The sequence below is a fragment of the Moraxella macacae 0408225 genome (assembly GCF_000320365.1).
GTDB lineage: Bacteria > Pseudomonadota > Gammaproteobacteria > Pseudomonadales > Moraxellaceae > Faucicola > Faucicola macacae.
In genome coordinates, this window is the sequence record NZ_ANIN01000001.1 from 115,343 (window position 1) to 1,038,088 (window position 922,746).

Below are 922,746 nucleotides of genomic sequence, written 5' to 3' on the forward strand. Positions count from 1 at the left end.
TCAATTTTAAATGGTCTTGACCTATCTTGCGATTGTTTCCAATTCCACAGCCAATTTAGTAGCCATTAGTGTCGCCATGTTCTGCGTATAATAGTGTAAGCTATTTTGCATAATGGTATGAAACATTAATTTGGAGGAAGTATTAATGAGCCATGCTGAGGGCGTTGATTTAAAACGCCGTAGAGTATTAATCGCATCAACTGCCGCGATGGGGGCAGTGGGTGTTGCAGCGGTTGCAACACCGTTTGTTCGTTCTTGGTTTCCAAGTGCAAAAGCCGAAGCGGCCGGTGCACCGGTTACTCAAGATATTAGCCGTATTGATGACGGACAAATGGTGGTTGTGAAGTATCGCGGTAAGCCCATCTATATTGTCAAACGCACCAAAGAGATGATGGACGGGTTAACAAAAGTTGAAAGCAGTTTGGTCGATCCAAATTCTGAAAGCTCTTTGCAACCTGAGTATTGTAAAAACCAATCTCGCTCTAAAGACAATTCTGAAGTACTGGTTTGTGAAGGTGTGTGTACGCATTTGGGATGCGCTCCTACATTCCGCCCTGAAGTGGGCGCGGCTGATTTGGGCGGTAACAGTTGGTTTGGTGGTTTTTTCTGCCCATGTCATGGTTCAAAATATGATTTGGCGGGTCGTGTATTTACCAGCATGCCTGCTCCGCGCAATTTGCCAATCCCCGAGTACAATTTAAGCGGTACGATTTTAACGGTAGGAGTGGCTTAAATGAGTATGGGAAAAAAATTAATGAACTGGGTAGATGCCAGATTCCCTGCGACTGAAACCTACGAATACCATATGTCAAAGTACTACGCACCAAAGAATTTTAACTTTTGGTATTTCTTTGGTGTGCTATCCATGGTGGTATTGGTCAATCAGTTGGTAACTGGGATTTGGCTAACCATGATGTTTAACCCCAGTGCTGAAGGGGCATTTGCCTCGGTTGAATACATCATGCGTGATGTAGAAGGCGGCTGGTTGATCCGCTACATGCACTCAACGGGAGCATCGGCGTTTTTTGTCGTGGTGTATTTACATATGTTCCGCGGTCTGCTCTATGGTTCGTATAAAAAACCGCGCGAGCTTGTGTGGATTATCGGTATGGGTATTTATCTGTGCTTGATGGCAGAAGGTTTCTTTGGTTACTTGTTACCTTGGGGCAATATGTCATTTTGGGGTGCTCAGGTTATTTTAAACTTGCCTGCTGCTATTCCATTTATCGGTGATGCGTTGGGTGAATGGGTAAAAGGCGACTACATTATTTCTGGTATCACATTAAATCGTTTTTTTGCTCTACACGTTGTGGCAATTCCATTGATTTTGGTAGGTTTGGTATTTGTGCATTTGGTTGCACTGCACCATGTTGGTTCAAACAACCCAGATGGTATTGACATCAAAAAATTAAAAGACAAAAATGGCGTGCCACTAGACGGCGTTGCATTTCACCCCTACTACACTGTGCATGACTTGGTAGGCATTGTGGTGTTTTTTATGGTGTTCTTTGCTGTGGTATTTTTCTTCCCAGAAGGAGGTGGATATTTCCTTGAACCACCAAACTTTGAAGCTGCCAACCCACTGAAAACCCCAGATCACATTGCACCTGTTTGGTATTATACGCCCTTTTATGCAATGTTGCGTGCAACCCCTTCTATGTTCGGATCTGCTCTGCCTGGTGTCGTCGTCATGGGTGCTTCAATTGCTATCTTATTTGTACTGCCTTGGCTTGATAAATCCCCTGTGCGTTCCATTCGTTACAAAGGTATTTTGTCAAAAATCGCTTTGGTTATTTTTGTCATTAGCTTTTTAATCTTAGGCTATTTGGGCGTTATTCCATCAAGTGATTTGGCAACTTTAATTGCACGTATTTGCACTGTTTTGTATTTCTTGTTTTTCTTATTGATGCCAGTTTATACATCAATGGAAACTTGCAAACAGCCACCTGAACGCGTTACTGGAGGTCACTAATGAAAGCATTAAATCACATTTTCGCTGGATTGGGGCTTGCAATCGCAATGGGTTTAACCGCTACAACAGCACAAGCATCAGGCGGTCATGGCTGTGGCACATACAAAGACATTGAAGGTAAAGAACAAACCCTTCACTGCGAATCTGCCCCTGTGGATTTAACCAATAAAGCGTCCATTCAACGTGGTGCATCTATGTTTATGAGTTATTGTGCAGGCTGTCATACCGCTCAATACGTGCGTTACTCAAAAATGTATAAAGATTTGGATATTCCAAAAGAATTGGTAGAAAAATACTTGATGTTAACCACCGATCAAGTGGGCGATCACATCACGGCCAAAATTGACCCAGAATTACAAGGCCAATGGTTTGGTGCCGCCCCACCCGATCTATCCTTAGAAACACGCCTGCGTGGCAACGATTGGGTTTATACCTATTTGTTGGCGTTCTATGAAGATCCGGGGCGTCCTTGGGGTGCAAACAACATTGTACTGCCAAACGTCGCCATGCCACATGTATTGCATGACATGCAAATCAACACCTCAAAAGAACAATACCGCCAAAACATCGGTGATATCGTAAACTTTATGGCGTGGATGGCAGAACCTGTCGCCCACCAACGTAAAATTTATGGTTTTTGGGTATTGTTGTTCTTAGCTGCGTTATTTATTCCAGTGTATTTGTTAAACAAAGAATTTTGGAAAGATGTCAAATAGTCTTAAACAAAACAAATCTTAAACAAAACCTTATCACAAAAAAGGCAACAAACGGTTGCCTTTTTTGTTTTTAACAACAATTGGTTTTTAACAATAACTGACAATAATAATTGATGCTGTAAAAAACTGTCATCAATAATTATCATCAAATGAATTAGGTGCGACGGCTTGGGTTTTGTGCTACAATGGTTTTATGCAATCACTTAAGCAAAACCCACCGAACAAAATTTTACTGTATGCCGATGACGGTTATCTTAGTCATCAGGTACGCTTGGTGTTGCTTGAAAAACAGTTGGATTTTGATGAAATTCATGTACAGCACCATGAACGTTTTACCGAACTTGGTGAAGATTTGGCGGATTTAAACCCATACCACACTTTGCCTATCATGGTTTACCGTGAATTGATTTTATACCAAAACATGGTAATTTTTGAATATTTAGAAGATCGATATCATCAATACAAATTATTGCCCGAAAACCCCACTGAACGTGCCAGTTATCGCCAGTTATTATGGCGGATCAATCACGATTGGATTCAAAAAGCCGATATTTTATTGACCCACCCTGACAGTTTAGATCAAAACTTAGCCAAAAAAACCAAGCATGAATTGACAAATTCACTAACAACCTTAGCACCTTTATTTGTCCACAAACCGTTTTTTTTATCGGATACATTTGGGTTGTGTGATTGTGTTTTAGCCAGCATATTATGCCGACTCAACCAAATGCAAATTCAACTCCCTGTACATTTATGTCGTCCATTGCTACAATATCAACAGCGAATTTTTAGCCGTGATGCTTTTAAAAAAAGCCAATTATTGCTTCAAATTTAGCCAATTTTACCAACAACCAACTTTTTTACCAACAACCAACTTTAAAACTTTTGGAATGATGATGGAAACTATTGATTTAAACAGTCTAACCTCGACCCGCCCTTATATGATTCGTGCTATGTTTGCATGGCTGGAAGATAACAATCTTACGCCGTATATTATGGTTGACACCACACAGCCTAACGTTGTCGTGCCAACAGAATTTATCCAAAACAATCGAATTGTGTTAAGCATTGCCAGTCGATCCACCAACAAATTTCAATTTGATGCTGAATTTATCAATTTTCACGGACGTTTTAGCGGACAATCGCACGAAATTTGGGTGCCCTATTATGCCGTTATCGGTATTTATGCCAAAGAACAAAACAATTTAGGCATGTTTTTTGATCCCGATGAATACGCAGGCCGCATACCAAAAACAGATGACAAAACCGGCGAAAATTTAGCCACAAAAAACCAAGAAAAAACCAAACGCCCGCGCCGTGAAAATACCATGGGCTTAAAAGTGTTAAAATAACTGCGAAAAATCGTAACTTTAAGTAAAAATTTACTATACCTTTGTAAAATAAACTGTTAAAATAATCAGCAAAAACCCTTTATTTATAACTTTTTGTTATATAAAGGGTTTTATCTGTATCAATCGACAAAGCTTATTAATTAAATAAATTAAAGTATTTAATAAAAATTGCTTAAATAAAGATTGATTAAATAAAGATTATTGCAAAACGCACCGCACCGCTTATCTTTTAAGCAAAAAAATTTTAACCAAAAATCAATTTGATAAAAAAATTTGAAAAAAATCAACCATATTGCAATAAAAATTGGAGAAAAACATGTTTCACCCAAATTTACTAAGCAAAAAAATCCAACAAAGTTTGGTTATTGGCAGTGTGTGTTTGGCAAGTTTAATTGGCTGTAGCCAACCTCAAGAAAACAAAACAGTACAAAACGATGACAACACCAAAGTTGCCACAACCGACAGCAAATCTATTGCCATTACCGCAATCGTAGAACACCCTGCTTTGGACGATGTGCGTGCAGGCGTGTTAGAACAGTTAGCAGCCGACGGCTATAAAGAAGGTGAAAACCTAAAAGTCAGCTTTCAATCCGCCCAAGGCAATACCGCCACCGCAGGACAAATCGCCAAACAATTTGTAGCCGATAGCCCTGATGTCATTGTAGCAATTGCCACGCCCTCCGCCCAATCAATGATCGCAGCAACCAGCAACATTCCAGTTGTGTTTTCAGCAGTTACCGATCCTGTAGAAGCAAAACTTATTCCAAGTTGGGAAGCGTCCAATACCAATGTAACCGGTGCATCGGATATTTTACCACTTGAACCACAAATTGAATTGATGAAAAAGGTGATACCAACCGTCAAAAACATAGGCTATGTGTACAGCCCAGGCGAGGTTAATTCAACGGTTGTATTAAAACAGTTGCAAGAAAAACTTAAACCAATGAACATCAATGTCATAGCAGCTCCTGCCCAACGCTCAACCGATATTGTGCAAGCAGCCAGAAGCCTGCAAGGTAAAGTGGATTTAATTTATACATCGCTTGACAACAATGTTGTTTCTGCTTATGAGGCTTTATACCAAGCCGCCAAAGAAATTAAAGTTCCGCTCATTGCTTCAGACACAGGCTCTGTATCGCGTGGGGCGGTAGCAGCCTTAGGTGTGAATTACAAAACCTTAGGGCAAGAAACAGGCAAAATCGTTACGCGCGTGCTAAAAGGAGAAAAAGCAGGCAGTATTAAGCCCATTACTCTACAAAATTTGGATTTGGTGATTAGTCCAAAACACGCCGAAGAAGTTGGCATTACCTTGCCTGATGCACTGGTAAAAGAAGCTTCAATTGTTGAACCAACCAAATAAGCGTAAAAATGAAACAAAATAAACAACTCTGTTATTATTTTTCAAACCAAGCGGTGAGTATTCCTGCTTGGTTTACCGTAACTCCTGATTGCTTGCTAGATTAATTAGTATGCCTTAATTTTTATTGATGTGATATTACTATGTCGTTAATTGCTTTTTTTGGTGCATTAGAAAGTGGTTTAATTTATGCACTGGTCGCCTTAGGCGTTTATATTTCTTTTCGTGTGTTAGACTTTCCTGACTTGACGGCTGATGGCAGCTTTCCATTGGGTGGTGCGGTGGCCGGAATTTCTATTGTTGCAGGCTTTAATCCTTGGCTTGCTTGTATTTTTGGCATGTTGGCAGGCAGTTTGGCAGGAATCGTAACTGCTTGGTTACATGTTAAGCTCGGTATTTTGCAATTACTTGCCAGTATTTTGGTGATGGTTGCCCTCTACTCGGTCAATCTGCGCATCATGCAAGCCCCTAATTTACCACTCCTTGGTGAGCCAACCGTATTTATGGGATTTGTTAATGATAGCAACGGTTTTTGGATGCGTTGCGTGGTGATTGGTGGCGTGGTGATTTTGGCAAAATTGTTTTTGGATTGGTTTTTTAGTACCGAAACAGGGTTAGCCATGCAAGCCACAGGTTCAAATTTAAAAATGTCGCAAGCCCAAGGCATTCATACCTCGCGCATGACAATTGTCGGTATGGCAATTTCCAATGCACTGATTGCATTGGCAGGAGCATTGTTTGTACAAACTCAAGGCGGTGCAGATATTTCCATTGGTGTTGGTACAATTGTCATAGGTTTGGCCGCTGTGATTATTGGCGAAACAATTTTACCATCAAAACGCATGTTATTTATCACGCTGTCGGTGCTGATCGGCGCAATTTTATACAAGTTATTTATCCAAATTGCCCTATCCAGCGATACACTGCGCAGCATTGGTTTTGGGCCACAAGACTTAAATTTGGTTACCGCCTTGTTGGTTATCATTGCGTTAATTTTGCCAAAAATCAAAAGCAATTTGTTAAAAAAACGCCGCCTATAAACGCAAACTTAAGGAACAACACTATGATGCAAGCCGAAAACCTGCGTTTGACTTTTAACGCTGGCACGCCGATCGAAAATCCAGCTTTGCGTGGCATTAGTTTACGCATTGAAGAGGGCGAATTTGTTACCGTTATTGGAACAAATGGAGCAGGAAAATCCACTTTTTTAAACACCATAGCAGGCACATTGCGAGTAGACAGTGGCAAAATCTTATTAAACGGCGTCGATGTTACCAAAAAATCCGCCCACCAACGTGCCGATCGTGTCGCTCGTGTCTTTCAAGATCCAATGGCTGGCACTTGCGAGGGCTTAACCATTGAAGAAAATATGGCATTGGCTTACAAACGAGGCGAAAGCCGCTTTTTAACAAGAGCCTTAAACCACAAAAACCGTGAAATTTTTAAAGAAAAATTGGCAATTTTAAAACTTGGTTTAGAAAATCGTCTTACCGATCGCATGGGTTTATTATCAGGCGGACAACGCCAAGCGGTCAGTCTGCTTATGGCAAGTTTAAAGCCCTCTAAGATTTTATTATTAGACGAACATACCGCCGCCCTTGATCCAAAAACCGCCAATTTTGTACTGGAACTGACTGATAAAATCGTGCATGACAATAACCTAACCACCATGATGGTTACGCACTCTATGCAACAAGCCCTAACTCACGGCACACGCACGGTCATGTTGCACCAAGGACAAGTTGTACTAGACGTATCTGGCGATGAACGCAAAGGCATGAGTGTGCATGATTTATTGGATATGTTTGAAAAAACCCGCGGTGAAGTTATTGAAGATGACAGCTTAATTTTAAGTTAAGTTTTATTTTACACAATATTTTTAACGGTGGCGGTTTTGGAACAATTTAATTGGCAAAAATTTTCCAAAACGTCGCAACAGTTGATAAATTAATGCCACTAAAATCATCACAAAAATCAAATTTAACAACCATTTTGGCAAGCCTTGATGGTTATCACCTTGATAACCATTATTTTGACAATCACCACCTTGACAACCATTGTTTTGACAATCATCAATTGAGATTGCCTGTTGGGTTACTTGTTTTTTGCCAGGCTTCCATGTTAATAACCGCTGATGGCCGTGGTATTTTGCCAATAAAGCCAACATTTGTTCGTAATTTTTTAGATAGTTTTTCACATACAACAATGCTTCATAGTCATTTCGCAGGCCGATCACCTCGCTATGCCTGTTTTTTTTATCACTAATCATCAAGGCATAAATACTGCCTTGTTGCAAACGTTTTTGGGCAATGATTGCATCAATGTTACCAATCAATGCCGAATCTTGCAAAATTAAATGACAATTATAATCGTTATATTTATTAACATCTACCGACACTCGCATAAGTTTACGGCGACTTGGTTGCAGTTGTTTACTGATATATAACGCACTGATAATATAGCTTTTGTGCGTCTTTGATACGGGTGAATGCAAACTAACCAATTCTGAATTGTGATTTAAGCGGTATTTTAGTACTCTTTTTGGCTTTGCTTTGTTGGCATTTGATGTTGTAACAGCGGGCGGTGCAACAGTGGACTGTAAATCTTGACTTGGTGTTTTTGCCAAAAACGGCTCGTGATCCAAAAAATCATGCTGATTTTGGTAATCAAGGTATAGTTGCTTGGCTTGTTTGCATTGTTCTTCAGTTACCGCCCATGCCAATTGTTTGTGGTATTCTAGCAACCAAACGGTGATAATTTTGCCAATATTGTCATTGCGCAAGGCCACAAAACACTGTTCATCTTTAGGGCTATAAAACAACAAAGATTGGCGGTTTAAACCTGGAATTCTACCAATATTTAGCATGCCACCATTGTCTAGCAAATGGGTTAATGCCACAGTGGTCATTTGGGTGCGTTGGCGTAGGCGTTTTACCGCGTGTTTGGATAAATAGCTAAAATGCCCTGCGGTTTTGACTTTTTTGAATATCTGATCTTCGCGACGCTGATGTATGGCGTGTCGCATACGTTTTTTTTGATTTTTTTTTGACATAATTTTTGCCCTGTTCATTTTCATTGCTTTTATTTTTTTGATAAATCCTGTCATTTTTTAAGCTATCTTTTTATTATACCCTAGATTTTGCAAAAAAAGTTAACATAATTTGCCTAATTTTTTACAGATTTTTTATACACTTTTTTGGCAAAATTTGGCATAATAATTTGATTGATTTTGGTTATTTATTTTTTTTAATAATTTGCTAATAATTTGCTTAAGGAATTTTTTATGGTTGATTTAAAATCTTTATTTGTCAAAGCAGTTGAAGATAAAACATTGGACGTCAATGAATATATTTTTATGCCTGAACGCGTGGATATGATGATCCAAGATGGGCGATTAAGCTGTGTGCTAAACAGTAACGGTAAAGTGGATTTTATTTATCATAAAAATGGCATTACTGAGGTGCGTTCAGGTCTGCGCAAAAGTCCGTTTACATCATTTCGCAATGAGCTTCATTATGGGGTGTATGATGATGTTGTAGATGAAGTGATCGAGGCGGTAGAAAAAATCATTAACAGCCAGTCAAAATATTTTAATTTTGCAACAGACAATGGCTAATTTTTAAACAGTTTCTTTAAAAAACTTTAAAAATGAAAACACTTTAAAAATCAAACGCTTTGTAAATTGCTTCTTCTAAGCGTTCTACACCGATAATCGTTAAACCTGCAAACTGCTCCAAATGTGCTTTTGGAGCATTGGCTTTTGGTATGATTGCATGGGTAAAACCGTGCTTTATCGCTTCTTTTAAGCGTTCTTGTCCATTTGGTATGGGACGAATTTCTCCAGACAGCCCCACTTCACCAAACACCGCCAAGGTATAAGGCAACGGCTTTTCTTTAATACTGGAAGCACAAGCAAGCAATACCGCCAAATCCGATCCTGTTTCCAATACTTTCACGCCGCCAACCACATTGACATAAACATCTTGGCCGCTTGTATGAATACCACCATGACGGTGCATAACTGCCAAAAGCATAGCCAAACGTTGATAGTCAAGTCCAATTGCCATGCGCCTTGGTTGCCCTTGAGCATCATCTACCAAGGCCTGTACTTCCACAAGCAACGGCCGCGTCCCTTCTCGACTCACCATCACAACCGATCCTGCAATGGGCTTATCGTATCGACTTAAAAAAATCGCTGAAGGGTTGGCAACTTCTTTTAAACCCACATCAGTCATCGCAAAAATACCCAGTTCGTTCACCGCTCCAAAACGGTTTTTTACCGCTCGTATCATGCGAAAACGACTGTCCGATTGCCCCTCAAAATACAGCACGGTATCCACCATATGTTCAAGCACTCTAGGCCCTGCCAATGCTCCTTCTTTGGTAACATGCCCCACCAAAAAAAGTGCCGTGCCTGTTTGTTTGGCATAACGGGTCAAAATCGCTGCCGACTCGCGGATTTGGCTTACCCCTCCTGGTGCTGATTGAATGGCTTCTGTGTAGAGGGTTTGGATAGAATCTATCACAGCAACAGCGGGCTGCTCTTGGGTTAACGCATGACAAATGGTCTCCACATTGGTTTCTGCCAATACTTTAAGCGAACCATTTGATAGGCCTAAGCGTCCAGCTCGCATAGCAACCTGTGATAAGCTCTCTTCACCAGTTACATACAAGGCACTGCCTGCAAGACTTACGTTTTCAGCCATATGAATCGCAGTTTGCAATAAAATTGTGGATTTACCAATGCCCGGATCGCCACCAATTAACACCACAGAACCCGCCACCAAACCACCACCAAGCACACGATCAAACTCGCCGATGCCTGTTGAAAGCCGAGTATCAAAAGTCATCTGTACTGCATGAAGTGGTATGACCGCGGATTGCTCTCCTGCGTAGTTTTTAGCCTTGGTTTTGCCTGTGGTTTTATGGTGAGGCATGGCAGTAACACTGGGAGCTTCAGTGAGTGAATTCCATTCACCACAATCGCTGCATTGCCCTGACCATTTGCCAAAGTGCATACCACAGTTTTGACAGACGTAATTGGTTTTTACTTTTGCCATTTTTTAACTCAATTGTTTTTCAATTATCTGATTGTTTAAGCCATCTTATTTATGTAAGGTTTATACTTAACCCAATTATCACTTAATCCATATCAATCACACCACAAAATCCTCGCCCAAATACACTTTTTTCACCAATTCATTTTGCAAAATATCATCAGGCGTGCCATCAGCAATAATCATACCTTCAGACACAATGTAGGCTTTTTCACAAATTGCCAATGTTTCTCGCACATTATGATCAGTGATTAACACCCCAATGCCACGATTTTTTAGCTTGGTAATTATATCCATAATATCACCAACCGAAATTGGATCAACCCCAGCAAACGGTTCATCAAGCAAAATAAACTTTGGATTACCGGCCAAACAACGTGCAATTTCACAGCGACGCCTCTCACCACCTGACACACTCATGCCAAGCGAATGACGCACATGAGTTAAATGAAATTCAGCAATAAGACTTTCTAAAGTTTGGCGTTTGGCAATTTTATCAAGGTCGCGACGCGTTTGCAAAATTGCCAAAATATTTTGTTCAATGCTTAATTTGCGAAAAATAGACGCTTCTTGTGGCAAATAACCAATACCCACTTTGGCTCTTTCGTGCATAGCAAGCGATGAAATATCCCTTTCCCCCAACTGGATTTGCCCTTTATCCATATCAACCAATCCTACCACCATATAAAAACTGGTAGTTTTGCCTGCACCGTTTGGACCGAGTAAACCCACAACTTGCCCACTTTCCACCGAAAAAGACACATCTTTTACCACCCAACGCTTGCTGTAACGCTTAGCAAGGTGTTTCATCACAAGATGTTCATGCAAGGCATTGACAGACATAGTTTTCCTTTTTTGGTTTGGTTATGGATAAATTTTATCACAATGCTTTTTATTAACAGCGTTTTTTATAACAGCGTTTTTTATAACAGTGCTTAGCGTACGCCCACACGATTGCTCTCTTGTGGCGGAAATACCAACTCTACGCGTTGTTTTGCACTTGATGTGGCTTCTACATCGCCCACTTTTAGGCTATAGCGAATGATGTTGCCTGAAAAACTTGCACCATTTTGGCTTAAACGTGCATTGCCTGTCAAGGTAACAATGCCTGTTTTGACATTGTACTCAATGCGGCCAGCCTGCCCTTTTGCCAGGCCTTTTTCTTTACTCACCATTTGTTGAATGCTTGCAGGATTTCCGATTGCAATTGCACTTTCAATCGCTCGCTTAGGTGATAAATTAACCGATAAATTTTGAGCATTGATTTTTAACGTCCCTTGCGTAATGCTAACATTGCCCGAATAAGTGGCTTTGCCCGTACTTTCGCTGTAAGTGGCTTTATCCGCCAATAGCCGAATCGGCTCGTTAACATCAGAAGGCAGAGCAAAACTTGACACGCTTTGCCCCAATAACATCACCGTCATACCAATTTGCACGGTTTTTTTGGCAGTTTTTTTAATGATAAATTGGTTGACAATGTGGTTAACAAATTGGTTAACAAATTGATTAACAATGTGTTTAATAATTAACATAAAACCCAACGCCTGTTGTTAAAATTTTGATATTTTTTCATATTGGTTTAATTGTTTTGATTAGGCAAAAAAGTCATTTCAACCTTGTCAAATTGATACTCTCCTGTCGCAATATTACCAAACATTTTTTGAGCATTAAAAACATTGCCAGCTTGGTTGACTTGTACTTTGTGATCACTCATCACTTGCTTGGTTTTTAAATTACCCAACATTTGTTCGGTCGTAAACCAAATAGGCTGTGATGATGGGTTCGAGCTGTTTGATGGATTTTGCCAATTAACCACCATCACACGATTTGTTAGCCGAACAATTTGTTGCACTTCATCTAAAGTCGCTTGCCCTGCGGTGATCTTAGCTGTTTTATTTGCTTGGTTATAAAGGGTGATTGTAGGTTTATCCAATACAGCAAAACGCGTATTTTGATAATGAGTAACGCCATCTGCCGTCATGCGATAACTAACCGCCCCTGTGGCATCGGTTTGCACCGCTTCAATTTTGCCAGCTTCATAATCAATATCAGACGCTTTAAGCTCCAAAGTGGCAAGTGAACTGTCGCTGCTTTGGTAAAAATACCCTGCAATCGCAATGCACATTAACCCCAAAATCAGCAACGTTTTAGTGGACATAGTTTGCCTTTTTCACAAATTTTAGTTGTCATTAAACCACTTAAAAACATTAATCTGCGTATTTTGCCAACATTTTATCATAATTATCCGTGGCTTTTAAAATAATATCACACACCTCTCGCACCGCCCCTTCGCCACCGTTACGCGTGGTTATCATATCCACACGTTTAATCACCTCACTGTGTGCATTTGGTACGGTTGCAGCAAAACCCACCGCTTGCAAGGCTTTAATATCAGGCAAATCATCGCCCATATAGGCACATTCTGTCAAGCCAATGTTTAGATTTTCTAACAACTCGCTTAAGGCAACGATTTTATCTTCACGTCCTTGCACCAAAAAATCAACCCCCAGTTCTTTGGCACGATTGGCAACAATTTGGCTGTTTCGCCCTGTAATAATCGCAATTTTAATACCAAATTCTTGCAAACGCTTCATACCAAAACCATCTTGCACATTAAAAGTTTTGGTTTCTACGCCATTGGCATCATAAATAATCTGTCCATTAGACAATACACCGTCCACATCTAACACCAACATCTTGATATTTCTGGCTTTTTTTAATAAACTTTGCATCTTTTTTTCCAATTTTTATAAAATTTAGTTACAATAAAATTTAGTTATACTTAATAAAATCTACTTTAACCCAGCTTGTAATAAATCGTGCAAACCAATAATCCCTGCCAAGGTTTTGTCTTGATTTAACACCAACAACTGATTCACTTTTTGTTCGTTCATTTGGGTGAGTGCATCAGATGCGCGCAGACTTGGATCAATGTGTTTTGGATTTTTGGTCATAATCTTAGCAATTCCAGTTGTCAGCGTAATATTTTTTGCCAATGCTCGGCGCAAATCCCCATCGGTAAACACGCCCACCACTTGATTTTGTTCATTGACAATCACAGTAATACCAAGCCGTCCGCCAGTCATGCTAAACAAAGCCTGTTTTAAAGTTACATTTTTAGCAATTATCGGCAGATCTTTAGCGTGCATCATATCACTAACACGCGTTAACAAACGTTTCCCCAATGCCCCTGCAGGGTGCGACAAGGCAAAATCATCTAAGGTAAAATTTTTGCTATGCACCAAGGCTACCGCCAAGGCATCGCCCAACGCCAGTGTTGCAGTGGTACTGGAAGTTGGAGCAAGTCCAAGCGGACAGGCTTCGTTAGACTTACCCAAGGTTAAAGCAACTGTGGCAGATTGTGGCAAAATACCTTGTTTAGTACGACTAATACTAATCAGTGGAATATTAAGTTTTTCTACAACAGGCAATAAAGTGCGAATCTCGTCCGATTGCCCTGAATTAGAAATTGCCACCAACACATCGCCCTTCACCAACATACCCAAATCACCATGCCCTCCTTCTGCAGGGTGCATAAAAAATGACGGCGTACCTGTAGATGCAAACGTAGCGGCAATTTTGCGGCCGATATGTCCTGATTTGCCCATACCCGTAACCACCACTCTTCCTTGGCAATTTTCCAACAACTCGCAAGCAGTAACAAACCTATCATCAAGCTCCTCTATCAGCACTTGCAAGGCGTGGCGTTCGGTTTCGATCGCTTCTTTGGCGTATGTTAAATAGTCAATGGCTTTGGGGGTTGTTTGGGTGGTTTGATTCATGATGCACCTATTTTTAGGGCTATTTTTGGTTGATTTTGCATGGTTTTAGCAAAAATAGCGAAAATAAATTTTTATCATAGCTTAACTTAACAAGTTATTCAGTAGTTTATTTGTCAAAATTTGTTAAAATTTTTATGTAGAAATACTTAACTAAGGTTTTTTATGACGTTTTATTAAAAACATCGTTATTAGAAAAATACCAAAAAAGAAAAACAAATAAAAAACCGAGCCTAAGCCCAGTTCTTTTTATTAACTTTATCTTCAAACATTGGTTAAAAAACTTGGTTTAACTGTTGGTTTTATCATCAACTTTTTTCATCATCATTGTCAAAATCTTGCTCATCGCTTTCAAATTCGTTTGATTTTTGAACATCAAATCCGCTCGTTTCAAAACCACGTTCACCAAAACCACTGCGATCAAAACCCACATTGCCAAAACTGCGTTGCTCTTTGTCAAAACCATTATCAAAACCATTGGCATTGCTATCAAAACCACCAAAACCACGTTCACTGCGATTGTTGGCAAAACTTGGTGTGCGACTGGTAACCGTGCCAAAACCACCACGCGATACACCGCCATATTGTGGCGATTCAAAACCTGTGGGGCGTTCAAAACCCATGCTGCTTGGAGGCATTTCACCTGTGGTGCGAGGGTTTCGAACAGGGACAACCGTTGAAATGGCGTGTTTATAAACCATTTGGCTAACGGTATTTTTTAACAAAACAACGTATTGATCAAAAGATTCAATATGACCTTGTAATTTTATGCCATTTACCAAAAAAATCGAAACAGGAATGCGATCTTTGCGCAAAGAATTCAAAAAAGGATCTTGTAAGGTTTGGCCTTTTGACATAGTGAGTTCTCCGAAATTTTGTCAAGTTTCTGCAAAATTTGTTATTGTAACAATATTTTTTACTGTAAATATTTGTTATTGTAAATAAAGAAAAAAAATTGAACTTTAGCTGTTTATATTGTAGCGAATTTATATTGTAGCGAAAATAAAAAAATTTATAACGTTTATAACAGTTTTGTAATTTCATTTACGCTAAAAAATTGTTGTAAATTATGCTGTTCATGCAGTTTTTTTGTGTTTAATAATTTTCGCATCCATGTATATTGGCGTTTTGCTAACTGTCTTGTTGCATATAATGCCTGATTTTGCATGGCTTGTCTAGCATGAATTGTGTTTTCATTGGGGTTTTTTGCAATTTTTTGTAAAAAATCCCACGCTTGACGATAGCCCACGCATCGCATAGAAGGCATATCGGCGTGTAATTGGTAATTTTCTTGTAAAGCAATCACCTCTTGTAAAAACCCCTGCCGCCACATCATATCAAGGCGCAGGGCAATTTTATCGTGCAGCCACGCACGATCAGGCATGACACAATAAATCGACCACTGTTGGTTAGGATTGTCCGCCAAAGCAATGTTGGGTTGCTGTTGCCACTGGCTTAACGGCTTGCCCGTTTGTAAAAAAACCTCCACCGCTCGTCCAATCCTCTGTGTGTCGGTTGGAAAAAATTTATTTGCCAACACCGGATCATGCTGCGCCAAAAACGCATGCACTTGTTCAATGCCTTGATTGGCAATCATGGTTTGCACGATTTTTCTGGTTTCGGACAATGTAGCAGGAATATCGGCAATGCCATCTAAAATTGCCATGTAATACATCATCGTACCGCCAACAAGCAGCGGAATTTTACCATTTTTATGGGCAAATTCAATGCTTTTTTGTACATCATTAACAAATTGTGCAACACTGTATGTTTCGTCAGGATTAATAATATTGACCAAATCATGTGGGTATTTGGCAAGTTCATCTTGAGTGGGTTTTGCCGTGCCTATGTTCATATCGCGGTAAATTAAGGCACTGTCAACCGAAATAAGATGATATCGCCCTGTATCATACAACTCATAAGCCAAGGCGGTTTTGCCACTGGCCGTTGGGGCAATAAGACAAATAACTTGCATAATACAACCTTTCGTTAGTAAAAACTTTATTCTGATAAAACAATTAATAATAAAAAATTAATAATAAAACAATTTGTGATAAAACACGATGATCCATTTTAAGTATAGCATAATGACAATGATATATAAATTTGTTATAATATTAGGTTAGGTAAAATTTACAATCAAAATTTACAATCAATAGGTAAGCTCATGACCGTCGCTGTTTTTGATCCAAAAACCGTCCAATCCAATGTTACAAAAAACAATCTTGCAAAAAACAATTTTACAACAAGCAACATTGATAATGTGAAAAGTACGCAACCAAAAACCAAAAAAGTGTTCATTGAAACTCAAGGTTGCCAAATGAACGTTTACGACTCCGAAAAAATGGCCGATGTATTGGGTGATAGTCATGGCATGATTGTTACCGATAATATTGACGAAGCAGATGTTTTGATTATGAACACCTGTTCTATCCGCGAAAAAGCCCAAGAAAAGGTATTTAGCCAATTAGGCCGATGGCGAAAATTAAAAGAAAAAAACCCTGAATTGATCATTGGTGTCGGTGGCTGTGTGGCATCACAAGAAGGTGATAATATCCAAGCACGTGCCCCTTATGTTGACATGGTATTTGGCCCTCAGACTCTGCACCGCCTACCTGAATTGTACGAAAAATCTCAATCCCAAAGCAAGGTAAAACCTAAAAACCGCATCGGCGTGGTCGATGTGTCATTTCCAAGCATTGAAAAGTTTGACTTTTTGCCAGAACCAAAAGTCCAAGGCTTTAAAGCATTTGTGTCCATTATGGAGGGCTGTTCAAAATATTGCTCATTTTGCGTTGTGCCGTATACGCGTGGCGAAGAAATTTCTCGTCCGCTTGATGATGTGCTTGCTGAGATTGACACTTTGGCCGAGCAAGGGGTGCGCGAAATTAATCTGTTGGGGCAAAATGTCAATGGCTATCGAGGCGAAAAAGCAGATGGCACAATTTGTCGCTTTAGTGAGTTATTGCACTATGTATCACACGTTGATGGCATTGACCGCATCCGCTTTACCACCAGTCATCCGCTAGAATTTACCGATGATATTATTGATGCCTATGCCAAAATTCCAAAACTTGTCAACCACCTACATCTGCCTGTACAAAGTGGTTCAAATCGCATTTTGCAGGCAATGAAACGCAACCACACCATTGATATTTATATCAACCAAATCAATAAGTTACGCTCTGTGCGTCCTGATATTTTATTGTCAAGCGATTTTATCATAGGCTTTCCAAACGAAACCGATGAAGATTTTAATGACACGCTACAATTAGCCAAAGATTTAGACTTTGATCATTCATACAGTTTTATCTATTCTAAACGCCCTGGCACGCCTGCTTCTGATTTGGTTGACAATGTAGATTTGGCAACCAAAAAAGAGCGCCTTGCCACCTTTCAGCAGGTTATTTTAGACAGCACTTTTGCAAAAACGCGTGCAATGATTGGCACAATTGTCTCTGTGCTTGTAGAAGAAAAATCAGATCGCATGACAGGCTATTTACATGCTACGGCAGAAAATACGCGTTCCGTGGTATTCATTGGCTCTGACGCATTGCTCGGTAAATTTGTCAATGTAAAAATCACCGAATTTATTGGCCCACACATGGTAAAAGGTGAATTTGTAAGCGTGATTGATGAAGTTTGATTGGTTATGAAATGGTAAGACAATCTGGGTAAGACAATACCAAATTATTGTTGATATTATTGTTGATTATTGTTGTTGACTATTGTTGGTGCGAACGGAGGGACTTGAACCCTCACGCCGTGAAGCACTACCCCCTCAAGATAGCGTGTCTACCAATTCCACCACGTTCGCAAAATTAGGATATTCTAGCATAACTTATCAAAATAGCAAGACTTAAATTTATAATTTTGTAGGTTTATTTTGTAGGTGCGGTATGAGCAGGTGCTGTGGTTGTCGGTAAACCACTGACATCAAGTGTGTGGTTATCAATCGCTTGTTGTTTGGCAAACACAGCAAGCGTAATGCTCGTAACAAAAAAAATCGCCGTTAGCACCGCCGTACTTCTGGTTAAAAAATTTGCTGAACCTGATGCTCCAAACACCGTACCTGATGCTCCTGCTCCAAACGAAGCCCCAGCATCCGCTCCTTTGCCATGTTGGATTAAAATCAAGCCAATCATCACAATCGCAACAACAATATGAATGGTTAAAATAATTGAATACATAATGCTCTCAAACTAAATACTTGCAAACAAATTTATTAGCCAACTTAAAACGCATCAACAATTTGACAAAAACTCTGTGCCTTTAACGATGCTCCACCGACCAACACACCGCTTACCAAGGGTATTTTTGCCAAATCATCGGCATTTTTATCATTGACACTACCGCCGTATAAAATCGGCATATTCAATCCCAACTCTGTTAAAGTTTTATCAATAAAATCATGCACTTGTGTAATTTCATCTATGGTTGGCGTTAAGCCTGTGCCAATCGCCCAAATCGGCTCATAAGCCACTAAAATTTTTGGCAACCCTGCATCATTTGGTGGCAAATTAACCACAGCCAAACTTTGTAATTGTTGTTTTAGCACATCAAGTGTTTGTTTGGCATGATATTGTTCAAGGCTTTCACCAATGCAAAAAATCACTTGTAAATCCGCCTGTAGTGCACAATTCAGTTTTTGCATCAGCACATCATCAGTTTCACCATAATACTGACGGCGTTCTGAATGCCCAATAATAACAGTTTTTACCCCTAAGTCTTTTAACATCAACGCAGAAATCTCCCCTGTAAACGCTCCTGTTTCAGCATGATTGGCACAGACGTTTTGAGCAGAAACCACAATCGGTAATTCAGAATTATTAACAAAATCAATCACTTGATTTAAATGCAGAAAACTTGGAGCAAGCACCACATGCGTGTGATTGGTTTTTTTAGGCAAATTTTGGTGCAATGCTTGCATTAAGGCTGTAACTTGTGTTGAAGCTACAGGATTCATTTTCCAGTTTGCCACAACCCATGTTTGTTTGGCACGATTAAGTTGATTCATACATCACCCAAGCTATGGTTCATTGCGATGGTTAACTACTTATGGTTAACTTTATTGATTTTATGTTAAAAAAACGTCTTATTATAGCACGTTTTTATGAAAAATATGGCAAAATTTTATCCAGTGCCTAAAATATTCAAGGTATAAAATATTCAAACCAAATAAAAAACCCTTTAGCAACCATTTTAACGATCATTAAAGGATTTTTGTAGCCTGGCTATTTTGTAGCTTTGTAGAATTTTGTAGCGTTGTAGAATATAGGAATTTTAGAATATGGGGTGAGTGACGGGACTTGAACCCGCGACAACTGGAATCACAATCCAGGGCTCTACCAACTGAGCTACACCCACCATAATAGGTTTGACACGCAATGGCGCGCCTGACAGGATTCGAACCTGTGACCACCTGCTTAGAAGGCAGATGCTCTATCCAACTGAGCTACAGGCGCTCTAGTGGTGCAATTTTAGCAAAAAACCAACAATAAAAAAAGCCTTTTTAAGGCTTGTATTTATCTAAGTTAGCCAAAACAGCTGCTTAAATAAATGGTCGGGGCGACAGGATTCGAACCTACGACCCCCTGGTCCCAAACCAGGTGCTCTACCAAGCTGAGCTACGCCCCGAATTTTTTGATGTGTTTAACGCTTAATGTTGTTTTATAACTTTAACGTTTTATAACTTTAACATCTTTTTAACATCATTGCTAAGTGGTGCGTATTTTATAGCAGCCCCATTTGGTTGTCAACTGTTTTTTTTGTTTTTTTATCTTCTCATCACAAACGCTTGCCACAAACAAGCAGTTGGCGGTTTTAGGTGTTTGTTTCAATACGTTTTAGACAGGCTTGATAACGGCGTTTAACATTGTTTGCATACCATTTGGTGTTGTAGTCTTTGCTAAGTTTCACCCCAGAAATCACAACCTCTGGCATCATTTCACCAATCGGATCTTTGCCTGTTTTCATTTTGTATAAACTGCCAATGGTGTGATAAATTTCGGTATCGGCAAATTTTTGTGATTTTTCTTTCGTTAAATCATTGCGAATTTGGCGTGGCGTAAGTTGTAAAAACCCTTGCTCTGCCATAGCCTGCAAGGCTTTTTCGCTTTGGCTTAGTGCGTTGCTAATATTTGCGCCACTTTTGTAAATCAACAAATCACCGTCAAAATCAAGGTTGTGCTGGCTTAACTCGCTAAGCATTTTTTGAAAACCTGCATTGCGACTGGAATACATGCCTGCGTTATAATCTGCAAAACGATACAGCGGATTTTGATAATCGGCTTTATAGTGCATCAAACGGTGAATGCCATAATACAATCCGCCGTATTGACTGTACAAATCTTGACGCAAACTCTGATTATCGCCTTTATCACGCCGATTATCGCGTGCGTAATTGATATGCACCTGCATACTACCAAGCGTGGTAATTGGGTCAAGTTTTTCAACAATATCACTACCAACAAGTTTACTAAACTGTGTAATTGTGCCAGCATAATATTTTTCGCTAAAATATTGAAACATCTGATGATAGATTTTATCCAACTGTTGCTCGGTTTTTACCGCCAAAATTTGTTTTTCAAAACTATTGTCTACACTTGGTTGTTGTTTTAGCATATTTCTAAAAAACAAGGCAAGATTTTTGCCTAATTTTTCATCTAATTTTTCGTTTAAGGCGTTAAGACTGGTTTTACCCAGATTTTTTACAGGCGGATCGGCTTGAAAATTGGACTCTTGGTCAATCACTGCAATCACCGAACAGACATTATTGGCATTGCGTTCAATATCCAGCGTGTTAAAAATTGCCTCAATGTCCGTTGCCCATGCTTGTTTGTCTTGATTGCGATTGGGCATAAATTTGGCAATTTGGGTGGCGGTATAGGTCGGTATAGATGGCTTGGTTTGGATCAGATCTTTGATTTTATCGCAACCTGTCAACAAAAAACACCCCAAAACCAGTGTCAAACAATATTGGCTTTTTTTAACAAAAAATAGTGGTAATTTCATAAAAATAACCTATACTAAAGACATCTTGTTACTGATAAAATTGCTAAAAATTGCAATATAAACCAAATACAACCAACAACGTTTTATTTATCATCACTTAAAGTTGTATTTGCAAAGTTGTATTTGCAACCAAAAAACCGCCTTAACAGAATCAAAAAAATTATATTTGGAAGTCTTGGCACACAACAAAAGCATCTAAGTTGCCTTTACTTAAATAACTTAGGGTTAAAGGATTTAAGGATTAACAGTTAAGGTTAAAATTTGGTTGTTAGGGTTTAATATGGTTTAATTTGTCAAAAAATATTACTATTATACCATGGTCTTAGCAGGTTTTTGTTATTTTTGTTGTGTGTAAAATTTGGAGTAAAAAATGGTAAAAATTCGTGAAAGTTTGCCGTTGTTAGACGGTTTGGATATCCAACATGATGACAGTGCAAGCATGCTTGCAAGCATTACTGCACAGCGCCATTTTAATCATACCGATTTGCCCATTATTTCCGATTCAGCCAGTAAAATCATTGATGAACATACAATAGACACAGATGCATGGTTAAAATCAATGGCAAAAAGAGCCAATCAACCAGCCCTACCAAAACTTAACAAAGCCTGCGAATTGCTAAAAACTCAAGATTTGTCCACGCCCTCAAAACGCTCCAATGCGTTTTTAACCGGTGTTGGCATGGCGGATATTTTGGCATATCTGTATCAAGATGAAGATGCCCTAGTATCGGCAATGTTATACCGAACCGTGCGTAAAGATGTGTTAAGCGAAAAACAAGTGCGTGCTGAATTTGGCAATGAAGTGGCAGATTTGGTACAAGAAACTTTAAAAATGGGGCGTTTGTCAGACTTAATTGAAAATAATAAACGCTTAGAAGATCATTTTAACAACAACCAAAAAGGGCGTTTGGCTGGCATTTATAACATGCTAATTTCAGTTACCAATGATGTGCGTGTGGTGCTCATAAAATTGGCAGAACGTACCTTTGCTATGCGTGAACTATCCTTTGCAACACCCGAACGCCAACAACGCGTCGCCCGCGAGGTGATGACGATTTATGCACCACTCGCCCACCGTTTAGGCATTGCTCAATTAAAATGGGAATTGGAAGATTTATCCTTTCGTTATCTTGCTCCTGATCGCTATAAAGAAATTGCCAAATTGCTAAACGAAAAACGCAGCGAACGTGAAAGCTATATCCAAAATGTCTCCGATCAATTGCAACAAGCCTTGGCAAAAAATGGCATTCAAGGTGAAATTTCAGGACGCGTCAAACACATTTATTCCATTTATCGTAAAATGAAGCTAAAATCATTGTCGTTTGATCAGTTGTATGATATTCGAGCCTTGCGCGTTTTGGTCAATAGCACCGCCGAGTGTTATCATGTCATGGGGCTTGTGCATGGATTGTGGCGACATATTCCTGAACAGTTTGATGATTACATCACCAATCCAAAACCTAATGGTTATCGCTCTTTACACACAGCGGTGATCGCAGAAAACAAATCATTGGAAGTCCAAATTCGCACTTTTGATATGCACTATGAAGCTGAGTTGGGTGTGTGTTCGCATGTCAATTATAAAGAGGGCACAAAAAACAAACCGGACGATTATTTAACCAAAAAAATCAGTTCTTTACGCCAAATTTTGTTAAACCAAGACCATACAAAAGACAGCAACACAAAAGACAATAACTTCAATCCTTCAAGCACCAAAAACGAAACCACAAAAACCCCACAACATTCAGACGATGAAACCAATTTGGATTTTAGTGAGTTTGAACGGATTTATGTGTTTAGTAAAGACGGTGAGATCATTGAATTGCCAAAAGGATCAACCGTGTTGGATTTTGCCTATTATGTGCATACTCAAGTTGGCAACCGTGCTCAAGCCGCTCGCGTTAATCAACGCTATGTACCTCTCACGTATCAGCCAAAAACAGGCGAACAAGTTGAGATTATCACCAAACAATCACGCGAACCTAACCGTGATTGGCTTGTGGCATCGCTTGGTTATATCAATACAGCAAGGGCTCGATCAAAATTACGCCAATGGTTTAACAAACAAGATCGTGATAAAAACATTGAAACAGGCAAACACATTCTAAATAAAGCCTTATCGCGGCTATCGGTTCACCCAAATAGCATTGATTTACATGATTATGTGAAATTTTTTAACGTGCGTAATGCCGATGATATTTTGGTTGGCCTGGTAAATGGCAATGTGGATTTGGCGGATTTAACCACCCAAATTACCCATCATCTTGACCTTGAACCCGATGTGGTAGAAACCGAACTTGTGCCAAGCATTCACCCAAAAGCCACAGGCAAATTGGATGCCTATAAAATCAAAGTGGACGGATTGGATAATATTGACATCAGATTGGCCGGTTGCTGTAGCCCTGTACAAAACGAACCAATCGCAGGATTTATCACCCATTTACACGGTGTAAGCATTCATCATATGAACTGCCCAGAATACGAACGCCTTATCCAAAAAGAACCCGAACGAGCAATTAGTGCCGTATGGTATGGCAATAAAGGCAAATCACAATTGGTACAAATTTACCTTGAAGCCTACGATCGACGCGGATTGTTACGCGATTTAACCTTTATCATAGATCAAGAAAATGCCAACATTCGCCGCGTGGATACCCTAAGTGATGTCGACGATATTGCAAGGCTTAACTTCACGATAGAAGTTACAGGACTTGGACAACTGTCCAAACTATTGGCAAAACTAGAACAACAGCATGGCATTATTTTAGCCAGACGCGTCATTACCAACCCACCAAAAAATACTTAAGCCAGATAACATAAAACCCAGATAACTAAAACCAAGCAGGACAGTATCAACAATGCCAGAGCTACCAGAAGTACAAACCACAGTTACAAGTTTAACACCGTTAATCGGACAAAAAATTACCAATATTTGCATTTTTCAGCCAAAATTACGTTGGCAAATGCCCGATGATTTATCAGATTTATTAAATTTTGAATTAAAATGTGTTGAACGCCGTGCCAAATATTTAATCTTAACGTTTACCGATCAAGTCATTGAGAAAAAATTAATCATTCACTTGGGTATGTCAGGCAGTTTACAGCAACATTCGCATGGTTTTCAAGTTCGTAAACATGATCATTTGCTTCTTGAATTTAGCGACAATAAAGCAACAACTCAATTGCATTATCACGATCCGCGGCGGTTTGGTGCGGTATTGTGGCATGATGAATTTGCCGATAAACTCCTAAATCATTTGGGCGTGGAACCACTTAGTCATGATTTTACCGCCGTTTATCTATACAAAACCATTCACGAACGCAAACAAGCAATGAAGCGACCGATTAAAGCGGTGATTATGGAACAAGCAATTGTCGTCGGTGTAGGCAATATTTATGCAACAGAAAGTTTATTTTTATGTAAAATCCACCCTTTAACCCCTGCCAATTTGTTAAGTTATCAACAATTGTCCGATTTGGTAAGACAGATTCGCAAAATTTTACAAACTGCCATTGAAAAAGGCGGTTCAACCTTAAAAGATTTTAGTGTCGGCGCAGAAAAAGCAGGTTATTTTCAACAAACTTTAAACGTGTATAGCCACAAAGACAAGCCTTGTCCAATTTGCCAAACACCGATTGAAAGCGTAAAAATCGCCCAACGTGCCAGTAATTTTTGTCCAAATTGCCAACCACTGCCAAACATTGTATAAAACTTAGCTCAAAATAAACCACTCAATCTAAAAAATGTTAAAAAATAGATAATTTTACTTGCTAAATTGTGTAAAAATTGTTGTAATGTAGCAATAAATTTTAATTCATTCATTGATGGGTGATTTTTGTCCATTTCACCCAAACTTTAGGAGTTTATCATGAAAGCATTGCGTAAATTGGCGACGGTTGCTGTATTAAGCGTGGCATGCGTTAACCCAAGTTTTGCATCGATTGAAATTGACGAAAGCAACTTTGGCCCAACTTACGGCTCAATGATTGCCGATACGGTTGCTGGCAAACCATTACAATTGGCAACTGTAGCTGGCGGTGTTGTTACATTTGTAGCAAGCCTGCCTTTTACTTTTTTTACAGGTGATGTTGCAGCGTCCAAACGCGTGTTAATTGATGAACCTTTCCAAGCCTTGGATCGTTGCTTAGGTTGCACCCCTGCTCAAGATGCTTACTACAAATCAAAAAAAGCCCACAATAGCAATGAAGTTCGCCTTGTGGTTGACGGTCCTTCAGAAATTTACATCAATACCGATCAAAACGTGGTGGTAACCCAACCTTAATTTAGCAAACTTATTAGCAAATTTACAAACTTATTCGGTAAACTGCCAAACAAAAACTCCGTTAGCCAATCTTTTTTGGCTTAGATTTTTTATTTGGCTTAAATTTGCCAAAAAGATTGAATTTGGTTAAAAATCAGATTGTTAAAATTAAAACGGCACAGTGCTCTGCCAATCCATCCAAATGTCAGAATTTGGATGTTTTAAGCGTAATTTATGGGCGTGCAAACACAACCGTGATGACAATGCCAATGCACGGCCGTTTGCATAAATTGGATCGCCCAGCATAACATGCCCCAAATGTAACATATGCACGCGCAATTGATGACTTCTGCCTGTAATTGGATATAAAGCCACACGCGTGATCGGCAAATCTTGGCGTAATTCATGATGCAAACTTTCAAATTTAGTCAACGCATGTTTATGCCAGTTCATATCAACGATATGACGCGGTTTGGTGCTGGGTTCATAACGCACGGGCACATCTACCTCGCCAGTTTGTGGCAATGTACCAAATACCAAAGCTTGATATTGTTTTTGAGGCAAGCGTTCAATAAACTGCTTAGAAATGTGCGTTTGGGCTTTGGTATTCTTGGCAAAAATAATCAGCCCTGACGTATCCATATCCAAACGGTGAATGAGTTTTAAATTTGGTTCAACTTTTAACAAACGCGATTGCAAACTTACCTTTAATTCACGCCCATCTACACTCAATAGGCCGTGCGGTTTATCCACCACCCAAATATCATCATCTTGATAAACGGTGATTTTTTTGGCAAAATCTTCAAAAAAACTCGGTAAAAGTTTGGTTTCTGCATGGTTTTTTTCTACAATTTTTTCGGCGGTTAACATGAATTTTCCACAGCTCCAATTAATCAGGCATAATTAAACGCTTATTTTAACACAATCACGCCCTTATTTTGTTAAATCGTTTTTTGTTAAATCGTTTTGTTCAAATCATTTTGTTAAAATCGTTAAAACCATACAATTTTAAGTTAAGTCATGCACCCAATTTTACACACCATTTGGCAAAGTTATCATAAACACATTTTGTCTAATTTTTCACCCAACCAGTCAATTTACATCGCTTGCAGTGGTGGCCGCGATTCTATGTGCTTACTGTATGCCTGTCATCTCTTAAAACTGCCCATAAAAGTCATTCACATCAACCACCAGTTACAAGCAGTCAATGACGATTGGCAAACAAAAGTAGAACAATTTTGTCAATTGCACCAAATCCCTTGCCAAACCAAACGCTTAATATGGCAAAATCCCAGCCATGTCAATGAACAAAATGCAAGAGATGCTCGCTATCAGGCTTTTTGCCAATTGACATCGCCCGGTGCGATCATCGCAACTGGCCATCATGCCTACGATCAAGCCGAGACTGTATTGGCAAACTTTTGTCAAGGAACAGGGATAACAGGATTGCTTGGAATGTCAACGTTTAGCACACAACACGCTTTTGCCAAACCGTTACATCTATGGCGACCACTACTGTCAATCAGTCGTGATACGATTAGCGAATTTGTTGCCTTACACCAAATTCCTTATGTGGACGATCCAACCAACCAATACCAACCTTGCCACACCGAAGATTTTGACAATACCAACAATCAACGTGCCTGGCTGCGTCATGAAGTTTTTCCCATATTAAACTTACGCTTTCATAAAGTTAGCCAAAATATTGCTCGCACTTGTCAAAATTTGGCCAAAAGCGAACAAATTTTGCAAGAAATTTACCAACAAGATTTGGCTTTTTGCCAAACAACAAACAGTTGGACCATGCAACAACAATGCTTAAATATTGACAACTTACAAAAACTTAGCCAAGCTCGCATTTTTCAGCTATTGCATTATTGGGTAAAAGCAAAAAAGCCCTTTGCTCCAAATCAACACATCATTGAACAAATTTATCAACTTATTTTGACAAAAAATAGCGAACAACAAACCATCATTGCATGGCAAGGCATTCAAATTCGGCGTTATCAACAAACCCTGTATCGATTAGATGCCAACTATTTGGCGGTTTTAGCCCAAAACCTGCCGTTATTTTGGCACAACTCAAATCACGCCACAGACCCTTATCAGTCCAGAAATATTAATCCGGGTGAATCTTTTCAACGCTTAGGCAAATCCCATCATGAACGGTTTAAAAAAATCTGCCAAGCGTTAAAAATCCCTGCGTGGGAGCGTGGTTTTGCTTCAGTTTTGCAAAAAAATGGACAAGATTTTGCCCTGTGTTTTGCCAATCAATGTGTGTTTTTAACAAATTTTTAATGTTTCTACATAGTAAATTTGGTTATTATTATGTTAAAATAAATAAAACCACTATGCTATCATGAATGTTATCATGATAGATTTTATCGTGATATCTCAAGCATAAAAATTTAGTGGGTTTTGTTAAAATAGCTGTTGTGTTTTTGTAAATTTGCGGTAAACTGTTACGGTAGTTATTTTAGTAAAATAGTTATTTTAGTAAAATTAGTTATTTAGCAAAATTTTAAGTGGAAAGTTTATGTCTGCATTGCCGAATTTTGGCGGTATTGCGTTGCGATTGGTACAAGAAAATATCGTCAGCGAAGCCGCCATGCAAAAAGCGATTACCGAGTCGCAACAAGAAAAGAAAAATCTGATTGCCTATTTGGTAGAATCTAAAGTGGCAAGTGCCGATCGCGTGGCTTTATTAATTGCTCGCGAGTTCGGCGATCCACTCATTGATTTGGACGCTCTCAATCCTGACTACATTCCTAAAAATGCGGTTGAAGAAAAAGTTATCCGCGAATTTAATGTTTTGCCAATTTTACAGCGAGGCAATCGTCTGTTTGTTGCAATGAGTGATCCGACACACATTGATGCACTGGATGCGTTAAAATTTAGCACGCGTCTTATGGTGGAAACGGTTGTTGCAGAACACAACAAAATCAAATCCATGATTGAAAAGATGTTTTCGGCATCAACATTGAGCAATTTTGGTGATTTTGATACAGATTTTGGTGATGATGACAAATCCAGTGATGACAGTGGCGAAACCACGCTTGATGGCACAGAAGACGCCCCTGTGGTAAAATTTGTCAATAGCATGCTGATTAAAGCAATTAGCATGGGTGCATCGGATTTACACTTTGAACCGTATGAAAAAGTGTATCGAGTGCGTTTTCGCGTTGATGGCGTATTACAAAAAATTGCCAATCCGCCGATGCAATTGTCCAGTAAAATTGCCGCCCGCCTTAAAGTTATTTCACAAATGGATATTTCAGAACGCCGCGTCCCACAAGATGGCCGTATCAAACTAAAAATCTCTAAAGAACGTGCAATTGACTTTCGTGTTAACTCATGTCCAACTTTATTTGGTGAAAAACTGGTATTGCGTATTTTAGATCCATCATCGGCCATGCTTGGAATTGATGCACTCGGTTATGAACCTGACCAAAAAAAATTATTTATGGAAGCCCTTGACAAACCACAAGGCATGTTATTAATTACAGGGCCTACAGGTTCTGGTAAAACCGTTTCATTGTATACAGGTTTAAACATTTTAAACACCGTAGAAACCAACATTTCTACCGCCGAGGATCCAGTTGAGATTAACCTTGAGGGGATTAATCAAGTTAACGTCAATAACAAAGTGGGCTTAACGTTTGCCAGTGCGTTAAAAGCCTTCTTACGTCAAGACCCTGATATTGTTATGGTTGGTGAGATTCGTGATCTTGAGACTGCTGAAATTGCAATTAAAGCCGCCCAAACAGGCCACATGGTATTGTCAACCCTGCATACCAACTCTGCACCTGAAACCTTGACGCGTTTGCGTAATATGGGCGTGGCATCGTTTAACATTGCCACCTCGGTAAACTTGGTAATCGCCCAACGTTTGGCACGACGCTTGTGTAAAGTTTGCAAAAAGCCAACAGAAGTTCCGCGTCAAAGTTTGCTTGAAATTGGTTTTACCGAAGAAGATTTGGATAATCCTGAAAATGTGATTTATGAACCCATAGGCTGTTCTGAGTGTCGCGAGGGCTATAAAGGACGTGTTGGTGTATATGAAGTATTAAAAATCACCCCAGAAATTTCACGGATTATTATGGAAGATGGTAACGCCATTCAAATTAAAGATGTTGCTTTAACCCAAGGTTTTCGTGATTTACGCCGTTCAGGGATTATGAAAGTGTTGCAAGGTTTAACCAGTATCCAAGAAATGTACCGCGTAACCAGCGAATAACCAAGCATTTTTATCAATCAACATTTTTATTAACCAGCATTTTTATCAACCAATACAATAAAAAGGTATACAATACCGCCAATCCGAGGATAACAACATGGCAAAAGCCAAAACTGAACAGTTACAGGATTTTATCTACGAAGGTATCAATAAGCGTGGTGAAAAAATAAAAGGCGAGGCAACAAGCCGTAATATTGATTTGGCACGAGCCCAGTTGCGCAAACAAGGCATTCAAGTCAAAAGCATTCGCAAAAAAGCCAAGCCCTTGTTTTCAGCAGGCAAATCCATCAAGGCGATCGATATTGCAATTTTTGTACGTCAGTTGGCTACTATGATGAAAGCAGGTGTGCCACTCACCCAGTCTTTTGAAATCGTAGCGGATGCCCTAGAAAATCCCAACATGAAAGAACTGGTTTTAAAAATTAAAGCAGATATCGAAGGAGGGAGTAATTTTGCCTCGGCATTGCGTAAACATCCACGCTATTTTGATGATTTATTCTGTTCGTTGGTAGAAGCAGGTGAACAATCAGGTGCGTTAGAAACCATGCTTGAGCGGGTCGCCACTTATAAAGAAAAAAGCGAAATGCTCAAAGCTAAAATCAAAAAAGCTATGAAATATCCAATAGCGGTTATTGTCGTTGCTTTTGTTGTAACTGCTATTTTGTTAATTAAGGTTGTGCCTGTATTTGCAGATTTATTCAGTTCATTTGGTGCCGAGTTGCCTGCATTTACCCAATTGGTCGTCAGAATGTCAGAATGGATGAAAACAAATTGGTGGATTTTATTGTTTGTCATTGCCGGTGCAATTATTGGTATTTCTGAAGCAAAAAGACGCAGCAAAGCATTTCGCGACTTTTTAGATCGCTTGGCTCTAAAACTGCCTATTTTTGGCAACATTACCTATCAAGCCATCATTGCCCGTTTTGCTCGCACATTGTCAACCACATTTGCAGCAGGTGTGCCACTCATTGATGCGTTAGATTCTACAGCAGGTGCTACCAACAACGTGGTTTATTATAACGCCACACAACAAATTAAAGAAAACGTTGCCACAGGTCAACAAATGCAATTTGCTATGCGTTCTACCAATTTATTCCCAACTATGGCCATTCAAATGGTGGGCATTGGCGAAGAAGCAGGTAGTTTAGAAGAAATGCTTGATAAAGTTGCAACATATTATGAAAATGAAGTGGATAATGCTGTTGATGGTTTAACAAGTCTTATGGAACCAATGATTATGGCGTTTTTAGGAATCGTCATTGGTGGCTTGGTTGTTGCTATGTACTTACCGATTTTCCAAATGGGTTCTGTGGTGGGTTAATGTCTGTCATTTACGATATCATCAATTTATTACAACAATCAATGCTAATTGCAATGATTGTTGTTGCTATTGTAGGCTTGTGCGTCGGTAGTTTTTTAAACGTGGTTATTCACCGCATACCACTTATGCTTGAACAACAATGGAAAAGCGAATGCCAATATTTATTGCACCCCAATGATAATTTTGAGTCGCCTACGCCCATTACGTTAAGTTTTCCGCCTTCGCGTTGCCCATCTTGCAACCATAAAATCCGTTGGTATGAAAACATTCCTGTTATCAGTTGGCTATTGTTACGCGGTAAATGCAGCAGTTGTAACAATCCCATTGGTCTGCGCTATCCATTGGTAGAAATAATCACCGCCGTTTTATCTGTCCTAGTGATTGCCCAATTTGGCGTCAGTTGGCAAGGTGCAACCGGTCTAATTTTAACGTGGAGCTTGCTTGCGTTAACAGGCATTGACTTTGACACTCAATTATTACCCGATAGAATCACCTTGCCCTTAGCAGGATTTGGTTTGTTTGTCAATGCCTTTGGTGTCTTTACCAGTCCAACTCAAGCAATTTTTGGTTATGTCATTGGTTTTTTATGCCTTTGGATTGTTTACAAGCTCTTTTTACTCTTAACAGGCAAACATGGCATGGGCTACGGTGATTTTAAATTACTGGCCGCTCTTGGTGCGTGGCTTGGTCCAAGTTTATTGCCCTTAATCGTTTTTTTATCAGCAATTATTGGTTCGGTTGTCGGTGTTATTTTGATGAAACGTGCAGGTGAAAGCAAACCGTTCGCTTTCGGTCCTTACATTGCTATGGCGGGTATGGTTGCACTGTTATACGGTAAGCCAATTTTAACGTGGTATTTGGGCGGTATGACAAGTTAAAATGGTGGATTGATGTTGGTCGTTGGTTTAACAGGCGGAATTGGCAGTGGCAAAACCCAAGCAAGCAATTGGTTTGCCAAACAAAATATCCATATTATTGATGTCGATGTTTTAGCCAGGCAAGTGGTTGAAAAAAACAGTCCAGCCTTGCAACAAATTGTGCAGGCTTTTGGTGAATGGGTCATTCAAGCAGATGGCTTGCTAAACCGTAAAGCCTTGCGCGAATATATTTTTACCCACCCAGATGCATTAATCACCTTGCAAAACATCACGCACCCTGCGATTCGTGCGTTGGCAAAACAACAAATCGACCAAGCAACAACCGCTTATTGCATTTTGGTTGCTCCTTTGTTGTTGGAGGGTGGCAAAACAGGGTTAAAACAACTTTGCCAACAAATCTTGGTGATTGATACCGATGAGCACAACCAAATTTTGCGTGCCAGTTTGCGCGATAAGCAAACTACCGAGCAAATCCAAGCCATCATGAACAATCAACTTTCGCGCAAGCAGCGTTTACAACAGGCCGATCATGTGGTAACAAACAATGGTACATTAGAACAATTATACGCAAAACTTATCCCACTGCACCAATATTATCTAACTTTAGCCAAACAGTTTTAATCAAAACTCAAATTTTTCAGTATTTTAGTCCAATTGGCTGTACAAAATCAACTGTACAAAACCTTAAACACGAAAAACCCCAAACGCTACATTTGGGGTTTTTATCAATCTTAAAACCATTATTCAGCGGTCTGTTGCTGATCGATGCCTCTCATGGTTAATTTGATGCGTCCACGATTGTCAATGTCTTGCACCAACACATTTACGATTTGGCCTTCTTTTAACACATCTGTTACATTTTCCACGCGTGTTTCGGTAATTTGTGAGATATGCACCAATCCGTCGGTATTTGGCAACAAGTTCACAAACGCACCAAATTCTGCCAATCGCACCACTTTACCTGTATAAACTTTACCAACTTCCACTTCGGCAGTTATGGCTTCAATTTTGGCAATTGCTGCTTTGGTCGATGCTTTGTTTTCACCAAAAATACGGATTGTACCACTGTCATCAATATCAATCACTGCACCTGTTTCTTCGGTTAATTGGCGAATGGTCGCACCGCCTTTACCGATTACGTCGCGGATTTTGTCAGGATCAATGTCAATCACCGCATAATTAGGAGCATGGGCGTTAATTTCTTTTCGACTGGTTGCAATAACCTCGTTCATGGCGTTTAAAATATGAATACGCCCAGCGTGAGCTTGGTGCAAGGCTTTTTCCATGATATCAGGGGTAATGCCTTCGATTTTGATGTCCATTTGTAGTGCAGTAACACCATTTGCCGATCCTGCCACTTTAAAATCCATATCGCCCAAATGATCTTCATCGCCCAAAATGTCTGACAACACTGCAAAACGTTCGCCTTCTTTTACCAATCCCATCGCAATGCCTGCAACCGGGGCTTTTAAAGGCACGCCTGCATCCATCAGAGCAAGGCTTGCTCCACAAACCGATGCCATAGAAGATGAACCATTTGATTCAGTAATATCCGACACCACACGAATCACATATGGAAAACGATCAGTTTCTGGCAACATAGCTTGTACGCCACGGCGAGCCAAACGACCATGACCAATTTCACGGCGTTTTGGCCCACTATCACGACCTGTTTCACCAACCGAGTAGCTTGGAAAATTGTAATGAAGCATAAAATGATCTTGTTTTGTGCCTGCCAAGCTGTCTACCAAATTCACATCGCGAGTATTGCCAAGCGTTGTGGTAACAAGTGCTTGAGTTTCGCCACGCGTAAATAACGCCGAACCATGCGTATAAGGCAACACACCCACAGCAATATCCAACGCACGCACTGTTTGTAAATCACGCCCATCAATACGCGGTTTACCTGACAAAATATTATCACGCACAGTACGGTATTTTAACGTTTCGTACAACTCTTTGATTTTAGTAACTTTTTCATCATAATCATCAGATGTCTCATCGCCTGCCAACGCCTGTAATGCCATATTTTTAATTTCATCAAGGCGAGCATAACGATCTTGTTTTACACTAATCGTATAGGCTTGTGAAATTGCCTCACTAAATTGATTTTGTAAAGCGGTTTGTAATTCAATATCCACCACAGGAGCAACAAACTGTGCTTTCGAATTCCCCACCGCTTGGGCAAATTCATTAATCGCATCAATCACGATTTGTTGTTGCTGATGCCCGTACAAAACCGCTCCTAACATTTGGTCTTCTGACAATTCTTTGGCTTCCGACTCAACCATTAATACAGCGGATTTTGTTCCTGCAACCACCAAATCCAAATCGCTATTTTTAAGCTCTTCTAAATTTGGATTTAATATATATTCACCATTGACAAAACCAACACGTGCCGCTCCAATAGGGCCACGAAACGGCGCAGGTGAAATTGCCAATGCTGCCGATGTACCTATCATAGCTGCAATATCTGCATCTTGTTTTTTGTCGGAAGAAATCACGGTTGCTGTTACTTGAATTTCGTTGTAATACCCTTCAGGAAATAACGGACGAATCGGACGATCAATCAAACGCGATGTCAAGGTTTCAAGCTCACTTGGACGCCCCTCACGCTTGCCATAACCACCCGGAATTTTGCCTGCAGCATACATTTTTTCTTGATAATTCACCGTCAATGGAAAAAAGTTCTGCTCTGGGTGCGCTTCTTCTTTCACCACAACAGCGACCAATACAGACACACCGCCCATATGCACGATGACTGTATTAGCCTGACGACCGATGCGACCTGTTTCTAAAGTAACTTGTTGATTGCCATATTGAAATTCTTTGGTTGTGATATTAAACATACGTTTCCTTAAGATAAAAAAAGACTAAAAACGGATAAACTGTGCCAGCCCCTAATATTAAACTTATTTTTTATTTTTACCCTTTAATGTCGGTAAAATTTTAATGTTAATATTGTAGCGTTTTTTGGTAAAAATCGCTATAAAAAACGCAAAAACGGCTACCAATTCAAGTAACCGTTTTTTATGCACACGCAATAAACACCCAAATTAACGACGCAAGCCAAGCTCATTAATCAATTTTGAGTAACGCTCAACATCTTTACGCTTTAAGTAGTCAAGCAAGCTGCGACGTGAGTTTACCATACGGATAAGACCGCGACGGCTGTGATGATCAGCTTTGTGTTCTTTAAAGTGTGATTGCAAATCATTAATGCGAGCCGTTAACAACGCAACTTGCACTTCTGGAGAGCCTGTGTCATTTTCAGATTGTTTGAATTTTGCGATGATTTCGGCACGTTGTTCATTAGTTAGCATAGCTATTCCTTGAATGTGAGAAGCCAAATTTATTCTTAAACAATTTATTCTTAAACTTAGCAAGCATAAAAACCCAGCAAGTATAAAAACTTAGAAAGCATAAATTTGTGTTAAAAAAATAAGGTCGCCCCACGCCTCTCAGTAGCACGCCTTTTTATTTAGTCGGCCATATTTTAGCACAATTTTATTAAAAAAACAGAGTTTTGCTTAAAATTTTTTGTCAAATTTGGTAAAATCTTTCACAGCGAAAAAAATCTTTCACAGCAAAAGAAGTAAAGTAAAAGAAAGTTGATTAATTTTGCCCCAAGCGTAACAAAAAATTGCAAAATGCCAAAATTGTAACCATTCAAAAAAATTTATTTGCAAAAGTTAACGCATTTACCGTCAAACAATGACAAACTTTTTTAATTTTTTTGCTACTATACACATAAAGCGGTGGGTAAACAAAAGAACAAGCCTTTTGCGTTACTTTTATTCACAAATTGATATCGCAAAAACAGTTAAACAAAAACCGTTAAAATTGGGTTATCAATTTTTTTAGGAAAATCGGAGAAAAACGATGAAAACTTTACAAAAAACATTATTAGCACTTTCAGCAACTGCTTTTTTAGCCACAGGTGCAAATGCAATTGATTTTGGTGCAGGGCAACCATACGTTGGGGTTAAAGCAGGTCAAGCAAATACCAGTGTAAAAGGTGCGAAAAAACCAACCGTTTATGGTGTGTATGGCGGTTATCAGTTTGATCCAAACGTTGGTGTAGAAGCAGAGTACATGGGCGGTGATGCTGATTACACAACAACAGTCAACAATGCAAGTGTAAAAGGCAAGGTTGATACCAAAACTTACGGCGTGTATGGTACTTATAAGTACAACTTTGGTGAAGCACCTGTTTATGCAAAAGGCAAAGTTGGTATTGCTAAAACAAAGGTTGAAGCAACAGCCACAGGAGCTAAAGTTAAAAAAGATGGTGCAAAATTAGGTTACGGTGTTGGTGTTGGTTTTCAAGCCACGCCTGCAATTGCTGTAGAAGCTGAATATGCAAAACCTGGAAGCGGTGCAACACTGTTAACCGTGGGTGCTAACTTCAAATTCTAATACCAAATTCTAATACCAAATTCTAATACCAAATTCTAATATTTGATACAATTATTTGACACAACCCTTTAACAAAAAACACAAAAAGCGACTCTAATTTTTAGGGTCGTTTTTTGTTGTGGCAAATATTAGCAAAAAAAATGATTTTCGGTTATCATACCGCTTAACTTTTATTGTTTATTTATATTGTTTATTTTTTTAAATTTTTTGACTTAAATAAGGTGATTTTGTGAGAAAAATTTTAGTAACTTCAGCCCTCCCCTATGCCAATGGCCCGATTCACTTAGGGCATTTGGTAGAATATATCCAAACCGACATTTGGGTGCGAGCCATGAAAGCCCTTGGACATGATGTCAAATATGTCTGTGCCGATGATGCCCACGGTACGGCGATCATGTTGAAAGCCAAAGACAACAATGTTACCCCAGAAGAACAAATTGCCGCCGTCAAAGCATCGCATGAAAAAGACTTTGCCAGCTTCTTAATCAATTTTGACAATTATTACTCAACGCACAGCCCTGAAAATGAACAACTTTCCCAAGAAATTTATAACAAATTAAACCAACGTGGCTACATTTTTACCAAAAACGTAGCACAACTGTTTGATACGGAAAAAGGGTTATTTTTGGCGGATCGTTTTGTCAAAGGTGAATGTCCAAAATGCACTGCAAAAGACCAATACGGTGATAACTGCGAAGTGTGCAGTGGCACTTACAACGCTACCGAACTTAAAAATCCCTATTCAACCCTAAGCAATGCCACGCCAATTGTTAAAGAATCCAAACATTACTTTTTTGATTTGCCCCAGTTTGGCGAATTTTTGCAAGACTTCACCAAAAAACCAGGACGTTTACAAACTTCCATTGCCAATAAACTAAACGAATGGTTTGAGTCGGGTTTAAAACCTTGGGATATCAGTCGCGATGCACCTTATTTTGGTTTTAAAATTCCAAACACCGATGAGTCTGATAAATATTTTTATGTATGGCTTGATGCCCCTGTTGGCTATATGGCAAGTTTTAAAAATCTCTGTCAACGCGAAGGGCTTGATTTTAATGAGTATTTTAACAAAGACAGCACAACAGAATTGTATCATTTTATTGGCAAAGACATTGTGTATTTTCACGCTCTATTTTGGCCAGCCATGCTTCATGGTACAGATTATCGCACACCAAGCGTCATCAATGCCCACGGATTTTTGACCGTCAATGGTGAAAAAATGAGTAAGTCGCGTGGCACATTTATCAAAGCCGAAACCTATATCAATCACTTAAATCCTGAATATTTGCGTTATTATTTTGCCAGTAAATTATCCAACACTGTAGAGGATATTAACCTTGATTTAGACGATTTTATGCAAAAAGTTAATTCAGATTTGGTAGGTAAAGTCGTCAATATTGCCAGCCGCTGCGCAGGGTTTATACATAAAAACAACGGCGGAAAACTGGCCGGTGAGTTGATTGAAAAACAGCTGATAGCAGAGATTATCAACGCAGGTGATGAAATAGCAGAGGCTTATGAAAATCGTGAATTTAGTCGTGCTATGCGCCTGATTATGACCTGTGCTGACAAGGCAAATGCGTATATTGATGACAAAAAACCGTGGGCGTTAAACAAAATCAGTGGCAAACAAAACGAAGTTGTTGATGTGTGTACGGTTGCACTGAATATTTTTCGCCAATTGGTGGTGTATTTGGCGCCAGTTTTGCCAGAACTTGCCCAAAAAGCCCAAGTGTTTTTAAACATTGATGATTTAACTTTTGACAGTCGGCATAACGTGCTAACCGATCATACCATCAATGCGTTTAGCCCACTGATGAGCCGTGTGGAGCAAGACAAAATTAACTCAATGGTTAATGATTCAAAAGACAGCCTAGCGGATAAAACCAACAAAAAAGACAAAACCACACAACAAGCAAACAGCACCAAAAACACAAGCGAATTTATCAGTATTGATGATTTTGCCAAAGTAACCATGAAAGTTGCCAAAGTCTTGGCTTGCAACACTGTAGAGGGCGCTGATAAACTGCTTCAATTCACGCTCGATGTGGGTGAAGACAAACCGCGCAATGTGTTTAGTGGCATTGCTAAATTTTATAAGCCTACAGATCTGACAGGAAAAACCGTGATTTGTGTAACCAACCTTGCACCGCGCAAAATGAAATTTGGTGTATCTGAAGGCATGATTTTATCCGCAGAACAAGACGGACAATTAACCGTAGTATTATTGCCAGATAGCATGCCAGTTGGGGCGGTTTTGGCATAAACCGTAAAAGATCAAACAACATCAAACCACACAAAAAACTTCCGCCATGCAAACAACATGACGGAAGTTTTAATTTTTTTAACTTGCTAATAATTTGGTAGGCAAATTACATCATACCGCCCATGCCACCCATACCGCCCATGCCACCGGCCATCGGTGCATCATCTTTTGTCGGTAAATCGGTAATCATAGCTTCGGTAGTTAGCATTAAACCTGCAACACTGGCAGCATGCTCCAATGCTGAACGCGTTACTTTGGCAGGGTCAAGAATACCCATTTCAAGCATATCACCGTATTCACCTGTAGCAGCATTGTAGCCATAGTTGCCTTTGCCATCTTTTACTGCATTGATCACAACCGATGCTTCATCGCCTGCATTGGTAACAATTTGGCGTAGCGGAGCTTCAATCGCACGACGTAGGATATTGATACCTGCGTTTTGATCGTCATTGTCGCCTTTAACATCGTCAAGTGCTGACAACGCACGTACCAATGCCACACCACCACCAGCAACAACACCTTCTTCCACTGCAGCACGCGTGGCATGTAACGCATCATCTACGCGATCTTTTTTCTCTTTCATTTCGGTTTCAGTTGCCGCTCCGACTTTGATAACTGCAACACCGCCTGCCAATTTTGCAATACGTTCTTGTAGTTTTTCTTTGTCATAGTCAGAAGTTGACTCTTCAACTTGGCGACGGATAGATGCCACACGATCTTCAATGTCAAATTTTTGCCCTGCACCATCTACAATCACCGTGTTTTCTTTACCAACGGTAACTTTTTTGGCCGTACCCAAAACCGACAAATCAGCGGTTTCTAAACTCATGCCAACTTCTTCTGAAACAACCGTTGCCCCTGTCAAAATCGCAATGTCTTGCAACATGGCTTTACGGCGATCACCAAAACCTGGTGCTTTTACTGCACAAACTTTTAAGCCACCGCGCATATTGTTTACAACCAAAGTTGCCAATGCTTCATTTTCTACATCTTCGGCAATGATAAGCAGTGGTTTACTGGTTTTCATGACGTTTTCTAGCAGTGGAATAAGCTCGCGAATGTTGCTGATTTTTTTATCCACCAACAAAATCATCGGATTTTCAAGTTCGGCGGTTAAAGTATCGGCTTTATTGGCAAAATAAGGGCTGATATAACCACGATCAAACTGCATGCCCTCTACAACTTCAAGCGTATCTTCAAAACCTGAACCTTCTTCAACCGTGATAACGCCCTCTTGCCCCACTTTTTCCATCGCTTGAGCAATTAAATCACCAATGGTTTGATCTGAGTTGGCTGAAATTGAACCAACTTGGGCGATGGCTTTGCTGTCATTGGCCGGAGTTGAAATGGCTTGGATTTGTTTGACAACTGCACGCACGCCTTTGTCAATACCGCGTTTTAGATCCATTGGATTCATGCCTGCGGTTACCGATTTCATACCCTCGGTTAAAATTGCTTGTGCCAAAACGGTTGCTGTGGTTGTACCATCACCTGCAACATCGTTGGTTTTGCTTGCCACTTCGCGCACCAATTGTGCACCCATATTTTCAAATTTATCTTCCAGTTCAATTTCTTTTGCGACAGATACGCCGTCTTTGGTAATGGTTGGTGCACCAAATGATTTGTCAATCACCACATTGCGTCCCTTTGGCCCTAGGGTTACTTTAACCGCATTTGCCAATACATTCACACCATCAATCATTTTAGAACGTGCATCAACGCCAAATTTTACATCTTTTGCCATAAGAATGTCTCCAATTTTTTCAATTTTACCTGTTTAATTAACTGCTTATTTATTAGCTACTTAACCGCTTAGGCCTCTAATACTCCAAGCACATCGCTTTCTTTCATCATCAGCAATTCTTCACCGTCAACTTTAACGGTTTGTCCTGCATATTGACCAAACAATACTTTATCACCAACTTTTACATCTAACGCACGAATCCCATTTTCGGTAATCTGACCGTTGCCCACAGCGATAACCTCGCCTTGTTGAGGTTTTTCTTGGGCATTACCTGCAAGCAGTAAGCCTCCTGCAGTTTTTTGCTCTTCATCAGAACGACGGACGACAATGCGATCGTGTAACGGACGGATTTTCATTGTAATTACTCCATAAATTCAAAAAATTAACCGAAATAAAACTTAGGTTGTACAAAAAACTTAGGTTGTACAAATTTGACAGACCGCCAAACACGGTTGCCACATAAGGCAATCCAAATTCAACGCTTTATCAAATTACTTGCTAAAAATGGGGATAAGTGGTAATTTGTTCAAGTTTATTTTGCAAAAAAAGCCAAATTTTTGTGATTTTTTACAAAATATTTTCATACAAGACTCTTAATCACAAACAACTTTAATACACAAACAACTTTAATAAAAGGCACAACCATGAAATTTCAACCCACGGTTTTTAACACAGTTTTTTTTAACACAGTTTTTTTTAACACAGTTTTTAGCATAGCTTTTAGCACCATTTTTATGACCTCTTCTGCCATGGGGGCAATTTCGCCGTTTTTGGCCAATTATAATGTTAACATCGAAGACAAATACCAAGGCCTGGCAACACGCACACTCAAACAAGACGGTGATCACTGGATCTACAGTGTCAACGCGACCGTAGGCAAACTGGCATCAGCCAATCTATCCGCAACATTTAGCGACACCAACGGAGCCATCATGCCAAAAACAAGCAGCAAACAATACAAAATCTTAGGGCTAAAACGCAGCGAAATGCTTACCTTTGACCCAAGCAACAAACAATACACCAGTAGTTATAAGGACAAAAACCGCACCATCAGCATGCCCACCATTGCCTACGATGATTTAAGCCTGGAGGTACAAATCCGCGAAGATTTAAAAGCCAACAAATTCCGCGGCCAATACAGAACCGCCGGACGCAACAAAGCCGAAATGGCAACATTCACCAAATCCGAAAATAGCAAAATCAACGTCCCTGCAGGCAGTTTTGAGGTGATCCGTATTGATAGGGTGCATGATGACAAACAGCGCCAAACCAGTTTTTGGCTCGCCCCAAAATTAGACTATTTACCCATCAAGGTGATCCAAAACAACGATGGCAAAAAAATAGAAATGCACTTAACCAAAATCAACTAATCCAGACATTTTAACCAACAAAAAACCCACACCAAAAGATGTGGGTTTTTAAACCAAACTTAGTAGCTTGGTAACTTAGTAACATCAGATTAGAATTTATACTCTAAACCTGCACCAACGCCAAGACCAGTTGATTCTGCTTTAGTAGTGATTACATCACCAGCACCATTTGTACGTTTATCACTGACTTTTGTTGTATTACCTTTAGAGTAACCTGCATAAACATGTCCTGTGGTTGCTTTGTTAAATTCGTACATACCACCAACTACAGCACGTTTGCCCTCGTTATTTTTTACACCACCAACATTTTTCGCCATGTCTAACTGAGCGTATGCTTTCCAAGGTGTTTCGGTAGCAAACTCTGCACTAACAGTAAGTGCATTTTCCTTGTTTTGGGTGTTGTAATCACTCAATTGGTACAAGCCACCTACAGTGATGTTTGGACTTGCATCATAAGAACCGCTAACACGTGCAGCTTTTACAGCACGAGTTTTGACATAGCTGGCACCTGCTTTAAAAGGCTGACCTTTTGGCTCGTATTTTGCCGCAACACCCCAATCTTTTTGAACTGTACCATACATAGCAAGAACGCTTAAACCACTGTAGTTTGGTGATACATAGGCAAATGCATCATTAACACGTGGGGCATCAAATGAAGCACCAACGCCATCAAACGGACCCTTTGCAACATTGGCGTAATCCACCATGCCATCAATTGCCGTTAAACGACCTGCCATGACTGTACCGTATTGTTTGTTTGCCAAACCTAGGTAAGTGTCGCGCGATTCAAAATTACGACCGCCAGCAGAGTCAGCTTCCAAACGGTATTCTAATTTATACACCACATCGGTATTGTCAGTTAAGGCTTCTGAACCTTTAAAACCGATGCGTGAAGCTCGTGAATTTAATGAAGGTGTACGAGCAGCTTTGGTTTTAGCTGTAGTAACTTTTACGGTAGGTTTGGCGTTATTAGTAGCAGTATAAGTTTCAGTTGTGGTTGTTGTTTTGGTTTCGCCAATAACATCAGAGTCAACGGTTAAAAACACCTTACCATATACTTGTGGTGCAGCTTGTGCAGATACTGATAGAGCAGCTACAGCTGTCGCTAAAAGTAATTTTTTCATGGGAATTCTCCACTTTAACAAAAAACATTTTTTAGGATTTGGGCAGGTATCGCACGCCCTATCTTTGGTTTACATTCCTAATTTTTAGCTTATCTTTTTTTAGCTATCTTTTTAGCGTGGTGATTAGCAAGATAAATTAATCAATTAGCAATAACAGTATAACAACATTTTGGCAAAAATCAAGTGATATAAGACTTATTTTAGTTATTTTAGCAGCAGATTTTCACATCAATGCAAAAAAAGTTACCTAATCCCAAACAATGTTTGCCAAAACATTACTTTTTGAGATATAGCATACCAATTTTGAAATAATTTGCAACACTTTTTTGCAAATATTTGCTAAATTTTTAAAAAAAGCCAAAAACTGTAAAAAACTGTTGGCAAAAATATGAATTTTTACCAAAAAAAATGGACGGATTAAACGCCCATTTTTTGGTTTTAACAGTTGGTTTTTAACCGCCAAAGTTAAACATCGGCTTAAAGACGGGATTTTAAATCTAAGCGAGCTTTGTGCAGCAGTGGCTCGGTGTAACCGCTTGGTTGTTTTGCCCCTTGAAAAATCAAATCGCACGCACAGTTAAATGCAAGGGTATCGCAACTGTCTGACATGCGTGTGTAATTGGGATCATCGGCATTTTGAGCATCGACGATTTTTGCCATGCGTTTTAACACATCTAAAACCTGCTCACGGCTAACCACACCATGTTCAAGCCAGTTGGCAACGTGTTGGCTTGAAATGCGTAACGTGGCACGATCCTCCATCAGGCCAACATTGTCAATATCTGGCACTTTAGAACAGCCAATGCCTTGATCCACCCAACGCACCACATAACCTAAAATGCCTTGACAATTGTTTTCAAGCTCTTTGGTTTTTTCATCTTGCGTCCAATCAGTGGTTGTTGCCAATGGAATGCTTAACAAATCGTCCAGTGTTGCCGGGGTACGCGTTTTTATGCTGTCCAATACGTCCATAACATCGGTTTCGTGATAATGAATGGCGTGCAAGGTCGCCCCAGTTGGAGATGGCACCCACGCACAAGTTGCCCCTGATTTTGGGTGATTGGATTTGGTGGCGAGCATTTCTTTCATACTATCGGGTTTTGCCCACATGCCTTTGCCAATTTGGGCTTTGCCACGCAAGCCACATGCAACGCCAACATCTACATTCCAACGTTCATAAGCATTTAGCCAATCTTCGTGCTTCATGTCATTTTTGCGTACAAACGCCCCTGCTTGCATACTGGTGTGCATTTCATCGCCGGTTCTGTCCATAAAGCCTGTGTTAATAAAAATCGTGCGTTCTTTGGCTTTACGAATACACTCTTTGAGATTCACCGTGGTGCGACGCTCTTCGTCCATAATGCCAACTTTAAGCGTGTTGTTTGGTAAATTTAACGCCTGTTCTACATCACCAAATAACGCCACGGTAAACGCCACTTCATCAGGGCCGTGCATTTTTGGTTTGACAATATACATTGAGCCTGTGCGTGAATTTTTTAAGCTATTTTTATTTAATAAATCAGGCAAACTACACAATGCCGTCATCAAGGTATCCATTATGCCCTCAAATATCTCTTCACCATCAACCAAAATCGCAGGATTGGTCATCAAATGCCCCACATTGCGCAGCAACATAACCGAACGCCCATGCAAGGTTAAAGTTTTGCCATCAGGGGCGGTGTATTCACGATCTGAATTCATGGTGCGTGTCATGGTTTTGCCATTTTTGACAAACGTATCGGTTAAATCACCCTTCATCAAACCAAACCAATTGCGATACACTTCAGTTTTTTCTCCAGCATCTACCGCTGCAACTGAATCTTCACAATCTTGAATGGTGGTAACCGCCGCCTCAAGCAACACATCTTTTATCCCAGCAGGATCATCTTTGCCAATGGGGCTATTTTTGTCAATTTGAATTTCGACATGTAAGCCATTGTTTTTTAACAAAATTGCACTTGGATTGGCTGTATCACCGACAAAACCTACAAATTTTTCTGGATTTTGTAGCTTGGTGGTTTTTTCGCCAATGTTAACCATCAATTGTCCATTGTCAACCGCAAAACCAGTTACTTGACTGTAATTGGCATCCAACAAAGCAAAATTGTTGGTTAAAAATTGTTTGGCAAAATCGATGACTTTTGCACCACGTTTTGGATTATAGCTGTTGCCTTTTTCGGCACCATCGGTTTCATCAATCACATCTGTACCGTATAACGCATCGTATAAACTGCCCCAACGAGCATTGGCCGCGTTTAGTGCATAGCGGGCATTACGCACAGGCACAACCAGTTGTGGCCCTGCAATGGTTGCAATTTCATCATCTACATTTTCAGTGGTAATGCTAAAATCATCACCAACAGGCACGATATAGCCCAAATCTTGTAAAAATTGCGTATAGGCTTTTTTGTCAAATTGACCGTCTTTTGTGGGGTTTTTGGCATGCCATTCATCAATTTTGGCTTGGATTTCGTCGCGTTTTGCCAACAATTCACGATTGATTGGGGTGTATTTTTTGACGATACGTTCAAAATCTTGCCAATATTGTTCGTTGTCAAGACCAACAACAGGCATAACCTCGTTGGCAATAAAATCATACAGTTTATGATCAATAGCAAGACTGCCTTTTTGAATGCGATTCATAATAAATCCTTATCCTATATAAATAGTGAAAATTAAAATCCGTTGACAAAATAAAAACTACTCAAACAACACTTTGATTATACTAATATAAATTATAAAAATAAAGAAATACAAGCTATTTTTTTAATAAATAATAAAGACAAAGAGTCTTTTGGTAAAAAACTTGGTATAATGCTTTTAACGATTTGACAATTTAACAATCCCCTAAACTTTTAACCATTAACTAAACTTTTAACCATCAAAATATTTCACCAAAAGAAAAACAAAAGACAAAAAATGCCAGTTTCTACAAACCAACTTTCTGTAAACCCACTTGCTTCAAACGCAACTTGCACCGATGACAACACGTCCAATCCAGCAAAAACCGTGGATATTTCGCATATTTTGGCTTTTTTGGGTTGTAAAACCCCCAAAAAGTGGCTCGATGCAGCGGTAAAAAATTTGCCAATTATTATCCAAGATCATGCCAATTGTGAGAAAAAAGCAGGCGGAACGGCGATGAATTTGATTTTTCGTTATCAAAACGCCGAACATGACGAATTACAGCGCAAATTAGCCCAACTGATCCGCGAAGAAATGCTTCATTATGAACAAGTGCTACAAATTATGACAGAGCGCGGACAGCCTTGGCAATATTTATCCGCAGGGCGGTATGCAGGCGGTATGCTTAAACACAAACGCACCTATGAACCTGAAGCAATGATAGATGTGTTAATTATCGGAGCGTATATTGAAGCCCGTTCGTGCGAGCGGTTTGCAGCCTTATCTCAAGTGATCGATGATGAAAAATTGGCACGCTATTACCGCTATTTGTTAAAATCAGAAAGCCGACATTATGAAGATTATTTATACTTAGCACAAAGTTTGGCTACAGAGTCAATTGATGAGCGTGTGGCGTTTTTTCGCGGTGTAGAAAATGAATTAATCCTTACGCCTGATGGTGAATTACGCTTTCATAGTGGCATACCTAATTGGATTTAGCCAATTGGATTAATTGGGCTAGTGCGTGTCTAAAACCGAAAAGCCTTTTACCAAATCATCGATCTGTTTTAGTTGAGTTAAAAACGCCTCAAGTTGTGATAAACGCAAAGCACACGGGCCGTCGCATTTGGCTGCATCAGGGTTTGGGTGGGCTTCTAAAAAAATCCCAGCAATACCCGTTGCTATGCCCGCTCGAGCAAGCGTTGCGATCTGTTCGCGTCGCCCTCCTGCACTGTCCGCCCGTCCGCCCGGTGTTTGTAAACTGTGGGTTACATCAAAAAATACAGGGATTTGCATCTGTTTCATGACATCAAAACCCAGCATATCCACCACCAAATTATTATAACCAAACGCCGTACCACGTTCGCACAAAATCACTTTATCATTGCCTGCTTCTAGGCATTTATTGACAATATGTTTCATCTCGTGCGGGGCTAAAAATTGGGCTTTTTTGATGTTAATAATTGCTTGGGTTGTTGCGATCGCTTGAACCAAATCAGTTTGACGGCTTAAAAAAGCGGGCAATTGGATAACATCTGCTACTTGTGCCACAAGTCTAGCTTGGTAAGGTTCATGCACATCGGTAAGAATCGGTATGCCAAATTTGGCTTTAATTTCAGCAAGCCACTGCATGCCTTTTTCAAGACCAGGGCCACGAAACGAGCTTAAACTGGAACGATTGGCCTTGTCAAAACTTGCTTTAAACACATAGCCAATATTTAAACGCTTGCAAACATCAATATAACTTTCGGCAATTTCAAAAGCCAAATCCTTGCTTTCTAACACATTCATACCACCAAATAACACAAAAGGCAGATGATTGGCAATTTTAATCTCACCCAATTGTGATGGCAATTCAATATCAGATTTTGCCGTTAATTTTGTCATTGTTTTTCCTTAAGAATCAACCAAATTTAAACGCTTACTTTCCAAAAACACCGAGTCAAATAAAATCAATACCACACCAACACACACACCGATATCAGCAATGTTAAAAATCGGATAATCCCACACATCTGCATAATGCACATGAATAAAATCAATCACATAACCGTAAGAAATTCTGTCAATCAGATTGCCAACCGCTCCGCCAAGCACCAAGCCTAAACCTAAGGCGAGCGTTTTGGCGTGTTTTGGAATTTTGGTTAAATAATACGCAATACCCAATGAAACCAACGATGCAAGTCCAGCAAAAAACCACTTTTGCCAACCGCCTTGATCGGCCAAAAAACTAAACGCCGCTCCATAATTATACGCCAATGTCCAGTTTAGCACAGGATCAATCACAGAGACACTTTCGTACAAATCAAACCGATTTTCAAAATAAATCTTGCTGCTTTGGTCAAAAATAATCACCAAAACCGCCAGTGCATACCACACAACCGCGGTTTTTATACCGTTTGCTCTAAGCAGTTGTGTGGCGTTTTGCTTGTCAGAAAGATTGGGCGTGTGATTAAGCATAACGACGGATCTCACCTTGTCCATTTGGCAAGTTTATCACACAACGAGGGCATAGCTTAGGGTGCTGCTCATCACTTCCAACCAAATCACTGATATGCCAACAACGCACGCATTTTATGCCATCGGCAGGTTTAACCACAACATCTAAATCATGATACACAAATGCTTCTAATTGGCCACTTTGTCTGTCTGGGCGTTTAATTTCTTGGGATACGCCTGTTTGTTCATTCACCAACACAACTTGACTGGTGATAAATACAAATTTTAATTCATCTTTTAATTTGGCTAAAGTATTATAAACACGATCGGCGGTTTTAATGGTTACACTTGCAGACAAACTGCTATTCACCAGCCCCTCATTGCGAGCAATATCCAGTTTTTTATTCACCGTGTCTTTTATATCCAAAATAACTTGCCAATCGTCTGTGCTGATATCGCCTAAATTCACCGTTGGAAATTGATACCATTCTTGGGTAAACACATAGCCGTCCGTGCCTTTTAATACCTGCCACGCTTCTTGAGCGGTAAACGATAAAATCGGAGCAATCCAACGCAATAAAGCCTGGGCAATATGATAAATCGCAGTTTGAGCTGAACGTCTTGGGTGGCCGTTTTTTAAGGTGGTGTATTGACGATCTTTGATAATGTCAAGGTAAAATCCGCCCAAATCTTGCGAGCAAAAATGGGTAATTAATTGACAAACTGCATGAAAATCCATATTTGTGTAACTATCACGGATTTTTTCTTGTAAATCAATGGCTTTTTGCACAATGTATTTATCAAGGCTAATGAGATCATCGGCGTGCACCAAGTTTACCTTTGGATCAAAATCATCGGTATTGGCAAGCAAAAACCGCACCGTATTGCGAATGCGTCGATACATGTCGGTGGTTCGATCAAAACCTTCTTTTGACACCGCCATCTCATAGCGATAATCAGACGATCCCACCCATAAGCGCAAAATATCCACGCCCATTTTATTGGCAATATCCGCAGGTTCAAAACCTTTGGTATTGCCTTTGGATTTGGATAATTTATAACCCTTAGCATCTACGGTAAAACCATGAGTAAGCACTTGTTTAAACGGAGGGCGGTGATAAATTGCCTCGCTTATCAAAAGAGATGACTGAAACCAACCACGATGTTGATCGCTGCCCTCTAAATACAAATCGGCAGGGTGATTTAAACCATCAATCTTACCCAACACGGTAAAATTGGTAGATCCTGAATCAAACCACACGTCCAGCGTATCTGTGGATTTAACATACTGTTGACAATCATCATCGGTTAAAAATTCTTCAATCGGCGTATCAAACCAAGCCTCAATGCCACCTTGTTCAATTTTTTGTGCCACTTGTTCAATTAAATTTAGCGTATCAGGGTGCAAACCGCCTGTGTCTTTATGGATAAAAAACGGAATTGGCACGCCCCAAGTGCGTTGACGCGAAATGCACCAATCAGGACGACCGCTTACCATAGCCTCGATGCGATTTTGTCCCCAAGCGGGCGTCCAAATTACCTTTGGAATGTCAGTTAACGCTTGTTCACGCAAGCCCTTATTTTCCACGCTGTTTTGCGTGCTGTTTTCCATGCTTATAAACCACTGCGGTGTGGCTCTAAAAATAATCGGCGTTTTGTGTCGCCAGCAATGCGGATAGCTGTGGATAATCGCATCGTGTCTAAGTAAATGCCCTGATTGTTTTAACGCTTCAATAATCTTAGGCTGGGCTTTATAAATGTGTTCGCCAACAAACACTTCAGCTTCATCTAAATACACGCCGTTGCCCCCAACGGGGTTTTCGGTGGGTAAATTGTTGGCTCGCCCGACATTATAATCGTCGACACCGTGGGCAGGAGCAGTATGCACCAAACCAGTACCGCTTTCGGCGGTTACATGTTCGCCTGTGATAAAAGGCACTTGGCGACTTGTGATCAAAGGGTGAGTAGCCTTTAAACCAACCAACTCACTGCCTTTAAAACTTGCCACAATCTGCACATTATCTAATTGTACGGCTTTGGCGAACGCTTCTACCAAATCATAAGCTACGATAAACAGTTTTTCACAATCGCCAGTTTCACAAACATCAGCTTTGATTAAAGCATAAGTTAATTCAGCGTGTACACTGATGGCTTGGTTGGCAGGTAAGGTCCAAGGTGTGGTTGTCCAAATCACCGCTTGAATGGTGGCGGTTTTTGTATCGGTGGTTTTAAGAAAAGCAAACGCTTGCGGATTAACCAAATCAAACCCCACATAAATGGCGTCTGATTTTTTATCTTCGTATTCCACTTCCGCTTCTGCCAATGCCGAACCACAATCCAAACACCAATTGACCGGCTTTAACCCACGCACCACATAGCCGTTGTCATAAATCTTACCCAACGCCCTGACAATATTGGCTTCTGTTGCAAAATTCATGGTCAAATAAGGATTATCCCAATCACCAAGCACGCCCAAACGCTTAAAATCCGCCATTTGTAGTGCAATTTGGCTTTTGGCGTACTCTCGGCACAGTTTGCGAAATTCAGTGGCACCAACCTTTTGCCCCACTTTGCCAACTTTGCTCTCCACTTTTTGTTCAATGGGTAAGCCATGACAATCCCACCCAGGAATATAAGGTGCGTCAAAACCATCAAGCGTTTTATATTTAACAATAATATCTTTTAAGACTTTGTTAACCACATGCCCAAGATGGATTTGCCCATTGGCATACGGTGGGCCATCGTGCAAAATGTATTTTTTTGCCCCTTTACGCGCACGACGGATTTGTGCGTATACGTCATTTTTTTGCCAATCAGCAAGCCAAACAGGCTCACGTTTTGCCAAATCACCGCGCATGGGAAAAGGTGTATCAGCAAGGTTTAAGGTATCTTTGTAATCAATTGTCATGACTGTTTGTTCCGTTATTTTTGAAATTAAAATATGTTTGCAATTAAAAAAGAGATAACCGCTTATTATAAGCGAAAATTATGCCAATAACAATCATTACACCAACCACAATCACCACGCCCCACAATCACCACGCCAACTGTCAACCAAACACAAAATTTAGCGGTTTTTTGGATTTTGTTTGGGTGGTGTTTGGTTTGGTAAAGATCGATCAGGTTTACGACTGCTGCGATGCGGAATCAATAGCAAAACAGCAACAATGGTGAATTTTAAGAGTATGGTTTTTTTCATTTTAGTGCAACTTTGTAACCTTAACCTTTGTAACCTTAACCAAGGCTTACTATTAAGATATGTTTATTATATAATTTAGTAACACTTGATTATAGTATAAGTTATATCGGTTGTCAATCAATGCTCTCGTGTGCTGCTAAACTCAATTTCAGGATAGCGATCCTGCATAAGCTGTAGATTGACACGGCTTGGTGCAAGATAAGTAAGATAGCCACCGCCGTCTACTGACAGTTGGTCGTAGGCTTTTTTCTTAAATTTTTCAAACACCGCTTTATCATCACAACGCACCCAACGCACCGTTGCAATAGACACAGGTTCAAACGCACATTGCACTTTATATTCCTCAAGCAAACGATGCGCAACCACTTCAAATTGCAAAACACCCACCGCCCCTAAAATCAAATCATTGTTAATCTGTGGCATAAAAACTTGTGTTGCGCCTTCTTCTGACAACTGTTGCAAGCCTTTTTGCAATTGTTTGGATTTTAGCGGATCTTTTAGCACCACGCGACGAAACAATTCAGGAGCAAAATGCGGAATGCCAGTAAAATTCAACACCTCGCCACTGGTAAAACTATCGCCAATTTGAATCGTACCATGATTGTGCAAACCGATAATATCACCTGCATAAGCTTCTTCTAAGGCTTCGCGATCGCCTGCCAAAAAAGTTAACGCATCTGACACACGCACCTCTTTGCCAATACGCACATGATTCATTTTCATGCCACGCTCGTATTTGCCAGAACACACACGCATAAAAGCAATGCGATCGCGGTGTTTTGGATCCATGTTGGCTTGGATTTTAAACACAAAACCTGTAAAATTTGGCTCATTTGCCAAAACCACGCGCTCTAGTGCTTCGTGATCTTTTGGTGCAGGTGCGTATGCAACCAAGGTATCCAAAATCATATTTACCCCAAAATTGCCAAGTGCCGTACCAAACAGCACAGGCGTTTGCATACCGTTTAAAAATTCATTTTTATCCCAATCTTCATGAGCCATTTGCACAAGCTCTAGACTTTCTTCAAACTGTTTAAACGCCAAATCACCAATTTTAGCACGCACATCAGGATAATCGTAACCATCTCGGCTTTCAATTTCAACAATTTCACCACCATGCCCTTTTTGGTAAAAATAAGTTTTGTTGTCTAATAGATTGTACACACCAACAAAATCTTGCCCCATACCAATTGGCCAACTAAACGGTATACATTTGATTTTTAGTACATTTTCAATTTCGTCAAGCAAAGCCAACGGATCTTGAATTTCGCGGTCAAGTTTATTGACAAACGAAATAATCGGCGTATCACGCATGCGACACACTTCCATAAGTTTAATCGTCCGCTCCTCTACCCCTTTAGCACCGTCAATTACCATGAGTGCACTGTCTACCGCCGTAAGCGTGCGGTAAGTATCTTCACTAAAATCAGCATGCCCTGGGGTATCAAGTAAATTTACCATACAATTGGCATACGGAAATTGCATAACTGAAGTGGTGATAGAAATACCACGCTCCTGCTCCATACTCATCCAATCTGAGGTGGCATGTTTGTCAGTTTTGCGTGATTTGACCTCGCCTGCTTTTTGAATAACCTGCCCCCACAGCAGCAGTTTTTCAGTCATGGTGGTTTTACCAGCATCAGGGTGGCTGATAATAGCAAAAGTGCGTCTTGTGTTGATTTGGCTTTGTAATTGATTCATGGCAATCTTTGTCAAAATTAAACTTTGTCAAAATGAAATAAAAAAAACGTGTCATTATAGCATTTTTACCCCAAAATACCATAGCACGCTTTTAATCTTAAATCGATCGTAAACAACAGATCGTAAACACAAAAAAAGAACGCAAAACGTTCTTTTTTCAATAACAAAATTTTATCAATCAAATTAATGATGATGTCCGCCAACACCATGCACATGACCGTGTTTTAGCTCTTCGTCCGTTGCTTCACGCACTTCTACCACTTCCACATCAAAATGTAGCGTCTTGCCTGCCAATGGGTGATTTGCATCGACAATTACCACATTGTCTTGAACATCACGCACCGTTACCAACATAACTTGTCCGTCTTCAGTTTGCGACTGAAACTGCATGCCTGCTTCAATGTTGTCAACACCTTGAAAATTTTCACGAGGCACTTCTTGCACTGCACTGTCTTCAAACTCACCATACGCATCCGCAGGAGCAACACTTGCGGTAAATTTATCACCAACCGTTTTGCCCTCAAGCTGGCTTTCAAGCCCTGGAATAATATTTTGAAAACCGTGTAAATACGCCAAAGGCTGACCTTGTGATTGATCAAGTACATTGCCCTCATCATCTTTTAAGGTGTAGTTAAAATATACCACGCTGTTGTTTGCAATCGTTGTCATCGCTTGTTTTCCTATAAAAATAGATAAAAGTAAAAAATAGATAAAAAGGGCTTAAAAGCCCCATGTTTAAACTTAATAACCCAAATTTAATAACATAAATTTAATAATAAGGTTAAAAATTGATTATTCAAGGCAAAAACTTATTTTTATTGATTTTTTATTGAGAATGCTTTAGTTTTGATTAAAAATCATGGTCGCTAAATCATGGTTGCGATGCTTGGTAAGTTTTACCTGCATAAAAATCCGCCTGGTGCTCTTGATTGCAAAAAAAACGCTCTTTATCCACAATCCCTCGCCATTCAGCCAAACTGTGTTGACAAAAATCACAATTTCTTAAGGTCAAATTATCCCCTGCTTTTGGCATATAATAACCTTTTGGTGGACGCGGATACATAAATTTCATCGCAACCCAACTACACGCCACAACAACAAACATCACAAAAATAAACGAAAACATAACATTTCAACAGTTATTAACTCAATGATTAATTCAATAAAACCGTATTAAATCAATGATTAACCAAAAAATCAAGCAAACTTTTGAGTGTTTTTGTAAAATTTTATCAAAAATCGTGAAAATTACCCGAGAGTATATCTTTATTTGTTGCTATACATGGCAATTTCTTTATAATAGAATGCCAGATTTAGCACAATGTTTTGGTAAAAATGTTTTGGCAAACAAGTATTTTTGGCAAACAAGTATTTTAAAAAACCATATTATTATTATTTTTTAATTTTTACTAAACAGTTACAATTAAATACACAAGGAACAATAATCATGTCAACGACAATGAACAACGAACAAGCCACAAGCGATCCCACCTTAAACCCTGATATCAAAAATCAGGACAATTTTGACATTGGATTAAGAATCGCCATTGCCCAAGAAAAATTTATGGTAGGTGATGTCATCAACAATGCAAAAAAAATGGTAACATTGGCAAATTTAGCCCATAAAAAAGGGGCAAATTTAATCATTTTTCCTGAGCTTGCATTGCTTGGTTATCCGCCTGAAGATTTGCTATTACGCCCAAGTCTTGCTAGCCGGATAAAATTGGCATTTGAACTGCTGTTTAGCGTCAAAGACATCGTGATGTTGGTCGGCTATCCACACATTGATCAGTATGGTACGTTTAATTCGGTTGCAGTGATACACAATGGCCGCCAAAAAGCCTTTTATCACAAGCAACATTTGCCAAATTATGGGGTGTTTGATGAACGGCGATATTTTAGCACAGGTCAAAATCAAGTATTGTTTGATTATCAAGGCTTAACAATTGGCTTATTAATTTGTGAAGATTTGTGGCAAGAACAACCGATCAAATTGCTTAAAGAAAAAGGGGCGGATTTGATAGTGTGTATCAATGCATCGCCGTTTGAACAACACAAACAAGAACAGCGTAAAGCCCTATTAAAACAACGTGCCGGAGAACATAAATTACCCATTGTGTATGCCAACAGCGTGGGCGGACAAGATGATTTGGTATTTGACGGCGGTTCCATGGTGGTAGATGATACTGGCAATGTGGTGCATGAAGCCCCTCGTTTTTTAACACATACCTTATACGCATCGATTCGTATGGGTGATAACAACAAGCCAATACTTTCACAACAACGTAAAGCACCGTTGGCGTTAGGACAAATTGCTGAAACTTATCAAGCCTTGGTGGTAGGGTTGCGTGATTATGTGCAACATTCGGGTTTTAAAAGTGTGTTAATCGGTTTATCAGGTGGGCTGGATTCTGCTTTGACATTGTGTATTGCCGTAGATGCACTCGGATCAGACAAAGTGTATGCAGTGAGTCTGCCAAGCCAACACACACAGCCTGCCTGCGTCAATAACGCCCAATATCAAGCCCAACGCCTAAATGTATCGTTTACCATTTGTCCCATTCATTCAATCATAGATGGGCTGCGTCATACCCTTGATCCACTGTTTAACCACACACCAATTGATATTACCGAAATTAACCTAGAATCGCGCGCCAGAGGCACGGTGCTGATGGCGTTGTCTAATAAATTTGGACAATTGGTCTTAACCTCAGGCAATAAAACCGAAATGGCCGTCGGTGATACCACATTGTACGGTGATATGGCAGGCGGTTTTGATGTATTAAAAGACGTTTACAAAACTCAAGTTTACGCCCTAGCCAACTATCGCAATCGCTTAGAGGATACGCCTGTCATTCTTGAACAACTGGTTCATCGCCCAGAATTACAAAATGTGCATATTTTAGACGATTATGATCAATTAGACAAAATTTTAGAATTATACATTGACAAAGATTTTGGTTTTGATGCAATTATCGAGGCAGGTTATGACAAAGATGTGGTGCAACAAGTGTTAACTTTGGTTGATCGTAACGAATACAAACGCCGTCAAGCACCCATTGGCACAAAAATCAGCCATAAAGCCTTTGCCAGAGAACGCCGTTATCCACTGGTAAATTATTGGACTCTTGAAATGCCAAAATTAACATGACAATCTATCCATTGATCCAAATTTTTATTGCCAAACAACAGCTTGTTTTACATTTATCCGATCATCAATTTGAAACTTTTAGCGTATCTACTGGCAAAAACGGCACAGGACAACAAAATGGTTCAGGTTGCACACCGCTTGGCAAACACCAAATTTGTGCAAAATTTGGTGAAAACCTACCTCCAAATAGCGTGTTTGTCGCTCGTCAATTTACAGGTGAGATTTATAACACTGCCTTGGCTTGTCAATTTGTTGATAGAGACTGGATTTTGACACGGATTTTGTGGCTAGATGGCTGTGAACCAAGCATTAACCAAGGCGAAAACGCCCTTGGCAACTGTGATAGCCGTTCGCGCTATATTTACATTCATGGCACACCAGATAGCGAACCGATGGGCATACCAAGATCGCACGGCTGTGTGCGAATGCGCAATGCTGATATTATGACAGTTTTTGCCAAAGTTAACATCGGCACAATCGTTGAAATTTATCCATAATAGCCCATAAATCTATTTTGCTTTGCCATAAGTTAATGCAGGCGTGGTATCGACGTTTAGTGCTTTTTGCAATACCGAATCAGGAAAGGTTAAACCTTGTAATTGTGCATGTTTTGGACTGACATACAACGTCAACTCATTCATCACCGCAGGGGCAACTTGGTTAACAGGCGTACCGTCAAGGATTTTTACCACCATTTTGCCAGTTGCCCGTCCAAAATCATAATCATTCACTCCAAGAGCAGCTGCCGCCCCACGACGCACACTAAATTCATCTGAAGCAATGATCGGTAATTTTAAAGTATTTGCCGACTCAACCATAGATTCCATAGCCGATGCAACATTGTTGTCTAAAGATGTGTAAATCATTTGGGCTTTACCATCTAAGGCTTTGGTTGCCATTGCAATTTCATTGGGGCGGTTGGTTGGAATTTCTACCAATTTTAGCCCACGTTTTGGCAATTCTGCATTCAAATCGTTTTTTAGCGACACCGAATTCATCTCGCCTGCACTGTACACATAACCAATTGCGTTAACATTTGGCATAATTTGTTGCATAAAATCAAGCTGTGGTGCTAACGGTAATTGACTGGAAAGCCCTGTAATATTGGCTTGTGTTGGTTGATTGTTGCTGTCAATGAGTTTGGCTGCAATAGGATTAGAAACGGCGGTATACACAATCGGAATGTCTTTACTGGCCGCTGCCATAGACTGAGCCGATGGTGTGGATAATGCCACAATCACATCAGGGTTATCTGCCACAAATTGTTTAGAAATTTGTCCAACAATAGCCGTACTGCCTTGTGCTGACTGAAAATTTACAGTCAGATTTTTGCCTTGTTCATAGCCTTGGGCTTCAATTTCATCAATCACGCCTTGGCGAATGGCATCTAACGATGGGTGCTCTACAATCGCTGTAATTGCCACGGTTTTGGCAGGTTTTGTGGGGGCAGTTTGGTCCGCTTGACTGGCGACGGTAGCAGGTTCGGCGGTGTTTTGTGCATTGTTGTTTGTATTAGAACAAGCGGTTAACCCCATCAATGCAGACAACGCACCAAAATGCAAAACTGATAAAACTTTCATCAAATCTCTCCAAAAACAGTATGGTTGTTTTGTTCATGTTAGATTGAAATGCGATATTTCAATGTACTAGTTTAATAGTACATATCATAACACAAAAATTTAACCAACAAAACTGTTTTTGCAAAAATTTTTGCTTAAAAAAACCTCGGCAAATTGCAAATCTTCAGCAAAAGTCAATTTGATGTTTTGTTGACTGCCTGCAACCAACAGCGGTTTTTTGCCAAAATACTCAAACAAACTTGCCTCATCGGTAAAGGCAATGCTGTCCTCGATCGCCCTTGTCAAAAACGCATACAAATCCGTTAACGGAAAAAGCTGTGGCGTTTGGGCAAGCCATAATACACTTCTATCAAGGGTTTTTTCACTAACCAAGCATTGATTTTGAAAATTTTGCACAAGCCTGTGTTGTTTCACCGTATCTTTTATTGGAGTTGCCAACAATCCACCAGATTGATAATTTTTATCACAAACAGTATGAATTAAATTTTCAATATCTTTTGGATTGACGCACGGTCTGCCTGCATCATGTATCAACACCCAATGCGACTGCAAGTCAATGGTTGCATTTTGCACGTCTTTAGCCACAGCACACACGCCATGATATACTGAATGCATTCTTTCTGCACCGCCCACAACCCAATGTATTGGCAACTCAAAATTTAGCGATTTTGCCCAACCGTCATCAGCAGCCACCACCAAATAACAACTGTCAATCACCGATACTTGACTAAGCGCAGACACAGTATGCTCCAGCACAGTTTTACCATGAATTTGGCAATATTGTTTGGGAATGTTTGCACCAAAACGCTTGCCTGCCCCCGCTGCTACCACGATGGTATGGATAATATTTTTTTTGGCGATATTTTGCATCATAAATAAATCGTTAATTAAGTTAAAATTTATGGTTTGATAGCGTTTTCATCGTTTTTTGGCGGTTTTGGTTGCTGATTGTTTTGAAAGTTAGGCGAATCAACAAGGTGATGATCTTGTGTGTCAAACTCACCAATCACTGTAGACATTTGCACAAAGGTTTCACCCGATTTTATCAAACCCAAATCCACTCTTGCGTGCTCTTCGACCGCCTCCAGCCCATTTTTTAGATCTTTGACATCAGCCAACAGTACTTTATTGGCTTTTTGCTGTTCGTCATTGACATATTGCTGCTCGGCGATTTGTTTGTTTAACAACGTCAAATCACGATGGCCATTTGTACCAAACCAATATTGGTATTGCAAGGCTAATAGCACCACAATGGCAAACAATATCATAATCACTTGGCGAATATAAGTCATACTACAACTCATTGATAATTGATAAACAATATTTTGATAAATAATATTTTGATAAACAACATTGATCAATAAAATAAAAACCCCAAACCTAGAAAGATTTGGGGTTTTTGTGTAATGGCGCAGCGGACGGGACTCGAACCCGCGACCCCCGGCGTGACAGGCCGGTATTCTAACCAACTGAACTACCACTGCGTATAAAATTATTGCCATTGTTGGTTGGCTTGCTTGCGTATTATATAGATTTTTATGTACTTGTCAACCAAATTTTTAACCAATTTTGAAAATTTAAGAAAATTTTGGTGTTTTGAAATCTTAGTGTTTTGAAATTTGGTATTTTTAAGCGGTTTATTTTTTGTAGCAAATCTATACTTTTTTGTTATATTATATGATAAAATTGTTTAAAAAAGTAAGAGCAACAAAAAAGCACAAAACAATTAAGGATATCTATGTATGCCACCCAACGCCCAACGTCAAAACAGTCATAAACGCCAAAAAACATGGGTATTTACCATTGCCCTACACCTGATTTTAGCAATCGCTATCATTGGCTACTGGTATAGCAAACAATCACCAAAAACTCCTTTACCAAAAACCACCATCTTAGAAACCACTGAGATTAAACTTTTGCCATCGTTAACCAAAAAATTTAGCCAATCCACCATGCAACCTGCCTTGACGCCCGCAATGACCACCACCGAAACTGAGCGTCCTTTGACCAGTTATGTCAAAAATATTCAGCCCAAACAATCCACGTCAGCTTTGCTTGATGGCAGAACACAACACGATGGCAAAATACAGCACATTGGCTATACCAAAACCTCGATCGCCACCGATCAAGATCCGATCAGTCATGATGCCAATGACAACCAAAAAATATCCGATCCCAACAATCTGCCGATTGATTTATCCAAAAATGACTTACCCAAAAAAGATCACGAAGAATTTAGCAGACCGATCCAAAATCACAACAAACAATTACAAGAATCAAAATTGCAAGAATCAAGCAACAAAAACCCAGCCATCTCCTCCAATCACAACCAATCACAAGACATTGGCATACTAACTACAGCCAACATTAAAACCCAAACTACCAAACTTAACCCAGTATTATAAATACCACAACCAATAAAAAACCCCAACTTTATTAAAAGTTAGGGCTTAAAATTTGGTGGGTCGTGACGGATTCGAACCGCCGACATTCTGCGTGTAAGGCAGACGCTCTACCAACTGAGCTAACGACCCTTGATTTGGTAATCTAAATCCAGTTACGTTTAGATTGTTGCATATTATAAAGTTTTTTTTGGCAGGTGTCAAGTATTTTTTTATTTTTTGGTGAATTGAATGTTTTTGCAAAAAATTTACCAAAAAAAGTCAAAAATGCTTGACATCTGTATATTATCTGCTAAAATACGCACCACAAAACACAATACTTGTTTTAACAATTTCTACCGCTTTATTCTCCAATAGCTCAGTCGGTAGAGCAATGGACTGTTAATCCATGTGTCCCTGGTTCGAGCCCAGGTTGGAGAGCCATATCAAAACCCTTTTAACACTTTTTGGTTAAAAGGGTTTGTTGTTTTTAAGTTTGTTTTTAAAAAACTTGTACAATAAAAAACTTGTAAAAACAGTTGACAACACCAAAAAATATGCTAATATATGCACCACTTGATTGATTACCATTCTCCAATAGCTCAGTCGGTAGAGCAATGGACTGTTAATCCATGTGTCCCTGGTTCGAGCCCAGGTTGGAGAGCCAATCAAGCCAAACATAATCCATTCTGTTAAATCCCATTCTGTTAGATAGAGTGGGTTTTTTTATGACAAAATTTTGCCGATTTTAACAATCAACTTATTTTAACAATCAAAAGGATAACAAATGCAACTTCAAGTCAAAATTTTAAACCCAAAAATCGGACAAGACCCAAGTTTTCCCCTGCCTACGCGTGCAACCAACGGATCGGCAGGCATTGATTTGCGAGCGTGCATTGATGCACCCCTCACCATCAAAGCAGGCACCACTGTGTTAGTCAACACAGGTTTGGCAATTTATATCGGTAATCCCAATTATGTGGGCTTAATCATGCCACGATCAGGGCTTGGACATAAGCATGGCATTGTTTTAGGTAATTTGACAGGGGTGATTGATTCTGACTATCAAGGTGAAATTATGGTGTCTATTTGGAATAGAAGCCAGACCGATTATACCCTACAACCTGCTGAACGCATGGCACAATATTTGGTTATGCCAATTACACACCCTAAATTTGAAGTCGTGCGTGATTTTTCGGATATTAGCACACGCGGTTTTGACGGTTTTGGCTCAAGCGGCACAATCTAAGTGGCTGTTTTTGTTAAAGTTTTATCACAGTTTTATCACAGTTAACAATTTATCACAAATTAACCTCGCGTTTCCTTTTATAATGAAAAAGCAGATAAATCTTTTTTAAAACTTTAGCCAATCGCTATGACTACAACCTACCAAAACACGACAGACACTCACCCTTTTTTGCCACAACAAAAGCTGTTTAAAGCCTATGACATTCGTGGTGAAACACACCTGTTTTGTGATGATTTTTTGTGGGCGTTAGCCAATGTTTTTGCCAAACGTTATCGATTGGTAACAGACAGTGTTGTCATTGGCTACGATGTGCGCCAACACAGCGAAACCATTGCCAAGTTTTTGGCAGCCGCTTGTTATCAACAGGGCTTGAGTGTGCATTGGCTTGGACAAGTAACCACGCCAATCATGGCATTTTTAGCAAACCAAGCAACAGGCAACGGCTTAATGGTTACCGCCAGTCATTCTAAAAAAGATATCCATGGTATTAAGTGGTTGATTAATCGCGAATCACCCAGCAGTCAAGACATTCAGGATTTATTTGTACAGCTTGGTACAATACCTAAAACCATTTTTAGCCCAAAATTATTAAGCAAAATTAATAACATTTATCAAAAAATAAACCATATTGACAACGGTTTTACCCAATACCAACAAGGAATTACTCAAGCATTTGCAAATATTTACCAACAAAACTATGTAGAAATTTTTAACAATAAACCAAAACCAACCATCGTCATTGATTGCATGAATGGTGCAACCGCAAATTTTGCCAAACAACTGTTTGGTAAATTTGGCTATCACTGTATTATGCTAAATGCAACACCAAATCCTAACTTTCCAAAAGGCAACCCTGACCCTTGCGAGGCAGGACGCTTAGATGAACTTAGTCAAGCGGTTTGCACGCATAAGGCAGATATGGGCCTTGCGTTTGATGGCGACGGCGATCGCTTGATGATTGTCAGCTCTAAGGGTAATATGGTAAGCCCTGATCATTTATTGTATTTGCTTGCAAAAATTGCCATTGATGAACGGCCACAAAAATCCAATATAACGCAACATCAGCCACTTGAGATAATTTTTGATGTAAAATGTTCTCACCATTTGCCACGCTTGATTGCCAACCAAGGGGCTGTGCCCATCATGGAAAAAACTGGCAGCAGTCTTATGCGAAAATCTTTGCAAAATCAATCACGCAAGTCGCTTTTTGCAGGGGAATTGTCAGGGCATTTTTTGTTTAATGACGGTTATTTTTTGTTGCATGACGATGCCATATATGCAGGGTTGCGTTTATTAAATTGGCTTACATTTCAACCAAATAACTTAACTCAAATATTAGAAAATTTACCAAAATCCATCAGCACTGCCGATATGTATTTACCCCTGCACAATGCCGAACATGGACAAAAACTGCTTAAAAATCTATTAAATTTAAGTAAAAAACCATTTTTTTTCTTAAAACAACGCTTTCATATCAAAAACATTGCTACGATTGACGGTTTGCGTTTGGATTTTGGCTTTGGTTTTGGTATTTTGCGACAATCCAACACTGGTAATTTTTTAACCGTGCGATTTTGTGCAGACAGTATGGCCGAGTTACAACAAGTTCAGCGTGTTTTTGTTGGTTTATGCCAAGTGATTGACGATGATCCACAACACACCATTGCCAAACAAATTGCCAATATTCAACCCATATTGGCTTGATTATTTTAAATTTTTAAAGGAAAAATTATGTCATTTACGGTAGAAAAAGCCCTTGAAACCGCCCATATTTTAACCGAAGCGTTGCCTTATATTCAGCGTTTTGCAGGAAAAGTTATGGTGGTAAAATACGGTGGCAATGCAATGACCGATCCTAATTTAGAAAGTTCGTTTGCCCGCGATATTGTACTGCTTAAAACCGTTGGAATTCACCCTGTTGTGGTGCATGGTGGTGGGCCACAAGTGGATAATTTGATGACAGAACTTGGACGCACTTCCAATCGTATTGATGGAATGCGAGTAACCGACAAAATCACGATGGACGTGGTAGAGATGGTATTGGGCGGTAGCGTCAATAAATCCATTGTCAATTTAATTAACAAACACGGCGGACGAGCCATCGGATTGACAGGTAAAGATGCCAATCTTATTCGTGCCAAAAAACTTCCCATGCAAAAAACCGATGAACATGGAAATTTAAGCGAGATAGACTTAGGTTATGTTGGTGATGTGGTGCATATTGACAAAAATGTGATTGATTTGATGATTGCGTCAAATTTTATTCCAGTCATTGCTCCATTGGGCGTAGATGAAAACGGTGAAACTTATAACATCAATGCCGATGTCGTCGCAGGCAAAGTGGCCGAATTTATGGCTGCTGAAAAGTTGATTTTACTGACTAATATTAAAGGCGTCTTAGACAAAAATGGCAATATTGCCACAGGCTTAACACCAAGCAAAATAGATGAGATGATTGCAGATGGTACAATCTCTGGTGGCATGATACCAAAAATTAACTATGCGTTAGAAGCGGTAAAACACGGCGTAAAAAGTGCGGTTATCGTAGATGGCCGTGTGCCGCACGCAACGCTGTTGGAAGTATTTACCGATCAAGGTGTTGGTACATTAATTAGCAACAATGTATAATCGATCAAAGTCATTTTAACTTAATTTGTCAAACTCGCTTTCATCAAAACCCACCAACAACCTAACGCCTTGTATGACAACAGGGCGTTTTATCATAGATGGGTTGGCAAGCATCAAATCTATGGCAAAATTGCTGTCGGTTTCGGTTTTTTGTTTGTCATCATCGCTGATTTTTCGCCACGTTGTGCCTTTTTTATTTAAGATTTTATCAAGCCCTGCTTTTTCTACCCAGTTTTGCAATGTTGCTGTATCAAGACTTTGCTTTTTATAATCAAAAAATTCGTAAGCAACACCTAAGTCATCAAGTTTACTAAACGCTTTTTTCATGGTGCTGCAATTTTTAATGCCGTAAATGGTTGTCATGTTTTTCCTTAGGATAAAAAACTAATGATTTGGTTGCATTAAGACAATGTTTTGATACAAATCATCAAAAGCCTTGATATTTGCTGGATTTTCAGATTTATTTTCCCATTTTGCTCGCATAGTCATAACGCAAACTATCCAAAGTAATCAATTTATTATCTTTAATAACATAAAAATAATCCCAGCCGTTATGATTGGTTTTATTTAAATATTTGGCACTCATTTTATGAATGGATAAAGTATCCACGCTATCCGTTACCTTGCCATCTGCAAGCACCGTACAAATACGGTTTTGATTTTTATCAAATAAGGCTTGCCCAATATTTAAATAATTGGCTGCAACTAAGGTTTTCATCGCGACTTTTGGCGGTTTGGTTTCCAGGGATAGCCATTCAATATCATTAGGATTAACAACAACTTGCGCAAGTCTTTGCTGCGCCACATCAATATACTTTGATTCACGTTCAAGCCCAATATAATTGCGCCCCAACGCCTTGGCAACCGCCCCTGTTGTACCTGTACCAAAAAACGGATCAAGGACAATATCATTAGGTTTTGATGAAGCTAAAATCACTTTATAAAGCAGAGCTTCTGGTTTTTGAGTGGAATGCACTTTTTTACCGTCATCGCCTTTAATTCGTTCGCTGCCTGTACATAAAGCCAGTTGCCACACGCTGCGTTCTTGTTTATCACCATTTAAATGCTTCATGGTTTTATAATTAAAAGTGAATTTACTGTTTTTAGTTTTGGAACACCAAAGTAAAGTTTCATGAGCGTTGCAAAACCGTGTGCCGCCAAAATTGGGTACAGGATTGGTTTTATGCCAAACCACATCGTTTAAAATCCAAAACCCCAAATTTTGCATCAAATAGCCAATGCGATAAATATTTTGAAATGAACCAATCACCCAAATTGAACCCGTTGGTTTTAATATTCTTTGGCATTCACTTAGCCACTTTGTACAAAAAGCATCGTATTCAGCAAAATCATTAAACTTATCCCATTCATCTTCTACTCCTGCAAATTTTTCGCCACTGGTGCGCAATAATTGCCCTTCGGTTTGCATAAAATAGGGTGGGTCGGCAAAAATTAAATCAATGCTATTACTGGGTAGTTTTTTTAAATTTTCTATACAATCGCCTTGTAGGATAGTATTAAGAAATGAATGGATTGCTGTTGGCATGGTTTAAATATATAAGGCTAGACAAGGGTTTTGTGGATTTTGTAAAACATAAAAAATTGGCAGACCGATAAGCCGAATTCTGTCGTGAACGGTCATTCATCTAGGCATACCGTTACCAGTATGCTCAAGCAACCTACCCGTGTTCTTAAGCGGGCAACCCATTGAACACCTATTTGGTCTTGCTACGAGTGGAGTTTACCTTGCCATGATCTGTTACCAGTCATGCGGTAGGCTCTTACCCTACCGTTTCACCCTTACCCTGCTGCTTTAAAGCAATTAAGCAACGTGGCGGTCTATTCTCTGTTGCACTTGTCGTCAGATTACTCTGCCCAGCCGTTAGCTGGCACTCTGCCCTGTGTAGTTCGGACTTTCCTCCCGCGACTTTTCATGTTAACAATCATTCATGCTTACAATCATTCATGCCAACAACCAAAAAAATCGCCAGCGACCGTTTGGTCTGCCAATGGGGTATTATAACAATTTTTTTTGGTTTTGGGTTAGGTTTTTTTGCTCAAACGCAAATATTTTTGCATTAATTCTTGTTGGGTTTCTTCGTGTTCTGGATCTTTTGGAATACAATCAGGCACAGGACAAAACAACGCACACTGTGGCTCGTCAAAATGTCCAACGCATTCGGTGCACAGACTTGGATCAATTTCATAAATCAGCTCGCCAACATAAATTGCCTCATTGGGACAAGTCGGTTCGCACACATCACAATTAATACACTCTTCGGTAATTTTTAACGCCATGTTAAGTTTTTCTCAACGCTTGAAATTTTATTTTTAAACATTCTTCTACATTTTTTGGCACAAATTTATGCACATCGCCATCTAATTTGGCAATTTCACGGATAAATGTTGATGAGATAAAGGAAAATTCTTGACTTGGGGTTAAAAACACAGTTTCAAAATTTTCATCTATTTCACGGTTAATATTGGCTAATTGAAACTCATATTCAAAATCACTCACCGCTCGCAAACCGCGCAATACAGCGGTCGCTTGTTGTTCTTGGCATAAATGAACCAACAAACCCTCAAAACCTATCACACTGACATTTGGTAGGTTTTGTGTGCTTGTTTTCACCATATCAATGCGTTCGTCGATGTCAAACAACGGTTTTTTGTGATGTCCAATTGCAATGGCAACCACCACACTATCAAACAACTTACTGGCACGCTTAACCAAATCAAGATGCCCTTTGGTAATAGGATCAAATGTACCCGGATATAAAATTTTTGTCATAACTTTGCCTTTTAGGATTGTTTGTTAAAATCCACCATCGTTTAACAAAAGCTAGTTTAACAAAATTTTGCATAAATTATTAGCAAAAAACTGTTAATTCGTGCTTTTTTCGCTTATTATTGGCATTATTTTTTTACAAACTTTGAGAATCAAGTACAATATGTCTAAAAAACCAAAAACACCAAGTCTTATTGCCAGCAACAAAAAAGCTCGGCATGAATTTTTTATCGAGGACAGTTATGAAGCTGGGCTTGAATTGCTCGGTTGGGAAGTCAAGGCTATCCGTGCAGGCAAAATGCGCATTACCGAAAGCTATATTATTTTTAAAAATGGTGAAGCGTTTTTGTTTGGTGCGCACATTCAGCCACTGATTAGCACCTCTACGCACCATGTTGCCGATCCACTGCGCACACGCAAACTATTACTGCACCGCCGTGAAATTGATAAATTGTTTGGCATGGTTAACCAAAAAGGACATACCTGCGTGGCATTAAAAATCTACTGGAAAGCAGGGCGTGTCAAATGCGAGGTGGCATTGGCAAAAGGCAAAAAACTGCACGATAAACGAGCAACGTTAAAAGAACGTGATTATCAGCGTGATAAACAGCGTGGCTTTAAAAACTTAGCATCATAAAACCTAGCATCATAAAACTTAGCATCATAAAACTTAGCATCATGACAAATCCACAAGATCGCAATTTTAACGACATAAGCGAACATTTTGCCAAAAAAATTTACGGCGGTCTAAAAGGGCAAATCCGCTTGGCTGTGTTACGTCATGACATTTTTCAAGCAGTTGCCACTTACCAACAACAAGTTGGCCGTCCGTTAAGAATATTAGATGTGGGAGCAGGGCTTGCTCACCTGTCCTTGGAGCTTGCCACACAAGGACATGATGTAACCATTAATGACATTTCTGAAAATATGTTGGCAATTGCCAAACAACTTGCCAACAATTTGCCTAAAGACATTGCCTCTACCATACATTGGCATGCCTGTCCGTATCAAGCACTGGATACCAAATTGTTTGGAACATACGATTTAATCTTGTGTCATGCGGTGTTAGAATGGCTTGCCAATCCAAGGCTTATCATAGATTTTTTTGATAACTGGTTGATAGATAAGGGTTTATTGTCGTTATGTTTTTATAATCCGGTGAGTTTTACGTATCGCAACCTTATTATGGGCAATTTTAATTTGTTAAAAAATCACGCGTTTCAAGCAGACAATGGCAGTTTAACTCCCAACAACCCTGTGGCAAAAGACGATGTATTGGCATGGCTTGATGAAAAACAATATCAAACCCTGCACATTTCAGGGTTGCGCGTGTTTCACGATTACGCTCCGCTAAAACGCGGCGGACATACCAACACCCAAGCAGTCATTGACATGGAAGTTTTGTACAGCGGACAAGAACCGTATAAATGGATCGGCCGCTATTTGCACGTTTTAGCAAAAAAGTCGATTGACAACACCTGTGATTTGGTATTAAACACGCAAACGACTGCCATCATTTAACAAACGATACGCCACAGTATAAAAAATCGCCGTAAACACACCAATAGCAACCAAAGACCACACAACATTGACATCAGAATAACCCAAAATACCGTAACGAAACGTATTCACCATATAGACCATTGGATTTAACAGTGATAAATTTTGCCAAAAAGGAGATAAATTTTCAAGCGAATAAAACACACCGCCAAGATACGTCAGTGGCGTTAGCACAAAACTTGGCACAATAGAAATGTCATCAAACGAGCGGGCAAAAATTGCGTTTATCATACCGCCAAGCGAAAACATGACCGAGGTTAGCACCACACTAAGCACCGTGATCAATGGATACACAAGACTTAACTTGGTAAAAAATAAGGCCAATGCCACCACAATCGCCCCAACAGCAAGCCCACGAAACACCCCACCAAACACAAAACCCATCAAAATCGTATGCTTTGAAACAGGACTAACAAGCATTTCTTCAATACTATTATGAAATTTTGTGGTAAAAAAACTACCCACCACATTAGAATAACTGTTGGTTATCACCGACATCATGATAAGCCCTGGCACAATAAACTGCATATAACTTACCCCACCCATCACACCAACACGACTTCCTATCATTTTACCAAAAATGATAAAATACAATGCCATGGTGATAGCAGGCGGAATGAGTGTCTGTGGCCAAATCCGTAAAATTCGGCGGATTTCTTTGACAAGCAACGTCGTAAAAGCAACCGTTTGTTGTTGAAAATTCATGTATTTCTCGTCATGGGTTTTTATTTTGTAATGGATTTTTATTTTGGCAAAATTTTTTAAGCGTTCAATGTTGCGGTTAACTTTTTATCCACCAAATTCATAAACAAAGCCTCTAACCGATTGGTTTTATTGCGCATACTGACAACGTCGATGTTTTGGGCAGATAATTGTGCAAAAACTTGGTTTAAGGTTGCGCCTTTATTTAGCGTTATTTCCAGCGTTTTTGCATCGATCTGCACAAAACGCACCATGCCAGTTAGCACAATGTTGTTGACAGGTTTTGCTAAATCCAGTATAAAACTTTCTTTATCAAGACTTAACAATAAACCTTTCATATCCGTGTTAATTTTAATTTCACCGTTTTCCAAAATCGCTATGCGTTTGCACAATTGCTCCGCTTCTTCCAAATAATGCGTGGTCAAAATAATGGTGGTATTTTCCTCTGCGTTGATCGTTTGCATAAACTCCCACATAGAATGACGCAGTTCAATATCCACGCCCGCGGTCGGTTCATCTAAAATCAGCAGTTTTGGTTCATGAATCAATGCACGTGCAATCATCACACGGCGTTTCATACCGCCTGACAAGGATCGAGCCTTTTCGTTGCGCTTTTCCCAAAGCCCTAAAGCCTTGAGTAGTTTTTGTGCCCTAGGCATAGCCACTGTTTTGCCAATGCCAAAATAACCCGCCTGGGTAACCACAATGTCAATGACTTTTTCAAACTGCATAAAATTAAATTCTTGTGGCACAACCCCCAAAAACTGCTTGGCTTTACTGGGATTTTGTTGCAAATTCTCGCCAAAAATTTCAACAGATCCCATGGTAGGATTTAATAGTGAGCTTATGATGTTAATCATCGTGGATTTACCTGCCCCATTTGCTCCCAACAGGGCAAAAAACTCACCCTGTGGCACGATCAAATCCACATCTTTTAATGCCCTAAAGCCGTTTTTGTAAGTTTTGGAAAGGTTTGTAACTTTTAACGCAGGAATATTATCAGACATGATGTTAAAGTTTTTTCAATTGGTTTTTTTAAAAGCCAAGGTTTAAAGTCAAGTTTTAAAATTTGCTTGATTTAACAACTTGGCGGATTTAACCGTCATTTAGTCATTATCTGCGTCCAGTTTTCTGACATAAATTTGACGATGCGGATAAGGAATACTAATGCCATGCGTGTCAAAGGCTTCTTTAACATCTTCTAACAATTGCCCTTTTAACACAATTGCGTTCTTATTTTCTACCCAAACTTTTAACAACAAATCCACCGAACTGTCAGCCAAATTACTCACGGCAATGACAGGTGCAATTTTTTGTAAAACCAATGGATTTTTGTGAGTAATGTCTAAAATCACTTGTTTGGCTTGCTTAATATTTGCTTCATAACCAATGTTAAACGTGATATCAATTCTGCGATCAGGCAAAGATGAAAAATTTGTCAACGCATTGGTGGTTAATTTGCTATTAGGTATAATAATTTCATGATTATTGCTGGTATAAATGCGTGTATTCACCAAGGTGATCTCTTGCACCGTGCCCTCATCACCATTAATTTCAATATAATCACCGCGGTTAAAGGGACGAAAAATCACAATCATCACGCCAGCTGCCAGATTAGACAACTGATCTTTAAGCGACACCCCAACCGCCACCGCCATACCACCCAAAATAGCAATGACCGATGTTGTACTGACGCCAATTTGGTTTAACGCAGCCATAATGACAATCACAAGGCCAATACCGTACAATACATTGCTTAAAAAACTTGTCAAAGTTGCATCTAAGTGGCTGGATTGCATGATTTTTTTTGCCATATCAACAAAATTATTCAAAATCCACTTGCCGATAAAAAAAATCAATAAGGCAACAATCAATTTGCCAAACATGGTTATCGCAGTCGCTATAATCAATGACGGATCAAAATTTACGCCTAAAAGCTCCATACTTCATTCACCTAATCTTTCATTCACTTAATCAAAACTCACTTAATCAAAACTCACTTAATCAAAACTCACTTAATCAAAACTCACTTAATCAAAATACGCTTGATTTCATTTCTTGATTTCATTTATAGTTTAAACAAATACCAATGCTAAGCAATAAGCCACTTGCAAACGCAAGTCCAACAATCGTTTTTAACTGCACAGCAAGCTGATGTGGGCTGATTTTTCCATCACGGTATTGATAAACAACCGCCAAATGTTTGCCAATCGGATAAATTAACAGCACCATACTTAATAAATAAACATTGTGTTGTAGCACAGCAAAAACCAACAACAACCAAAATGCCGTCAATAACAACAACCAATACAGCTGACTGATTTTTTCTTTACCCAGCACCACAGCAAGCGTGCGTTTGTCTGTTTTTACATCATCATCAATATCGCGCATGTTATTAATCATCAACACGCACACACAAAGCAGTCCAATCGCTACTGCCACAATCATATCCGCCACTTGCAAATCTTGGGTTTGTAAATACAAGCTGCCAAGCACATTTAATAAGCCAAAAAACACAAATACGGCAATTTCACCTTTGGCAAAATAACCATACGGCCGCTTACCCATGGTATATGCCATTGCACCAAGAATAGACAAAATGCCAAATGCCAAAAACACAAAAAACTCAAGCCAATTGGCAAAACTTAGCCACAACAAGCCCACGCCACAAGCAAAAATAAAACCCGCCCACACAATAATGACGGTTTTAAGTTCATTTTGTACAAGGTTGCCTTGGGCGGTTTGGCGATCGGTACGGTGCGCATCTGTGCCTTTAACACCATCACCGTAGTCATTGGCAAGGTTGGCTAAAATTTGTAACCCCACGGCTACATGGGTGGTTAAGGCAAAAATCACCCATTGTTTACCATCAAACATGCCAAGTTTTGCAAATGCCAACGCATTGGCTACCAAAACCCCTGTCATTGCAAGCGGATAAGTGTGTGGCCGCGTGGCATGCAAAAAAACCTGAATGTTCACCTAAATTTTCGCTTAAATTTAAATATTTACTCATTGGTAAAGTTTAAAATTGTCTAAATATCGACATAACTGCTCAAATTGATTGACAATCTTGCTTAGATTTTGATCAAAATCTGCAAAAGAACTGCTGTCTATTGCTATTTTTTGTTGATCATTTAATGCTTGGTTGTAAAAACTTTTGGCAAAATCCATAACTTTTTGATTGTTGTTGCGAAACACCAAAGTTGTGTTTACTTCATCAGCAGAAATCACCATATCCAACGCAATTGCGATCGAATCTTGCTTAAAATCAAGCACCAGCGTGTTTTGATTGTGCACCCATATTTTGATTAGTTTGGCTACAGAACTTGTTTTTAATAGCTTATCAATTCTGGTTTTGTAATCCTGCATGCTTTTCAGATAGATCCCATTTAACACTTTTTCATAAATGCCACACTGTACTTCTTTGGCAAATGCCTGTGCGTCTTCATTGTGAATCAAAAATTTATCAAGCTCGTTTAGCATAGGCCCATCTATTCTTTTTAAAAAAGTATTTACCGTATCTTGAAAATATTTTGCTGCATGTATCACCTTGTTTTTTGGCAACAAACTTTCAGCCTTTGGATACAGTTTTGGGTTTAAATTGCAATATTGAAAACAATTACAAATACTATTTAACGAATCTACATTTAATTGGTGTTTTACCAAGGCAGCCGCCACAAGCGACTCATCATTTGGATATAAATTTAACGCAAGTTCGCCGTATTTAAACTTATCACAAATGCGTTTACGCTCTGCAATACAAGCAATCACACCCAATTTACTCAAACGTCCAAGCGGAAACAAGCATTTATGCACCTCCAACGAAACGCTCTCAACATGCTTTTTCCAATACCAATTGTCCGTAGGCTGAGGTTTATGAAAATTCACAAGCAAGCCGTCTTTGTCAGCATCATGGTAAAGCTCAAAAAAGTCTGCAATATTGTCAAACGTAAACCGAACATCAGGCTCTATTAACCAATAAAAATCCGCTTGAATGTTCTCCGCCATCACATAATAAAAATAATCACCACACAACCAACCCAATTTTTTGTGCTGCTTGCCCGTTAACAAGCGATTTCTGGTCAAAAAATCATCATTTAAGGACAGTTTATTGACATAATTTGGTGCTGCAACCTTAGGCTTATCCGCCATTTCATCAAAAATCACAAAAATCTCATCTGGGTGAAACGCTTGTAACAATAACTGATACGTATCTTCCTCTTCTTGTCCCCAGCGGTGGGCTCTTATGCCGATCACCTTGTTAAAACTTGTTACATTGCCACTTATGGTTTTGTCAATCGGATTTTTCCACCAATATCGCAAATTGTTGTGCTTATCAATGTCGCGCAGTTGTTTGGTAAAATTCACCGCCTGATCGTAATTTTCTTTGGCATAATAAGACTCTGCAAGTCCTTGGTAGCCCTGTGGCAAACTTGGCAATTTATCCACAAGCAAGTTAAAAACCTTGATTGCATCGTCATATTTTTTTAGCCCTAACAGCCCCCCCCCACGCAGTTAGTATATCCAATACATCATGGTCATTGTGTATTGGATAGTTGTCGTAAAGGTTTTTTGCCTCGTCAATCGTTTCGCTATAGTTACCCTGGGCATATGAATGCTTAAGTAAAAATACTTTTAAGGGTAGGTTAACATTCATGGGTTGATTCTCCTGATACTTTCGTGATTTACTTTTACTTTCGTGATCTCGCTTTTGTGATCTTACTTTTGTGATTTTGTTGACTGGCTTATTTTTTTAGCCCCGCTTGTTGTAATAAAGCTCCAAAACTGCCAATTTTGTAAGGTTTGTCATCTTGTTTTTGGGCGGATTTTGGTTTGTCATGGCGGTTTTTGTCGGTTTTGGTATGGGTTTTTTTGACATGTTTATTCGCTTTGTCGTCTTTATGCTCAAAATGATCTGCTTTATGCTCTGATTTTGGGCGTTTTTGCGGTTTTTTCTCGTCTTTGCTTGGTTTTTGATGATCCGATTTCATGCTAAAACCGATGCGTTTACGCTCAACATCGATCGAAATAACACGCACATTGACGATATTGCCCGGTTTGACAAAATTTAACGGATCGGCAATGAATTCATCGCTTAATTCAGAAATATGCACCAAACCATCTTGATGAACACCAACATCAACGAAACAACCAAATGCTGTTACATTGGTGACCACGCCCTCAAGTTCCATGCCAACGGTTAAATCATTAATATCATTGACATCATCACGAAATTGGGCGGTTTTAAAGGCAGGCCGCGGATCATGGGCGGGTTTTGCCAATTCTTGTTTAATTGCCAAGGCTTTAATTTGGCTATCTTCGCTGTCAGGGCTTTGGTTTTTTACCAGTTCTAATAATTGGCTGTCTAATTGATTTAATTGGTTTTCATTCGCCAAAACATCGGCAAGGTTTTTATTGGTGGCAGTTAGCCATTGTTTGACTAAGGCGTAATTTTCCGGGTGCAACCCTGTGGCATCGAGTGGCTCATCACCGCCACGAATACGCAAAAATCCCGCTGACTGTTCAAAAGTTTTTGCTCCCAGGCGCGGTACATTTTTAAGCTGTTCGCGGTTGATAAATGCACCGTGTTCGTTGCGATAATTGACGATTTGTTGAGCAACATTGCTGTTTAACCCTGCAATATATGCCAAAATTGCAGGACTTGCGGTATTTACATCGACGCCTACTGCGTTTACACAATCTTGAGTTACTTTATTTAGACTGTCGGTCAATTGGTTTTGATTGACATCATGCTGATATTGTCCAACACCAATGGCTTTTGGATCAACTTTTACCAATTCTGACAATGGATCTTGCAAGCGTCTGGCAATAGACACCGCCCCACGAATAGACACATCTAAATCGCTTAACTCCTGACTTGCCAACTCACTGGCTGAATACACCGATGCCCCTGATTCATTGACAACCACAGAAACTGCTTCAATGTCTGTGTTTTCGCTTAAAATTTCTTTGATTAAGGCATCGGTTTCACGGCTTGCTGTGCCATTGCCAATTGCAATTAGATTAACTTTATAATCTGTTAATAACTTTTTAATGGTTTCTTTGGCTTCATCAATCCGATTTTCCGAACCAAACGGATAAACCGTCGCCACCACAAACTCACCTGTATCGTTTTTGGCAACATGTCCAAGACTGTCTACCACCGCCATTTTTACCCCATGACGAATGCCCGGATCAACCCCCAAAATCACTCGTTGTCCTGCTGGTGCATTCATTAACAGATGTTTTAAATTGTTGGCAAAAACTTCAATTGCATCGGCTTCGGCATTGAGGCGTTTTTCGGTCAACAGACGGTGTTCAATGTGTGGCCGCCATTTTTCCAGCCATAATTTTTTGCCAAGGTTTTGTAAAAAATCCAAGCGATCGCTAGGTTCAAGGTTTAGCAATTTAAACTGCTGCATAATTTGATCGATAAATGCAGTATCTTCACCTTCGATGCCAATGGTTAACACGTTTTCTTGACGGCCGCGGAGCATTGCAAGCAAACGATGATTTGGCAAACGTGCAAGGCTTTCGCTATGATCAAAATAATCACTGAATTTTTCACCAACTTCGCGTTTTTCTTCACCTGCAAGCAGGCTATGCACTTGAGCAACTTTACCAAAACCTATGCGCAGTTTATCCAACAAATCAAGCTCTTGTGTCCATTCTTCAATGATAATTGCTCCTACGCCTTGCAACTGTTTGTCAAGTTCAGCAAACGCAGATGGTTCAACCTCGCCTTTTTCATTGACAGTAGGTTCTGGAATTTGATAATCGGCTAGTGCATCGGTTGGACTGATGTTTTGGTGCAAAATTGCCAACGCAATTGGTTCAAGTCCTGCTTCGCGTGCTTGAGTGGCTATCGAACGGCGGCGCGGACGATAAGGCAGATAAATATCTTCCAGCTCTAATTTTGAAGATGCGTTTGCAATGCGTTTTGACAACTCATCGGTAAGTTTGCCTTGATTGGTTAAAAGTTCAAGGATTTTGTTGCGACGAGTTGCCATATCGCGTTCATAGTTTAAGGATTTTTCCAGTTGTCGCAATTGGTTATCATCTAAGCCTTGGGTTTGTTCTTTACGGTAACGAGCAATAAAAGGAATGCTTGCTCCTTCGTCATACAGCTTGACAAAAGCGGTAATTTGCGTGGTTTTTACCCCCATTTCTGTAGCCAATTTTTGATAAATGGCTTGTTGAATGTCATCAGAAAGTGCGGTGGTGGGTTGAATTTCGTTGTCAATAGTCGTCATAGCAATCGCCTAAACATGGTAACCTAAAAGGTAAATGTGCCAAAATGCACCAATGAAATTTGCGTATTATAGCAAATTATCAAAACAGGTGCTAAAAAATAATTGATAAATCTATTAAAAATCAGCCAATTTTTCCATAACTTTGGCAAAAAACCTAATTTTTGTTAACAAATGTTAACAAATTCTGCTAAAATTTAATCACAAAAAACTATGGTAAAAACCAAAGAATTTTGTTTTAATAGGTGATATTTTTTCATGCTTTAAACATTAAACAACGCATACAAGCTAAAAACACACGGTTAAAAATACGCAAAAGGAGCAACGCAATGACTGATTTAACCAAACTTGAAGAACAACACAACAACGAACCGCATGACAACCCAATCCACGAACCGAACATAAGCCAACGCATTTTGGTGGTAGATGATGATGCCAGGCTTAGGGCATTGCTACAACGTTTTTTAGAAGATGACGGCTATGTGGTGCGTACCGCCCATGATGGCAACCAAATGGACAAACTTTTGCAACGTGAATTGTTTTCGCTTATTGTGTTGGATTTGATGTTGCCAAACGAAGATGGCATCAGTATCTGTAAACGCTTACGTGAACAAAATTCAGACATTCCGATCATCATGTTAACCGCCAAAGGATCCGATGCCGATCGCATTACAGGGCTTTATGCAGGAGCGGACGATTATTTGCCAAAACCTTTCAACCCAAAAGAGCTTTTGGCACGTATCAAAGCGGTATTACGCAGACAAAACCGTGAACTGCCAGGAGCACCAAGCCAACAAGTAGAAGTGGTAGAATTTGGTGCATGGACACTGGATTTATCCACTCGCACTCTAAAACGCGATGGACAAGTTGTTACCTTAACCACGGGCGAATTTAGCGTATTAAAAGCACTTGTTCAGCATCCAAGAGAACCGTTAACGCGTGATAAACTCATGAATTTGGCTCGTGGCCGTGAATGGGGAGCAATGGAGCGATCCATTGATGTACAAGTATCAAGACTGCGCCGTTTGATCGAAGATAACCCATCACAAGCCCGTTATATCCAAACTGTTTGGGGTGTGGGTTATTGTTTTGTGCCTGACGGAGCGGATAGCTAAGCCAATTAATCCAATTGCACCACCAAAACCAAAACCCATCAATTGCATTGAAGGTTAATTGATTGAGTGTTAATTGAATGAAGAGTTGAGTGTTAAAACCGTCTGTTTGGTTTAAACAAGCACCTTTCATCTTTGGCGTTTTTGCTGTTTAGTTTTTGGTTGCTGTTTAGTTTTTGGTTGCTGTTTAGTTTTTGGTTGCTGTTTAGTTTTTGGTTGCTGTTTAGTTTTTGGTTGCTGTTTAGTTTTTGGTTGTCAATTTGACGTTAAAAAGCCGTTTTGTCGCTAACAATAAATATCAGCAACAAAACGGCTTTTTTTTTACAGTCCTTTGTTGTATCTGCCAAATCATTTGGCTCGTTGTTGGGTTTTGGGTGAAAATATTGATTTTTCCTAAATCAATTTAACAAATTTGTTAACATACATCATCTTAAAAAGCGTTAACAGCTCTATACCTATACTAATAAACCTGTTAACAATCTCTGTTAACAACTTTGTTTTTTCACATTGACAATAACCATTTCCTATGATTATGAAGTCAGCCAATATTCCATAATTGGCAATTTCCTTATTGGTTTGATTTCCTTATTTGCTAATCATTAGCACAACAGCACCTATCCTTGCCTTATCCTTAAGTATCCCATTCCTGTGCTGCTAAGTACATTATGTCAAAATCCACCAAGCAAAACCAGTGGCAAAAACGGATATTGTTGTAAGCCAAAACTTACAAAATATTAAAAATCTGCGTCCAACATTACCTTGCTCGCTTCAATGATAAAGGCTTCGCTTTCTGGAAGTTTTGGGCGTTCGCTTTCTTTCATTTTGCTGTAAGATTCAAACTGAGCATCAAGCGATGCCTGATAAGCCGTCCAATCTGCATACGGTTTTTCGCCCATAGCAAGGCGGCGGTTGTTTTCTGCTTGTAAGGTTTTATTTTCAATGCTATCGCGGTATGCACGGCGTTCGTCAATGTTAAGTTTAATCGGTTTTTTCTCGTCTTCGGCATTACGAATGGCGTTTAAAGCGGTTAAATAGTTAAATTGTGGGTTGTTGTTTTGGCGCGTGGTGGATAGCTCGTTTAAGGTTTTTAACGCAGCTTGACTGTACTTGCCTGCAGGTTTATACGGAGCAGAACGCACAGTATCCCATTTTAGTGGGTTTTTCATGTTGCGCTCGCCCACTTCCATACCTTCATAAATATTCACCAACTTAACATCGGGTTCTACCCCTTTGTTTTGGGTGCTTCCGCCTGTGATGCGGTAAAATTTACGCTGCGTTAACGTTGCCGATCCCAATGCCAAACTGTCCAACTGAATTTGAGCTGAACCTTTACCTGTTGTGGTACTGCCAACAACCAATCCGCGTCCATAATCCTGGATAGCGGCTGCAAAAATTTCACTCGCCGAGGCTGAAGCCAAATTAATCAACACCGTCATAGGCTTACTGTATAACTGCTCGCCGTTGTCTTCATCTTCGTAAATTTGGATATTACCACGATTGTCGCGGATTTGTACCAATGGGCCTGATTTGACAAACAATCCAATCATTTTTGCCACTTCATCAAGCGAACCGCCCGGATTATCACGTAAATCCACCACCATGCCATCAATGTTTTGGGCGTTTAGTTTTTTAATCGCATTTTCAGTATCGATGCTAACACTGCGATACGCTTCCCCTGCACGTCTTGCTTGGTAATTTAGATAAAAACTTGGAATTTTTAACACACCAATTTTTTTATCATTGCCTTGTTTGTCTTTTACCGTAATCACCCGGTGCGTTACCCCTGATTCTTCTTGTTTAATCACATCACGCTCAAGGGTAACACTGCGAGCTGAACTGTCAGGCATATTTGGTGATTTTAACAATAAGGTAACATTTGTGCCTTTTTTACCGCGGATTAAGTTGACAATTTCACGCGTAGAATAGCCCACAGTGTCAATCATTTTGCCATTTTCTTCAGCCACACCAATGATTAAATCATTGGGCTTGATTTGTCCCGATCGAGAGGCAGGGCCACCATCTACCAAATTTATAATCCGCGTATAATCAGGATTTTTGAGATCGGGGCGAATGGATACACCAATGCCTACCAACTCAAGCGTGGATTGGATTTTCATTTCGGTGGCCTGCACAGGAGCAAAATAATTGCTGTGCGGATCATAGCTTGCCATCGCTGAATTTAAGACACTTTCTAAAATTTGATCACCGGTTATGCGTTCTAATTGGGCTTTTTGGCGGTTTAATCGATTTGCTAAAATTTGGGTTGGCGTGCGTGTTTCGTTTTTTACCAAATCTAAGCTGCTAAATTTATCAGCATTGTCGGTCAAAAATTTATCTTTAATTTTGTCTTCTTCTTGATTGATCGTAATGCCAATTAATTGAAAGGTCAATTGTTTTTGCCAATAATCTTGTTGTTCTTGTTTGGTTTTAAAACGTGGCAATTTTTCTCGATCGATCACAACCGTATCTGAACGCTTTAAATTGACATCGGTTTTTAAAAAATCGTCTGCAAATGCGTAATACGCCAACGAACGTTGTTTAAAACGCTGATAAATTTCAAAACTTGGTCTTAAATCACCGCGCTTTAACATTTCAGCAAAATGATCGGCATACTTTTGGTTAAATTCATCAATGTCTGACTGCAAAAACAAACTGTGATTGGAATCCAAGGCATCAAAATAATCTGCCAAAATCTGCTTGCCAGTTGCTTGGTCTAATGCTTTATCCAAATAATGACTGCGATCAAGCAGTGCAGAGATTTGGCGCGTTACCTGACGCTGTTCGCTGCTGATCGGTGAATTTTCAGAAGCCAGTGCCATGTGATAACTTTGCCCTAAAATCACCCCACCAACAGCCAAAACCAACGCACTTGCGGTTAATTGTTTGTATTTCATAATAATCCTTAGGCTTATTTTAAATGTAAATCTTAACTGTAAAATTTTAACCGTCCCAAAAAACCCACCCAAGCCCACCCACAGGCAAACTTGGCGTTTTCTTTCTACTTCACCGCCCGCCGCTTTTGCCATTTGGCTCAAGTCTTACGCAAGCTCCAATGCCTAAATCAATGCCAACGGTTTTGTTGGTTTTGGGTAAAGACTTAATTACATCTTGCAGTTCAACGGCAATGCTAACAAACCAATTGCTCCCCTTTTTAAACACTTTAGCGGATAATATTTTACCATTAAATCTTAAATTTTCACGCATTTTTACCAGTCCCAACCTTGGGATTTGGATATAAGATTTATTGTTTATTTGTTTTATTTTAAATTGGTCGTTGGATAAGCTAAATCGGTCATCAATGCCTTTTTTACGCAATTGTGGATATTTGCTTTCACCTTTAAAAAAGCGCTTGTAGCCATCGCCTAATTGCATGATTGCCAGTTGCGGCGCGCATTTGGTAACTTCTAGCATAAAGGGGAATTGTTGGCGTTTAATAGAATTTAATTGTTTTCTTAATTTGCCCTCGTTTGGCTTGTTTAATTTATTTTCATCAATCGCTAAATTATTTTTTAAACAAAAATCGCGATATTCTTTATCCGCTTTGTATTGCTTTTGCCATTCATTTAACGCCCAATTATAAGCAAGCCGTGCTATTCCGCAAGCCTTAGCGAAATAAGTGGCTTGTTTGTTATTGGGAATTAGGCGAATGATGTGTCCGCGGATGGGGGTCATTTTATTTTTTTAATAGTTAGTTAATCTATTCATTTTGAGTATTATTGCATAGGTTTGGGTAGGTTGCAAGGAGCAGTTAAAAGCCCTTTATATTCGCATTGTCTAGCCAAATAAACCGGCCAACTTTAAAACTGCTATAAAAACCGCCAAAAATAACCGCTTGCTTATTGGTTTAACTTAAGTTTTTATCTTTGTTTAACTTAAGTATTTATCCACAAAATCGGATAAAAAAATCTCACTAATCAACAAATGTTTACCATACCAACGATAAACGCTTTGTCGTTGCCAACCATCTGCTGTCAATTGGTAATGCCTATTTACCAATACTGCACAAGGCCTGGCAAAAATCACATAACCGATCGGACATTGCCCTAAATTTGCAAGTTTACGCCCTTTGCCTGACAAAATATGAAAACCAAAAACACTGCGCGCCTTGATCCACGCAGATTCGCCTGCTTTGCCAAACAATAACGATTCGCGCACCCAAGCTGAATGTGGTCGCATTGGCAATTGCAATTGTTTTATTTCAGGCAAGGTTAGCATTTGCCGCCCCTCAAAGGTGGGTTTTACGATGAGTTTTTGAGCGGAGAACTGTTCAATTTTGGCGGTTAATGAGCCGTTAGCAACAAGCCAACTTGCCAATTTGGTATGGTGCAATTCGTTTGGCAAGTGGCTAAAAATTTTTGGTGGCATAGGCTGATTTTGCATATCAATTTTTTGCAATTTGGGTTACAATAATTTATAAATCCATTATTGTAACTTGAATTGATGAGTACAACAAGCCAAACCATGCCAACCACTTTAATTTTATTTAACAAACCGTATGGTGTGTTAAGCCAATTTCGCCAGGACAACAATAACAATTTTGCCACTTTGAGTGATTTTTTTCACCACAATAAATACAAAGATATCAGAGTTGCAGGACGGCTTGATGCCACATCAGAGGGGTTATTATTACTCACCAATAACGGCAAACTCAATCAACATCTCACCCACCCACCCAAAACCAAGCATGACAAAAAACTGGCAAAAACCTATTGGGTGCAATTGGACGGTTTGGCAAACAACAATCAAATCAATCAACTACGCGACGGCGTTATGTTAAGCGATGGCAAAACCCTACCCGCTATCGTAGAACAACTGGATACAATCTATGTACAACAAACACTTTGGCAAGCCCCTGCCAACATTGCCAAACGCAAAATCACCAGTTGGCTATCGATTAGCATTCTGGAGGGCAAAAACCGCCAAATTCGGCGTATGACTGCCCATGTTGGTCTGCCCTGTTTGCGCCTAATACGCGTAGCTCATAGTCATTTTTGTTTAAGCCAACACCTTCACAACCCACACAATACGCCAAAACTTTGTGCTTATTCACTTGCTGTGGGTGAATTTGTTGAAATTGCATTAACCAAATTTCAATTGCAACAATTTCAATTGCAACAATTAGGCAGGTCAAATCAAACATTTTTAAAAAACCAACACATAAAATCCGCTATTTTAAGGAATAAATCATGATCGCCCAATATTTACTTGTTGATAACAACACCTTACAACAACTCAAAAACTGCCCTGATAACGCTCGTTTTGAACAACTGGAAGCCTTAACTCAAAAAGCCGATGATGGTGATTTGGTGGATTTGGGTAAATTATGGGACGTGCTGCATTTTGCTTTAACCGAAAAATCAGCCACTACGCCTGTGCCTAACAGTGCACTCAGTGAATTTGTGGTTGGTGTCGAAACCTTTAGTGATGATGAAGATGGTGATTTTATCGCATTTTGTGAGTGGTCGCAGGTGATTGAAATTGCCGATGCATTGGGTCAGGTTAATTTTAGCAAACGTTTAGACAAAATGCTAATGAAGCAACTTCGCCAACAAAAAATCTTTCCAAATGGCATTTGGCAAGGCAAAAAGCAAGCTTTGGACAAAGAACTATTGGCATCATTTCAAGAATTGCGTGATTTGTATGACAAAGCAGTGGACACAGGCGCAAATATCGTGGTAAGTATTTGCTAGTTTTTGCATTTACCAATTTGGTTAAAGCCCTTGTTTTTGATACAGGAGTTGCCTAAAATACATCAAATTATCACCAAGGAATAAATCATGCCAAAAACCAATAAACCTGTGCAAAACATGATACCCCTGCACATAAAAATCACCGAAGAAATGCACGATCTGTTAACCGAAGTTGCCAAAAAACATGGTTTTCCACGCATTCAAGGACTTATTCGCTTATATATCCGTCAAGGTCTTGATGCCGAAGATGTAAATTACTCGCTGGCCGCAGACAGCCGTTTTTTGGCAAAACTCAAGCGCCAAGGGGTCAGTGATGAAATTATCCAATCTGTGCTACATGCCTTACAAAAAGAAAATGATGCGTATCAAGATGACAATGAATCCGATCAATAAAAATAAATAAAGCACTTTTTGATAAAAAATACTTGCATTTCATTAAAAATTCAGTATAATAGCCAACACAAAACGGAAGCTTGGCAGAGCGGTTGAATGCACCGGTCTTGAAAACCGGCAAGGGTTTATAGCCCTTCGAGAGTTCGAATCTCTCAGCTTCCGCCATATTCAAAACGTCTTAAACCATCAGTTTAAGGCGTTTTTTATTGGCTAATACCATTGGACAAACTGTTTTGTATGAATATTATTTTATTAGAATCTCATGCCAATCAAGAAAAAAACTTTATTATCAATGACTTGGCTACAATTAAACACATAAAAAACGTCATTTCAGCCAACATCGGTGTTAGCCTAAAAGTCGGTATCAAAAACGCCAACCTCGGTACAGCAACCATCGCCGATCTTAGCCCAACCAGACTTGTCTTAACCGACATTAATTGCCAAACGCCTCCACCGAAAAAACAACCTCTTAGCGTGGTTTTGGCCTTGCCTCGCCCAAAAGTACTGCGCCGTTTGGTATTGGATATGACAGCAATGGGGGTAAAACAGCTGATTTTGGTAAACAGTTGTCGCACCGAAAAAAGCTATTGGCAATCACCATTATTAAATAAAATTGATGATTATATTAAGGAAGGATTACAACAAGCCTGTGATACCATTCCCATGCAGGTTAGCTGTTATCCACGCTTAAAGCCTTTTGTAGAAGATAATTTTCAAGAGCTTTTTTTACACCATCAGGCATTGATCGCTCACCCATATGCGAATGTTAATTTTTATGATGTGGTGAATTACAATCAAGAAACGGTATTGGTTATCGGTGCAGAGGGCGGTTTTATTGATTATGAAGTGGATTTGTTCACAAGACACGGTTGCACGCCTGTACAGATTGGCAAACGGATTTTGCGTACCGAAAATGCAGTTAGCGTGCTGTGTGGTGGGTTTTTGCTTAATCAATGCGTTTAGCGTTTAAACATTTAGTGTTTAAACATTTAGTGTTTAAATAATTAAGCTAAGCGTTTAAACTGGTAAAACTTAGCACTTGCTCAATGGTTTTAGCCCCAGTTTTTACCATCAACAACCGATCAAGCCCCAATGCAATGCCACTACACGGCGGTAAATCATCACAGGCTTGTAACAGATTTTCATCAATTGGCATGATAGGCAGACCACACCGCTTACGCTTTATATTATCTTGCTGAAAACGTTTTTTTAGCAGATCGCCGTCTGCCAATTCATCATAAGCATTGGCAATTTCAAGCCCATTGATGTACAACTCAAAACGTTTGGCAACCAAATTACCATCTTGATCCTTGGCGGTTTTAGCAAGCGCAGCAGTTGCCACAGGGTAATCAAAAATCAATGTTGGCAAAGTTTTGCCTAAATTTGGTTCTACCAAATGACTAAACAATATATCAAGCCAACCTTGATGATCATCGCCCATATCCACAAAAATTCCATGGTCATTGGCAATCGCTTTTAAAGTATCACAACCTGCATTTAATGGGTGAATTTTGACATAATCCAAAAACGCATCTACATAACGATAATAATCAAACACCACAGGATAACCAAGCAAATCCGATACCAGTGCGTTGAGTTCTTTTGCCAGTGCATCAAGGCTAAAATTGGGACGATACCATTCCAACATGGTAAATTCAATGTTATGCCGATTGCCAATTTCGTTATTGCGAAACACCGAGCAAATCTGATAAATTGGTACTTGATACGCCGCCAACAAGCGTTTCATTGCAAATTCTGGTGATGTATGCAAATAGTAAGTGATCGCTCGGTCAAGCACCGTAAGATTTGCCTCAACCGATTGCAAAAAAACATCGGTATTGCCAGCTTTTGACAACAAGGGCGTTTGCACTTCCAACACCTCGCGTTTGGCAAAAAACTGGCGAATAAGCTGATAAAATTCTGCACGTTTTTGTGCCATTGCAAGCGTACAATTAGGCTGATAGTTAATTTGATTGGTATGACTGGAGGCGTTATGGTTAGGATTGTTTTGATTCATCGTGGTTTGTTGGTTAAAAAGTGCGTATAATTTAGCAGTTTTTGGCTTAAATTTCAATCAAAACCGCTTGTCAATCGGGTGGATTCATCGTGTTATGATTGTCCGTGGTTAGGCCATAATAAAAAATAAACGTTGCCACAAGAGCAGACACGCCAACAAAAGCAAGATCCAGTGGCTTTTTTAACGCCCAAAAATTTAATCCAATAAAAACCAACACAAACAGCCCAAACACGCCTGCGGTTAAAGCAAGAATCGTTTTTTTGCCAGGGCTTTTGTTGCCAAAACGGTAATAACGCAAGCCAAAACCACCTGCATACGCCACCAAGCCTAGCATTAACCATTCAATAAAACTCATGGTAAAATCCACCTATTGTTTGTTTTTTTCACAAGCCACTTTATAAATGGTATTGCTGCCTTTATAAATAAACCCCAAATAAGAACTATCAAACTGTGGGTTTAGATTGGCAAATCCATCGGTAATTTTACCCAATACAAAAATGCGATCCGGACGGGCAATGACTTTTTCCAAATACTGGCTTTCACCAGACTTTATATCAAAATACTGTTGGATTTCAGGGCTGTCATTGGCAAGCAACTCTAGTGGCGTCGGCGTATCCCACGCTTGATTGGGATTGTTAAAGATACGCATTTGCATGGTGTAGCTATCGTGGTTATCGCTTCTTTGGTGATTGATTTTGATTTGAGCGGGCTCATGATAACCAACTGTGTAACAACCGGCCAATACATCGTCTGCATGTATCTTTTCATGGGTTTGATTGCACGCGGTGAGTATGCCAATGGCATTGATTAACAAAATTAAAGGGAGTTTTTTCATATTTTTCATAAACGTGGGTAAAATCTAAGTTTTTTGTCAAATAAGCTGTTTGTCAAATAAGTTTTGTCAAACGATCAGCATTGGCATGGATTTTTTGCCAATTTTTGCTATACTAGCATTTTTTAACAAAAATTGGCAGAGTATGACACAACATTCTTTACAATCCCTACCCAATCAAGTCATTGCCTATACCGACGGTGCTTGTCGTGGCAATGGTAAAGCAAACAATGCCAAAGGCGGATTTGGAGCTGTGGTGATTTTTCCCAATGGCGAACAACTGGATATTTGTGGTGGCGAGGTCGGCACAACCAACAATCGCATGGAATTGCTCGGCGTGATTATGGCATTAGAAAACAGCCCTGCCAACTTACCAATCCAAATTTACTCAGATTCAAGCTATGTGATAAAAGGCATTACCCAATGGATAACCGGTTGGAAGAGCAAAAATTGGGCAAAAGTAAAAAATGTGGATTTATGGCAACGCTTGGATCTTGCCTGCCAGCAGCGACAAATTGATTGGCAATGGGTCAAAGGACACGCAGGACATACTGGCAATGAATACGCCGATCAACTTGCCAACCAAGGCATTGACAATCTCCCTTACACAAACTTTAACAAAACTCTAAAAAATATGACAACCAACACAACTTATCCGCCAAATACCGTACAAGATTTTGACAATTTTGACAATTTGAACCACGCACCAAATTTTGATGAATTGCCTGATAGTTGCTATCAAGAACAATTTTATGAGCATAACTCACAGCCAGATTTGGACGATCACGATGGTGATTTTTTGTTAAACATGCTCGATGATGACTCATCAACAAGCAATCCAACAAACCAAACAACAAACAAAACACCACCAACTGACAATTTAACCACGCATGATGAAGCAACCAAGCAAACAACCAAGCAAAAAGCCGACAAACCAAAAAGTGAAAAAAACTGCGACAATGGCGTTGTGTTTACAAAACCTGCTACCTTAGCGGAGCATTTTTATCCTTTTGTCAATAATAAAGGTGCGTTTATCGCCCAAGATGAGTCGCTTATTGCACAGCGACCTGAATTTGATGGCAATACCAAAACCCAAAATTTAAGTTTTATACCGTTATTGCCAATTGCCAAACATCAAAACGCAGCCAATCGTCAATTGGTTTTGGATACAGAAACCACAGGATTTGATGCCCAAGGTGATGATCGCATTGTGGAGATTGGCGTGGTGGAATTGATTAACCGCAAACCAACCGGTGAAAAACTGCACGTTTATATCAATCCGCTGCGTGATATGGACGAAGAGGTTATTCGCGTGCATGGCATTCACAGTGAATTTTTGGCACAAATGCCTACTTTTGCACAAGTTGGCAAAAGTGTTTATGACTTTTTACAAGGGGCAGAATTAATTGCCCATAATGCCAATTTTGACGTAAGTTTTTTGCAAGCAGAATTTGCGCGTATCGGCTTGGCGGATTTTGAACAAACAATTAGCGTGGTAGACAGCCTTGCAATTGCCAAACAAATGTACGCAGGGCAACGCAACACCCTTGATGCGTTGGTAAAACGCTTAGATGTTGGCAAAAAAGACCGTACCTTTCACGGGGCATTGCTGGATGCTGAAATTTTAGCAGAAGTTTATTTGGCAATGACTGGCGGCCAGGTATCGCTTGGCATTGATGATGGTGATATGGGTATCGGTGGGCGTTATGAACACCGACGTTTTGACGGTTATACTGTAGGGCGTTTTGTGGCAAACGCACAAAACAATAACGCACACTTAGACTGGCTACACGCATTAAAAGACAAACACCCCGCTTTGGCAGAAAAATGGCAAAATGCCGATGGATAAAACATGCACAAAATCATACAAAGCATTAAAAATAATTTACCAAATTAATCAATTACCATAGACAATCCTTGTCAAACATTTTACAATAGCCGTATTTATCCATTATTTATCCGATTGTATTAGGAAGTCTTTGATGAACAAAACCACACAAAAATTAACCGCGACCAACTTTGACTTACCGTCCTTGCATTTACTGCGTCCTGAGATTGAAACCACCCTCAAAGATGCCGAAATTCACCTTAGCGAATTTAACGATGACAGCAGTCAAGCCCCTTTGCTATTAGACTCGGTTGAAACATTGGCACAAATCTCAAAAGTGTTGCGTTTAATCAATCTTGAAGAAGGAGCGGTATTGGCAGGTGCTATCTCGCAAGCTTTTCAACAATTATACAACAACCGCGAACAAGACGAAATTGAATTTGTCATGGATATTTCCGAGGGTATCATGACTTTGAATCGTTATGTAGAATTTGTACTATTAAAAGAAACCCTTGAGCCGTCATTAATTTTGCCTGTGATTAACAATTTAAACAGCAAACTTGGCACCGATCCGATAAGCCTTGAACAATTAACCACTGCCAAAACCAGCAGCCTTGTCATTGCAAATCCTGAACAAAATTTTCAATCGTTGACCGAACTTGGCATTGACAAAAAAACCTTGATCGACGCTTATCGAGCAGGTTTAAGCGTGGCATTAAGTGCCAAAACACCACCAACCGATCCAACCGATCTACAAAAATTAAAAGCCATGCAATCCGCCTGTGAAGTCATTTCACAACGCTCCGATAGCTTATTTTGGCAATCAGCGGATGTGGCGGTATCGGATTTAGCCAAAGTTTTACCACTCAACAATGTGCAAAAACGTGCGTTAATTTTTGTTGAACAACAATTTAACGATTATTTACCCATCAACGATTCGCGTTTTGCTGATTTGGTGCGTTTTGCCAGCAGTCGTGATAGCCAATTGACCGAAAAAATCAAACAAAAATTCTCAACCAACACACTAGATGATCAACAATTAGACATGATGAAACGCTTTTTGTTTGGGCCTGATCGTGAAATGAGCAACATCTTAAACGAACTGATTCAAGAAGAAATTAACCTTGTAAAAACCTCAAGCGACAATTATGCTCGTCAAGACGGTATTGCAAGCAGTGATGGTGAACTTGATGCTATGGTAAACCGTTTGCGTGATTTAAGTTTGATTTTTAAAACCTTAAATTTACAAGAAGCAAGCGACACACTCAACGAACAAATTACCCAAGTCAAAGATTGGTCGCAACCAACACCAGAGGATTTTGATGCGTTACTAGAAGGATTGATGGTTGCCGAAAATGCGTCGATTTATATGGCAAAAAGCCACACACCAGGGGCGGTTAATCTACCGATTTACAACCGAAAAATATCGTTATATCAATTAGATACCGCGTATTCAACACTTGTGCACGAAGGACGCATAGGCATTGCCAATATCGAAACTGCGTTTAATGAATATATCGCCGATGCCAATCATGACATCATGCACCTTGTTAACGTGCCAGAGATCATGCGAAATGTATCAGGTGCATGCCAATTTCTCAATTTGGTGCAAGCCGGTCGCCTACTACGCCGCGCTGGCAACCATATGGAAGCACTTATCCAAAACAGTTCAAAAGGCGTCTCACCAGAGCAGTTAGCCAAAATGGCCGACATTGTCATGGCTGTGGATTATTACCTAGAAAGCCTTGAGGTGAATAAACCTGCAGGCAAAAACGCTATCAAAGTCGGACAGCGCAGTCTCCAACATTTAATGGCTGCTTGATAGTTTACTTTGCTTGTTAGCTTACTTTGCTTAGTAGTTTAATTCAATAACAAGCACAATTTGTCAAAACCCTTAAACCAATCCATTTTTGGTTTAAGGGTTTTGGTTTAAGATATTTAGCAATTTAAACAACACAGTTTAGTTTTCTGTATAAATATCACGATATGCCACATAGCTACAAATCATCATCATAGGTATCAAAATAGCCCCAAGCCCAAATACAACCAATCCGCCAAACATAAATGACGCAATCGTTGTAATGATTGCCAAAACCCAAATGGTTAAACCAAACACCAAACCAAGCACTGTTAATGGCAACAAATTTGCTATACAAGCCTTAAAACTCATTTTTAACGCTGGCAACGGTTTTAGATCGTGAAATAAAATCAAAATCGGTGCAAGCCAAAACGCCATCGCAATCAAGACAAACACCAAAACAGGAGGCCCAAAAGCAATGCCAATAAACACCAATGAGTCAAAATTAATATTGCTGGCAAACATGATGATTGTCAAAAAAAACGCAAGTGCAGAACTTATCAAAAACAGCACTACACACAACGCCAAAAAAATTTTAAAATTATAACCACTATGACGAAACGCAATAAACAAATCAAAAATAGATGTGTTTTTTTCAGTGGTTTGGCAATACGCTATGTAAGAAGCCCCTGCATAACACACAAAATCCAAAATTGTTGCAACAACTCCGCCAATTAATGGAATATATCCAAGACCCATTCGAAAAAGCAAAACCAATAGCCCTACACCGACCCATAAGCCAATATTGCCTGTAAAAATAACCCACGCACGGCTAAACCACTTTAAACCAGTCCACACACTTAAACGCCTAGGCTCGGCAAGTAAACGAAAATCCACCAATGGATTAAATGCCAACAAGCGTGGTGGTTTTGCTTTATTCATGTTAACCTACTTTCTACTTAATTTTGTTTTGTGCTTAGTTTTGATTTGTACTAGTTTTGTTTTGTGCTCGCCTGTATGCTTTTTTCAATGTTTTTCTTGCGTATGTTTAGCAGTTTTAGTTAAAAGTTTATGTATCTGTATTAAAAACCTCTTGACCTAAAATCACCACATCTGCGATAAAATCACCCATATCACACACTTTTGGCAAATAACCCCATTGGCTAAAACCTTGTTTTTCAAACAAATTTAAACTTGGCTGATTGTGAGCAAAAATTTTGGCAACCATTTGTGCCACACCACACGCAGGAGCAATGTGTTGCAATAACTGCACAAAATACCGCCCAATGCCTCGCCCTTTGGCATCGTTTGCCACATACACGCTGATTTCTGCACTGATATGATAAGCAGGGCGCGGATATAAATCCGAAAAACAGCCATAGCCCAACACCCTATCACTTTGTTGACAAACGGCAACAATCATCGGACGATTGGCATTTTCATGATGCTCAACAAACCAGTCTTGCAAATCGCTAACCGTTAACGGTTCTAAAACCGCCGTAGACTGTTTGGTAACTATGCTTTCATTATAAATATCGACCAATTCTGGTAAATCTTGAGGTTTGGCCAAACGATATAACACACCTTGATAAATCCTAGGTTCAAAACAAAACACCAGTCTTCTCCTTAAATTTTTTACAAAAAACACGCATTTTTGGCTATTTTACTTTATAATGACAGGTTTTGATACTTTTTAGCACCATTAAATTTTAATGCTATTAAATTTTTAGTATTATTAAATGTAGAATTATTAAAATTATGAATATTTATTCTTTAGAAAAATTAATTAATCATAGCCAACAGTTGCCTAAATGCATCTTAACAATTGGTAATTTTGATGGTGTACATTTGGGGCATCAAGCCATGTTGCACAAACTTTGCCAAACTGCCAAAGCCCAAAATTTTGCCACGGCGGTGATGATTTTTGAGCCACAACCCAGAGAGTTTTTTGATCCCAATAACGCTCCGCCACGCTTAACCAACTGTGCTGAAAAATTGGCATTATTGCAGGATTTTGGCATTCAAAACGTGATTATCGCTGAGTTTAACGATGCATTTCGCAACTTATCCGCCGATGAATTTGCCACAATTTTACGCAACATTGGCGTGTGTGGCTTAGTTTTAGGTGATGATTTTCGTTTTGGACATGACCGTGTGGGCGACAGCAATTTTTTGCAAAACGCTGGGTTTTTTGTGTCAAATCTTGACACTGTGGAGAATCGTGAATATGGACGCATCAGTTCTACAAAAGTTCGTGAATTTTTACTAAATGGTGATTTAAGTAAAGCCAAACAAATTCTCGGTAGAGATTATGCAATGACAGGCGAGGTATTACACGGTGATAAGATTGGACGCACCCTAAATTTTCCAACAGCAAATGTAGCCCTAAACCGAATAAAGCCTGCACTACAAGGGGTTTTTGCTGTCGATGCCACGTTAAACAATAAGCAAAATTTTGCTCATTTTAGCCAAAACCAACAAAACGGCTTAACAGGTTTTCGCCCAAATTCACTGTTTGGCACAGCCAGTATTGGCATACGTCCGTCAGTGGCAAAACCGCACGATTGGCGTCTTGAGATCTTTTTTCCCAACTTTCAAGGCAATTTATACGGACAAGTGCTAAACGTACGCTTTTTGTATTTTTTACACGCCGAACGTGATTATCAAAATTTGGCAGCGTTACAAATAGGAATTGCCAACGATGTCAAAGCGTTGTTGGCATGGCGCGATCAGGCCTTATTATTAAACAACAATTAACAGTTATTACATTTATTATTTAAAATATTATTATTTAAAATATTATTGTTTAAAAGCTATTGTTTAAAAAAGTTGATTGTTTAACAAAGATTGTTCAGTGCAGTTTTTCAATATCCACTTTGATCGCCCCTGTACCAAGGCTTGCAATTTTTTGAAATGCCCCTTTAGACAAATCAAGCGTGCGGCCGTATTTGGCAAAACCACCGCGGTCAGTTACTCTTACTATCACGCTTTTGCCGTTCGCACGGTTGGTTACTTTGAGTTTTGATCCAAGTTTGTGCGTATTGCTTGCTACCGTCAAACCATGTTGGTTAAAAATCTCACCAGATGCAGTGCGTTTGCCATGAAATTTGCCACCATACCACGATGCGATATTGGCGTGTGCCGATACTGCTGTCGTCATGGTTGCCGTCATGGTTACAAGGGTGATTAAGAGATTTTTCATCAGGATTTTTCCTTTTGCATTGGAAAGTATATTTTTACATTAATATTAGCTATTTTTAATAAACTTACTGTTTATTCATTTAATTGCACTTGTGTTAAATTGCACTTGTGTTAATTGCACTTGCTAATATTGTAAATACAGTACGTATACTGGACACATCAGGGTAATTTCGCAGATTGTTGCAGATTGTTTTTGCAGGTTTTAGCAACCATTCTTTAGAATAGCTGAAAAGTGGTGAATTATAAGTAAACAAATCCAAAATAACAAATTGTTTTTGTAAAAAAACCGCCAAAAATCTAACTTAGCGTAATTTTATGTAAAAAACTTTGCCAAATCACAATTTTTCACGCATAATTGAACGTTTTGCTTTTAAAATCCAACAAAAATGAAACAAACCATGCCCACTCATACCGCTTTGCCAAAACGCTCGTTATTTATCGCATCATTTTCCACAATTGTAGAATGGTATGATTTTACCTTGTATTTGTATTTTGCCACGGTGATCTCGCGGGTTTTTTTTGGTGATAATCCAAAATCATTGCTTATTACCTTAACAGGCTTTGCGGTGTCGTATCTTATGCGGCCTCTTGGGGCGGTATTTTTTGGCCATTTGGGGGATAAATTTGGGCGTAAACCTGTGCTGCTTACCACGATGACGATGATGAGTGTGGCTATGTTTATTACTGCACTTTTGCCGACTTTTAATGAAATTGGGATTTGGTCAGGGGTGATTATGCTACTGCTGCGCTGCATTATGGCGTTTTCAGTTGGTGGCGAGTACACAAGTGTGGTGGCGTATTTGATGGAGGGTGCCAAGCCTACCAACCGCGGTTTTATTGCCTCGCTTGCTTCTGCGTTTAGTGAAATTGGTGGTTTGCTTGCAGTGTTGGTGAGTGCTTTGACTGTGCATTTTTTGGGTGATAACTTGCTCACTTGGGGGTGGCGCATACCGTTTATTGTCGGTGGTATCATGGCAATGACGGTGTTTGTTGCACGTCATACCATGGCCGAATCGCCTGAATTTTTAGCCTATTTAGAAGCAAAAACTCCAAAAAAATCACCAATTCTTACCACATTTAGCCAACACAAGCCTGCTATCTTAAAAACTTTTGCAATTTCTGCACTGGGATCAATCACCTACTATGTAGGCATTACTTTTGTGCCTGTGTTTTTGACAAACACCGCCAGTTTTTCAGAAAAAACCGCTCTATGGTTATCCAGCATTGCATCTTTTTCGGTCATTATCATCACGCCGATGATTGGCGTATTGTCCGATAAAATTGGACGAAAACCCGTATTAATCGGAGCGTGCGTGCTAAGTGCAATTTTGCCAATTCTTCTGTTTCAAATCATGCCACTCAATACCACAGCAGCATTGATAGGATCGGTGATTTTAGCATGTATGGCAGGAGCAGTCAGTGCTGTTGCAACTTCAGCCACAAGCGAGCAATTTCCCATTAATGTGCGCTTATCTGGATTGGCACTTGGCGTTACATCAGCGACGGCAATTTTTGGCGGATTAACCCCCTTGTTGGCACAAGTATTTACCGAAATAACAGGCAAATCTTACGCATCAGGGGTCATGATTATGGTGGTAGCCGTGTGCGTCTTGCCTGTATTTTTAACCTTAAAAGAAACCGCCCCAAAATTCCAACCAAACCACAACGCATGATACCTTGGTTTTGTGGCGTTTTTGTTTGTTAAGCGTTTTGTTTATCAGTTTTGTTTGTCAATCAATGCCTGCATATCATCAGGCAATTTTGCTGTGATTGTCTCATATCCGGGAATGTCAAGTTGATAAGCGTGCAAACACAGCCGATAAACGCCCGATTTGTCTTGTACATGATATTTATCATCACCAAGCAACGCATGGCCGATAAACGCCATATGCACACGAATTTGGTGCGTACGCCCCGTTAACGGTTTAACCTCAACGAAACTTACTTTTTTGTTCCCTGCACTACTTGGTAAAGAAAGCTCCAAACGCTTTAACACGTTAACCAAAGTTTGACTCGGTTTGCTATCTGGGTGATTTTGTGCCACTTTTACACGTCTTTCACCATTTTCTAAACGGTATTTTAATAAAGGCTTATCAATTTTTTGCTTGTCAGTTTTTATCCAACCATTTACCAAACACAGATAGGTTTTTTGCAAGGTTTTTTGACGCAAGTGATCTTGTAGGGTTTTTAGCGTGGTGCGTTTTTTGGCTATCATCAATAAACCCGATGTATCCTTGTCAATGCGATGCACAAGCTCTAAATATTTTTTGCCCGTTGCCACACGCATAGCCTCAATCACACCAAAACTTTCACCACTACCGCCATGCACCGCCATGCCAAATGGTTTATTTAGCACAATCAAACCATCATCTTCATACACAATCCGATCAAGCAAGCCTTGGGCAAGTGCTTGACTGACAATGGGTTTTTCTCGAACTGCCAATTTAATAGGAGCAATACGCACCACATCACCACGCTCTAGTTTTTCATAGGCCTTGGCACGTTTGCCGTTTACGCGCACTTCATCTAAACGAATCAGGTTATAAACATGCGAGCGTGGCAACCCTTTAAGCCTTGTGAGTAAAAAATTATCCAAACGCTGATTGTGCTGCTGACGCGTAACTGTAATATAATTCACCTTACCAAAATCTTCAATATCATCATTGCCTGTCAAGTGTTGGTATTTTTGGGTATTTTTGTCGGTAGGCTCACTCCGATCTTCGGTAAAATTTGGTGCATTTTTAGAACCAAACTTTTGTTGGTTGTTTGGTTTTTTATGCAATTTTGGCTTTTTATTTGTCATAAAACTTGCGTTTTTTGTGGTATTGGTGTGATTTTTTGGGTTTTTTTGATAAGAATTGTGCTTTGATGTCATTTTTTGATAGCCGTTTATAAAAAAATTTGCTATAGTTTACCACGTTAATTTTATCTTGCGTAAATTATCTATACTCAAGGTGTGCCATTTGGCAATTTTTAAGCAAAATTTTTGTGAAAAAAACTTTGCAAAACGTAAAATTAACAATAAAATTAACCGACAAAATTTTTGGTTAAGAAAGTTTTACTTAAAAAACACTTAACCCCAAAATGATTATTTTTAAATGTGTTCAAAACACATTTGTGTATTTTTATTAAATAAATAATAATACAAAACTGTATGAGATGAAAAATTTGGGCGAAACCAACCCAACACAAAAAACATAAATCTAGATTTTATAATCGTTGTTTAGCAATCGTTGTTTAGCAATGATGATTAACTTAAACCAAAGATATAAAACAACCAAAGATATAAAACGAATTTTTACCGATAATCTGTATCAATTAATCTGTATCCATGCAATTGACAAACGCGTATCGCAAAAACCACTAAAAATTTTGCAAACAAATGTTTGGTATTAATGTTTGATATGACAGAGGTTCGGACACCGAGGTTAAAACAGCCGTATTTTGGTTAAATGGTTAAATGATTGTTTTTGTTAAATGATTGTTTTTATTGCTATTTTTATTGCTATTTTTATTGCTATTTTTATAATAAAAAGCATGTTTTACAATACATGTTTTACAACAAAAGCATGGTGTTTTGTGTTTTTCAGCAGACAGTTTTGTGTTTAAGGATTGAAACATGAAACGCATTTTAATTAACGCCACTCACGCCGAAGAAGTTCGTGTTGCCTTGTGTAATGGCAGTCATCTTTATGATTTTGACTTAGAAAATCGCACCCGTGAACAAAAAAAAGCCAATATTTATAAGGGGCGAGTTACACGTGTCGAGCAGTCGCTAGAAGCGGTGTTTGTTGAGTATGGCTCAACGCGTCAAGGCTTTTTGCCAATGCGTGAAATTGCCAATGAGTATTTTTTGGGCGATCCACGCACAACAACCAATTTAAAACAGTTAATCAAAGAAGGCGATGAATTAATCGTTCAAATTGAAAAAGAAGAGCGTGGCAATAAAGGTGCCGCTTTGTCTACTTTTATTTCATTGGCAGGACGGTATTTGGTATTAATGCCAAACAACCCACGCGGAGGTGGCATTTCACGCCAAATTTCAGGCAAATTGCGCGAAGAAATGAAACAAGCCATAGCCAGTTTACAATTGCCTAAAAATATGAGTGTCATTTTGCGAACTGCAGGCATTGGCAAATCCACAGATGAATTGCAACGCGATCTTGATCATTTGTTAAGCATTTGGCAAAACATTCTTTACCAAAATAAAAACTTTCCATCACCGCGTTTGGTACACCAAGAAGCCAGTGTCATTACGCGTGCGGTACGCGATTATTTGCGTGATGACATTGCTGAAATTTGGATAGACAATGAACACGCCTATAATGAAGCCGCCCATTTTATTGAAAGCATGATGCCACAACAATTAAACAAATTGCGCAAATATACTGATTATGAACCGATGTTTAGCCGTTTTGGCATCGAACGTCAAATTGAAACCGCGTATCAGCGTGAGGTGCGCTTGCCAAGTGGCGGTTCAATCGTCATTGACCAAACCGAAGCCTTAGTATCCATTGACATTAACTCATCAAAATCCACCAAAGGATCAGATGTATCAGAAACTGCATTTAATACCAATTTAGAAGCGGCCGATGAAATTGCTCGTCAATTACGCTTGCGAGATATGGGCGGCTTGATTGTCATTGATTTTATCGATATGACAACCGATGAACATCAAAAACAAGTTGAAAACCGTCTAAAAGAAGCAACACGCACTGATCGTGCCAGATTACAATTTGCAGAAATTTCGCGGTTTGGTCTGCTTGAAATGAGTCGCCAACGCTTGCGTCCGTCATTAGAAGAATCGACCGGTTTTTTATGCCCACGCTGTCATGGCACGGGTATGATAAGAGATTTGCGATCGCTTGCATTGTCAATCATGCGTCAAATTGAACAAAAAGCCCTGCAAGAACGCCACGGTGAAATTCAAGCCGATGTACCAACGGATATCGCCGCCTTTTTGTTAAATGAAAAACGCGACAGCTTGGTTTATTTGGAACAAGAAAGTGGCACGCGTATCACGATTTTACCACACGCGCACCTTGATTCGCCTGAATTTCATATCGTCTTTAATAGTGAAGGTTACGCGCCACCAACTTACGAACGCATTGCCGAAAGCCTAGAGCAAGAATGCACCGATCGTGGTTATGATACCAGCAACTGGCATACCGAAGAAAATGACACACGAATCTCTCGTCCAACCGATGGACATGCGTGGTCAAATGCAGACAATGCCAACACACAAACCGCTAAAAAAGAAAAAACCGCCCAACCAGGCCAAAACCAAGATCAAGTACAGCCACAATCACAACCACAAAATCAGCCACAGAACCGATCAACGCAAGCACAGCAGATCTCAACACAACAACCCTCCGCGGTTGCGTGGTTGTCTAACTTATTTGCCCCAACCGTGCAGGCTCAAGTTGCCCATAGCATCAGCAGTCAAGATGCAGCAGCAGCCATTGAAAATATTGTCAATACAGGCGCAAAAAGTTTGGGCGTACAAGGGCAGCTTGCCTACACAACCACAGATGCAGAGACCATTAACCAAACAGCCCACGCAACCACTCAAACAAACCCTGCCACACCGAGCATTGCACAACCTCAAAGCTGCGACAACAAAGACGAAAACAAACCAAAACGCAGTCAAAATCGCCGTTCCGCCAAAACAAAAACCAAAAAACGCACAGAGGGAGCCAGTACAGAGGTTACTGATACACAAAATACCACCAATGCACAAAACACCAAAGCACCCTTAGATATTGCCACAGACAAAACCAACAAAGACGGCTTGCCAAAACGCGAACCAAACTCACGCCGTGAAAGTCGCGGTGAAAAACAACGTGGCGAAACCCTAAGTTTACCAACAAGCACCGACTCTGCAACAACAAACGCCACCCATAAACCAGATGACAGCCAAAACAACAACCAAGGCAACAACCAAGAAAAACAAGAAAAAACAGCACAAAACAGCACAGACCATGGCAGTGAAAACCATGGCAGTGAAAACCACGCACCAAAAGACGTTGTCAAAGAAACCTGCGTTTTAAAAGAAAAAACACAAAAACATGTCCAAAAACATGACAATGTCCAAGTGCAAATTCACAAAACCTCTCCAGTTGTCGCACCAAAAGACGTTACCCACATTTCGCTGGACAACAGCAAAGGTGCGTGTTTGCCAGATGACACAAAAGAAGAAGCGAATATTGAAAACACGCCTAAAAATAGTGTTGCCAATCAAAAACCACAAACCAACCCAACTCAAGAAACCTCGCTTTTGGCAGCTACAACAATACCAGTTGCAACAACAGCACCAAAAGCCAGCCTTGATGTTACTCCAACCCAAGGACGGGCTAAAAACGATCCGCGCGAAGTTTACAAGGCGTATCAGCAGCGTTTTAACCCAAACATTGCCACAATTGCCAAACCAATTGGCAACCTAAATAGCATCACAGGCACAGTGTCGCAATTCATTCAGCAACAGCTCAATGACGCCAATGAACAAATCAGTCAACACGGTACGGTTGCTACGTTTATCAATGCACTGCACGCTTATCGCCAACATGCCAACCAAGTGCAAAACGCACAAACAAGCTTGGCAAGTGATGATAATTTTAGCCACTTTTTTCAAAATTACGGCTATGAACATCTGTCGCAACAAAACCTAGACGATTACCATCAGATGATCTGCCCTACCAATCAATTCCACGCCAGTGCAGGCAAAACCAAAGCCAAGCCAGCGCCTGTTACCCAGCGTGCAAGCAACGATCCGCGTGGGAGCATGATATCGATTGCAACAACACAAACAACAGAGCAAACAAAAACCAATAAAAAAGCAACCAAACAACCTGACGATGATACCACCAAAAGTAACGCCAGTCATAATTATGCACTCAACAGTGCAGGTGCGTGGCTTATTTCTCAATTGGGCGATGTCGGTAAGCAACACATCGAAAACGGTGAATTCGTCCTTGCTTATTTGCAAGCAAGAAAATTGCAAGCCCAAAATGCAAATCGTGATGTCATGCCAAATCCACAGGCAACAGAGCAAAACCCACAAAATCACATCACAAATACCACAGATGACGGTTTTGAATCAACCATGCAACAAAGCATCAAACGCTATGTCAAACAAAGCGATCATGCCAAAGAAAACCAACAAAAATTGGCAACAAACATAGCAAAACTGGAAAACGCACTGGAAAACGCCTTGGCAGATGCTTTAACCGATATGGAAAAAAGTTTGGCAAAAATTGCCAATACAATTAACAATTCGCCAGAAGAAAGCAGCGAGCAAAGCCTAGAACAGAGCTTAGAGCAAGGTGATATCCCAAAAAACAAAACCACGCCTGCCAGTTATAAAAACATGATTGAGTCGGTTGCTGAGCAAATGCAAGGAACAGCGCTTGGTGTGTTAAACTTGGCAAAACCAAAAGTTACTCGCACACGCAAGGCAAAAGTGGAAAAAACCCCCACAAAAACCAAATCTCGCACCAGCAAAAAAGTGGATAATGTAACGATTGTTAAAAAACCAAAAACAGACACATCGGATACGGATCCCACTGAATAATAATATTATCAACCTTAAAAAGCCGTTTATTAACTAAACGGCTTTTTTTATTTAATAATACATCACAATCATTTAACAATATTTATAAAACTTTGATTGTTAGCCAACACTTTTTAACCAATTTGGAGAATGGCAAATTTTGTTCAAATTATCACAGATTGAGTACAAACAGTCTTAAGCTTTTGTTCTCACTTACAACAAATCCATAATTTTAACCGTTCATCGGTTGACACTTGATATAAAAAAATTATAAAATACGCACTGCTTATTTATAGAGCAATGATACAAACTTAATTCTTAAGCAAATGCGTGGAAATAACGTACAATGTTTACAAAAATTGTTAAAAAAATGTTATTCACAACTGTATTGGTGTTAACGTTAGGGTCAGGGTTTATACTCAGTGCTTGTGGGGCAAAAGACGCTTGTTTGGACGCAGGCGGTCATTACAATGAAGAAACCAAAACCTGCGAGCATTAAACCGTTGTCTAAAAGCAATTGTCTAAATCAGCATCTAAATTAGTATCTAAAAATGCCTTGCTGACGACGCAAGTCTTGTAATAACTGCCCATCTTTGTAAGAAACACGCATATGTCCATGACTGGGCTGTTTGCTGTGGCATTCTATGCACAGTGCTTTTAGATTGGCATCTTTATTGTGATGTTTTACGCCGTCAATGTGATGCGTGTGCAATAAACTTTTGTGATTGCTAAGATCAACTTGACACTGTTCACAACGCCAGGCTTGACGTTCGCGGTATCGGTGAGAAATCTCTTCCCAATTATTGGCATAACCTGCTTTGTCTTGTCCAATATTGGCGGGGGTGGTTTTAAAATGCGTGCGATAAGTTTCAAGAAATTCATCTAAGTCAAAGTTATTATAAACTTGAACTTTGTTTTTAGGATAACCTTGATAATTTAAACGTCCAAGGCAGAGTTTACAAACATTTAATCGCACTTCGGCATGCATGGTTTCTCCAGTTTCAGAGTGTCTGCCATACACTGCAAAAATCCCCTCGGTGTTATTGGTAACTTTATAGCGGCCAAAACGCCCCTCTGTTTTCATCTCATCTATCTTTTTACAATCGGTTAAATGATATTTTCTGCCCTCTTTGTTACCAGCAATGACTTTATCAACACCAAAACCCTGATCAGGAATGAACAATAAAACATGATGCCCTTTATAAGTCCAAACATTGCCTTGTAATTCAATGTCTTCAAGCGATATCTCAATACCACTCCGGCTTTTTAGCTGTTTAATGGTAATATCCAGCTCGCTATTCACCATCGGCTCATAATCCACCAAATTTTGGCTTACTTTTAAGGCATTTTGTTGTAATTTATCAAGAATCTCTGCCAAATTCACCGTGCATATTCCTTAGCCAAATTTTGCAATTGTTCATCAGCATTGGTGATAATGCGAAAAGTAACCCGTTTGGATTGTTCTTTATCTTCTTGCTTGTTAATCACAATGGCTTTTGAAGATGACAAACCCACCGAAGCCAAATTTTGTTTAATCCATGGACGATATTGTTCAATGCCACGGATATAATACACATATTGCAACACCGCTCGTGTTCTGTCTTGCGATAAGCGCATATTTTCAAAATACGCCGTATGCTCATCAACGCCTGCTGTCCATTCACTGCTGGTATGCCCTTCGATGCGAATTTCTTGAATGGCGTGTTTGTATTGATAAACCACTTTCATATAGCGTGGAAAAAAATTATTCAGGGTTTGTTGATAACTTGGCTTTAAATTAGATTTGCCCGTTTCAAATAAAATTTCAGGATTTTTAAAAATAAAGGTCAAAGTTTTTGGGTCAATTTCCGCCCCTAAAGTGGGTAAATCTTTTTGAAATTCTTGCATTAAGGCATTATAAATGGCTCGTTGATTTTCTTCATAAGAAATCACCACTTTTTGGGTTTCCAAAATCAATGAAATGGCAATAAAGAAAAACAAAATCATCAGCCCACTCATTAAATCTGAAATGGGTAACCACTGCTCGCCGTCATCTTTTTTATCTGTGATTTTACCTAACAGGGCGTTTAACATTATCTGCCCCCATTTCTGTTAATCACATCATTCATGGCATTCACCAATCTTGCATAATCATCGGTAAATTGACGGGTGATAGAAATGAGTGATTGACCCATGGATTTTAAGGCTTCATTTTGCTGTTGTTGCACGCCTTTGTGGCTTTCGCTTAAGATGCCTTCAATTTTTTCGGCAGTGTCATTCCATGATTGTTCAGAAATTTGTTCAAGGTTATGTTGTATGGTTTGATTGGATTTTTGTTGCTCTTTGACCATATTTTGCAGCGTTTCGCTAAAATTATCTTGCAGCAATTGTAATGAATGAGCAAAATCTTGATGCCAATTTTCAATCATATTTGCCACGGCTTTCACTTGATTGTTGCTGTTTTGCGTCTCTTTGGCAAAAGTTTGGGCGGTGTCTGTTAAAGTATTTTGGACTTCATCAAAGGCGTGGGTTACATAATTGCTTCCTTCTTGCATATTATCTAACATAAGGGCGATATGACTTTGAATTTCCGGCAAACTTTGCACCGCATTTTCACGCATGTCAGAAAATGCTTGTAGGTGATTGGTTAATGCGTTTAGATTGGTTTGGTTTAATTGAATGACGGCGTTTAATTCATTCATGTGATTTGGAATCACACTTGTGGATTGTTCAATATTGGCAACGGAATTTTTAGTCAAATCAATGGCTTTTACCCCCAACTCGTACTGGGCAATCATTTGCTCAATTTGCTGTTTATAATTTTCTTGCCACTGCAATAAATGACCAACCGCTTGATTAAGCTGTTTAAAATTCTCGCCAAATTGCTCGGTGATTTTGTCGTTAAAATCACGAATAACTTGATTAAGCGATTCAATGATTTGTTCGGTAGCGGATTTAGAAAGACTTTCGGTAACTTGGTGCATTTGTTGCCAAAGTTTTCGCTCAAAAACCTGTCTTTCTTCATGATTTTTCTCTGCAATTTCAACCAATACCATCAAGGCTTTGTTCAGCGATTCAGCAATTTTTTCAGTGGCGGATTTGGCAAGATTTTCATTCATCCACTCCATTTGTTGCCAAAGTTTTTGTTCAAAAGCTTGTTTTTCCTGCTGATTTTGCTTTGCAATATTATACAAATACACCAAAGCTTTTGTTTGCTTATCAAAAAGCGTATAATTGGCTTTATGATTATCCGAAAAATCGGCACGCATCAGGCGAATTTGCCCAACCATGCTATTATCACCATCACGCCCGATGGCATTGATAAGTTCGTCTAATTTTTTGACAGTAATTTCGTGTTGGGTTAATATTTTATCGGTGGTATTGGTCTGTTTTATAAACCGCTGGAGCAATTCTTCGGCGTTGATATTATCAACATCTTCGTTTTGATTGTTTTTAAAAATCAAAATAATTTTTAGTAAAATAGATAAAAATATGCCAAGCACACTGGTGATAAAGGCTGTTTGCATGCCACTAATAATCACGTGAATTTGCTCACGAATGTTATTGTCGCTAAAATCAAGCAGTGCAATGACAATACCAAAAAACGTACCAAAAATACCAATGGAAGTTAATATGGCTGGCATGGCATTGGCAAAATCTACCCATGTTTTACTTGCATTGCGCTTGAAAACAATACCAACCGCCCCTAGAAATAAAGCAAGCATAATGATGGTAAATGGCAAGTTATAGCCACTAATCATCGCATCAAATATTTTCATAATCGTTTTTAAAACCTAAACTTGGTTGAAATTTTAGTTAGCATAATTACTTACAAAAACCAACTATTTTAACACATAAAAAATACTAAAAAAACAAATTAATGCTATTTGTTACGCATTTTATTAACAATTGTTACCATACCCACCACGATCAAACCTGCAACCAAACCCGTCAGACCATTTAGCACATTGGTAACCAAACCGTCAAACAGCCCAGACATTTGGCTTAAATATTCAATACCATGATGCAAAAAACCAATACCGTGCGCAATAATACCGCCACCCACCAAAAACATCGCGAGCGTCCCTGCAATGGATAAAAACTGCATAAGTTTTGGAGCAAATGCCAAAATCATACGGCCTATTTTTTGTAAACTTTGGCTTGGTTGTTGCAATAAATATAAACCCAAATCGTCAAGTTTTACAATCCCTGCAACCAAACCATATACCCCCACAGTCATCACCACCGAAACCAAAGCCAATACCATAGCTTTGTTTGGCAAAGAAACCGTCGCCGCCATTGTGCCTAATGAAATGACAATAATTTCTGCTGACAAAATAAAATCCGTACGCACCGCCCCTTTGATTTTGTCTTGCTCCAAAGTGGCCAAATCTACATTTTGTGCATTGGCAAACAAATGTTCATTGGGGTTTTGTGTATCTTCGTTGTGGTGCAAGTTGTGATGTAAAACTTTGTGCAACACTTTTTCAGCACCCTCAAAACACAAAAACAAACCACCAAGCATCAACAAAACCGTTACCAACACAGGTGATAACGCACTGATTAACAATGCCAGTGGCACCAAAATGACTTTATTAATTGCCGAACCTTTTGCCACCGCCCACACCACAGGCAATTCACGATCAGGCTTTACCCCGGTTACTTGATTGGCATTTAACGCCAAATCATCACCCAACACGCCCGCGGTTTTTTTGGCCGCCACCTTAGTCATCACCGACACATCGTCCAAAATCAGTGCAATATCATCTATCAATGTAAGTAAACTTGCTCCAGCCATAACTTTCCCTTAAAACAATTTTTTTCTTAAAACAATTTTCTTTTATACTTGCCAATCAAGGTTAAATTCAACCTATCAGTTTACAAATTTATCAGCAAAAAACAAGCAACAATTTGTATCCAAAACCAACTTTTTTAATCATCATCGGTAAAATTTTAACGATTATCCGCTATTATTTGTAAGAAAATCGCTTTATACTTATACTAATTAGTTATACTTAATACCAATAAGTTCACCAATTCACAAAATATTTTAAAATTAGACCAAAAAGACCGATTTTTTTAAATATTAAACACATAAATATTAAACACAATTGGCCATCATCAGGAACATTTATGTTAAATTTGCCAAAAACCGCTATGATTACCTCGCTGCTTAGCATCATCATGCTAAGTGCTTGCGACAACAGCAATGCCAAACCATCTGAAAAACCAAGCACAACAGAAACCACACCAAAAACCACCATGCCACCACCTGCCAATAACGATGCCAAATTACAACAAACCTTGGCGGATAATTTAGCAAAATCAGGCATTCACGCCAAAGTTTTATCCGTAACACCCACGGCTATGCCAAATATGTTTTGGGTAAAAGCAGAAGGCTTGCCTGCGATTTTTACCGATAGCACAGGGCAATACATCATACAAGGCGAAATTGTCAAAGTTGGCAATACCCAGCCTGAACACATTTCCGCCAGTTTACAAGCCCAAGAAAATCAAGCCACGCTTGCCAGTATTGACAAAAAAGACATGATTATTTTCCCCGCCCAAGGTGAGACAAAAGGGGCAATTTATGTCTTTACCGATGCCGATTGTGGTTATTGTCGCAAATTACACAGCGAAATTGACAAAATTAACGGACTTGGCATTGAAGTTCGCTATTTGCCTTGGCCACGCAGTGAACACACCTTCCCAATTATGGAAAGCATTTGGTGCAACAGTGATCGCCAAAAAGCCATTACCGATGCCAAAAACGGTGCAACCATAAACTCTCCTGCTTGCGATAGCCCAGTACGTCGCATTCACGATCTCGGATTAAGTTTAGGCATCAATGGCACGCCTTCGATTTTCACCGAAAGCGGTCAACAAATCGGCGGTTATCTACCACCAGAACGGTTGCTACAAGCCGTAACTGGATCACATTAACCAAAATTCGGTGATTGTGAATTTAACAAATTTTATCAATTAAATTTGATAAAAAATGCTAAATTTGCTAAATTGATTAATTTTTTAAAACATCATCATTATACATAAAAAGCTTGTAATTCAATAGGACAACCCCTATAATTTTCACAAGCAACCAAATTTTTGATTAAAATTTTTGGTTATTTGATTTTTTAGTTTTTAATGATTTACTAATTTTTTTAAATAGGATTAATTATGTCAAACGTTATCCATGCCGATGAAGGCACTTTTGAACAAGCAGTCTTAAAATCTGATGTTCCTGTATTGGTAGACTTTTGGGCAACTTGGTGCGGTCCTTGCCGTTCTATTGCACCTGTACTAGACGAGTTGTCAACCCAATACGCTGACAAAGTACGCATCGTAAAAGTCGATGTAGACAGCAATCCAAACCTTGCAAGCCAATATGGCATTCGCAGCATTCCAGCACTGTTTATGTTTAACAACGGCGAAAAAGTAGATTCTGTTGCAGGGGCATTGCCAAAACCACATTTGGAAGCTTTTATTAATAAACAATTATGATTTAATAAATCTCCACTGAATTAATAAAATTTATACAGTAGGTCGGATTGTGTCAAACAAAATGCCAATTGGATCTACTGATATTTTAACAGGCATGCTTATTTAACCTATTCTTATTTAACAATGCCAAAAAAATAAAAAATATTGGCAAAAAGTATTGACAAAGATAGTCGTTAACGCTTATCATACTATCGCTAAAATAATTATATTCCTTATAATTATCTGTCTTTTTGAATGTCAAACATTCATTTTCTGTTTTCCTCCATTTTATCGAACATTGGTTATCAATGAATAAACGCGTTGCCAAGTTGCTGCATGGTTTTTTAAACCCACATGGTTTTTTAAAACTGACATGGCTTTTAAAATTCATGCGGTATTGATTTAAGTATTGTTTAACAATATGCGTCGTTTGTTTTTAATCATTAATCATTGTTGTGGTAGTAATTATTCTTAATTGATGAAGTTTTTATGAATTTAACCGAACTAAAACGCAAATCCGTTGCTGAACTTATCCATATTAGTGAGAGTGTGGGTCTTGAAAACATGGCTCGCAATCGCAAACAAGACATTATTTTTGCTATTTTAAAAACCCACGCGCGTAACGGTGAGGCAATTTTTGGTGATGGCGTGCTTGAGATTTTACCTGACGGTTTTGGCTTTTTGCGTTCTGCCGAAGGGTCGTATTTGGCAGGCCCTGATGACATTTATGTAAGCCCCAGTCAAATTCGCCGCTTTAACCTAAAAACAGGGGATACAATTGCAGGCACTATCCGCCCACCAAAGGACTCGGAGCGTTATTTTGCACTGTTAAAGGTAAATGAGATCAATTTTGACACACCGGATCGATCGCGTCATAAATTGATTTTTGAGAACTTAACCCCACTTTTTCCAACCAAACAATTAAAACTAGAACTTGGCAATGGCACAACCGAGGATTTAACAGGGCGGATTATTGATCTGATCGCCCCAATTGGCAAAGGACAGCGTTCTATTATCGTCGCACCGCCAAAAGCAGGTAAAACCGTGTTGCTACAGTCTATTGCTCAATCCATCACGCGCAATAATCCTGAATGTCATTTGATTGTGTTATTGATTGATGAACGCCCAGAGGAAGTTACCGAAATGCAACGTACCGTGCGCGGTGAAGTGGTCGCCTCTACTTTTGATGAGCCGCCTGCTCGTCATGTGCAAGTTGCTGAAATGGTGATTGAAAAAGCCAAACGCTTGGTAGAACACAAGCAAGATGTGGTGATTTTGCTAGACAGCATCACGCGCCTTGCTCGTGCTTATAACACAGTCGTGCCCTCGTCTGGAAAAGTTTTAACAGGTGGCGTAGATGCCAATGCACTAGAACGCCCAAAACGTTTTTTTGGAGCAGCCAGAAATGTAGAAGAAGGCGGAAGCCTAACCATTATTTCTACAGCCTTGATTGACACGGGTTCTAAAATGGACAGCGTGATTTTTGAGGAATTTAAAGGCACGGGCAACCAAGAAATTACCCTTGAACGCGAAATTGCTGAAAAACGCGTCTTCCCTGCCATTAACATCAAAAAATCGGGCACGCGTCGCGAAGAACGCTTGATTGATGAAGCCTTGTTACGCAAGGTGTGGATTTTACGCAAATTATTACACCCAATGGACGAAATCCAAGCCACTGAGTTTTTGTTAGACAAACTCAAAGACTCAAAAACCAACGATGAATTTTTTGAACAAATGACCAAAAAAGACAAATAAACTTACGTTTTATCATGGTTAATTGCCCTGTTAATCCTGATTGTCCGATTAATTTTAAAGCTAAGTTTCAATACTTGGCTTTAATTTTTAACAAAATTGATAAACAAAATTAATAAAATTGCCAAAATCCATAAAATCAAAATCAATAAAATTAGCCACAAAATTAGGCATAATTTCATTATACGTTAATATTAATATTGCATTGCTATTTATACTGTATTGCTATTTTAAAAAATAAACCATAAGTGTCTGCTATGTCAAATCCCACATCAAAATCTGCAAATCCCATACCAACAAACAATGATTATCCTGTTTTTTGGATTATGTTATTAGGGCTTGTTATTGCGGTAGGGCCGTTAACCATTGATACCTATTTGCCTGCACTGCCAAGCATGGCGGAGGATTTTGGTGTTTCTACGGCGTTTATTGCCAATTCTGTGCCTGCATATTTTGTTGGTTTGGTGGTAGGACAATTGTTATACGGGCCATTGTCCGATCGCATCGGACGAATTACACCGCTGTACATTGGCATGACGGTATACATACTGGCATCGGTATTGTGCGCCACAACTGACAATGCGTATGTGCTGTTTATAGCCCGTACGGTGCAAGCATTAGGAGCGTGCGTCGGATCGGTGGTAGCACGTGCTATGATACGCGACAAATTACACCCAACAGAAATGGCAAAAGCATTTTCACTGATGACTCTCGTCATGGGCATCGCTCCAATTTTAGCACCGTCGCTTGGTGCGTTGCTGTTAAAAATTGCCAATTGGCGCATGATTTTTTGGTTTTTGGCAGGATTTGGTGTGCTAAATATCGTCCTAACCAAATTATTTTTGTATGAAACCTTAAGCGAAGATCGGCGCAATCACTTTTCTGTGGCACAATTATTTGTCCAATACGGTGAATTGTTAAAGGATCCGCGTTTTAATTACCCTGCAATTGGAGCAGGCTTGCTTATGGGTTCTATGTTCGTATACATTAGCGCATCGCCTGAACTGATTATGGAGGGTTACGGTGTGAGCGAAACCCATTTTGGCTGGATTTTTGGCATGAATGCAGGCGGGTTTATTGCATTAACTCAAATCAACCAATTTTTAGTAAATCGCTTTAAGTTGGTACAATTATTGCGCTTTGGGGCATTGATTCAAGTCATATCAGCGGGCTGTTTGTTGACACTTGGACTTGTGTTTGGCATAAATGCATGGCTGCCCTTGGTGCTTGCCAGTATCTTTTTTTGTATCGCAGGGCTTGGTTTGACACAGCCTAACGCAGGGGCAATTGCACTCACCTTTCAAAAACATCGCGCAGGCATGGCAAGTGCACTACAAGGTTCGTTAAACTTTGTCGTGGGAATTTTTGGCGGTTTAATGCTAAACTTTTTTCCCATCAATGCGGTGGCAAAATTGGGTTTAACCATGTTTATTTTAATGGGGCTTGGCTGTTATTTGGTATGGCAAATTGATAAAAACCTTGATGTTGTCAATGTAGATTAACCAAATTTACAATTTATACCGCCAATTTTTTGACGGTATTTTTAAAATTATCTAATAAAACAATTAATAGTAAAACAATCAATAAAAACCCAATATTTTCCACCAAACCAGTCCAATACCAAGCCAAAGCACACAGTTAATCACACTAATCACAAAACCTGTTTTCCACCACTCACCCAAGGTTACAAAACCTGAACCAAAAATCACAGGCGCTGTCCCTGTGGCATAATGGGTAATACTCATCATGATATTGCCAGCTGCAGCCAAAATCAGTGCATACAATAAGGGCGGTGCACCTAAGGCAATCCCTACGCCGTAAAAAGCTGCAAACATGGCGGTAACGTGAGCTGTGGTACTGGCAAAGAAATAATGCGTGTACAAATAAATCAAAGTCAAAATCGCACACGCACCAACCCAACCCACACCAAGATAACCAATGCCTGTTTGGATATTTTCGGCAAACCATTTAACAAGCCCCAATTTATCCAAAAAAGTTGCCATCATAATCAATGCTGAAAACCAAACCACTGTATCCCACGCTGACTTTTGTTTTAGTGCATCTTCCCAAGTCAAGCATCTTCCCAAGTCAAAACCCCCGTCAACAACAAGGTTGATAAACCAATAAATGCAGTGGTTGTTGCATCTATTTTAAACGCACTGCCAAAAATCATCGCAGGAATGTTTGCCCACAAAATTAACAACAAAGCAAACACACCAAGCATGATTTTTTCGCCTTTTTGCATCGCTCCTAATTCAAAAAGGTGTTGTTTGGCGTATTCGGTGGCATTGGGGGTTTCTGTTAATTCTGGCGGATACATTTTGTAAATCACCAAAGGCATGATAAACAAACACACAAGCCCAGGCAACAACATCGCCAATGCCCACGTTGTCCAACTAAGCTCCACTTGTTTGCCTGTTACTTCAGCAACCAATTTTACCACCAGTGGGTTGGGTGCGGTCGCTGTGATAAACATGCCTGAGGTGATCGGATTGGCATTATAATTTACCAATGCCAAATACCGTCCAACTTTTGTGCGACTTTCATCATTTGCTCCTTTTGATCCAAGCGACTCAGAAATTGCTTTCATAATTGGGTGAATAATTCCGCCACCACGAGCGGTATTTGACGGCGTGATCGGTGCCAATACCACCTCAGCAATTGCCAATGCATAGCCGATTCCAAGCGTTTTTTTGCCAAAAATTGAAATAAAATAATATCCAATCCGACTGCCAAGCCCAGTTTTACTCAAGCCATACGAAATAATCACTGCAATACCGATTAGCCAAATCAATGAGTTAGAAAAACTGGACAACGCATGTTTTAACGCCTCGCCTGATGGATTGGCGATCATGTTGCCATTTTCACCAATGTCAACGGTAACGCCCGTTACCGCCACCAATGCAATTGCAACGATAGAAATTGCCCCAATTGGCATTGCCTTACCGATAATCGCTGCAATTGTACCAACAAACAACGCCAATAAATGCCACGCCTGCGGTTTCACCCCATCAGGCACAGGAATAACAAACCAAATTAACAGCGTAATGCCAACTGCAATCACAGTAGGCATGGGCTTAAAACCCAAATTTATCTTGTCTTGTGTGTCTGTTTTATTTTGTTTTGTGTGATTTTGTTTTGTGTGATTTGTGTGCATACATCGCCCTTATCTCAAAACTGCTAAAAACTGCTAAAAATTTTAAAATTTAAATTTTGTTATTAATTTTTATTTAAAATAACACTTGAGTTTTAAAAAAATACCGCACTATCTTAGCATTTTTTACCGATTGTAATAAAGAGGTAAAACACAGTTTTTACTAAAAATTTTGGCTAAAAATCTTAAATCAAGGGCATAAATTTTGCCAAATTGGTTGTGATAAAAAACCAAACCTCAAGTGAGATTTGGTTTTTGTAAGGTCTATGTTTTATAACGGTTTTGATGTTAAAACGTAAGCGATGATTGACGCGTGAAAGTTACGCTTTCTTCTTTTCCTTTTACCGTTGCTGTGTGTCTGTTGTTGTCCAACCATACAATATCTACAAACTGACTGGCAGGATCTTTTTGGCTATTGTTCGGATCTTTTTGAAACCGTACTTGTGCTTTTTGTTGGCCGTGGCTATTATAACCACTAGAAATGACACTGATGGTCGTTGGGTATGGATCTTTTTCTATTTTTTCCTCTTTATAATTGCCAGTACAGTCTTGGTTTTTATATTCTCTGGTTATCATTTTATCGGCACTGATGACTGTGTTTGGTTTGTCTGTTTTTTTATACTCAACGACTTCTTGATATGAATCTTGACAACTCATCTTCCAATAACCCACAAGTTTGTCCGCCATATCAACAGCTTCTTTGGAATGAGTAACCTGTTCTGATTGCAAGGTTTTATAAAAATGCTCTTGTGCTTTTTCTTTGGTTTGAACTTTTTGATTGGTATCAAGTTTGGCTTGTAATTTTTGATTAAAATCACTGTCTTTTGATTGTTGTACCAAATCTTTTAAGTCATCTGGTTTAAAACGTTTGGCAACTTTTTCTTCAATTTTGATGCCGTTGTCTGGGTTATTGTCGGTGTCTGCACTTTGTAAAATCTGTAAAATGCGTGTGGACTCTGCTTCTTTTTTGGTTAAATCAGTTGGAGTTATGATGGATTTTGGTTCGGTTTCACCCAATGCCAATTCACCAAGTTTAAAGGTAACTTTGCCATCTGCGGTGTTGTAGTTAAATTCGCCTTTGGCGTTGGTTTTGCCAAGGGATTTGCCTTTTTGTAGTACTTCTAAACCCTCTACTGCACTGTCCAAAAATACGCCAGTTACGACTTTTGGTGTGTTATTATGGGGGGGTTGGCATGATCATGACTTGAATGGCTATTGCTATCACTACCGCCACCACAAGCGGTTAAAGACAAGGCTAAACCTGTAGAAATAGCCAGCCACAGTTTTTTGTAGGTGTGTTTGTGGGTGATGTTCATAATAGATCCTTTTATATGAAATTTGGGTTAAATGATTTACCACGTTTATAGCAGTTGTTTATAGCAGTTGTTTATAGCAGTTGTTTATAACAGTTGTTTATAACAAGCAACTGTTTATAACAGCTTATAACAGCGTGCTTTTTTACAACAGCGTAGGCTTTGCGTTACGTTTTAGTAACAAAAATACTATAACAGATAGCCACCGAACTTTCAACACTTGTATATAAATTTTATACAAAATTAATTAACTTTTATTAAAACCGCTTTGGTGATTGATAACAAATTCCAAGCAATTGCCCCATTTTTACTGCTGTTCCATTGTGCAGGCCTCCTTGCCAAGCTGTGCCTGCTGATTTTGGCAATAGCACAATCGCAGTTGATCCCAAATAAAACCGTCCAAGTTCGTCGCCTTTTTGTAAAGTAAGATTGTGATTTTGAGTTTGGATTTGATCCGTGCGTTTTAGTTTTCCTGTCGCTACAGTTTCAATCCCTGCAACAATCATCGCACCAACCAACACAACGCAAGCTGTGCCAAATTCGGTGTCAAACACACAAACACAACGTTCATTGCGTGCAAACAAATCAGGAATGTTTTCGGCGGTTTCATGATTTACCGAAAACAACTGTCCCGGTATATAAATCGTCTGCACCAATGTACCGCTAAAGGGCATATGCACACGGTGATAATTGGTCGGTGCAAGGTAAATCGTCGCAAAACTACCGTCTTGCATCGCTTTGCCAAGTTTGTGATCGGCTAGCAGTTGTCCAACATCGTAATTTTTGCCTTTGGCTTGTAGGATTTGGTTTTGTTTAATTTGTCCAATTTGCGACACCTTACCATCTGCCGGACATACCACGCCGCCGTCTTTTTGGTCAATCGGACGCACACCGTCTTTGAGTTCACGCGTAAAAAAATCGTTAAAACTTTGATAATCATGCCAATGCTCACGAGCATATTCGTCCAGTTTTATGCCGTAAACTGTGGCAAAACCGCGAATAAAAAAACGCTTGACGGTTGGATTTTTACTGCTGGCTAATTTGCCTGCAAACTCGCTTAACGCTTGTTGTGGCACGATGTTTTGTAAAGTGGTAAATAAACTCATAACATACTCTTTTTTTGACTGTTTAACGGTATTTAAAATTTGCAATATTTTAGCACATAATTATTTTAGCACATAGTTTTAGCACATATTTTGGGTATTAAGTTGCACATTTAACAAATTTAACATCTCATCTAGATTTTTTATGCGTTTGGCCGTTTGCCATAAAATTTTGGCCTGTGGATACCCTTGGGTTAACATCGCAAGCCACTGTTTATAACGTGCAACCATCATGTTGTCGCTTTTGGCATTGCCACGCAAAAAGTCAATTTGTAACCTTAATAAATCTTGCCAAGTTAAATTTTTGTAATGATTGTCTTTAATTTTGTTTACCAAATCTGGATAGGTAACCGCCCCACGTCCAAGCATCAAATGCAAAGTACCGGCTTGCCTGCGACAACAACAGGCTTGCTCCAACGTCCAAATCTCACCATTGGCAATGACAGGTATGGATAATTTTTGGCTTAATGGTGCAATCAGATCCCAATAAGCGGGCGGTTTGTAGCCTTGGGTTTTGGTGCGAGCGTGAACGGTAAGCCAGTTTGCTTTGGCAGCTTGTATTGCATCGCCAATTTCTTCGGTTAAACTTGTGTCTTCATAACCCAAACGGATTTTTGCCGAAACAGGAATGTGCGTTGGCACGGCTTGACGCACAGCATGAACAATTTGGTAAACGGTATCAGGCTCGGTCAATAATACCGAACCACCCCGATGATTGTTAACGGTTTTTGCAGGACAACCAAAATTTAAATCAATAGCAGGAGCGTTTAATTCACAGGCTTTAGCAGCGTTATCAGCCATAAGGTGGGGATTGCTTCCAAGCAATTGAACATGCACAGGCGTACCGTGTATGGTTTTACCTTGAAACTCGCCTTCATGCTTAAGTTCAGGAATATGTTTGTAAAAAACGTGGGCGGGCAAAACCGTTTGGGTAACGCGGATAAATTCGCTAACGCTCCAATCATACTTGCCAATGGAGGTCAAAACCGATCGCATCACAGGATCGGTTAAGCCCTCCATCGGAGCTAAGATAATTTGTGGCGTGGAAAAATCAGGTCTATGTGGCATATTTTAGCAAATCAAAAACAAATCAAAAAAAATAAATCAAAAATAAAAACAATTATAGCATTTTTTTGAAATTACCATAACTGTGATATAATAAGCCACGACAATCTTTTCACTCTAAATCACGGAAAATCTCAATTATAATGACGAATTACACACCAACCGATGAACAACAAGAGGCCTTAAATATCGCCTTAACACGCCAATCTTTTAAAATTGTTGCTTATGCAGGCGCCGGAAAAACCAGTACCTTAAAACTGATAGGTGATAATCTACGCGGAAGTGGCATGTATTTGGCATTTAATAAAGCCATTGCCAATGAAGCAGCACAAAAATTTTCCGATAATGTTAATTGTCGCACCTTTCACTCACTTGCCTTTCGCCACAGCGATCGCAAAATTACCGCAAAATTACAATTGCCCAGATTTTCACCACAGCGCCTGGCTTATGATTTAGGCATCATTCCCATTCAAGTCAAACGCCAAACCGAGGGCAAAAGCCAATTTATCACCTTAAGTGCCGAACGCCAAGCCACATTTGTTGCCGATGCAGTCAGTCATTTTTGCAGCACGCACGCAAGCTATCCTGCACCGCGTCATTTACCCTTGCCTGATTGGCTATCACCAAGCGATGCCGAAAGTTTGCGCGATACGCTATATCCGTTTGTAGAAAAACGTTGGCTACAATCCATTGATCCATATCACAATGCAGGCATTGGACACGATATTTATCTAAAACTTTGGGCGTTGTCCGATCCGATCATTCCGGCGGATTTTATTTTGTTTGACGAAGCCCAAGATGCCGATCCGCTTATGATGGGAATTTTAAAAAACCAACCATGTCAAGTGATTTTTGTCGGTGATGCCCACCAACAAATCTACGAATGGCGAGGTGCGATCAATGCAATAAAAAACTTACCATTGCCACAGACCTTACTCACACAATCGTTTCGTTTTGGTGAAGAAATTGCCAATGTTGCCAATGTTTTTTTAACCGCCCTACAAGAAAAAGTACCTCTGCGTGGTAACCCAAATATCCAGTCAAAACTTAGCAAAAGTTTGGTAACCGATCAAAAAGATGCAATTTTATGCCGAACCAATGCAGGCGCTATGGTAAAATTATTAACAGGTTTAAAAAGAGGGCATAAAGTTGCCTTGCAAGCAGATACCGATCGAATGTTAAAATTTAACCAATCCGCCGAACGCTTAAAAAAAGGACAACCTGCGTTTGGTGTGCCAGAACTTGCCTATTTTCGCAACTGGCATGAAGTACAAAGCTATGCCGAAACCAATGAAGGCAGTGATTTTAAAACCTTCGTCAAACTGGTAGACGAGTACAGCACACAGACCATCGAGCGAGCCATTCACAGCCTAACTCCGCCAAGCCAAGCCGACTACATCATCTCAACCGCCCACAAAGCCAAAGGTTTAGAGTGGATGCGCGTACAAATTGATGATGATTTTCATTACGATCTGAACAACCAGGTTGTCAAAATAACCCCAGAAGAATTACGCTTATTATACGTTGCTTGTACGCGTGCCAAACTTGATTTGGATATATTTCATATCCAAGATTTGGTAAACGCATTACAACGTGGCAACAAAGTGATATATGAATAAAGTGATATATGAATAAAATAACTTATCACCAAATCTAAATAATTTGCACAATATAATTTGCACAATATAATTTGCACAATATAATTTGCACAATAAAAAAACCACTTAATTACAAAAGTGGTTTTTATGGTTAATTGCTTTAATAAGTTTCAATTTTTGGTAAGCTTAAGCAATTTTTGGTAATTTGTGGCGTCCCCACGGGGATTCGAACCCCGGTTACCGCCGTGAAAGGGCGATGTCCTAGGCCTCTAGACGATGGGGACGCAAGATGAGATTGCCTAGGTTAACATGTTTATATTGATAATTTTTATATGGATAAATCACTTTATAAAAAAATCACTTTATAAAAACATGTCGTTAACCATTTACAAAATGGTGGAGCTAAGCGGAGTCGAACCGCTGACCCCTTGCATGCCATGCAAGTGCTCTACCAACTGAGCTATAGCCCCTTTTTGTAAAAAGTTGGCGTATTTTAATCAAAGTTACTTAACTTGTCAACCAACTTGTTCATATTTTTTGCAATTTTTATGAAAAATCAGCGTTTTAAGTTGGTTTTTTACAAAAATCGACTATAATGTGGCAATTTTCCCATTTAAACCGATTGATTTTAAACCGATCAACATACAGGACATACAGGAATTTTCATGCCACTGATTGATTTTATCTTACATATTGGCGAGCATTTACAAGATCTGGTTAACAATTATGGCAACTGGATTTATGCAATTTTGTTTTTGATTGTGTTTTGTGAAACTGGACTTGTGATTATGCCTTTTTTGCCCGGGGATTCTATGCTATTTGCAGCAGGGGCAATTGCGGCCGTCGGTGAGATGAATGTGTGGCTCCTAATGGTTTTGTTAATCATAGCGGCCGTGCTTGGTGATTTTGTTAATTTTGAAATTGGCAAACATTTTGGCAAAAAACTGTTTCTTAACCCCAACTCCAAAATTTTTAAACCAGCTTATCTACAAAAAACCCACGATTATTATGCCAAATATGGCGGTCGTACAATCATTATCGCCCGTTTTATTCCAATTGTACGTACTTTTGCACCGTTTGTCGGCGGTATGGGTAATATGCCCTATGCTCAATTTGTACGTTATAATGTGATCGGAGCGGTGATTTGGGTGGTGCTATTTACCCTGCTTGGTTATTTTTTTGGACAATTGAGTTTTGTTAAAGAACATTTTTCTTGGATTATGATTGGCATTATTGTCGTGTCGGTTATACCCATGCTAATTGAAATTATCCGTCATCATCAGTTAAAATAAGCAAAACTGGCTGATTTGTAAAATAAGCTGATTAACGCAACAAAATCGCTTATAATAAGGCTTTACCATTTAAAACTTTTGAGACAATCATGAAACAACCTTTTCGCAAAATCCGCACCCGTATCGCCCCAAGTCCAACGGGTTTTCCGCATGTTGGTACAGCTTACATTGCCCTGTTTAATCTTTGTTTTGCCAAGGCTTTTGGTGGAGAATTTATCCTACGCATAGAAGACACCGATCAAACACGCTCGACAGCAGAATCTGAAACAATGATTTTAGACAGCCTAAAGTGGCTTGGTTTAAACTGGTCTGAAGGGCCTGATATCGGTGGCCCATACGCACCTTATCGCCAATCTGAACGCATGGATATTTACAAAAAATACGCCGTGGAATTGGTTGAAAAAGGGCATGCGTTTTACTGCTTTGCCACCCCAGAAGAGCTTGATGTCATGCGCAACGAACAACAAGCAAGAGGTGAAACACCAAAATATGACGGTCGCGGCTTGTTGTTGTCAAAAGCAGAGATTCAAGAAAAATTAGCAAATAATACACCTTATGTTATCCGTATGAAAATACCAACCGAAGGTGTGTGCCAATTTCACGATATGCTTCGCGGTGATGTAGAAATTCCATGGTCGCAAGTTGACATGCAGATTTTGTTAAAGGCAGATGGTTTGCCAACGTATCACCTTGCCAATGTTGTAGACGATCACCTTATGCAAATTTCTCACGTTATCCGTGGCGAGGAGTGGATTTCCTCTGCACCAAAACATCAGTTGCTTTACCAGTACTTTGAATGGGAAATGCCAATACTATGCCACATGCCACTGCTTCGAAACCCTGATAAATCCAAACTGTCAAAACGCAAAAACCCAACTTCCATCAATTATTATAAAGACATAGGCGTATTGCCCAAGGCACTTTTAAATTATCTTGGACGCATGGGGTGGTCAATGCCCGATGAACGTGAAAAATTTACCCTCGATGAGATGATTGAACATTTTGACATTCAACGCGTGTCGCTCGGCGGGCCAATTTTTGACGTAGAAAAACTGTTTTGGCTAAATGGCCAATACATTAAAGCAATGACACCAAGCGATCTGCTAGATACCATTTTATCGTGGCAAAACAATCGCGAAAAACTAGAAAACATCACCAAAGCCATACAGCCACGCATTAACATTTTATCTGAAGCGGTTGATTGGACGGCGTTTTATTTTAACCACATGCCAACCATCACGATCGATCAATTTAACAACAAAAAAATGACCACAGAACAAGTACGCCAAAGCCTACAATTTGCTATTTGGCGACTTGAAAGCCTAACCGCTTGGAATGACGCCAGCGTAAGCCAGACATTAATGGATTTGGCAAATCAGATGGGAATAAAGTTGCGTGATTTTATGCCAACATTTTTTGTTGCAATTGCAGGCAACACAAGCTCTACACCTGTTATGCAATCCATGGTAACACTTGGTGCGGATTTAACGTTTGCTCGCCTGCGTCATGCTTTGAGTGTCGTTGGTGAACCCTCCAAAAAAGAATTAAAAGCGTGGGAAAAATTAAACATTGAATTAAAAAATCCGCCACATACCGTCCAATGTTAAATTCATAACCATAAAACCACAAAAAAGCCCATCAGATCGTGGGCTTTTTGTTTAACGCTTTTGGTTAGCCAAATTGCTTTAAAAAACGCACATCGTTTTGGAAAAATAAACGCAAATCATTAACGCCATAATACAACATAGCAAAACGCTCAATCCCCATACCAAAAGCAAAACCTTGGTATTTTTGTGAATCGATGCCACAGTTTTGCAGCACTTTTGGGTGTACCATGCCACAGCCCATCACCTCAAGCCATTTGCCATTTTCCGCCAAAATATCCACCTCAGCAGACGGTTCTGTAAACGGAAAATAACTTGGACGAAAACGCACTGTCAACTTTTTGGCAAAAAACGCTTGCAAAAATTCATGAATCAGCCCTTTTAATTCGGCAAAATTGGTCTTTTCACCAATATATAAACCCTCCAACTGATGAAACATTGGTGAATGCGTTTGATCGCTATCACAGCGGTATACACGCCCAGGACAGATGATGCGAATTGGCAAATTGCCCCGCTCCATGGTGCGAATTTGCACAGAACTTGTATGGGTGCGAAGCAAATATTGTGCATCAAAATAAAAAGTATCATGCATAGCACGAGCAGGGTGAGTTTTGGGAATGTTAAGCGCTTCAAAATTATAATAATCACGCTCCACTTCAGGGCCAGTTGCCACTTCAAAACCCGCTTGGCAAAAAAATGCTTGCATACGGTTTGCAATTAAGCTAATTGGGTGTAAATTGCCTTTGTCTTGTCCACGAGCAGGAAGTGTGATGTCAATGGTTTGGGCTTGAAGTTTGGCATCTAAAGCCTTAGCCTCCAGCGTGTTTTGGGCGGTTTGCAAGCTGTTATTTAGCGTGGTTCGTATGCCATGCAGATAACCGCCCACAGTTTTTTTATCATCATTTGACAAACTGCCAAGCTGTTTTGACCATACTGTTAAATGGCTTTTTTTACCCATCAAATTTACGCGCACCGCTTGCAGGGCTTGGATATCGGTTGTCCCACCAATCAAATCCTGTGCCAAACGCGTAAAACACGCAAAATCATCGGCTTGCAAGGTTGGTAAATCGGTGCTAAAACCGTTTAATTGTTCATACAAAACATTGTCAGTCATAATCAATCCAAAAACAATCCAAAAACCATCTTAGCCATAAAAACCGGTTCAGTAAAACCAGTTAAGCAAAAAAGTTTACATAAAATATCGGCTATAAAAATGTTTTATTTTAAAGGATTTTTACAAAATTTACAAAAGCAAAATTTATAAAACAAAAAAATTTATAAAAATCGGTATAAAAAATCGGTATAAAAAAGCCACCAAGTCAAAAACCTGATGGCTTTTTAATCAAAGTTTTGATAAAATCAATCAAGCAAGGGCTTGCTTGGCTTTTTCAGTCAAAGCGGTGAATGCTTTTGCATCATGCATTGCAATATCAGCCAATACACGGCGGTCAATCTCAATGCTTGCTTTTTTCAAGCCATTGATAAGACGGCTGTAGCTTAAACCATTTAGGCGAGCACCTGCATTGATACGTGCAATCCATAAACGACGGAATGAACGTTTTTTGTTGCGACGATCACGATACGCATACTGGCCAGCTTTCATTACTGCTTGCACAGCAACACGGAATACACGCGAACGAGCACCATAGTAGCCTTTTGCACGAGCCAATACTTTTTTATGACGGCGATTTGCCTGAACACCACGTTTTACACGAGCCATAATTTTCTCCTAATTATTTTTGAAATAAACTTAAATCCAAGCCTTTATAGATAAGGACACATACGACGCACACGAGCTTCATCAGAAACGTGTACCAATTTGCATCCACGCAACTGACGGATACGTTTAGGAGATTTTTTGGTCAAAATATGGCGTTTAAATGCTTGCTTGCGTTTGATGCCATTGGCAGTTTTTTTGAAACGTTTGGCAGCACCACGACGAGTTTTTAATTTCATAAGAAGCCTCTTGTTCGCTTAAATTACTTTAAGTATAAATACCTTTTCGTCAATTTCAATAAAAAAATTGCCTGAAGGTGGGAGGTGATATTTTACCAAAATTTAACATTTTAGCAAGTGTTTTTTATTGGCAATTTAATTTCAGTTTAAAAATTCATACATAAAAACAATTAATAAAAATAATTAATAAAATAAAGTTTATTTTTTTAATTAACATTAGGTAATTGACAAAAAATAATGTATAATCCTTTTTGGATAATCGGTTGTTTTTTTGGATAATTGGCAGATTTTTACATATAATTACAGGTAATTACAGACAATTACCCTACGAAACATTAGGTTACCTTGCCAGTTTTACCAAAATTTATCAAATTGGAGTAACGTTGTGTCTAATTTAGAAAACGAATTTGGTGCAGAAAGTTTTGTATTTGAAACTGTGATGCGTGTGCGTCATACCGAGATTGGCATTGGGCAACATTTAACCATTGATGCGATGGTGGCATTGCTTGCAGAGGTGCGTGCCAGATTTTTGTTTTCCAAAGGGATTAAAGAGATTAATGCCGAATATCAAGGTTTTGTTATCACCGATGTGGCAACGCATTTTATCAGCCGTGCCAAAGCCCGTGAAGAGCTGTTGTTTGAAGTTGGGGTACAAAATTTAACCGAACGTGGCGGTGATTTTATTTTTAAAGTAACCAGAATGTATGACGGATCGGACGTTGCGCGAGCAGTCATGGGTTTTGTGGCGTACGATTATCGTTTAAACCAAGAAATTCCACTAACAGGGGCGTTGCGTAATGCGGTGGAAGCAAAAGAATTTGAACTTTAAGATTGGCTTAAAACTTAAGTAACAAAAAACTTAAGTCATAAAAACTTAAGTCATAAAAAATAGGTAACAAATGGACTGGTTAAACGCAATAAAATTTGATAAAAACGGACTGATCCCTGCCATTGCCCAAGATCACGCCACAGGACAGATTTTGATGATGGCATGGATGAACCGCGAAGCATTGATCTTAACCGCCACAAGCAAGCAAGCGGTGTATTTTTCCAGATCGCGGAATAAACTTTGGCATAAAGGTGAAAGTTCAGGGCATTTTCAACAGGTACACGCCATTCGTTTAGATTGCGACTCTGATGTGATTGTGTTAAGCGTTACCCAAATTGGTGCAATTGCTTGTCATACTGGTCGCACGTCGTGCTTTTATCAATTGTTAATCAATGAACAAGACAAATTTCATTGGCAAATTACCGATCCTGTCAAAAAAGATCCAAGTGCTATTTATAACACAGATCAATCATTACCCACGAATAACAACACCTTGCCAAATCAACACACGATCCAAACAGATCAAACCGCTGACACCAAACAATCAGCACACTTAGAACAAACAATCTTAGAAAAATTAGACACGGTATTAAACGAACGCAAACAAGCCGATGCAAACCACTCTTACGCTGCCAGTTTATACCAAAAAGGACTAAACAAAATTTTAGAAAAAGTGGGCGAAGAAGCCACAGAAACCATCATTGCCGCCAAAGAATTACAAGCCCATACCAATGATGACAACCGCCACAACTTAATTTATGAAATTGCCGATGTTTGGTTTCACACCATGGTGGTTTTAGCTTGGTTTAACATTCCCATCACCGCAGTTACCGATGAGTTGGCACGGCGTTTTGGCTTGTCAGGCATTGATGAAAAAAACGCACGCAGTCAAGCGTGATTTGTTAAACATGTTGTTATGATTTTATGTTATAATGCCAATTTTAATGCAAGCAAAGGAATAACTTATGGGTAGTTTTTCTGTCACACATTGGTTGATTTTTTTAGCGGTGGTCGTCGTGATATTTGGCACATCAAAACTTAAAAACGCAGGCAAAGACTTAGGAGCGGCAGTCAAGGGTTTTAAAGATGCAGTGCGTGATGAAAATCAAGCCCAAATTCAAGACAACCAAAACCGTGTTATTGAACATGCCAACACCACCACAATCAACCATGACAAAAACAATGTTTCATAAAAACAATGTTTTATGTTACTAACAAAAAACTTTACCTGATTTTGACAAGACCATCAAATGTTTGACCTTGGTTTTTCTGAACTGCTGTTGTTTGGCATTATCGCTTTAATCGTTCTTGGACCAGAAAAAATGCCCCATGCAGTACGCAAAGCAGGGCGAGCGTATGCCAAATTTCGCCGTCATATCGCCACTATCCAACGCGAAATTGAAAATGAGTTGGATTTGGCAGAAACACGTCAACAAATGCAAGATGAACTTGCCAAAATCCGTAAAGCCGAAGCGGATATGAAACGTGAAATGGATCAGCTAAAATCCAGTTTTCAAGCATTGCAACAACACAGCATACATGAAAAACCCAACACAAATGACACAAAACCCATGTTAAATCAATGGTTTATTCTTAGTGATTACGATAAAAACCGGCGGTGGCCAAACGCCCCATTGTTGCCAAATTACCAAGCCGATCGCTTGCTCAATCACTTACCAAGCACAACGAACAAGCTATGAATCACACCGAACAACCAAACGATTCAAATTTAGAAAATCAGCTGTCTGATATGCCACTCACTCAACATTTGATTGAATTGCGCAGACATTTTATCCGTATGTTTGTGGTGGTTTTGGTGATTTTTTTGGCCTTGGTGGGGTTTGCCAGAGAAATTTACGATATTTTTTCAACCCCACTCGTCGCTTTATTGCCAAGCAATTCTAACATCATTGCTACTGACATCACCTCATCGTTTTTAGCACCCATCAAACTCACCCTGTATGTGTCAATATTTTTGGCAATGCCATATATTTTATACCAAATTTGGTCATTCGTTGCCCCCGGACTTTACAAGCACGAAAAAAAAATTGCTCTACCACTGTTATTGTCATCTGTGGTTTTATTTTATATGGGACTTGCGTTCGCTTATTATGTTGTATTAAACAGTGTCTTAAGTTTTTTTATTCAATTTTCCCCTGATAATGTATTGCCAATGACTGACATTGACAGCTATTTAAACTTTGTGTTAAAGCTGTTTTTGGTATTTGGAGCAACCTTTGAAATTCCTGTGTTAACCCTTTTACTGGTGCTTGTTGGCATTGTATCGGTTCAGTCGCTTGCCGATAAACGCCGTTATATCATTGTGGCGTGTTTTGGTGTATCAGCAATTGTTACGCCACCTGATGGGTTGTCTATGATTTTGTTGGCAATTCCAATGTGGCTCTTATTTGAATTTGGACTGATTTTGGCAAAAGTATTGGTAAAACAAAAAAATAGCAATGTCGGTAACGAAAACAACCGGTAACTTTTTGTTTTTGGTTGCAATGTTGGTTTAGATGCCACTGGCTTGTTTGCTAAAAAACTGCATTAACGGCTTGATTTTACTGACTTTATGCACGCCAACATTGCGGATTTGTTGCACAGGAGCAAACTGTGAACCAAACAGCCAATTTAACCCTGAAAAACTGTGCATCATCATCGCATTATTGGCATAACGTTTGCGCTCATAGCGTTGTAGCGTGCTAAAATCCGCCCAAACTTTTTTGCCACTCCTCTCAAAATCTTTTTGTAAAATGTTAATAAAATCAATGACATCTAATAAACCCAAATTTAACCCCTGCCCTGCCAACGGATGCACCCCATGGGCTGCATCGCCAATTAAGGCTAAGTTTGCTTTTACGTATTGTTTGGCATGTTGAGCGGTTAAGGCAAAACTGGCAATTGATTGAATCTCACTGATTTCACCCAGTGCATAACCACTGGCAAACGCAATTTCATTTGCCAACTCACCGGGCGTTAAAGCCAACAACTGTTTGGCTTTTTCAGTCGGAAGCGACCACACAATGGATTGCCAATGTTGTGGCTGTGCTTGATCCTGTCCATCTGTATCTGCAAGTGGCAACAATGCCAAAATACTGTCGGTTAAAAAAACCTGACGTGCGGTAGCGTTATGCGTTTTGGCGGTTTTAATCGCACAACAAATCGCCGTTTGTGCATAATCAAGCATATCCAAACCAATTCCAGCTTCTTGTCTTACCATCGAACCACGCCCATCTGCACCAATTAACAATTTGCAAGTGTGCGTATCGCCATTATCAAGGCTTATTTGATAGCCTTGTTGCACACCAAGCCAGTGTATTTTGGTAAGTTTACGCCCATTAATCACACGCAAAAATGGCACAATATCGGCATCATTAAAACGCTCATACAAGGCTTTTTCAATGACAAAAGGCTCAATCATACTGCCTAACAATTGATTGGGCTTTGTATTATTACCAAACTTTAGTTCGCCAATACCGTTAATTTGCCATACTTGCATTTGGCAATAATCCGCTTTTCGCCCTGATTGTTGGATATTTTGCCATGCCCCAATTTGTTGCAAAATTTGGATACTGGCAAGGCTTAACGCAAACACCCTAGCATCACGCAACTTAAGTTTTTGCTCCCAATCAGCTGGACTTAAATATGGACGAACATCAATTAACGTAACAGGATATTGACGTTTGGCAAGGCTTAAGGCAAAACTTGCACCGACAATGCCACCGCCAACAACCAAGGTATTATTGTTTATATTCATTACATTCATTGATTAGTTTAACTTAGCTTATCTTAGTTTGGATTACATTTTTTAGATTACATTTTTTTAAATTGCATTTAATACTTTAACAAATTTAACTTAAGACTTTAACCCCATTGCAAAAGTTGCCACCATTGGTTTGACAAACGGTATTTTATCAAAAGCAATTAAACCAACATTACGCACCAGTTTTACCAAAGGGCTGCTATGGGTGAAGCTATAAACCACGCCATCACAGAATAAAATCACGCGTTTTTGATCAGCTTTTCGGCGTTTTGCATAATTTTTTAACAGTGCATTAGCACCAATGTCATCGCCACGCAAAGCCTGCTTGGCAAGCATGGTTGCCAAAGTGTCCGCATCTCGCATACACAAGTTAAAACCCTGCCCTGCCACAGGGTGCAAGGTATGAGCTGAATTACCCATAATCACACAGCGACCAACAACTTGATGCTCTGCCAAAACCTTGACAAGCGGATACGCAGTGCGTCTGCCTGCTGTTACAAAAGCCCCCGCCTGACTGCCAAAAGTATTTTGCAATGCCGCCAAAAAATAAGCATCATCGTCCAAATACCGACGCTCATCGCCTTTATCGCACACCCATACCACCGAGCGACGATAGCGTGTGTTGCCCTTTTCATCACAACCATCACACAAAGGCAATACCGCCACCAAGCCTTTTGGACTAAAGCGTTCAATGGCAATATGCTTGTGCGGTCGATCGCTAATCACCGTCCCCACCACGCCCATCTGCCCATAATCATAAAAACTTGAATTAACCCCAAGCAATTGACGACTCAAGGAATTTTGTCCATCACACGCCACCAATAAATCAGCGGTCAGTGATTGTTTTTTATTGTTTTTTTCAAATGATACCGTTACGTTTTGTTCGGTTTGTTGAATGTTTGTAACCGTTGCAGCGTCCAACAATTCAATCAGTGGGCTGTTTTGTACCGCCAATAACAGTTTGCGCCCAAGCCAACTGTTTTCAATGACATAGCCAAAACTTTCTACTTTTTCTTCGTGTTTGTCAAGATAAGCCTTGCCAAAACCGCCCTGTTCGCTAATTTTTACCCCATCAATCCTACAAGCATGCTGTTTCAACGCATGCCACATACCGATTTGTTGGTAAATTTGTACCGTTCGACGCGAAAGTGCCATATTCCGACTGTCTAAGTAATGAATGTGAGCCTTGTCATCATCAGGGCTTATGCTTGGATAATGGTTTTGCTCCAACAAAGTACTACGAATGCCTCGATACGCCAACAACAAGGCAAATGATAAGCCAACATTGCCACCGCCAACAATGATAATTTTTTGGTTTGTCATACAATCAATTTCTCAAATTCAATGAAATTATTATGCAGCTTTAAGCACTGTCAAATTTTAATCCAAGCACGCCAATGCCCATCATCAACACAAAAAACGCCCCAAACAACAGGCGTTTGGCAAAATTTTTGGCGGTTTTGGCAATGTTGGTTTCTTGAGAAAATGTACCGATTGCAAGGCAAATCAGCCCCGAAACGGTTAACAAAATTCCCACACCAACTGCCAAAAACCCAACATACAACATCGTATTTTACCAAAAACCTTTTTACTTTTTACTTTTACCAAAAAAATTATGGGGTTGGCAACTGTATGCCTGCTTCTTTCACCAATTTTAATAGCATACCACGCACTTGTTCGGCGGATTTTTCTGCCTTTTGTACGGATTTATTGACTTCTGGATTGGAATCTGGTGTGGCGGTTGGATTTTTTGCCATCAGTTGCATGGCATTGCCACTGTCATTGATATTTTCGATCATTTTATCACGCACTTGAGCAACTCGTTTGTCGTTAAATTTTAATGCTTGTAACGTTGATTTTTGGCTGTCTAATTGTGCCACCACTTCTTTTAAAAATTGTTGTTGATCAGCAGGACTGTTCGCCTTCTGCATTTTCTTTTCCAGCTCGGCTTGTTTGGCTTGGGCTTTTTTGTCAATTGCATCTAAGGTTTTAAATAAAAGCTCTAAATCCGTCTTTAATACTGAATTTTTTGCTGTTGGTGCTTGTGCGTTTTCTACTGGTGCTGCTTGACTGGCAACTGCTTCGGTTGCACTTGAGACGGAAGCGACATCAGTGCTTGTAGCAGCACTGCTTGGCACAGCAGATTCAACCGGTGCAGGACTGGAAGCGACTGGTTTTTCGGCAGCTGTGGGCGTTTTTGGATCTTCGGAAGCCTTTGAACAAGCGGTCAAAGCAAGCACAAGTGTAGCGACGGTAAAAATTGGTTTTAACATCATTGGTTTTAACATAACTGTAAGCCTTAAAGAAAAAAAATTGACAATAGTTTAGCAAAATTTTTTTTGCTTGTATGTAGCAGTTATGTGGTTTTGTTGCAAACAAATAAATTTTTCAACCCCTACCAAAGTGCTGTTTTTTCTGCTAAAATATATAAAACCTATACCCAGCGAGTAACAATGAATAACAATGAAATTAAAGATGGTACAGTATGGTTGTTTTTATACGCCACGCCTTATTAATTTCTAAAATTCATTTTTATTCGTTTTTTTATGGCAAAAATTTATAAAACCTGACAAAATTTATAAAAATCAGACAAAAGGCAAGCAGATGACACGCGCAATTTTAGCCCTAGCAGACGGCACAATTTTTGTTGGCACAAGCCTTGGCGTAAGCGGCAGGGCCGTGGGCGAAGTGGTTTTTAACACCGCCATGACAGGCTACCAAGAAATTTTGACCGACCCAAGCTACGCCGAGCAACTTGTAACCTTAACGTATCCGCACATTGGCAACACAGGCTGCAACAGCGAAGACACCGAATCAGGACAAACGCACAAAGTGTGGGCAAATGGCTTGATTATCCGCGATATGCCACTGTTTCACAGCAGTTTTCGCGCCCAAATGTCCTTGCCCGACTATCTAAAACAGCAAAACACCGTGGCAATTGCCGAAATTGACACGCGTAAACTTACCCGCATTTTGCGTGAAAAAGGGGCGCAAAACGGCTGCATTTTAACCGTGAGTGATGATGAAAATTTAGAAACCGCCAAACAACAAGCGTTAAAATTGGCTCAAGAGTACAAGGGTTTAAATGGCTTAGATTTAGCCAAAGAATGCTGCGATAAAAGCGGCTTTGAATGGACGGACGGCACTTGGCAATTGTTGACTGACGCTCAAAAGATAAGTGCCATTGACGTAAAACCAAAGCCTGACGCAATTTATCACGTTGTGGCGTATGATTTTGGCACAAAAACCAATATTTTACGCATGTTTGCTGACCGTGGTTGTCGCTTGACGGTTGTTCCCGCTCAAACCCCTGCCAGCGATGTATTGGCAATGAACCCAGACGGCGTGTTTTTATCCAATGGCCCCGGCGACCCTGCCGCTTGCGATTATGCTATTAGCAACATTCAAGAATTACTAAAAACTGACACGCCGATTTTTGGCATTTGTTTAGGGCATCAGTTATTAGCGTTGGCAAGCGGTGCAAAAACGCTCAAAATGCCCCACGGCCATCACGGAGCAAACCACCCTGTACAAAATTTAGCCGATGGCACGGTGATGATTACCAGTCAAAATCACGGTTTTGCGGTAGATGAAAGCACGTTGCCCGACTGTTTACGCCCCACGCACCGCTCGCTGTTTGATGGCACAAATCAGGGCATTGAACGCACCGATAAGCCTGCGTTTAGTTTTCAAGGGCATCCTGAGGCAAGTCCGGGGCCGCATGATTGTTCGCCGCTTTTTGATAGGTTTGTAATGGAAATGAAAAAAAGTAAAGGAATTTTAAAATGAAAAAATTAGCTTCCGTTTTAATTGGGATTTCTTTATTATCAACCATTGGTTTGTCAACCAGTAGCTTTGCAAATAGCTATAGTCGCTATCCTGCTCCAACATTAACATTAGAGCAAAAACAAATTATTGAAAAACTTACAAATGATTCGGTTACTATGATTGATGCGGGGGCTATATATTCTTTGTTTATGAAAGATATGGTCGCTAAGTTACAATTAAATAATCCGCAGTTAAGCTACTGTTTGGATGATAAATTTAGTAAAACTAGCTATTTTAATTTTAAAAAACAAGAAGTCACCCGATACGTTTTATCCAATGATATATCAAAAGTGCGAAATGATATCAAAATTCTTAGCCCTGAATTGGTTTATGCTGTTGGTAATGTTGTTTCTTTAGGTGTTTCTAGAAAAACTGGTTTAAATACTCAAAACAATCCTAATGAATTTATTTCTGATGAAACAAAAAATAAATTTGGTCAATTATTGTTTGATTTCAGATATCAAAATTTAAGAAATGCCGTATTGTTTCCCACCAAGATATCTAGAAATGATACTAGTGAATTATTAAGTTTAAAAGGTGAAGGTGCAGGATATGAATTAGGTTTAAAATATATGGCTTGGGCATATAAACAATGCGGTTTATAAATTATTTTTACAATTTAACAGTACAAAAAGCCTAATTTATGAAACCCTTGCCAAATCAATTGCCCGACAAATTTAATTTAACCCTTGCCCAAAACCGTTTTTTGGCAAAGAAAAATATTTGCTTGCATGGAATAACGATTTAAAAATAGTGCTTAAAAAGAGCATTTAAAGAGAATACAGTATGACAACCATTTTAATCTTTTTTATCTTATTTTTTATTATTCGCCTAGCCTTTTTAGCCGTTTCCATTAAAAACGAAAAAAACTTAATCAAAAACGGGGCGGTGCAAGTTGGCAATCAAACATCAACGCTACTTGCCGCCGCCCACATTGCGTATTATTTTTTAGCCCTGTTAAATGCGTATTTAGTGAGTGCTTATTTTGATGTCATTTCATTTATTGGCGTGGTGATTGTTTGTATTTCGTTTATGATTTTGGCGGTGATTATCAAACAATTGGGCGAGATTTGGACGGTGAAAATTTATATTGCCCCCAATCATAAAATTAACACGTCTTGGTTATTTAAAACCTTTAAACACCCCAATTATTTTTTAAACATCATTCCAGAATTAATCGGCATTGCCATTTTATGCCATGCGTGGTGGGTTTTAATTATCGGTTTGCCCATTTATGGGCTGATTTTAGCCAAACGCATTCGCCAAGAAGAACACGCCATGCAACATTTATTTTAATTTAAACAAAAAAGGATAAAAAAATGCCAAAACGCAGCGATATCAAATCCATTTTAATCATCGGAGCCGGGCCAATTGTCATCGGGCAAGCGTGCGAATTTGACTATTCAGGGGCGCAGGCGTGCAAAGCCTTAAAAGAAGAAGGCTACCGCGTGATTTTGGTCAATTCCAACCCCGCCACCATTATGACTGACCCTGCCATGGCGGACGCCACTTACATTGAACCCATCACGTGGCAAACCGTGGAGCAAATCATCGCCAAAGAGCGGCCTGATGCCATTTTGCCAACCATGGGCGGACAAACGGCGTTAAATTGTGCCTTGGATTTGGACAAACACGGCGTGTTGGCAAAATACGATTGCGAGTTAATCGGGGCAAGCAAAGACGCGATTGAAAAAGCCGAAGACCGCGAGCTGTTTGACGCCGCCATGAAAAAAATCGGGCTAGAATGCCCCAAAGCCGACGTTGCCAGCACCATGGACGAAGCACTCGCCATTCAAGCCCGCTTTGGTTTTCCTGTCATCATTCGCCCAAGTTTCACCATGGGGGGCAGCGGCGGCGGCATTGCTTATAATAAAGATGAATTTATGGAAATTTGCGAGCGTGGTTTTGATTTATCGCCAACGCATCAACTTTTGATTGACGAAAGTCTCATCGGCTGGAAAGAGTATGAGATGGAAGTGGTGCGTGATAAAAACGACAATTGTATCATCATTTGTTCCATTGAAAATTTTGACCCCATGGGCGTGCATACGGGCGATTCCATCACCGTTGCCCCTGCGCAAACCTTGACCGATAAAGAATATCAGCTCATGCGCAACGCTTCCATTGCCGTTTTGCGTGAAATTGGCGTGGAAACGGGCGGCTCAAATGTGCAATTTGGCATCAACCCCAAAGATGGGCGTATGGTGGTGATTGAAATGAATCCGCGCGTGAGCCGTTCGTCGGCACTTGCGAGCAAAGCGACGGGCTTTCCGATTGCCAAAATTGCTGCTAAATTGGCGGTGGGCTTTACCCTTGATGAACTTAAAAACGACATCACAGGCGGTAAAACCCCTGCCAGTTTTGAGCCTGCCTTGGATTATGTGGTTACCAAAATCCCACGCTTTAATTTTGAAAAATTCCCCAAAGCCGACCCCGTTTTGACCACACAAATGAAATCGGTGGGCGAGGTGATGGCAATTGGACGCAATTTTCAAGAAAGTTTGCAAAAGGCACTCCGTGGGCTTGAAACTGGGGCAACGGGCTTTGATGAAATTTTTACCGAACGCACGCCAAATGACAAAATTTTAAGCGAAATTAAAGCACGCCTTACCACGCCCACGCCAGAGCGGATTTTTTACATTGCCGAAGCGTTGCGATTTGGCATGACGGTGGAAGAAATTTTTGCTCTGACCCATATTGATTTGTGGTTTTTGGTGCAAATTAAAGACATTATTGACAGTGAAAATTGGGTGAAAACTTTGGGGCTGTCCGATTTAACCGCCGAAATGTTTACGCAATTAAAACGCAAAGGCTTAGCGGATTTACGCCTTGCCAATTTGATGGGCATTAGCGAAAAACAGCTGCGTAAAAAACGCTGGTCGCTTGGCGTGTATCCTGTTTACAAACGCGTGGACACTTGTGCGGGCGAATTTGCCAGTGATACCGCCTATATGTATTCCACTTATGATGAAGAATGCGAGTCTAATCCGAGCGAGCGGGATAAAATCATGGTGATTGGCGGCGGGCCAAATCGCATCGGGCAGGGCATTGAGTTTGATTATTGCTGCGTACACGCCGCCCTTGCCATGCGTGATGACGGCTTTGAAACCATTATGGTTAATTGTAACCCCGAAACCGTTTCAACCGATTATGACACGTCCGACCGCTTGTATTTTGAATCGGTAACTTTGGAAGATGTGCTAGAAATTGTCCGCATTGAACAGCCAAAAGGCGTGATTGTGCAATACGGCGGGCAAACGCCGCTAAAATTGGCGCGTAGCCTAGAAGATGCAGGCGTGCCGATTATTGGCACAAGCCCAGATGCCATTGACCGTGCCGAAGACCGTGAGCGGTTTGCTGCCATGATTGCCAAATTGGGGCTGCGTCAGCCGAGCAATGCCTTGATTAAATCGGCCAGCGAAGGGGCAGCGGCGGCCGCTAAAGTGGGCTATCCGTTGGTGGTGCGGCCGTCGTATGTTTTGGGCGGACGCGCGATGGAAATTGTCTATAATGAAGACGAATTAAACCGCTATTTGCGTGAAGCGGTGCAAGCGTCGGATAAATCGCCCGTATTGCTTGACCACTTTTTGGACGATGCCACCGAAGTGGACGTAGATTGCGTGAGTGATGGCAACACCGTGGTGATTGGCGGGATTATGCAGCACATTGAGCAAGCAGGCGTGCATTCTGGCGATTCGGCGTGTTCCATTCCGCCGTATTCATTAAGCAGTAAAGTGCAAGATGAAATGCGCCGCCAAACCATTGCGATGGCAAAAGAGCTTGGCGTTGTCGGTTTAATGAACGTGCAATTTGCCGTCAAAGACGATGTCATTTATGTGCTTGAAGTGAACCCCAGAGCCAGCCGTACTGTGCCGTTTGTGTCAAAATGTATTGGCGTATCACTGGCAAAAGTGGCAGCCCGTGCGATGGCAGGCAAAAGTTTAACCGAGCAAGGCTTTACCGAAGAAATCATACCAAAGCATTTTTCGGTAAAAGAAGCGGTGTTTCCGTTTGCCAAATTCCCCAAAGTTGACCCAGTGCTAGGCCCTGAAATGAAATCCACAGGCGAGGTGATGGGCGTGGGTGAGACCTTTGCTGAAGCATATTATAAAGCCATTATTGCATCAGGCGATCGCTTGACAGGTTTACCAACCGATGGCGAGCTCAAAACCGTGTTTATTTCGGTGCGTGATAGTGATAAAGCAGGGGTGGTAGAGGTTGCCAAACAAATGGCTCAATATGGCTTTAACATCGTAGCGACCAGTGGCACACACAAAGTTTTAAGCGAAAACGGCATTGTATGCCAAAAAGTCAATAAAGTAACCGAAGGACGCCCACACGTTGTAGATATGATTAAAAATGGTGAAGTTCACTTAATCATCAACACCACCGAGGGCAAACAAGCCCAAGAGGATTCATTTGCAATTCGGCGCAATGCCTTGCAACAAAAAGTGTTTACCGCAAGCACACTCAATTCTGGTAAAGCAATTTGTCAATCGTACAAAATCACTTTGCCGTTTGATGTGTATAAACTGCAAGATTGTTGATTATTCAAGATTGGATTGTTCATGTTGGTTTGTGATGATTGGTGATTGGCATGAAAATTTTATGTGCTTAACATAAAAAAACTTGCAATTTATTAAAAATCACTTACAATATTAGCAAATCTTATCAAACATGCCACGCTAGGTAACAACTGTTATCTGGCTTGGTTTTTTTATGTAAAAGAAATATTTGCAAAAATGGAGTAAATATGCAACGTTATCCCATGACCCCACAAGGACATCAAGCCCTAGAAGAAGAGCTAAAACACCTAAAAACCGTAGAACGCCCACGCATTACCGCCGCCATCGCCGAAGCACGCGAACACGGCGATCTCAAAGAAAACGCCGAATACCACGCCGCTCGTGAACAGCAAGGTTTATCCGAAGCTCGGATTCGCGACATTGAAGCAAAACTTGGTGGCGCAGAAATCATCGACATCAGCAAACTGCCACAAGATGGACGCGTGGTTTTTGGTGTTACCGTTGTCATTGAAAATTTGGACACTGAAGAACAAAAACGCTACACGATTGTCGGTGAAGACGAAGCGGATTTTAAAGCCAATAAAATTTCAATCAATTCACCAATTGCACGTGGTTTGATTGGCAAAACCAAAGGCGATGATGCAAAAATCCAAACACCAAGCGGTGAAGTAGAATACGAAATCGTTGATGTGATTTACGCTTAACCCATCGATGCCAAAGTTTTAAACCCAATACGCTAATTTTATTGGGTTTTTATTTTACTGGGTTTTTATTGTTTTAACGTTTTATTGTTTTAACGCTTTGCAATAATAAATTTTTGTCAATGGTCTGACGGTGCAAGGGAAAATTGCCCCATGTTGAGCCATTTTTTTTATCTGCAAAATAATGGTGCAAGGTTTGAGTTACCGTATCAAACGCCAATTCATCGTAAGGAATTTCATGCTCTAAAAACAATTGACATTCCAAACTTTCCTCGCCCACACCAAATTTTCCTTGTTGCAAATCACCGATAAAAAACGCATGAATATCACCCAATGCAGGAATGTCATACAAGCAATACAATTGCAAATTTTCACCAATCGCACAAGCCTCCTCCCAACACTCACGATTTGCACCATCTTGCATGGTTTCACCAAGCTCCATGAAGCCTGCAGGCAAAGTCCAAAAACCGTAGCGCGGTTCAATCGCACGGCGACATAACAGTACTTTTTCATCGTAAATTAGCAAACAACCATTGATCACTTTTGGATTTTGGTAATGAATATAACCGCAACTTGGACAAACAATCCGTTCACGACTGTCGCCCTGCGGTATCGCATACTCCGCTTTTGTGCCACATTGCAAACAAAAAGGCATGACTGATCCTACTAAATTTGGTTAAAATGATGTGTCATGGTATCATACTTTTGACAAAGTTAAAGCAAAAATCTAAAAAACAAAAATCTAAAAAATGATCCAAACCACATTTAAAAGCCCCCTATTAAAACAGCTGGCCTTGCGCTTAGCAAACCGCCCTATCTCGCCAACCTGGCACCAATATGCCGTGCTTGTTGCCATTACCAATGAAACCTATCCAAAAATTCTTTATACCTTGCGTTCTGGTCAACTTAATCATCATTCAGGTGAAGTGTCATTTGCAGGAGGCAGGCGCGAGGCAACTGATGTGGATAATCACGCAACCGCCCTTAGAGAAACGTGGGAAGAAACAGGAATTTTGCCAAGTGATGTAACGATTTTAGGTGAGTTGGCATTGCACCATACTCAACAAGGCATACCAGTCTTACCTGTGGTAGGCATAATACCGCCTGATTTGGTGTTAACGCCTCATGTAGGTGAAGTCGAGCGGTTATTTTGGGCGGATTTGCGTGGGTTGTTGGTGCAAGATTTGGTAAGTTTTAGCAAACAATATCATCAATTTAACGTAACAACTTCAGCATTTATCATTGACAACGAAACAGTATGGGGACTTACGGCTAGAATCACCGCAAGTTTACTGGAAGTTGGCTTTGATAGAAAAATTGTGATTGATTTTAGCGTGGTTTGACAATTTACCTTTTATATTGGTTGCTTTTTTTTGGATTTTGATAACCGCTTCGTCTAAACTTGATGGCTTATAAACTTACAGACTTAGTCTGAATTTAATAAGGCTTCTACTTTTGCAACCGTTTCATTAAGTTTGTCTGTATCGGTTGGCATGATGGTAATGTGTGCAATTTTTCGCCCTGCGTTTTCTTGTTTGTCATAACCGTGATAATGCACGCCGTCAAGGGCAAGTATTTGCGTTAGATTTGGATACTTGCCAATCACATTTAACATCACAGACGGTTTGACAATACGCGTATCGCCCAAAGGCAAGCCTGCCACTGCTCGCATATGGTTTTCAAACTGGCTGCACACTGCCCCCTCAATGCTCCAATGCCCAGAATTATGCACGCGTGGTGCAATTTCATTGGCAATTAAACCATCGCTAGTAACAAACAATTCAAGCGTTAACACACCAACATAATTCAGATGTTCCAATAGTTTTTTGATGTTGTCTTGTGCTTGATCGGCTAACTGCTCTACATTGGACGCAGGAGCGGTGGTTTTTGCCAAAATACCGTTGCGATGCTCATTTTCAACAAGCGGATAATAGCGAATTTCGCCAAATTGTGAACGCACCGCAATGATCGATACTTCGCGATCAAAATTGACAAATTGTTCTGCAATTAATGGAGCGGTTGTGGTTGCATCGCCTAACTGCGTCCAAGCTGTGTCAATATCTTGCACCGTTTTAATCACAAACTGACCTTTGCCATCATAACCGCCGCGCGTGGTTTTTAGCACCAAGGGCAAGCCTAACGTATCGCACGCATTTTTTACATCGTGTTTGGTGCTAACGGCGACAAACGGCACGGTTTTGATATTAAGTGTCTTAAATAAATGTTTTTCTTTTAAGCGATCTTGAGTGATAAATAGTGCTTGTGAAGGTGGGAATAAGCCTGTTTTTTCTTCCAAAAATTTAGCAGAACTTAAGGGTGTATTTTCAAATTCTAAACTAAAAACATCGCACGCATCTGCAAAATCATCTAGTTGCTCTGTGCTGTATACTTTACCAAGCAAACGTGCAGGGCAATTTGGCACATCTTCTAAAAACACACAACGAATGCCAAGTGGCAACGCAGACTGTGCAAGCATAAGCCCTAATTGCCCACCGCCCAAAATACCGATGGTTTTAACAGAATGCTTAGCGTGATTAACGGTGTAAAAATTGGCAGTTGAGATTGGCATTGTGAACTCTTTTGTGTTTTAGGTTTACGGTGTTAAATTTATGGTGTTAATATGGTGTTAATATGCTGTTAATATGGTGTTAAATAGCCGATGGCTGGATTTTTGACAAAAACAAAAACGCTTGAACGTTAATCGTTTCAATCGTTTTCAATCGCTCGTTTTCAATCACTGTTAAATTTATTTAACAAACAAGCCTAACGTTGCTCGTTCATTGTCAACTGAATCGCTCAGGCTCTTCGTCATAAACATGAGCGTGGTATTGAGCAATTTGTTTTTGCATAAAACTTTGCATCGCCGCTTGTATCATACTTTGTCCGATAAACTGGATATCACCGCCCAACATGTCTTGAATTTCTTGGGAAAATTCAATGCTTAACAAGGGTTCAATATTGTCATTGGCGTGCATGGGACGTAATACCATTTTACCGCTTGTTTCTTGCACAAATTCCAACAAAGTTTCTTGCGGTGCGTGCGGTGTGTCATCAAGGTTTGATTCATGGCTTGAATGTTGCATAATCAGTTCTCTATAGTATGTGTCATCTTAGTGTGTAAAAAACATTATACCACTCGTTTTACCATAATAAGGCTTTTTTTGCAAAAATCAAGCACGATTAAGCCAACTGTGGAAACAACGAACGCAAGCCTGCCACAATAATCTCTACCGCCACAGCAGCCAACAACATACCCATAACACGGTTTAACACGTTTAGACCCGTATCACCCAAAAAGCGACTGACGCGCCCTGCAGCCATAAACGTTCCATACAAAATTAAACTAATAATAAAACCTGCAACCAACAGTGCAATTTTATTGCCCCAACCATTGCCACTGGCTGCATAAATAATCACCGTTGAAATGCCACCAGGACCAATAATCATCGGAATGGAAAGTGGCACAACCGCCATTTTAGTCCCTTGAAACGCCGATCCTTGCACCTCTTCTGCGTTATCCACATTTGGTTTGGCAATATTACCCGCCCCATTCATCATACCGATGGCAATTAACAGTACCAACAATCCGCCCGCCACACGAAATGAACCAAGCGAAATACCCAGCCCTTGTAAAATTGCCTGCCCTGCTATGGCAAAAATCGCAATAGAAATAAATACCGTTACCGCTGCAATGAGTGCCACTTTACGCACCTGTTCGCGTGTGCCACCTTTGGTGATATCCAAAAACAATGCCAACGAGGCCGACGGATTAACCAACACCACTAAGGCCAAAAATATCTTAAAAATCGGAATTTGTTCTAATAACATAAGATCACTGTTTTTATTTGTTAAGCTGAATTTGTTAAGCCAATTGCTATTTTAACATATTTTAACCGCAGTTTAAATGATAACTTTTATTAATAATAAATCTATTTTTTTATGAAAAAAAGTTATAAATAGCGTTTTTTTGCTGTGCTTTTATCCAGATTTGTTTATACTAGGTTTGTTATACAAAAAACATTGAACATTTATTAAATTAAGTATTTATTAAATTAAGTATTTATTAAGTTTTACAAGATCAAACATTTTACAAAATCAAACAAGGATATCTGTATGGCCTTAACTTATAAAGCTCCGCTGCGCGACATTCGTTTTTTAATCAACGAAGTGTTTAATTACCCAGAGCATTACAAAACCCTAAAATCAGGTGAAAATGCCGATCCTGAAACTGTGGATATGATTTTAGAAAACGTGGCTGATTTTTCCACAAATGTGCTGTTGCCTTTGTATCAATCAGGTGATGCCGAGGGCTGTCATTTTGATAACGGTGAAGTTACCACACCAAAAGGCTTTAAAGAAGCCTATAACATGTTTATTGAAACAGGTTATCAAGGCATGGGTTATCCTGAAAAATTTGGCGGATCGCACATGCCTGCATCGCTAAATTTGATTAAATCTGAAATCATTTCAACCGCCAACTGGTCATTTCAGATGTATCCTGGTTTATCGCTTGGTTGTATGAACACCATCATGCAATACGGTTCGCAAGAACAAAAAGACAAATATATGCCAAAATTGGTAGAGGGTGCTTGGTCGGGCACGATGTGTTTGACTGAAGCACAATGTGGCACGGATTTGGGACAAGTCAAAACCAAAGCCATTCCAAATGATGACGGCAGTTATGCACTGACAGGCACAAAAATCTTTATCTCGGCAGGCGAGCATGATTTGACCGAAAATATCATTCACATTGTACTGGCAAAATTACCCAACGCCCCTGAAGGCACAAAGGGCATCTCACTGTTTATCGTACCAAAATTTTTGGTAAATGATGACGGTTCGATCGGCGAACGCAATGCGGTAACGTGCGGTTCGATCGAACACAAAATGGGGATTAAGGCTTCAGCGACTGCTGTGTTAAATTTTGACAACGCGAAAGGTTATTTGATTGGAGAACCACACAAAGGCTTAAAAGCCATGTTCACTTTTATGAATACCGCTCGTGTTGGCACTGGCATTCAAGGTCTGGCTCATATGGAATTAGCCTTTCAAAACAGTCTACCTTATGCCAAAGAACGTCGCTCTATGCGTGCATTATCAGGCAAAAAAGAACCAAACCAAGCCGGTGATGCAATTATTTATCATGCCGATGTTGCCAGAATGCTATTAACTCAAAAAGCTTTTAGCGAGGGAGCACGCTCGATGATTTGTCATGCTGGGCGTTATGCAGATAAAATGACCGAGGCCAGTTTTGCAGGCGATCACGAAAACTTTGAAAAATGGGACGAAAAATTAGGCTTTTACACGCCCGTGCTAAAAGGATTTTTAACAGAATTAAGCATTGAAAGCACCAAACATGCCATGCAAATTTTTGGTGGACATGGCTATATCAATGAATGGGGCATGGAGCAAATTGCCCGTGATGCACGTATTTCTACCCTTTATGAGGGCACAACAGGCGTGCAAGCCTTGGATTTGTTAGGGCGTAAAGTGCTGCTCCAATCCAAAGGCAAGGTGGTATTGGATTATACCGCCAACATCATGCGTTGGTGCAGTGAGTACGCACTTGATAAAGAAATGCGTAAATACGCTTGGGCGTTAACCAAATATTGTGCCGAATGGAATACCCTAACCGCACGCATCATGCTCACTGCACGCAAAGATCGCGACATCGTCTCAGCCGCCTCAGATGACTATCTTATGTATTCAGGCTATGTCATGATGGCATATCACTGGGCAAGAATGGCCGCCGTTGCTCACGATAAACTCAAAAAAGGCAATGGCAAAGAAACCAAAGCATTTTATCAAGCCAAAATCAAAACCGCCGAGTTTTATTTTGAAAAACTGCTACCCAGAGCATCAGGATTGTCCGAAAGCATGTTAACTTCAAGCGAAACCATGTCGCTTGATTTGGACAGCTATAGCTTTTTGGATTAAAGCTCACCATAAAAAATAAAATTTGGTAAAAATTTGGTAAAATTGCTTGTGATGAATTGGTTTTTTTTCACAAAATCGGTTACACTTCATTTTACCAAAACGCACAAACTGCTCTTTTGCAAACTGCTCTTTTGGGCGGTTTGTGTTTTTTGACAATCAATCGTTTTTGACAACCCATAAATCACCCACAAACTTAAACCATCTGTAACGATGACTTACATCATGAACTCAACCACTTTTAGCACCTTTTCTAAAGCCATTATTCAGCAACACGAAGCCGATATCATAACCTTTATCCGCGACAAAAACTTGCCAGAACCGCTCAACAATGCCTGTCTATACGCCATGACTGGAGGCGGTAAGCGTGTGCGACCATTGCTTGTTGCCAGTACTTATTACAGTCTGATACCGTATCAGCCAAGCGATTTTCAAGCAAGCAGCTCTCAAGCAAACAATTTTCAAGCAAAAACAACCCAACCGCCCAAATACACTCATATGCGTTTGGCTATGCTTGCTGTTGAGTTGCTACACGGTTATTCATTGGTGCATGATGACTTACCGTGCATGGATAACGATGATTTACGCCGTGGCAAGCCCACCACGCACGTTAAATTTGGTGAAGCCTGTGCTTTGTTGACCGGTGATGTGCTACAAACTTTGGCATTTGAAACGCTTTGCGATCCAGTGATTAGCCAAAATCACAAACTTGGCGGTGCGTTACTTGCCAGTTTTGCCCCAAGAGCCAGAAGAATGGTGATGGGGCAAATGTTGGATTTAAATGGTGAAAACAAACAATTAAGCCAAACTGAACTTAAGGCCATTCATCAAGACAAAACAGGGGCATTGATTGAAGCGGCGGTATTGATGGGCGGTATCTGTGCCAATGCCAATCATGCACAATTGCACGCTTTAGAAGTTTTTGCCAAAAACATCGGACTTGCTTTTCAAGTGCAAGATGATATTTTAGATGTAACCGCCAACACCGCCCAACTTGGCAAACCCGCTCACAGTGATGAAAAATTGGATAAATCAACATACGTCAAACTTTTAGGTGTAACCGATGCCAAAAATTACGCCCAGTGTCTATTTGACAATGCCAAAAATACCTTGATTGATGAGTTTGGCAACAATCATTATTTAATAGATTTGGTAAATTGGTTGTGGCAACGCAACCATTAACCTTAGATCGTTAAGCTTAGATCGTTCATTTTACCAATATCGTTTTACTAATATTATTTTTTAATTTTTTTTAAAAGCAACCAATCATGACTCAACAACCAACCGCCTTATTAGACACCTCACATGTAAATTTTGAACAACCGCCGTTTGTTTTGATCGACGGTTCTTATTATTTATTTCGCACGTTTCATGCATTGCCAATTGACATGAAAAACAGCCAAGGCCTACACACCAATGCCATTCGTGGCACACTCAATGCGATAAACAAACTCATAAACCGCTATCAACCTACGCACATGGCCATTGCGTTTGACACAAAATCACCAACCTTTCGACATAAATTATCGGCTATTTATAAAGGCGATCGCCCAAAAATGCCCGAAGAACTTGCCGAACAAATTCCATACATTCACCGTATGATACAAACGTTAGGCATTAAACTGTTATGTCAAGAAGGGGTTGAAGCTGATGACATCATAGGCACGCTTGCCCATAAAGCCTGTAAGCAAGGACATCATGTCATCATTTCCACAGGCGACAAAGACATGTGCCAACTGGTAAACAATGCCATTTTGGTGGAAAACAGTTTTGATGACAAGCGTTACAATGTACAAGGCGTACAAGAAAAATTTGGAGTTGCCCCTTACCAAATCGTTGATTATTTAACCTTAATGGGCGATGCATCCGACGGCATTCAAGGCGTAGCAGGCATAGGCGAGGTAACCGCCAAAAAACTGTTAACAGAATATCACACAATTGACAACATTTTAGCCAATATTGACAAACTCAAAGGCAAACAAAAACAAACCTTAATTGACAGCACAGACAGCATTCGTTTGGATAAAAAGCTGGCAACCATTATCACCGATTTGGATCTGGTTACCGATTGGAATGAATTCAAATTACCCACCGATCCGAGTTTTAATTTTGCCCAAAAAACCGCAATTTTTACCGAATTGGAATTTAAAGCCGAACTTAAATCACTTGAGAAATTGGCAAACCAAGCCGATCAACCGTTAAGCAACAAGCCAACCCTAAACCAAAAAGCCAACAAGCAACCGACCACAAAAACAAACCACACAACCATTGACAACGAGGAGGATTTTTTAAACCTTGTTAGACAGTTAGAACGCACAACCTGTTTTGTCATAGCCACCACAACCACCAATCTTAATTGGCAAACTGCACACTTGACAGGCCTGGCGTTTGCATTCAATCCCCATCATGCTTATTATATACCAATCAATCATGTCAATGATGTAGGTGAACGACTTAAATCACAATTAAGTGCAGATTTTGTGTTGTCAAAGTTAAAAAACTTATTAGAAAATCCAAATATTGCCAAAATCGGACACCACTTAAAATACGACAGTCATATTTTGGCAAATTACGGCATTAACTTAGCCAAAGACTTAGCCAACTGGCAAACGGATATCATGCTTGCAAGCTATGTGCTTAACACAGTTGCCACGCGTCATGATTTAGACGATTTGGCGCGTCATTATTTGCATAAAACCATCACCAATTTTACCGATTTGGTGGGCAAAGGAGCAAAACAAATGAGTTTTGCCAAAGTGGATTTGGCAGTTGCCAGTCAATATGCGTGCGAAAATACGATCATTACCTGGCAATTGTTTGAACTTTTTAACAAGCAGTTAACCGCTAATGACAAACAATTGTTGCACAAAATAGAAATGCCAATTGCTCAAATTTTATGCCATATGGAAGATGCAGGCATTTTGCTTGACAAATCTTTTTTAACCAAACTTTCTGTTGAATTTGACCGTCAAATCCAACAATTAGAAAGCACCGCCCACGCTCAAGCAGGTGAAACGTTTAATTTGGCAAGTCCAAAACAGTTGGGTGAAATTTTATTTGATAAACTCAAATTACCAGGCGGTAAAAAAACCAAAACAGGGCAATATTCTACAAGCGAACAAATGTTGATAAAAATCGATCACGAACTGGTCGATACGATATTGGCGTATCGCGGTTTGGCAAAACTAAAAAGCACCTATACCGATACCCTGGCAAAGGCGTCTGATAGCCAAAACCGCGTACACACAAGTTATCATCAAGCCTTAACCAGTACAGGGCGCTTGTCCTCTACCAATCCAAATTTGCAAAACATTCCCATTCGCAGCCACACAGGACGACTTATCCGCCAAGCCTTTATTGCACCAACGGGACGAAAAATTGTATCGGCGGACTACTCACAAATTGAACTGCGTCTGATGGCACATTTTGCCAACGATCCTGCATTAATTTTGGCGTTTAATGAAGGGCATGACATTCACCGTGCAACTGCCAGTGAAATTTTAAACAAGCCTTTTGATGCCATTACCAATGAAGAGCGCCGCCAAGCCAAAGCGGTAAATTTTGGACTACTATACGGTATGAGTGAGTTTGGTTTAGCAAAACAATTAAGACTTAACAAACAACAAGCCCAAGATTATATCAGGCGCTATTTTAGTCGTTATCCGGCTGTTAAATCCTATATGCAAGCTACGAGACGGCTTGCCTATGAGCAAGGTTTTGTTACCACGATTTTAGGCAGAAAAATTCACATTCCAAACCTAGAAAACAGCAACGCCCTAATACGCCAAGCAGCAGAACGTGGCGCAATTAACGCACCGCTACAAGGTTCAGCCTCAGACATCATCAAACTTGCTATGTTGGCGGTGGACGATATATTGCCAAAAGACAAGACCAAAATGTTGCTGCAAGTGCACGATGAATTAATCTTTGAGGCAGATGAACACAAAGCTTATGAAATTGGTGAATTAATCAAAAACACCATGCAAAACGTGTTTTGTGATACCGCCAAAAAGTTGGGTTGGCAGGTGGATTTTGCCGTACCACTGTTGGTAGAAGTTGGCGTGGGTGATAATTGGGATTCTGCTCACTAATCAACTTAACTTAGCGTTAAAAATCTTAGCATTAAAAATCTTAGCGTTAAATTTTTCTACACAGACAATGTAAATAAACAAGTTATCAAGCTAGCCCAATTGCACCGCTTGGCTGTCTTTTGGTGTTACCTTGATAATTTTTACTTTAAACAGCACATTTTTTCCTGCTAAAGGGTGATTAAAGTCTACTTTAACAATTTCATCGCCAACTTCACACACCACGCCAACAAGCGTGCTTTTGCTTTTATCTTCAAATTCAATCATCATGCCAATTTCTGGTTCACCACTTAACGCAAAATCGCTTTTGGCAAAGCAGCGTACATTGTCAGGATTGCCCTCACCGAAAGCCTCGGCGGGTGATAAATGGGCACTGCGCGTATCGCCTGCAGTCAGATTTAACAGCACCTTTTCAAAACCCTCCAACAAACTGCCATCACCCATCACAAATGTTACAGGATCAGGACGTCCAAAAGTACTGTCAATCAACGTACCATCTTCAAGGCTTACCTCAAAATGCAAGGTTACTCGGCTGCCGTGAGTAATGCGCGTTTGTTCGTTTGGCGTTACGATATCGCCAAGTGGCTGATTTTGCAATTGGTTTTGCAATTGGTTTTGCGAATGATTTGTCATTATACTAAATACTCTTTTTAAATATGTTAAATTTTTAAATATGTTAAAACAGGTTATGGTTAAATGCAATGCTTTTGTTGCAATGCTTTATGTTACGGTGTTTTATGTTGCAATGGTTTTGCTTAAACCGTGTATTTAACCAAAACCGCGACCAACACCGGCCATAACATCACACTTAACAGCATTGCAAACAATAATTGTGGAGCAAAAATCCCTTGAGTGAAAAAATGCAAAAAAATCAACGCCGATTGATACAGCAACAAACACGCCACCGCCAACAACCACACCAATCCTGATGACAACTGCTTAAGATAGCCACTGATAAACTTGACAAAAAACGCAACCAACACCGCACATAACGCTTGTTGTCCAAGCCGACTGTCCGTCAATAAATCCGCCAGTAACCCAACAAAAAATGCCAAACCCACACCAATCAATGTTGGCTGAAAAACCAACCAAAAAATAAGCACCATAACAAGCCACATCGGACGAAACACCGCGATGCTGGCATTGAGCGGATAAACACTAAAAATAGATGCCACCACAAAACTAAACGTCATTACGCTATATAAATGTACGGACGATTTTTTATGGGCGTGGGAATTTTGCATAGCGAACTCGTATTTGCTTATTCTTGGTGCTTGGTTTTTTAAGCCCTTGGCTTTTTAAGCCTGGTTTTGACGCTTAGTTTTTTGGCAAAAGCAACAACACATAGGCGGTATTGACAAAATTTGCCGTTGGCGTAACGGTGATTTTGGCATAACCCCCTGCTTGTTCATCTTCAATTTTTGCCACACGCCCAACCAAAAAACCCGCAGGAAAACGCCCTCCAAGCCCTGATGAAACCAATTCATCACCAACTTGTACATCGGTTGCTTTAAAAATATAATCAAGCGACAAATATTGTGGACTGCCCTTGCCTGTTACAATGGCATTTTGCCCGGTGCGCTTGATACTTACCGCCACTGATTGTTGTTCATCACTTAACAACAACACGCGACTTGTATGCTCATATACATTTAGCACCTGCCCCAAAATTCCCTTTTCGTCAATCACAACTTGGCCGATTGCCACGCCGTCTTTTGTGCCTTTATTAATCACAATCATTTGGCGCAGTGGGTTGCTATCTGTGCCAATGGTTTTTGATGCAAGCATTAGGTGAAATTGGTTAGGACTTGTGGTGGATAAAATGCCTTGTAAGCGAGCATTTTCGGCGATCAAATAATCTTGTTTTTGTAGTTGCCCTTTAATGTGTAATAATTCTGCCTTTAATTGGATATTTTCACGGCGCAATGTTTCTTTATCGGTCATTTTACTACCAAGCCACGCCACAAAAAAATCCGGATAAGCCGACATCTGATAAATCGGTTGCATAGATGCGTGTGCCACGTTACGAATTGGCTGAAACAGTTGAGAATTTTTGCTGTCTAACAACATTAACACAATGGCAAAAAATACCACAATCGCAGTTTTGCGCAAAGTTAACGGTTGATGACTAAAAAGAGTTAACGACATAATCAATCACATGGTTTTTTAAAGACTACTTTAACCAAAACTTAATACCCTAACACCCAAATCCTAACAAAGAAACCGCCAAATATAGCGGTATCTTTTTAGCACTGGTTTTTACACAACGGAGGTTTTTACACAACGGATTTCACACGGTTTTTAAACAAAAATCATATTAAGCGATTTGTTATTAATAAAATCAAGTGCCTTACCACCGCCACGTGTTACACAAGTGAGCGGATCTTCTGCAACAGTTACAGGCAAGCCAGTTTCACGCGAAATTAACAGATCAAGGTTACGCAACAATGCACCACCCCCTGTCAACACAATGCCACGTTCAGCAATGTCTGATGACAATTCAGGAGGGGTTTGTTCTAAAGCAACTTTTACCCCTGCCAAAATCCCTGACAATGGATCGCTTAAGGCTTTTTGAATTTCAGTTGAGGTAACCGTAAAGGTTTTTGGTACACCCTCTGCCATACTGCGCCCACGCACTTCCACCTCAAGCACGGTATCGCCTTTTTCCTCGATCGCAGTGCCAACTTCCACTTTGATGCGTTCAGCTGTGGTTTCACCAATCACACAACCGTGCGTACGACGCACATGGGTAATAATCGCTTCATCAAACACATCGCCACCAATGCGAATAGAATCAGCATACACACAGCCTGACAATGCAATCACTGCAATTTCAGTTGTGCCACCACCAATATCCACCACCATAGAACCGCTTGCATCATGTACCGGCATACCCGCTCCAATCGCAGCCGCCATCGGCTCTTCAATCAGTAATGCTTTGTTTGCCCCTGCAAACAATACCGCTTCACGAATGGCCTTGCGCTCCACCAGTGTAGATTTACAAGGCACACACACAATCACATCGGTATTGGTCATAAAACGCTTTGCACGCACTTTATTGATAAAATGCTTAAGCATTTTTTGTGTTACTTCAAAATCTGCAATCACCCCATCTTTTAACGGACGAATGGCGGTAATATTGTCAGGCGTACGCCCCAACATTTGTTTGGCATCAATGCCCACAGCAGCAACCGTTGGATTTTGGGTGCGGTTACTACGCAACGCAACAACCGTTGGTTCATTTAACACCACGCCTTTGTTTGGGGCGTAAATCAAGGTGTTGGCCGTTCCCAGGTCAATGGCGATATTGTTTGAAAAAAATCCGAACATGAAACATTTCCCAGTGAAAAACACTGCAAATAACGCAGAGCAAAAGTTAAAATAAATAATGGTAAATTATACCGCTAAACGGTGATAAAATATAGTAATTTTATCAAAAACCAACATTTACACGGTTTTTTTATAACAAAATGTTAAAAATTGCTAATTTTTGCTAAAATTTTTAATAAAATATCCATCAACAAAATCAAGTGATTAAAAAATTATAAAATTTCACGCCTAAGTTTTGTAAAATTTGTTAAAATAGCGAATAATTTGTTTTTATCAATCATTGCAACAGCCTTGTTCATTATTGATATTTTTAACAATCACAATTTAACCAAATTAAAGGAAAAATTATGACTCAAACAGTTACCGCCAAAGAAATTACCGACATTGCAAAACTTTCGCGTTTGGGAATCGATGCCGATCAATGCCAAAGTTACGCCGACAGTCTAAGTAAAATCTTATCCATGATGGATATTTTGTCAGAAGTCAATACCGATGACATCGCCCCTTTAACCAACGTGCATGACATGACTCAAAGACTGCGTGATGATGTGGTGGACGCCTATGATTTATCCGTCAATCGCAAGCTTAATCAATCCATCGCCCCGAACACTCAAGACGGTTTATACCTTGTGCCACAAGTGATTGAATAAAAAAGTTTAATCTAATTTTAAAAAAATCTATTTAGCAAAACTTCACAAAAGAGAACATCATGACTCAATTACACACTTTATCCGTCAAAGAACTTGCAGACGGTTTGGCAAACAAAGACTTTAGCAGCACCGAGCTTACCCAATATTTTTTACAGCGGATTGACAAGCACGATAAACAGCTTAACAGCTTTATCACAGTGACCCCAGAGCTTGCCTTAGCACAGGCCAAACAAGCCGATGAACGCTTAAAATCAGGCAACGCCCACCCATTAACCGGCATACCCATTGCCCATAAAGACATTTTTAATACCCAAGGCATACTGACAACTTGTGGCTCAAAAATGCTGGCAAATTACGTCGCACCCTATGATGCCACTATCGTAACAAAATGTAACAACGCAGGATTGGTTACCCTTGGCAAAACCTCAATGGACGAATTTGCCATGGGTTCGGACAACGAAAGCTCGTATTTTGGAGCGGTGCACAACCCTTGGGCGTTAGATTATGTGCCAGGCGGCTCATCAGGGGGCAGTGCAGCGGCGGTGGCAGGCGGACTTGCCCCACTTGCCACAGGTTCCGATACGGGCGGTTCGATTCGTCAGCCCGCCAGTTTTTGTGGCTTAACGGGGATTAAACCCACTTACGGACGAGTGTCTCGCTTTGGCATGATTGCCTATGCGTCAAGTTTTGACCAAGCGGGCAGTTTTGGTAAATCCGCTCAAGATTGTGCGTATTTGCTGGAAATTATGAGCGGATTTGATGCAAAAGACTCAACTTGTGTCAATAAATCCGTGCCAACTTGGACGGCGGATTTAGCAAACAAAAGTTTAGCAAGCAAGGATTTAACAAGCAAAGGTTTAGAAAATAAGCCACTACAAGGCTTAAGAATCGGCGTGCCAAGCGAGTATTTTGGAGCAGGCTTACAAGATGACGTTAAAACTGTTATTAACCAATCTTTACAGCAATACGAACAGCTTGGGGCAACTTTGGTAGATGTGCATTTAACCAATCCTGAAATTACCTTGGCGGCTTATTATTTGCTTGCCCCTGCTGAAGCATCAAGCAATTTGTCTCGTTATGACGGCGTGCGTTTTGGCTATCGCTGTGAAAATCCAACCGATTTAACCGATTTGTACACACGCAGTCGTTCAGAAGGTTTTGGTGCAGAAGTACAGCGGCGGATTTTGATGGGGACTTATGCCCTATCGGCAGGCTATTGCGATGCGTATTATGTCAAGGCACAAAAGGTTCGTCGCTTGATTTTAAATGATTTTAATCACGCCTTTGACGCTTGTGATGTCATCGCAACCCCCACTGCCCCAACGCCTGCCTACAAAATCGGAGCAAGTCTCACTCCAAGCGAGATTTATATGGGTGATGTGTATACCATTGGGGTGAATTTAGCAGGATTGCCCGCCTTGTCGCACCCTGTGGGATTTGTGAATGGATTGCCCGTAGGTCTACAATTGATTGGCAAACACTGGACAGAAAGTGAGCTTTTTCACCTTGCCGATGCCTATCAACAAGCGACCGATTTTCACACACAATTGTCAACAATTGCTAAAGAATGATTTAAAAACAATGCAAAACAAGCAATTCAAAAACAAGGAAAAATGCGATGAATGCCATTTTAAAACCTGAAATGATTGACGTATCCGAGCAAGAATATCTGCAAGTTTATGCCAATCACAGTCAGAAAAAATACGAGCTGATTGACAATCGTGTGTATGCCACGGTTAATACAAGCCGTGTGCATAATTTATTGGCAGGCACGCTTTATGCCTTGCTGGATAAGCATTTAACCGACAAATGTTTGCCATTTATTGGCGATTTAAAGGTAAAAACAGGCAAAAATTATTATTATCCCGATATTGTTGTGGATTGCAATGATGATGGCAATGACAATAACCATGCCAACGAGTTTTTTGCCAATCAGCCCAAATTGATTATTGAAGTGCTATCAGAATCCACTCGCAAAGTTGACAATACGCAAAAACTTGCCGATTACGCCAAAATTGACACGCTAGAAGAGTACGCCTTGATTGAACAAAACTTTATGCAAGTGCTGATTTATCGCAAAAGTGATGGTTGGAAAAAAGCCGAGCATTACGGACAAGGCGATACAGTAAAATTTTTGAGTGTCGGACTTGATGTGCCAATTAAAATCTTGTACAAGCGTGTTGTTTTTGACACCGAGTGTTTTTGATACCAAGTGTTTTTGATACCAAGTGTTTTTGATACCAAGTGTTTTTGATACCAAGTGTTTTTGATACCGAGTGTTTTGATACCAAGCAAACATAGCACTCAATCACACAATATTTATAAATTTAATTAAAAGAGAAATTTCCATGAATCAACCCACTCCAAAACAGCTTTTAGTAGACGGCTATGAGATTGTTATCGGTCTTGAAATTCATTGCCAATTAAACACCAATAGCAAAATTTTCTCCCCTGCTGCCACCAAATTTGGACAAGAGCCAAACACTCAAGCCAACATCATTGATTTGGCATTACCCGGCGTTTTGCCAGTGCTTAATAAAGAAGTGGTGGCAAAGGCAATCATGTTTGGACTTGGTGTCAACGCCAAAATTGGTATGCTAAACGCTTTTGATCGCAAAAACTACTTTTACCCAGATTTGCCAAAAGGCTACCAAATCAGCCAAATGGCTCACCCCATTGTGGGCGAAGGTTACATTGACATCGTCGTCAACGAAGGCGAAAAAAACGAATACACCAAACGCATTGGCATCACCCGTGCCCATTTAGAAGAAGACGCAGGCAAATCCGTCCATGATGCGGTGCCACACATGACGGGCATTGATTTAAACCGAGCTGGCACGCCGCTGATTGAGATTGTCTCTGAACCTGACATGCGTTCTGCGGCCGAAGCGGTCGCTTACGTCAAGGCGATTCACCAACTGGTAACCTGGCTTGGCATTTCTGATGCCATCATGGCGGAAGGTTCGTTTCGCGCCGATTGTAACGTCTCGGTGCGTAAACCCAATGAACCCCTTGGCACACGCAATGAATTAAAAAATCTAAACTCGTTTCGCTTTATTGAAATGGCAATCAACGCAGAAATTGAACGCCAAATTGATGTCATTGAAGACGGCGGTAAAGTTATCCAAGCCACTCGCCTATATGACCCTGCCACCAACACCACAAAAGCGATGCGCAGCAAAGAAGAAGCCCACGATTACCGCTACTTTCCAGATCCTGATTTGTTGCCTGTGCAGATTGAAGAGGCTGATTTTCACGCAATTAACGCCAGCATGCCAGAGCTTCCCGTCGCGCGTCGCAAGCGGTTTATGAGTGAATTTGGTTTATCTGAATACGACAGCCGCATTTTGACTGCAAGCCGTGAATTGGCAGACTTTTTTGAACAAGTGGTGCAAAAAGTTGGCAAAGCCCACGCCAAAATCTGTGCCAACTGGGTGATGGGTGATTTGTTAGGTGCGTTAAACAAAGATGAAAAAACCATTACAGAATCCCCAATCAGCGTTGCCCAATTTGCTCAATTGATTGAACGCATCACCGACAACACTTTATCCGGCAAACTTGCCAAACAAGCCTTTGTTGCCCTATTTGCAGGTGAAGGCGGCGATACTGACAATGCAGTGGATAACATCATTCGTGATAAAGGCTTAAAACAAGAAACCGATACCGGGGCGATTCAAGCGATGGTTGAAGAAGTGTTAAAAAACAACCAAGCGATGGTTGATGAATACAAAGGCGGTAAAGAAAAAGCCTTTAATGGGCTTGTCGGTCAAGTGATGAAAGCATCAAAAGGCAAGGCAAATCCCGCTCAAGTCAATGAATTGTTAAAAAAATTGCTTGGCTAGGTTTTGCTAATAAGTGTATTTTTGCCCGAACATGCTTTAATGTAACAAATTATTGCATTGTTTGGGCAAAAATTTATTGATACACTTGATCATACCGATTTTTCAACTGGCGCGATTTTGAAAAACTTACCTTGCCAAACGTGCAACAGCGCATAGCCCATTAAAATCAGCATCGCAAGGTTGGCAAATACAAATACCGCCATGCCAAATTCTTTAAACGCAGGGCTTTTGTAAAACAGCATCGCGCCGTTTGCCATAGAAGCCAGACCAAATGAAAAGCTCCAAAAGCTGGCGTCAATGCCTTTGTGGGCAATCCACGGCAACAGGCGCAGCAAAAACAGCAGTTGCAAAAAGCCATAACCCCAGAGCATTTTGACGAAAAAGTCCACTTCGCCAGTGATGGATAAATACGATGCCGCGCCAACAAAGGCAGGGGCTAAAATGACGCCCAAACTGGCGCGCAATTTTTCGTTAATTTCGGTGGTGCGCAAGTGTTGCAATAACACGGGTTCAAAAATCAGCCACGCAAATAGCCCCGCGCCAAAAAACAGTTGTCCGATGTCTTTGTAACCAATAAGTGCCAACGCGCTCGCGCTGGTGAAATTGGCGGCGACGGCTGGCAGGTAAAACGGTGGCAAAGTTGAGGTTTGGGTGAAGGTGTCGCCGCGCCACAGCGTGCCGATGCGCCATGTGCCGTATGCCAATTGGCTAATCACGCCGATTAAAATAAACGCCGTGCCAAGCCCATGCATGTAGTCAATGCCGCTTTTGCCCCATAACACCATCAGTTCGCCCATCACCATGATGGTAATGGGAATGAGCGACAATAGGGCAAATCGCACAGGGCAGCGCAATTCGTCCAAAAAATGCGCAGGGCAATGTATGGCTTTGTAAACGTAAATGGCTAAAAACAGCGTCCAAGTGGCAAAGGAAAGCCCGCCCAGCGTGAAACTGGCGGCGTGGCTTAACTCAAATACGCTTTCGGCGCGATACCAAGCAATGGCTAGCGCGCCCAAACCCAGCGGCACGGCAAAATAGGAGGCAGGTAACACGGTGCAGCGTTCTAAAAATAGGCGTTTGTCGGTCATGGCGGTATCTTTACGGTAGTTTTTGGGGAAAACTTCAGAGGGCATAGGTTTACAATGTACAAAACTTTATGCACATTGCAAAACAATATTAAGATTAACTAACATTACAATAAATCAATCATCGGTGTGGAATAACAAAAACAACTCCACCACATTTTTTTCAATAGCAGATGCCATCTGTGCCATCGTAGCCGGATTGTCCATCAGTTGTTTCATGTCAGCTTCTTCTTCATCAATGCCACTAAACAGCACCATTGGCAAGGTCAACATAGCCACATCTTCTTCGGTATGACTATCAGCAAACCAGTCATCAGCCTCATCATCACTGGCATACATCGCATCTACAAAACCCACCGCCCACTCACCAATATCCGAATCAACAATATCATTATAATCGGTATCATCAATATCAAAGGGCAACTCAATGGTTTGTTCATCTTGAAGAGTGGCTTGTAATTCTTCGCGCCATTGTGTGATTGCGTGCAAAATCGCAGGTTTTACTTGTTTTTCGTTGCCCTCAAACAACAACGATTGCCAATTATTTAACGATTTTGCGACAACCGATGCGGTCAAAAAACCATGCGTAGCAAGGCTTGACAACCCAAATTCATTGTCATCACTGTCTAAAAAATCAATCAAATCATCAAAATTCATCACCATTCCTAACAGTTTTCATTCTTAAAGGTTTTAAAACTCATCATCTAAATCGTCTAAGTCGTCCAAATCATCTAAATCATCGTCAAAGCTATCACGCAAAGAACGCTCCAGACGTTTTTCTGCCAAAAAGTTGTCAATCAAGCGCCGTTTTTCCAAACTACTGCCACGGCGCGATGTGTCATCATCTGCCAAACGTGCATCTTCATCGTCATCAAAACTGTCATCTTCAAAACTGTCATCAATATCCGGATCAGCCATATAAGCTCCTTTTGCACATATTGAAAAATTCAAAAAAATAATGCGGTTTATAAATTATTTTTTAAAAAATGTCAATCTTTATATTGATAAAGTCAAAAAATTATTCCTGATTGTTAATCTGGTAACGCTCCGCTTGATAACGTTCGGCACTGGTTAAAATATCGTCGCGTTTTTGAATCAGCTCTTTCATAAAGCTCTGTGAAAGTCCGCTATACCAACGCATTTCACGCTCTTTAACAGTGCGTGGGTGAATTTGTTGTTTCATTTGGATTTGTTGCTCCAAAGTTTTTAGCATAAATTGTGGGTATAAAATCAGCAAACTGTCATCTTTGCCATGATTGTTCATCAGCCGATGTACATCGTCAAATTGTTGTGCCATACCCACGCCTGCCAACATTGGCAAAGCAAAACGCGATAATTCACGGTGCTTTTCATACACCACTTGGTTTAAAATCAACACAAGTTTAGACAATAAAACCGCGGTTAATGCCACTTTGTCAGCTTGTCCTGTCAAATGCAGCACCGCTCCATGTTTGTCAAAATGAGGCAATTCTTTTAACTCTACGCCTTTGCTGTATTGATTTAGCATTGACGAATTTGGACTTAATAGGCTATCACACGCACGCAACAACAACTGTTCGCACAAATGCAAATACGGCTTGGCAGTATCAGGCGTTAGCCGTTCTAATAACTGAAATTCATCAAAAAACCGAATTTGAATGGCGAGGGTTTGCTGTTGATTGCTATTTGGCGTGTCATAGGTTTTGGGCGTGTCATTGGGTGCTTGCACGGTGGCATTGTCTTTATTTATATTGTCTTTATTTATATTGTCTTTATTTATATTGTCATTATGCACATTGTTATTATGCACATTGTCATCATTTGGCATAGACTGATCTTGTTCTACTGGCATTGATGACACTGACGGATTTGCTTGACGATTTTTTTGCAAATATTGTTGAATGGTGGTTTTTGGATTTTCGTTCAGTTTCGTGTCTACTTTTTGTTCGCTATTTTGTTGTTGTGCTAAAGTCTCATTTGTAACGTTTTGTCTAAAATTACCGCCTTGACGTGCCATTGCCAAACGCTGTTGTACTTTTTCACCAAGTTCGTCCATTTGATCTTGAGTTGGACGTGCCACATAACCATAAATTAACCACAAAAACAAATGCAATACCGCCGAACCCAGCATAAACAGCCATTGCTGCCCCAAAATCTCCCCATTAGACAGAGCTTTCATTGTTACGCTTACATGTCCAATTTGTTGGTTGTCTTGAATAACCAGTTTGTCAATCACTTGTCCAACATCATTTTGCGACTGCCCCGTTTGCACCAAGGTTTGTTGGTTGTTATCGGTAATTATCAATTTGGCAATATCACTGTCCACTTGGTAGCGGTTTGCCAACACACTTAAACTGATGCGATCTTGATTGCCAATAGCAACAAGGGCTTCTTTGCTCAATTGCTCTACGATTTTTTCGCCTTTGTCAGTTTGATAATCATAACGCTGTTTTTCCACACTTAGCATAATAACCAACAAATGTAGACAAAAACTTACCAATAACACAATGGCAAAAATGCCCTGACGGGGTGCAAGATGACTCATAAATTTAAAACTTTCTTTTGTGAAAAATAAATGCTACATTATGATGTTATTTGCTTTATCAAACAAGAGAAAAATGGACATGAATACAAATTTTTTTGCAAAAATGGCTAAAATTGAGCCAAATTGTTGGGTTTTAACTCTGTCTGCTGCCAAATTTGAATTTGGCGTGTTATACCAAATTCAACAAATCCTTGCTAAAAACTATCCAACTTTACGCCTAATCAGCCAACATACATTGACAACTGTACTCGATTGGCAACAAAACTTAACCGATAACCAAACAAAACCACAAGCAGAACAAATCAGCCCTGTTACCACTTTGCAATGGTATGTTAGCGTTGCCAAACAAGATTTGGCTAATTTTCAAAAAAACCTCAAACAATTGTTTAACACCGCATCGTTTAACCAAATAGACATTCATGCCATGCCCTTAAACCAACAACAAAAAACACACAAACTTGTGTTGTTTGACATGGATTCAACCTTGATTGAACAAGAGGTGATTGTAGAACTTGCCAAAAAAGCAGGGGTTGGCGAACAAGTAGACCTCATTACAAATGAGGCTATGCGTGGTGAAATTGATTTTGATGCAAGTTTTGTTAAACGCGTGGCTTTGTTAAAAGGTTTAGACATCAGGGTACTGGACGAAATTATTGCCCAAAATTTAAGTTTTAGCCTTGGAGCAAAATATTTAATTGATCGGTTAAAACAAGCCAATTATCATGTGGTATTGGTATCAGGTGGGTTTACTTATTTTGCAAACTATGTTAAGGATTATTTAGGCATTGATGAGGTTTTTGCCAATGAGTTAGATATCCAAAATGGTAAATTGACAGGCAAGATCACCACGCCCATTGTCAATGGGGCAAAAAAAGCCGAAATTTTGCAACAAGTCGCCAAACGCTTGGGTATTGATTTGGCGGAAACGGTGGCAATTGGTGATGGGGCAAATGACATACCCATGTTACAACTTGCAGATATTGGCATTGCCTATCGTGCCAAACCAATTGTACAAGAGCAGGCGGATTTTGCGATCAATATAACAGGCTTAGATGGCGTGTTGGCAGTGCTTGGATTGGCAGGCTAAATAAGGGGTTAGCTCCCTTATTTTAACAGCCAATTTTTTACAGTCCGATTTTTTTACAGCCCGATTTTTGCCAAAACTTCATTGCGTGTTAACATCTGCTTTTCACCATCGGCACGATACACATATTCATAAGTAACAGCACCCGTTTCATCGATATTTTTTTCAGAAATGACAATGCGATGCGGAATGCCTATCAGCTCCAAATCAGCAAATTTTACCCCCACACGTTCATCACGATCATCTAAAATCACATCAACGCCTTGATTTTTTAGATCATGATACAGATCCTGTGCCAATTGCAGGGCTTTATCACCTTTTTGTTCAAGAGCGTCTTTGATTTTGCCTTTCACCATAGGCACAATTGCCACATCAAATGGAGCAAGGCTTTCGCCTGTTGAACTGATCTTCCAAATAATGCCTTTATCATCATGGTTTTGTTCAATGGCGGCCGCCACAATACGCGTTACGCCAATGCCATAACAGCCCATCATGGCAATCGCAGGCTTGCCATCTTCACCCATAACTGCACAATTCATCGCTTTGGCGTATTTATCACCCAACTGAAAAATATGTCCAACTTCAATACCACGTCGAATCTGCAATTTGCCTTGCCCATCTGGACTTAAATCACCCTCCACCACATTGCGAATATCAGCAACAGCGCTAATTTTGGCATCACGCTCCCAGTTTACTCCAGTTGTGTGAAAACCCGGTCTGTTTGCACCACTGACAAAATCCGCCAAAACCGAAGCACTTCGATCCACAATAACAGGCATGTTTAAATCAAATACACCAATATAACCTTTGTGCAAGCCGGCGTTTTTCATAGCTTCTTCGCTTGCCATGGTTAAAGGAGTTTTAACTTGTGGCAATTTTTCTGCTTTAATTTCGTTTAAGGTATGATCGCCACGCAAAACAAGGGCAACAAGGGTTGAATTTCCCTTATCATCAACCCCTTCCACAATTAACGTTTTCACCGTTTTTGACAAAGGCAAATTTAAATGTTCTGCTACTTGTTCACAAGTTGGCATGTTTGGTGTGGCAACATCGGTTTTATCGGCCGTTGGCATTGGACGCGTGTCATAACAAATCGCCTCGGCAAGTTCAATGTTTGCTGCATAATCCGATGTATCAGAAAACACAATGTCATCTTCGCCACTATTGGCAAGCACCTGAAACTCATGCGAGGCAAAACCGCCAATTGAGCCAGTATCCGCCTGCACCGCACGAAAATCCAAGCCTAAGCGCGTAAAAATATTGCTATACGCACGGTACATATCGTCATAGGTTTTTTGGAGCGACGCCTGATTAATGTGAAACGAGTACGCATCTTTCATAATAAATTCACGCGAACGCATAACACCAAAACGTGGCCGAATTTCATCACGAAATTTGGTCTGAATTTGATAGTAACATTGTGGCAATTGCTTATAGCTTTTTAATAAATTGCGCGCTATGTCAGTGATAACCTCCTCGTGCGTTGACCCCAGCACAAAATCACGATCATGACGATCTTTAAAACGCAACAATTCTGGCCCATAATCCTCCCACCGCCCGGACTCTTGCCACAGTTCTGCTGACTGCACCACAGGCATAAGCAATTCTTGGCTGTTAATCGCGTTCATCTCTTCGCGGATAATTTTTTCCACTTTTTGCAAAACTTTTAAACCCATTGGCAACCAGCTATACAGCCCTGAGGCAGATTTTTTAATCAAACCTGCACGGAGCATAAGCTTAGCAGATGCCACATCAGCATCGCTTGGCGTTTGTTTTAATGTAGCAAAGGTAAGTTGACTGGCTTTCATATCGCACCTTAATGTAACAATCGTTAAAATAAAAAGCCAAACCGAAGTTTGACTTTTTTAAATTAGAGAATTTAAAGAATACTTGTAATTAAACTTGTAATGAAAAATTAAACTTGTAATTAAATCTTATTGAATTTTATACTATATCCATAAACATTATAACAAAAATTATCGCATTTGACAAATTTTTATACGCCAATTTTAAACAAAAAAACCCATAAAATTTTTACATTTTAAATCAATTAGTTAAAATAAACGTTACAAAAAACCTCATTGAAAATCAAAAATTTAAAACCATAACATACTTATATTCTTATATTTTATCCTTTTTATCATCAAACAATTTATCATCAAACAAACATCACACAAAAGGGTTTTCAATGACAAACAAGCAACCTATAATTAAAACCAACGCCGAAAAACGTCTATTTTGGGTATCGGTGATTTTATTTGCATTGTTATCAGCACTGATGGTCGGTTTTTACACTTACCAAAAAAATACCGAAGCCAAAATTGATGTATTAACCACCGATGGCGTCATCAGCAAAATCCAAAGCCTAAACCGGCTGCAAACCGTTGTATATAACGTCGATACCGTCATCACCGCCCAAAAACAAGGCAACTGGTATACCCTTTGGCAAGACGAGCAAAAGGGGCTTTTTGTTGCACATGGACGCGTACAAGCCGGCATAGACTTAAACCAGTTAACCGCCGAAAACATCGCAATTACACCACTGGATAAAAACAACCCCACACAATCGGTAACAATTACCCTACCGCCCGCCCAAGTGTTTGAAACCTATCTTGACAACATTGAAGTGTACGACATTCAAACAGGCGTGTTTGGCATGATAGACATTGATCCGCAGATTTTCTCCCAAGCTCAAGCCCAAGGCAAAGCACAAGTATTAAAAACCGCTTGCAAATCCGACATGCTAAAACTTGCCACCGACAACGCCCAAAAACAAGTGGCAGCCTTGTTTGCACTTGCCAATGTAAACGTTACCGTCAGCGTCAACCCACCAAAAAGTTGTGGCTAAATTTTATAGTTGTTAACCAGATACTTATTAAAAAAATTTAACAATTTGACTGATTATTGATCAGATTATTAATCAAAATTAACATTCAAATTAATAATCAGTTGTTTTTTGGTTAAGCCTTACGCATTTTTGTAACATTTTTTTATTTTTTTGGTATGAAAGGTTATTTTTATAGGCTTTGTAGTCTACCTTATTGATAAAAATCTTGTTAAAATTTATGTCATAAATTTCGGTAGTACTTTTGCAACATTTATCTTGACATGAATCAAATTACAGATAAAAGGAATGTATGTCCATGAGCCATAGTAATGACAATATCAAAAAAGTTTTACGCATTGCTTTAGTCGGTGTTAGACCTGCCGACCAAGTGATTTTAAAGGGTTATTTACGTCTGTTAATGCGCTTAGAAGCTGACCTTGAATGGGTATCTGCCAATCACGAAGCGGTTGATTTATTTATGATTAATGCTGAATTTCAACACGCCGATAGTGTACAACGCCTAATATCCGCAAAACCGCACGCGGCTGCTTTGTATATCACACACATCGAAAATAGCGATGGTTATTTAACAGGCAACATTTTGACTCTACCGCTTAAAGATTTAAACCCACTCAATCAGTGGCTATACACCAATTTACAGTTTTTATCAGGACATACCTCGCCACGCACCACTTCAAACCAACCGCCACAAAACACCACAAAACCACAAAACCGCACAACCCTTGATGATTTAATTGCCAGTCGCCAACAAAATACCGCCACAAACCCACAAGCCACCACACCAAAAACCCCCGATAACAGTAACAGTAACAATCACAATAACAGTAATAACCACGCCCTTGTATTGGCAATTGCCAAAATTTTAGGCCGTTTACACAAAAAAGAAGACCAATTATTAAGTTTAAACAACGCACAAGGAGCAACGCTTGCCTATATCCACCCAAAACAACAGCGGATTTGGTTGCAACAGGCAAGTTTAGAACTGGGTGCGTGGACGTTAAATGTTGCCAACCCACAAGCCCTAGACCCAAAAAACGCCCAAGATTTGGTACAGTTTTTTTGGCAATTTGGTTTAAAAAATGCCAAAGCTCTGCAAGCATTAGTCAATACAACCGATCGCTACCACATTGGCAGTTGGATAAAACCCGATAACAACAACCAACGCCACAACGCCCTAAAACTACAATGCGTCCTAGAAGCTCGCGATGCCACCTTAAGCGAAATTATCAGCGTAAGCGGCGTAGATGCCAATGTTGCCAAAGCCATGTTGATTGCACTTGTCATGTCAGGCGTGTTGCAAAAAACAACCTATGACAATCTAAGCCAAACCGTCAGCCAATTGACAAACACAGACTCAAAAGCCATCGACAACACAGCTCAAGCCCCCATCATGCCAACCAATCAAACCAACAACTTGCAACAAACCAAAGCAGAACCACCCACTCAAACCGAGCAACAAGACGGTATGAAAGGGTTTTTATCACGCTTGCGTCGCAAATTAGGCATTTAGTGGCATCGCATTGCTACTTGACAAATGTTTTACCAATAATGTTTTACCAATATTGTTAAGCGAATTGTTGTTAAGCGAATTGTTAAGCGAATTTACCATCAAAATACATAAAATTACTGGTATAAACCTGTATTTTAGTGTATAATGAAAAAAACAAATCTTATTTATTAATATATATTAAAATATCGATAAAAACTATTTAGTAAGGCTTTATTATGCAACGTTTAAAAATCGTCTTTAGTGGTCCAATGGGGGCGGGTAAAACCCAAGCCATCTCTAGTTTGTCTGACATTCCTGTTGTCTCTACCGAAGTTAAAAACACTGATCTTAGTGCCAACACCAAACTGTTAACCACTGTCGGTATGGATTACGGCGAGCTAACGCTAGAAGGTGGCATGAGCATTGGATTGTACGGTACGCCAGGGCAAGAACGCTTTAATTTTATTTGGCCCATCTTATCACAAGGTGCGTTGGGCGTGGTTATCCTAATTGACCATTCAGCACAAAATCCGATTGGCGATCTTGCCAATTATCTAGAAACCTTTGCCAAAATCTATGACGGCCGTATCGTGATTGGTGTTAGCCAAGTGGATAAAAAACCTGAACTGGATTTTGGAATTTATCGTGATTGGCTGGAAAAACAAAACAAAAATCTACCCATTTTCCCCGTGGATATGCGCAAACGCGAAGATGTGTTGTTGTTGGTTGATACGATTATTTCATCACTAGAACTTAGTAACTAACAGCCCTATCCAACAAAATCATGCAATAAACGCATGATTTATTTTAATGCAATAACCAATTTAATTTGACAGCAAACTTTCTAAATCAACCCAAACTTTTTTGGATAGCAATATGAACAATAAATTATTTCAAATGGAAAGTCGCGTGAAACCAAGCGACAAATTCGTAACTTTATCCAGCGAAATTTTGCACGAATTGGTGCATACAACCAGTGGTGTAGATGGTGTATTATTGGCATCAACAGATGGTTTTGAGGTCAATTCAATCTTCCAAAAAAACTATGACGGTGGTAAACTTTCCGCCGTTGGCAGCTCGATTTTGGCTCTGGTACAAGCCTTGACTGCCGAAGCCCAGTTAACAGGCTGTCGCTCGGTGATTTTGGATGCCGAAAACGGTAAAATTATGATAAGCTCTGTGCCAAATGAACACCAACCCATGATTGTGATTGTCGTTACCAAACAACAAGTTCTACTCGGTCAAATTATGCACGGTATGAATAAAGCAATTAATGCACTCGTTGAGTTGGATAAAAATTGCCACGTTTAGTTTTGATCTAAATTTGCAATTTACCAGTTTCATGTTTGGCAAAATCTAAAAAATAACAAAAACTATTAACACTTTGTTGGTAGTTTTTTTTATGAAGTTTGTTATGAAGTTTTTCAAACAGGCACGCAATGCATAAAATGCATAAAAATAATTGATCACGTTAAATTTTAGGGCTTTTATGAAAGAAACAAAATATATCGGTTGGGTGGATTGGTTTATGACTGCAGATTATAAACCTTTTGGCTTTATTAAATATCACGATAACAAAAAAGAACAATCGGTATTCTTTCATCAAAATCAAATCATGTGCCAAAGTTTGGTTAAGGTTGGTAAATTTACAGAAAATCAGGTCGTTGTGTTTTGCATTCGTAAATCAGCCAAACAAAAAGACAAATTCGAGGCATACGATGTCTTATTATTAGAAGATGAAAAAAACACGCTGTGGCTTGTGTCGCAATTTATTCATCTGTTGACAAATAACATTCATAGCCCACCTTTCACCCAACTGACAAATTTTTTTAGCAACAAATTAACTCAAACGCCCGCGATCAAACATGTGGTTGTTGATAAATTGCTTTTGATATTTAGCGGTGATTATAGCAACGCGGTTTTAACAAACATTCTGCAAACCTTTCCAACAATCATAAATCAAGATCAAAAATTACGCGATGCCTTAATTAATAATCTACTAAATCAATTACAACAACATAAAACCTCGCTAAAATCCATTGTTGCTGATTTAAAAAACCATTCTGTTGACACAGTGTATAAAAATTTTATCCAAAGTGTTATGCAACTGGTTAAAACAAGCCAATTGCAGTTTAAACAAATGCAAGATATTGCATCTTTTATAGCAGCTTTAACCGATTTGTCCTTAGACGAAGCAGATGAAGCCATAAACAGTTGTTTTGACAATACAGATTTTGACACTTTAACCAAATTATTACAACAAGACAATTTGTCTGCGAAACTAAGCCCAGAAAATTACCAATATATTTTAAACAATATTGTTAAACATACTAATTTTAATCAGTTTATTAATGATAAAACCCAAGTAGTTAGCTTTTTTAGATCGGCAACACAAAAAAAGCTACAGTCTCAATTGCCAAACATTGTGCCAATGCTTGATGATAGCACAAAACTGCACTTATGGCTCCATGATATGCTTGATGATTTAAACGTTAATTTTACGTTGGATTTGGATACTTATGTGCCTTTGGTTAATCAATTAAACTTAAAATCCAAACAATTGTTTATAAAGAAAATCTTTTATGACATATATTGCAAGCGTTTGCAGATTGATTTAGACGCCATCTTACAGATCAATATTGACGATTATTCAACCATGGTTTTGTTTAAACTACTTAAGACAATTTCCACCGAGCAAAAACTCAATAAACACACGCTAAAATACGATTTATTGCAGGCAATTTCACAAACAGATTTAGCCAACCATGCAAGTGATAAGTTGCATCTGAACGGCTATTTTAATCTTTGTACTGGTAGAGTGATTGAAGTACATAGAGATTCCAACACAACCTATTATAAAAGCGATCAGTTTGTCAAAGAGGGCAAGTTAATTGAAAATACACAGTATTTTTATATCAAAGTCAGTCATAAAAAGCCCGATGACGAGCGTATTATTTGTGAGGGGCAATTATCCGTTAAAGATGGCAAGGCAAATCTTTCTACTGGAAAAAGTAACTTTTGGTGGTGCAGAAACAAACAATGCTTTCAACATGCCAGAACCTATTGCAACAACACGCACAACTGGCAAAATTACACCTTGTTAGATTTTTTAGGGATTTTAAATATTAACTTTAATGATGATGAAATTGGTTTGTTATATAGCGTTGTCAATTATGTTAATAAATTTTTAAAACACTTAAACTGTCGCAGCTGCGGTAAACTGCTAAAGGCTAATGGCAATTCAAATTACACCTATTACAGAGTGAGCAGTTTTTCGTGCACCAATGACAACTGTCTAAATCCTGATAAAGATGTGTATTTATCGCATTGCTCCAACGGTTCTCGTTGTGATGGGGTGATAGACAGTCGTAAAAGTGTAAAATGCAACAATGGCTTTATCATTTGCACCCAATGCTTTGCGTGTTGTGATACCAAAAGATTAACTGACAGAAATCAGTACAGATCAATAAACCAATTAAACAAAGTACCATGGAAAGAGCCACACAGAGGCATGAGCATCTTATGCCCAAAATGTGGCAATCATTTCAAATACTGTGATATTCTTGACAAACAAGCCAAACACAAAAAAATCGTGCAACTTTTAAAAAACCTATATCATGACGGTACGCCCCCAGCTCAAAATTTGGTTGGCAATATGGGCGTTTATCAAAATAGCCAACTGCATTGGTTTGTGGTTTATCAACGCCATTTGTCGCGCAATGAGTTTTTAAATACCTTGACAGAATGGCAATCGGTTGGTTTTGAAATTACCGATTTTCCCGAAGATTTAACCCGATCTTATTATAGAGTGATAGAGCCACGTGAATTCCAGTTGACCCAGGTAACGTTTTTTAGTTGCACAAAATGCAATGCCACTTATGATTACACACAAGATCACATGAAATATACAGCCATTGGATATTGGCATTTTTCAAAATTTAATCATATTTAATCAATTTACATTTTAATTAATCTAAAAAGTAAGTTTCTAAAAAGCAAACTGTTGGTTTGCCTGATTTTGGCAAGTTGTCATCACAACACGGTTGTTTTGGTTAACGGTTAAACATTTGCCCGTTAATTGGTTACGCAATTGCTTGCCATCAGCATACCATTTTTGGTTTAATTTGCCATGACACTGGTGCAAAATCACAGACGCACCATCATCTTTACTCTCGCCTGCAACATCAAGACATTTGTCCTGTTGTTGAATGGTTTGATCGGCTTTGACACCAAACAACTGATTTGCTTTGCCATGACAGTGGTGTGCAATCAAGGTTTTATTGTCATCACCATGCACATCAAGGCATTGGTTGTTATGATTTAGCCGAATTAAACCAACAGCATTTGACCCAAAATTTGACATAGATAAATTTGACATAGATTTTGTCGATGCATTTGGCAACAAAATCAGCATAGGTTCTGCTTTTTCAATAACAATTTCTTCACGAGCGGTTGATGGTGGGTTTATAACAACAGCCTTGTTGCTTATTTTTGCCTCTGTTGACAAATTGGCACAACCTGTTAGGATAATTGTAGCAAATACACCACAAAATGCGAAACGTTGCATAAAACACCTCTGGCAAACTAATAAAAAACAGCAATAAAAAAACGGCAATAAAAAAATAGCATTTTACACTTAATTTGTTACCGTTTTATAAGTTTTTTGTTGTTGATATTGAAGTTTATGTTAATAAAACACATATGAATGCAGTGCATATTGATAAAAAAAGCCAAACATCAGCTTGGCTTTTGAAAGCAAAATTTTAACAAAAATGACTAAAAAGGCACACCGCTAATGCCAAACATTCCCAATAAGAAAAACACAAAAATGCCAATTGCCCATTTTGCCGATTGAATTTGCCATTTTCCCATATCCACACCCGTTAGGTTTAACAGCAGATAAATAAAACCAACAAGCGGACTAAGCAGATGAAATGCTTGCCCTGCGGTACTGGCAATTGCTATATCCATCGCACTAAAACCATGCTGTATCCCCACTTCATTTAACACAGGCAACACACCCAAGTAAAACGCATCATTACTCAAAAAGAACGTCCCAGGCACAGAAACAAGGGCAACAATAAACGGCCAATGACTGCCAAAACGTTCAGGAATCCATGTAGATAAGGCCTCGCCCATTGCACTACTCATGCCTGTACCTGCCAATATCCCCATAAACACACCCGCCGCCAGCACCATAAAAATCACCTGCACTGCAGACGATCCGTACAATTCAATAATTTGACGTTGATCTTTTTGGCTGGGATAATTCACAATAAAAGCAATCGCAATGCCAATTGCAAAGATCAAGGCCGAACTTACCTTTGGAATGCCCCACGTACCCCCAAAAATTAACAACACCATCAAAACCGCGGTTAACAAAAAATTAAACCACACCATTTTTGGCCGTGCAAGGCTTGTATCCCCTTGCGCATCGCTAATAATTGCATTTAATTCATCTTGTCCAATTGCATGAATGCCTAACCGCTTACGTTCAGCAAGCCCTCGCCAAATCGCCACAGCAACCACCCAAATACTTGCCATAATCATACCGGGTATAATCGCCCTCATTAAAGCCCCTTCATCAACCCTAAGAGCAGCAATAATCCTAGCGGTTGGCCCACCCCAAGGCAATAAGTTCATGATTTGATTGGCTAAAATAATAATAACCGCCAAATCCATCATTTTCATATTCAGCCGTTTATAGATGGGAATCATTGCCGAACAAACCACAAGTGTCGTAGTCGATCCATCACCATCTACCGATACACCCAATGCCAAAATTGCCGTACCAACGAGTATTTTTAGCGGATCGCCTTTAACCATTTTGACAATCACAGAAGTCAAAGGGTTAAACAATCCTGCACTTAGCATTAAGCCAAAGTACAAAATAGCAAATAACAGCATGATCGCTGTACCCGCCACACCTTTAATATTTAAATCAGGGTTACTGGTTATCCCTGCAATTGCAAATTTACTGATATCATTTGCACCAAAATCACCATAACCCATTATGGCTGCAAACAAGCCCACAATCAGTGGCACAAGCACAAGTGCCGTAAAGGGCGATGCTTTCCGTGTCATAATAAGGGTCATAAAACCTATGACAATTAATAATCCCAATCCTGCCAACATATTCCTAATCCTTGCTAAAATAATACTTTATATAAACTGATATAAAAAACGCTTAAATTGCCCATAAATCGGACAGTTTAAGCGAATTTGCTATAACATAGTGATCAATTATAACAGTTGTTTTGTATGCTTACTTATTTTATATGTTTTAAGCGTAACGTTTATTTGGTGATGATTTTATTCACTTTTTCATAAAGTTCGGTCGCTTTTTGTTTGGCAACTGCAACGATTTCGTGCTCGTCCGCTTTGTCATCGATAAATTGGTTGACTTTGTCAAACAACTCGGCGGCCTTTGCCTCAAAACCCATATTAGACTCATAAACAGGGAATTTTTTACAGATGACAGAAACTTTTTCACGAACTTCGTTTAATACCTTTTCATCGCCACGCGAATCTAAAACATCACAAATCCAACCAGCAAGCTCACGCACTTGTTCTTCTTTAAAGCCACGCGTGGTTACCGCAGGTGTACCAATACGAATGCCTGATGTTACAAACGGTGATTTTGGATCGTTGGGTACGGCATTTTTATTCACCGTAATGTGCGCATCACCAAGCCACTTATCCGCTTCTTTGCCAGTAATTTGTTGCTTGATTAGGCTGATTAACATCAAGTGATTTTCAGTACCCCCTGATACCACATCATAGCCACGATCCATGATAACCTCGGCCATCGCTTTGGCATTGCTGACAACTTGAGTTTGATAATCTTTGTATTCAGGAGTCATTGCCTCTTTAAAACACACCGCTTTTGCAGCAATTGCGTGCATCAGAGGGCCACCTTGACTGCCCGGAAAAACCGCTGAATTTAATTTTTTCTCAATCTCTTCATTTTTCTTTGCAAGAATCAGACCAGAACGTGGGCCACGCAATGTTTTGTGCGTCGTTGATGTGGTAACATCTGCAATTTGCACAGGGCTAGGATACACGCCTGCTGCCACAAGACCTGCAATGTGTGCCATATCCACCATCAGATACGCCCCTACACTGTCAGCAATGTTACGAAATTTTTGCCAATCCATGACTTGTGAGTACGCTGAAAACCCTGCAATAATCATTTTTGGTTTATGCTGTTTTGCCAAGCGCTCCACTTCGTCATAATCAACCAAGCCATTGTCATCAATGCCATAATGCACCGCATTGTAGGTTTTGCCCGAAAATGACACGCTTGCACCATGCGTTAAATGCCCACCATGAGCCAAACTCATACCAAGCACGGTATCTCCCGCCTCAAGCAAGGCCAAAAACACAGCAGCATTGGCATTTGAACCTGAATGTGGCTGTACATTGGCATAGTCCGCTCCAAACAATTCTTTGGCACGGTCAATCGCAAGTTGCTCCACCACATCAACATACTCACAACCACCGTAGTAGCGTTTATTTGGATAACCCTCGGCGTATTTATTGGTTAAATCAGAACCTTGGGCTTCCATAACCGCAGGAGAGCAGTAGTTTTCTGATGCAATCAGTTCAATGTGGCTTTCTTGACGCACGGTTTCAGCTTCCATTGCTTTGGCAAGTTCTGGATCGTAAGCAGCCAATGAGATATTTTTATACATAAGTGTATCCTTATTTGGTTGATAAAATTATTTGATTGATAAAATTAATAAAATAAACGTTTGAAACAACTTGATTAAAAGCCTGATTTATTGCGCCGTTTTAATCAATCCAAGGGCACGCCCAAACGCTTTGCCACTTCTTCATAACCCTCTACCACATCACCAAGCCCCTGACGAAAGCGATCTTTATCCAACTTTTTCTTGGTTTGTTTATCCCACACACGACAACCATCTGGTGAAAATTCATCACCGAGCACAATTTGATCTTTAAACATGCCAAATTCCAATTTAAAATCCACCAAAATCAGCCCTGCATCGTCAAACATTTTTGATAAAACCGTATTGACTTCATAAGTGAGTCGCTTCATTTCATCAAGTTGGGCTTGGGTGGCAAATCCGAGTGAAATTGACAAACTTTCATTGACCAGTGGATCGCCCAGCCCATCATCTTTATAAAACAACTCAAAAGTTGGTGGGTTTAAAGCCTGTCCTTCGGTTAAGCCTAAACGACGCACGATACTGCCTGCTGCATAATTACGCACCACGCATTCTACAGGTATCATTTTTAGGCGTTTTACCAACACTTCATCTTCGCTTAGTTGCTTCTCAAAATGAGTGGTAATGCCTGCTTGTGTCAATTTTTGCATGATAAACGCATTAAAACGGTTGTTCACTTTACCTTTACGATCAAGCTGCTCAATGCGTTCGCCGTTAAATGCAGACGTATCATCACGAAAATACATAATCAAAAAGTCAGGATTTTGGGTTTCGTAGACTGATTTGGCTTTACCTGTGTAAAGCAGTTGTTGTTTTTGCATGATTTTCCCTTTTAACGTGGTTTTGTTATTAACATGGTTTTGTTTTTAAGATATTTTAATACTGTTTTAAATACTGTTTTACAACATTATTTTACCGTTGTGATAGGCTCTGGAAGTTCAAAACGTTTGCCTTTTTCATTTTCAAGCGTCAAGGTATTTTGTCCCAATGCAGGAAGTTGATACAAAGGGGTAAAAGCGTGGGTTTTGCTGTTTTCTGGCAATTCAACCGGAATTAATAATTTTGCATTTTGGTAATCCAATGAATTATCCGCCACGTTATTTTTAAAGGTAGAACAACCTGTTACAATAAAACTTAGCACACTAAAACTTAATACACTGATAAGTGCTGATAAAGAGGGTTTTTTTATTAATTTCATAACCATCACTTTTTATTAAACGTTAATTTGTAAATTTTTATTAGATCAAACTGGCTTTTGCCAACGATTCGTCAATCAAAGATTGGTTTTTGCTGGATAACCATGTCAAAGGCAAGCGAATGCCTTGTTCAATGCGTCCCATTTTATGCAACGCATATTTCACAGGAATGGGACTGCTTTCAACAAACAGATCGTTATGCAAATGGGCAATTTGCTGATTTAGCGTATCTGCTTGCTCAAATTCACCTTTTAATGCACTGGCAAAAATCTGACTCATGATTTTTGGTGCAACATTGGCACTGACCGAGATATTGCCTTTTGCCCCCAAACGCACCAATTCAACCGCTGTGGCATCATCACCTGACAACACTGTCATACGCCCTTGCACCGCCTTGATTAGTTTTTCGCCACGCTGTAAATCGCCTGTGGCATCTTTAATCGCTACGATATTGTCAATATCCGCCAAACGTTCTACCGTGCTTTGTTGAATATCCACTACGGTACGTCCAGGTACGTTATACAAAATTTGGGGAATATCCACAGTTTCGGCAATTTTTTTGTAATGTTGATACAAGCCCTCTTGGGTTGGCTTATTATAGTACGGTGCAACCAAAAGCACAGCATCCGCTCCGATTTGTTTGGCCTCTTGGGTAAGTTCAATGGCTTCGGCGGTATTATTTGCCCCTGTTCCTGCAATCACGGGAATACGCCCATTGACTTGTTTTACCGAAAACGCCATGACATCGGCGTGTTCTTGCATCGATAAAGTGGCAGACTCGCCTGTTGTGCCAACGGTAACCAAAACATCAGTGCCTTGTTCAATTTGCCAATCAATCAAATTTGCCAATGATTGCCAATCCACTTCACCATAACTGTGCATAGGCGTTACGATCGCCGTCATAGAACCTTGTAGTCTGTCTTGTATCGTTGTCATGGTACTACCTTTTGTTTTTAAAATAATGGCTAGTGTAACACAAAATCTTAACAGCAAACACTACCGCTTTGATGATTTTTGCAAATTATTTAAAAAATTTTATCGCAACAGTAACACATCGATCTGTGGCGGACAATTTAAGCGAAAGGGCAAGCCTGTCATGCCAACACCGGTATTAATCCAAATATGATAGTTAAGTTTTGGTAAAGCAGAGGTTTTGGTAAAACGATCGATGGAACAATTTCTTGGATAATAGCCTGATAAATAACCACTTCCTGTCATTGCTTGTAAAATTTTTTTGGTAATAACTGGTAAATTCACTTGTCCGCCGTGGCTTTGCCCTGCAATCACCAAACTTTTGTTGGTTAGTTTATTGGTAAATTGTTGATTGGCTTGGCAAGTTTTGATGTCGTGAGCAATGATGACATTTGGTGTATTGGGATTTTTGTCAAGCCATTGATAAATCGCGGTTTTATTGTTATTTTTTGGATAATCATCAGGGCTTAAACCAATAATCGTTACACCATTTATCATGGTGATTTGATTGTTTAAAGTTTGAATATTTAATATATCTAATACATCTGTTAAATTAACATTAGGAATAATATCAGAAAATTTGCCTTGTTGTTCACTATCGGCTTGGCTTAAGGTTGTGTAGCACGGCTTATTAATCGCACGAAACAACATCATCGTTCCAACCAAATCCGCCCCTGCATGATACAGCCAATCACCCGTAAACAGCACCGCATCTACATCTAAGCGGTTTAGAGTTTTTACCCAACGTTCTTGTTGTTGTTTTTGGTGAAAAATACCAATATGCACATCGCCTATGACTGCAAGTTTTAGCAAAGGCGGTTTTGGTTGTTTATTTAGATTGCCTGTATTTGTTAAATCAATGCTTTGGTGCAAAATACGCAACCGATTAGGCTCAACCCACGTCATATACATATACAACAAACACAAGCCTAAAATCAACCAATACAACGCATGATTGTTCATCAATAATTGCAAATTCGCCCAAACAAACAACCACAACACCCAAAAACGCAAATAATACACCAACAATTGTAGCCATACGACAAATCGACTGGTGGTGGGATCAGCTTGCATGGTTTTTAAAAATGAAAAAATTGCCACAGACACAGCAATCACATACCCAAGCACGCCAAATCCATACATTAACATAACCTCTCCTATTTGTTAACGTTCACAAATTTGTTAACATTTACAAGCAATTTACCATAATTACTAACAAACAATGGTTGTTAACAACCAACCGTTGTTAAATTTTTGTTCAATTGCCACAACTGTCTTAGACACAACTGTCTTAGCCAAAAAATTTTCGCCAAAATCATTCAATTCTTAAACCAATAATCATCGGTATGCCTTGGCGGATAATTTGTAAAGTTACCACGCCTTTTTTGGGTAAATTTTGCACCACGTTTCTAAAATCTGCCACGGTTTCGATGCGTTTGTTGTGAAATTGAATCACCACATCGCCTGCTTGTACGTCTGCACCAGATGCCAATCCAAATGGCTCAACTGCGGTGATTAACACACCTTTGACGCGTAAAAACCGTTGCTCCCCCACATTTAGTTCGCGCAAACGCAAACCCAAACGCAACGGATTGTCATCGCTGTCTTTGTGCAGCGCATCTGCATTGGTATCACCAGGCGCAAAGGTAAGTTTGCCTTGCAAATTGATGATTTTGTTGTCGCGTTGTACTTTTAGCACAAAATTGTTACTAGGTTTTGCACGGCTTACCAAATTGTTAAAATCATCTGCACTTAACACTTCGCGTCCATTAAATGCCAATATCACATCGCCTGCTTTTAATCCTGCTTTTTGAGCCGGTGAATTGGGTAATACACGCGTAATTAACGCCCCTATCAATCGGTTAAGACCATACGCATCGGCCAAATTGCGATCAATATCTTGCAAATACACACCCAAATACGCACGCGAAACCTTGCCTGTGGTGCGAATTTGTTGATAAATATCCATAGCCACGTCCATCGGAATGGAAAACGACAAGCCCATATAACCGCCCGTTCCTGTAAAAATGCGTGAATTCACGCCAACCACTTCACCTTTTTGGTTAAATAACGGCCCGCCAGAATTGCCAGGATTTAATGCCACATCGGTTTGGATAAAAGACACGCTGGTATCTTTGGCAAAATTACGCGATTTTGCACTCACAATCCCAGCAGATGCTGAATAATCAAAACCAAATGGCGAACCAATTGCCAACACAGGTTCACCAACTTTTAACCGATCAGAATTGCCAATCGGTAACGCAGGAAAACCTACGCCTTCTACTTTTAACACCGCGACATCGGTGCGTTCATCACTGCCAATCACTTTGGCATCAAGCTCACGGCGATCGTTTAGGGTAACGGTTATTTTATCCGCCCCTGCCACAACATGATGGTTGGTTAACATATAGCCGTCATTGCTCACAAAAAAAGCCGTACCAAAACTGCTTTCAATTGCAGGTGGCAAACTGTCCGGTATGCTCGCTCCAAAATAACGACGCAACAACAATTCCATTTGGTTTTTGGCAATTTCTTCAGGCGATATTTTGGTGGTAACATTCACACGCACAATCGAGGGAACCACTTGCTCTACAAGGCCTGAAAAGTCAGTTGCCACAGTTGTAGCGTGCGTTGTTGTGGCGTGCGTTGTAGCCCAAGTAGTTGATACACCAACACTCGGTAAACCGATCAACAATGCCAAATTTAACACACTGACAGCCAACGGATTATTACGAAAATTTAACATGATTGTTCCTTTTTTCTTTATAAAAACAGGTTTAAAAATGTATTTTAACATTGATAAATTTTAACATTGATAAATTTTAACATTTACAAATTAAGCACAGCCAAAACACGGTTTAACACCGTTATTTCATCACAAGCTGCATCAATACGCTTAAAACGTTCAGGCTGATTTTGTGCCAAATAAACAAACCCTTGGTAAATCCGCTCAAAAAACGCCTTATTTTCTTGTTCAAAACGATCCAACGCCCCACGATTTTTGGCACGTTGCATGCCATCTAATACCGGAAAATCCAGCCAAATCGTCGTGTCTGGCATTTTTGCCACAAAATTGTCAATCAAAAACTGCACTTTTGCCAACATTTGAAAGTTGCCATGCCCACGCCCAAAACCTTGATAAGCAAACGTTGAATCGGTAAAACGATCACAAAGCACCCATTTTCCGCTATTTAATGCTGGTAAAATCGTCTGTTCAATGTGATCGGCTCTGGCTGCAAACATCAACAAAAGTTCGCTATCGTTAGCCATTGTGATCTTAGGATTGATTAAAATTTTGCGCAATTCCTCAGCAAACAGACTGCCCCCAGGTTCGCGCGTGCGAATAAAGTCAATCTTACGCTCGGTTAAGACTTGTGCCAAATTGTCAATCAACGTGGTTTTGCCAACGCCTTCTGTACCCTCAAATGTGATAAATCGTGAGGTTGTCATCTGTTTTCCATTATTTTAAAAATTTTGTTATTGGGTTTTTTTACAGGCGTGCAAAATATCCAAATCCGCTTGGTAAGTGTCTTGTTTTTTTAAATCCATCATCGCATAAATGGTACTATATAAGTTGTCATGCGAATAATTTTGGCTTTTGGCGTTGTTTTGCAAACATGTATAATCGAGGCTTTTGTCATTGCGCCAAGTTTCATTAAACCACATGATCATCGGTACATGAGTTTGGTATTTCGGTGCAATGTCATATGGGGTACTGTGTAGGTAAATGCCATTTTCGCCCAAACTTTCACCGTGGTCGGATACATAAATCACCGAACTTTTCCAGTCTTTATGACTTTCTAAGCGTTCAATGACTTGATTGATGAATTTATCGGTATATAAAATCGTATTGTCATATGTGTTCACCAACTGTTCGTTACTGCATTGATTGATTTTGTTGGTATCACAAGTTGGGGTAAATTTACGATAAGCATCGGTATAACGTTCATAATAAGTTGGACCATGACTGCCAATGGTATGCAGCACAATAAACGCATCTTTATTTAGCTCATCTGGCTTTTGCAAGGCTTTGTCAAGCTCTGGCAACAAAACATCATCTAGACATTCACCGTCTGTACAAAGTTTTGGATCTGCTATTTTAGTAACATTGGTGTACGGCGTATTTTTGCACACACCTTTACAATCACTGTTATTATTAAACCAATCAATATAAACCCCGGCTCGCTGTAAAATATCCAACAAATTGTCTTGTTTTTCGGCACGATCGGCATTAAATTTACCACGCCCTAAATGCGAAAACATGCAAGGCACCGAACCTGCTGTAAACGTATTACAACTAATCACATTGTTAAAATTCACCACTTCATTACCGCGGCCGGCCAAAAGTGGCGTTGTTTGACGTGCATAACCGTTTAACCCCCAATTGTTGGCGCGGGCGGTTTCACCAATAATCATGACGGTAACCTTGCGCCGATTGTCGGCTTTATCCAGTACAGCATTAGGCTCAATCACCTGATAAGGCATCTGTTCTCGTTTAAAATGACGGTATTTGCTTGAACTTGCTACGATAAAATTTGTCGGTATAATCAGATGTTTAATGGACAAATTATTGCGTCCAAACGAAGCATAATCTTGATAAAAAGCCGCTGCAATTGCTAAAATTCCAAGCACAGCAAGCACAAAAAAACCAAGCCGATACAAAATTTCTTGATACCATTTTCTATAATTAATCTTGATTTTGGCATACAAAATTGCAGGAATAATACCAAATCCAATAATCCACGCAATAAAAGGCAAGGTCATTAAGCGTCGACTTTCTGATGGGGTGGTTTGTAACACATTGGTTAACATATCGCGGTTAAAATACACATCAAAAAAAATCGAATTATACGCAATTGCTGAACTCACAATTAATAAAAACGGTACAATCACCTTATGCACAAAGGGCAATGTCAACACGGAAAAAATCAAATAACACACACAAAAAATAAACACTGGTATGCTAAAAATAAAATAATCTGTGCTCGCCCCTGTAAAAGGGTGTAAATGCAACACTTTGGCATACAATGCATAATTTAATACAGTGGCAAAATACAGCGACAGCCAAAAATTAACTTTTGTTTGGGTATACCGATAGGTAGGTTTGTTAAAAAATCGAGAAAATGCATTCATGTCAAAGTTACCAAAAAATAAAAGCGGTTAAAGTATGCGTATTTTACAAAATTTGCTTGACAAATTCAGTAGTATTACAAAATATATTTTGCCAAAAAAATCAAGCAAAACACGGGTAAACTTTGGGCAAAATTTCCCCATGCTTGATATGAGTAAGATTGGTTGTCTATTGGGCTAATTGGCTTGGTTGGTTGTGATGGTCTTGTTTGCTACGCATAACCTTTAAATACGCCTGCACCGCTTTATTATGATCCGCCAAATTGGTGCTAAATTTGTGTCCGCCATACCCTGTTGCCACAAAATACAGTGCATCGGTTTTATCTGGATTAAGTGCAGCCTCAATAGATGCCAGGCTCGGTAGTGCAATCGGTGTTGGCGGTAAGCCGTCAATTTGATAAGTGTTATAAGCGGTTTTTTGTTGTAAATCTGATTTTTTAATGTTGCCATCATAGCGATCGCCCATACCATAAATTACCGTCGGATCGGTTTGTAGGCGCATTTTTTGGCGCAACCGATTGACAAACACGCCTGCAATTTGGCTGCGTTCGCTTGCTAAACTGGTTTCTTTTTCAATAATAGATGCCATAATCAAGGCTTCATACGGCGTTGCATAAGGCAAATTAGATTGGCGTTTTTCCCACGCTTTTATCAGCATGGTATACTGGCGATTAAACAAACTGGCCAACACTTGTTTATCACTGCTGCCCTCGGCAAAATAATACGTATCAGGTGCAAACCAGCCCTCCATATTGCCATTTGGGGCGTATTTTTTTGGCAAATTCACCCTCAACTCTTGTGGTGTTAACGCATTCCCTGACAAAATTTCGTTTTTTATGCCCTCATGGCCGCGAAGCATATTGTACAAATCAGCAGCGGTTTTGCCCTCGATAATCTGTATTTTCACCAAGGCCGCCTTTGATCCTTGTTGTAGTATGCTTAACATTTGAGCAAAACTTGGATTGTCAGGCAATTGATACATGCCTGCATGGAGCGGTTTTTTGGCGTGGATTTTGACGTATAATTTTGCCAAGGGCTTAATAAACATGCCTTGATTTTTGTCTTGCCATTTATCAATCAAACCATTGTAAGTTTCGCCTTGTTCTATTGTTATCATTTGTTTTTTTTGTGAAATTGGACGAAAAGCCGTCTGATAAATTGCCCAAAAAAACAGCCAAACCACTATCAAAACCAGCAAAACAACCCACCCTTTTGCTGATTTTTTTGGTTTTGCAACCAAAATTGACTGGGCTTGTTGATGGGGTTGGTTGTTTTCTGGTTGGTGGTCTTTTGGTTGGTTATTTTCGTTCATAAAATACCCGACAATCGTAAAAATTAACCAAATAATGACACGCGAACTCAAAAATAGCAATTAAATTTTGGTTAAATTTGGCTTTATTGGCTTTTTGGTTGGTATGGCTTTTTGGTTAAAAGTTGGCAAACGAGGCTGCAAAACCAACGCATCGCCTAAACTTTCACCCATCAGATCATGCTTAAAATACAAACGCTCAATCGGTATCACGCCACGCACTGCATTGCAAAAAAACAGTGCTGACAAATCCTTAAAATCCACATCTTGCAAAAAACGTTCTTGTACCGCTTGCTGATTTTGGCAGCATTTATCCATTAAAACCTGGCGCATAACCCCATTAACCCCAGATCGATTGACAGGTGGCGTAAACCATTGATTGTCATCGTTTAATTGATAAAATACATTACAAAATGTACCCTCAATCCAATTTCCGAATGCATCTTTTACCAAACCGTCAATCAAATTTGGCTGATGCTGCTGATACGTCATAAGCTCTGCACAAGCAAGCACTTGGGCTTGAGTATTTAGCAGTTTTAACCCTGCCAAATTTGGTGGCAATACAGGAATTTGTTGCAACAAACAACAGCCGAAAGCAGGCGGTTGTATGGTCAAAACCTGATCATTTTTGCCAATGGGTGTATCGCTTGGCATAACCTTAAGCCATACATGAACATGACTGTTGCTAAAACCATATCCATGCACGGATTGATTTTGTCGACAAACGATAAGTTTTAGCACGCCTTGCTGTATTTGATTGGCAACATCACACAACCGATTGACAACAGCGGTTAAATTTAGCGTTAATTTTAAATGACTGGCACTGATTTCACAGCGTTTTTGGTGATAATTTAACCAATTAATCTTACCATTCACCACTGCCATGGTGCTAAAAAAACCATCACCATAAGCAATCACGCGCTCATTGATATCAATAGCGGTTAACGGTTTTTCAATGGCTAAATCTTCGGTTAAATCATACCAAATACAGGTATTTTGTTGCATCATAATTTTAACAAGGCTTTTTAAATCGCGATAAATACGGTATTATAACAAAGATTCATTCAATATTTTAGAGCCTGATATGCCTAATATACAAAATACCTTAAAACTTGACGCACTTACCAAGCACGATTGGCAATTTAATCTGCCAAACAAAAATTTGCCAAACAACAAACATTTTATCGTAATTGGCAACCCCATCTCTCACAGCAAATCGCCAGAAATTCAGCAAAAATTTGCCAAAAAAACCGGGTTAACCATAGATTATCGTCGCCAATTTTGCCCGGACAATTGGGAGAGTTTTCTTGCTGTGGTGGCGGCTTTTTTTCATGGTGGTGGGTGTGGTGCAAATGTTACCATACCGTTTAAAGTCATGGCGTTTGAACTTTGTCAACACGTGGGAATTTTATCCGATTTTGCCAAAGCAGCAGGAGCGGTCAATACGCTTGCTATTAAAGAGGGCAAACTGTTTGGTGATAATACAGATGGGCAAGGGTTGGTGGCGGATTTAATGTTACAAGGCATTGACTTAACCAACAAAAATATCTTAATCATCGGTGCAGGTGGTGCAACACGTGGGGTTATTTTACCACTACTCAATGCCAACATTGGCAAACTCCACATTGCCAATCGCACGAGTGCAAAAGCCCATAACCTTGCCAAATTATTTAACAACCCTAAAATCAGTGTGCTAAATTTAACGGATATTTCAGGGCATTTTGATGTGATAATTAACGCCACCTCTGCAGGATTAAACGGTGAAACCTTGTCATTTGACAATGATGTCAGTGCTGATTTTGTCTATGATATGATGTATGGCAAGCCGTCTGCTTTTTTACAATTTTTTAACCAAAAAAATGTGGCTGTATCCGACGGTTTTGGCATGCTTATACATCAAGGAGCATTGGCTTTTGAAATTTGGACGCAACAAAAAGTGGATTTGGCAAAACTTACCTAAGATTAACCACCAAGCAAAAAACCAAACAAAAGCACAACGCCAATGTTTTTAATGTTTGTTTTTAATGTTTGTTTTTAATGTTTGTTTTTAATGTTTGTTTTTAATGTTTGTTTTTAATGTTTGTTTTTTAATGTTTGTTTTTTAATGTTTGTAGCAAAATCAATACATTACGGTTGGTTCGGGCGTTCAATTTTGCTTACCTTGCCTGCTTCATCAAAATAAATTTTGACATAGTAACTGGCATTGTGAATGCTTGGTTTTTGCTCACGTTTTGCCACTGTGCCTGCGGTAAAGTCATACAAATAATCCCAACGGTTTGGATTTAGCGTGTCTTGTAGTGCAGGACTGCCAAGCAAATACAACACTTGATTGGCAGTCATACCAACTTGAACACTGGCAAGTTTGGCATCGCTAATTGGTGTGCCTTGTGGAATGTCAATTTTATACACACTAAACCACGAGCAAGCAGGCAACACACTCACGCTTGCCAATGCAATCAACAAGGGCAATTGGCGACATTTTTTGGTAATTTTATTCAAAGTTTGCATTAAGATTTTTCCTATTTTGCCGTTACATGGCGGTTAAACATAAGTAAACACGAAAACACCCCACTATCATACGACATTTATACCAAAACGCCTATATTTATCGTGGATTTTATGCTATTTTACCATTTTTATGGTAAGATAAGCAAAACCACAACAAAAAGGAACAACAATGACATTTACCAATCAAGATTTACGCCGTGCCGGCCTTAAAGTTACCCTGCCTCGTTTAAAAATTTTACAATTATTGGAAAATGCAACGCATCATCATATGAGTGCTGAAGATGTGTACAAAGCCTTGATTGAACAAGGCGAAGATGTTGGACTTGCAACTGTATACCGCGTGTTAACCCAATTTGAACAAGCAGGCATCGTAGAACGCCATAATTTTGAGAACAATTTATCGGTTTTTGAGATCGCCCAAGCGGAACATCATGATCATTTGGTCTGTGATAATTGTGGTAAAATTGTTGAGTTTCATAAAGATGAAATTGAACAGCTGCAAAATAAAGTTGCAAAAGAAAATGGTTTTAAATTATCAGGACACTCGTTGGTATTGTATGGAATTTGTGATGCGCCTGAATGCCAAACTGCGACCAAAAATAATTTAAAGCCAAAAAATTAACAGTTTATCTCCTTGTAACAACACACTCCCTAGCAACACACTAAAGTGCGTTTTATGCGTGGTTTAGTGTAGATTGGCAATTATTTATTCAATACAAGTTATCGTCTCATAATAAGTTACCATCTCATAATAAGTTATCGTCTTACAAACTTAGCACCTCTATAAAATTTCGGTAAATGATAAATTTTGCCGTTTTAGCTTATCTAGCCAAAACTTATACCCAATTAAAACCTATATTTTAGCCATTGATTGAAATATCAAATCAACAAAACCTTGCAATTGCGTAAAATAATTGTAATAATAATCATTATTATTTACCAAATCATTTTTACTTGCATAGAAGACCTACCATGACCACATCTAAAACCCCCAAAATGTTTAAAAAATCACACCTTGCCCTTGCTGTTGCCAGCACCTTTGCCGCCCTTGCTTTGACCGGTTGTGGTGGCGACAGTATTAAATCCGCCGCCCCCAACATCACCACCTTGCCAAAAGGCACGGTACCGCCTGCAGTTGCCAATCCCAATAAACCGGATAACAATAACAACGGTGGAAGCGATAACAATAACGGCGGAAGCGGTGGTAACGATAACAACGGTAGCGGTAGTGATAATAACCAAGCACAAACCCCGCAAAACCCACAAACCCAGCCTGCCGCGGGCTTTTTTATGGTGGGTAAAATCCGCGACACCAGTAAAACCAATAATCCAGAACGCACCGATGCATCGCAATATCTTGGCACGGATAAAATATTACCCGATGGCACAACCGCAGGCACAAATTTGCGCCAAGCACTCACCGAAAACGACATTAAACCCATGAATTTTAACCAATTCCCCACTTGGCAACAATTGCACATTGACAGTCCAACGCATGCACTCAAAGGTGATTGGCTTAAACGCGCCAAAGTTTATGGTTATGGCAAACTTTCACCCTTAAACGACCAAAACAATACTCATATTAATCACTTACAAGACGAAAATAAAAAAGCCAAAAAATCCGCCGATAATTATGAACACATTCGTTTTGGTTATTTAGACATCGCAGGTTTAGGCTTAAACCAAAAAGCAGGTGAAAAAAACCTCCACAATGGTAAAATGCCGATTTTATTTTATCATGGTGATAACGTTAGCACACAATTACCCAGTGCTGGCACGTTTGAATACAAAGGCAATTGGCTGTATTTAAGTGATGTCAAAAAACGCCCTGCCCTAACTGGCAAAGATGAAAAAGTTGGCACTTATTTTAACGCTTACAGCAAAACCAACGAAGCTGATGAAATTAGTGCCGCCCATATTTATCTAAACAACATGAAGTACAAACACACGCCGGCTACTTATAAAGTGGATTTTGATAAAAACACCTTAACAGGTAAATTATCGTATTATGACAATCCCAATAAACAAAACAGCAGTGGCAATTATATTGCCAGCCAATTTGACACCACCAAAAAAGTTAATGAAGTAGATGTTTATCAAATTGACGGTAAAATTCAAGGCAACCGCTTTACCGGTACAGCCAAATCATTAATTACCGAAAACAGCAAAACCGCGCCGTTTATTAAAGAATTGTTTTCTAAAAAAGCCAATCCCAATAATCCCGACCCAGATTCAAATGCCCTAGAAGGCGGCTTTTATGGTGAAACGGGCGATGAATTGGCGGGTAAATTTTTATCCAATGATGGCTCGGCGTATGTGGTATTTGGCGGCAAACGCAATGATAAAAACAAAAAACCCGAAACAAAACCGTTTTATTTTAGTGCAGGCTTTGAAAAACCGATTATTAGCAATATTTCTAATGAAGATATTGGCAAAGTGATTGAAAAGAAAAAACTAAATGAAGAAATTGATGCAAAGATTGACGAGGGCGAAATACCAATTAGCGATGACCAATATGAATCTTACCCTTGGGGCAAGCCACAAGCTGATTTCACCAAACAAACCAGTACCAGTAAACAAGTCATTCCTGCTTATTTTGGACAACACGATAAGTTTTATTTTAATGGCAATTATTACAATTTAAAGGCAAACTCAAAAGATAATTTAGAAGTAAAAAATGCCAATAACACACAAACTATTAAAAATAAATACCCTGATGTAAAAGTTGAGCAAAAAGACAATGTAACCAAAATCACCTTACAAGAAAAACAAGGCGATAAACCTTATACCGCGATTAATGCCAAAACTTACAATCATATTAGCTTTGGCGAAGTATTGTATAACGATGACAAAAATAACCCAACGCGCAGTTATTTTGTGCAAGGCGGCGACCAAGAGCAAACCACCACTTTACCAAGTGCAGGTAAATTTACTTATAACGGCTTGTGGGCGGGATATTTGATTCAGAAAAAAGATAAAGGTTTTAGCAATAATGAAGACATAATTAAGAAAAAAGGACATAAAGATTATATCTTAGCCCAAGATTTTACCCCAGAGTCAGAAGAAGATGAAGAAGAAAATGACGAAGAGAGCACAGATACTGATAAAACCTATCTTAAAGGCGAGATTAAACCTGAATACCGTGATAAATATCTACCAATAAACGAAAAAACCCATCAAAAAACGTTTTCATTGGATGGTAAAAATAAAGCCAGTTTTGATGTGGATTTTGATACCAATACTTTAAAAGGTGCATTAACCGATGAAAATGGTCATAGCGTGTTTGATATTAAAGACGGTAAAATAAATGACACAGGGTTTACCGCCAAAGCCGATGTTAACAATTACCGCGAAGAAGTTGGCAATACCAATAGCGGCGGTTTTTTATATGACATAAAAGACATTGATGTCAATGGGCAATTCTTTGGCACTGATGGCGAAGAATTGGCAGGACAATTGCATTATGATAAAGGCGACGGCGTAACCGAAGAAGTGAAAAAAGCGGGCGCGGTATTTGGTGCGGTTAAAGGCGATAAAAAATAACCGTTATTACTTTTTAAGTATTAAAATTAAATTGTAGGCTTAAATAAATTGTAGGATTGTATATTATGTCAACTTTGCATAACTTTCACCGCGCCAGTTTAAATCTTGCCATTCGCGGTGTGTTATTTGGCACTTTAATGGGGGCTTTTGCGTTGCCTGTGGTAAGTTTTGCACAAACGGCGGAAGAAACAGAAACCGAAAGCGAAACCGTTACCACAACAACCAAAGCCGAAGCCGCTAAACCAAAAGCCGAAGCCGAAACGCCAACCGCGCATTTAGACGCACTCGTTTTTACCGCGCCCACCAATCAAGTTACGCGTTTTGACACCGATGTAACAGGGCTTGGCAAAACCGTGAAAACCGCTGCAAACTTAGCAAAAGAACACGTGCAAGGCATTCGCGATTTGGTGCGTTATGAAACGGGCATTAGCGTGGTGGAGCAAGGGCGTGGCGGCAGCAGCGGCTTTGCCATTCACGGCGTGGACAAAAACCGCGTCGCCATTACCGTGGACGGCGTAGCGCAAATTCAATCCTACAAAGACGAATCCACCAAACGCGCCGCCGCCAATTCTGGCACAATGAACGAAATTGAAATTGAAAACATTACCGCCGTCGCCATCAATAAAGGCGGCAACGCGCTAGAAGCAGGCAGCGGCGCACTCGGCGGCTCGGTGGCGTTTTATACCAAAGACGTTAGCGATGTATTAAAATCGGGCAATAATATCGGCGCGCAAAGCAAAACCACTTACAACAGCAAAAACGCCCATTTTAGCCAAACATTAGCCGCCGCAGGCAAAAGCGATTTATTTGAAGCCATGGTGCAATACACTCATCGCAAAAGCAAAGAAAACAGCGCGCATAATGATTTAGCCAATATTAATCAAAGTTTTTATCGTTTGGGCGCGTATCAAGATAAATATGATTTACGCAAAACGGATACATTATATAAAAGTGCCAGTTATGTAACGCTTGATTGTTTAAATTCTGCCAATCCGCAAGATTGCGTGCAATATAATTACAAATACACCAATTATAAACCCGACAGCACAAAAGGGCGTGAATTTAAAGAGTTAAATGATGCCGAAAAAGCGCAATATTTGGCTTCTATTCATCCGCAAGAAGTGGTTTCGGCTAAAGATTATACGGGCATTTATCGTTTATTGCCCGACCCAATGGATTATAAATCCGATTCATATTTAGCGCGCTTAAATATTAATTTTAAGCCCAATTTAATTGGCAAAATTATTGTTGAAGACACCAAACAGCAATACAATGTGCGCGATATGCGTCATTGTAGTTATCACGGCGTTAAATTAGGCAAAGATGGCACGCCCGATAGCAAAGGCAGTATTCCCTGCGATGATTATAAAGAAAATATTGACCCTGATAATTCTGCAGAAAAAGCCTTTCGCCCCGGCAAAAACGACGTTCCCATTCCCAAACTTGCCTACGCCAAAAGCAGCGTATTTAATCAAGCCCATAAAAAAACCCGTTATGGGGCGGCATTGGAATTTAAACCCAATGTTAATTGGTTTAAAAACGCCAATTTAAATGTTAATCAACAAACCATTCAAATTAACAATCACGACATTAAAAAATCGTGCAGCACTTACCCAAATGTGGATTTAAATTGCACCATTAGCCAAATTGGACATTATGAATATCATAATTTAAGCCGCTATCAAGAAAAGCGCACCAGTTTGCTTGGTAAATTAGAATTTAATTTTGATGCGTTAGGTAATCATAATTTAGCCCTTTTGGCAGGGGCGGATAAAGTCAATAGCCAGTTTTTTGCCAATAATACACGCCAAAGTATTGTAGATGCCAACAATGAACTCAATGTTGGCAGAACGATAGACAGAAATGATTTAACTCCAGAGCAACAACAAAAGTTTGACCAATCAGGGGCAAAATATATTGCCAAAAATCGCAATCCTAAATTAGAAAGCGAAAACACTTGTGGCAATGCCAATGAATGCGTACGCGCCCCCATTGATAGCAACAGTTATTACATTGGTTTTAATAATATTTATCGCCCTAATAAATATTTTGATTTTAACTTTGGTGCGCGTTTTGATAAACAAAACATTAACACCCAAGACCCCAATATTACCAATAAAACTTATAACAACAAAAGCTATAATTTTGGCGCGGCAATTAATATTAGCCCTGATTTAAGTTTATTATACAAAACCGCCAAAGGCTTTCGTGCACCGAGTTTTTATGAACTCTATAATTATAATAGCACCGCCGCCCAACATAAAAACGACAGCGATGTTTCTTTTCCCAAACGCGCCATTGATGTAAAACCCGAAACTTCTCATAGCAATGAATATGGCGTGCGTTATCAAAATTATTGGGGCGATATTGAAATCAGTGCGTTTAATAGCCGTTATAAAGATATGTTAGATAGAGCAATTCCGCATTTATCGGCAGCACAAAAAGAATATTGTAAAAAGAATTTATCTTCTAATCAATGTATTGGCAATCCGCCAACACCAAAACCCAGCGATGAATTATTTGCCAATTTGTACAATGCCAAAATTAAAGGCACAAGTTTAAAAGTTAATTTGGATTTGCACAGTTTAACGCCCAAATTGCCCGACGGTCTTGGCGCAACGCTTGGCTACAGCAAAAGCAAATTAGCCCAATTTGACTACATCGCCCCCAAAGACAGCGACGGCTGGTATCAGGCAAGCCCCAATTTTTGGGACGCCATCACCCCTGCGCGCTATGTTGTGGGGCTAAATTTTGACCACCCAAGCCAAACGTGGGGCGCTAGCACAACGCTCACCCACAGCAAGCAAAAGGACGAAAACGAGCTCAATGCCCTACGCATTTGGCGAGGCACACGCCAAACCGCCACGCTAAGCCAGTTTGCGCCAAAAGCCTATACCCTGCTTGACGTCGCAGGCTACTACAGCCCAACAGGCAGCATTACCGCGCGCCTTGGCATCAATAACCTGCTTAACACGCGCTACACCACTTGGGAAGCGGCGCGCCAATTGCCAAGCGAGGCCGCCAGCACCCAAGCCACGCGTTACATTGCGCCGGGGCGTAGTTATTTTGCCAGTTTTGAGATGAAGTTTTAGCCGATGAATGGTTTTTTTGCGATAAAAACAGCAACGCAATTGACAACAAAGCTAACAACATTGTGTTGCTGTTTGGCGTATTTTATGCCTGTTTTTGCCGATGATAAAGCGGTGCAGCCGCCCATTTTGCACCCAGAAGCGGGCATTGATAGTTTGCAAAATGAACCCATTGCGACTACTTTGCCAATTGACAATTCACCACAAACCGAGCAAATTGCACCCATTGCACCAACTGAAATAAACGAAACGCCAACCGTGGATATTGATTTTTTAATTAACAATCCCAATGCATTTGCGCATGTTTTTTATCAAGCGGTAATAAATGATGATGCCGAAACGTTGCGTTTATTAGTGCCGTTTTATCATCAATTGCCAAGGGATTATCAAGATGAGATTTTATTGTTATTTGCGCAAAGTAAAATTGCTTTAAGCGATAATAATCATAAATTGGCTTTGCAATTATTAACCGAATTAAGCCAAAAACAGCCCAATTTAACTGCGGTAAAAATGCAAATTGCTTCATTGTTATTAAAAAATAAGCATGACCAAAAGGCAACTATCATTTTAAATGAATTAAAAACCTCTGTGCATTTTAACAATTTAACAACAACAGAAAAAAAATGGCTAATAAAACAAAGTGCAATTTTAACACGCAAATATAAACCGAGCATTGATATTGGTATGAACTTGTTATATTTAGATAATATTAATTCAGCTTCTACCACCGAGCAAAAAAATATTAGCAAAGAAAAGCCAAAAAGCACGCACGGTTTGGCGTTGTCTTTGGATTTGGATAAATATACGCCGCTTAATCATGGATTGAGTTTATATACTGGTCTTGATATTGATGGCAAATTTTACCGCGATAACAGTCATAATGAAGCGTCTATTTTTGCCAATATTGGCTTGAAAAAAAATAATACGCACGGATTTTTGTCTATTACGCCATTTATTGGGCGCAATTTTGCCACCGACAACAAACAAAACCTTGTACCAAGAAAAAACAGTATTGGGGCGGCGTTTAATTGGCAACATAAATTTAATAATGAATTAAATAAAACGTGGCAAAATAATTTATTTATACGTGCCGAACATGGCAATTATCAAAAGTCGTATCAAGGTTATAATGGCAACCGTTATCATTTAAGCGATACTATTGTATTGCAAAATAACCCTAAGCGGCGTTATTCTTTGGGGATAAATTATCAATTGAGCGATTTAACAGATGCCGCCAAAAGTAGCCATACTGTGGGAGTAAATTTAGGTATTTTGCAACAATTTAATAATGGCTTTTTTGTGCAAGGCAAATTAAGCGCCGAGCGTGAGCGTTATCATGGCAAATTATTGCGCCTTGTTAATCCGAATAATGTTTATCGCACCGATAAAACCATAACGCTGCAAACGGCTGTTTGGCATAAAAATATTAATTGGCAGGGTATTACGCCGCGGCTTAGTTATCGTTATGTGAATAATAAAAGTAATTTGCCAGCGTTATATAGTTATAAGAAGCATAGTGTGTTTTTGGAGTTTGGGCGGTCGTTTTAGCCAACCCTTTTAATCAAAACCACCAATGCCAAACTTAACAAAATAGCCAAACAATTGACAACCGAGCAACAAATCCTACTCAATGAACTTCACACCCAAAACAAAAACCGTCTCAAATTGGCAAGCCAAAAAAACCCAAACCGACACAACCCCGCTTTTCTAATCACCATTTAACCAAAATTTATTGATATTTTAACACATTAATTTTAAAACCACTTAACAATAATACCAAAGCATAAATTATCATTGCCACAATGCAAATTGCCAATAATACCAAAATTTCGCCCATTTGAGCCACTGGAAATAAATTTAACAATCCTTGCAACGCAACACTCATTGCAACATTTGCCAGTAAAAAACGCAACACTAAGGCTTGCCAAGGCTTGGTAAAATAAAAAATTTGGCGTTTGGATAAACTATAGTACAAACCTGTTGCATTTACCCACGCCGATAAACTTGTCGCCAACGCCAAACTGATATGCAACGCAATATTCCAATAACGAAAAATCACAAGCAAGCCCAGTCCAAACAGTACGTTTGCCAATACCGAGTAAAACCCCCATTTGACAGGAATTTTGCTATTTTTTTGGGCAAAAAACACAGGGGCAAACACCTTGATAAACATAAACGGCAAAATTCCAACTGACATCGCTTGCAAGGCCATACCACTCATTTTTGCATCTTGCCAATCAAATTCACCCCTTGCAAACAATGCCAACATCAACGCTTGACTGATCTGTACCAATGCAACAGACGCAGGCAAACCTAACAGCATAACCCATTTACACGCCCAATCCAAAGTATGCTGTAACAATTTTGGATCATCACGGCTATAACGGCTTAAAGTTGGTAAAATCACCGCTCCGATCGCCGTGCCAATCAAACCCAACGGCAATTCACTCATACGCTCAGCTGCGTACAACCACGATACCGAACCGGTTGGTAAAAACGTTGCAATAACCGTATTTAACAACAAATTGATCTGCAATACCGATACGCCAAAAATTGCAGGCAATAAGGATTTTAACACTTGATGAACGCCTTGATGTTGCCAATCAAGCCTTGGTAAAATTAACAACTTTTGTTGATAAACAGGAATACATTGTAACAATAATTGCAGCACGCCAGCCAACAACACCGCATAACCCAACGCCAAAATCGGCTGATACAAAGTCGGTGCAACATATAAGGCAAAAATAATTAAACACACATTTAAAACCATCGGTGTCATCGCAGGAATGATAAACCGATGATAGCTTTGCAAAATACTACCTGCAAACGCTGTAAGCGTAATTAACAACAAATAAGGAAACATCAATTGAAACAAGTGCACAGTCAGGTAAAAATATTCACCATCATTGGCAAACCCAATCGCAAACAGCTTAACAACCCACGGTGCAAAAACAATCATTCCTGTGCTTATGAGTGATAAAAACAGCAACAATACCCCTGACATACAACCAATAAACCGCTGCAGCTCCATAAAAGTAGATTTTTGTTGATAATCAGTGAGTACAGGTATAAAAGCTTGAGCAAATGCCCCTTCAGCAAACAACCTGCGCAAAAAATTAGGGATTTTAAATGCGACCAAAAATGCATCCATAAAGCCACTTGCCCCAAAAACCGCCATAAACACCATATCGCGCACCAAACCCAAAATCCGCGATATCAGGGTAAAAAAACTCACAACAGCGGTGGATTTGACTAAATTTTTAGGGTTTTTATTAGCCTTATAAGCAGTCATTGTGTTGGCAATTTAAAAAAGCATTGAAGAAAAAATTGACAAAAATTACATTTGTCAATTTGTTTGGCAAATGTTGTCTAGCAAATTCCTAAGTTTTTGCCAATCAAAATACGCACCCGGATCAGACTTTCGCCCACGTGCCACATCGCTATGCCCTGCCAACTGGCGTCTGGTTTTAGGATAGGCTTCATAAATTGCAAAAATCACCCAAGCAAGTTGTAGGTATTGGCGTTCGTCAAACTCGCTGTAATCATCACCTTCCAGTTCAATACCAATAGAAAAATCATTGCAATTTTCGCGTCCCAAATAACCAGACTTGCCTGCATGCCACGCTCTGTCATTAAAATTGACAAATTGAGTGATTTTGCCTGTGCGTTCTATCAATAAATGGGCGGAAACTTGTTGCTGATAAATGCTTTGAAAATACGGATGATCGTTTGGATTGAGTTGGTTTTGAAAAAAGGCTTTGACAAAATGCTGTCCGTGTTGATCGGTTTTGCCAAATTCACTTGGCGGAAGGCTTATGTTATGAATAACAATCAGCGAAATTTCGCTATTTTCAGGGCGTTTGTTAAAATTTGGCGATGCGATAAATGTCGCATTGTTAAGTTTTCCGTCAATGATTTTGATGTTTTTTTTCATAGTTTTTTCATAGTTTTTTCATAAAAGTGGCTGTAAAGTGGCTGCGTTGTAACAAATTTTTAACATTTTAGCACAAAACAAGCAGGGCTTAAACCACAAAATATGCGTGATTTGTGTGCCATGATTTGGCATAAAAAACACCACACACCAGCTGGGTTGATGTGTGGTGAAAAACCGTAAAATCGGTTTTAAACGATCTTAAAAGCCATGTCAAAATGATTGTGCTTCAAAATCACTGGGAGGTTTTTTGGCGCACGATTTGATAACGGCGACCCAAATACCAAATTGGTGCTGAAATAATGTGAATAAGGCGTGTAAATGGCACCAACAAAATGAGCGTTGTACCCAAAAACATATGCATCTTATAAATAAGCCCTGCATTTTCAACCAATGAGGCGGCGTACACGGGGCGTAAAATTGCCAATGACTGTGCCCACCCTGCCAAACTTAGCATTAATTGCCCATCTTTATGATGAGGGTATGACCAAATTGTACCAAGCCCCATTAAAAGCTGCACAAGGATAACAACAAGCAGCATTTTATCAGCAAACGTCGATGTGTGGCTAATGCGCGGATTGGTAAAACGTCGCCAAATTAACATGATAAGCCCAATCAAGCACAAAATACCAGCAATACCGCCAACAATCACTGCAACCAATTGTTTTTGTGGGGCACTAATAAAACGCTCATACACAAAATGAGGTGTAAACATACCAAAAAAATGTCCAAGCAGCACCACAATAATACCAATGTGAAATAAATTACTTGCCGTGCGCATATAATTATCCGACAACATTTGGCTAGATCCTGCCCGCCATGTATATTGCGACAAATCAAACCTTGCAACACAACCCAAAACACACACTGTCAAGGCAATATACGGATAAATTCCAAATAAAAAAACATGCCACCAGTTTTCTGCAATCATTGTATTCATAAAGTTGCTCCTTTTAGTGTGCTGCTGCGTGTTTGGTATTTTTATCAAACCCCACCCAATGCACCGGTATGTCTGTTTGATTTTGAGCGGTTATGGCATTTTTTGCAATGTATTGTTGGTTTTCGTTAGATGTACAACGATTTTCTTGTTTGGCATTCATAAAATCTACCACCTCCTCTTCCCACGCTTTGTCTATTGCACCTTTGGTGTCATCTCTTAGCTCGCCTGTTAATTTGGCTATTTCATCATCAACCACGCTTAAGGGTTTTTTGGCAATTTGAAGCAGGGCATAAAACAATGCCAAATACGGACTTCTCCGCTGTTTTAGCCTTGCTGCCAAAATGGTAACAATATGACTGATATCAGCAATGTCTATGCGAATTTCAATATCTTCTGTGGTTTTCGCCTTATACGCCAAAAATTCCAGATACATTGGCAAATAATCTGGCAATTCTTTAACACCAATTGTAAAACCTGCATGTTGATATTGCCCCATCAAATCCACCATCGCCTGCCCACGATCACGACTCTCACCATGCACATGTTCAAATAGCCAAAGTGATAACGAACGCCCACGTTCAAACAAACCATCATAGATCGATTGAGCCTCAAGCTCGCCTAAGTTTTGCAAATGGTCAATTAAATCAATTATTTGCGTGCGAACATCAGGACTTATTAGCACAGATGCGTTGACAATCTTTTTACACGCATCAAGCGTATCATCAGCAAATAATTCACAACTTGGATAATCCAGCAACAGGCTAATTACTTTTAACAGTTTAAAATCCGTCGTGTTATCGTTCTTATGCATGTTATTGCTCCCATGTTTGTACCGTATCAATCATCTCACGGCGATTGGTTTTGCGTTGTCCAAACATATGCACATCGTTATTGCCAGTACAACCATTGCCAAACGTAAACCCACAACCGCTTTTTTCAGCAAAAGCATCACTCATGGCTTCTTCGCGGTGGCTGCTTGGAATGACAAAACGATCTTCATAATTGGCAATTGCCAAATAACGGTACATATCTTCAACTTGCAATTTGGTTAAACCTACCGCATCAAGCACCGCTTTGGCATCTTGTTTTTCAACCAGTTGTAAGCGTTTATAAGAACGCATAGCAAGCAAGCGTTTTAAAGCAAGGCGTACAGGCTCTTCATCACCGGCAGTCAACATATTGGCAAGGTAACGCAGTGGAATACGCAAACTGTCTACATCAGGAATTAAACCGTCCATAGCCACTTGGCCTGCGTTGGCGGCGTTTTGGATCGGTGATAGCGGTGGCACATACCATACCATTGGCAAGGTGCGATATTCAGGGTGTAGTGGCAAGGCAAGTTTCCAGTCTATTGCAAGTTTATACACAGGTGATTTTTGGGCGGATTCAATCACACTCATGGCAATGCCATCTTTTAACGCTTGATCAATCACCATCGGATCGTGCGGATCTAAAAATATATCCAACTGGGCTTTATATAAATCTTTTTCATTTGGCGTACTGGCAGCTTGCTTGATTTTGTCGGCATCATACAGCAACACGCCCAAATAACGGATACGTCCAACACAGGTTTCAGAACAAATCGTTGGTTGGCCGCTTTCAATACGCGGATAACAAAAAATACATTTTTCAGATTTGCCCGATTTCCAATTGTAATAGATTTTTTTATAAGGACAACCTGAAACACACATACGCCAGCCACGACATTTGTCTTGATCGATAAGCACAATGCCATCTTCTTCACGTTTATAAATTGCACCGCTTGGACAAGATGCCACGCACGTTGGATTTAAGCAATGCTCACACAAACGTGGCAAATACATCATAAAAGTGTTTTCGTATTGCCCATAAATATCCGCCTGAATGTTGTCAAAATTTTTATCAATACGGCGTTTGGCAAATTCAGAACCTAAAATCTCCTCCCAGTTTGGCCCCCATTGTATTTTTTGCATACGCTTGCCTGTGATAAGCGAACGCGGTCTTGCAATTGGTTGGTGCTCGCCAATTGGAGCGGTATGCAAATGCTGATAATCAAAATCAAACGGTTCATAATAATCGTCAATTGTTGGCAGATCGGGATTGGCAAAAATATTGGCAAGCACGCGAAATTTACCGCCAATTTTGGGATTTATCGATCCGTCAGCATTACGAATCCAGCCACCGCGCCATTTGTCTTGATTTTCCCATTCTTTGGGAAAACCAATACCGGGCTTTGACTCTACGTTATTAAACCATGCGTATTCCATGCCCTCACGACTGGTCCAAACATTTTTACAAGTTACCGAACAAGTGTGGCAACCGATACATTTATCAAGATTAAGCACCATGCCTACTTGGGAACGAATTTTCATGGGTGGATGCTCCGTTGTTAAAATTATTGTCAATTTAAAATGCTTGTTAGCTTAAAACGCTTGTTAGCTTAAAATGCCTATTGGCTTAAAATGCTTATTTAAGGTTTAACCAATAATAACCCATTGATTAAACCCATACCATTAGACATAAGTAGCTAAAATTGGCTTAAGTTTATTCTAAAGTAGTAGGCAATGGACGCGGTAAACTGTCATCAGGCTTGCCCTCAAGCCAGTCTATCTTTGCCATTTTACGCACCACAACAAATTCATCGCGGTTGCAACCAACTGTACCATAATAGTTAAAACCGTATGATTGGTGAGCATAACCGCCAATCATGTGCGTTGGTTTTAAAATCGCTCTGGTAACCGAGTTATGAATACCGCCACGCGTGCCTGAATTTTCAGATCCTGGGATATTTACCAGTTTTTCTTGGGCGTGATACATCATGGTCATGCCCTCTTTGACACGTTGAGAAACAACAGCACGAGCGGTAATTGCCCCATTGTGATTAAACACCTCAATCCAGTCATTATCAACAATTCCTGCTTTTTGGGCGTCAATCTCACTTATCCACACAATTGGGCCACCGCGTGATAGTGTCAACATCAGTAAGTTTTCCGAATAGGTTGAGTGAATGCCCCATTTTTGGTGTGGGGTTAAAAAGTTTAAAACCACTTCTTTGTTGCCATTAGATTTATAGCGTTTTAGAGCTTGTGTGGTGCGTGTGTCAATTGGCGGTCGATACTGCTGTAACTGTTCACCAAATGCCTGCATCCAAGGGTGATCTTGATAAAACTGCTGACGCCCTGTGATCGTACGCCATGGGATCAATTCATGCACATTGGTATAGCCTGCGTTATAGCTTACTTTTTCAGATTCAAGGCCAGACCACGTTGGACTGGAGATAATTTTGCGTGGCTGGGCAACAATATCACGAAAGCGGATTTTTTCATGTTCAGATGATTTGGCAAGATGCGTGTGATCGCGCCCTGTGTTTTTTGACAAATCCGCCCATGCCTTGACTGCCACATGGCCGTTGGTTTCAGGAGCCAGCATTAAAATCGTCTCGGCTGCATCGATAGCGGTATCAATGCGCGGTCTACCGTAGGCAACATTATTTTCTGTTACCGTGTAGTTTAAATCCGCCAAATGATCTACTTCTTCTTTTGTATCCCATGTAATGCCTTTTGATCCGTTGCCAAGTTTATCCATCAATGGGCCTAAAGATGTGTATTTGGCATAAGTGCTTGGATAATCACGCTCAACAACTTTAATGTGCGGACAATTAATCCCTGCAACAGGTTTTTCACCTGCTGTTTTCCAATCCATACCACCAAAAGGTTGAGCAAGCTCGGCGGGCGTATCGTGTTGCATAGGGAGCGTAACAATGTCGGTTTCTACCCCCAAATGCCCATCGGTTAGTTCTGAAAATTTTTTGGCAATGAGTTTATAAATTTCCCAATCGGTTTTTGATTCCCACGCAGGATCGGTTGCGGCAGTCAATGGGTGGATAAACGGATGCATATCCGAGGTGTTCATGTCATCTTTTTCATACCAAGTTGCTGTTGGCAAAACAATATCCGAGTACAAACAAGTAGATGACATTCTAAAATCAAGCGTTGTTACAAGATCAAGTTTGCCTGTCGGGGCATTTTCTATCCAATCAACTTCATTAGGACGAATCCCATCGTGTACCGTTTCATCACCTAAAATACCGTCTTTCGTACCAAGCAAATATTTCAGCATGTATTCATGCCCTTTGCCCGATGAACCCAAAAGATTTGATCGCCAAATGAACAAATTTCTCGGAAAATTGACAGGATCATCAGGACTTTCACAAGCAAAACGGATCTGATTGTTTTGTAAATTGTCAAGCACATATTTTTCAACATCGCCTAAGGCCTTGGCTTGTTTGCCAATATGTAGTGGGTTTTGGTTTAGCTGTGGTGCGGATGGCAACCACCCTGCACGTTCGGCACGCACATTATAATCCAACATATGCTCTGGAAATTGTGCTTTATTGGCATGAGGTGATAAAATCTCGTGGGCTGAGACTTTTTCATGTCGCCATTGACTAGAATGATTGTAAAAAAAACTGGTGCCGTTCATATGACGCGGCGGTCTATGCCAATCAAGAGCAAAAGCAAGTGGCGCCCAACCTGTCTGTGGCCTAAGTTTTTCTTGTCCCACATAATGCGCCCAACCGCCGCCTGTCTGTCCAATACAACCGCACAACATCAGCATGTTAATCACCCCACGGTAATTCATATCCATATGATACCAATGGTTCATACCCGCCCCAATAATAACCATTGATTTGCCGTGAGTTTTATGGGCATTATCAGCAAATTCGCGGGCAATTTGAATGACTTTTTCGCGGCTAACTCCGGTTATGGCTTCTTGCCAAGCAGGCGTACCTGCCACACTTTCATCATTATAATCGTCAGTTACGCCCATGCCACCAACACCATTGGCAACGCCTAAATTGGCAAGCATCAAATCAAACACGGTTACCACTTTGGCGGTTTTACCATTTGCCAAATGAATGGTGCGACAAGGTAAGATTTTGTACTGAATGTCATCACCTTTAGCCGAGGTAAAATAAGGGTGTTCACCGCCTCCAAAATAATCAAGCCCAACTTGCACAACCTCGCCTGATCCTTTTTGAGACAACACCAAATCCACTTCCAGATTGTGCAAACCTTCTTTATTTTCTAAATTCCAACGCCCTTTTTCACCCCAACGATAACCAATGGAACCTATCGGAGAAACCAACTCACCATTGTGATTAAGTGCTATGGTTTTCCACTTAGGATTATTATCCTGCCCCAAATTGTCAATCAAATCAGATGCCCGCAAAAACCGCCCAGCACGAGCCGTCATACCCTCGCCCTCAATCATCACAAGCATTGGCAAATCCGTATAACGCTTGGCATAATCAATAAAATAATCACTGGGCTGTTTTAGATAAAACTCTTTCATAATCACATGACAAAATGCCTGGGCTAAAGCTGCGTCTGTGCCTTGTTTTGGATTTAGCCACAAATCGCACAATTTGGCAATTTCAGCATAATCAGGGGTTATCGCGACAGTCTTTGTGCCTTTATAACGCACCTCGGTAAAAAAGTGAGCATCTGGAGTACGCGTTTGTGGAACGTTAGAACCCCATGCAATGATATAATCAGAATTATACCAATCAGCCGCTTCAGGCACATCGGTCTGCTCTCCCCAAGTCATCGGACTGGCAGGTGGCAAATCACAATACCAATCATAAAACGACAAACACACTCCGCCAATCAGCGACAAATACCTGCTACCTGCAGCATAGCTAATCATACTCATTGCAGGAATCGGTGAAAAACCAACAATGCGATCAGGCCCAAAAGTCTTAGCGGTATAAATATTAGCAGCAGCAATGATCTCGGTAACTTCATGCCAACTTGAACGCACAAAACCGCCCATACCACGCTTGGATTTATATTGCTCGGTTTTGGCAGGATCACAAACAATGCTCCCCCACGCATCTACAGGATCTGCGTGCTTGGTTTTTGCTTCTCGCCAAAGTTTAAGCAGTGGTTTACGCACTTTTGGATATTTGACACGGTTGGCTGAATACATATACCAACTGTACGATGCCCCTCTGGGACAACCGCGCGGTTCGTGATTTGGCAAATCAGGACGCGTGCGCGGATAGTCTGTTTGTTGCGTCTCCCAGGTAACAAGGCCGTTTTTGACATAAATTTTCCACGAACAAGAACCGGTACAGTTTACGCCGTGGGTTGAACGAACGATTTTATCAAACTGCCATCTGGCACGATAGGTGTTTTCCCATTCACGGTTTTCATCACGCACTTCACCATGCCCATCGGCAAATTCGGCGGTTTTTTTGGTAAAAAATTTAAGTTGGTCCAGCAGATGACTCATAATTTCCCCCTTAGGGCGTTGGCTAATGGTTTTTGGCTAATTTAACGATGGTTTTGCCAATCAGTTTTGCCAATCAATCAGACAAAATTTCATAATCCCACTTTAACCAATGCACCACAACAATGGTATTGACTTGACGGCTAGGCAAATAATACTAAGGAAGTAATGTATTGATAATGAGAATTATTATTTATAATAAAAATCATGATTGAAAACCACTGAAAACCAAAGCTGTGCATTAACAAAAAAACAACCCTATTTTTGCCACAAAATCGGTATCATAGCTTTTTGTTATAAAGCCTTTTAAGCAAAACATTGATTATAAAGTAAAGCCATGCAAAATAGCCCACGCCCACACATCACAAAACCCAGCCTAAAACGTTGGTGGCGACAGATTTTATTTATCCCTTGCATTCATAATCGTTGGTTAAACCAACAAGCCCAAACCAAACTTAGCCACGCCGTAAGTCAAGCAGAACAAGGACACCGTGGCGAGGTGGTTTTGGTGATAGAAAACACGCTGCCACTTCACCTTGCACGCACGCATAACAGCCGAGACAGAGCAACACAAGTGTTTGCCAAATACGGCGTATGGGATACAGCGGATAACACAGGGGTGCTTGTCTACCTTAACGTCTGCGAACACCGCCTAGAAATTATTGCCGATAGAGGCATAAACCAATACATTTTGCCTGACATGTGGCAATCCCTGTGTGATAAAGCACTTGCCCAAATCAAAGACAACAAACCCATTGTAGGGTTAACGGAGTTGTTAAACGACATAGGACAACTGCTTCGCCAATACCACGAACACAATTACCCACAAAATCAACAAATTGACATCGCAGGCAACGAACTTAGCGATGCGGTTGTTTATTTAAGATAAGCTATGTTTTTAACAAAATTTTGTTTATAATAGATAAAACAGTCGATTTTTTGACAAATATTTTGATAAAATAAATATTTTGACAAAAGAGCATTGGACAACAAATGACCGAACAAACGTCTATTCAGCATGATTTTTCCCACTACCAGACTTTGGCCGAGCAAGGCGATCCTGAAGCCCAATATCAGCTAGGTTTGTGCTATGCTCAAGGGCTTGGCGTGGAAAAAAACTTCCGCGAAGCAGCACGCTACTGGCTGATGGCAAGCAAGCAAAACCACGCTTACGCATTGCTTTATCTTGGCAAATTGTTTGAAAAAGGCGCAGGCATACCTAAAGACTACACCAAAGCATATCAATGCTATCAAGTTGCAAGCCAACACAATTTATCAGAGGGCAAGGTTCGTCTAGGCATGCTATATTTGCAAGGGCTTGGCGTAGAACGCAGTGCCAAAAAAGCGGTTAATTTATTTATCCAAGGTGCAGAACAAGGTGATGTTGTCGCCCAATACAATTTGGCAATTGCCTATGAAAAAGGCATGGGTGGGTTAAGCCAAAACACTGGCCAAGCAATTTTTTGGTATCAACAAGCAGTCAATCAAGACTATGAACCTGCCAAAAAACGCCTTGAACGTATTGGCATGACAAACGAGACAACCGCCGAAGAGATGTTTAAGCAAGGCGTGGATAAACTTCAGCACGATCTAAAAAAAGCGTTCGCACAATTTGAACAATCCGCCCAACAAAATTTTGCCAAAGCCCAGTACAATATGGGTATCGCGTATGCGTTTGGATTGGCAGATGTAGAAACAAATTTGACAAAATCCGTGGCATATTTGCAAAAATCTGCCAAACAAAACTACCGCAATGCCCATTTTTTGCTCGGTTGGTTATACCAAACTCAACAAAATTTAAAAGATGAACAGCAAGCCCTTATGCATTACAAAAAAGCAAGCGAACTTGGACACGCCCAAGCCCAATACGCCTTATACCAAATGTACGCAACAGGCAACGGCGTAACAAAAAACCCAGAAACCGCCTTAATGTGGCTACGTCAATCCGCCAAACAAGGCTATGGCGTGGCGTATCAGCGTTTACAACAACTAATTCCTTAAGCAACCAACTCCTTAAGAAATTAGCTCCTTAAACAACCAATTCCCTAAACAATTAATTTAGCAAATCTGCATACAAAATCTGCATAAAATTTAAAAAAGCGAGAAACGCATGAAAAAATCGTTGTTACTCTTAAGCCTTATCAGTGTATTGACAATTGCCTGTGGTTCAAACCAATCCACAAATTCCAATACCGCATCAGATACGACCAAACCCAAAAACCCAAGTTCAACCAACCACAGCGATATTGGCAATCAACCAAAAGCCCTGCTTGACAAAGCCAATAACGCCGTGGATAAAGCCAATGCCGATACGGCTAAAAAATTAGAACAAGCCAATCAATAAGCCAAATTTTTCAACAATTAAACCGATCAACAGTTAAGCCAATCTTAACATTTACCAAAAATAATTTACCCAAAATAAAAAGGTGATAAAATATCACCTTTTTAGTATCATATGATTAATATCATATGAGTGTCATGTTTAAAGTTTAAATTAAGTTTTAATAAGTTTGCTTTAACTTTATTTTGACTGAAACCAACTGTCAGCACGACTGCGTGCGGTTGCGATGTCTTGTATTGACAAGTTCAAGGCCAACTGACCGATTTTGCTTTGTGCTTTGCTGCGCACCTGATCAGACAACATGCCATCTCGCGATGCCAAATCATACCATTTATAAGCATCTACCAGTTTTTTGTCTTTTTCATCTAACATAGCAAGCGTGTAACTGGCACGATTATCACCAAGTTTTGCAGCCTTTTCTAGCCAATAACGAGCTTGTTGTGCGTTTGGTTTAACACCCTCGCCACGAATATACATCATTGCCAAGTTTAACTGGGCAGGTGCGATGTCTTGTTTGGCCGCGGTGGTATACCATTGGAGAGCTTGAGAAAAGTTTTGTTGAATGCCGATGCCTTTTTGATAGCGTTTTGCCAAAAAAAACTGGGCTTGTTGGTTGCCTGCTTTTGCCTGTGCGGTTAAATCTTTTATCGACATCACCTCAAAACGCGAAACATCTAGCGGTACATTGGCGATCAATTCTGCCCCAGCAATGCCTGAAAAACCAAGCACGCTTGTCAATAAAGCTATTTTAACAAACTTTTTCATAAAAACTCCATTAAGACGATTATTTAGACAAATTTTCCAGATAAAAAGCTCTAGATAAGCTCATATCGATCCGATCAATATCAGCGAAAAACATCAGTGAATGAAAAATATCAGTGAATTTTTGGGTTATGACTAAAAAGTTGCCTGAAGCCAACTTTTTTACAACATAACGATACGATTAGCTTACCATTCTTTACAAAAAATTTCAAACCATTTTCTGATAAACGGTGGTATAGCAACGCTTTGTTACAATATTTTGTTACAATATTATCAAAAATCAGACTTTTGCCACTCGATACACAGCCACATCTGCAAGTAAATTTGGGGCAGATTTGATTGCTTTGTCAATTTTGGGTTTGATGAATTTGTCTTTTAGCGAATTTGGTACAAATTTTGGCAATTTATCCAACATCTGATTTGACATGGGCGAATCAGACAAAGCCACGGTCTCCAAAATGGTAATGTCATTGTCATGACAGAGTTTTTCAAAGTCTTTAAAGGTGCATAAATGAATGTTTGGCGTGTCATACCACATATAAGGAATGGTTTCACTCATTGGCATAATGCCCTTAATGCCTAAGTATACGCGGTTTTGCCAATAGGCAAAATTTGGAAAAGTAACAATACCAAGTTTGGCAACGCGTAACATGTCATTTAACAAATCTTTGGGGTTTTTTACCGCTTGCAACGCACGTGCCATAACCACCACATCAAAACTGTTGTCATCAAAACGCGACAAACCATCATTTAAATCCTGTTCAATGACATTTACGCCACGAGCAATACAGCGGTTAATATTGTCCTGATCAAGTTCAATGCCATAGCCAAACACGTTTAAATGCTGTTGTAAATGTGACAATAGCGAGCCGTCGCCACAGCCTAAATCTAAGACTTTGGCGTTTGGTTTTATCCATTTTTCAGCAAGTTTGTGATCTATATTCATTATTCATTCCTGTTTGCATGGGCTAAAACTTTGCATGGGCTAAAACATGTGGCAACACGATACTGTATATCAAATCTATGTGCAATTTATCAGCGTTTAATGCAGGAATATAGCGATATTCACCGCCACCATTTGACTGAAAAATATCACGATTTTCCACCGCAAGCTCCTCCAACGTTTCCAAACAATCTGCTGAAAACGCAGGGCTAATCACATGCACTGATTTTACCCCTTGCCTGCCCCAATCGGTCAATATTGCATCTGTATAAGGCTTTACCCATTCTTGTTTGCCAAAACGCGACTGAAAACTGCACAACCATTCATCATCAGCCAACTTTAGTGCTTTTGCCAATTGAGAAGCGGTATAGCGACAGCGTTTGGCATACGGATCGCCTTTGTCTTCATACGGTTTTGGAATGCCGTGAAAACTCATCAACAATTTTTCAGGCTTACCGTGCAAGGCTTGAAAATCACGAATTTTTTCGGCCAAGGCTTTGATATATAATGGATTGTCAAAATAATCTTTAATAAAACTTATCGCAGGCAAGTCTCTTTGCGACAAGCCCCATTTTGCCACCACATCAAACACAGCCGCCGTTGTGGTTGCTGAATATTGTGGATATAAGGGCAAAATAACGGTATTTTCTACCTGTTGTTGGTTAAGTTTTGTTAATAAGTCTTGTAAACTTGGATTACCGTATGTCATTGCAACGCACACTTGAACATCAAGTTTTTCTAACAAATCGTGGTTGTCATGATTATCGTGGTTATCGCGGTTGTCAAAACGCTGCTGTAGAGCATCTGCCTGTTCAAAAGCAATTTTGCGCAACGGTGAGTCGCTATCCCATATACTTTTATAAGCGTGGGCGACTTTTTTTGGCCGCGTGGTTAACACAAACAAATTAAGAATAATTTGCCAAAGCAGTTTTGGTATTTCAATCACACGCCCATCGGATAAAAATTGGCGCAAATATTGACGAACAGCAGTTACGGTTGGTTCATCTGGTGTACCTAAATTAACCAAAATAACAGCAATTTTTTGGGCGGTTGTTGGTTTCATTGCATTTTTTTTGACAACATTTTTATTTATCATACCACAAACCTACGCTTGATAAAAATTTTTAATCCAAGTTGTGTTAAATTTAATCCAATTAATTGCCCTCTCGCAGTGCTTTCATTTTTTGGGTTTCTACAATTTGCCAATCTGCTTGCTGATTTTCGCTGTGTGCGTCCATATTTTTATGTATGTTAAATTTATGCACAATAAACAACACGGCCAAATTGTTGTCCTGGGCGGTTTTTAACGCTTTGTCATAAGGCATGGCGGTAAGTGCTGTCGCCCAAGCATCTGCCAGTGCCGTCGTATCATGCACAACCGTTACCGATGATGCACCATTTACCACAGGGCTTCCTGTTTTTGGATCAATGGTGTGGCTATAACGAACCCCATCGTATACCAGTGAATTGCGGTAATTGCCAGATGTCGCAAGGTTAATTTTACCCAGTTTTGATTCACGAATAATTGCAATTGTATTGCGGTTACTGACGCTGCTGTTAATCACAGGTTCATCAATGCCAAGTTGCCACGCTTGCCCTTTGGCGTTTTTGCCAAAAGTTGCCACCTCGCCACCAATCTCCACCATATAATTATTGATTTTATAATCTGATTTTAACACATCAGCAACCACGTCTACACCATAGCCTTTGGCAATTGCAGAAAAATCCAAGGCCACTTCTGCTTTGTTTTTACTTAACCGGTTGCCTTGTAATACCACACTGTCAAAATCAATCAAACGGCGGGCGTTGTCAATCTCAGCTGTGGTCGGTGGTGATTGCAACCGATCAATACGCATTTCTTTGCCAAAACCCCACAAACTCACCAAAGGCATTACCGTCGGGTCAAACGCGCCATTTGACGCTTGATAAATTTGTTTGGCATCGGTTAAAACCTGAATAAAATCTGGATCAATTTGAATTTGCTCGCCAACTTTAGCACGGTTAAACGCCATGATTGTCGCTGTGTCATCATAAGTTGACATGCTTTGATTAATTTCTAGCAAACGTTTATCAATACTGGCTTGAATGCTCGCCACATCGGCATCTTTTGGCATCTCAAAACTAATATGATAGCTCGTCCCCATGGTTTTGCCCTCGATATTTTGATATTTGGGCGGCTTTTGACACGCACTTACACCAACTGCCAAACACAAAACCAAACCAACACTCAAAGCGACGTTACTGTTTTTTTTCATAAATTTTATTAATCAAACTAAAAAATAGCAATATTGTAACATTTTTTAAGTTTTGTTGAGTCATTTTTAGCAAAAATTTTAGCAAAATTTTTATGTCAAAATATTCTTGCGTTAACAGATGTTTACTTATACAATAATGCTTTTGCCAAATAATTTTGCCAATGCAAATGCCAAAATAAGGGATAAAAATGTCGCCGAACGCCACCAAAAACCCATCAATCACAGCACCCTTAAACAATCCACCAAGCAACCCACCAAACCGAGATCAGATTCAAGCGTGGTTTGAGTTGCCACTTATGGATTTGTTGTTATTGGCACAACAAACACTGCGCAGCCATTTTCCAAAAAATACGATACAAATCAGTACATTATTGTCTATTAAAACTGGAAATTGTCCCGAAGATTGTGGTTATTGTTCACAATCAGGACATCACAATACCGATCTTCAACCTGAAAAAAAATTGGCGGTTGCAAAGGTTGTTGAACAAGCACGCCTTGCCAAAGCACAAGGATCCAGCCGTTTTTGTATGGGTGCCGGTTGGCGACATCCGCACGATAAAGATATGCCCTATGTGCTAGAATTGGTAAAAGAAGTAAAAGCATTGGGGTTAGAAACTTGCATGACCCTAGGCATGCTCACACAAAACCAAGCACAACTGCTTGCTGATGCAGGGCTTGATTATTACAATCACAATCTAGACACCTCAAGAAATTATTATGGTGAAATTATTGGTACGCGTACTTTTGATGACCGTTTAAACACGCTTGAGGTTGTGCGCAGAGCGGGGATTAATGTCTGTTGTGGCGGTATTATTGGCATGGGCGAAAGCCGCGAGGATCGCATTGATTTGTTGCTTGAACTTGCCAATTTGCCAACACCGCCTAAGTCTATTCCTGTGAATATGCTTGTACCAATTAAAGGCACGCCTGTTGCAGAAAAATTGGGTGAAACCCGCCTGCCTGTATTAGAATGGGTACGCACAATTGCAGTGGCAAGGCTGTGTTGTCCAACAAGCTATGTGCGTATTTCAGCAGGGCGTGAACAACTTAGCGATGCCGAGCAAGCGTTGTTATTTATGGCGGGGGCAAATTCGTTTTTTTATGGGGATAAACTTTTGACAACAGACAATGCCACCACTCATCACGATGATGAACTGATAAAAACTTTGGGCTTAAACGTTGAAAAAGCTATGCCACGTCATATTCCTGTTACCAATGCAGTTAGCGGTAGAGTTGGTGTGCTGTCATTGTAAACACGCAACTGTCATTGTAAACAAGCAAATGCAAACAAGCAAATTATCATAAAGAAATTATCATAAAGATTGGTTTGGCATTTCAATTAGTTTAGAATTCCTGGAATTGGATTTGCCAAAACCGCTTGGGTTTGTTTGGTGCGAAATTGGTTAATCTTTTTGCTTAATTTGTCATCATAAATAGCAAGCATTTGTACAGCCAAAAGCCCTGCGTTATACGCCCCTGCCGATCCAATTGCAAGCGTACCAACAGCAACGCCTTTTGGCATTTGAACAATGGATAATAAACTATCCCACCCACTAAGCACAGATGATTTAACAGGTACGCCCAGTACTGGCAAATCGGTTTGCGATGCACACATTCCCGGTAAATGGGCTGCACCCCCCGCCCCTGCAATAATAACGCACAATCCGCGTGCTTTGGCGGATTTTGCATATTCAAACAAACGATCAGGCGTGCGATGAGCGGAGACAACTTCACATTCGAACGCTACGCCAAAATCAGTCAACACTTGGGCGGCTTGTTGCATGGTTTCCCAATCAGACTGGCTGCCCATGATGATGCCAACTTTTGGATTGTTTTGTGATGATTGGACAGATTGGATTAAAGATTCGTGTTGGTTTGACATAATATTCCTTAAAGATGTCTGTGTTTATAAGATGACATGTTTTGGCAAAACTTTGCGTGTGTTGTCTTTTTCAAATACTTGTTCGCTTAGCTGTGCCAACTGCGTTTCTATGGTATCACACATCATACACAGTGGCAAATGATTGTCCAAAACACCAAATGGCTGACTAATTTCATCTACAATTTCATTTAACGCCATAAACGTATAACCAACAAATGCCACCACAAACGGCGTAACCCAACCTATCACATTGCCAAGTCCAAAAGGCAACATAAAACAATACAAATACACCGTGCGATGCAACAACACAAAATACGAAAATGGTACAGGCGTGTTATAAATCCGCTCACAACCTGCTTGAATATGGGCAAGTTCGCCGATACTGTTGTCAATATTTTGCCATTGTAACGCGTTGATTTTGTCTTGATTAAGCCACCGCCCAAGTTGCTCGCCCATTGCTTGCGTAAGTCTTAAGGCAGCAAAACTTTGTCCAACAAACTGATTTTGTTCATCTTTGTTTAAAATTCTTATTAAACTGTCTGTATTATCTTCATCACGCAACTGATGACGCAAACTGTGCGTAAAAGCGATCACCAACCGGGTAAAGCGTTGTTTTTCGTGCATGTCAATGTTTTGTAATGTCAAAACCTGACGCGTAACGTTGCGCGTTTGCCAAACGAGTGCACCCCAAAGTTTTCGCCCCTCCCAAAACCTATCATAAGCTGCGTTATTACAAAACCCATGAAAAATCGCAAGTGATATTCCAAGCAAGGCAAACACAGTTGGCGTAATTGGTATTGGAATTTTTGCAATGTGAGTTTGGTAATAATAAATAATAAATGAAAAAACAAATAATACAAGCTCTGGAATTATTAAACGTTTAAAATACGAGCCTTGCATGATAAACAAAAGTTTAAAAGGTTGTATGGTGCGTTTTATCATGATATTTTACTTTAGCTTACTTTGTATTTTATTTATTTTGTATTTTACTTTTTTAACATGGTTTTTAAAAACCGCCCTGTGTGTGATTTTTTGTCTTTGGCAACCTCTTCTGGCGTACCAACTGCCACAATCTCACCACCGCCCATGCCACCTTCATAACCCAAATCCACAATCCAATCGGCGGTTTTTATCACATCAAGATTGTGTTCAATCACCACCACGGTATTGCCTTTATCGCGCAAGGCGTGCAAAATATCAAGCAATTTGGCAATGTCATGAAAATGCAGCCCCGTCGTCGGTTCATCTAAAATGTACAAGGTTTGTCCTGTGTCGCGTTTGGATAATTCTTTGGCAAGTTTTACGCGCTGGGCTTCACCTCCTGATAAAGTCGGTGCCGATTGTCCCAGTGTAATATAACTTAAACCCACATCAATTAAGGCTTGTAGTCGTCTGTGAATCGATGGAATAGCCTTAAAAAACTGTGTGGCATCTTCTACCGTCATCTCAAGTACATCTGAAATGGTTTTGCCTTTATAGTGAATTTCTAAAGTTTCGCGGTTGTAGCGTTTGCCTTGACAAGCATCGCATGGTACATACATATCGGGCAAAAAGTGCATTTCTACCTTGATTAACCCATCGCCTTGACAAGTTTCACAACGCCCACCTTTTACATTAAAACTAAACCGTCCTGATTGATAACCGCGAGCTTTGGCTTCAGGCACTTGCGAGAACAGTTCACGAATGGGAGTAAACACGCCTGTATAAGTGGCAGGGTTGCTGCGTGGCGTGCGTCCGATTGGACTTTGATCAATATCCACCACTTTGTCAAGGTATTCAAGGCCGCTGATGCTGTCAAACATTTCGGCGGTGTGGGTTGTTGCGTTGTTTAATTGCGTGGCTGCAAGTGGCAACAAGGTGCGATTTATCAGTGTGGATTTACCAGAACCCGATACGCCCGTTACACAAGTTAACACACCAATTGGCAACTTTAAGGTAACATTTTTAAGGTTATTGCCCCGAGCCCCTGTCAAAATAACATGTTTTTCTTGGCCGTTGTTGTCTTGTTGGGCGTTATGGCGGATTTTTGGTATGGCAATTTTTTGTTTGCCTGACAAATATTGCCCTGTCAAAGAATGTTTATTTTTAGCAATAGCTTCCGCCGTCCCTTGTGCTATCACGTTGCCTCCATGCACGCCTGCCCCCACACCGATATCAATAATATGATCTGCAAGCCAAATGGCCTCTTCATCATGCTCCACCACAATAACGGTATTACCCAAATCTCTCAATTTTGTTAAAGTTTGTAACAATCTATCGTTATCACGCTGATGCAGACCAATCGACGGTTCGTCCAACACATACATGACCCCCATAAGCCCTGCCCCAATTTGGCTTGCCAAACGAATACGCTGCGCCTCACCGCCTGATAACGTTTCAGCACTCCTGGCTAACGTCAAATAATCAAGCCCCACACTCACCAAAAACTCCAGCCGCTCGCTTATTTCTTTGATGATTTTTTCGGCAATTTCACCTTTTGCACCGCTTAATTTTAGCCCCTGATAATAATCTTTGGCATCGCCAATGGGTTTTTTCACAACATCAAAAATCGTCGTGTTGTCAATAGCCACATGCCTAGCAATTTCGTTTAAACGCGAACCATGACAACTGTCGCAAACAGCATCGGCCAAATATTTTGCCAATTCATCACGCACAAGGCTGCTTTGCGTGGTGCGATACCTGCGCTCCATATAAGGCAACACGCCTTCAAAAACCACGGTTTTAACAGATTTTCGTCCGCGTTCATCTACAAAATTAAACGCAATTTTATCCTTGCCTGATCCGTGCAAAATCACCTCTTTGTGTTTTTTTGGCAAATCTTGCCATGCCATATCCATGTCAATTTGGTAAAAATCAGCAACCGTTGACAACAGGCCAAAATAATACGCATGCCGTTTATCCCAACCCTGAACTGCCCCTTGATTGAGTGATTTTTCCGGGTGCATGATGATTTTTTCCGAAGCAAAATATTGACGCTTACCCAAACCATCACAAACAGGGCATGCACCATAAGGGTTGTTAAAACTAAACAGTTTTGGTTCAAGACCTGCAACCGCACGTTCACAAGCACGACATGCGTGTTTGGCTGATAAAACTTGATCGCGATCTGTTTGCATAAAATGCAAAATAGCCACATCATTACCCAAACGCAACGCCGTCTCCAGACTTTCTGCCACACGATTGCCTAAATCATTTCTCACTTTAAAACGATCGATAACCACATCAAGCGTATGCTTAAAGGTTTTTGCCAGTGGCGGTATTTCGTCTATATCGTATATTTCACCATCTACACGCATTTTTGTAAAACCTTGGCTTTGCATTTGTTCAATCACAGACAAATGTTCACCTTTTCGATCGTCAACCACCCTTGCCAAAATCATCAATTTGGTATCAATTGGCAATTGCATCACCTCATCTACCATTTCGGTAACGGTTTGAGCAACCATAGGCAAATGATGTTCTGGACAAAACGGCGTGCCAACTCTGGCATACAGTAAGCGCAAATAATCGTAAATTTCGGTAATTGTACCAACGGTGGATCGTGGGTTGTGATTGGTGGATTTTTGTTCAATTGCAATTGCAGGAGATAAACCCTCAATGCTGTCTACTTCAGGTTTATCCATTTGTGATAAAAATTGGCGTGCATAAGCAGACAGACTTTCTACATAACGGCGTTGCCCTTCAGCGTATAGCGTATCAAAAGCCAATGATGATTTGCCAGAACCTGACAAGCCTGTGATAACAACCAATTTATCGCGTGGAATGTCAAGGTCAATGTTTTTAAGATTGTGCGTTCTTGCTCCGCGGATTTTGATTACGTCGTGCTTAGCCATGTTGTGCTTCTTATGTTTAATTGGTAAAGTTTTATGTTTAATTGGTAAAGTTAAAAAGATAGCTTGTTAATGGGGCAAATTGGCATGGTTTCAAGGTTATTTTGGTTTTGTCAAAAACCGATGATGCCTTTGTTTTTTATCACCTTTAGTAGTATAGATTTTACCAATAAATCACCCTATAATGGGAATTGTTTTATCAGTCATTTTATCAAACTGCTTTTTAGCAAACACGCTTTTATCAACCAATGGAGTTAGTATGTCAATCAGTGCCAGAAACCAACTTGCCGCCAAAATCAGTGCCATCAACACAGGGGCAGTCAACGATGTGATTAGCGTTATTACCGCCCAAGGCGACACGTTAACAACCGTCATCACAAGCGACAGCACAAAACGCCTAAACTTAAGCGTAGGTTCTGATGTGATCGCAATTTTTAAAGCCCCATCGGTTATCATCACAACCGACAATGACTTAATTTATTCATCACGCAACCAACTACAAGGCAAAATCACCAATATTACAGACGGTGCGGTCAATGCCGAAATTAGCATTGAAACTGACAATGCCACACCAATCACTGCAATTATCACAAGCCAAAGCGTAAAAAATTTAAATTTAAGCATAGGCTCTGATGTAACCGCCTTGATTAAAGCATCGCACATTGTGCTTGCGGTAAAACAATCTTAAACCTTAAATCTTAAATCTTAAACTTTAATAACGCACGATTTTCAATTTGTTAATTTTCAATTTGTTAAATTTATTAAATTTATTAAAAGGATAAGCAACATGAACTTAAAATTTACCAAAATCGCTCTAACCGCCCTTGCGTTTTGTGCTTTCACCGCCCACGCTGATGTTACCGTATACGCAGCGGCCAGTTTAACCGATGCCATTAACGATGTGAATCGACTTTATGAAAAAAAATATCGCACCGATGTAAAAGCCTCTTATGCCGCTTCATCAACCCTTGCCAAACAAATCCAAAATGGTGCAAAAGCCGATGTTTATTTATCCGCCGATATTGCATGGATGAAACACATTGAAAAAAACAATTTAGTAAAATCTAACAATGTCATTCATTTGCTTGGCAATCGCTTGGTAACCATCGCACCAAAAGCAAGTCCAATCAAAACCATAAACATGAATGCACAAACCCTTGACAACCAATTCACAGGCAAACTTTGTACAGGCAACACCGACTCCGTTCCAGTTGGCAAATACGCCAAAACCGCCTTGACCAGTTTAAACTGGTGGGATAGCGTGCAATCACGAATTGTTGGCACTTCAGATGTGCGTTCGGCGTTAAATTTTGTAGACAGAGGTGAGTGTGGATTAGGCATTGTGTATGCCACGGATGCCAAAATTGCCAAAAACGTAAAAGTTGTTGGCACTTTTGGACTTGCAACACACACGCCGATCGTTTATCCGGCAGGACTGATTAATGACAACAATGACGATGCCAAACGCTACTATCAGTTTTTACAAAGCGATGATGCCAAAAAAATCTTTGTCAAGTATGGTTTTAGCTATTTAAAATAATTGTTTAAATAAACTTAAACCATCAACCAAATAAACCAAAAAAGGCAGCGTATTTTCGTTGCCTTTTTTTGGTTTAACATTTAGTGGCTTAGCATTTAGTGGTTTAACATTTTACGGTTTGGCGGTTTATATTGACAAACTGTTGATAAATTGTTGACAAACTTTATTTATAAAACGCATTATTTATAAAACGCATTGGCAGTATAGCTGTGATCGGTTTCATCAACCACTTGGGTAAGTTCTGGAATTTGTTGTTTTAGGGTAACTTCAACGCCTTGTTTTAAAGTCATATCCACCGCCGAACAGCCCTGACAGCCACCACCAAATTTTAGCACAGCCGTTACACCCACGCCTTCTTCTTCGACCAAATCAACCAGTTGCACATTCCCTCCATGCGAGGCTAAATTCGGATTCACCTCCGCTTGTAGTACATAGTTGATACGCTCTTCTAAACTTGCATTTTCACCAACTTGTGGCACTTTTGAATTTGGGGCTCTAAAAGTTAACTGCCCTCCAAAACGATCTTTATTATAATCAATCACCGCATCTTGCAAATATGGAATGGACGGCGTGTCAATATAAGCTGAAAACTGTTCATAATCCAGTCTTAAATCTTCAGGATTGTGTTCATCAGGCTGACTGTAAGACATACAGCATTCAGCTCTGGGCGTGCCCGGATGCTCCACAAAAATACGCACGCCAATGCCATCGGTTTCTTGTTTGGCTAACAATTCAGTTAAATATTGTTGGGCGGAATCGGTGATTTTGATGTTGGAAATTTCGGTTGTCATGGCGTTTCTCAATTGTGTTTTGGTTGGGTTTTGGTTTTGGATTTTTGCTATTTTTAAAATTAAATTTTAAAGCCAAGATTAAAATTTTTTAAATCAGCGTTAAATATTGAGCAAATATTCAAAATTTACACCTTTATTATACCTAAATATTATGGTATTAAAAAATGATTTATCAAGCAAATTTTGCCAAATTAAGGGCTTTAAATTAAAAAACAACCACAAAAAACCCCTTGCTTTTTTTACAAAAACTTAGCAATATAACTGACAACCTTTTAATAGTTATCTTTTCATGTCTAAGTAATATATTAAGTAATGTTAAATAATTTTTTATAGTGGGCTTATTATGACTAACCAAATTTTAACCATTGATGACAACGAACCTACCAATCATTTTAGCAAAGCCTGCAATACCGATGGGTTTGCCTATGACTATTTGGTGTTTATTGGGCGGTTTCAGCCGTTTCATTTGGGGCATAAATCTGTGGTTGATGAAGCACTAAAACTTGCCAAAAATGTGATCGTTTTGATCGGTTCAGCAAATTTACCACGCAGCACTCGCAACAGTTTTAGTTTTTTACAGCGCAAGGCTATGATTTTGGGTGCGTTTTCAGAAGCAGAAGCTGGACGCATTCACTGCGTGGCATTAGATGATGTGCTATACAATGACACTCGGTGGCTACAATACGTACAGCAGTGCGTAAAAACCGTAACCAAAGATTTGGGTGCAAACATTGGCTTGATTGGACATTCAAAAGACAGTTCATCGTATTATTTATCATTATTTCCAAATTGGCAATCGGTTGGCGTACCAAATTTTCACAATTTATCCGCCACGCCTATCCGCGAGGGGTTTTTGCTTGGGGCTGATCCGCTTGTGGATTTGGTGCCTGAATCTACTGCAAGCGTCATGCGTGAATTTAAACAAACCGCCGCTTACGAACGCTTGCACAAAGAAGCTGGCTTTATTGACAAATACAAAAAACAGTGGGATAACGCACCCTATCCGCCAACGTTTATGACCGTCGATGCGGTGGTTGTCCAGTCCGGGCATATTTTGCTTGTGGAGCGTCGCGGTATGCCAGGGCAAGGTTTATGGGCGTTGCCCGGTGGCTTTGTCGATCCAAAAGAAACCTTATTTGATGCATGTATCCGCGAATTGCGTGAAGAAACCCGCCTAAAAGTTCCAGAAGCTGTGCTGCGTGGCTCTCGGCATAGCCAACATACTTTTGACGATCCTTACCGCTCGGCTCGTGGACGCACCATTACCCAGGCGTTTTATTTTGTGTTAAAAAACGATCCAAAAGGCTTACCCTTAGTCAAAGGCGGTGATGATGCACTGCGTGCGTTTTGGTTGCCTTTAGCCCAGCTCCAAGCGGACAAAATTTTTGAAGATCATTATGCCATTATTTGTAAAATGGTTGGTTTATAACCACGCTTAATCAAACTTTTTATTAAACCACTCAATCAATACCCAAATTTTGGAGATCTTATGACCCTAAAAATGCACACCCCAAACCTGGTTGACAACAACATCACCAAACTTGCCAAACTCTTCCCAAACTGCATCACCGAAACCGCCAAAACCGATGACAGTGGCAATCCTGTTACAGACAAAAATGGTAAAATCTTATATGAACTGGGCGTTGATTTTGAGATTTTAAAGCAAGAACTTAGCCACACAGTAATTGACGGTTCCAAAGAACGCTACCGCCTTGACTGGGTGGGAAAACGCGAAGCCATCGTAACTGCCAACAGCCCCATTGCCAAAACTTTAAGACCTGTTCGATCTGAAAGCGTGGATTTTGACACCACACAAAATCTGTTTATCGAAGGGGATAATCTAGAAGCACTCAAGATTTTACAAGAAAGTTACCTTGGCAAAATCAAAATGATCTACATAGATCCGCCGTATAACACAGGCAATGACTTTATTTATAACGATGATTTTGCTGAAGATACGCAAGAGTTTTTTGAGCGATCAGGGCAGATAGATGAAGAGGGCAACAGATTAATTGCTAACACAGAGAGCAATGGGCGGTTTCACAGCGACTGGCTAAGTATGATGTATAGCAGACTGAAACTGGCTAGGAATTTATTGGCAGATGATGGGGTGATTTTTATTTCAATCGATGATAATGAGCAGGCGAATTTAAAAAATCTTGCCAATGAATTATTTGGCAGTGAAAATGTAGAAATGTTTATATGGAATAAAGAAGCCGAGGGTAAATCAGGAACTTTAAAGCAGACCAAAAGATTCAGAAAAATTCATGAATACATAATGGTAGCTTACAAAAATATAGAGTTATCTAATTTTAATAAAATTAGAGAAGCCCTAATTGGCAAAGAAAATACTTTACAAACAGCAAATCTTGCAGTGAACACAGATAAAGAAAACACAAGCCACGAAAACTATTTTACTATTACAAATCCAAGCGGTTTGGAATTTACAAGACAATGGAAATGGGATAAAACACATATTGAACAACTAATAAAAGATGATTTAATTTATTGGGGAAGTGATGGTAATAAACAACCAAGACTGATTATACCTACTGATGATAGACGAACTACATTTTTAGAAAGTATTTTGAATTACGGTGGTACAACAATTGGGAGAAAAGATTTTGAGGATTTAATGGGAGAAGGGTTATTTACTTATCCTAAGCCATTGATATTAATAAAAAAAATAATAGAGAGCGTTATCGGTAAAGATGATTCTATATTAGACTTTTTCGCAGGCTCCTCCACCACCGCCCACGCGGTTATGCAGCTTAACGCAGAAGACGGCGGTAAGCGTAAATTTATCATGGTGCAGATACCAGAGGCCACCGATGAAAAATCCGAAGCCTATAAAGCAGGTTTTGCCAATATCGCCGATATTTCAAAAGAGCGTATCCGTAGAGCCAGAGCAAAAATCAAAGCCGATAATCAGGATAAAGATTTAAGCCACCTAGATACAGGTTTTCGCGTATTAAAAATTGACACCACCAACATGCGTGATGTGTATTATTATCCGCATGAATACACGCAAGAAATGTTGGTTGATCTGATTGACAATATTAAACCGGATCGCACAGCAGAGGATTTGTTGTTTCAGTTTTTATTGGACATTGGTGTTTCGTTATCCTTGCCAATTGTCAGCATTGAAATAAACAACCACCCAGTTTATCAAGTTGGCAATGACGAAAATCTGATCGTTGCCAGTATGGATTATATTGACACGGCTATGGTGAATGAAATTGTCAAACTCAAACCACACAAATTTGTTACCAGTGAACGAGCCATTGTCAATGACAGTGATAAAACCAACATTAAAGAGCGTTTTAAGCAGTTAAGCAGTCAGACAGAAGTTTGGTTTATTTAACTTAAACAAAATTTTTAGCCCAGATTGACAGACAATTTTTCGGCTTTTGCCATAACAGGCTTTTACCATAACAGAGGAGTTCTGTATGTTTAGTTCCAATTTTCACAACTTTATTTTAAACACAGACAGCTACAAAACATCGCATTGGCAACAATACCCGCCAAATACCGAGTACGTTTCTAGCTATATAGAAGCACGTGGCGGACAAAACAGTTTTGAGAGCGTGATGTTTTTTGGATTGCAAGCCTTTATTAAAGAATATTTAACAAAACCGATTAGCCAATCTAATATTGACGAAGCGAAAATCATTTTTCAGGCACATGGCGTGCCGTTTAACCAAACAGGTTGGCAACGCTTGATCGAAAAACACGGCGGATTTTTGCCACTGCGCATTCAGGCAATACCCGAGGGCATGGTTATTCCAACCGGGCAAGTGCTATGCCAAGTGGTGAACACCGATCCTGAATTTTATTGGTTAACCAGTTATATAGAAACGTCGTTGTTGCGAGCGGTTTGGTATCCGTCTACTGTGGCAAGTTTGTCATATTATTGTAAACAGATTATTAAGGCAGGCTTAGAAAAATCCGCGGATAATTTAGATGGGTTGGCGTTTAAACTGCACGATTTTGGTGCAAGAGGCGTCTCAAGCCTTGAATCAGCAGGGCTTGGCGGTTTGGCACATTTGATTAATTTTTTGGGAACGGATACTGTGGTTGCTTTGGTGGCAGCCAGTCGTTGGTATGGCATGAAAGACACACTGGCGGGTTTTTCCATTCCTGCGGCCGAACATAGTACCATGACTGCGTGGGGACGTGAATTTGAAGCCGATGCGTATGCCAATATGCTCAAGCAATTTGGCGGTCAAGGTCAGACTGTGGCAGTGGTAAGCGACAGTTACGATCTGTGGAAGGCCATTGATAACATTTGGGGCAATGAATTAAAATCACAAATTGAAACCATGGGTGGCACGCTTGTCATTCGTCCTGACAGTGGCGATCCGATTAAAGTTGTGCGCGAGGCCTTGCAACGCCTTGGAGCAAAATTTGGCACAACCATTAACAGCAAAGGCTACAAAATATTGCCAAATTATGTGCGATTGATTCAAGGCGATGGCATTAATCCAAGCAGTATTGGCAAAATCATTGATGCGGTATTAGAGGCCGGATTTAGCCTTGACAATTTGGCATTTGGTATGGGCGGCGGTTTATTACAGCAGGTAAATCGTGATACCTTAGGCTGGGCAATGAAAACCAGCAGTGCCAGAGTGGACGGCTATTGGCGCGATGTTTATAAAGATCCGATCACAAGCGTAAGCAAACGCAGCAAGCGTGGACGGTTGGCATTGGTACATCACCAAGGCAGTTATATGACGGTACGTGAAGATGAACTGGCTGAACATAACAACCTTTTGCAAGATGTGTTTTTAAACGGTGAGTTATTGATAGATGATGATTTGACTGTGATTAGAGAGCGAGCATTGCAAAAATAAGCAAAAACTGACTTATCAGTCATTTGACATCGCCCAATTTAGCCCAAAAATAACCTAAACTATAGCGACTTTATCTTTTTCACGACAACCAATTTTTTCACAATAAGCAATTTTTTAACTGCAACCAAAAAAGGACGAAGGATATGAGCCAAATTCTCTATAAATCAAACAGTATCACGGTATCACGCCTTGATGATGGTATTGTTAAGCTGCACTTTGACAACCAAACCGAATCCGTCAACAAATTTGACAAAGCCACCGATCAAGACTTTGACCAAGCAGTGAGTGTCTTAGAAAAATCTCCCGATATCAAAGGGCTAATTGTCACGAGTGGCAAAAAAGTGTTTATCGCAGGGGCGGATATCACCGAATTTTTGGATTATTTTTCTCAAGATGAAGCGGTGGTTAAAGATTGGATTGTTGACATTAACAAAATCTTTAACCGTTTTGAAGATTTGCCCTATCCAAAAGTGTGTGCCATCAATGGAGCGGCGTTGGGCGGCGGCTGTGAGATGACTTTGGTGTGTGATTATCGGGTGATAAGCGATACCGCAAGCATTGGGCTGCCTGAGATAAGTTTAGGGATTTTCCCAGGTTTTGGTGGCAGCGTGCGTACCCCACGCATTATTGGCATTGACAATGCTTTAGAGCTGATTGCCACCGCCAAGCCTTTAAAACCAATGGAAGCGTTAAAAATTGGGCTTGTCGATGCGGTTGTGAGTGAACAAAACCTTGAGCAAGCCGCCATTGATTTGGTAAAAAAATGTATCAAGGGCGACTTGGATTGGCAAGGACGCGTGGCAGAAAAATTAAATCCTGTCAAATTAAATCAACTTGAGCAATCCATGGCGTTTAATTCAGCCAAAGCGGTGATTTTTGCCAAAGCCAATCCAAAACACTACCCTGCTGTTGCCTTGGCAATTGACGCCATCGAGCAGCACGTCAATTTGCCCCGTGATAAGGCAATTGACATAGAAGCTGCCAATTTTGCCAAAGCCGCCAAAACTAACCAGGCCACGGCGTTGGTTGGGGTATTTTTAAACGACCAAGCGGTAAAAAAATTAGCCAAAAAACACGCCCAAAACGCCCATGATATCCAACAGGCGGCCGTTTTAGGAGCAGGGATTATGGGCGGTGGCATTGCCTATCAAGCCGCAAGTCAAGGCTTACCTATTATCATGAAAGACATCAAACCCGAGCAGCTTGAGCTTGGCATGAATGAAGCGGCTAAATTATTAGCCAAACAAGTGGAACGTGGCAAATTAACCGCCGCCAAAATGGGGCAAACTTTAAGCCAAATTCGCCCCACGCTCAATTACGGCGACTTTGGCACAACTGACATCGTCATCGAAGCTGTGGTTGAAAATCCAAAGGTAAAAACCGCTGTGTTAACAGAAGTGGAAGATTTGGTAACCGATGACTGTATTTTGGCGTCCAACACGTCCACCATTTCCATCACCCAATTGGCAAAAGCATTAAAACGCCCACAAAACTTTGTTGGCATGCACTTTTTTAACCCTGTGCATCGCATGCCACTCGTTGAGATTATCCGTGGTGAACAATCGTCTGAACAAGCAATTGCCACTACGGTTGCCCTAGCCCAAAAAATGGGTAAAACCCCCATTGTGGTGAATGATTGCCCGGGGTTTTTGGTCAATCGGGTGCTGTTTCCGTATTTTGGAGCGTTTGATTTACTCATCAAACAAGGGGCGGATTTTGTCCAAATTGACAAAGCAATGGAACAATTTGGCTGGCCGATGGGCCCTGCGTATTTGATGGACGTGGTGGGGCTTGACACGGGCGTGCACGGGGCAGCGGTGATGGCAGAAGGCTTCCCCGATCGCATGAAACCTGATTTTAAAGGCAGCATTGCCCATTTGTTTGAACATGACCGCTTGGGACAAAAAAATGGGCTTGGCTTTTATAAATACGAAACCGACAAAAAAGGCAAACCCAAAAAAAGCGTTGATGACAATACTTATCAATTGTTAAAAGACGTACAAGACAATCCAAACAGCGACAATCAAAACAACAAACAAAACTTTAGCAATGAACAAATCATTGACCGCATGATGCTGGCATTTTGTAACGAAACCGTGCGTTGCTTAGAAGATAACATCGTAGCCACGCCTGCCGAAGCGGATATGGCGATGCTGATGGGGCTAGGTTTTCCGCCGTTTCGTGGTGGGCCTTGTCGCTACATTGACCAATTAGGGCTTGACAATTACCTATCCCTTTGCGACAAATACGCCCATCTTGGCAAGGCGTATGAAGCCCCTGATTTGGTGCGACAAATGGCAAAAGAAGGTAAAACTTTTTACTAAGTTCTTTTTACCAAGTTTTAAGTTTAAAGCAATTTATTTTAAAGCAATTTAGTTTTAAGCAATTTTAAAGAAAAAGGATAATCATATGACAACTTTAAACCCAACCGACGTGGTCATCGTCGACGGCGTGCGTTCTGCGATGGGAAAATCCAAAAACGGCATGTTTCGTCATGTGCGTGCGGACAATTTATCCGCCGCCGTGGTTCGCCAATTATTAAAACGCAATGAATTTGAGTTAAATTTGATAGAAGATGTGATTTGGGGAGCGGTAAACCAAACCCTTGAGCAAGGCTGGAATATCGGCCGGCATATCGGTTTATTGGCAGGCATTCCAAAAACCGCCGGCGGACAAACGGTAAACCGCCTGTGTGGCTCATCGATGCAGGCATTGCACACAGCAGCCGCCCAAATTATGACCAATCAAGGCGAGGTGTTTGTCATCGGCGGCGTTGAGCACATGGGGCATGTGAGCATGATGCACGGCGTGGATTTAAACCCACAAGCCTCCAAATATTATGCCAAAGCCTCCAACATGATGGGGTTGACCGCTGAAATGCTTGGACGTATGAACAACATCAGCCGTGAAGCCCAAGACGCTTTTGGCGTACAATCCCACAAACGAGCGTGGGACGCCACGGTTAATGGGCGTTTTGATAATGAAATTGTCGGCGTGGAAGGACATGACGAAACTGGCAATTTACAGCTTTGTACCGTTGATGAAGTTATCCGCTCCGATGCCAATTTGGACACTTTTGCCAATTTAAAACCTGTGTTTGATCCAAAAAACGGTACGGTAACGGCGGCTACCGCGTCGGCGTTATCCGATGGGGCGTGTGCGATGCTTGTGATGTCCGCCAAAAAGGCAAAAGATTTGGGCTTAACCGCCAGAGCCAAAATCCGCTCCATGGCAGTGGCAGGCTGTGATGCCGCCATTATGGGCTATGGGCCTGTGCCTGCCACTCAAAAAGCATTACAGCGAGCAAACCTTAACATACAAGACATTGAGACCATTGAACTAAACGAAGCCTTTGCTGCTCAAGGTTTAGCAGTGATGAAAGGGCTTGGCATTGCTGACAAGCAAGACATCATCAATGTCAACGGCGGAGCAATTGCCCTTGGACATCCGCTTGGCTGTTCTGGAGCGAGAATCACCACCACGCTCCTAAACGTCATGGAGCAACAAGACACCCAAATCGGGCTTGCCACCATGTGCATTGGACTTGGACAAGGCATCGCCACTGTGATTGAAAGGGTTTAACCTAACTTAGTTGTTTGGCTTAACCTTGTTTAGCCTAACTTTGTTTATTTTTTTGCCAAAACAAAAATCCCTAAAATTTAAGATTTTTTGGGATTTTAGCTTTATTAAAGATAGTGATTAACATTAAAGATAATGATTAACACAAGTTAGCAATTAAAACAAATGCCCCATGCGTTGTTTTTTGGTGTCAAGGTAATTTTGATTAAAATCATTGACACCCACAAGCAGTGGCACTCGTTCCACAACCGCCACACCGATTTTAGTTAAATAATCGACTTTATTTGGGTTATTGGTGATCAATTTGACTTGTGTTACTCCAACATGATCAAGCATTGGACGACACATTTCATAAGTGCGTGCATCGGCCGGAAGTCCAAGCAACAAATTGGCATCTAAGGTATCATGCCCTTGATCTTGTAAGGCATACGCACGGATTTTATTTACCAATCCAATACCACGCCCCTCTTGGCGTAGGTATAAAATCGCCCCATAGCCGTATGCTTGTATCATCTGCATGGTGGCGTTAAGCTGTGGCCCACAGTCGCATTTTAGCGAACCAAACGCATCACCTGTCAAGCACTCTGAATGAATGCGCACGAGTGGAATTTTTTCATCGGTAGGCAACCCCACTGTAAGCATAACATGCTCTTGTTTTGCTTCGTTTTCAAATACATGAATGTCAAACAACCCATGAGCGGTTGGTAATTTGGCTTGACTGATAAATTGATACGCCACGATTTTCCCCAACAAAATGCAAAAATTGCTCTTTTTATAGTTACTTTTTTTATAAAATCAAGGCTTGCATACAACCTAGGCAAAATCCGCCAACTGCCAAGTTTTGCACAAAACTTATGAAAACACCAAAATTCAGCATTTTTTCACGCAAATAGATGTAGTTAGGGTGAAAAAATGCTATCATGTACGCTTAATTTCAGCCAATTTAATCAGCCAAAACCATTTTAAAAGACACCACAATGCCAAATGCCAATTTTAACAAACATGATTTTAATAAACACAGTTTTAACAAACATGATTTTAACAAAAACACGGCAGCGACTTTTCACAAGTTGCCAACTGTACGCCCTATTACGCCACTGCTTGATACAGTAGACAGTCCTGATGATTTAAAGAATTTTTCTCATGACAATTTGGTGCAATTAGCCAATGAGTTGCGTGAGTTTTTGCTGTATTCGGTTGGACAAAGTGGCGGTCATTTTGGGGCAAATTTGGGCGTGGTGGAATTATCCATTGCCTTACACAAGGTTTTTGACGCACCCAATGACAAACTTGTGTGGGACGTAGGTCATCAGGCATACCCACACAAAATTTTGACAGGGCGGCGCGAGCAATTAACCAGCATTCGCAACAAGGACGGCCTTACCGCCTTTCCTGAACGCAGCGAGAGTAAATACGACACTTTTGGCGTAGGACATAGCTCTACAGCAATTTCTGCAGGGCTTGGCATGAGCCTTGCGATGCAACATCAAGGCAAAAACAACAGCGTGGTGGCAATCGTTGGCGACGGTGCAATGACAGGTGGCATGGCATTTGAGGCAATGAACGATGCAATACAACAAAATGCCAATATTATCGTGGTGCTAAACGACAATGACATGTCTATTTCACAAGCAACGGGTGGATTTTCCAAACATTTAGCCACGCTTTGGCAACGCGGTTTGGCGGTAGATATTGACAAATTTGGCAATCCAATTATCACCCATCGCACCATTTCCAGCGATGATCGGCGCATTCGTCATTATTTGCACATGGCCGGCGATGCTTTTGATGATTTATCAGTCAAATTACCAAAAAAAATTAGCGAAAAATTGGGTGAAAAGTTTGCCGAAGGTTTGCCAAATCCTGCCCAAATTATCAATTTACCCGAAAAAATTGCCAATAAAATTGCGGATAATATGTTTCCTGAAAATTTATTCAAGGCAATTGGATTTCAATATTTTGGACCATTTGATGGGCATGATGTGGTAAAATTAGCCCAAGTTTTTGAACGCATTAAACCCATGAAAGGTGCGGTTTTGGTGCATGTCCACACTGTAAAAGGCAAAGGATTCTCTCCTGCTGAACACGACCCGATTGGTTATCATGCAATTGGCAAATTGCCTAAAAACGATACCCAAAACACCAATTTACCTTTAAGCAACTCTGATAAAAAAATTAAAAAATACTCACAAATTTTTGGTGAATTTTTATGCGACACCGCCAAAACCGATAAAAAACTCATGGCCATCACCCCTGCTATGGCCGAAGGATCAGGCATGGTGGATTTTGCCAAACAATTCCCAAGCCAATATTTTGATGTTGCCATTGCTGAACAACACGCAATTACTTTGGCAGGCGGTATGGCATGCGAGGGCGTTAAACCCATTGTGGCAATTTATTCCACTTTTTTACAGCGCGGTTACGATCAACTGATTCACGATATCGCTTTACAAAACCTAGATGTTACCTTTGCTATTGACCGAGCGGGGCTTGTTGGCGAAGATGGGGCAACACACGCAGGCGTATTTGACATAAGTTTTATGCGATGCATACCAAATATCATCATCGCTGTGCCAAGTGATGAAAATGAGTGTTATCAACTGCTAAACACCTGCTATCAGTACCAAGGCGTGGCCGCGGTGCGTTATCCCAGAGGGTGCGGTATAGGCGTGGCAATTGATAAAAATCTTACGAACAATGCACAAAATTTTACCATAGGTAAAGCGGTGCTCGATTGTCAATTTAACGATAAAAATCAATCAGTTAATGAAAAAATTGCCCTACTTGCCTTTGGTTCAATGCTTAAAAACGCAAAACAAGCGTGCGAAATTATCGCGAAAAATTCCCCCAAAACCCAATTTTCAGTTTATAATATGCGATTTGTAAAACCACTTGATAGCAAACTGATTGACACACTGATTGATGACAACTATCGCATTATTACCCTAGAAGAGCACCAATTGATGGGTGGTGCAGGCAGCAGTGTGAACGAATATATCCTCGCAAAAACGCACAAAGGCCCTGTGCCAAATGTGCTAAATATCGGCATTGATGATAAATTTATACCGCATGGCAGCCACAGTGAACAGCTTGCGTATTGTGGGCTTGATGTAGATGGCGTGGTAGCAAAAATCACACGTTTTTTAGATAATTAGTTGTTTTGATTGTTTTTCATCGATTGTTTTTTATAATCGTTTTTGTAAATCATTTTAAAGTTTAAGGTAACTATATGGAACCAATGGTCGTTATGGCAGTACGTGCTGCCCAAAAAGTAGGCAATGAGATTTTAAATACCCACTTAAATCGTCATAAAATTGAACTAACCATTGAAAGCAAAGGCCTTGATGGTTTGGTAACTCAAATTGATCGTTACAGTGAAGAATTGCTTATTGCAACGTTAAGAGAAAGTTATCCAAATCATACATTTTTGGGTGAAGAATTCGGTTTACAAGAGGGCAAAGGCAACGATAAAGACTGGTGTTGGGTGATTGATCCTTTAGATGGTACGCATAATTTTGTACATGGTTTGCCACATTTTTGCGTATCTATTGGCGTGCAAAAAAACGGTGTAACCGAACACGCCGTCATCTATGATCCTGTGCGTGATGAAGTATTTTCCGCCAGTCGTGGCAAAGGAGCAAGGCTCAACCGACGCCGTATCAGTGTGAGTGAACACAAAACCATTCAAGGCGGTTTTTTTACCACCGGGCACCCATTAGAACGCAATTACCACGATGGTATTCATTCGTATGCCAAAGAGCATTTTGAAACTTTACAAAAAGTCTGCGAACAAGGCGGACAAGTCAGACGCTTAGGTTCTGCAGCATTGGATTTGGCGTATGTTGCAAGTGGCCGTGTAGATGGGTATTTTGAAATGTCTATCAAACCGTGGGATATTTGTGCAGGCGAACTGATTGTCAGTGAAGCTCGCGGTACGGTGGTTGACCATACAGGTGCTCATAACGCAATGACGACAGGTTCTGTGTTTGCTTGTAATGTAAAACTACTAAAGCCTTTGATGCAATTGGTTGTGCCAATTTGGGGCAATGCAATAAAGGGCTAAAAATCCAAAAAGCGTATCAACTTTTAGATACGCTTTTTTATACCATACAACAATTCAAAATTAAAAACTATCCAAAATTAAAGCACGCTTAAAAACGCGTTTTAAACTTTGGTGCTGGTAGGTTTGCCAAATTGGCATTCACACTGTTTGTATCAGGGTTTTGTCCCATGATGGGGTTTTGTCCGATAACGGGTGCTGGCTGTGAGGCTTGATTGCCACCAAACAATGGACCACCTCCTCCACTCATGCCTTTGGTTAAGCCTTGTACAGCACGCATCATTTTACTGATTCCTGATGGATCGGATAACATTTTCATCATTTTTGCCATTTGTTTGTGTTGTTTTAACAAAGCATTGACATCTTGAATGGTTTTGCCCGAACCGTCAGCAATGCGCCGTTTGCGACTTGGATTAATTTTGTCAGGATTTTGGCGTTCAAATGGAGTCATAGAATGGATCAATGCCTCCATTTCTTTTACTTTTTCTTCAGGCTTTGCCTCTTGTACCGCCCTTTGAATGTCCGCCCCACTCATACCTGGCATTTTATCGAGAAAGCCTGCCATACCGCCCAAATTACGCATTTGTTGGAATTGAGTTAATAAATCATCAAGATCAAATTCACCGCCTTTTTGGATTTTTTTTGCCATGCGTTCGGCTTTTTCGCGGTCAATTTTGTTTTCAACTTCTTCTACAAGCGACAACACATCGCCCATACCCAAAATACGCTGTGCCACACGCTCCGGGTGAAACGGTTCTAAGGCTTCTAGTTTTTCGCCACGCCCCAAAAATTTAATCGGTTTGCCTGTAATTGCACGCACCGACAACGCCGCCCCGCCTCGAGCATCACCGTCGGTTTTGGTTAAAATCACGCCTGTCAAGGGTAAAGCGTCATTAAAGGCTTTGGCGGTATTTGAGGCATCTTGTCCGGTCATTGAATCGACCACAAACAGTATTTCGGTTGGATTGATTTGAGTGCTTAAGGCTTTAATCTCATTCATCATTTCATCATCAACATGCAAACGCCCCGCCGTATCAATAATTAATACATCTTGATATTGGTTTTTGGCTTGTTCAATAGCACGTTTGGCAATGTCAATTGGATCTTCATCAGCGTGTGATTGCACAAAACTTGCCCTCACTTGTTCGGCCACTTGTTGCAACTGCTTAATTGCAGCAGGACGGTATACGTCGGTCGATACCAACATGACTTTTTTCTGATGGCGATCTTGTAAATATTTTGCCAATTTACCTGTGGTTGTGGTTTTACCCGCCCCTTGAAGACCGGCCATTAAATAAATGACGGGCGGTTTGCCAGTTAATTCAAGCTGTTGGTTTTCGCTGCCCATCATTTCGGTTAATTCATCATACACGATTTTGACAAAAGCCTGCCCCGGATTAAGCTCTTTTAGCACTTCTTGGCCAAGGGCTTGCTCTTTGACACGTGCCACAAAATCACGCACAATTGGCAAGGCGACATCTGCTTCTAAAAGTGCCATTCTCACTTCGCGCAAAGTATCTTTGATATTATCTTCGGTCAACTGCCCTGTGCCTGCTACATTGCGCAGACTGGTCGATAAGCGTTCGGTTAAAGTTTCAAACATAAGTTTCTCTTGTTAAGTTTCTGTATTAAGCTTCTTTGTCTTTTAAGCTGTTTATAAAAACAATCGCTAAATTTTATGCAAAATATTTTATGCAAAATTTTGTCAAACTGCCAATAAAATACTGATAAAATAGCCGATTATTTCGTTTAAATTTGTTAGAATAATAAGATTTTAACACAATCAAACTACTTTTGGGGAAAAATTCGTGTTTTTACTGCTAATTTTATCGCTTGTGTGCTATGTGTTAATCAGTGTTTATTTAATATGGGCGTTAAGTTTACAAAAACCCATTCATAAAGGCGTAACGCTTGGGTTTTTGGCAGTTGGTTCGTTGGCACACGCAGGGATATTATTACCTAAAATTATTACCTTATATGGGCTAAATTTTAATTTGTTTAACATGATCTCGCTTACAAGCCTATTTATGTTGTTGTTTTATTGGGGATTTAGTTGGTATCGGGCAATTTTGCCTTTTGGGGTTTTTGCTGCACCTTTGGCATTGATAGGGGTATTGACTGGTTATTTTGGCAAAGCACCGTATCAGCCTTTGACTGATATGAGTGCGATTTTGCAAGGGCATATTTTGTTAGCTTTGGCTGCTTATTCCATTTTGTTTATGTCTGCAGTACAAGCGGTGATCCTGCGTTTACAAATTCGTGAGTTAAAACACCAAACCATTCATCGTATCTGGGTGGCAAAACTGCCCGCGTTACAAGACATGGAAAACCTACTGTTTGACATGATAACCTTAGGTTTTGTACTGCTATCGGCTTCGCTTGGATTGGGGTTTATGGATACGCGTGATTTATTGGGGCAACATTTGGCACACAAAACCGCGTTTAGCGTGCTGTCGTGGCTTGTGTTTGGGCTGTTGTTGTTTGGACATTGGCGTTATGGCTGGCGTGGGATAAAAGCAAGCAATATGACATTGTATGGTGTGGTGTTGCTTGGTATTGCCTTTATTGGCACAAAATTCGTGCTTGAAGTTATTTTGAATTAATAACCAAAACACTCATAAGTAAAACTCACTATTCATAAACCAAAATTAACAAAAAATAAAGCCACTTTTTGTAAAACCGTGTTATTTTATACCAATAAAACCGATTGACTTAAAAAGATCAACTTACAGGTGTCATGTGAATTTATTTGAAACTTCCATTATTATTTTGGTATTAATTTTAACCTCAAGTTTTTTTTCCATCTCAGAAATTGCACTGGCAGGGGCAAGACGCATCAAACTTAAGCTGCTGTCTGAAAGCGGTGATACACGCGCTGACAAAATTTTACAGTTACAAGAACACTCGGCTGAATTTTTTGCCACATCACAAATTGGCCTAAATGCGGTGGCAATTTTGGGAGGATCGGTAGGTGAGTCTGCGTTACGCCCTTATTTTAAAGATTTTATTGCAAAATTTTACCAAGGGGTTTGGCTAGAAAACATAGCATTTATCACCTCGTTTTCAATTGTAACCTTGCTGTTTATTTTGTTTGCTGATTTAATACCAAAACGCTTGGCAATGATTAATCCTGAAAAAGCCTCGCTTGCGGTAATTAACCCTGTGCTATGGGTGATTAAACTGTGTAAGCCACTTGCGTGGATTATCAATGGACTTGCCAATCTCATTTTTCGCATTTTTAAGGTCAATACCATTCGCGAAGAAAACATTACCTTTGATGATGTATCGGCGATCGTAGATGCAGGTGCACAGGCGGGCGTGGTATTACAACAAGAACAGCATTTTATTGAAAACGTGTTTGAGCTTGAAGAACGCACCGTGGCATCCAGTATGACCTTGCGTGAAGATGTGGTATTTTTTACCTCGGGCGAATCAGCAGACAGCATTCGCCAAAAAATTGCCGATTATCCATACTCTAAATTTTTGGTATGTGGCAATACCATTGATCAAATAATCGGTTATGTAGATACCAAAGATATTTTGGTTAAATTAATGAACAATCAAAACCAAATTCAGCTAAGCGAAACCGGTATGCGCACCGTGTTAATCATTCCTGACACGTTAAAATTGTCCGAGTTGCTAGATAGGTTTCGATCCAGTAAAGAAAAATTTGCTGTGGTGATGAATGAATACGCATTGGTAGTGGGTGTCATTACGCTATCGGATATCATGATGACTGTCATGGGTGATTGGGTGGCACTTGCTGATGACGAACAACAAATTATCCGCCGTGATGAACACTCATGGTTAATTGATGGCGTAACACCGATTGAAGATGTGATGCACGCCCTCAATATTGAAAATTTCCCTGATTGGGATAATTATGAAACCATCGCAGGGTTTATGATGTTTAAATTGCGCAAAATTCCACGCCCTGCGGATTTTGTTGAACATGAAGATTATAAATTTGAAGTGGTGGATATTGACAATTACAAAATCGATCAATTATTGGTAACAAAACTGCCAGTAGATGTCAAAGAGATTTTGGATTAAAAAACCATCTACTACAAACAACTGGCTTTTACTAATTTGTGTCATAAAATCAACCAAGAAAACCGTTATAATACACTAAATAATACATTATTTGGTGTTTGATTGTCGCTTAATAAAACAAATAGTTATAAATAATCTAAAATAAATCTTGTTGAACAGGCTCATTTATCTTAGCTGTTGCATTTGTACTTTTATTTACATTTGCTGACAACAGTTTATTGATAGAATTCTCAAAATTACTTAAATCAATAATGGCAACTGGATAATTTTCTGTAATAATTTGCCGATTTAAATCGTATTGGGGTAATATTGGCAAGTGTACTGGGTAAAATGGCTATTGTCGTACCCTTTCTATCACCAAATACATTGGTTTTGGTTCTAAGGGCTTGGTCATGGGCAATGGTATCACAACCAAGCGCCAGTCCGCTGACAATTTCCTTGTCTACTAAAAATAAATTACTCTTTTTAAATCCTAACTGGTAAGCTAAAGTTAATTGTTGAATATCGTTATCATATACTTTAATTCTGTCAATATTTTGAACAAAATTACAGACTGTTTCAAATTTACGCTCATTGCAGATTATGTTATCAAAAAAGCCATCTAATTTATGATATTTTAACACTTGCCGAACTCTGCTCCTATCTCCACAACTGGTCAAATACAAAGTATTGTTGCCTAAAAATCCCATATTATCCAATAAAAAACCATTAAGCAAGTAAAAATTAACCTTGGTTAAATGTATAAAATCAAAAAAACACGCCTTTTTTAACGCAATGATTGCATTTAAAGTATCAGTAGGCAAATGCGGTAATTCTTTTAGGACAACCGCTTTTGTAATACGCCCATCATAACCAAATTGGATATGCGGCAACAACTGATTAATTGCATACAAATACGCTTGATTGTTGGCTTCATCGGCAAAAACCAACGTATTGTCCAAATCCACACAAATTTGGCATTTGGCAATATTATCAAACGCATTCATATGCTCTTTGCAAATCCAACTAAACTTTACCCCCCAATCTTCTTATACTTCATCCGCTTCGGCTCGGCATCTGCCCCCAATTGCTTTTTGCGATACGCCTCGTATTCTGAATAATTGCCATCAAACCACACAGGGCCTTCGTCTTCAAACGCCAAAATATGCGTGGCAATGCGGTCTAAAAACCAGCGGTCATGCGAAACCACCATCACAGTTCCCGGGAAAACTTGCACCGCTTCTTCTAATGCACGCAAGGTTTCTACGTCCAAATCGTTAGACGGCTCGTCAAGCAGCAGCACATTTGCCCCTTGTTTGAGCGTTTTGGCAAGTTGCAAACGGTTACGCTCACCGCCCGACAAACTGCCAACCAATTTTTGCTGGTCTTGCCCTTTAAAATTAAACCGCCCAATGTACGCACGGCTTGGCGTGGTATAATCGCCAACGGTAATCATATCAAGCCCGTCGGATACTTCTTCCCACACGGTTTTTTTATCGTCCAATTCATCACGCACTTGCCCAACATACGCCACTTTCACCGATTCGCCAACTTCCACCGAGCCTGTATCGGGCGTATCTTTGCCCGTAATCATGTTAAACAGCGTGGTTTTGCCCGCCCCATTTGGCCCGATGATGCCAACAATTGCCATCGGTGGCACGGTAAAGGATAAATTTTCGTACAATAAGCGGTCGCCAAACGATTTTGAAATGTTGTCCACAACGATGACTTTGTTGCCAAGGCGTGGCCCTGGCGGAATGTAAATCTCGGCGGTTTCGTTACGCTGCTGAAATTCGCGCGAGTTCATTTCTTCAAAGCGTTCTAGGCGGGATTTGGATTTGGCTTGTTGCCCTTTTTGATTTTTACGCACCCACTCAAGCTCTTGTTTTAGGGCTTTGGCAAAGGCTTCTTCTTGTTTTTGTTCTTGCTCTAGGCGTTTATTTTTTTGCTCAAGCCACTCGGTGTAATTGCCTTGATACGGGTAGCCGTAGCCGCGGTCAAGCTCCAAAATCCACTCGGCAACGTTGTCCAAAAAGTAGCGGTCGTGGGTAATTGCCACAATCGTGCCAGAATAATCTTTTAAAAACCGCTCAAGCCACGCCACGCTTTCGGCATCTAGATGGTTGGTTGGCTCGTCCAATAACAACATGTCGGGTTTTGACAACAGCAGTCGGCATAAAGCAACACGGCGTTTTTCACCGCCTGACAATTTATTAACATCGGCATCCCACGGCGGCAAACGCAAGGCATCGGCGGCTTTTTCTAATTGCGTGTTAAGATTATGGGCGTCCCACGCTTGAATGATGTCTTCCATTTTGCCTTGTTCGGCCGCCAATTTGTCAAAATCGGCGTCGGGTTCTGCGTATTCGGCGTAAATTTGGTTGAGCCGCTCTAGGGCGTCCAAGGCTTCACGCACGCCGTCTTCTACGTTGCCACGCACGTCTTTATTGGGGTCAAGCTGTGGCTCTTGGGCAAGGTAGCCGATTTTTATGCCGGCTTGAGCGCGGGCTTCGCCGTTAAAATCTTTGTCCACGCCTGCCATGATTTTAAGCAACGTGGATTTGCCCGCTCCGTTTAAGCCCAGCACGCCGATTTTAGCACCCGGGAAAAACGAGAGCGAAATGTCTTTTAAAATTTCACGTTTTGGGGGAACAATTTTGGACACCTTGTTCATGGTGTAGATGTATTGGGCCATAAGTTTCCTACAGTTGTTTAACGATTTTTAATCAATACAATTTAATCAATGTAATAAATCTAAATAATAAATCTAAATCAAGTTATTCATCTTCGTCTTGTTCATTATCCCATTGTTCATAACTTTCGCTTGGTTCAATACCGCGACGTTTCATATCCGCCACTTGCTCCTCTAGGGTGCGAAACTTAGCGACTTTATGCATGGTTTCTGTCAAATCATCAATCTCTTGCTCCAAAATATTGGCTTCTTTGGTGAAATGTTGCATGATTATTCCTTATTTACACAAACTTTAATGTGGTTTTACGCGCCATAATTCACGGATACTGTGCTCTTCTTTGGCTAAAATTAACCAACCGCTGGCGACCAATTGTTTTTTTAACCATTGAAAATCCACTGCATTGATTTGGCACCGCGAAACAGCGTGTACATTAGGCAAGGTTTTCGTTGCTTCTGTCAATGCCAAACCTCTTAGCGAGTCATTGAGTTGTTTTAGCATCATGTCATTACTAAACGGCTGTGGCAAAACCGTTAATAAATCCAATACCTCGCCCCATGTAAAGGTATGCGCTGCCACCAAATCTTGCAAATTACCTCCTTGATAAGCGTGGGCTGAATAGTTCACCAACACAACATCATCACGCTTAATAACAATCTTATCTTGCGATTGTTTGGCAGAAACGGCACTGTTGGTTAAGGTTTTTGGACGCAAAAGCGTGGCTTGACGAATTGGTGAATTCATGCTTTTGGTGCGCACCCACCCTGCGGTTGGATATTGATCTGACAATGTTTGGAGCAACTGTTTACACGCAGACATAGCCTCTTGACTGCGCTGAAAATAAATAGCGTGCGAACCCAGTTCTTTTTCAATCAATGCCGCCAAATCCAAACGTTGGCGCGAATATTCAAACGCAGGAGTTTGGGCTTTTATCAATGCCAACATCGGCTTGTTTTTGGTGCGTGCATAAATATAACTTAAGTGCAAATTACTCACACCTGATGGACTTAAATGTCCATAACCATTGCCCAATGCAAAAATCAAATAATCACATCGATCGATCTGTTGTTTGCTATAATCCATAAACTGTATCGGATGTGCAATCAAATCCCACGTCAAAAAATAATGCTCCGACAAGGCAAGTTGCAACGCATTCTCAAATTCTGGATGTTCATTTCGCACCAAACAAACATGAACATGGTAACGCTGTTTTATAGGCACAATACCCTCACTTGTTGTATTTTCGTTTTACTTTTGGTTCTGCTTTACTTTTGGTTGTTTTTGCTTTTCTTGTTTTTGGCTGTATTTGGTTATGCTGATAATCTTTTGTCAACCGTTTTATATGGTGTTAAGCCTGATAAAAATCAATCAAAATCTTACTGTCAAATTGATTTAACAAACAGCTTGCCACTTGTTTTAACCCAACTGAATCTGCTGTGCTAAAAAATTGGAGCGACTGATGCTCGGTGTTATTATTTTCTAAATTTTGCATAACCAACAATGATTTAACATGCCTTGCAACCGCTTGCCCTGAATCAATCATATGCAACGGTAAATCTGCAAATAACGTTTGCCATTTTGTTGTCAAATACGGCTTAAAAAAAGGGAAATGCGTACAACCCAATACCAACTCATCTACATTTTTTTGTTGAATTTCGCTTAACAACCCCTCAAGCTCAATCACCGCTTGGTGTTGAGTTGGCATGCCCGATTCAATCCAAGGCACAAGACTTGCCAAACTGTATTTATGCACGGTAACCGCATTGGGTGTGGCAAACTTGTCAATCAGGTTATTTAACGAACAACCGTGCAATGTCGCAGGGGTTGCCAATACGGCCACTTGCTTGGTTTTTGTGGCAAAAACCGCAGGTTTTAACGCAGGCACAAGCCCCACAATTGGCAAATCCCTAAAATGTTCACGTACCGCTTGTAGGCCATACGCCGATGCACTGTTACAGGCAATGACAACCAATTTACAGCCTTTTTTTACCAAAAAATCCACCGCGTTTACCGTTAATTCACGGATATCATCACTTTGTCTTGATCCATAAGGCACATTTAACGTATCCGCCAAATAAATATAGTTTTCATAGGGCAACTGTTGGCTTAAATGAGCAAACACCGACAAGCCTCCCACGCCTGAATCAAACACACCTATCGGTAAAGCAGCTCTTTGTGCTATTGTCATGCGTTATCACCCATCATGCGTTATTACCCATTGTTATTCGCAGGTTGCTATTCGCAGGTTTTTGCTAAAACCACCCATTAAAGATGCTTATTTTACGCTAGTTTTATGCTTTGCGCTAGCATTCTAAAAATTATCATATTTTTCTAAACTTTAGCCGATGATTTATTATTTTATTTAATCAATCAACCCAACAACTCAAATTGACAATCTCCGCTTTGCAATCTTAAAACCGTCTGTCCTTGCAAATTTTCGCGACAATCGCCCATTGCCACCAAATGATAAAACAACGAACGCGGAATCAATCCATACAACACCGAACCGCCCTGCTCTTTTACCTTAATGTAGGCTTGATTGGCTTGATGTGGTGCAACATTGGCAAAAGGCAAACCAAGGCTAATTGGGTGTTGTTTATCCGCAATCACAACCTCGCCTTGAGCCGTGGTAAATTGCAAAAAAGTTTGGTTTTTTGCTTGAATTTGTTCAATATTTACAATGTATAGCGGAGCATCTTCTACACAAATTGCCACTTTTTCTACGGGTGTTTTTAAAAAATAGCGTATCTGATTGTCCTCATCAATTTCCGCCCACAACACACTGGCAAACAGATCAATCATTGACTGGCGAGTCATTTTTTGTCCATCATGCCACCATTCGCCATTGGCTTTGATAACCAAATCCATCTTGCCACAAAATTGTGGTTGCCATTTTTCCAAAGGCAGGGTTTTTTGTTGGTTGTTTTTATCGATCGAAAAATTTTGTAATTGTGTGATAACCTCTTGTTTCATATTAATTTTTTCCAAAAATTAGCCAATTATTCTTATTAAAAACAAATAACTGTATTTATTAAATATTAACAATGAATTTTTGTTAAGTTTGGTTTATTGGATATTTGTTGTATATTTTAACCGATTTTTCACCAATTTTTTAGGTTAATTGACAAAAAGATTGCTAATTTTTTGTAAGTTTTTACCCAGATTTGACAATATTTGGCTATATTGTTTAGATGACTTTTGTTTTATAATAGTAAAATTTTGACAAGATTTGATTTTATCAACCATATTTATTTTTATCAATAAAACAATCAACATTTGCCAGCTTTTGCCAGTAGATGATTGTTAGGAGTTTATATGCAAGAAATTCAGCGTGAACAGATGGAATTTGATGTCGTCGTGGTGGGCGGAGGGCCGTCGGGGCTTGCAGCGGCGATTCGCTTACGTCAATTGGCAATTGAAAAAGGCAACCCTGATTTTAGCGTGTGCGTGGTAGAAAAAGGATCAGAATTTGGGGCTCATATTCTATCAGGAGCGGTGATGGAGCCACGTGCCTTAAATGAGTTAATCCCTGATTGGCAACAAAAAAACGCCCCTGTTAACGTTGCGGTAAAGCAAGATCGCGTTTATATGCTAAAAAATGCCACAAAATTTCGTCAATTTCCTGACAATATTGTACCAAAAACCATGCACAATGAGGGCAATTATATCATCTCGCTTGGCAACTTGGTGCGTTGGCTTGCCAATCAAGCTGAAGAATTGGAAGTGATGATGTTTCCGGGTTTTGCAGCAGCAGATATTTTATATAATGATGACGGCTCGGTAAAAGGAATTGTTACAGGTGATATGGGCGTAAATGCCAAACAAGAAGCCAAGCCTAGTTTTGAACCGGGCTATGAGTTGCTTGCCAAATACACCATATTTGCCGAGGGTTGTCGCGGACATTTAGGCAAGCGCTTGATTAGCCGTTTTAATTTGGCCGAGGGTAAAGATCCACAACATTATGGCATAGGCTTAAAAGAATTGTGGGAGATTGACCCTGCCAAACATGAACAAGGCGTTGTATTGCACGGTACAGGCTGGCCTTTGAGTGAAACAGGCACTATGGGCGGTTGGTGGCTGTATTTTGATGAAAACAACCAAGTTTCGTTTGGTTTGGCATTGGATTTATCCTATGAAAATCCCTATTTATCGCCCTTTGATGAATTGCAACGCCTAAAAACTCACCCTTTGATTGCCAATATTTTAACTGGTGGCAAGCGTTTGTCTTACGGAGCAAGAGCATTGGCAAAAGGAGGCTTAAACTCATTGCCAAAACTTAGCTTTGCAGGCGGAGTATTGGTCGGTGATGATGCAGGCTTTTTAAACCCTGCCAAACTAAAAGGTACGCACACTTCTATCAAATCAGGTATGCTTGCAGCCGAGGCGGTATACGAGGCTATTTTGGCAGGCCGTCAACATGATGAAATTACTGATTACGAAGAAAAATTCAAAAACTCGTGGTTGTTTGAAGAAGCCCACGCCGCCCGTAACCACGCACCTGCCATGCACCGTATGGGCGTGTTTGGCGGTGGAGCGTTTGGTTTTATTGAACACCATGTCTTTAAAGGCAAAACACCCTTTACCATACACGATAACATACCAGATCACGCGATGCTTGAACGTGCCGATCATGCGTTTAAACCCGATTATCCAAAACCAGATGGCAAACTTACCTTTGACAAACTGTCTTCGGTATTTATTTCTAATACCAACCACACAGAAGACCAACCGTGTCATCTGCATTTAACCAATCCTGATGTGCCAATCAAACGCAACCTAAAAATCTTTGCCGAACCTGCCCAACGCTATTGTCCTGCAGGCGTGTATGAGGTGGTTGTCGATGAAAATGATAAGCCAAAATTTGTAATTAACGCCCAAAACTGCGTGCATTGCAAAACTTGCGACATCAAAGATCCCGCCCAAAACATCACCTGGGTTGCCCCAGAAGGCGGCGGAGGCCCAAACTATCCAAATATGTAACGTTGGCATTGGCAAATTTGGTAAATTATTTGCTAAAAAAGCAAACGTTATAACATAACTATTTGTTTTTAAACTAAAAATCCGTCAAATTTGGTGGATTTTTTTGCATTTTTGCCTTTACAAATTTGACAAATAGGCTTAGAATACACTCAAGAGTAAACAAATATTCACTTTTGTGATGATATAACGTTACAAAATTTAATTTTTTGCTTCATTGTTGCCAAATTATTACTAAGATATTAACCAATCATCTCAATCAACAAAGGAAAAACATCATGAGCTGTAGTATTCATGCCAATCACGATCACCAACACGGCGAAAATTGTGGACACACAGCCCTCAAACACGGCGATCACATTGACTATCTACACGATGGACATTTGCACCATATGCATGGCGATCATGTAGACGAGCACACCCTAGACGTTAACGCACAAAACCCAAATACATGCAACCATAAATTTAACTGTGGCGATCATGTACACAATGACAGTTGCGGACATGAAGCCGTACCACACGGCGATCACATTGACTACATCGTAAACGGTCGTTTGCATCACCAACATGGCGATCATTGCGACGATCACGGTGCCGTTGAGATTTTACAAACCGCTTCATGAGTTTTAGCCCATAAATTTAAAATGCAACAACAAAAAAATCCACCGCCAAGTGGATTTTTTCTTAAGTTTTATTGTCGTAAGTTTTTAAATTTATTTAAAAAATCTATTTAGAAATAATCACGCCACGCCCATCATCAAGACGCGTAACCACACCACCACCATGGCTATTTGGTGCATAGCTTTGTGGTGCATAGCTTTGCGGAGTATAACTTTGCGGTGCATAGCTTTGCGGTGCATAGCTTTGTGGGGTATAACTTTGTGGTGCCACATTGACATTCACCAACATACGGTATAATTTTTGCCCCGCTCGCCCATCAGGATTAACCCCTTGGGAGCGTTGAAAGTCTTGAATAGCACGACGCGTGTTATCACCAATCATGCCATCTACCGCGCCAATATTGTAGCCACGATGAAGCAAGGCTTGCTGAATTTCACGAGCCTGCCTGCGACTAATGCCCGGATCATCGGTTGGCCAAGGTGCAACAAAACCAACATTTTGCGTGCGATTTTGGCGTATCATTTCGGATAAATGAGCAATTGCCAAGGCATAATTTTCCGATGCATTGTAACTATAAAACGCATCAAAATTTTTACCCACCAAAAACGCAGGGCCATTTTTACCTGCAGGCATCAATAAACCTGCACTGCTTAGTGTGTTTGGCAAGGCTTGGCCATTGGCAAGCGTAACCCCTTGTTTTCGCCAATAACCGATGGGTTGTTTGGTTTTGCGATTGCTTTCACCCCAAAAATTTTGAGGCAATTTAACCTCAAATCCCCACGGTTCACCGCTCCGATAGCCTGATTTTAACAAAAAATTCGCCGTAGATGCCAGCGCATCGGCTTCGCTATTTACCAAATCTTTTTGTCCATCACCGTCAAAATCTTGTGCCAGACGCAAAAACGTACTTGGCATAAACTGGGTTTGTCCAAACGCCCCCGCCCACGAACCTTTCATATCACCAGCGTGGATATCACCATTTTGCACAATTTTTAACGCAGCAGCATACTCGCCACGAAAATACGACTGGCGGCGGTCAAAACACGACAAAGTTGCAAGAGATTGGAACAAATCTTTTTTACCCAATTGTTTGCCAAAATTTGACTCAACGCCCCACACACCAAGCACATCTTCAGAACTTACGCCATAGCGGTGCTCGATACGACTTAACACGCCTTGCAAGCGTTTTTTGGCATCGATACCATCTTTTACACGCTCTTCATCTACCAAGCCTGCCAAATAATCCCACACTTGTTTTTGAAATTCAGGCTGATAATTAAGCGACACAAGCACACTCGGATCAGGTTCGCTTGGGCGGTATTTTTCAAAGGTTTCTGATGATATACCCTTGAATTTGCTGGAATGTTTTAATTCTGATAAGCATTGTTGAAATTGCCCATTGCTCAAATTTGGCGGCTCTTTTGTAGCAGAATGGGCGGTATTTGCCAAACCAAAACCACCAAGCAGTGCACTTAACACAATAAAAAGCGACGAAAAACGCATAAAAATTCCTAATGTTGCCAAAATCATTAGAGTATAGAATTTTTGCCAAAATAAATAGTGGGTTTTGGTAAATTTTGCTAAAAAAATGCTACAAATTTACCTAGCACATTTTACCAAAAAATAGTATGATAAAATCCTTACATCAAAACACTTAAAGCCTTGATAACCTCATGAAAAATCCAACAAAATCCTCTCAACATTTAACCACAGTTATTTTAGCCACAGGCATTCCGCCTCATTTTTTAAAAACAACGAGCAGGCTGTTATTGGTTTTTGGCTTGATTTTTGGACAAAATTCGCATGCTTTTGCCCAAGATTTATGGCAATTGTATCAAGCCTCCAAACAGCATAATGACATTTTGGCATCACAACAGTACGATCATTTTGCCAACAAAATTAACGAAGATTTAGCCAAAGGCGATTTGTTGCCACAGATTGGTTTACAAGGCTCAATCAAACACAATCAATTTTATCCAAAAAACAACAATATACCCAATAGCAACGCCACCACAAGTCAGTTTGGACTTGGATTACACCAAGCCTTGTTTCGAGCGGATAAATGGGCAACCTTGGAAAAAGCCAAAATTGCCAGTGGGATCAATGATTTACAGCTATTAAAACAGCAACAAGAACTTACCGAACAAGTCATTCGTGCTTATTTAGGCGTGCTACAAACCCAAGCCCTAACCGAAAGCCTAAATGCCGAGTATGATGCCATAAAAGCCCAAAATGACATGATGCAAGCCAGACTACAACAAGGCATAGTGGCACGCGTCGATACCGAAGAAACCGAGGCCAGATTACAAAATGTGCGTGCTTTATTGGCAAACAATGACGTAGCAATACTAAATGCCAAACAACAATTGGCTTTATTGACAGGCGTGGCAATTGATGACATCGATCCGTTAATTTTGCCAATAAACACGGATTTGGTCGCTGAAAAAAGTCTTGATAATTATCTAATAGCCACCCAACAACAAAATTTTGATTTGTTATTAGCTCAACAACAAGTTGCCCTTGCCAAAAAAAATCAAGATTTGCTAAAATCCCACCTTTATCCAAAAGTAGATTTGGTCGCCAATATCGCTTGGCAAGACACCAATCATCAAAGTTTACGAAACAATAATGGCATAAATTATGGCATTGGCATAGAGATGGAGTTGCCTTTTTACACAGGCGGACGCACAACCAAAGGCTTGCAACAAGGAGCATACCAAACCGAATCGGCAATTAGCAAGCTTAAGTTTGTTTATCAAAACACACTCACCCAAACCAGTAAAGCCTATCTAAACTTAATGGGGCATAAAACCACGATCATCGCTCAACAAATCGCCGTAGATTCTAATGCCAAAGTCAATAAAGCCACACAAACTGGCTATGATGTGGGCGTGCGTTCTATGGTAGATACCCTGCTCGCCCAACGCCAGTATTATGCAACCCGCCGCCAATTGATTAATGCGTCATTTGACTATCTAAACGCCTATGTAGATTTACAAAAAGCAACTGGCAACCTAAATGACAACACTGTAAAAACTCTAAACAATTTACTTACAAAACCTAAATAAATGTAAGAACAATCAGCTTAAGATTCACCAAACCATTTTTGTTCAATTTGTTGATATTTGCCATTAGCCTTAATATTTTTTAAGCCAGTATTAACTTTTTTTAATAATTCTGAGTTGTTTTTATTTACAATAATTCCATAATTATCCAACTTAGAATCGCTTTCTGTTATCACGGCAAGGTTTTTATCCGCGTATTGTTTTTGGTAGTATTGCATCACGCCAATATCACCGATAACACCTTGGGTTTCTGCTGTCAAAAAGTCTGTAATTGCCAAAAAATTTTCAGCTTGTGGCTTGGTGGTTAATTTTAAATTTTGTGCCGTTACATCAGCAATTGTGCCTTTTTTCACGCCAATTTTTTGCCCTCGAAACGCACTAAAATCCGAACTTTTGTCAATCTTTTGCCCAGATTTTGTCAAAACTGCCAACTGTGATTGAAAATAAGGTTCAGAAAACTGGTATTTTTGTTTGCGTTCCTCGGTAATGCTGATAGAAGCAAGCCCCAAATCCGCCTGATTATTTGCCATGTCGTCCATCAAGGCGTGCCAAACGGTTACCTCATAATCCACATGAAATTTTTGATCATCGGCAATTGCTTGCATAATATCAATATCAAAACCGATCGGACTGCCTTTTTCATTCAAATACACAAACGGAATGTTGTTTGATTCGGTAACAACTTTATAGCGCTCGTAATTTTGGTTAACTTCTTGGTTTGACTGACTGGCGGTGTTTTGTGGTGCTTGATTGCAAGCGGTTAAAAAAGCAGCCGTTAAAAAAGTAAATGGCATCAACGCAGACAAAAGGTATTTTTTATTTGACAAAACAATATTCCTCACAAAAATGGTCTATTTAAAACAATGAGTCGCTATCTTACACCTTTTATCAAAAAAAAACGATTTATTAATATTTTTTTCGTGCAACATACAGTCATTTTTTTTCATGGATTTTTAACTCCCCGCGCGAAATTCTCCACCTAAAATCTTTGATTTAGGTGGAGATGTAAGCGCAACACTGCCTACTAGTTAGGACGTGCCTGTTTCTCAATATAACGCCTAATGGTGTCAATGGTTGCACCGCCAGTAGTGAGCAAACAGTATGCTCTAGTCCAAAGTACAGGCTTCCAATAAAACTCTGCCAAATGTTCAGCAAATTCTTTTCTTATCAAACGACTGGTTACTGTTTTTAGATTGTTGATAAATTTGCTTGGCATAATATTTGGGTGCATATCAAGCAACAAATGCACATGGTCGGCTTCACCATTGAATTCCAACAGCTCAACATCCCATTTTTGACAAAGATTGGTTGTGATTACCTTTAGCCTATCAAGCATCGTCCCAGTAAAGCACTTTCTGCGGTATTTAGTAACCAACACTAAATGATAGGTTAGCTTATAAACACAATGATAGTGTGATTTTAGTTTGTTATTCATATTGACACCAAATAAAAAAGCTGCTAAAGTATAACCATCTTTTCACCAACAATCAACCATGCTCAAAGCCTACAAATACCGCATTTATCCCAACCGCGAACAAGCCAAAAGCCTTGAAAATCATCTTGGATGCGCACGTTTTGTGTTTAACTGGGCTTTGGGGTTGCAAACGCGTTATTATAAAATGTTTGGCAAATCATTAACACGCAATCAAATTCAAACGCAACTCGTTAAAAAGAAAAAGAAAGCCAGTTTTTTATGGCTTAATAATGTAAACAGTCAATCATTATTAAATGCAATATTAAACTTATGCAAAGCGCTGGTTAATTTTTTTAAAGGGTTGGCTAAATATCCACGCTTTAAATCAAAAAGATTTTCCAAACAAAGCTATCAATGTCCGCAACATTGCACCGTAAACTTTGAACAAAGCATTATTAACTTGCCTAAAATCAAAGGCATTAAAATTAAATTAAGCCGCGAATTTATTGGCAAAATAAAAACCGTAACCATTAGTAAAACCGCAACTGGAAAGTATTACGCCAGCATATTAGTAGAAAGCGATGAAATTACGCCAACCCCTACAATCATTGAACCAGAACGCACACTCGGCATTGATTTAGGTATTCATCATTTATTAAATTTATCCGACGGCACTAAATTTGACAATCCTAAACATTTAACCAAATCAAGCAAAAAACTTGCCAACAATCAAAAAATATTTGCCCGCAAACATAAAACCAGCAACAATTATCAAAAACAAAAACTAACTGTTGCACGCATTCATGAAAAAGTAAAAAACCAACGTTTAGACTTTCACCATCAAATCACGCATAAACTTATCTGCGAAAATCAAGCGACAAGTTACGCGATAGAATATTTGTCAGTAAAAAACATGGTAAAAAATCGTAAACTTGCCAAAGCCATTAATGATGTGGCGTGGGGTCAATTTGTTAATATTTTGACTTATAAAGCCAATTGGTATGGTAAAAATATCATTAAGGTAAATCGGTTTTTTGCGAGTAGTAAACTTTGTTCGCATTGCAATCATAAATTGGATAATTTGGAATTAAAAATCAGAAATTGGATTTGCCCAAATTGCCAAGTTTGCCACGATAGAGATATTAATGCGAGCAACAATATACGCCAACAGGCGTTAGCTGATGCGGCAGGGCTTGCCGCTGTGTAAAGAGTTCCCCTGTGCTAATACTGTTCAGCGACAGTGGCACGGCGAGAGGTGGCGGTTTGGTGTGAAAACTAAATTGCTATGGGTCGCAAGAATTTCCTAAGCTATAACCGTTGGGTTTGGCGGTGGGAGTGGGTCAAGAAAAAACCAACAAAAAATATAGGTTTTAGCCCAAAATTTTGTTACACTACAACTTTATCTTTATCACCAAACTTACAAACCAAATTACAAACCAAAATGACTATCAATCCAACTGCAACCTTACTGATTTTTGACCTTGATGGTACGCTGATTGACAGTGTGCCTGACCTTGCATTGGCGGTAAATGCCTGCTTGACCGATTTAGGTTTACCGCATTTTGATGAAAGTCATATCCGCCACTGGGTGGGAAATGGTGCGCCGATTTTAATGGAGCGTGTGTTACGAGCCAGTGGCGAGGATCTGTCAAAACTGCAGTTGGCGTTAGAATTATTTTTTAAACATTACACCACTTTTACCTGTGAAAAAACCGTCGCATATGACGGCGTGGACGCAGGTTTACATCAGCTAAAACAACAAGGTTTTACCCTTGCAATTGTAACCAATAAACCCTATCAATTTGTGCCAATTATCGTGGAAAAACTAAGCTGGCAAGGACTGTTTGACATCATGTTAGGCGGTGATAGCTTGCCTGTCAAAAAACCAAACCCTGCACCACTTTATCATGTCTGCCACCAACTGAATTTTAACTTAGCCGATGCGTTTATGATTGGCGATTCTAAAAATGATATTTTGGCCGGACAAAATGCAGGCATTGCCACGCTTGGACTTTCTTATGGTTATAATTATGGACAAGACATTCGTGATTTTAACCCAACGCATACGTTTGATGATTTTAGTGATTTGGTGAATTTTTTGTTACCAAAAACCAATTAATCACCCAACAATCAACCGTCAAAAACGCACCGATACCCATTTATTTTTACCCAGCTGTTATGTTATAATGTAACCTTTACAAATTCAGTACAAAAACCACGCAAACAGTTAATTTTTTGTTACACTGCTTTTAATAAATTTGGCTTTGCATTTAAAAGTAAAAGGTTCGCCCATGTTAAAACACCCTCTTGCCCTTGCTGTTACCACCTTGCTATTACAAAACGTTTGGCATAATGTTGCTTATGCTGACGTTGCCCTTGCTTCTGCTCAAACTGACACCGCCCAAGAGCAAAGCACTCAAACTGACAAGCAAAACCGTAAGCCAAGCGTTGTGCTAGACGCACTCAAACTCACCACTCAAGAACAAACCACCAATTTGTTAGGCGATCGACACAACATCTCAAACAATGTCATACAGTCCGATAGCCTAAAACAGCGTGCCACTACATTGGGCGATGCGTTAGACGGTGAGCTTGGCATTCATTCTAATCAATTTGGTGGCGGGGCTTCTGCTCCCATTATCCGCGGGCAAGAGGGCAAACGGGTTACCATTTTGCAAAACAACGCCGATGTCATTGACATGTCGCACTTATCACCCGATCATGCGGTGATGGTGGATACAGTGCTCGCACGCCAAGCCGAGGTTATCCGTGGCGTGAGCAATTTATTGTACAAATCAGGTAACAGTGCCGGCGTGGTTAATATCATTGACAAAAAAATCCCCGATGCCTTGCCAACCAATCCATTTGAAAGCGAAGTTGGCATTCGCTACAACACAGGCAACGATGAAAAACTCACAACCGCCGCCATCACCACCCAATTGGGTGAAAATTTTGTATTGCACGCTGAAGGACTATACAAAAAAGCCAACAATTACCAAACCCCTGCTTATACTTTGCACAAATTTAAAGATTTGGATCAATTGGACGATTTTGTCAAAGCCCCTAAGCATTTGGCAGATTTAGAAAAAGAGTACGATGCCTTTAAACGTGGCGAAAAACTGCACTGGAAAGATGAAAAATATTATCTCACCTCTGAAAAAGATTACCTTGATTTAAAAAAAGAATACACAGGCCATATTACCGATGTCAAAAGCGAAAAATTGGATTATCTGCCAGAAAGCTGGGCAAACTCTAAAGCCGGTAGCCTTGGGCTGTCTTGGGTCAATGACAACGGCTATATTGGCGTGGCAGTGAGTGAACGCAAAGACAAATACGGCTTGCCTGCTCACAATCATTTGTACGAAGGTTGTGGGGTGATTTCTATTTTTGACAGTTTGTACAACCGCCCTTATTTGGCTCGTTATCCACAGCTTATCAACACCGACGACATCAATTACATCAACCCCCGCCCTGACTGTGCCGACCACGCCACCGACAATTTAAACCACTCGCACGGCGTACAAAGCAAGCACGGCGATCACGCAAGCCCTTACGTTGATTTGACCACCCGCCGTTATGATGTGCGTGGTGAGTGGCATAATCCTGCTCCTTTTATTGACAAAATTCGCAGCAACCTTGGCTATGTCAATTATCAACACGACGAAAAAGAGGGCAATATTGTTACCACCTCTTTTAAAAACAAAGGCAAAATTGCCCGTTTGGAGTTCACCCACACGCCAAGCGACAATGTCAAAGCCTTATGGGGCATACAACACACCGAACAAGACAATCAAGGCTTATCCCCGCAAACCGAATGGCGAAAATTGCCCCTATTAACCCAAAACACCCTAAAAAATTCCGCTATTTTTGGTATGGGGCAATACGCAATGAACAATGTAGAATTGGAATTTGGCACCCGCCTTGAAAAACAAACAGTGGCAATGGATTATGACACCGATTATATCGTCAATATCATGAAACAGCGTTCCCAGTTTTTAAAAGGCAAACAGCTTAATCAAGCCATCAACGACGCTTTAGAAGCAACCAAACCGCACCAAAAAACCGCCAGTTCTTATGCGTTAGGGGTGAATTGGCATTTTTTGCCAAAATACACCTTGTCATTTAATGTTTCGCACCAAGAACGCTTGCCAAATAGCCAAGAGTTATACGCCCACGGCATGCATTTAGCCACCAATTCTTTTGAAATTGGCAACCGGCATCTTACCAAAGAACGCTCCAATAATTATGAACTTGGCTTAAAATTTAATGATAAAAAATTAAACTATAAAGTGGCGGGATATTTATACGATTTTGACAATTACATTTATTTATCCACCATCAACGAACATTTAGGCACAGAAAAAGTCAATCATTTTAGACACTTACGCATCAATCATTATGATCAAAGCCCAGCTAAGTTTTATGGCGTAGAAGGACAAATCGACTATCAATTTAACCCTAAATACCGCGGCTTAATTTTTGCAGATTATGTCAAGGGCAAATTGCACAACCTGCCACCCATTGTCAGTGATATTAACATTTTTACCAAGCAAAAAACCTACAGCAAACAAGCGGATCGCTATACGCCACGCTTACCGCCTATGCGTTTTGGAGCAAAAGCGATGGCAGATTTTAATGACAAATGGTCGGCAAGTGTTGAATATGTACGCACATTTGACCAACACAAAGTCTCAAAATTTGAAGCACCCACGCCAGGGCATAACATGTTAAATTTGGGGTTAAATTATCAAAATCACACCAACAATCTGAACTATTTGATTTTTTTAAACGCCAACAATTTGTTAAACGAAAAAGTCTATGCTCATGAAACTTATTTGCCCTACATTCCACAAATTGGCAGAAATGTCAGTTTGGGGGTGAATGTTAGTTTTTGATAGCAAATGCAAAAACACCTATGAGTATTGTCATTACCCATAGGTGCTTTAATCAGGTTTGGTTATTTAAGATACCAAATTTAGCGTTTGATTGGGATTGGGTTTTTCGCCATCTGCCAAATCACGAAATTCAACACGATTGCCATCTATATAAATCAGATACGGCATTGGATCAGCTTGCCCCTCTGGGTGCAACAATACATATCTGTTGTCAACACCGCCAATATCATAGCTTCCTTTGGTGATAAACTTATCCGCCTTACCGAGATATTCTTGCTCCATCACAAATGTACCATCATGATTGATGACCAAATTGGTTTTGATCCCCGAACAATCAGCACAAGGCAACACGCCAAAATAAGTGGATTGTGGCAATACGCCGACGCCATTTTTTATCATCACACTTGGCTGGGTGTTTGTGTTTTGTCCAGTCATGGTTGGTTGAGTGGTAGTACAAGCAGTGAGTACAGATGTTGCCAATATAACAAACAAACAATACGCTTTTATTTTCATAAAAACTCCTTGAAAGATTGATAAAAAATATTGATAAGAATTATTCATTAATAATCATTCATTAATAATCATTAATAAAACCACAAAACAAAATGTCAAGTTTGGCAATTTTGTCATTTTAATCAACATTTAACAAGGTTTGAATCACCATCAACTCTTCAAAATCATCTGCCACCGCCTCAGGCAACTGAATCGATGAAGTGGGTGTCGTCAAATCTTTGTTAACATTCACAACAATTGGGGCAGTTAGCGTTTTTTTATTCTGATAATAAATATCTAAAAAATTTTTTACCTTTTTTGGTTCGGCTTGTTGGTTAGTTTTAGGGTTAAAACCAGGCGTTATTTCAGGCTCATGGTTTGACTGGATTGTATGATTGTCAATCATATGGTATTCAATCCAACCTTTGTGTGCAATTTTATTCAAATCCACTTTTGCCAACAACAACGATACCGCCTGTTTGCTTAGCTCACTGTCTTCTTTATCCAACAGTAATAACAACTGGCGTTCACGCGGTGTTGGTTCATTTGATTTTAGTGCCAGCCGTCCTTTATTGGTGCTGATAATTGAAAGCTCGGCCTTGTCATCATATTGTAAAACTTGAATTTTCATTTTCCACTCATTGTAAAATTTAACCAAAGTTTTGTGTTGTATTGTCAATATTTGTTGACACTTTTTTACATTGATACAACAAATCTGAATATATTGATGAGTATAGCACAATTTTAGTGGTTGTTTAATAAAATAACTAAAAACTGGTATTACTAAATTTTAACGCAGTTTTAAAGTCATTAGCCCCAAAATCACCAAAATAATCGTTACAATCCAAAACCGTGCAACGACTTGAGTTTCAGGAATGCCACCCAATTCAAAATGATGATGCAGTGGTGCCATGCGAAAAATACGTTTTTTACGGGTTTTAAACGAGCCAACCTGCAACATCACCGATACAGCTTCTGCAACAAAAATCCCTCCCATAATCGCAAATGCCAATTCTTGGCGAGTCATCACCGCAATCGTACCAAGCATCGCACCCAATGCAAGCGAACCCACATCACCCATAAATACCTGAGCGGGCGCTGCGTTAAACCACAAAAACCCAAGCCCAGATCCAACAATAGATGCACACACAATCACCACTTCGGCATTATACGCAATAAACGGCACGTGCATATATTGAGCAAAACTGGCATGCCCTGAAATATAAGCAAAAATCCCAAGTCCTACCGCAACCAACACCACAGGAAAAATTGCCAAGCCGTCCAAACCATCTGTTAAATTCACCGCATTGGACGCCCCATTAATCACAAAATAAGTAAACACAATAAACGCCAAACCAAATGGCACAGCAGAAAAAGCAATATCCCAATTTTTAAAAACCGGAAATAACAAATCTTGCATGGCTTTGGTTGTTGCAAGATCGGTTTGTTGTGTGGCGATATAATACAGCGAAATTCCGACAAACAACGCTCCAAGCGATAGCCAAAAATATTTTTTGCGAGCAATCAAGCCATCTGGATTTTTATGCTTAATTTTTAACCAGTCATCAGCCCAACCAACTGCCCCAAACAACACCAACACCACCATTAAAATCCAAATATATGGATTGGCAAGATTCGCCCACAGCAAGGTTGTTACCAAAATACTAAATAAAATAAACACCCCACCCATGGTTGGCGTGCCTTTTTTGACAAGGTGAGTTTGTGGCCCATCATCACGAATGGCCTGTCCAAATTTCAAGGCGTGCAAACGGTTAATCACAGGCATACCACAAGCAATACACACACCCAATGCCGTTAACACCGCCAATAATGCTCGAAGCGTCAATGACGCAACCGCTGAAAACGGTGAAAAAAACTGACTAAGCCACTCAAATAACCACAACAACATGGCGACCACTCCTATTTGGCATGGTAAACTGTGAAAAGAAAATTTTGTCAATAGCCAACTGATTGATTAACCATATTCAAAAAACCTCTATTGTAAAAAATTTTCGCTAAAAAATCATCTTGTTTTTAGTCGCTTAACCAATTAAATTGTTAAAAAGTTTGTGCAAAACTTAGCAAAACACCACTTAGCAACAAACTTAAACACACTCAATTGTGATTAAGTTTTAGCATCTGCCAACAAATCACCCATCAATAAGTCATTCATAATCGTTTCCATCGCCATAAAACGTGAACCTTTTAACAGCACACTGCAAGATCGGTTTGTTAAAATCTGATTTAAATGTTTGGTTAAATCTGCTTTAGTGGCAAAATGTTTGGCAAAATCTGGGCGGTTTTGATTGGCAATGGCTGCCGTATGCACCATTAAATCGCCCACCACAAGCAATTGATCAATTGGCATATCAGCAAGTTTTTCGCCCAATTTTTCATGTTCATCGATCGCATCATCACCCAATTCACCAATATCACCTAAAACCAAAATCTTATAGCCGTCTTGCTCCATCAAAACCCTTGCAGCTGCAAGCATAGCAGAGCTATTGGCGTTATAACTGTCATCAATCAACAAATGATTGGCAAACGTTTTAAAATTTAGTCGCCCTTTGGCAGGTTTGGCAATGTTTAGCCCTTTAACAATATCTGTTAAGCTAATTTTTAAAGCTATTGCACAAGCACTGGCTGCCAACGCATTGTTGATATTATGCTCACCTGCAAAATTCAAACAAACATTCGCACTTTCTATCTCATTTTCAGTCAGATTAATATTTATGCTAAACTCGCTGTGATCAGCAAAAACCTCCACATCATCAGCAAACACATCAGCAGCCAACATAATCGTATCCGTTTCGGTTAGCCCAAGATTATGTAGGTTGGTTATGTCCACGCCTGCTTGTTGCAATGATGCTTGTTTTTCACCAAAAGCTATCATACGATGTGTAAATTTGGCTGCTTTTTCTTGCAACAATTCAAAAAATACATCACCAAATGGCAAAACAGCCACGCCTTTTTTTGTCAAACCAGAAAAAATCTCCGCTTTGGTTTTGGCAATGTTTGTTTGTCCGCCAAACTCACCCAAATGCGCCGTGCCAATATTTAGCACACATGCCACATCAGGACTAACAAGAGATGCGGTATAAGCAATTTCACCAACATGATTTGCCCCAAGCTCTATCACAGCAAATTTGTGCTCATCGGTAAGCTCAAGAAGCATCATAGGCACACCCAAATCATTGTTCAAATTGCCACGCGTAATCAAAGTTGGAGCAATTTGGCTAAAAATACTGCCTAGCATTTCTTTGACGGTCGTTTTACCACTACTGCCTGTGATGCCAATGACGGTCAAATCAGGGTGGTTATCGCGGCGGTATTTACCGAGTCGTCCAAGAGCAAGCCTGGTATCGCTGACAACCAACATCGGTAAATCATCCGCCACTTTGTAACTGACAATCGCAAGCACCGCCCCTTTCTCAAACGCACACTGCACATAATCATGTCCATCAAATTTATCACCTTTAAGGGCTAAAAAAATATCGCCCTGCTGAATTTTGCGAGTATCGGTAACAATACGCGTGGCGGTTTTGCTAAAATTTCCAATCAAAGTTGGCTCTAAATTTTCAACCGCTTGCATTAAATTTTGGCGATGCCATTGATAAAGTGTCATTTTTTTATCCAAATTGCAAAAATAATTGCCAGTATTATAAAGAAAATCACCAAAAAACGCCACGATAAAGCCCATCTGCACCATTTTTAACTTTTTTTGATATTTTTTCAAAGATCGCTTGACTATCATCTTAAAATACTTTAATATACGCACCACTTCAATAAGAACCAGTGAAAGTGGTTGAAGTGTTATGCGTCCCCATCGTCTAGAGGCCTAGGACATCGCCCTTTCACGGCGGTAACCGGGGTTCGAATCCCCGTGGGGACGCCAATATTCTAAAAAGCCACTTGTAGTTAAGTGGCTTTTTTATTATTTTTTATTTTAGACTTATCGCTTTTTAATTGTTGCTTCTTTAATGCTTGATTGGTTCAATCATGGACTTTTTCACCCTAACCCCAGCAGAATGGGATATTATTCACCTATCCTATAAAGTCGCCTTGTGTTGCCTATTGGTAAACCTCATTCCTGCTATTATTACAGGCTTTTTTTTGGCACGCACCAATTTTTTTGGCAAATCACTCGTTGAAACACTCATTTATTTACCACTTGTATTGCCTCCTGTTATCCCAGGTTTTGTGTTGCTTGTACTTTTTGGCAATCATGGCGTGATTGGCAAACATTTATCACCTTTTGGTCTTGAGTTTGCTTTTAACTGGAAAGGAGCGGTATTGGCCAGTGCGGTAATGGGTTTTCCACTTATGGTGCAATCGGTGCGTCTTGCTTTTGAGATGGTAGACAAACGGCTTGAAAATGTCGCCAAAACGCTCGGAGCATCACCTGTTGCCACTTTTTTTAGCGTAAGTTTGCCACTTGCCAAATCAGGAATTTTGGTGGGAGCAATTTTGTCATTTTGCCGAAGTTTGGGTGAGTTTGGAGCAACAATTACCTTTGTAGGCAATGTCGAAGGCGAAACGCGCACACTGCCACTTGCAATGTATAGCTTGTTACAATCCGTGGACGGTGAAAGTCAGATGTTGCGCTTGCTTGGGTTTTCGGTGGCGGTAGCTTTTAGTGCGTTGTGGTTTTCGCAGTGGTATGGGCGACGAGAACGAATGAAACTACAAGCGTAAGTTTTATGTTTTAAGTGTTTTTATATACAAGGCAACTTATGCAATTTAATTGTCAATTCAGCCTAAAACTTGGCAAAAAAATCATCAATGCCGATATCAGAACAACCAATAAAGTTGTTGGTTTGTTTGGCCGTTCAGGTTCTGGTAAAACCAGTATTTTAAACGCCATCGCAGGTTTATCCACACCAACCGATGGGCATATCCACATAGGCAATAACACATGGTTTGACAAAAAAACCAACACAAATGTCAAAACTCAGCACCGCCGTGTAGGATTGGTTTTTCAAGATGCACAATTATTTCCACACAAAACCGTGCTAAAAAACTTAACTTTTGGGTATGACAGAATTCATACGACCGAACGTCAGTTTGACATTGAAGAAATTGTCTCACTTTTAAAAATCAAACCGCTACTAAACCGCTTACCACTGCGATTATCAGGCGGTGAAAAACAACGTGTTGCACTTGGACGAGCGTTATTGTATTCACCAAAATTACTGCTTCTAGATGAACCGTTATCAGCACTTGATAGCGAACATAAGAGCGAGATTTTACCGTTTTTTGAACACGTACGAGATAATTTTGACATTCCGATGGTGTATGTCAGTCATGACAAAAACGAAATTTTACAATTAACTCACCACATTGTTTATTTGTAAACACATTGTTTATTTGTAAATACAGTTATAAAGTATACAAAAACGCATCAGCAAGCTGTCTGTGGCTGTTAATCGTAACCGCCATATCCTTAATCCGCCCATTGTTTAAATCATAAATCCAACCATGCACCGCCAAATTTGCCCCACGATACCACGCATTTTGTACAATCGTGGTATGACAAACATTGGTAACCTGACGTTTGACATTTAGTTCTGCCAATAGATTTACTTGTTCATCAAGACTTAGCCCCTCAAAAGCTTCTAAATATTGAAAATGCATTCCTTTGAGTGAACGCAACCAGTTGTCAATCAGCCCATATTCCTTATGCCCCAACGCCGATTTTATGCCACCACAACCGTAATGTCCACACACGATGATATCTTCAACGCCCAACACGTCCACCGCATATTGCAACACAGACAACACGTTCATATCGGTAGCAACCACCATATTGGCAACATTGCGATGCACGAACAGCTCCCCTGGCATCAGTCCAACCACTTCATTGGCAGGAACACGGCTATCCGAACAACCAATCCACAAATATTTTGGGTTTTGTTGACGTGCCAAACGCGGAAAATAATCAGGATCGCGAACAGATAACGTGTTTGCCCAAAATTCATTGTTATCTAATAAATCTTGTAACATCGTATTTGCTATTTTTATAAAAATCAATCATATCAATAGATTAGCAAATTAACAGCCAATTTACTATGCCTAAAAAGGATAAAATACCGCAAAATTTTGGCTAAAAGTGGTATTAATTCATCACCCACCCAATGCCAAAAAGGCTGTTTAAAACCACAATTTTACATAGACAAACAAAATAAAGACTTAAAGAAACAAAATATTTCCCGTATCTGGATCGGCAGGTTTAATTTTACCCTCAATTATCGCCAACGCGTAAGCCAACTCTGCATTGTTTTCTTTTGGTATCGGACGAGGCTTCCCATGCTCATCTATTGCAACATAAATAAAAGACGCCTCAGTAACACACTGATGTAACCCCGATCCATCATTGACTTTTTTAATCCAAACTTCCACATTGATTTGTATAGATGAATTGCCAACACGCGTACAATCACCATAACAACACACCACATCACCCACAGACACAGGATTTAAGAACACCATTTTATCCACACAAACGGTTACAACCCGCCCCTTGGCAATTTCTTTAGCCAAAATTGCACCACCCAAATCCATCTGAGACATTAACCAACCGCCAAAAATATCACCATTGGCATTTGTATCAGCAGGCATAGCCAAAGTACGCATAACCAAGCTTCCTTTTGGCATTCTTATTGTGTCATTTGACATGGTATAAATCCTTAAAATGATTATTTTAGAAAAATCTATTGCTTAAAATTTAAATACGATTGTAACCCAAAACCCCCATCACTCAAACAGCAACAGGGGTTTAAATAGGAAGCTGACGATTACCTACTCTCACATGGGAAAACCACACTACCATCGGCGTATTGTTGTTTCACTTCTGAGTTCGAGAAGGGATCAGGTGGTACCAACAAGCTATAATCGTCAGCAAAAAGGGTATAGAGAAATGAAGCTAAGTTAAGTTTTTTAGTTAACTTAGGTTCTGTCTTTATCTTTGTAAAAAGAACCAACCAATCAAGGTTTTCAATCAAGGTTTTGGTATTTAATCGTTAACCCATAAACACACTTAAGCGTTGTATGGTCAAGCCAAACGAGCAATTAGTATTGGTTAGCTACATGTATCACTACACTTCCACACCCAACCTATCAACGTCGTAGTCTACAACGGCTCTTTGGGGAAATCTTATCTTAAGGTGGGCTTCCCGCTTAGATGCTTTCAGCGGTTATCCCATCCGAACATAGCTACTCGGCAATGCCACTGGCGTGACAACCGAAACACCAGAGGTTCGTCCACTCTGGTCCTCTCGTACTAGGAGCAGATCCTCTCAAATTTCCAACGCCCACGGTAGATAGGGACCGAACTGTCTCACGACGTTCTAAACCCAGCTCGCGTACCTCTTTAAATGGCGAACAGCCATACCCTTGGGACCTGCTTCAGCCCCAGGATGAGATGAGCCGACATCGAGGTGCCAAACACCGCCGTCGATATGAACTCTTGGGCGGTATCAGCCTGTTATCCCCAGAGTACCTTTTATCCGTTGAGCGATGGCCCTTCCATACAGAACCACCGGATCACTAAGACCTACTTTCGTACCTGCTCGACTTGTGGGTCTCGCAGTTAAGCGCGCTTTTGCCTTTATACTCTTTGGACGATTTCCGACCGTCCTGAGCGCACCTTCGTACTCCTCCGTTACTCTTTAGGAGGAGACCGCCCCAGTCAAACTACCCACCATACATTGTCCTTGAATTTGTTAATTCTAAGTTAGAACCCCAACATAACCAGGGTGGTATTTCAAGGTTGGCTCCACAAATACTGGCGTATCTGCTTCAAAGCCTCCCACCTATCCTACACAAGTTAGGTCAAAGTTCAATGTAAAGCTGTAGTAAAGGTTCACGGGGTCTTTCCGTCTAGCCGCGGGTACACAGCATCTTCACTGCGATTTCGATTTCACTGAGTCTCTGCTGGAGACAGCGCCGCCATCATTATGCCATTCGTGCAGGTCGGAACTTACCCGACAAGGAATTTCGCTACCTTAGGACCGTTATAGTTACGGCCGCCGTTTACTGGGGCTTCGATCAATAGCTTCGCTTGCGCTAACCACATCAATTAACCTTCCAGCACCGGGCAGGCATCACACCCTATACGTCCACTTTCGTGTTTGCAGAGTGCTGTGTTTTTAATAAACAGTTGCAGCGGCCTGGTATCTGCGACTGCCAACAGCTCAAAGAGCAAGTCTTATCACCATCAGCAGCGTACCTTCTCCCGAAGTTACGGTACCATTTTGCCTAGTTCCTTCAGCAGAGTTCTCTCAAGCGCCTTAGTATTCTCTACCTGACCACCTGTGTCGGTTTCGGGTACGATTTGTTTATGATTGTGCTTAGAAGCTTTTCCTGGAAGCAGGGTATTTGCCACTTCGCCAATAAATTGGCTTGCTGTCAGCTCTCAGTAATAGCCAAGCGGATTTGCCTACTTAGCCTACCTACAACCTTTCACCTGGACAACCAACGCCAGGCTGACATAACCTTCTCCGTCCCTCCATCGCATCATAAACAAGTATTGGAATATTAACCAATTTCCCATCGACTACGCCTTTCGGCCTCGCCTTAGGGGTCGACTCACCCAGCCCCGATTAACGTTGGACTGGAACCCTTGGTCTTTTGGCGAACGGGCTTTTCACCCGTTTTGTCGTTACTCACGTCAGCATTCGCTCTTGTGATACCTCCAGCATGCTTTACAACACACCTTCACAGGCTTACACAACGCTCCCCTACCACTTAATTGAAACAATTAAATCCGCAGCTTCGGCTCCTAGTTTGAGCCCCGTTACATCTTCCGCGCAGGCCGACTCGACTAGTGAGCTATTACGCTTTCTTTAAAGGGTGGCTGCTTCTAAGCCAACCTCCTAGCTGTCTGTGCCTTCCCACATCGTTTCCCACTTAACTAGGAATTTGGGGCCTTAGCTGGCGGTCTGGGTTGTTTCCCTCTTGACAACGGACGTTAGCACCCGCTGTCTGTCTCCCGGATAGTACTCATCGGTATTCGGAGTTTGCATCGGTTTGGTAAGTCGGTGTGACCCCCTAGCCGAAACAGTGCTCTACCCCCAATGGTATTCGTCCGAGGCGCTACCTAAATAGCTTTCGGGGAGAACCAGCTATCACCGAGTTTGATTAGCCTTTCACCCCTATCCACAAGTCATCCCCTGGCTTTTCAACGACAGTGGGTTCGGTCCTCCGATGCCTGTTACGGCATTTTCAACCTGCTCATGGATAGATCACTCGGTTTCGGGTCTATACCCTGCAACTAGACGCCCTATTAAGACTCGGTTTCCCTACGGCTCCCCTAAACGGTTAACCTTGCTACAGAATATAAGTCGCTGACCCATTATACAAAAGGTACGCCGTCACCCAACAAGTGGGCTCCGACTGCTTGTATGCACACGGTTTCAGGTTCTATTTCACTCCCCTCACAGGGGTTCTTTTCGCCTTTCCCTCACGGTACTGGTTCACTATCGGTCAGTCAGGAGTATTTAGCCTTGGAGGATGGTCCCCCCATCTTCATACAGGATTTCACGTGTCCCGCACTACTTAATATGCTTTTTTAAATGTTTAAAATACAGGACTATCACCTTCTACGGTCAACCTTTCCAAGTTGTTCTTCTACATTTAAATCAGTCGGCTCCTCCCCGTTCGCTCGCCGCTACTAAGGGAATCTCTATTGATGTCTTTTCCTCGGGGTACTGAGATGTTTCACTTCTCCCGGTTTGCCTCGTAATAAATTACGATACCTATCTTATGATAAGTGGGTTTCCCCATTCAGATATCGCCGGATCACAGGATATTGCCACCTCCCCGACGCTTTTCGCAGGCTGTCACGTCTTTCATCGCCTCTGACTGCCAAGGCATCCACCATGTGCACTTAATTACTTGACCATACAACCTTAAGCATGCTTTGTGTCATATTTAATGACATACTTCATGTATGAGCTGTATCGGTAATTGTAACGATTTTAATACCTGGTTTACGCTTGATTTTTACCATCACGGTGTTTTGTGATGGTATTTCAGTTCTCTTTACTTTATACCACCATACAGTTTTGTCAACAGATTGTGCTGTCAACAGATTGTGTGGTGGTAAAGGTTAATTATTTGTTGGAATTAAATAATTAACCCAGACTCATTTCTCTATGTTGTTATTGAATTGTCTGTCACTTCATCAGGGACAGTTCTATTATACTTAATAGAATAAAGCAATCAGTAAATCAGCAATCGTTTGTTTGTTGTACTTGTTTGTTTGCTATAATTACTTTTTCTATTAATATAAGTTTACTTGTTAGTTAATAAACTGGTGGAGTTAAGGAGAGTCGAACTCCTGACCTCCTGCGTGCAAGGCAGGCGCTCTACCAACTGAGCTATAACCCCGCTATTAAAAGCTGGTGGGTCTAATAAGACTTGAACTTATGACCCCTGCCTTATCAAGGCAGTGCTCTAACCAACTGAGCTATAGACCCTAAAAGCTGTTAAAAAGGCAATGCTTTTGGCTTTTTAACTTTATTAGCTGCTTACTCAATAAAAAACAACTTGCTGTAGATTCTCTACTACCACTGTTTTAAGGAGGTGATCCAGCCACAGGTTCCCCTACGGCTACCTTGTTACGACTTCACCCCAGTCATCGACCACACCGTGGTAATCGCCCTCTTGCGTTAGGCTAACTACTTCTGGTGCAATCAACTCCCATGGTGTGACGGGCGGTGTGTACAAGGCCCGGGAACGTATTCACCGCGGCTTTCTGATCCGCGATTACTAGCGATTCCGACTTCATGGAGTCGAGTTGCAGACTCCAATCCGGACTACGATAGGCTTTTTGAGATTGGCATCACATCGCTGTGTAGCAACCCTCTGTACCTACCATTGTAGCACGTGTGTAGCCCTGGTCGTAAGGGCCATGATGACTTGACGTCGTCCCCACCTTCCTCCAGTTTGTCACTGGCAGTATCCTTAAAGTTCCCGGCATGACCCGCTGGCAAGTAAGGAAAAGGGTTGCGCTCGTTGCGGGACTTAACCCAACATCTCACGACACGAGCTGACGACAGCCATGCAGCACCTGTATTCTAATTCCCGAAGGCACTCTCGCATCTCTGCAAGATTCTAGATATGTCAAGACCAGGTAAGGTTCTTCGCGTTGCATCGAATTAAACCACATGCTCCACCGCTTGTGCGGGCCCCCGTCAATTCATTTGAGTTTTAACCTTGCGGCCGTACTCCCCAGGCGGTCTACTTATCGCGTTAACTGCGCCACTAAGTGTTCAAGACACCCAACGGCTAGTAGACATCGTTTACGGCGTGGACTACCAGGGTATCTAATCCTGTTTGCTACCCACGCTTTCGAACCTCAGTGTCAGTATGGTGCCAGGGGGCTGCCTTCGCCATCGGTATTCCTCCAGATCTCTACGCATTTCACCGCTACACCTGGAATTCTACCCCCCTCTCATCTACTCTAGCCAACCAGTATCACATGCAGTTCCTAGGTTAAGCCCAGGGATTTCACATGTGACTTAATTAGCCACCTACGCTCGCTTTACGCCCAGTAATTCCGATTAACGCTCGCACCCTCTGTATTACCGCGGCTGCTGGCACAGAGTTAGCCGGTGCTTATTCTGTGGGTAACGTCAAGATTATCAGGTATTAATTGATAATTGTTCCTCCCCACTTAAAGTGCTTTACAACCAAAAGGCCTTCTTCACACACGCGGCATGGCTGGATCAGGGTTTCCCCCATTGTCCAATATTCCCCACTGCTGCCTCCCGTAGGAGTCTGGGCCGTGTCTCAGTCCCAGTGTGGCTGATCATCCTCTCAGACCAGCTACAGATCGTCGCCTTGGTAGGCTTTTACCCCACCAACTAGCTAATCTGGTTTAGGCTCATCTCATAACGACAGCTTGCGCCATCTTTCTCCCGTAGGACGTATGCGGTATTAATTTGGGTTTCCCCAAGCTATCCCCCATTATGAGGCAGATTCCTAAATGTTACTCACCCGTTCGCCACTAATCTTATCCAGCAAGCTGGATAATCATCGTTCGACTTGCATGTGTTAAGCCTGCCGCCAGCGTTCAATCTGAGCCATGATCAAACTCTTCAGTTTAATCTTTTATTTAGAGTTGATTTTTGCATAATATTTTATTATTATGTTATTAGTCAAACTCAGGCTCTTTTTATACTGTTTGCTCAAATAAACTTACGAAAGTTTTCTTCTGTACAAAAGAATATAAAAAGTTTTTTGTTTTATATATTTATTTGTGCCAGTAGAAAATCTACACAAGTTGTTTTTTATTTTAATTTGTTATTTAGTTTTGTTCTTAACATCGTCTGTTAAGAGTTGCATATTTTATCAGCTTTATTTTTATTGTCAAGCTGTTTTTTATTTTTTATGCTTTTTTTAATTAAAAACTTTTGATTAAAAAAACTTTTGATTAAGATTAAGTAAGTTGTTTTAATTAACTTATTTTAATTAAGTTGTTTTTAATTAAATGATTTTATTTTTAATTAAATTATTTGTTTAAGCTTTGTTGCTTAAGTGGGTGCGTATTATATAGAAGTTTTTGGATAGGTCAAGGGGTTTTTTGGGGTTTTTGGGGTTTTTTGTGTAAGTGTTTGTTTTTTAGGGGGATTTATTTTTACTTTTTTTAAAAAAATTGGTGGATTGGATAAACCAACCCACTTTTATTAGATTAGATTATATTAATTTAAGATTAGATTAAACAGTTAAAAAACTCAAATCTTCATCAGGGCGAGCGGTAAAAACCTCACAACCGTTTTCTGTTACCATAAGTGTGTGCTCCCATTGGGCGGAAAGTTTGCGATCTTTGGTGATAACTGTCCATTTATCTTGCATGACTTTGGTTTGCCAAACACCTTGATTAATCATAGGCTCAATGGTAAAAGTCATACCAGTTTTTAACTGAATGCCTGTATTTTTTTTGCCATAATGCAAAACTTGCGGTTCGTCATGATACACATCGCTTATGCCATGCCCACAATATTCACGCACCACGCTAAACCGCTCAGCTTCGGCAACTTTTTGAATAGCCTCGCCAATATCGCCCATATAAGCACCATTGCGCACCGCTTTCATACCTGCATACAAGGCATCTTGGGCAACTTTGCAAATGCGTTTTGCCATAACAGAACCCTCGCCAATAATCCACATACGAGATGTGTCGCCATAATAGCCGTCTTTTATCACAGTAACGTCGATGTTAATGATGTCGCCGTCTTTTAAAATACGTTCATCGCACGGTATGCCATGACAAACCACATGATTAATGGAGGTACACAGAGTTTTTGGAAAACCGTGATAGCCAACATTGGCAGGAATGGCTTTTTGTACGTTTACAATATAATCGTGGGCAATTTTGTCCAGTACACCTGTACTAACGCCCTCTTTGACATATTCATCTAACATAACCAACACATCGGATGCAAGTTTGCCTGCAATGCGCATTTTTTCAACAGCTTCTGGATTATTTGCAAGTGTTTTCATAAAATTTTATCTTAGCGGTAATTAAAACCACTATTATACGTTGTTTTTGATTTTTCACAAAATTTGCTAAATCTAAACCCAATATTTAAATATTTTTAGTTTAAATATTTTTAGTTTAAACAATTTAATTCCAATATTGTATCAAACAAACAAAAATCCATAACAAAAAATTATGGATTTTTGTAATTTTAGATTTTTTACTGGTAAAAATTTGGCTTTGCAAAAAACCATATCAAAAACAGCATTAACGATCGATCTTTTCTTTTACGATTTTTAGACTCGGATACAACATTTCTATGTCGTACTCTTGACCGTTTTTGTAGGCTTCTATACTCAATGACGGTTTGCCACGATAATCGTCGGCATCAATGTCCGCGACACGATAGCCTTTTTGTTGCAACATTTCGATGGCTTTTTGTTTGATGGTGTTAAAATTTTTATCTTGATAAATTTGGGTTTCAATCTGATCGTCCATGCTATCATGACGATCATTTAAATCTGCATAAGCAATACCAAAGGGCAAAGCAAGTAATGCCACTAACGCAATTTTTTTGTTGAATGTTTTTAACATGAAAACTCCAAAATTTGGTTTGGTTAAATTAAAATTACATGAAAATACATAAATAATAAAACTACATAAAAGTTAGCATAGCAGATTTTTTTGGCAAAACAACCATTTTTGCCAACAACCAACACAGTTTTACCAAGACTTTACAATTTTTTAGAGTTAGCAAAGTTTTGTATCTGTTTTGCAACTATTTTTTAACATCATGTGTTAAAAACAGGCACAAACTTGATTGATGAGATTGTTTTTTGTGGCAATTATCCTTATTTAAGCCTATAATTTAGCAGTTTACAATTTAGCGGTTTACAATTGAGCAGTTTACAACAGTAACAACAATTTTTACAAACAAACATTTTATAAATAAACAGCAATTCAAACTGGATAGTCTATGGCGTTAAACAACATTTGTGAGATTATTGATGACATCAAACATGGCAAAATGGTCATTTTGATGGACGATGAAGATCGTGAAAATGAAGGTGATTTGATTATGGCGGCCAGCCACATTACGCCTGAAGCGATTAATTTTATGATTACCCACGCACGCGGTCTTGTGTGTTTGACGCTCACTGAAGCGCGCTGTAGGCAACTTGATTTGGCATTAATGAGTGATAAAAATGGGGCAAAATTTAGCACCAATTTTACATTGTCCATTGAAGCGTCCGAGGGTGTTAGCACAGGGATTTCAGCGGCCGATCGTGCAACCACGATTTTAACCGCCGTTGCTCCAAATGCCAAGCCGTCAGACATCGTGCAACCTGGGCATATTTTTCCGATTATGGCAAAAAAAGGAGGCGTATTACACCGTGCAGGACATACCGAAGCAGGCTGTGATTTGGCAAGGTTGGCAGGGCTTGAACCAGCAAGTGTGATTGTGGAAATTATAAAACCCGATGGCACTATGGCACGCCGTGATGATTTGGAGCTTTTTGCCAAACAACACGACCTAAAAATTGGTACAATTGCTGATTTGATTGAGTATCGCCTTGCCAATGAACAAACGGTAGAAGAAATTGCCCGTTTTCCATTAACCACCGCATTTGGTGAATTTGAGTTTTACCGTTTTTGTGAATACGGTTCAGATGATGTGCATTTTGCCCTTGTTAAAGGCGATCCAAAACAAGGTGAAACCGCCGTGCGCGTGCATACTTTTGAACCGTTACGCGATTTGCTTGGCATTTCATTAAACAATAAATCCAACTGGAATAGTTACGCAAGCCTTGAGTTTTTGGCAAATTGTGAACGCGGTGTGTTTGTGTGGATTGGACATGGTGATGAAATAGAAATGGCTTATGCCCTTGATAATCTTGCCAAAAAAGTCAACCACGAAAAACCGGCCACTCGAAATGTCAAACGTCAACCGTATAGCACAATTGGCGTGGGGGCCCAGATTTTACGTCATTTGGGCGTAAAAGACATGAGGTTGTTATCCAGCGCAATAAAATTTAACGCATTGTCGGGTTTTGATTTAAACATCGTAGAAATTGTGCAAAACGAACAATAATTTACATTTTAAGGAATTTTATGTCATTTGCCCAAATTTTTACCAGATCGGTTGTTGGCTTAAACGCCCCCAGTGTTACCGTAGAGGTGCATTTATCACAAGGCTTGCCGGCTATTACTATCGTGGGCTTGCCTGAAGCCAGCGTGCGCGAAAGTAAAGATCGCGTGCGTTCTGCTATCATCAATAGCGGTTTTCAATTTCCCAACCGAAGATTGACCATTAACCTTGCGCCTGCCGATTTGCCAAAAGATGGTGCAAGGCTTGATTTGCCAATTGCAATTGGTATTTTGGTGGCAAGCGGACAACTTGATGTAGCTCAAGTAAAAGATTATGAATTTATTGGTGAATTGGCATTAAATGGTGAATTACGCCCAATTGCAGGGGCTTTGGCGGTGGCACGCTCCTTAAAACAACAAGGACGGGCGTTAATTTTACCTAAAGCCAATGCCGATGAAGCGGTAAAAGTAGACAGTCTTTGTGTCTTAGAAGCAGACAATTTGCAACAAGTTTGTCAACATTTGTCAGGTGAAAATCCATTATCCGCCAGTAAAGCCAAAAAAAGCCAACCGCCTGTTGTTGCACAACTGGATTTGGCTGATATCAAAGGGCAACATCAAGCTCGGCGGGCATTGGAAATCTGTGCCAGTGGCGGGCATTCATTGTTATTTTGCGGATCGCCGGGCACGGGTAAAACCTTGATGGCATCACGCTTGCCAAGCATTTTACCGCCGTTAACCGAAGATGAAGCCCTAGAGGTGGCGAGTATTTATTCAATCGCAAACTTGCCTTATGTGTTTGGCAGCCGCCCTTTTCGTCAAGTCCATCACACAACCTCGGCCATTGCATTGGTCGGTGGCGGCTCAAATCCTAAGCCCGGTGAAATTTCATTGGCAAATTTTGGGGTTTTATTTTTAGATGAAATCCCTGAATTTAACCGAAAAGTGTTAGAAGTGTTAAGACAACCAATTGAAAACAAACAAATTATCATCAGTCGTGCCAACCGCCAAACTCAATTTCCGGCCAATTTTCAACTGATCGGTGCAATGAATCCTTGCCCTTGTGGCTATTATGGTGATAAATCAAGACGTTGCACCTGTCGCCCTGAACAAATCAGACGCTATCAAGAAAAGCTCTCAGGGCCGTTGCTTGACCGTATTGATCTGTTTGTTACTGTACCAAATTTGCCTATGAGTGATTTACAATCGACAAAACTTGGTGAAAGTTCAGCAAGCGTGCGTAAACGCGTATTAAGTGCCTATGAAATTCAACAAAAACGTCAGGGCAAACCAAACGCCGAATTAACCCCCGGTGAGTTGGAACAATTTGCCAAACTCGGTGATAACCAAGCACAACTGCTCCAAATGGCAGGACAGCGCCTAAATTTATCAGCTCGTGGCTATCATCGTATTGTTCGCGTGGCACGCACCATTGCAGATTTGGCAAACAGTGCCAACATTGACACGCCACATTTGACCGAGGCATTAAGCTATCGCAACACTTTGCCTCAATAAACGATGTAGTTTTAGCCTTTTAGTTTTAGCCTTTTAGTTTTAACCTTTAACTTAAATACTATTAATCTATTTTGTAGTTAATCTAAACTTTAGCAATCTAAGTTTTACAAATAAAAACCCAATTGAGAAACATCATGAGCCAACTGCCATTTGACGAACAACCTTTTACCAAACGCCCAACTGAAATTTTACAAAACCCTTATGCCAATGCCAATCGTGGTTTTGACAGCCAAATGCGCCTGTTTGACGAAGAACTCATCAAAAAATACAACCGTTCAGGGCCACGCTACACCTCTTATCCGACTGCGTTGGAATTTATGCCAATTCAAGTGGGCACAGAAGAAAATATTTTAAAAAATCGTGATGAACGTGTGCCCCTATCGCTTTATTTTCACATTCCATTTTGTCGTACGCTATGTTATTACTGTGGTTGCAACAAAATTATCACCAAGAAAAACAGCAATTCTGGTGATTATTTAGAATATTTATTTCGTGAAATAAAGCACAAACGCTCCCTGCTAAAAGGCGATCCGATGGTAGAACAAGTGCATTTTGGCGGTGGCACGCCCACATTTTTAAGTGATGATGAACTGTTGCAATTATGGGATTTTTTACATCAAGAATTTAGTTTTAGTGATAAAGACACAGCCGATTTTGGCATTGAAATTGATCCGCGCGAATTACGCCCAACAACTTTAGAAACTTTACGCAAAGCTGGCTTTAACCGCGTAAGTTTTGGTGTGCAGGATCTGGAAGAACAAGTGCAAATTGCGGTTAATCGCATTCAATCTGAAGAGCTTATTCGCAATGTCATGACCGAAAGTCGGCGTTTAGGTTATCGTTCTATTAACATTGATCTGATTTATGGGTTGCCACATCAGACAACCGATAGCCTAAAAAATACCGTTGCCAAAATTATTGATATTAATCCTGATCGTCTGTCGGTATTTAATTACGCCCATTTGCCAGAACGCTTTACCCCACAAAAACAGATTAAAGACAAGGATCTGCCAAGCCCTGCTGAAAAACTTACCATGCTTGGTGATACCATTTTGGCACTTTCAAATGCAGGGTATCAGTACATTGGTATCGATCATTTTGCTCGCCCTGATGATGAACTTGCCCTTGCCCAACGCGAAGGCAAATTGCACCGTAATTTTCAAGGTTATACCACTCATGGCAATTGTGATTTGCTCGGTTTTGGCGTATCGTCAATAAGCCAAATTGGACAACATTTTTTACAAAATGACACCGATTTATCGCAATACCAACAAAAAATCAATGCCAATCAATTGCCTGCAACAAAACACATTCATGTCAAACTTACCGATGAGTTGCGCAGGTATGTGATTATGAATTTACTATGCCACGATTATGTCGATTTTAAAGATGTCAATATGCGTTATGGCATTGATGCAGTTACGTATTTTATTGATGAAATTGGACAATTACAAGATATGAAAAACGATAAACTCGTTGATATTGACGCTATGGGTATCCGTGTATTGCCAAAAGGCCGGTTGCTTGGACGCAATGTCGCTATGGTCTTTGATGAATATTTAACCAAAAAACACAAAAATCGGTTTAGCAAGGTCATTTAACGCTTAATCAAAAATTAGCAAAAAACATATAATAAAAAACATTAAAGGCAAAAACATGCACCAAATAGACTTAGATCTGCTCAAAAAATCCGCCCATTGGCGCAAAAACATCACTTTTAGCCAAGACGTGCTTGGCAAGACGTTTCATTTTAGCAGCACTTGGGGCATTTTTTCCCCTGAAAAACTGGACGATGGCAGCTTAATGTTGCTGGATTACATTGATTTTCAACACGATGACAACAGCATTGATTTGGGTTGTGGTTACGGCGTGCTTGGTATGACGGCCAGCCGAGAATGTCCAAACGGCCAGCATTTACTCATTGACAAGGATTTTGTTGCAGTAGAATATGCCAAACTTAACTGTAAAAACAATCAACTTCACAATGCCAATGTCCAACTTTCCAATGGTTTTTATCATGTTGACAAAACACAAAAATTTTCCTTGGTCATGAGCAACTTGCCTGCCAAGGCCAGTAAAGAACAGCATTATTTGTATTTACTTGATGCCTATGAACACATGACAACAGGTGGCCGCTTTTATGTGGTAACCATTAACGGCTTAAGAGATTTTATGAAGCGCTCGTTTAGCGAAGTGTTTGGCAATACCACTAAAGTGAAACAAGGCAAAACTTACACCGTTACCTTGGCGGTAAAAGATTGATGGTAAAAGGTTTGGTTATGTATTTACCGATAACACCGTGATTAAATCTTGTTTGAGTTTTTCAAGCACGGTATCATCTAGTGCCGTGTCGGTGCGATTGCTAATTAAAAACATATCCTCTGCCCGTTCGCCAAGCGTGGTAATACGCGCAAAATGCACTTCGATGTCATGTTGTAAAAACACTTGGCCTACGCGTGCCAATAACGCCGGCTGATCCAAAGCCTCCAAAATCATCATATGTTGCTTGGTTTCAGGATTAAACTCAAAACTTACCTTAGTTGGTACGTTAAAATACTTTAATTCTCTAGGCAATACTTTTTTTATCACACTGGGTGCGTTGGGGTTTTTAAATGCTTTATTTAAGCAGTTAACCAAATCCTGTTGGCGTAACGTATCGGTCAAAATCGTACCATGCCGATCAAGCAACACATACGAATCCAGCGCAAAATCGCGGCTTGCGGTGATAATCCGCGCATCCAACACGTCCAAATTCATTCGGTCAAATACCGACATGGTAACTGCAAACAGATTGGAGACATCTTGCGTATAAATAAACACTTGCACCGCGTCCAATGCCAATTCGCGGTGTTCGCGCAAAATAATCAGTGGATTTTGTGCCAGTGCACTGTTTTCATGATGCACGATGGCTTTAGAATGCCAAACAATATCACTTGGCATTTCTCGTAAAAAATATTCATCGCCCAACTCTTGCCACAGACTTTCAATTTGAGCAATATCACCACTGGATAATTGCGTGTCATTTGCCAACAAATTTTTAGCAATTTGTTGATTATTGGCAATCATATCTTGGCGATTCATCGGTGCGTCAATATCGGCACGCAAAATCCGCCGCGTTTGAGTATAAAGCTGTCGCATAAGGCTCGATCGCCAACTATTCCATAGCTGTGGATTGGTTGCATTCATATCAGCAACGGTTAATACATACAAATGATTAAGATAGGTAACATTGCCTACTTTTTCAGCAAAATCTGCAACCACTGCAGGGTCAGAAATGTCTTTTTTTTGTGCCGTTAACGACATTAATAAATGTTGTCCAACCAACCAACCAACCAAATCTGCATCGGCTTGACTTAAACCATGCGTCAAACAAAACTCAATGGCATCTTGTTCACCAAGCGCACTGTGATCGCCACCACGCCCTTTGGCAATATCATGAAAAATTGCTGCAATAATCAGCAATTCTTTGCGCTTAATCCGCCGATAAATACCACTTACCAAGGGCAGTGATTTTTCGTAATTGTCATCGGTAAAACGATGAAGCATACGCACCAACAACAAAATATGAGCATCTACCGTATAACGATGAAACAAATCATATTGCATTAATCCAACAATCCACCCAAATTTTGGCAAATAACGCCCAAGCACGCCATAGCGTTTCATCACTCGCAATCGCCAAAACAACAAGTTTTGTTCTTTTAAATTTGCCATAAATAATTGTTGATGCAAAGGATTTTGGCGAAAATGCTTGTCAATGCCAAGACTTGCTATTGCCAACACTCGCAAGGTGCGCGTACGAATGTGCTTAATATTCATCTGCCCCATTAACAAAAATAATTCCAAAATTGCCCAAGGTGATTGAGCAAACACTTTATTATGCACCACAGCGATCTGATTGCCTACCAATTTAAAACGTTCATTAATCAGTTTGTGCACAGGTTTTTCATCATCAGGCAATGCTGTTTCAATCACCACTTCATAATAATGTTGAGTCAACATTTCGGACAAATTGGCATTGGACATTGCAAATCGATAATAATCACGCATAAAACGCTCCACGCCTGCATTTTTGCTATCGGTCGTAGTTTGAGTATAGCCCATTTTTTTTGCTATGCTGCGTTGATAATCAAACAAAAGTCGATTTTCATTACGCATTGTCATACGGTGCAAATGATGACGCACTTGCCACAAAAAATCCTCGGCCAATTGAATCTCATCAAATTCCTTTTCGGTAATAAAATTCTGTTGCACCAAATCATACAGACGATTGACACGCACATATTGCTTCCACACCCACCCAATCATATGTATGTCTCGCAAGCCACCTGGGGCATTTTTTATATCAGGTTCAAGGTTGTATTCCGTGGCATTGTGCTTATAATATCGCTGTTTGGCTTCATGCATTTTCGCCCAATAAAAACCAGCCTGCGTCCAATTTTTTGCCAATAATTGCAAGGGCAATTTTGCCAACCGCGCCTGCCCTGCCAAATACCTAGCCTCAAGCAGCCCTGTCGCCACGGTAATATCCTGGCAAGCCACATCGCATTCTTCAACCGATCGCACCACAATCGCAGGCTCGATGCCAATATCCCACAAATTTGCCAAAAACGGTGAAATTTTTTGGTTAAGCACATCATCAATTTCACCATCATTTAACAACAAAATATCCACATCTGAATGTGGATGCAATTCACCGCGTCCATAGCCACCTGTTGCAAAAAGCACCATATCTGTTTGATTTAATTCATAAAAATCAAACAATGCTCCTAACAATTCATCTACAATCTGGCTGCGACATTGCACAATTTGACGAATACCAATTCCATTTGCCAAGGCATTGTCAAAAATCTCTTCACAGTTTTTTAAAAAATTTTGGATAGCTATGCCACTTTGCAAATCGGCTTGTTTTAATTTTGGCAAATCCGATAACATTATATTCTCACTTACCTATTCTGACGGTTTTTGTTAACTTAGTGTTTTTGTTAACTTAGTGTTTTTGTTAACTTAGTGTTTTTGTTAACTTAGTGTTTTTGTTAACTAGTGTTTTTTATTAAATTTAGTGTTTTTATTCTTACTTAATTGTTTTGACAAAACCATTAAAACCGCGGATTGATATCTTTTGATTTACTAAACTTACGCAAACGAATGTAGAGTTTTTTGTCAACTTTGGCAACAATATCACCGTGTTCATCTTTAATAGCAACCACATAATCTCGAAACACAGCGTTACCGTCTTTGGTAAGCTCTTTGATCGTCGCAATCTCTTCACAAGACACCCAAATATCTGCGGTAACTTTGGTGGTTCCGGGCTTAATAAAATCAATGCTTGCACTTTTATCCCACACAACATACTCATTGCCAAGGGCATTCATCAGCAGTGCCATAAAAAACGGATCAGTCATGGAGTACAAACTACCGCCAAACTGTGTGCCAACGATGTTTTGGTTAAATTTGGTTAAGGGCATACTCACGCTAATGCGATGATTGGCAAAATCAATGTTATCCACCCTGACCCCCGCCCCAAGGTATGGTGCGTACAGACCAAATAATTTGGCAAGCAAGCGTGGCTTTTGCCAAAGATTCAGTTTTTCACCTGCGATTTTGGTTAAATTTTTGACAAATGACATGACTTTCTCCAAACATAATTTTATTTAAACATAATTTTATTTAAAATGACTGATGGTTTATCATAAAGTTTTTTTGCCAAAAATCAATGTAAATTTGTAGCAACCAAACTTAATCTTTGCCCCATAAAATTTGCAAAAAATTTGAAAATAGCCACCATCATGCTTATATAGCAATTAACTATAAATAAAACAGTTCATGCTAACAAACAGCCAATATTCACAAAAAACCCAGCTCCTTATGCCAAAAATAAATCATACCAACAATTTAGCAAAATTAAACAATAATCCTAAGATTATTAAATCAGAACGCAAAGAGCGTTTAGCAAATCTTATCAAAAACCTACCAAATCTGCCCGGCGTGTATCAAATGATCGGCAAAAATGGTGATATTTTGTACATTGGTAAAGCCAAATCCTTAAAAAACCGAGTGTCTGGCTATTTTGCCAAAACCATTGAACACCCAAAAACGCGTGCCTTGGTGCAACGCATTGACAACATTCACACACTGATTACCCGATCAGAAACCGAAGCGTTATTGTTGGAACAAAATTTAATAAAGCAACACAAACCTCCCTATAATGTACTATTAAGAGATGACAAATCTTATCTGTATGTATTTGTTTCTACAGATAAATTTCCACGTTTGGCATATGGGCGTGGCAAAGGACAGCACCAAAAAGGACGCTTTTTTGGGCCATTTCCATCTGCTCATTGCGCCAAAGAAACCTTGTTGCTTCTGCAAAAAATGTTTCAAGTGCGTCAATGCAGCAATGCTTTTTTTAACGCCCGGCGTCGCCCTTGTTTACAATACCAAATCAAACGTTGTAAAGCCCCATGTGTTGGATTGATTTCACAAGCAGATTATTTAGAAGATGTGAATAATACCTTACAATTTTTAAAAGGTGAAAACAACCAATTGCAACAAACTTTGATTAAAAAAATGGAGCAATCAGCAGAAAATCTAGACTTTGAACAAGCGGTTTTTTACCGTGATCAATTGTCTATGCTTTATGATATGCAAGCAAAACAAGCGGTTTACACAGCAAAAGGCGAAGCAGATATCATCGCTATCAGTCAGCAGATGGGCATCACTTGTGTTCATGTCATGAATGTGCGCAGCGGTAGAATGCTCGGTGGCAATAATTATTTTCCCGATGTAGATAATTTAGAAACATTAAATAATAATTTATCCGCATTTGTTGCATCTTTTTATTTTCAAGTAAGTGATGATTTACCCGATGAAATTATCTTAAGTCATGAACTTTGCGATCAACATGCACTTACCGAAGCATTGCGTAAAACTTTTGGCAAAAAAGTGGTGCTAAAAACCCACGTACGCGAACAACGTGCCGAATGGTTGTCTTTAGCAAAACTAAACAGTAGCAATGCGTTGCACAGCAAATTAGGCGACTATTTAGAAATTCAATCGCGTTATTTGGCCTTAAAAAACGCGTTAGCCGATGTTTTAAAAGATCGCCCACTTGATCGCATTGAGTGTTTTGACATTTCGCATACCATGGGCGAGGCGACAATTGCCAGTTGCGTGGTGTGCGACAGCAGTGGGCTTAGAAAGCGTGATTATCGTCAATACGCCATTCATGGCATTACCGGCGGTGATGATTATGGTGCAATGAAGCAAGCTCTGATGCGTCGTTATCGCAAAATGATGTTGCCTGATGTGTTGTTGATTGACGGCGGTAAAGGACAACTACACGCAGCCAAACAAGTGCTAGATGAATTGGGTAAAACTCATGAAACCCTGCTGATTGGCGTGGCAAAAGGCGAAAAACGTAAAGCAGGGCTTGAGGTGTTGCATTTTATTGATCACGAATCCCTAGATTTACCAGCTAACAGCAAAGCCTTGCACTTAATTATGCACATTCGCGATGAAGCCCATCGTTTTGCCATTACGCAACATCGCAAAAAACGTGATAAACGTCGTTCAGGTTCGGTATTGGAGGTCATTCCAAATCTTGGTGAAAAACGCAGACGAGACTTGTTGTCGCATTTTGGCGGTATGCAACAACTCCTTGGGGCATCGCAAGCAGAAATTGAACAAGTTAAAGGCATTGGCAAAATTATGGCAAATACCATTTATAAAATACTACACCAATCGTTTTAGCAAAAACGATTTTAGCAAAAGACGATTTTTATATCGTCTTTTTCATCACGCTGATTTGTTGCAGTTTTTGTTACAAATTTATTGCTTTATTGCTACAGTTTATTGCAAGCAGATGCCAATAATGGTTTTATATTTATCCCAAGTTACAGGAATGATATAAGAACGGCGTTCTTTTGGCAAATAAGTTGACGTTGGCACACCGTCCACAATAACTGGTGGAGAAATAATAAACTCCGAACCAAATTCTTTACGAGCATTACCAGATACCGTATTGGCAATTTCACCGACAAGATCTTTTAACAGATGGATTGATTTGTCAGGCTCACCCATCGTGTGTAAAATATTACGCAACATTGGGGTTTCAGAACTTACATACACCGAACCTTCAAGCGGACCTGTGATGTTAATAATCCCACTAAAGTCATATGCCAAAGGCTTTTCATTGTCATGAATATAAGGCGTATCCACCAATACTTTATCGCTGTTGATTTGCTTAAAAAAATTGGTTACCGAATCAATAAATACGTATAATTTTTCAGCTTTCATAAGCTATCTCAAGTTTATTAAGGGTTTTGTAGATAAATCACAATAGCGGCCGTCAAATTTTTCCACTCCAATGGAATTACAAATGAATGCCGATTTTTTGGTAAATTAATGCTGTCAGGTTGGCCTCGGAATACAAACGGTACAGAAATGTTAAATTCTGGCCCAAACTGTGAACGAGCGTTGCCCGAAATGGTATTGGCAACCTCGCCAACCAAATCTATCAAATTATCTTCACTGTTGTCGCTTTCTTGCATAACAAGCAACATTTTTTCCAACAATGGTTTTGGAGCGGTAAAATACACCAAGCCTTTGTTATTACCTGTAATGCCAATCACACCTGTGTAATCACTAACAATTGGAGTATCATTTTCATTTAGGTAAGGCGTTGCAATCGCGATGTCTTCATCATTTAATTGACGAAAATAATTGGCAACACTGTCAATAAAAACTTGGAAATTTTTTTCTACATTCATTACAATCACTCTCTTATTTAGTCTATTTTATCAAAAATCAACTGACCAGTTCAGCTAAAGCTTCGGCTAATTCTTCTTCAGAAAACGGTTTACACAAAAAGCCACTTGCTCCCAATTCCAACGCTTGAATGCCCGTTGCTTTGTCCGATAGGGCGGACACAACCAAAATGCGCACATCAGGATTTTTAGTAACCAGTTTTTCAATACACTCTAAACCGTCCATCTGTGGCATGGTTAAATCCATGGTAACCACATCTGGACTGTGAGTGTCAAATTTTTCAATTGCTTCTGCCCCATTGCTTGCTGTCGCGACAAGCGTAAATTGGTCAGAATTATAGATACGTTGGATACGATTTCGGATAATATTTGAATCGTCAACAATCATTAAACGGTACATAAAGTTTTCCTTAAAAAATTATTCAGCGTTTGGTTTTTTTGGAATTTTAATTGTAAAGCGAGTATACTGGTTTTCTTTGGTATCAACGCCTAAAGTACCTTGTAACTGCTGTACATTGTCTTTAATGATATCCAAACCAACACCACGTCCTGCATCTTCATCTGCCGTATCTTGGGTACTAAAACCTGATTTAAACAACAGACTTGTTAGTTTTTGTCGACTCCAAGTCGCAACATCTTCAGGCTGAAAGCCCATGTTAATCGCTTTTTGGCGTATCGCCTCATAGTTAATACCTGCACCATCATCTTCAATGGTAAGTTTATACGACTCTGCCAAATCCAACAAACTTAGCTGAATATTACCGACAGCCGCTTTGCCCATTTGTACGCGTTTTTCAGGACTTTCAATGCCGTGTACTACCGAGTTACGCACCAATTGGATAATAATTTCTTTTAGCGTGCTTTCTATTTGGTGGGGCAATTGAGTTTTATCCAAGCCTGACGCTCTTAGTTGCACTTGCTTTTGTTGGCGAATGGCAATATTATCAGCAAATTGTTGGTAAAATTCATTTAATCCTGACACAGGGGCAGGTTCTGGTGTTTTTGGATTGGCCACTGCTTCATCAGCTGTTGGTGTTGCACCCAGTTTTAAGCTGTTGGCATTTTGATTAATACGACGACCCAATACCTCAATGGTATTTGACAAGTTTAACAATTCATCAAGATGAATGGTTAACGGTAAAAAGTCATTGCCCGATAAACGCCCTTGGTTTTGTAGCCCTTTAAGTTTTTCTTCAAATTTTGGGCAATGTTGGTAAAACTGTGCAATTTTAACGCAGAAGCCTCGCCTTTTAAACTGTGCATGATACGGTACATGCGAGTCAATTTATCCTCAAGTTCTGATTGGCTGCTGCCTGAGACTTTTAAGATATCATTAATTTTGACAATATTGGCTTTGGTATTGCCAATAAAGTCGTTAATCAAAGCTGGACTTACATTCAAAATCGTGGTTAACATCTCAATTTGTAAATCGTTTTGGGCACGTTCATGCTCAAGGCGTTGTTCTAATCGCACTTGTTGGGTTACATCTTGAACGTTTACCAAGATTTTTTCAATTTCTTTACCAGCATAAACGCGTGAAAATTTAAAGTCCAAATAGCGGTTTGACTTTGAGGCACTGTTTTCATCTGCGTGTAACATCACTTTTTTTAGCGGATTTAAGTCATCTACCAATTTTTCTTTTACCCGCGGATTGTACAACTGTTTTACAAAACCTTCAGTGGTATCAATGTCTTTATCTGAAATTTTATTTCTAAGCAATTTGGTTAAGTTTTCGCCTGCAATGTGTGTGTTTTTACCCATAATATTGCTAAGTTCAGCAGAATATTGGTTACCGATGCTCATGTCTTTATTTAACAAAAACAAGCCCATATTCACGTTTTGCATAATTTCGGCGGTTTCTTTTTGTGCCAATAAAGCATCTTCGTCCGATTTACGCAAACGACGAATAAAAAACGCAATAAAGAAGAAGAAATAAATCCCTGCGGCAACAACTGCAATCGAACGAATGGCGTTAATTTGTTCGGTTTGCTGTTCACTGGTGTGAAAGGCTTCGGTTGTTAGATCTTGTAAGGCGGCATTAATTGCAAGGGTTGAAATTTTTGCCTGCTCACCTGCAATTTGAAGAGGGGTTGCTGAATCTTCACCAATATCTTTGGCAACAGACAAATAATTTTTAATTTTTGGTTCTAATTCGTCCCAGTTTTGACGGGTTTCAGTCAATGATTCAATCAGTTTTGGATCGTTAATCACAGGCAAATTACCTGTCTCAAGCCCATCATCATTAACCAGTGCTTGACCTCCAGTTTCTAACGCAGTCAAAGTATTGTTAATAACGACTACTTTTTTGTCCAAACGCTCCAATACGGTTTTAACGTGAGGTGAGTTAATGTCTTCACCATAACTTACCTGCATGTCAAACAAATCTTTAATTACCTGCTGTACATTATTGGCAAGATTATTCGTAGTGGCAATCAGTGCCGTATTTTTCTGCAACTGTACAGAACCATAAACCGTATAAATCAATATCCCAGACAATAATGTAACAAATACAGCCAGTGAAATGACCAAATCACGATAACGACCTTTCACAGCCGAATCTGTATTTGGTCTCGTAGATTGAGCCGATTTTTTTAAAACACCTGACGCCATAATGTGTTTCCTTTAAGACGATACCAAGAATAAATTAACGAAATCCGTATAATAAACCATAATAATAACAATAAATTATTTATATAACAATAAATTATGTAAAAACTTAGAATCGTTAATTTTTTTCATATAAACATCTGTATTTTAACACAAAAAGAATGCAAAGATACATAATGTTAACAATAAAAAAGAATAAAATAATTATTTTTTAACAAAAACAGTTCAAGATCTTTAAAGAAGTGGCATTTGACAAAAAATTACAGCTTGGTATTTTTTTGTAATAAAATGTAAATATTCAACATCACCAATAAAGCCAACACACTAAAAAACAGCAGCGACAACTGTGGCAAACTAAACCCCAAAAATGTCCAATCAATCAAAGCACATTCACCCGAACCTGTAAACACTTCTTTGAAAACTTGGGTAATGGGTAGCGTATCTATCCAGTAGTTTAAACCTGGTCCACACGCAGGGGCTTCACTAGGTGGCAAGTTTTGTAGCCAAATATGCCAACTTGCCACACCGACTGACCACAAAATACTAAGCAGGGCCAAAATCATTAAGGTTAATTTTGCCCAGCGTTTTTGCAGTTGAGTGATCAAGGATAAAAATGCAAAACTCCCCATACCAATCAAACCGATACGCTGAAAAACACACAACGGACACGGATCAAGCCCCACCACTTTTTGCAAATAATAAGCAAACACCATACCCACAATACTGCCAAGCACAAGCAAAACTAAGATACCGCGATGACTAAAGGTATAATAAAAGATACAATGCAAAAAACCAAGTTGTTTCATAACAGTCTTTACAGTTTTGTTAAATGTTGTTTGAGTTTGTGTATTTTTGCATAAAAATCTTTCATAAATTTTTTAAGCAAAATTTTAAGCAAGTCTAAGTAATAGTAGCTTTAACGATACTGCTGTACAAATTCATAAAAACTTAAGGTGTCTTGTTGCTCAAGCTCGGTTTGTTGGTGTTGTGATTTTTTGGCAAGTTGCTGATAATAGTCCGTTTTTTCACAACCCAAACTTTGGCTTCGTAACAATTTTGCGTGTTGTTTGGCCAAGGCTTTGCCAAATTTCCATGCACTGCCATAATGTTCAGTATCATGCAAAACTTGTGCCGACAAGGTAAAATTAGGATTTTGGGCTTTGCCAAGCATCAAGGTCAAAGCGTTGCGATAATCGTTATTGCCATATACGCCGTCCAAAAGCCTAGCAAGTGGCAACATTGCGGTTAAATGACTGCTAATCCAGTCGCCAAATTGCATTTTGCCAGTGTTGGTCTGAATGGTTAAAGCAACATCACGCCCTTGATTGACGATTTTTTCTTGGTTTTGACTGATAAGCTGTTCTTCTGCAGGGAGCAATTCTGGGCTTTCATTTATCAAACAATACAAGGCCAAAATTTCCATAAAACACGCAGTGGATAAACGAATGCCAATATCGCTATACGGATCAAGATCAATGGCTCTAAATTCAATGTAAGCAATGCCTCGATTGGCTAATGCATCGCTTGGATTTTCGCCTGATTTGGTAACTTGTTTTGGACGGATTGGGCTGTAATATTCATTTTCAATCTGTAAAACATGGTCGTTAATTTGAATGGGCGTGCCGTTTTTATTATCCACGCCTAAGGCTTTAAAACTGGCGTTTGGTGTATGAATCGCTTGGCGTAAACCTTGAATGTATTCAAACAAATTATTGTAACGAATGTCCAAATCGTCTTGCACACTGTTTTGATAGCCCAATTTTCCCATACGCAACGAAGTGGCATTTGGCAAATAATACGTAGAATCATTTAAGGCTTGCAAATGATGTTTTCTTCTTGTCAAAAAACATTTGCACACGCTTGGACTGGCTCCAAACAAATACAACACCAAACCGCTTAAACGTTTAAAATTACGAATCAATGCCAAATATTTATCATTTTTAAACTCAGTCAATGACTGTTGGTTTTTTTGAGCCACTTGCCACTGCTTAAATAATTCATCGCCAAATGACAAATTATAATGCAAGCCTGCAATCGTCTGCATTCTCCGGCCGTAACGAATTCCTAAACCATGGCGGTATAAGGTTTTAAGTTTGCCAATGTTTGATGTGCCATAATCTGCAAGCACAATCTCATCGTCGTTATCCGATAACATACACGGCATAGAAAGCGGCCAAAACAACTCATCATTTTGTAGCGACTGCTGTACCACAATGTGCAAATCACGGAGCATGCTTAGGGCTTTTTTTGGACTGTCTTGTGGTTGTGTAATCAACTCCAATAGGCTTTCGGCATAATCTGTGGTGATAAACGGGTGGGTTAATTTTGATCCCAATGCATGTGGGTGTGGTGAGCTTGCAATGTAACCTTGTGGATTCATGCGCAAACCTTCTTTTTCGATACCACGAAGCATGCCTGTTAAATGCTCACTGGTAAGCCATTGTGGAGGTGGTGCATGAAAAGCAGAAATTGTCATGGCTATTCCTAAAACCGACTAAAAATAGCAACATTATACAACAATTGCTAAAAATAAATAGTGATGATTGGTAAACGCAAAAAAGATGGGGGCAAAACAAAACCCAACGCACACGCATTGGGTTTTTAAACACCAAATACATTACAAATACAGGTTAAGAGGATTCAATTTGGTTAAAATCTACCAAACATTCACGGTTAATTTCTTTAATAGACTGCGAACTGGTCAACGTCATCGCAACTTTCATTTCTTTTTCTATTAAATTTAACACATTGGTTACCCCCGCCTCGCCTTCGGCAGCCAATGCATACACAAACGCACGCCCAAGCATACACAAATCAGCACCCAACGCAAGCATGCGCACCACATCTAAACCATTACGAACACCAGAATCCACTAAGATTTTAAGATCGCCTTTGACCGCATCGGCAATAGATGGCAAAGCACGCACTGTAGATAACACGCCGTCTAACTGACGCCCACCGTGGTTTGACACAACGATACCATCTGCTCCAAAACTTACCGCATCTTTGGCGTCTTTAGGATCTAAAATGCCTTTAATCACCATCGGCCCATCCCAAAAATCACGAATCCATTGCAAATCTTTCCACGAAATAGACGGATCAAAATTTTCACCCAAATAGCCCATATAATCTTCAAGTCCAATCGCCTTGCCAAAATATTTGGAGATATTGCCTAAATCGTGTGGCTTGCCCATAAGACCAACATTATAAGCCCAATGTGGGTGTGTCATTGCCTGCAAATAACGGCGCATAGCAGCATTAGGGCCACTCATACCTGAATGCATATCACGGTATCTTGCCCCCGGAACTGGCATATCCACGGTAAAAACAAGCGTGGTACAACCTTGTGCCTTGGCACGTTCTAGCACATTTTGCATAAAACCACGATCTTTTAGAACATACAGCTGAAACCACATAGGGCGATTAATTGCAGGCACAACTTCTTCGATCGGACAAACCGAAACCGTAGACAAGGTAAAAGGAATGCCTTTTTTGTCAGCGGCACGAGCGGCTTGTACTTCACCACGGCGAGCATACATTCCCGTCAAACCAACAGGCGACAAGGCAAGTGGCATAGACAGTTTTTCACCAAAAATTTCAGTGGACAAATCAAGTTTACTCATGTCTTTTAACACACGCTGACGCAACGCAACCTCGGACAAATCCGCGACATTGCGCTTAAGTGTGTATTCAGCATACGCCCCACCATCAATATAATCAAACAAAAAACGTGGCAAACGACGACGAGCCGCTTCACGGTAATCATTTCCTGATGCAATAATCATAATAACGCCTTATTTCAAGTTCAAGATTCAAGCCTAAAAACTCAAAACCTTAACAATTGTTGTAATTTTAAAAAATTGTCATATTCTAACAAAATACACATTAAAAAACTCAAAAAAAAGTATAATTTTGCTAAATTTTTTTAAAAAACCCAACAAAACAAACAAAAGTTGACAAAAAGTTGTCTAATTAAAAATTTTTCACAAAAACAGCGATTTTTTCCATCATAAAATATTGAATACTATCCTAAAAATGTAGTATGATTTAGACATTTCTGTTATTTTGTGTTAAAAAACTTTAACAACAACAGATAATTTTTAACAAATTAACAGAAAAATACAAAAAGTCCTACTTTTTATTTTTTGATACAAGAAAAATAAAAACCAAAATCAAAATCAAACAATTAACAACAAGGAGCGTTTCCTATGTTTACCTTTTTGGCGTTATTGCCAATTTTAATCGTGCTGGTGCTGCTTGTCATCATGCGCCTGCCTGCCAAAATAGCGATGGCAGTAACTTATGCCGTTACCGCAGGGCTTGCAATTTTTGTGTGGCATGCAGACATTAATCAAGTACTTGCCGCCACCACCAAAGGCGTTATTACGGCTATTTCGGTATTGTTTATCGTATTTAGTGCAATTTTACTGCTCAATACCGTCAAAGAAAGCGGAGCAATTATGTCAATCCGCAAAGGCTTTATGGATATTTCCCCTGACCGTCGTATTCAGGTGATTATCGTAGCATGGCTGTTTGGTAGCTTGATCGAAGGGGCATCGGGCTGGGGTACGCCGTCAGCAGTTGGTGCACCGCTATTATTTGCCTTAGGTTTTCCTGCAATGGCATCAGTTATGGCCATGCTTATCATTCAATCCACGCCTGTATCATACGGAGCAGTAGGTACGCCTCTATTGATTGGTGTCAAAACAGGTTTAGATGGCAAAGAAGACATACTTGCCAGTATCGCACCGAACACACTTGATGATTATATTTTACAGACAACTGCCAACGTGGGTATGTTCCATGCAATTGTCGGCTTTTTAATTCCATTGTTATTGTGCTGTTTTTTAACGCGTTTCTTTGGTGAAAAACGTTCATTTAAACAAGGTTTTGAAGTTGCTCCCTTTGCAATTTTCGCAGGACTTGCCTTTACCATTCCTTACTTTTTGGTAGCAAAATTCCTAGGCCCAGAATTTCCGTCATTGGTTGGTGGTTTTATTGGTTTGGCAATTGTTGTGCCTGCAGCCAAAGCTGGCTTTTTACAACCAAAAAACATTTTTGATTTTCCAGAACAATCCAAATGGCAAAGCAACTGGATGGGTGAATTACAACATGAAACCCACGATGAAAATGTTGCACCAAAATTTAATTTATTGCGCTCTTTTTCACCTTACTTAATTGTCATTGTATTGTTAATTGTTACACGCGTACCATCAATTGGACTAAAAGGCTTGTTAAATTCAGATGCCGTAACCATTAAATTTGCCAATTTATTTGGCACAACCATTAGCCACAAAGAAGCCTTGCTATATTCACCTGCCAGTGTGTTATTGATCACATCAGCAATTTGTATCGTGATTTTTGGCATGCAAGCCTCTCAAATTAAACGCAGTGTTAGCGTATCTGCCAAAACCATTTTGGCTGCCGCCCCTGCACTTTTATTCTCAATTCCAATGGTGCAAGTTTTCATCAATTCAGGGTCAGCACCTGATGCGGTCAATGTCTTACCTGCAATGCCAATGTTGTTAGCCCAAAGTGCAGCAGGTGCTTTTGGAGACAGTTGGCCATTATTTGCATCAAGCATTGGTGCACTGGGAGCGTTTATTGCAGGATCTAACACCGTAAGTAACATGATGTTCGCCTATTTTCAATGGTCAACTGCAGGTCAAATTGGTTTAGATGCAGCACTGGCAAGTAAAGTGGTTGCACTACAAGCCGTTGGCGGTGCAGCCGGTAATATGGTGTCGGTACATAATGTGATTTCAGCGGCGGCGGTTGTTGGCTTGATTAACCGTGAAGGTGCGGTCATTCGCATGACTTTGATTAGCATGACTTATTATGTGGTGCAAGCAGGTTTAATTGGCATGGCGTTTATTTTTAATCCGGTATGGTTTATTGCTGCTGTTGTTTGGCCACTGGTATTCTTTGGCGGTATGTCAATGCTAAGCAAACAAGTCAATGTTGAACAAAAAAGCATAAGCACAATAGATTAAACCTCGTCTTAATCGTTAAAAATAAAAAAGTAGCTTAAGGGCTACTTTTTTTGTGGGTGGATTTGTGGGTGAAACCAGTTTTTATGACTGTTTAAGTTTACGTTATTGTTTAAGTTTACGTTATTGTTTAAATTTGCGTTTGGTTTGTTGTCGCACAATTTTCATAAACCGTTCAATACGCACAATCGCTCGATATGAGTACAAACTCATTGCCACATTAAACAACATAATAAGCCCAAACAAGCCAGGTAAGATTTGTTTGCCTTGTTGCACAAAATACAAAGCAACCACCAAACACAACACCGCACCAATATAGTAAAAATTACTAGCCCTCCCTAAGCGTTTGTACATGTTTTGCACTTGATTCATATTAACCACACGCACTTTTAATTTGGCATTTTCTACCTCATCGCCGATTTTTTCACGGATTTTTGCCAACACCTTTTCTAGCTCGTCTTTTTCTTTGTCGCTTAAATTTTGTCGGTCAAATGCCTGATCAAATTGCTCTTGCAAGGATTTGCTGTTTTTGTTAGATTGGTTTTGTTGCTCATCGTTGTCAATCATAAGAAAACCTCAGTGGCTTAGTGTGTATTAAACGTTTTATTTTAGCCCAATTTTTTATATAATACAAATATAAACAAATCCACGCAATTGCCTATATTTGGCATTCAGGCACGCCTTTATCATAATTACCGCCTTTTATCATGACTAAATACGGAGTAACTTTATGTCAAATTTTTCACCGATCGATATCACCTGTTTTAAAGCCTACGATATTCGTGGCAAGCTTAATGTTAACCTTGACAACACCATTGCCTACCGTATCGGTCGGGGGTTTGGACAATATTTATTAGCCACAAAACCCAGCGATGTCAGTGCTACAATTGTCATTGGTGCAGACATTCGCCACAGCAGTGTAGCTCTAAAAAAATCTGCCCTTGATGGCATTTTAGACAGTGGCGTTAATGTCATTGATCTAGGTATGACAGGCACAGAAGAAGTTTATTTTTATACCAGTTACTACAAGGCAATGGGCGGCATTGAAATTACCGCAAGCCACAATCCGATTGATTTTAACGGCATGAAACTTGTGCGTGAACACTCAAAACCAATCAGCTCCCAAACAGGCCTGGCTGACATTCAACGTTTGGCTGAAAGCGGTGAATTTAATAGCCCCAAGCGTGGCAACTATACATTAAATACAGATAAAACCGCCTACATTGATCATCTGATGAGTTATATTGACATACGTAACCTGTCGCTTGATAAACCGTTAAAAATTATCGTCAATGCAGGCAATGGCAGTGCAGGTCCCGTGTTGGATTTGTTGATCGAGCGTTTGACCAACACAAGTTTACAATTTATCAAATTGCACCATGAACCAGATGGCAATTTTCCAAATGGCATTCCAAACCCGATGATTATCGCCAATCGCACCCCAACCATGGATTTGATTCGACAACAAAACGCGGATTTGGCAGTTGCGTTTGACGGTGATTTTGATCGTTGTTTTTTCTTTGATGAAAACGCACGTTTTATCGAGGGTGCGTATTTGGTCGGTGTGCTTGCCAAGGCATTTTTGGACAAAGAGCCAAATTCTGGCATCGTATACGATCCGCGCACCATTTTAAACACGGAGCATATCATCAAAACCTGTGGTGGCGTGGCAGTCATGAGCCAATCAGGGCATTCATTTATCAAAGAGGTCATGCGCGATGCTCGGGCAATTTACGGCGGTGAAATGTCAGCACACCATTATTTTCGCGATTTTAACTACTGCGATAGTGGCATGATTACCTGGTTGTTGGTGGTCGAATTGTTGGCAAAATCAGGCAAAAAACTCTCCGAACTTGTAGATGAAATGATCGATAATTTTCCAATTTCAGGAGAAATTAACTTTAAATTAAACACCATCACCGCCCCTGAACTTTTGGCAAAATTAAAACAAAACCGAGATTTGTTTGGCGAAAATGCAAGTCTCAACGAAATTGACGGTTTGTCCTTGGATTTTGACAACTGGCGGTTTAATATACGTGCGTCCAACACCGAGCCACTTGTGCGTTTAAACATTGAAACAATTGGCGACAAAAAACTGCTAGATGAAAAAACTCAAGCAATTTGCCAATGGATTATTGACAATGGTGGGGTGAGGGCCGATCATTAATTTCGCTTATTTTGATGATTTGTTTTGATGATTTTAAAACCAAAAACCGCTAATTATCATGCAATTAACGGTTTTTGGCTAAATTTACAGGCAATCATTACAAACACTGCAAACAATGATTAATTAAATTACTTAAATTAAATTACTTAAATTAAATTAAATTAAATTAAATTAAATTAAATTAAATTAATTATCACAACAATTACTTGCCACCACGCTCACTGCGAGATTTTTTCACAAGAAAATCAACCACTTGGGTAACTTTATCATCTTCGCCCGAAACCACATATTTGCCATCAACCACCACAGCAGGCACGCCTGATATTTGATAGCGTTTTGCTGCATCTTGTGCACGAGCAATTTTTGTGTTAACTGCAAATGAATTGTACAAACTGTTAAACTTGTTCAAATCCGCCCCTTGTGCTTCATACCATTTGCCAATTGATGCCTGATCGTACAGTTTTTGGCGATCTTTTTGTAACGCATCAAACATTGCCTGGTGGGTTTTATGCTGAATTCCCATCAATTGGGCGGTATAAAAACCGCGGGCGTTTTGTTCCCAAACTGGATTCATGGCTGCAGGCGTTTGCATAAATACCACATCAGAGGGCTTGGTTTTTGCCCATTTTTGCATGTACGGCTCAAGGTTGTAACAATGCGGACAGCCATACCAAAAAAACTCACGCACAATGATTTTGTTGCCTTCGATTTTTTCAGGATTGGCAAGCTCTTGATAATCTTTACCTGCCACAAAATCCGCCGCCCAAACAGACATTCCACTAAACGCAATACCCGCGACCAACGCGGTCATAGCAAGTTTTTTCATAACAATACCTTTAAATTTATATAAGTTAAAATTAAAAAACGCATGCAAAATAAGCTTAAGATACCACTATCTTAGCATTTTTTTATTTTTCGGTGTAGTGAATTTTGACAAGTGCTAAAAAAAACTACATAAAGGTAAAAATTTGGCAAGATTTTGATAAATTTTACTAAAATAAAAATCATTTTTACTTAATAATATTTTTACTTAATAATATTTTTACTTAATAATATTAAAAACTTAAATATTAAAAACCTGATTTTGTTAAGGTTTTTTTGCTAAAATTTTGTTAAAATAAAAGCCAAATTCGCTTATTTTTAGGAAAAATCATGACACAAACCCACAACAACGCTGACTTTCACGAAATTGGTAAATTTACCGCCCTTGCCAATGAATGGTGGGATAAAAATGGGGCGTTTGCTACCCTGCATGATATCAATCCGCTTCGTTTAAACTGGGTTGAAGAACAAACAAAATTGCAGCACAATTCAGATTTATCTGCCAAAAAAGTGCTCGATGTTGGTTGTGGTGGCGGAATTTTGTCGCACGCTATGGCAGAACGCGGAGCACAAGTTATGGGAATTGATTTGGGTGAAGAAAATATCCAAGCTGCCAGATTTCATGCCAAAAAAACCCATCAAGTCATTGACTTTCAATGTACAGCGGTAGAAGATTTGGCAAAAACTCACGCAGCACAGTTTGATGTGGTAACTTGCATGGAAATGCTAGAACACGTTCCAAACCCTAAATCTATTATCGATGCGTGTTTTGCCCTGTTAAAACCTGGTGGCGTGTTGATAATGTCTACAATTAATCGCAATTTTAAATCGTATCTGTTTGCAATTATCGGTGCTGAATATGTGTTGCGTTTGCTTGATAAAGGCACGCACGATTTTAACAAATTTATCACCCCTGCTGAACTTGATCGTTTTGCTGAACGCAGTGGTTTTAAGCGTCAAGATTTGATTGGATTGCATTACAACCCATTGACAAAACGTTATTGGCTTGCCCAAAATGTTGATGTCAATTATATGATGGCGGTTTATAAACCCAAATAAAACCCTCGATCAATGAAAAAATTGATAAATTTAACAACAACTTATACCAAACACAAAATGTCTTTAGCCAAAGCCAATCAGCCTCGCACCGCCAAAGCCTTGCAAATTAACGATGAAGCGCAATATTTGACTAAGTTTCGCCAATTTTTGTTTGCACGAGGGCTTACTACCAACACACGCAATGCCTACTTAAGGGATCTGCTCGCCTGCGAACGCACCAACTCAAAAGCCCTCACGCAATGGCATGGTGATGATGTTTTGTCCTGCCTTAGCCAATTACAACAATCAGGCAAAAACGCTCGCAGTCAGGCTCGTGCTTTATCCGCCTTAAAACAGTTTTTTTTATGGCAAATTCACAGCAATCAACGCACCGACAACCCTTGCGATGGCATTAAAGCCCCCAAAATTCGGCGTAACTTACCCAAAGATTTGTCCGAAAATGACGTTACCGCCCTACTTGCCGCCCCAAACGATAGCACAGCACTTGGCATGCGTGATTTGGCTATGTTAGAAGTTTTATACGCCTGCGGTTTGCGCGTATCGGAGCTTATTCATTTGGCATTGCACGAGGTAAATTTAAACGCAGGTTGGCTACAAATTCGTGGCAAAGGCGACAAAATCCGCTTAATACCACTTGGTGAAATAGCAATTGATACGCTAAATGCTTATTTAACCCACGCTCGTCCACAGCTTACCTACCTAAAAAACGGACAAGCAAGCCGTTGCCAAGCGGTATTTTTAACCCAACAAGGAGGCTATATGACAAGGCAAAACTTTTGGTATGTGATTAAGCGTTATGCCAAACAAGCAGGCATTGATAAGGAAATTTCACCACACACCTTACGTCATGCTTTTGCAACACATTTAATCAATCATGGGGCGGATTTACGCAGTGTACAGATGTTGCTTGGACATAGTGATTTGTCTACCACCCAAATTTACACCCACGTTGCAACAGCACGTTTACAACAATTGCACCAAAACCATCACCCAAGGGCTTAAAACTGTTAAAACCTTGAATGTTATATGAATAAACTAATCCAAACGATTAATCGTCAACACCACTTTATAACCACCAGGGTGATGCATGGTTACACGATTTGGCAAATTTTCGGTATTTTTGTAAGAAAAATTTGCCACCCACTCGCCATTTTTTGCAACAGTCAAGCGGTTAAAATCATCGCTTTGATGCTCGCTATCACTGGGTGCAGGCTCGCCCATTACCCAATAAGACAGCTGTGAAATCGGTGCTTGCCAACCTGTGGCTTTTTGCAACAATTCTTCAGGATTGTCCGCCGTCATTTTACCTGTTGCGTTGGTAAGGGTTGCAGTTTTTGAGTTAAAAGTAATGTTGGTCTGCCCTGCATTTAACACACCAGACAGCTCTATTGCAAAGTTTTTTGCTCTCTGAGTCCATGCATAAAACGCACTGCCTGCTTGCGTAGGTGTGGTTAAGCCGATTTTACCATTAATGTGAAAATTTTTTGGGGTTTGGTTTTCGATCACAACTGGCTTAGACATTGAAGAATCAGGCATCGAACTATCAAGTACTGGATAGGTGGTTTTGGCAACTGGAGTTGCTTGGTTGTTGACAATTTGCTTATTAACGGTTTGTTTGTTGAGCAGTTGCTGGCTTTGACAAGCGGTTAACAGACTTAAGCCAAAACAGGCAAACAAAATTTGATGGTTTTTCATACAATCACACTTTAACAATTTTAATAATTTTAACAATAATTTTTAATAACATCTAATAATTAAGTTAGACAAATTATCTTAAGCAAATTATCTTAAGCAAATTATCTTAAGCAAATTATCTTAAGCAAATAGTTTTAACCTAATAGTTTTGTGGCATCGGCGGATAATGCAGCTCCGTTTTTAACACATTTTCAATACGCAAGGCTTCATTCGTATTGCCTAAATTGGTATAGGCCTGTTGCAATAACAACCCACTAATCACATCAGGAATAATGTCAAAATTATCCGACAACAACACGACAATCCGAGCATTGTCCGCTTGGTGCAGAGCTTGTTGTGCCAAAATTTGGCGTACCTTTAATCCCACTTGCGTATCATTCACCAAGGGCGTAATTAAGTTTTCAACTTCTGTTGGATTTTGTTTTAAATTTACCAAAGTTTGTGCATATTCTAAACGGTATTCAACATTATTAGGATCAAGTCTACGCAAGGTTTGTAGCACATCTAAGCGTTTGGCTTGTTCGTCAGCGGTACTATAAGGCATTAACAGCACTTTGGCAAACAAAATATCCATATTGTCAGGCAATTGCCTTTGGGCTTCATTCAATAACGCAATGGCTTGTGGCAATTTATTGGCCTGTTTTAATACCGTAGCTTGCATGATATAGCTTTGCGGTATAAATTCATCAAACTGCTCGCGCAAGCGTTGCATACTGGCAGATGCATCATCATAACGACGCTCACTTACCAACAAATCCACCTGACGTTTGCGCGCGGTCAATACCAAATCAGGTTGCATAACTCTACCATAAAACTCAATTGCCCTACCAAAATTTAACTGACGTTCCGCACTAACTCCAAGGTAATAATAAGCCCTATCCTTATAACCTAAACTTTGGGTCAATGCCAACAACAAATTATCCGCTTCTTGATAACGCTCACTATCCACACCAACAAGCCCTGCCAAAAGTTTAATCTCATCATCTGCCAAAAACAGCACGTTTTTTTTATCATTTAACAATTGCCAAGCCACATCGTTTTTGCCTTGTTTGATCAAATAACGAGTTTGGTATAAAAACAAACTTTTGTTGTCTGGCAAGGTTTTGCGTGCTTTGGTAATAAATTTATTGACATTATCAACCTTAGGCGTATCATTCATTGATGGTATCGCTTGCAAAATATCGGCTTTTAAGATCAAAAACGCAGGGTTTTTTGGTTGTTTGGCAAGGGCTTTATCAATTTCACTTAACGCTTGGCTGCTTTGGTTAAATTGCAACAACAAGCCTGCTTTCATCACCAATAACGATGGGTTATTTTTGGTGTCCAAATTTTGTAAAATATTAAGCAATTGTGCTTGATCGGTTGTATCGGTTGGATAAATTCCCACCAAAATTTGACTTAAATCTGCATTGGGATCGTGCTTTAAAATTTGGTTTAATTTTTCACCCGCCAGTTCATATTTATGGGCTTTTAATGCCAAATGGGTTACATAAAATAAGGCAGGAATGTGTTCAGGATTCACCTGTTGCCAGCGATTGGCAAAACGCAATGACACTGGTGCCAACTCATGTTCTAAGGACAAACTCAAGGCTCGTTCAAACACAGGGGCGGAGATTTCTTTTTGCGACTCGTGCTTATACAATTGTAGTGCCGTTGATACATCTTGGCGATTGGCGGAGAATTCTGCCATTATCACCGCCAATAAACTTGGCTGATTTGACGCTTGTGTGGGCTTATATTGGCTTAGCAACGCATCAAGCATGGAGGTGGGTTTGGTTTTTTTGACAAATGATTTTTGGGGGAACTTGGAAAAATCCGACTCTTGTAAACGCTGATAAATGGTTAAAACTAACTGATTGTCAAGGTGTTTTTGATAAATGATGTTTTCAGCAAAACTTTTGTTTAAAGCAACAAAAGGCATTGACACACACAACATCACCACAACAGACAAGCGTCCAATGGTTCTCAATGCTTGTTTTGATTGTTTTGTTTGAGACAATTGTTGCACCGGTTGCTGTTTTATAGGCTTTTTAACAGGTGCTTTTTTTGTAACAAGCACGCTATTTTTAACAGGCATCTTGGCAAAAAAAACCACATCAGAATGTAACAAAAAATCAGCCATAGCGATGATATCAATCTAAAATCAAAAATTACATGAACTTATTATAATCAAACTTTGTTACAAAAAATATAGAAAAAGTGTTAATTTTACCAAAACATTGCCAAAAAAATGAAAGTTCAGCACAGTATCAATAACTGTGTTAACTGTGTTATAATAGCGATTTTTCTTTTTTGTAATTTTATCTGTTTTTTTGCTTTTTTATATTATTTTTTATATTTTTTTGGCAAACATCTGTCGGCTCTTGTTATGCAATTATTGGTTCTTGGTCTTAATCACAAAATTGCCCCTGTCGCTATGCGAGAGCGTTTGGCATTTGGAAGCGATATACCGATCGCATTGCAGTCGCTTGGAGCATTGAGTGCAGGCGCGGTTATTTTGTCTACTTGTAATCGCACCGAACTGTATATTTTGGCAAAACCCAATCAAGCCTTGGACGATCTTAGCGAACAATTGTTGCATTGGCTGGCAAAATTTAAAGGATTAAATGGCGAAGAAATTCGCCCTCATCTGTATATTTATGAAAATAATTTGGCATTAACCCATTGGGTGCGTGTTGCATCAGGACTTGATTCTATGATTTTGGGCGAGCCACAAATTTTAGGACAAATGAAACAAGCGGTCAATCAGGCACAACGTTTAGGAACAGTTAATAATCAATTAAGTTTTATCATTCAACAAGTGTTTGCAGCCACCAAACAAGTACGCAGTGAAACCAAAGTCGGTTCGCAAGCGGTATCACTTGGTTTTGCATCGGCAAAACTGGTAACCCAGATTTTTAACAAACCACACAACAGCACGTTGCTTGTGGTGGCATCAGGTGAGATGAATCGCTTGGTGGCAACTCATTTGGCAGGGCTTGGGATAAAAAAAATCATTATCTGCAATCGCACACCAGCACACGCCAAAACTTTAGCCAATGAACTACGCACCGCGGATCGCTTGGTAGAAATAGTAGGGCTTGAGCGGTTGGCAGAAGTGTTAATACAAGCAGACATCACCACAAGCTGTAGTGGCAGTTTACACGCATTGATTGACAAAAACATGGTAAACCATGCCTTAAAAATCCGTCGTCATCAGCCGATGTTAATGATCGATTTGGCCGTTCCAAGAGATATTGAACCAAGCGTGGGTGATTTGGACGATGTGTATTTATATTCCATTGATGATTTGCAACACGTCATTGCAGGCAATTTAAAGCAACGCCGTCAGGCAGCGGTAGAGGCAGAATTGCTCGTCAGTCAACAAGTGGCAAGCATTGAACGCAAATTATTGGCAAAAGAAATCGGTCAAGAAATCAAACATTATCGACAACAAAGCAAACAACAAGCCGATACCCTACTCACTCAAACGCTAGAACGCTTAGCAATGGGTGAAAATCCTGCTGAATTGATGGCCGAACTTACCCACAAACTCACTCAAACATTAACCCACGCCCCAACAAAAATGCTCAAAGCCGTAGCAAGCGAACAATCAAGCGACACAGCAAATTTTGTTGCACAACAATTAACCCAAGCATTTCGTCCAAATAAATTCCAGCGATGATTTAAGACGCTTATTACAAAAAAGACGAAAACCATTCGTTATTCGCCTTAATTTTAAACCTTTGTGTTAAACCATTTACAATGATTGATTTACAATGATTGAGGTTTACAATGACTGAATCTGCGGTGTTTGATTGTCGTTAATCACACTTTCATCTATTTTCACTGTTTTTTGTCCGGTCATAGAGGGCAACTCATACATGGTGTCAAGCAACGCATTTTCCACAATAGAACGCAAACCTCTAGCCCCAGTGTTGCGTTTAAGTGCTTGTTTGGCAATTGCAATTAAGGCTTCTTGACTAAACTCAAGTTTGGCATTTTCCATATTAAACAGATATTCGTATTGTTTGACAAGGGCATTTTTCGGTTCGGTTAGGATCTGAATTAGCGATTCTTCGTCCAATTCCTCAAGCGTGGCAACCACAGGCAAACGTCCGATCAATTCAGGAATCAATCCAAATTTAATCAAATCTTCAGGCTCAACTTGTTTAAACAATTCACCAATTTTTTTGCTGCTGTCTTTGGCTTTTACATCAGCGTTAAAACCTATGCCTGTTTTTTCGGTGCGCTGTTGAATGACTTTATCAAGCCCTGCAAATGCACCACCACAAATCACCAAAATATTGCTGGTATCTACTTGTATCATTTCTTGGTTTGGGTGTTTACGCCCTCCTTGTGGTGGCACATTGGTAATTGTACCCTCAATCAATTTTAACAAGGCCTGCTGCACGCCCTCACCTGAAACATCGCGCGTAATTGACACATTTTCACCTTTACGGCTGATTTTGTCAATTTCGTCAATATAAATGATGCCTTTTTGGGTTTTCTCAATGTCATAATCGGCTGACTGTAGCAGTTTTAACACGATGTTTTCCACATCTTCGCCAACATAACCTGCCTCGGTCAAAGTGGTTGCATCGGCAATTGCAAAAGGCACATCAATCAAACGAGCCAAAGTTTGAGCCAACAAGGTTTTACCAGAACCTGTAGGTCCAATGAGCAAAATATTGCTTTTTGACAATTCAATCATCGCATCATCTGCGCCTGTTTTGACAAACTTTGGTTCATTTTGGAATTGGTCGGCAACTTTTAGGCGTTTATAATGGTTGTACACAGCCACTGCCAATGTTTTTTTGGCTCGATCTTGCCCGATGACATATTCATCTAGGTGTTCGCGGATTTGTTTTGGAGTTGGCAATTCACGATTTGCCCAATTTTCATATGAAGCCGCCTCTTCACCGTGGCTGTCAATGTCATCATCAACATCAATAAAACCCTCGCACACTTCAATACATTCATTGCAAATATTGGCATTTTCGCCCGAAATGAGTTTTTTGACTTCGTGTTTGGCTTTTCCACAAAACGAGCAACAAGGTTCGGTAATTTCTTTCATGCGTATCTCTTATGTTATTTTTCTCTTATACTGTTATATACTGTTACTGTTACTGTTATATACTGTTATATTGTTTTTAGCTAAATTATACAGTTTTTGGGCGTTTGTCCAACACTTCATCTACCAAACCGTACGCTTTAGCAGCATCAGCACTCAAAAAGTTATCACGATCGGTATCTTTTGCTACTTTTTCGTAATCTTGCCCTGTGTGCTCTGCGATCAGACGGTTGAGTTTTTCTTTTAAATACAAAATTTCACGCGCATGAATTTCAATATCCGATGCTTGTCCACGAAAACCACCTAACGGTTGGTGAATCATAACACGCGAATTTTTTAGAGCGTAACGCTTGCCTTTTGTGCCCGCTGACAACAAAAACGCTCCCATTGACGCTGCTTGACCCAAACAAATCGTTGATACATCAGGCTTAATAAAATTCATGGTGTCATAAATAGCCATGCCAGCGGTTACCACGCCACCTGGTGAATTGATGTATAAATGAATGTCCTTTTCAGGATTGTCCGCTTCCAAAAACAACAACTGAGCAACGATCAAATTTGCCATATGATCTTCAACTTCAGCAGTCAAAAAAATCACGCGTTCACGCAACAAACGTGAATAAATATCAAACGAACGCTCTCCACGAGCCGATTGTTCAATCACCATTGGCACCAGTGCGTTTTTCACTTGACTGTTTGCAAAAGGCGAGTCTAAAAATTGCTCTAACATAGTCATTCCTATTTTTGTCAATATTTCAATATTATTTCAATATTATTTCAATAAAATTAATACGCAAAAGCCCTTACGGATAAGGGCGACTGCAAAATATAAAAAGTTGCTCATGAAACATTTATTAACTAAGTGTTAATTAAGTGTTAATTAAGCATTTGTTAATTAAAAACAATCAATCCATGGGCAATTACATCATGCTTTGTTGTTGACCGGCTAACAAATCCTGATAAGACACTTGTTTGTCTGTAACTTTGCCTTTCGCCAAAATAAACTCAACCACTTGATCTTCTAATACCACCGCTTCAATGTTGGCACGTTCTTGGGCATTACTGCTGTAATACTCAATCACTTCTTTTGGATCTTCGTAATTTTCTGCCATTTCTGCGATAAAGTTGGCAACACGCTCTTTGTCAACTTCCAGTTTGTTCGCTTCAATCAAACTTGATACCAACACGCCCAAACGCGCTGAACGCAAGGCTTGATCTTCAAACAACTCATTTGGCAACATATCCTTGCTAAAGTTATTTGGATTTGCTCCAAATTGTTGAGCAAAACGGTTTAACATCAAATTACGTTGGCGTTCAATTTCTTGTTCAAGCATAGATGTCGGAATGTCAATTTCATTTTTCTCAAGCAAAGCGTTAAAAGTTGCCTCTTTGATTTGAGAACGCCCTGCATTTTTGATCTCACGCTCCATATTTTTGCGAACGTCGCTTTTTAATTTGTCAAGACCACCTTCTTTTACCCCAAACACTTGAAAAAATTCTTCGTTTAGTTCAGGTAATTTTGCCTCTTCTACCGATTTTAGATTAATTTTAAATTGGGCTTGTTTGCCTTTTAGATTGTCCGCTTGGTAATCTTCTGGGAAGGTTGCCTCAATGACTTTCTCCTCGCCTACTTTCATACCCACAATGCCATCTTCAAAACCTGGAATCATGCGGCCGCTGCCAATCACAAGGCTAAAATCTTGAGCCGATCCGCCGTCAAATTTTTCGCCGTCAATCAAACCCTCAAAATCAAATTTTACTTGATCGCCTGTTGCAACTGCACCGTCTTTAGCAACATAAGTTTGGCGTTGTTTTTGTAAGTTTTCAATCATCACATCAACATCTTTGTCATCAACAACTGCCACTTGACGTTCAACATCAACATCGTCCAAGCCTTGAATTTCTACTTCAGGAAAAGTTTCAACCGTTGCCTGATAAACCAAAAAGTCATTTTCTAATTTTACATCATCAATGTTTGGCATGCCAACAGCACGGATATTTTCTTCGCGAATGGCATCAAACACAGTGTCGCGAATGACATCGTTAATCACCTCTTGTTGAATGCCCGCTCCGTATTGAGCACGAATGTGAGAAACTGGCACTTTGCCTTTACGAAAACCGTCAATTTTGGCAGTTTTTGCCACTTGTCCAATGCGTTTTTCCACACGTGTTTGAATGGTTGCCACTGGCACTTTTACGGTTAATTGGGTTTCTAAATTCGAGGTTTTGTTGGTGGTGATTTGTAAATCTGACATGATTACGTTTCCTTTTAAAACTGGTTAAAACTGGAATTAAGTTCACGGATTTTAGCCGATAAACCGATGAATTATCAATAACTTATCAACAATTGACAAGCAAAAAATCTGTTGGCTTTGAATAAAACAAACCGAAAGTTATCTATTATAAAGTAAAATTGACATAAAGTAAAAAATTAATTGCCCTCGATCGACAAATTCTAAGTTTTAAAACTTTGCGGTCTTGTATTTTATGCCAATTTCTACCCATCTGTTTTACCAGTCTGTATTTTTCAATGTGTGCTTTTTAATTGGGCTAATAAGTTTTGTAAGGCTTGTCCGCGGTGGCTGATTTGATTTTTTTCGGTTTTGGTGAGTTGTGCAGATGATTTTTGCAAATTTGGCAACCAAAACAACGGATCGTAACCAAAACCACTTTCACCAATTTCGGCCGATAAAATCTCACCTTGCCAAACGCCTTGAGCAATCACTGGCAAAGGATCAAACGCATGACGCACCAATACCAACACACAAACAAACTGTCCAATAATTGGCGTATCTTGCAATTTTGGTCTAAACTTTTGCAAATCGTTTAGTAGTTTTTGATTGTTGGCTTTGTCTTTATTTTGCAAAAATTTGGTCGCAAATGTCGGATCATCTTTGGCAAAACGTGCAGAATAAATGCCGGGCTTGCCCTCTAAAATTGGTACACACAGCCCAGAATCATCTGCTATCGCAGGCAGGTTACTGATTTTACTGGCATGACGTGCTTTGATGAGTGCGTTTTCAACAAAACTTAAACCATTCTCAATCGCATCATCAATATTAAGTTTTCCTTGTGGAATAATGTTAATATTTAAGTTTTCATTATCAAATAACTGTTGAAATTCAGCAAGTTTGCCTTGATTGTTGCTGGCTAATACAATTTGGTTACAATCTAACATAAGCGATTCTCTTTTTTTTATTTTTGCAATAAAAAATTTGTTAATTGGGTTTTTGCTCCTTCGGTTGCAAAGGACTCAGGGTGATATTGCACACCTTGGATTGGGTAGGTTTTATGACGAATACCCATAATTTGTGCACCGTTTTTGGCAAGTTTTTGTAAATCTGTGTTAGCGTCCGATCCTGTTACACTGGTGATTTCTAGACAATTAGGCAAATCGTCGTAGGCCACCATCAGCGAATGATAACGCATGACATCAATGCCCTGTGGCAAACCGTGATACACGCCCTTGCCATTATGCACAATCGGCGAGGTTTTGCCGTGCATGGGCGTATTTGCTTGCACCACTTTGCCACCAAAAAAATGTGCAATTCCCTGCATACCCAAACACACACCAAGCAACGGCGTGGTTTTGCCAATTTCAGTGATAACTTGCCCACAAATTCCAAAATAATTCACATCATCAGGAGAACCAGGTCCTGGCGAAATAACAATACGCTTAGGATTCATATTTTTGATTTCATCAAGGCTAATTTCATTGTTGCGTTTAACCGTTACACTAAATGGTGTATTTAGTGATACTAAAATTTCACCAATGTATTGGTATAGATTAAAGGTAAAACTGTCATAGTTGTCAATAATAAGCACGTTCATTTTTTTAATCCATAAAGTTTTTTAATCCATAAAATTACTCAATACCACTTTCATCGCCGATAATTTTCGTACAATCTCTTGGTATTCATCATCAGCATTGCTGTCAAACACATTGCCACCACAAGTCTGAGTATACGCCGTATCACCATTGACAAACAAACTTCTAATCGGAATGGCAAAAGTACAATCACCATTAAACGAAAACTGCCCCACCGCCCCACCATACACGCCACGTCCAACAGGTTCAAGTTCGCTAATAATTTTTAACGCCTCAATCTTAGGAGCACCTGACAAGGTTCCGGCTGGAAAATTGCTTGCCAATGCACTAAACATATCATGATTGGGGTGCAAAATTCCAACAATCTCGCTAGAAATATGCTGAACGTGAGAAAAGCGTTTAATATCCATAAGACTACGCACTTTTACCGTGCCAAATTGTGCCACTCGTCCAATATCGTTACGGTGTAAATCCACAAGCATGTTATGCTCGGCGATCTCTTTAGGGTCGTTTAAAAGCCCTCTTGCCAGTTGTCTGTCATGAACAGCATCACAACCACGCTTGGTTGTACCTGCAAGCGGATAGGTTTCCATCTCGCCATTACGCAGACGAAATAACAGTTCAGGCGATGCACCGATGATTTTTTGTTGGCCAAATTTCATAAAATACATATGCGGTGATGGGTTAACCGTGCGCAGTTTTTCATAAATTGGCATTTTATCACCCACAATCGTATAATGCGACTGAAAACCCACCTCACATTGAAAAATCAAGCCCGCCTTAATGTCTTGCTTCACTTTCGCGACAGTTTTGGCATGTTCATCTTTTGTCATGCCATCACCAAGATAGTTTACTTTTGGGTTGCAAGTTGAGTTGTTACAAGTTGAGACATTGTTTAGCAGATCAATAATTTTATCCATACGATTGGTATTGTAATAAAAATAAAAAATCTCGCCTGTCATTTTATCAAGGCTTAAACCGTCCAAATATAAACCAAATTTAAACGGCTCAAAATGCTCACTTGCTTTAACATGTAAGCTCGACTCAAAAAAATTCACGCTATCAAAACCCATAAATCCAACCAGTCCGCCTGTATAATTGCGTGCTATGATGTGTTGCGGTGTGATTTTTTGCAATAAATGATAAGGGTTGTTGCAAGCGTACTCGGTCGTTTTGCCTTGTTTTTCAATGCTTAATGTATTGCGATCTTTGGCAAAAACAATCGCATCAGGATCAAAACCTATGATGTGATGACGTGCAATATGACTTTCCTCGCCCAAAGATTCAAACAAAAAACAAGTGTCGTATTTACATTCAATGCGTTTAAAAAGCTCAAAAAAATCAATATCTTGAGCAATTTTAACCAGCGTAGGCTTGCTTGGAATGTCAAACATCGGTGCAGTTGTAGTATCCATAAAAACCATCTTTTTAAAAATTTGTTTCGGTGTTTTTGTTTCAGTGTTCTAGTATAATGATACTATTGTAAAAGATTTTTACCAAGTTTGCAAGTTTTACGGTTTTCGGTTTTGCATCAAGGTTTAAACAAAGCAAGATTTAGACAAAGCAAGGCTTAACCAGAAGTTTTTGGCAGATGATTGGCCAAAACCGCCTGTAAATTTGGCAATAAATTTGCCACTTGATTGACTTGATACGCTTTTGCCCCTCGCGAAACGGTCGCAATACCAACGCACAACCGCTCCGCAATCTCACGCTGTGGCAAGCCTTGTTGCAACAAAGCAAAAATCTGCAAGCGTTTGGCAATTTCAGCTTGCTCCTTGTCGGTTAACATCGCATCAAAAAGTTTGGCTAAAAACACAGCATCTGATTCATTGGCAAGCAGGGTCATAAAAGCCTGATAAACAGGATAATTGGTAGATAAGCTCATGATTTTCCTTGTTTAATCGTTACGGTTTAAAAAATGAGTGAGAGTGAGAAAAAATTTTGTAAATTAATTTTAGCAAAAAACCACGAAAATTTGTTAAAATAACAAAAAGATATCTTTTTGACAGAGTTTAAACACAGAATTTAAACATTAACAGCGTTTAGCCAAATTTTTGGATAAATGCTTGCAAACTTAACAAAAAATAGACATATTTATCAACCAAGGTTTTATGTTTATGCCAAAACAGGTATAATCTGTTTTGATTTTTTAACAATTCTCCCATACCGCTATGCCAACGCCTTTTAGTCAGCTTGATTTACGCCCATTGCAATATTTTTCCCAAAATTTGCTCGCCAATTTGCGTGCGATGGCATACATGCTCGTTGGTTCAAAAAAAGCGTTTTATTGGGTCAAGCCAACCATTTGGCAGTTTGGTTTTTTTGCACTGACGGCTTTGGCAAGCAATTTATTGTTTTCGTGGCTTGCCAGCGGTGAAAGTACGCATTTTAATCAACAAGGCTTGATTAGTTATTTGGTTTGGCCAACAGTGATGGTTTTTGCAGGTTTGGTGCTTGCCAAAAGACATAGCAATGCGATGCTTGTTTTTGTGCCTGCAATTTTGTGGTTGGTTGCTGATACGGTAATGGCCTTATTACAAAGTGCGGTGCAATGGGTGTCGCATTATGGTTGGTTACCCGAATGGTCGTATGCGGTGTTGCCAATTTTATTTACCGTGCTGTTTGTTTGGCAAGGGCTTGCACTGCTTTGGATTTTTGGCAAACAGCTGCGTTGGTCGTGGCTTGAGCGAGGGTTTATTTTGCTTGGAGCATTTGTGGTGTTCACCGCTTGGCAACAAAACGTAACCAGTCAACCAATTTTTCAAGCCGATCTTTATCAACCAACCATTAACGAAGATGCTTTTTATGCTCAACAGCATTTGTTACAGGATAGTTTAGGCGAAATACTAAGTGAACGCCCCACAGTGCGAGACTGGTATTTTTTAGGCGTGGCAGGACACGGTGAACAAGATGTGTTTCGTTCGGAAATTGAGTTAACCACTGAATTTTTAAACAATCAATTTGGCATGGCAGGACGTTCTTTAAATTTGGTAAACAATGCAATGACGTGGCAAGTATTGCCCATTGCCAGTAAAACCAGTATTGATACCGCCTTACAAGCCTTTGCCAAAAAAATGAACATTACCGAAGATGTGTTGTTTTTAAACATCACCTCCCACGGCGGTGATAAACTTTTAGAAATGTCCAACCCACCGCTGGATTTGGAAGAAGTGGATGCCAAATGGCTGCGCCAAACCCTTGATAAATCAGGCATAAAATGGCGTGTTATTGTGATTTCTGCGTGTTATTCAGGATCGTTTATTGAAGATTTACAATCACCAACCACGCTGATTATTACCGCATCTGATAAAGACAAAGACTCATTTGGCTGCACCAATGAAGCCCAATACACTTATTTTGGACAAGCATTTTTTGCCGAAAGTTTGCCAAAATTTAAACGCTTTAAGCCTGCTTTTGATAATGCAATTGTAACCATTGCCAAACGCGAAAAACTCATGGGCTTTGCACCCTCTAAACCACAATTTGTCATTGGCAGTGCTATGCAAAAAATGTTGCCTGAATTTGAAAAAAATCTAAAGCCTTTAAACCAAAACAACCCCATCAAAACCGATGAAAATGCCTTGTTAAACTAACTTATGTTAAGCTAATCCACACGACACAGTTGTTTTTTTGCCACCTTGTTAAAATGATCTTCGGATTTGTAAGTTTTTGGAATTTGAACCAGTTCTTGATACAGTGCAACGATTTGTTGCACCATGTGTTTTTGGGTAAATTCATTGGTTATTTGTGGCCGTGAGACGTTTTTTAATTGTATTTTTACCACTTTACACAAAGCATTGGCGGTGATTTCTTTTATCAAACCTTGTGGGTATAACTCACTTAACAATTCGCTATAAATCCCTGTATTCCATGCCACCACAGGCGTGCCAAGGTGAATGGCTTTTAACACATTAATACCAATGCTTTCAGGCTGACTTGCCAATCCCAATACCACATTGGATGCTGACAACCACTCGCGGCTGTCGTTATGACGCTGTCCGATAAAGGTAAAATAACCGCTAAGCCCCAACGCTCGACTGCGCTGCAAAAAATGCTCCATATGAATGCCCTCACGCTGACTGTCGTCCATAACAACCACATGAATGTCGGGTAAAATTTCTTTTAAATTGCCAACAATGTCAAACAACCATGACTGCCCTTTACCATCACCAAGCGTACTGGGAAATAGCACCCATTTTTTATGCTCCAGTTCAGGATATTCAGCAAAAATCCGGCGCAACCAATACACCGAAGGTTGATGACGATAGATGAATTTTTGATTGTCCACGCCCCGATAAATGCGCGTAATCATACTATCATCATATTCAGGGTGATGTTGTTGAATGTACTGTGTTACACTATTTGACACGCTAATCAGATGATCGGCATCAAAAATTGCTTTATTATACGCCGTCGTCGGATAATAACCATAAATGGTCGCAAGCGTAATTGGACGATAGGCCATTGGCACAAGTTGTAACGCCCACTTTAATACCCACGCGGACGTGCGTGAATGCACATGCACAATATCAGGGCGATGCCGATAAATCAGTCTGGCCAAGGGCACAACCGACCACAACGATGACCAAGTGTGCTTTTCCATCGCAAGCGGAATGTATTGACCGCCATCACGCACCAAACGCCCTGCCAACTCATGTTCTGCAGGCGTACTGGCAACAACCACTGACTTATGACCGTTTTTAATCAAACTGCGATTAAGCTGAAAAATACCTCTTTCATCTTCATCATGATGCAGCGATGACAACAAACGCATGATTTTCATAATTACAATTTTTATTTCTCTTCAATAAATTTTTATTTCTCTTCAATATCTGCCAAACTACCAACCAATTTTTCTAATAACTTAATTTGCTTATCTTTTTCTTTTAATAATTCATCTTTATACTGAATTTCTAGCCGTTGTTTTTCCATTTCTGCAAGTAATAATTCATGCCCATTTTTTCCCATAACATAATAATTGTACGTTGAATTTTGATTTTCAACTTGATCACCTGAAAGAAAAAAAGTTGCACCATTTTCACAAAAATCTAAAAATTCAATCGTACTCATATTAAAGACTTTCGCAATTTGTTCAATTTTATCCAAACTTGGATAACCTTTATCATGTTCAATATGGGTGTAACCACTCTTAGACATATGCATCACCTCTGCCATTTCATCTTGTGTTTTGCCTGACATTTCTCGTAACCTTTTAAGAATTTTCCCAATTTTCATGATAAACTTCCAATATTTTCCTATTATTTACATCAAAATTTCAGATTAACATCGGTTTAATATTATTTTATCATAACTATAGCACAAGAGTTTATTTTTTAGTACAAACCATTGTGCTAAGCCTGCCAAAGCGTCGGTTTCCGCTATGGTTCGACAAGCCACCACGAACTAAAACGTACTATTTTTTACCACAGTACTTAATTTATCACTTCCATAAGGATATTATGATTATGAGCAAAGTTTCACTAGTTGTATACACTGTTTGTATAACCATACTTACGGGCTGTTCAACAGTCCATCTCCCAAAAAGATACCCTGATAAATCATATAGCTATTCAACACCCCATTCACAAACATCATATTCACAAATATCAAAAGATGCTGAATTTGATAGAGCATACGCAAGTTTATCTGATGAAAACCGCCGTTTAATCAATAAGCATGTACCCAATAGCTATATCACAACAAGAAAGGAATTGTCTACTCATGGTTCTACTGCTGTTAAAGATATTTTAGAATATGCTCAATATCTTGAACAACTTAAACAAATAGAAATTGCCAATCGTAAAGAAAAAGAGGCAAAAGCACAAGCAAAAGCACAAGCTGAACGCGACCAACAACAGAAACAAAAGAAAATTCAAACAGATTTAGCAAAAAAAGTTGATTGTAATTTGTTTGATTTGACAGACTTTATTCCTGGAATTGGTTGGTTAAAAGGATTGAGCAAAGTGAAGAGATTGAATAAGATTGCAGAAGCTCAAAAACGCGGATTATGTAAATAATTTGTGTAAATAATTTGTGATGATTTATCTATAAAACCAATATCTAAAAACCTAATATCTATTGATACTGGGTTTTTATACGTTTAAAATCTATGCCAAAAGCCAGCACCTTTTTAGATGCCAGCTATTTTTTTGAGCGACTATCAAATAAAAAAATTATTTAATTTTTGCTTCTTTAAAAACAACGTGTTGACGCACCACAGGGTCAAACTTTTTGATTTCCATTTTATTTGGCATCGTACGTTTGTTTTTGGTCGTGGTATAAAAATAACCCGTACCTGCTGATGATACCAGTTTGATTTTATCTCTCATCGCTATTGCTCCACAATGTGCTATTATTCCAAAATGTTAAAAATTGGCAAAAATTAGATTTTTTCGCCACGAGCACGCATATCCGCCAAAACTTGGTCAATGCCCAGTTTATCAACAATACGCATACCCTTTGAAGATAAGCGCAGGCGAACAAAACGGTTTTCGCTTTCTACCCAAAAGCGATGGTTGTGTAGATTTGGCAGAAAACGACGGCGGGTTTTGTTGTTTGCGTGAGAAACATTATTACCTACCAATGGGCGTTTTCCAGTCACTTGACATACTTGAGACATGGTGTACTCCTTATCGGTGTGCATGAGTGTTACTCATGCCTAAAATCGGATTGATAAACAAGCCTGTTTAAGCGTTTTAACAAAAAAGTTAAGCGGATTTTATTGAAGGGTTTATCAAGGTTTATTCATTTATATTTTTTATATAAAAATTACTGTTGATAAGTTTTTTTAATAAAAAATACGGGTAAATTTAAAGGGGCTATTTATACCATATTTTTATCAAAAAAGCAAAGAAAAACTTTCAAATTATGGGCAAAATTGGCTAAAATATCGCTAAAATACCTAAGGCAAATTTTAGTTTTTTTGATTGAAAAACGCTAGATTATCGTAATAATTTGTGATAATATGATTTTATTTTTCAAATATAACCAAAATATGCAATTATTTTTTCTTTATTAATCATATTTTGCTAATTTTTACCATTATCATTGAATTTGGTGGTGACTGATGACAGCGTTCATGCATTTAAGAGAAAAAATCCGTAATTTTTTTGCCTTGGATATGGCAGGCGGCATTGTGTTGGCGGTATCGGCTATACTTGCGATGATTGTTGCAAATTCGGCTTTGGCGGATTGGTATCAACATTTATTGCATTTACCAATTGTGGTACAAGTGGGGAGTTTTGAGATCGCCCATAGTGCAGTACATTGGATCAATGACGGCTTGATGGTGATTTTTTTCTTTTTGGTTGGACTTGAATTAAAGCGTGAAGTGTTGATTGGCGAGCTGTCTGATGTCAAAAAAATCATCTTGCCTGCACTGGGTGCGGTGGGCGGTATGCTTGTGCCTGCACTGATTTATGCACTGTTTAATTATCAAAATCCTGATTTGTTAAAAGGCTGGGCGATACCATCAGCAACGGATATTGCGTTTGCACTGGGAGTACTTACCTTGCTTGGCAAACGCGTGCCACTTGCATTAAAGGTATTTTTGGCTTCTATTGCAATTTTTGATGACATTGGGGCAATTTTGGTTATTGCACTGTTTTATTCGCATGGGTTATCTTGGACGGCGTTAGGCATGGTTGCGATCACCATGCTTGTGCTATATGTGATGAATCGTATGAATGTTACACGCATAACGGCGTATGCCTTGGTTGGGGTAATATTGTGGGTGGCTATGCTAAAATCAGGCATTCATGCAACCTTGGCTGGCGTTATCGGTGCGATGTTTATTCCATTGGTCAATGATAAAAATCCAGATCATTCGCCTTTAGAAACATTAGAACATGATTTACACGAAACGGTAAGTTTTGTGGTATTGCCAATTTTTGCCTTTGCCAATGCAGGAATTCACTTTGGTAGCGGTGGGCTTGCATCACAATTAACCCACAGTGTACCGCTTGGAATTGCACTGGGACTTGTGTTTGGTAAACCAATTGGCGTGATGTTGTTTAGTTGGTTTGGGGTTAAGTTTGGTTTTGCAAAACTGCCTAAAAATGTAGATTGGCATCAGGTTTTGGGTGTTGCCATGTTATGTGGCATTGGCTTTACCATGAGTTTGTTTATTGGCGGTTTGGCATTTGCTGGCATTGACAAAATATTTGATGAACGATTAGGTATTGTGCTTGGATCCTTCATTGCAGGAATTTTAGGTTATGTGTATTTAAATAAAGTATTGCCAAAAGTTAAAAACAATACCTTTGAGGCATCAGAAGATCACACTTACATTCCGTAAATTTTACCAAAAAATAAATTTTACCAAAAAATAAATTTTATCAATCAATAAATTTTATCAACAAAAAAAGCAGTTTAACCAATTGCTTTTTTGTGTTATTTTTTATTCATCTTATCTGTCAAAATCACATCATTGCCTATCGGGATCAATTTCTACCAAATTAGACGCTTGTGTGTACATCGAGCCGTCTTGTAGCGTATCTTGCATAGGTGCAATGGTTTCTTCTTCAGCAATCACTTGTCTTGCCACATGCAAAATCAACTGACGCAACCAACGATGTGCAGGGTGATGTTGTAGCAGTGGCGACCACGCCATCGTCAATTCAAATTCAGGGATAAAAAACGGCGGCTCTTTTATCACTATGCTGTCATTGGTTGCTTGCATTCTAGCCACTCGCGTTGGCAATGTTGCAATCAAATCTTTATTTGCTGTGAGCATCGCAGGCATCTGATAATGACGCGTAAACACGCTGATTTGGCGTTTTTGCCCCAACCGGTGCAAGGCTTGATCAATGGATCCAAGGCCGCCTGATTTTTCAGGATTAACGCCAAAACCCACACCCATGCCTGTTTTTGACACCCAAATATGCTGGGCTGACAAATAGTTTTTTAAATTAAACCTATGCACATACGGACTGTCCGCTGACAACAAACAGCTAAACGTATCACGCCACACCAACACTTGATGAAAACTTTGCGGAATTTCGTTAAAACGATTGATTGCCAAATCCACCTTGCCTTGCTCCATATCTCGATACGACACATCGGACGGCGTTAAAAAATCCAAAATCACGTTGGGGGCTTCGGCACGCAATGCTTTTACAAGACGTGGCACAAGCGTCGCTTCGGCATAATCTGAGGTCATAATCCGAAAAATCCGACTCGACGTATAAGGACGAAATTCGGTACGCGGTTCAAGCAACAAGCCAATATCCGACAAAAGTTCACGAATGCGAGGTTGTAATTCCATCGCACGTTCAGTTGGTGTCATGCCTTCAGACGAACGGATTAATAAAGGATCGTTAAACAATTTTCTTAACCGCCGTAAAATATTGCTCATCGCAGGTTGTGTGATACCAAGTTGCTCAGAAGCGCGCGTTACATTTTTTTCACGAAGCAGCACATCTAAATGCACCAATAAATTTAAATCAACACGTTGTAAATTCATAACTTTTCCGCTATTTGCACAGTTCTTTCATTATTTTTTTAAAAAATACCAAAAATAATAATCATAAATTAGCTAAATTATGCCAATTGGGTTATAGTGTTCATAACTTGTTAACACAATCGTTTTAAAATCGTGATAGTTTTTGATGGTTTTAAAAAGTTAATTTTATCAAAGTTAATTTTAACAAAATATTGGCTATCACGGCGAAAAATCTTGCATTTTTTTTGCAAAAAATTTCAAGGACAGGCTTTCAAGTTTTATCGGCTATTCATTTTAACCACTTAGGAGTAAATTATGACAACGTATGTTTCAGCAATCGATCACATCAAAGCATTAAAAGAAAAACATGGCAATTGGCAAAATATCAGTGAAAATGACGCCGCTCGCTTGATTGTACAAAACACATTCAAAACTGGTCTGGACATTGCCAAATACACAGCTGGTGTCATGCGTCGTGATATGGCCACTTACGATGAGGATAAAACAAAATACACACAATCGCTTGGTGCATGGCATGGTTTTATTGGCCAACAAACCATGTATGCGGTAAAAAAATATTTCGGTACAACAGAGCGTAAATATATTTATCTTTCAGGTTGGATGGTCGCTGCGTTGCGTTCAGAATTTGGTCCCTTGCCTGATCAATCCATGCACGAAAAAACCGCCGTACCAAAATTAATTGAAGAAATTTACACATTTTTACGCCAAGCCGATGAAAAAGTGTTAAACGACTACTTCCGCGAATTAGAAACCGCCAAAGAATCAGGTCAAGACACCAAGGCTATTTTAGACAAAATCAACAACTTTGAAACCCATATCGTGCCAATCATTGCTGATATTGATGCAGGTTTTGGCAACGAAGAAGCCACTTACCTTTTAACCAAAGAAATGATTAAAGCAGGTGCGTGTGCCATTCAAGTTGAAAATCAAGTATCCGATGCCAAACAATGTGGCCACCAAGATGGCAAAGTAACCGTGCCACATGAAGATTTTATCGCAAAAATTAACGCCATTCGTTATGCATTTTTAGAATTAGGAGTAGATGATGGCGTTATCGTGGCACGCACTGACTCAGAGGGTGCTTCTTTAACCCAAAAATTGCCTGTATCGCGTGAACCCGGTGATTTGGCATCAAAATACTTAGATTTCTTAGATGTTGAGGAAGTTAGCATTGAAAATGCCCAAGAAAACGATGTATTGCTAAAACGTGATGGCAAACTTGTACGTCCAGTGCGCATGCCAAACGGCTTGTACTCATTCCGCGAAGGCACAAACATTGACCGCGTGGTATTAGACTGCGTTACTTCATTACAAAATGGTGCCGATCTATTATGGATTGAAACCCCAACCCCAGATGTCGCTCATATTAAATCCATGACCGATCGCATTATTGAACAAGTGCCAAATGCAAAACTGGTTTACAACAACAGCCCATCATTTAACTGGACACTAAACTTCCGTAAACAAGTCATTGCCAAATGGGAACAAGAGGGCAAAGACGTATCTGCTTATGACAAAAACAACCTAATGTCAGCCGACTACGACAATTCAGAATTAAATGAAGCTGCCGATGCGTTGGCTCGCACATTCCAAGCAGATGCCTCGCGTGAAGCATGCGTATTTCACCACCTAATTACCTTGCCAACCTTCCATACAGCAGCATTAAGCACGCATCAGTTGGCAAAAGGTTATTTTGGCGACAAGGGTATGTTGGCTTATGTAGAAGAAGTACAGCGCAAGGAATTACGCGAAGGCGTGGCCGCAGTGAAACACCAAGCAATGGCAGGATCTGACATAGGTGATGATCATAAAGAAATATTCTCCGGAGACAATGCCCTTAAAGCAGGCGGTGCAAAAAATACCTCCAACCAATTTGGTCATTAATGTTTGGATTATAAAAGCATTTGATTGTAAAAACATTTGCAAACAAAAAATACTTTGCTATTATGCAAGGTATTTTTTTGTCTTTTAGGAAAAATCAATCATGTCAACTTCATCACCTGACACCAAATTTAGTAAAAATAAACCAAACTACAGCAAATTCACCCAATTTGCCAAAAGTTTTATCAGTTATTTGGTGATATTTGTGGTAATTTATAGCCTTGTGAATTGGTGGCGACAACCTGTCATGCCTTCCGCTCCCACGTTACAATTTCACAGCGTTCAAGGACATAGCATTGATGTCAATCGCCTAAGCACACAAAAACCTGTGCTCATTTATTTTTGGGGAACATGGTGCAGTGTGTGTCGACGCACCTCGCCCAGTGTTCAAAAAATTGCCAACAACCATAACTATCCAGTTATCGGCGTTGCGGTTAGTTCAGGAGAAAACCAAGACATCTTACAATACATGCACAAAAAAGATCTGGATTTTATCACAGTAAACGATGACAGTGGCAATATTTTTCGCCAATGGCAAGGACAAGTTACGCCCTCTTATGTGATTTTAAAAAATGGCAAAGCGGTGCAAAGTTTTACAGGCATTCAGCCTGGTTGGTTGTTAAATTTACGCCTAAAAATTGCCAGTTTCTAATCGGTATTTATTCCAATCACGTCTATAGCCTGCAATACAACAATTGTTCAGCACAAAATTTAAACAACACAAAATTGTCAACAATAAAAAACGTCCAAATTCAAGCGTTGGACGTTTTTTATTTTAATGTTAATTAACGCGTTCGTTAACACATTTTGACCCACTCCCACCACCAAACCTAAAGGTTATGGTGGGGGAATCCTTGCGACCCATAGCAATTTAGTTTTCACACCAAACCGCTACCTCTCGCCATGCCACTGTCGCTGAACAGTATTGGCACAGGGGAACTCTTTACACAGCGACAAGCCCTGCCACATCAGCTAACGCCTGTTGGCGTATTGGTTTCGCCGCTAATTTTTATTGCAAAACTCATAGCTTGGTTTTCGCGGACAAGTTTTTATGCTTAGTAGCGACGTAGAATTTGTATCATTGTAGCAAACTTTTGCTATGCGTCAACAAAATATTTGAGCTTTCATCTCCACCTAAATCAAAGATTTTAGATGGAGAATTTCGCGCATAGGGTTCATCTCCACCTAAATCAAAGATTTTAGATGGAGAATTTCGCGCATAGGGTTAAAACAATTATTTTGCAGCAGCTTGAGCAGCAGCCACTTCTTCTGCAAAGTTTTCTTGTTTTTTCTCGATGCCTTCACCCACTTCTAAGCGTTTGTAAGCAACAACTGTCATGCCCTCTGATTTAAGCACATCACCAACTTTTTTCTCGTTGTCAATCACATACGGTTGATTTACCAAGGTAACTTCGTTTAGATATTTTTGCACGCCACCTGAAATCATTTTTTCTACCAAATTGTCAGGCTTGCCCGACTCTTTGGCTTTTGCTGTAATGATGTCAGTTTCGCGAGCCAATACATCTGCAGGCATATTTGCTTCATCAACCGCAATTGGATTAAACGCGGCCACTTGCATCGCAACCGATTTACCAGTTGCCTCGTTGCCACCTTGATAAGAAACCACCACACCAATACGAACACCATGGCGATAAGTTGCCAAGTTTTCACCTTCAATCAATTCAGCACGGCGAATTTGGATATTCTCACCGATTTTTTGCACCAAGGCAACACGAGCTTCTTCAACGTTTTGACCGTCTTCATATGCCAATGTTGAAATGGTTGCAACATCAGTGGTATTGTTGGCAAGGGCAAGTTCTGCAACTTTATTGGCAAATGTAGCAAAATTTGTATCTTTTGCCACAAAATCAGTTTGACAATTCACTTCCAATAACAAGGCTTTGTTGCCATCTTGTACAATGGTAATTGCACCATCAGCTGCAATGTTGCCTGCTTTTTTGGCGGCTTTTGCTTGACCTGATTTGCGCAAGTTATCAATTGCAAGCTCGATATCACCATTGGCTTCTTGTAGGGCTTTTTTACATTCCATCATGCCAAGGCCGGTTCGATCGCGCAATTCTTTTACTAGGGTTGCTTTAATTTCTGACATAAAATTACCTTAATAATATGTTTAACTTAATCTGCTAACTTAATTTATAATGTAAATTATTATTTACAATGCAAATTATTGTGCTGTTTCTGCTGTTTCTGTGGCTTCAGTTTTACCGCCAGCTTGGGTTTTGGCGTATTCTTTGCCTGCCAAAATCGCATCTGCCATTGCGGTAACATACAATGTAATTGCACGGATTGCATCATCGTTGGCAGGGATAACATAATCTACATCGTCTGGGCTTGCATTGGTATCAACCACGCCAATCACAGGAATGCCTAGGTTTTTCGCTTCTTGAATGGCAATTGCTTCATGGTCAACACCAACAACAAAAATTGCATCTGGCAGACCGTTCATATTTTTGATACCGCCTAAGGCACGCTCAAGTTTTTCCATTTCGCGAGTACGCTCTAATGCTTCGCGCTTGGTTAATTTTGCAAAAGTGCCGTCTTCTGCTTGACGCTCGTATTCTTTTAAGCGGGTAATTGATTGGCGAATGGTTTTCCAGTTGGTCAACATACCGCCCAACCAACGATGATCAACGTAAGGCATGCCTGCACGGATCGCTTGTTCGCTGATCACTTGACTGGCAGCGCGTTTTGTACCAACAAATAAAATTTTGTTGCCACGCGATGCTTCACGATTGGCATAAGCCAAGGCTTCGTTCAATGCTGTTACCGTATGCTCTAAGTTAATGATATGGATTTTGTTGCGTGCACCAAAAATGTATTTGCCCATTTTTGGATTCCAAAAACGCGTTTGGTGACCAAAATGCGCACCTGCTTCTAGTAGATCGCGCATTGAAACTTGAGTTGCATTTGACATAATGTGTTCCTTAAAAAAGTTGGGTTGTGCCTCCACATCGCCTATTAAACCGATTTGTCTTGACAAACGTTAAGTTTTTATAAGTTAAATTTTTTAAAAAGTTAAGTTTGACAAAATAAACAAACACCCAGTTTAAGTCTTGTTTTTCAATGTTTTAAACAATATTTTAAACAATCAAATCATTTAAAAAATCAAATAAACAGTGGCCTTGTGTGTGTCTTGACATATTTTTACCGCCTAAAGCTAAGATCAAACTTAAAACCAAGATCAAACTAAAGCTGGATCAAAATATGCCCAATTGAAGTTAATTTTTATTTTTGCAAAATTTTTACAAAAACAAACAGTTATTATAACATAAATTTGTTTTAATTGGCAATTAATAAAAACCAATCATGGGTAATTTCTATCCATGTTATTTTTAACCACTTATTCTTTAATAAGCCAGCTATTCTTTTATAAATTAGATTTTAAAAAGCACACCATGTCAATTTTTCGTTTTTTTGAAACCCGCTTAAACCCTTATCCTGATGATGATTATAAACTGCCAACCGATAATTTTTTAAAATTTTTATGGGCGTGTACCAAAGGGCTTCGTGGTTGGATTTTTACACTCATGTTGTTAACCGCTCTTATTGGTATGTATGAGGCTATGCTGTTTGCGTGGATTGGCAATATTGTAGACTGGCTTGGATCTTATACGCCCGAACAATTGTTTGCCAAAAAAGGTGATCAGTTGATAATGATGATAAGTGTGATTGCGATCAGTCCTTTTGTTGTTGGATTAAGTTCACTCATTCATTTTCAGACCATTCAAGGCGTATTTCCCATGCAAATGCGATGGCGGTTTCACAGGCAAATGCTTGGACAGTCTATGCAATTTTACCAAGATGAATTTTCAGGGCGTGTATCTGCAAAAGTTATGCAAACTGCGCTTGCGGTGCGTGATACGATTATGACAATTGCGGATATGTTTGTGTATGTTATTGTCTATTTTGTCAGTAGTGGCGTGATTTTAGCGAGCCTTGATAGTTGGTTGTTATTACCGTTTGTCATATGGCTTGTGTGTTTTGTTGCCACGATTGGCTATTTTATTCCAAAACTAAAAGCATCTGCCAGTCGTCAAGCTGATGCCCGTGCTTTGATGACAGGACGTGTTACCGATGCGTATTCTAATATTATGACGGTCAAGCTGTTTAGTCATTCTCGCCGTGAATTGCAGTACGCCAAAGATGCGATGGGGCAATTTATGGATACGGTACATGATCAAATGCACTGGGTGAGTAAACTTGAATTTATCAACCATACCATTAACGTGTTGCTTGTTGGTAGTACGGCGGTTTTGGCTGTGTATCTGTGGGCGTATCATGATTTGACTGTGGGGGTAATTGCAGCTGCCACCGCTATGGCATTACGCTTAAATGGCTTAACTCACTGGGTTATGTGGCAAACGGCAGGGCTGTTTGAAAATATTGGCACAGTACAAGATGGCATGAAAACTTTGTCAAAACCACACAGTGTGGTAGACAAGCCCAATGCAACACAACTCATAGTCAAACACGGAGATATCGTCTTTCACAATGTTGATTTTTGTTATGATAAATCCACGCAAAAATTATTGGATAATTTTAACCTACATATAAAATCTGGTGAAAAAATCGGCTTGGTTGGTCGATCTGGAGCGGGCAAATCCACACTGGTGAATTTATTGTTACGCTTTTATGATATCAATGCTGGCAAAATTTTAATTGACAATCAAAACATAGCCCACGTTACTCAAGAATCGCTGCGTCAACACATTGGTATGGTTACCCAGGACACAAGCCTGTTGCACCGCAGTGTGCGTAACAATATCGCTTATGGCAAGCCCGATGCCACAGATGATGAAATTTGGCAAGCGGTAAAAAAAGCCCACGCCGATGAATTTGTGGCAAATCTATCCGATGCAAAAGGACAAACTGGACTTGACACACAAGTGGGCGAACGCGGTGTAAAACTTTCTGGCGGTCAGCGTCAACGCATTGCTATTGCACGTGTTATGCTAAAAAACGCACCGATTTTGTTGCTTGATGAAGCCACAAGTGCCTTAGACAGCGAAATAGAACACGCCATCACCACAAGCCTAAATGACATGATGGCTGGCAAAACCGTCATTGCCATTGCCCACCGTTTGTCTACCATTGCATCTATGGACAGGCTTATTGTTATGGATAAAGGGCGAATCGTTGAGATGGGCAGTCATGATGAATTGTTGCAATTACAAGGCGTATACGCACGGCTATGGGCAAGACAAAGTGGCGGTTTTTTAGGTGAAGATGAGTGATTGAATCAACATCAAACCATTAAACCGCTTTTGCCAATGTTTTGGCTTTTTCACCGATGGCGTCTTTTTCATTGCTCATTTGGTCGCATTTATTTGGATCGTTGCCACAAAATTGACAAAATTCATCGCCCATCAGATTTGCCACGCCACCACACGATCCTTTTAGCGGTTGTTTTTTGACCAAATAACCAACACCCAAACACAAAAAAAACAAGGCAAATACCGAAAATGTGATAAAAAACATGGGTAAAAATTGGTTTAACATAATCGCTCTCAATGTGTTAATTTTCGTTTATCTATTACAATATATAATCTATTACAATATATTACTTCGTTTATTTGATAAGATAAGTTGTCAATTTAACATCAAATTTACCAGTTTGCAAATCGTTTGTGCAAAAAATTAGACTGGTTTGGTTTGTTTATTATGCAAAATTGCACTGCCAATCGTCGATCCAATTACCATAACCACACCGATCGCACTTAGCCATTGTAGTTTTTCGCCCAAAATCAACATAGCAAACAACACGCCAAACACAGGTTCAAGCACAATGAGCATCGCTGACATTTTGGTGGGTGTAGATTGTAAGCCTTTATTAAACAACCAATACGCAAGCCAACTACACGCCACGCCCAAATACAGCACCGCACCAAATGCAAGCGGATTAACAGGCTGTAAAAAAACCGCCCAACTTTCGGTAAAAACCAAACTAAACGGTATACAAACCAAAGCTCCAAGCACCAAAATCATCGCAGTATAAATCTTAGCATCTATTTGTTGCATAACATCTTTGCCCCAAAACATAGAAAACACAAACGCAAGCCCTGCCAAAATCAGCAACAACGAGCCAAACACACTCACCGTGCCATCTAAGCTGCCACCTGTAACCAACAACACAATGCCAAAAAATGCCAATCCACCCAATACCCAATCATACCAATGGTTTTTTTGCCCAAAAAATAACGCCCCAATTAACATAACAAACAACGGCTCTGCTCCCACAATCGTTACCGCACTGGATGCCGATGTGTATTTTAAGCCAACAAATTGTAACATGAGTGCAATTGGAAAATTTAACAAAGCCAGCAGCCACAGTTTTTTGGATAAAGCCTTGTCAATTTGGCGATAATGCTTGACAAAAACTGGCAGTGCAATACAACCTGCAATCAACAGCCGAAACTGCACTGTTAGCACAGGATCAAAGGCGGTATAAGCGTATTTGCCCGCGGTAAATGAACTTGCCCAAATTAATAATGCCAAAATCATATACCACATTTTTTCTCTGCCTATTTTTTAGTTTTTTTAAAAAAGTTTATTAAAAATAAAACGATTTCGTCCAATAAAATCACTTATCAAAAATATCAATCACACCGATATTTGACAAAACAAGTAAACCAAGTAAACTTAGTTGTGTTAAAATCAATCATTAACCGTCAAGCAAAAAGCCTGACAAACAAGGCATTAATTATGTCATATATCACATAAGATAACAACCAAGTACCAACAAACAAGTACCAACAAGGAAAGCCTATGCAAATTTTAAACAGCCAAAACGCCGATTTTAATCAACAATTAACCAATTTACTCGCTTTTGAAACGGTAAATGACCAAAAACTTTTAGCCGCCGTTGATGACATTATTGCCAAAGTTCGCCATGGCGGTGATGATACTGTTTTAGCACTTACCCAAAAGTTTGATAATCACCCTGCCAGCACTTTTGGTGAATTAAGCATTGACAAATCCGCACTCAAACACGCTTTTGACAATTTATCAGCCGATGTCAAGCAAGCTCTAGAGTTATCCGCCAATCGCATCAAAACCTTTCACCAAAAACAAATCCAAGACAGTTGGAGTTTTACCGATGAACTTGGCAACACACTTGGACAAAAAATCACCCCCTTAGATAAAGTTGGCATTTATGTGCCGGGCGGTTTGGCAAGTTATCCATCAAGCGTCTTGATGAACGCCATTCCTGCCAAAGTTGCCGGCGTCGGTGAGATTATTATGGTCGTGCCTGCCCCAAACGGCGTGTTAAATCCGTTGGTATTGGCGGCGGCTTTTTTGGCAGGGGTGGATACCGTATTTACCATCGGCGGGGCTCAAGCGGTGGCGGCGTTGGCATACGGCACACAAACCATTCCAAAAGTGGATAAAATCACAGGGCCTGGCAACAAATACGTCGCCGCTGCCAAACGAGCGGTGTTTGGACAAGTGGGCATTGACATGATAGCAGGGCCGTCGGAAGTTTTGGTGTATGCTGAAGGAGCGGAAAATGACAGGGCCGATTGGCTTGCCATGGATTTGTTGTCGCAAGCGGAGCATGACAGCGTGGCTCAAGCGATTTTTGTTACCACAAGTGAAACTTTATTAAACCAAGTTAAAGAGCAAATTAACAAAGCCTTACAAACCTTGCCAAAAGCCGAGATTGCCAAACAAGCCCTTGCCAGTCGTGGGGCGTTGATTTTGGTCAAAAACCGAAGCGAGGCGATTGCTGTGATTAACCAAATTGCCCCAGAACATTTAGAATTATCCGTTGACGATCCGGACAACATGCTAAAAGACATTCGTCATGCCGGGGCGATTTTTATGGGGCGGTTTACCCCTGAAGCGATTGGTGATTATTGTGCCGGGGCAAATCATGTATTGCCAACATCAGGCACGGCACGCTTTAGCTCACCGCTTGGGGTGTATGATTTTACCAAAAAATCGTCAATCATTCATTGCACCAAAACGGGCAGTCAATTGCTTGCCAAAACCGCAGACATTTTGGCAACCGAAGAAAACTTACAAGCCCACGCACTGTCAGCAAGGCTTCGCACCATGTAACAACCTAAACAAGTTTTTTGAAAATGAGTAACAACCTAAATTTTACCGTATCAGCAAAAACCCCACAAAAAAGCATTGCTTTTTTTGTAAGATTTGTTATTGTATTTAGTTAATTTACGTTTTGGTAAGCAATTCATTTTTATGATAGAACTATTAACCGATCCATCGGCGTGGCTAGGACTTGCTACGCTTGTCGTCCTTGAAATTGTGCTTGGCATTGACAACCTTGTTTTTATTGCAATTTTAGCCAACAAATTACCACCAAATCTGCGTGCCAAGGCTCGTAACTTAGGGCTTGGTTTGGCTTTGGTTATGCGCTTGATATTACTTTCTATGATGTCATGGCTGATTACGTTAACCGATCCGATTGTTACTTATGCCAGTTTTGCTTTGTCGGTACGCGATGTTATTTTAATCATCGGTGGCTTATTTTTGTTGTTTAAAGCCACGCACGAACTACACGAAAAACTGGAGGGCAAACCTGAAAACACGAACGAAAGCCAAGTTTATGCAGGTTTTTGGGCGGTGGTCGCTCAGATAGTCATCTTAGATGCGGTATTTTCTTTTGACGCTGTGATTACCGCCGTTGGCATGGTAAAACACCTTGAAATTATGATGATGGCAGTCATTATTGCTATGGGCGTTATGGTGATTGCGGCCAAATCTTTGACTGCGTTTGTCGGCAAACACCCAACTGTGGTGATTTTATGCTTAAGTTTTTTATTGATGATAGGTTTTAGTTTGATCGTCGAGGGTTTGGGCTTTCATATTCCAAAAGGTTATCTATATGCTGCAATTGGTTTTTCCATTGTGATTGAAATGTTTAACCAATTTGCTCAACGCAACCGCACCAAATACGAAAATCAAATTCCCATTCGCGATCGCACAGCCGATGCCATTTTAAAATTAATGGGCGGAAAAACCCAACAAGAAAACACCCTAACCCAAACACCCGAACAAGAATTTGACTTAGACAGCCTACCTTTTGCTCAAGAAGAACGCTACATGATTAGCGGAGTATTGGCGTTAAATGACCGCGATGTACAGACTATCATGACACCGCGATCGGAAATTTCGTGGGTTAATATCAATGCCAGTCGCGATGAGATTCGTTTACAATTGTTAGATACGCCACACAGTTTATTCCCTGTTTGTCGTGATAGCATTGATAAAGTGTTGGGCGTGGTGCGTGCCAAAGACATTTTGGCCTTGCTAGAAAGTGGCGAAGCCGATATGGACAAAGCAATAAAACCACTGCTTGCAAAACAACAACCCGTGTTTGTTTCAGAAACGATTGATAACTTAAAGTTATTAAATATGCTAAAAAACGCCAAAGGCAACTTAGCCATGGTGATTGATGAATACGGTCAAGTGGCCGGACTTGTAACCCCTCTTGATGTGCTTGAGGCAATTGCAGGTGAATTTCCTGACGAAGATGAAACGCCAGAAATTATCAAAGTTGACAACACTTGGCTCGTAGAGGGTACAGCCAGTTTGCACCAATTGCGCCTTGAGTTAAATGATCCTGATTTATTGATAGATGCCGATCAGTTTACCATTGGAGGTTATTTGATTTCACAGTTGGCCGATATGCCAGAAGTTGGCAATACGCTTGAGATTGAAGGGTTGTTATTCACAATTTTACAAACCTCACAATCAAGAATTTTAAAACTAAAAGTAGAAAAGCCAGTTTTTGTTGATTAAAAAACTTAAATCCCAAAAAATAAAATCCCCAACATTACATCGGGGATTTTTAATTTTTTTCAGACAATTCAGACAAATAAGCTAAAGTTACCCTTTAACACTGCTTAACACTCGTTTGGCAAAAATCACCACAGCACTGACAAACAACGCCAAACCAATCAGCTCCGCCGTCGTTTCCCAATTTTCAAGTCCCAATGCCAACGGTGAATCCGAACCTCCCGTTGTTACCGATCCTGCAATGATAAATGCCAAAATCACCCCAATTAAGCTCTCACCAACAATCAGACCTGCGGCAAATAGCGTGCCTGAACGTTCGGCATTTTTTAGGTTAATTTTGCGATTGTTGTCATTGCTGCGTTTGGCAATGTGAGATTTAATCCACCATGCCAACACAGTACCGATAAAAATTGGCATATTTACCGAAGGCGGCAAATAAATCCCCATACCAACTGCCAACACAGGCAAACTGTAACGTGCGTTGGAATTTTTACGCAGCAGGATATCCACAACAATCAACACCACGCCAATCATCACACCAATCAGAATGTAATTCCACTGCAAATTATGGGCCAAAAATTCCTTTGGCAATCGTCGTCATCAAGGTGGCTTGTGGCGCACCCAGTGCTTGGCTTTCGTCCATACCCGCACGCGGCATCGCACCGGTAAACCCATACGCATTGTACAACAAATCCAACACAGGGGCTATCACCAACGCACCGACCACACAGCCGATAATCAAGGCAATTTGTTGACGCCAAGGCGTAGCTTTTACCAAATAGCCTGTTTTTAGATCTTGCAAATTGTCATTGGAGATTGTAGCCACACACAGTACCGCCGAACCACAAAACAATGCCAATGCGGTAATAAATTGTCCATCTGCTTGTGTTAACAATTCAGGGTTTATATTGCCAATCATCAATAAGACAAGCGAGATAACCACAATAGAAATAATGCCAATGCCTGAAATTGGACTTGATGACGAACCCACAAGCCCTGCCATATAACCACAAGCAGCCGCCACCAAAAAACCAATACCAAAGGTTAAAATCGTACACACAATCACCAAAAGCCACGCCATACCGCTAGGAATACTGCTGGCTGACACAAATTGATAAAACGTTAATGCCAAAATCAACATCATACCGATCATGTAACCGATCATAGCTTTTGGTGATAAATCTTGTTCAACACGGCTTAAGTTGTTATTGCTACCGCCTTTTAATGCACGCACCGACAGTTTTAACCCCTCAAGCATGGGTTTTAATAACGTAATCAAAGTCCAAATCGCTGCAATGCCAATCGTCCCTGCACCAATAAAACGCACTTTTTCTTTCCAAAGTTGCATCGCAAACGGTATCATTTGCACATCATCAGGCTGAGGTATCTGACTGCTAAGCACAGGCACAGCTATGCCCCACGCAATAACAATCCCAAGCAAAATTGCCAAACCGCCTGCCAAACCAACCAAATAACCCGCTCCAAGCAGTGCAACTGAAAAACCAATTGGCAACTGAAAAATCGCACCGCCAATTTTAAACCAATAACTGGCTGCATCGGCTGATACTTTTAAAGCATTGGTCAAAAAACTCACCGATCCTGCAAACAATGCCCCAATACCGATCTCTTTAATCCCTGTGTTTTGATTTTGCCCTGTATTTTGCTCTGCGTTTTGCTCTGCGTTTTGTTTGGCGTGAGTGGCAGCTGCATTGTCATCATCTTCTACAATGCCCTCGCCTGCCTTTAAAATTTCAGCGGCCGCCACACCCTCAGGATAAGGCAAATCACTGTTCACCACCATCGCATAACGCAGTGGAATGGTAAAAATCACCCCCAAAATTCCACCGCCGATACACAAAAACGCGGTTTGCCAAAACGGAAAACCCGTCCAATACCCCACCATTAACAGTGCAGGCAACATAAAAATAATCGACGACAACGTCCCTGCTGCAGATGCTTGAGTCTGCACCATGTTATTTTCCAAAATATTACTGTCCTTGGCAAATTTTAAAATCGCCATAGAAATCACCGCCGCAGGAATTGACGATGCAAAAGTCAACCCCACTTTTAATCCTAAATACACGTTGGATGCGGTAAATACCACCGTGATTAACGCCCCCAAAATCATGCCACGCAAGGTTAACTCACGATAATTGGCATAAGGATCGGACTGTGTCATTTTTGTCATAGACATCTCTCCAAGATAAGAATTTGTATTCACAACATTTTTGCAATAAAAACAAATTCGTATTCCATTAAACATTTGTTATCATAAAATTGCAACAAAAACTTCATCGTGCAAGGTTATAAATACAAGTCCTAAAGCAAAACTTAAACAAAATAATCAATTATACGCAATTTTTACTGCTTTGTCGCTTCTTTTATAAAATTGCAATTACAAATATAAAATTACAATCACAAAAACAAAAACCCAAGTTTTTGCATGCTTTAATTTTTGCCAAAAAAAACCAGCTCAAGTTGAACTGGTTTGACAAAAAAACAAAACCGCCCAATATCAGCTATTTTTTTGTACCATATAATCAACAGCGGCTTTAATATCGGCATCAGGGGCGGTGCTTGTGCCTTTTGGTGGCATTGTGCCTGATTTGCCCGTAAATCCTTCAATGGCGTGTTTATAAAGTATGTCTTTACCTTGTGCAATGCGTGGTGCCCAGTTGGCTTTATCGCCAGTTTTTGGTGCACCTAACACACCTGTGTCATGGCAAGTTTTACATGTGGTGTTGTAGAGTTTTTCACCCACTGAACCATCGTTTGCGGTCGCGGTTTCGTTTTTTGGAGCTGTAGGTGCAGCAACCGATGCAATCGGTGTTGCAGGTTCTTTGGCTTGTGGAGGTGGATTGTTTGCACGAGCGATCTCGCCTTGCTCAGCAGCAATGTCTTCGGTGGCATGGTGGGCGGTATCGTGATCGTGCTTGCTACAAGCGGTTAAGGTCAGACTCACTGCCAAAAAACTTGCCATTACAATGGGTAATTTTGGTGCCATGTTGGTATCCTCGAAAAAGATGTTAGCGGTTGGCTGTTAAACTTGACTTATTATAGCACTTTTTTTAACGCGTTACAGCATTGTAACCTTAAAACCCTATTCTTGAAAAGGATTTTTCAGCAAAAAACAAAAAAACTTGGCAACAACCGCTAAAATCATGAAAAATATTGACTTTTTTTAACAAAAATGCTATAGTTTTTATTTTATCCTAATCTGAAGCTGATGCCTTGTTGGCACACAAGGCTAAATAACTTACGATACAGCCAGATTAATGATCCTTGCCATAAACTTTATTAGACTTAAAGGAGTCTTCATGCCAGCAGTTAAGGTAAAAGAAAACGAACCGGTTGATATCGCTATCCGCCGTTTTAAACGTGCGTGTGAAAAAGCAGGCATTTTAGCAGATGTTCGCAAACACGAATTTTACGAAAAACCCACGCAAGAGCGTAAACGCAAAAAAGCGGCCGCGGTAAAACGTTACAAAAAGAAAGTATCTCGTGAATCTATCCGCACCACGCGTCTTTACTAATTTGGCTTGATGGTTTCAACCGTTTGACTTATACGTTTTAATTTATACGTTTAACTCATAGCTAAATTTTATCTTAAGATGACAAAAGCCACTTTTTAAAGTGGTTTTTTTATTGACAAACCCAACAAAAACCAAAATTGCCAAAAAAGGAAATCAAAATGTCCGCCTTAAAAAACGCCTTAAACGACACGCTAAAAACCGCCATGAAAGCTCGCGAACTAGAAAAAGTAAAAGTATTGCGCAATGTGCAAGCAGTCATCAAACAAATTGAAATTGATCGTCAAATGACACTTGATGATACAGGGGTGCTTGAGATTTTACAAAAACAAACCAAACAACGTCAAGAATCATTGGCAATTTTTACCGCCAATGGCCGCGAAGATTTGGCACAAAAAGAACAGTTTGAAATTGATATTATCAGCGAATTTTTGCCACAAGCAATGAGCGAAGATGACATCACAGCCTTGGTAAATGCTGAAATTAGCAAGCAAGGAGCAACGTCCATGCAACAAATGGGCAGCGTCATGAATGCATTAAAAGCACAAACTGCAGGGCGTGCCGATCCAGCAATTATTTCAAAACTGGTAAAACAAGCCTTACAAGGCTAAATTCATTAAACAAATTCATTAAACAATTGTTAAACGGATTGTAGGTAGATTTTACAATTTTTTGCAATTGATATTTTTTGCATTGACACTAAAAAAACCCAACACAGTTGTTGGGTTTTTGTAAAGGCTGTCTTAATCAACCGCCACACTTAACCACCAAAATTATCAAGCATGATGTTTTCATCTTCCACACCCAACGATTTGAGCATTTTGATAACCGCATCATTCATCACAGGTGGCCCACACATATAAAACTCGCAATCTTCTGGAGCTGGGTGATCTTTTAGATATTCTTCATAAAGTACATTATGAATAAAGCCTGTGTAACCGTCCCAGTTATCCTCCGGCATCGGATCGGAAAGTGCAACATGCCACTCAAAATTGTCAAATTTTTCTTGCAAACCGTCGTAATCTTCCACATAGAACATTTCACGTTTGCTTCTTGCACCATACCAAAAGCTGATTTTGCGATCTGAATTGAGCCGTTTTAATTGGTCAAAAATATGCGAACGCATCGGTGCCATGCCTGCTCCACCGCCAATAAAAATCATCTCGTTTTTGGTTTCTTTGGCAAAAAATTCACCATAAGGCCCAGATACAGTAACTTTATCACCCGGTTTTAGGCTAAATACCCACGATGACATTTTGCCAGGTGGAATGCCCTCGCCGCCACGCGGTGGTGGACTTGCAATACGGATATTAAATTTGATGATGCCTTTTTCATCAGGATAATTTGCCATAGAATAGGCTCGGATAACAGGTTCTTCTACTTTTGAGACATATTGCCAAAGGTTAAATTTATCCCAATCTTCGTGATATTCTTTGTCAATGACAAAATCTTTGTAGTTCACCTCATGCGGTGGGGCTTCAAGTTGTACATAGCCGCCTGCACGGAAATTAACCTCTTCGCCCTCTGGAATTTTAAGCACCAATTCTTTGATAAAAGTTGCAACATTGTCATTAGAAACAACCTCACACTCCCACTTTTTAACATCAAAAAATTCAGGATCAATTTCAATTGCCATGTCTTGTTTGACCGCCACTTGGCAAGCAAGGCGCATATTATCACGAATTTCGCCTTGGGTAAAATGCCCCTCTTCGGTTGGTAAAATATCACCACCGCCTGAAATTACCTTACAGCGACACTGGCCACATGTACCGCCACCGCCACACGCTGACGACAAAAAAATCCCTTCAGATGCAAGGGTTTGTAACAATTTACCCCCTGCTTCCACCGAAATGTTGTTGTCAGGATTTTCATTAATATTAATGTTGACTTTACCTGTGTTCACAAGCTTGCCACGTGCGACCAAAATGACCGCCACAAAGCTCATGATGATAACTGTGAACATGGCAACGCCACCAAATACAGTTGCAAATTGCATAGCGCCTCCTTATAATGACATACCACCAAAAGACATAAAGCCTAAAGCCATAAGCCCTGCGGTGATAAACGTAATGCCAAGTCCACGCAACGGTGCAGGCACATCAGAGTATTTTAGTTTTTCGCGGATGCCCGCCATTGCCGTAATTGCCAATGCCCAACCAAGCCCTGAACTAAAGCCATAAACCAACGACTCGCTAAAGTTATAATCACGCTCAACCATAAACAGCACACCACCCATAATCGCGCAGTTAACCGTAATCAGTGGCAAGAAAATCCCCAAAGCGTTATACAAACTTGGCATGAATTTGTCCAAAAACATCTCCATGATCTGCACAACCGCTGCAATTAAAGCAATATAGCTTAAAAAACCCAGAAAACTTAAATCCGTGTTTGGAAAACCCGCCCAAGCCAATGCGCCATCTTTTAACAAATATTGGTATAACAAATTGTTCAAAGGCACGGTAATGCCCATAACCACCACAACGGCAATACCAAGCCCCAAGGCCGTTGACACTTTTTTTGACACAGCAATAAAAGTACACATACCAAAAAAGTATGCCAATGCCATATTTTGGATAAAGACAGACGTAATAAATAAACTAATATAATGTTCCATTATCCAACTCCTTATTTGCCACTTTTATCACGATGCGGATCGCAAGCGGTATGCAACATTGCTTTAGATTGTGGTTTCATGACAAATTCAGCAGGTTCAATATGCTGTTTTTGACGCATACGCAACAAGGCAATAAACAGTGCAATCACAAAAAACGCCGATGGAGGCAATAACAACAAACCATTTGGCACATACCAACCACCATCGGTTACTTTTTGTAAAATCTGAATGTCAAACAACGAACCATTGCCAAAAAACTCACGCACAACCGCCACCAAAAACAGCAAAACCGAATAACCCAGCCCATTACCCAAGCCATCTAAAAAACTTGGCACAGGCGGATTACTCATTGCAAAAGCCTCAGCACGCCCCATCACAATACAGTTGGTGATAATCAGACCAATAAAAACCGACAATGCTTTACTCACTTCATAAAGCAATGCTTTTAACACCTGATCAACCACAATAACAAGCGATGCAATGACCACCATTTGTACAATAATACGAATACTGGACGGAATTTTATTGCGCAAAATAGAAATGAAAAAGCTTGAAAATGCCGTAACCAATGTCAATGCAATACCCATAACTAAGGCATTTTTAATACTAATCGTTACTGCCAATGCTGAACAAATACCCAATACTTGCACAGCAATTGGGTTGTTTTGAACGATTGGCGTTGTCAAAATTTTCTTTAGATCGTTTGCCATGATTAACCCCCTTGTTTGGTATTACGCAGATTGTCTAAAAAGGGCTTATAACCACGCTCCCCCAACCAAAACTGGATCATATTATTCACACCACTGCTGGTAATGGAAGCCCCCGTAATGCCATCAACATAGTTAGGCGTAGGTTTTGGTGAGCCTGATTTTACCACACCAGTTACAACCTTACCGCTATCATCATAGGCTTTTTTGTCCGTCCATAAAGCTCGCCATTTTGGCTCTTCAATCAAAGCACCAAGCCCTGGGGTTTCTTTATGTTGGTAAAAACTAATGCCCTCAATGGTATTAATGTCATTTTTAAGGGTTAAAAAACCGTAAATCTGCCCCCAAAGTCCATAGCCATTAATGGGTAAGATCACATTTTTTAAGTTGCCTTGTTCATCATTTAACAAATAAACTTTGGCATATTTTGGCAATGCCCCAACACGAGCGGGATCATTGCCCTTTAAATCAATGTTGGTGCTTGTGTCTTTTGATGCTTTGACCACATCGTAAGTATTAACATCGTTAATATTGGCGGATTTGAGTTCTTCATCGGTTGCAAATGTACCTTTTTGCATGTCAATCAATCTAACCTCAACATTTTGAAAACGCGTTTGTACATCATCGACACTGTCTTTGGTTGGATCAAATAAATTGGCCGCCATCAAAATATTTTTGTTGCGATCGGTTTCAATGTTTTTGGTTTGTTGTGGTTTCATCGCAATTGCAGCCACAGACACCAAAATAGAACACACCAAGCACAATACAAATGCCACCACAATCGTGCGTACATTGCTATCTTTATTGCTGGACATAACGTTTTCTCCGTTTGATATTGGCTTGAGTAACAAAGTAATCAAAAAGCGGCGCGAACAAGTTGGCAAATAAAATCGCAAGCATAATGCCCTCTGGGAAGGCTGGATTAATCACGCGTATAATTACCGTCATAAACCCAATTAAAATCCCATACCACCAACGTCCGACATTCGTCATCGCAGCCGAAACAGGATCGGTTGCCATAAACACCATGCCAAATGCAAAACCACCAAGCACAAAATGCCACCAAAACGGCATCATCTGTAGTGCATTGTTTGGATTGCCAAAGATGTTAAACAACAAACTTGTGGCTATCATACCAACCATCACGCCTGCCATAATTCGCCACGAGGCAATTTTTGTCCACAATAAACCCACTGCACCGATCAAAATTGCCAAGGTCGATACTTCACCAACAGAACCTTGCATGTTGCCCAAAAACGCATTCGCCCAGGTTAACGTTTGATCAAAACCATTGTTAAACGCATGAGACATTGTGCCAATTGCAGACTGCCCTAAAGGTGTAGCCCCTGTATAACCATCTACCGCCGCCCATACTGCATCGCCTGAAATGCTTGCAGGATACGCAAAATACAAAAACGCCCGCCCTGCCAATGCAGGATTAAGAAAGTTTTTACCCGTACCGCCAAACACCTCTTTGGCAACCACAACCCCAAAAGTAATTCCAAGTGCCACTTGCCATAGCGGAATGCTGGCTGGCAAAGTTAATGCAAACAAAATAGAGGTAACGAAAAAACCCTCGTTGACTTCATGTTTGCGATAAACAGCAAACACAGTCTCCCAAAAAATCCCCACAACAAAAGTTACGATATAAATCGGTAAAAATTGCATCGCCCCATAAGCAAAACTGGCCAAAATACTCTCTGCATTATAACCAAACAGATCGGTAATAATGGTTCGCCAACCAGAAGCGGTTGCACCTGTTTTTGCCATTGCCATCAGTGCTTGATGCCCTGTGTTGTACATGCCCCAAAACATTGCAGGAAATGCACACAACCACACAGTAATCATAATGCGTTTTAAGTCAATCCCATCACGCACATGCGATGCACTGTAACTTTTGTTTGCAGGCTGACGAAAAAACGTGTCAAACATCTCAAACACAGCAAAGTATTTTTCATACTTACCACCATGTGTAAAATGCGGCTCAGCCTTGTCAAACATATCATGAATAAATTTCAATGTTTAGCCCTCCTGTTCAATGCGTGTTAGATTGTCGCGCAAAATATCACCAAACTCGTATTTACCAGGACTTACAAACGTACACAAGGCCAAATCTTCTTCATCTAACTCAAGCACGCCCAAATCTTCTGCTACCAAGATATCTTCCACAATAATCGCACGCAACAACTGTGTTGCCAAAATATCCAATGGCATCACTTTTTCATAACTGCCAATTGGTACCATCGCACGAGGCGAACCGTTGGTACTGGTGGTCATGTTAAATTTTTTGTCTTTAAAAAATTGAGATAAATAAATTGGCATCACCGAAAAACGATTTTTGCCAAGGGTAAAAAAGTGCATGGCAGGGCGTTCGTGTCCTTCTGCCAATACCGATACTTGATAATGAAAACGCCCCAAAAAGTCCACGGTATCGACCGCTTTTCGTCCTGACAGCACCGAACCTGAAATGACACGGTTATCACCTTCGGCCAATTCGTTGTGCGTAAGTTCACTCAAACTTGCACCGCGATCAGTAACAATCAAGCGCGGTTTATTGACTGCAGGCCCTGCCAAACTTAGCATACGCACGGTATAAAGCTCGCCTGTGGTAAACAGTTTACCAAATGCAATCACATCTTGATAACCAATCGTCCACACGGTTACCCCACGCCCAACAGGTCGCAAAAAGTGAATGTGAGTCCCTGACAATCCTGCAGGGTGCACGCCTTGAAAACCGTGATAACTGACATTTGGCAACGTTACTTTTGCCACATCAGCACAGGCTTCATGACACACAAAAACCTTGTCGGTCAAACGTGATAGCACGGTAAGCCCATCATCAAACGCCTGCTGCTCTTCTTTTATCATCAGCATCGGATCAAAAGCCAGTGGGTTGGTATCCATCATATTCACAAAAATCGCCACAGGAGTACTGTCAACTTCAGGGGTACGACTAAACGGACGTGTACGAAATGCCGTCCACTCACCCGACTCAACCAACTGGTCAACCACACTTTCACGCGGTAGTTTGGCTAATTCATCTGACGGATATTGTCCAAATTTTTTGGTTGCAATGCTATTATCAACCTCGATAACAAGGCTTTCAAATACGCGACGCTCGCCACGATTAACCGCAACCACACGCCCCGATGCAGGTGCAGTAAACACCACGCCTTGGCGTTTTTTATCGGTAAAAACCGCCTGTCCTTTGGCAACGGTATCACCTTCTTGCACAAGCATAGATGGTTTCATACCGATATAGTCATAACCAATGAGTGCAACGTGCTTGGGATTAAACTGGCTAATGTCGCTACTATTGCTACTTGGCGAGCCACTAATGGGGATATCTAGCCCCTTTTTGATGGTAATCATAAGCAATCTTCTTATTTTGAAAAAAAGTCCAAAAATAATATTATGTTACATAAAAACATGCCACATAACACTAAGACAAACATCAAAAGCAAAAACTTTTCTATTTTGTATCAGTTTAATAAAAAAATATTACCTAACCAAACATTATACGGTAAAATTATGCAAAAATTCTAGCAAATATAGCTTTTCTTTTACACAAAACATCATTTTTTTGTAAGAAAATTGACAAAAGTTTGCCAAAATATTTATTTTTTACTTTTTTTAACAAAAGGATATCTTTTTATGAACGAAAAATTAACCACAAAACCCATTTTAAAACCCACGTTAATCATTCCTGCTATTGACTTAAAAGATGGCAAATGCGTGCGTTTAAAACAAGGGCGTATGGAAGATGACACCGTGTTTGGTGATGATCCTGTGGCTATTGCAAACCGCTGGGTGCATGAAGGAGCAAGGCGTTTGCATTTGGTGGATTTAAACGGTGCATTTGATGGCATTCCTGTGCATAAAGAGGTGGTAACAGCCATTGCCAAAGCACACCCAAATCTACCCATTCAACTTGGCGGCGGTGTGCGCAGCTTAGACACCATTCGTCATTATTTAGAAGCGGGCTTAACCTATATTATCATTGGCACAAAAGCCGTAGAAGATCCAAAATTTGTAGAACAAGCCTGTCAAGAATTTTCAGGACATATCATCGTTGGCATTGATGCCAAAAACGGCTATGTAGCAACCCACGGTTGGGCTAATGTAACTGACATAAAAGCCTGCGATCTTGGCAAACGTTTTGCCGATGCAGGCGTGTCATCTATTGTGTACACAGACATCGCTCGTGATGGCATGATGCAAGGCGTAAACGTAGAACAAACGGTTAATTTGGCAAAATACAGCCAATTGCCTGTGATTGCATCAGGTGGAGTAACCGATTTGCAAGACATTGAAAATCTAAAACCGTATGGTGCGTATTTAGAAGGGATTATCACGGGGCGTGCAATTTATGAAGGCACTTTGGACATTGCCTCCGCCCAAGTGTTGCTTGACAACTAAATATTCAAATGCCAGATTTTTAATAAAAACACTGTTTAATAAAAAACATTGATTAATAAAAACCTAGTGATTTATTAAAAAATATGTTAAAATATTGTCCTTTTTGGTGTACCTAAACGGTGTAAACTGATTTTCACAGCAAAAAATACACAAGTTTGGGTCTTTATCCTGTTTTTAAATCCAATTTAGTTAAACTCAATTTAGTTAAACTCAATTTAGTTAAACTCAATTTAGTTAAACTCAATTTAGTTAAACTCAATTTAGTTTTAAATTGGTTTTTAAACAGATTTTTAGCCTCTAAATTTTACCTTTAATAGGAAAACATTATGGTAGTTATCCGTTTAGCACGGGGCGGTGCAAAGAAACGCCCATTTTATCAAATCGTGGTAACCGACTCACGCAGCCCTCGTGATGGTCGTTATATTGAAAACATCGGTTTTTTCAACCCAATCGCACAAGGCCAAGAAACCCCTGTTCGCATTGATGTTGAAACTTACGAAGCTTGGATTAACAAAGGTGCGCAACCAACTGATCGCGTAAAATCTTTGTTTAAAGCCTACAAAAAAGAACAAGCCCAAGCGTAAATCACCATACCAAATGCCACTAACATTAAATGCTAACTTGATACGCAAAACGGTACAATCATGGATAACCTGATAAAAATCGGTGAACTAAAAAAACCTTATGGCATTCAAGGTTGGCTATGGTTATTTAGTTATACCGAAGATCGTGAAGCGATATTTGCCATGCAACCTTGGATCATAAAAACCGCGTTGGGTGAAAAAACCCTAACGGTAAAAAATTGGCGATCGCAGGGCAAAGGCTATGTGGTACAGCTGAATGAAATTACCTGTCGCAATGTTGCTGAAACCATGTTTGGTGTAACTTTGTGGGCGGATAGACAGCATTTAAGTGGTTTGGCAGAAGATGAGTATTATTGGGCGGATTTGGTCGGTTTAACGGTAAAAAGCCAAACAGACAATGTGGTTTTAGGATATGTCAAAGAACTGTTTGAAACAGGCGCTCACGCTATTATGGTGGTCGAACCAACCGATGACAGCGTAGATGACGAAAAACGCTTAATTCCTTGGCATAAACAAACAATTTTGGCAGTCAATTTAGCCGAACAAATAATAACGGTAGATTGGGGTGCTGATTATTAGTTGCGTGATACCAATTGCGTGTGCGTGATGCATTTATGTGTGCGTGATGCATTGTCAATACATTTTGTAAACGCACTTTGTCAATGCAATTTGATGGTCAATACACTCAAATGTCAATACACTCAAATATTGGTGCAAGTGAATGTTTTTTGCAGTGATTAGCATTTTACCAGAAATGTTTGACAGCGTTTGCCAATATGGCATTACAGGGCGGGCAATTGCTCGACAACAAGCTGAAATTTTGCGTATCAATCCAAGAGATTTCACCACTGACAATTATCGACGGATTGATGAACGTCCTTTTGGGGGCGGTCCTGGTATGGTCATGATGGCAAAACCTTTGCAAAAAGCAATTGTGTTTGCCAAAAACCAAGCAGCTCAACGTGGCAAAAACTGTCCTGTGGTGTATTTATCCCCACAAGGAAAAACCCTCAACGAAAAGGCGGTGCTTGACTTTTGCCAGTATGACGGTTTGATTTTGTTGTGTGGACGTTATGAAGGCATTGATGAACGCTTGATTGCCAATTATGTCGACATTGAGTGCTCTATTGGTGATTATGTGTTAACAGGCGGTGAGTTGCCAGCTATGGTATTAATAGACAGCTTGATAAGACGCTTGCCTGATGTGATGGGCGATGAATTATCGGCGGTGCAAGACTCGTTTGTAGATGGGTTGTTAGATTGCCCACAATATACAAAACCTGTTAATTTTGAGGGCAAAACCATACCCGATGTGTTATTGTCAGGACATCATGCCAATATTGCCAAATGGCGATTTATTGAGCAAGTTTGTCGCACCAAAAACCGTCGCCCTGATTTGTGGCATGCTTTTAAACCCAATAAACAGCAACAACAATGGTTAGCCGATGCCAAGTTATCGGATAACCCATAGAGTTATCCACTTGACGGATATGATGAACGTGTGTCATACACAAAAAATTAACGGGGAACATGCGATTTAGCACAATGTGTATTTAGCACAATGCATTTAGATATTTAGGTATTTAGGTATTTAGGTATTTAGCAATTGAAAACGCTATAAACTTAACGTGCTATCAGCCTATATCCCCCTAAAATGAGGAAGTTCTCATGAGTAATAAACACCCATTGGTTCAAGAAATTGAAAACAAACAATTAAAAACTGACGTGCCTGCATTTGCCCCTGGTGATACAGTTGTTGTGCAAGTAAAAGTGCGTGAGGGCGATCGTGAGCGCCTGCAAGCGTTTGAAGGTGTGGTTATCGCAAAACGCAACCGTGGTTTAAATTCAGCGTTCACCGTGCGTAAAATCTCAAGTGGCGTTGGTGTTGAACGTGCATTCCAAACACACTCGCCCTTGATTGCAAGCATTGAAGTGAAACGCCGTGGTGATGTGCGTCGTGCAAAACTCTACTACTTGCGTGATCGTTCAGGCAAATCTGCTCGTATTAAAGAAAAATTGTCATATCGTAAAGCAACCACCGAAGCCTAAGAAAAAAAGCCTACAACTTGTTGTAGTTTATGTTGTAAATTTATGTTGTAAATTTAGCAACGATTTTTAGCCGTGCGGTATACCAAAAAGACAAGCCCAGTCTGTTAGTAAGATTGGGCTTTTTGTAGGATTGTACCTAATGTGAAGCCAAAGTGCTGTATATTTTTGTCATAACCAAATGAACAATTCTAAACTTATCAAAGATATGTTAAAATTTTAACCGATTGTTCGTCATACATTTATTTTTGGAAAAAACATGTCAACCACGCCGATTGCCGATGCATTAACCCAAAGCATTCAAGTTTTAAACCCAACTTTTGTTGAATTAAAAAACGAAAGTATGAATCATGCCAATTATTTTGCTGGCAAAGAAAGTCATTTTAAACTTATCATAGTTAGCGATGCATTTGCCAATCAACGCTTGGTAAAACGACATCAGCTTGTTTATGACGCCGTAAATAACCTACTTTCCCAAGGCGGTGGCAAAATTCACGCTCTTGCAATTCATGCTTACACGCCGATCGAGTGGCAAGAGACAGCACAAGCTCCAAAAAGTCCCGCCTGTGCAGGACACAACAAGGGCGGTGCATGAAACATTTTCATATGCTCATGGCAAGCATTACAGTGGCAATTTTTGTTTATCAGTTTGTGTTGGTTTTTCAAAACAAAAACGCACAACTTGCCACAAAATCCCTAAAAATTGCAGTTCATGTGATTTATTTTTTGTTGCTGATTACAGGGGTTTTGCAGTTGTTGCCTTTGATAAAAGTGGTCGGATTGCCACATTTTATATTGGCAAAAATCGTGTTGCTCATTGTGGCGGTTTCTGCAACGATCAAAGCCACGCGTCTAAGCACCAAAGCCCCACAAGCACGAGCCGGTATGTGTATCTCAGCGGTGGCGTATATTGGCATTATTGCACTGGCTTTACTAAAACCGATGAACTTGTTTTAAAAAAATGAAAATCAAGCAAGTTTTGATAAACCAGATAATGACGACAACATAGACTGCTTGGCTGCCAAATCATCACGAAAATATGCCAATACCGATGTTTTTTCAATTTGGGCTAAAATCGCCTTGAGCACGTTCACCGCAACACTATTGCCAAATTGTTGATAGGCTTGTGCTGAACTTGAGATGATTTTAAAATTGTCATCAAAACCTTGAATTCTAGCACATTCCCTTGGACTAAGTTTTCGCACCGTATCACCGACTTTATACAGGCCTGTTTTTGACCCAACACCGCCACCATACGCCGATAAGGTAATTGCATGCCCCAACGTATGATAAATGCGTTCGCCTTGTCCGCCTTTATTGACAATGCCAATCTGAATGGGACGATTTGGCAAAATAACATTGCCAAACATATCCCGATTAGGCTTAAAATCTTTGTTAAAAATCATATCATCACGCATGACGATTTTGGCATCGCTAGGATTTGGTTGTAAAAAATCCTGCAAAGCAACGGATTGACTGATTTTTTGTGGAAAACTAAATTTACCGTTAAAAATATCTTTACGAAAACAGACAAAATACACCCGTTCTCGGTTTTGTGGCAAACCAAAATCAGAAGCGTTTAGCACTTGATAAAACACTTGATAATTCAGTTCATCAAGGATTTTTAACACCGTTTTTAGGGTATTTTGGTTATTATGTTTAATAAAATTTTTAACATTTTCTAATAAAATCAGTTTTGGCTGATGATGTTTGACAATGCGTGCAATTTCAAAAAACAACGTACCACGCACATCGTCAAAACCTTGCTGTTTGCCAGAAATGCTAAAGGCTTGACAAGGAAAACCTGCACACAAGATATGATGAGCAGGTATGGCAGCCTCGTCAATTTTGGTAATGTCACCAAAAGGCAAAATACCATAATTGGCATGATAGGTTTTGCTGGCATGCATATCCCACTCGCAAGCAAAAACGCACTTTGCTCCAAAAGAGGCCAAAGCGGTATGAAAACCGCCGATCCCTGCAAATAAATCAATAAAACGTTGGTTATTTAATTGCATGCTTTATCTTATTGTTCTTTATCTTATTGCTATTTTTAAGGTTATCTTAAAAATGCTCTGGCATTTCTAAACAGTCTCAACCAAGCTCCGTCTTTATCCCAACTGTCCGGCTTCCACGAATGATTGTAGGCTTTTAGTGTACGCTCTGGGTGTGGCATCATCAAGGTTACACGCCCATCGGTGCTGCATATGCCTGTGATCCCTTGTGGCGATCCGTTTGGATTGAGTGGATAATGTTCGGTTGGCTTGCCGTGGCTGTCTACATAGCAAAGGGCAATTTGACCGTGGGCTTTCATGCCTGCAATGTCGTTGTCGCTTAAGGCTGCATAACCTTCACCGTGTGCCACTGCAATTGGCAAAATACTGTCTTGCATGCCTTTTAACAACACAGATTTGGTGCGTTCCACTTTGACATTCACTGTACGTGCCTCAAAACGTGCTGATTGATTGGCAATAAAACGCGGAAAATTTTGAGCACCGGGAATTAAATCTTTTAGCTGACTCATCATTTGACAACCATTACACACGCCCAAACTAAAAGTCTCTGGGCGTGCAAAGAAACGTACAAATTGCATTCTTAACGCATCGTGAAACAATATCGATTTTGCCCAGCCTGCACCTGCACCCAACACATCGCCATAACTAAAACCACCACACGCCACAAGCCCATCAAAATCACGCAAATTGACACGCCCAGACAACAGATCACTCATATGCACATCTACTGCATCAAAACCTGCTTGCACAAAGCCTGCAGCCATCTCCAAATGCCCATTTACGCCTTGCTCACGCAAAATTGCCACTTTTGGCTTGACAGTTCGGCTGTTAACATAAGGCATTTCAATTGCTTGATTTAGATCATAATTGGCAAAAGCAATTAAGCCTTGGTGTGTGGCATCGTCAATCAAGTCAAATTCTTGCTCGACACAAGTTGGATTATCACGATGTTTGGCAATATGATAGCTAACTTTTGTCCATTCTTTTTGTAAATTGGCACGATCAAAACGCAGCGTTTGGTTTGTAGTTTGGATAAACAAACAGTCCTCTTCAATGCTTTGACCGATTAAACTTAACATCTCGCTTACGCCTGCTTGCTCTGCCAATGCAACAAAATCCGTTACATGTTCAGGCAAAATTTGCACCACTGCACCCAACTCTTCGGCAAACAATTGACCGATAAGATTGGCATCGTTTAACACCAACTTAACGCCTTGACGACTGGTAAATTGCATTTCGCTAATGGTGGCAATAAGACCGCCGTCGCTGATGTCATGGTAAGCGGTAATTAAGTTTTGGTTATTGGCCTTTTGAATAAAATTAAAAAAATTCATCAAATCTTGTGGGTTATCCAAATCTGGACAATCATCACCAAGTTGGCTTAATGTTTGGGCTAAAATTGAACCGCCAAGCCGGTATTTGCCTTTTGACAAATCCAAACGGTAAAACGCACTTTCGCTGTTTTTAAGATTTGGCGTTAAAGTTTTTGCCACATTTTGTACAGGTGCAAACGCAGATACAATCAAACTCATCGGTGAAACCACGGATTTATCACCGGTTTCATCTGTCCAATTGGTGCGCATGGATAAACTGTCTTTACCAACAGGAATGGCAATGCCAAGTGCAGGGCATAGCTCTTCACCCACTGCATACACCGCATCAAACAAGGCCTGATCTTCTGTATCCTCGCCACAGCCTGCCATCCAATTGGCTGACAAGCTGATGTCAGAAAGCTTAGCAATGTTTGCCCCTGCAATATTGGTAATGGCTTCAGCAACCGCCAAACGAGCCGACGCAGATGGGTTAATCAAGGCGATCGGCGTGCGCTCTCCCATACTCATAGCCTCGCCTGTCATCGGTTTGCCCTCAAGGGCTAACAAGGCAGACGCACTCACTGCACAGTCAGCCACAGGTATTTGATAGCGTCCAACATATTGATCTTGTACAATCATGCCTGTAACCGAGCGATCACCTATGCTAATCAAAAACGATTTACTTGCAACCGTAGGGTGGCGTAAAACATCTTTAATTGCTTGATCGATCTTAAGGTTTTCAAGGTTTAAAGCGGTTAAATCAGGCATTGAACGCTTAAAACACCGCTGCATTTTTGGCATACCACCAAGCAAAACCTGTAGTGGCATATCTACAGGTTGACAGCTTCCGTCCGTGTTTAACAGCGGATCGTCAACTTTTAATTGGCGTGTTTGAGTTGCAACCCCCAAAATTGCATACGGACAACGTTCGCGTTCACAGATTTTGTCAAACAATTCAGCATGTTGCGGACGAATTGCCAAAACGTAACGCTCTTGAGCTTCGTTTGACCAAATTGCCATTGGCGACATTCCGGGTTCTAAACTTGGTACTTTGCGCAAATCCAACCACGCTCCAAGTTTGTGATCATTCACCAATTCTGGCATAGCATTTGACAAACCGCCTGCACCCACATCATGAATAGAAACAATCGGATTGTTATCAACATCATCGTTTGTCATTGCCCAACATCTGTCAATCACCTCTTGACAACGGCGCTCCATCTCGGCGTTATCGCGCTGTACACTGGCAAAATCCAAACTCTCGCTAAGATCACCACTGTCTACTGAACTTGCCGCTCCGCCTCCAAGTCCAATTTGCATGGCCTGACCGCCCAACACAATCAGCAAATCACCTGCTTGAATGGTATTTTTTTCCACCAAATCACGTTTGATATTGCCATAACCTCCCGCGAGCATAATCGGTTTGTGATAGCCACGCATTTGACTTGCGTCTTTTTGTTTTGACAAATCAAGCTGAAATGAGCGAAAATAACCGGTTAAATTCGGACGGCCAAATTCATTGCTAAAATTTGCCGATCCAAGTGGTGCTTCAGTCATAATCTGTAATGCCGATGCCATGCGATCGGGCTTGCCATAATCTTTGGTAGAAACGTTGCCCGATTGCTCCCACTTTTCAGGCATGTTGGGCAAATGCAAATGCGACACGTGAAACCCCGTAAGGCCTGCTTTTGGTTTACCGCCACGCCCAGTTGCCCCCTCATCGCGGATTTCACCACCAGAACCTGTGGCCGCCCCTGCATAAGGTGCAATGGCCGTTGGGTGATTGTGCGTTTCTACTTTCATCAAAATGTCAATTTTTTCTGCATGAAACGCATATTCTAAATGGTTGTTTTCTTCATTTAACAACGGATAAAAACGCAGTCCATCAAAACCTTGAATCACACTGGCATTGTCTTTATAAGCCGACAAAACACCATTTGGATTTTTTTGAAAGGTGTTTTTAATCATAGCAAACAAAGATTTTTCCCAAACTTTGCCATCTATTGTCCACCCAGCATTAAAAATCTTGTGGCGACAATGCTCTGAATTGGCTTGAGCAAACATCATTAACTCAACATCGGTTGGATTGCGTTTTAGATCATTGACATAGGCATTTAGCAAATAATCCATGTCTTGATCCGACAAAGCAAAACCAAAAGTTACACAGGCTTGCTCCAAGGCTTTACGCCCATCTTTTAACACGTCAATATGCTGAAGCGGTGCAGGCGTGTGATTGTCAAACAACTGTTTAACTTGTGCCAAATTTGTAACAATACTTTGAGTCATGCGATCGTACAACATCATCTCTGCGTCATGTGGCAATGTTTTAGGTAAATTATTGCCAATCAACGTATAAACAATAACTCGTTCTACGCGTTCAATGTTTACCCCACAATTGTTAAAAATATCAACCGCCTTACTCGCCCAAGGACTGATCGTACCAAAACGCGGACTCACAATGCACTGTATTTGTCCACTTTCAGGCGTAACAAGGGTTTGTTCTTCGCCGTGATTGAGCAAATCAAGGGCTTTTTTGCGATCATTGTCATTTAATGCCTGTGAAAAAACAAACACTTGTTGGCTAATAATGTCAGAAATTTGATAGTCGGCAGCTTGGTTAAAACGGTCAATCAGTTGGTTTTTTTGAAAATCGGTTAAAAATGGGTATCCAGCGATGATCATCATAAGGCGTATCCCTTTTGGTAGCGTTTGGTGAAGTGTTATTATACATGAATTATAGCATTATTTTTTGCCAAATTTGATGATGTGCGTGCTTTTTTGCAATTTTGTTTGCAATTTTGATGCCACCCTTTTTGCTGCCTACTCCTAAAGTCTTAGGCGTATGATAAAAAATCACACAATGGGATAAGGGTATTTTTTTGACAAACAATTACAATAAACTGGTATTTTTCTTTATAAATTAGGACATGCTATGAAAGATGAACTCAAAGGTGGCCAGCAAATTAGCAACTGGCAACCTGAAGATGAAGCATTTTGGGCAAATGGTGGCAAACAAGTCGCCAATCGCAATTTATGGATTTCGATCCCTGCCTTGTTGCTTGCGTTTGCAGTATGGGTGATTTGGTCAATGTTGGTGGTGCGTATGCCTGAGGTTGGTTTTCAATTTGACAAGTCTCAATTATCCACACTGCTTGCGCTGCCTGCTTTGTCAGGGGCAACCTTGCGTTTGTTTTATTCGTTCGCTGTACCGATTTTTGGCGGACGTCGTTGGACGGCTTTGACAACCGCCAGTTTGTTAATTCCAACCATTTGGCTTGGGTTTGCTATCCAAGATTTAAATACGCCGTTTTGGGTGTTTGCTATCATTGCCCTATTGTGCGGATTTGGCGGAGCAAATTTTTCATCTAGTATGTCCAATATCTCATTTTTTTATCCAAAATCACAACAAGGCATGGCATTGGGATTAAATGCAGGGCTTGGCAATTTGGGCGTATCAACCATGCAATTTGTTGTGCCTGCGGTGATAGGTTTTGCTATGTTAGGCCCTATGGGTGGCGATCCTCAGATCGTTGTCAAAACAGGCAAAGCAGTGTATCTACAAAATGCAGGTTTTGTATGGGTTTTGCCAATTGTCATCATAACCGTATTGGCGTGGTTTGGCATGAATGATTTGGCAACCGCCAAGGCATCGTTTAAAGATCAGGCCATTATCTTTAAACGCCAACACAACTGGATTATGTGTGTCTTATACCTTGCAACTTTTGGTTCGTTTATCGGTTTTAGTGCAGCCTTTCCGCTCGTGATCAAACAATCCTTTGCTGATGTAGATCCGTTAAAAGTGGCGTTTTTAGGGCCACTGGTGGGTGCGTTATTTCGCCCTGTCGGTGGTTGGATAGCGGATAAAGCTGGCGGTGCACGCGTAACATTTTGGAATTATATCGTTATGACGGCAACATTGGTAGGCGTCATGTTTTTCTTAAAACAAGGCAATTTTGTCGGATATTTTGCCTGCTTTATGGTATTGTTTATCACCACAGGCATTGGCAATGGTTCAACATTTAGAATGATTCCGGTGATTTTTAGAACCTTGCACGAACGTTTAAATTCACAAGATCTAATCAATAAAGCACGTAAAGAATCAGCGGCGGTGGTGGGATTTTCAGGCGGATTTGCTGCTTATGGTGGGTTTTTTATTCCAAAAATGTTCGGTTCAGGGCTTGGTATTCATGGTACATTTATTGCTCTCATCGTGTTTTATGCTATTTGTATTGTCATAACTTGGTGGTTTTATAGTCGTAAAAACGCCCCATTTCCATGTTAATTGCACAAAATGATTGCACAAAATGATTGCACAAAACTGGTGGTTTATTGCTGTTTTATTTCTATGATTTGCTATGCTTTTCTATGCTATGCTTTTGGTTAGAAAATTAGAAAAAACGCCTTAAACCACTTCCCCACACACAAAACCGCTCGCCCACGCCCACGCAAAATTATAACCGCCAAGCCACCCTGTTACATCTAGCACCTCGCCAATAAAATACAAATTTGGCTTTAATTTGCTTTGCATGGTTTTTGATGAAATATCCGCGGTATCCACCCCACCACGCGTAACTTCGGCGGTGCGATAACCTTCCGTGCCTGATGGTTTTAATTGCCAAGCGTTTAAATTTTCACCGATGGTGATTAAATCATCGTTTTTAATATTGGCAATTTCGCTGTGAGAATTTATTAATGTTTTCTTAACAATCAATTCATCAATATAATGCAATAATTTTTTGGGTAACGGCTTGTTTAACCGTGCGGATAACTCGTTGATCACAGTATGAAGCTGTTTTTTTGGTGTGGTTTTTTTGGCAAGCAACAACTCATTTTTGACATCAAAACCAACAAATAAATCCATAAAAATCAGATCGCCTGCCGTCCAATAATTAGACAACTGCAAACTTGCCGGCCCTGAAAGTCCGCGATGGGTAAACAGCACAGGCAAATTAAACCGAATTTTGTCATTAAACAATCCAACATTCACGCCAATGCCCGCCATATCAGCAAAAGCCTCTAACAGCTTGCCACTAAATGTAAACGGTACAAGCGATGCACTTGTGGGGATAATTTTATGTCCAAATTTTTCGGCCAGCTGATAACCAAATCCGCTCGCACCCATAGTCGGAATTGACAATCCGCCTGTGGCAATTACAAGTGATTGACAAGTTAATGCCCTCAAAAAATCGGTTTTACCAGGCTTTTTTGGGCTAACAGTTAGGCTAAATTGGTTGTCAAGCGATTTAACGCCATCAACTTGACTGTTTAACTGGACAATCACGCCGTATTTTTGACATTGAGTAAGCAGCATTTGCAAAATATCATTCGCCGAATTTTCACAAAACAATTGTCCATAATCGCGTTCTTGCCACGCAATTTTGTGTTCAGCAACCATTGCCAAAAAATCCCATTGCGTGTAGCGTGATAAAGCGGATTTAACAAAGTGCGGATTATTTGACAAAAAATGATCAGGCAAAATCTCATAATTGGTAAAGTTGCATTTACCGCCACCACTCATTAAAATTTTTTTGCCTGCTTTATTGGCATGATCAAGCACCAAAACTCGCCTGCCACGCTTGGCCGCTGTCATTGCACAAAACAGCCCAGATGCCCCTGCACCAATGACAATCACATCAAAATTTTTTACAACAATCATGTTTACAGACATTGTTTTACAAAAAAAGTATTTAAAAAAAGTATTTAAAAAAAGACTAGCTTGCCAAACGTTGGCGCACGGTTTTTGCATCTAAATCAACAAAACGCTGTTTTTCAACATCGCTAAGCGTGCGTTTTTGTGTGCCTGTATCGTCAAAAAACACAATCACGGTTTCAGCAGTGGCTGCTACGGCTTGTTGGGCGGTGCTATAAAAAATATATTCTTGTACCAAACTGGTATTGCCAATTTTTTTGCAACGCACGCCGATCAACAGATTGTCAGGAAAGGTAATTGGGCGTAAATACTGGCATGAAGAACTGGCAATCACAGTAAAAGCGTTTTTGTCAAACATTGCCAACTGTTCCAAATAGTGAATGCGAGCGGATTGGGCATACTCATAATACACAACATTATTGACATGGGCAAAAGCGTCCATATCACCCCACGCAACGTTTTGTTCATAGATCACCGCAAAATCCAACAGTGGGTTTTGTTTATCAGAACTTATTTGATTTTTTAAATATTCTATGGTTTTATCACCAATTGCAAAATTACCGATCGCAGTGTTATCACTCATGATTTGCTCCTTTTTGATGGTTGTTGGTTTAAATGCTTGTTGGTTTAAATGGTTATTTGTCAATACGTAAGCGCATTAAGCCTTCTTGTTGCGTGGTGGCTACCAATCTGCCGTCTTGCCAAAATTGTCCGTGATTTAAACCTTTGGCAGAACTTGTGGTATCGCTCCACATATCATACAACAACCAGTCATTTAAATCAAAAGGACGATGAAAATGCATACTATGATCAATGCTGGCCGCTTGTAAACCTTTGGTCATATAACTCACCCCATGCGACATAAAACCTGTGCCAACCAAATAAAAATCCGATGCAAATGCCAATAACGCTTGTTGCACTTGTACCGACTGTTTGCCAAGCTCACCGATACGCAACCAAGTGGCCTGTTTTGGTGGCATAGGTTTTGGGTGAATGGGATCGCGCGGTGCAATGGGTTTTATCTCTACATGACGTTTGCGCAAATATCTTTCTTTTAAGGCAGGCGGAATTTTACCAACAAACCTGTCTTTTAACTGCTGTTCGTTTAACAAAGTTTCAGGATTTGGATAAACAGGCATGGTTTCTTGATAATCCAAACCATCTTCATAAGCAGCAAATGATGCTATCATAGTAAAAATAATCTGTGGCTGATCAACATCATCAAATTGACGAGCGGTTACGCGGCGCGCCGACAAACTACGCCCATCACGCATATTCTCCACTTGATAATACACAGGACGACACACACCGCCACCACGCAAAAAATAACCGTGCAAACTATGACAAGGCTTATTCTCCTCCACTGTGTAACTTGCCGCCATCAAAGCCTGCCCCAGTACTTGGCCGCCAAAAATCCTCGCTCCAACATAATCATGACTTTGTCCAATAAACGTATCATCACTGCTTTGAGTTAAGGTTAACGTTTTTAACAATTGTTCAACCAAGGTGAGTTCATTTGCAGTATCTGTTGCCTGTTGTGCTAAATTATCCGACATTTGTTGACCTATTTATCATCATCTTAAAAAAATCTTATTATACCGCAAAACTCCCATTCTAAAAACCTACCTAAGCTTGCGTTTATTCCTTTATAACGTCTATTTCTTGCATAATTGTATGCGTATAATACAGCGCCGCAATCATTTTTTGATAATGCACAATGTCGGCAAAGGTAAGCGCCATGCCTTGGCGGTCTTTTAGCCATTTTTGTGCAGGTTGATAGCCGCCGATATAAAATTCCCACGCAATGAGCGGTATATTGTCAAAATATTGGCTATCATTTATCCAAACTTGCCTAAATTGTTATTTTTATTGTTATTGTTAACCAATTCAAAACCAATGCTCGTTTTAGTCATTTTGCGCGTAATTATATTATCGCCATCACCGTGATAACTAATTATTGGTGTATTTAACTTTGTTAATTCTGTTAAATCTGGGCTTTGTAATAAATGCAATTTACGCAATTTTTCGCCTAATTGTACCAATTGCCAAAACGTGGTTTTGTCTTTTGGATAGGGAATACGCGGAAAATCTATTTTTAAAAATTCTTTATAAGTGTTGCGATAAGTGGGGGAGTGCAAAACGGCATAAATATAATCTAATAAATTAAGCGGATTAAAACTGTTTTTTGCCTGTTTTGTTTCGTGGTCGGGGATAAATGTTAAGTTTAATTTATTGGCAATTTGCGTTACAATATCGGGGTTTAAATTGGGTTTTCTAAGTTGTATTAATTGTTCGGGGAGAAAGTTGTTTTGGTTGGTGGTTTCGGGGTATAAATAAAGTGGCGCAATATAATCACCGCCTTGCATTCCTGCTCTTGACCAACTTCTAAAATCAATTAATGTAGTGGTTACCATTGCCGAAACTGAATTTAATTCTGAATTACCGCGTTTAAAAACAAGCCCGATATTTTCATATTCAATAAAATGCTTCATTACATCATATCTTATTCGGTCAATCATATTTACTTCATAGTAAATAAATTGAATATCAAATGGTCTATAGCAATACTGTTTGATATTTTTTTCATCAAATGATTTTGCTTGTTTTTGCACCTCATTTACGTACCATCTTTTATTTTCATTTAAATCATATTTAGCTTTTAGAGTTATAGCATCAAAGTTAAAAAAGTCTTTAATTCTTTCTGCTAATTTATGTTTGTTTTTATCAATTACAAAATTATCTCTTGATGTAACAATGCCAACATTTTTTAATTCAAATAAATCTGTAACTAAAAAACCATTATTGTACAGATTTTCATTTGCAAAATCTTTTTGAACCATAAAATAACTTGGTGCTTTATTTTCTAATAAAGTAAATGGTACACTTTTAAGCGAGTGATTGTTTAAAAACGCATATTTATCATCACGCAATCCAAATAAATCATAATGAAAAACTTGCGCCAATTCACCTTGTTGCTTTTTACCTGTTTTAACAAAAATATTAATAGAAACGCCTTGCATAATATCAAAAACGTTTTCATCTTTGCTGCCATCGGGTGCGGTTTCTTTTTTCTTAGCATTGCCGTGCAAATCAATAATATAAATTTTATCGTAAGCATTTAATAAATGCCAGCGCATACCGCGAAACGTCGGATTGTCTAAAAATCCATGCGGATTAATAAACGCCAAAATGCCCTCGCCGTTTTTTTCAATAAAATGTTGCCCATAACGCATAAATTTAACGTAATCATCATTAATGGCTTTGGGATTTCTTTCATTTAAACGTTTATCGCTATTTGGTTCTTTTTTATAATCGTTCATTAATTGCATAATCCAATCGCCTTTATTGGCACTTTCGCCACTATAAGGCGGATTACCAATCACCACCATAACAGGGCTATCGCGTTTAATATGATTGGCCTCATTGGCTTCATTCGCCAAAAACCCTGCAAATAAACTGCCCGTTTCGGGGTGGTGTTCTTCTAAAGAATTGGTTAAATATATTTTTAGCCGCTGATTTTTATCCGAAACATAACCCGTTTCTTTTAATAATAATTCAAGTTTTAAATGCGCCACGGCATAACTTGCCATTAATAATTCAAATCCATTTAGCCGCGGAATTAAATCGTGTTCTACATAAGAATGCCACATGCCTTTCATGGTCGCAAAACGCGTTTTATAAATATGACGCACCACTTCGGTTAAAAAAGTGCCTGTACCTGTAGCGGGGTCTAAAATTTGCACTTTGTGGATTTCTTTATTAATGACTTTTAAGCCCGATTTGGTGCGCGCATCTTTGCTTTGTGTATTTATTTCAATGGTGGTTTTGTCATTGCTGGCAAGCCCCATGGGTAAACTAAATTCGCTTTGTAAAATATCATCAACCGCGCGCACAATAAATTGCACAACGGGTTCTGGCGTATACCAAACGCCGCGTTGTTTGCGTAAATTGGGGTCGTATTCCGCCAAAAAATCTTCATAAAAATGAATAAATGGGTCTAGTGTTTGCGTGGCTTTACCAAAGTTTTTTAATAATTGTGCGACATCGGTGGCGCGAAATATATCGGCTAAATCGTTGACAATCCATTCAATGCGTTCATCTAAATCATAGCCTGAAATATATTGAAACAACGTGCGCAAAAATGGGTTTGATTTAGGAATTAGTGTGGCGGCTTTTTGGCGCGTAAAATCGTTTAATGCTTCATCATTTAACCGCGCGGCAAACATACCATAAGCAATGGTTTGTGCATAAATATCGGCAAATTGTTTTGGCGTAATATCGTGAATTAGCACTTTTTTAAAGGCGTCCATTTGTCCATAAAGGCTGCTATTGTGATTATTTTGTTCATCAAAAATAAGCGCCATGGCAATTACATCAGCGAGCATACGCGCTTTACTTGCCATCATTTGCGCCAATTGTTTGGGGTTTTTAATCGTGGCGGTAATGGTTTGGCTAAAATCTTTAATTAAATTAATAAACGGCGTAAAGTTTTCGGGTATGGCTGCAATTTTTTGCCCAGTTTGTTTTGCAATGGCAATTTCTGCAATCAATTCATTGTTTTTATAAAATAAAAAATTAAGATAATCGGTAAAAATAATGGTATTAAGCGATTGTTTATAACGGTCAAATTGTTCTTTATTGCCCGTTTTCTTTTTGCCGTGCAAATCATTTTCGCCTATGTCTTTGGCTTCTACAAAAAAGATGGGAATTTGCTTTTTTTCTACAATATAATCAGGCGCGCCGCAACTTCTGCGTTTTGGCTCATTAATTACCGCAAATTCTGGCAATAAACTGTTTAATAAATGCTGCAAATCACCGCGAAAACTATGCTCGGTGGTTACGCCTGTAGAATAAAGGTTGTTGATGGCTTTGATATATTGGTTAATCATTGTTTAACTCCTGTTTGTCAAAGCCTTAGTATAACAAATTTTCACCGTTTGGTTTGATGGTTTTGCCGTATTGATTGGCTGTGTAAATCAACCGCTGCCCTTTTTAAGGGTTTTGGCGGATAGGATTTTGGCGTTAAATCTTAAATTTTTACGCATTATTTGCTTTCGCTGGGTTACTCGCCCTATAATATACACAAATTTACTAAGCTATGCTGATAGGTTTATCATGACACACAAAACCACTCCTTTTCAACTTAACAACCTATACCGAAAACTGTCCGGCGGGCTGCTTGGTATGGCGGTAAAATCACAGCTTATCGGTAAAATTCCGCCACTTAAAAATCCAACCACCAACAACCACGAAACCGCCACACCGCTTACTTTTTATGTCCTAAAAGAATATTCACGCAGCAACAGCGTGCTAATTGACTTAGAAACCGCCCAACACCAACTGCCAGAAGCTCTGGCTCCTGTCAAAAGACTGGAATTTGGCATTGACGAACACAGTGCGATGATTTTTATTCATCACCCAAAAAGCGAACGTAAAGATGGCAAAACCGTGTACTCGCCTCGTTTGTTGCGTTTGATTGAAGCAATCAAAAATCACCCAACCTTAAACATTCAGTTTGTGCCTGTAACGATTTTGTGGGGAAGAGCGCCCGAAAAAGAAGATTCGCTGTTTAATTTGTTTACCGCTGATGAATGGCAAAATCCCAGTATTGCCAAACAATTGTTTAACATTGGCGTAAAAGGGCGAGATACTTATGTACAATTTCACCCTCCAAAAAATTTGCGAGATATTTTACATGCCGAAAGCAAAGCCCAATCTGCCGATTCCAACAAAAACACAGCATTGATTGACAATCACAGTGCATTGCAATTGTTAGCGCAGCGTGTACAAAATCGCCTGCTGGGTTATTTAGACAAACAACAAGAAACCATTTTAGGCCCGGATCTATCGGATAGGCGCAACGAGGTGGATAAAATTTTAAACACGCCTGCCATTCGCCACGCCATACAACTTGACAGCGAAGAGCATAATCGCAACATTCACGATAGCAAAAAACTGGCTCGGCGTTATTTAAATGAAATTACCAGTGATTATTCATATGCTATGGTGCGATTTTTTGATCGGTTTTTGACATGGCTATGGACACAGTTGTACGATGGTGTCAAAGTGCAACATTTTGAACGCGTAAGAGAAGCAGCAAGCGATCATGCAATTGTGTACGTGCCCTGTCATCGCAGTCATATTGATTATTTATTGTTGTCTTATGTGATTTTTAAGCGTGGCTTGCGCGTGCCGTATGTTGCCGCCGGTGAAAATCTCAACATTCCTATTTTGGGGCAAATGCTAAGAAACGGTGGGGCGTTTTTTATGCGTCGCAGTTTTAAGGGCAATGCTTTATACAATGCCGTATTTCGTGAATATGTGCATAGTATGTTATTAAGAAACACACCAATTGAATATTTTGTAGAGGGCGGACGATCGCGTTCAGGACGCTTGTTGCCTCCAAAAAAAGGCATGCTTGCAATGACTGTACAAAGTCATTTACGTCAATCAAGCAAACCCATTGCTTTTATTCCAACTTATATCGGCTATGAACGCATTATCGAGGGATCAACATATGTCGATGAATTAAAAGGCAAACCCAAAGAAAGTGAAAGTTTGTTTGGTTTATTAAAAACAGGCAAAAAATTAGAACGTATTTTTGGTACGGTGCATGTCAGTTTTGGCAAACCATTGTATTTAAAAGATTTTATGCAAAAATATGCCGTATTGCCAAACAGTTTGCCAAGCGATCGCAGCGACACACCCATACCGCCAAATGTCAGCCAAATGGTGGATAATATCGGCGTAAAAATCATGCAACGCATCAACCGATCAGCGGTGATAAATCCTGTTACCTTGCTATCAATGGTATTGCTAGACACGCCACACGGAGCGTTAGATGAGCAAAGTTGCCTTGAACAGCTCGCTTTATACCAACGCCTTGCCAAAACTTTGCCCTACGATGAAGACATTACCGTTACCGATGCCAGGCCACAAGCAATTATTGCCTACAGCACCCAGCTTAAATTAATCGAAAAAACGCCACACGTTTTGGGTGATTTAATTCGCATTGCCAATGGACAAGCTCCTTTGTTAAGCTACTTTCGCAACAATATTTTACACGTTTATATTTTGTTTTCGCTATGTGCCAACCTTGTCAAGCACAACGGACACATTACATTTGCCAATGTAGAACAAGTTGCCAGTACCATCTATCCATTTTTACAAGCCGAATTGTTTTTACAATACCCTGCACGCACTTTACAAGAAACCTTAACTCAGCACATTGAGGTCTTAATCGCCGAAAACATCATAGTAGACAAAGGCGTCAATGCCAAAGGCGAACGTCAGCTTACCACACCAGATCCAAACACGCACAATTACCAACAGCTTACCGTACTTGCCAATGCAGTATCGCACAGTTTGGAGCGTTATTTTATGGTATTGGCATTGCTTAGCCAACAAGGAAGCAACAAACTTACCAAAGAGCAAGTGGTGGATTTGGGGCATTTGCTAGGACAGCGGTTGTCGGTTATTTATGAAGATGACATGCCTGATTTTTTTGATCGCGCATTGTTTAGCAGTTTTTTGGAAACGCTGGAACGTTTGGAATATATTCAACCAACAGAAAATGGCATTATTCAATTTGACAATCGCATTGACATCATGGCAAAAAACGCCGACTTTATCTTAGATCTTGATGTATTGCACATTTTGCACCAAATGGCACGCCTGGACGAAAGTGAAATTCAGCGTACATTGCACCAATTGCAAGCGAAAAAATCAAAACGCAAAAACAAATAAACAATCTACAGCTAAAATCAACCAAAGCCCGCCAAAGCCTCCACACCTCGGATATCCTGTTGTTGCAAAGCAATGGGATATAAGGGTATGTTGGCAAAACTTTGTTCAATTTCGCCAAGCAGACGCTGTTGGCGTTCGGCTCTTTGTTGCCAAAACGGATCGCTTTGTTTGACATCAATTAGTTGATTCACCACAATGCCACTGACAGGCAACTTCACCGCTTGCAATTGCTCCACCGCCCGCTTGGTTTCAGCAATGGGCAAATTATCCGCAATCATCACGAGTACAATGGCGGTTTGTGTAGCATCGTGCAACAATTTGCCTGCACTAGCAAACAATTGTTTGCGTTTATCAAGCACAGAAACCGCCTGCTCCCAGCGATCGGGAATGTGCTGGGTAAAGGGATTGGCAAAACCTTTTGCTTTGTCTGTTGTGGTAGAAAGATTGGTATTAGCAAGTCTGTTAACAGTTAAATGATTTGCCACCGATTTTAATTTGGCTTGCCGCCGTTGCTGCACAAGCAATCCGTCCGTCCACGCTTGCATCATTTCAGGCAACAGCAAAAGCCGTAAGGTATGCCCCGTCGGAGCGGTGTCAAAAACGATATGATGATAGCCTTGGGCTTTGGCATCTACCAAATATTGACACATGGCTTCCAACATGGCGGCCTCTTGAGCCCCGGGAGCGGTTTTAGAGGCATTGAGATGTTCTTTGATTTTTGGCAACATTTCAGGGCTGGCATAGCCTTTAATGGTGCTAAGCACTTGAGCAAAATGCTTATCAACAATCACATCAGGATTGAGTTCAAGGGCGTCTAAATACGGCGTGATGGCGGTTTTGTCATTAGACAGGGCTACTTGCAACGCATCGCCTAAGCTGTGAGCAGGGTCTGTTGAGATTATCAAGGTTTTTTGCTGTAAACTGGCAAAACGACTGGCAATTGCCGCCGCCGTGGTGGTTTTGCCAACACCGCCTTTGCCGCCCACAAACACAATTGGACGATTGCTTAAACTCTCTATCAACTGACTAAATTGTCGGTTTACCATCAGCAGCACCCCATGTGTTCAAACGGACATTTTTCCATACCCATACGCTGATGCCATTCATGAAAATTTTCCAAAAATAACGGCTGCAATTCCATGGCATAAAAGGCAGCAGGATTGGCAATGCCCAAACTTTCGCTAAACAACATGAGCATAAAAAAATCCTCTTCATCACGCGCCGCTCTTGCCATGGTTTGCCGATACGGAGCGTGGTAAAATTCATTCAGCCCGGTCAAAAAACGCCCCCACCAAGTCTCTGGGTTCGTTTTTTTATCAGTTAAGTCATGATCATTCATCAGTTGTTCGCTTCGCTGCTGTTTACTTCTTTATTTTTATGGGCGTGCCACTCTCTTCTTAACACCGAAAAACTCTCAAGGGCAACCATAATGGTGGCAACCAAAATGACAATGTCTAAAAATACCAGCAGCCAATTGCCATCGACATAAAAGGTTTTGAGCTGCATTAACAACGCAAGCACCGACATGATTAACAAAAAGCTTAACGGTGCCAAGGTATACCACACGTTTTTGCCGTGTCTTAATAACACCACGGTGATAATCATCAAAGTCAACGCCGCCATCAACTGATTGGTTGTGCCAAATAATGGCCATATGAGCATACCGCCCGAGCCATCAATGCCCCCTGCACCAAATGCCAATAACAAACAAGTGCCAACCGCCAACAGCGTGGCAACCGCACCATTTTGTAAAGCAGGCAAGCGATAAATCTCACCAAACTCTTGGAAAATATAACGTTGCAAGCGAACGCCCGTATCCATGGTTGTGCCTGCAAACAAGGCCGCCATCACCGTGAGCATGGTTTGCGATAGCACCATATCAATGCCAACGCCGTGGTTTAAAATCGTTGCTCCGCCGTCAATAAAAGCCCCAATAGAACCATCACCAAATTTTTGATAAACCGCTTGCCAATCAGCAAACGAAGCAAATCCTGCCGTGGCTGCCAAAATCGCACCCAACGCCAACAAACCTTCGCCCAATGCCCCAAAATAGCCAACAAAACGCACATCTTCTTCTTTATCAATCTGTTTAGAAGTTGTGCCTGTTGCCACCAAACCATGAAAACCAGAAATTGCCCCACAAGCAATGGTAACAAACAACAAGGGCATAATCGGCGGCGTGCCTGAAGGCAAATTCATGTTAAAGGCAGGGGCAACCACATCAGGAGCTGCCACAAAAATGGACAAATACAACAAAATCAAGCCAACAAACAATTGTAAGCCATTGATATAATCCCTTGGTTGCAACAGCATCCACACAGGCAATATTGATGCCACCCCGGCATAAGCAAACAAAATGATATTCCACACCGCATTGTCAGGTAGCCCCAAAACCGTCTCCGGCAACACAATCGGAAACATAGGGCCAAAATAAATCAGTGCGTATAAAGCAACTACCCCAATCAAAGACACCATGGGCAAATTCATCTTAAAGCGATAAATGCACTGACCCACGATAAACGCCACCGCCAATGCACCCCACACAGGCAACACGGACGACGGCGTTTTTATCATCATATTGGCAATTGCCACCCCAAACACCGCATTCACCATGAGCAGCAGTAAAAAAATCACCACCATCATCAAGGTACGCACACGCCCACCCATCACATTGCCAGCAATGGTACCTATGGATTGCCCCTTGCTACGCATGCTCGCCCACACAGCGGACATGTCATGCACACCCGCCATAAACACAGTGCCAAACACCACCCAAATAAAAGCCGGCACCCACCCCCAAATCACCGCAATTGCAGGACCAATAATCGGAGCCGCTCCTGCCACAGAGGTAAAATGATGCCCCCATAAGACAAATTTATTCGTTGGGACATAATCCACACCGTCTTGCATGGTATGACTGGGCGTGGTGCGAGTGTTGTCTAACCCCAAAATGCGACTGGCAACAAATTTGGAGTAAAAAAAGTAACCGCAGAGCATGCCAATCACGCCCAAAACCAACACAACAATACTGTTCATAGGACGCATTCCTTGCTTAAAAAAATAATAAGAGGATAAGAGGGCTTGTTAAGGCGTAACCAATTTCACCACTCACAAGCAACTTGTAACTTAACAAACATTTTTTGATTTATAAATCATTAAAAACCAACAAACTGTAATAGTTTAGCAAACTTAAATATTTAAGTCCATACAAACCCACTAAAAATTATATAAATAAACCACAAATCACCCCCAAACCAAAACCCCCATCACTCAAACAGCAACAGGGGTTTAAATAGGAAGCTGACGATTACCTACTCTCACATGGGAAAACCACACTACCATCGGCGTATTGTTGTTTCACTTCTGAGTTCGAGAAGGGATCAGGTGGTACCAACAAGCTATAATCGTCAGCAAAAAGGGTATAGAGAAATGAAGCTAAGTTAAGTTTTTTAGTTAACTTAGGTTCTGTCTTTATCTTTGTAAAAAGAACCAACCAATCAAGGTTTTCAATCAAGGTTTTGGTATTTAATCGTTAACCCATAAACACACTTAAGCGTTGTATGGTCAAGCCAAACGAGCAATTAGTATTGGTTAGCTACATGTATCACTACACTTCCACACCCAACCTATCAACGTCGTAGTCTACAACGGCTCTTTGGGGAAATCTTATCTTAAGGTGGGCTTCCCGCTTAGATGCTTTCAGCGGTTATCCCATCCGAACATAGCTACTCGGCAATGCCACTGGCGTGACAACCGAAACACCAGAGGTTCGTCCACTCTGGTCCTCTCGTACTAGGAGCAGATCCTCTCAAATTTCCAACGCCCACGGTAGATAGGGACCGAACTGTCTCACGACGTTCTAAACCCAGCTCGCGTACCTCTTTAAATGGCGAACAGCCATACCCTTGGGACCTGCTTCAGCCCCAGGATGAGATGAGCCGACATCGAGGTGCCAAACACCGCCGTCGATATGAACTCTTGGGCGGTATCAGCCTGTTATCCCCAGAGTACCTTTTATCCGTTGAGCGATGGCCCTTCCATACAGAACCACCGGATCACTAAGACCTACTTTCGTACCTGCTCGACTTGTGGGTCTCGCAGTTAAGCGCGCTTTTGCCTTTATACTCTTTGGACGATTTCCGACCGTCCTGAGCGCACCTTCGTACTCCTCCGTTACTCTTTAGGAGGAGACCGCCCCAGTCAAACTACCCACCATACATTGTCCTTGAATTTGTTAATTCTAAGTTAGAACCCCAACATAACCAGGGTGGTATTTCAAGGTTGGCTCCACAAATACTGGCGTATCTGCTTCAAAGCCTCCCACCTATCCTACACAAGTTAGGTCAAAGTTCAATGTAAAGCTGTAGTAAAGGTTCACGGGGTCTTTCCGTCTAGCCGCGGGTACACAGCATCTTCACTGCGATTTCGATTTCACTGAGTCTCTGCTGGAGACAGCGCCGCCATCATTATGCCATTCGTGCAGGTCGGAACTTACCCGACAAGGAATTTCGCTACCTTAGGACCGTTATAGTTACGGCCGCCGTTTACTGGGGCTTCGATCAATAGCTTCGCTTGCGCTAACCACATCAATTAACCTTCCAGCACCGGGCAGGCATCACACCCTATACGTCCACTTTCGTGTTTGCAGAGTGCTGTGTTTTTAATAAACAGTTGCAGCGGCCTGGTATCTGCGACTGCCAACAGCTCAAAGAGCAAGTCTTATCACCATCAGCAGCGTACCTTCTCCCGAAGTTACGGTACCATTTTGCCTAGTTCCTTCAGCAGAGTTCTCTCAAGCGCCTTAGTATTCTCTACCTGACCACCTGTGTCGGTTTCGGGTACGATTTGTTTATGATTGTGCTTAGAAGCTTTTCCTGGAAGCAGGGTATTTGCCACTTCGCCAATAAATTGGCTTGCTGTCAGCTCTCAGTAATAGCCAAGCGGATTTGCCTACTTAGCCTACCTACAACCTTTCACCTGGACAACCAACGCCAGGCTGACATAACCTTCTCCGTCCCTCCATCGCATCATAAACAAGTATTGGAATATTAACCAATTTCCCATCGACTACGCCTTTCGGCCTCGCCTTAGGGGTCGACTCACCCAGCCCCGATTAACGTTGGACTGGAACCCTTGGTCTTTTGGCGAACGGGCTTTTCACCCGTTTTGTCGTTACTCACGTCAGCATTCGCTCTTGTGATACCTCCAGCATGCTTTACAACACACCTTCACAGACTTACACAACGCTCCCCTACCACTTAATTGAAACAATTAAATCCGCAGCTTCGGCTCCTAGTTTGAGCCCCGTTACATCTTCCGCGCAGGCCGACTCGACTAGTGAGCTATTACGCTTTCTTTAAAGGGTGGCTGCTTCTAAGCCAACCTCCTAGCTGTCTGTGCCTTCCCACATCGTTTCCCACTTAACTAGGAATTTGGGGCCTTAGCTGGCGGTCTGGGTTGTTTCCCTCTTGACAACGGACGTTAGCACCCGCTGTCTGTCTCCCGGATAGTACTCATCGGTATTCGGAGTTTGCATCGGTTTGGTAAGTCGGTGTGACCCCCTAGCCGAAACAGTGCTCTACCCCCAATGGTATTCGTCCGAGGCGCTACCTAAATAGCTTTCGGGGAGAACCAGCTATCACCGAGTTTGATTAGCCTTTCACCCCTATCCACAAGTCATCCCCTGGCTTTTCAACGACAGTGGGTTCGGTCCTCCGATGCCTGTTACGGCATTTTCAACCTGCTCATGGATAGATCACTCGGTTTCGGGTCTATACCCTGCAACTAGACGCCCTATTAAGACTCGGTTTCCCTACGGCTCCCCTAAACGGTTAACCTTGCTACAGAATATAAGTCGCTGACCCATTATACAAAAGGTACGCCGTCACCCAACAAGTGGGCTCCGACTGCTTGTATGCACACGGTTTCAGGTTCTATTTCACTCCCCTCACAGGGGTTCTTTTCGCCTTTCCCTCACGGTACTGGTTCACTATCGGTCAGTCAGGAGTATTTAGCCTTGGAGGATGGTCCCCCCATCTTCATACAGGATTTCACGTGTCCCGCACTACTTAATATGCTTTTTTAAATGTTTAAAATACAGGACTATCACCTTCTACGGTCAACCTTTCCAAGTTGTTCTTCTACATTTAAATCAGTCGGCTCCTCCCCGTTCGCTCGCCGCTACTAAGGGAATCTCTATTGATGTCTTTTCCTCGGGGTACTGAGATGTTTCACTTCTCCCGGTTTGCCTCGTAATAAATTACGATACCTATCTTATGATAAGTGGGTTTCCCCATTCAGATATCGCCGGATCACAGGATATTGCCACCTCCCCGACGCTTTTCGCAGGCTGTCACGTCTTTCATCGCCTCTGACTGCCAAGGCATCCACCATGTGCACTTAATTACTTGACCATACAACCTTAAGCATGCTTTGTGTCATATTTAATGACATACTTCATGTATGAGCTGTATCGGTAATTGTAACGATTTTAATACCTGGTTTACGCTTGATTTTTACCATCACGGTGTTTTGTGATGGTATTTCAGTTCTCTTTACTTTATACCACCATACAGTTTTGTCAACAGATTGTGCTGTCAACAGATTGTGTGGTGGTAAAGGTTAATTATTTGTTGGAATTAAATAATTAACCCAGACTCATTTCTCTATGTTGTTATTGAATTGTCTGTCACTTCATCAGGGACAGTTCTATTATACTTAATAGAATAAAGCAATCAGTAAATCAGCAATCGTTTGTTTGTTGTACTTGTTTGTTTGCTATAATTACTTTTTCTATTAATATAAGTTTACTTGTTAGTTAATAAACTGGTGGAGTTAAGGAGAGTCGAACTCCTGACCTCCTGCGTGCAAGGCAGGCACTCTACCAACTGAGCTATAACCCCGCTATTAAAAGCTGGTGGGTCTAATAAGACTTGAACTTATGACCCCTGCCTTATCAAGGCAGTGCTCTAACCAACTGAGCTATAGACCCTAAAAGCTGTTAAAAAGGCAATGCTTTTGGCTTTTTAACTTTATTAGCTGCTTACTCAATAAAAAACAACTTGCTGTAGATTCTCTACTACCACTGTTTTAAGGAGGTGATCCAGCCACAGGTTCCCCTACGGCTACCTTGTTACGACTTCACCCCAGTCATCGACCACACCGTGGTAATCGCCCTCTTGCGTTAGGCTAACTACTTCTGGTGCAATCAACTCCCATGGTGTGACGGGCGGTGTGTACAAGGCCCGAGAACGTATTCACCGCGGCTTTCTGATCCGCGATTACTAGCGATTCCGACTTCATGGAGTCGAGTTGCAGACTCCAATCCGGACTACGATAGGCTTTTTGAGATTGGCATCACATCGCTGTGTAGCAACCCTCTGTACCTACCATTGTAGCACGTGTGTAGCCCTGGTCGTAAGGGCCATGATGACTTGACGTCGTCCCCACCTTCCTCCAGTTTGTCACTGGCAGTATCCTTAAAGTTCCCGGCATGACCCGCTGGCAAGTAAGGAAAAGGGTTGCGCTCGTTGCGGGACTTAACCCAACATCTCACGACACGAGCTGACGACAGCCATGCAGCACCTGTATTCTAATTCCCGAAGGCACTCTCGCATCTCTGCAAGATTCTAGATATGTCAAGACCAGGTAAGGTTCTTCGCGTTGCATCGAATTAAACCACATGCTCCACCGCTTGTGCGGGCCCCCGTCAATTCATTTGAGTTTTAACCTTGCGGCCGTACTCCCCAGGCGGTCTACTTATCGCGTTAACTGCGCCACTAAGTGTTCAAGACACCCAACGGCTAGTAGACATCGTTTACGGCGTGGACTACCAGGGTATCTAATCCTGTTTGCTACCCACGCTTTCGAACCTCAGTGTCAGTATGGTGCCAGGGGGCTGCCTTCGCCATCGGTATTCCTCCAGATCTCTACGCATTTCACCGCTACACCTGGAATTCTACCCCCCTCTCATCTACTCTAGCCAACCAGTATCACATGCAGTTCCTAGGTTAAGCCCAGGGATTTCACATGTGACTTAATTAGCCACCTACGCTCGCTTTACGCCCAGTAATTCCGATTAACGCTCGCACCCTCTGTATTACCGCGGCTGCTGGCACAGAGTTAGCCGGTGCTTATTCTGTGGGTAACGTCAAGATTATCAGGTATTAATTGATAATTGTTCCTCCCCACTTAAAGTGCTTTACAACCAAAAGGCCTTCTTCACACACGCGGCATGGCTGGATCAGGGTTTCCCCCATTGTCCAATATTCCCCACTGCTGCCTCCCGTAGGAGTCTGGGCCGTGTCTCAGTCCCAGTGTGGCTGATCATCCTCTCAGACCAGCTACAGATCGTCGCCTTGGTAGGCTTTTACCCCACCAACTAGCTAATCTGGTTTAGGCTCATCTCATAACGACAGCTTGCGCCATCTTTCTCCCGTAGGACGTATGCGGTATTAATTTGGGTTTCCCCAAGCTATCCCCCATTATGAGGCAGATTCCTAAATGTTACTCACCCGTTCGCCACTAATCTTATCCAGCAAGCTGGATAATCATCGTTCGACTTGCATGTGTTAAGCCTGCCGCCAGCGTTCAATCTGAGCCATGATCAAACTCTTCAGTTTAATCTTTTATTTAGAGTTGATTTTTGCATAATATTTTATTATTATGTTATTAGTCAAACTCAGGCTCTTTTTATACTGTTTGCTCAAATAAACTTACGAAAGTTTTCTTCTGTACAAAAGAATATAAAAAGTTTTTTGTTTTATATATTTATTTGTGCCAGTAGAAAATCTACACAAGTTGTTTTTTATTTTAATTTGTTATTTAGTTTTGTTCTTAACATCGTCTGTTAAGAGTTGCATATTTTATCAGCTTTATTTTTATTGTCAAGCTGTTTTTTATTTTTTATGCTTTTTTTAATTAAAAACTTTTGATTAAAAAAACTTTTGATTAAAAAACTTTTGATTAAAAAACTTTTGATTAAAAAAACTTTTAATTAAGATTAAGTAAGTTGTTTTAATTAAGTTGTTTTTATTTAAAAAAATTATTTGTTTAAGCTTTGTTGCTTAACTTAACTTTGTTGCTTAAGTTAATAAGAATAAGATAAGCTTTGTTGCTTAAGTGGGTGCGTATTATATAGAAGTTTTTGGATAGGTCAAGGGGTTTTTTGGGGTTTTTGGGGTTTTTTGTGAAAAAATTTGATAAAATAGATTGTTTGCCCTATTATTAGTTAATATTTTAACAAATAATTAATATTTTACAAAAATGATAGGATAAATATGTCAATTTTTCAACCCAACCTTACTTTAGATCCAAATTTTACCAAACTTAATCATCATCGCATCGATTCTTTATCGCTTGATGTTGTCGTCAGTGAACACAAAGCAACTGGTTTACTGCATTATCATTTGGCACACCCAAGCGATGAAAATGCGTTTTTGATTGGATTTCGCACTCAACCGACAACCAACAAGGGCGAGGCGCATATTTTGGAGCATACAAGCCTGTGTGGTTCGCACAAATATCCTGTGCGAGATCCTTTCTTTAGCATGATAAAACGCTCGCTGAATACTTTTATGAATGCATTTACCGCCGCAGATTGGACGGCATATCCGTTCGCTACCCAAAATCGTAAGGATTATTTTAATTTGTTGTCAGTGTATTTAGATGCAACCTTTTTTCCCAACTTAAATCCATTGGATTTTGCTCAAGAAGGCATTCGAGTGGAATTAAACGAACAAGGCAAACCTGAATTTAAAGGCATTGTCTTTAACGAAATGAAAGGGGCAATGAGCGGTGAGATTGATCAGCTTTATCACGCAATTGCACGTCATCTGTTTCCAACAACCACTTATCATTATAATTCAGGGGGTGATCCAGCTGCAATTACCGATTTGACTTATGATGAATTGGTTAAATTTCATCAAAGCCACTATCACCCAAGCAACGCAGTGGCAATGAGTTTTGGCAATATTAACGTAAAAGATATTCAAGAAAAACTACACAATGATGCCTTGGCAACCACAAAAAAACCATTTACCAAAGGGCATAAACACGCATCTGCTTTGGAAAAATCATTAAAAAACCCCATTCAAGTCAGCGAAACTTACAGTGTCGATGTGTTAAAACCCAAACAAACGCACCATGTGTTGGCTTGGTTGTTGCCAACGATTTTAGATGCCAAGCAACGGCTTGCTTTGCGACTGCTCGAGGGGGTTTTGGTGGAGCATTCAGGTTCGCCATTGCGTGCCTATTTGGAAAGCCACGAATTGGCATCAGCTCCAACACCACTATTGGGTTTAGATGACAGTCATTATCAAATGGTATTTTACGCTGGCGTACGAGGCTCTGAGTCCGAACACGCCCAAGCAATTGAAGATGGTATTTTAAATTTGTTGCACAAAATTGCCAATGAACCAATTGACCCTGAAGAAATTGAAACCGTTTTACACCAAATTGAAATTGATCAACGTCATATCGGGGGTGATAGCATGCCCTATGGTTTAAACTTGATTTTGGAAGGACTTAGCACCGCCCTACATGATGGCAACCCCATTGATGTATGGGATATTGATGACAACCTAAACTGGCTAAGGGAACAAGTCAAAAATCCAAACTTTATCCGCGATTTGATTTACAAACATTTGTTAAACAATCAACACCGCGTGCGATTAACGTTGGTTGCTGATGATAAAAAATCAGACAAACTTGCCAATGAAGAACAAGCCAAATTAGACAAAATTGCAAGCGAACTGAATGATGAAAAACGCGAACAATTACAACAACTTGCCCATGATTTAGCCAAACGTCAAGCAACACCTGATGATGTGGATTTATTGCCAAAAGTTGGACTTGATGACATACCATCTGATATCCAGTTTAAAAATAACACACAATTATCGGTAAAATTAAGCGGTCAAGACAGCATTTTATACGAATACGAAGCAGGCACAAACGGCTTATATTATTATCAGTTAATTTTGCCATTACAGGGCTATGAAGCTGTGGTTAACCACCCAGACTTGCCCACGTATTTAACCTTAATTAGCGAAATTGGCACAAAGGATATGGATTCTCGCCGTTTTCAAGCATTACAAGCTCGTCATTGTAGCGGCGTTACCGTGCGTATCAGTCAGCGTACCTCGATAGCCGATCCTGAACAAATGGACAGTTTTTTGGTCATTGCCACGCGGTCGCTTAGTCGAAAATTAGAAGCAATTGACTTGGTAAAAATGGTGCTAAACGATACGGTATTTAGCGAAACCGATCGGATTAAAGAAATTTTAACCCAAAAACAACTTGGTTGGCAATCTCGCCTAACCCATGCAGGTCATGCCTATGCTATGCAAACTGCAAGCAGAAATATGAGTAAAATCAGTCGCTTAGAATACGCACACGGAGGTCTGCCTAAATTAAATCATTTGACTGAATTTTTAAATAAGGCGGAACAAGACAGCACACTTTGGCAAGATTTAACAAAACGTTTAACAAAACTACACAATGTCATAAAAACTTTGCCAAAACAAGCCGTTATCATCGCAGAAAAAGAACATCTGGCAACCTTGGAACAAGCCATTTGTAACAGTTGGACACAAACGGTTGACTTTTGCCAAAATACCCTTGACAATGAAACGCTTGATCTAGATGACAAAGACATTGCTTGGCTTGTCCAAACCAATGTTTTTCACAATGCTATGGCATTTTCCGTCGTGCCTGCCGCCCATGATGACGCCCCTGCACTCATGGTTTTATCAAGCGTGTTGCGCAACAATTATCTGCACAAAGCAATACGAGAAATTGGCGGTGCGTATGGCGGTGGAGCAAGCTATGACAGCAACAGCTGTGCGTTTAAATTTTACAGCTACCGCGATCCGCGTTGTGAGCAAACATTTAATGACTTTTTGGCAAGTATCGATTGGTTGTTGGCACAACATGAAAATGACAAAACCTGTGCTTGGTTAGAAGAGGCAATTTTGGGTTTAATTGCAGGCATGGATAAGCCTGCAAGTCCAGCAGGCGAGGCGGTTAAGGCGTTATTTGCCGAACTTCACGGACGTAACAAAGCGTGGCAACAAAGCATGCGTGCTAAAATTTTGGCGGTAAAATTGGCGGATTTACAGCGTGTGGCTGCCACTTATCTTAAAGACAAACCACACGTTAAAGCAACATTAGCACCATTTGATAAAGCCGATCTAATGACAAAACTTGGCTTTCGTACAGAAAAATTAATATAGAAAAATTTATTTAACCCACCAAAATCAAAAAAGACGACTTTTACAGCCGTCTTTTTTATAGCAACAAATTTTTATAGCAACAAAACTTCTGTCAAATAAACTACTCTGCCAATTCAGTTTGTTCGTGTGCCATGATTTGTTGGCCAACATCGCCCATTAATGACAAATAACGCTCATAGTGTTTTAAGATATCACTAATAATTTCGTTTTTGGTCATATAATGCACCTCATAACCCAAACGCCCATCAAAAAAGTAAGTGATCGGACGGTAAATTTCAGATTTTTGTAGATGTGGCAAATGTTCATCTTTTAACAAACTTTCCGCCACTTCACTGCTTACCGAGCGAATGCCATACATAAAATCTCGCACCGAACCTTTGTGAATAACCAATTCTACCGCAGGTTCTGGTCGATCAAATAACGTATTAACCGATACATTTAGATCATATTTGTTGTTTAACTCATCGCTTAATTCAAGCATAGCAGGCAAAGCGGTGGTTTTTAAAAACACCAAAATGTCTTTTTCGGCGGTTTGATTTAACATAGCATTTAAGCGATGTTTCCATTTATCACCTGTCCATGTTACCGAACTTGCAGTAAAGCCACTGTTAAAATATTTATGATCAGCAATGAGTGCATACCACAAACTAATACACATAATCAACATAAGTAAGGCAAACGGTAAAGCTGCAATCATGGTTACACTTTGTAAAGCTCCCAATCCGCCTGATTTCATAAGTACAATCGCAACCACAGACATTAGCACGCCCCACAAAATCGCTTGCCATGCAGGACTTACCAAACTTTTATCGCGCGAGGCAATGTTATTTAACACATAAATGCCTGAGTCCGCCGATGTGATAAAAAACAGCCCAATGCTAACTAACGCCACAATACTGGTTAAACTTGATAAAGGCAAATAATCCAAAAAGCGAAACAACAACACATCAGGCGAACCTGTCAATGCTGATAACACCCCGCCAGCCACGTGCGTATCCAGCCAAATTGCCCCGTTGCCAAATACAGTAAACCACAAAATACTAAAAATCGTCGGAATGGTTAAAATCCCAAACACAAATTCACGGATAGTACGCCCACGACTGATACGAGCAATAAACAAACCAACAAACGGTGCCCATGAACACCACCAAGCCCAATAAATCACCGTCCAGTCATTAAACCATTTAATATTGTCAGGTTCATAAGTATAAGTTTTAAAACTTAACTCCAAAATATTGCCAAAATAAGTGCTTAAATTATCGCTAAACGCTCCCAATAAATACAGTGTTGGCCCTGTTGCTAAAACAAATAACAACAAACAAATTGCCAAAACCAAATTGGTTTCTGATAAAATTTTTACACCTTTGCCAACACCGCTGATCGCAGAACCAACCGCAAGAGTCATAACAACCGCGATCACCACAATTTGTAAACCAAATCCATTTTCTGACACCCAGCCCATCTCAACCAAACCTGAACCCATTTGAGCCGAACCATAACCAAGCGTGGTAATAATTCCAAACAACGTGGCAATCAAGGCCAAAATATCGATCGCATCGCCAAGTTTGCCATGAATTTTGTCTTTTAACAGCGGATAAAAACACGAACGAAGTGCCAGTGGCAATTTGTAACGAAAACCAAAATACGCCAGTGCAAGCGAAATCACACCATACATCGCCCAAGCATGCAATCCCCAATGAAATGTTGTATGCAACAAGGCTTCTTTGGCTTGATTTTCAGCAGTGCCTGTAGAAATACTGCCTGTAAAATGCGACAACGGTTCAGCCACCCCAAAAAACATCAACCCCACACCCATGCCAGCAGCAAACAGCATAGCAAGCCAAGACAAAAAACCAAACTCGGGCACTTCTTCATCTGCACCAAGTTTTACATCACCAAATTGACTTAAGGCCGTAAACAACATAAAAAATAAAAATACCGAAAAAACCAAGACATAAAACCACGCAAAATTTTTAAAAATCCCAGCTTTGGCTATATTTAACACATCGTTCATTTGTTCTGGCAACAGCAAAGTTGCCACCACAAGACTTAACACCACAAGCAGTGTTACCCCTGTTACCAACACATTGAACGATGATTTTTCTGTAAAAAATCGTGATAACGACATCAGCGTTCCTTTAAACTTAATTTAATTGATTTAAAAATTTATCTAACAAATTGATCTAACAATAACCATCAAATTTTTACCCAATATTCAAATAATCCCAAATTCAAACAACATTAAAAAATCATATTGAAACAGTTTATCAAAACATTGGCTAAAAATTTGACTCAAAACCCATAAAAAAATTTTATGACAGCATTAACCTTAACAAATCATTGACAATTATTCAAATTTTAGCAAAGTTTTTGTGATAAAAATTTAGAAAATTTGGCGAAAAAATTTGGCTAAGTAATTGTTATTAAGTAAGTTTTATTTATACATTTTTTATACAAATATATTGTATTAAATTTACAAAAGTATTGACAAGCTTGCTAAGATTTTGTCATAAAAATTGGGTCAAAATACCGCCAAAAATCTGATAATACATGACTTTTATCCTATTTTTTGCTAAAATAGCCAAACATTTTTTGTATCAAAAAACAGCCAAATTCTTACAAACCAATTTTATCCAACTCATTGATTTTGAAACAAATCGCTTATTTTATTAAATAAGAACACATGGAGTCACTATGACTGACAACACCCAAGCACCCAACAAACAAGACGATTACAGCTCGGACAGTATCCGAGTACTACGCGGACTAGAAGCCGTACAAGTTCGCCCAGGTATGTATATCGGTGATACCGATGACGGTACAGGCTTGCACCATATGGTGTTTGAGGTGGTGGATAATGCCATTGATGAGGCGTTGGCGGGGCATTGTGATGAGATTAGCATTACCATTCATGAAGATGAATCGGTATCTATAAAAGACAATGGACGTGGCATTCCTGTCGATATTCACCCAGAAGAGGGCGTATCGGCCGCCCAGGTGATTTTGACGATTTTGCACGCAGGTGGCAAATTTGACGATAATTCTTATAAAGTATCGGGCGGTTTGCACGGCGTGGGTGTATCAGTGGTGAACGCGTTATCAGAAAAATTGATTTTACAGATTTGGCGACAAGGGTATCATTATCGCCAAACTTATAGCAATGGTGCACCTTTAGAAGACATTCAACAACTAGAAACAACCGACAAAACAGGCACACAAATTCGCTTTTACCCAAGTGATAAAATTTTTGCAGGGACGATTTTTGACTATGAAATTTTAGCAAAACGCTTGCGTGAGTTGTCATTTTTAAACTCAGGGGTTGCAATTGTGCTTATCGATGAGCGCACAGACAAGCAGCAAAAATTTGAGCATGCAGGCGGTTTGTCTGAATTTGTTCAATTTATCAATGCAGGCAAAACTGGTTTAAACGATGTCTTTCATTTTAGCAACGAACAAGACAATGGCATAAGCGTAGAAGTAGCATTACAATGGACGGACAGCTACAACGAAAAAGTTTTGTGTTTTACCAACAACATTCCACAAAAAGACGGTGGCACGCATTTGTCAGGGTTTCGCTCCGCCCTTACACGCTGTTTAAACAGTTATATGGAAAGCGAAAATTTGCTAAAAAAAGAAAAAGTACAAATTTTAGGCGATGATGCAAGAGAGGGTCTTACCGCCATTGTATCGGTTAAAGTACCCGATCCAAAATTTTCCAGCCAGACAAAAGACAAACTGGTGTCAGGCGAGGTAAAATCCGCCGTTGAATCCGCCATGCAAACCAAATTTAGCGAGTATCTACTAGAAAATCCAAATGCAGGCAAAGCCATTACTGGCAAAATCATTGACGCTGCTCGTGCAAGAGAAGCCGCTCGCAAAGCTCGTGAAATGACGCGACGCAAAACAAGCCTTGATATTGCAGGCTTACCGGGCAAATTGGCAGATTGTCAAGAAAAAGATCCTGCCTTATCCGAACTGTATATCGTAGAGGGCGACTCGGCGGGTGGATCGGCCAAACAAGGGCGTAACCGCAAAATGCAAGCAATTTTGCCCTTAAAAGGCAAAATCTTAAACGTGGAGCGTGCAAGATTTGACAAAATGTTGTCATCAGCTGAAGTTGGCACACTGATTACCGCTTTAGGCACAGGCATTGGTAAAGATGAGTACAACCCTGATAAATTGCGTTACCACAAAATCATCATTATGACGGATGCAGATGTAGACGGCTCACACATTCGCACCTTGCTTTTGACTTTCTTTTTTCGCCAAACACCTGAATTGATTGAGCGTGGGCATATTTATATTGCCCAGCCGCCTTTGTATAAAGTAAAAAAGAACCGCCAATCCTTGTATTTAAAAGACGACGAAGCATTAAAAGCCTATCTGCTGTCATCTACAATTGATGAAAATCAGTTGCATTTAAGCGACGATACACCTGCAATTACAGGGCAAGCATTAGAAAATCTATTAAACGATTACAACCAAACGCAAGCCATTAAAAATCGCTTGCAATTAAAATACCCTGCCAACATTTTAGATGCTTTAGCCGTTGTAGAAAAAATCAATTTACAACGCACTGAAAACAAACAACAAATGTTAGACTGGATAGAACAACTCAACACCGAATTGCTCAAAACCTCACCCAATCTCAATCCAAAAGTTGAACTGGAAGAATTTCACAAACAAGATGGCGACAACCAAGTGGCGTATTATTTGCCACGTTTGACCATTTATGTACACCAATTGCCAAACCAATATTTGCTGGACACAAGTTTTATCAGCTCTGGTGAATATAGCCGTTTGCACCGCTTAACCTCACAATGGAAAGATGTGTTGTCAGAGACAGCCTACATTGCCAAAGCCGAGAAAAAATTGCCAATACCAAGCATGGCGTATTTGTGGCAATTTATCATGAATGATGCCCGCCGCGGCTTGTCTATTCAGCGTTACAAAGGCCTGGGCGAGATGAACGCCGATCAACTTTGGGAAACCACCATGGATCCTGACAATCGTCATATGTTAAAAGTTACGATTGAAGATGCCATTGCCGCTGACCATTTATTTTCTTGCTTGATGGGTGATGATGTCGAACAGCGCCGTGCTTTTATTGAAAAAAATGCACTGGCCGTAACCAATTTGGACATTTAAACCCTTGCCAATCTTAGCCAAAAACCAAAACTTGTTCGGTTTTGGTTTTTTATGAAACGCGTTTTTATTACATAAACACGTTTTTTATTACACGCACAACCGCCTAAGATCGCAGTTTTTGTCAAATCAAGTGTCAAAAGGAATGCTTATGCCCTTAGAAACCATCGCCCTGCGCAATTTTAACGCCTTGCAACACAACCAAACTTACAAAACCAACATCAACGCAACCGAGCTACAAACACGACTAATCGCCTTATACCAAGACTACAACAATTCAACCAGTTTCTGTGAAAACCACACAAACAACGGTGAAAACGGTGAAAAAATTTTGGCAATTTTACAAAACAGTTTACAAAAAAAACCAAACAATTGTCTATTTATTGGATTGTTCAATGGCAAACCCATAGCTTGTATTGGCTGTTTTGATGACGGTTTAATAAACCATCGTCGCTTACAATATTTGACCGTGCACCCTGCCAATCGTGGGCGTGGTATTAGCAAAAAGTTTTTAAAACAAGTCATCGATCTGTTAAAAAAACAAGCAATCACAAAATTTAGCCCAATTGACAATGCCACACATTACATCTTACAACGTTATGAATGGATTTAGCTTATTGTTTGAAAACATGTTCAGCATAGCAACCGCCAATGAATGTTGTTGTATAAAAAGTTGTTGTATAAAAAATAACCGATCAAAGCACTTTTTTGACTTTTTTTGCAAAAACAATTTGACAAGCTAAGCAAAAAATGGTTTAATATTGTCTCAAATGATTACGGCGCGATAGCTCAGTCGGTAGAGCAACGGATTGAAAATCCGTGTGTCGGCAGTTCGATCCTGCCTCACGCCACCATCATTTAGGTTTCATAGTGTGTTTTGTTAGTGTGTTTTTCCTTAGGTTCTTAGGTTAATTAAGTGTTGTTGGGTTAATGTTATTATAGTTGGTTTTAGTTTTTCATAATTCTCCTTCAAAACCCCAAATCAATGATTTGGGGTTTTTGTTTGTCAAATCATTTTCCACGCCATATCATTGGCATCGCTTGGATTTATTTCATCAATTTTTAACATCGGATAATCGTCCATATCCACTCCGATTAAATTATCCAACGCCTGCACCAAAGCATCATAATACGGTGCAAGCATGACAAATTGAGTAGGTGATGTGTTTTGTACGTTTAACAAACATTTGTCCTCAAGGCACTGACTGGCATAACGCAATTGTGGCACGCCTGTGTAACGACTCGCCCCCAAAATCCGATGAGAGATGTTCGCCAATGCTTCACGATCTTGTGCTTGCCATGCTTGTATAAGTTCAGCTTTGTCTTTGGTACTGCTTTCGATGATTAATATCAATAAATTGCTTGCCAAATCCGCCTTGCCTGCCACACGATTTAAGGCATCTTGCCAATCAATAACCGCCAGATCTGTTGCGTTTTTTATCGTTTCTGCTCGGTTGATTTTGTTGCTAAGATTTGCAATTTTTGGATCTGCCATACTTAGATCTGCTATGCTGGGATCTGTCATCTTTGCTTGGTTGTTAATCGCATTGGCTGGCACTGTGGTTTGACTGTCATCGTTTAGCCAATGCTGCAACAATTGGATAAGTTGCATTTGGTTAATCGGTTTACCAACATAATCATCAATGCCTGCGGCTAATAATTTAGCACGCTCATCAGATAAACTATGGGCGGTCAAGGCAATAATCGGTAGGTGTGATTGATGATGCTGTTGTTCGTTTGCCAATTTTTCAAGGTGGCGAATTTGCAATGAAGCTTGCTTGCCTGACATTTTTGGCATTTGAATGTCCATAAAAATCAAGTCAATTTTTTGCCAATTGCTACTTTTCGTATCGGACAATTGTAGACTGTTTCGCATATATTCCACCGCTTCAAAACCGCTATTTGCCGTTACAACCGCCACACCAAGCTCATTTAACAAGGCCTCCAGCACCAATAAATTTGGCAAATGATCGTCCACGGCCAACACACAAACCCCTTGCCACTGCGGTAAATTTGGTTCAACTTGCGATCTTGGATTGTCGTCTAACAATTGGTATAATTGGCGCCGGTCAAGCGGTTGGTATAGACTTTGCACCTGATATTGTTGTAGCAGTGTAGGGTCAAGGTTAACATGATAACCAAACAACGCCAGTTTTCCAGTATAATGCCTACGAATTTGGCTTAATAAAGACGCCGTATCTTCGGCAACACCTTTATCCACCAAAATCCAATCCCACTGTTGGGAATAATTTAACAATTCTAATAAATGACTTAAAGAATTGGCAAAATTTAAAGCCACCGCCAAATTTTGTAAACTGCCACAAAGCACTTGCAAACTGGCATGGTGCTCTATCCAAACCAAAATTTGTAACACCTTATTGTTTGCAGAGTTGTTGTTTATAGAAGAGTTGTTGTTTACAGAGTTACTTGTCAAATCATTGAGTCTAAGATGTTTTGGCACTTCCCAAACCTCAAAAAATGACGTCTGTTCAATCGCCAGTTGCTTACCAAGCACAATAGGCAGGGTAAACCAAAACGTCGATCCTGTTTGCTGATTGTCATGCTTGCGTGCACCATCAAAATTACACGCACCATCAAAATTACATGCATTGTCAAAAAAACCAATATCACCGCCCATCAAATAGCTTAATTGCTTAGAGATCACAAGCCCAAGCCCCGTGCCACCATATTGACGCGTGATCGACGGATCGCCTTGAGAAAAACTTTGAAACAGCAGTTTTTGATGTTCAGGATCAATGCCACGCCCTGTGTCTTTGACACTGATATTTAAGGCATTGTCCTGATTGTCATCAAGACCAACACGCACCACCACCTCGCCTTCATCAGTAAATTTGATGGCGTTATTCACCAAATTTGTCAACACTTGTTTAATACGCAGTGCATCGCCCAACAAATAACGTGGCACATCATCATAAAAAAATACCGCCAAACGCAAGCCTTTTTCGGCCGCAACGGGTGATAACATATCCACCACATCATAAATCGTCGCATACAAGTCCAATTCATGATTGTCTAAAATCAACTTTCCTGCTTCAATTTTAGAAAAGTCTAATACATCATTTACCAATGCTAATAAATGTGCCGATGATTTACGAATGGTTTGCACATACAGATCTTGTTCATGGGTTAAACCACCATGCCTTGATAGCAGATTGATAAAACCATCAATACTGTTAAGTGGCGTGCGCAATTCATGGCTAATGTTTGCCAAAAACGCAGACTTGGTTTGACTGGCAGAAACTGCGGCATCGCGAGCATTGCGAATAGAAATATTTTGCATTTCCATTTCATCAAATGCAAGGCGTAAATCATCTTCGGTTTGTTCGGCGTGATTTTTTAAATCCTGAAAACTGGTGTGCAATCGGCGTAAAGTTTTTACCAAATCTTGTTGCAATCGATTGATCTCACCACTGGAATTGATCGCCATCGGTTTGTACAAATTATTGGCATTGGTACGTTGCAAATGCAGGCGCATTTCATAAATCGGCGTAATCCAACGTCTGGCATAAATATGAATGGACAATAGCAACAACAAAATCGTAAACAACCCTGTAATTGCCAAAGCAAGCAATACCTGATAATGGGCAATTTTTAACGGTTCATTATCAACATTGACAATCACCCACAAAGATTCGTTTTTTTTGTCATTTGGCAATGCCAACGGTTTGGCATACAGCGTCCCCTCGCCTGTATCCAGCAAATAATCATCTTCATGAATAAAATGACGCAAAAAACGCATCAGAGCGTTATCAGATATTAACTGCTTATTGTCGGTGGTTAAACTGCCATTTAAATAAAAATGACTGGTCGGCTTGTGATTATTGGCATTTTTTAACAATTCACGAGTTTTGGCAATATTGACATCAACTTCAACATCAAACGGATAAATATTACCAAAACTTAACAATATCTGTGCATTGTCATTGACAATTAAAAAACCATGCAAATGACGGTCTTGAATGGTATTTTGTAAAGGCTGTAATAATGATTGTTGAAGTTCGCTAAGCGGTTTTTTGTTGAATGATTTTTGGTTTTTGGTTAAATTTTTGTTAAGATTTTCTTGATAGTTAAATGTGTTTTGATTGGACACACTTTGGCTGGGTTTGTTTTGATTAAGATAGCGGTTAATTTGTTGCAAATTATCGGCATAATCATAAGCAAAGGCTTGGTATTGGTTTAACAACGTATCAGCATTGGCTTTTTGAATAATTCGCCCTGCACGACTGGTATCATATAATACCAACACGCCCCCCACCATCGCAAGCACGCTAATTGGCAAAAATACCAATAAAATCAATTGCCCATAGGCGGTCGAAAAATCTAAGCGAAAGCGTCTTGCCACAGTTTTCCCCAAGTTACCAACTGGCGGTTAATTTTGCGGTTAATTTTTTGGCTGCAAATCAATCACCTGCCCTTTAACATCTATGGTTTCATCGCTCATCAAGGCAATATAGGCATTGAGCAGCTCTTCTGGAGCTTTAAGCGTGTTTGGATTTTCGCTTGGATAGGCAGTGGCACGCATTTGAGTGCGTGTTGCTCCTGGGTTTATACAATTAAAACGCAGGCGCGTGGTTTTTTGAGTTTCTTGCGTAAAAATATCACTCATGCCCTCTAAGCCCTGTTTTGACAACGCATAAGCCCCCCAAAAAGCCCGCGGTTTGGCAACTCCGCTCGATGTAAAAATCACCGACCCACTTTTAGCACAGCTTAATAGGCTAAATAACGCTTGAGTTAACATAAATGGGGCGGTAAAATTGACTTTCATCACTTGTTCAAAAGTGATCGGATCGTACATTTCAAGCGGTGTCAATATACCCAAAATCCCTGCATTGTGCAACAACCCGTCCAAACACCCCACTTCTTTTTCAATCATAATCGCCAATTCTTGCATTTGTGAAAAAGGGGCTTTTTCCAAATCAAGTGGCAAAATCGCAGGTTTGGCACCGCCTTGCTGTTCAATTTCATCGTAGACACTTTCAAGTTTGGCTTGATTTTTACCAAGCAATAACACAGTTGCTCCATAGCGAGCGTACGCCAACGCCACGGCTCTACCAATGCCATCTCCTGCCCCTGTTACCAAAATATTTTTGTTGGCAAGACAGTTGTCATTAGCCTGAAAATGCCGAAGTTGTTCATGACTAAGCATTAAAAATTCCTATTTTTACATGATAAATAAATGATAAATAAACGGTTTTATAAACTTTCTTTGGTGCTAGGCAACCTATCTTTAGCCCGGCTGTCATATTCTACCGCCATACGCAGTGCTCTGGCAAATGCCTTAAACACACTTTCGATTTGGTGATGGCTGTTTTTGCCTTTTAAATTGTCCAAATGTACCGTGATCATCGCATGATTGACAAAACCATAAAAAAATTCGCTAAACAAATCCACGTCAAATTTGCCAATCATCGCCCTTGTAAATGCAATATCCATATGCAAACCCGGACGGCCTGAAATATCCACGACCGCACGGCTTAAACTTTCATCAAGCGGAGCGTAAAAATGCCCATACCGCACGATGCCTTTTTTATCACCAATAGCTTGTTTAAAGGCCTGCCCAAGGGTAATGCCAACATCTTCTACACTGTGATGATCGTCAATGTGAGTATCGCCGCTGCATTTTATGTCAAGATCAATCAATCCGTGGCGTTTGATTTGATCAAGCATATGATCAAGAAAAGGCACGCCAGTGTCAATGTTGCCATCTCCCTTACCATCAAGGTTAATAGACACGCTGATTTGAGTCTCGGCGGTAATGCGTTCAACAGTAGCAACTCTGGCGGTATGCTCAATAGCCATGACTTTTCCTTTTTATTGTTAATGAAAGAGCAAAACCTATGCCCTTTAAACCAAACAATTTTATTTTTAAAAGTTTATTGATTAAATACTGGTTAATTAAATACTGGTTAATTAAATATTTAGCAAAATTTATATTGATGAATTACATTTGTTTGTGCTGGGCTTCTTTTTCGCGTTGCTTGATGACTTTTCGCACTCTATCTCTTGCACGGTCTTGTTTTAGTTTTGACAAATAATCCACAAACAACTTACCGTTTAAATGATCAATTTCATGCTGAATACAAACAGCCAATAGTCCTTCTGCTTCCAGTTCAAAATCATTGCCCTCACGATCTTTGGCATTGATTTTGACTTTTTTTGGGCGATCAACCTTATCATAATAATCAGGCACGGACAGACAGCCTTCTTCATAAGTAAACTGCTCTTCTACAAGCGGTGTAACCACAGGGTTTATAAACACTTGCGGCTGATTGCCCTCTTCGGACAAATCCATAACGATAAGCTGAATGTGCTCATCAATCTGTGTGGCGGCCAAGCCAACCCCTTTGGCAGCATACATCGTCTGAAACATGTCATCGATTAAAGTCTGCAAATTAACGTCAAAACTCTCCACAGGTTTTGCAATCGTACGCAGGCGTGGATCAGGATAGCTTAAAATGTTGCGAATGCTCATATTTACCAACTTTTAGTTAATATACTTTTAGCTAATATACTTTTAGTTAATATTTTGTTAAATGCTCATTAAATGGTTATTTTACAATAATAAGGTGATTTTTGTCGTATCACAAGGCGATTTTTTAAAAAATTTTGTTAAATTTTACCAATTAATCTAAAAAAATACGATATTTATAGACAAAAGATTGCCACTTTTACTGAAAATTATGCTATGCTAAGCCAAATTTTTACAAAACACAACGCTTGATGCAAATCTCCGTAACTTTTTTAAAAAATTTAACATTTTTTTAAGAAGTAGGATTAATTTTAGGAACATACCATGAAGCACAGCTTAAAAAAATTAACCGCAGGTATTCTTGCCGTTGCAAGTTTGACACTTAGCTCACAAGTTTTAGCAAACAACCCTGCACCAACCATTAAAGCCGATGCCCCAAACCGTTATATTGTAAAAAAAGGCGATACACTTTGGGGCATTTCAGGCAAATATTTGAATAAACCGTGGCAATGGAAAGAAATTTGGGCAACCAACAAACAAATCAAAAACCCACATTTGATCTATCCAAACGATGTCATTATTTTGTGTGTCATTCAAGGCCAGCAGTTAATTGGCATAGACACAGGCGAGGGCTGTGCAGGTTTAGAAAAAACCGAAGTTGCTCCTGAAGCCACCCTTTCTCCTACCGAACCACAAAAAAACAGCGAAAATAATGTTGTAGAAAATGTCGCAGGGAGCATTCCTGCTATTTCGCTTACTGCAATTGAAGCGTGGCTTGATCGTACTGTGATTGTTAATCCAGAAGACTTTAATGACACGCCGTATGTCTTTGCCTCAAAAAACAAAAACATCATCACAGGTGCAGGCAACATAGTTTACACCAATGGCAGACCACTTATCGTCAATAAACGTTATGGCGTATATCGTAAAGGCAAGCCGTATATCGATCCTATGAGCAAAAAAGTCATTGGCCTTGAAGTAACCCAAGTGGCATCAGGAGATGCAATCAATGTCGCAAGCAATGGCGTATCCAGCATTGAATTGAAAAAATCTTTTGGACAAGAAGTGCGCGAGGGCGACCGCGTTTTCCTAGAAGTTGGCAACCACCTACCGCCTGTATTTTATCCAAAACCTGCCAAGGCTAATCGTGGCGGACGTGTTATCCGCGTGCTAAACTCAATCAGCAGTGCAGGGCGTGATGGCGTCGTAGCGATTAACTTAGGCTCACGTCAAAATGTAAGTGCAGGCGATGTGTTAACCGTATTTAAAAAAGGTGCGTTGGTACAAGACAATTTTGCTCAAGTCAAAGGCGGTGGCGTGCGCTTACCAAGCGAAGAAATTGGCCATGTCATGGTGTTTAAAACTTTTGACGATATCAGCTATGCGTATGTGTTGGACGCAGAATTACCAATTAGCGAAGCGGATTATTTAACCAACCCAAATTAACCCATCATCAATTATAAAAGGCTAAATGGTGCATTTTTCACACAAAATTGTTCCCATTTGGCCTTTATTTTGAGTTAAAATAGCATTTTATTCAATTAAAATAACCACCGTGCCAAATTCTTTTTTACATTCACCAAATACCGAGCTAAATGCTGAACAACAAGCCATCTTAACCCTTTGGCAACTCACCAGTATGTCGCTAAGCGGTTTTAGCAAACTTATCAACCATTTTCACACCGCCAAACAAGCCTTGCAAGCCAAGCATAGCGATTGGCAACATTTAAATTTGCACAAAAGTCATTTGCAGCGTTTTGACGAATTCATCAAAAATCAGCGACAAAGTGCATTTTTACAAACCACGTTGCAACAACTACAAAGCGGTGAATATGGGGTTATTTTTGCTGACAACCCACAGTTTCCGCCTTTGCTAAAAGAAATTTATGACCCACCGCCGTTACTGTTTTTTCAAGGCAACGTGCAAGCCTTATCCATGCCTCAGTTGGCAATTGTTGGCAGTCGAAAATTGACCGCCCACGCCCAAAAAATTGCATTTGATATGGCACAATTTTTAGCCTACGAGGGCTTGTGGATAACCAGTGGACTGGCCGAGGGTGTTGACAGACAGGCTCATTTGGGAGCGTTGACACAAAACAATGTTACCAAACAAGGGCGAACCGTAGCCGTATTAGGTACAGGCATACAACTGTGCTATCCCAGACAACATTTGGCGTTAAAACAACAAATCATAAAAACAGGAGGCTGCGTCATTAGCGAGCTGTTGCCTGACATTCCGCCACACAATCATAATTTTCCCAGACGCAACCGCTTGGTAGCAGGTTTAAGCCTGGGAGCCTTGGTGGTGGAAGCCCAATTGCAAAGCGGTTCGCTGATTACCGCTCGTTTAAGCAATGAACAAGGCAAACAAGTGTTTGCTATTCCAAGCCATATCGACAATGAAAATGCCAAAGGTTGTCATCAACTTATCCGCGAAGGAGCAACCTTGATTGATCACCCAGCCCAAATTTTAGAGGATTTGGCTATGTTTCAATCACCATTTAGCCAAATCCAACAAACAGAAACAGAGGACAATCAAACAATTACAACAAAACAAGACTCCACGCAACGCATTGAAATTCAACAGCCAAATTTACAAAAAGACAACAAAGACAACGCACAACCAAACATTGGCAATTCTATTAATCACCAAATTCCGCCACATTTATTGACTTTGTTAAATCAGATGGACTGGGTGGGGCAAGATTTGGACAGTTTGGTGGAAAAAACAAATTTAGACATTGCTACTTTATCAGGGCAATTAATTGAACTGGAGATTATGGGGCTTATTATGTCGCAAGCCGGTCTGTATTTACGGTGTCGCTCATGACGGTTTTTGATTATACAAATTATAAACAAGCACACGATTGGCTAAATGATGGCAAATTGCTTGCCTATCCAACTGAAGCGGTTTGGGGCTTAGGCTGCGATCCTTTTAACAAGCAAGCGGTTTTGGATTTATTAAAACTCAAAAACCGAAAAGTTGAAAAAGGCCTGATTGTGCTTGCTCCAAATATCACAAGCGTTCATGATTTTTTGCAACACATACCCAAACAAAAACAACAAGTTATCTTAAAAAGTTGGCTTGCTCCAAAATCACAAGCCACCACTTGGCTGTTTCCCATTCCAGCACATCTTATCAAATTCACCCCAAACTGGATAACAGGCGGACAAAAAAATTTGGCAATTCGCGTGATCTCCCACCCTTTAATCAGCAAAATTTGTCAAAATTTAATCTCTCCTAGCAACCCATATGGTTTTTTAACTTCAACCAGTTGCAATTTAAGCAACCTTTCACCTGCAACCACTTTACACACCGCCAAATCTTATTTTTCTGATTGCCAAAATGTGGCATTTTTGCAAGACGAAACGCTAAAATTTAACCAACCCAGTCAAATTCGTCATGCCTTAACAGGCGAGATCGTAAGAGAATAGCTGTATGTAAGGGAATGACTGCAACAGAATAATTCTAAGAATGTTAAAATAAGAATCTGGTTTAACAAAACCTGTTATCAAAAAAAACACCCACAGAAGGAGGTACTGTGGGTGTGGTAAAACCGATTAATCAGTTTTTCTAGCCTTTTATTTTTAAGGCTTTTGTTTTTGAATTACTTTTGTCTGTGAATTAAGAGAAATCCAATTCAGTTTCAAAAGATTTCAACTCATGACGAGCCATTGCTAGGTTAGATTTTTGACGATCAAGTACTAGGTATAAGAATAAGTTTTCGTTACGAACCAATGGACGGATTAAGTGGTATTGACCGCTTAAGGTGATTAAGATATCTTCAATGCTGTCTTTTAATCCCAATGCAGCAGCAGTTTTACGTTTTGCACGCACCACTTCAGTGTTACCAGCAGCAGCCAATTCTAAGTCAAGACCAGTACCGATAGCAGCCAAAGAAAGACCTGATTCACTGTCAACCAATGCAGCAGCTACGAAACCATCGATGTTGTTTAATGAGTCTAATGATAATTTAGCCATGATAAGCTCCAATTCTATTTAAATCTATGTAAAATAACGGTTAAATAACAATTTTTGCTGATAATTGACTAAAAACAAACTAATTGGCTTAGTAATTTTTAGTAAATAAATCATTAAAAATTCTTAAGTAGCAACAAAACAGATTATTAAGTTATAATAAAAGTTATGTTGTCAAATCAAATGAGTTTTACACTTACATACGCATTTAACACACGCTTACACGTTTGTTGATGGCTGTTTGTGTTGTTCGTTTGATGGGTTTATTATGAACAACTCACTATCTTTTTGCAATTGCTATCAGATAAACGCATTTTTTTTACGATAAGAAAGCTAACTGGTATAAAACAAGCACTTAACGGTTGTATTGATTGGTTTTATTTTAAAAAATTTTATATTTTTTTAATTATACTTAACAATGTTATGATGAAAACCCATTCTCCATGTCTTCCAAGGTCAACATCAACGCCATTAAACGCTCTTCAACTGTCTCAATTTCGCCTTTGATTTTTGTCTGCTCGTCCAATAATTTTAATAAATCTGCCTTGCGTTCATCATCATACAATGCAACATCTGCAAGCCTTTCCTCAATAAGTGTCAAATTTTCGCTAAGATCTGTCAGTTTTTTTTCATCTGCCTCGATTTTTTTACGAATTGGAGCGGTTAATTTACGCTGTTTGGCATTTTTTTTGCGTTGCTCTTCTTTTGACAATGTTGAACTTAAGTTTTCGGGGTTGGTTAATGTTTCACGTGGAACATTTTGTTCGGCTTTATCGTTTAATCTTTTTGCTTGTTGTTTTTTGGCTTGCGACAACCACGCACTGTAGGCATTAATATCATCGGTAAATTCTGTGCATTTGCCATCATGAACAAGATACAATTCATCACAAACATTGGCTATCATCTCACGGTCGTGCGATACCAAAATCACCGCACCAACAAAATTTTGTAATGCCATTGACAAAGCCTGACGCATTTGTAAGTCTAAATGATTGGTCGGTTCATCAAGCACTAAGACATTGGGGTGCTGCCAAACAATCAATGCAAGCGTTAACCTTGCTCGCTCACCGCCTGAAAACAACCGACTTGGCGTATCAACTCTATCACCTTGAAAATCAAAACTACCCAAAAATGCTCGAAACTTGGCATCTGAAGTTTTGTTGTCCAATCGTTGCAACATCAGCATGGGCGTGGCATCGCCGTCCAGTGCGTCCATTTGGTGCTGATTAAAATAGCCCAAAACCAAACCATCTGCCACTTTACGCACGCCTGATAAAATTGGCAATTCACCAACCAACGCCTTTATCACAGTGGATTTACCTGCTCCGTTCATGCCAAGCAATCCAATTCGGCTATCTGGGGTAATTTGTAGGCGGATTTTGTCAATCAAAACCTCACCGTGGTAGCCTGTACTGGCGTTATCCATGACAATCAACGGATTGGTTAACTGTTTGGGTTTAAAAAATTGAAAGCTAAATGGGTTATCCGCCATAATAGGCACAAGATCGGTCATGCGTTCAAGTTGTTTTATCCGTGCTTGGGCTTGTTTGGCTTTACTGGCTTTGGCACGGAATCGGCGGATAAAATCTTCTAAATGTGCTTTGGTGGCTTGTTGTTTTGCAAAGGCTTGTTCTTGTTGAGCAAGTCGCTCGCTGCGAGTTTGTACAAACGTGGAATAATTGCCCGTATAAAGCGTCATGCACTCGTTTTCAATGTATAAAATCCGCCCTACAACATTATCCAAAAACGCCTGATCGTGGCTTATCATAAAAAGCGTGCCATCATAATGTTTTAGCCAATCCTCAAGCCACAAAATCGCGTCCAAATCCAAATGGTTGGTCGGTTCATCAAGCAACAATAAATCAGCTCGACTCATTAAAGTTTTTGCCAAATTAAGACGCATACGCATACCGCCTGAAAAATCCTTAACCGATTGATTTTCTTGTGATGGATTAAAACCAAGCCCCGCCATAATCACAGAAGCTTTAGATGCAATGCTATAACCGTGAATGTCATCAAATCTGGCGTGAATTTGAGCAAGTTCACTCGCGGTTAAATCCGCATGATTGTTAATTTTATCAATTAAATAAAAATATTCTTTATCTCCACTTAATACAAAATCAATCGCTGTTTGATCAGAACTTGCAATTTCTTGCGCCATATGTCCAATTGTCCAGTGGTTTGGCATAGACAACTCGCCAGTATCCAACCCTAATTGTCCAAGCAGCACTGCAAAAAAAGACGATTTCCCCACGCCGTTTTTGCCTGTTAAGCCGATTTTCCAATTTGGGTGGATTTGTAGATTTACATTGGCAAATAAAACACGGCCATCACGGCGAATACTGGCGTTTTTGAGTTCTATCATATTTTTCATCACAAATTTTATAAAAATTGCTTGATAGTATAAAGCATTCACTCCATAATATAAATGTTTTGTATAAATGCTCTGTATAAATGCTTTAATTTTGATAAAAAATGAGAAAAAAAGATGAACAATGCCATGATTTTGACCGATAAAGCGGCCAATAAAATCCGCAAATTGCGCCAACAAGAAGGCAACCTTGACCTAATGCTCCGCGTTTATGTAACAGGTGGCGGTTGCTCGGGGTTTTCGTATGGTTTTAATTTTGAAGAAGAATTGGGTGATGATGACGCAACTTTTGATAATGGCGATGTCTCTTTGGTTGTAGACAGCCTAAGTTATCAGTATCTAAACGGCTCAACCATTGACTATACTGAAGGATTGGAGGGTTCTCGCTTTGTCGTTAATAATCCAAATGCCACAACAACGTGCGGTTGTGGATCATCGTTTTCTATTTAACACAGCTTTTAATCAACCTAACATTAAACCAATGGGTTGGCACTAAATTTGGTTTTTTGACAAAATTAATCCACATTTTTAAGTTTTCCCCAATCATAAATTTGTTGTTTATACGCCCAAATTATCAAAAACAGTCCAACCAAAACCATCGGTAAACTCAACAACTGTCCTTTTGTTACCCAACCAAGTACAATAAAACCTTGGTCGGCATCGGGTTGGCGGAAAAATTCGGTGATAAAACGCACCACGCCATAACCAAGCACAAACAACCCTGTTGCAGCCATGCGTGGACGCGGACGACTGGCAAACCACCAAATCAACACAAACAACACCACGCCCTCGCTAAAAGCCTGATACAACTGCGACGGATGTCGTGGCAATAACGCATACTCACCGACATTAATCACCAAATTTTGCAGGCTTGGATTTTGGTGCAACAAAGCCCTGTCTGCTTGATATGCCTGAGGGAATGCCATAAGCCAGTTATAACCGCCATCTGACACACGCCCCCACAATTCACCATTGATAAAATTGCCAATCCGCCCAAACAACAGGCCAGTTGGCACGCACGGTACAATAAAATCCAGCACATTAAACACAGGTTTTTTATATTTTTTGGCAAAAAAAAGCATCGCAATTGCCACACCTAAAAAACCGCCGTGAAATGACATACCCCCTTCGTTAATTTTTAACAAATACAGCGGATTTGCCAAAAATTCACCAAATTGATAAAACAGCACATAGCCAACCCTACCGCCTAAAATCACCCCCATTGCCCCATAAAATACGAGATCAGACACCATATCTGTCGACCAATCGGAGCGATTTTTGCTGCGCCAAATTGCCAAACCATAAGCCACAGCAAATGCCAACAAATACATCAGCCCATACCAATGCACTTGTAATATCCCTAAATCTACAGCAACCGGATTAAATTGTGGGTGAATAGTACTCATAATTTATTCTATTAATTAATCATTAAAATAGGCAATTTTACCACAAAAATTTGGATAATTTGTAGTTTTATTCACCAAGCAATGTATTGGAAAGTTGTAGTGCACGCTGATATAAGGCATTTTTTTTCGCCCCTGTGATATCAGCAACCAGTTGTGATGCTTGTTTTACTGACAAATCTTGCAACACGCGCCGTAACAAATCATCATGAATATTTTCATCGTCATTTGGTTTTTCAAAACCCGCCACAACAAGCACCATTTCGCCTTTTTGTTGGTTGACATCAGTTTCAATAAAGGTTTTTAACTGCTGCAATGTTGTTTGGTAAATGGTCTCAAATGTTTTGCTAATTTCTCGACAAAAAGTAACCTTTCTATCCGCTCCAAAAACCGCTATCATATCACTCACACACGCCAAAATCCGATGCGGCGCTTCATAAAAAATCAGCGTGGCGGTAATGGTTTTTAATTGAGCTAATTGCCCTTGGCGAGCGGTGGCTTTTGCTGGCAAAAATCCAACAAAATAAAACCTATTAGAGGGCAAACCCGCTACCGACAATGCTCCAATCACTGCACTTGCCCCAACAATGGGTGATACGCCAATATTGGCATCGTGGCAGGCTTTGACAAGACGAAAACCCGGATCACTCACCAACGGCGTGCCTGCATCGCTGATTAATGCAACCTGTTTGCCTTGTGTTAACAGTTCGATGAGTTTAGCGGTTTGACTGTCAGCATTGTGGTCGTGATAAGCAATGGTTTTGGTGGTAATGTTAAAATGATTAAGTAGTTTTGCTGATGTACGCGTATCTTCGCAAGCGATGACGTCCACACGATTTAAACAGTCTATAGCACGAGGTGTCATGTCGGATAAATTGCCAATCGGTGTGGCGACGATAAAAAGTTTGCCTTGTGGATTCATTGTTTTTCCTACGATTTAACCGTTACCAACTTTAAAGATCTCTGCCAATTTTAACATGACAACAACACATTGAGTATAGCAAAATCATTGAGTATAGCAAAACATAATGCTTTTGACAATTTTTTAACCAATTGAATCGCACTTGTTTTTGCAAATAAAAATCATTATAATTAACATTACCACTAACCTAACGCGAGCAATGCTTATGAAACCAACCAAACTCACCCCACTGGCCGCCGCCTTTGTTGTTGCGGCTACTGCTTTTGCCAGTTTTTCACCCACCCATGCTCACACAGCGGCTAAAACCGCCAATCAAACATCAGTTGCTCAAGGCTTTTCGCAAACCGCCAATAAAGACATGCAACAAAACGGCAAGCAATTTTTACAAAACTACAGCAATTTAGCTCAAAAAAGTTACGCAGCAAGCCTAGCCGATGCCAAAGCCCTGCAAATTGCCATCAATCAATTTGCCAAAAACCCCACAGCAAAAACGCTAGAAAACGCCAAACAAGCGTGGCTAAAATCGCGCGAAAGCTATGGCATGACCGAGATTTTCCGCCTATCGCAAGGCCCAATTGACGCCGAAGAAGGCTGGGTTGAAGAAACTTACGGCAATTTAGAAGGGCAAATCAACGCCTGGCCGCTTGATGAACACATGATTGATTATACCATTGATGCCGATGGCAAACGCACCGCAGGCAACATCATTGACGGCACGGGGCTTTTCACCCCCGCAGGCGACGATGCCAAAGCGGTTGACATCACCCACATCACCCCAGACGTGCTGACCGAATTGAACGAAAACGGCGGCGAGGCCAATGTTACCACAGGTTATCACGCCATTGAATTTTTACTGTGGGGGCAAGACCAAGATTATAATAATTTTGTTGCCGACACGGTAACCCACGGGGCAATGACCGCAGGGCAACGCCCGCTTAGCGATTTTACTACCGACAAATACGCCAAACGCCGCTTGCAATATTTGACCGCCACCGCCCAAAAATTGGTGGACGATTTGGCGACGGTAACCAGTGCTTGGCAAAAAAATGGGCTGTATTATCAAGCACTTAACCGCCAATTAACAGGCAAACACGCGGATAAAAACATTGAGCAAGAAGCGGCGTTAAAAGACATTTTTGCAGGCATGGGCGTATTTTTAAAATCCGAGCTTGCCAACGAACGCATTGCCGTGGCGGTATTGACCCCGAGCGAAGAAGACGAGCATTCGTGCTTTTCGGATAACACGCATCGCGACATCATGCAAAATTTTGAGGGCTTTAAAAACATCGTTTATGGCAGTTATCAAGGCAAAAAGCAGGATAAAATGCCATTAATCAACACGCTAAATCCTACCGATAAGGCCGAAATTGACAAAATGGTGGCAAGCATTGACAAACGCATCGCCAAAATTGACCAATTGGCAAAAACTTCCATGCATTTTGATTATCAAGTGCAGCCGCAAAATACCGCAGAAGTGCTAAACATTGTCAGCCTAAAAAACGAATTGCGACGCCTTGGTGATAAAATGATTGACGTTGCCAAAACTTATCGCATAAATCTTACCACCGATGACGTTACCGACCAAGAAGAAACCAAGATTGAGGGTTAACCTTGGTTTATTGGCAATTGCGATTGTGGGCGGATTGTTTAGTTTAAACGGTTTTGCGTTTAAAAATGCTAAACAATCACCGCTCTCAATTCAATCACAATCGCAGCCACAACCATCGCTAGCAGGCTTGTTTGAAAGCCGTGCCAACTTGCCAAGCAACAAGGCAATTGCACATCTTTCGGACGATGAACTGGATATTTTTATGCTTGGGCGGTCGTTTTTTAGCGTGCCGTGGGTAACCGCTCCGAGCGCCACCACCGCGCGCGATGGGCTTGGGCCACTATTTAATGCCAATGCGTGCGCGGCGTGCCATCGTCCAACTCGCCACAAACAAGCCCTTGACGATGACAATTCGCGCCTGCTTGTGTTTAAATTATCCAAACCCGATAAACACAAATACGGCGATTATCAGCAACTCACCCCCAGTGATACGACATACGGTACACAATTGGCGATAAACGGCACAAATGGCATGCCTTTTGAAGCCAAAACCGACGTTGTATGGGAGCAAAGCCAAGTTACGCTTGGTGATGGCACAGCGGTTCAGTTAAAAAAACCCATTCCCAAGGTAAGCCAGTGGCAATATGGTAAACCCGATAGCGATACCACGATAAGTTTACGCATCGCACCGCTACTGGTGGGCGTAGGCTTAATTGAACAAATTGCCGATGCCGACATTTTGGCAAGCGTGGATAAAAATGATGCCAATCACGACGGCATTTTTGGCAAGGTTAATTATACGGTTGACAAAGAAAAAAACCGCCTTGCCATCGGGCGTTTTGGACACAAAGCCGCCATGCCAAGCCTTGTCATGCAAACCGCCGACGCCGCTTTTAACGATATGGGCTTAACCAATCCGCTGTATCCGCACGAAAATTGCACCATAAAACAAACCGCTTGCCACAATTTGCCCCGCTCGCACGGCAAAGGCGTGGATTTACCCATGCAGCGTTTAACGGCGATTGCGTTTTATTTGCAGCATTTAAAAGCTCCTAGCAATACTTTAGCAATAAGCAATAACCAAACACATACAAAAGGGCAACAATTATTTAACACTTTGCACTGTGCAACTTGCCACAAACCGATGCAAAAAACCAAAGACGGCGTTGAATTTTACCCGTATAGCAATTTATTGTTGCACGATTTGGGGGCGGATTTAAGTGATAAACGCCCAGAATACGACGCCGCCCCGCAATTTTGGCGAACCACGCCGCTGTGGGGCTTGGGGGCAAAAAGCCGTGCCGAAATTCCGCTCTTGCACGACGGACGAGCCAGCACCATCACCGAGGCGATTTTGTGGCATGGCGGCGAGGCCCAAAACTCAAAACAACAATTTGCCAATTTGGACAACATTGACCGCAAGGCTTTGTTAGATTTTCTTAACAGTTTATAGGGCATACGATGAAACAACAAGTCAAACAAACCGCCATTGTTATCGGCTTAATTGCAGCGAGCATTGCAGGGTTAAGCACGCTTGCCATTGCTCAACAACAGTCGCCGCAACCGCAACAGTCGCAGCCAACCGCTCAAAACGAGCAGCAAATTTTAGCCAGTATCTATGACAACGTGTTGCAAAAAAACGCTCACAACGCCGTAAACGCTTGCCAAATGTTAAGCAAAACTTTACAAAACACCACAGCAGGCGAGCGTACAAAAAACTTGCACCAAGATTTTCGCAATTTAGCCCTAGCGTGGAAAAAAGTAGAAGCCACTTACATCGCAGGCGAGCTGGACATCAACGCCACTGACATTCCGCGCCATTTGGACATTTTTCACATTGGCAACGAAAATATCCGCGAGCAAATGCAAAAAGTGGTAAACAACAATCAGCCACCAAACGTCGCATTGTTTAAAAATTCTTACAAAACCATCAATGCCTTAGAAGCGGTTTTATACCAAGATGACAGTTTAAGCGAGCGAGAATTACAACTTGCCACCGCCATTAACGACAATATTTGCCGCCAATTAACCGCGATTGATGACACTTATAAGGCTCAAAAACCACAGTTTTTAGCCGAACCCAAAAAATCACTCTCCATGCTGATTAACACGTTAGCAAGCCAAAGCCACTTTTTAAAAGAGTGGCGGATTGCTGATGTGGCGGGGCTTTCTAAAAAATATGATAATAAACCGAGCGGCGAGCGGGCTGAATTTTATTTAAGTGGCTTAAGTTTAGATGCCATTAAAGCAATTTTGGACACGCAAAGCGAGCTAATCACGCCGCAAGATTATGCCAATTTGGTGCAAATTGCTCAAATTTATAATGCCGAGCCAGTTTTGGCGGATAATCAAGTTTTGCTTAACAATGCCAAAAGTCAATTGCGTGAATTAACTCCCGACATACTAGCAAGCAGGCAGCAAGCAACCGTGGCATTGTATAATACCGTCAATCAATTGCAAAGCGGCTATTACCAAAACTTAATTCACGCCTTGCCTGTGGCGGCGGTGATTTTGGAAGCGGACGGCGATTGATGTTCAATTTGCCCCTAATTGACGAGTATTTATTTAGCTCAAGCCAAAGGCTGTATTGGGGCTATTTGGCAAGTGCTGCCGTATTGGCGCTTATGTTTTATGGGGTGCAAAAAAAGCGGCTTGCCAGTGAACGCTTGTCGCTTAGCGAGTTAAAAACGCAAGCTAAAAACTACTGGCTGCATCCGCAATCTATTTTGGATTATCAATATTTTGTTGTGGTGTGGCTGATAAAAAGCTATTTGCTTGTGCCGCTTTTGTTTTCGGCAAAATCGGTGGCAAGTTTGACGTTAAAAACTTTAACTTTTTTGCACGCTCCATTTGTAACAAACATGCCAATTTGGGCGGTGAGCGTGATTTATACGCTGCTGATTTTTATCGCAGGCGAGTTTAGCCGTTATTGGCTGCACCGCTGGCTGCATACGGTGGGGTTTTTGTGGCATTTTCACAAGGTGCATCACAGTGCCACACAGCTTAATCCGCTGACCTTTTACCGCGTGCATCCTGTGGAAAATTTGCTGTTTGGGCTGCGATATGCGTTAAGCGTAGGCATCGTTACGGGGCTTTGTTTGTGGCTGTTTGGCACGCAGCTTAATTTTGTAACCATTTTTGGGGCAAATGCTTTGGTGGCAATTTTTAGCCTGATTGGTGGCAACCTGCGCCATTCGCACATTTATTTACGCTATCCAAAATGGCTGGAAAAATGGTTTATCTCGCCTGCCCAGCACCAATTGCACCACAGCACTGCCAATTCTCATAAAAATTTTGGCGGTTATTTGGGCGTGTTTGATTGGTGGCATAATACGCACGCCTTTAGCACAGATTTTGACAAGCCGCAACAATTTGGGCTAAAAAACTTAGATAACTACCGCAGCGTAAAGGGTTTATTGCTACAACCTTTTGTTGATTTTGGAGCATGGTATGCAAAACGCCGAGCCAAAACTGTTCACCATTTTGACCAGCATTAGCCTTGTGCTGATTTTTTTGCTATTGGTGAATAAATCACTAGCACAAAATCAAACTCTTGTCAAGCAAAATGACAAAGAGCAATTGGGTGAGCAGCTTTTTAACGACAAACGCCTATCCAAAAACCAAACCATGAGCTGCTCAACTTGCCACGACCCCGCCTTGGGCTTTGCCGATGGCAGAACCACCGCCGCCAAAAAGGTGGTATCTTTGGGCGATGACGGGCATTCGTTTGGCAATCGCAACACGCCCACCGCAAGCTATGCCAAATTTTCACCATTGTTTCATTTTGACGACAAAAACGGCGTGTTTGTTGGCGGGCAATTTTGGGACGGACGAGCGGCGGATTTGACCTCGCAAGCCAGCCAGCCGCCACTCAATCCGCTAGAAATGGGCAGCGATAAAGCCTTGATTGTCAAGCGGCTACAAGCCGACAGCAACTATAACGCCGCCTTTAAACGCCTGTATGGCAACGACATTTGGCACAATACCGATGCCGCCTATCACGCCATGACCGATGCCATTGCCGCTTTTGAAAAAACGGCGGTTTTTGCCCCATTTGATTCCAAATACGACCGCTATTTAAAAGGTGAATACGAATTAACGCCGCTAGAAGACTTAGGGCGAACGCTGTTTTTTTCTAACAACAACGTCAATTGCCACACTTGCCATAAATTAACCACGTCAAAAGAAGACGACAAATTTGAAGTGTTTAGCAACCATCAATTTCACAACATTGGTGTACCACAAAACCCCAATTTGCTTGCACTTGGGCAAGTTGAAGCCGATTTTGTGGACACTGGTTTACTGGCTCACCCTGATATTAACGATTTAGCACAAAAGGGCAAATTTAAAACCCCCACGCTGCGCAATGTTGCCGTTACCGCCCCGTATATGCACAATGGCGTGTTTAAAGATTTGCGTACTGTGGTGCTGTTTTATGACAAATATAACAATCCTGACAACACCATCAATCCTGAAACGGGCGAGCCGTGGGCTGGGCCTGAAGTGGCGGATAACATTAGCCTTGACGAATTAAAAGCCCAAAAACTCACCGACAGAAAAGTGGACGCGTTGGTGGCGTTTATGAAAACGTTGACAGATAAACGGTATGAGCATTTGCTTGAGCAAGAAAATTAAAAAAACCTTGCAAAAACAAGGTTTTTTAAAAAATATTAAAGCTGGTTTATTTTGAGGTTTTTACATCAAAGTCTTTGCTATATTTTTCTGCCAATTTGTTATCCAACTGCAAATCAGGATTTACCTCGCCGTGAGGTGCAGGCTTGGTGTCAAACGCTTCATCGATATGCTGAGAAAAATCAGCAAAACTGCCTATTTCATCATTATTTGTTGTGGTGTTGGCTTTATTGGCAATATCTTTTTTTAGGTTTGCAATTTTTTCTTTGGTTTCGCCACTCATCGCATCAAGTCTTTCGTTAACATTCGCAACTTTTTCTTGCGCTGTGCTTTTTAATTCATCAAGTTTTTCTTTGCCCTCTTCAAGCTTAATTTCGGCTTCTAATTTCACCTCGTCAAATTTATTTTCCGCGGTTTCTTTCAGCTCGTTTAGTTTTTCTTTGCCCTCTTCAAGTTTCACTTGTGCTTCTAGTTTGACTTCTTCCAGTTTGTTTTCGGCGGTTTCTTTCAGTTCATGGGCTTTTTCTTTTAAATTGTCAACAATTGTTGAATCATCATTTTGGGCTTGTTCGCTGTCTTCTACGTCTTCTACTTTAAAATATTTGCTTTCGCCACGAACGGTTTTTTCATCAGATGTGGTTTTGCTGTCAAAAAATGCCGTCGCTTTGCCAAATAAATCTTGCACAATTGGTGTGATTTTTTCCAACAGCGGTTTTGCCTGATCAACGATGGGCTTTAATGGTTCAGGAATTGGTGGCACAATAAATTTGGCAACTTGGTTAAACCACATCAATAACGAATAATCCCCTGATATAACCACATCTTTATTTTGAATCCCAACCATCAATGCCGTGGCATCACCTTTTGCAAGCAGTTTTAAACCCGTCATCGAGTCCTTAAAAGTAATGGTTAATTCAGGGTCTTGTGCTTTGCCTGATACCTGAATAAAATAGCCGTTGTTAACCGTAAAAGTACGAAAAACCTGATCGACCTCACTGCCTATTTGAATGCTAAAATGGCGGTTTTCGAGCAGGCTTTTAAATTTGCTATCGCCTGTTTTGGCAAGCTGTGCTAAACGCAAACCGATACTAAAAAGCAACACATCTAACGGATCTGATTTGACATTGCTAAACATGATCTTTCCTTAAAAAAAAATAAAGTTAAAAAATAAAGTTAAAAAAATAAAATTTCACAAAAAAAGTTGGTTATTATTATAGAGAATTTTTTGGTAAGTTGTCGTAAATTTTCACATCAGCGTATGGTTTTTTTGTAACAAATTGCACAACTGTGTCGATATTTGACAAAGTTACCCATTTCTTACAGCAAAACGCTTTAAACGGTATTAGCCATTTTAACCAATACCGTTACTTTAAACCGCGTTTAATTCAAGTTGCTTTAATTTAATGCTTTATAATTAAATCAACTCTTTAGCATCAACATAGTCATGTCCAAGCACATCGGCCACTGCCTTGTAAGTAACCTTACCACCTAGGGTGTTAATGCCTTTCATTAAGGCTGGGTCATCTTGGCAAGCCTGTTTGTAGCCTTTATCCGCCAAAGCAATGGCGTAAGGCAAAGTGGCATTGGATAACGCCATGGTGGACGTGCGTGGCACAGCCCCTGGCATGTTGGCAACGGCGTAATGAATGATGCCGTGTTTGGTGTAGGTTGGATCATCGTGCGTGGTGATGCGGTCGGTGGTTTCAAAACAGCCGCCTTGGTCGATGGCAATGTCCACCACCACGCCACCTGCCGCCATCGATTGTATCATGGCATCGGTAACCAATTTTGGAGCAGAAGCTCCTGGAATCAACACCGCACCGATGACCAAATCGCTTTGTTCCACGCATTTAGCAAGATTAAACGGCGTGGATATCAAAGTATGCACATTGTTGCCAAACAATTCAGACAACTGTCTTAGCCGTTTTGGATTTAAATCCAAAATGGTGACGTCCGCTCCCAAACCGACCGCCATTTTGGCAGCTTCTGTGCCAGCCACACCGCCACCGACAATGGTAACTTTGCCTTTTTGTACCCCTGGCACACCGCCTAACAAAATACCCTTACCGCCATAAAACTTTTGTAAAAATTGAGCCCCGATTTGCGTACTCATACGCCCTGCCACTTCACTCATGGGAGTAAGTAGCGGCAAGGAACCATCAGCCAATTGCACGGTTTCATAAGCGATGCCGGTAACTTTATTATCCACCAAAGCTTGGGTTAAATGGGCTTCTGCCGCCAAATGCAAATAGGTAAATAACGTCAAATTCTCTTTAAAAAAGCCATACTCGCTCTCTAGCGGCTCTTTGACTTTAATCACCATATCCACATTCCAAGCCTGACTGGCATTGGGAACGATTTTTGCTCCAACCGCTTCATAATCGGCATCGGCAAATTGTGAGCCACTACCTGCACCCGTTTCAACCAACACAGTATGACCACGAGCCACCAAAGCATGCACGCCACTTGGGGTTAAACCGACACGATTTTCGTTGTTTTTAATTTCTTTTGGGATTCCGATGAGCATCTTGCTCTCCTTAGAGTTTAGCCTTAGAACTTGGATTAAAATTTTGTTGTGGTTATGCGTTGTTTGACATAGGTTTTACATGCACAACCATAAGTAAGCGTAATGATTAATTTAACATGACATCACGGCTTTGCATAATTGAGTATTTAAAACCAACATACATTGATATTAAGTTTTTTATATCATAACGCCATATTATAATTTTGACATGATGCATTGATTTTTAAAAAAAGTAAAAACTTAAGAATAATTGCAACCCATAACAACACCACCTAAATCAAAGATTTATTGGTTAAAAGTCAAATTGTTTCTACAAATTTTTGATGCTCTTTTTTTAAGATAAATATCACAAAAAATGAGACTTGAATGCACATGATTAAGGAGACTTCATTGTAAACAAAGAACATAGCTATGTACTTCCATTGCTCACTGGGTTTTAAATTATTAAGTTAAACTTTGGTAAGACTTTAGCATAATTTGCTTTGGTAATGGTATAAATTATTTGTCCTTGCTCTTGAGCAATTTGTAATACTTTGACTGCTGATATGCCTTGAGCTTCTTTTTGTTTTGTGTTTGGATCATCAAACAACTGCTTTGGGATAAGATGTTCATTGGCAGATTGTCTCATTCATGGCGAGGTTTGATGGTGCGAGGTTTTAAATGCCAGAAATTTTACTAAGATTATATGTTTCAAGAAGTTATTTAGAAAAATAAGTATTTTCTCTTAAAAAAATTTTGTCATCTATACAAGATAATGCTAATATATTTAATATAAGTGCTACATTTATTAGCAAATAATTTTTTTTGTTAAAAATACTCCGCCTAATACACCTACCAAAATCGATAAAGGTAAATTATAAGACCAAAAAAAGCTAGCTAGCCCAAAAAAACGTTGCTAGAGATATCAAAGATACAGCTATTGATAGATTTATATCACGCTTTCCTGTTTTGCTTACCGTATATATACTACTAATATAGAATGAGATAAGCAATGTAACGATAGATGTGATAAACATATTAATCTCATTAAATTAATTTTTGATACTATTTAATTTTAAAACAATATATGATGAAATCATTCCAATGATTAAAAAAACTTAAATCTACTCCAAAACCATTTAAATAATAATTTATTGAAAAATATATATCTATTAATATGTTTGCAAATATCATAATTATATATAAAGGCTAGATTAAACAAACTGTATAATTTAAAAGATGCATTTGTCTTCATTAATAAAATTAAATATATAAGTATACTAAATATATATCCAATAGAAATTTTTTCTAACAAAAAAATATAATTAATCATTTCTTTCCTATACTATTGCTTATTCTACAACCGTCGTGTACCATTTGAGATGAAGTGGCAGAAGTATACACCCAGCCAGTTATGGTAGAAAAAATTATTTCACCAATACCTGCACTGAGAAACACACCTACAGCTATGGCTAGAAAATTCAATAAGCTATTAACGGATATGTACCAGTCAGGACAACCTGCTTCAATCAACGAAAGATTATTAGCTGCCGTAATCATTAAAGCTGAAAAAGTTGTAATTATGGTTACTATAACACTTAAAAAAGGAAATGATAAACTAGCTAAAGCGATTAGACCTAAGCCAATGACAATTAAATTTTGATTTTCTCCAAAGAAATTCAAAAACCCCCATTCACCCCACCCCCAATCAAATATGCTCCTGTTCCTGTGGTTGGATCAAGGATAATATAACCAGTTCCATGCCAACCAAATAGCCGATGAACTGCTAGATCCTATCGAATTAGAGTTTTACCAACCCTTTTTAGAGAAAGTGGGGTTTAAGCACCTCTCCACCTAAATCAAAGATTTATTAGTTAAAAGTCAAGTTGTTTCTCTAAGCCGTCTTACTGCAAAAAAAGATATGAGAAAAGAACTGACAGGATAAGAAAGCATAATATATATGTTACTTGCTGATGTTGATTGTCTGAAGAACCACATTTCATATAAAACACTCAACACAAACCAAGATAAAAATCCAAGTAAAAAACTAATTATCAATAGTGAAATAGTATATACAAACCAAGATTTAGAGTATGTAACAAATCTTTTATGCTCTTTTTTTAAGATAAATATCACAAAAAATGAGACTTGAATGCACATGATTAAGGAAACTTCATTGTAAACAAAGAACATAGCTATGTACTTCCATTGCTCACTGGGTTTGCAATAATATTGCAGTGTTTTCCTACTGCTTCTGCCAATGAATCTCCTTATATTAATAAAGGAAACATCAAAGCAATAGCCAAAGCAGGGTAGACAGATAAGGATAATATGCCTAAACTAAGATTTATTGCTGATGTTAATCCAGTATTACCGTTACCAAAAACATTTAAAAATTCAATAAGCAGAGTTAGCTGGAAATCATTAAAAAATTTCAATAAATCATTTGAACGATATTTTAAAAACTCATCATTTAGTCTAAAAAACCACCATAAAACTGCCGCACTGTTTAATCTTTCATCTGCTCTTTCCAAAACATTGTAAATAACTGCTGGCGTATAAAAAAATCCCTTAGCATCAAGCCCACTAAAGCCTGTATAATGGATATTAAGGTATTCAAATGGAACTTCTGTCCAATCTTTATACGGATTAAGCATCTTTCTGTTATTTCTAATACTATTTAGAGCTTCTACACGGTCTTTTTCAAGCCAGTTTGAAATCTCATTTTCAAAATCTTGAAGATCTTTTTCTTTTGTTTCAGGATTAAAAGTATACGGATAAATAGGAAATCCAAATTTCGTACAATATTTATCAGCATAATCTAACTCTGCCAAGGCAAGAAAGGACTTATTATCGGATTTAAAATTTCTAAGTGTGAAAAATCTAATCAGCTCTGGGCTCATGTTATTTTCCTAAAATAGCGAATGTTTGTTTGGTTTTTATGGCTGTTGCTTGTTTATGTCTTGTGGATTATAGCTAATTGCATGGTAACTGTCTGTACTATAACATCAAATATAATCTAAAATTATTGCTGAAATAAGAAACCCTAATAATATAATTAAAAGCTCTAATTTTAATGCAAAAATTCCTTGAAAAGGTAAAACTATTGATAGTTTGGGCTTGAATGGGCAGATATATACTGTTATTTGATTGTCTTTAATATTATTATTCAGTATATCTAATGCTTTATAATATCCGTTTACAGTTACTCTTCCATAAGAATTTAAATGATAAGATTCATATGTTTGATTTTTATATGAAAATGAATACAAAATAAAAACACCATGTGCATCAACAAATCTTGTTTTCTTTCCAATCGGCACAATGCCTGATCGTACAACATCTGCTTTACAACGAGGTGCTAGTAGAATAAATAGAGCATCGATTAAGATCAAGATAAATACAACGATTATACATATGAAGCCAATCCAAAATAAAGATTTTAGCAGAAATCCCATATAGGCTTCATATGCAATTTGATTACGCATAATAATCCTCCTTATACTCATTACGTCGGATAAAGTTATAAGAAAATATATTGCTGTTAATCCACATTGCAGCTACACTTGTCATTATAATAGCCATTAAGTAAGTAGCCAAGCCTAGAGGACCTGCGACTATAGCAAGAGAAGCGATTAAAGAAAAAGCTAATGTATTAACACTTATTTGACCTATCTTGTTGCTGGTGGATAAACTGTCGTTATTAAAAACCAACACATTCGCAGCCACCAATCCAACCCAACCTGCTATTTTACTCAATTTATTCAATCTCTCAATATGATTCAATTGAGCATCGGGGTGAAAGCTGGTTCGAATAACGTATTCATTTTTTCCATACTTTACGTTGTTGTATGCGTTATCTTTTAAATCGCTATCATAATCAGACAAACCTAACAACAAAGTCGATAAAAACAACGCAATATCTGATAAAAAAGGATAATCAGTCCAACCCCCATCAACCCCACCCCCAATCAAATACGCTCCTGTTCCTGTGGTTGGATCAAGGACAATATAACCAGTTCCATGCCAACCAAATGCGTGAACTTGGGAAACATATGGTTTTACAGTATTTATTAATAAAATACCAAACTTTAATTAAAAGTTAAATTTTTATAAGTTTTTTGCAGAAGGTGGTTTTTAATCAATATTGTAATTATGATATTTATAATTAAGAACAATATCCAAGATGTTGTGATTATCTTTATTTCCCCAAAAAAATGGTATAACGTATATTTTTTTATTAAAGCTTTCTCTTATTATAAAATATTTTTCATTATCTTGGACAACAATATCACTCCAATTATAAAAATTATTATTGAAACCCCAAAAACTATTTTCGGTATTCAATCCATCTTTTGTAATAATAATTTTTTTGTTTTTTATGCAGCTATTAAAGCCAAATATTAAAAACAACAAACATATTAATATAATTATCAATATATTATTTGTTGCTGGCTGTAAAAATAGTACTCGTATTGTTTGTATGATAAATAATACAAGTGCTAAAACTATTAATTTTTGCCATGAATTTAAGAAATAAAATTCATATTTAATTCCCATTAGCATTCACCAATAGCATGATTTGTTTTTATTAAATGAATCGATTGAAATAATATATAAAGAGTTCCTAAGAAAGATGCCACCCCTCCTAATAATGGGTTATGATAAGGTGAAGGTATTGTACTTGCCAAACTTAAAGCAGAAAGTCCATTTTTAAGAGAATTTTTTTGACTATCAAATAAGCATTTGCTTTTACTGATCAGTATATTAAGGTTTGTAATAAATACACCCAAAGCTACTGTCGAAAAGGCAATCCATTTTACAGTACTTGAATTTGGTTCAAATAGAACGGATATTTCACTATTGGTTAACCCTATAAAAAAATCTTGGTTAAATGCTTCGCTGTACGATGGAAAAGTAAAACCCCATCAACCCCACCCCCAATCAAATACGCCCCAGCACCAGTATAAGGGTCAATAATGATATAACCCGAACCACTCCAACCTTTCACACTAATGTTTCTTTCATGAGCAGTAACAATACGTCCTGCATTCACCGCATTTCGAATATCATTCATGACATTGGCTGATAAACTTAATTTTGGCAACACTAAAGGTGAATTAAAAAAAAGGAATTTTCCATAATTTTATGTCATGCTATAAATACTGTATAACATCATGAAATTCCTTATAAATATCATTTTCAATAATTTTATATTGTTTTATATTTATAATCCACATTTTATTGCTTAAAATATTTTTAATATCCATCATTCAAATGCCTTTAGTTCACCGAACACTACCAAGAATTAATATGAATATTTTTAACACTTAAAAATGCAATAATATTGCAAAAACAAAACCAAATACTATGAGTGAAGTTAAGGGGTATATTTTATTCCATTTAAGTGGATAAATAATAGCAATTTTAGGATTTAAAGGAAAATAGTAAACAAATATTGTATTATCTTGAGTTGATTTATTAATCAATCTATCAATATCATGATATTTTCTACGCATTACATTGTTAAAAAAATTTATCTTATTTGACGTATAGATTTTTTTATTAACTCTATACTCATAGGTTATATGTAAAAAATACCAATTATCAATTACAGTATCTATATGTGATAAATTTCTATAATAAATGTGTTTTTCTATAATTCTACCTTTAGTTTTTGGAAAAAAAAGAAATGATAAGTCTAATATTATCAAAAAACCTATTGTAAATATTAAAACCCCTGATAATACCAACACTATGAGTAATATCATATAATTATCCTTATGTTTTATATACAACACTTCTTATATTATATTTATTTTTATATATTATTATATTAAATCCGTATAAATCATTTATTAATATAATAGATGTGGCAATGGTAAGAGCCATAATCACAGAAAGAATAATGCCAATAGATAAAGGCGTTGCTAGCATAATAGCATTGCCAATATACGCAATTAAAGAATATCCTAAAATATTGGTAAACACTTGAAAATACTTTTGATTTATTGTTAAGTCATCATTATTAGAAATATAAGTTAAACTAATTAATAAACCCGCTAAACCTATATATTTAGAAATTTGACTAAACTTATATGTTTCAAGAAGTGATTTAGAAAACCAAGGCTTTTCCATTAAAAAAGTTTTACTGTCTATATATGATAATGCCAGTGTATTTATTAAAGAGGCATTATCACTTGTTATATACCCCCATCAACCCCACCCCCAATCAAATACGCCCCTGTTCCTGTGATTGGATCAAGGATGATATAGCCTGTCCCATGCCAACCTTTCACACTAATGTTTCTTTCATGAGCAGTAACAATACGTCCAGCATTCACCGCATTTCGAATATCATTCATGACATCTAAGTTGTGGTTAAGCTTTGGTAAGACTTGACTGTAGTACATCATTTTCCCATTTTACAAGTGTTATTAATCAAATCACTAGAACTCACCAAATCTGCCTTTTATTTGCCTTTTTTGAGATTGGTGGGGTTTGAAAAATAGAAATCCAATCTTGGAAGTTAAGGTAGCTTTAACCAAATTTACTTTAAGAAATTTTTCTTGTTGTTAGAAAACCAAATAATAAGCCAATAAAGATGCAAGAAATTTTATTCCATAACAAAATTGATATGATGAAGAAATATGGTATGACTGATAATGCACCAACAACAATTACAAGATTGGGTTCAATTTTTTTACAAAAATACTTCTGGTATAACCAAGAACCAACAATTACAAAAAAATACGTCAATAAAAAAAACTCAATTCTTTCCTTATTAGATGCATTTAGTATATTTTCATTAAATAAATCCATAATGTCCTCCCTATTTATATTTGCATAAAGGTGCAACTGAAGGAAGAATGTTGTTGTACAACCATGAAGAAAAAGCAGTTACTATTGCTGTACCTGTTCCTTTAAGGAAAACACCCAAAGTAAACCCAATAAAGTTTAATACGGAATTCATTATTATCGTAGTATCAGGACAATTATTTTCAATTAAAGTTAGGTTTGTTGCCAAAGTAACCATAATTCCTACGAAAAATGATATAGATAGAATAGCGATAGTTATCGGTAGACTTACAGAGCCTAAAGTTGCTAATACAGAAACTGCACCCAAAGCTAGTGCAAAAGGATTTGCATTTTCTCCAAAGAAGTTCAAAAAACCCCCATCAACCCCACCCCCAATCAAATACACTCCTGTTCCTGTGGTTGGATCAAGCACAATATATCCTGTTCCATGCCAACCGAATGCATGTACCTGTGTTTGACTAATGGTTACTTCTTTTCCTGCATTAATTGCATTACGCACATCAGTCATGACATCTAAGCTGTGGTTAAGCTTTGGTAAGATTTTAGCATAGTTTTCTTTGGTAATGGTATAAATTATTTGTCCTTGCTCTTGGGCAATTTGTAATGCTTTGACTGCTGATATGCCTTGAGCTTCTTTTTGTTTTGTGTTTGGATCATCAAACAACTGCTCTGGAATCAAGTTTTCATTGAGCGATTCTCTAATGCCAGTTGAGCGGTTAAATGCTGTTACGTTGTTTACTTTATTATCTTTATCAACCGTTTGTTTTAAGATACGGTCAATGTCCATAATTACCTCTTTAGGTTTGGCACTCATTGCTAAGTCAATGTCATTTTGTCTAAATTTGTTCGTATGAATATCAAACCCAGTATTTGAATAAGAAATAAACATATTAAATAATATTTCTCTTTAACCATTGCTTTATTTAGTGGCTTAATTGGAAAGCAAATTTTATGATTCTTAGGAGAATAGTAAAATTTAATTCTATTTAATGATGTAGCAAAGCTCTCAGCATCGTTGATATCAGGAGAAAAAAATCTAACATCATATGAAAAATTACCCTTATATTTTTTATTATTTATTTCATAAATAAACTTAATGCATGGGTAGTATATTGAGCTTCCACCACTAAGATAAATAATATGACCCTTTTGAATTTTATACATTAATTCTTGACTATAGGAACCAGATAAAAATAAATTTAAAAAAAATTCTGAATAATAGTTAGTAATTATGACGTATAGATTAAATATTATACCGCATAGGAATATTAAATAATTTAGTTCTCTAATACCTATAACAAAACATGAAATGGTAATTACCCAAAATATTGAATATTTCATAGTTAATCCTCTCGACGTTTACATCCTTCACTTATGAGACTGTTAACCATGTAGGTGAATAAGATATCTTGAATAATAACCATGCCAACCGCAATAAGAATACCAAAGCCTGTAAAACCCATCAAGAAAATTGTCTTTTCTAATAGTAACTGGAAAGCTGTTAGTGTAATTATACCTACATATACTATAGACTTATGGTAACAATCTGAAGGCGTACTTAGTATATTTACTAAGAATCTTGAAGGAACTAAAAACCTACCCACTTTATCTAAAAAACTCATAGTTTTAGTATCTTTAACAATCTCTGCTAAACTATGAAAATAGTTTCTGAAATTATCAGCAACCATAGCCTCATAACCTAGAAAATTTAGGAAGTTAGTTGATAATAAATTTATTCCCTCTATATCTCCACCATTAAACCCACCACTAATCATATAGGCACCAGCACCCGTTGCGGTATCAGTAATGATATAGCCTGTGCCATGCCATTTTAAATGAGTAATTGCACTTGCATGAATCGTTACCACTTTATCCGCATTCACCGCATTACGGATATCATTCATCGTTTCACTATCATGATTAAGTTTTGGTAGGATTTTAGCATAGTTATCTTTATTAATGGTATAAAGAACTTGTCCTTGTTGCATTGCTAACCGAATGGCTTTTACCGCTGACACACCTTCGACATTTTTCTCATCTTTGGTATTCATCAGCATTTCGGGTACGGCATTTTCATTTAAACTTTGTAACATACCCATTGCTTGGTTGTAGGCAATAACTTTTTTATTATCATTATCTTTATTAACAGTTTGAGATAGGATTCTGTCAATATCCATATTCATACCAACTGGCGTTATCCGAGTTGCAATACCATAGCGGTAGTCTGTTCGCATTTTTGTTGAGAACGTGCCAATACTCATATAAGGGTTGGTAATGATATTGGTTTGTTTTTGGGCGATGGTGTCTTGAGCTTGGTTGATGGCAAAATAGCTTTGTACGCCTGCTTGCATCATCGCTACTTCATGAGTTAAAAAACTATGAAATACATGTCAAAACTTTAAGAAAAAAATAATATAAACAGCAGTAATCAGCATTACAAAAATGAAAATATAAATGAATATGGTATAGTCTCTTTTTGTTATACGAGAGCCAAAATAGTTGTTATCCGAACTACCATTCGTTGCAGCCATTAATAAAGCACTGAATATTAACGCAAATATTAAAATGATTATAAATATCATGTTTTCCATATTAATATACCTAGCTTGATTGATGAGTTTTTGAGTATCAAAGGGTACGGCTTTGGCAAGGTCAATGCCTTGGGTGCGTAGGTAGGATTTGTAACTGGCATCAAGTGGAATCCAAGTATTATTTTGGTAAGCATTGTTTTGATTGTTCTTGGTATTGGCAATGGAACCTTTGGCAGGTAAGTTACTGACATTGGCTTCTACCCAGGTATGTTCAAGGCGTAAGTATTTGGCTTTTGCTCCGTCCATAAGGGCTTGATTGGGTATGCCACCTTGACCTAATAGGTTTTGGGCTGCATCGATGTTACTTACCCCACCAACCCAATCCATCGCTTGTTTGGCATCGATGTCAACTGTGCCGTATACATAGCGAGCAGGAATGCCACTTGCACGCAACAGGGCAATTAATAAACTTGCGGTATCGGTTGCGTTGCCACGTAGGGTTTGTAGGGTGTAAACTTTTAGGGCTTCTGTAAATTTTTTGGCAATTAAAAATAGTATAAAATATTAACTACGCTTTTTAATTTTCATAAATTACTTGTGAAATACAATATTAAAAATACTACAGTTGATATTATAATGCTAGAAATAGGAAAAATTTTATTCCATCTCAAAGGAAAAGCGTATGATTTTTTTGGGAAAAATGGATTTACGTAAACATCTATATATCCATTGTAGGATCTTTTGTTTATTATACTTTCCAAATCAGACCTTTTCTTTCTATATATATTATTGAATGAATTTAGTTTAGATCCATTTATTATTTCTCCTTTAAATTCATATTCATAAATAATATTTAAGCAGAAAAAGCTTTCATGTTGATTTTTTTCTTCATGTATTCTTAAGAGTTTAATCTTTGCTTGTTTCTTTGGAAAAAGAATATAAATAAAATCGATTATTATTTTAAAAACATTGATGATAAATAATAAAATAATTGTTAATTTGAATAGGTTTGCAATGATTTCCATAACACTATGCCTCATAGCTTTTATAATTATTGGAAAATATTCTATAATAACTGCTTGCTCTATAAACTGAATTAATATACGTAGTACCTATTGCTAAACCAAAAGCGACTACTAAAGACAGCAATATTCCACTTGCCAATGTGATAGAGCCAAGTGCTACGAATCCTAATATAGCGTTAGTAAAATACATTGTTGTAAAAAATGTAAAAGTTGTCGTTGATAATTGAAAAAGTTTTTTATTATTATCCAAGCTATCATTATTTAATATTATTTCCATTGTTATAAAATAGCTAACCCAACCAAGAAATTTAGTGAGTTTATCTAGTGTCTTTGGGTGCAATAAGGACTTATAATAGAAGTACAGACCGTTAGGCTTAGATAAATCTAAATTAGCAACCTCAGCATGAGTCAATGCAATAGTTGAAAGCATTAAGCTTGCATCTTGGTTAACCCACCCCCCATTCACCCCACCATCAATCAAATACGCCCCAGCACCAGTATAAGGGTCTAAGATAATATACCCACTACCATGCCAACCTTTCACACTAATGTTTCTTTCATGAGCAGTAACAATATGTCCTGCATTCACCGCATTACGAATATCATTCATGACATCTTGACCATGGTTTAACTTAGGTAAGATTTTAGCATAGTTATCTTTGGTAATGGTATAAATTATTTGTCCTTGCTCTTGAGCAATTTGTAATGCTTTGACTGCTGATATGCCTTCTGCTTCTTTTTGCTTGGTATTTGGATCATCAAACAATTGCTCGGGGATAAGATGTTCATTGGCAGATTGTCTCACTCCTTGACTTTGGATAAAAGCTTTTAACTCATCTTTATTATTGTCTTTACTAACAGCAGTATACATCAATTGATCAATGTCCATCTGCATGCCTTTAGGACTGCCGCCAAAGATAATGCCATAGCGTTGATTGGGGTGGATATAGGTGGCAAAGCTACCATAACTCATGAATGGCTGTTTAATCACATTGCCGTGTTGTTTGGCAGCAATGGTATCTTGAGCTTGGTTAATGGCAAAATAGCTTTGTACGCCTGCTTGTAGGATAGCTCCTGTTAGGTCATGCTTGGTTAGCCCTTGCAATACCACTTGATCTTTGGTCGCTTGGAATTTTTCCAGTTGGGTTTTGGCATTTTCTAGCGTGGTTTTGGTTTTCTCTAACTGCTGCTGGCTTATGCCTTGTAGGTTATAGCCAATTGCGACATATTCCCCTGCCCGTACAATCTTGTTTTTGAGTGGAGCGGTCATCTGATAACTGCCTTTACCACCCATGCTGGCGGTTTGATAACCCAGTTGTAGATTAACTTCTGTGCCAAAGGGGTAAGTATTGCCTTGTGATAACGTCTGACCGTCTAAAGTAATCTCTGCTGCCATATTAATACTGCGTGGCAAATAGCTTGGCAGTTTACTTGAGTCGATATTACCATTTTTATCAGGCTTTGGCATCATTCCCATGATGATATCTTCATCTGCCTTACTGGCAGGTTTAAAAGACAACGCCAACGGCTTGCCTTGCAGTTTGGTGGTGGGGATTTTGACATGAAAGCTCGGTTTTTCTCCCAGTGCTATCGTATTATTGCGTTCATAAATATCCTGATAAAGATTCATCACAAAATAATGCCTCATCTCATCAGGCAAGGTTTGATAATCAGATATCACGGTTTTAACTTGATATGGCAATACAGGGCTTAAAAACTGGCTTTTGTATTCTTTAATCTGACTTGTACCCAGCACATCGCCAATGGTGGCATTTGGATAGTTTTGTTTAAGATAATTTTCTACTTGTTGTTGGTAATTGGCAATGGCGGTGTTAACAGCATTTTGGTTTAGATTTTTTACCGAGCCTGTTGTTTCATCAATGATGGCTGTGGATTTGGCTTGATTGATGAGTTTTTGAGTATCAAAAGGTACGGCTTTGGCAATATCAATGCCTTGGGTGCGTAGGTAGGATTTGTAACTGGCATCAAGTGGAATCCAAGTATTATTTTGGTAAGCATTGTTTTGGTAAGCATTGTTTTGATTGTTCTTGGTATTGGCAATTGAACCTTTGGCAGGTAAGTTACTGACATTGGCTTCTACCCAGGTATGTTCAAGGCGTAAGTATTTGGCTTTTGCTCCGTCCATAAGGGCTTGATTGGGTATGCCACCTTGACCCAATAGGTTTTGAGCGGCATCTATGCTGTTTACCCCACCAACCCAATCCATCGCTTGTTTGGCATCGATATCAACTGTGCCATACACATAGCGAGCAGGAATGCCACTTGCACGCAACAGGGCAATTAATAAACTTGCGGTATCGGTTGCGTTGCCACGTAGGGTTTGTAAGGTGTAATCTGAGCCTTGAATGCTGCCATACGTTGGCATAAACTCAATGTTGTCATGCACCCATTTGTAGATTTTAGCAGGGTTGTTGTCAAGCTGTTTGGCTTTGGTTTTAATCGCATCGGTGATTTGAATGTCATCGGTTTCACCAAGGTCGGCTGGTTGCACTTGAGTGGGCAAGGCATTTAATACTGTCCATTGTCCCATTTGGCTTATGCTTGATGTGGCAGTGCTTATTGCCAGTGAATTGTTATGATGGGTTTTGTTAAGTAGGTATTGTCCAATACGATATTCGGTATCTTGCCACTTATGAATCGCTGAACGTGCTGTATTTGGGTTTGTGCTATTTAGGTTTGTGCTAAAGTTTACAGGTTGAATGGCATTACTTTGATTGACAATCGGCTTGCGTACTTGATTGTTTGGCATTGTCCAAGGTAAATGAGCCATGTCGGTTTGGGATTTTTTGGGTTGCCAATTATCAAGCTGTTGGTTTAAAGCATTCAGGGCGTGGTATTGGCTTTTGGTGTCATTGGCAACCTTGACATCTTTTAGCAAGGTTTGCAAGGTTTGATAGCGGGTTTGTATTTGAGCGATGAGTGTGTCTTGCTCGGCAACTGCTTTAGTGTTGCCAATTTGAGACAGTTTTTGTTTTTGGGTATTAAGATCGTTTAGTAAGGTTTGTTGTTCAGTTGCCAACTGTTTGGCTATTTTGTTAAGTTTGGTATGGGTATTATGTACAACATCTTTGTTGTATAAATCAATATTTTCGTTGTTGTTGGTAAACAGATCGGTTATGCCGTCAATCAGTTTACGGTAAATGCTTCTGCCTTTTAGGTAATTTTTATGTTCAGCTTGGTGGGTTTGGGTTTGTAGGTGGTATTGATGGGTTAGATTAACCAGTTGTTCATAGGCGTTTTGTCCTGCAACGGCTTGGGCTTCGATGTCTTTTTGTTGGTTGTGGTGGTTTTGTGCCATTGCCATTGCAGGAAGAAGCAGGGCGTTAATCAGGGTTATGGTGCATAGCACACTCACCGCTTTGGTTAATACAGTCGGTTTATAGTCTAAGGTTTGGTTATCTGGCTTTGGTTTGTCAATCTTGTAAAAAAGGCTCATCGGTGTGTCCTTATAATAAATTTGATGCAATGACTTTGATAAAATGACAAGGTTTTAAGGCAGTGGTGTTTTACCTTGTCGTGCCAAATACCATTTGATTTGTAACGCCCGCAACAGTTCATTGGCTTCATTATGCAGTTTAATGAGGTTGTGGGTGGGTGTGTCTTGCATTTTAGACAACATGGCTGTCAGATTGGCTGCTTCATAAACCGCAAGTTCATAAACTTTTGTGTTTAAATGGGTTTGAATTAATCCAATTTGGATTTTAGCACTAAGTGCCAACGCACCATTTGTACCAACAACACGCCATGAGCCAATGTGTTGCTTTAACACTTTGATCCGACTGTCAATATCTTTAACCAAATAGCGACTTTCTAGCTGATTAATCACTTTATTGGAGTCGGTTATTTTAACCTTGACCGTGTGCAAACCTGCTTGTTCTGGCAAACGGATTGTTAATAATTCATTTAATGACTGTTTAGGATATAATGTAATTTGGTAGCGTTTGGTTTTGTTAATAAATCCAAAAATATCGTCTTTTTGGCTAAGCCACTGTGCTGTATTTGGCAAAATAACCTCAACAGTAACTTGTTTTTTGTTATTTGAGTGATTATTTAGCGTGATTGGAATTTTAACAGGTTCGCTTGGGGTGTATTCAGCACGAGATTTGACTTTGCGGTCTTTAAGCAGTTGTGATAAAATACCATGCCAACGCAATTGGGAGGCATTGGCATTATTTTGGTAAATTGGCAATTTGCTTGTTCTTGCCAAATCCAAACTGCGAATTAAATCAAATGACACAGCTATGGGATAGCCATTGCCATACGGAGCGGCACTAATGGCGTTAAATCGATTGTCAAATACCGCCCAAACTTGTGTTGCAGAGCTATTTGGCATTAAAGACAATGCCCAATTACTATGCAAAGGTTTTGCTTTGACACGCATTTGTGTGTTTAAAACGGCTGTATCAATGTTTTTGTCGGTCGTAAGTGGTAAATATTGGATATTTGGGATAATTTGTGATGAGTTTATCGCCAGTCGTCCTTGATACGTTACGCCTGCTAATTTGAATAACTCATGATTTAACCAACTGTGCATTCCTGCATCAAACAACAGGTTTTCGCCTGTATACACCCTTGCTAAAAGTTCTTTGTATGTGTGTGGGCTTAGTTTTTCTATAGCACCCAGTAGCCAATATTGCCCATAAATGCCACTTTGTAACTCATGCCTAAATTCCCAAGGGTGTTTAACCAGTTTATAATCTACTTTTAAACGATCAAGGTAAGATCGAATAATGTCCGCTCTTGCATCAAAGCATGGATAATTAAACTTTGCACCGCCTGAATTACTCAAAGAGGTATGCCAACCATTTTCACAGCTATAATAAACCAATAACGTGTCTTTTTGGTGGTTTTTATTGGCAAAGACTGCTGTTATTGAGGGTTTAACTAATTTAACTTGGGTTTGTGCCAGTGCTTTTTCCTCACCGTCAAATGTCGCAACCAACATCGCACTCACCACCTCTCCATGACTGCCTGTTGATCGCCATATTTTGTTGCCTGTGATATGGTTTTGAGTAGATACCTTGTCATGTAAAAAAATGGTATCAAAGGGCGTGGTATTGTCTGCTCTAAATAAAACAATTTTTAAGGCAATGTTGTTAATTAAGGCATTGTTTGGGTTTTTTAATTGCCAATTAAAGTAAACCGGATCGCCAATTTCTACCTGATTTTGGCTTTTAATCGCCCCTGATAGCTTGCTTATTTGGCTATCAGGCAACACTTTAAAGGGTTGGCTTAAAACTTTACGGCTCTGTAAACCATCAGGGGCAGTGGTGGTACTGGTTAATACATAATCTCCTGCTGTTGCCTGATAAAGTGGCAGGGTAAAATATTGGTCTTTAAGTGCATTTGGAGCAAGTTCCGGATAATAATACTGTTTTGTCCAGATGACTTTTCCTGTAGGAGCTATAACGTTAAGAACAACCTTTCTTGGCGTTGCCATAGCATTACTGGCAGTATTTAGCAGTCTTGAATGAATTTGCACAAGATCGTTTGATCGGTATTGGGTCTTGTCTGTTGTCAATGTGGTTTTGGTTTGGCCGATCACGCCATCGGCAACGATAGAAAACGGCTTTATAACCGATGCCACAACACGATTTTGGTGACTAAGTTCAATTTTAGCCGTATAATTGCCAACGCGATTTTGGGCGGTATGCCAAGTGTTTTGTAAAGTTGTGCTGTTTTTAGCCAACAAAGGTTGATTTATTAACGCAACATCAAGATTGACGGTTGTTGGCGGATATATTCCAACAAGATTGCCCATGCTGTCAAAAATACTGACTTTAACACTTGGTGAAACGCGAAAGCTGCCAAGATTTGTTGGTATACTGGTAATTTTAACCGTTTCATTGGCGGTATAATGGGTTTTGTCCAAATGAGCCGATAAGCGAAACCCTGCAAATTCATTGGTTATTGTAAGACTGGCTAAATTGTTATGCCTGCTGTATTCTTGAATAACCCCTTGATTGTCAGGTTTTGGATCTAAGGTTGGGTTTGGTATGCCTGTGCTGCTGTCTATTCCTGCTCCTGCATCATTGGCAATCACAACAATCTCACCAACAGCTTTTAACGTCATTGCAAGTGGGCTATAGGCTAAATTGATATCCGCATATTCATCAAAACCCAAATCTTTACTTAACCTAACAATACCAAGCAATTTGGCATGCCCTGTGCTGTCTTTTTGATAAAAACCAATCGGCGTGCCTTTAGGGGCGGTTTTGGTGCCTGCATTACCAATACGAGCCTTAAAATAACTGGGTGAATGAAGGCCGTTGTCTGTTACCTGAATATAAGAAGCGGTCAAATCAACCGCCGATGTCGCGTTTTGGTTAAGCAGTAGGTTGGCTCGATAAGTGTTATGCACCTGCCAACTGTTTGGTTCTTTGATGGGTATTGTTAAATCATCGTTAATATTGGTAACGTGGTAACTGTATTGATTCCAAATGTTGCGTGTATTAGCCCAGTCATTGTTTTTGCTTGACACCATGCGAACGCCTTGACTGCTTGCTGTCATAATAATATCAGCATGCCCATCGCCATCGAAATCACCGACAATTGGGTATTCATGGGCGGTGGCGGTATTGTTTGCAATTTTAATGCGTTCTTTGCCAGTGGCTGCGTCATAAATTCTCAAATATTGTTCATCAAAATGCACCGCTTCACTTTTGCCATCATTATCAAAATCAAATACCGTAGAACCTGTTCCTCCAGAACTATCATTGATGGGCGTATCCCAAATAACACTGCCATCGCCACGCATCGCTACATAGCTATAAGAGCGTGCAATGCCGATGTCTGCTACTCCATCACCATCAAAATCAGCAATGACAGGTGAGCCACCTGCACTGGCAACCGTGGTATAATCAGCCAACAAAACCCCAGTTTTTGCATCAAAGATAAGAATATTATCATCATAGATAGCAATAATTTGTGGTTTTTTGATGCCATTGACATCACCAATTGCAACAAACTTTAACACGATGTTTTGCCGATCTTTATTTTTAAAATAATAGCGTAAATTTCCTTGACTGTCTGATACGCCTTGTAGCCCTATAATGTCCTGCATACCATCGCCATCAACATCAGCAACCGCTTGGCTGTGTCCTGATGGCAAATTATCTTTAATCAAGCCTTGTTTATAATTAAAAATCTTATCATTTTGCACAATCTCGGTGATACCATCTTGGTTTAAGTCCGCCAATATGGGGTGATAGGCATTGCTTGACCATCCACTGGCACTTAAATGAGCACTTAAGGTTTTGTTTAAATTGCCAACATTGTCATAAATACGCAATCCATCATGAGAAACGGCTACAATATCAGGCTGTTTATCGCCATTGACATCACCAATTGCAACCAATTGTTGTGAGCCCATGCCTTCAATTTGAAACAATTCTTTGCCTGTTTTGCCATCTAAAACGTAATATCTGCCACTTTGATAAACGAAAACAGATGCAATATCGCCCATGCCAATCACGCCATCACCATTGGTGTCAGTTAACGGAGCTGCAATCGCACCAGAATCGCTTGGAATTTGATTTTGCCAAGCTATTTTAGCATCCAATGTACCTTGGTTTGGTTTAATTTCTATGCCATCACTGGTAAGTTTAACGTTATTGTTTTTATTTTGTTCTACAACCTGATTATCACTGTCAACCATAACTGCAATTGGTGCATCGCGAAAGCGTAATTTTGTGGCAACTGGTATTGGTAAAGCAGTTTGAGAATAAGGGTCTAACACCTTGTTTAATAAGGCATTTCCGATAATTTTCTCATCTTTATCCAACCGCCTATTGTGATTGCTGTCAATAAACACACTAATTTTGATATCTTTTTGCTTAAAAGGTGCCACTCCTTTGTTTTCAACAATGACAGTAAGCCTTCCGGTTAATTGTAAATCTTGTGTGTCTGTCTGTGTTTGACCAAGGTTTATTTTGGCAATGGCAAGATCGGGCAACAGAACTTCGGCAGATTTTGGGCGTAACCGAATTTCACCCATGTCAACTGTCGTACCTGCTTCATAAGTTTTATTAAAATAACGCTTGGTTGCAAGGTATAATGTCGGCGTTGTCTCAATTTCAATCTCTGATGTTGTCAAATGCTCAATATGGATACGCCCTTTTTCATCGGTTGCTTTTACAAACAGTACTTTTTTGGTTTGACTGTCCACAACTTTAACAGAAGTCTTAGCAATGGGCTTATTGGTAAGCGAATCCACCACCACCGCTTTGATTTCATAAGGCTTTAACACCAAATTAGGGGTATAATGAATGGTTTGACTAGGCTTTAATACAAAAGTTTGGTTGGTTGTTTGATAAGATTTATGACTGACGGTTAACCGCCATTTACCTGGCTCTAACGTTGCCAACAGCTCGCTTAAATTATCTTTATTAGGGGCAAAACTTTGAGTTTGAATCACTTGATTGGTATTGTTTAATAATTCTGCTTTAACCAAAAAGCCCATAATGGCAGATTTACTGCGATTGTTGGTTGCCCTTATTTGAAAAGACCCTGTTTGTGTGGTAGGCTTTGTATTTGGGTTTGGTGCATGACTGACTGGCGGTTTATTTTGTAGTGTTGGGTTAAATACCGCCGATCCACCAATAGGGGCAATACCGCTTGCCAACACGGCTAAATAGCCTGATTTTTCAACATGAATGCCAAAACGCCCCTGCGATGCCTGTTGTTGAGATTGGTTAAGCGTAACCTGATAGCGACCGTTATTATCTGTATTAACAACAATCGGTGCAATATTAGGCAGACGTTTGCCTTTTTCATCAACCAATACAACCGTAACTGTAGCATCTGCTATCACACTTTTTGTGGTGATATCGGTAACAACACCTTGGATTTGTCCTATGTTGGCATTTGTTGTTCGAACCAGTTGAATTTGACCTAAATTTAGCTGTTCTCCTTGGCGCAAACGCAAAGTAAAATTAACAAGGGCGTAGCCATCGTGCTTTAAAGCAAATTGATACAACCCAGGTTTTACATCAGCAATATGGATATTGCCTTGCGTGTCGCTTTTGTGTTGCAAAGAGCCAACACTTGTTTTAGTGGCATATAGCACCACATTTGGCAATGCCACGCCTGTATTGGCATCAACAACACTTAAGTCAATACCCGAGGTTATCGGATTGCTAACAACCCTTTGTAGATTATTTAAAGTATTTAACACCAAAGCAGTTACATAAGAGTCTTGTTGCCAACTGCCATCTTGGTTTTGTAGTGCAAATGCTTTACCAACAAACGCACTTTTAAAACTGTCAATATGATTGCTATCTTGATAAGGGTACAAACTTTTAGCAACCAAGGCATCAATAAACAAGCCTTTGTTATTTGCAAGATTCGACCATGTTGCCGGTGCTTTTTGCTGTGATTGCAAATAATCGACAAGTTTTTGTGCAACAGATAGGTACTGTTCATGCTGTTTTAGGTAAGGTGTCAATGCCAACAGTACATAACTGCTAAGATACAAATCATCAAAATTGGCAATTTGGTAATGACCGTTTTTTTGTTATTGGCTTGCCAAATATTGTAAGGCTTTGGCAATCACAGTTTGCCATTGTTGCCAAGTTTTATCATCTAATGTGTTTAAATAATTGGTTTTATCTAAAACAATCAATACATAAGCGGTATCCAAAGGATTAGATTGCCAATCTTGCAAATGAGCAAATCCGCCATCTTGGTTTTGATTGGTTAAGAGTTTTTGCCAAGCTGTATTGGCATCGGCGGTTTGGTTTTGACTGTAAGATAGTAATATTAAGCGTGTCAGACCCTCTGTGCTTTGTTCTTGTTGAATTTGTTGCTGTATTTGGGTTAAGTTTTTTTGTGGTTTTGCTAAAGCAAAGCCAATTTCTTGCTTGGTTTGTAATTCAGATGCAATGTAACTTTTTGTGTTATTTTTTAGCCAGTTTATCGCTTTGGTTGTATCGGCGATGGAGGTTTGGCTTATCCCAAAACAGATCAATCCTGTGGCTATGCACAAAACGCACGGAAATTTGTGTACCTGTTTTGTAGCTAAAACGTCCATTTTTTGGTGTCCATGCTTAAAAACAACAATTTGTTAAGTTTGGTTTGTTGAATTTTGGTATTGTAATTTACTGTTTTATCGACTGTCAATTGTATTTATTAGATTTATTAATTTTAATCAAATATGTTAAATAAAATTATAAAAAACCCTTTCTTAAAGGGCAGATATCAGGCGAAAACTTGTAGACATTAAAATTATTTTACATTACAATTAATACCATAACAACTTTCAAACCTTTCAAACTAGGTAAAAACAAACTGTGTAAAACACGCAAAAAGCTTCATGATTTCATTCATGAAATTTTGTCAGTGTATTGAGTTTGAAATATTGTATTGAGCTTGAAACCTTGTATTGAGTTTGAAACATAAGAATATAGGATAATTTTCTAAAAGACAAATACCAAAAACTGGCAAACATTGACGTTATTCCAGTATCGCCACAAGGCTTATTAATATATAAAAGGATTTAACATGATTCGAGCACTCACCGATCTATCGGTCAAAATAGTAAAAAACTACCTGCCCTCGCCGTTTGTTTTTTGTAGCCTACTTAGTATCGCAGTTTATGCTGCTGTGCTGATTTTTACCAATCAAACCCCCATTGAAGCTGCCAAATTTTGGGGTGATGGTTTGTGGTCCTTGCTCGGTTTTTCAATGCAAATGGCATTGATTTTGGTAACAGGTCATGTGCTTGCCAAAGCACCGATGATTGGTAAATTGTTAGATTCGCTTGCTGCGCGTGTCAAAAGTCCAAAACAGGCAATTGTTGCGGTAACTGTGGTGTCGCTCATTGGTTGTTGGATAAATTGGGGTTTTGGGCTGATTGTTGGTGCGGTTTTTGCCAAATCTTTGGCACGTCAGGTCAAAGGCGTGGATTATCCATTGTTGGTTGCATCTGCTTATTCAGGGTTTTTGATTTGGCATGGTGGTCTATCTGGATCTATTCCGCTATCCTTGGCAACCAACGGTGCAGATTTGGTCAGATTGTCAGGTGAAACCATAACATCTGCCATTCCTGTTAGCCAAACCTTGTTTTCGCCTTTAAACCTTGTCATCATAGCAGGATTATTTATTGGACTGCCTGTTATTAACATGCTTATGTTGCCAAAAAACCCCATTGTTGCCGATTTAGCCAAACTACAAGAACCCATACCCAATCTGCCTTTACGCGACACGCCTGCACAAAAACTTGATGACAATCGTTTTATTGCACTCATCGTTGTGGCAATTGCTGCGGTGTATTTGTTTGGACATTTTGCTAACAATGGTTTTAATTTGGCATTAAATATTGTCATTGCACTGTTTTTGTTTGCAGGATTGTTGGCACACAAAACGCCCGAACGCTATAGCCGTGCTATTGAAGATAGCATTCAAGGCATTGCAGGGATTGTTCTGCTTTTTCCGTTTTATGGTGGCATTATGGGTCTTATGATGGGTGCAAATGAAGGTTCAAGTTCTTTGGCAAATCAGATCAGCAATGCTTTTGTGGCTATCTCCAATGAACACACATTTCCTGCTTTGACATTTTTAAGTGCAGGCCTTGTCAATATTTTTGTGCCCTCAGGCGGCGGTCAATGGGCGGTGCAAGGCCCTATCATGCTGCCTGCTGGTGCAGCACTTGGTGTATCACCTGTAACCACAGCAATGGCAATTGCTTGGGGCGATGCTTGGACGAATATGATTCAGCCGTTTTGGGCGTTGCCACTTTTGGGTATTGTTGGATTGGATGCGCGTGCTATTATGGGCTATTGTTTGATGGCACTTGGTTATTCAGGTATTTTAATTTGTGGTGTATTTATTCTTTTTGGATAATTTTAAGCAATAAAAATTTTAGGAACAAAAATTTTAGGAACCAACATGAGCAATAAACTGTATAAAGACGCCCAATCGGCTTTGGCGGATATCACTTATGACAACCAAATAATTGCAATTGGCGGTTTTGGTCTGTGCGGAATTCCAGAACTTCTGATTTATGCACTACGCAACACAGGGGTTAAAAATTTAACTTGTATCAGCAATAATGCAGGCGTCGATGATTTTGGTCTGGGGTTGCTTTTAAAAACGCGTCAAGTCAAAAAAATGATTGCTTCGTACGTGGGTGAAAATAAAGAATTTGAACGCCAGTTTTTATCAGGTGAACTGGAAGTTGAACTTACCCCACAAGGTACATTGGCAGAAAAATTGCGTGCAGGTGGTGCCGGTATTGCTGCCTTTTTCACCAAAACAGGTGTAGGCACACAAGTGGCCAAAGGCAAAGAAATACGCCAATTTGACGGTGAGGATTATATTATGGAACGTGGATTGGTTGCTGATATTGCACTGGTAAAAGCATGGAAAGCTGACAAAATGGGCAACTTAATATTTAGAAAAACCGCACGCAACTTTAACCCTGATGTTGCAACTGCTGGCAAAATCACCGTAGTAGAGGTTGAAGAGTTGGTAGAAGTGGGTGATATTGATCCAGACAGTGTGCATTTGCCCGGCATTTACGTGCATAGGATTGTTGTCAATCCCAACCCAGAAAAACGCATTGAACAACGCACCATACAGCCCAGATAATCCACTTGCAATTCACTTGCAAACAATAAACCTTACAACAATAAACCTTACAACAATAACTCAAAAAAGGAGAAATCAATGGCGTGGAATCGCGAACAAATGGCACAAAAAGCAGCACAGGAACTAAAAGACGGTTTTTATGTCAATCTTGGCATTGGACTGCCCACTTTGGTGGCTAATTATATTCCAAAAAATATCCATGTCATGTTACAGTCTGAAAACGGTCTGCTTGGTATCGGTGCATTTCCTACCGAAGATGCAATAGATGCTGATTTGATTAACGCTGGCAAGCAAACAGTTACTACACAACAAGGTGCAAGTTTTTTTAGCAGTTCCCAATCGTTTGCAATGATTCGCGGAGGCAAAGTAAACTTGGCAATTTTAGGTGCAATGGAGGTTAGTGAACAAGGTGATTTAGCCAATTGGCTGATACCGGGTAAAATGGTTAAAGGCATGGGTGGCGCGATGGATTTGGTGGCAGGCGTGCAACGCGTTATCGTTTTGATGGAACACACTGCCAAAGATGGCTCATTTAAGATTAAACCGCACTGTGATTTGCCCTTGACTGGCAAAAAAGTAGTACAGCGCATTATCACCGATTTGGCGGTATTAGATGTAACAAACAGTGGGCTTAAATTGATTGAGTTGGCCGATGGGGTAAGTTTTGCTGAAGTACAAAGCAAAACTGGTGTAACACTGATAAACAATCAATCATAAACAATCAATCATAAACAGCCAATTTTTTATGGCACTTTGAGACATTTATCTCAAGGTGTTTTTTATCGTGCCAAAAATTTTATAAAAATTTGGCAAAAAATATAGAAAAACCAAGTAATTTTTGGTATTTAGGTGGATTAGTGGGTATAATAGACAGATTTTAATGATTTTAACCGGTGATAAAATGATGACTTTTCAACAAATGATTTTAACCTTACAAAATTATTGGGCGGAGCGTGGCTGTGTTGTGTTGCAGCCTTACGATATGGAAATGGGAGCAGGTACATTTCACACGGCGACTTTTTTGCGCACTTTAACCCCTGAAAAATGGAATGCGTGCTACGTTCAACCCTCCAGACGTCCAACCGATGGGCGTTACGGCGAAAATCCAAACCGCTTACAGCATTATTATCAATTTCAAGTTGTATTAAAACCTAACCCTGCCAATATTCAAGAGCTGTATTTAGGTTCACTTGAAGCCTTAGGTATCGATGTGTTAACCCATGATGTGCGTTTTGTTGAGGATAATTGGGAAAGTCCAACATTGGGTGCGTGGGGATTGGGTTGGGAAGTATGGCTAAACGGTATGGAAATAACCCAGTTTACCTATTTTCAACAAGTTGGAGGTATCGAGTGCTTCCCTGTAACTGGTGAAATTACTTATGGTTTAGAACGTCTTGCAATGTACATTCAAGGTGTCAACAGTGTGTATGACTTGATATGGACGGACGGTGAATTTGGACGCGTAACCTATGGCGATGTATTTCACCAAAACGAAGTGGAACAATCCACCTATAATTTTGAATATGCCGATACAACCAAAATGTTTGAACTGTTTGATTTTTACGAAGAACAAGCGGATAAACTCATCATGGCAAATTTGTCCTTGCCTGCTTACGAAATGGTTTTAAAAGCAAGTCATACATTTAACTTACTGGATGCTCGTGGTGCAATTGGCGTAACCGAACGCCAACGTTTTATTCTGCGTGTGCGAACATTGGCTCGTAACGTTGCAATAAGTTATACCAAATCTCGTGCCAAACTTGGTTTTCCACTCGCCGATGAACAACACAAAGAAGAAGCGTTAAAAAAGTGGCTACCAGAAAATCACTAAGTTAAAACCACCAAGCTAAAAATCACTAAGCTAAAAATCACTAAGTTTTTGCTAAAAGTCATGCTTTTTAAATTTTACCAATACAAACAAGGCAAAACAATGAATACCATTTTATTTGAACTTGGCACTGAAGAATTGCCACCAAAATCACTCAAAACCCTACAAAATGCCCTACTGGATCACGTCAAAACAGCCTTAATTGAGCAAAACATCGCTTTTGACAATCTCAAGGCGTTTTGTGCTCCGCGTCGTTTGGCACTGCTTATTACCAATGTTGCCACAACCACGCCCAACAAAACGGAACAAAAACGCGGGCCTGCAGTTAAAGCAACCTTTGATGAACAAGGTGAGCTCACCAAAGCAGGTCAAGGTTTTTTGCAAGGCTTAAACGCCCAAGGATTAAATTTAAGCAAAAATGACTTAATCACCGTCAGCGACAAAAAAGGTGAATACATCGGCTATAACTTAACCATCAAAGGTGAAAAAGTTGATGATATTTTACCAACCATATTCCAAAACGCCCTTGACAACCTACCCATTGCCAAGCGTATGCGCAGCGGTATAAACCGTCATGAGTTTGTACGTCCTGTACAATGGGTTGTGCTGATGCGTGATGATAAAACCATCAACGGCTTTATTCAGGGTTTTAAAATATCCAACCAAACACGCGGCCATCGCTACCACTCACCGGCATTTTTTACAATTGATACGGCTGATAATTATGAAAATTTGCTAAACAAACATCAAGTTATCGTAGATTTTAATAAACGCCAAAACAACATCAAAATCCAAGTACAAAAACTTGCTGATGAAGTAGAAACCACTGCCATCATGCCAAATGATTTATTAGATGAAGTAACCGCCCTTGTGGATTATCCTGTTGCACTACGGGCAACTTTTCCTGAACGTTTTTTGAGCGTGCCACAAGAAGCACTGATTAGCACCATGCAAGCCGACCAAAAATATTTTTGTCTAACCGACAAAAAAGGCAAGCTACAGCCGTATTTTGTTTTTGTTAGCAACATTGACAGCAAGGATAAAAATACAGTCATTGCAGGCAATGAAAAGGTTGTGATACCGCGTTTGGCCGATGCCGAATTTTTCTTTTCACAGGATCAAAAACAGCCACTGTTTGCATTATCTGACAACCTAAAAAACCGCGTATTTCAGGATAAACTTGGCACAATTTGGGAAAAATCCGAACGTATTGCCAAACTTTCAGCTTTTATTGCCACTTTGATGGGTGTCAATGTGGAAAATGCCACGCGTGCAGGGCTTTTGTCAAAATGTGATTTGGCAAGCACACTGGTTGCCGAGTTTCCAGAACTACAAGGCATTGCAGGTACTTATTACGCTCGCTTAAATGGTGAAAACATCGATGTTGCAAATGCCCTTGAAGAGCAATATTTGCCAAAATTTAGTGGCGACAACTTACCAAAAACCGACATTGGCATAGCATTAGCCTTGGCTGATCGCATTGACACCTTGGTGGGAATTTTTGGCATTAACCAAGCACCAACAGGTTCAAAAGATCCGTTTAGCCTGCGTCGTGCCAGCATTGGCGTACTTCGGATTTTGATTGAGAAAAAACTTGCTATTAGCCTTGTGGCACTCATTGAACAGGCGGTATTAAACTATGGCAAAAAAATTGACAACCCAGCCAAAACCTTTACCGATGTCATGAATTTTATCAGTTTACGCTACCGCGCGATGTATGAGGATAAAGGCGTGGACGTGGATACAATTTTGGCGGTACAGGCGTTAAATCCGCATATGCCACTTGATTTTGACGAACGCATCGTAGCCGTGCAAAATTTTCGCACGCTGAACGAAGCCAAACCATTGGCAGAAAGCAACAAACGTGTTGCAAATATCCTAGCAAAAACTGACGGCAACATAGCCCAAGCGGTTGATGAAAATTTACTAACAGAACCCAGCGAAATCACCCTGTTTAATTTGGTAAAATCCGCCAAAACGCAAGTGGCAATTTTAGCGCAATCTGCTGATTATCATGGTATTTTGCAACATTTAATCAATCTAAACACTCCGCTTGCTGACTTTTTTGAGCGTGTTATGGTAAATGTTGACGATGAAAAATTAAAAAACAACCGTTTGGCATTATTAGCACAAGTGCGAAATCTGTTCTTAACCGTGGCAGACATTGGGCTGTTGCAACTGTAAACATCGCTTTAACCGTTAGTTTTTAACAATTAAGTATTTTTAAACAATAGTATTTTTAAACAATAAGGAAAAATCATGCCATCATTTGACGTTGTTTCTGAATTACAAACCTTTGAAGTCAAGCATGCCGTGCAAAATACCGAAAAAGAGATCGCCACTCGTTTTGATTTTAAAGGGAGTGATATTAAAGTTGAACTAAACGAAAAAGCCAAAACCATCACCATTAGCTGTGATAATGATTTGCAAATGGAAAACATATATACCATGCTTGAAAAAAATTTAATTAAGCGTGGCGTGGATTTGCAATCGCTTGATCCTAAGAACAATCAAGGCTCTGGCAAACAAATCAAAAAAGTAATTGACTTAAAAGACGGCCTGGACAGCGATACCGCCAAAAAAATCAGCAAGGCATTAAAAGAGTCGGATTTAAAAGTATCAGCAAGCATTCAAGGCGATAAAATCCGCGTCAATGACAAGAAAAAAGACAATTTGCAACTTGCTATGGCATTTTTAAAAGAAAAGCAATTTGGCATACCGCTACAGTTTAATAATTTTAAAGATTAATTAAACTTGGTTAAAACATTGATAAGACAAAAACCTAAAACACCATTATGAATATTTTCTACCGCTTGTCTTGCACAAGCAGTAGAAAGTTAAGCATTGTTAAAAGTATTGGTTAGCATTGGTTAAAAGTATGAATTAAACCAAATTTAATCCCAATACATCTTGCATGTCAAACAGCCCTGATTGTTGCTGAACAACCCACATCGCTGCACGCACAGCACCTGTCGCAAAAGCCTTTCTATCACAGGCTTTATGGGTAATTTCTACGATTTCATCATCGGCAATAAACATCACCGTATGATCGCCCACAATTTCACCACCACGCAGGGCATGTATGCCAATACTTCCTGCTTGACGCTCACCGGTTTGCCCTTTACGCCCATAAACAGCAACGTCTTTTAGATTTTGCCCACGAGCATTGGCTATGGTGTTAGCCATCATGTAAGCCGTACCTGATGGGGCATCAATTTTGTGTTTGTGGTGTGATTCTATAATCTCCACATCGGCGGTTTCACCAAAAGCACGCCCTGCGATCGCCAGTAATTTTAAACTTAAATTCACCCCTGTGGAATAATTACCCGCATACACAATTGCAATGTTTTGACTTGCTTGTTTTACAAAAGCATTTTGGCTATCGCTTAATCCCGTTGTGCCAATAACCATATTAACACCATGCTTGACACAGATTGCTAAGTTTTTTTCAGTGGATTGTGGCAAACTAAAATCAATCAACACATCGATTTTGTCAATCACTTGGGTTAAATCATCTACCAACTGCACGCCAATATTGCCAATATTCACAAGCTCCCCTGCGTCCACACCAACAAAAGCGGATCCTGTGCGTTCAATCGCCCCCACAAGCTTAGCTTTGGGGTTTTGACATACCGCTTGGATAAGCATTTTACCCATTCTGCCATTTGCCCCAATAATACCGATGTTTGTCATAATTTTTACCTAAAAATGCCAAAATTTTTGTTAAAAAAATTGTTCCACGTGGAACAATTTTAGCTTTATTATCAAAATCAATCAAACATATCTTTTACTTCGTCTTTGATTTTGTCAAAAAACGATTTCTTTTTATCTGATTGTTGGTGCTCACCCATAGATGCTTGCAATTGGCGTAACAATTCTTTTTGTTCACCAGTCAAATTCATCGGCGTTTCCACAATCACCCGGCATAATAAATCACCTTTCATACTGATACGCACAGGGGTTACGCCTTTGCCTTTGATGCGAAATACTTTATGGCTTTGTGTGCCCTCTGGAATGCGTAGGTTAATACGCCCATCAAGGGTTGGCACTTCAACCTCGCACCCAAGTGCAGCATCAGCAAAACTTATCGGTATGTCAATGTGCAAATCCGCCCCATTTCGCACAAATTTATCGTGATTTTTTATCCGAATTTCTACAAACAAGTCGCCACTTTCACCATTTTGAATGGCCTCACCCTCGCCTGATAAACGAACGCGATCGCCATTATCCACACCCGCAGGAATGCTCACTTCCAATGTGCGAGATTTTTCTTGAACGCCAGAACCATGACAGTCGCCACATGGATTTTTGATTTGTTTGCCTAAACCGCCACAATGAGGACAAGTTTGTTGCATTGCTAAAAAGCCTTGCTGAATACGCACCACGCCATGACCGCCACAGGTATTACACGTTACCACATCGTCAGGGTTTTGCGCACCTTTACCATGACAAGTACTACAAGGTGCAGGGGCAGTAAAATTAATCTTTTTATTCACGCCAGCAACCGCTTCTTCAAGGGTTAGCTCTAACACATAGCGTAAATCCGAACCGCGACGCTGTCTCGTTTGGGTACGCCCCCCACCAAAAAAGTCGCCAAAAATGTCTTGAAAACCGCTCGAACGTCCGCCACCCATACTACCAAAAATATCGCCAAAAATGTCTTGAAAATTGGCATTGCTAAAACCGCCGCCCATACCATTTTCAAAAGCATCATGCCCCATGCGATCATAAGCTGCACGTTTTTTCTCATCACTTAACACTTCATAAGCCAGCGATGCTTCTTTGAATTTTTCTTCAGCTTGTGGATCTTCTGAATTGCGATCTGGGTGATATTTCATCGCAAGTTTGCGATAGGCTTTTTTGATTTCTTGTTCATTGGCATTTTTGTCAACGCCCAACACTGCATAAAAATCTCGTTTTGACATGATTGTCCTCTGGCAATTTTTTCTTGCTAATTTTATTTTTTGCTAAATTCTAAATAAATTTTTTTATCAATATGGTGTTAAATCCGATTTTTTCAATCTATTTTTACTTTGATTGCTAAAATTTCTCACGCAAAATTTCCATACAAAAAATAAAAAACCACCGCCAACAAGCGATGATTTTTTGATTGATTTGATAAATTTTAATTGATTGACAAAATTATTTGTCTTTAACTTCAGTAAACTCTGCATCAACAATGCTATCATCTTGTGATTGAGTTGACTGGGTTGATTGAGTTGATTGAGGTTGCTCTGCTGTTTGGGCAGAACCTGCTTCAGCGTAGATTTTTTGACTAACAGGCAAGAAAGCATTGTCTAACGCTTCAAGTTTTGTTTTGATGTTGTCAAGGTCATCTTCTTTTACCGCCAACTCTAACGCAGAAATTGCTTCATTCACTGATTTTTTGTCATCTTCAGTAATTTTGCTTTCGGCATCTTTCATAGCTTTTTGCACTGCGTGAATGCGCCCATCGGCTTCATTACGCACATTGGCAAGCTCAGCAAATTTTGCATCTTCGGCAGCATTAGCCTCGGCATCACGCACCATTTGTTCAATTTCTTCATCGCTTAAACCACTGTCCGCTTTGATTTGGATTGATTGGGCTTTGCCTGTGCCTTTGTCTTTTGCTGAAATGTTCATGATACCATCGGCATTGATATCAAACGTAACCTCAATCTGTGGCACGCCACGCGGTGCAGGTGGAATGTCCGTCAAATCAAATTGACCCAACAATTTGTTTTGATTGGCCACTTTGCGTTCACCTTGGTAAACCTGAATGGTTACCGCAGGTTGATTGTCGGCGGCCGTTGAGAATACTTGTGATTTTTTGGTAGGTATCATGGTATTTTTTTCAATAATTGGCGTCAATACACCGCCCATAGTCTCAATACCCAAGGTTAACGGCGTAACATCAAGCAACAACACATCTTTGGTATCGCCCGATAAAACCGAACCTTGAATCGCTGCTCCCATCGCAACCGCTTCATCAGGGTTTACATCTTTGCGCGGTTCTTTGCCAAAGAAAGCCTGTACTTGTTGTTGCACCAAAGGCATACGGCTTTGGCCACCAACCAAAATCACATCATCAATATCGCTTGCTGCCAAACCTGCATCGCTTAGTGCAATTTTACAAGGCTCAATGGTGCGTTTTACCAAATCTTCGGTCAAACTTTCCAATTTTGCACGCGTAATGCTGATAACCAAATGCTTAGGCCCTGTTGCATCGGCGGTGATATAAGGCAAGTTAATTTCAGTGCTTTGTGCACTTGATAATTCAATTTTGGCTTTTTCGGCAGCTTCTTTTAAACGTTGCATTGCCAATGGATCGCCTTTTAAATTCACATTATTGTCTTTTTTGAATGTCTCAACCAAAAACTCAATCAAGGCTAAGTCAAAGTCTTCACCACCTAAGAAAGTATCACCGTTGGTAGAAAGCACTTCAAATTGTTGTTCACCATCGACATCTGCAATTTCGATGATAGAAATATCAAATGTACCACCACCTAAGTCGTATACAGCAACTTTGCGATCAGCACCGCCTTTTTTGTCCATACCGTAGGCTAAAGCGGCCGCGGTAGGCTCGTTAATAATACGCTTAACGTCTAAACCTGCAATTTTACCAGCATCTTTGGTTGCTTGACGTTGGCTGTCGTTAAAGTAAGCTGGCACTGTAACCACTGCTTCGGTAACTGTTTCACCAAGATAATCTTCGGCGGTTTTTTTCATTTTTTTCAACACTTCTGCTGAAATTTGTGGCGGTGCTAATTTTTTGTCATTCACTTCCACCCACGCATCGCCATTGTCAGCTTTGGTAATTTTGTAAGGCACCATGCCAATGTCTTTTTGCACCACTTTGTCATCAAAACGACGACCAATTAAGCGTTTAATTGCAAATAAGGTATTTTTTGGATTGGTAACTGCTTGACGTTTGGCTGATTGACCAACCAAAATTTCGCCGTCTTCTTTATAAGCAACGATAGATGGCGTGGTTCTTGCACCTTCTGCGTTTTCGATTACTTTGATAACTTTATCGCCCTCCATAACAGAAACGCAAGAATTGGTTGTACCTAAGTCAATACCGATAATTTTAGCCATATATAACTCCAAATTTTTAAAATTTTTGCTAAATGATTATTAAGTAATGTTTATTAAATCTTGATAATAAAGTTTAAGTTATACTAAAAACTTTATTTTATAAATCTAATAATATCTTGTTGTTTATATAGGTTTTGCAATGATTTTTTTCAAGGGATTTTTAAAAAATATTATTTCTAAAAGCACTTGTCAAATATCAAAATCACTGTCCAACACGCACCATCGCAGGACGCAACAAACGTTCATGCAAAGTATAGCCTTTTTGTAGCACTTGACCTACTTTGCCACTTTCTGCATCAGGATCAATGCCAACCGCTTCATGAAAATCTGCATTAAAATCATCACCTTGTGGGTTGATAGGTTGCACGCCGTATTTTTCCAAAACGCTTAACAAGGATTTGTGAGTCAACTTTACTCCTTCTAAGACAGGATCATCTGCTTGTGAGTTATCAATCGCTCGCTCCAAATTGTCTACTGTATCTAATAAATCTTTGGCAAAACGCTCAAGGGCAAATTTTTTGGCTTTTTCGGTTTCTTGCTCCATGCGGTTGCGAGTGTTGTAGGCTTCAGCATTGGCTCGTGCGTGGGCTTCTTTGGCATCTTTTATTTGCTCTTCAAGTTTTGCAATGCGATTTTGAAAAGTACTCAAATCCACTTGGCTGTCTACGGTTTTTTGTTCACTGCTGGGCGTGTTTTCTTGTAGGGCTTCACCCAAAATGGTCGATGTGGCTTCGGTTTGATTCGCCTGTTCTTTTTGTGGCTCGCTCATGATTTTTCCTTAAAATTAACTAAATGACTAAACGATTAACCAAATAACGGTTAATAAAACAAATTCACCCAATTGATAATGCCAAATATTAAAAATTTCAAGCACATTGCAACAAAAAATTGGCAAAAAGCATAAAAAACAGCTTGCTAAATTTTTAAAAATGTAAAATTTAACAAACTGTTTTTACTTAAAACTTTTAAAACAATACTTTTAAAACAATTAAGTTAAAGCATCTTTAAATTAAAGAATCTTGCATAAACTTAATCATTTTATCCCAACTTGCTTTAGCAGCCGCTTCATCATAACCCAAATCCACATCGTTTTGTTTGGCACGTTCATCGGCGTTTGGATTGCTAAAGCCGTGTTTTGCTCCTTTGTACACATCAAGGGTATAATCAACATCGGCATTATCAAGCTCGGCTTTTAGCTCTTCAATTGCTTGCATGGACACCATGCTGTCAGCTTCACCGTGGGCAATTAGCACTTTGGCTTTAAATGTGTCTTTTTTGGCGGGCTGTTTTGGTGCAGGATTGCCATGAAACGTCGCCACCGCTTTAACAGGCATACCCTCTCTTGCCATATCCAGGGCAATTTTGCCACCAAAACAAAAACCAATCACTCCAAGGCGATCGCCATCTACTTCATTCATATTGCAAAAATCATTTAAAATTGCCTGACAACGAGCCATCAGCTTGTCTTGATTGTCAAGCATTTGCGTCATCCATTCATTGGCTTTGGCGGCATCTGTGGTAAGTTTACCCTCGCCATAAACGTCCATAGCAACAGCCACAAATCCTGCTTTGGCAAGACGTTCTGTAACCGTTTTTGGGTGATCCGACACGCCCCACCATTCAGGAGCAACCATAATTGCAGGTTTTGGATTGTTGCTATCATTTGGCAAACAAACGTAACTTTTTAACAAAACGCCGTCAGCTTGACTGGTTAATTCTAAAGTTTTAATAGACATGATGCTTCCTTTTTGTATGGTTAAAATGTGGATAAAAATTGTGGATAAAAAATACAACTGCAAGATTAATTTAGCGTATTTTAAGGTAAATTTGTATTATAATACGGTAACTTTTTAAAAAATCATCAAATTTAACAATTCATCAAAACCTAAAAATTACATAATAGAAACTATAAATAGAAACCATATAATTTGCCAAAACAATAAATATTAAAAACAATAAATGTTAAAATTGTGTAAAAACACTTGTATGCCTAATTATTCTTTGCTATACTCAAAACAGCCCACTATCATAGCCAAATTTTGGCTAAGCAAGGATTTGGCAAGACTTTGGGCTTTTCTTAAATTTAGGTTTTTCTTAATCTAACCAATCATCGTAAACAAAAACGATAAGGAGTATCGTTATGCGTTATGCCAACCCCAACACCGATGGTGCAAAAGTCAATTTTAAATCTCAATACGAAAACTTTATCGGTGGCGAGTGGGTAAAACCTGCCAAAGGTGAGTATTTTGACAATATTTCACCCGTTGACAATCAAGTTTTTACCAAAATACCCAAATCCACGCCAGAAGATATCGAGCTTGCACTAGATTCTGCCCACAAAGCTAAGGAAGCGTGGGGCAAAACATCTGTTGCTGACCGTGCCAATGTACTACTCAAAATTGCTGACTGCATGGAACAAAACCTAGAATTGTTAGCCGTCGCTGAAACTTGGGATAATGGCAAGCCCATTCGTGAAACCTTAGCAGCAGACATTCCTTTGGCAATTGATCATTTTCGCTATTACGCAGGGGCAATTCGTGCACAAGAAGGTGGCATTAGCCAAATCGATGAAGATACCGTCGCTTATCATTTTCATGAACCTTACGGTGTGGTTGGACAAATTATCCCTTGGAATTTTCCGATTTTGATGGCAGTGTGGAAAATTGCCCCAGCCTTAGCAGCAGGCAACTGCGTGGTGTTAAAACCTGCCGAGCAAACACCGGCTAGCATTTTGGTTTTGATGGAATTGATCCAAGATTTCATTCCAAAAGGTGTGGTAAATATCGTCAACGGCTATGGCACTGAAGTTGGCAAACATTTGGCTACCAATCCACGCATCAGTAAAGTCGCCTTTACAGGATCAACCGAAGTCGGTCAACTGATTATGGGCTATGCTACCGAAAACATCATTCCTGTAACCTTGGAGCTTGGCGGAAAATCACCAAACATTTTCTTTGCAGACATCATGGATAAAGACGATGACTTTTTGGAAAAAGCACTGGAAGGCTTTACCATGTTTGCTTTAAACCAAGGCGAGGTTTGTACTTGTCCATCGCGTGCCTTGATCCACGAGTCTATTGCTGATGAATTTTTGAAAAAAGCGGTCGAGCGTGTCAAAAAAATCAAAACAGGCCACCCACTGGATACCGAGACAATGATTGGTGCACAAGCCAGTCAAGAACAACAAGAAAAAATTCTAGGTTGCATCGCTAAAGGCAAAGCAGAGGGTGCTCAAGTACTCACTGGAGGCGGTGAACGCAAAGAAGTTGGTGATGGTTTTTATATTGAACCAACCATCTTTAAAGGTACAAATGACATGCAGATCTTCCAAGAAGAAATTTTTGGGCCTGTGTTGTCGGTTACCACTTTTAAAGATTTTGACGAAGCCATTAAAATTGCCAATGATACCATGTATGGATTGGGTGCAGGTGTATGGTCAAGAGATGGTACAACCGCTTATAAAGCAGGGCGTGCTATTGAAGCGGGACGTGTTTGGACCAACTGCTATCACATCTACCCTGCACACGCTGCCTTTGGTGGGTATAAAAAATCAGGCATTGGACGTGAGACACACAAAATGATGCTCGATCATTACCAACAAACCAAGTGCTTGCTTGTGAGTTATTCACCAAAACCAATGGGATTTTTCTAACCTGTTAAATCTTTGGTAAAATCATTTTGCCAAAACAATTATTTTGCTAAAAGTTAAGGACTAAGCCAAATGACTTAGTCCTTAGTTTTTATTATCCTTAGTTTTTATTGATTATGTACTGGCGTGTTTTTTATTTCAATTATTTTTCAACGCCTGCATCTTTGCCTTGATATTTGGCATTGGCATAATCCCAATTTACCAATTTGTCAAGAAAAGTATCCACATAATCTGGGCGACGGTTACGGTAATCAATGTAATAAGCATGCTCCCACACATCGCAAGTCAATACCGCAATTTTACCATGTGCCATCGGCGTGTCTGCATTGGCGGTTTTCATGATGGATAATTTGCCACCCACACTGTCTGCAACAAGCCATGCCCAACCTGATCCAAACTGGCTAACAGCAGCATTTTTAAACTCTTCACGAAATTTGGCATAAGAACCGAACGCTTCTTCAATTTTGGCTTTTAAATCACCCGTTGGTTCACCACCGCCATTTGGTGTCATACAGTTCCAGTAAAACGTATGATTCCAAACTTGAGCTGCTTGGTTAAACATGCCTGCCTTACTGTCGTCTTTGGCGGTTGCTTTGATGATTTCGTCCAACTCTTTTCCTACAAGATCGGAATTTGGCAACAGTTCGTTTAATTTGGTTACATAAGCGTTGTGATGTTTGTCGTGATGAAACTCCAAAGTTTCAGCACTGATATACGGTTCAAGTGCGTTTTTGGCGTAAGGTAACTCTGGTAAATTAATGGTTGACATGGTTTATTCCTTGTTGTTTGCCTTGCTAATTTTTGTGCAAATTTTTATGCTAATTTTTAAACTTAAACTTTTTAAAAAAGCACTTAAAAATCAATCGGTAAAAATAGCGTAAAAATAGCTTAGTTGTGTTAACTCGTTTTTTGTGAAAAATCTACAAAGTAAAACTTAACAATTAACCAAAAACTTTAATTAATCATTAAGACAGATTAGAGTTAATCTATTTTAACAGAAAATTGACAAAATTGTGTTATTTTTGGTATAAAAATTTTACGATATGTCAAACTTTTTAATTTGTGTTAAAATATTTGGTTAATTACAAATTAATTTTACTTAAGTTGGTTGTTACTCAAGTTTTTAAGAAACAAATTTTTAAGAAAAAGGCAAATATCATGCACATTCACTTTTTAGGCATTTGTGGCACATTTATGGGATCGCTTGCCTTGCTTGCTCGTGATTTGGGACATACGGTTACAGGTTCTGACACAGCCATTTATCCGCCAATGTCTACTCAATTACAAAACGCCGGCGTTAAAATTATGGAGGGTTACCATGCCAAACACTTAAAACCCAAGCCTGATTTGGTGGTGGTTGGCAACGTCTGTAAACGCGGTATGGAAGCGGTGGAGTACATGTTAAACACGCGTATTGCTTATACATCAGGCCCACAGTTTTTATCCGAGCACGTCTTACAATTTCGTCATGTTTTGGCAGTCGCAGGCACGCATGGTAAAACCACAACAACCACAATGCTTGCATGGATATTACAGTACGCCAAAATTGACACGGGTTTTTTGATTGGTGGCATACCTTTGGTTAACACCGATGACAAACGTCTACAAAATACCTTTAAGCACAGCAGTTATTTAGGGGCAAACACAACAGCCGATAAAGATGGCTATTTTGTCATTGAAGCAGATGAGTACGATTCGGCTTTTTTTGACAAACGCTCAAAATTTATACATTATCGTCCAACGACAGCAATTTTAAACAACCTAGAGTATGATCACGCCGATATTTTTCCAAACCTTGAGGCAATTCAAACCCAATTTCACCATATGGTACGCACGATACCATCAAATGGGTGCATTATTATGCCAAACCATACCGAAAGTTTGGAGCAAATTATCAAAAAAGAAAATTGGACACCAGTTTGGCGAACAGGCATTGATGATAAAACAGCCGACTGGCAAGCCAAATTAATTCAAGCAGATGGTTCTGTGTTTCACGTGGAACATCAGGGCAAAACTGCCGAAGTCAACTGGTCAATGAGTGGTTTACACAACGTTAATAACGGACTTGTTGCAATTGCAGCCGCCCATAATGTTGGCGTAAGTATCGAAACCGCCTGTAAGGCTTTGTCAAATTTTGCAGGAATTAAACGTCGAATGGAGCTTGTTGCCACAATTGCCAAAAATAAAGGCAACGTGGAAATTTACGATGATTTTGCCCATCACCCAACCGCAATTCAAACCACCCTTGATGGTGCTAAAAAACGTTTTGCCAATATTTACAATCAAAACCGTCCACCACGCAAAATCTGGGCAATTATTGAACCGCGATCAAACACGATGAAACTTGGCATTCATCAACACCTACTTGCCCCATCAGCCAAACTTGCCGATCATGTGATTTGGTATCAACCTGCTCATTTTGACTGGTCGGTAGCAGATGCAATTGGCAACACAACCAATCAAACCGTCATGCACTCAATTGATGACATCATTTGCTATGTTCAAAACCATATCGGTGATAACGATGCGGTAATTATCATGTCAAATGGCGGATTTGAGGGCATTCATGACAAACTTGTTACAGCACTAAACAAGTCATAGCTTTGCCAAATCAGCGATAACCAAATCAGTGATAATTTGTTAAATTTGTTAAACAGGCTAATTTTTTGGCATAACGGTTTTGGCATAACGGATTTATTTATTTTCTAATGATTTTGCCTTATCCCACAATTTATCCATTTCATCAAGGTCGCTGTCTTGTGGGGTTTTGCCAATTTTTGCCAATTCATCTTCAATAAAAGCAAAACGCCTGCGAAATTTAGCAATTGTACCAAGTGTGGCGGCTTCACTATTAATTCCAAGTTTACGCGCAACATTAACAAGAGCAAACACACAATCACCCAACTCATCTTCAATTGCCAATTTTTGCTGGGCGCTGGGTTTTTTGGCATACAAAAACACATCATCATTTATTAAAGCTTTTAATTCAGCCAGCTCTTCATCAAGTTTTTGCCAAGCCCCTGCCACATTTTCCCAATCAAAACCAATTTTGCTTGCGGTTTTTTGCACATCACAAGCCTGCATTAATGCTGTACCAGGCTTAACCGTATCTAGAATACGGCGGTTTTTACGGTCTGGTTTTTGGCGTTTTTCAATGGCTTTGATTTCATTCCAACGCTGTTTTACCGCTTCATCTGTGGTTAGATTTTCTTTGTCAAAAACATGCGGATGCCTACGAATAAGTTTTTGCTGTAGACTAAAAATCACATCAGCTATGTCAAATTTACCCTGCTCTTGATACAAATGGGCGTGAAAAATCACCTGCAACAACACATCACCAAGCTCGCCTTGAATTTCATCATCATCGCCGTTTTGAATAGCCTCAACAAGCTCATAAGTTTCTTCGATAGCGTAAGGAATTAGGCTGTGATTGGTCTGTTTTTTATCCCACGGACACTCGTTTCGTAGGCGTGTCATTAAAGCCAATAAATCGTTAAATTCACCAGTTGCTTGCATATTATTCCTTAAATTTTTTGTCATTTTTTTTAATTAAAACTGCTCGATCTCTTCTGCGGTCAAAAACCGACACTCCCCCATCTGTAATCCATCAAGCGTAATCATACCAATGCTCGATCGGTGCAGTTTTATCACCTTATTGCCAAAATACGCCATCATGCGTTTCACCTGATGATATTTACCCTCGGTCAAGGTTAGCGTTGCATGGGTATCATCGGTAAACATCAATACGGCAGGGGCGGTTTTTTCGCTTTCGCCATCAAGTACAATGCCTTGTGCAATTGCTTTTATCATCGTTTGTTGTAAATCATCGCTTACGCTATCAGCCAAGGTTAAATGATAAACCTTATCCACATGGTGCTTTGGACTTGTTACTTTATGCACAAATCCACCATCATCAGAAAGCAACAATGCTCCTGTGGTATCAACATCTAATCGCCCAACAATACGCAAACTTGCAAGTTCTGGTATGACAATCAAATCAGTAACAATCGGATATTCCTTAGGTTTTAACGCACACTCAAAACCGTCAGGTTTATACAACAAAATATAACGATTGCCTGTCGCCACCGACAATTGCTCGCCTGCCCATTGAATCTCGTCATTAATTTCATCAATGTGTAAACTGCCGTCTTTTATCACGTTGCCATTTACGGTAATTTCACCTGCGTGCAATACTTTTTTGCAATCTTTACGAGATAATTCGGTTGCTTTACTTAAAAATTTGTCTAATCGCATAGGTTGCCTTTTTGTAAAATTTAATAAATAATAACCATTTTAACACAAATTTGGCATAAAATTTCACCATGACCTACAAAACCCCAACCGTTTCATGCACCGCCACGCTCGAGATTAAAAAAAGTGAATTTTTCGGTTTTGGTTATCCCATCACCAGCCGCGATGAACTTATGTTCCACGTGGAACAATTGCAAGCAAAATTCCCAGACGCCCGTCATATCTGCTACGGCTATATCATAGGCGATCCAAATAACACCACATCGGCAGGTTTTTATGATGACGGCGAACCATCAGGCACGGCAGGCAAACCGATTTTAAACGTATTGCAACACAAAGCAATTGGCAACTGCACGGTGATTGTGGTGCGTTATTTTGGTGGTATAAAATTAGGAGCAGGCGGATTGACACGAGCTTATAGCAGCAGTGCCCAGATGGTTGTCAACAATATGACACTGCAGGATTTTATTCCAAAAACCACCCTAACAATTGCCACCACATTCGCCCACGAGGCTCAAATCCGCCATTTACTACATAAGACAAATGGTCAAATTGTGGCGGTCGACTATCACACAAATGTATTAATCACAGTGATAATTGCCAATCAAAATCTACAAAATCTTGAACAACAATTGAGTATTTATGGTACAATTGTAAACTATTAATTTCCCCATTAATTTTTGACTTTGACAAAACGACTCATACCATGATTGACACAACAAACCCTAATTTTGCGATCGAAAACCTTGATTTACCCACATTTCGCCCACCTTTTTGGTTAAAAAACCCCCATTTACAGACGATTTTACCCAAATTTATCCCACAACCCATTCCTGATTATAAGCGAGAATTGCACTTTGACAGCACCAAACAGGTCAAGGTTGCGTATGATTTTATTCACCCAAATCTCAATACCAAACCCAACTCACCAAATCGTCCGCTTGCGGTAATGTTTCACGGTTTAGAGGGCAGCAGCAACAGTCATTATGCCAAAACTTTTGCCAATACCGCCCAAAAATTAGGTTGGCATGCTGTTGTGGTGCATTATCGTGGCTGTGGCGGACTAAAAAATTCGTCCGAACTGGATTATAACGCAGGGGATACCACTGAAATACATCATGTGTTTAGTGTGCTGCATAAACAATACCCACACATCGTGGCAATTGGTGTATCACTTGGTGGCAATATGCTTGCCAAATATATGGGTGAATATGGTGATGATGCCTTGTGCATGGGGGCGGTGATCGTGTCCGCCCCTGTGGATTTAACCACATCTGCACTGGCAATGCACCGATTTGTCGCGCGCCACGTTTATACGCCGTATTTACTAAAACCATTGCTATTAAAGGCTGAAGAAAAAATCAGCGAACCTGACACTTTAAACGCCTTAAAAACAATTAAAACTTTAGATAAATTTGACGATTTATACACCGCCCCACGCAACGGTTATGGCACAAGTGAAAATTACTACAAAAACGCTTCTGCCCTGCCTGTGCTGCATAAAATCTCCAAACCCACTTTAATCATCAGTGCCAAAGATGATCCATTTTTAGGTAAAACCGCCACACCATCAAACATCTCGCCTTTGGTGCGTTTGTTATATAGCAAACACGGAGGCCATATTGGTTTTTTGGATTTTGACAAGCAACAACGACGATTTGACAATACGTGGCTGGCAAAAACCGTATTTCGGTTTTTTGACCACTTAACACAATCAGGCCGTTAAATAGCAAATACAATTTACAACCACAATATTTACAACCCACATTTGCCAATAGGATTTATTGGTTAAAAATGCTAAAATAACGCAAATTTTTGACAAATGGTAACAACATGACCCAAAACATCACCCAACACCGCATTTTAATCCTAGATTTTGGCTCACAATACACCCAGCTTATCGCGCGGCGTGTGCGCGAAGCGGGCGTTTATTGCGAATTGCACCCTTTTGATGTCAGCAGCGAATTTATCCAAAATTTTGCCCCCAAAGGCATTATTTTATCAGGCAGCCCAGAAAGCGTGCATCAACACGGCTCACCGCGCGCCCCGCAAATCGTCTTTGAACTGGGCGTGCCTGTGTTAGGCATTTGCTACGGTTTTCAAACCATGGCCGAGCAATTGGGCGGACAAGTTGTCGCAGGCGGCAATACGGCAGAATTTGGCCAAGCGCACATTGACATTTGCAAGCAAGACGCATTGCTTGCCAACATCGGTGAAAACAGCCGCGCAATCGTGTGGATGAGCCACGGCGATAAAGTGGCCAAATTGCCAGAAAGTTTTAAAACCACCGCCAGCACGCCCAATTGCCCATTTGCTGCCGCAAGCGACGAAGCACGCCAGTTTTACGGCCTACAATTTCACCCCGAGGTTACCCACACCCAAAACGGCGAGCAATTAATCGCCAATTTTGTGCATAACATTTGCAATTGCAATGCGTTGTGGAATTCTGACAACATCATTGAGCTGCGCATTAACGAATTAAAAGCAAAAATCGGCGATAAACGCGTACTGTTAGGCTTATCGGGCGGCGTGGACAGCTCGGTGGTGGCCGCCCTTTTGCACAAAGCCATCGGCGACAAACTCATTTGCGTGTTTGTTGACAACGGTTTATTGCGCCTAAACGAAGGCGAGCAAGTCATGCAAATGTTTGCCGACAACATGGGCATTCGCGTAATTTGTGCCAATGCCGAAAGCCGCTTTTTAACCGCGTTAGCAGGCGTAACCGACCCCGAAGCCAAACGCAAAATCATCGGCCGCGAGTTTATCAACGTCTTTGCCGAAGAAGCGCGCAAATTAGAACACGAAACAGGCGGCATTCAGTTTTTAGCTCAAGGCACAATTTACCCAGATGTCATTGAATCCGCAGGGCAAAAAAACGGCAAAGCCCACGTGATTAAATCGCACCACAATGTTGGCGGCTTGCCCGACGATTTGGCATTTGAATTGATTGAGCCGCTGCGTGATTTATTTAAAGACGAAGTGCGCAAATTGGGCGTAGTGCTTGGCATTCCGCCTGCGATGATTTACCGCCACCCATTTCCCGGGCCCGGCCTTGGCGTGCGCATTTTGGGCGAGGTCAAAAAAGAATATGCCGACATTTTGCGCCTAGCCGACGATATTTTTATGCAAGAGCTGCGCGCTTCTGGCTGGTATGACAAAACCGCGCAAGCCTTTGCTGTATTTATGCCCGTCAAATCGGTGGGCGTGGTGGGCGATGGCCGCCGTTATGCGTGGGTGATTGCCCTGCGCGCCGTGGAAACCGTGGATTTTATGACCGCACGCTTTGCTCATTTGCCCTATGATTTGGTGGATAAAATTTCAACGCGGATTATGAACGAAATTAGTGATGTGGCGCGCGTGGTGTACGATGTATCCAGCAAACCGCCCGCGACGATTGAGTGGGAATAAGACAGATAAAACCCAAATTTCAAAATTGGAATTTGGGTTTTAAAGTTTTGGTTTTTTTAAGTTTTGATATTAAAATACACGGGTAAACGTTATATTATCAACCTCATCTCGATATTTGTTATCGTCCACCCACACAAGTTCTCTAGGAGCTTGGTGTTCTTGTGAATACACTCTAATTACTTGCTTGTTGTTGTCATTATAATAATCACCAACAATTCTAATAACCTCTGTTTGACTGCCGTTATAACTGCTTTCTGTATAATTGCCAGTACAGTTTTTATTTTGATATCTTTTAGTTAAAACCCTGCCTGTGCTAACTAGGGTGTTTGGTGCACTCGGTGATTTAACCAATTGGAATACTTCTTTACCACCATGATCGCAACCTTGCTCCCAAGAACCAACAAATTTGTCTGCCAATTTAATATTTTCTGAAGCATGAGCAACCTGTTCTGATTGTAAAGTCTCATAAAAATGTTCTTGTGCTTTTTCTTTGGTTTGAACATACTGATTGGTATCAAGTCTGGTTTTTAGTTTTTGCTCAAACTCGTTGTCTTTTGATTGTTGAACCAAATCTTTTAAGTCATCTGGTTTAAAACGTTTGGCAACTTTTTCTTCAATTTTGATGCCGTTGTCTGGGTTATTATCGGTGTCTGCACTTTGTAAAATCTGTAAAATGCGTGTGGACTCTGCTTCTTTTTTGGTTAAATCAGTTGGAGTTATGATGGATTTTGGTTCGGTTTCACCCAATGCCAATTCACCAAGTTTAAAGGTAACTTTGCCATCTGCGGTGTTGTAGTTAAATTCACCTTTGGCATTGGTTTTGCCAAGGGATTTGCCTTTTTGTAGTACTTCTAAGCCCTCTACTGCACTGTCCAAAAATACGCCAGTTACGACTTTTGGTGTGTTATTATGGGGGGGTTGGCATGATCATGACCTGAATTGCTATCACTACCGCCACCACAAGCGGTTAAAGACAAGGCTAAACCTGTAGAAATAGCCAGCCACAGTTTTTTGTAGGTGTGTTTGTGGGTGATGTTCATAATAGATCCTTTTATATGAAATTTGGGTTAAATGATTTACAACAGTGTATGCTTTAGTTATATTTAAGCAATAAAATTACTATAGCACATCTTTTACCTTGGGTAAAGGCATATTTTACCATATATACAAATTTACAAAATAATAAGTCTATTTATAACAAATAATTATAAATAGACTTATTAACAACCGCTTTAGCATTTGCAACTTTGCTATTTTACAAATTATACCAAATTTTTTAAGGTTTCTTTTTTGGCTTGTTCTTTTTCTACTTTTTTGTTAATGATGTATTGTTGAGTCATACTAAATACATTATTTACTGTCCAATACAATACCAAACCTGCAGGGAAGAATAACATAAACACTGTAAAAATAATTGGCATAAATTTCAATACTTTTGCTTGCATCGGATCGGTCGGCTGTGGGTTTAAAGCCTGCTGAAAAAACATTGCAGCTCCCATCAACAGTGGCAAAATAAAGTAAGGATCCATTGCTGACAAATCTTTAATCCACAAAATCCACGGTGCATGACGCAGTTGCACGCTTTCTACCAACACCCAATACAACGCCAAAAAAATTGGCATTTGTAAGAAAATTGGTAAGCAGCCAGCCATGGGATTGACTTGCTCTTCTTTGTAGATTTTCATCATTTCTTGGCTCATACGCATGCGGTCGTCGCCAAATTCGTCTTTTAACGCTTGTAAACGCGGTGCAACTGCACGCATTTTTGCCATTGAATAATAGCTTTTATTTGCAATTGGCATTAAGGCAATCTTAACAATAAGCGTTAAAATAATAATCGCCCAACCCCAGTTGCCAATGACTTTATGCACACTGTCTAAAATCCAAAACAAAAATTTTGAGATTGGCCACAAAATACCGTAATCCACAGTTTGATCCAATCCTGTAGCCAAGGGTTTTAGATTTTCTTGTACTTTTGGGCCGGCGTATAAGGTTGATGTTAAGGTCAATTGTTTGCCATTGGCAACTTCTACAGGACTGCTGGTAAAACCGATGATGTGATCTTTGCCTGTTTCGCGACTATAAAAATTTGCCACATAATCTTTAGGAATCCAAGCTGATACAAAATAATGCTGAATCATACCAACCCAGCCTTTATCGCTGCTGCCTTTTAATTCACCATCGTTAAAATTACCAAATTTTAATTTATTATAAGGATTGTCAGGCGTTCCCCAAGCACCGCCTAAATAAGTTGCAAGTCCCATCATACCCTTATCAACAAGCCCAGGATCGGAACTGCCATCGCGTTTTAGTTGTGCATACAGTTGACCTTGCCAACTTTTATCCGTTGGATTGTTAATATTATAACTTACTGCAATTGGATATTGCCCTTTGGTAAAAGTGTAAGTTTTGGTAATGATTACGCCGTCTTTTTCGTAAGTTAACGGAATGACAAGTTGGCTGTCAGTCTCTTTCATTACATACTGCTGGCTTTCTGAGTGGTATTTGGCACGCCCTTGTGTTGTGTCAATGCCATCACGTCCAATCAGACCAGATTGTGCCACATACACCCGATTGGCATCGTTTTCAAGCAGTACAAAAGGCTGTTGATTTCCCAGCGTATCGTTATAATTGCGCAGTGCCGTATACACCACATCACCACCAACAGGGTTAATCCGAATGTCATATTTATCCGTCAATACCGAAATTAGTGTTTCATCAGACACAGCCGATTGCACCGTAGGAGCACCTTTGGTGGCTACCACTGGTACATCGCTATTGTTTGCACCCGTCGCTGTTTGGGTATTTGGCACATCGTTACCACTCACCGACTGAGTCATGTGTGTTACATTTGTGGTTGTTCTTGACCCAACATTGGCATAATCATCACGCCACGCCAAAATCAGCAAATAACTGGTAATTAACATAGCAATGATAATCAACGTCCGTAAAATTTTTTGCATATCGCTATCCTATCTAAACCCCACTTTTTAACTTAAAATAACTCAAATCTAAGTGGAGAATTATTAACTGCTTATCATTTCAGCACAAAACTATGGGTTAACTTCTTAACAGACAATTTATAAAAAATTATTATAAAAACTGTTATAAAAAAACTGTTAAAACACCCAAAACACATTGACAAAATACCAAAACGCTCTATTTTACTAAAAAAACTGCAAAAAAGATATTTTTATAAAAAATAAAAACAAAAAACCTTAAAAATCAATCACAAAACTAGCCACGTTGCCAATACCGCACAAAATAACCATTTGGCAATACCGACACTTGCTCAAAACGATAACGGTATAACGGTAGCGGCACAAAATCCACACCAAAACCACCCCACGGATGACAGCGACAGATACGACAAACGGTTAACCAACCACCATATACGCCACCGTGCAAACGCACCGCTTCCAAACCATATGCCGAACAAGTTGGATAAAAACGACAACGAGCAGGCAAAAGCGGACTGATTGCATAACGGTAAAATACTATCAACCCAAACAATATTTGGGATAATACTTTATCCAACAAGCGTTTCATTTTGGCAATTTTTGGTAAAAAAGCGTTGACTTTTGTGGGTAATTTGGTGAAATCCTGCTTGAATTTGGCTACCGATTGCGTTATTTGACAAATTTTGTGTACCAGCTTTGACAATCATCACCACATCAAAGCCAACATTTGTATACAAAAAATCATGTTGATGCAACCGAAAATATTCACGCACCAAACGTTTTAAGCGATTGCGTTGATTGGCATGTTTGATTTTTTTCTTGGTAATTGCCAAACCCAAACGGTTGTTTTTTCGTTGTTGGTTAATTTTAACAAAAAACATGAGATTTGCTTCATGTACTTTAAAATCAGGTGTGTCAAATACGGATTTAAAATCGGTTGGTTGCAATAAGCGTTGCGACTTATCAAAACCAAACTGCATAGCTGTTTTTTTAACCTTATCCACGATTTAATCCACAGAAGTTAAACAAAAAATAGACATATCAACCAAAAAGTTACCAAAACAAAAAGCGATATAATCACTTACATCGCTTCTTAAATGCTTACAAACTAAATGCTTACAAGCAAAGAATGCTTTACAAACCAAAGCAATCAAATTTAACAGACAAAAATTATACAGTCAAACGATGACGACCTTTTGCACGACGACGTGCCAACACTTGACGACCGTTTTTTGTTGCCATACGAGCTCGAAAACCATGAGTGCGTTTACGCTTAATTTCGCTTGGTTGGAAAGTACGTTTCATAATATTTTACCTTTGGGAATGCTAAAAATATTTAACCAACAATTAAGGGTTAAATTTTAATAGGGTTAAATTCTTTTACAAAATTAGATAACTTACTATTATCTTATGTTTATACAGTGAAGTCAAGTATAAAATACCATAAGATTAAAAACTACTTTTGGTTTTATTCTGATTTTGTTTTGAGTATTAAAATATTAAAAAAATAAAAAAATAAAAAATTCTATTTTTGGTTTGTTTTTGGCAAATTTAGTTAAGATTTTTTATTATTCAATTTAGTATATTTTCATATTTTTAAAAGTTATCCACAAAATATTTGTCCTTAATAATAAGGTATATCTTGTAATTTATTATTATTAGGGACATGATTTTTTGTGGATAAGTGGAAAATTACGATTAAAATCAAATATTTATGATGTTGATAAGTATGTATATAACGCGTGTATGAAATGTTATTAAGTAGCCAAAAAATACTTATTCACAAAATTTTCCACGCACTTTTCCACAATAAAATACTTCCTTATTTTTTTGAATTGTGTTAAAGTATGCACTGATTTGGAGGGTGTTCTATGATAAGCACTTTATGGCAACGTTGTGTAGATGAATTAAAGCACCAATTGCCTGATAATATTTTTACCATGTGGATACGTCCGTTATCTGCACATGAAACAAAATCAACCAAGTTTGGCGATAGGTTGATCGTAACTGTGCCAAATGATTATTTTGCAGGTTATGTGGAAAAGAATTATTTATCCCAAATTCAAGATGTGATAAAAAAACTTGAGCCTGATCGTGATATTTTGGTTAAAATTCAGGTAAATAAAGACTCTTTTTTAATGCCAGTGGCAAATCAAGAAACGACAAATTTTGGTGTTGTTGATGGCAATCAATCTGTAAATATAAACAAAAATGGGGGCAAAACCGAGAAGCTACAAGCCTTTCAGACTTTGGATAAAGCATTTACCTTTGAGCAATTTGTAACAGGAAAATCCAATCAAATTGCTTATAGTTTTTGTAAAGAGATGGTTAATCATTTGGGTGATTCCAAAAATAATCCGCTGTTTTTGTATGGGTCAACAGGTTTGGGGAAAACCCACTTAATGCAAGCGGTAGCCCATGAAGTGGTGAAACAAGGCAAAAGTTTTTATTATTTTAGTTCGGATAAATTTATCAGTCATTTGGTGAATGCCATTCAACATAGCAAGATTGATGAATTTAAAGATAAGATTAAAAAAGTTGATTTGTTGATTATTGATGATATCCATGTCATTGCAGGCAAACGCAAAAGCAGTGAAGAGTTTTTGGCGTTATTTAATGATTTTATTGGCAATAACAAACAGGTGATTTTGGCATCTGATCGGCACCCTAGTGCGTTGGTTGAGTTTGATGAATACACCAAATCACGACTGTTGGGCGGTGTGTCGGTGGCACTTGAACCGCCTGAGTTGGAAACACGCATTCAAATTTTGCAAAAAAAAGCCAAATCTCAAGATATTGTTTTGCCAAAAGAGTGTGCGATTTTTATGGCTCAACACATTGTAGCAAACGTGCGCGAACTGGAGGGAGTGTTAAACAAAGTGTTGGCAATGTCGCGTTTGTTAAACCAAGATGTGGCATTGGATTTGGTGCAAATGGCACTTAAAGACGTGATTGCCATTCGGGTGCAAGCGGTGAGTATGGATAATATTCGTAAAGTAGTTGCTGAGTTTTATAATGTGTCTACCAAGGATATTATGGGCAAAAAGCGTTCTCGCAACATTGTTAGGCCACGCCAAATTGCAATGGCATTGGCACGCGAATTGACAAATAACAGCTTGCTTGATATTGGACAATCCTTTGGTGGGCGCGATCATACCACTGTGATGCATGCCTGCGAAAAAGTACAAATGTTGTGTTTGACCGATGCGATATTTGAAAAAAATTACCGTTCGTTAAAATTGATGTTGCAAACTTAGACGATATTACAAACTTAGATGATACAAATTTAGATGAAATATTAAATTTAACTAATTTTAAATTTAACCAACTTTAAACCTTTTAACCATTTTTTTGAGAGTTATTATGCAATTAGTTATGTCTCGCGATGTGTTGTTACACGCCGTTAACTTGATTTCAAAAGCATCTGACAAACGTCATAACATGGCAATTTTAGGCAATTTAAAACTGGAATTGACCGAACAACAGTTGGTAATGACCGCTTCGGATTTAGAAGTGGAACTTCAATCTACACTGAATTTACCGAAAGGTGCATGTCGCCAAGCAGGGCAAATTACCATTCCTGCCAATAAATTTAAAGACATTGTTAAACTGTTGCCTGAAGAAACCGTATCCTTGACTGTTGGCGATGATTTGCAATGCGTGATTAAAAGTGGCAAAAGTACGTTTAAACTAGGCACATTGCCTGCCGAGGATTTTCCAATGCTTGGCGAACCTGAACAAGTAACCCCTGTTCAAATTAGCCGTGTTGTGTTAAGTGATTTGATGGAAAAAACCCATTTTGCTATGGCGGTTCAAGATGTGCGTTATTATTTAACAGGCATGTTATTTGAACTGAAAGACAATCAATTGGCAACCGTGGCAACCGATGGACATCGTTTGGCATTGGCACGCACTGCGATTGAGCAGCCAGATGGTGCTGAATTAAATGCGATTTTGCCAAGAAAAGCCGTGCTTGAATTGCAACGTTTGTTGGGCGAACTTAAAAAACTATTACCGCAACATGACAATCAAATCACGTTAAACGTGGGTCGTGATTTTTTGCAAGTGATTTTACCATTTGGTGAAATAGACAGTGATGGGCAAATGCAAAATCCAATTTTGGTGGCGTTTACCGCACGCTTGATTGACGGTAAATTCCCAGACTATCGACGAGTGATGCCAAACAATACCGATAAACTGGCCTATATCAAACAAGAACAGCTTGTTACTGTGTTACGGCGTGTTTCCTTGTTAAGCCATGAAAAAACGCGCGGTGTGGTGTTTTATTTTGCAGATTCGGAAAATTTAGAGGTTAAAACCAGTAACAGCGAACATGACGAAGCCTGCGAACAATTAACCGTTAACTATCAAGGAGATCCGCTTGAAATTTCGTTTAACGTGGCGTATTTGTTAGATGTGTTAAATACGCTTGGTGGTGATATTGAACTTCATATGGGGCATGCAAATGGCTCGGTATTAATACGTCAAGTTGGCGATGATTTGCATGAATTTGTGGTCATGCCAATGCGACTTTAATGTAAACTTGGTGTGATGTCATTGCATGAAAATCAGCGAGTTGCACATTCATTGTTTTCGCAATTTACACAATTTACGCTTTGCTCCTGGTTGTTGCAATGTGATTTTAGGGCAAAATGGCAGTGGCAAAACCGCACTGCTTGAAAGCATTTATTTGTTGTCGCGTGGCAAAAGTTTTCGTCATCATCAGCCTAAGCATTATATCACGCATGGCAAAAAATCGACCACGGTTTTTGCCAAATTGCACGCCAATTTTGAGACATGGTTGTTGGCAAATACCAGTGATGAACAAACCGTTGCCATTCAAAAGTTTGACGATGCCAGCACTCAGTTACGCCACAATGGACAAAGCGTATTTGCTCAAAGTCCAATTACGGCGTTATTGCCAACTTTATTGATAGAGCCTGCCAATTTAAACAGTTTAGAACATGGAGGGCAGTCGAGGCGTGAATTATTGGATTGGCTTGTGTTCCACGTGGAACAAAAATTTTATCCGCATTGGCTTTCCTATCAACGCCTGTTAAAACAACGCAATGGCTTATTAAAACAACCAAATACAGTGTTTTATCAACAACAATTACAAGCGTGGGATTGGCAATTAAGTGAACACGCTCATGTTATTCATCAATATCGTGAACAGATTTTAAAGCAGTGGCAAGTGCATTTTGACACCCAAATTCAAGCATTTTTACCGATGTATGCAGATAAATTGCGTCTGCGTTATTCACCTGGGTTTGATTCTGATCAGTCGCTTGCTGATGTGTTGGCTCGGCGTTGGCAATCAGACAAAGAATTGGGTTATACGCGGCTTGGTTGTCATCGTGCCGATGTGATGGTGTTGCTAAATTTGTCGCACAATCATAGGGATGCTCACAAACAAACCCTGCCTGCAACAGATGTGTTGTCTCGCGGTGAAAAAAAATTACTCATGATGGCATTGCGTTTGTCGCAGTTGCCTTTGTTGCAGAATGTGGCAAAAATGCCGTTGGTGCTCATAGATGATATTGGTGCAGAGCTTGATAAAAAAGCGTTACACACCTTGTTGATGGGGTTAAAACAGGTTGATTCCCAGTTGTTTATTAGCAGTTTGTCAGATGATATTGTGCCAATTTTGCAAGATATTTGGCAAAATAATGTCAATGTGTTTCACGTGGAACAAGGTAACATAATCACAAAACCATAAAAAAGCAAATTCGTTGATTTGCTTTTTTATTATGACTAAGTTTAAAATTCATAATTTAACGACAAGGCATAATTACGCCCAGGAGCGGTGTAGCGGTTGATTCCATTGCCACGTACCATTGCATTGACGCCAACGGTTGCCATGGGGCGTAAATTTTCCCACGGTAAATATTTTTCATCGGTTAAGTTATAAACCCCTGCCTGTAGGCTTAACGCCTTGGATAATTTAACATTGCCAAAAACATCAAATGTCCATTTGTTATCGGTTAAATCATCGGTGGTGCGAAGATTATCAAGAGTGTCATTTGCTCTAAGGTATAAAGGCTGTAGCTTGCCGTTTAACCAACGCAAGGTGTCTTTGGCGTGTTTTTTCCCCCAAAACCGACCAAGGGCGGTAATGCTGTAACGCTCGTCAATTGGGCGATAAGTTGCACTTAACAGACCATTTAGCGGTTGTACTGACAACAAACTTGCTCCATCGGACAATTTGCCTGTTTGGTGGGCGACTTGCCCTGCAAATGTTACACTGCCAAATTTATCGTTTTTGGGATAAAAGGTGTAATTTGCGGATAAAGCTATGCCTTTGCTGTCAGCTTTGGCAACATTGATGTAGGTATAACAGTCATAACTGCCACTGCCAACGCTACAGCCATAGTTTTTGGTGTCAATGAAGTTTTTGTATTTGTTGCGATAGCCGGTTAATTTTAGATAGCCGTTATCCCATTGTTTTTGAATGCTTAATTGTTGGTTAAAGGATTCTTCAGGTAATAAATCAACATTTGGCACTTGAGCAACGCCGTTCATGGCAAAGCCTGCGTACATTTGATTCACCAGGGGCATCAAAAAACCCGTGCCAGCTTGGTAGCCGATTTGTAAATCATCAAAAGGGGTGAATTGTAATCCTGCTTGCCAAGTGGTTGCGTCTTGTTTGATGGTTTTGTCAAATTTGCCTTGGCAAAAACTGGCGGTGGCGGGGCTGTTTTGAATCGTGCATTTTTTTGTTAAGGTGTTTAAAAAATCACGCTGTCCATCGCCCATGTTGGGTATGCGTTTATAATTGTCATAGCGAATGCCTGCATTGGCACTGAATTTTGGGTTAAAATAAATGCTGTCTTGTAAGCTTAATGACCATGTGTTGGTTAAGGTTGGAATTTGTAGTGAGCTAAAGTCTCTAAAGGGCGGTTCTTTAATGCTATAGGTTTTAATCATGTAAGGGTCATAGCCCTCTTGGGTGCGTTGAGTCATAAACTTTAGGCTGTGTTCGCCAAGCCAGGCTTTGTCTTCAGGTGGCAACAAGGGCAAACTTGATGCCTCAAAACGGTATTGTTTGGTGTCAAAATAATTGGGGCGGTATTCTCGATCGCTTAACGGAATGTTTTTGGGTGCAGACGGATCGACATAAGTTGGGTAAATATAAGTGTCCGCTACGGTTACGATTTTTTGGTTGGTGTAATCAAATTTTGCATTGTTTAGCCAATGGCCATTAGCTGGGGTGTATTCATAACTTAATCCGTATGCGGTGCGTTCGTTTTCATCAAAACCGACGCGTTTTTGATCGGTTGTGGTGTTTTTGGTTACGGCTCGATTGTGGTTGATTAAATATTGATAACTGCCATTGATACCAAACTTATGTTCGTCAGTTGGCTGAAAATAGGCTTTGGCAACGGTTGCGTGTTGTACGTAGTGTGCAGGATCTGGATAAATACCATAAATGCCTTTTTCATTTTTTGCAAAAGGATAATAAGGATCTAAGCGAGCTTTATCAAAGGAGCGCATGTCGTGGTTTTTTAATTCATGTCCCTCACGGCGTGCGTAATTGACAAGCCCTGATAATTTGCCCTGTTTGATTGCCAAGCCCACCGCTTGCATAAATTCTTCGTTTTTATTGGTGTAGCCTGTTTTGACATAACCGCCCAGATTTTTGCCTGCTTTGATTAAATCTTCAGGCTCTTTGGTGCGATAAGATACCGCACCGCCAATTGCTCCATTGCCACTGTCTAATGAATCCGCCCCTTTTTTAATTTCAACCGATTGCAAGGTTTCCACATCTGACATAAACCGAGAATCATTGACATAACCATACGGCACGTAAAACTCATTCACCTCGCTGTCAGGCACACGCACGCCGTCAATCAGCATAGCCACCCTGTTGCCATCTACCCCTTGAATGGCATAGCCTTTTGAACCGTAACGCCCCACCTCGCCTATGGTTACCTCAGGGTTATAACGCACCAAATCACGGCTGTCCATAATCAGCTGTTCGGTGATTTTTTTACTGGTGGTTTTATCCGTCATGGGTTTGGCGGTAATGCTGGGTATATCGTCGTTTGCAGCAGAGTCAACTACAAGGGCATCAAGCGTTACTGTCGGTTTGTTTTGACTGTCATCGTTTGTGGCCGCTATCGCTGTTTGGCAAATACCAAATAAAGCGGCACTGATGGCAACGCTTAAATTTTTGTAGATAAAAGGCTTTAAAAAAGGCGTGGTTTTCATGTTGATTCTCAAAATTTTTGCAAAATAAAGTGAATACCGAAAAACGGTATTGGGGTAAAAACCAGACACTTGCCCGGTTTTTTATTACCAGTTTTATCAAAAGCACCAAACATTGGCATTAAACATGGTTAAAATTTAGTTTTTTTGTCATTATTTTTACCATTAATTTTTTACCAATAGTACGTATTTGGCTTCTACCTTGTAGCTTTTTCCCGTACTGCGATCGGTGGTTGTTGGTTCACCATTGTTTAGTTTGTATACATAGCTTTTGTAGGTTGGTTGCCCCCATGAGCTTTTTGGTGTGGATTTTGGTGTTGCTGACCAAAGTGCCAAATCGGAGTTTTTTACCAAATCCAAACCCTCGCTAAATTTATGTACGTTTAGGTTTAATGCAGGTTGAGCCACGCTGTGATCCGATAAACTGGATAGTTCTTTAATGGTTGGCAGTCGCCAGCCGTCTTTATTATTTGCCAAGGCTTTTTCAAATGAAGTAAATTCAGTTGGTGTGCCTGTACACTTTGTTCCGTCAAAACTTTGCCCCACCACACAGCGTTGCCAAACCAAACCTGTTTTTGTGTCGGTTACACTGTCGTTACTTAGGGTAAAATCTGCAGTTGGGGTTTCAGATACGCCAATGGTTGTGGTGATTTGGCTTGCAACAGCCACCAAACTTGTCAAAGCCAATAAACCAACCGTTGCTTTTTTTGTTAAATTTTTCATCGTTTTGTCCTTATTTGTGAAACATTGGTTGTTTGCGTTATTTGCCATTGCTAACCGCTAAAATTGCAGCTGTTGACCATGCACTTTTTGGATCTTCTGTGCTAAATGTTCCATCGTTATATACCACCCAAATTTTATCCAGTTTGCCATTGTTTAATGCCAATGACTGCGTCCAAAATGAAAATGGAATGATTTTGGTGTCATTGTGATTAATCAAATAAGTGGTTGGTAAAGTTGGCTTGTCGTTTAAATTAAAAATGTTAAACAGTTCATGACGAGTTGGCAGTCGCCAGTTGTTTACGCCACAAAGCTGTTCGGCGTTGATTTTTTTGGTGTAGCTTTCGGTTGTGCAAACCTTGTCATCAAGTCTGCAATTGTCTTTTGCTGACCCTTCACCTGTATCACTTACCCCAAGTTTTTGGTAGCTGTTACGGTAAGTCCAGTCGCTCAATTCAATGTCGCGGTGGTTTTTGTTAATATCGGCCTGTGCCCCATATTTGCCTGCAATTTTTGGCGTGTAGGTTTTGGTTTCCCAAACCAAGCCTGTGGTTTCGTCTTTAAAACACGCCCATTCGGTAGCGGTACTGGCTAATACTTTACCGTCTTTATCCAGTTTTGTGAATTGCATCGGTGATTTGTTTTGGCAGTCTTGGCGGTTATCGGTGCAGGTTGTGTCATCGGCTTTTTCTTTGCCAGAAAAACTCACGCCCGTTCCGTTGACTTTACCGCGTTTGGCAGGTTCACTGGGTTTTGGCGCGGAAATGATGACGCTGGCATTGTTTTTGGTTGCAATGGAGGCAAGCCCACCTGTTTTATTGACAAGTTTAACCTCAAATTTCACATCATTGCTAATTTCTGTGGTCAATAGCGGAATGTTAATTTCGGCACTGTTTTCACCTTTTTTGATGGTGATTTTATCACTGGTAGGTTTTTTAAAATGCGTCCCTGCAACTGCAGAACCGTTCACTACTTCAAAATACACATCGGTATCGGCTTTAAGTTTTTGACTGGCTGTTACCATAACTTTCACACTGGCATCACCATTGGTGGCGGCTGCAGATTGAATACTAGCCCCCACATCAATATTGGCAATGGTAATGTTCATTTTTCGGCGTACAGTTTCATCGTCCAACATGTTTTTATCGGTTAAATTGGTAATTTCAAAGCACAATTTGCGGTTTTCGGTAGGTGCTGGGTTGTGCAAAATTTCAACCGGAATGTCAACCGTGTTTTTACCTTTTGGCAAAACAACCGATCCTGATGTATTGCCTTTAAAGTCAACACCAGCAACAGCACCGTTTGTTACATTTGCATCGCAGCCCAATTTATAATCTACAGTAATATCACTGTCTGCGGTGTATTTGTCGGCCACTTCAAGGTTTTCTTTGTGTACATAAATTGCTCGAAAGGTTGCTTTTGCTGTGCCTGTTGTGGGTTCTTCGACATTATCGGCAACAACGCTTGCTCGTACACGAAAATTAGATGTTGTGCCACCACTGCCACTACTACCGCTTTCTGTCTTTGGGTTGTAAGGAATTTTTGGTTTTCCTTCTGTGCCACAGCCGGCTAAACCAAACGCTACCACCGTCGCTAATGCGAGCGGTTTTATTGCAAAAGGAATTGAGGTTTTTAACATAAGATACTCGCTTATTTGGAATGTTCCTAATTAAAAGGTATGATATTAAAGTTAATGGTATTAAAGGCAATAATCATTATCATTAAATGATAAAAAAATTACCCATGCCAGCATGAGTAATTTTGTTGGTTAATGAAAAATTGTACGCACGACTTGTTTGTAAAACTCAAACGCATCTTGAGCCCCTTGTAGGGCTTTGGCTTGGTCTTCGCGGCTTAAATTTAGCGTGTCTAATTTTTCTTTAAATGCACGCCAATGACGCATTCTGCCATCTTCATGGGCAGCTAAATGGCTTGCACCGTGGTTTTCATCAAGCTCAATTTTGCCTGCTTCTTTGTACAAAATTGCCGCCCCCACATTTGATCCCTCAACGCAATACAACCAACCTAAACGCTCTGCACCGTCCACTGTTGGCATCTTGATGTCAATGTTGGCAGGATTGACATCTAATGCTTGCATATCAGCCACTACCGCATCATGACGAGATAGATCTTTTAGATTGGCAATGGATTGGTTTAAATCATCGGCTTCGTGAAAGGCTTTCACCGCCTTGTGAAATTCATGTTGGGCTTGCAAAAATTTGCGATAATTGTCATGCGATGCAAAGGGCTTTGTGGACATCACAAGATTATCCACACTGTCGTGGGTTTGGCGTGAGGACAGTTTTAGGCTTTCGCTAAAACTTAAGCCTTTATCCAGCACTTCATCAATGCTTAAATCTTTGTCAACTTGTGTGTTGTCGTGTTGTGTACTATCGTGTTGTGTACTATCATGAGTGGTCATAGTAAAAACCTTTTAATTAAAAAATATATAATGCTGTGTTCATATTTTAGCATTTATAAAATGCTTGCTATACAATAATATTGTTACTATAATGTAAACAATTTTTAAAGAATTTCTTTTTAACAAAAATTGCACGGAAAAATAGTTAAATGACAGCCTCACACGATACCGCACGCGATGAACTTGGTGCTGAAAAAATTTTGCAAAACAAAGCACCTAAAAGGGTAAGTTTGTGGCAAAAATTACTGCGTTGGTTGTTTTTGTTGTTGGGTTTTTTGTTTTTAGGGCTTGGATTGATTGGCGTGGTGTTGCCTGTGTTGCCAACGACACCGTTTGTACTGCTAGCGGCGGGTTGTTTTGCCAAAAGTTCCGAGCGGTTTCATCATTGGCTTACCCATCATAAAATATTTGGCCCACTGATTGTCAATTGGCAAGAAAGGCGTGCGATTCCAAGATATGCCAAATATCTGGCATGGAGCATGATGGCATTGTCATGTGGCATGTTGTTTTATCGATTGTCGCATGAAATGATTTGGCTGGCTTGTACCACCAGTACCATTTGTCTTTTAACCACAATTTGGATGGCTAGGTTGCCTGACGCTTAAGTTACTTGACGCTTAAGCTATTTGATGTTTAAGATGCTTGATTTTAGCAAATAAAAAACCTACTTTTGGTGAGTAGGTTTTTTTAAATAAATGTTTAAATAAATGTAAGCAACAATTCATTCATTGCCAATTTTGCGTTTGCCAGTTACTATCTCATAAACAAACAGCACCAAAATAGCACCGATAACCGAGAACGCCAAACCGATAAAACCGCCGTTTGCATTGATACCCAAAATGCTTGCCAAAAAACCACCCACCACGGCACCGACAATACCAAGCACAATCGTCATAATCCAACCCATCGTATCTGCACCTGGCTTGATAAAACGTGCCAACACACCCACAATCAGACCTGAAACCAACATACCGATAAATGCCATTTTTGCACTCCTTTTTAAAATTCAAAATTCATCACAAATCACTTAAGATCACAAATAAATTAATCTTTGTGTTGATGGCTATCATAAGGCTTTTTTTTGCCAAAATAAAAGGTAGCTTTGTTAGTTGTGTGGGTAAACTGTTGATATTTGGCGGTTTTTGCGATTTTTTGTAAAATTTTTGTCAATGACTGGTAGGGTTTTGTAATGTTTTGCTAATTGGGTAAAATTTTTTGCATGGCGGTTGGCATTGCCAAAGTTTTGCTGGCATTTGGTGTTAGCCATATTGTGTTGGTGTTTAAATTGGCGGATTGGATTTGTGTGAGTAGATCTTGTTTTTGTTTGTCGCTTAAATCAATTATGATGGGCAAAAGATGCCAATGAAAATGGGTTAAACTGTGTTTGATTGGTTTTGGTTGTAAGGTGAATAAGCTATCCGCTTGGGTTAAATTTAACAAATGTTGCTGTTGTAAAAAATTAACTATCAGTTGTTCAATGGGTAAATACTCGTTTGGCAAATGTTTGTCTTGACAATCGGCTAAATTTTGCCAAGTTGTGATGGTTTTATGGGCTTGTTGTTTTTTGATAAACGCCAAAGGCAAGCAGTAAAGACCGCTCCAAATGCCTGAATTTGGACGTTGCAACCAAAGGGTTTGTTGCTTGCTGTCGGTGAGTTGTAGCACAAGCGAGTATTTAGACGGTTTGGGTGATTTTTTGGATTTAACAGGATAGGCGGTTTGTTTGCCTTGTTGGTTGGCAATGCAGTCATCTTGTATGGGACAAAAAGCACAATTTGGCCGAGCTTTGGTGCAAAGTGTTGCACCAAGATCCATAATGGCTTGGGCGTAAAGTCCGCTGTTTTGCTTAGGGGTGAGTAAACTTGCCAATTGCCAAAGTTTTTGAGTGGTGGCTGATTTGTTAATGTCAGAGTCAATGCCTGCCCAGCGTGTCAATACACGTTTGACATTGCCATCACAAATCACGCCAAAATCTCGCACGCCCATTGCTACAATTGCTCCTGCGGTGGATTGTCCAACACCACTGATTGTTTGCCAATCATTCACTGTTTTGGGAAAATCTCCTGTTGTTTCAATGATATGGGTTAGTTGTTTTGCTCCTTTATGCAAATTTCTGGCACGTGCATAATAACCAAGCCCCGCCCAATGATCGGCAATTTGCTCCCAATCGGCATCTGCCAGTGCAAATACGGTAGGAAAACTGTGGATAAATCGGTAAAAATAAGGAATAACCGTGGCCACTTGAGTTTGTTGGAGCATGACCTCAGAAATCCAAACAGGATAAGGGTTTGGTGTGGTAAGTTTGTGCTGTTGCCAAGGCAAATCACAGCGGCCGTATTTATGAAACCAAGCCAACATTCGATCGGCAAAATTACTGTTTTTGGCATATGCCAATTGTTGTGTAAAATCGTGATTAAAATGGGCAATTTTACTCAAAAGTGAATTCCTTTTGGTTTTGATGGTTGGTTAAAGTTTGGTATGAAAATTGGATTAACATGAAAATTGGATTAATATGGTTAAAGTGGCGGATAAATTTGCATTTATCACATAAAATCTGCTAAAATGTAAGACTTATATAGTTTACGCCCATAGCTCAACTGGATAGAGTACAGGTCTCCGAAGCCTGTGGCGTGGGTTCGAGTCCCGCTGGGCGTACCATCATTATTTAAGCCAACTATTGACAGTTGGCTTAACAGTTTAAAACCATAAACGGTTTACATCAAAAAAATATACGCCCACAATGCCACAATGATAATTGCGACGGCATTTAACACTGCACCAACTTTCATCATATCACGTTGGGTTACATCACCTGTTCCCATGACAATAGCGTTTGGTGGTGTGGCAACAGGCATCATAAATGCACAGCTTGCACCGATACCGATGATTAACACCAAAACCTCTACAGGCAAGCCCATTTGAACTGCAATTGTAGCAAATACAGGCACAAGCAAGGCAGCCGATGCGGTATTTGAGGTAAATTCAGTCAATATGATGATAAAGGCTGACATCACCAAAAGCACCACAAATATCGGAGCCGTTGCAAAAGTATTGGCAATTTGTTCACCGAGTACCAAAGATGCCCCTGATTTGTCCATGATGGTGCTAAGGGTAATGCCACCGCCAAATAACATCAATACACCCCAATCTGTACTATCGCTGACTTGTTTCCAACTCACCAGTCCAAAACCAACCACGGCCACAGCGGCACTTAATGCGATCACTGTGTCAGGGGATTTAATGCCAAACGTTGTGCCTAACTGTTTGCCAAAAATCCACGAAATTGCTGCTAACACAAAAATGACGATGGTTGCTATGCGAGGCATTGTCCACGGAATTGGCTGGCTTGTAAGATTGATACGGCGGTTTAAGTTTGGACGCAACACCAAATACATAGATCCAAGTAAAGCTGGCAATAACACAATCATCATTGGCAAACCAAATTTCATCCAACCTGCAAAATCCAAATCCAACGCTTTGGCCGCAATTGCATTTGGAGGCGATCCGACTAAGGTTCCAAGTCCACCAATACTGGCAGAATAGGCAATACCTAAAAGCACAAATACATAGGTGTTGCGATCCGTGGTTTTGTCAATTTGGGTCAATATTCCCAGTGCCAGCGGCAACATCATAGCGGCGGTTGCTGTGTTGGAGATCCACATAGACAAAAACGCGGTTACACCAAAAATCATCAATACTGCACTACCAAAATGTCCTTTTGATAACGAAATTAACCACAGTGCAATTTTTTTGTCCAATTGTTGTACATGTAGGGCGGTTGCCAATGCAAATCCGCCAAAAAACACAAAAATAATTGGATCAGCAAAACTTGCCAAGGCTTTTTTGGTATCAAGCTCATCAAAACCCAAAAATACCGCCAAAATTGGCACAAGCAACGCCGTGATGGTAATGTGCAATGCTTCGGTTAACCATAAAATTCCAATAAAACACAACAATGCCAAACCTTTGTTGACATTGACATCATAGGGCAAAACTGCAAACAGCCCAAAAGACACCAAACATGCAATCATGGTTAAAATTAACCCACGCTTGTTTTGTTTTGAAATGGTTTCGGTAAAATCCACCAGTTCATCATCAGGTGCTTTTATTTCACGCATAAACTATCCTTATTATTAATTTACCAAAATTATCAATTTACCAAATCAAAAATACAGCTTGCTTAAACAACATCAGCCAAATGATTGATACAAGAGCTATTATAGAAAATTGCAACTAAAAACACAAATCTTACAATCTGTAAAAAACGTGTAAACTTTATAAGATTTTGACAGTTTTTTTAACAAATTGTTAAACAATGTTAAATAACCAACAATGTTAAACAACTGTTTAAGTTAATTTTTTTTGCACCCAATAATGATACACATTGGCATAAGGATCAGGGTTTGCAAGTTTGTTTGGATTGATTTGTTGTTCTTGTGCCAATAAATTATGCCCCAAATGTCGACAAAAATTTGGAATATCGCGCGTGGTGGCCGGATCGTTGGCAATGATGTGAATGATCTCACCTGCATCCGCTGTGCGTATGGTTTTGTGTAACAGCATGATTGGTTCCGGGCAAATCAGTCCAAGAGTGTTTAATTGGTGTTTGGCCTTAAAAGTGTTGTTCATAGGGAGATTTCCGTGTGTTGTTCTTGTAAAAAACTAAAAAAGCGTTTTAAGTTGGCTTTAAACATAAATGCCACGCCAATCCACGATGCAAATGCCACATAACTGCTGATAAAAAACAACCCAAACCCAACTGCCAAACACATGACTATCATGCCAGGCTGGCTTAAACGATAGCGGTATAAAATAAATGCCACAAAACACGACAATGGAATGGTCAAACCAATCACGCTATAAGAAATATAATAAAAGCCGTGATAAATCAAGGTGTTGTCATGAAATTTTGGCAAACTTTTTAGCGTCCCAAACAATAAAAAAAGCACAATTGCCAAATAAATCAGATAAATGCTGATTTGGTTTACTGTTTTGGCTGTGTTGATGATTGCAATGATTGCAGGCGGAATGGTTTTATTCACAACAAATATTCTCCATCGCCACTTCTAAGCCAACTGCCAAGTAAGATTGCTGAGGCAATGCTATCGATCGGATCGTTTTTAGTTTTGATTAAGCCGTACTCCCAAGCTAAGTTTTTGGCTTCACGACTGCTTAAGCGTTCATCAAAAACCACCACATCGCATTGATAATGACAAGTTTGTAACTCGTGTTTTAAGCGTCTGGCAAATTTTTTGGCACGCAATCCCATCGGTGAAATTGTGCCGTCCATGTTGAGTGGCAAACCGACGACAATTGTTGTTGCTTGCCATTGTTTAATTAGGCTTAACAATGCTTGCCAATCGGGTTTTCCGTTTTGCATAGCAAATTGCATCAGAGGTCTTGCATTTCGGGTTAAGGTGTTGCCAAGCGAAATACCCATTTTTGCCGCTCCAAAATCCAACCCCATAACCGTTTGGATTTTGGCTTGATTGTTGTTGGCTAAAGAATTTGGCATTAAGCATATCCTATTTCGGTGCTAAAGATGTCAAAATTTACCCCTAATTTTTGACAAACTTTGTCATAACGCTGTTTGTAGGGCGTGTTAAACAAAATTTCACTGTCAGCAGGAGCAACGAGCCAATCGCCTTGTGCAATTTCATCTTCTAATTGTCCCGCTTGCCAACGACAATGCCCCAAACACAGCTCAATGTGTTGAACGCCTTGTCCTGATGCAATGTGGTGCAAAATATCGCGACTCATGGTAATGCAAATATTTTCTTGAATGACAAATGACGATGCCCACACGCCTTGTCCGGTGTGCAGTACAAAACCCACTTCAGGGCTAACAGGCCCGCTTTTTAACGCGTAACGCTTGTGTAAATTTGTTGTTGTTACGACCACGCCAAGCTCTTCAAACAGTTTGGCAATGCAGTTGTTGTGATTAGGTTTGTTAATAATTAGCCCTAACACCCCTTGATTGTCATGCCGACAAATATAGACGACGGTATTGGCAAAAATATCTGTTTCAATGTTTGGCGTGGCCACCAAAAAATGATGGGTAAAATCAAAAGCAGAGGTTTTTTTGGGTTTTAGTGGGTGAAAGTGGTTAAACATACGTTGCTATTTTCCAAAAAATGAAGCAAAAATTAAGCGGTTGTTTGGCATTATCATTGACTGCAAAACTGTTGGCTATAAAACAATTCATCATAAAACAATTCGCTATAAAACAATTCATCATGATACAACCTGTTGATTTGCCAACAAACTGCGAGCGTGTTCTAATGTGGTTTTGGTGATATTGATGCCGCCTGACATTCTGGCTAATTCATGCACTTGGGCGTCATCTTGGATAATCTGTAGGTGCGATTTGGCTTGGTTTTCTTGGGTTTTGTATACCAAAATATGCTGATGGGCCATTGAGGCAACTTGGGCTTGGTGCGTGATGGCAATGATCTGTTGTTCTTTGCCAAGTTGTCTTAATAATTCACCTAAGATTTGGGCTGTGCCACCACTAATACCCACGTCCACCTCATCAAAAACCAACAATTGTTTGGTTGAAAGACAATTGTTGGTATGGTTTTGTTGCTTGCGACAAATGCCTTGTGCATCAATCACTTGCATGATTAATGCCAAACGCGACAGCTCACCACCTGATGCAATTTTATGAATTGGCTGTAAGGGCATGCCAACATTGGCACTAAACAAAAGTTCAATATTTGACAAACCGAAACTTTGTGGTTTTTCCAAGGTTTCAAAACAAAATTTGGCTTGCACATTGAGTAATGCCAATGGTTTTAAGCGTTCCATCAAGACTGTTGCAAGTTTTTTGGCGTGTTGTTTGCGTGCATCATCTAGTTGTTTTGCCAATGTCAAATAATTTTGATATGCCTGATTAACTTCTTCTGCCATCGCTTTTGGTGAAATTACGGCGGTTAATTTATCCAGTTGGGCTTGCCAATCGTTGCTATTTGCCAACAATTGTTCAGGCGTGGTTTGATATTTGCGTGCCAAACGGTGAAAAGTAGACAATTGTTCATCTAATATTGCCAAACGTTCAGGATCAAGGCTTTGTCTTTCGCCGTAATCGGCAAGATTGCTGCTAACTTCGCTTAAAATACTTTGGGCTTCGTACAATCGTTCTGTGCAGTCGGCATAAGTTTGGCTAAGACTGGCTTGGTTTTCGCACAATTTAATCACGCGGCCTAATAATGACATAATTGCAGGTTCGCCGTTGTCATTGTCAAGCAATTGTAAAGAAACAGATGCTTGTTGCATCAAATTTTCAAGATTGGATAATTCGTCATATTCTGCTTCAATCTGTTTGTAGTTAATCTGTGAAATTGGTTCAATATCGGCCAATTGATTTTCTAACAGTTGGATTTGTTGTAGGCGAAATTGTTCGTCTTTGGCGTGATGTTTTGCTTGAGATTTGAGTTTTTCATAATGCAAAAACGCTTGATAAACCGATGTGGCTAAAGAGGTTAGGCCTGTGGCACTGTCCAGCCATTTTGTAACAAACTGTGGTTGCAATAAGCTGTGTTGGGCGTGTTGACTGTGAATATTAACTAATAAATTGCCTAATATTTTTAATTCATTAATGCTAATTGGTGATCCATTCAGCCATGCTTTGCTGCGCACGGTTTTATTTTGTTGGCTTAATTGACGGCGGATTAACAGACAATTGTCGTCTATTTTGTAGTTTTGTGTTTGTAGCCAAGCCTGCACGTCAGGCAATTGGCAAATGTCAAACTCAGCAAAAATCTCGGCACTGCTTTTGCCATGACGGATAAGACTCACATCGGTACGTCCGCCCACGCACAGTTGCAAGGCATCCAGCAATAAGGATTTTCCAGCCCCTGTTTCGCCTGTAATGACATTAAAGCCTTGATGCATCTGTATCTCGGCATATTCCATCAATGCCAAATTTTGTAAAGTCAGTTGGATAAGCATACATATTTTCCATGATTTGCCAATAAATAATTGCCAAGAAGTGATATTTTAACATTTTTATGCAAACTTTTAACCTTTTATCACAATAAATTTATCGCAACAAATTTTAGCCAAATGCACAGCTTACAAAATTTTATGTAAAAAATAAATTTGTATCACCCATTTTTGTCAAAATTATGTTAAGATAAACCACCATGTTAAAGTCTAATTGATAGGAAAAAATCATGACTTCATCTAGTCGTTTTGACCACGTGTCGGTGGAAAAAATTGCCAATGTGTATTACGAAGGGCGTAACTTTAGTCGCACAGTGTGGTTTGAAGATGGGCGCAAAAAAATGCTCGGAATTGTTATGCCATGCGATGGCGAGATCAGCGAATATGAGTTTACAACCGAAACATCAGAGCGTATTGAGATTTTGGTTGGTGAATGCGAGGTGAAACGCGCAGGCGAAATTGAGTACAGTTATTACAGAGCAGGACAAGCGTTTTTGGTGGAAGGGCATAGCAGTTATGTGATGAAAAATGATGCAGTGGTGCAGTATATTTGTCATTTTGAAGGGTGATTTAATAATTTATTAAGCTATCTGTTAGAATATTGTTAAAAAATTTGTTAAAATTTTTGGAAAAAATATGTCAAAACCTGTTTATTACTATGGTATTCATGCAGTAAGTGCTATCTTGGAGCAACGCGGTATTGATGCTTTAAACTTATTTATCCAAGATAATAAACAAGGCAATAAACAAGGCGACAAAACCGACAAAGCTGTCCAAAAAATCCTTGAACTTGCCAAAGGTTACGGCATTAGTGTGCAGTTTTCTGCCAAAGACAAACTTAGCAAACTTGCCAACAGTCTTCATCATCAAGGCGTTGTACTACAAGCTCGTCCTGCAAAAGTGGCTGATGAGACTGATTTAAAACAACTGATTGAACAGTTTTACCAACAAAACAAACCGATTTTGTTGTTGGTGCTTGATCAAATCACCGATCCAAATAATTTGGGTGCATGCTTGAGAACTGCAGCGGCTATGGGCGTGTCAGCGGTGATTGTTCCAAAAAATCACAGCTCTAATCTTACCGCTGTTGTTGCAAAAGTGGCGGTCGGTGCAACTGAATTGATGACGTTTATCCAAGTTACAAACCTTGCTCGCACGCTAAATGATATCAAAAAGCAAGGGGTTTTTGTGTATGGCACGGCATTGGATAATAGTGCAAAATCGGTGCAAGAGGTTGATTTAACAGGGAATGTTGCGATTGTTATGGGATCTGAGGGCGATGGTATTCGACGGTTAACGGCGGATACTTGTGATAAACTGGTTTATATTCCGATGATAGAAAATGAGCGTGGGGCTATCCAAAGCCTAAATGTCAGTGTTGCAACAGGCATGGTGCTATATGAAGCCAATAGGCAACGGAGAATGGGGTTATGACCGCTTATATTTTTGATGCCGAAGCCCATGATTTAAAAAATCCTTGTGCAACCGAAATTGCTTACATAAAGGTTGGTTTTGTTGAGACAGATTTGACATATCTTGAATCTAAAGCCTTTGAACAACGCTACAACCCACAACAAAAAATCAGCTACAGCAGTATGGCGATCACACGGATTTTTGATGAAGATGTTGCCAATATGCCACCGCACACTGATTTTGCACTGCCTAATGATTGTCAATATCTGATCGGACACAACATAGATTTTGATTGTGAGGTATTAGCCAATGCCAACTGTGATTTAAGCCAAATTAAACGCATTTGCACCCTTGCATTGGCACGTTTTTGTTATCCTGATTTGGACGGCCATACGCTTGGGGCGGTTCTTTGTTATTTACACCCTGACATTGCCAAAAAAAATCTGGCACACGCACACGGGGCAAAATACGACATTTGGTTTACATTTTTGATTTTAAAAACCATGTGTAAAAAATTAAATATTGACAATATTGCCAAACTATACGAAGTGGCCGCAAATGCACGCAAGCCCACCCATATGACTTTTGGCAAATACAAAGGAATGGCGATCAATGAATTGCCAAGCGACTATGTGGATTGGTTGTTAAAACAAAATGAAATTGACCCTTATTTAAAATTGGCGTTAGAAAATTTGTAGTTGTATTAAACTTGTTTTTGTATTAAACTTGTTTTTAATACAAATTTTTGTTAACAAAAACAGGAAAAAATTATGACTGATACCATAAACCCCTTGTTAAGCAAAAATCCGTATTTTAATCATTCTGGCCTAACCTCCTCTCAAGCAAATTATGTCTGTGAACGTATTAAAGAACACTTAAAACCCATTCAAGATCAAGTACAAAATCTAGAAACGCACACCTCAAGCCTTGATGGCGAAAAATTAGATAATTTTGAACGCGTGGATAATATCCAAGATAAATTAACCAAAATTGGACAAATGTATGCAATTTCTGCGTTTTTACGCACCGCCATCAAAGAAAAAGATGAACGGATAAATAAAATCAATATAAAGATTAATCAATTGCACATTAACATTATCAATCGATTGCATGCAGATCATCAGGAACAATTGGACAAATTGACTGAAAAACAAACTGTAACCATAGATGATTTTTTATTAACCTTGCCCTTAAACGACGTGGTCATTTATAAGACAGCAGAAGCCAAAGCAGCCCATATTGGCAAATTTATTCATAATTTTGATAACATTCGTCAATTAATCAACAAAAAAGAGCGTATTGGTTTTAAACAAGTGGGGGAACAAGTGTTTAAAATTCATCATACGCCGTTATATACGCTTGATGAATTGCAGGCATTGCAGGCGTTTTTATTGGCTAAGCATCGTGAATGTGAAAACACAGTCAATCGCTATAAAGCACAGTTTCATGAGTTTGAAAATGAACACAAAAGACAGTATTTGCAACAATTTAATCGCATTAATGACGAACATACAGCCTTAATTAATCAACTGGTGGCACAAGAAACCGAAGAATTATTGGCGGTTAAATCACAAATTGCTGACTTTAAAATCATCATTCCAAATGAATTTAAAGTACTTATTTATGACTTGTTAAAAGAAACAAGTTAACAAAACCCAGCGTATAACTCATTTGAATAATTTTGAACAATTGCTATTTTGACCTATAAAATAGCAATATTTCAAACCTAAGCAACTTGCACCGTTAGACTAAATTTGATCGTATGTTCACAAGGTGAATATTCACATTAAAAATTCGCTCTATTTTCAATCGTTGTTACTTTGATGGAGAGTTAATTCCATTATTTGATGACTTTGTTTTTGACTTTGGCTTTGAGAAAATAGAGGTCTTTGACTTTGGATTAAACTTTGTCTGCGTGGTGCAAGGTTGCTTATTTTTTTATTTTTATTTTTTGTTTTTACTGTTTTAATCAATTAAATGTATGAATACGATTTTTAATGCCGAACAAAACCTATATTTAGCCCTGCTTGATTTATCTAAAAAATACCCACTTGCCAATGATTGGTTAACTCAATTGCCAAAATGGCTGTTGCATATTAAGGATAAATCTCGCTATGCCAACGCAACTTATTATGAACAGGCGGTAATTAGGTTACCAAATGTGGCAGATAAAAACGTAAGTTATGATTTTAATGCACCAAATGTTACGATTAATTTGGCATTAACAGACAGTGAGTATAAACAAGCCAATGCCTTATTAAAAACGCTTATGCCTTGGCGAAAAGGGGGTTTTAAGATCGGTGATGACAACAACAGTATTCATATCGATACCGAATGGCGTAGTGATTTAAAATGGGATAGGGTTTTGCCGTATATTGGTGATTTAAAAAACAAGCGTGTTTTAGATGTTGGTGGCGGTTCTGGGTATCATGGGTTTAGAATGCTTGGAGCGGGTGCTGCTATGGTTGTGGTGATTGATCCGTCGTGTTTGTTTTATTATCAATTTATGGCAATCAAACATTTTTTAACCAATGCTGTTTTAACCACTCCGCCTATTCATTTTATTCCTGTGGCCTTGGAGCAATTGCCATTTACCACAGAGCATAACAAGCAACTGTTTCATACGGTTTTTTGTATGGGCGTGTTGTATCATCGCGTATCACCGTTTGATTGTTTATTACAATTAAAAAATCAATTGGTTAAACATGGAGAATTGATATTAGAAACCTTGATTGTTGATGGTGATGAAAATACGGTTTTGGTGCCAAAAGACCGATATGCCCAGATGAACAATGTCTATTTTTTGCCAAGCGTAAAAGCCTTAACGGTTTGGTTGGAAAAAGCAGGGTTTTGTGATATTAGATGCGTGGATATTAACGAAACAAGTTTTAAAGAACAGCGGGCAACCGAGTGGATGGATTATCAATCTTTGACAGATTTTCTTGATCCAAATGACAACACAAAAACCATAGAGGGCTATCCGCGTCCGAAACGTGCGGTTATGGTTGCTAAAAAAGCATAAAAATTTGACAATTGATAAAATCATGATGAATATTTTAATTATCGGTGCAGGAAAATTGGGTGTATTGCTTGTTAATGCCTTAAAAGATCAGCACAACATTACCCTTGTAAGTCGCAGCCAAAAAAATATTGACGGTGTTCATGAAATTGTTAAAAACGCACAAGACTTGACAGCTGCTGATTTTAACGTGATGTTTGATGTAGTTTTTGTGATAATTAGTCCAGATGTAAGTACAATAGCCGATTATTATCGTACTTATGTTGCCACAGCCGAACCGATTTGTAATAGCATACGGCATGCACAAAATGGCAAATATCCAAACTTATTTTATATTTCGTCCGTCCGAGTGTATGCAGATAGCCCTAATGATATTATTACAAGCAACACAGTGCCTATGCCTACCGATGAATTTGCAAGGCTGATTTATGCAGGCGAGTTGATTTATCAAGGCTTATTGGGCGATCGCGTTAGTGTGGTGCGTTTAACAGGATTAACCGACTTTTGTCCATTAACCAAATTGCACAAAAATGACTGGCTTGCCAAACGTGCAATAAGTGCAACGCATGTCAATGAGTTGCACTGGTTAAATTTGGTGCATCGAAAATTTGTTGTTTGTCAGTTAATCGGTTTATTAAACCATTTAGACAATCTAAAATCTGTGTATCTGTTTAATCAATTATCTTCTTTGCGTCATGAACTGTACAACCAAATTCGTGCGGTAAAAAAACACAAGCCGTTAACGATTTCACATTTAACTGACAATCCTGCAAACCTAACCGTAACAGGCAAACGGATTGTTGTTACGGATTGTTGTGATGATCCAATTTTTTAAACGGTTTAAATGGTTTAACCTGTTTTTTTTAAATATTGTTAACGTTTTTGATGTTGTTTAATAAATTTTAATTATTTTGCTGCTGTAGATGCATTGGTTGCCACAGATGCAACTTTGGCTTTTTTCTCTACTTTTTTCTCTGCATTGTCGCCATTGTCGCTTGTTTTGGCTTCGGTTTTACTGCCAGCTGAAGCAACTTTGGCTGTGGCTTCATTTGCGGTGGCAGGCTTGGTTTCGGTTTCATTCGCGGTTTCATCTGTATTGGCGGTTACGCCTGTTGCTGTCGATGCAACGCTCGATGCGTCATTGGTGGCGGTTGTTGCTGTGGTGCTTGCGGTGTTAGACGCTGCTTGTGTTGCTTGGGCGTTTAGAGATTCTATAGAATGGTGCTGACCTGCAGGGCGTAAAAATGCTGCAATTGCAATAAACGCAACCATAATCAAAAATAACACAATACCGCCCAATGCCATGCTTAATTCTTTTTTGACATTGTTTTCCACAACTTCATGGTGTGCCATGCTAAACCTCGCTAAATGCTGATTGTTAATTGCTAACTTATAAAAATAGTTGTCATTATATACTAAATTTTAACCGCTTTGTACAAAACCTTACTGTTTTTATGGTATTTTGTGAAAAAATCTGTTTTATTGGGATTTTTTTGCCAATTTTGATAATAAACTTATTAACAACAACACGCCACTTAACAGCAAAACCGGATAGCTGCCCCATTGCATAAAGGGGGTTGTGCCTTGTCTGGCTTCTACTTCACCGCGTAAGACAACTCGCTGAAACTGTGGGGCTTTGTCAACGATTTCACCTTTGTGGTTGATAATGGCGGTAACGCCTGTGTTGGTGGCTCGCACAAACCAACGCCCTGTTTCCAGTGATCGCATTTGCACCATTTGTAAGTGTTGTAATGGCCCTGCGGATGTGCCAAACCATGCATCGTTTGACACGGTTAATAAAAAATCGGTATTGATTGCGTTGCGTCGCGTGGTATCAGGATAGGCAACTTCGTAGCAGATTGCGACACCGACTTGGTTGTTTTTGGCAAGCAGTGGGGCTTGATAGGCTTTGCCCGGACGAAAACTTACCGAGCCACTCATCAGATCTGGCAAGGCCCAATTTAACAAACCTTCAAACGGCGTGTACTCACCAACAGGCACAAGATTTTGTTTTTTATACAAGCCCTTGCCCTCTGATCCCAATGCCATGACACTGTTATAAAACGGCTCGTATTTGTCTGTTTTTGGATTGTATTCGGCAATGTCAGCATAGGGTATGCCTGTAATCCATGTGGTATTATGTCGTTTGGCAATTTGAGCAATTTGGCTGATAAATGGTGCTGCTTCAGTTTGTAACATGGGAATAGATGATTCTGGCCATACAACAAGATCTTGCCCCCATTCACTTTGCGACAGTTCGGCATAAATTTGTAGGGTTTTTTGGCGAAATTCTAACAGCCATTTTAAATCTTGTGGAATGTTGCCTTGGATCAGAGAAACGCTCAATTTTGGCGTGTTTTTTGGCGTTGTCCAATTTGGGTTTAATAACCAAATGCTTGTACTGGCAAGTAACATCATGCCAGCCAATACGCTAAAATGATACTGTTTTTTGGCAATTTCTACCAAACTTGCTGACAAAAATACCGCCACAAAACTCAAGGCAAGCACGCCAAATAGTGGTGCTAAACTATTTAGCCATACTTGTTCGGTAAATGCATAACCGACAAACAACCACGGAAATCCTGTAAATAGCCAAGTTTTTAGCCATTCTTGCATCACCCATAAAGCAGTAAAACTAAACGGTTGTTTGGCAAAAAAACGGTTAAATACCACCGCCAAACAACCGTGAAACAGCCCCATGACAAGCCCCATAATTGCAATCATGCCAATTGCCACCGGCATCGGTGTATTGCCATAAGTGTGAATAGATGTGTACAGCCAAAACGCCCCCACGCACCAAAGCCCCATGCCATACATTTCACCAATCCAAAACGCCCGTTTGTTACTCATCGGTGCAAGCAACAATGCATACAAAACCGCAGGGGAAATCAGGGCAATAATCCAAATATAATACGGAGCAAGTGCAAATAAAAACACCGCCCCTGAAAACCACGCAATCATTAAGCGTGGCAATAAGGCAAATTGATCAATTGCACCTGATTTATTTGGGTTAATTTGTTGAAATTTTAATTGTTTTTTGAGCGATTGAGTGGTTAGACGCATGGTTGGTTACAGATTTTTTAAAGGTTGGTTGAATTTGACCGTTTATTATAATCTTTTTTTAATTCAATTTCTTGGATAAATCGCTCATTCATAGACAAAACGGTTAATTGGCAATCATCAATTTGTACCGATTGTCCCAGTGCTTCATTGACTTGTCCTAAATGTTGCATAACCAAGCCACCCATGCTGTTGACACTGTCATGGTTAAAATTTGTGCCAAGTTGTTGGTTGCACACTTCGATCGGCGTGCCAGATTGGATAATCCAAGTGTCATTTTTGCCAATGACAGGTGCAATTGGATTTGTTTCATTGTTATTGTCAATTTCATCGTGTTCGTCTTCGATATCACCGACAATTTCTTCTAGCAAATCTTCTAAAGTAACCACGCCTGCTGTATTGCCAAATTCATCAATAACAATTGCCATGTGCATTTGGTTTTTTTGGAATAAACGCAACAAACTGTCCGAACGTGCGGTTTCACTGATAAAAATTGGTTGGCGTAAGATTTTGGTTAAATCAAACACGGCTGTGGTGTTTTGTGCGGTGTTTTGTGCTTTATCCACCAAAAACGGAATTAAATCTTTGGCTAACAAAATTCCGATCACTTCTTCAGGGTTTTCACCAAAAACAGGATAGCGCGAATGGGCTGTTGCCATATAAGCACGCATGATGTCGTTTGGGGTGTTGTGGATTTGGATAAAAGCGACTTGATTGATGGGTGTCATGATTTCATGCACTTGGGTTGCAGGCAGATCTAATACGCCCTCTAACATTGCAACCGTGTCAGGTTCTAACAATTGACGAGAATTGTGAATGAGTTTGACGAGTTCATCGCGGGTTTCAGGGGCAGCAGACAGCCAACGCCTTAATCCTTTAGACCAACTGTTGGTTGATTGGGGGTGAGAATGGTCATCTGGCATGACACACAAAAGCCTCTTGTTGCTAATATTAATCACACTTTAACCAAAATTAACAAATCTTGCAATATTTTTTTGTTAATAAGCGACTTTTTGCATTGAGTTTTATAATTTTTGCTAAAAATTATTGTCTTTAAGATTCATTGTCTTTAAAATTCATTGTGCTTAAAATTTATTGCTTAATCCAATAAATGATTCGTTCTTCTTGTTCTATTTCGTCGACATCATCTTCTGACACGCAACGTCCTGCCACGCTGATATGGTTTTGGTGCATGGCTTGTTTGGTTTTGGTTTTATCTTGGGTGATAAGATAATGCCAATTTGGCAAACCTTGACCTTGGTATAGGCGTTTGTAGGCACAACTTGCAGGCAACCACGGCAAATCTGGTATTAATTCTGCAGTCAAACTTATACAATCAGGCACATGCGATCGTCGATGGGTGTAATTTTTGCACATACCAGTTGTGCAGTCCAGCAGTCGGCATGCCACATCGGTATATTCTACCACATCGCTATCTTCGTCTTGTAATTTTACCAAACAACAAGCACCACAGCCATCGCACAAAGCTTCCCATTCAGCGATGGTTAATTCAGCCAATGCGTATTTTTGCCAAAATAAAGGGCGTATTTCACATTCATTCATATCAATTTAAATTTTCAATTCAATGGGTGTCAATTTTGATCCAATCATAAAGATACCTAACCAACTCATCTACTGAAGTTACCACCATATCCGCCCCCCAAGTGTAAATTTCACTGTCTTTGGATATGTAGCCATAACCTGCGACAATTGTGTGCATATTGGCATGGTTGCCTGCTTTGATGTCGCGGATATGATCACCGATATACACACAATTTTTGGTTTGTAGGCTTGTGTTAAATTTGTCATTGAGTTGTTTTAATGCCAAAAACATAGGTTCAGGATCAGGCTTTGTGTTTGTTACATCATCAGGGCAAACCAATACCGAACAACGCTTGGTAAGGTTTAATTTTTCTAGCAATTTTTCTGCCAAATAACGCGGTTTATTGGTAACAATGCCCCAAAAAATATTATGACTTTCTAATTTGGATAAACATGCATCAAGGCCGTCAAACAAGCAACTGTCAACACAAATATCCGCTTCGTAAGCATCTAAAAATGCTTGGCGGTATAAAAGCAGTTTTGGATTGTCATCACTGATATTTGCCAATTCTTCACCAAACATAAGCCTTATCATTGCTTTGGAACCTGCAGATACTTGCTTACGTATTGCTTCATCGCTCGGTATTGGTAGGTTGTGTTGAATGCACATGGCCTTGATAATACGAATAAAATCAGGGGCGGTATCTATCAGCGTGCCATCTAGATCAAATAGAACGGTTTTTTTTGTCATTTTTGCTTTGTTGTTTATTAAAAAACCAAATTTTAATCCAAAAGTAAGCAATGCACAAGGCAAAAACCAATACTCAAGATAAAAAACCAATACTCAAGACAAAAAACAAAAGCCACTACAATTAAAATTTTAGTTTTTTGTCAATCAATGCTAAAATGGTAATTTTATCAAAAGTTACAAACAATGATTGATTTTCACATGCAACAACCTACGATTTGTGCAATTGCAACACCAATTGGACGTGGCGGTGTTGGCGTAATTCGTTTATCGGGTAAAACTGCCTGCGAAATTGCCAAAAAATTAACAAAACGCACAAAAGATTTTACGCCACGTTATGCACATTTTTGTCGGTTTTATGATGATAACGGCGTGATTTTAGATGAAGGTTTGGTATTATTTTTTCGTGCTCCGCATTCTTTTACAGGTGAGGACGTTGTTGAAATTCAAGGGCATGGTGGCATGATTTTGCAACAACAATTGCTTAGCCGCTGTTATGAACTTGGTGCAAGGCAGGCTCATGCCGGCGAGTTTTCCATGCGTGCTTTTGAAAATAATAAGATGGATTTGGTGCAAGCAGAGGCGATTGCTGATGCTATCGATGCCACAAGTGTGGCTGCTGCTCGTGGTGCGATGCGATCGTTAACGGGTGAATTTTCTAAAAAAATCAATGAACTGTTAAACAAACTCATTCATCTTAGATTGCATGTTGAGGCGGCCATTGATTTTCCTGATGAAGAAGATGTGGATTTTTTGGCAGATGCGACCATTACTAAGCAATTGAACGCCCTAAAAACCCAAGTGGCGGACGTGCTTTTTGGTGCTCAACAAGGCCAATTGTTGCGAGATGGTGTGTCAGTTGTGATAGCAGGACGACCCAATGCAGGAAAATCAAGCCTATTAAACCGCCTAGCTGGCACTGAAAGGGCAATTGTAACAGACATTGCAGGCACAACGCGCGACATTTTACAAGAAACTTTGGTGTTAAAAGGGCTTGCCCTAAATATAACCGATACAGCGGGTTTACGCAATACTGAAGATGTTGTGGAAAAAGCAGGCATTGATCGTGCCAAAAATGCCATTGCAACCGCTGATTTAGTATTGCTTGTCTATGATGTTACCGTGGATCATGATCCGGTTTTGCTTGCCAAAGAATTGTTTGGTGCATCGCCTAATCCAAAAAATATGTTATTGATTGGCAATAAAACAGATAAATTAAAGCACATTGACGATTTGCCAACAGACATTGAGGGTTTTGGACTTGCCTATGTTTCATGTGAAACACAAAGTGGATTGCCCCAGTTGGTTGATAAAATCTGTGAAAAAGTCGGTTTTCACCCTCCTGAAAACACGCTGATTGCACGAACTCGCCACCTTGATGCCTTAAAACGCGTGCAAGTTGCCTTAAATGATGCAGAGCAGCTTCATGTGTATCAGGCAGGGGAACTTATGGCGGAGAGTTTACGACTTGCCCAGATGAATTTAAGTGAAATTACCGGTGAATTTAGTGCCGATGATTTGCTTGGTAAGATTTTTGGTAGTTTTTGTATTGGTAAATGATTGATAAACAAACAATTAAGGATTTTTATGTATTGTCCATTTTGTAATGCCATTGACACGAAAGTTTTGGATTCGCGCCTTGCTGCTGAAGGGGCACAAGTTCGTCGCCGTCGTCAATGTAGTACATGCAGCGAGCGGTTTACAACTTTTGAGATTATCGAGGCGGTTATGCCACGCATTGTCAAATCCAATGGACGTGTTGAACCATATGACAGCCAAAAACTGCGCCGCTCTATCTTGTTGCCATTACAAAAACGTCCCATTGCGACCGACAGCACCGAGGCTATGATCAGCAGAATTGAGAAAAAATTACGCCAATCAGGTGAGCGAGAAATTAGCAGTCAATTTTTAGGCGAGATTGTCATGACAGAATTAAAAGCACTGGACGATGTGGCGTATGTGCGTTTTGCCAGTGTGTATAAGGATTTTCAAGATATTGAAGCCTTTAAACAAGCCTTATCTACGCTTTCTGATGACAACAAAACCACAGCAGATGCCTAATGCAATAACATGCCTAATGTAAAAAATGTTTAATGCAACAAAAATATGATAAATTCTCAAGACAGCTATTTTATGAGTATTGCCATTAATTTGGCAAAAAAAGGACAATTTACCACAAGACCCAATCCTTGCGTAGGTTGTGTGATTGTCAAAGACAACCAAGTGATAGGACAGGGCTATCATTATAAAGCAGGGCAGCCACACGCTGAAGTGTTTGCATTGCGTCAAGCCATACAAAAAATTGGTGATGATTTGATGGGGGCTACCGCTTATGTTACCCTTGAACCGTGTAGTCATTATGGACGTACACCGCCGTGTGCTGACGCGTTAATTAAAGCTGGGGTAAGTCGCGTGGTGATTGCAACAAGCGATCCCAATCCTAAAGTCTTAGGTGCTGGCATTGCCAAATTACAACACGCCGGGATTAATGTAACAACAAATGTTTGTCAAGATGATGCCAAAAATCTCAATCAAGGTTTTTTAAAAACCATGGCGGGTGGCTTGCCTTATGTGCGCTTAAAAATTGCCTGTAGCCTAGATGGTAAAATTGCTATGACAAACGGCGAGTCCAAATGGATAACAGGCGACAAAGCCCGCGATGACGTACAAAAATTGCGAGCTGTGTCAGGGGCGATAATCACAGGCAGTGAGACAATTATCCAAGATGTGCCACGCCTTGATGTTAGAAGCCACAAAATTGCTAATTTGGCAGATATCGATCAGCCGTTATTGGTGGTGTTGGATCGTCGAAAACGGCTCAATTTAACAGCAACTTCTTTAAAATACCAACAAAACCGCCCTTTTTGGTTGTGTCAAGATGAATTAAGTTTGGCACAAGTTTTAACAAAGCTCAAAACCGATCATCAAATTCACGATGTGTTGGTGGAGGCAGGAGCAAGCGTAGCAACGGCGTTTTTAAAGGCTGGTTTGGTTGATGAGTTTATTGTGTATCAAGCACCGTGTTTGTTGGGAAATTCGGCAAAACCCATGTTTGTAGCAGATTTTTATTCAATCAGCGAGCAGTTGCGTTTTAAGATGGTTTCGCATGAAACGCTTGGTGATGATTTGAAGTTAACATTCAAGCCTTTGTAACATCAAGCCTTTGCAAGCAATTGATTAGAAAAATTAAACGATGATTGGTGATTTAAACCGCTGTAATTGGCGTTTTTTATGGTTTTAAAAAGTTATCCACAGCTTTGATTGGGTTTAAATGAGTTTAAAAATAAGATTTATAAATCGGTGGATAACTGTTTCACGTGGAACTTTTAAGGCATGTATTTTATGCCAATTTGGCTTGTAGGCATTGTTTTTACAAGGTTTCACGTGGAACAATTTTATAAGGTTTAAATTTTAAGCCAAAAAATTGATTGTGGATAACTTTTTAATGCCAATAAAGTTGTTGGTAATGAATAAAGTTACCCACAATGCCCTGAAATTTTACCAAGGTTTTTATTAAAAATCTAATTTTTAAAAAGTAACATGCTTTTATTAGTAAATTTTAACAATTGCTTTGGGTTTAGATTGGGTTTTTGGTGTAAAAGCGACATAAAAAGCCTCGGTGTTTATTTGTGTGGTTTGTGCTAAAATGTGCTGTTTTTCGTTTTTAAAGATAAATCGTTTTTAAAGATAAATCGTTAGGGTGAATTATGACAAAGATTATCGGTATTGGTAACGCTCTTGTGGACATTGAGTTTTTGTTAAATGACACACAATTGGCAAATACAGGCCTTGAAAAAGGCAATATGACACTGGCAAGTCAGTCAGAACAGCGTGAGTTAATGCAGTCGTTAGATGAACAAAACATTGGCGTAAGCAAACAAGCAAGTGGCGGTTCATCGGCCAATGCGATTGTGGCTATGGCAAGTTTGGGTAGCGAGACGTTTTATATTTGTCAGGTGGCAGATGATGCGTTGGGGCAATTTTATTTGGCGGATTTAAATCAAATTGGGGTAAAAACCTCCAAAAAATCATTGTCAAAACAAGGAGTTACTGGAACTTGTTTGTCGCTTGTTACGCCTGATGCTGAACGCACCATGCAAACTCATTTGGGCATTTCGGCAGAAATTGATGAAAATGCGGTGGATTTTAGTCAATTGACAGATGCCAATTGGCTGTATATTGAGGGTTATTTGGCAATGAGTCCGTCTGTTCAAGAGGCTATTTTGGCGTTAAAACAACAAGCGGTGCAGCATGGTGTTAAAATTGCGGTAAGTTTTGCTGATCCTGCGGTGGTAAAATTTGCCAAAGATGGTTTAGATGTGATGTTGGCAGGTGGCGTAGATGTGGTGTTTTGCAACTGCGAAGAGGCCAAACTTTACACCAATGCCACCACGCACGATACCGCTTGTCAATCGTTGTTAAAAGTGGCAAAAATGGCAGTGGTAACCAATGGGGCAAATGGTACGATGGTGGCGTATCAAGATGACTATTTGACTGAAAAACATGATAACAATCAAGTATTTATACCATCGGTTGCGGTAGAAAATGTGTTGGATACCACAGGGGCAGGCGACAGTTATGCAGGGGCGTTTTTGCACGCTTTTGCTGATGGAAAAGATTTGTTAAGCTGTGGCAAATTGGCAAGTTGTGTGGCAAGTTTGGTGATTGCTCAATTTGGTGCAAGACTAACTGCAGAACAATACCAATATGCCTTGCAAAATCTTAATTAGACTGATAACTTAAGTAAGTTTAATTATCAAACCATTGTGATAAGTTTGGCAAATCACACAGTGGTTTTTTATTTGATTTGTGTGTTATTTTATTTGTGTGTTATTTAGCCCTTGTTAAACCTTGATGTTTGTTTGCAATTTCAAGGTTTTTTATTATCTGTCCGCGGATAACGATGTCAGGGCTAATCTCAAGCATCGGAATAACGACAAAATTACGCTCAAAAATACCCATATGTGGCACGGTCAAGCGTTCATTGTCAATCTGTTCGTCGCCATAAGTCAATAAATCCAAATCCAAACTTCGCTCGCCCCAACGTCGCACACGCACGCGTTTTGCTTGTTGTTCAAAACCTTGCAAAATGTCTAATATATGAAGGGCAGGTAAATCGGTGTAAAATTTTGCCACGGCATTGATAAAATCGGGCTGATCAGTTACCCCAAAGGCTTTTGATGTGTATAGGCTTGACACACAAAAATCAGCAAAGTTAGGGTGATTTTTTAGCCAAGCAATTGCTTGGTTGATGTGATCGATGGGTTTACCCAATTCGTTGCCAAGATTGCTGCCGATACCGACATGGCATAGTTTTTTTGACATGATTAATCCTGTTTGTTAATCCTACTTGCTAATCCTGTTTGATTTTGACTGAACGCTTGTTTTTGGTTTGGGTTGTTTTGTTAGATTCGGTAAAGCCTCTTTTTTTGTCCAGTAATGATAATGTAGAGCTTGGTTTGCGGTGTTTGCGTTCAGCGGGTATGTCTTGCACAAGACTTGCAATGTGTTGTTTGTTTACACAAGCTTTGGTGTTGCGTTTTTCTTGATGCTGTGAATTGCTAACTTCAAGCATTTTTTCAATATTGGCAAAATAATCGTAAGTTTTTGTTGGTTGATTAACCAAAGACAGTTGTTGTAATTGCTCGCGTTCGCGTTGTTGTTGCTCGGTGAGTTTGCCTTTTTTGCTTTTTTTGTTATCTGTTGCCTCAAAAGAATCGTTGGTTGTCAATAGGTTGGCAAAACGTTGTTTGGCCGTTTGGCTGTCAAATTCATGAATGGCTTGCTCGCGCTGTTTTGGGTTTAAAGTCTGAAACCACGCCCACCAATGCCCCATACCGTGTGTGCTTTCATTGTCAAGCGTGATGGTCTGATTCATTAAATGTAACAGTGTCTGGTTTTTGGCAAAAACTTGTTCGCGTAATAACAAAAAGTCAAAACCGGCTCTAAAATTTTGATTTTCCAAGATTTTTAACAGATTTTTTTTGCGTGGTTCGACCAATTTGCTTTGCATAAGCCAAATGTCTTTAATAAAATTTTCGGCAAATTTTGGCATGGCGGTGCGTTGGCGTTGGCGATCAAGCACAAGGTTGCTGGCAAAAATCTGTGCTTCATTAAAACTCATTTTTTTACGGTGCTTATTGAGCAAAAATAAATAATTTTCCCACAATAAAGTGGCATAAAAAAACGCAGGGTTTGTGGTTTTGCCACTTTGAATGCGTTTATCGGTGTTCAAGGCGACTTGTTCCACCAGTGGCGTCATCATGTTTGGCGGATAAAACAACAAGGCATCAAAGGCTTTATAATCGTACAATAATGGCAATAAATTCATTAAATAACCGCCCGAAAACAGCTTAATTGTTTCATCATACAAACGGTGAGGCGATACCTGACTAAGCAGTGCCCAATGATCGGTGCAAAATTGTTTTTCTAAAGATTTATCAAATTTAAAGTTTAATTTTGCTTTAAAACGCAATGCACGCAATAAGCGAACAGGATCTTCTTCGATTCTAATTTTGGTATCACCGAGCAAACGAAGCGTGCGATTATGCAGGTCATTAAGCCCATTGCAAAAATCATACAGCACTCCCTCAAGCGGCTGATAATATAGGGCGTTAATGCTAAAATCACGACGCACCACATCGGTAAGTATGTCGCCCCATACATTATCACGCACAATCATACCGTCATTGTTGGTATGGTTATTCCCTGTTGGTTGGCCGCGAAAGGTTGCCACTTCGATCAAATCTCGCCCTGAATACACATGACATAGCAAAAAACGCTTGCCAATAATGCGACAACGCTTGCCAAATACCGCCTTAATCTGGGTTGGCGTGGCGTTCGTTACCGCATCAAAATCCTTTGGTTCAAGTCCAAGCAAGGCATCGCGCACGCCACCGCCAACGATGTAGGCTTCAAATCCTGCTTGATTAAGCGTCAAAATCACTTCCTTGATAGAGCTTGGCAAATAACCCTTGTGTAAGCCCAAATTTTTGGCATCATGACAGGCTTGTTTGCGATCGGTGATAACAGACAAGGATTGGTCTGAATTTTGACGGATTTTGGTTTTTTTTGCCGTTGATTTTTTGGTCATTGATAAATTTTCTCAACATAAAAATAAAGGATTTTTCTATTTTAACAAATTTTTGTCAATCGTTGGTAAAAGTTGTGTGTAAATTGATAAAAACAACCAAAACTACCAAAAACTTGCTTAAGGGCTTAAGGTGTAACGCTGATTAAATGACGATTTTTATCCACTGTGGCTTTGCCAATGCCTTTTACTTTTGCCAAATCATCAACATGGTTAAACTTGCCAAAACTGTTGCGATATAAAATAATGTTTTGTGCCTTGCTTGCACCGATGCCTTTAAGCTTAGTGAGTTCTGCTTCGTTGGCGGTATTGATATTAATGCGATTTGGAAAATTGGCGATGGGTGGCGGATAAGTGGCGGTATTTTGTACGACGGCTGGGTTTGTGCTTAATGAGTTTGTGCTTAATGAGCTTGTGGTTAAATCGTGATGTTTGGGGCTGTTTTTTGGGTTTTGTTTGATTGCCAAAAACGCTTGTTCAGGGCTTAAAGTTTGTGTGCACGTATGGGCAAAACTGGGCGTATTTGCCATTAAGAACAACATGGTAAAAAATACCAATCTTGTAAAAAACAGCAACTTTGTAAAAATTTTATTGCATGATCTTTTGTCAACAGACATGTTTGTTTTGCTCATTTCCATAAATGTTTCTTGTTTCCATAAATATAGGCTTATCATAAAACAATTAAAACAATTTGGCAATTTATCTTTTCTTTAACTGGTATTTTATGAATGATTCTGTGCATGATTGTGCTTTTGCATGACTTTTTTTTAAAAATAACGTATAATTTTTAGTCATTGGTTGTTAAATTTTTGTATCAAAAGGCTTATTTATTATGTTTACAGGTATCATTGAAGCCACAGGGTTCATCAAAAAAATTGAATCAATTCAGGACGATATTCGCTTGAGCATTCAGTCATCACAGCTTGATTTTGTAGATGTCAAACTTGGCGACTCGATTGCGTGTAATGGCATTTGTTTGACTGTTGTGGATTTTGGCAAAGATTGGTATGCAGTAGATGTTTCACGTGAAACAATTGCTAAAACGACAATGAATCGTTGGCAAGTTGGCGATACGGTAAACCTTGAAAAAGCCATGTTGCCAACCACGCGTTTTGGCGGGCATATTGTGTCAGGGCATGTAGATACAGTTGGGTGTATTTTGCTTATGAAACAAGATGCACGCTCTATTTATATTGAAATTGATATTCTTAGTGAATTTGCCAAATATGTTGCCACGAAAGGATCGGTAACGGTAGATGGAATTAGCTTGACCACCAATTTGGTTAAGGGCAATGTGATTTGCTTAAATATTATTCCGCATACCGCCTCTGTTACCAATATTGGCAAACATTGGCGAGTGGGCAGTGTGGTAAATATCGAGGTAGATATACTGGCACGTTATTTGGAGCGTTTATTAATGGGCGAAAATGCCAAAGAAAAACAAGACGGCGTAACGCTTGAGTTGTTGGCAGACAATGGTTTTTTAAAATAGACAAGGTTTTAACATAAGCGGTTGTTTTTGGTTGTTTAAAAAATCTATAACCGCATGGTAATGCCTTGGTTTGCCATAAATTGTTTGGCTTGTAAAATGCTGTATTCACCAAAATGAAAAATACTGGCTGCCAATACCGCATCTGCACCGCCTTGTAACACGCCGTCCGCCAAATGCTGTAAATTGCCAACACCGCCCGATGCAATGGTTGGAATAGTAACTTTATTGTTAATTGTGCGCATCAAGGCCAAATCATAGCCTTGTTTTGTACCATCTGAGTCCATGCTGGTAATAAGCAGTTCACCTGCTCCAAAATTTGCCATTTTTACCGCCCAATCAACGGCATCAATGCCTGTAGCATTACGACCACCGTGGGTAAAAATCTCCCAATGGTTGTCAGAAACTTTTTTGGCATCAATAGCAACCACGATACATTGTGCCCCAAACCTGCTTGATGCATCTTGTACAAATTCTGGGTTATAAATTGCCGCTGAATTGATAGAAACTTTATCCGCGCCTGCGTTTAATAAATTGCGAATATCGTCAATTTTTCGCACACCACCTCCAACGGTTAAAGGCACAAAGACGCTTTTTGCCATCTGTTCTACTGTATGATAAGTGGTATCTCGTCCGTGATGCGTGGCGGTGATGTCCAAAAAAGTAATTTCGTCTGCACCTTGTTCGTTATAGCGTTTGGCAATTTCGACAGGATCGCCTGCATCTTTGATGTCTAAAAACTGAACGCCTTTAACGACGCGACCATTATCAACATCTAGGCAAGGGATAATTCGTTTGGCAAGCATGGTTTTTCCTGTTTTTTTTATTCTGTTAAATGGTTTTAAATGGTTTTTATTTTGTCAAACGGTTAATATATCTTATAATAGCTTGAATTTTCAACCATTTATTTTAAAAAATTTTAGGAACAATTATGTCTGTTTATACCCAATTAAGCAATGAACAATTTAGCCAGTTTTGTAAACGTTTTGGAGTGGCGTTTAAATCTGCCTTACCAATTACACAAGGCATTAAAAACTCCAACTGGTTTATCGAAACCAAAGATGACAATCTGGGCGAGCCGTCTTTGGTTTTTACGCTGTTTGAGGAGCGAAAACCGCACGAAATCCAAAAAATGGCGTTGATTTTGGCAAATTTAAACGACAAGTTGCCTGTGGCTTGTCCGTTAAAAGCGGATAATGGTGAGTTTTTGCTTTATTTTGACAATAAAGCGATTTTGCTGTTGCCTAAGTTGTCAGGCAAGCACCCAACTGATATTACACCTGATATGTGTTATCAAATGGGGCATGCTTTGGCAACTTTACATGAAACGTTAAAAACGTTAGAACCTGCCGAACATTATGGCGTGGAGCTGTATCCGTGGCATTTGGTTAAAGAGCGTGAAATGAAATTTATGCCAAGCGATGAAGCAAAACTGATGAGTGATATTTGGACGGCGTATGAAAATTTGGCACACAAAAATCTGCCAAAGGGCTTATGCCACTTAGACATGTTTGCTGATAATACGTTGTGGGATTTTGGTGGGCAAACTGCCAAACTTACAGGTTTGTTGGATTTTACCGAGGTTTCTATTGAATATTTTGTCATGGATTTGGCAATTACGATCAATGATTTTTGCACGCATTGGGGCGATGCCAACAGTGGCGAGACAGTGGCATTTGACCGTAACAAAATGCAAGCGATGATCGATGGCTATGAAAGCGTTCGACCTTTAACCGATGATGAAAAAACCGCATTGCCAATTACCCTTGCTAAGGCGGGGCTTACTTTTTGGTTGTTGCGCCTAAATGTCATTTATTATAACCGTCAGCAAGGGCGCACAGGCGAGAACATTATGGTAAAAAACCCTGATTTGATGAAACGCTTGGCAAGTTATCATTGGAGTTTTGTGTAACTTTGAAAAAGTTTAAACTTAAAGTTTAAACTTTTAAGCAAAAAGGCAAAAAGCCGTTAAATTTGGCGGCTTTTATCATCACTGCCACGCACCTATTAAGTAAAACCTGTCATCAATACCTCGCCAATACACTTAAATTATTCAATTCTTTTTTATTGGCATAGGTTTGCACCGCCTGCACCAATTCTTTTTGCATCGCGCTCTCCATATTTGTGCCAAATAATACAATGCGTTCAGGAATAAAATCAGGATCGTTATCCAAACGTTCAATCAAGGCTTTTACGCTATTTGAGGTAAAACCGCTTGCTAGTAAATACAAATGAAGCGATGATTATTGCATCGCTTTGACTTTAAACCAGTCTCCTTATCTTTGGATTTGCTAAATTTTGCAGGGGCTGTCCATACAATTCATACAGTTCCAAAAAACCCACCCAAATCTACTTAAAATGAGTAGCTATAATAAATTTGCGAAGGTTTTAAAAAGCAGTTGCTAGCCCCTATCGTTTACAATAGAGTAGGCGAGCAAAAATAATTTTTGAAAGTCTTGCCTTGCACCTGGTAAAGTTTCAATATCTGATGGAATAATATTGGCGTTGATAGGTGAACGGATATTGCGTTCCAGTGATAATTTAATCACTTTAATCATTAAAAGTTTAGCAAGTTCGTCTCTACCGATGAAATTATCGGCGGAAAAATGAAATTGTGGGGCAAAAAATCTACTTGGATTGCTTGCGAGTTGTTGCGTTAAATCCGCCATTACTCTTTGGTAATCAAGTTGTCTTTTGTGTCCAGAGCGATAAGCGTAAATAAATATAACAATGATAATACCAACTATCCAAGATAAAGTTTCCATGATTTTTCCTTAATTTGGTGTATTCAAAAGAAATATTGTTAACTAATATGTCTATCTTGTTTAAAATTATAACAAACAAATAAAGTAAAAATTATGTGATGGCGTATAAACTTAGCTCTTTCATCTATTTTTAAACCCAAGCCATTTTCTTTGAATAAAAAATCACAATCATCATGTGTCTTTAGAGCCGCATTTCCTGCTTCTTCGGCTATGCTCTTCCATATATCTCCATAATAATAATCATCTCCTTTATTTCTATGGAATGCTAGGTAAGAGTGTTCATTTGATTTAATTTCTTCATAATTTTCTAGGGAAAATTTCATAAATTTTTCATATAATTCATAATTTTCATAAGTAAGTTTATTTTCACTATTTTTTAATGCATCATTGTAAGCTATTTGCTCAAAATACTTATCAATTAATGGGATATAAGTTAAGCCTCTTTGCGTTAATTTTTTTCTCACTAAACTCATGTTTTGTGGTGTATCTGGCAAGGTTGATACTTTTAAAATAAATTTAGACCACGTATTAATAATGATTTGCACCATTTCTTGTTTTTGGCGACTTCCATCTCCATCAATCGTTAAACCATGAATAAAGACGATTAAAGTTAAATAGGCTGCCTCTACACATATGATATCCATCCAAGCGCTACGATATCTAACATTGTAAGGGAAATGCTCTTGAATTAATTCGTGGCTGTTGCCAATAATATCCAGTGCTTTTTTGGCATCTCTTTCGCTAGAAGTAGCATGAACCCAGTAAAAAAAGCCTATAACACCAAAAAAAATAATTGTCCAAACCATACAAAGCCTATTGATAGAAAAACAAAAATATCCTAAATTTTTAGCTATATTAAAATAATTAATTTTATTTTTAAACCAACCCACACTTGTCATTTGCCAACTGCCTGTAGTCTTTTTTGATTTTTTTATAATTGTAAAAAAAATGTAACATCACTTGACCTTCCCCCTAGGTTAAGGTTTATAGTAATGTTTTTTAACAAACGGAGCATATTATGATTACCCAAACCACCCTTAAAATCGGTGGCATGATCTGCGGTGGCTACGTAAACGACGTAACCCATGCTCTAAACCAAGGTCCATACCCAATGCACCGTTATCATCAATTTGCTCATCGTTTTCAAGCTGAATAAGACTTGCATAACCTGCTTTGGTATAAATCACATACACCTCATTTGGGCTATAATTAAAAACCTGCACACGGCTGTCTAATCCTGCTGATTGTGGTAAACTTTGGGCGTAAGCAGTTGGTATAATAATTGTTAAAAATGATATGCAAAGCAAGGCATTTGTAATTAATTTGTAAAGCATTTTCATCATTAATTGCCCCCAAACTCTTCATCAACTCGGTAACTGACAACCTGATAGCCAAATGGATTAACAAGGCGTACATCATCAACCGTTGGTACATTAACAAATTGATAGCCAATGGTAGCTATATGCTTGCTTACCACGGGCTTAGGCGACATTTTTTGTTCTTGTTCGCTCCAGTTGCCTCCATCTACAGGAACAAGGGTTTTGGTAAATCGCACTTGAATTAAGCCTTTTTCATCAATCACTGAAACATTATTAATTTTTATTTCAATGCGTTTTGAATTTTCGTAAATTTTATGCGGCGCGTCAGGTTTTGAGTATTTGGTATTGATACGCTGCTGTATATTGCTATCAGAAAACAGCATAACCTTGTCAATTTGGCTTTGTAGCGTATACCAGTCATAACTTTCAAGCAAATTGACATACATAGCGGAGAAGTATTTGGCACTGATTTCTTGTTGTTTTTCATCAATGACACCGTTAAACATGCCAACAATATCCGTCGCCCCGGTGTTGTTGTCATAACGAATAACATACGGCTGAACTGTTTTTAATGGCGTTAAACCAACAATAGCAATGGCATTGACAACCGCTACCACACACGCCCCAAACGCAACTTTCCACGCCAAAATACGGCTTTTTTCCATCTCTAAGTAGCGTGTTTTTTCAAATTCTTTAGATGCCTTAATAAAATCGTGTGTGGCTTCTTTGACACTTACCTGCTTTGGTGCTTTTGGTTTATCACTGCCATTTTTACGTTTAAAAAAACTCATTCTTTCTCGCCTTTTGGTTTATTTTTTAAATCTATTTGCGATTTTTTGTATAAAACAGCGTTGGGCGGTGTAAACTCTGCTTGATTAACCGCTACCCATTTGCCAGTTGGTGTTGGTGGTTTATGGCTTGCACAACCAACTAAACTTGTGTACAATAAGAAAATTGTTAGTTTTTTCATTGCCTAAATTCCTTAAAAAGGTAGAAAACCCCATGAAAATCAATGGTTTGCTTACAGTTGCTTTATTAACAACACTACTTAGTGCCTGTGGTGCTAAAGAAGAGTACACCGTTGATTATTTGTACAATAACGATGATATACGCGCTCAAGTTTTAGCAGACTGTGCCAACAACAAACAAACCGATACCAATTGTAAAAATGCCAATGAAGCAAACGAAAGAAAGAAAATAGAGGAGTACAGAAAACACGTTAACAGATAACCATTACACCTTTTTTATACTACCGCCACTTTCGCCAGACTTCTGCACTGGCTGATTTTGCTTGCCACTGGTTAATCTTTTGACATTGCTAATACCTTGCATTGCCCCACCAAAACCATTATTCACAATACCATTGCCTAAACCACTTGCCAATTCAGGCAGTTTAAGCACAACCACAAAAAACAGTAGCGAAGTTAGAATAATATTTATAAACCCATTTTGGGTTTCAAATTCCGCTCCTGAAAAATAATCAGCATTTAAATAAGCAATAAATATCCCTGCTGTAACATTTACAATCACCAAATACAAAGAAAAAGTAACCACCTGATTCACCCAATTCATGGCATATTGGCGAGTCATGGGAAATAAAAACAACGGAATAAACAGCGGCCCAAGTACTGCTAAAATTGCCAACATCACTTTTGCCAACAGAATAAAAGCCCCGGCAATGACCAAAAACAAACCAAACGAAATAATCACAACCGCATTTTGGATAACAACTTCTATTTTCCCGGCGACATCAAAAGATCCAACGCTTTTTTGATTTTTATTAACAAAATCCACCAATTGACTGCTTAGCCTATCTAATTCTGCACCACTTGCTCCATTTGTACCGTTAAATGCTTGGGTGATATCATCACCAAGCCCAAGCACAATTGGAACAATCGTGTCGTTATAAGCTGCGATATTAATACCAAAACCGATAACAACCGCCCATGACATCACACGCTTAATCATATCTACTATGGTTGCCTCTACGCTTGTTCCTTGCCAATACGACAAAAAAACAAACAAACAGTAAACAATAAAGCCTGACAAAAAGATTGGCGACATGATATTAGCAACATTAGAGACATTCGCTGTAATGGTATTAATCACAACGTTATCGATATTTTGGAAAATCTTGCTAAAAACGTCCATCACAAGCCTTTTTAACGTCTGCGTTTTTCGTTAAATTCATCAATAGCCTGTTGTTCTGCCCTTTCTTTTTGCTGCTTTCCTTGTTCAATCATCACCTGAAAACGCGCCAAATCAATTTGAATTAAGGAGGCTTCAGCACTAAGTGTGTTCATCAAATCCGCTTTACTGCTTGTGTCCGTGGTGCGGTTAATTTGATTTACCAGGTTTTGGGCGTTGTTGGCTCTTAAATCCAAGGTTTTGATCGCACCAATCAGTTGAGCTTCGTTGAGTGCCATTGTCATCGCCAGGCGTTCTTTACCAGTCATTTGTGAGCGTTTATTTTGTTCATTTGCCAACACTTGTTCATAAATAGATTGTAAAGCCCCGGCATCGCCACGTTTAACCGCTTCCATAATGTCATGATAGCCCTTGCCTTTTGGCAAATATTGGTTTAGCATTTTGCGTAAAGTTGGATCGCTTAGCATAGCACCTAAGCCACTATTACCGGTCATTGCTTTTAACTGGTTGCGCATTTGTTCAAGCTGTTGGATTTGGTTATACACTTGCTTAACCGCTTGAGCAATAGCAGCAGGATCAATTACAGGCAAGGCTGCACTATAGGCAGATTGTGAAGTTATGCTAAATATTAATGTTATAGCAGAAATGATTTGTTTGGTTTTGTTACGCATGATAAGATCCTTTGGTTATGGTGCGGTTATTTGGTTAAGTTGATTTGTCATAAACTCATCAAAATCAAAATCGGTTTGCTTTTTAGCACGCCTTGCTGCATAAAAAATTGGCAACCAAACATCAGATTTTGGTTTTTTATCAAATTTTGCTAAAATATTATTTAATAAATAAACATTGGCTTTTGTGCCTGACAACACCGAAATTTCATCATCAAAACCATATAAATCAAGTACATTAAAGCTTGATTGATGGCCTTGCTTCACCAAAAAAGTACGGCTGTCTAATGCTAATTTTTGTAGTTGATTGAATTCTTTTTGAGTAAGACCAATACGGCTATAACCGCCGCCTTGTTCGTTTTTGTACTCGGCATCAGGATTTGGCAAAAGTATCTTGGTTGGCGTTTGTTGCACAATGGCAGGAAAAATCGGTGATTTAACCGCTTCTTCAGGTGATTGGGTGATCAGCAACATAAATTCACCACGCTTACGGCCTGTTTTTAGCACGTCTAACATCATGTCTTGCGGTATTTTGTACATAAGTGGCAACCAAAACTCTTCTACAATGGTACAAAGCAAGTCATAATTTTTAGTCATTTGGGCTTTTAGATACAGTAAGCACGCCAAAATTGGCTCGGTTGGCTGATAGCTTGGTTTTAAAATTTCACCGACTTCAAAACCGACAATTTTAAAATCATCGGGGTTAAACTGATTGATCGGATTGTCCAAAACCCACGCAAAACGTCCTGTATTTTCCTCGGTTTGACACCATTTAAGCAGTCTTTGGTATAGACAGTTGCCACCTTTATCAGAAATTGACTGCAAAAGAGCTGAAAAACGTCTAATACTTGGCGGTAAACTCATCACTGTGTCAATGGCATTTTTGATTTGGTTTTGCTCCTCACTTGTGCATTCAATGCCTTTGTCATTGGCACAGCCTACCACCAAATCATTCAAAAATCCCCTTAATTGTGGCAAAAAAAGCAAGCACAAGCACTGAAAATCGTAGCGATCATAAAAATAACCTTGCCAAAAATCTAGAGCCAACAAGCACAACTGGCGTATCTGCTAGCAAAATGGGCGACATGTCATTATTGCTTGTGCGTGGCACAACCATTCCTTGTGTTTTAAAAACCAAAATAGACAGCACTTATCAGGGTTTTGCTACTTGTCAAATTACCAAAGATGTTTACAGTGCCAATGGTAAAACCTTACTCATTGAGCGTGGTTCTAGCGTATTTGGTGAACAAAATGTACAGCTTAATCAAGGACAAGCCAGGGTTTTTGTGCTATGGACACGTATAGACACGCCAAACGGCATAACCATTAATATTAATAGCCCTGCTACAGGACAACTGGGTGAAATGGGCGTTGGTGCAAGAGTAAACAATCATTTTGCACAGCGTTTTGGCAGTGCGATTATGCTAAGTTTTATCCAAGATGCCATTAAAGCCGGCACAACCCATCTACAAAAACAAGAAAAACAAGGTGATAACAGCACAAATATAGAAAATACTTCAAACACCACTTCAAAATTGGCAGAAGAAGCATTGAAAAACAGCATTAACATACCGCCTACCGCCACCATCAATCAAGGCTCGCTAATTAGTATCACTGTTGCTCGTGATGTGGATTTTAGCGATGTTTACAAACTACAAAGACGGTAAGGCTTATGCAAGATCAAAACTTTGAATTTGATGGATCTGCTGTATTGCGTGGTTTGTTAACTGGCTCTGGCATTCAAGTGCATTTAGACAATAAGGACAACACCGAAATTGCGGTGAACCGCCCATTTGAGATTTGGACAGAAAACCAACACGGTTGGCAAAAACACAATGCACCAATAATGGATTATGCTTATTTGCAACGCCTTGCCAAAGCATTTGCAGTGTATAACAAAATGGATATTAGCCAACAAAAGCCGATTTGTTCAGGGATTTTTCCCGACGGTCAACGCGGACAGGTCATTATTCCAACTGCTTGTGAGGTTGGTACAGTATCTATTACCATTCGTCAGCCCAGTATTATGCGGTTTACTTTAGAGGATTATGAACAATCAGGACGCCTGGACAGTTGGGCGGACGTGTCAGGCTTTCAAACCAAAAATACGGTTTTGCCTAATCACTTAAAAGATAAAATCTTAAAACAGCGCGAAGAAATTACCTATCTAAACCGCTATTTGGGTATTCCAAAAGACGTAAGTTTACAATTGTATGAATTACAACTGTTAAAAGCCAAAGCCGATAGGGATATCAAAAAATTTATTAAACTTTCGGTAAGTCATAGAACCAACATGTGTTTAATTGGAGCAACAGGTTCGGGTAAAACCACTTTTACCAAGGCAGTGTGCGATCTTGTGCCTAAAAACACGCGTATTTTAACCATTGAGGATACGCCTGAACTGGATTTGCCCCACCACCGTAATAAAGTGCATATGTTCTATAAGGACGTAAGTTCAAAAGCACTGCTGCATGCTTCTATGCGTATGAAGCCTGATCGTATTTTTTTAACCGAATTACGTGGTGATGAAGCCTTTGACTACCTAAATGCACTCAATACAGGGCATGCAGGCTCCATTACAACGGTTCATGCCAACAACAGCCAAAGGGCTTATTACCGCATTGCCAATTTGATTAAGCAATCATCGGTTGGGGTAACTATGGATTTTGACCATATCATGCAAGATTGTCGCACCACCATTGATGTCATGCTGTATTTGCACCGCACACACATAGATGAAATATTTTACGATCCGATTGAAAAATATCGGCTTATGCAACTAAAACACATGGGTGAACGATGAGTAACGAGCGTAAAGCCTATGAGTATTTGGCGGTGATATTGATTTTTAATGTCATTGCTGTGGTTGCTTGTGTTTATTTTGCCAATTATGTTTTTGTAGAAATGGCAAAAGTACCAATGTCTGTATACGGCTATGATACGATTTTAAAATACAACGAAGTCTATGGTGGCAACAAGGGTGTTAAGCAAGCGATTCAAATATCACTTGGAGCAGGCGGTATATTGTGGCTTGTGCTAAATGCGGTGGTGTTTACTGCTTTATTTGGCAAGCCTAAACGTGAATTACACGGTTCGGCGCGTTTTGCCAATGATGCAGAAATTCGCCAAACTGGCTTTATTTTAACGCCAAAAGAGCAAGCCAAAAAACGCCAAGGCTTTCCATCGCGCCCATCGGTGATTGTTGGCAAGCATAAAGATAAGTTTTTAGAGTTTTTTGGTAATGAATTTTTGTTTGTCGCCGCTCCAACACGTTCAGGCAAAGGCGTAAGTATCGTTATCCCTAACCTTTTGCACTATTCTGATAGCGTGGTGGTGCTTGATGTCAAAGGTGAAAACTGGGATTTAACCGCAGGTTTTCGCGGTAAATACCAAGATGTCTACTTGTTTGCACCCAGTGCCAATGACAAATGCAGTCATGGCTACAATCCGTTGGATTTTATTTCAAGAGATCCTACCCGGCGCATGAAAGATTTACAAAACCTTGTCGACAGTTTATACCCAACAGTAGGCGTGGACGGCAACACCGCTTATTTTAACTCAATGGCTCAAAGTCTATTGACGGGCATTATTTTATACATGATGGAAACTCCTGGTCGACCTTGCACTTTTGCTGAAGCCTTAAAACTGCTAAGACCATCTACACCGCTTAATGAATGGCTGATTGAAAAAATTGCCGAAAGAGAAAACACACCCATTGTGGTTGATGAAAACCTTAAAGAAATCCGCCCTTTAACTGTGGAGTGTAAAGAAGCCTTAATGGTATTTGCAGGCAACTCATCAGACAACACCAGAGCTGGCATATCATCAAGCTGTATTTCGCCACTGCTGATTTTTGCAGATCCGATGGTTGCTTCTGCTACGGCCAAATCTGATTTTAACCTTGCCGATGTCAGGCGTAAACGCATGTCTATTTATGTCAGTATCAATCCGTCTGATTTAGGAAGGTTTGAAAAGCTGTTAAACATGTTCTTTTCGCAGTTATTAAACATCAATACCGAAACTTTACCCGAAAAAGACCTAAGCCTTAAATATCAATGCCTTGTTTTAATTGATGAATTCACATCGTTGGGGCGTGTTGGCATTATTCAAAAGTCCATTGCCTACATGGCAGGTTATAACATGCGACTTATGCCAATATTTCAGTCAAAAGCCCAAGTAGAAGATGCTTATGGCAAAGATGGTGCAAGGGCAATTTTATCCAATATGGCTTGTCAAATTGAATTTACGCCAACCGAGCAAGAACAAGCCGAAGAATTAAGCAAAATGCTGGGTACAGAAACAGTAAAAGGCAAATCAATAAGCCGTAACCGAGGCAAAGGTGGTGGCGGTTCAATCAGTGTATCCGATCAAAGCCGATTTTTAATGCTTGCACAAGAGTTAAAAGAGTTGCCTGCGGATAAGCAACTGATATTTTTTAAACGTGTCAAGCCGATTTTGTGTCAAAAGGCGTTTTATTATGACAATCCTAAAGTTTTTGCCAAACGTATGACAAAACTGAGTGAACCTGCTCAAGGCTTACCGATTGCACCCAAACATTTACCGCCCAAACACGATTTATTGGCAATTCTTGAGATTATGCGTGGCGTGAAATTAGAGCCACCAAAAACCATTGATGACATTATAGACGGCAAAAACATGGTTGGCAACCAAGATCACGATGATTTTTTTGCAGCCTTTAACAAAGAGCTTGGTTTTGATGGTGATTTTATCGCCCAAAACCAAAAAATGACAGCAGAGGAGTAACTTTATGACAAACCAACCGCAAAAATCTTACGCAGGTATTGTAACAGGCTTTGGAGAAGCCCCTTATCAGCATGACGAAAACAACTCACCGAGTTATTTTGTGCAACTAAAAATGGATAATGGACAAGACAGAACCATTTGGGCGATGGGACTGCGCGAATCGATAGAAAAATTCAATATCCAACCAGGCGAAGCGGTTAATTTACTAGATATGGGGGCACAAGACGGTTCAAAACGCCATATATGGGAAGTAGAACGCCACGAACCTTATCAAAACCTACAAAACAGCATAGAACCTGACATAGAACAAGAACGCCAAGCCCCAACAAATACACCAAAATTATTGGATTTTGATAAATTACCAAGCAATATCAAAAACAATTATGTGGCGGTTGCTAAAAATCGTTTATTGCAAGATGAAAAGGTTAATTTTTACGATAAAGACGATAAAAATCAGGTCAACATTGCTTTTGAATACAGAAACAACAGCCTACACACCTCGCGCCAAGATGAAAAAACCATTCACGCCATGCTTGATTTAGCCCAGTCTAAAAACTGGACAGCCATAAAACTCAAAGGCACAGAAGAGTTTAAGCAAAAAGCGTGGCTTGAGGCCAGTTTGCGCGGTATTGCCACCAAAGGCTATCAGCCAAATGAAAAAGATTTGGCGGAGCTGCAGCTTAAACAAACGGCGCGCACCACCAATGAGGTCAATATGGAGGCGCAAAAAGCACCAGAGCCACAGCAACAATCCAAAACGCAAGAAGTTAAGGCGGAGCAGACCGCACCGATTGTTGATGGCAAATTGACTAGTAGCAACTTAGATAATCAAGCTAAAAATCAGGCTTATTTAGAAAAAATTGGCAGTGATTTTAGTGGGGCGACTGCTAAAAATATCTCAAACAGTTTTGACAAAACAAGAGAATATGCCAATGATTTTGTTTCAAATGGTGCTGAACAAAAAGAATTGGTTAATTTTCATAATGGCTACAAGGCAATTATTAGTAAAAATAATTTAGATAAAATGCTAAGCAACAAAGCACATGAAAAATCCGCCAATTTGCCTTTACATCTAACGGCAGTGGCAAATGCGGATAAATTGTTTGAAAACGCTGTTTTTGGGTGGCAACACAAAGATAAAGATGAAAAAAGTGGTAACCACATACACCGTGCAATTGCACCTTTAAAAATTGATGACCAAATTTATGTAGCAAAATTGACAGTCAAAGAATTGGCAAGAGAGCAAGGAAATCGGTTTTATTCATTGGAAGCGGTAGAAATTGAACAAAGCAAAAGCCCTATTCCAGAAATGGTGAGAGAAGATCTTAATAAGCAAGATTTATCGCAACACCGGCACAATAGAGCTTTAATAGACACTATAGTACAAAACGCCCAACAGTACAACAGCACCCACGAAAAAACCACCCCAAATTTACAAAACAACAACAATTTACCAAGGTTTGCTTTTGCAGTACTAAATACCGATGAATACGAACTTAGTGAGATAGAAAAACTTCGTCATGCTGTGCATATCCGCGACAACGAAACTTACGAAAACTATGTAATTGGCACCTATGCAAGTGAATACGACGATAAGCAGTTTGTTGGTGTTATTGCTGATTATTATGAATCTGATTTGGATTATCAACAAAAGTTGATTGGCAATGATAACAGAGAGCAGGTTTTTGCTAAATTAGGCATGCACAAGGAATTAAAAGACGTTATCGCTTTTGTTGATGGTGATAAAGATTTGACAACCGATGAACTGGATAAACACTTATCCAAAGACAATTTACAAACAATTGTTAAAGATACGCCTAATTTGAGTAAACACATGCAGGTTGCTTATAACAATGCACAAATGGCAGGTTTTGACAAACAAACCTTGTCTTATATGACAATGGCAATGCTTGGTGAATACGATACCACTTGGCATAACAAAGATAATGTTGAGAAAAATGAGGCTATTCTTGAAGCGGTTTCTGATATTTTAGAAGATGACAAACAAAAGTACAATCAATTTATAGACAATTTTAGCAAGGCAACCAATTTAAACCTTTCATACATGAAGCTAGAAGTTGCAACAGCAGAAACAGTTACAGACAACCGCCAACCATTAAGCCAAGATGAAGTATCGTTAAAACAATCTTTTAGTAATATTGGTGAATACTCACTTAATCAAGATCAGTTAAACGCTATAGAGAACTGGCGTAGATACCTAACAGAAGCCTACCAAGACAGCCCTGATTTTATTGCCAAAAAAATCAACGACCTAAACGACAAAATCCCCGATATTGCAGGCGGTAAGTTTAATTTGCCACCCATTCCGGATAATAAAATTATGCCTACAGTAGAAACACCATCAATCCATTCAAGCAATCACGACAGAACAAGGTAAGCATATGAGACTATTCATCGCCGAAAAACCCGACCTAGCTCGCGCCATTGCCAAAGCCTTAGGCGGTGGTTTTACTCAAAAAGACGGCTATTTGGTAAAAGATAGCGACACCATCACATGGTGCTTTGGCCATATGCTTGCCCTAAAACAGCCTGAAGAAATTGACGAACGCTACAAATACTGGCGCATGGACAACTTGCCAATTTTAGCCACTTTGCCCGCCCCCAAAACCATTCCTAAGGACAAAGCCAAGCAAGTGGCTGTTATCAAAGATTTGTTAAAACAAGCCGACACCATCGTTCACGCAGGCGACCCCGACGAAGAGGGGCAACTGCTTGTTGATGAATTGTTAAGTTTTTTTAACAACACTAAGCCAGTTTTACGGATACTCATTAACGACAATACGCCTGCTGTGGTGCAAAAAGCCCTTGCCAATCTAAAACCCAACCGTGAGTTTGAGCATTTAGGGCAAATTGCCCAAAGCCGCGCCATTGCCGACCAATTGTTTGGTTTTAACTTTACGCGTGCTTACAGCCTAGCCGAGCAAGCCAAAACAGGCGAACATGAAACCTTGCACATTGGCCGCGTGCAAACGCCGATTTTAGGCTTGATTGTACGCCGTGATAGACAAAATGCAAGCCACCAAAAAAGCCTTTATTACCTTGTGCAAGGTGAGTTTAGTTTTGCTAATCTAACTTTTAAAGCCAATTATCAAACCAAAGATACCGACCCAGTAGACGACCCAAGCGACACTAAAGCACGATTGATTGACAAGGATTTTGCCCACAATTTGGCAAATTTGGTAACAAATAAACCTGCCAAACTCACCTGTTGCCAAACCACGCATAAAAGCGAAGCCGCCCCACTGCCGTATAATTTGCTTAAATTACAGCAAGATGCCAGCCGTTTGTTTGGTTATAAGCCTGATGACGTGATGTCAATCACCCAAAGTTTGCGCGAAAAGCACCAATTAATCACTTATAACCGTTCAGATTGCCAGTATTTGTCTGATGAACAGTTTGCCGATGTGGCAAATGTGCTAAATGCCATCAATCAAACCTTGCCCAATGCCGCCAATGTTTGCACCAAAGCCAATCTTCATCAAAAGGGGCGTGCTTTTAATTCCGCCAAGGTTTCTGCCCATCATGCCATCATTCCCACCCAAACGGTTGCCAATTGGCAAAATTTAAGCCAAAAAGAACAAAATCTGTACAAAATCATCGCAAGAAGCTATTTGGCGCAGTTTTATCCGCCGTATGAATTTGACGAAACCAAACTTGGCATTGAGGTGATGGTAGATGGCAAAACCTATCATTTTAGCACCACTGCAAGAGCAGAAACTGCCATTGGTTGGAAGTGGCTGTATCAAAATGACAGCGACAACCCTGAAACTCAAATGGATAGCCAAAGCGAAAGCATTGATTTACGCAGTTTAACCGAAAATTTAGACGGTTTATGCAACAAGTCTGTTGCCAATGAACACGAAACCAAACCGCCGCCGCTGTATAGCATGACAAGCCTTTTAGGCGATTTGACCCGCGTTGCCAAATATGTCAAAAATCCAGAGCTTGCCACAAGTTTGAAAGACAAAGACAAAGAAAAACAAGGCGAACACGGCGGTATTGGCACACCTGCAACACGCTCAAATATTATCAATAATCTGTTTGAACGCGGTTATTTGGTAGAAAAAGGTAAAACCATTGTTAGCACAGCTAAAGGGCAAGCCTTGTATGATTTGCTAGATGACACCATTCGTTTTCCCGATATGACCGCCATTTGGCATGATGAACAAAAAAACATCAAAACCGCTCAAGATGTCGCTGTTTTTATCACCAAATTGCAAAATGACACGATTATTCCGGCCATTACCGCCTTAAAAGCCAGTTATACGCCAAAAGCCAAAGCAAGCCACCGTTGTCCAAAATGCAGTCGCCCTATGTACAAACGCACAGGCAAATACGGCACGTTTTGGGGCTGTAGTGGCTATAACGACACGGACAATCCTTGTAGCCACGTTATGGACGACAAAGACGGCAAACCTGTAGAAAAACCGCCCAAAGCACCAAAAGCGTTAACAGAATTTGACTGTAAAGCTTGTGGGGCAAAATTAACACGCTATGACAGCACAAGCAAACAAGGCAAGCCTTACACCAAATTCAACTGTTCAAATTTCCCAAAATGCAAACAAAGCTATTGGGGGAAAGATGGTAAGCCTGATTATGGCTGATTTTTACTTTGTTTTTTAATTATATTTAACAAACTTTAAGGAATTTTTATGACTACCAAGCAAGATAACTCAAAGCAAACCTTAACACAACCAACCGATATGTATACCGTAAGCTATGAAGAAGCCGACAGCGTAGGTGCTGAATACATAACTCAAAGCGAGCTTGAAGCCATGGGCTTTAGTGTTGATGACATCAAGCAAGAGGCAGATGATGAGTAAACACGATGACTATATTCAAGAAATTGCCAATGATTTGATTGAGCAAATCAAAAACAACAACGCAGTTTGGCAAAAGCCTTGGCAAGGCACTGAACATTTGTTGCCAGTCAACCACCAAGGCAAGCCTTACAGCGGTATTAACGTGTTAAGACTGCTGCTAAAAGCCCAAAAACAAGGCTATGGCGATAATCGTTGGTTTACCTACAACAATGCCAAAGAGCAGGGCGGACAAGTCAAGCGTGGCGAAAAAGCCACATCTATCACCTTTTACGTTACCACCGAACGCATAGACAAAACCGATGCAAACGGCAAAGTGGTTTTGGATGAAAAAGGCAAGCCAATCAAAGAAGAAGTGAAGCTAGACCGCCCAAAAGTCGTAACTTATAACTTGTTCAACGCCCAACAAATTGACGGACTACCGCCAAGACCAATACCGCCCAAGCTAGAAGCGTGGGAGCGACACGCCAAAGCCGAAGCGATTATCCGTGGCATTGAAAAACAAGGATTAACCATTGTTCACCAAGCAAGCGACAGAGCCTACTATTCACCACAAGATGACAGAATTGTCATGCCCGAACGCTCGCAGTTTGCCACAGCCGACCTGTATTACGCCACGCTTTTGCATGAAATTGGACATGCTACAGGGCATGAAAGCCGTTTAAACCGTGATTTATCGGGCGGTTTTGGTTCTCAAAATTATGCCAAAGAAGAGCTTAGAGCCGAAATCAGCTCCATGATAATCGGACAACAATTACAAATTGGACACGACCCAAGCCAACACCACGCCTACTTGCAAAGCTGGGTAAAAGCAATTGAAGAAGACCCAAAAGAGATTTTTAGAGCCGTCAAAGACGCCGATAAAATCAGTGATTATGTGATGGGGCTTGGAGAGGAGCTTGAAGTTAAAGCGGAATACCAAAACGATTTTGAAAAAAAGATAGATGATGTAATAAATCACAATCCTTTAGATGGTGCAAAAATCGTCATTGGCAATACACCCGAAGTGTTTAAAATGCTTGGAGTGGACGACAAACCAGTCTACATACACAGAAAAACGATTTTAAAAGATGCTATTAAAAAACATAATGTTACAGCTGAAGACTTAAAACAGTTACCAAAACAGCTTGAAAGCCCAATTGCCATTATGAACTCTAGCAACAACTCAAGCAATCCCAACGCTTATGTTGTTTTAACAAGCTTGGTTGAGTATGAAAAAAACAAAGAAAAGCCTATTATTATAGCTCTTGATGTGATTACCAACAAAGGTGCTATAGAAGTAACAAGTGTTTACGGAAGAAGACAATCACAGTTAGAAAATGATTTGGCAAATACAATATATTGGAACAAAGAAAAAGGCCAGAAATTTGTTGATAACTTCGGGTATCAATTACCCCCCTCGCTATCAAACCTAACTGACCTTCCAAGTGATATTAAAACAAACGACGATTTAAGTCAATATATTTTACAAAAAAATTCAAATACCTCCCAAACTACGGAGCAAAAAACCATGAAAACTTATCAATCAAAATACACAGACGAGCAATTATCACAATTTAGCCAGTTTTTAAACGGTGAACCCATTACAGCCGTTTCCAGCGGACAAATTAAAAGAGATGAAAATGGCAAAGTTATTGCCAATGCCAAAGAATATATGCAACAATGGCTTGCCGAGAATAGACCTGATGGCATTTTTCACCACCCACAAATCGGTGATGTTAATTTATTTGCTAGGGGTGTAAAAGACAGTATTAGCCACTATGGTGCTGATGTTCACGTTAATGCATTGCCAACTGTGCCTTATGTGTTAGAAAATTCGGTAGTTATTGATAAATCAAGCGACAAAGGTGGCAAAAATATTGAAAATTATATTTTAGCCAGTCCTATAAAGATAGATGATGAAAATCACTATGCGGTAGTGAGACTAAAAAAGGAGTTAGACAAGGATAAAAATCCAAAATTTTACATTGTTTCAGCAGAAACAGAAACCGAAGCACAAAAAAACACGGCTCTTGCCCTTGAGACCCGTTCAACCCATGATGGATATATAGCAGGAGGCAAAAACCGCTTGCTAAATATACTACATGAGACTTTGGCAGAAGTCAAGGCGTGGGAAAATAAAAACCAAACCAAAAAATTAAACCCAAACACCGCCCAAGACAAAACCTACCTTTATGTTCCTTACGAAGATAAAGACCGGGCTAAGCAATTAGGAGCAAAATGGGATAAAGAAGTTGGATCTTGGTATGCGCCTATTGGCAGTGATTTAACCAAATTTAGCGAGTGGCGTAATCCACCAATACAAAACAGCAAAAGCCACGAACAAGAATTTGGTGAATTTTTATCATCTATGGGAGCAGATGTTCAAGGCATGCCAATCATGGACGGACGTTGGCATAGAGTGCATATTGACGGCGATAAAGGCAAAACCAAAAACGCAAATTATGTCGGTTGGCTTGATGGTGGCAAACCAAGAGGCTATTTCAAAAATTTTAAAACAGGCGAAACCGCCACTTGGGTAACACAGCAAAAAAACATTCAGGTTAAATCTTTAGCCGAAATTGAAAAAATCCGAGCCAAAGCGGACGAACAACAGCAAGCAATTTATGACAAAACCGCTTATTTTGCCAAACAAGTGTTCGATGTTGCCCCCATTGCAAACAATCACCCATACTTAACCAAAAAAGGCGTGCAAGCTCACAATTTACGTCTTGTGCCTGATCCGTCGCAAATACCAACCGATAGCAATATCAAAATCGCTCATGATGGGCGACAAGCCAAAGCCATGCGCGAAAATTTTAAAGAAAGCGGGCAAAACTTTACCGTATTAACCAAAGGCGACTTACTCATTCCTGCTTTTGACAAAGATGGCAAACTCACCACCTTTCAAACCATTTCTAGCAACACCAACAACTTTAAATCTTATCTAAAAGACGGGCAAAAATCAGGCTCTTATTTGATACTTGGCGAGATAAAAGATGGTGAGCCTGTCTTGATAGCAGAAGGCTATGCCACTGGAGCAACCTTACATGAACAGCTAAATCGACCTGTTATCGTAGCTTTTGATAGTGGTAATCTTATGAATACCGCTTTAGCCGTGCGTGAAAAACTGCCTAACAGTAACATCTACTTGATGGCGGATAACGATCACCAAACCGAAAAACAGCGTATGGCAAAAGGCTACACAAGCAACCTAAATTCCGGCATAGAAAAAGCCACTGAAGCCAGTCGGGCAATTGGCGGTTATGTCATTGCACCTACCTTTAGCCCAAACGATGAAGGCAGTGATTTTAATGATTTATACAAAACTTACGGCTTTCATGTATTTAAAGAACAAATCAAAAAACGTGTTTATGAAATCAAAGGTATCGAAACCGATCGACCTGTGCTACAATCAGCACAATCAACCCAAAATCAGGAGCAACAACATGACCCAAGAACCCAAGAGCCAAACCCAAGAACCACGCAAACTGTATCAAGACATGACAGTAGCCGAGCAACTACAAGCCATGAACATAGCCTTGATACCCAAAGAGTTGATGACAGAGGAGGAGAAAGCCCAGAGCGAAAACTTTTTACGTCAGAACCAAGACTTTTTGGACAGCCTGAACTGATCGAAAAAGTCAATCAGCACCCAACTTTATCCCAAAGCGACAAACAAAACATTGCAAAATGGGCGGATTGGCTTTGTCAAACTTACCAAGACAGCCCTGATTTTATTGCCAAAAAAATCAATGACCTAAACGACAAAATCCCTGATATTGCCAATGGTAAGTTTACTTTACCAAATTTTACAGACTTTCAAAGGCAAAAAGAGATGGAGCGAGATTAGGCAACATGTCAAAAACTAAAACAAAACTAAAGTTGGTATGAGCAATAAGGATAGAATTTTGGCAGTAGTTTATACCGAACGCAATGATAGATACAGAATTATCACGGCTTATTTTCCAAGTAATTGGCAAAAAAAGGAGTATACAAATGGCAGAAGATTTTGATTTTGAATATTACAAAAGCATAGATTTTAGCAATGCGCGCTCCGTGCGGTTAAATCCAAAAATCAAAGCGTTTCAAGACCGTAAAAAAGAGTATGATAGGATATTTTTGGGGCAGTTTGATTTAGATGTTCAAGAAATCATCAATCAGCATAACAATCCAAAAGACCGTGAGCGCTTAAATACGGTAATTAGGGCATTGTTTGCTACTGCCTAGCTTTTTGTGTAAATAGCCATGGTGAATTGTTTGGTTAATCTCGCCGTTCTAAAAAGAAACTCACCGCCAAACTATCAACGCTCAATCTCTTTTCTTTGTCTGCTTCTTATCAGTTCTTTGACAGCGGTTTTGATGTTGGATTGTGGTAATTGTTGTTCAAAAGATTGATATGCTTTCAAAACACCAGTGTTGGCTTTGTTTATCTTTTCTTGTTGGGCTTTGGTTGGTGGTTTTTTGGCAATATCACCCAGTCGTTTTGCTTTTTGATATTCACCGTCTTTTTTGATGTCTTTGGGTAAAAATCTATGATGTCGCCTACTGGCGGTAGCTTCAATGCCTTGTTCTGCCAATTTATTAACAAATGCAACACGGTAGTTGTGTAAATCTTGTTTTCTCGGATTTAGCCTGGCTCCTCTATCGTCCGTTGCACATAAAAGCACATGACAATGCGGACTATCCGTGTCTAAGTGTTGTGCTAAAAAATATTTATGCCTTGATCAATCAATTTTCTTTTGTTTAGCACTTCAATCTTTTGTACATCTAAACCTTTATATTTTCCTAAAGTTTTATTACTCGGATCCGTATCAATTAAAATCAAGTCGTTATTCATTTTTTTTAAGTATTGGGCTAGCAAAGCCGCCACAACTGATTTGCCCGCTCCACCCTTAGATTGCATAATGAAATGAGCGGTATTTTGTATTTCCATGATATTTTCCTTTAATTTATATTTAACAATTTCTCGATGTCTTCACTGGTTAAATTATCACTATAAGAAGTATCATACTCATTACGATTATTTAAGTTTTTCTTAATAATATTATTCTTAGGCAAACTGGGTGTTGAGTACTGATTTGTTAAAGATTTATTTGTGTCAATTTTTTGAAATTCTTGAATTTTACCACGGTGAGTTAAAAATATTGATGGATTTATTTTTCCTTTGTTTCTGTGATAGCTTTTTGCTATTCCTTGCAAAGAAACATTAATATTAAATTTTTCTTTAACCATATTGGAAATATCTTGCCAAGTAGTTATTGTGGTTGGATCATCTCTTATTTGAATGATAAAAGCAATCGCTTCTTGGGTAAGTTGTGGCTTAGGCATATATGACCACCTTTTTGCTGTAAGTCTAGATATATTTTTATATTTTAACACATTTTAACACACTTTAACCAAAGTTTTTAAAATTTATACAGCTTTATACAGATTTTGACACTTTTATACACTTTTAAATAACTATTTGATATTAACCACTAATGGTGTCTTGGTTTTTCTATGGCAGGATAGGCTTACGCCGTTAAATATATATTTTCTATGTTATACTTGATTGTGATTAACTGATTTTATTGTTTTTTAACTTTGGAGAAGTTGACAATGAACCAAAACCCAACACTCAAATCTGGCAAAAAATCACAATTTTTATTAAAAGGGCTTACCCAAAAACAGCGCGAATTTTTAAAAAATTATGATGGAGCTACGTCCATCACAGCGGCGATTTTGGCACTGATTAACAAAGAAATGGCACGTGAAGCACCGCCTCAAAATGAAAAATACTCAAAATTTGTTGAGAAACAACAGCCATCAAAAACCAAACAGAGAATACAAATGTCATTGCCTGAAAATGAGTATTTGGATTTTGTAAAAAATCACACCCTGTTGGTTGAAAAAGTTTTAAAACGCTAATTTATGAATTAGCATTCAATGTCTTATTCTTTTTTAGCATATCTGTTGCTTGGGCGATGGCATTGATATTCATTCTAGAACAAACTTTTTCATAAGCACCAATAAAGTAGGTTGCAAAGGGTTGATAATTACTATTTTCACTTTCATAATAAGCAAGAACCGAATTTACATACTCATTGGCATTTTTTTCGGTAAACATAACTGGCATTTTACCTGATTTAATGAGCGTAAAGGCAGTCATATTTCTGGCTGTGCGTTTATTATGGTCTAAAAAATATTGCAAATAACATAAATTTTGATGCATATAAACCGCTTTTTCAAAGGCATTGGTTATTTTGGCGTATTCTTTGGCAATAAATTGTAATCCTGCTTGTAATTGTTGGGAAATGGTCGATGGTATATAATTGGTTGCACTAATAAGCACTGGCACAGTTCGCACTACACCGCAATCATTTTCATCAAGCAACCTTTGCGACACTTGTGTATGCAAATTTTTAACCAAATATTCAAACGGTATTTCGTTATCACAACTTGCTTCAAGCAATAAATAATCAAACGCCTTATGCATGTTTTTTAACATTAACGCTTCTTCAAATTTTTTGGGGACGGTTTTGCCTGTTGTTAATAAAATTTCAGTTTCTATTGCACTATAAGTATTGCCCTCTAGCATGGCTGAAGTGTGTGCAAAATCAATGGCAAAAGCTTCTATATTTCTTTTAATAAATAAATGCTTGACATTAGAACAATTATTTAGTGCTTCTAAATAATCTAATTGTTCTTTTGTAAATATAGGTTTATAAATTAATTTAGTGGGATTATAAGAAATTGCTGTCTTCATACCATATCTATTTTTTTAAAATACTTATTTTAATATAAATAAAAATCGCCATCTAAATCAAAAATTATAGGTGGAGAATTTTGTGCGAGAAGTTAAAATAATCCTAAGAAAAATTAATATGGCAACCATTGCTAAAATGAAAGCTGAAACCGAAAAGATTACTAAAAAAGCTAGTTTTACCACTATATCACGCTAATCAGTGTGATAATTTGGGAGTTTGTGGCAGTACTAATCACAAAGGTGCTGATTGACTTTTTCGATCAGCTCAGGCTGTCCAAAAAGTCTTGGTTCTGACGTAAAAAGTTTTCGCTCTGGGCTTTCTCCTCCTCTGTCATCAACTCTTTGGGTATCAAGGCTATGTTCATGGCTTGTAGTTGCTCGGCTACTGTCATGTCTTGATACAGTTTGCGTGGTTCTTGGGTTTGGCTCTTGGGCTCTTGGGTCATGTTGTTGCTCCTGATTTTGACTCGGATCGTGTGGCATGATAACTAAAATTTCCATTGAAATTCAATTAAAATTTGCTAAATTATAACAATATTTTTACCAACAAGCAACCATGCTCAAAGCCTACAAATACCGAATGTATCCAAAACTATCACAATAACAGGGAATGAATTTGGCGAGTTTGATTTAACGACAGAGAAAGGCGTTAAGGCGTTGCGTGATAACGTAATTAATTATTTATTATCATTAAAAGACAATGAAAAAATATTTTGCCCTGCAATAAATGCTGATGTTGGTTTTGATACGTTTGGTATTAAAAAAATTAAATCTTTTAGTGCCAACAGCTACTGTAGTCTTTGATAAACACTCTATTATTTTTTAAAATTTGTCAAGCTCAAATCTGCTAACTTGTTGGTTTTTTGCTTGTGCTTGTTTGATGAATTGTTTAAAATAAGGCATGCTTAAAATCATTTTGAGTAACCTATGCTCCCTAACAACCTAGAAGATTTAACCGATCACGAACTACAAAGGCTAAAAACCATGATAGACATTGCCAAAATCCAAGCTGATATAGAAATGACGCGGCAAAGCGTGAATGAAAGCCAAAAAAGACTCGATAAAGACTTAGAAGAAAGCCGAGAAAGAATGGAAGAAAGCCGAAAACGCCTTGAAAAAGACTTAGAAGAAAGCCGACAAAGAATGGAGGAGAATCGCAAGCGACTCGATAAAGATATGGAGGAAAGCCGCAGACGGCTTGAGCAAGACATAGCCGAAAGCCGAGCAAGAACCGAAAAACTAACCAAAGAACTTGCCTGGTATCCTTGGTTGCCAATTGCCACCACGCTTTTGACAGGAGGGCTTGTTGTGTTTTTGTTAGGCAAGGTTTTGTAAGCAAAAGGGCTTTTAACTGCTCCTTGCAACCCACCCAAACCTATTCAATAATACCCAAATGAATAGATTAATCAACTATTAAAAAACAAAATGACAACTATCCGCGGACACATCATTCGCCTAATTCCAAACAACAAACAAGCCACTTATTTCGCTAAGGCTTGCGGAATAGTGCACCTTGTGTATAATTGGGCGTTAAATGAATGGCAAAATCAATACAAAGCGGATAAAGAATATCGCGATTTTTGTGCAAAAAATAATTTAGCCATTGATGAAAATAAATTAAATAAACCCAGCGAGGGCAAATTAAGAAAACAATTAAACAGCATTAAAAGAACACAATTACCCTTGCTAAGGCGGGGCTTACTTTTTGGTTGTTGCGCCTAAATGTCATTTATTATAACCGTCAGCAAGGACGCACAGGCGAGAACATTATGGTAAAAAACCCTGATTTGATGAAACGCTTGGCAAGTTATCATTGGAGTTTTGTGTAACTTTGGCGTTTTGTATAACTTTGAAAAAGTTTAAACTTTTAGGCAAAAAGCCGTTAAATTTGGCGGCTTTTATCATCACTGCCACGCACCTATTAAGTAAAACCTGTCATCAATACCTCGCCAATACACTTAAATTATTCAATTCTTTTTTATTGGCATAGGTTTGCACCGCCTGCACCAATTCTTTTTGCATCGCGCTCTCCATATTCGCGCCAAAGAGCACAATGCGTTCAGGAATAAAATCAGGATCGTTATCCAAACGTTCAATCAAGGCTTTTACGCTATTTGAGGTAAAACCGCTTGCTAATAAATACAAATGCTGGCGACAAAAATAAGCGGTATAAGCTGCTAAATCAATTGCTTGCACTTTTTCAGGCAGCTGTGATCCGTCATACACGCGCCAAGTGGTTAAAAGCGTGTGTAATTGTGTTTCAGTCAAATCCACTTGGGGGAATAAATCGCTTGTTTTATTAAAATCCGTTGGTAAATCAGGTTGAAAATTGGTTTGCGTGTTAAAAATTTTAAAACCTAAATCGCCTGAATAATCGGGGTTTTCGGTGCGGATTTGTTTTGCACTTCTAATCAACCTCTCTTGTGTAATTTCAGAAATTAGATGTGGACGATTAACTTCATCTAGAATATCAATTAATCTCTGAATTGATTTTTTTTCTTCACCAGTTGCCTTTTGTAAAGAATCATCTAAATTTTCAGGTAACTGAACTAAAATATACTTCCTAACTCCTGAGTCTTCAGCATTTAATTGCATAACAGCATGAGCCGTTGTACCTGAACCTGCAAAAAAATCTAAAATTAAATCATCATTTTCAGTTAATATATAAGCAAGTTGTTTAATTAAACGAACAGGTTTTTTACCATTTGGATACGGAATATTCCCTTCTTTTGATACATTTCCCATATCCAAATAAAATCCAGCCCACCAATCTCCACGGATTCGTGTTGCACCATAAGTTTGATAAAAATCGTGAGCTACATTTAATTTTTCAGAAAATAATATTTTCTGAATCGGAATATTTTTGTCTTTTTTTACTAAATATTTTCTCCCCCCCCCCGAGTAATAGGTATAAACAAATTTATCATTCATTGTTTCTAGGAAATCTTCCTTAATTTCAATACTTGTATGCGTTCTACAAACCAAATTTGCATTTTCATCAATAAAATTTTTAACATTAGGACATAATTTGTACGCAATTGAAATATTTTTATTAGATAATTTATTATTATTTAATAAATTAAATAAACGCAATTCTTCTTTGATATTTTCATTTTCAACAAGAATTTCAGTCAATTTTTTTTCTTCAAAAATATTTGGTTTAATTTCATTAAGAAAAATATTATAGTGATTATCATAATCTACTGGATCTATTAATATTTTTTTTGCAATATTATTTTTTCCATTTTTAGAATAAACTAAAATAAATTCAGCATTTTTAACGATATTTCCTTCTTTTGCTGCTTTAACTTTCATGCCTTGTGTAGCTGATAATTCAATATGAAGCGTTGTAATAAAATTCTCCTCTCCAAACACTTCATCACATAATAGTTTTAACTGTGCCTGTTCATTGTCATCAATGGAAATAAAAATCACGCCATCATCTTTTAACAACTCGCGCGCCACATAAAGGCGCGGATACATAAAAGTGAGCCACGCCGCGTGAGAATTGGATTTTTTCGCGGTAAATGCCAACACGCGCTCGGCTTCCTCCCTATCCATACCTAATTCCACCAGTTGCTCTGGCGTAAATTTACGATCATCTTGATAAACAAACCCATCAGAACCCGTGTTATACGGCGGATCGATGTAAATCATCTTGATTTGGCTTTTGTAGGCGTGTTTTAGGTGCTTTAATACTTCTAAATTATCGCCTTGAATTAACACGTTTTGGCTGTTTTGGTTTTCAGGCTGTTGATTGTGCTTAATATCTTCGCTCAAAAGCGTTTCAGGCGGCTGGTCTTTTAAGATTTTGGCATAAGATTTACCGAGCCAATTAAGGTTATAGTATTCTTTTTGTGTATTGATACCGCTTGCCTGCAAAGTTTGCGCCATTTTTTCAGGCAAAAACGCACCGTTTTTATCAAAACAATGGGCAAAATGCTGTTTTAACAGGGCAAGCGGTTCGTTTTGTTCGGTTTTTTGTTCGCTTTCAGGCTGCGTATTAGAAAATAGGATTTTTTGGGTGATTTCAGTCATGATTTCACCCCTTGGTTGTATTTAGGCATTTTGATTCCTTTTTTGTGATTTAATTTGTTAATTTGTTAATTTGTTAATTGGCTAATTGAGAATCAATTAATCAATGTTTATTGCCCAATATTTTAGGTTTAAATACTCTTCAATGCCGTATTTTGAGCCCTCGCGTCCAAAACCTGACTGTTTAATGCCACCAAATGGTGCAACGGCGGTAGAAATTAGCCCTGTGTTTTGTCCAACCATGCCATATTCAAGCTGCTGTGATACGCGCCACGAACGAGCCAAATCATTGGTATAAAAATAACACGCCAACCCAAAAATGGTGTCATTGGCACGGCGTATCACATCTTTTTCATCATCAAAATGATAAATTGCACTGATTGGTGCAAAAATTTCTGTGGTTGCTATGTCCATGTTTTCATTGACATTGTCCAAAATCGTTGGCGTTAGGCATAATTTTGAACGGTTGTGTATTTGGCCGCCGGTTACTAAAGTTGCCCCTTGATCCATTGCATTTTGCATTAAAGTTAGGGCTTTATCCATGGTGGCTTGGTTGATTAACGGCCCTATGTCGGTTGTTTCGTCCAAACCATTGCCAACGATGAGTTGTTCGACTTTTTGTTGGTAAAGTTTGATAAATTCATCTTTAATCGCTGTGTGTAAATATATGCGATTGGCACATACGCAAGTTTGTCCTGCGTTGCGATATTTTGATGCGATCAATCCGTCGACCGCACTGTCCAAATTGGCATCGTCAAATACGATAAAAGGGGCATTTCCGCCAAGTTCTAAAGATACTTTTTTAACAGTTTGGCTGCATTGTGCCATTAATTTTTTGCCAACTTCTGTCGATCCTGTAAAGGAAAATTTGGCGATGTTTGCATTTTTGGTAAACACTTGTCCAACGGTATCTGCTTTGCCTGTGATGACTTGAAACACGCCTTTTGGTAGCCCCGCCGATACCGCCAACACACCAAATGCCAAGGCCGAAAACGGCGTTTGGCTGGCAGGTTTTACGAGCATTACCGAGCCTGATGCCAAAGCTGGGGCAACTTTGCGAGCGAACATAGCCACTGGAAAATTCCACGGCGTGATACACGCACATACGCCAACAGGCTGTTTTAGCACGATATAACGCATGCCATCTTTATCAGCAGGCAAAATATCACCATAGATGCGTTTGCCCTCTTCGGCAAAAAACCGAATGTAACTGCAAGCATAATCAATCTCACCGCGCGATTCTTTGATTGGCTTGCCTTGTTCGCTGGTCATGATGATCGCCAAATCTTCTTTGTGTGCGTCGATCAAATCCGCCCATGCGTGCAAAATCTTAGCGCGTGCAAAAGCGGTTTTACTCGCCCAATCGGCTTGAGCCATCAAAGCACAATCGACAGCATGTTCAATTTCAGCGACAGATAAACTTGGAATACTACCGATAAACTTACCGTTAAAAGGATTGTGTACCGCGATGGTTTCGCTTGATTTGGCCGGTTTAAATTCGTTGTTGATAAAACTTGCTTGTTGCAACAGTTTTGGATTTTTAAGATTTAGCGGGTTGGTTGGTTTTTTGTCAGACATGGATTGTTCCTTGATGTTAAAACCATTGTTAAAACCATTGTTAAAACCATTGTTAAAACCATTGTTAAAATCATTGTTAAAACCAAAAGCTATTTATGCCGTTGTTCTACGATGAGTGAGTCAATGCCATTGTTTTGTAAACGGCGCTGGGTTTCTGTTGCCATCTGAATATTTGGCATTTGTCTTGAGATGACTTGATACATAAAATTGCCATCTTCTAGGCGTTTTTTCACGATTTGGGCATCCACGCCTGCCATCAAAACTTCGGCACGACGACGATCGGCATCGCCTGCATTGTCAAAACTGTTGATCTGCAAAATATAGGTTTTGTCAAGCGGTGCATCTATAACAACCGGTTTTTTGCTGGTTTCGGTTTCTGAACGTTTGCCAAGCATGGGGTTTTCTTTGATTTTGTCGGCTACAATTTCATCTGTGGTATCGGTTATTGGATTGTCTGTATTGCCAAGGCTTTTGTTGTTGCGTTTGGCATGACTGTCCAAAGTTCTGGTGGTGGTTGTTTCTATGGTTTTTGTGTGGTCTGTTTCTTGTATTTTTTCAACGGTTTCGGTTGCAACAAATGCATCATCGGTTTGAGAGGCGTCATTTTTGTTGATAACAATTGCATCGGGTGCAGTGGCAATGGGCGGTTGACTGGCAATGGGTTCAGTTGGTACGCCTGTTACTTGTTGTTTGGGTAACATTTCGTAAAATTCGTATTCTGGCTGTTCGCCTTGTACGGTTTTTGGCTGAATTTTTGGGCTTTCTGTTGTGTTTGGTGTCGCTTTGTGAAATGGATTCCATAGATACACAAACAAACCTAATAAAATAAGCAATAAAATTCCTACCAATATTTTTGCAAATATTGCCATACCATTTGACGGCTCGCGTGGGGTCGCACCTTGTTTTGACATCATTTACTATTTCCAAAATACTTACGCCAACCCATCTAAATGGGTTTGGCGATAAATTTCCTACGTTTGCTTATTTGCCCTTGCAATAGTGCTCTTGCTAACAGTATTGTGTTTAATTTTTAAACACACTTTTTAAAAAAACTTTTAAGTAAAACCAAAAGCACTAAAAATGCGTTTTTTGGGTCTGATTAAGCTTTTTGTAGGCATTTTTGAATTGGCGGATACGTGATCCGTCCAATGTTAAAATTAAGATAAAGTTAATACTTTATCCGCCTGATTTCAAATATTGATAACCTTAAGGGTTTTTTACATACTCGTTGGGGCGGTTAATCCTAATAAAATCAAGCCATTTTGCACTACTTGGCGGATTGTTTTTGATAGGCGCAAACGAGCTTGCATTAAGTTTAATTCATCATTGCTTGGTGTTTCACCATCTTTTGGCAAAATACGGTTGTCGTTATACCATGCGTGGAATAAACTTGCCAAATCTTTAAGATAATTGGTTAAAATATGCGGTTCGTATTGAACGGCTGCACGGTGCAACGTTTCAGGATAAGCCGACAACAGGCTGATTAAGTCATTTTCAATGGGTAGATTTAGCAGATGTTGTGATTGTTTTGCCAAATTGTCATCATAAGCATAACCACGCTCTTGTAAGCGTTCCAGCACGCGGCAAATTCGCGCATGGGCGTATTGGATATAATACACCGCGTTGTCTTTGCTTTGTGATTTTGCCAATTCTAAATCAAAATCAATGTGTTGTTCGGGTTTTCTGGCGACATAATAAAATCTGGCAGCATCATTGCCAACTTCTTTGCGCAGTTCACGCAAGGTTACAAATTCACCCAAACGTGATGACATCTGTACTTGATTCTTACCGCGCCACAGGGTAACAAATTGTACCAAAATCACGTCCATACGGTTTGAGTCATAGCCCATCGCGGTCAATGCAGATTTTATCCGCTTTATATAACCATGATGATCAGAACCCCACACATCAATGATTTTGTCAAAACCACGGTCAAGTTTGTCTTTATGATACGCAAGATCTGATGCAAAATAGGTAAACTGTCCATTGGCTCTACGCACCACGCGATCTTTTTCATCACCAAACGCGGTAGATTTAAACCACAAATTACCGTCTTTTTCATATAAATAGCCGCGTTCATTGAGTGTTTCTAACGCAGGCAAAACCGCATCTTGAATGGATTTTTCGCTAAACCATTTGTCAAAATGTACGTTAAAATCAGCCAAATCATCTTGAATATCACTTAAAATACTGTAAAGGCTTTTTTCATGAAAAATGCGATAATTATCCCCCAAATGAGTTTTGGCATTGTCAATCAAGCCATCAATATGGGCTTCTTTATCACCTGATATGGGTGTTTTTTTGCCATCTTGTTCACCAAAAATTACATCACTTGGTACATCTTTGACAAAATCTTGCCAAGTTGTCTTTAGTTTATCTGAAAACTCTTGGTAGATGGTTTTAGCAATTTCTTTGATATAATCACCGCGATAACCATTGACAGGGAATACAATCGTCTCACCACACAGCTCTAGATAACGGATATAGACACTTGTTGCCAAAATATCCATTTGTCGCCCTGCATCATTGACATAATATTCACGTCCAACTTGATAACCGACCGCTTCAAGCAAATTTGCCACACTCATGCCAAACGCCGCTCCACGACCATGTCCGACGTGTAGGCTTGAGGTTGGATTTGCTGACACGAATTCCACTTGAATTTTTTTGCCAACAAAAGCCTGACTTGTGCCAAAATCACCTTTTTGTTGCATAATGGCATCAAGCACTGCAAAACGAGCATTGCTGTCTAAGAAAAAATTGATAAATCCCGCACCTGCAATTTCTACTTTGGCAATATCTGGGTGTTTTGGCAACAAGGCTACAATTTTTTCGGCAAGTTCGCGCGGTTTTATGCCTGATATTTTGGACGCCACCATTGCCAAATTACTGGCAAAATCGCCGTAAGCCTGATCTTTGGTGCGATTAATTTGACTGTTGTTTTGCCAATCGATGGGTAAAACATTATCGGCTTTTAAACGTTCAATCACAAAATTTAAGGATTGTTCAATTGCAGGAATTTGTTCGGACATTGTTTTTCTCTTTTAAAAATGAAGTTATGGGTAAGCTATGGTAAAAAACTGTTCTAAAAACCGTTCTAAAAATTTATAAAAGTTTAATTGATTAGATTATACCAAATAACATCATTTTTTCGCTAAAAATTTGTCTTTTTTTGCCATGTTTTTGCAAGTTTTTATTGGCTTTTGTGCAATTATCTTAACCTATTTTTAAGCAGTTTGGCTGTTTTTAAGTTATAATAGGTAAAATCTAAGATAAAAGGTGGGGTTATGTTTGTACTTGTGTCTAACGAAACGATTACCAAAATGGGCATGTATGTATTGTTGCCGATATTTATTGGATTTTTGTTTTTTATCATGTGGGATCTGTCCAAAAAAAATGATGCAGGCAAACAGGGCACTTTTTGGATTTTTATTGCACTGGGCGGTGGGTTTTTTGGTTTTTTAATCAAGGTTGTGATTGAGTGGTATTTTGGGCGTACACTATGAACCATGATATGCTGTTTACCACACCGCTTGATAAATTTGCACGTTTTAGTTTTGATGAGCAAGTGGTTGCTTGTTTTCCTGATATGATACGTCGCAGTGTGCCAGGTTATGGGCAAATGCTTGCTATGTTGCCAATTTTTGCTCGCCGTCATTGTGCATTTCGCCAAGAAAATGATGAGGGTGGGCGTGTTAGCCGTGTATATGATTTGGGAACTTCGCTTGGAGCGGTAAGTTTTGTGTTGGCAGGTGAATTTGATAAAAAAGATTTACAAATCAAGGCGGTGGATATATCATCTCCGATGATTGACAAGGCTAAAGCACTAATGAATGAACATTATCCAAAACATGACATTCATTTTATTTGTGCGGATATTTGTCATATTGATTTATTGCCGTGCGATATGATTGTTTTAAATTTAACCTTACAATTTTTATCACCTGATGTGCGTTTATCGGTTTTACAAAAATGCTATCATGCACTTGCTAAGGGCGGTGTCTTAATTTTAACCGAAAAAACCCACTTAACCGATGAACAATTTGATGCATGGCGCGTGGAGCGGTATTATGATTTTAAACGTGCCAATGGTTATAGCGAATTAGAGATCAGTGCCAAAAGAAATGCCCTTGAAAATGTACTTATGACTGATACGCTAGAATTGCATCATGAACGCTTAAAACAAGCAGGATTTGACAGCAGTTTAACTTGGTTTATGTTTTTAAATTTTGCATCGGTTGTGGCTTTTAAGCGATGAGTGTTTGTTATTGAGAATGTTGTTGTTGAGAATGTTTTGGTTATTAAATAAAAAACCCCAATCAATATTGACTGGGGTTTTTGTTATGGCTTTAAAGCTACTATGTTTTAAAGCTACTTGTTTTAAAGCCGCTATGTATGTTTTAAAGCGATCATTTGCGTTTGTCAACTGCGACAAAATCACGTTGTTTTTCGCCGGTGTAAAGCTGACGCGGACGCCCGATTTTGTGTGGTGCAGCGTGCATTTCTAGCCAGTGGCTGATCCAACCTGAGGTACGAGCCAATGCAAAGATGACGGTAAACATTGAGGTTGGAATACCGATTGCTTTTAGGATTATGCCAGAGTAGAAATCTACGTTTGGATACAGGTTGCGTTCTTTGAAATAGGTGTCGCTTAGGGCGATTTGTTCAAGTTTCATCGCAAGCTCAAGTTGTGGATCTTTAATACCAAGCTCACCCAGTACTTCATCACAAGTTTCTTTCATAACTTTGGCACGCGGATCAAAATTTTTGTAAACACGATGTCCAAAGCCCATGAGTTTGACTTCTTTGCGTTTTACTTTTTCCATAAACTCTTCAACGTGTTCCACGCTTCCGATCTCATCGAGCATTTTTAACACGGCTTCATTTGCACCACCGTGGGCAGGCCCCCACAAGGCTGCAATACCCGCTGAAATACACGCATATGGATTTGCTCCTGTTGAACCAACCAAACGCACGGTAGAAGTTGATGCGTTTTGCTCGTGATCGGCGTGTAGCGTGAAAATTTTATCCATTGCTTTGGCGTGGATTGGGTTTACTTTATAGTTGACATCGGCAGGGGTTGCAAACATCATGTAAAGGAAGTTTTCAGCGTAGCTTAAGTCATTGCGTGGATAAGTGAACGGTTGGCCTTGGCTGTATTTATAAGACATCGCTGCTATGGTTGGTACTTTTGAAATCAAGCGAATTGCGGTATATTCACGGTGATCTTGTTTGCTTACGTCAAGGTTGTTGTGATAAAACGCTGACAACGCACCCATAACCCCAACCATAATTGCCATTGGATGGGCATCACGGCGAAAACCTTCAAAAAATTTACGCAACTGATCGTTTACCATAGAATGTTTGCGGATTTTGTTATAAAAATCGGCTTTTTGTTCAGCATTTGGCAAATCACCATGAATGAGTGCATAAGCCACTTCTAGGTATTCAGCATTGCCTGCCAATTGTTCAATTGGATAGCCACGGTGTAACAAAATGCCTTTATCACCATCAATAAAGGTGATTTTTGACTCGGTAGAGGCGGTTACCATAAAGCCTGGATCAAATGACCAAAAACCTTCATCTTGTAATGCTTTGGTTTCAACGACCGGATTTCCTAATGTGCCTTCATGGACAGGCAATTCGTATTCTTTACCATTAACGCTCAATGTTACTTTTTTTTCTGTTGCTTTGTTCTCTGACATACATTCCTCGCAGATTGTTTTGTTTTGAATGAAGCCAACATTTATTAACCAAACTAAAAAGTTTGGATATCCTTTTTATCAAAATAATGTTGGCAGTTGGATATAACGATATTTGCTATATTAACAGCATTTTGATAGAAAAGTAAAAGATTTTTTTTGAAAATTAAGCCAAAAATGGTAAATTTTGTTAAAAATTAGACTTTTGTTGGCTATTTTAATAAGTTTAAAAAATAATAATTATTTTTTAAATAAATATATGTAAAAATTTTAAGTTTTTTGCGGTTTTTGTTTGTGTTTATAACTAAAGCCTTTTATAATTAACAAAATTTTAATTGGTGGCTAGCTTTGCTATCAATCGGCTATTGATGATTTATTTTTATATTAACTATTTTTTTAGGTTAAATGAGTGAAATATAAAGATAAGTTATTAGTGGCTTTTTGTCTGTTTTAAGATCCTTTAATAAAAATAAACAGTTGCGTTGTTTTGATGATTTTTTTAAAAGATGGTATTAAAACACAAACGATAGAGCGATAGTAAAAAGAGCGATAGTAAAAAGAGCGATAGCAAAGTACGCTAGCTATTCCTTTCATGAAGATTTTTTGTGCCTGCTGGGATTTTGGTGCAAAGATCATAACGACAAATAAAGGATGCCCGCTGTGAAAAGCAACCGAAGACCTGTTGTGTTACCATTAAGTCATGTGATTGAGGTGAATTCAAAAAACCCCATTGCAATGGCTTCCATTACCCACCGTGTGTCGGGTATTGTGTTATTTTTGTTAGTGCCTGTGGTGTTGTGGATTTTTCAGACATCGCTTGCAACCCCAGAGGGTTTTGAGCAGATTTTTAGCAATGTGCTGGTAAAACTGTTGGCGTGGGTATTTGTGGCTGCACTTGGTTATCATTTTGTGATGGGTGTGAAGCATTTATTAGCCGATATGGGCTTGAATGAAGAGTTAAAAAGCGGTCGTACAGCGACTATCATTGGCTTTGTGCTTGCAGCTATTTGGGTTGTGGGTTCATTTGTATGGGTGATGTTCTGATGAAAAGTGCAACAGGTTTAACTGGCTCAGGCTCGCGTGATTGGGTCGTGCAACGTATTAGTGCAGTGGTTTTGGGTGTGTATGCACTCGTGATGCTTGGGTGGTTTTTAACTCATCAACCAACGTTTGAGTTATGGCGTGGCTTTATGTTAAGTTTGCCAATGCGTCTGTTTACTTTGCTTGCGATGTTGTCTTTAGTGGGACATGCGTGGGTTGGTATGTGGACGGTTTGGACCGACTATATTAAGTCAGGTGGATTGCGTTTTGTGCTTCAGTCAGCGATGATTATTGCAGTTATCGTGTATTTGTTTTGGGGCGTGATGATTTTCTTTTAATTTTTAACAATCAAAAATTTAAGAAAATTTTTATCCATTTCGTAATTTATCATGTTTGTTAACATTTAGATAAAAAAATAACTTAGGAAGTTTAGCAATGGCTACAACACAAGATAATACCATTAGCAATATCCAAACGCTAAATTTTGATGCAGTCATCGTTGGTGGCGGTGGTTCGGGCATGCGTGCATCATTACAGTTGGCTCGTGGCGGTATGAATGTCGCTGTTTTAACCAAGGTTTTTCCCACGCGTAGTCATACGGTAGCAGCTCAAGGCGGTATCGGTGCATCGCTTGGAAATATGAGTGAAGATAATTGGCATTTTCATTTTTATGACACGATTAAAGGTTCTGACTGGCTTGGCGATCAAGATGCCATTGAATATATGTGTCGCGAAGCACCAAAAGTTGTGTATGAACTAGAACATATGGGCATGCCTTTTGATCGCAATGCTGATGGTACGATTTACCAGCGGCCGTTTGGAGGGCATACAGCCAATTATGGTGAAAAAGCGGTGCAACGCGCGTGTGCAGCGGCTGACCGTACAGGACATGCGTTGTTACACACGCTTTATCAAAAAAATCTGGAGCAAGGCACGCAATTTTTTATTGAGTGGATTGCACTGGATTTGGTAAAAGATGAAGATGGTAACATTAACGGCGTGATTGCATTGGAACAAGAAACAGGTCGCATTGCAGTGTTTCAGTCAAAAACAACCGTATTGGCAACAGGTGGAGCAGGGCGTATTTTTGCAGCCTCAACCAACGCTTTTATTAACACAGGCGACGGTTTAGGCATGGCAGTGCGTGCAGGCATTCCTTTACAAGATATGGAATTTTGGCAATTTCACCCAACAGGCGTGGCAGGGGCAGGCGTGTTATTAACCGAGGGTTGTCGCGGCGAGGGTGCGTTATTGCGTAACAAAGACGGTGAGGCGTTTATGGAGCGTTATGCTCCAACGTTAAAAGATTTGGCGCCGCGCGATTTTGTTTCGCGTTCAATGGACCAAGAAATTAAAGAGGGGCGTGGCTGTGGACCAAATGGTGATTATGTTGTGCTTGACATGACGCATTTGGGTGCAGAAACCATTATGAAACGCTTGCCCTCGGTTTATGAAATTGGTAAAAACTTTGCCAATGTGGATATTACCAAAGAGCCGATCCCGGTTGTGCCAACCATTCACTATCAAATGGGCGGTATTCCAACCAACATTCACGGACAAGTGGTTAAGCCTAATCTTGAAGCAGGTACGGATTCAGATGGTTTATATGCCGAACAAACCATTGTGAAAGGTTTATATGCGATCGGTGAGTGTTCTTGTGTGTCGGTACATGGTGCTAACCGTTTGGGTACAAATTCATTGCTTGATTTGGTGGTATTTGGGCGTGCAGCCGGACAACACATTATTGATGAATTTCACGCCAGCGATCGTTCAGCGTACAAGCCTTTGGCACCAAATGTATTGGAAAAAACCTTAGCACGCATTCAAAAACTTGAAGCGGACAAAGCCGATGGTTTAAATGCACAAGAAGTTGCCGATGAAATTCGTCGCACCATGCAACAACACGCAGGCGTGTTTCGTACCCAAGCATCAATGGACGAGGGTGTCAAAAAAATCTTAGCATTAGAAGAAAAAGTCAATCGCGTGCAATTGCTTGATAAATCTCAAGTATTTAACACAGCTCGCATTGAAGCGTTAGAAGTTGCCAATCTTTACGAGGTAGCAAAAGCAACCATGATTTCGGCATCGCTGCGTCAAGAGTGTCGCGGTGCTCACACTGTGGTTGATTATGAACGCCCAGCTGATGACAATTACGCACCGCTTGGACGCAATGACCATGAATGGATGAAACACACGCTTTGGTATTCCGAGGGCAATAAGGTCATTTATAAGCCTGTGCGCAAGTGTCCTTTGACGGCAGATTACGTTGAGCCAAAAGTTCGTACGTTCTAGTTGGATAACCCTTTACTAGGGGTAAAATGTTTTATCCCTTTTACCAAATTTATCAAAATTAACTTAGCGAATTATTTATGAAAATTAAATAATAGCCAATGGAGTTTAGTAATATGAGCCGAGGCAAACGTATTATTGAGATTTTCCGCTACGACCCTGATAAGGACGCAGCACCAAGAATGCAAACTTACGAAATTGATCTGTTGGATTCAGATCGTATGTTGTTAGATGTGTTGGTTCGTTTAAAAAAAATGGACGAAACTTTAAGTTTTCGCCGTTCATGCCGTGAGGGTATTTGTGGTTCAGATGGTATGAATATTAACGGTAAAAATGGTTTATCGTGTTTGATTAACATGAACACCTTGCCACAAAAAATCACCTTGCGTCCGCTACCGGGGTTGCCTGTTATCCGTGATTTGGTGGTGGATATGAATCAGTTTTATGCCCAATATGAAAAAGTACACCCATACTTGATTAACGATCAACCTGCACCACCAACCGAGCGGTTACAGTCGCCTGAAGATCGTGAAAAATTAAATGGCCTATACGAATGCATTTTGTGTGCGTGCTGTTCAACCTCTTGCCCTTCATTTTGGTGGAATCCTGACAAATTCTTAGGGCCATCAGCGTTGTTACACAGCTACCGTTTTATTATTGACAGCCGTGATACCAATGTGGCACAGCGTTTAGCAGATTTGGACGATCCGTTTAGCTTATTTCGTTGTCGCGGAATTATGAACTGCGTGAACGTATGTCCAAAAGGCCTAAATCCAACCAAAGCAATTGGCCATATCCGCGGTATGTTGTTAAACCGTGCCGGCTAATTGCTAATTGCTGATTGTTAATTACTAATTGTTAATTTAAATCAATGCAATGGTTTGGCAATTGATCCAATTGCGTGATGAATTGTTGCTATTTTAAGCACTTGACTGTTTTTTCAGTTGGGTGCTTTTGCATTTTTAATACAAAGTTTTAATATTAAAAATCAGCCATTTTGTTGTTAGAAATGTTATAATACATTCATTTTATGATTTTTAGTGTTTTTTACAAAAATTTTACTAAAAATTGTTGATAAACATGCACCAAAATTATGCACGCGATGGAATGGGTAATATGTGTGTTTTGTATTACCGATTGTAAAGTTTAAATAAACAGAAAATAAAGAGTACGATAATGACTACCCAGAATTTTAATATTGCACATCGGTTTACCGAATTGTCTGCGGATAATGCGGTTTATCTTGAATCGTTGTACGAAGATTATTTACAAGACCCAACCAGTATTGACGAAAAATATGCCGCTTATTTTGAGCAGTTTGCCAAAGAAGATGATAAAAATTCATTGCATCATGCAATTCAAGATCAGTTTTTGTTGTTGGCACGCAATACCACATCTGCCAAAGTTTCATCAAATACAAGTTCATCAAATACAAACGCATCAGGTGTTTGTAGTCCAACTGAATTGGCACGGTATAGCCAAAACCAAATGGGCGTACAAAAACTGATTACCAGTTATCGCCGGCGCGGACATCGTCATGCCAAACTGGATCCGTTAGGATTGATGGCACGCCCACAAGCCGAAGAGCTTACCATTGCTTATCATGGCTTAAGCGAGGCGGATTTGGATACCGTTTATCCAACCAGTGATTTTAACATTGGCAAAGACAAAGCGACCTTGCGTGAGATCATTGAAATTTTACAGCGTGTGTATTGTGGCAGTGTGGGGGCGGAGTATATGCACGTTACCACAGCAAAAGAAAAAGAATGGATTGAGAAATATCTTGAGCAAAATCATGGCTTTATCAAATTTGACAACGAAAAACGCAAATCAATTTTGGAGCGATTAACAGCAGCTGAAGGGCTGGAAAAATACCTTGCTCGTAAATACACAGGGGTGAAACGTTTTGGACTTGAGGGCGGTGAGAGTTTTATTCCGATGGTGCATGAAATCATACAACGTGCAGGTCAAAACGGTACGCAAGAAATGGTCATTGGTATGGCACACCGTGGGCGTTTGAATTTGTTGGTGAATATTTTGGGTAAAAATCCAAAGGATTTGTTTGATGAATTTGATGGTAAAAAACAACCAACCGTAGGTTCTGGTGATGTTAAGTATCACAATGGTTTTAGTTCCAATGTCATGACTCCAGGCGGCGAGGCACATTTGGCATTGGCATTTAACCCATCACACCTTGAAATTGTCTCGCCGGTGTTAATCGGTTCGGTAAGAGCCAGACAAGTGCGTCGCAATGACACAACAGGTAATGAAGTATTGCCAATCGTTGTGCATGGTGATGCTGCGTTTGCAGGGCAAGGCGTTAACCAAGAAACCTTCCAAATGTCGCAAACGCGTGCGTATGCCACAGGAGGGACGTTACACATTGTGATTAACAACCAAGTTGGTTTTACCACAAGCCGTATTGAAGATGCACGTTCCACTGAATATTGTACCGATGTGGCAAAAATGGTGCACGCACCGATTTTTCATGTCAATGGTGATGATCCTGAGGCGGTGGTATTTATTGCCAAACTTGCTCATGATTATCGCAAAGAATTTCACAAAGATATCGTGATTGACATGTACTGCTATCGTCGTAACGGTCATAACGAAGCGGACGAACCATCAGCCACACAGCCGCTTATGTATTCAGTGATTAAAAAATTGCCAACCACGCGTGAAATTTACGCACAAAAATTGGTCAATGAAAATGTTATTAGCAATGAAGATGCAGTGGGCTATGATAATGCTTATCGTGATTCATTGGATAAAGGCGACTATGTTGCCAGTGCGTTGGTTCACGAACCGAACAAAGAGCTGTTTGTGGATTGGACACCGTATTTGGGTCATGATTTAGAAGATGATTGGGATACGACGGTTGATATTGAAACATTAAAAACCTACGGTAAACGCATGGCAGTATTGCCTGAGGGTTATGAATTGCAGCGTCAAGTTGCCAAAGTGGTAGAGCAGCGCCTGGCTATGCAAACAGGTCAAGAGCCACTTAACTGGGGAGCAGCAGAAACCTTAGCTTATGCAACACTGGTAGAAGAAGGCTATCCTGTGCGTATCACTGGTGAAGATGTGGGGCGCGGTACATTCTCGCACCGTCATTCAGAACTTTATAACATCAAAGATGGCAGTATGTACATTCCATTGGCAAATTTGAGTGAAAATCAAGCGCGTTTTGATACGTTTAACTCATTATTGTCAGAAGAGGCGGTGTTGGCGTTTGAATATGGTTACTCAACAACAACTCCAAATGCACTGGTGATTTGGGAAGCTCAATTTGGTGATTTTGCCAACGGTGCTCAAGTGGTCATTGATCAATTTATCTCAAGCGGTGAAACCAAATGGCAACGCTTATCTGGCTTAACCATGCTATTGCCACATGGTTATGAAGGGCAAGGTCCAGAACACTCATCAGCTCGTTTAGAGCGTTATTTACAGCTGTGTGCTGAAGATAACATGCAGGTGATGACTCCTACCACGCCTGCACAGATTTTTCACGCCTTACGCCGTCAAGTAAAACGCCCTGCACGTAAACCTTTGATCATCATGTCGCCAAAATCATTGCTTCGTCATAAATTGGCAACCTCAACTTTAGAAGAATTGGCAACAGGCAAATTTGAAACCGTTATTAGCGAAATTGATAATTTGGACAACAGTCAAGTAAGCCGTTTGGTATTTTGTGGTGGCAAGGTTTATTATGACTTGCTTGAAAAACGCCGTGAATTGGATTTACACAATGTGGCGATTGTGCGTATTGAACAGCTTTATCCATTGCCAGAGGCTCGAATTTTAGCAGAAGTGGCAAAATACCAAAACTTAGAAGAAATTGTTTGGGCACAAGAAGAACCCTTGAATCAAGGTGCGTGGTATTATTTAGCACCACATATGTTCCGTTTGATCGCCCCACCAAAATCAAGCGGCATGCCACGTCCAACAAAAGCCATGTTGTTGCCAGCGGTTGCACGCCCTTCATCAGCAGCACCGGCTGCAGGATCCATGCAAATGCACACCGCTCAACAAAAAGCGGTAATTCATGGTGCGTTAGGCATTGATGAGTAAGTCTTAGTGTTAAAAAAATAATTGGGCAAACCGTCCAATTATTTAAATTTATTTAAATATTATTAATTGTATTGTTGGTTAATTGTATTGTTAATTGTATTATAATCGTGTTAAAGTTTTTGGTGTTATCATGTAAATAATCGTTTAAGTGATTTTTTAGTATTTTTAATATTTTTTGTAATGTTTTTTGAAAAATTGCTTAAACTTCATTTTAAAAAATTTTTAAGTTAAAAATTGCCGATAGATAGGAGTTTCCCATGGCAGAAATTAAAGCCCCTGTATTTCCAGAGTCCGTTGCTGATGGTACGATTGTAGAATGGCATTTTGCCGAAGGTGATGCCGTTACTCGCGATGCGATTTTGGCAGAAATTGAAACCGACAAAGTGGTTTTAGAAGTGATTGCACCTGCTGATGGTGTGTTAAGCAAAATCGTTAAAAATGTTGACGATACCGTATTGTCAGCAGAGGTGATTGCTGAATTTAGCGAGGGCGCGACCGCTGAAGCAAAACCACAAACTGAAGAATCACAAACTGAAGAATTAAGCAAAGCAGAAGCGGACAAAGGCACAACCGTAAACCCAGCATCGGTTGCAGCCCCTGTACAAGCCAAAGGATCAGAACAAGCCTACAAAGATCAAAGTCCGGCGGTGCGTAAAGCGGCTAACGAAACTGGCGTAAACCCTGCAGAAGTTCAAGGATCAGGGCGTGGCGGACGTGTTACCAAAGCAGATATGACCAATCCAACTTTCAAAACCGACAGTGGCAGCACCATTGCAACGGCGGTTGGCGAACGTGCTGAAAAACGCGTACCCATGACTCGCTTGCGTGCAAGAGTGGCCGAACGTTTATTGGCCGCAACCCAAGAAACCGCGATGCTTACCACATTTAATGAAGTGAACATGAAACCGATTATGGAGTTGCGTTCGGAGTTTAAAGATCGTTTTGAAAAACGTCACGGGGTAAAATTGGGCTTTATGTCAATTTTTGTTAAAGCGGCAACCGAAGCCTTAAAGCGTTTTCCGGCTGTGAACGCATCAATTGACGGTAAAGACATTGTGTATCATGGTTATTATGATGTGGGGGTTGCTGTGTCTAGCGACCGTGGTTTGGTTGTGCCTGTATTGCGTGATACTGACCAGATGAGTATGGCGGACATTGAACGCAGCATTGGTGATATGGCAAGCAAGGCTCGCGAGGGCAAATTGGCGATTGAAGATATGACAGGCGGTACATTTACCATTACCAATGGTGGTGTGTTTGGTTCGCTTATGTCAACACCGATCATCAACCCGCCACAAACGGCAATTTTGGGTATGCACGCAACCAAAGAGCGTCCAATGGCAGTCAATGGCAATGTGGTTATCCTGCCTATGATGTATCTTGCATTGTCATACGATCACCGTTTGATTGACGGTAAAGAAGCGGTGCAGTTCTTAGTAACAATTAAAGAATTGGTAGAAAATCCAGCGATGTTGTTGCTTGATTTATAATTTTAATTACAATATAAAATAAAAAATATTGAGCTTGGTAAAAATATTGCGTGATTCTTTAAAACCCAAAACAACGTAATATTGTTACAATATTTCAAATTTCAAAACACTTCAAGGAAAAAACTATGAAACAGTCTTATGATTTGATCGTGATTGGTGGTGGGCCAGGTGGTTATGAAGCTGCTATTCGTGCAGCTCAGCTTGGTTTTAATACCGCTTGTATTGAAAAACGCGTTCACAAAGGCGAACCTGCTCTTGGTGGTACTTGCTTAAATGTTGGCTGTATTCCATCGAAAGCCTTGCTTGAAAGCTCGCACCGTTACGAAGCGGCCAAACACGATTTGGCGGAACACGGCATCACAACTGGCGATGTAACCATTGACATTGCCAAAATGTTGGAGCGTAAAGATGGCATTGTCAAAGGTTTAACTGCTGGTGTGGCAGGTTTGTTAAAAGGCAATGGCGTGGATTGGCTACAAGGTATGGGCAAATTGCTTGATGGTAAATCAAGCGAAAAACAAGTAGAATTTGCACCGCTTGATGGCAGTGAAACAACCGTTATCACAGCAAAATATGTGATTTTAGCCGCAGGTTCGGTACCGGTTGACATTCCTGTTGCTAAAGTAGACAATGAGTTTATTGTTGATTCTACAGGGGCGCTTGAGTTTGGCGAAATACCAAAACGCCTAGGGGTGATTGGTGCAGGCGTCATTGGTCTTGAGTTGGGATCGGTATGGCGTCGTCTTGGTGCAGAGGTTGTTGTGTATGAAGCCTTGCCTCAATTTTTGGCATCTGCGGATAAAGCGGTAAGCAAAGAAGCAGAAAAACTACTGAAAAAACAAGGGCTTGATATTCGTGTTGATACCAAAGTAACCAGTGCTGAAGTTAAAGACGGTCAAGTTGTGGTTACAACCGATGTCAAAGGCGAGGCGAAAACCGAAACGTTTGATAAACTGATTGTGTGTGTGGGGCGTCGTGCCTATAAAGAAGGTTTGTTGGGTGAAAATTCTGGTGTTGAGTTAACCGATCGTGGTTTGGTTGCAGTTGATGATCAATGCAAAACCAATTTAGAGGGCGTGTATGCAATTGGTGATTTGGTACGCGGACCAATGCTTGCACACAAAGCAATGGAAGAGGGCGTAATGGCGGTTGAACGCATTCACGGCGAAAAAGTGCAAGTGAACTATGACACCATCATCAGCGTGATTTATACTCACCCTGAAATTGCGTGGGTTGGATTGACTGAAGAACAAGCAAAAGAAAAAGGCCATGAGGTGAAAACTGGACAATTTAGCTTAGCGGCCAATGGGCGTGCTTTGGCAGCAGGCGAGGGACAAGGTTTTATTAAAGTGGTTGCTGATGCCAAAACCGATCGTTTGTTAGGCATGCACGTTGTGGCAGCAGGGGCTGGTGAAATTGTACATCAAGGCATGATAGCGATGGAATTTGTGTCAAGCATTGAAGATCTACAACTGATGACATTTGCTCACCCAACGGTATCAGAAGCGGTGCATGAAGCGGTGTTGTCCGCAGATGGACGAGCCATTCACGCCATTCAACGTAAGAAAAAATAAGCAAAATTATTGTTTATAAAAACACATCGTTTATAAAAACACATCGTTTATAAAAATGCATTGAGTTTTGACAAAACATCTCTATAATTATAGGGGTGTTTTTTATTTTTGTTAAACAGTTGTATGAAAAAAATCCTTTTTATCACAGGCACGCGAGCAGATTTTGGCAAAATCAAAAGTCTGATGAATTATGTTGAGGGTTCGCAGAATTTCACATTGCACGTTTTGGTAACAGGGATGCACATGATGCCCTTGTACGGAGCGACTTTTCACGAGGTGAAACGCCAGCATTACCAAAACACGTATTTCATTGCCAATCAGCATATGAACGAGCCGATGGACTCGGTGCTTGGCAATACAATTGGTATTGTTGCCAAACTTGTCAATGCGATACAGCCTGATATGCTTGTGGTGCATGGCGATCGCGTGGAAGCGTTGGCAGGGGCTATGGTTGGAGCATTAAATCATATTCGCGTTTGTCATATTGAAGGCGGTGAATTGTCTGGCACGATTGATGATTCCATTCGGCATGCGATTAGTAAAATGTCGCACATTCACATGGTTGCGAATGAAGATGCCAAACAGCGCCTGATCCAACTTGGTGAAAATAAGCTGCATATTTTTATCATTGGATCGCCTGATTTGGACGTGATGATCTCTAAACAATTGCCGACTTTTACTCAAGTAAAGCAGCATTACAACCTGCCTTTTGACGAATATGCCATTGCTATGTTTCACCCTGTAACCAGTGAAGAAGCTTGTATTGGCGATTATGCACAAAATTTGTTTTTGGCACTGGAAAAATCAGGAAAAAATTACATTGTGGTTTATCCCAATAATGACTCGGGCAGTTTGCAGATTTTAGATGTGATTAAAAACCATCAAAAAAACAAGCGGTTTAAAATTTACCCATCTGTTCGGTTTGAATTTTTTTTGACCTTGTTAAAAAACGCCAAATTTATCATAGGCAATTCCAGTGCAGGTGTGCGCGAAGCCCCTTTTTATGGCCTGCCAAGTATCAACATTGGCACGCGCCAACATGTGCGTTTTCGTGGCAAATCGGTGATTGATTGTGGTTATGATGAAAGCGATATTTTGCAAGCAATTGATAAAATTGACACTTTGCATTTGGAACAATCGACTTATTTTGGCAAGGGCAACAGCACGCAATTGTTTGAAAAATTTATCAATAGCGATGAATTGTGGCAAATTCCTGTACAAAAAGTGTTTGTGGATTTAAAAAATGACAACCAAAACCATTAAAACCCAAAGGCTAAATTATGTTGCAATTATCCCTGCTCGTGGTGGCTCTAAAGGCATTAAAGATAAAAATTTGCAAATGGTGGGCGGGGTGTCATTGGTTGCTCGTGCGATTGTAGAGGCTCAAAAAGTTAAGCAAATTCAAAAAATTATCGTGTCTACCGACAGCCAAAAAATTGCCGATGAAGCGATAAAATACGGAGCAAGTGTGCATTTTCGCAGTGAAAAAACTGCAAGCGACACGGCTAAAACCATTGATGTGATAAATGAGATGTTGGATTTTTTACCAATTTTGGAGAGTGTGTGCGTTTTGCTACAGCCAACCAGTCCACTGCGCAATGCGTGTCATATTATCGCCTCGATAAACGCATTTGAGCAAAACAACGCCCAAGGATCGGTGGTAACGGTTACTCCAAGCGAACATCACCCTTATAAAATGATGGTGTTAAATGAAGTGGGCGGTTTTGATCCTGTGCGTGAATTGGCGGATTTACAAATGCCACGCCAAGCCTTGCCAAAAGCCTATCGCGTGAATGGTGCGGTGTATGTCAAAAAAATAGCGGATTTGGTGAGCGAGCAGACTTTTTTTGGCAATCCACAAGCGGTGATAGAAATGGATACGCAGTCTTCCATTGATATTGACACATTGGCGGATTTACAACTGGCAAATGCGTTGATCAAAAACCTTGACAAAGAAAATTGATAAAAAATTAATAAATACTTAAGGAATTGTTATGAGTTTTGTAAAACCAAGTTTTAAAATTGGCGATCGTATGGTAGGTTACGATTATGAACCGCTGGTAATTGCTGAAATTGGCATTAACCATGAAGGATCGCTTGCTGTTGCCAAGCAAATGGTGGACGAGGCATGCCGTGCTGGTGCAGAAATCATCAAGCACCAAACTCATATTGTAGCAGATGAGATGTCAGATGAGGCAAAATCAGTCATTCCGGGCAATGCCGATGTGTCAATTTATGAAATTATGGCGCGCTGTGCCTTAAATGAAGCCGATGAAATTGCACTAAAACAATATGTTGAGTCAAAAGGCATGATGTTTATTAGCACGCCGTTTTCGCGCGAGGCGGCGTATCGTTTGGAGCGTATGGGTGTGTTGGCGTATAAGATCGGATCAGGTGAGTGCAACAACTATCCGCTGATTAAATTGGTGGCGTCATTTGGCAAGCCGATGATTGTTTCTACTGGCATGAACAGCATTGACAGTGTCAAAAAATCCGTACAAATTATGGAGACAGCAGGCGTACCCTATGCACTGCTGCATTGTACCAATGTGTATCCGACGCCTCCTGAGCTTGTGCGTTTGGGTGCAATTGGTGAATTACAAGCACACTTTCCAAATGCTGTGGTGGGCTTGTCTGATCATTGTGTGGATAATTATGTGTGTATGGGTGCGGTTGCTGTAGGAGCGAGTATTTTGGAGCGGCATTTTACCGACAATTTTAAACGCCCAGGGCCTGATATTAACTGTTCCATGGACGGCGATGGTATGGCCGATCTTATCAAAGCCAGTCATCAAATTGCCAAAGCCCGTGGCGGTAAAAAAGGTGCAGTGCAAGCAGAAAAAGTAACCAGTGATTTTGCTTTTGCCTCGGTGGTGGCTTATAAAGACATCAAAGCAGGCGAGGTATTGACCGAAGAAAATCTGTGGGTGCGCCGCCCCGGTACTGGGGATTTTTTGGCGGATAAATACGACGAACTTTTGGGGATTGTTGCAAAAGTCGATATTAAAAAAGGCAGTCAGTTAAAACATTTTCACCTAACATAAATTGTACTTTAAAAAAATCAATAAAAAATTTCAATGCAAAAAATTTGTTAAATTGAATAATTTTTGTTATACTCACATTCCATATTTAACGCCTTATATTGCACAGTTAAGTTAAAACCAAGCTGTATTAAGTGCTTTTAATTAGTGTTTTTAATCAATCTAAACTTAACTGGCTAATTTATTGGCGACCCATCTAACAGGACTCCCTTATCGCTGTCGTAGCTTTCTCGTTTTTAAAAAAACGGGGGGGGGTAGTCCAACTTGCCTGCAATTAAATGAGAATTTATCACTATGAGTGTCATTATCCAAACGGGCCATCAATCATCGTATTCGCGACATTTTATGCAAATGCTTTATGAACGTGGCTTGTCCGAACCAATGAAATCCCACACCCATCATCTTTCAGCACACGAAATCACCGAGACTTTAGCAAAAGTTTATAGCAACAAAGGTTCTTTATTAAATACCAAAATGGTAGATAACTTGGTTGTTGATTTGTTGTTGTCCAATATTGACAATGAAAACTGGGGTTGGGTTGATGAAAATAATTTGTATACCTTGCACTATTGGCAAGAAGCCGATCCAAACATTCGTTTTATTTTGGTGTTTGACTCGCCGGTTTTGGCATTAAAAAACTTATTGGTGGAGAATTTAGACGCTAAGATATTAGACGAAGCATTAAAACAGTGGATCGACTATCATCAAACAATGTTGGATTTTTTTGAAAAAAGTCCAAATAATTGTTTGTTGATCGAAGGCAAAGCAGCGGTTGACAACTTGATGCATGTTAAAGAGCATATCCAAGCAATTGCAACCGATCTAAAACTAAAAAGTAATTGGCAAGTCAATGCGATTGGCACGGAAATAAAACCGGTAGAAACGCCGGTGCTTGATGTTGTGATTGATGAAATTTTAAGTGCGTATCCTGAATGTTTTGAGTTATACAAAAAACTGTTAAACAAAGCAACGATCGCGATTAAGCAAGATTTGGTGGTAACCAAAGAGAAAAAACTAGCCAACTTGATTAATTCTTTTAACGCATTAAAGAAAAATGATTTGTTTTTGCAACAAACAGAAAAAATGTTGGTTGGGTTAAAGCACGAAAATCAACAGCTTTCTGAAAAGTTAACCAAAACAACCTTGCTTATCGAACATGCCAAATCCAACGACAAGCAAGCAGAAAAAGAAAACCAACTGCTTTTAAATCAGCTCCATAAAGCACAAGAACAGGTTGAGCAGTATTATCTTGAAAACAAAAAATCAAGCGATCATTTGTCTCAAGAAAAGAAAAAAGCCGACGAATTGGTTAAAAAATCTGATGAGTTGTCAAAGAAATCTGACGAATTGGTTAAAAAAGTTACTGAGCTTGAAAAAGCCAAAAAACAAGCCGATGAAGAGTTGGTGAAAGAACGCGAAAAATTGGCACAAGCTCAAAACAATCTTGATAAAAGCAAACTTGATAAAAACAACGGCGATAACAGCTCCATAACAGAAAACGATCTGATGATTAAGCAGCTTCATAAAGTACAAGAAGAGCTTGAAAAATATTATCTGGAAAACCAACGCCTAAAACAAGGCAAACCGGCCGAACCCAAACCTGTATATTATGGGGCGGCCAATCGGGTAAAAGAAGATCTGCCTTATAGACTGGGTGCAACGATGGTAAGCCACTCAAAATCCGCCAAAGATTTGGCAATTTTGCCTTTAGCCTTGGCAAAAGAATATCGCTCATTCCAAAAAAATGAAAAAAACCATAAAGATTTGCCGCCGTTAGAGGCATACCAAGACGCCCAAGAAGCCGAAAAAGTAAAAAGACATTTGTCTTATAGACTGGGTAAAACCTTGGTTGACAGTTTAAAATCACCAAAAGATGTGGTGGATTTGCCCATGAAACTGGGTAAGGAGTTGGTTTTGTTTAAAGGAAAATAAAGCCTTATAAAACAAAAAACAATTCAAAACAGCGATTAAAAAATCGACATTAAAAAAGTGAAACCAAAACCGTAAAGTGTAAATGAGACAGATGTTATGAATATAAAAGAAGCCAATCAGTTGTACAATAATGGTGAGTATGCAAAAGCACTCAATATGTATCTTGAACTTAAGAAAATATTTGGTGATTTGGTTGAGCCTAATATTTTATTGTGTCAAAAAAAACTAAACCTTAATGCCAATAATAATACTGTTGCTACTGCCAACAGTGCAATAATAGACAAATTTAAAGACAAAAAACTTGATTCTACCACAAGAATTTTGGTGGACAATCAACAAAAAAGTCTAAACACTCAAGACAGAGAAAAGTTGTTGGAGGATATTGCCAAGTTTAAAAAAATTAAATCTGCCAATGCTGAAGAAAAACCGGTTAACCCAGTACCAAAAGAATTTCCAAAAGACATGGTTTTGTCTAAATTGCCAGAATCAACCAATGATTTTGTTTGGCTAAAGCAGCATCATTATAAACAAAGAACTCATGACAATGTCGGTTTGAGTGTGGTTATTCCTACTTTTAACCGCTCTAAAATCTTATCCGTTACACTGGTTTCGTTGGTGAATCAAGAAACTGCTTATCCGTTTGAGGTGATTGTTGCTGATGATGGCAGTTCAGAGGATATCTCTAAAATCGTAAGAGAATTTGAGCAACAACTTGATATTAAATATGTCCGACAAAAAGATTACGGTTACCAATTATGTGCAGTCAGAAACCTTGGTGTAAGAACCGCTAAATATGATTTCGTTGCAATTTTGGATTGTGATATGGCGGCCAATCCAACATGGGTTAATTCGTATTTAGATGCGTTGGTTGAGTGTGATGATGTGGCGTATATTGGCCCAAGAAAATACATTGACACCAATGATCTTGAGCTTAGTCAAGTGGTTAAAGACAAGCATATTTTTGAAAAATTACCCCCAGTTAAAAGCGACAGTATCAGTACAGATTCCAGTGATAATTTTTCCAAAGATTGGCGTTTGAAGCATTTTGCTGATACCCAAAATTTAAGAATGTGCGATTCACCGTTTCGCTATTTTAGCGGTGGTAATGTTGCGTTTGCCAAAAAATGGATGACAAAAGCTGGCAGTTTTGATGAAGAATTTACCCACTGGGGCGGTGAGGATAATGAATTTGGTTATCGACTGTATAGAGCAGGGTGTTTTTTTCAAGCATTGGACGGTGCGATGGCGTATCACCAAGAACCACCTGGCAAAGAAAATGAGACCGATCGCTCCGCAGGGCAAATTATTGCCAGACAAATTATTGGACAAAAAATTCCGTATTTTTATCGTAAGTTAGAGCCTATCGAAACTGCAATGATGAAAACAATTCCGTTGGTTTCTATTTATGTGCCTGCTTACAATTGCCAAGATACCATTATTCGGTGCGTTGACAGTGCGTTAAATCAGACAGTTAATGATTTGGAAGTGTGTATCTGTGATGATGGTTCAACCGATGACACATTAAAACTAATCAAAGAGACTTACGGCGGCCACCCCAGAGTAAGATTTGTTTCGCAAACCAATGGCGGTATTGCCAAAGCATCAAACACAGCGGTGAAGTTATGTCGCGGTTATTATATCGGTCAACTTGATTCTGATGACTATTTAGAACCTGATGCGGTTGAGTTGTGCTTAAAAGAGTTTTTTGCCAATAGAAACTTAGCTTGTGTTTATACCACCAACAGAAATGTCGATGCTGATGGTAAGTTGATTGCCAATGGCTATAATTGGCCAGTGTTTTCGCGAGAAAAAGCGATAACCGCCATGATTTTTCACCATTTTAGAATGTTTACCGCCAGAGCGTGGAATTTAACCACAGGGTTTGACGAAAGCCTACAAAATTCCATTGATTATGACATGTTCTTAAAACTAAGTGAAGTTGGTGAATTTAAACATCTGAACAAGATATGTTACAACCGTACCTTGCATGGCGAAAATACTTCGGTGAAAAAACTTGGATTACAAAAACAAAATCATTTTAGAGCGGTAAATTTGGCATTGCAGCGCATGAAGATTGACGATTATACCTACACGCCAACAGAAGATAGCGATGCAAGCAGAAAGTTTGTTTTTGCAAAAAACGATCAAGAAAGTCATGACAAAGTTTAACGACAAAAATTTAACGACAAAATAGGCAGAAAATGAATATGAATACGAAAAATATCACCATTGCAGGCACAGGTTATGTTGGTTTATCCAATGCAGTGTTGCTTGCCCAAAAACACAAGGTTATTGCCTTGGACATTGATGCCAATAAAGTTACCAAAATCAACAACCGTCAATCACCAATTGAAGATATTGAAATTGAAAACTTTTTGGCACGCAAACAATTAAATCTACTGGCGACACTGGATAAACAACTTGCGTATGAACAAGCCGATTATGTGATTATTGCCACCCCAACCAATTATGATCCAACGACCAATTTTTTTAATACCGATAGCGTAGAGGCGGTGATAGCGGACGTATTGGCAATCAATCCAAAGGCATTGATTGTGATTAAATCCACCATTCCTGTGGGTTATACCAATAAAATTAAACAAAAATTTGATACGCAAAATATCATCTTTTCACCAGAGTTTTTGCGCGAGGGCAAAGCCTTGTATGACAATCTTTATCCTGCGCGTATTATTGTTGGTGAAAAATCACAACGTGCCGAAGAATTTGCCAAACTGTTGGCAAAATGTGCGATCAAAGAAGATATTGAGATTTTATTAACCAACAGCACCGAAGCTGAAGCGATAAAATTGTTTGCCAATACTTATTTGGCACTTAGAGTTGCGTTTTTTAATGAATTGGACACTTATGCCAGTGTGCATAATTTGGACACCGCCGAGATTATCCAAGGAATAAGTCTAGATCCGCGTATTGGTGTGCATTATAACAACCCAAGTTTTGGTTACGGCGGTTATTGCTTGCCAAAAGATACTCAACAATTGTTAGCCAATTACCAAGACGTACCACAAAATCTGATAGAAGCTGTGGTAAAATCCAATCAAACGCGCAAGCAGTTTATTGCTGATGACATTTTATCCAAATCACCAAAAGTGGTTGGTATTTATCGCTTGATTATGAAAGCAGGATCGGACAACTTTCGCGATTCTGCCATTCAAGACATTATTAAGCGGTTAAAATCGGTTGGCACTCAAGTGGTGATTTATGAACCAAAATTGGCAGAAGATGATTTTTTAGGTTCGCCAATTATTCATGATTTAGACAGCTTTAAACAACAAAGCGATCTGATTGTGGCTAATCGCATTACCGCAGATATTGAAGATAGTTTGGATAAGGTTTATACTAAGGATTTATCTGGCTCGGATTATTAAGTTGTGATGTTTGATAAATTTGATAAAAAACCTGCTGTTTTTGAACTTGCGACCCATTCTGAATCCATTCGTTACTGCATGCCAAAAAATTATTGGCATGCAGTACAATTGGGTTTGTATCAGACGGTTTTAAAAGATCATTGGACGGTTTTGCCAAAATCAAAATGTGCTTATAAATTGTCTCAATTAAAAAGATTTCAAATTACCAAATCTGATGCAGCCTTTACTGTGCATCAGTTATTGACAAACAAATATTATTGGTTTCATCAAAAAGCAATTGTCATTGCTTTGTTGCCCTTATATCCTGCCAAAGTCTTTAAGTTTTTGCATAACAATCGATATTTGTTGGTTCGTAAGTATTATTTGGGGGTTTATGTTGCTCTGTGCCATCATTTTAAGCAGTCCATTGATGAAAAATTATTAAAAAAATTGCCAAGTGATGATATTAATACGGTGTGTTTGTTAAACAATATTGTTCATCATACCACTCAAAGCAAACTTGATACGCTGAATCATTTTTTGCTAAACAATCATTTAACCAAATTAACGGTTTATGATAAGAACCAACAACTGTCTGTTAATAATTTAACTTGTCATCATGTCGATCCTGTGCAACAAAATATGCCTTTGGTGAGTATTTTGGTAACAGTATATAACGCAAGCGATACAATTGTGGCATGTATAGACAGTTTGCTTAACCAAAGTTACAAAAATTTACAGATTATCATCATTAATGATTGCAGTACAGATGACAGTTTACAAAAATTGCAAGCATTAAAAAATAAAGACAAACGCATTGTACTGATAGATTTGCCAAAAAATGTCGGAACTTTTGTTGCCAAAAATATTGGTGCGACGTATGCAACAGGTGAGTTTATTACGTGTCAAGATTCTGATGATTTTGCCCATCCGCAGAAAATTGAACAACAAACCTTGCCGTTACTTTCTGATAAAAATTTAATTGCAACGCTTTCTGATTGGTTAAGAATTGATGAACATGGGCAGTTTTATATCCGTCAATTTTATCCATTTTTGCGTCAAAATCCTGCCTCGCCTTTATTTCGCCGTAAATTGGTCATGCAAAAAACAGGGCTTTGGCATAATGTACGCACGGGGGCGGATAGTGAGTTTTTGGAACGCTTAAAAGTGGTATTTGGCAATCATGCCATTGCCAGAATTAAGTTGCCACTGACTTTTGCAAGTCATCGCGATAACTCATTAATGACTTCTAAAGAATTTGGGATTTATAACCAAAAGTCTGCATTGGATAGGCTTGATTATTGGGAGCATTGGCGGCTTTGGCATATAGATTGTTTGTCAAAACAAAAAATGCCAGTGATTCCAAATGTCAATATGCCAACCGAGCATGTAAAACTGTTTTCTATTCCAAAAAAACTTGTGTTAAAGTCAGAAGATATTGATTATTGCTTGCTTCATCATAAGGTTTATTAAATAAAGGTTTTAAAAAAAATGACAAAAGTTACTCACGCGGTTATTCCTGTTGCAGGGTTTGGTACACGCATGTTGCCACTTTCAAAGGCTGTGCCAAAAGAACTGTTGCCACTTGGCAATCGACCATCTATTCATTACGTTATTGATGAAGCTATCAAGGCTGGTATCAAAAACATTGTTTTGGTGAATCACGCCCAAAAAACGGCCATTGAAAATTATTTTGATATTCATGCAGAGCTTGACAATCAATTGCGTAACAAAGGCAAAACCAAATTGGCAGATAGCCTAAATTTTTTACCAGATGATGTCAAAATCGTCTCCGTGCGTCAAGGCAAACCTTTAGGGCTTGGTCATGCGGTGCTACAAGCACAAACGGTAATTGGCAGCAATCCTTTTGCTGTGTTGCTTCCTGATGTGGTGCTTGATCCATTTTTGCCAACGTTTGGAAGTGATAATTTAACCCACATGTTGCAAGAATTTTCAACATCAGGACGCAGTCAAATTTTGGTAGATCCAGTGGCCGAATCTGACATTCATAAATACGGCATTGCTCGCCTTGATCATAAAGAAGTGGTTAAAAAAACAAACAGTAACCAATCTTTTGCGGTGAAAGGTTTTGTTGAAAAACCATCAGCAGATGTTGCACCATCAAATTTAGCCGTGGTTGGTCGTTATGTATTTGATGCACAGATTTTTGCCTATCTTGCCAAAACTGCCCCAAGTGTTGGCGGTGAAATTCAGCTTACCGATGCAATCGATGCACTGATAGGTGTGCAGGGCATGGACGTGGTAACCATGGTTGGTGATAGTTTTGATACAGGCGATATGGTAACGTACATGCAAGCGTTTATTTATTTTGCCAATAAACAGCTCTGTCAATAACAGCTTTACCAATCTTAGACGCAACACAGGAGCTTTTGCCATGAATGCAAATCCAGCTTGGCAAACCTTGCAAAACCTTGCCAAAACCGATCTTGATTTAAACGCTTTATTTGCCAAAGATGCAGATCGTGGCAAGACTTTTAGTGCAAGTGCTTGCGATATTTATATGGATTTTAGCAAGCAAGTCATAGATGAGGTGATTTTACAAAATTTATTAAACCTTGCCAATGAATTTGAACTATCCAATAAAATCAATGACTTATTAACAGGCAAAAAAGTTAACGATACCGAAAATCGTGAAGCCTTGCACACAGCATTGCGCAGTCCAAAAGGCGAAACCTTAATGGTTAATGGTGTTGATGTCAATACGGAGGTGCATGCAAGCCTTAGCAAGGCTGAAATTTTGGTAAATCTTATCCGTCAAAAAATCTGGCGTGGCTATTCAGGCAAGGCAATTACCGATGTTGTCAATATTGGCGTGGGTGGATCTGATTTAGGGCCACTCATGGCAACCACGGCGTTATCCGAGTGGGCGGATACGGATATCAAGGTGCATTTTGTTTCCAATATGGACGGCACACAATTAGACAGTTTAACCAAAGTTTTAAATCCACAAACCACACTGTTTATTATTTCTTCAAAATCTTTTGGTACGATTGATACCTTGTCTAATGCCAATACTGCCTTGCAGTGGTTGCTTGCAGCCCATGACAATCGTGCGACGATTTTGCACCGTCATTTTATTGGCATTTCCACGCGTGCCGACAAAATGAGTGAGTGGGGCATTCATACGGACAATCAACTGTTGTTGTGGGATTGGGTTGGCGGTAGGTTTTCCATGTGGTCCGTGATCGGATTGGCTATTGCAATTAAAATTGGTATGGATAATTTTTATGAGTTATTGGCAGGGGCAAATCTGATGGATAAGCATTTTGCTGTTGCTGATTTTCGTCATAATTTGCCCGTGCTTTTGGGTTTAATTGGCGTGTGGAATGCGACTTTTTTAAACATTCACGCCCACTCGGTTTTGCCTTATGATGGACGCTTGAGTTTTTTCCCTAATTATCTAACCCAGCTTGAGATGGAATCTAACGGTAAATCGGTCAATCGTGAGGGTTTGGCGGTTGGTTATAACACTTGTCCAATTTTGTGGGGTGATATTGGTTCAAACGCTCAGCATGCGTTTTATCAATTGCTTCACCAAGGCACGCAAAGGGTATCGTGCGATTTTATCACGCCAATTTATCGTTACAATGGTGCACAAATTTATAATTCATCACTTGCCAATCAACACAAACTATCCTTGTCAAATTGCTTAGCCCAGTCGCAGGTTATGGCATTTGGCAATGGAGCGTTGCCTGATGAATTAAAAAACAAACAAGATGAATTTGGAAAATTTAAACAATATCGTGGCAATCAACCCTCCACAACCTTGTTATTAAACAGCTTATCACCAAAAACCTTAGGATCGCTTATTGCTTTATATGAGCATAAAGTCTATGTTATGAGTGTGATTTGGCAGATCAATCCTTTTGATCAATGGGGCGTGGAAGTGGGCAAAGTGATGGCAAATAGTGTCTACAATGAACTACAAACGACCGATTTTACCAATAAATTTGATTCATCGACCAATGCGTTATTGGGCGTGATAAAAAACAAGGGGGGGGGTAGACAGTGAGCAGCAATAAATTAGATGAGGTTTTTATCATTGATTGCAGTCATGAAGCGATAAATACCGCGATTTTTCTTGCCAATCTTGGTAAGCAAGTTTACATGTTGGCTTGTGCTGACAAAATTGAAGAAACCTTGTTGCATTATAAGTTTGATACCCAAATGAGTTTGGCTTGGTCATTGTATGTTGCCAAACAAAAAATCATGCCTGTAACCTACGGCGATGATGAGGTGGAGCGGCTAAAAAATGATGTGGCTGGCAAGACGATTTGGTTGTTTTTGGATAATTTAAGCGACGATGATTTGGCGTGCTTTGCTCAAAAACAAGCCAATCCGCACACGCACATTATTTTAAGCGGTGTGAAAAAACTTAGCAAAATCCATGAATTGTCTTGTAAGTTAAAAACGCAGTGGGTTTATTATTTGCCTTTTGTTTTTATCAAAGAGGGCATGAATTTTAATGCGTTTTATCAGCCTGATTTGGTCATGATCGGTGAAAAAACCCCTGACAGTGTGATGTATTCTGATGTGTTGTTGTTTTTAAAAAATCAAGCCAAAATCTGCGAAATTTCTGATATCAAAACCATTGAATTTGCCAGAAGTTCGATCATGGCAATGCTTGGTACAAGATTGTCGCTTATGAATGAGTTGGCTCGCTTGGCGGATAGCGAATCGGTTAATATCAAAGCAATCGAGCGGATCATGGGGCAGGACAGTCGCGTGGGAGCTTCGTATTTGTCCGCAGGTTGGGGTTTTGGCGGTAAATCCTTGCCAAATGAGTTGGCATTGTTAAAAGAAAAATTTGAACAAAACCAAGTGGAAAATCATCTGTTGTCATCGGTATTAACCATTAATGAAGATCAAAAAGAGCTAAGTTTTCGTAAATTTTGGCAATATTTTGATGGCAATATTGAAAATAGAACGGTTGCAATTTGGGGAGCGGGTTATCGCATTGGGGCGGGAGTTACCACCAATTCTGCCATTCACCCATTGCTTAAGCTGTTGTGGTCGTATCACATTAAAACTTATGTGTATTTAAACAATACCAATTTTGAGTTGGAGCAATTGTACAATGACAATCCGTTGTTAAGCATTGCCGATCAGCCGTATGAGATTTTGCAAAATGCCGATGCATTGTTTATCGTCAATTGGTCAGGATTGATACCGCCTGATGTCAATGAATTAAATAAAGTGGCATTGCCAATTTTTGATGCCAAAAATATTTTAACCGACAGTCAAGTTGCTTCTTTTAAGGGTGAGTATTTTGGCATTGGGCGCTAAAGACTAAACGACCGTTTGGTGTAAAATTTAACCGTTTTAAAAATAGTTTAAAAAATAGTTTAAAAATACAGTTTAGTAAAACCATCGTTAGTAAAAAATAATTTGGTAAAAAAGGTGTTTTATGAAAAAAATATTGGTTACAGGTGGTGCAGGTTATATTGGTACGCACACACTCATTGAACTGGTTCGTGCAGGGTTTACGCCGATTGTTTATGACAATTTATCCAATTCAAGCCCAGTTGCTATTGAGCGAGTAGAAGAGATTATCGGACAAAAATTAACCTTTATTCAAGGTGATGTTTTGGATAAAGATTTGTTAAATCAAACCTTTAGTGAGCATGATTTTTTTGCCATCATTCATTTTGCAGGGTTAAAAGCTGTGGGTGAAAGCGTTGCCAAACCGTTAAAATATTACCAAAATAATGTTGAGGGTACGCTAAATTTATTGGCAGTGGCAAAACAGCATAAGGTTAAAAATTTTGTGTTTTCATCATCAGCAACGGTTTATGGCGATCCTGAAATGTTACCGATTGTGGAAACTGCACAACGCAGTGCAACCAACCCTTACGGACAAAGCAAACTTATGGTTGAGTATATCTTAGAGGATTTGGCAAAAGCGGATAGTGCGTTTAATATCATTGCTTTGCGTTATTTTAATCCAATTGGAGCGTATGAAACTGGCACAATTGGCGAAGATCCAAGTGATATTCCCAACAATTTAATGCCTTATATTAGCCAAGTGGCCGTGGGTAAATTGCCCCAGTTGTCGGTTTTTGGTGATGATTATGACACGGTAGATGGCACAGGGGTGCGTGATTATATTCATGTGGTTGATTTGGCAAAAGGGCATGTGGCGGCGTTGCAGTTTATTGAAAAACAAGCCAAGGCTATTGGTTTTGAGCCGATTAATTTAGGAACGGGCTATGGAACATCGGTGTTGCAATTGGTTCATGCTTTTATCAAAACCACAGGTGTAAACGTGGCGTATGCAATTGGTGAGAGACGAGCAGGCGATATTGCGACGTGTTATGCCAGCAGCGACAAAGCCAAACAGTTATTAAATTGGACGGCAAAACGTAACATTGAACAAATGTGTGCTGATGCTTGGCGTTGGCAATCCAACAACCCACAAGGCTATCGCGGTGCATGACAAAACCGTAGAGCAACATCCGTTTGCACCAATATTACCGCCGCATGCCACTGCTGTTATGATGGGGACGATGCCACCCACAGCCGATAAATGGTGCATGGCGTTTCATTATCCAAATTTTTACAATGATATGTGGCGGATTTATGGCAAGGTGTTTTTTGACAATGTGGATTATTTTCGCATTGGTGATGAAAAGCGTTTTGATGCCAACAAAATTCAGGCGTTTTTAATGCAAAAAGGCATCGGTGAATTGCCAACGGTAACCTGCGTTATCCGAGAAAAAGGCAATGCCTCTGATGCTCATTTGACGGTGATTGATCGGGTGGATTTGGCAAGTGCATTGGTAAAATTACCCAAGGTCAAGTGGCTGTTTACCATAGGGGGCAAGGCAACCGATGTACTCATAGATGTGATAAACGAACATTTATCACAAAATCAACAAAAACCAGTAAAATCACCCAAAACCAATCAAATGCTAACGCTGGAAATATTTGGACGAAACCTTACGGTTTATCGCTTGCCATCAAGCTCGCGGGCGTACCCTATGAGTTTTGATAAAAAAGTAGAAGCCTACCGCCGATTTTTTAAACTTGCAGAGTTGATCTAAAAAGCCAGCAAAATCAATTCTTATTTTTTGATAAAATTGCCACTTGACGGATATAAGTGTGCAAATCGTCTATGCTTTCTTGTGTCAATTCATCATCATGGATATGTTTTGCATACGCAACCCAAACCAACAACTGTTTAATTGTATTAAACTCACTGTCAAAAAAAGTTTTGGTAAATTGCTTAAGTGTATTGTCATCTTGCAAATTTAACCGCGTTTGCCAAGCGTCAATTTTGGCTTGTTGCTCAGGGCTAAAAGTGCAGCGAAACAGATATTCTACAATGGCGTGCGGATTTTCTTCGGCGAGTAACTTACCTAAACGTTTGATATGGCGTTTGCGGGCTTCATGACTTTTGATGTCGTTTAGTGTTAATAACTCCTCTAAAAAAAATTCATCGGCGGGTAGATTTTTTATTTGTTTTTTGGATAAATTGGCAAGCGGCTCGGCCAATTGTTGCAAACGCTCACGAGCTTTTTTTTGTTCGGTACGGCTAACCGCCATATCCATATTGGCAAAATCTGACATAAGTTTCTCAATTAAGGTTATTTAAAAATATTTGTTAAAAATATTTGTGCAAAACTTCGTTAAAAAAGTTAAAAACTGGGTTAAAAACTACAATTGCCACCGAGATTTTTCTCGGTGTTTGATATTAACACGCATGGCATCGGGCAGCTGATTTGACAATAATGTTGCAACAAAATCCGCCACATACACAGAGCGGTGTTTGCCACCAGTACAGCCAATAGCAATGGTGAGTGTGTGGCGATTGTTGTGCAAAAAAGTTGGCAGCCATTTGATTAAAAATTGTCCAATGTCATCTGCCATGTCATTAACTTCTGGGTATTTGGCAAAAAACGCCTGTACATCGGCATCAAGTCCGGTTTGTTCACGCAGCTCCACTTGCCAATGCGGATTGGGCAACACTCGCACATCAAACACAAAATCGGCATCAATTGGCGAGCCGTATTTAAAACCAAACGACAATAAATTAACGGTTACCACATTATCCACGCCCAAATGGTTACCGATTTGTTCTTTTAACTCGTGGATATTCAGCTGGCTTGTGTCAATTTTTATGTCGGCGTTTTTGGCGATGGGGTGCAACAGCTCAATTTCTTGTTTGATGGCGGTGGGTAAATTGTGGGCAGCTCCCGTTGCCATCAGCGGATGCACACGGTAAGTGGCGTCAAACCGAGCGACGAGTTTATTTTCGTTGGCGGTTGTATAGATGATTTTTAAATTATCTTTACCGTATTGGGTAATGAGTTCGTTAAAAGTGTCATCAAATTTGGACAAATCCGCTTTTGGCGTACGCACATCGATGCCTAAGGCGATTTTTTTAATATCGCTGTCTGCAAGTTTTGCCACTGCGGTTAAAACCAGCGACAAAGGTAAATTATCCAAACAATAATAGCCAAAATCTTCTAAAATGTTTAAAACCGAAGTTTTGCCAGAGCCTGATCGCCCTGAAACGATAAGAATTTGGGTCATAAATTTAATTCACTGTTAATTTTTTGTTGGTTTAAACTGATTTAAGTTTATTTCAATATTATCCAAAAGCCGTGCTTTTTTTCCAAGCCAAGCGGCCGCCACAATCACCAAGTTGGTATTTAAATGCCCGCTATTTAAATGCCCGCTATTTAATTCATCTAAATTTTGGGTATAAATGTCTAAATAATCCACTTTAAAACCTTGGCTATTTAACAATGCAATGCTTTGGTTGCGATAATCATCAAGTTTTTGTAGATTCAATTCGGCATCATTGATAAGTTTGGCTTTTAATGCTTGCAAAGTTTGTTGTAACATTGGGGCGATTTTGCGTTCGGTCTCGGTCAAATAACTGTTTCTCGATGATAAAGCCAAACCGTCATCGGCTCGCACAATTTCCATGCCAATAATGTCAATACCAAAATTTAAATCTTGATTGATTTGGCGGATAATGGCAAGCTGCTGATAATCTTTTTTACCAAACACGGCAACGTCAGGGCGTACGATGTTAAACAATTTGGTAACCACAAGCCCCACGCCGTCAAAATGGGTGGGGCGGGATTTGGCACACAAAATTTTGGCAATGTCGCCTGCGATGACTTGGGTTTTTGGCGGATGCTCATGAAAATTTGGGTACATCTCATCAACACTGGGAGAAAATACAAAATCCGTGCCAATATGCTGTAATTTTTCACAGTCTTGGGTCAAAGTGCGCGGATACGTGTCAAAATCTTCGCCCACGCCAAATTGGGTTGGGTTGACAAAAATACTCACCACCACAATGTCGGCATGCTGTTTGGCGGTTTTGACAAGCTGTAAATGCCCATCGTGCAAATTGCCCATAGTGGGCACTAGGGCGATTTTTTGCTGGCGATGTGGTTTTAATACGTCTTGTAATTTTTGAATTGTGTGAATAATTTGCATGTTTTACCTTGGATTTTATCTTGATGTTTTTTCTTGGGAGTTTGTTTAAAATATTGGATTAAATTGTAACAGCCAAATCTAAAAGCTATTTAAAAAACCATTTAACAGCTAAATGAAAACCGAATTAAAAACCAAACTTAAAAACTATGCTCATCGCTTGGAAAAGTGCCTGTTTTTACCGCTTTATGATACGCTTTAAATGCTCCCACGATATCACAAGTTTCGTTTGTGTCATCGGTCAAAAAATCTTTGACAAACTTAGCAGGTTTTTTGGTATAAATTCCAAGCATGTCATGCATGACGAGCACTTGTCCATCACAATCTGCCCCCGCTCCGATGCCAATCACAGGCACAGTAAATGTTTCGCTGATGGTTTTGGCAATCTTTTTTGGCACGCATTCTAACAATAACATGCTCGCCCCAGCGTTAACTACAGATTCACAGTCTGTTAAGAGTTTATTGGCTTGCTTGTCTGTTTTGCCTTGCACTTTATAACCGCCAAACAGATTCACCGACTGCGGCGTTAAGCCTAAATGCACGCAAGTTGGAATGCCATTGTTTGCCAAAACCGAAACAATTTTACTAAGCTCGCTACCGCCTTCAATTTTAACCACATTTGCCCCTGCTTGCATGACGGTGGTGGCGGCATCAATCGCCCGCTCAAGCGTGGCAGCACTCATAAAGGGCAAATCACAGATAATCAAGGCGTGGCGGTTACCACGTGCGACGTTTTTGGTGTGATATACCATGTCATCGACGCTGACGGGCAAGGTAGAATTTTGCCCTTGCACCACCATGCCTAAACTATCACCAACCAAAATGGTGTCAATTTCTGCCTTTTGCATGGCGTTGGCAAAACTTGCGTCATAACAAGTTAAGCAGGAAAATTTTTCGCCAGTTGCTTTGTATTTTTGCAAAGTGGATAAAGTAATGGGGTTTTTGGTTTTTGGTTTTTGTTCTTGTGTGAATTGTTTTTGCGTTAAGTGTTCGGATGCCAAATAGCTCATACTGCTCTCTTATATTGCTTTTCGTGAATTTTCTTAAATTTTTAATTTATCTTGTTTAAATTTATAAACGGTTAATTTCATCAAAGGTTAAACCGGTTGCTTGCATGATGGTGTCAATCGGTGTGTTTAGGGCTTTTAAATTTTTTGCAATGTCAATGGCTTGTTGTTTTTTGCCTTGTTCAACACCCTGCTTAACGCCTTGCTCCATACCAATTTCAATCCCTTCTTCTATCGCAGAGGTTACCACGCTAAAATTATCCCAGTGTGCTTTTAAACTGTCTCTATAATTCATCATTTCTTGTTGGTTAAAATTGGCAATTTTGGCTTTGTCAAACGCTTCTTCAATCAAGCTGTTTTTAAAAATGGCTGGAATGTGCTGCAAATCTTCTAAATTTTTGATAAAAAACAGCCATTTATCCAACTGGGTTTCTAATTCATTCTCGGTTTTATTAAAGTTTGGCATTTGTAAATAAATCAGGGTGAATTTGTCATAAAAAACCTGGTTGTTTTGGTCTTTTAGTTGCACGCTGTAGATGACTTCTGTGTCGTCTTTATTGGCATCAAACAAAAAATCTAAGATACTGACACAATAAACCGCCTTTAATTTATAATTCCAGTCGCCTTTTTTGGCTTGTTCGGCAATGGGAAAGGTTGAGTAATACAAAGTGCGGTCTTTAAAAAACGTCTGTTTGGCCCGTTGCAATTCCACGATGAATTTTTCGCCTGTTACACTTTCGCAATAAACGTCATAAATGGTTTTGCGATCAAAATCAGTTCTGCCTATGCGTTCGCTGTTTTTGATGATTAAATCGGCAATTTGGTGTTTTTGTGGCAACAGCGAATTTAAAAAATCCATCAAAAACGGCTTGCTTGCCTCTTCACCAAACAATTTTTTAAAGCCGTAATCGGTAAATGGGTTGATAAATTTAGTCATTTTGCCTCCAAGGTTATCGCAAAACTATAACAAGGGTTGTCGGTGCGTTTTTGTGTTATTTTAGCATATTTAACGGTTTTGTGTTGCAAGTAATTTTTTATCAAAATTTGCCATAAAAAACAGACCTTTAATCAATTAAAGATCTGTTTTTGGTAAAGTTTTTATGCAAACAAATTTTAGTAAAAATTAAGTATCAAGCGTGCGGTATGATTGCTGGCATTAAATCATGAAAAGTACGCCCACTTGCAGTTTCGCCGATCGCGTGCATTTTCCACTCGCCATTATGCCGATACACTTTTGCCAAGATTAGTGCGGTATGTTTGCCTTGTGATGATAGGTTATAACGGGCAACTTCACTGTTGTTATTGGCATTAACGATACGACAAAACGCATTGGCAACTTTTTCAAAATTCTGCCCTGTAAAACTGTTCACCGTAAACACGAGCGACTGTACATTGGCGGGGATTTTTGACAAATTGACGTTAATCACTTCATCATCACCCTCGCCTGCACCTGTGCGATTATCACCTGTGTGCTGTATGCTGCCATCTTTTGAGGTTAATTGCCCAAACCAAATCGAATCAATGGGCTGCTTGTTGCTGTCAAACATGATACACGATGCATCTAAATCAATGCTATCACCGCCACCACCGCCGCCAAACAAACCGCTTAAAAACCCGCCTGATTTGCCTGTGCTGGCCATATCCCAACCAAGCCCCATTTTGATCTGTGATAGGCTTGTACCTGCTTCTTTTTCCAAGGAAATTTTTTGACCTTTTTGTAAACTAACTGCCATAATAGCCTCCGTTTATTAAAAAAATGATTAAAATTTGTTGATTTTATTAAGTTTGTGCTGATAATTTGTTGCAATATTATCACAACCAAACCATGGATTATAACAAACCGCCGAGCAACCGACCGCCATTGCTGTTGGTGTTACCGCTTGAACCTGTGCCTAACACTTTATTTAGCCAACCTTGATAATTTTCGCGGTTGCGTGAACACAATACCACTTTACCAGCACCAGAAAATTTTAACACCATGCCCTCGCCACTTGTTACTGAATTGATGATATTGCCCAAAAAACCTTTGCTTTGACTGGTAGAAACCGATAAGCTGTATTGCAATCGGCTATCCCAACACACCACATGACCGTTGTCAATGATGACATCTTTGTTAGGAGTTACTTCAATCTCAAACAGGGAACCAAAACCTGATACGACGATTTGCCCTGTGCCACTGGTTTGCATAACCATAAACCCGCCTGTATCTCCAAAAATTGCTCCGCCTAAGTTGCGCTGAATACTGGCTTTGATGTCCAAATTGCCACTACTGGCAACGAATGCACCATCGCTTAAAGTGTATTGTGCGTTGCCTACATCTAAAATCTGCATATCGCCATCGAGAGTAGGAGCAAGCAGACAATCGCCCTCGCCTCGCACGGCTTCAATTTTTTGTTGAAACAATGATTCGCCATTGGCAAAACGGCGCATTAAGGCTTGCATGATACCGCCTTGTAATGTGCCTTTTAATTCAAGGTTAGATTCCATCATAACCATAGCATTGGCTTCACAATGCACGATATCGCCTTGTTTTAGGTTGCAATGCAAAAACGGTTCGTTTTCACCAAGTAGGGTAAAAGTTACGCTCATTTGATACTCTCTGATTTAGATACTATTTGATTTAGATACTATTTGTTGGTTTAGATAGTCTGATTTATTTGAAAATGTCTTTAAACATACCAGTCAAGCTGCCACTGGATTTTTTATCGAGGCTATCATCAACCTCTGTTTTAAAAATCGGTTGTCCGTCCATGTAAATCGTGGGTTGTCCTTTTTCCCAAACCAACCTTGGCGTAGCTTCACTGCTTGGTTTAGAAGTTAAGCCAGAATGTTGCAATACAATGCCATTTTCATCAATAATTGCAAGGCCAATCACATAAGTATAGACATCGTCTCTTTGAGCTTGGGGTGATACTTTGGCATTAAACACACATTCAATGACTTGGTTTTCGTACTGCATTCGCATTTTAGGCTGTAATGATGCAATGGATACCACGCCATTACTCACCGCTGAATACACTGAAAACACCAAGGCTACACGACCACCAATCAGTTTGGCAATATTGGTATTGACTTCTACTTTTTCTGTGCCAGGCTCGTTCACACTTGCTTGTCTAACATCACCCAAATGATGCACAAAAGGAAAATTTGTCAAAGATCCAGATTGTTGTGGTGCGTGGACATAATGCATCTGATTTTGCCCCTCCACCAAAATCCCAACGCGCAAATCTAAATCGTCATTATCAGCACGATCATCACCATTATCCACCCAAATGGCTTCCACAATAAAACTGCTGTCTTTTTTTGAAAGGCTAATACGGTGCTGTTCATCTTTTTTGGTTAATGTAACCTTGCTCAAATTTACCGTGGATTGTGGGGCGGTTGAGGGTTTTGGTGTTGATTCTGATTCTGCGACCTCTCCACCAAAATACTCAATTAACGCAGGCAAACCGCCATTAAAACCTTGACCAACCGCACTTAACCGCCAAATGCCATCTTTTTGATAAACTTCCAACGCCATAACCGCACGTTCTTTATCAAACATGTTGCCATTTAGCAAAAAAGTAGCAATCATTTGTTGGTTTTCGTTTAGAATTTCCACGCGACTATTGCCAAGATTTGCCATGGTGTCTGTACCATCTACCGTTAAAGTTAACACCATTTTTTGAATGGTATTTGGCAATTGGTTTAAATCAACCAAAAATTGCGAAAACGCTTGTTCTTGTTTTTGTAATTGTAACGCATTGCATGGACTTTTTGGTTGATTGTAAAAAATCATATATGCTTCATTGCTTAACTTTTGTTGTTTGTCCAAACCAAACAATGCAACATCGGTAACAAAAGGGCTTTGCACATTAACAGAAATGAAAAATTGTTGGCTTGGTAAAATATCGGTTAATTTTACTTTTTGTCCGCGAATAATTTCCATACGATTTCCTTTATCTGATTATTTTTTACAGTGTTTTCAAATTTTTCATTTCTACAATCGCCATCGTAGATTTATGGTAATGATTAATTTTGATCGGCAACACCAAACCATTGTTGGTTAATTTTGGCATAAGTACCGTCTTGTTTGATACTGGCCAAACCTTGATTGAGTTTTTGTACAAGCTCTGTGTTGCCTTTTTTAACTGCAATGCCTAAGCTGCCTGCTGAGGATTTTTTGGTATCCAAATCAAAAACGCGGAAATTATAATTGGGGTATTGTTTGACATGATATTGCAAAACACGGTCATTGTTGATAAACGCATCTGCTTTATTGGTTAAAACCTCTTTCATACCCAAAAAGGTTGTTGATATGCCTTTTAGGTTTTCAGGTTTGTTAACCAATGTTTTGGCATAATCAAAATCAACCGTGCCTTGTAAGGCAATTAAACGCTGTTCGGCCAAATTGGTTTGATTAATAGCCATGCCTTTTTTGTCTTTTTTGGTTAAAACCCCTGTATTATAAGTTAAGTAAGGTTCGCTATAATCTATTATCGGTTTGCGTTCTTCAGAAACAGAAATGCCTGCGATCCATAAATCCACTTGTCCTTTGTCTAATGCTTGTGGAAATTCTGACCAATTTTTTCTGATTAATTGAATGTTCATATTGGCGTTTTTGGCAATGGCATTGATTAAGTCAACGTCATAGCCGGTTGGTTTGCCGTTTTGATCAAGGTATGTAAAAGGGGGAAAATCTGCGTCTACCGCAACGGTATAAACTTTACCTGTTTTAGGCGGTGTGTCGGCTGTGGCTGTGCTTGTGCTAGCCGTATTTGTGCTTGTGTCGACTTTTGTGTCGGCTGTGCTTGTTTTGGTTTTGGCAGGCTCGCTTTGTGTGCAACCTGTTAAAGCACAGATCGATACAAAAGCCAGTGATGAAAAAAGATACTTCATAAAAACTGCTCCAAAATTTAAAAACCAATCATATAATTTGTTTATGAATCATTTACCCAAAGCAATCCTGACCGACAATCAAAAATAAACAGTGAATACAAAAAAGGGCATAAATATCAATATCACGCCACTTTTTTGTATTTGTTATTTTTTGCTTTTGTTACAAATTTATATTCGTTACAAATTTGTTTTTGTTGCCAAATGCGTAAAGCATTTAACATTTAGTAAATAACCTATTTAGTTAAAATTTTAAACCGCAACGCCATACGAACTTGCCAAAGCTCCTAAACCACCTGCAAAACCTTGACCTACGGCACGGAATTTCCACTCATTATTGTGTTTGTAGAGTTCACCAAAAATCATCGCGGTTTCGGTACTGCCATCTTCTGACAAATCATAACGAGCCACTTCGCTATCACCATTGCTGTTTACGATACGAATGTAAGCATCGCCCACTTGACCGAAGTTTTGTTTGCGAGCTTGACCGTCATAAATGACTGCACAAAATGCAACTTTGGTTACATCTGCTGATAGTTTTGTTAAGTCTACTTTGATGGCCTCATCATCGCCGTCGCCCTCACCTGTACGGTTGTCGCCTGTGTGTTCTACCGCACCGTCGGTTGATTTTAAATTGTTAAAAAAGATAAAATCACTGTCAGTACGCACTTTGCCATCATCTTTTAGCAAAAACGCAATCGCATCAAGATCAAAATCTTGACCGTCGGTTGCTCGTGGATTCCAACCCAAGCCAACCGTCATATTGGTTAAAGTTGGTGCTTCTTTTGAAAGATTGACGTTGCCGCCTTTGGTTAAGCTAATTGCCATGATTTTTCCTTTTTTTTGAAAAAAATTAACATATTGCGAATGATAACTACAAAAATATTAAGATAAAAAATGCTAATACAAAACAATATTAATAAAAAATATTAAAAATACCTGTTAACAGAACTTATTAAATTTGTAGTCAAAGACTGCTTTGTTTTTTGTACAAAAGCTTTATCTAAGGTAAAACAAAATCCAAATTTTGGCAAGGGTTTTGGTGATTTTTTCGCCAAAATTATGTTGTAAAAATGTATCTTTAATCTTGCCAAATTCAATCAAATTGTCTGGGTAAAAATTGTACCGTGGGATCTTTGGCTTTTTTTAGAGCCAGTTTTTGGTTTTTGCCAAGCAACAGTTTGATTTGCCATAATTTTTCGTGATATAAAGTTGTGCTGGATTGGCGGTACATACGGTTAATGATGCGTTTGCTGGCAAGCACGGCATCAGGGGAGCGCTGGGCAATTTCTGCCACCAAATGTTCAGCGGACTCCATGGGGGTTTCGGTGATTGTGGAGACAAAGTTGTATTGTAGGGCAGTTTTGGCATCAAAAGTGCGTGCACTGATAGCAAGGGTTTTGAGCACATCAGGGGCAAGGCCAATTGCTGATTGCGTTAAGCCCATGTCAGGCACAAGCCCCCATTTGCTCTCCATAATAGCAAATTGGCAATTGGGAGTGGCAAATCTGATGTCGCACGCCAAGACCAGTTGTAGCCCTGCACCGATACAATGTCCATGCAACACAGCAATGACAGGCACGCTAAGCTCTCGCCATACCAAACAGACTTGTTGGTAAGTGCTTAACGTGGGTTTGACAAGTTGCCAAGCCACTTTGCTTAGGTTTTTGGGGTGATTTAAATCAGCCAAATCTATTCCAGAACAAAAACTTTCGCCCTCTCCTTTTAAAATCACCGCTCGCACCTCACGCCAAGTTTGGATTTGTTTGGCAAGCCAAATCAATTGATCCATCATCGCAAAACTTAAGGCATTGTGTTTTTCTGCGCGTTGTAATTGCACAATGATACTGTTATGTTTGCCAAGTTTGATGCCAATATTGGGGGAAAGTTTTTGGTTGGCGTTGATGATGCGTTCGGTTAATGGTTTTAACGTTTGATTGCTATTAATACAATCTTTTGGAATAAAACATTTTTTGCCAAAGCGTTGGCAAATTTGGGGGATTGGCAAGGCAAATTTTATCATACAGCACCATTTGGTAAATGAATAAATCTGGCGTAACAAAAACCAACAAAACCACAAAAAATAACTATTTAACCCTTACGCGGTATTTTACCGTGGCAACTTCATTTAAGCCAAGACCTAAAATATCCCATTGCACCGCTTTATAATACTTTATTGGCAAGTTTTGTAAAACGCCATTTGTGTTGGTTTTTAAGGGCATGTTTTGGAATTTTACGCCATCGGTGCTGCCTTTAGCACGCACAGGAGATAGATCTTCAAGGCTTAACAATTCGGTATTGGCGGGAATGTCAAAGGTTACGGTTACATTGCGGATGCGTTCTGAACTTTTGTTGATAATATAGCCGTGGTATTCAATCACATTGCCTGATGTTAGCTTGGTTTGGGTGGTGATTGGGCTTAGCACTTGCTGTCCTTGACTGTCGGTTGACAAAACCGATGCCAAAATGCGCGTTTCTGGTTGTGTGGTTTTAGAAAGATTGATATCTGTGGTTGCCATACCTGATACGGGCATGACCGCCATCGCTTGGGTGCTAATGCCTAACGCCATCATGCCTGATGTCAATAGGCTAAACAAGGCGGTTTTGGTTAATTTTTCCATAAAAACTCCGTTAAACTAAAAACTAAAAACTAAACATCAACTAAACAATAATTAAAAACATCATAGCATACCAAAAAATAACCCTAAATACATCTATAACTTGCCACTTGTGGTTGTTTGTAACAAATAAAAACAGCTCAATGCAATTTTGTAATAATTTTACTTGTGTTTTTGTGAAAATTTGGTAATTTATGCTTTGTTTAAATTTTATTTTTTGTCAAAAATCATGTTAAATCAATTAAACCCAACAAATTCAATAAACGCAACAAACAATGCCAATTCTGCCAATGGTTTTAACCAAAACGGTTTTAACCAATATGTGCAATGGTTTCGCCATGTTGCCCCTTATATTAATATGCATCGTGCAAAAACCTTTGTGATAATGTTTGACGGTGATGCGGTGTTGCACCCAAATTTTGTGCATTTGATTCATGATTTTGCGTTATTGCAAAGTTTAGGCATTCGTTTGGTATTGGTGCATGGTGCAAGACCACAGATAGATGATAATTTAGCATTGCTTAACATTTGTTCAAGTGAAACACCATTATACCACGGTGTGCGAGTTACGCCAAAAAACGCGTTGCCTGCGGTGATTAACGCAATTGGAGCGATTCGCCTACAAATAGAATCCCAGTTGTCTATGGGGCTTGCCAATTCTCCTATGCATGGGGCAAAAATAGACGTTGTGTCTGGTAATTTTGTAACTGCTCGTCCGTATGGGGTGCGAGATGGTGTGGATTATCAGTTTACAGGCGAGGTTAGACGCGTTGATCGCGATGCCATTGTGCATAATTTGACAAATGGGCATATCGTACTGTTGAGTGCGGTAGGGTATTCAGCAACAGGTGAGATGTTTAATTTGTTGGCCGAAGATGTGGCGGTGCAGGCAGCGATTGCACTACAGGCGGATAAATTGATTTTTTTGCAAGAAGCGCTGGGTATTTATCAGCTTAACGACTCACAAAACCAAGCACACAGCTTGGTGCGAGAAATTAACCAATCTCAAATTGAACCGCTTATGGAAAATGTAAATGGTGATTCAAAGAGATTGTTAAGATTTTCTAATCAAGCCTGTCAACAAGGTGTAAAACGTGTGCATGTGTTGTCATATGCAAGTAATGGTGCGTTGCTTGCTGAATTGTTTAGTCGCGATGGTTCGGGCACGCTGATTAGCCAAGGAGCGTATGATCATATCCGATCGGCGCGGATTAGTGATATTGTTGGACTACAAAAACTGCTTGCACCTTTAGAGCAACAAGGGATTTTGGTAGAGCGATCGCAACAAAGACTTGAAAGTGAACTGGGTTATTTTTCCATTATAGAGCGTGATGGCATGGTGATCGGCTGTGGTGCGTTGTATCCGCTTGTGGCAGATGATGGATCGCAACATCAAGCCGAAATTGCTTGTGTTGCCATTCATTCTGATTATCGTCAAGGCAGTCGCGGTGCAGATTTGATTGCTTTTTTGGAGCAACAAGCGATCGCACAAAATCAAGATGAAATTTTTGTATTAACCACGCGGACAGCACATTGGTTTATGGAGCTGGGTTTTGGTGAGGTTGAAGCAGAACGCTTGCCACAGTCGCGTTTTGCCAGTTATGATGTGAAACGAAAATCCAAGGTTTTGTTTAAAAAATTGGTATGATAGATGAAATTAACCGCCAAAAAACAACGCCAAGGCGAACAATTTGAACAGCTTGCCAATTGGTATTTGCAGGCACAAGGCTTGACATTTGTTGGTAAAAATTGGCAATTTGCCCCATTTGGTGAGCTTGATTTGGTGATGCTTGACAAGCAAACCACGCCGATAACCCTTGTCATTGTGGAAGTTCGCCAACGCAAACACAGCACTTTTGGCAATGCACACGATAGCATTACCCCAAACAAACAACGCAAAATTATTTGTGCAACCCAAGCCTTGCTACAGCAATATCCTGATTTTAATAATTGTGATGTTCGTTTTGATGTTGTCAGTTTTGATGTGGCATTGTCGCAGGTGGATTGGCAACAACCTCCGATACCAGTATGGCTAAAATCAGCGTTTATTATTAATTAATAATTTAAAAAAAGAAAGCCCACTGCAGGAGGTTAACAATAGGCTTTTGAGGTAAAAATAAAACGATTGTTGTTATTGTTATTTGTGTTGTTATTTGTGTTGTTATTTGTGTTATTATTGTTATACTGGCTAGATAGGGCGACTTTTTAGCATTTCAAGCCAATTGTTGATTTGGCTTTTTTAAATATTAAATTGATTTTTTTAAATGTTAAGTTTTTGCCAATAAGTTGCATTTTAAATATTCAAACAAGTGATTTTGTCTTACAATGGCAACTGTCTTATAATGATAATGTTAAACCGTTTATTGATCTGTTTTTTATTAATTGTAACTGTTAGTTGTTACTTATTCGTTGTTAAATGCCAATTATTTTGGAAAACCGCATGACCGACCAATCACCAAATTCTTACATACCCACGCCCACATCGCAAAGTATTTTTAACCTGCCAAATAACTTGACAATTGCACGCATTGTGATGATACCGCTGTTTGTGGCAATTGCGTATTGGCCGCCTGCCATGGGTATCAATCAGCCTGCGATCAGTGATAATGCGATCGCCAATATTGGTATGTATCATTTTAGCGACAGTTTGTTGCGTCATTTTTTGCTTACTTTTGTGTTTGTGTTGGCTGCAATTACTGATTGGTTAGATGGTTATTTTGCCAGAAAAATGAACATTAGTTCAGCATTTGGGCGGTTTCTTGATCCTGTGGCTGATAAATTAATGGTGGCGGCTGCCTTGATTGTGTTGGTGCAATGGCATCCTGATATTATTATGGCAATTTCAGCAATTGTGATCATTTCGCGAGAAATTGCTGTATCGGCGTTGCGAGAATGGATGGCGGAGCTTGGCAACCGTACCAGTGTGGCGGTGTCATATGTTGGTAAACTAAAAACCACGTTTCAGATGGTTGCGATCACCGTGTTGTTGTTAAATTGGCAGTCGCTTGAAAAGGTAGGCTATATTTTGATGATAATTTCGGTGATTTTAACCCTTTGGTCGATGATGATTTATCTAAAAGTGGCGTGGCCGTATTTAAAGCAGGCTTGATCTTTCAATGTCAATGAAACGCGTTTTGGCAAGCTCAAACCACTGCGTTTCGCGCTCGCAGCCGATAAATTGGCGGTTTAATAACAAACTTGCCACGCCCGTTGAACCTGTTCCCATAAATGGGTCAAAAATTAGCTCGTTTTCATTGCTGTGAATGGCAATAATTTGCTTCATTAATGCCAGCGGCTTTTGCGTTGGGTGTTTGGTGCGTTCTTTTCCTAATAAAGTCGGCGTTTGAAAAAATCCGCGTTGATAGGGTTTATTGTCAGGTTTATTAAATATCCATTTGCTGTTTTTGGATTTTACCGCCCAGAGTATAAATTCCATATCTTGCACATAACGGCGATGGATATTTCTAGGCATAGGATTTGTTTTTTGCCAAACCATAATGTCTTTAATAACGCCGCCCAATTGTTCTATTTTTGCGCTAATTTGGCTAATAAATTTATACGAACAAAAAATAACCATTGAACCATTTTTATCCAATAATGGATACGCCAAATCAAGCCATAAACTTGGATTAAAATTTTTATCCCATTCACCAAAATCCACCCCAGTGCGTGGATTATTCATGGTGTGAAAATTATTGTTTTGTGAAATGTTATAAGGCGGGTCGGTAATAATATGATTGACAAGTTGATTTTTATTTAATAAAGTTTGCATAATAATTTGGCAATCGTTATTAAAAATTTGATGGTTGTTTGGGTTGTGAAATAACATAGTGTTTGGTGTGGTTAATTGATTGTGGTTAATTTGGTTGTAAATTGTAGTCGTAAAGAAAATAAGCCAATCCATAAAGATTTTATCATTAAAGCCTGGTCAATGGTAGATGTGTGCTGAAAAATTGTAACAGACTGCCTATTTTGTTTGTTTTATTATTAATAAAAAATTAAGAAGCCTATCATGCTATCTATCCAATCACTCTGCATCATCCGCCAAGACAAAACTTTGCTAGATGACATCACGCTTAGCCTACAAAAAGGCAAAATCTATGCTCTAATCGGGCATAACGGCTCGGGCAAATCCACTTTGATTAAGGCGTTATCAGGCGAGATGACACCAACGCACGGACAGATTGTGTTGAGTGATTTTAATGATAAAGCCATTGCGGATTTACCGCCAAAAACCCTTGCCAAACACATTGCCTATTTGGCACAAAAACTGCCCGATGCCAATAATTTTACCGTGGCCGAGCTTGTCATGCTTGGGCGTTATCCGTATCAAAAATGGCTGCAAAAACCCACCGCCCAAGATTACGCCATTGTAGCTGAGGCGATGGCGGTTACAAAAATTACCAAATTTGCCGAGCGGTCGGTGGCAACTTTATCAGGCGGTGAGCGTGCCAGAGCGTGGCTTGCCATGTGCATTGCCCAAGACACGCCGTATTTGCTGCTTGATGAACCGCTTGCCCCGCTTGACATTGTGTATCAAGTGGAAATATTACGCTTAATCCAAAATTTGGCAAGCCAACAGGGCAAAGCGATTGTGATTATCATTCATGATATCAACCTTGCTGCCCAGTTTTGCGATGAATTTATTGCCCTAAAAAATGGCAAACTGTGTCATGTCGGCGATGTTGCCAGTACCATGAATCAAGCGGTGCTTGAGCGGATTTTTGGCATTCAATTGCATCTCATAAACCACCCTGTTAGTGGCAAACAAGTGGCGGTGGTATGATAAATTCCATGACAATCAAATGCGGTTTATTATTGGCGGTTTTGTGCACGCTAAACGCTTGTGAGCAGTCCCAACTCAATCAAACCAATCAAACGTCCAATCAAACAAACAGCCAAATAAACAGCGAAACCAACAACCAAGCCATCAAAGTCATCACCCCAGATTGGGCGATTGCTTCTACTTTGACCGCCATGGGCTATCCGCCCGTTGCCACAGGCGATGTCAAAATTTACCCCACTTGGGTGTTTGAGCCAAAATTGCCCGTCCAAACCATTGATTTAGGAGCAAGATACGCACCAAATCCTGAACGCTTGGCACAATTACACCCAGATATCATCATTGACAGCGATTTTTACGCCCATTTACGCCCACTGTATGGCGACATTCCGCACGAAGCGATAAGTTTTATTCCGCAAAGCGAAGTTGCCAGTTGGCAAGATTATGTCAAGCCAACTCAAAAATTGGGTGAAATTATCCAAAAGCCTGACGCCGCGGAGCAATTTTTAGCCAAATCCAAACAGCGGTTAAATGAACTTGGCAAAAATTTTCATCAAAAAAATCCTGATATCCAAAAACTTGCCGTCGTCCAATTTGCCGATGCCAATAATTTGCGTATGTATGTCAGTAACAGTTTGTTTCAGCCTGTGTTTGATGAAATGGATTTGCAATTTATCACCCTTGAAAATGAGCTTGGGGCTGGCAATCAATGGGGCTTTTTGTCCATCACTTTGGGCGATTTAACCAAACTGGATAATGACGTGTGCTTGGTGGTGGTTGAGCCTTTTGATCCCATGTTGCATCAAGAATTGACGCATAATCTGCTGTGGCAACGCTTGGGCTATGCAAACAATCGCTGTATGGCGGTGGTAAAACCGCTGTGGATATATGGCGGCGTGGCGTCTATGCTCACTTTTGCCAATTGGCTCAATGAAGCCGAATTTAAAGGGAGCAAATTGTCATGAATGGCTCCCCAATAAACAAATTAACAAACAAATTCACCAATCAATTCACCAAACTTAAAACCGCACCCGTGTTGGCGTTTGTGGCTTTATTGGCATTGGCGATGATAACCGCTTGGCTTGTGATACAAAACAGTTGGCAGTTTTCGCTTGCTCTTTTGTTTGCCCCGTCGCAAGCCTTGGATTTACCTCAATTGGCAACGCAATTACAACTGCTGCCAACCATGCTGGTGGCGATGTTTGCCGGCGGTTTGTTGGGCGTGGTCAGTGTGTTGTTGCAGCAATTGGTGAAAAATACCTTGGCGTCGGATACCACGTTGTCGCTTGGGGTGGGGGCTCAATTGGCGTTATTGGTGGTGGCGGTGTTTTTGCCAAGTTTTGGCGTGTATGGGCGGTTTTGGGTGGCGTTTGTTGGGGCGATGGCAAGCATGGGGCTACTATTTGCCATTGCTGCCAAAAGCCGTGTGAATCCTGTGGTGCTGATTTTGGGCGGTTTGGTGATTAGTATTTTATTTTCTGCCGTATCACAATTGTTGATTATTTTTTATCCCAATTTGACCATGGCGGTGTTGTTGTGGGGCAGTGGCAATTTAACTCAATCCAGTTGGCAAAATAGCCAATTTTTGTTGGCAATCAGCGTGATTTTGTTGCCAATATTGTTTTTGTTGTTAAAACCGCTAACTTTAATGAGCCTTGATGACCGCCAAGCCAAAAGTTTGGGCGTGCCTGTGAGTACAATGCGTTTGGTGCTGATAACTTTGGCTGCCATGGTAACAGCAAGCGTGGTGAGCCGAGTTGGGGTGCTAAGTTTTGTGGGGCTTGCGGCCGCCAGTGTGGTGAATGTATTGGCAATACGCCGAGTTGGCATGCGTTTGTTGGCAGGGTTTGGTTTTGGGGCGGCTCTTTTATGGCTGACTAACAATTTGGTGGCTTTGTTAAAAGCGTGGTTTGGTTCTTTATTAGCTCTTAATTTGCCCGTGGGGGCGTTTACGGGGATTTTGGGAGCGGGGCTGATTATTTGGCTTGTGCTAAGACAAAGCAGGCAACAAAGCACACAATTGCATGAACCATCGGCGTTTTTGATGGTAAAACGCAAAAAAATTGGGCTAAGTTTTTGGCTCAAAGTTTTGCTAAGTTTGGCAATATTGACCGCTTTGGCGTTATTTATCGCTCCAAATGCGGTGGGCAATTTGGCAGTGCAAACTGATGTTGATGCCATGAATCAATTTCGCTTGCCACGCACTTTATCGGCGATGGCAACTGGCGTCATGCTCGCTGCCGCTGGCGTGCTATTACAAAACCTAACCCGTAATCCCATGGCAAGCCCTGAGGTGATGGGGGTGAGTTCGGGCTCGGCATTGGGCGTGGTGCTCGCGTTTGTGTTTGCTCCGTTTTTGTTAAACAGCGGTGTGTTAGCATTTTTGGGCTTAGACGCCAATGCTCAAATGTTGTTGTTTGCCTTGTCTGGTTTGTTGGGGGCGGGCGTGGTTTTGGCGGTGATTTTGGGGCTTGCTCGTAAATTATCACCATCTTATTTGTTGTTGGTTGGCGTGGCAATTTCCGCTTTGATGAACGGCGTGCTCATTTTAATCCAAATATCAGGCGACCCACGGCTACAAACCATATTAAACTGGCTGTCTGGCACAACCTATCACGCCAATCCAAGCCTAGCGTGGGGGCTGATTTTGGTGGCGGTTTTGTTGTTTGTGGCAAGTTTTTTTATCCTAAAACCGCTAAAACTTATCGCCCTAGACACTGTGGTGGCAAAAAGTTTGGGCGTGTCTGTCAAACGCACCGAAATTGTGGTGCTATCTTTGGTGGCTTTGCTGAGTACGGCGTCAACCCTTGCCATTGGGCCGTTAAGTTTTGTGGGGCTGATGATGCCGCATTTGGCAATTCAGCTAGGGGCGGTGCAATTGCCTAAACAATTGGCATTGTCAGCCATATTGGGGGCGATGTTAATGCTTTTGGCAGATTGGGTGGGGCGGTATGCGATTTTTCCGTATGAAATTCCGGCAGGCGTGATTGCTTCTGTGGTGGGTGGGGTGTATTTTTTGTGGTTGATGAGGCGGTATGGGGGATAATGAAATTTTGGGTATTGCTGGGATAATGTAAATGCAAGTTAAAGTTATGCTGAAACAGACAAAATTTGTTATAATTTAATTTGTTATGATTAAATCTTAAAACAGTTCAGAGGTGCCAAATGACAGCCATCACAAACCTAAGCCAACTTGATTTTTCCAAAGAATACACTTATACCGATTATTTAAAATGGCAATTAAAAGAAAGCATTGAGCTTATCAAAGGTAAAATTAGCTTGATGTCGCCTGCCCCTGTGCGATTGCATCAAAAGATTTCTATGCGACTCAGTGCTGAGATGTTTTATTTTTTAAAGCAAAATCCTTGCGAAGTTTACACTGCCCCTTTTGATGTGCGTTTAACCAACAAAGACGGCAAACAAAGTGTGGTACAGCCTGACATTTCGGTGATTTGTGATAAATCCAAACTTGATGCCCGTGGTTGCGTTGGGGCTCCAGACATTGTGATTGAAATTTTATCTCCCAGCAATCACAAAAAAGAAATGGACGCCAAATTTGATTTATACCAAGAATCTGGCGTCAAAGAATATTGGATAGTAGAACCACGCAATCAAACCGTGCTGATGTATGTTTTAGAGAACGATAAATTCATCGGTTTAAAACCCTTTAGCGAAGGACAACAAATCACGTCCACTGTGCTGACGGGTTTTAGCATGGCGGTTGATGATGTTTTTAAAGAGTGATGCCTTAATTTACCAAAAACAACACGCAAACTCGCCCATGCTTGTAAATGCCACGCTTATAAAAGCTTGCAAATAAGAATAATTATCATTATACTGCCGTGTAGGTTCGTGCTTTTTATTCAGCGTTTTTTTGTTAAAAATTGTTAAGGTGGTGATTATGCGTTTATCCTTTTTGTCAAGTCAAGTCAAGTCAAGTCAAGTCAAGTCAAGTCAAGTCAAGTCAAGTCAAGTCATGTTTAAGTTTGGCTCTTTGATGGTATTAGGAACGGGCTTGTTGTCCGTGCAAGCGGTGCAAGCTGCCCCAGTTGCGACCCAAACCACCAATCAGGCGACTAAGCCAGAAAGCAAGCCAAACCAAATGCCCACCGCCGTCCTTGATGAATTGGTGATTTATGGCGATGCGTATCGCACCACCGCCACCAAAACCGCCCTTGACCCAAAACACGCCCCCATGAGCTACTCACGCATTGAACAAAACACCTTAAAACAACGCCAAGCCGACAGCGTCAACAGTGCTTTGCGTTATGAAGCCGGGGTGAGCAGCGAAAGCCGTGGCACCGTCACTGTATTTGATGAATATTATGTGCGTGGTTTTAAAACCCACTCAAACTTTTATGATGGCATGCGTCTGCCTTATGATGGCTCGTGGAATTTGATGCCGCAAGTGGACGTTTACGCCACCGAAGCGGTGGAAGTGCTAAAAGGCCCTGCGTCTTCTTTATACGGACACAACGAGCCGGGCGGTATGGTCAATCAAGTTGCCAAAATCCCCAAAAACCACGCCGAACACGAGATAAAATTACGCCTAGGCAACCAAAATTTAAAAGAAGTTGGCATTGACAGCACCGCTCCCATTGATGATTCTATGAGCTATCGTGTGGTGGCGTTGGCACGGCAAAAAAACGGGCAAATGCAAACCGCCAAAGAAGAACGGCTGTTATTAAACCCATCGGTTTCTTTTAAGCCCAATGACAATGTGTCTGTGATTGCAAGCCTGTACTACCAAAACGACCCGCACATGGTGCCATCCACGCCCTTGCCTGGGGTTGGCACTGTGTATAACGCCAGTTACGGCAAATTAAAATCTAACGCTTTTGCGGGCGATAAATGGAATGATTTTAGTAAAAAAGTGTTTATGCCAAGCGAAACGGTGAATTGGCAAATAAACGATGCGTTAAAATTTAAGCACAGTTTGCGTTATACTGATGCCAACGCTCAGCAAAAAAACACCTATCACTCAACTTTTGCTGATAAATCAGACCGGGTATTAAAACGCACCGCTTATACCACCGATGAAACCTTGCGTAACTGGGCGACCGATAACCAATTGGCTTACACGTTATTTACCGATATCGCATCGCACAATTTGTTATTTGGCGTGGATTATCAGCACACCAAATCTTCAGCAAAATACAACGACGCTTTTGAAAAAGGCATACCGCCGATTGACCTTGCCAAACCTGACCACGATTTATTTGCCAAAACTCAATTGGATTTGTCCGCTTATCAAAAAACTGAAGACATCAAACAACGACAGCTTGGCGTTTATGTGCAAGATGAAATGCAGTGGGATAAATTGACCGTGGTGGCAGGCTTGCGTCATGACAGTTATAACAGCACGTCGCAGGCAAAAGACACTTATGGGGCAAAATCACCCATCAAATCCAACATCAATCACACATCGGGGCGTTTGGCAGGCATGTATCAGTTGGATAATGGCTTTAGCCCGTATGTGGTGTTTTCTCAATCTTTTCAGCCGCTTGCCGGGCAAAATCCCACCACCCAACAACCCTACAAACCCACCACCGCCAATCAATTAGAAGCCGGGCTTAAATACCAATCCGCCGCAGGGCTTAACGCCAATTTTGCCCTGTATGACATTGTCAAAAAGAACGAGCGGGTTAATAACGGCGATTGGACAAAAGTCACCCAAACGGGCGAGATTGAATCCAAAGGCTTTGAAATATCCGCCGACCACACATTAAACGACTGGCTTGGCGTTGGCGTGGCTTACGGCTATGTGGACGCCAAAATCACCGAAGATGAATTTGACCCCAAAGTCATTGGCAACACCCCGCAGCAAATTGCCAAACACAAAGCCAGCCTGTGGGCAAACATCACCCCAAATGACAAAACTTCGCTAAACCTTGGCGTGCGTCATCAAGCGGGCATGCAAATTGACAGACAAAATTCGGATACTTTGCCAGGCGTTACTTTGGTGGATTTGGCAGGCAGTTATCAAATTAGCCCCATGCTAAATGCAGGCTTAAGCGTCAGTAATTTATTTAACAAAACTTATGTTGGCACTTGTTATGACAAAAACAACTGTTGGATGGGGCCAGAACGCCAAGCCAGCGTGAGTTTGACGGCAAAATTTTAACTTTTTGCAAGCATTTTGCCAATCGTTATTGTTATCAAGCATGATTTTTGCAAAATCGTTGCTGTTGCAAAAGGGCTTAAAGACTAAGTCCTTTTGTTTTTTAAATTGTTTTTTTAAAAATGCTTTTTTAAAAATGCTAGGGGAAAATATTATGACGACACAAAATCTCACGCCCATTATTCATGAAGACGCCGATGCAATCATTCACCACGTTAACGATGAACACGGTGATGAATTAACCAATATGGCAGCGGTTTTATTGGATTTAACCGATGATGATAAACACAATCTAAAAACGGTGGTTTTACAAAAAATTTACCAAGAAGGGCTGTTATTAACCTTACATTTTAAAGACAGCCAGACACAAAAAATCTTACCATTTGAAAATGTAATTGAGTCGCTTAACCAACTAAACGAACAATATGTATTATTATTACAAAAAAGCGATAAACAGCAGGGCAAAAAAACCATCTTAACCAAAAATCGGCAATTTGTTGTACAAAACAAAGAACTGGTAAGCCCAAACATGTACCGCTTAACCGTGCAAACCGATTTAATCTCACCAGCCGACGACTTGTCTGCTATGCCCGCAGGTTATGCTTTTTTATTTAATGTCAGCTTACCAAATAATCCAAACAGCCCAAATGAGCCCAATAAGACCGCCCGCCCTTATCGTTATTATACTTTGCGTAAAGCGTGGCAAAATCAAGACAATAACAGCAATTTGGCGTGGATTGATATTTTTTACCACAGTGATGGAGATAATAACAACAAGCCATCTTTGGGTGAAACTTGGCTAAAATCATTAAAGCCAGGCGATGTCATTGAAACCACCCGAGAATTTGTGGAAAAAACCGAGCATTTAACTCAAAAAAGCATGGGGCAAGTTTTGTTAATCGTGGACGAAACTTCTTTGCCAACGGCAGCAAGGTTGTTAGAAACCGATTTGACAACCGATTTACCAACCAATCAAAACCAAAAACCGCCAATTGTCATTATCTTTTTACAAAACGAGCAAGATTTGGCGTATTTAGATGAAGTGGCTCATTATGCCACCATTTTGCCTGTGATTGACAATAAAACCGACACGGCGGATAAGCAGATTTTTGCCAAACTCAATGAGTTTTTGCAAAACCAATCACAAAACCAACCGCTTACCATTGACAGCGTTTGGGGTGGCTTAGAAGCGGGCGTTACCAAAAGTTTGCGTCCGCTGTTGTGTGAGCTGCTTAATTTAACCCGTAAAGAGATGGTGTTAAAAGTGTATTGGCGTCGGGATTAAACTTGGTGTTGGCTAACGTGATTGTTGCGTAAATCCTGTAGTGGCTTTGACATGTTTTTTATGACGCCCCCTGTTACGCCCTCGTAATAGGCGTAAATTTTTGGCAAATCCGCTTCAATATCACCTGTTGGATAAAACAGTGGCAAAAAACGAATCTCTTTGCTGGGATAATCAATGGCAGTAGGCAAAATCGGCACGCCTGCACCCACGGCCAAATAATAAAACCCCGTCTTCCAGTTTTCGGTATATTTGCGCGTACCCTCTGGTGCAAGCCCCAAAAACAGCTGTTCTTCTTGATTAAAGCGGTCAATGCTGGCTTGTAAGGTTGAGCCTTTTTTGGCACGATCAATGCCAATCAGCCCCGCCCAACGTAAAAATTTTGCCAATACCGGTATTTTAAACAATTCTTTTTTGCCCATAAGTTTAATATCCACGTCCAGTGCAAGCAAGGTAGGGATAGCATACACGCCGTCCATATTGGTGGTGTGTGGCACGGCAAGCAATACCGCTTTTTTGATATTTGGAATATCACCGACGGCCTTCCAACCGGTGGCTTTTAAGAAAAATTTGGCAATTTTTGGGGCAAGTGTGCCATGTCGCCGTGGTACATTGGCACCGATTTTTGTTGGATCGATTTTGGGTAAATGGTCTGATTTCATATAAATTTGTCCTATTTAATGTTTGGTTTTTAACCAATGCAGAAAATTAAAACTGGCTTGTTCTTTTTGATTGTCGCCAAATGCATAAAATTGTTTGCCAACCAAAGGATCGGGTAGATATTGTTGTGGGTGATAATGATTGGGAAAATCATGCGGATAAATATAATCTTTGCCATAACCTTGTGATTGCATGAGATCGGTTACGCCGTTACGCAAATGGAGCGGTACGGGGGATTGATCGGTTTTGGCAAGATGGATTGCTTTGTTAATAGCACGATAGCTTGTGTTGGATTTTGGACTGTTAGCCAAATAAACACACACTTGCCCCAAAATAATACGCGCCTCAGGCATGCCAATGCTGTGTACGCTTCTAAGGGCGGTATCAGCAAGCAATAAGGCGTTTGGATTGGCAAGTCCAATATCCTCACTGGCAACAATCACCAGTCGCCGTGCAATAAAACTTGGATCTTCGCCTGCCACCAACAGCCTTGCCAACCAATACAAACTTGCATCAGCATCTGAGCCACGAATGGATTTTATCATAGCAGAGATGAGATCGTAATGATTATCACCGTCTTTGTCATGGCGAATAATTGCCTCGCCTGCTATGCTATAGATGATTTCATCGTTAATGATCGCCGTATTGCCTTGTGCTGTGATCGCAAGTTCAAGCAGATTTAACGCCCGCCGTGCATCACCATTGCTTAAGCGAATGAGGGCGTTTAGCGAATCAATTTTGATGGATTTTTGTTGTAAAATGGCATCGCTGTCAATTGCTTTGTTGATTAATTGTTCAATTTCATTTTCGTTTAGCGGATGCAGGCGATAGGTTTGACAACGCGACAACAGTGCATTATTGACACTAAAAGATGGATTTTCAGTGGTTGCACCGATAAGCGTGATTGCACCTGTCTCAACTGCGTGTAACAGCGAGTCCTGTTGGGCTTTGTTAAATCTGTGAATTTCATCAATAAAAACCACCGGCCAGTTGTGAAATAACCCTGTATCGGTTGGTAGAATTTCGCGCAGCTCTTTTACGCCGGCATTGATGGCGGACAATGTACGCAATTTTCGTCCAACAGCCCCTGCAAGCAAATTAGCCAATGTGGTTTTGCCAATGCCTGCTTCACCGTATAAAATCATAGATGGCAAAAACTGCGAATGGGTTTGTTTGGCGGTTTGGACAATCTCAAAAATCGGCTTGCCTGGGCTTAATAAATGCGTTTGTCCGATGATGTCATTAAGGCTTTTTGGGCGAATGCGTTCGGCAAGTGGTGTGTTTGTCATGTTGTATGCAGATTTTTATATTAAGTTTTGCTAAAAAATGATTTAAGAAAATTGGTTTAAAAATTTAACGCATTGTTTTGCAATTGCATTAGCAAGTGGTGGTGGCACGGCATTGCCCACATGTTCACAGCGCTTTGAATGATTGCCAACAAATTGATAATCCAGCGGAAAACCCGTAATAACCGCCGCTTCGCGCACCGTAATGCTGCGATGTTCAATAGGATGCACAGGAAAATTACTATGCCCCGGCACAAGTGTGGGCGCTAATAAATCCATTGCCAAACGCATGGTATTGCCACGCGAATAAAAACTGCTTATTTTTAATTCATCAGGAATTTCATGCATCGTGGCTTGAATATTTTCACCCGCTTTAATATATTTAAAACGCTCAATGGTTTTAGGCGCGTGTTTCATCGGTATATTATCTATATCGTTTTTATTTTTATAATCAATTTGTGCAAGCACTTGTCCAATGGTAATCGGTGTTAAAAATTTTTTCTCTGATGAGTTATTAAAATCCAATTTAGTGGTAATTTCATTAGAATGATAAATTGGCAAAGGAAATTCAAAATTATTGGGTAAATCTTTACGCACCGCGACAATAATAATGCGCTCGCGTTTGGTTGCTGCGCCATACCACGCGCTATTTAATATTTTATGCGCCACATTATAACCAATTTGTTCATAAATTTGATACAAATCATCTAATACCGAAATTAAATAATTATTTTCGGTTAATATTTTTAATAACGCTTCTTTTTCTTTACGCAATTGTGCGCCATATTGCAAAAATTCAGCGCTTAGTTTATTCTTTTTGCGCAATTCAGCTTTCTGTCCTTTATAATTTTCTAATGCTTGCCAAGTTCTATCCACTTCATCTTTGATATTTTGTGGTGTATGTTGTGCCAATACTTTGCCATTGCTAAAGGCTTTGACGTTTTCAATAATGCTTAATTTAGGTTTTACAGTTGCTACTAATTTTAATTGCTGATGATAAAAATAATTGCGTTCATCATTGGGTGAGCGCTCCCCTGCCAAACTAAAGCCTTTGCACACAATACCGCCAAACATTACATCTAATTCGCCTTGCTTTAAATTAATATTGGTTAATAAATTGTCTATATCAATATCCAAAATGCTTTGGCAGTCAATAAACGCGGTGTCTTTTATTTCTGGGTTATTTAATAATAAAGTAGCAATACAATCTTTATTGCAATCATTAACATAAACCGATTTAAAGCCGTTTTGTTTAAAGCCAATGTGCGAGCCGCCCGCGCCGACAAATGTTTCAAAAAGAGTGTATTGTTTGGTCATAATTATTCTTAAATACTGTTTTTAAACACTGTTCTTAAATTTCACAAAATTTCTCACTTAGGATCTATCACCTTAGGTTTATCGGTTACTATGGTTGGTTTTGGTAAAGTATGCTCGCTTTCAATCACAGCCGGTGTTTTGTCTTGCATGGTTGTATTGACAGTTGTGGCTGTTGGAATGTTTTGTAATGACTGGGAAGCAGGGATAACAAGATCGTTTTTTGGCAAACTGGTAGGCGGTTTTGGCTGCGTGTTTGGGTATGGCTTGTTGATATTTAGCGGAATTTGTTTTAATGTGCCATTTTTGTCAATCACCAATTGCATGGTGCGAATACCGTCAAGGCTTTTTTGGGTAAAACTTGCTACTGCTGTGCCATTGCGTAAAATGGTTGGTTGTAAAAATACGATCAAATTGGTTTTGTCATTGTTTTTGCTTTTGGAACGAAATAGGTTGCCAAGCATGGGTATATCACCAAGGCCTGGGACTTTTTGTTGTCCGTAGCTGCTGTTATCACGCATAAGACCACCTAAGGCAACGGTTTGTTGATCATCGGCCAAAACAGTGGTTTTAATCAGGTTTTTATTGGTTACCACGCCGCTTGTGTTGTTTAGCGTGCCCTCTACGATAGATGATACTTCCTGGGTGATCTCAAGGCGTACCGTACCGTTTTCGCCAATGTGTGGCACAACGTTTAAATTAATCCCCACATCTTCACGACTGACGGTTTGAAATGGGTTGCTAGATGAGTTATTGTTGTTGGTGGTGTAAGATCCTGTAACGAACGGTACATTTTGACCGACCAAAATATTGGCTTTTTCATTATCCAACGTCAAAATAGATGGCATGGATAGCAAGTTGGCGTTATTGGTTTTGTTAATTGCTTGCAAAATTGCCCCATAAAACTGACGATTGCCCTTGCTGTCAACCTTGCTATTGCCAACGCCAAACAACGCTCCTGCAATGGACGCGGCTGCACCGCCTACGCGTTTTGTTAATACTTCGCTGGCCAATCCGATTGCGGTTGCTCCGACATTGTTAAAATTCACCACGCCCACGCCACTATTGGCATTACCCATTGCCCATTGAACACCGAGCTGCTGTGTATCGTTACCAGAAATTTCCATGATGGCTGCTTGAATCAGCACTTGATCGCGGCGCGTGTCAAGCTGATTAATGGTATTTTCAATTTCAAGCATTAACTCCGGATTTGCATTGACAATCACCGAGTTTTGAGTTTGATCGGCAATGATACTAAATGGCCGGCCTTGATTGCCTGAATTGTTACTGGCTGTGTTGGTGCTGTTGGTGTTGATTGGCGAGCCTGTTGCAGATGTGTTGGTATTTGAACTTGAGTTTGAATTTGTGCTGTTTTTGTTTGAACCGAACATAGATGTGGCTTCTAGCGTGGTTTGATCGCCTGCACTGTTTAAGGATTGGTGCGATAATAAACCGCGAAGCATATTGGCAATGTGGGTGGCACTGGCGTATTTTAAGCGAAATACTCTTAAACCGCTTAAGCGTTGGCTTGGCAATGTGTCCAATTCTTCTACCATGTTTTGGATTTTGGCAGTCATCTCTGCACTGCCCTTGACCAACAATCGATCCGAAACCGGATCGGCAATAATGTTAATCAAACCGCCCCCTGATGCACTGACATTGCCTTGTTGTCCGTTTTGACTGGGCGCGCTTGTGCCTGTTAGCGAGCTTAACAGCTCCATCATACGTCCGGCATCTATATGACGCAGCGGAATAATGGTAAGTTTATCATTGATGTCGCTGTCTAGATTTTTGATAAGTTTGGCTATTTCGTTTAAATTCTCTGCTCTATCGGATAATACCAAGGCATTGACATTTGGTACAACCGCTGCATTGGCGTATTGAGGCATCATGGGGCGAATGATGTTTAATACATCGTTTGCATTGGTGTTGGTTAGGTAAATAACGCGTGTTGCCATGCGACTGCCTGTGGTGTTGTTGCGTAAATCCACATCAATCCCTGCTTGTTTTGCGACGGTATCGGGCAATAATTCAACGCTTAAACCACGATCAATTGCCACAATGCCATTGACTTTCATCACCGCCAAAAACAGCTCATAAATTTCATCGCGACTTAAACTTTTATTGGCAATGACGGTTACATTGCCATTAATGCGCGGATCAAGCACAAAATTCTTTTGGGTAATACTGGCAACTTGATCAATAAATGCTTTAATATCAGCATCTTGCAAATGCACTTTATAACCTTCAGCATACGCATTTGGTAGGTTTAGCACGCTCATTGCCAACAATAGGCTTAAAGTTAATGGCTTGATGATTGGCAAAGGTTTTTTTGTGTGGTGTTTGTTCATTGTTTTGTTCGCTGTATGCTTAGGAATAAAAAGCGTTTTCATAATTGACCTGTAAAAATTAAATCTGTGAAACAATTTTTGTTAAACGGTAACCATGTTAACTGTTAAATAAAACTTAAAAAGATTGTCGTAATGTGATGGTTTGTTCACCGCGCTGTACTTGGATTTGAGCTTGACCTGATTGTTTTACTTGTTCTAACAGTTGTGCATCTTGGTTTGGATCTTGGCCGACATCATGCCCATTTACCGAGATGACCTGATCGCCTGTTTGTAAACCTAAGCGTTCTTTTAAATCATGAGGCATACCGTCTGTAACCAAATAACCACTGCCTGTCGCTGCAACGCCAACTTGGCTTAGATAGGCCGATGGGTTGTCTTTTAAGGCTGCAATTGTGTTGTCAAGCATAGAAGGACTGTTGATGTCAAGCATTGTATTGGTTGAATCTTGAGTTTGGGTTGGTAAGTTTTGCATAGGCATGGTATTGGTTGATGTGTTGGTTAATAAGTTGTCTGATAAGATTGCACCATTTGGGTTTAAAACCTTGGTGGCGTCGCGTTGATCAAGGGAAAATGCCGATCCAAAGGCTACATTGCTGGTTTGTCCGTTTTGGCTTAATACAATGTGATCGCGATAAACTTCGGTTAATTGGTAAGCGGTATCGTCTAAAGTTTCACCGATTTTATAGCTTTTTACTCTACCGTTATTTGCCAAAATTGCAAAAGACAAGGATTGTGGATTGGCAATTGTAACGCCCAATACGGTTACATCAGGCGGTGGCTGATTGACAGGTTGTACAGGTTGTGGGCGTTCAAAAATATCAAGGCCACTGCTTGTTTGTGTGGTATTTTGAGGCTGTAATGCCACAGGCGTAATCGTAGGGGCAACAGGTGGTGCAACCATCAGCCATACCAAACGTGCCAACAGCCAACACAGCCAAACCACCGCCACAAATAATAACAGCGGATACAGTTTTTGTAATTTTGGCAAAAGACCAAATAAGGCGAGATTGGCGTTATTTTTCATCATTATCCTAAAAACTTGATCTTAAAACTTGATCTTAAAAACTTGTTAACGGTTGACGCAGTGATATCACCACGCTATCATCTGCCCCTTGTCCTTGATAATCAGGCATATGCTTTAACAGGCGTTGAGTTAATTCTACATCTAGCATGTTGTCATTATCCACAAAAAAATCACCCAAACGTTGACCTTGTGGGGTGTTAATTGCCAAATGCAAGCGTTGTTTTTCAGCGTTTAATTTGCCTTGCATGGTAGGCAGATCAATTGGATATGTCCGCCCACCCATCGGATAACGCAGCATACCGCCCGCCCAGCTTAAATCTCCCGTTACATCACTAAACCCCAGCTCATTTTTTTTTAATGCCAAATTTTCCAGTATGATAGGTGCATCAGGCAGTTGCCAATTGGCAAATGAAGCCAGCGTGTCTTTAGAGATTTTGCCCTTAAAATCATTTAGCCAAATGGTGTTTTTATCAAACTTTACCGATCCTTGAATGTTGGTTGAACCTGATTGCACGGTAACCGTCATACCGATGTTGCCTGTGAGTAAATGCCAAGGTTGCCACTGCCAAACAAGCGTACCTGCCAAGGTTTTTTGACCGGTTTCATCAACTTGCCAATTGGCTTGTCCTTGCCACAAATTGCCCGATACTTGTTGCAAATAAGGATTGTCTGGGATAAATTTTTGCACAAGCCAATTTGCCGGTAATTGCAGCAACAAAAACAAGCACAACAAAATCAGCCCCAACAACAGCCACAGCAATGTCGGTTTTTTCGGACGTATAGACACAGTTGCCAAAATTAAACCCTTAAATAACTTGATAAATTCATTGAATAAGAAAACAGCTTGCAAAAAAACAATTTGTAAAAACAATGTGTAAAAAACAATAAAATCTATATATCATAACCGATTTTGGCAAAATTGTAATGTATTTATGCCAATATTATGAAGATTTTTAGTCAATTTTTTACCAGTTTTTGGCAAATTTGGGTTGGTTTAAAATAAAATTTTGTAAAAAAATAAAAAATCTCTTGCTTTTTTAAATTTTTTTGTTAAAATACGGCTTTCATAAATAGGGGTATCGCCAAGTTGGTAAGGCATCAGGTTTTGATCCTGACATCCGTTGGTTCGAGTCCAGCTACCCCTGCCATATTTTTGTTAAGTGTGCATATTTTTGTTAAGTATGTTTGATAAGTGCGTTTTGTGAACATGATTAAATACAATAAATACCACGCAAATACATTGACAAATACATTCAAAATCGGTATAGTTCGCACCGTAATTCTTTAGCAAGTTTTAGGGGTATCGCCAAGTTGGTAAGGCATCAGGTTTTGATCCTGACATCCGTTGGTTCGAGTCCAGCTACCCCTGCCATTTTCTATCCTAACTTTTAGTCATTGAAAATCCAAACAATCGTTGTTTGTTATTGTTGTTCTGATATAACAACCATTGATGGGTGATTTTCAGCCATTAATCACAGGACTGCACCATGCCGTATTTGGCGATTTTTACGGGAAATGCCCACCCAGAATTGGCAAAAAATGTTACCAATCATCTACACATTCCACTGGGGCAGGCGAAAGTCGGCCGTTTTTCTGACGGTGAAGTTGCCGTTGAGATTCAAGAAAACGTGCGTGGTAAAGATGTTTTTATTTTACAATCCACCTCGGCACCAACCAATGATAATTTGATGGAAGTCATGGTTATGGCTGATGCACTGCGTCGATCCAGTGCAGGGCGAATCACCGCTGTGATGCCTTATTTTGGCTATGCTCGTCAAGATCGTCGTCCGCGTTCGGCTCGTGTACCAATTTCTGCCAAAGTGGTTGCGGATATGCTAAACATTGTTGGTATTGATCGCGTGGTTACCGTAGATTTACACGCTGATCAGATTCAAGGGTTTTTTGACATTCCTGTGGATAATATTTATGGTACACCTGTATTGTTTAAGGATTTGCGTGAACAACATTACGAAAACTTAATGGTGGTTTCACCTGATGTTGGTGGTGTGGTGCGTGCAAGAGCTATGGCAAAACAGCTTGGCGATGCGGATATGGCGATTATTGACAAACGTCGTGCCAAAGCCAATGAATCGGAAGTTATGCACATTATTGGCGATGTAAAAGACCGCGATTGTGTGATTATTGATGATATGGTAGATACTGCAGGTACATTGTGTAAAGCCGCAACCGCCTTAAAACAGCATGGGGCAAGATGTGTTGTCGGTTATATCACGCACCCTGTGTTATCTGGCAAAGCGATTGACACCATCACAAATTCAGTGCTAGATGAATTGGTGGTAACAGACACGATTGCCTTGACTGAAAATGCCAAAGCCTGTGGCAAAATTCGTCAAGTAACCATTGCACCCTTGTTGGCAGAAGCGTTACGCCGTATTAACAATGAAGAATCAATCAGTGCAATGTTTGAGACTATATAACACTCATACATAATAACACTCATACATATAAGATCGGTTTTAGAAGATTTTTGCTATTTTTTTAATGAAATTTTTTGATAAAAATTGAACATAAAAAATTGAACATAAAAAATAGTGTCATGGTATCAATTGGTCGCAAATTGATGTCGTTTTTTAACTTTTATTTTAAGGAACTCTTATGAGTAACCAAGATTTTGCAAAACTAAGTGCAGTATTACGTGGTGTTGATGCTCAAGGTAAAGGTGCGAGCCGCCGCCTACGCAAACAAAACCAAGTTCCTGCGATTATTTATGGTGCAGACAAAGAACCATTGGCAGTGGCTTTACGTTATAATGAATTAATCAAATCATTACAAACTGAAGCGTTTTTCTCGCACATTTTGACAATCAATGTCGAAGGTCATGGTACAGAAGAAGTGGTGATTAAAGATCTACAACGCCATCCGGCCAAAAACACTCCGATGCACGCTGATTTTCAACGCATTGTGCGTGGCCAAGAGATGCATGTAACCGTACCATTCCATTATGAAGGTGCAGATGTTGCTCCAGGCCACAAAGAAGGCGGTATCTTTACCTCAAATGCAACCGAAATTGAGGTTACCTGTATTCCATCAAAAATCCCTGAATTCATCAAAGTTGACGTATCGTCTATGCAAATCGGTGACTCTATCCACCTACAAGATGTAACAATGCCTGAGGGTGTGGTTATCCGTGAATTGCAAGCTGAAAACGCTGTAAACCGTACAATTGCAACCATGCAAGCACCAACGGTTGAAGTGCTTGAGCCAATTGAGCCTGAAGAGCACAAAGAAGCAGCAGGCACGCGTGATCCTGAAGGTGACGAAGAAGCTCGTAAACTTCAAGCTCAAGACGAAACTCACGATGCTCCAAAATCTGATGATGAATAATTTTGTGATTGTTGGATAATTTTTTGTGTCTAAAATCAAATTGTCTCAAGTCAAATTGATTGTTGGACTTGGCAACCCAGGTCAGCAGTATGCCAAAACACGGCATAATGCTGGCTTTTGGTTTGTGGAACGGATTGCTCGGGATTTTAACCTTGATCTGGCTTTTGAAAAAAGGTTTCATGGATTGGTTGGACGCGGACAAGTGCATGGACATGATGTGCGTTTGTTATTGCCACAAACTTTTATGAATAAATCAGGCGAGTCGGTAACACCCTTTGTCAATTTTTACAACATTGCCAATGATGCCATGCTGATCGCTCATGATGAACTGGATCTTAGTGTTGCCCAAATGCGTTTTAAAACTGGCGGCGGACACGGCGGACATAATGGTTTGCGTGATATTGTGCCACATTTAGGGGCGGATTTTCACCGTTTGCGACTGGGTATTGGACGGCCTGCAAACAAATCTCAAGTGTCTAATTATGTGCTTGGCATACCCAGTTCTGATGAAAAAATCAGCCTTGATTTAATGCTTGATGAAGCCATGCATCAACTGCCTAATTTGTTAAACGGTGAGTTTGACAAAGTCCAACAAGCAATTAACGGTTTTAAATTGCCTAATTAGGTTAGGCGTTTTTTTTGATATTTTTATTGGTAATTTTTATTGCCAAAAAGTTTTTATTGTTGAGAATTGTATGCAATTAACCATGTTAAAAGCCAAATTACACCGGGCCAGAGTTACGCATTGTGAGTTACATTACGAAGGTTCGTGCGGAATTGATAGTGAACTGCTAGATTTGGCGGGCATTCGTGAAAATGAATCCATTGATATTTACAATGTAAACAATGGCAAGCGTTTTCGTACTTATGCCATTCGTGCCGAGGCGGGTTCAAAAATAATCTCGCTAAATGGTGCAGCAGCCCATATGGCGGAGCTTGGAGATATCGTGATTATTGCCAGTTACGCCCAAATGGACGAAGCAGAAGCCGACAAACATCAGCCACGTTTGGTGTATTTAGATGAAGGCAATGTGTTAAAAGACACAGCCAATGTTATTCCAGTGCAAGTGGCATAACTTACTAAGTTGCTTGTCAAGCTCAAACTGCTTGTCAAGTTCAAGTTGCTTATCAGGTTTTTACAGCATTGACAGATTTGCTATAGACTTTATTTTATCAATTCCCTAAAATAGCCTATCTTTGGCTATTTTTTTTGGTTATGTCATTATTTTCATCGTTAAATCAGTCGATTTTTTTGCGTATTTATGCAGGGTTACTGCTTGTTTGTTTGTTGGCGGCGTTATTTGCTCAACTGCTTTTGACAACAATTAATGCCGAGCGGGTGCAAACTTACCGCGAAAACATGGCAACCGCAGGTTTTCACCTAATCAGTGAGGGTTTGGTGCGTCAAAAAAGCGACATTGCACGCAAACGCTGGCTCAATGATGTCAGTATTTTGTTTGACAATGATTTTCATTTACAAGATTTTGATAAAAATAAGTTTAAAAATAGTGAGCTGAATCGTTTAGAAAAACAAAAATCTGTGGTGCGTTTTGATCCAAAAACCACCGATGCCGAAATTTTTCATAAGGTTGCCAATAGCAACCAAATCATTTACGTTAACATCACAAAATTAAGCGAACAACAGATGAAAGGGCTTGGCGTGTTGTTGTTAGATGATTTGTCTTATTATCCCACAGTAGAGGCCAAGCAACAACGCTTGCAGGTTTTGCAGTCGTATTTTCCGTTTAAGTTGTCGCTACAAAATTTAGAAAATTTAAAACTGGACTCTGATCAACAGTCGCGGTTGTTGCGTAAAGACATTGTCATCTCGTTTAAAGACAGTGCCAGTGTCGAAAACTCATCGTTTCGGATTTTAGCTCCAACTGAAATTCCAGGCATTGTCGTGGTGCTTGGTGCAATTCCACTATTTAATTGGTTTCCACTAAATTTAATTATTAGCATTACTTTAATAAGTATGTTTTTGATTAGCCTGGGTGTGTACGCAATGATTTTTCCGCTCGAGCGTAAATTACAGTTGATTCAGACAGGGATTAGCAAGGTTCGTGGTGGCAAACTGGATACTAAGGTTAAAGTGATTGGTGAAGATGAAATTGCTCATTTGGCATTGACGTTTAACAGTATGACGGAGCATATTCGGCGTCTGATTGAGTCGCAGCGTGAATTGACGCGTGCGGTGTCGCATGAATTAAGAACCCCTGTGGCACGCATTCGTTTTGCAGTGGACATGCTTGCTGATACTGATGAATATGAAGATCGCATGAGTCAGCGTGATTATATTGAGCAAGACATTGAAGATTTAAACGCGTTGATTGATGAAATTTTGACTTATGCCAAATTAGAAGAAGGCTCGCCAAAAATGGAGTGGGAGGAGATAAAACTATCAGATTTGGTTGCCCAAATTGTACGCGAAACCAACGCACTTGGCAAATCCGTGGTGGTTGAAGCAGGACAAATTGACGATAAAGCGGTGGCGGTGGCGGATAGACGGTATTTGCACCGCGTTTTGCAAAATTTGGCAGGCAATGCAACGCGTTATGCCAATAAAAAAATCATCGTAACTGCAGGCGTTAATAAAAAAGAAGCCTTTATCAGTGTGGAAGATGACGGCCAGGGCATTCCTAAAAAAGATCGCGAAAAAGTGTTCATTCCTTTTGCGCGTCTAGATGACAGCCGTACTCGTGCCACGGGCGGTTATGGATTGGGTTTGTCAATCGTATCGCGCATTGCGTTTTGGTTTAATGGTAAAATGAGTGTCGACGAAAGTCCAACTTTGGGTGGTGCAAGGTTTATCATGACATGGCCAATCAAGCCCTTAGCCAACAGTTTGGTGATCAAAACCGATTGATTTACCAAACAATTGTTATTACAATAAATCTGTAGTCTTTTTTTAGGAAAATTTATGAAAGAAACCAAAAACAAAAACCTATCCGCCGCCAAAAAAGCCAAAAACGATGAATTCTACACCCAATATCACGATATTGAAAAAGAAATGAATGCGTATTTGGAATTTAATGCCGATGTGTTTCGCGGTAAAACCATTTTATTGCCCTGCGATGACCCAGAATGGAGCAATTTTACGCGCTATTTTGCCCAAAGATTTCACGCTTTAGGTATAAAGAAATTAATTAGCACGAGTTTCGCCCACGAAAGTAAAAAATTGGACGCACCGTATCAATTGACTTTATTTGAAGAACAAAGCCCCAAATTTGACAAATCTAAATCCACCAAAAAAGGCAAAATCTTTACTTTAACCAAAGACAATAATAACGATGGCATTGTAGATTTGGACGATTTGGAATGGGAATATTTAAAGGGCGATGGCGATTTTAGAAGCGATGAAATAAAACAACTGCGTGATGAAGCGGATATTATTATTACCAATCCGCCGTTTTCGTTGTTTAGGGAGTTTTTAAATTGGATAATTAACGGGGGGGGGGGGAGAAACAGTTTGCCATTATTGGCAATATGAATGCGATTACTTATAAAGATTTATTTCCGTTAATTCAAGATAATAAAGTTTGGCTTGGTGCAACAAATTTTAATCAGGGAATGTATTTTAGAGTACCAGAAGGTTTTATTTATGCCGAAAGTTATAAATTTGAAAGAGAACAAGATGGCGTTAAAGTAAATAGAGTTCCCGGTGTTTGTTGGTTTACCAATATAGAACACGGTCGTCGGCATCAGCCTTTGCAATTATTAACCATGGAAGAGAATTTACGCTTTAATAAAAAAATACAAGGCAAAAATGCCTATCAACAATATGACAATTATAACGCGATAGAAGTTCCCGTAACAAGTGCCATACCGAGTGATTATGACGGCGTAATGGGCGTGCCGATTAGTTTTTTGGATAAATATTGTCCAGAGCAGTTTGAGATTTTGGGAATGTGTGAAAATGAAGATTTATATAATTTAAAAACAAAAGTTTATTCAAGCCAAGAAAAAAACGATGCTTATTTTGCTAAATTTGGTAAAAAAGGCAATTATGATTTAAATGCCAGTGCGGTTTTAGAAACTAATAATAGATTAGAAAAAGTTTATCAACGGATTTTAATTCGTCATATTAAAAAGGAGTTAAACAATGAAAACTAAATTAAATACCAGTATTAGCATTAAAGAACTGTGCGCAGGCTTTGTTTATAATGAATTAGAAGGCAAGGGTTTATACGGCCTAAACGGCAAACTTACCATTCAGCCAGAATATCAGCGCAATTATATTTATAACGATGGCACAAAAGATGTCGCGGTTATTAATTCTATTTTGCAAGGTTATCCTTTGGGTTTAATTTATTTTAACCAAACAGGTGCGGATACTTTTGAAGTGCTGGACGGGCAACAGCGTATTACCAGTATTGGGCGGTTTGTAAAAGATAAATTTGCGGTAAATGATGATGACAATACGCCGAAATATTTTAGCAGTTTGCCAAAAGACAAACAAGAACTGATTTTAAACACCACCATACTCGTTTATGAATGCCAAGGCAGTGAGAGCGAAATAAAAGAGTGGTTTAAAACCATTAATATTGTTGGCGTTCCGCTCAATAATCAAGAATTATTAAACGCCGTGTATTCAGGCAGCTTTGTAACTTTGGCCAAAGCAGAATTTAGCAATTCGCAAAATAATAAATTGCATAAATGGCAAGCCTTTGTAAAGGGCAATCCAAAACGCCAAGAAATATTAGAAGTGGCATTAGATTGGGTAAGCGGCGGCAATATTAGCGAGTATATGAGCAGACATCGCAATGATAATAATATCAATGAATTAAAAACTTATTTTGAAACGGTAATAGATTGGGCAAGTGGTATTTTTATTGATATTAAAAAAGAAATGTGCGGTTTAGAATGGCATAGATTGTATGAACAATTTGGTAAAAATCCGTATAATCCACAAAAATTAAGCGAAAGAATAAACGAACTGTATACCGACTCTAGCGTGGAAAATAAAAAAGGCATTTGGGAATATGTATTGGGCGGTGAATTGGATAAACGCTTATTAGACATTCGCATTTTTGATAAAAAAACCAAAGAACTTGCCTATAAAAAACAAACGCAAAAAGCGGAAAAGAAAAACATTTCTAATTGTCCGCTTTGTGCCGTGGGCGATAATAGCAATAAAACTAAAACTTGGAAACTCACCGAAATGGAAGCCGACCATGTAACGGCGTGGAGTAAAGGCGGCTTAACGGGAATTGACAATTGTGAGATGCTGTGTAAAGTGCATAATCGGGCGAAGGGGAATAGGTGAGTGGGTAATAAGAACCCTTGTGCATTGCAAAATTTTGCATTACAATCGTTTTGCAATGCAATCACCTTGAGGGCATAATATGAATACAAACTTTAATTTAAGACTGGATAAGCAACTAAAAGCACAATCTTTTAGCGTGATTGAAAGTTTTGGCATGACTCCAAGCCAGTTTATGCGTTTAATCTTAAAACAAGTGGCGGATACAGGCAGCTTGCCATTCAATCTGATTTAATAAGATAACTTGATTTTTTTGGTTACAATGCCAATGTAAAACTAAATAACCACTCAAGCCACGGAGTAAAAACCACGGAGTTTAGTATGCTGTTGTTTAAAAAACCCAAAAAAATTAGCCAAAATCAACTCAATCAAGCATTGCAAGCGTTTCAAATTGCAGGCGAGTCCGCTACCGGTTTTATCCAAAAAAGCGAGGTCAAAGGCGATGTGTTAAATTTGACTTTACGCTTGCCTGACAACCTTGATGTAGAAAAAATACACAGTGATTTAAGCAGTATGCTACATTTACAAGGAATAGGCGAGGTGAACATGAATGTTGTGTTGTATAAAGCCAAAGCAACAATGCCTAAAACCACAAATGCCATGCCAAACGCTGCCCAATCAAACGCCACTCACGCAGAAACTCCAATAACAAAACCTGCCACCAAACAATCACAAATCTTGCCACATCCGCGCATTCGGCATATTATCGTGGTAGCGTCAGGTAAAGGCGGGGTTGGTAAATCTACAACAACGGTAAACCTTGCCTTGGCTTTACAACAATTAGGCAAAAAAGTGGGTATTTTAGATGCGGATATTTATGGGCCGTCGATTCCTGACATGCTTGGGGTTGCTGGCAAAAAACCCATGCTTGAAAATGGTCAATTTATTCCGCTTGATGCTCATGGTTTGGCGGTGATGTCAATTGGCAGTCTGCTTGATAGCAAAAATACGCCTGTGGCTTGGCGTGGCATTAAAGCGGTTGGTGCGTTAATGCAACTGTATAATGACACTGATTTTCCGCCTCTTGATTATTTGGTGATTGACATGCCTCCTGGTACGGGCGACATTCAGCTAACATTGGCACAAAAAATTCCTGTTACCGGAGCGGTAATTGTTACCACGCCACAATATATTGCCCTGCTTGATGCTCAAAAAGGCATCGAAATGTTTCACAAAACCGACATTCCTGTCATCGGTGTGGTAGAAAATATGGCGTTGCATACTTGTACAAACTGCGGGCATGTTGATGAGGTGTTTGGAATTGGTGGTGGCGAAAATTTGGCAAAAGAATATCAATTGCCACTACTAGGACGGTTGCCAATTGCCAAAAAAATCCGTGAAAATATGGACAAGGGCATACCAAGCGTGTTGGCAAATGATGAGTTTGGTGAATTTTATCTCAATATTGCCAAAAATATTGAAAACAACATTGCCAAATTTGCCAAAACTTATGACAATAACCGTATTTTTTAACAGAACTATAATTTTAATAAAACTATAATTTTAACAAAACTATAAAAAGTTGCTATGAATGATCTTATAAAAACAGGCGTTTATCGTCATTATAAAGGCAATTTGTATCAAGTGCTGCACATTGCTTGTCATTCTGAAACCGAAGAATGGTTCGTGGTATATCGCCCATTGTACGGTGATGACACAATGCAACAAAGCGTTTGGGTGCGACCGCTTGCGATGTTTTGTGAAAGTGTGATACTGGAAAATCAGATTATACCACGTTTTGCATTTGTGTCTGACACTTGAATAATGTAGCTAAATCATGTAACTAAATGTTGCAACTAAATGTTGTAGCCAAATATTATTAACTGGGTTTTGTAACAAACAAGCACAATTAAAAAAGAAAAACCCAATACTTGGGCATTGTATTGGGTTTTTAGGGGGCTTTGTCTTCATCATGAAGTGGTGGCATACTAGCCATGATCCTTGTGCATCATTGCAACAACACCTTGTATCCGTTCATTCCTTGTGTTGATGTGGGTATTATAGCCAACATCGTAAGGCGCTACAAGATGACAAAAACGGATTTGTATGTAAGCATTTGCTTACAAGTTTGGCTGTATGCTTTGAGTTTGTTGCACAATCTCACTTACCGCTCGCCATGCTTGCTCAAACGCTCCTTGAGTATAAGGCTTCCAATCTGCATCACTGCCTGCAATGTGTACATTGCCTTGTGGTTGTTTTACCGATATCAAGGCACGTTCTGCTTCGTCTTCTTCGTCCCATAGAATATTTTGCTCATAACTGTAGCCATGCCCCCAGCGGTTAATGGTGATAGCAAGGATATTATCGTCCAATTTTTCATTTGCCAATGTATAAATTTCACGCAACTGATCGAGCATTTCACTTTCTAATTGTGCATAACTTTTGCCATACACTTCGGCTCGCCCTTGTTTGCACGCTTGGCGCAATGTATTGCCCGTGCCATACGGAACGGCAATTTTTACCATGTGAATTACCATAGGCTCTTCTGGATTTTTTGGATAATGATAACCACCCATGCTGACAGGATAATCAAGCATAACCAAACAATACGGTGATTTTGGAGCATACAATTGCCAAACGCCCAGTTTTTTAAACGCTTGCCAATTTTTTACCAAAACTTTGCTATAAATCATCGGCACGCGCACATTTAACGCCATGTCTTTTCTTTGTTGTTCGGGCAATTGTTTGTCAATAAATGGTATCATATGGGCGTTACATGCCAAAATTGCGTGTTTGGCATTGACACGAGCCACGGTATCACCTGTTTTATAGCCGATCATCACATTGTTTAGTACATGATTGCCACTATTTGCAATGTTGCTACTGCTTGCAATGTTGCTATTAAGATCGGCACTTTCAGAATCAGTGGCTGTTTTTGGAGTTAAATTTTTAACTTGTACAACTGTGCTGTTTAGGCGGATATTTACCGCTTGATCTGGCTTATCAAGCTGACTGTAGTCAAATTTATCCAGTACAATGGCTTCCATTGCTGACATTTTTTTGCTGTGTTTGGAATTTGATACCACATTTGGAATTAATTTTTTAACCATCAGGCGTGCAATAGAGGCATTGCCATCGGGAAAATGATAAATGTATGGTTCCTCTTCGTTGTCATCATTTTCTAAGCCTAAATTGTCAAACCCAGGATAGCCTGCATAAAACGCATCAATTGCGGACAAACAGTCAATTGGAAAACCCCAATACTCAAGGCAAATATCTTCTAAAAACAATTTGGCTTTTTTTGGTAATTTGACATTTTTTATTAAAAACTTGTCATAGCTAATTGCACTAAGGTAATTTTGTCGTTTTGGTTGTGGCATGGGTGCAAGGTAGTCTTTGGGCTTGCTGTACAATGCAATTAACGCCTGCTTGTCGGTATCATCAAGCGGTATATTGGCAAACAATTGTTTGGCATTTTCAGCATTTGGCGTATCAGGCATGATGTGGCTTTTACCAAACACGGCGCTGTTAAAAAAGACGCCTTTTTTCATGTTTAATTTGTCAAAAAAAGTCTGATCATAATAGGTTTCAAACTTATCAATATCAATACCCAAAGCCGTTAGTAAATCTTTATCTTGTTGATTATAATGGGTTTTTGGTGAATCAATGCTTTCTGTGCCACCAAAACTTAACCGAAAAATTTCTTGGCCGTCAACAGTGGCATGAAATTCGTTGCGTTTGGCATGTCCACCAAAATCATCGTGATTGTCTAACAACAAAATTTTGCTTGTTGGAAATTGTTGTTGATACCAGTAAGCACTTGCCAAACCGCTAAGTCCTGCTCCGACTACCACAAGGTCATAATCGCCAATGCCAGATTCGTCCGTTACGTCAAAGGTTTTGCCTTTCCATGCCAATTCGTGGGCGACATCAAAACTACCGGCGTGATTGCCACGCAATTTGTCATAAGCAGGCGGATAATTGCTAAACTTTTGTTTGCTTAAGTTTGGCGTAGCGGTACTGGCAGGTTGACTGGCGGCGGTTTTGGCATTGCTTGGGGTATTTTTTTGGCAAGCGGTTAATAATCCTGTGCTAACACCTGCAATTGCAAGGGCTGATCCGTTTAAAAAATCACGTCTTGTAATGGGCATGTAAAACCTTTTTATAAAAATCTGTTGGCAAATAATTGTAACTAATCAAATAATTGTAACTAATCAAATAATTGTAACTAATCAAATAATTGTAACTAATCAAATAATTGTAACTAATCAAATAATCATAACCAATTAGGTGGCTATAAAGAGACGTTTGATTGAAAAAATCAAACAAGCGTTACTTTTGCATATGCTTTTTTACCAGCTTGGATAATGACTGTTTGGCCGGCGGTTAAGGCAAAACTGCTGTCTACAACCTCGCTGTCTACTTTTACCGCACCGCGCGTTAATAAATCTTTGGCTTGAGCGGCGTTTTTGGCAAGATTTGCTTGATTGAGTACTTGAGCGATAAACAGTTGTTGCGTGTTGTTTAATTGTAGCGTAACTTCTGGCAAATCTATGGGTAACTCACCATCGGCCAAGCGATTGCCTGCTGATTTATGGGCGTTTTCGGCACTTTCTTTATCGTGAAAACGTTCAATCAACTCAAGTGCCAAAATCCGTTTGATTTCTTGTGGATTGCGACCATTTGCCATTTCATCAAGCAAGCTGTGAATTTCATGCATCGGTTTAAAACTAAGCAACTCAAAGTAGCGGGCAATTAATGTATCGGGTATGGATAAAAGTTTTTGGTACATCATGCCTGCTGAATCGGTGATAGCAATGTAATTGCCAAGGGATTTGCTCATTTTTTGTACACCGTCCAATCCTTCTAAAATTGGCATGGTGATACATACTTGAGGTTCTTGATTGTAGCGTCCTTGTAAAGTGCGTCCCATTAACAGGTTAAAAGTTTGGTCAGTGCCACCAAGCTCGACATCGGCATGCATGGCAATTGAATCATACCCTTGTACCAAAGGATACATAAATTCATGCAGCGAAATCGGCGTGTTGTTTTTAAAACGCTTAGAAAAATCATCACGCTCAAGCATTCTGGATACGGTTAATTGACTGGCAAGTCCAATCATATCGCCTGATGACATTTTGTTAAACCAATCAGAATTAAACATAATGGTGGTTTTGTTTTGGTCTAAAATTTTAAAGACTTGTTCTGCGTAAGTTTGGGCGTTTTGTTTGATTTGTGCTTCAGATAACGGCGGTCTTGTGGCGTTTTTGCCAGACGGATCGCCGATGCGTGCGGTATAATCACCGATCAAAAACAACACTTCATGCCCTAAATCTTGAAAATGACGCAGTTTATTTAACACCACTGTATGGCCAAGGTGCAGATCCGGAGCGGTTGGATCCATGCCAAGTTTGATACGCAAAGGGCGTTTTTGTGCAAGTTTTTGCATTAAATCTTCTTGAGAATAAATGTCTTGCACGCCGCGCATGATAAGTTTTAGTTGTTCATCGGCAGGTAAAAAAGCACTCATTGTTGTTATCCTTAAAAATTTGTGAAAATTGGGTGATAAAATTGAGCTATTTTAACAAAATTTAAGTAAAAAATCCCACAAAAAGCCAAAAAAATAGCCACGCCTAAGCATGACTATTTTGTCTGATAAATTTGTAGATCAGTTGGCAACGCTTTTTACCGAACTCTTCTTGTCTGTTTGACGTTACAGCTTTTGTACAGGATTTCACTTGATGGTGAAGTTACGGTGGCAATGCTTGATCTGTGGTAATTTTTCAAGGTCAAAGCAGGTGTACTCAGGCTAAAGTTATTGTCATCACCAAAGGTTGTGTCTACATTGTCCGAGCGATTCATGTTATAAGGCATAAAACGTGGTTTGCCATTCAGTGATGCTTGGGCGTAAGTTGGTTGTTTTTGGGCGTTAAAACCATAAATAACGGATAAATCCTTGCCACTTTGACATTGATAATCAACCTTGCGTTTATACACAGTTGATTTATCGGCTTCGTATGCATCGGTGGCAAAATTTTCAGCAGAAGCAACACCTGACATGCCAATAATCAATGCAACAGCCGATAGAATTTTTGTGGAAATTGAAAGTTTCATATTGTTTATACCTTGATACCTTTTTTGTTAGAAAATTTTGGTTTAACAAATTTATGGTTAGTATAAGCCTAAATTTTAAAGGATAATATAATAAAATAGTAAATAAATCTTTCTAATAATCGGTTTTTAGAAAAACAAGGCGGTTTTTGACATATTTTTTTACACTTTTGGCAAAAAACAATAAAACACGATCAACCAAAAACACGATCAACCAAAAACACGATTAACTAAAACTTATTAACTAAAACTTATTAACTAAAAGTTATAACCCCAGTACGACTTTGGTTGCCACAGCAATTTGATATAAAATTTGTGAAATGCCACGTCCAATTTCCACGCGTTTGGTTTTTACAGTTGGCAATACCATGATTTGATCGCCTTGTTTTACCACATAATCGGTTTTTACCACCACGTTTTCGCCGTTCGGGTGAATGACGATGATGTTTTTCTTGTCAGCATTGGTGTTGTAACCGCCTGATTTGGCAATATAATCACCCACAGTCATGCTTGGATCAAAGGTGATCGCATTTTGAAAACGCACTTCACCGTTTACGGTTACCACGGAGGTTTTTTCTGGCACTTCGATAACATCGCCTTGTTCTAACAAAACGTCTTGCCAAGCGGTTTGTTGCACCACGATCATGCCATCAGGCTGTACCTTGCGCGCTTTGGTAATAAATCTGTCAATCATTTGGGCGTCGATTTGGCGTAAACTGGCTTCTTCTTTGGTGATGGATTGGGTTGCCAATGACATTTCTTGTAATTTGTCAAGAGCGGTGTTGATGTTGCGTTTTTGTTGCTCGGCGACGGATTTACGGTAGATTTTTAAGGCGGTTAAATTGGCGGTTTCACTTGGGCGAATTTGGGCAACGACGTCTTTTAAGGTTGCACCGTGTGGCAACACGACAACACCATTGCCAACATGAGCACCACGCACCTGCACGCCAATGGTGCTGGCATAGCGATCGGAGGTTACCACAAATTTATCACCGTTATAAACTTTTAGATCTTTGGCTTCTTCTAAAGTGTAATACTCGCTTTTTAACGCACGATCAACCCCGCGTGAGATACTGATATTAGTGGCATTGGGCGTTGGATTGGCAATGTCTAAAATATCACTTACCGTCAGATTGTCTACATCAAATTCAAACGTATAAGCGTTTTGTACCTCGCCATCAATGCTAAAGGTTTTACGCTGTGGGGCAACGGTAATCACATCACCATCTTCAAAGGAAAACGGTTCAAGTTGTCCTGCCAATAAAAATTTATACAAATTTACCTGTTGGGCGATGCGGCCATTACGGCGAATTTGAATGTCAATATAACTGCCTCGTTTTGGGTCAACGCCCCCTGCACGGTCAATATAAGACAACACCGAATCGGCTGCAACACCTGAATAATAACCGGGTTGGTTGACAAAGCCTGTAACAAACACACGAACTGGCAAGGCTTCTTGTAAAGAGGCATACACACCGACATTGGCACGATAAATTTTACTTACGGCTGATTTTACCACGTTTTGCAAATTGCCATTACGCACCCCTGCAACATGGACAGGGCCAACATTTGGAATAAAAATATTGCCTTGTGGATCAACCGTCATGGTGGCAGAAAACTGATACGCTCCCCACATTCTAATCTGAATGTTATCACCTGAATTGATCACATAACTGCTGTTAAAATTTGCCCCAGAAGTACTGGCAAACGCGCCGCGAAACATCTGGGCACCAAACATTTTGGTGTTATCACCTACAGCTTGGTAATTGCTTGTGGTGGTAATAATCGGCTGACTGTCAAGGGTTGCAGAATCTATTGCTTGTTGGGTGGCTTGGCTTTGCTGTTCAAATTGTTGATTGCTTTGGTTAATTGAATTGGTTTGCACCGGCGTGGTTAGGGGCGGTTGGTTAATTGGATCTTCTGCTGCAAAAACCGACGAAAATGGCATAAGTGTACATGCCAAAACGAGCGTTTTTACCTTGGGTAAACGTGATTGATTTTGAATTTTCATAAAGTTACCTTTTATATTTTTTAGCAATCATCTTAAACTTAGCAATCATCTTAAACAGGTTCGGTCAATTTAATCACGGTGATCACGGATAATTGCCAAAATCAATTGCACAAAACCATAAAAAATCAACAAAAATGCAAGCGATGTCAAAATAATATACCAGTGGCGCGGATATAAAGATTCTTCGGCCTGAAACGGTGATGAAATCACAATCAAGTTTTTCTTTTTGCGATTGGCTTCGGTTGTGGCTTTTTCAAGCGTTGTTAACGCCATTTTGTATTTTTCTTCAGCAAAAGCGGCACCGGCTTTGATTTGTTCAAATTGTAGTGCTTTGCTGTTTAAGCGATTGTTGGTAGGCGAGGTAAGTTTGGCACGTTCTTGGGCGACTTGTTGTTCTACTGCTTTGATTTGGCTGCGCAACGACACAACTTGTGGTGCGTTTGGATTTAAATAGCTTAATAATTGGCGCTCTTCGGTGCGAAGTGAACTTAAATTAGCCTCAAGCCCTGAAATCAAGCTATTTAACGCTCGAGCGGTACTTTCTGGATCTAAAATAGCATTGCGATTTTGGTAATCCAACACCGCCGCCTTAGCTTCGTTCATTTGTTTTTCGGCATCTTCAAGTTGTTTTTCGGCAAACGCGGTTTGTTCTTTTGCAAGTTTTTGTGAAATGTCATTGACAAAAGCTTCGCTGTGTTTTAATAAGGCTTGATTCAACTCAAAAGCGTATTTTGGGGTAAAACCTTGGGTTTTTATGCTTAAAATATGCGTGGTTTGATCAAGTTCAACATGCACGCGTTTTTGAAAATACTCCAGCAATTCTTCTTTTGTTGGGTTTTCGCTAAGTTCATTAAGCAGATCTGATCCATCTAAGCGAAAATTTTCACGAAATTTAAATGTTGGATCTAATTTGGTAATCATATCGTTGGATAAGATATAACTGGTTAAATAGTTGCTATCTTCTACACTGGTACTAACCCCGCCAAGTAAAGCCACAAGCCCCGTGCCTGTGGGCATACTGTTGTCGTTGGTTTGTTTAACAACCACTTGTGATTGGCTAACGTAGCGCGGATGAGCAACAGCCAAGGTGTAAAAAATCACCAAAAGCCACGGTAATATCACCAAAACCAAGAATAAAAAACCTTGTTTTAGTTTCTTTTTGTTAAATTTATTTTTTAGACTGACTGACATGTTCTTTATATACCTCGACTGCTTCTTTGGTGTCGTGATAGATCACCGCAGTTTGATTCATAAGTACAATTCCAATATCGCAATTTCGTTCAATATCGCCCAAATTGTGTGAAACCATCAAAAACCCCGACTGCTCACGGCGAGCTTGCAGTACTTCTTCGCTGCGTTTACGAAAGGCGGCATCACCGACAGCACCTGCTTCATCTACCATATAATAATCAAAGTCAAACGCCATACTTAGCCCAAATGTCAAACGCGAGCGCATGCCAGATGAGTAGCTTTTAACAGGCATATCAAAATACCTTCCTAAATCGGCAAATTCTTGCACAAAACGGATTTTTTCATCAATAAAATCACCGCTTGAGTACAAGCGACAAACAAAACGCACGTTTTGTCGACCGGTTAAACTGCCTTGAAATCCGCCTGCCACACCCACTGGCCACGAAATTGTACTGTTGGTAATGACTTGACCTTTATCGGGTTTGTCAAGACCACAAATGATGTTTAACAAGGTGGATTTGCCTGCACCATTACGCCCTAAAAGTCCAACGCTTTGTTTATCTTCAATCAACAAATTTAAATCTTTAAACAAATAATGCCGACCGTGCGGTGTCATAAAAGATTTGGTAATATTATGAACCTTTATCATGTTTGTTTTTACTCTTAACGCTTGCGGATAAAATCGTTTTCACAGGCTTTATACAGCAATAAACCGACAAAATCTACCGCTATCATCCATTTAAAAAAATACCAAATATCAATATGATGGTTCGGATAAGTAGGCGACAATGAATGACGAATAAGTTCAATATTATGCACAAACGGATTGTACAATAAATAATCTAAGTACGGCTGTGGTACAATGTGAATGGAATAAATAATCCCAGAGGCAAAATACAAAATGGTAAAAACAATGCTGATAATTTTGCTAATCTCACCACCGTAATGTCCAACAACCATCATAATTAAAGCGACACCCAAGCTGAAAAAAAACAGCCCAATCCAACATAATAACACAATGTGCAGATTGGCAAAACTAATCGTTGTGCCAAAAAGCCCCCACAACATGCCAAGCAATAACCAAAAGGTAAAAAAGTAGATCAAAAACTCTAAAAATGAACGTGCCAAAATCACATCAATATGTCGAACAGAGCGATACATGAGCAAACCGCGATTGGCGTCCACCGCTCCTAAAGCCCGGGTTGCGTTTTTTTGGAACATAAAAAAAGGTATCATGCCTGATAACAAAAATAGTGGGTATTCCATACCAGGCAAAACACGTTTCATCACCGTACCAAAAATTATCACATACATTACCACCTGAAAAATAATCTCAAGCGGTGCCCAAAAATACCCCAAACGATAACCACCAAAACGTGTTTGTAACTCACGCATCAGCAGCGCATGAATAGACGCAAGCATGACTTGTAAGCCATTGCGACGTTTGACAGGGCGATATGGAGGAAGTTGGATTGACATAAGCACAAAATTTGACTCAAAAATATGCTATATAATAAAGCATTTTGCAAAAAAAATGTATCAAAAAAAGTATTATTTTGTGTTTTTAGGGATAAATTGACAGTTTAAATTACATATTCTTACTAAGATGCTATACAATTAACATACAATTGGCAGAAAAATTATGCTAATTTAAACCATATTTTTTTAAAAAAGGACATTCTTATGGCAAAAATTTACGAAACAACCGCAACCAATACAGGTGCAAGAAACGGTGTGGCAACTTTATCCGACAGCGACAAAACCTTTAACCTGGTATCACCTGCAGATGAAAAGCAAGACGGCGTAAACCCTGAACAATTGTTTGCAATTGGTTATTCAGCGTGTTTTAATGGTGCGTTAGGTTTGGTTAAAAAAGCGTTTGGCAAAACGTTTGAAAATGAGGTACAAATCACCGTAGCATTAAATAAAGAAGGTGATGACAATTTTTATTTGTCAGGCAACATTCACGTAATAGCAACAGGCGATGTAACCGATGAAGATTTACAAAAAATCGTTGCCAAAACCCACGAAATTTGTCCTTATTCTAAAGCGGTGCAAGGCAATGTAGACATGAAATTGTCAAGTGAAGTAAAACAGTAAAACATTGAAAAAGTTAAACTGTTAACGGTTAAAAATTTATCAAAAAACCTTTGTTTAGCAAAGGTTTTTTATTTTCATCTGTTTATTTAAAAAAAGCCAAAAATACGCTACAATAACACGTTTGTTAAGCCTTATTAGTTATTAAACTTAGCGATTAAATTCAGCGCGATTAAATTCAGCGATTAAACTTATAACCTAAAAAATAAACTCACAACCTAAAAAATATGCCAAATTCACCCAATACGCAAAATCTTAACTTTTCTCATGAAACTGTGTTGTTAAACGAAACAGTGGCTGGGGTATTGGCGGTTAAATCACTGAATGATTTACAAAAATCGGGCGAAAAAAAGCTGGGGGTTTTTGTGGATGCAACGTTTGGGCGTGGCGGACATAGCAGGCTTTTGCTTAATTTTTTGACCGATGACTCAACTTTGGTTGTTTTTGACAAAGATCCGCAGGCGATAGAAGTTGCCAACAATCTTGCTAAAACTGACAAGCGTGTGCGCGTGGTGCATGACAGTTTTGCCAATATAAAAAGTGCGTTGCAACATTTAAATATTGACAGCGTAGATGGTATTATGGCGGATTTGGGCGTGTCAAGTCCACAGCTTGATGATGCTGGCCGCGGTTTTAGTTTTATGCGTGATGGCGTGGTGGATATGCGTATGGATACAAGTTGTGGGCAGTCCGTTGGTGAATGGTTAATGACGGTTGATGAACAAACGCTTGCCAATGTGCTGTATGAATACGGTGAAGAACGCCACAGTCGTAGAATTGCTAGGGCAATTAAACAAATGAGTGATTACAATTCTACTTTAGCGTTGGCTGAGGTTATCAAAAAAGCCCACCCAAATTGGCAAAAAGGCAAGCACCCTGCCACCCAGAGCTTTCAGGCAATGCGAATTTTTATCAATAATGAATTGGACGATGTGCAAATTTTTTTAGATGATTGTATCAAGGTTTTAAAGCCTGGTGGCATACTTGCAGTCATTAGTTTTCATTCATTAGAAGATAGGATAATTAAGCGGTTTTTTAACAATCACAGCAAAGGCTATCATGACGGTGATGACAAACTACCGATACCGCCTATCCGCCCAAAATACTTCGGTAAGCCTTGTCGTATTGCACCAAGCGAGATAGAAATTAAGCACAATCTGCGTGCCAGAAGTGCGTATTTACGTTTTGCACCTCGTTTATCGCGGTGTTAACAACGCCAATAAGCAAGCATTATCAGTATAATCATCAGTTAAATTTAACGCTTTAAGACTTAAAAACGGTGTAACAACCATGCACAAAACCCAAGCCAATTCTCAGCCTGAATCAATTCGTACGAGCTTTTTTGACAATGTAAAAGGCGTGGTTGAAAATTTTGTTAAACCGAAAAAAAACTCAACAGAAGTTGATAAAAAAACTACCGCCAAAAAACCAAGCAACGAGCCTGGTCAAAACCCAAAAACTGTACAAAATGACATTTATGAGATTTTGCAAAATGACTATCAGGGCATCAGTCCTTATTATGTGGCATTGTTGCTTTTGGTGATTGCAATTTTGTGGACAGGGACGCAGGTTGTGGAGCAGGTACAAGATTATCATGAAAATTACAGCAAATTGCAGGTGTTAAAAAAATCTTTTCGCCAAATGCAAGTGGAACGCCAGCGTCTATTGATTGAACAGCAAACTTTTAGTGCCACGCCACAAGTAACCAATCGTGCGGTATCAGAATTAAACATGTTTTATCCCAATGTATCCGATCGCATTGTGATTAACAACGGTGCAGCACTTAAAAACAACACGACAAACAATGCCAAAAACAATGCAACAACTTCTACAACCCAAACCATTGTCATTGACCCACGAACCCAACATTAAAACTTAAGCAACATTGCCAAAAATCAGGCAAGCATTTAGGCAAAATCAGGCAACAAGATGTTAAAATACCTTAACCGCGATAAAAAAAATCTTAACAAAACACCGAAAAAACCTAAGCCAAAAAAAGGCGTGGGTGCATCCATGCGTGGGAGTGTAGAAGAAGACAGTGTTCGCTTTAAGATCGTGTGGGTGCTTATGATATTGTGTTTTGGAGCGGTGTTTTGTCGAGTGGCATATGTGCAGGTGATTAATGCCAAATTTTATCAAGAAAAAGGCAATACCTTGATTACCACCACGGTAAAACAACCGCCGTATCGTGGCATGATTGTTGATCGCAATAACATTCCGCTTGCAATTTCCGCCCCACTTGTAACCTTAACTTTTAGTCCACATGATTATGCAGTTGAGTATTATAACTTAAAAGCCAAAGAAGCAAGTCTTAACAAAGCCAAACCCAGTAAAAGCGTAAATAAAGCCAAAGCTCGGGTAGAGCAACGTTTAAAAAATATGGATTTACAAAAACTGGCGACATTGACAGGCATTGATGTGGCACAATTTCATCATGCACTACATCTGAATCACAACATTGATTTTAATGATAAAGAAGCGGTAAAAGCCGTGCTTCCAACAGGGGCAGGCTCGCATTATTTTATGTTGATGAAAAATGTAAATCCAGAAAGGGCACAACCGATCATAGATGCAGAGTTTGTTGGCGTAAATATTGAACATTTTTATCAGCGTTTTTACCCACAACCACAACCAAATGCCCAATTGCTCGGTTTTATGTCGCGTTCTGCGGACAAAGAGCAGGGGCATTACCGCGGACAATCAGGCATTGAGGCAATTTTTGAGAATGCGTTGGCAGGTTCGGTAGGCGAGATGCGTGTGATAAAAGATGCCAAAAACAACCGCCTTAAAGAGTTGGAGCAAATTAAGCCTGAGGTGGCAGGTAAGGATATTAAACTTACCATTGACAGCCGTTTGCAATATATTTTGTATCAAGAGCTTGAACGCGTTGGACGGGTGCAAAAAGCACGCTGGGCGACAGGTATGATTGTAGATGTGAATTCAGGCGAGGTTATGGCTATGTCAAATTGGCCATCGTTTAATCCCAATGATTTAAACAGCATGACCAATGAAAATCAGCGCAATCATGCAGTGGTTGATAAATTTGAACCCGGATCAGTCATGAAGCCTATTACCGTTGCGATTGGTTTAAATTCAGGGCAATACGACATGAATTCCAAAATCGACACAAACCCGGGCAGTATGAAATTACAAGGGCATACTATCCGCGACCATGGTAATTTAGGGGTGATTGGTTTACGCCAATTATTGCAAAAATCCAGTAACATAGGTTCGGCAAAAATTGCGTTATCACTGCCACCTCAAGTGATGAGCGATGGACAAAAAGCTTTTGGTTTTGGCAAAAAAACCAATTTGGATTTTCCAGGTGAGGTAAAAGGCATTGTGCCAACCCCTGATGTCAAAGAAATATCACAGCGTGGTACGGTAGCTTACGGTTATGGCATTGATGTTACGCTGGCGCAGCTTGCTCAAGCATACACAATATTGGGTTCAGGCGGGGTTTTTTATCCATTAACCTTGGTAAAAAGTATCCGTGATAATGCCATGAATAGCAATAACATGAACAGTGTTGCCATACCATTTGCCAAACCAAAACCATATCAGGTGATCAAGCAAAGCGATGCTTTGGCAATTGTGGATATGATGTCAAGTGTTACCGAAGAAGGCGGTACGGCAAAATTAGCCGCCATTGATGGCTATCAAGTTGCAGGCAAAACAGGAACGGCTAGACGCACCAATCCAAAAGGGGGTTATTATGATAACCAGTATCGCACCTCTTTTGTTGGTATTGCCCCGGCAAGCAAGCCACGTTTTGTGGTTGCAATTATGGTAGAAGATCCGCAATTGCAAAAATTTGGCGGACTGGTTGCAGCTCCTGTATTTCGCAACGTCATGAAAGAAACCTTGCGCTTATACAACATACCTTTTGACAAACCCTTGACAGGCAAAGAAACCACGCAAGTTACTTTAGAAAGTGTCAATGACTTGTAATTTTTTTAAGCCAGCTTTTTATTTAAAAGATAGTTAAAAATTTATGAACAAAATAAGGAATGTTATGCAATTACAACAGTTTAATTTGACCGATGATTTAAAAAAAACACTAAATTCTGTCTTAAAGATTGATTTTAAATCACTACAAGTAGACAGCCGAAAGTTAGCATGTGGCGATGTGTTTGTTTTGTTAAAATCTCAAAATCCAAATGCAACAACTGATTTAGATAGCATAAAAATATATTTAAATTCTGCTAAAGACAAGTGTGCGTTTGTATTGTCAGAAATTGATGTGTCTGATATTGTCAATGAATCTGATAAGGTGATTTATTTGCCAACCATTCGCAAGTTTTTGGGTGATTTGATTTGTCAAAGTTTACAGTTTGATTGTCCTGCCAAATTACCGAGCATCATTGCTGTTACAGGCACAAATGGCAAAACCACAGTTAGCCAGCTTGTTGCTCAATTGATTTTTTTTGGCGGTCAAACAGTGGGCGTTATGGGTACGGCGGGTAATGGCGTGATGAGTAAGGGCGTGCTAAAACTAAAACCTGCCACGCATACCACCATGGAAGTGTTTAATTTGCACCATGCTGTGCATGATGTTGCCAAAGCAGGCGTGCAATTTTTATCCATTGAAGCAAGTTCTCACGGCTTGCACCAACACCGTTTGCAGGGTTTGCCAATACAAGTGGCAATTTTTACCAACCTTTCGCGCGATCATTTGGATTATCATGAGAATATGGACGATTATGTGCATGCCAAAACCAGATTGTTTGACAAAAATCTGTTTTTACAACTTACTCATGCTATTATTAACCTTGACGATAAAATGAGTGAAGAATTTATTCATACTGCCAAAGAGTCAAATTTGAATGTGTGGACGTACAGTCTAAACGACGATAAGGCGGATTTTTTTGCCAAAACCATGACGCCAAGCCTTGATGGTGTTGATTTAACCGTTGTTACACCTTTTGGGGAGATGTGTTTTAAAAGCCCGCTTTTGGGGCGGTTTAATGTGGCAAATCTTTTGGCAAGTATTGGAGCGGCAATGGCAATTGGCATGCCTTTTGATACGGTAAAATCTGCCATTGAGCAATTAAAAGGTGCAACAGGACGCATGGATAAAGTGGCGTCTAAAGCGGGTGCGTTTATTGTGGATTATGCCCATACGCCAGATGCGTTAGAGCAAGTGTTAACAAGTTTAAAAGGGCATTGCAAAGGCGATCTTTGGGTTGTGTTTGGTTGTGGCGGCGATCGTGATAAAGGCAAACGCCCCTTGATGACGCAGGTGGCGTTAAAACTTGCTGATAAAGTTGTGTTAACCGCTGACAATCCACGCACAGAAAATCCGCTTGCTATTTTAAAAGACATGCAAGAGGGCATGACGTGCAATGAACATTACAAAACGCAGATTGAGCCTGATCGCAAAACGGCAATTGAATTTGCAGTAAAAAATAGCCGTGCAGATGATATTGTTGTGATTGCAGGCAAAGGACATGAAACGTATCAAGAAATTAACGGCGTGCGTTATGATTTTGATGACAGTGTGGTTTTAAAAGAGGCAATTGAGAGGTTTGGAAAGTGAGTTGTGTTGGAAGTGGGGCTAGTAACTGCTTTCATTGAAATTCAATTAAAAATTTGCTAGTAACTATTTAATAAATAAGTAACTATTTAACAAATAAGTAACCATGCTCAAAGCCTTAAATACCGCAAAGCTAAACCGCTACGGTTCGCAAGCATTTCTCAAGCTATAGCCATAAAACCTGCCAAACCACCTAATTATTCCAACCCATCGGTAAAATCCAAGCAATTGCTACAGCTTGACTGTTGGGTTCATAAAATTCTAACCAAATTTTGCTAAAACATTAATTTTTTGTTGTATTTTTTGCAGATTAGTAATAATATTTAGCTCTTAATGAATTTAAGGATATCTTATATCGTTAAATTTTGTTAAAATATAGCCAGTTATTTTTCTCATTGTATTAATAAAGGTGCTGAATGAAAATCGCTAACCACACCCTATTTTTGGGCGGTTGTGTGTGTTTGACAGCTTGTTCTACTGCGACACAGCCCACCGCCACAACGGCAGATTATTCCCAATACCCTGTTAGTACAGTGGGAATGAGTATGAGCAGTATCGAAAGCAACCCTTTTTTCCAAGGGGCTTATAAAACCTATGAAACAGAAGCAAAAAATCAGCCAAATCTTACGTTATTGATTGATCATGCCAATAATGACCAAGCTGTCCAAGACAAACAACTAGATGAAATGGTTGCCAAAGGTGCAAAAGCATTGGTGATTAATCTGGTAGATGTTAACCAAGGCAAAGCGGTGATTGATAAATATTGTGGCAAAGTTGGATTGGTGTTTTTTAACCGAAACCCGGGCGATAAAAACCTTGCCAGTTGTTCAACGGCGTATTTTGTAGACGGCGATGCAACGCAAGCAGGCGTGTTACAAGGGCTAAAAGTGCTGGAAACATGGAAAAATAACCCCAGTTGGGATAAAAACAAAGACGGCGTTATCCAATTTGCTATGCTTGAGGGCATTCCCAATCACACAGGGACGATAGCACGCACCAAATGGTCGATTGGCACGATGCAAAACTATCCAAGTTTAGGCATTCCTGTAGAAAAAGTATTCCAAGATTATGCGATGTTTAACACAACCAAAGCACAAGAGCTGTTAGACACATGGACAAAATTGCCTGATTTTTCTAAAGTAGAAGTGATTTTGGCAAACAATGACAGTATGGCATTGGGTGCAGTTTTGTCGCTTAAAGAAAAAGGGATAAAACTACCGGTTTTTGGTATTGATGCAACACCAGATGCAGTTAAATCCATTCAAGCAGGCGAAATGACCGCAACCGTATTAAATGATTTTGACAATCAAGCCAAATCATCGTTGCGCTTGGCGGCAAATTTAGCAGCAGGGGTTACACCTTTGCAAGGCATTGAGTATAAAATGGAACACAATGTGATTCAAGTGCCATACCAAGAAACCAAGTAAGTTTTGATATCAACCTCATTTTGGAATATCGCTCATGTCAACGAATTTAGCCAATACCCAACAAGTTGGAATTTTTACCAAGTATAAGTTTTTGATTGTATTAATTGGTGCATTTTTTGCCCTGATTTTGCTTTTATCCAGTTTAACGTTTGTTGTGTCTCATCGCATTGCCAAAGCAACTCAAGAGCTTGATTTGGCATCGCAACAAACAGTTTTGGTGCAGCGGTTGTCAAAAAACTTGTTTGATACAAATTTGTATTTGAATGCTGCCATCTCCCCCCCCCAGTCAACAACCAACCCAAACGCCAAGCAATATAACACTAAGCAATATAACACTAAGCAATATAACACTAAGCAAGACAATGTATCGGTAGAAAAAGTTTCGATAACGGATTTGCCTCAGTCCGCGATTTTTCAACTTGAAGAAATTACCGAGCAATACCAATTGTTTGACCAAACCCTACAGGCCTTTAAACAAGGTGGCGTGGTTAAAGGTGAAAATGGGCATGAAACCGTCATTACAGCAACAACCGATCCTAACCAAATCAAAACTTTAGAGGCTATCCAAACCATTTGGACGCCGTATCAAGGGTTGCTTGAAAACTTTATTAAAGACAATGAAGCTGGCAAACTTAGTAAAAATACCGCTGAATATCTGATGGATTATACGCGTTTGTATAATTTGTCATTAAGCAATGAAACAAATGATTATGCCAACTATCTTAACAACAATATCCAACAACAAACCGCCCAGTTACGCATGGTACAGGTTGTTGGTATGGCAATTGCGTTTTTGTTATTTTTAGGGATTATTTTTGGGGCATTGCGTCAATTGTTCAAATCGGACAAACAATTGGCCGCAGCGCATGAAGAATTGCTCATTGCACAAAGACAAACCGACGATATTATGAATACAGTCAATGAAGGGTTATTCCTGATTGACAAAGATTTAAGAATCGCCGATCAATATTCAGGTAAACTTGAGGAAATTCTGCAACAAAAAAACATTGCAGGGCGCTGCATGTATGACTTGTTAAAAGGTATGATTAGCCAAAAAGACATGGACACTACCAAGCTGTTTATTGATCAACTTTACAACAGTTGGGTGGTGGAGGATTTAATCCAAGATTTAAATCCATTAAAACAAGTGCTGGTGTCTTATGTGAATAAAAAAGGCATTACCGATACCAAGTTTTTGGAATTTAACTTTTTGCGCGTGATGGACGAAGTTAGTAAAAACGTAGAAAAAGTATTCGTAAGCGTGGTAGATGTAACCAACGAGGTGCGTTTGGAACTACAAATGCAAAAAGACCGTGAACAACACGATCGTCAAATTGAGATGATTAGTTATTTGTTAACGGTGAATCCAACCCAGTTAAACAACTTTATCAAAGAAACCAAACAGCGGATTGAACGCATGAATAATGTGTTAAAAATGGAACAATCCGATACGCTATTGCACAAAGCACAACAGCTTTATCGTGAAAGCCACAGTCTAAAAGGCGATGCATCGGCGATTAAACTTAATGCAGTTGTGGATATTGTTGAAAAACAAGAATCTCAAGTCAAACAACTGCTGGAAAGACGCCAATTAACAGGCAATGATTTCTTAAGTTTTACCATTGCGTTAAATGAATTGATGGATATGGTGAATTTTATTGAAGAGTTGACCTTACGCCTAAATCTAAAAGATGAAAATGTGGCCGCCAAACCAACAGATCAAGCAACAAATCAATCCGCCGAGAGCAAAATTGCACTGATAAACCCCCATAAATCCGATCCAATTTCCACTAAAGACAATTATTGGCAAGATTATTTTGGCAACTATGCCAATGACATTGCCAATCGACAAGGCAAAAAAGTTGTGGTTTCGGTGAATGGTTTTGACAATACGTCAATTAGCGAAGAAAAAAGCCACTTATATAAAGACATTGCAACCCAGTTTCTAAAAAATGCCATTGTGCACGGTATCGAAAGCCCTAGCGAACGCCTTGCCAAAGGCAAACCTGAATTGGGCGTGGTAACATTAAGTCTGGAAAATATTGCTGACAATCAACAAAAATTGAGCATTACCGACGATGGCCAAGGCATTAATTGGGAAAAAATCCGCGATAAGGCGGTAGAAATTGGACAAGTTACCAAAGAGCAAGCCAAAAACCTACAGTCAAAAGATTTGGTGCGTTTGATGTTAAGTGCAGGCGTATCCACCGCCGACAAACAAGATGAAGATGCAGGACGTGGCGTGGGCATGGATATCGTGCGTCAATTGGCAATGGAGGGGCAAGGCAGATTTGGTATGAACAGTCAACCGAACCAATTTACCCAAATGAGCGTGACTTTTCCACGATAAACCCCTATAATATTATTTTTCAATCAAGGTTTTGTTTTTTAAATCTTAAAATAAAATATTGATTGCCTTAACAATGAGGTTAAAAAATTATGGCATACCGTTTGATGATAGTTGATGACTCCAATATTATCCGTAACCGTATTGAGCGCAGCTTTGCCAATAGTGATATTGAAATTGTTGCCACTGCCAGTAATGGTGTGGAAGCGTTACAAAAATTTGCTGAACACAAACCTGACCTTGTCACGATGGATTTAACCATGCCTGAAATGGACGGCTTAGAGTGCATTCAAAAAATCATAGGGCAAGGCACGGGCGTGAGTATTCTGGTTGTGTCGGCGTTATCGGACAAGGCAACGGCTTTACAGGCATTACAATATGGCGCAAGAGGCTTTATTTGTAAGCCTTTTAGTGAAGAGGATTTGTTTTCTGCAATTCAAAGGCTGATAGAAATGCAAAGCCGTGCCAAAGTCTAACAAATTTAACAAACGATTTGTAAATTTAATTTTGTAAAATTCAATAAAGCCTTTTAATGCGTTAAGAGGCTTTTGTTTTTACCAAATTGGCTTTTTACCAAATTGACTTTTTTACCAAATTGGCAAAATTCATGATAAATCGCTATAATACAGCAAAATAGATACAGCAAATTTTTTGTGTAAAATCAGTATGCCAAATCAGCCACCCACTTCCAGTTCTGCAATAAAATCTACCGAGCCTGTACTGGCGTGTTGTGATGTAGCCATTCAACGCGGTGAGTTTGTCTTATGTAACCATGTATCCTTTCGACTGTATCAAGGCGATATTTGTCATTTAACCGGTGAAAATGGCATGGGCAAAACCACGTTTATCATGCAATTGGCGGGTTTAATTCCGATAATACAAGGTGAAGTTTTATACCAAGGCAAGCCAAATCTACCCACGCAGCCACTGTACATTGCCCATCAAGTTGGCATTCATGCACAGCTTAGTGTGAAGCAGAATTTACGCTTTTTGTTGGGGTTATATGCTATCAAGCCAACAGCAGATGAACTGTCGCAAGCATTACACTGGGTTGGGTTGGCAGGTTATGAAGACATTGCTTGTTATCAGTTATCGGCAGGACAGATGCGTCGCGTAGGGCTTTCTCGTTTGTGGTTTTGTGTCAAACAATCCGATGCAATACCGTTTTGGTTGTTAGATGAACCATTGACCGCCTTGGACATAAATATGATCGCAAAAGTTGAAAAAATCATGCAAGATTTTGCCAATCAAGGCGGTACGGTGTTGTTAACCAGTCATCAAACCGTATCTGTGGCAAATAAAACCTTGGATTTACAAAAGTTTATCTGATGGTTTTTAATATTTTTAACCCAAATAAATCTTTATTCTACAAACATTATTTTTACAAACATTATTTCTACAAACATTATTTCTACAAACATTATTTCTACAAACATTGAGTGCAACACAAATTTAACATGAATACGGTTGATTTTTCTACCCTTTGGCAACGCGAATGGCAAATCAAACAACAAAACAAAATGCAATGGCTATATCCGCTTGTGTTGTTTTTGATAATCATTACCTTGTTTCCGCTTACTGTCGGATCTGAACCAAAACTGTTAAAACAGCTTGGCGTACCTGCGGTGTGGATTGCAGGATTGTTGTCATTGGTTATGGGTATGGACAATCTGTTTAAACCTGCATTGGAAAATGGCACGCTTGCTCAGTTGGTTGTGGCTCGTGCATCACTGTCTTTGTGGGTGTTGGCAAGGTTAATGGTGCATTGGCTTACAAGTGCAGGCATGGTGGCAATTTTGGCAATTTTGGCAATGCCACTGTTTGGTTTAGATGCTCGTGATACATTGATTTTAAGCGTGTCAATTGTTGTCGGTAGCCCATTGTTATTGTGTCTATCGGCAATTGCCAGTAGTTTGACCTTGTCGCTAAAAAATGGGGCAATACTTGTTCCTTTGATGGCATTGCCAATGCAATTGCCTGTGTTGATTTTTGCAACAGGTGCTGTGGATTTGTTTGCCACAGGCATGAATGGGTTACCGATTTTGGCGTTGTTATTGGCAGGAAGTATTTTTGCACTAATTTTATCACCTTTGATCATTGCTTATGCGTTAAAGATGGCATGGTTAAGCTAACTTATTGATAATAATTAAAAAAATCTAAAGAATTTGTAATAAATAAAAAGATACTATACAACTAATAAACATTTGTGTTAGAATATTATTTCTAAGTTTTTACGAAAAAAGATATCTTTTTATCAAAAACTAAATAATTTGTTACAATTTAGCCAAAAAAAAGATTTTCTTTTTAAAAAAACTGGGCTAAAATACGTTCGCTTTATATGTCGCGTACATTCTATTAACAACCCCTTTAATTTAATAGGTTTTAATTTAACAGGTTTCTAACCGCTTCTTAAGATCTAAATAAATCTAACTAAATCGATGTTATCATCATCTATGTTATCATCGCAAATGAATAGATTGATAGTGTAGCGAAGCATCAAAACAACTTTGGTATCTGTTTTAAACGCTGTGTCTGTTTTTGAAGCAGATTAAAACAAAAACGATGTGCTTGTTGCAGACTTGGGTGGATATATCATTCACCAATTCAAAAAATGTTTGGATTGTGTAAGAACTCAATACGCTGTTTTTGCAAAAAACACAACTGACAATAAGCGATAATAAGTTTTAACCAGAGTAGGTAAAGATGGGGTTAAATTCTTTTTTAGGAGAAATTGTATGAAATTTCAATCAATTGCATTATCTGCATTGTTGGCAACTTTGGCATTAACTGGTTGTTCAAAACCAGCTGAAGAAGCTCATGAAGCAAAAGTTGAAGCAGTAGAGGCTGCCTCTGTTGCTATGGCTGATGCCGCATCTGCACCACATGATGATGCTACCCAACAAGCCGCTTCTGTTGCTATGGCTGCTGCAACCACAGCATCTATCGCTGCTGAAAATGCATCTGACGCCGCTGCAATGGGTAATGACGCCGCCGCTGAACAAGCAGAAGCAACTGCTGAAAACGCAGAAGAAGCTGCTAAAGAAGCCGCTGATGCTACCAAAGATGCTGTTGACGGTGTTAAAGAAGCAAAATAATCAAATTTTAAAATTTGACAAAAAAAGGAACATTGCGTTCCTTTTTTTGTTTTTGATGTGTTGTTTTTTTTGCGTGGATTTTATAGTGTTTTTACGATGACGCTTTTACATGGGGCGTTTTTTTGCCAGTTTGCCAATGTTTGTTGGTTGATTTGTTGGTCTAAATCCATGGGCAAGGGCAAAAACACGCATCCGCCAGATCCTGTCATGCGTGGCGTGGTTTTGCTGCTATCTGCCAAGTTTTGTAAATATTTGAGTGCTTGACAAACAGGCTGTGATAACAGGCTAACAATTGGCTCAAATACATTGATAAAATCTTTGCTTAAATGGTCGCAAAAATCCGCGGTATGTTGGCGTAAAAATGCGTGAGATAGGGTTTGGCAGTTGCGCTGTAAATTACAATTTGCAAACAATTGTTTGGTATTGATATGAGAATTTGGCATTAGCAACAATAATTGCTGTGGGGGCAGTGTAATTGGCGTTAGCAGCTCACCAATTCCCTCGCCAATTGCACTTTGTCCAAGGATAAAAATTGGCACATCTGCCCCAAGGCTTGCTCCAATTTGGATTAACTCTGTTTGGCTAAGCTGTAGTTGCCAAATTTCGTTGAGTGTGGTTAACGTTGTTGCGCAGTTAGATGAACCGCCACCAAGTCCTGCTCCCATTGGCAATTTTTTGGTTAAATGAATGTCAATGATTGGCAATTGGCTGATTTGTGCAATGCTTAATTTTTGTTGATTTTTGGCAAATTCCAATAGGGCAAGCCCGGCTTTGGCGATTAAATTATCCGACAAATTTTCGGTAATTGTTTGATTGGCGTGATTTTCTTGTTGTATGGTTAACCGAATCGGTAAATTGTTGTGGTTAAAATTAGCAGGAATTTGTTGATTGGTTGGACAAAACGTCAGCGCGTCATACAAATCAATCAAGCGAAAAACGGTTTGTAAATTGTGATAGCCGTCATCACGTTTGCCTGTAATGTGCAAAAACAAATTGATTTTGGCAAAAGCGTGTTTGGTAAGAGATTGATTGGATAAACTTGGCATGGTTTAGGTTGGCAGATTTTGTGGCAGATATTGATAGTTTAGCCCAAAAAAAGGCACAATACAATCAATCTGTGCAATCAATCCATACAATAAAAAATCCATGCGTAAAAAACGCACACAATAAAAAACCACTTAATCATAAGTGGTTTTTAGAATTTGGAGCGGGAAACGAGATTCGAACTCGCGACCCCGACCTTGGCAAGGTCGTGCTCTACCAACTGAGCTATTCCCGCATTTTAAATCAACAAACTTTTACAAACAAACTTTCACAAGATTTTTTGTTTGTCTGTTGTTTCGTTGTGTTGCATATTATAAGGATTTTTAAAACCAAGTCAAGCACTTTTTTTAAATTTTTTCAAAAATTTTATAGATGATTGATTTTTATAAAAATTTATTTTAAAGATTGTGGTTTTTTTGGTTGCTTGGCTATCCATTGTTAGAAAGCCATAAACTTTTGGTGCTATCGGCGTAAAACTCTTGTTTCCATACAGGAATGTCTGATTTTATGCTATCTAGCAACCAGCGACACGCATCAAAAGCAGGATAACGGTGATGGGCGGTAACGCCAATCCATACCGCCATATCACCCACGTTAAGATCGCCAATGCGATGCAGAGCAATAGCGTGCTGTATGTCAAATTTTTCTTTGGCGTGTTGTATGATTTTTTTGCCTTGATTGAGGGCAAGTTTTTCATAGCCATAATAGGTCAAATGGGTAACCGTGCGTTTATTATTGTGGTTACGCACCCACCCTTCAAAGGTTGCCAACGCTCCACAGTTGTTGTTTAATAGTGCTGTTTTTAGCTGTCTGTCATCAATGGGTTTGTCAAGCAGAGCAAAACCATGATGAATCGCGGTTTGATATGCTTCATATTCGCTAAGTGATATGCTTGATGAGTTTTGGTGTGGTTTTTTATTCAAAACCATATTAACCTCCTGCCACAGGCGGAATGAATGCCAATATATCACCGTGATTGATGGGTGTTTGCCAATTGCTAAATTCATGATTGATAGCGACGGCGATTTTGTCTTTACTCAATGAAAAATTGTATTTTTGCGATAATTTGTCAAAAATTTGCCCAGCGGTTTCGTCATTTACCATAAGCTGTTCTTCGTCAATGCCTGCATGATCGGCAAGACTGGCAAAGTACAATACGTTAATTTTTTTATCATGAATTTTATGACTGTCATTACAAATATTTGGCATAATCAGATTTTCCTCCGGTTTTATTAACCAAGCAAATATCACCAATCACAATGTCATTGCTAAGCGTTTTGGTATTGGGCGTTTTGGTACTAAGTGCTTTGGTCATGTCATAGATGGTCAAACACGCGACAGATACCGCGGTAAGGGCTTCCATTTCTACGCCAGTTTTGTGGGTGGTTTTGGCAGTGGCACTAACCACAAGAGCATGATTGACATCATCATAATCAAAATCCATTTTTACCGTGTCAAGCGCTAAGGCATGACATAGTGGAATAAGCTCGTGGGTTTTTTTCGCTCCCATAATGCCTGCAATGTGAGCTATGGCGGTGATCGATCCTTTTTTGGTCTGTCCGCAGGCTTGCTTTATTTTGGTGTAAATGTTTGGTGCAAAAACAACCTTGCCTGTGGCTGTGGCGGTGCGTGCAGTCGTGGGTTTATCGGCGATATCGACCATTGTGATATTACCGTTTGCGTCTAAGTGGGTTAAATTTGGCATGGCTTGTCTTCTTTAATTAGGTTTTAAAATTGGGTTAATGGGTTAAAATATTGCAAAGCATGCTGAAATTCAGCAAGGGTATTAAAATTTGCCAAATTTTGCCAACCGGTATCCATGGCAATTTTTTGTACAGATTTGTCTTTCAAAAACTTCATGACAGAGCGTTCCCCATTATCCAAATAGGTTTTTAGATCGGTTATCAAATCCAAACGATACAGTCCAAGCAGTGGGTAATCTTTATCGTTATGCGTAAGATAAATCACTTGACTATTAGGTTTTGCTTTAATAAGTTTATTATATAGCTTATCAATACCGATTAAATTATCACAGCTTGCTACCAAAATGTAATCACCAGTTAGCCTGTGATTTTGACAATAAACAAACGCATTTAGCAAGCATGATAACGCCCCTGCGTTTTTTATATAATCACTGATCGCGATAACATCATTTGGCAGGCTAAATTTTTTGTCATTATTGCCGATTAAAATTGTAATTGAGTGGTTTATGTTGCTAATCGTGTTGCTAATTTGTTTGGCGTGCTGAATATGAAAATTAAGCAAAGTATCGCTATTGGCGTTATTGCTTGGTATGGGCAATAATGCTTTGGGTGAGCCCATGCGAGAGGATTGCCCTCCTGCTAAAATTAAGATGCCAGATAGCGTTATCATGTTAATACTTAATCGGTTAATGTTTAATTGGTTAATGCTTAGGATTTTGGCGCATAAGATGCGGTACAAAATTACAAGGAAGCGTGCGATTGTCCAGTTGTTGTTGTAAAATTCCTAGCCAACCTGTGCGACACGCTCCTGTTGATCCGGGCAAACAAAAAATCACTGTATTGTTTGCCATGCCTGCTATTGCCCGAGATTGTAACGTACTCATGCCAATTTCATCTTTTGAGAGCAGGCGAAACATCTCTCCAAAACCGTCTACCGATTTATCAAACAATACTGCCACCGCCTCAGGCATATTGTCTCGCCCATAAAAACCCGTGCCACCTGTGGTAATCACCGCGTGAACATTTGGGTTGGCAATCCAGTTGCTAATCACCGCGCGAATTTGATAAATGTCATCAGTGGTTAAAGTTCGCTCAAACAACGTATGCCCTGCCTCAATGATACTGTCTGCCAAATATTTGCCCGAGGTATCTTCATTTAGTGTGCGTGTGTCTGATACGGTTAACACCGCGATATTTAAAGGGATAAACGGTTTGGCGGTTTTTGGGCTATCTGTATGGTTGTTGGTTGTGTGAACAGAATGGTTGCAAAGTTTACACATGACGTCTCCTAGGTAAATTAAAATTATGTAATGTTTTAACAAATGTTTTAACAAATCTTTTAACAAATGTTTTAACAAGCAATTGGCAAAATCGTTGCCAAAACCGCGGACAAAAACTAACCACCAACCAAGGATAAATTTTTCATCAATCCGCTATGAGTGTTTAGATCATGATGTTCAGGTTTAATTGGCATTAGGTTTTGTAGCGCATCAATCAACCCTGGCGTGTCATTATTTTGTAAAAACTTACGAATGTCGTAATTTTGACTGTCAAACAAGCACAAATGCACCTTGCCAAGACTGCTAACACGCAAGCGGTTACAACTGTTACAAAAATTTTTGTGATATGGTTCAATAATGCCAATGCTGCCTGCGTAATCAGTATGAACGTATTCAAGGGCAGGGCCGTCATCGCTGTGTTTTGGGCGTAATTTCCAACCGTTTTTGGCAAGGTGATTTTTAATGAGTGTCGCGGTTTGGTTTTGGGCAAAAAACAGATCTTGATTGTCTGAAGTTTGCATAAACTCAATAAAACGGTAAGTTACAGGGCGGTTTTTGACAAAATCAAGGACGGACATCAGATTGTCATAAACGGTATCTGCCCTTAAAATACCATTCATCTTTAGGTGAATGTCGGTGGTATCAAGCAATGTATCCACATCTTGTAACAATGTAGCCAGTGTATCAAAACCTGTGATTTTTTTGAACACTTTCGGATTAAAACTGTCTACGCTAAGGTTGAGTTGATTTAACCCGGCTTGTTGCCAAGCGGATAAATGTTTGTGCAGTTTATAGCCGTTTGATGAGATGGCTGTTTTGGCAATGCCATGCGATTTAACGATGGCAATGATATCACCAAGATCACGCCGAACAGACGGTTCACCTCCTGTTAGACGCACTTTTTTTGTACCAAGGCGTTTAAAACCGTCAATGAGTGTGTCAATTTCAGACAATGTAAGCTCGTTGTTTGGGCGTTTGCCTTGATAGCCATTTGGTAAGCAATAATCACAACGAAAATTGCAAAAATCAGTAATTGACAAGCGTAAATAAGTCAGTTGTCTATGAAATTTATCAATCAAAACAGGTGTGTGCGTTTGGTTTTGTAAATCGTGTGTGGGCGATTGACCGATACCGATCGCTGTTTTAAGGTGAGATGACGAGCCGATTGACAAGGTTTTCATTATAATTTTGTGCTAAGCGTTGCCTAAGTTTTTGGTTTGCTGGTTATTATAAAAGATTTTTTTGTGCAAAAATACTCAACCAATGGTAAAAAAACTACTACTTTAGCAGTATATTTTTAGCAGTGTGTTTTGGCAACATGTTTTGGCAACATGTTGTGGCTTTGCACTGCGTTGTGGCTTTGAGTTGTGTTTTGCTAAAAATTAATGCTTTTTTGGGGCAAATTGATTAAACTATACACTTTAAAAAATTAACCCATTCACGTAAAACCTATGCAAAAAAAACGCTTTGCTCTTGCCGTTATCGTTATCGCAGCGACCGCTTGTGCCATACCGCCTTTGCCGGAACCTCGTCCCAGTCATTGGGCAAAACTTATTGAAGCGGATAGTAATTTTTATCAAGTGGACGACCAGCTTTTTCGAAGTGAACAGATGTTGTCTGAAGATATAAACCTGTTAAAATCGCAAAACATTCATGCAATTATTAACTTGCGTTATTTTAACCGTGATGAAAATGAAGAGCAACTTAACAATAAGAATTTTACTTTAATCAATCACCCGTTAAAAACGTGGGCGGTAACCCCAGAACAACTTGCTAAAATTTTGTTGGAAATTGACAATCAACAAAAACTAGGCAAAAAAGTATTGGTGCATTGTTATCACGGTTCTGACCGAACAGGGATTGTGATTGCTATGTATCGGATTATTCAGCAAAACTGGACAATTGAGCAAGCCAAACAAGAAATGCTACAAGGTGGCTATGGTTATCACAGCATTTGGCAAAATTTGATCAATCTTTTGACCAAAGAAAAAGTCAATCAAGTACACAAAATTTACCTTCAACTCAAAAACAATAACAATAACAATAACAATTAAAAAAACCAAATAGGTGGCGTGTGAATATTAAACGTTTGTTGGGCGAAACGATTATTTATGGGATTGGGGCAATTTTGCCACGGATTATCACTTTTTTATTAAATCCTTTATATATCAATTATATAGACAAAGAAGCCTTTGCAATTTTTACCAGTTTATATGCGTGGATCGCGTTTATCAACATCATGCTAACTTTTGGTTTTGAAACCTCGTATTTTCGCTATGCAGGCGAGAATGGCATGCATCAAAAAGTGTTTAATACCTCGTTTTGGTTTGTAACCGGTCTTGCAACGCTATTTTTGCTCGTGATTTTGTTGTTGAATTATCCGCTTGCTGTTTTGTTGGATTATGCAAAAAACCCTGAGTATTTACGTTGGTTTGCGTGGATCGCGTTTTTTGATGCTGTGTGTACCATACCGTTTGCGTGGTTGCGTTTTCACAACAAACCCATTAGGTATTCCGTCATTCGCGTGTCGTCTATTTTGATTCAGACGGTGCTTGTGATTGTTTTATTTCGTTTTGTGTCTGTGGATTTTGCCAAAAGTATCGGCTTGCATCAGCAAGTTTCTTACCCATTTTTTAGTAATTTGGTGGCAAGTTTTGCAACTTTTGTCATGTTATTGCCAATCATTGTCAAAGTAAAATTTGATTTTGATAAAGATTTGTTTAAAAAAATGTTAAACTATTCTTATCCTGTAATGTTGGCAGGATTGGCATTTATGGTGAATGAAAATTTTGACAAAATCATGCAATATTATTGGATTGACAAAGGCGATGCAGGGGCATATGGTGGCGTGTATAAATTAGCAGTACTAATGACACTTTTTGTTACAGCTTATCGTATGGGCATTGAGCCGTTTTTGTTTAAACAAATGAAAAATGCCGATGCCACCAAAACTTATGCCACACTGACCGAGTATTTTACCTTGTTTGCATCTGTTGTAGCCTTAGGGATTATTGCCAATATTTCTTGGCTTAAACGCCTGTTTATCACAGATAGCAGTTATTGGACGGCAATAGATATTGTACCGATTATTGTGATTGCCAATTTGTTTTTTGGGATTTATTACAATTTATCCACTTGGTATAAAGTTACCGATCGCACCAAAATTGGCACGGCAATTTCTTGGTTTGGAGCGGGGCTTACGATTTTATTGCACGTTTTATTTTTGCAAAAATACGGTTTTATGGTGTCAGCTTGGGTAACGCTTGTGGTGTATGTTAGCATGACGGCAATTTCGTATGTTTTGGGACAAAAAATATATCCAATTCCGTATAAAACCAAAAAAATCACCGGATTTTTGGCAATTTTAATGCTGTTTAGCGTGATTATTGTGAGTGTTTTTGCGATGAACTTTTGGTTATCCAACGCACTGCTGTTGATTTATATTGCTTTGGTGCTGTTTGTGGAGCAAGATTTATTAAAAAAAATGCTTAGGGGTTAAAAAGCAATAAAAAATCATAGATTTTTGCTTAGATTTTCCCTTATAATAGTAGGGAAAATATTACAAACATCGCACATTGTGTTAAAAAATGTCAATACATGGCGGTGCAACCCTTGAAAATAAAGAGAATGTAACGAATGAAAAAAGTAGTTATGCTATCAGCTGTTGCCATGCTAAGCCTAGCGGGTGTCGCTGTCAGCCAAGCCGAACCGACAGCCAGTGCTACCGCTTCTAGCGTTGCACCAGCAACCAGTGCTACCGCCAGTGCCACTGCCAGCGTTGCATCAGCACCAACACCAGCAAAAAAAGAAGAAATTCCACAAGATCCACCACAAGTCCAAAAATTAATTGCGTTATACCCAAATCTAATCGCGCGCATCGCCCCTCAAGGCAAAGTGTGTTTTGAGGGCAAAGAGTGTGATATCACCATCGCAGCTCAACTTGGTCCTGCCGATCCAAACAATCCGCGTGATGGCAAAACCATTTACGAGGGCGTTTGTCATACTTGTCATGCCACAGGTTTGTTAGGATCGCCAAAATTTGGTGATAAAGCAAGTTGGTCAGCTAGGATTGGTAAAGGCAAAACCACGTTGCATAACAATGCAATTAACGGTTTTAATGCCATGCCTGCCAAAGGTGGTAAAGCAGATTTATTAGATGTTGAAGTTACCAATGCGGTTGATTATATGTTAGATAGTGTTAAGTAATGGTTGGTATGTTTAACAAAACAAAGTAACAAGTTAACAAATAAAAAGTTAACAAATAAAAAAGCACAATTTGTTTTGTGCTTTTTTTGTGGTTAAAGATTTTTGTGGTTAAAGATTACGGATAAAAGGTTTTAGATCTTAATAACCCAAACTGGTTAATGCCCTTTCATCATCGCTCCAACCTTTTTTCACTTTTACCCACAGGGTTAGCATGATTTTTTTCTCAAACATTTTTTCCATGTCAAGGCGTGCATCCATACCAATTTGTTTGATTTTTTCACCGCCCTCGCCGATGATAATGGTTTTTTGTCCTTTGCGTTCCACAAAAATCGTCGCATCAATAAAGGTTATCGCTTTGCGCCATTTGCCAGTTGTTGGATCTTGATGGGCGGCTTCATCTTTAAACGTATCAATTTGTACGGTCAGATCGTACGGAATTTCATCACCACACGTTCGCATGACTTTTTCGCGAATGATTTCACTTGCCAAAAAACGCTCCGAACGGTCAGTCATTTGTTCGGCATTGTAAATCGGTTCACAAATTGGCAAATGCTTGTGAATAACGCTTAATAACGTATCTAAGTTATGTCCACGCAAGGCGGAGATCGGTATAACATCGCTAAAAATGCCTGTATTGTGAAGTTTTTCTAACAAAGCCAACAAATCACCCTTATGTTTAATTGTATCGCTTTTGTTAATCACAGCAATGATGGGTAGATTTAAGTTTTGCAGTTTTGAAAATACCAATTCATCATCACCAACCCATTTTAAACCATCTACCACAAACAATACCACATCTACATCAGCCAAGGCAGATGTTGCGGTTTGGTTCATGCGTTCGTTAATCATACGCACTTCTTTGGCGTGAATGCCAGGCGTGTCTACAAAAATTGCCTGCATGTCGTCATCGGTATAAATGCCCATAATTCGGTGGCGAGTGGTCTGTGGTTTACGCGAGGTAATGGATAATTTTTGCCCCAAAATATGATTCATCAGTGTGGATTTACCAACATTTGGACGGCCGACAATAGCAATATGACCGGTGCGAAAATCTTCGTTGTGTTTGGTTTTTTGTTCGCTGTTAAAAAATTGGCTGATAATGTTTTGATTGATGGTATCGGCTTGATTGACGGTATTTTGGCTGTCATTGTTTAAATTTTCTACATGATTTGACATAAAATAAACTCTTAGCTTTGATAACTATTAATAATCAATAAGTTGGTTTTTTACCTATTATAAGGTAAATATAAAAAGATTTCCGTTGTTTTTTATTGTTTTTTAACTGAATTATTTTTAAAAACCAAATTGTTTGTTGAATGCCAAAACAAGGCAACTACAGACTTTAAGACTGATTATAAACCTTGCGTAACAAATAAATTTTGCATAATGATAAAAAATATAGTAGCATACGCAAAATATTTTACAGATAAAACAATATTTTACAGACAGTTGCGACAATCAATCATGACTTAATCAGCTATGTCAAAACTAAATTAACCCAATCATCTATAAAAAACCATGCGAAATGAGCCACTTACAGGTTATATTCTGCACCAAAAACCGTATGGCGAAAGTCGCAGTTTGATCTACTTTTTTTCCCAAGAATTTGGGCTTGTGCATGGTATTGGCAAAAAAAACCTACCGTTGTTTATGCCAATTTCGTTATTTGCGACGGGCAAAAACAGCTTAAAAACCTTTAGTCAAAGCCAACTTTTAACACACAAACCGCTTTTGATCTCACAAAATTTTGGCAAGCCTATGATTATTGGCTTGTATTTAAATGAATTATTGTTAAAAATCTTAGGAATTGCAAATGTAGAAGAGGTTATGCCTAAGGTTTGGCAACAATACGAGTACAGTTTGGTGCAAATTTTTCGTAAAGTCAACACGCATCAAAATCAGCGTTGGCAGTTTGTTTTGCGCCAATTTGAAACTGTTTTGTTAGATGAATTGGGTTATGCGATTGATTTTTCACAAGATTTTTTGCAACAACCGATAAACCCACAAGCCAACTATTGTTATAGATTGGAGCAAGGTTTTGTATCAATTGTTAACAAATCTCAAAATATACCAAATAATCAACCACTTATATTTGGCAAACAGTTGATTGATTGGCAAGAATATTTAACAAAACCGAACATTTTTGCTGAAAGATTGTCGCAAAATTTGTTAGAATTGAGTGATTTATTGCGAAAAATTGGTGTGATTTATCGGCAAGTATTGGATAATTTGTTGAATTATCAAACAATTAAAAGCCGTGAGCTTTGGCAACAATTATCCTGTTACCAAAAACACATTTACCAAAAACAAATTGATAAAAAATAAAGGAATAATTATGAATAAACCGCTTTTAGGCGTGAACATTGACCATATCGCTACCTTGCGCCAAGCTCGTGGCATAAGCTATCCTGATCCGGTTTTAGGGGCACTGCTTTGTGAGCAGGCGGGGGCAGATGGCATTACCCTGCATTTGCGAGAAGACCGCCGTCATATCCAAGATGCAGATGTATATCGCTTAAAATCTGTGATGAAAACGCGTATGAATTTGGAGATGGCGGTAACTGATGAAATGCTTGCAATTGCTTGTGATGTAAAGCCTGAATGGGTGTGTTTTGTTCCTGAAAAACGCCAAGAATTGACCACGGAAGGCGGCTTAGATGTGGTAAAATCTGCTAAAAAAATTGCCAGTTTTATCCAAGAGATGCACAAAATTGGTACACAAGTATCGCTTTTTATTGACACAGATTTTGCCCAAATTGATCAAAGCATTGCAATTGGTGCTGATGCAATAGAAATTCATACAGGCGTGTATGCACAATTGTGGTTAAAAAATAAGCAACAAGCGATAACTGGCGAAGTGATACGCATTCAAAAAGCCGTTGCTTATGCCAAACAACAAAACCCAAGATTATTGGTAAATGCAGGGCATGGATTAACGCGCGACAATGTGGCTTTAATTGCCCAAATTGGTGGCATTCATGAGCTAAATATCGGTCATGCGATCATTGCTGACAGTGTGTTTATGGGTTTGGAAAATGCGGTAAAATCTATGCGACAAGCGTTTGGTTAACAGCCTGTTTTTTCTTCTTTGTAGGGTTTGACTTTTATTATGCCTACTTTGTTAAAGCTGACTTTAAACATATTTTGCACATTGTTATCACTAGGGCAGTAGCGAATATGTCCCATATATCCGATAGGATTGCCATTACTTGCCTTAAAATTCACATAAGTTTTACTTAAAGAAACCCTAAGCTGAACGATGCCGTATCTTAGCTTAAGAGGTGCACGTTCTCTAATAACATCTACGCCCTCATCAAAGTGATGATTGTTGTTTTTGTCAATAAAACTTAATAATACTGTACCATTATTAGCAACACATTTGCCTTGTTCGTCAGCGATACAAAGCGTTATTGTGTTGCGGTAAATCATAGCATCTTGTTTAGAAATTCTTAAAAGTGAACTGATTGTGGTTGCGACACGTTGGCTTTCATATTTTTTAAGTTGATCAACCACAGTTGGTATAGCAATGCTTGCAAGAACACTCATCACAACAATCGTTACTATGAATTCTATTAAAGTAAACCCCAAATAATTGCCACGATGATAAATACAAGACGGCATTAGATTTTCCTTAATCTAAAAATGATATCTAAAAAATGGGTAAAACAGCAAACAAATAATGATTATCATACCTAAAACAACCACAAAAAACCACCAAAAAAATGTTAAAACGTAAAAAAACGTAAAAAAATGTAGTTTTTCATGATTAATTCTATCAAAACACTAGCTAAAAAAACTTTTCTATATTAAAATTAACACAGATCGACAGCTGATGCATTATTTTGTCTATGGTGTTTATTTTTTGAACAATGATTGCCAAAACCAACAAAAAATTGTGATATTTTGGTAATATTATTTCAAAAATTAAAAAAATAGTTGTCATTTTAATGATAAAACGTTAAGCTATTAACGACTGAGATTTTTGGTAGGCAGTTTTTAGTATTGGTCAATATTAACAGCGACCTATCACGAGAGATAGACATCATTGTAACTTAAGACCAATTGTAATTTAGACAAGTCCTTTTGGAGGAATTATGAAAGCTTATAACAAACTGGCTTTGGCGATTTTGGCAACGACAGCAGCCGCCTCTGTAAACGCTGGTGTAACCGTTACCCCATTGATTTTGGGTTATCATGTATCTAATGACATCAAAGATACCGCAAAAAAACAACGCAAAACTTTAAACACAGGTGTACAAACCGTTACAGATGCACAAAAAAATCAAGCCAACAACGGCATTACTGGTAAAGGCAATGGTGTTGCGTTAGATAGCGATTTGTATGTTGGTGCAGGCATTGGCATCGAGCTAACCCCAACCATTGCATTAGAGCTTGAATATGGCGAAAAAAATACCGATGCTTTTGCAAATAAAAAAGCCAAAGAAGCAGGTATTGCATTTGATGCCAAACAAAAAATGTATTCTGCCAACTTAGCAGTGGGTACAGAAACATTTACTGGATATACCAACAGCCCATTTAAACCATACGTATTGGTTGGTGCAGGTGTTTCTGATATTTCTGTTAAAGCCAAAAAAACAGACAGCAAATTAAACGTACAAGCAGGTCAAAAATACGCCCAGTCTAAAGACACCATTGGTAACGTAGGTTTGGGTGCTTATTACCGTATTAACGATGCATTAAGCCTACGTGGTGAAGCTCGTGCGGTTCATAACTTTGACAATAACTGGTGGGAAGGCATGGCATTGGCTGGCTTGAATGTTGCACTGGGTGGACATTTAGCACCAGCAGCTCCAGTTGTTGAGCCAACGATTGTACCGGCTGATCCAGTTGTGGTAGAGCCTGTTGAACCTGTCGAGCCTGTTGTTGTAGATGTGGTAGAGGAAGTTGATGGTGATGATGACCAAGACGGCGTACCAAACAGTGTTGATCAATGCTTAGACACACCATTAAATGTTGTTGTTGATGAAATTGGTTGCCCTGTAGAAAAAGTAATTGATGATCAATTGCGTATGGAATTGCGTGTGTTCTTTGACAACGACAAAACCACCATCAAAGATCAATACAGACCAGAGATTCAAAAAGTTGCAGAAAAAATGAATGAATATTCAAATGCAACGGCTGCGATCGAAGGTCATGCTTCTAAAAACAACAAACGTTCAAGTGCAACATACAACCAACGTCTGTCTGAAGCTCGTGCAAATGCTGTAAAAGGTGTATTGGTTAACCAATTTGGTATTAACCCAGCACGTATTAGCACAGTAGGTTATGGTTTTGATCGTCCAATTGCTGACAATGATACCAAAGAAGGTCAAGCAATGAACCGTCGTGTATATGCCACAATTTCTGGTAATAACACAAAAACTGTAACTCAAACTAAAGATATGAACTAATTTTTGGTTTAATAACACAAAAAAAGCTATCCAAAATTTGGGTAGCTTTTTTGTATTTTTAATTTTTTTTGGATTTTATCTTAATTTTTTAACGGTTTGGATTGTTTTCTTAAAAATTTTTCTATAAAGATGTTATAATTATCCATTTTAATTAATTGTTTGTTTTTAATTAGTTATTTATTTTGATTTTAGTTATCCGTTTTAATTTCCTTAATCTTAAGAGTTGTTTTTATGTCAGATTCGATTAAAAATCTTCGCAATATTGCGATTATTGCTCATGTTGACCATGGTAAAACCACGTTGGTTGATAAACTTTTGCAACAGTCAGGCACTTTTGGTGAGCGTGCAGCTGAAGTGGAACGCGTGATGGATTCTAATGCTTTGGAGCAAGAGCGAGGCATTACCATTTTGGCAAAAAATACTGCAATCCGCTGGAAAAACCCAAAAGATGGTGAAGAATATCGCATTAACATTGTAGACACGCCTGGCCATGCTGATTTTGGCGGTGAAGTGGAGCGTGTGATGTCGATGGTGGATTGCGTGTTGTTGTTGGTAGATGCGGTTGATGGGCCAATGCCACAAACGCGTTTTGTTACTCAAAAAGCCTTTGCACGTGGTTTAAAACCGATTGTTGTGATTAACAAAATTGACAAACCTGGTGCAAGACCTGATTGGGTGATGGATCAGGTGTTTGATTTATTTGATAATTTGGGTGCAACCGATGAGCAGTTGGATTTTCCGATTGTGTATGCATCTGCAGTCAATGGTATTGCAGGTTTATCACCAGATGCTATGGCAGAAAATATGCAGCCACTGTTTGAAACCATTGTCAATGTGGTGGAAGCACCGCAAGTGGATACCGAGGGTGCATTCCAAATGCAAATTTCAAGTTTGGATTATGATAATTTTAAAGGCTTGATCGGTATTGGGCGTATTCAACGTGGTTTTGTCAAAACCAACACACCTGTTGCAATTATTGACAAAGAGAGCAATAAACGCAATGGGCGTGTTCTACAAATTATGGGTTATCACGGTTTAGAGCGTATTGAAGTGCCAATGGCTCAAGCGGGTGATATTGTCTGCATTACAGGCATCGATGGTTTGAACATTTCAGATACGATTTGCGATCCGCAAAATGTGGAGGCTTTGCCGGCTTTGAGCGTTGATGAGCCGACTGTTTCTATGACGTTTCAGGTGAATGATTCGCCGTTTGCAGGGCGTGAGGGTAAATTTGTAACCTCGCGTAATATTCGCGAACGTCTTGAGCGTGAATTGATTCACAATGTGGCCTTGCGTGTGGAGGATACAGATAGTCCTGATAAATTTAAGGTTTCAGGTCGCGGTGAATTGCACTTGTCTGTGTTGATTGAAAATATGCGTCGTGAGGGCTATGAGCTTGGTGTGTCTCGTCCTGAGGTGATTGTGAAAGAAATTGACGGTGTCAAACAAGAGCCATACGAAAATGTGATTTTTGATGTAGAAGAACAGCACCAAGGGGCAGTCATGGAACAGGTTGGACTGCGCAAAGGTGAGATGACAAATATGGAGTTGGACGGTAAAGGGCGTATTCGGATTGAAGCGGTTATTCCATCACGTGGGTTGATTGGTTTTCGTTCGGAATTTATGACGATGACGTCAGGCACAGGTATTTTAACTTCAAGTTTTTCGCATTATGGTGAGCAAAAAGTCGGCGAGGTTGGAGGACGCAACAATGGTGTGTTAATTTCAATGATTACGGGGACTTGCTTGGGTTATGCACTGTTTAACTTGCAAGAACGCGGTAAATTATTTGCTGAACCGGGGCTTGAAGTGTACGAGGGCATGATTGTTGGCATAAACTCGCGCGGTGATGATATGGTGGTAAATCCAACCAAAGCCAAGCAATTAACCAACATTCGTGCTTCAGGATCAGATGAAAATATCATTTTGACGCCACCGATTAAATACACATTGGAACAAGCGTTGGAATTTATTCAAGATGATGAACTGGTTGAGGTTACACCAAAATCAATCCGCATTCGTAAACGTTATTTGACAGAAAATGACCGTAAACGCAGTGCGCGCAAATAAGCGTGAATAAATAATAGCGTGGATAACTAATTTTGTATGCCTAAAAAGGTTTTAATTTGTGAATTAAAGCCTTTTTTAATGAAAAATGTTTTAATGATAATGTACAAAATATACCAAAATTTGGTTGCATGGATTGGATTTTTGTTAAATGTAAAAAAATTTGCTATACTGGTATATGTGTTTTTATGCAAACGATTTTTCTCAACAAAAGATCTATCCAAACAAGATTTATCAAACAAGGAAGCTATGATTAAGAAGGCTATGACACAGCAACCTAAGGCACAACAAACCACACAACAAATCGTGGTTTTAGGTGCAGGCGTGGTTGGTGTTACGACGGCTTATCAATTGCGATTGGCAGGTTTTGATGTTGTTGTGATTGAACGCAAGTCCGCTCCTGCAATGCAGACTTCCTTTGCCAATGGCGGCCAAATTTCGGTATCACACGCCACACCGTGGGCAAATCCGCGTACGCCACTAAAAGCATTAAGGTGGCTTTGGCAAGAAGATGCACCATTACTATTTCGTTGGCGACGCTTGTTTGGGCGTGATTTTGATAAAGATTTGTGGCAATGGAGTTTGCAGTTTTTGTGGCAATGTCAAGCCCGACAAGCGGATAAAAACCTTGTACAAATGGTAAAATTGGGATTATACTCGCGTGAAATTTTAGGGCAAGTGCGTAAACAAACAGGCATTGAGTACGATTGTTTAACCCGAGGGATTTTGCATTTTTATACCGATCAGAGCGAATTACAACATGCGATTTTGCCAACCAAACGCATGCAACAATTAGGCTGCGATCGTCAACAAATCAGCGTGGATCAAGCAATTGGCTATGAACCTGCCTTGCAAAATATCCAACATAAATTGGTCGGTGCAACTTATACCGCCCTTGATGAGTCAGGCGATGCCAAAGTTTTTACCCAAAAACTTGCAAAAATTTGTCAACAAATGGGCGTGGATTTTTTATTCAATCACCAAATTGAACAGCTGTGTTTAACCAAACAACAAATCACTGGTGTTACAGTAACCGATTTACTCAATAATACGAAGAAAACCTTAACTTTTGATAAGTATGTCTTAACAATGGCAAGTTATAGTCCAAAGCTTGTTTATCCGCTTGGTATTAAATTACCGATTTATCCTGCAAAAGGCTATTCAGCGACTTATCCTGTGCGTGATCCGAACAAAACACCGTATGTCAGTTTGATTGATGATGAATTTAAACTGGTGTACTCGCGCTTAGGCGATCGTTTGCGCGTGGCAGGCACGGCGGAATTTAATGGTTTTGATTTGTCGCTTAATCCTGTGCGTTGTCAGGCGATCACGCGTCGTGTGGCAGAAGTGTTTGGCGATGCGGTGGATATTTTACAGCCAAATTATTGGACGGGGCTTAGACCGATGACGCCGTCAAATGTACCGCTTATCGGACGAGCGGTTGCAAAACGCCAACGCATTGACAATTTATACTTAAATACAGGGCATGGTACATTGGGTTGGACGCATGCCAATGGTTCTGCAAAAGCGATTGGTGATATCGTGCAAGGAAAATTGCCCGATATTGAGTTTAATTTTATTGGGCTTGATGTTTGACAAAAATAATGCTAAAAGTTGATCCTTTGCCAACTTTGGATTGAATGTTTAATTTGGCATTGTGCTTATGAACGACGTGTTTGACGATTGCCAAACCCAATCCCGTTCCGCCTGTTTCCCTACTGCGTCCACTGTCCACGCGATAAAAACGTTCAGTTAACCGTTCAATGTGCAAGGCATCAATTCCAATGCCATTGTCGCTGACACTAAAATAATAACCGTCTGTCTTTTCAAACCACCCAATTGTTACCTCGCCACCTTTTGGCGTGTATTTTATTGCGTTGGTGATTAAATTGCTTAAAGCACTGGTTAATAAATCTTCATAACCCATAATCTGTTGTTGGCTGTCAATGTGTAGATGAATGAGATGTTCAAAATTGTGATTGTAAACTTGGGCATCGTCAAACAATTGTGCCAATAGTTTTGGCATATCAATCAGCGTGGGTTGTTGGTTGTTTTCGCTATTTTCAAGGCGCGACAGCAGCAGTAAGTCATTGATAATATTGTTCATTCGATCGCTTTGTTGCAGCATTTGCAAAAACGCCCGTTGCCAGCGTGGGTTTAAATCTGGCTGTTGGCTAAAGGTTTCTAAATAGCCCATCATCACCGTAACTGGCGTGCGCAGTTCATGCGACACATTGGCAACAAAATCTTTGCGCATGGTGTCAAGGCGGTGATGTTGTTCGCTAAGCTGTTGTTTTTCAATCTGAATTAGCTGAATTTTGTTGGCAATTTTGCTAAAAAAAGGATTAACCCCAAATTTACTCAACTGTTGTGGGTTGTCCAAAAAACCGTGCAATTGTTTAAAATAATATATCAATGACAAAGAAAATATTAACAATCCCAATGCGACACACGTCCAATTAATCAGCCAAAATAAGCCATGTTGTGATTGATTGATACAAACATTTATCAAGATACCAATGATAAAACTCAATGCGATGTTGGCAACAAGTTTTTTTAGTAAAAATTTTTGTAAAGTTTGTTTAGTCATGTTTTATAAATCGTAAAAATAAATTGGCTTATTATAATGATTTTTTGCTACAATAAGCCAATTTTTTGCAATGATTTAATGATTGTTGTAATGGTTTTTAGCATTTGAGTATGATATGAAAGCAAGAATTTTAGCGGTTGGACAAAAAATGCCAACATGGGTGCAGACAGGTTGTAACGATTATTTAAAACGCATTCAGCCTATGTTAAATACCGAAATTGTGGAGATTCCTGCTTATAAACGCAGTAAAAATCCATCGGCAGCAGAGCTTGAAAAATATGCACTAAACGAAGGGGGCTTGATTTTGCAGGCACATGCCAATGCCAAAAAAGAGCGCTTGATTTGTTTAGATGTGCGTGGCAAAAATTTGTCAACTGAGGATTTGGCAAAAAAAATCAGCGATGCTATGCAAGTGGGTGATGACATGGGTTTTGTGATTGGCGGGGCAGATGGATTATCAAAAGAGGTGCTGGCTAAGGCGGATTTTAAGTGGTCGTTGTCAAATTTGACATTGCCACATCCGCTTGTGCGTGTGCTGTTGGTGGAGCAGTTGTATCGTGCAATGACGATTATTAACCATCACCCTTATCACCGAGGGGATTATTTTTAATCCTGATTAATTGAATAAAGATCGATTGGGTAAAATTGATTAGCCACGGTATACATTTTCTTCATGCATATTTAACTCAATGCCCTCGATTTTGGCATTTTGCGACAATTTAAACAAATAATCCACCAAGCTATGATGAAAAGATTGTTGCGTTAGATGATTGACAATCATCGGTTTTGCTTGTGCAAAATTTAACGCCAGACCCTCTTTTTTATCAATCACATCTACGATATGAATGCCGTAACGCGTTTCGATTGGATTGACGCCAAGCCCTTTTGGTAGGGCAAAAACCGCGGTTTCAAACTCAGGTATGGTTGTGCCTTTTTTGATCACGCCCAAATTTCCGCCGTCATTTTTGGAAGGACAGGCGGATAACTGTTGTGCGTAAAATAAAAAATCGGCATCAGGGTTATGGCTATTTTGGATTTTTTCAATGATTTCACTGGCTTGTTTTTTAAGTTGTAAGCGTTCATCGCCTTCTTCTGGCGGACTTGCTAACAGAATGTGGCGTGCGGTGATAATGGGTGGCGTGGTAAATTGAGCCCGGTTTTGTTGGTAGTATTGTGTGATATTGGTATCGGTTGGATTTTTAGGCAGGACGTTTTTGCTAAGCAAATCACCAATTGCTTGCTCTTCATCGCGCTCCCACGCGGCCAATCCAAGGCTTGACTCAGCAAGTACCGCTTGGCGTAACAACTCACGCATCACAAGGGCTCTGGCGGATAAGTATAAAGCATCATCTTTGCTGTTGGCTGGGTGATATTGGGTTTCTTGGGCGATTTGTTTTGGATCGATGGCAATGCCATTAACGGTAATTTTTGGCAAGGTTTCACGGCTTGTGGCAATCAAATTGGCAGGTTTTGATTGCTCTTTGGTGGGTTTTAGATCGTTAAAGTGGGCTTGATTGTTTTGTTTTGGGTGAAATGAGTGAACACGCATCATCGTTATCCTATGACAAAATTAACAACAATTAAAATTTAACAAGTAATTAAAAATTAACAACAGTTAAAAGTTAAAGCAATTATCGTCAAAATGGGATAGTTTGGCTATACTTCTTTGGGTTTAGCTAATGAAACAATACGGCTGCCAAAACACTCAAAATCAATAAAGCAATGACAGGTAACAACCATTTTGCCAAATTACCGACTGGTGCGGTTGTTTCGGTTACAGCCAATTTTGGGGTGTCTGTGTGCGTGGCTGTTTGGTTGGCGGTTATGGGCGTGATGTGTAACGACGGTGCTGCTACAGGATTCATATTTGCTACAGGATTTACGTTTGCACATAAAAAATCAGCCACAGGGGTTGTGCCTGCAAGATTTTGCACTTCGCTAAATGCCAAAGGTGCAGAGTCAGAAACCAATTGTAAAGTTTCATCATTTGACAAGGCAAATTCTTGTGATAGATGGGTAATTAGGTCATTGCGCTGCTTGGCTTGTGGCAATAGGCGTTCAAAAAAATTATTGCTTGGCGTGGCATTTTTTAAATCTGCACAAATGGCTTTATCCATAAAATGACTGATAAAAATGGCGTATGCTTTTTTTAGTAAAGCATTGCGTGCGTTGTCATCGGCATTGTCGCCCAAAATAGCAGGGCTAACGGTTCTTGCCAAATGTTCAATGACATTGATACTCATAAAATTTCCTCTAAAAATGGTTTTATAGTAACCCAGATCAATTTTTACGTCAAGTTATATAAAAGTAACCAAAATGTAAAAGCTGTATGAATAAAAACTGGTGGTTTTTGCTTCAAAAAGATAACAAAAATTGCAGAAAATTTTGTAAAATTACAGTATAGTAGGGTTTTATTTTTTTTGATTAATTGTTTGATTAATTGTTTGATTGAGTTTGGTTTAAAAAAGTGAGAAATTTGTAGATGATGACGTTAATTATCATTGCGTTGACGGTGGCGGTAAGTTTGCTTGCGTGGCAGTCGCCAAAATTAATGGATAGGCTGATTTTTTATCCGCCTGCGATACAACGTGGGCAAGTGGAGCGATTTGTAACCCATGGTTTGTTGCACGCTGATGGCATGCATTTGTTTTTTAATATGTTCACCTTGTTTTCGTTTGGACAAGTGGTGGAGCGGTTTTTTGCCAGCCGAGTATCGGCGGTGGGTTATTTGTTGTTTTATGCTGTGGCGATTGTTGTGGCAATTTTACCAAGTTTTGTGAAGCATAAAAACGACCATCGTTATTCTAGTTTGGGGGCATCAGGTGCGGTGTCTGCGGTTGTGTTTAGCTATGTGTTAATGAATCCGTGGGCGACATTGCTTGTGTTTTTTGTGCCTGTGCCTGCGATTGTTTTTGCTGGGTTGTATGTTGGTTATAGCGTGTGGGCGGATGGGCATGGGCGTGGCAATGTCAATCATGCGGCGCATTTGGTTGGTGGTGTGTTTGGAATGTTGGCTACAATTGTGATTGAACCAAATATTATACCACACTTTTTTAATGCGCTGATGCACCCTAGGTTTTTAAACTTTGGCTAAACTTTGGCTAAACTTGAGTTAATTTTTTACTTAAAACGATACAGCGTGATGAAAAATGATTTATGATATTATTGGCGATGTTCATGGCAAAGCGGATAAATTAACAGGGCTGTTAACCAAGCTTGGCTATCGGTTTAACGGTGAATTTTTTGTTGCACCGCCCAACCATCAGGCGATTTTTATTGGTGATTTGGTGGATAGAGGTGAAAAACAATTGGCAACGCTAAACATTGTGTTTAATATGATTGATAATGATCAAGCCCTTGCTGTTATGGGCAATCACGAATACAATGCTTTGGCGTATGCTACCCTTGATGAGCGCAATCCAACTGAATATTTGCGCAAGCACGAATCAAAACATACGTTGCAACATCAAGCGTTTTTAGATGAAGTGGGTTTTGGCACGGATTTGCATGATTTTTGGTTGCAACGTTTTTATGAGTTGCCCTTGTGGTTAGAATTTGAGCAGGCGTGTTTTGTGCATGCTTGTTGGGATACGCACGCCATGTCGGTGTTAAAACAACATTTGACCCATGACAACAAATTAACCAAAACCGCTTTACAATTAACCAGTTATCAAGACACGCCTGAATATAACGCTTTGGAGCGAGTGTTAAAAGGCGTGGAAATTCCTCTGCCTGAGGGTATTTATTTTGTGGATAAAGAAAAAAATATGCGACACAACATGCGTGTACAATGGTGGCTATCACAACTGTCCAATCAGCCCATTCATAAAATTGCCAGAGCGATGCCAACTGATTTGGCAAGTGTGCCAGTTGATGCCTTGAGTGAAGCAGTGGATTTTGAGTTAACCACAAAAAAACCGATTTTTGTTGGGCATTATTGGTTGACGGGCATACCAAATATGCTGTCTGATCAAGTGGTGTGCGTGGATTATTCAGCAGGTGGCAATGGATTTTTGACCGCGTACCGCTTTGATACCAATAATCCAAACTTGTCCGCGGCTAATTTTGTGCAGTTTTTGCCCTAATGGGTTAAGTTATTTTTGCCAAATTTTTTTATATTTGTCAAGCAGTTGTTCATTGGTTTCTACTTGATCTGGATCTTTTATAATGCAGTCAATCGGACAGACTTTATCACAGGTTGGTTCGTCATAAAAACCTACGCATTCTGTGCATAGACTTGGATTGATGACGTAAGTTTTTTGCCCTTTTTGATCGTAAAAAATGGCATCATTTGGACATTCTGGCTCGCAGATATCGCAATTAATACAGTCGGTGGTGATTTTAAGTGCCATAAAAACAATTTACAAAATAATTTAAATTTACAAAATAATTTAAAAAGTGGTTGATTTATAAGGGTTTATTTTGTGTGGTGTTAATCACCAGTGAACTGATCTGCCAATCATTTTTGACTTTTTGCCACATTTCTTTAACCAAAATGGATTGATTGTTTTGTTTAAAATACGATGTGATGATGGGCGAAGTATCAGCCATGCGATCGTGGCGGACTTTTATCGGCGTTTTGGTGTTGAATAGCTGTAGTAGGCTGTCATTTTCTACACAGATGGCTTGAATGTTTTTATGCCAATCGGCTTTTGTCTCTACGTTTTGAAAATAAACCGCAAAAAAATCTTTGCTTTCAATATCAGCCATGGTGGTGATGTCTTGTTGTTGGTAAGCGGTAAACCAACGCATGCGCGTGTTACTTAAATCGCTATCAATTGGTAGAGTGGGGTGAGTTGTTAGCATAAAAGCTCCCAATGCAACTGGATTTTATGAATAAAATGGGGCTTGATTTTGGAAATTCAAAAAACTTAATTGTTAAACGAAACTTAGTTGTTAAACGGCTTGTCAATGATAAAACTTGTCAATAACAAAAACTGGATAGCGGTCTATCCAGTTTTTTAACCTTATCCAGTTTTTAACAATGTTTTTTAACAATGTGGTGTTTTTTAACAATGTTTTTTAATAATGTGTTTTGGATTGGCGGTTATTTATTGCGCTGGGCGATAAACATGCCGTTAATGTTTTTATTGTCATTAATATCACGGTTATTGCCCGTGCCTACGATAAATTTAGCACTTGGATCGAGCACAATCACCCCTGCGTTATGGTCAACGCGTGAATTGCTCTTGACATAGCCATAGCCGTAAGCTGGAATTTTACCAAATTGTAGATAACCGCCTTTAACTCCAGTTTTCTTGACATATTGTGTATTATGGTTAATGTCAACTGAAAAGTCTTTTAACTTGCCATTGGTTTGGGAATTAAAAGTGGTATCTTTAAACTGCAAGTTTGTTAATGTTTCGGATTTGGTTGCTTGCTGATTTTTTATTTTTAATTGATAGCCCGACCAACTTTTGTTGTTTTCTGTGATAATTTTATCATTGGTTGTGCCAGATTGTGGTTTTGGTAAGTTATCTTTTGGTAAGTTATCATCGCGCACCCCTGCTAAGACAAAATCTTTGTTTAATGAGGTAACATAGCCACCATGTTTAGAAAACATCAGTTGAATGTTGTGAAATTCTGGCAAACCTTGAACCTTAGATCCGGTTAAATCCAGTTTAAACACACGTTGATCCAATTTTTTGCTGTCGCGGGTTAATACCGCTGATGTTGCCGAGACACTGTTGTCTGTTGCCAACGCGGTTGATTGGGTTGCTTGATCGGTAATCGCATCGCGTCCGTCTGCATCGTCTGATAGCTTAATGGTGTGTTTGGCAAGTTTGCTAAAGGTTACATCTTTTGCTTGCCATTGTTGGGCTTCTACATCGTACTGAATGCTAAATTTCATCTCACCGGTTGTAATGATGTTGCTTGAGTCTTTTTTGGTACAATCAGAGCTACAATGGGCAAAATTTGCGGTGTAAACCTTTTTATTGTTGGCGGTTGATAAAAAGTCTTGATATGACAAAGGACTGGCTGTACCACCAAACAACACTTGATTGTTTCTATCAAAGGCCAAAGGTGCCAAATCATCTTCGCGTGTTGCAGTTTTTGCACTGTGTTCGGTTAAAAATTTGATAAGTTCTTGTTTAATTTGGGGATTGTCGCCCAATTTGATTTTTTTTAAATCTTCTAAAATTTCTTTTACGGTGGTGGATTTTTGTAATTGTTCAATAAGTTTTTGCCCATTTTCTGCTGAATCGATACTACAAGCGGTCAAAGAAAGACTCAAAGTGGCAAGCAAACTGGCTGTTAAAGTGTTAAATTTCATGGCGTTTACTCTTTTTAAAAACGAAAAATTTATGGTAAGAAATTATCAAATTTATTGATAAGTTATTATTTTAGCATACTTTTTTGTAAAAACCATCATACATTTTAAACCGCGTTAGAAAATTATGCGATAAGCTTAGTCTAAAATTGACTAATTTTTTAAGGCTGGTTTTTTGCTAAACTAGGCTGTTAAATTGTGCTGTTAAATCAAGTAAAAATCGGCGTATCAACCTGCTTCATCACCAAAGCAAATTGCAAATCACTCCAAGCCAAATCACTAAACGGATTGGCAATTTGGCACACCCAGCCAGAGCCTAGGGCGGCGTCAATTGGGTTGCCTTTTTTATCCCACATTTGGGTGAGTTGATAGGTTAAATTGCCTTTTGGGGTCATGATTTCTAGCACATCACCCGCTGCCAGTTTATTTTTCACAATTAACACAAAACGACTTTCACCGTCCACAGTGATAACGCTATCCACTTCGGCAACAAACTGCTGATGGTCGGTTTTTGATGAGCCGTGGGCGTAATTTTGATAATCGGAATGCACATGGCGGCGTAAAAAGCCCTCGGTATAGCCACGATTGGCAAGGCCGTCAAGGGCGGTGATTAAGCTGGTGTCAAACGGCTTGCCGCTTTCGGCATCGTCAATGGCTCGGCGGTAGACTTGGGCGGTGCGCGCCACATAATAGTGCGATTTGGTGCGGCCTTCAATTTTGAGTGAATGCACGCCCATATTGACCAAATCAGGCACAAGCTCCACGGCACGCAAATCCTTGGAATTCATAATGTAAGTGCCATGTTCGTCTTCATACATTGCCATCAATTCGCCTTTTCGCCCTTGTTCTTCAAGCAAAACCACTTCATCGGACGGTTTTTCTACATAATCATCAGGCATAACCAAATCGCCGTTTAGATTAACATTGGCAATTTCGCTGTTTTGATGATTGGGAATAAACACTTGGGCGGATTGATTTTCATTTTCTAAAGGCACATTTTCAACAGGCACGCTTTCTAAAGGAACGATGTCGCCCGTTTCGTTTTCTGTGGCTTTATAAGTGTTGTATTTCCAGCGGCAAGCATTGGTGCAAGTGCCTTGGTTGGCATCCCGCTTATTGATATAACCCGACAGCAAACACCGCCCAGAATACGCCATGCACAACGCCCCATGCACAAACACTTCAATTTGCATATCTGGCACTTGGGTGATAATTTCGCCAATTTCTTTTAAGGACAATTCACGGCTGACAATAACCCGTTCTACGCCCATTTGTCGCCAAAATTTCACCGTTGCCCAATTGACCGCATTGGCCTGCACCGATAAATGAATGGCTTGATGCGGAAAGGCCTCGCGCACCATCATAATCATGCCCGCATCGGACATAATTAAGGCATCAGGGTTCATCTCAATAACGGGGCGAATGTCATCAAGAAAGGTTTTGAGTTTGGCGTTGTGGGCTTGAATGTTAACCACGACGTAAAACTTTTTGCCCAATGCGTGGGCGTAATCAATGCCTTTTTGCAAATTTTCTTCGTCAAAATCGTTGTTACGCACCCGCAAAGAATAACGGGCTTGCCCAGCGTACACCGCATCTGCCCCATAGGCAAAGGCGTATTGCATGTTTTTGAATGTGCCAGCGGGGCAGAGTAACTCTGTCTTGATGGGGGTTTTGATGGGGGTTTTAGTTGAATGAGTGGCGGCGGATTTTTGGATAATTGTCATAACAATGCCATGCGTTGGTTAAAAATAAAACCAACCAGTATAGCAAAAATTTAGCAAATAGTAAAAATTTGCATGATTTACCTCAACAGTTGCTTGAATAACTGATGTCATGTAAAAAAATTTTCTAGAAAATCTTTTGGTTTTGGGTTACAATAGAGATAACTTGACGGAGTGCCACGGTTTTTACAGATGGTTTTGTTAAAAACAAAGTGGCTGAGAATGTAAGTACATAATCCGTTGAACCTGATGCGGTTAACACCGCCGTAGGAAGTCAAGTTTTCATCTTATCTGATTGATTTTGTGTTGTTGTAAATCTTATCAAGGATTGGCTGATGGCTTGATTTGCTTTTTTTGCCAACTAGGACGGAGATTTATAATGAACCAAGTAGCCCACTCTTTTGAACAAATCATTTCCCAGCACGAGCAAGACGCCAAGGATTTAACGCGTATTTTGCCAGCCTCCAAAAAAGTCTATGTACAAGGCTCAAAAGCGGATATTCAAGTACCGTTTCGTCAAATTAGCTTAACAGATACGCCAATAGGACTTGCCAAAAACGGTTTTGAGCAAAACGCTCCAATTTTGGTGTATGACACATCAGGTGTTTATACTGATCCTGCGGTAACCATTGATCTTAATCAAGGTTTGCCAAAATTGCGTGAAAACTGGATTAGCGAACGTGATGACACAGAAATTTTAGATGCGTTAAGTTCAGAATTTGGGCGTGAGCGTTTAAAAGACATACGCACCGAAAACATTCGTTTTGCCCATATTTGTAAACCACGCAAAGCCAAACCTGGTAAAAATGTTACTCAAATGCACTACGCACGCCAAGGCATTATCACGCCTGAAATGGAGTACATTGCCATTCGTGAAAATCAAAAACAGCATGCTGGTGTAGACAGTCGCCAGCACAAGGGCGAAACCTTTAACAACCCTAGAGGGGCAAAAAATTTAACCGAGATCACGCCTGAATTTGTACGTCAAGAAGTGGCCGCAGGGCGAGCGATTATTCCTAATAATATCAATCACCCAGAGTCTGAACCGATGATTATTGGGCGTAATTTTTTGGTGAAAATCAATGCCAATATTGGCAATTCAGCCTTAGGATCAAGCATTGATGAAGAGGTTGCCAAAATGACATGGGCGACGCGTTGGGGAGCGGATACGATTATGGATTTGTCTACAGGCAAAAATATCCATGAAACGCGCGAGTGGATCATTCGTAATTCACCAGTGCCAATTGGTACAGTGCCAATTTATCAGGCATTAGAAAAGGTCAATGGGGTGGCTGAAGATTTAACGTGGGAAATTTTTAAAGACACGTTGATTGAACAAGCTGAACAAGGTGTGGATTATTTTACCATTCATGCAGGCGTGTTGCTTCGTTATGTACCAATGACGGCTAACCGCTTGACGGGCATTGTTAGCCGTGGCGGTTCGATTATGGCACAGTGGTGTTTGGCTCATCATAAAGAAAATTTTCTGTATACGCATTTTGATGAAATTTGTGAAATTATGAAAGCCTATGATGTGTCGTTTAGTTTGGGTGATGGGTTAAGACCAGGTTGTATTCAAGATGCCAATGACGAAGCTCAATTTAGCGAATTAAAAACCTTAGGCGAACTTACTCACCGCGCGTGGGAGCATGATGTGCAGGTGATGATTGAAGGGCCAGGACACGTGCCTATGCATATGATTAAAGAGAATATGGATCTACAACTGGAAGTTTGTTCTGAAGCGCCGTTTTACACGTTAGGGCCACTCACAACCGATATTGCCCCAGGTTACGATCACATTACCTCGGCCATTGGAGCGGCGATGATCGGTTGGTATGGTACGGCAATGTTGTGTTATGTTACGCCAAAAGAACATTTGGGCTTGCCAAACAAAAAAGACGTCAAAGACGGCATTATTACCTACAAAATAGCAGCTCATGCAGCCGATCTTGCCAAAGGCCACCCATCAGCACAAGTGCGTGATAATGCGTTATCCAAAGCGCGTTTTGAGTTTCGTTGGGAGGATCAGTTTAATTTATCACTTGATCCTGATACCGCTCGTTCCATGCACGATGAGACCATGCCAAAAGAAGCCCATAAATCCGCCCATTTTTGTTCTATGTGTGGGCCTAAGTTTTGCTCGATGAAAATCACGCAAAACGTTAGAAATTATGCCAAAGAGCTAGACGTACAAAAAGAACCAGATGTACAAAAAGAGCTAGACGTACAAAAAGGCATGGACGAGATGAAAACCAAATTTCACAACGAAGGCTCTAAACTGTATCACGCTGTATAAACCAAGCCTAAATTGCTTTAAAAACCGCTCAAGTGCTTGGGCGGTTTTTTTGGCAAAATACAATCGACCAACGCTTTACAACCAATTAATACTTTATAAAACCAATTAATACTTTTTGTCAATTGATTTTGCTGTCCAAAAGTTTTAGCATAGACAAAATTTTAACAACAATCGTTTAACCACAACAATCGTTTAACCACAACAATCGTTTAACCACAACAATCGTTTAACCACAATGGTTTAACAGCAATTTGCCAAACTTTAAATTAGTATTGAAACATTGGATAAAATTATGTATGCCAATCCACAAAACCAGTTACACAACCAAACACACAACCCATCAGATGACAATGCAACAAAAGACAATGTAACAAGCGACAATGTAACAAAAGACAATGCCCCGGATATTATTATTGTTGGTGCAGGGCCTGTGGGGCTTGCTTTTGCTCGATCGGTTGCATCTACGGGGCTAAATATCTTAGTGATTGAAAAAAACAGCGAAGATAGCTTGGCTAATCCTGACTATGACGGCCGCGAAATTGCCTTGACTCACGCATCAAAACGCACGTTACAAAATTTGGATATTTGGCCGCGCATTGATGACAAACACATTCACCTGTTAAAAGATGCCAGTGTGCTGGACGGCAATTCATCTTATCAGCTGTATTTTGGCACGCCAAGCACGTTAAAAAACAGCTTTTTTGGCAATATGCTTGATACCAAATTAGACAATCTTGGCTATTTAATCTCCAATCATCTGATTCGCAAGGCTTGTTATGAAAGTGTGAAATCTCAACCAAATATTAAACTTTTGTGCGGTATTGGGGTAAAATCAGTCGCCACCAATGATGTTTGTAATTATGTAGAATTGGAAGATGGCAAAAAATTTGACGCATCTTTATTGGTAATTGCTGACAGTCGTTTTTCCAGTAACCGCCGTAAACTTGGTATTTCAGCGGATAGTTATGATTTTGGTCGCAGTATGATAGTTTGTCGTTTGTCAAATACAGTGTCAAATCAGCACCGAGCGGTGGAATATTTTTATTATGGCTTAACTCTTGCACTGTTGCCTTTGACTGAAAATATAACCAATTGTGTGATCACTGTGGATAGCCAAGAGGCTAAGGCTATGTTGGCGTTATCGCCTGATGCATTTGCCAAAAAAATCACCGCTTATATTGGCGGTAAGTTGGGTGAAATGTCGCTTATTAGCACGCAACACACTTATCCGCTTGTGAGTGTGCATGCCAATCGTTTTTATCGTGGCCGGGCGGTATTGATCGGTGATAGTGCTGTGGGTATGCATCCGGTTACGGCACATGGTTTTAATTTGGGATTAAATAGCGTGGCAATTTTAGCAAAACTTATCACCCAAGCCCAAAGCAAACAGCAAGATTTTGCATCGCAAAAACTTTTGGCTCGCTATGAAAAACAACATATGTTAATCACGCGTCCTATGTATCATGGTACAAATGCTATGGTAAAATTATTTACCACAGACAGCAAGCCTGCCAAATTGGTTCGCACTGCTGTAATGCGTATTAGCAATAATTTTTTGCCAATTAAGGCATTAATTACCAAGCAATTAACTGGTTAAATTTTAACTGGTTTTGGCGGTTATTAGCCTTGTGGATTGACATACGCGATTGATGTGTTATGTCAATTTATGATGTCAATCCACAACCACACAAATGCCAGGCAATCCTGTAATTTCACCCATCATCACATCACCTGATACCACAGAGCCAACCCCTTTTGGCGTGCCTGTAAAAATCAAATCCCCTGCACACAATTCAAACAATTTAGACAACTCGCCAATGGTTTGGGCGATATTCCAAATGAGTTCATGAATGTTGCCTTGTTGTACGGTTTTACCATTGACTTTTAAGCAAATGCGAGCGTTTTCAATCTCACCTGCATAAGATATGGGGCAAATTTCACCAATTGGAGCGGCAAAATCAAACGCCTTGCCAGCCTCCCACGGACGGCCTTGCTGTTTCATCTGATTTTGTAAATCACGCCTAGTCATATCAAGCCCTATTGCATAACCAAACACGCATTGCATGGCATCAGCAGGTTTAATATTTTTGCCACCACTGGCCAATGCCACAACCAGTTCGATCTCATAGTGAAAATCATGCGTTTGAGTAGGATAGGGAATGTGGACAGTGTGATTATTGGCAATTGGAATGATGGATTGTGCATCGCTATGTTTGCAAAAGAAAAACGGCGGCTCGCGTTTTGGATCAGAGCCCATTTCTTTGGCATGTTCAGCGTAATTGCGTCCGACACAATACACGCGGTGCACAGGGAACAGTTTATCGTGGTGTAAAATTGGCAAGCCTACGGTTTTGCTCGGATTAAAAATATAACTCATGGTTATGCCTTGTGTAAAAAAAGTTAAAAACAACAGCCGGATTGCTTTTAGGTTGCTTTGGCAAAAAAAATGGCAAAAAAATTGACAAAAAACTGGCAACGAAAACCTTACGTTTTAACCGCCAAAATGGTAAAAAATTATGCTATTATAACCAACAGTTTAGACCAAAAGCACTTGTCATTTTGTCAATTAAATCAGTTGCCTAAATTAAATCAATTGTCTAAATCAATTGTCAAAATGCAAATAAAAACAACATTAACCCACTATTTTACAATAAAACTTTACAATAACAAACCCAGTAGAATTTAAACCTGCATTAAAAAATGTAACAAGGAAATCTTATGAACCGTAAAACATTCAGCAAAAAAACCACAAAAAATTGGCAAGATCCCAACGCCAGCCAAGAAGCCTCAAAATACGTAAACCCAATTCCAAGCCGCTTGTTAATTTTACAAACATTGGCCGAAAAAGGTGAGGCCACGCAACATGAGCTTTCGGTGATTTTTGACCTTGATGACAACGAATACGAAGCCCTTGGCAATCGCTTAAAAGCGATGTTTCGTGATGGGCAAATCAGCCGCGATGCCAACGGTGGCAAACCGTTTATTTATCGGCCAATTAACGAACAAGATACCGTAACGGGCGTGATTGTCAGTAACGCCAAAGGTTTTGGTTTTGTGGTGTTAGATGGTATGCCTGATTTGTTTTTGCCTGAAGAACAAATGCGCTGGGTGTTTCATGGTGATAAAGTAAAAGCAGTTGCCACGCAAAGTGATAACCGCGGCCGTATGAACGGTAAAATTTTGCAAGTGATAGAACATACCAAGATGCAGATGATTGGCAAATTGGAGCAAGACACAGATGGGTTTTTTGTGAAACTTGCCAGTCCAAACGCACACCAACCAATTGGCGTAACCGAGCAAAACGTCCGTGAAATGCAAGTCAAAATCGGCGATCCGGTGCGTGTAGAATTGATTGATTATCCCACGCAACAAGAATTTGCCACGGGCAAAATTGTCGAAAGTTTGGTAAATGACAATGATCGACAATTGATTATCAAAACCACATTGCTTAATTATGACATTCCGCACGAATTTAGCGCTCAAGCATTACAGCAAGCACATGCCTACCGCGAGCCTGTTGCCAAAGATTATAAAGGGCGTGTTGATTTGCGTGATTTGGCATTGGTTACCATTGACGGCGAGGACTCGCGTGATTTTGATGATGCCGTTTATGCTGAAAAACGGCGCGGTGGCGGTTTTCGGCTTGTGGTTGCAATTGCTGATGTCAGTCATTATGTAACGCCAAATTCTGCCCTTGATTTAGAGGCTTATGAACGTGGCACCTCGGTGTATTTTCCGCATTTTGTTATACCGATGTTGCCTGAAGTGTTGTCTAATGGTTTATGTTCGTTAAACCCACAAGTTGACCGATTGTGCATGGTGGCGGATATTGTATTGTCAAAAGCTGGCAAGGTAACAGGCTATCAATTTTATCCAAGCATTATGCACTCACAAGCACGTTTAACCTATAACGAGGTTAACGATTATTTTGCCAATGTACATGGTAAAACTGCACATGCTGAAACTGTACATGGTGAAACTGCACATGCTGAAACCACAAAACCCCCAATGCCAACAAGCATTACAAACAACAAAGCGGTAAAAAAATCCATTGATATTTTGTACAATTTATACCAACTGTTGTTAATAAAACGTAAAGAACGCCACGCAATGGAATTTGAAACCACAGAAACTTACATTAAATTTGACGAAACGGGCAATATCAGCGAAATTATACCACGCACACGCGGCGACTCGCACAAATTGATAGAAGAAATGATGTTATTGGCAAATACTTGTGCTGCCGATTTTGCCTTAAAGCACGAATTGCCCGTACTGTATCGCAACCATGACAAACCCGATGCCGAACGCGTTGGCAAAGTGAGTGATTTTGTCAAACATTTTGGCTTGTCTTTTCCCACAGAAAACCCAACTCAAGTCGACTATAAGCGTATCATCGAAGCCACCAAACACCGCCCTGATGCCGTCAGTATTCACAGCGTTTTGTTGCGCTCGATGATGCAGGCAAATTATTCATTAGCCAACATCGGACATTTTGGCCTGGCTTATGATGAATATTCACATTTTACCTCGCCGATTCGCCGTTATCCGGATTTGATGTTGCACCGTGCGATCAAGGCTTTTGTCATGGGCAAAAAATTGCCAAAAATGCACTACACACTCCAAGAAGCAGGCGAGCAAACCTCCAAAACCGAACGCCGTGCCGATGAAGCCAGCCGTTTTGTAGAACAATGGCTCAAAGCCCACTACATGCACGAACATTTGGGCGAACAATATGAAGCGGTTGTTACCACGGTAACTGGTTTTGGATTGTTTGTTACGCTAAAGGATCTGTTGATCGATGGTTTAATCCATATTTCTAACCTTGGAGCGGATTATTTTGTGTATGATGAAAAAGCCCAACAACTGATAGGCGAGAGATCTGGGCTTGTGTTTGGACTTGGTGATGTCTTAAAAATCAAAGTGGCAGGCGTGAATATGGACACACAACAAATTGATTTTGACCTTGTGGCACAGTTGTCAAAAGCAGAATTTAACAATCGTGGCAAAGGCAAAACCAAAAGCAAAAGCAAAAAATCCTAAGAAAAAATTTAAGAAAAAGTTTAAGATAAAAACCAAAGGAAACCCTATGACCCTAAAAATGCACACCCCAAACCTGGTTGACAACAACATCACCAAACTTGCCAAACTCTTCCCAAACTGCATCACCGAAACCGCCAAAACCGATGACAGTGGCAATGTGATGACAGACAAAAACGGTAAAATCTTATATGAACTGGGCGTGGATTTTGAGATTTTAAAGCAAGAACTTAGCCACACAGTAATTGACGGTTCCAAAGAACGCTACCGCCTTGACTGGGTGGGAAAACGCGAAGCCATCGTAACTGCCAACAGCCCCATTGCCAAAACTTTACGCCCTTGTCGCTCTGAAAGTGTGGATTTTGACACCACACAAAATCTGTTTATCGAAGGGGATAATCTAGAAGCACTCAAGATTTTACAAGAAAGCTACCTTGGCAAAATCAAAATGATCTACATAGATCCGCCGTATAACACAGGCAATGATTTTATTTATAACGATGATTTTGCTGAAGACACGCAAGAGTTTTTTGAACGATCAGGGCAAGTAGATGAAGAGGGTAACAGACTGATTGCTAACACAGAGAGCAACGGGCGGTTTCATTCTGATTGGTTGTCAATGATGTATAGCAGACTGAAACTGGCTAGGAATTTACTGGCAGATGATGGGGTGATTTTTATTTCAATTGATGACAACGAGCAAGCGAATTTAAAAAAAATATGTGATGAGGTTTTTGGTATGGGAAATTTTATCTCAAGTTTTATTTGGGAGAAAAGAACTAATAGGGAAAATAGAAAACAGGTTTCTTATAGGCATGATAATATTTTATGCTTTTGCAAAGATTCAAATATTTTTAGTTTATTTCAATTACCTATGACAGAAAAGGCATTGGCTAATTACAAAAATCCAGATGATGATATTAGAGGGTTGTGGAAATCTGACCCAGCAACTGCACAGGCAGGGCATGCTACACAATCTCAGTTTTATGATTTAATAGCACCAAACGGTAAAGTCCATAAATTGGAAAGTGGCAGATGTTGGCTATATACTAAAGAAGTAATGGATAAACATATTCAAGATAATAAGATTTGGTTTGGCAAGGACGGTAATGGTGTGCCTAGAGTTAAAACTTATTTGAATTCAAAAGAAAGAGGATTAACTCCTGAAACAATTATGTTTTCAGATGTAAATAAAACGAACGAAATTGCTAAGAATGAACTTAAAAACTTGTTTAAAGGATTGTCATTATTTGACACCCCCAAACCATATCAGCTAATTAAAAATTTACTTTTAATGAGTAGTCAAGAAAACGACATAATCCTAGACTTTTTCGCAGGCTCCTCCACCACCGCCCACGCGGTTATGCAGCTTAACGCAGAAGACGGCGGTAAGCGTAAATTTATCATGGTGCAGATACCAGAGGCCACCGATGAAAAATCCGAAGCCTATAAAGCAGGTTTTGCCAATATCGCCGATATTTCAAAAGAGCGTATCCGTAGAGCCAGAGCAAAAATCAAAGCCGATAATCAGGATAAAGATTTAAGCCACCTAGATACAGGTTTTCGCGTATTAAAAATTGACACCACCAACATGCGTGATGTGTATTATTATCCGCATGAATACACGCAAGAAATGTTGGTTGATCTGATTGACAATATTAAACCGGATCGCACAGCAGAGGATTTGTTGTTTCAGTTTTTATTGGACATTGGTGTTTCGTTATCCTTGCCAATTGTCAGCATTGAAATAAACAACCACCCAGTTTATCAAGTTGGCAATGACGAAAATCTGATCGTTGCCAGTATGGATTATATTGACACGGCTATGGTGAATGAAATTGTCAAACTCAAACCACACAAATTTGTTACCAGTGAACGAGCCATTGTCAATGACAGTGATAAAACCAACATTAAAGAGCGTTTTAAGCAGTTAAGCAGTCAGACAGAAGTTTGGTTTATTTAGTTTTGTTTAATAAATGTTGATAAAATTATTTAATAAGTTGTTTAAAAAATGAAGAGGAAAATATGAAAATTAACTTTAAACCCTTGGCTTATCAGCTTGATGCGGTGCAAGCTGTGGTTGATGTTTTTAGCGGGCAGGAGACAAAATCGGGGGGGGGGGAGAACCTATACCATAGATCAAGGTACAAAATCGCAGGGTGAATTGTATGATATCGGTTTTGCCAATGCACCGCTGTTTGATTTAAACCAAATTCTTGACAACATTCAAGCCCTCCAAATTCGCACAGGTCTGCCAAAATCCACCGAACTGATAACCGCGGACACCAAAAAAGGCGAAAATTTAACCACAAGCCCACTTAATCTAAACATCGAAATGGAAACTGGAACGGGCAAAACTTACACGTATTTGCGCACGATTTTTGAGTTGAATAAAAAATACGGTTGGTCGAAGTTTATCATTGTTGTTCCCAGTATTGCTATCCGCGAGGGCGTATACAAAAGCATTGGCATGATAAAACATCACCTAAAAGAAGATTATCACAAAATGCCACGCGAATTTGTGTATGATTCAAAAGCCTTGCAAAAACTTGAAAGTTTTAGTTCTGATGCCGGGATTAATATTATGATTGTCAATGTGCAGGCGTTTAATGCAACAGGGAAGGATAATCGGCGGATTTATGATGAATTGGACGCATTTGGATCGCGCAGACCCATTGATGTGATAAGCCGTAACAATCCGATTATTATCCTTGATGAACCGCAAAAAATGGGGGCGGATAAAACGTTACAAAGTTTGGCTAATTTTAATCCGCTGTTTATTTTGCGTTATTCTGCTACCCACAAGCGTGATTATAATCTGATTTACCGCCTTGATGCCCTCGATGCGTATAACCAAAAACTGGTCAAAAAAATCACCGTCAAAGGCATCGAAATCAAAGGCTTGACAGGAACAAGCGGCTATCTGTATTTACAAGATGTGATAATTTCAACCCAAGCTCCGGTTGCCCGTTTAGAGCTTGAGATTAAATCAGCCAAAGGTGAGTTTCGTCGCGAGATCCGTAATATCAAAAACGGGGCAAATTTATTTGAAATTTCAAAACAAGCCGAACAATACAAAGATCGTTACATCGTTACCAACATTACAGCAACCAGCATTGAATTTGCCAATGGTATGGTATTAAATATCGGGCAAGGCAATGTTGACGATAAAGATTTACGCCGTATCCAAATCCGCGAGGCTATTAGAGCACATTTGGACACAGAGCAACGCTTGTTTTACCGAGGCATTAAAGTGCTAAGTTTGTTTTTTATTGACGAGGTTGCCAAATATCGCCAGTATGACAGTGCAGGCAATGCCATAAATGGTGATTATGCCGATATTTTTGAACAAATCTACACCGAAGAGGTGCAAACGCGTTTGATAGAATTAAACGCAACCACTTTATCCAACGAGTCTTACCAACAATACCTTGCATCAATAAATGCCAAAAACACGCACAACGGTTATTTTAGCCTTGATAAAAACCGTCATATGGTAGATCCGAATGTCAAAAACGTAAAAGATGAAGAACTTGGCAAAAGAGTGTTGGTTGCTGATGATATCAATGCCTATGATTTGATCTTAAAAGACAAAGAATCCTTGCTTTCGTTTCCAGAACCTAACGACAGTGATGAGCAAATGGCTCGCAAAAACGTGCGATTTGTCTTTAGTCATTCCGCCTTGCGCGAGGGTTGGGATAACCCCAATGTTTTTGTGATTTGTACATTAAAGCATTCAGACAACATCATCTCGCGCCGTCAAGAAGTTGGCCGCGGCTTGCGTTTGGCAGTAGATAAAAAGGGCATACGCATGGATAGCAGACATTTGGCAATGGGTGAGGTGCAACAGTTAAATAACCTAACCGTCATTACCAACGAAAGCTATGCAGATTTTGTTGCCAACCTACAAAAAGAAATGCTGGACAATCTATCCGCCCGTCCAACCAAAGCCAATCCACAATACTTTAAGGGCAAAACCTTGGTAACTGACTTGGGTGCACAGATGAGTATTGATATTGGTACGGCCAACCAAATTTACAAATATCTGATAAAAAATGACTATTTGGATAAAGATGATAACTTGATAGAGGCTTTTTATACGGATAAAAAAGCCCATGCATTGCCAGATTTGCCAGAAAATTTAATGCCTTTTGCCAATTCAATTTATAAACTGATTGGCAATGTGATAAATCCAAATGCCTTAAATGGTATGTTTGTCAATGCCAATAAGCCAAAAAATCACATAAATCCTGACAACTTTAATCGCAAAGAATTTCAAGCCTTATGGCGACGCATTAACCAAAAATCGATTTATCAAATCAAACTGGACAACGAAAAATTAATCCAAGACAGCAGTTGTGAAATTAACAAGGTTAGTCATGATCGCAGTGGCAGGTTTATTCGTTCGCTTACTTATCAGGTCAAAACATACGTGCAAAAAGACAAGCTGGATTATGACACGCTGCAAAAAGGCAACAGTTTCGTTGCACCAAAACCATCAGAAGCAACGCCTAGTCTTAAAGAATACCGCGTGAATACAACAGCCAATATCCGCTATGATCTGATCGGACAAATAGCCAAACGCGTTAATTTGACTCGCCGTACTGTAACTGCGATCTTAAACAAAATAGACAGCGACGTGTTTTTGCAGTTTAATCACAACCCTGAGGCTTTTATCAGTGAAGTTAGCCGTATTATCAATGAACAGCAAGCCAAATTGATTGTGCAAAATATTGCCTATGAACTTACTCAAGAACACTACAACAGCAACGATATTTTTGTTAGTAATCTACCGTTATCAGACAAGGCGATCAAAGCCACACGCCATGTTTGGAATTATGTGGAGACTGATTCTGAAATTGAACGTAAATTTTTGCAAGATTTAGAAGATCGTGCAGGCGAGGTTTTGGTATATGCCAAATTGCCAAAAAATTTTGAAATTCCAACGCCATTTGGCGGTTATAATCCCGATTGGGCAATTGCATTTAACCAAGACAAAACGCGTCATGTGTATTTTGTTGCCGAAACCAAAGGTTCTGTGAGCCAAATGCACTTGCGTGAGATGGAAAAACACAAAATCGAAAGTGCCAAACGGTTTTTTGAAAAATTACAGCATCAAACGGACATTATCAAACTTGATCAAGCGGACAAATTGGCAGGGGTTAAACAAATGTCGGTTACTTACGGCGTGGTCGACAGTTTTGATGGTTTAATGCAAATTGTCAGCAATGGGCCTGCATGATTGAATAAATGAACAATTGAGTACAAACAAAAACCCCACAATGACTGTAATGATTGTGGGGTTTTAAATGTGGTAGGCGTAAACGGATTCGAACCATCGACCCCCACCATGTCAAGGTGGTGCTCTAACCAACTGAGCTATACGCCTAAAGTTTTGCTATTTTAACAAAGTTTTAAAAATTTGCAAGCACTTTTTGTTAACGCTTTTTTAGGTTTTAGCTGGATTTATGCTAAATTTTCTCAAACCGAGCAATGCTTTCAACGTGTCCTGTATGACAAAACATATCCATCACGCCTGCGTGGGTTAATTTGTAGCCATTGTCAATGAGTGCTTTGGTATCACGAGCCAGTGTGATAGGGTTGCACGATACATAGACAATGCGTTTGGCGTTAAATTTTGGCAAATACGCCATCACCTCCCACGCCCCACTTCTTGGCGGATCAATCAGCAAGGCATCTACTTGTCCCACCCAGGGTTTATCAGAAAAATCCTGGGTTAAATCTTGGGCAAAAAAATCAGTGTGGTAAAGTTTGTTCGCTTTGGCGTTCATTTTGGCACGTTCGGTCATTTCAAGACTTCCTTCTACGCCGATCACAAAACCGGTTTCACCCACTTGTTTGGCTAAGGGCAGGCTAAAATTGCCAAGTCCGCAGAACAGATCAAGCACGCGTTCACCTTGTTGTAAATCCAACAAATCACAGGCCAATGTGGTCATTTGACGATTGATTGACAAGTTGACTTGAGTAAAATCAAGCGGTGAAAATTCAAACGTGATATCAAATTTGGGTAAATGATAAAACAGGCCACCTGTTGGAGGTATGGTAAGACTGGTTGCACAGGCATGGTTGTCATCAATGCGATGAACGCTGTCATTGCCTTTTGGTTGTAAATACAGTTGCCAGTTTTGTTGTTGAAAAAAGTTTTGTAATTTTGTTACATCATTGCTTGACAGATCGGACATATGACGGACAATCACCGCCACCGATTTAGCACTGGCATGAACATTTGGCAAGGTTTCACCCATAGCAACCTCAAGCTGTGGAATGTCATTTTTGGCATCTAGGGTGCTGATTAATTGTTTTAACGCATGGATTTTTGTGCCAATTTTTGGATCAAGAATTTTGCACTCATTTAAATCTGCCAAAAAATTGCTGCCACGTTCGCGAAAACCTACCAAGGCTGTGGCTTTTTTTTCTACAAATCTTACCCCCATACGTGCCTTGGTGCGATAGCCCAAACGATCGCCTACCAAGGGTTTTAGCCAAATTTCTGGTTGTACACCTGCATGATGTTGTAACAATTCCGCCAAAATCGACTGCTTAAAGGCAATTTGTCCATCTGCTTGCCAATGTTGTAAACTACAACCGCCACAAATACCAAAATGCACGCACGGCGGTGTTTGACGTTCAGAGTGTGGGTTTTTTAAAACCTCAATGGCATCGCCTTCTTCAAAGCCTTTTTTGCTGTTGTTAATTTTTACTGCGACGGTTTCGCCAGGTAAGGCAAAATTGATGAATGCTTTTTTGCCCTGTTTGTCAAGTGGGTGGCTTTCATCTGTACCATATACTGCCACACCTCGCCCATCGTGGGCTAGATTTTTGATATCAAAAGGCAACGGCGGTGCATCGGCTAAGCGTTTGCGCATGCGAGCGGTGGGCTTGCCTTTTTTTGAGGGAGTGGCGGTAAGTGCTGGCGGTGGGCTTGCAGTCATAATTGTCTCAAAGTTGTCTTAAAATGGTCGTTTTAAAATAGTAGCCTTAAAAACAGTTTTTAAAAAGTTACCCTAAAAAATTGTACGCATGATACCCCAAATTTGCTTTTTTTAAAAGTCTGTTTTGTTGGTTGTGTGGCTATTATGTCAGGTTTTTAACGCTGCTATAAATGTGATTTAACGATTTGTGCTGGATTGTCATTGATAAGTGGTTTATAAAATGACAAAAACAGCATATAATAGCTATTTTTTGTTCATCATTGATAACTATGAAAAACAATGCTTTACAGTTTAACGCTGCAGAAAAAAAAGCAGTGTTTGGTTTGGGTTCAATTTTTGCCTTACGCATGTTAGGGCTGTTTATGATCGTGCCTGTTTTTGCGGTTTATGGTGAAGATTATCAGCATGCCACGCCGTTTTTGATTGGACTTGCAATTGGAATTTATGGGCTAAGTCAGGCAATTTTTCAAATTCCGATGAGTGTGATGGCAGATAAATATCCAAGAAAACCGATGATTGTTGCAGGTTTATTGCTGTTTGCATTGGGTGGGGTGATTTGTGCATTGGCAAGCGATATTTATACGGTGATTTTAGGTAGATTTGTTGCAGGCAGTGGGGCGGTGTCCGCAGTGGTTATGGCGTTATTGGCAGACGTAACCACCGAACAAAACCGCACCAAAGCAATGGCAACCATGGGTTTAACCATTGCTGTATCGGTTATGATAGCTTTTGGACTGGGGCCTATGTTAACAAAATTGATTAATATCAATGGGCTGTTTTGGTTAACCAGTATTTTGGCGTTATTGGCAATGAGCATGTTGTTGATTGTACCAAATCCAAAAAGAATGCTAAAACACAACCTAAATTCACACTCATTTAGCCAACAGCTCGCCCAAATTTTAACAATGCCAAATGTCAACCGCTTGCATTTGGCAATTTTTAGCTTGCATTTAACCATGACCGCGATGTTTACCCTGTTGCCAAAACAATTTATGCACGTGTTAAACTTGAGTGTTGCACAACAAGGTTATGTTTATTTGCCTTTGTTGCTGTTAGGTTTTATCATTGCTGTGCCACTGATTATCATTGCCGAAAAAAAACGCAAAATGCGCCAGGTGTTTTTATCATCTTTGCTGTTATTGGTGATAAGTTTGGCAATGCTGGCTTATTTTGGACAAACTAAGGTTGGGTTGATTTTAGGGCTGGCTTTGTATTTTATTGGTTTTAACAGTTTAGAGGCTACCATACCATCATGGATTTCTAAACAAGCCCCTGTTGCCAATAAAGCTACGGTTATGGGTATTAATTCATCGTGTCAGTTTTTAGGTGCGTTTGTTGGCGGTGCGTTGGGCGGAGTGTTGCTTACCGAACCTGTTGCTTTTGCGTGGGTTGTGTTGGCAGGCGTGGCATTGGTTTCGTTTGGACTAATTATGCCAATTGTTTCACCGCCTTATTTGACAAGTTTTACCGTTACTTTACCCAAACAAAATAGCCAACAATTTTCCACAAATTTATTAAAGATCGAGGGCATTGATGAGGTGGTGGTTATGGAAAAAGAGGGCATAGCTTATCTAAAACTGGATAAAAATCAAATGACTGATAAAAAACAACAGCAATTGACCGAAATTTTAGGCAAGCCGTTAAATCTAAACCATCGATAACGGTAGAATATTTGATAAAAATACTAGCCAAAATTGTATAAAAATAGTATAGTATTTGTGCGATTTTACAAACAGTCAACTTTGAAAAATACAAACCTCAAAAAGCAACATTTTGCAAAACCAAACAATATTTTAAAACAATATTCTTAAACATTTTTAAACAATGTTTTTAATTAATATTAAGGAAAATCTTATGCGTGGTGTGAATAAAGTAATCATTGTAGGGCGTTTAGGTAACGATCCAGTTACGCGTCAATTTGCCAATGGTGGCAATGTTACCAACATTTCGGTGGCAACATCAGAGCAATGGACAGACAAACAAACAGGTGATCGCCGCGAAGCGACCGAGTGGCATCGTGTGAGTTTTTTTGGTAAATTGGCCGATATTGCAGCCAATTATCTAAAAAAAGGCAGTGCGGTTTATGTTGAGGGCAGTCTGCGTACCAGTAAATACACCGACCAAAATGGCATTGAACGTTACGCAACCGATATCCGTGCCGAAACTTTACAAATGCTGGACAGCAATCCAAATTACCAAAATAACCAAAACGGTGGTTTTGCCAACAATCATTTTAACAACCAAAATAACAATGGTTTTAACAATGGTTTTAACAATAATCATAACAACAATGCCAACAGCCATGCCAGCAATAATAACGCGAATAGCAATGTCAATAACAATGCCAACAATCGTTATCCAAGCAATTACCAAAACACGCATCAATCAAACCAAGGACAACCAAATCAAGGACAAAACCAATCCTTTAATCAGCAAAATAACCCATATCAAACCAACCCACAAAACGGTTTTAATCCCAATCAAAACAATCTAAACGATAAGCCAATTGCCAATAATACAGGCTACGAAAGCAATAACTTTATGCAAAACAGCCCATCATCAGCCAAATCTACAGCACCAAAAACTGAAGCCAGCGATGATGACATTCCGTTTATGTATGTCTCAAATAAATTGGTTGGCATTGTTTGATACATCATTTTAATCACTTATTTATTTTGTAGTAAATCAAAACCCTGTGTTTCAAAATCCTGTGTTAAGCCAAAAACCGTTGATGTCATTGATGATATGAACGGTTTTTATTGTGGTTTTGTTTTGTCAAAAGCGAAAAATTGCAGTAAAATAGCGGATATTTTAAACCATACATTTTGTTTGTTTTGTTCATTGCCAAAGATTTAAACAATTGCCATGATCCAAGAGTTGCTGATTAATACCAATTTTAGCGAAAACCGTGTTGCCATCGTAGAAGATCGCACGCTAAGCGAGATCTATATTGAACACCAAAACAGGCGTGGCAGTGTTGGCAATATTTATCTTGGGACGGTGGTGCGCGTGTTGGCAGGCATGCAGGCGTGTTTTGTGGATATTGGACAGGATCGCACCGCTTTTTTGCACATTGACGATATGCAAAAACAATCATCGACAAGTGTAACCGCCACAAAGCCACAAAAACCCATTGAGCAACAAGTGTACGAAGGGTTGCGTATTTTGGTGCAAGTCATCAAAGACCCACTTGGCAGCAAAGGAGCGAGACTGACGACGAATATTTCGTTACCATCACGTTATTTGGTGTATTTGCCATTTGGTGAAAACAATGCCATTTCTTCGCGTATCGACGGTGAAGAGCGCGAACGCCTAAAGCAAAGTTTAAGCCAAATTTCACACCAAGTTAAGTTACAAGGTGGACTTATTGCTCGCACCGCGGCCGAAAACATATCGTATCAAAAATTAGAAGCCGATGTTTACTATTTATTGCAATTGTGGAAAACCGTACAAGCGCGTCGATTAAACGTCAATAAAAAACACAAATTTGCCTTGATTTATCAAGATTTATCCTTGCCACTGCGTGCCATTCGTGATTTTTTTGGTGAAAATACCGAACGCGTGTTGATTGATAATTTGCAAGTTTTTACAGAGGTTCAATGCTTTTGCAAAGAATTTATGCCACAGATTTTGCCAAAATTGCATTTGTATCAAGACAAAACACCGCTGTTTGATTTGTATCAGGTAGAAAACGCTCTAAAAAACGCTCTAAATCGGCGCGTGGATTTACAATCAGGCGGCTATTTAATGATTGATCAAACCGAAGCGATGACCACAATTGACGTAAATACAGGCTCATTTGTGAGTGGCCGTTCACAAGAAGAAACCATTTATACAACCAATCTTGAAGCCACGCATGCCATTGCTCACCAATTGCGATTGCGTAATTTGGGCGGAATTATCATTTTAGATTTTATTGATATGACGGAGCAGATTCATCGTGATAATGTATTAGAAAATCTAAAACAACAGTTAAAAAAAGATTATGCAAAAACCAGTTTAAGCGAATTTTCCAGTTTGGGGTTGGTTGAAATGACCCGTAAACGCACGCGAGAAAGTTTGCAACAAAAACTTTGCAAGCCTTGTTCAAGCTGTGAGGGCAAGGGTTTTGTCAAAAGCAGCAAAACGCTTTGTTTTGAGATTTTTCGTGAATTAATACATAGTGTCAAATGTGCAGAAGAAAAAGCATCGCATGCACCAAAAAAAATCACCGTCGTAGCACATGACACAATTATCCATTGGTTAAAAACCAGTGAAGCAGATACCATCGCACAATTGGCGGATTTGTTGGAGCGAAAGATTGATTGGGTGGGTGATAATTGTTACAATCAAGAGCAATACAATATTTTGCTTGAGTAAGTTTTTTGCTTGATTAAACTTGCAATTTGCTAAAAAGTGTGTATAATATACTCCACTTAACTTATTGTAGGGCGTTTTTAATAAAAACACAGGTTTTATAAAACAGCTTTTATATATAAAAGTATAAATATATATAAAGTATAAAGTTTTATAAAAAACGTGTTAGAATACAGCCCTTGATGCAGTCGCTCCATTGTTTGCGACACCTAAGACAAAAAATACAGTTTCATTACTCATAAAAGTAAGATGAAACTGAAATTTTTTTTGTGTAAAAAATGCAAGTAAGTGCTTTTATTGTATAACAACATATCAACACCCAACGCATACAAATAAACCCATATCTATAACCCATATTTAGGAGCTTACTGGCATGGCTAACCAGAAAATCCGTATCAGACTAAAATCTTTTGACCATCGTCTGATTGACCAATCAGCTCAAGAGATTGTTGATACTGCAAAACGTACAGGTGCTCAGGTGCGTGGTCCAGTACCGCTACCAACTCGCATTGAACGTTTTAATATTTTGACTTCACCACACGTCAACAAAGATGCACGTGACCAATACGAAATTCGCACATTTAAACGTATGGTAGACATCGTTCAGCCAACTGACAAAACAGTCGATGCACTGATGAAGTTAGACTTGGCGGCGGGTGTTGATGTACAAATCGCATTAGGCTAACCCAATAGGGCAACAACCTATATTGAATAACAGTAAAAATTAAGAGGTTAACAACATGGCGATCGGTTTAGTCGGAAAAAAATGCGGCATGACTCGTATCTTCACAGAAGCAGGTGTATCAATTCCTGTAACTGTTGTTGAAGTTACTGCCAACCGCATCTCTCAAATTAAAACCAATGAAACAGATGGTTATCAAGCAATTCAAGTAACCACAGGTGTTCGTCGTGATTCTCGTGTTAATGCTGCCCAAAAAGGCCACTTTGCCAAAGTTGGTGTAAGTGCAGGTCGTGGCACATGGGAATTTCGTGTCGAAGACAGCGAGCTTGAGGGTCGTGAAGCAGGCGGTGAAATTCTTGTTGATTTATTCCAAGTAGGTCAAATCGTTGACGTAACTGGACAATCAAAAGGTAAGGGTTTTCAAGGTGGCGTAAAACGTCATAACTTCCGTACCCAAGATGCAACTCACGGCAACTCAGTATCTCACCGTGTACTAGGTTCTACTGGTCAAAACCAAACGCCTGGTCGTGTATTTAAAGGCAAAAAAATGCCTGGTCAAATGGGTAACAAACGTGTTACCGTACAAGGCTTAGAAATCATTTCGGTAGATGTCGAAAAAGGTATCCTAGTAATTAAAGGCGCGATTCCTGGTGCCAATGGTGGTGACGTTATCGTACGTCCATCAGTTAAAGCTTAATCAAGGGGATTAACGTGAATCTAAATACAGTAACAGGTTCGGCGGTTGAGCTATCAGACGTAGCATTTGGTCGTGAATTTAACGAAGCCCTAGTGCATCAAGTCGTTACAGCTTATCTCGCTGGTGGTCGTCAAGGTACTCGTGCCCAAAAAACACGTGGCGAAGTATCTGGTGGTGGTAAAAAACCATGGCGTCAAAAAGGCACAGGTCGTGCTCGTGCAGGTTCTATTCGCAGTCCAATTTGGGTTGGTGGTGGACGTGCATTTGCAGCCAAACCACAAGACTGGTCTCAAAAAGTCAACAAAAAAATGTATCGCGGTGCAATGCAATGTATTTTAGCCGAATTGGTACGCCAAGAGCGTTTGGTTTTGGTGGATAATATCAGTGTATCAGCTCCAAAAACCAAAGAATTGATTGCAAAGTTGGCAGAATTAAATGCACCAAAAGCATTGATTGTTACCAACGAAGTGGACAAGAATTTATTTCTAGCTGCTCGCAACATTCCACACGTCAGTGTATTGGGTAGTCAAGAAATTGATCCAGTTAGCTTAATTGCATTTGATAAAGTCATCATGTCTGTTGCAGCCGCCAAAGAAATTGAGGGAGTGTTAGCATGAATAACGCAAGACTGTATCAGGTATTAAAAGCACCTGTATTTTCAGAAAAATCTCAAATCTTGGGCGATACTTTAGGTGTACAAGTTTTTAAAGTTGACACCAACGCAACAAAACGCGAGATTAAAAAAGCAATAGAATTAATGTTTGAAGGTGTTGAAGTGCTTAAAGTTAACACTTTGAATGTTAAAGGTAAGACAAAGCGATTTGGTCGCACGGTAGGTCGTCGTCAAGACTACAAAAAAGCCTATGTGACCTTAAAAGCTGGTCAAGATGTACAAGTAGCCGATGTAGCAGAACAACCTGCTGCTGATAACGAGTAAGGATTAAACAATGCCTATCGTAAAAGCAAAACCGACATCACCAGGTCGCCGATTTGTCGAGAAAGTGGTGCATCCACACCTTTATAAAGGTCGTCCTCATGCAGCATTGGTCGAGTCAAAAGGCAAAACTGGTGGTCGTAACAACAACGGTCGTATTACCACTCGCCATATTGGTGGTGGTCATAAACAACACTACCGTTTGGTTGATTTTAAACGAAATAAAGACAATATCCCAGCTGTTGTAGAGCGTATTGAGTACGATCCAAACCGTACTGCACACATTGCACTACTAAAATATGCAGATGGGGAACGCCGTTATATCATTGCCCCTAAAAAATTGCAACAAGGTGACACGGTTGTTTCAGGTGAAACTGCACCAATTCGTCCAGGCAACTGCTTGCCCTTGCGTAGCATTCCTGTCGGTACGGTAATTCATAATATTGAATTAAAAATTGGCAAAGGTGCACAAATTGCACGTTCAGCAGGTGCTGCTGTTCAGTTATTGGGGCGTGATGGCGTTTATGCAATTGTTCGTTTGCGTTCAGGTGAAACACGTCGTATCCATATCAACTGCCGTGCAGTGATTGGTGAAGTGTCAAATACTGAAAACAACCTAAAATCACTTGGTAAAGCAGGTGCAAGCCGTTGGCGTGGTGTACGTCCAACTGTTCGTGGTACTGCGATGAACCCAGTTGACCACCCACATGGTGGTGGTGAAGGTCGTAACTTCGGTAAACACCCAACTAGCCCATGGGGTCAAAAGGCCAAAGGTCTTAAAACTCGCTCTAATAAGCGTACTGACAACATGATTATTCGTCGCCGTCGCGTCAATAAGAAATAAGGAATAATTTCATGCCTCGTTCATTGAAAAAAGGTCCATTCATCGATGCGCACTTATTTGCCAAAGTTGAACAAGCGTTAGAAACCAACTCTCGCAAACCAATTAAAACTTGGTCACGCCGTTCGATGATTCTTCCACAAATGGTCGGCTTAACCATTTCAGTTCACAATGGTCGTACTCACGTACCTGTTATTGTTAGTGAGCAAATGGTAGGTCATAAACTTGGTGAATTTGCCCCAACCCGTACATATCGTGGTCATGGCATTGACAAGAAATCTAAAAAATAAGGTGCTAATTATGGAAGTAACTGCAAAATTACGCGGTGCCGCCATTTCGGCACAAAAAGTACGTTTGGTTGCTGACGAAATTCGTGGCAAAACTATTGAACGTGCGTTAGACATTCTTACCTTTAGCAACAAAAAAGCAGCTAAATTGGTAAAAAAATGCTTACAATCAGCCATTGCAAATGCTGAACATAATAATGGTTTAGACATTGACACCTTGCGTGTTTCTACCATTTATGTTGATGAGGGTATCACACTAAAACGCATTATGCCACGTGCAAAAGGCCGTGCTGACCGTATTAGCAAACGTACTTGTCACATCACAGTTAAGGTAGGGGTATAATATGGGACAAAAAGTTCATCCAATCGGCATTCGTCTTGGTGTTATTCGTAAAGCGAACGCCAACTGGTATGCAGATCCAAAAAAATATTCTGAATACCTAATCAACGACTTGCAAGTGCGTAAATTTATTGAAAAAAAGCTAAACAACCGTGATACAGGCAAAGAAAAAGCGGTTAACGCAATGATTAGCAATATCAATATTGAACGTTCAAGTGGCACAGCAAAAATTACCATTCGTGCGGCTCGCCCTGGGGTTATTATTGGCAAAAGCGGTGCAGACATCGAAGCTCTACAAAAAGAGTTGACCAAATTGATGGGTGTGCCTGCACAGGTGAACATCGAAGAGATCACACAACCTGATTTAGATGCTCGCTTGGTTGCAGATGGTATTGCAAGCCAATTGGAACGTCGTGTTATGTTCCGTCGCGCTATGAAACGCGCTGTACAAAACAGTATGAAAGCAGGTGCAGAAGGTATTAAAGTTGAACTTTCTGGGCGTTTAGGCGGTGCAGAGATTGCTCGTTCGGAATGGTATCGTGAAGGTCGCGTGCCACTACATACCCTACGTGCTGACATTGACTATGCCAACGTACGTGCAGAAACCACATACGGTACTATCGGTGTTAAAGTATGGATTTTCCGTGGTGAAATTCTAGACGGTATGAACCGCATTTATAATCCTGTAAAAGAAGACAAACAACCACGCGGACAAAAACAACGTCGCACACGTGGTAACCGTCCAACCAAAGACAGAGGTTAATAAGATATGTTACAACCAAAACGTACCAAGTTTCGTAAAGTACATAAAGGACGTAATACGGGGTTAGCTCACCGTGGTAGTAGCGTATCTTTTGGTACTATCGGACTTAAATCAATTGAACGTGGTCGTATGACAGCACGCCAAATTGAAGCAGCTCGCCGTACTATTTCTCGTCGAATTAAACGTGGTGGTAAAATTTGGATTCGTGTCTTTCCAGACAAGCCAATTACTGAAAAACCACTAGAAGTTCGTATGGGTAAAGGTAAAGGACCAGTAGAGTACTGGGTATGCGAAATTAAACCAGGCAAAATGCTATACGAAATTGAAGGGGTTTCAGACGAATTAGCGACTGAAGCATTAACCCTTGCTTCTGCAAAATTGCCTTTCAAAACCACCATTGTTAAACGGACGATTATGTAATGAAGATCAGTGAATTACGTGAAAAATCAGTAGAAGAGCTGACACAATTACTAGATGAAAAGCAAGTAGAAGCCTTTCGTCTTCGTATGGCAAAAGCTACTGGTCAATTAGGCAACACCCATGAGATTAAAGGCAACCGTCGCACGATTGCCCAAATTAAGACTCTTATCACTGAAAAACAAGGGGCCTAGTCATGAGTGAGCAAAACACCAGCCAAGAAATTGGTACAGTAACTGGTAAAGTTATCAGTGACAAAATGGATAAAACCATTACCGTATTGATTGAACGTCGTATCCGTCATGCTAAGTATGGCAAAATGATTCGTCGCTCGACCAAGCTACATGCCCACGATGAAAACAACAGCTGTGGCATCGGTGATACTGTCCGCATTAAAGAAACGCGCCCACTATCAAAAACCAAAACTTGGGTGTTAGTGGATATCGTAGAAAAAGCAGTTAATATCTAATTAACTAAAAATAACTAGTAATAATTGCAAAGTAAGTCAAACAATGTTACAATATGCCACTTAAAAAATGGCTTATTGTGGCAAGACTTGTTTTGCCAATTTATGGAGTAACGCGATGATTCAGACTGAAACAATGCTGGAAGTTGCAGACAACAGTGGTGCAAAACGAGTACAGTGCATTAAAGTACTGGGTGGCTCTCATCGTCGTTATGCATCAGTAGGCGACATCATTAAAGTGACTGTGAAAGAAGCAATTCCACGTGGTCGTGTAAAAAAAGGTGATGTAATGAACGCAGTGGTTGTACGCACCAAATTTGGTGTGCGTCGTACAGACGGTTCAGTACTACGTTTTGACGACAATGCAGCGGTGTTGTTAAACAACAACAAAGCACCAATTGCAACACGTATTTTTGGACCAGTAACTCGTGAACTGCGTGGCGAACAATTTATGAAAATTGTTTCATTAGCCCCAGAAGTACTATGAGGTAAAAAATGGCAAAATTACGCAAAGGCGACCAGGTAATTGTAATTGCTGGCAAAGACAAAGGTAAGCAAGGCATTATCTTGGCAGTAAAAGAAGACCGTGTAAAAGTTGAAGGCATCAACATTGTTAAAAAACACCAAAAACCAAATCAAATGACTGGTAAAGAAGGTGGCATTGTTGAGCAAGAAGCGTTTTTACACATTTCAAACGTTGCAATTTATAATGCAACAACCCAAAAGGCAGATCGTATTTCTTACCAAGTGAACGCAGAAGGCAAAAAACAACGCATTTATCGTTCATCAGGTGAAGTAGTGGCGACTGCATAACCATCTAAGGGTATTGGTAAATGGCTAGACTTAAAACACAATATAACGAACAACTTAAGCAACAACTACAAAAAGAGTTGGGTTTAACAAACGTTATGGAAATCCCAAAAATCACCAAAATCACTCTAAATATGGGTGTTGGTGCAGCAGCTCAAGACAAAAAAGTACTTGAAGGTGCATTGGCTGATATGACAGCAATTGCAGGTCAAAAACCAGTTGTAACAAAAGCTCGCAAATCTGTTGCAGGTTTTAAAATTCGTGAAGAATGGCCGATTGGCTGTAAAGTAACGTTGCGTGGCGAAAGAATGTACGAGTTTTTGGATCGTTTAATTGCAATTGCAATTCCGCGTATTCGTGACTTCCGTGGTTTTTCTGACAAAGCGTTTGATGGGCGTGGTAACTATTCACTGGGTATCAAAGAACAAATCGTCTTCCCTGAAGTAGATTTTGACAAAATTGATCGTATTCGTGGTTTAGATATTACCATTACCACCACTGCAAAAACTGATGAACAAGGTCGTGCATTGCTTAAAGCATTCGGCTTTCCGTTTAAAGGCTAAACAGCAAGGATAAAGCAATATGGCAAAAAAGAGTATGATTAATCGCGAATATAAACGCGAAGCGACTGTTGCTAAATATGCTGAGAAGCGTGCCAAGCTTAAAGCAATTATCAGCGACATTAAAGCGACTGATGAAGAGCGTATGGATGCAATGCTTGCACTTCAAGCATTGCCACGTAATGCTTCACCAGTACGTTTACGTAACCGTTGTGCCTTAACTGGTCGTCCACATGGTTACTTCCGTAAATTTGGTCTTTCACGCAACATGATTCGTGAAAAAGTAATGCAAGGTGATGTGCCTGGCGTTCATAAAGCAAGTTGGTAAGGGGATAAAATATGAGTATGCAAGACACCGTAGCTGATATGTTAACCCGTATCCGTAACGCACAAATGGCAGAAAAAGCATCTGTTACAATGCCAAGTTCAAAATTACGCAAATCAATTGCTGATTTATTGGTTAATGAAGGTTATTTTGCTTCTGCAAACGTAGAAGAAGTTGACAAAGGCAAATCTGAATTAACGATTAAATTAAAATATTTTGAAGGCAAGCCAGTTATTGAAACGATTAAGCGTTACAGCCGTCCTGGTTTGCGTCAATACCGTGGTAAAGATGAACTTCCAAGTGTTAAACAAGGTCTTGGCGTGGCTATCATCTCTACCAACAAAGGCATTATGAGTGATCGCGAAGCTCGTAAAGCTGGATTAGGTGGCGAAGTTATTGCTTTTGTTGCTTAATCATTATTTATACCGAACAGACTGCAAACTTTGTGTGTCTGTTCATTTTTTATTAACTTTTATAGGAATTACCGTATGTCTCGTGTGGCTAAAGCCCCTGTAACACTACCAAATGGTACCAGTGTTGCGTTGAACGGTCAGCAGGTTGAAGTTAAAGGCAGTAAAGGTTCTTTGTCTTTACGCCTGCATGATTTGGTCGAGCTAAAACAAGAAGAAAATGTTATTACGCTTTCTCCTGTTAAAGACAGTAAAGAAGCGTGGATGCATACTGGCACAATCCGTGCATTATTGAACAACATGGTAAAAGGCGTAACCGATGGTTTTGAGCGTCGTTTACAATTGATTGGTGTTGGTTATAAAGCCGCTGTTGTGGGCAATAAAGTTAACTTAAACTTAGGTTACTCACACCCAATTGAATACACTTTACCAGAAGGTGTTACTGCTGAAACCCCATCAGCAACTGAAATTGTTCTAAAGTCTACCGATAAGCAAAAGCTAGGTCAAGCAGCCGCTAACATCCGTGGCTATCGCCCACCTGAGCCTTATAAAGGTAAAGGCGTTCGTTATAGCGATGAGTATGTCGCTCGTAAAGAAGCTAAGAAAAAATAAGGTGAAATGATATGTTTGATAAAAAAGCTGCTCGCTTACGCAGAGCTAAAAAAACTCGTGCTCATATTCGTGATTTAGGTGTTAATCGTTTGTCGGTAAACCGCACCAATACCCATATTTATGCTCAAATCATTTCACCGACTGGTGGCGAAGTGTTGGCACAAGCATCAACCTTAGATGCAACCTTACGTTCTGGTGCAACCAGTAATATTGAAGCAGCAACTGCTGTAGGTAAATTAATCGCTGAACGTGCAAAAGCTGCTGGCATTACCAAAGTTGCTTTTGATCGCAGTGGTTTTAAATATCATGGTCGTGTTAAAGCCTTAGCTGATGCAGCCCGTGAAAATGGATTGGAGTTCTAATCATGGCAAAAGTTGAACAAACAGATGGTTTAGTAGAACGCCTAGTAACCGTTGGGCGTGTTGCAAAAGTTGTAAAAGGCGGTACAATTTTCTCATTTACTGCATTGACAGTTGTTGGTGATGGTAATGGACGTGTTGGTTTTGGTCGCGGTAAAGCTCGTGAAGTGCCAGCTGCTATTTCAAAAGCCTTGGAAGCTGCTAAACGCAATATGATTACGGTTGATCTTGATGGCACAACCTTGCAACACCCTATCACCTCTCGCCATGGTGCAAGCCGTGTTTATATGCAACCTGCCTCTGAGGGTACTGGGGTGATTGCAGGCGGTGCGATGCGTGCAGTATTAGAGGTTGCTGGTGTACAAAACGTATTGGCAAAATGCTATGGATCAACCAATGCTGCTAACGTTGTACGTGCGACATTTAATGGTTTAAAGCAAATGTCATCACCAGAAAAAATGGCAAACAAACGTGGCAAAACTGTTGAAGAAATTTTGGGCTAAGAGCTAAGGTGAGTTATCATGAAAAAAATGAAAGTTACTCAAATTAAATCGAGTGCCCACCGCTTAGAGAGCCACAAGGCTTGTCTAAAAGGTTTGGGGTTACGTCGTATTGGACATACTGTAGAAGTTGAAGATACTCCTTCTACCCGTGGTATGGTTAACCGTGTTAACTATATGGTTAAAGTGGAGGAAGTATAATGGGACTTCGTTTAAACGAGCTATCACCTGCTGCAGGTTCAAAAAAAGCAAAACATCGCCACGGTCGCGGTATTGGTTCTGGCATTGGTAAAACAGGTGGGCGTGGTGTCAAAGGTCAAACTTCACGTTCTGGATCGGGCATTCGTTCAGGTTTTGAAGGTGGTCAAATGCCACTGTATCGCCGTTTGCCAAAATTTGGTTTTACCAGCAAATTGGCAATGGTAACCGCCGAAGTGCGTCTGTCTGAATTAAATCAAGTAGAGGGCGATGTCGTAAGCCTAGAAACTTTGAAAGCGGCGAATATTGTGCGTCGTGATATGCAACGCGTTCGTGTTATCTTATCGGGCGATGTAACAAGAGCATATACATTCAAAGGTGTTAAAGTGACAAAAGGTGCTAAAGCTGCTATTGAAGCTGCTGGTGGTACTGTTGAGGAGTAATCCTACATGGCAAAGCATTCGGCATCTATAAACCCTTTGGGTTTTATTCGTAAGTATGATGAGCTGTTCAATCGCTTGTTGTTTTTGTTGGGTGCTTTAGTCGTTTACCGTTTTGGTTCTCACGTGCCAATTCCGGGTATGAATCCAGATAGCTTGGCTAATTTTTTCCAAACCAATGAAAATACGATTTTGGGACTTTTTAATATGTTCTCAGGTGGTGCATTGGAGCGGATGTCTGTGATGGCATTGGGGATTATGCCTTATATCTCTGCATCAATTATTGTGCAAATGATGACGGCGGTTATTCCTTCGCTTGATGCTTTAAAAAAAGAAGGTCAGGCAGGACAACGCCAAATCAACAAATACACCAGGCAACTTACGTTGCTTTTGGCATTTGTGCAAGCGGTTGGTATGTGTACAGGTTTGATTAGTCAAAACTTGACTTTATCATCAGGCATGACTTTTTATGTACCTGCAGTTACTTCGTTGGTTGCAGGATCTATGTTCTTGATGTGGCTTGGCGAGCAAATTACGGAGCGAGGTATTGGCAACGGTATCTCTATGCTGATTTTAGCAGGGATTGTTGCAACGTTTCCAACAGTAATTACGCAATCAATTACGTCAGTGCAACAAGGACAGATGAACATGATCGCCTTGTTTATTTTTGCGATGTTGGCATTGGCGGTAGTTGCAGCCATTGTATTTATTGAACGGGCGCAACGTCGTATTCCTGTCAATTATGCCCAAAAACAGCAACAAGGGCGTAAAATCTATGCACAGCAACAATCACACCTACCGTTAAAAATTAATATGGCAGGGGTGATTCCTGCAATTTTTGCCAGTTCGTTGCTATTGTTTCCTGCAAGTTTGGGGCAATGGGTTGGGTATTCAGCCAATCCAAATATGTTCCAAACGTTTTTGCAAAACATGGCATTGGTGTTATCACCGGGACAACCTTTGTATTTGGTGGTTTTTGGGGCATTGATTATCTTTTTTTGTTATTTTTACACAGCCTTGGTGTTTAGTCCAAAAGAAGTCGCAGAAAACTTGAAAAAAAGCGGTGCATACATTCCTGGTATACGACCTGGACAACAAACTCAACGTTATTTAGATCATGTGCTTAATCGTTTAACCTTTATTGGTGCGATTTACATGACCATTATTTGTTTGATGCCGATGATTTTACAATCAGCATTTGGAATTCCGTTTCAACTGGGTGGAACCTCTGTATTAATCAGTGTGGTTGTTATTATGGACTTTATTGCACAAGTAAAAGCCCATTTAATGACGCACCAATATCATGATTATTCATTGTTACAAACTGGTGTTAAACAACCTTAACTTACTTTAGGAGCTTAAAATGAAAGTACAAGCATCTGTAAAAAAAATTTGTGGCAGTTGTAAAATTGTTCGTCGTAAAGGTGTTGTGCATGTAATTTGCAGCAGCGAACCACGCCACAAACAACGTCAAGGCTAAAATACTAATTAGTGCTTGCAAAAATATAGTGGATATTGTATTATCCACTACTTGTTGTGATTTTAAATTTTGTAGATAACCAACATGAAACAATCACACATAAGAGTAGATGAACCATTCATCTTGTTTTTAAAATTGGAGAAATGTCAATGGCTCGTATTGCCGGTGTAAACATTCCGGACAACAAGCATGCTATCATTTCATTAACTTATATTTTTGGTATTGGTCGTACCACTGCTGCTAAAATCTTACAAGCAGCCAATATTGCACCAACCACCAAAATTGGTCAGTTAGATGATACTCAGCTTGATGCCGTCCGTTCAGAAGTTGCAAACTATACGACAGAAGGTGACTTGCGTCGTGAAATTTCGATGAATATTAAACGTTTGGTAGATTTAGGTTGCTATCGTGGTTTACGTCATCGTCGTGGTTTGCCAGTTCGTGGTCAACGTACCAAAACAAACGCACGTACTCGCAAGGGTCCACGTAAAGCAATTAAAAAATAATTTACTTAGGAAGCTAAAAGATGGCAAAAGACACTCGCAGTCGCAAAAAAGTGGCTCGTCGCTCGGTTTCTGAGGGCGTAGCTCATATCCATGCGTCTTTTAATAACACCATTGTAACCATTACCGATCGTCAAGGTAATGCTTTGGCTTGGGCCACCTCGGGTGGACAAGGCTTCCGTGGTTCACGTAAATCAACACCATTTGCCGCTCAGGTAGCAGCTGAAGTTGCAGGTAAAGCTGCACAAGAATATGGCGTAAAAAATGTTGATGTGTTGGTGAAAGGTCCAGGACCTGGTCGTGAGTCTGCGGTTAGAGCATTAGGTGCTTTGGGTTATAAAATTAACAGCATTAGCGATGTAACCCCGATTCCACACAATGGGACTCGTCCACCTAAAAAACGTCGCGTATAAGGAGACTTTCATGGCCCGTTATCTAGGTCCTAAATTAAAATTATCACGTCGTGAAGGTACTGACTTACAGTTAAAATCAGGCGTAAAAGCATACGAAGAGAAAACCAAAAAAGCTGGTCGTGCACCAGGTCAACATGGCAATCCTCGCAGCAAAACTTCAGAATATTCTGCACAATTACGCGAAAAACAAAAAGTTAAGCGTATGTATGGTGTATTAGAGCGTCAATTCTCTAATTACTATAAAGAAGCAGCTCGCATGCGTGGAGCAACGGGTGAAAACTTGTTGCAAATGTTAGAGCGTCGCTTAGACAATGTTGTTTATCGTATGGGCTTTGGTGCAACTCGTGCAGAAGCACGTCAATTGGTTAGTCATCGTGCGATTTTGGTAAAAAAAGCTGGACGTGATGAATTTGTTCGTGTGAACATTCCATCAATCCAAATCCAAGACGGTGATGTAATTGCGGTACACGAAAAATCAAAAGAGCAATTGCGTATTAAAAATGCGATTGAGCTTGTGGGACAACGTGGTACGCCAGCATGGTTGGAAGTTGACCATAGTAAACTACAAGGTACTTTTAAACAAGCACCTGACCGTGTTGAGTTGCCAGCAGAAATCAACGAGAACTTAATCGTTGAGTTGTACTCTAAATAATTAATTTTATACTAACCATAAAGTCGAGGTGACATATGATGCTAAATGCTACAGAGTTTCTAACGCCGAAAGCCATTCATGTGGACACGGTCAGTGAAACATATGCTAAAGTCACGCTCGAACCGTTAGAAAGAGGTTTTGGGCATACTTTAGGGAATGCCCTTCGCCGTATTCTATTATCTTCATTGCCTGGTGCTGCAGTTATTGAAGCAGAAATTGAGGGCGTTGATCATGAATATTCAACTTTAGAAGGTTTGCAAGAAGACGTTTTAGACTTATTGTTAAACTTAAAAAGTTTGGCAATTCAACTTCATGATCAAAATGAAGTGTTCTTAACCCTTGATAAACAAGGTTCTGGTACAGTATTGGCATCCGATATTGAATTACCGCACAATGTTGAAATTATCAACCCTGATTTGGTATTAGGCACGTTAAGCGATCGTGGGCATTTAAAAATGCGTTTACATGTTGCAATTGGACGTGGTTATGAACCTGCAAATGTGCGTAAAGAGTCGGCAGACAGCAAGGCAATTGGGCGTCTAAAATTAGATGCAAGCTATAGCCCTGTTGTTCGTGTGGCTTATCAAGTTGAAAATGCTCGTGTAGAACAACGTACCGACCTAGACCGCTTAGTGATTGAGCTTGAAACCAACGGTACGATTGATCCTGAAGAGGCAATTCGTAAAGCTGCAACGATTTTGCAACAACAAATCGCTGTATTCGTTGATTTAGAGGCAGAACAAACACCAGAGCCAGTTAAGGAAAAAGAAGAGGTCGACCCTGTGCTGTTACGCCCAGTGGACGACTTAGAATTAACGGTTCGCTCAGCAAATTGCTTAAAAGCGGAAAACATTTATTACATTGGCGATTTGGTACAACGCACCGAAACTGAGTTGTTGAAAACCCCAAATCTAGGTAAGAAATCATTAACCGAAATCAAAGATGTATTGGCTTCTAAAGATTTAGAGCTTGGCATGCGTCTTGACAATTGGCCGCCGGCTGATTTGCGTGTTGATGATCGTTTTTCTTACCGTAGCCGTTAAAATTTAAAGGAAGTTTGACCATGCGACATCGTAACAGTGGAGTTAAACTGGGTCGTACCAGTAGCCATCGTAAGGCCATGTTCCAAAATATGACGAACTCACTATTTGAACATGAACTAATCAAAACCACCTTACCAAAAGCTAAAGAATTACGCCGTGTGGCAGAGCCACTTATTACTTTAGCCAAAGAAGATTCAGTTGCCAATCGTCGTTTAGCGTTTAGTCGCTTACGCAATAAAGCAACAGTCGGTAAATTATTCACAACATTGGGGCCACGCTATAAAGCACGTCCAGGTGGATATTTGCGTATCATCAAATGTGGCTATCGTGATGGTGATGCTGCACCAATGGCTTATGTTGAATTGGTTGATCGCAACTAATTAGCATTATCCATTAGGCCGTTTAATTTATTGTTTAACTTATTGTTTAATATAGCAATAGCCCCATAAGCACTTACTTATGGGGCTATTGGCGTATCAATTGTTGGTGCATTAATAGAGCGTGATTGTTAACGATGGATTTAAGTTTGGATATGGTTGCCATGTTGGTTGCAGTTGCGACATTGGCGGGTTTTGTGGATGCGATCGCAGGCGGTGGTGGCTTATTGACAATGCCAGCGATGTTAATGGCAAACATTCCGCCGTTATTTATGCTTGGTACGAATAAACTACAAGCAACCGCAGGATCGTTATCTGCATCTATCACGATGATTTTAAACAAAAAAGTGCATCCAAAAGAAATTTGGCAAGCGATGGTTGCTTGTTTTATTGGTGCAACACTTGGGACGATCGCGGTACAATTATCACAACCTGATTTGTTGAATGATGCCATTCCTTGTTTGATAGCGATTATCGGAATTTATTATTTATTTGCTCCAAATTTGGGTAAAATCCGCACCAATTCCCGCTTAACGTTAAATCAATGGCGTTACGGTGCTATTCCATTGATTGGTTTTTATGATGGTTATTTGGGGCCTGGTACAGGAATGTTTTTGGGTTTAAGTGGTGTGTTGGGACGTGGCTATGATTTAATTCAGGCGACCGCTGTGGCAAAATTGCTCAATTTTACCAGCAATATTGCCTCTTTGACTTTTTTTATTATTGGTGGTAAAGTTTTTTGGAGTGTGGGTTTTGCCATGATGATCGGACAGTTTTTCGGAGCGAGTTTGGGGGCAAATTTAGCAGTCAAGGGCGGTGCTTTCTTTATCCGTCCGACGATTGTGCTTATGTGTTTTGCTATGCTTGTCAAATATGTGTTTTTTAATGAATGATTAATACATACTAAAAAATGTACACCAAAAAATGTATGCCAAAAAATAAGGAGATTTATGCAAAATACAACACCAAATTTACAAAATAACTTAACAGATTGGTTAGATTATCTACATACTATTCATATTTCAGCCATTGATATGGGGCTTGAGCGTGTGTTGCCTGTGTTTTACGCATTGGGCATCAAAAAACCGAATGCCTATGTGTTTACCGTAGCGGGGACGAATGGCAAAGGTTCAACAACAGCAACGATTGCTGGTATTTGTCAACAAGCAGGCTATAAGGTTGGTTTATACCAATCTCCACATTTGTTGAGTTTTAACGAGCGCGTAAAAATTAACCAAGCAATGGCATCGGATACATTGTTAATTCAAGCCTTTGATAAAGTGGAAAAAGCTAGGGTTGCCTGTGGTTTAACGTTATCGTTTTTTGAGATGACAACTTTGGCGGCGTTTTGGATTTTCGCTGAACAAAATTGTGATGTTTGGGTGTTGGAAGTTGGTTTGGGCGGACGATTGGACGTGGTGAATCTGATTGATCCTAATTTGGCGGTAATTACCAATGTTGGTATTGATCATGTGGATTGGCTTGGCGATACACGAGAAAAAATTGGCATAGAAAAAGCAGGGATTTTGCGTAAAAATATGACGCTTGTGTATGGTGAAACCGATATGCCATCGACCATTTTGCCAATTATTGCTAAGCATGACGTTAAGCTATTACAATTTGGCAAGGATTATTTTTATCAACAAACCTTGCAAAATCATTGGCAATATAGCAGTGAGGGCGTTACCTTAAGTTTGCCACAGCCAAATTTGTCGCTGCACAACACAGCAACTGCGATTACTGCTGTATTGGCGAGTGAGTTATCCATTGACATGATGCATATTTGTCAAGCGTTGCCAAACATTCATTTGGCAGGGCGTTTTGATAAACGGCAATTTTTACAGCGTCAGTGGGTGTTTGACGTGGCACATAATGAGCATGGGATTAATTTTTTATTAAGTCAATTTTTACCATTTTGGCAAAATTATCAACAAAAACAACCTGATGCTAAATTATATGTTATTTTTTCAATTTTAGCCGATAAGGACATTGACAAGATTTTGCCAAAATTAGCCACTTTGCCAATAGAAAAATTGTTTGGTGGTGAAATTGACTTTTTTAGAGCCATGCCAAAAGCCGATTTGCAAGCACAGTTAGCCAATCATATCGATGATTTTGTTGTGTATGACGATTTGGCACAAGCAACAAAACAAGCAATTGCTGGCAGTAAACCACATGATGTGTTGTTGGTATGCGGTTCGTTTCATACAATTGGTGATGTGTTGCGGAGCGGTTTTGTCAAATAATGTAAAAAAATGTTTATTATTGGCATGTTTTACGTTAATATTATCATTGGATCTTTTCTTATAAAGAAGTTTGGGTTTTTGATTATGTTAAAAAATAAAGCCTTAGTCGGTGCAGGTGTGTTGTTGGGTGGCAGTGTACTGTTGTATGCAACAGTCAATCAAATCATGCATGAAAAAAAATCGATAGCCAGTCAAGTTGTTACCGAATCTGTTGTCTTACCTAAACAAGACAACAACATACAAGAAAATAACATGATTCAACCGCTAACCGCCGATATTCAAACCGAACAAAATATTTTGGCACAAAAACAAAAAGAACGCGAACAACGTGTACAACAACAAGAAAAAGAAGCCCAGCGTTATTTAACTGAACAACAACGTATTGAAGCTGAAGCCATTGCTCGCAGTCGTGCTGAAAACCAACTGTATGTTAAAGAAGATGAAATTGCACGCCCTGTAGTAACGCCACGCCCCATAGATACCACACCAGTTGTGAGTGCAGAGCAAGTTGTTGCACCGTCCAAAACTGAACCAGAATCACAAAAATCAACAACAGAAAAACGTTTAAAACCGCAAGCCCAACTTGACAAACAAAACCAACTTGACAAACAAAAACCAGAACAAAAAACAGAACCACAAAAACCAACCCAATTGCAAACCAACCAACAGGAAAATACTCGCCCAAGCACCTATCAGGTAAAACGTGGCGAGGGATTAATTCAGTTATCACGACGTTATGATATTCCTGTTGATGTGTTGGCCCAGGCTAATAATTTAGACAAAAATACCTCATTAAGTGTTGGACAACAACTCAATATTCCAACAGAAAAACAAGTAAAACGCTTGCAACAAGAAGCCCAAGCCAAAGAACAACAAAAACAACAATTTCAAAACGCCGATGACAAACTAAAACAAACACGCCAAATGGCTAAAAAAACTGATGCCAAAGGCAGTTTTGGTGTGCAAGTTGCGTTGGCATCTGACCAAGCAAAAGCCGATGAAGTGGTAAAAAAGTTACAATCAGCAGGCTATAAAGTCAAAACCAGTCAGACCAGTCGCGGTGTGCGTGTTGTTGTTGGACCAGAAACAGGCAAGGACTCCGCTTTGGCACTCAAAGATAAAATCAATTCCGATCCGCGCATAGAGATAAAGAATGCGTGGGTGCTATATTGGTAATTGTTCGATTGATTTTTGGCGTTTTTGTCAACCTCTTTTTTGTCAATGGTTGATAAAAAGATGTAAAAATACTTGCAATTTGCTAAAAACTAAGTATAATACGATTTTCCAACGATTAAAGGCGATTAGTTCAATTGGTAGAGCGTCGGTCTCCAAAACCGAATGTTGGGGGTTCGAGTCCCTCATCGCCTGCCATTTATTCGTTTTGTTAAAATGATGTTTATCATTTTGATGTGTCAAAAAAGTCAAACAGGACAGCCTTATGAAAAATATGCTAGAAAAAAAACTAGCAGAGCTTAACGGCGAAAGGGTGTCTGGTGAACCAATAATTATCCGTGAAACACCTGCGATTGAAGTTGCCAAAAGACATTCTGCAAAAGACATTGCATTATGGTTATATGCAATTATCGCTTTAATTTTTGCAACATTGGTAAATCAGTATTTACCTGCTTATTGGCAACCAGCAAGCAATGTTTGGACACGCATTGGCGTGATTATGGCATTGATCATTTCTGCCTTTATTGCTTTGGCATTTACCAATCAAGGTAGTGCGTTTAAAACCTTGTTGCTAGACTCTCGCATCGAGCTACGTCGAGTTACATGGTCAAGTAAAGCAGAAACCATGCAATATACTTGGCAAAGTGTTGTGGTAAGTTTGATATTGGCGTTTTTGGTTTGGGTGTTGGATATGACATCTTCACAGATTATGCAATTGGTGATTGGTTAATTTGACTGACCGTTTTAGATTGTTTTTACAAAAGCCCACACTTGTGGGTTTTTATGTATTTTTCAATGTATTTTAAATTTCAATGTAATTTTAGTGTATTTTAAACAAACTAAGTGTATTTTAAACAAACTATAGGAATTTTTCCCATGCGTTGGTATATCGTACAAGCATTTTCAGGTTTTGAAAAACAGGTGCAACGTTCGCTGATTGAGCGTATCAATCGCAGTGAACACAAGGAATTATTCGGTCAGGTATTGGTGCCGACTGAAGAAGTGATTGAGATGCGTGATGGCAAAAAACGCAAAAGTGAACGAAAATTTTTTCCAGGTTATGTGTTGATTGAGATGGAAATGAACGATCATACTTGGCATTTGGTTAAAGAATGTCCGCGTGTGATGGGCTTTATTGGTGGTACGCCTGAAAATCCTGCTCCGATTACACAAAAAGAAGCGGATGCGATTTTAAACCGCTTAAATCATAATGAAAATAAACCGCGTCCAAAAACGTTGTTTGAACCGGGTGAAGAAGTGCTTGTGATTGATGGTCCGTTTACCGAATTTAGAGGGCTTGTGGAAAAAGTGGATTATGAAAAATCACGCTTGCAGTTAACGGTTAATGTGTTTAATCGTCCAACACCTGTGGAGCTTGAATTTAACCAAGTGGAAAAATCAAACGCTTAATTGTTTGTAATTTTGTTTTTGTAATTTTGTTAAAAACTAAAAACAATGCTTTACCTTTTACAAAAAAGCATTATAATAATGTCTTTTTGAAATTTGGTTGTTTATTTGGACTTGGTTTCAAAAAAACGTTAAATTTTCACAGGGGAGCTATTTAAATAGCGTTATACCCATAATTAGGAGTCTGTCATGGCTAAGAAAATTGATGGTTACATCAAATTGCAAGTGTCTGCTGGCAAAGCAAATCCATCACCACCGATTGGTCCTGCGTTGGGTCAAAAAGGTGTTAACATTATGGCGTTTTGTAAAGAATTTAACGCCGCCACTGCCAATATGGAACCAGGTTTACCAGTTCCGGTAGAGATTACGGTTTACAATGATAAATCATTTACATTTATCATGAAATCACCACCTGCGACTTTCTTAATCCGTAAAGCAGCGGGTGTTGCAAAAGGTTCTAGCGTGCCAAATAAAAACAAAGTGGGTAAAGTAACTCGTGCTCAATTAGAAGAAATTGTAAAAACCAAAGAAGCAGATTTGACCGCTGCTGAGTTAGAGGCGGCTGTGCGTACCATCGCAGGCACCGCTCGCTCAATGGGTATTGATGTGGAGGGTCTGTAATGGCTAAATTAACCAAACGCCAAAAAGCAATTGCTGAAAAATTTGATGCAAACAAACAATACACGCTTGCAGAAGCGGTAGAAATTTTAAACAACTTGCCACCTGCAAAATTTAAAGAATCCATTGATATTGCAGTAAACTTGGGGGTTGATCCGCGTAAATCTGATCAAGTGGTTCGTGGTGCAACCAACTTACCTGCAGGTACTGGTAAAACCAAACGCGTTGCGGTATTTGCACAAGGTGCGGCTGCTGATGCTGCAAAAGAAGCGGGAGCGGACATTGTTGGTTTTGAAGACTTGGCAGACAGCATTAAAGCGGGTAATATGGACTTTGATGTGGTGATTGCATCGCCTGATGCCATGCGTATCGTTGGTCAATTGGGTACGATTTTAGGGCCACGTGGCTTAATGCCAAACCCAAAAGTTGGTACAGTAACACCAAATGTTGCTGAAGCAGTTAAAAATACCAAAGCAGGTCAAGCTCAATACCGTGTTGATAAAGCAGGTATTATCCATACAACCATTGGTCAAATTGGTTTTACTGCTGAACAAATCGAAGATAATGCACGTGCGTTAATTGCAGATTTGAAAAAAGCAAAACCTGCGACTTCAAAAGGTATTTATATCAAAAAAATCACCTTGTCTAGCACCATGGGGCCTGGGATTACATTGGATCCGGTACCATACCGCTTGGCATAATTGGTGGTTTAACAAAGATTGATTTAATTATTGTAAATATTAAAAAATTTAGTTCAGCACACGGGTTGTGCTGTCTAAGACCGTAGGTTCAGAGCTTTAAGTTCTGTTTGCTTTAAACTTTGGTTGAGTGTTTAACCGTGTTAAGCATGTTGAAATTAAAGCACTGTTTAATAGGTAACTGCCTACGCAGATGGAAGGTTAAATTTATTGATTTATCATTTATTGATTTATCGATGGATTTAACCCCATACATTCGCGATAATCAAGGCTATTTAACAAATAACCTTGATTGTTAAAATTGGTTTTATTAATGACAAATTTTTATTGTTTTTATTCATAATTTGTCATTGGTAATATGGAGACAACCCATGGCATTAAATCTTCAAGACAAACAAGCGATTGTTGCTGAAGTAAGTGAATCTGCCAAAGTTGCCCTTTCTGCTGTTGTTGCTGACGCACGTGGTGTAACCGTTGGCAAAATGACTAAGCTTCGTAAAGATGCTCGCTTAGCAGGTGTTGAAATGCGTATCGTGCGTAATACTTTATTACGCCGTGCCTTACAAGACACTGACTATGCAATATTGAACGAAGTGTTTACAGGTCCAACACTGATTGCTTTCTCAAATGAACACCCAGGTGCAGCAGCACGCTTGTTCAAAGAGTTTGCAAAAACAAACGATAAGTTTGAGATTAAAGGTGCAGCTTTTGGTGGTGAGTTTATTGCGGGCAAAGACATTGACCGTTTGGCAACCCTACCAACTTACGACGAAGCGATTGCACGCTTGATGGGTACAATGAAAGAAGCAGCAGCTGGCAAACTTGTACGTACGCTTGCGGCATTACGCGACAAAATGCAAGACGAAGCACAAGTGGCTTAATCTTAATTTTGTATTGTAATATTTAAACTATTCACTTATTTAGGAACTTTTATCATGGCATTAACTAACCAAGAAATCCTTGATGCAATTGCTGAAAAATCAGTAATGGAAATTGTAGAACTTATCACTGCAATGGAAGAAAAATTTGGTGTATCAGCGGCAGCGGCAGCTGTTGCAGTTGTAGGTGGTGGCGATGCAGCTGCTGCTGTTGAAGAAAAAGACGACTTTAACGTTGTGTTAACCAGTGTTGGCGATAAGAAAGTAGCGGTAATTAAAGCAGTTCGTGAAATCACAGGTTTGGGCTTAAAAGAAGCCAAAGACTTGGTTGAGGGTGCACCACAAAATGTTAAAGAAGGTGTAAACAAAGCTGAAGCCGAAGAATTGAAGAAAAAATTAGAAGAAGCAGGCGCAACTGTAGAATTGAAATAATTCTGATTGAGCATCTGTTCGGACTGATTTGTTCTGACATTGCACAAAAGCCATTATTGTTCTTGCAATGATGGCTTTTTTTTTGTATAATAAAAAATTGACCTTTCGTGTCAGACGTGGCACAACGACAAAGGACACTTTTGTTTCATGCAAAAAAATAACCTTGCCAATCAATGAATCTCGCTAAAAGCTAAATGCCAGTTGGGTGTTTGGCTTTTTGTTGTTTGTGTGTGTTTTTGATGGGGTTGTTTTTCCACAAAATAATAAGTTGGATATTTGGTCTGATTTGTTTGTAAAATTAGTTGTATTTTGATGATGTTTGGCAAGATTTTTAGGGTTTTGACTCTAAAAATTGGTTTTGTCAAGTGATAAATTCCAACATTTTGGCTGTTTGTCATTGCAAACAGGCCAAGTGCTTGGGTAGCATTAACGCTTTGAATGTTTAAGGACTTTTAATGGCATACTCGTATACTGAAAAAAAACGCATTCGTAAAAGTTTTGCTCAATTGCCCACCTTGATGGACGTGCCTTATTTGTTGGCAATTCAGGTGGATTCGTATGAGCAGTTTTTGCAAGAACACAAAAAGCCTAAAGGTCGTGAGAACATTGGTTTGCAAGCTGCCTTTAATTCTATTTTTCCAATTGAAAGCCATACAGGCAATGCTGAGTTGCAGTTTGTTGAGTATTATTTAGGCAAGCCTGAGTTTGATGTGCGTGAGTGTATTTTGCGAGGTTCAACCTATGCAGCTCCGCTTCGTGTCAAAATTCGCCTGGTTATTAAAGATAAAGATGCCAAAGACAAAACAGCAACGGCCGCGATTAAAGACATTCGTGAACAAAGTGTGTATATGGGTGAAATTCCGCTGATGACCGAAAATGGCACGTTTGTCATTAATGGGACAGAGCGGGTGATTGTGTCGCAGTTGCACCGTTCACCTGGGGTGTTTTTTGACCATGATAAAGGCAAATCCCACTCAAGCGGTAAAGTTTTGTACAATGCACGTATTATTCCTTACCGTGGTTCGTGGTTGGATTTTGAATTTGATGCCAAAGATTTGGTATTTGTGCGTATTGACCGTCGCCGTAAATTATTGGCAACCGTAATTTTACATGCGATTGGTATGAATACGCAACAAATTTTGGACGCATTTTACGAAAAAATTAGCGTGTATAAAGGCGAAGAGCAGTTTGAAATTGATTTGGTTGCCGATCGTTTGCGCGGTGAGATGGCTCAATTTGACATTGTTGCTCCAGATGGTAAAGTGTTGGTAGAACAAGGCAAGCGTATTAATGCTCGCATTATTCGTCAAATTGAACAATCTGGCATGCAAAAATTGGCCGTGCCTGATGAATATCTGTATGAGCGGATTTTAGCCCAAGATGTGGTTGTGGGCGAAGAGGTGATTGCTTCTGCCAATCAAGTGCTTGATCATGAAACTTTGGTAAAAATCAGTGCCAATAACGTAAAAGAATTTAGCATTTTATTTACCAATGATATTGATCATGGTTCGTATATTGCCGATACCTTGCGTGCCGATACCGCTTTGTCTCGTGAAGAGGCCTTGATTGAAATTTATAAAGTCATGCGTCCGGGTGAACCGCCCACTTTAGAAACGGCGGAAAAATTGTTTGAAATGATGTTCTTTAGTTCGGAACGTTATGATTTGTCAAATGTGGGGCGAATGAAGTTTAATCGTCGTTTGGGGCGAGAATTTGAACCAACCAACGATCCAGAATTACAACGCGAACGTGGCATTTTGACTCATGCTGATATTATTGACACATTAAAAATGTTGGTAGATATCCGTGATGGTCGCGGTGAAGTAGATGACATTGATCACTTGGGTAACCGCCGTGTGCGTTCGGTGGGTGAAATGACTGAAAACCAATTCCGTGTTGGGCTTGTGCGTGTGGAACGTGCGGTTAAAGAGCGTTTGAGTTCGGCTGATTCGGATAATTTATCACCACAAGATTTGATCAATTCAAAACCTGTGGCGGCCGCGATTAAAGAATTTTTTGGTTCATCACAACTTTCACAATTTATGGATCAAAACAACCCATTGTCAGAAATTACCCATAAACGTCGTGTGTCAGCATTGGGTCCAGGTGGTTTAACGCGTGAGCGTGCAGGTTTTGAAGTGCGCGACGTGCACCAAACGCATTACGGTCGCGTATGTCCGATTGAAACTCCTGAAGGTCCAAACATTGGCTTGATTAATTCTTTGGCGGTTTATGCCAAAACCAATGAATTTGGTTTTTTAGAAACCCCTTATCTCAAAGTGATAGACGGTAAGGTTAGCGATGAAATTGAATATTTGTCAGCGATTGAAGAAGTTGGTACGGTGATTGCTCAAGCGGATTCGCCAATTGATGAAAACGGACGTTTGACTGAAGATTATGTGTCAGTGCGTAACTACGGTGAATTTGTGCGTATGTCGCCTGATAAAGTTACGCATATGGACGTTTCACCGCGTCAGGTTGTGTCGGTGGCAGCAAGCCTTATTCCATTTTTGGAGCATGACGATGCCAACCGTGCCTTGATGGGTTCAAACATGCAACGTCAAGCCGTGCCAACCTTGCGTTCGGATAAACCGCTGGTTGGAACGGGCATGGAGCGTCATGTGGCTCGTGATTCTGGTGTGTGTGTGATTGCCAAACGTGGCGGTGTGATTGCCGATGTAGATGCTTCTCGCATTGTGGTGCGTGTTAACGAAAATGAAATGCAAGCAGGTGAGGCAGGGATTGATATTTATAATTTGATTAAATATACCCGTTCTAACCAAAATACTTGTATTAACCAACGCATTATCGTGAATCTTGGTGATGAAATTGCTCGCGGTGATATTTTGGCCGATGGCCCATCTACCGATTTGGGTGAGTTGGCTTTGGGGCAAAATATGCGCGTGGCGTTTATGCCGTGGAATGGTTATAATTTTGAAGATTCGATTTTGTTGTCAGAACGCGTGGTGAAAGAAGATCGGTTTACCACCATTCACATTCAAGAATTAACCTGTGTGGCTCGTGATACCAAACTTGGCCAAGAAGAAATTACAGGCGATATTCCAAATGTGGGCGAGGCGGCGTTGGCAAACCTTGATGAAGCAGGGATTGTTTATATTGGTGCAGAGGTTGAAGGCGGTGATATTTTGGTGGGTAAGGTAACTCCAAAAGGTGAAACCCAATTAACCCCAGAAGAAAAACTGTTGCGTGCAATTTTTGGTGAAAAAGCAGCCGATGTAAAAGACACATCATTGCGCGTACCATCATCAACCAAAGGTACGGTGATTGATGTACAAGTGTTTACGCGTGATGGCGTTGAAAAAGACAGTCGAGCCAAAGCGATCGAAAAAGCACAACTTGACAGTTACCGTAAAGATTTAAAAGAAGAGTTGAGTATTTTTGAAAATGCTGCTCGCGGTCGTATTGTTAGTTTGTTAAATGGGCAAAGTGTTAGCGGTGGTGCAGGTTTAAAATCAGGCACTGTGTTAAGTGCAGACATGATGCAAGATATGTCGCTTGAAACCTTGCTTGATATCCAAGCGGTGCAAGAAGAAACGGCTGAACGTTTAAGTCAAATTAGCGATTTCTTAAAAGACAAACAAACTGAAATTGACGAAAAATTCAGTGAGAAAAAACGTAAATTGACTGCAGGCGATGATTTGGCACATGGTGTGCAAAAAATCGTGAAAGTGTATTTGGCGGTAAAACGTCGTATTCAACCTGGTGATAAAATGGCAGGGCGACATGGTAATAAAGGGGTGGTTTCACGCATTATGCCTGTTGAAGATATGCCGTATGATGAAAATGGCAACCCTGTTGACATCGTGCTAAACCCACTGGGTGTACCATCGCGTATGAATGTTGGTCAGATTTTGGAAACTCATTTGGGGGGTGCAGCCAAAGGTTTGGGGATTAAAATTGACGAAATGCTAAAAGCCCAACGTGCAGTTGGTGATTTGCGTGAATTTTTGGACAAAATTTATAACCAAATCGGTGGCGAAACCGTTGATTTAAATAGCCTAACAGATGATGAAATCATTGCATTGGCACAAAACTTACGCGAAGGTGTGCCAATGGGTACGGCGGTTTTTGATGGTGCAAAAGAAACCCAAATTAAAGGTTTGTTAGAGCTTGCCAATATGCCAACCAGTGGACAACAAGTACTGTTTGACGGACGTACAGGTGAGCGATTTGATCGTCCGGTTACTGTTGGTTATATGTATATGCTAAAACTTAACCACTTGGTTGATGATAAAATGCACGCACGTTCAACGGGTTCTTACTCACTTGTTACGCAACAACCATTGGGCGGTAAGGCACAGTTTGGCGGTCAGCGTTTTGGTGAAATGGAAGTTTGGGCGTTGGAAGCCTATGGGGCGGCCTATACCTTGCAAGAAATGTTAACCGTGAAATCTGACGATGTGGAAGGGCGTACACGCATGTATAAAAACATCGTAGATGGTGAGCAAAATATGGCACCGGGTATGCCTGAGTCGTTTAATGTATTGACCAAAGAGATTAAATCCTTGGCAATTAATATTGAACTAAAAGATCACAGCAACCAAAAAAATTAAGCAAAATTGCCAAACAAATTGAACCGGTTAAGTTTAATATTGGTTTAATATTGATTTAACGTTTAGTACATTGAGTACGTTGAGTGCATCGAGTTTGGCAATTTGACTATTGAACAAAATTATCTGAACAAAATTATCCTTGACTCACGATGGAGAAGTAATTTGAAAGATTTATTAGAAAGCATAAAAAACCCTGTAGATTCTGGCAACCCAGAGTTTGACAGCATTCAAATTTCTTTAGCATCGCCAGACACCATTAAATCGTGGTCGTATGGTGAAGTGAAAAAACCTGAAACCATTAACTATCGCACCTTTAAACCAGAGCGTGATGGTTTGTTTTGTGCCAAAATTTTTGGGCCTGTAAAAGATTATGAGTGTTTGTGTGGCAAATATAAACGCCGTAAATTTCAAGGCATTATCTGCGAAAAATGTGGCGTTGAAGTAACGGCGGCCAAAGTGCGTCGTGAACGCATGGGGCATATTGAACTGGCCAGCCCTGTTGCCCATATTTGGTTTTTAAAATCCTTACCAAGCCGTATCGGTTTGTTGCTTGACATGACCTTGCGTGATATCGAGCGTGTGCTGTATTTTGAAAGCTATGTGGTTACCGATCCCGGTATGACCAGTCTTGACAAATACCAGTTGCTAGACGATGAAGATTATTTTAAGGCACTGGAAGAATTTGGTGATGAATTTTCAGCAAAAATGGGTGCTGAAGCGGTTCAAGACTTACTAAAAGACATAGATGTAGACTTAGAAATTGATCAATTGCGTGAAGAAATTCCACAAACGGGATCAGAAACCAAACTGAAAAAAATGTCAAAGCGGTTAAAATTGTTAGAATCATTTCGCGATTCAAACAATAAACCTGAATGGATGGTGATGAACATTTTGCCAGTGTTGCCACCTGATTTGCGTCCGCTTGTGCCACTTGAGGGCGGACGTTTTGCCACCAGTGATTTGAATGATTTATACCGCCGCGTAATTAATCGTAACAACCGTTTAAAACGCCTTTTGGAATTAAACGCACCTGACATCATCGTGCGTAACGAAAAACGCATGTTGCAAGAGTCGGTTGATGCCTTGCTTGACAATGGTCGCCGTGGCCGTGCGATCACAGGTTCAAACAAACGTCCGCTAAAATCATTGGCCGATATGATTAAAGGCAAACAAGGGCGTTTTCGTCAAAACTTGCTCGGTAAACGCGTGGATTATTCTGGGCGTTCGGTGATTACTGTAGGGCCATACTTGCGTTTGCATCAATGTGGCTTGCCAAAAAAAATGGCGTTGGAGCTGTTTAAACCTTTTACTTATGCAAAATTGTTACAAAATAACATAGCAACCACCATTAAAGCGGCCAAAAAAATGGTTGAACGCGAAGAGCCTGCAGTTTGGGATATGCTTGCAAGTGTTATCCGCGAACACCCTGTATTGTTAAACCGTGCTCCAACCTTGCACCGTTTGGGTTTACAAGCCTTTGAACCTGTATTGATCGAGGGTAAGGCCATTCAGTTGCACCCACTTGTGTGTAGTGCGTTTAACGCTGACTTTGACGGCGACCAAATGGCGGTACACGTTCCGCTAACTTTAGAAGCCCAGCTTGAAGCTCGTGCATTGATGATGTCAACCAACAACATCTTATCACCTGCCAATGGTGAACCGATTATCACGCCTTCACAAGATGTTGTATTGGGTTTGTATTATATCAGTCGTGCTGACGTGCGTGTTAAAGGCAATGACATGATTTTTGCAGATATGAACGAGGTTTATCGTGCTTTAGGGACAGGCGAGCTAAGCGTAAATGCCAAAATCAAAGTGCGTGTTTTGGAAACCAAGTTTGATGAAAATGGCAATGAAAGCACTCACACGCGCATGGTTGATACGGTAGCAGGCCGCTGTTTGATTTGGAATATCACCCCAAAAGGCATGAATTTTGATGAAGTCAATACAGAGATGACTAAGAAAAACATCTCAAAATTGATTAATTCATGCTATCGTCAAATGGGTGTTAAGCACAGTGTTATGTTTGCCGATCAGTTAATGTATCTTGGTTTTGCTCAAGCGACTTTATCGGGCGTGTCAATTGGCATGGAGGATATGGTAATTCCGCCGACTAAAAATAGCATTATTGCCAATGCCGATGCTGAAGTGCGTGAAATTGAAAGCCAATTTGAACAAGGTTTTGTAACAGCCGGTGAACGTTATAATAAAGTGATTGACATTTGGTCGCGTACCAACGATCAAATTGCCAAAGCGATGATGGATAACTTGTCATTTGATGATGTAACCAGTCATAAAGGCGAAGCACAAAAACAAAAATCGTTTAACTCAATTTACATCATGTCTGATTCTGGTGCGCGTGGTAGTGCAACCCAAATCCGTCAGTTGGCGGGCATGCGTGGTCTGATGGCAAAACCAGACGGATCGATTATTGAAACGCCGATTAAAGCCAATTTCCGTGAAGGACTTAGTGTTTTACAATACTTTATCTCAACGCACGGTGCGCGTAAAGGTTTGGCGGATACGGCACTTAAAACCGCAAATTCAGGATATTTAACCCGTCGTTTGGTAGATGTGGCACAAGACTTGGTGATTACTCAAGAAGATTGTAACACTGAAAAAGGCATTTTAATGAAGCCACACATTGAAGGTGGTGAAATTATTGAGCAACTTGCTGACAGGGTATTGGGGCGCGTAACAGCTAAAGATGTGGTTTCTGGTAAAACAGGTGAAATTGCCATTCCAGCAGGCACATTGCTTGATGAACATTGGGTAAAAGTGTTGGACGAACAAGGTATCGATGAGGTTTGGGTGCGTTCGGTGATCACTTGTGATGTACCTTATGGTGTGTGTGCAAAATGTTACGGCCGTGATTTGGCTCGTGGTCATCGTGTGAATATTGGCGAGTCTGTTGGCGTGATGGCCGCCCAGTCAATCGGTGAACCAGGTACTCAGTTAACGATGCGTACCTTCCACGTAGGGGGTGCAGCCAGTGCCGAATCGGTACAAAACAGCATTCAGGTGAACAATGCAGGGACGGTGCGTTTTCAAAACTTAAAATCAGTAACGCATGCTGATGGGCATTTGGTTGTGGTTTCGCGTTCTGCTGAGATCAGTATTACAGATGAATTGGGGCGTGAACGCGAGCGTTATAAAGCACCTTATGGTTCGTCGGTTATGGTAAATGATGGCGATAGTGCCGATGCAGGACAAACCATTGCCAAATGGGATCCGCACACTCACCCAATTATCACCGAAGTGTCAGGTAAAGCCCGCTTTAATGACATTAATGATGGTGTTACCGCCACGATGAAAATTGATGAAGCAACGGGCATGAGTTCATACGAAATTCTTGCTGTAAAAGATCGTCCAAGCAGTGGTAAAGATTTACGTCCGGCGATTATTTTAGACACAAGTGATGGCAAAGAAGTGGTGTATTTCTTACCACAACAAACCATTATTCGTGTGCGTGAGGGCGAAGATGTACCAACAGGTTCGGTGCTTGGTCGTGTACCACAAGAAAGTTCAGGTACTAAGGATATTACAGGTGGTCTACCGCGTGTTGCCGATTTGTTTGAAGCCCGTCGTCCAAAAGATCATGCGATTATGGCAGAAATGAGTGGTACGGTAAGTTTTGGTAAAGAAACCAAAGGCAAAAACCGTTTTGTCATTACCAACGAAGACGGTGAGGTGCACGAAGAACTCATTCCAAAATGGCGTCAAATCAACGTTTTTGAAGGCGAACATGTCGAACGTGGTGAGGTTATTGCTGATGGCCCTGCCAATCCGCACGATATTTTACGCTTAAAAGGCGAAACTGCTTTGGCAAATTATATCGTGAACGAAGTGCAAGACGTTTATCGTTTGCAAGGGGTAAAAATCAATGATAAGCACATTGAGGTGATTATCCGCCAAATGTTGCGTAAGGTTGAAATTGTAGACGGTGGCGACTCAAGCTACTTTAAAGGTGATCAAGCCGAATACGCAGATATCATAGCCTTGAACCAAAAACTTGACAGCGAAGATAAATTCCCTATCAAATTTGAACGTTTGTTGCTTGGTATTACCAAAGCATCGCTTGCAACTGAAAGCTTTATTTCGGCTGCTTCATTCCAAGAAACCACGCGCGTGTTAACAGCGGCGGCGGTAACAGGAAAAGTTGATGACTTGCGTGGCTTAAAAGAAAATGTGGTTGTTGGTCGCCTTGTACCCTCAGGAACGGGTTTGGCGTATCACACGCATCGTCAAAACACAGCGGCTGCTCAAGAAGCAGAAATTAACCTTGATACCGCCTTAGAGAACGGTTTTATAGAAGGGGTTATTCCTTCAGATGTGGCAGGATTTGCTGATTTTGATGAAAAATTTGCCGAAGAATTTCACCAAGACAAATAAACGTTGAATTTTATAACAAAAAGGTCAGTTAAGTTGCTGGCCTTTTTGTTAGCTATTTTTATTAACTGTTTTTTATTAACTGATTTTTATTCATTGTTTTTGAGTTTAATGAATACACGCTTAAAAAAGAGGACTTATGGCAAATCGTGTCGCACGTTATCAGGCGGATAGAACCAATCAAAAACTGTATTTTTGTCGCATTTATTGTCAATTGGCACAAGAAGCCGAGCAAAAACAACTTGCCGATGCCCATTTAGAAAGTGCGATTTTGCACTTATACGGTGCTTATTTGGCATTTTTACAAGAAATTGCTTGTTATTATCAGTTAAATTTGGTCATTCCAACCTTAACGACGATTGCGGATAAATTGGCACAAAAAACCCAGATCTCTCCTGAGATTGAGTATTTGACTCAATTAAGCGAAATTGATTTTTTGGCAGAAATTGAACAAGCGTGGCAACAGGTAAATTTTAAGCCCATTCCTAAACAAATTGACTTGCCAGAAAAAGAAGCAGACAGCAAGCGTTTGTTGTTGGTGAATATTATGCCAGATCAATCAGCGGTCAATCCAAAACTACTCAATGCGATAATTTCAGTGGATATGGTGCGTCAGTGGCGAGTGCATTTGTTGGGCGTGATTGAAGCGTTGCGAGCGGGCATGGTGGAAGATTAAGGATAGCTTAATTCATACCAAAGCCAATCCAATTCACTGATGGGTATTAACGGTTGTCGTGTTTATTGCTCGTGTTTATTGCTCTTCAGTGCTAACGCGGCGATTGGTTTCAATTTGTGCTATGTTGCGCTGTTTGTTTTGACTTGGTTGTGTGTCTTTTGGATCAGTGGTTTTTGGTTCAATGGTTTTTGGCTTGGCAATTGTGGTATCTGAGTCTAAAGTAGCGAAGTTGGTTTGGTTGTCAGCCTCTTCTGGACGTTTTTGGGCGACGGCTTTTGGAGGTTGGTTGTTTTTAAGTTTGTGATCTTTGCGATTGAGACGTTGCTCATTGCCATCGGTAAGTTCGATGGTTTCTTGTTCTTGTTTTTTGGATTTGGCACGGTTGTTTACCGATACCCATTCTATAGGCACGCCTTTTAGCATTTTTGAGGTAAAGTCGATCCAAATTGGCAAAGCGGCCACACCGCCAAATTCACCCTTGCCCAGTCCTTTTGGTTGATCAAATCCGACCCATACAATCGTTGACATGGTTGGGTGAATGCCTGCAAACCACGCATCTTTGGCATGATTGGTGGTTCCGGTTTTGCCACCTAAATCAGAACGTCCGATCACTTGGGCTTTTTTTGCTGTACCACGTTGGATAACATCGCGGAGCATATCTGCCATTTGTAATGCAGAGCTTGATGCTATGATACGCGGAGCTTGTTGGCTTGGGTTGTGCTGAACGGCAGATGGGGCAAGTTTATCACTGTCAGGATCGGCATCGTACAGTTGTGTTTTAGGTTGGTTTTTTTCTGATTTTTTGTCTGTTTCTTTGGTGTTTTTATTGTTGGTGTCTTTATTGTTTGACGATTTACGATCTTTTTTAGTCAATGTTTCGGTTTCGTTATCTTTGTCAGTTTTGTTATCTTCGTTGTCAATCGGATTTTCATCTAACAGGTTGATTTTTTTGCGCTTGGCTTTTTCGGTATTTTTTTGATGAATTTCAAATGCTTTTAAATTTTTTGCATTGATTGCGTCAAGTTGGCTGTTAAAACAGGTTGCACAAGCCTGTTGTGGATTGGCTTGATAAATCAATTTGCCACTATAATCAAACAATTGTTCAATAAAATACGGCTGAATGCGATGACCGCCATTGGCAATTGTGGCATAAGCTGTTGCCATTTGTATGGGCGTGGCTTCACCTGCACCCAATGCCAAAGACAACGTGGTTGGCATGCGGTTTTTTTCCAGGCCAAATTGGCTTAACATTTCGCGCGTGTCAGCTATGCCAGCAGAACGCAATACCCGAATAGACACAAGGTTGCGTGATAAATACAGACCTTGACGCAGCGGAATCGAGCCAAGATAACGGCCATCAGAATTTTTTGGTGTCCAGTTGCCAACTTTTAGCGGATCGTCAGACACAATGGTATCAGGGCTAAAGCCTTTTTCTAAAGCGGTGGTATAGACCAAAGGTTTAATGGTTGATCCTGATTGGCGATAGCCTTGTAAAGCCCGGTTAAATGTACTTTTGTTAAAATCAAAGCCGCCTGAGACAGCGATTAATGCCCCTGAGTCAGGATTGAGTGATACCAACGCACCTTCAACGGCGGGCAATTGTACCAAATCCCACCCTGTGTCATCACTATTGCGACTGATATACACCACATCGTTGGGACGCACACTTACGCCATTGTAAGATTGGCGAGCATAGGCAGTTGATACACTTACTTCTTCACCATTTTTCATTTTGGCAATAAAGCGGCCGCCTTTGTTTTTGATGACCTCTGCAGGGTAAAACGGAGGAATATTGGGGAATTTTTGTAAATTGGCTGGTTTTTGCTGGTTTGTGCTGTTGGCAGGTTTACGCCAACCATGACGGCGATCATAGGCAAATAAACCGCGTTTTAACGCATTGTCAGCAATTTCTTGGTTGCGACTGTCAATCGTCAGACGCACTCGCCAACCTGAATCCATTACGCTTTTGCCATATTGTTCAACCAAAGCCACTCTTGCCATTTCCGCCAAATATGGGTGGTTTTTATCCAGTTTTGCTTGGTAAATCTTTAAGCCAATGGGTGCGTTTACTGCTTCTTGGTATTGGACTTTAGTGATTGATCCATTTTTTAGCATTTGAGCTAAAATCCAATTGCGTCTTTCCAAGGCGCGTTCTGAATTTGCCACAGGATTATATTTGGACGGGGCTTTTGGTAAACCTGCAATCATTGCCATTTCGGCGATGCTTAAGTTATTTAATGATTTGCTGTAATAACGTTTGGCAGCGGCACGCACGCCATAAGCACCCTCGCCCAGATAAATTTTATTGACATATAAAGTAAAAATTTCTTTTTTGGTGAGTTTTTCTTCAATTTTTCGTGCCAAAAACAACTCAACCAATTTACGGTTTAAGGTGCGTTCAGGTGATAAAAAGTAGTTTTTTGCCACTTGCATGGTAATGGTGGAACCGCCTGTTTGTCCTTCATCTTCGCTAAATGCTTCGGTTACCGCCCGGCCAATGCCTTTAACGCTAATGCCACTGTGCTGAAAAAATGAGGCATCTTCGGCGGCCAAAAACGCATTCACCATGTCTTGTGGCACTTCTTCATAAGACACAGGCAATGACATTGTGTTGCCATATTGTCCGATCAATTGGTTGTCTTGAGTGTAGATTTGTAAGGGCATTGCAAGTTTGGCTTGTTTTAATTCGTCAAGGCTGGGTAAACTTGGTGCAACATACATTGCCATGCCATAAAAACCAATCGGAAATGCCAATACCAATACAAATACAAATGCCAACATTGCCAAAATTAAATTGACAAAAAATCTCAACAAAGAAAAAGAAATGGGCTTAGACATAAAATTTAGTGGCGACGAAAAATAAAAACGCTATTATACCCAAAAACTTAAGTTGGCAGTACAAAATATTTGTGATTTATTATTTTTTTAACACAATTGTATGATAAATTGTTAAAAAAAGGTTGAATAATGCAACTTAATGAAGTATCTTATACCTTGTAGAAATTTTCTGTTACCGACATTAGAATATTAAGGAACATTCTTGTGAGGTTATTTACAAAAAGTAACAAACAAATTATCGGCGTTGACATCACAACAACGGCGGTAAAAATGGTGGAAATTACACGCCAACAAGGCTTATTCCACCTAAAAAACTATGGTATTGAGTCATTGGCTCGTGGTATGGTTGCAGATAAAGAGATCAAAGATATCGAAACGGTAAGTGAGGTGATTAATAAACTTAGCCGTTCTTTAGGTTTGTCTAGCAAAAATGTTGCGACTGCGGTATCTAGTGCTTCGGTGATTAGTAAAATCATTGACATGGATACAGCGATGGCTGATACAGACCGCGAGGCACGTATCCGTCTTGATGCCGATCAATACATTCCTTATCCGTTAGAAGAAGTGAACCTAGACTTTGAAGTGCTAGGGCCTTCAATCACCTCCGAGGGGCAGTCGCGTGTTCTATTGGTTGCTTCGCGTTCTGAAAACGTTGACCAACGTGTGGAAGTCATGAGTTTGGCAGGGCTTGAAGCCAAAGTGGTAGATGTTGAGTCGTATGCAATTGAGCGTGCGTTTCAGTTGATTGTGGATAGCTTACCCGGTCAGCCACAAAATGTTGCTTTAATTGACATTGGTCATCAACAAACCACGCTTTATATTGCAAAAGATGGCGAATTTGTGTACAGTCGTGAACAATTGTTCGGAGGTGGCCAGTTGACGGAAAGCATTCAAAACCGTTATGGCTTAACCTATGAAGAAGCAATGACCAACAAACGCAACATGACCTTACCTGATGATTATCAATCAGATGTGTTGATGCCCTTTTTGGATTCAATTGTACAACAAATCACCCGTTCGTTGCAGTTTTATTTCTCATCAAGCCAAAGTCATCAAGTTGACCACATTTTGCTTTCGGGTGGTACAGCAAGTTTATCAGGACTTGCGGCTATGGTACAGCAAAAATTAGGCAGCAGCACAAGCATTGCCAATCCATTTGCCAATATGACCATTGACAGCAAAGTAAATACCGAATCATTGTTGGTAGATTCACCAAGTTTGATGGCAGCCTGTGGTTTAGCGTTAAGGAGTTTTGACTAATGGCAAGAATTAACTTACTGCCTTGGCGTCAAGAAGTTCGTGAGCGTAAAAATAAAGAATTTATGACACTGGTTGTTGCAGTGTTGCTATTGTCTTTATTGGCTGCTTTTGCAGCATGGAGTTATTTTAATAACCAGCTCACTGATCAACAGGCGGCCAATGAAAAAATTAAACAAGAAAATACCAATCTCGATAAAGCATTGGTCGAGATTGAAACCTTAGAACAACAGCGTGATGATATTGTTGCTCGTATGAAAGTCATTCAAGATTTACAAGGCCGTCGCCCTGTGCCTGTGCGAGTTTGGGACGATATTGCCCGTGTGATTCAGCCACAGATGTATTTGACCAACATGAAACGCGAGGGTGATTTGATTACTTTTGCAGGACAAGCGGCGGATAATACAGTGGTTGCCAACTTTATTCGTGCTTTAGACAGTTCTGAATGGTTGCAAGATTCAGCGGTTGTGAGTATTCAACAACCAAACGCTGTTGCTTATCAACAAGCACCAAGACTGCCACAAACCGCCAATGGTAAATCACGTCCTACCTACCCGGAGGACAGTTATATTACCTTTGTGGTTACAACTAGAATCAGTCAATCAAATCCGGCAAGTAACGCCAGTGCAACGGCAAGCACGCCTGATGCCACAGCGTTAAGCGACACGATTGTAGCAGAGCCTGTATCTAACAATGCATCAGTTGCGATCGCTTCAACAAGTCAGCCGGCAAGTGTGGCAGCGACAACAGAGCTTGCAAGCAGCACAACCGTTAACAACTCAACTGCATCATCTGCTAGTACGGCAAAGGAGTAAACAATGGTTAAATTAACAAAACCAACAAAAAAGCCGTTATTTGCAAAAAAAGCCAAAGTTGCCAAAGAAAAAGCACCAAAAAAACAATTTGATTTTAAAGAATTTGCCGATAGTTTTAAGTCATTGGATCAAAACAACTACGGCAGTTGGCCTTTACCTGTTAAAATTACGACTTTATTATTTATTATTGGTTTGGTAGCGGTGTTAACTTGGGCATTGCCAATTAGCAAGAAACGCGAGGAAATTTCTTCTGCTGAAGCAGAACAACAAACGTTGCTTGAACAATACCGTGAAAAAGAATCGAAAGCACGTCATTTGCAAGCCTATAAAGATCAAATCACTCAAATGGAAAATGATTTTAAAGAATTGTTAAATCAATTGCCAAAAGAAACTCGCATTTCTGATTTGGTTGACGGTATTAGCGTGGTTGGTTTGGGTAGTAATATCAAATTCCAAGACATTAAAGTTGAGCCTGAGGTTTCGCAAGAGTTCTTTATTGAACAGCCCATTCGTATTGCAGCTTTAGGTAACTATCATGAATTTGGTGCGTTTGTCAGTGGTTTGGCACAATTGCCACGTATTATCACTCTGCATGATTTTGAAGTAACCAACAGTAAACCAAGTTTGGACGAAACACCACAGACCAATTTGGTGTTAAATACCAAAACGTATCGTTCTAAAGAAATTGTAGAAGAAAAAACCGAGGAGACAACAGATGAGAAAAAATAATTATTCTATTCTATGTTGTCTTTTGGCTGGTTTTGTGTTGGCAGGTTGTGCGGATAATCGCATTAGTATGGCAGAGCAAGAAATGCAGACAATTCGTGAATCATCTGCCCAGCCGATCGAACCACCACCTCAGCCACAAGTGGTACAAGCCTTTGATTATAATGCCAATCAATTGCGCAGTCCTTTTATGCCACCCAGTTTGACTTTAAAAGCAGCCGAAGAATCTCAAATTCAAGCGGTTCACCCTGATGAAACGCGTATCAGAGAACCGCTTGAAAGTTTTGATTTGGATCAATTGACATATATTGGTAATGTTGTTTCTGATTCTGGTGAGATATCAGCATTGATTAAAACCCCAGAAGGAAGAGTTGCAAGCGTTAAGGTTGGTAATTATTTGGGTAAAAACCATGGGCAAATTCAACAAATTGTTATTAATCCACCTCCACCTGATAAATATCCATACCTTGAAATTATTGAAATTTTACCGGATAGCCGCGTGGGTTATTCAAACCAAACTGTTAAAAAGCAACTCACAGCCAGTTAAGACTAAGTATTTAAGGATAATTTTATGAATTTTACAACCTATCCAAGCCGTACCACGCTATCAAAACTTGCTGTTGCAATTACTACGGCGACCATTACTAGCGTGGCAATGGCGCACAGCAGTATCCATCAAGTAAGTGTTGATCAAGCATCAGAGCAATTAACGGAACTTAATGTTGATTTTGTATCAGATGCGGTACAGCCAACGGCTTATCAGTTGAATAACCCAAACCGTCTTGTGCTTGATTTTCCAAGTGTGGACAATCAAGTTGCCAATCGTGTACAAAACTTTAACCAAGGGCATGTAAAAAATGTAACAACGGTTAGTAACGGCAATACAACGCGTATGGTGATTGATTTAACCGATGAAGCAACTTTTAGCACGCGTGTAGACAACGATCGTCTTGTGGTTAGCATACAATCGGTGCAAGGTAAAATGGTAGAAGCTCCGACCGTTCAGCCTGTAACAGCAACCACCCAACCTGTTCAGCCACCTGTCAAAACCATGATGGTAAAAGTTAACCCATTGCTGGATCCTACTGTTGCCACCAGTCGTCAATATAATTATAACGGTTTAAATGGGATTAATATTGATGGTTCGTCAAATGGCGGTGCAAATATTAACATAAATTTGGTAAATGATGGCATTCCTGTAGATGTACAACGCATGGGTGATGAACTGATTGTGCGTTTAACAGGAGCGACAATACCAAACCATTTGTTAAAACAAATGAGTGGTACAGGATTGGTGGGTAATATCACCACGAATAACCAAGGGCGTAATGGTGTTATTCGTATTGCTATGACAGATGATTATGAATATAAAGCCTACCAAATGGGCAATCAGCTTACGATCAATGTTGAATCGCCAAAAAAATTGCGTGAGCCAACTTTAGAAGAGCGCACTTATACCGGAGCACCGATATCGCTTGAATTCCAAGATGTGCCTGTGCGTCAGATTTTAGATGTTTTGGGGCAACATACCAATACCAATATTATTGCAAGTGATACTGTAACAGGCAATATTACCTTGCGTTTGATTGAAGTGCCTTGGGATCAAGCCTTGGATATTATTCTAAAAAGCAAAAACTTGGATAAACGAGTTAATGGTAACGTAACTTGGGTTGCACCCACTACGGAACTTGTTGCACAAGAAGCAGCAGAATTAGAAGCCATTCAAAAAAGTGATGGACTTGTACCATTGCGCACAGAGTACATTCGCCTAAATTATGCCAAAGCAGCCGATTTGCGTGCTATGATTGAGGCGGGTCGTTCAACTGCTAACAGCAGAGTTGATTCAGGTTCATTGTTGTCAGGTCGCGGTACGGTAACCATTGATTCGCGTACCAATACACTCATTATCAAGGATACTTCTGCAAGCATTACCAACATTCGTGATTTGATTAGTAAAGTTGACATTCCTGTTAAGCAGGTGATGATCGAAGCGCGCATTGTCAATGCAACCGACAGCTTTAGTAAAGAAATGGGTGTTAAATGGGGTATCTTATCACAAGGTGTTGCCAATAACCGTAAATTATTGGTTGGTGCAACGGATCAAACATTGTGGGATTTGAAAAAACCGTCAATTGATAGCAAAACAGGCGCTCCAACTTATAGCATTACACGAGGCGATAATTTAAATGTCAACTTGGGTGCAAACAATCCAGCAGGTAGAATTGCTTTTGGATTGTTAAGTATTTCTGATTTGCTTTTAGATTTAGAGTTGTCAGCAATGCAATCAGACGGTCGTGGTGAAATTATCTCAAGTCCTAAAGTATTAACAACCGACAAACAAAAAGCCAAAGTTATGTCAGGACAACAAATTGCCTATCAAGAAGCCGCTGCCAGTGGTGCAACTTCTACAAGTTGGATAGAAGCAGCGCTAAGTTTGGAAGTTACTCCAAATATTACCCCAGAGGGACGCATTGGTATGGAACTTTTGGTGGAAAATGGCAGTCCAATTCAAGCACCAGATGGATCTATTGCAATTGCTAAAGACTCGGTTCAAACCAATGTTGTGGTTGATGATGGCCAAACCGTTGTGCTTGGCGGTGTCTTTAAAAATACGATTAGAAACAGTGTTGAAAAAGTACCGTTTTTAGGTGATTTGCCCTATGTTAATCGTTTGTTTAGACGTACTGTCAAAGGCAATGAAAAACAAGAATTGTTGATCTTTGTTACACCAAAACTTGTGAATGACGGTGTCAGCCGAATCAACTAAGAAAAATTGCTAAGAAAAATTGAACGGCTTTTGACAAATATTGTTAAATGTTGTTAAAAGATAGCGATTTACCACAAATCATCGTATAATATTACCCAATGTTATCGTGATTTGTGGTTTTTTTATGGGATATACTCGGCAGCCGCCGTTAATTGTATTAATTGGACCTATGGGGGCGGGCAAGACCACCATTGGCAAACTGCTAGCCAGTCAGTTGGGCTATCGTTTTTTTGACAGCGATCATGAAATTGAGCGTGTTAGTGGTGCAAGTGTGAGTTGGATTTTTGACAAAGAGGGTGAAATGGGTTTTCGTCAGCGCGAGTCGCGAACCTTAGATGAATTGACTCAATGTCAACAAGTGGTTTTGGCAACAGGGGGCGGAGCGGTGATGACGCCGTTAAATCAAGCCTATCTAAAGCGTGGCATAGTTATTTATTTAAAAGCGCAAGTTGATATCCAATACGAGCGTACTTACAAAGATAAAAATCGCCCATTGCTACAGACGCAAAATCCAAAACAAAAGTTGGCTGATTTATTTGCCATTCGTGATCCGATTTATCAGTCATTGGCTGATATTGTTGTTACCACAGGTTATTTATCGCCCAAAAAAATGATTAAAGAGATTTTGTGGCAATTGCAAGGTTTTAGTCAAACTTATCTTTTGGACAAAGACACGCCGATTGTTTCGGTTACGGTTACTAAAATTCAGCGTTAATTTGAGTGTTGGTTGTTGGTTGTGAGTATATTGTTATGGAACAATTGTTGGTAAAAACGCGTTCGCACGATTATCCGATTTTGATTGGTGAAAATTTATTGGCAAATTTTGATTTTTCTCCTTTTATCAAAGGCAAGCAAATCTTAATTGTTACCAATGAAACCATTGCACCACTTTATTTACAAACATTGATCGATGGTTTGGCAAAAGAAAAAACCACAGAAAAAATCATAGTAACTTGCATTTTGCCAGATGGCGAACAATTTAAAAACCAAGACAGCATTAACCAAATTTATGATGTTTTAATGCAAAACCACTTTAATCGTGATTGCACCTTGATTGCCTTGGGCGGTGGGGTGATAGGGGATATGGTGGGTTTTGCGGCGGCAAGTTTTATGCGTGGCGTGGCTTTTATCCAAATTCCAACGACGCTGCTGTCGCAAGTGGACTCCAGTGTGGGCGGAAAAACAGGTATCAATCATAAACTTGGGAAAAATATGATAGGGGCGTTTTGGCAACCAAAATTGGTGCTTGTTGATATGACAACCCTAACAACTTTGCCACAACGTGAATTGTCTGCAGGTTTGGCAGAAGTGATTAAGTATGCCTTAATTGGTGATTTAACGTTTTTAGCTTGGCTTGAAAATCATATGGAAGCCTTGGTGGCATTGGATTTAAGTTTATTGGCAAAAGCTGTGTTTGTTGCTTGTGAGCATAAAGCCAATATCGTGGCTGAAGATGAGTTTGAAAGTGGCAAGCGTGCTTTGTTAAATTTTGGACATACTTTTGGACATGTGATTGAGACTTATGAAGGTTATGGCAACTGGTTGCATGGTGAAGCGGTGGCAGTTGGTATGATTCAGGCTATGCAGTTGTCGCAAAAAATGGGCTATTTAACCCCTGATGATGTTTGGCGGGTTCAGGTGTTGTTAACAAGGGCAAAATTACCCATAGCCGGGCCGAAAATCGCACTTGATATTGCATTGGATTTGATGCGTCATGACAAAAAAGCCAAATCAGGACAGATTCGCCTAATTTTATTAAAAAAACCAGGCGAGGCTTTTATCACAGCAGATTATGATGCACAATATTTGTGCGATGTTTTGTCGTAATTGGTGTTGTTGTTTGTTTAAGTGATGTTTGTTTAAGTGGCGTTAATCAGTATCGGTGTTAATAAGTACCAATCAAATGGGTTTTTTATGCTAAAATCTTTATCAAGTGGCTATCGTTCATTGGCATTGCAAGTTGCAGTGTGGCTGTTATTTGCAGGGATTGCAGGTGGATTAACCTTTATGGTATGGGTGGCATCAGCGGTAAAACCGGCTAAAAAAATCAAGCAAAATGATGAAGTGGCAGCAGTGATTGATCCGAATATTTTGTTGGTAAATCACAACCCTGACGAAATGCACAAGTTGGTTCGTCCGATTAGTTTTGATGCGATTGTGCGTGATAAGCGTAATTATCCCAAAGAATTTAAAGACAGCAGTTTTTTAAAAGCCAATGTAGGCAAATGGACCTTGCAAGTTATGAATGTGGTGCAACATGAAGTCATTACCGATTATCTCAATGGGCGTTCTGATCGTGAAAAATTCAGCTATTTTCGCATTGTGGATACCAATAATGAAAAACGGTTTGTACTGACGTATGGTGTTTTTACCTCGCCACAAGAAGCAATTGGTACAAGCAAAATCATAAATTTTGGTCTGCCTAATAATGTACAAGCATTTCTTGAGGAGATTAATCGGTATACTTCACAAATGGACGAATACGAAATTATGCCACCATTAGAAGAGATTGGCAAACAAGCCCCAAAATCCGTGAATTTAAAAGAAGTTCAACAAGAACTCCCCGCACCGACGACTGACGTACAACCCACGCAACCGAAAAAAAGCATTGAAAAATCCACCAATACCGATGATACCTTGGTAATTGAAGAACAGCGCAAGGTGATTAATCCTAATGAACCGGATTTACCCATACCGATTATTTCTAAGCAGCATTTGGCAAATCGCAATGACAATATTGACAATCATGACGAACCGATGCCAAAGCAAAATTTGACCAAAAACACAAACGAACAACCAGTAAAAGAACCAAAATCCAAACAAACCCAACCAAAACTCAAAGAAGAAACCAAACCCAAAGAAGAAAAAATCAGCCCCAAACCCAACCAAAAACCAAAAGAAAAAACCACAACCGATGCCAATCCTGCCGAAAAAGCAGAATAAACTGGATAAACTTGAGGCAAGCGTGTGGCTAATAGCGATAATTTGATAAAAATTGTCGCTATTTTTATGCGTGAAAGATTGAAAATGGTTAAAAAATTGTAAATCGTTAAAAACAGGGAAGGTTTTGTAACTTTTGGCGAGGGTGATGCAAAAAATTCGGAATTAATTTGTTGCAAATAACAGTAGCTTTTTTGTTGTCAATTCGTTAAGATAGTTGCTTGTCAAAAATAATGACAGTCAGCTTACGCCAACCATTCAATTGTTTTGCCTATTTTTGTCTTATGCCTTATGCTTTAGGGGAATATCGTTATGACTTCATGTTATGCCAATCATACCAATCTTTACCAACCTGATGAATTTAAAGACAACTGCGGTTTTGGATTAATTGCTCATATTCATGGTGAACCAAGCCATGATTTGGTAGAAACGGCTATTCACAGTTTAAGCTGTATGACTCATCGTGGGGGTGTGGCATCAGATGGTAAAACAGGGGACGGTTGTGGTTTATTATTGGCAATGCCAAAAGAGTTTTTTCAAAAAGTTGCATCGGATAATGGGTTTGCATTAGCACCGATTTTTGCAGTGGGGACGGTTTTTTTAAACTTAGATAAAGATTTGGCACAAAAGTCGCAAGATGTTGTTAATCAAATGATTGAAAATCAGGGCTTAAGTGTGGCAGGTTGGCGTGATGTGCCTGTGGATTTACGCATTGTTGGTGAAATTGCCCGCGAAAGTTTGCCTGGATTTAAACAAATTTTGGTGAATTGTCCGCCTGATATGAACGAAGAAACCTTTAATCGCAAATTATTTGTTGCACGTAAAAAAGCCGAATTACAGTTAAGCGACGATCCGTTGTTTTATGTAACGGGATTGTCATCACAAACTGTGGTGTATAAAGGGCTTGTGATGCCATCGGATTTGCCTGGGTTTTTTTTGGATTTGCAAGATGAACGTTTGGCATCGCACATTGTGGTTTTTCATCAGCGTTTTTCTACCAATACATTGCCACGTTGGGCATTGGCACAGCCGTTTCGTTATCTTGCTCATAATGGTGAATTAAATACCATTGATGGCAACCGAGATTGGGCAGTAGCACGCACGCCAAAATTTGTCAGCGATCTTATCCCAGAACTTCAAGAACTACACCCATTGGTTAACCGCACAGGATCGGATTCATCAAGCCTTGACAATATGCTTGAGGTTATGGTAAACGGCGGTATGGAGCTGTTTTGTGCGTTGTCTATTTTAGTACCGCCTGCTTGGCAAAATGTAGACACGATGGATATGGATTTGCGCGCGTTTTATGAATTTTATTCCCAGCATATGGAAGCGTGGGACGGTCCGGCAGGCTTGGTTATCCAAGATGGGCGTTATGCAGTGTGTATGCTTGATCGTAATGGATTGCGCCCATCGCGTTGGGTAACCACCAAAAACGGTTACATTACCGTGGCCTCTGAAGTTGGCACGTGGGATTATGAACCTGAAGATGTGGTAGCAAAAGGACGTGTAGGGCCCGGACAAATGCTTGTGATTGATACCGAAACAGGCAACATCATGGACAGTCAAGCAGTAGGCAGAAAGCTAAAAAAATCACACCCTTATCGCTTATGGTTGCGTGATAATGCAGTGCGTTTGCGTAATGATGAAAAATTAGAAGAGCAAATGTTACAAGAAACGATAAAAGGCAATGATTTATTGGCATTACAAAAAATGTTTCATGTTACCTGCGAAGAGCGTACCGAAATTTTACGCCCATCGGCAGAAAACGGTCAAGAGGCGGTCGGCTCTATGGGTGATGATACCCCAATGGCTGTGCTTTCTCGTCAAATTCGTCATATTGCTGATTTTTTTCGGCAACAGTTTGCCCAAGTTACCAACCCACCCATTGATCCGTTGCGTGAAGCGATTGTGATGTCGCTTGAAACTTGCCTTGGTGTGGAAAAAAATATTTTTGATCCAACGTCTGAACATGCCAATCGTATCGTATTGTCATCACCGGTATTGTCTGCAAGCAAAATGGTGCAAATCCAACGGATTGATAAGCATGGTTTTGCACTACAAGTCATTGATTTAAACTATGATAATGAAAAATTTACCCTTGAAAAAGCCCTAAAAAATATCTGTAAACAAGCTGAAAAAGCGGTTAAATCAGGCAAGGTGATTTTGGTGTTATCGGATAAGGCGATTGAAAACGGCAAAATTCCTGCCAATGCAATTATGGCAACAGGAGCGGTACATCATCATTTGATTAATGTTGGGTTGCGTTGTGATGCCAATATTGTTGTGGAAACCGGTTTAATGCGCGACTCGCACCATTTGGCAGTGTTGCTTGGTGTTGGAGCAACCGCCGTTTATCCGTATTTGGCGTATGGTGTCATTGCTGATTTGGTGGAAAAAGGTGAATTGTTGGGCGATCCATTGTACGCGCAAGAAAATTTTCGTAAAAGTATGGACAAAGGTTTGTTAAAAATTTTGTCAAAAATGGGCATTTCTACCATTTCATCGTATCGCGGGGCACAGCTTTTTGAAGCGGTGGGGCTGTCTTGTGAAATTATTGACTTGTGTTTTAGCGGTTTAGAAAGTCGCATTCAAGGGGCAACTTTTGCTGATTTAGAAGCCGATCAGCGTTTATTGGCAAAAAATGCGTTTAATCGCAGGATAGCACTTGATCAAGGTGGGTTGTTAAAATTTGTGTTTAACAAAGAATACCATGCTTTTAACCCTGATGTGATTCAAGCCTTGCACAAAGCGGTACGCACGGGTGATTATGCCAATTATCAAGCCTATGCCAATATTGTCAATACACGCCCTGTGGCAACCTTGCGAGATTTGTTGCAATTAAAAACCGACAAATCAATTGCAATTGATGAAGTGGAGGGCATTGAAAATATTTTAAAGCGTTTTGACTCAGCGGGAATGTCGCTTGGTGCGTTGTCGCCAGAAGCTCATGAAGCAATTGCAATTGCGATGAACAGCATTGGTGGGCGTTCCAATTCAGGCGAGGGCGGTGAAGATCCCGTGCGTTATAACAGCATTCGCAATTCTAAAATCAAACAAATAGCCTCGGGAAGATTTGGGGTTACGCCTGCGTATTTATGTTCAGCAGAAGTTATGCAAATCAAAGTTGCGCAAGGAGCAAAACCCGGCGAGGGCGGACAATTGCCCGGCGGTAAGGTAAACAGTTTAATTGCACGTTTGCGTTATTCTGTACCTGGGGTAACGCTCATTTCACCGCCGCCACACCATGATATTTATTCTATTGAAGATTTGGCCCAGCTGATTTTTGATTTAAAACAAGTAAACCCTGATGCACTGGTATCGGTGAAACTGGTATCACGTCCGGGTGTTGGCACGATTGCGACAGGAGTTGCCAAAGCCTATGCAGATTTGATTACCATTTCAGGCTATGATGGTGGTACGGCTGCCTCGCCTTTGTCATCTATTCATTATGCAGGATCGCCTTGGGAGCTTGGGTTGGCAGAAGCCCATCAATCACTGCGTGTCAATGGTCTGCGTGATAAAGTGCGTATCCAAACCGACGGCGGTTTAAAAACTGGCCTTGATGTGGTAAAGGCTTGTATTTTGGGGGCGGAAAGTTTTGGTTTTGGCACAACGCCTATGATTGCAGTTGGTTGTAAATATTTGCGTATTTGTCATTTGAACAATTGTCCAACAGGGGTTGCCACGCAAAAATCAGATTTGCGTGATGAGCATTTTATTGGCGAGGCACAAATGCTGATTAACTTTTTTAAATTTGTTGCCACAGAAACGCGTGAATGGCTTGCTAAATTGGGCGTGCGTTCTATGGAGGAGCTGGTTGGACGTACTGATTTGTTGCGTATTTTGGAGGGCGAGACCAATAAACAGCAACATTTGGATTTAAGGGCATTGCTCTTTAGTCATACCAAAGCTGATGGCAAAGCCCAAACTTGTCAAGTGGCAAAAAATGAACCGTTTGACAAAGGCTTGTTGGCAGAAGAAATGGTAACGGACATGATGCCTGTCATTCGTGCAGGATTGGGCGGTGATTTTAGTTATCGGATTGGCAATTGTGATCGTTCGATTGGTGCAAGAATTTCAGGTGAAATTGCCAAACTTTACGGCAACCTTGGTATGAGTGGATCACCGATTAACCTACATTTAATCGGTACAGCCGGACAAAGCTTGGGCGTGTGGAATGCAGGCGGTTTAAACATTGAACTGGAGGGCGATGCCAATGATTATGTTGGTAAAGGCATGGCAGGCGGTGAAATTGTGATTTACCCACCAAAGGGTTCGATTTTTGCCAGTCAACAAACCGCAATTATTGGCAATACTTGTCTGTATGGTGCAACAGGAGGCCGCTTGTTTGCATCGGGTACGGCAGGCGAGCGATTTGCAGTGCGCAATTCAGGTTGTCATGCTGTGATAGAGGGTGTAGGCGATCATTGCTGTGAATATATGACAGGCGGTATTGTAACGGTATTGGGTAAAACAGGGCTAAATTTTGGGGCGGGTATGACAGGCGGTTTTGCGTATGTGCTTGATTTGGAAGGGGATTTTTTTGACCGTTGTAATCATGAATTGATTGACATTCATCGTATTTCCAATGAACAGACCGAAAGCCATCGCATTCACTTAATGCGCATTATCAATGAACACGTTGCCAAAACAGGCAGTCAGTGGGGGCAGACGATTTTGGGTGATTTTGAACATTATGTGCGTAAGTTTTATTTGGTAAAACCAAAAGCGGCTAATATTGCATCGTTATTAAAATCAACCATGGCAGATCCGCAATGATGATAACTATTAACCAAATCTTAAAACCAAATGTTTAATTAATAAACAAAAGTAAGATGGGCTTGCTTGTTTGGCATAGTCTGTCAATAAACGATAAATTCTCGGCAGGTAATATTTTTAACAACATGGTTTTTTAACAACATGGTTTTTTAACAATTCGTTTTAACCACATAGTTTTTTAATAAAACCGTTAAAAATAAAACTCACTTAGGAAAAAATTATGGCTAAACGCTTAAATAATGACTTTCAGTTTCTTGATGTTGAACGCACAGATCCTGGCAAAAAAGACCTTGCGACGCGAACCCATCAGTTTGTAGAAATTTACAATCCATTTGAACGCGATGAGGTGAGTGAACAAGCTCATCGTTGTCTTGGTTGTGGCAATCCGTATTGTGAATGGAAATGCCCTGTGCATAACTACATTCCCAATTGGCTGAAACTGGCCACCGAGGGGCAAATTTTGCAAGCGGTAGAGCTTTGTCATCAAACCAATACCTTGCCTGAAGTGTGTGGGCGTGTTTGTCCACAAGATCGCTTGTGCGAGGGGGCGTGTACTTTAAATGATGGTTTTGGAGCGGTTACAATCGGCAATGTAGAAAAGTACATCACCGATACGGCGTTTGCTTTGGGTTGGCGGCCAGATATGTCTGGGGTGATTTGGACGGATAAAAAAGTGGCAATCATTGGTGCAGGGCCAGCAGGGCTTGGCTGTGCGGATATTTTGGCACGCAATGGGGTAAAACCTGTGGTTTTTGACAAACGTCCAGAAATTGGCGGTTTATTAACGTTTGGTATTCCTGAGTTTAAAATGGAAAAAAATGTCATGCGTCGCCGTCGTGAAGTGTTTGAAAGCATGGGCGTAACGTTTTGTCTGAATACCGAAATTGGCAATGATGTTCAAATTGAGCAACTGTTGCAAGAGTACGATGCAATATTTATGGGTATGGGGACTTACACTTATATGCGCGGCGGTTATACGGGTGAAAATTTGGCCGGCGTGTACGATGCGTTGGATTTTTTGATTGCCAATGTTAATCGTTGTCAAGGTTGGGAGAAAAATCCAAGCGACTACATTGATGTTCAAGGTAAAAATGTTGTGGTGCTTGGCGGGGGTGATACGGCCATGGATTGTAATCGCACCAGCATCCGCCAAGGGGCAACCAGTGTAACTTGTGCTTATCGCCGTGATGAGGAAAATATGCCAGGTTCGCGTCGCGAGGTAAAAAACGCCCGCGAAGAAGGGGTGAATTTTTTGTTTAACCGTCAACCGATCGAGATCATGGGGTTAAATGGCAAGGTAACTGGAGTAAAAGTCATCACCACGCAACTTGGACAGCCTGACAATCGTGGGCGTAGAAATCCAGAGCCTGTGCCAAATTCAGAAGAGATTTTGCCTGCCGATGCGGTGATTATGGCGTTTGGTTTTCGTCCAAGCCCTGCTGTCTGGTTTGATACGCAAGGCATAGAATTGGACAACGGCGGCCGGGTAATTGCTCCAGAGCAACAAATTTATCCATTTCAAACCAAAAATCCAAAAATCTTTGCAGGCGGTGATATGGTGCGTGGTTCTGATCTTGTGGTAACGGCAATTTGGGAAGGACGTCAGGCAGCAAAAGGCATTTTGGATTATTTGAGTGTTTGATTTTTTAGCTGATTTTCAATAAAAACACCCAAAGATAAATTTGTATGTATTTGGGTGTTTTTTTGTGGGTTAAGCGGTTTTAGGCTTTGTTTGTGCTTGATTTTTGTGCTTGGTTTTGCTTGTGATAATCTTCCATGCGTGGCCGTACTTCAGACAGATAAATCCAAATCAAACTCACCCATACTACGCCAAACATAATCATAAACGCCGATGAACGCACGCCTGTAATATCGACCGCCACACCAAACATAATTGGCAAAATAAATCCGCCCACGCCACCGGCTAGCCCTACAACGCCCGATACCGCTCCCATATTTTGTTTATAATCATCGGATAAGTATTTAAATACCGATGCTTTGCCAACAGCAAAAGCAATACCCAAAGCAAAAATTAAGATGGTAAAGAAGGTTGCATTTAAGCCAATGTGAAATTCTTTTACGCCGTTTATGGTTTGAATGTGCAATTGTGTTTGTGGATAAGATAAAACAAACAGCAAAAGCATTGACACCCATAGCACCCACCATGTTACCGTATGGGCTGAATATTTGTCTGATAACCAACCGCCAAGGGCACGCAATACACCTCCTGGCAAGCTAAAACAAGCTGCCAAAAATGCCGCTGTCTGCAAGCTAAAGCCGTATTCGTTCACATAATATTTGGTCATCCATAAGGCAAGAGCCACATAACCACCAAATACGATGGAATAATACTGACTATACCGCCACACATCGGGATCTTTTAGTACGGCTAACTGGCCGGCAAGGCTGCTATTGCTTGCTGTGCGATGATCTTTATTGTCATAACTAAAAAACCAAAACATAAGGGCGGTAATGAGCATAATCCCTGCGTATACTTTTGGCAACATTCGCCACCCTTGTGCTTGCCCCAGTGCAGTCATTGTCCCTGCACTGATGATTGACGGCCCGATAATTTTGGTTAATGCTGAACCTGCATTGCCTGCGCCAAACACCCCCATAGCAAAACCTTGGCGTTCTTGTGAAAACCATTTTGCCACATAGGCAATGCCAACGGTAAACGATCCGCCCGCAAGACCAACAAACAACCCTAAGATTAAAAAATGCCAGTATTGAGTGGCAAAACTCATTGCATAAATTGGAATAACTGTAATGAGCATTAACACAAACAATACAATGCGTCCGCCGTATTTGTCAGTCATTAAACCAATCGGTAAACGCACCAGTGAACCTGTCAAAACGGGCGTGGCGGCCAACAGTCCAAATTCGGTGTTGTTAAGCCCTAAGGTTTTTTGGATCGGAATGCCTAAAACAGCAAACATCATCCACACCATAAAACACATGGTAAAAGCGATGGTAGAAGATATTAATACCGCCATTTGCTTATATTTATCACTTGTCATAACCAACCTCTTGTTTAAACCTACCTTTTATTGTTTTAGACTTGTTTATTGTTGTAGACTTGTTGTTATGCTTTAATTACAGCTTGCTTAATCACAGCTTGCTTTAATCATAATAAATATCATAACAAGATTTTGTTAAAAATGGTTGATTCAAATCGACATGTATTGACAAAAATGCGTTACAATAATGAGGTTATACGCCTTTAGGTGTATGGCAAAATCAAATGGATTATTGTATAAAATTGCTTATTTTCAATGGGTTATTTATGGTTTTGTGTCAATGTGTCTGATTTTTAGTCTGATTTTGCCAAACCCACGATAAAGCAACTATTTAGGAGTATGCTTGATAAAATTGCCAACTTTTATCCGTCAATATATGAATTCCTTGCCAATTCGTGCATCAGGGGCGGTTGCGATTATTGCGTTTTTGATGATCATCAGTGCGATGATTGGCGGATTTTTGGCATGGACGGCAGAGCGTGATGCCCAAGCAGTCAATACCGCAGGTTCTATGCACATGGCAACTTATCGCATAAATTTTATGCTTGCGAATGATTATCAGTACATTGCCAAGTTGGACAAATCATTGGCGTATGATGTTGCTTTATTGCCAAGCGAACAACTGATACATGACATGCAACAAAAGTTGGCAAAATTACAAGATTATGAAAATTCTTACAATAACAGCAACCCTAAAATTTTGGCACAATTGGCAATTATTGATAATATTTGGCAAACTCAATTATTAAATGAACTTAAAAATAACGATAAGGCTAATTTTTATAAAAATTCCGTTGCATATATTAATCATGTGGATAAATTGGTATCTTTGATCCAAGAACGCAATGAAAACCGCCAAAATTTGCAACAGTTTTTTCAAATTGTTATGTCAATTGTGAGTATTGTGGTGATGATGGTTGGACTGTATGAATTGCACCACAATGTGCTGTTGCCCATTCGCCAAATTGGACGTGCGACCAAACAATTAAAAACCGGCAAACCTGCCAAGGTAGCACTGACCGCTTATGATGAATTAAATGAGCTTGGACGGGTGTTTAATGAAATGAGTCAAACCATTTATCACCACCAAGAACATTTACAAAGCGAAGTGGCACGCAAAACTTATCATCTAAGCCGTTCTAATCAAGCACTGGCTTTGTTGTTTGAATTTGCCAAACAGATCAACACGCAGACGATCTCTTTTGCCAAATTGCAACAACTGATTGATGAAGTTAGTGGCTTGTTGCCAAATGTGGATTTGACTTTATGCCTAAACAGTCAGATGACCGAGCAAAAAGATTCGTTTGCACTGCACAACAAAAAACAGGGCAGTTTTTGTCAACCAGATGATTGTAATCGTTGTGAAATCAGACAAGAGGATAGGTTAAGTGCGTATCTTATCACCCATCAAAATATTGAATTTGGTGAGTTATTGGCACAAGTGCGTACAGATGAGATGGTGCACAGTACAATGTCATATCGATTGACAAATCCTAACCAAATTCCAGTATTAACGCTAAATGACAATGTGGATAGCACCATGCTGTTTAGTCATGATGAATTGTTAAAAACGTTGGCAAGTTTGATTGGCATGGCATTGGCAGAACAAAAATTGCGACAACAAGAGCACCAGATTGTACTGTTAGAAGAACGCAACATTATCGGCCGTGAGTTGCACGATTCATTGGCACAGTCATTAACTTACCTAAAGTTTGAATTAAGCGGTTTAACAAAATTGTTGGGGAATCAGTACACAAGTCCTATGGTGAATGAAAAGATCAATCATTTAAAAGACGGCTTAAACGGTGCGTACGTGCAACTTAGAGAATTGCTACAAACCTTTCGTTTAAGCATTGACACTGATTTTGAGGCTGCTTTACAAAATGCCTGTGAAGAATTTGGCTTAAAAGGCGGTTTTGGCGTAAAACTTGACAACCGAATTATGGCGATGAATTTGTCAGCAAATGAACAAATTGATGTGATACAAATTGTACGCGAGGCTTTATCCAACGCCCATAAACATGCCAAGGCTTTCAAGGTTTTGGTAAGTCTTAGCCAAGATTCTGATGGCAATGTGGTGCTTGAGATCAGTGATGATGGCATAGGCATTGATTTTAATTTTAACCCACAACATCATCATGGCTTAAAAATCATGAATGAACGCGGTAAAAATTTGGGCGGATCGGTTGAAATTAGGCGTTTACAGCAGGGTACACAAGTGCGCTTGAGTTTTATGCCACGCCTTTTTGTTGTGTAAATGTTTGGCAATAATTGGCAAGTGCAATAAAAATTTATCAATTTATCAATTTATCAAATTTCAATACCGTTGAGAAACTTATGACTTTAATGAAAACCTCCGTCAAAAACAAAATTTTTACCAGTATCACGCCTGCGCGTTTGTTGCTTGTAGATGATCACCCAATGATACGCCGTGGTTTAAAAGATTTGCTAAATTTAGAAGCTGATATTACAGTGTGTGGTGAGGTCAATCACGGTGAAGAGGCTTTGTATTTTTTGTCAAAATACGATGTGGATTTGATTGTGCTTGATCATAATATGCCAGTTTTAAATGGCATTGAAACCCTAAAAAAACTGCGTGAATTGCAAATTGATACCAAGGTTTTGTTGTTTACGGTGTCGGATAACATCAAAGATGTGCACGATGCGTTGGAGCTTGGCGTGGACGGTTATTTGCTTAAAGACATGGAGCCTGAACAGATTATTTATGATATTCGGCGGATTTTGCGCAATGAGTTGGTGATAAGCCCAGCGTTAGCTCCGATTTTGGCACAAGCTGTGCGAAAACCTGCCAAAAATGAGCTAAATTTTGATTTAACCGAGCGTGAATTGCAAGTTTTATACATGATTAGCGATGGCATGAGCAATAAAATGATCGGCAATAAACTGGGCATTGCTGAATCTACGGTAAAAGTTCATGTCAAGCATATTTTAGGTAAAATCGGTTTACGCACACGCGTAGAAGCTGCAGTTTGGGCGGTTAATCATCTAAAAAACCATCAATCTAAATAATCTAACTAACTAACTAACTAACTAACTAACTAACTAACTAACTAACTAACTAATTAATTAATTAATTAATTAGTTAATTAGTTAATTTAATTTTATGACAATATAAAATAATAATAAAGGACATGCCATGCTTAACAGCCAAACCAAAGAGCGAAACGTTGCCAAATTCATTAAATACGCCACTCCGTAAACGATCCGTAACGCCACATACAGCCATGCCAATTTTGCCACCACCGTTAACGGCACAAAAAATAACAAGGCCGTCAAGACCGAGGTTAAAAATATTGGCAAACTTTCAAAACTGTTTTGTTGGACTGCATTGGCACGCGATGCCACGCCTGTTGCTTTTGCCAAAAAATTGCGAGGGTTTTCGTTGTCTTTGAGTTTAAACCCTGCCAATATTTTGGCAAGCAGGGCAAACCCAAACGGCAAAAAACACGCTGTAAGCATTGCCAAAATTATACTGTTGTTGCTTGAAAAGTACATCGACACAGCCTTTTATGGATTTATGTTAATAATTTCATAATCGTGCGTGATATTCACCCCACCGTTTTCCAACATTCGACTGGCAGAGCAGTATTTTTTTGCTGACAATTCCACCGCTTTTTTGACTTGAGCGTCTTTAATATCCACACCAGTTACAACAAAGTGCAGATGAATGTCAGTAAATACAGCAGGCACAGAATCGGCACGCGTGGCTGAAAGTTCACATTGTACATCACTGATTTGTTGGCGGGCTTTTTGTAAAATACTCACCACATCATAACTGGCACAGCCTCCAAGCCCCATTAAAATCAATTCCATTGGTTTTGGTCCAAGCTGTTGGGTGGAATCCATGATGATGCGGTTGTTTGTTTCGCTTGTGGCTTCAAAATTAACCACTTCATTTTTTAGCCAATTTACCGCTACTTTCATGATTTTTCCTTATAAAAGTTATTAATTTATTTTGTTCATAATAGGGCGTTTTGGTAGAAAGTCAATAAATTTTTATAATTTTTTCTGCGTGAAACAATTTTTAGCAAATAAACATTACACTTTTTCGTAAAAAACTGTTTTAATAGGCAATAAGAATGACAGTGATCGCATTGTCAATGTTTTTATATAAATTATCAATTTTGTCAATAAGTTTGAGGGTTTGCTATGATAACTTAAAGCCTATGATAACTTAAAGCAAGCTTTTTGTAATGATTTTACCATCAAAAACTTGATAATACGATTGCCTGTCAAATTGTTAAATGAAACAAAATTGAATAAGGTGATTCGTCATGATAGATGCAGACGGCTTTCGTGCCAATGTCGGTATCATCTTAGCAAATACGCATGGGCAAGTGCTTTGGGCAAAACGTGTGGGGCATGATGCGTGGCAATTTCCACAAGGTGGCATTCACTATGGTGAAACGCCCGTGGATGCAATGTATCGTGAATTGTGCGAAGAAGTTGGGTTATTTCCAAAACATGTCAAACTGTTGTCGCAAACCCAAGAATGGCTTCGTTATCGTTTGCCAAAACGTTTTGTTCGTCAAGGACAAAATCCAATGTGTATCGGGCAAAAACAAAAATGGTTTTTGCTACAGCTGGATGAAAAAAATACCGCACATATCCGTTTTGATACGGCAAAGCCTGAGTTTGAACAATGGCAATGGGTAAGTTATTGGTATCCGCTTAACCAAGTGGTGGCTTTTAAACGCAATGTGTATCGCAGGGCGTTGTTTGAGTTGTCATCACAGTTGCCATTAAAACCTGAATTGTTGTTGCCAAATGCAGCCACAGCCTTGGCTTATTAGCCTTCGTTCATTCAGTTGGATTTACCAAAATAATGGTTTACCAAAAGAATATGGTTAAAACAACCTTATTAAAATAATATTGTTACATTAAAAAAGTTCACAATGGTGGGCTTTTTGCTTAAAAATACTTAATTCTAGCTTAAGGAAAAAAATATGAAAAAATTAACCTTAATTGCACTGGTAAATGCAGTATTATTAACCGCTTGCCAAAGCCAAACCATCATGCCAAAAGCAACCCAAACTCAAATAACTCAATCTAAGCCAGCAGAGTCAGCCATGCAAAAAACCCACACCATCAAAAGCCAGTATACTTTTAGCGAAACGGTCGATAAACTTAGCCAAACCATTGAAGATAAAGGCATGACAATTTTTGCAACCATCGATCATAAGCAAGCCGCCCAAGATGCAGGGCTTGATATGCAACCTGCCACCGTCATTGTTTTTGGCACACCAAAGGCAGGCACGCCGTTTATGCTAAAAGATCCAACATTTGCCTTGCAATTACCGTTAAAAGTTTTGGTAACCGAAGTGGGCGATGAGGTTTTGGTGAGTTTTCATGACACAAAAGCTATGGTTGACGGCAGTCAAATCACGTTTGACGATGTCAAAGATTCATTGGCAAAAGCAGAAATGTTGATCAAAAAAACCGTAACCGAATAAGTTTGTAAGAAAATTGCCAAAACTTGTGTCTAATACTCAATCCTTTAATTAAACAAGAGGGGGTATTAGACCGCCTCATTGTAAATAAAGCAGATAAAATCCATTCTACATTAATTAACAAAATTAATTAACCAAAATTAATTAACAAAAAAAGAGCGTATTATGACAACTTATAACACTGATCATCTTATCATCGGTTTTGGTAAGGGAGGCAAAACCCTTGCCAAAACTTTAGCCAGCAAAGGCGAAAACGTCATTTTGGTGGAGCAATCTGCAAAAATGTACGGCGGAACATGTATTAACATTGGTTGTATTCCTACCAAAAAACTTAAACATTTGGCCGAGCAAGGCAGTGAATTTCACACAGCAATTCTTCAAAAAAATGAGCTAATTGGCAAATTAAACCAAGCCAATTTTGAGATGATCGATAAAGTTGCAACGGTCATTACAGGCAAGGCGGATTTTATTGACGCACATACCGTACAAGTAACAACCGACAGCGATACGCACACGATCACCGCCAAGCACATTTATATCAACACAGGAGCGAAATCCCCCATTCCTAACATTGATGGTATTCATAGCACCCAAGGCATTTATGACAGCACCGGTATTATGAATCTTGCGAAAAAACCAGACACGTTGGTTATTGTTGGTAGTGGTTATATTGGACTTGAGTTTGCCAGTATTTTTACCCAATTTGGCGTAAAAGTTACCGTGCTCGATCTAATTACCGAATGTTTGCCACGCGAAGATAGAGATGTTGCTGAAGCGTTACAAAAAATCATGGAAAATCAAGGCATTACGTTTAAATTTAACCAAAGCGTACAGGCTTTTAAAAATGTTGACAATCAAGTGGTTATTCAAACTGAAGAAACAGAACTAAAAGCCGATGCGGTGCTAATTGCCACAGGGCGAGTGGCAAACACGGATTTTAATCCAAAAAATGCTGGTATAGAATTGGGCGAGCGTGGTTTTGTTAAGGTTAATAAACACTTGCAAACAAGCCAACCGCACATCTATGCAATGGGCGATGTTGCAGGTTCACCACAGTTTACTTATATGTCGCTTGATGATTTTCGTGTGGTGAAAAGCCATCTGTTAGGTGATGGCAGTTACACAACTGAAAATCGTACATTTCCTTATACAGTATTTACCAATCCGCCCTTGTCAGTTGCAGGCTTAAGCGAAAACGCAGCCAAAATGCAGGGCATCAATGTCAAAACCGCGACATTATCAGCAAATGCCATTCCAAAAGCAAAAATTATCCAGCAAACCGAAGGCGTACTAAAAGCTGTGATTAACGCGGATAATAATAAAGTCATTGGTGCACAATTGCTTTGTGCCGAATCGCACGAAATGATTAATTTTATGGATTTGGCGATTCGTCAAGGCATGAGTGCATCTGATATTGCCAATTATATTTTTACCCACCCAACCATGTCGGAGAGTTTAAACGATTTGTTTGGACAATTTTAATTGCTTCTGGCTTAATTAAAAAAGGAGATTGTTATGCAAACCAGAAACAAGGCTGTGTTATCAATCATGGTTTTAGCACTTATGGCGGTTAGTGGAAACGCACTAAGTCATGATCAAATCAGCCAAAAATCAACAAAACAAACACCAACAACGCATGCCAAACACGCCACTGAAGTCAAAAAAGCCGAGGGTATTTGGATTGATGTGCGAACTTTAGATGAGTTTAACAGCGGACATTTACAGGGGGCGGTAAATATTCCTCATGAAAACATTGGGAATAGAATCAGTGATTTTGTTAAAGACAAAAACGCTCCAATCAATCTATATTGTCGCAGTGGTCGCCGTGCTGAAATTGCCAAAACCACTTTAACCAACATGGGTTATACCAACGTTACCAATCACGGCGGTTACGAGGATTTGGTGAAAAAGGGCTTAAAATAAGCCTGTTTGTGTGGCATAGTTATTTGTGTGGATAGGTAAGGGTTTTGCCAAAATACCAAAAGCAAGTTTATTTTGGCAAAACCTAACTGGTTAACTGATTGATTTTTAAAATAAATCTAAATTTTTAGCAAAAAAATAAAAAAATGCTTGCAATCAAAAATAAATCTGTTAAAATACTCACACTTTCAAGCGATACGCCGGCTTAGCTCAGTTGGTAGAGCAACTGACTTGTAATCAGTAGGTCGCCAGTTCGATTCCGGCAGCCGGCACCATCTTTCTTAAAGATTTATTTCTTAAAGATTTAGCGTTGAGTTTGAAAAGACAAAATTAGGTGGGGTTGGGGAGCGGTCAAACCCAACAGACTGTAACTCTGTCGCGAAAGCTTCGAAGGTTCGAATCCTTCCCCCACCACCATTTTCTTTATATTTCCTAGCCAACATAACAAAATTAAAAGCCCATCTATTGGGTATTTTTGTAAAATTGTAAATGTAATAAATATTTTATAATAAATAATATTTTGTATCATAGATATATTGGCTTAAAATAATTCCCCTTGGTTAGGGTGGGTACTGGGAGTGGCGAACTACCAGTTTAAAAATTGTTCGCTACTCTTTTTAGAGTGATAGAGTTTTAGAACGATAGAGTGGCGGTATTGCAAATTAGTATTTTGAAAAATTAGCATTTCGAATTAGTTTGCGGGTGTAGTTTAGTGGTAGAACCTCAGCCTTCCAAGCTGATGGTGCGGGTTCGATTCCCGCCACCCGCTCCATTTTGTAGATTTGCTCTTGTAGCTCAGAGGTAGAGCACTCCCTTGGTAAGGGAGAGGTCACGAGTTCAACTCTCGTCAAGAGCTCCATATAAAACCCTTAAAAACAATTGTTTTTAAGGGTTTTTTGTTTTGCGATAGTTTGCCAAGGTGCAAATCTTTTTTGGCAAAACGCAAGTTAACCGTGGATTGAAGTTAACCGTGATTTTTTTCAAATTCATTGTGTTCAACTTGGTATAAAGAGCCCAATCGCTGTTGTATTTCTTTGTCCAACAAGGTTTTGGCATCTTTAAAAAACTTATTTTCTTCTTCTTTTAAATGATGACGCACTTCATGAATAAGGGCTTGACAGGTTTTTATCCAATCATCATCACAAGTTTGGTCATCGTTTAAGGTTGCCATCATTTCGTCCATTTCGTGGTGCTCGGCAATTGCATGACGCGATAAATCCATACCGTCATCGTGCGACATCACAGGCATGTACAGATGACGTTCTTCGGCGGTAGCATGGGCTTTTAACTCAATATCAAGCTGTGGATAAAAATCTTTGGCTTTTTGTAACTCATTGTTTTTAATCAGGTTTTCTAATTTTTCGCATAAAGTGCGTTGCACATCGTGGCGAGCGATTAAGGCTTGAAAAATCGTGTGTTCGGTATTGATATCCATAAAATCTCCTACGATAAAGTAAAAATTTTAACAAAGCAGTTCGGTTTTTGCCATTGTGATTTGAATGCAAATTTGTTGCTAATTGTTATTGCTGTGTAATTTTTTTGCCATGATTTTGCCAATTAAAGGCAAACAAAACATTGGCAATTGTAACGCTCCGATTAACGGTAAAAATATTGCACCCAAAAACGGCGTGGCAATGGTATAGGTTAATAACACATTGCGTCCGCCACATACCAACGCACAAATAATAGCAAGCTCTTTGCCTTTTTTTAAGTATAAAAAATACGCTCCAAAATAAAAACCAAATGCCAATATCCATGCCAAAGCCATTAACAATAACGCATTGGTAGGGCTTTTGTCAAAAGTTGCCCGAAAACCGCCCATCAATCCAAGAGGGAACATCAGTAACAAAATAATGTTGAATTGAGCAATTTTTGGATAAATTTTGTTTAAATTTTCTAAAGAAACTGCTTGACGAACCACAACCGCAAGCAACATGGGCGCAACGATATAAATTAATAACCGCTGAAAATATATAGCAAAATCCACGCGTGCATCTGGCGAACCCAAAAGCCATAACACAATCAGTAATGACAAAGGCATAATCAGTGTTGCTGCTATGGTTTTTGCCATTGCAAGTAGAGCATCAAAACCTACCGCATTGACAATCGCGCCACTACCAAACAGCGGTGCAGTTGCTGCAAGTGCTGAAATTGCAAGCAACAAATCACCTTTTGCTCCAAAAAGATAGGCAATTATGGTTACAATCACACAAAATCCGCCCGCTTGAAACAAGGCATACAGCCACACAGGCAAAGTAGCAAGGCGTGTTATCAGTTGTTTTTGGTTAATGCCAAGCAAGGTAAAAAACATCAAAAAAAATAAAATTTGTGGCAAAAAGGGCAAGACCGTATTGGACACTTGTGGGAATAAAAAACCAAATAACGCACATAAAGGCATAAAAATCGTGCTATTCCGTGCAATAAATTTTAACATAAGCTATCCATTTATCATTAAAATCAAATCATAAAAACCTAAGTCATATTGCCAAAGATAAGTTTTATCCTAATTGGCTTTATAAATCATTATTGTAAAATTCCCCACAGCATCTTAATTCCCACTATCACCAAGAGAACGCCAAACATCCGTTTTAAAGTACTGGCGGGTAACTGGTGGGCAAGTTTTGCTCCAATTTTAGCAAACATAAAACTCATCAATGAAATACAAACAAACGCCGTGATATGCACAAACCCAATGGCATCTGGTGGTAATCCTGTTACATCACGGCCAAAGAACATAAAACCCAATGCCCCTGCAATTGCAATTGGTAAACCACATGCTGAACTTGTGCCTACTGCTTGTTTCATATCCAATCCAAAACGGCTTAAAAATGGTACGGTAAAACTGCCACCGCCAATCCCAAAAATTGCCGATGCCGATCCAATTAGGCCGCCTACGCCCATCTGTATGGGTGCATTTGGTAGTGTGCGCGTACTGGCAGTGTCTGATTTTTTGGCGGTGAACATTTTTAATCCCATAAGCATTGCCATACACGCAATGAGTGCAGTCAATATTTCACCTTTTAATAAATCTGCGATCCATGCACCAAACACACTACCGACAACAAGTCCTATTGACATATTTTTCCATATATCCCAACGTACGCCACCGCGTTTATGGTGCGATTGCATGGAGCTTATAGAGGTAACGATAATGGTAGCCAAACTTGTTCCAACCGCCAAATGTGTGATGACATCAGGCGAATAACCATAAGCGGTAAAAATAGCCATCAACACAGGCACAATAATTAACCCACCGCCAACGCCAAACAATCCGGCACACACGCCTGCAAACGCTCCTGCCAAGGCAAACCATAAATACATCATAATCACCAAACTTATTAAATTTATGTTAAATTTATGCTATTATAGCCCAATTTTTCGTTTTTATTCTTGTGTTTTTGTATATGCTAAATTCTTTTTTTGACAATCATGTTGTGTCATCTGATTTTTTAACGCCCATCACCCATGTGCATTTTGACAGTATTGACAGCACCAATACTGCACTGATTAAAGCGGTTAACCTAGGCAATTTGCCTTACGATTTGCCTTGTTTGTACACAGCCGGCCACCAAACGGCGGGGCGTGGACAGCATGGCCGCACTTGGGTAAGTGGTGTTAACAATGTATTTTTAACCCTTTATGTGCCAATCAAGCATGGTGAATTTGATTTATACCAATTATCAGGCTTGTTGTCATTGGCGGTAGGTTTAGAGCTTACTAAGTTGCCAGTTATTCAAATGCTGAATGAAAATCGTGATAGGACATCAAAAATTGGTGTTAAATGGGCAAATGACATTGGTTATTTTGACGATACACAGTTTAAAAAACTTGCAGGGGTATTGATAGAACCTGTGTTTAGAAAAATTTCTGGTAAAAACAATCTGGTTGGAGCGGTTATCGGTGTTGGCTTAAATGTCAATCACGCACCAGAGATTAAAGATGGCTTGTATCAATCCACTTGTATCCATGATTTGGCTTGTGTTTTGACGGCAAACCAGCAATTTTTAGCCAAAGACTTTTATATTCCGATGACCAATCAACTGTTAAAAGCAGTACAAATTTGCAATCATTGTTATGACAAAGATTATCTTAAAAGTTTTATTAATTATTTTAATGAAAATCACCTTTTGACCAATAAAAACATTAATATTTTTATACAAAATAATATGACCGATGTGCATGCAAGTGGCCAATGTATTGGTATTAGCGAAAATGGCGAATTGTTGTTAAAGAATAATGATACAATCATACCAATTTTTGCAGGCATGGCAAAATTAAAACTCAATGAAAACTAAGTTAAAACTCAATAAAAACCAACATTAAAGTTAAGAAAAAATAATATGACATATGGACAAAATAAACCAAATTTTCACAAAAAACTCTATTTTCACAAAAAACTTTGGTTGGATTTGGGTAATACGCGCTTAAAATATTGGCTTGTGGATAATGACAACCTTGTTGCGTATGATGCCAAAGAACACTTAAAAGCTCCAAATGAGTTGTTGCTTGGTTTAATTGGTACATTGAGTGGTTTTGAGCCTGAATTTGTGGGAATTTCTAGCGTTTTGGGGCATAAAATCAACGCAGCGATCACCAAAACGCTCTATGGCCTTAACATACCGTTTGAATTTGCAAAAGTAGATGCCGATCATGCGTGCTTAAAAAGTCATTACGATCCAAGCCAACTTGGTGTTGATCGATGGCTACAAATGCTTGGCGTGGTAGATGGTTCGCGTCAATGTGTGGTTGGTTGTGGCACGGCTTTAACCATTGATTTGATTGATGGGAATGTGCATTTGGGTGGCTACATTTTACCCAATGTCTATATGCAGCGTCATGCTTTGTATGCAGGCACGCAGCAGATTGAAGTGAAGGCGGGCAGTTTTGACAGTACCACGCTTGGCAAGACGACGTTTGATGCGGTAAATCATGGCGTGTTGTTTGGCGTTGTGGCGGCGGTGCGAGCGATTATGATGGATTATCCTGATTTTAAAATTACCCTAACAGGGGGTGGTGCAAACATGCTCAATCGTCAGTTTCATGGTGAATTAATGGTAAAAGAGGCGTTGCTATTGATGGGGTTACAGCGTTATTTTGCCTAAATTTTATAAATTTTTACAAGGTTACAAGGTTACAAGGTTAATTGTAAAGTTTATTGTAAAGTTTATTGTAAAAATGATTGGCAAAATTCCCCCACCAATTTTGGTTTTTAAATTTGGGGCTTTAAAATCACCAAACCTACCACCAACACCAAAATAATGACAGGAATTTCGTTAAACCACCGCCAAAAAACATGACTTTTGTACTGATGATTTTGGGTCAATTGTAAGCGAAAATAACCGCACGACAGATGATAAATTGTCAACAAAATCACCAATACAAGTTTAACATGTAACCATATTTGTGCTTGATAGGCTTGCCAATTTGGGATAAGCATGCACAGGGCAAAAATCCAAGTTGCCAACATTGCAGGGGTCATAATGCCTCGATACAGCTTACGCTCCATGATAATAAAACGTTGCTGACTGGGCGTATCGTCGCTCATGGCGTGATAAACAAACAAGCGTGGCAAATAAAAAATTCCTGCATACCAACATACCATGCTAATCACATGCAGAGCCTTAAACCATAAAAAATATTCCAGCATTGTGGTTTACCGTGAGTTTGGTTATCGGTTATTTGGGTTCTACAAATTTCTCAATTTCGGCTTTAACCAACTTGGCGTCATTGTCAAGCACCACCACTTTTTGTGGCAAATCTTCGATGCCCTTTGTCGCATCTGGGCGTGGAATGTCAATTTTTCCTACCGCTTCAACAATGGTATCGGCAAATTTGGCAGGCAAGGCGGTTTCGGTTACCACAATCAGTTCACCGTCTTGACGCAAATTCCGAGCCACTTTAACACCATCGGCAGTGTGTGGATCAATCAAATCCTTGTCGGTTTCAAACACAGATTTTATCGTGGCAATCCGATCAGCGTGGGTGGATTTACCCGAGACAAAACCAAATTTGTTGTGAATGTTATCAAGCAAATCGGATAATTCAAAGCCTTGTTGATTGTTGACATTTGTCCATAATTGGCTTAATTGTTGGGGGTTTTTGTCAAGCAATAAATAAATGAAACGTTCAAAATTTGACGCTTTAGAAATATCCATTGACGGACTTGAGGTTACATAAGTTTTATCAGCACTGCGTGGGCGGTAATTGCCTGTGGTAAAAAAGTCGTGTAATACGTCGTTTTCGTTGGTGGCAACGATTAATCTGGCAATTGGCAAGCCCATTTCACGGGCGATGTGGCCGGCACAGATGTTGCCAAAATTGCCCGAAGGCACACAAAAACTTACCTTTTGTTGGTTATTGTCTGTACTGGCAAAATAACCCTTAAAATAGTACACAATTTGAGCCAAAATCCTTCCCCAATTGATGGAATTGACCGTGCCTAGGCTGTATTTGGCTTTAAAATCTGCGTCTTGTTGCAAGGTTTTGACGATGTCTTGACAATCATCAAACATGCCTTTGATGGCAATGTTGTGAATGTTGTCATCGGTGAGACTGTACATTTGAGCCCTTTGAAACGCACTCATTTTACCGTGGGGCGACATCATAAATACTTGGATATTATCCTTGCCACGCAAAGCGTACTCGGCGGCAGAACCCGTATCACCAGAAGTTGCCCCGATGATGGTGAGACGCTCGTTTTTTTGTTTGAGCACATATTCAAACGCATTGCCTAAAAACTGCATGGCAATGTCTTTAAACGCAAGCGTAGGGCCGTTGGATAATTCTAAGATTTTAATGCCATCGGATAAAGTGCGAACCGGGGTAATCTCATCTTTGGCAAAATTTTGGCGTGTGTAAGTTTTGTCAATCAATGCCTTTAAATCCGCTTTTGGAATGTCGGTGGCAAATAATTGCATAATCTCAAACGCCAAATCTTGATAGCCTGATTTTGATAGGCTTAACTGACGCCATTTGGTTAAGGTGGCGTCATCAATTTTGGGGTAGCTTTTAGGGAGCATCAAACCGCCGTCTGGAGCAAGCCCCATTAACAAAACGTCCGAAAAAGGCATTTTTGGCGTGTTGCCACGAGTGCTGATGTAGTGCATGGTAAAAAATCCTTATAATTAATAATGTTTTTGTAGTAGGGCATAATAAAACCCATCACCGCTGTGTTCGTTTAGTGGCAAACACTGATAGCCAATGGTTTGCTTGATTTGATTGGGTAAATCAAGGGTAAAATCCACAAGGTTGGCATCAGGATTGTTTGCCAAAAAGTTTTGCATTTGTTCGCTATTTTCTATTTTTAACAGCGAGCAGGTGATGTATAACAAATAGCCGTTTGTTGCCACATTTTGCCACAAATTTTGCAAAATATCGGCTTGTAATTTTACCGTATTGGTAATGTCTGTGGCGGTTTTTAATAGCCCAATGTCAGGGTGGCGACGAATGACTCCAGTGGCGGTGCAAGGGGCGTCTAAAATCACGACATCAAACGGCTTGGCGTTAAGCTCTGTGTCATTAAAATCCGTGCGGTTAAAATCCGCAGTGTTAAAATTTGTCGCATCGCCACAAATGATTTGCAAACTTTTGTCTGATTGTTCGCTGTCTGATTGCAAATCGCTCAATTGTAACCTGTGCAAATTGGCATGCACTCGGCTTAATCGTTTTTCATCATTATCCAAGGCAATGATATTTGGCTGTAATTGGTGAAATGCTTTGGTAAAAAACAGCTCCAACACATGAGCCAATTTACCCCCAGGGGCGGTGCAAGCGTCCAAAATGTTGATGTTTTTGCCATTGTTAACGTTGCGGATAAAAGTTGGCAACACAACGTCTGCCAAAATTTCACCACAAACTTGCGCGTGCAAATCCTGCACCGATACCCAACCGTCCACAAATTTTGGCAAATCGCTGATTTTCACCGAACCTGTTAAACGAATGGCGGTGTGTTTATCCACGCCAATATTCACCAATTCGTGGGCGATGTGTTGCTCGTTTAATAATTTGCTATATTCCAAAGGCGTGCAAAATTTGGCATTGACTCGCAAAAAAATCGGAGCGGCGGTTCGCAGATTTTGCCCCAATAGTGCATAATAATCCGCCCAATCTTGCTTTAAAATTTTGGCAAGGTAATTGGGTAGACTGTGGTTTTTTTGCACCTTTTTGCTAAATTTGTCAGGATTGTTGGCAACTTTACGCAAAATTGCATTGACAAGCCCTGTACTATGACTATTGAGCGGTTTGATGGCTTCCACGGTGTCATTGATGGCAGCATAATCAGGCGTGTGCATGTAGAGCAGTTGATACAGCCCAATGTGTAGGGCGGATAGCACGGCTTTGTCGGCTATTTCGTTATCAATTAGGCTTTCGGTAATGCGATTTAACGCCCACCATTGGCGTAATGTGCCAATAATCAGCTCGTGGGTAAAAGCTTTGTCGTTGGTATCAACATTGTTTAACAACTCATCAAGCAATGTGGATAACGATTGTCCGTGGTGGATTTGGTCAAGCGTGGCAATGACTTTGGTGCGGGTGCTAAGTTTTTGGTTGGTTAAGATTTTTTGGTAGTCGGTCATGCGTTTGCCCCATTAAGCCCACTGCCAAAACCACCATCAAAACCACTGCCAAACATATCACCGTCATTTAATTTATCACCATTGGCAATTTGTTCGGCGGTTAAAGGTTTACCGCCCGCCCATTGCATGTGGGTGAGATTGATAAGGTGCTGGATACCGTCTTGGTTTTGTCCGCACGCCACTAAAATGGCGTTTTTGCCAACGCTTACCACTTTGCCAGCGGACTCTTGGGTGGTTTGGTTAAGTTTGATGGGTTTTGCTGATAACACTTTGATGCGTTCATTTTTTAAAAAAGTGAAAGCATTTAAGGCGCGAATTTGCCGATGAATGGCAAAGGCATCGTTTTGCCAGTCAATCAAGCCTTCATCGGTGGTGATTTTATTGGCGTAATTGGCTAACGTGTCGTCTTGTTTTGTGGCTTGGCTTTGATACTTTGGCAAATCTTTTAGCACAGTAACGATGGCTTGTCCGCCAAGGGTTGCCAATTTGTCATGCAAACTTTGGGTGGTGTCGGTGTTATCAATGTCGCAAACCGCTTTATATAGCATATCGCCTGTGTCAAGCCCTTTATCCATTTGCATGATGGTAATGCCAGTTTGGGCGTCATTTGCCAAAATCGCTCGCTGAATGGGGGCGGCTCCTCGAAAGCGTGGCAGTAAGGATGCGTGAATGTTGACACAGCCAAAAGTTGGCGTGTTTAGCACTCCAAGCGGTAAAATTAACCCATAAGCCGCCACAATCATCACATCAGGCTTATAATTGGCAAGTGTGTGGCGTGCTACTTGTCCGGCATCTTGTCCGGCATTGGTTTTTAGGCTAAAACTTATGGGCTGCTCTACTGGAATATTGTGCGTGAGTGCCAATTTTTTTACCGGGCTTTGGCTTAATTTTTGTCCACGTCCGGCTTTGCGGTCAGGTTGTGTGTAAACGGCAACGATTTTAATGTTTAGCGTGTCTTGATTGTCAATTAAGCTCTTTAACGCGATGCTTGCAAATTCTGGCGTGCCTGCAAAAATAACGTTTAAAGGGGTGTTTTTTGGGTGATTGGGCGGATTTGGCATAATGTTTTCTTTTTTGTAAAATTTTTTTGTTATTATAGTATGTTTTAAGCAAAATACGAAAGCTGATTTTGGTTTTTTATTGATTTTTGTCCATCATGCCTTTATAATCACTTATCTTTAAGGATAGCTACAATTTAACTGCTACAATTTAATTGCTATAATTTAACCATATCCTAAAAAATTTGTGCAAAAGGAAGTGTTGTAATTTAAGCCAATCGTGCAATTAAAAACATGCAATTTTTAATGGAAAATCTACTCGCTTAGGAAGGAGAGGTTAAGGTAAACACTTGTGCGTAATTCCATTTCTGTTTTACATCACCCCACTGGTCGTCAAGGACTATTAGCCCTTGTTGGGATTATGTTAAGCCTGATTCTCACAGGTTATGGTTTATTGTGGTTGTATGCTACGGATAGGCAACGTACAGCAAGCGAGCTGTTGTTGTCAGACATTACCCTTGATTTAAATCAAAAAATTGACACACAAGAGCGAAATTTTATCGGCGGTAAATTTATCTCGCCAAAAATGATCGCATCGCATTATTTGGTGATTTTTGAACCAACAGGGCGGGCGATTATCCTAAACAACAACAGCAATCTTTCCTCGTTTAATTTGCCAACGTGGTCAGTCAATGCCAGTCAAAACCAGACGTTACGCCGCAACAATGCCCTTGAAGCATGGCGTCCGCTCCACAACGGCTATCGGCTGTATGTTTATATTGAATTTGTGCCAATTTGGCAAACTTTTGTCAATCCGCTGTATGTATTGCCCTGGCTTTTGTTTTTGCTGTTTTTGGCCTTGTGTGCAGTGCAGTTGCAAAAACGCTATGCAAATTGGTTTCAGCTTATTGATTATGCACAAAATTTTTCTAATCACAGCCAATCAGGCTATCAGCCACTACAGTTGCCACAAAATAGTGCCCCTGAAATTTTACAATTAAACCAAATTATTAACCGTATTTCGTTTAAAAATCACCAATATTACGACGAGATTTATGAGTTAATGCACAGGCAAACCCATCTGATTGACAAATCACCTGTGTCCTTGTTTTTGTTGGATCGCAAGGGACGTTTGATATATTTTAACGAAAAATTTGCCAATACTTTTGCGACACCGTTTGACAAAAATGTTGTGTATATGCTTTATGATTTTATCACCGGAATGGACAAACAAACTCAACAACAGTTGATTAAAAGCAGTGAACACGCGACTTTCTTAACTTTATCCGTTACCAATTTACAGCGAGATTTGTATTTTGATTTGCATTTAAACCCATTTTACAATCATTTGGGGCAGTTGCAGGGTTTTAGTGGCGGTTTAGAAGAAGTAACCAATTATCATGAAAAACTGGAAAAAGCCTGGATCGGCGATCGCCAAACCGCGGAAAAACTGGCAGGTTTTGACAAACTTTGGGCGGTATTGGGGCATGAATTACGCACGCCGTTAAGCGGTATGATGGGTATGATTGAGTTGCTTGTTGAGGACAAAGACAGTTTTAACGAAGAACAACAAGAAACCATTGCCACCTTGCAACAATCCAGTCAAACCATGCTTGGCTTGTTAAACGACATGCTTGATGTGGCAAAAATAGATGCAGGCAAGTTACAAGCCAATATTACATCGGTGGATTTGTTGCAACTGTTAAACCAAACCGCTGAACTTATGATTGGCAATGCCAAACGCAACAACATCAGTCTGTATATTTATACCGATCCCAATGCTCCGCGTTACATAGAAACCGACGATGGGCGTATGCGTCAAGTTTTGTTAAACTTGATGAGCAATGCCATTAAATTTACCAAACAAGGCTATGTTGCCCTGCTTGTGGATAAACTTACCAGCAGCCACCCTGTTATTCAACAAAAAAAGTCAGGCATGCAAGATCTTGCCAAAGATTGGCTGTGCATTACGGTAAAAGACACAGGCATGGGCATCTCACCAAAAGATCAACAAAAGCTGTTTTCCTACTTTAACCAAGCCAATGACTCAATCAGCCGTCAATTTGGTGGTACAGGGCTTGGATTGGCAATTTCTAATAATTTTTCGCAGCTGCTTGGCGGGTTTATTAACCTTGAAAGTGAAGTTGGCAAAGGCAGCGAATTTCAGGTTTTTTTACCATTATATAACCACAGTTTAAAACCGGTGTTTGAATTGCAGGTGAATCAATTGCCGATTTTGTTGATTATCATTTCACCTTTTGACATTACGCGTCGCAGTACGGAGATTTTGAATTTTGTTGATGTAAAAAACATTATTTTTACCGAAATTAACGAGCATATGGTAAATAAAATCAATGCGTTAAATTTAAAAGATCTTGTGCCAATGTTAATCATTGATGAAGTGGCGTATGTGGGTAATGAGGCATTGTTTGAACAAATCAGTCTGTTCCAAACAGGTGTAAAAGTCATTATCAGCATGGACTCTGAACGCACGATTAAGCGTGAAATTATGCGACATTTTGACGGATTGATTCAAAAACCGCCAACTTTAGCCAACGCTTTTGCCAAAATTTTAAGTTTATATGAACAAAATATGAGTTTAAGTGATATTGTTTGCTTATCGGCAGAATTGGCATTCCAAAAATTTTTGCAAAAATACGAAAATACCAATTTTGAGCAAAATAAACCCAACAATAGCCATGACAATAGCAATACACACAACAATGGTTTTTCAAAACAAATCAATCCGGTGCTAGATGATGTGGCATTGATGTTGCCTAATCAGTTGGTAAATCAGGCATTAACAGCCATGCCTGCGATCGGAAGTTTTGATAAACAACGCACAGTTTTGGTTGCAGAGGATAATTTAATCAACCAAAAAATTGCCAAAAAACACTTAGAAACTTTAGGGTATGAAGTGATTATTGCCAATGAGGGCGAAGAGGCGGTTGCACTTTTGAGTCAAAACCGTGAAAAAATTGCCTTGGTGTTAATGGATTGTCAAATGCCAATTATGGACGGGTTGACCGCCACGCGACAAATCCGTGCCAATCAAGACAGCATTCCGATCATTGCTTTGACTGCCAATGACTCAGATGAATCGCGTAAACTGTGCAGCGATGCAGGCATGGACGGTTTTTTGACCAAACCCATTAACAAACAAAAATTAACCAAACTATTAAGCCGTTATATGATTTAAATGATTTAAGCGGTTTACCTAAGCTGTAAAAATCTAAGCTATAAAAACCTAAGCTTCAAAAAGTTGGTAATAATTGAGAAATAAGCATATACATAATTGATATAATTTGCGTTTTTATTTTAGGCTGTTTTCAGTTATACTACACAGTGTCGTAGGAGTGTGTTATGCTTAATTTTTTGTTGTTACGCTGTGATAGCCTTGCCAAATTGAGTAAATTGGGATACGGATTTTTTTGGGTGATCTGTATGTTGCTTGTTGCTTGTCAACCGCAACAAAAAGCTGATGATTTGGCAGTCAAGCCAGAACCTTATTCGTCAAGCGAAACCGCCACCATAAACCAATCGCCCGAAAAAACAGCCAACGTTACCGACGATACGGCATTCAACGACGCCAATGATACCAATGCCAAAGGTGCACCTGCTAACGATACTGATGCTAAAGATATCAATGCTAAAGATAGTAATACTAAAGATAGCAATGAAAAAACAGCCAACGATAAGACTGACAACAAACTTGACAAAAACACGCTTAGCATTGAGGAATTTCGCGTTATTTATCCAAGCGACCACCTAACAAACAACCAAAGCACAAACAATAAACTTAAATCAAATCCATCGTTAGACAATCTGTTGTTGCAGCATACCATCAACCAATTTTTACCAAATGGTGAGATAAGCGAGGATTTTCGGCAAGCCTATCTTGCCAGTATCTATACCATGCGTTTTGCCAAATACCAAAGCATGGATAACCCAAAAAGCCCTGATGTTGTTTTTGTGCAAAATATGATACGTCATCACCAAGGCGGTATTGATATGGCAAAAATTGAACTAAAATATGGCAAAGATGCCAGTTTAAAACGCCTTGCCAAAGACATGATTGCCACGCAACAAAACGAAATTTGGCTTATGCAACATTGGCTAAAAGAAGAAAATTACTACGCCCATTCACAGCCAAACAGCCACCAAAAAACCGCCAATATTCAACAAATATTTACCAATAGCATTGACCAAATGCACGAACAGATGTTGGCAGGGGCGGTGAGTGATGATGCGGATATGGCTTTTATCCAAACCATGTTGCCACACCACAAAGGGACATTGGCAATGGCTCAGGTACAACTAAAATATGGATCTGACCCAAAAATGCACAGGCTTGCTGATACGCTTATCATGAATCAAATTGCTGAAATTCAAGCCATGGAGCATTGGCTTACACAAAACCGTTAACAATTAGGGCTATTGGCTGTTATTAACCGAAAACCTTGTAATATTTTTGTCATACAAACGCTTTAAATTTTGTGAAATTACCGTTAATATAGTGGTGATTATCAAATTTTGATGTTTATTGTTGGAGATGACATGACAAAAATTGCATTATTAGACTATGGTATGGGCAATTTGCATTCAGCGGGTAAGGCGTTAACCAACGTCGGTGCTGATGTTATTATCACCCAAAACCCAAAACAAATCCAAACTTGCGATAAAATCGTATTTCCCGGCGTCGGTGCGATGAAAGATTGCATGGCAGGCATGACAAAATTTGGCATTGACGATGTGGTAAAACAAGCGGTATTTAACAAACCCATCATGGCAATTTGTGTTGGCATGCAAGCGTTGTTTGAACAATCAGAAGAAAACGGCGGCGTGGCTTGTTTAAAAATTTTGCCAGGTCATGTGAATAAATTTGATACAAACTTATTGCAACAAAACCCCGAGCTTAAAATTCCACACATGGGCTGGAATACCATTCATGGCATAGACAGATCGCACCCGCTTTGGCAGGGCATTGCACAAAACACGCATTTTTATTTTGTGCATAGTTTTTATTGTATACCAAAAGATCCGACAATCCTTGCTGCTCGCTGTGAGTATGGACTGGATTTTTGTGCCAGTGTCATCAAAGATAATTTGTTTGCTGTCCAATTTCACCCAGAAAAAAGTCATACTGCAGGTTTACAATTGCTGAAAAATTTTGTGGATTGGCAGATTTAACGGTTGTTTCAATGAGCAACTGTTTCAATGAACAACTGTTTCAATGAACAATTGTTTTAATAAAAGCTGCCAAATTGGATAAATGGATTAAACTGGTTTCAATCAACTCAAAAATAAATCAACAAATTTTTGTAAAATTTGTTAAACTTGGTGAAATTTCGTACAATTACAAGGATTTTTTATGCGTCATGTTTTTTTAATGCTATTGTTGCTTAATGTTGCTGCGTTTGGTTATTACAGCTATTTGTATAAACCGAGCATTGCTCCAAGTGTTGCCCAAACTCAAGCCACTTTAACCAACCCAGTAACCGCCACCAATGTCAGTGATGAGTTGCCACCGCTGATCGGTACAAAAAAATAAACGTTAAGTCATAATTGGAATCAATACGCTAACAATAAGGCCACCATTAGGCTGATTTTTTGCCAATACGTGGCCGTTGTGCAAATGGGCGATCCGACTAACAATTGCCAGGCCCAGTCCACTTCCTTGAGTGGTGCGAGCGGTTTCGCCACGTTCAAACGGTTGCATGATGCGCTCCAACTGATCCTCTGCAACACCATTGCCTGCATCGCTGATACTGATTTGCAAAAAATTTTGTGGGGCTAATAAATTTTGTGGTGATAATACGTCAGTTGTTGGTTTTTCTACAGTTTCATTGGCAAGGTTGGTGAGATTTTCCTCTTGTACCGCCTGATTTAGTACATGAACTGCAATGCAAATTGGCGGTTTTCCATAACGATTGGCATTATTTACTAAATTGACAATTAAGCGTTTTATAGACAGTGGGCGCAGTGCAATGTTTGGCAAATCATCATCAATTGCCAATTCAAATGCCAACGGAGCAAATTGCACCATAATTTCATGGATAATTGGGCGTAAATCGGTCAATCGCACCGCTTCGTCCGATCCATCTTTCATAAATGAAATAAACTGCTCCAAAATCGCGTCCATATCCTCAATGTCATACACAAGCCCGTCTTTTAAAAACTCATCAGGCAGCATTTCAGCGGTTAAGCGCATGCGTGTTAACGGCGTGCGTAAATCGTGCGAAATGCCTGCCAGCATGATGTTGCGTTCTTTTTGGGTTTGGCTTAGGTTGTCAAACAGTCGATTAAATGCCAAATTTACCTGACGAATTTCAGTTGATCCTTGGTTGGTTGCCAAATGATTGGCATGTCCCAGCGTGATATAATCTAGGGCGGTTTTTTGTAAGCGTTTGAGTGGGCGGTTTAATTGACGCACCAAAAAAATAATGGTTAATAAAGTCAAAAACGGAATGCCTAGCACAAAAAACAAAATCGTGGTTGGGCTGTATTGTGCATAAAATTTAACCGGTTCTTGCAGCCAAAATTCAGGGTGCTTGCTGTCTTGAATGTACAATATTGGCACGGGTTTAAATTTAAAATATACCACCGCAGGACGGCCGGTAACGGCTTGAATTTGAGTTTGCATTTTATCGGTAAAAAAACCAACAAACAGTTTATCCTCTACATCGGGAAAAGCATCTGGCGTGGTAACAAGATCAATGTGCGATGTGTGAATAACCCAGTCTGTTACCGCTTTGTTGTCATGCCAATCGGTGTGCAATTTATCCAACATAACAAGCTGATTTGCCAAATAATTGGCATGGATTTTTAATTCAGGCAAATACAAACTTCGCCAAAAAAACCACAAAGTCAAATTAACCGCCAATATCACCATTAACATCACCATCGAAGTGGTTTGCCAAGTGTTGCTGTAGCCGTGTCGCAAAGTTTGCAAAGATTTCATTGAGTTGCCTTTTGTTAATGCTTTTTTGTTAATGCTTATTGTGATTAATTATGTTAGTGATTGGTCATGTTAGTGATTGGTTATGGCTATAATAGTAAAATTTTGCCAAAACGGCAAATTTTTCTGGCATGGTTAAACCCACTCAAAGCACAGTGTGGTTTTTAGCACAGTGTGGTTGTTAAAACATTGACATATTTTTAGCACAACTATAAAATAGAAAAATTGTGCGTTTGTAAAAGGCAGGGCGGGGCGATGATTGGATTTTTAGAAAGGTTGCTGGGTAGGAGAGAAGTTGCGTGGCATTCTATTGAAGAAATTTTCAATATTAAAAACGGTTATACGCCATCAAAAAGAAATGCTAAATATTGGGAAAATGGCACAATTGCATGGTTTAGAATGGAAGATATTCGCGAAAATGGTAGAATATTAAACTCTGCCATTCAAATGGTGAATGAAAAAGGCGTAAAGGGTGGTAAACTTTTTCCAAAAAATTCAATTATTATTGCAACTACCGCTACAATTGGCGAGCATGCTTTGGTTACTACTCCTTATTTATCAAATCAGCAATTTACCAATTTAAGCATTAAAAAAGAATATGTAAATAAGTTTGATATTAGGTTTATTTTTTATTATTGTTTTGAGCTTGGTAAATGGTGCAAAAATAATACAAGGGCTTCAAATTTCCCAATAGTGGATATGAATGGATTTAAACAATTTAAATTTCCAATTCCGCCCCTAGATGTACAAAATGAAATTGTTAAAATATTGGATAAATTCACTGCATTAAATAGCGAATTAATAAAAGAGCTTATTTTGCGTAAAAAGCAATACCAATATTATCGGGATAAGCTGCTTAGTTTTGGCGATGAAGTGGAATGGAGAAGTTTGGGCGATGTTGCTAATTATGAACAGCCAACTAAATATTTAGTTAAATCAACGGTATATAATGACAATTATAAAACGCCAGTATTAACTGCAGGTAAAACATTTATTTTAGGGTTTACAGATGAAACAAATGGCATTTATAAAGCATCTGAAAACCCCGTTATTATTTTTGACGATTTTACAACCGCAAATAAATGGGTTGATTTTGACTTTAAAGCCAAATCATCAGCAATGAAAATGATTACATCAAAAGATGAAACACAATATTTATTAAAGTTTATTTATTATTGGTTAAATACTTTGCCGCAAGAAAATAATACCGACCACAAACGCCAATGGATAAGTAATTTCGCCAATAAAAAAATCCCCATTCCCCCAATAGCAACGCAACAAAAAATCGTTTCAATATTAGACAAATTTGAAACCCTAACCAATTCCATTTCTCACGGTTTACCAAAAGAAATAGAATTAAGAACCAAGCAATACGAATATTACCGCACACAACTGTTAACTTTTGCCAAAATAAGTTAGTTATAAAATTAAAGCAATCCAAATTAATCAATCCAAAGAGATCTAGTATGCAATCCTATCAAAACCAAACAAATACACAGTTAGAAAGTTTAGACAAAGCAGCAAGTTTAGCGGCCACCACCTTGCAACAGACGGTTGGCAACACACCTCTTGTGAAATTACAGCGCCTTGCTCCACATGGTATGAATATTTTTGCCAAACTGGAGGGCAATAATCCTGCAGGTTCTGTCAAAGATCGCCCTGCACTAAATATGATAAAATCCGCCTTAGAGCGTGGTGATGTCAAAGTTGGTGATACCTTGATCGAGGCAACCAGTGGCAACACAGGCATTGCTTTGGCGATGGTATCGGCGATGCTTGGACTAAATATCACACTCATTATGCCAAAAAATTCCACTCAAGAGCGTAAAGATGCTGTGCGTGCGTATGGAGCAACTTTAATTGATGCAGAAAATATGGAGCAGGCACGCGATTTGGCTTTTGCGATGCAAGCTGCTGGCAAGGGTGTGGTGCTTGACCAATTTAACAACAACGATAACTGGCTTGCTCATTATCATACAACCGGCCCTGAAATTTGGCAACAAACAGGGGGTAAAATCACCCATTTTGTCAGTGCTATGGGAACGACAGGTACGATCATGGGCGTGGCAAAATTCTTAAAACAAAAAAATCCGGCTATCCAAATCATCGGACTACAACCTGATGAAAATTCAAATATTGCAGGCATTCGTCGCTGGAGTCCTAAGTATTTGCCCAAAATTTTTGACAGTTCGTATTTGGATAAAATTGTCAATATTAACCAAACAGATGCAGAAAAAACCATGCGCAAACTGGCCAAAACAGAAGGGATTTTTTGTGGTGTGTCATCGGGTGGGGCGGCATTTGCAGCATTAAACCTTGCCAAACAGATTTATCAAGACAACCCAAACGCTCTGATAGTGTTTATTGTTTGCGACCGCGGTGATAGATATTTGTCTACAGGCTTGTACGGAATTGATGATTAATTAACAAAAAAGGAATGCATATGAATTTTCCACCGATTTTAGTATTTGATATTGAAACCATACCTGATGTCGAGATTGGCAAACGCCTGTATCCAGAGGTTAGTCAGCTTGATGACGATGAAGCGCTTGCTAAAATGATACAGTTGCGTGAAGATGAAGTGGGTAATCCGTTTATGCCTTTGCCACTACACAAAATTGTGTGTTTGTCGGTTTTGTGGATCAACAATGGTAAAATGTCTTTAAAAACCTTGTCGTTAAATGAACATAGCGAACAAGAAATTCTACAAACTTTTTTTAACTCAATTGATAAATTGCCCGTATTGGTGAGTTGGAATGGCAAAGGATTTGATATTCCTGTCATGACTTATCGTGCCTTGCATTATGGACTTTGCGCCCAAAAACTGTTTGCTGAAAATACAGGTGAGATGAAATATAACAACTATATCAACCGTTACCACGACCGTCATACTGATCTGATGTTAAAAACCGCGATGAGTGGTGCTTATCAAAAACTTGATGTGGTTGCAACGGCATCTGGTTTTGCAGGCAAACAAGCTCTTGATGGCTATGATGTTTTGCCTATGCTACAGGCGGGTGAATGGCAAAAACTCACCACTTATTGCGAAAGTGATGTGTTAAATACTTGGCTTTTATATTTGCGTTATTTGCGTTTGGTTGGCAAAATGACCTTTGACGAAAGTTTGGCATGGGAAAACTACACGCACGAATATTTACAAAGTATTAAAAATAGCGATGACACACTTCGTCATGCACAGTTTTTGCAAGCATGGCAAAGACCAAAAATGGGCGAGTAAAGCAATTAAAACCAAATAATAAAAGCCAAATTAGACTTACACAGTTAGACTTACACAGAATGTATTTTGTGTAAGTCTTTTTGTGTGGGTTTTTGGTTGTGTGGATTATTTTTCCAAATATTGCAATTTATTTGGTACACCGTCCCATTCTTTATGATCAGGCAAGGGTTCTATCATACTGGTGATGTTTGGCCATTTTTCGGCAAGTTCGGCATTAAGCTCAATAAACACTTCTTGACCTTTTGGTACTTCATCTTCGCTAAAAATTGCATTGGCAGGGCATTCAGGCTCACACAGGGCACAGTCAATACATTCATCAGGGTGAATAGCCAAAAAATTTGGACCTTCGTAAAAGCAGTCTACAGGACAGACTTCTACGCAGTCGGTGTATTTACAACGGATACAGTTATCAGTTACAACAAAGGCCATAGCGACGGCTACCTTTTAATAATGAATCGGTTAAAAAAATAAATTGGTTAAAAAATATATAATTAAAAAAATATATAATTAAAAATATAACAGTTTAAAAATAAAGTAATTAATAAAAAATTAATAAAATAATCAACATAATATTTTACCGCTTTCTACAACATTTAACAATTCTTTTAGGCAATAAATTACTGTCAAAACTGTTTTTAAACTGTTTTTAAACTATTTTTAAAAAACCCGCCAGAAAACTTGTATCTTAAAAGTTAAACCCCTATTATAATAGCAAAATTTATTTTGTGTAGGATTGTGTCATGTTAGGTAAAGTGATTGGCAAAGTGGTTGGTACAAAAAACGACCGTGAACTAAAACGTATGCGAAAATTGGTTGATAAAATCAATGCCTTAGAACCAAAAATTCAAGCCCTAAGCGACGAAGAATTAAAGCAAAAAACCCTTGAATTTAAAGAAAAATACCAAAATGGCACAAGCCTTGATGATTTGTTAACAGAGGCTTTTGCGGTGTGTCGTGAGGCATCATCACGCGTACTTGGTATGCGTCATTATGATGTGCAATTGATCGGCGGTATTACCTTGCACGAAGGTAAAATTGCTGAAATGCGTACAGGCGAGGGTAAAACCCTTATGGGAACGTTGGCAATTTACCTAAATGCGATCAGTGCAAAAGGCGTGCATGTGGTAACAGTAAATGATTATTTGGCGACCCGCGATGCTGAGTTAAACCGCCCATTGTTTGAATTTTTGGGTTTGACGGTTGGGGTGATTTATTCACAACAAAATCCGATGGAAAAATTTGGGGCATACGCTGCTGATATCACTTATGGCACGAACAACGAGTATGGTTTTGATTATTTGCGTGATAACATGGTGTTTAGCATGCAAGAAAAAAAACAACGCCCTTTAAATTACTGTATTATTGACGAAATTGACTCTATTTTGATTGATGAAGCACGCACGCCACTGATTATTTCAGGGCAAGCTGAAGATTCTGCTGAAACTTATGTAATAATTAACAACATTGTTGATCGCCTAAAAGCATCTAAAAGCGAAGAGGGCAACCGCGAAAACCGCGAACATGATTTTTGGATAGATGAAAAAAATCGTCAAATTGAAATTAGCGAAAAAGGCTATGAAAAAATTGAAAAATTTTTAATAGAAAAAGGGCAAATGAGTGAACATGAAAGTCTGTATAGCCCTGCACGTTTGCCACTGCTTGCTCATGTTCAAGCCGCCATTCGGGCCCATCATTTATTTATCAAAGACATAAGTTATATTGTTCAAGACGGTGAAATTGTCATTATTGACGAAAACACAGGACGTGCCATGCCAGGGCGACGCTGGTCCGAGGGTTTACACCAAGCGGTAGAAGCCAAAGAAGGCGTGGAAATTCAAGCAGAAAACCAAACTCTTGCAACAACAACGTTTCAAAACTTTTTTCGGTTATACGATAAATTGTCAGGCATGACGGGGACGGCCGACACTGAAGCGGCAGAATTTAAGCAAACTTACGATATTGATGTTGTGGTTATTCCAACCCACAAACCCATTCAACGCGTGGATTTAGACGACCAAATTTTCTTAACCAAAATGGGAAAATATCAAGGCATTATCCGCGAAATTAAGCGTATTAAACAAAAACACGCCCCGATTTTGGTTGGTACGGCGACCATTGAAGCCAGTGAAGTGTTGTCGCAATTGATGACCAAAGAGGGCATTGCTCATAATGTTTTAAACGCCAAGCAACACGAACGCGAAGCCGATATTATTTCTCAAGCAGGCGCTCCCGATGCAGTTACAATTGCAACCAACATGGCAGGACGTGGTACGGATATTATTTTGGGAGGCAACTGGCAGGCACAATTGGCAAAACTACAAAATGTTACCCCAGAAATGAAAGAGCAAGCCAAGGCTGATTGGCAAATCAAAAACAAACAAGTACTAGAAGCAGGGGGGCTGCATATTATTGGCTCGGAACGTCATGAAAGTCGTCGCATTGACAATCAATTGCGTGGCCGGGCGGGGCGTCAAGGTGATCCGGGCGAGTCGCGTTTCTTTTTATCACTTGAAGATGATTTAATGCGGATTTTTGCAGGCGATAAAGTTGTAAATATGATGCGTGCAATGGGCTTAAAAGAAGATGAAGCGATTGAGCATAAAATGGTGTCGCGCTCCATTGAAAATGCCCAAAGTAAAGTGGAAAATCGTGATTTTGATGCTCGTAAAAATCTGCTTAAATACGATGATGTTGCCAATGAACAGCGTAAAGTGATTTACCGCCAACGCGATGAATTGTTGGAAGCTGCTGATTTACAAGCCACCATTGAAGAAATGCACCACGATGTGTACAATGCGTTGATTAACGAATTTATCCCACAAGGTTCGATTGATGATCAATGGAATGTTGATGGTTTAGAAGATGAATTAGAAGATGAATTTCACATTGCCATGCCAATTAATGACTGGTTGGATGCAGATCGCCGTTTAGATGAAGAAGGCTTGCGCGAAAAAATCATCGATGCTGCAATTACCAATTATCGTTATCGCCGTGAGCAAATGGCCGCCGATGCAGGGCGACTCGAGCGTCATTTTATGCTCCAAAATTTGGATAAACATTGGAAAGAACACTTAAACCAAATGGATCAATTGCGTAAAGGCATTCATTTGCGCAGTTATGCCCAAAAAAATCCAGAACAAGAATACAAATCCGAATCGTTTAATTTGTTTCAAAGCATGCTTGGAGCGATTAAATCTGAAACCGTGCAAGATTTATCCATTGTACACATTCCAACCCCAGAAGAAATGGCGGAAATGGAGGCCTTGCAAAAATTGCAAGCTGAGCAAATGCGCCTACATTTTGAACACCAAGAAATGAACGGTATCACAGGCGAACTTAGCGAAGATCCAGATATGGCTGTGCGTAACCGCCACCCAATGGGACGTGCAAACTATCAGTTTAACATGGGTGCGACCATTAGCACCCCTGTTGTGGTTGCTGATACCACAGAAGAAAATCCATATGCTGATTTAAACATCAGTCGCAATGCCAATTGTCCTTGTGGCTCGGGGTTAAAATACAAACAATGTCATGGCAAAATTTAAAACAAAACCCAAATCAAAACAAATGAGTTGTGGTGAATTAATTTTTTGACTTATAATAAACAAAATTAATTTTTTAAAATATTGAGTTAAATTTTTTAAAAAATTAGCCAGTGTTTATGATAAAATATTTTCATTTTTAAGGGGTAGGCATGCTACAGATAACAATAAAAAAAATAACAATAAAAAAAATCAGTTTAATCGGTTTGTTGGTTTTATCAGTGCCACTAACCGCCTGTAGTAAATCTGAACCGGTTGAAAAAACAAGCGACAATCTTGCATCGACCACCGAAGCCATACCAATGTCTGCTGCCCCTGCCGATGAAAATAACGCACCTGCGGTGATAAATGATGGCAATGCTGTGGCGGACTTGGATTCAGATGTTACCGTGGCTACATCCGATGTGGGCGAGCCGATCGAAAGCGGTGTTGATAATTCAGCAATGGAAACCATTAGCGAAAACGACCAAGTGATTGACAACAAACCTGCATCACCGAACGCTCCAAAAGCCGATGATAACGGTGCAGATGTCAATCAAAAACTACAATAAATTTGAAGAATTATTTGACCAATATGGAAACTATCTTAATCGTAGAAGACGAAATTGCCATTCGAGATATGTTGGTAACCACGCTTGAATTGTCAGGGTTTCAATGCTTAGAAGCCAACGATGCCGAGCAAGCGCATCGGATAGTTGTAGACAGCCGGCCTGCGTTGATTTTGTTGGATTGGATGTTGCCAAATGGTATATCGGGTATTGATTTTTGTCGCAGACTCAAAAAAGACAATGCCTTGTCTGAAATTCCGATCATCATGCTTACTGCAAAAGGCGAAGAAGATAATAAAATTCAAGGTTTAGATGCCGGAGCCGATGATTATATTACAAAACCTTTCTCCACCAAAGAACTCATTTCACGCATCAAAGCAGTATTGCGTCGCAGTGGCAGTGCTTTAAATGAAAACCTGATTAATATCAATGGCTTATGTTTGGATAAAATTTCTAGGCGTGTAAAAATTAACGACACAACAATTGAGATTGGTCCAACTGAATATCGTTTATTGGCATTTTTTATGAGTCACAGTGAAAGAGCTTACACGCGTTCACAGTTATTAGATCACGTTTGGGGCGGTAATGTCTATGTGGAGGATCGCACCATTGACGTGCATATTCGTCGGTTACGCAAAATCCTAGAGCCGTATGGTTTTGATGGCTATATCCAAACCGTGCGTGGCACAGGCTATCGCTTTTCACAATACCCTGCGTAAAATTTTAAGGAGAGCTTATGACAAACCAAGCCAAAAACCCAAAAACATCAAAATCTGCGTTACTGGCTTTAGCAAAATTTGGTTTAATTGCCACTACGACAGCGACTACCGCAACCGTGATTGGCGTTTTTGCAACTTATCAATATTTTCAGCACCAAACCAAGCAACGCCGTAATTATACCGTGCTTGCCGACCACCAAATTCACGCCCAACGCTATCACGGACATATCCAAAAAATTGGCAACAATGCTACTTTTAGCAACCAATCTGCCACTTATCATTTATACGATCCAATGTCTGTCATTGATGATTTGGCAAAACAAGCAGGTGTACAGACAACGCCTGACAATCAAGTGTTGGATTTTGAAGCGGAATTTATAGCAGAGCTTAGTCAAAAAGGGCATTATGGCACGCTTGGCCATCATGATTATCAGTTGACTGTTCTAAAAAGCGTAAAAAATTAATTCATAACTCATTGAAAAATAACAAAATAAAAAAATAATTCAAAAAACCCCTTGACCTATCCAAAAACTTCTATATAATACGCACCCACTTAAGCAACAAAGTTAAGTTAAGCAACAAAGCTTAAACAAATAATTTTTTTAAATAAAAACAACTTAATTAAAACAACTTAATTAAAACAACTTAATTAAAACAACTTAATTAAAACAACTTAATTAAAACAACTTAATTAAAACAACTTAATTAAAACAACTTAATTAAAACAACTTAATTAAAACAACTTAATTAAAACAACTTACTTAATCTTAATTAAAAGTTTTTTTAATCAAAAGTTTTTTAATCAAAAGTTTTTAATTAAAAAAAGCATAAAAAATAAAAAACAGCTTGACAATAAAAATAAAGCTGATAAAATATGCAACTATTAACAGACGATGTTAAGAACAAAACTAAATAACAAATTAAAATAAAAAACAACTTGTGTAGATTTTCTACTGGCACAAATAAATATATAAAACAAAAAACTTTTTATATTCTTTTGTACAGAAGAAAACTTTCGTAAGTTTATTTGAGCAAACAGTATAAAAAGAGCCTGAGTTTGACTAATAACATAATAATAAAATATTATGCAAAAATCAACTCTAAATAAAAGATTAAACTGAAGAGTTTGATCATGGCTCAGATTGAACGCTGGCGGCAGGCTTAACACATGCAAGTCGAACGATGATTATCCAGCTTGCTGGATAAGATTAGTGGCGAACGGGTGAGTAACATTTAGGAATCTGCCTCATAATGGGGGATAGCTTGGGGAAACCCAAATTAATACCGCATACGTCCTACGGGAGAAAGATGGCGCAAGCTGTCGTTATGAGATGAGCCTAAACCAGATTAGCTAGTTGGTGGGGTAAAAGCCTACCAAGGCGACGATCTGTAGCTGGTCTGAGAGGATGATCAGCCACACTGGGACTGAGACACGGCCCAGACTCCTACGGGAGGCAGCAGTGGGGAATATTGGACAATGGGGGAAACCCTGATCCAGCCATGCCGCGTGTGTGAAGAAGGCCTTTTGGTTGTAAAGCACTTTAAGTGGGGAGGAACAATTATCAATTAATACCTGATAATCTTGACGTTACCCACAGAATAAGCACCGGCTAACTCTGTGCCAGCAGCCGCGGTAATACAGAGGGTGCGAGCGTTAATCGGAATTACTGGGCGTAAAGCGAGCGTAGGTGGCTAATTAAGTCACATGTGAAATCCCTGGGCTTAACCTAGGAACTGCATGTGATACTGGTTGGCTAGAGTAGATGAGAGGGGGGTAGAATTCCAGGTGTAGCGGTGAAATGCGTAGAGATCTGGAGGAATACCGATGGCGAAGGCAGCCCCCTGGCACCATACTGACACTGAGGTTCGAAAGCGTGGGTAGCAAACAGGATTAGATACCCTGGTAGTCCACGCCGTAAACGATGTCTACTAGCCGTTGGGTGTCTTGAACACTTAGTGGCGCAGTTAACGCGATAAGTAGACCGCCTGGGGAGTACGGCCGCAAGGTTAAAACTCAAATGAATTGACGGGGGCCCGCACAAGCGGTGGAGCATGTGGTTTAATTCGATGCAACGCGAAGAACCTTACCTGGTCTTGACATATCTAGAATCTTGCAGAGATGCGAGAGTGCCTTCGGGAATTAGAATACAGGTGCTGCATGGCTGTCGTCAGCTCGTGTCGTGAGATGTTGGGTTAAGTCCCGCAACGAGCGCAACCCTTTTCCTTACTTGCCAGCGGGTCATGCCGGGAACTTTAAGGATACTGCCAGTGACAAACTGGAGGAAGGTGGGGACGACGTCAAGTCATCATGGCCCTTACGACCAGGGCTACACACGTGCTACAATGGTAGGTACAGAGGGTTGCTACACAGCGATGTGATGCCAATCTCAAAAAGCCTATCGTAGTCCGGATTGGAGTCTGCAACTCGACTCCATGAAGTCGGAATCGCTAGTAATCGCGGATCAGAAAGCCGCGGTGAATACGTTCCCGGGCCTTGTACACACCGCCCGTCACACCATGGGAGTTGATTGCACCAGAAGTAGTTAGCCTAACGCAAGAGGGCGATTACCACGGTGTGGTCGATGACTGGGGTGAAGTCGTAACAAGGTAGCCGTAGGGGAACCTGTGGCTGGATCACCTCCTTAAAACAGTGGTAGTAGAGAATCTACAGCAAGTTGTTTTTTATTGAGTAAGCAGCTAATAAAGTTAAAAAGCCAAAAGCATTGCCTTTTTAACAGCTTTTAGGGTCTATAGCTCAGTTGGTTAGAGCACTGCCTTGATAAGGCAGGGGTCATAAGTTCAAGTCTTATTAGACCCACCAGCTTTTAATAGCGGGGTTATAGCTCAGTTGGTAGAGCGCCTGCCTTGCACGCAGGAGGTCAGGAGTTCGACTCTCCTTAACTCCACCAGTTTATTAACTAACAAGTAAACTTATATTAATAGAAAAAGTAATTATAGCAAACAAACAAGTACAACAAACAAACGATTGCTGATTTACTGATTGCTTTATTCTATTAAGTATAATAGAACTGTCCCTGATGAAGTGACAGACAATTCAATAACAACATAGAGAAATGAGTCTGGGTTAATTATTTAATTCCAACAAATAATTAACCTTTACCACCACACAATCTGTTGACAGCACAATCTGTTGACAAAACTGTATGGTGGTATAAAGTAAAGAGAACTGAAATACCATCACAAAACACCGTGATGGTAAAAATCAAGCGTAAACCAGGTATTAAAATCGTTACAATTACCGATACAGCTCATACATGAAGTATGTCATTAAATATGACACAAAGCATGCTTAAGGTTGTATGGTCAAGTAATTAAGTGCACATGGTGGATGCCTTGGCAGTCAGAGGCGATGAAAGACGTGACAGCCTGCGAAAAGCGTCGGGGAGGTGGCAATATCCTGTGATCCGGCGATATCTGAATGGGGAAACCCACTTATCATAAGATAGGTATCGTAATTTATTACGAGGCAAACCGGGAGAAGTGAAACATCTCAGTACCCCGAGGAAAAGACATCAATAGAGATTCCCTTAGTAGCGGCGAGCGAACGGGGAGGAGCCGACTGATTTAAATGTAGAAGAACAACTTGGAAAGGTTGACCGTAGAAGGTGATAGTCCTGTATTTTAAACATTTAAAAAAGCATATTAAGTAGTGCGGGACACGTGAAATCCTGTATGAAGATGGGGGGACCATCCTCCAAGGCTAAATACTCCTGACTGACCGATAGTGAACCAGTACCGTGAGGGAAAGGCGAAAAGAACCCCTGTGAGGGGAGTGAAATAGAACCTGAAACCGTGTGCATACAAGCAGTCGGAGCCCACTTGTTGGGTGACGGCGTACCTTTTGTATAATGGGTCAGCGACTTATATTCTGTAGCAAGGTTAACCGTTTAGGGGAGCCGTAGGGAAACCGAGTCTTAATAGGGCGTCTAGTTGCAGGGTATAGACCCGAAACCGAGTGATCTATCCATGAGCAGGTTGAAAATGCCGTAACAGGCATCGGAGGACCGAACCCACTGTCGTTGAAAAGCCAGGGGATGACTTGTGGATAGGGGTGAAAGGCTAATCAAACTCGGTGATAGCTGGTTCTCCCCGAAAGCTATTTAGGTAGCGCCTCGGACGAATACCATTGGGGGTAGAGCACTGTTTCGGCTAGGGGGTCACACCGACTTACCAAACCGATGCAAACTCCGAATACCGATGAGTACTATCCGGGAGACAGACAGCGGGTGCTAACGTCCGTTGTCAAGAGGGAAACAACCCAGACCGCCAGCTAAGGCCCCAAATTCCTAGTTAAGTGGGAAACGATGTGGGAAGGCACAGACAGCTAGGAGGTTGGCTTAGAAGCAGCCACCCTTTAAAGAAAGCGTAATAGCTCACTAGTCGAGTCGGCCTGCGCGGAAGATGTAACGGGGCTCAAACTAGGAGCCGAAGCTGCGGATTTAATTGTTTCAATTAAGTGGTAGGGGAGCGTTGTGTAAGCCTGTGAAGGTGTGTTGTAAAGCATGCTGGAGGTATCACAAGAGCGAATGCTGACGTGAGTAACGACAAAACGGGTGAAAAGCCCGTTCGCCAAAAGACCAAGGGTTCCAGTCCAACGTTAATCGGGGCTGGGTGAGTCGACCCCTAAGGCGAGGCCGAAAGGCGTAGTCGATGGGAAATTGGTTAATATTCCAATACTTGTTTATGATGCGATGGAGGGACGGAGAAGGTTATGTCAGCCTGGCGTTGGTTGTCCAGGTGAAAGGTTGTAGGTAGGCTAAGTAGGCAAATCCGCTTGGCTATTACTGAGAGCTGACAGCAAGCCAATTTATTGGCGAAGTGGCAAATACCCTGCTTCCAGGAAAAGCTTCTAAGCACAATCATAAACAAATCGTACCCGAAACCGACACAGGTGGTCAGGTAGAGAATACTAAGGCGCTTGAGAGAACTCTGCTGAAGGAACTAGGCAAAATGGTACCGTAACTTCGGGAGAAGGTACGCTGCTGATGGTGATAAGACTTGCTCTTTGAGCTGTTGGCAGTCGCAGATACCAGGCCGCTGCAACTGTTTATTAAAAACACAGCACTCTGCAAACACGAAAGTGGACGTATAGGGTGTGATGCCTGCCCGGTGCTGGAAGGTTAATTGATGTGGTTAGCGCAAGCGAAGCTATTGATCGAAGCCCCAGTAAACGGCGGCCGTAACTATAACGGTCCTAAGGTAGCGAAATTCCTTGTCGGGTAAGTTCCGACCTGCACGAATGGCATAATGATGGCGGCGCTGTCTCCAGCAGAGACTCAGTGAAATCGAAATCGCAGTGAAGATGCTGTGTACCCGCGGCTAGACGGAAAGACCCCGTGAACCTTTACTACAGCTTTACATTGAACTTTGACCTAACTTGTGTAGGATAGGTGGGAGGCTTTGAAGCAGATACGCCAGTATTTGTGGAGCCAACCTTGAAATACCACCCTGGTTATGTTGGGGTTCTAACTTAGAATTAACAAATTCAAGGACAATGTATGGTGGGTAGTTTGACTGGGGCGGTCTCCTCCTAAAGAGTAACGGAGGAGTACGAAGGTGCGCTCAGGACGGTCGGAAATCGTCCAAAGAGTATAAAGGCAAAAGCGCGCTTAACTGCGAGACCCACAAGTCGAGCAGGTACGAAAGTAGGTCTTAGTGATCCGGTGGTTCTGTATGGAAGGGCCATCGCTCAACGGATAAAAGGTACTCTGGGGATAACAGGCTGATACCGCCCAAGAGTTCATATCGACGGCGGTGTTTGGCACCTCGATGTCGGCTCATCTCATCCTGGGGCTGAAGCAGGTCCCAAGGGTATGGCTGTTCGCCATTTAAAGAGGTACGCGAGCTGGGTTTAGAACGTCGTGAGACAGTTCGGTCCCTATCTACCGTGGGCGTTGGAAATTTGAGAGGATCTGCTCCTAGTACGAGAGGACCAGAGTGGACGAACCTCTGGTGTTTCGGTTGTCACGCCAGTGGCATTGCCGAGTAGCTATGTTCGGATGGGATAACCGCTGAAAGCATCTAAGCGGGAAGCCCACCTTAAGATAAGATTTCCCCAAAGAGCCGTTGTAGACTACGACGTTGATAGGTTGGGTGTGGAAGTGTAGTGATACATGTAGCTAACCAATACTAATTGCTCGTTTGGCTTGACCATACAACGCTTAAGTGTGTTTATGGGTTAACGATTAAATACCAAAACCTTGATTGAAAACCTTGATTGGTTGGTTCTTTTTACAAAGATAAAGACAGAACCTAAGTTAACTAAAAACTTAACTTAGCTTCATTTCTCTATACCCTTTTTGCTGACGATTATAGCTTGTTGGTACCACCTGATCCCTTCTCGAACTCAGAAGTGAAACAACAATACGCCGATGGTAGTGTGGTTTTCCCATGTGAGAGTAGGTAATCGTCAGCTTCCTATTTAAACCCCTGTTGCTGTTTGAGTGATGGGGGTTTTGGTTTGGGGGTGATTTGTGGTTTATTTATATAATTTTTAGTGGGTTTGTATGGACTTAAATATTTAAGTTTGCTAAACTATTACAGTTTGTTGGTTTTTAATGATTTATAAATCAAAAAATGTTTGTTAAGTTACAAGTTGCTTGTGAGTGGTGAAATTGGTTTAGTGAAACAAGACAAGGGAGTGAGGCTTATGAAAAAGATGGTATTGACCATTACTGCACTAATATTTGCAAATTTATCAATAGCTGCTGTTAATCCTGGTACAACGATTAGTCGAGCTAACTGCTGGGCTCCTTTTCCTAAGACACAGCTTACACCTACAGGATCTGGTTGGTACAATGAGTCCTTCACCTATGATAGACAAGGCTTTGCTCTTTTTATGGCAAATGCTAGCGAATCTAAGCTTAAACCCTATTATCATACAGCTTATGTGGTTTCTGACCAAAAAACGTCTGGCTCCAATCAAGTAACTCGATTAAAATCAGGTAATTCTTATATTACATCGGTTAGAATTTATGCTGGTAGAGTACAGCCTGCTTTATTGCCCTATCCCCAAACTGGACCATACTATTCTGTTACAGGCACACATTGGGAAAAATTGAATTCAGGTAGCACTGTGCAATTTAGTACATCTGCTAAAAAATGCTTTGATAATGCTTACCTATAAGTTTATTAGATGAAAAAAATTCTAATATTGCTAGGCATATGTATGTCTTTACTAGTGACTGGGGTATTATTCTATTTTAAACCCAATAGTAATATCACTAATAACCGAACATCTTATACTAATACCATTCCAAAGAATGAAGCGATTGCAGTTTCAGCAACTGCTAATTCGTATGTCCAAAATAATCAACCTTCATCTAGTCCAAAAAATCCAATATCAACGAAAGCTGTTCGGATAAATGCCATTGATGCGGAAAAACTAGTAACAATGGTTGGTTCTTCTGAAAATGGTGTTAAATATATGTCAATAGAAGAAAGTGGCTTACCACCTGATGAAATCAGTAATCTTAAGAAAGATTACGATAATTTGAATAAGTATGGTAGTTATAGCGGAGGGGAGATAACTCATGAATTTACTAAGGCAAATGATTTTAAGGAAGCTTTAAGAAAAAATGGAAATTTAGAAAATGTCAAAAATAAATTAAATTTCACTCCCACAGATGTCAATTCTATACTTGGTGGCAACTTTAAATTAATGGGAGCAGATTACTCAGGTTCGCTTAGCGAAGGTAAGTTTAACTCTCTATTTAGATATTATGAGGATGGAACTGGTAAGAGATTTGAAATAAATGAAATGTATTTGACTCCTGCAAATAATTATTCTCTTAATGTATATAAAGAATCAATAAATTTTGATTTGGTTGGTCATCAAGCTACATTACAGAGTCTCAAGAACGCTGAGAATAAAGAGATTTATAATTTAGATTTTAATGTGAATCGTAGAGTATTCTCTATCAGCTCTGAAGGTTTCAATTACTCTGACTTTTTGCAAACCAGCATGGCTATAGCTCATGCGGCTGAAAAAGAAGTATAATAGAAAGACAACTTGATTATCACGAATACGCCAATATGCAAGTGCACAATGATTGGCGTCAGCTAAAATTAAGCCTAAATAATCAAGGCTGCGATACTTTGTTTACCCTAACCACCAAGCAAAGCCGTGATTTTTATGACGCTTTGTCTGGTCATTTTGATAGCATTGCCAATCCAGCAATAGCCATGCTAATCACAATCACGCCAACCCCCCCCCTATCATAATCAACCGACTAAGTCAACTACTCCTGAGGTTAAAACTGGCATATTTTTGGACAGTGTGGTAGAGGGCTTAGAAGTACTACAAAAAGGCAAATCCCTTGGCAAAACCAATGTCAAAGGTGAATTTAACTACAACACCGCAGGTGGCAAAGTTACCTTTAAACTTGGTGAATTGACATTGGGTGAAACCGAACCAAAATCTATTGTAACTCCAAGTGATCTCATCAACAATGAACAAACCACTCGCATTTTACAAATCTTACAAAGTATTAGCGGTGGCTATAATAGTCATAACTTACAAGAGGTAAGGGTGATTTATCGAGGCAAACAAAATGGTCGTCCCACCACGCAGTTTAAAACCATTTTGTGGTTAGACAATAACGAATTTAGCGATGGAGGTGTGCATTTTAGTCGTGCATCAACGCTTGCATTTGACTCTAAAGTCCGATAAACGATAATGATTTAAGTGAATTATCTGAAAAACTTGGCAAAAACCAAATTCCAACTGGGGTTTGGTTTTTATTGCTAAAATGATATTGTTAAAATTATGCCAACATCAGCAAAATCAACCAACCAATCATACCAATGCTTAAGCCAAATCCAATTGCTTTGAATAAACCTGATGAAAAACCATCGTCATCGTTTGGGCGACTTTCATCTAAGGTGAAATTAAACATGCCAAATACGACATCTAGGGCTCTTGTGCCAAAAAACCACCCAAATACCACGCCTAAAATTGCCAAACAGGGAAAGAAAAACCACAATGTTTCAGCGGAATTGTGTTCACCAAAAACTTTGCTTAGGTTGATAATCCAATCTACCAACAACCCCACTAACGCAAAAATAGAACCGACTAATGCCGTGTGTAAACAGCGTTTGCTAAACGTAGGCTTGGTATTGATATGCTGGGCTTTTGCTTTGTTGGATTTGGTTTTTTGGTTAACTTGATTGGAGGTGTGCGTGGCTTGGGCGTTAATTTCTATGTTGCTTGTGGGTTTTTGTGCATTGTTACTTGTTGATATTGAATTGGTTTGAATGGGCGTGTTAACAATGGGCGGGTTGGTTTTTGCTAAATCTTTTGGTGGTAAATCTTTATGGTTTAAATCCAGTTTAGCCAAATCGTCTGTGCTAAATGTGGTATCAATCGTGTTGGGTGTGGTTGTTGGTGGTGTGAAATCAGATAAATCATCAAAATCTGCTGCACTAAATATAAACTCGCTATGGGTTGATGGGTTGTCAGTGAGCGGATTTGGGGTGATTGGTTGAGTGGACATGAATGTTTATCCTTTAACAATACTAAAATTTAAGCAAATAATAGTGATAAAAAAGGCAAAATATCTATTTTGCCTTTATGGTCTTGTTAGATAAAGTTAAATATTAACATAATTAACTTGATTAGACTACTGTTTAATCTATTTTTTCTAACAAAGTTTTAATTTTTGTACCAAACTCATCGCTTGCAGTGGTTTGAATTTCGTTAAGCAAGCGTTTGGCACTGTCGTATTCACCAAGATTAATGTACTGTTCTGCAAGCTCAATATTAAGTTTGGTTGAGTCTAGATTTTTGATTGCATCGAACGCACCACCAAGATCGGCATCCATGTCGCTTGTAGGGGTAGCAACAGGTTCAACAGGTTTGTCATCTACCAAAGTATCCGTAGCAGGCGTTTTGGCTGAAGCAATTTCATCGGACAAATCAAGGTTAAAATCATCAACATCAGATATTTCTTCAAGAGCGACTGGAGAATCAGGTTCTTCAGCTTTTTCTGATTCTGTTGGTAAATCAAAGTTAAGATCTGTTGTTTCATCTACTGCGATTGTATCTTCTTCAATCACAAGATCGGAATCCTGATCAACAGGTGTTTCAACTTCAATGCTTTCATCGGATAAATCAAAGTTCAGATCTTCTGCAACATCATCTTCAATCTCAAGATTTTCTTTGGCAACAGGCGTTTCTTTTTCTAATTCTGATTCTTTTTCGGACTCTAAATCAAAATCAAAGTCTGCTAAGGCATCGTCTGTAGCACTTGCAACAGAATCAGCAACAACAGGCACTTCAACTTGAGCGGTAACTGGAGCGGTATCGTTTGGTAAATCAAAGTTAAGATCTGTTGTTTCATCTACTGCGATCGTATCTTCTTCAATCACAAGATCGGAATCCTGATCGATAGATGTTTCAGTGGAAGCCATCTCATCAGATAAATCAAAGTTCAGATCTTCTGCAACATCATCTTCAATCTCAAGATTTTCTTTGGCAACAGGTGTTTCTTTTTCTAATTCTGATTCTTTTTCGGACTCTAAATCAAAATCAAAGTCTACCGAGGCATCGTCTGTAGCACTTGTAACAGGTTCAACTGCTTGAGTTGATGTTGAGGGCGTGCTATCTGTGTCAAAATCAAAATCCATGCTAATTTCGTCAGCAGGATCAGATGTAACAGGTTTTGGCGTGGCGATAGGCGTTGGCTCATCAAATGCCATATCAAGTGCCAAACCCTCATCTGCTGTTGAAGTTGGCGTGTTGTTGACAACAGGTGCAGCGGTAGCACTTGGAGCGGATTGATTTATGCTTTGGTTAAATGCCAACTCTTCATCAATCAAGTTTTTTAAATTATTGGCTTGAGTTGTGGTGGCTGGGTCATTTAACGCAATAACCGTTGGGTAAAATTTGTTAAAATTTTCATAATCTTTTGACAAAGCGAACGTATTTAACAGCATAACATGAACATCACCACGAGTGGGGTTGTTTTTGATAGACTGCTTTAATATTTTGCCAGCACTGTTAAAATCTTGTTGATTGATAAAGTTTTGTGCTTTTTGTAAATCATCATCTGCCGTAGATACAGGGGCAGGGGTTGGTTTTGGATTTAGGCGTTGTTGTTCTAATTCAAGTTGTTGCTCTGCCAAGGTTTTTGGACGTTTATCCAAAGCCTGTGGCTCGGCTGAATCTGTAGAACCATTGCGGTTTTTCAAAAAGAAAAACACGCCTACGACGATTACTAGAATGATTACAGCTATAATGCCCATCATCATTGGACTCATGCCTATCTCCTCGTTTGTATTTTTTATGTCATTATGAAAGTTTAAAACGGTTTAATTTTTGTTTAGCTCTTTTAAACGCTGTTCAAGTTGTGCTAATTTTGCATTTTGCATTTTTAGGCGTTGTTCTGCATCTACCAAACTTTGATTTAGCGAACTTACCTTTGATGCTTTTTGAGCAGTGATTTTACGTTTTTGTTGTACTTGATTGACAACGGATTTTGATTCTTGATTACTGCTTTTATTACTGTCTTGTACTGCAACGGAACCTGCTGTTTGGCTTGGTGCAATGATTTGCATTTCTTGTTTGTGCGTGGTCGGAGTCGGCGGTTTCACCGTTTGTTTTTTAACGGTGGTTGCGGTTCGTTTTGGTTTTGAAGCTTTATAATCGGTTTGTTTGCCAGATTTGGCTTCGTTGGTTTGCTTTTTAGCGGTTTGACGAGCTTCATTGGCTGATTTTACCCCAATTTGTGAGGGCATGACCTGATATTTTGGAATTTCAAGTTTTGTGTTTATTTGTAATTTGTTTGGATTGTTGTTTGCAAAGGCTTTTGGATTGGTAGCAATGATTTCTTGCATCACATCGCTTATGCTTTTATTGTTTTGCTTGGCAAGTTGTTTGGCAATTGTCCAAAGGTTGTCATTGCGCTGAATGACGTAAGTTACCGTGTCATCATCAGTTACCGTGTCATCGGTTTTGGTGTCATCGCTTGCTGTAATTTCACTTTCTGCCTGACTTTGTTCGGAGGTATCACTCACTGGCTCTTTTTCAAGTGCCTGCATGGTGTCCAAAGGCTGTTCGGTTAGTGGCGGAAGCGGTGTGGGAATAGCACCCACAGGATAAATTCGGCGAGTTTCTTCAACGGTTAAATGTTGTGTTTGTTGCTCATTTAAGGTGTTTTCTACCAATGGTTCGGTTGTTGTAGCTTCAATTATTGGCTCTTCGGTAATTTCAGGTTCGCTTGTTTTGGGTAATTCTATTTGGTTGTTTTGTACAACCACAATCGGTGCAGGCTCAAGCTCCACAAGTGATGTATTTGACTGGGTGATAATCGATTGTGAATTGTCAATTGGCATGAGTAAAGTTTTTGGCAGAGTTTTGATCTCGCCTTTGCTGTTGATATCAAGCACCACATCTGTAAAAGGACTTGCAACAGGCTGTTTGGTGGTCATAATAATTTTACCACCGTTGCTGCTGGTTGCTTCAAAACGCACATTGATATCAGTGTCTTTTGATAAGCCTAATTGACGATAAGCATCTGGATTGGCAATCTTGACCGAAAAATTTGCCGGATCAATGTCGGTAACATTGATAATTGCGTTCAATGGCTGATTTTGTTGCGATTGAACATAGGTATCACCAATGTTGACCGCATAAGAAATAATCGGTAACGAAAGCGGTAAACCTAAAATAAGTTTAATGGAGCGTTTTTGCCAAGACATAACAAAATCCTTGCCGAAAATAAATTATGTGTAACGTAAGTGTTTGCCATTTGTAAATTAAGTATTTTTTTATAAATCTAAGTTGTCTTTATAGCAAAATTTGCAATAAATTGCTAGTATTATTGTTTTATAAGCGTACTTTTGTCTGATAAAACAATAATTTTTTTTGGCAATGGGATAAAACGCACCAAATTTTGACGCGTTTTTTACACTTTGGTTACAAAATGCTAAAAATTGTGTTATAGTTTATAACTTACCACGCAAAATAGCAAGTGTTCTACGCACAGGTTCAGCAGCTCCCCATAAAAGTTGATCGCCAACAGTAAAAGCGGTTAAATATTCATCACCTAAATTCATTTTACGCAAGCGACCTATTGCAACTTTTAATGTGCCTGTTACAGCAACAGGGGTTAGGCGTTCAAGCGATGCAGATTTGTCGTTTTCTACCACATCAAGCCACTGGTTGCCACTGTTTTTTAATGCATTTTCAATTTCTGCCAGTGCAATATTTTTTTTAAGTTTAATGGTTAAGCCTTGCGAATGACACCGCATCGCACCGATACGCACGCAAATTCCGTCAATTTTTACTTGGTTATTGTCGCCGTTGCCTAAAATTTTGTTGGTTTCTACCAAGCCTTTCCATTCTTCTTTGGATTGGTTGTTGTCAAGTTGTACATCAATATAAGGAATTAAACTGCCAGCAAGTGGCACGCCAAAGTACTGTTTTGGAAAGTCATCTGAACGCTGTAAATTGGCTACTTTACGATCAAGCTCCAAAATCGTCTTGCTTGGATTTGTTAATTCATCTGTTGCACCGTTATGGATATAGCCCATGCCTTTAATAAGCTCGCGCATATTGTTAGCACCTGCACCACTGGCTGCTTGATAGGTCATCGCAGAAACCCACTCTACCCAGTCGCGTTTAAACAATTCACCAATTGCCATTAACATTAAACTTACAGTACAATTGCCACCGATAAAGTCTTTTTGACCGTTTTTAATTGCTTTATCAATCATTTCACGGTTAATGGGATCCAGTACAATGGTGCTATTATTTGCCATGCGTAGCGAACTGGCTGCATCAATCCAAAACCCAGTCCAACCACTATCACGCAGAGGCTGATGTACCGCTTTGGTGTAGTCGCCACCTTGGCAGGTGAGAATGACATCGCATTTGGCTAATTCAGCAATGTCATTGGCATCTTTTAATTGGCTGTTGCTAAGTTTGTCAAATGTTGGTGCTTGGCCGCCGGCATTGCTGGTTGAAAAAAACACAGGCGTTATGCCATCAAAATCGCCCTCGGCCAACATTCGCTCCATTAACACAGAACCTACCATGCCACGCCAACCGACCAAGCCAACAATGGGGTTTTCTTTTAAAACATTGCTCATAACCATACCTTGATTTTTAACCATACCTTGATTTTTACAAATCATAAAATAAACAAAATAATAACTGTTTAGCTTGCCTTGTTTTTGTGCACTTTGCAAGTGATTTTTGGCAAAAGGTGTTAAAATAGTGGTTATTGGTTAATGGTGAATGAGTCAAAACCAAACTTTACCAAAATAAAACCGCCACGCTTAAAATCGCAAGTCCAATTCCTAATGCATTAATTTTGTTTAATCTTTCACCAAACAAGGCAAATCCTGCCACGCTTGCTACTGCGATGACGCCCACATTCATGCCTGTAAATACAAGGCTTGGCGACTCAGATAATGCTTGATGGGCTTTGATGTACGCATAAATATTGCCCATATTTAGCATGCCTAATAACAAACCCCACACCAAACTTTCTTTTTTCCACGCCGTTTTTTTTGCCAATAAATAGATGAGTAAAATGCCAAATGCAAGGGCGAAACTTACCGACAGCGTAACAGGGAATGAACCGCCTTGTTTTGCTACTTGTTTAAACAAAATATCTATCACGCCATAACCGAGCCATACACCAATTAACCACACATAATTGTTTTTATGGTTGGTATTTGTTGCAAGATCGTTTGGTTTTTTAAACAATAAAGCAAACAAAGCCAAAAAAGCCAACACAATGCCTAGGGATTTTTGTCCGCTGATAACCTCACCAAAAATCACCACACTGGCAATAATCGGTAAAATCAAGGATAAGCGTTGAAAGGCATCGGTCAAAATCACCCCAGATGTTTCAATTGCTTTGCCTAAAATCACAAAGACGCTTGGCAATAATACGCCCAATGCCAACATAATCGTTAAGCTAATTTGATTGTTAAGCATATTATTTAATTGGCTAAAATCAGGTTTTAACAAAAGTAAAGTTAAAAAACACGCAACAGGGTAGCCAAGTAAAATGGTTTGGCGAATGTCAATATTGCGTTGTCGCAGGACTTTGAGTAATAAAGACACGCTAACACTACAAAAAACAGCAAGGCAAAGATACAACATAAACAGATCCTTTTGGTGATTGGAAAACATAAAATAAAAAACGGCTAAATTGTAACAAAATATTTTAATTTTTCAATAAATTTTTGCTTTTTTTAATGTTTTTACTGTATTGATAGAAATTTTGGTTGGATTTCATAAAATTAACGAACTTAATTTTATTATTTTGCTTAAATTGTAACAAAATATTTAAAAATGATTTTTGATTTTTTTCTGTGTTTCTTGCAGTTTTTACGGATTTTTTGTTAAAAAAATGCTATGATAGTGGTTAAATTTTTGATGAAATGACAATTAAGGCAACAAATAAGGTAACAGTTATGGCAAATATTCAAGCAGAATTGGATCAAGTCAATCATATCAGCGGTGATTTGCACCAAAATGAAACCGTTCGGATTGGTCTTGTGGTTGCGCGTTTTAACAGTTTTGTGGTAGAAAGTTTGGTCAATGGTGCGATTGATACGCTGATTCGTCATGGTGTGGCAGGTCGTAACATTACGGTGGTGCGTGTGCCAGGAGCGTGGGAGATGCCTTTGGCGGCGGCACGTTTGGCAGAAAGTGATAAATTTGATGCGATCATCGGCTTGGGTGCGGTTATCCGTGGTAGTACGCCACATTTTGATTTTGTGGCAGGCGAGTCGGCAAAGGGCTTGGGTGCGATAAGTCTTGACTATGACATTCCTGTGATTAATGCAATTTTAACCACCGATAGCATTGAGCAGGCGATTGAACGTTCTGGCACAAAAGCGGGCAATAAAGGCTCAGAGGCGGCGGTAACGGCTTTGGAAATGATCAATGTTTTAAATCAAATTTCGGTTGAGTAATGTATGTTGGAAGTTGAAAATTTGCAAAAAACTGGGCAAAACTTTGAAAATGCACAAAAATTGCCGTATAAAACAACTTTAACCGCTATTCGCAAGGCACGCCGTTTTGCGGTGCAAGGTTTGTATGAGTGGCTTTTGAGCAAAAATTCGGCCTATGCCATTGAAGCCCATACGCGTGAACAAAATGCGATGCATACGGTGCATTTGGGCTATTATCATGAATTGTTGAGTAAAATCATTGAACAAAATGAACAATTGATTGATTTTATTGATAAAAATCTTGATCGTCCTTGGATTCGCTTGGATAAAGTGGAGCAGGCGGTATTGTTAATTGGTTTGTATGAATTAAAATACCGTTTAGAAATTCCGTATAAAGTCGTGATAGATGAGGCCATTCAGTTGAATACGCATTTTGGTTCAAGTGATGGTTATAAACTCATTCATGTGGTGATGGATAAATTGGCAAAACAGCTAAGAGATCCTGAAGTGCAGGCGGATTTAAGAAAATCTCAAACAAAACCAGAAAGTTAAAAATAAGGGCGTAGATGATACGCCTTTGTTTTTTATAAAAGTTTTTATAAAAACAAAAAATTGCTAAATCTTAAGCAGTTAAGCCTAAAGCAGTATCGCATTTTATCGCAGTTTTGTTACAATAATGTGTCAATCAATAAACGTGTTCAATTAACAGTCAATCACAGACAGTTGTGCGTTTGTGTAAAACAGATTCAAAAGGCGAATTTCAAAAAGGCATAATATGCAGTCTATTAATTTACCAAGTAAGCCACCATCATCACCACACCCTGTGCTAAATTTAGGCTTTCGGATTTTCTTTTTATCGGCAGGGGTTTTTGCTATTTTAAGTATGCTTAAATGGTCGCACATTACGTTTGCTACCAAATTTATGTTTGATCCGATCAATCAAATCATGCCTTTTTATTGGCATGGGCATGAGATGATTTATGGTTATGGGTTGGCATTGATAGCAGGATTTTTGTTAACTGCGGTAAAAACATGGACAAATCAGCCGATGCCTTATGGTTATAAATTGTTGGCAATCTTTTTGCCTTGGGCGGCGGCACGCTTGATTTATCTGATAAATGGCATTCAAATCAATGGTTTTACCATATTGGCAGGGGTTTTTGACATTGGGTTTTGGTTGCTTACTGCGTTTTTTGTGATAAAGCCGATTTATCAGGTTCGCCAAAAACGTCAAATTGGCATTGTGGCAAAACTTATGTTGTTACTCATCGGCCAGTTGGTGTTTTATTATGCACTTGCCAACAAAAACTTGGCGGTTATGCAAGGCAGTTTGCTTGCTGGGTTTTATTTGATTGTTGGTGTGGTGTTTACAATTGGCAGGCGAGTTATGCCAATGTTTATTGAGCGAGGCATTGCTGAGGGCGGCGATGTGGTGCATCGGGTAAAAAATTCCCCTTTTTTAGATAAATTAAGTTTGGTTGCTTTTTTTGCATTTTTTATTGGTGATGTGTTTTTGGCGCAATTGGATTGGTCGCGTTATTTGATCGGCGTGTCGGCTGTGTTGGTCGCGGTTACGAATTTGTTGCGTTTAAAAAATTGGCATTTGCCACAAATTTGGTCGCGTCCGTTATTATGGTCGTTGTGGCTGTCATTTTTTGGCATGGCATTGGGGTTTTTGTTATTGGCACTTTATCCTTGGGGTTTTGTCAATCATAGTCTTGCAATGCATGCGGTATCATTGGCAGGGGTGGGATTGATGACGCTTGCAATGATGAGTCGCGTATCGCTTGGACATACAGGGCGTAGCGTGCACAAACCGCCAAAAACCGTTGGTGTGATTTTTGTTTGTATGGTGCTTGTGTGGTTGTCAAGAGTGGTGCTGGGTTGGGTGGCATCGGAGCATTATTTTGTGTCGCTTGGCATTGCACAAGGGTTTTGGATTTTGGCGTTTTTATTGTTTGTGGTGAGTTATGCCAAAATTTTGTTAAGTCCAAGAACCGATGGGTTGTTTGGCTAAAACTGATTATATGACTGATTATAAAACTGATTATACGAAATATTTTATCAATTAAAAACAAAAATACGCTAAAATTTATCAAAAGATTGGCGTATTTTGCATTGTTTTTTGCATTGTTTTTTTTGTAAAATAGTGGCTACTTTTGTTACAAATCACAGGAATTTTTATGTCTATTGCTGTTTATCTTGCTGAGGGTCAATCCAGTCAACGCGATATGCTCCAATCACTACAATCTTTAAAACCGCACTATCCATTACAAATTATTGCATCGCACCGCCATCAGCGTCCTGAAATTTTAAGCTGTGCTGATATTGCCTATCAAGAACCATACGATGCCAAACTTGCCAAAACACAACATGACAAAACACAACAGATAAAAAACCGCTGTGAATTTGTGATCAATCATGCCAAAAAACATCATGCCAAAGTGTTGCTAACAGGGCGTAATTCAGCAGATTATGAACCCTATCGAACCATGTTGTCTAAGCAAGGGATTCGCTTGTTAACAGGAGCAATTGGTAGTGATATGTTAGCAAAAATTAACAATAAATCTGAATTTACCGAATATTGCCAACAACACAACATCAATGTTGCAACCGCTTGGCAGTTTAATAATATAGATGAACTAAAAGCATTATTAAAGCAAAATCAACAAATTTTGCTGTGTGTGAAACCTGTTTCGGGTATTTTTGCCCAAGGTTTTTGGAAGTTGTATTGTGATGATGACTTGGATAGTTTTGAGCATTTGTATATGACGGATAATAAAAATATCACCTTAAGCCAATTTATTTCTGCTTATGAACACAGTCTAAAAATGCAAACCAAACCAATTCCTATGTTATTAATGCCTTATTTATCAGGGCGTGAGTATTCTATTGATGTGGTGTGTGAACGCGGCGAGGTGTTGGGAGCGGTTACGCGTTACAAAAAAGGCAATGTGCAGTATTTGGGTTATGACAGTGATGTGATGGCGGTGGTGATACCGCTGATTCGGCTGTTTGGTTGTGATGGAATTGTGAGTGTGCAAACCAAAGCTGATGATACAGGTAAACATCATGTACTGGAAATTAACAGTCGTCCGTCGGGTGGTATTGGCTATACTGTGCATAGTGGTGTGGATTTAACTCAATTGGCTTTTTTGTATTTTTCTGGATTAATTGATAAGCCAAACTTAACAAAAATAAGCGAAAAAATTCAGCCTTGTGCGGTGCGACCTTTGATGACAAGTGTTAAGATTTAGTAAAGATTAAGATCTGGTTTTATAAAAGTTAAAATAACCTTAAATATTAAGCCAATCGGTTGCTAAGAAAATTGCAATTCTTTACTATTTTTTACGTTTTGCCTCTTGTTTTTTGTTAAATTATCTTGAAAATAGATGGGTTAACCAAATTGTCGTTCCTAAAATCGCAACAATTAATCGTACAACAATTAATCGTACAAAAAATAATCGCAAAAAGTGGTGCAAGGGTTAATGTGCCACTTTTTATGATGCTTGGTTTTATTATGCTTGTTTTTTGTGCAAAATGTGTGTATAAAATGGTGTTGGTAGCTTATTTAACTTTTGGAAATTGATGAGTATGATGAAAAATTTAAAGCATTTTTATTTTGACATCGTGTTTACGATTGTCGCCCTTGCAGTTGCAGGCTGGTGGGGATTGGCGCACGGTGGTGTGGCGGCAATGATGTCAGCGTTGTTTGTTACGCTTATTTTGGCGGTGATGGAAGTTTCATTGTCGTTTGATAATGCTGTGGTGAATGCGTCGGTGTTAAAGCATTGGGATAAGTTTTGGAAAACCATTTTTTTAACTGCAGGCATGTTGATTGCGGTGTTTGGTATGCGTTTGGTATTTCCAATTGTGATTGTGGCGGTTACAGCAGATATGAGTATGGGTTCGGTGGTGGATTTGGCGTTAAACAATCCAAAAGAATATTCCGCCAAACTTTTGGCACATCATGCTGAAATTGCTGCTTTTGGTGGTATGTTTTTGTTGCTTGTGTTTTTAAACTTTTTGTTTGATGAAAAAGAAGTGCTGTGGTTTGAATGGTTAGAACGCAAATTGGCTCGTTTTGGCAAAGTGGACGCCATGAGCGTATTTGTTGCTATGGTGATTTTGGCGTTGTTTTTGTTGGGGGTTGAAGAAGCCCATAAAGGGGCGGTGTTAATTGCAGGCTTTTTTGGGATTTTGGTGTATTTGGGCGTCAATGTATTGTCAAGTATGCTGGAGGGCGAAGATGATGACGAAGAGGCCTCTGGCGTTGATGGCAATGAGGTTGCAGGTGCGGTTGCCAAAGGTGGCATTGCAGGCTTTTTATACCTTGAGGTATTGGACGCATCGTTTAGTTTTGACGGCGTGATTGGAGCATTTGCGATTACCAGTGATGTGGTTATTATCATGCTTGGTTTGGCAATTGGTGCAATGTTTGTGCGTTCTATGACGATTTTTTTGGTAGAAAAAGGCACGCTTGATGAATTTGTGTATTTGGAACATGGGGCGCATTATGCAATTGGTGCGTTGGCAATTATTATGCTCCTTGCGACCATGCACATCGAAGTGCCTGAAGTGGTTACGGGCTTGATTGGCATTGCGTTTATTGTGTGGGCGGTGATTAATTCCATTTCGTATAACAAACGTCAAGCAATAGATAACGATTGATAAACTTATATTTTACCATAACTTAACTGGTTTATCATAACTTAACGCTAAAACCCAAAGGTTGCTTATAAGCCTTTGGGTTTTTTATTGGTGTGCGTTTCAAACTTTATTTTATTTTTCAAACTTTATTTTTCAAACTTTATTTTTTAAGTAGTGAAGCAACAGTGGTACGGGACGACCGGTGCTATGGGCTTTACTGCCTGATACCCACGCCGTGCCTGCAATATCCAAATGAGCCCAAGGTATGTCATTCACAAAACGCGATAAAAAACAACCGGCGGTAATTGAACCTGCTGCTCTTCCGCCAATATTTTGCACATCAGCAAAATGTGAGTTTAGTTGTTCTTGATAATCATCATCTAGTGGCAAATGCCAAACACGATCATAAGCTTCTTCGCTGGCTTGTTCTAACTCAAAAATCACATCTTCGTCATTGCTAAACAATCCAGTTCGCACATTGCCTAAGGCAATCACGCATGCCCCTGTTAATGTTGCAACATCAATGATAACGCTTGGGTTGTATTGTTGCACATAGGTAAGGGTGTCGCACAATACCAAACGCCCTTCGGCATCGGTGTTTAAAATTTCCACCGTTGTGCCATTCATAGCGGTAACGATATCACCCGGACGCGTGGCATTGCCTGAGGGCATGTTTTCAGCACAGGCTAACGCACCGACGACTTGTAGGGGCAAACGAGCCTCGCACAAGGCTTTTATTGCTCCCAGTACGCTTGCTGATCCGCCCATGTCAAACTTCATTTCACCCATGCCTTCACTGGGTTTGAGTGAAATGCCACCTGTGTCAAAAGTTACGCCTTTACCGACCAGTACAATTGGTTCTGCCAGTTTTTCTGCTTTTTTGGTTTTTTTGGTAGGTTTTGTGGTGTTTAAGCCATTGTACTCCAATAGCACAAGTTTGCCCTCTTTTTCTGAACCGCGCGATACGGCCAAAAAGCAGTTCATGCCTAATTTTTCCATGTCTTTTTCGCCCAATACTTTTACGGTTAAGACATCAGGGTATTGTTTGGCAAGGGCGTGTGCTTGTTTTGCCATAAACGCAGGAAAACACACATTTGGCGGTTCATTGGCTACATCTTTGGTAAGTGATTGTCCGGCAAAAATCGCATTTTGCAAGGATAATTGTTGTTCATAATTTGTCAAATTATTCACGGTTACGGATAAATCAATTTGGCTTAACAAGGGCTTATCTGCTTTTTGTGATTTATACGTATCAAAACAATAACTGCTGTTTAATAACGCCAAACTAAATTGTCCAAATTGTACTTCATCTAAACAATCTTGCAAATAAATCGTCGCGGATTTGTGAGTTTTTGCCAAAGCGTTATAAATACTGTTTGCAATTTTTTGCAAATGTCCACCGGTTAATTTGTCAATACTGCCTATTCCAACCAACAATATTGCTTCGGCGGTTTTTAAATCAAGGTGCAAAAACGTTTCAGCAACTTTGCCACGGATTTGACTGGCCTGTATCAAATTTTTTAGTGAATCTTGTGCATTGTCATTTTTTTGTAATAATTGTTTGTTATCATCGATAAGATAAACGCAACAACTGTGTTTTTGACTTTTTTTTGGGTTTTTTTTGCCCAAATTTAGGGTAAGTTTTAGGGTTTTGGTTGTCATATTATTCCTTGATCTTAAAGTTTAAAAACCTTAATGGGTGAAGTTGTGTCAAAATGTTTTATAAAACCAATTTAAAAAATCAGTTTGGTTAATGATTAGTTTAGCATATTTTTGCAAAATAAGGTGAGGGGTCGATCATAATAATTGACGATAAACAATCAACCATAAACAATCGGTAAATCTGTCGTAACTTTATGCCTGATTTATGTTAAAATGATGAAGCTAAAATGAGTTATTGACAAAGCAATAAATTGACAAAGCAATAACAAGTCGTGAACAAAGTCGTGCAAATTTTTTGCCAAAGTTTTAAGTTCGTGTAAGACGATTGGTTTTGCCAATTAATTTTGAGGATTTAATAAATGAATACCACTCAGCAGGGCGTACATGGCACAATGCCAAAACAGGCGACGCCGTTTGCAGGCAATGTATTTTTTGCACTGATTATGGTGCTGTCCATGTTGTATTTTATGTGGTGGGGTTATGGTTATACCTTGCAACAACAGGTGCTGTTGTTTTTGGTGGCAACTTTTTTTGGCGTGTTTATGGCGTTTAACATTGGCGGTAACGATGTGGCGAACTCGTTTGGAACATCGGTCGGTGCAGGGACGTTGACAGTAACTCAAGCCTTGATTGTAGCGGCGGTGTTTGAGGTGTCTGGGGCGATTTTGGCAGGGGCACAAGTTACTGATACCATTCGCAGTGGCATTGTGGATTTGGGCGGTTTGCAGGTTACGCCCAATCAATTTATTTATGTGATGTTATCGGCATTGATGGCGGCGGCGTTTTGGTTGTTGTTTGCTACCAAAAAAGGCTTGCCTGTTTCTACCACGCATGCCATTATCGGCGGTATTGTTGGAAGTTCTATCGTACTGGGTATTAACCTTGGTGGCTCCGAGCTTGCGTTATCAACGATTAAATGGCGTGAAATTGGTAAAATTGCAATTTCGTGGGTGTTATCACCTTTGTTAGGTGGCGTGATTTCCTACTTGATTTATGGGCATGTGAAAAAATATATTTTATCATACAACGATCGCATGGAAGAAAAAGTGCGTGCGATTAAAGCCAAAAAAAGAGCATTAAAACAACAGCACAAAGAAGAATTGGATGCGTTAAACGAACACGAAAAACTCACTTATACCACAGCATTGCTACAAGATCATGAATTGCTACAAGAAAAAGATTGCGACCGAGATGAACTTGCGACGCCGTATTATCAAGCCATGTATGACATTGAAAAAGAACGCGACAGTTTGGATACTTTAAAAGCGTTAAAATTTTGGGTGCCACTTATGGCGGGTGCAGGCAGTATGATAATGACTGCTATGGTGGTATTTAAGGGTTTAAAACATACGGATTTGGGTTTTAGTACCTTGCAAGCGAGTTTGATTATTGGCATGATCGGAGCGTTGATTTGGCTTACCGCTTTTGTTTATACCAAAACCATTCGTGGCAAACATAAAGAAGATTTGACAAAGGCCACTTTTATTATGTTTAGCTGGATGCAAGTGTTTACCGCATCGGCGTTTGCGTTTAGTCATGGTTCCAATGACATTGCCAATGCAGTAGGCCCATTTGTGGCAATTTTAGATGTGATTCGTAACAATGCTTTGGCCGCTGAAGCGAGTGTACCGGCACCTGTTATGGTAACTTTTGGTGTGTCGCTCATCGTTGGTTTGTGGTTTATTGGCAAAGAGGTTATCCAAACTGTTGGCACAAAACTTGCTGAAATGCACCCTGCTTCGGGCTTTTCGGCAGAATTGTCAGCGGCCGCTGTGGTTATGGGGGCATCTTCGCTTGGGCTTCCTGTCTCAAGCACGCATATTTTGGTGGGGGCGGTGCTTGGCATTGGTATGGTGAACAAAAATACCAATTGGGCGTTAATGAAACCAATTGGACTTGCGTGGGTGATTACCTTGCCTGTATCGGCGTTATTGGCTTCGCTCGGTTATGTAATTTTAAACCGTGCATTTGGTTAATTTTTCTAAAAATAAAAACAATTTTTTTTAAAAAGTAAAAATAAGGCGTTTGTCAAATTCGCCTTATTTTTTTTGGTTTTGGCAAAATTATGCTATAATTTTTTGATTTATTTTGGATTTTTTGACAAAGGCGGTATGAATTGATTTTACGGCGTTATATGATTGCCCAAGTGGCAACCACCACCACGGTTGTGCTGTTATTTTTAATGGTATTAATGCTTGGTGGGCGGTTGATTCGCTACTTTGGTATGGTAGCTGAGGGTCAATTGAACATCGGTTTTTTGTTTAACTTGATGATTTATAATTTGCCAAGTTTTTTGGAGCTGATTTTACCGTTGTCGTTTTTTGTGGCGTTAATGTTGGTGTTGGGGCGAATGTATGTTGAACATGAGATGAGTGTGCTGTTTTCCAGTGGGCAAAGTCGTGGGCGGATCACAGGCTTGATGTTGCCGTTGATTTTGCTGTTGTTTTTGTTAGAAGCAGGCATAAGTCTGTGGGCAAAACCGTATGGCGTGGCAAAAACCGAAAAAATTTGGCAAACCCAGTCGTTAAACAATGCGTTTGATTTGGTCAAACCAAAAACCTTTATCAACAGTGGCAATTATCATGTGTATGTTGATTCTATGGATAAAAATACGCGCACGCTAAATGATATTTACATTGTCCAAAAAGCTCCAAAAACCGCCACTAAAGATGTGATTATTACCGCCAAACAAGCAAAGCAAAGCCTAGGTTATGCCAATGACTCTTTTACGCGTTTGGTGCTATTATCAGGCAAGCGTTATGAAATTGACACGGACAATCGCATTTATAACCAAACCCATTTTGAACGCTACCAAATCAGTATTGCCAAACCCAATCGTGCAGATCAACAAACAGAAAATGTGATCGCTCAATCAACCAAACAATTGTTAGCCAATTGGCAAAAAAGCACTGTTCAAGCAGAGCTTGGTTATCGTTTCAGTTTGCCATTTTTGATTGTCATTGCCAGTATGTTGGCTACGCCACTTGCTCAAGTAGAGCCGCGTCAAGGACGTTGGTTGCGTTTGTTGCCTGCGATTTTGGTATTTGTGGCGGTGGCTGTGAGTGTTATTTCGCTAAAAACTGGTGTTAGTAAACAAAAGTTCAGTGTAGCGGCGTATGCGTGGTTTGTCATAGCGGTGATGTTGCTATGTTTGTGGCTGAATTGGCAACAACGCATTGTCTATCGTTTGCGTCATCGTATGCCAATCAGTGCAAAAGTTTAGGAAATGTTGTATGTTTTGCCAACAAATTTTAAAAAATTATGTGCGTAAACAGGCTTTTTTTGCAATTTTAGGGGCGATTGTTGGCTTGACATTGTTAAAATCTTTTTTTGATTATTTGAGTCAAATTGAGGATATTAACAGCAGTTACAATTATTTAGATGCTTTATATTATATCGTATTATCCACGCCACAAAGTTTACAATTTTATATGCCAATTGGGGCAATGGTCGGTGCTGTGATAGGCTTAGGTTTATTGGCAAATAACAGTGAATTAACCGTGATACAAGCGGCAGGGCTTAGCCGTTTTCGTATCGTATCGTGGGTTATGCAGCCTGCGATGATTTTTGTGCTAATCGGTTTGTTGCTTAGCCAATTTGTCATTCCTACCACCAACAAACTGGCAGGGCAGATCAAAAGCCAACAAGTGTTTATTTCTACAGCGTTAAACGGTTATTGGCAAAAAACCGATGATCAAATTATTCATATTGATTACGCAGACACACAAGGAAAACTTAAAAATATAAAAATTTGGCAATTGACAAAAGGCGAATTAAAAAGCGTTATCCGTGCAGATACGGGTAATTTTTACCAATTTTCAAGTGCTTACGATCCAAATGTTTACCACGCAGAGGCATCAGGTTTGCACAACAAATCAGGTTGGGTGCTTAACAATGTGCAACAAATTAACATTCATGCTGATAACACAAGCAGTCTTACAACGCATAAACAATTGTTTGCCAAATTACCGATTGAACCTGGCTCCATTTATCTATTGACCCTGCACCCTGCCGATATGTCGCTTAGTGATTTGTTGCAACATCAGCGTTTATTGGCAAAAGACAACCATCGTTCCTTGATACATGAGGTAACATTTTGGCAAAAACTGTTATCACCTTTTGCGGTGTTATCACTTGTGTTGGTGGCGTGTTCGTTCGTGTTTGGATCGCTGCGCAGCCAAAGTTTGGGTTTTCGTTTGGTGCTTGCGTTATTGGTGGGGTTGTTGTTTAGCTATACTCAAGATTTGGTAGGATTTATTAGTTTATCTACAGAATTTTCGCCGTTATTTATGGTGCTGTTACCGATTGTGTTAAGTGCGACTATCGGAATTTATCTGGTTAAACGCAACACATAATTAAAAGTACATAATTAAAAGTACATAGTTAAAAGCAACGCATGGTTTAACAAAACACATAACTTTTGCGTTAAATTCTGTAGATTTTTAAACAATTGTAAAAACTGCAAACAACTATAAATAATTGTTAATTAAAAACTAGCCAATATTGACGCCGTATTGATTGCACATTGCCAATAAACCGCCAGAATAGCCTTGTCCAACGGCACGGAATTTCCACTCGCCGTTATGGCGATATACTTCACCAAATACCATCGCAGTTTCAATGGAATAATCTTCAGCCAAATCAAAACGCACCACTTCCACGCCAGTTTCTTCGTTGACCACGCGAATAAAGGCATTGGCAACTTGACCAAAATTTTGATTGCGAGCTTGAGCATCATGAATGGTAACGGTTACAATAATTTTACTGACATCGGCAGGCACGAGCGGTAGGTTAACCTTGATGCTTTCATCATCACCGTCGCCTTGTCCTGTGCGATTGTCGCCTGTGTGTTCTACTGCACCGTTGTTAGATCTAAGTTGATTGTAAAAGATAAAGTCATGATCGCCACGCACTCGCCCATTTTCACCCAACAAAAACACACTGGCATCAAGATCAAAATCCGAACCTGATGTAGCACGTTCGTCCCAACCAAGTCCAATTAATAGCTTGTTTAGATTTGGATCGGTTTTGGTTAGTGATAAATTACCGCCTTTGTTTAATGAAATTGCCATAATTTTTTCCTTAAAATTCAATGCTTATAAAATTCAATGCTTAAAAGCACCATGTTTAAAAATGCTTACAATTACAAACAGCAAAGCACGTTGTGCCTTAGTCATATTGTGCTTTAGCAAAGTTATCTTAGCAAAATTATAGGAAAAATGCACGTTTTTTTGTCAATTGGTTTAATTTTTGAAAATTAACTTTTAACCATATCGTGAAAAGTATAAAATAACGCTTTTTTGGGTAAGTTTGCTAAATAAAAGCGTATGTTAAATAATTTTTTGACGTTAATTTTGATTTTGTCGCCACTGGTTGTGGGATTTTTTCTGCCATTACCAAAAGTTTTTGTGCCGTATTTGGATAAATTGCTTGGCTATTTGGTATTTTTGATTTTGTTTTGCATTGGTTTGTCGCTGGCTGGCGTGTCAGATTTGGGCAATCAGCTTGGCTTTATCATAAAAAATGTGGCACTTTTGGCGGTATTGACAATAGGCAGTGGGCTGTTGGCACTTTGGTATTTTGACAAAAAACACCCTCACCATGCACACGCCAAAACCTTACATACCAAAACCAAAATCAGCATAGCAGGTACGTTGTTACAACTGGGCTGTTTGTTGATCGGCTTGGTTGTGGGTAAGTTTTTATTGCTTGATGCATTGCCGATTAAAATTGATGTGATTGTCAAAGGTTTGTTAATGCTGTTGGTTTTGCTTGTGGGGTTTGGTTTGTCTCATGCAGGCATGACATTGCGTCAGGTGTTAATCAACAAACGTGGCGTACAAATGAGTGTGATTTTTTGTGTGAGTGTGAGTATTGGCGGTGTGTTGTTTGCGGTATTGACAAAAGATGTAAGCATCATGCAAGGTTTGGCATTGGCATCGGGCTATGGTTGGTATTCGTTGTCAGGAATTATCATGACCGATGCGTATGGGGCGGTATGGGGCAGTGTGGCGTTATTGAACGATTTGTTGCGTGAGTTTATGGCGTTATTGTGCATTCCGCTATTAATACGGCGTTATCCGAGTACGGCGGTGGGGCTTGGCGGTGTTACTACAATGGATTTTACTTTGCCAATTATTCAAGCAAGTGGAGGCAATGAAATTGTACCCTTGGCAATGAGTTTTGGTTTTATTGTCAATATTGTTTCACCTGTGCTAATGATTGTATTTAGCAGTTTTTGATACTGTTTGGTAAATTATTGGCAAAATTGCTATTAACGCAAAAATTGCTATTAACGCAAAAATTGCTATTAACGCAAAATTTGGATATAATGTTGTTTTTTTATTAAAATATTTTTTTATTCAAATCAATGATTTATAAAAAGTTTACAAATGTAAACTTGATTTTTTTAAAACTTCTTTTACAATATCACCAATTACATTAAAAAATCACCAATAATGACACCAAACAATATGCGTATGGAAAAGTTTGAAACCCCCAATAATATTAGCAATATTAGCCAAGCCGCTCGTTTTGCGGTGATTTTTCCGGGTCAAGGCTCACAAAGCGTGGGTATGCTTGCAGATTGGTATGAGAATTTTCACCAAGTTCGTAATATTTTTAACCAAGCGAGTGATGTTTTGGGTTTTGACATATGGGCAATTGCTCAAGGCAATGACACAAAGCATAATCTTGATGACACTGCGTTTACTCAGCCTGTGTTGCTTACAGCAAGCATGGCAATTTGGCAAGTGTTGCGTGCTGAATTGGACATTATGCCTGCGTATTTGGCAGGGCATTCGCTTGGTGAGTACAGTGCATTGTGTGCATCGGGCGTGCTTGGTTTTGATGATGCGGTGCGTTTGGTATACCAACGCGGACAATACATGAAAGACGCCATGCAACATCAAGAGGGCAAAATGTCAGCGGTATTGGGGCTTGATGATGAACAAGTTCGCTTAATTTGTGAACAAATAGAAGAGTTTGAAACCGATGCGATTGTCAGTGCGGCAAATTTTAATGCGGTTGGACAAGTGGTAATTGCAGGCAATGTGCTTGGAGTGGATTTGGCAAGTGAACAGATCGCAAGCCTTGGTAATAAAGCCGTGCCCTTAAAAGTATCCGTACCGTCGCATTGTCGTTTGATGCAACCTGCAAGTGATAAATTGGCAGACAGTCTTAGCCAAATTGCCTTTAACGCACCGAATATTCCTGTGATTCAAAACCGCCATGCTCGTGTGGAAAGTGATATCAATGCAATCAAACAAGCCTTAATTGAACAATTAAGTTTGCCTGTGCTTTGGTCAAATACCCAAAATAAACTGGCAGATAAGCACATGCAATTTCAAATTGAATGTGGTAGTGGCAATGTATTAACCAATTTGGCAAAGCGTCAAGCTGAAAAAATTCCCGCCATTGCTACCGATAAAGTTACAAAATTAGCCGAAATTGCAGAAATGTTACAAAAATATAGCGTGGTTTAATGAAGCTATTTTAAATAGCGTTTAAATAATATTTAACAAAAAACTTAAAAACAATCATTTAGGAGTGCGACATGAGTCGACATATTGCTTTGGTTACAGGTGCAAGCCGTGGTATTGGTAAAGCGATCGCCCAACGTTTTGCAGAAGAAGGTTATTTTGTGATTGGCACTGCGACAAGTGAAAAAGGCGTGGCAGTCATTGATGAATACTTGCACGAAACAGGCGGTATCGGACGTGAGTTAGATGTTCGCGATGCTTTGGCAATTGATAATTTGTTTGAAGAAATTGAAAGCGTGTATGGTTCTATCCATGTGCTTGTCAATAACGCAGGCATTACCCAAGACGGCCTGTTAATGCGTATGGACGACACTGCATGGCAAACTGTGCTGGACGTGAATTTAACTTCGATTTATCGCATGAGCAAAAGAGCTGTGCGTGGTATGATGAAAGCTCGAGCAGGGCGGATTATTAACGTTACATCTGTGGTTGCCGAAATGGGTAACGCAGGGCAAACCAATTATGCCGCTACCAAAGCAGGTGTGGAGGGCTTTACCCGTTCATTGGCACGCGAGATTGGTTCGCGCCAAATTACCGTTAACTGTGTTGCCCCAGGGTTGATTGAAACGGATATGACTGATGAATTAGATGAACGTTTGATTAATTCTATGCTAGATGCCATACCGCTTGGACGTTTGGGGCAACCAAACGATGTAGCGGCCGTGGTGAAATTTTTAGCCAGTGATGAAGCCAGCTATATTACAGGGCATGTTTTGGCGGTTAACGGTGGCATGTATATGTAATTGTTACAATGTTTGCAACTGTTACAATGTTTGCAACCATTCTTGCAACAATTTTTGCAATCATGGTAATGTAACAAAAGCGATAAATTAACAAAAGTAAAGATATTTTTGTTAGATGTGTGTTAAAATTAACCCAATATAAATAAAAATTCATAGAATCTGTATTGGTATTTTTGTAAACTGTTTTTGTAAAATGGTGTTGTTTTACAACAAAACATGATTATAACAAAACTTGTTTGCAACAAAGCTTAAATTGTGCAATATTTCATTGTGTAATGTGGTAAATACAGATTTTTTTAACCGCAACGTGATAAATGTAACGTTTGCTAATTATCCACTCACCACTCAAAACTAGGAGAATTAACATGAGTAATGAGATCGAACAAAAAGTAAAAAACGCTGTTGCTGAGCAATTAAGCCTTGAGGTTGACAAAATTAGCAATGAAGCATCGTTTATTGATGATTTGGGTGCTGACTCGCTTGATTTGGTAGAGCTTGTCATGTCATTTGAAAATGAATTTGGCTTAACCATTCCTGATGAAGATAGTGCTCAAATCACCACTGTGCAAAAAGCGGTTGATTATATCCAATCAAAAGTTGGTTAATTTTTTTAATTAATAATTAATAATTATTAGCTATTAATTTTAATGATTAATTTTTCAAAACCCTTGATTTTTTAAATTAAGGGTTTTTTGTGGGTTAAATTTGGGTTTTTTAATATTTTTGCCAAATTTTGCTAAACAATTGGCTTGTTTTGCGGTAAAATCGTAGTAATTTTTGATGAATTTTTTAACCAATTTATAGAGAGCTTTTATGAGCCAATTAAACGCAACCACCCAAAACTTACAAGATGCTTATAATCCCACAGAAGTTGAAGCGGGCATGTATCAGCATTGGGAGAATAGCGGCTATTTTAAACCCGATTATCAAAAATCCAATGCCTTTTCTATTGCCTTGCCGCCACCTAATGTAACGGGTTCTTTGCACATGGGGCATGGTTTTAACAACACCATTATGGACACCTTGGTGCGTTATCATCGCATGATGGGTGATAACACTTTGTGGCAGGCAGGTACCGACCACGCCGGCATCGCCACGCAAATGGTGGTGGAGCGCCAATTGGGGTTGCAAGGCATCAGTCGTCATGACTTGGGGCGTGAAAAGTTTTTAGAAAAAGTGTGGCAATGGAAACACGAGTCAGGTGGCAACATCACTCGGCAAATTCGTCGTTTAGGCAGTTCGGTGGATTGGTCACGGGAACGCTTTACCATGGACGAAGGACTATCCAAGGCAGTGCAAGACGTGTTTGTGCGTTTGTATGATGATGGGCTGATTTATCGTGGCAAACGCTTGGTGAATTGGGACGTTAAATTAGAAACCGCCTTGTCGGATTTGGAAGTGGAAAACCATGATGAGCAAGGCTTTTTGTGGCATTTTAATTATTATTTTGCCGATAAAACCCTAACCACCACAGATGGCAACCATTATGTTACCGTTGCCACCACTCGCCCTGAAACCTTGCTTGGGGATACCGCCGTTGCGGTTAATCCAAACGATGAACGCTATCGGCATTTAATCGGTAAAAGTGTCATTTTGCCAATATCTAACCGCATTGTGCCAATTGTGGCGGACGATTATGTTGACACAGAATTTGGCACAGGCGTGGTAAAAATCACCCCCGCTCATGATTTTAACGATTATGAACTGGGCAAACGGCATGATTTGCCAATCATCAATATTTTTGACAAAAACGCCAATATTTTACCAAAGCTAGAAGTTTATCAAAACTTACAACAGCGTGAACCAAACCTTGAAAATGCACCAAGCGATTATGTGGGGTTAAACCGTTTTGACGCTCGTAAAAAACTTGTTGCCACTGCCGAAACTGAAGGCTGGCTTGCCAAAATTGAACCGCATGCTTTAAAAACCCCACGGGGGGATAGAAGTGGCGAAGTTGTAGAGCCGTATTTGACCGATCAATGGTATGTGGCTATCGAAGAGCTGGCAAAACCTGCGATCCAAGCGGTGGAAGATGGGCGTATTGAATTTGTGCCATCTAACTACAAAAACATGTACATGGCGTGGATGCGTGATATTCAAGATTGGTGCATTAGTCGTCAGTTGTGGTGGGGGCATCGCATTCCTGCTTGGTATGATGACAAGGGCAATGTGTATGTGGCACACAGTGAAAGTGAAGTTTATCAAAAGTATCAATTAAGCCAAGATGTACAATTGACTCAAGATAACGATGTGCTGGACACTTGGTTTAGTTCAGGGTTGTGGACTTTTAGCACGCTAGATTGGGGTAATGACAGTGGTAATAACGATGACAATGGGCTTGCACTGAAAACCTTTCACCCAACCAGTGTGTTGGTAACGGGTTTTGACATCATTTTCTTTTGGGTGGCACGCATGATTATGCTGACCATGCATTTTGTCAAAAATGACGACGGCAGCCCACAAATTCCCTTTAAAACCGTGTATGTGCATGGGCTTGTGCGTGATGGACAAGGGCAAAAAATGAGCAAATCTAAGGGCAATGTGCTTGACCCCATTGATTTGATTGACGGCATTGATTTAGACAGCCTAATTGCCAAACGCACCACAGGGCTTATGAATCCAAAAGACGCCCAAAAAATTGAAAAAACCACTCGCAAAGAATTCCCAGACGGCATTATAGGGTTTGGCACAGATGCGTTAAGATTTACCTTTACTTCTTTGGCAAGCACGGGGCGCGACATCAATTTTGATTTAAAACGCATGGAAGGCAATCGCAATTTTTGTAATAAAATTTGGAATGCCACACGCTTTGTGCTGATGAATTGTGTGGATAAACAAAACAAGGCGTTACCGATTGACAAAACCGCCAAGGTGGAGCTGTGGGAGTTGCCCGAGCACTGGATTGTAAGCCGCTTGCACGCAACGATTGAAGAAGTGCACAAACACATCAAGCAATACCGTTTTGATTTAGTAAGCCAAAATATTTACGATTTTATTTGGAATGAATATTGTGATTGGTATGTAGAGCTTGCCAAATCTGCCTTAAATGACGACGCGGTATCTGCTGCACGCAAAAGCCAAATCCGTTTTGTGTTGTTAGATACGCTTGAGATAGCGTTAAGAATGACTCACCCAATCATGCCGTATTTGACCGAAAAACTGTGGCAAACCATCGCCCCGCTGGTGGACAAAAAACACACCGACAGCATTATGATTGCCAATTATCCGACGGTAAATCATAAGCTTATCAGCACCGAATCACAAAATGACATGGCTTGGCTACAAGAGCTGATTGGAGCGGTGCGTAATATCCGTGGTGAAATGAAACTTGGCAATGCCCTGCGTTTGCCAGTGCTGCTACAAAATTTAAACGATGATGAAAAAACTCAGCTTACTCGCATTGAAAATCAGTTTAAAACCTTGGCAAAGGTTGAGAATTTAACCTTGTTATCAGAAGATGAAGCCGCCCCGTTATCATCACAAGCCTTGATTGGTAAAGTCAAAGTCTTAGTGCCGATGAAAGGTTTGATTGATCCGATAGCAGAATTGGATCGCTTGTATAAATTACAAGCAAAATTGCTCAAACAGGCTGATGGTTTGCAGGCTAAATTGTCCAATGAAAATTTTGTGAATAAAGCCCCTGCCGATGTGGTGCAATCTGAAACCGCCAAATTGAATGAACTAAAAGAGCAATTGGAGCAGATGGATAGGCAGATTGAGTTGTTAAAGACGATGTAAGAGGGTTGTTTATTTGTCAAAAACAAAAACTTGACACCTAAACCGCAGTATCAAGTTTTTATTAACAACGTTTTAAGCTAGCCCAACATCAAAGCTGGCGTTTCGGCGTTTTTCTTAAATTGCGCCAAAAACTTCGCCCCCAGCGCCCCATCAATCACGCGGTGGTCGCACGATAGGGTAACGGTCATCATTGGACGCGCAACAATTGCCCCATCTAGCACCACGGCACGCATTTGCGTTGCGCCAATTGCCAAAATTGCCCCTTGTGGCGGATTGATAATGGCGTCAAATTGCACAATGCCCATCATGCCAAGGTTAGAAATGCTAAAACTGCCCCCCATAAACTCATCTGGGGTAAGTTTGCCCGTTTTGGCACGCGCCGCCAAATCTTTCATCGTGGTGCTAATTTCCCACAAGCCTTTTGTGTCAGCGGCTTTGACAATGGGGGTAATCAGCCCGCCGTCAATCGCCACCGCCACGCTAATATCGGCATGTGCAAATTGCAAAATTTGCTGTTTGCTGTCATCAAATTGCACATTCACCTGCGGGATTTGCATCAGCGTATGGGCGGCCACTTTAATGAGCAAATCGTTGATGGACAATTTGGGCTTGTCATCTTTGCCATCATTGAGGGCGGCGCGCAAGTCTTGCAACGCGGTCATGTCAACATCAAGGCTTAGGCGAAAATGGGGCGCATTTTGCTTGGCCTGTTGTAAGCGCTTGGCAATGGTGCGACGCATGGCGTTCATTGGAATAACGGTCGGCTCATCGCTGTGGGCGGATTGAGCAGGCGTGCTTGTTGTGGTGCTTTTTGGCGCGCTGTTTTGCTCGCTCTTGGCGCTGTCATCGGCAAAATATTCTTTGGCACGCATCACATCGGTTACGCCAACGCGCCCTTTGCTGGCGGTGGCTAGGCAATCGTGCAAATTTACGCCCAAACGCGTGGCAAGCTCGCGCGCCAGTGGCGTGGCTGGCACTTTGCTGTCATCTAAAGTAGACGGCTTGGGCGTAGGTTTGACTTTGGCGGCGGCGTGTTGTTTATCAGGCAACAACTGTACACTGCTGCCTGCTTGCTCCAAGGCTTGTGCAATGTCGCTTAGGGTAATGCGCCCTTTGTGGCTTGCGGTTACCGCTTTTAGATTAATATCAAGCTCTTTGGCGGTGCGCCGCGCGTGGGGCGTGGCAACAAGGCTGTCATCGTCTTGATAACCTTGCAATGCTTTGGGAATTGCCTCGTTGTCGCTGTTTTGTGCTGTCGGTTTGGGTGTGCTAGGCTCGCCTCCGTCTTCGCTATTAACCACAACGCCATCAAGGTTTTGCAGATTGTCCAAATTGCCAATCTCGCTTTTGTCCTGTTTGACTTGCACCACTTCTGGCATTTCGGCAGCGGTGATTTCAGGGTTGCCAAGCACCTCATCAGCGGAATTGTCAGCGGCATTGTCATCGCTTGTAGAACTGTTTGCAGAATTGTCAAGATTGGCAATGCCAGCAATAAAGTTAGCAATTTCGTCATCGCTTACCGAACTGTCGGCACACACGGCAATTATTTTACCCACTGCAAGCGTTTCGCCCTCTTGGGCTAAAATTTTGCGTAAAGTGCTGTCAAATTGGGCTTCTAGGGCATTGACGATTTTGGAGGTTTCAATTTCGCACAGTTCATCGCCTTTGACAAACGCGTCGCCCTCACTAATTAGCCAACTGGAAATGCTGCCTTCTTCCATAGACAAGCCCCATTTGGGAATTTCTAGCGTTTTGATTTTGTCCATGTTAGGCCTCCATGACTTTGCGTACCGCCGCTTCAATGCGTTCCACCGAAGGCAGCCATTCTTTTTCTAGCACGGGTGAAAACGGAATCGGCGTGTGGGGCGGTGTTACCAATTGAATGGGTGCTTTTAGGGCGTAAAAGGCTTTTTCGGCAATGAGCGCCGCCACATCGTGGGCAAAACCACAGCGCGCCGCCGATTCATCAACAATCACCACGCGCCCAGTGTGGGCAATCGATTCCAAAATGCCCTCTTCATCAAGCGGTGAAATGGTGCGCGGGTCAACCACTTCCACCGAAATGCCCTCTTTGGCAAGTTTATCGGCAACTTCATTGGCACGGTGAACCATCAAACTTAAGGCGATAATGGTAACATCACTGCCAAAACGGGTGTAATTTGCCACGCCAAAATCAATGGAATAGGGCGTATCTGGGACTTCGCCTTTGACATCGTAAAGCATAATATGCTCGCCAAAAATTACGGGGTCATCGTCGCGAATGGCGGTGGTTAATAAACCCTTGACATCATACGGGCTTGATGGAATGACAACTTTTAAGCCGGGAACAGAAGCAAACACGTTGTAGGGCGATTGTGAATGTTGGGCGGCGGCACAAAACCCTGCACCGATAATGCCACGCACCACCATGGGCGCGCGCGCCTTGCCACCGAACATATAGCGGAATTTGGCGGCTTGGTTGTACAGCATGTCAAAACACACGCCGTAAAAATCCATAAACATCAAATCGGCAACAGGGCGTAATCCCGTGGCCGCCGCCCCTGCCGCCATACCGATAAACGCCGATTCGGTAATGGGCGTGTCAATCACGCGTTCAGAGCCAAACTCGCTCCATAAGCCCTTGGTTACGCCAAGCACACCGCCAAAACCTTCTAATTTGTTGTCTTCGGTGTTTTTGCCACCGTGGCCGCCGCGCACATCTTCGCCGATAACAACGACGGTTGGGTCGCGGCGCATTTCTGCTGCGATGGTTTCTTTGACGGCATCTCTATAACTTTTAATAGCCATGATGAATTCCTTTTTCTATGATAAGTTTTGGTAAAGTTGCGTTAAGCATTGCTAATTAATTAACAGGAAAAATGCCTAACGCAGTTTAATTAGCTTAGTTAGTAGCTAACAAGTTAGTAGCTAACATACACATCGGTTAACAATTGGCTGACATCGGGATAATCTGCCGCTCTGGCAACTGCCACGGCAGCATCTATTTTTGCCTTAATGTCTTGGTCAATTTTATCCAGTGTTTTGTCATCTAATACGTCTTTGACTTTGGCTCTAAAATGCACAAGTGGGTCTTTGGTGGCTTTGATTTGCTCCACTTCTTCTTTAGAGCGAAGTAAACCGGGGTCGCCCTCAAAATGCCCATAAAAGCGATTGGTAACGCATTCAATCACGCTTGGGCCCTCGCCTGCGCGCGCTCTGGCAATGGCTTCTTTGGCGGCTTTATGCACGGCAAAAAAGTCCGTGCCATCTACTTTGACGGCGGGCAAACCAAACCCTGCGGCACGCCCTGCAATGTCGCGGCTGCCCACGGCGTAATCATGCCCTGTGCCTTCGCCAAAGCCGTTGTTTTCAAACACAAACACCATGGGTAATTTTAATACCACCGCCATGTTAAGCGCTTCAAAGGTTAAGCCTTGATTTGAGCCGCCATCGCCTGTAAACGATAAGCCAACACCGCCTGTGCCAAGGGTTTTGGCGGTTAAAGCTGCCCCAATTGCCAAGGGAGGCCCGCCGCCAACAATGCCATTTGCGCCAAGCATACCGCGGTCAAGGTCGGCAATGTGCATAGAGCCACCTTTGCCACGGCATAAGCCTTGGTCTTTGCCAAAAATTTCTAGCATCATCGCTTCTACATCGCAGCCTTTGGCAATGCAGTGGCCGTGGCCACGGTGCGTTGAGGTGATGTAATCTTTGTCGCCCAAATTGGTGCAAACCCCCACGGCAACGGCCTCTTCGCCGCTATAAAGATGGATAAAACCCGGAATGTCGCCTGTTGCGTTTTCGTCGTGCAAGCGGTCTTCAAATTCGCGAATGGTGCGCATGCTGGTGTAGGCTTCTAGCAGCGTTTCTTTGGAGAGATTGTTTAGATTGTTTGTCATCACAAAATCCTTTTAATGTTAAACAAATGTTGAATTGAATGGTTAGGCTTGTATAAGCCGTGCTAAAAGTAACCTCCTGTTTACCTAGATGACTATAAATTATAATAAAAAAATGCTTTTAGCAAGGGGTTTGCAAAGATATTTTTGTTAACTTTTGTTAATTTTTGTTGACTTTATCATGCTAAGATTTTGGTGTTTTTGCAAAAAACTGCACAATTTTTTTGACAATATGGCATTTTTTGTTATTATTGATGGGTTATTTTTTGACTTTTGAAGAAGGGATTTATGAATAAGCAACCTATTCGTTTGGCGGTTTTGGGGCTTGGTACAGTTGGTACTGGGGTGGTGCGGTTATTGCAAGCAAATTTTGCTGAAATTAAGCGTCGCACTGGGCGTAACATTGTGATTACCCATGTTGGTACGAGGCGTACGCGTGATGATATTGACAAACATATTAAGCAATCGGCGGATTTGTTACAAATCGTAGTAGCTGATGATGTGGATATCGTGGTGGAGGTCATCGGAGGGACGGGCGTTGCCAAAGATGTGATTATTGAGGCGATTAAGCACGGTAAACATGTTGTTACGGCAAACAAAGCATTGTTGGCAGAGCATGGCAATGAGATTTTTGCATTGGCGGATGCACACCAAGTAAAAGTTGCCTATGAAGCATCGGTGGCAGGCGGTATTCCGATTATTAAAATTGTGCGTGAGGCCTTATCAGCCAATAAAATTGATTGGTTGGCGGGGATTATTAATGGCACGGGCAATTTTATTTTGACTGAAATGCGTGAAAAAGGACGCAGTTTTGCAGATGTGCTTGCTGAAGCTCAAGCATTGGGTTATGCAGAATCTGATCCGACTTTTGATGTTGAAGGAATTGATGCAGCTCACAAACTTACCTTGCTTGCATCGATTGCGTTTGGCATTCCGCTACAATTTGACAAAGTGTATTGTGAGGGCATTACCAAAATTACCACGCAAGATGTCAAATACGCAGAAGAATTGGGTTATCGTATTAAGCACTTAGGTTTTGCGGTTCGGCGCGAACTTGACAATGGTGAACAAGGCATTGAATTGCGCGTGCATCCAACGTTAATTCCTGCTGATGAACTGCTTGCCAATGTCAATGGCGTAAAAAACGCGGTGCTTGTAGATGCACACCCAGTTGGACAAACCATGTACTACGGAGCAGGAGCAGGGGCGGGTGCAACAGCCTCGGCGGTGATGGCTGATGTAACCGATATTGTGCGTATGCTAAATAACATAGGCGAAAACAGCAACCCAAATTTTGTGCCACATTTGGCATTTTTGCCACAACACCTTGATAACACAAGAATTTTATCATCTGATGAAATCATTTCAGGCTATTATTTGCGTGTACAAGTAAAAGACGATGTGGGAGTTTTGGCAAAAATTACCCATATTTTAAGCCTATTAGGCATTGGCATTGATGCAATTTTGCAAAAGCCTGCTCACGAACTTGGCGAAGTGCCAATTATTATTATGGTTGACCCTGTTTTAGAGGGCAAAATGAACGAAGCAATTGCCAATATCGAAGCGTTAGACAGCGTGGTGGATAAAGTTGTGCGCATTCGTTTAGATGAACTGGTTGAATAAAAAGCAAAACATGAATAAAAAGCAAAACATGAATAAGGAGCAAAACATGACTGACATTCGTCAATTACAACCAACAAATGTTTGGCAATGGTTTGCCGATATCTGTAGCATACCGCACCCAACATTTCACGAACACCAATTGGCTGATTTTATTATCAATAAAGTCAATACCGATGGGCAAAAATTTGGTTTAACCATAGAAAAAGATTCTGTAGGCAATTTATTAATTCAAAAACCGGCCAGTTGTGGCATGGAGCAACACGCCCCTGTTGCTATTCAAGCCCACTATGATATGGTTGCACAAAAAGGCACAAATTCTGTGCATAATTTTGAAACCGATCCGATTGAAACAATGATTAAAGACGGTTGGGTATGGGCAAATGATACCACGCTTGGGGCGGATAATGGTATTGGTTTGGCAATGGCCTTGGCGGTGGCGTTTAGTGATGATATTGCCCATCCGCCCCTGCGTTTGATTATTACCAGTGAAGAAGAAGTTGGTATGGGCGGTGTGCAAGGCTTGTCATCTGATTGGCTACAAGTGCCGTATTTGTTAAATTTGGATTCAGAAGATAGCGGTGAGTTGTTTATTGGTTGTGCAGGCGGGCGTGATATTACTTTTAGCAAAACTTATCAATCTCAACCGTTGGATTTAACCAAGCAACCAGACTTAACCAAGCAAACGCTGGATTTAACCAAGCAACCAGACTTAACCAAGCAAACGCTGTTAACCCTAAAAGTATCAGGCCTACAAGGCGGTCATTCGGGCATTGATATTCATAAAGGCGTTGCCAATGCCAATTTGTTACTGGGGCGCGTGCTGTCGGTGGCGTATCAAACAGCACCGTTTGGATTGGTATCACTACACGGCGGGACACTTAGAAACGTCATTACGCGAGAGGCCTTGGCGTTATTGGTTGGCAACAAACAACAGTTACAAACAATTGTCGATCAAGAATGTGAAATTATCAAAAATGAGTTACAATTTTCTGAAGAAAATTTAAGCATTGAACTAACCGAAACCGATATTGAAATCGATGTACAAAGCCATCAGCAAACAGAATTAACCGTTTTATCCACTCAAGACAGCAAACATGTGATTGATTTGCTAAACGCCATACCAAACGGCGTGATACGCATGAGCGATAGCTTTGTTGGCGTGGTAGAAACCTCGCTAAGTTTGGGGGTGTTGCGATTGGATCAAGGCGAGCTAAGCGTAAAATCACTGATGCGATCGCTTGGTGAAAGCCAAAAAGATGCCCTAGCACACAAAATCCAAGCCTTGGCGGATTTGGCAGATGTGTCGGTGGCGTTTAGTGCCGATTATCCAGGTTGGTTGCCTGATCCAAATTCGTATTTATTACAGCTTGGACAGCGGATTATGCAGGATTATTTTGGCCATGCTCCAAAAATTCAAGTCATTCATGCAGGGCTTGAGTGTGGTTTTTTAAAGGCAAAAGCACCAAATACCGACATGATTTCGTTTGGCCCTAATATCCGATCCGCCCACTCACCAAAAGAACGCGTGGAGATTGACAGTGTGGCACAAAATTTTGCTGTGCTGCTTGAGTTTTTACAAGCCTTGCCAAAAATGGCTTAAATTGTGATAAAAATTGGCAATGTTAAAATGAAGCAGGGGTGGGCGTGATTGGATTTTTAGAAAAGTTATTAAAAGGACGAGAAGTTGCGTGGAAAAGTTTGGGCGAAATTGCCGAAATTGGAACAGGTAATTCTAATAGACAAGATGAAAACGAAAATGGAGAATATCCATTTTTTGTGCGTTCAAAAACTGTTTTAAAATCCAATACTTATAAATTTGACGAAGCTGCAATTATTATCCCCGGAGAAGGTGGCGTTGGAGAAATATTTCATTTTATTGATGGCAAATATGCATTACACCAGCGTGCATATCGCATTCATATTATTACAAAAAATTTAGAACCGAAATTTGTTTATTATATTATGCTTAATGATTTTAAAAACTATATTTTAAATCGCTCTGTTAATGCAACAGTAACATCAATCAGAAAACCAATGCTTGAAAACTTTAAAATCCCCATTCCTCCCCTAGATGTGCAAAATGAAATTGTGCGTGTATTAGACAAATTCACTGCGTTAAATAGTGAATTAATAAAAGAACTTGATTTGCGTAAAAAGCAATATGAATATTATAGAGATAAATTGTTGACTTTTGGTGATAAAGTGGAGTGGAAAACATTAGATGAAATTTTTACTATTTTTGCAGGCGGTGATGTGCCTAAAAATGCATTTAGTAAAATACAAACAAAAGAATTTAATATTCCGATTTTATCAAATGGCATTAATGAAAAATCACTTTATGGCTGGACAAATGAAGCAAAAATAAATCAACCAAGTTTAACTATTTCCGCTAGAGGCACGATTGGCTGGACAAGTTATCAAGAAAAACCATTTTTCCCAATTGTGCGTTTATTGGTTTTAACGCCTAAAATTGAACTAAATATAAAGTTTGCTTATCATTTTATGAAATTAATTGAAAATGATTACAAAATTCCTAAATCTGGCATTCCGCAATTAACCAAACCGATGATTAAAGATTTAAAGTTTCCACTTCCATCAATATCAGAACAACAACGTATTGCCGATATTTTGGACAAATTTGAAACGTTAACCAATTCCATAACAGACGGTTTGCCAAAAGAAATAGAGCTAAGAGCAAAGCAATACGAATATTACCGCGAACAACTGTTAACTTTTGGTTAAAAATTTTATTGACAATATTTAATTATACAAAAAATTAAACACCGCTTGGCGATACAAAGGAATGTCAAACAAAAAAGAGTCATGCCCATAGGGTGCGTCAATATTGATGTAGCTGACAGGTTTGGCATTACTGATGAGAGCATTGACAATTTCTTGTGAACGCTCTGGCGGAAAACGCCAATCGGTTGTAAACGATACCACCAAAAACTGGCAACTGGTGTGAGCTAATGCTTGTGTTAAAGCATCATGATCGGAGAGGTTTTCATAATTGGCTACCACGCCTCGTGCAGGATCAAAATAATCCAGTGCTTTTGTCATCAGCAGGTATGAATTGGCATCAAAGCGCGTGCTAAACTGTTCGCCTTGATAACGCAGATAGCTTTCTACCTCAAAATCCACATCGTAATTAAACTTTAATTTGCCTGTTTTTAAATCCCGGCCAAATTTTACTTTCATTGCTTCATCGGTTAAATAAGTGATATGTCCAACCATGCGTGCCAATATTAGGCCGCGTTTTGGAGTTTTGGCTTGTTTTAAATAAAAACCATCGGCAAAATCAGGATCGGATAAAATCGACTGGCGTGCCACTTCATTAAAGGCAATGTTTTGGGCGGATAGTTTTGGCGTACTGGCAATTATGACGCATTTTTTCAGGCGTTTTGGAAAATCAATTGCCCATCGCAATGCTTGCATACCGCCCATAGAACCGCCCACCACAGCATGCCACATTGTAATGCCAAAATAATCCGCCAACATCGCTTGAGTGGTTACCCAATCTTTTACCGTAACCACAGGAAAATCCGCTCCAAATGCTTCATTGGTATCAGGATTAATACTGGTAGGCCCTGTCGAACCATAGCACGATCCGATGTTGTTGAGAGATACCACAAAAAACCGCGAGGTATCAATGGCACGCCCTTTGCCAATAAAATTATCCCACCAACCTGCTTTTTTATCATCAAGATTGTGATAGCCTGCTGCATGGTGCGAGCCTGACAGAGCATGACAAATTAAAATTGCATTGGATTTATCAGCGTTTAATTCACCGTAAGTTTCTACCATCAAATCAAAACCATCTAAAGTTTGCCCGCTTTCTAGGGTCAAAACCTGTCCAAAATGCACTTTTTTGGGTGTAACGATACCGACTGATGTGGGATCTGGGTGCTGCTGCGTGGTTATATCAAAACCATCTTCGTATTTTTGTTGTAAATTGTGTGTCATAATTTTATCCAAGGCGTTTTGTTGGCAGTTTTTAAAAGCTAATGGTTATAAAATGAATGATTAAAACCAAGCAGTTGTTCGCGGTAATATTCATATTGCTTGGTTCTAAGTTTTATTTCTTTTGGTAAACCGTGAGAAATAGAATTGGTTAGGGTTTCAAATTTGTCTAATATTGAAACGATTTTTTGTTGTTCTTGTAATGATGGAAAAGGCAAACGCAAATCAGCAAAAGCCGCTAAATTTAAATTTTCTTGCGCACCGCTTGTGCTTTTTTCTTGCAATGTTGATTTTAAAGATGATAAAAGATATTCAACATATTTTTCACTGGTTTTATTTGGGTCTGCAACAAATCCAATAACGCTATCAGGAAAACATGCATCAAAACCTAATATTGACGTTTCGGCTATATTGGCTGCAATGGTGATGCATAATGTGCCTTTTTTCCACAATTTACTTTGTTTTAAACCAAAATCAGAATAAGTTTGAGTAAATTTTTCAATAACATGCCCTGCGTTTCTAATATCACCAGTTTGCACAAATGGTATTTCTCCGCCGTATAAACGTGCGTCATTTCTAGGTCTGTGTTTTGATTTTCCACGCCCAAAATCAATTGCAACTTCATTGAGTGTTTTATATTCCACTTCATCGCCAAAAGTCAACAATTTATCTCTATAATAATTATACTGTTTTTGCCGCAAAACAAACTCTTTATTTAATTCGCTTATTAATTCATCATTTAGCGCGGTATATTTATCCAAAACGCGTACAATTTCATTTTGCACATCTGGGGGCGGAATGGGAATTAATAAAGTTTTCAAATTACTCGCATTTAGTGCAGGAATTCCTGTAAAAGTGCAAAGCTCATGAATTCTTGATTGCAAATGCAATAAAATAAAATATAAAAATCTAACATTTAAAATTTTATTGTTATTCACCGTAACCGAATAATTTAAATTACCTCTAAAATACTTGCCATCTGTCCAAATAATTGAACCAACACCCACTCCCCTTGATGTAATACCAATTGGGTTATTTTCAGTATTCCAATTATTATAATAACCAAGCGGTTCTTTTCCGCTATTGATAACTGGATAAATACCTATATTATTTGCAATTTTATTTTTGCTAATTGCTTGCCCTGTTTTTATTGTGGAAACCTCCCCCAAACTTTTCCACTCAACTTCTCGCCCATTTAACAATCTTTCCACAAACCCAATCATGCCTTGCCCTTATTTTTATCAAACGCAACCGTTAAATCTTAAATGAATGCTTAACCAATGTCAATGATTTCAGCAGGATCCAACCTTGTTGTTAGACGATTGTTAATCAACAAATTTTAACCAATAAAAAACCCTTTAATATGGCTTAAAGGGTTTTTTAACAATTTTAATAAAATATTATTTTTTACGGCTTGCAAAAGCACCAAAACGTTTGTTAAAGCTGGCAACACGCCCTTCGTTTTGTGTTTTGCGTTGTTCACCTGTATAAAATGGGTGAGAAGCACTTGATACATCAAGAGCAACGTATGGGTATTCTTTGCCTTCGTATTCACGCGTGTGTTTTGGTTTAATGGTCGAACGTGTCAAAAAGTACACATCGGCATTGGTGTCGTGAAATAATACTTCGTTATATTCTGGGTGAATGTCTGTACGCATGGTGATCTCTTTTGGTTTGGTTCTGCCTTTTGGTCTGCAATTGGTATTGTTTGGCATAAATTCATCAATTACCCAAAAACCCAATTGATTAAAGCCAACACAGAACTTAAGTTTCGGTAAAAGTCAATATTCTAGCTAAAATTTAGCAAAAAATCAAGTGGTTTTGTGGCGTTTAATTGCCAAATTTCAGGTTGTTTTGGTGCTATTGGCGGATTTTTTACCTCGATTAACATTTTTACCTCGATTAACAACAGTTCATCACGGCGAAATACATGACACAGCACGGTTTTGGTGGGCGGATGTTTGGTTAGGGCTTGAAGATTTTTTTCACAAGCCTTAATGCCATCAATTGCAACGATAACATCATTGGCACAAAACCCTGCAAAACTTGCTGGGCTATTGCGTAACACGCGTTGAATTTTTAAGCCCATTGGATCACTCATGGTTTTTAGCCCCCAACCGATATTGTCGGATTGTTGATTAATCGTAACGCCATTTTCGCTTAACAATTCATACAAGGGCAACTCGGTCAAACCGTCAATGTAATTGGTGCGAAAATGTTGCCATTGTTTTTCTGAAAGAAACTTACTCATTAGTTCGTCTAAATTGTTATCGCTTAAAGCCACACGCTGATCGGCGGATTGCTTGGCTTGCTCATAATAGCTGCTAATAACCTCAAACAAACGCTTGCCTTGTCGCTTTAAGGTCAAATCAAGGCATAATGCTACCAATGCTCCTTTGTTGTAATAGCTAACCGATGCGTTGGCGGTGTTTTCATCAGGTCGATACAGTTTTATCCATGCATCATAACTGGACTCGGCAAGTGTTTGTAAATTACGTCCTTGAGTTTGAAAATAACGGTTAATTTGTTTGGCCAATAAGTGCAAATAACTGGTTTGTGAAATCACGCCACTTGCTTGTAGGACAAAATCATCAATATAACTGGTAAAACCCTCAAACACCCAAAGTAATGACGATGGTGCTTCATGACTAAGCAGTTGCTTTAAATCAGGGTGCATCATCACATCGGGGCGGACGGTTTTAACCCACCATGCGTGAAAATATTCATGACTGCATAAGCCTAAAAAAGTTTGATAAGCCTCGCTGGGTTCATTTTTTTCATGCAATGAGGGCAAATCAGTGCGTGGCGTAACAAGACTTGTACTTGACAAATGCTCAAGGCCACCGTACTCATTGCCTGTTGCACAAGTCATAAACGTATAATCGTCAAACGGTGTTGTGCCTAGCCAATTGACATAAAATTGACAAATTTTGCTAATATCATCATGCAGTCTTTCTAAATTGGCTGTGTGTTTGCCTGATAAAATAAATCGGTGCAAAATCGATTGGCGGTTTTGGTCAATCACCAAAAAATCAAAACCGTCTTGCACAGCAATTTCAAACGGTGAGTCGGTTAATTGTTCATAGTTTTTGGCATTGAGTTGATAAATGGTTTGAGTGGGTTGTTCGTGTATTTTTTCGGGCAAAGCGGTTGCTAAAGTTGGTTCAAAACCTTGGTGATAAGGTGCTTGTAAAAAGGCATTTGGACAAACAAGTTCAGCCAAAATTGGCAAATCCTCCTGTCCAAAAACCGCCACAGCAAGCGATGTAAAATTGCCATACAGCCGTGTTTGGTCAATATAAGCGGTGCGCACCGACAAATCATAGGCATAAACTTCGTAATTTAGGGTAATTAAATCACCTTGTTTTGCCAAAATTTGCCAAGCATTTTTTTGGATTTTGTGGCAACGCTGAGTTTTATCGTTAATATTTGCCGTTAAGGCGGTAATGTTTTTGGCAAATTCACGCACCAAATAACTGCCTGCGATCCAAGTTGGCAACCAAACGGTAGGATTATCCATATGGGCGGTAAATTTTACGGTTACATCAACCAAATGCTCATGAAAGCGTTTAAAATCAAGAATATAATGAACCAAAGGCATATTTTTTCCTAATAATTGTGATAAATAAAAATAATTGTGATAAATAAAACGATTATAACCGATTTTTAAAATTTTAATTGCAGTTTTTGGGTGAAAAAATTTCAAAAATCCATTAAAATATAACCGATTAGCAAATTTTTAACCAACACAGGCAACGCTATGGCAATTACCAAAACCACCCAAACTGTTGACAATCAAGGCTTTTTTGCGCGACTGTGGCAGGGCTTTTTAAAAACCGTTGGTACAAAAGAGTTTTACCGTATTTTTGCACCTTGGGTTAAGTATTTATCCATAATTGCGTTGTTGTTAATTACGATTGGTACGGTGTATGGTTTGGGTTTTGCCCCTGCGGATTATTTGCAAGGCAACAGTTATCGGATTATTTTTATTCATGTGCCGGCGGCTACGCTTGCAATGTCGATTTATTTGGCATTGGCAATTTTAGGGGTGATTTATTTGGTTTGGAAAATTAAAACCGCAAGCCTTGTTGCTCAAGCAATTGCACCAATTGGCTTTATTTTGTGTGTGTTAAGTTTGTTAACAGGATCGATTTGGGCGAAACCGACGTGGGGAGCGTACTGGGTTTGGGACGCAAGGCTGACATCTATGCTGATTTTGGCGTTTTTGTATGCAGGGGTGATGGCCTTGTTTGTAGCTTTTGAACACACAGCAAATCGTGGCAAAGCGGCGGCGATTTTATCCATTGTTGGGGCGGTGAATCTGCCGATTATCAAATATTCGGTGAATTGGTGGAATACATTGCACCAAGGGGCGACATTTACCATAACCGAACGTCCAAAAATGCCCGCCGAAATGTGGCTTCCATTGTTAATTATGATGATTGGTTGTTATTTTTTGGTGGGGGCGTTGGCAATTTATCGCACAAATACGCTGATTTTACAGCGTGAAAGCAACAAGCAATGGGTGATTGATGAAGTGCGACGTTTAACAAAAAAGTTGGAAAATTAAGATGAGTTTTTATTTTGAAAGTTTTACAGAGTTTTTAAGCATGGGTGGGCATGGTGTGTATGTTTGGGCAAGTTATGGCATTAGCTTTGCCTGTTTGTTGGGTGTGATAGTGTATAGTCGCAGCCAACGCCAAAACATGTTAAAACAGATTCATAACCAACAAATCCGACAAAATCAACGCCAACGCACAAACTAATTGTAAGGTTTGCCAAATTGTTTGACAGTTTAGCCAATACGTTAGCCAATAAGATTAGCCAACAATACTTAATTAACAAACAAATATAACTTAACAAACATAAATTAACAAACAAACATAAATTAACAAACAAACATAAATTAACAAACAAACATAAATTAACAAATAAGCAAAGGTGTTCGCTATGGCAATGAATGCAGTGCGTCAAAAAAAATTGATGTGGGTGATTGCAACGCTGCTTGGGGCGGTGATTGCAGTGGCATTGGTGATTTACGCCATTGGACAGCAGACCGATTATTACTTTGATCCGACCGATATCCATGCAGGAAAAGCCCCGCAGGAAACCAGAATACGTGCAGGCGGTATGGTGGTGCGCGGTAGTGTCATGCGTGATACGCACGATCCGTTAAAGATAAATTTTCAAATTACCGATTATAAACAGACTGTGCCTGTGAGTTATCAAGGAATTTTACCGGATTTGTTTGCTGAAGGTTCTGGTGTGGTAGCAACAGGACAAATGCAAGGCAAAATTTTTGTTGCAAGTGAGGTTTTGGCAAAGCACGACGAAAATTATATGCCTCCTGAAGTGGCAAAATCGTTAAAACAACAGCACCAAGATCGCGGTATTAATACCAATCAAGACCAGTTTATGCCTGCAGAGCCGATTAAGCAATAAACTTACCAAACAATAAGTCTATCGAAAAATAAGCAAAAATGTTCGGTTGTGTGGCGGTATTTTAAAAGTAGGTTTAACATACCGCCACTGGTTTTGATTGTTGCGAAAGCTGTTTATAAAAACTGTTTATAAAAACTGTTTAATTATAAAAGCTACTCAGCAAAATCCTCTGGCATTTCTTCGGTATCGTGATGGTTTTCAGTAACTTGAGTTGGGCTTGATAATTTAATTTCACGCACTTTGGTTTCAATTTCGTGGGCAATGTGTGGGTTTTCTTGTAAAAACACAATGGCTTTGTTGCGTCCTTGTCCGATTTTATTGTCATTGTAACTATACCAAGCGCCTGATTTTTTTACCAAATCCAACTCTACGCCAATGTCCAGCACTTCACCCAAAAAGTTGCTGCCCTCGCCGTATAAAATGTCAAATTTGGTTTCACGAAAGGGCGGTGCAAGTTTGTTTTTAATCACTTTCACTTTGGTTTCGTTACCGATAATTGCATCGCCGTCTTTGACCGAACCGATACGACGAATGTCCAAGCGCACTGATGCATAGAATTTTAACGCGTTACCGCCTGTTGTGGTTTCAGGTGAACCGAACATCACGCCGATTTTCATACGCAACTGGTTAATAAATATCACCATGCAATTGGAGCGTTTGGCATTGCCTGTAATTTTACGCAGTGCTTGGCTCATAAGACGGGCTTGTAAACCCATGTGGCTATCACCCATTTCACCTTCAATTTCCGCTTTTGGAGTTAAGGCGGCAACTGAGTCCACAACAATCATATCAATTGCACCTGAACGCACGAGCATATCGGTAATTTCCAGTGCTTGTTCTCCATTGTCAGGCTGCGTAACGAGCAAATTGTCCACGTCCACACCGAGCTTTTTGGCGTAAATTGGATCCAATGCGTGTTCGGCATCAATAAACGCACAGGTTCCGCCTTGTTTTTGGCATTGAGCAATTGCTTGTAAAGTTAGCGTGGTTTTGCCTGAACTTTCAGGGCCGTAAATCTCAACGATACGCCCTTTTGGTAAACCGCCAATGCCTAAGGCAATATCCAGTCCAAGCGAGCCTGTTGGTATCACATCAACCACTTGACGAGCCGACTCATCACCAAGGCGCATGATGGTATTTTTGCCATAGCTTTTTTCAATCTGAGCCAAGGCTGCAGCCAAAGCTTTTCCTTTGTTTTCGTCTATTGAGTCATCTTTATTTTTTGGGTTTAAAGCCATTTAATCACCTGTATTAACCTTATGTGAATATAACTTATGTTAATGTAAATTATGTTAATGTAACTTGTATTAATTCAAAACGAAATAAAGTCTTATAATAACAAATTTTTGCCAAAATAAAAGTATTATTTTGACTGTTAAGCACTGCTTTTATTGGCAAACATTTTAGCAAATTTTGTCAAAAATATGTATTAACTTGTAATTGGTGGTTGATTTATTGGCAAAATACCTATAAAAAATGGTAAACTATCCTTTTTGTTATTTGTAGCATTTTATTTTATCCTTTATTGATCGTAAATAAGCGAATTTGTATGAAAACAACATGGCTAAAATACACATGGCAAGCGATACTTGCAGCGGTGGCGGTGTTTATTTTTTATTTAGCCATGCGTGCGTTATACCGATTGACAAAAACCGTTGATGTGCAAGAGGTGTTATTGGCATTGCAGGGCATTCCTATGTTGCATCTTATGATTGCCTTGTTCGTGGTGGCGTTTGGTTATGTGCTGTTAACTTTGTATGATGTGATCGCCCTGCGTCAACTTGGCAAAAAATTCCCTTATCCAAGTGTGGCATTAACGTCATTTACCGCTTATGCAATCAGTCATACCGTTGGAGCAAATTTGGTAACTGCAACGGGCATTCGCTATCGTCATTATCGCAAATCGGGGCTGGATCATAGCGAAATTGCCAACATTGTTTGGCTCGTTTCTATGGCGTTTACCTTTGGCATTTCTACTTTGATTGGTTTGTCGCTAAGCCTTCACCCTGAAATTACGCTACAATTGTTGGGTGAATTGGACAAATCCTTGGGTTTTTTTGACAATGTGGTGTATATTCGCGGTTTGGGTTTGGTGATGTTGGCGTTGATTGCTGGTAGTATTATTTTTGCAGGCAAAAATGGCCGTCATATGGTGCTAAAAGGTTGGCGTTTTGATCTGCCTCCTGCGAAGGTGTTGATTCAACAGATAATTATTTCTATTTTGGATTTAAGTACTGTGGCATTGGTGCTGTATTTGTTGTTGCCACCATCTGATCACATCAGTTATTTGGCGACTTTTTCGGCGTTTATTCAGTCTATGGCGGTTGGAATTTTAAGTCATGTTCCAGGTGGTTTAGGGGTGTTTGAGGTAACGATGATCGCTGCCTTACCAAATGTTGATAAAGCCCAAATGTTGGCAGTTTTGCTTGTGTTTCGCTTGATATATTATATTTTACCGTTTTTGGTGGCTTTGTTTTTGTTAATTGGTTATGAGGTGTATTTGTACGCCAAACCAAACGCTGGGGCAAATGATGGCAGTCGTTTTTGATTTTTATCTAATTTTGCTAACAACTACTTTTGCAAAAACCACTCCCTAAAAGGTAAGTGGTTTTATGGTTCAACGGCGTTATGATAATGAATAATGTTATGATAATGAATAATCTTACCATTTTGCCAATAAAATCGATCCGTTTGTGCCTCCAAAGCCAAAACTATTGGAAATGACATAGTTTAAACCACTGACTTGTCGAGCGGTATTTGGTACATAATCCAATGTACAGTTGGGATCTGGATTGTCTAAATTAATCGTTGGTGGCAAAACTTGTTGTTGCAAGGTTTTGATACTAAAAATCACCTCGACACTGCCCGCCGAACCGAGCAAATGTCCCGTCATAGATTTGGTGGAGCTTACGGCAAAATTTGGATTATTGCCAAATAAGCTGGCAATTGCGCGACTTTCTGCCACATCACCCAGTGGGGTGCTTGTTCCATGTGCATTGACATAGCCAATTTTATCCGCCTCAATGCCTGCATCGGCCAATGCCAATTGCATGGCGCGTTTTGCTCCAGCGCCATCTTCAGGTGGTGCGGTGATGTGTGTGGCATCATCGCTCATTCCAAAACCTGCTATTTCTGCCAAAATTGTTGCACCGCGAGCTTTGGCATGACTTAAGCGTTCAAGTACAACAACGCCTGCACCATCACCAAGTACAAAACCATCGCGATCTTTGTCAAATGGGCGACTGGCTTTTGTGGGCTCATCATTGCGAGTTGACAGAGCTTGCATAGCAGCAAAACCACCCATACCAAGCTGATTGGAAGCTTTTTCGCTGCCCCCTGCAACCATTACATCGGCATCACCATACGCAATCAAGCGACATGCCAATCCAATCGCGTGTGTTGATGTGGTGCAAGCGGTTGCTACTGCTAAGTTTGGCCCTTGAATGCCATGTCGAATTGCAACTTGCCCTGCAGTCATGTTAACAATTGCTGATGGAATAAAAAACGGTGAAATTTTGCGAACGCCGTCATGAATGAGTTTGTTGGCATTGTCCTCGATGTTGCTAATGCCTCCAATGCCCGATCCAATCACAACACCGATCCGTGTCGGATCAACATTTTTGACTGTTTCAGCTTGCAATCCGTCGATAAGGCCTGCATTTTGCAAGGCTTGGGCGGCGGCCGCTACGCCGTATTGCACAAACATATCATAACGGCGAGCGTCTTTTGCTGACATATATTGGTTTACGTCAAAATCGTTCACAAGTCCTGCAATTTTGGATCGTAAATCTTGCGTGTCAAATGCATCAATTGCGCGGATACCGCTTTTGCCTGCGACAATGGCTTGCCAACTGCTATCCACGTCCAATCCCAGTGGTGTAATTGCTCCCATGCCTGTAATGACCACGCGCTCATCATCGCTGCGTGAAAAATGGGGTGTTTTTTGACGACTTGTCATAGTGCTTCCTTTTATTGTCAAGAAAAAACCATATTAAAACAGATTTTTGTCTGTTACTTAGTAAAATTTTGTTACAATTTAGGCAAAAATTTAAGCAAAACACACAGTGCCAAGCACCACTTTTTTATTTGCTCCTGTAACGGCGGGTAAATTGCCTGTTTCACCGATAATTGTTTGACGAGCAAGCCACGCAAACGCCATGCTTTCTACCAGTGTTGGCAATATGCCAAATGCTTGGCTGCTGTTTATTTGCCAATCGGTTAAATTTGCTTGTAATCGTGCCATCAAATAGTCATTTAAAGCCCCACCGCCACACACCACTAAGGTTTTTTTAACGGCAAATGGGTGCAAATGTTTGGCAACACTCACCGCCACAAGTTCAGCTAAGGTTGCTTGTATATCCGCTGCTTGGACAGTTTGATTAAATTGACGGTTAAAAATTTCTAACTGGGCATCAAGCCACGCCAGATTAAATTCTTCGCGCCCTGTAGATTTTGGCAAATCCTTGGCAAAAAATGAATGGGTTAACAGCTGATTTAATAAAGGTGCAATGACACTGCCTGATCTTGCCCACGCACCGTTTTTGTCAAAACGTGCACCTGTGTGTCGTTCGCACCATGCGTCCATCAGTAAGTTTGCAGAGCCGGTATCAAAACCCAATACCGTTTCGCCCAAAATGGTTAAATTGGCAATGCCTCCCAAATTTAACACCGCTCCAATTGACTGTTTGCCAAAAATTGCCTCATGAAATGCAGGGACAAGTGGCGCACCTTGACCGCCAACAGCCATATCACGGCGACGAAAATCCGAAACCACGCTAATGCCTGTGCGTTCAGCAAGCACATTTGGATCAAGTAATTGTAAGCTAAAATGCCAATGGGGGCGATGACGTACGGTTTGTCCATGACAACCAATTGCGTTGATATCGCTTGGCGTAAGCAGAGCTTGATTGAGCAGGGCATGAATCACGCCACTGGCAAATTCGGCATAAAACACACTTGCCCACCCAAATACATCAAGTTCACTGACAAAAGCCAATTGGTTGGCATGGATAAATTCATCTACGCCATTTGGTGTGCTTAAAGCGAGCAATGCATCGCGTAAATCATCAGGAAAGGGTGTGCTGATACTGTCTAATATTTCAATTTCGCCTGTGTCATAAAATTGACAAAGCACCGCATCTAACCCATCAAGGCTTGTGCCACTCATCATACCGATGAAATATGGTGAATTTTCAAGGCGTTGCTCCATAGCCTCGCCCATAATTTCACCAAAATGACTAAAAAAGTTGTCATCATCAAAATTAATATTGTTCATTGTTTGCCTGATTTTTGTTGAGGTTATATTGAATATGTTTTAAACCCTATTTTAAACCCTATTTTAAATAATATTTAAAATATGTTTTACATAAGGTTTAAAATTTTTATTGAAAATGTTAAACCCATTGCTGTTGTTTTCTTATTGTTGTTTTATTGCTGTTGCTTTAAGCCAAACACATCATGTCTTGTCAAAACTTCCATCGCCCAGTTTTTGTGAGTGGCGGGTTCTAGCATGGTGTTATCCTGTTTGAATACGGCTTTGGCATCGGCATGTAAAATTGCCCCAGCTTGGGTTAATTCATCGGCTGATACCTGAAAGGCGTTTTGGACAATTGCAATTTGGCTGGGGTGAATGACGGTTTTTCCCACCAAGCCTAACGCCACATCTTGTTGCACTTCGCTATTTAATAATTCAGGCTTGTCTAAAAATTCACACACCGGAGCGGTCAAATAAAAACCATAGGGCACAAAACAGCCTAATAAGCGATAAATCAATGCTCCAATTGGCGATTGATACAAGGTGATATCTTGTGGTCGACGCAGGCGCAAACAGGACAACAAATCATTGCCCCCGATGCGCAATGCCAAAATTTGTTGGGTAAAACTTTCGGTTAGTGCAATTGCCAATTCATCGTTGTGTGTTGCATGAAATATCGAGGCGGTTTCTAAAGTTGGCATCAAAAATTTTGCCTTATCCAAATGTTGGGTTGCTAACCGCCAATTTGCAAGGCTTGCCATATCTACTTTTGGCAACACAAAACCATCTACCATCTCAATCTTAGCCACCTCCACCAATTCACGCAACATTTTGGCATGTCGTGGACGAATAAAAACCAGTGGGCGCGGTAAAAACAACTTAGGGTTGTCAGTTTGTTGCTGTTGCCAGTTTTTTAACAGGTTTTGTAAATTTGTCAATGCCCTTGCGACATCATTGTCATGTATAGAATCTTCAAGACAGATAATAATACTATTAATATTTTCTAATTTTTCGCGTTTGATAACTGCCAAAATATCCAAGCGGGTTGCAGGCATATACAGGCTTGCCCCTAAATGATAGGGGTGTAAACGTGGCGGTGCAATTGGCAAAATCGTATGATTGGGTAAATTTAAAATCGTCATAAGGGCTCACGAAATGTTGGCGGTGTTATTGGTATTTTTAATCAGCGTAATTGCTTGATACGGTGCGATTTTATCACCAACCACATCAATTGCAACTGCTTTTTGCTCACACAAATATCTAAGCAGCATGGTATCTTGGTTGTAGCATTGCACCAATACTCGATCGGGGTTTCGCCTTAATACCGCTCGGGTTGCTTCAGCAAGCGTTGGTTTTATCCGATTCAGATTGTCAATGCCAAACTGTTTTGCCAACTGTAAAATCAAGCCTTGCGTAGCAAAACTTGGCTGTGGTTTTGGGATTAATAAGGGCAATTTTTGTAAATTTGCCAAATTTTGTTGAATTGTTTGTAAAATTTCATTGATAAAAAACAAGCTATTATCAAATTTTTCTAAATTATCATAATACAGACAACCGTGAAAATCGTTTGGGTTTTCATTGAGTAAGGTGCGTGAGATTAACCCAGATACCGTGCTGTTTAATAAGCCAGCTGGCATAAGCCAATCATCATGACTGGCTGATAACCACGCCACATTTGCAGGATCGGCTAATGTAACCAAGGGTATGGTTGGATTGTGTTTGGTTGTTTGTGGGCTAGGTTTAAGGTTTTGATGAAAAATATTGGCAAAAAATGGGTGATGGTTGTGATTAAATTCTGCCAAACTTTGTTGTAATTCACCATAAATTGCCCCTTTGCCCGTCCAGCCGTCCACAAATAACAATGGACTGTCAGGATACGCTTGTAAAATTGTATGCAATGCCTGTTTGTCCAAACCACGATCGCGGATAATGCTTATTCCAAAATGCACAGAGGTTAAATTACAACCCATGGATTTGTCAGCAAAAATTCTCTGTAGCAATACACCAATTGGTATTCCTGCTCGCACAAGACTTATCAACACCAGCGGTTTTTTGTTAAATTGATGGTTGGCAAATTGTTTGTGCAAGGTTTTGGCAAGTTGATAAATCTCGGTTGCCATGCGTGATTTTCCCATTGCTAACGCCTGCAAAAATAACTGCTGATGCGTATCGGTTGGTGGCTCTTCCAATGTTAACATTTGGGAATAATGCCGCTTGCCTGACTGAATAAGCTGTTCTTTTTTGATCACATCTGTGCTATGAACTTGTTGTTTTGACAATTTTTTTAATAAAAAATTAACATCTGTTGGCAAATAACTGCCAAAAAATACAGGCTGAATTTTCACTTTATGGCTCTTAGTTTGATGGTTTTGATAGTTTGATGGTTTTAACGGTTGTCAATTTTGGCAAATTGTGTGTGCAGTTGCCCACGATTGGGCGTGCCATACCAATCCAATATTTGCAAAAAAGGCAGATCTGCTACACTATCACCAAAACCAAAACAAGGGCGGTTTTTATCCAAATGTTGGTGCAATAGGTAATTGACCGCGTGTTTTTTATGAATAAATTTCGGTAAAATTGCAAGGTTATTGGTATTTAGGTGAATGTAAAAATCATCGGTAAAATTTGGTAAAACCGTGCTTAAAATTGTGGGTAATTGCTGACAAAAGTTGGCTAATTTGGTTTCGTTGCGTTGCTTGTGTTTGATTGCCAGATAAATCAGTGTGCGATCGTTGTGATTAAATTTATCATCGTGCAGGGTTAATTGTAATTCCAGTGCTTGTTGTTGGTTGATTTGTGTGATGAATTGGTTTATGGTTAAAATGTTGTCTTGAAAGTCATTTAATTGGGTATAAATCTGCTGTTGCCAAACGCTGTCAATTTGTTGCTTGGGTGAGACAATCACCGCTCCGTGGGTTAACACTTGCCAACTGTGAAAGGGAAGTTTTACACGCAAAATTTCATTGCTGTCTCTTGCGGTAACTGGAATTAGCTCGGTTGTCTGACTTAGCCAGTTAAAAAAGTGGTGTTGTTTTTTGCTAAAAAAACTTAATGCTTTGCCTTGTTTGTTCACACTTGCAACGGTCAAATTGTCGCTAAGTGGTTGCGGTTGGATTTTGCGTAAAGTTTGAAACAAAGTATCGTCCAAATCCATTAAAGCGTATGGACGATTTTGTGGGCTTAAGGCATAGGGGGTAAATGTATCGTAAATGGTGATGTTGTGCATTGGCTAGGCATTGTGCATTAGATGTGCAAGTTTACTGTTTAAGGTTTGCTGTTTACTGTTTAAATTGGTTTATTGTCCAAATTCTTGAGCGGTTTTTTGAATGATGTCTTCTGTAATTTTGACTTGTTGCTGTGCCAATTTTTTGGTCAAGTCGCTTGTTTTGCCAGCGATGGATTTGCCCACTGGCGAACTGTACAATTCGGTTAATTTTTGAAGCTCTTCTGTGGTTAAGGTTTCGGCGTAAATATTGGCAAGTTGTGAGGTGTAGTCGACCTGATTAAGACGCTGTTGTAGTTTATTAAAAAACTCTTTTGGGGCATAAGGCAGGCTTTGCTTCATTTGTTGAATGACAACCTTGTTTGCTTCTTGTATTGATTGGGTGGAGCCATCGATAGCAATCAATTGTTTTGCTGCGTTTAATTTTTCTTGTGAGATATTGGTGGTGATGGCATGGCTATTTATAGATACCATTAAGCCTAGGAATACTGGTACTAAGAATGTTGGCATAATGCTATAAGTTTTCATACGAGACTGCCTTAATGATAATGTTATTGCTTAATTTTTTATCGTGCAATATCGATTTTATAGCCCTAAAATGTAAAAATTTTAGGGTTTAAATCTTAAGGTTTTTGGTAAATAAATTTAGCAAAATTGACACTAAAAAATTGACACTAAAATTGGTAAAATTATTTGATTTTTTTCCAATTTTGATCGCCTTTTAGGGTAGAAATGGTTAAATCCTTACCGTTAACTTTGATTTTGGCGGATACTGAAAAAGGCCAACGCGGATCTTTGGCTTTGCCTTTATATTTACCATCGCCTTGGGCGGTTAAGTTTTTTAGGACAATTTCACCTTCATATTTTTTGGCTTTTTCAGTGTTGCCTTCGATGATTTTGCCTGTGAAAGTGTTGTCTGATTCCGATTGGCTGATTTGAACTTGGGCTTTGGCCTGGCCATCTTCGTAAGTTTGCCATACGCCAACAATTGGATCATCGGCTAATGCTGAAACGCTTAAGGCAACTAAACCTGTGAAAAGTATGGATTTGGTAGATAGTTTCATAACAGCTTCCTTGTGCGAATGATTTTAGCGAAATGATTTTAAAAATCAATGACCTAAAAAAATAATGGTTTAAAACAATGGTTTAAAAATTTGGATTTTGTTATAGCATTATAGCCAATTTTTGGACAAGGTAAAACATTTTTTAACAATATTTTTCTTTAATTTTGTTAAATCATGTTGCTCTGAATTTGCCAATCGACTTTTGTTTGGTTTAACTGTTTAATTTTATTAACTTTTTGGTAAACTAATTAACCATTTGAATGCTTCTAATAATAAATTGATAAAAAATCCAAAAATTTCATAATCTTCGACGTTTGTTTGGTTTTTTGCTGGGTTGTTAAGATTTGCATCAAGACCGTCAGTTGGTAACGGCATAGCAATTTGTTGCACATTGATAGGCACGCTTGGCATTGCATGAATTCCTGTGCGCAAGGCAAGCTCTTCTAGGCTAATCACCTCCAGATATTGGCTGTCATCATTGGGAGCAAAATATACGCCTGCTTGGTTAAGGCTTGGGATATAAATTGCTTTGTATAAATGGGTTGGCACAAGGATTTTTTGATTGATTTTTTTGACATTTTTACCAATAAAAGCCGGCCCAGTTACCACATAGGCTTCATTGTATTTTAAGGTTAAATAACGTGTGCGTGATTCGATACTTCGCCAAGTTTTGCGATTGTTGTCAGGATTTTGTGGTACGATATTGGCAAGGCTAAAGCTGTCGTATTGTTGTTCGGTGGTTGCCATATCACCATTTGGGGAAAGATGGCCACGGTCATAAGGCTGTTTTTTGTAGTCATGTAACGTGGCTTGTATATGAATTGGTAGGCGTTGCTCGGCATGAAAGTTATCTTTACGCTCTAGTAAGCCAGCTTGTTCAATTCTATCGGCAGTCAAATGTTCAGCTGACCATAAGGCAATTTTGGCATCTGCTGAATAGCCTATTGCAAAACCGCTAAAACACAAATAATAAATTTCTAAAGGTTTGTTGTTGATGATTTGTGGGTTTTGATTTTGATAATAGTGTGCAGGGCATTCATTTAGGTGTTTTTGTTGGTAATAATGATTGTCTTGTTGTGTGGTGTCGGCTGTAGCAGCGGCTGATACATTGATAAAAACCATTGTTATCACAAGCAAAAATGTTGTAACAAACAAAAATCCGACTGAAAAAATCCGAGAAATCATAATAAACCAAAAATAAAAATAAAAAATAATTGCTAATTATACATGACAATTGGCTTTTTTTTAGGTAAAATATGCACGCTTTTAAAATTTTTTGGTGAAGTGGCTGAGTGGTCGAAAGCGCACGCCTGGAAAGTGTGTATACGTTTATAGCGTATCGAGGGTTCGAATCCCTCCTTCACCGCCAAATTAAACCGTTTAACAACTTAAATCGTTTGACAACATCGTAAAAACAAACATCGTAAAAACAAACAAAGAATAAAAAAAGAACGCTTGTATGAAACGTTCTTTTTTTATTTACAAAATTTTGTTTAGTCCTTCCAAGCGGTTCTGTCTGCTTCGGTTTTGAGTTTTGGAAAATTATCTGGATCAAAGCTGATCTGTTCAAGCGGTATGCCTGATTTTAATTGGCGTTCGTAGTCTTTTAACACACGCAATGCCACAGGCGATAGCCACACAATTGCAATCAAGTTGATAATTGCCATAATTCCCATGGATAAGTCGGCAAAATTCCAAACCGAAGTCAAATTCGCTACCGATCCGATAAACACCATAGCCAATAACGCAATGCGTAAACCGAGCATTGCCATTTTGGCATTACGCTCACCTGACAAAAATTCAATGTTGCTTTCACCGTAACTATAATTGGCAATGATAGATGTAAATGAGAAAAAGAAAATTGCAATTGCCACAAAATACACTCCAAAATCACCAACAAATTTTGACAAAGCCAATTGGGTAAGTTGAATGCCTTGTTGTTCGGTATTTGGATCAACCACGCCTGACAAAATCACAATACACGCCGTTGCGGTACAAATCACCAAAGTGTCAATAAACACACCGAGCATTTGCATAAAACCTTGCACTGCAGGGTGATTTGGATGCGATTGGGCGGTTGCAGCAGCATTTGGTGCAGAACCCATGCCCGCTTCGTTGGAGAATAAACCGCGTTTAATACCGTTAATCATTGCTTGAGCAATGGTATAACCAAGTACGCCGCCACCCATTTGTTCAAGTCCAAATGCGGATTTAAAAATGGTTGCAATAGCATGTGGAAAGGCGGATAAATTGGTCAAAATGATAAACAAGGCCAATAAGATATACATAATTGCCATAACTGGCACGACTTTACCTGCAACCTTGGCAACCGATTTCATACCACCAAATACAATTGGAGCGGTAATTATCACAAGTCCTATGCCAGATACCCATGTTGGAATGCCAAACGCTTCTTCATTTGCTGCAGCAATGGTATTGGCTTGAACGCCGTTAAATGCCAATCCAAACGCCACCAACAAACACAACGAAAACGCAACTGCCAACCATTTTTGTTTTAAACCCGCCCAAATATAATACGCAGGCCCACCACGAAATACATTATCGGTATGTGGCACTTTATAGGCTTGAGCTAGGGTAGATTCAACAAAGCTGGTTGCCATACCTACCACTGCAGTCATCCACATCCAAAACACCGCACCAGGCCCACCTAAGTAAATTGCAATTGCCACCCCTGCCAAATTACCCGTTCCAACTCGAGCGGCCAGTGATGTCATCAAGGCTTCGTATGAGCTGATACCACCTGCCCTGCCACCTTGCCCTGACACTTTAAGCAAACTCCACAAATGAAAAAAATGGCGAAATTGGGCAAAACGTGTCGCAATTGTAAAATAAAGCCCACCACCAACCAATAAAAACACAATCAAACCATACCAAGGATTATTGAGAATGAGCCAATCACCATTACCCCAAATCACGCCATTTAGGTTGTTTACCAACCCATTAAACCAGTCAAACATAATGCTACCCTTTAATTTAGCCTAATATTATTCATTAATACGATTTAATGCTATTTAATGTAATTAAATTAATGTAATTAAATGTGCTAAAATTTAACACAAATTAACAATTTTTACCATGTTTTTAACAAAAAATTTAATTTCTTGAAACCGTAAAAACAAAATAGCCCATATTCCGTTAAGAATATCGGCTATTTTGCTAATGAGATTTGGAAGGAGTGATGAAAATTTAGGTAGAATTAGACACCCATAGCGGATTTTGCAGCACCTTCGTCGTAGTCATCGCCATGAGTTACAACAACAACACCAGTTTCGTGGTTAACATTGGCGAATTTAACCCCAACAACGCCTTCTAGTTTTTTGGTTAGGTCTTCTGCTGCTGCTTTATCGGCAACTTTTACATTTTCGTATTTAACTTGTGGCATAATAGATATCCTTTTTAATTAATGAAGAAATAAGATAAACAAACAATTGAATGAACAATGATAGCTAAATGAATGATAGCTAAATGAATGTTGTTAAAACAATGCCAAACTGAAAAAACCTTGCTTTATCAACATTGATAAAAGTTATTCTAACGAATTTTGCTAAGATTTTCCGCTAATTTTTTGTAAATCTGACAAATGGTTTATCAGCAAGGATAAAACAAAAATTAGGGTATTTGTTGCAAAAAATTATTAAAAAGTGCAAAATTTTTGCAAAAAAATAGATATCTTTTGCATTTTATCCTAATTTTTCGTTAATTCATTTGTGCGTATTTTGGCTAAAATTGTGTTTTAAAAACCCATTTTACAATAAGTTACATAAGTTTACATTTAGATAAATTTATAGGCAAATGTGTTTGAGAATTGGGATTAAGCATTGATAAATTTAATGGCATCGGGTGTCCATTGTTCAATCAGCGTGTGCAAAACGGCTTTTTTATCAGGTTGGGCTAGTAAGTGTTTTGCCAAATTTTGGGCAATAACCAACAAAAACTCATCGCGTGCCAAATCACTGATGTAATAATTGTCAAATCCTGCTTGGCGTTTGCCAAGTAATTCACCTGCGCCGCGTAATTCTAGGTCTTTTTGGGCAATTACAAATCCGTCCGAGCTGTCTCTTAGTACATTGAGGCGTTCAATGCCAAATTCAGATAACGGTGTTTTGTAGAGTAAGACACAAAAGCTTTTTTGTGAACCACGTCCAATGCGTCCGCGCAGTTGGTGTAGTTGGGATAAGCCTAAGCGTTCAGCGTTTTCAATCACCATAAGCGATGCGTTTGGTACATCTACGCCCACTTCAATGACGGTGGTAGCGACAAGCAGTGCGGTTTTGCCTGCTTTAAAATCTTGCATGGCTTGTTGTTTTTGGGCGGATTTCATTTTGCCATGTACTAGGCCTATGTTGAAATTTAAACGGTTATGCAGATCGGCATAAGTCAATTCGGCAGATTGGGCATCTAAAGCTGTGCTTTCTTCTACCAAGGGACAGACCCAATACGCCTGTTTGCCTTGTTCACAATTCACTGCAATGCGTTCAATCACTTCATCACGGCGATCGCGACTAATGGTAACTGTGGTAATTGGTGTGCGATTTGGAGGCAATTCATCAATAATTGATGTATCCATATCACCAAACGCACTCATAGCAAGCGTCCTTGGAATGGGCGTTGCAGTCATAATCAACTGATGCGGCGTGGTATGAGTAAGGCCTTTGTTAAGTAAAGCCATGCGTTGCTCTACGCCAAAACGGTGCTGTTCGTCAATAATCACCAGGCCCAGTTTGGCAAATTGGACATTGTCTTGAAATAAAGCGTGCGTACCGACTGCGATTTGTACTTCATGATTGCCAATTTGTTGTAAAGCCAGTGTGCGTTCTTTGGTGGTTTGTTTGCCTGCAAGCCAACCGATACCTATACCAAGTGGCTTAAACCAGTTGGTAAAATTAATAAAATGTTGTTCCGCCAAAAGCTCCGTTGGTGCCATAATAGCCACTTGCCAGCCACTGTCTAACGCATAACACGCCGCAAGCGCTGCAACCAAGGTTTTGCCTGCACCGACATCACCTTGCACAAGGCGAAGCATGGGCGTGGATTTGGCTAAATCTTGTACAATTTCGTTTACCACTCGGTTTTGGGCATCAGTTGGCGTAAAGGGTAAATTTGCCAGCAATTTTTTGGCAAGATCGCTATGAGTATTGCAACGCACCGCTTGGTGTTGATAAAGTTGTTGCTTGCGATATAGCAGGCCTACTTGATTTGCCAACATTTCTTCAATAATCAAACGTTGACAAGCAAGGTGCGAGCGGTTTTTAAGCTGCTCTAACATGTGATATTGTTTGGCTAAATCTATGTCAATTGGTGGCTGATGAATAAAATTTAATGCATCTAACCAACCAAATGCAGCAAACGGATTGTTAAGTTGAGTGAGTTGTGGAAATTGGGTGGTTAATTGTTTTTCAATGCTTTGCCATTCGTTATTGTTTAGGTTGATTAAACTGTTTGGTTGATGTTGTTTAATAGTTTGTAGGGCTTGTTTGATAAGGCTGCGCAATTTATTTTGGTGCAAGCCTTTGACAGTTGGATAAATTGGCATAAGACTGGTATTGGCAAGCGGTTTTTGATTGGTAATAATTTCAAATTCTGGGTGGGGAATTTGTGTGCCATATTGATTGATAATAATCTCACCAAACACGCGCAACACATTGCCAACTTGCATAGCCATATCCAAACCGCGATACACGTGAAAAAAACGCAATGTTAGCTGGCCTGTTGTGTCTTGAAGTATCACACTCATGCCTGTGCGTTTGCTATCGGATTTGATAATTTTGCCTTGAATGAGTACGGATTTACCGTGGACAACGTCGGCAATGTTTACAAGGTGGCTGCGATCTTCATAATCACGTGGCAAGTGTAGCAGCAAATCAAAAATCCGCGTTATACCAAGCCCAGATAATTGCTCGGCAATTTTTACGCCCACGCCTGATAAAGCCGTGATGGGGTGATTAGCCACATTCACATTGGTAGGTTGCATTGTGTTAGTCTAAGTTGGGGTTGGGTTTTAGGCTTTGGCTAAGTTTGCGTTCTAATTGACCGTTAACCTCGTCATCAAGCCAGTTTTGTAAATCTTGATAGATATTTGTCATAGCATGAAGCAAATAGCTTTCAATTTTTTGGTGTAAATCATTGATGATTTCTTCTTTGATTGTTTGGATATTGTCAAAATCTAATGGATTGACGGTTGGTAAATTTTTATGATTTTCTGTGGTTTTTTCTGTGTTATCGGTTTTGTGGTTATTTTGGTTTTTGGTTTTTGTTTGATTTAAGTTAAAATCTGTCAAACAAAACTGTGCTGTGTTGTTTTTTGTTGTGGTGTTTGTTGGGGTGTAAATTGTGGTGTTGGTTTTATTTGTTGTATTGGCTTGTATAATCTCTGCTATTTTGTCATGCAAATTTGCCACCTGAAATTGGAATGTATCCAAATCAGTTTCAGTTTGTAGTATTTGATAAATGTCATTAAGTTCATTAATAATGGTTTGTTTGATCGGTGCAAGGGTAGCAGACCAACGTTGTGAAAATTGGGGTGAAAAAGCAAATCCTGACATGGCTTTATCCAAATTTATTAAAAATCAAATTTATTAAAAATCAAGCTGATTAAAAATCAAGTTAATTAAAAATTTTGTCAAATAATCAAAATATAGTTAATCAAAATTATAGCATTTTTGCCAAATTTAACAAAAGATTTTTCTTAAGCTGGGTTGTGTTTTGTTAACCTGTGTTTTTAGGCTTGGTATAAGTAATAAATTGAAAATCCAGACCGTTTTCGTTTTGTATGGGTTGTGTATTGGTTTTGACAAAATGACTTGGAATGGTTGGATAAAACGCACAGGCATCGGTAATGTGAGTATGCACATGGGTAATTTCCAAACGGTTGCTAAAAAGCAGGGTTTGCCTAAAGATGGTTTCGCCACCAATGATCCAAATTGTGTCTAAACCTTTATGATGAGCCAGTGTGGTTGATTGTGTTAACGCATCATCAAGGTTATGAAAAATTAATACATTGTCAAAATTTACTTGATAATCTAAATCAGTGGTAATGATGACATTGATACGATTTGGCAGGGGTTTTCCAATAGATTCAAAAGTTTTGCGCCCCATGATGACAATGCCACCTGCAGTCAGATTTTTAAAATGCTGTAAATCGGTTGGCAAATGCCACGGCAGTTGATTGTTTTTGCCAATGGCGTAATTGGTACTTATTGCAACGATATGGCCGATGTTTATTTGTTGGTTGGTTGTTTGACTGTGGTTGGTTTTATAGAAACTCATAATGTTTAGATTTATTAGATTTGTTGGTTAATTTGTTAACGGTTGTTAAACAGCGACTTCTGCTTTAATCACAGAATGACTTTGATAATTGACAATCTGAATATCGTCAAATTTAAAATCAAAAATATTGTCAATGGCTGGGTTTAGCTGTAACGTTGGCAAAGCAAAAGGTTTGCGACTTAGTTGGGTTTTAACTTGTTCAAAATGGTTGGTGTATAAATGACAATCACCTCCCGTCCATACAAATTCACCCACGCTAAGATTACAAACTTGTGCCACCATGTGAGTCAATAACGCATAACTTGCTATATTAAAAGGCACGCCCAAAAATAAATCCGCTGAACGTTGATACAGTTGACAGGACAGTTTTGTGTCCGCCACAAAAAACTGAAATAGTGTATGACACGGCGGTAAGGCCACCTGATCGGCTTCTTTTGGATTCCAACCTGTAACAATCAGGCGGCGCGAGTTTGGATTGGTTTTGATTTGGTCAATGACTTGACTGATTTGGTCAATACCATCATCGTTAAAATTGCCATTTTTATCGGTAGTTGCTCCAAAATTTCGCCATTGATGGCCGTAAATTGCGCCCAAATCTCCTGCTTGTCTGCCAAAACGTGCCGTTTGTTCCAAGGTTGCCCATTCATTCCAAATTCGCACGCCATGGTCTTGTAAATATTTGACGTGGGTATTGCCTTGTAAAAACCACAAAAGTTCGTGTATCACGCTTTTGGTATGAATTTTTTTGGTGGTTAACAGTGGAAATCCGTCGGTTAAATCAAAACGCATTTGTGCACCAAAAATAGATCGCGTGCCTGTGCCTGTGCGATCGTCTTTTTGTATGCCATTTTGAAACACATAACGGATTAAATCCAAATAGGCTTGTTCGTTTTTTGTTGTTAGCATAAGTTTTATCAAATAAAATGATTATAATTTGTTAATATGTTTGACACGAACGGTTTTTATACCGCATTTTCACCTGTTTCGCCTGTGCGAATGCGAATGATTTGTTCAAGATTTGTAACAAAAATTTTGCCATCACCGATTTTGCCTGTATTTGCCACGCTGATAATTGCTTCAATTGCAGAGTCAACCATGTCATCTGCTACAGCGATCTCCAATTTTACTTTTGGCAAAAAGTCCACCACGTATTCAGCACCACGGTATAATTCAGTGTGTCCTTTTTGGCGACCAAAACCCTTGACTTCCGTAACTGTTACGCCTTGCACACCGATTTCAGATAGGGCTTCACGCACATCATCAAGTTTAAACGGCTTTAAAATTGCAGTAATCAATTTCATGGCATGTTCCTTTTTTGAGTTGGGTTAAATTTTAAGTTATGTTAAAACGATAATTTGATATTATACTCAAAAAAATAGCTTTGGGCTAATAAAAACAGCCAAGTTGCAAAAAAATTGTTTTGCACACTGGGTTTTTTGTATGATTTTGTAGAAAAAAATCGCTAAGCAGTCATAATAAAATGCTATAATTAAGCTATTTTTGACAAGGGGCAACACTAAGGGGCAGTACAATGACAGCAAACGGCAAAAATACGGTTTTACATCGTGGCGAGGGCTTACAAATCGTGGTAGGACTTGGAAAATCAGGTCTGGCTGTGGTGAATCATCTGCATGCACTGGGCTATCAGGTGGCGGTAACTGACAGTGGTTATCCAAATCTTGCCAAACAGTTGCCAAATAACGTGATGACTTATTTTGGCGGTATTGACAGTGAACTATTGACAACTGCAAGTCGCATTATTATCAGCCCCGGTATTGATCCTTTGTTGCCTGTATTTGATGGCGTGCGTGCCCATCATATTGCAATGGTGAGTGATATTCAATTATTTCATGAAATTTGCCAACAAAAAAATATTCCAATCATTGCAATTACAGGTTCAAATGCCAAAAGCACTGTAACAACTTTGGTGGGCAAAATGGCAGAAAATATGGGCAAAAAAGTCGGCGTTGGGGGCAACCTTGGCTTGCCTGCATTGGATTTGTTGCGCGATCCAATTGATCTTGCAGTGCTTGAATTGTCCAGTTTTCAATTGCAAACCACCACGCAGTTATCCGCTCAAGTTGCGGTTGTGTTAAACATGTCGCCTGATCATCTTGATCGTCATGGTGATATGTTGGGTTATCACCGCGAAAAACACCGTATTTTTCAAGGAGCAAAATCCATTGTTGTCAATCGCGACGATCCGCTAAGCAGACCACTGGTTGCTGATGATATACCTAGGATAAGTTTTGGAGCAAGTGCACCTGATATAAATCAATACGGTATTTTGACCGATAGCGATGGTGAGATGTGGTTGGCTCGTGGCAGTCAGCGACTGCTTCATGAAAAAGATGTACCAATTAAAGGGCAGCATAATTTGATAAATGCGTTGTCTGCATTGGCAATTGGTGAATTGGCCGGATTTTCACCAGATAGTATGTTAAATACGATTAAACAATTTGTTGGTTTGCCACATCGCTGTGAGTTTGTTAAAACTTTGTCAATTGCCAATCACAAATTGGACTGTTATGATGATTCTAAAGGCACAAATATTGGATCCACGCTTGCTGCTGTGTGTGGTTTAGGCAATGTATATCAACCAAAAGGCAAAAAATTGGCACTAATTTTGGGTGGTGTGGGTAAAGAACAGCAGTTTTTTGATCTTGCCAATCCGCTGACGAAGTTTGTAAGTTATGTGTATTTGATTGGCAAGGACAGCAAAAAAATTGCCGATGATTTACAATCTGCCAAACTTGGTGAAAACGTGGTTTTGCATCATTGTCAAACATTGCAAAATGCCTTTAATCAGGCAGTGGTCGATAGTGAGCGTGATGCCAATGTTGGTGCTTTGTTGTTATCGCCTGCGTGTGCAAGTTTTGATCAATTTACAGATTATGTGCAACGTGGACAAGCGTTTAAAGATTTGGTCAATGATTTTAAGTAGTTGTTTGATAAAAAATTAAGATAATTAGGTTGGGTTATGCCATTACGCAGTTCTTCTACTTCTCACGCAATTTCTTTGGCGAATGCCACAACAAATACGCGTTGGTTGCCATCATTATCATCGGTGTTAATCAGTTGCGTTGCTATGATTATGGTCATGAGTTTACTCATGGTGGCATCGGCCTCGGTTTCGTTTGCTGAACTTAACCATATGTACTCGCTTAAATTTTTTACCAACCAATTGTCATATATGTTGATTGGGATTATTTTTGGTTTTATTGTGTACTGCGTGCCACTTCGAACGATTTTTCGCACCAACACCAGTTTTTTTGTGCTGATCGGTTGTTTGTTAATGATTTTGTACACGGTGTTTTTTGGTTCATTGATTAATGGTAGTACGCGTTGGATTGAGTTTGGTTCATTAAATTTTCAACCTGCAGAATTGGCAAAAATTGCAATGATTTTGTTTACCGCCGATTTTTTGGTGCGACGTGTTGATGAAGTACGCTATCAAGCCAAAGGGTTTTTGCGACTGTGTGGGCTTGCCAGTTTTATCCTGTCTGCCATTATGTTTCAGCCTGATTTTGGTTCGGTGGTGATTATTGTTGGCTGTATTGGAGCGATGATTTTTGTGGCAGGCTTGCCCTTGCGTTTGGTGATGATTTTACTTAGCACGGTGTCTGTTGGCATTGTGTTTGCTATTATTACCGCAGGTTATCGTGTCAAGCGAGTAACATCGTTTCTTGATCCATTTGACGATTTAAAAGACAGTGATTATCAGCTTGGACGCAGTATTGTGGCATTTGCTCGCGGTGAGTGGACGGGAGTAGGTTATGGTGAAAGCATTCAAAAATTAGCCCATTTGCCCGAAGCACACACGGATTTTCTATTGGCAATTACAGGGGAAGAGCTTGGTGTGATGGGCGTGGTGTTTTTGCTAAGTTTACAGATTTTGTTGATTTGGGTGGTGATGAAAATCAGTTATGACACGCTAAAACGTCGCCAAAGTCGGTTGAGTTATTTTGCGTTTGGCGTGGGGGTGTTGTTTTTTGGTCAAGCATTTGTCAATGCAGGCATGACGCTTGGTATCTTGCCTACCAAAGGCCTTACCATGCCATTTTTTAGTTACGGTGGTTCATCTATGGTGGTGAATTTGATGATTATTGGAATTTTGTTAAGAATCATTAAAGACAGTCCAAAAATTTCACCAACCGAGGCTCGCTATTATTAACAAAATTAAGATAATTATTAACAATTAAGATAATATATAAAACTTTAAATTAAAAAACTTTAAATTAAATTTGCCAATGGCGGACAAAACAGCTGTTGTTTGCCAACCAATGTATGATCTTGCCATTGTGTGATGGCTTGTTGTAGCATGATTTCAGGCAAATTTTTTTCTACTGGCTTTTGTCCTAAAAACTGTAATGCAAGTTGTAGTAAATCTTGGCTGCGATAATTGGCAATGGGTTCAGCAAGGGTTTGTTTTGAGAGTTTTTGCCCTTTATGATTGACTAAAATTGGCAAATGATAATAACTGTTCACTCTTGGTGCTTGTAAATAATCATAAATTGCCAGTTGGGCGGTGGTTAGTGGCAAAATATCGAGCCCACGCACAATCTGATTTACCCCTTGGGTGATGTCATCTATGACCACGGCAAGCATGTAATTAATCCTACCTTTTGGTGCTGTTTTTTGTAGAGGGCATTTTAAAGATTCTTGGCGGCGACGCACGACGATATCACCCTGACTGCGTTGTGGGTTATCAATCATAATACCTTGATAATTATCAAAAAATTGTATATTTTTGTCAGGCATGATTAAGCGTACCGCATGATGTTTGGCTAAATTTTTATGTTGACAAATTTTAGGATAAATCAGTGGGTTTTGTGCAGATGGTGTATTAGGCAAGAGGCGTTGTTTTTGGTAAAATTGCTGAATGGATTTTCGGCTACAGTTGCACCCATAACTCATAGAATTGAGTTGGTTTTCCAAAGTTTCATGATATAAATCAAGGTGTTGCGATTGATAATAAACTTCATTATCCCAATGCAACCCAAGTCGTGTCAAATCGGTTAAAATTTGTTGGCTAAAACCATCATGACAGCGTTCATCGTCAACATCTTCAATGCGTAGCAACCATTTGCCACCCTCCTTTTTTGCAAGGCAAAAACTGGCAACGGCGGTAATCAAAGAGCCAAAGTGTAAATTGCCTGTTGGTGATGGTGCAAAACGCCCAATTTTTGTGTCAGAATCAAGCGTTATTGCCTGTGCTATTGCTTGTGCTTTGGCCAACATAGAGCGTTAGGCGTGTCCCCATGCCTGTTTTTCTTTAATTTCTGACAAGGTTTTGCAATCAATACATTGAGTGGCTGTGGGGCGAGCTTCTAGGCGACGTAGTCCAATTTCTACACCACAGGTTTCACAAAAACCATAATCACCGCTTTCGATATCTGCCAATGATTTGTCAATTTTGCGAATGAGTTTTCGCTCGCGATCGCGCGTACGCAAGGCTAGGGCAAACTCTTCTTCTTGCGTGGCACGGTCATTGATATCAGGCATGGCTGTAGACTCGTCTTGGATATAAGATTTGGTGCTTTCTGCTTCGGTTAAGAGCTGGGCTTTCCAAGCTTCCAAAATTTGTGTAAAATGCTCAAGCTGAGTGTCATTCATGTATTCTTCGTCGGCTTTGGCTTGATAAGGAATGAAACTAAAATTTTGTTCAGTTTGAGTGGCTACCATACAGTTCTCCAAAATACAGTTCTCCAAAAAAATTTATCATTGGTATTGCAATTTTTTTATAAACAAAAGTTTTGTATAAAAAAGTTTGCCAATCCCAAGTATTAAAAAATCCCAAGTATTAAAATTCGCCTTACACAGTGGGGGCAAAGGTCAAAAATTCAACGCAAATTGACGGTTAAGTCTAAAACAGTGATTTGGTTTGTACTCTTGTTACTCCTGTTGCAAGTGTGGCATTGTTATATAATGTTATCCAGCGTAAGCCTGCCTCAATGTCATCAATGCCATATTCGTCTTGATTTGGCAAAAATTGAGCAGATGTAGACGGCGTGGTATAAACAGGTATGTCATTGATAATACTGGAAAAATCCTGATGAACATGCCCAACAAAAATTCCTTTAATCTGTGCTTTAAAAGGTAAAATTGTTTGCCAAAAGTCATCGCTGTTTTTTAATTGATGATTGTCAATCCACGCCGAACCAACATTAAACATCGGATGGTGGCAAAAAATAATACACGGTTTTTGGCGCACCGCCAACGTGTTTTTTAACCAATCCAACGTCCATTGACAAAAATAGCCCCAAATTTCACCTGTGCAACTGCTGTCTAAAAAAATAATATCCCAAACAGGTGTGGTTACCACATGGCAATTTTTTAGGCGACTGTCCACTTGCACGCCAAGATGACGACGCTGAAAAAAGGGCAAATGACTGTCAAGCTCCATCGTAACATCGTGATTGCCTGAAATTGCCACGTAGGGCGAACTAAATTTATCAAAATAATCAAACAGTTGCGTGTAATTTGCTTCGGTTGGTTCTTGCAACAGATCGCCTGTAATTGCCAATAAATCACGATCGGCAAAATCGCACTCCACCAACGCCATAATGTTGTCTAAATTGGTTTTTGGATTGATATTACAATACAATTGTTGCGTATCTTCAAACAAATGCAAATCAGTAATTTGCACCAATTGCACAAAATTAGGATTTTTTGGGGTGATGGACTTGGCGGTCTGCAAATTATTATCCAAATTATCAAAAGAGGCGGTACGATGATGTGCATAAACAGACGTACTCAAGACGATATCCTTTCGCAAAATTAGGGATAATTGTTGATGAGAATGACAAATTTTACATGAATTTTACACAAAATCAAGAGCAAACGCGATTTTGTTTTGTAAAAAATTTAAAAAATGTTTGATAAATAATGTTAAAATATTAATTTTATTGGCATTTTTGACAAATGCCTGACAATTCAATCACGCTGGATTTTATGGCAAATTGAGCTTGATCGGCAAGTTTGTTAAGCAAATTATCTAAGGTATCGTGGCTTAATTCTTGGACATCACCGCATTTTTGACAAATTAAAAACGTTGCAGTGTGTTGGTTTTCTGGCCAACAACAAGCAAAAAAAGTTTTGGTTGCACTTAACTGATGAATAAAACCCATGTCTAATAAAAAATCCAAGCTGCGATAAATTGTCGGTGGTGCGAGGGTTTTTTCGGTGGTTTTTTGTAATTTTGCCAATAAATCATACGCGCCAATTGGTGTGTCTGATTGCAAAATTAACCGATATACTTGTTCGCGTAAGGGGGTAAATCGCACGCCTTGGCTTGTGCAAGTTTCTTTGGCTAGGCTTAGCGATCGCTGAATACTATCAGGCTGATGACAGTGTTGGCAACTGGCAGAATGTGCCACATAATCGCGTGAAGCGAGCGTGTCGTCAACGTGTTGAACGGAGGGTGTGCTGTGCTGATAAAGGGTTGTAGACATAAACTCACCGCAAAACTTAAAAGCTATTAAAGGCGAAAACTTGCACCAAACGCTATGAAGCACTATAATAAGGCGTGTTTGATGATTTTTCAAGCCTATATATAGATTTATTAAGATTATAGATTTATTAAGACTTAAAATTTTGCCCTTAAGTGCTTTTCATTTCCTATTTTTCAATCGATCATGATAAAACCACAACCTCGTTTTCAACCGTATCGCATTCAAAAAGCCATTAACCGCCAATCTTGGTTGGTATTGGCTTTGGTGTTTATTGGCATTGGGCTTGATATGGTTTTGGCAAAAACAAGTTTTGCAATTAGCAAAAATTTGTTGGCAGGTGCGTTATTGGCATGGATAGGGCAGTTGGTCTTTGCCAAAATTGCCTTGGGAGTAACAGGATCAAAACACAAGCATAAAATTGTGCATCGTATGTATCAGGCGACTTTGGCAAAATGGCTGATTACTTTTATAGGCTTTGCAGGGGTTTTTGGCGGATTAAAGCCGTTATTGGCGGTTTGGGTGTTTGTTGGTTTTATTGTGTTACAAATTAGCCATATTTTGGTAAGTTTTCGGTTACAATCTTGATAGAAATTAGCAACAATTTTCTGACAAAAAATAAAAATAGTTAATAAATAAATTTTTTGCAATATATGCTTAAAAAATGACGAAAATTTTAATTTTTTGAATATTTACCGATATTTTTTCATAATTTTTGATTTTTTTATAAAAAAAAATGCAATTTCTTGCAAAATATTTTAATTTAAACCTTTACAAAAAGGTAAGGTTTGCATTAATATAAGCAGGTTTTTAAATAGGTGTAAATGGTTGCTTTTTTAGGCTAATCGGTTGCACTAATTTTTTTTATTGACTCACGATAGACAAAAAGTGAAGACTATGGCAGACGCAACCGCTCACGCACATGAAGTTACTTCAAATGAGTACATTCAGCACCATTTGACAAACTGGACGTATGGCCATCACCCGGAGCTTGGCTGGAAAGTTGCCGAAACGCAAGCTGAAGCCGCCGCTATGGGCTTTAATGCCATTCATTTAGATTCTATGCTATGGTCATTTGGGCTTGGTATTTTCTTTTGTGGATTGTTTTATCTGATCGCCAAAAAAGCAACATCGGAGACGCCATCAAAATTACAAGCCTTTATTGAAATGATTGTTGAATTTGTTGATAGTAACGTGCGAGAATCGTATCATGGTACGTCAAAATTAATTGCACCGCTTGCACTAACGATTTTTGTGTGGATTTTCTTAATGAATTTGATGGATTTAATCCCAATCGATTATATTCCAGTTTTGGCACAAAAAATCGGTGAAGCAATGGGGCATGACCCACACCATGTATATATGAAAATTGTACCAAGCACCGATCCAAATGTAACGCTTGGTATGTCGTTATCAGTATTTGCACTGATTATTATTTATTCTATTAAAGAAAAAGGCTTTGGTGGATTTATTGGTGAGCTAACCTTGCATCCATTTAGTGCTAACAATCCAGTGGCTAAAGTTGCGTTAATTCCTGTTAACTTTATTTTAGAAACTGTAACGCTTATCGCAAAACCAATTTCATTAGGCTTACGACTTTTTGGCAACATGTATGCTGGTGAATTGATTTTTGTGTTGATTGCCCTGATGCCGTTTTATTTGCAATGGGTATTATCTGTTCCGTGGGCTATCTTCCACATTTTAGTAATTACTTTGCAGGCGTTTATTTTTATGATGTTGACCATCATTTATCTAAGTGCTGCAAGCCAAACTGACCATTAATTTTTTAACAATGAGGATATCTCGATGACTCCAGAACTAGCAAGTATGACCGTATTAGCCGTTGCTTTACTTATCGGTTTAGGTGCATTAGCCACAGGTATTGGTTTTGCGATTTTAGGTGGTAAATTCTTAGAAAGCGTAGCACGTCAACCAGAACTTGGATCGCAATTACAAACGCGTATGTTCATTGTAGCAGGTCTTCTTGATGCGGTGCCAATGATTGGTGTTGGTATTGCCATGTTATTGTTATTTGCCAATCCTTTAGCAGGTTAATAGGTAAGTTGTCAGTACACCGTCCACAATGATTAAATGTGGACGAGGAATTGAAGAAACTTAATTAACGAGGGATTCTACGTGAATATCAATGCAACCCTAATCGGACAATCCATTGCATTTGCCATTTTTGTGATTTTTTGCATGAAATTTGTGTGGCCGCCATTGGCTGGTGCAATCGCAGATCGTCAACGCAAAATTGCAGATGGTTTGAATGCTGCTGAAAAAGCAAAAGCTGATTTGGCAACCGCTGGTGCGACTGCAGAACAAGAATTGGCAGCAGCAAAAGCAAAAGCGGCATCACTTATTGAACAAGCCAACAAAAGTGCCAATCAAATGATTGAAGATGCCAAACTGCAAGCACAAGCTGAGGCTGAACGTATTCGCCAACAAGCCCGTGATGCAGTTGATCAAGAAATTAGCAAAGCCCGTGAAAGCCTTCGTGCTGAAGTTGCCGAACTTGCTGTATTGGGTGCTGAAAAAATTTTACAAGAAAAGGTCAATTCAGAAGCTCATGCCAATATGCTAAACCAATTGGCAGCAAAGTTATAAGTGGCAACAGTACAGTAGTGAGGATATGATGGCTGATTTATCAACCTTAGCAAGACCCTATGCAAAAGCAGCATTTGATTATGCTAAAGAGCATCATGCTATCAATGAATGGCAAGATTATTTAGCGGTAATGAATGCCATCGTAAGTGATAAGGCATTTGCAGAGTATCTACATAATCCAGCGATTGTAGCTGCGAGTAAAGTTACCACTTTAACCGAACTTTACAACCAAACCGCAACCGATGATAACAATGTGTTTAAAACCTTAAGCACAGCGATTGACGGTGGGCAACAGACAAACAATCATGCGTTTGTGAATTATTTAACACAACTTGCCGAGCAAGAACGTTTGGCATTATTGCCTTATATTTATGAGCGTTTTGGTTTATTAAAAGCGACCGATGCCAAAGAAATCAATGCTTATGTTACGTCTGCTTATCCGCTCACCAAAGCACAAGCGTTACTTATTGAAAGCCGTTTGTCAATCTCATTTAATGCCGATGTGGTGTTGCATGTTGATGTTGATCCAAGCTTGATTGGTGGCATAAAGATTAAAGTCGGTGATAAAGTCATTGATGACTCTGTACGTGGCAAATTAAAACAGTTAAAAACACAGATAATTGCTTAATCTTACGTACTTTTGCAAAAGCAAAATACGTTTATCAAGTACTTTAAGCAATTGGTATTTATTTAAGGAAACAGTGCAATGCAACAATTGAATCCAGCGGAAATCAGTAATCTGATTAAGCAGCGAATTCAAGACCTGACTGCGGGTGCCACAGCAAAAAACGAAGGCACAATTGTCATGGTATCTGACGGTATCGTACAGATTCATGGTCTTGAAGATGCCATGTACGGCGAAATGATTGAGTTTGAAGGTGGTATCTATGGTATGGCATTAAACCTTGAGCAAGACTCAGTTGGTGCTGTGGTATTGGGGGATTATCTAAGCCTACAAGAAGGTCAAAAAGCCTATTGTACAGGCCGTATTTTAGAAGTGCCTGTTGGGCCTGAATTGCTAGGTCGTGTGGTAGATGCACTGGGTAACCCCATTGATGGTAAGGGTTCGATTAATGCCAAATTGACTGATAAAGTTGAAAAAATTGCACCGGGCGTTATTGATCGTCAATCAGTAGATGAACCTGTGATGACAGGTTATAAATCAGTTGATACTATGATTCCAATTGGGCGTGGGCAGCGTGAACTTATCATTGGCGACCGCCAAACGGGTAAAACCGCTATGGCAATTGATGCAATTATTGCTCAAAAAGATTCTGGTATTAAATGTATTTATGTTGCAGTTGGACAAAAACGTTCAACCATTGCCAATGTTGTGCGTAAATTAGAAGAAACAGGTGCGTTGGCTTATACAACTGTTGTGGTTGCATCAGCATCCGAGCCTGCATCGCTACAATATATCGCACCGTATTCAGGTTGTACCATGGGTGAATACTTCCGTGATAGGGGTGAAGATGCATTAATTATTTATGATGATTTGTCAAAACAAGCGGTGGCTTATCGTCAAATTTCATTGTTATTACGTCGTCCGCCGGGACGTGAAGCCTATCCGGGTGATGTATTTTACCTACATTCGCGTTTGCTAGAGCGTGCATCGCGTGTCAATGCTGATTATGTTGAAAAATTTACTGGTGGCGAGGTAAAAGGCAAAACGGGTTCATTGACTGCCTTGCCAATCATTGAAACCCAAGCAGGCGACGTATCTGCGTTTGTACCGACAAACGTCATCTCAATTACCGATGGTCAGATTTTTCTTGAGTCAAGCCTATTCAACTCAGGCATTCGTCCAGCGGTGAATGCAGGTATTTCGGTATCGCGTGTTGGTGGTGCAGCCCAAACCAAAATCATCAAAAAATTGTCAGGCGGTATTCGTACAGCTTTGGCACAGTATCGTGAATTGGCGGCATTTGCACAATTTGCATCTGATCTTGACGATGCAACGCGTAAGCAACTTGATCATGGACAACGTGTTACTGAATTGATGAAACAACACCAATACGCACCAATGTCAATTGCAGAGCAAGCAGCGGTAATTTATGCCTCTAACGAGGGTTATTTGGCAGATGTGCCTGTTAATAAAGTTGGTGCATTTGAAGCAGGTTTATTGCGTTATTTGCGTGATCAGCATGGTGCATTTATGCAAGAAATTGATGACACGGCAAATTACAATGATGACATTGCAAACACATTTAAGACGGCAATTGAAACATTTAAACAAAATCATTCATTTTAATAACGGATTGATTTTATTGTAAATTGTCATATAACGATAAACAAAGTAATGATTTGGACTTTGTGTATTTTTAAAAAACTGTTAACAGGGTTGGCTTAATTGATAACCCTGTTAATCATAAAACCCAGCTGTATGGATTACTTATGGCAAGTTTAAAAGAAATTCGAGCAAAAGTTGCTAGTATTAAAAGCACCCAAAAAATTACTCGAGCTATGCAAATGGTTGCGGCGAGCAAGATGCGCAAGGCTCAAGAGCGCATGCAACTAGGTCGCCCATATGCTGAAAATATACGTCGAGTGGTTTCACATTTGGTAAAAGCATCGCCTGATTACAAGCACCCTTATTTGGTGCCTCGTCCTGTTAATCGCGTGGGCTATATTGTGGTAACATCTGATCGTGGTTTGGCGGGTGGTTTAAACATCAATTTGTTTAAAAAATTGATGCAAGATGTAAAAGAAAAAAACAGTCAATCGATTGAAGTGCGCTTTGCTGTGATTGGGCAAAAAGGGGTAAGTTTTTTTAAGACTTTTGGCGGTACGGTGATTGCAGCTGAATCACATTATGGTGATAACCCAAGTTTTGAACAATTAAACACCCCTGTTCAAGTGATGCTTGATGCGTTTAATCGTGGTGAGATTGATGAAATTTATTTGGTATACAATGAATTTATCAATGCTATGACCCAAAAACCAAATGTACAACAATTGGTGCCAATTTCTGCAAGTGAATTGCATGATGAAACTATGGTAAAACGTGAGCATAGTTGGGATTATATTTATGAACCATCTGCTAAAGATTTGGTGGATAGTTTAATGGGGCGCTATGTGGAATCTGTTGTATATCAAGGTGTGGTGGAAAATATCGCATCGGAGCAGTCTGCTCGTATGGTTGCAATGAAAGCAGCAACAGACAATGCAGGTAACTTAATTAAAGAATTACAATTAGTTTACAACAAGCTGCGTCAAGCGGCGATTACCCGTGAAATTTCGGAGATCGTTGGCGGTGCGGCTGCTGTTTCATAATTGACCTAAATTCAAGGAGAACGTAATGAGTAGCGGTCGTATTGTACAGATTATTGGTGCGGTGATTGACGTTGAATTTGATCGTCAAAGCGTGCCAAAAATTTATGACGCTTTAAAAGTTGAAAACACAGAAACAACCTTAGAGGTGCAACAACAGTTGGGTGATGGTATCGTGCGTACCATTGCAATGGGTTCAACCGAGGGTTTAAAACGTGGTTTGCCTGTGAGTAATACGGGCAATCCAATTTCTGTGCCAGTTGGTAAAGGTACGTTGGGGCGTATTATGGACGTATTAGGCCGTCCAATTGATGAAGCTGGCGAAGTACAGGCGGATACAACTTGGTCTATTCATCGTGAAGCCCCCAGTTATGACGAACAATCCAACTCAACAGAACTACTAGAAACAGGCATTAAAGTAATTGACTTGCTGTGTCCATTTGCTAAAGGTGGTAAAGTTGGTCTGTTTGGTGGTGCAGGTGTTGGTAAAACCGTTAACATGATGGAGCTTATTAATAACATTGCAAAAGCTCATTCTGGTTTGTCAGTGTTTGCAGGTGTTGGTGAGCGGACGCGTGAGGGTAATGACTTTTATCATGAAATGAAAGATTCTGGCGTACTTGACAAAGTTGCTATGGTATACGGTCAGATGAATGAACCGCCGGGAAACCGTTTGCGTGTTGCGTTAACGGGTTTAACCATGGCGGAATATTTCCGTGATGAGAAAGACGAAAATGGCAAAGGCCGCGACGTATTGCTGTTTGTTGACAATATTTATCGTTATACATTGGCAGGTACAGAGGTGTCGGCCTTGTTGGGGCGTATGCCATCAGCGGTAGGCTATCAACCAACCTTGGCAGAAGAAATGGGGGTGTTGCAAGAACGCATTACATCAACACAAACAGGATCAATTACATCGGTTCAAGCGGTTTATGTGCCTGCAGATGACTTGACTGACCCATCGCCTGCGACAACTTTTGCCCACTTAGATGCAACCGTTGTGCTTAGTCGTGATATTGCATCGCAAGGTATTTATCCTGCAGTTGATCCATTGGATTCGACATCACGTCAACTTGATCCACAAGTTATTGGCGAAGAACATTACAGTGTGGCTCGTGGCGTGCAAGAAGTATTGCAACGTTTTAAAGAGTTAAAAGACATTATTGCAATTTTGGGTATGGACGAGTTGTCAGAAGATGATAAACTGGTGGTTTACCGTGCACGTAAAATCCAGCGTTTCTTATCACAGCCTTTCCATGTTGCAGAAGTGTTTACAGGATCGCCAGGTAAATATGTACCAATTCGCGAAACCATTCAAAGTTTCAAGGCAATTTTGAACGGTGAATACGATGATTTGCCAGAGCAGGCTTTCTATATGAAAGGCGGTATTGAAGAGGTTGTTGCTGCAGCAGAAAAATTGCGTGGCTAACTGATTGACAATATGTTGATTAATAGTATGTTGATTGATAATGTGTTGACGGTTTTGATTTGTTAATTGGCCTTTTGATTTTAAAGATTTGTTTTAAAGATTTGTTTTTAAAATGCTTGTAAAAAGTTTTTGGATAATTAGATAAATTGATACCTTGTGAAACATCAACATCATCTTTAGGAGAAAACTGTGGCAACTTTACAATGTAATGTCGTCAGTGCAAGAGAAACCATCTACACAGGTGAAATCAGTATGTTGATTGCCACAGGTGTGGAAGGTGAAGTGGGTATTTTGGCAGGCCATACGCCTTTTATTACCATGTTGCGACCAGGTGCGATGCAAATCAAAACAGCCAATGGTAATGACGAAATGGTGTATATTTCAGGTGGTGTTTTGGAGGTTCAACCTCATATGGTAACTGTGCTTGCTGATACAGCGGTGCGAGCCCATGATTTAGATGAAGCTAAAATTGCCAAAGCACGTCATGAAGCAGAACAAATGCTACAAAATCAAAAAGCAGACATTGACACATCAGCAGCGATGGCGGCTTTGGCGGAGTCGTTGGCACAATTGCAAACGCTACAAAAATACCGCAATCGTGCCTAATTGCTTGTCAAACGTTTGTCATATTTTATTGCCATGACAATCATATGTATTGGACACATGATTTGATTGTCATGAAATTTTGGAGATAACTATGGTTGAAGAAGAATTAACCCCCAAAGTGTTAATCGTGGAAGATGATGAACGATTGGCGACATTAACACAGGATTATTTACGCAAAAATGGGTTAGATGTAGCAATTGAAACGGACGGTACGCGTGCCATTCGACGCATTATTAATGAACAACCTGATATTGTGGTGCTTGATGTCATGTTGCCTGGTAGTGATGGTTTGACGGTGTGTCGCGAGGTGCGTCCACATTATCACAATCCGATCTTGATGTTAACCGCTCGCACTGACGATATGGATCAGGTGTTGGGGTTGGAAATGGGTGCAGATGACTATGTGGCAAAACCCGCCCAGCCACGCGTATTATTGGCTCGCATTCGTGCATTGTTGCGCCGTTCTGATGTTGCTCCGACAGATGAAGTTGATCAGCGCATTGAATTTGGTGATTTGGTTATTGACAATGGCGGACGCTCGGTAACGTTAAATGATGAATTGGTGGATTTCACCAGTGCAGAGTATGATTTGTTGTGGTTATTAGCCTCAAATGCAGGTCGGATTTTATCGCGTGAGGATATTTTTGAGCGTTTGCGTGGCATTGAATACGATGGGCAGGATCGTTCTATCGATGTGCGTATTTCGCGCATTCGTCCAAAAATCGGCGATGATCCAGAAAATCCAAAACGCATTAAAACTGTGCGCAGCAAGGGTTATTTGTTTGTCAAAGAAAATTAATGATTGGATTTTACAAGGCTATATGATTATTGCACTGTGGTTAAAAAGTCGGCTCTTGTCGGCTTTTTATTTTTTAAGGTGATAAAATACAACAAATGATTAATATTAAATGATTAACATTAACTGATTGGTATGACGGATAATTTATTAAAAAATCTTGAAACTCAATTAATGACAGATGAAGAGCGTACAGCTTACCATGATAAAATCAAAGGTGAAAGTTATATGCGTTGGCTTGCCTTTTATTATTTGGGTAGGCGAGAGCATTCAAAGTCAGAATTGCGCCAAAAACTTCTTGAAAAACAATGCGATGTCGATGCAATAGAACATTTGTTGATTGAATTTGAACGCGAGGGTTACCAATCCGATGAACGTATGACCTCGGCACTGATTAAAGATGGCATTGGTAAAAAACACGGCAAAATTCGCATTTATCAAACCCTTAAAAAACACGGATTGACTACGATTTTATCTGTCAATGGTGTGAATGAGTGGATTGACAACCACGCTGAATTTTTTAGTGATTTGATTATCAATGCCACAGCAGAAGAACAAGAAGAAGTTAACGAAAATTACGAAGTGGATTGGCTTGCTCAAGCGGTACAAGCGCGTGTCAAAAAATTTGGTGATGGCATACCTTGCGATCAAAAAGAAAAAGCCCGTCAACTGCGTTTTTTGCAATATCGAGGCTTTGAAATGGGCGTGTGTTTTGATGCGTTAAAATATGATTTGGCAAAGCTTAATGACCGATATTAACAGGCATTTGGTGATTTTGTCATGGTTTGTTTTGTAGAATTTATAATTGTGCTCCTAATTCTGCGCCCTCGCGAATGGCTCGTTTTGCATCCAATTCACCTGCAAATTTTGCTCCGCCAATGACGTGATATTGGGCGGTTAATTGATCCAAATTGTCGGTTAATTTTGGCATTAAATCATTCACCGACTCTTGGCCTGCGCACACGACCACTGTATCCACGCGCAACAGCTGACTTTGACCATTATTGGTGCGTAACCAAATGCCCTCGCTTGTGATTTTTTCGTATTGTACATCGCTCATTTCAATCACACCATGCTGTTTTAGGGCGGTGCGATGTACCCACCCTGACGTTTTGTTAAGCCCTGTCCCTAGACGATCTTTTTTGCGTTGCATTAAGTATACTTTTCGAGCTGGCGTGATTTTTTTGGCAGTTGTCAAACCGCCGAAACTGTCGTAATTGCTGCGATTATCCACGCCCCATTGGGCTTGCCATTCATCAAGAGGTTGTGGCGTAGGAATTTGATTTTGTTGTAAATTTTGTATTATAAACGTTCGATCATCGGTTGCAGTCAAAAACTCACTGACATCAAAACCAATACCGCCTGCTCCAATCACAGCCACTGTTTGCCCTGCGGTTTTTTCACCAGACAACAGTTCGGCATAGCTTATCACGTTTGGCAAATCTGCACCTTGAATCTTTAAAGAACGCGGTATAACGCCTGTGGCAATAATCACATCGTCAAATTTCTCATTTTGTAAAAATTCTTTCGTAACCTTGTGGTTTAGCTTAACCGTTACATTTAATGTTTGTAACAAATTATCAAAATAACGAATGGTTTCAAAAAATTCTTCTTTGCCATGAATGACTTTGGCATAGTTAAATTGTCCGCCGATTTTATCCTGGGCTTCAAAAATGGTAACTTGATGCCCACGTTTTGCCAATACGCTGCTGGCGGATAACCCTGCCATGCCTGCGCCGATGACTGCAATGTTTTTGGCTTTTTTCACAGGTTTGTATACCAACTCGGTTTCATAGCAGGCTTGTGGGTTGACAAGACAACTGGCTCGTTTGTTGACAAAAATATGATCGAGACATGCTTGGTTGCAGGCGATACAAGTGTTAATTAGGTGAGTTTGCCCTGATTTTGCTTTGTTGACCCAATTGGGATCTGCCAAAAACGGCCGCGCCATTTGCACCAAATCCGCCGTATTATTAACCAACAATTGTTCGGCAGTATCAGGCATATTGATGCGATTGGCAGCCATGACGGGAATATTGACGTGTTTTTTAATTTCACCGGTTAAATGAGCAAAACCCGCTCTAGGCACGCTGGTTACAATGGTAGGCACGCGGGCTTCATGCCAACCGATGCCTGTGTTGATAATGTTAACGCCTGCTTTTTCTAGGGCTTTAGCAATGCAAACAATCTCATCAAAGGTATTGCCATTTGGGACTAAATCCATAAGCGACAGGCGAAAGGTGATGATAAAATTCTTGCCAACCGCTTCACGCACGGCATTCACAACCGCCAATGGAAAACGCATTCGATTTTCTAAGCTACCGCCCCATTGATCGGTGCGTTTGTTGGTATGTTGGCTTAAAAACTGGTTGAGTAAATAACCCTCCGAACCCATAATTTCCACGCCGTCATAACCTGCTAATTTGGCAAGTTTGGCGGTATGAGCAAAATCTTGTACGGTGGCTAAAATGTTTTTGTGCGACATTTTTCTGGGTTTAAACAGCGAAATTGGTGATTTAATTGCACTGGACGACACCACAAATGGGTGATAGCCGTAACGCCCACTATGTAGTATTTGTAAAACCAATTTGCAGTCATGCTTATGAACTGCCTTGGTTAAGCGTTTGTGATTGATCACATCGGTGAGTTGATTAAGCGTGCCACCAAGTGGGGTAAGCCAGCCTTGTTTGTTAGGAGCGATGCCACCTGTAATAATCATAGCAACGCCCCCTTTGGCACGTTCAGCAAAATAATGAGCAAGTTTGCCATAATTAAAAAAACGATCTTCCAATCCTGTGTGCATTGATCCCATAACCATGCGATTTTTGAGTGTGGTAAAACCCAAATCCAAAGGGGTAAAAATATGCGAAAAATGGACGTTTTCAGTGTGGATTTGTGCGGTCTGTTGGCGGTTGGCTGACATGATTTTTCCTTAAATTTTTTTGACTTGCTTTTTAATGTTTTAAACTTACGCTTTTGTTTATTTTAACAGTTTGCATGAAAAATTTAAGCAGTATTTTTGTTATTATTTACACAAATTCATTGTATATTGAAAAGCCTTTATTTATAATATCTGTTTATTTAAAATGCATAAAAATTTAAAATGTATAAAATTTTCTATCGGCTAAGTTTTTGGTAAAAATCAAGATTTAGCCGTTTTTTGTACAAATTTTTATAAAAAAGTTTTTATAAAAACTTAGTAAAAATAAAACCTTAGCCAGCAGACATTCAAAAGGAAAAATGCCATGCAAGCCAAAAAAACCCTAATTTGTTTAACAATTGCCACAACCTTCGCTTTGGTTGGTTGTAATAAAGCTGAAGAAACGGCGAGTGCTGTTAGCAGTGGGGCAAATGCTGTCGGATCTGCGGTGAGTGAGACGGCAAACCAAATCACCAATGCCACGGCTGATAAAGATTTGACGGCCAGCCAACATCAAGATGCACGCGAGGACATCATGAAACAATTTGGTCGCACCAGTAAGGCCTTGCGTGCTATGATTGAAAACCCGGACAAATTTAACGCGGACGAATTAAAACAACACGCCCAAACCCTAAACCAAGATCCGTGGGTGCATTTTCCTGAAACTGCAAAAGGCGGCGATGCAAAAGATGAAATTTGGACAAATCCGACTGAATTTCAAGCCGAAATTGACAAATACAAAGAGGCGGTTGTTGCGTTAAATACCGCCGCCGAGTCAGCGACAAGCATTGATATGGTGAAAGATCAGATCGCTGGTGTGGGTGCAAGTTGTAAATCTTGCCATACACAATTTAAAGCAGATTAACGGTTAACAGATTAATTTTTACAGATTAATTTTTTAAAGTAGGTTAATTTTGTTTTAAACAAGGGCTAATAAAATTTTGCAAAATTGCGTTTAATTTCATGCAGTGTGAGTGCAAATGGGCGCAACTTTTGTAATTGGCTGATTAAAAACTTGGCATCACTTGGTAATTTTTCGCCTGTTACAAAAAATTTTATTGCTTGTTTGGCAACATCATCGGCAAATGTGCTGTTTGATGTGTCAAAACTGGCAGATAAATTATCTTGCGATACCAAAAACCGCTTGCCACAGCTTAAAGTTAGCAAGCACTCAATGGCTTGTGGTATGATCTCTACTTGTTCAAACTGCTTTTGTTGCTGTTGGTTGCGACCATCAGGGGCATACCAATAGCCAAAATCATTAAGTTTGCGCCGTTGTTTGCCTGCCACGCACCAATGACTGATTTCATGCAGGCAACTGGCAAAAAAACCATGGGCAAATACGATTTTGGCGGGTTCATGCTCGGTTGGGGCGAAATATTCAGGCTCATTATTGCCACGCACCAATTTGGTGTTTTTGGCTTGAAACCATTGATTAAACTGAAAAATTAACCAATCTACCTGATATTTTTCGCTATAAAACCAAATCATAGTGGCAAAATTTTTAGCCAAACCAACCTTGTTGGTGAATTTTATGTGGGTGATGTGGTTGCCAGTCAAATCCGCTTGACAAACACTGCTTACATAAGGTGTGGTTAGATAGCGAAAAATCGCAACCTTTGGTGAGCTTATCGGTTGCACAAAACAATGAGGCAAAAAATTGGCAGTGGGTAACATAAAATTTGCTTATCAAAAAACTTGCTTATCAAAAAACTTGCTTGTTAGAAACTTGCTTATCAAAAAACTTGAACTGTTAAAAACTTGAACTGTTAAAAAATAAGCGTCAAATTATAGCAAATTTTTGCAAAAATAAAGTCATTTTTTGCTAAGAACTAAAAAAGATTTTACTAAAAAACCAAAAGCGTTCATTTATGTTAAAAAGAGTTAATTTATGTTAAATGATAATCCGTTAAACGATGGCTCAAATTGTAGTCCTAAGCCCTTTGGTGTTAATTGTCATCTTATCAAGTACATTGATTTGGCGAAATGGGAGTATCATACTGACAATCATTACCATTGGCAAGGAAAAATTGCTCTGCAACAATTGCCAAGAGTGAGGGCATTGGCAGATGAACGGCATAATAATGACCAACCATTGTTGGTTAATTTGGAGGTAAAAAAAACTGGGGCGGTGATTTGGTGGCAACTTAGCAGCAACGGAGTGCTTTGGCAAACTTGTCAAAGATGCCTAGAACCTGTAGCAATTGACCTTAATGTTAAGAGCGAATTGGCATTGTTAGAAAAAGAAAGTCATGTTGGACTGTTAGATGAAAATACTGAATATTTGCTGCTAAGTGAATTAACCAAAGATAATAAATTATACTTGTTAAGCATGATTGAAGATGAGTTGTTGGTGGCTTTGCCTCTTGCACCAAAACATGATGATTGTAAAATGGCGGTAACAACTGGTGAGACCATTGAGGTGATTGAAGAAAAACAAAATCCTTTTGCGATTTTGGCAAATTTAGCAGACTGATTGTGTCATTTTTACAAAAAATGCAGATAAGGGCTTTTTTATTATTGTGTTTTTAGGTATAATAGAGCGTTCATAATGTTTACTGATTGTGGGGCGTGGATTTACCATTGTCATGCTTTTCAATCGCTTAATTTAGAAGCACAGGAGCTAAACTCATGGCTGTTCAACAAAATCGCAAAAGCCGTTCGCGTCGTGATATGCGCCGTTCACACGATCACATGATTGTTAATGCGGTGTCTATTGACAAAGAAACTGGTGAAAAACACATTCGCCATCATATGACTAAAGACGGTTTTTACCGTGGTCGCAATTTATTTGCTGTAAAAGCAGTTAGCGAATAACTAAAAACAGTGTTAATAAAAACAATGTTAACAAAATGTTAACAAAAACAGTGTGAATAAAAAAGGCTTATGAATGCAACATAAGCCTTTTTTGCTAGGATTAAAATTTACGGTTTTACCGTGATTAACACGCGTATGCTGTCAGGAATTAAGGATAGCTGTTGTAAGGCGTGTTGTCCTTGTTGGTGTAGGCGTTGCAACTGAGAAATTTCGCTATCGCGCACATTTGGGTTAATGGTTTTTAAATATTGCAAGCGTTCAATTTCGCGTTCAAAGCGTTGATTAAAACGTTCAAGGGCTTCTTGGCTCATGGTGCTAAGTTGTGCATTGGCAATGCCAACCGCTTGATCGTAACGTTGTTCAATGATATCACGGCGGGCTTTAATGACTTGCCCTGCACGGCTTTTATCCAACCGATAAATGTGTGGTGCAATCATATCTGCACGGATTTTTTCACTAAAATCTGTGCCTTGTTGGCTTAAAAATACGCGTACAATTGGTTTTGTTAGGTAACCTGTTAAATTGAGTAGTTTTGGGGCGATCGCCTCTACGCGAAAGTTTACCTCCAATAACAGCATGCCCTCTGGCATAGCACTGCTTTGCAATGTGGCAACGGTGGCATTGCCAAACGAACCTGAATGAATGCTTTCAAAAATACTTTGCATTAATGGGTGTTCATAAGTCATAAACGCCAAATCTTCGCGCACCAAGGCTTGATCGCGTTCAAAGGTTAAGCTCATGCCATCTTCAGGAACAGCCAACCCTTGTAGTTGCACTTCATCGCTTGGGTGAAGCATAAGAGAGCCATCGCGTTGACCGCTAAAATCCATGTTAATGGACGACATAAACCGCTCAAAAAAACGTGGCAGGTGATTGGTGTCATCAAATTCTCGCATGGTATAGGCAATTTTGCCAGCCACACGTGGACGACAGGAATTATACTCAAGCAGTCTATCACGCCCTTGTTGCATCATAGCTTCTAATTCAAGGCGTTGTTGGTATCCTTTGGTAAGAATGGCATCAAAATCGGCGGTTGTGCCTTTGCCCTCTAACAGCGGTTTTAATTCAGCGATAAAATATTCTTGCACAGTTTGGGCGGTTGGTGAAATTTGATTAAAAATAGCCAAGGCTTCATCATACCAACGATACAAACGTTCGGTTGCCGTTCCTGTTACATAAGGGACGTGAATACAGATTTCTTGGCGTTGTCCGATACGATCAAGCCGTCCGATACGTTGTTCAAGCGTGTCAGGGTTGGCAGGCAAATCAAACAAAATCAAATCACTGGCAAATTGAAAATTGCGTCCTTCAGATCCAATTTCAGATGCCAATAAAATCTGAGCACCTTCGCGGTCAGCAAAATAGGCGGCTGCTTGATCGCGTTCCAGTAGGCTCATTTGCTCGGTAAAGATCGCTGTTTTAATGCCTGCGTGTAGCCGCAGCACTGCTTCTAGACTTTCTACCACTGTGCCACTGCGTGCAATTAACAGTACTTTTTTGTGCTTGAGTGGTTGTTTTAAGGTGTCAATTAGCCACACAACTCTTGGATCGTTTTCTAGCCAATCACCATTGGGCTGTTGCTCTTCGCTCCATAATTGTTCGCGCAATTTGCCTTGAGTGTGGTAGCTGTTTTGCCAACTGTTGGGCAAAGGCAATGGGTATGCCACGGAGCGACGTCCTTGAAAGCCTTGAATAAGCCAAGCGACACTTTCACGCGTGTTGCGAAATAACACACGCCCCGTTCCATGACGATCCAATAGCTCGTTAATTGCTCGCCCACGCCCCATTTCATCATCAATAATTTCATGTCCAAGCAGTTGAGTTAAAGCCGATTTTTGTCCATCATTTAATGGGTCATTGCTTAACAATGCCTCAGCAATTTGGGCAATTTGGGCAAAACGATCCTCGCTTGCCAAAAAGCTGTCCAAATCTATAAAACGATGCGGATCAAGCAGTCGCAACCTGGCAAAATGACTTTCTAAGCCTAACTGTTCAGGGGTGGCGGTTAACAATAACACCCCTGCGGTTTGTTTGGCAAAACTTTCTACCAGTGCGTATTTGTCATTGCCACCTTGTTCGCTATTCCAATGCAAATGATGGGCTTCATCAACCACCAATAAGTCAAAACCAGCTTCTAAGGCTTTTTCGTGTAAATCCTCATGGTCAAGCAACAAATCCACACTTGCAATGATGCATTGTTCGGTTAAAAAAGGATTTTGTGTGGGATCGTGTTCGGCAATGGCGGCGGTTCGCACCAAATCAAAAATCGAAAATTCAAGGTTAAAGCGCCGACGCAGTTCAATCATCCATTGATATTGTAAGCTGTCAGGTACAAGGATTAACACGCGTTCTGCCTTGCCTGTTAACAATTGTTGGTGAATAATCAAGCCAGCTTCAATGGTTTTGCCAAGCCCCACTTCATCAGCAAGCAAAACGCGCGGCACTATGCGTTTACCGACTTCATGGGCAATATACAGTTGATGTTCAATGATATCCACCCTTGCACCCATCAGGCCTTTGAGTGGGTGATTGGCAAGGTTGGCTTGTGTGTGTAAAATTTCTTGTCGCAGTGCATACCAATCGTTTTGGTGAATGCGATTTGCCAACAAACGTTCAAGCGGTTTGGCAAGGGTGATGTTTGCGCCCAAACGAGCTTCCATGATTGGTTTGTCAAGTTCTGCAACATGATAACGACACACGCCTGACACAACTTCCATATCCGTTACGGTAAACGTGTTGCCCTCTTGATCGTGAATGCTATCACCTGTTTTGAAGATCACGCGTGATAGCGGTGCGGATACTTTGGCATACACGCGAGTTTCTTCGCTTTGCGGAAATAAAATATGCACACAGCGGTCATCTACCAAAACCACCACGCCCAAGCCCAATTCATTTTCGGTATCCGAAAGATAACGTTGTCCAATTGCAAAATCAATCATGTGAAAACCAGTTGAAAAAAGTTTTTTGATAAAAGTTCTTATAAAAAAGATTAACTGTCTATCATAACAAAAAACCTGATTTTAAGATAGTAAAATTGGTTTTTTTGTTGTATTTTTCATATTGTATGGCCAAGTGGGGTGTGGTAAAAATTGGTGATAAATACTGGTATGTTGCCAAATATTTTTTATCAAATATTGTTACCAAATATGTTACCAAAATTTTGCAAAATCACCCCTGTGGCGTGTAGCCTTTTGGTTTTTCGTAATCGGCGTTGTCCAAAAACTTATCACGCTGCTCGTTGATAAATTTTTTGGCGTCTTTATCGATCATGCTTAGATGATTTTCATTAATTAGCATGGTTTGCAGTTCAAGCCACTCATGCCAAGCTTTGGCTGATACAGTGTCTTGAATTTCTTGCCCTTTGGCATTGGGAAAAGGCGGTGCGGGGAGTTTTGGTAGATTTTGCTTGTATTTGCGACAAAAAACCAAATTGGCTTTTGGGTTAAACATTTCGGTCATAAAAAGTTCCTATCATAACACGGTTAAATGATTGCTTTAACAAATTTGATAAAATATGTTAAAATGTTTGTCAATTTTATTTTGTGCATTTTTATATATTATTAAGGCGACACTCATGGAAATCAACCCATTTTTAGAACATATCAAAGATTTAGCCGACCGTGGCGACCAACTTCGGAGGTATCTTTGACATCGAAAGCAAGCAAGAACGCTTAGAAGAGCTAAACCTTGAATTAGAAAATCCAGAACTGTGGCAAGATCCTGATAAAGCCACCAAAATTAGCAAAGAAAAAGCCAAACTTGACGGCATTATTGGCGTGATTGTGGCTCTCGATGAGCAGTTAGACGATGCTCGCGCTATGTTAGAATTGGCACAAGAAGAAAATGATGCAAGTCTTTTAGATGAAGTGCAAGCGGAACTTAACGAAGCTGAAAATAACGTTGCTGATTTGGAATTTAAACGCATGTTTGGCGGAGAAATGGACAGCAATAACTGCTATTTAGATGTTCAAGCGGGATCTGGCGGTACCGAGGCACAAGACTGGACGGAAATGTTGCTTCGTATGTATTTGCGTTGGTGCGAGGCTCACGGTTTTGATGCCAAAGTGGTGGAAGTATCCGAAGGTGGTGTGGCCGGATTAAAAAGTGCCTCTGTGTATATTAAGGGGGATTATGCTTTTGGGTGGTTGCGTACCGAAACTGGGGTGCATCGTTTGGTGCGTAAGTCGCCTTTTGACAGTAATAATGGCCGTCATACCTCGTTTTCTGCGGTGTTTGTATCACCTGAGATTGATGACAATATTGAAATTGACATAAACCCTGCTGATTTGCGCGTGGATACTTACCGTTCAAGCGGTGCAGGTGGCCAGCATGTCAATACCACAGACTCTGCGGTGCGTATCACTCATTTACCAACAGGGGTAGTGGTGGCGTGTCAAAGTGAGCGCAGTCAAATCTCCAACCGTGAAACGGCAATGAAAATGCTCCGTGCCAAACTGTACGAACGCGAAATGCAAATGCGTATGGAACAACAACAAGCCTTGGAAGATTCTAAATCTGACATTGGTTGGGGTTCACAAATCCGCTCTTATGTGCTTGATGACTCGCGCATTAAAGATTTACGCACAGGGGTAGAAACATCTAATACCACCGCGGTACTCAATGGCGATTTGGATAAATTTATTGAGGCAAGTTTAAAAGCAGGGCTGTAGTTTTGGCAGCCATTTTGACAAATTGTTTTGATAAAGTTGTTTTGATAAAACGGTTGCAATGTTAAAAACAGCAATTAGCAAGGAAATTTTAAAAAAAGGAGTTTTTATGATTTATCAATACCAAGATAAAAAAATCACCCATAACACGCCGTTTACAGGTTGGATAGCCGAGTCCGCTCAAGTGATAGGCGATGTTGTGTTGGGTGAAAATGTCAGTGTCTGGTTTGGAGCGGTGATTCGTGGTGATAACTGTACTATCCACATTGGAGATGATACCAATATCCAAGAAAACTGCGTCATTCATACCGATGCAGGCATTCAAGTTCATATCGGACAAGGCGTAACAGTTGGACATTTGGCAATGTTGCACGGTTGCACGATTGGTGATAATAGCCTAATCGGTATCGGTGCTGTGGTGCTAAATCATGCCAATATTGGCAAAAATTGTCTCATTGGTGCAAATACACTCATCACCGAAGGCATGCAAATTCCTGATAATTCAGTGGTTATGGGAAGTCCTGGTAAAGTGGTAAAAACCTTAAGTTGGGAACAGGCGGAGAAACTTAAACTTTCCGCCCAAATGTATGTTGAAAAAGCCCAAAGTTTTAAACAAAACTTAACCGTAATTGAATTGTAGTGATTTGGTTGTAGTGTTTGCCAATAATAGTGTTTGCCAATAAAACGTTAAGCGATTGATTGACGCGTTTTATTGGCAGTTTTGTTAGCAATTGATAAAAATTTGTTAGCAATTGACAAAAACGATTGATCGTTTATTCATCAAACACAGGGCGATTGCCTGGCGTGGCACGGTTAAAATGCAAAAACGCCCGATGTCTTTCATATTTATCAAGAATGTCATTAATGACTTGTTCTTTGTCATAACCTGACAAATCATTGCCTTGTAACCCATCAAACAAATGTGTTTCTAAGCGGTAATAGTTGTTTTGACCATCAGGGACAATGGGGCGTATTGGTACAGGATATGCCACAGGGTGAATGCCATAGATAAAGTTTTGTTCGTTTTGATAAACGATCTCCAGATCAATTTGATACAAATCAGCATGTTCTGCCAAATCAGCCTGCTCTGTTATTGGTGTATTATTTACCATAACCGACAAACCTTTTTTGGCAAGTTCGGTTGCAACCGTTTGTATTGCAGGTAGACAGATGGTATCCAGTGTGGATTTGGTTGTGGTTTTATCTGGGTAAGAGGTGATGCGGTTTAGGCGTGTTTGCCAGTTGTGAATGTCAACGTTACCGGTTACAGGGCCTGCGTTAATTTTAGTAGATGCTTCGCGAAAATCTTCTAAGCGTAATGACTTAAACAAGCCTGCCATTACAAAAAACATCACAAAACTAAAAGGCAAGCCCATGATAATGGTTGCTTTTTGTAGTGCTGTAACCCCATCTGTCATAAGCATAGCAATGGTTAACGCACCAATGACCACCGCCCAAAAAATACGATTCCACACAGGAGGCATGCTATGACTGTCTTTACTTTTATAGCTAAAACTGCTTAATACCAACGCCCCTGAATCTGCTGATGTAACATAAAACAAAAATCCTGAAATAAATGCCAAAACCGCGGTAAATTCAAACCATGGATAAAATGACAACAATTCAAAAAAACCAATTTCAGGGCGCGCTGTTACTTTTTCAGCAAATGCAACATTGCCCTTAATCACTTGATCTAAAGCACTGTTACCCATGATAGACAACCATGCCAATGTAAACATAAACGGAATTGACAATGTGCCTAACACAAATTGACGTATGGTGCGTCCTTTAGAAATTTGTGCTAAAAACAAACCAACAAAAGGCGACCACGCAATCCACCATGCCCAAAAAAACAGTGTCCAATCTTGTACCCATTGTTGCGTTTTGGCAGATTGTTCATAAGCAAAGGTATTTAGGGTTAAACTTGGAAATTGTGCCAAATAATCCCCCACATTTTGTACCATTGCGTTTAACAAAAATTCGGTATTGCCCAAAAACAACACAAACAACATTAAACCTATGGCAAAATAAATGTTTAATTCTGATAAAAATTTAATGCCTTTTGACACTCCTGTGGTTACAGAAATAATGGTTAAAATCACCGCAAGCACAATCAAAATCAATTGCCAAACCAGGCTTTCTGGTACGCCAAAAATAATGTGTAAGCCATAATTTAATTGCACAACTCCAATACCACAAGTGGTTGCAATGCCAAAAATTGCCCCCAAAATTGCTGCCACATCTACGGTATCACCTGCAACGCCGTTAATTTTTTTGCCAATCATCGGATATAAAGCAGAGCGAATCGACAAAGGCAAATTATAACGAAATGCAAAATAACCCAGTGCAATGCCAATCAAAGCATACATAGACCACCCTGTCATGCCATAGTGAAAAATCGTCCACATCAAGGCTTCACTGGCTGCTTTTGCTGTTTGTGGATCGCCAATCGGTGGCGACATATACTGTACAATCGGTTCGGCTACCGAAAAAAACATCAAATCAATGCCAATGCCAGCAGCAAACAGCATAGCCGACCAACTTAACAGGCTAAATTCAGGGCGTGAGTGTTTTGGACCAAGTTTAATATCCCCATAACGCGAAAACGCCAAAAACAACACAAAAATAATACACACACTGGCTGCAAAAAAATAATACCAACCAAACGTATGACTTACCCAACCAAGCACGGTATCTAAAATCAGCGATGCACTTTGGTTAAATAAAATTGTATAAAAACTAAAAAATACAATAATTGCAGCCGATAGGTAAAATACGGCTTTATTGAGTTTGGTTGGGGGAATATCATGCTTATTTTCTTCTTTTGTTAAATCCAAATTATTCATATAAAAAAGACCCTTTTTTGTAAAAATCCTATGAATTATCAATATTTTAACGCCAAGATTAAATGTTAACAAAACTTTAAAATTGATTAATGTTAAAATAAATTACAGAATAATAACAAGAATTATAATTAAAATCAAATATTTGCGGTTTTTAATGATTTTTGCTATTATAATTGTTGTTTTATTTTTACTAAAAAATGATATCTTTTTTTATTAATTTCTTTTTTTATTAGTTGATGTATCGGATTTATTAAGTTATCAAATGATACAAATATTTTGGAGTTTTTATGTCAAATTTAACACAATCATTATACATTCATGGACAATACGTCAATGCCACAAGTGATAAAACCTTTGACACAATCAATCCTGCCACAGGCGAGGTAATTGCCAGTATTCAGGTGGCATCGAAAGCGGATATTGAAAAAGCGGTACAATCGGCCAAACAAGGACAAAAAATTTGGGCAAATATGACTGCGGTTGAACGCAGCCGTATTTTGTTAAAGGCGGTGTCGATTTTGCGCAAGCGTAATGATGAACTTGCCAAACTTGAAACCATAGATACAGGCAAGGCAATTAGCGAAACCATAGCGGTTGATATTGTAACAGGGGCAGATGTGCTTGAGTATTATGCAGGGCTTGCCACTTGTATTGAGGGCATTCAAGTGCCACTGCGTGAAAACAGTTTTTTTTATACACGCCGTGAACCTCTTGGAGTTGTGGCAGGCATTGGAGCGTGGAATTATCCCATTCAAATTGCTTTATGGAAATCCGCTCCGGCTTTGGCTGCTGGCAATGCGATGATTTTTAAGCCAAGCGAGGTTACACCGTTAACCGCCTTAAAATTGGCTGAAATTTATACCGAAGCAGGCGTGCCTGATGGGGTGTTTAATGTGGTGCAAGGCGACGGTTCGGTTGGGGCTATGTTAACCGAACACAAAGAAATTGAAAAAATCTCATTTACAGGCAGTGTGGCAACAGGCAAAAAAGTGATGGCATTGGCAGCAAGTTCATCGTTAAAAGAAATAACGATGGAGCTTGGTGGAAAATCACCACTGATTGTCTGTGAAGATGCAGATATGGATTTGGTAGCCGATGTTGCGATGATGGCAAATTTTTATAGCTCGGGGCAAGTTTGCACCAATGGTACGCGGGTGTTTATTCCAAAATCCTTAAAAACCAAATTTGAACAAGCAATTGTTAAACGCATGACGTTTGTTAAACTTGGCGATCCGCTTGATCCTACTATTAACATGGGGCCTGTGGCAAGTTTTGCCCATATGGATAAAGTGTTGGATTATATCGAACAAGGCAAACAAGCAGGGGCAACGGTATTGTACGGCGGTTATCGTGCCACTAAAGAAGAAGTGGGTGATTTGGCTTGTGGGGCATTTGTTATGCCAACGGTGTTTACCGATTGTACCGATGATATGAGTATTGTTACCGATGAGATTTTTGGGCCGGTGATGAGTATTTTGACTTATGATACCATTGATGAAGCGATTGATCGTGCCAATCATACCGATTATGGACTAGCCGCAGGCGTGGTCAGCCAAAACATTAACACCGCTCATAAAATTATCCACAAACTGAACGCGGGTATTTGTTGGATAAATACCTGGGGCGAGTCGGATGCCAAAATGCCTGTCGGTGGTTACAAACAATCAGGGGTTGGGCGTGAAAATGGCATCAGCACGCTTGAACATTATACGCGGATAAAATCCATACAAGTAGAAATGGACAAATTTGTGTCTGTATTTAGTGAATGAGATTTGTGTGATTTTTGACGAAATTTCACTTGCCAAATGAACGTTATTTAGGAATTGTTATGACTGAAACTTATGATTATATTATTATTGGAGCAGGATCGGCCGGTAATGTGCTTGCTACGCGTTTAACCGAAGATAGTGATGTGAGTGTGTTGCTGCTAGAAGCCGGTGGTCCTGATTATCGTTTTGATTTTCGCACGCAGATGCCGGCTGCCTTGGCTTATCCTTTACAAGGGCGTCGTTATAATTGGGCGTATTTGACTGATCCTGAACCTTATATGGATAACCGCCGTATGGAATGTGGTCGCGGTAAAGGACTTGGCGGTTCGTCTTTGATTAATGGCATGTGCTATATTCGTGGTAATGCAATGGATTTGGACAATTGGGCTACATTAAAAGGGCTTGAAAACTGGACATATGCCGATTGTTTGCCCTATTATAAAAAAAGCGAAACGCGTGATATTGGCGAAAATGACTATCACGGTGGGCAAGGGCCTGTGCGTGTTGCGACTTCACAGCGTGATCAGGATATTGGCAATAACGTACTGTTTAATGCGATGGTGGAAGCCGGCGTACAGGCGGGTTATCCGCGCACCGATGATTTAAACGGTTATCAACAAGAGGGTTTTGGGCCAATGGATAGAACGGTTACACCAAATGGCAGACGTTCATCTACCGCTCGTGGGTATTTGGATATGTCAAAACAGCGGCCAAATTTAACCATCAAAACTCACGCGGTTACCGACAAAATTTTATTTTCTGGTAAGCGTGCTATTGGGGTGCAATATTTGCAAGGAAGCAGCACAAATCCTATTGTGGTGCATGCCAACCGCGAGGTGATTGTGTCAGCCGGAGCAATTGCATCACCGCAGATTTTACAACGATCTGGCGTGGGTAGCAAAACCTTGCTTGATGAATTTAAAATTCCTGTGGTGCAGGATTTGCCAGGCGTTGGGGAAAATTTACAAGATCATTTGGAAATGTATTTACAATACGAGTGCACAAAACCTGTATCCTTATACCCTGCGTTAAAATGGTATAATCAGCCTATGATTGGAGCTAAGTGGCTGTTTATGGGAACGGGCATTGGGGCGAGCAATCAGTTTGAGGCGGGTGGGTTTATTCGTACACGTCCAGAATTTGCCTGGCCGAACATTCAGTATCACTTTTTGCCTGTGGCAATTAATTATAACGGCAGCAATGCAGTAGAAGAGCATGGTTTTCAGGCACATGTTGGTTCTATGCGATCGCCCTCGCGCGGACGTATCCGTTTAAAATCGTTAAATCCGCACGATCACCCAAGCATTTTGTTTAATTATATGTCGCACGAACAAGATTGGCAAGAGTTTCGCGATGCCATTCGTATCACGCGCGAGATCATGCATCAGCCTGCCCTTGATCCTTACCGTGGGCGTGAAATTAGTCCAAGTGCCACTGCCAAAACCGATGCCGAGCTTGATGCTTTTGTGCGTCGTCATGCCGAGACTGCTTATCACCCTTCTTGCAGCTGTAAAATGGGCGAAGATGACATGGCGGTTGTAGATGGCGAGGGGCGTGTGCATGGCATACAAGGTCTTCGCGTAGTAGATGCCTCCATCATGCCACTTATCATTACAGGCAACCTTAACGCCACCACGATTATGATGGGTGAAAAAATTGCCGATGCCATGCGCGGACAAAAATTGGCAAAATCCACCGTTTCTTATCACAAAGCCGATCCAAATATCCTACGCGGTAAACCTGTGCGTGTTTTTGATGAAATGATGTTAAAATAATCAAACCAACCAAACCAATCAAAATAACCAAAATAACTAAAATAACTGTTATTAAATGCTAAATAAAAATGGGCGAATGATCGTCCATTTTTTTTGTACGTTTTTTGTCAAAAGGATTGCGATGGTTTGCTATTTTTTTAAAAGTTGTTTATAATAATTCTCATTATCATTTTAAAACTATTATCATTCTTAATTAACAAACGTTCAGTGATACCGATGATTGTTTAACAAAGATGTTTAACAAAGATTGTTTTTTGCATTTGGTTATTACAAAAAATTAGGAGTAAACATGCAAACAAATTTTCACAAAAACTTGTCAATATTGACAATCGCTGTATCTGGTATGTTGTTGGCAGCTTGTGGTTCGAGCAATTCTAATACCAGTTCTGCCACGCCCCCAAAAGTTACAAAACCCGACCCTAAACCCACCAACCCTAAGCCTGCCAACCCAAAACCCAGTACTCCCAAACCCAGTACGCCTAAACCTGCTGTAACTGACTTAAGTTTAGATCCAGAGCCTATCATTGGCAAGCCCTACCAACTCACACTGATTGGCACTCATTTACCAACTGATAAAACCTTGAGTGTTACAGGTTGTGATAAGCAAAACAAAATCACCTTAACGGAAACCAAGCATATTTATCAATGCACCGCTCCTGCCAATGCCAATGACAATCATCAATTGGTTGTGTTAGACACAGATGGCAAAACCAAACTGTTTGACAAAACGGTTAAAATTGCCAAACCAAAAATAACCGCAAGCACCAACTTGCCTGTAACTGGCATTACGTTATGTGGCAATGATGACAAAAATAACGTTGAATGTGGCAAACTTGAGGGCAATTGGCGCGGGTTGCAACAAGACGGCGAGGTACAAGCAGGTCAAAAAATGAGCTATGAGTTGCGCCAGCACAATAACGAAACTTGTGTTGTAGACAAGGTTACAGGCTTAACTTGGGAGCAAAAAACCGACAGTTATGATGGATTGCGCAGCAAATACAAGCAATACACATGGTATAATTCAGATCCAAAAACCAATGGCGGTAATGCAGGCGATGCGTATAGCGACAATACTGAAAAATACATCAAAGAACTAAACGCCAGTAAATACTGCGGTTACAGCGACTGGCGGTTACCAACTTATGTTGAACTTGACAGTATTGTGGATTACAGTGGTGAAAAACCAAAACTTAACAGTATCTTTAGCAACAATCAAGAAGATTTTTATTGGTCATCGACACCCAATGTCAATTTTATTACCTATGTGTGGGGCGTGAATTTTGACGGTGGTTTAAGTTATGGCAATAAGTTCGATGCACTTTATGTGCGTGCTGTGCGTTCAGGATCTTAAAAAAGACAACGATTTGGTTTAAGGTATTTATACAATTTCAGTGTGGGTAAAATCTACGCTATCAAAGGAAATCATCATATGAACAAAATATTAAAAATTTATAGCGGTGCATTGATTTTGGCAATAACTGCCACCACAAGCTATGCTGCCCAAACTTGTAGTAGTAACATTTCGGCCACCACGCCAAGCAGTCGTTTTGAATTATTAAACGGCGGTAATGAAGTTAAAGACAAACAAACAGGTTTAATTTGGCAGCGCTGTAGTGTTGGACAAACATGGGACGGAAAATCTTGTACCGGAGAGGCAAAAAAATACACTTGGCAACAGGCTTTAAAAGCAACAAAAGAGATTGGCAATCACTACCGTTTGCCAAATATCAAAGAGTTAAAAACCATTTTGGAGCACCAATGCCAAACCCCTGCAATTAATACATCGATATTTGACAATACAGCAAGCAGTTATTACTGGTCTTCATCACCTCGTGCCAATCGGCATAAAAACGCATGGAGCGTAGATTTTGATAAAGGTCATGATAATGGCAACAACATTAAAACCAACAGCTATCCTGTGCGTGCTGTGCGTTCGCAGTAAACGTTCACAATCACAAAAAGCAAAACAAAAAAACGACAAACAGCAAAAATGACAAAAAACCAAATTCCAATGAGAATTTGGTTTTTTAGCGTTGCTAAGTTGTTGATTATTGTTGTTGATTATTGGTTGTTGGTTACTGATTATTGGACTTTAGAGTCAAATGCCAATTTTGATGCGCGAGTATAACTTACGCTGGAACCGCTATTGGTATATGTGTTGTTGTTTAACCATACAGTTTTGCCAAGGGCGGCGTTTGCATCTTTTTCTGTGAAAAGCACTTTTATTTCTTGTTGGCCGTAGCTGTTATAGCCATCGGTAATGACACTGATAGAAAATAAATCTTCAGCACTGTCGTTATTTTCTTCTTCATAGCTGCCAGTACAGTCATGCCCTTTATATTCTCTGGTTAAAACTTTACCTGTGGCAACCAAGGTGTTTGGTGTGTCTTTTGATTTTACCAATTGGAATACTTGTTTTACGAACACGTCATCTCCGTTTTGGTCGCGAAGGTGATCGCAGCTTTGTTCCCAATAACCAACAAATTGCTCGGCCAATTTGGCATTTTCTGGAGCGTGGGTAATTTGTTTTGTTTGTAAGGTTTTAATGAGGTGTTCTATTGCTTTTTGTTTGTCTTGAACCTGCCGATTGGTGTCAAGTTTGGCTTTGAGTTTGTTGTTAAATGTGTCATCGTTTTGTTGTTGGATCAGATCTTGGAAATCAGAGGGTTTAAAGCGATCGGCAACTTCTTTTTTGATTTGAATGCCATTGTCTAAATTATTATCACCATCAGCACTTTGTAAAATTTGTAAGGTGCGAATGATTTCTAAGCGTTGTGCATTTAAGTCATCTGGGGTTACAACCGATTTTGGCGTGGTTAAACCTAAGGTTAATTCACCGAGTTTAAACGTAAGTGCTCCGCCTGCGGTATTGTAGCTAAATTCACCTTTGGCATTGGTTTTACCAAGGGGCTTATTGTTTTGCAATACTTCTAAACCCTCTACTGCACTGTCCAAAAATACCCCAGTTTTCGTTTGTGGAACAATTGGCTTGGTTGGCGTGGTTGGTTTATTTGGTACAGTTGGGTGAGTCGGTTGGCTATGACGAGGGGGGTGAGCGTGGTTATGACTGGAATGATTTTTATTGTCATTACCGCCACCGCCACAGGCAGTTAAAGACAATGTGGCAACAGCAGAAATAGCAAGCCACAGGTTTTTGCGTGGCAGGTTTTTGTGTGTGGGTTTCATAATACGTCCTTTTGGGTGAAATTTGGGTTAAATCATTTACCGCTAAACCTATAATACCGCCAAATTTATAACAACTGTTTGTAACAACTGTTTATAACACGTTACTTTTATTATATTGTTACTTTTGTTATATTTTAGCAACAAAAGTAACTTTTTATTATATAGAGAAATTTAAGAAATAGCAAAATTATTTTAATCAATTTAATGGGTTTAAAATTTTGGTTTTAAATCATCACTTGAAAAACTACCAGTTGGTTTTAACCGATTTTTTGCCTCTGTTTCTGCTTCGGCTTTGTCTTGCATGTTTTTTAACAAACGAGCTGCTGCCTCACGTCCGCCCAAACCAAACGCCAGTGCAAACGCAACCGCCACCGAACCTAAGGTTAAACCAAACGCCAAGTTTACAATTGAATCGGCAATGCCCATTGCACGCAAGCCCATTGCCAACACCAAACCCATGATTAACACACGCACAAGATTTGCCAAAAAAGTTGATCCGCTTGGCGAACGTTGTACCATGCCTGCCAACAGATTTGCCAACCAAAAACCAATTGCCAATACCACAGCCCCTAATAAAATTTGTGCTCCAAACTCAATAAACATCGTAATCAAATTGCTAATGTGGTTAAAACCCAGCAAGTTTGAGGCCTCAATTGCAGCAAACAGCATGGCAAAAAACACAATTAAACCGCTGATAATGTCTGAAACTTTATGGTTTTTGGTGCCAATGTTTGGATTTGGCTCGATAATGGGTGCATGATTTGAGGTTGTGTGGTTGTTTAATACGTTTTGTAAGCCCAATTTGGTTGGCAAATCGTTAATGTCTGTGTTGTCAAGCAAATTGTTGTCAAGCAAGTTTTTGACGATATTTGCCACAAATTTCATCGTATAATAGGTAAGCCCCAAAATTGCCACCGCTGCTATGATGTTTGGAATTGCAGCCATGATTTGGTTTAGCATGTTGGTTGCAGGACGCGAAACCGATTCGATTTTGAGCGCATCTAATGCCATGATGATTGTGGTAATCATCACCAACAAATACACAAACCCTCCTGCCATATTTGACAGTTGCATTTTGTTGCTGATGCCGGCTTTATCGGTTAAGGCTTGAATGTTTAAACTGGCTACCACATTGCTAACAATGCCACGCAAAATTTTGGCAATCACCAAACCAACAAAGAACAACACGCCTGCGACAACGATATTTGGCACAAAATCAAGGGTTTTGCCTATCATATTATTAACAGGTGCTAATAAACCTGTTAAACCTAACTGTTGTAATACCATTGGCAAAAACATCAATAAAATAAACCAATACGCAATATTGGCAATGTTATCACCAATGGGTTGAACGCCGACTTCTTGGGCGAGTTTTTCATCAAGCGTTGTGCGATTTAAGGTGGCAGTCAATGCCGTGCGAGCTATGGTTGCAATTACAAAACCCAATACCGCCAATGCCAATGCTCCAATGAGATTTGGAATAAATAACAAAACTTGATTAATCATATTGGCAAATGGCACAGAGATCGCGTCCAAACGCAAAAAACTTAACGCGGCTGAAATGCCAATGACAAACACGAACCAAAATGTAATGCGAGATAACAAGCGTGCGATGTCATAAGTTTTGCCTGTTGATGAGTTCATTTTTTGGTTTAGGTTGATTTTTGCCAAAAGTTTGTGTATTGCTGAACCGATGATGCCAGCCAAAATCCAACCAATTAAAAAAATCACCAACGCTCCGATCATGGTAACCACCGATGATCCAAGAGTTTGGTTAAAATTGATAAAAAAACTGTCCATAAATCCTCGTTTGTTTGGGTAAATTTAACCAATCTAAAGCAAAAATTACCAAAAAAACAGTATAAAAAAGTTGCAAAAACGATACAATCCGCTAAATTTTGTAATCTATTGTTTGCAATTGTAAATAAATACTGATAAACAAAATGAAAACAAAATGAAGACAAAATAATTTTTTTGCCAAAAAACCAAATTTTTACCTATTTTAAATGGTTTTCTGCTATCATAGTCGATAATTTTTTGTCTTTGATATGTATTTAGGATTTTTTATGAGTAATAAAGCCATTCCTGTTGTGGCAGGTGTTGTGCTTGGTGCTATGGCATTAAGCCCTATTTTTATAAAGAGTTTTGGTGATAACCCACAAGTTGCCAATATTGGAAAAATTGCCAATATTGGCGGTTTGGTGAGTGGTGATAAAAAAAGCAACATTAATGAACAAAGCGATGATCTTACCAAAGCAGGCTACAGTCTTGGCTATATGATGGGTTCAAACGTTGCTCAAATTGCCAAAGATTTAAAACAAGCCGACATTATCCAAGGCTTACAAGACGGTCAAGCCAACAAACAATCAAAACTTACGCGCGAACAAATGGAGCAGGCGATAGTTGCCTATCAAGAACGCCAAGCCAAAGAACTTATCGAGGGTAATTTGGCAAAAGGACAACAATTTTTGGCCGAAAATAAGAAAAACCCAAACGTAAAAACCACCGCATCGGGCCTACAGTATGAAGTGTTAAAAGAGGGCAATAACACCAAACCAAAAGCCACTGACATCGTATCGGTGAATTATGAAGGTAAGCTAACAGATGGCAAAGTATTTGATAGCACGGCTCAACATGGTGGACAACCTGCAGAATTTCCATTAAACCAAGTAATTCCGGGGTGGACAGAGGGTTTGCAGTTAATGGGCGAGGGGGCAAAATACCGTTTTTATATACCAGCAAGTTTGGCTTATGGGGAACAAGGTGCACCTCAAGGCGGTATTGAACCAAACAGCGTGTTGATTTTTGAGGTGGAATTGTTAAAAGTAAATCCAACCCAAGCGACACAAAAGATTGAATTAAACGGTGATAATATGGAAGAGCAAATCAAACAATTAGAATCTCAAATGCAACAGGCAACAGCTTCAAGCGCACATTAATTGTTTGTTGAGTAATTGTTTGTTGAGTTTTTATTAAGAATTAGTACAAAATCAATAAAGAGAACCAATATGATGATAAAAAAAATAAGCGTTTTCACCCTTGCTATGCTAACAGGCATGGCAAATATCACATTTGCCGCCGATAAAACAACCACCAAAGCTATGGCGGCAGACAAAGCTTTGGTAGCAGATTCGCAATATTTACCGAAAAAAACGGTTGTTACTCCTAATAGCGACACGTTACAAAAAGTTGGTTATAGTTTTGGTTATATGATGGGCGATGGCAATAAAGACAGTGCCAATGATCTTATGCTGGATGCTTATTTTCAAGGCTTTCGCGATGCCTACATTGGCAATGCCCCTGCTTTAACCGAAGCACAAATCAAACAAGTATTGTTGGATTACCAAAAAACCAAAGAAGCAGAATACGCCAAACAAGTTGAACAGTTGGGGCAAAAAAATCTGGAACAAGGCAAGGCGTACCTAAAACAACATGCCAAACAATCAGGGGTAACAACCACCAAATCAGGTTTACAATACAAAATATTAACCAATGCCAAGGGTAAAAAACCCACCATCAAAGACACAGTTGTGGTGCATTATGAAGGGCGACTGATAGATGGCACGGTATTTGACAGTTCGTATAAACGTGGCGAGCCGTCAGTTTTTCCACTTGATCAGGTGATTGATGGTTGGGGAGAGGGTTTGCAATTGATGTCTGTTGGTTCCAAATACCAATTTGTTGTGCCTGCGAATTTGGCATACGGTGCATCTGGCAATGTGGATATTGAACCAAACAGCGTGTTGATTTTTGAGGTAGAATTGCTTGAGGTTAATCCAAAAGCAAAACAATAAACCGCCTTTGAGTATTGATCCTGGAGAATTAATCATAGGTTAAATAGACCGCCCTTGGGTTTGGTCTATTTTGTTTGGATAAAAGTTTGTTTGGATAAAAGTTTGTTTGGTTAAAATCGTTATGTATTCAATATTGTTATGTATTCAATCAGGTTATAAGGAATTTTTCTTAAAATGACCAATTACACCGCCCAATCACTAGAAGTTTTAACAGGCCTTGATCCTGTGCGTCGCCGTGCAGGCATGTATACAGATACCACGCGTCCAAACCATTTGGCTCAAGAGGTTATTGACAACTCGGTTGATGAAGCCTTGGCAGGTTTTGCCAAAACCATCACGGTGATATTGCACGCCGATAATTCTTTGTCGGTTGAGGACGATGGGCGCGGCATGCCAACTGACATTCACCCTGAATTTAACCAATCTGGCATTGAAATTATTTTGACAAAACTACATGCAGGGGGTAAATTTTCCACGGATAATTACCAAATTTCAGGTGGTTTACATGGCGTGGGTATTAGTGTGGTGAATGCTTTATCGCACCGTGTTGAGGTAACGGTTTGGCGTAGTGGCAAGGTGTTTGGCATGAATTTTGTCGAAGGCGAGCCTGTTTCTGGGTTGTCGGTAAATCCAAGCCCTAATAAGAAAAAACGTGGCACAAAAGTACAATTTTGGGCCAATCCTCAATACTTTGATACGCCAAAATTTAGTGTAAAGCAATTAAAACACCACCTAAAAGCCAAAGCGGTATTGGCGGCAGGGCTTACCATTACGTTTGTTAATGAAATTGACAATACAACCGATGTTTGGCAATTTGATAATGGGTTGTCGCAATATTTGACCGAACAGATTGGTGAGAATTTGACCATACCAGAATTGCCTTATGTGTTTGATTATGAAGCCAAAAAAGACGAGAGGGCAGGGCTTAATTTTGCCTTAGCGTGGCATGTAAACGCCGCTCAAACCATACAAGAAAGCTATGTTAACCTTATTCCCACGGTTCAAGGCGGAACGCATGTCAATGGGCTGCGCACGGGCATTACCGAGGCGTTAAAAGAATTTTGTGAATTGCACAATTTATTGCCAAGAAATGTCAAACTTACCGCTGACGATGTGTGGGATAATGTCAATTTTATCGTATCGCTTAAATTTTCTGAACCACAGTTTAGCGGACAAACCAAAGAGCGTTTATCCAGTCGCGAAGCAGTAAGTTTGGTACAATCTTTTGCCAAAGACGGTTTTAGTCTGTGGCTAAATCAAAATACCGAAACCGCCAAACAAATTGCCGAACTTGCCATCACAAAAGCTGGCATGCGCCTAAAATCTGCCAAAAAAGTAGAACGCAAAAAAATCACTCAAGGCCCAGCTTTGCCCGGTAAATTGGCTGATTGTCGTGGGACGCTACAAGATGGGGCGGAGCTGTTTTTGGTGGAGGGCGATTCGGCAGGTGGCAGTGCAAAACAAGCCCGCGATCGACATTTTCAGGCGATCATGCCCTTGCGTGGCAAAATTCTAAACGCATGGGAGGTGTCTAGTGATACGGTGTTGGCAAGTGAGGAAATTCATAACATTGCCATTGCCATTGGTGTTGATCCAAATTCTGATGATTTATCCGAACTTCGTTATGACAAAATCTGTATTTTAGCAGATGCCGACTCGGACGGTTTGCACATTGCAACTTTGTTGTGTGCGCTGTTTGTTAAGCATTTTTCTGCTGTGGTTGAGGCCGGGCATTTGTTTGTTGCGATGCCACCACTGTATCGCATTGATATTGGCAAAGATGTGCAATATGCCCTTGACAATGATGAGCTTGATCATATTTTAAAAAAATTGCCAAAAACCAAAAAAGCCCAAATTACGCGTTTTAAAGGTTTAGGCGAGATGAGTGCTGAACAGTTAAGAGAAACCACGATGAATCCTGACACTCGTCGTCTTGTTCAATTGGATTTAGATGATCATCATACAACCGATAACCTGATGGATATGCTGCTTGCCAAAAAACGCAGCGGCGATCGCAAACTGTGGCTTGAACAAAAAGGCAATTTGGCGGAGCTTACAATATGACACGCATACCAAAAATTATATCAGGTGGGCAAACTGGGGTTGACAGAGGTGCGCTAGATGGTGCGTTGGCTTTTGGAGCATTGTGTGGCCGCGCGGATCACTAATCCCACAAATTCAAGACTATACCCAAACAATCGTTGCATTGATGATAAAAACACTCAATGCAAATTGACAAAACGCAAAAATTGACAAACGCAAAAAATTAACAAAAACACACACGCTTAACAAATAATAAACTTACAAACTGTATCAATATCATGATAATACCAATTGATGATAAATATTCATGATGATAAATATCCACGAAGTCAATAAGAAATTTATCAATAAGAAATTACTGTTTATTAGGTTTTTTATGAAAATCAACGCACCAAATGCCAAAAACTTTCTTTTAGTTGTCGCGGTTATGATTGGTTCTGCCAATTTGACAGGTTGTGGTTATAATGCCATGCAAGCCCAAGATGAGCAAATTAACGCATCTTGGGCACAAGTTGTCAATCAATATCAACGCCGTGCCGATTTAATTCCAAACCTTGTTAAAGTTGTTGCTCAATACGCACAACACGAGCAAGCCACACTCACTCAAGTAACTCAAGCTCGTTCGGCCGCCACATCTATGCAAGTAACGCCTGAAGTGTTAAATGATCCTGCATCGTTTCAACGCTTTCAACAAGCCCAAGATCAACTTGGCGGAGCCTTGTCGCGCTTGATGGCGGTTTCTGAACGTTATCCAGATCTAAAAGCCGATCGCCAATTTCAAGAACTACACGCCCAACTTGAAGGTACGGAAAATCGCATTGCTGTGGCTCGCGGCCGCTATATTCAAGATGTACAAACGTATAATACCACCGTGCGTCAATTTCCGACCAATTTGACCGCCAAAGTGTTCGGTATGCAGACACGCCCCAATTTTAGCGTTGGCAATGAAGCCCAAATTTCTGTTGCTCCGAGTGTTGATTTTGGCAACCATACAAGTGGCAACCATACAAACAATAACAACCACGCAAACAATAACAACCACGCCAATAACAACACAGGCACGCATGCAAACACCGCCACCGCCCAATGATTTATGATTGCAAGTTTACGTTGCTTAAAAGGTTAAGTTAAAAACATTTAACTTACCTTAATCAATGCTTTTTTGGTGCTGTTGATTTGCAAAAAGGTTGTCAACGATGTTAGTAAAAAGTCAATAAAAAAAGTCATGTCAATAAAAAATTTTTTTGTATCACCCATATTTGTCAAATCCATTGCTATTAAATCCATTGCTGTCAAATTTATTGTACAGATGGTTTTGTTTGTACTGATCGCTGTGTTATTGGCAAAACCAAGCGTGGCTAAACCAAATGAAGCAGAGTTTGATGAAATGGGATTTCGCAAGGTTGCCACTCAACAAACATTGCAAAATGATGCTTTACCAACAGGTATGGCTGGCAAAGCAAAAGACAGCAAAGCAAAAGACAGCAAAAGTTTGGTATTACAAAGTGCGGTGATTGATGAAGCCATGGTTTTAAGCAGCACCGAAAAAAATGCCCTTGAACAAAAAATCCGCCATATTTATCAGCGTGGACTGGCACAACCTGCAATTGTGATAATACCGACCACAGGCGATAGCGATATTTTTAGTTATGCCATGCAAATTGCTGAACGTTGGCAATTGGGCGGTAAAGACAGTGATAATGGGCTGCTTATTGTGGTGGCGATCAAGGATCGTAATATACAGATTGTAACAGGCTATGGATTAGAGGGCGTGATACCTGATGCCATTGCCAAACGGATTATTCGTGAGGACATAACGCCGTATTTTAAACAAAAAGATTATGCAGGTGGGCTAAATGTTGGATTAAATCGTATTGAAGAACGCCTAACAACCGATCCACAAATCCTAGCAGCAGCGGATGCAAGTTTGGCCAAACAACAGCAAATCAGCGAGATATCACCCATTCCATTTGCAATTATCGCGTTATTTGTGGGTTTTGTATTGACGGAGGTTTTTGGCCGGTTTTTGGCCGCAAGCATTAGTGCTGGCGGTGTGCTTGTTGGCGGAATTTTGTTGGGTTTTGGTTTTTTTACCAGTTTAATCATTGCTGTATTGTTGTTTGTGTTTTTGTTAATCCGCACCACAGGCGGTGGCAAGCGTGGCGGTGTGGTAATTACACCATCTGGTGGTTTTGGTGGTGGCGGTTTTGGGAGTGGAGGCTACAGTGGCGGCGGCGGTGGTTTTGGCGGCGGCGGAGCAGGGGGATCGTGGTAATTTTGCCAAACAAAACCAACCTAGCATAACAAAACCTAGCATAACAAAATTTAGTATAACAAAGCAGCCAGTATGATCAATGCACTCATTATGCCTGCCAATACATCGTCAATCAAAATGCCAAATCCGCCCGATACGTTTTTATCCACCCACTGAATGGGAAAGGGCTTAATAATGTCAAAAAAACGAAACAACCCAAACGCACTTAACAAATAAAGCCATTGGTTAAAGTTAATTGGATTAAAGTTAACCAAATTCAATGGATAATCATATGCCAAAGGCAAAAGTGCGATCCACATACCCACCCATTCGTCCCATACAATATGCGGATCGTCATGCACGTTCATAAGTTTGGAGGTTTTGCCACAAATATAACTACCAAACAAACCACCAAGGACTGTTGTTGTCAAAAACCCAAAAAATCCAAGTTCAAGCATCGGAATAGCAATCACAAGGCCGCCCAACGTTCCCCATGTGCCAGCTGCCCGTTTTGGCAGTCCAGAACCCAGGCCAATGCCTAGCCAATAGACACACTTTTCCCATGTTTTGGCAGTTGGCGGACAAGGCGGACAGGGGTTTGATTTTGATACGTCGGGTTTATGATCGGTTGTTTGTTGTGGCATAAAGATGGCCTATTTGTACAGCGGTTTATCAAGTTTGGTTAAATGTGGTGAATTTAATTTTAATGTATCAAAAATGCTCCCAGCCTTGGATATTTATCTTAGTGTGTTTGTTTTGATAAAAAAACCGCAACTCAGATCCGTCAATAATTTTACCAATTGGATACAGTGTGTTTGGAAAAATTGTGTCAAATTGTTTAAAATTTTCATCAGTCATGGTTAATAATAGTTCATAATCATCACCGCCATTAACAATATGTTGCCATTTGTCAGAATTAGGCAGATGGTTTAATAACGGATTGATGGGGATTTTATCCAAATCGATCCTTGCACCTAAAGGTTTTTGTAAACTGCTGCTTGCTGTTAAAATATGCCCCAAATCTTGCCCTAAGCCGTCTGAAATATCCATCATACTGTTGGCAAATCCGATTAATTTTTGCCCTAAGGCAACTTGTGGTTTTGGATAATCTAAGGCGGTTTGTAGCGTACAGTTTTTGCCTTGCAAGCGTTGATTTAACGCAAAACTTGCCGATCCAATTGCCCCGCTTACGCATATCACATCGCCTGCTTTAGCACCTGATCGCTTAATGGCCAGACCTTTAGGGATTGTACCAAGGGCGGTGATAGAAATGGTTAAAACTGGCGACTGCGTGGTATCACCGCCGATGAGATCCACGCCAAATTCACGACAAATGTCCGCTATGCCCTGTGCAAACTTGCTGATAAAGCCATCATTTGCCAAGTTTTTTGGTAATGACAAACCGAGCAAAATACCAAAAGGACAAGCTCCCATGCTTGCCAAATCGGATAAATTCACTGCCACGGCTTTGTAGCCGATTGCGTGTGGCATAGTATCGTACAAAAAATGTCTACCGGCCACAAGCACATCGACGCAACTTACCAACTCATGATTTGGTGCAATTTGATTGACCGCCCCATCATCACCGATACCAATCACGGTGCTTTTGTGTTTGGTGGTTAAATTTTTAAAATGACGATAAATTAAAGAAAACTCAGACATGACTTCTTTCACGCTTTTTCAGGGCGTTGCCAATTGTCAATGACGGTTTGGCGGCCACGAGAAACCACCAGTTTATTGCTGTCGCAGTCTTTGGTAATGGTGCTGCCTGCTCCTATGGTAACTTTATCACCCAAGGTTACAGGAGCGACCAATACCACATTGGAGCCAACACGCACATCTGCTCCAATCACGGTTTTAAACTTATTGACACCATCATAATTGGCGGTAATCATACCGGCACCAATGTTTGTGCGTGCACCCACCGTACTATCGCCCAAATATGCCAAATGATTGGCCTTAGATCCTGTTGCCATTTGAGTGTTTTTCAGTTCAACAAAATTGCCAATATGCACCTCATTGGCGGTTATGGTATTTGGACGTAGACGCGCAAATGGCCCAATGTAATTGTTTTCACCAACGATCGCATTGTCAAACATACTGTAAGGGGCAACCACGGTATTGCTTGCAATTTTAGAATTTTTAATCACGCAACCTGCTCCAATGGTTACATTATCACCCACCTCGCAGTCGCCTTCAAAAACCACATTGATGTCAATTTGTACATCTTTGCCTACTGTTAGCGTACCGCGCAAATCAAAACGGCTTGGATCAAGCAAATGCACGCCTTGTTGCATTAGGTTTTTGGCTTGAAAATTTTGCCAAATACGCTCCAAATTGGCAAGTTGAATGCGATCGTTTACCCCATCGATCTCAAAAGCAAATTTTGGTGATACGGTAGCAATATCGATACCGTCATCTACAGCCATTTTGACAATATCGGTGAGGTAATATTCACCTTGAGCATTATTATTGTTAAGATTTTTTAAAAATTTATGCAAAATTTCATTGGCAACACAATACACGCCACTGTTGATTTCTGTGATTTGTTTTTGCATGTCGGTTGCGTCTTTTTCTTCAACAATCGCGACAACTTTACCATCTGTGCGGATAATGCGCCCAAGTCCAAAAGGGTTTTGAGTGTGAAAAGTTAACATAGCAAATTGACTTTCGGTATGGATAAGATTGTTAAGTGTATCTACACCAATCAGTGGCACATCACCTGACAAAATCAGACTTTTGCCAGATTTTGGCAACACAGGCAACGTCATCAAAACAGCATGCCCTGTGCCAAGCTGTTCGGTTTGTTCGACCCACTCGATGTCTTCGTGTGCAAAAGCGGCTTTGACTTGGTTGCCCTCAAAACCATAGATGACAATGTTTTTGTTGCTGCCAAGTTGTTTCGCTGTGTGCAAAACATGTCCAAGCAAGGGTTTGCCTGCCAACGGTTGTAGTACCTTTGGGCGAGTGGATTTCATGCGAGTGCCTTTGCCTGCAGCCATGATGATGGTGGTAAGCGACATGGTTATTCCTTATTATGAATGATTGATTTTAATACAGTTTTTAATACAGTTTTTAATCACGGATTGACGATTGATTTTGTTTAATAAAACTTAATTTAAGGTTAATCCTGTAACTTGTTAATCCGCCCCCGCCCACGTTCAATTGCCATTTTTACCTGGCTAGGAGCCGTGCCACCCAAATGATTGCGGGCGTTTAATGACCCTTCCAGTGTCAAAAATTCAAACACATCGTCATCAATCAAATCGCTAAAACTTTGAAGTTCTGATAAGGATAACTCACTGATATCCACGCCTTTATCAATCCCCAAAGCGACGGTTTTACCCACAACTTCGTGAGCGTCTCTAAAGGGCAGGCCTTTTTTTACCAAATAATCGGCCAAATCGGTCGCTGTGGCATAGCCCTTTAAAGCGGCGTTTTGCATGTTGGTTTTGTTTGGCACAAGGTTTGGCAGCATATCGGCAAATGCAATCAGCGAGCCTGTTAGCGTATCCACCACGTCAAACAAAGGCTCTTTATCTTCTTGATTGTCTTTATTATAAGCAAGCGGCTGATTTTTCATCAAAGTCAATAACGTGATTAAATCACCAAACACCCGGGCCGCCTTGCCACGCACAAGCTCAGGCACATCGGGATTTTTTTTCTGTGGCATGATAGATGAGCCTGTGCAAAAACGATCAGGCACTTGCACAAAACCAAACTGAGCCGACATCCACAAAATAATCTCTTCACTTATGCGAGATAAATGCATCATCAAAATGCTGGCGTTACTGGCAAATTCAATGGCAAAATCACGGTCAGACACCGCATCTAGTGAATTTTGGCAAATGCCTTCAAAGCCAAGCAATTTGGCGGTCAATTGGCGGTCAATCGGATACGTCGTTCCTGCCAAAGCGGCCGCTCCTAATGGCATTTGGTTAATACGGCTACGAGCTTCAATAAAACGCTCGCCATCACGAATGAGCATCTCAAACCACGCCATGACATGATGGGCAAAACTGACAGGCTGGGCGGTTTGTAAATGGGTAAACCCTGGCATAATGGTGTGCGTGTGTTTGGCAGCCAAATCCAATAAACCCTGCTGCAAACGGGCAAGCAAATCCACAATCACATCGGTCTGCTCCCGCAAATACAGCCGAATGTCGGTTGCCACTTGGTCATTACGGCTGCGTCCTGTGTGCAGCTTTTTACCCACATCGCCGATAAGTTGGGTAAGCTTGGCTTCTATGTTCATATGCACATCTTCTAACGCCACGCTCCAGACAAAGTTGCCAGTTGCAATTTCGTGTTTGATTTGGGTTAAACCATCAACGATTTTATCTTTTTCGGTATCGGTTAAAATGCCACAGTTTGCTAGCATGGTGGCGTGAGCGATAGAGCCGTCAATGTCGTGAATTGCCAAGCGTTTGTCAAAATTTACCGAAGCGGTGAATTCGGCGACAAACTTATCGGTGGCTTCGCTAAATCTGCCGCCCCACATAGATGTAATAGAATTATTATTTGTCATAGATTATTCCTTGGTTATTTTATCTATGTCTAGTATAACAAATACTTACCTGATTATGCCAATACAAAAACACAAAACAAATAAAAAATAGGCAAGCAAATTTGTATTGACAGACTTGTTGAAATAGACAATAAAAAAGTAAAAAAATTCCACCTTGTCAATTATTTTATGATAAAATGTAACAATTGGTCGCCCAAAGCAGTGTTTTTATGATAAATGGTTTGACGCGTTAAAATAAAACATGATGAGTAAGGAGAAAATTGTGAGAGTTATTGTCTGTGATGATGAACCATTGGCCCGTGAACGCCTAACGCGCATTGTTAAAGAAGAAGGTCATGAAGTCGTCGCACAAGCCGCCACAGGGATTGAAGCGATTATCCGTGCTAAAGAAACCTCGCCTGATATCGTATTGCTAGACATTCGTATGCCAGAAATGGACGGTATTCGCTGTGCCAAAGAATTGAATGAACTTGCTCAACCCCCTGCGATTATTTTTGTAACCGCGTATGATCATTATGCCATTTCAGCCTTTAAAGCCAATGCGATCGGTTATTTGTTAAAACCTACCAACAAAGAAGAATTGATCGATGCTTTATCGCGTGCTTCAACGTTAAACAACGCCCAGCTTAACGAAATTCGTCGCCTAGAAAACCCAACAGCACAGCTTAGCCGACAGCACATAGCCGCTCGCACGCACCGCGGTATTGAGTTAATTCCATTAAGCGACATTTATTATTTTACCGCCGACCAAAAATATGTACAAGTACGTCATAAAGGTGGCACGGTATTAATTGATGAAACCTTAAAAGAGCTTGAATCAGAATTTGGCAATTCATTTTTCCGTGTGCATCGTAATGCCTTGATAAATTTGGATTATGTAGAAATGTTAGAAGCGGTTGATCAAGGGCAATACCAAGTTAAATTCAAAAATATTGACGAACGTTTGGCGATCAGTCGCCGTCATTTGCCTGTCTTGCGTGATCGTGTGCAAACCATGTAAATGGTTAAGCAAGCACAAACAGTCAATTAATTAAATTAAATTAAATTAAATTAAATTAAATTAAATTAAATTAAATTAAATTAAATTAAATGATTAAATTGGTAAAATTAAATATCATTGCCTAAAACGGTTGCTTGCAATTTAGGCATTTTTTGTAACAATTGGAAGAATCATGCAAACCTTAAATATCGCTACTCGCCAATCACCTCTTGCTTTGTGGCAAGCTTTGCATATCAAAACAAGGCTTGAGGATTTATACCTAAATTTGAGCGTAAACCTTATACCCATGACCACCAAAGGTGATAAAATCCTAGACACCCCTTTGGCAAAAATTGGCGGTAAAGGCTTGTTTGTCAAAGAATTGGAGCAAGCACTTTTTGACAAAACCGCCGACATTGCTGTACATTCTTTAAAAGACGTGCCAATGCAGTTGCCAAAGGGTTTAACCCTTGGAGCGTATTGCGAGCGCGAACGGCCGACCGACGCTTTTGTATCCAATCATTTTAAACACATCAATGATTTGCCACATGGAGCAAAACTTGGCACCTCAAGCCTACGCCGTCAATGCCAAATTGCCAACTTTCGTCCGGATTTAGAGATTGTTAGCCTGCGTGGCAATGTTGGCACACGCTTGGCAAAACTGGATAATGGTGAGTATGATGCGATCATTTTGGCGACCAGCGGACTTATGCGCCTTGGACTTGATGGGCGAATTTGTCATGAATTGGATACAGATTTAAGCTTACCTGCGGTGGGACAAGGGGCGTTGGCAATTGAATGTCGTGCTGATGATAACGATGTGCTTGAGTTATTAAAACCACTCAATCACCAATCAACCAAAATTTGCGTGTTGGCAGAACGGGCGATGAATAATTATTTGCAAGGCGGTTGTCAAGTGCCGATCGCAGGTTTTGCCACAATCCAAAACGGTGAGCTTGTGTTAAATGGGCGTGTTGGCAGTGTAGAGGGCAAAATTTTGCTAAAAGCTGTGCATGCCACTGCTCTAATCAATGTCCTAAACGACGATAGCGACGATAAAAACGCACGGATTGCTAATGATGTTGGGGTGATTGTTGCAAAAAATTTGCTTGCACAAGGGGCGGATAAAATTTTAGATCAAATTTACCACAACGTTTAATTTGCCAATCAACACACGCATGATCTACACGCATGATTTTTATTAACACCCGCCCTTTGGATCGTGGCAACAACCTTAGCAGATTTTTAACATCTGATTTACAATCTTGTCATATCCAAGTGTTGGATTTGCCTTTGCTTGAGTTGGTGGCGTGCAAAATCCGTGCAATTGACAAACAAAAATTGGCAAATTTAGATCATTATCAATACATAGTGTTTGTCAGTGAAAGGGCGGTGAGTGAGTTTTTTAACCATGTTGCTAATTTTAACCATGTTGCCAAGCATAAGGTTGCCAAGCATAACATTGCTAGGTATAAGGCTATATTAAATGCAAATTGTATTGCGGTTGGACAAAAAACCGCCACTGCTTTTTGTGAGAGGTTTCAACAAAACTTTAATCACTTGCCAACGATTCTTACACCGAGCCAATGTAATTTGCCAGAAAATAACGAGGGTTTATTGCAGCTTGATGCGATAAAAAATTTACAAGCCAATACAAAAATTTTAATCATTAAAGGAAATAACGGCCGGACGTTATTAAAAAACACGCTACAGCAACGTGGTGTCATCGTAGATACGGTAGATGTTTACGAGCGGATTTTTCCGATAGCAAGCCAACAAATTTTTGCCAATTTTTATCAAAGTGCAGATTTTTGTCAAAACAAAGTGGTGCTAATCACCAGTATCACCGCTTGGCAATACTGGCAAAATCTTTTGACCAAATTTGATTTGGCAAACGCTGCAGCCAAGCAAGGTTTTGTATACCTTGTGCTACAAGCCAGAATTGCCAAAGTGTTAAAAGAGCAAGGCGTTTATAATGTGCATGTGGTAAACGATGTTAATCCAACAACCATTCAACAAAAGTTGCTAAGCCAACAAAACTACTAAGCCAACCAAACTACTAAGCCAACCAAACTACTAAGTCAAAAAAAATCATTAAATTTTTGTTAATTTTGTATTTGGCTAAAAGTTAAGATTTTGTGGTTTTATTCACCGCTTGTAGGGCGGTTTTTAGTCTTGCGACGGTTGCATCAACGTCTTTTAATTTATCCAGTCCAAACAAACCTACACGAAAAGTTTTAAAATCATCAGGTTCGCCAACTTTAAGCGGTACGCCACTGGCAATTTGTACGCCTTGTTGTAAAAAGGCCACGCCTTTATGAATGTCATCACGATCGGTGTAGCAAACGATCACGCCAAAAGCCTGATCATTTTTGTCGCAGATACTTTGGTAGCCGTGTTGTTCTAACAGTTCACGCACTTTTTCTCCAAGTTCGATTTGGGCGGATTTTAGTTTGGCAAAACCGATTTGTTTGGCTTCGTTTAGTGTATCGCGTAGGATTTTTAAGCTGTCGGTTGGCATGGTGGCGTGGTAAGCATGACCGCCGTTTTCAAAGGCTTGCATGATGTTTAACCATTGTTTTAGATCAAGGCTAAAACTGGTGCTAACCGTATTATCCAACGCACAAACCGCTTGTTTGCTTAGCATAACCAACCCTGCACAAGGCGTACTGGACCAGCCTTTTTGTGGAGCAGACAAAAGCACATCGATACCCAAATCCTGCATGTCAAGCCACACACAGCCTGATGCGATACCATCAATGACAAGCAAACCGCCAACTTTATGCACGGCATCGGCAAGGGTGCGAATATAATCGTCAGACAACATAATGCCCGAAGCGGTTTCAACGTGCGGTGCAAACACAATTTGTGGTTTTTGTTGGTGAATGATATCGGTAACTTCATCGATAGGGGTTGGGATAAAGATCGGTGTTTGTGGGTTTTGTTGGCAGGGTTTGGTTTTGGCGGTAATGACTGTGATGTCATCGCTGATTTTGTCTGTTTGTAAAATCTGTGTCCAACGATAACTAAACCAACCATGACGCAAAATCAAGCATTTTTTATCGGTTGCCAATTGTCTTGCTACCGCCTCCATAGCAAACGTTCCGCCACCTGGTATCATTGCCACAGCGTAGGCATGGTATACATCTTTTAGATTTTGCGACAAATCGTTCATGACTTGTTGGAATTGTTTTGACATATGATTTAATGCTCGGTCAGTATAAACCACCGAAAATTCTAATAAACCATCTGGATCGATATCAGAGCGTAAGGCGTGTTGCATTGTGGCTTCCTTGCTGTTGTGAATGAATAAAAACCAATCAAATAAAGCTAGCTTGCCACAGATTTTTGTTTTTTTCAATATAAATTTTCAATATAAATTTAAAAAATGTTTCAATAACGATGCATATAAGCTGGCAATAAGTTTTGTTTTAACAATTGCCAACTGGTAGGTTCGGTTATGGTTTGCCAAAAAATCTGATACGATGGGGCAAACAGGAGTAAAATTGCCAAAATCACATATAACAAAAAATAGTGGGTTTTTTGGTTGGTGTCAAAAAATTTCATCGCCGTGCCAAAGGATTTTTTTAAACGCAAACCAAACACATTGACACTATAAATTTCATCTAACAACAAATGTATCAAGGCTCCAAAAAATAAAAACCACCCCAAAAACCAACTAAACACCACCCCGTTTTTTAAGCCATAAAAACTTACATGCACAAGCATGACACTCAAAACTCCCATATACGGAATGGAATGCACGATACCGCGATGCCTTGTTAAGCTGCTAAACAACAAAAACACCCCCCAACGCATCATGCTATAACTAATCAGCCCTACTGCCAACAATTCAACAAAGGTTAAATAACCAATCCATAAAATGACCGCTCCAAATGCAGTCAATATAGAAAGCAGATTAAAGCCTACGCGTGCAGGCACGGCATGTGCCAGATCAATATCAGGCAACAATCCGCCAACCGTTCCTGTGATAGCGCACAAAAAAAACTCCAACGGCGAGAGCATGCCTGCTTTATATAAAACAAGGCTTGTTGTGCTGCTGATAATAAAAGCAGTGGTGATGTGCGTGTTAAAATTTGCCATATGGGTATGCTGATAAATGTTTTAGCCGATCAATCAAAAATTTTGCCTATGTTCATGATCTGGTTGGGATCAAATACCGCTTTTATGCCTTTTAGGTAGGCAATTTCATCACAACTGCGCGTATAATTTAAATACGCTTTTTTAGTCATACCCACGCCGTGTTCTGCTGAGATCGATCCGTTATATTTTTGCACTGTTTCAAATACGTATTGATTGACGATTTTGCATTTGTCAAAAAACTCATCTTTGGTTAAGTTGTTGGGTTTTAAAATGTTTAAATGCAAATTGCCATCGCCGATATGTCCAAACCAACACACTTCAAAATCAGGGTAATTATCCGCAACGATTTTATCAATTTCACTAATAAAATCAGGCACATGAGTGATTAACACGGACAAATCATTTTTATACGGCGTAAATACTGAAATGGTTTCTGAAATGGACTCGCGCAATTTCCAAAGCTCATTGGCTTGTGATAACGATTGACTCATCACGCCGTCGATAACAAAACCTTGCTCCATACAGTATTCAAATACCGCCATTGCCTCGTCCATAATCGGTTCATACGGCGCTTCAAATTCAAGCAAAGCATAAAACGCACAATCTGACTCAAACGGACGCACCACAGTGTTAGCGGCTAATAATTTAGTCATTGCCACTTGGTCAAAAAACTCAAACGCACTTAGATCAATTTTATGTTGAAAATTAGCCAAAATCTGCATAATATGACTAAATTTTTCTACGCCAAGCACCATAACGGTTAAGTTTTTTGGCGGACGTTCAAGTTTAATTTGGGCTTCGGTAACAATACCCAGCGTACCCTCTGCACCAATAAACAAATGACGCAAATCATAACCTGTGGCGTTTTTTAGCATGCCTTTATTAAGTTTTAAAATCTTACCATCTCCTGTTACCACAGTCAGGCCCAGCACCCAGTTTCTGGTCATACCGTAGCGGATAACCTTAATACCGCCTGCATTTGTGCTAATATTGCCACCAATTTGGCTTGATCCACTTGAGGCAAAATCCACCGGATAATACAGCCCTTGCTCTTGGGCAAAATGTTGCAAATTTTTGGTAACAACCCCAGCTTCCACTTCCACCATGCGATCCGATGGGTAAAAATTTAAAATTTTGTTCATTTTGTCAAGGCTAATTACCACCTCGCCTTTGCTTGCCACCGCTCCTGCCGAAAGTCCCGTGCGTCCGCCACTTGGCGTGATGACAAGTTGTAATTCATTGCACAGTTTGACGATTTGTTGCACTTGTTCGGTAGATTTTGGAAAAACAATCACGCACGGATTTGGTTCAAAATGCTTGGTTTGGTCTTTACCAAAAAACGTTAAATCATCAGCGTGGGTTTTGAATTGATTGGATACAAAGCCTAATTGGGTTAAGCGATTGATAAGGTTTTGGGCTTGGTTCATAAGGTGCTCCTTTTTTTGATTGTTTATTATAGTGCAAATTTTAATCTTTTGGTAAAATAAAAAATATTTACTGTTAAATACAAGTATTTTAATAAATCTTTTTGTTGTGTTTGTGTAAATTAAATTTGTTAAATGCTTTTAATTTTGTTACAATCCATTGACAATTTAATTTAATGCCTTGTAGTTTTTTATCGATTTTGTTATCTTTGTTATTATTAAGTTAAAACTAAATTAAGTTAAGATGTTAAGATTAAGTTAAGTTAAAAATGGAAAGGTAGCAATGGAAGCGTTGCATTTCGTTTACATGATGTTTTTATATGATGTTTTTATATATAAAAAAAGGATAAAAATAGGCTAAGCTAGAACTAACTTAAGCTAAAATTAAATTGTTGTGGTATTTTATTCAAAAACATTTATTAATCAAAACAAAAGGATAATCCTATGAACCAATTTAGCAAAAAACTTTTAACCCAAACTTTGGTGCTGGTGGCTTTCGGGGGGGGTTGACAGCTGCTTCCGCCGCTACATTCGCTCCTAATCTTCTGTTACCTGCTGCTGAAGCGGAAAGACGTGCTGCAGAAGATGCAAGCAGAGTGTCAAACCTTGCCGATTTATGGATTATCCAACAAGTAGACAAAAGATTTAACACAGCAAACGGTGAAATCAAAAAAGTAGCAGACAAAGCAGCAGACCAAGATAAAAAAGATAAAGAAGTGCGTGCTGCGGTGAAAAAAAGCATTGAATTTATCAATGCACACGAAGATAGACTGAACGTACACGAAACCAATATTTTGGGAGTTGTAGACAGACAAAACGCAACCGAGAGCAAACTTGCCACCGCGTTTCAAATCACTCAAAGAGAATTTGACAAAGCCAATGCCAACATCAAAACCAATAACGACAGCGTAAAAAACCTAAAAAAGAGCATTGACAGCACAAACGATGGATTAAAAAAAGTTGGCAATGTTGTGGCACAAAATAAAAAAGACATTGAACGTGCGGTTGAGTTGGTTGATAAAAAACAAAAAGCAACCGATGCTCACATAAAAGCAGAATTTGACAAAACCAATGCCAAGGTTCAGGCCAATAAAACCAAAACCGAAGCCAATGAAACAGCACTGAAAACCAACAAAACCGCTATTGACAAAAATACAGCTGGGGTTGCTGCAAACAAAGCGGCTATTGACAAATTGGTGCTTGACAACCCAACTCAACAAATCGGTCAGTTAAACAGTCGGGTTGATGCTTTAGATACGCGTGTCAATGCTTTTGAAACGCAACTAAACCAAAGCATGGCAACTCAAGCGGCGTTAAGTGGTTTATTCCAGCCTTATAATGTTGGTAAATTTAACCTATCGGCTGCTTACGGTGCTTATGGCAATCAAGGTGCAGTGGCACTTGGAGCAGGTTACCGTGCGACTGAAAAACTTGCGATTAAAGGTGGGGCTGCTGTTACCAGTGGCAAAAAATCCAAGGCAACTTATAACATTGCGGTTAACTATGAATTTTAATTGCGTGTAAGGATTGGTTTTAAATAACAAAAACGTCCTAATTGGGCGTTTTTGTTGTTTACTGTAAGTTTGTTTTGTGTTAGATTTTTATACAATATTTTTATACAATATTTTATTTTTATACAATTTGTTAATTTTAACGACGGTTTAAGACGGTTTAAATAGCAAAGTTAAATAATTTTTTATTCATAAGCCATTGACAAGGACAATTCATGACCGATTTATCACTTAGCAAAGACAAAATTCGCTTTTTAATGCTTGAGGGCTTGCATGACAATGCCTTTAAAGTTTTAGCGGATGCAGGCTATACCAATGTTGAAAACATCAAAACCGCCCTTGATGAAGCCGAACTGATTGAAAAAATCAAAGATGCCCACTTTATTGGCATACGTTCACGCACTCAATTAACACGCAAGGTGCTTGAAAAAGCCGAAAAACTTGTGGCAATTGGTTGTTTTTGTATTGGCACAAATCAGGTGGATTTAGATTGTGCCAGAGAACTTGGCATTCCAGTATTTAATGCCCCATATTCTAACACGCGTTCAGTGGCAGAATTGGTGATGGCTGAGATTATTATGCTTATGCGTGGCATTCCTGAAAAAAACGCGGTGGTGCATCGTGGTGGTTGGGGCAAATCCGCCACAAACAGTTATGAAGTGCGTGGCAAAACCCTTGGCATTGTTGGTTATGGATCTATTGGTTCACAGTTGTCGGTTCTTGCTGAAAACATGGGCATGAAAGTGATTTATCACGATGCAGTTACCAAATTGCCAATGGGCAATGCGCGCCAAGTGGCAAATTTAGATGAATTGTTGGCAAACAGTGATGTGGTAACCTTGCATGTTCCTGATCTGCCTGAAACGCGTGAGATGATTGGCAAACAACAACTTGCCAAAATGAAAGCAAAATCGCACCTAATTAACGCTGCGCGTGGCAAATGCGTGGTGATTGATGATTTGGCAGATGCGTTACAATCAGGGCATATTCTTGGTGCAGCCTTGGACGTTTTTCCAAAAGAGCCAAAATCAGCCGATGAAGAGTTTGAATCGCCACTGCGTGCTTTTGATAACGTGATTTTGACGCCACATATTGGTGGTTCAACCCAAGAAGCGCAGGCTAATATTGGCCTTGAGGTTGCAGAAAAATTCGTGCGTTATTCGGATATGGGTGATACGTTATCAGCGGTTAATTTTCCCAACGTTACCGTGCCCTTTAAAGACGGTACGCACCGTTTGTTGCACATTCACCAAAATGTACCGGGTGTGCTATCCCAAATTAACCTATCTTTTGCCAACGCAGGCATTAATATTTTGGCACAAAATATGATGACCGAGGGTGATGTTGGTTATCTTGTAATGGACGTGGACGATGGCGACTCTGCCAAAGCATTAGAACGCCTAAAAGCTGTGCCCGAGACGATTAAAGTGCGTGTGTTGTTTTAATTGACATCATTACAATTAACAGCATGTTTGTCAAAAAATTGTTAAAAAAGGATTGTGAAAAAGGCTTATTGTAACATCAATGGGTCTTTTTTGTGGAAAAATATCATGTCAAATTTTACGCAACACAGGCTTGTTTTGTTATCACGTGGCAGGCTTGAATTAACTTACCAAACAAAATCTGGCTATCAGCTTGATGATCTGCTCGGATTTGCTGAACGCATTAATCCAAAACGGGCATTTTTGTTTGTGTCAAAAGTGTTAGGTAGGCATATTCCTGTTGCACCAGATCAGATGAGATCGGCGTTTGAATGCCTTGCAGAACAAATTTGTGATAACTTACCTCAGCCAATTTTGGTATTTGGCATGGCAGAAACGGCGGTTGGATTGTCAGCAGGCGTGCACCAAACTTTACAGCGGCGTTATCCAAATGCGATTTTGTTAAATTCCACCCGTCATGCTCAAGCAGGCGATCTGTTAACAACGTTTCGCGAAGATCACAGCCATGCCAGTCAACACTTGATTTATCAAAGTGATGATTTGGCAATCAGGCAACAAATTTTGTCTGCAAAAACCTTGATTATGGTAGATGATGAAGCCTCTACAGGTAAAACTTGCCAAAATTTAGTCAATGCCTTGATACAAGCGGGGTTAAACCAGTTGGAGCAGGTGCATTTGGCAACATTGGTGGATTGGTCGCTTGGACAAGTTAGCAGCAATCCTTTTAGTCAACAGCGGTTTTTTCGTCATCATTTATTGGCAGGGCAATGGATTTGGACGGATACAGCACATAATCACAACATACAAATGCCTAATGTTGCCACAACAAAAGCAGGCAGCCAACCGTTATTACCAACGGGGAATTGGGGAAGAAAACCCACCCTAAACAGCACCGAATTTTTACCGAATTTATTAAAAAATTTGTATAAACAGTTAGAAAATATTGATAAATGTCATTTAAAGAGGGTGTTGGTGTTGGGCAGCAATGAGTTTGTGTGGTTGCCGTTTTTGTTGGCGGAGTGTTTGGCAGATGATTGGCAAATCAATGTAAAATTTGCAGCCTTGACCCGTTCACCAATTGCAATTGACAACCAAACAACCAACAACCAAACAACGAACAAGCAAGCAACCAACAGCCAAACCGCGGTAAAATCTGTATTAAGTTTTACCGATAATTATGGTTTAGGAATGACAAATTTTGTGTATAACGTCGATTTTGATGCGTGGGATTTGGTGATTTTGTGTATTGAAACACCGAGCGACAGTGTGGATAGCCTTTGGCAAAATTTGGCCGAGCAAGGCAAAGTGTTGATATTGGCAGAGGGCTAAAACTGGCATTGTTAAGAAACTTAATGAATGGTATTTGTTAAATTTTCTTGTTATACTTGTTTTAATTACTTATCTGTTTGTTAATGAGGATTGACAATCATGCAACTTATTTATATTCATGGGCTAAACAGCAGTCATTTGGCCGAAAAAGGACAATTGTTAAAAAGTTTTTGTGAAAAAAACTTCCCTGATATCCAGGTGCATTGTCCAAATTTGAATCATGCTCCTGATAAGGTTGTGCAAATTTTGACCGATTTAATTGCCAAAGACGCACAGACAGGCCTTGTTGGAAGTTCGCTTGGTGGTTATTTTGCTACTTTACTTGCCAATCAATATGACTGTAAGACTGTGCTGATTAATCCAAGCACAAATCCGGGCGAAAGTTTAACCCGTTTTTATGACGGTGATGTTAATGCTTTGGCTGATGATTTTGTCTTATATACCACGCCGTTGGGTTGGCAAATTACCAAGGCGGATTTGGATTGGTTAAAAACGCACCGCCCCAAGGTGGCTATTCACGCTGATAAATTTTTGGTGTTATTAAAAACCGGTGATGAAGTGTTGGATTATCGCAAGGCTGTTGATTTTTATAGTCAAAATCAGCACCAGTCGCATTTGGTGATAGAAGATGGGGGCGATCACAACATGAGTGATTTTGCGACAAAACTTGAGCAAGTGATCGCGTTTTTGTTTGGTAAGATGTTGAGTTAAAATTTTGCGACAGGCTTTTGAAAACTTAAGTGCAAAACTTAAGCGTGCATCAAAAAATCAACCTTGCAAAAAGCTTTTGGTAATTGAAAGCCACGCCGTCCGCGACTGCCCATAAAGGCTGTGATGTCATTGGGTTTTAAACCAAACGTGCGTTTGCCTGCTGTAATCACCAAATGATCGGTTTCGTTAAATGTTGTCAATGCCACCAAAGTTTCACCAGACTTTAGATCCATCAGTTTGTTGCCTTTGCCTTTTTTTAACATAGGCAATTCATCAAGCGGATAAACAAGTAAATAGCCCGATGAGTTGGCTACAGCAAACAGGGTGTCATTTTTACGGATTTTGTGGGTGAGTAAAGTGGCTTGTGCATCAAAATTAATCACCGCTTTACCGGCTTTTTGGGCGGTGTCAAGCGTGCCAAGTTGATTGATAAAGCCATAGCCTTGGGTGCTTGCCAACACGATTTTATCATCGTCTAAGCCTGTTAAGACTTGTAAAAAACTTGCCCCACTTGGTGGTTTTAATAGGCTTGTCAATGGTTCGCCTTGACCGCGTGCGGAGGGTAAATTGTGTGCATCCAATTTGTAGCTGCGTCCTGTTGAATCTAACAGATACACTTTATCGCTTGATTTGGCGTGGGTGTGGGTTAGATATGTATCGCCTGAACGATAACTCATGTTGCCAGGATCGATGTGTCCTTTGGCAGATCGGATAAAACCTGCTTTGGATAAGATGATGGTAACAGGCTCGCTTGGGGTTAAATCACTGTCAGTCAAGGCAACTGCAGTCTTACGTTCAACAAGTGGTGATTTTCTTTTGTCGCCGTGTGCTTTCATGTCAAAGGTCAGTTCATCAATTAAAAGCGTTGTTAAGGCATTGGGATTGTTTAGATAATTTTCAATCTGATCTTTTTGGGTGGTTAAGTCAGATTGTTCGGCTTTGAGTTCGATTTCTTCTAGTTTGGCTAATTGGCGTAAACGCAGATCTAAAATTGCGTTGGCTTGAATGTCGGTTAAATCAAATTTTGCCATCAGCTGGGTTTTTGGGTTGTCATCTTCGCGAATGATGTCAATCACCTCATCAAGGTTTAAATAAGCGATTAACAACCCTGCAATGATGTGCAAACGCTCATTAATTTTCACCAAACGATAATTTAAACGACGCACAACGGTTTGACGCCGAACCGATAGCCATTCGGTTAAAATGGTTTTGAGTGATTTTACTTGTGGTTTGCCATTGACACCAATCATGTTTAAATTTACGCGAAAACTGGTTTCAAGATCGGTAACAGCAAACAAATGCCCCATGACCATATCCGTATCCACACGGTTTGAGCGAAGTTCTAGTACAATTCGGCATGGATTTTGGTGATCGGATTCATCATGAATGTCTACAACCCATGGCAATTTTTTGCCAATCATTAGGTTTGCAATTTGTTCGATCACTTTTTTGCCCGCCACTTGATAGGGTAGGGCATCAATGATCACAAGGTTTTTTTCTTTTTCGTCAAGGTGGTAAGTGGCTCGCATTTTGTAACTACCGCGTCCTGTGGTGTACATTTGTAACAAATCATCGGCCGATGAAATGATCTCAGCACAGGTTGGTAAATCAGGAGCTGGAATGTATTTAAGCAATTGTTTATCACAAAGTGTGGGGTTTTTTAATAAAGCAATGCAGCCTTTTACCACTTCGGTTAAATTGTGTGGAGGAATGTCGGTTGCCATACCAACGGCAATGCCTGTTGTGCCATTTAGCAAAATATTTGGCAAGCGAGCGGGTAAGGTAATCGGTTCGTTTAGTGTGCCATCAAAATTGTCATGCCAATCCACTGTGCCTTGTCCAAGTTCGGTGAGTAATGTATTGGCATAATTGGATAATTTGGCTTCGGTATAACGCATGGCTGCAAAGGATTTTGGATCGTCGGGAGAGCCAAAATTGCCCTGGCCGTCAATAAGTGGATAGCGATAACTAAACGGTTGACTCATCAAAACCATTGCTTCATAACAAGCAGAATCGCCGTGTGGGTGATATTTGCCAATAACGTCGCCTATGGTGCGTGCTGATTTTTTGGGTTTGGCGGTGTTTTTTAGGCCAAGCTCACTCATTGCATAGACGATACGGCGTTGCACAGGTTTTAGGCCGTCCGCTATGTTGGGTAAAGCTCTGTCCATGATGACGTACATGGCATAATTTAGGTAGGCTTGCTCGGTAAATTCGGCAACCGATCTGGTCTGTAAGTCGTGAATGGGCTTGGTCATAATCTCTCTGGTAGGTTTTAAATACTGGTAACAACACCAATAACAATGCTAACAACAAACAATGCTAACAACAAACAATGCTAACAACAAACAATGCTAACAACAAACAATGCTAACAACAATGCTAATACGAATAAAAATATGATGGCTATGATACCCAATAATTTAAAAAAAACAAGCAAATTCTGTTTTGTTTGTGGCTTTGTTTGTGGTTTTGTTTTTAGGCTTTGTGCTTTTGATCGATCCGCTGCTTTTGCCAAAGATCCACCGCTTGCATAAGAATATCGGAGCGCGAAAGGCCAGTTGTTTTTGACAGATCCGCCGGATTGTCAATAAACGCCACTGGGAATTTATAACTTGCAACTTTAACACCGCGTTTTTATCCGAATCGGCTTGAATTTGTGCTTTGGTTTTTGGGTTGTGATTTTTGGCATTTTATCTATCCTTTTTGTATTAATATGGGGGATTTAGGCAGAAGGTGCATATCAGCTTCAAGACTTGCGTGAATTTGCACCTTGGCTGGCTAAATGCGAAAAAATAATTTGAAAAAATAAAAACAATAAGACTGGCAAAAAACCAGTCTTTTTTAATAAATTTTCAATAAACCGCCAAAAAAACTTAGCCTTTATAGGCATACGCAGGATCGGCGGCCGCGGTAAACAACACGTCGGTTGATGAGTTTAAGGCAGTTTCTACTGAATCTTGTACCACGCCGATGATAAAACCAATTGCCACCACTTGCATTGCAATGTCGTCAGGAATGTTTAAAAAACTACACGCCAATGGAATAAGGAGCAACGAGCCACCTGCCACACCTGATGCACCGCACGCTCCCAAACTTGCTACAATCGCCAACAACAACGCCGATACAAAATCCACATTCATGCCTAAAGTATGGGCAGCTGATAATGCCATAACGTTAATGGTGATAGCAGCTCCTGCCATATTCATAATTGCACCAAGCGGAATAGCAACCGAATAAGTGTCCTTGTGTAGCCCCAGTTTGGCTGCCAAATTCATATTCACAGGAATGTTGGCCGCTGATGAGCGGGTAAAAAATGCAGTAATGCCACTTTCGCGCAAGCAGGTAAAGACAAGCGGATAGGGGTTTTTGCGAGTTTTGACAAACACAATCAACGGATTGATCACCAAGGCAATAAACAGCATTGAACCAACCAATACCATTAATATTTTACCATAGCTTAACAAACCTTGAATGCCTGTTTCAGCAACCGTTTGACCGACCAAACCAAACACACCAAATGGGGCAAACCAAATAACCCATTTTACCACGTTTGATACCGCCTCCGATGCATCGCTAATCACTTGTTTGGTTTTTTCTGATGCTTGGCGCAATGCCAATCCCAGTAAAATCGCCCATGTCAATACACCCATGTAGTTGGCCTCTGCCATGGATTTGATAGGATTGCTTACCATATTGTTAAGCAAAGTTGTCAATACTTGTGCAAGGCTTGACGGCGGCGTTTGGCTAATTTCACCAGTTACCAAAGTCAATGTGGTCGGAAACAGCATGCTTGCTACCACGGCTGTCAATGCAGCCAAAAATGTGCCAATCAAGTACAATATGATAATGGGGCGTATGTTTGCTTGTGTGTCAATTTGGTGCTGGGATAACGACGAAATAATCAACACAAATACCAACAACGGTGCAATTGCCTTTAAAGCACCAACAAAAATTGATCCAAAAATACTGATAAAACCTACACTACCAGGCATGATGCCGCCGACAATTGCACCGGCTGCCAAACCAATAATAATCAACGGCACAAGTCCTATACGTTGATATGCTTGCCACAGTCCTTTCATAATCACCTCAAAATTGTGAAATACACAAAATTATTTTTGCAAAAATTGCGAAACGTTTACCAAAAGTTTCATTTTCATGCCTAACTGATAACCTGACAAATGAATGTTTTGTAACACTTTTTTAACACAATCAAAACAAATTATCAAAGAAAAAATTGTAAACAAACACAAAATTTTTAGCGAATATGAAATGTTTGTAAGGTGATGTGGGTTAAAGTTGTATTGACAGAATTTTGTTGGTTTATTTGTTGGGTATATTGTTGGTATTGGCGGTATTTTTGTCGTCCTTGTTCGATTTTTGCAGGATTTGGGTCAATAATTTCTAGCAGTTTTTCGAAATTGCTGTGCAGCAATGCCTTGGCGGTAAGGTTGATTAAAATACCGTCAAATTGGTTGGCAAAATCTTGCCTATCGCTGATTAACACAGGTGGTGTATGTCGGTTTGTAGTGTCCGTTTGGTAAATTTCGTGGGCGATAAACGCAGTCGGATCCATTGTCCAAAGCCTGTCATCAAGCATGGTTAATTCTGTGCTGTCTGCAAAAATCAGAACATTGCTGCTGCTTTTTTTGAGAATGGTTTGTACCAATTGACAAACAAATGTCATCAATTGGTGTTGTGGAGACAAAATATAAAAGTTAACTTGCATGGTGTTTTATCACTCAACCGTTACACTTTTTGCCAAATTGCGCGGTTTATCCACGTCCGTACCTTTTGCTAAGGCACAATGATATGCCAATAATTGCACAGGAATGGTATGGGCAATTGGTGATAAAATACCGATATGACGAGGCGTGCGAATGACGCAAACCTCCTCGCTTTCGGTAAAATCACTGTCAAGATCGGTAAACACAAACAATTTGCCACCGCGAGCGGATACTTCTTGCATATTGGCTTTGACTTTATCCAGTAAACTGTCATTTGGAGCGATGACGACCACGGGGATATTTTCATCAACCAATGCCAATGGGCCGTGTTTTAACTCACCGGCAGGATAACTTTCGGCGTGAATGTAGGTAATTTCTTTGAGTTTTAAGGCACCCTCAAGAGCAATTGGATAATGAATACCACGCCCTAAAAACAACGCTGATGGTTTTGAGGCAAATTTGCTGGCCCAGGTGGCAATTTGTGCTTCAAGGTTTAAGGCGTGTTGAATGTCATTTGGCAAATGACGCAATTGGTTGGTATAATCGGCCACTTGATTATCAGTTACCACGCCACGCACCACGCCAAGGGTTACCGCCAAACCAAACAATACCACCAATTGTGTGGTAAACGCTTTGGTACTGGCAACCCCAATTTCAGCCCCTGCTCGCGTATAAATCACCAGTTCACTGTTTCTAGGCAGAGCCGATTCCATGACGTTACAGATTGATAGGCTGTGCGTATGTCCCAAACTTTGAGCGTATTTTAACGCCTCCATAGTATCAAGGGTTTCGCCTGATTGAGAGATTGTGATGATCAATTGTTTAGGATTTGCAATGACATCACGGTAGCGGTATTCGCTGGCAATTTCTACATCACATGGAATTTTGGCAATTGATTCAAGCCAATATTTGCCAGTGAGTGCTGAATAATAAGACGTACCGCACGCCAAAATTTTAATGCTGTCAATATCTTGAAAAACCTGGGCGGCCTTTTCACCAAAATTATCTGGTATAAAACCTCCGTCCAAAAACACCTCAGCGGTATCGGCAACGGCTTTTGGCTGTTCGTAAATTTCTTTTTGCATAAAGTGGCTGTATGGCCCAAGTTCAAGACTTGCCAAAGACAATTGCGAGGTTTTTATATCGCGTGTGGCTAATTGTCCTGTTTTGTCAATGAGTTTTACGATGCCTTGTGCGTTTAATAGGGCAATATCACCATCTTCTAAGTAGCTGATTTTACGCGTAAATGCAATGACTGCTGACACATCAGAGGCAATAAACACTTCATCATCACCAAAAGCGACCAATAAAGGACAACCCATGCGAGCAACAACCATTGTATCTGGGTTGTCATGAGCAATCACAGCAATGGCATACGCACCGTGAAAATTTTTGGTCGAGGCTTGCACCGCCAAAAACAGATCGCCGCCGTTTTGACTGTACTCGTGTTTGATGCTATGAGCAATGACCTCGGTATCGGTTTGTGATTCAAACGCATAGCCCAATGCTTGTAGGCGTGTGCGTTCACTTTCAAAATTTTCAATAATACCGTTATGCACCACGGCAATCAGTCCGCCTGAAATGTGTGGGTGGGCGTTTGGTTCGGTTACGCCCCCATGCGTTGCCCAACGCGTATGTCCAATGCCAAGCGTGCCATATAGGTCTTTTTCTTTGGCGGCGTTTTCCATAAGCTGTACACGCCCAACACGGCGCACACGCTTAATTTTTTCTGCACTATGCACCGCAATGCCTGACGAATCATAGCCACGATACTCTAATCTTTTTAGGCCGTCTGTTAAAAAATCGACCACATTGGCATTGCTACGAATGCCACCAACGATACCGCACATAATGGTTCCTTAGTATCAAGTTTAAGTTTGATAATGTCAATGATTATTGCTTAGTCATTGATACCTAGTCATTGATACCTAGTCATTAACATTATCGAGGATAAAGAATAATTCCAAAGCGTTAAATTATTCTGGGTTAACCGTGCTGTTTTTGGTTAACCGTGTTATTTTGAGTTAGCCTTGCATTTTAATGGATTTGGCTTGAGTTTGGATTGTTTTGCCTTGCAATACCGCTTGGCTGATTTTAGCGTGTTGTGGTTGTGAAAATCCAACTATCAACAGGCGAATTTTGCCTTGAGCGGTTTTTACGCTTAATTGATTGTCCATAAGCTCAAACTTGTCATCTGCTTGCAAGTGATAGATTTTTTTGCCAAGTGGGTGCGTGTGTTCAATTTGGTGTTTGCTTACTAAAATTTGACCGCCAGAGATTTTGATAATTGCTTGTTTTTGTTGATAAAATCGCCAAAAATAAGACAAAATTGCAATGACAGCCAACGCCCCAATGCTTGCTCTTACCGACAACAACCCAAGCCCCAATGCCACGCCCACCATGGCTAACAATAACGCGGTTGTGATAATTAAGCTTAAAAAAGGATTGGTTGTGTGCGTGTGATTTAGGGCAATTTTTACCCCATTATCGGTAACGCTTAGCATATTACCAACCCAAAACCGCTTGTTGTTTGTCAATCAGATCTTTAATGCCTTGTTCGGCGATGGTTAACATTTCGTCTACTTGAGTTCTGGTAAAGGGTTTTTCTTCGGCCGTGCCTTGAATTTCGATAAATTCACCTTTTTGAGTCATGACAACGTTTAAATCTGTATCACAGCTTGAGTCCTCTTCATAGTTTAAATCCAGCAACACCTCGCCGTTTTTAATGCCAACAGACACAGCACACACCAAACCTACCAACGGATCGGCTTTTAATTTTTTGCTATTTTGTAGTTTTTCTAAAGCATCGACCAAAGCAACAGCCGCTCCTGTAATGCTTGCTGTGCGTGTGCCTCCATCGGCTTGAATGACATCGCAATCAATGTGAATGGTATTTTCACCAAGTTTTTCTAAATCCACCATTGCACGCAAACTACGTCCAATCAAACGCTGAATTTCTTGGGTGCGGCCAGATTGTTTGCCTTTTGATGCCTCACGTTGAGTGCGTTCGTGAGTGGCACGTGGCAACATACCGTACTCGGCGGTAATCCAACCTTTGCCCGTGCCTTTTAACCAACGCGGTACTTGGGTTTCAATACTGGCGGTGCATAGCACTTTGGTATCACCATAACATACCAATACCGAGCCTTCGGCGTGTTTGGTGTAATTTCGCTGAAAGCTAATGGGTCGCAATTGGTTGTTTTCACGGTTATCAGAACGCATGAGATTTCCTTTATTTGACAAAATAAACAATAAAAAATAAACAATAAAAAATAAAACCTAGACAAAATAACGCTATAGTAACTTGTCAAATTGTTTTTGACAAGGAAAAAAACGTAACGCGCTTATGTAGTGCGCTTATGTAACGCATTTTAGCAAGCATTTTATATCAACCCTTCGCGTTTTCGCAGTTCATGACGCAAAATTTTGCCAACCGCGGATTTTGGCAAACTGTCTACAAAAGCGACATGACGCGGCCGTTTATAACCGGTCAAATTTTGTCTGCCAAATTCAATGAGTGCTTTTTCGCTTAATAACGGATTGCTTTTCACCACAAAAATTTTCGGTTCTTCACCGCGCAATGCAGATGGTATGCCAATTGCGACACATTCTACCACATCAGGGTGTTCTAACATAACCGCTTCTATTTCGTTTGGATAAACGTTAAATCCTGATACCAAAATCATGTCTTTTTTGCGATCAACCACTTTAATAAAACCGCGTTCGTCCATAATGCCAATATCCCCTGTGCGTAAATAACCATTTTTGGTAAACGATTGTTCGGTTTCATTTGGCAGGTTTTGGTAACCTTTCATGACCTGTGGGCCTTTTACCACAATTTCGCCTCTTTCGCCAATTGGCACTTCTTGTTCGGCATCGTTAATAATTTTCACATCGGTAGCAGGAGCAGGAATGCCAATTTTATTGGTAAAACTGGCAATGGTTAACGGATTAAATGCCACCACAGGAGCGGTTTCGGATAGGCCGTAACCCTCAACAATTGGCGTGCCTGTGATATGTTGCCAAGTGTGAGCAATTTTTGGTAAAATTGCCATACCGCCACCGATTGTTGCTTTTAAATGAGAAAAATCCAACTTGCGAAAACGGCGTTGTTGCAATAAAGCATGAAACAAGGTATTCACCCCCAAAATAAAACTGGCAGGGTGCTGTGCCAATGCATCAATGATGCTGTTTACATTTCTGGGATTGACAATCAACAATCCACAAAACCCACGATAAATCAACAACATACAACAAATACTAAATGAAAACACATGATACAAAGGCAAAGCGGATAGCACCACATCTACATCGTCATCGCATTCGTCATACGCCGATCGCAACAAATTATCAATCTGCAAAATATTGGCAATGATATTCCCATGCGTTAGCATAGCCCCTCTTGCCACGCCTGTTGTGCCTCCGGTGTACTGCACCAATACCACATCTGCCAAGGTTAAATTGGGTTTTTCATAAGTATGATTGTGGCTGTGTTTTTTTAATTGACAAAAATAAACCCTCTTAATCAGTTTTTGTTTTTTGCTAAACCAAGTCAAATTTTGTTGCAATTGCACACCAAAACCAATGTTCACAAGCGAGCTAAGTTGATTGGCAAAATAACCCATAAAATCACTGTCTTGACAAATAATCACTTGTTCTAAACAGGGCAATTGATCTGTGATTTTGGTTAAATGATTTTGAAATTTATCTAATAAAAATAAGGCCTTAATGCCACTGTCTTTGAGTTGGTGAACCAATTCGCGTTCGGTGTGAATCGGATTGACACTCACCAATACCATGCCTGCACGCACAATGCCTAGGGCAATAATCGGATAATGCAATAAATTTGGCAACATGATGCCAATCCGCTCGCCAGTTTGAAAACCTTGACTTTGTAGATAGTTTGCTACGATTTTGCTTTGACAGTCAAGTTCGTGATAACTTAACGTTTGTTGACCGCTGATATAAGCGTTGCGATCGGCAAATTGCCAAAGCCTGCTTTCCAATAAATCAATCAGCGAGCTGTTAAAATCAGGCAAATGAATGTTTGGTTGGATATGATAGCGTTCATAGCTAATTGCCCAAACTGGTTTTTTGCTGGCGGTGTTGGCTAAATTTTGGGGCATATTTGCAATGATTTAATCAAATTGACAAAAATTAATAAAATTGACAAAACTTAGTAAGAACAGCTTAACAATCAACAAAAACCGCAGACTCTTGATGAAACATACTTACGGTTTTTGCATTTATTTTTTTGCAATTAATTTTCTAATAATTCATTTTTTTAATTAATTGATTGATTGCTTGTAACCATTTAAGCGTTTTGCTCTTCTAGTTTGCGAATTTCTTTGCGTAAGATTTTACCCACGTTGGATTTTGGCAATTCATCGACAAATTTAATGTATTTTGGACGTTTATAACCTGTCAATACCGTTTTGGCATAATCAAGCAACTCTTTTTCGGTCAAACTGCTGTCTTTACGCACAATGTAGGCTTTTGGTGCTTCACCGCTTTTGTCATGGGCTACGCCAATCACGCCACATTCTAGCACTTTTGGGTGTCTGGTTAGGGCTTCTTCTATTTCGTTGGGATAAACGTTAAATCCTGATACCAAAATCATGTCTTTTTTGCGATCGACGATTTTAACAAAGCCTTGATCGTCGATAATGCCAATATCACCTGTTTTAAAATAACCGTCATCGGTCATCACCTCGGAAGTGGCATCGGGGCGTCTCCAGTAGCCTTTCATGACTTGTGGGCCTTTTACTGAAATTTCGCCACGTTCACCAATTGCCACTTCACGCCCTTCATCATCTAATAACTTGATGTCGGTCAATGGCATGGGAATACCGATTTTGCCTGTATAAGCCCCAACTTGTGGTGGGTTTAAAGTGGCAACCGGTGATGTTTCAGATAAGCCATAACCCTCCAAAATTTCAGTACCTGTTACGCGACGCCATTCAGCAGCGGTGCTAGAAAGTATTGACATACCGCCACCTAGGGACATTCTTAGGTTGCTATGGTCAAGTTCACGAAAGCCTTTATGATGTGCCAAACCATTAAACAAGGTATTTACCGCAGGTAAAAATACAGGTTTATATTTATCCAATTCTTTCACAAAACCATCTAAATCACGCGGATTTGGAATTAGCACACAAATAAAGCCTTGATACATGCCTAATAAAGCACAGGCGGTAAATGAAAAAATATGATACAAAGGCAAAGCCACCATTGCGTGAAGCTGGGTGTCATCTTCGCTAAATAAACTGCGTGCGTATACCATAGCTTGGTGCAAATTGGCAATCAAATTGGCATGGGTAAGCATCGCACCTTTTGCAACACCCGTTGTTCCTCCTGTGTACTGTAGCACCGCAATATCACTGCCTTTGACATCGGTTGGGCGTTGATATTGATCAACCGATGCACTGTCAATTGCTTGTTTAAAGGTTACATGATTGTCAATATGCCACGCAGGCACCATTTTTTTGATATGACGCACCGCAAAGTTGACAATAAAGCCTTTAATAGGGCTCATAAGCTCGCCCATAGAACAAACCACAACATGCTTAACCAGCTTTTTGTTAATGTCTTGATAAGTTTTGGCAAAATTCTCCAAAATCACCAAAACCTTGGCATCAGAATCCTCCAACTGATGGGCAAGTTCGCCAGATGTGTACAAAGGGTTAACATTGACAAGGGTAAGTCCTGCTCGCAACACTCCAATCATACACACAGGGTATTGCAAAATATTAGGCATCATCAAGGCCACACTGTCGCCTTTTTTTAATCCAAGGCTGCGTAAATACACCGCAAATTGACGGCTTTTTATATCCAGTTCGCGATAACTTAAACTTGCTCCCATGCAAATAAAAGCGGTATTATCACCAAATTTTTTAAAATTACGTTCAAAAATATCAATTAAAGTTGTGTTGTCATCAGGCAGTTCTATTTGGTAGGGGAGTCCATATTTTTCATAGGTTTTTAGCCATGGCATTGTGTGTTCACTGGCAAGTTTTACGGTTGTGTTGGCGGTATCTGTCATGGGAATTTTCCTTAATTTTCATCTATGTCTGTGCAAATACGTGCAAAATTCTTAATTGCTTGAAACTTGATTACCTAATCTTAATTGCTTAATCTTGGGTTCCTAATATGGTTTTTAGCAAATTTTATTAAATTATACTTAATAATTCATAGGTAAAGTTTTGCTAAAATTAACCAATTTTTGTGGGATAAATTCACTGGGATTAAAATGCTTACCTTACTAAAAATTTGCCAAACTCACAAGAAAAATTTGTAAAAAAGCCAATTTTTTTCATGGTTTTTTATTTTTAGCCAATTTTTGTTGAAAAAATTTAATTTTAAATTTAATTTTATATGAATTTTTTGTTAAAATTGGATAAACTTTTTATCGGATAATGAGTTATGTTAGATTTGCGCCATTTACAGATGATGACTGCCTTGCGTTCTCAAGGGTCGTTAGCAGGGGCTTCTGAAGAATTACACGTTACCGCTTCGGCAATTTCGCACCAGTTAAAAGAGATTGAAAATTATTATGGTTTAAGTCTTGTCAATCGGCGTTCTCGTCCGCTTAATTTTACCCCCGCAGGCAAAGAAGTACTCAAACTTGCTGACAGTATTTTGCCACAAGTGGCACGCACGGCCACCAATATTAAACGCCTTGCTCACGGTCAAACAGGGCAGTTACGTTTGGCAAGTGAATGTCATAGCTGTTTTGATTGGTTGATGCCAATTTTAAACCGCTATCGTAAAGAATGGCGAGATGTGGAGCTGGATTTTTCGACAGGTTTTGAACCTGAACCTCACCAAATGCTAATTGACAATGACATCGATGTGTTAATTACCGCCAGTCCATTGCCAATTGATAAATTGTCTTATTTGCCGTTATTTCGCTATGAAAGTCGTTTGGTGCTTTCACCGACGCATGTTTTGGCAGATAAAGTTTGTATTGATCCTGATGATTTAACCGATCAAACCTTGATTACTTATCCTGTGGAACAAAAACGCCTTGACATTATGGCAAATTTTCTTATTCCTGCGGATATTATGCCTAAAAAAATTCGCACAACCGAGCTTACCGCCATGCTGATTCAACTTGTGGCATCGGAGCGTGGCGTGGCAAGTTTGCCTGATTGGGTGGTTGCTGAATATGAACGCAAAGGCTGGGTGGTGAGTCGTCCGCTTGGCAGTGGCGTGTTTTGTCAACTGTATGCAGGCGTGCGCCAAGATAGCCTTGAGTTAAGTTTTATGCAAGGTTTTTTAGAATTGTTAAAAACAGTGGTAAAGCCTAGTTAAATCCCATTTGAAAAAAACGGTTAAAAAACGGTTAAAACCCACGAATTTTGGATATAGCACCATGCCCATGCCACCGCCCACTTTTACCATTACCAGTTATAACATTCACAAAGGCATGTCGCCTCTTGGACGCAAGGTGATGGTTGATCCCATTGCCAAAGCGTTAAAGCAGCTAAATAGCGATATTTTGTGTTTACAAGAAGTGCAAGGACAAAACCTAAAACGGGTGTTAAAATTTAACGATTTTCCAAAACAGCCGCAACATGAATGGTTTGGTGAATATTTGCAAATGTTGCCTAATTATGGTAAAAATTGTCAATATCCGCACGGACATCATGGTAATGCTATATTAAGCCGTTTTGCACTTTATCCAAAGCACAACGTTAACATCAGTGTGAATCGATTTGAACGGCGTGGCTTGTTGCATTGTGAGATTGTATTGCCAAATTTGCGACCAATTAGCGTGTTAAACGCCCATCTAAATTTGTTAGAGCGCGACCGCACCAAGCAATACCAAGCCATTAACGATTATATTAAGCACAATATTGACCCTCACGCACCGTTAATTTTGGCAGGGGATTTTAATGATTGGCAACAGTTGTCTATGGATAAATTGACAAAAAATTTACAGTTACAGGAGGTGATTCAACAAAAATTTGGCAAACTATTGCCGACTTTTCCTGCACGTTTGCCTTTGTTAAGTTTGGATCGGATTTATATAAAAAATTTAACAGTCAAACAAGCGTGGCTGCATACAGGCAAGCCTTTTGATAAATTGTCCGATCATTTACCCATTAGTGCTAAACTGGCTTTCATTTAGGCTGATTTGGCTTTTATTAAATTTTAAACATGGCTAAATTTTAAACATGACTTTGAAAAGAGAAAAACAATACAAAAGAGAAAAACAATGCAAAAACATGAGTTAACCAACAAACAAGCAGTCAATAAACAAGCAGTCAACAAACAATTAATTACCAACAAACAATTAATTACCAACAAGCAAGTAGACAATCTTGTTGAGATTATCAAAAACCAAGCAATTATGACGCAACTGGTAGCGGTGTATTGTGGATCACGCGTTGGCAATCAATCGGTTTTTGTTGAAACTGGGTATGAATTTGGCAAAAAATTGGCACAAGCCAACTTAGGTCTTGTATACGGCGGTGCCAATGTGGGGGTGATGGGGGCGGTGGCCGATGGCGTATTGTCGCAAAATGGTGTGGCAGTAGGGGTTATTCCTGAATTTTTGCTGAACAAGGAGGGTTTTCACACAGGGCTAACTCGCTTACATTTTACCGATACCATGCACACACGCAAGGCAATGATGGCAACGTATGCTGGTGCATTTGTGGCATTGTCAGGCGGTATGGGAACGCTTGAGGAGTTGGCTGAAATTTTTACGTGGCGACAGTTAGGCATTCACCAAAAACCGATGATTTTGCTAAATACGAACGGTTATTACGATGATTTTATTCGTTTTTTACAAAATATGGCGGATAAAGAATTTATGAGTCAAACAGATGCCAAGCGGTTGGTGGTGTGTGAGACTGTCGATGCGGTGATTGATGTGTTAAAAGTATTGGCAAAACCTGATGCCGATGTGGATACCAGTGTGTTTTGATTACAAGAAATAATCGTACAATTAAAGATAAGCAAAATAAAAGCATTAATAAACAAGCAAAACTTACGCTTTGCTTGTTTTGGCTTGTTCGCAGGCTAAAAATTTAAACTAATAAGCTAAGCCTATCGGTTTTTGCTTATTTTTCGACCATTTTGCTTTGAGCGTCTTTTTTGAGTTGGTGTAAAGACATGGCGATTTCGGTGCTAAGATCTGAATATTCAGAACCTGTTGCAATCATTTGTTTGGCTAAGTCAAAGTTTTTGCTGTTAATAGCACGTGCCACTTTACCAATTTCTTTGTGAAAGTCGGCGTGTTTGTGTTTGCAGTGGCGATAGCTTTCAAGTCCGGCCAAGGTGTTTTGTGTGTCTTTGTCATGCAGCCATGTACCTAAAACGCATAAGTCATCGCGTGAAACTTTGGCTTCGTCTAATTCTTCGCCTGTTTCAATTGCATTGCGTAGTTTGCTTTTCCAGTCAGCGTGGGCTTTAAGTGCAGTAGCAAAATCCAATGTTTGTATTTTAGAGGTGTCAGTCATGAGCGATCTCCTGATGTGTAATAAACCTGATGTGTAATAAATAAGATGAAAGTTTTAATATTAATGATTGCAATTTTTTAAACATATTGTTGTGTATTGTTATATATTGCTACAAAAAGTTATTAAACGTAAAAATTATAATAGATTTGTGAGGGAGGGTCAAGCATTAATCAACATAATTAGTCGACATAGTTAATCGACATAATTGCTAAAATTGTTGCAATAAAAGAGTTAACGTATAAAAACCCAATACCGAATGACTGGGTATTGGGTTTTTATAAGAAAAAAAAGTGCTTATTTGGCGTATTTTTCTCTTAGTGCTTTTGTCATTGCTACCATGTTTTGTAAAGCGGAGATGGTTTCTTCCCAGTTGCGTGTTTTAAGGCCACAGTCTGGGTTGACCCACAGACGCGCCTCGGGAATGTATTTAACTGCTTCATCAATCACCACTTGCATGTTGTCTGCAGGGGGCGTGCGTGGGCTATGAATGTCATACACACCTGGCCCTATGGCATTGTTGTAACCTTCGCCCTTAAATGCATCTAATAGTTGCAAACCAGAGCGCGAGGTTTCAATGGTAATCACATCGGCGTCCATACCGGCGATATGCTCTAGGCAATCGTGAAAACTTGAATAGCACATATGGGTATGAATTTGTGTGTCTTCATTGGCAATGCTGCACGAATGTTTAAAACTGGCAACCGCTTGCTCCCAATAGTGCTTGTGATTGGCTGCTTTTAAGGGCAAACCTTCACGAAACGCAGGTTCGTCAATTTGGATAATGCCAATGCCTGATTCTTGTAAATCACGCACTTCTTCGTTAATTGCATCTGCAATTTGTAGGCGTAAAATATCACGCGTTTCGGTATCACTTGGAGCAAATGACCAGTTTAAAATGGTAACAGGGCCAGTTAGCATGCCTTTCATCGGTTTTTTGGTGAGGCTTTGGGCGTAATTAATCCATTCTACTGTCATAGCATTTGGACGGCTGATGTTGCCAACAACAATCGGTGGACGCACACAGCGCGTACCATAACTTTGCACCCAACCATTTGCCGATACCCAAAATCCATTCATATATTGTGCAAAATATTCCACCATATCCGTGCGTTCTGCTTCGCCATGCACAAACACATCAATGCCTAGTTTTTCTTGTTCTTCTACGCATTTTTGAATTTCAGCTTGCATTGCAGTTTTATAATCGTCATCGGATAAATTGCCTTTATTCCAATCAGCACGAGCACGACGAATTTCAGCAGTTTGTGGAAATGATCCAATCGTAGTGGTTGGAAATAAGGGTAAGTTAAAACGTTCTTGTTGTTTGGCATAACGTTTGGTAAATTCCCCTGTGCGAGTTTTGGCATTGTCTGTCAATGCACTTAAATTCAAAGCAACCGCACGCGTATCGGCATTAATTTCACCTTTGGCAAGTTTGGCACAAATGACAACTTCGCTTAATTTTTGTTTGGCAAAAGCAAGTTTACCGGTAAGTTCACTTGGAATGTTTTCATAAGCCAAATCCACAGGCAAATGCAGCAGGCTTGAGCCGGATCCAACCCACAAACGTTCGCCAAGTTTTTGATAGGCTTCTGCCAAAATCTGTTGCGCACTAGCCTGATCGGTTGTCCATACCGAACGCCCATCTACAACCCCGACAGATAGGATTTTATGACTTGGCAAATGATCGATCACTTGAGTAACATATTGTTTTGGTGTATTGGTACGCGTGATGTCAATGTGAATGCCACTAACAGGCAATTCGCACGCCACACGACAATTGTTGCCTAATGTGTCAAAATAGCTTGCGACAATGATTTTTGGTGGAATACGCTGTAAACCATTGTACGCACGTTCAAATGCTTGTTGCCATTTGCCATCTAAATCAAGACTTAAGATCGGTTCATCAAGTTGTACCCATTCAACGCCAAGATCGCCAAGTTCAGCCAATAATTTGCTATAAGTTGGTAATAATTTATCCAATAACGCCAACTTAACTTCATCATCACCTGTTACATCAACGTGGCTAGAACCACAACCACAAGATTCTGGCTGCTGCTCTTTGTCTTTGATAATGCTTGACAAATACAAAAATGAAACAGGGCCAACAAGCACAACTTTTAATGGGTTGTTTGCATTGTTTTGTGCCAAAATTTGTTGGGCGGTTTTAACTTGATGAATGATTTGGCTAAAATCAGTGTTGTCAAATGTTTGGTTTTTATCAAGTTCTGGTACAAGATAATGATAATTGGTGTCAAACCATTTGGTCATTTGTAAAGCCGGCGTGTCTTCACAGACTTTGGTGCTGTCGCGGCCACGTGCAAAATAAAACTGACGATCAAAAGTGTCCAGCTTTTCTGCACCAACAAAACGTGGTGGTTGTACACCAAAAGCAACCGCTTGGGTTAATACCAAATCATAATGGGCAAAATCGCCTGTGGTAATAATATCCAAACCCGCCTTGATCTGATCGGTGATGTTGGTGGTAAAAACCTCGTTAAGTTTGGTGAGGGTTTCGTTTTTATCGGTTTTGCCTTGCCAATATTTTTCAAGAGCAAATTTGGTTTGGCGTTTATCGCCTATGCGTGGATAACCTAAAATGTGGGCTTGTACAGTCATAGTATTTACCTTTGGTTGATTAAAAATGATGGTTTATCAAAAATGATGGTTAATTAAAGATAATTGGTTATTGATGACTTTATTATGCCATATTTTTTACGTGAATAAAAATCATGTTTTTCAAGTTAAGATGAAATTTATTTGATTTAATTTTTGTAACAAGATTTACTTAAGTTAACTTTCGTTTACGCCATATCCACATAACACTCTATAAATAACACTATTGTATCTTATACTTATTATTTATAATTTTTCACATCAAGCAAACTGTACTTTAACAAAAGGAGTTAAACATGGCTAACTTAATCCGTTTACGCGATATTCAAACCACGCACCCTGAGCTTTTGGGTGCAGATTATTTTGATCCGACTGATAAAACTGCATATGGCATTGGCGGTGAAAAAGTTGGTAAAATTGAAGGTGCGTTGGTTGACGATACCACAGGTCGCATTCGTTACTTTATTGTAGATGTTGGCGGATGGTTTTCATCAAAAGAAGTGCTTGTGCCAGCAGGTTTGGCACGCATTGCTGATGATGAAATTTATTTTGACAATCTAAGCAAAGAAGTGGTTGAGGGTATGGATAAATATGATCCAGACTACAATTATAGCCTTGAGCAACAAAATTTACGCGATCGCGAAGCTTTTGTTAAAGCACCCGTTGAACTCACCGACAACGATTATGCTTACCAAGCGGACAATGTGCTTGAGTTGTTAGAGGAGCGTTTGACTGTCAATAAAGACAAAATCGTAGCAGGCTTATTAAAAGTTGGCAAACATGTGGTGTCAGAAGATCGCACCGTAAGTGTTGACTTAACCGAAGAGCAAGCCCATGTACAACGCACCGCTGTTAATCGCCCAACAACTCGCAGTATTGGTGATGACATCAATACCACAGTAGAGATTGAACTGGAAGCAGAGCGTGCTCGCATTGACAAGGAAACCTTTGTAACCGAAGAGGTAAATGTAGGCAAAGTGGCTGAAACGCACACTGAAACCATCACCGAAACGGTTCGTCGTGAAGAGTTAGATGTACAAACTGACAATGTTGAGCGGGTAAAATAACGGCTCAAATAACCATGACGCAATGGTTTAAAAATAGTTTGGTTTAAAAAAATGCTTTAAAAAAATAAATGATCTAAAAATGATCTAAAAAAGCAGGTGCAGTCATCTGCTTTTTTGGTATTTTTAAAACAAGGAATAATAAGGAATAATAATGAAAAATGACACAGACAATACCTTAGAATTATTGGCAGAGCGTGCCAATGTAGAGGTTGAATCGATACCAACTGGCAAAATTCGCTTAAGCAAAAAAATCATCAGTGAAACTGTACAAATTCCTGTTACTTTAAACCGTGAAGTTTTGCTAATTGAATACGATGATTTGCCAGATTTGACAAAAAACGTAAATGTTGAAACTACAAATCCAGTAAACACCACGGTTGTGCTAAATGGCAAAATCATTACATTGACCGAAAAACCGCTGGAACTTTTGTTAAATCAACAGGTTGCTAGGGTGAAAATTGATACCATAATCAACGAAAAAGTTGAATTAACCATCAGCGAAAACACAGTTACCGAGCAAATTCCCATTACCTTGCGACATGAAGAATTGGTGATAGAGGAAACTAAATTAACGTAAAAATAAGTATTGTCAACCAATAATAAGCACAAAAAACCACAAAATTTGCTAAAAATTTTACAAAAACGGACTTTTAACAAAAATTTTCAGTGAAAATAAACACAACCACTAGCAATTTACCGTATTTTATGGTAAATTTATATTTTGAAATTATAGGCATTATTTTTTGCTAAGCATATTTGCGAAAATATTTGCGAAAATATTTGCGAAAAATAATGCAAACAGCTAACAATTACCAGAGGATTAAATTATGGCAAAAGCCAAGTTTGAACGTACCAAACCACACGTCAACGTAGGTACTATTGGACACGTTGACCACGGTAAAACCACATTAACCGCAGCGATTGCAACCGTAGCAGCAAAACACAACGGTGGTGAAGCAAAAGACTACGCCTCAATCGACTCAGCACCAGAAGAACGTGCTCGTGGTATCACCATTAACACAGCACACATTGAATACGACACACAAGCACGTCATTACGCCCACGTTGACTGCCCAGGTCATGCTGACTATGTCAAAAACATGATTACTGGTGCCGCTCAAATGGACGGTGCAATTTTGGTTGTATCAGCAACAGACGGTCCAATGCCACAAACTCGTGAACACATTCTATTGTCTCGCCAAGTAGGCGTACCATACATCATGGTATTTTTAAACAAATGCGACATGGTAGATGACGAAGAGTTGCTAGAGCTTGTTGAGATGGAAGTACGTGAATTGTTGTCATCTTATGACTTCCCTGGTGATGACACACCAATCATCAAAGGATCAGCCCTAGAAGCCCTAAACGGCAAAGATGGCAAATACGGTGAACCTGCTATCCTAGAACTACTAGACACATTGGACAGCTACATTCCAGAACCAGAACGTGCCATTGATAAAGCATTCTTAATGCCAATTGAAGATGTATTCTCAATTTCAGGACGTGGTACTGTGGTAACAGGTCGTGTTGAATCAGGTGTTATCAAAGTTGGTGAAGAGATTGAAATTGTTGGTATTAAACCAACCATCAAAACCACCTGTACTGGGGTAGAAATGTTCCGCAAAATGCTTGACGAAGGTCGTGCTGGTGAAAACTGTGGCGTACTATTACGTGGTACAAAACGTGAAGAAGTACAACGTGGACAAGTATTGGCAAAACCAGGTTCAATCAAACCACATACCAAATTTGATGCTGAAGTTTATGTACTAAGCAAAGAAGAAGGCGGACGTCATACCCCATTCTTAAATGGTTACCGCCCACAATTCTACTTCCGTACCACAGACGTAACAGGGGCAATCACCCTACCAGAAGGCACTGAAATGGTTATGCCTGGTGATAACGTTGAAATGGCTGTAGAACTTATCCACCCAATTGCAATGGATCAAGGTTTACGCTTCGCTATCCGCGAGGGTGGTCGTACTGTTGGTGCAGGTGTTGTTGCTAAAGTAACTGAATAACAAGTAACTGAATAACATAGCATCAGCAAAAGCAAAACAAAAAAGTACAAAAACACAAAAAGAGTCGCTAAGGTGGCTCTTTTTTGTGGGATAAAAATTTGTGGGTTTATAACGCATGTCTAAATTTTTGCAAAAAAATGATATTGATGACAACTGGCTGCAGCAAATTGCTAAGATTGAGCAAAGTTTGTTTGTGGATGCGTGGTCGCAAACGGTGATATCGGATTTACTCAATCATGACAATCATCAGTTGCTTGTTTTGTGTGTGGGTGATGTTGTGATGGGCTATTGTTTATACAGCCAAATGTTTGATACGGCAGAGATTTTGCGCCTTGCCACACGCCTTGATTGCCAACGACAAGGCATTGCCAGTCAGTTACTAACACAAGTGTTTGATAAGTTAAACTTGGTGAAAGTTGAAAACTTGTTGCTTGAGGTGCGAGAGGACAATTTGGCCGCGATCGGTTTTTATCAACAATTTGGCTTTAGGCAGATTGCCACTCGCAAAAACTATTATCAAAATGCTGACAATAGCCGAACCGATGCATTGATCTTACAACGGTTGTTCTAATTAACGATTGTTTTAATTTAAGTGGTTAAATTTTAGATGGTTAAATTTTTGTATTAACGAGCGGATTTTTTTGCGATCAGTTTGATTTTTTTGGCTCGTTTTTGCATAGGATTGATGGTTAATGGGCGATAAATCTCAAGTCTATCACCGTCTTGTAGTACTGTTTGCCAATCAATTTTATGCGAAAAAATACCAACTGCAAAATCGTGAATTTGTGGGTATTGTTGCCACCACCCTAGCATTTCTACAGCTTGCTTGGCGGTTTTGCCATTTGGCAGTTGTAGTTTTTGGTGCAATTGTGTATTTGGTGCGGGGCAAAACATGATCTCCACTTGTATGGTTTTTTGTGTGGTTGTCATCATCTTGCCTATTTTGCCAAACCGATGATCCAACCGATGAAAGCCAGTACAATTGCAAGTGGTATGACAATTCGCACTGCAATGCGCCATAGGTTGTACACAATTTCTGAACTAAAGTTGAGTGATTTGCGTAAATGACTGATTTTCATTTGCCAACCTGCAAAAATTGCCAACCAAATGCCTGCAAATAAACTGAAGACGGCCACCAAATGATTTAGTGCCAAACTTGGTAACATTGCCAAACCTAAAGCAATAACCAGTACAATGACCGATATCAAAAAATTAAACGATTGTTGGGAAATTTTTAGCGAAACTTGATAGGTGATAAGATGTAATAGGTAGCTTGCACCTGCCATCATGGCCAAAGCGTAGCAAATTGCTGATATTTGACCAGTTGGCGGTAAGGCAAGAGCGACCAAAATACCGCCGATGATTTGAAAGCACCAAATTGGCAATACAATGCGACTGGCAATGCTTTTGTGATCTTTTTTGTGATCTTTGTTGACATCACCACGGTTTAATAATTGATTGGCATGGCTATGCCAAAATAAGCCCGTGCCTGCTCCCACACACACCAATGCCAATACCACAGCAAGCGACCATTCGCTAAGCGATGTGGCAGTCATTTGCCATGTTGCTATGCCATTTTGGGCGATGTTTAATATAAATGCCACAGTTGCCAAACCCATTGCAAGCCAACCTGTTAACTGTTTGGCAAAACTTAAGCCAAGCGTGATTAATGCGATGATTGCCAATAGAGCAGGAGTGGCTACGGTGCTAATTGGTAAAAAATTTAGTTGTAAAATTGTGGCGGAACTGTTCAATAAATGTCCAACCACAGCCAATAATAACAACACGGTTAACCAACCAAAACCGCGCCAAATTGTTGCCACATCTGCTTCGCGGGTTAAAGTTGATAGGCCAATAAGTGGGGTTGTGCCACTGCGATATGCCAATGCGATCTCGGCAAATACGAGCGGTAAACCAACCAATGTCATTGCCACAAGCCATAACAGCCAAAAATCAACCTGGCCTGCGACACCACCAATAAACCACGCAAAAATTAACAAGGGCAATAAACCTGCAATAAGTAACGGTTGCAAACGGTGAATTGTCATAAAATTATCCTTTTGGCCTTGTTGATAAATTTAAAGTTAAACAGTTGTTTTTATTCACAATTGGACAGTTTAAGAGCAAATCTTTTGCCTGAATTTTTTGTGCAAAAATCATTGACCAAACACAGCTGTTTTGTGAAACCTGTCTTGCCAACTCGTGCAAAAACTGTTCGCGACCAATGACACTTGCTCCCAAGCTTAACAAATGAGTGTTTGGCAATTGACAATCCACCCATGCAAAATTTGACAATCGACACAAGACCATCAAGGCAAAAAACGCAGCTTTAGATGCATCGGTAACATGATGAAACATGCTTTCTCCAAAAAACGCTTGCCCTAATTTTACCCCATATAACCCACCGATCAGTGTGTCATGATCCCATACTTCCACGCTGATAGCATCGCCTTGTTTGTGCAGGGCGTAGTACGCATTTATCATTTCATCGCTTATCCAGGTGCCTTGTGAGTGAGCGCGAGTATTGCAACAGTTTTGTATCACACTCAAAAAATCAGCATTGACACTCACAGTCCAACCGCTGTTTTTAAGTTTTCTGATAAGGGTTTTGCTGGGTTTAAACGTGTGTGGATAAATAATACAACGCGGATTGGGCGACCACCACATAATGGGATCGCCGTGATTAAACCACGGAAACATACCGTGTGCGTAGGCATAACGTAGGGTATTGACGGATAAATCCGCTCCAATAGCAATCAACCCATCGTTATTTTGGCAAAATAATGGGTTTGGAAAATTGTAAGCGCAAGCGTAGTTGTTGGGCTGTTTTACTGTCAATTTTTATGTAAGTGCTTGTTATAGTAAGTGCTTGTTGTTGGTTATTTTTCAGTCAAGCCATCTAAATACCGTTCAGCATCCAACGCGGACATACAGCCTGTTCCTGCAGATGTAATGGCTTGGCGATACTGGTGATCGGCAACATCACCACAGGCAAACACACCTGCTACACTTGTTGCAGTTGCATTGCCATCAAGCCCACTGTTTACCACGATGTAGCCGTTTTTCATGGTAAGTTGTCCAACAAAAATGTCGGTATTTGGTTTATGTCCAATTGCCACGAACATGCCTGTGGCATTGATTTGTTTGGTTGAACCGTTATTGACATTTTCAATGACAACGCCTGTTACGCCCGACTTATCGCCGACAACTTCTTTAATTTGGGCATGCCACTCGATGCTAATATTGCCATTTTTTTGTTTTTCAAACAGACGATCTTGTAAAATTTTTTCAGCTTTTAGGCTATCACGGCGGTGAATAAGGGTAACGTGTTTGGCAATGTTGGATAAATATAACGCTTCTTCAACGGCAGTATTGCCACCACCGATTACCACAACGTCTTGATTTTTATAAAAAAAGCCATCACAAGTTGCACAGGCTGATACGCCTTGCCCCATAAACTTTTGTTCGCTTTCTAGGCCTAAATATTGTGCCGAAGCGCCTGTTGCAATGATGAGGGCATCGCAGGTATAAGTTTGGCTATTGCCTGTTAACAAAAAAGGGCGTTGGTTTAAATTTACCGCATGAATGTGATCATAGATGATCTGTGTGCCAAAATGTTCCACATGGGCTTGCATACGGTTCATAAGTTCCGTACCAGTTAAGCCGTGTGCATCGCCTGGCCAGTTTTCAACATCGGTTGTGGTGGTAAGTTGGCCACCGACTTGTAGCCCTGTGATGATAACGGGATTTAGGTTGGCACGAGCAGCATAAACGCCCGCAGTATAGCCAGCAGGCCCTGATCCTAAAATGATAAGTTTATGATGAATGGGGTTGCTGTTAGTCATAGTATTGCCTTAAAAATCAAAAATTAAAGAGTAAAAGAGTGTGTTTTAGTAAAGGGTCTGCGTTAAAATGATTAAGATAAGGGGTTTTGTTGAAAATAACAAGGTTTAATAGCAATTTTTTTTGTGTGGATTGGAATTTATAATCGTTTGGTTTTATGGTAAAATTTATTTTTTTGTTATTTTTGTTGTTATTGTTATTGTTATTGGTTTTGTTTTTAAAAGCAAAACTGATTGTTGTGTGTCTTTTTATTGATTTTCCATTCCCAAAAGGTGAACGCGTTGTCGTATTATTTTCGCTTAAGTTTTTTGACTTTTCTTTGGTTGGCTGTCGCGGTACTGTTGTTTATGTCGCTTATGAGTTATTCTGCCAATGATCCAAGTTGGTCGCATGCCAGTAATATTACAAGCAATGTCAGCAATTTAGCTGGCACAAGTGGGGCATGGCTGTCTGATATTTTGTACACATTTTTTGGAGCGTCAAGCTGGTGGTTTGTGTTGATGACGTGTTATGAAGGCTGGCGAGTGTGGTTTTGTCATACCGAACCGCATGGTTTGTTGCGATTGCTTGGTTATACGTTGTTGTTGTTGGCAAGTTCAGCACTGATGAGTTTTTTACCGTTTGCTTGGTTAAGTCAAGGGCTTGTTGGACAAATTGTAGCCCAAGGTTTACAAAACTTGTTAACCACGTTTGGAGCGATTGGTTTTTTATTGGTATTTTTGTTGATTGTCATCACGTTTAGTTTTGATTTAAAATGGCATACAATTTTGGCAAAAACCCCTTTGGCAAAACACTTGGCAAAACGCCAAAAATCACCAAAAATCACCAAAAATCAAACCACAAACAACACGCAAATAAATGACACAAATAAACAATCACCTTTGGCATTTGATGACAATTTGGTACAAGACACACCCAAGAGCGAAATTATTCGTCCAATTGTGAGTGAATCTAGGCAGGCAAAAAACAACCAAAATCAGGTTGACAAGCAACAAAGTCCATTGGACGATTTTTTAGATGAAACAGGGTTTAGCACCACCAAAGAATTTGAATGGATGGATAGCAACGAGGGGGTAAATCCTTTTCGTCCGATCAGTTCAGCGTATTTGGCAAACAGTAAATTAACCAAAAAATTAAACGCCAAGTTAAGAAACGAGACCATTCCTGACAATCCAAAATCAGAACCACAGACATTAAAACCACAGGCATCAGAGCCACAGCCACCACAAACTTCACAAGAAGTGCATTTTGAAAGCGATTTTACCGAAGAGTTTGATTCTAAGGCTAAGCAGCAGGCATACGACAAACATGACAACAATCATGAAAACAATCATGAAAACAACAATGATGACAATGTGTTTGACACTTTAATGCAAGCAACTCAAGATTTAACAACCTCAAGCACAAACGGCGAAACACAACCTACAAAACCTGATATACCGACCAAAAATGATGAAACGCAAAATGAACCAAAAACACAGTCCGTTGCTGAAATTTTAGGGCTTAGGGTTGTTACAAATCCTCCTCATTTACAAAATTTAGTGTCAAAAGACAGCACAGAACATATTGATTTTGCCAATGATGATGTTGCTATTGAAAATGTAGAGCCGACAAAATCGGTTACCGAACGATCTGTTGAAGCGGCAGAATTTGACACACAAGCACTTGACACACAAACAAATGCCAAACCTGCTGAAAACCCGCTGGACATTCATAACGATGCCCTGTTTGCTCAAAAATCGCGTGCGATGCAAACCGCCCAATACCGTGCAGATTTGCCTGCATTGCCATCAATGGATTTATTGGATTTGCCTGATCCAAACCGCAAACCAAGCTACATAAAAGAAGAATTGCAACAATTATCCGAATTGCTAGAAATTAAACTGCAAGATTTTGGTGTAAAAGCCCAAGTGGTTAACGCCCAAATGGGACCTGTGGTAACGCGTTTTGAAGTGGAATTGGCCGCCGGTGTCAAAGCCAGTAAAGTTACTGGCATTGCCAAGGATTTGGCGCGTTCGTTGTCTATGGCATCGGTGCGAGTGGTGGAGGTTATTCCGGGCAAGCCGTATATTGGCATTGAAGTGCCAAACCCACAGCGTCAAATGGTGCGTTTAATTGAATTGCTAAAAACCGACAGCTATCAAGATCCAAACGCCCATTTAAGCATGGCAATGGGTAAAGATATTGCAGGAAGGCCTGTGGTAACTGATCTTGCCAAAGCACCACACATGCTTGTGGCAGGGACGACAGGATCGGGCAAATCGGTATTGGTTAATTCCTTGCTGTTGTCTTTGTTGTTAAAATATACCCCAAACCAGTTACGCATGATTTTGATTGATCCAAAACAGTTAGAGCTTGCCAATTATAATGACATTCCGCATTTGTTGACACCTGTGGTAACTGATATGACCGAAGCGGCCAGTGCCTTGTCATGGTGCGTTGCTGAAATGGAGCGCCGTTATCAGTTAATGTCATTGTTTAAAGTGCGAAAATTAGACGAATTTAACAAAAAAATCATTACCGCCGAAGAACAAGGACACCCATTGCTCGATCCGCTTTGGCGTATTCATGACAGTGTGAGTCAGGACAAGCCACCCAAACTAAAAACCTTGCCACAAATCGTGATTGTGGCAGATGAGTTTGCTGATATGATTATGCAAGTTGGCAAACAAGCTGAAGAATTGATCACGCGCCTTGCCCAAAAATCACGCGCTGCAGGCATTCATTTGATTTTGGCAACCCAACGTCCATCGGTTGATGTCATTACAGGTTTGATTAAAGCCAACATTCCTGTGCGTGCCGCGTTACGTGTTAACTCAAAAGTAGACTCGCGCACGATTTTGGACGCAGGCGGTGCTGAAGATATGTTAGGGCATGGTGATATGTTGTTTTTAGGTCCCGGGCAAATAGAACCAAATCGTGTACATGGGGCGTTTATTAGCGATACCGAGGTGAACCGTATCTGTGATGCGTGGCGTGAACGTGGGGCGCCTGATTATATTGACAATATGTTTGATAATTTTGAGCTTATTGCCACAAATAATAGCGACAGTGGCAGTGGCGGCTCTAATGGCAATGATGATCCGTTGTATGATGAAGTGGTTGCTTTTGTCATGGAAAGCCGCAAAGTGTCAGCCTCTAGCATTCAGCGTAAATTTAGCATAGGTTATAACCGTGCAGCCAGAATTGTCGATGCAATGGAGGCGGCGGGCTTGGTGAGTGCAATGGGGAAAAGTGGCAAACGAGAGTTATTGATATAAACGAAATTTTTCAATATTTAACAAAAAAGGAATCAAAATGCCTAAATACAACCAAGGGGCGAAATCATGACTGAAATCACCCAAAAAATCTTATTTTCTAATACGCAGCCTGAAAGCGAACAAAAAACCGAACAAAACGAACCGCTTGCCCTGTTAAAACAGCATTTTGCCCATTGTTTTGATAAAAACGGTGCGTTTTTGCCTGAAAAAATGGCGCAAACTTTGCAGGCAAGCGGTATCAATACACAAAAAGAATACTATAACCTTAATTGGCTCGGTAAATCTTATGCCAAAATCTTAAAAGACCAGCCGCCTGAAACGCTTTTGAGCGAAGATATTAAGCACAATCAACAGCCTGAAAACCAAAACAGCCAAAACGTGTTAATTCAAGGCGATAATTTAGAAGTATTAAAGCACCTAAAACACGCCTACAAAAGCCAAATCAAGATGATTTACATCGATCCGCCGTATAACACAGGTTCTGATGGCTTTGTTTATCAAGATGACCGTAAATTTACGCCACAGCAACTGGTGGAATTAGGCATGGATTTGGAAGAAGCCGAACGCGTGTTGGCATTTACCGCGAAAAAATCCAATTCCCACGCGGCGTGGCTTACGTTTATGTATCCGCGCCTTTATGTGGCGCGAGATTTGTTAAAAGACGATGGCGTGATTTTTATCAGTATTGATGATAATGAACAGGCGCAGTTAAAGTTATTGTGTGATGAAGTGTTTGGCGAGGAGAATTTTGTAGCGGATTTTATTTGGAATAACAAATATACAGTTTCTAATGATACTGATATTTCATACCAACATGAGCATATTTTATGTTATTCCAAAAAAAGAATTATCTTTTCATTAAATTTATTGGAAAGAACGGAAAAGCAAAATAAAGATTATAAAAATAGAGATAAAGATCCTAAGGGTGCTTGGAAAGCTACACCAATTCATGCAAGAAGTGGGACAGAAAATAGTATTTATACTATTGAATTTCCAAATGGAATAACTTGGACTACTCCAAAAGGGCGTTATCCACGTTATTCTAAAACGAAATTACAAGAATTGTATGATGAAGGTGCATTGTATTTTAATAAAAAAGGAGGCGTTGATAAAAAGACTTATCTTTGTGAAGTTAGAAACGGTGTTACTTGTGGAACATTATGGGGATATGATGAAGTGGGTCATTCTCATGGTAATAATGAAGAAATTACAGATTTATTAGGTAAAGGGATTTTTAATGATCCAAAAGGGGTTGCTCTTTTAAAAAAAATAATTCAATTATCCACTTCAAAAGATAGTAATCATTTTATTTTAGATTTTTTCGCAGGAAGTGGTACAACTGCTAATGCAGTGATGGATATAAACAAAGATGATAAAGGAAATAGAAAATTTATCTTAGTTCAACTGGCTGAAAAACCAAAATCCGAAGCCTTTAAAGCAGGTTACCAAACCATTTTTGAAATAACAAAGGCAAGAATTGAAAAAGCCGCCGCTAAAATCCGCACCGAAAACCCCGATTATTCAGGCGATTTAGGTTTTAAAATTTTTAACACGCAAACCAATTTTCAACCTGATTTACCAACGGATTTTGATAAAACAGCCGATTTATTCTCCCAAGTGGATTTTACTCACGAACAATTACACACGCTTTTAACCACTTGGCGCGTGTATGACGGCTCACAGCTGCCTGAAAAAGTGCAAGTGATTGATTTGGCAGGTTATACGGCTTATTTTTGTCGCAATCATTTGTATTTATTAGCAAGCGGTTTTACATCAAATAGCGTAAAAGCCTTGATTGAACGTTTGGATAACGATCCTGATTTTATTCCTGAACGCATTGTATTGTTTGGCGCGAATATGGACAGTGCGATGCAAAAAGAATTGGTGCAGGCGGTGCAAACCTATGCCAATAAAAAAGAATTGAATAATTTAAGTGTATTGGCGAGGTATTGATGACAGGTTTTACTTATGAAAAAAATTTGCCGCATCAGGCGCGAGCAATTGAATCGGTTTTGGCGGTTTTTGATCGCGTGCATGTACAGGCGCGAGGTGGTGATGAAAATCCGTTGCTTGAATTTTCAGGCAGCCTGAAAACGGATAATTTGCACAAAATTCAGCTTGCCAATGGTGTGCAAGATGTGGCTTTATCAGGAAATAATATATTGGATATTGCCATGGAAACGGGCACGGGCAAAACCTATACCTACACGAAAACGATGTTTGAACTTAATCGCGTGTTGGGCGTGTTTAAGTTTATTGTGGTTGTACCCACGCTTTCTATTAAGGCAGGGACGAAAAGTTTTTTACAAAGTACTTCACTTGCCGAGCATTTTCGCAAGGATTTTTTAGGGCTTTATGGTGAGACGGAAATTGAATTGTATGTGGTGGAAAGCCAAAAATCTAGGGCAAAAAAATCGTTTATGCCTAATGAAATTGTGCGTTTTGTGCAAGCGGATAATAAGCAAAAAATTCATGTGCTGCTCATTAACGCAGGCATGATTAATTCTGAAACAATGGCCGGTAAAGATAAAGGCAACGATGGCAGCCGTTTACTTAAAGATCAATTTCATATTCCATTTGACGCGTTGGCGGCCACCAATCCGCTGGTAATTGTGGACGAACCGCATAAATTCCCCAAAGATAGAAAAACGTGGACAAACTTGTTAAAACTACAAGCCCAATTTATTTTGCGTTATGGGGCAACGTTTAACAATCAATTTGAAAATCTGCTTTACCGATTAACGGCAATTGATGCGTTTAATCAGGATTTGGTGAAAGGCATTCGCGCCTTTACCGAGCAGGTTGATGGCGATAATGGCGCGCGGATTAAGCTTGTGGATTTAGACGGTAAAGAAGCGACGTTTTTGTTAGACAAAAAGGAATATAAGCTAAGCAAAAACGAAAATCTTAATCGTATTCATCAAGCCATTTCGGATTTATTCATTGCAGAGATGAATAAAACCACGTTGGTATTAAGCAACGGCATTGAATTAAAAAAAGGCGATAGTTTAAATCCGTATTCATACAGCGATACCGTGCGCGATAAAATGATGCGTCAAGCAATTAAACAGCATTTTATTTTAGAAAAACAATTACTCACGCGCGATGGCGGACGCATTAAACCGCTGACACTGTTTTTTATTGATGATATTGCAGGCTATCGTGATGAAAACAATCAGCTTGCAGGCAGCCTGAAAACCGTGTTTGAACACATGGTTAAAGCAGAATTAGAAAGTTGCTTAACAACAGAAAGCGATGAATTTTTACGCCAATATTGGCAAAAAGCATTAAACGATATTTCCAAAACGCATGCAGGTTATTTTTCACAAGATAACAGCGATAAAGATGACAAAATTGAGCAACAAGTGAATGAAATTTTGCACGATAAAGAAGCGTTATTGTCTTTGGAAAATCCGCGCCGTTTTGTGTTTTCTAAATGGACGTTGCGCGAGGGTTGGGATAATCCGAATGTGTTTCAAATTTGTAAATTGCGTTCCAGCGGCAGCGAAACCAGTAAATTGCAAGAAGTGGGGCGCGGTTTGCGTTTGCCTGTGAATGAATATATGGCGCGAGTGAAAGAGCAGGCGTTTTTTTTGAATTATTTTGTGGATAATAGCGAAACGGATTTTGTTACAAAACTCACTGATGAAGTCAATAGTGCGGCGGTTAAACCGATAATATTTACTCAATTAACTGATGAATTGATTGCCAAAATTCAGGCAGCTTATCCTGATGTGAGTAAAAAACACATTCGTAAGCAATTGGCGGATTTCACCGATGACGATGATGTGTTTGTAGCAAATGGATTTGCCAAAACGCAAACCTTATTTCCTGACGCGTTTGCAAGTACAGGCGGCTTAAAAGGTGGCAAAATTATCCGTTCGGGGGATAAAGTTAAAAAAGTAAAAATGCGTGTTGGCAAATACGATGAGTTAAAAACGCTGTGGGAGATGATTAATCAAAAAGCCTTGTTGCAATACAATATTCAAGATGAAAACGAGTTTTTAAAATTATTCACGCACTATTTAACAGACAATGCAAACAAGTTTATAGCAACCGGTATCCGCACCGTGCAAAATGAAATTCGTGTGGATAATGGTTTATTGACTTCGGTGATACAAGACAACTTGCAAGATGAAGTATTTGCACCGATTAATACGCTCAATTATCGGGAATTTTTGTTGAAATTATCACAAACAACATTTATTAAAATGCCAACTTTGCATCAGGCATTTGTAGCCATTCAGGATACATTGAATATTGCCAACTATTTAAATGAACGCACCATTCACGCCATTCAATCAGGGTTTGACCGTTGGTTATTACTCAATTCATTTAATGCTTTTGAAGTGAGTTATAACCGAGTCGGCGGAAGTATTCACCCCACGAAATTCACCGATAAACACGGCAATGCGTTGGCAGAAGTGAATGCTTCGGATTTAGGAACACAGTTTGATGAAACCAACCCATTGGCTGAATTTTTGTTTGACAGCGTGTTTTTTGATAGCGAATTAGAGCGGGAAAATATCACCGATAATCAAGTTAAGGAAGTGATTGTTTTTACCAAAATTCCAAACAAATCCATCAAAATCCCTGTGGCAGGTGGTAAAACTTATTCCCCTGATTTTGCTTATATTGTCAAAACCAATACGGGTGAAACATTGAATTTGGTTTTGGAAAGTAAAAATGTGGCAGATTCTGATTCTTTGCGTTTAGAAGAACAAAAGAAAATCACCCACGCACAAAAATTATTTAATGAAATTGAGCAAGAGGTTAAGGTGGTTTTTAAAACGCAATTTGAAAAAGATAAAATTGTACACATTATCAAAGATGCACAAAAACTATGAATGGTTAATTTTCACCGTGAAAAACAAACACTTGTGTTCATGGTGATTTTAGTATCACAAATAAAGCATCGGCCAAATTAGCCAAATGGATTTTGGTTATTAGGTGTTTAATTTTTGGATATTTTATCAACCTAATATCAAAACACAGCATAGTTTTTTAGCCAAGTCTGTATCATATGGTCTAAAAATTCAGGTTTATACGGTTTGGTGCAGTAATCTTGCATGCCAACTTTGAGATACAGATCTTTGTTGCCATGTTTGGCGTGGGCGGTTACCGCAATGATTGGCGGTAATTTGTCAAAACGTTTTTTGAGTTCTTTGGTAGCTTGTACACCGTCCATGATTGGCATTTGGTGATCCATCAAAATCATCTGATATTTGTCAGGATTGTTGCTAAATAGGGTTACCGCTTCTTGGCCGTTTTTTGCCAAATCCACTGTATAGCCGAATTTTTCTAGCGATTTTATTGCCACGATTGCATTAATTTTATTATCCTCGGCAAGCAAAATATGGGCGGGTAAGTGGTTATTGTGATCTTGTTTGACAAAATCATCACCAATACGCAAGGCTTGACAATCCGTATCGTTTAGTCTTTCAAGTGGCAAGCACAAACTAAACGTAGAGCCTTTATCAATTTCGCTGTCAATGCTGATCGTTCCGCCCATACTTTCGGCCAATGCCTTGCACACGGACAATCCAAGCCCTGTGCCACCATACACACGATGAGTAAGTTTATCCGCTTGGTTATACGCATCAAAAATCACCGCTTGCGATTCAGGACGAATGCCACACCCTGAATCAATGACTTGAAATTTAATCTCATGATCATGACAACAGTTAACCACTTTTAGGGTAACTTTACCGCCATTTGGGGTAAATTTAATTGCATTGTTAACCAAATTCACCAAAATTTGACGGACGCGTACAGGATCGGTTTTGACAAATTCTGTCAAATCGTGCGGATATTCAAACGTAAGCTCAATGTTGTTTTCATACGCGGTTAAACAAAAAATTGCAATGACTTGTTGACATAACTCTTTTAAATTAAAAAAAGTTTTGCAAAACTGTATCTGTCCTGATGCCACTTTGGAAAAATCTAAAATATCATTGGCAATATTTAACAGATATTTATTGGCATTTTTAAGGTGAGAAATGTACTCTCGTTGCTGTCGATTGATGGGCGTTTGTGTTAACAAATCCAACATACCCAAAATACCGTTCATCGGCGTGCGAATTTCATGACTCATATTGGCCAAAAATGCTGATTTAATTTCATCGGCACGTTCCGCTTGTTGTTTTTGTAAGCGAGCGTTTAGGGCATCACTGACAAGTTTGGCAAATTGCTCCAAAATTTGAATGTTTTTTTGGCTAAATTCCTCTCTTGGCATGTTGTCAAAAATACACAAAGCTCCCAGTGCAACTGGTTCACCTTGGGTGTTTTCAACCAAAATCGGTGCACCTGCATAAAAACGCAAAAACGGATAGGCGGTTACCAGTGCGTTGTTTTTAAAACGCTCATCAAGCATGGTGTCAAGAATCACCAAGGGTTTGGTGTCTAATATCGTGTAACTACAAATTGCAAAATCGCGTGGCAAATCACTGCTTGCATAACCAACACAGGCTTTGGTAAAATGCGTGTCTTCATTAATAAACGTAATTCCTACCATATTAAAATTGGGCTGGAAAAATTCTTGCACCAAATGCACGATACGCTCAAACGCAGGCTCTGGTTCGCTAAACATAATTTGGTATTGGGCGAGTTTAGCCAAGCGTTCGGCTTCATTGAGTGCGACAGGAGCCGATGGTATTTGACAATTATTTATCATGAATTTACCCCAGTTTTCAACAAAAAGTTGAGTTGTTAAATACAACAAGACCAAATATAGTTAAAGACCAAATACAGTTAAAGACTAAATGCAATAAGACAGACACAATAAACTTGACAAACATATACAAGTTTTGTGTCAATTGACAAAATCGTGATTTAGCCAACGGTTTTTAATGCCTCAGCAACCATAACCATACCCACAACCGACGTTACGGCAACGGCTGAACCATAACCACCACAATGCAGACCACCTGTTTGACACGCCTTATCGATGATTGGCATTTGAGTGGAGTACACGCATTTTATGCCAAATTTTTCTTTTAGTTGCTGATTGATGCCTTTTTCACGCAGTTTTTGGCGTAATTTGGCAAGCAATGGATCTTGATAAGTGTCTTTTAAGTCGCTTATGGTGATGCAAGTTGGATCGGTTTTGCCTCCTGCTCCGCCTGATACGACGAGCTTTAATTTGTTAAAACGGCAATGCAACGCAATCGCTATTTTTGCGTTTATGTCATCAACGCAGTCTAATACGACAAGCTGTTTGCCTTGCTGTTGTAATGCTTGGTGCTTTGCTTTATTGGGGATAAGCGATGCTATATTATTAACAGATAAAAACTCATCAATCAAGTGTAATCGGATAAGTGGGTTAATTTCTACGATACGTTCTGCCATCGCTTGGATTTTGCTTTTGCCAAAATTGCTGTTGGTTGCAGGCAATTGTCGATTGACGTTACTTGCCACCAAAAGATCCATGTCAATTAGGGTAATTTCGCCAACCCCTGTGCGCGCAAGACCTTCAGCGACCCACGAACCAACACCGCCGACACCAATCACAAGGGCATGAAGTTGTTCAAATTTGGCAAAATTGGCATTGCCATAGAGTTTTTTTGTGCCTGCAAAGCGACGATCGTATTGTAAATCACTCATTTTAATTTTTAAATTTGGTTAAATAGGAATTGTTAAATATAAATCAGTTACACATTGAATTTGGTTAAATTTGGCAAAGCCTTGATGCTATTTTGCCAAAGTTGCTCAGCAAGTAATTGTTTATCTATATTTAACAATATACTTAATTCATCTAATACAAATACCAAATTGGCAGGCGTATTGCGTCGTTTGTGCGACTGATGACAACAAATTGGGGTGAAATCAGGGCAATCTGTTTCAATCACCAAACTGTCAAGCCCCACGGTTTTTACCAGTTCTACCACAGTAGTGCGTAATTTTTTGGCATTTGGATTGGTGATTTGCCCTGTAATGCCAATTTTAAACCCTAGATTGACAAAGGTTTTTGCCTCTTGAATGCCACCGCTAAAACTGTGGGCGATACCGCCTTGGCAAAATTTTTGCTGTTTTAAAATACGGATAGCAGCAGCGTGTGCTTTACGAATGTGTAGCAACACGGGCAGTTGGTATTGTGTGGCTAGGCTTAATTGTTTGATAAAAAAATCTTGCTGTTTGGCATAATTTTGTGTCTGTTTCATCTCATCTGTAAAGGTGTCTAAGCCAATTTCACCAATTGCAACGCTTTGATATTGCTTAATAAATTGCTCCAAAATTAACAAATCATTGTCATGGTGTTGGGTGATGTAAAACGGATGTAAACCAAATGCCAAATGTGGGATCGGACTGGGTTGATTTTGTTGGATAAAATCACGCATTTGAGTTTGACACGCCACCATTTGCTGAAAATATTTTGCCAAAAATCCGATTAAAACCAAATGCTTAACGCCATTATCAAAAGCAAGTTTGGCCTGAGTGATACGATCGATATCAAATTCTGGCAAGTCAAAATGGGTGTGCGTGTCAATAAGCATTAAATGTTGCATGAATGTTCTATTTGTCAATCTTAATCACCAACTTCATTACCAAAAAGCTACCGATAAATCACGGTATTTAAACTGCTTATGGGTTGTAAATATTGTTCAAATAACGGCAAAATCGTGTTGTCAAAATCACAGTTATTAGGCAAAATTAATGCATCATCTGCCAATATCGCCACGCGACGATATCCATCATAACGTCCCCAATTTTGTAAAATTGGTTCAAATTGTTGTAAGCAAGATTTGATAAAATTTAAGTGTACAGCGGTTTCAGCAAATTCACGAATTGCCATTGCTGTGATAAATTTTGGACGAGAAATTGCACCAGCAACGCCCATGCCAAAGACGTCTTGCAGTTCATAAATCAAGTTTTGTCCAAGTGCCAACTCACCGCGTTCGCAGGCTTGACGATAAGTTTGATAAAACTTAGGGTATAATGTTTGCACGCGAAGCAGTAAGCGATGACGAAAAACGCCTGACACAGGAATGGGCAAAATTAACGCTTGATAACGGTCATGCAGCAAGGTTTTTTTATCCGCAAAAGTCAACATAAACGTGCCATTGGGCTATTTTTGTTTTTCTTGGGCTTTTTGCTGTTCTAATTGATCGATTTGTTGCTCCAAAAGCTTTATGCGTTCTTCTTTTTTGTTGGACAAATCGTTCATCATGGTTAATTGTTCTTCAATGATTTTTTCTTGTTCGGCCAAACGATCAATTTCTTCTTTGGCAAGCGTTGGATCTGTCGGTGTTTCTGCATTTAAGATCTCTTCGGCTGTTACCGCAGGTTCAATGGGTGTAACTTCAATGGGGGTAATCTCAATGGGCGTGATTTCAGTGGGTGTTATTGCTGTGTTTGTTGCTTCGGTTGTTTCGGTGGTGCTTGCAGCTGTGTCAGTGCTTGCACCAACTGATGCAACTTCTGTTTCTTGTGCTGAATCTGAAGCAACAACCGGTGCAATCGATTCTTCACTACCGCCCATTTGTTTCATTAAAAACCATGCCAACGCCCCTAAAATCACCACGGCTAATAAGGCATAAATTAGGTTATTGTTCTTTTTGGTGGCGGTTTTTGGGCCTTTTACCAACATGGTTTTGTCGGCCAAATTGGCTTTTTTATCGGATTTTGCGCCGAATAAGGGCTTGTTTGGTTCGTCTTTTGGCGGTTGGGTTTTTGTATCAGGTGTTGTGGTGTTGGTTGTGTTTGTTGCACTTGCACCAATTGCTGCTGTTGGAGCGACCAAATCGTCCAAATCCAAATCATCGATGTCATTTGGTGATGAGTTTGTTGGATTTTGGGCTAAATCATCGGTTGGTTGCGTGTTTGAACTGGGGATGTTAATATTGAGTGTTTCTACAGTTTCTATGGTGTCGTCGGCGTCTAAATCTGTCGCTTCCAAATCGGTAAATTCTAAATCTGTCGTGTCTAATGTCGTGTCTAATGTCGTGTCTAATGTCGTGTCTAATGTCGTGTCTAATGTCGTGTCTAATGTCGTGTTTGGGCTAGGCGTATCTAGATTGGGCGTATCCAAATCCAAATTTGCATCGCTGTTGTTTGTGTCTGCTTGGTTGTCAAAATCGTCAAGATTTACATCATCAAAATCTACCGTAACATTGGCATTGTTGGTTGAGGCTTGTGTTGATGCGGAGGTGGCCGCTGTTATCATATCCAAATCAAACGCATCCAAATCTAAGGCGTTATCTGGTTTGTTGTCTGCATTGGTATTTGGCGTGTTGCCCAAATCCAGGCTGTCTAAATCCAATGAATCTAATGAGAAATCGTCCATTGGGTTTTGGTTACGGTTGTCGCTCATAATGTTTTACCAATTTTTTACCAATTTTAAAATGTTGTGAATAAAAAACTCATCATTACCAGTTTTTGCAATAATGTATACTATAGCAAAAAAAAGCAGCATTTAACAATATTTTGCACAAATTTTAGCATAAAATGAAACAATATTTTACTGAAAGGGCAAAAATTTAAAAAATTACCAATTTTTTGTTTTTGGTTTTTTATTGAACATTGCTTGGTTATGTTTTAAATACAGCTTTAAATACAGTTTAAAATATCATTTAAACTTTACCACGCCAACGGTTGCATCGGTATTTTGCGTTATGATTGGCAACTCATCAGGCGTGGGACGACGTTCGGTATGTCCGCACGCCACGCACTCTATGTATTCATCTGGCATGGGTTTAAAGACTTCAATTTGAACGATGGTGTCCATTTTGCTGCATTTTGGGCATGTTACCCCTGCCAAAAATTGGCGTTTTGGACGGCCAGACTGATATCGCATGGGTTTTACCTGTTACCAAGATTGTGAGTTTGTTACATCATCACTTAATAGTTCTTCGTAAAAGCCTGAATGACGCAACAAGGCCTCAATGTCTGCAGGGCGTTCACGAAAGGCTTCAAAATTTTGTTGTGCGGTGCGAGATGCACCTTTTGCCAATACTTGTTCGCGAAATTGTTTACCAGTGTTTGGATTAAAAATGCCCTCTTGTTCAAATTTAGCAAACGCATCAGCGGACAAAAGCTCCGCCCATTTGTATGAATAATAACCACTGGCATAGCCTCCTGCAAAAATATGACTAAAACTGTTGGCAAAACGGTTGTAGTCAGTGGTTGGCATGATAGCAACACAAGATCGAACTTGATTTAACAAGGTTAATAAGCCTTCATAATCAGGGGCGGGTGTGGTGGCATGTAACAACAAATCAAATAAGGCAAATTCGATCTGACGCAGTGTTTGCATGCCATTTTGGAAGTGTTTGGCATTGAGCATAGACTGAAGCATAGCAGCTGGCAAAGGTTCGCCTGTATCTACATGACCGCTAATGAGTGCAATTGAATCGGCATGCCACGCCCAATTTTCCATAAACTGGCTCGGTAATTCTACCGCGTCCCATTCCACGCCATTGACACCGGCCACATCAGAAATGCTAACCTCGGTTAATAAATGGTGCAAGCCATGTCCAAATTCATGAAATAAGGTTAAAACTTCATCATGGGTGAGCAGGCTTGGCTTGTTGTCAATTGCAGGGGTAAAATTAGCCACCATAAAACAAACGGGCAATTGGTGATAACCGTGTTGTGTGTTTTGATAACGGGCTTGAAAACCACTCATCCACGCACCGCTGCGTTTGCCTGTGCGTGCATACAAATCAAAATAAAAACCACCGATAAGGGTTTGATTTTCATCGAACAATTGATAAAAACGCACATCTTCATGCCAACGTTCGACGTCATCGGTTTTCTCCACGATAAAAATGCCATACAAACGTTGCACAATACGGAACAAACCATCAATCACTTTTGGGAGCGGAAAGTATGGGCGTAGTGCTTCTTGTGAAAGGTTAAATTTGCGTTCACGCACTTTTTCAGCCAAATAGGCGGTATCCCATGGTTTTAGTTCATCAATTTCAAATGCCAAACCCTCGGTTTCTAGGATTTTTAAATCTGCTTTGGCGTACGGCATAGCTTTTTTGGCTAAATCGGTTAAAAATTGTTCAACGGTTGCAACATCTTTTGCCATTTTGGTGGCGAGCGATACTTGAGCAAAATTGTCAAAACCCAGCAGTTTGGCTTTTTGTTCGCGTTTTGCTAAAATTTCAGTCATGATGTTGGCATTGTTAAATTGTGTTTGTTCGCTGTGTTCAGAAGCACGCGTTACATAAGCGCGGTATAATTTTTCACGCAACCCACGGTCATCAGCATACGTCATCACGGCCAAATATACAGGAATATCAAGGGTTGCGACGTATGTACTTTGGGTTTTGCCAAATTTTTCATGATAACGCACACCTGCATCTTTGAGCATTGCAAGGGCAGATTGTGGCAATCCGCTTAATTGATTATCAAGCAGTGGTAAAAAATAACTTTGGGTTGCATCAAGCAAATTATCCGAAAATTTTGCCGATAAGGTTGACAGATCATTGACCAATTTGGCAAATTTTTCTTTTTTATCCTCATCTAATGCCACACCAGACAACTCAAAACCTTGCATTGCCAAATGTAATGCACGTTGACGAGCAGGTTCTAATTGGTTAAAAAAATCTTTATCTTCAATCACGTGGCGATAACGACTAAACAGTACTTGGTTTTGTCCAACTTTTGTACCGTATTCACTGACGTTTGGTAAAATTTTATGATGTAACGTGCGAATCTCATCACTGCTCACCACACTGTTTAAATGCGACAATAACCCCCAACTGCGATCCAAAGCAATGTTCACATGTTCAAAAGCGATAATGTCATTTAGTGCGTGTTGGCTGGTGGTTGCCACAGGTTCATCGTTTAGCATGGCTAAAAAAGCATGTCCATTTTCTAAAGAGTCGCTTATGTGTTGTTGTAATTGCTCAAGTTTTAATTGGTTAAAATTGACAAGATGGAGGTTTTTATTTGGCATGATTGAATGTTCCTGTTTTTGGTCGTTATAAAAATATTAGCACCACTTTAACAAAAAAATACCAATTTTTCAATTTGGCTTTTCAATTTGGTTTTGGCAATTGGTGTAAGTTAGGGTGAATAAGTTGGAGAATTTTAACAATTTAGCCAAACTTTGGCTAAATTTTGATTAAAATTTGGTTAAAAATCATAGTAGAAAAAATACGCGAAAATATGAATAATTGGTTGCAGTATTTGGCGTTTCGTTACATAATATAAAGTTCATTATTTGGGAAAGTTTTGCTTTTTTTAGTGGTTTTAAGCGTTTTTTATGATTTTTTTTGCTAAAAAGGTAGCAATTATGGGAAATTTTTTCTTATTGCAAGTCTTGGTTGCGGTGTGTTCGCTGTCAGTGATTACCACGATGTTTAACAAGCGGATTTTGGGATTTCCACAGGCGATCGGCGTGCCAATTGTATCGGCGGTGTTGGTGTTTATTTTGCAATGGAGTGCCAGTTTGTTAAATGGCAGTGAGTTTATTACCATTAATATTCATCATATTGAAGAAGCGGTAAAACGTATTGATTTTTATGATTTTTTGATTAATGGGGTGATTTGTTTTATTTTGACAGCCTCGGCTTTAAAATTTCAGGTGTCAGATTTAAAAAATTATTGGCGACAAATTGGGATTTTGGCAAGTTTGGCATTGGGGTTGTGTGCGGTATTTTTTGCAGGCTTGATGTTTGGTTTTCAGTGGTTGTCGGGGCATATTATTCCGATTGGGGTGTTGTTGTTATTAGGTGCAGGGCTTGGGGCAACCGATCCGATTGGAATTAAAGGTGTGTTAAGTTCGGTCAAAGCGCCACATCATTTGATGATTAAGTTAGAAGGCGAGTCGCTGTTTAATGATGCGGTGTGTATTGCACTGTTTATGACGATTCTGGGTGTGATAAAAGGCAGTGAGTTTAGTGTGCTAGGTATGCTAAAAACGCTCGGTTATGAGGTTTTGGTAGCAGGAATGATTGGGTGGTTGTTTGGTCAGTTGGTTATTCGGGTGTTGGCAGGCAAGCATGAAATGGAGTCGCTGATTTTGACAACGGCATTTTTGGCAAGCGGATCGTATTTGGTGGCACTTTATGCCCATGCTTCTGCACCAATTGCGTGTGTGGTTGGCGGTTTGATTGTTGGCAATAAGTGGCATGACATTCGTTCTGAAGATGAAATTCATGAAATTAACCATTTTTGGCATGCCATTGAAGGGGTGATTAATGCATTTTTGTTTACCTTAATTGGGCTTGAGTTGTTTATTTTAGATTTGTCGGTAAGTTTGATTTTTGGAGGGATTTTGGCGTTTGTGTGTTTGCACATTGCACGTTTTTTTGGCAATTTTGTGTCATTTGCTTTGTTTCCACAACTGAAAAAATACAGCTACAATGGCAGTTTGACGATTTTATCGTGGGGCGGTGTGCGTGGCGGTATTTCGCTGGCATTGATTTTGTCGGTTGCCAATGTGCCACAATTACAGCCGTATAGTGCGTATTTGGTGGGTTATACTTTTATTGTGGTGCTGCTATCTGGCGTGGTGTGTGGGCTTGGTTTGCCTAATGTGATGAACGCGTTTTATCACAATCCAAACGCCCCTACAACAGGTTTTGCAGGGTGGTATCAGCGTGTGGTTAATCATTTTAATCGCAAAGGGTTTAAATATGTCATTGGCGAAGATGAGTATGGCAACGAGGTGATTAGTCGTTATCAGCCTGCTCCAAAAATTATTCAAGATGATCCTTGTGCTGTGGGTATTGCCGTACCACAACCATCTGTTGATGCCGATGGACATGATGAATTAAAAGATCCAAAAAGTTTTTAAGTGATTAAGTTCAAAAACGGTTTAAAACTGTTAAAACTGCTTAAGAAATTAAAACGCTACAAAAAGGTAAGATCTGCTTGCCTTTTTTTATTTTAGTCAATGGTTTAACCAAGGGCTTTAAAATGAAAAAATAGCTTGAAAATGGTTAAATGTTTACCTTGTCTAATTTTTTATCGTCAATTTTTAGCTGTGTGTTAATTTTTATTTGTTGTTTGGATCTGTCCAAATAATGCTGGGCTTTGTTTATTTCATCACGCAAACCCTTGACTGTTTTTTGCATATTGTCCAAAGCCTTGTGTTTAAACTGATCAATTGAATCCATAGTTTCATAAATATTATTAAACGATTTTTGTAATATTTCTAATTGAATGCCACTGTTGCTGGCTTGTTCGTGCAGTTGCCCTGTTTGACGTTTTAGCATGGTAGATGTGGCTTCGATAAGGCTTGCGGTTGCGATATTTAAGGCGTTAATTTGGCTTAGTACCAGTTTTTGGTTGTTCATAGCTTGGGCGACCATCACTGCTGTGCGTAAGGCAGAAACTGTTGTGGTTGTTGCTCTATCAACGCCTTTTATCAGCTCTAGATTGTTTTTGCGTATCATATCAAGGGCAAGATAGCCTTGAATGTTCACAGCCAACTGGGTGAGAAAATCCATGTTTTTTTGTCGTACATAAAACAGCATTTCTTCTTTGACAATCCGTGCTTTTTGAGGATCTTGGACTTCAAGTGCGTAGATTTTGTGCTCAAGTTGTTCATCAATCTTTTTGCCAACATAAATGTATTGACGCAATGACTGCATCATCGTCCACATGGTAACTTTTTCTTGTTCAATGCTGGCATTGTCTTTAAGAAGTTCGTCTTTGCCTTGATACAAACTTTCGATAATTTTGTTAATATGGATTTGGGAGCTTTCGTATTTGCGAAAATAGTCTTGGATTTTGTTGCCTATGGGGATAATACTGGGAATAATGCCGAAAAACTTGCGACGATCTGATAACACACCGTGTTTGTTTGGATTGAGATCCTCTATGATACCGCGTAACTCGATCAATGATTTGGCAATTGGTGAGTTGTCAAACAGTGCGTTATCCATATTTTTGGCAGGGCGGTCAAGCATTCGGTTGGAAATTTGGGCGCAGGCACGGATTTCGGCATTGCCAAGTTGATGAATGGCGTTAACTGTTTCGTTAAATTCATTGCTGTGTATGGGATTTGCCAACACGTTTTGGATAAATGCACTAACTTTGGCATCAAGTTCTGGTATTTTACTGGTGTCAAGTTTTACCATGTTGTCAGCTTCATCGTAAGAAACGGCGTTAATTGGAGCTGGAGGTTCTAATGTGATAGGTGATGTTTGATTGAAATGGTCAGGCGGAGTAAGGTTCATAACATATCTGCTAAAATCTAAATAAAAATTTGGCAAGTTTAGCATAAATTTTTGTAACAATGTAGTTTTTTGCAATATTTTTTATTTTAATGTTTTATTGAATATAGATGGGTAAGTTTAAAAAACTTGTTGTAAAACTTAGCTGTTTTGACAATGGATTATTAATCATTTACAATGTATTTTTACAATAACTATGTATTTTTACAATAACCATTAAAATAAAAGATCAAGTAAAATAAAAGATCAAGGGCATACCATGTCAAAATTAACGACACTTGAAAGTATTTTTATAGATAATGGCTTTATTAAAGATTTAACCAAAATCATGCTTGATATAAAAGATTATGCAAATTTCATAGCACAGAATGAAAAGTCTATTGAAACGCAGTTTGATATGCAGATGTTTTCTTTATCTTTCAATACCAAATCTTTCTTGTTAAAAAAATTGGCAAAAAAATAAACACAAAATGGTGATTGTTAATCACCATTTTTAAACTTATGTTATGTTTTTATTAAGATTATGTTTTTATTAAGATTATGAAGACAACAAAATCACACGCGCGACAAATATTCACCTGTACGCGTATCTACTTTTACTTTTTCGCCTTGTTGCACAAACAGTGGCACGCGTACCACCGCACCTGTTTCTAAGGTTGCAGGTTTGCCACCACCGCCAGAGGTATCACCTTTTAAGCCAGGATCGGTTTCGCTGATCTCCAATTCCACAAAATTTGGTGCACAGACACTAAGTGGCACGCCGTTAAATAAGGTAATTGTGCAAGTTTCGTTGCTGTTTTCTTTTAACCATTTTACCGCATCGCCCATTGCATTTTTGTCTGCTTGTAATTGCTCAAAACTCTCAGGGTGCATAAAATGCCAAAATTCACCATCGTTGTATAGATAGTTCATTTCGGTGTCAACAACATCGGCACCCTCTAAACTATCGCCTGATTTAAAGGTGTTTTCTAGTACTTTTCCGGTTTTTAGGTTGCGCATTTTAACGCGGTTAAAGGCCTGGCCTTTGCCGGGTTTTACATATTCGTTTTCTAAAATTGCGTAAGGATTGCCATCTAGCATGACTTTTAAGCCAGCTTTAAATTCATTGGTTGAGTAAGAAGCCATAAACTTTCCTAAAGGGTAAAAAATTGTTCGCTGTAGGTTATACTTGTAAAAAATTACAAACACAATATAATAACCAATTTTATCTGTGATTTCAAACAATCTACACCAAAAAATACAAAAATAATCAGACAAACTGATGGAAAATCCTCATGTCAAATCCGCACAACCCACATAACAGGCAGTACCATGCAAAAAACAACAAAGCGATTCATGCCACCAACCTCACAGATACTGGTTTGGATTGGAGAATGGAATTTGCCAATACCATTAATGACAGACAAACATTGGCAAAAATGTTGGATTTACCCCTTGATTTTGCTGAAAAAGTGGGCGATTTTGCGTTAAAAGTGCCACAGAAATTTGTAAAAAAAATGCAAAAAGGCGATATGAACGATCCGTTGTTGTTGCAAATTTTACCAACCGCTGCTGAAACTGTGCAGGCTTTAGGGTTTGTTGCCGATCCGCTTGCTGAAAAATTAGCCAACCCCACCAAAGGTGTTATTCATAAATACCGCTCACGAGTATTAATACCGATTACAGGAGCGTGTATGGTGCATTGTCGCTATTGTTTTCGCCAACATTTTGATTATCAAGAAAACTTACCAACCACCAACGATTGGCAAACAATTGTTGATTATATTGTCAAACACCCTGAGGTTAACGAGGTGATTTTAAGCGGAGGCGATCCGTTATCACTAAGTGATAGGCGATTGTTTGCAATTTTGGATATTTTAGAAAGTTTATCCCAAATTTGCACCATCAGGCTACACAGTCGCGTGCCTGTGGTTATTCCATCTAGGCTGCACGATGCATTGTTACAGCGTTTATCATCAAGTCGTTGCCAAATTGTACTGGTGATTCATGCCAATCACCCAAACGAGTTGGACGATGAAACCGTGTTTTATTTTAAACAAGCAAAACTTGCCCAAATTACTTTGTTAAATCAAACAGTTTTATTAAAAAATATTAACAATAACGCCGATGTTTTGGCGACTTTAAGCGAAAAACTTTGGCAGGCAGGCGTGTTGCCTTATTATTTGCACGTTTTGGATAAAGTGGCAGGGGCAAGTCATTTTTATATTGACGATGAACAAGCGGTGGCAATTTATTGGCAATTGTTAGAAAAATGTGCAGGCTATCTTGTGCCAAAATTGGTACGCGAAACACCAAATGAAGCATTTAAAACACCGCTGAATTTGTATGCAAAAAACTCGTAGCAAAAAAGCAGAGATTTTGATAATTTTAACCACTTGATTTTATTTATCATTTTCTTAACAAAGTTTTAATAACAATTTTATAACCAAAAAATGTTAGATAAGAGTAACATTTTTAACAAAAATTTGCTAAAATCAGAAATTTATGGATAATTTTTTGTAAATTTGCATTGAATGGTGGTGATGGATATATGATTAATGATAAAAATTTAGGCGATTTTTTAAGAAAACCCAATGTCGCGACAACTCAAAATATGACGCTTGTGATTGGTGATAACGGTGAAAATTTGCTTGACTGGCAAATGCAGTTTAACCGTTTAAACATTGCAGAAATGTACCTGCATTATCAAAATGTGGTAAATCAGCTTATGCACGCACAGATGGAGGAGTATAAGCGCTTGGAGCTGTTTGTATCGGTGCTAAAAGTGGCAGAGCGCTTGATTTCAAGTTTGCACCAAATTTATAAAAATCAATCGGGGATTTTAAATGAAAGCCAACAACAAGCACTGGATATGGCAATTTCGGTACAATATTTGGGGGTGATATTTTATAACAGTGTTTGGCAACGCGTAGCAAACAACCCACAACTTGCTGAGAAAAAAGGCATCAGTGTGTTATTTGGTCGCAGTAAGACGGCTGATGAAATTGTCAAGCAATGCTTGTATGGTATGATGAGTCTGCTTCGTCAGGCATTGTTTGAAAAACAAATCGGTTATCGCAAAAATACCGAGGTAATTTGGCAGTGGCTAAACGCTTGCTATCATTTTATGCAAAGCAACAACTGGAAAAATGTGGCATACCATTTGCCATTGTTTGGACAAACAGGTTTAACCAATGGCAAGCCGTTAACGATGGAGGAAGTGTATCATCAATGTTTGTTTAGTGAGGTGGTAAATCCGCTTGCATGTCGTCGCCCTGATATTTTGATGTGGCAAAAAATGAGTAATGATTGGCACAGTGCACTGATTATTACCAGCGAGTTGGCAGAAAAACCGTATTTGTTTATCAATCAAAAATCCAACCAACCGCCACAATTGTTGCACGCAGAATTGGCATTTAATCCGTTTTCAAAAGACAGCAATTGTTTGTTTATCGGTTTTTCAAAATTAACAACCATCTTACAACAAGTGGTTGCAAAATCACAAAACAGCCAAGATGCCAATGATAAAATTTTACAGCGTTTTGCCAACTTAATGCTGCAAAATATTAACAAACGCTTAATGACGCCTGAAAAACTTGGCGATGCTACTGGCAAATGCCAAGCAGTGGTCGGTTTTTATCACATTCATTATATGTTGGCAAACAAAACCAGTCTTGGCAATCTTATCCAAGCCAATGAGTTGCCTGAACGTTTGCGCCCACGCAGTCAAGTGCAAAATCAGCTCAATAAATCAACCTTAGTAGACTTGGTAGAAAGTAACTTTCATCAATACCATTTAAGCAATGTTTTGGCATATATCCAAACCTCCGATGTACAACACACCCTGCACCGAGGCAGTGAAATAACAGCGTTAAGTCAACTTCAAGTGGGGTCGATGGTAGCAACGCGTCTGGCTGATGATCCAAACAAAACATGGTTCTTGGGACGCATTGAAACCTTGCAACAAACTCCAAAAATAAGTCAAGTTTTTGCTGAGGGTCGGAAAAAAATCCTCGATATTGATGTGATGGTTCGATTGTTTGGGCGTGGCGTGATACCGTGTGGCGTGCGTTTACAAAATCCAGGCAATCGTCCGCATAACTTTGTGCCTGCACTCGTCATTCCTAAAAATGCCGAGTTTAACCGTCATGTTACAACGGTGATGATGGCACGTTTTGGTTATCAAACTGATGAAAAATTGATCATGCGTATTGACAACAAAGATGCAAATATTCGCTTGGTGGAACTGTTAAATATAACCGATGATGTGGAGGAGTACTCTTTTATCAGGGTGCAGTAATTGTTTAAAGCACACTAATTGCTAAAATTTTAAAAAGTTTGATTAATAAATCTATAAAATTGAACTTGTTAAACTAAAAAATAACTGGTTAAGTTAAAAAATAAAATTACATAATTACATTAGGCAATAAGTCATAAATTGTTTTATAATAGAGCTTTTATTTTTGTAGTTTTGGTTTGCACGAAATCAATTTTATCAATTTTTTTGGAAAACTTATGAAACAACCTGATAACTTACATTTGTTGATTATTGATGACAATCAACTGTACGCCGAACGACTGATTGATGTTTTAGAAGAAAATTATTATAAAAAAGTAAGTTTGGGATTTTTAGATGACAAAGAAGAATTGCTAAAACTATTGCGTCAATCGTGGGATATTTTGATTATGGGTAAGGCGTATGATTTGACCTTGCCACAAGTGATTAAAATTATTAAAGAGCAAGAGCTTGATTTGCCAATTATTGGCATTATTCCAGAAAATGGCATAAACACAAAACTCCTTGATGCCAAAGATCAAACCAAACTTGAAATGGTACAAGATGACGATAAAACCGATATCGCACTGCCTTTGTATGCACATTGGGGAGCGGTGGACGCCCTACCAAAAGAGCGTGTTATGGAGATGGCACTTCGGGTATATCAAGAGCACCGCCAACGCCTTATCCGTGATGATTTAACCAAACTGCGTCAAGTGTTAAAAGATGCCGAACAACGTGCCAATATTTTGATTAAAAACTCAAAAAGTGCGGTTGCTTATGTAGAAGAAGGCTTGCACATTTATGCCAATCAGCCGTATTTGGAGATGTTTGGCTTTCAAAGCATGGACGATTTAATGGGCGTGCCGATTATTGATTTAATTGCAAGCAATAATATCAAAGATTTTAAAAATTTTTTAAAAGATTTTGAAAAAGGCAATCGCAAAAACGTGGAGTTTCAATTTGAATCGGTGCGTAAAGACGGCTCAACGTTTGATGCAAAATTGCAACTGGCGGCGGCTACGTATGAGGGCGAGCCATGTCAACAAGTCATCATTCAACCAGATGAAAATAACAACGCCGAACTTGCCAAAAAATTGGCACAGATGGAGCGTATCGATCAATTAACAGGGATTTTTAACCGCCGTGGTTTTGAACAAGTGTTGACAAGCGTGCGTGAAGTGGTGGTGCAAAAAGGCTTGTTGGCTGGCGTGTTAAGCGTGCGTATTGATGATATTGGTAAAATTAACTCAAGCCTTGGCATTCAAGGCGTAGACAGTGTGGTAATTGCCATTGCTAATTTGTTAAAACAAAAAATTGCCACGATTGTTGGTGAAGATAAAGTGGACAAAGGCTATGTCAGTCGATTTAGCGACAGCCAATTTATGTTGATTTTGCCAAACATGCCACAAGAACAAATCGAAGAACTTGGCAACCAAATTGTAGCAGAAATCGGTGAAACGTTAATTGAAGTTGGTGCAAGAACAGTAAAAACCACTGTTACCGTGGGTGCGACCATGATTAACAGCACCTCGCCTGAAGCACCTGTGATTATTGACCGTGTGTTACAAGCCCTTGGATTGGCACTTAAAGACAATGTTGATGGCAATGTGTTTTATCTGTACGATCCATCAGCATTTGCCAGTGAAGATGACGCTGTGTTGTTAGAAACCTTGCGAAATGCGATTGAACACAATAAATTCACCTTAATGTATCAGCCGATTTATGATGTTGAACGTGATACCAGTAGTTTGTTTGAGGTATTCTTACGCTTGCCTTTGGCAGATGGCACACTGATGACACCGGATAAATTTTTGCACGTTGCCAATCAACACGGCTTGATGGATAAAATTGACCGTTGGGTGTTGATTAACGCTTGTAAAAATCTCAAACGCTATCGCACAGAAGTTGATGCAAGTGCACGCATTATGGTACACCTTAGTGCAGCATCGTTGACCGATGAAAGTTTATCGGCTTTTGTAACCAAATTGTTACAAGCGATCGGTGGTGATGAAACAGGGCGTATTACTTTACAGTTTAACGAAACGATGGTGAACGATTATATGGCAATGTCGCAAAAACAAGCCGAAATGTTAAAACAAGTTGGTTGTGATGTTGGTTTATACAGTTTTGGTTCAGCGGTGAATTCAATGGAGATTTTGGATTTTATTAAGCCAAATATCGTTCGTCTTGATCGCAGTTATATCAAAGATTTGGAAAACAGCGACAACGTAGAAACCATTTCATCGCTCATTGCCCAAATTCATGAACACGGTGCAAGCAGTCTGATGGCCTTTATCCAAGACCCTGCAGCGATGTCAGCTGCTTGGACAGTTGGAGCAAAATATTTGCAAGGCAACTACCTACAAGAACCGAGCAAAGAAATGAAAATTAAAACCGAGCAGGCGTGATAATGACAACTACCCTTGTAGTGCGTTTTAACAAACAAACGGTATTGGCGGTGATATCAGGGTTGGTAATGCTGTTTGGCTTAGCTGCTTGTCAAAAAGAGCCACCCACCACAAGACCGCCTGTGGCTTTGCCTGTTTATGATCAAGGCGATGCCGTTTTGGGTAAAGTTGCTTACGAAAAACAATGCAAGCAATGCCACAGTTTACAAGTTGGCAGTAACAATAAAGGCCCACAGCTTTTGCGTATTTATGGGGCAAATGTTGGGCTGTTAAACGAATATCAATATACCGATGCGTTAAAAAACAGCCAAATCGTATGGACAGCCGAGTCGCTTGATCGTTACATTGCCAATCCAAAACAAGCGGTAAATGGCACACGGATGCGTTCTGAACCAATTGCTGATGCCAAAATGCGCCAAGACATCATAGCTTATTTATCCACATTAAAATAGGCATAAAAAGGATAAGCAAAGGCTTTATCCTTTTATTTTTATGCGTTTTATTTTTATGCGTTTTAAAAAGTATTTTTTACCTAAAAATAAAATTTAACAAAATTTCACAATTTTAGTAACCGATGGAATGATTATGACGCAGCCGATGATGACTAAGCCAAGTTTCGATAAGCCAAGTTTCGATAAGCCAAATTCTGATAAACCAAGTTTCGATAAACCAAGTCGCGAAATGTTACAAACTCAATTACAAGCCATGCTCCACAGCATTAACCAAATTGTACTGGACAAAGCGGAAGTGGTAAAACTTGCGGTTGCGTGCTTGCTTGCCAATGGACATTTGTTGTTACAGGATTTGCCAGGAATGGGTAAAACCACGCTCGCTCATGCAATTGCCAATCATTTGGGGCTGGATTTTAACCGCGTGCAATTTACCAGTGATATGCTCCCTACCGATATTTTGGGTATTTCGTTGTATAAAACCGATACAGGCGTGTTTGAGTTTAAAGAAGGCCCGGTTTTTTGTCAATTGTTGTTGGCAGATGAAATTAACCGATCCAGTCCAAAAACCCAGTCTGCATTGCTAGAAGCCATGGAAGAACGTCAAGTTTCTCAAGATGGTGTTACGCGCCCTTTGCCTAATCCGTTTTTTGTGATTGCCACGCAAAATCCAACACAGCAGTCAGGCGTGTTTGTATTGCCAGAATCACAACTTGACCGATTTTTGATGTGTTTGTCGCTCGGTTATCCATCACCCAATGCAGAGCGTGAGTTGTTGCTTGGTACGGATAGGCGACAAATGTTGGCAAATATTACACCGATGCTTGACATGGATAATTTATTATCCGCCCAATCACAGGTAAAACAAGTGTTTATTGCAGATGTGGTGGTGGATTATCTGCAGCGGTTGGTTGCCAAAACGCGCGAAAGTCGTGATTATCACGGATTGTCTACGCGTGGCATGTTGGCATTAAAACAGGCATCGCAGGCTTATGCGTATTTAGGCGGTTTTAATGAAGTTACGCCAGAAGATGTGCAAGCGGTATTTTGTGCCGTGGTTGATCATAGGCTTGGACAAGCGTTTGTGCCGTTTAATCATTTGGCAGGCAAAACACCCGATACGCTTGCAGGATATTTGTTGCGTCAAGTGCCAATTATTGTTTAAAACTATTGTTTAAAACTATTGTTTAGAGACTATGGTTTAAGAAATTTGGTTTAAGAGATCATTGTTTGGGCGATTTTGCATTGAATTATGCTACAACATTATTTAGAAACTCGGTTTGAAAGTTGGTTTAAACGCCGTTCACCGCTGACAAAAACAGCCAAACTTAACATGCACAATGTGTACATTTTCTTAAGTAAAGAAGGAATTATGTATGCAATTTTGTTGCTGGTTACTTTTGTGGCAGGCACGAATTACGCCAATAATTTGGTGCTTGGTTTGTGTTTTTTGTTAATTGGTTTGTTGGTGATTACCATTCATTATACTTTTGCACATTTGGCAGGACTTCAGATCCAATTGGTTGATGTTGCCAATGCAACCGAAGGTGAATGGGTACAAATCCGCTTACAAGTTAGCGGTAATAGCCGGCAACCGCATCGCCAAATTCGCTTTAGTTTTGGTGCGCAAGTGTATGACTTGACACAGCCACTACAAAATCCGGTGCAGTCAGTTAATCAGACGCCAAATCAAACGTTATCTCAAACATTAATAGTCAATCAAATTGCACAGCCACAGATTATCAGTTTGTATGTGGCGGCTGATAAACGCGGGCGGTTTGATTTGCCAAAATTGACTGTAAGCACCGTATATCCGCTTGGTATTTTGCGAGCGTGGTCGTATGTATTTTTGGACGGTTATGCGTGGATTTATCCTAGGGCATTGCCTTATGATGTCAAAGCCAAGCAATTTGTACTAAGCACAGATGAAAACATTGCATCGCTACAAACAAGGGCAGGACAAGAGGATTTTGATCAACTGGATAATTATGTAACAGGCGAGTCGTTGGCACGAATTTCATGGGCGCATTTGGCAAAAGGACAAGGGTTATTGTCAAAGCGTTTTGTGGATAATGTCGGACAACAACAAGTGCTGGATTATTATCAAATGCCCTCAACCACGCATGAAGATAAATTGCGACAATTGCGTTATGGTGTGGATAGATTAAGCCAACAACAAATTGCATTTCGGTTAATTTTGCCTAATGATGACGGTATTATGGGGCAAGGATTGGCATTTCAACAAGACAGCTTGTTAAGGTTGGCAAAAGCACCATGAAGCCAAAAATAAAACCAAAAACCCTTTTTCAAACCAATGTTACTCAAAAACAAGGCGTATTTGCCAAAATCAGTGCTTTATCGGCATTGCATTGGGTGTTAATTTCGCAGTTGTTTGTGGTGATTGCACATGCCAAACATTTGCCAATGTGGCTTGTTGGTTATGCACTTGTGGTTATTATTGCCCAGTTTGGCGTGGTGCGTCATCGGTTGCCAAATTGGCTTTATCAGCCTAGAACCATGCGATTGTTGCAATATATCGGATTTTTGGGCAGCTTGGCAGGGCTGTGGTTTACTTATCGGACGGCTTTGGGTTTAGATGTGGCAATTGCGTTTTTGCTCCTTTGTGCGATAAGTAAATTGTTGGAACTGTATACGCGTCGCGATGCGTATGTGGTATTGAGTTTGGCGTTGTTTGTGTTGGCGGGGCTTTTTTTGGTAGAACAAGACTTGCTAACCACTGTGATTGTAGCCTTGGGTGTGATGACGACGTTATTTGCTATGATTGGCATGAATGACGATGGCACAGGGCGGTATCGCACATTGGGGCTACTTGTTGTGCAGGCTATTCCGTTAACTGTGGTGATTTTTGTGTTTTTTCCGCGCTTGCCACCTTTGTGGGCGGTGCATATGAGTGGACAAAATCAAGCCACAACAGGCATTTCTGACAGTATGTCGCCTGGGGATTTTGCCAAATTAAGCCAATCTACAGAATTGGCATTTCGCGTAGAATTTGACGGAGAAATGCCAAGACGTGGGGATATGTATTGGCGTGGCCTTGTGTTTAGTGATTTTGATGGGGTAACGTGGCGACCAAGCAAACAAGCCCCGGATATGTGGTATAACAAAAAACAACCAATACCCATGTGGCTTAATGAAACCTTAAGTCATACCAAATTGCCTTTACAAAGCATACCAACTTATCGAGTGATTTTGGAAAAAACAGGGCGAAATTGGTTGTTTGCTTTGGATTATCCTTTTGCCAATCAACAAGGCATTGGTTTGACATCGGATTTTACGTTGCGTTATTGGACGGAAGTTTATCAACGCTTAAATTATAAAGTATCGTATCTAAAAAATGTACCCATAGCGTTAACCTTAAGTGAAAGTGAGCGCAAACAGTATTTGCAGTTGCCTGATAACAGCAATCAGCAAAGCCGTGAATTTGCAAAAAACCTATACGAAAAAGTGGGTAAAAATCCAATTGCTTTTGCCAGTGCGTTAGAGCAATGGATAAATGGACAAAATTTTCATTATACCTTGTCGCCTCCTGTGTTACGCCAAAATCGCATTGATGAGTTTTTGTTTGGTTCTCGGGCGGGGTTTTGTGAGCATTATTCATCAAGTTTTGCCTTTTTGATGCGATCTGTTGGCGTGCCAACTCGCATTGTAACCGGTTATCAAGGCGGCCAATTGGGACGTGATGGCAAAAGTTGGGAAGTGCGCCAAATGGACGCCCATGCGTGGGTGGAGATTTGGGTGGCAGGTGATGGTTGGGTGCGCATTGATCCGACAGCGTTTGTATCACCTGATCGTGTTGAGCAGGGCATGGACAGTTTGACCACAAGCGTTGGTGCTAAAATGTTTGGTGAGGGCATTGCAGGACAATTGTCATACCAACAATTTCAATTGCTACAAAATGCCCGTAGATTGTTTGATGAGGCCAGTTATTATTGGCAACGCGATGTGGTAGGTTATGACCAAGACAAGCAAAAAAAATCGTTATTTCAATGGTTTAACATTCAATCTGTGTATCAACAAGTCATGTATATGGTGGTAGCAATTGTCATTTTATTGGCATTGCTTGGACTATGGCTTTGGTATAAACGCCGTAAAATTTGGGATAAAACCGATAAATATTTGTTGGATTTATCGAAACGTTTGGCAAAACAAGATCGCAGTTTGGCTCGCAATGACAGCGAAGGAGTGCTACACTGGCTACAACGTATCCAAGCCAAAGCAAAAAATCCAAGCGACATTGAAGCTTTGCATAAAGCGTATCGTAAAGCTCGCTATCAACCAACAGATGATATTGACAAACAAAACAAGCAGATTAAACGCTTGACAAAAGCTGTAAAATTAATAAAAAATTGATTTTCAATTTAAAACTGCTTAAACCTGCGTTTTGATTTTAACGTGGTTTTTTGGCAGGTTTTTCTTTATAATGAATAATGATTTTGTAAAATAGTTTAGGAATATATATGACAAACTTTAATCCACAACATTTTATCCAAATTGCTCTTGCCAACAACGCTTTAAAATTTGGTGAGTTTACCCTAAAATCAGGGCGGATCAGTCCGTATTTTTTTAATGCAGGACTTTTGTCGACAGGTGAATTGTTGTCATCATTGGCAGATGGTTATGCTGATGTTTTGGCAAAAAATGCACAGCTTGATGATTTGGTGCTTTTTGGGGCGGCGTATAAGGGCATTCCGTTTGTTGCAGCCGTTGCTCAAGCCTTGTGGAAAAATCATAACATCAATGCCAACTGGGGTTATAACCGTAAAGAAGCCAAAGATCACGGCGAGGGCGGTGTGTTGGTTGGAGCGGATTTAAACGGCAAATCGGTATGGGTGATTGACGATGTTATGACTGCAGGAACAGCGATGCGTGAAGTGATAGGCTTGCTTGACAACGCAGGGGCAAAAGTTGCAGGGGTGATTGTTGCGCTTGATCGAAAAGAAAAAGGACAAACGGAAAAATCTGCTATCCAAGAGCTTGGTGATGAATTAAACATACCTGTTTTGGCACTTGTCAGCATGGACGATCTGATCGCCTATGTTGCCAAAAATGGCACAAGTGATGAAATTGTCAAAATGAGGGCATACCGTGATCAATATGGCGTGATGTATTAATTTTAGGGAAAAAACTATGCAACTAAATTTTCTGATTGTAATGGACGAGATTGGCAGTATTAATTACAAAAAAGACAGCACGCTTGCGATGATGTGGGCGATACAAAAGCGACAACATGCCTTAAATTATTGTAAAATCAATGATTTATGGCTAAAAAACGGCGAATTGATGATAGACAGCCAGCCGTTAACCGCTTTTAAAAACCCTCATAAATTTTATGAACTTGGCGAAAAAACAACGGTGAATGCCACCAGTTTTGACGTGATTTTAATGCGTAAAGATCCGCCGTTTGATATGAAATTTTTGTATGCTTTGTACTTATTGGAATATGCCAAACGTGCTGGGGTAAAAGTGGTTAATGATCCAACAAATGTACAAAATTGCAATGAAAAACTTTTTGCTACCCAGTTTAACCAACTGATGACTCCCACCATCGTCAGTCAAAAACAAGCCCATATTCGTGAATTTATCCGTGAACACAACGATGTGATTGTTAAACCTTTGGACGGTATGGGCGGTATGGGAATTTTTCGTTTGTCATCGGATAGCCCAAATATCGGTTCAACGCTAGAAATGCTAACCCAAATAGAAACATTGCCAATCATGGCGCAAAAATTTATCCCCAACATTAAAGACGGTGATAAGCGTGTGCTAATTGTTGGTGGCAAGCCTGTGGATTATTGCTTGGCACGCATTCCAGTTGGCGGTGAAACCCGGGGCAATTTGGCCGCAGGTGGCCGTGGGGTTGCCATGCCCTTGTCAAATCGTGAACGCGAACTTGCTGAAATGGTTGCACCGATTTTATTAGAAAAAGGCTTATTGTTTGTAGGGCTTGATGTAATTGGTGATTTTATTACTGAAATTAATGTTACCTCGCCGACTTGTATTCGTGAAATTGACGATCAGTTTGGTACAGACATTGCAACAGATTTTGTGCAAGTGATCGAGGATTTATTTTACCCATTCTAAATCAAGTTTGTTTATGAAATAGCGGTAGACGATGAAATTAAAATCATGTTTGACATCATAACATCATTATTAGAATCCATAAGCGGAGGTTTTGGTGGTAGTATAGCCAATGAAATAGCCAACAAAAACAGGAAATTAAACATTCCTGTCTTTATGTTGTTTTCAATATTATTCACGTTAACTTATAATTTAGGTTTATTGTTTTTTTACTTTGTCTATAAAATAAAAGGTTATGAAATTCCGTGGCTAAGTTTAACCTTGGTGTGCTTGGGTTTTTCTGTTGTTGTTGCAATTATTTTTTTATTGGAAAAACTGAACAAAAAGTAAATTGGTATAAGTAAATTTGTGCTTTTAATTGCAGTATACGAGATTTATATGTCAAATTTATATATGATTATTTCAGAAAAACGCATTGATTTTTTACCGAAAGAACGCTATCTAAAATTTACAGAATATACAAATAAAGAAAATTTATTCGTATATACAAGGTATGATTATAGTTTGGATATGGTGAACCTAATTTGCAACAACCAATATAAAATATCAAATAATGGCAAAGTATTGATAAGAAAAATACTATCCGATCAAAATTATGTATATTGGTCTAACATTCAACTTGTCAATCATATGGGAGAAGAAGAGGCTTATTTTGGTTGTCTAAAAACCATTAAAGACAAAAATTTTATAAACAAATCAAACTTAGACGATGTTTTTAATATAAATTCTTTGTATTGTCTTATTTCATAGTGTCAATAGCGGTAATTAGTCATTTATTATAAAAAACGTGAGTATAAAAACAATGCAAATATTTAACAGCATTTTACTTGGTATCTTTTTATCGTAGCAGCAAGTTTTTTTGCTGCTATTGCTCGCATTTATGGCAATGAATGGCTAAGAGCGGTTTGCCTGTTGATAACGGCAACGCTTATCAATATTTTTATAAAAAACTTGGCATATTTACAAGGCTTACAAAATTTATTCATATCCCTAATCACTTTTTTGATTTTTGCAAGTTTGTTTTATTTTGTACTCAAAAAAAGTACAGCTTGTCAAAAATACAATCATTAATCTAAAAGACAAATAACCAACAATGAACGCTTTGTCATCATTTCTGCTTTTTATTGTGTTTGCTAGCTTTTTTACCATAGCATCTTACGCCTCCCCTTTTAGCTTAAACCCAAAAATAAGCCCCAAAAACATCACCACCCAATCATGGCTTGAACAAAATAATGGTCAAGTTATTAAACAAGATTTGGATTATTCCTGCGGCGCGTCATCGCTTGCCACGGTATTGACTTATTTTTATCAAAAACCAATGAGCGAGCGCCAAATATTAGAGGATATGGCATTAGTAGATGTAATGTCATCTTTTAGTGATTTGGCAAATGTCAGCCAAAAATATGGCTTTATTGCCAAGGGATTTACTACCAATTACGAGACCTTATCAAAATTAAAAATTCCTGCTATTGTTTATCTTAATCACAATCGCAGCGACCATTTTAGCGTCATTCGTGCGATTGATGAGCATAATGTTTATTTGGCGGATTCAAGTTGGGGCAATAGAGTATTAAGCAAAAAACAGTTTGAAAAAATATGGAATACTACAGACAATCCAAATTATAAAGGGCGTGTTTTGTTAATATTGCCAAGCACTGAACAACAAAAACAATTATCTGATACTGATTTTGTTAAAATACAAGATACGCAAAAGTTGTTAAGAAAATCGCCTAAGTTATTTCGTGATTTTTTGTAAATAAATTACCAATACAAACTGTGAGCAATTATGCAAGTTTTAAACTATTCTTTTATATTTTTTATAAGTTTAATCGCCTATCAATCTGCTTTGGCGGATTTGCCATTAACGGTTGAAGATTTAACCGCAGATAAAAATAAATTTAAATTAACGAGTGATTTAAGTTATTTTAATCAATCACAGCGCAATTTAACCGAACAAGGAAACAGTTTGGTTGATTTGGGTAATGGCAGAACGCTTGTGTTGCCTAATCCGCCTAGCGAAGGTTTGTCTAATTCTGACAGTTTAATTGGTACATTGGGATTAAGTTACGGCGTTACGGATAAATGGGAAATTGGTGCTAAAACCAATGCAGTTTATCGTCAAGTGCGACAAACTTCAGCACTAGAAAACAATAAAACCTCTGATACTAGGTTACAAGATTTTATTTTTACAACGCAATATCAATTAACCGATAAACACGAAAAATTGCCCGATAGTTTAATATTTTCTGAAATTTCATTTTATGATAACACTTATGATTTAAAACCCAAATCGTTATCGTCTGTATTGATTGGCGGAACAGTATATACTGTTAACGACCCAATTATTTTAAGTTTAACTAGTAGTTATCAGTATAATACAAAACGGGGTATTTTAAACCCAAACCAAACAATTAATATTGGTGATGTGTTGTCTATTAATGGCACGGTTGGTTTTGCGGTTAATCCTGATATTACGTTAAATGCTGGCGTGGGCTGGCAATATAAACAAACAGACAAACTACAAAATAAGGCTTTAGGTATTAATCAAACCCAAACCAATCTTAATCTTGGCATGGCTTATTCTTTATCCGCAAGAAATAATCTGGTTGCCAATATTCGCACCAATATATCGGGCGATGAGGGCAGTGTCTTTTCACTTGGTTTAACCACCAAATTGGGCGAATTGCCGCCACCGCCGTCCGAGCGTTATCGCAAATCAAAAGCAATGCAATGATAAAATAGCATGTTAAATTGCAATGCTTAATAGTTGCAATGCTTAATAGTTGTAATATTGAATAGTATGGTTGCCAATTGGCTGTATGACATTTAAAAACATTTTAGTAAGTGTTTAGCAAAAACTTTTTGTCTTTAGTGCTTTTAAAAATTGGCAAAAAATGCTATCATTCCACCATTTTTTTAACAGTCTATCACCGCTTATAGCTATATCTATCCATACCCAACAAGGCAATTTTATGACAAGCAACACACTGCAAAAACAGCCAACAATTTTGATGATGGCAGCAGGGACGGGTGGACACGTTTTTCCTGCAATAGCAGTGGCACATGAATTGCAAAAACAAGGGGCGGTAGTGCATTGGCTTGGCACGCTGAAAGGCATGGAAAATGACTTGCTTGCCAATACGGATTTTATTTATCATGCGATTGATATGCAAGGCTTGCGTGGCAATGGCATCAGACGGTTGCTACAAGCCCCCAATGCCTTGTTAAAAGCCACATTGGCGTGCGTGAAAATCATCAAAAGCAATCAAATTGACATGGTAGTAGGTTTTGGTGGGTATGTAACCGCACCGGGTGGGCTTGGTGCGAAAATTTGCCAAAAACCACTGGTTATTCATGAGCAAAATGCCATTGCAGGCATGAGTAACCACTATTTGGCAAAAATAGCAAAAACCGTTATGCAGGCTTTTGCCAATACTTTTACTGATTTAAATCCCCAAAAAATCATCACAGTTGGCAATCCTGTGCGTAAGGCTATCATTAATCTACCAACGCCCAATCAACGCATTAACCCTATGGATACCAGTCCGCTAAAACTTTTGATTGTTGGCGGATCGCTTGGTTCACAAGCACTAAACAATAACATAGCACCGACTTTAAAACAATTAGAATCCCTTGGTAAACCTTGGCAAGTGCGACATCAATGTGGTAAAAATAATTTTGACGCCACAAAAGCCGTATATGATAAGGCGGATTTGCAAACCACAGATTATGAAATTTTACCCTTTATCACCGATATGGCACAGGCGTATGCGTGGGCAGATGTGATTGTTTGTCGGGCAGGGGCGTTGACGGTTAGCGAGGTTGCCAGTGTTGGCTTGACTGCAATATTTATCCCATTGCCCAGTGCTGTCGATGATCACCAAACCGCCAATGCCAAAAGCCTCTCCGAGCAAAATGCAGGGTTTTTATTACCCCAATCTTCTTTAGACGCTGACAGTTTATCGGCAATTTTAGCCAGTCTTGATCGCACAAAGATTTTGCAAATTTCCAATAAAGCTCGACAATTTGGCAATCCACAATCTACAGAACAATGTGCAAAAATTATTTTAGACAATTTAAACTAATTTAAACTAAACCAAACTAAACTAAATCAATATTTATAAAATTTTAATAACAAAAGTTTATTTAACAATGAATTTATTTAACATGAATTTAACAGCGAATTTATTCAAAAATAGAAAAATTGAGAAAAATTATGAATGAACAAAAAACCAAAAAATTGCCAAAACGCCTAATTGAAATTCCAGAAATGCGTCGTATCAGTCATATCCATTTTGTGGGGATCGGTGGGGCGGGTATGTGTGGCATCGCTGAGGTTATGCACAATCAAGGCTACACCGTATCAGGATCGGACATAAAAGCAAGCGCGGTTACTGAACGCTTAAAAAAAATGGGCGTGTGGGTATTTATCGGACATGACAGCAAGAATATTGAAAATGCAGATGTGGTTGTGGTATCAAGTGCTATTGATCGTACCAACCCTGAAATTGTCTCTGCTTTGACCGCTCGCATTCCTGTGGTGCGTCGTGCTGATATGTTAGGTGAACTTATGCGTTATCGTCATGGTATTGCTGTTGCTGGTGCACATGGCAAAACCACAACCACAAGCCTGCTTACCGTTATGTTGCATGAAGCAGGGCTTGATCCAACTTATGTTGTTGGTGGAAAAGTCAATGCCTTTGGTAAAAACGCATCGCTTGGCCAAAGTCGTTATTTGGTGGCAGAAGCCGATGAGTCAGATGCGTCGTTTTTGAGTTTGCGTCCAATGGCATGTATTGTTACCAACATTGACGAAGATCATATGGAAACTTATGGCAATAGTTTTGACAATCTTAAAAAAGCCTACATTCAGTTTTTACAAAATATGCCATTTTATGGGTTGGCGGTTATTTGTGGTGATGACAAAGAATTGTACGGTATGATAGATGACATTTCACGTCCAGTATTGACCTATGGTTTAGAAAAGCACAACGATGTGCAAGCGGTAGATGTGGTTGCTGATGGTACAAAAACCCATTTTAGTGTCTTAAGAAAAGATAAAGATCCTTTAAAAATTACCTTAAATATCCCTGGCATTCACAATGTGTATAATGCACTTGGAGCAATTACCATGGCAAGCGATGAGGGTGTAAGCGACGAAGTGATTGCTGCCGCGGTGGAAAAATTTGCAGGCGTAGGCAGGCGTTTTGAAAACAATGGCTATTATTCTACCCTTGATGGAGATGGTGATATTTTGCTTATTGACGATTATGGCCATCACCCAACTGAGGTGGCAATGACGATTAAGGCAGGTCGCCAAAGTTATCCCAACCGCCGTTTGACCATGATTTTTCAGCCGCACCGTTACAGCCGTACGCGCGATTGTTTTGATGAGTTTGTCAATGTATTGTCGCAAGTGGATAAGTTGATTTTGCTTGATGTATACGGTGCAGGCGAGGAGCCGATCAAAGGTGCAACCAGTTCGGATTTGGCGCGTTCCATGCGTGAGCGCGGACAAGTTGAGCCGATCGTGTTAAATATCAGCGACAAAGACCAAATTGCTAACGTGCTAAAAGTTACCTTAAAAGCCAATGATTTATTGATTACGCAAGGAGCTGGTAACGTAGGGCAGTTGTGTCAAGATTTGGCAAATAATCATTTGTTTTTAAACTAATTGTTTGTTTTTAAACTAATTGTTTTTAAATGAGCGGTTAATTTTTATACTAAAACTGGTAATAATTTATGAATAATGTTGGTGTAAACAGTATGAATGTAAAAAATATGGATATGAAAAATTTTGGCAAGGTTGCTGTGGTTTGTGGTGGTATCGGTGTTGAACGTGAAGTTTCACTAAATAGTGGTAAAGCTGTACTAAATGCCTTACTTGCAAAAGGCGTCGATGCTTATCATTTTGATCCAAAAGATACCGATATTTTAGAACTGCGCAAGTATGATCGTGTGTTTAATGTGTTGCATGGTACATTTGGTGAAGATGGCGGTTTGCAAGGCATGTTGGATAGTTTTAACATTCCTTACACAGGTTCTGGTGTGTTGGCAAGTGCAATTGCTATGGATAAATTTCGTTGTCGCTTGATTTGGCAGGCATTGGATTTACCAAATGTGCCTTATGTTGTCTTACACGATGACAGTGATTTTGATTCTTTGGAGCGTGAGTTTGGCTTGCCGTTGTTTGTCAAACCTGCGGCCGAAGGGTCGAGCGTTGGCGTGGTTATGGTAGAAAATCAAGGTGATTTGGCAAAAATTTACCCTACTTTAAAACATTATCATGGTGAAATTTTAGCAGAAAAAGCGATCACAGGTGGTGAATATACGTTATCGTTATTGGACGATCAGGTATTGCCCAGCATTCGCATCATTCCAAAAAATAAATTTTATGATTATGAAGCCAAATATTTGCGTGATGACACCATTTATCAATGTCCCTCTGATTTAACCATCGATCAAGAAAAACAAATGGGCGATTTGGCGTTGCGTGCATTTCATGCAATTGGTGGGCGTGGTTGGTCGCGAGTGGATTTTTTAAAAGGCGATGATAACAAATTATATGTGCTGGAAATTAACACTGTGCCCGGCATGACTGATCATTCACTGATTCCTATGGCAGCCAAGCAAGCAGGGATTGAATTTGCTGATTTGTGTTTGCTCATTTTGGCAAAAACCTTAGCAGAAACTTGATAAAGGTTTAACATTTGCCAAAAACCTGTTAAAATATTACATTTTCTTACAAAATATTGATGAATATCAAAAACTTTGCGACACAGCAGGGTTATTTTGTCTGTATTATTTGGTATGATATGACACTTTTAGTGAGGTATTTTTAGTAAGGTGTTTTTGCTAATCGTGCTTGGCTAATCGTGCTGATTGATGTTTGGTTTTTTAAGGATTGACACTTTTACCAATGACCCATGCTAAACCTAAAATTTTGTTCGGTTTTGACAAAGCGATTAACTTTGACAAAAAAACATTAACAAACCCTCTTCATTGGTTGTTGGTTGGGGTTTTTGTGTTGTTTTTGGTATTTTTTGTGCTGATTGTCCAATTGCTAAAACAATTGCCAAATGCAGCAATTAATGTGTTGCCAGATGGTTTAAACCCATATGAACATCAAGTTTTATTGCAAACGGTTGGCATGCAAGCTACGGATAATTTTTTGCAAACAGATTTGCAGTCTTATGTTGACAAAATATCGCACATTGACTGGGTAGAACAAGTGGATATCCGCCGTGATTGGCAAAAAGGACTGGTGGTAAAAGTCATTCCTCGTCAAGCGGTTGCAAAATTTGGCAGTGAACGGTTGGTGGACTCGCACGGTGTTGTGTTTTATCCTGCTGATTTAAGTGAGCTTAATGCAGATTATTGGATGCATTTGCAAGGCGATGACAATAAAGATGCCATTGCGATGATGCAACAAGCCAAACAAGTCAGTGATTGGTATTTACCGCTTGGCTTAAAAGTAGATGAGGTGATTGTTACCTCGCGCATGACGTGGTTGTTTCGTTTTGACAACGGTCTGCGTGTTTTGGTAAATAATGACAATACTTCAGAAAAACTGTATCGTTTGAGTGTGTTGTTACAAAACCAACTAAACCCAAAACTTGCCAAAATTCAAAGCATTGATTTGCGCTACAAAAATGGCATGGCAATTACTTGGCGGCCTGTGGTAAAAAGCGAAACTGTGGTAACAAATAAAAAATCCAACAGACAGCAGACAAAACTTTAGATTTTTAACAAAACAAATTTTTAATAAAGCAAGTTTAAACAAAAATAAGTTTAAACAAAAACAAGTGTAAATATTAATAAACTGGATATAAAAGCGTTAAAAAATGACAAAACCTGACCTTATCGTCGTTGTTCATTTAAGTTCCACCGCCGTACATACGGTGATTGGACAGGTTTTTCACGCCCAAGACATTCGCATTATTGGTATTTCATCGGTAAAAAATAATGATTTTGTCCAAGGGGTTATCCGCCACCGCGAACGCTTAAAATCAGCGATTAAACAATCCATTCAAGAAGCAGAAGATATGGCAAATTGTCGTATTAACAGTGTTTGGCTAAGTTTTTCCACCCCTGAATTGGTGAGTATGAACAGTTCAGGCAATGTTAAAATTAACAGTGAAATCATTCGTGCCAAAGATGTGGTTGCTACTTTAACTGAGGCTAAAAAACAGCACCAAAGCGATGATATGTATCTTATGCACTATGTGCAACAAGGCATTGCTCTTGATAATAGCGATGAAATGATCGATGATGCAATTGGCATGCAAGCTGATGAATTTATGGTGTTGTATCATTTGATGATGATGCCTGTACGCAGTCGACAAAACTTACAACAACTGTTACAAGAGTGCGACGTGAGTATTGAGCAAATGTTGTTTGATGCGGTGTCATCGGCAGAATACAGTCTGTTGGCAGAAGAAAAATATCATGGCGTTTGTCTGATTGATATCGGTTCATCAACCACGAGTGTGTGCGTGTACAGTGATAACAAACTGGTTTATACGCGCTGTTTTCCCGAAGGCAGTTATGATGCCACCCATGATATTTCGAAGTTTCTTGGTGTAACGCTTGCTGAAGCGGAACAGATAAAAAAACAACAAGCCAGTGTTGATCGTTTTGGTATTGATGCCAGTCAGTTTTTTAGTGTTCGTCGTTCCCAGTATAATGATGAAAAAACCGTCAATATGCAAGAATTGCTAGAAATTGTAGAGGCACGTTATATTAGCATTTTGGTTAATATTAAAAATGATCTGGACGCGTTGGGGTTGAGTGAATTTTTGCAACAAGGCTATGTGTTGACAGGTGGTGGTTCAGAAATGCGCGGTTTAATTCCGCTTGCAAAAAAAGTATTTGTCAATAAAGTGCACAAAGCCAACCGTGCCGAACATCAGTCGCCGATCAGTGCTTACAGCCAGTATGGTGATGATGAAAAATTACGCCACATTGCATCGTTGATCGGACAACGCAAATACCAAAATGTATTTGGTACATTGTTGTACACCCAAAGCGATGCGTTTTATCATACTGAAAAAAATGCCAATATCGAAGAAGAGTCAGGTTTAAGCAAAACTTTACACAAAATTGAAAACTTTTTAAAAAGAATGTTTTAAGATTTGCATAAGATTTTGACAAGATTTTTAGCGTTTTGTGCAAAGTCGTGGTATGATAGACTTAATTTTATTTTATGAAACTTATTAATTTTATTTAGCATTTAGTGCGGAGATGATGAAAGATGGAATCAAAATTTAGCATTGCCAATGATTCGTTTGAAGAGCATAATGGCTCGGCTCGTTTGACGGTGATCGGCGTGGGTGGAGGTGGCGGTAATGCCGTTGAAACCATGGTGCAATCCAACATCAAAAATATCACATTTGTGTGTGCCAATACCGACCGCCAAGCACTTGACCGCTTATCGGCTCCCAGTAAAATTCAGCTTGGCTTAAAAAATAACAATCGCGGTTTGGGTGCAGGAGCAAATCCTGAAATTGGACGTGAAGCTGCTGAAAGCGACGAAGAAACCATTCGCCAAGTACTGGAAAATTCGGACATGGTGTTTATTACCGCGGGCATGGGTGGTGGCACGGGAACTGGGGCTGCTCCTGTGATCGCACGGCTTGCCAAAGAAATGGACAAACTCACTGTGGCTGTGGTTACCATGCCTTTTACTTTTGAAGGCGGCAAACGCAGCAAGGTTGCCAAAGAAGGCATTGAGCAATTATCAAATTTTGTGGATTCTATTATTACCATTCCTAATGATAAATTGATGAATGTGTATGGCAAAATCTCGATGAAAGATGCCTTTAAAAAAGCCGATGAAGTGCTCATGCAAGCGGTACAAGGCATCTCAAACATGATACGCGAAGATGGCTTTATTAACATTGACTTTAACGATATCCGCACCGCGATGACCTCGCGTGGTCATGCGATGATGGGGATTGGTAAAGCCAGTGGGGAAGATCGTGCTGAAATTGCCGCTGAAAAAGCGATTAAAAGTCCGCTATTGGATAATTTGTTGTTAAAAAATGCCAAAGGGTTGTTGGTAAATACCGTTGCAAGTTCTGATTTTAATTTTGATGAACAAGAACGCATTACCGAAAAAGTAAAAAGTTTGGTGGATATTGACGAGGCCAACATTTTTTACGGCATTGTCTTTGACGAAGATATGGGCGATGAAATTCAAGTAACGGTTGTGGCAACGGGTTTGACACTGGATACCACGCCAAAACACCCAAATCCAAACCGTGCTTTTATGCCAGATATTGGCAGTCAAAAAGTTGATGCAGGCACGCATACGCCAGCATTAACCGTGAATAATCCACCGCCGACAGTAAATGTTGCGCCAAGTGCTTCTTCGCAGGCACAAACCAGTGCGCAACAAACAACCGCACCACCGACACAAATTACTCAACCACAGCGTACAGGCAACAGCATTCAGCAATATTTACGCCAACAACAAAACAAATAAACAACAAAATAAATAACAAAACGTGTGCTGCAAAAACCCATTGCCAATTTTGGTAGTGGGTTTTTGCATTTCGTGTTTACATTTTGTTTTAAACTTCTTAGTCATATTGTTAAAAAGCCACATTATTAAATTAAAAAGCTATTAAAAAGCTGTTAAAAAGCCATATTGTTAAAAAAATTGACAAAAACAATAAAACTTAGCAACAAAATCAAAAAAAGCCCCTTGTTATCTGGCTAAACAATGCTAAAATACGCCAAATGTAACAAAATATGTAAAAGGGCAATCATGAAACAACCGATACAAAAAACAACTAAACAACACACAATAAAACAACGCACAATAAAAACACCAATTTCATTAGAGGGCATTGGACTGCATAGCGGAAAATTGGTGCAAATCCGATTTTTACCTGCCGATGTCAACACAGGCGTGGTATTTTTTCGCACCGATTTGCCAAACCCACAGCCGATTTTGGCACGTTATAACCAAATTGTTGACACGGTTATGTCATCTAATCTTGCCAATGCCAACAACCAACGTATTGGCACGGTTGAGCATTTGATGAGTGCAATTGCGTGTTTAGGCATTGACAATCTTGTGGTGGAGGTTTCTGCTTCTGAAATTCCGATTATGGACGGCAGTGCAATTGTATTTATTGAAGCCTTGGAAAAAGCAGGTATCGCCACTCAAGACGCTGCTAAAAAATTTATCCAAATTTTACGCCCCGTAGAGGTGTGTTGTGATGATAAAATTGCTAAGTTTACGCCCTATGATGGCTTTTCGTTGGCATTTACCATTGATTTTAATCACCCTATTTTTGCCAAAGAACACGCAACTTTTGCCCTTGATTTTAACCGTGTCAATTTTACCAATCAAATTGCAAAAGCCAGAACGTTTGGTTTTTTAAGAGACATTGAGTATTTAAAAAGCCAAAATTTAGGCCTTGGTGGGAGCATAGACAACGCGATTGTGGTAGATGATGAAAAAGTGCTAAACCCAGAGGGCTTGCGTTTTGACAATGAATTTGTGCGTCATAAAATGCTCGACGCTGTTGGTGATTTGTATTTGGCCGGACATCAGATTTTAGGGGCGTTTTATGGTTATAAATCTGGACATAGGTTGAACAATAATTTGTTAAAAGCGGTTTTTAGCGATCCGGATAATTTTAAAATTGTAATAAAATATGACAATGTAAACTCAAAATATATTAATTATAATAATTAATGTATTAAATATATTTAAATAATTTACCAGTTGGTCAAATTGTGCGTAACATTTTTATGACTAAGACGGTTTAAGTTTTTGATTGTGATAACAAACCATACCGCTTGTGTGTAGATTTTTTTGAGACTTAGATGAGTTTTGGTTAAAAGCGTGTAGCCTTTATAAGACAATGACTTCAGATAAAAAGATATCTTTTTGATTTTATGCGAAAAAAATAAACAACCCATTGGTTTGTGCGTAGGTTTTGTCAATGAATGGCAATCGGTGAAAATCTATTCTGCCAAAAGCAACAAAATTTACATAAAATTACATTGTAACACTTTTAAAAATAGGCATTTTATTGGTCTAAAAATTTTTGTAATACGTCATACAATGCTTTGTCGTTGATGACAAGCTCGGCAAGATGTGCTATATTTTGCTTCGTATTTTCGCTGATGTTACACGATGTTACAGAATTAACCTTTTGGTTACATTTTGTTTGGGTATCTGATGTTGCAAACGTTGGGTGAATGACTTGAAATTTTAATTGGCAGATATCCTTAAACGCACGATCGGATTGTTGCAAAATATTTAATAGTACCGCCTGGCTGTAACTAAGGTGATTGGCAAGGGTTTGATTGTTGGTACTGATAAACAGTGTTTGCTTGGCTTGATAGCCAACACTAAGTGTTGCCAAAGCATCATCAGGCAACACCGCTTGCCACGCTTGACGGATTTTTTGTGTTAAGGTTTGAAAATGTTGGACTTTATCATGAAACGGTATCGGTAAATTTGCGATGCGTTCTTGATGTGAAGCCAAATGATTTACTTGTTTTTTATAAGCCATGTTTGTTCCAAGTTTACAGTTTTTAGGTTACAGTTTTCAAGTTACAGTTTGATGACAAAAATCAATGAGCGAAATAAATTTTTAAGTGTGTTATTTTAACCCAAATTTTTAACTTAATTTAGCCAAATGTTTGACTAAAAAGAGGAAAACCCCATGAAATTAGCCTTAACCGTACTTCCATTTGTTGCATTAATAACCTCAATTGCCTCGAACGCAGCGTTACGCGATAACAGTGAAGAGTATTATGTTGGTGATATTAGCAGTGATATTCAACTGCTAAGCCAACAAGCTCAACAAAAAGAAGACCGTTTGGCGATTTTAGCCAACAAATTATCCAATGATAACACGATTAGCATTACCAATGTATATTCAGAAACGCCAACGCATGCAGGCAATGGTTTATTGCCTGTGCGTCCGATCACATCAAAAGCCCGTATGACATCAGGTTTTGGCTATCGTCATATTTTTGGCAAAACCCAATTTCATAAAGGCATGGATTTTGCTGCTCCTGTTGGCACACCAATTTATGCAACAGGCAACGGTGTGGTAACGTATTCAGGCTGGGGTTCTGGTTATGGCCGTTATATTGAAATTGATCACGGCAATGGGGTTACCACGCGTTATGCACACAACTCAGCCAACCTTGTTAGCGTAGGCGATACTGTGTATGCCAATCAACACATTGCCAATGTAGGCAATACAGGGCGTTCAACAGGCCCGCATTTGCATTATGAAGTGCGTCAAAACGGCCAGGCGGTTAATCCACAAACTTATTTGGCATTAGCACCAGAGCGTTGATTTATTTGGGTGCAACATAAAAATTACAATATAAAACAATATAAAACAACCATAACAAATAAAAATAACAAATAAAAATAACAACTACAATAAAAACATAGAGCGAAATATCAAAGAAACTGGCGATTTTGTCAGTTTTTGTTTTATAAAGTTGCTAAAAATCAAGCCAAAACGCTTTATTGTGAAAATCAGGCGGATTGGCGTGGTTGAGTGCATAAAAAACAGCGTGTTCTTCACCCCTGATTGTTTGATATAAAATTGCGGTTGGGTTGATTTTTTTTGGTAACAAATCCGTAGGCAAAGCCAGCAAAAACGCAAAAGTTTCAGATTTTGTTGCTGCAGTTGGTTTTGTTGTATTTTGCCAAAAAAAGCCAAGTGCTTGTGTTTGGCGTGGGGGCAAATGGCTAGGCGTGCGATAATCGTCGAAGTGATACAGTGCATACGCCCCATTTGGACTGGCATTAATTTCAAAATATTGCTGCCGATCAATTTGGATAAAACACTCCAAACAAGTCTGTTGCCATAAAAAATCAGTGGGTTTTACCAAATTTTTATCAAATTTAGCCAAATTAATTTTATTGTTTGGTGAAATGGTATTTGGTGAAATTTGGTAAGACAAACTTAGCAATAATTGTCCGCTATTTGGATTTTTTTGTAACTTGACTGTTGTGCTAACCTGTGCAAGTTCATTTATATACTCAAAATCTGATTGTAGATTGGAATGGTTGTTGGGTATTTCTACAATCGGATTTACAATCGGATTTAAGGTATATTGTTGTTCGGTTAGATTTTCTAAATACATTTTTTATTGTATAACTTTTACTGTATGTAAAAAACTGTGTATAAAAACACTATGTATAAAAACACTATGTATAAAAACACTATGTATAAAAATTAACTATGTATAAAAATTAATCGCCAAATCTTACCAAATTAGACAGTTTTGGGTTGGCATCTGGGTTATGACGAAGCAGTAATACGATGCGACCGATACTGGTGATGATGGTAGATCCAGTTGCTTCGCTAATTGCTTGGTTAATCGCATCGCGTTCTGCTTTACTTCCTTGGGGGATTTTGACTTTGATAAGTTCGTGATCGTTTAATGCACGGTTTACCTCTTCAATCACATTGTCAGTTATACCATGCCCACCGATGATAACCACGGGGTTTAGGCGATGTCCGATGCCTTTTAAAAATTTAATTTTAGCATTGTTGAGTGTTTTATTTGACATAAAAAACCTTAAAATAATAAAAACTTAAAATAATAAAAATTAGCATATTATAGCATAAACTGTTGACAAAATATGCTAAAATAGCAGTGGTTTTGATTGAAAAACAACAAAAGGCGAGTATGGCAACCAGAATTACCAACAAAAAATTGTCTAAAAGCAGTCGTGCGTGGATAAAAGAACACTTAGATGACCATTATGTAAAATTGGCTCATCGTGATGGCTATCGAGCAAGGGCGGCGTATAAGTTATTGGAAATTAACGATAAATTACAACTTATCAAAAAAGGTATGACAGTGGTAGATTTGGGATCTGCTCCTGGCAGTTGGTCGCAAGTGGCAGGCAAGATCGTAGGTGAAAGTGGCAAATTGATTGCATCGGATATTTTGCCAATGGACACCCTTGAAAATGTAACCTTTATTCAAGGTGATTTTCGCAAGCAAGAAATTTTTGATAAAATCATGACAGAAGTGGCAGGCAAAAAGGTGAATATTGTATTGTCGGATATGGCACCAAACACCTCAGGTTTTGCAGCTGTGGATCAGCCACGCATGATTTATTTGTGTGAATTGGCAGTGGATTTTGCCAGCCAAGTGTTAGATGAGGGCGGTTCGTTGATTGTCAAAGTGTTTCAGGGAGAAGGTTCAGATGCGTTGCGCAAACAAATGCAACAAACCTTTCGTAAAGTTCGCAGTATCAAGCCTGCAGCATCACGAGCCAGATCAAAAGAAATGTATTGGGTGGCGACGATGTAAATGTGTGTGAATTTGGACAATCATGGTTACCATTTTATAACAGTTTTTTACCTTGATAAATTGAGTAAAAATCCTTATATCGTGCTATATTATATTTTTTATATGGGATTTTCATATATAATGTGTGTGTTTTGTTGCGTAAGTACTGTATCGTAAATATTATATAGTAAACACTATATCGTAAATATTATATACGTAAATATTATATAATAGACTACCAATAACCAAATTTACAA

The 922,746-nt window shown here is 39.8% G+C and carries 796 protein-coding genes, 30 tRNA genes, 9 rRNA genes, 1 other RNA gene, 4 pseudogenes and 1 riboswitch; of the genes and pseudogenes, 435 read left to right on the plus strand and 405 right to left on the minus strand.

The features are described 5' to 3' along the window. Positions 1 to 145: 145 nt before the first annotated feature. From petA to MOMA_RS00525, 8 genes are all read left to right on the plus strand, one after another. Positions 146 to 733: a ubiquinol-cytochrome c reductase iron-sulfur subunit gene (petA, locus tag MOMA_RS00490; protein WP_009501225.1), complete on the plus strand. Its 588-nt coding sequence runs from the start codon at positions 146 to 148 to the stop codon at positions 731 to 733. 21 nt (positions 734 to 754) lie between these two features. Further along, a complete protein-coding gene (locus MOMA_RS00495) occupies positions 755 to 1,972 on the plus strand; it encodes a cytochrome b (RefSeq protein ID WP_202593241.1) in 1,218 nt (405 codons plus the stop codon). Next, positions 1,972 to 2,688 (plus strand): cytochrome c1, encoded by a 717-nt coding sequence (locus MOMA_RS00500; RefSeq protein WP_009501227.1) that lies wholly within the window; start codon positions 1,972 to 1,974, stop codon positions 2,686 to 2,688. The genes MOMA_RS00495 and MOMA_RS00500 overlap by 1 nt, the downstream gene beginning before the upstream one ends. Before the next feature lie 193 nt (positions 2,689 to 2,881). Beyond that, on the plus strand, positions 2,882 to 3,523 hold the full coding sequence (locus MOMA_RS00505; protein ID WP_009501228.1) for a glutathione S-transferase N-terminal domain-containing protein: 642 nt from the start codon (positions 2,882 to 2,884) through the stop codon (positions 3,521 to 3,523). A gap of 61 nt (positions 3,524 to 3,584) precedes the next feature. Then, positions 3,585 to 4,040, plus strand: coding sequence for a ClpXP protease specificity-enhancing factor (locus MOMA_RS00510; protein WP_152411741.1), 456 nt, complete (start codon positions 3,585 to 3,587; stop codon positions 4,038 to 4,040). Between the two features lie 316 nt (positions 4,041 to 4,356). Then, positions 4,357 to 5,400 (plus strand): ABC transporter substrate-binding protein, encoded by a 1,044-nt coding sequence (locus MOMA_RS00515; protein ID WP_009501230.1) that lies wholly within the window; start codon positions 4,357 to 4,359, stop codon positions 5,398 to 5,400. A 140-nt stretch (positions 5,401 to 5,540) separates the two neighbouring features. After that, positions 5,541 to 6,437, plus strand: a complete 897-nt coding sequence (locus MOMA_RS00520) for an ABC transporter permease (RefSeq protein ID WP_009501231.1) — start codon at positions 5,541 to 5,543, stop codon at positions 6,435 to 6,437. A gap of 23 nt (positions 6,438 to 6,460) precedes the next feature. Next, positions 6,461 to 7,255: an ABC transporter ATP-binding protein gene (locus tag MOMA_RS00525; protein WP_009501232.1), complete on the plus strand. Its 795-nt coding sequence runs from the start codon at positions 6,461 to 6,463 to the stop codon at positions 7,253 to 7,255. A gap of 21 nt (positions 7,256 to 7,276) precedes the next feature. On the opposite strand, the gene MOMA_RS00530 is transcribed toward MOMA_RS00525, so the two are convergent. Beyond that, positions 7,277 to 8,449, minus strand: a complete 1,173-nt coding sequence (locus tag MOMA_RS00530) for a hypothetical protein (protein ID WP_227498076.1) — start codon at positions 8,447 to 8,449, stop codon at positions 7,277 to 7,279. Between the two features lie 231 nt (positions 8,450 to 8,680). Here MOMA_RS00530 and MOMA_RS00535 point away from each other — a divergent pair, with 231 nt between their 5' ends. Beyond that, on the plus strand, positions 8,681 to 9,013 hold the full coding sequence (locus tag MOMA_RS00535) for a hypothetical protein (RefSeq protein ID WP_009501234.1): 333 nt from the start codon (positions 8,681 to 8,683) through the stop codon (positions 9,011 to 9,013). 43 nt (positions 9,014 to 9,056) lie between these two features. On the opposite strand, the gene radA is transcribed toward MOMA_RS00535, so the two are convergent. From radA to miaA, 8 genes are all read right to left on the minus strand, one after another. Then, the gene (gene radA / locus MOMA_RS00540; RefSeq protein ID WP_009501235.1) at positions 9,057 to 10,457 is read right to left on the minus strand and encodes a DNA repair protein RadA; all 1,401 of its coding nucleotides are present in this window, start codon (positions 10,455 to 10,457) and stop codon (positions 9,057 to 9,059) included. A 96-nt stretch (positions 10,458 to 10,553) separates the two neighbouring features. Then, on the minus strand, positions 10,554 to 11,297 hold the full coding sequence (lptB, locus tag MOMA_RS00545) for an LPS export ABC transporter ATP-binding protein (RefSeq protein ID WP_009501236.1): 744 nt from the start codon (positions 11,295 to 11,297) through the stop codon (positions 10,554 to 10,556). A gap of 92 nt (positions 11,298 to 11,389) precedes the next feature. After that, the gene (gene lptA, locus MOMA_RS00550; protein ID WP_051012701.1) at positions 11,390 to 11,878 is read right to left on the minus strand and encodes a lipopolysaccharide transport periplasmic protein LptA; all 489 of its coding nucleotides are present in this window, start codon (positions 11,876 to 11,878) and stop codon (positions 11,390 to 11,392) included. A gap of 155 nt (positions 11,879 to 12,033) precedes the next feature. Further along, positions 12,034 to 12,612, minus strand: coding sequence for an LPS export ABC transporter periplasmic protein LptC (gene lptC / locus MOMA_RS00555; protein ID WP_009501238.1), 579 nt, complete (start codon positions 12,610 to 12,612; stop codon positions 12,034 to 12,036). A 49-nt stretch (positions 12,613 to 12,661) separates the two neighbouring features. After that, positions 12,662 to 13,186, minus strand: a complete 525-nt coding sequence (locus tag MOMA_RS00560) for a KdsC family phosphatase (protein ID WP_009501239.1) — start codon at positions 13,184 to 13,186, stop codon at positions 12,662 to 12,664. A gap of 60 nt (positions 13,187 to 13,246) precedes the next feature. After that, positions 13,247 to 14,236 (minus strand): KpsF/GutQ family sugar-phosphate isomerase, encoded by a 990-nt coding sequence (locus MOMA_RS00565; protein WP_009501240.1) that lies wholly within the window; start codon positions 14,234 to 14,236, stop codon positions 13,247 to 13,249. A gap of 305 nt (positions 14,237 to 14,541) precedes the next feature. Next, on the minus strand, positions 14,542 to 15,090 hold the full coding sequence (gene hfq, locus MOMA_RS00570) for an RNA chaperone Hfq (protein WP_009501241.1): 549 nt from the start codon (positions 15,088 to 15,090) through the stop codon (positions 14,542 to 14,544). A gap of 164 nt (positions 15,091 to 15,254) precedes the next feature. Next, positions 15,255 to 16,208: a tRNA (adenosine(37)-N6)-dimethylallyltransferase MiaA gene (gene miaA, locus MOMA_RS00575; RefSeq protein ID WP_009501242.1), complete on the minus strand. Its 954-nt coding sequence runs from the start codon at positions 16,206 to 16,208 to the stop codon at positions 15,255 to 15,257. A 192-nt stretch (positions 16,209 to 16,400) separates the two neighbouring features. Between miaA and miaB the strand changes: the two genes are divergently transcribed. Beyond that, a complete protein-coding gene (miaB, locus tag MOMA_RS00580) occupies positions 16,401 to 17,879 on the plus strand; it encodes a tRNA (N6-isopentenyl adenosine(37)-C2)-methylthiotransferase MiaB (RefSeq protein WP_009501243.1) in 1,479 nt (492 codons plus the stop codon). A gap of 86 nt (positions 17,880 to 17,965) precedes the next feature. Here miaB and MOMA_RS00585 read toward each other — a convergent pair. The 7 genes from MOMA_RS00585 to MOMA_RS00615 form a co-directional block, all read right to left on the minus strand. Next, positions 17,966 to 18,050 (minus strand) — tRNA-Leu (locus tag MOMA_RS00585). 64 nt (positions 18,051 to 18,114) lie between these two features. Further along, positions 18,115 to 18,423 carry a preprotein translocase subunit SecG gene (gene secG, locus MOMA_RS00590; protein ID WP_009501244.1) on the minus strand — a complete coding sequence of 103 codons (309 nt, stop codon included), beginning with the start codon at positions 18,421 to 18,423 and terminating at the stop codon, positions 18,115 to 18,117. Between the two features lie 44 nt (positions 18,424 to 18,467). After that, positions 18,468 to 19,250: a triose-phosphate isomerase gene (tpiA, locus tag MOMA_RS00595; RefSeq protein WP_009501245.1), complete on the minus strand. Its 783-nt coding sequence runs from the start codon at positions 19,248 to 19,250 to the stop codon at positions 18,468 to 18,470. Positions 19,251 to 19,524: 274 nt separating this feature from the next. After that, a tRNA-His gene (locus MOMA_RS00600) sits at positions 19,525 to 19,600 on the minus strand. Positions 19,601 to 19,621: 21 nt separating this feature from the next. After that, positions 19,622 to 19,698: transfer RNA gene (locus MOMA_RS00605), tRNA-Arg, on the minus strand. 95 nt (positions 19,699 to 19,793) lie between these two features. Beyond that, positions 19,794 to 19,870 (minus strand) — tRNA-Pro (locus tag MOMA_RS00610). A gap of 186 nt (positions 19,871 to 20,056) precedes the next feature. Continuing rightward, complete coding sequence (locus MOMA_RS00615; protein WP_009501246.1) at positions 20,057 to 21,247, minus strand: DUF1615 family protein; 1,191 nt, start codon at positions 21,245 to 21,247, stop codon at positions 20,057 to 20,059. A 439-nt stretch (positions 21,248 to 21,686) separates the two neighbouring features. Between MOMA_RS00615 and MOMA_RS00620 the strand changes: the two genes are divergently transcribed. The 3 genes from MOMA_RS00620 (at position 21,687) to MOMA_RS00630 (ending at position 25,530) form a co-directional block, all read left to right on the plus strand. Beyond that, complete coding sequence (locus MOMA_RS00620; RefSeq protein ID WP_319795816.1) at positions 21,687 to 24,053, plus strand: RelA/SpoT family protein; 2,367 nt, start codon at positions 21,687 to 21,689, stop codon at positions 24,051 to 24,053. A gap of 52 nt (positions 24,054 to 24,105) precedes the next feature. Beyond that, positions 24,106 to 24,957, plus strand: a complete 852-nt coding sequence (mutM, locus tag MOMA_RS00625; protein ID WP_009501248.1) for a bifunctional DNA-formamidopyrimidine glycosylase/DNA-(apurinic or apyrimidinic site) lyase — start codon at positions 24,106 to 24,108, stop codon at positions 24,955 to 24,957. Positions 24,958 to 25,116: 159 nt separating this feature from the next. Beyond that, on the plus strand, positions 25,117 to 25,530 hold the full coding sequence (locus MOMA_RS00630) for a hypothetical protein (protein WP_009501249.1): 414 nt from the start codon (positions 25,117 to 25,119) through the stop codon (positions 25,528 to 25,530). A gap of 147 nt (positions 25,531 to 25,677) precedes the next feature. On the opposite strand, the gene MOMA_RS00635 is transcribed toward MOMA_RS00630, so the two are convergent. Then, positions 25,678 to 26,379, minus strand: a complete 702-nt coding sequence (locus tag MOMA_RS00635; protein ID WP_009501250.1) for an RluA family pseudouridine synthase — start codon at positions 26,377 to 26,379, stop codon at positions 25,678 to 25,680. A gap of 150 nt (positions 26,380 to 26,529) precedes the next feature. Between MOMA_RS00635 and tilS the strand changes: the two genes are divergently transcribed. The 5 genes from tilS to coaE all read left to right on the plus strand — a co-directional run bounded on the left by tilS (position 26,530) and on the right by coaE (position 32,566). Next, a complete protein-coding gene (gene tilS, locus MOMA_RS00640; protein WP_009501251.1) occupies positions 26,530 to 27,807 on the plus strand; it encodes a tRNA lysidine(34) synthetase TilS in 1,278 nt (425 codons plus the stop codon). 238 nt (positions 27,808 to 28,045) lie between these two features. Next, positions 28,046 to 29,746 carry a type IV-A pilus assembly ATPase PilB gene (gene pilB, locus MOMA_RS00645; protein WP_040624749.1) on the plus strand — a complete coding sequence of 567 codons (1,701 nt, stop codon included), beginning with the start codon at positions 28,046 to 28,048 and terminating at the stop codon, positions 29,744 to 29,746. Positions 29,747 to 29,843: 97 nt separating this feature from the next. Continuing rightward, positions 29,844 to 31,067, plus strand: coding sequence for a type II secretion system F family protein (locus MOMA_RS00650; RefSeq protein WP_009501253.1), 1,224 nt, complete (start codon positions 29,844 to 29,846; stop codon positions 31,065 to 31,067). Then, entirely contained in the window at positions 31,067 to 31,945 is an 879-nt protein-coding gene (locus tag MOMA_RS00655) for a prepilin peptidase (RefSeq protein WP_009501254.1), read from the plus strand. Before MOMA_RS00650 ends, MOMA_RS00655 begins: the two co-directional genes overlap by 1 nt. Positions 31,946 to 31,957: 12 nt before the next feature. Next, positions 31,958 to 32,566 (plus strand): dephospho-CoA kinase, encoded by a 609-nt coding sequence (gene coaE, locus MOMA_RS00660; protein ID WP_009501255.1) that lies wholly within the window; start codon positions 31,958 to 31,960, stop codon positions 32,564 to 32,566. A gap of 119 nt (positions 32,567 to 32,685) precedes the next feature. Here coaE and pnp read toward each other — a convergent pair whose 3' ends face one another. Continuing rightward, positions 32,686 to 34,794 carry a polyribonucleotide nucleotidyltransferase gene (pnp, locus tag MOMA_RS00665; protein ID WP_009501256.1) on the minus strand — a complete coding sequence of 703 codons (2,109 nt, stop codon included), beginning with the start codon at positions 34,792 to 34,794 and terminating at the stop codon, positions 32,686 to 32,688. Between the two features lie 207 nt (positions 34,795 to 35,001). Continuing rightward, positions 35,002 to 35,268 carry a 30S ribosomal protein S15 gene (gene rpsO / locus MOMA_RS00670; RefSeq protein ID WP_009501257.1) on the minus strand — a complete coding sequence of 89 codons (267 nt, stop codon included), beginning with the start codon at positions 35,266 to 35,268 and terminating at the stop codon, positions 35,002 to 35,004. 559 nt (positions 35,269 to 35,827) lie between these two features. On the opposite strand from rpsO, the gene MOMA_RS00675 reads away from it, so the two are divergent. Next, positions 35,828 to 36,364 (plus strand): porin family protein, encoded by a 537-nt coding sequence (locus tag MOMA_RS00675; RefSeq protein WP_009501258.1) that lies wholly within the window; start codon positions 35,828 to 35,830, stop codon positions 36,362 to 36,364. Between the two features lie 229 nt (positions 36,365 to 36,593). Next, positions 36,594 to 38,630 (plus strand): methionine--tRNA ligase, encoded by a 2,037-nt coding sequence (metG, locus tag MOMA_RS00680; RefSeq protein WP_009501259.1) that lies wholly within the window; start codon positions 36,594 to 36,596, stop codon positions 38,628 to 38,630. 106 nt (positions 38,631 to 38,736) lie between these two features. On the opposite strand, the gene groL is transcribed toward metG, so the two are convergent. Beyond that, positions 38,737 to 40,374 carry a chaperonin GroEL gene (gene groL / locus MOMA_RS00685; RefSeq protein ID WP_009501260.1) on the minus strand — a complete coding sequence of 546 codons (1,638 nt, stop codon included), beginning with the start codon at positions 40,372 to 40,374 and terminating at the stop codon, positions 38,737 to 38,739. A 68-nt stretch (positions 40,375 to 40,442) separates the two neighbouring features. Then, positions 40,443 to 40,730: a co-chaperone GroES gene (locus MOMA_RS00690; RefSeq protein WP_009501261.1), complete on the minus strand. Its 288-nt coding sequence runs from the start codon at positions 40,728 to 40,730 to the stop codon at positions 40,443 to 40,445. 378 nt (positions 40,731 to 41,108) lie between these two features. Here MOMA_RS00690 and MOMA_RS00695 point away from each other — a divergent pair, with 378 nt between their 5' ends. Then, complete coding sequence (locus MOMA_RS00695) at positions 41,109 to 41,744, plus strand: DUF3108 domain-containing protein (RefSeq protein WP_009501262.1); 636 nt, start codon at positions 41,109 to 41,111, stop codon at positions 41,742 to 41,744. Between the two features lie 89 nt (positions 41,745 to 41,833). Here MOMA_RS00695 and MOMA_RS00700 read toward each other — a convergent pair whose 3' ends face one another. Both MOMA_RS00700 and MOMA_RS00710 read right to left on the minus strand, forming a co-directional pair. Next, positions 41,834 to 42,868 (minus strand): porin, encoded by a 1,035-nt coding sequence (locus MOMA_RS00700; protein WP_009501263.1) that lies wholly within the window; start codon positions 42,866 to 42,868, stop codon positions 41,834 to 41,836. A gap of 477 nt (positions 42,869 to 43,345) precedes the next feature. Continuing rightward, the gene (locus MOMA_RS00710) at positions 43,346 to 45,514 is read right to left on the minus strand and encodes a malate synthase G (protein WP_202593243.1); all 2,169 of its coding nucleotides are present in this window, start codon (positions 45,512 to 45,514) and stop codon (positions 43,346 to 43,348) included. A gap of 273 nt (positions 45,515 to 45,787) precedes the next feature. On the opposite strand from MOMA_RS00710, the gene miaE reads away from it, so the two are divergent. Then, positions 45,788 to 46,492: a tRNA-(ms[2]io[6]A)-hydroxylase gene (gene miaE / locus MOMA_RS00715; RefSeq protein ID WP_009501266.1), complete on the plus strand. Its 705-nt coding sequence runs from the start codon at positions 45,788 to 45,790 to the stop codon at positions 46,490 to 46,492. 18 nt (positions 46,493 to 46,510) lie between these two features. Here the strand turns inward: miaE and kdsA are convergent, their stop codons facing one another. The 3 genes from kdsA to ileS are packed head-to-tail and all read right to left on the minus strand — an operon-like array spanning position 46,511 to position 50,840. Then, complete coding sequence (gene kdsA / locus MOMA_RS00720) at positions 46,511 to 47,380, minus strand: 3-deoxy-8-phosphooctulonate synthase (protein ID WP_009501267.1); 870 nt, start codon at positions 47,378 to 47,380, stop codon at positions 46,511 to 46,513. Positions 47,381 to 47,389: 9 nt separating this feature from the next. Next, positions 47,390 to 47,953 carry a signal peptidase II gene (gene lspA / locus MOMA_RS00725; RefSeq protein ID WP_009501268.1) on the minus strand — a complete coding sequence of 188 codons (564 nt, stop codon included), beginning with the start codon at positions 47,951 to 47,953 and terminating at the stop codon, positions 47,390 to 47,392. Further along, positions 47,946 to 50,840 (minus strand): isoleucine--tRNA ligase, encoded by a 2,895-nt coding sequence (ileS, locus tag MOMA_RS00730; RefSeq protein WP_009501269.1) that lies wholly within the window; start codon positions 50,838 to 50,840, stop codon positions 47,946 to 47,948. The genes lspA and ileS overlap by 8 nt, the downstream gene beginning before the upstream one ends. A gap of 80 nt (positions 50,841 to 50,920) precedes the next feature. On the opposite strand from ileS, the gene MOMA_RS00735 reads away from it, so the two are divergent. Next, positions 50,921 to 51,106: a hypothetical protein gene (locus MOMA_RS00735; protein WP_009501270.1), complete on the plus strand. Its 186-nt coding sequence runs from the start codon at positions 50,921 to 50,923 to the stop codon at positions 51,104 to 51,106. 142 nt (positions 51,107 to 51,248) lie between these two features. On the opposite strand, the gene MOMA_RS00740 is transcribed toward MOMA_RS00735, so the two are convergent. From MOMA_RS00740 to MOMA_RS00750, 3 genes are all read right to left on the minus strand, one after another. Beyond that, positions 51,249 to 52,832, minus strand: coding sequence for a peptide chain release factor 3 (locus MOMA_RS00740; protein WP_009501271.1), 1,584 nt, complete (start codon positions 52,830 to 52,832; stop codon positions 51,249 to 51,251). A gap of 183 nt (positions 52,833 to 53,015) precedes the next feature. Next, on the minus strand, positions 53,016 to 53,501 hold the full coding sequence (locus tag MOMA_RS00745; RefSeq protein ID WP_009501272.1) for an FKBP-type peptidyl-prolyl cis-trans isomerase: 486 nt from the start codon (positions 53,499 to 53,501) through the stop codon (positions 53,016 to 53,018). A 202-nt stretch (positions 53,502 to 53,703) separates the two neighbouring features. Continuing rightward, positions 53,704 to 53,958 carry a hypothetical protein gene (locus tag MOMA_RS00750; protein WP_009501273.1) on the minus strand — a complete coding sequence of 85 codons (255 nt, stop codon included), beginning with the start codon at positions 53,956 to 53,958 and terminating at the stop codon, positions 53,704 to 53,706. 321 nt (positions 53,959 to 54,279) lie between these two features. On the opposite strand from MOMA_RS00750, the gene MOMA_RS00755 reads away from it, so the two are divergent. Both MOMA_RS00755 and MOMA_RS00760 read left to right on the plus strand, forming a co-directional pair. Continuing rightward, positions 54,280 to 55,983: an NAD+ synthase gene (locus MOMA_RS00755; RefSeq protein WP_009501274.1), complete on the plus strand. Its 1,704-nt coding sequence runs from the start codon at positions 54,280 to 54,282 to the stop codon at positions 55,981 to 55,983. Then, positions 55,980 to 56,480 carry a L,D-transpeptidase gene (locus tag MOMA_RS00760; RefSeq protein WP_009501275.1) on the plus strand — a complete coding sequence of 167 codons (501 nt, stop codon included), beginning with the start codon at positions 55,980 to 55,982 and terminating at the stop codon, positions 56,478 to 56,480. Before MOMA_RS00755 ends, MOMA_RS00760 begins: the two co-directional genes overlap by 4 nt. Positions 56,481 to 56,492: 12 nt before the next feature. Here the strand turns inward: MOMA_RS00760 and MOMA_RS00765 are convergent, their stop codons facing one another. From MOMA_RS00765 to MOMA_RS00780, 4 genes are all read right to left on the minus strand, one after another. Beyond that, complete coding sequence (locus MOMA_RS00765) at positions 56,493 to 57,563, minus strand: ABC transporter substrate-binding protein (RefSeq protein ID WP_009501276.1); 1,071 nt, start codon at positions 57,561 to 57,563, stop codon at positions 56,493 to 56,495. Positions 57,564 to 57,662: 99 nt separating this feature from the next. After that, positions 57,663 to 58,436: a 2-C-methyl-D-erythritol 4-phosphate cytidylyltransferase gene (ispD, locus tag MOMA_RS00770; protein ID WP_009501277.1), complete on the minus strand. Its 774-nt coding sequence runs from the start codon at positions 58,434 to 58,436 to the stop codon at positions 57,663 to 57,665. Between the two features lie 26 nt (positions 58,437 to 58,462). After that, a complete protein-coding gene (locus MOMA_RS09665) occupies positions 58,463 to 58,855 on the minus strand; it encodes a septum formation initiator family protein (protein ID WP_161600307.1) in 393 nt (130 codons plus the stop codon). A gap of 115 nt (positions 58,856 to 58,970) precedes the next feature. Then, positions 58,971 to 59,047: transfer RNA gene (locus tag MOMA_RS00780), tRNA-Asp, on the minus strand. Between the two features lie 258 nt (positions 59,048 to 59,305). Here MOMA_RS00780 and MOMA_RS00785 point away from each other — a divergent pair. Beyond that, on the plus strand, positions 59,306 to 59,968 hold the full coding sequence (locus MOMA_RS00785) for a hypothetical protein (RefSeq protein ID WP_009501278.1): 663 nt from the start codon (positions 59,306 to 59,308) through the stop codon (positions 59,966 to 59,968). A gap of 53 nt (positions 59,969 to 60,021) precedes the next feature. Here the strand turns inward: MOMA_RS00785 and MOMA_RS00790 are convergent. Next, positions 60,022 to 60,097, minus strand: a tRNA-Val gene (locus MOMA_RS00790). A 215-nt stretch (positions 60,098 to 60,312) separates the two neighbouring features. Here MOMA_RS00790 and MOMA_RS00795 point away from each other — a divergent pair. The 5 genes from MOMA_RS00795 to argB all read left to right on the plus strand — a co-directional run bounded on the left by MOMA_RS00795 (position 60,313) and on the right by argB (position 63,821). Next, positions 60,313 to 60,388: transfer RNA gene (locus MOMA_RS00795), tRNA-Asn, on the plus strand. Between the two features lie 147 nt (positions 60,389 to 60,535). Next, positions 60,536 to 60,611: transfer RNA gene (locus tag MOMA_RS00800), tRNA-Asn, on the plus strand. 120 nt (positions 60,612 to 60,731) lie between these two features. Beyond that, positions 60,732 to 61,193 carry a dUTP diphosphatase gene (gene dut / locus MOMA_RS00805; RefSeq protein WP_009501280.1) on the plus strand — a complete coding sequence of 154 codons (462 nt, stop codon included), beginning with the start codon at positions 60,732 to 60,734 and terminating at the stop codon, positions 61,191 to 61,193. A gap of 126 nt (positions 61,194 to 61,319) precedes the next feature. Continuing rightward, positions 61,320 to 62,897, plus strand: coding sequence for a phosphohexomutase domain-containing protein (locus tag MOMA_RS00810; protein ID WP_009501281.1), 1,578 nt, complete (start codon positions 61,320 to 61,322; stop codon positions 62,895 to 62,897). 27 nt (positions 62,898 to 62,924) lie between these two features. Beyond that, positions 62,925 to 63,821 carry an acetylglutamate kinase gene (gene argB, locus MOMA_RS00815; RefSeq protein WP_009501282.1) on the plus strand — a complete coding sequence of 299 codons (897 nt, stop codon included), beginning with the start codon at positions 62,925 to 62,927 and terminating at the stop codon, positions 63,819 to 63,821. Positions 63,822 to 63,836: 15 nt separating this feature from the next. Here the strand turns inward: argB and MOMA_RS00820 are convergent, their stop codons facing one another. From MOMA_RS00820 to coaD, 5 genes are all read right to left on the minus strand, one after another. Continuing rightward, the gene (locus MOMA_RS00820) at positions 63,837 to 64,184 is read right to left on the minus strand and encodes an arsenate reductase (RefSeq protein WP_009501283.1); all 348 of its coding nucleotides are present in this window, start codon (positions 64,182 to 64,184) and stop codon (positions 63,837 to 63,839) included. Between the two features lie 97 nt (positions 64,185 to 64,281). Further along, the gene (locus MOMA_RS00825) at positions 64,282 to 65,367 is read right to left on the minus strand and encodes a DNA-methyltransferase (RefSeq protein WP_009501284.1); all 1,086 of its coding nucleotides are present in this window, start codon (positions 65,365 to 65,367) and stop codon (positions 64,282 to 64,284) included. Positions 65,368 to 65,419: 52 nt separating this feature from the next. Beyond that, positions 65,420 to 65,831: RNase P RNA component class A (gene rnpB / locus MOMA_RS09575), an RNA gene on the minus strand. 33 nt (positions 65,832 to 65,864) lie between these two features. After that, positions 65,865 to 66,119: a YfhL family 4Fe-4S dicluster ferredoxin gene (locus MOMA_RS00830; protein ID WP_009501285.1), complete on the minus strand. Its 255-nt coding sequence runs from the start codon at positions 66,117 to 66,119 to the stop codon at positions 65,865 to 65,867. 1 nt (position 66,120) lies between these two features. Continuing rightward, positions 66,121 to 66,612: a pantetheine-phosphate adenylyltransferase gene (gene coaD / locus MOMA_RS00835; RefSeq protein ID WP_009501286.1), complete on the minus strand. Its 492-nt coding sequence runs from the start codon at positions 66,610 to 66,612 to the stop codon at positions 66,121 to 66,123. Between the two features lie 160 nt (positions 66,613 to 66,772). Here coaD and smpB point away from each other — a divergent pair, with 160 nt between their 5' ends. Together smpB and MOMA_RS00845 are read left to right on the plus strand one after the other, a co-directional pair. Beyond that, positions 66,773 to 67,246, plus strand: coding sequence for an SsrA-binding protein SmpB (gene smpB / locus MOMA_RS00840; RefSeq protein ID WP_009501287.1), 474 nt, complete (start codon positions 66,773 to 66,775; stop codon positions 67,244 to 67,246). A 41-nt stretch (positions 67,247 to 67,287) separates the two neighbouring features. After that, positions 67,288 to 68,130: a methyltransferase gene (locus tag MOMA_RS00845; protein ID WP_009501288.1), complete on the plus strand. Its 843-nt coding sequence runs from the start codon at positions 67,288 to 67,290 to the stop codon at positions 68,128 to 68,130. Here the strand turns inward: MOMA_RS00845 and MOMA_RS00850 are convergent. The 6 genes from MOMA_RS00850 to MOMA_RS00880 all read right to left on the minus strand — a co-directional run bounded on the left by MOMA_RS00850 (position 68,101) and on the right by MOMA_RS00880 (position 76,124). Continuing rightward, a complete protein-coding gene (locus MOMA_RS00850; RefSeq protein WP_009501289.1) occupies positions 68,101 to 68,874 on the minus strand; it encodes an ABC transporter permease in 774 nt (257 codons plus the stop codon). The genes MOMA_RS00845 and MOMA_RS00850 overlap by 30 nt on opposite strands. Before the next feature lie 56 nt (positions 68,875 to 68,930). Continuing rightward, complete coding sequence (locus MOMA_RS00855; RefSeq protein ID WP_009501312.1) at positions 68,931 to 69,878, minus strand: ABC transporter ATP-binding protein; 948 nt, start codon at positions 69,876 to 69,878, stop codon at positions 68,931 to 68,933. A gap of 99 nt (positions 69,879 to 69,977) precedes the next feature. Then, positions 69,978 to 70,814 carry a mechanosensitive ion channel family protein gene (locus tag MOMA_RS00860; RefSeq protein ID WP_009501313.1) on the minus strand — a complete coding sequence of 279 codons (837 nt, stop codon included), beginning with the start codon at positions 70,812 to 70,814 and terminating at the stop codon, positions 69,978 to 69,980. A 121-nt stretch (positions 70,815 to 70,935) separates the two neighbouring features. After that, the gene (gene menA / locus MOMA_RS00865; protein ID WP_009501314.1) at positions 70,936 to 71,850 is read right to left on the minus strand and encodes a 1,4-dihydroxy-2-naphthoate octaprenyltransferase; all 915 of its coding nucleotides are present in this window, start codon (positions 71,848 to 71,850) and stop codon (positions 70,936 to 70,938) included. Between the two features lie 30 nt (positions 71,851 to 71,880). Further along, positions 71,881 to 73,326, minus strand: a complete 1,446-nt coding sequence (locus MOMA_RS00870; RefSeq protein ID WP_009501315.1) for a hypothetical protein — start codon at positions 73,324 to 73,326, stop codon at positions 71,881 to 71,883. 290 nt (positions 73,327 to 73,616) lie between these two features. After that, a complete protein-coding gene (locus MOMA_RS00880; RefSeq protein WP_009501316.1) occupies positions 73,617 to 76,124 on the minus strand; it encodes a Tex family protein in 2,508 nt (835 codons plus the stop codon). A gap of 326 nt (positions 76,125 to 76,450) precedes the next feature. Between MOMA_RS00880 and ompR the strand changes: the two genes are divergently transcribed. Continuing rightward, entirely contained in the window at positions 76,451 to 77,236 is a 786-nt protein-coding gene (ompR, locus tag MOMA_RS00885; protein WP_009501317.1) for an osmolarity response regulator transcription factor OmpR, read from the plus strand. Between the two features lie 731 nt (positions 77,237 to 77,967). Here ompR and MOMA_RS00890 read toward each other — a convergent pair. The 3 genes from MOMA_RS00890 to MOMA_RS00900 all read right to left on the minus strand — a co-directional run bounded on the left by MOMA_RS00890 (position 77,968) and on the right by MOMA_RS00900 (position 81,613). After that, positions 77,968 to 80,127: a carboxy terminal-processing peptidase gene (locus tag MOMA_RS00890; RefSeq protein WP_040624889.1), complete on the minus strand. Its 2,160-nt coding sequence runs from the start codon at positions 80,125 to 80,127 to the stop codon at positions 77,968 to 77,970. A 109-nt stretch (positions 80,128 to 80,236) separates the two neighbouring features. Next, the gene (locus tag MOMA_RS00895; protein ID WP_009501319.1) at positions 80,237 to 80,905 is read right to left on the minus strand and encodes an RNA-guided endonuclease InsQ/TnpB family protein; all 669 of its coding nucleotides are present in this window, start codon (positions 80,903 to 80,905) and stop codon (positions 80,237 to 80,239) included. Between the two features lie 195 nt (positions 80,906 to 81,100). Beyond that, positions 81,101 to 81,613, minus strand: coding sequence for a chorismate--pyruvate lyase family protein (locus MOMA_RS00900; protein ID WP_009501320.1), 513 nt, complete (start codon positions 81,611 to 81,613; stop codon positions 81,101 to 81,103). 81 nt (positions 81,614 to 81,694) lie between these two features. On the opposite strand from MOMA_RS00900, the gene MOMA_RS00905 reads away from it, so the two are divergent. The 5 genes from MOMA_RS00905 to MOMA_RS00925 all read left to right on the plus strand — a co-directional run bounded on the left by MOMA_RS00905 (position 81,695) and on the right by MOMA_RS00925 (position 84,279). Next, positions 81,695 to 82,423 (plus strand): pseudouridine synthase, encoded by a 729-nt coding sequence (locus MOMA_RS00905; protein ID WP_152411743.1) that lies wholly within the window; start codon positions 81,695 to 81,697, stop codon positions 82,421 to 82,423. Continuing rightward, positions 82,420 to 82,923 carry a YfbM family protein gene (locus MOMA_RS00910; protein WP_009501322.1) on the plus strand — a complete coding sequence of 168 codons (504 nt, stop codon included), beginning with the start codon at positions 82,420 to 82,422 and terminating at the stop codon, positions 82,921 to 82,923. Before MOMA_RS00905 ends, MOMA_RS00910 begins: the two co-directional genes overlap by 4 nt. A gap of 87 nt (positions 82,924 to 83,010) precedes the next feature. After that, positions 83,011 to 83,316 carry a hypothetical protein gene (locus MOMA_RS00915; protein ID WP_009501323.1) on the plus strand — a complete coding sequence of 102 codons (306 nt, stop codon included), beginning with the start codon at positions 83,011 to 83,013 and terminating at the stop codon, positions 83,314 to 83,316. Between the two features lie 74 nt (positions 83,317 to 83,390). After that, positions 83,391 to 83,481 (plus strand) — tRNA-Ser (locus MOMA_RS00920). Between the two features lie 72 nt (positions 83,482 to 83,553). Then, positions 83,554 to 84,279, plus strand: coding sequence for a 16S rRNA (uracil(1498)-N(3))-methyltransferase (locus MOMA_RS00925; protein WP_009501324.1), 726 nt, complete (start codon positions 83,554 to 83,556; stop codon positions 84,277 to 84,279). 46 nt (positions 84,280 to 84,325) lie between these two features. Here the strand turns inward: MOMA_RS00925 and epmA are convergent, their stop codons facing one another. The 3 genes from epmA to MOMA_RS00940 all read right to left on the minus strand — a co-directional run bounded on the left by epmA (position 84,326) and on the right by MOMA_RS00940 (position 86,168). Further along, entirely contained in the window at positions 84,326 to 85,333 is a 1,008-nt protein-coding gene (gene epmA / locus MOMA_RS00930; RefSeq protein ID WP_051012671.1) for an EF-P lysine aminoacylase EpmA, read from the minus strand. 70 nt (positions 85,334 to 85,403) lie between these two features. Further along, positions 85,404 to 85,688 (minus strand): hypothetical protein, encoded by a 285-nt coding sequence (locus MOMA_RS00935; protein WP_009501326.1) that lies wholly within the window; start codon positions 85,686 to 85,688, stop codon positions 85,404 to 85,406. Between the two features lie 12 nt (positions 85,689 to 85,700). Continuing rightward, positions 85,701 to 86,168 carry a hypothetical protein gene (locus MOMA_RS00940; RefSeq protein WP_009501327.1) on the minus strand — a complete coding sequence of 156 codons (468 nt, stop codon included), beginning with the start codon at positions 86,166 to 86,168 and terminating at the stop codon, positions 85,701 to 85,703. A gap of 142 nt (positions 86,169 to 86,310) precedes the next feature. On the opposite strand from MOMA_RS00940, the gene dnaQ reads away from it, so the two are divergent. Together dnaQ and MOMA_RS00950 are read left to right on the plus strand one after the other, a co-directional pair. After that, a complete protein-coding gene (dnaQ, locus tag MOMA_RS00945; RefSeq protein ID WP_152411745.1) occupies positions 86,311 to 88,014 on the plus strand; it encodes a DNA polymerase III subunit epsilon in 1,704 nt (567 codons plus the stop codon). A 133-nt stretch (positions 88,015 to 88,147) separates the two neighbouring features. Further along, positions 88,148 to 89,815 carry a hypothetical protein gene (locus MOMA_RS00950; RefSeq protein WP_009501329.1) on the plus strand — a complete coding sequence of 556 codons (1,668 nt, stop codon included), beginning with the start codon at positions 88,148 to 88,150 and terminating at the stop codon, positions 89,813 to 89,815. A gap of 138 nt (positions 89,816 to 89,953) precedes the next feature. Here the strand turns inward: MOMA_RS00950 and MOMA_RS00955 are convergent, their stop codons facing one another. Next, on the minus strand, positions 89,954 to 90,733 hold the full coding sequence (locus MOMA_RS00955) for a BPSS1780 family membrane protein (protein ID WP_009501330.1): 780 nt from the start codon (positions 90,731 to 90,733) through the stop codon (positions 89,954 to 89,956). 127 nt (positions 90,734 to 90,860) lie between these two features. After that, positions 90,861 to 91,406 carry a GNAT family N-acetyltransferase gene (locus MOMA_RS00960; protein ID WP_009501331.1) on the minus strand — a complete coding sequence of 182 codons (546 nt, stop codon included), beginning with the start codon at positions 91,404 to 91,406 and terminating at the stop codon, positions 90,861 to 90,863. A gap of 143 nt (positions 91,407 to 91,549) precedes the next feature. Between MOMA_RS00960 and ribF the strand changes: the two genes are divergently transcribed. Further along, a complete protein-coding gene (ribF, locus tag MOMA_RS00965; protein WP_009501332.1) occupies positions 91,550 to 92,548 on the plus strand; it encodes a riboflavin biosynthesis protein RibF in 999 nt (332 codons plus the stop codon). Positions 92,549 to 92,642: 94 nt separating this feature from the next. Here the strand turns inward: ribF and MOMA_RS00970 are convergent, their stop codons facing one another. Continuing rightward, positions 92,643 to 92,993, minus strand: coding sequence for a septal ring lytic transglycosylase RlpA family protein (locus tag MOMA_RS00970; RefSeq protein WP_009501333.1), 351 nt, complete (start codon positions 92,991 to 92,993; stop codon positions 92,643 to 92,645). 385 nt (positions 92,994 to 93,378) lie between these two features. Between MOMA_RS00970 and MOMA_RS00975 the strand changes: the two genes are divergently transcribed. Continuing rightward, complete coding sequence (locus MOMA_RS00975; protein ID WP_009501334.1) at positions 93,379 to 94,665, plus strand: MFS transporter; 1,287 nt, start codon at positions 93,379 to 93,381, stop codon at positions 94,663 to 94,665. Positions 94,666 to 94,709: 44 nt separating this feature from the next. Here MOMA_RS00975 and MOMA_RS00980 read toward each other — a convergent pair whose 3' ends face one another. After that, a complete protein-coding gene (locus MOMA_RS00980; RefSeq protein ID WP_152411746.1) occupies positions 94,710 to 95,795 on the minus strand; it encodes an RluA family pseudouridine synthase in 1,086 nt (361 codons plus the stop codon). Positions 95,796 to 96,611: 816 nt separating this feature from the next. On the opposite strand from MOMA_RS00980, the gene MOMA_RS00985 reads away from it, so the two are divergent. Together MOMA_RS00985 and MOMA_RS10015 are read left to right on the plus strand one after the other, a co-directional pair. After that, positions 96,612 to 100,562: an Rne/Rng family ribonuclease gene (locus MOMA_RS00985; RefSeq protein ID WP_009501336.1), complete on the plus strand. Its 3,951-nt coding sequence runs from the start codon at positions 96,612 to 96,614 to the stop codon at positions 100,560 to 100,562. A 349-nt stretch (positions 100,563 to 100,911) separates the two neighbouring features. Continuing rightward, positions 100,912 to 101,040: a hypothetical protein gene (locus MOMA_RS10015; RefSeq protein ID WP_264622204.1), complete on the plus strand. Its 129-nt coding sequence runs from the start codon at positions 100,912 to 100,914 to the stop codon at positions 101,038 to 101,040. 39 nt (positions 101,041 to 101,079) lie between these two features. Here MOMA_RS10015 and MOMA_RS00990 read toward each other — a convergent pair whose 3' ends face one another. From MOMA_RS00990 to MOMA_RS01005, 4 genes are all read right to left on the minus strand, one after another. Then, positions 101,080 to 101,925, minus strand: a complete 846-nt coding sequence (locus MOMA_RS00990; protein WP_009501337.1) for an HNH endonuclease — start codon at positions 101,923 to 101,925, stop codon at positions 101,080 to 101,082. After that, positions 101,922 to 102,614 carry an OmpA family protein gene (locus MOMA_RS00995; RefSeq protein ID WP_009501338.1) on the minus strand — a complete coding sequence of 231 codons (693 nt, stop codon included), beginning with the start codon at positions 102,612 to 102,614 and terminating at the stop codon, positions 101,922 to 101,924. The genes MOMA_RS00990 and MOMA_RS00995 overlap by 4 nt, the downstream gene beginning before the upstream one ends. Further along, complete coding sequence (locus MOMA_RS09495) at positions 102,614 to 104,299, minus strand: MotA/TolQ/ExbB proton channel family protein (protein WP_009501339.1); 1,686 nt, start codon at positions 104,297 to 104,299, stop codon at positions 102,614 to 102,616. Before MOMA_RS09495 ends, MOMA_RS00995 begins: the two co-directional genes overlap by 1 nt. Positions 104,300 to 104,403: 104 nt before the next feature. After that, complete coding sequence (locus tag MOMA_RS01005; protein ID WP_009501340.1) at positions 104,404 to 105,318, minus strand: DUF808 domain-containing protein; 915 nt, start codon at positions 105,316 to 105,318, stop codon at positions 104,404 to 104,406. A 335-nt stretch (positions 105,319 to 105,653) separates the two neighbouring features. Between MOMA_RS01005 and MOMA_RS01010 the strand changes: the two genes are divergently transcribed. The 4 genes from MOMA_RS01010 (at position 105,654) to MOMA_RS01030 (ending at position 110,254) form a co-directional block, all read left to right on the plus strand. Beyond that, a complete protein-coding gene (locus MOMA_RS01010) occupies positions 105,654 to 106,463 on the plus strand; it encodes a DsbC family protein (RefSeq protein ID WP_009501341.1) in 810 nt (269 codons plus the stop codon). Positions 106,464 to 106,697: 234 nt separating this feature from the next. Further along, complete coding sequence (trxA, locus tag MOMA_RS01015; protein WP_009501342.1) at positions 106,698 to 107,021, plus strand: thioredoxin; 324 nt, start codon at positions 106,698 to 106,700, stop codon at positions 107,019 to 107,021. A 468-nt stretch (positions 107,022 to 107,489) separates the two neighbouring features. After that, complete coding sequence (rho, locus tag MOMA_RS01025; protein WP_009501343.1) at positions 107,490 to 108,755, plus strand: transcription termination factor Rho; 1,266 nt, start codon at positions 107,490 to 107,492, stop codon at positions 108,753 to 108,755. A gap of 254 nt (positions 108,756 to 109,009) precedes the next feature. Then, positions 109,010 to 110,254: a multidrug effflux MFS transporter gene (locus MOMA_RS01030; RefSeq protein ID WP_009501344.1), complete on the plus strand. Its 1,245-nt coding sequence runs from the start codon at positions 109,010 to 109,012 to the stop codon at positions 110,252 to 110,254. Between the two features lie 78 nt (positions 110,255 to 110,332). On the opposite strand, the pseudogene MOMA_RS01035 reads toward MOMA_RS01030, so the two are convergent. From MOMA_RS01035 to MOMA_RS01050, 5 genes and pseudogenes are all read right to left on the minus strand, one after another. Then, positions 110,333 to 111,840: pseudogene (locus MOMA_RS01035) on the minus strand (DASS family sodium-coupled anion symporter). Positions 111,841 to 112,194: 354 nt separating this feature from the next. After that, complete coding sequence (locus tag MOMA_RS09500) at positions 112,195 to 113,052, minus strand: hypothetical protein (protein WP_009501345.1); 858 nt, start codon at positions 113,050 to 113,052, stop codon at positions 112,195 to 112,197. Positions 113,053 to 113,063: 11 nt separating this feature from the next. Next, positions 113,064 to 113,222 (minus strand): hypothetical protein, encoded by a 159-nt coding sequence (locus tag MOMA_RS09845; protein ID WP_161600308.1) that lies wholly within the window; start codon positions 113,220 to 113,222, stop codon positions 113,064 to 113,066. A gap of 254 nt (positions 113,223 to 113,476) precedes the next feature. Continuing rightward, on the minus strand, positions 113,477 to 114,325 hold the full coding sequence (asd, locus tag MOMA_RS01045; protein ID WP_009501347.1) for an archaetidylserine decarboxylase: 849 nt from the start codon (positions 114,323 to 114,325) through the stop codon (positions 113,477 to 113,479). Between the two features lie 78 nt (positions 114,326 to 114,403). Continuing rightward, entirely contained in the window at positions 114,404 to 115,390 is a 987-nt protein-coding gene (locus MOMA_RS01050; RefSeq protein WP_040624758.1) for a tRNA dihydrouridine synthase, read from the minus strand. Between the two features lie 140 nt (positions 115,391 to 115,530). Here MOMA_RS01050 and MOMA_RS01055 point away from each other — a divergent pair, with 140 nt between their 5' ends. After that, positions 115,531 to 117,006, plus strand: a complete 1,476-nt coding sequence (locus tag MOMA_RS01055; protein WP_009501349.1) for an AAA family ATPase — start codon at positions 115,531 to 115,533, stop codon at positions 117,004 to 117,006. A 187-nt stretch (positions 117,007 to 117,193) separates the two neighbouring features. On the opposite strand, the gene MOMA_RS01060 is transcribed toward MOMA_RS01055, so the two are convergent. Both MOMA_RS01060 and MOMA_RS01065 read right to left on the minus strand, forming a co-directional pair. Beyond that, a tRNA-Glu gene (locus MOMA_RS01060) sits at positions 117,194 to 117,269 on the minus strand. Between the two features lie 110 nt (positions 117,270 to 117,379). After that, positions 117,380 to 117,455: transfer RNA gene (locus MOMA_RS01065), tRNA-Ala, on the minus strand. A gap of 195 nt (positions 117,456 to 117,650) precedes the next feature. Between MOMA_RS01065 and MOMA_RS01070 the strand changes: the two genes are divergently transcribed. Both MOMA_RS01070 and gltX read left to right on the plus strand, forming a co-directional pair. Continuing rightward, positions 117,651 to 118,277 carry a DedA family protein gene (locus MOMA_RS01070; protein WP_009501350.1) on the plus strand — a complete coding sequence of 209 codons (627 nt, stop codon included), beginning with the start codon at positions 117,651 to 117,653 and terminating at the stop codon, positions 118,275 to 118,277. An 89-nt stretch (positions 118,278 to 118,366) separates the two neighbouring features. After that, complete coding sequence (gene gltX, locus MOMA_RS01075) at positions 118,367 to 119,884, plus strand: glutamate--tRNA ligase (RefSeq protein WP_009501352.1); 1,518 nt, start codon at positions 118,367 to 118,369, stop codon at positions 119,882 to 119,884. Between the two features lie 64 nt (positions 119,885 to 119,948). On the opposite strand, the gene pheS is transcribed toward gltX, so the two are convergent. The 3 genes from pheS to rpmI form a co-directional block, all read right to left on the minus strand. Then, positions 119,949 to 120,995: a phenylalanine--tRNA ligase subunit alpha gene (pheS, locus tag MOMA_RS01080; RefSeq protein WP_009501353.1), complete on the minus strand. Its 1,047-nt coding sequence runs from the start codon at positions 120,993 to 120,995 to the stop codon at positions 119,949 to 119,951. Positions 120,996 to 121,244: 249 nt separating this feature from the next. Next, complete coding sequence (gene rplT, locus MOMA_RS01085; protein ID WP_009501354.1) at positions 121,245 to 121,601, minus strand: 50S ribosomal protein L20; 357 nt, start codon at positions 121,599 to 121,601, stop codon at positions 121,245 to 121,247. Positions 121,602 to 121,645: 44 nt separating this feature from the next. After that, positions 121,646 to 121,837, minus strand: coding sequence for a 50S ribosomal protein L35 (gene rpmI / locus MOMA_RS01090; protein ID WP_009501355.1), 192 nt, complete (start codon positions 121,835 to 121,837; stop codon positions 121,646 to 121,648). A 385-nt stretch (positions 121,838 to 122,222) separates the two neighbouring features. On the opposite strand from rpmI, the gene MOMA_RS01095 reads away from it, so the two are divergent. The 5 genes from MOMA_RS01095 to tatC all read left to right on the plus strand — a co-directional run bounded on the left by MOMA_RS01095 (position 122,223) and on the right by tatC (position 125,151). Beyond that, entirely contained in the window at positions 122,223 to 122,666 is a 444-nt protein-coding gene (locus MOMA_RS01095; RefSeq protein ID WP_009501356.1) for an acyl-CoA thioesterase, read from the plus strand. A 70-nt stretch (positions 122,667 to 122,736) separates the two neighbouring features. After that, positions 122,737 to 123,564, plus strand: coding sequence for a bifunctional phosphoribosyl-AMP cyclohydrolase/phosphoribosyl-ATP diphosphatase HisIE (gene hisIE / locus MOMA_RS01100; RefSeq protein ID WP_009501357.1), 828 nt, complete (start codon positions 122,737 to 122,739; stop codon positions 123,562 to 123,564). 67 nt (positions 123,565 to 123,631) lie between these two features. After that, entirely contained in the window at positions 123,632 to 123,859 is a 228-nt protein-coding gene (tatA, locus tag MOMA_RS01105; protein ID WP_009501359.1) for a Sec-independent protein translocase subunit TatA, read from the plus strand. A gap of 57 nt (positions 123,860 to 123,916) precedes the next feature. Then, positions 123,917 to 124,366, plus strand: a complete 450-nt coding sequence (gene tatB, locus MOMA_RS01110; RefSeq protein WP_009501360.1) for a Sec-independent protein translocase protein TatB — start codon at positions 123,917 to 123,919, stop codon at positions 124,364 to 124,366. After that, the gene (gene tatC, locus MOMA_RS01115; RefSeq protein ID WP_009501361.1) at positions 124,363 to 125,151 is read left to right on the plus strand and encodes a twin-arginine translocase subunit TatC; all 789 of its coding nucleotides are present in this window, start codon (positions 124,363 to 124,365) and stop codon (positions 125,149 to 125,151) included. Before tatB ends, tatC begins: the two co-directional genes overlap by 4 nt. 27 nt (positions 125,152 to 125,178) lie before the next feature. Here the strand turns inward: tatC and MOMA_RS01120 are convergent, their stop codons facing one another. From MOMA_RS01120 to MOMA_RS01135, 4 genes are all read right to left on the minus strand, one after another. Further along, on the minus strand, positions 125,179 to 126,423 hold the full coding sequence (locus MOMA_RS01120; protein ID WP_009501362.1) for an FAD-dependent monooxygenase: 1,245 nt from the start codon (positions 126,421 to 126,423) through the stop codon (positions 125,179 to 125,181). 99 nt (positions 126,424 to 126,522) lie between these two features. Continuing rightward, positions 126,523 to 127,752, minus strand: a complete 1,230-nt coding sequence (locus MOMA_RS01125; protein ID WP_009501363.1) for an FAD-dependent monooxygenase — start codon at positions 127,750 to 127,752, stop codon at positions 126,523 to 126,525. A gap of 40 nt (positions 127,753 to 127,792) precedes the next feature. Continuing rightward, complete coding sequence (locus tag MOMA_RS01130; protein ID WP_009501364.1) at positions 127,793 to 127,996, minus strand: hypothetical protein; 204 nt, start codon at positions 127,994 to 127,996, stop codon at positions 127,793 to 127,795. A gap of 46 nt (positions 127,997 to 128,042) precedes the next feature. Continuing rightward, the gene (locus tag MOMA_RS01135) at positions 128,043 to 128,717 is read right to left on the minus strand and encodes a hypothetical protein (RefSeq protein WP_227498077.1); all 675 of its coding nucleotides are present in this window, start codon (positions 128,715 to 128,717) and stop codon (positions 128,043 to 128,045) included. A 316-nt stretch (positions 128,718 to 129,033) separates the two neighbouring features. Between MOMA_RS01135 and carA the strand changes: the two genes are divergently transcribed. The 5 genes from carA to greA all read left to right on the plus strand — a co-directional run bounded on the left by carA (position 129,034) and on the right by greA (position 135,487). Beyond that, positions 129,034 to 130,218: a glutamine-hydrolyzing carbamoyl-phosphate synthase small subunit gene (gene carA / locus MOMA_RS01140; RefSeq protein ID WP_009501366.1), complete on the plus strand. Its 1,185-nt coding sequence runs from the start codon at positions 129,034 to 129,036 to the stop codon at positions 130,216 to 130,218. Then, positions 130,215 to 130,862: a hypothetical protein gene (locus MOMA_RS01145; protein WP_009501367.1), complete on the plus strand. Its 648-nt coding sequence runs from the start codon at positions 130,215 to 130,217 to the stop codon at positions 130,860 to 130,862. Before carA ends, MOMA_RS01145 begins: the two co-directional genes overlap by 4 nt. 181 nt (positions 130,863 to 131,043) lie before the next feature. After that, positions 131,044 to 131,553, plus strand: coding sequence for an isoprenylcysteine carboxyl methyltransferase family protein (locus tag MOMA_RS01150; RefSeq protein ID WP_009501368.1), 510 nt, complete (start codon positions 131,044 to 131,046; stop codon positions 131,551 to 131,553). Positions 131,554 to 131,576: 23 nt separating this feature from the next. Further along, positions 131,577 to 134,804: a carbamoyl-phosphate synthase large subunit gene (gene carB, locus MOMA_RS01155; protein WP_009501369.1), complete on the plus strand. Its 3,228-nt coding sequence runs from the start codon at positions 131,577 to 131,579 to the stop codon at positions 134,802 to 134,804. Positions 134,805 to 135,010: 206 nt separating this feature from the next. Beyond that, complete coding sequence (gene greA, locus MOMA_RS01160; RefSeq protein ID WP_009501370.1) at positions 135,011 to 135,487, plus strand: transcription elongation factor GreA; 477 nt, start codon at positions 135,011 to 135,013, stop codon at positions 135,485 to 135,487. A gap of 73 nt (positions 135,488 to 135,560) precedes the next feature. On the opposite strand, the gene MOMA_RS01165 is transcribed toward greA, so the two are convergent. Then, entirely contained in the window at positions 135,561 to 136,139 is a 579-nt protein-coding gene (locus tag MOMA_RS01165) for an NUDIX hydrolase (protein ID WP_009501371.1), read from the minus strand. Between the two features lie 94 nt (positions 136,140 to 136,233). Here MOMA_RS01165 and MOMA_RS01170 point away from each other — a divergent pair, with 94 nt between their 5' ends. Then, positions 136,234 to 136,827: an NUDIX hydrolase gene (locus MOMA_RS01170; protein WP_009501372.1), complete on the plus strand. Its 594-nt coding sequence runs from the start codon at positions 136,234 to 136,236 to the stop codon at positions 136,825 to 136,827. Between the two features lie 83 nt (positions 136,828 to 136,910). Here MOMA_RS01170 and MOMA_RS01175 read toward each other — a convergent pair whose 3' ends face one another. The 3 genes from MOMA_RS01175 to MOMA_RS01185 form a co-directional block, all read right to left on the minus strand. Next, the gene (locus MOMA_RS01175) at positions 136,911 to 138,053 is read right to left on the minus strand and encodes a 5-(carboxyamino)imidazole ribonucleotide synthase (RefSeq protein WP_009501373.1); all 1,143 of its coding nucleotides are present in this window, start codon (positions 138,051 to 138,053) and stop codon (positions 136,911 to 136,913) included. 214 nt (positions 138,054 to 138,267) lie between these two features. Continuing rightward, complete coding sequence (locus MOMA_RS01180; RefSeq protein WP_009501374.1) at positions 138,268 to 138,567, minus strand: hypothetical protein; 300 nt, start codon at positions 138,565 to 138,567, stop codon at positions 138,268 to 138,270. A gap of 97 nt (positions 138,568 to 138,664) precedes the next feature. Beyond that, positions 138,665 to 139,312, minus strand: coding sequence for a MarC family protein (locus MOMA_RS01185; protein WP_009501375.1), 648 nt, complete (start codon positions 139,310 to 139,312; stop codon positions 138,665 to 138,667). A 285-nt stretch (positions 139,313 to 139,597) separates the two neighbouring features. Here MOMA_RS01185 and MOMA_RS01190 point away from each other — a divergent pair, with 285 nt between their 5' ends. The 3 genes from MOMA_RS01190 to polA all read left to right on the plus strand — a co-directional run bounded on the left by MOMA_RS01190 (position 139,598) and on the right by polA (position 145,509). Further along, positions 139,598 to 141,421 carry an acyl-CoA dehydrogenase C-terminal domain-containing protein gene (locus tag MOMA_RS01190; protein ID WP_009501376.1) on the plus strand — a complete coding sequence of 608 codons (1,824 nt, stop codon included), beginning with the start codon at positions 139,598 to 139,600 and terminating at the stop codon, positions 141,419 to 141,421. 222 nt (positions 141,422 to 141,643) lie between these two features. After that, positions 141,644 to 142,600, plus strand: a complete 957-nt coding sequence (locus MOMA_RS01195) for a polyprenyl synthetase family protein (RefSeq protein WP_009501377.1) — start codon at positions 141,644 to 141,646, stop codon at positions 142,598 to 142,600. An 86-nt stretch (positions 142,601 to 142,686) separates the two neighbouring features. Next, positions 142,687 to 145,509 carry a DNA polymerase I gene (gene polA / locus MOMA_RS01200; protein WP_009501378.1) on the plus strand — a complete coding sequence of 941 codons (2,823 nt, stop codon included), beginning with the start codon at positions 142,687 to 142,689 and terminating at the stop codon, positions 145,507 to 145,509. Between the two features lie 90 nt (positions 145,510 to 145,599). On the opposite strand, the gene fkpB is transcribed toward polA, so the two are convergent. From fkpB to MOMA_RS01220, 4 genes are all read right to left on the minus strand, one after another. After that, positions 145,600 to 146,139 (minus strand): FKBP-type peptidyl-prolyl cis-trans isomerase, encoded by a 540-nt coding sequence (gene fkpB, locus MOMA_RS01205; protein ID WP_009501379.1) that lies wholly within the window; start codon positions 146,137 to 146,139, stop codon positions 145,600 to 145,602. A gap of 122 nt (positions 146,140 to 146,261) precedes the next feature. Beyond that, the gene (gene mreD / locus MOMA_RS01210) at positions 146,262 to 146,750 is read right to left on the minus strand and encodes a rod shape-determining protein MreD (RefSeq protein WP_009501380.1); all 489 of its coding nucleotides are present in this window, start codon (positions 146,748 to 146,750) and stop codon (positions 146,262 to 146,264) included. A 73-nt stretch (positions 146,751 to 146,823) separates the two neighbouring features. Continuing rightward, positions 146,824 to 147,654, minus strand: a complete 831-nt coding sequence (gene mreC, locus MOMA_RS01215; protein ID WP_009501381.1) for a rod shape-determining protein MreC — start codon at positions 147,652 to 147,654, stop codon at positions 146,824 to 146,826. Between the two features lie 153 nt (positions 147,655 to 147,807). After that, positions 147,808 to 148,836, minus strand: coding sequence for a rod shape-determining protein (locus MOMA_RS01220; RefSeq protein WP_009501382.1), 1,029 nt, complete (start codon positions 148,834 to 148,836; stop codon positions 147,808 to 147,810). A 347-nt stretch (positions 148,837 to 149,183) separates the two neighbouring features. Here MOMA_RS01220 and gatC point away from each other — a divergent pair, with 347 nt between their 5' ends. The 4 genes from gatC (at position 149,184) to gatB (ending at position 153,328) form a co-directional block, all read left to right on the plus strand. After that, entirely contained in the window at positions 149,184 to 149,486 is a 303-nt protein-coding gene (gene gatC / locus MOMA_RS01225) for an Asp-tRNA(Asn)/Glu-tRNA(Gln) amidotransferase subunit GatC (RefSeq protein WP_009501383.1), read from the plus strand. Positions 149,487 to 149,545: 59 nt separating this feature from the next. Next, the gene (gene gatA, locus MOMA_RS01230) at positions 149,546 to 151,057 is read left to right on the plus strand and encodes an Asp-tRNA(Asn)/Glu-tRNA(Gln) amidotransferase subunit GatA (protein ID WP_009501384.1); all 1,512 of its coding nucleotides are present in this window, start codon (positions 149,546 to 149,548) and stop codon (positions 151,055 to 151,057) included. A 47-nt stretch (positions 151,058 to 151,104) separates the two neighbouring features. Continuing rightward, the gene (locus MOMA_RS01235; protein WP_009501385.1) at positions 151,105 to 151,692 is read left to right on the plus strand and encodes a Uma2 family endonuclease; all 588 of its coding nucleotides are present in this window, start codon (positions 151,105 to 151,107) and stop codon (positions 151,690 to 151,692) included. Between the two features lie 142 nt (positions 151,693 to 151,834). Beyond that, positions 151,835 to 153,328, plus strand: a complete 1,494-nt coding sequence (gatB, locus tag MOMA_RS01240; RefSeq protein WP_009501386.1) for an Asp-tRNA(Asn)/Glu-tRNA(Gln) amidotransferase subunit GatB — start codon at positions 151,835 to 151,837, stop codon at positions 153,326 to 153,328. A gap of 89 nt (positions 153,329 to 153,417) precedes the next feature. On the opposite strand, the gene MOMA_RS01245 is transcribed toward gatB, so the two are convergent. The 4 genes from MOMA_RS01245 to MOMA_RS01260 form a co-directional block, all read right to left on the minus strand. Further along, positions 153,418 to 154,380 carry an SLAC1 family transporter gene (locus MOMA_RS01245; RefSeq protein ID WP_040624912.1) on the minus strand — a complete coding sequence of 321 codons (963 nt, stop codon included), beginning with the start codon at positions 154,378 to 154,380 and terminating at the stop codon, positions 153,418 to 153,420. A gap of 150 nt (positions 154,381 to 154,530) precedes the next feature. After that, complete coding sequence (locus MOMA_RS01250) at positions 154,531 to 155,070, minus strand: UPF0149 family protein (RefSeq protein ID WP_009501388.1); 540 nt, start codon at positions 155,068 to 155,070, stop codon at positions 154,531 to 154,533. A gap of 33 nt (positions 155,071 to 155,103) precedes the next feature. Then, positions 155,104 to 155,331: a PA3496 family putative envelope integrity protein gene (locus MOMA_RS01255; protein WP_009501389.1), complete on the minus strand. Its 228-nt coding sequence runs from the start codon at positions 155,329 to 155,331 to the stop codon at positions 155,104 to 155,106. Between the two features lie 100 nt (positions 155,332 to 155,431). Further along, positions 155,432 to 156,937 (minus strand): hypothetical protein, encoded by a 1,506-nt coding sequence (locus tag MOMA_RS01260; RefSeq protein WP_009501390.1) that lies wholly within the window; start codon positions 156,935 to 156,937, stop codon positions 155,432 to 155,434. Positions 156,938 to 157,016: 79 nt separating this feature from the next. Between MOMA_RS01260 and serB the strand changes: the two genes are divergently transcribed. Continuing rightward, on the plus strand, positions 157,017 to 158,024 hold the full coding sequence (gene serB / locus MOMA_RS01265; protein ID WP_009501391.1) for a phosphoserine phosphatase SerB: 1,008 nt from the start codon (positions 157,017 to 157,019) through the stop codon (positions 158,022 to 158,024). Between the two features lie 53 nt (positions 158,025 to 158,077). Here the strand turns inward: serB and MOMA_RS01270 are convergent, their stop codons facing one another. Next, positions 158,078 to 159,829, minus strand: coding sequence for a proline--tRNA ligase (locus tag MOMA_RS01270; protein ID WP_009501392.1), 1,752 nt, complete (start codon positions 159,827 to 159,829; stop codon positions 158,078 to 158,080). 380 nt (positions 159,830 to 160,209) lie between these two features. Here MOMA_RS01270 and MOMA_RS01275 point away from each other — a divergent pair, with 380 nt between their 5' ends. The 5 genes from MOMA_RS01275 to MOMA_RS09505 all read left to right on the plus strand — a co-directional run bounded on the left by MOMA_RS01275 (position 160,210) and on the right by MOMA_RS09505 (position 166,310). After that, positions 160,210 to 160,869, plus strand: a complete 660-nt coding sequence (locus MOMA_RS01275; RefSeq protein ID WP_009501393.1) for a DUF4230 domain-containing protein — start codon at positions 160,210 to 160,212, stop codon at positions 160,867 to 160,869. A gap of 295 nt (positions 160,870 to 161,164) precedes the next feature. Next, the gene (locus MOMA_RS01280) at positions 161,165 to 162,379 is read left to right on the plus strand and encodes a hypothetical protein (RefSeq protein ID WP_009501394.1); all 1,215 of its coding nucleotides are present in this window, start codon (positions 161,165 to 161,167) and stop codon (positions 162,377 to 162,379) included. 215 nt (positions 162,380 to 162,594) lie between these two features. Then, the gene (locus tag MOMA_RS01285; RefSeq protein WP_009501395.1) at positions 162,595 to 163,122 is read left to right on the plus strand and encodes a GTP-binding protein; all 528 of its coding nucleotides are present in this window, start codon (positions 162,595 to 162,597) and stop codon (positions 163,120 to 163,122) included. 112 nt (positions 163,123 to 163,234) lie between these two features. After that, positions 163,235 to 163,669: a roadblock/LC7 domain-containing protein gene (locus MOMA_RS01290; RefSeq protein ID WP_009501396.1), complete on the plus strand. Its 435-nt coding sequence runs from the start codon at positions 163,235 to 163,237 to the stop codon at positions 163,667 to 163,669. A 178-nt stretch (positions 163,670 to 163,847) separates the two neighbouring features. Continuing rightward, positions 163,848 to 166,310, plus strand: coding sequence for a cold shock domain-containing protein (locus tag MOMA_RS09505; RefSeq protein ID WP_009501397.1), 2,463 nt, complete (start codon positions 163,848 to 163,850; stop codon positions 166,308 to 166,310). Positions 166,311 to 166,346: 36 nt separating this feature from the next. Here the strand turns inward: MOMA_RS09505 and MOMA_RS09510 are convergent, their stop codons facing one another. The 12 genes from MOMA_RS09510 to MOMA_RS01355 form a co-directional block, all read right to left on the minus strand. Then, positions 166,347 to 166,925, minus strand: a complete 579-nt coding sequence (locus MOMA_RS09510; protein ID WP_009501398.1) for an RICIN domain-containing protein — start codon at positions 166,923 to 166,925, stop codon at positions 166,347 to 166,349. A gap of 209 nt (positions 166,926 to 167,134) precedes the next feature. Next, positions 167,135 to 168,493, minus strand: coding sequence for a CitMHS family transporter (locus MOMA_RS01305; RefSeq protein WP_009501399.1), 1,359 nt, complete (start codon positions 168,491 to 168,493; stop codon positions 167,135 to 167,137). A 161-nt stretch (positions 168,494 to 168,654) separates the two neighbouring features. Beyond that, complete coding sequence (gene glyA / locus MOMA_RS01310) at positions 168,655 to 170,052, minus strand: serine hydroxymethyltransferase (RefSeq protein ID WP_009501400.1); 1,398 nt, start codon at positions 170,050 to 170,052, stop codon at positions 168,655 to 168,657. Positions 170,053 to 170,156: 104 nt separating this feature from the next. Further along, positions 170,157 to 170,870, minus strand: coding sequence for a phosphoribosylaminoimidazolesuccinocarboxamide synthase (purC, locus tag MOMA_RS01315; RefSeq protein ID WP_009501401.1), 714 nt, complete (start codon positions 170,868 to 170,870; stop codon positions 170,157 to 170,159). Positions 170,871 to 170,956: 86 nt separating this feature from the next. Then, positions 170,957 to 171,247 carry a hypothetical protein gene (locus MOMA_RS01320; protein ID WP_009501402.1) on the minus strand — a complete coding sequence of 97 codons (291 nt, stop codon included), beginning with the start codon at positions 171,245 to 171,247 and terminating at the stop codon, positions 170,957 to 170,959. 40 nt (positions 171,248 to 171,287) lie between these two features. Beyond that, a complete protein-coding gene (dapA, locus tag MOMA_RS01325; RefSeq protein WP_009501403.1) occupies positions 171,288 to 172,181 on the minus strand; it encodes a 4-hydroxy-tetrahydrodipicolinate synthase in 894 nt (297 codons plus the stop codon). 99 nt (positions 172,182 to 172,280) lie between these two features. Further along, a complete protein-coding gene (locus tag MOMA_RS01330; protein ID WP_009501404.1) occupies positions 172,281 to 173,366 on the minus strand; it encodes a metallophosphoesterase in 1,086 nt (361 codons plus the stop codon). Between the two features lie 166 nt (positions 173,367 to 173,532). Beyond that, positions 173,533 to 174,963, minus strand: coding sequence for a Do family serine endopeptidase (locus tag MOMA_RS01335; RefSeq protein ID WP_009501405.1), 1,431 nt, complete (start codon positions 174,961 to 174,963; stop codon positions 173,533 to 173,535). 83 nt (positions 174,964 to 175,046) lie between these two features. Beyond that, entirely contained in the window at positions 175,047 to 175,667 is a 621-nt protein-coding gene (tmk, locus tag MOMA_RS01340; protein ID WP_009501406.1) for a dTMP kinase, read from the minus strand. Between the two features lie 27 nt (positions 175,668 to 175,694). Continuing rightward, positions 175,695 to 177,350 carry a phosphoethanolamine transferase gene (locus tag MOMA_RS01345; protein WP_009501407.1) on the minus strand — a complete coding sequence of 552 codons (1,656 nt, stop codon included), beginning with the start codon at positions 177,348 to 177,350 and terminating at the stop codon, positions 175,695 to 175,697. A 166-nt stretch (positions 177,351 to 177,516) separates the two neighbouring features. After that, a complete protein-coding gene (mltG, locus tag MOMA_RS01350; protein ID WP_009501408.1) occupies positions 177,517 to 178,659 on the minus strand; it encodes an endolytic transglycosylase MltG in 1,143 nt (380 codons plus the stop codon). Positions 178,660 to 178,719: 60 nt separating this feature from the next. Beyond that, positions 178,720 to 179,664 (minus strand): aminotransferase class IV, encoded by a 945-nt coding sequence (locus tag MOMA_RS01355; RefSeq protein ID WP_009501409.1) that lies wholly within the window; start codon positions 179,662 to 179,664, stop codon positions 178,720 to 178,722. 76 nt (positions 179,665 to 179,740) lie between these two features. Between MOMA_RS01355 and aroE the strand changes: the two genes are divergently transcribed. After that, the gene (gene aroE / locus MOMA_RS01360) at positions 179,741 to 180,616 is read left to right on the plus strand and encodes a shikimate dehydrogenase (protein WP_009501410.1); all 876 of its coding nucleotides are present in this window, start codon (positions 179,741 to 179,743) and stop codon (positions 180,614 to 180,616) included. Between the two features lie 167 nt (positions 180,617 to 180,783). Here the strand turns inward: aroE and MOMA_RS01365 are convergent, their stop codons facing one another. Then, complete coding sequence (locus MOMA_RS01365) at positions 180,784 to 181,164, minus strand: outer membrane protein assembly factor BamE (RefSeq protein WP_009501411.1); 381 nt, start codon at positions 181,162 to 181,164, stop codon at positions 180,784 to 180,786. Positions 181,165 to 181,333: 169 nt separating this feature from the next. Here MOMA_RS01365 and fur point away from each other — a divergent pair, with 169 nt between their 5' ends. The 4 genes from fur (at position 181,334) to MOMA_RS01385 (ending at position 189,344) form a co-directional block, all read left to right on the plus strand. Next, the gene (gene fur / locus MOMA_RS01370) at positions 181,334 to 181,786 is read left to right on the plus strand and encodes a ferric iron uptake transcriptional regulator (protein WP_009501412.1); all 453 of its coding nucleotides are present in this window, start codon (positions 181,334 to 181,336) and stop codon (positions 181,784 to 181,786) included. Positions 181,787 to 182,136: 350 nt separating this feature from the next. Continuing rightward, positions 182,137 to 184,707: a transferrin-binding protein-like solute binding protein gene (locus MOMA_RS01375; protein WP_009501413.1), complete on the plus strand. Its 2,571-nt coding sequence runs from the start codon at positions 182,137 to 182,139 to the stop codon at positions 184,705 to 184,707. Positions 184,708 to 184,772: 65 nt separating this feature from the next. Beyond that, positions 184,773 to 187,799 carry a lactoferrin/transferrin family TonB-dependent receptor gene (locus tag MOMA_RS01380; protein ID WP_009501414.1) on the plus strand — a complete coding sequence of 1,009 codons (3,027 nt, stop codon included), beginning with the start codon at positions 184,773 to 184,775 and terminating at the stop codon, positions 187,797 to 187,799. A gap of 84 nt (positions 187,800 to 187,883) precedes the next feature. Next, positions 187,884 to 189,344 carry a surface lipoprotein assembly modifier gene (locus tag MOMA_RS01385; RefSeq protein ID WP_227498078.1) on the plus strand — a complete coding sequence of 487 codons (1,461 nt, stop codon included), beginning with the start codon at positions 187,884 to 187,886 and terminating at the stop codon, positions 189,342 to 189,344. A gap of 181 nt (positions 189,345 to 189,525) precedes the next feature. Here MOMA_RS01385 and murJ read toward each other — a convergent pair whose 3' ends face one another. The 6 genes from murJ to MOMA_RS01415 all read right to left on the minus strand — a co-directional run bounded on the left by murJ (position 189,526) and on the right by MOMA_RS01415 (position 198,943). Next, positions 189,526 to 191,088, minus strand: coding sequence for a murein biosynthesis integral membrane protein MurJ (gene murJ / locus MOMA_RS01390; RefSeq protein WP_009501416.1), 1,563 nt, complete (start codon positions 191,086 to 191,088; stop codon positions 189,526 to 189,528). A gap of 54 nt (positions 191,089 to 191,142) precedes the next feature. After that, positions 191,143 to 191,730, minus strand: a complete 588-nt coding sequence (gene ampD / locus MOMA_RS01395) for a 1,6-anhydro-N-acetylmuramyl-L-alanine amidase AmpD (protein WP_009501417.1) — start codon at positions 191,728 to 191,730, stop codon at positions 191,143 to 191,145. A gap of 232 nt (positions 191,731 to 191,962) precedes the next feature. Further along, a complete protein-coding gene (narI, locus tag MOMA_RS01400; protein WP_009501418.1) occupies positions 191,963 to 192,667 on the minus strand; it encodes a respiratory nitrate reductase subunit gamma in 705 nt (234 codons plus the stop codon). A 13-nt stretch (positions 192,668 to 192,680) separates the two neighbouring features. Next, a complete protein-coding gene (gene narJ, locus MOMA_RS01405; RefSeq protein WP_009501419.1) occupies positions 192,681 to 193,478 on the minus strand; it encodes a nitrate reductase molybdenum cofactor assembly chaperone in 798 nt (265 codons plus the stop codon). 1 nt (position 193,479) lies between these two features. After that, complete coding sequence (narH, locus tag MOMA_RS01410) at positions 193,480 to 195,018, minus strand: nitrate reductase subunit beta (RefSeq protein ID WP_009501421.1); 1,539 nt, start codon at positions 195,016 to 195,018, stop codon at positions 193,480 to 193,482. Between the two features lie 172 nt (positions 195,019 to 195,190). Next, positions 195,191 to 198,943 (minus strand): nitrate reductase subunit alpha, encoded by a 3,753-nt coding sequence (locus tag MOMA_RS01415; protein ID WP_009501422.1) that lies wholly within the window; start codon positions 198,941 to 198,943, stop codon positions 195,191 to 195,193. Positions 198,944 to 199,277: 334 nt separating this feature from the next. Between MOMA_RS01415 and MOMA_RS01420 the strand changes: the two genes are divergently transcribed. The 3 genes from MOMA_RS01420 to MOMA_RS01430 all read left to right on the plus strand — a co-directional run bounded on the left by MOMA_RS01420 (position 199,278) and on the right by MOMA_RS01430 (position 201,284). Further along, positions 199,278 to 199,829 carry a TPM domain-containing protein gene (locus MOMA_RS01420; protein ID WP_009501423.1) on the plus strand — a complete coding sequence of 184 codons (552 nt, stop codon included), beginning with the start codon at positions 199,278 to 199,280 and terminating at the stop codon, positions 199,827 to 199,829. A gap of 104 nt (positions 199,830 to 199,933) precedes the next feature. Beyond that, entirely contained in the window at positions 199,934 to 200,941 is a 1,008-nt protein-coding gene (locus tag MOMA_RS01425; protein ID WP_009501424.1) for a tetratricopeptide repeat protein, read from the plus strand. A 109-nt stretch (positions 200,942 to 201,050) separates the two neighbouring features. After that, the gene (locus tag MOMA_RS01430) at positions 201,051 to 201,284 is read left to right on the plus strand and encodes a hypothetical protein (RefSeq protein ID WP_009501425.1); all 234 of its coding nucleotides are present in this window, start codon (positions 201,051 to 201,053) and stop codon (positions 201,282 to 201,284) included. Between the two features lie 177 nt (positions 201,285 to 201,461). Here the strand turns inward: MOMA_RS01430 and MOMA_RS01435 are convergent, their stop codons facing one another. From MOMA_RS01435 to MOMA_RS01450, 4 genes are all read right to left on the minus strand, one after another. Beyond that, on the minus strand, positions 201,462 to 202,046 hold the full coding sequence (locus MOMA_RS01435; protein WP_009501426.1) for a tetratricopeptide repeat protein: 585 nt from the start codon (positions 202,044 to 202,046) through the stop codon (positions 201,462 to 201,464). Positions 202,047 to 202,323: 277 nt separating this feature from the next. Further along, on the minus strand, positions 202,324 to 202,989 hold the full coding sequence (gene metW, locus MOMA_RS01440) for a methionine biosynthesis protein MetW (protein WP_009501427.1): 666 nt from the start codon (positions 202,987 to 202,989) through the stop codon (positions 202,324 to 202,326). 22 nt (positions 202,990 to 203,011) lie between these two features. Then, positions 203,012 to 204,049 (minus strand): ferrochelatase, encoded by a 1,038-nt coding sequence (gene hemH / locus MOMA_RS01445; RefSeq protein ID WP_040624927.1) that lies wholly within the window; start codon positions 204,047 to 204,049, stop codon positions 203,012 to 203,014. Positions 204,050 to 204,140: 91 nt separating this feature from the next. After that, positions 204,141 to 205,241 (minus strand): FAD:protein FMN transferase, encoded by a 1,101-nt coding sequence (locus MOMA_RS01450; RefSeq protein ID WP_009501429.1) that lies wholly within the window; start codon positions 205,239 to 205,241, stop codon positions 204,141 to 204,143. 188 nt (positions 205,242 to 205,429) lie between these two features. Here MOMA_RS01450 and bioB point away from each other — a divergent pair, with 188 nt between their 5' ends. Then, the gene (gene bioB, locus MOMA_RS01455) at positions 205,430 to 206,494 is read left to right on the plus strand and encodes a biotin synthase BioB (RefSeq protein WP_083874825.1); all 1,065 of its coding nucleotides are present in this window, start codon (positions 205,430 to 205,432) and stop codon (positions 206,492 to 206,494) included. A gap of 86 nt (positions 206,495 to 206,580) precedes the next feature. Here bioB and purE read toward each other — a convergent pair whose 3' ends face one another. The 3 genes from purE to uvrA are packed head-to-tail and all read right to left on the minus strand — an operon-like array spanning position 206,581 to position 210,956. Continuing rightward, complete coding sequence (purE, locus tag MOMA_RS01460; RefSeq protein WP_009501432.1) at positions 206,581 to 207,123, minus strand: 5-(carboxyamino)imidazole ribonucleotide mutase; 543 nt, start codon at positions 207,121 to 207,123, stop codon at positions 206,581 to 206,583. A gap of 24 nt (positions 207,124 to 207,147) precedes the next feature. After that, positions 207,148 to 208,065, minus strand: a complete 918-nt coding sequence (locus tag MOMA_RS01465) for a bestrophin family protein (protein ID WP_009501433.1) — start codon at positions 208,063 to 208,065, stop codon at positions 207,148 to 207,150. 44 nt (positions 208,066 to 208,109) lie between these two features. Then, positions 208,110 to 210,956, minus strand: coding sequence for an excinuclease ABC subunit UvrA (gene uvrA, locus MOMA_RS01470; RefSeq protein WP_009501434.1), 2,847 nt, complete (start codon positions 210,954 to 210,956; stop codon positions 208,110 to 208,112). A 256-nt stretch (positions 210,957 to 211,212) separates the two neighbouring features. On the opposite strand from uvrA, the gene MOMA_RS01480 reads away from it, so the two are divergent. Both MOMA_RS01480 and modA read left to right on the plus strand, forming a co-directional pair. Beyond that, entirely contained in the window at positions 211,213 to 211,641 is a 429-nt protein-coding gene (locus MOMA_RS01480) for a TOBE domain-containing protein (protein ID WP_009501436.1), read from the plus strand. Positions 211,642 to 211,740: 99 nt separating this feature from the next. Next, entirely contained in the window at positions 211,741 to 212,493 is a 753-nt protein-coding gene (gene modA, locus MOMA_RS01485) for a molybdate ABC transporter substrate-binding protein (RefSeq protein WP_009501437.1), read from the plus strand. Between the two features lie 179 nt (positions 212,494 to 212,672). Here modA and nfuA read toward each other — a convergent pair whose 3' ends face one another. Next, positions 212,673 to 213,284 (minus strand): Fe-S biogenesis protein NfuA, encoded by a 612-nt coding sequence (nfuA, locus tag MOMA_RS01490; protein ID WP_009501438.1) that lies wholly within the window; start codon positions 213,282 to 213,284, stop codon positions 212,673 to 212,675. Between the two features lie 343 nt (positions 213,285 to 213,627). On the opposite strand from nfuA, the gene MOMA_RS01495 reads away from it, so the two are divergent. The 5 genes from MOMA_RS01495 to fadA all read left to right on the plus strand — a co-directional run bounded on the left by MOMA_RS01495 (position 213,628) and on the right by fadA (position 221,719). After that, positions 213,628 to 214,713 carry a bifunctional nicotinamide-nucleotide adenylyltransferase/Nudix hydroxylase gene (locus tag MOMA_RS01495; protein ID WP_009501439.1) on the plus strand — a complete coding sequence of 362 codons (1,086 nt, stop codon included), beginning with the start codon at positions 213,628 to 213,630 and terminating at the stop codon, positions 214,711 to 214,713. Between the two features lie 60 nt (positions 214,714 to 214,773). After that, positions 214,774 to 216,648 (plus strand): site-specific DNA-methyltransferase, encoded by a 1,875-nt coding sequence (locus tag MOMA_RS01500; protein ID WP_009501440.1) that lies wholly within the window; start codon positions 214,774 to 214,776, stop codon positions 216,646 to 216,648. 85 nt (positions 216,649 to 216,733) lie between these two features. Then, positions 216,734 to 218,137 carry a nicotinate phosphoribosyltransferase gene (locus MOMA_RS01505; protein ID WP_009501441.1) on the plus strand — a complete coding sequence of 468 codons (1,404 nt, stop codon included), beginning with the start codon at positions 216,734 to 216,736 and terminating at the stop codon, positions 218,135 to 218,137. A 152-nt stretch (positions 218,138 to 218,289) separates the two neighbouring features. After that, positions 218,290 to 220,461, plus strand: coding sequence for a fatty acid oxidation complex subunit alpha FadB (fadB, locus tag MOMA_RS01510; protein WP_040624932.1), 2,172 nt, complete (start codon positions 218,290 to 218,292; stop codon positions 220,459 to 220,461). Positions 220,462 to 220,546: 85 nt separating this feature from the next. Beyond that, positions 220,547 to 221,719, plus strand: a complete 1,173-nt coding sequence (gene fadA / locus MOMA_RS01515; protein ID WP_009501443.1) for an acetyl-CoA C-acyltransferase FadA — start codon at positions 220,547 to 220,549, stop codon at positions 221,717 to 221,719. Between the two features lie 153 nt (positions 221,720 to 221,872). On the opposite strand, the gene ribA is transcribed toward fadA, so the two are convergent. After that, positions 221,873 to 222,454, minus strand: coding sequence for a GTP cyclohydrolase II (gene ribA / locus MOMA_RS01520; RefSeq protein WP_009501444.1), 582 nt, complete (start codon positions 222,452 to 222,454; stop codon positions 221,873 to 221,875). Positions 222,455 to 222,693: 239 nt separating this feature from the next. Between ribA and dxs the strand changes: the two genes are divergently transcribed. Both dxs and MOMA_RS01530 read left to right on the plus strand, forming a co-directional pair. Beyond that, positions 222,694 to 224,871, plus strand: coding sequence for a 1-deoxy-D-xylulose-5-phosphate synthase (gene dxs / locus MOMA_RS01525; protein ID WP_009501445.1), 2,178 nt, complete (start codon positions 222,694 to 222,696; stop codon positions 224,869 to 224,871). Positions 224,872 to 224,945: 74 nt separating this feature from the next. Beyond that, positions 224,946 to 225,779, plus strand: a complete 834-nt coding sequence (locus MOMA_RS01530) for an inositol monophosphatase family protein (RefSeq protein WP_009501446.1) — start codon at positions 224,946 to 224,948, stop codon at positions 225,777 to 225,779. A gap of 88 nt (positions 225,780 to 225,867) precedes the next feature. On the opposite strand, the gene ffh is transcribed toward MOMA_RS01530, so the two are convergent. Next, positions 225,868 to 227,379, minus strand: coding sequence for a signal recognition particle protein (gene ffh / locus MOMA_RS01535; protein WP_009501447.1), 1,512 nt, complete (start codon positions 227,377 to 227,379; stop codon positions 225,868 to 225,870). A 205-nt stretch (positions 227,380 to 227,584) separates the two neighbouring features. On the opposite strand from ffh, the gene MOMA_RS01540 reads away from it, so the two are divergent. Together MOMA_RS01540 and MOMA_RS01545 are read left to right on the plus strand one after the other, a co-directional pair. Beyond that, on the plus strand, positions 227,585 to 228,379 hold the full coding sequence (locus tag MOMA_RS01540) for a cytochrome C assembly family protein (RefSeq protein ID WP_009501448.1): 795 nt from the start codon (positions 227,585 to 227,587) through the stop codon (positions 228,377 to 228,379). A 136-nt stretch (positions 228,380 to 228,515) separates the two neighbouring features. Beyond that, entirely contained in the window at positions 228,516 to 229,829 is a 1,314-nt protein-coding gene (locus tag MOMA_RS01545; RefSeq protein WP_009501449.1) for a hemolysin family protein, read from the plus strand. Positions 229,830 to 230,074: 245 nt separating this feature from the next. On the opposite strand, the gene MOMA_RS09945 is transcribed toward MOMA_RS01545, so the two are convergent. From MOMA_RS09945 to MOMA_RS01575, 6 genes are all read right to left on the minus strand, one after another. After that, entirely contained in the window at positions 230,075 to 230,758 is a 684-nt protein-coding gene (locus MOMA_RS09945) for a DNA-processing protein DprA (protein ID WP_227498079.1), read from the minus strand. Between the two features lie 83 nt (positions 230,759 to 230,841). After that, the gene (gene ettA, locus MOMA_RS01555; protein WP_009501451.1) at positions 230,842 to 232,503 is read right to left on the minus strand and encodes an energy-dependent translational throttle protein EttA; all 1,662 of its coding nucleotides are present in this window, start codon (positions 232,501 to 232,503) and stop codon (positions 230,842 to 230,844) included. A gap of 82 nt (positions 232,504 to 232,585) precedes the next feature. After that, positions 232,586 to 232,768, minus strand: coding sequence for a hypothetical protein (locus MOMA_RS01560; RefSeq protein ID WP_009501452.1), 183 nt, complete (start codon positions 232,766 to 232,768; stop codon positions 232,586 to 232,588). Positions 232,769 to 232,792: 24 nt separating this feature from the next. Then, positions 232,793 to 233,719: a DUF4062 domain-containing protein gene (locus MOMA_RS01565; protein ID WP_009501453.1), complete on the minus strand. Its 927-nt coding sequence runs from the start codon at positions 233,717 to 233,719 to the stop codon at positions 232,793 to 232,795. 127 nt (positions 233,720 to 233,846) lie between these two features. Further along, on the minus strand, positions 233,847 to 234,686 hold the full coding sequence (gene murI / locus MOMA_RS01570; RefSeq protein ID WP_009501454.1) for a glutamate racemase: 840 nt from the start codon (positions 234,684 to 234,686) through the stop codon (positions 233,847 to 233,849). A gap of 182 nt (positions 234,687 to 234,868) precedes the next feature. Further along, entirely contained in the window at positions 234,869 to 235,471 is a 603-nt protein-coding gene (locus MOMA_RS01575) for a DUF1285 domain-containing protein (RefSeq protein ID WP_009501455.1), read from the minus strand. Positions 235,472 to 235,813: 342 nt separating this feature from the next. Here MOMA_RS01575 and MOMA_RS01580 point away from each other — a divergent pair, with 342 nt between their 5' ends. Both MOMA_RS01580 and MOMA_RS01585 read left to right on the plus strand, forming a co-directional pair. Continuing rightward, a complete protein-coding gene (locus MOMA_RS01580) occupies positions 235,814 to 237,478 on the plus strand; it encodes an electron transfer flavoprotein-ubiquinone oxidoreductase (RefSeq protein WP_009501456.1) in 1,665 nt (554 codons plus the stop codon). A 275-nt stretch (positions 237,479 to 237,753) separates the two neighbouring features. Next, a complete protein-coding gene (locus MOMA_RS01585; protein ID WP_009501457.1) occupies positions 237,754 to 238,098 on the plus strand; it encodes a hypothetical protein in 345 nt (114 codons plus the stop codon). Positions 238,099 to 238,201: 103 nt separating this feature from the next. Here the strand turns inward: MOMA_RS01585 and MOMA_RS01590 are convergent, their stop codons facing one another. After that, on the minus strand, positions 238,202 to 239,599 hold the full coding sequence (locus tag MOMA_RS01590; RefSeq protein WP_040624765.1) for a lytic murein transglycosylase: 1,398 nt from the start codon (positions 239,597 to 239,599) through the stop codon (positions 238,202 to 238,204). A 170-nt stretch (positions 239,600 to 239,769) separates the two neighbouring features. On the opposite strand from MOMA_RS01590, the gene MOMA_RS01595 reads away from it, so the two are divergent. Next, positions 239,770 to 241,164, plus strand: a complete 1,395-nt coding sequence (locus MOMA_RS01595; RefSeq protein WP_009501459.1) for a TolC family protein — start codon at positions 239,770 to 239,772, stop codon at positions 241,162 to 241,164. 17 nt (positions 241,165 to 241,181) lie between these two features. On the opposite strand, the gene MOMA_RS01600 is transcribed toward MOMA_RS01595, so the two are convergent. Then, complete coding sequence (locus MOMA_RS01600) at positions 241,182 to 241,988, minus strand: transporter substrate-binding domain-containing protein (protein WP_009501460.1); 807 nt, start codon at positions 241,986 to 241,988, stop codon at positions 241,182 to 241,184. 197 nt (positions 241,989 to 242,185) lie between these two features. Then, the gene (tnpA, locus tag MOMA_RS01605; protein WP_009501461.1) at positions 242,186 to 242,596 is read right to left on the minus strand and encodes an IS200/IS605 family transposase; all 411 of its coding nucleotides are present in this window, start codon (positions 242,594 to 242,596) and stop codon (positions 242,186 to 242,188) included. A gap of 58 nt (positions 242,597 to 242,654) precedes the next feature. On the opposite strand from tnpA, the gene MOMA_RS01610 reads away from it, so the two are divergent. The 3 genes from MOMA_RS01610 to MOMA_RS09850 all read left to right on the plus strand — a co-directional run bounded on the left by MOMA_RS01610 (position 242,655) and on the right by MOMA_RS09850 (position 247,470). Next, positions 242,655 to 243,782, plus strand: a complete 1,128-nt coding sequence (locus MOMA_RS01610) for an RNA-guided endonuclease TnpB family protein (RefSeq protein ID WP_009501462.1) — start codon at positions 242,655 to 242,657, stop codon at positions 243,780 to 243,782. 234 nt (positions 243,783 to 244,016) lie between these two features. Then, positions 244,017 to 244,694 carry a phosphoglycolate phosphatase gene (locus tag MOMA_RS01615; protein ID WP_040624936.1) on the plus strand — a complete coding sequence of 226 codons (678 nt, stop codon included), beginning with the start codon at positions 244,017 to 244,019 and terminating at the stop codon, positions 244,692 to 244,694. A gap of 172 nt (positions 244,695 to 244,866) precedes the next feature. After that, positions 244,867 to 247,470 carry a TonB-dependent receptor gene (locus MOMA_RS09850; RefSeq protein ID WP_009501464.1) on the plus strand — a complete coding sequence of 868 codons (2,604 nt, stop codon included), beginning with the start codon at positions 244,867 to 244,869 and terminating at the stop codon, positions 247,468 to 247,470. Between the two features lie 66 nt (positions 247,471 to 247,536). On the opposite strand, the gene MOMA_RS01625 is transcribed toward MOMA_RS09850, so the two are convergent. The 4 genes from MOMA_RS01625 to MOMA_RS01640 all read right to left on the minus strand — a co-directional run bounded on the left by MOMA_RS01625 (position 247,537) and on the right by MOMA_RS01640 (position 251,587). Further along, positions 247,537 to 247,983, minus strand: coding sequence for a copper resistance protein NlpE (locus MOMA_RS01625; RefSeq protein WP_009501465.1), 447 nt, complete (start codon positions 247,981 to 247,983; stop codon positions 247,537 to 247,539). Positions 247,984 to 248,101: 118 nt separating this feature from the next. After that, the gene (locus MOMA_RS01630; protein WP_009501466.1) at positions 248,102 to 248,593 is read right to left on the minus strand and encodes a hypothetical protein; all 492 of its coding nucleotides are present in this window, start codon (positions 248,591 to 248,593) and stop codon (positions 248,102 to 248,104) included. A 159-nt stretch (positions 248,594 to 248,752) separates the two neighbouring features. Continuing rightward, entirely contained in the window at positions 248,753 to 249,871 is a 1,119-nt protein-coding gene (gene mraY, locus MOMA_RS01635; protein WP_009501467.1) for a phospho-N-acetylmuramoyl-pentapeptide-transferase, read from the minus strand. A 216-nt stretch (positions 249,872 to 250,087) separates the two neighbouring features. Further along, positions 250,088 to 251,587: a UDP-N-acetylmuramoyl-tripeptide--D-alanyl-D-alanine ligase gene (locus MOMA_RS01640; RefSeq protein ID WP_040624939.1), complete on the minus strand. Its 1,500-nt coding sequence runs from the start codon at positions 251,585 to 251,587 to the stop codon at positions 250,088 to 250,090. 194 nt (positions 251,588 to 251,781) lie between these two features. Between MOMA_RS01640 and MOMA_RS01645 the strand changes: the two genes are divergently transcribed. The 3 genes from MOMA_RS01645 (at position 251,782) to MOMA_RS01655 (ending at position 253,316) form a co-directional block, all read left to right on the plus strand. Continuing rightward, positions 251,782 to 251,857 (plus strand) — tRNA-Glu (locus MOMA_RS01645). A gap of 104 nt (positions 251,858 to 251,961) precedes the next feature. Further along, a complete protein-coding gene (modB, locus tag MOMA_RS01650; protein WP_009501471.1) occupies positions 251,962 to 252,657 on the plus strand; it encodes a molybdate ABC transporter permease subunit in 696 nt (231 codons plus the stop codon). A gap of 38 nt (positions 252,658 to 252,695) precedes the next feature. Next, positions 252,696 to 253,316 (plus strand): ATP-binding cassette domain-containing protein, encoded by a 621-nt coding sequence (locus MOMA_RS01655; protein ID WP_009501472.1) that lies wholly within the window; start codon positions 252,696 to 252,698, stop codon positions 253,314 to 253,316. Between the two features lie 25 nt (positions 253,317 to 253,341). Here the strand turns inward: MOMA_RS01655 and can are convergent, their stop codons facing one another. From can to MOMA_RS01700, 9 genes are all read right to left on the minus strand, one after another. Continuing rightward, positions 253,342 to 253,965, minus strand: a complete 624-nt coding sequence (gene can, locus MOMA_RS01660) for a carbonate dehydratase (protein ID WP_009501473.1) — start codon at positions 253,963 to 253,965, stop codon at positions 253,342 to 253,344. Between the two features lie 186 nt (positions 253,966 to 254,151). Beyond that, entirely contained in the window at positions 254,152 to 254,637 is a 486-nt protein-coding gene (gene yciA, locus MOMA_RS01665) for an acyl-CoA thioester hydrolase YciA (RefSeq protein ID WP_009501474.1), read from the minus strand. A 110-nt stretch (positions 254,638 to 254,747) separates the two neighbouring features. Beyond that, positions 254,748 to 254,861, minus strand: a 5S ribosomal RNA gene (rrf, locus tag MOMA_RS01670). Between the two features lie 148 nt (positions 254,862 to 255,009). After that, positions 255,010 to 257,862: ribosomal RNA gene (locus tag MOMA_RS01675) — 23S ribosomal RNA — on the minus strand. A 413-nt stretch (positions 257,863 to 258,275) separates the two neighbouring features. Beyond that, a tRNA-Ala gene (locus MOMA_RS01680) sits at positions 258,276 to 258,351 on the minus strand. A 12-nt stretch (positions 258,352 to 258,363) separates the two neighbouring features. After that, positions 258,364 to 258,440, minus strand: a tRNA-Ile gene (locus MOMA_RS01685). A gap of 99 nt (positions 258,441 to 258,539) precedes the next feature. Beyond that, positions 258,540 to 260,070, minus strand: a 16S ribosomal RNA gene (locus tag MOMA_RS01690). 612 nt (positions 260,071 to 260,682) lie between these two features. Next, on the minus strand, positions 260,683 to 261,468 hold the full coding sequence (gene map, locus MOMA_RS01695) for a type I methionyl aminopeptidase (RefSeq protein ID WP_009501475.1): 786 nt from the start codon (positions 261,466 to 261,468) through the stop codon (positions 260,683 to 260,685). 244 nt (positions 261,469 to 261,712) lie between these two features. Then, complete coding sequence (locus MOMA_RS01700; protein ID WP_009501476.1) at positions 261,713 to 262,039, minus strand: PepSY domain-containing protein; 327 nt, start codon at positions 262,037 to 262,039, stop codon at positions 261,713 to 261,715. A 382-nt stretch (positions 262,040 to 262,421) separates the two neighbouring features. Between MOMA_RS01700 and ribB the strand changes: the two genes are divergently transcribed. The 4 genes from ribB (at position 262,422) to MOMA_RS01720 (ending at position 267,310) form a co-directional block, all read left to right on the plus strand. After that, positions 262,422 to 263,537, plus strand: a complete 1,116-nt coding sequence (gene ribB, locus MOMA_RS01705) for a 3,4-dihydroxy-2-butanone-4-phosphate synthase (RefSeq protein WP_009501477.1) — start codon at positions 262,422 to 262,424, stop codon at positions 263,535 to 263,537. Positions 263,538 to 263,557: 20 nt separating this feature from the next. Then, a complete protein-coding gene (locus MOMA_RS01710; protein WP_009501478.1) occupies positions 263,558 to 265,048 on the plus strand; it encodes a YifB family Mg chelatase-like AAA ATPase in 1,491 nt (496 codons plus the stop codon). A 134-nt stretch (positions 265,049 to 265,182) separates the two neighbouring features. Further along, complete coding sequence (hemN, locus tag MOMA_RS01715; RefSeq protein WP_009501479.1) at positions 265,183 to 266,649, plus strand: oxygen-independent coproporphyrinogen III oxidase; 1,467 nt, start codon at positions 265,183 to 265,185, stop codon at positions 266,647 to 266,649. A 55-nt stretch (positions 266,650 to 266,704) separates the two neighbouring features. Beyond that, entirely contained in the window at positions 266,705 to 267,310 is a 606-nt protein-coding gene (locus MOMA_RS01720; RefSeq protein WP_009501481.1) for a class I SAM-dependent methyltransferase, read from the plus strand. Between the two features lie 15 nt (positions 267,311 to 267,325). Here the strand turns inward: MOMA_RS01720 and glnD are convergent, their stop codons facing one another. Both glnD and MOMA_RS01730 read right to left on the minus strand, forming a co-directional pair. After that, the gene (gene glnD, locus MOMA_RS01725; RefSeq protein ID WP_009501483.1) at positions 267,326 to 269,983 is read right to left on the minus strand and encodes a [protein-PII] uridylyltransferase; all 2,658 of its coding nucleotides are present in this window, start codon (positions 269,981 to 269,983) and stop codon (positions 267,326 to 267,328) included. 164 nt (positions 269,984 to 270,147) lie between these two features. Next, positions 270,148 to 270,678 (minus strand): DUF4442 domain-containing protein, encoded by a 531-nt coding sequence (locus tag MOMA_RS01730; RefSeq protein ID WP_009766897.1) that lies wholly within the window; start codon positions 270,676 to 270,678, stop codon positions 270,148 to 270,150. A 238-nt stretch (positions 270,679 to 270,916) separates the two neighbouring features. Between MOMA_RS01730 and uvrC the strand changes: the two genes are divergently transcribed. Next, positions 270,917 to 272,800: an excinuclease ABC subunit UvrC gene (gene uvrC / locus MOMA_RS01735; protein ID WP_083874854.1), complete on the plus strand. Its 1,884-nt coding sequence runs from the start codon at positions 270,917 to 270,919 to the stop codon at positions 272,798 to 272,800. A 99-nt stretch (positions 272,801 to 272,899) separates the two neighbouring features. Here the strand turns inward: uvrC and MOMA_RS01740 are convergent, their stop codons facing one another. The 8 genes from MOMA_RS01740 to lldD all read right to left on the minus strand — a co-directional run bounded on the left by MOMA_RS01740 (position 272,900) and on the right by lldD (position 280,208). Continuing rightward, positions 272,900 to 273,346: a chemotaxis protein CheX gene (locus MOMA_RS01740; RefSeq protein ID WP_009766899.1), complete on the minus strand. Its 447-nt coding sequence runs from the start codon at positions 273,344 to 273,346 to the stop codon at positions 272,900 to 272,902. Between the two features lie 17 nt (positions 273,347 to 273,363). After that, entirely contained in the window at positions 273,364 to 273,819 is a 456-nt protein-coding gene (locus tag MOMA_RS01745; protein ID WP_009766900.1) for a chemotaxis protein CheX, read from the minus strand. A 37-nt stretch (positions 273,820 to 273,856) separates the two neighbouring features. Further along, complete coding sequence (locus MOMA_RS01750; protein WP_009766901.1) at positions 273,857 to 274,216, minus strand: response regulator transcription factor; 360 nt, start codon at positions 274,214 to 274,216, stop codon at positions 273,857 to 273,859. An 18-nt stretch (positions 274,217 to 274,234) separates the two neighbouring features. After that, a complete protein-coding gene (locus MOMA_RS09950; protein WP_227498080.1) occupies positions 274,235 to 274,921 on the minus strand; it encodes an ATP-binding protein in 687 nt (228 codons plus the stop codon). Between the two features lie 26 nt (positions 274,922 to 274,947). Then, positions 274,948 to 276,426, minus strand: a complete 1,479-nt coding sequence (locus MOMA_RS01755) for a hypothetical protein (protein ID WP_227498081.1) — start codon at positions 276,424 to 276,426, stop codon at positions 274,948 to 274,950. Between the two features lie 257 nt (positions 276,427 to 276,683). After that, positions 276,684 to 277,229 carry a disulfide bond formation protein B gene (locus tag MOMA_RS01760; protein ID WP_009766902.1) on the minus strand — a complete coding sequence of 182 codons (546 nt, stop codon included), beginning with the start codon at positions 277,227 to 277,229 and terminating at the stop codon, positions 276,684 to 276,686. A 110-nt stretch (positions 277,230 to 277,339) separates the two neighbouring features. Next, complete coding sequence (gshA, locus tag MOMA_RS01765; protein ID WP_009766903.1) at positions 277,340 to 278,899, minus strand: glutamate--cysteine ligase; 1,560 nt, start codon at positions 278,897 to 278,899, stop codon at positions 277,340 to 277,342. 154 nt (positions 278,900 to 279,053) lie between these two features. After that, on the minus strand, positions 279,054 to 280,208 hold the full coding sequence (gene lldD, locus MOMA_RS01770) for an FMN-dependent L-lactate dehydrogenase LldD (RefSeq protein WP_009766904.1): 1,155 nt from the start codon (positions 280,206 to 280,208) through the stop codon (positions 279,054 to 279,056). Positions 280,209 to 280,631: 423 nt separating this feature from the next. Between lldD and MOMA_RS01775 the strand changes: the two genes are divergently transcribed. Further along, positions 280,632 to 282,416, plus strand: coding sequence for an L-lactate permease (locus tag MOMA_RS01775; protein WP_009766905.1), 1,785 nt, complete (start codon positions 280,632 to 280,634; stop codon positions 282,414 to 282,416). A 120-nt stretch (positions 282,417 to 282,536) separates the two neighbouring features. Here the strand turns inward: MOMA_RS01775 and MOMA_RS01780 are convergent, their stop codons facing one another. Continuing rightward, a complete protein-coding gene (locus MOMA_RS01780) occupies positions 282,537 to 282,980 on the minus strand; it encodes a hypothetical protein (protein ID WP_009766906.1) in 444 nt (147 codons plus the stop codon). A 163-nt stretch (positions 282,981 to 283,143) separates the two neighbouring features. Here MOMA_RS01780 and MOMA_RS01785 point away from each other — a divergent pair, with 163 nt between their 5' ends. After that, a complete protein-coding gene (locus tag MOMA_RS01785; protein WP_009766907.1) occupies positions 283,144 to 284,580 on the plus strand; it encodes a phosphohexomutase domain-containing protein in 1,437 nt (478 codons plus the stop codon). A 202-nt stretch (positions 284,581 to 284,782) separates the two neighbouring features. On the opposite strand, the gene MOMA_RS01790 is transcribed toward MOMA_RS01785, so the two are convergent. After that, complete coding sequence (locus tag MOMA_RS01790; RefSeq protein WP_009766908.1) at positions 284,783 to 285,406, minus strand: thiol:disulfide interchange protein DsbA/DsbL; 624 nt, start codon at positions 285,404 to 285,406, stop codon at positions 284,783 to 284,785. Positions 285,407 to 285,732: 326 nt separating this feature from the next. On the opposite strand from MOMA_RS01790, the gene ubiG reads away from it, so the two are divergent. Together ubiG and xerD are read left to right on the plus strand one after the other, a co-directional pair. After that, entirely contained in the window at positions 285,733 to 286,461 is a 729-nt protein-coding gene (gene ubiG / locus MOMA_RS01795; RefSeq protein WP_009766909.1) for a bifunctional 2-polyprenyl-6-hydroxyphenol methylase/3-demethylubiquinol 3-O-methyltransferase UbiG, read from the plus strand. A 57-nt stretch (positions 286,462 to 286,518) separates the two neighbouring features. Continuing rightward, positions 286,519 to 287,463 carry a site-specific tyrosine recombinase XerD gene (xerD, locus tag MOMA_RS01800; protein WP_040624947.1) on the plus strand — a complete coding sequence of 315 codons (945 nt, stop codon included), beginning with the start codon at positions 286,519 to 286,521 and terminating at the stop codon, positions 287,461 to 287,463. A 33-nt stretch (positions 287,464 to 287,496) separates the two neighbouring features. Here the strand turns inward: xerD and lolB are convergent, their stop codons facing one another. Next, positions 287,497 to 288,156, minus strand: a complete 660-nt coding sequence (gene lolB / locus MOMA_RS01805) for a lipoprotein insertase outer membrane protein LolB (RefSeq protein ID WP_009766911.1) — start codon at positions 288,154 to 288,156, stop codon at positions 287,497 to 287,499. A 139-nt stretch (positions 288,157 to 288,295) separates the two neighbouring features. Continuing rightward, positions 288,296 to 290,278, minus strand: a complete 1,983-nt coding sequence (locus tag MOMA_RS01810) for a tetratricopeptide repeat protein (protein ID WP_009766912.1) — start codon at positions 290,276 to 290,278, stop codon at positions 288,296 to 288,298. Between the two features lie 246 nt (positions 290,279 to 290,524). Between MOMA_RS01810 and hemA the strand changes: the two genes are divergently transcribed. Continuing rightward, complete coding sequence (gene hemA, locus MOMA_RS01815; protein WP_009766913.1) at positions 290,525 to 291,820, plus strand: glutamyl-tRNA reductase; 1,296 nt, start codon at positions 290,525 to 290,527, stop codon at positions 291,818 to 291,820. Positions 291,821 to 291,925: 105 nt separating this feature from the next. Here hemA and clpX read toward each other — a convergent pair whose 3' ends face one another. From clpX to MOMA_RS01850, 7 genes are all read right to left on the minus strand, one after another. Next, positions 291,926 to 293,212 (minus strand): ATP-dependent protease ATP-binding subunit ClpX, encoded by a 1,287-nt coding sequence (clpX, locus tag MOMA_RS01820; RefSeq protein WP_009766914.1) that lies wholly within the window; start codon positions 293,210 to 293,212, stop codon positions 291,926 to 291,928. A gap of 85 nt (positions 293,213 to 293,297) precedes the next feature. Next, positions 293,298 to 293,939 carry an ATP-dependent Clp endopeptidase proteolytic subunit ClpP gene (gene clpP, locus MOMA_RS01825; protein WP_009766915.1) on the minus strand — a complete coding sequence of 214 codons (642 nt, stop codon included), beginning with the start codon at positions 293,937 to 293,939 and terminating at the stop codon, positions 293,298 to 293,300. A gap of 190 nt (positions 293,940 to 294,129) precedes the next feature. Then, entirely contained in the window at positions 294,130 to 295,467 is a 1,338-nt protein-coding gene (gene tig / locus MOMA_RS01830) for a trigger factor (RefSeq protein WP_152411749.1), read from the minus strand. 269 nt (positions 295,468 to 295,736) lie between these two features. Further along, positions 295,737 to 296,387, minus strand: coding sequence for an RdgB/HAM1 family non-canonical purine NTP pyrophosphatase (rdgB, locus tag MOMA_RS01835; RefSeq protein WP_009766917.1), 651 nt, complete (start codon positions 296,385 to 296,387; stop codon positions 295,737 to 295,739). A 17-nt stretch (positions 296,388 to 296,404) separates the two neighbouring features. Then, positions 296,405 to 297,040, minus strand: a complete 636-nt coding sequence (locus MOMA_RS01840) for an anthranilate synthase component II (protein ID WP_009766918.1) — start codon at positions 297,038 to 297,040, stop codon at positions 296,405 to 296,407. A 21-nt stretch (positions 297,041 to 297,061) separates the two neighbouring features. Then, positions 297,062 to 298,453, minus strand: a complete 1,392-nt coding sequence (locus tag MOMA_RS01845) for an anthranilate synthase component I family protein (RefSeq protein ID WP_009766919.1) — start codon at positions 298,451 to 298,453, stop codon at positions 297,062 to 297,064. A 155-nt stretch (positions 298,454 to 298,608) separates the two neighbouring features. Then, on the minus strand, positions 298,609 to 298,923 hold the full coding sequence (locus tag MOMA_RS01850; RefSeq protein WP_009766920.1) for a Trp family transcriptional regulator: 315 nt from the start codon (positions 298,921 to 298,923) through the stop codon (positions 298,609 to 298,611). Between the two features lie 286 nt (positions 298,924 to 299,209). On the opposite strand from MOMA_RS01850, the gene MOMA_RS01855 reads away from it, so the two are divergent. Continuing rightward, entirely contained in the window at positions 299,210 to 300,631 is a 1,422-nt protein-coding gene (locus MOMA_RS01855) for a C13 family peptidase (RefSeq protein WP_009766921.1), read from the plus strand. Positions 300,632 to 300,642: 11 nt separating this feature from the next. Here MOMA_RS01855 and MOMA_RS01860 read toward each other — a convergent pair whose 3' ends face one another. After that, positions 300,643 to 301,821 (minus strand): glycosyltransferase, encoded by a 1,179-nt coding sequence (locus MOMA_RS01860; RefSeq protein WP_009766922.1) that lies wholly within the window; start codon positions 301,819 to 301,821, stop codon positions 300,643 to 300,645. Between the two features lie 32 nt (positions 301,822 to 301,853). Continuing rightward, entirely contained in the window at positions 301,854 to 302,273 is a 420-nt protein-coding gene (locus MOMA_RS01865; protein WP_083874827.1) for a helix-turn-helix domain-containing protein, read from the minus strand. 230 nt (positions 302,274 to 302,503) lie between these two features. On the opposite strand from MOMA_RS01865, the gene MOMA_RS01870 reads away from it, so the two are divergent. Continuing rightward, on the plus strand, positions 302,504 to 303,055 hold the full coding sequence (locus tag MOMA_RS01870; RefSeq protein ID WP_009766924.1) for a hypothetical protein: 552 nt from the start codon (positions 302,504 to 302,506) through the stop codon (positions 303,053 to 303,055). A gap of 156 nt (positions 303,056 to 303,211) precedes the next feature. Here MOMA_RS01870 and rpmG read toward each other — a convergent pair whose 3' ends face one another. Beyond that, a complete protein-coding gene (gene rpmG, locus MOMA_RS01875) occupies positions 303,212 to 303,367 on the minus strand; it encodes a 50S ribosomal protein L33 (RefSeq protein ID WP_009766925.1) in 156 nt (51 codons plus the stop codon). A 53-nt stretch (positions 303,368 to 303,420) separates the two neighbouring features. Further along, positions 303,421 to 303,657, minus strand: a complete 237-nt coding sequence (gene rpmB, locus MOMA_RS01880; RefSeq protein WP_009766926.1) for a 50S ribosomal protein L28 — start codon at positions 303,655 to 303,657, stop codon at positions 303,421 to 303,423. 447 nt (positions 303,658 to 304,104) lie between these two features. On the opposite strand from rpmB, the gene nhaA reads away from it, so the two are divergent. Further along, positions 304,105 to 305,334: a Na+/H+ antiporter NhaA gene (nhaA, locus tag MOMA_RS01885; protein WP_152411750.1), complete on the plus strand. Its 1,230-nt coding sequence runs from the start codon at positions 304,105 to 304,107 to the stop codon at positions 305,332 to 305,334. Positions 305,335 to 305,463: 129 nt separating this feature from the next. On the opposite strand, the gene MOMA_RS01890 is transcribed toward nhaA, so the two are convergent. Next, positions 305,464 to 306,501: a LysR family transcriptional regulator gene (locus MOMA_RS01890; protein WP_009766928.1), complete on the minus strand. Its 1,038-nt coding sequence runs from the start codon at positions 306,499 to 306,501 to the stop codon at positions 305,464 to 305,466. Between the two features lie 294 nt (positions 306,502 to 306,795). Here MOMA_RS01890 and MOMA_RS01895 point away from each other — a divergent pair, with 294 nt between their 5' ends. The 3 genes from MOMA_RS01895 to MOMA_RS09855 all read left to right on the plus strand — a co-directional run bounded on the left by MOMA_RS01895 (position 306,796) and on the right by MOMA_RS09855 (position 309,441). Next, positions 306,796 to 308,385 carry an isocitrate lyase gene (locus MOMA_RS01895; protein ID WP_009766929.1) on the plus strand — a complete coding sequence of 530 codons (1,590 nt, stop codon included), beginning with the start codon at positions 306,796 to 306,798 and terminating at the stop codon, positions 308,383 to 308,385. A gap of 100 nt (positions 308,386 to 308,485) precedes the next feature. Continuing rightward, the gene (locus MOMA_RS01900; RefSeq protein ID WP_009766930.1) at positions 308,486 to 309,034 is read left to right on the plus strand and encodes a protein disulfide oxidoreductase; all 549 of its coding nucleotides are present in this window, start codon (positions 308,486 to 308,488) and stop codon (positions 309,032 to 309,034) included. Between the two features lie 251 nt (positions 309,035 to 309,285). Then, positions 309,286 to 309,441, plus strand: a complete 156-nt coding sequence (locus MOMA_RS09855; RefSeq protein ID WP_161600309.1) for a hypothetical protein — start codon at positions 309,286 to 309,288, stop codon at positions 309,439 to 309,441. 175 nt (positions 309,442 to 309,616) lie between these two features. Here the strand turns inward: MOMA_RS09855 and tsf are convergent, their stop codons facing one another. Then, positions 309,617 to 310,492 (minus strand): translation elongation factor Ts, encoded by an 876-nt coding sequence (gene tsf, locus MOMA_RS01905; protein WP_009766931.1) that lies wholly within the window; start codon positions 310,490 to 310,492, stop codon positions 309,617 to 309,619. Positions 310,493 to 310,567: 75 nt separating this feature from the next. Further along, positions 310,568 to 311,317, minus strand: a complete 750-nt coding sequence (gene rpsB, locus MOMA_RS01910) for a 30S ribosomal protein S2 (protein ID WP_009766932.1) — start codon at positions 311,315 to 311,317, stop codon at positions 310,568 to 310,570. A 481-nt stretch (positions 311,318 to 311,798) separates the two neighbouring features. On the opposite strand from rpsB, the gene MOMA_RS01915 reads away from it, so the two are divergent. Beyond that, positions 311,799 to 313,637 (plus strand): ABC transporter ATP-binding protein, encoded by a 1,839-nt coding sequence (locus tag MOMA_RS01915; RefSeq protein WP_040624954.1) that lies wholly within the window; start codon positions 311,799 to 311,801, stop codon positions 313,635 to 313,637. A gap of 19 nt (positions 313,638 to 313,656) precedes the next feature. Here MOMA_RS01915 and nqrM read toward each other — a convergent pair whose 3' ends face one another. Next, positions 313,657 to 313,902: a (Na+)-NQR maturation NqrM gene (nqrM, locus tag MOMA_RS01920; protein WP_009766934.1), complete on the minus strand. Its 246-nt coding sequence runs from the start codon at positions 313,900 to 313,902 to the stop codon at positions 313,657 to 313,659. Between the two features lie 138 nt (positions 313,903 to 314,040). Next, positions 314,041 to 314,913 (minus strand): DMT family transporter, encoded by an 873-nt coding sequence (locus tag MOMA_RS01925; RefSeq protein ID WP_009766935.1) that lies wholly within the window; start codon positions 314,911 to 314,913, stop codon positions 314,041 to 314,043. Between the two features lie 255 nt (positions 314,914 to 315,168). Here MOMA_RS01925 and hisD point away from each other — a divergent pair, with 255 nt between their 5' ends. Continuing rightward, complete coding sequence (gene hisD, locus MOMA_RS01930; protein WP_009766936.1) at positions 315,169 to 316,464, plus strand: histidinol dehydrogenase; 1,296 nt, start codon at positions 315,169 to 315,171, stop codon at positions 316,462 to 316,464. 141 nt (positions 316,465 to 316,605) lie between these two features. Further along, complete coding sequence (locus MOMA_RS01935; RefSeq protein WP_009766937.1) at positions 316,606 to 318,168, plus strand: TerC family protein; 1,563 nt, start codon at positions 316,606 to 316,608, stop codon at positions 318,166 to 318,168. An 87-nt stretch (positions 318,169 to 318,255) separates the two neighbouring features. On the opposite strand, the gene MOMA_RS10020 is transcribed toward MOMA_RS01935, so the two are convergent. From MOMA_RS10020 to MOMA_RS01945, 3 genes are all read right to left on the minus strand, one after another. Then, positions 318,256 to 318,741 (minus strand): OPT/YSL family transporter, encoded by a 486-nt coding sequence (locus tag MOMA_RS10020; RefSeq protein WP_264622208.1) that lies wholly within the window; start codon positions 318,739 to 318,741, stop codon positions 318,256 to 318,258. Next, entirely contained in the window at positions 318,731 to 320,353 is a 1,623-nt protein-coding gene (locus tag MOMA_RS01940) for an OPT family oligopeptide transporter (RefSeq protein WP_009766939.1), read from the minus strand. Before MOMA_RS01940 ends, MOMA_RS10020 begins: the two co-directional genes overlap by 11 nt. Before the next feature lie 327 nt (positions 320,354 to 320,680). Next, on the minus strand, positions 320,681 to 321,169 hold the full coding sequence (locus MOMA_RS01945; RefSeq protein WP_009766940.1) for a c-type cytochrome: 489 nt from the start codon (positions 321,167 to 321,169) through the stop codon (positions 320,681 to 320,683). 313 nt (positions 321,170 to 321,482) lie between these two features. On the opposite strand from MOMA_RS01945, the gene rpsU reads away from it, so the two are divergent. Both rpsU and MOMA_RS01955 read left to right on the plus strand, forming a co-directional pair. Further along, positions 321,483 to 321,698, plus strand: coding sequence for a 30S ribosomal protein S21 (gene rpsU / locus MOMA_RS01950; RefSeq protein ID WP_009766941.1), 216 nt, complete (start codon positions 321,483 to 321,485; stop codon positions 321,696 to 321,698). Between the two features lie 158 nt (positions 321,699 to 321,856). After that, a complete protein-coding gene (locus MOMA_RS01955; protein ID WP_009766942.1) occupies positions 321,857 to 322,306 on the plus strand; it encodes a GatB/YqeY domain-containing protein in 450 nt (149 codons plus the stop codon). A 149-nt stretch (positions 322,307 to 322,455) separates the two neighbouring features. Here MOMA_RS01955 and nqrF read toward each other — a convergent pair whose 3' ends face one another. From nqrF to MOMA_RS01985, 6 genes are read right to left on the minus strand one after another with little or no spacing between them, the layout of a single operon-like run. After that, positions 322,456 to 323,691, minus strand: a complete 1,236-nt coding sequence (nqrF, locus tag MOMA_RS01960; RefSeq protein WP_009766943.1) for an NADH:ubiquinone reductase (Na(+)-transporting) subunit F — start codon at positions 323,689 to 323,691, stop codon at positions 322,456 to 322,458. Positions 323,692 to 323,700: 9 nt separating this feature from the next. Further along, positions 323,701 to 324,309 carry an NADH:ubiquinone reductase (Na(+)-transporting) subunit E gene (gene nqrE, locus MOMA_RS01965; RefSeq protein WP_009766944.1) on the minus strand — a complete coding sequence of 203 codons (609 nt, stop codon included), beginning with the start codon at positions 324,307 to 324,309 and terminating at the stop codon, positions 323,701 to 323,703. Positions 324,310 to 324,320: 11 nt separating this feature from the next. Then, positions 324,321 to 325,019, minus strand: a complete 699-nt coding sequence (locus tag MOMA_RS01970; RefSeq protein ID WP_009766945.1) for an NADH:ubiquinone reductase (Na(+)-transporting) subunit D — start codon at positions 325,017 to 325,019, stop codon at positions 324,321 to 324,323. Positions 325,020 to 325,021: 2 nt separating this feature from the next. Next, positions 325,022 to 325,831, minus strand: a complete 810-nt coding sequence (locus tag MOMA_RS01975) for a Na(+)-translocating NADH-quinone reductase subunit C (protein ID WP_009766946.1) — start codon at positions 325,829 to 325,831, stop codon at positions 325,022 to 325,024. Further along, entirely contained in the window at positions 325,818 to 327,035 is a 1,218-nt protein-coding gene (locus MOMA_RS01980; protein WP_009766947.1) for an NADH:ubiquinone reductase (Na(+)-transporting) subunit B, read from the minus strand. Before MOMA_RS01980 ends, MOMA_RS01975 begins: the two co-directional genes overlap by 14 nt. 3 nt (positions 327,036 to 327,038) lie before the next feature. Then, on the minus strand, positions 327,039 to 328,388 hold the full coding sequence (locus MOMA_RS01985; RefSeq protein WP_009766948.1) for a Na(+)-translocating NADH-quinone reductase subunit A: 1,350 nt from the start codon (positions 328,386 to 328,388) through the stop codon (positions 327,039 to 327,041). A 282-nt stretch (positions 328,389 to 328,670) separates the two neighbouring features. On the opposite strand from MOMA_RS01985, the gene hisA reads away from it, so the two are divergent. The 7 genes from hisA (at position 328,671) to MOMA_RS02020 (ending at position 333,022) form a co-directional block, all read left to right on the plus strand. After that, positions 328,671 to 329,435, plus strand: coding sequence for a 1-(5-phosphoribosyl)-5-[(5-phosphoribosylamino)methylideneamino]imidazole-4-carboxamide isomerase (gene hisA / locus MOMA_RS01990; protein WP_009766949.1), 765 nt, complete (start codon positions 328,671 to 328,673; stop codon positions 329,433 to 329,435). 326 nt (positions 329,436 to 329,761) lie between these two features. Next, the gene (rpsP, locus tag MOMA_RS01995) at positions 329,762 to 330,019 is read left to right on the plus strand and encodes a 30S ribosomal protein S16 (RefSeq protein ID WP_009766950.1); all 258 of its coding nucleotides are present in this window, start codon (positions 329,762 to 329,764) and stop codon (positions 330,017 to 330,019) included. A 60-nt stretch (positions 330,020 to 330,079) separates the two neighbouring features. After that, positions 330,080 to 330,598 carry a ribosome maturation factor RimM gene (gene rimM / locus MOMA_RS02000; RefSeq protein ID WP_009766951.1) on the plus strand — a complete coding sequence of 173 codons (519 nt, stop codon included), beginning with the start codon at positions 330,080 to 330,082 and terminating at the stop codon, positions 330,596 to 330,598. Positions 330,599 to 330,740: 142 nt separating this feature from the next. Next, positions 330,741 to 331,490: a tRNA (guanosine(37)-N1)-methyltransferase TrmD gene (gene trmD, locus MOMA_RS02005; protein WP_009766952.1), complete on the plus strand. Its 750-nt coding sequence runs from the start codon at positions 330,741 to 330,743 to the stop codon at positions 331,488 to 331,490. Between the two features lie 197 nt (positions 331,491 to 331,687). Then, positions 331,688 to 332,068, plus strand: a complete 381-nt coding sequence (rplS, locus tag MOMA_RS02010) for a 50S ribosomal protein L19 (RefSeq protein ID WP_009766953.1) — start codon at positions 331,688 to 331,690, stop codon at positions 332,066 to 332,068. Positions 332,069 to 332,324: 256 nt separating this feature from the next. After that, positions 332,325 to 332,660, plus strand: coding sequence for a BolA family protein (locus tag MOMA_RS02015; RefSeq protein WP_009766954.1), 336 nt, complete (start codon positions 332,325 to 332,327; stop codon positions 332,658 to 332,660). Beyond that, complete coding sequence (locus MOMA_RS02020; protein ID WP_009766955.1) at positions 332,657 to 333,022, plus strand: SirB2 family protein; 366 nt, start codon at positions 332,657 to 332,659, stop codon at positions 333,020 to 333,022. Before MOMA_RS02015 ends, MOMA_RS02020 begins: the two co-directional genes overlap by 4 nt. 11 nt (positions 333,023 to 333,033) lie before the next feature. On the opposite strand, the gene MOMA_RS02025 is transcribed toward MOMA_RS02020, so the two are convergent. Continuing rightward, positions 333,034 to 334,083, minus strand: a complete 1,050-nt coding sequence (locus tag MOMA_RS02025) for a DNA cytosine methyltransferase (protein ID WP_009766956.1) — start codon at positions 334,081 to 334,083, stop codon at positions 333,034 to 333,036. A gap of 41 nt (positions 334,084 to 334,124) precedes the next feature. Further along, positions 334,125 to 338,078 (minus strand): phosphoribosylformylglycinamidine synthase, encoded by a 3,954-nt coding sequence (gene purL / locus MOMA_RS02030; RefSeq protein WP_009766957.1) that lies wholly within the window; start codon positions 338,076 to 338,078, stop codon positions 334,125 to 334,127. A 247-nt stretch (positions 338,079 to 338,325) separates the two neighbouring features. On the opposite strand from purL, the gene MOMA_RS02035 reads away from it, so the two are divergent. Further along, entirely contained in the window at positions 338,326 to 339,675 is a 1,350-nt protein-coding gene (locus MOMA_RS02035; protein WP_009766958.1) for a NarK family nitrate/nitrite MFS transporter, read from the plus strand. Between the two features lie 120 nt (positions 339,676 to 339,795). On the opposite strand, the gene MOMA_RS02040 is transcribed toward MOMA_RS02035, so the two are convergent. The 5 genes from MOMA_RS02040 to MOMA_RS02055 all read right to left on the minus strand — a co-directional run bounded on the left by MOMA_RS02040 (position 339,796) and on the right by MOMA_RS02055 (position 345,932). After that, positions 339,796 to 341,049, minus strand: a complete 1,254-nt coding sequence (locus MOMA_RS02040; protein WP_406564464.1) for a BaiN/RdsA family NAD(P)/FAD-dependent oxidoreductase — start codon at positions 341,047 to 341,049, stop codon at positions 339,796 to 339,798. Between the two features lie 55 nt (positions 341,050 to 341,104). Then, positions 341,105 to 341,626, minus strand: a complete 522-nt coding sequence (locus tag MOMA_RS02045) for an acyl-CoA thioesterase (RefSeq protein WP_051012710.1) — start codon at positions 341,624 to 341,626, stop codon at positions 341,105 to 341,107. A gap of 52 nt (positions 341,627 to 341,678) precedes the next feature. Beyond that, on the minus strand, positions 341,679 to 342,599 hold the full coding sequence (locus MOMA_RS02050) for an acyl-CoA thioesterase (protein ID WP_009766961.1): 921 nt from the start codon (positions 342,597 to 342,599) through the stop codon (positions 341,679 to 341,681). Between the two features lie 82 nt (positions 342,600 to 342,681). After that, positions 342,682 to 342,885 carry a type ISP restriction/modification enzyme gene (locus tag MOMA_RS10025; RefSeq protein WP_319795817.1) on the minus strand — a complete coding sequence of 68 codons (204 nt, stop codon included), beginning with the start codon at positions 342,883 to 342,885 and terminating at the stop codon, positions 342,682 to 342,684. Continuing rightward, positions 342,882 to 345,932 carry a type ISP restriction/modification enzyme gene (locus tag MOMA_RS02055; RefSeq protein WP_009766962.1) on the minus strand — a complete coding sequence of 1,017 codons (3,051 nt, stop codon included), beginning with the start codon at positions 345,930 to 345,932 and terminating at the stop codon, positions 342,882 to 342,884. The genes MOMA_RS10025 and MOMA_RS02055 overlap by 4 nt, the downstream gene beginning before the upstream one ends. A gap of 226 nt (positions 345,933 to 346,158) precedes the next feature. Between MOMA_RS02055 and plsB the strand changes: the two genes are divergently transcribed. Next, positions 346,159 to 348,789, plus strand: coding sequence for a glycerol-3-phosphate 1-O-acyltransferase PlsB (gene plsB, locus MOMA_RS02060; RefSeq protein ID WP_009766963.1), 2,631 nt, complete (start codon positions 346,159 to 346,161; stop codon positions 348,787 to 348,789). A gap of 17 nt (positions 348,790 to 348,806) precedes the next feature. Here plsB and MOMA_RS02065 read toward each other — a convergent pair whose 3' ends face one another. The 8 genes from MOMA_RS02065 to MOMA_RS02100 all read right to left on the minus strand — a co-directional run bounded on the left by MOMA_RS02065 (position 348,807) and on the right by MOMA_RS02100 (position 357,410). Further along, complete coding sequence (locus tag MOMA_RS02065) at positions 348,807 to 349,835, minus strand: ArsA family ATPase (protein ID WP_009766964.1); 1,029 nt, start codon at positions 349,833 to 349,835, stop codon at positions 348,807 to 348,809. Further along, positions 349,835 to 350,128 carry a cory-CC-star protein gene (locus MOMA_RS02070; protein ID WP_009766965.1) on the minus strand — a complete coding sequence of 98 codons (294 nt, stop codon included), beginning with the start codon at positions 350,126 to 350,128 and terminating at the stop codon, positions 349,835 to 349,837. The genes MOMA_RS02065 and MOMA_RS02070 overlap by 1 nt, the downstream gene beginning before the upstream one ends. Then, the gene (locus MOMA_RS02075) at positions 350,128 to 351,825 is read right to left on the minus strand and encodes a carbon starvation CstA family protein (RefSeq protein WP_009766966.1); all 1,698 of its coding nucleotides are present in this window, start codon (positions 351,823 to 351,825) and stop codon (positions 350,128 to 350,130) included. The genes MOMA_RS02070 and MOMA_RS02075 overlap by 1 nt, the downstream gene beginning before the upstream one ends. Positions 351,826 to 352,087: 262 nt before the next feature. Further along, positions 352,088 to 352,201, minus strand: a 5S ribosomal RNA gene (rrf, locus tag MOMA_RS02080). Between the two features lie 148 nt (positions 352,202 to 352,349). After that, positions 352,350 to 355,202, minus strand: a 23S ribosomal RNA gene (locus MOMA_RS02085). Positions 355,203 to 355,615: 413 nt separating this feature from the next. Continuing rightward, positions 355,616 to 355,691, minus strand: a tRNA-Ala gene (locus MOMA_RS02090). A gap of 12 nt (positions 355,692 to 355,703) precedes the next feature. Next, a tRNA-Ile gene (locus tag MOMA_RS02095) sits at positions 355,704 to 355,780 on the minus strand. Between the two features lie 99 nt (positions 355,781 to 355,879). Further along, a 16S ribosomal RNA gene (locus tag MOMA_RS02100) occupies positions 355,880 to 357,410 on the minus strand. 657 nt (positions 357,411 to 358,067) lie between these two features. Between MOMA_RS02100 and MOMA_RS02105 the strand changes: the two genes are divergently transcribed. After that, positions 358,068 to 361,022, plus strand: coding sequence for an insulinase family protein (locus tag MOMA_RS02105; RefSeq protein WP_009766967.1), 2,955 nt, complete (start codon positions 358,068 to 358,070; stop codon positions 361,020 to 361,022). Between the two features lie 100 nt (positions 361,023 to 361,122). Here MOMA_RS02105 and MOMA_RS02110 read toward each other — a convergent pair whose 3' ends face one another. Further along, positions 361,123 to 363,150 carry a BCCT family transporter gene (locus MOMA_RS02110; RefSeq protein ID WP_009766968.1) on the minus strand — a complete coding sequence of 676 codons (2,028 nt, stop codon included), beginning with the start codon at positions 363,148 to 363,150 and terminating at the stop codon, positions 361,123 to 361,125. 566 nt (positions 363,151 to 363,716) lie between these two features. Between MOMA_RS02110 and gyrB the strand changes: the two genes are divergently transcribed. The 3 genes from gyrB (at position 363,717) to MOMA_RS02125 (ending at position 367,021) form a co-directional block, all read left to right on the plus strand. After that, on the plus strand, positions 363,717 to 366,170 hold the full coding sequence (gene gyrB, locus MOMA_RS02115) for a DNA topoisomerase (ATP-hydrolyzing) subunit B (RefSeq protein WP_009766969.1): 2,454 nt from the start codon (positions 363,717 to 363,719) through the stop codon (positions 366,168 to 366,170). A gap of 148 nt (positions 366,171 to 366,318) precedes the next feature. Continuing rightward, positions 366,319 to 366,780 carry a GNAT family N-acetyltransferase gene (locus MOMA_RS02120; RefSeq protein ID WP_009766970.1) on the plus strand — a complete coding sequence of 154 codons (462 nt, stop codon included), beginning with the start codon at positions 366,319 to 366,321 and terminating at the stop codon, positions 366,778 to 366,780. Between the two features lie 165 nt (positions 366,781 to 366,945). Further along, positions 366,946 to 367,021, plus strand: a tRNA-Phe gene (locus MOMA_RS02125). A 152-nt stretch (positions 367,022 to 367,173) separates the two neighbouring features. Here the strand turns inward: MOMA_RS02125 and MOMA_RS02130 are convergent. The 4 genes from MOMA_RS02130 to def form a co-directional block, all read right to left on the minus strand. Beyond that, positions 367,174 to 370,530 carry an ATP-binding protein gene (locus MOMA_RS02130; protein ID WP_009766971.1) on the minus strand — a complete coding sequence of 1,119 codons (3,357 nt, stop codon included), beginning with the start codon at positions 370,528 to 370,530 and terminating at the stop codon, positions 367,174 to 367,176. Between the two features lie 39 nt (positions 370,531 to 370,569). Then, on the minus strand, positions 370,570 to 371,334 hold the full coding sequence (locus tag MOMA_RS02135) for a YciK family oxidoreductase (RefSeq protein ID WP_009766972.1): 765 nt from the start codon (positions 371,332 to 371,334) through the stop codon (positions 370,570 to 370,572). Positions 371,335 to 371,381: 47 nt separating this feature from the next. Beyond that, a complete protein-coding gene (gene hisB, locus MOMA_RS02140) occupies positions 371,382 to 371,987 on the minus strand; it encodes an imidazoleglycerol-phosphate dehydratase HisB (protein WP_009766973.1) in 606 nt (201 codons plus the stop codon). 142 nt (positions 371,988 to 372,129) lie between these two features. Continuing rightward, positions 372,130 to 372,660 carry a peptide deformylase gene (def, locus tag MOMA_RS02145; RefSeq protein ID WP_009766974.1) on the minus strand — a complete coding sequence of 177 codons (531 nt, stop codon included), beginning with the start codon at positions 372,658 to 372,660 and terminating at the stop codon, positions 372,130 to 372,132. Between the two features lie 321 nt (positions 372,661 to 372,981). On the opposite strand from def, the gene MOMA_RS02150 reads away from it, so the two are divergent. From MOMA_RS02150 to MOMA_RS02160, 3 genes are all read left to right on the plus strand, one after another. Continuing rightward, the gene (locus MOMA_RS02150; protein WP_009766975.1) at positions 372,982 to 374,103 is read left to right on the plus strand and encodes a LysM peptidoglycan-binding domain-containing protein; all 1,122 of its coding nucleotides are present in this window, start codon (positions 372,982 to 372,984) and stop codon (positions 374,101 to 374,103) included. 109 nt (positions 374,104 to 374,212) lie between these two features. After that, positions 374,213 to 375,487: a DNA-processing protein DprA gene (gene dprA / locus MOMA_RS02155; RefSeq protein WP_009766976.1), complete on the plus strand. Its 1,275-nt coding sequence runs from the start codon at positions 374,213 to 374,215 to the stop codon at positions 375,485 to 375,487. Continuing rightward, entirely contained in the window at positions 375,484 to 376,092 is a 609-nt protein-coding gene (locus MOMA_RS02160) for an L-threonylcarbamoyladenylate synthase (protein ID WP_009766977.1), read from the plus strand. Before dprA ends, MOMA_RS02160 begins: the two co-directional genes overlap by 4 nt. A 190-nt stretch (positions 376,093 to 376,282) precedes the next feature. Here MOMA_RS02160 and MOMA_RS02165 read toward each other — a convergent pair whose 3' ends face one another. Next, positions 376,283 to 376,639, minus strand: coding sequence for a hypothetical protein (locus MOMA_RS02165; protein ID WP_009766978.1), 357 nt, complete (start codon positions 376,637 to 376,639; stop codon positions 376,283 to 376,285). 418 nt (positions 376,640 to 377,057) lie between these two features. Next, positions 377,058 to 379,001 (minus strand): ATP-binding cassette domain-containing protein, encoded by a 1,944-nt coding sequence (locus MOMA_RS02170; RefSeq protein ID WP_040624960.1) that lies wholly within the window; start codon positions 378,999 to 379,001, stop codon positions 377,058 to 377,060. A gap of 123 nt (positions 379,002 to 379,124) precedes the next feature. Between MOMA_RS02170 and erpA the strand changes: the two genes are divergently transcribed. Next, the gene (erpA, locus tag MOMA_RS02175; protein WP_009766980.1) at positions 379,125 to 379,457 is read left to right on the plus strand and encodes an iron-sulfur cluster insertion protein ErpA; all 333 of its coding nucleotides are present in this window, start codon (positions 379,125 to 379,127) and stop codon (positions 379,455 to 379,457) included. Positions 379,458 to 379,522: 65 nt separating this feature from the next. Here erpA and lgt read toward each other — a convergent pair whose 3' ends face one another. Both lgt and rsmI read right to left on the minus strand, forming a co-directional pair. After that, complete coding sequence (gene lgt / locus MOMA_RS02180; RefSeq protein ID WP_009766981.1) at positions 379,523 to 380,413, minus strand: prolipoprotein diacylglyceryl transferase; 891 nt, start codon at positions 380,411 to 380,413, stop codon at positions 379,523 to 379,525. A 67-nt stretch (positions 380,414 to 380,480) separates the two neighbouring features. Next, positions 380,481 to 381,332: a 16S rRNA (cytidine(1402)-2'-O)-methyltransferase gene (rsmI, locus tag MOMA_RS02185; RefSeq protein WP_009766982.1), complete on the minus strand. Its 852-nt coding sequence runs from the start codon at positions 381,330 to 381,332 to the stop codon at positions 380,481 to 380,483. 205 nt (positions 381,333 to 381,537) lie between these two features. Here rsmI and MOMA_RS02190 point away from each other — a divergent pair, with 205 nt between their 5' ends. Genes MOMA_RS02190 through MOMA_RS02210 form a run of 5 tightly spaced genes read left to right on the plus strand, consistent with a single transcriptional unit; the run spans position 381,538 to position 387,516 of the window. Continuing rightward, positions 381,538 to 382,941 (plus strand): imelysin family protein, encoded by a 1,404-nt coding sequence (locus MOMA_RS02190; RefSeq protein WP_009766983.1) that lies wholly within the window; start codon positions 381,538 to 381,540, stop codon positions 382,939 to 382,941. Next, positions 382,931 to 384,334: a di-heme oxidoredictase family protein gene (locus tag MOMA_RS02195; RefSeq protein WP_009766984.1), complete on the plus strand. Its 1,404-nt coding sequence runs from the start codon at positions 382,931 to 382,933 to the stop codon at positions 384,332 to 384,334. The genes MOMA_RS02190 and MOMA_RS02195 overlap by 11 nt, the downstream gene beginning before the upstream one ends. Before the next feature lie 8 nt (positions 384,335 to 384,342). Further along, entirely contained in the window at positions 384,343 to 385,413 is a 1,071-nt protein-coding gene (locus MOMA_RS02200; RefSeq protein WP_009766985.1) for a hypothetical protein, read from the plus strand. Further along, the gene (locus MOMA_RS02205) at positions 385,413 to 386,378 is read left to right on the plus strand and encodes a sterol desaturase family protein (RefSeq protein WP_009766986.1); all 966 of its coding nucleotides are present in this window, start codon (positions 385,413 to 385,415) and stop codon (positions 386,376 to 386,378) included. The genes MOMA_RS02200 and MOMA_RS02205 overlap by 1 nt, the downstream gene beginning before the upstream one ends. Continuing rightward, positions 386,332 to 387,516 (plus strand): cytochrome-c peroxidase, encoded by a 1,185-nt coding sequence (locus MOMA_RS02210; RefSeq protein WP_152411753.1) that lies wholly within the window; start codon positions 386,332 to 386,334, stop codon positions 387,514 to 387,516. Before MOMA_RS02205 ends, MOMA_RS02210 begins: the two co-directional genes overlap by 47 nt. A 46-nt stretch (positions 387,517 to 387,562) precedes the next feature. Here MOMA_RS02210 and MOMA_RS02215 read toward each other — a convergent pair whose 3' ends face one another. The 3 genes from MOMA_RS02215 to MOMA_RS02225 all read right to left on the minus strand — a co-directional run bounded on the left by MOMA_RS02215 (position 387,563) and on the right by MOMA_RS02225 (position 390,668). Continuing rightward, positions 387,563 to 388,648, minus strand: a complete 1,086-nt coding sequence (locus tag MOMA_RS02215; protein WP_009766988.1) for a YtxH domain-containing protein — start codon at positions 388,646 to 388,648, stop codon at positions 387,563 to 387,565. Between the two features lie 279 nt (positions 388,649 to 388,927). Then, entirely contained in the window at positions 388,928 to 390,040 is a 1,113-nt protein-coding gene (gene ald / locus MOMA_RS02220; RefSeq protein ID WP_009766989.1) for an alanine dehydrogenase, read from the minus strand. A gap of 436 nt (positions 390,041 to 390,476) precedes the next feature. Then, positions 390,477 to 390,668: a hypothetical protein gene (locus tag MOMA_RS02225; protein WP_009766990.1), complete on the minus strand. Its 192-nt coding sequence runs from the start codon at positions 390,666 to 390,668 to the stop codon at positions 390,477 to 390,479. A gap of 738 nt (positions 390,669 to 391,406) precedes the next feature. Here MOMA_RS02225 and MOMA_RS02235 point away from each other — a divergent pair. Continuing rightward, a complete protein-coding gene (locus MOMA_RS02235) occupies positions 391,407 to 391,682 on the plus strand; it encodes a hypothetical protein (RefSeq protein WP_152411754.1) in 276 nt (91 codons plus the stop codon). A 607-nt stretch (positions 391,683 to 392,289) separates the two neighbouring features. Here MOMA_RS02235 and MOMA_RS09520 read toward each other — a convergent pair. From MOMA_RS09520 to MOMA_RS02325, 14 genes are all read right to left on the minus strand, one after another. Further along, positions 392,290 to 392,922, minus strand: coding sequence for a hypothetical protein (locus tag MOMA_RS09520; protein WP_009766994.1), 633 nt, complete (start codon positions 392,920 to 392,922; stop codon positions 392,290 to 392,292). Positions 392,923 to 393,027: 105 nt separating this feature from the next. After that, the gene (locus MOMA_RS02250) at positions 393,028 to 393,507 is read right to left on the minus strand and encodes a hypothetical protein (protein WP_009766995.1); all 480 of its coding nucleotides are present in this window, start codon (positions 393,505 to 393,507) and stop codon (positions 393,028 to 393,030) included. Continuing rightward, positions 393,500 to 393,994, minus strand: a complete 495-nt coding sequence (locus MOMA_RS09895) for a hypothetical protein (protein WP_009766996.1) — start codon at positions 393,992 to 393,994, stop codon at positions 393,500 to 393,502. Before MOMA_RS09895 ends, MOMA_RS02250 begins: the two co-directional genes overlap by 8 nt. Positions 393,995 to 394,156: 162 nt before the next feature. After that, positions 394,157 to 394,579 (minus strand): hypothetical protein, encoded by a 423-nt coding sequence (locus MOMA_RS02260; RefSeq protein ID WP_009766997.1) that lies wholly within the window; start codon positions 394,577 to 394,579, stop codon positions 394,157 to 394,159. Positions 394,580 to 394,892: 313 nt separating this feature from the next. Beyond that, a complete protein-coding gene (locus MOMA_RS02265; protein WP_009766998.1) occupies positions 394,893 to 395,096 on the minus strand; it encodes a hypothetical protein in 204 nt (67 codons plus the stop codon). Positions 395,097 to 395,800: 704 nt separating this feature from the next. Further along, positions 395,801 to 396,157 carry a hypothetical protein gene (locus MOMA_RS02275; protein ID WP_009767000.1) on the minus strand — a complete coding sequence of 119 codons (357 nt, stop codon included), beginning with the start codon at positions 396,155 to 396,157 and terminating at the stop codon, positions 395,801 to 395,803. Positions 396,158 to 396,222: 65 nt separating this feature from the next. Further along, entirely contained in the window at positions 396,223 to 396,432 is a 210-nt protein-coding gene (locus MOMA_RS02280) for a hypothetical protein (protein ID WP_009767001.1), read from the minus strand. Positions 396,433 to 396,851: 419 nt separating this feature from the next. Continuing rightward, positions 396,852 to 397,727 carry a hypothetical protein gene (locus MOMA_RS09900; RefSeq protein WP_202593235.1) on the minus strand — a complete coding sequence of 292 codons (876 nt, stop codon included), beginning with the start codon at positions 397,725 to 397,727 and terminating at the stop codon, positions 396,852 to 396,854. Between the two features lie 454 nt (positions 397,728 to 398,181). Further along, positions 398,182 to 399,192, minus strand: a complete 1,011-nt coding sequence (locus tag MOMA_RS02300; protein ID WP_152411755.1) for a hypothetical protein — start codon at positions 399,190 to 399,192, stop codon at positions 398,182 to 398,184. 36 nt (positions 399,193 to 399,228) lie between these two features. Continuing rightward, entirely contained in the window at positions 399,229 to 399,927 is a 699-nt protein-coding gene (locus MOMA_RS02305) for a transglutaminase-like domain-containing protein (RefSeq protein WP_083874831.1), read from the minus strand. Between the two features lie 26 nt (positions 399,928 to 399,953). After that, positions 399,954 to 400,394, minus strand: a complete 441-nt coding sequence (locus MOMA_RS02310; RefSeq protein ID WP_009767005.1) for a hypothetical protein — start codon at positions 400,392 to 400,394, stop codon at positions 399,954 to 399,956. A gap of 4 nt (positions 400,395 to 400,398) precedes the next feature. After that, positions 400,399 to 403,851 carry a transglutaminase-like domain-containing protein gene (locus tag MOMA_RS02315; protein ID WP_009767006.1) on the minus strand — a complete coding sequence of 1,151 codons (3,453 nt, stop codon included), beginning with the start codon at positions 403,849 to 403,851 and terminating at the stop codon, positions 400,399 to 400,401. Positions 403,852 to 403,905: 54 nt separating this feature from the next. Next, a complete protein-coding gene (locus MOMA_RS02320) occupies positions 403,906 to 409,890 on the minus strand; it encodes an FG-GAP repeat domain-containing protein (protein ID WP_161600310.1) in 5,985 nt (1,994 codons plus the stop codon). Between the two features lie 39 nt (positions 409,891 to 409,929). Further along, complete coding sequence (locus MOMA_RS02325) at positions 409,930 to 410,445, minus strand: hypothetical protein (protein ID WP_009767008.1); 516 nt, start codon at positions 410,443 to 410,445, stop codon at positions 409,930 to 409,932. A gap of 470 nt (positions 410,446 to 410,915) precedes the next feature. Between MOMA_RS02325 and MOMA_RS02330 the strand changes: the two genes are divergently transcribed. The 6 genes from MOMA_RS02330 to MOMA_RS02355 all read left to right on the plus strand — a co-directional run bounded on the left by MOMA_RS02330 (position 410,916) and on the right by MOMA_RS02355 (position 417,579). Further along, positions 410,916 to 412,256 (plus strand): short-chain fatty acid transporter, encoded by a 1,341-nt coding sequence (locus tag MOMA_RS02330; RefSeq protein WP_009767009.1) that lies wholly within the window; start codon positions 410,916 to 410,918, stop codon positions 412,254 to 412,256. 45 nt (positions 412,257 to 412,301) lie between these two features. Further along, complete coding sequence (locus MOMA_RS02335; RefSeq protein WP_009767010.1) at positions 412,302 to 413,003, plus strand: CoA transferase subunit A; 702 nt, start codon at positions 412,302 to 412,304, stop codon at positions 413,001 to 413,003. Between the two features lie 78 nt (positions 413,004 to 413,081). Further along, the gene (locus MOMA_RS02340) at positions 413,082 to 413,720 is read left to right on the plus strand and encodes a 3-oxoacid CoA-transferase subunit B (protein ID WP_009767011.1); all 639 of its coding nucleotides are present in this window, start codon (positions 413,082 to 413,084) and stop codon (positions 413,718 to 413,720) included. Between the two features lie 187 nt (positions 413,721 to 413,907). Then, positions 413,908 to 414,834: a glycine--tRNA ligase subunit alpha gene (gene glyQ / locus MOMA_RS02345; RefSeq protein ID WP_152411783.1), complete on the plus strand. Its 927-nt coding sequence runs from the start codon at positions 413,908 to 413,910 to the stop codon at positions 414,832 to 414,834. A 99-nt stretch (positions 414,835 to 414,933) separates the two neighbouring features. Beyond that, a complete protein-coding gene (gene glyS / locus MOMA_RS02350) occupies positions 414,934 to 417,015 on the plus strand; it encodes a glycine--tRNA ligase subunit beta (protein WP_040624964.1) in 2,082 nt (693 codons plus the stop codon). Between the two features lie 75 nt (positions 417,016 to 417,090). Next, complete coding sequence (locus tag MOMA_RS02355) at positions 417,091 to 417,579, plus strand: YajQ family cyclic di-GMP-binding protein (RefSeq protein WP_009767014.1); 489 nt, start codon at positions 417,091 to 417,093, stop codon at positions 417,577 to 417,579. A gap of 135 nt (positions 417,580 to 417,714) precedes the next feature. On the opposite strand, the gene dapB is transcribed toward MOMA_RS02355, so the two are convergent. The 5 genes from dapB to MOMA_RS02385 form a co-directional block, all read right to left on the minus strand. Then, complete coding sequence (dapB, locus tag MOMA_RS02360) at positions 417,715 to 418,524, minus strand: 4-hydroxy-tetrahydrodipicolinate reductase (protein ID WP_009767015.1); 810 nt, start codon at positions 418,522 to 418,524, stop codon at positions 417,715 to 417,717. Positions 418,525 to 418,601: 77 nt separating this feature from the next. Then, a complete protein-coding gene (gene dnaJ / locus MOMA_RS02365) occupies positions 418,602 to 419,756 on the minus strand; it encodes a molecular chaperone DnaJ (protein ID WP_009767016.1) in 1,155 nt (384 codons plus the stop codon). A gap of 217 nt (positions 419,757 to 419,973) precedes the next feature. Beyond that, complete coding sequence (gene dnaK / locus MOMA_RS02375) at positions 419,974 to 421,908, minus strand: molecular chaperone DnaK (protein WP_009767017.1); 1,935 nt, start codon at positions 421,906 to 421,908, stop codon at positions 419,974 to 419,976. A gap of 202 nt (positions 421,909 to 422,110) precedes the next feature. Next, the gene (gene grpE / locus MOMA_RS02380) at positions 422,111 to 422,677 is read right to left on the minus strand and encodes a nucleotide exchange factor GrpE (RefSeq protein WP_009767018.1); all 567 of its coding nucleotides are present in this window, start codon (positions 422,675 to 422,677) and stop codon (positions 422,111 to 422,113) included. A gap of 235 nt (positions 422,678 to 422,912) precedes the next feature. Beyond that, positions 422,913 to 423,644, minus strand: a complete 732-nt coding sequence (locus MOMA_RS02385) for a dienelactone hydrolase family protein (RefSeq protein WP_009767019.1) — start codon at positions 423,642 to 423,644, stop codon at positions 422,913 to 422,915. Positions 423,645 to 424,048: 404 nt separating this feature from the next. Here MOMA_RS02385 and exaC point away from each other — a divergent pair, with 404 nt between their 5' ends. Further along, complete coding sequence (exaC, locus tag MOMA_RS02390) at positions 424,049 to 425,560, plus strand: acetaldehyde dehydrogenase ExaC (protein ID WP_009767020.1); 1,512 nt, start codon at positions 424,049 to 424,051, stop codon at positions 425,558 to 425,560. A gap of 139 nt (positions 425,561 to 425,699) precedes the next feature. Here exaC and MOMA_RS02395 read toward each other — a convergent pair whose 3' ends face one another. Beyond that, positions 425,700 to 426,326 carry a superoxide dismutase gene (locus MOMA_RS02395; protein ID WP_009767021.1) on the minus strand — a complete coding sequence of 209 codons (627 nt, stop codon included), beginning with the start codon at positions 426,324 to 426,326 and terminating at the stop codon, positions 425,700 to 425,702. 389 nt (positions 426,327 to 426,715) lie between these two features. Here MOMA_RS02395 and mpl point away from each other — a divergent pair, with 389 nt between their 5' ends. Then, entirely contained in the window at positions 426,716 to 428,158 is a 1,443-nt protein-coding gene (gene mpl, locus MOMA_RS02400; protein ID WP_009767022.1) for a UDP-N-acetylmuramate:L-alanyl-gamma-D-glutamyl-meso-diaminopimelate ligase, read from the plus strand. 93 nt (positions 428,159 to 428,251) lie between these two features. Here mpl and mazG read toward each other — a convergent pair whose 3' ends face one another. Together mazG and MOMA_RS02410 are read right to left on the minus strand one after the other, a co-directional pair. Beyond that, positions 428,252 to 429,073, minus strand: coding sequence for a nucleoside triphosphate pyrophosphohydrolase (gene mazG / locus MOMA_RS02405; protein WP_009767023.1), 822 nt, complete (start codon positions 429,071 to 429,073; stop codon positions 428,252 to 428,254). A gap of 33 nt (positions 429,074 to 429,106) precedes the next feature. Continuing rightward, complete coding sequence (locus MOMA_RS02410; protein WP_009767024.1) at positions 429,107 to 429,811, minus strand: pseudouridine synthase; 705 nt, start codon at positions 429,809 to 429,811, stop codon at positions 429,107 to 429,109. A 68-nt stretch (positions 429,812 to 429,879) separates the two neighbouring features. Between MOMA_RS02410 and MOMA_RS02415 the strand changes: the two genes are divergently transcribed. The 3 genes from MOMA_RS02415 (at position 429,880) to guaA (ending at position 433,216) form a co-directional block, all read left to right on the plus strand. Further along, positions 429,880 to 430,473 (plus strand): YigZ family protein, encoded by a 594-nt coding sequence (locus MOMA_RS02415; protein WP_009767025.1) that lies wholly within the window; start codon positions 429,880 to 429,882, stop codon positions 430,471 to 430,473. A 41-nt stretch (positions 430,474 to 430,514) separates the two neighbouring features. Continuing rightward, on the plus strand, positions 430,515 to 431,534 hold the full coding sequence (locus tag MOMA_RS02420) for a YheT family hydrolase (protein WP_009767026.1): 1,020 nt from the start codon (positions 430,515 to 430,517) through the stop codon (positions 431,532 to 431,534). Between the two features lie 107 nt (positions 431,535 to 431,641). Next, entirely contained in the window at positions 431,642 to 433,216 is a 1,575-nt protein-coding gene (gene guaA / locus MOMA_RS02425; protein ID WP_009767027.1) for a glutamine-hydrolyzing GMP synthase, read from the plus strand. 69 nt (positions 433,217 to 433,285) lie between these two features. On the opposite strand, the gene MOMA_RS02430 is transcribed toward guaA, so the two are convergent. From MOMA_RS02430 to rpmH, 6 genes are all read right to left on the minus strand, one after another. After that, the gene (locus MOMA_RS02430; protein WP_009767028.1) at positions 433,286 to 434,092 is read right to left on the minus strand and encodes a hypothetical protein; all 807 of its coding nucleotides are present in this window, start codon (positions 434,090 to 434,092) and stop codon (positions 433,286 to 433,288) included. Positions 434,093 to 434,103: 11 nt separating this feature from the next. Beyond that, the gene (locus MOMA_RS09860) at positions 434,104 to 434,256 is read right to left on the minus strand and encodes a hypothetical protein (protein WP_161600311.1); all 153 of its coding nucleotides are present in this window, start codon (positions 434,254 to 434,256) and stop codon (positions 434,104 to 434,106) included. Positions 434,257 to 434,478: 222 nt separating this feature from the next. Next, positions 434,479 to 436,179, minus strand: coding sequence for a membrane protein insertase YidC (yidC, locus tag MOMA_RS02435; RefSeq protein WP_009767029.1), 1,701 nt, complete (start codon positions 436,177 to 436,179; stop codon positions 434,479 to 434,481). Positions 436,180 to 436,453: 274 nt separating this feature from the next. Beyond that, positions 436,454 to 436,765, minus strand: a complete 312-nt coding sequence (gene yidD / locus MOMA_RS02440; RefSeq protein WP_009767030.1) for a membrane protein insertion efficiency factor YidD — start codon at positions 436,763 to 436,765, stop codon at positions 436,454 to 436,456. Next, positions 436,746 to 437,180: a ribonuclease P protein component gene (gene rnpA / locus MOMA_RS02445; protein ID WP_009767031.1), complete on the minus strand. Its 435-nt coding sequence runs from the start codon at positions 437,178 to 437,180 to the stop codon at positions 436,746 to 436,748. The genes yidD and rnpA overlap by 20 nt, the downstream gene beginning before the upstream one ends. A 166-nt stretch (positions 437,181 to 437,346) precedes the next feature. After that, positions 437,347 to 437,481, minus strand: coding sequence for a 50S ribosomal protein L34 (rpmH, locus tag MOMA_RS02450; RefSeq protein ID WP_009767032.1), 135 nt, complete (start codon positions 437,479 to 437,481; stop codon positions 437,347 to 437,349). 566 nt (positions 437,482 to 438,047) lie between these two features. Between rpmH and dnaA the strand changes: the two genes are divergently transcribed. The 3 genes from dnaA (at position 438,048) to recF (ending at position 441,895) form a co-directional block, all read left to right on the plus strand. Next, positions 438,048 to 439,433 (plus strand): chromosomal replication initiator protein DnaA, encoded by a 1,386-nt coding sequence (dnaA, locus tag MOMA_RS02455; RefSeq protein WP_009767033.1) that lies wholly within the window; start codon positions 438,048 to 438,050, stop codon positions 439,431 to 439,433. A gap of 106 nt (positions 439,434 to 439,539) precedes the next feature. Then, entirely contained in the window at positions 439,540 to 440,712 is a 1,173-nt protein-coding gene (gene dnaN / locus MOMA_RS02460) for a DNA polymerase III subunit beta (RefSeq protein ID WP_009767034.1), read from the plus strand. Between the two features lie 25 nt (positions 440,713 to 440,737). Beyond that, positions 440,738 to 441,895, plus strand: a complete 1,158-nt coding sequence (gene recF / locus MOMA_RS02465) for a DNA replication/repair protein RecF (protein ID WP_009767035.1) — start codon at positions 440,738 to 440,740, stop codon at positions 441,893 to 441,895. Between the two features lie 41 nt (positions 441,896 to 441,936). Here recF and MOMA_RS02470 read toward each other — a convergent pair whose 3' ends face one another. The 4 genes from MOMA_RS02470 to MOMA_RS02485 form a co-directional block, all read right to left on the minus strand. After that, positions 441,937 to 444,387 carry a TonB-dependent hemoglobin/transferrin/lactoferrin family receptor gene (locus tag MOMA_RS02470; protein ID WP_009767036.1) on the minus strand — a complete coding sequence of 817 codons (2,451 nt, stop codon included), beginning with the start codon at positions 444,385 to 444,387 and terminating at the stop codon, positions 441,937 to 441,939. Between the two features lie 162 nt (positions 444,388 to 444,549). Beyond that, positions 444,550 to 445,107: an Lcl C-terminal domain-containing protein gene (locus MOMA_RS02475; protein ID WP_009767037.1), complete on the minus strand. Its 558-nt coding sequence runs from the start codon at positions 445,105 to 445,107 to the stop codon at positions 444,550 to 444,552. A 37-nt stretch (positions 445,108 to 445,144) separates the two neighbouring features. Then, the gene (locus MOMA_RS02480; protein ID WP_009767038.1) at positions 445,145 to 446,743 is read right to left on the minus strand and encodes an Lcl C-terminal domain-containing protein; all 1,599 of its coding nucleotides are present in this window, start codon (positions 446,741 to 446,743) and stop codon (positions 445,145 to 445,147) included. Positions 446,744 to 446,872: 129 nt separating this feature from the next. Then, a complete protein-coding gene (locus MOMA_RS02485) occupies positions 446,873 to 447,526 on the minus strand; it encodes a biliverdin-producing heme oxygenase (RefSeq protein ID WP_009767039.1) in 654 nt (217 codons plus the stop codon). A gap of 149 nt (positions 447,527 to 447,675) precedes the next feature. On the opposite strand from MOMA_RS02485, the gene MOMA_RS02490 reads away from it, so the two are divergent. Continuing rightward, positions 447,676 to 448,131, plus strand: a complete 456-nt coding sequence (locus tag MOMA_RS02490; protein WP_009767040.1) for a YbaN family protein — start codon at positions 447,676 to 447,678, stop codon at positions 448,129 to 448,131. Positions 448,132 to 448,247: 116 nt separating this feature from the next. On the opposite strand, the gene MOMA_RS02495 is transcribed toward MOMA_RS02490, so the two are convergent. Together MOMA_RS02495 and mutY are read right to left on the minus strand one after the other, a co-directional pair. After that, positions 448,248 to 448,511, minus strand: coding sequence for a GlsB/YeaQ/YmgE family stress response membrane protein (locus tag MOMA_RS02495; RefSeq protein WP_009767041.1), 264 nt, complete (start codon positions 448,509 to 448,511; stop codon positions 448,248 to 448,250). A gap of 212 nt (positions 448,512 to 448,723) precedes the next feature. Next, positions 448,724 to 449,962: an A/G-specific adenine glycosylase gene (gene mutY / locus MOMA_RS02500; protein ID WP_009767042.1), complete on the minus strand. Its 1,239-nt coding sequence runs from the start codon at positions 449,960 to 449,962 to the stop codon at positions 448,724 to 448,726. 146 nt (positions 449,963 to 450,108) lie between these two features. On the opposite strand from mutY, the gene MOMA_RS02505 reads away from it, so the two are divergent. Continuing rightward, a tRNA-Arg gene (locus MOMA_RS02505) sits at positions 450,109 to 450,184 on the plus strand. 56 nt (positions 450,185 to 450,240) lie between these two features. On the opposite strand, the gene MOMA_RS02510 is transcribed toward MOMA_RS02505, so the two are convergent. The 6 genes from MOMA_RS02510 to recN all read right to left on the minus strand — a co-directional run bounded on the left by MOMA_RS02510 (position 450,241) and on the right by recN (position 455,476). Next, positions 450,241 to 451,644, minus strand: a complete 1,404-nt coding sequence (locus MOMA_RS02510; RefSeq protein WP_009767043.1) for an SLC13 family permease — start codon at positions 451,642 to 451,644, stop codon at positions 450,241 to 450,243. Positions 451,645 to 451,873: 229 nt separating this feature from the next. After that, positions 451,874 to 452,155, minus strand: a complete 282-nt coding sequence (gene tusA / locus MOMA_RS02515; protein WP_009767044.1) for a sulfurtransferase TusA — start codon at positions 452,153 to 452,155, stop codon at positions 451,874 to 451,876. Then, on the minus strand, positions 452,152 to 452,568 hold the full coding sequence (locus tag MOMA_RS02520) for a hypothetical protein (protein ID WP_009767045.1): 417 nt from the start codon (positions 452,566 to 452,568) through the stop codon (positions 452,152 to 452,154). The genes tusA and MOMA_RS02520 overlap by 4 nt, the downstream gene beginning before the upstream one ends. Further along, complete coding sequence (gene ruvX, locus MOMA_RS02525; protein WP_009767046.1) at positions 452,565 to 453,041, minus strand: Holliday junction resolvase RuvX; 477 nt, start codon at positions 453,039 to 453,041, stop codon at positions 452,565 to 452,567. Before ruvX ends, MOMA_RS02520 begins: the two co-directional genes overlap by 4 nt. Beyond that, a complete protein-coding gene (locus MOMA_RS02530; RefSeq protein ID WP_009767047.1) occupies positions 453,041 to 453,640 on the minus strand; it encodes a YqgE/AlgH family protein in 600 nt (199 codons plus the stop codon). The genes ruvX and MOMA_RS02530 overlap by 1 nt, the downstream gene beginning before the upstream one ends. A 120-nt stretch (positions 453,641 to 453,760) precedes the next feature. Then, positions 453,761 to 455,476, minus strand: coding sequence for a DNA repair protein RecN (recN, locus tag MOMA_RS02535; protein ID WP_009767048.1), 1,716 nt, complete (start codon positions 455,474 to 455,476; stop codon positions 453,761 to 453,763). Positions 455,477 to 455,700: 224 nt separating this feature from the next. Here recN and ppnP point away from each other — a divergent pair, with 224 nt between their 5' ends. The 6 genes from ppnP to MOMA_RS02565 all read left to right on the plus strand — a co-directional run bounded on the left by ppnP (position 455,701) and on the right by MOMA_RS02565 (position 460,737). Continuing rightward, positions 455,701 to 456,039: a pyrimidine/purine nucleoside phosphorylase gene (gene ppnP / locus MOMA_RS02540; protein ID WP_009767049.1), complete on the plus strand. Its 339-nt coding sequence runs from the start codon at positions 455,701 to 455,703 to the stop codon at positions 456,037 to 456,039. Positions 456,040 to 456,106: 67 nt separating this feature from the next. Then, positions 456,107 to 456,904, plus strand: coding sequence for a 23S rRNA (guanosine(2251)-2'-O)-methyltransferase RlmB (rlmB, locus tag MOMA_RS02545; RefSeq protein ID WP_009767050.1), 798 nt, complete (start codon positions 456,107 to 456,109; stop codon positions 456,902 to 456,904). Continuing rightward, positions 456,901 to 457,581: a putative quorum-sensing-regulated virulence factor gene (locus tag MOMA_RS02550; RefSeq protein WP_009767051.1), complete on the plus strand. Its 681-nt coding sequence runs from the start codon at positions 456,901 to 456,903 to the stop codon at positions 457,579 to 457,581. The genes rlmB and MOMA_RS02550 overlap by 4 nt, the downstream gene beginning before the upstream one ends. A gap of 72 nt (positions 457,582 to 457,653) precedes the next feature. After that, positions 457,654 to 458,532, plus strand: a complete 879-nt coding sequence (locus MOMA_RS02555) for a hypothetical protein (protein WP_009767052.1) — start codon at positions 457,654 to 457,656, stop codon at positions 458,530 to 458,532. Positions 458,533 to 458,864: 332 nt separating this feature from the next. After that, complete coding sequence (gene cmoB, locus MOMA_RS02560) at positions 458,865 to 459,905, plus strand: tRNA 5-methoxyuridine(34)/uridine 5-oxyacetic acid(34) synthase CmoB (RefSeq protein ID WP_009767053.1); 1,041 nt, start codon at positions 458,865 to 458,867, stop codon at positions 459,903 to 459,905. 22 nt (positions 459,906 to 459,927) lie between these two features. Continuing rightward, complete coding sequence (locus MOMA_RS02565) at positions 459,928 to 460,737, plus strand: Rossmann-fold NAD(P)-binding domain-containing protein (RefSeq protein ID WP_152411756.1); 810 nt, start codon at positions 459,928 to 459,930, stop codon at positions 460,735 to 460,737. Between the two features lie 71 nt (positions 460,738 to 460,808). Here the strand turns inward: MOMA_RS02565 and MOMA_RS02570 are convergent, their stop codons facing one another. The 5 genes from MOMA_RS02570 to MOMA_RS02590 form a co-directional block, all read right to left on the minus strand. After that, entirely contained in the window at positions 460,809 to 461,255 is a 447-nt protein-coding gene (locus MOMA_RS02570) for a hypothetical protein (protein WP_009767055.1), read from the minus strand. Positions 461,256 to 461,381: 126 nt separating this feature from the next. Then, positions 461,382 to 462,965 carry an apolipoprotein N-acyltransferase gene (gene lnt, locus MOMA_RS02575; protein ID WP_009767056.1) on the minus strand — a complete coding sequence of 528 codons (1,584 nt, stop codon included), beginning with the start codon at positions 462,963 to 462,965 and terminating at the stop codon, positions 461,382 to 461,384. A 17-nt stretch (positions 462,966 to 462,982) separates the two neighbouring features. Then, positions 462,983 to 463,885: a CBS domain-containing protein gene (locus MOMA_RS02580; protein ID WP_009767057.1), complete on the minus strand. Its 903-nt coding sequence runs from the start codon at positions 463,883 to 463,885 to the stop codon at positions 462,983 to 462,985. A gap of 169 nt (positions 463,886 to 464,054) precedes the next feature. Beyond that, complete coding sequence (locus MOMA_RS02585) at positions 464,055 to 464,525, minus strand: YcgN family cysteine cluster protein (RefSeq protein ID WP_009767058.1); 471 nt, start codon at positions 464,523 to 464,525, stop codon at positions 464,055 to 464,057. Between the two features lie 19 nt (positions 464,526 to 464,544). After that, on the minus strand, positions 464,545 to 465,255 hold the full coding sequence (locus MOMA_RS02590) for an HAD family hydrolase (RefSeq protein WP_040624974.1): 711 nt from the start codon (positions 465,253 to 465,255) through the stop codon (positions 464,545 to 464,547). A gap of 183 nt (positions 465,256 to 465,438) precedes the next feature. On the opposite strand from MOMA_RS02590, the gene mnmE reads away from it, so the two are divergent. From mnmE to MOMA_RS02610, 4 genes are all read left to right on the plus strand, one after another. After that, a complete protein-coding gene (mnmE, locus tag MOMA_RS02595; RefSeq protein ID WP_009767060.1) occupies positions 465,439 to 466,812 on the plus strand; it encodes a tRNA uridine-5-carboxymethylaminomethyl(34) synthesis GTPase MnmE in 1,374 nt (457 codons plus the stop codon). A gap of 27 nt (positions 466,813 to 466,839) precedes the next feature. After that, on the plus strand, positions 466,840 to 467,313 hold the full coding sequence (gene nrdR, locus MOMA_RS02600) for a transcriptional regulator NrdR (protein WP_009767061.1): 474 nt from the start codon (positions 466,840 to 466,842) through the stop codon (positions 467,311 to 467,313). Between the two features lie 45 nt (positions 467,314 to 467,358). Further along, positions 467,359 to 468,405 carry a bifunctional diaminohydroxyphosphoribosylaminopyrimidine deaminase/5-amino-6-(5-phosphoribosylamino)uracil reductase RibD gene (ribD, locus tag MOMA_RS02605; protein ID WP_009767062.1) on the plus strand — a complete coding sequence of 349 codons (1,047 nt, stop codon included), beginning with the start codon at positions 467,359 to 467,361 and terminating at the stop codon, positions 468,403 to 468,405. 554 nt (positions 468,406 to 468,959) lie between these two features. Next, a complete protein-coding gene (locus tag MOMA_RS02610; protein WP_009767063.1) occupies positions 468,960 to 469,982 on the plus strand; it encodes an adenosine kinase in 1,023 nt (340 codons plus the stop codon). 100 nt (positions 469,983 to 470,082) lie between these two features. On the opposite strand, the gene folK is transcribed toward MOMA_RS02610, so the two are convergent. The 3 genes from folK to MOMA_RS02625 all read right to left on the minus strand — a co-directional run bounded on the left by folK (position 470,083) and on the right by MOMA_RS02625 (position 472,884). After that, entirely contained in the window at positions 470,083 to 470,577 is a 495-nt protein-coding gene (folK, locus tag MOMA_RS02615; RefSeq protein WP_009767064.1) for a 2-amino-4-hydroxy-6-hydroxymethyldihydropteridine diphosphokinase, read from the minus strand. A gap of 28 nt (positions 470,578 to 470,605) precedes the next feature. Further along, entirely contained in the window at positions 470,606 to 472,345 is a 1,740-nt protein-coding gene (gene pcnB / locus MOMA_RS02620) for a polynucleotide adenylyltransferase PcnB (RefSeq protein ID WP_009767065.1), read from the minus strand. Between the two features lie 125 nt (positions 472,346 to 472,470). Next, complete coding sequence (locus tag MOMA_RS02625) at positions 472,471 to 472,884, minus strand: ComEA family DNA-binding protein (RefSeq protein ID WP_040624978.1); 414 nt, start codon at positions 472,882 to 472,884, stop codon at positions 472,471 to 472,473. 290 nt (positions 472,885 to 473,174) lie between these two features. On the opposite strand from MOMA_RS02625, the gene MOMA_RS02630 reads away from it, so the two are divergent. Next, the gene (locus MOMA_RS02630; protein ID WP_009767067.1) at positions 473,175 to 473,834 is read left to right on the plus strand and encodes a riboflavin synthase; all 660 of its coding nucleotides are present in this window, start codon (positions 473,175 to 473,177) and stop codon (positions 473,832 to 473,834) included. 44 nt (positions 473,835 to 473,878) lie between these two features. Here MOMA_RS02630 and hisF read toward each other — a convergent pair whose 3' ends face one another. Further along, complete coding sequence (gene hisF, locus MOMA_RS02635; protein ID WP_009767068.1) at positions 473,879 to 474,637, minus strand: imidazole glycerol phosphate synthase subunit HisF; 759 nt, start codon at positions 474,635 to 474,637, stop codon at positions 473,879 to 473,881. A 125-nt stretch (positions 474,638 to 474,762) separates the two neighbouring features. Between hisF and MOMA_RS02640 the strand changes: the two genes are divergently transcribed. After that, entirely contained in the window at positions 474,763 to 475,743 is a 981-nt protein-coding gene (locus MOMA_RS02640; RefSeq protein ID WP_009767069.1) for a homoserine kinase, read from the plus strand. A gap of 112 nt (positions 475,744 to 475,855) precedes the next feature. Here the strand turns inward: MOMA_RS02640 and MOMA_RS02645 are convergent, their stop codons facing one another. From MOMA_RS02645 to MOMA_RS02670, 6 genes are all read right to left on the minus strand, one after another. Continuing rightward, entirely contained in the window at positions 475,856 to 476,062 is a 207-nt protein-coding gene (locus MOMA_RS02645) for a hypothetical protein (RefSeq protein WP_009767070.1), read from the minus strand. Between the two features lie 171 nt (positions 476,063 to 476,233). Next, positions 476,234 to 476,596, minus strand: a complete 363-nt coding sequence (locus MOMA_RS02650) for a hypothetical protein (RefSeq protein WP_009767071.1) — start codon at positions 476,594 to 476,596, stop codon at positions 476,234 to 476,236. Positions 476,597 to 476,634: 38 nt separating this feature from the next. Next, on the minus strand, positions 476,635 to 477,495 hold the full coding sequence (locus MOMA_RS02655; protein WP_009767072.1) for a hypothetical protein: 861 nt from the start codon (positions 477,493 to 477,495) through the stop codon (positions 476,635 to 476,637). Between the two features lie 138 nt (positions 477,496 to 477,633). Continuing rightward, positions 477,634 to 477,939: a hypothetical protein gene (locus MOMA_RS02660; RefSeq protein WP_152411757.1), complete on the minus strand. Its 306-nt coding sequence runs from the start codon at positions 477,937 to 477,939 to the stop codon at positions 477,634 to 477,636. After that, positions 477,939 to 478,706, minus strand: a complete 768-nt coding sequence (locus MOMA_RS02665; RefSeq protein WP_009767074.1) for a virB8 family protein — start codon at positions 478,704 to 478,706, stop codon at positions 477,939 to 477,941. The genes MOMA_RS02660 and MOMA_RS02665 overlap by 1 nt, the downstream gene beginning before the upstream one ends. Beyond that, complete coding sequence (locus MOMA_RS02670; protein WP_009767075.1) at positions 478,703 to 478,885, minus strand: hypothetical protein; 183 nt, start codon at positions 478,883 to 478,885, stop codon at positions 478,703 to 478,705. The genes MOMA_RS02665 and MOMA_RS02670 overlap by 4 nt, the downstream gene beginning before the upstream one ends. Positions 478,886 to 478,917: 32 nt before the next feature. On the opposite strand from MOMA_RS02670, the gene MOMA_RS02675 reads away from it, so the two are divergent. Further along, entirely contained in the window at positions 478,918 to 479,145 is a 228-nt protein-coding gene (locus MOMA_RS02675) for an EexN family lipoprotein (RefSeq protein WP_009767076.1), read from the plus strand. Positions 479,146 to 479,148: 3 nt separating this feature from the next. Here MOMA_RS02675 and MOMA_RS02680 read toward each other — a convergent pair whose 3' ends face one another. Genes MOMA_RS02680 through MOMA_RS02690 form a run of 3 tightly spaced genes read right to left on the minus strand, consistent with a single transcriptional unit; the run spans position 479,149 to position 481,688 of the window. Continuing rightward, complete coding sequence (locus tag MOMA_RS02680) at positions 479,149 to 480,066, minus strand: type IV secretion system protein (protein WP_009767077.1); 918 nt, start codon at positions 480,064 to 480,066, stop codon at positions 479,149 to 479,151. An 11-nt stretch (positions 480,067 to 480,077) separates the two neighbouring features. Continuing rightward, the gene (locus tag MOMA_RS02685) at positions 480,078 to 480,734 is read right to left on the minus strand and encodes a VirB5-like protein (protein WP_009767078.1); all 657 of its coding nucleotides are present in this window, start codon (positions 480,732 to 480,734) and stop codon (positions 480,078 to 480,080) included. Between the two features lie 15 nt (positions 480,735 to 480,749). Further along, entirely contained in the window at positions 480,750 to 481,688 is a 939-nt protein-coding gene (locus MOMA_RS02690) for a VirB4 family type IV secretion system protein (protein WP_009767079.1), read from the minus strand. 14 nt (positions 481,689 to 481,702) lie between these two features. On the opposite strand from MOMA_RS02690, the gene virB10 reads away from it, so the two are divergent. The 8 genes from virB10 to MOMA_RS02725 all read left to right on the plus strand — a co-directional run bounded on the left by virB10 (position 481,703) and on the right by MOMA_RS02725 (position 494,545). Further along, positions 481,703 to 482,398, plus strand: a complete 696-nt coding sequence (gene virB10, locus MOMA_RS02695) for a type IV secretion system protein VirB10 (protein ID WP_009767080.1) — start codon at positions 481,703 to 481,705, stop codon at positions 482,396 to 482,398. Positions 482,399 to 482,403: 5 nt separating this feature from the next. Next, positions 482,404 to 483,534, plus strand: a complete 1,131-nt coding sequence (locus MOMA_RS02700) for an ATPase, T2SS/T4P/T4SS family (protein WP_009767081.1) — start codon at positions 482,404 to 482,406, stop codon at positions 483,532 to 483,534. Beyond that, positions 483,531 to 485,495 carry a type IV secretory system conjugative DNA transfer family protein gene (locus tag MOMA_RS02705; RefSeq protein WP_009767082.1) on the plus strand — a complete coding sequence of 655 codons (1,965 nt, stop codon included), beginning with the start codon at positions 483,531 to 483,533 and terminating at the stop codon, positions 485,493 to 485,495. The genes MOMA_RS02700 and MOMA_RS02705 overlap by 4 nt, the downstream gene beginning before the upstream one ends. A 4-nt stretch (positions 485,496 to 485,499) precedes the next feature. After that, entirely contained in the window at positions 485,500 to 487,893 is a 2,394-nt protein-coding gene (locus MOMA_RS02710) for an LPD3 domain-containing protein (RefSeq protein ID WP_009767083.1), read from the plus strand. A gap of 4 nt (positions 487,894 to 487,897) precedes the next feature. Then, the gene (locus tag MOMA_RS02715) at positions 487,898 to 490,120 is read left to right on the plus strand and encodes a DNA topoisomerase 3 (protein WP_009767084.1); all 2,223 of its coding nucleotides are present in this window, start codon (positions 487,898 to 487,900) and stop codon (positions 490,118 to 490,120) included. 48 nt (positions 490,121 to 490,168) lie between these two features. Then, positions 490,169 to 490,339 carry a hypothetical protein gene (locus MOMA_RS09865; RefSeq protein WP_161600312.1) on the plus strand — a complete coding sequence of 57 codons (171 nt, stop codon included), beginning with the start codon at positions 490,169 to 490,171 and terminating at the stop codon, positions 490,337 to 490,339. Next, positions 490,329 to 494,168, plus strand: coding sequence for a zincin-like metallopeptidase domain-containing protein (locus MOMA_RS09525; protein WP_161600313.1), 3,840 nt, complete (start codon positions 490,329 to 490,331; stop codon positions 494,166 to 494,168). The genes MOMA_RS09865 and MOMA_RS09525 overlap by 11 nt, the downstream gene beginning before the upstream one ends. A 146-nt stretch (positions 494,169 to 494,314) precedes the next feature. Continuing rightward, complete coding sequence (locus MOMA_RS02725; protein WP_009767086.1) at positions 494,315 to 494,545, plus strand: hypothetical protein; 231 nt, start codon at positions 494,315 to 494,317, stop codon at positions 494,543 to 494,545. 74 nt (positions 494,546 to 494,619) lie between these two features. Here MOMA_RS02725 and MOMA_RS02730 read toward each other — a convergent pair whose 3' ends face one another. Genes MOMA_RS02730 through MOMA_RS02740 form a run of 3 tightly spaced genes read right to left on the minus strand, consistent with a single transcriptional unit; the run spans position 494,620 to position 495,646 of the window. Further along, positions 494,620 to 494,985, minus strand: a complete 366-nt coding sequence (locus MOMA_RS02730) for a hypothetical protein (RefSeq protein WP_009767087.1) — start codon at positions 494,983 to 494,985, stop codon at positions 494,620 to 494,622. A 35-nt stretch (positions 494,986 to 495,020) separates the two neighbouring features. Next, on the minus strand, positions 495,021 to 495,251 hold the full coding sequence (locus MOMA_RS02735) for a nucleotide-binding protein (protein ID WP_009767088.1): 231 nt from the start codon (positions 495,249 to 495,251) through the stop codon (positions 495,021 to 495,023). A gap of 11 nt (positions 495,252 to 495,262) precedes the next feature. Further along, positions 495,263 to 495,646 carry a hypothetical protein gene (locus MOMA_RS02740; protein WP_009767089.1) on the minus strand — a complete coding sequence of 128 codons (384 nt, stop codon included), beginning with the start codon at positions 495,644 to 495,646 and terminating at the stop codon, positions 495,263 to 495,265. Between the two features lie 270 nt (positions 495,647 to 495,916). On the opposite strand from MOMA_RS02740, the gene MOMA_RS02745 reads away from it, so the two are divergent. After that, a complete protein-coding gene (locus MOMA_RS02745) occupies positions 495,917 to 496,225 on the plus strand; it encodes a hypothetical protein (protein ID WP_009767090.1) in 309 nt (102 codons plus the stop codon). Position 496,226: 1 nt separating this feature from the next. On the opposite strand, the gene MOMA_RS02750 is transcribed toward MOMA_RS02745, so the two are convergent. Together MOMA_RS02750 and MOMA_RS02755 are read right to left on the minus strand one after the other, a co-directional pair. Further along, positions 496,227 to 497,063 (minus strand): Fic family protein, encoded by an 837-nt coding sequence (locus MOMA_RS02750; RefSeq protein ID WP_009767091.1) that lies wholly within the window; start codon positions 497,061 to 497,063, stop codon positions 496,227 to 496,229. Between the two features lie 228 nt (positions 497,064 to 497,291). Then, complete coding sequence (locus MOMA_RS02755; protein ID WP_152411759.1) at positions 497,292 to 497,564, minus strand: hypothetical protein; 273 nt, start codon at positions 497,562 to 497,564, stop codon at positions 497,292 to 497,294. A gap of 426 nt (positions 497,565 to 497,990) precedes the next feature. On the opposite strand from MOMA_RS02755, the gene MOMA_RS02760 reads away from it, so the two are divergent. From MOMA_RS02760 to MOMA_RS09795, 3 genes and pseudogenes are all read left to right on the plus strand, one after another. Next, positions 497,991 to 498,398: a hypothetical protein gene (locus MOMA_RS02760; protein ID WP_009767093.1), complete on the plus strand. Its 408-nt coding sequence runs from the start codon at positions 497,991 to 497,993 to the stop codon at positions 498,396 to 498,398. 90 nt (positions 498,399 to 498,488) lie between these two features. After that, on the plus strand, positions 498,489 to 498,785 hold the full coding sequence (locus MOMA_RS10090; protein ID WP_406564465.1) for a helix-turn-helix domain-containing protein: 297 nt from the start codon (positions 498,489 to 498,491) through the stop codon (positions 498,783 to 498,785). Then, positions 498,764 to 498,892, plus strand: a pseudogene (locus tag MOMA_RS09795) (homoserine kinase); the annotation flags it as partial. The gene MOMA_RS10090 and the pseudogene MOMA_RS09795, both read left to right, overlap by 22 nt. Before the next feature lie 109 nt (positions 498,893 to 499,001). Here the strand turns inward: MOMA_RS09795 and MOMA_RS02770 are convergent. From MOMA_RS02770 to argS, 4 genes are all read right to left on the minus strand, one after another. Beyond that, positions 499,002 to 501,101 carry a site-specific DNA-methyltransferase gene (locus MOMA_RS02770; RefSeq protein WP_009767095.1) on the minus strand — a complete coding sequence of 700 codons (2,100 nt, stop codon included), beginning with the start codon at positions 501,099 to 501,101 and terminating at the stop codon, positions 499,002 to 499,004. A gap of 96 nt (positions 501,102 to 501,197) precedes the next feature. Continuing rightward, positions 501,198 to 502,676 carry an NAD-dependent succinate-semialdehyde dehydrogenase gene (locus MOMA_RS02775; RefSeq protein ID WP_009767096.1) on the minus strand — a complete coding sequence of 493 codons (1,479 nt, stop codon included), beginning with the start codon at positions 502,674 to 502,676 and terminating at the stop codon, positions 501,198 to 501,200. Between the two features lie 89 nt (positions 502,677 to 502,765). Beyond that, positions 502,766 to 503,590, minus strand: coding sequence for an SPOR domain-containing protein (locus tag MOMA_RS02780; RefSeq protein ID WP_009767097.1), 825 nt, complete (start codon positions 503,588 to 503,590; stop codon positions 502,766 to 502,768). A 303-nt stretch (positions 503,591 to 503,893) separates the two neighbouring features. After that, the gene (gene argS, locus MOMA_RS02785) at positions 503,894 to 505,708 is read right to left on the minus strand and encodes an arginine--tRNA ligase (protein WP_009767098.1); all 1,815 of its coding nucleotides are present in this window, start codon (positions 505,706 to 505,708) and stop codon (positions 503,894 to 503,896) included. A gap of 255 nt (positions 505,709 to 505,963) precedes the next feature. Between argS and MOMA_RS02790 the strand changes: the two genes are divergently transcribed. Next, the gene (locus MOMA_RS02790; RefSeq protein ID WP_009767099.1) at positions 505,964 to 506,182 is read left to right on the plus strand and encodes a DUF2788 domain-containing protein; all 219 of its coding nucleotides are present in this window, start codon (positions 505,964 to 505,966) and stop codon (positions 506,180 to 506,182) included. Next, positions 506,179 to 506,934 (plus strand): carboxy-S-adenosyl-L-methionine synthase CmoA, encoded by a 756-nt coding sequence (gene cmoA, locus MOMA_RS02795; RefSeq protein WP_009767100.1) that lies wholly within the window; start codon positions 506,179 to 506,181, stop codon positions 506,932 to 506,934. The genes MOMA_RS02790 and cmoA overlap by 4 nt, the downstream gene beginning before the upstream one ends. A gap of 151 nt (positions 506,935 to 507,085) precedes the next feature. Here the strand turns inward: cmoA and gltA are convergent, their stop codons facing one another. After that, positions 507,086 to 508,381: a citrate synthase gene (gene gltA, locus MOMA_RS02800; RefSeq protein ID WP_009767101.1), complete on the minus strand. Its 1,296-nt coding sequence runs from the start codon at positions 508,379 to 508,381 to the stop codon at positions 507,086 to 507,088. A gap of 648 nt (positions 508,382 to 509,029) precedes the next feature. On the opposite strand from gltA, the gene sdhC reads away from it, so the two are divergent. The 19 genes from sdhC (at position 509,030) to MOMA_RS02895 (ending at position 534,245) form a co-directional block, all read left to right on the plus strand. After that, positions 509,030 to 509,422 carry a succinate dehydrogenase, cytochrome b556 subunit gene (gene sdhC / locus MOMA_RS02805; protein ID WP_009767102.1) on the plus strand — a complete coding sequence of 131 codons (393 nt, stop codon included), beginning with the start codon at positions 509,030 to 509,032 and terminating at the stop codon, positions 509,420 to 509,422. After that, positions 509,422 to 509,757: a succinate dehydrogenase, hydrophobic membrane anchor protein gene (gene sdhD / locus MOMA_RS02810; protein ID WP_009767103.1), complete on the plus strand. Its 336-nt coding sequence runs from the start codon at positions 509,422 to 509,424 to the stop codon at positions 509,755 to 509,757. Before sdhC ends, sdhD begins: the two co-directional genes overlap by 1 nt. Positions 509,758 to 509,854: 97 nt before the next feature. Beyond that, positions 509,855 to 511,711: a succinate dehydrogenase flavoprotein subunit gene (gene sdhA, locus MOMA_RS02815; RefSeq protein ID WP_009767104.1), complete on the plus strand. Its 1,857-nt coding sequence runs from the start codon at positions 509,855 to 509,857 to the stop codon at positions 511,709 to 511,711. 113 nt (positions 511,712 to 511,824) lie between these two features. Continuing rightward, on the plus strand, positions 511,825 to 512,535 hold the full coding sequence (locus tag MOMA_RS02820; RefSeq protein WP_009767105.1) for a succinate dehydrogenase iron-sulfur subunit: 711 nt from the start codon (positions 511,825 to 511,827) through the stop codon (positions 512,533 to 512,535). 349 nt (positions 512,536 to 512,884) lie between these two features. Next, on the plus strand, positions 512,885 to 515,779 hold the full coding sequence (locus MOMA_RS02825; RefSeq protein ID WP_009767106.1) for a 2-oxoglutarate dehydrogenase E1 component: 2,895 nt from the start codon (positions 512,885 to 512,887) through the stop codon (positions 515,777 to 515,779). 257 nt (positions 515,780 to 516,036) lie between these two features. After that, the gene (odhB, locus tag MOMA_RS02830) at positions 516,037 to 517,269 is read left to right on the plus strand and encodes a 2-oxoglutarate dehydrogenase complex dihydrolipoyllysine-residue succinyltransferase (protein WP_009767107.1); all 1,233 of its coding nucleotides are present in this window, start codon (positions 516,037 to 516,039) and stop codon (positions 517,267 to 517,269) included. A 125-nt stretch (positions 517,270 to 517,394) separates the two neighbouring features. Next, complete coding sequence (gene lpdA, locus MOMA_RS02835) at positions 517,395 to 518,843, plus strand: dihydrolipoyl dehydrogenase (RefSeq protein ID WP_009767108.1); 1,449 nt, start codon at positions 517,395 to 517,397, stop codon at positions 518,841 to 518,843. Positions 518,844 to 518,966: 123 nt separating this feature from the next. After that, positions 518,967 to 520,106: a UDP-N-acetylglucosamine 2-epimerase gene (gene neuC / locus MOMA_RS02840; protein WP_009767109.1), complete on the plus strand. Its 1,140-nt coding sequence runs from the start codon at positions 518,967 to 518,969 to the stop codon at positions 520,104 to 520,106. Next, entirely contained in the window at positions 520,087 to 520,806 is a 720-nt protein-coding gene (locus MOMA_RS02845; protein ID WP_009767110.1) for an acylneuraminate cytidylyltransferase family protein, read from the plus strand. The genes neuC and MOMA_RS02845 overlap by 20 nt, the downstream gene beginning before the upstream one ends. Before the next feature lie 31 nt (positions 520,807 to 520,837). Beyond that, entirely contained in the window at positions 520,838 to 521,887 is a 1,050-nt protein-coding gene (locus MOMA_RS02850; RefSeq protein ID WP_009767111.1) for an N-acetylneuraminate synthase family protein, read from the plus strand. A gap of 291 nt (positions 521,888 to 522,178) precedes the next feature. Further along, the gene (locus MOMA_RS09530; protein ID WP_009767112.1) at positions 522,179 to 523,816 is read left to right on the plus strand and encodes a hypothetical protein; all 1,638 of its coding nucleotides are present in this window, start codon (positions 522,179 to 522,181) and stop codon (positions 523,814 to 523,816) included. A gap of 96 nt (positions 523,817 to 523,912) precedes the next feature. Continuing rightward, entirely contained in the window at positions 523,913 to 525,985 is a 2,073-nt protein-coding gene (locus tag MOMA_RS02860; RefSeq protein WP_009767113.1) for a glycosyltransferase family 2 protein, read from the plus strand. 38 nt (positions 525,986 to 526,023) lie between these two features. Continuing rightward, positions 526,024 to 527,202, plus strand: coding sequence for a nucleotide sugar dehydrogenase (locus MOMA_RS02865; RefSeq protein ID WP_009767114.1), 1,179 nt, complete (start codon positions 526,024 to 526,026; stop codon positions 527,200 to 527,202). Positions 527,203 to 527,208: 6 nt separating this feature from the next. After that, positions 527,209 to 528,654 carry a glycosyltransferase family 2 protein gene (locus MOMA_RS02870; RefSeq protein WP_009767115.1) on the plus strand — a complete coding sequence of 482 codons (1,446 nt, stop codon included), beginning with the start codon at positions 527,209 to 527,211 and terminating at the stop codon, positions 528,652 to 528,654. 18 nt (positions 528,655 to 528,672) lie between these two features. Further along, positions 528,673 to 529,536, plus strand: a complete 864-nt coding sequence (locus MOMA_RS02875; protein ID WP_009767116.1) for a UTP--glucose-1-phosphate uridylyltransferase — start codon at positions 528,673 to 528,675, stop codon at positions 529,534 to 529,536. A gap of 40 nt (positions 529,537 to 529,576) precedes the next feature. Beyond that, complete coding sequence (pgi, locus tag MOMA_RS02880; RefSeq protein WP_009767117.1) at positions 529,577 to 531,214, plus strand: glucose-6-phosphate isomerase; 1,638 nt, start codon at positions 529,577 to 529,579, stop codon at positions 531,212 to 531,214. After that, positions 531,211 to 532,488 (plus strand): UDP-glucose dehydrogenase, encoded by a 1,278-nt coding sequence (locus MOMA_RS02885; RefSeq protein WP_009767118.1) that lies wholly within the window; start codon positions 531,211 to 531,213, stop codon positions 532,486 to 532,488. The genes pgi and MOMA_RS02885 overlap by 4 nt, the downstream gene beginning before the upstream one ends. Positions 532,489 to 532,609: 121 nt before the next feature. Then, positions 532,610 to 533,638, plus strand: a complete 1,029-nt coding sequence (gene galE / locus MOMA_RS02890; protein WP_009767119.1) for a UDP-glucose 4-epimerase GalE — start codon at positions 532,610 to 532,612, stop codon at positions 533,636 to 533,638. After that, positions 533,589 to 534,245 (plus strand): DNA glycosylase, encoded by a 657-nt coding sequence (locus MOMA_RS02895; RefSeq protein WP_051012676.1) that lies wholly within the window; start codon positions 533,589 to 533,591, stop codon positions 534,243 to 534,245. The genes galE and MOMA_RS02895 overlap by 50 nt, the downstream gene beginning before the upstream one ends. 13 nt (positions 534,246 to 534,258) lie before the next feature. Here MOMA_RS02895 and yjgA read toward each other — a convergent pair whose 3' ends face one another. The 12 genes from yjgA to MOMA_RS02955 form a co-directional block, all read right to left on the minus strand. Then, positions 534,259 to 534,771 (minus strand): ribosome biogenesis factor YjgA, encoded by a 513-nt coding sequence (yjgA, locus tag MOMA_RS02900; protein WP_009767121.1) that lies wholly within the window; start codon positions 534,769 to 534,771, stop codon positions 534,259 to 534,261. A gap of 87 nt (positions 534,772 to 534,858) precedes the next feature. Then, the gene (gene rapZ, locus MOMA_RS02905) at positions 534,859 to 535,737 is read right to left on the minus strand and encodes an RNase adapter RapZ (protein ID WP_009767122.1); all 879 of its coding nucleotides are present in this window, start codon (positions 535,735 to 535,737) and stop codon (positions 534,859 to 534,861) included. Positions 535,738 to 535,752: 15 nt separating this feature from the next. Next, positions 535,753 to 536,658 (minus strand): pantoate--beta-alanine ligase, encoded by a 906-nt coding sequence (gene panC, locus MOMA_RS02910; protein ID WP_009767123.1) that lies wholly within the window; start codon positions 536,656 to 536,658, stop codon positions 535,753 to 535,755. A gap of 137 nt (positions 536,659 to 536,795) precedes the next feature. Next, positions 536,796 to 537,665, minus strand: a complete 870-nt coding sequence (gene panB, locus MOMA_RS02915; protein WP_009767124.1) for a 3-methyl-2-oxobutanoate hydroxymethyltransferase — start codon at positions 537,663 to 537,665, stop codon at positions 536,796 to 536,798. A gap of 61 nt (positions 537,666 to 537,726) precedes the next feature. Continuing rightward, on the minus strand, positions 537,727 to 538,599 hold the full coding sequence (locus tag MOMA_RS02920; protein ID WP_009767125.1) for an Rpn family recombination-promoting nuclease/putative transposase: 873 nt from the start codon (positions 538,597 to 538,599) through the stop codon (positions 537,727 to 537,729). Between the two features lie 193 nt (positions 538,600 to 538,792). After that, positions 538,793 to 539,395 carry a TerD family protein gene (locus tag MOMA_RS02925; protein WP_009767126.1) on the minus strand — a complete coding sequence of 201 codons (603 nt, stop codon included), beginning with the start codon at positions 539,393 to 539,395 and terminating at the stop codon, positions 538,793 to 538,795. Positions 539,396 to 539,492: 97 nt separating this feature from the next. After that, positions 539,493 to 540,251 (minus strand): TIGR00266 family protein, encoded by a 759-nt coding sequence (locus tag MOMA_RS02930; RefSeq protein ID WP_009767127.1) that lies wholly within the window; start codon positions 540,249 to 540,251, stop codon positions 539,493 to 539,495. Positions 540,252 to 540,315: 64 nt separating this feature from the next. Next, complete coding sequence (locus MOMA_RS09535) at positions 540,316 to 541,590, minus strand: TerD family protein (protein ID WP_009767128.1); 1,275 nt, start codon at positions 541,588 to 541,590, stop codon at positions 540,316 to 540,318. 83 nt (positions 541,591 to 541,673) lie between these two features. Then, complete coding sequence (locus MOMA_RS02940; protein ID WP_009767129.1) at positions 541,674 to 542,540, minus strand: ABC transporter substrate-binding protein; 867 nt, start codon at positions 542,538 to 542,540, stop codon at positions 541,674 to 541,676. 249 nt (positions 542,541 to 542,789) lie between these two features. Continuing rightward, the gene (locus MOMA_RS02945; RefSeq protein WP_009767130.1) at positions 542,790 to 543,365 is read right to left on the minus strand and encodes a TerD family protein; all 576 of its coding nucleotides are present in this window, start codon (positions 543,363 to 543,365) and stop codon (positions 542,790 to 542,792) included. Between the two features lie 268 nt (positions 543,366 to 543,633). After that, positions 543,634 to 544,560 (minus strand): crotonase/enoyl-CoA hydratase family protein, encoded by a 927-nt coding sequence (locus tag MOMA_RS02950; protein WP_009767131.1) that lies wholly within the window; start codon positions 544,558 to 544,560, stop codon positions 543,634 to 543,636. A gap of 64 nt (positions 544,561 to 544,624) precedes the next feature. Continuing rightward, complete coding sequence (locus tag MOMA_RS02955) at positions 544,625 to 545,158, minus strand: hypothetical protein (protein ID WP_009767132.1); 534 nt, start codon at positions 545,156 to 545,158, stop codon at positions 544,625 to 544,627. A gap of 226 nt (positions 545,159 to 545,384) precedes the next feature. Here MOMA_RS02955 and argA point away from each other — a divergent pair, with 226 nt between their 5' ends. The 3 genes from argA (at position 545,385) to pgsA (ending at position 548,264) form a co-directional block, all read left to right on the plus strand. Beyond that, a complete protein-coding gene (gene argA, locus MOMA_RS02960; protein WP_152411760.1) occupies positions 545,385 to 546,803 on the plus strand; it encodes an amino-acid N-acetyltransferase in 1,419 nt (472 codons plus the stop codon). Positions 546,804 to 546,806: 3 nt separating this feature from the next. Next, complete coding sequence (locus MOMA_RS02965) at positions 546,807 to 547,214, plus strand: YraN family protein (protein ID WP_009767134.1); 408 nt, start codon at positions 546,807 to 546,809, stop codon at positions 547,212 to 547,214. Between the two features lie 381 nt (positions 547,215 to 547,595). After that, positions 547,596 to 548,264, plus strand: a complete 669-nt coding sequence (pgsA, locus tag MOMA_RS02970) for a CDP-diacylglycerol--glycerol-3-phosphate 3-phosphatidyltransferase (RefSeq protein ID WP_009767135.1) — start codon at positions 547,596 to 547,598, stop codon at positions 548,262 to 548,264. Here the strand turns inward: pgsA and MOMA_RS02975 are convergent. Next, on the minus strand, positions 548,250 to 548,927 hold the full coding sequence (locus MOMA_RS02975) for a DNA-methyltransferase (RefSeq protein ID WP_202593236.1): 678 nt from the start codon (positions 548,925 to 548,927) through the stop codon (positions 548,250 to 548,252). The two genes, pgsA and MOMA_RS02975, sit on opposite strands and share 15 nt — an antisense overlap. Before the next feature lie 240 nt (positions 548,928 to 549,167). Between MOMA_RS02975 and MOMA_RS02980 the strand changes: the two genes are divergently transcribed. The 6 genes from MOMA_RS02980 to MOMA_RS03005 all read left to right on the plus strand — a co-directional run bounded on the left by MOMA_RS02980 (position 549,168) and on the right by MOMA_RS03005 (position 557,344). Further along, on the plus strand, positions 549,168 to 549,941 hold the full coding sequence (locus MOMA_RS02980) for an ABC transporter ATP-binding protein (RefSeq protein WP_009767137.1): 774 nt from the start codon (positions 549,168 to 549,170) through the stop codon (positions 549,939 to 549,941). Further along, complete coding sequence (locus MOMA_RS02985) at positions 549,938 to 550,903, plus strand: ABC transporter substrate-binding protein (RefSeq protein ID WP_227498082.1); 966 nt, start codon at positions 549,938 to 549,940, stop codon at positions 550,901 to 550,903. The genes MOMA_RS02980 and MOMA_RS02985 overlap by 4 nt, the downstream gene beginning before the upstream one ends. Then, positions 550,900 to 552,984 (plus strand): Fe(3+)-hydroxamate ABC transporter permease FhuB, encoded by a 2,085-nt coding sequence (fhuB, locus tag MOMA_RS02990; protein ID WP_009767139.1) that lies wholly within the window; start codon positions 550,900 to 550,902, stop codon positions 552,982 to 552,984. Before MOMA_RS02985 ends, fhuB begins: the two co-directional genes overlap by 4 nt. 119 nt (positions 552,985 to 553,103) lie before the next feature. Further along, on the plus strand, positions 553,104 to 553,682 hold the full coding sequence (locus tag MOMA_RS02995) for a Uma2 family endonuclease (protein ID WP_009767140.1): 579 nt from the start codon (positions 553,104 to 553,106) through the stop codon (positions 553,680 to 553,682). Positions 553,683 to 553,839: 157 nt separating this feature from the next. Further along, a complete protein-coding gene (locus MOMA_RS03000) occupies positions 553,840 to 556,062 on the plus strand; it encodes a TonB-dependent siderophore receptor (RefSeq protein WP_009767141.1) in 2,223 nt (740 codons plus the stop codon). A 151-nt stretch (positions 556,063 to 556,213) separates the two neighbouring features. Continuing rightward, on the plus strand, positions 556,214 to 557,344 hold the full coding sequence (locus MOMA_RS03005; RefSeq protein ID WP_161600314.1) for an SIP domain-containing protein: 1,131 nt from the start codon (positions 556,214 to 556,216) through the stop codon (positions 557,342 to 557,344). Here the strand turns inward: MOMA_RS03005 and MOMA_RS03010 are convergent. From MOMA_RS03010 to gspN, 6 genes are all read right to left on the minus strand, one after another. Beyond that, entirely contained in the window at positions 557,341 to 558,003 is a 663-nt protein-coding gene (locus tag MOMA_RS03010; protein ID WP_009767143.1) for a lysophospholipid acyltransferase family protein, read from the minus strand. The genes MOMA_RS03005 and MOMA_RS03010 overlap by 4 nt on opposite strands. A 15-nt stretch (positions 558,004 to 558,018) precedes the next feature. Beyond that, the gene (locus tag MOMA_RS03015) at positions 558,019 to 559,290 is read right to left on the minus strand and encodes a replication-associated recombination protein A (RefSeq protein WP_009767144.1); all 1,272 of its coding nucleotides are present in this window, start codon (positions 559,288 to 559,290) and stop codon (positions 558,019 to 558,021) included. A gap of 42 nt (positions 559,291 to 559,332) precedes the next feature. Continuing rightward, positions 559,333 to 560,604 (minus strand): DNA cytosine methyltransferase, encoded by a 1,272-nt coding sequence (locus MOMA_RS03020; protein ID WP_009767145.1) that lies wholly within the window; start codon positions 560,602 to 560,604, stop codon positions 559,333 to 559,335. A 53-nt stretch (positions 560,605 to 560,657) separates the two neighbouring features. After that, on the minus strand, positions 560,658 to 562,952 hold the full coding sequence (gene gspD, locus MOMA_RS03025; protein ID WP_009767146.1) for a type II secretion system secretin GspD: 2,295 nt from the start codon (positions 562,950 to 562,952) through the stop codon (positions 560,658 to 560,660). A 115-nt stretch (positions 562,953 to 563,067) separates the two neighbouring features. Next, positions 563,068 to 563,976 (minus strand): type II secretion system protein N, encoded by a 909-nt coding sequence (locus MOMA_RS03030; RefSeq protein ID WP_009767147.1) that lies wholly within the window; start codon positions 563,974 to 563,976, stop codon positions 563,068 to 563,070. A gap of 34 nt (positions 563,977 to 564,010) precedes the next feature. Then, a complete protein-coding gene (gene gspN / locus MOMA_RS03035; RefSeq protein ID WP_227498091.1) occupies positions 564,011 to 564,763 on the minus strand; it encodes a type II secretion system protein N in 753 nt (250 codons plus the stop codon). Between the two features lie 285 nt (positions 564,764 to 565,048). On the opposite strand from gspN, the gene MOMA_RS03040 reads away from it, so the two are divergent. The 13 genes from MOMA_RS03040 to MOMA_RS03090 all read left to right on the plus strand — a co-directional run bounded on the left by MOMA_RS03040 (position 565,049) and on the right by MOMA_RS03090 (position 574,345). Next, a tRNA-Gln gene (locus tag MOMA_RS03040) sits at positions 565,049 to 565,124 on the plus strand. A 148-nt stretch (positions 565,125 to 565,272) separates the two neighbouring features. Continuing rightward, positions 565,273 to 565,348 (plus strand) — tRNA-Gln (locus MOMA_RS03045). A 115-nt stretch (positions 565,349 to 565,463) separates the two neighbouring features. Further along, the gene (locus MOMA_RS03050; RefSeq protein WP_009767149.1) at positions 565,464 to 566,414 is read left to right on the plus strand and encodes a ribose-phosphate pyrophosphokinase; all 951 of its coding nucleotides are present in this window, start codon (positions 565,464 to 565,466) and stop codon (positions 566,412 to 566,414) included. Between the two features lie 178 nt (positions 566,415 to 566,592). After that, positions 566,593 to 567,321: a 50S ribosomal protein L25/general stress protein Ctc gene (locus tag MOMA_RS03055; RefSeq protein ID WP_009767150.1), complete on the plus strand. Its 729-nt coding sequence runs from the start codon at positions 566,593 to 566,595 to the stop codon at positions 567,319 to 567,321. Positions 567,322 to 567,361: 40 nt separating this feature from the next. After that, positions 567,362 to 567,946 carry an aminoacyl-tRNA hydrolase gene (pth, locus tag MOMA_RS03060; protein ID WP_040625008.1) on the plus strand — a complete coding sequence of 195 codons (585 nt, stop codon included), beginning with the start codon at positions 567,362 to 567,364 and terminating at the stop codon, positions 567,944 to 567,946. 70 nt (positions 567,947 to 568,016) lie between these two features. Then, the gene (gene panD / locus MOMA_RS03065; RefSeq protein WP_009767152.1) at positions 568,017 to 568,397 is read left to right on the plus strand and encodes an aspartate 1-decarboxylase; all 381 of its coding nucleotides are present in this window, start codon (positions 568,017 to 568,019) and stop codon (positions 568,395 to 568,397) included. 140 nt (positions 568,398 to 568,537) lie between these two features. After that, positions 568,538 to 570,187, plus strand: coding sequence for an ATP-binding protein (locus tag MOMA_RS03070; RefSeq protein WP_009767153.1), 1,650 nt, complete (start codon positions 568,538 to 568,540; stop codon positions 570,185 to 570,187). Between the two features lie 54 nt (positions 570,188 to 570,241). Continuing rightward, a complete protein-coding gene (locus tag MOMA_RS10030; protein WP_264622215.1) occupies positions 570,242 to 570,811 on the plus strand; it encodes an adenine-specific methyltransferase EcoRI family protein in 570 nt (189 codons plus the stop codon). After that, positions 570,808 to 571,434 carry an adenine-specific methyltransferase EcoRI family protein gene (locus MOMA_RS10035; protein ID WP_264622216.1) on the plus strand — a complete coding sequence of 209 codons (627 nt, stop codon included), beginning with the start codon at positions 570,808 to 570,810 and terminating at the stop codon, positions 571,432 to 571,434. Before MOMA_RS10030 ends, MOMA_RS10035 begins: the two co-directional genes overlap by 4 nt. Next, positions 571,424 to 572,587, plus strand: a complete 1,164-nt coding sequence (locus MOMA_RS03080; protein ID WP_009767154.1) for an HNH endonuclease family protein — start codon at positions 571,424 to 571,426, stop codon at positions 572,585 to 572,587. The genes MOMA_RS10035 and MOMA_RS03080 overlap by 11 nt, the downstream gene beginning before the upstream one ends. Before the next feature lie 79 nt (positions 572,588 to 572,666). After that, a complete protein-coding gene (locus MOMA_RS09675) occupies positions 572,667 to 572,819 on the plus strand; it encodes a type II toxin-antitoxin system RelB/DinJ family antitoxin (protein ID WP_009767155.1) in 153 nt (50 codons plus the stop codon). Positions 572,820 to 572,905: 86 nt separating this feature from the next. Continuing rightward, entirely contained in the window at positions 572,906 to 574,057 is a 1,152-nt protein-coding gene (locus MOMA_RS03085; RefSeq protein WP_009767156.1) for an Mrp/NBP35 family ATP-binding protein, read from the plus strand. Positions 574,058 to 574,111: 54 nt separating this feature from the next. Beyond that, positions 574,112 to 574,345: a DUF1653 domain-containing protein gene (locus MOMA_RS03090; protein ID WP_009767157.1), complete on the plus strand. Its 234-nt coding sequence runs from the start codon at positions 574,112 to 574,114 to the stop codon at positions 574,343 to 574,345. Positions 574,346 to 574,644: 299 nt separating this feature from the next. Here the strand turns inward: MOMA_RS03090 and MOMA_RS03095 are convergent, their stop codons facing one another. The 7 genes from MOMA_RS03095 to MOMA_RS03130 form a co-directional block, all read right to left on the minus strand. After that, positions 574,645 to 576,675 (minus strand): NAD(P)-binding protein, encoded by a 2,031-nt coding sequence (locus MOMA_RS03095; RefSeq protein WP_009767158.1) that lies wholly within the window; start codon positions 576,673 to 576,675, stop codon positions 574,645 to 574,647. A 170-nt stretch (positions 576,676 to 576,845) separates the two neighbouring features. Further along, positions 576,846 to 578,054, minus strand: coding sequence for a tyrosine--tRNA ligase (gene tyrS / locus MOMA_RS03105; RefSeq protein WP_009767160.1), 1,209 nt, complete (start codon positions 578,052 to 578,054; stop codon positions 576,846 to 576,848). Positions 578,055 to 578,209: 155 nt separating this feature from the next. Continuing rightward, positions 578,210 to 578,638 carry an ACP-like domain-containing protein gene (locus MOMA_RS03110; protein ID WP_009767161.1) on the minus strand — a complete coding sequence of 143 codons (429 nt, stop codon included), beginning with the start codon at positions 578,636 to 578,638 and terminating at the stop codon, positions 578,210 to 578,212. A gap of 262 nt (positions 578,639 to 578,900) precedes the next feature. After that, positions 578,901 to 580,646 carry a polysaccharide biosynthesis/export family protein gene (locus MOMA_RS03115; protein ID WP_009767162.1) on the minus strand — a complete coding sequence of 582 codons (1,746 nt, stop codon included), beginning with the start codon at positions 580,644 to 580,646 and terminating at the stop codon, positions 578,901 to 578,903. 69 nt (positions 580,647 to 580,715) lie between these two features. Next, a complete protein-coding gene (locus MOMA_RS03120) occupies positions 580,716 to 581,837 on the minus strand; it encodes a capsule polysaccharide export inner-membrane protein KpsE (RefSeq protein ID WP_009767163.1) in 1,122 nt (373 codons plus the stop codon). Further along, positions 581,815 to 582,486: an ABC transporter ATP-binding protein gene (locus MOMA_RS03125; RefSeq protein WP_009767164.1), complete on the minus strand. Its 672-nt coding sequence runs from the start codon at positions 582,484 to 582,486 to the stop codon at positions 581,815 to 581,817. The genes MOMA_RS03120 and MOMA_RS03125 overlap by 23 nt, the downstream gene beginning before the upstream one ends. Before the next feature lie 14 nt (positions 582,487 to 582,500). Further along, complete coding sequence (locus MOMA_RS03130; RefSeq protein ID WP_009767165.1) at positions 582,501 to 583,316, minus strand: ABC transporter permease; 816 nt, start codon at positions 583,314 to 583,316, stop codon at positions 582,501 to 582,503. A gap of 204 nt (positions 583,317 to 583,520) precedes the next feature. On the opposite strand from MOMA_RS03130, the gene MOMA_RS03135 reads away from it, so the two are divergent. The 11 genes from MOMA_RS03135 to MOMA_RS03185 all read left to right on the plus strand — a co-directional run bounded on the left by MOMA_RS03135 (position 583,521) and on the right by MOMA_RS03185 (position 596,339). Beyond that, positions 583,521 to 583,937, plus strand: a complete 417-nt coding sequence (locus MOMA_RS03135) for an Ohr family peroxiredoxin (RefSeq protein WP_009767166.1) — start codon at positions 583,521 to 583,523, stop codon at positions 583,935 to 583,937. A gap of 224 nt (positions 583,938 to 584,161) precedes the next feature. Beyond that, complete coding sequence (gene rsmH, locus MOMA_RS03140; RefSeq protein WP_009767167.1) at positions 584,162 to 585,145, plus strand: 16S rRNA (cytosine(1402)-N(4))-methyltransferase RsmH; 984 nt, start codon at positions 584,162 to 584,164, stop codon at positions 585,143 to 585,145. 79 nt (positions 585,146 to 585,224) lie between these two features. Further along, positions 585,225 to 585,806: a cell division protein FtsL gene (locus MOMA_RS03145; RefSeq protein WP_009767168.1), complete on the plus strand. Its 582-nt coding sequence runs from the start codon at positions 585,225 to 585,227 to the stop codon at positions 585,804 to 585,806. 57 nt (positions 585,807 to 585,863) lie between these two features. Next, positions 585,864 to 587,885 carry a peptidoglycan D,D-transpeptidase FtsI family protein gene (locus MOMA_RS03150; protein WP_009767169.1) on the plus strand — a complete coding sequence of 674 codons (2,022 nt, stop codon included), beginning with the start codon at positions 585,864 to 585,866 and terminating at the stop codon, positions 587,883 to 587,885. A 64-nt stretch (positions 587,886 to 587,949) separates the two neighbouring features. Then, positions 587,950 to 589,473 carry a UDP-N-acetylmuramoyl-L-alanyl-D-glutamate--2,6-diaminopimelate ligase gene (locus MOMA_RS03155; RefSeq protein WP_009767170.1) on the plus strand — a complete coding sequence of 508 codons (1,524 nt, stop codon included), beginning with the start codon at positions 587,950 to 587,952 and terminating at the stop codon, positions 589,471 to 589,473. A 413-nt stretch (positions 589,474 to 589,886) separates the two neighbouring features. Next, positions 589,887 to 590,897, plus strand: a complete 1,011-nt coding sequence (locus MOMA_RS03160) for a galactose ABC transporter substrate-binding protein (protein WP_051012679.1) — start codon at positions 589,887 to 589,889, stop codon at positions 590,895 to 590,897. A gap of 34 nt (positions 590,898 to 590,931) precedes the next feature. Continuing rightward, complete coding sequence (locus tag MOMA_RS03165) at positions 590,932 to 593,247, plus strand: ATP-binding protein (RefSeq protein WP_009767172.1); 2,316 nt, start codon at positions 590,932 to 590,934, stop codon at positions 593,245 to 593,247. An 89-nt stretch (positions 593,248 to 593,336) separates the two neighbouring features. Then, positions 593,337 to 593,720, plus strand: coding sequence for a response regulator transcription factor (locus tag MOMA_RS03170; protein WP_009767173.1), 384 nt, complete (start codon positions 593,337 to 593,339; stop codon positions 593,718 to 593,720). Between the two features lie 190 nt (positions 593,721 to 593,910). Continuing rightward, positions 593,911 to 594,573, plus strand: a complete 663-nt coding sequence (ccmA, locus tag MOMA_RS03175; protein ID WP_009767174.1) for a heme ABC exporter ATP-binding protein CcmA — start codon at positions 593,911 to 593,913, stop codon at positions 594,571 to 594,573. Between the two features lie 128 nt (positions 594,574 to 594,701). Continuing rightward, complete coding sequence (locus tag MOMA_RS03180; protein ID WP_009767175.1) at positions 594,702 to 595,376, plus strand: heme exporter protein CcmB; 675 nt, start codon at positions 594,702 to 594,704, stop codon at positions 595,374 to 595,376. Between the two features lie 603 nt (positions 595,377 to 595,979). After that, positions 595,980 to 596,339 carry a hypothetical protein gene (locus MOMA_RS03185; protein ID WP_009767176.1) on the plus strand — a complete coding sequence of 120 codons (360 nt, stop codon included), beginning with the start codon at positions 595,980 to 595,982 and terminating at the stop codon, positions 596,337 to 596,339. An 80-nt stretch (positions 596,340 to 596,419) separates the two neighbouring features. On the opposite strand, the gene ispE is transcribed toward MOMA_RS03185, so the two are convergent. The 8 genes from ispE to moaA form a co-directional block, all read right to left on the minus strand. Then, positions 596,420 to 597,385: a 4-(cytidine 5'-diphospho)-2-C-methyl-D-erythritol kinase gene (gene ispE, locus MOMA_RS03190; RefSeq protein WP_009767177.1), complete on the minus strand. Its 966-nt coding sequence runs from the start codon at positions 597,383 to 597,385 to the stop codon at positions 596,420 to 596,422. A gap of 157 nt (positions 597,386 to 597,542) precedes the next feature. Further along, a tRNA-Gly gene (locus MOMA_RS03195) sits at positions 597,543 to 597,618 on the minus strand. Between the two features lie 193 nt (positions 597,619 to 597,811). Further along, entirely contained in the window at positions 597,812 to 598,306 is a 495-nt protein-coding gene (locus tag MOMA_RS03200; RefSeq protein WP_040625012.1) for a molybdenum cofactor biosynthesis protein MoaE, read from the minus strand. A gap of 7 nt (positions 598,307 to 598,313) precedes the next feature. Continuing rightward, positions 598,314 to 598,592 (minus strand): molybdopterin converting factor subunit 1, encoded by a 279-nt coding sequence (gene moaD, locus MOMA_RS03205; protein WP_009767179.1) that lies wholly within the window; start codon positions 598,590 to 598,592, stop codon positions 598,314 to 598,316. Then, positions 598,576 to 599,088 (minus strand): cyclic pyranopterin monophosphate synthase MoaC, encoded by a 513-nt coding sequence (moaC, locus tag MOMA_RS03210; RefSeq protein WP_009767180.1) that lies wholly within the window; start codon positions 599,086 to 599,088, stop codon positions 598,576 to 598,578. The genes moaD and moaC overlap by 17 nt, the downstream gene beginning before the upstream one ends. Positions 599,089 to 599,111: 23 nt before the next feature. Further along, positions 599,112 to 599,756 carry a molybdenum cofactor guanylyltransferase gene (gene mobA / locus MOMA_RS03215; protein WP_040624794.1) on the minus strand — a complete coding sequence of 215 codons (645 nt, stop codon included), beginning with the start codon at positions 599,754 to 599,756 and terminating at the stop codon, positions 599,112 to 599,114. 31 nt (positions 599,757 to 599,787) lie between these two features. Next, entirely contained in the window at positions 599,788 to 600,366 is a 579-nt protein-coding gene (moaB, locus tag MOMA_RS03220) for a molybdenum cofactor biosynthesis protein B (RefSeq protein WP_051012718.1), read from the minus strand. A gap of 116 nt (positions 600,367 to 600,482) precedes the next feature. Further along, positions 600,483 to 601,547, minus strand: coding sequence for a GTP 3',8-cyclase MoaA (gene moaA / locus MOMA_RS03225; protein ID WP_009767183.1), 1,065 nt, complete (start codon positions 601,545 to 601,547; stop codon positions 600,483 to 600,485). Positions 601,548 to 601,817: 270 nt separating this feature from the next. Between moaA and MOMA_RS03230 the strand changes: the two genes are divergently transcribed. The 3 genes from MOMA_RS03230 (at position 601,818) to MOMA_RS03240 (ending at position 604,572) form a co-directional block, all read left to right on the plus strand. Continuing rightward, the gene (locus MOMA_RS03230; protein WP_009767184.1) at positions 601,818 to 602,420 is read left to right on the plus strand and encodes a dual specificity protein phosphatase family protein; all 603 of its coding nucleotides are present in this window, start codon (positions 601,818 to 601,820) and stop codon (positions 602,418 to 602,420) included. A gap of 20 nt (positions 602,421 to 602,440) precedes the next feature. After that, positions 602,441 to 603,865, plus strand: a complete 1,425-nt coding sequence (locus MOMA_RS03235; RefSeq protein WP_009767185.1) for a lipopolysaccharide biosynthesis protein — start codon at positions 602,441 to 602,443, stop codon at positions 603,863 to 603,865. A 137-nt stretch (positions 603,866 to 604,002) separates the two neighbouring features. Beyond that, on the plus strand, positions 604,003 to 604,572 hold the full coding sequence (locus MOMA_RS03240) for a c-type cytochrome (protein ID WP_009767186.1): 570 nt from the start codon (positions 604,003 to 604,005) through the stop codon (positions 604,570 to 604,572). 138 nt (positions 604,573 to 604,710) lie between these two features. Here MOMA_RS03240 and era read toward each other — a convergent pair whose 3' ends face one another. After that, positions 604,711 to 605,748, minus strand: a complete 1,038-nt coding sequence (gene era / locus MOMA_RS03245) for a GTPase Era (RefSeq protein ID WP_009767187.1) — start codon at positions 605,746 to 605,748, stop codon at positions 604,711 to 604,713. Between the two features lie 342 nt (positions 605,749 to 606,090). Between era and recO the strand changes: the two genes are divergently transcribed. Both recO and pdxJ read left to right on the plus strand, forming a co-directional pair. Beyond that, positions 606,091 to 606,897 carry a DNA repair protein RecO gene (gene recO, locus MOMA_RS03250; RefSeq protein ID WP_009767188.1) on the plus strand — a complete coding sequence of 269 codons (807 nt, stop codon included), beginning with the start codon at positions 606,091 to 606,093 and terminating at the stop codon, positions 606,895 to 606,897. Positions 606,898 to 606,907: 10 nt separating this feature from the next. Continuing rightward, on the plus strand, positions 606,908 to 607,642 hold the full coding sequence (gene pdxJ / locus MOMA_RS03255) for a pyridoxine 5'-phosphate synthase (RefSeq protein ID WP_009767189.1): 735 nt from the start codon (positions 606,908 to 606,910) through the stop codon (positions 607,640 to 607,642). On the opposite strand, the gene MOMA_RS03260 is transcribed toward pdxJ, so the two are convergent. After that, complete coding sequence (locus MOMA_RS03260) at positions 607,639 to 608,193, minus strand: pilus assembly FimT family protein (RefSeq protein WP_009767190.1); 555 nt, start codon at positions 608,191 to 608,193, stop codon at positions 607,639 to 607,641. The genes pdxJ and MOMA_RS03260 overlap by 4 nt on opposite strands. Before the next feature lie 473 nt (positions 608,194 to 608,666). On the opposite strand from MOMA_RS03260, the gene MOMA_RS03265 reads away from it, so the two are divergent. The 3 genes from MOMA_RS03265 (at position 608,667) to MOMA_RS03280 (ending at position 613,646) form a co-directional block, all read left to right on the plus strand. Then, positions 608,667 to 609,983, plus strand: a complete 1,317-nt coding sequence (locus MOMA_RS03265) for an OmpA family protein (RefSeq protein WP_009767191.1) — start codon at positions 608,667 to 608,669, stop codon at positions 609,981 to 609,983. 231 nt (positions 609,984 to 610,214) lie between these two features. Then, positions 610,215 to 612,053, plus strand: coding sequence for a translational GTPase TypA (typA, locus tag MOMA_RS03270; RefSeq protein ID WP_009767192.1), 1,839 nt, complete (start codon positions 610,215 to 610,217; stop codon positions 612,051 to 612,053). 261 nt (positions 612,054 to 612,314) lie between these two features. After that, complete coding sequence (locus MOMA_RS03280) at positions 612,315 to 613,646, plus strand: D-amino acid dehydrogenase (RefSeq protein WP_009767194.1); 1,332 nt, start codon at positions 612,315 to 612,317, stop codon at positions 613,644 to 613,646. On the opposite strand, the pseudogene MOMA_RS03285 reads toward MOMA_RS03280, so the two are convergent. After that, positions 613,627 to 614,322, minus strand: a pseudogene (locus MOMA_RS03285) (ATP-binding protein); the annotation flags it as partial. The gene MOMA_RS03280 and the pseudogene MOMA_RS03285 sit on opposite strands and share 20 nt — an antisense overlap. A gap of 433 nt (positions 614,323 to 614,755) precedes the next feature. Between MOMA_RS03285 and rlmH the strand changes: the two are divergent. Continuing rightward, positions 614,756 to 615,250: a 23S rRNA (pseudouridine(1915)-N(3))-methyltransferase RlmH gene (rlmH, locus tag MOMA_RS03290; protein ID WP_009767196.1), complete on the plus strand. Its 495-nt coding sequence runs from the start codon at positions 614,756 to 614,758 to the stop codon at positions 615,248 to 615,250. Between the two features lie 39 nt (positions 615,251 to 615,289). Here the strand turns inward: rlmH and MOMA_RS03295 are convergent, their stop codons facing one another. Together MOMA_RS03295 and MOMA_RS03300 are read right to left on the minus strand one after the other, a co-directional pair. Continuing rightward, on the minus strand, positions 615,290 to 616,192 hold the full coding sequence (locus MOMA_RS03295) for a peptidylprolyl isomerase (RefSeq protein WP_152411761.1): 903 nt from the start codon (positions 616,190 to 616,192) through the stop codon (positions 615,290 to 615,292). A gap of 124 nt (positions 616,193 to 616,316) precedes the next feature. Next, positions 616,317 to 616,883 carry a hypothetical protein gene (locus tag MOMA_RS03300; RefSeq protein ID WP_009767198.1) on the minus strand — a complete coding sequence of 189 codons (567 nt, stop codon included), beginning with the start codon at positions 616,881 to 616,883 and terminating at the stop codon, positions 616,317 to 616,319. A gap of 239 nt (positions 616,884 to 617,122) precedes the next feature. Between MOMA_RS03300 and MOMA_RS03305 the strand changes: the two genes are divergently transcribed. Both MOMA_RS03305 and MOMA_RS03310 read left to right on the plus strand, forming a co-directional pair. Next, on the plus strand, positions 617,123 to 617,734 hold the full coding sequence (locus MOMA_RS03305) for a rhomboid family intramembrane serine protease (RefSeq protein ID WP_009767199.1): 612 nt from the start codon (positions 617,123 to 617,125) through the stop codon (positions 617,732 to 617,734). Positions 617,735 to 617,789: 55 nt separating this feature from the next. Next, a complete protein-coding gene (locus MOMA_RS03310) occupies positions 617,790 to 618,725 on the plus strand; it encodes a metallophosphoesterase (RefSeq protein ID WP_009767200.1) in 936 nt (311 codons plus the stop codon). 9 nt (positions 618,726 to 618,734) lie between these two features. Here the strand turns inward: MOMA_RS03310 and MOMA_RS03315 are convergent, their stop codons facing one another. The 4 genes from MOMA_RS03315 to trhP form a co-directional block, all read right to left on the minus strand. Beyond that, entirely contained in the window at positions 618,735 to 618,992 is a 258-nt protein-coding gene (locus MOMA_RS03315; protein WP_009767201.1) for a YfhL family 4Fe-4S dicluster ferredoxin, read from the minus strand. A 55-nt stretch (positions 618,993 to 619,047) separates the two neighbouring features. Continuing rightward, on the minus strand, positions 619,048 to 619,446 hold the full coding sequence (locus MOMA_RS03320) for a hypothetical protein (RefSeq protein WP_009767202.1): 399 nt from the start codon (positions 619,444 to 619,446) through the stop codon (positions 619,048 to 619,050). Between the two features lie 241 nt (positions 619,447 to 619,687). Next, on the minus strand, positions 619,688 to 620,914 hold the full coding sequence (locus MOMA_RS03325; protein ID WP_009767203.1) for a hypothetical protein: 1,227 nt from the start codon (positions 620,912 to 620,914) through the stop codon (positions 619,688 to 619,690). A gap of 206 nt (positions 620,915 to 621,120) precedes the next feature. After that, positions 621,121 to 622,533, minus strand: a complete 1,413-nt coding sequence (gene trhP / locus MOMA_RS03330) for a prephenate-dependent tRNA uridine(34) hydroxylase TrhP (RefSeq protein WP_009767204.1) — start codon at positions 622,531 to 622,533, stop codon at positions 621,121 to 621,123. Between the two features lie 259 nt (positions 622,534 to 622,792). Continuing rightward, positions 622,793 to 622,923: riboswitch (TPP riboswitch) on the plus strand. A gap of 88 nt (positions 622,924 to 623,011) precedes the next feature. Here trhP and thiC point away from each other — a divergent pair. Both thiC and ubiM read left to right on the plus strand, forming a co-directional pair. Next, entirely contained in the window at positions 623,012 to 624,928 is a 1,917-nt protein-coding gene (gene thiC / locus MOMA_RS03335; protein WP_009767205.1) for a phosphomethylpyrimidine synthase ThiC, read from the plus strand. A gap of 292 nt (positions 624,929 to 625,220) precedes the next feature. Continuing rightward, complete coding sequence (gene ubiM / locus MOMA_RS03340) at positions 625,221 to 626,525, plus strand: 5-demethoxyubiquinol-8 5-hydroxylase UbiM (protein WP_009767206.1); 1,305 nt, start codon at positions 625,221 to 625,223, stop codon at positions 626,523 to 626,525. 75 nt (positions 626,526 to 626,600) lie between these two features. On the opposite strand, the gene MOMA_RS03345 is transcribed toward ubiM, so the two are convergent. Then, positions 626,601 to 627,305 (minus strand): fumarylacetoacetate hydrolase family protein, encoded by a 705-nt coding sequence (locus MOMA_RS03345; protein WP_009767207.1) that lies wholly within the window; start codon positions 627,303 to 627,305, stop codon positions 626,601 to 626,603. Between the two features lie 341 nt (positions 627,306 to 627,646). Here MOMA_RS03345 and rnr point away from each other — a divergent pair, with 341 nt between their 5' ends. From rnr to MOMA_RS03365, 3 genes and pseudogenes are all read left to right on the plus strand, one after another. Next, a complete protein-coding gene (rnr, locus tag MOMA_RS03355) occupies positions 627,647 to 629,971 on the plus strand; it encodes a ribonuclease R (protein ID WP_009767209.1) in 2,325 nt (774 codons plus the stop codon). A 46-nt stretch (positions 629,972 to 630,017) separates the two neighbouring features. After that, on the plus strand, positions 630,018 to 631,931 hold the full coding sequence (locus MOMA_RS03360) for a site-specific DNA-methyltransferase (RefSeq protein WP_009767210.1): 1,914 nt from the start codon (positions 630,018 to 630,020) through the stop codon (positions 631,929 to 631,931). A gap of 62 nt (positions 631,932 to 631,993) precedes the next feature. Further along, positions 631,994 to 635,210: pseudogene (locus MOMA_RS03365) on the plus strand (restriction endonuclease). Between the two features lie 70 nt (positions 635,211 to 635,280). Here the strand turns inward: MOMA_RS03365 and MOMA_RS03370 are convergent. Together MOMA_RS03370 and rlmD are read right to left on the minus strand one after the other, a co-directional pair. Then, positions 635,281 to 635,357 (minus strand) — tRNA-Val (locus MOMA_RS03370). Positions 635,358 to 635,439: 82 nt separating this feature from the next. Further along, the gene (gene rlmD, locus MOMA_RS03375) at positions 635,440 to 636,921 is read right to left on the minus strand and encodes a 23S rRNA (uracil(1939)-C(5))-methyltransferase RlmD (RefSeq protein ID WP_009767213.1); all 1,482 of its coding nucleotides are present in this window, start codon (positions 636,919 to 636,921) and stop codon (positions 635,440 to 635,442) included. A 269-nt stretch (positions 636,922 to 637,190) separates the two neighbouring features. Here rlmD and MOMA_RS03380 point away from each other — a divergent pair, with 269 nt between their 5' ends. The 44 genes from MOMA_RS03380 to MOMA_RS03600 all read left to right on the plus strand — a co-directional run bounded on the left by MOMA_RS03380 (position 637,191) and on the right by MOMA_RS03600 (position 672,477). Continuing rightward, a complete protein-coding gene (locus tag MOMA_RS03380) occupies positions 637,191 to 638,582 on the plus strand; it encodes an MFS transporter (protein ID WP_009767214.1) in 1,392 nt (463 codons plus the stop codon). 193 nt (positions 638,583 to 638,775) lie between these two features. Further along, a complete protein-coding gene (ssb, locus tag MOMA_RS09540) occupies positions 638,776 to 639,570 on the plus strand; it encodes a single-stranded DNA-binding protein (RefSeq protein WP_009767215.1) in 795 nt (264 codons plus the stop codon). Positions 639,571 to 639,786: 216 nt separating this feature from the next. After that, positions 639,787 to 641,280: an Rne/Rng family ribonuclease gene (locus tag MOMA_RS03390; protein ID WP_009767216.1), complete on the plus strand. Its 1,494-nt coding sequence runs from the start codon at positions 639,787 to 639,789 to the stop codon at positions 641,278 to 641,280. A 370-nt stretch (positions 641,281 to 641,650) separates the two neighbouring features. Next, positions 641,651 to 641,962: a 30S ribosomal protein S10 gene (gene rpsJ, locus MOMA_RS03395; protein ID WP_007115544.1), complete on the plus strand. Its 312-nt coding sequence runs from the start codon at positions 641,651 to 641,653 to the stop codon at positions 641,960 to 641,962. Positions 641,963 to 642,017: 55 nt separating this feature from the next. Beyond that, a complete protein-coding gene (gene rplC, locus MOMA_RS03400) occupies positions 642,018 to 642,656 on the plus strand; it encodes a 50S ribosomal protein L3 (RefSeq protein WP_009767217.1) in 639 nt (212 codons plus the stop codon). A 14-nt stretch (positions 642,657 to 642,670) separates the two neighbouring features. Next, entirely contained in the window at positions 642,671 to 643,273 is a 603-nt protein-coding gene (gene rplD / locus MOMA_RS03405) for a 50S ribosomal protein L4 (RefSeq protein ID WP_009767218.1), read from the plus strand. Beyond that, positions 643,270 to 643,593, plus strand: a complete 324-nt coding sequence (gene rplW, locus MOMA_RS03410) for a 50S ribosomal protein L23 (protein WP_009767219.1) — start codon at positions 643,270 to 643,272, stop codon at positions 643,591 to 643,593. Before rplD ends, rplW begins: the two co-directional genes overlap by 4 nt. 10 nt (positions 643,594 to 643,603) lie before the next feature. After that, on the plus strand, positions 643,604 to 644,434 hold the full coding sequence (rplB, locus tag MOMA_RS03415) for a 50S ribosomal protein L2 (RefSeq protein WP_009767220.1): 831 nt from the start codon (positions 643,604 to 643,606) through the stop codon (positions 644,432 to 644,434). An 11-nt stretch (positions 644,435 to 644,445) separates the two neighbouring features. Beyond that, complete coding sequence (gene rpsS, locus MOMA_RS03420) at positions 644,446 to 644,721, plus strand: 30S ribosomal protein S19 (RefSeq protein WP_009767221.1); 276 nt, start codon at positions 644,446 to 644,448, stop codon at positions 644,719 to 644,721. Between the two features lie 10 nt (positions 644,722 to 644,731). Next, the gene (gene rplV, locus MOMA_RS03425; RefSeq protein WP_009767222.1) at positions 644,732 to 645,061 is read left to right on the plus strand and encodes a 50S ribosomal protein L22; all 330 of its coding nucleotides are present in this window, start codon (positions 644,732 to 644,734) and stop codon (positions 645,059 to 645,061) included. Position 645,062: 1 nt separating this feature from the next. Further along, positions 645,063 to 645,821: a 30S ribosomal protein S3 gene (gene rpsC, locus MOMA_RS03430; RefSeq protein WP_009767223.1), complete on the plus strand. Its 759-nt coding sequence runs from the start codon at positions 645,063 to 645,065 to the stop codon at positions 645,819 to 645,821. A gap of 6 nt (positions 645,822 to 645,827) precedes the next feature. Beyond that, positions 645,828 to 646,241, plus strand: a complete 414-nt coding sequence (rplP, locus tag MOMA_RS03435) for a 50S ribosomal protein L16 (RefSeq protein ID WP_009767224.1) — start codon at positions 645,828 to 645,830, stop codon at positions 646,239 to 646,241. Continuing rightward, positions 646,241 to 646,432, plus strand: coding sequence for a 50S ribosomal protein L29 (rpmC, locus tag MOMA_RS03440; protein ID WP_009767225.1), 192 nt, complete (start codon positions 646,241 to 646,243; stop codon positions 646,430 to 646,432). Before rplP ends, rpmC begins: the two co-directional genes overlap by 1 nt. A gap of 2 nt (positions 646,433 to 646,434) precedes the next feature. Continuing rightward, the gene (gene rpsQ / locus MOMA_RS03445; RefSeq protein ID WP_009767226.1) at positions 646,435 to 646,707 is read left to right on the plus strand and encodes a 30S ribosomal protein S17; all 273 of its coding nucleotides are present in this window, start codon (positions 646,435 to 646,437) and stop codon (positions 646,705 to 646,707) included. A gap of 115 nt (positions 646,708 to 646,822) precedes the next feature. After that, the gene (rplN, locus tag MOMA_RS03450; protein ID WP_009767227.1) at positions 646,823 to 647,191 is read left to right on the plus strand and encodes a 50S ribosomal protein L14; all 369 of its coding nucleotides are present in this window, start codon (positions 646,823 to 646,825) and stop codon (positions 647,189 to 647,191) included. An 8-nt stretch (positions 647,192 to 647,199) separates the two neighbouring features. Beyond that, on the plus strand, positions 647,200 to 647,517 hold the full coding sequence (rplX, locus tag MOMA_RS03455; RefSeq protein WP_009767228.1) for a 50S ribosomal protein L24: 318 nt from the start codon (positions 647,200 to 647,202) through the stop codon (positions 647,515 to 647,517). Positions 647,518 to 647,537: 20 nt separating this feature from the next. Beyond that, entirely contained in the window at positions 647,538 to 648,077 is a 540-nt protein-coding gene (gene rplE, locus MOMA_RS03460) for a 50S ribosomal protein L5 (RefSeq protein ID WP_009767229.1), read from the plus strand. 19 nt (positions 648,078 to 648,096) lie between these two features. Beyond that, positions 648,097 to 648,402, plus strand: coding sequence for a 30S ribosomal protein S14 (rpsN, locus tag MOMA_RS03465; RefSeq protein ID WP_009767230.1), 306 nt, complete (start codon positions 648,097 to 648,099; stop codon positions 648,400 to 648,402). An 11-nt stretch (positions 648,403 to 648,413) separates the two neighbouring features. Continuing rightward, positions 648,414 to 648,812 (plus strand): 30S ribosomal protein S8, encoded by a 399-nt coding sequence (gene rpsH / locus MOMA_RS03470; protein WP_009767231.1) that lies wholly within the window; start codon positions 648,414 to 648,416, stop codon positions 648,810 to 648,812. A 75-nt stretch (positions 648,813 to 648,887) separates the two neighbouring features. Further along, positions 648,888 to 649,421, plus strand: a complete 534-nt coding sequence (gene rplF, locus MOMA_RS03475) for a 50S ribosomal protein L6 (protein ID WP_009767232.1) — start codon at positions 648,888 to 648,890, stop codon at positions 649,419 to 649,421. A gap of 11 nt (positions 649,422 to 649,432) precedes the next feature. After that, a complete protein-coding gene (gene rplR / locus MOMA_RS03480) occupies positions 649,433 to 649,783 on the plus strand; it encodes a 50S ribosomal protein L18 (protein WP_009767233.1) in 351 nt (116 codons plus the stop codon). Positions 649,784 to 649,785: 2 nt separating this feature from the next. Continuing rightward, positions 649,786 to 650,283, plus strand: coding sequence for a 30S ribosomal protein S5 (gene rpsE, locus MOMA_RS03485; RefSeq protein ID WP_009767234.1), 498 nt, complete (start codon positions 649,786 to 649,788; stop codon positions 650,281 to 650,283). 18 nt (positions 650,284 to 650,301) lie between these two features. Further along, positions 650,302 to 650,481 (plus strand): 50S ribosomal protein L30, encoded by a 180-nt coding sequence (gene rpmD / locus MOMA_RS03490; RefSeq protein ID WP_009767235.1) that lies wholly within the window; start codon positions 650,302 to 650,304, stop codon positions 650,479 to 650,481. After that, on the plus strand, positions 650,481 to 650,921 hold the full coding sequence (gene rplO / locus MOMA_RS03495) for a 50S ribosomal protein L15 (RefSeq protein WP_009767236.1): 441 nt from the start codon (positions 650,481 to 650,483) through the stop codon (positions 650,919 to 650,921). The genes rpmD and rplO overlap by 1 nt, the downstream gene beginning before the upstream one ends. A 6-nt stretch (positions 650,922 to 650,927) precedes the next feature. Next, positions 650,928 to 652,262 (plus strand): preprotein translocase subunit SecY, encoded by a 1,335-nt coding sequence (gene secY / locus MOMA_RS03500; protein ID WP_009767237.1) that lies wholly within the window; start codon positions 650,928 to 650,930, stop codon positions 652,260 to 652,262. A gap of 19 nt (positions 652,263 to 652,281) precedes the next feature. Next, complete coding sequence (gene rpmJ, locus MOMA_RS03505) at positions 652,282 to 652,398, plus strand: 50S ribosomal protein L36 (RefSeq protein WP_009767238.1); 117 nt, start codon at positions 652,282 to 652,284, stop codon at positions 652,396 to 652,398. Between the two features lie 149 nt (positions 652,399 to 652,547). Then, on the plus strand, positions 652,548 to 652,904 hold the full coding sequence (rpsM, locus tag MOMA_RS03510) for a 30S ribosomal protein S13 (RefSeq protein WP_009767239.1): 357 nt from the start codon (positions 652,548 to 652,550) through the stop codon (positions 652,902 to 652,904). Positions 652,905 to 652,924: 20 nt separating this feature from the next. Continuing rightward, positions 652,925 to 653,314 (plus strand): 30S ribosomal protein S11, encoded by a 390-nt coding sequence (gene rpsK, locus MOMA_RS03515; protein ID WP_009767240.1) that lies wholly within the window; start codon positions 652,925 to 652,927, stop codon positions 653,312 to 653,314. Positions 653,315 to 653,324: 10 nt separating this feature from the next. Beyond that, on the plus strand, positions 653,325 to 653,966 hold the full coding sequence (gene rpsD, locus MOMA_RS03520) for a 30S ribosomal protein S4 (protein WP_009767241.1): 642 nt from the start codon (positions 653,325 to 653,327) through the stop codon (positions 653,964 to 653,966). 35 nt (positions 653,967 to 654,001) lie between these two features. Beyond that, complete coding sequence (locus MOMA_RS03525; protein ID WP_040624799.1) at positions 654,002 to 655,009, plus strand: DNA-directed RNA polymerase subunit alpha; 1,008 nt, start codon at positions 654,002 to 654,004, stop codon at positions 655,007 to 655,009. A gap of 20 nt (positions 655,010 to 655,029) precedes the next feature. Further along, the gene (rplQ, locus tag MOMA_RS03530; protein WP_009767243.1) at positions 655,030 to 655,389 is read left to right on the plus strand and encodes a 50S ribosomal protein L17; all 360 of its coding nucleotides are present in this window, start codon (positions 655,030 to 655,032) and stop codon (positions 655,387 to 655,389) included. Between the two features lie 134 nt (positions 655,390 to 655,523). Beyond that, the gene (locus MOMA_RS03535; RefSeq protein WP_009767244.1) at positions 655,524 to 656,279 is read left to right on the plus strand and encodes a TSUP family transporter; all 756 of its coding nucleotides are present in this window, start codon (positions 655,524 to 655,526) and stop codon (positions 656,277 to 656,279) included. 57 nt (positions 656,280 to 656,336) lie between these two features. After that, positions 656,337 to 657,632 carry a bifunctional tetrahydrofolate synthase/dihydrofolate synthase gene (gene folC / locus MOMA_RS03540; RefSeq protein WP_009767245.1) on the plus strand — a complete coding sequence of 432 codons (1,296 nt, stop codon included), beginning with the start codon at positions 656,337 to 656,339 and terminating at the stop codon, positions 657,630 to 657,632. Between the two features lie 84 nt (positions 657,633 to 657,716). Next, on the plus strand, positions 657,717 to 658,808 hold the full coding sequence (locus MOMA_RS03545) for a LysM peptidoglycan-binding domain-containing protein (protein ID WP_040625026.1): 1,092 nt from the start codon (positions 657,717 to 657,719) through the stop codon (positions 658,806 to 658,808). 119 nt (positions 658,809 to 658,927) lie between these two features. Beyond that, a tRNA-Trp gene (locus MOMA_RS03550) sits at positions 658,928 to 659,003 on the plus strand. A gap of 67 nt (positions 659,004 to 659,070) precedes the next feature. Beyond that, positions 659,071 to 659,535: a preprotein translocase subunit SecE gene (secE, locus tag MOMA_RS03555; RefSeq protein WP_009767247.1), complete on the plus strand. Its 465-nt coding sequence runs from the start codon at positions 659,071 to 659,073 to the stop codon at positions 659,533 to 659,535. Positions 659,536 to 659,681: 146 nt separating this feature from the next. After that, complete coding sequence (gene nusG, locus MOMA_RS03560) at positions 659,682 to 660,215, plus strand: transcription termination/antitermination protein NusG (RefSeq protein ID WP_009767248.1); 534 nt, start codon at positions 659,682 to 659,684, stop codon at positions 660,213 to 660,215. A gap of 186 nt (positions 660,216 to 660,401) precedes the next feature. Then, on the plus strand, positions 660,402 to 660,833 hold the full coding sequence (gene rplK / locus MOMA_RS03565; protein WP_009767249.1) for a 50S ribosomal protein L11: 432 nt from the start codon (positions 660,402 to 660,404) through the stop codon (positions 660,831 to 660,833). Beyond that, entirely contained in the window at positions 660,833 to 661,531 is a 699-nt protein-coding gene (rplA, locus tag MOMA_RS03570) for a 50S ribosomal protein L1 (RefSeq protein ID WP_009767250.1), read from the plus strand. Before rplK ends, rplA begins: the two co-directional genes overlap by 1 nt. Before the next feature lie 368 nt (positions 661,532 to 661,899). After that, the gene (gene rplJ / locus MOMA_RS03575; RefSeq protein ID WP_009767251.1) at positions 661,900 to 662,409 is read left to right on the plus strand and encodes a 50S ribosomal protein L10; all 510 of its coding nucleotides are present in this window, start codon (positions 661,900 to 661,902) and stop codon (positions 662,407 to 662,409) included. A gap of 54 nt (positions 662,410 to 662,463) precedes the next feature. Then, on the plus strand, positions 662,464 to 662,838 hold the full coding sequence (gene rplL, locus MOMA_RS03580) for a 50S ribosomal protein L7/L12 (RefSeq protein ID WP_040624801.1): 375 nt from the start codon (positions 662,464 to 662,466) through the stop codon (positions 662,836 to 662,838). A gap of 455 nt (positions 662,839 to 663,293) precedes the next feature. After that, positions 663,294 to 667,412 (plus strand): DNA-directed RNA polymerase subunit beta, encoded by a 4,119-nt coding sequence (gene rpoB / locus MOMA_RS03590; protein WP_009767254.1) that lies wholly within the window; start codon positions 663,294 to 663,296, stop codon positions 667,410 to 667,412. A 162-nt stretch (positions 667,413 to 667,574) separates the two neighbouring features. Further along, positions 667,575 to 671,804, plus strand: a complete 4,230-nt coding sequence (gene rpoC / locus MOMA_RS03595) for a DNA-directed RNA polymerase subunit beta' (RefSeq protein WP_009767255.1) — start codon at positions 667,575 to 667,577, stop codon at positions 671,802 to 671,804. 136 nt (positions 671,805 to 671,940) lie between these two features. After that, positions 671,941 to 672,477, plus strand: a complete 537-nt coding sequence (locus MOMA_RS03600; RefSeq protein ID WP_009767256.1) for a DUF6586 family protein — start codon at positions 671,941 to 671,943, stop codon at positions 672,475 to 672,477. Between the two features lie 75 nt (positions 672,478 to 672,552). Here MOMA_RS03600 and MOMA_RS03605 read toward each other — a convergent pair whose 3' ends face one another. Next, positions 672,553 to 675,315: a penicillin-binding protein 1A gene (locus tag MOMA_RS03605; RefSeq protein ID WP_009767257.1), complete on the minus strand. Its 2,763-nt coding sequence runs from the start codon at positions 675,313 to 675,315 to the stop codon at positions 672,553 to 672,555. A 204-nt stretch (positions 675,316 to 675,519) separates the two neighbouring features. On the opposite strand from MOMA_RS03605, the gene MOMA_RS03610 reads away from it, so the two are divergent. From MOMA_RS03610 to MOMA_RS03655, 10 genes are all read left to right on the plus strand, one after another. Next, a complete protein-coding gene (locus MOMA_RS03610) occupies positions 675,520 to 676,575 on the plus strand; it encodes a pilus assembly protein PilM (RefSeq protein ID WP_009767258.1) in 1,056 nt (351 codons plus the stop codon). Further along, entirely contained in the window at positions 676,575 to 677,387 is an 813-nt protein-coding gene (locus MOMA_RS03615; RefSeq protein ID WP_009767259.1) for a PilN domain-containing protein, read from the plus strand. The genes MOMA_RS03610 and MOMA_RS03615 overlap by 1 nt, the downstream gene beginning before the upstream one ends. 3 nt (positions 677,388 to 677,390) lie before the next feature. Continuing rightward, positions 677,391 to 678,116: a type IV pilus inner membrane component PilO gene (gene pilO / locus MOMA_RS03620; RefSeq protein WP_009767260.1), complete on the plus strand. Its 726-nt coding sequence runs from the start codon at positions 677,391 to 677,393 to the stop codon at positions 678,114 to 678,116. Further along, entirely contained in the window at positions 678,103 to 678,660 is a 558-nt protein-coding gene (locus MOMA_RS03625) for a pilus assembly protein PilP (protein WP_009767261.1), read from the plus strand. The genes pilO and MOMA_RS03625 overlap by 14 nt, the downstream gene beginning before the upstream one ends. Before the next feature lie 24 nt (positions 678,661 to 678,684). Beyond that, positions 678,685 to 680,880, plus strand: coding sequence for a type IV pilus secretin family protein (gene pilQ / locus MOMA_RS03630; protein ID WP_009767262.1), 2,196 nt, complete (start codon positions 678,685 to 678,687; stop codon positions 680,878 to 680,880). A gap of 124 nt (positions 680,881 to 681,004) precedes the next feature. After that, positions 681,005 to 681,595 carry a shikimate kinase gene (locus tag MOMA_RS03635; protein ID WP_009767263.1) on the plus strand — a complete coding sequence of 197 codons (591 nt, stop codon included), beginning with the start codon at positions 681,005 to 681,007 and terminating at the stop codon, positions 681,593 to 681,595. 35 nt (positions 681,596 to 681,630) lie between these two features. Then, positions 681,631 to 682,707: a 3-dehydroquinate synthase gene (aroB, locus tag MOMA_RS03640; RefSeq protein WP_009767264.1), complete on the plus strand. Its 1,077-nt coding sequence runs from the start codon at positions 681,631 to 681,633 to the stop codon at positions 682,705 to 682,707. Positions 682,708 to 682,794: 87 nt separating this feature from the next. Next, positions 682,795 to 683,823, plus strand: coding sequence for a hypothetical protein (locus tag MOMA_RS03645; protein WP_040624803.1), 1,029 nt, complete (start codon positions 682,795 to 682,797; stop codon positions 683,821 to 683,823). A 309-nt stretch (positions 683,824 to 684,132) separates the two neighbouring features. Further along, a complete protein-coding gene (gltB, locus tag MOMA_RS03650; RefSeq protein WP_009767266.1) occupies positions 684,133 to 688,602 on the plus strand; it encodes a glutamate synthase large subunit in 4,470 nt (1,489 codons plus the stop codon). A gap of 220 nt (positions 688,603 to 688,822) precedes the next feature. After that, positions 688,823 to 690,244, plus strand: a complete 1,422-nt coding sequence (locus MOMA_RS03655; RefSeq protein WP_009767267.1) for an FAD-dependent oxidoreductase — start codon at positions 688,823 to 688,825, stop codon at positions 690,242 to 690,244. A gap of 79 nt (positions 690,245 to 690,323) precedes the next feature. Here the strand turns inward: MOMA_RS03655 and MOMA_RS03660 are convergent, their stop codons facing one another. Next, on the minus strand, positions 690,324 to 691,562 hold the full coding sequence (locus MOMA_RS03660; RefSeq protein WP_406564468.1) for an MFS transporter: 1,239 nt from the start codon (positions 691,560 to 691,562) through the stop codon (positions 690,324 to 690,326). A 403-nt stretch (positions 691,563 to 691,965) separates the two neighbouring features. Between MOMA_RS03660 and MOMA_RS03665 the strand changes: the two genes are divergently transcribed. Further along, positions 691,966 to 693,879, plus strand: coding sequence for a histidine kinase (locus MOMA_RS03665; protein ID WP_009767269.1), 1,914 nt, complete (start codon positions 691,966 to 691,968; stop codon positions 693,877 to 693,879). Between the two features lie 80 nt (positions 693,880 to 693,959). Continuing rightward, positions 693,960 to 694,652 (plus strand): two-component system response regulator NarL, encoded by a 693-nt coding sequence (gene narL, locus MOMA_RS03670; protein WP_227498083.1) that lies wholly within the window; start codon positions 693,960 to 693,962, stop codon positions 694,650 to 694,652. Positions 694,653 to 694,733: 81 nt separating this feature from the next. Here the strand turns inward: narL and MOMA_RS03675 are convergent, their stop codons facing one another. Together MOMA_RS03675 and MOMA_RS03680 are read right to left on the minus strand one after the other, a co-directional pair. Continuing rightward, positions 694,734 to 695,138 carry an MAPEG family protein gene (locus MOMA_RS03675; RefSeq protein ID WP_009767271.1) on the minus strand — a complete coding sequence of 135 codons (405 nt, stop codon included), beginning with the start codon at positions 695,136 to 695,138 and terminating at the stop codon, positions 694,734 to 694,736. A gap of 12 nt (positions 695,139 to 695,150) precedes the next feature. Beyond that, a complete protein-coding gene (locus tag MOMA_RS03680; RefSeq protein WP_009767272.1) occupies positions 695,151 to 695,567 on the minus strand; it encodes an OsmC family protein in 417 nt (138 codons plus the stop codon). 350 nt (positions 695,568 to 695,917) lie between these two features. Between MOMA_RS03680 and MOMA_RS03685 the strand changes: the two genes are divergently transcribed. The 8 genes from MOMA_RS03685 to MOMA_RS03720 all read left to right on the plus strand — a co-directional run bounded on the left by MOMA_RS03685 (position 695,918) and on the right by MOMA_RS03720 (position 699,872). Continuing rightward, positions 695,918 to 696,436 carry an RNA pyrophosphohydrolase gene (locus MOMA_RS03685; protein WP_009767273.1) on the plus strand — a complete coding sequence of 173 codons (519 nt, stop codon included), beginning with the start codon at positions 695,918 to 695,920 and terminating at the stop codon, positions 696,434 to 696,436. Between the two features lie 153 nt (positions 696,437 to 696,589). Continuing rightward, positions 696,590 to 697,096, plus strand: coding sequence for a DUF302 domain-containing protein (locus MOMA_RS03690; RefSeq protein WP_009767274.1), 507 nt, complete (start codon positions 696,590 to 696,592; stop codon positions 697,094 to 697,096). A 162-nt stretch (positions 697,097 to 697,258) separates the two neighbouring features. Then, complete coding sequence (locus MOMA_RS03695; protein ID WP_009767275.1) at positions 697,259 to 698,575, plus strand: FAD-dependent oxidoreductase; 1,317 nt, start codon at positions 697,259 to 697,261, stop codon at positions 698,573 to 698,575. Positions 698,576 to 698,608: 33 nt separating this feature from the next. Beyond that, positions 698,609 to 699,016 carry a rhodanese-like domain-containing protein gene (locus MOMA_RS03700; protein ID WP_009767276.1) on the plus strand — a complete coding sequence of 136 codons (408 nt, stop codon included), beginning with the start codon at positions 698,609 to 698,611 and terminating at the stop codon, positions 699,014 to 699,016. A 196-nt stretch (positions 699,017 to 699,212) separates the two neighbouring features. Next, positions 699,213 to 699,288 (plus strand) — tRNA-Thr (locus MOMA_RS03705). A 58-nt stretch (positions 699,289 to 699,346) separates the two neighbouring features. Then, positions 699,347 to 699,430: transfer RNA gene (locus MOMA_RS03710), tRNA-Tyr, on the plus strand. A 281-nt stretch (positions 699,431 to 699,711) separates the two neighbouring features. Then, positions 699,712 to 699,785: transfer RNA gene (locus MOMA_RS03715), tRNA-Gly, on the plus strand. Positions 699,786 to 699,797: 12 nt separating this feature from the next. Then, positions 699,798 to 699,872, plus strand: a tRNA-Thr gene (locus MOMA_RS03720). A 105-nt stretch (positions 699,873 to 699,977) separates the two neighbouring features. Here MOMA_RS03720 and MOMA_RS03725 read toward each other — a convergent pair. The 3 genes from MOMA_RS03725 to MOMA_RS03735 form a co-directional block, all read right to left on the minus strand. Next, positions 699,978 to 700,448 (minus strand): hemerythrin domain-containing protein, encoded by a 471-nt coding sequence (locus tag MOMA_RS03725; RefSeq protein ID WP_009767277.1) that lies wholly within the window; start codon positions 700,446 to 700,448, stop codon positions 699,978 to 699,980. A gap of 78 nt (positions 700,449 to 700,526) precedes the next feature. Then, a complete protein-coding gene (locus MOMA_RS03730) occupies positions 700,527 to 701,447 on the minus strand; it encodes a hypothetical protein (RefSeq protein ID WP_009767278.1) in 921 nt (306 codons plus the stop codon). 89 nt (positions 701,448 to 701,536) lie between these two features. Continuing rightward, positions 701,537 to 702,337 carry a sulfite exporter TauE/SafE family protein gene (locus MOMA_RS03735; protein ID WP_040624805.1) on the minus strand — a complete coding sequence of 267 codons (801 nt, stop codon included), beginning with the start codon at positions 702,335 to 702,337 and terminating at the stop codon, positions 701,537 to 701,539. An 80-nt stretch (positions 702,338 to 702,417) separates the two neighbouring features. Between MOMA_RS03735 and MOMA_RS03740 the strand changes: the two genes are divergently transcribed. Then, positions 702,418 to 703,308 carry a biotin--[acetyl-CoA-carboxylase] ligase gene (locus tag MOMA_RS03740; protein WP_009767280.1) on the plus strand — a complete coding sequence of 297 codons (891 nt, stop codon included), beginning with the start codon at positions 702,418 to 702,420 and terminating at the stop codon, positions 703,306 to 703,308. Between the two features lie 45 nt (positions 703,309 to 703,353). Further along, a complete protein-coding gene (locus MOMA_RS03745; RefSeq protein WP_009767281.1) occupies positions 703,354 to 704,115 on the plus strand; it encodes a type III pantothenate kinase in 762 nt (253 codons plus the stop codon). A 107-nt stretch (positions 704,116 to 704,222) separates the two neighbouring features. On the opposite strand, the gene hemJ is transcribed toward MOMA_RS03745, so the two are convergent. From hemJ to fmt, 4 genes are read right to left on the minus strand one after another with little or no spacing between them, the layout of a single operon-like run. Further along, positions 704,223 to 704,660: a protoporphyrinogen oxidase HemJ gene (hemJ, locus tag MOMA_RS03750; protein WP_009767282.1), complete on the minus strand. Its 438-nt coding sequence runs from the start codon at positions 704,658 to 704,660 to the stop codon at positions 704,223 to 704,225. A gap of 28 nt (positions 704,661 to 704,688) precedes the next feature. After that, positions 704,689 to 706,119 carry a threonine synthase gene (gene thrC, locus MOMA_RS03755; protein WP_009767283.1) on the minus strand — a complete coding sequence of 477 codons (1,431 nt, stop codon included), beginning with the start codon at positions 706,117 to 706,119 and terminating at the stop codon, positions 704,689 to 704,691. An 18-nt stretch (positions 706,120 to 706,137) separates the two neighbouring features. Continuing rightward, positions 706,138 to 707,589, minus strand: coding sequence for a 16S rRNA (cytosine(967)-C(5))-methyltransferase RsmB (gene rsmB / locus MOMA_RS03760; protein ID WP_009767284.1), 1,452 nt, complete (start codon positions 707,587 to 707,589; stop codon positions 706,138 to 706,140). Then, positions 707,586 to 708,650: a methionyl-tRNA formyltransferase gene (gene fmt / locus MOMA_RS03765; RefSeq protein ID WP_009767285.1), complete on the minus strand. Its 1,065-nt coding sequence runs from the start codon at positions 708,648 to 708,650 to the stop codon at positions 707,586 to 707,588. Before fmt ends, rsmB begins: the two co-directional genes overlap by 4 nt. Positions 708,651 to 708,939: 289 nt before the next feature. Here fmt and MOMA_RS03770 point away from each other — a divergent pair, with 289 nt between their 5' ends. From MOMA_RS03770 to MOMA_RS03785, 4 genes are all read left to right on the plus strand, one after another. Further along, positions 708,940 to 711,786, plus strand: coding sequence for a response regulator (locus tag MOMA_RS03770; RefSeq protein ID WP_009767286.1), 2,847 nt, complete (start codon positions 708,940 to 708,942; stop codon positions 711,784 to 711,786). Between the two features lie 164 nt (positions 711,787 to 711,950). Next, positions 711,951 to 713,012, plus strand: a complete 1,062-nt coding sequence (locus tag MOMA_RS03775) for a DUF305 domain-containing protein (RefSeq protein WP_009767287.1) — start codon at positions 711,951 to 711,953, stop codon at positions 713,010 to 713,012. A 132-nt stretch (positions 713,013 to 713,144) separates the two neighbouring features. Continuing rightward, the gene (hisH, locus tag MOMA_RS03780) at positions 713,145 to 713,777 is read left to right on the plus strand and encodes an imidazole glycerol phosphate synthase subunit HisH (protein ID WP_009767288.1); all 633 of its coding nucleotides are present in this window, start codon (positions 713,145 to 713,147) and stop codon (positions 713,775 to 713,777) included. A 181-nt stretch (positions 713,778 to 713,958) separates the two neighbouring features. After that, positions 713,959 to 714,138, plus strand: coding sequence for a hypothetical protein (locus MOMA_RS03785; protein WP_040624807.1), 180 nt, complete (start codon positions 713,959 to 713,961; stop codon positions 714,136 to 714,138). A gap of 3 nt (positions 714,139 to 714,141) precedes the next feature. Here MOMA_RS03785 and MOMA_RS03790 read toward each other — a convergent pair whose 3' ends face one another. Further along, positions 714,142 to 715,548 carry an ATP-binding protein gene (locus tag MOMA_RS03790; RefSeq protein ID WP_009767289.1) on the minus strand — a complete coding sequence of 469 codons (1,407 nt, stop codon included), beginning with the start codon at positions 715,546 to 715,548 and terminating at the stop codon, positions 714,142 to 714,144. Positions 715,549 to 715,800: 252 nt separating this feature from the next. On the opposite strand from MOMA_RS03790, the gene MOMA_RS03795 reads away from it, so the two are divergent. The 3 genes from MOMA_RS03795 to MOMA_RS03805 are packed head-to-tail and all read left to right on the plus strand — an operon-like array spanning position 715,801 to position 718,783. Continuing rightward, a complete protein-coding gene (locus MOMA_RS03795) occupies positions 715,801 to 716,964 on the plus strand; it encodes a restriction endonuclease subunit S (protein WP_009767290.1) in 1,164 nt (387 codons plus the stop codon). A 47-nt stretch (positions 716,965 to 717,011) separates the two neighbouring features. After that, a complete protein-coding gene (gene cysM / locus MOMA_RS03800; RefSeq protein ID WP_009767291.1) occupies positions 717,012 to 717,968 on the plus strand; it encodes a cysteine synthase CysM in 957 nt (318 codons plus the stop codon). Between the two features lie 20 nt (positions 717,969 to 717,988). Beyond that, entirely contained in the window at positions 717,989 to 718,783 is a 795-nt protein-coding gene (locus tag MOMA_RS03805; RefSeq protein ID WP_009767292.1) for a 3'-5' exonuclease, read from the plus strand. A gap of 105 nt (positions 718,784 to 718,888) precedes the next feature. On the opposite strand, the gene fdxA is transcribed toward MOMA_RS03805, so the two are convergent. Further along, the gene (gene fdxA / locus MOMA_RS03810) at positions 718,889 to 719,212 is read right to left on the minus strand and encodes a ferredoxin FdxA (protein WP_009767293.1); all 324 of its coding nucleotides are present in this window, start codon (positions 719,210 to 719,212) and stop codon (positions 718,889 to 718,891) included. A gap of 311 nt (positions 719,213 to 719,523) precedes the next feature. Here fdxA and secA point away from each other — a divergent pair, with 311 nt between their 5' ends. The 13 genes from secA (at position 719,524) to MOMA_RS09960 (ending at position 732,284) form a co-directional block, all read left to right on the plus strand. Beyond that, complete coding sequence (gene secA / locus MOMA_RS03815) at positions 719,524 to 722,328, plus strand: preprotein translocase subunit SecA (RefSeq protein ID WP_009767294.1); 2,805 nt, start codon at positions 719,524 to 719,526, stop codon at positions 722,326 to 722,328. 149 nt (positions 722,329 to 722,477) lie between these two features. Further along, on the plus strand, positions 722,478 to 722,876 hold the full coding sequence (locus tag MOMA_RS03820; protein ID WP_009767295.1) for a hypothetical protein: 399 nt from the start codon (positions 722,478 to 722,480) through the stop codon (positions 722,874 to 722,876). 23 nt (positions 722,877 to 722,899) lie between these two features. Further along, positions 722,900 to 723,592 (plus strand): phosphate regulon transcriptional regulator PhoB, encoded by a 693-nt coding sequence (phoB, locus tag MOMA_RS03825; protein ID WP_009767296.1) that lies wholly within the window; start codon positions 722,900 to 722,902, stop codon positions 723,590 to 723,592. A gap of 17 nt (positions 723,593 to 723,609) precedes the next feature. Then, positions 723,610 to 724,056, plus strand: coding sequence for a hypothetical protein (locus MOMA_RS03830; protein WP_009767297.1), 447 nt, complete (start codon positions 723,610 to 723,612; stop codon positions 724,054 to 724,056). 650 nt (positions 724,057 to 724,706) lie between these two features. Further along, positions 724,707 to 726,237 (plus strand): 16S ribosomal RNA (locus MOMA_RS03835). A 99-nt stretch (positions 726,238 to 726,336) separates the two neighbouring features. Further along, a tRNA-Ile gene (locus MOMA_RS03840) sits at positions 726,337 to 726,413 on the plus strand. A gap of 12 nt (positions 726,414 to 726,425) precedes the next feature. Next, a tRNA-Ala gene (locus MOMA_RS03845) sits at positions 726,426 to 726,501 on the plus strand. Between the two features lie 413 nt (positions 726,502 to 726,914). Then, positions 726,915 to 729,767 (plus strand): 23S ribosomal RNA (locus MOMA_RS03850). A 147-nt stretch (positions 729,768 to 729,914) separates the two neighbouring features. Beyond that, a 5S ribosomal RNA gene (gene rrf / locus MOMA_RS03855) occupies positions 729,915 to 730,028 on the plus strand. Positions 730,029 to 730,262: 234 nt separating this feature from the next. Continuing rightward, on the plus strand, positions 730,263 to 730,739 hold the full coding sequence (locus MOMA_RS03860) for a hypothetical protein (RefSeq protein ID WP_009767298.1): 477 nt from the start codon (positions 730,263 to 730,265) through the stop codon (positions 730,737 to 730,739). A 42-nt stretch (positions 730,740 to 730,781) separates the two neighbouring features. Continuing rightward, the gene (locus MOMA_RS03865; RefSeq protein WP_009767299.1) at positions 730,782 to 731,612 is read left to right on the plus strand and encodes a hypothetical protein; all 831 of its coding nucleotides are present in this window, start codon (positions 730,782 to 730,784) and stop codon (positions 731,610 to 731,612) included. 35 nt (positions 731,613 to 731,647) lie between these two features. Next, entirely contained in the window at positions 731,648 to 731,836 is a 189-nt protein-coding gene (locus tag MOMA_RS03870; protein ID WP_009767300.1) for a hypothetical protein, read from the plus strand. A 46-nt stretch (positions 731,837 to 731,882) separates the two neighbouring features. Continuing rightward, positions 731,883 to 732,284 (plus strand): hypothetical protein, encoded by a 402-nt coding sequence (locus MOMA_RS09960; protein ID WP_009767301.1) that lies wholly within the window; start codon positions 731,883 to 731,885, stop codon positions 732,282 to 732,284. 94 nt (positions 732,285 to 732,378) lie between these two features. Here the strand turns inward: MOMA_RS09960 and MOMA_RS03880 are convergent, their stop codons facing one another. From MOMA_RS03880 to MOMA_RS03900, 5 genes are all read right to left on the minus strand, one after another. Then, complete coding sequence (locus MOMA_RS03880; protein ID WP_009767302.1) at positions 732,379 to 733,107, minus strand: ABC transporter permease family protein; 729 nt, start codon at positions 733,105 to 733,107, stop codon at positions 732,379 to 732,381. Positions 733,108 to 733,240: 133 nt separating this feature from the next. Beyond that, a complete protein-coding gene (locus tag MOMA_RS03885) occupies positions 733,241 to 734,872 on the minus strand; it encodes a hypothetical protein (protein ID WP_009767303.1) in 1,632 nt (543 codons plus the stop codon). Positions 734,873 to 734,923: 51 nt separating this feature from the next. Then, positions 734,924 to 736,312: a type IV pilus assembly protein FimV gene (locus MOMA_RS03890; RefSeq protein WP_009767304.1), complete on the minus strand. Its 1,389-nt coding sequence runs from the start codon at positions 736,310 to 736,312 to the stop codon at positions 734,924 to 734,926. A 246-nt stretch (positions 736,313 to 736,558) separates the two neighbouring features. Continuing rightward, entirely contained in the window at positions 736,559 to 737,704 is a 1,146-nt protein-coding gene (asd, locus tag MOMA_RS03895) for an aspartate-semialdehyde dehydrogenase (protein ID WP_040625039.1), read from the minus strand. A gap of 166 nt (positions 737,705 to 737,870) precedes the next feature. Continuing rightward, on the minus strand, positions 737,871 to 738,728 hold the full coding sequence (locus tag MOMA_RS03900; RefSeq protein ID WP_009767306.1) for a DMT family transporter: 858 nt from the start codon (positions 738,726 to 738,728) through the stop codon (positions 737,871 to 737,873). A gap of 314 nt (positions 738,729 to 739,042) precedes the next feature. Here MOMA_RS03900 and ribH point away from each other — a divergent pair, with 314 nt between their 5' ends. From ribH to MOMA_RS03930, 5 genes are all read left to right on the plus strand, one after another. Continuing rightward, positions 739,043 to 739,546, plus strand: coding sequence for a 6,7-dimethyl-8-ribityllumazine synthase (ribH, locus tag MOMA_RS03905; RefSeq protein ID WP_009767307.1), 504 nt, complete (start codon positions 739,043 to 739,045; stop codon positions 739,544 to 739,546). Between the two features lie 3 nt (positions 739,547 to 739,549). Continuing rightward, positions 739,550 to 740,077 (plus strand): transcription antitermination factor NusB, encoded by a 528-nt coding sequence (gene nusB / locus MOMA_RS03910; protein ID WP_009767308.1) that lies wholly within the window; start codon positions 739,550 to 739,552, stop codon positions 740,075 to 740,077. Positions 740,078 to 740,300: 223 nt separating this feature from the next. Next, the gene (locus MOMA_RS03915) at positions 740,301 to 741,542 is read left to right on the plus strand and encodes an NnrS family protein (RefSeq protein WP_009767309.1); all 1,242 of its coding nucleotides are present in this window, start codon (positions 740,301 to 740,303) and stop codon (positions 741,540 to 741,542) included. 166 nt (positions 741,543 to 741,708) lie between these two features. Continuing rightward, positions 741,709 to 742,782, plus strand: coding sequence for an ATP-grasp domain-containing protein (locus MOMA_RS03920; protein ID WP_009767310.1), 1,074 nt, complete (start codon positions 741,709 to 741,711; stop codon positions 742,780 to 742,782). A gap of 331 nt (positions 742,783 to 743,113) precedes the next feature. Then, on the plus strand, positions 743,114 to 744,196 hold the full coding sequence (locus tag MOMA_RS03930) for a DUF475 domain-containing protein (protein ID WP_009767312.1): 1,083 nt from the start codon (positions 743,114 to 743,116) through the stop codon (positions 744,194 to 744,196). 132 nt (positions 744,197 to 744,328) lie between these two features. Here the strand turns inward: MOMA_RS03930 and MOMA_RS03935 are convergent, their stop codons facing one another. After that, positions 744,329 to 745,837, minus strand: coding sequence for a leucyl aminopeptidase (locus MOMA_RS03935; protein WP_009767313.1), 1,509 nt, complete (start codon positions 745,835 to 745,837; stop codon positions 744,329 to 744,331). 359 nt (positions 745,838 to 746,196) lie between these two features. Between MOMA_RS03935 and MOMA_RS03940 the strand changes: the two genes are divergently transcribed. The 3 genes from MOMA_RS03940 to MOMA_RS03950 all read left to right on the plus strand — a co-directional run bounded on the left by MOMA_RS03940 (position 746,197) and on the right by MOMA_RS03950 (position 750,192). Beyond that, on the plus strand, positions 746,197 to 747,813 hold the full coding sequence (locus tag MOMA_RS03940; RefSeq protein ID WP_009767314.1) for an inorganic phosphate transporter: 1,617 nt from the start codon (positions 746,197 to 746,199) through the stop codon (positions 747,811 to 747,813). Between the two features lie 140 nt (positions 747,814 to 747,953). Continuing rightward, complete coding sequence (gene lptF / locus MOMA_RS03945) at positions 747,954 to 749,060, plus strand: LPS export ABC transporter permease LptF (protein ID WP_009767315.1); 1,107 nt, start codon at positions 747,954 to 747,956, stop codon at positions 749,058 to 749,060. 10 nt (positions 749,061 to 749,070) lie between these two features. Continuing rightward, the gene (locus tag MOMA_RS03950) at positions 749,071 to 750,192 is read left to right on the plus strand and encodes an LptF/LptG family permease (RefSeq protein ID WP_009767316.1); all 1,122 of its coding nucleotides are present in this window, start codon (positions 749,071 to 749,073) and stop codon (positions 750,190 to 750,192) included. Between the two features lie 138 nt (positions 750,193 to 750,330). Here MOMA_RS03950 and MOMA_RS03955 read toward each other — a convergent pair whose 3' ends face one another. After that, a complete protein-coding gene (locus MOMA_RS03955; protein WP_009767317.1) occupies positions 750,331 to 750,909 on the minus strand; it encodes a TerD family protein in 579 nt (192 codons plus the stop codon). A 255-nt stretch (positions 750,910 to 751,164) separates the two neighbouring features. Here MOMA_RS03955 and MOMA_RS03960 point away from each other — a divergent pair, with 255 nt between their 5' ends. The 5 genes from MOMA_RS03960 to MOMA_RS03980 all read left to right on the plus strand — a co-directional run bounded on the left by MOMA_RS03960 (position 751,165) and on the right by MOMA_RS03980 (position 757,859). Further along, on the plus strand, positions 751,165 to 752,079 hold the full coding sequence (locus MOMA_RS03960; RefSeq protein ID WP_009767318.1) for a lysine exporter LysO family protein: 915 nt from the start codon (positions 751,165 to 751,167) through the stop codon (positions 752,077 to 752,079). A gap of 216 nt (positions 752,080 to 752,295) precedes the next feature. Beyond that, positions 752,296 to 753,321 (plus strand): ACP S-malonyltransferase, encoded by a 1,026-nt coding sequence (fabD, locus tag MOMA_RS03965; RefSeq protein WP_009767319.1) that lies wholly within the window; start codon positions 752,296 to 752,298, stop codon positions 753,319 to 753,321. Between the two features lie 71 nt (positions 753,322 to 753,392). After that, a complete protein-coding gene (fabG, locus tag MOMA_RS03970; protein WP_009767320.1) occupies positions 753,393 to 754,121 on the plus strand; it encodes a 3-oxoacyl-ACP reductase FabG in 729 nt (242 codons plus the stop codon). A gap of 365 nt (positions 754,122 to 754,486) precedes the next feature. Next, positions 754,487 to 754,726, plus strand: a complete 240-nt coding sequence (gene acpP / locus MOMA_RS03975) for an acyl carrier protein (RefSeq protein ID WP_009767321.1) — start codon at positions 754,487 to 754,489, stop codon at positions 754,724 to 754,726. Positions 754,727 to 754,934: 208 nt separating this feature from the next. Next, entirely contained in the window at positions 754,935 to 757,859 is a 2,925-nt protein-coding gene (locus MOMA_RS03980) for a valine--tRNA ligase (protein WP_009767322.1), read from the plus strand. A 77-nt stretch (positions 757,860 to 757,936) separates the two neighbouring features. On the opposite strand, the gene MOMA_RS03985 is transcribed toward MOMA_RS03980, so the two are convergent. From MOMA_RS03985 to MOMA_RS03995, 3 genes are all read right to left on the minus strand, one after another. Then, a complete protein-coding gene (locus MOMA_RS03985) occupies positions 757,937 to 759,625 on the minus strand; it encodes a 2-oxo acid dehydrogenase subunit E2 (RefSeq protein ID WP_009767323.1) in 1,689 nt (562 codons plus the stop codon). A gap of 1 nt (position 759,626) precedes the next feature. After that, positions 759,627 to 760,646, minus strand: a complete 1,020-nt coding sequence (locus tag MOMA_RS03990; protein ID WP_009767324.1) for an alpha-ketoacid dehydrogenase subunit beta — start codon at positions 760,644 to 760,646, stop codon at positions 759,627 to 759,629. A 113-nt stretch (positions 760,647 to 760,759) separates the two neighbouring features. Further along, positions 760,760 to 761,737: a thiamine pyrophosphate-dependent dehydrogenase E1 component subunit alpha gene (locus tag MOMA_RS03995; RefSeq protein ID WP_009767325.1), complete on the minus strand. Its 978-nt coding sequence runs from the start codon at positions 761,735 to 761,737 to the stop codon at positions 760,760 to 760,762. A 285-nt stretch (positions 761,738 to 762,022) separates the two neighbouring features. On the opposite strand from MOMA_RS03995, the gene MOMA_RS04000 reads away from it, so the two are divergent. From MOMA_RS04000 to MOMA_RS04010, 3 genes are read left to right on the plus strand one after another with little or no spacing between them, the layout of a single operon-like run. Continuing rightward, positions 762,023 to 763,357 carry a homoserine dehydrogenase gene (locus tag MOMA_RS04000; protein WP_009767326.1) on the plus strand — a complete coding sequence of 445 codons (1,335 nt, stop codon included), beginning with the start codon at positions 762,023 to 762,025 and terminating at the stop codon, positions 763,355 to 763,357. Positions 763,358 to 763,403: 46 nt separating this feature from the next. Continuing rightward, the gene (locus MOMA_RS04005; RefSeq protein ID WP_009767327.1) at positions 763,404 to 764,957 is read left to right on the plus strand and encodes an aminoacyl-histidine dipeptidase; all 1,554 of its coding nucleotides are present in this window, start codon (positions 763,404 to 763,406) and stop codon (positions 764,955 to 764,957) included. A 38-nt stretch (positions 764,958 to 764,995) separates the two neighbouring features. After that, entirely contained in the window at positions 764,996 to 766,099 is a 1,104-nt protein-coding gene (locus tag MOMA_RS04010) for a restriction endonuclease subunit S (RefSeq protein WP_009767328.1), read from the plus strand. Between the two features lie 18 nt (positions 766,100 to 766,117). On the opposite strand, the gene metX is transcribed toward MOMA_RS04010, so the two are convergent. The 4 genes from metX to MOMA_RS04030 all read right to left on the minus strand — a co-directional run bounded on the left by metX (position 766,118) and on the right by MOMA_RS04030 (position 770,918). Further along, positions 766,118 to 767,320 (minus strand): homoserine O-succinyltransferase MetX, encoded by a 1,203-nt coding sequence (gene metX, locus MOMA_RS04015; RefSeq protein WP_009767329.1) that lies wholly within the window; start codon positions 767,318 to 767,320, stop codon positions 766,118 to 766,120. Between the two features lie 38 nt (positions 767,321 to 767,358). After that, on the minus strand, positions 767,359 to 768,540 hold the full coding sequence (locus tag MOMA_RS04020) for a restriction endonuclease subunit S (RefSeq protein ID WP_009767330.1): 1,182 nt from the start codon (positions 768,538 to 768,540) through the stop codon (positions 767,359 to 767,361). A gap of 177 nt (positions 768,541 to 768,717) precedes the next feature. Next, positions 768,718 to 768,975, minus strand: coding sequence for a type B 50S ribosomal protein L31 (locus MOMA_RS04025; protein WP_009767331.1), 258 nt, complete (start codon positions 768,973 to 768,975; stop codon positions 768,718 to 768,720). 131 nt (positions 768,976 to 769,106) lie between these two features. Next, the gene (locus tag MOMA_RS04030; RefSeq protein WP_040625049.1) at positions 769,107 to 770,918 is read right to left on the minus strand and encodes a M61 family metallopeptidase; all 1,812 of its coding nucleotides are present in this window, start codon (positions 770,916 to 770,918) and stop codon (positions 769,107 to 769,109) included. A 159-nt stretch (positions 770,919 to 771,077) separates the two neighbouring features. Here MOMA_RS04030 and MOMA_RS04035 point away from each other — a divergent pair, with 159 nt between their 5' ends. The 3 genes from MOMA_RS04035 (at position 771,078) to ccmE (ending at position 772,759) form a co-directional block, all read left to right on the plus strand. Continuing rightward, positions 771,078 to 771,887: a heme ABC transporter permease gene (locus MOMA_RS04035; protein ID WP_009767333.1), complete on the plus strand. Its 810-nt coding sequence runs from the start codon at positions 771,078 to 771,080 to the stop codon at positions 771,885 to 771,887. Position 771,888: 1 nt separating this feature from the next. Next, positions 771,889 to 772,083, plus strand: a complete 195-nt coding sequence (ccmD, locus tag MOMA_RS04040; RefSeq protein ID WP_009767334.1) for a heme exporter protein CcmD — start codon at positions 771,889 to 771,891, stop codon at positions 772,081 to 772,083. A gap of 190 nt (positions 772,084 to 772,273) precedes the next feature. Next, positions 772,274 to 772,759 (plus strand): cytochrome c maturation protein CcmE, encoded by a 486-nt coding sequence (gene ccmE / locus MOMA_RS04045; protein ID WP_040625050.1) that lies wholly within the window; start codon positions 772,274 to 772,276, stop codon positions 772,757 to 772,759. Positions 772,760 to 772,911: 152 nt separating this feature from the next. Here the strand turns inward: ccmE and recA are convergent, their stop codons facing one another. Continuing rightward, the gene (gene recA / locus MOMA_RS04050; RefSeq protein WP_040625052.1) at positions 772,912 to 773,964 is read right to left on the minus strand and encodes a recombinase RecA; all 1,053 of its coding nucleotides are present in this window, start codon (positions 773,962 to 773,964) and stop codon (positions 772,912 to 772,914) included. Positions 773,965 to 774,308: 344 nt separating this feature from the next. Here recA and MOMA_RS04055 point away from each other — a divergent pair, with 344 nt between their 5' ends. Then, positions 774,309 to 775,307, plus strand: a complete 999-nt coding sequence (locus tag MOMA_RS04055) for a lysylphosphatidylglycerol synthase domain-containing protein (RefSeq protein WP_009767337.1) — start codon at positions 774,309 to 774,311, stop codon at positions 775,305 to 775,307. Between the two features lie 114 nt (positions 775,308 to 775,421). On the opposite strand, the gene fabF is transcribed toward MOMA_RS04055, so the two are convergent. From fabF to MOMA_RS04095, 8 genes are all read right to left on the minus strand, one after another. Next, complete coding sequence (fabF, locus tag MOMA_RS04060) at positions 775,422 to 776,717, minus strand: beta-ketoacyl-ACP synthase II (RefSeq protein WP_009767338.1); 1,296 nt, start codon at positions 776,715 to 776,717, stop codon at positions 775,422 to 775,424. Between the two features lie 90 nt (positions 776,718 to 776,807). Beyond that, complete coding sequence (locus tag MOMA_RS04065; protein WP_009767339.1) at positions 776,808 to 778,034, minus strand: anhydro-N-acetylmuramic acid kinase; 1,227 nt, start codon at positions 778,032 to 778,034, stop codon at positions 776,808 to 776,810. Positions 778,035 to 778,186: 152 nt separating this feature from the next. After that, on the minus strand, positions 778,187 to 779,155 hold the full coding sequence (locus MOMA_RS04070) for an HpcH/HpaI aldolase/citrate lyase family protein (RefSeq protein ID WP_009767340.1): 969 nt from the start codon (positions 779,153 to 779,155) through the stop codon (positions 778,187 to 778,189). 6 nt (positions 779,156 to 779,161) lie between these two features. Continuing rightward, positions 779,162 to 780,358: a cysteine protease StiP domain-containing protein gene (locus MOMA_RS04075; RefSeq protein WP_009767341.1), complete on the minus strand. Its 1,197-nt coding sequence runs from the start codon at positions 780,356 to 780,358 to the stop codon at positions 779,162 to 779,164. 41 nt (positions 780,359 to 780,399) lie between these two features. Beyond that, complete coding sequence (locus MOMA_RS04080) at positions 780,400 to 781,239, minus strand: HAD hydrolase family protein (protein WP_009767342.1); 840 nt, start codon at positions 781,237 to 781,239, stop codon at positions 780,400 to 780,402. A 69-nt stretch (positions 781,240 to 781,308) separates the two neighbouring features. Further along, the gene (locus MOMA_RS04085) at positions 781,309 to 781,764 is read right to left on the minus strand and encodes a DUF2059 domain-containing protein (RefSeq protein WP_083874837.1); all 456 of its coding nucleotides are present in this window, start codon (positions 781,762 to 781,764) and stop codon (positions 781,309 to 781,311) included. Between the two features lie 161 nt (positions 781,765 to 781,925). Continuing rightward, the gene (locus MOMA_RS04090) at positions 781,926 to 782,300 is read right to left on the minus strand and encodes a DUF2147 domain-containing protein (RefSeq protein ID WP_009767344.1); all 375 of its coding nucleotides are present in this window, start codon (positions 782,298 to 782,300) and stop codon (positions 781,926 to 781,928) included. Positions 782,301 to 782,528: 228 nt separating this feature from the next. Then, positions 782,529 to 783,422 (minus strand): DNA/RNA non-specific endonuclease, encoded by an 894-nt coding sequence (locus tag MOMA_RS04095; protein WP_152411762.1) that lies wholly within the window; start codon positions 783,420 to 783,422, stop codon positions 782,529 to 782,531. Positions 783,423 to 783,578: 156 nt separating this feature from the next. Here MOMA_RS04095 and MOMA_RS04100 point away from each other — a divergent pair. Next, a tRNA-Ser gene (locus MOMA_RS04100) sits at positions 783,579 to 783,669 on the plus strand. Positions 783,670 to 783,793: 124 nt separating this feature from the next. Here the strand turns inward: MOMA_RS04100 and MOMA_RS04105 are convergent. The 7 genes from MOMA_RS04105 to glnK form a co-directional block, all read right to left on the minus strand. Next, positions 783,794 to 785,278: an alanine/glycine:cation symporter family protein gene (locus MOMA_RS04105; RefSeq protein WP_009767346.1), complete on the minus strand. Its 1,485-nt coding sequence runs from the start codon at positions 785,276 to 785,278 to the stop codon at positions 783,794 to 783,796. A gap of 239 nt (positions 785,279 to 785,517) precedes the next feature. Continuing rightward, positions 785,518 to 785,703: a hypothetical protein gene (locus MOMA_RS04110; RefSeq protein WP_009767347.1), complete on the minus strand. Its 186-nt coding sequence runs from the start codon at positions 785,701 to 785,703 to the stop codon at positions 785,518 to 785,520. Positions 785,704 to 786,132: 429 nt separating this feature from the next. Further along, positions 786,133 to 788,292 (minus strand): ATP-dependent DNA helicase RecG, encoded by a 2,160-nt coding sequence (gene recG / locus MOMA_RS04115; RefSeq protein ID WP_009767348.1) that lies wholly within the window; start codon positions 788,290 to 788,292, stop codon positions 786,133 to 786,135. 4 nt (positions 788,293 to 788,296) lie between these two features. Continuing rightward, positions 788,297 to 788,863: a hypothetical protein gene (locus MOMA_RS04120; protein WP_009767349.1), complete on the minus strand. Its 567-nt coding sequence runs from the start codon at positions 788,861 to 788,863 to the stop codon at positions 788,297 to 788,299. A gap of 163 nt (positions 788,864 to 789,026) precedes the next feature. Further along, positions 789,027 to 789,587 (minus strand): dihydrofolate reductase, encoded by a 561-nt coding sequence (locus MOMA_RS04125; RefSeq protein ID WP_009767350.1) that lies wholly within the window; start codon positions 789,585 to 789,587, stop codon positions 789,027 to 789,029. A 45-nt stretch (positions 789,588 to 789,632) separates the two neighbouring features. Next, the gene (locus tag MOMA_RS04130) at positions 789,633 to 790,493 is read right to left on the minus strand and encodes a thymidylate synthase (RefSeq protein ID WP_009767351.1); all 861 of its coding nucleotides are present in this window, start codon (positions 790,491 to 790,493) and stop codon (positions 789,633 to 789,635) included. A gap of 56 nt (positions 790,494 to 790,549) precedes the next feature. Then, positions 790,550 to 790,888, minus strand: coding sequence for a P-II family nitrogen regulator (gene glnK / locus MOMA_RS04135; protein ID WP_009767352.1), 339 nt, complete (start codon positions 790,886 to 790,888; stop codon positions 790,550 to 790,552). A gap of 230 nt (positions 790,889 to 791,118) precedes the next feature. On the opposite strand from glnK, the gene murD reads away from it, so the two are divergent. Next, on the plus strand, positions 791,119 to 792,531 hold the full coding sequence (murD, locus tag MOMA_RS04140; RefSeq protein WP_009767353.1) for a UDP-N-acetylmuramoyl-L-alanine--D-glutamate ligase: 1,413 nt from the start codon (positions 791,119 to 791,121) through the stop codon (positions 792,529 to 792,531). A gap of 36 nt (positions 792,532 to 792,567) precedes the next feature. Then, positions 792,568 to 793,761 (plus strand): putative lipid II flippase FtsW, encoded by a 1,194-nt coding sequence (gene ftsW / locus MOMA_RS04145; protein ID WP_083874839.1) that lies wholly within the window; start codon positions 792,568 to 792,570, stop codon positions 793,759 to 793,761. 59 nt (positions 793,762 to 793,820) lie between these two features. On the opposite strand, the gene gluQRS is transcribed toward ftsW, so the two are convergent. The 4 genes from gluQRS to MOMA_RS04165 all read right to left on the minus strand — a co-directional run bounded on the left by gluQRS (position 793,821) and on the right by MOMA_RS04165 (position 797,041). After that, complete coding sequence (gene gluQRS / locus MOMA_RS04150; RefSeq protein WP_009767355.1) at positions 793,821 to 794,828, minus strand: tRNA glutamyl-Q(34) synthetase GluQRS; 1,008 nt, start codon at positions 794,826 to 794,828, stop codon at positions 793,821 to 793,823. A 6-nt stretch (positions 794,829 to 794,834) separates the two neighbouring features. Continuing rightward, entirely contained in the window at positions 794,835 to 795,272 is a 438-nt protein-coding gene (gene dksA / locus MOMA_RS04155) for an RNA polymerase-binding protein DksA (protein WP_009767356.1), read from the minus strand. A 181-nt stretch (positions 795,273 to 795,453) separates the two neighbouring features. Then, positions 795,454 to 796,347 carry a metallophosphoesterase gene (locus MOMA_RS04160; protein ID WP_009767357.1) on the minus strand — a complete coding sequence of 298 codons (894 nt, stop codon included), beginning with the start codon at positions 796,345 to 796,347 and terminating at the stop codon, positions 795,454 to 795,456. A gap of 145 nt (positions 796,348 to 796,492) precedes the next feature. Further along, positions 796,493 to 797,041: a Fur family transcriptional regulator gene (locus MOMA_RS04165; protein WP_009767358.1), complete on the minus strand. Its 549-nt coding sequence runs from the start codon at positions 797,039 to 797,041 to the stop codon at positions 796,493 to 796,495. 183 nt (positions 797,042 to 797,224) lie between these two features. Between MOMA_RS04165 and MOMA_RS04170 the strand changes: the two genes are divergently transcribed. The 11 genes from MOMA_RS04170 to MOMA_RS04220 all read left to right on the plus strand — a co-directional run bounded on the left by MOMA_RS04170 (position 797,225) and on the right by MOMA_RS04220 (position 806,505). Then, complete coding sequence (locus MOMA_RS04170; protein ID WP_009767359.1) at positions 797,225 to 797,626, plus strand: ATP synthase subunit I; 402 nt, start codon at positions 797,225 to 797,227, stop codon at positions 797,624 to 797,626. A 309-nt stretch (positions 797,627 to 797,935) separates the two neighbouring features. After that, on the plus strand, positions 797,936 to 798,820 hold the full coding sequence (gene atpB, locus MOMA_RS04175; protein ID WP_009767360.1) for a F0F1 ATP synthase subunit A: 885 nt from the start codon (positions 797,936 to 797,938) through the stop codon (positions 798,818 to 798,820). A 45-nt stretch (positions 798,821 to 798,865) separates the two neighbouring features. Further along, positions 798,866 to 799,093 (plus strand): F0F1 ATP synthase subunit C, encoded by a 228-nt coding sequence (atpE, locus tag MOMA_RS04180; protein WP_264622234.1) that lies wholly within the window; start codon positions 798,866 to 798,868, stop codon positions 799,091 to 799,093. An 81-nt stretch (positions 799,094 to 799,174) separates the two neighbouring features. Then, positions 799,175 to 799,645 (plus strand): F0F1 ATP synthase subunit B, encoded by a 471-nt coding sequence (locus MOMA_RS04185; protein WP_009767362.1) that lies wholly within the window; start codon positions 799,175 to 799,177, stop codon positions 799,643 to 799,645. 28 nt (positions 799,646 to 799,673) lie between these two features. After that, positions 799,674 to 800,273, plus strand: coding sequence for a F0F1 ATP synthase subunit delta (locus MOMA_RS04190; protein WP_009767363.1), 600 nt, complete (start codon positions 799,674 to 799,676; stop codon positions 800,271 to 800,273). 78 nt (positions 800,274 to 800,351) lie between these two features. Then, on the plus strand, positions 800,352 to 801,896 hold the full coding sequence (gene atpA, locus MOMA_RS04195; protein ID WP_009767364.1) for a F0F1 ATP synthase subunit alpha: 1,545 nt from the start codon (positions 800,352 to 800,354) through the stop codon (positions 801,894 to 801,896). A gap of 143 nt (positions 801,897 to 802,039) precedes the next feature. Then, entirely contained in the window at positions 802,040 to 802,918 is an 879-nt protein-coding gene (atpG, locus tag MOMA_RS04200; RefSeq protein WP_009767365.1) for a F0F1 ATP synthase subunit gamma, read from the plus strand. A gap of 25 nt (positions 802,919 to 802,943) precedes the next feature. Next, positions 802,944 to 804,344, plus strand: coding sequence for a F0F1 ATP synthase subunit beta (gene atpD, locus MOMA_RS04205; RefSeq protein WP_009767366.1), 1,401 nt, complete (start codon positions 802,944 to 802,946; stop codon positions 804,342 to 804,344). A gap of 189 nt (positions 804,345 to 804,533) precedes the next feature. Beyond that, positions 804,534 to 804,950 (plus strand): F0F1 ATP synthase subunit epsilon, encoded by a 417-nt coding sequence (locus tag MOMA_RS04210; protein ID WP_009767367.1) that lies wholly within the window; start codon positions 804,534 to 804,536, stop codon positions 804,948 to 804,950. A gap of 91 nt (positions 804,951 to 805,041) precedes the next feature. Further along, entirely contained in the window at positions 805,042 to 805,749 is a 708-nt protein-coding gene (locus MOMA_RS04215) for a response regulator (RefSeq protein ID WP_009767368.1), read from the plus strand. A gap of 132 nt (positions 805,750 to 805,881) precedes the next feature. Next, complete coding sequence (locus MOMA_RS04220) at positions 805,882 to 806,505, plus strand: regulatory protein RecX (RefSeq protein WP_009767369.1); 624 nt, start codon at positions 805,882 to 805,884, stop codon at positions 806,503 to 806,505. A 40-nt stretch (positions 806,506 to 806,545) separates the two neighbouring features. On the opposite strand, the gene MOMA_RS04225 is transcribed toward MOMA_RS04220, so the two are convergent. Next, positions 806,546 to 808,669 (minus strand): NADPH-dependent 2,4-dienoyl-CoA reductase, encoded by a 2,124-nt coding sequence (locus MOMA_RS04225; RefSeq protein ID WP_009767370.1) that lies wholly within the window; start codon positions 808,667 to 808,669, stop codon positions 806,546 to 806,548. Positions 808,670 to 808,991: 322 nt separating this feature from the next. On the opposite strand from MOMA_RS04225, the gene MOMA_RS04230 reads away from it, so the two are divergent. Next, entirely contained in the window at positions 808,992 to 809,531 is a 540-nt protein-coding gene (locus tag MOMA_RS04230) for a c-type cytochrome (protein ID WP_009767371.1), read from the plus strand. Between the two features lie 65 nt (positions 809,532 to 809,596). Here the strand turns inward: MOMA_RS04230 and MOMA_RS04235 are convergent, their stop codons facing one another. Continuing rightward, positions 809,597 to 810,343, minus strand: coding sequence for an elongation factor P hydroxylase (locus tag MOMA_RS04235; RefSeq protein ID WP_009767372.1), 747 nt, complete (start codon positions 810,341 to 810,343; stop codon positions 809,597 to 809,599). Between the two features lie 214 nt (positions 810,344 to 810,557). On the opposite strand from MOMA_RS04235, the gene MOMA_RS04240 reads away from it, so the two are divergent. Together MOMA_RS04240 and rpmF are read left to right on the plus strand one after the other, a co-directional pair. Next, on the plus strand, positions 810,558 to 811,142 hold the full coding sequence (locus MOMA_RS04240; protein ID WP_009767373.1) for a YceD family protein: 585 nt from the start codon (positions 810,558 to 810,560) through the stop codon (positions 811,140 to 811,142). A gap of 155 nt (positions 811,143 to 811,297) precedes the next feature. After that, positions 811,298 to 811,483, plus strand: a complete 186-nt coding sequence (gene rpmF / locus MOMA_RS04245; protein ID WP_009767374.1) for a 50S ribosomal protein L32 — start codon at positions 811,298 to 811,300, stop codon at positions 811,481 to 811,483. 107 nt (positions 811,484 to 811,590) lie between these two features. Here the strand turns inward: rpmF and rapA are convergent, their stop codons facing one another. Then, positions 811,591 to 814,422, minus strand: coding sequence for an RNA polymerase-associated protein RapA (rapA, locus tag MOMA_RS04250; RefSeq protein WP_009767375.1), 2,832 nt, complete (start codon positions 814,420 to 814,422; stop codon positions 811,591 to 811,593). 229 nt (positions 814,423 to 814,651) lie between these two features. Continuing rightward, a complete protein-coding gene (locus MOMA_RS04255; protein WP_009767376.1) occupies positions 814,652 to 814,942 on the minus strand; it encodes an oxidative damage protection protein in 291 nt (96 codons plus the stop codon). A gap of 115 nt (positions 814,943 to 815,057) precedes the next feature. Between MOMA_RS04255 and prfB the strand changes: the two genes are divergently transcribed. Further along, positions 815,058 to 816,153 (plus strand): peptide chain release factor 2 gene (prfB, locus tag MOMA_RS04260; RefSeq protein WP_152411763.1). Its coding sequence is split into 2 segments (ribosomal slippage): positions 815,058 to 815,129 and positions 815,131 to 816,153, totalling 1,095 coding nucleotides; the frame shifts between segments, so codons are not numbered across the junction. A 106-nt stretch (positions 816,154 to 816,259) separates the two neighbouring features. Next, positions 816,260 to 816,790 (plus strand): gamma carbonic anhydrase family protein, encoded by a 531-nt coding sequence (locus MOMA_RS04265; protein WP_040624815.1) that lies wholly within the window; start codon positions 816,260 to 816,262, stop codon positions 816,788 to 816,790. 133 nt (positions 816,791 to 816,923) lie between these two features. On the opposite strand, the gene betT is transcribed toward MOMA_RS04265, so the two are convergent. Beyond that, positions 816,924 to 818,996 (minus strand): choline BCCT transporter BetT, encoded by a 2,073-nt coding sequence (gene betT, locus MOMA_RS04270; protein WP_009767379.1) that lies wholly within the window; start codon positions 818,994 to 818,996, stop codon positions 816,924 to 816,926. A gap of 287 nt (positions 818,997 to 819,283) precedes the next feature. Here betT and betB point away from each other — a divergent pair, with 287 nt between their 5' ends. From betB to MOMA_RS04290, 4 genes are all read left to right on the plus strand, one after another. Next, positions 819,284 to 820,765 (plus strand): betaine-aldehyde dehydrogenase, encoded by a 1,482-nt coding sequence (gene betB / locus MOMA_RS04275; protein ID WP_009767380.1) that lies wholly within the window; start codon positions 819,284 to 819,286, stop codon positions 820,763 to 820,765. Positions 820,766 to 820,824: 59 nt separating this feature from the next. Further along, a complete protein-coding gene (betA, locus tag MOMA_RS04280; RefSeq protein ID WP_009767381.1) occupies positions 820,825 to 822,540 on the plus strand; it encodes a choline dehydrogenase in 1,716 nt (571 codons plus the stop codon). Between the two features lie 289 nt (positions 822,541 to 822,829). Then, complete coding sequence (locus MOMA_RS09545) at positions 822,830 to 823,891, plus strand: Lcl C-terminal domain-containing protein (protein ID WP_009767382.1); 1,062 nt, start codon at positions 822,830 to 822,832, stop codon at positions 823,889 to 823,891. Positions 823,892 to 823,969: 78 nt separating this feature from the next. Next, positions 823,970 to 824,482 (plus strand): Lcl C-terminal domain-containing protein, encoded by a 513-nt coding sequence (locus MOMA_RS04290; protein ID WP_009767383.1) that lies wholly within the window; start codon positions 823,970 to 823,972, stop codon positions 824,480 to 824,482. A gap of 140 nt (positions 824,483 to 824,622) precedes the next feature. Here the strand turns inward: MOMA_RS04290 and MOMA_RS04295 are convergent, their stop codons facing one another. Then, positions 824,623 to 825,726 (minus strand): hypothetical protein, encoded by a 1,104-nt coding sequence (locus tag MOMA_RS04295; RefSeq protein WP_009767384.1) that lies wholly within the window; start codon positions 825,724 to 825,726, stop codon positions 824,623 to 824,625. A gap of 210 nt (positions 825,727 to 825,936) precedes the next feature. Then, positions 825,937 to 827,526 (minus strand): mechanosensitive ion channel, encoded by a 1,590-nt coding sequence (locus tag MOMA_RS04300; protein ID WP_009767385.1) that lies wholly within the window; start codon positions 827,524 to 827,526, stop codon positions 825,937 to 825,939. 266 nt (positions 827,527 to 827,792) lie between these two features. Between MOMA_RS04300 and MOMA_RS04305 the strand changes: the two genes are divergently transcribed. The 6 genes from MOMA_RS04305 (at position 827,793) to MOMA_RS04325 (ending at position 833,838) form a co-directional block, all read left to right on the plus strand. After that, entirely contained in the window at positions 827,793 to 828,665 is an 873-nt protein-coding gene (locus tag MOMA_RS04305; RefSeq protein ID WP_009767386.1) for an FKBP-type peptidyl-prolyl cis-trans isomerase, read from the plus strand. 69 nt (positions 828,666 to 828,734) lie between these two features. After that, a complete protein-coding gene (locus MOMA_RS04310; RefSeq protein WP_009767387.1) occupies positions 828,735 to 829,520 on the plus strand; it encodes an FKBP-type peptidyl-prolyl cis-trans isomerase in 786 nt (261 codons plus the stop codon). A gap of 174 nt (positions 829,521 to 829,694) precedes the next feature. Beyond that, complete coding sequence (parE, locus tag MOMA_RS04315; protein ID WP_009767388.1) at positions 829,695 to 831,584, plus strand: DNA topoisomerase IV subunit B; 1,890 nt, start codon at positions 829,695 to 829,697, stop codon at positions 831,582 to 831,584. Next, positions 831,581 to 831,688 carry a YpsA SLOG family protein gene (locus tag MOMA_RS09800; RefSeq protein WP_009767389.1) on the plus strand — a complete coding sequence of 36 codons (108 nt, stop codon included), beginning with the start codon at positions 831,581 to 831,583 and terminating at the stop codon, positions 831,686 to 831,688. The genes parE and MOMA_RS09800 overlap by 4 nt, the downstream gene beginning before the upstream one ends. Positions 831,689 to 831,939: 251 nt before the next feature. Next, on the plus strand, positions 831,940 to 832,653 hold the full coding sequence (locus MOMA_RS04320) for a LemA family protein (RefSeq protein ID WP_009767390.1): 714 nt from the start codon (positions 831,940 to 831,942) through the stop codon (positions 832,651 to 832,653). Positions 832,654 to 832,788: 135 nt separating this feature from the next. After that, positions 832,789 to 833,838 carry a TPM domain-containing protein gene (locus tag MOMA_RS04325; protein ID WP_009767391.1) on the plus strand — a complete coding sequence of 350 codons (1,050 nt, stop codon included), beginning with the start codon at positions 832,789 to 832,791 and terminating at the stop codon, positions 833,836 to 833,838. Positions 833,839 to 833,888: 50 nt separating this feature from the next. Here MOMA_RS04325 and MOMA_RS04330 read toward each other — a convergent pair whose 3' ends face one another. The 4 genes from MOMA_RS04330 to argH form a co-directional block, all read right to left on the minus strand. Then, positions 833,889 to 834,461 carry a phosphatidylglycerophosphatase A family protein gene (locus tag MOMA_RS04330; RefSeq protein ID WP_009767392.1) on the minus strand — a complete coding sequence of 191 codons (573 nt, stop codon included), beginning with the start codon at positions 834,459 to 834,461 and terminating at the stop codon, positions 833,889 to 833,891. A 67-nt stretch (positions 834,462 to 834,528) separates the two neighbouring features. Next, the gene (gene thiL, locus MOMA_RS04335) at positions 834,529 to 835,479 is read right to left on the minus strand and encodes a thiamine-phosphate kinase (RefSeq protein ID WP_009767393.1); all 951 of its coding nucleotides are present in this window, start codon (positions 835,477 to 835,479) and stop codon (positions 834,529 to 834,531) included. A gap of 8 nt (positions 835,480 to 835,487) precedes the next feature. Next, a complete protein-coding gene (glmU, locus tag MOMA_RS04340; protein WP_009767394.1) occupies positions 835,488 to 836,840 on the minus strand; it encodes a bifunctional UDP-N-acetylglucosamine diphosphorylase/glucosamine-1-phosphate N-acetyltransferase GlmU in 1,353 nt (450 codons plus the stop codon). Between the two features lie 101 nt (positions 836,841 to 836,941). Then, a complete protein-coding gene (gene argH / locus MOMA_RS04345) occupies positions 836,942 to 838,345 on the minus strand; it encodes an argininosuccinate lyase (RefSeq protein ID WP_009767395.1) in 1,404 nt (467 codons plus the stop codon). Between the two features lie 262 nt (positions 838,346 to 838,607). Between argH and MOMA_RS04350 the strand changes: the two genes are divergently transcribed. The 3 genes from MOMA_RS04350 (at position 838,608) to MOMA_RS04360 (ending at position 841,370) form a co-directional block, all read left to right on the plus strand. Further along, the gene (locus tag MOMA_RS04350; RefSeq protein WP_009767396.1) at positions 838,608 to 839,345 is read left to right on the plus strand and encodes a LytR/AlgR family response regulator transcription factor; all 738 of its coding nucleotides are present in this window, start codon (positions 838,608 to 838,610) and stop codon (positions 839,343 to 839,345) included. A 172-nt stretch (positions 839,346 to 839,517) separates the two neighbouring features. Next, positions 839,518 to 840,483, plus strand: a complete 966-nt coding sequence (gene hemC / locus MOMA_RS04355) for a hydroxymethylbilane synthase (protein ID WP_009767397.1) — start codon at positions 839,518 to 839,520, stop codon at positions 840,481 to 840,483. A gap of 32 nt (positions 840,484 to 840,515) precedes the next feature. Next, positions 840,516 to 841,370 (plus strand): uroporphyrinogen-III synthase, encoded by an 855-nt coding sequence (locus MOMA_RS04360; protein WP_009767398.1) that lies wholly within the window; start codon positions 840,516 to 840,518, stop codon positions 841,368 to 841,370. Between the two features lie 82 nt (positions 841,371 to 841,452). On the opposite strand, the gene MOMA_RS04365 is transcribed toward MOMA_RS04360, so the two are convergent. The 3 genes from MOMA_RS04365 to MOMA_RS04375 all read right to left on the minus strand — a co-directional run bounded on the left by MOMA_RS04365 (position 841,453) and on the right by MOMA_RS04375 (position 844,855). Beyond that, positions 841,453 to 842,607, minus strand: a complete 1,155-nt coding sequence (locus MOMA_RS04365; protein ID WP_009767399.1) for an aminotransferase class V-fold PLP-dependent enzyme — start codon at positions 842,605 to 842,607, stop codon at positions 841,453 to 841,455. Between the two features lie 110 nt (positions 842,608 to 842,717). Then, complete coding sequence (locus tag MOMA_RS04370; RefSeq protein ID WP_009767400.1) at positions 842,718 to 843,428, minus strand: metal-dependent hydrolase; 711 nt, start codon at positions 843,426 to 843,428, stop codon at positions 842,718 to 842,720. 29 nt (positions 843,429 to 843,457) lie between these two features. Next, a complete protein-coding gene (locus MOMA_RS04375) occupies positions 843,458 to 844,855 on the minus strand; it encodes an FAD-binding oxidoreductase (protein WP_009767401.1) in 1,398 nt (465 codons plus the stop codon). A gap of 503 nt (positions 844,856 to 845,358) precedes the next feature. Here MOMA_RS04375 and MOMA_RS09550 point away from each other — a divergent pair. From MOMA_RS09550 to MOMA_RS04395, 4 genes are all read left to right on the plus strand, one after another. After that, positions 845,359 to 846,366: a YadA C-terminal domain-containing protein gene (locus MOMA_RS09550; RefSeq protein WP_152411764.1), complete on the plus strand. Its 1,008-nt coding sequence runs from the start codon at positions 845,359 to 845,361 to the stop codon at positions 846,364 to 846,366. Between the two features lie 212 nt (positions 846,367 to 846,578). Continuing rightward, entirely contained in the window at positions 846,579 to 847,808 is a 1,230-nt protein-coding gene (gene serA, locus MOMA_RS04385; protein WP_009767403.1) for a phosphoglycerate dehydrogenase, read from the plus strand. Between the two features lie 105 nt (positions 847,809 to 847,913). Further along, entirely contained in the window at positions 847,914 to 849,134 is a 1,221-nt protein-coding gene (locus MOMA_RS04390; protein WP_009767404.1) for a phosphoribosyltransferase domain-containing protein, read from the plus strand. Positions 849,135 to 849,233: 99 nt separating this feature from the next. Next, entirely contained in the window at positions 849,234 to 849,845 is a 612-nt protein-coding gene (locus MOMA_RS04395; protein ID WP_009767405.1) for a YqiA/YcfP family alpha/beta fold hydrolase, read from the plus strand. Between the two features lie 38 nt (positions 849,846 to 849,883). On the opposite strand, the gene parC is transcribed toward MOMA_RS04395, so the two are convergent. From parC to MOMA_RS04440, 9 genes are all read right to left on the minus strand, one after another. Next, complete coding sequence (parC, locus tag MOMA_RS04400) at positions 849,884 to 852,103, minus strand: DNA topoisomerase IV subunit A (protein ID WP_009767406.1); 2,220 nt, start codon at positions 852,101 to 852,103, stop codon at positions 849,884 to 849,886. Between the two features lie 220 nt (positions 852,104 to 852,323). Beyond that, entirely contained in the window at positions 852,324 to 852,446 is a 123-nt protein-coding gene (locus MOMA_RS10040; RefSeq protein WP_264622226.1) for a hypothetical protein, read from the minus strand. Positions 852,447 to 852,721: 275 nt separating this feature from the next. Continuing rightward, complete coding sequence (sstT, locus tag MOMA_RS04410; RefSeq protein ID WP_009767407.1) at positions 852,722 to 853,930, minus strand: serine/threonine transporter SstT; 1,209 nt, start codon at positions 853,928 to 853,930, stop codon at positions 852,722 to 852,724. 176 nt (positions 853,931 to 854,106) lie between these two features. After that, positions 854,107 to 854,577 carry a DNA polymerase III subunit chi gene (locus MOMA_RS04415; protein WP_009767408.1) on the minus strand — a complete coding sequence of 157 codons (471 nt, stop codon included), beginning with the start codon at positions 854,575 to 854,577 and terminating at the stop codon, positions 854,107 to 854,109. A gap of 9 nt (positions 854,578 to 854,586) precedes the next feature. Continuing rightward, positions 854,587 to 856,425 (minus strand): glutamine--fructose-6-phosphate transaminase (isomerizing), encoded by a 1,839-nt coding sequence (glmS, locus tag MOMA_RS04420; RefSeq protein ID WP_009767409.1) that lies wholly within the window; start codon positions 856,423 to 856,425, stop codon positions 854,587 to 854,589. A gap of 174 nt (positions 856,426 to 856,599) precedes the next feature. Then, positions 856,600 to 857,079 carry a hypothetical protein gene (locus tag MOMA_RS04425; RefSeq protein ID WP_009767410.1) on the minus strand — a complete coding sequence of 160 codons (480 nt, stop codon included), beginning with the start codon at positions 857,077 to 857,079 and terminating at the stop codon, positions 856,600 to 856,602. 1 nt (position 857,080) lies between these two features. Continuing rightward, the gene (gene rph / locus MOMA_RS04430) at positions 857,081 to 857,797 is read right to left on the minus strand and encodes a ribonuclease PH (protein ID WP_009767411.1); all 717 of its coding nucleotides are present in this window, start codon (positions 857,795 to 857,797) and stop codon (positions 857,081 to 857,083) included. 161 nt (positions 857,798 to 857,958) lie between these two features. Then, entirely contained in the window at positions 857,959 to 859,701 is a 1,743-nt protein-coding gene (locus MOMA_RS04435) for an AMP-binding protein (RefSeq protein WP_009767412.1), read from the minus strand. Between the two features lie 188 nt (positions 859,702 to 859,889). Then, a complete protein-coding gene (locus MOMA_RS04440) occupies positions 859,890 to 861,617 on the minus strand; it encodes a long-chain-fatty-acid--CoA ligase (protein WP_009767413.1) in 1,728 nt (575 codons plus the stop codon). A gap of 380 nt (positions 861,618 to 861,997) precedes the next feature. Here MOMA_RS04440 and MOMA_RS04445 point away from each other — a divergent pair, with 380 nt between their 5' ends. From MOMA_RS04445 to MOMA_RS04455, 3 genes are all read left to right on the plus strand, one after another. Continuing rightward, positions 861,998 to 862,888, plus strand: coding sequence for a LysR family transcriptional regulator (locus tag MOMA_RS04445; RefSeq protein WP_009767414.1), 891 nt, complete (start codon positions 861,998 to 862,000; stop codon positions 862,886 to 862,888). A 61-nt stretch (positions 862,889 to 862,949) separates the two neighbouring features. Then, positions 862,950 to 863,708, plus strand: coding sequence for an endonuclease/exonuclease/phosphatase family protein (locus tag MOMA_RS04450; protein WP_009767415.1), 759 nt, complete (start codon positions 862,950 to 862,952; stop codon positions 863,706 to 863,708). An 87-nt stretch (positions 863,709 to 863,795) separates the two neighbouring features. Then, positions 863,796 to 864,509 (plus strand): LOG family protein, encoded by a 714-nt coding sequence (locus MOMA_RS04455; protein ID WP_009767416.1) that lies wholly within the window; start codon positions 863,796 to 863,798, stop codon positions 864,507 to 864,509. Between the two features lie 136 nt (positions 864,510 to 864,645). On the opposite strand, the gene MOMA_RS04460 is transcribed toward MOMA_RS04455, so the two are convergent. Further along, positions 864,646 to 865,044: a CZB domain-containing protein gene (locus tag MOMA_RS04460; protein WP_009767417.1), complete on the minus strand. Its 399-nt coding sequence runs from the start codon at positions 865,042 to 865,044 to the stop codon at positions 864,646 to 864,648. 294 nt (positions 865,045 to 865,338) lie between these two features. Continuing rightward, on the minus strand, positions 865,339 to 867,660 hold the full coding sequence (gene metE, locus MOMA_RS04465) for a 5-methyltetrahydropteroyltriglutamate--homocysteine S-methyltransferase (protein ID WP_009767418.1): 2,322 nt from the start codon (positions 867,658 to 867,660) through the stop codon (positions 865,339 to 865,341). A gap of 293 nt (positions 867,661 to 867,953) precedes the next feature. On the opposite strand from metE, the gene MOMA_RS04470 reads away from it, so the two are divergent. The 4 genes from MOMA_RS04470 (at position 867,954) to rimI (ending at position 871,313) form a co-directional block, all read left to right on the plus strand. Continuing rightward, complete coding sequence (locus tag MOMA_RS04470; protein ID WP_009767419.1) at positions 867,954 to 868,724, plus strand: DUF2382 domain-containing protein; 771 nt, start codon at positions 867,954 to 867,956, stop codon at positions 868,722 to 868,724. 151 nt (positions 868,725 to 868,875) lie between these two features. Continuing rightward, positions 868,876 to 869,301, plus strand: coding sequence for a DUF2382 domain-containing protein (locus MOMA_RS04475; protein ID WP_009767420.1), 426 nt, complete (start codon positions 868,876 to 868,878; stop codon positions 869,299 to 869,301). Positions 869,302 to 869,551: 250 nt separating this feature from the next. Next, positions 869,552 to 870,742, plus strand: coding sequence for an elongation factor Tu (tuf, locus tag MOMA_RS04480; protein WP_009501205.1), 1,191 nt, complete (start codon positions 869,552 to 869,554; stop codon positions 870,740 to 870,742). Positions 870,743 to 870,857: 115 nt separating this feature from the next. After that, positions 870,858 to 871,313, plus strand: a complete 456-nt coding sequence (gene rimI / locus MOMA_RS04485) for a ribosomal protein S18-alanine N-acetyltransferase (RefSeq protein WP_009767421.1) — start codon at positions 870,858 to 870,860, stop codon at positions 871,311 to 871,313. A gap of 53 nt (positions 871,314 to 871,366) precedes the next feature. On the opposite strand, the gene MOMA_RS04490 is transcribed toward rimI, so the two are convergent. The 4 genes from MOMA_RS04490 to trxB are packed head-to-tail and all read right to left on the minus strand — an operon-like array spanning position 871,367 to position 874,587. Next, positions 871,367 to 871,672, minus strand: coding sequence for an RnfH family protein (locus tag MOMA_RS04490; RefSeq protein WP_009767422.1), 306 nt, complete (start codon positions 871,670 to 871,672; stop codon positions 871,367 to 871,369). Positions 871,673 to 871,680: 8 nt separating this feature from the next. Next, entirely contained in the window at positions 871,681 to 872,790 is a 1,110-nt protein-coding gene (locus MOMA_RS04495; protein ID WP_009767423.1) for a hypothetical protein, read from the minus strand. 4 nt (positions 872,791 to 872,794) lie between these two features. Next, entirely contained in the window at positions 872,795 to 873,580 is a 786-nt protein-coding gene (aat, locus tag MOMA_RS04500; RefSeq protein WP_009767424.1) for a leucyl/phenylalanyl-tRNA--protein transferase, read from the minus strand. A gap of 41 nt (positions 873,581 to 873,621) precedes the next feature. Then, complete coding sequence (trxB, locus tag MOMA_RS04505; RefSeq protein WP_009767425.1) at positions 873,622 to 874,587, minus strand: thioredoxin-disulfide reductase; 966 nt, start codon at positions 874,585 to 874,587, stop codon at positions 873,622 to 873,624. Between the two features lie 279 nt (positions 874,588 to 874,866). On the opposite strand from trxB, the gene MOMA_RS04515 reads away from it, so the two are divergent. The 3 genes from MOMA_RS04515 to MOMA_RS04525 all read left to right on the plus strand — a co-directional run bounded on the left by MOMA_RS04515 (position 874,867) and on the right by MOMA_RS04525 (position 882,692). After that, positions 874,867 to 877,845, plus strand: coding sequence for a DNA translocase FtsK (locus MOMA_RS04515; protein WP_406564466.1), 2,979 nt, complete (start codon positions 874,867 to 874,869; stop codon positions 877,843 to 877,845). Between the two features lie 66 nt (positions 877,846 to 877,911). Beyond that, positions 877,912 to 879,798, plus strand: coding sequence for a site-specific DNA-methyltransferase (locus tag MOMA_RS04520; protein WP_009767428.1), 1,887 nt, complete (start codon positions 877,912 to 877,914; stop codon positions 879,796 to 879,798). Beyond that, positions 879,798 to 882,692, plus strand: coding sequence for a type III restriction-modification system endonuclease (locus MOMA_RS04525; RefSeq protein WP_009767429.1), 2,895 nt, complete (start codon positions 879,798 to 879,800; stop codon positions 882,690 to 882,692). The genes MOMA_RS04520 and MOMA_RS04525 overlap by 1 nt, the downstream gene beginning before the upstream one ends. A gap of 137 nt (positions 882,693 to 882,829) precedes the next feature. Here the strand turns inward: MOMA_RS04525 and MOMA_RS04530 are convergent, their stop codons facing one another. From MOMA_RS04530 to MOMA_RS04560, 7 genes are all read right to left on the minus strand, one after another. After that, positions 882,830 to 884,518, minus strand: a complete 1,689-nt coding sequence (locus MOMA_RS04530; RefSeq protein ID WP_009767430.1) for a GAF domain-containing hybrid sensor histidine kinase/response regulator — start codon at positions 884,516 to 884,518, stop codon at positions 882,830 to 882,832. A 158-nt stretch (positions 884,519 to 884,676) separates the two neighbouring features. Beyond that, positions 884,677 to 885,447, minus strand: coding sequence for a tRNA threonylcarbamoyladenosine dehydratase (locus MOMA_RS04535; protein WP_009767431.1), 771 nt, complete (start codon positions 885,445 to 885,447; stop codon positions 884,677 to 884,679). A gap of 47 nt (positions 885,448 to 885,494) precedes the next feature. Then, the gene (locus MOMA_RS04540; protein WP_009767432.1) at positions 885,495 to 886,349 is read right to left on the minus strand and encodes a TatD family hydrolase; all 855 of its coding nucleotides are present in this window, start codon (positions 886,347 to 886,349) and stop codon (positions 885,495 to 885,497) included. Between the two features lie 47 nt (positions 886,350 to 886,396). Next, positions 886,397 to 886,894 carry a hypothetical protein gene (locus MOMA_RS04545; RefSeq protein ID WP_009767433.1) on the minus strand — a complete coding sequence of 166 codons (498 nt, stop codon included), beginning with the start codon at positions 886,892 to 886,894 and terminating at the stop codon, positions 886,397 to 886,399. A gap of 15 nt (positions 886,895 to 886,909) precedes the next feature. Beyond that, positions 886,910 to 888,154: a hypothetical protein gene (locus MOMA_RS09555; protein ID WP_009767434.1), complete on the minus strand. Its 1,245-nt coding sequence runs from the start codon at positions 888,152 to 888,154 to the stop codon at positions 886,910 to 886,912. Positions 888,155 to 888,409: 255 nt separating this feature from the next. Next, positions 888,410 to 888,637: a YheV family putative zinc ribbon protein gene (locus tag MOMA_RS04555; protein WP_009767435.1), complete on the minus strand. Its 228-nt coding sequence runs from the start codon at positions 888,635 to 888,637 to the stop codon at positions 888,410 to 888,412. A 12-nt stretch (positions 888,638 to 888,649) separates the two neighbouring features. Further along, positions 888,650 to 890,749, minus strand: a complete 2,100-nt coding sequence (locus MOMA_RS04560) for a M3 family metallopeptidase (protein WP_009767436.1) — start codon at positions 890,747 to 890,749, stop codon at positions 888,650 to 888,652. Positions 890,750 to 891,088: 339 nt separating this feature from the next. Here MOMA_RS04560 and MOMA_RS04565 point away from each other — a divergent pair, with 339 nt between their 5' ends. After that, the gene (locus MOMA_RS04565; protein ID WP_009767437.1) at positions 891,089 to 892,594 is read left to right on the plus strand and encodes a cation:proton antiporter; all 1,506 of its coding nucleotides are present in this window, start codon (positions 891,089 to 891,091) and stop codon (positions 892,592 to 892,594) included. Positions 892,595 to 892,739: 145 nt separating this feature from the next. On the opposite strand, the gene MOMA_RS04570 is transcribed toward MOMA_RS04565, so the two are convergent. Beyond that, entirely contained in the window at positions 892,740 to 893,981 is a 1,242-nt protein-coding gene (locus MOMA_RS04570; RefSeq protein ID WP_009767438.1) for a toxic anion resistance protein, read from the minus strand. Positions 893,982 to 894,237: 256 nt separating this feature from the next. Here MOMA_RS04570 and MOMA_RS04575 point away from each other — a divergent pair, with 256 nt between their 5' ends. Continuing rightward, positions 894,238 to 894,441, plus strand: a complete 204-nt coding sequence (locus MOMA_RS04575; protein WP_009767439.1) for a hypothetical protein — start codon at positions 894,238 to 894,240, stop codon at positions 894,439 to 894,441. A 92-nt stretch (positions 894,442 to 894,533) separates the two neighbouring features. Here the strand turns inward: MOMA_RS04575 and efp are convergent, their stop codons facing one another. Beyond that, complete coding sequence (gene efp, locus MOMA_RS04580) at positions 894,534 to 895,103, minus strand: elongation factor P (protein ID WP_009767440.1); 570 nt, start codon at positions 895,101 to 895,103, stop codon at positions 894,534 to 894,536. Between the two features lie 149 nt (positions 895,104 to 895,252). Here efp and epmB point away from each other — a divergent pair, with 149 nt between their 5' ends. From epmB to lpxC, 19 genes are all read left to right on the plus strand, one after another. Continuing rightward, positions 895,253 to 896,320, plus strand: coding sequence for an EF-P beta-lysylation protein EpmB (epmB, locus tag MOMA_RS04585; RefSeq protein WP_009767441.1), 1,068 nt, complete (start codon positions 895,253 to 895,255; stop codon positions 896,318 to 896,320). Between the two features lie 188 nt (positions 896,321 to 896,508). After that, a complete protein-coding gene (locus tag MOMA_RS04590; protein WP_009767442.1) occupies positions 896,509 to 898,257 on the plus strand; it encodes a hypothetical protein in 1,749 nt (582 codons plus the stop codon). A gap of 215 nt (positions 898,258 to 898,472) precedes the next feature. Then, positions 898,473 to 900,644, plus strand: a complete 2,172-nt coding sequence (locus MOMA_RS04595) for an EAL domain-containing response regulator (protein WP_009767443.1) — start codon at positions 898,473 to 898,475, stop codon at positions 900,642 to 900,644. Positions 900,645 to 900,646: 2 nt separating this feature from the next. Beyond that, positions 900,647 to 901,096: a c-type cytochrome gene (locus tag MOMA_RS04600; RefSeq protein ID WP_009767444.1), complete on the plus strand. Its 450-nt coding sequence runs from the start codon at positions 900,647 to 900,649 to the stop codon at positions 901,094 to 901,096. A 133-nt stretch (positions 901,097 to 901,229) separates the two neighbouring features. Then, complete coding sequence (locus MOMA_RS04605; RefSeq protein WP_009767445.1) at positions 901,230 to 902,258, plus strand: AAA family ATPase; 1,029 nt, start codon at positions 901,230 to 901,232, stop codon at positions 902,256 to 902,258. A gap of 87 nt (positions 902,259 to 902,345) precedes the next feature. Next, a complete protein-coding gene (locus MOMA_RS04610; RefSeq protein ID WP_009767446.1) occupies positions 902,346 to 903,371 on the plus strand; it encodes a DUF58 domain-containing protein in 1,026 nt (341 codons plus the stop codon). Then, a complete protein-coding gene (locus MOMA_RS04615; RefSeq protein ID WP_009767447.1) occupies positions 903,368 to 905,464 on the plus strand; it encodes a transglutaminase family protein in 2,097 nt (698 codons plus the stop codon). Before MOMA_RS04610 ends, MOMA_RS04615 begins: the two co-directional genes overlap by 4 nt. 107 nt (positions 905,465 to 905,571) lie before the next feature. Beyond that, positions 905,572 to 906,225, plus strand: a complete 654-nt coding sequence (pyrE, locus tag MOMA_RS04620; protein ID WP_009767448.1) for an orotate phosphoribosyltransferase — start codon at positions 905,572 to 905,574, stop codon at positions 906,223 to 906,225. Positions 906,226 to 906,241: 16 nt separating this feature from the next. After that, positions 906,242 to 907,195, plus strand: a complete 954-nt coding sequence (gene gshB, locus MOMA_RS04625) for a glutathione synthase (protein WP_009767449.1) — start codon at positions 906,242 to 906,244, stop codon at positions 907,193 to 907,195. 375 nt (positions 907,196 to 907,570) lie between these two features. Further along, positions 907,571 to 907,942: a hypothetical protein gene (locus MOMA_RS04630; protein ID WP_009767451.1), complete on the plus strand. Its 372-nt coding sequence runs from the start codon at positions 907,571 to 907,573 to the stop codon at positions 907,940 to 907,942. A gap of 376 nt (positions 907,943 to 908,318) precedes the next feature. Then, entirely contained in the window at positions 908,319 to 908,948 is a 630-nt protein-coding gene (locus MOMA_RS04640; protein ID WP_009767452.1) for a C39 family peptidase, read from the plus strand. 30 nt (positions 908,949 to 908,978) lie between these two features. After that, positions 908,979 to 909,926: a transporter gene (locus MOMA_RS04645; RefSeq protein WP_009767453.1), complete on the plus strand. Its 948-nt coding sequence runs from the start codon at positions 908,979 to 908,981 to the stop codon at positions 909,924 to 909,926. Positions 909,927 to 910,164: 238 nt separating this feature from the next. After that, a complete protein-coding gene (gene murG, locus MOMA_RS04650; RefSeq protein ID WP_009767454.1) occupies positions 910,165 to 911,277 on the plus strand; it encodes an undecaprenyldiphospho-muramoylpentapeptide beta-N-acetylglucosaminyltransferase in 1,113 nt (370 codons plus the stop codon). A gap of 131 nt (positions 911,278 to 911,408) precedes the next feature. Beyond that, the gene (gene murC / locus MOMA_RS04655) at positions 911,409 to 912,866 is read left to right on the plus strand and encodes a UDP-N-acetylmuramate--L-alanine ligase (RefSeq protein ID WP_009767455.1); all 1,458 of its coding nucleotides are present in this window, start codon (positions 911,409 to 911,411) and stop codon (positions 912,864 to 912,866) included. A 68-nt stretch (positions 912,867 to 912,934) separates the two neighbouring features. Then, on the plus strand, positions 912,935 to 913,888 hold the full coding sequence (locus MOMA_RS04660; RefSeq protein WP_009767456.1) for a D-alanine--D-alanine ligase: 954 nt from the start codon (positions 912,935 to 912,937) through the stop codon (positions 913,886 to 913,888). A 223-nt stretch (positions 913,889 to 914,111) separates the two neighbouring features. After that, entirely contained in the window at positions 914,112 to 914,933 is an 822-nt protein-coding gene (locus MOMA_RS04665; protein WP_009767457.1) for a cell division protein FtsQ/DivIB, read from the plus strand. 103 nt (positions 914,934 to 915,036) lie between these two features. Beyond that, positions 915,037 to 916,323 carry a cell division protein FtsA gene (ftsA, locus tag MOMA_RS04670; protein WP_009767458.1) on the plus strand — a complete coding sequence of 429 codons (1,287 nt, stop codon included), beginning with the start codon at positions 915,037 to 915,039 and terminating at the stop codon, positions 916,321 to 916,323. Between the two features lie 122 nt (positions 916,324 to 916,445). Beyond that, positions 916,446 to 917,678 carry a cell division protein FtsZ gene (ftsZ, locus tag MOMA_RS04675; protein WP_009767459.1) on the plus strand — a complete coding sequence of 411 codons (1,233 nt, stop codon included), beginning with the start codon at positions 916,446 to 916,448 and terminating at the stop codon, positions 917,676 to 917,678. 285 nt (positions 917,679 to 917,963) lie between these two features. Beyond that, positions 917,964 to 918,902, plus strand: coding sequence for a UDP-3-O-acyl-N-acetylglucosamine deacetylase (lpxC, locus tag MOMA_RS04680; protein ID WP_009767460.1), 939 nt, complete (start codon positions 917,964 to 917,966; stop codon positions 918,900 to 918,902). A 337-nt stretch (positions 918,903 to 919,239) separates the two neighbouring features. Here lpxC and MOMA_RS04685 read toward each other — a convergent pair whose 3' ends face one another. Then, positions 919,240 to 919,728: a hypothetical protein gene (locus MOMA_RS04685; RefSeq protein WP_009767461.1), complete on the minus strand. Its 489-nt coding sequence runs from the start codon at positions 919,726 to 919,728 to the stop codon at positions 919,240 to 919,242. A 153-nt stretch (positions 919,729 to 919,881) separates the two neighbouring features. Between MOMA_RS04685 and MOMA_RS10060 the strand changes: the two genes are divergently transcribed. Next, complete coding sequence (locus tag MOMA_RS10060; RefSeq protein WP_009767462.1) at positions 919,882 to 920,526, plus strand: M23 family metallopeptidase; 645 nt, start codon at positions 919,882 to 919,884, stop codon at positions 920,524 to 920,526. Between the two features lie 154 nt (positions 920,527 to 920,680). On the opposite strand, the gene MOMA_RS04695 is transcribed toward MOMA_RS10060, so the two are convergent. Together MOMA_RS04695 and MOMA_RS04700 are read right to left on the minus strand one after the other, a co-directional pair. Continuing rightward, positions 920,681 to 921,328, minus strand: a complete 648-nt coding sequence (locus MOMA_RS04695) for a DOMON domain-containing protein (protein ID WP_009767463.1) — start codon at positions 921,326 to 921,328, stop codon at positions 920,681 to 920,683. A 109-nt stretch (positions 921,329 to 921,437) separates the two neighbouring features. Then, a complete protein-coding gene (locus tag MOMA_RS04700; protein WP_009767464.1) occupies positions 921,438 to 921,758 on the minus strand; it encodes a YhbY family RNA-binding protein in 321 nt (106 codons plus the stop codon). Between the two features lie 119 nt (positions 921,759 to 921,877). On the opposite strand from MOMA_RS04700, the gene MOMA_RS04705 reads away from it, so the two are divergent. Then, positions 921,878 to 922,510, plus strand: coding sequence for an RlmE family RNA methyltransferase (locus MOMA_RS04705; RefSeq protein ID WP_040625092.1), 633 nt, complete (start codon positions 921,878 to 921,880; stop codon positions 922,508 to 922,510). The last annotated feature ends 236 nt before the right edge of the window (positions 922,511 to 922,746 follow it).

Excerpts from the sequence above, each read along its gene's own strand:
- petA (WP_009501225.1), top strand. The coding sequence starts at position 146 with ATGAGCCATGCTGAGGGCGTTGATTTAAAACGCCGTAGAGTATTAATC.
- MOMA_RS00495 (WP_202593241.1), top strand. The coding sequence starts at position 755 with ATGAACTGGGTAGATGCCAGATTCCCTGCGACTGAAACCTACGAATAC.
- MOMA_RS00500 (WP_009501227.1), top strand. The coding sequence starts at position 1,972 with ATGAAAGCATTAAATCACATTTTCGCTGGATTGGGGCTTGCAATCGCA.
- MOMA_RS00505 (WP_009501228.1), top strand. The coding sequence starts at position 2,882 with ATGCAATCACTTAAGCAAAACCCACCGAACAAAATTTTACTGTATGCC.
- MOMA_RS00510 (WP_152411741.1), top strand. The coding sequence starts at position 3,585 with ATGGAAACTATTGATTTAAACAGTCTAACCTCGACCCGCCCTTATATG.
- MOMA_RS00515 (WP_009501230.1), top strand. The coding sequence starts at position 4,357 with ATGTTTCACCCAAATTTACTAAGCAAAAAAATCCAACAAAGTTTGGTT.
- MOMA_RS00520 (WP_009501231.1), top strand. The coding sequence starts at position 5,541 with ATGTCGTTAATTGCTTTTTTTGGTGCATTAGAAAGTGGTTTAATTTAT.
- MOMA_RS00525 (WP_009501232.1), top strand. The coding sequence starts at position 6,461 with ATGATGCAAGCCGAAAACCTGCGTTTGACTTTTAACGCTGGCACGCCG.
- MOMA_RS00530 (WP_227498076.1), bottom strand. The coding sequence starts at position 8,449 with ATGTCAAAAAAAAATCAAAAAAAACGTATGCGACACGCCATACATCAG.
- MOMA_RS00535 (WP_009501234.1), top strand. The coding sequence starts at position 8,681 with ATGGTTGATTTAAAATCTTTATTTGTCAAAGCAGTTGAAGATAAAACA.
- radA (WP_009501235.1), bottom strand. The coding sequence starts at position 10,457 with ATGGCAAAAGTAAAAACCAATTACGTCTGTCAAAACTGTGGTATGCAC.
- lptB (WP_009501236.1), bottom strand. The coding sequence starts at position 11,297 with ATGTCTGTCAATGCCTTGCATGAACATCTTGTGATGAAACACCTTGCT.
- lptA (WP_051012701.1), bottom strand. The coding sequence starts at position 11,878 with ATGACGGTGATGTTATTGGGGCAAAGCGTGTCAAGTTTTGCTCTGCCT.
- lptC (WP_009501238.1), bottom strand. The coding sequence starts at position 12,612 with ATGTCCACTAAAACGTTGCTGATTTTGGGGTTAATGTGCATTGCGATT.
- MOMA_RS00560 (WP_009501239.1), bottom strand. The coding sequence starts at position 13,186 with ATGCAAAGTTTATTAAAAAAAGCCAGAAATATCAAGATGTTGGTGTTA.
- MOMA_RS00565 (WP_009501240.1), bottom strand. The coding sequence starts at position 14,236 with ATGAATCAAACCACCCAAACAACCCCCAAAGCCATTGACTATTTAACA.
- hfq (WP_009501241.1), bottom strand. The coding sequence starts at position 15,090 with ATGTCAAAAGGCCAAACCTTACAAGATCCTTTTTTGAATTCTTTGCGC.
- miaA (WP_009501242.1), bottom strand. The coding sequence starts at position 16,208 with ATGCAAGTTATTTGTCTTATTGCCCCAACGGCCAGTGGCAAAACCGCC.
- miaB (WP_009501243.1), top strand. The coding sequence starts at position 16,401 with ATGACCGTCGCTGTTTTTGATCCAAAAACCGTCCAATCCAATGTTACA.
- secG (WP_009501244.1), bottom strand. The coding sequence starts at position 18,423 with ATGTATTCAATTATTTTAACCATTCATATTGTTGTTGCGATTGTGATG.
- tpiA (WP_009501245.1), bottom strand. The coding sequence starts at position 19,250 with ATGAATCAACTTAATCGTGCCAAACAAACATGGGTTGTGGCAAACTGG.
- MOMA_RS00615 (WP_009501246.1), bottom strand. The coding sequence starts at position 21,247 with ATGAAATTACCACTATTTTTTGTTAAAAAAAGCCAATATTGTTTGACA.
- MOMA_RS00620 (WP_319795816.1), top strand. The coding sequence starts at position 21,687 with ATGCTTGCAAGCATTACTGCACAGCGCCATTTTAATCATACCGATTTG.
- mutM (WP_009501248.1), top strand. The coding sequence starts at position 24,106 with ATGCCAGAGCTACCAGAAGTACAAACCACAGTTACAAGTTTAACACCG.
- MOMA_RS00630 (WP_009501249.1), top strand. The coding sequence starts at position 25,117 with ATGAAAGCATTGCGTAAATTGGCGACGGTTGCTGTATTAAGCGTGGCA.
- MOMA_RS00635 (WP_009501250.1), bottom strand. The coding sequence starts at position 26,379 with ATGTTAACCGCCGAAAAAATTGTAGAAAAAAACCATGCAGAAACCAAA.
- tilS (WP_009501251.1), top strand. The coding sequence starts at position 26,530 with ATGCACCCAATTTTACACACCATTTGGCAAAGTTATCATAAACACATT.
- pilB (WP_040624749.1), top strand. The coding sequence starts at position 28,046 with ATGTCTGCATTGCCGAATTTTGGCGGTATTGCGTTGCGATTGGTACAA.
- MOMA_RS00650 (WP_009501253.1), top strand. The coding sequence starts at position 29,844 with ATGGCAAAAGCCAAAACTGAACAGTTACAGGATTTTATCTACGAAGGT.
- MOMA_RS00655 (WP_009501254.1), top strand. The coding sequence starts at position 31,067 with ATGTCTGTCATTTACGATATCATCAATTTATTACAACAATCAATGCTA.
- coaE (WP_009501255.1), top strand. The coding sequence starts at position 31,958 with ATGTTGGTCGTTGGTTTAACAGGCGGAATTGGCAGTGGCAAAACCCAA.
- pnp (WP_009501256.1), bottom strand. The coding sequence starts at position 34,794 with ATGTTTAATATCACAACCAAAGAATTTCAATATGGCAATCAACAAGTT.
- rpsO (WP_009501257.1), bottom strand. The coding sequence starts at position 35,268 with ATGCTAACTAATGAACAACGTGCCGAAATCATCGCAAAATTCAAACAA.
- MOMA_RS00675 (WP_009501258.1), top strand. The coding sequence starts at position 35,828 with ATGAAAACTTTACAAAAAACATTATTAGCACTTTCAGCAACTGCTTTT.
- groL (WP_009501260.1), bottom strand. The coding sequence starts at position 40,374 with ATGGCAAAAGATGTAAAATTTGGCGTTGATGCACGTTCTAAAATGATT.
- MOMA_RS00690 (WP_009501261.1), bottom strand. The coding sequence starts at position 40,730 with ATGAAAATCCGTCCGTTACACGATCGCATTGTCGTCCGTCGTTCTGAT.
- MOMA_RS00695 (WP_009501262.1), top strand. The coding sequence starts at position 41,109 with ATGACCTCTTCTGCCATGGGGGCAATTTCGCCGTTTTTGGCCAATTAT.
- MOMA_RS00700 (WP_009501263.1), bottom strand. The coding sequence starts at position 42,868 with ATGAAAAAATTACTTTTAGCGACAGCTGTAGCTGCTCTATCAGTATCT.
- miaE (WP_009501266.1), top strand. The coding sequence starts at position 45,788 with ATGCCAGTTTCTACAAACCAACTTTCTGTAAACCCACTTGCTTCAAAC.
- kdsA (WP_009501267.1), bottom strand. The coding sequence starts at position 47,380 with ATGACAAAATTAACGGCAAAATCTGATATTGAATTGCCATCACAATTG.
- lspA (WP_009501268.1), bottom strand. The coding sequence starts at position 47,953 with ATGCTTAATCACACGCCCAATCTTTCTGACAAGCAAAACGCCACACAA.
- ileS (WP_009501269.1), bottom strand. The coding sequence starts at position 50,840 with ATGACAATTGATTACAAAGATACCTTAAACCTTGCTGATACACCTTTT.
- MOMA_RS00735 (WP_009501270.1), top strand. The coding sequence starts at position 50,921 with ATGCCAATAACAATCATTACACCAACCACAATCACCACGCCCCACAAT.
- MOMA_RS00740 (WP_009501271.1), bottom strand. The coding sequence starts at position 52,832 with ATGAATCAATTACAAAGCCAAATCAACACAAGACGCACTTTTGCTATT.
- MOMA_RS00745 (WP_009501272.1), bottom strand. The coding sequence starts at position 53,501 with ATGACAACGATTGCAAACAACAGCGTGGTATATTTTAACTACACCTTA.
- MOMA_RS00750 (WP_009501273.1), bottom strand. The coding sequence starts at position 53,958 with ATGTTTTCGTTTATTTTTGTGATGTTTGTTGTTGTGGCGTGTAGTTGG.
- MOMA_RS00755 (WP_009501274.1), top strand. The coding sequence starts at position 54,280 with ATGTCAACGACAATGAACAACGAACAAGCCACAAGCGATCCCACCTTA.
- MOMA_RS00760 (WP_009501275.1), top strand. The coding sequence starts at position 55,980 with ATGACAATCTATCCATTGATCCAAATTTTTATTGCCAAACAACAGCTT.
- MOMA_RS00765 (WP_009501276.1), bottom strand. The coding sequence starts at position 57,563 with ATGAAAGTTTTATCAGTTTTGCATTTTGGTGCGTTGTCTGCATTGATG.
- ispD (WP_009501277.1), bottom strand. The coding sequence starts at position 58,436 with ATGATGCAAAATATCGCCAAAAAAAATATTATCCATACCATCGTGGTA.
- MOMA_RS09665 (WP_161600307.1), bottom strand. The coding sequence starts at position 58,855 with ATGACTTATATTCGCCAAGTGATTATGATATTGTTTGCCATTGTGGTG.
- MOMA_RS00785 (WP_009501278.1), top strand. The coding sequence starts at position 59,306 with ATGCCACCCAACGCCCAACGTCAAAACAGTCATAAACGCCAAAAAACA.
- dut (WP_009501280.1), top strand. The coding sequence starts at position 60,732 with ATGCAACTTCAAGTCAAAATTTTAAACCCAAAAATCGGACAAGACCCA.
- MOMA_RS00810 (WP_009501281.1), top strand. The coding sequence starts at position 61,320 with ATGACTACAACCTACCAAAACACGACAGACACTCACCCTTTTTTGCCA.
- argB (WP_009501282.1), top strand. The coding sequence starts at position 62,925 with ATGTCATTTACGGTAGAAAAAGCCCTTGAAACCGCCCATATTTTAACC.
- MOMA_RS00820 (WP_009501283.1), bottom strand. The coding sequence starts at position 64,184 with ATGACAACCATTTACGGCATTAAAAATTGCAGCACCATGAAAAAAGCG.
- MOMA_RS00825 (WP_009501284.1), bottom strand. The coding sequence starts at position 65,367 with ATGCCAACAGCAATCCATTCATTTCTTAATACTATCCTACAAGGCGAT.
- MOMA_RS00830 (WP_009501285.1), bottom strand. The coding sequence starts at position 66,119 with ATGGCGTTAAAAATTACCGAAGAGTGTATTAATTGTGATGTGTGCGAA.
- coaD (WP_009501286.1), bottom strand. The coding sequence starts at position 66,612 with ATGACAAAAATTTTATATCCGGGTACATTTGATCCTATTACCAAAGGG.
- smpB (WP_009501287.1), top strand. The coding sequence starts at position 66,773 with ATGTCTAAAAAACCAAAAACACCAAGTCTTATTGCCAGCAACAAAAAA.
- MOMA_RS00845 (WP_009501288.1), top strand. The coding sequence starts at position 67,288 with ATGACAAATCCACAAGATCGCAATTTTAACGACATAAGCGAACATTTT.
- MOMA_RS00850 (WP_009501289.1), bottom strand. The coding sequence starts at position 68,874 with ATGAATTTTCAACAACAAACGGTTGCTTTTACGACGTTGCTTGTCAAA.
- MOMA_RS00855 (WP_009501312.1), bottom strand. The coding sequence starts at position 69,878 with ATGTCTGATAATATTCCTGCGTTAAAAGTTACAAACCTTTCCAAAACT.
- MOMA_RS00860 (WP_009501313.1), bottom strand. The coding sequence starts at position 70,814 with ATGGAGCTTTTAGGCGTAAATTTTGATCCGTCATTGATTATAGCGACT.
- MOMA_RS00880 (WP_009501316.1), bottom strand. The coding sequence starts at position 76,124 with ATGACGACTATTGACAACGAAATTCAACCCACCACCGCACTTTCTGAT.
- ompR (WP_009501317.1), top strand. The coding sequence starts at position 76,451 with ATGACTGATTTAACCAAACTTGAAGAACAACACAACAACGAACCGCAT.
- MOMA_RS00890 (WP_040624889.1), bottom strand. The coding sequence starts at position 80,127 with ATGAAATACAAACAATTAACCGCAAGTGCGTTGGTTTTGGCTGTTGGT.
- MOMA_RS00895 (WP_009501319.1), bottom strand. The coding sequence starts at position 80,905 with ATGACCCCCATCCGCGGACACATCATTCGCCTAATTCCCAATAACAAA.
- MOMA_RS00900 (WP_009501320.1), bottom strand. The coding sequence starts at position 81,613 with ATGCAAAATCAGCCTATGCCACCAAAAATTTTTAGCCACTTGCCAAAC.
- MOMA_RS00905 (WP_152411743.1), top strand. The coding sequence starts at position 81,695 with ATGCCAACCACTTTAATTTTATTTAACAAACCGTATGGTGTGTTAAGC.
- MOMA_RS00910 (WP_009501322.1), top strand. The coding sequence starts at position 82,420 with ATGATCGCCCAATATTTACTTGTTGATAACAACACCTTACAACAACTC.
- MOMA_RS00915 (WP_009501323.1), top strand. The coding sequence starts at position 83,011 with ATGCCAAAAACCAATAAACCTGTGCAAAACATGATACCCCTGCACATA.
- MOMA_RS00925 (WP_009501324.1), top strand. The coding sequence starts at position 83,554 with ATGAATATTATTTTATTAGAATCTCATGCCAATCAAGAAAAAAACTTT.
- epmA (WP_051012671.1), bottom strand. The coding sequence starts at position 85,333 with ATGAATCAAAACAATCCTAACCATAACGCCTCCAGTCATACCAATCAA.
- MOMA_RS00935 (WP_009501326.1), bottom strand. The coding sequence starts at position 85,688 with ATGAGTTTTATTGAATGGTTAATGCTAGGCTTGGTGGCGTATGCAGGT.
- MOMA_RS00940 (WP_009501327.1), bottom strand. The coding sequence starts at position 86,168 with ATGAAAAAACTCCCTTTAATTTTGTTAATCAATGCCATTGGCATACTC.
- dnaQ (WP_152411745.1), top strand. The coding sequence starts at position 86,311 with ATGACACAACATTCTTTACAATCCCTACCCAATCAAGTCATTGCCTAT.
- MOMA_RS00950 (WP_009501329.1), top strand. The coding sequence starts at position 88,148 with ATGAACAAAACCACACAAAAATTAACCGCGACCAACTTTGACTTACCG.
- MOMA_RS00955 (WP_009501330.1), bottom strand. The coding sequence starts at position 90,733 with ATGAATAAAGCAAAACCACCACGCTTGTTGGCATTTAATCCATTGGTG.
- ribF (WP_009501332.1), top strand. The coding sequence starts at position 91,550 with ATGAATATTTATTCTTTAGAAAAATTAATTAATCATAGCCAACAGTTG.
- MOMA_RS00970 (WP_009501333.1), bottom strand. The coding sequence starts at position 92,993 with ATGAAAAATCTCTTAATCACCCTTGTAACCATGACGGCAACCATGACG.
- MOMA_RS00975 (WP_009501334.1), top strand. The coding sequence starts at position 93,379 with ATGAAACAAACCATGCCCACTCATACCGCTTTGCCAAAACGCTCGTTA.
- MOMA_RS00980 (WP_152411746.1), bottom strand. The coding sequence starts at position 95,795 with ATGACAAATAAAAAGCCAAAATTGCATAAAAAACCAAACAACCAACAA.
- MOMA_RS00985 (WP_009501336.1), top strand. The coding sequence starts at position 96,612 with ATGAAACGCATTTTAATTAACGCCACTCACGCCGAAGAAGTTCGTGTT.
- MOMA_RS10015 (WP_264622204.1), top strand. The coding sequence starts at position 100,912 with ATGTTATTCACAACTGTATTGGTGTTAACGTTAGGGTCAGGGTTTATA.
- MOMA_RS00995 (WP_009501338.1), bottom strand. The coding sequence starts at position 102,614 with ATGTTAAACGCCCTGTTAGGTAAAATCACAGATAAAAAAGATGACGGC.
- MOMA_RS09495 (WP_009501339.1), bottom strand. The coding sequence starts at position 104,299 with ATGAAAATATTTGATGCGATGATTAGTGGCTATAACTTGCCATTTACC.
- MOMA_RS01005 (WP_009501340.1), bottom strand. The coding sequence starts at position 105,318 with ATGGCTGGAGCAAGTTTACTTACATTGATAGATGATATTGCACTGATT.
- MOMA_RS01010 (WP_009501341.1), top strand. The coding sequence starts at position 105,654 with ATGTTAAATTTGCCAAAAACCGCTATGATTACCTCGCTGCTTAGCATC.
- trxA (WP_009501342.1), top strand. The coding sequence starts at position 106,698 with ATGTCAAACGTTATCCATGCCGATGAAGGCACTTTTGAACAAGCAGTC.
- rho (WP_009501343.1), top strand. The coding sequence starts at position 107,490 with ATGAATTTAACCGAACTAAAACGCAAATCCGTTGCTGAACTTATCCAT.
- MOMA_RS01030 (WP_009501344.1), top strand. The coding sequence starts at position 109,010 with ATGTCAAATCCCACATCAAAATCTGCAAATCCCATACCAACAAACAAT.
- MOMA_RS09845 (WP_161600308.1), bottom strand. The coding sequence starts at position 113,222 with ATGAACATCACCCACAAACACACCTACAAAAAACTGTGGCTGGCTATT.
- asd (WP_009501347.1), bottom strand. The coding sequence starts at position 114,325 with ATGAGTTTATTTACCACTTTACAAAACATCGTGCCACAACAAGCGTTA.
- MOMA_RS01050 (WP_040624758.1), bottom strand. The coding sequence starts at position 115,390 with ATGCCACATAGACCTGATTTTTCCACGCCACAAATTATCTTAGCTCCG.
- MOMA_RS01055 (WP_009501349.1), top strand. The coding sequence starts at position 115,531 with ATGACGAATTACACACCAACCGATGAACAACAAGAGGCCTTAAATATC.
- MOMA_RS01070 (WP_009501350.1), top strand. The coding sequence starts at position 117,651 with ATGCCACTGATTGATTTTATCTTACATATTGGCGAGCATTTACAAGAT.
- gltX (WP_009501352.1), top strand. The coding sequence starts at position 118,367 with ATGAAACAACCTTTTCGCAAAATCCGCACCCGTATCGCCCCAAGTCCA.
- pheS (WP_009501353.1), bottom strand. The coding sequence starts at position 120,995 with ATGACTGACAATGTTTTGTATGAACAATTAAACGGTTTTAGCACCGAT.
- rplT (WP_009501354.1), bottom strand. The coding sequence starts at position 121,601 with ATGGCTCGTGTAAAACGTGGTGTTCAGGCAAATCGCCGTCATAAAAAA.
- rpmI (WP_009501355.1), bottom strand. The coding sequence starts at position 121,837 with ATGAAATTAAAAACTCGTCGTGGTGCTGCCAAACGTTTCAAAAAAACT.
- hisIE (WP_009501357.1), top strand. The coding sequence starts at position 122,737 with ATGGACTGGTTAAACGCAATAAAATTTGATAAAAACGGACTGATCCCT.
- tatA (WP_009501359.1), top strand. The coding sequence starts at position 123,632 with ATGGGTAGTTTTTCTGTCACACATTGGTTGATTTTTTTAGCGGTGGTC.
- tatB (WP_009501360.1), top strand. The coding sequence starts at position 123,917 with ATGTTTGACCTTGGTTTTTCTGAACTGCTGTTGTTTGGCATTATCGCT.
- tatC (WP_009501361.1), top strand. The coding sequence starts at position 124,363 with ATGAATCACACCGAACAACCAAACGATTCAAATTTAGAAAATCAGCTG.
- MOMA_RS01120 (WP_009501362.1), bottom strand. The coding sequence starts at position 126,423 with ATGAATATAAACAATAATACCTTGGTTGTTGGCGGTGGCATTGTCGGT.
- MOMA_RS01125 (WP_009501363.1), bottom strand. The coding sequence starts at position 127,752 with ATGACAAACCAAAAAATTATCATTGTTGGCGGTGGCAATGTTGGCTTA.
- MOMA_RS01130 (WP_009501364.1), bottom strand. The coding sequence starts at position 127,996 with ATGTTGTATGTTGGGTTTTTGGCAGTTGGTGTGGGAATTTTGTTAACC.
- MOMA_RS01135 (WP_227498077.1), bottom strand. The coding sequence starts at position 128,717 with ATGTTAAAACCAATGATGTTAAAACCAATTTTTACCGTCGCTACACTT.
- carA (WP_009501366.1), top strand. The coding sequence starts at position 129,034 with ATGACACGCGCAATTTTAGCCCTAGCAGACGGCACAATTTTTGTTGGC.
- MOMA_RS01145 (WP_009501367.1), top strand. The coding sequence starts at position 130,215 with ATGAAAAAATTAGCTTCCGTTTTAATTGGGATTTCTTTATTATCAACC.
- MOMA_RS01150 (WP_009501368.1), top strand. The coding sequence starts at position 131,044 with ATGACAACCATTTTAATCTTTTTTATCTTATTTTTTATTATTCGCCTA.
- carB (WP_009501369.1), top strand. The coding sequence starts at position 131,577 with ATGCCAAAACGCAGCGATATCAAATCCATTTTAATCATCGGAGCCGGG.
- greA (WP_009501370.1), top strand. The coding sequence starts at position 135,011 with ATGCAACGTTATCCCATGACCCCACAAGGACATCAAGCCCTAGAAGAA.
- MOMA_RS01165 (WP_009501371.1), bottom strand. The coding sequence starts at position 136,139 with ATGCCTTTTTGTTTGCAATGTGGCACAAAAGCGGAGTATGCGATACCG.
- MOMA_RS01170 (WP_009501372.1), top strand. The coding sequence starts at position 136,234 with ATGATCCAAACCACATTTAAAAGCCCCCTATTAAAACAGCTGGCCTTG.
- MOMA_RS01175 (WP_009501373.1), bottom strand. The coding sequence starts at position 138,053 with ATGCCAATCTCAACTGCCAATTTTTACACCGTTAATCACGCTAAGCAT.
- MOMA_RS01180 (WP_009501374.1), bottom strand. The coding sequence starts at position 138,567 with ATGCAACATTCAAGCCATGAATCAAACCTTGATGACACACCGCACGCA.
- MOMA_RS01185 (WP_009501375.1), bottom strand. The coding sequence starts at position 139,312 with ATGTTATTAGAACAAATTCCGATTTTTAAGATATTTTTGGCCTTAGTG.
- MOMA_RS01190 (WP_009501376.1), top strand. The coding sequence starts at position 139,598 with ATGGCCTTAACTTATAAAGCTCCGCTGCGCGACATTCGTTTTTTAATC.
- MOMA_RS01195 (WP_009501377.1), top strand. The coding sequence starts at position 141,644 with ATGAACTCAACCACTTTTAGCACCTTTTCTAAAGCCATTATTCAGCAA.
- polA (WP_009501378.1), top strand. The coding sequence starts at position 142,687 with ATGACTCAACAACCAACCGCCTTATTAGACACCTCACATGTAAATTTT.
- fkpB (WP_009501379.1), bottom strand. The coding sequence starts at position 146,139 with ATGACAAATCATTCGCAAAACCAATTGCAAAACCAATTGCAAAATCAG.
- mreD (WP_009501380.1), bottom strand. The coding sequence starts at position 146,750 with ATGCAAAATTCCCACGCCCATAAAAAATCGTCCGTACATTTATATAGC.
- mreC (WP_009501381.1), bottom strand. The coding sequence starts at position 147,654 with ATGTCGTTAACTCTTTTTAGTCATCAACCGTTAACTTTGCGCAAAACT.
- MOMA_RS01220 (WP_009501382.1), bottom strand. The coding sequence starts at position 148,836 with ATGTTCGGATTTTTTTCAAACAATATCGCCATTGACCTGGGAACGGCC.
- gatC (WP_009501383.1), top strand. The coding sequence starts at position 149,184 with ATGACTCAAACAGTTACCGCCAAAGAAATTACCGACATTGCAAAACTT.
- gatA (WP_009501384.1), top strand. The coding sequence starts at position 149,546 with ATGACTCAATTACACACTTTATCCGTCAAAGAACTTGCAGACGGTTTG.
- MOMA_RS01235 (WP_009501385.1), top strand. The coding sequence starts at position 151,105 with ATGAATGCCATTTTAAAACCTGAAATGATTGACGTATCCGAGCAAGAA.
- gatB (WP_009501386.1), top strand. The coding sequence starts at position 151,835 with ATGAATCAACCCACTCCAAAACAGCTTTTAGTAGACGGCTATGAGATT.
- MOMA_RS01250 (WP_009501388.1), bottom strand. The coding sequence starts at position 155,070 with ATGAATTTTGATGATTTGATTGATTTTTTAGACAGTGATGACAATGAA.
- MOMA_RS01255 (WP_009501389.1), bottom strand. The coding sequence starts at position 155,331 with ATGGCTGATCCGGATATTGATGACAGTTTTGAAGATGACAGTTTTGAT.
- MOMA_RS01260 (WP_009501390.1), bottom strand. The coding sequence starts at position 156,937 with ATGAGTCATCTTGCACCCCGTCAGGGCATTTTTGCCATTGTGTTATTG.
- serB (WP_009501391.1), top strand. The coding sequence starts at position 157,017 with ATGAATACAAATTTTTTTGCAAAAATGGCTAAAATTGAGCCAAATTGT.
- MOMA_RS01270 (WP_009501392.1), bottom strand. The coding sequence starts at position 159,829 with ATGAAAGCCAGTCAACTTACCTTTGCTACATTAAAACAAACGCCAAGC.
- MOMA_RS01275 (WP_009501393.1), top strand. The coding sequence starts at position 160,210 with ATGACAAACAAGCAACCTATAATTAAAACCAACGCCGAAAAACGTCTA.
- MOMA_RS01280 (WP_009501394.1), top strand. The coding sequence starts at position 161,165 with ATGAGCCATAGTAATGACAATATCAAAAAAGTTTTACGCATTGCTTTA.
- MOMA_RS01285 (WP_009501395.1), top strand. The coding sequence starts at position 162,595 with ATGCAACGTTTAAAAATCGTCTTTAGTGGTCCAATGGGGGCGGGTAAA.
- MOMA_RS01290 (WP_009501396.1), top strand. The coding sequence starts at position 163,235 with ATGAACAATAAATTATTTCAAATGGAAAGTCGCGTGAAACCAAGCGAC.
- MOMA_RS09505 (WP_009501397.1), top strand. The coding sequence starts at position 163,848 with ATGAAAGAAACAAAATATATCGGTTGGGTGGATTGGTTTATGACTGCA.
- MOMA_RS09510 (WP_009501398.1), bottom strand. The coding sequence starts at position 166,925 with ATGCAACGTTTCGCATTTTGTGGTGTATTTGCTACAATTATCCTAACA.
- MOMA_RS01305 (WP_009501399.1), bottom strand. The coding sequence starts at position 168,493 with ATGTTGGCAGGATTGGGATTATTAATTGTCATAGGTTTTATGACCCTT.
- glyA (WP_009501400.1), bottom strand. The coding sequence starts at position 170,052 with ATGTATAAAAATATCTCATTGGCTGCTTACGATCCAGAACTTGCCAAA.
- purC (WP_009501401.1), bottom strand. The coding sequence starts at position 170,870 with ATGCAAAAACAACAACTGCTTTACACAGGTAAAGCCAAATCAGTCTAC.
- MOMA_RS01320 (WP_009501402.1), bottom strand. The coding sequence starts at position 171,247 with ATGAAATTAATAAAAAAACCCTCTTTATCAGCACTTATCAGTGTATTA.
- dapA (WP_009501403.1), bottom strand. The coding sequence starts at position 172,181 with ATGACAACGATACAAGACAGACTACAAGGTTCTATGACGGCGATCGTA.
- MOMA_RS01330 (WP_009501404.1), bottom strand. The coding sequence starts at position 173,366 with ATGTTAATGTATGGATTTGGCGTGCTTGGGTATGTGATTGCTGTGTCT.
- MOMA_RS01335 (WP_009501405.1), bottom strand. The coding sequence starts at position 174,963 with ATGTTAAATTTTCGTAATAATCCGTTGGCTGTCAGTGTGTTAAATTTG.
- tmk (WP_009501406.1), bottom strand. The coding sequence starts at position 175,667 with ATGACAACCTCACGATTTATCACATTTGAGGGTACAGAAGGCGTTGGC.
- MOMA_RS01345 (WP_009501407.1), bottom strand. The coding sequence starts at position 177,350 with ATGAATGCATTTTCTCGATTTTTTAACAAACCTACCTATCGGTATACC.
- mltG (WP_009501408.1), bottom strand. The coding sequence starts at position 178,659 with ATGAACGAAAATAACCAACCAAAAGACCACCAACCAGAAAACAACCAA.
- MOMA_RS01355 (WP_009501409.1), bottom strand. The coding sequence starts at position 179,664 with ATGATGCAACAAAATACCTGTATTTGGTATGATTTAACCGAAGATTTA.
- aroE (WP_009501410.1), top strand. The coding sequence starts at position 179,741 with ATGCCTAATATACAAAATACCTTAAAACTTGACGCACTTACCAAGCAC.
- MOMA_RS01365 (WP_009501411.1), bottom strand. The coding sequence starts at position 181,164 with ATGCAAACTTTGAATAAAATTACCAAAAAATGTCGCCAATTGCCCTTG.
- fur (WP_009501412.1), top strand. The coding sequence starts at position 181,334 with ATGACATTTACCAATCAAGATTTACGCCGTGCCGGCCTTAAAGTTACC.
- MOMA_RS01375 (WP_009501413.1), top strand. The coding sequence starts at position 182,137 with ATGACCACATCTAAAACCCCCAAAATGTTTAAAAAATCACACCTTGCC.
- MOMA_RS01380 (WP_009501414.1), top strand. The coding sequence starts at position 184,773 with ATGTCAACTTTGCATAACTTTCACCGCGCCAGTTTAAATCTTGCCATT.
- MOMA_RS01385 (WP_227498078.1), top strand. The coding sequence starts at position 187,884 with ATGCCTGTTTTTGCCGATGATAAAGCGGTGCAGCCGCCCATTTTGCAC.
- murJ (WP_009501416.1), bottom strand. The coding sequence starts at position 191,088 with ATGACTGCTTATAAGGCTAATAAAAACCCTAAAAATTTAGTCAAATCC.
- ampD (WP_009501417.1), bottom strand. The coding sequence starts at position 191,730 with ATGAAAAAAAACATCAAAATCATTGACGGAAAACTTAACAATGCGACA.
- narI (WP_009501418.1), bottom strand. The coding sequence starts at position 192,667 with ATGAATACAATGATTGCAGAAAACTGGTGGCATGTTTTTTTATTTGGA.
- narJ (WP_009501419.1), bottom strand. The coding sequence starts at position 193,478 with ATGCATAAGAACGATAACACGACGGATTTTAAACTGTTAAAAGTAATT.
- narH (WP_009501421.1), bottom strand. The coding sequence starts at position 195,018 with ATGAAAATTCGTTCCCAAGTAGGCATGGTGCTTAATCTTGATAAATGT.
- MOMA_RS01415 (WP_009501422.1), bottom strand. The coding sequence starts at position 198,943 with ATGAGTCATCTGCTGGACCAACTTAAATTTTTTACCAAAAAAACCGCC.
- MOMA_RS01420 (WP_009501423.1), top strand. The coding sequence starts at position 199,278 with ATGCAAAATAGCCCACGCCCACACATCACAAAACCCAGCCTAAAACGT.
- MOMA_RS01425 (WP_009501424.1), top strand. The coding sequence starts at position 199,934 with ATGACCGAACAAACGTCTATTCAGCATGATTTTTCCCACTACCAGACT.
- MOMA_RS01430 (WP_009501425.1), top strand. The coding sequence starts at position 201,051 with ATGAAAAAATCGTTGTTACTCTTAAGCCTTATCAGTGTATTGACAATT.
- MOMA_RS01435 (WP_009501426.1), bottom strand. The coding sequence starts at position 202,046 with ATGAAAAAGTTTGTTAAAATAGCTTTATTGACAAGCGTGCTTGGTTTT.
- metW (WP_009501427.1), bottom strand. The coding sequence starts at position 202,989 with ATGAATATAGATCACAAACTTGCTGAAAAATGGATAAAACCAAACGCC.
- hemH (WP_040624927.1), bottom strand. The coding sequence starts at position 204,049 with ATGAAACCAACAACCGCCCAAAAAATTGCTGTTATTTTGGTTAATTTA.
- MOMA_RS01450 (WP_009501429.1), bottom strand. The coding sequence starts at position 205,241 with ATGAAAAAAAACAGTAACGTCGCTTTGAGTGTTGGTTTGGTTTTGTGT.
- bioB (WP_083874825.1), top strand. The coding sequence starts at position 205,430 with ATGTCGCCGAACGCCACCAAAAACCCATCAATCACAGCACCCTTAAAC.
- purE (WP_009501432.1), bottom strand. The coding sequence starts at position 207,123 with ATGTCAAACCAACACGAATCTTTAATCCAATCTGTCCAATCATCACAA.
- MOMA_RS01465 (WP_009501433.1), bottom strand. The coding sequence starts at position 208,065 with ATGATAAAACGCACCATACAACCTTTTAAACTTTTGTTTATCATGCAA.
- uvrA (WP_009501434.1), bottom strand. The coding sequence starts at position 210,956 with ATGGCTAAGCACGACGTAATCAAAATCCGCGGAGCAAGAACGCACAAT.
- MOMA_RS01480 (WP_009501436.1), top strand. The coding sequence starts at position 211,213 with ATGTCAATCAGTGCCAGAAACCAACTTGCCGCCAAAATCAGTGCCATC.
- modA (WP_009501437.1), top strand. The coding sequence starts at position 211,741 with ATGAACTTAAAATTTACCAAAATCGCTCTAACCGCCCTTGCGTTTTGT.
- nfuA (WP_009501438.1), bottom strand. The coding sequence starts at position 213,284 with ATGACAACCGAAATTTCCAACATCAAAATCACCGATTCCGCCCAACAA.
- MOMA_RS01495 (WP_009501439.1), top strand. The coding sequence starts at position 213,628 with ATGACTAACCAAATTTTAACCATTGATGACAACGAACCTACCAATCAT.
- MOMA_RS01500 (WP_009501440.1), top strand. The coding sequence starts at position 214,774 with ATGACCCTAAAAATGCACACCCCAAACCTGGTTGACAACAACATCACC.
- MOMA_RS01505 (WP_009501441.1), top strand. The coding sequence starts at position 216,734 with ATGTTTAGTTCCAATTTTCACAACTTTATTTTAAACACAGACAGCTAC.
- fadA (WP_009501443.1), top strand. The coding sequence starts at position 220,547 with ATGACAACTTTAAACCCAACCGACGTGGTCATCGTCGACGGCGTGCGT.
- dxs (WP_009501445.1), top strand. The coding sequence starts at position 222,694 with ATGCCAAATGCCAATTTTAACAAACATGATTTTAATAAACACAGTTTT.
- MOMA_RS01530 (WP_009501446.1), top strand. The coding sequence starts at position 224,946 with ATGGAACCAATGGTCGTTATGGCAGTACGTGCTGCCCAAAAAGTAGGC.
- ffh (WP_009501447.1), bottom strand. The coding sequence starts at position 227,379 with ATGTTTGAAACTTTAACCGAACGCTTATCGACCAGTCTGCGCAATGTA.
- ettA (WP_009501451.1), bottom strand. The coding sequence starts at position 232,503 with ATGGCCCAATACATCTACACCATGAACAAGGTGTCCAAAATTGTTCCC.
- MOMA_RS01560 (WP_009501452.1), bottom strand. The coding sequence starts at position 232,768 with ATGCAACATTTCACCAAAGAAGCCAATATTTTGGAGCAAGAGATTGAT.
- murI (WP_009501454.1), bottom strand. The coding sequence starts at position 234,686 with ATGACAATAGCACAAAGAGCTGCTTTACCGATAGGTGTGTTTGATTCA.
- MOMA_RS01575 (WP_009501455.1), bottom strand. The coding sequence starts at position 235,471 with ATGAAACAAGAGGTTATCACACAATTACAAAATTTTTCGATCGATAAA.
- MOMA_RS01580 (WP_009501456.1), top strand. The coding sequence starts at position 235,814 with ATGCAAGAAATTCAGCGTGAACAGATGGAATTTGATGTCGTCGTGGTG.
- MOMA_RS01585 (WP_009501457.1), top strand. The coding sequence starts at position 237,754 with ATGAGCTGTAGTATTCATGCCAATCACGATCACCAACACGGCGAAAAT.
- MOMA_RS01590 (WP_040624765.1), bottom strand. The coding sequence starts at position 239,599 with ATGCGTTTTTCGTCGCTTTTTATTGTGTTAAGTGCACTGCTTGGTGGT.
- MOMA_RS01595 (WP_009501459.1), top strand. The coding sequence starts at position 239,770 with ATGAAAAATCCAACAAAATCCTCTCAACATTTAACCACAGTTATTTTA.
- tnpA (WP_009501461.1), bottom strand. The coding sequence starts at position 242,596 with ATGAATAACAAACTAAAATCACACTATCATTGTGTTTATAAGCTAACC.
- MOMA_RS01610 (WP_009501462.1), top strand. The coding sequence starts at position 242,655 with ATGCTCAAAGCCTACAAATACCGCATTTATCCCAACCGCGAACAAGCC.
- MOMA_RS01615 (WP_040624936.1), top strand. The coding sequence starts at position 244,017 with ATGACTATCAATCCAACTGCAACCTTACTGATTTTTGACCTTGATGGT.
- MOMA_RS09850 (WP_009501464.1), top strand. The coding sequence starts at position 244,867 with ATGTTAAAACACCCTCTTGCCCTTGCTGTTACCACCTTGCTATTACAA.
- MOMA_RS01625 (WP_009501465.1), bottom strand. The coding sequence starts at position 247,983 with ATGAAAATAAAAGCGTATTGTTTGTTTGTTATATTGGCAACATCTGTA.
- MOMA_RS01630 (WP_009501466.1), bottom strand. The coding sequence starts at position 248,593 with ATGAAAATTCAAGTTTTACAATATGATGACAAGGCCGAGCTTTCAATT.
- mraY (WP_009501467.1), bottom strand. The coding sequence starts at position 249,871 with ATGTTGTTGTGGTTATTTGAGTGGCTTAGTCAGTTTTTTTCACCGTTT.
- MOMA_RS01640 (WP_040624939.1), bottom strand. The coding sequence starts at position 251,587 with ATGACACTTTATCAATGGCATCGCCAAAATTTAATGCAAGCGGTTGAA.
- modB (WP_009501471.1), top strand. The coding sequence starts at position 251,962 with ATGGACTTTTTCACCCTAACCCCAGCAGAATGGGATATTATTCACCTA.
- MOMA_RS01655 (WP_009501472.1), top strand. The coding sequence starts at position 252,696 with ATGCAATTTAATTGTCAATTCAGCCTAAAACTTGGCAAAAAAATCATC.
- can (WP_009501473.1), bottom strand. The coding sequence starts at position 253,965 with ATGTTACAAGATTTATTAGATAACAATGAATTTTGGGCAAACACGTTA.
- yciA (WP_009501474.1), bottom strand. The coding sequence starts at position 254,637 with ATGTCAAATGACACAATAAGAATGCCAAAAGGAAGCTTGGTTATGCGT.
- map (WP_009501475.1), bottom strand. The coding sequence starts at position 261,468 with ATGAAAACACTTGCAAATAATCCAGAAGCTGTTGAAAAAATGCGCATT.
- MOMA_RS01700 (WP_009501476.1), bottom strand. The coding sequence starts at position 262,039 with ATGTTAAAAACATTCAACAAAAAAATTGCGTTAGTGGCATTACTTGCT.
- ribB (WP_009501477.1), top strand. The coding sequence starts at position 262,422 with ATGGCGTTAAACAACATTTGTGAGATTATTGATGACATCAAACATGGC.
- MOMA_RS01710 (WP_009501478.1), top strand. The coding sequence starts at position 263,558 with ATGTCATTTGCCCAAATTTTTACCAGATCGGTTGTTGGCTTAAACGCC.
- hemN (WP_009501479.1), top strand. The coding sequence starts at position 265,183 with ATGAGCCAACTGCCATTTGACGAACAACCTTTTACCAAACGCCCAACT.
- MOMA_RS01720 (WP_009501481.1), top strand. The coding sequence starts at position 266,705 with ATGCACCAAATAGACTTAGATCTGCTCAAAAAATCCGCCCATTGGCGC.
- glnD (WP_009501483.1), bottom strand. The coding sequence starts at position 269,983 with ATGTTATCGGATTTGCCAAAATTAAAACAAGCCGATTTGCAAAGTGGC.
- MOMA_RS01730 (WP_009766897.1), bottom strand. The coding sequence starts at position 270,678 with ATGTCATTTGTCAAAAATTTAACCAAAATCGCAGGTGAAAAACTGAAT.
- uvrC (WP_083874854.1), top strand. The coding sequence starts at position 270,917 with ATGCCAAAAATAAATCATACCAACAATTTAGCAAAATTAAACAATAAT.
- MOMA_RS01740 (WP_009766899.1), bottom strand. The coding sequence starts at position 273,346 with ATGAAAGCTGAAAAATTATACGTATTTATTGATTCGGTAACCAATTTT.
- MOMA_RS01745 (WP_009766900.1), bottom strand. The coding sequence starts at position 273,819 with ATGAATGTAGAAAAAAATTTCCAAGTTTTTATTGACAGTGTTGCCAAT.
- MOMA_RS01750 (WP_009766901.1), bottom strand. The coding sequence starts at position 274,216 with ATGTACCGTTTAATGATTGTTGACGATTCAAATATTATCCGAAATCGT.
- MOMA_RS01755 (WP_227498081.1), bottom strand. The coding sequence starts at position 276,426 with ATGGCGTCAGGTGTTTTAAAAAAATCGGCTCAATCTACGAGACCAAAT.
- MOMA_RS01760 (WP_009766902.1), bottom strand. The coding sequence starts at position 277,229 with ATGAAACAACTTGGTTTTTTGCATTGTATCTTTTATTATACCTTTAGT.
- gshA (WP_009766903.1), bottom strand. The coding sequence starts at position 278,899 with ATGACAATTTCTGCTTTTCATGCACCACCTCCACAATGGCTTACCAGT.
- lldD (WP_009766904.1), bottom strand. The coding sequence starts at position 280,208 with ATGATTATTGCATCAGGAAATGATTACCGTGAAGCGGCTCGTCGTCGT.
- MOMA_RS01775 (WP_009766905.1), top strand. The coding sequence starts at position 280,632 with ATGTTTACCTTTTTGGCGTTATTGCCAATTTTAATCGTGCTGGTGCTG.
- MOMA_RS01780 (WP_009766906.1), bottom strand. The coding sequence starts at position 282,980 with ATGATTGACAACGATGAGCAACAAAACCAATCTAACAAAAACAGCAAA.
- MOMA_RS01785 (WP_009766907.1), top strand. The coding sequence starts at position 283,144 with ATGTCAAATTTTTCACCGATCGATATCACCTGTTTTAAAGCCTACGAT.
- MOMA_RS01790 (WP_009766908.1), bottom strand. The coding sequence starts at position 285,406 with ATGAAAAAACTTGCTATGACCGCGTTGGTCGCGGGTATTGCGTTTAGT.
- ubiG (WP_009766909.1), top strand. The coding sequence starts at position 285,733 with ATGACACAAACCCACAACAACGCTGACTTTCACGAAATTGGTAAATTT.
- xerD (WP_040624947.1), top strand. The coding sequence starts at position 286,519 with ATGTCTTTAGCCAAAGCCAATCAGCCTCGCACCGCCAAAGCCTTGCAA.
- lolB (WP_009766911.1), bottom strand. The coding sequence starts at position 288,156 with ATGAAAAACCATCAAATTTTGTTTGCCTGTTTTGGCTTAAGTCTGTTA.
- MOMA_RS01810 (WP_009766912.1), bottom strand. The coding sequence starts at position 290,278 with ATGGCTGATTTTTTGTTACATTCTGATGTGGTTTTTTTTGCCAAGATG.
- hemA (WP_009766913.1), top strand. The coding sequence starts at position 290,525 with ATGCAATTATTGGTTCTTGGTCTTAATCACAAAATTGCCCCTGTCGCT.
- clpX (WP_009766914.1), bottom strand. The coding sequence starts at position 293,212 with ATGAAAGAAATTACCGAACCTTGTTGCTCGTTTTGTGGAAAAGCCAAA.
- clpP (WP_009766915.1), bottom strand. The coding sequence starts at position 293,939 with ATGTTAGAGCAATTTTTAGACTCGCCTTTTGCAAACAGTCAAGTGAAA.
- rdgB (WP_009766917.1), bottom strand. The coding sequence starts at position 296,387 with ATGTTAGATTGTAACCAAATTGTATTAGCCAGCAACAATCAAGGCAAA.
- MOMA_RS01840 (WP_009766918.1), bottom strand. The coding sequence starts at position 297,040 with ATGAACGTGCTTATTATTGACAACTATGACAGTTTTACCTTTAATCTA.
- MOMA_RS01845 (WP_009766919.1), bottom strand. The coding sequence starts at position 298,453 with ATGGATACTACAACTGCACCGATGTTTGACATTCCAAGCAAGCCTACG.
- MOMA_RS01850 (WP_009766920.1), bottom strand. The coding sequence starts at position 298,923 with ATGAGCTTATCTACCAATTATCCTGTTTATCAGGCTTTTATGACCCTG.
- MOMA_RS01855 (WP_009766921.1), top strand. The coding sequence starts at position 299,210 with ATGCCAACGCCTTTTAGTCAGCTTGATTTACGCCCATTGCAATATTTT.
- MOMA_RS01860 (WP_009766922.1), bottom strand. The coding sequence starts at position 301,821 with ATGAAAATCATGCGTTTGTTGTCATCGCTGCATCATGATGAAGATGAA.
- MOMA_RS01865 (WP_083874827.1), bottom strand. The coding sequence starts at position 302,273 with ATGAAAATTGGGAAAATTCTTAAAAGGTTACGAGAAATGTCAGGCAAA.
- MOMA_RS01870 (WP_009766924.1), top strand. The coding sequence starts at position 302,504 with ATGAGCAAAGTTTCACTAGTTGTATACACTGTTTGTATAACCATACTT.
- rpmG (WP_009766925.1), bottom strand. The coding sequence starts at position 303,367 with ATGAGAGATAAAATCAAACTGGTATCATCAGCAGGTACGGGTTATTTT.
- rpmB (WP_009766926.1), bottom strand. The coding sequence starts at position 303,657 with ATGTCTCAAGTATGTCAAGTGACTGGAAAACGCCCATTGGTAGGTAAT.
- nhaA (WP_152411750.1), top strand. The coding sequence starts at position 304,105 with ATGACAGCGTTCATGCATTTAAGAGAAAAAATCCGTAATTTTTTTGCC.
- MOMA_RS01890 (WP_009766928.1), bottom strand. The coding sequence starts at position 306,501 with ATGAATTTACAACGTGTTGATTTAAATTTATTGGTGCATTTAGATGTG.
- MOMA_RS01895 (WP_009766929.1), top strand. The coding sequence starts at position 306,796 with ATGACAACGTATGTTTCAGCAATCGATCACATCAAAGCATTAAAAGAA.
- MOMA_RS01900 (WP_009766930.1), top strand. The coding sequence starts at position 308,486 with ATGTCAACTTCATCACCTGACACCAAATTTAGTAAAAATAAACCAAAC.
- MOMA_RS09855 (WP_161600309.1), top strand. The coding sequence starts at position 309,286 with ATGCCACTGTCGCTGAACAGTATTGGCACAGGGGAACTCTTTACACAG.
- tsf (WP_009766931.1), bottom strand. The coding sequence starts at position 310,492 with ATGTCAGAAATTAAAGCAACCCTAGTAAAAGAATTGCGCGATCGAACC.
- rpsB (WP_009766932.1), bottom strand. The coding sequence starts at position 311,317 with ATGTCAAATGCAACTCAAGTTTCAATGCGCGATCTACTAGAAGCAGGT.
- MOMA_RS01915 (WP_040624954.1), top strand. The coding sequence starts at position 311,799 with ATGTCAATTTTTCGTTTTTTTGAAACCCGCTTAAACCCTTATCCTGAT.
- nqrM (WP_009766934.1), bottom strand. The coding sequence starts at position 313,902 with ATGTTAAACCAATTTTTACCCATGTTTTTTATCACATTTTCGGTATTT.
- MOMA_RS01925 (WP_009766935.1), bottom strand. The coding sequence starts at position 314,913 with ATGTGGTATATGATTTTGGCATTATTAATTTGGGCAAGTTCATTTACC.
- hisD (WP_009766936.1), top strand. The coding sequence starts at position 315,169 with ATGCAAATTTTAAACAGCCAAAACGCCGATTTTAATCAACAATTAACC.
- MOMA_RS01935 (WP_009766937.1), top strand. The coding sequence starts at position 316,606 with ATGATAGAACTATTAACCGATCCATCGGCGTGGCTAGGACTTGCTACG.
- MOMA_RS01940 (WP_009766939.1), bottom strand. The coding sequence starts at position 320,353 with ATGACAAAAATGACACAGTCCGATCCTTATGCCAATTATCGTGAGTTA.
- MOMA_RS01945 (WP_009766940.1), bottom strand. The coding sequence starts at position 321,169 with ATGGCACCAAAATTACCCATTGTAATGGCAAGTTTTTTGGCAGTGAGT.
- rpsU (WP_009766941.1), top strand. The coding sequence starts at position 321,483 with ATGCCAGCAGTTAAGGTAAAAGAAAACGAACCGGTTGATATCGCTATC.
- MOMA_RS01955 (WP_009766942.1), top strand. The coding sequence starts at position 321,857 with ATGTCCGCCTTAAAAAACGCCTTAAACGACACGCTAAAAACCGCCATG.
- nqrF (WP_009766943.1), bottom strand. The coding sequence starts at position 323,691 with ATGCAATTTGCAACTGTATTTGGTGGCGTTGCCATGTTCACAGTTATC.
- nqrE (WP_009766944.1), bottom strand. The coding sequence starts at position 324,309 with ATGGAACATTATATTAGTTTATTTATTACGTCTGTCTTTATCCAAAAT.
- MOMA_RS01970 (WP_009766945.1), bottom strand. The coding sequence starts at position 325,019 with ATGGCAAACGATCTAAAGAAAATTTTGACAACGCCAATCGTTCAAAAC.
- MOMA_RS01975 (WP_009766946.1), bottom strand. The coding sequence starts at position 325,831 with ATGTCCAGCAATAAAGATAGCAATGTACGCACGATTGTGGTGGCATTT.
- MOMA_RS01985 (WP_009766948.1), bottom strand. The coding sequence starts at position 328,388 with ATGATTACCATCAAAAAGGGGCTAGATATCCCCATTAGTGGCTCGCCA.
- hisA (WP_009766949.1), top strand. The coding sequence starts at position 328,671 with ATGAACGAAAAATTAACCACAAAACCCATTTTAAAACCCACGTTAATC.
- rpsP (WP_009766950.1), top strand. The coding sequence starts at position 329,762 with ATGGTAGTTATCCGTTTAGCACGGGGCGGTGCAAAGAAACGCCCATTT.
- rimM (WP_009766951.1), top strand. The coding sequence starts at position 330,080 with ATGGATAACCTGATAAAAATCGGTGAACTAAAAAAACCTTATGGCATT.
- trmD (WP_009766952.1), top strand. The coding sequence starts at position 330,741 with ATGTTTTTTGCAGTGATTAGCATTTTACCAGAAATGTTTGACAGCGTT.
- rplS (WP_009766953.1), top strand. The coding sequence starts at position 331,688 with ATGAGTAATAAACACCCATTGGTTCAAGAAATTGAAAACAAACAATTA.
- MOMA_RS02015 (WP_009766954.1), top strand. The coding sequence starts at position 332,325 with ATGTCAACCACGCCGATTGCCGATGCATTAACCCAAAGCATTCAAGTT.
- MOMA_RS02020 (WP_009766955.1), top strand. The coding sequence starts at position 332,657 with ATGAAACATTTTCATATGCTCATGGCAAGCATTACAGTGGCAATTTTT.
- MOMA_RS02025 (WP_009766956.1), bottom strand. The coding sequence starts at position 334,083 with ATGCAATTAAATAACCAACGTTTTATTGATTTATTTGCAGGGATCGGC.
- purL (WP_009766957.1), bottom strand. The coding sequence starts at position 338,078 with ATGATGATCATCGCTGGATACCCATTTTTAACCGATTTTCAAAAAAAC.
- MOMA_RS02035 (WP_009766958.1), top strand. The coding sequence starts at position 338,326 with ATGAAAGATGAACTCAAAGGTGGCCAGCAAATTAGCAACTGGCAACCT.
- MOMA_RS02040 (WP_406564464.1), bottom strand. The coding sequence starts at position 341,049 with ATGATTGTTGTAAAAAATTTTGATGTGATTGTCATTGGTGCAGGGGCA.
- MOMA_RS02045 (WP_051012710.1), bottom strand. The coding sequence starts at position 341,626 with ATGAGTGATAACACTGCGATCGGTAATTTTGCAATTGGTGATAAAACC.
- MOMA_RS02050 (WP_009766961.1), bottom strand. The coding sequence starts at position 342,599 with ATGTCGGATAATTTAGCACAACAGGCAACAGATACTGCAAATGAACTC.
- MOMA_RS02055 (WP_009766962.1), bottom strand. The coding sequence starts at position 345,932 with ATGATTAACCAATATATCAAAGCCATCAACAACCTTTATTCTACAGGC.
- plsB (WP_009766963.1), top strand. The coding sequence starts at position 346,159 with ATGACACACAAAACCACTCCTTTTCAACTTAACAACCTATACCGAAAA.
- MOMA_RS02065 (WP_009766964.1), bottom strand. The coding sequence starts at position 349,835 with ATGGTAAACCGACAATTTAGTCAGTTGATAGAGAGTTTAAGCAATCGT.
- MOMA_RS02070 (WP_009766965.1), bottom strand. The coding sequence starts at position 350,128 with ATGAATGATCATGACTTAACTGATAAAAAAACGAACCCAGAGACTTGG.
- MOMA_RS02075 (WP_009766966.1), bottom strand. The coding sequence starts at position 351,825 with ATGAACAGTATTGTTGTGTTGGTTTTGGGCGTGATTGGCATGCTCTGC.
- MOMA_RS02105 (WP_009766967.1), top strand. The coding sequence starts at position 358,068 with ATGTCAATTTTTCAACCCAACCTTACTTTAGATCCAAATTTTACCAAA.
- MOMA_RS02110 (WP_009766968.1), bottom strand. The coding sequence starts at position 363,150 with ATGTCGTTATCACGATTTTTTACAGAAAAATCATCGTTCAATGTGTTG.
- gyrB (WP_009766969.1), top strand. The coding sequence starts at position 363,717 with ATGACTGACAACACCCAAGCACCCAACAAACAAGACGATTACAGCTCG.
- MOMA_RS02120 (WP_009766970.1), top strand. The coding sequence starts at position 366,319 with ATGCCCTTAGAAACCATCGCCCTGCGCAATTTTAACGCCTTGCAACAC.
- MOMA_RS02135 (WP_009766972.1), bottom strand. The coding sequence starts at position 371,334 with ATGCTTAGTCATGAACAACTTCGGCATTTTCAGGCTAATGACAACTGT.
- hisB (WP_009766973.1), bottom strand. The coding sequence starts at position 371,987 with ATGGCTATTGAGCATACCGCCAGAGTTGCTACTGTTGAACGCATTACC.
- def (WP_009766974.1), bottom strand. The coding sequence starts at position 372,660 with ATGAGCATTCGCAACATTTTAAGCTATCCTGATCCACGCCTGCGTACG.
- MOMA_RS02150 (WP_009766975.1), top strand. The coding sequence starts at position 372,982 with ATGAAGCACAGCTTAAAAAAATTAACCGCAGGTATTCTTGCCGTTGCA.
- MOMA_RS02160 (WP_009766977.1), top strand. The coding sequence starts at position 375,484 with ATGACGGTTTTTGATTATACAAATTATAAACAAGCACACGATTGGCTA.
- MOMA_RS02165 (WP_009766978.1), bottom strand. The coding sequence starts at position 376,639 with ATGGCTAAATTATCATTAGACTCATTAAACAACATCGATGGTTTCGTA.
- MOMA_RS02170 (WP_040624960.1), bottom strand. The coding sequence starts at position 379,001 with ATGATAGAACTCAAAAACGCCAGTATTCGCCGTGATGGCCGTGTTTTA.
- erpA (WP_009766980.1), top strand. The coding sequence starts at position 379,125 with ATGAACAATGCCATGATTTTGACCGATAAAGCGGCCAATAAAATCCGC.
- lgt (WP_009766981.1), bottom strand. The coding sequence starts at position 380,413 with ATGAGTACTATTCACCCACAATTTAATCCGGTTGCTGTAGATTTAGGG.
- rsmI (WP_009766982.1), bottom strand. The coding sequence starts at position 381,332 with ATGAATCCACAAGGCAAACTTTTTATCGTCGCCACACCGATTGGCAAT.
- MOMA_RS02190 (WP_009766983.1), top strand. The coding sequence starts at position 381,538 with ATGAAACCAACCAAACTCACCCCACTGGCCGCCGCCTTTGTTGTTGCG.
- MOMA_RS02200 (WP_009766985.1), top strand. The coding sequence starts at position 384,343 with ATGAAACAACAAGTCAAACAAACCGCCATTGTTATCGGCTTAATTGCA.
- MOMA_RS02205 (WP_009766986.1), top strand. The coding sequence starts at position 385,413 with ATGTTCAATTTGCCCCTAATTGACGAGTATTTATTTAGCTCAAGCCAA.
- MOMA_RS02210 (WP_152411753.1), top strand. The coding sequence starts at position 386,332 with ATGCAAAACGCCGAGCCAAAACTGTTCACCATTTTGACCAGCATTAGC.
- MOMA_RS02215 (WP_009766988.1), bottom strand. The coding sequence starts at position 388,648 with ATGTTTAGCAATGTCAAATCAGATCCGTTAGATGTGTTGCTTTTTAGT.
- ald (WP_009766989.1), bottom strand. The coding sequence starts at position 390,040 with ATGCTCATCGGAATCCCAAAAGAAATTAAAAACAACGAAAATCGTGTC.
- MOMA_RS02225 (WP_009766990.1), bottom strand. The coding sequence starts at position 390,668 with ATGAGACAATCTGCCAATGAACATCTTATCCCAAAGCAGTTGTTTGAT.
- MOMA_RS09520 (WP_009766994.1), bottom strand. The coding sequence starts at position 392,922 with ATGAGCCCAGAGCTGATTAGATTTTTCACACTTAGAAATTTTAAATCC.
- MOMA_RS02250 (WP_009766995.1), bottom strand. The coding sequence starts at position 393,507 with ATGCGTAATCAAATTGCATATGAAGCCTATATGGGATTTCTGCTAAAA.
- MOMA_RS02260 (WP_009766997.1), bottom strand. The coding sequence starts at position 394,579 with ATGGGAATTAAATATGAATTTTATTTCTTAAATTCATGGCAAAAATTA.
- MOMA_RS02265 (WP_009766998.1), bottom strand. The coding sequence starts at position 395,096 with ATGAATGATATTCGAAATGCGGTGAATGCAGGACGTATTGTTACTGCT.
- MOMA_RS02275 (WP_009767000.1), bottom strand. The coding sequence starts at position 396,157 with ATGGAAAAGCCTTGGTTTTCTAAATCACTTCTTGAAACATATAAGTTT.
- MOMA_RS02280 (WP_009767001.1), bottom strand. The coding sequence starts at position 396,432 with ATGTACTACAGTCAAGTCTTACCAAAGCTTAACCACAACTTAGATGTC.
- MOMA_RS09900 (WP_202593235.1), bottom strand. The coding sequence starts at position 397,727 with ATGTTTATTTCTTATTCAAATACTGGGTTTGATATTCATACGAACAAA.
- MOMA_RS02300 (WP_152411755.1), bottom strand. The coding sequence starts at position 399,192 with ATGATGCAAGCAGGCGTACAAAGCTATTTTGCCATCAACCAAGCTCAA.
- MOMA_RS02310 (WP_009767005.1), bottom strand. The coding sequence starts at position 400,394 with ATGGAAATCATTGCAAACCTATTCAAATTAACAATTATTTTATTATTT.
- MOMA_RS02315 (WP_009767006.1), bottom strand. The coding sequence starts at position 403,851 with ATGAGCCTTTTTTACAAGATTGACAAACCAAAGCCAGATAACCAAACC.
- MOMA_RS02325 (WP_009767008.1), bottom strand. The coding sequence starts at position 410,445 with ATGGACGTTTTAGCTACAAAACAGGTACACAAATTTCCGTGCGTTTTG.
- MOMA_RS02330 (WP_009767009.1), top strand. The coding sequence starts at position 410,916 with ATGATTCGAGCACTCACCGATCTATCGGTCAAAATAGTAAAAAACTAC.
- MOMA_RS02335 (WP_009767010.1), top strand. The coding sequence starts at position 412,302 with ATGAGCAATAAACTGTATAAAGACGCCCAATCGGCTTTGGCGGATATC.
- MOMA_RS02340 (WP_009767011.1), top strand. The coding sequence starts at position 413,082 with ATGGCGTGGAATCGCGAACAAATGGCACAAAAAGCAGCACAGGAACTA.
- glyQ (WP_152411783.1), top strand. The coding sequence starts at position 413,908 with ATGACTTTTCAACAAATGATTTTAACCTTACAAAATTATTGGGCGGAG.
- glyS (WP_040624964.1), top strand. The coding sequence starts at position 414,934 with ATGAATACCATTTTATTTGAACTTGGCACTGAAGAATTGCCACCAAAA.
- MOMA_RS02355 (WP_009767014.1), top strand. The coding sequence starts at position 417,091 with ATGCCATCATTTGACGTTGTTTCTGAATTACAAACCTTTGAAGTCAAG.
- dapB (WP_009767015.1), bottom strand. The coding sequence starts at position 418,524 with ATGACAAACATCGGTATTATTGGGGCAAATGGCAGAATGGGTAAAATG.
- dnaJ (WP_009767016.1), bottom strand. The coding sequence starts at position 419,756 with ATGTCAAAACGAGATTTTTATGCAGTGTTGGGCGTTGACAAAAATGCC.
- dnaK (WP_009767017.1), bottom strand. The coding sequence starts at position 421,908 with ATGGCTAAAATTATCGGTATTGACTTAGGTACAACCAATTCTTGCGTT.
- grpE (WP_009767018.1), bottom strand. The coding sequence starts at position 422,677 with ATGAGCGAGCCACAAAAAGAACAGGCGAATCAAACCGAAGCCACATCG.
- MOMA_RS02385 (WP_009767019.1), bottom strand. The coding sequence starts at position 423,644 with ATGTCTATTAAAACTTTAGAATTAACCAGTCAAGCTGACGGCGTTTTG.
- exaC (WP_009767020.1), top strand. The coding sequence starts at position 424,049 with ATGCGTTATGCCAACCCCAACACCGATGGTGCAAAAGTCAATTTTAAA.
- MOMA_RS02395 (WP_009767021.1), bottom strand. The coding sequence starts at position 426,326 with ATGTCAACCATTAATTTACCAGAGTTACCTTACGCCAAAAACGCACTT.
- mpl (WP_009767022.1), top strand. The coding sequence starts at position 426,716 with ATGCACATTCACTTTTTAGGCATTTGTGGCACATTTATGGGATCGCTT.
- mazG (WP_009767023.1), bottom strand. The coding sequence starts at position 429,073 with ATGCAAGCAACTGGTGAATTTAACGATTTATTGGCTTTAATGACACGC.
- MOMA_RS02410 (WP_009767024.1), bottom strand. The coding sequence starts at position 429,811 with ATGCGATTAGACAAATTTTTAAGTAAAGCAACCGAATTATCTCGTAAA.
- MOMA_RS02415 (WP_009767025.1), top strand. The coding sequence starts at position 429,880 with ATGACCTACAAAACCCCAACCGTTTCATGCACCGCCACGCTCGAGATT.
- MOMA_RS02420 (WP_009767026.1), top strand. The coding sequence starts at position 430,515 with ATGATTGACACAACAAACCCTAATTTTGCGATCGAAAACCTTGATTTA.
- guaA (WP_009767027.1), top strand. The coding sequence starts at position 431,642 with ATGACCCAAAACATCACCCAACACCGCATTTTAATCCTAGATTTTGGC.
- MOMA_RS09860 (WP_161600311.1), bottom strand. The coding sequence starts at position 434,256 with ATGAACATCACCCACAAACACACCTACAAAAAACTGTGGCTGGCTATT.
- yidC (WP_009767029.1), bottom strand. The coding sequence starts at position 436,179 with ATGCAAAAAATTTTACGGACGTTGATTATCATTGCTATGTTAATTACC.
- yidD (WP_009767030.1), bottom strand. The coding sequence starts at position 436,765 with ATGAAACGCTTGTTGGATAAAGTATTATCCCAAATATTGTTTGGGTTG.
- rpmH (WP_009767032.1), bottom strand. The coding sequence starts at position 437,481 with ATGAAACGTACTTTCCAACCAAGCGAAATTAAGCGTAAACGCACTCAT.
- dnaA (WP_009767033.1), top strand. The coding sequence starts at position 438,048 with ATGATAAGCACTTTATGGCAACGTTGTGTAGATGAATTAAAGCACCAA.
- dnaN (WP_009767034.1), top strand. The coding sequence starts at position 439,540 with ATGCAATTAGTTATGTCTCGCGATGTGTTGTTACACGCCGTTAACTTG.
- recF (WP_009767035.1), top strand. The coding sequence starts at position 440,738 with ATGAAAATCAGCGAGTTGCACATTCATTGTTTTCGCAATTTACACAAT.
- MOMA_RS02470 (WP_009767036.1), bottom strand. The coding sequence starts at position 444,387 with ATGAAAACCACGCCTTTTTTAAAGCCTTTTATCTACAAAAATTTAAGC.
- MOMA_RS02475 (WP_009767037.1), bottom strand. The coding sequence starts at position 445,107 with ATGAAAAATTTAACAAAAAAAGCAACGGTTGGTTTATTGGCTTTGACA.
- MOMA_RS02480 (WP_009767038.1), bottom strand. The coding sequence starts at position 446,743 with ATGTTAAAAACCTCAATTCCTTTTGCAATAAAACCGCTCGCATTAGCG.
- MOMA_RS02485 (WP_009767039.1), bottom strand. The coding sequence starts at position 447,526 with ATGACCACTCATGATAGTACACAACACGATAGTACACAACACGACAAC.
- MOMA_RS02490 (WP_009767040.1), top strand. The coding sequence starts at position 447,676 with ATGACAGCCTCACACGATACCGCACGCGATGAACTTGGTGCTGAAAAA.
- MOMA_RS02495 (WP_009767041.1), bottom strand. The coding sequence starts at position 448,511 with ATGGCATTTATCGGTATGTTGGTTTCAGGTCTGATTGTGGGTGTGTTG.
- MOMA_RS02510 (WP_009767043.1), bottom strand. The coding sequence starts at position 451,644 with ATGCGTGAAATAAAAGCACCTGATGATGAACTGGTGGATTTTACCGAA.
- tusA (WP_009767044.1), bottom strand. The coding sequence starts at position 452,155 with ATGAACAACACTTTTAAGGCCAAACACCAATTAAACACTCTTGGACTG.
- ruvX (WP_009767046.1), bottom strand. The coding sequence starts at position 453,041 with ATGCCAAATTCTTTAGCCAACAACAATCAAGCCAAAATCCAAACGGTT.
- MOMA_RS02530 (WP_009767047.1), bottom strand. The coding sequence starts at position 453,640 with ATGTTTAACCACTTTCACCCACTAAAACCCAAAAAAACCTCTGCTTTT.
- recN (WP_009767048.1), bottom strand. The coding sequence starts at position 455,476 with ATGCTTATCCAACTGACTTTACAAAATTTGGCATTGATGGAATATGCC.
- ppnP (WP_009767049.1), top strand. The coding sequence starts at position 455,701 with ATGACTTCATCTAGTCGTTTTGACCACGTGTCGGTGGAAAAAATTGCC.
- rlmB (WP_009767050.1), top strand. The coding sequence starts at position 456,107 with ATGTCAAAACCTGTTTATTACTATGGTATTCATGCAGTAAGTGCTATC.
- MOMA_RS02550 (WP_009767051.1), top strand. The coding sequence starts at position 456,901 with ATGACCGCTTATATTTTTGATGCCGAAGCCCATGATTTAAAAAATCCT.
- MOMA_RS02555 (WP_009767052.1), top strand. The coding sequence starts at position 457,654 with ATGACTGATACCATAAACCCCTTGTTAAGCAAAAATCCGTATTTTAAT.
- cmoB (WP_009767053.1), top strand. The coding sequence starts at position 458,865 with ATGAATACGATTTTTAATGCCGAACAAAACCTATATTTAGCCCTGCTT.
- MOMA_RS02565 (WP_152411756.1), top strand. The coding sequence starts at position 459,928 with ATGATGAATATTTTAATTATCGGTGCAGGAAAATTGGGTGTATTGCTT.
- MOMA_RS02570 (WP_009767055.1), bottom strand. The coding sequence starts at position 461,255 with ATGGCACACCATGAAGTTGTGGAAAACAATGTCAAAAAAGAATTAAGC.
- lnt (WP_009767056.1), bottom strand. The coding sequence starts at position 462,965 with ATGCGTCTAACCACTCAATCGCTCAAAAAACAATTAAAATTTCAACAA.
- MOMA_RS02580 (WP_009767057.1), bottom strand. The coding sequence starts at position 463,885 with ATGCCAGATGACCATTCTCACCCCCAATCAACCAACAGTTGGTCTAAA.
- MOMA_RS02585 (WP_009767058.1), bottom strand. The coding sequence starts at position 464,525 with ATGAATGAATGTGAAATACGCCCTTTATTTTGGCAAAAATACGCATTG.
- MOMA_RS02590 (WP_040624974.1), bottom strand. The coding sequence starts at position 465,255 with ATGACAAAAAAAACCGTTCTATTTGATCTAGATGGCACGCTGATAGAT.
- mnmE (WP_009767060.1), top strand. The coding sequence starts at position 465,439 with ATGATTGATTTTCACATGCAACAACCTACGATTTGTGCAATTGCAACA.
- nrdR (WP_009767061.1), top strand. The coding sequence starts at position 466,840 with ATGTATTGTCCATTTTGTAATGCCATTGACACGAAAGTTTTGGATTCG.
- ribD (WP_009767062.1), top strand. The coding sequence starts at position 467,359 with ATGATAAATTCTCAAGACAGCTATTTTATGAGTATTGCCATTAATTTG.
- MOMA_RS02610 (WP_009767063.1), top strand. The coding sequence starts at position 468,960 with ATGACAAAGATTATCGGTATTGGTAACGCTCTTGTGGACATTGAGTTT.
- folK (WP_009767064.1), bottom strand. The coding sequence starts at position 470,577 with ATGTCAAAAAAACTATGCCATGTCGGTATCGGCAGCAATCTTGGCAAC.
- pcnB (WP_009767065.1), bottom strand. The coding sequence starts at position 472,345 with ATGACCAAAAAATCAACGGCAAAAAAAACCAAAATCCGTCAAAATTCA.
- MOMA_RS02625 (WP_040624978.1), bottom strand. The coding sequence starts at position 472,884 with ATGTTGTTCTTAATGGCAAATACGCCCAGTTTTGCCCATACGTGCACA.
- MOMA_RS02630 (WP_009767067.1), top strand. The coding sequence starts at position 473,175 with ATGTTTACAGGTATCATTGAAGCCACAGGGTTCATCAAAAAAATTGAA.
- hisF (WP_009767068.1), bottom strand. The coding sequence starts at position 474,637 with ATGCTTGCCAAACGAATTATCCCTTGCCTAGATGTTGATAATGGTCGC.
- MOMA_RS02640 (WP_009767069.1), top strand. The coding sequence starts at position 474,763 with ATGTCTGTTTATACCCAATTAAGCAATGAACAATTTAGCCAGTTTTGT.
- MOMA_RS02650 (WP_009767071.1), bottom strand. The coding sequence starts at position 476,596 with ATGGAAACTTTATCTTGGATAGTTGGTATTATCATTGTTATATTTATT.
- MOMA_RS02655 (WP_009767072.1), bottom strand. The coding sequence starts at position 477,495 with ATGACAAGTGTGGGTTGGTTTAAAAATAAAATTAATTATTTTAATATA.
- MOMA_RS02660 (WP_152411757.1), bottom strand. The coding sequence starts at position 477,939 with ATGATGAAAATGCTTTACAAATTAATTACAAATGCCTTGCTTTGCATA.
- MOMA_RS02665 (WP_009767074.1), bottom strand. The coding sequence starts at position 478,706 with ATGAGTTTTTTTAAACGTAAAAATGGCAGTGATAAACCAAAAGCACCA.
- MOMA_RS02670 (WP_009767075.1), bottom strand. The coding sequence starts at position 478,885 with ATGAAAAAACTAACAATTTTCTTATTGTACACAAGTTTAGTTGGTTGT.
- MOMA_RS02675 (WP_009767076.1), top strand. The coding sequence starts at position 478,918 with ATGAAAATCAATGGTTTGCTTACAGTTGCTTTATTAACAACACTACTT.
- MOMA_RS02680 (WP_009767077.1), bottom strand. The coding sequence starts at position 480,066 with ATGGACGTTTTTAGCAAGATTTTCCAAAATATCGATAACGTTGTGATT.
- MOMA_RS02685 (WP_009767078.1), bottom strand. The coding sequence starts at position 480,734 with ATGCGTAACAAAACCAAACAAATCATTTCTGCTATAACATTAATATTT.
- MOMA_RS02700 (WP_009767081.1), top strand. The coding sequence starts at position 482,404 with ATGCAAGATCAAAACTTTGAATTTGATGGATCTGCTGTATTGCGTGGT.
- MOMA_RS02705 (WP_009767082.1), top strand. The coding sequence starts at position 483,531 with ATGAGTAACGAGCGTAAAGCCTATGAGTATTTGGCGGTGATATTGATT.
- MOMA_RS02710 (WP_009767083.1), top strand. The coding sequence starts at position 485,500 with ATGACAAACCAACCGCAAAAATCTTACGCAGGTATTGTAACAGGCTTT.
- MOMA_RS02715 (WP_009767084.1), top strand. The coding sequence starts at position 487,898 with ATGAGACTATTCATCGCCGAAAAACCCGACCTAGCTCGCGCCATTGCC.
- MOMA_RS09865 (WP_161600312.1), top strand. The coding sequence starts at position 490,169 with ATGACTACCAAGCAAGATAACTCAAAGCAAACCTTAACACAACCAACC.
- MOMA_RS09525 (WP_161600313.1), top strand. The coding sequence starts at position 490,329 with ATGATGAGTAAACACGATGACTATATTCAAGAAATTGCCAATGATTTG.
- MOMA_RS02725 (WP_009767086.1), top strand. The coding sequence starts at position 494,315 with ATGGCAGAAGATTTTGATTTTGAATATTACAAAAGCATAGATTTTAGC.
- MOMA_RS02735 (WP_009767088.1), bottom strand. The coding sequence starts at position 495,251 with ATGGAAATACAAAATACCGCTCATTTCATTATGCAATCTAAGGGTGGA.
- MOMA_RS02740 (WP_009767089.1), bottom strand. The coding sequence starts at position 495,646 with ATGCCTAAGCCACAACTTACCCAAGAAGCGATTGCTTTTATCATTCAA.
- MOMA_RS02745 (WP_009767090.1), top strand. The coding sequence starts at position 495,917 with ATGAACCAAAACCCAACACTCAAATCTGGCAAAAAATCACAATTTTTA.
- MOMA_RS02750 (WP_009767091.1), bottom strand. The coding sequence starts at position 497,063 with ATGAAGACAGCAATTTCTTATAATCCCACTAAATTAATTTATAAACCT.
- MOMA_RS02755 (WP_152411759.1), bottom strand. The coding sequence starts at position 497,564 with ATGGAAATTTTAGTTATCATGCCACACGATCCGAGTCAAAATCAGGAG.
- MOMA_RS02760 (WP_009767093.1), top strand. The coding sequence starts at position 497,991 with ATGCTCCCTAACAACCTAGAAGATTTAACCGATCACGAACTACAAAGG.
- MOMA_RS10090 (WP_406564465.1), top strand. The coding sequence starts at position 498,489 with ATGACAACTATCCGCGGACACATCATTCGCCTAATTCCAAACAACAAA.
- MOMA_RS02770 (WP_009767095.1), bottom strand. The coding sequence starts at position 501,101 with ATGACTGAAATCACCCAAAAAATCCTATTTTCTAATACGCAGCCTGAA.
- MOMA_RS02775 (WP_009767096.1), bottom strand. The coding sequence starts at position 502,676 with ATGTCTGACAAAAAACCAACCAACCCGCTAAATCTTAAAAATCCAAAA.
- MOMA_RS02780 (WP_009767097.1), bottom strand. The coding sequence starts at position 503,590 with ATGATGTCAAAACAAGGTGCGACCCCACGCGAGCCGTCAAATGGTATG.
- argS (WP_009767098.1), bottom strand. The coding sequence starts at position 505,708 with ATGTCCGAACAAATTCCTGCAATTGAACAATCCTTAAATTTTGTGATT.
- MOMA_RS02790 (WP_009767099.1), top strand. The coding sequence starts at position 505,964 with ATGTTTGTACTTGTGTCTAACGAAACGATTACCAAAATGGGCATGTAT.
- cmoA (WP_009767100.1), top strand. The coding sequence starts at position 506,179 with ATGAACCATGATATGCTGTTTACCACACCGCTTGATAAATTTGCACGT.
- gltA (WP_009767101.1), bottom strand. The coding sequence starts at position 508,381 with ATGTCAGAGAACAAAGCAACAGAAAAAAAAGTAACATTGAGCGTTAAT.
- sdhC (WP_009767102.1), top strand. The coding sequence starts at position 509,030 with ATGCCCGCTGTGAAAAGCAACCGAAGACCTGTTGTGTTACCATTAAGT.
- sdhD (WP_009767103.1), top strand. The coding sequence starts at position 509,422 with ATGAAAAGTGCAACAGGTTTAACTGGCTCAGGCTCGCGTGATTGGGTC.
- sdhA (WP_009767104.1), top strand. The coding sequence starts at position 509,855 with ATGGCTACAACACAAGATAATACCATTAGCAATATCCAAACGCTAAAT.
- MOMA_RS02820 (WP_009767105.1), top strand. The coding sequence starts at position 511,825 with ATGAGCCGAGGCAAACGTATTATTGAGATTTTCCGCTACGACCCTGAT.
- MOMA_RS02825 (WP_009767106.1), top strand. The coding sequence starts at position 512,885 with ATGACTACCCAGAATTTTAATATTGCACATCGGTTTACCGAATTGTCT.
- odhB (WP_009767107.1), top strand. The coding sequence starts at position 516,037 with ATGGCAGAAATTAAAGCCCCTGTATTTCCAGAGTCCGTTGCTGATGGT.
- lpdA (WP_009767108.1), top strand. The coding sequence starts at position 517,395 with ATGAAACAGTCTTATGATTTGATCGTGATTGGTGGTGGGCCAGGTGGT.
- neuC (WP_009767109.1), top strand. The coding sequence starts at position 518,967 with ATGAAAAAAATCCTTTTTATCACAGGCACGCGAGCAGATTTTGGCAAA.
- MOMA_RS02845 (WP_009767110.1), top strand. The coding sequence starts at position 520,087 with ATGACAACCAAAACCATTAAAACCCAAAGGCTAAATTATGTTGCAATT.
- MOMA_RS02850 (WP_009767111.1), top strand. The coding sequence starts at position 520,838 with ATGAGTTTTGTAAAACCAAGTTTTAAAATTGGCGATCGTATGGTAGGT.
- MOMA_RS09530 (WP_009767112.1), top strand. The coding sequence starts at position 522,179 with ATGAGTGTCATTATCCAAACGGGCCATCAATCATCGTATTCGCGACAT.
- MOMA_RS02860 (WP_009767113.1), top strand. The coding sequence starts at position 523,913 with ATGAATATAAAAGAAGCCAATCAGTTGTACAATAATGGTGAGTATGCA.
- MOMA_RS02865 (WP_009767114.1), top strand. The coding sequence starts at position 526,024 with ATGAATACGAAAAATATCACCATTGCAGGCACAGGTTATGTTGGTTTA.
- MOMA_RS02870 (WP_009767115.1), top strand. The coding sequence starts at position 527,209 with ATGTTTGATAAATTTGATAAAAAACCTGCTGTTTTTGAACTTGCGACC.
- MOMA_RS02875 (WP_009767116.1), top strand. The coding sequence starts at position 528,673 with ATGACAAAAGTTACTCACGCGGTTATTCCTGTTGCAGGGTTTGGTACA.
- pgi (WP_009767117.1), top strand. The coding sequence starts at position 529,577 with ATGAATGCAAATCCAGCTTGGCAAACCTTGCAAAACCTTGCCAAAACC.
- galE (WP_009767119.1), top strand. The coding sequence starts at position 532,610 with ATGAAAAAAATATTGGTTACAGGTGGTGCAGGTTATATTGGTACGCAC.
- MOMA_RS02895 (WP_051012676.1), top strand. The coding sequence starts at position 533,589 with ATGCTTGGCGTTGGCAATCCAACAACCCACAAGGCTATCGCGGTGCAT.
- yjgA (WP_009767121.1), bottom strand. The coding sequence starts at position 534,771 with ATGTCAGATTTTGCCAATATGGATATGGCGGTTAGCCGTACCGAACAA.
- rapZ (WP_009767122.1), bottom strand. The coding sequence starts at position 535,737 with ATGACCCAAATTCTTATCGTTTCAGGGCGATCAGGCTCTGGCAAAACT.
- panC (WP_009767123.1), bottom strand. The coding sequence starts at position 536,658 with ATGCAAATTATTCACACAATTCAAAAATTACAAGACGTATTAAAACCA.
- panB (WP_009767124.1), bottom strand. The coding sequence starts at position 537,665 with ATGAGCTATTTGGCATCCGAACACTTAACGCAAAAACAATTCACACAA.
- MOMA_RS02920 (WP_009767125.1), bottom strand. The coding sequence starts at position 538,599 with ATGACTAAATTTATCAACCCATTTACCGATTACGGCTTTAAAAAATTG.
- MOMA_RS02925 (WP_009767126.1), bottom strand. The coding sequence starts at position 539,395 with ATGGCAGTTAGTTTACAAAAAGGTCAAAAAATTTCCTTGGAAAAAGAA.
- MOMA_RS02930 (WP_009767127.1), bottom strand. The coding sequence starts at position 540,251 with ATGAGCGTAACTTTTACCCTACTTGGTGAAAACGAACCGTTTTTGCAT.
- MOMA_RS09535 (WP_009767128.1), bottom strand. The coding sequence starts at position 541,590 with ATGGAAATTATTCGCGGACAAAAAGTAAAATTAACCGATATTTTACCA.
- MOMA_RS02940 (WP_009767129.1), bottom strand. The coding sequence starts at position 542,540 with ATGAAGTATCTTTTTTCATCACTGGCTTTTGTATCGATCTGTGCTTTA.
- MOMA_RS02945 (WP_009767130.1), bottom strand. The coding sequence starts at position 543,365 with ATGGCAATTAGCTTAACCAAAGGCGGCAACGTCAATCTTTCAAAAGAA.
- MOMA_RS02950 (WP_009767131.1), bottom strand. The coding sequence starts at position 544,560 with ATGATAAAATTTGCCTTGCCAATCCCCCAAATTTGCCAACGCTTTGGC.
- MOMA_RS02955 (WP_009767132.1), bottom strand. The coding sequence starts at position 545,158 with ATGGAAAAATTAACCAAAACCGCCTTGTTTAGCCTATTGACATCAGGC.
- argA (WP_152411760.1), top strand. The coding sequence starts at position 545,385 with ATGTTAAATCAATTAAACCCAACAAATTCAATAAACGCAACAAACAAT.
- MOMA_RS02965 (WP_009767134.1), top strand. The coding sequence starts at position 546,807 with ATGAAATTAACCGCCAAAAAACAACGCCAAGGCGAACAATTTGAACAG.
- pgsA (WP_009767135.1), top strand. The coding sequence starts at position 547,596 with ATGACCGACCAATCACCAAATTCTTACATACCCACGCCCACATCGCAA.
- MOMA_RS02975 (WP_202593236.1), bottom strand. The coding sequence starts at position 548,927 with ATGCAAACTTTATTAAATAAAAATCAACTTGTCAATCATATTATTACC.
- MOMA_RS02980 (WP_009767137.1), top strand. The coding sequence starts at position 549,168 with ATGCTATCTATCCAATCACTCTGCATCATCCGCCAAGACAAAACTTTG.
- MOMA_RS02985 (WP_227498082.1), top strand. The coding sequence starts at position 549,938 with ATGATAAATTCCATGACAATCAAATGCGGTTTATTATTGGCGGTTTTG.
- fhuB (WP_009767139.1), top strand. The coding sequence starts at position 550,900 with ATGAATGGCTCCCCAATAAACAAATTAACAAACAAATTCACCAATCAA.
- MOMA_RS02995 (WP_009767140.1), top strand. The coding sequence starts at position 553,104 with ATGACAGCCATCACAAACCTAAGCCAACTTGATTTTTCCAAAGAATAC.
- MOMA_RS03000 (WP_009767141.1), top strand. The coding sequence starts at position 553,840 with ATGCGTTTATCCTTTTTGTCAAGTCAAGTCAAGTCAAGTCAAGTCAAG.
- MOMA_RS03005 (WP_161600314.1), top strand. The coding sequence starts at position 556,214 with ATGACGACACAAAATCTCACGCCCATTATTCATGAAGACGCCGATGCA.
- MOMA_RS03010 (WP_009767143.1), bottom strand. The coding sequence starts at position 558,003 with ATGAAATCAGACCATTTACCCAAAATCGATCCAACAAAAATCGGTGCC.
- MOMA_RS03015 (WP_009767144.1), bottom strand. The coding sequence starts at position 559,290 with ATGACAAACACACCACTTGCCGAACGCATTCGCCCAAAAAGCCTTAAT.
- MOMA_RS03020 (WP_009767145.1), bottom strand. The coding sequence starts at position 560,604 with ATGACCAAACAATACACTCTTTTTGAAACATTTGTCGGCGCGGGCGGC.
- gspD (WP_009767146.1), bottom strand. The coding sequence starts at position 562,952 with ATGAACAAACACCACACAAAAAAACCTTTGCCAATCATCAAGCCATTA.
- MOMA_RS03030 (WP_009767147.1), bottom strand. The coding sequence starts at position 563,976 with ATGAAAAATAACGCCAATCTCGCCTTATTTGGTCTTTTGCCAAAATTA.
- MOMA_RS03050 (WP_009767149.1), top strand. The coding sequence starts at position 565,464 with ATGCCGTATTTGGCGATTTTTACGGGAAATGCCCACCCAGAATTGGCA.
- MOMA_RS03055 (WP_009767150.1), top strand. The coding sequence starts at position 566,593 with ATGAGTAACCAAGATTTTGCAAAACTAAGTGCAGTATTACGTGGTGTT.
- panD (WP_009767152.1), top strand. The coding sequence starts at position 568,017 with ATGCAATTAACCATGTTAAAAGCCAAATTACACCGGGCCAGAGTTACG.
- MOMA_RS03070 (WP_009767153.1), top strand. The coding sequence starts at position 568,538 with ATGTCATTATTTTCATCGTTAAATCAGTCGATTTTTTTGCGTATTTAT.
- MOMA_RS10030 (WP_264622215.1), top strand. The coding sequence starts at position 570,242 with ATGAAAGAAACCAAAAACAAAAACCTATCCGCCGCCAAAAAAGCCAAA.
- MOMA_RS10035 (WP_264622216.1), top strand. The coding sequence starts at position 570,808 with ATGAATGCGATTACTTATAAAGATTTATTTCCGTTAATTCAAGATAAT.
- MOMA_RS03080 (WP_009767154.1), top strand. The coding sequence starts at position 571,424 with ATGAAAACTAAATTAAATACCAGTATTAGCATTAAAGAACTGTGCGCA.
- MOMA_RS09675 (WP_009767155.1), top strand. The coding sequence starts at position 572,667 with ATGAATACAAACTTTAATTTAAGACTGGATAAGCAACTAAAAGCACAA.
- MOMA_RS03085 (WP_009767156.1), top strand. The coding sequence starts at position 572,906 with ATGCTGTTGTTTAAAAAACCCAAAAAAATTAGCCAAAATCAACTCAAT.
- MOMA_RS03090 (WP_009767157.1), top strand. The coding sequence starts at position 574,112 with ATGAATGATCTTATAAAAACAGGCGTTTATCGTCATTATAAAGGCAAT.
- MOMA_RS03095 (WP_009767158.1), bottom strand. The coding sequence starts at position 576,675 with ATGCCCATTACAAGACGTGATTTTTTAAACGGATCAGCCCTTGCAATT.
- tyrS (WP_009767160.1), bottom strand. The coding sequence starts at position 578,054 with ATGAGTGCTTTTTTACCTGCCGATGAACAACTAAAACTTATCATGCGC.
- MOMA_RS03110 (WP_009767161.1), bottom strand. The coding sequence starts at position 578,638 with ATGAAACTTTCAATTTCCACAAAAATTCTATCGGCTGTTGCATTGATT.
- MOMA_RS03115 (WP_009767162.1), bottom strand. The coding sequence starts at position 580,646 with ATGAAAATTCAAAATCAATCACGTTTACCCAAGGTAAAAACGCTCGTT.
- MOMA_RS03120 (WP_009767163.1), bottom strand. The coding sequence starts at position 581,837 with ATGTCAGTCAGTCTAAAAAATAAATTTAACAAAAAGAAACTAAAACAA.
- MOMA_RS03125 (WP_009767164.1), bottom strand. The coding sequence starts at position 582,486 with ATGATAAAGGTTCATAATATTACCAAATCTTTTATGACACCGCACGGT.
- MOMA_RS03130 (WP_009767165.1), bottom strand. The coding sequence starts at position 583,316 with ATGTCAATCCAACTTCCTCCATATCGCCCTGTCAAACGTCGCAATGGC.
- MOMA_RS03135 (WP_009767166.1), top strand. The coding sequence starts at position 583,521 with ATGGCAAAAATTTACGAAACAACCGCAACCAATACAGGTGCAAGAAAC.
- rsmH (WP_009767167.1), top strand. The coding sequence starts at position 584,162 with ATGCCAAATTCACCCAATACGCAAAATCTTAACTTTTCTCATGAAACT.
- MOMA_RS03145 (WP_009767168.1), top strand. The coding sequence starts at position 585,225 with ATGCACAAAACCCAAGCCAATTCTCAGCCTGAATCAATTCGTACGAGC.
- MOMA_RS03150 (WP_009767169.1), top strand. The coding sequence starts at position 585,864 with ATGTTAAAATACCTTAACCGCGATAAAAAAAATCTTAACAAAACACCG.
- MOMA_RS03155 (WP_009767170.1), top strand. The coding sequence starts at position 587,950 with ATGCAATTACAACAGTTTAATTTGACCGATGATTTAAAAAAAACACTA.
- MOMA_RS03160 (WP_051012679.1), top strand. The coding sequence starts at position 589,887 with ATGAAAATCGCTAACCACACCCTATTTTTGGGCGGTTGTGTGTGTTTG.
- MOMA_RS03165 (WP_009767172.1), top strand. The coding sequence starts at position 590,932 with ATGTCAACGAATTTAGCCAATACCCAACAAGTTGGAATTTTTACCAAG.
- MOMA_RS03170 (WP_009767173.1), top strand. The coding sequence starts at position 593,337 with ATGGCATACCGTTTGATGATAGTTGATGACTCCAATATTATCCGTAAC.
- ccmA (WP_009767174.1), top strand. The coding sequence starts at position 593,911 with ATGCCAAATCAGCCACCCACTTCCAGTTCTGCAATAAAATCTACCGAG.
- MOMA_RS03180 (WP_009767175.1), top strand. The coding sequence starts at position 594,702 with ATGAATACGGTTGATTTTTCTACCCTTTGGCAACGCGAATGGCAAATC.
- MOMA_RS03185 (WP_009767176.1), top strand. The coding sequence starts at position 595,980 with ATGAAATTTCAATCAATTGCATTATCTGCATTGTTGGCAACTTTGGCA.
- ispE (WP_009767177.1), bottom strand. The coding sequence starts at position 597,385 with ATGCCAAGTTTATCCAATCAATCTCTTACCAAACACGCTTTTGCCAAA.
- moaD (WP_009767179.1), bottom strand. The coding sequence starts at position 598,592 with ATGCCAAATATTTGTAATGACAGTCATAAAATTCATGATAAAAAAATT.
- moaC (WP_009767180.1), bottom strand. The coding sequence starts at position 599,088 with ATGCCAAATTTAACCCACTTAGACGCAAACGGTAATATCACAATGGTC.
- mobA (WP_040624794.1), bottom strand. The coding sequence starts at position 599,756 with ATGATAACGCTATCTGGCATCTTAATTTTAGCAGGAGGGCAATCCTCT.
- moaB (WP_051012718.1), bottom strand. The coding sequence starts at position 600,366 with ATGTGTAAACTTTGCAACCATTCTGTTCACACAACCAACAACCATACA.
- moaA (WP_009767183.1), bottom strand. The coding sequence starts at position 601,547 with ATGAAAACCTTGTCAATCGGCTCGTCATCTCACCTTAAAACAGCGATC.
- MOMA_RS03230 (WP_009767184.1), top strand. The coding sequence starts at position 601,818 with ATGCAAAAAAAACGCTTTGCTCTTGCCGTTATCGTTATCGCAGCGACC.
- MOMA_RS03240 (WP_009767186.1), top strand. The coding sequence starts at position 604,003 with ATGAAAAAAGTAGTTATGCTATCAGCTGTTGCCATGCTAAGCCTAGCG.
- era (WP_009767187.1), bottom strand. The coding sequence starts at position 605,748 with ATGTCAAATCATGTAGAAAATTTAAACAATGACAGCCAAAATACCGTC.
- recO (WP_009767188.1), top strand. The coding sequence starts at position 606,091 with ATGCGAAATGAGCCACTTACAGGTTATATTCTGCACCAAAAACCGTAT.
- pdxJ (WP_009767189.1), top strand. The coding sequence starts at position 606,908 with ATGAATAAACCGCTTTTAGGCGTGAACATTGACCATATCGCTACCTTG.
- MOMA_RS03260 (WP_009767190.1), bottom strand. The coding sequence starts at position 608,193 with ATGCCGTCTTGTATTTATCATCGTGGCAATTATTTGGGGTTTACTTTA.
- MOMA_RS03265 (WP_009767191.1), top strand. The coding sequence starts at position 608,667 with ATGAAAGCTTATAACAAACTGGCTTTGGCGATTTTGGCAACGACAGCA.
- typA (WP_009767192.1), top strand. The coding sequence starts at position 610,215 with ATGTCAGATTCGATTAAAAATCTTCGCAATATTGCGATTATTGCTCAT.
- MOMA_RS03280 (WP_009767194.1), top strand. The coding sequence starts at position 612,315 with ATGACACAGCAACCTAAGGCACAACAAACCACACAACAAATCGTGGTT.
- rlmH (WP_009767196.1), top strand. The coding sequence starts at position 614,756 with ATGAAAGCAAGAATTTTAGCGGTTGGACAAAAAATGCCAACATGGGTG.
- MOMA_RS03295 (WP_152411761.1), bottom strand. The coding sequence starts at position 616,192 with ATGATGCGTGTTCACTCATTTCACCCAAAACAAAACAATCAAGCCCAC.
- MOMA_RS03300 (WP_009767198.1), bottom strand. The coding sequence starts at position 616,883 with ATGAGTATCAATGTCATTGAACATTTGGCAAGAACCGTTAGCCCTGCT.
- MOMA_RS03305 (WP_009767199.1), top strand. The coding sequence starts at position 617,123 with ATGATGACGTTAATTATCATTGCGTTGACGGTGGCGGTAAGTTTGCTT.
- MOMA_RS03310 (WP_009767200.1), top strand. The coding sequence starts at position 617,790 with ATGATTTATGATATTATTGGCGATGTTCATGGCAAAGCGGATAAATTA.
- MOMA_RS03315 (WP_009767201.1), bottom strand. The coding sequence starts at position 618,992 with ATGGCACTTAAAATCACCACCGACTGTATTAATTGCGATATCTGCGAG.
- MOMA_RS03320 (WP_009767202.1), bottom strand. The coding sequence starts at position 619,446 with ATGCTAACAACTCACCCCACTCTACCAATTGATAGCGATTTAAGTAAC.
- MOMA_RS03325 (WP_009767203.1), bottom strand. The coding sequence starts at position 620,914 with ATGAAATTTAACACTTTAACAGCCAGTTTGCTTGCCACTTTGAGTCTT.
- trhP (WP_009767204.1), bottom strand. The coding sequence starts at position 622,533 with ATGCAATACGCCTTTGCCTATGGGGCAGATGCGGTGTACGCTGGGCAA.
- thiC (WP_009767205.1), top strand. The coding sequence starts at position 623,012 with ATGAACCAAGTAGCCCACTCTTTTGAACAAATCATTTCCCAGCACGAG.
- ubiM (WP_009767206.1), top strand. The coding sequence starts at position 625,221 with ATGTATGCCAATCCACAAAACCAGTTACACAACCAAACACACAACCCA.
- MOMA_RS03345 (WP_009767207.1), bottom strand. The coding sequence starts at position 627,305 with ATGAGTTATATTTTTAATCCGAGCAAAACCGTAGGCTTGCCAATTTTA.
- rnr (WP_009767209.1), top strand. The coding sequence starts at position 627,647 with ATGAACCGTAAAACATTCAGCAAAAAAACCACAAAAAATTGGCAAGAT.
- MOMA_RS03360 (WP_009767210.1), top strand. The coding sequence starts at position 630,018 with ATGACCCTAAAAATGCACACCCCAAACCTGGTTGACAACAACATCACC.
- rlmD (WP_009767213.1), bottom strand. The coding sequence starts at position 636,921 with ATGACTGCAAGCCCACCGCCAGCACTTACCGCCACTCCCTCAAAAAAA.
- MOMA_RS03380 (WP_009767214.1), top strand. The coding sequence starts at position 637,191 with ATGAAAAACAATGCTTTACAGTTTAACGCTGCAGAAAAAAAAGCAGTG.
- ssb (WP_009767215.1), top strand. The coding sequence starts at position 638,776 with ATGCGTGGTGTGAATAAAGTAATCATTGTAGGGCGTTTAGGTAACGAT.
- MOMA_RS03390 (WP_009767216.1), top strand. The coding sequence starts at position 639,787 with ATGATCCAAGAGTTGCTGATTAATACCAATTTTAGCGAAAACCGTGTT.
- rpsJ (WP_007115544.1), top strand. The coding sequence starts at position 641,651 with ATGGCTAACCAGAAAATCCGTATCAGACTAAAATCTTTTGACCATCGT.
- rplC (WP_009767217.1), top strand. The coding sequence starts at position 642,018 with ATGGCGATCGGTTTAGTCGGAAAAAAATGCGGCATGACTCGTATCTTC.
- rplW (WP_009767219.1), top strand. The coding sequence starts at position 643,270 with ATGAATAACGCAAGACTGTATCAGGTATTAAAAGCACCTGTATTTTCA.
- rplB (WP_009767220.1), top strand. The coding sequence starts at position 643,604 with ATGCCTATCGTAAAAGCAAAACCGACATCACCAGGTCGCCGATTTGTC.
- rpsS (WP_009767221.1), top strand. The coding sequence starts at position 644,446 with ATGCCTCGTTCATTGAAAAAAGGTCCATTCATCGATGCGCACTTATTT.
- rplV (WP_009767222.1), top strand. The coding sequence starts at position 644,732 with ATGGAAGTAACTGCAAAATTACGCGGTGCCGCCATTTCGGCACAAAAA.
- rpsC (WP_009767223.1), top strand. The coding sequence starts at position 645,063 with ATGGGACAAAAAGTTCATCCAATCGGCATTCGTCTTGGTGTTATTCGT.
- rplP (WP_009767224.1), top strand. The coding sequence starts at position 645,828 with ATGTTACAACCAAAACGTACCAAGTTTCGTAAAGTACATAAAGGACGT.
- rpmC (WP_009767225.1), top strand. The coding sequence starts at position 646,241 with ATGAAGATCAGTGAATTACGTGAAAAATCAGTAGAAGAGCTGACACAA.
- rpsQ (WP_009767226.1), top strand. The coding sequence starts at position 646,435 with ATGAGTGAGCAAAACACCAGCCAAGAAATTGGTACAGTAACTGGTAAA.
- rplN (WP_009767227.1), top strand. The coding sequence starts at position 646,823 with ATGATTCAGACTGAAACAATGCTGGAAGTTGCAGACAACAGTGGTGCA.
- rplX (WP_009767228.1), top strand. The coding sequence starts at position 647,200 with ATGGCAAAATTACGCAAAGGCGACCAGGTAATTGTAATTGCTGGCAAA.
- rplE (WP_009767229.1), top strand. The coding sequence starts at position 647,538 with ATGGCTAGACTTAAAACACAATATAACGAACAACTTAAGCAACAACTA.
- rpsN (WP_009767230.1), top strand. The coding sequence starts at position 648,097 with ATGGCAAAAAAGAGTATGATTAATCGCGAATATAAACGCGAAGCGACT.
- rpsH (WP_009767231.1), top strand. The coding sequence starts at position 648,414 with ATGAGTATGCAAGACACCGTAGCTGATATGTTAACCCGTATCCGTAAC.
- rplF (WP_009767232.1), top strand. The coding sequence starts at position 648,888 with ATGTCTCGTGTGGCTAAAGCCCCTGTAACACTACCAAATGGTACCAGT.
- rplR (WP_009767233.1), top strand. The coding sequence starts at position 649,433 with ATGTTTGATAAAAAAGCTGCTCGCTTACGCAGAGCTAAAAAAACTCGT.
- rpsE (WP_009767234.1), top strand. The coding sequence starts at position 649,786 with ATGGCAAAAGTTGAACAAACAGATGGTTTAGTAGAACGCCTAGTAACC.
- rpmD (WP_009767235.1), top strand. The coding sequence starts at position 650,302 with ATGAAAAAAATGAAAGTTACTCAAATTAAATCGAGTGCCCACCGCTTA.
- rplO (WP_009767236.1), top strand. The coding sequence starts at position 650,481 with ATGGGACTTCGTTTAAACGAGCTATCACCTGCTGCAGGTTCAAAAAAA.
- secY (WP_009767237.1), top strand. The coding sequence starts at position 650,928 with ATGGCAAAGCATTCGGCATCTATAAACCCTTTGGGTTTTATTCGTAAG.
- rpmJ (WP_009767238.1), top strand. The coding sequence starts at position 652,282 with ATGAAAGTACAAGCATCTGTAAAAAAAATTTGTGGCAGTTGTAAAATT.
- rpsM (WP_009767239.1), top strand. The coding sequence starts at position 652,548 with ATGGCTCGTATTGCCGGTGTAAACATTCCGGACAACAAGCATGCTATC.
- rpsK (WP_009767240.1), top strand. The coding sequence starts at position 652,925 with ATGGCAAAAGACACTCGCAGTCGCAAAAAAGTGGCTCGTCGCTCGGTT.
- rpsD (WP_009767241.1), top strand. The coding sequence starts at position 653,325 with ATGGCCCGTTATCTAGGTCCTAAATTAAAATTATCACGTCGTGAAGGT.
- MOMA_RS03525 (WP_040624799.1), top strand. The coding sequence starts at position 654,002 with ATGATGCTAAATGCTACAGAGTTTCTAACGCCGAAAGCCATTCATGTG.
- rplQ (WP_009767243.1), top strand. The coding sequence starts at position 655,030 with ATGCGACATCGTAACAGTGGAGTTAAACTGGGTCGTACCAGTAGCCAT.
- MOMA_RS03535 (WP_009767244.1), top strand. The coding sequence starts at position 655,524 with ATGGATTTAAGTTTGGATATGGTTGCCATGTTGGTTGCAGTTGCGACA.
- folC (WP_009767245.1), top strand. The coding sequence starts at position 656,337 with ATGCAAAATACAACACCAAATTTACAAAATAACTTAACAGATTGGTTA.
- MOMA_RS03545 (WP_040625026.1), top strand. The coding sequence starts at position 657,717 with ATGTTAAAAAATAAAGCCTTAGTCGGTGCAGGTGTGTTGTTGGGTGGC.
- secE (WP_009767247.1), top strand. The coding sequence starts at position 659,071 with ATGAAAAATATGCTAGAAAAAAAACTAGCAGAGCTTAACGGCGAAAGG.
- nusG (WP_009767248.1), top strand. The coding sequence starts at position 659,682 with ATGCGTTGGTATATCGTACAAGCATTTTCAGGTTTTGAAAAACAGGTG.
- rplK (WP_009767249.1), top strand. The coding sequence starts at position 660,402 with ATGGCTAAGAAAATTGATGGTTACATCAAATTGCAAGTGTCTGCTGGC.
- rplA (WP_009767250.1), top strand. The coding sequence starts at position 660,833 with ATGGCTAAATTAACCAAACGCCAAAAAGCAATTGCTGAAAAATTTGAT.
- rplJ (WP_009767251.1), top strand. The coding sequence starts at position 661,900 with ATGGCATTAAATCTTCAAGACAAACAAGCGATTGTTGCTGAAGTAAGT.
- rplL (WP_040624801.1), top strand. The coding sequence starts at position 662,464 with ATGGCATTAACTAACCAAGAAATCCTTGATGCAATTGCTGAAAAATCA.
- rpoB (WP_009767254.1), top strand. The coding sequence starts at position 663,294 with ATGGCATACTCGTATACTGAAAAAAAACGCATTCGTAAAAGTTTTGCT.
- MOMA_RS03600 (WP_009767256.1), top strand. The coding sequence starts at position 671,941 with ATGGCAAATCGTGTCGCACGTTATCAGGCGGATAGAACCAATCAAAAA.
- MOMA_RS03605 (WP_009767257.1), bottom strand. The coding sequence starts at position 675,315 with ATGTCTAAGCCCATTTCTTTTTCTTTGTTGAGATTTTTTGTCAATTTA.
- MOMA_RS03615 (WP_009767259.1), top strand. The coding sequence starts at position 676,575 with ATGGCAAGAATTAACTTACTGCCTTGGCGTCAAGAAGTTCGTGAGCGT.
- pilO (WP_009767260.1), top strand. The coding sequence starts at position 677,391 with ATGGTTAAATTAACAAAACCAACAAAAAAGCCGTTATTTGCAAAAAAA.
- MOMA_RS03625 (WP_009767261.1), top strand. The coding sequence starts at position 678,103 with ATGAGAAAAAATAATTATTCTATTCTATGTTGTCTTTTGGCTGGTTTT.
- pilQ (WP_009767262.1), top strand. The coding sequence starts at position 678,685 with ATGAATTTTACAACCTATCCAAGCCGTACCACGCTATCAAAACTTGCT.
- MOMA_RS03635 (WP_009767263.1), top strand. The coding sequence starts at position 681,005 with ATGGGATATACTCGGCAGCCGCCGTTAATTGTATTAATTGGACCTATG.
- aroB (WP_009767264.1), top strand. The coding sequence starts at position 681,631 with ATGGAACAATTGTTGGTAAAAACGCGTTCGCACGATTATCCGATTTTG.
- MOMA_RS03645 (WP_040624803.1), top strand. The coding sequence starts at position 682,795 with ATGCTAAAATCTTTATCAAGTGGCTATCGTTCATTGGCATTGCAAGTT.
- gltB (WP_009767266.1), top strand. The coding sequence starts at position 684,133 with ATGACTTCATGTTATGCCAATCATACCAATCTTTACCAACCTGATGAA.
- MOMA_RS03655 (WP_009767267.1), top strand. The coding sequence starts at position 688,823 with ATGGCTAAACGCTTAAATAATGACTTTCAGTTTCTTGATGTTGAACGC.
- MOMA_RS03660 (WP_406564468.1), bottom strand. The coding sequence starts at position 691,562 with ATGTGTTTTATGGTGTGGATGATGTTTGCTGTTTTAGGCATTCCGATC.
- narL (WP_227498083.1), top strand. The coding sequence starts at position 693,960 with ATGACTTTAATGAAAACCTCCGTCAAAAACAAAATTTTTACCAGTATC.
- MOMA_RS03675 (WP_009767271.1), bottom strand. The coding sequence starts at position 695,138 with ATGTACTTTTCAAGCAACAACAGTATAATTTTGGCAATGCTTACAGCG.
- MOMA_RS03680 (WP_009767272.1), bottom strand. The coding sequence starts at position 695,567 with ATGAAAGTAGCGGTAAATTGGCTAAAAAATGAAGTGGTTAATTTTGAA.
- MOMA_RS03685 (WP_009767273.1), top strand. The coding sequence starts at position 695,918 with ATGATAGATGCAGACGGCTTTCGTGCCAATGTCGGTATCATCTTAGCA.
- MOMA_RS03690 (WP_009767274.1), top strand. The coding sequence starts at position 696,590 with ATGAAAAAATTAACCTTAATTGCACTGGTAAATGCAGTATTATTAACC.
- MOMA_RS03695 (WP_009767275.1), top strand. The coding sequence starts at position 697,259 with ATGACAACTTATAACACTGATCATCTTATCATCGGTTTTGGTAAGGGA.
- MOMA_RS03700 (WP_009767276.1), top strand. The coding sequence starts at position 698,609 with ATGCAAACCAGAAACAAGGCTGTGTTATCAATCATGGTTTTAGCACTT.
- MOMA_RS03725 (WP_009767277.1), bottom strand. The coding sequence starts at position 700,448 with ATGGATATCAATACCGAACACACGATTTTTCAAGCCTTAATCGCTCGC.
- MOMA_RS03730 (WP_009767278.1), bottom strand. The coding sequence starts at position 701,447 with ATGTTAAAATTTATTGCACGGAATAGCACGATTTTTATGCCTTTATGT.
- MOMA_RS03735 (WP_040624805.1), bottom strand. The coding sequence starts at position 702,337 with ATGATGTATTTATGGTTTGCCTTGGCAGGAGCGTTTGCAGGCGTGTGT.
- MOMA_RS03740 (WP_009767280.1), top strand. The coding sequence starts at position 702,418 with ATGCTAAATTCTTTTTTTGACAATCATGTTGTGTCATCTGATTTTTTA.
- MOMA_RS03745 (WP_009767281.1), top strand. The coding sequence starts at position 703,354 with ATGACATATGGACAAAATAAACCAAATTTTCACAAAAAACTCTATTTT.
- hemJ (WP_009767282.1), bottom strand. The coding sequence starts at position 704,660 with ATGCTGGAATATTTTTTATGGTTTAAGGCTCTGCATGTGATTAGCATG.
- thrC (WP_009767283.1), bottom strand. The coding sequence starts at position 706,119 with ATGCACTACATCAGCACTCGTGGCAACACGCCAAAAATGCCTTTTTCG.
- rsmB (WP_009767284.1), bottom strand. The coding sequence starts at position 707,589 with ATGACCGACTACCAAAAAATCTTAACCAACCAAAAACTTAGCACCCGC.
- fmt (WP_009767285.1), bottom strand. The coding sequence starts at position 708,650 with ATGCCAAATCCGCCCAATCACCCAAAAAACACCCCTTTAAACGTTATT.
- MOMA_RS03775 (WP_009767287.1), top strand. The coding sequence starts at position 711,951 with ATGCTTAATTTTTTGTTGTTACGCTGTGATAGCCTTGCCAAATTGAGT.
- hisH (WP_009767288.1), top strand. The coding sequence starts at position 713,145 with ATGACAAAAATTGCATTATTAGACTATGGTATGGGCAATTTGCATTCA.
- MOMA_RS03785 (WP_040624807.1), top strand. The coding sequence starts at position 713,959 with ATGCGTCATGTTTTTTTAATGCTATTGTTGCTTAATGTTGCTGCGTTT.
- MOMA_RS03790 (WP_009767289.1), bottom strand. The coding sequence starts at position 715,548 with ATGAAATCTTTGCAAACTTTGCGACACGGCTACAGCAACACTTGGCAA.
- MOMA_RS03795 (WP_009767290.1), top strand. The coding sequence starts at position 715,801 with ATGATTGGATTTTTAGAAAGGTTGCTGGGTAGGAGAGAAGTTGCGTGG.
- cysM (WP_009767291.1), top strand. The coding sequence starts at position 717,012 with ATGCAATCCTATCAAAACCAAACAAATACACAGTTAGAAAGTTTAGAC.
- MOMA_RS03805 (WP_009767292.1), top strand. The coding sequence starts at position 717,989 with ATGAATTTTCCACCGATTTTAGTATTTGATATTGAAACCATACCTGAT.
- fdxA (WP_009767293.1), bottom strand. The coding sequence starts at position 719,212 with ATGGCCTTTGTTGTAACTGATAACTGTATCCGTTGTAAATACACCGAC.
- secA (WP_009767294.1), top strand. The coding sequence starts at position 719,524 with ATGTTAGGTAAAGTGATTGGCAAAGTGGTTGGTACAAAAAACGACCGT.
- MOMA_RS03820 (WP_009767295.1), top strand. The coding sequence starts at position 722,478 with ATGCTACAGATAACAATAAAAAAAATAACAATAAAAAAAATCAGTTTA.
- phoB (WP_009767296.1), top strand. The coding sequence starts at position 722,900 with ATGGAAACTATCTTAATCGTAGAAGACGAAATTGCCATTCGAGATATG.
- MOMA_RS03830 (WP_009767297.1), top strand. The coding sequence starts at position 723,610 with ATGACAAACCAAGCCAAAAACCCAAAAACATCAAAATCTGCGTTACTG.
- MOMA_RS03860 (WP_009767298.1), top strand. The coding sequence starts at position 730,263 with ATGAAAAAGATGGTATTGACCATTACTGCACTAATATTTGCAAATTTA.
- MOMA_RS03865 (WP_009767299.1), top strand. The coding sequence starts at position 730,782 with ATGTCTTTACTAGTGACTGGGGTATTATTCTATTTTAAACCCAATAGT.
- MOMA_RS03870 (WP_009767300.1), top strand. The coding sequence starts at position 731,648 with ATGCAAGTGCACAATGATTGGCGTCAGCTAAAATTAAGCCTAAATAAT.
- MOMA_RS03880 (WP_009767302.1), bottom strand. The coding sequence starts at position 733,107 with ATGTCCACTCAACCAATCACCCCAAATCCGCTCACTGACAACCCATCA.
- MOMA_RS03885 (WP_009767303.1), bottom strand. The coding sequence starts at position 734,872 with ATGAGTCCAATGATGATGGGCATTATAGCTGTAATCATTCTAGTAATC.
- MOMA_RS03890 (WP_009767304.1), bottom strand. The coding sequence starts at position 736,312 with ATGTCTTGGCAAAAACGCTCCATTAAACTTATTTTAGGTTTACCGCTT.
- asd (WP_040625039.1), bottom strand. The coding sequence starts at position 737,704 with ATGAGCAATGTTTTAAAAGAAAACCCCATTGTTGGCTTGGTCGGTTGG.
- MOMA_RS03900 (WP_009767306.1), bottom strand. The coding sequence starts at position 738,728 with ATGTTGTATCTTTGCCTTGCTGTTTTTTGTAGTGTTAGCGTGTCTTTA.
- ribH (WP_009767307.1), top strand. The coding sequence starts at position 739,043 with ATGGCAAATATTCAAGCAGAATTGGATCAAGTCAATCATATCAGCGGT.
- nusB (WP_009767308.1), top strand. The coding sequence starts at position 739,550 with ATGTTGGAAGTTGAAAATTTGCAAAAAACTGGGCAAAACTTTGAAAAT.
- MOMA_RS03915 (WP_009767309.1), top strand. The coding sequence starts at position 740,301 with ATGCAGTCTATTAATTTACCAAGTAAGCCACCATCATCACCACACCCT.
- MOMA_RS03920 (WP_009767310.1), top strand. The coding sequence starts at position 741,709 with ATGTCTATTGCTGTTTATCTTGCTGAGGGTCAATCCAGTCAACGCGAT.
- MOMA_RS03930 (WP_009767312.1), top strand. The coding sequence starts at position 743,114 with ATGAGTATGATGAAAAATTTAAAGCATTTTTATTTTGACATCGTGTTT.
- MOMA_RS03935 (WP_009767313.1), bottom strand. The coding sequence starts at position 745,837 with ATGACAACCAAAACCCTAAAACTTACCCTAAATTTGGGCAAAAAAAAC.
- MOMA_RS03940 (WP_009767314.1), top strand. The coding sequence starts at position 746,197 with ATGAATACCACTCAGCAGGGCGTACATGGCACAATGCCAAAACAGGCG.
- MOMA_RS03950 (WP_009767316.1), top strand. The coding sequence starts at position 749,071 with ATGTTTTGCCAACAAATTTTAAAAAATTATGTGCGTAAACAGGCTTTT.
- MOMA_RS03955 (WP_009767317.1), bottom strand. The coding sequence starts at position 750,909 with ATGGCAATTTCATTAAACAAAGGCGGTAATTTATCACTAACCAAAACC.
- MOMA_RS03960 (WP_009767318.1), top strand. The coding sequence starts at position 751,165 with ATGTTAAATAATTTTTTGACGTTAATTTTGATTTTGTCGCCACTGGTT.
- fabD (WP_009767319.1), top strand. The coding sequence starts at position 752,296 with ATGACACCAAACAATATGCGTATGGAAAAGTTTGAAACCCCCAATAAT.
- fabG (WP_009767320.1), top strand. The coding sequence starts at position 753,393 with ATGAGTCGACATATTGCTTTGGTTACAGGTGCAAGCCGTGGTATTGGT.
- acpP (WP_009767321.1), top strand. The coding sequence starts at position 754,487 with ATGAGTAATGAGATCGAACAAAAAGTAAAAAACGCTGTTGCTGAGCAA.
- MOMA_RS03980 (WP_009767322.1), top strand. The coding sequence starts at position 754,935 with ATGAGCCAATTAAACGCAACCACCCAAAACTTACAAGATGCTTATAAT.
- MOMA_RS03985 (WP_009767323.1), bottom strand. The coding sequence starts at position 759,625 with ATGGACAAAATCAAAACGCTAGAAATTCCCAAATGGGGCTTGTCTATG.
- MOMA_RS03990 (WP_009767324.1), bottom strand. The coding sequence starts at position 760,646 with ATGGCTATTAAAAGTTATAGAGATGCCGTCAAAGAAACCATCGCAGCA.
- MOMA_RS03995 (WP_009767325.1), bottom strand. The coding sequence starts at position 761,737 with ATGACAAACAATCTAAACAATCTCTCCAAAGAAACGCTGCTAGAAGCC.
- MOMA_RS04000 (WP_009767326.1), top strand. The coding sequence starts at position 762,023 with ATGAATAAGCAACCTATTCGTTTGGCGGTTTTGGGGCTTGGTACAGTT.
- MOMA_RS04005 (WP_009767327.1), top strand. The coding sequence starts at position 763,404 with ATGACTGACATTCGTCAATTACAACCAACAAATGTTTGGCAATGGTTT.
- metX (WP_009767329.1), bottom strand. The coding sequence starts at position 767,320 with ATGACACACAATTTACAACAAAAATACGAAGATGGTTTTGATATAACC.
- MOMA_RS04020 (WP_009767330.1), bottom strand. The coding sequence starts at position 768,540 with ATGATTGGGTTTGTGGAAAGATTGTTAAATGGGCGAGAAGTTGAGTGG.
- MOMA_RS04025 (WP_009767331.1), bottom strand. The coding sequence starts at position 768,975 with ATGCGTACAGACATTCACCCAGAATATAACGAAGTATTATTTCACGAC.
- MOMA_RS04030 (WP_040625049.1), bottom strand. The coding sequence starts at position 770,918 with ATGCCTTTGGTTCATTATATTCTTGATTTTAAACGCTTTCATGAGCAT.
- MOMA_RS04035 (WP_009767333.1), top strand. The coding sequence starts at position 771,078 with ATGGCAATTACCAAAACCACCCAAACTGTTGACAATCAAGGCTTTTTT.
- ccmD (WP_009767334.1), top strand. The coding sequence starts at position 771,889 with ATGAGTTTTTATTTTGAAAGTTTTACAGAGTTTTTAAGCATGGGTGGG.
- ccmE (WP_040625050.1), top strand. The coding sequence starts at position 772,274 with ATGAATGCAGTGCGTCAAAAAAAATTGATGTGGGTGATTGCAACGCTG.
- MOMA_RS04055 (WP_009767337.1), top strand. The coding sequence starts at position 774,309 with ATGAAAACAACATGGCTAAAATACACATGGCAAGCGATACTTGCAGCG.
- fabF (WP_009767338.1), bottom strand. The coding sequence starts at position 776,717 with ATGACAAGTCGTCAAAAAACACCCCATTTTTCACGCAGCGATGATGAG.
- MOMA_RS04065 (WP_009767339.1), bottom strand. The coding sequence starts at position 778,034 with ATGAACAATATTAATTTTGATGATGACAACTTTTTTAGTCATTTTGGT.
- MOMA_RS04070 (WP_009767340.1), bottom strand. The coding sequence starts at position 779,155 with ATGACGATTTTAAATTTACCCAATCATACGATTTTGCCAATTGCACCG.
- MOMA_RS04080 (WP_009767342.1), bottom strand. The coding sequence starts at position 781,239 with ATGCACAACATCACCATTTACGATACATTTACCCCCTATGCCTTAAGC.
- MOMA_RS04085 (WP_083874837.1), bottom strand. The coding sequence starts at position 781,764 with ATGAAAACTTATAGCATTATGCCAACATTCTTAGTACCAGTATTCCTA.
- MOMA_RS04090 (WP_009767344.1), bottom strand. The coding sequence starts at position 782,300 with ATGAAACTATCTACCAAATCCATACTTTTCACAGGTTTAGTTGCCTTA.
- MOMA_RS04095 (WP_152411762.1), bottom strand. The coding sequence starts at position 783,422 with ATGGTTTTTATCAATGTATCAGCCGCTGCTACAGCCGACACCACACAA.
- MOMA_RS04105 (WP_009767346.1), bottom strand. The coding sequence starts at position 785,278 with ATGTTTGACTGGTTTAATGGGTTGGTAAACAACCTAAATGGCGTGATT.
- MOMA_RS04110 (WP_009767347.1), bottom strand. The coding sequence starts at position 785,703 with ATGCCACAAGTTAAATACGAAAATGTAAAAGTTGCCGATAAAGCAGCA.
- recG (WP_009767348.1), bottom strand. The coding sequence starts at position 788,292 with ATGCAACCTACCAATGTGAATGTGGCTAATCACCCCATCACGGCTTTA.
- MOMA_RS04120 (WP_009767349.1), bottom strand. The coding sequence starts at position 788,863 with ATGTCAGGATTTGCTTTTTCACCCCAATTTTCACAACGTTGGTCTGCT.
- MOMA_RS04125 (WP_009767350.1), bottom strand. The coding sequence starts at position 789,587 with ATGAGTTTCTATAAAACCAACCACAGTCAAACAACCAACCAACAAATA.
- MOMA_RS04130 (WP_009767351.1), bottom strand. The coding sequence starts at position 790,493 with ATGCTAACAACAAAAAACGAACAAGCCTATTTGGATTTAATCCGTTAT.
- glnK (WP_009767352.1), bottom strand. The coding sequence starts at position 790,888 with ATGAAATTGATTACTGCAATTTTAAAGCCGTTTAAACTTGATGATGTG.
- murD (WP_009767353.1), top strand. The coding sequence starts at position 791,119 with ATGACAGCAAACGGCAAAAATACGGTTTTACATCGTGGCGAGGGCTTA.
- ftsW (WP_083874839.1), top strand. The coding sequence starts at position 792,568 with ATGCCATTACGCAGTTCTTCTACTTCTCACGCAATTTCTTTGGCGAAT.
- gluQRS (WP_009767355.1), bottom strand. The coding sequence starts at position 794,828 with ATGTTGGCCAAAGCACAAGCAATAGCACAGGCAATAACGCTTGATTCT.
- dksA (WP_009767356.1), bottom strand. The coding sequence starts at position 795,272 with ATGGTAGCCACTCAAACTGAACAAAATTTTAGTTTCATTCCTTATCAA.
- MOMA_RS04165 (WP_009767358.1), bottom strand. The coding sequence starts at position 797,041 with ATGTCTACAACCCTTTATCAGCACAGCACACCCTCCGTTCAACACGTT.
- MOMA_RS04170 (WP_009767359.1), top strand. The coding sequence starts at position 797,225 with ATGATAAAACCACAACCTCGTTTTCAACCGTATCGCATTCAAAAAGCC.
- atpB (WP_009767360.1), top strand. The coding sequence starts at position 797,936 with ATGGCAGACGCAACCGCTCACGCACATGAAGTTACTTCAAATGAGTAC.
- atpE (WP_264622234.1), top strand. The coding sequence starts at position 798,866 with ATGACCGTATTAGCCGTTGCTTTACTTATCGGTTTAGGTGCATTAGCC.
- MOMA_RS04190 (WP_009767363.1), top strand. The coding sequence starts at position 799,674 with ATGGCTGATTTATCAACCTTAGCAAGACCCTATGCAAAAGCAGCATTT.
- atpA (WP_009767364.1), top strand. The coding sequence starts at position 800,352 with ATGCAACAATTGAATCCAGCGGAAATCAGTAATCTGATTAAGCAGCGA.
- atpG (WP_009767365.1), top strand. The coding sequence starts at position 802,040 with ATGGCAAGTTTAAAAGAAATTCGAGCAAAAGTTGCTAGTATTAAAAGC.
- atpD (WP_009767366.1), top strand. The coding sequence starts at position 802,944 with ATGAGTAGCGGTCGTATTGTACAGATTATTGGTGCGGTGATTGACGTT.
- MOMA_RS04215 (WP_009767368.1), top strand. The coding sequence starts at position 805,042 with ATGGTTGAAGAAGAATTAACCCCCAAAGTGTTAATCGTGGAAGATGAT.
- MOMA_RS04220 (WP_009767369.1), top strand. The coding sequence starts at position 805,882 with ATGACGGATAATTTATTAAAAAATCTTGAAACTCAATTAATGACAGAT.
- MOMA_RS04225 (WP_009767370.1), bottom strand. The coding sequence starts at position 808,669 with ATGTCAGCCAACCGCCAACAGACCGCACAAATCCACACTGAAAACGTC.
- MOMA_RS04230 (WP_009767371.1), top strand. The coding sequence starts at position 808,992 with ATGCAAGCCAAAAAAACCCTAATTTGTTTAACAATTGCCACAACCTTC.
- MOMA_RS04235 (WP_009767372.1), bottom strand. The coding sequence starts at position 810,343 with ATGTTACCCACTGCCAATTTTTTGCCTCATTGTTTTGTGCAACCGATA.
- MOMA_RS04240 (WP_009767373.1), top strand. The coding sequence starts at position 810,558 with ATGTTAAATGATAATCCGTTAAACGATGGCTCAAATTGTAGTCCTAAG.
- rpmF (WP_009767374.1), top strand. The coding sequence starts at position 811,298 with ATGGCTGTTCAACAAAATCGCAAAAGCCGTTCGCGTCGTGATATGCGC.
- rapA (WP_009767375.1), bottom strand. The coding sequence starts at position 814,422 with ATGATTGATTTTGCAATTGGACAACGTTATCTTTCGGATACCGAAAAT.
- MOMA_RS04255 (WP_009767376.1), bottom strand. The coding sequence starts at position 814,942 with ATGACCGAAATGTTTAACCCAAAAGCCAATTTGGTTTTTTGTCGCAAA.
- MOMA_RS04265 (WP_040624815.1), top strand. The coding sequence starts at position 816,260 with ATGATTTATCAATACCAAGATAAAAAAATCACCCATAACACGCCGTTT.
- betT (WP_009767379.1), bottom strand. The coding sequence starts at position 818,996 with ATGAATAATTTGGATTTAACAAAAGAAGAAAATAAGCATGATATTCCC.
- betB (WP_009767380.1), top strand. The coding sequence starts at position 819,284 with ATGTCAAATTTAACACAATCATTATACATTCATGGACAATACGTCAAT.
- betA (WP_009767381.1), top strand. The coding sequence starts at position 820,825 with ATGACTGAAACTTATGATTATATTATTATTGGAGCAGGATCGGCCGGT.
- MOMA_RS09545 (WP_009767382.1), top strand. The coding sequence starts at position 822,830 with ATGCAAACAAATTTTCACAAAAACTTGTCAATATTGACAATCGCTGTA.
- MOMA_RS04290 (WP_009767383.1), top strand. The coding sequence starts at position 823,970 with ATGAACAAAATATTAAAAATTTATAGCGGTGCATTGATTTTGGCAATA.
- MOMA_RS04295 (WP_009767384.1), bottom strand. The coding sequence starts at position 825,726 with ATGAAACCCACACACAAAAACCTGCCACGCAAAAACCTGTGGCTTGCT.
- MOMA_RS04300 (WP_009767385.1), bottom strand. The coding sequence starts at position 827,526 with ATGGACAGTTTTTTTATCAATTTTAACCAAACTCTTGGATCATCGGTG.
- MOMA_RS04305 (WP_009767386.1), top strand. The coding sequence starts at position 827,793 with ATGAGTAATAAAGCCATTCCTGTTGTGGCAGGTGTTGTGCTTGGTGCT.
- MOMA_RS04310 (WP_009767387.1), top strand. The coding sequence starts at position 828,735 with ATGATGATAAAAAAAATAAGCGTTTTCACCCTTGCTATGCTAACAGGC.
- parE (WP_009767388.1), top strand. The coding sequence starts at position 829,695 with ATGACCAATTACACCGCCCAATCACTAGAAGTTTTAACAGGCCTTGAT.
- MOMA_RS09800 (WP_009767389.1), top strand. The coding sequence starts at position 831,581 with ATGACACGCATACCAAAAATTATATCAGGTGGGCAAACTGGGGTTGAC.
- MOMA_RS04320 (WP_009767390.1), top strand. The coding sequence starts at position 831,940 with ATGAAAATCAACGCACCAAATGCCAAAAACTTTCTTTTAGTTGTCGCG.
- MOMA_RS04325 (WP_009767391.1), top strand. The coding sequence starts at position 832,789 with ATGTCAATAAAAAATTTTTTTGTATCACCCATATTTGTCAAATCCATT.
- MOMA_RS04330 (WP_009767392.1), bottom strand. The coding sequence starts at position 834,461 with ATGCCACAACAAACAACCGATCATAAACCCGACGTATCAAAATCAAAC.
- thiL (WP_009767393.1), bottom strand. The coding sequence starts at position 835,479 with ATGTCTGAGTTTTCTTTAATTTATCGTCATTTTAAAAATTTAACCACC.
- glmU (WP_009767394.1), bottom strand. The coding sequence starts at position 836,840 with ATGTCGCTTACCACCATCATCATGGCTGCAGGCAAAGGCACTCGCATG.
- argH (WP_009767395.1), bottom strand. The coding sequence starts at position 838,345 with ATGACAAATAATAATTCTATTACATCTATGTGGGGCGGCAGATTTAGC.
- hemC (WP_009767397.1), top strand. The coding sequence starts at position 839,518 with ATGCAAACCTTAAATATCGCTACTCGCCAATCACCTCTTGCTTTGTGG.
- MOMA_RS04360 (WP_009767398.1), top strand. The coding sequence starts at position 840,516 with ATGATTTTTATTAACACCCGCCCTTTGGATCGTGGCAACAACCTTAGC.
- MOMA_RS04365 (WP_009767399.1), bottom strand. The coding sequence starts at position 842,607 with ATGCAACACGCCTTACGCTCTGATATCGATCCAGATGGTTTATTAGAA.
- MOMA_RS04370 (WP_009767400.1), bottom strand. The coding sequence starts at position 843,428 with ATGGCAAATTTTAACACGCACATCACCACTGCTTTTATTATCAGCAGC.
- MOMA_RS04375 (WP_009767401.1), bottom strand. The coding sequence starts at position 844,855 with ATGAACCAAGCCCAAAACCTTATCAATCGCTTAACCCAATTAGGCTTT.
- serA (WP_009767403.1), top strand. The coding sequence starts at position 846,579 with ATGACCGATTTATCACTTAGCAAAGACAAAATTCGCTTTTTAATGCTT.
- MOMA_RS04390 (WP_009767404.1), top strand. The coding sequence starts at position 847,914 with ATGTCAAATTTTACGCAACACAGGCTTGTTTTGTTATCACGTGGCAGG.
- MOMA_RS04395 (WP_009767405.1), top strand. The coding sequence starts at position 849,234 with ATGCAACTTATTTATATTCATGGGCTAAACAGCAGTCATTTGGCCGAA.
- parC (WP_009767406.1), bottom strand. The coding sequence starts at position 852,103 with ATGACCAAGCCCATTCACGACTTACAGACCAGATCGGTTGCCGAATTT.
- sstT (WP_009767407.1), bottom strand. The coding sequence starts at position 853,930 with ATGAAAGGACTGTGGCAAGCATATCAACGTATAGGACTTGTGCCGTTG.
- MOMA_RS04415 (WP_009767408.1), bottom strand. The coding sequence starts at position 854,577 with ATGCAAGTTAACTTTTATATTTTGTCTCCACAACACCAATTGATGACA.
- glmS (WP_009767409.1), bottom strand. The coding sequence starts at position 856,425 with ATGTGCGGTATCGTTGGTGGCATTCGTAGCAATGCCAATGTGGTCGAT.
- MOMA_RS04425 (WP_009767410.1), bottom strand. The coding sequence starts at position 857,079 with ATGCTAAGCGTTACCGATAATGGGGTAAAAATTGCCCTAAATCACACG.
- rph (WP_009767411.1), bottom strand. The coding sequence starts at position 857,797 with ATGCGTTCTGATAACCGTGAAAACAACCAATTGCGACCCATTAGCTTT.
- MOMA_RS04435 (WP_009767412.1), bottom strand. The coding sequence starts at position 859,701 with ATGCCCCAAAATTTAGCCAACACCGCCAGCAAAAAACCAGTTTGGGCA.
- MOMA_RS04440 (WP_009767413.1), bottom strand. The coding sequence starts at position 861,617 with ATGACAGATACCGCCAACACAACCGTAAAACTTGCCAGTGAACACACA.
- MOMA_RS04445 (WP_009767414.1), top strand. The coding sequence starts at position 861,998 with ATGTTAGATTTGCGCCATTTACAGATGATGACTGCCTTGCGTTCTCAA.
- MOMA_RS04450 (WP_009767415.1), top strand. The coding sequence starts at position 862,950 with ATGCCCATGCCACCGCCCACTTTTACCATTACCAGTTATAACATTCAC.
- MOMA_RS04455 (WP_009767416.1), top strand. The coding sequence starts at position 863,796 with ATGCAAAAACATGAGTTAACCAACAAACAAGCAGTCAATAAACAAGCA.
- MOMA_RS04460 (WP_009767417.1), bottom strand. The coding sequence starts at position 865,044 with ATGACTGACACCTCTAAAATACAAACATTGGATTTTGCTACTGCACTT.
- metE (WP_009767418.1), bottom strand. The coding sequence starts at position 867,660 with ATGACTGTACAAGCCCACATTTTAGGTTATCCACGCATAGGCGATAAA.
- MOMA_RS04470 (WP_009767419.1), top strand. The coding sequence starts at position 867,954 with ATGGCTAACTTAATCCGTTTACGCGATATTCAAACCACGCACCCTGAG.
- MOMA_RS04475 (WP_009767420.1), top strand. The coding sequence starts at position 868,876 with ATGAAAAATGACACAGACAATACCTTAGAATTATTGGCAGAGCGTGCC.
- tuf (WP_009501205.1), top strand. The coding sequence starts at position 869,552 with ATGGCAAAAGCCAAGTTTGAACGTACCAAACCACACGTCAACGTAGGT.
- rimI (WP_009767421.1), top strand. The coding sequence starts at position 870,858 with ATGTCTAAATTTTTGCAAAAAAATGATATTGATGACAACTGGCTGCAG.
- MOMA_RS04490 (WP_009767422.1), bottom strand. The coding sequence starts at position 871,672 with ATGACAACCACACAAAAAACCATACAAGTGGAGATCATGTTTTGCCCC.
- MOMA_RS04495 (WP_009767423.1), bottom strand. The coding sequence starts at position 872,790 with ATGACAATTCACCGTTTGCAACCGTTACTTATTGCAGGTTTATTGCCC.
- trxB (WP_009767425.1), bottom strand. The coding sequence starts at position 874,587 with ATGACTAACAGCAACCCCATTCATCATAAACTTATCATTTTAGGATCA.
- MOMA_RS04520 (WP_009767428.1), top strand. The coding sequence starts at position 877,912 with ATGACTGAAATCACCCAAAAAATCTTATTTTCTAATACGCAGCCTGAA.
- MOMA_RS04525 (WP_009767429.1), top strand. The coding sequence starts at position 879,798 with ATGACAGGTTTTACTTATGAAAAAAATTTGCCGCATCAGGCGCGAGCA.
- MOMA_RS04530 (WP_009767430.1), bottom strand. The coding sequence starts at position 884,518 with ATGATAAATAATTGTCAAATACCATCGGCTCCTGTCGCACTCAATGAA.
- MOMA_RS04535 (WP_009767431.1), bottom strand. The coding sequence starts at position 885,447 with ATGAGTGATTTACAATACGATCGTCGCTTTGCAGGCACAAAAAAACTC.
- MOMA_RS04540 (WP_009767432.1), bottom strand. The coding sequence starts at position 886,349 with ATGCAACATTTAATGCTTATTGACACGCACACCCATTTTGACTTGCCA.
- MOMA_RS04545 (WP_009767433.1), bottom strand. The coding sequence starts at position 886,894 with ATGTTGACTTTTGCGGATAAAAAAACCTTGCTGCATGACCGTTATCAA.
- MOMA_RS09555 (WP_009767434.1), bottom strand. The coding sequence starts at position 888,154 with ATGAGCGACAACCGTAACCAAAACCCAATGGACGATTTCTCATTAGAT.
- MOMA_RS04555 (WP_009767435.1), bottom strand. The coding sequence starts at position 888,637 with ATGCGATATCAGTCTGGCCGTCCAAAACGCCAATTTTTGGCAGGGGTA.
- MOMA_RS04560 (WP_009767436.1), bottom strand. The coding sequence starts at position 890,749 with ATGCCAAATAAAAACCTCCATCTTGTCAATTTTAACCAATTAAAACTT.
- MOMA_RS04565 (WP_009767437.1), top strand. The coding sequence starts at position 891,089 with ATGGGAAATTTTTTCTTATTGCAAGTCTTGGTTGCGGTGTGTTCGCTG.
- MOMA_RS04570 (WP_009767438.1), bottom strand. The coding sequence starts at position 893,981 with ATGAACCTTACTCCGCCTGACCATTTCAATCAAACATCACCTATCACA.
- MOMA_RS04575 (WP_009767439.1), top strand. The coding sequence starts at position 894,238 with ATGTCAAAATTAACGACACTTGAAAGTATTTTTATAGATAATGGCTTT.
- efp (WP_009767440.1), bottom strand. The coding sequence starts at position 895,103 with ATGGCTTCTTACTCAACCAATGAATTTAAAGCTGGCTTAAAAGTCATG.
- epmB (WP_009767441.1), top strand. The coding sequence starts at position 895,253 with ATGTCAAATCCGCACAACCCACATAACAGGCAGTACCATGCAAAAAAC.
- MOMA_RS04590 (WP_009767442.1), top strand. The coding sequence starts at position 896,509 with ATGATTAATGATAAAAATTTAGGCGATTTTTTAAGAAAACCCAATGTC.
- MOMA_RS04595 (WP_009767443.1), top strand. The coding sequence starts at position 898,473 with ATGAAACAACCTGATAACTTACATTTGTTGATTATTGATGACAATCAA.
- MOMA_RS04600 (WP_009767444.1), top strand. The coding sequence starts at position 900,647 with ATGACAACTACCCTTGTAGTGCGTTTTAACAAACAAACGGTATTGGCG.
- MOMA_RS04605 (WP_009767445.1), top strand. The coding sequence starts at position 901,230 with ATGACGCAGCCGATGATGACTAAGCCAAGTTTCGATAAGCCAAGTTTC.
- MOMA_RS04610 (WP_009767446.1), top strand. The coding sequence starts at position 902,346 with ATGCTACAACATTATTTAGAAACTCGGTTTGAAAGTTGGTTTAAACGC.
- MOMA_RS04615 (WP_009767447.1), top strand. The coding sequence starts at position 903,368 with ATGAAGCCAAAAATAAAACCAAAAACCCTTTTTCAAACCAATGTTACT.
- pyrE (WP_009767448.1), top strand. The coding sequence starts at position 905,572 with ATGACAAACTTTAATCCACAACATTTTATCCAAATTGCTCTTGCCAAC.
- gshB (WP_009767449.1), top strand. The coding sequence starts at position 906,242 with ATGCAACTAAATTTTCTGATTGTAATGGACGAGATTGGCAGTATTAAT.
- MOMA_RS04630 (WP_009767451.1), top strand. The coding sequence starts at position 907,571 with ATGTCAAATTTATATATGATTATTTCAGAAAAACGCATTGATTTTTTA.
- MOMA_RS04645 (WP_009767453.1), top strand. The coding sequence starts at position 908,979 with ATGCAAGTTTTAAACTATTCTTTTATATTTTTTATAAGTTTAATCGCC.
- murG (WP_009767454.1), top strand. The coding sequence starts at position 910,165 with ATGACAAGCAACACACTGCAAAAACAGCCAACAATTTTGATGATGGCA.
- murC (WP_009767455.1), top strand. The coding sequence starts at position 911,409 with ATGAATGAACAAAAAACCAAAAAATTGCCAAAACGCCTAATTGAAATT.
- MOMA_RS04660 (WP_009767456.1), top strand. The coding sequence starts at position 912,935 with ATGAATAATGTTGGTGTAAACAGTATGAATGTAAAAAATATGGATATG.
- MOMA_RS04665 (WP_009767457.1), top strand. The coding sequence starts at position 914,112 with ATGACCCATGCTAAACCTAAAATTTTGTTCGGTTTTGACAAAGCGATT.
- ftsA (WP_009767458.1), top strand. The coding sequence starts at position 915,037 with ATGACAAAACCTGACCTTATCGTCGTTGTTCATTTAAGTTCCACCGCC.
- ftsZ (WP_009767459.1), top strand. The coding sequence starts at position 916,446 with ATGGAATCAAAATTTAGCATTGCCAATGATTCGTTTGAAGAGCATAAT.
- lpxC (WP_009767460.1), top strand. The coding sequence starts at position 917,964 with ATGAAACAACCGATACAAAAAACAACTAAACAACACACAATAAAACAA.
- MOMA_RS04685 (WP_009767461.1), bottom strand. The coding sequence starts at position 919,728 with ATGGCTTATAAAAAACAAGTAAATCATTTGGCTTCACATCAAGAACGC.
- MOMA_RS10060 (WP_009767462.1), top strand. The coding sequence starts at position 919,882 with ATGAAATTAGCCTTAACCGTACTTCCATTTGTTGCATTAATAACCTCA.
- MOMA_RS04695 (WP_009767463.1), bottom strand. The coding sequence starts at position 921,328 with ATGTATTTAGAAAATCTAACCGAACAACAATATACCTTAAATCCGATT.
- MOMA_RS04700 (WP_009767464.1), bottom strand. The coding sequence starts at position 921,758 with ATGTCAAATAAAACACTCAACAATGCTAAAATTAAATTTTTAAAAGGC.
- MOMA_RS04705 (WP_040625092.1), top strand. The coding sequence starts at position 921,878 with ATGGCAACCAGAATTACCAACAAAAAATTGTCTAAAAGCAGTCGTGCG.